Origin of the sequence: Arthrobacter sp. PAMC 25486 (assembly GCF_000785535.1) — a bacterium.
Lineage (GTDB): Bacteria > Actinomycetota > Actinomycetes > Actinomycetales > Micrococcaceae > Specibacter.
Genome location: NZ_CP007595.1, coordinates 3105101 through 4027846, shown reverse-complemented (window position 1 = coordinate 4027846; position 922746 = coordinate 3105101). Strand labels below are relative to the sequence as shown.

At 61.8% G+C, this 922746-nt stretch carries 794 protein-coding genes, 9 tRNA genes, 6 rRNA genes, 15 pseudogenes and 7 riboswitches (2 of these 831 only partly in view); of the genes and pseudogenes, 369 read left to right on the top strand and 455 right to left on the bottom strand.

Annotated features, from left to right (window positions below):
* Together art_RS18215 and art_RS18210 are read right to left on the bottom strand one after the other, a co-directional pair.
* Positions 1-914 carry the 5' portion of a DUF6350 family protein gene (locus tag art_RS18215; RefSeq protein ID WP_038467207.1) on the bottom strand. Its footprint begins 409 nt before the window's first position, so the window shows 914 of its 1323 coding nt (coding positions 1-914); the start codon lies at positions 912-914; its stop codon lies beyond the left edge, outside the window.
* A 299-nt stretch (positions 915-1213) separates the two neighbouring features.
* Positions 1214-1417, bottom strand: coding sequence for a cold-shock protein (locus art_RS18210; protein ID WP_038467205.1), 204 nt, complete (start codon positions 1415-1417; stop codon positions 1214-1216).
* A 584-nt stretch (positions 1418-2001) separates the two neighbouring features.
* Here art_RS18210 and art_RS18205 point away from each other — a divergent pair.
* The 6 genes from art_RS18205 to art_RS18180 all read left to right on the top strand — a co-directional run bounded on the left by art_RS18205 (position 2002) and on the right by art_RS18180 (position 5335).
* Complete coding sequence (locus tag art_RS18205) at positions 2002-2412, top strand: hypothetical protein (RefSeq protein ID WP_038467202.1); 411 nt, start codon at positions 2002-2004, stop codon at positions 2410-2412.
* 151 nt (positions 2413-2563) lie between these two features.
* Positions 2564-3304, top strand: a complete 741-nt coding sequence (locus art_RS18200; protein ID WP_038467199.1) for a thioredoxin domain-containing protein — start codon at positions 2564-2566, stop codon at positions 3302-3304.
* 2 nt (positions 3305-3306) lie between these two features.
* Positions 3307-4158 carry a cytochrome c biogenesis CcdA family protein gene (locus tag art_RS18195; RefSeq protein ID WP_038467196.1) on the top strand — a complete coding sequence of 284 codons (852 nt, stop codon included), beginning with the start codon at positions 3307-3309 and terminating at the stop codon, positions 4156-4158.
* Entirely contained in the window at positions 4155-4616 is a 462-nt protein-coding gene (locus art_RS18190; protein WP_253901405.1) for a hypothetical protein, read from the top strand. Before art_RS18195 ends, art_RS18190 begins: the two co-directional genes overlap by 4 nt.
* 164 nt (positions 4617-4780) lie before the next feature.
* Positions 4781-5068: a type II toxin-antitoxin system Phd/YefM family antitoxin gene (locus tag art_RS18185; RefSeq protein WP_038467193.1), complete on the top strand. Its 288-nt coding sequence runs from the start codon at positions 4781-4783 to the stop codon at positions 5066-5068.
* The gene (locus art_RS18180) at positions 5069-5335 is read left to right on the top strand and encodes a type II toxin-antitoxin system RelE/ParE family toxin (protein WP_038467190.1); all 267 of its coding nucleotides are present in this window, start codon (positions 5069-5071) and stop codon (positions 5333-5335) included.
* Positions 5336-5512: 177 nt separating this feature from the next.
* Here the strand turns inward: art_RS18180 and art_RS18175 are convergent, their stop codons facing one another.
* A complete protein-coding gene (locus art_RS18175; RefSeq protein WP_038467187.1) occupies positions 5513-6412 on the bottom strand; it encodes an alpha/beta fold hydrolase in 900 nt (299 codons plus the stop codon).
* A gap of 92 nt (positions 6413-6504) precedes the next feature.
* A complete protein-coding gene (locus tag art_RS18170; protein ID WP_038467184.1) occupies positions 6505-8181 on the bottom strand; it encodes an acyl-CoA dehydrogenase family protein in 1677 nt (558 codons plus the stop codon).
* 360 nt (positions 8182-8541) lie between these two features.
* On the opposite strand from art_RS18170, the gene art_RS18165 reads away from it, so the two are divergent.
* Entirely contained in the window at positions 8542-10956 is a 2415-nt protein-coding gene (locus tag art_RS18165) for a DEAD/DEAH box helicase (protein ID WP_253901404.1), read from the top strand.
* Positions 10957-10960: 4 nt separating this feature from the next.
* Here art_RS18165 and art_RS18160 read toward each other — a convergent pair whose 3' ends face one another.
* The 4 genes from art_RS18160 to art_RS18145 all read right to left on the bottom strand — a co-directional run bounded on the left by art_RS18160 (position 10961) and on the right by art_RS18145 (position 13354).
* Positions 10961-11422 carry a hypothetical protein gene (locus tag art_RS18160; protein ID WP_038467182.1) on the bottom strand — a complete coding sequence of 154 codons (462 nt, stop codon included), beginning with the start codon at positions 11420-11422 and terminating at the stop codon, positions 10961-10963.
* Positions 11423-11459: 37 nt separating this feature from the next.
* On the bottom strand, positions 11460-11894 hold the full coding sequence (locus art_RS18155; RefSeq protein WP_038467179.1) for a DUF1810 domain-containing protein: 435 nt from the start codon (positions 11892-11894) through the stop codon (positions 11460-11462).
* Complete coding sequence (locus art_RS18150; RefSeq protein ID WP_038467176.1) at positions 11891-12586, bottom strand: alpha/beta fold hydrolase; 696 nt, start codon at positions 12584-12586, stop codon at positions 11891-11893. The genes art_RS18155 and art_RS18150 overlap by 4 nt, the downstream gene beginning before the upstream one ends.
* 186 nt (positions 12587-12772) lie before the next feature.
* The gene (locus art_RS18145; protein ID WP_038467172.1) at positions 12773-13354 is read right to left on the bottom strand and encodes a helix-turn-helix domain-containing protein; all 582 of its coding nucleotides are present in this window, start codon (positions 13352-13354) and stop codon (positions 12773-12775) included.
* 59 nt (positions 13355-13413) lie between these two features.
* On the opposite strand from art_RS18145, the gene art_RS18140 reads away from it, so the two are divergent.
* Complete coding sequence (locus tag art_RS18140) at positions 13414-14424, top strand: NAD(P)/FAD-dependent oxidoreductase (RefSeq protein ID WP_253901403.1); 1011 nt, start codon at positions 13414-13416, stop codon at positions 14422-14424.
* Here the strand turns inward: art_RS18140 and art_RS18135 are convergent.
* The gene (locus art_RS18135; RefSeq protein ID WP_038467169.1) at positions 14421-15938 is read right to left on the bottom strand and encodes a hypothetical protein; all 1518 of its coding nucleotides are present in this window, start codon (positions 15936-15938) and stop codon (positions 14421-14423) included. The two genes, art_RS18140 and art_RS18135, sit on opposite strands and share 4 nt — an antisense overlap.
* A 493-nt stretch (positions 15939-16431) precedes the next feature.
* Positions 16432-17943: an acetyl-CoA hydrolase/transferase family protein gene (locus tag art_RS18130; RefSeq protein ID WP_157875348.1), complete on the bottom strand. Its 1512-nt coding sequence runs from the start codon at positions 17941-17943 to the stop codon at positions 16432-16434.
* Between the two features lie 243 nt (positions 17944-18186).
* Between art_RS18130 and art_RS18125 the strand changes: the two genes are divergently transcribed.
* The 3 genes from art_RS18125 to art_RS18115 all read left to right on the top strand — a co-directional run bounded on the left by art_RS18125 (position 18187) and on the right by art_RS18115 (position 19576).
* Entirely contained in the window at positions 18187-18606 is a 420-nt protein-coding gene (locus art_RS18125; protein ID WP_038467166.1) for a hypothetical protein, read from the top strand.
* A 54-nt stretch (positions 18607-18660) separates the two neighbouring features.
* Complete coding sequence (locus tag art_RS18120; RefSeq protein ID WP_038467164.1) at positions 18661-19026, top strand: hypothetical protein; 366 nt, start codon at positions 18661-18663, stop codon at positions 19024-19026.
* A gap of 154 nt (positions 19027-19180) precedes the next feature.
* Positions 19181-19576: a hypothetical protein gene (locus art_RS18115; RefSeq protein ID WP_038467161.1), complete on the top strand. Its 396-nt coding sequence runs from the start codon at positions 19181-19183 to the stop codon at positions 19574-19576.
* A gap of 687 nt (positions 19577-20263) precedes the next feature.
* Here the strand turns inward: art_RS18115 and art_RS18110 are convergent.
* From art_RS18110 to art_RS18100, 3 genes are all read right to left on the bottom strand, one after another.
* Positions 20264-21187: a site-specific DNA-methyltransferase gene (locus art_RS18110; RefSeq protein ID WP_052136747.1), complete on the bottom strand. Its 924-nt coding sequence runs from the start codon at positions 21185-21187 to the stop codon at positions 20264-20266.
* A gap of 45 nt (positions 21188-21232) precedes the next feature.
* Positions 21233-22045 carry a hypothetical protein gene (locus tag art_RS18105; protein WP_038467158.1) on the bottom strand — a complete coding sequence of 271 codons (813 nt, stop codon included), beginning with the start codon at positions 22043-22045 and terminating at the stop codon, positions 21233-21235.
* Between the two features lie 80 nt (positions 22046-22125).
* On the bottom strand, positions 22126-25251 hold the full coding sequence (locus tag art_RS18100) for a DUF3427 domain-containing protein (protein ID WP_052137005.1): 3126 nt from the start codon (positions 25249-25251) through the stop codon (positions 22126-22128).
* Positions 25252-25435: 184 nt separating this feature from the next.
* Here art_RS18100 and art_RS18095 point away from each other — a divergent pair, with 184 nt between their 5' ends.
* Both art_RS18095 and art_RS18090 read left to right on the top strand, forming a co-directional pair.
* Positions 25436-25906 (top strand): hypothetical protein, encoded by a 471-nt coding sequence (locus art_RS18095; RefSeq protein WP_157875347.1) that lies wholly within the window; start codon positions 25436-25438, stop codon positions 25904-25906.
* Between the two features lie 77 nt (positions 25907-25983).
* Positions 25984-26721 (top strand): hypothetical protein, encoded by a 738-nt coding sequence (locus tag art_RS18090; protein ID WP_157875346.1) that lies wholly within the window; start codon positions 25984-25986, stop codon positions 26719-26721.
* An 81-nt stretch (positions 26722-26802) separates the two neighbouring features.
* On the opposite strand, the gene art_RS18085 is transcribed toward art_RS18090, so the two are convergent.
* Both art_RS18085 and art_RS18080 read right to left on the bottom strand, forming a co-directional pair.
* Entirely contained in the window at positions 26803-28308 is a 1506-nt protein-coding gene (locus art_RS18085; protein WP_038467148.1) for a SulP family inorganic anion transporter, read from the bottom strand.
* A gap of 199 nt (positions 28309-28507) precedes the next feature.
* The gene (locus tag art_RS18080; protein ID WP_052136746.1) at positions 28508-29455 is read right to left on the bottom strand and encodes an aldose 1-epimerase family protein; all 948 of its coding nucleotides are present in this window, start codon (positions 29453-29455) and stop codon (positions 28508-28510) included.
* Positions 29456-29881: 426 nt separating this feature from the next.
* On the opposite strand from art_RS18080, the gene art_RS22405 reads away from it, so the two are divergent.
* From art_RS22405 to art_RS18055, 5 genes are all read left to right on the top strand, one after another.
* Positions 29882-30049 (top strand): hypothetical protein, encoded by a 168-nt coding sequence (locus art_RS22405; RefSeq protein ID WP_157875345.1) that lies wholly within the window; start codon positions 29882-29884, stop codon positions 30047-30049.
* A 526-nt stretch (positions 30050-30575) separates the two neighbouring features.
* Positions 30576-31766, top strand: a complete 1191-nt coding sequence (gene xylA, locus art_RS18070) for a xylose isomerase (RefSeq protein ID WP_038467142.1) — start codon at positions 30576-30578, stop codon at positions 31764-31766.
* A gap of 4 nt (positions 31767-31770) precedes the next feature.
* Positions 31771-33243, top strand: coding sequence for a xylulokinase (gene xylB / locus art_RS18065; protein ID WP_038467139.1), 1473 nt, complete (start codon positions 31771-31773; stop codon positions 33241-33243).
* Positions 33244-33334: 91 nt separating this feature from the next.
* Positions 33335-34600, top strand: coding sequence for an ROK family transcriptional regulator (locus tag art_RS18060; protein WP_052136745.1), 1266 nt, complete (start codon positions 33335-33337; stop codon positions 34598-34600).
* Between the two features lie 235 nt (positions 34601-34835).
* A complete protein-coding gene (locus tag art_RS18055; RefSeq protein WP_038467136.1) occupies positions 34836-35453 on the top strand; it encodes a PH domain-containing protein in 618 nt (205 codons plus the stop codon).
* Positions 35454-35699: 246 nt separating this feature from the next.
* On the opposite strand, the gene art_RS18050 is transcribed toward art_RS18055, so the two are convergent.
* The 4 genes from art_RS18050 to art_RS18035 form a co-directional block, all read right to left on the bottom strand.
* Positions 35700-37427, bottom strand: coding sequence for an ABC transporter family substrate-binding protein (locus art_RS18050; protein ID WP_157875344.1), 1728 nt, complete (start codon positions 37425-37427; stop codon positions 35700-35702).
* Between the two features lie 79 nt (positions 37428-37506).
* Positions 37507-39567: a dipeptide ABC transporter ATP-binding protein gene (locus tag art_RS18045; protein WP_253901611.1), complete on the bottom strand. Its 2061-nt coding sequence runs from the start codon at positions 39565-39567 to the stop codon at positions 37507-37509.
* 109 nt (positions 39568-39676) lie between these two features.
* The gene (locus art_RS18040; protein WP_038467133.1) at positions 39677-40603 is read right to left on the bottom strand and encodes an ABC transporter permease; all 927 of its coding nucleotides are present in this window, start codon (positions 40601-40603) and stop codon (positions 39677-39679) included.
* A 2-nt stretch (positions 40604-40605) separates the two neighbouring features.
* Entirely contained in the window at positions 40606-41589 is a 984-nt protein-coding gene (locus art_RS18035) for an ABC transporter permease (protein WP_038467130.1), read from the bottom strand.
* Between the two features lie 472 nt (positions 41590-42061).
* Here art_RS18035 and art_RS21280 point away from each other — a divergent pair, with 472 nt between their 5' ends.
* The 4 genes from art_RS21280 to idi are packed head-to-tail and all read left to right on the top strand — an operon-like array spanning position 42062 to position 46320.
* Positions 42062-42667: a cache domain-containing protein gene (locus tag art_RS21280; RefSeq protein ID WP_052136743.1), complete on the top strand. Its 606-nt coding sequence runs from the start codon at positions 42062-42064 to the stop codon at positions 42665-42667.
* Between the two features lie 41 nt (positions 42668-42708).
* The gene (locus art_RS18025; RefSeq protein ID WP_038467127.1) at positions 42709-44520 is read left to right on the top strand and encodes a hypothetical protein; all 1812 of its coding nucleotides are present in this window, start codon (positions 42709-42711) and stop codon (positions 44518-44520) included.
* Between the two features lie 47 nt (positions 44521-44567).
* On the top strand, positions 44568-45725 hold the full coding sequence (locus tag art_RS22720) for a thermonuclease family protein (protein ID WP_052136742.1): 1158 nt from the start codon (positions 44568-44570) through the stop codon (positions 45723-45725).
* 46 nt (positions 45726-45771) lie between these two features.
* The gene (idi, locus tag art_RS18010) at positions 45772-46320 is read left to right on the top strand and encodes an isopentenyl-diphosphate Delta-isomerase (protein ID WP_038467125.1); all 549 of its coding nucleotides are present in this window, start codon (positions 45772-45774) and stop codon (positions 46318-46320) included.
* A 119-nt stretch (positions 46321-46439) separates the two neighbouring features.
* Here idi and art_RS18005 read toward each other — a convergent pair whose 3' ends face one another.
* From art_RS18005 to art_RS17990, 4 genes are all read right to left on the bottom strand, one after another.
* On the bottom strand, positions 46440-47261 hold the full coding sequence (locus tag art_RS18005; RefSeq protein WP_038467122.1) for an SDR family NAD(P)-dependent oxidoreductase: 822 nt from the start codon (positions 47259-47261) through the stop codon (positions 46440-46442).
* A gap of 448 nt (positions 47262-47709) precedes the next feature.
* Positions 47710-48363: a hypothetical protein gene (locus art_RS18000; protein WP_052136741.1), complete on the bottom strand. Its 654-nt coding sequence runs from the start codon at positions 48361-48363 to the stop codon at positions 47710-47712.
* A 166-nt stretch (positions 48364-48529) separates the two neighbouring features.
* Positions 48530-49273, bottom strand: coding sequence for a TetR/AcrR family transcriptional regulator (locus art_RS17995; protein WP_038467116.1), 744 nt, complete (start codon positions 49271-49273; stop codon positions 48530-48532).
* A gap of 116 nt (positions 49274-49389) precedes the next feature.
* A complete protein-coding gene (locus art_RS17990; RefSeq protein ID WP_038467113.1) occupies positions 49390-50094 on the bottom strand; it encodes a FadR/GntR family transcriptional regulator in 705 nt (234 codons plus the stop codon).
* A gap of 202 nt (positions 50095-50296) precedes the next feature.
* Here art_RS17990 and art_RS17985 point away from each other — a divergent pair, with 202 nt between their 5' ends.
* The 4 genes from art_RS17985 to art_RS17970 are packed head-to-tail and all read left to right on the top strand — an operon-like array spanning position 50297 to position 55072.
* Positions 50297-51763, top strand: a complete 1467-nt coding sequence (locus art_RS17985) for a four-carbon acid sugar kinase family protein (RefSeq protein WP_038467110.1) — start codon at positions 50297-50299, stop codon at positions 51761-51763.
* A 49-nt stretch (positions 51764-51812) separates the two neighbouring features.
* On the top strand, positions 51813-52715 hold the full coding sequence (locus art_RS17980) for an NAD(P)-dependent oxidoreductase (RefSeq protein WP_038467108.1): 903 nt from the start codon (positions 51813-51815) through the stop codon (positions 52713-52715).
* Between the two features lie 51 nt (positions 52716-52766).
* On the top strand, positions 52767-54221 hold the full coding sequence (locus art_RS17975) for a GntP family transporter (RefSeq protein ID WP_038467106.1): 1455 nt from the start codon (positions 52767-52769) through the stop codon (positions 54219-54221).
* Positions 54221-55072, top strand: coding sequence for a class II fructose-bisphosphate aldolase (locus art_RS17970; RefSeq protein ID WP_038467103.1), 852 nt, complete (start codon positions 54221-54223; stop codon positions 55070-55072). The genes art_RS17975 and art_RS17970 overlap by 1 nt, the downstream gene beginning before the upstream one ends.
* 126 nt (positions 55073-55198) lie before the next feature.
* Here art_RS17970 and art_RS17965 read toward each other — a convergent pair whose 3' ends face one another.
* The 8 genes from art_RS17965 to art_RS17930 form a co-directional block, all read right to left on the bottom strand.
* The gene (locus art_RS17965) at positions 55199-55990 is read right to left on the bottom strand and encodes a triose-phosphate isomerase family protein (protein ID WP_038467101.1); all 792 of its coding nucleotides are present in this window, start codon (positions 55988-55990) and stop codon (positions 55199-55201) included.
* Positions 55991-56028: 38 nt separating this feature from the next.
* Positions 56029-57378, bottom strand: a complete 1350-nt coding sequence (locus tag art_RS17960) for an MFS transporter (protein ID WP_038467098.1) — start codon at positions 57376-57378, stop codon at positions 56029-56031.
* 189 nt (positions 57379-57567) lie between these two features.
* Positions 57568-58347 carry an SDR family NAD(P)-dependent oxidoreductase gene (locus tag art_RS17955; RefSeq protein ID WP_038467095.1) on the bottom strand — a complete coding sequence of 260 codons (780 nt, stop codon included), beginning with the start codon at positions 58345-58347 and terminating at the stop codon, positions 57568-57570.
* Between the two features lie 35 nt (positions 58348-58382).
* Positions 58383-59360: a 3-hydroxyacyl-CoA dehydrogenase family protein gene (locus tag art_RS17950; protein ID WP_052136740.1), complete on the bottom strand. Its 978-nt coding sequence runs from the start codon at positions 59358-59360 to the stop codon at positions 58383-58385.
* 2 nt (positions 59361-59362) lie between these two features.
* Positions 59363-59851, bottom strand: a complete 489-nt coding sequence (locus art_RS17945; RefSeq protein WP_038467092.1) for a ribose-5-phosphate isomerase — start codon at positions 59849-59851, stop codon at positions 59363-59365.
* A complete protein-coding gene (gene dhaL / locus art_RS17940) occupies positions 59848-61590 on the bottom strand; it encodes a dihydroxyacetone kinase subunit DhaL (RefSeq protein ID WP_038467089.1) in 1743 nt (580 codons plus the stop codon). Before dhaL ends, art_RS17945 begins: the two co-directional genes overlap by 4 nt.
* 80 nt (positions 61591-61670) lie before the next feature.
* On the bottom strand, positions 61671-62678 hold the full coding sequence (locus art_RS17935) for a sugar phosphate isomerase/epimerase (RefSeq protein ID WP_038467086.1): 1008 nt from the start codon (positions 62676-62678) through the stop codon (positions 61671-61673).
* 198 nt (positions 62679-62876) lie between these two features.
* Positions 62877-63578 (bottom strand): GntR family transcriptional regulator, encoded by a 702-nt coding sequence (locus tag art_RS17930; protein ID WP_038467083.1) that lies wholly within the window; start codon positions 63576-63578, stop codon positions 62877-62879.
* A gap of 166 nt (positions 63579-63744) precedes the next feature.
* On the opposite strand from art_RS17930, the gene art_RS17925 reads away from it, so the two are divergent.
* On the top strand, positions 63745-64800 hold the full coding sequence (locus art_RS17925; protein WP_038467080.1) for an alpha/beta hydrolase: 1056 nt from the start codon (positions 63745-63747) through the stop codon (positions 64798-64800).
* Between the two features lie 600 nt (positions 64801-65400).
* Here the strand turns inward: art_RS17925 and art_RS17920 are convergent.
* From art_RS17920 to art_RS17885, 8 genes are all read right to left on the bottom strand, one after another.
* Positions 65401-66213: an FMN reductase gene (locus art_RS17920; RefSeq protein ID WP_082000409.1), complete on the bottom strand. Its 813-nt coding sequence runs from the start codon at positions 66211-66213 to the stop codon at positions 65401-65403.
* A gap of 132 nt (positions 66214-66345) precedes the next feature.
* The gene (aspA, locus tag art_RS17915) at positions 66346-67785 is read right to left on the bottom strand and encodes an aspartate ammonia-lyase (RefSeq protein WP_038470879.1); all 1440 of its coding nucleotides are present in this window, start codon (positions 67783-67785) and stop codon (positions 66346-66348) included.
* Positions 67786-67842: 57 nt separating this feature from the next.
* A complete protein-coding gene (locus art_RS17910) occupies positions 67843-68811 on the bottom strand; it encodes an asparaginase (RefSeq protein WP_038467076.1) in 969 nt (322 codons plus the stop codon).
* Positions 68808-69515: a FadR/GntR family transcriptional regulator gene (locus art_RS17905; protein ID WP_038470877.1), complete on the bottom strand. Its 708-nt coding sequence runs from the start codon at positions 69513-69515 to the stop codon at positions 68808-68810. The genes art_RS17910 and art_RS17905 overlap by 4 nt, the downstream gene beginning before the upstream one ends.
* Before the next feature lie 265 nt (positions 69516-69780).
* Positions 69781-71811 carry a DUF5107 domain-containing protein gene (locus art_RS17900; protein WP_173425245.1) on the bottom strand — a complete coding sequence of 677 codons (2031 nt, stop codon included), beginning with the start codon at positions 71809-71811 and terminating at the stop codon, positions 69781-69783.
* 169 nt (positions 71812-71980) lie between these two features.
* Positions 71981-72505, bottom strand: coding sequence for a hypothetical protein (locus art_RS17895; RefSeq protein ID WP_038467074.1), 525 nt, complete (start codon positions 72503-72505; stop codon positions 71981-71983).
* 19 nt (positions 72506-72524) lie between these two features.
* On the bottom strand, positions 72525-73442 hold the full coding sequence (locus art_RS17890; protein ID WP_038467071.1) for a TIGR01777 family oxidoreductase: 918 nt from the start codon (positions 73440-73442) through the stop codon (positions 72525-72527).
* Positions 73439-74104 carry a TetR/AcrR family transcriptional regulator gene (locus art_RS17885; protein ID WP_038467069.1) on the bottom strand — a complete coding sequence of 222 codons (666 nt, stop codon included), beginning with the start codon at positions 74102-74104 and terminating at the stop codon, positions 73439-73441. Before art_RS17885 ends, art_RS17890 begins: the two co-directional genes overlap by 4 nt.
* 214 nt (positions 74105-74318) lie before the next feature.
* Here art_RS17885 and art_RS17880 point away from each other — a divergent pair, with 214 nt between their 5' ends.
* On the top strand, positions 74319-74780 hold the full coding sequence (locus art_RS17880) for a hypothetical protein (protein WP_157875343.1): 462 nt from the start codon (positions 74319-74321) through the stop codon (positions 74778-74780).
* Positions 74781-74988: 208 nt separating this feature from the next.
* Here art_RS17880 and art_RS17875 read toward each other — a convergent pair whose 3' ends face one another.
* From art_RS17875 to art_RS17855, 5 genes are all read right to left on the bottom strand, one after another.
* Entirely contained in the window at positions 74989-75750 is a 762-nt protein-coding gene (locus art_RS17875) for an ABC transporter permease (protein ID WP_038467063.1), read from the bottom strand.
* The gene (locus art_RS17870; RefSeq protein WP_038467061.1) at positions 75747-76592 is read right to left on the bottom strand and encodes an ABC transporter ATP-binding protein; all 846 of its coding nucleotides are present in this window, start codon (positions 76590-76592) and stop codon (positions 75747-75749) included. Before art_RS17870 ends, art_RS17875 begins: the two co-directional genes overlap by 4 nt.
* 8 nt (positions 76593-76600) lie before the next feature.
* Positions 76601-76966 carry a DUF1048 domain-containing protein gene (locus tag art_RS17865; protein WP_038467058.1) on the bottom strand — a complete coding sequence of 122 codons (366 nt, stop codon included), beginning with the start codon at positions 76964-76966 and terminating at the stop codon, positions 76601-76603.
* Entirely contained in the window at positions 76966-77298 is a 333-nt protein-coding gene (locus tag art_RS17860) for a PadR family transcriptional regulator (protein WP_038467055.1), read from the bottom strand. The genes art_RS17865 and art_RS17860 overlap by 1 nt, the downstream gene beginning before the upstream one ends.
* 155 nt (positions 77299-77453) lie before the next feature.
* Complete coding sequence (locus tag art_RS17855; RefSeq protein WP_038467052.1) at positions 77454-77723, bottom strand: helix-turn-helix domain-containing protein; 270 nt, start codon at positions 77721-77723, stop codon at positions 77454-77456.
* A gap of 70 nt (positions 77724-77793) precedes the next feature.
* On the opposite strand from art_RS17855, the gene map reads away from it, so the two are divergent.
* Together map and art_RS22400 are read left to right on the top strand one after the other, a co-directional pair.
* On the top strand, positions 77794-78564 hold the full coding sequence (gene map, locus art_RS17850) for a type I methionyl aminopeptidase (protein ID WP_038467049.1): 771 nt from the start codon (positions 77794-77796) through the stop codon (positions 78562-78564).
* 52 nt (positions 78565-78616) lie between these two features.
* Positions 78617-78781: a hypothetical protein gene (locus tag art_RS22400; RefSeq protein WP_157875342.1), complete on the top strand. Its 165-nt coding sequence runs from the start codon at positions 78617-78619 to the stop codon at positions 78779-78781.
* A gap of 3 nt (positions 78782-78784) precedes the next feature.
* Here art_RS22400 and art_RS17845 read toward each other — a convergent pair whose 3' ends face one another.
* From art_RS17845 to speB, 6 genes are all read right to left on the bottom strand, one after another.
* On the bottom strand, positions 78785-79150 hold the full coding sequence (locus art_RS17845; protein ID WP_038467046.1) for a hypothetical protein: 366 nt from the start codon (positions 79148-79150) through the stop codon (positions 78785-78787).
* Positions 79151-79159: 9 nt separating this feature from the next.
* The gene (locus art_RS17840) at positions 79160-79780 is read right to left on the bottom strand and encodes a hypothetical protein (RefSeq protein WP_038467043.1); all 621 of its coding nucleotides are present in this window, start codon (positions 79778-79780) and stop codon (positions 79160-79162) included.
* Between the two features lie 124 nt (positions 79781-79904).
* A complete protein-coding gene (locus art_RS17835) occupies positions 79905-82784 on the bottom strand; it encodes a lipopolysaccharide assembly protein LapB (RefSeq protein WP_038467041.1) in 2880 nt (959 codons plus the stop codon).
* Between the two features lie 90 nt (positions 82785-82874).
* The gene (locus tag art_RS17830) at positions 82875-84722 is read right to left on the bottom strand and encodes an HSP90 family protein (protein ID WP_038467038.1); all 1848 of its coding nucleotides are present in this window, start codon (positions 84720-84722) and stop codon (positions 82875-82877) included.
* Between the two features lie 125 nt (positions 84723-84847).
* Positions 84848-86521, bottom strand: a complete 1674-nt coding sequence (locus art_RS17825; protein ID WP_038467035.1) for a thiamine pyrophosphate-binding protein — start codon at positions 86519-86521, stop codon at positions 84848-84850.
* Entirely contained in the window at positions 86518-87600 is a 1083-nt protein-coding gene (gene speB, locus art_RS17820; RefSeq protein ID WP_038467032.1) for an agmatinase, read from the bottom strand. Before speB ends, art_RS17825 begins: the two co-directional genes overlap by 4 nt.
* 488 nt (positions 87601-88088) lie before the next feature.
* Between speB and art_RS17815 the strand changes: the two genes are divergently transcribed.
* Positions 88089-90068: an APC family permease gene (locus tag art_RS17815; RefSeq protein WP_038467030.1), complete on the top strand. Its 1980-nt coding sequence runs from the start codon at positions 88089-88091 to the stop codon at positions 90066-90068.
* Between the two features lie 119 nt (positions 90069-90187).
* Here the strand turns inward: art_RS17815 and art_RS17810 are convergent, their stop codons facing one another.
* The 4 genes from art_RS17810 to art_RS17795 form a co-directional block, all read right to left on the bottom strand.
* Positions 90188-91207 carry a DUF2804 domain-containing protein gene (locus art_RS17810; protein ID WP_038467027.1) on the bottom strand — a complete coding sequence of 340 codons (1020 nt, stop codon included), beginning with the start codon at positions 91205-91207 and terminating at the stop codon, positions 90188-90190.
* The gene (locus tag art_RS17805) at positions 91204-93051 is read right to left on the bottom strand and encodes a glycoside hydrolase family 2 protein (protein WP_038467024.1); all 1848 of its coding nucleotides are present in this window, start codon (positions 93049-93051) and stop codon (positions 91204-91206) included. The genes art_RS17810 and art_RS17805 overlap by 4 nt, the downstream gene beginning before the upstream one ends.
* The gene (locus art_RS17800) at positions 93048-94379 is read right to left on the bottom strand and encodes an MFS transporter (protein WP_038467022.1); all 1332 of its coding nucleotides are present in this window, start codon (positions 94377-94379) and stop codon (positions 93048-93050) included. Before art_RS17800 ends, art_RS17805 begins: the two co-directional genes overlap by 4 nt.
* A 135-nt stretch (positions 94380-94514) precedes the next feature.
* Complete coding sequence (locus art_RS17795; RefSeq protein WP_038467019.1) at positions 94515-95102, bottom strand: helix-turn-helix domain-containing protein; 588 nt, start codon at positions 95100-95102, stop codon at positions 94515-94517.
* Between the two features lie 193 nt (positions 95103-95295).
* Between art_RS17795 and art_RS17790 the strand changes: the two genes are divergently transcribed.
* Positions 95296-96768, top strand: a complete 1473-nt coding sequence (locus art_RS17790) for a sodium:solute symporter (RefSeq protein ID WP_082000592.1) — start codon at positions 95296-95298, stop codon at positions 96766-96768.
* Between the two features lie 177 nt (positions 96769-96945).
* Positions 96946-97056: riboswitch (SAM riboswitch) on the top strand.
* Between the two features lie 12 nt (positions 97057-97068).
* A complete protein-coding gene (locus art_RS22395) occupies positions 97069-97356 on the top strand; it encodes a hypothetical protein (RefSeq protein WP_038467013.1) in 288 nt (95 codons plus the stop codon).
* Positions 97357-97422: 66 nt separating this feature from the next.
* On the opposite strand, the gene art_RS17780 is transcribed toward art_RS22395, so the two are convergent.
* The 3 genes from art_RS17780 to art_RS22385 all read right to left on the bottom strand — a co-directional run bounded on the left by art_RS17780 (position 97423) and on the right by art_RS22385 (position 98261).
* On the bottom strand, positions 97423-97650 hold the full coding sequence (locus tag art_RS17780) for a hypothetical protein (protein WP_216699563.1): 228 nt from the start codon (positions 97648-97650) through the stop codon (positions 97423-97425).
* A 51-nt stretch (positions 97651-97701) separates the two neighbouring features.
* On the bottom strand, positions 97702-97935 hold the full coding sequence (locus art_RS22390; RefSeq protein WP_038470871.1) for a biotin/lipoyl-containing protein: 234 nt from the start codon (positions 97933-97935) through the stop codon (positions 97702-97704).
* Positions 97936-98024: 89 nt separating this feature from the next.
* Positions 98025-98261 carry a hypothetical protein gene (locus art_RS22385; protein ID WP_038467011.1) on the bottom strand — a complete coding sequence of 79 codons (237 nt, stop codon included), beginning with the start codon at positions 98259-98261 and terminating at the stop codon, positions 98025-98027.
* Between the two features lie 202 nt (positions 98262-98463).
* Here art_RS22385 and art_RS17765 point away from each other — a divergent pair, with 202 nt between their 5' ends.
* Entirely contained in the window at positions 98464-99555 is a 1092-nt protein-coding gene (locus art_RS17765) for a VIT1/CCC1 transporter family protein (RefSeq protein ID WP_082000407.1), read from the top strand.
* Between the two features lie 92 nt (positions 99556-99647).
* On the opposite strand, the gene art_RS17760 is transcribed toward art_RS17765, so the two are convergent.
* The gene (locus art_RS17760; RefSeq protein WP_038467007.1) at positions 99648-100763 is read right to left on the bottom strand and encodes an LOG family protein; all 1116 of its coding nucleotides are present in this window, start codon (positions 100761-100763) and stop codon (positions 99648-99650) included.
* A 191-nt stretch (positions 100764-100954) separates the two neighbouring features.
* On the opposite strand from art_RS17760, the gene art_RS17755 reads away from it, so the two are divergent.
* Positions 100955-101263, top strand: coding sequence for a rhodanese-like domain-containing protein (locus art_RS17755; protein WP_038467004.1), 309 nt, complete (start codon positions 100955-100957; stop codon positions 101261-101263).
* Between the two features lie 204 nt (positions 101264-101467).
* Here the strand turns inward: art_RS17755 and art_RS17750 are convergent, their stop codons facing one another.
* On the bottom strand, positions 101468-102295 hold the full coding sequence (locus art_RS17750; protein WP_038467001.1) for an aldo/keto reductase: 828 nt from the start codon (positions 102293-102295) through the stop codon (positions 101468-101470).
* A gap of 25 nt (positions 102296-102320) precedes the next feature.
* Positions 102321-103550 carry an MFS transporter gene (locus art_RS17745; RefSeq protein WP_038466998.1) on the bottom strand — a complete coding sequence of 410 codons (1230 nt, stop codon included), beginning with the start codon at positions 103548-103550 and terminating at the stop codon, positions 102321-102323.
* Between the two features lie 150 nt (positions 103551-103700).
* Here art_RS17745 and art_RS17740 point away from each other — a divergent pair, with 150 nt between their 5' ends.
* Positions 103701-104159 carry a MarR family winged helix-turn-helix transcriptional regulator gene (locus tag art_RS17740; protein ID WP_038466995.1) on the top strand — a complete coding sequence of 153 codons (459 nt, stop codon included), beginning with the start codon at positions 103701-103703 and terminating at the stop codon, positions 104157-104159.
* A 108-nt stretch (positions 104160-104267) separates the two neighbouring features.
* On the opposite strand, the gene art_RS21860 is transcribed toward art_RS17740, so the two are convergent.
* The gene (locus art_RS21860) at positions 104268-105200 is read right to left on the bottom strand and encodes a DUF4253 domain-containing protein (RefSeq protein ID WP_082000406.1); all 933 of its coding nucleotides are present in this window, start codon (positions 105198-105200) and stop codon (positions 104268-104270) included.
* Positions 105201-105389: 189 nt separating this feature from the next.
* On the opposite strand from art_RS21860, the gene art_RS17730 reads away from it, so the two are divergent.
* Complete coding sequence (locus tag art_RS17730; RefSeq protein WP_038466992.1) at positions 105390-106760, top strand: NAD(P)-binding protein; 1371 nt, start codon at positions 105390-105392, stop codon at positions 106758-106760.
* Between the two features lie 142 nt (positions 106761-106902).
* Here the strand turns inward: art_RS17730 and sucD are convergent, their stop codons facing one another.
* From sucD to art_RS17705, 5 genes are all read right to left on the bottom strand, one after another.
* A complete protein-coding gene (sucD, locus tag art_RS17725) occupies positions 106903-107805 on the bottom strand; it encodes a succinate--CoA ligase subunit alpha (RefSeq protein ID WP_038466990.1) in 903 nt (300 codons plus the stop codon).
* 14 nt (positions 107806-107819) lie between these two features.
* Positions 107820-108989: an ADP-forming succinate--CoA ligase subunit beta gene (gene sucC, locus art_RS17720; RefSeq protein WP_038466987.1), complete on the bottom strand. Its 1170-nt coding sequence runs from the start codon at positions 108987-108989 to the stop codon at positions 107820-107822.
* Between the two features lie 311 nt (positions 108990-109300).
* Positions 109301-113587: an Ig domain-containing protein gene (locus tag art_RS17715; protein ID WP_038466985.1), complete on the bottom strand. Its 4287-nt coding sequence runs from the start codon at positions 113585-113587 to the stop codon at positions 109301-109303.
* 93 nt (positions 113588-113680) lie between these two features.
* Positions 113681-116218: a DNA helicase PcrA gene (gene pcrA, locus art_RS17710; RefSeq protein WP_038466982.1), complete on the bottom strand. Its 2538-nt coding sequence runs from the start codon at positions 116216-116218 to the stop codon at positions 113681-113683.
* 109 nt (positions 116219-116327) lie between these two features.
* On the bottom strand, positions 116328-117206 hold the full coding sequence (locus art_RS17705; RefSeq protein WP_038466979.1) for an inositol monophosphatase family protein: 879 nt from the start codon (positions 117204-117206) through the stop codon (positions 116328-116330).
* Positions 117207-117238: 32 nt separating this feature from the next.
* On the opposite strand from art_RS17705, the gene art_RS17700 reads away from it, so the two are divergent.
* The 5 genes from art_RS17700 (at position 117239) to art_RS17680 (ending at position 120080) form a co-directional block, all read left to right on the top strand.
* A complete protein-coding gene (locus art_RS17700) occupies positions 117239-117865 on the top strand; it encodes a hypothetical protein (protein ID WP_038466977.1) in 627 nt (208 codons plus the stop codon).
* A gap of 48 nt (positions 117866-117913) precedes the next feature.
* A tRNA-Arg gene (locus art_RS17695) sits at positions 117914-117985 on the top strand.
* A 120-nt stretch (positions 117986-118105) separates the two neighbouring features.
* Positions 118106-119026: an EamA family transporter RarD gene (gene rarD / locus art_RS17690; RefSeq protein WP_052136736.1), complete on the top strand. Its 921-nt coding sequence runs from the start codon at positions 118106-118108 to the stop codon at positions 119024-119026.
* 174 nt (positions 119027-119200) lie between these two features.
* On the top strand, positions 119201-119698 hold the full coding sequence (locus tag art_RS17685) for a hypothetical protein (protein WP_038466974.1): 498 nt from the start codon (positions 119201-119203) through the stop codon (positions 119696-119698).
* Positions 119699-119744: 46 nt separating this feature from the next.
* Positions 119745-120080 (top strand): YnfA family protein, encoded by a 336-nt coding sequence (locus tag art_RS17680; protein WP_038466972.1) that lies wholly within the window; start codon positions 119745-119747, stop codon positions 120078-120080.
* Here art_RS17680 and art_RS17675 read toward each other — a convergent pair.
* Positions 120055-120795: an NUDIX domain-containing protein gene (locus tag art_RS17675; protein WP_038466971.1), complete on the bottom strand. Its 741-nt coding sequence runs from the start codon at positions 120793-120795 to the stop codon at positions 120055-120057. The two genes, art_RS17680 and art_RS17675, sit on opposite strands and share 26 nt — an antisense overlap.
* A gap of 101 nt (positions 120796-120896) precedes the next feature.
* Between art_RS17675 and art_RS17670 the strand changes: the two genes are divergently transcribed.
* The 3 genes from art_RS17670 to art_RS17660 all read left to right on the top strand — a co-directional run bounded on the left by art_RS17670 (position 120897) and on the right by art_RS17660 (position 123659).
* Positions 120897-121931 (top strand): SPFH domain-containing protein, encoded by a 1035-nt coding sequence (locus art_RS17670; RefSeq protein ID WP_038466968.1) that lies wholly within the window; start codon positions 120897-120899, stop codon positions 121929-121931.
* 4 nt (positions 121932-121935) lie between these two features.
* On the top strand, positions 121936-122826 hold the full coding sequence (locus art_RS17665; protein ID WP_038466966.1) for an inorganic polyphosphate kinase: 891 nt from the start codon (positions 121936-121938) through the stop codon (positions 122824-122826).
* A 404-nt stretch (positions 122827-123230) separates the two neighbouring features.
* Positions 123231-123659: an NUDIX domain-containing protein gene (locus tag art_RS17660; protein WP_173425244.1), complete on the top strand. Its 429-nt coding sequence runs from the start codon at positions 123231-123233 to the stop codon at positions 123657-123659.
* Positions 123660-123759: 100 nt separating this feature from the next.
* Here the strand turns inward: art_RS17660 and art_RS17655 are convergent, their stop codons facing one another.
* The 5 genes from art_RS17655 to art_RS17635 all read right to left on the bottom strand — a co-directional run bounded on the left by art_RS17655 (position 123760) and on the right by art_RS17635 (position 130612).
* Positions 123760-124950 (bottom strand): M20 family metallopeptidase, encoded by a 1191-nt coding sequence (locus tag art_RS17655; protein ID WP_038466960.1) that lies wholly within the window; start codon positions 124948-124950, stop codon positions 123760-123762.
* Between the two features lie 71 nt (positions 124951-125021).
* On the bottom strand, positions 125022-126329 hold the full coding sequence (locus art_RS17650) for an amidohydrolase family protein (protein WP_052136735.1): 1308 nt from the start codon (positions 126327-126329) through the stop codon (positions 125022-125024).
* Complete coding sequence (locus art_RS17645; protein WP_038466957.1) at positions 126329-127783, bottom strand: MFS transporter; 1455 nt, start codon at positions 127781-127783, stop codon at positions 126329-126331. Before art_RS17645 ends, art_RS17650 begins: the two co-directional genes overlap by 1 nt.
* A 53-nt stretch (positions 127784-127836) precedes the next feature.
* Complete coding sequence (locus art_RS21270; RefSeq protein WP_052136734.1) at positions 127837-128439, bottom strand: TetR/AcrR family transcriptional regulator; 603 nt, start codon at positions 128437-128439, stop codon at positions 127837-127839.
* Between the two features lie 271 nt (positions 128440-128710).
* On the bottom strand, positions 128711-130612 hold the full coding sequence (locus tag art_RS17635) for an ABC transporter ATP-binding protein (protein ID WP_038466954.1): 1902 nt from the start codon (positions 130610-130612) through the stop codon (positions 128711-128713).
* A gap of 339 nt (positions 130613-130951) precedes the next feature.
* Here art_RS17635 and art_RS17630 point away from each other — a divergent pair, with 339 nt between their 5' ends.
* The 4 genes from art_RS17630 to art_RS17615 all read left to right on the top strand — a co-directional run bounded on the left by art_RS17630 (position 130952) and on the right by art_RS17615 (position 134400).
* Complete coding sequence (locus tag art_RS17630; RefSeq protein ID WP_038466952.1) at positions 130952-131779, top strand: amino acid ABC transporter substrate-binding protein; 828 nt, start codon at positions 130952-130954, stop codon at positions 131777-131779.
* A 56-nt stretch (positions 131780-131835) separates the two neighbouring features.
* Positions 131836-132495, top strand: coding sequence for an amino acid ABC transporter permease (locus art_RS17625; RefSeq protein WP_038466949.1), 660 nt, complete (start codon positions 131836-131838; stop codon positions 132493-132495).
* A complete protein-coding gene (locus art_RS17620; RefSeq protein ID WP_038466945.1) occupies positions 132482-133282 on the top strand; it encodes an amino acid ABC transporter ATP-binding protein in 801 nt (266 codons plus the stop codon). Before art_RS17625 ends, art_RS17620 begins: the two co-directional genes overlap by 14 nt.
* Positions 133283-133449: 167 nt before the next feature.
* Positions 133450-134400 carry a DUF559 domain-containing protein gene (locus tag art_RS17615; protein WP_038466942.1) on the top strand — a complete coding sequence of 317 codons (951 nt, stop codon included), beginning with the start codon at positions 133450-133452 and terminating at the stop codon, positions 134398-134400.
* 86 nt (positions 134401-134486) lie between these two features.
* On the opposite strand, the gene fdhD is transcribed toward art_RS17615, so the two are convergent.
* Positions 134487-135320, bottom strand: coding sequence for a formate dehydrogenase accessory sulfurtransferase FdhD (fdhD, locus tag art_RS17610; protein WP_038466939.1), 834 nt, complete (start codon positions 135318-135320; stop codon positions 134487-134489).
* A gap of 65 nt (positions 135321-135385) precedes the next feature.
* Between fdhD and art_RS17605 the strand changes: the two genes are divergently transcribed.
* Entirely contained in the window at positions 135386-137713 is a 2328-nt protein-coding gene (locus tag art_RS17605) for an FdhF/YdeP family oxidoreductase (protein ID WP_038466937.1), read from the top strand.
* Positions 137714-137756: 43 nt separating this feature from the next.
* On the opposite strand, the gene art_RS17600 is transcribed toward art_RS17605, so the two are convergent.
* Positions 137757-138440 carry a TetR/AcrR family transcriptional regulator gene (locus art_RS17600; protein WP_157875341.1) on the bottom strand — a complete coding sequence of 228 codons (684 nt, stop codon included), beginning with the start codon at positions 138438-138440 and terminating at the stop codon, positions 137757-137759.
* Between the two features lie 90 nt (positions 138441-138530).
* On the opposite strand from art_RS17600, the gene art_RS17595 reads away from it, so the two are divergent.
* Positions 138531-139979: an MFS transporter gene (locus art_RS17595; RefSeq protein WP_052136732.1), complete on the top strand. Its 1449-nt coding sequence runs from the start codon at positions 138531-138533 to the stop codon at positions 139977-139979.
* Between the two features lie 129 nt (positions 139980-140108).
* On the opposite strand, the gene art_RS17590 is transcribed toward art_RS17595, so the two are convergent.
* Genes art_RS17590 through art_RS17580 form a run of 3 tightly spaced genes read right to left on the bottom strand, consistent with a single transcriptional unit; the run spans position 140109 to position 143387 of the window.
* A complete protein-coding gene (locus tag art_RS17590; protein WP_038466934.1) occupies positions 140109-140987 on the bottom strand; it encodes an alpha/beta fold hydrolase in 879 nt (292 codons plus the stop codon).
* Complete coding sequence (locus art_RS17585) at positions 140978-142288, bottom strand: molybdopterin molybdotransferase MoeA (protein ID WP_082000590.1); 1311 nt, start codon at positions 142286-142288, stop codon at positions 140978-140980. The genes art_RS17590 and art_RS17585 overlap by 10 nt, the downstream gene beginning before the upstream one ends.
* Before the next feature lie 7 nt (positions 142289-142295).
* Positions 142296-143387: an NTP transferase domain-containing protein gene (locus tag art_RS17580; protein WP_052136730.1), complete on the bottom strand. Its 1092-nt coding sequence runs from the start codon at positions 143385-143387 to the stop codon at positions 142296-142298.
* A 166-nt stretch (positions 143388-143553) separates the two neighbouring features.
* Here art_RS17580 and art_RS21265 point away from each other — a divergent pair, with 166 nt between their 5' ends.
* On the top strand, positions 143554-144264 hold the full coding sequence (locus art_RS21265; RefSeq protein ID WP_052136729.1) for a TetR/AcrR family transcriptional regulator: 711 nt from the start codon (positions 143554-143556) through the stop codon (positions 144262-144264).
* A 147-nt stretch (positions 144265-144411) separates the two neighbouring features.
* Entirely contained in the window at positions 144412-146061 is a 1650-nt protein-coding gene (locus tag art_RS17570) for an MDR family MFS transporter (protein WP_082000402.1), read from the top strand.
* Between the two features lie 300 nt (positions 146062-146361).
* On the opposite strand, the gene art_RS17565 is transcribed toward art_RS17570, so the two are convergent.
* From art_RS17565 to art_RS17555, 3 genes are all read right to left on the bottom strand, one after another.
* Positions 146362-147147, bottom strand: a complete 786-nt coding sequence (locus tag art_RS17565; protein WP_052137003.1) for an NlpC/P60 family protein — start codon at positions 147145-147147, stop codon at positions 146362-146364.
* A gap of 61 nt (positions 147148-147208) precedes the next feature.
* A riboswitch (cyclic di-AMP (ydaO/yuaA leader) is annotated at positions 147209-147406 on the bottom strand.
* A 150-nt stretch (positions 147407-147556) separates the two neighbouring features.
* Positions 147557-148237, bottom strand: a complete 681-nt coding sequence (locus art_RS21260) for a M23 family metallopeptidase (RefSeq protein ID WP_082000401.1) — start codon at positions 148235-148237, stop codon at positions 147557-147559.
* Between the two features lie 131 nt (positions 148238-148368).
* Positions 148369-148620: riboswitch (cyclic di-AMP (ydaO/yuaA leader) on the bottom strand.
* A gap of 120 nt (positions 148621-148740) precedes the next feature.
* Positions 148741-149436 carry a metal-dependent transcriptional regulator gene (locus tag art_RS17555; RefSeq protein WP_038466930.1) on the bottom strand — a complete coding sequence of 232 codons (696 nt, stop codon included), beginning with the start codon at positions 149434-149436 and terminating at the stop codon, positions 148741-148743.
* 228 nt (positions 149437-149664) lie between these two features.
* On the opposite strand from art_RS17555, the gene serC reads away from it, so the two are divergent.
* Entirely contained in the window at positions 149665-150792 is a 1128-nt protein-coding gene (gene serC / locus art_RS17550; RefSeq protein ID WP_038466928.1) for a phosphoserine transaminase, read from the top strand.
* Positions 150793-150865: 73 nt separating this feature from the next.
* Here the strand turns inward: serC and art_RS17545 are convergent, their stop codons facing one another.
* The gene (locus tag art_RS17545) at positions 150866-151459 is read right to left on the bottom strand and encodes a DUF3027 domain-containing protein (RefSeq protein WP_082000588.1); all 594 of its coding nucleotides are present in this window, start codon (positions 151457-151459) and stop codon (positions 150866-150868) included.
* 11 nt (positions 151460-151470) lie between these two features.
* On the bottom strand, positions 151471-151851 hold the full coding sequence (locus art_RS17540) for a cold-shock protein (protein ID WP_038466925.1): 381 nt from the start codon (positions 151849-151851) through the stop codon (positions 151471-151473).
* Between the two features lie 214 nt (positions 151852-152065).
* On the opposite strand from art_RS17540, the gene art_RS17535 reads away from it, so the two are divergent.
* Together art_RS17535 and art_RS17530 are read left to right on the top strand one after the other, a co-directional pair.
* Positions 152066-152305 carry a hypothetical protein gene (locus art_RS17535; protein ID WP_038466922.1) on the top strand — a complete coding sequence of 80 codons (240 nt, stop codon included), beginning with the start codon at positions 152066-152068 and terminating at the stop codon, positions 152303-152305.
* A gap of 256 nt (positions 152306-152561) precedes the next feature.
* Complete coding sequence (locus art_RS17530; protein ID WP_038466919.1) at positions 152562-153353, top strand: class I SAM-dependent methyltransferase; 792 nt, start codon at positions 152562-152564, stop codon at positions 153351-153353.
* A gap of 101 nt (positions 153354-153454) precedes the next feature.
* On the opposite strand, the gene art_RS17525 is transcribed toward art_RS17530, so the two are convergent.
* Genes art_RS17525 through art_RS17510 form a run of 4 tightly spaced genes read right to left on the bottom strand, consistent with a single transcriptional unit; the run spans position 153455 to position 157422 of the window.
* On the bottom strand, positions 153455-154252 hold the full coding sequence (locus art_RS17525; RefSeq protein WP_038466916.1) for a maleylpyruvate isomerase family mycothiol-dependent enzyme: 798 nt from the start codon (positions 154250-154252) through the stop codon (positions 153455-153457).
* A gap of 10 nt (positions 154253-154262) precedes the next feature.
* Complete coding sequence (locus art_RS17520) at positions 154263-154961, bottom strand: TetR/AcrR family transcriptional regulator (protein ID WP_082000399.1); 699 nt, start codon at positions 154959-154961, stop codon at positions 154263-154265.
* A 43-nt stretch (positions 154962-155004) separates the two neighbouring features.
* Entirely contained in the window at positions 155005-156423 is a 1419-nt protein-coding gene (locus tag art_RS17515) for a sulfatase (RefSeq protein ID WP_052136726.1), read from the bottom strand.
* A gap of 33 nt (positions 156424-156456) precedes the next feature.
* The gene (locus art_RS17510; RefSeq protein ID WP_052136725.1) at positions 156457-157422 is read right to left on the bottom strand and encodes a sugar phosphate isomerase/epimerase; all 966 of its coding nucleotides are present in this window, start codon (positions 157420-157422) and stop codon (positions 156457-156459) included.
* A 146-nt stretch (positions 157423-157568) separates the two neighbouring features.
* On the opposite strand from art_RS17510, the gene art_RS17505 reads away from it, so the two are divergent.
* The gene (locus art_RS17505) at positions 157569-159137 is read left to right on the top strand and encodes a sulfatase-like hydrolase/transferase (protein WP_253901402.1); all 1569 of its coding nucleotides are present in this window, start codon (positions 157569-157571) and stop codon (positions 159135-159137) included.
* Between the two features lie 107 nt (positions 159138-159244).
* Here art_RS17505 and art_RS17500 read toward each other — a convergent pair whose 3' ends face one another.
* Entirely contained in the window at positions 159245-162421 is a 3177-nt protein-coding gene (locus art_RS17500) for a chondroitinase family polysaccharide lyase (protein ID WP_038466913.1), read from the bottom strand.
* A gap of 282 nt (positions 162422-162703) precedes the next feature.
* Here art_RS17500 and art_RS17495 point away from each other — a divergent pair, with 282 nt between their 5' ends.
* Positions 162704-165076 carry a polysaccharide lyase 8 family protein gene (locus art_RS17495; protein ID WP_038466911.1) on the top strand — a complete coding sequence of 791 codons (2373 nt, stop codon included), beginning with the start codon at positions 162704-162706 and terminating at the stop codon, positions 165074-165076.
* Between the two features lie 80 nt (positions 165077-165156).
* Here art_RS17495 and art_RS17490 read toward each other — a convergent pair whose 3' ends face one another.
* On the bottom strand, positions 165157-166149 hold the full coding sequence (locus art_RS17490) for a Gfo/Idh/MocA family protein (RefSeq protein ID WP_038466908.1): 993 nt from the start codon (positions 166147-166149) through the stop codon (positions 165157-165159).
* 7 nt (positions 166150-166156) lie between these two features.
* Complete coding sequence (locus tag art_RS17485; protein WP_052136723.1) at positions 166157-167317, bottom strand: substrate-binding domain-containing protein; 1161 nt, start codon at positions 167315-167317, stop codon at positions 166157-166159.
* A gap of 272 nt (positions 167318-167589) precedes the next feature.
* On the opposite strand from art_RS17485, the gene art_RS17480 reads away from it, so the two are divergent.
* The 9 genes from art_RS17480 (at position 167590) to art_RS17440 (ending at position 178740) form a co-directional block, all read left to right on the top strand.
* Positions 167590-168906, top strand: a complete 1317-nt coding sequence (locus tag art_RS17480) for an extracellular solute-binding protein (protein WP_038466905.1) — start codon at positions 167590-167592, stop codon at positions 168904-168906.
* Positions 168906-169862, top strand: coding sequence for a carbohydrate ABC transporter permease (locus art_RS17475; protein WP_038466902.1), 957 nt, complete (start codon positions 168906-168908; stop codon positions 169860-169862). The genes art_RS17480 and art_RS17475 overlap by 1 nt, the downstream gene beginning before the upstream one ends.
* 10 nt (positions 169863-169872) lie before the next feature.
* A complete protein-coding gene (locus art_RS17470; protein WP_082000396.1) occupies positions 169873-170832 on the top strand; it encodes a carbohydrate ABC transporter permease in 960 nt (319 codons plus the stop codon).
* Positions 170832-172343 (top strand): sulfatase, encoded by a 1512-nt coding sequence (locus art_RS17465; RefSeq protein ID WP_052136722.1) that lies wholly within the window; start codon positions 170832-170834, stop codon positions 172341-172343. Before art_RS17470 ends, art_RS17465 begins: the two co-directional genes overlap by 1 nt.
* Complete coding sequence (locus art_RS17460) at positions 172340-173719, top strand: sulfatase (protein WP_052136721.1); 1380 nt, start codon at positions 172340-172342, stop codon at positions 173717-173719. Before art_RS17465 ends, art_RS17460 begins: the two co-directional genes overlap by 4 nt.
* Positions 173720-173806: 87 nt before the next feature.
* Positions 173807-174517 carry a response regulator transcription factor gene (locus art_RS17455; protein WP_038470827.1) on the top strand — a complete coding sequence of 237 codons (711 nt, stop codon included), beginning with the start codon at positions 173807-173809 and terminating at the stop codon, positions 174515-174517.
* A 23-nt stretch (positions 174518-174540) separates the two neighbouring features.
* On the top strand, positions 174541-176172 hold the full coding sequence (locus art_RS17450; RefSeq protein ID WP_367643747.1) for an ATP-binding protein: 1632 nt from the start codon (positions 174541-174543) through the stop codon (positions 176170-176172).
* 121 nt (positions 176173-176293) lie between these two features.
* Complete coding sequence (locus tag art_RS17445) at positions 176294-176587, top strand: WXG100 family type VII secretion target (protein WP_038466899.1); 294 nt, start codon at positions 176294-176296, stop codon at positions 176585-176587.
* A 227-nt stretch (positions 176588-176814) separates the two neighbouring features.
* A complete protein-coding gene (locus art_RS17440; RefSeq protein ID WP_082000394.1) occupies positions 176815-178740 on the top strand; it encodes an HNH endonuclease signature motif containing protein in 1926 nt (641 codons plus the stop codon).
* Here the strand turns inward: art_RS17440 and art_RS17435 are convergent.
* Positions 178737-179762 (bottom strand): ribonuclease HI family protein, encoded by a 1026-nt coding sequence (locus art_RS17435; RefSeq protein ID WP_038466893.1) that lies wholly within the window; start codon positions 179760-179762, stop codon positions 178737-178739. The genes art_RS17440 and art_RS17435 overlap by 4 nt on opposite strands.
* A 177-nt stretch (positions 179763-179939) precedes the next feature.
* Positions 179940-181568, bottom strand: coding sequence for a chaperonin GroEL (gene groL, locus art_RS17430; protein ID WP_038466891.1), 1629 nt, complete (start codon positions 181566-181568; stop codon positions 179940-179942).
* Between the two features lie 518 nt (positions 181569-182086).
* Here groL and art_RS23185 point away from each other — a divergent pair.
* A complete protein-coding gene (locus art_RS23185; RefSeq protein ID WP_052136720.1) occupies positions 182087-182629 on the top strand; it encodes a TM2 domain-containing protein in 543 nt (180 codons plus the stop codon).
* Positions 182630-182770: 141 nt separating this feature from the next.
* Here art_RS23185 and art_RS17420 read toward each other — a convergent pair whose 3' ends face one another.
* Complete coding sequence (locus art_RS17420; RefSeq protein ID WP_038466888.1) at positions 182771-183373, bottom strand: LytR C-terminal domain-containing protein; 603 nt, start codon at positions 183371-183373, stop codon at positions 182771-182773.
* 41 nt (positions 183374-183414) lie between these two features.
* A complete protein-coding gene (locus tag art_RS17415) occupies positions 183415-183705 on the bottom strand; it encodes a DUF3263 domain-containing protein (protein WP_038470822.1) in 291 nt (96 codons plus the stop codon).
* 182 nt (positions 183706-183887) lie between these two features.
* Between art_RS17415 and art_RS17410 the strand changes: the two genes are divergently transcribed.
* Both art_RS17410 and art_RS17405 read left to right on the top strand, forming a co-directional pair.
* A complete protein-coding gene (locus tag art_RS17410) occupies positions 183888-184643 on the top strand; it encodes a uracil-DNA glycosylase (RefSeq protein ID WP_082000587.1) in 756 nt (251 codons plus the stop codon).
* Positions 184644-184723: 80 nt separating this feature from the next.
* A complete protein-coding gene (locus art_RS17405; RefSeq protein WP_038466886.1) occupies positions 184724-185578 on the top strand; it encodes a siderophore-interacting protein in 855 nt (284 codons plus the stop codon).
* A 204-nt stretch (positions 185579-185782) separates the two neighbouring features.
* On the opposite strand, the gene art_RS17400 is transcribed toward art_RS17405, so the two are convergent.
* The 8 genes from art_RS17400 to mmsB all read right to left on the bottom strand — a co-directional run bounded on the left by art_RS17400 (position 185783) and on the right by mmsB (position 196039).
* Positions 185783-187213: a threonine/serine exporter ThrE family protein gene (locus art_RS17400; RefSeq protein WP_082000393.1), complete on the bottom strand. Its 1431-nt coding sequence runs from the start codon at positions 187211-187213 to the stop codon at positions 185783-185785.
* 235 nt (positions 187214-187448) lie between these two features.
* Positions 187449-188522, bottom strand: a complete 1074-nt coding sequence (locus art_RS17395; protein WP_038466884.1) for a peptidoglycan bridge formation glycyltransferase FemA/FemB family protein — start codon at positions 188520-188522, stop codon at positions 187449-187451.
* Positions 188523-188799: 277 nt separating this feature from the next.
* A complete protein-coding gene (locus art_RS17390) occupies positions 188800-190446 on the bottom strand; it encodes an MDR family MFS transporter (RefSeq protein WP_038466882.1) in 1647 nt (548 codons plus the stop codon).
* The gene (locus art_RS17385; protein WP_038466879.1) at positions 190443-191075 is read right to left on the bottom strand and encodes a TetR/AcrR family transcriptional regulator; all 633 of its coding nucleotides are present in this window, start codon (positions 191073-191075) and stop codon (positions 190443-190445) included. The genes art_RS17390 and art_RS17385 overlap by 4 nt, the downstream gene beginning before the upstream one ends.
* Before the next feature lie 391 nt (positions 191076-191466).
* Entirely contained in the window at positions 191467-192258 is a 792-nt protein-coding gene (locus art_RS17380; RefSeq protein ID WP_038466878.1) for an enoyl-CoA hydratase/isomerase family protein, read from the bottom strand.
* Positions 192259-192332: 74 nt separating this feature from the next.
* On the bottom strand, positions 192333-193625 hold the full coding sequence (locus art_RS17375) for a CaiB/BaiF CoA-transferase family protein (RefSeq protein WP_052136717.1): 1293 nt from the start codon (positions 193623-193625) through the stop codon (positions 192333-192335).
* Positions 193618-195111, bottom strand: a complete 1494-nt coding sequence (locus tag art_RS17370) for an aldehyde dehydrogenase family protein (RefSeq protein ID WP_038466875.1) — start codon at positions 195109-195111, stop codon at positions 193618-193620. Before art_RS17370 ends, art_RS17375 begins: the two co-directional genes overlap by 8 nt.
* Before the next feature lie 10 nt (positions 195112-195121).
* A complete protein-coding gene (gene mmsB / locus art_RS17365; RefSeq protein ID WP_038466872.1) occupies positions 195122-196039 on the bottom strand; it encodes a 3-hydroxyisobutyrate dehydrogenase in 918 nt (305 codons plus the stop codon).
* 224 nt (positions 196040-196263) lie between these two features.
* On the opposite strand from mmsB, the gene art_RS17360 reads away from it, so the two are divergent.
* Positions 196264-197175: a LysR family transcriptional regulator gene (locus tag art_RS17360; RefSeq protein ID WP_038466870.1), complete on the top strand. Its 912-nt coding sequence runs from the start codon at positions 196264-196266 to the stop codon at positions 197173-197175.
* 156 nt (positions 197176-197331) lie between these two features.
* Here the strand turns inward: art_RS17360 and art_RS17355 are convergent, their stop codons facing one another.
* The 11 genes from art_RS17355 to art_RS17305 all read right to left on the bottom strand — a co-directional run bounded on the left by art_RS17355 (position 197332) and on the right by art_RS17305 (position 208541).
* A complete protein-coding gene (locus art_RS17355) occupies positions 197332-198078 on the bottom strand; it encodes a 3-hydroxybutyrate dehydrogenase (RefSeq protein ID WP_038470814.1) in 747 nt (248 codons plus the stop codon).
* Positions 198079-198183: 105 nt separating this feature from the next.
* Complete coding sequence (locus art_RS17350; protein ID WP_038466867.1) at positions 198184-199575, bottom strand: MFS transporter; 1392 nt, start codon at positions 199573-199575, stop codon at positions 198184-198186.
* A 333-nt stretch (positions 199576-199908) separates the two neighbouring features.
* Entirely contained in the window at positions 199909-200559 is a 651-nt protein-coding gene (locus tag art_RS17345) for a response regulator transcription factor (protein WP_253901401.1), read from the bottom strand.
* Positions 200556-201254: a sensor histidine kinase gene (locus art_RS22380; protein WP_052136716.1), complete on the bottom strand. Its 699-nt coding sequence runs from the start codon at positions 201252-201254 to the stop codon at positions 200556-200558. The genes art_RS17345 and art_RS22380 overlap by 4 nt, the downstream gene beginning before the upstream one ends.
* Positions 201221-202561 carry a hypothetical protein gene (locus art_RS22375; protein ID WP_038466865.1) on the bottom strand — a complete coding sequence of 447 codons (1341 nt, stop codon included), beginning with the start codon at positions 202559-202561 and terminating at the stop codon, positions 201221-201223. Before art_RS22375 ends, art_RS22380 begins: the two co-directional genes overlap by 34 nt.
* Positions 202562-202631: 70 nt before the next feature.
* Positions 202632-203411: a hypothetical protein gene (locus art_RS17330; protein WP_038466862.1), complete on the bottom strand. Its 780-nt coding sequence runs from the start codon at positions 203409-203411 to the stop codon at positions 202632-202634.
* A gap of 257 nt (positions 203412-203668) precedes the next feature.
* Positions 203669-204376, bottom strand: coding sequence for a response regulator transcription factor (locus art_RS17325; protein ID WP_038466860.1), 708 nt, complete (start codon positions 204374-204376; stop codon positions 203669-203671).
* Positions 204369-206486, bottom strand: coding sequence for a histidine kinase (locus tag art_RS17320; RefSeq protein WP_038466857.1), 2118 nt, complete (start codon positions 206484-206486; stop codon positions 204369-204371). The genes art_RS17325 and art_RS17320 overlap by 8 nt, the downstream gene beginning before the upstream one ends.
* Before the next feature lie 33 nt (positions 206487-206519).
* Positions 206520-207101 (bottom strand): hypothetical protein, encoded by a 582-nt coding sequence (locus tag art_RS17315; protein WP_038466854.1) that lies wholly within the window; start codon positions 207099-207101, stop codon positions 206520-206522.
* 274 nt (positions 207102-207375) lie between these two features.
* Positions 207376-208092 (bottom strand): SRPBCC domain-containing protein, encoded by a 717-nt coding sequence (locus art_RS17310; protein ID WP_216699562.1) that lies wholly within the window; start codon positions 208090-208092, stop codon positions 207376-207378.
* On the bottom strand, positions 208089-208541 hold the full coding sequence (locus art_RS17305) for a hypothetical protein (RefSeq protein ID WP_052136715.1): 453 nt from the start codon (positions 208539-208541) through the stop codon (positions 208089-208091). Before art_RS17305 ends, art_RS17310 begins: the two co-directional genes overlap by 4 nt.
* A 188-nt stretch (positions 208542-208729) precedes the next feature.
* Between art_RS17305 and art_RS17300 the strand changes: the two genes are divergently transcribed.
* The 4 genes from art_RS17300 (at position 208730) to art_RS17285 (ending at position 212068) form a co-directional block, all read left to right on the top strand.
* Complete coding sequence (locus tag art_RS17300) at positions 208730-209359, top strand: hypothetical protein (RefSeq protein WP_038470806.1); 630 nt, start codon at positions 208730-208732, stop codon at positions 209357-209359.
* Between the two features lie 63 nt (positions 209360-209422).
* Positions 209423-210109: a copper resistance CopC family protein gene (locus art_RS21255; RefSeq protein WP_052136714.1), complete on the top strand. Its 687-nt coding sequence runs from the start codon at positions 209423-209425 to the stop codon at positions 210107-210109.
* Between the two features lie 76 nt (positions 210110-210185).
* Positions 210186-210812: a copper chaperone PCu(A)C gene (locus art_RS17290; protein ID WP_038466848.1), complete on the top strand. Its 627-nt coding sequence runs from the start codon at positions 210186-210188 to the stop codon at positions 210810-210812.
* Positions 210809-212068, top strand: a complete 1260-nt coding sequence (locus art_RS17285; protein ID WP_038466846.1) for a Dyp-type peroxidase — start codon at positions 210809-210811, stop codon at positions 212066-212068. Before art_RS17290 ends, art_RS17285 begins: the two co-directional genes overlap by 4 nt.
* Positions 212069-212243: 175 nt before the next feature.
* Here the strand turns inward: art_RS17285 and art_RS17280 are convergent, their stop codons facing one another.
* On the bottom strand, positions 212244-213368 hold the full coding sequence (locus art_RS17280) for an alcohol dehydrogenase catalytic domain-containing protein (protein ID WP_038470802.1): 1125 nt from the start codon (positions 213366-213368) through the stop codon (positions 212244-212246).
* Positions 213369-213679: 311 nt separating this feature from the next.
* On the opposite strand from art_RS17280, the pseudogene art_RS23385 reads away from it, so the two are divergent.
* The 3 genes and pseudogenes from art_RS23385 to art_RS17275 all read left to right on the top strand — a co-directional run.
* A pseudogene (locus art_RS23385) lies at positions 213680-213823 on the top strand (DUF2975 domain-containing protein); the annotation flags it as partial.
* A 151-nt stretch (positions 213824-213974) separates the two neighbouring features.
* Positions 213975-214076, top strand: a pseudogene (locus tag art_RS23060) (helix-turn-helix domain-containing protein); the annotation flags it as partial.
* Positions 214077-214256: 180 nt separating this feature from the next.
* Positions 214257-215111: an HAD family hydrolase gene (locus tag art_RS17275; protein WP_038470800.1), complete on the top strand. Its 855-nt coding sequence runs from the start codon at positions 214257-214259 to the stop codon at positions 215109-215111.
* Between the two features lie 330 nt (positions 215112-215441).
* Here art_RS17275 and art_RS17270 read toward each other — a convergent pair whose 3' ends face one another.
* The 10 genes from art_RS17270 to nrdI form a co-directional block, all read right to left on the bottom strand.
* Entirely contained in the window at positions 215442-215957 is a 516-nt protein-coding gene (locus art_RS17270; protein ID WP_038466843.1) for a helix-turn-helix transcriptional regulator, read from the bottom strand.
* A gap of 720 nt (positions 215958-216677) precedes the next feature.
* The gene (locus art_RS17265) at positions 216678-218372 is read right to left on the bottom strand and encodes an FAD-dependent oxidoreductase (protein ID WP_052136712.1); all 1695 of its coding nucleotides are present in this window, start codon (positions 218370-218372) and stop codon (positions 216678-216680) included.
* Positions 218365-220206: a PAS domain S-box protein gene (locus art_RS21250; protein ID WP_052136711.1), complete on the bottom strand. Its 1842-nt coding sequence runs from the start codon at positions 220204-220206 to the stop codon at positions 218365-218367. Before art_RS21250 ends, art_RS17265 begins: the two co-directional genes overlap by 8 nt.
* Before the next feature lie 135 nt (positions 220207-220341).
* Positions 220342-220755, bottom strand: coding sequence for a hypothetical protein (locus tag art_RS17255; RefSeq protein ID WP_038466838.1), 414 nt, complete (start codon positions 220753-220755; stop codon positions 220342-220344).
* Between the two features lie 156 nt (positions 220756-220911).
* Positions 220912-221640, bottom strand: a complete 729-nt coding sequence (locus art_RS17250; protein ID WP_038466837.1) for a hypothetical protein — start codon at positions 221638-221640, stop codon at positions 220912-220914.
* 161 nt (positions 221641-221801) lie between these two features.
* Positions 221802-223592 carry a P-loop NTPase fold protein gene (locus art_RS17245; protein ID WP_162182073.1) on the bottom strand — a complete coding sequence of 597 codons (1791 nt, stop codon included), beginning with the start codon at positions 223590-223592 and terminating at the stop codon, positions 221802-221804.
* Between the two features lie 272 nt (positions 223593-223864).
* The gene (locus art_RS17240) at positions 223865-224443 is read right to left on the bottom strand and encodes an NADPH-dependent FMN reductase (RefSeq protein ID WP_038466830.1); all 579 of its coding nucleotides are present in this window, start codon (positions 224441-224443) and stop codon (positions 223865-223867) included.
* Positions 224444-224478: 35 nt separating this feature from the next.
* Positions 224479-225513: a class 1b ribonucleoside-diphosphate reductase subunit beta gene (gene nrdF, locus art_RS17235; protein WP_082000390.1), complete on the bottom strand. Its 1035-nt coding sequence runs from the start codon at positions 225511-225513 to the stop codon at positions 224479-224481.
* Between the two features lie 41 nt (positions 225514-225554).
* Complete coding sequence (gene nrdE, locus art_RS17230; protein WP_038466827.1) at positions 225555-227714, bottom strand: class 1b ribonucleoside-diphosphate reductase subunit alpha; 2160 nt, start codon at positions 227712-227714, stop codon at positions 225555-225557.
* Entirely contained in the window at positions 227711-228214 is a 504-nt protein-coding gene (gene nrdI / locus art_RS21845; RefSeq protein ID WP_082000389.1) for a class Ib ribonucleoside-diphosphate reductase assembly flavoprotein NrdI, read from the bottom strand. Before nrdI ends, nrdE begins: the two co-directional genes overlap by 4 nt.
* 182 nt (positions 228215-228396) lie before the next feature.
* Here nrdI and art_RS17225 point away from each other — a divergent pair, with 182 nt between their 5' ends.
* A complete protein-coding gene (locus art_RS17225; RefSeq protein WP_038466825.1) occupies positions 228397-228681 on the top strand; it encodes a hypothetical protein in 285 nt (94 codons plus the stop codon).
* A gap of 85 nt (positions 228682-228766) precedes the next feature.
* Here the strand turns inward: art_RS17225 and art_RS23055 are convergent.
* The 4 genes and pseudogenes from art_RS23055 to art_RS17200 all read right to left on the bottom strand — a co-directional run.
* Positions 228767-229266 (bottom strand): annotated as a pseudogene (locus art_RS23055) (transposase); the annotation flags it as partial.
* A gap of 102 nt (positions 229267-229368) precedes the next feature.
* Positions 229369-230706 carry an LLM class flavin-dependent oxidoreductase gene (locus tag art_RS17215; protein ID WP_038466823.1) on the bottom strand — a complete coding sequence of 446 codons (1338 nt, stop codon included), beginning with the start codon at positions 230704-230706 and terminating at the stop codon, positions 229369-229371.
* A 2-nt stretch (positions 230707-230708) separates the two neighbouring features.
* Positions 230709-231473: a 3-oxoacyl-ACP reductase gene (locus art_RS17210; RefSeq protein ID WP_038466821.1), complete on the bottom strand. Its 765-nt coding sequence runs from the start codon at positions 231471-231473 to the stop codon at positions 230709-230711.
* A gap of 72 nt (positions 231474-231545) precedes the next feature.
* Positions 231546-231639: riboswitch (TPP riboswitch) on the bottom strand.
* Between the two features lie 731 nt (positions 231640-232370).
* Positions 232371-232955 (bottom strand): MarR family winged helix-turn-helix transcriptional regulator, encoded by a 585-nt coding sequence (locus art_RS17200; RefSeq protein ID WP_038466818.1) that lies wholly within the window; start codon positions 232953-232955, stop codon positions 232371-232373.
* 107 nt (positions 232956-233062) lie between these two features.
* Between art_RS17200 and art_RS17195 the strand changes: the two genes are divergently transcribed.
* Complete coding sequence (locus art_RS17195; protein WP_052136708.1) at positions 233063-235297, top strand: MMPL family transporter; 2235 nt, start codon at positions 233063-233065, stop codon at positions 235295-235297.
* 29 nt (positions 235298-235326) lie between these two features.
* Here art_RS17195 and art_RS17190 read toward each other — a convergent pair whose 3' ends face one another.
* The 8 genes from art_RS17190 to art_RS21235 are packed head-to-tail and all read right to left on the bottom strand — an operon-like array spanning position 235327 to position 242667.
* Complete coding sequence (locus tag art_RS17190) at positions 235327-236841, bottom strand: deoxyribodipyrimidine photo-lyase (RefSeq protein ID WP_038466816.1); 1515 nt, start codon at positions 236839-236841, stop codon at positions 235327-235329.
* Positions 236842-236878: 37 nt separating this feature from the next.
* A complete protein-coding gene (locus art_RS17185) occupies positions 236879-237736 on the bottom strand; it encodes a prenyltransferase (RefSeq protein WP_038466813.1) in 858 nt (285 codons plus the stop codon).
* A 3-nt stretch (positions 237737-237739) separates the two neighbouring features.
* A complete protein-coding gene (locus tag art_RS23180; RefSeq protein WP_038466811.1) occupies positions 237740-238099 on the bottom strand; it encodes a lycopene cyclase domain-containing protein in 360 nt (119 codons plus the stop codon).
* A complete protein-coding gene (locus art_RS17175) occupies positions 238096-238452 on the bottom strand; it encodes a lycopene cyclase domain-containing protein (protein ID WP_052136707.1) in 357 nt (118 codons plus the stop codon). The genes art_RS23180 and art_RS17175 overlap by 4 nt, the downstream gene beginning before the upstream one ends.
* Positions 238449-240086 (bottom strand): phytoene desaturase family protein, encoded by a 1638-nt coding sequence (crtI, locus tag art_RS17170; RefSeq protein WP_301537943.1) that lies wholly within the window; start codon positions 240084-240086, stop codon positions 238449-238451. The genes art_RS17175 and crtI overlap by 4 nt, the downstream gene beginning before the upstream one ends.
* Positions 240083-241048, bottom strand: coding sequence for a phytoene/squalene synthase family protein (locus art_RS17165; RefSeq protein WP_082000388.1), 966 nt, complete (start codon positions 241046-241048; stop codon positions 240083-240085). The genes crtI and art_RS17165 overlap by 4 nt, the downstream gene beginning before the upstream one ends.
* Positions 241049-241051: 3 nt before the next feature.
* Complete coding sequence (locus art_RS17160; protein WP_052136706.1) at positions 241052-242173, bottom strand: polyprenyl synthetase family protein; 1122 nt, start codon at positions 242171-242173, stop codon at positions 241052-241054.
* Complete coding sequence (locus art_RS21235) at positions 242170-242667, bottom strand: MarR family winged helix-turn-helix transcriptional regulator (RefSeq protein WP_082000387.1); 498 nt, start codon at positions 242665-242667, stop codon at positions 242170-242172. The genes art_RS17160 and art_RS21235 overlap by 4 nt, the downstream gene beginning before the upstream one ends.
* A gap of 142 nt (positions 242668-242809) precedes the next feature.
* Between art_RS21235 and art_RS17150 the strand changes: the two genes are divergently transcribed.
* Positions 242810-243598 (top strand): tryptophan-rich sensory protein, encoded by a 789-nt coding sequence (locus art_RS17150; protein WP_162182072.1) that lies wholly within the window; start codon positions 242810-242812, stop codon positions 243596-243598.
* Entirely contained in the window at positions 243595-245070 is a 1476-nt protein-coding gene (locus art_RS17145) for an SDR family oxidoreductase (protein ID WP_038466807.1), read from the top strand. Before art_RS17150 ends, art_RS17145 begins: the two co-directional genes overlap by 4 nt.
* 17 nt (positions 245071-245087) lie before the next feature.
* Here art_RS17145 and art_RS21230 read toward each other — a convergent pair whose 3' ends face one another.
* The 9 genes from art_RS21230 to art_RS17100 all read right to left on the bottom strand — a co-directional run bounded on the left by art_RS21230 (position 245088) and on the right by art_RS17100 (position 257049).
* Complete coding sequence (locus art_RS21230) at positions 245088-245588, bottom strand: hypothetical protein (protein WP_052136703.1); 501 nt, start codon at positions 245586-245588, stop codon at positions 245088-245090.
* A gap of 512 nt (positions 245589-246100) precedes the next feature.
* Complete coding sequence (locus art_RS23175) at positions 246101-246373, bottom strand: copper homeostasis protein CutC (protein ID WP_038466804.1); 273 nt, start codon at positions 246371-246373, stop codon at positions 246101-246103.
* Positions 246370-246537 carry a hypothetical protein gene (locus tag art_RS17130; RefSeq protein WP_157875336.1) on the bottom strand — a complete coding sequence of 56 codons (168 nt, stop codon included), beginning with the start codon at positions 246535-246537 and terminating at the stop codon, positions 246370-246372. Before art_RS17130 ends, art_RS23175 begins: the two co-directional genes overlap by 4 nt.
* A gap of 447 nt (positions 246538-246984) precedes the next feature.
* Positions 246985-249939 (bottom strand): glycoside hydrolase family 2 TIM barrel-domain containing protein, encoded by a 2955-nt coding sequence (locus art_RS17125; RefSeq protein WP_216699560.1) that lies wholly within the window; start codon positions 249937-249939, stop codon positions 246985-246987.
* Between the two features lie 162 nt (positions 249940-250101).
* The gene (locus tag art_RS17120; RefSeq protein ID WP_052136702.1) at positions 250102-251634 is read right to left on the bottom strand and encodes a family 20 glycosylhydrolase; all 1533 of its coding nucleotides are present in this window, start codon (positions 251632-251634) and stop codon (positions 250102-250104) included.
* Positions 251635-251795: 161 nt separating this feature from the next.
* Positions 251796-252632: an ATP-binding cassette domain-containing protein gene (locus tag art_RS17115; protein WP_038466799.1), complete on the bottom strand. Its 837-nt coding sequence runs from the start codon at positions 252630-252632 to the stop codon at positions 251796-251798.
* On the bottom strand, positions 252629-254473 hold the full coding sequence (locus art_RS17110; RefSeq protein ID WP_082000385.1) for a dipeptide/oligopeptide/nickel ABC transporter permease/ATP-binding protein: 1845 nt from the start codon (positions 254471-254473) through the stop codon (positions 252629-252631). The genes art_RS17115 and art_RS17110 overlap by 4 nt, the downstream gene beginning before the upstream one ends.
* Entirely contained in the window at positions 254470-255411 is a 942-nt protein-coding gene (locus tag art_RS17105; protein ID WP_038466796.1) for an ABC transporter permease, read from the bottom strand. Before art_RS17105 ends, art_RS17110 begins: the two co-directional genes overlap by 4 nt.
* A 93-nt stretch (positions 255412-255504) precedes the next feature.
* Positions 255505-257049 carry an ABC transporter substrate-binding protein gene (locus art_RS17100; protein WP_038466793.1) on the bottom strand — a complete coding sequence of 515 codons (1545 nt, stop codon included), beginning with the start codon at positions 257047-257049 and terminating at the stop codon, positions 255505-255507.
* 162 nt (positions 257050-257211) lie between these two features.
* On the opposite strand from art_RS17100, the gene art_RS21225 reads away from it, so the two are divergent.
* Positions 257212-257850 (top strand): PadR family transcriptional regulator, encoded by a 639-nt coding sequence (locus tag art_RS21225; RefSeq protein ID WP_052136701.1) that lies wholly within the window; start codon positions 257212-257214, stop codon positions 257848-257850.
* Positions 257847-259472 carry a sulfatase gene (locus art_RS17090; protein WP_082000384.1) on the top strand — a complete coding sequence of 542 codons (1626 nt, stop codon included), beginning with the start codon at positions 257847-257849 and terminating at the stop codon, positions 259470-259472. Before art_RS21225 ends, art_RS17090 begins: the two co-directional genes overlap by 4 nt.
* Positions 259473-259799: 327 nt before the next feature.
* On the opposite strand, the gene art_RS17085 is transcribed toward art_RS17090, so the two are convergent.
* From art_RS17085 to art_RS17070, 4 genes are all read right to left on the bottom strand, one after another.
* Complete coding sequence (locus art_RS17085) at positions 259800-260612, bottom strand: hypothetical protein (RefSeq protein WP_162182071.1); 813 nt, start codon at positions 260610-260612, stop codon at positions 259800-259802.
* A 23-nt stretch (positions 260613-260635) separates the two neighbouring features.
* Positions 260636-264589, bottom strand: coding sequence for a right-handed parallel beta-helix repeat-containing protein (locus tag art_RS17080; RefSeq protein ID WP_162182070.1), 3954 nt, complete (start codon positions 264587-264589; stop codon positions 260636-260638).
* A gap of 1113 nt (positions 264590-265702) precedes the next feature.
* Entirely contained in the window at positions 265703-267058 is a 1356-nt protein-coding gene (locus art_RS17075) for a hypothetical protein (RefSeq protein WP_052136699.1), read from the bottom strand.
* A 1198-nt stretch (positions 267059-268256) separates the two neighbouring features.
* Entirely contained in the window at positions 268257-268898 is a 642-nt protein-coding gene (locus art_RS17070; protein WP_052136698.1) for an ATP-binding cassette domain-containing protein, read from the bottom strand.
* A gap of 54 nt (positions 268899-268952) precedes the next feature.
* Here art_RS17070 and aztB point away from each other — a divergent pair, with 54 nt between their 5' ends.
* The 4 genes from aztB to aztD all read left to right on the top strand — a co-directional run bounded on the left by aztB (position 268953) and on the right by aztD (position 273257).
* Positions 268953-269840: a zinc ABC transporter permease AztB gene (gene aztB, locus art_RS17065; RefSeq protein WP_038466788.1), complete on the top strand. Its 888-nt coding sequence runs from the start codon at positions 268953-268955 to the stop codon at positions 269838-269840.
* Positions 269841-269932: 92 nt separating this feature from the next.
* Positions 269933-271075, top strand: coding sequence for an ABC transporter (locus art_RS17060; RefSeq protein WP_253901399.1), 1143 nt, complete (start codon positions 269933-269935; stop codon positions 271073-271075).
* Positions 271072-271986, top strand: coding sequence for a zinc ABC transporter substrate-binding protein AztC (aztC, locus tag art_RS17055; protein ID WP_038466783.1), 915 nt, complete (start codon positions 271072-271074; stop codon positions 271984-271986). Before art_RS17060 ends, aztC begins: the two co-directional genes overlap by 4 nt.
* Before the next feature lie 53 nt (positions 271987-272039).
* The gene (aztD, locus tag art_RS17050; RefSeq protein ID WP_052136697.1) at positions 272040-273257 is read left to right on the top strand and encodes a zinc metallochaperone AztD; all 1218 of its coding nucleotides are present in this window, start codon (positions 272040-272042) and stop codon (positions 273255-273257) included.
* Between the two features lie 637 nt (positions 273258-273894).
* Here aztD and art_RS17045 read toward each other — a convergent pair.
* The gene (locus tag art_RS17045; protein WP_367643746.1) at positions 273895-274857 is read right to left on the bottom strand and encodes a magnesium and cobalt transport protein CorA; all 963 of its coding nucleotides are present in this window, start codon (positions 274855-274857) and stop codon (positions 273895-273897) included.
* 280 nt (positions 274858-275137) lie between these two features.
* A complete protein-coding gene (locus art_RS17040) occupies positions 275138-276877 on the bottom strand; it encodes a CocE/NonD family hydrolase (RefSeq protein ID WP_038466775.1) in 1740 nt (579 codons plus the stop codon).
* 121 nt (positions 276878-276998) lie between these two features.
* Here art_RS17040 and art_RS17035 point away from each other — a divergent pair, with 121 nt between their 5' ends.
* Entirely contained in the window at positions 276999-277631 is a 633-nt protein-coding gene (locus art_RS17035; RefSeq protein WP_038466771.1) for a TetR family transcriptional regulator, read from the top strand.
* A 270-nt stretch (positions 277632-277901) separates the two neighbouring features.
* Here art_RS17035 and art_RS17030 read toward each other — a convergent pair whose 3' ends face one another.
* From art_RS17030 to art_RS16995, 8 genes are all read right to left on the bottom strand, one after another.
* Positions 277902-280850 (bottom strand): glycoside hydrolase family 2 TIM barrel-domain containing protein, encoded by a 2949-nt coding sequence (locus art_RS17030; protein ID WP_052136696.1) that lies wholly within the window; start codon positions 280848-280850, stop codon positions 277902-277904.
* A gap of 418 nt (positions 280851-281268) precedes the next feature.
* Positions 281269-282261 carry a hydroxyacid dehydrogenase gene (locus tag art_RS21840; RefSeq protein WP_038466768.1) on the bottom strand — a complete coding sequence of 331 codons (993 nt, stop codon included), beginning with the start codon at positions 282259-282261 and terminating at the stop codon, positions 281269-281271.
* 64 nt (positions 282262-282325) lie between these two features.
* Positions 282326-283981: an extracellular solute-binding protein gene (locus art_RS17020; protein ID WP_038466766.1), complete on the bottom strand. Its 1656-nt coding sequence runs from the start codon at positions 283979-283981 to the stop codon at positions 282326-282328.
* A gap of 28 nt (positions 283982-284009) precedes the next feature.
* Positions 284010-284927 carry a carbohydrate ABC transporter permease gene (locus art_RS17015; RefSeq protein WP_253901398.1) on the bottom strand — a complete coding sequence of 306 codons (918 nt, stop codon included), beginning with the start codon at positions 284925-284927 and terminating at the stop codon, positions 284010-284012.
* Positions 284924-285139 carry a hypothetical protein gene (locus tag art_RS22555; protein WP_216699559.1) on the bottom strand — a complete coding sequence of 72 codons (216 nt, stop codon included), beginning with the start codon at positions 285137-285139 and terminating at the stop codon, positions 284924-284926. The genes art_RS17015 and art_RS22555 overlap by 4 nt, the downstream gene beginning before the upstream one ends.
* Positions 285140-285172: 33 nt before the next feature.
* Positions 285173-287440 carry a putative transposase gene (locus tag art_RS17005; protein ID WP_157875223.1) on the bottom strand — a complete coding sequence of 756 codons (2268 nt, stop codon included), beginning with the start codon at positions 287438-287440 and terminating at the stop codon, positions 285173-285175.
* A gap of 123 nt (positions 287441-287563) precedes the next feature.
* The gene (locus art_RS17000; protein WP_216699558.1) at positions 287564-288271 is read right to left on the bottom strand and encodes an ABC transporter permease subunit; all 708 of its coding nucleotides are present in this window, start codon (positions 288269-288271) and stop codon (positions 287564-287566) included.
* Positions 288272-288637: 366 nt separating this feature from the next.
* Positions 288638-289792 carry a substrate-binding domain-containing protein gene (locus tag art_RS16995; RefSeq protein WP_253901397.1) on the bottom strand — a complete coding sequence of 385 codons (1155 nt, stop codon included), beginning with the start codon at positions 289790-289792 and terminating at the stop codon, positions 288638-288640.
* 100 nt (positions 289793-289892) lie between these two features.
* On the opposite strand from art_RS16995, the gene art_RS16990 reads away from it, so the two are divergent.
* The 8 genes from art_RS16990 (at position 289893) to art_RS16960 (ending at position 298979) form a co-directional block, all read left to right on the top strand.
* Positions 289893-291254 (top strand): sulfatase-like hydrolase/transferase, encoded by a 1362-nt coding sequence (locus art_RS16990; protein WP_038466757.1) that lies wholly within the window; start codon positions 289893-289895, stop codon positions 291252-291254.
* Complete coding sequence (locus art_RS21830; protein ID WP_082000381.1) at positions 291251-292672, top strand: sulfatase-like hydrolase/transferase; 1422 nt, start codon at positions 291251-291253, stop codon at positions 292670-292672. The genes art_RS16990 and art_RS21830 overlap by 4 nt, the downstream gene beginning before the upstream one ends.
* A gap of 204 nt (positions 292673-292876) precedes the next feature.
* Entirely contained in the window at positions 292877-293167 is a 291-nt protein-coding gene (locus tag art_RS16985) for a transposase (protein ID WP_038466754.1), read from the top strand.
* The gene (locus art_RS16980) at positions 293122-294060 is read left to right on the top strand and encodes an IS3 family transposase (protein ID WP_157875448.1); all 939 of its coding nucleotides are present in this window, start codon (positions 293122-293124) and stop codon (positions 294058-294060) included. The genes art_RS16985 and art_RS16980 overlap by 46 nt, the downstream gene beginning before the upstream one ends.
* Before the next feature lie 81 nt (positions 294061-294141).
* Positions 294142-294852: a hypothetical protein gene (locus art_RS16975; RefSeq protein WP_216699557.1), complete on the top strand. Its 711-nt coding sequence runs from the start codon at positions 294142-294144 to the stop codon at positions 294850-294852.
* A gap of 116 nt (positions 294853-294968) precedes the next feature.
* The gene (locus tag art_RS16970) at positions 294969-297104 is read left to right on the top strand and encodes an MMPL family transporter (protein WP_038466749.1); all 2136 of its coding nucleotides are present in this window, start codon (positions 294969-294971) and stop codon (positions 297102-297104) included.
* 271 nt (positions 297105-297375) lie between these two features.
* Entirely contained in the window at positions 297376-298356 is a 981-nt protein-coding gene (locus art_RS16965) for a sensor histidine kinase (protein WP_253901396.1), read from the top strand.
* A 2-nt stretch (positions 298357-298358) separates the two neighbouring features.
* Positions 298359-298979 (top strand): response regulator transcription factor, encoded by a 621-nt coding sequence (locus tag art_RS16960; protein WP_038466746.1) that lies wholly within the window; start codon positions 298359-298361, stop codon positions 298977-298979.
* Between the two features lie 368 nt (positions 298980-299347).
* On the opposite strand, the gene art_RS23380 is transcribed toward art_RS16960, so the two are convergent.
* The 4 genes from art_RS23380 to art_RS16945 all read right to left on the bottom strand — a co-directional run bounded on the left by art_RS23380 (position 299348) and on the right by art_RS16945 (position 304551).
* The gene (locus tag art_RS23380) at positions 299348-299875 is read right to left on the bottom strand and encodes an ATP-binding protein (protein ID WP_082000380.1); all 528 of its coding nucleotides are present in this window, start codon (positions 299873-299875) and stop codon (positions 299348-299350) included.
* Between the two features lie 172 nt (positions 299876-300047).
* Positions 300048-301463, bottom strand: coding sequence for an aldehyde dehydrogenase family protein (locus art_RS16955; RefSeq protein ID WP_038466743.1), 1416 nt, complete (start codon positions 301461-301463; stop codon positions 300048-300050).
* A gap of 16 nt (positions 301464-301479) precedes the next feature.
* On the bottom strand, positions 301480-303132 hold the full coding sequence (locus tag art_RS16950; protein ID WP_253901395.1) for a thiamine pyrophosphate-dependent enzyme: 1653 nt from the start codon (positions 303130-303132) through the stop codon (positions 301480-301482).
* Positions 303133-303201: 69 nt separating this feature from the next.
* Positions 303202-304551, bottom strand: a complete 1350-nt coding sequence (locus tag art_RS16945) for an MFS transporter (protein ID WP_253901394.1) — start codon at positions 304549-304551, stop codon at positions 303202-303204.
* A gap of 234 nt (positions 304552-304785) precedes the next feature.
* Between art_RS16945 and art_RS16940 the strand changes: the two genes are divergently transcribed.
* Positions 304786-306330: a PucR family transcriptional regulator gene (locus tag art_RS16940; RefSeq protein ID WP_038466741.1), complete on the top strand. Its 1545-nt coding sequence runs from the start codon at positions 304786-304788 to the stop codon at positions 306328-306330.
* Here the strand turns inward: art_RS16940 and art_RS16935 are convergent.
* Positions 306317-307957 (bottom strand): amidohydrolase, encoded by a 1641-nt coding sequence (locus tag art_RS16935; RefSeq protein WP_038466738.1) that lies wholly within the window; start codon positions 307955-307957, stop codon positions 306317-306319. The two genes, art_RS16940 and art_RS16935, sit on opposite strands and share 14 nt — an antisense overlap.
* Positions 307958-308121: 164 nt before the next feature.
* On the opposite strand from art_RS16935, the gene gcvPA reads away from it, so the two are divergent.
* From gcvPA to art_RS16900, 7 genes and pseudogenes are all read left to right on the top strand, one after another.
* A complete protein-coding gene (gene gcvPA, locus art_RS16930) occupies positions 308122-309534 on the top strand; it encodes an aminomethyl-transferring glycine dehydrogenase subunit GcvPA (protein ID WP_038466735.1) in 1413 nt (470 codons plus the stop codon).
* Positions 309531-311216: an aminomethyl-transferring glycine dehydrogenase subunit GcvPB gene (gene gcvPB, locus art_RS16925; RefSeq protein WP_082000378.1), complete on the top strand. Its 1686-nt coding sequence runs from the start codon at positions 309531-309533 to the stop codon at positions 311214-311216. The genes gcvPA and gcvPB overlap by 4 nt, the downstream gene beginning before the upstream one ends.
* Positions 311213-312352: an ATP-NAD kinase family protein gene (locus art_RS16920; RefSeq protein WP_038466732.1), complete on the top strand. Its 1140-nt coding sequence runs from the start codon at positions 311213-311215 to the stop codon at positions 312350-312352. Before gcvPB ends, art_RS16920 begins: the two co-directional genes overlap by 4 nt.
* 36 nt (positions 312353-312388) lie before the next feature.
* Positions 312389-313138 carry an SDR family NAD(P)-dependent oxidoreductase gene (locus art_RS16915; RefSeq protein ID WP_038466730.1) on the top strand — a complete coding sequence of 250 codons (750 nt, stop codon included), beginning with the start codon at positions 312389-312391 and terminating at the stop codon, positions 313136-313138.
* 14 nt (positions 313139-313152) lie between these two features.
* Positions 313153-313974 (top strand): 3-hydroxyacyl-CoA dehydrogenase family protein, encoded by an 822-nt coding sequence (locus art_RS16910; protein WP_216699556.1) that lies wholly within the window; start codon positions 313153-313155, stop codon positions 313972-313974.
* A gap of 70 nt (positions 313975-314044) precedes the next feature.
* The gene (locus art_RS16905) at positions 314045-315478 is read left to right on the top strand and encodes an MFS transporter (protein ID WP_216699555.1); all 1434 of its coding nucleotides are present in this window, start codon (positions 314045-314047) and stop codon (positions 315476-315478) included.
* Between the two features lie 664 nt (positions 315479-316142).
* Positions 316143-317389: pseudogene (locus art_RS16900) on the top strand (IS256 family transposase).
* A 137-nt stretch (positions 317390-317526) separates the two neighbouring features.
* Here art_RS16900 and art_RS16895 read toward each other — a convergent pair.
* On the bottom strand, positions 317527-319512 hold the full coding sequence (locus tag art_RS16895) for a hypothetical protein (protein WP_038466724.1): 1986 nt from the start codon (positions 319510-319512) through the stop codon (positions 317527-317529).
* Positions 319513-320000: 488 nt separating this feature from the next.
* Here art_RS16895 and art_RS16890 point away from each other — a divergent pair, with 488 nt between their 5' ends.
* Entirely contained in the window at positions 320001-320972 is a 972-nt protein-coding gene (locus tag art_RS16890) for a hypothetical protein (protein WP_157875333.1), read from the top strand.
* Between the two features lie 254 nt (positions 320973-321226).
* On the opposite strand, the gene art_RS23040 is transcribed toward art_RS16890, so the two are convergent.
* The 11 genes from art_RS23040 to art_RS16830 all read right to left on the bottom strand — a co-directional run bounded on the left by art_RS23040 (position 321227) and on the right by art_RS16830 (position 334421).
* Positions 321227-321670 carry a DUF262 domain-containing protein gene (locus tag art_RS23040; RefSeq protein ID WP_038466721.1) on the bottom strand — a complete coding sequence of 148 codons (444 nt, stop codon included), beginning with the start codon at positions 321668-321670 and terminating at the stop codon, positions 321227-321229.
* A gap of 709 nt (positions 321671-322379) precedes the next feature.
* Entirely contained in the window at positions 322380-323282 is a 903-nt protein-coding gene (locus art_RS21215; protein WP_157875332.1) for a hypothetical protein, read from the bottom strand.
* Positions 323279-323974 carry a helix-turn-helix domain-containing protein gene (locus art_RS16875; RefSeq protein ID WP_157875331.1) on the bottom strand — a complete coding sequence of 232 codons (696 nt, stop codon included), beginning with the start codon at positions 323972-323974 and terminating at the stop codon, positions 323279-323281. Before art_RS16875 ends, art_RS21215 begins: the two co-directional genes overlap by 4 nt.
* A 601-nt stretch (positions 323975-324575) precedes the next feature.
* On the bottom strand, positions 324576-325376 hold the full coding sequence (locus tag art_RS16865; RefSeq protein ID WP_253901610.1) for an ABC transporter ATP-binding protein: 801 nt from the start codon (positions 325374-325376) through the stop codon (positions 324576-324578).
* A 94-nt stretch (positions 325377-325470) separates the two neighbouring features.
* Complete coding sequence (locus art_RS16860; RefSeq protein WP_367643745.1) at positions 325471-326394, bottom strand: FecCD family ABC transporter permease; 924 nt, start codon at positions 326392-326394, stop codon at positions 325471-325473.
* A gap of 152 nt (positions 326395-326546) precedes the next feature.
* Positions 326547-327614: an iron ABC transporter permease gene (locus art_RS16855; RefSeq protein ID WP_082000376.1), complete on the bottom strand. Its 1068-nt coding sequence runs from the start codon at positions 327612-327614 to the stop codon at positions 326547-326549.
* Between the two features lie 168 nt (positions 327615-327782).
* Entirely contained in the window at positions 327783-328781 is a 999-nt protein-coding gene (locus tag art_RS16850) for an ABC transporter substrate-binding protein (protein WP_038466709.1), read from the bottom strand.
* 36 nt (positions 328782-328817) lie between these two features.
* Positions 328818-329657 (bottom strand): siderophore-interacting protein, encoded by an 840-nt coding sequence (locus art_RS16845; RefSeq protein WP_216699554.1) that lies wholly within the window; start codon positions 329655-329657, stop codon positions 328818-328820.
* A 296-nt stretch (positions 329658-329953) separates the two neighbouring features.
* The gene (gene ltrA / locus art_RS16840) at positions 329954-331417 is read right to left on the bottom strand and encodes a group II intron reverse transcriptase/maturase (protein WP_038468424.1); all 1464 of its coding nucleotides are present in this window, start codon (positions 331415-331417) and stop codon (positions 329954-329956) included.
* A gap of 807 nt (positions 331418-332224) precedes the next feature.
* The gene (locus art_RS16835) at positions 332225-333619 is read right to left on the bottom strand and encodes an IS1380 family transposase (RefSeq protein WP_038466707.1); all 1395 of its coding nucleotides are present in this window, start codon (positions 333617-333619) and stop codon (positions 332225-332227) included.
* A gap of 619 nt (positions 333620-334238) precedes the next feature.
* A complete protein-coding gene (locus art_RS16830; RefSeq protein ID WP_038466705.1) occupies positions 334239-334421 on the bottom strand; it encodes a hypothetical protein in 183 nt (60 codons plus the stop codon).
* A 355-nt stretch (positions 334422-334776) separates the two neighbouring features.
* Here art_RS16830 and art_RS16825 point away from each other — a divergent pair, with 355 nt between their 5' ends.
* On the top strand, positions 334777-335046 hold the full coding sequence (locus art_RS16825; RefSeq protein ID WP_038466703.1) for a GlsB/YeaQ/YmgE family stress response membrane protein: 270 nt from the start codon (positions 334777-334779) through the stop codon (positions 335044-335046).
* Positions 335047-335193: 147 nt separating this feature from the next.
* Positions 335194-335676, top strand: coding sequence for a pyridoxamine 5'-phosphate oxidase family protein (locus art_RS16820; protein ID WP_038470740.1), 483 nt, complete (start codon positions 335194-335196; stop codon positions 335674-335676).
* 292 nt (positions 335677-335968) lie between these two features.
* Here art_RS16820 and art_RS16815 read toward each other — a convergent pair whose 3' ends face one another.
* The 4 genes from art_RS16815 to art_RS16800 form a co-directional block, all read right to left on the bottom strand.
* A complete protein-coding gene (locus art_RS16815; RefSeq protein WP_082000375.1) occupies positions 335969-336523 on the bottom strand; it encodes a DJ-1/PfpI family protein in 555 nt (184 codons plus the stop codon).
* Between the two features lie 30 nt (positions 336524-336553).
* Complete coding sequence (locus art_RS22615; protein ID WP_038466701.1) at positions 336554-336712, bottom strand: hypothetical protein; 159 nt, start codon at positions 336710-336712, stop codon at positions 336554-336556.
* Between the two features lie 194 nt (positions 336713-336906).
* Entirely contained in the window at positions 336907-337401 is a 495-nt protein-coding gene (locus art_RS16805) for a hypothetical protein (RefSeq protein ID WP_038466699.1), read from the bottom strand.
* Positions 337402-337404: 3 nt separating this feature from the next.
* Positions 337405-338415, bottom strand: coding sequence for a Ku protein (locus art_RS16800; RefSeq protein ID WP_038466697.1), 1011 nt, complete (start codon positions 338413-338415; stop codon positions 337405-337407).
* Positions 338416-338504: 89 nt separating this feature from the next.
* On the opposite strand from art_RS16800, the gene art_RS16795 reads away from it, so the two are divergent.
* Positions 338505-341087: an ATP-dependent DNA ligase gene (locus art_RS16795; RefSeq protein WP_367643744.1), complete on the top strand. Its 2583-nt coding sequence runs from the start codon at positions 338505-338507 to the stop codon at positions 341085-341087.
* 218 nt (positions 341088-341305) lie between these two features.
* On the opposite strand, the gene art_RS16790 is transcribed toward art_RS16795, so the two are convergent.
* From art_RS16790 to art_RS21810, 4 genes are all read right to left on the bottom strand, one after another.
* Complete coding sequence (locus art_RS16790) at positions 341306-341542, bottom strand: CsbD family protein (protein WP_253901392.1); 237 nt, start codon at positions 341540-341542, stop codon at positions 341306-341308.
* Positions 341543-341580: 38 nt separating this feature from the next.
* Complete coding sequence (locus art_RS21210; RefSeq protein ID WP_052136689.1) at positions 341581-342054, bottom strand: hypothetical protein; 474 nt, start codon at positions 342052-342054, stop codon at positions 341581-341583.
* Positions 342055-342157: 103 nt separating this feature from the next.
* Entirely contained in the window at positions 342158-342424 is a 267-nt protein-coding gene (locus art_RS16780; RefSeq protein ID WP_038470732.1) for a Rho termination factor N-terminal domain-containing protein, read from the bottom strand.
* Between the two features lie 1814 nt (positions 342425-344238).
* The gene (locus art_RS21810) at positions 344239-344499 is read right to left on the bottom strand and encodes a DUF4235 domain-containing protein (protein WP_038466692.1); all 261 of its coding nucleotides are present in this window, start codon (positions 344497-344499) and stop codon (positions 344239-344241) included.
* Positions 344500-344643: 144 nt separating this feature from the next.
* Between art_RS21810 and art_RS21205 the strand changes: the two genes are divergently transcribed.
* Positions 344644-345114, top strand: coding sequence for a hypothetical protein (locus art_RS21205; protein ID WP_052136688.1), 471 nt, complete (start codon positions 344644-344646; stop codon positions 345112-345114).
* Positions 345115-346152: 1038 nt separating this feature from the next.
* Positions 346153-346860 (top strand): HAD family hydrolase, encoded by a 708-nt coding sequence (locus art_RS16760; protein WP_038466689.1) that lies wholly within the window; start codon positions 346153-346155, stop codon positions 346858-346860.
* A gap of 424 nt (positions 346861-347284) precedes the next feature.
* On the opposite strand, the gene art_RS16750 is transcribed toward art_RS16760, so the two are convergent.
* A complete protein-coding gene (locus tag art_RS16750) occupies positions 347285-348304 on the bottom strand; it encodes a DNA topoisomerase IB (RefSeq protein WP_052136686.1) in 1020 nt (339 codons plus the stop codon).
* Between the two features lie 52 nt (positions 348305-348356).
* On the bottom strand, positions 348357-350528 hold the full coding sequence (locus art_RS16745; protein WP_157875327.1) for a catalase: 2172 nt from the start codon (positions 350526-350528) through the stop codon (positions 348357-348359).
* 164 nt (positions 350529-350692) lie between these two features.
* On the opposite strand from art_RS16745, the gene art_RS16740 reads away from it, so the two are divergent.
* Positions 350693-351931 carry a YbdK family carboxylate-amine ligase gene (locus tag art_RS16740; protein WP_052136685.1) on the top strand — a complete coding sequence of 413 codons (1239 nt, stop codon included), beginning with the start codon at positions 350693-350695 and terminating at the stop codon, positions 351929-351931.
* Positions 351932-352874: 943 nt separating this feature from the next.
* On the opposite strand, the gene art_RS16730 is transcribed toward art_RS16740, so the two are convergent.
* Entirely contained in the window at positions 352875-353489 is a 615-nt protein-coding gene (locus tag art_RS16730; RefSeq protein WP_038466681.1) for a flavodoxin family protein, read from the bottom strand.
* Between the two features lie 214 nt (positions 353490-353703).
* On the opposite strand from art_RS16730, the gene art_RS16725 reads away from it, so the two are divergent.
* Genes art_RS16725 through art_RS16715 form a run of 3 tightly spaced genes read left to right on the top strand, consistent with a single transcriptional unit; the run spans position 353704 to position 357390 of the window.
* Entirely contained in the window at positions 353704-354321 is a 618-nt protein-coding gene (locus art_RS16725; protein WP_082000374.1) for a 2Fe-2S iron-sulfur cluster-binding protein, read from the top strand.
* Positions 354318-355313, top strand: coding sequence for a xanthine dehydrogenase family protein subunit M (locus art_RS16720; protein ID WP_038466679.1), 996 nt, complete (start codon positions 354318-354320; stop codon positions 355311-355313). The genes art_RS16725 and art_RS16720 overlap by 4 nt, the downstream gene beginning before the upstream one ends.
* The gene (locus art_RS16715; RefSeq protein WP_038466676.1) at positions 355306-357390 is read left to right on the top strand and encodes a xanthine dehydrogenase family protein molybdopterin-binding subunit; all 2085 of its coding nucleotides are present in this window, start codon (positions 355306-355308) and stop codon (positions 357388-357390) included. The genes art_RS16720 and art_RS16715 overlap by 8 nt, the downstream gene beginning before the upstream one ends.
* 101 nt (positions 357391-357491) lie before the next feature.
* Here the strand turns inward: art_RS16715 and art_RS16710 are convergent, their stop codons facing one another.
* From art_RS16710 to art_RS16695, 4 genes are all read right to left on the bottom strand, one after another.
* Complete coding sequence (locus tag art_RS16710) at positions 357492-357884, bottom strand: low affinity iron permease family protein (RefSeq protein WP_052136684.1); 393 nt, start codon at positions 357882-357884, stop codon at positions 357492-357494.
* A gap of 560 nt (positions 357885-358444) precedes the next feature.
* Positions 358445-358672: a hypothetical protein gene (locus art_RS16705; protein WP_038466673.1), complete on the bottom strand. Its 228-nt coding sequence runs from the start codon at positions 358670-358672 to the stop codon at positions 358445-358447.
* Positions 358673-358738: 66 nt separating this feature from the next.
* Positions 358739-359302, bottom strand: coding sequence for a Dps family protein (locus art_RS16700; RefSeq protein WP_038466670.1), 564 nt, complete (start codon positions 359300-359302; stop codon positions 358739-358741).
* Between the two features lie 208 nt (positions 359303-359510).
* Complete coding sequence (locus tag art_RS16695) at positions 359511-360614, bottom strand: aromatic acid exporter family protein (RefSeq protein ID WP_052136683.1); 1104 nt, start codon at positions 360612-360614, stop codon at positions 359511-359513.
* A 346-nt stretch (positions 360615-360960) separates the two neighbouring features.
* Between art_RS16695 and art_RS16690 the strand changes: the two genes are divergently transcribed.
* The 6 genes from art_RS16690 to art_RS21805 all read left to right on the top strand — a co-directional run bounded on the left by art_RS16690 (position 360961) and on the right by art_RS21805 (position 364951).
* The gene (locus tag art_RS16690) at positions 360961-361230 is read left to right on the top strand and encodes a GlsB/YeaQ/YmgE family stress response membrane protein (protein ID WP_038466663.1); all 270 of its coding nucleotides are present in this window, start codon (positions 360961-360963) and stop codon (positions 361228-361230) included.
* Positions 361231-361437: 207 nt separating this feature from the next.
* Positions 361438-361839, top strand: coding sequence for a hypothetical protein (locus tag art_RS16685; RefSeq protein WP_052136682.1), 402 nt, complete (start codon positions 361438-361440; stop codon positions 361837-361839).
* A gap of 92 nt (positions 361840-361931) precedes the next feature.
* On the top strand, positions 361932-362831 hold the full coding sequence (locus art_RS16680; RefSeq protein ID WP_038466660.1) for a glucose 1-dehydrogenase: 900 nt from the start codon (positions 361932-361934) through the stop codon (positions 362829-362831).
* A gap of 164 nt (positions 362832-362995) precedes the next feature.
* Positions 362996-363610: a CinA family protein gene (locus art_RS16675; RefSeq protein ID WP_216699553.1), complete on the top strand. Its 615-nt coding sequence runs from the start codon at positions 362996-362998 to the stop codon at positions 363608-363610.
* Positions 363607-364671 carry an iron-containing redox enzyme family protein gene (locus art_RS16670; RefSeq protein ID WP_052136681.1) on the top strand — a complete coding sequence of 355 codons (1065 nt, stop codon included), beginning with the start codon at positions 363607-363609 and terminating at the stop codon, positions 364669-364671. The genes art_RS16675 and art_RS16670 overlap by 4 nt, the downstream gene beginning before the upstream one ends.
* 64 nt (positions 364672-364735) lie before the next feature.
* Positions 364736-364951 carry a CDGSH iron-sulfur domain-containing protein gene (locus art_RS21805; protein WP_253901391.1) on the top strand — a complete coding sequence of 72 codons (216 nt, stop codon included), beginning with the start codon at positions 364736-364738 and terminating at the stop codon, positions 364949-364951.
* 45 nt (positions 364952-364996) lie between these two features.
* Here art_RS21805 and art_RS16665 read toward each other — a convergent pair whose 3' ends face one another.
* Positions 364997-365515 (bottom strand): DUF6328 family protein, encoded by a 519-nt coding sequence (locus tag art_RS16665; RefSeq protein WP_253901390.1) that lies wholly within the window; start codon positions 365513-365515, stop codon positions 364997-364999.
* Positions 365516-365705: 190 nt separating this feature from the next.
* Between art_RS16665 and art_RS16660 the strand changes: the two genes are divergently transcribed.
* The 4 genes from art_RS16660 (at position 365706) to art_RS16645 (ending at position 370327) form a co-directional block, all read left to right on the top strand.
* Complete coding sequence (locus art_RS16660) at positions 365706-366380, top strand: DUF6766 family protein (protein WP_038466654.1); 675 nt, start codon at positions 365706-365708, stop codon at positions 366378-366380.
* A 414-nt stretch (positions 366381-366794) separates the two neighbouring features.
* Positions 366795-367967: a Zn-dependent alcohol dehydrogenase gene (locus art_RS16655; RefSeq protein WP_038466651.1), complete on the top strand. Its 1173-nt coding sequence runs from the start codon at positions 366795-366797 to the stop codon at positions 367965-367967.
* A 1323-nt stretch (positions 367968-369290) separates the two neighbouring features.
* On the top strand, positions 369291-369809 hold the full coding sequence (locus art_RS16650; protein ID WP_038466648.1) for a hypothetical protein: 519 nt from the start codon (positions 369291-369293) through the stop codon (positions 369807-369809).
* Between the two features lie 77 nt (positions 369810-369886).
* Entirely contained in the window at positions 369887-370327 is a 441-nt protein-coding gene (locus art_RS16645; protein WP_038466645.1) for a hypothetical protein, read from the top strand.
* A 318-nt stretch (positions 370328-370645) separates the two neighbouring features.
* Here the strand turns inward: art_RS16645 and ltrA (art_RS16640) are convergent, their stop codons facing one another.
* From ltrA (art_RS16640) to art_RS23375, 5 genes and pseudogenes are all read right to left on the bottom strand, one after another.
* Complete coding sequence (gene ltrA, locus art_RS16640; protein WP_038468424.1) at positions 370646-372109, bottom strand: group II intron reverse transcriptase/maturase; 1464 nt, start codon at positions 372107-372109, stop codon at positions 370646-370648.
* An 807-nt stretch (positions 372110-372916) separates the two neighbouring features.
* A pseudogene (locus art_RS16635) lies at positions 372917-373483 on the bottom strand (transposase); the annotation flags it as partial.
* 11 nt (positions 373484-373494) lie between these two features.
* Positions 373495-374751 carry a phosphatidylserine/phosphatidylglycerophosphate/cardiolipin synthase family protein gene (locus tag art_RS16630; protein ID WP_052136679.1) on the bottom strand — a complete coding sequence of 419 codons (1257 nt, stop codon included), beginning with the start codon at positions 374749-374751 and terminating at the stop codon, positions 373495-373497.
* Positions 374752-374935: 184 nt separating this feature from the next.
* A complete protein-coding gene (locus art_RS16625; protein WP_038466642.1) occupies positions 374936-375151 on the bottom strand; it encodes a hypothetical protein in 216 nt (71 codons plus the stop codon).
* 226 nt (positions 375152-375377) lie between these two features.
* Complete coding sequence (locus tag art_RS23375; RefSeq protein WP_367643789.1) at positions 375378-375569, bottom strand: LuxR C-terminal-related transcriptional regulator; 192 nt, start codon at positions 375567-375569, stop codon at positions 375378-375380.
* A 441-nt stretch (positions 375570-376010) separates the two neighbouring features.
* Between art_RS23375 and art_RS16615 the strand changes: the two genes are divergently transcribed.
* Positions 376011-376379 (top strand): TraR/DksA C4-type zinc finger protein, encoded by a 369-nt coding sequence (locus tag art_RS16615; protein ID WP_038470705.1) that lies wholly within the window; start codon positions 376011-376013, stop codon positions 376377-376379.
* Positions 376380-376534: 155 nt separating this feature from the next.
* Here art_RS16615 and art_RS16610 read toward each other — a convergent pair whose 3' ends face one another.
* From art_RS16610 to art_RS16600, 3 genes are all read right to left on the bottom strand, one after another.
* Positions 376535-376900 carry a hypothetical protein gene (locus art_RS16610; RefSeq protein ID WP_038466636.1) on the bottom strand — a complete coding sequence of 122 codons (366 nt, stop codon included), beginning with the start codon at positions 376898-376900 and terminating at the stop codon, positions 376535-376537.
* Positions 376901-377260, bottom strand: a complete 360-nt coding sequence (locus art_RS23370) for a J domain-containing protein (protein WP_157875326.1) — start codon at positions 377258-377260, stop codon at positions 376901-376903.
* Positions 377261-377580: 320 nt separating this feature from the next.
* Entirely contained in the window at positions 377581-378003 is a 423-nt protein-coding gene (locus tag art_RS16600; protein WP_038466633.1) for an Hsp20/alpha crystallin family protein, read from the bottom strand.
* 185 nt (positions 378004-378188) lie between these two features.
* On the opposite strand from art_RS16600, the gene art_RS16595 reads away from it, so the two are divergent.
* Positions 378189-378539 (top strand): MerR family transcriptional regulator, encoded by a 351-nt coding sequence (locus tag art_RS16595; protein ID WP_216699552.1) that lies wholly within the window; start codon positions 378189-378191, stop codon positions 378537-378539.
* 784 nt (positions 378540-379323) lie between these two features.
* Here art_RS16595 and art_RS16590 read toward each other — a convergent pair.
* From art_RS16590 to art_RS16580, 3 genes and pseudogenes are all read right to left on the bottom strand, one after another.
* A pseudogene (locus tag art_RS16590) lies at positions 379324-379940 on the bottom strand (recombinase family protein).
* 639 nt (positions 379941-380579) lie between these two features.
* On the bottom strand, positions 380580-381308 hold the full coding sequence (locus tag art_RS16585; RefSeq protein ID WP_253901389.1) for a TetR/AcrR family transcriptional regulator: 729 nt from the start codon (positions 381306-381308) through the stop codon (positions 380580-380582).
* 316 nt (positions 381309-381624) lie between these two features.
* Complete coding sequence (locus art_RS16580) at positions 381625-382851, bottom strand: ABC transporter substrate-binding protein (protein WP_157875325.1); 1227 nt, start codon at positions 382849-382851, stop codon at positions 381625-381627.
* Between the two features lie 70 nt (positions 382852-382921).
* Here art_RS16580 and art_RS16575 point away from each other — a divergent pair, with 70 nt between their 5' ends.
* The 3 genes from art_RS16575 to art_RS16565 all read left to right on the top strand — a co-directional run bounded on the left by art_RS16575 (position 382922) and on the right by art_RS16565 (position 386620).
* A complete protein-coding gene (locus tag art_RS16575; protein ID WP_162182069.1) occupies positions 382922-383902 on the top strand; it encodes a branched-chain amino acid ABC transporter permease in 981 nt (326 codons plus the stop codon).
* 91 nt (positions 383903-383993) lie between these two features.
* Positions 383994-385874 carry an ATP-binding cassette domain-containing protein gene (locus art_RS16570; RefSeq protein ID WP_038466624.1) on the top strand — a complete coding sequence of 627 codons (1881 nt, stop codon included), beginning with the start codon at positions 383994-383996 and terminating at the stop codon, positions 385872-385874.
* The gene (locus art_RS16565) at positions 385871-386620 is read left to right on the top strand and encodes an ABC transporter ATP-binding protein (protein WP_038466621.1); all 750 of its coding nucleotides are present in this window, start codon (positions 385871-385873) and stop codon (positions 386618-386620) included. The genes art_RS16570 and art_RS16565 overlap by 4 nt, the downstream gene beginning before the upstream one ends.
* A gap of 693 nt (positions 386621-387313) precedes the next feature.
* On the opposite strand, the gene art_RS16560 is transcribed toward art_RS16565, so the two are convergent.
* From art_RS16560 to art_RS16540, 5 genes are read right to left on the bottom strand one after another with little or no spacing between them, the layout of a single operon-like run.
* Entirely contained in the window at positions 387314-387799 is a 486-nt protein-coding gene (locus tag art_RS16560) for a MaoC family dehydratase (protein ID WP_038466618.1), read from the bottom strand.
* Between the two features lie 41 nt (positions 387800-387840).
* Positions 387841-388707, bottom strand: coding sequence for a CoA ester lyase (locus art_RS16555; protein WP_038466616.1), 867 nt, complete (start codon positions 388705-388707; stop codon positions 387841-387843).
* Entirely contained in the window at positions 388704-390467 is a 1764-nt protein-coding gene (locus tag art_RS16550) for an acetyl-CoA carboxylase biotin carboxylase subunit (protein WP_038466613.1), read from the bottom strand. Before art_RS16550 ends, art_RS16555 begins: the two co-directional genes overlap by 4 nt.
* A 28-nt stretch (positions 390468-390495) precedes the next feature.
* The gene (locus art_RS16545) at positions 390496-391317 is read right to left on the bottom strand and encodes a fumarylacetoacetate hydrolase family protein (RefSeq protein ID WP_038470694.1); all 822 of its coding nucleotides are present in this window, start codon (positions 391315-391317) and stop codon (positions 390496-390498) included.
* The gene (locus tag art_RS16540; RefSeq protein ID WP_038466610.1) at positions 391314-392849 is read right to left on the bottom strand and encodes a class I adenylate-forming enzyme family protein; all 1536 of its coding nucleotides are present in this window, start codon (positions 392847-392849) and stop codon (positions 391314-391316) included. The genes art_RS16545 and art_RS16540 overlap by 4 nt, the downstream gene beginning before the upstream one ends.
* A 403-nt stretch (positions 392850-393252) precedes the next feature.
* On the opposite strand from art_RS16540, the gene art_RS16530 reads away from it, so the two are divergent.
* On the top strand, positions 393253-394605 hold the full coding sequence (locus art_RS16530) for an MFS transporter (protein WP_157875323.1): 1353 nt from the start codon (positions 393253-393255) through the stop codon (positions 394603-394605).
* 120 nt (positions 394606-394725) lie between these two features.
* Here the strand turns inward: art_RS16530 and art_RS16525 are convergent, their stop codons facing one another.
* The gene (locus art_RS16525; protein ID WP_253901388.1) at positions 394726-395388 is read right to left on the bottom strand and encodes a TetR/AcrR family transcriptional regulator; all 663 of its coding nucleotides are present in this window, start codon (positions 395386-395388) and stop codon (positions 394726-394728) included.
* Between the two features lie 112 nt (positions 395389-395500).
* Between art_RS16525 and art_RS16520 the strand changes: the two genes are divergently transcribed.
* From art_RS16520 to art_RS16510, 3 genes are read left to right on the top strand one after another with little or no spacing between them, the layout of a single operon-like run.
* On the top strand, positions 395501-396610 hold the full coding sequence (locus tag art_RS16520; RefSeq protein WP_216699551.1) for an alkene reductase: 1110 nt from the start codon (positions 395501-395503) through the stop codon (positions 396608-396610).
* Between the two features lie 58 nt (positions 396611-396668).
* Positions 396669-397427, top strand: a complete 759-nt coding sequence (locus tag art_RS16515) for an SDR family NAD(P)-dependent oxidoreductase (protein ID WP_038466600.1) — start codon at positions 396669-396671, stop codon at positions 397425-397427.
* Entirely contained in the window at positions 397417-398454 is a 1038-nt protein-coding gene (locus art_RS16510; RefSeq protein ID WP_038466597.1) for an MBL fold metallo-hydrolase, read from the top strand. The genes art_RS16515 and art_RS16510 overlap by 11 nt, the downstream gene beginning before the upstream one ends.
* A gap of 6 nt (positions 398455-398460) precedes the next feature.
* Here art_RS16510 and art_RS16505 read toward each other — a convergent pair whose 3' ends face one another.
* The 5 genes from art_RS16505 to art_RS16485 are packed head-to-tail and all read right to left on the bottom strand — an operon-like array spanning position 398461 to position 402510.
* Positions 398461-398964: a nuclear transport factor 2 family protein gene (locus tag art_RS16505; protein WP_038466594.1), complete on the bottom strand. Its 504-nt coding sequence runs from the start codon at positions 398962-398964 to the stop codon at positions 398461-398463.
* Positions 398961-399884 (bottom strand): DMT family transporter, encoded by a 924-nt coding sequence (locus art_RS16500; RefSeq protein WP_038466591.1) that lies wholly within the window; start codon positions 399882-399884, stop codon positions 398961-398963. The genes art_RS16505 and art_RS16500 overlap by 4 nt, the downstream gene beginning before the upstream one ends.
* Before the next feature lie 50 nt (positions 399885-399934).
* Entirely contained in the window at positions 399935-400594 is a 660-nt protein-coding gene (locus art_RS16495) for an EthD family reductase (RefSeq protein WP_082000369.1), read from the bottom strand.
* Positions 400595-400597: 3 nt separating this feature from the next.
* On the bottom strand, positions 400598-400921 hold the full coding sequence (locus art_RS16490) for an EthD family reductase (protein ID WP_038466585.1): 324 nt from the start codon (positions 400919-400921) through the stop codon (positions 400598-400600).
* An 11-nt stretch (positions 400922-400932) separates the two neighbouring features.
* Positions 400933-402510, bottom strand: coding sequence for an acyl-CoA carboxylase subunit beta (locus tag art_RS16485; RefSeq protein WP_038466582.1), 1578 nt, complete (start codon positions 402508-402510; stop codon positions 400933-400935).
* A 133-nt stretch (positions 402511-402643) separates the two neighbouring features.
* Between art_RS16485 and art_RS16480 the strand changes: the two genes are divergently transcribed.
* From art_RS16480 to art_RS16460, 5 genes are read left to right on the top strand one after another with little or no spacing between them, the layout of a single operon-like run.
* Complete coding sequence (locus art_RS16480) at positions 402644-403138, top strand: MaoC/PaaZ C-terminal domain-containing protein (protein ID WP_038466579.1); 495 nt, start codon at positions 402644-402646, stop codon at positions 403136-403138.
* Between the two features lie 2 nt (positions 403139-403140).
* A complete protein-coding gene (locus art_RS16475; protein WP_052136675.1) occupies positions 403141-404337 on the top strand; it encodes an acyl-CoA dehydrogenase family protein in 1197 nt (398 codons plus the stop codon).
* 47 nt (positions 404338-404384) lie between these two features.
* Positions 404385-405038: a biotin transporter BioY gene (locus tag art_RS16470; RefSeq protein WP_082000368.1), complete on the top strand. Its 654-nt coding sequence runs from the start codon at positions 404385-404387 to the stop codon at positions 405036-405038.
* Positions 405035-405739 carry an energy-coupling factor ABC transporter ATP-binding protein gene (locus tag art_RS16465; protein WP_038466576.1) on the top strand — a complete coding sequence of 235 codons (705 nt, stop codon included), beginning with the start codon at positions 405035-405037 and terminating at the stop codon, positions 405737-405739. The genes art_RS16470 and art_RS16465 overlap by 4 nt, the downstream gene beginning before the upstream one ends.
* Positions 405739-406410, top strand: coding sequence for an energy-coupling factor transporter transmembrane protein EcfT (locus tag art_RS16460; RefSeq protein WP_038466573.1), 672 nt, complete (start codon positions 405739-405741; stop codon positions 406408-406410). Before art_RS16465 ends, art_RS16460 begins: the two co-directional genes overlap by 1 nt.
* A gap of 218 nt (positions 406411-406628) precedes the next feature.
* Here art_RS16460 and art_RS16455 read toward each other — a convergent pair whose 3' ends face one another.
* Complete coding sequence (locus art_RS16455) at positions 406629-407078, bottom strand: cupin domain-containing protein (protein WP_082000367.1); 450 nt, start codon at positions 407076-407078, stop codon at positions 406629-406631.
* Positions 407079-407732: 654 nt separating this feature from the next.
* Here art_RS16455 and art_RS16450 point away from each other — a divergent pair.
* Positions 407733-408452: an oxygenase MpaB family protein gene (locus art_RS16450; RefSeq protein WP_052136674.1), complete on the top strand. Its 720-nt coding sequence runs from the start codon at positions 407733-407735 to the stop codon at positions 408450-408452.
* A 981-nt stretch (positions 408453-409433) separates the two neighbouring features.
* On the opposite strand, the gene art_RS16445 is transcribed toward art_RS16450, so the two are convergent.
* Complete coding sequence (locus tag art_RS16445; RefSeq protein WP_038466570.1) at positions 409434-409925, bottom strand: carboxymuconolactone decarboxylase family protein; 492 nt, start codon at positions 409923-409925, stop codon at positions 409434-409436.
* Between art_RS16445 and art_RS16440 the strand changes: the two genes are divergently transcribed.
* The 6 genes from art_RS16440 to art_RS22370 all read left to right on the top strand — a co-directional run bounded on the left by art_RS16440 (position 409924) and on the right by art_RS22370 (position 415046).
* Positions 409924-411396, top strand: coding sequence for a PLP-dependent aminotransferase family protein (locus art_RS16440; protein ID WP_367643742.1), 1473 nt, complete (start codon positions 409924-409926; stop codon positions 411394-411396). The genes art_RS16445 and art_RS16440 overlap by 2 nt on opposite strands.
* A 134-nt stretch (positions 411397-411530) precedes the next feature.
* Complete coding sequence (locus art_RS16435) at positions 411531-412754, top strand: MFS transporter (RefSeq protein ID WP_052136993.1); 1224 nt, start codon at positions 411531-411533, stop codon at positions 412752-412754.
* A gap of 41 nt (positions 412755-412795) precedes the next feature.
* The gene (locus art_RS16430; RefSeq protein ID WP_038466563.1) at positions 412796-413380 is read left to right on the top strand and encodes an NAD(P)-dependent oxidoreductase; all 585 of its coding nucleotides are present in this window, start codon (positions 412796-412798) and stop codon (positions 413378-413380) included.
* Positions 413381-413564: 184 nt separating this feature from the next.
* On the top strand, positions 413565-413942 hold the full coding sequence (locus art_RS21800) for an HAD family hydrolase (protein ID WP_157875322.1): 378 nt from the start codon (positions 413565-413567) through the stop codon (positions 413940-413942).
* A 48-nt stretch (positions 413943-413990) separates the two neighbouring features.
* A complete protein-coding gene (locus art_RS21195) occupies positions 413991-414386 on the top strand; it encodes an HAD hydrolase family protein (protein WP_082000364.1) in 396 nt (131 codons plus the stop codon).
* Positions 414387-414656: 270 nt separating this feature from the next.
* Positions 414657-415046, top strand: coding sequence for a hypothetical protein (locus tag art_RS22370; RefSeq protein WP_157875321.1), 390 nt, complete (start codon positions 414657-414659; stop codon positions 415044-415046).
* Here art_RS22370 and art_RS16420 read toward each other — a convergent pair.
* Positions 415005-416090, bottom strand: coding sequence for an SDR family oxidoreductase (locus tag art_RS16420; RefSeq protein ID WP_038466560.1), 1086 nt, complete (start codon positions 416088-416090; stop codon positions 415005-415007). The genes art_RS22370 and art_RS16420 overlap by 42 nt on opposite strands.
* Before the next feature lie 235 nt (positions 416091-416325).
* Here art_RS16420 and art_RS16415 point away from each other — a divergent pair, with 235 nt between their 5' ends.
* Positions 416326-416694: a MerR family transcriptional regulator gene (locus art_RS16415; RefSeq protein WP_038470672.1), complete on the top strand. Its 369-nt coding sequence runs from the start codon at positions 416326-416328 to the stop codon at positions 416692-416694.
* A gap of 623 nt (positions 416695-417317) precedes the next feature.
* Here art_RS16415 and fahA read toward each other — a convergent pair.
* From fahA to art_RS16400, 3 genes are read right to left on the bottom strand one after another with little or no spacing between them, the layout of a single operon-like run.
* Complete coding sequence (gene fahA / locus art_RS16410; protein ID WP_052136671.1) at positions 417318-418568, bottom strand: fumarylacetoacetase; 1251 nt, start codon at positions 418566-418568, stop codon at positions 417318-417320.
* Positions 418561-419484 (bottom strand): hypothetical protein, encoded by a 924-nt coding sequence (locus art_RS16405; protein WP_216699550.1) that lies wholly within the window; start codon positions 419482-419484, stop codon positions 418561-418563. Before art_RS16405 ends, fahA begins: the two co-directional genes overlap by 8 nt.
* Positions 419477-420685, bottom strand: a complete 1209-nt coding sequence (locus art_RS16400) for a homogentisate 1,2-dioxygenase (protein WP_038466557.1) — start codon at positions 420683-420685, stop codon at positions 419477-419479. Before art_RS16400 ends, art_RS16405 begins: the two co-directional genes overlap by 8 nt.
* A gap of 137 nt (positions 420686-420822) precedes the next feature.
* On the opposite strand from art_RS16400, the gene art_RS16395 reads away from it, so the two are divergent.
* Positions 420823-421431, top strand: a complete 609-nt coding sequence (locus tag art_RS16395; protein ID WP_157875320.1) for a MarR family winged helix-turn-helix transcriptional regulator — start codon at positions 420823-420825, stop codon at positions 421429-421431.
* A gap of 91 nt (positions 421432-421522) precedes the next feature.
* Here art_RS16395 and art_RS16390 read toward each other — a convergent pair whose 3' ends face one another.
* The 3 genes from art_RS16390 to art_RS16380 form a co-directional block, all read right to left on the bottom strand.
* A complete protein-coding gene (locus tag art_RS16390; RefSeq protein ID WP_038470661.1) occupies positions 421523-422425 on the bottom strand; it encodes a cytochrome b/b6 domain-containing protein in 903 nt (300 codons plus the stop codon).
* Between the two features lie 181 nt (positions 422426-422606).
* A complete protein-coding gene (locus art_RS16385) occupies positions 422607-423416 on the bottom strand; it encodes an SDR family NAD(P)-dependent oxidoreductase (RefSeq protein ID WP_038466554.1) in 810 nt (269 codons plus the stop codon).
* A gap of 3 nt (positions 423417-423419) precedes the next feature.
* Positions 423420-424736 carry an MFS transporter gene (locus art_RS16380; protein ID WP_157875319.1) on the bottom strand — a complete coding sequence of 439 codons (1317 nt, stop codon included), beginning with the start codon at positions 424734-424736 and terminating at the stop codon, positions 423420-423422.
* 383 nt (positions 424737-425119) lie between these two features.
* Between art_RS16380 and art_RS16375 the strand changes: the two genes are divergently transcribed.
* From art_RS16375 to art_RS16350, 6 genes are all read left to right on the top strand, one after another.
* Positions 425120-425533, top strand: a complete 414-nt coding sequence (locus art_RS16375; RefSeq protein WP_216699549.1) for a nuclear transport factor 2 family protein — start codon at positions 425120-425122, stop codon at positions 425531-425533.
* Between the two features lie 2 nt (positions 425534-425535).
* A complete protein-coding gene (locus tag art_RS16370; RefSeq protein ID WP_038466551.1) occupies positions 425536-426363 on the top strand; it encodes an SDR family NAD(P)-dependent oxidoreductase in 828 nt (275 codons plus the stop codon).
* A gap of 41 nt (positions 426364-426404) precedes the next feature.
* Positions 426405-427820 carry an FAD-dependent oxidoreductase gene (locus tag art_RS16365; protein ID WP_038466548.1) on the top strand — a complete coding sequence of 472 codons (1416 nt, stop codon included), beginning with the start codon at positions 426405-426407 and terminating at the stop codon, positions 427818-427820.
* 78 nt (positions 427821-427898) lie between these two features.
* Positions 427899-428687, top strand: a complete 789-nt coding sequence (locus art_RS16360) for an electron transfer flavoprotein subunit beta/FixA family protein (RefSeq protein WP_038466545.1) — start codon at positions 427899-427901, stop codon at positions 428685-428687.
* On the top strand, positions 428684-429688 hold the full coding sequence (locus art_RS16355; protein WP_038466542.1) for an electron transfer flavoprotein subunit alpha/FixB family protein: 1005 nt from the start codon (positions 428684-428686) through the stop codon (positions 429686-429688). Before art_RS16360 ends, art_RS16355 begins: the two co-directional genes overlap by 4 nt.
* Positions 429685-430173: a nuclear transport factor 2 family protein gene (locus art_RS16350; protein ID WP_038466539.1), complete on the top strand. Its 489-nt coding sequence runs from the start codon at positions 429685-429687 to the stop codon at positions 430171-430173. The genes art_RS16355 and art_RS16350 overlap by 4 nt, the downstream gene beginning before the upstream one ends.
* Positions 430174-430333: 160 nt before the next feature.
* On the opposite strand, the gene art_RS16345 is transcribed toward art_RS16350, so the two are convergent.
* Complete coding sequence (locus tag art_RS16345; protein ID WP_216699548.1) at positions 430334-431029, bottom strand: IclR family transcriptional regulator; 696 nt, start codon at positions 431027-431029, stop codon at positions 430334-430336.
* Positions 431030-431137: 108 nt separating this feature from the next.
* Positions 431138-431914: an IclR family transcriptional regulator gene (locus art_RS16340; protein ID WP_038466536.1), complete on the bottom strand. Its 777-nt coding sequence runs from the start codon at positions 431912-431914 to the stop codon at positions 431138-431140.
* A gap of 183 nt (positions 431915-432097) precedes the next feature.
* Between art_RS16340 and art_RS16335 the strand changes: the two genes are divergently transcribed.
* Genes art_RS16335 through art_RS16325 form a run of 3 tightly spaced genes read left to right on the top strand, consistent with a single transcriptional unit; the run spans position 432098 to position 434763 of the window.
* On the top strand, positions 432098-432820 hold the full coding sequence (locus tag art_RS16335; RefSeq protein ID WP_038466533.1) for a CoA transferase subunit A: 723 nt from the start codon (positions 432098-432100) through the stop codon (positions 432818-432820).
* A 27-nt stretch (positions 432821-432847) separates the two neighbouring features.
* Positions 432848-433582, top strand: a complete 735-nt coding sequence (locus tag art_RS16330; RefSeq protein WP_038466531.1) for a CoA transferase subunit B — start codon at positions 432848-432850, stop codon at positions 433580-433582.
* Entirely contained in the window at positions 433579-434763 is a 1185-nt protein-coding gene (locus tag art_RS16325) for an acetyl-CoA acetyltransferase (protein ID WP_038466528.1), read from the top strand. Before art_RS16330 ends, art_RS16325 begins: the two co-directional genes overlap by 4 nt.
* A 128-nt stretch (positions 434764-434891) precedes the next feature.
* Here art_RS16325 and art_RS16320 read toward each other — a convergent pair whose 3' ends face one another.
* From art_RS16320 to art_RS16310, 3 genes are all read right to left on the bottom strand, one after another.
* Complete coding sequence (locus art_RS16320; RefSeq protein ID WP_038466525.1) at positions 434892-436415, bottom strand: GntP family permease; 1524 nt, start codon at positions 436413-436415, stop codon at positions 434892-434894.
* Positions 436416-436507: 92 nt separating this feature from the next.
* Entirely contained in the window at positions 436508-438754 is a 2247-nt protein-coding gene (locus tag art_RS16315; RefSeq protein ID WP_253901387.1) for a cytochrome P450/oxidoreductase, read from the bottom strand.
* Between the two features lie 869 nt (positions 438755-439623).
* The gene (locus art_RS16310) at positions 439624-440370 is read right to left on the bottom strand and encodes an IclR family transcriptional regulator (protein WP_253901386.1); all 747 of its coding nucleotides are present in this window, start codon (positions 440368-440370) and stop codon (positions 439624-439626) included.
* Between the two features lie 924 nt (positions 440371-441294).
* On the opposite strand from art_RS16310, the gene art_RS16305 reads away from it, so the two are divergent.
* The 10 genes from art_RS16305 to art_RS16260 all read left to right on the top strand — a co-directional run bounded on the left by art_RS16305 (position 441295) and on the right by art_RS16260 (position 453113).
* Complete coding sequence (locus tag art_RS16305) at positions 441295-442449, top strand: ROK family transcriptional regulator (protein WP_038470649.1); 1155 nt, start codon at positions 441295-441297, stop codon at positions 442447-442449.
* A 62-nt stretch (positions 442450-442511) separates the two neighbouring features.
* Positions 442512-443582 (top strand): extracellular solute-binding protein, encoded by a 1071-nt coding sequence (locus tag art_RS16300; protein ID WP_052136669.1) that lies wholly within the window; start codon positions 442512-442514, stop codon positions 443580-443582.
* 75 nt (positions 443583-443657) lie between these two features.
* The gene (locus tag art_RS16295) at positions 443658-444743 is read left to right on the top strand and encodes an ABC transporter ATP-binding protein (RefSeq protein WP_038466519.1); all 1086 of its coding nucleotides are present in this window, start codon (positions 443658-443660) and stop codon (positions 444741-444743) included.
* On the top strand, positions 444740-446563 hold the full coding sequence (locus tag art_RS16290) for an iron ABC transporter permease (protein WP_253901385.1): 1824 nt from the start codon (positions 444740-444742) through the stop codon (positions 446561-446563). The genes art_RS16295 and art_RS16290 overlap by 4 nt, the downstream gene beginning before the upstream one ends.
* Positions 446520-448037 (top strand): lyase family protein, encoded by a 1518-nt coding sequence (locus art_RS16285; RefSeq protein WP_216699547.1) that lies wholly within the window; start codon positions 446520-446522, stop codon positions 448035-448037. Before art_RS16290 ends, art_RS16285 begins: the two co-directional genes overlap by 44 nt.
* Positions 448034-448972: a carbohydrate kinase family protein gene (locus art_RS16280; RefSeq protein ID WP_367643741.1), complete on the top strand. Its 939-nt coding sequence runs from the start codon at positions 448034-448036 to the stop codon at positions 448970-448972. Before art_RS16285 ends, art_RS16280 begins: the two co-directional genes overlap by 4 nt.
* 12 nt (positions 448973-448984) lie before the next feature.
* Complete coding sequence (locus art_RS16275) at positions 448985-450031, top strand: amidohydrolase family protein (protein WP_216699546.1); 1047 nt, start codon at positions 448985-448987, stop codon at positions 450029-450031.
* Positions 450032-450365: 334 nt separating this feature from the next.
* Positions 450366-450866, top strand: coding sequence for an N-acetyltransferase (locus art_RS16270; protein ID WP_253901384.1), 501 nt, complete (start codon positions 450366-450368; stop codon positions 450864-450866).
* A 307-nt stretch (positions 450867-451173) separates the two neighbouring features.
* On the top strand, positions 451174-451689 hold the full coding sequence (locus tag art_RS22365) for a hypothetical protein (protein ID WP_157875317.1): 516 nt from the start codon (positions 451174-451176) through the stop codon (positions 451687-451689).
* Positions 451690-452345: 656 nt separating this feature from the next.
* Entirely contained in the window at positions 452346-453113 is a 768-nt protein-coding gene (locus art_RS16260; RefSeq protein WP_082000359.1) for a transposase, read from the top strand.
* Between the two features lie 22 nt (positions 453114-453135).
* On the opposite strand, the gene art_RS16255 is transcribed toward art_RS16260, so the two are convergent.
* From art_RS16255 to art_RS16235, 5 genes are all read right to left on the bottom strand, one after another.
* Positions 453136-453816, bottom strand: a complete 681-nt coding sequence (locus art_RS16255; RefSeq protein ID WP_052136665.1) for an HAD family phosphatase — start codon at positions 453814-453816, stop codon at positions 453136-453138.
* A 5-nt stretch (positions 453817-453821) separates the two neighbouring features.
* On the bottom strand, positions 453822-454871 hold the full coding sequence (locus art_RS16250) for an NAD(P)-dependent alcohol dehydrogenase (RefSeq protein WP_038466510.1): 1050 nt from the start codon (positions 454869-454871) through the stop codon (positions 453822-453824).
* A gap of 30 nt (positions 454872-454901) precedes the next feature.
* Positions 454902-455798, bottom strand: a complete 897-nt coding sequence (locus tag art_RS16245; RefSeq protein WP_052136664.1) for a carbohydrate ABC transporter permease — start codon at positions 455796-455798, stop codon at positions 454902-454904.
* A complete protein-coding gene (locus art_RS16240; protein WP_038466507.1) occupies positions 455795-456655 on the bottom strand; it encodes a carbohydrate ABC transporter permease in 861 nt (286 codons plus the stop codon). The genes art_RS16245 and art_RS16240 overlap by 4 nt, the downstream gene beginning before the upstream one ends.
* A gap of 84 nt (positions 456656-456739) precedes the next feature.
* Positions 456740-458125, bottom strand: coding sequence for a sugar ABC transporter substrate-binding protein (locus art_RS16235; RefSeq protein WP_082000358.1), 1386 nt, complete (start codon positions 458123-458125; stop codon positions 456740-456742).
* 101 nt (positions 458126-458226) lie between these two features.
* Between art_RS16235 and art_RS16230 the strand changes: the two genes are divergently transcribed.
* Together art_RS16230 and art_RS16225 are read left to right on the top strand one after the other, a co-directional pair.
* The gene (locus art_RS16230) at positions 458227-459165 is read left to right on the top strand and encodes a sugar-binding transcriptional regulator (RefSeq protein ID WP_157875316.1); all 939 of its coding nucleotides are present in this window, start codon (positions 458227-458229) and stop codon (positions 459163-459165) included.
* Between the two features lie 576 nt (positions 459166-459741).
* A complete protein-coding gene (locus art_RS16225; RefSeq protein ID WP_082000357.1) occupies positions 459742-460104 on the top strand; it encodes a hypothetical protein in 363 nt (120 codons plus the stop codon).
* A gap of 18 nt (positions 460105-460122) precedes the next feature.
* Here art_RS16225 and art_RS16220 read toward each other — a convergent pair.
* A pseudogene (locus art_RS16220) lies at positions 460123-460476 on the bottom strand (IS21 family transposase); the annotation flags it as partial.
* Positions 460477-461154: 678 nt separating this feature from the next.
* Between art_RS16220 and art_RS21795 the strand changes: the two are divergent.
* The 3 genes and pseudogenes from art_RS21795 to art_RS16205 form a co-directional block, all read left to right on the top strand.
* A pseudogene (locus art_RS21795) lies at positions 461155-461403 on the top strand (transposase); the annotation flags it as partial.
* A gap of 554 nt (positions 461404-461957) precedes the next feature.
* Positions 461958-462593 (top strand): hypothetical protein, encoded by a 636-nt coding sequence (locus art_RS22550; protein WP_038466496.1) that lies wholly within the window; start codon positions 461958-461960, stop codon positions 462591-462593.
* 221 nt (positions 462594-462814) lie between these two features.
* On the top strand, positions 462815-463330 hold the full coding sequence (locus art_RS16205) for a hypothetical protein (RefSeq protein ID WP_052136661.1): 516 nt from the start codon (positions 462815-462817) through the stop codon (positions 463328-463330).
* An 11-nt stretch (positions 463331-463341) separates the two neighbouring features.
* Here the strand turns inward: art_RS16205 and art_RS22355 are convergent, their stop codons facing one another.
* The gene (locus art_RS22355) at positions 463342-463494 is read right to left on the bottom strand and encodes a hypothetical protein (RefSeq protein ID WP_157875314.1); all 153 of its coding nucleotides are present in this window, start codon (positions 463492-463494) and stop codon (positions 463342-463344) included.
* Between the two features lie 66 nt (positions 463495-463560).
* Between art_RS22355 and art_RS16200 the strand changes: the two genes are divergently transcribed.
* Entirely contained in the window at positions 463561-463821 is a 261-nt protein-coding gene (locus art_RS16200) for a hypothetical protein (protein WP_038466493.1), read from the top strand.
* Positions 463822-463890: 69 nt separating this feature from the next.
* Complete coding sequence (locus art_RS16195; RefSeq protein ID WP_157875313.1) at positions 463891-464235, top strand: hypothetical protein; 345 nt, start codon at positions 463891-463893, stop codon at positions 464233-464235.
* Here the strand turns inward: art_RS16195 and art_RS16190 are convergent.
* Positions 464224-464793 (bottom strand): recombinase family protein, encoded by a 570-nt coding sequence (locus art_RS16190; RefSeq protein ID WP_038466487.1) that lies wholly within the window; start codon positions 464791-464793, stop codon positions 464224-464226. The two genes, art_RS16195 and art_RS16190, sit on opposite strands and share 12 nt — an antisense overlap.
* Before the next feature lie 1137 nt (positions 464794-465930).
* On the opposite strand from art_RS16190, the gene art_RS22350 reads away from it, so the two are divergent.
* Entirely contained in the window at positions 465931-466131 is a 201-nt protein-coding gene (locus tag art_RS22350) for a hypothetical protein (RefSeq protein WP_157875312.1), read from the top strand.
* Between the two features lie 665 nt (positions 466132-466796).
* Here art_RS22350 and art_RS22345 read toward each other — a convergent pair.
* On the bottom strand, positions 466797-467129 hold the full coding sequence (locus tag art_RS22345; RefSeq protein WP_157875311.1) for a hypothetical protein: 333 nt from the start codon (positions 467127-467129) through the stop codon (positions 466797-466799).
* A gap of 736 nt (positions 467130-467865) precedes the next feature.
* On the opposite strand from art_RS22345, the gene art_RS16180 reads away from it, so the two are divergent.
* From art_RS16180 to art_RS22340, 3 genes are all read left to right on the top strand, one after another.
* Positions 467866-468237: a hypothetical protein gene (locus art_RS16180; RefSeq protein ID WP_038466482.1), complete on the top strand. Its 372-nt coding sequence runs from the start codon at positions 467866-467868 to the stop codon at positions 468235-468237.
* A 97-nt stretch (positions 468238-468334) separates the two neighbouring features.
* Entirely contained in the window at positions 468335-468619 is a 285-nt protein-coding gene (locus tag art_RS16175; RefSeq protein WP_157875310.1) for a hypothetical protein, read from the top strand.
* Positions 468620-469203: 584 nt separating this feature from the next.
* Positions 469204-472686: a hypothetical protein gene (locus art_RS22340; RefSeq protein ID WP_157875309.1), complete on the top strand. Its 3483-nt coding sequence runs from the start codon at positions 469204-469206 to the stop codon at positions 472684-472686.
* A 585-nt stretch (positions 472687-473271) separates the two neighbouring features.
* Here the strand turns inward: art_RS22340 and art_RS16170 are convergent.
* The gene (locus tag art_RS16170) at positions 473272-474459 is read right to left on the bottom strand and encodes a DUF726 domain-containing protein (protein WP_253901383.1); all 1188 of its coding nucleotides are present in this window, start codon (positions 474457-474459) and stop codon (positions 473272-473274) included.
* Positions 474460-475160: 701 nt separating this feature from the next.
* Between art_RS16170 and art_RS21190 the strand changes: the two genes are divergently transcribed.
* Positions 475161-476075 (top strand): hypothetical protein, encoded by a 915-nt coding sequence (locus tag art_RS21190; RefSeq protein ID WP_052136660.1) that lies wholly within the window; start codon positions 475161-475163, stop codon positions 476073-476075.
* A 218-nt stretch (positions 476076-476293) separates the two neighbouring features.
* Here the strand turns inward: art_RS21190 and art_RS16160 are convergent, their stop codons facing one another.
* The 3 genes from art_RS16160 to art_RS16150 all read right to left on the bottom strand — a co-directional run bounded on the left by art_RS16160 (position 476294) and on the right by art_RS16150 (position 478449).
* On the bottom strand, positions 476294-477181 hold the full coding sequence (locus art_RS16160; protein ID WP_301537969.1) for an IS3 family transposase: 888 nt from the start codon (positions 477179-477181) through the stop codon (positions 476294-476296).
* Between the two features lie 5 nt (positions 477182-477186).
* Entirely contained in the window at positions 477187-477477 is a 291-nt protein-coding gene (locus tag art_RS16155) for a transposase (RefSeq protein ID WP_038466473.1), read from the bottom strand.
* A gap of 252 nt (positions 477478-477729) precedes the next feature.
* On the bottom strand, positions 477730-478449 hold the full coding sequence (locus art_RS16150; RefSeq protein WP_157875308.1) for a DUF6308 family protein: 720 nt from the start codon (positions 478447-478449) through the stop codon (positions 477730-477732).
* 82 nt (positions 478450-478531) lie between these two features.
* On the opposite strand from art_RS16150, the gene art_RS16145 reads away from it, so the two are divergent.
* Positions 478532-478723: a hypothetical protein gene (locus tag art_RS16145; protein ID WP_162182068.1), complete on the top strand. Its 192-nt coding sequence runs from the start codon at positions 478532-478534 to the stop codon at positions 478721-478723.
* Between the two features lie 62 nt (positions 478724-478785).
* Here the strand turns inward: art_RS16145 and art_RS21185 are convergent, their stop codons facing one another.
* The 4 genes and pseudogenes from art_RS21185 to art_RS23035 form a co-directional block, all read right to left on the bottom strand.
* Positions 478786-479772, bottom strand: a complete 987-nt coding sequence (locus tag art_RS21185) for a GIY-YIG nuclease family protein (protein ID WP_052136658.1) — start codon at positions 479770-479772, stop codon at positions 478786-478788.
* A gap of 852 nt (positions 479773-480624) precedes the next feature.
* Entirely contained in the window at positions 480625-482610 is a 1986-nt protein-coding gene (locus art_RS16135) for a hypothetical protein (protein ID WP_157875307.1), read from the bottom strand.
* 780 nt (positions 482611-483390) lie between these two features.
* Positions 483391-484320 (bottom strand): hypothetical protein, encoded by a 930-nt coding sequence (locus tag art_RS16130; protein WP_038466465.1) that lies wholly within the window; start codon positions 484318-484320, stop codon positions 483391-483393.
* 358 nt (positions 484321-484678) lie between these two features.
* Positions 484679-484914: pseudogene (locus art_RS23035) on the bottom strand (integrase core domain-containing protein); the annotation flags it as partial.
* 293 nt (positions 484915-485207) lie between these two features.
* Between art_RS23035 and art_RS16125 the strand changes: the two are divergent.
* Both art_RS16125 and art_RS16120 read left to right on the top strand, forming a co-directional pair.
* Positions 485208-486959 (top strand): DUF6119 family protein, encoded by a 1752-nt coding sequence (locus tag art_RS16125; RefSeq protein WP_038466463.1) that lies wholly within the window; start codon positions 485208-485210, stop codon positions 486957-486959.
* Positions 486960-487303: 344 nt separating this feature from the next.
* Positions 487304-488191 (top strand): oxygenase MpaB family protein, encoded by an 888-nt coding sequence (locus tag art_RS16120; RefSeq protein ID WP_052136991.1) that lies wholly within the window; start codon positions 487304-487306, stop codon positions 488189-488191.
* An 89-nt stretch (positions 488192-488280) separates the two neighbouring features.
* Here art_RS16120 and art_RS16115 read toward each other — a convergent pair whose 3' ends face one another.
* Positions 488281-489489 (bottom strand): AGE family epimerase/isomerase, encoded by a 1209-nt coding sequence (locus tag art_RS16115; protein WP_052136657.1) that lies wholly within the window; start codon positions 489487-489489, stop codon positions 488281-488283.
* 273 nt (positions 489490-489762) lie between these two features.
* On the bottom strand, positions 489763-490773 hold the full coding sequence (locus art_RS16110) for a LacI family DNA-binding transcriptional regulator (protein ID WP_253901607.1): 1011 nt from the start codon (positions 490771-490773) through the stop codon (positions 489763-489765).
* A 329-nt stretch (positions 490774-491102) separates the two neighbouring features.
* On the opposite strand from art_RS16110, the gene art_RS16105 reads away from it, so the two are divergent.
* The 12 genes from art_RS16105 to art_RS16050 all read left to right on the top strand — a co-directional run bounded on the left by art_RS16105 (position 491103) and on the right by art_RS16050 (position 502365).
* Positions 491103-491813 (top strand): nucleoside/nucleotide kinase family protein, encoded by a 711-nt coding sequence (locus art_RS16105; protein WP_253901382.1) that lies wholly within the window; start codon positions 491103-491105, stop codon positions 491811-491813.
* Positions 491814-491910: 97 nt separating this feature from the next.
* Positions 491911-492675, top strand: coding sequence for an ATP-binding cassette domain-containing protein (locus art_RS16100; protein WP_038466456.1), 765 nt, complete (start codon positions 491911-491913; stop codon positions 492673-492675).
* A complete protein-coding gene (locus art_RS16095) occupies positions 492672-493757 on the top strand; it encodes an ABC transporter permease (RefSeq protein ID WP_038466453.1) in 1086 nt (361 codons plus the stop codon). Before art_RS16100 ends, art_RS16095 begins: the two co-directional genes overlap by 4 nt.
* Positions 493758-493801: 44 nt before the next feature.
* Complete coding sequence (locus art_RS16090; RefSeq protein WP_038466450.1) at positions 493802-494782, top strand: ABC transporter substrate-binding protein; 981 nt, start codon at positions 493802-493804, stop codon at positions 494780-494782.
* A gap of 85 nt (positions 494783-494867) precedes the next feature.
* Positions 494868-496352, top strand: a complete 1485-nt coding sequence (locus art_RS16085; protein ID WP_038466447.1) for a mannitol dehydrogenase family protein — start codon at positions 494868-494870, stop codon at positions 496350-496352.
* 35 nt (positions 496353-496387) lie between these two features.
* Positions 496388-497116, top strand: a complete 729-nt coding sequence (locus art_RS16080; protein ID WP_038466444.1) for an SDR family oxidoreductase — start codon at positions 496388-496390, stop codon at positions 497114-497116.
* Between the two features lie 59 nt (positions 497117-497175).
* On the top strand, positions 497176-497760 hold the full coding sequence (locus tag art_RS16075; protein ID WP_038466441.1) for an ATP-binding protein: 585 nt from the start codon (positions 497176-497178) through the stop codon (positions 497758-497760).
* 167 nt (positions 497761-497927) lie between these two features.
* Positions 497928-498827, top strand: coding sequence for a tagatose-bisphosphate aldolase (locus art_RS16070; RefSeq protein WP_038466438.1), 900 nt, complete (start codon positions 497928-497930; stop codon positions 498825-498827).
* Positions 498828-499034: 207 nt separating this feature from the next.
* Positions 499035-499547, top strand: a complete 513-nt coding sequence (locus art_RS16065; RefSeq protein ID WP_038466435.1) for a hypothetical protein — start codon at positions 499035-499037, stop codon at positions 499545-499547.
* A 187-nt stretch (positions 499548-499734) separates the two neighbouring features.
* Entirely contained in the window at positions 499735-500211 is a 477-nt protein-coding gene (locus art_RS21180; protein ID WP_052136655.1) for a hypothetical protein, read from the top strand.
* Positions 500211-501179: a hypothetical protein gene (locus art_RS16055; protein WP_038466432.1), complete on the top strand. Its 969-nt coding sequence runs from the start codon at positions 500211-500213 to the stop codon at positions 501177-501179. The genes art_RS21180 and art_RS16055 overlap by 1 nt, the downstream gene beginning before the upstream one ends.
* A gap of 127 nt (positions 501180-501306) precedes the next feature.
* Entirely contained in the window at positions 501307-502365 is a 1059-nt protein-coding gene (locus art_RS16050; protein WP_157875305.1) for a DUF4192 domain-containing protein, read from the top strand.
* 127 nt (positions 502366-502492) lie between these two features.
* Here art_RS16050 and art_RS23030 read toward each other — a convergent pair whose 3' ends face one another.
* Together art_RS23030 and art_RS23365 are read right to left on the bottom strand one after the other, a co-directional pair.
* On the bottom strand, positions 502493-502753 hold the full coding sequence (locus tag art_RS23030) for a helicase associated domain-containing protein (RefSeq protein WP_253901380.1): 261 nt from the start codon (positions 502751-502753) through the stop codon (positions 502493-502495).
* Positions 502754-503062: pseudogene (locus art_RS23365) on the bottom strand (Helicase associated domain protein); the annotation flags it as partial.
* A 178-nt stretch (positions 503063-503240) separates the two neighbouring features.
* Between art_RS23365 and art_RS22545 the strand changes: the two are divergent.
* From art_RS22545 to art_RS23360, 3 genes and pseudogenes are all read left to right on the top strand, one after another.
* Positions 503241-503426, top strand: a complete 186-nt coding sequence (locus art_RS22545; protein WP_038466426.1) for a hypothetical protein — start codon at positions 503241-503243, stop codon at positions 503424-503426.
* A gap of 547 nt (positions 503427-503973) precedes the next feature.
* Positions 503974-504771 (top strand): annotated as a pseudogene (locus art_RS16035) (DUF4192 family protein); the annotation flags it as partial.
* A gap of 38 nt (positions 504772-504809) precedes the next feature.
* Positions 504810-504989 (top strand): DUF4192 family protein, encoded by a 180-nt coding sequence (locus art_RS23360; RefSeq protein WP_367643788.1) that lies wholly within the window; start codon positions 504810-504812, stop codon positions 504987-504989.
* Between the two features lie 790 nt (positions 504990-505779).
* Here art_RS23360 and art_RS16030 read toward each other — a convergent pair.
* Positions 505780-505862: transfer RNA gene (locus art_RS16030), tRNA-Leu, on the bottom strand.
* Positions 505863-506788: 926 nt separating this feature from the next.
* On the opposite strand from art_RS16030, the gene art_RS22335 reads away from it, so the two are divergent.
* Positions 506789-508573 (top strand): N-6 DNA methylase, encoded by a 1785-nt coding sequence (locus tag art_RS22335; protein WP_157875304.1) that lies wholly within the window; start codon positions 506789-506791, stop codon positions 508571-508573.
* On the opposite strand, the gene art_RS16025 is transcribed toward art_RS22335, so the two are convergent.
* Positions 508570-509367, bottom strand: a complete 798-nt coding sequence (locus art_RS16025; RefSeq protein WP_157875303.1) for a hypothetical protein — start codon at positions 509365-509367, stop codon at positions 508570-508572. The two genes, art_RS22335 and art_RS16025, sit on opposite strands and share 4 nt — an antisense overlap.
* 1299 nt (positions 509368-510666) lie before the next feature.
* Here art_RS16025 and art_RS16020 point away from each other — a divergent pair.
* The 3 genes from art_RS16020 to mobF all read left to right on the top strand — a co-directional run bounded on the left by art_RS16020 (position 510667) and on the right by mobF (position 515381).
* Positions 510667-511029 carry a hypothetical protein gene (locus art_RS16020; RefSeq protein WP_038466417.1) on the top strand — a complete coding sequence of 121 codons (363 nt, stop codon included), beginning with the start codon at positions 510667-510669 and terminating at the stop codon, positions 511027-511029.
* 246 nt (positions 511030-511275) lie between these two features.
* Positions 511276-511833, top strand: a complete 558-nt coding sequence (locus art_RS22330) for a hypothetical protein (RefSeq protein WP_157875302.1) — start codon at positions 511276-511278, stop codon at positions 511831-511833.
* The gene (mobF, locus tag art_RS16010) at positions 511830-515381 is read left to right on the top strand and encodes a MobF family relaxase (protein ID WP_038466412.1); all 3552 of its coding nucleotides are present in this window, start codon (positions 511830-511832) and stop codon (positions 515379-515381) included. Before art_RS22330 ends, mobF begins: the two co-directional genes overlap by 4 nt.
* 615 nt (positions 515382-515996) lie before the next feature.
* On the opposite strand, the gene art_RS16000 is transcribed toward mobF, so the two are convergent.
* From art_RS16000 to art_RS15935, 14 genes are all read right to left on the bottom strand, one after another.
* Positions 515997-517109, bottom strand: coding sequence for a 5-methylcytosine-specific restriction endonuclease system specificity protein McrC (locus art_RS16000; protein ID WP_162182067.1), 1113 nt, complete (start codon positions 517107-517109; stop codon positions 515997-515999).
* The gene (locus tag art_RS15995; protein WP_038466401.1) at positions 517106-519274 is read right to left on the bottom strand and encodes an McrB family protein; all 2169 of its coding nucleotides are present in this window, start codon (positions 519272-519274) and stop codon (positions 517106-517108) included. The genes art_RS16000 and art_RS15995 overlap by 4 nt, the downstream gene beginning before the upstream one ends.
* A gap of 220 nt (positions 519275-519494) precedes the next feature.
* Positions 519495-520643: an ArdC-like ssDNA-binding domain-containing protein gene (locus tag art_RS15990; RefSeq protein WP_162182066.1), complete on the bottom strand. Its 1149-nt coding sequence runs from the start codon at positions 520641-520643 to the stop codon at positions 519495-519497.
* 103 nt (positions 520644-520746) lie between these two features.
* Positions 520747-521232 carry a hypothetical protein gene (locus art_RS21175; protein WP_052136653.1) on the bottom strand — a complete coding sequence of 162 codons (486 nt, stop codon included), beginning with the start codon at positions 521230-521232 and terminating at the stop codon, positions 520747-520749.
* 12 nt (positions 521233-521244) lie between these two features.
* Positions 521245-523056: a type IV secretory system conjugative DNA transfer family protein gene (locus art_RS15980; RefSeq protein ID WP_052136652.1), complete on the bottom strand. Its 1812-nt coding sequence runs from the start codon at positions 523054-523056 to the stop codon at positions 521245-521247.
* Entirely contained in the window at positions 523053-524510 is a 1458-nt protein-coding gene (locus art_RS15975; RefSeq protein ID WP_038466396.1) for a hypothetical protein, read from the bottom strand. Before art_RS15975 ends, art_RS15980 begins: the two co-directional genes overlap by 4 nt.
* Positions 524507-525970, bottom strand: a complete 1464-nt coding sequence (locus tag art_RS15970; protein WP_157875299.1) for an SCO6880 family protein — start codon at positions 525968-525970, stop codon at positions 524507-524509. The genes art_RS15975 and art_RS15970 overlap by 4 nt, the downstream gene beginning before the upstream one ends.
* The gene (locus tag art_RS15965) at positions 525963-527435 is read right to left on the bottom strand and encodes a type IV secretion system protein (protein ID WP_162182065.1); all 1473 of its coding nucleotides are present in this window, start codon (positions 527433-527435) and stop codon (positions 525963-525965) included. Before art_RS15965 ends, art_RS15970 begins: the two co-directional genes overlap by 8 nt.
* An 18-nt stretch (positions 527436-527453) precedes the next feature.
* A complete protein-coding gene (locus tag art_RS15960; RefSeq protein WP_157875298.1) occupies positions 527454-527747 on the bottom strand; it encodes a hypothetical protein in 294 nt (97 codons plus the stop codon).
* Positions 527748-528072: 325 nt separating this feature from the next.
* On the bottom strand, positions 528073-529236 hold the full coding sequence (locus tag art_RS15955) for an ABC transporter ATP-binding protein (RefSeq protein ID WP_038466386.1): 1164 nt from the start codon (positions 529234-529236) through the stop codon (positions 528073-528075).
* A gap of 2 nt (positions 529237-529238) precedes the next feature.
* The gene (locus art_RS15950; RefSeq protein WP_082000352.1) at positions 529239-530138 is read right to left on the bottom strand and encodes a carbohydrate ABC transporter permease; all 900 of its coding nucleotides are present in this window, start codon (positions 530136-530138) and stop codon (positions 529239-529241) included.
* Between the two features lie 3 nt (positions 530139-530141).
* Complete coding sequence (locus art_RS15945; RefSeq protein WP_082000351.1) at positions 530142-531089, bottom strand: carbohydrate ABC transporter permease; 948 nt, start codon at positions 531087-531089, stop codon at positions 530142-530144.
* Positions 531090-531116: 27 nt separating this feature from the next.
* Positions 531117-532382, bottom strand: coding sequence for an extracellular solute-binding protein (locus tag art_RS15940; RefSeq protein ID WP_038466382.1), 1266 nt, complete (start codon positions 532380-532382; stop codon positions 531117-531119).
* The gene (locus art_RS15935) at positions 532379-533731 is read right to left on the bottom strand and encodes an NAD(P)H-dependent oxidoreductase (RefSeq protein WP_038466379.1); all 1353 of its coding nucleotides are present in this window, start codon (positions 533729-533731) and stop codon (positions 532379-532381) included. The genes art_RS15940 and art_RS15935 overlap by 4 nt, the downstream gene beginning before the upstream one ends.
* Here art_RS15935 and art_RS22540 point away from each other — a divergent pair.
* Positions 533730-533954, top strand: a complete 225-nt coding sequence (locus tag art_RS22540; RefSeq protein WP_162182064.1) for a hypothetical protein — start codon at positions 533730-533732, stop codon at positions 533952-533954. The genes art_RS15935 and art_RS22540 overlap by 2 nt on opposite strands.
* Before the next feature lie 55 nt (positions 533955-534009).
* On the top strand, positions 534010-535035 hold the full coding sequence (locus tag art_RS15930) for a LacI family DNA-binding transcriptional regulator (RefSeq protein ID WP_038466377.1): 1026 nt from the start codon (positions 534010-534012) through the stop codon (positions 535033-535035).
* Between the two features lie 61 nt (positions 535036-535096).
* Here the strand turns inward: art_RS15930 and art_RS15925 are convergent, their stop codons facing one another.
* Positions 535097-535414, bottom strand: coding sequence for a putative quinol monooxygenase (locus art_RS15925; RefSeq protein ID WP_038466374.1), 318 nt, complete (start codon positions 535412-535414; stop codon positions 535097-535099).
* 261 nt (positions 535415-535675) lie between these two features.
* Here art_RS15925 and art_RS15920 point away from each other — a divergent pair, with 261 nt between their 5' ends.
* On the top strand, positions 535676-536575 hold the full coding sequence (locus tag art_RS15920) for an NAD(P)-dependent oxidoreductase (RefSeq protein WP_038466372.1): 900 nt from the start codon (positions 535676-535678) through the stop codon (positions 536573-536575).
* Between the two features lie 69 nt (positions 536576-536644).
* Here art_RS15920 and art_RS23025 read toward each other — a convergent pair whose 3' ends face one another.
* From art_RS23025 to art_RS15895, 5 genes are all read right to left on the bottom strand, one after another.
* Complete coding sequence (locus art_RS23025) at positions 536645-537778, bottom strand: C40 family peptidase (protein ID WP_052136649.1); 1134 nt, start codon at positions 537776-537778, stop codon at positions 536645-536647.
* Positions 537778-538488 carry a hypothetical protein gene (locus art_RS15910; protein ID WP_038466369.1) on the bottom strand — a complete coding sequence of 237 codons (711 nt, stop codon included), beginning with the start codon at positions 538486-538488 and terminating at the stop codon, positions 537778-537780. The genes art_RS23025 and art_RS15910 overlap by 1 nt, the downstream gene beginning before the upstream one ends.
* Positions 538489-538528: 40 nt before the next feature.
* Positions 538529-539458, bottom strand: coding sequence for a sigma factor (locus art_RS15905; RefSeq protein WP_038466366.1), 930 nt, complete (start codon positions 539456-539458; stop codon positions 538529-538531).
* Between the two features lie 523 nt (positions 539459-539981).
* Complete coding sequence (locus art_RS15900) at positions 539982-540482, bottom strand: hypothetical protein (protein ID WP_052136648.1); 501 nt, start codon at positions 540480-540482, stop codon at positions 539982-539984.
* 16 nt (positions 540483-540498) lie between these two features.
* A complete protein-coding gene (locus art_RS15895; RefSeq protein ID WP_038466363.1) occupies positions 540499-540855 on the bottom strand; it encodes a hypothetical protein in 357 nt (118 codons plus the stop codon).
* Positions 540856-541018: 163 nt separating this feature from the next.
* Between art_RS15895 and art_RS15890 the strand changes: the two genes are divergently transcribed.
* Positions 541019-541300: a hypothetical protein gene (locus art_RS15890; protein WP_038466359.1), complete on the top strand. Its 282-nt coding sequence runs from the start codon at positions 541019-541021 to the stop codon at positions 541298-541300.
* 108 nt (positions 541301-541408) lie between these two features.
* The gene (locus tag art_RS15885; protein WP_038466356.1) at positions 541409-541639 is read left to right on the top strand and encodes a helix-turn-helix domain-containing protein; all 231 of its coding nucleotides are present in this window, start codon (positions 541409-541411) and stop codon (positions 541637-541639) included.
* A gap of 135 nt (positions 541640-541774) precedes the next feature.
* On the opposite strand, the gene art_RS22320 is transcribed toward art_RS15885, so the two are convergent.
* Positions 541775-541933 carry a hypothetical protein gene (locus art_RS22320; RefSeq protein ID WP_157875296.1) on the bottom strand — a complete coding sequence of 53 codons (159 nt, stop codon included), beginning with the start codon at positions 541931-541933 and terminating at the stop codon, positions 541775-541777.
* 129 nt (positions 541934-542062) lie between these two features.
* On the opposite strand from art_RS22320, the gene art_RS15880 reads away from it, so the two are divergent.
* Positions 542063-542863 carry a helix-turn-helix domain-containing protein gene (locus tag art_RS15880; RefSeq protein WP_038466353.1) on the top strand — a complete coding sequence of 267 codons (801 nt, stop codon included), beginning with the start codon at positions 542063-542065 and terminating at the stop codon, positions 542861-542863.
* A gap of 234 nt (positions 542864-543097) precedes the next feature.
* Here the strand turns inward: art_RS15880 and art_RS15875 are convergent, their stop codons facing one another.
* The 4 genes from art_RS15875 to art_RS22315 all read right to left on the bottom strand — a co-directional run bounded on the left by art_RS15875 (position 543098) and on the right by art_RS22315 (position 547442).
* Complete coding sequence (locus art_RS15875) at positions 543098-545356, bottom strand: AAA family ATPase (protein ID WP_038466350.1); 2259 nt, start codon at positions 545354-545356, stop codon at positions 543098-543100.
* A 358-nt stretch (positions 545357-545714) separates the two neighbouring features.
* A complete protein-coding gene (locus tag art_RS15870; RefSeq protein WP_157875295.1) occupies positions 545715-546209 on the bottom strand; it encodes an endonuclease VII domain-containing protein in 495 nt (164 codons plus the stop codon).
* Positions 546184-547086 (bottom strand): endonuclease VII domain-containing protein, encoded by a 903-nt coding sequence (locus art_RS21165; RefSeq protein ID WP_052136646.1) that lies wholly within the window; start codon positions 547084-547086, stop codon positions 546184-546186. Before art_RS21165 ends, art_RS15870 begins: the two co-directional genes overlap by 26 nt.
* Before the next feature lie 125 nt (positions 547087-547211).
* Positions 547212-547442, bottom strand: coding sequence for a transposase (locus tag art_RS22315; protein WP_157875294.1), 231 nt, complete (start codon positions 547440-547442; stop codon positions 547212-547214).
* A gap of 602 nt (positions 547443-548044) precedes the next feature.
* On the opposite strand from art_RS22315, the gene art_RS15860 reads away from it, so the two are divergent.
* Positions 548045-548260 carry a helix-turn-helix domain-containing protein gene (locus art_RS15860; RefSeq protein ID WP_082000348.1) on the top strand — a complete coding sequence of 72 codons (216 nt, stop codon included), beginning with the start codon at positions 548045-548047 and terminating at the stop codon, positions 548258-548260.
* Positions 548261-548283: 23 nt separating this feature from the next.
* On the top strand, positions 548284-549528 hold the full coding sequence (locus art_RS15855) for a tyrosine recombinase XerC (protein ID WP_038466348.1): 1245 nt from the start codon (positions 548284-548286) through the stop codon (positions 549526-549528).
* An 80-nt stretch (positions 549529-549608) separates the two neighbouring features.
* Here art_RS15855 and art_RS15850 read toward each other — a convergent pair.
* A tRNA-Thr gene (locus tag art_RS15850) sits at positions 549609-549682 on the bottom strand.
* A 199-nt stretch (positions 549683-549881) separates the two neighbouring features.
* Positions 549882-550784 (bottom strand): DsbA family protein, encoded by a 903-nt coding sequence (locus art_RS15845; protein ID WP_038466346.1) that lies wholly within the window; start codon positions 550782-550784, stop codon positions 549882-549884.
* A 183-nt stretch (positions 550785-550967) separates the two neighbouring features.
* On the opposite strand from art_RS15845, the gene art_RS15840 reads away from it, so the two are divergent.
* From art_RS15840 to art_RS15820, 5 genes are all read left to right on the top strand, one after another.
* Positions 550968-552419, top strand: a complete 1452-nt coding sequence (locus tag art_RS15840) for a trehalose-6-phosphate synthase (protein ID WP_038470564.1) — start codon at positions 550968-550970, stop codon at positions 552417-552419.
* On the top strand, positions 552416-553198 hold the full coding sequence (gene otsB / locus art_RS15835) for a trehalose-phosphatase (RefSeq protein ID WP_038466343.1): 783 nt from the start codon (positions 552416-552418) through the stop codon (positions 553196-553198). The genes art_RS15840 and otsB overlap by 4 nt, the downstream gene beginning before the upstream one ends.
* A gap of 85 nt (positions 553199-553283) precedes the next feature.
* Complete coding sequence (locus art_RS15830; RefSeq protein ID WP_038466340.1) at positions 553284-554513, top strand: amidohydrolase family protein; 1230 nt, start codon at positions 553284-553286, stop codon at positions 554511-554513.
* A 178-nt stretch (positions 554514-554691) separates the two neighbouring features.
* A complete protein-coding gene (locus art_RS15825; RefSeq protein ID WP_038466337.1) occupies positions 554692-555792 on the top strand; it encodes an ABC transporter ATP-binding protein in 1101 nt (366 codons plus the stop codon).
* 100 nt (positions 555793-555892) lie between these two features.
* Positions 555893-557260: a DUF4032 domain-containing protein gene (locus tag art_RS15820; protein WP_052136645.1), complete on the top strand. Its 1368-nt coding sequence runs from the start codon at positions 555893-555895 to the stop codon at positions 557258-557260.
* 211 nt (positions 557261-557471) lie between these two features.
* Here art_RS15820 and art_RS15815 read toward each other — a convergent pair whose 3' ends face one another.
* The 13 genes and pseudogenes from art_RS15815 to art_RS15760 all read right to left on the bottom strand — a co-directional run bounded on the left by art_RS15815 (position 557472) and on the right by art_RS15760 (position 582460).
* Positions 557472-558830: an FAD-binding oxidoreductase gene (locus art_RS15815; RefSeq protein WP_038470558.1), complete on the bottom strand. Its 1359-nt coding sequence runs from the start codon at positions 558828-558830 to the stop codon at positions 557472-557474.
* 278 nt (positions 558831-559108) lie between these two features.
* Positions 559109-560977, bottom strand: coding sequence for a glycoside hydrolase family 13 protein (locus art_RS15810; RefSeq protein ID WP_038466335.1), 1869 nt, complete (start codon positions 560975-560977; stop codon positions 559109-559111).
* A 2-nt stretch (positions 560978-560979) separates the two neighbouring features.
* Positions 560980-561453: pseudogene (locus art_RS15805) on the bottom strand (ABC transporter permease subunit); the annotation flags it as partial.
* Between the two features lie 303 nt (positions 561454-561756).
* Positions 561757-561873: ribosomal RNA gene (gene rrf / locus art_RS15800) — 5S ribosomal RNA — on the bottom strand.
* A gap of 226 nt (positions 561874-562099) precedes the next feature.
* Positions 562100-565273: ribosomal RNA gene (locus art_RS15795) — 23S ribosomal RNA — on the bottom strand.
* Positions 565274-565847: 574 nt separating this feature from the next.
* Positions 565848-567383, bottom strand: a 16S ribosomal RNA gene (locus art_RS15790).
* Between the two features lie 1491 nt (positions 567384-568874).
* Positions 568875-568991 (bottom strand): 5S ribosomal RNA (gene rrf, locus art_RS15785).
* 227 nt (positions 568992-569218) lie between these two features.
* Positions 569219-572389: ribosomal RNA gene (locus art_RS15780) — 23S ribosomal RNA — on the bottom strand.
* A 574-nt stretch (positions 572390-572963) separates the two neighbouring features.
* Positions 572964-574499, bottom strand: a 16S ribosomal RNA gene (locus art_RS15775).
* The 16S, 23S and 5S rRNA genes sit together here, the layout of an rRNA operon.
* 456 nt (positions 574500-574955) lie before the next feature.
* On the bottom strand, positions 574956-577154 hold the full coding sequence (gene glgB, locus art_RS23355; protein WP_367643740.1) for a 1,4-alpha-glucan branching protein GlgB: 2199 nt from the start codon (positions 577152-577154) through the stop codon (positions 574956-574958).
* The gene (locus tag art_RS23350; protein ID WP_367643739.1) at positions 577145-578617 is read right to left on the bottom strand and encodes a phosphotransferase; all 1473 of its coding nucleotides are present in this window, start codon (positions 578615-578617) and stop codon (positions 577145-577147) included. Before art_RS23350 ends, glgB begins: the two co-directional genes overlap by 10 nt.
* Positions 578617-580404 carry a maltose alpha-D-glucosyltransferase gene (treS, locus tag art_RS15765; RefSeq protein ID WP_038466332.1) on the bottom strand — a complete coding sequence of 596 codons (1788 nt, stop codon included), beginning with the start codon at positions 580402-580404 and terminating at the stop codon, positions 578617-578619. Before treS ends, art_RS23350 begins: the two co-directional genes overlap by 1 nt.
* 4 nt (positions 580405-580408) lie before the next feature.
* Positions 580409-582460: an alpha-1,4-glucan--maltose-1-phosphate maltosyltransferase gene (locus tag art_RS15760; RefSeq protein WP_052136988.1), complete on the bottom strand. Its 2052-nt coding sequence runs from the start codon at positions 582458-582460 to the stop codon at positions 580409-580411.
* 363 nt (positions 582461-582823) lie between these two features.
* On the opposite strand from art_RS15760, the gene glgP reads away from it, so the two are divergent.
* Positions 582824-585439, top strand: coding sequence for an alpha-glucan family phosphorylase (glgP, locus tag art_RS15755; protein WP_038470548.1), 2616 nt, complete (start codon positions 582824-582826; stop codon positions 585437-585439).
* An 83-nt stretch (positions 585440-585522) separates the two neighbouring features.
* Here glgP and art_RS15750 read toward each other — a convergent pair whose 3' ends face one another.
* The 7 genes from art_RS15750 to art_RS15720 form a co-directional block, all read right to left on the bottom strand.
* Positions 585523-586569: an IS110 family transposase gene (locus art_RS15750; RefSeq protein ID WP_038466330.1), complete on the bottom strand. Its 1047-nt coding sequence runs from the start codon at positions 586567-586569 to the stop codon at positions 585523-585525.
* Positions 586570-586932: 363 nt separating this feature from the next.
* Positions 586933-589095 carry a glycogen debranching protein GlgX gene (gene glgX / locus art_RS15745; RefSeq protein WP_038466325.1) on the bottom strand — a complete coding sequence of 721 codons (2163 nt, stop codon included), beginning with the start codon at positions 589093-589095 and terminating at the stop codon, positions 586933-586935.
* 4 nt (positions 589096-589099) lie between these two features.
* Entirely contained in the window at positions 589100-590095 is a 996-nt protein-coding gene (rlmB, locus tag art_RS15740; RefSeq protein ID WP_038466323.1) for a 23S rRNA (guanosine(2251)-2'-O)-methyltransferase RlmB, read from the bottom strand.
* Positions 590096-590504: 409 nt separating this feature from the next.
* Complete coding sequence (gene cysS / locus art_RS15735) at positions 590505-591926, bottom strand: cysteine--tRNA ligase (protein WP_038466319.1); 1422 nt, start codon at positions 591924-591926, stop codon at positions 590505-590507.
* Positions 591923-592444 (bottom strand): 2-C-methyl-D-erythritol 2,4-cyclodiphosphate synthase, encoded by a 522-nt coding sequence (gene ispF / locus art_RS15730; protein ID WP_052136644.1) that lies wholly within the window; start codon positions 592442-592444, stop codon positions 591923-591925. Before ispF ends, cysS begins: the two co-directional genes overlap by 4 nt.
* A gap of 2 nt (positions 592445-592446) precedes the next feature.
* Complete coding sequence (gene ispD / locus art_RS15725) at positions 592447-593226, bottom strand: 2-C-methyl-D-erythritol 4-phosphate cytidylyltransferase (protein WP_038466316.1); 780 nt, start codon at positions 593224-593226, stop codon at positions 592447-592449.
* A 246-nt stretch (positions 593227-593472) separates the two neighbouring features.
* A complete protein-coding gene (locus tag art_RS15720) occupies positions 593473-593955 on the bottom strand; it encodes a CarD family transcriptional regulator (protein WP_038466314.1) in 483 nt (160 codons plus the stop codon).
* Positions 593956-594230: 275 nt separating this feature from the next.
* Between art_RS15720 and art_RS15715 the strand changes: the two genes are divergently transcribed.
* Entirely contained in the window at positions 594231-594746 is a 516-nt protein-coding gene (locus art_RS15715) for a hypothetical protein (protein ID WP_052136643.1), read from the top strand.
* Between the two features lie 177 nt (positions 594747-594923).
* Here the strand turns inward: art_RS15715 and art_RS15710 are convergent, their stop codons facing one another.
* Both art_RS15710 and art_RS15705 read right to left on the bottom strand, forming a co-directional pair.
* Positions 594924-595604, bottom strand: coding sequence for a response regulator transcription factor (locus tag art_RS15710; RefSeq protein ID WP_038466311.1), 681 nt, complete (start codon positions 595602-595604; stop codon positions 594924-594926).
* 18 nt (positions 595605-595622) lie between these two features.
* A complete protein-coding gene (locus art_RS15705; protein ID WP_082000345.1) occupies positions 595623-596846 on the bottom strand; it encodes a cell wall metabolism sensor histidine kinase WalK in 1224 nt (407 codons plus the stop codon).
* Between the two features lie 172 nt (positions 596847-597018).
* On the opposite strand from art_RS15705, the gene phoU reads away from it, so the two are divergent.
* Positions 597019-597681 (top strand): phosphate signaling complex protein PhoU, encoded by a 663-nt coding sequence (gene phoU / locus art_RS15700; RefSeq protein WP_038466309.1) that lies wholly within the window; start codon positions 597019-597021, stop codon positions 597679-597681.
* A gap of 361 nt (positions 597682-598042) precedes the next feature.
* On the opposite strand, the gene art_RS15695 is transcribed toward phoU, so the two are convergent.
* Complete coding sequence (locus art_RS15695; RefSeq protein ID WP_038466307.1) at positions 598043-598789, bottom strand: phosphoglyceromutase; 747 nt, start codon at positions 598787-598789, stop codon at positions 598043-598045.
* 146 nt (positions 598790-598935) lie between these two features.
* On the opposite strand from art_RS15695, the gene art_RS15690 reads away from it, so the two are divergent.
* Entirely contained in the window at positions 598936-599826 is an 891-nt protein-coding gene (locus art_RS15690) for a class I SAM-dependent methyltransferase (protein ID WP_052136641.1), read from the top strand.
* Positions 599827-599978: 152 nt separating this feature from the next.
* Here art_RS15690 and art_RS15685 read toward each other — a convergent pair whose 3' ends face one another.
* Both art_RS15685 and art_RS15680 read right to left on the bottom strand, forming a co-directional pair.
* Complete coding sequence (locus art_RS15685; protein WP_253901378.1) at positions 599979-600338, bottom strand: DUF2516 family protein; 360 nt, start codon at positions 600336-600338, stop codon at positions 599979-599981.
* A 9-nt stretch (positions 600339-600347) separates the two neighbouring features.
* Positions 600348-601541 (bottom strand): PLP-dependent aspartate aminotransferase family protein, encoded by a 1194-nt coding sequence (locus art_RS15680; protein ID WP_157875291.1) that lies wholly within the window; start codon positions 601539-601541, stop codon positions 600348-600350.
* 137 nt (positions 601542-601678) lie between these two features.
* Here art_RS15680 and tmk point away from each other — a divergent pair, with 137 nt between their 5' ends.
* The 5 genes from tmk (at position 601679) to art_RS15655 (ending at position 606992) form a co-directional block, all read left to right on the top strand.
* Complete coding sequence (gene tmk / locus art_RS15675; RefSeq protein ID WP_038466301.1) at positions 601679-602386, top strand: dTMP kinase; 708 nt, start codon at positions 601679-601681, stop codon at positions 602384-602386.
* Complete coding sequence (locus tag art_RS15670) at positions 602383-603552, top strand: DNA polymerase III subunit delta' (protein ID WP_038466298.1); 1170 nt, start codon at positions 602383-602385, stop codon at positions 603550-603552. The genes tmk and art_RS15670 overlap by 4 nt, the downstream gene beginning before the upstream one ends.
* Before the next feature lie 18 nt (positions 603553-603570).
* Positions 603571-605127 carry an alpha/beta hydrolase gene (locus tag art_RS15665; RefSeq protein WP_052136639.1) on the top strand — a complete coding sequence of 519 codons (1557 nt, stop codon included), beginning with the start codon at positions 603571-603573 and terminating at the stop codon, positions 605125-605127.
* Between the two features lie 133 nt (positions 605128-605260).
* A tRNA-Thr gene (locus art_RS15660) sits at positions 605261-605336 on the top strand.
* A gap of 465 nt (positions 605337-605801) precedes the next feature.
* Positions 605802-606992: a low temperature requirement protein A gene (locus tag art_RS15655; protein WP_082000344.1), complete on the top strand. Its 1191-nt coding sequence runs from the start codon at positions 605802-605804 to the stop codon at positions 606990-606992.
* Here art_RS15655 and art_RS15650 read toward each other — a convergent pair.
* The 8 genes from art_RS15650 to art_RS15610 all read right to left on the bottom strand — a co-directional run bounded on the left by art_RS15650 (position 606989) and on the right by art_RS15610 (position 616211).
* Positions 606989-608221: an ABC transporter ATP-binding protein gene (locus tag art_RS15650; RefSeq protein WP_082000343.1), complete on the bottom strand. Its 1233-nt coding sequence runs from the start codon at positions 608219-608221 to the stop codon at positions 606989-606991. The genes art_RS15655 and art_RS15650 overlap by 4 nt on opposite strands.
* Positions 608218-609834, bottom strand: coding sequence for an iron ABC transporter permease (locus tag art_RS15645; RefSeq protein ID WP_082000342.1), 1617 nt, complete (start codon positions 609832-609834; stop codon positions 608218-608220). The genes art_RS15650 and art_RS15645 overlap by 4 nt, the downstream gene beginning before the upstream one ends.
* A 5-nt stretch (positions 609835-609839) precedes the next feature.
* Positions 609840-610913: an iron ABC transporter substrate-binding protein gene (locus art_RS15640; protein WP_052136638.1), complete on the bottom strand. Its 1074-nt coding sequence runs from the start codon at positions 610911-610913 to the stop codon at positions 609840-609842.
* Positions 610914-611073: 160 nt separating this feature from the next.
* Entirely contained in the window at positions 611074-611571 is a 498-nt protein-coding gene (locus art_RS15635; protein ID WP_038466290.1) for a hypothetical protein, read from the bottom strand.
* Between the two features lie 5 nt (positions 611572-611576).
* Positions 611577-612218 carry a bacterial proteasome activator family protein gene (locus art_RS15630; protein ID WP_038466287.1) on the bottom strand — a complete coding sequence of 214 codons (642 nt, stop codon included), beginning with the start codon at positions 612216-612218 and terminating at the stop codon, positions 611577-611579.
* A 187-nt stretch (positions 612219-612405) separates the two neighbouring features.
* A complete protein-coding gene (locus art_RS15625; protein ID WP_038466284.1) occupies positions 612406-612606 on the bottom strand; it encodes a YbdD/YjiX family protein in 201 nt (66 codons plus the stop codon).
* Between the two features lie 2 nt (positions 612607-612608).
* Positions 612609-614876 (bottom strand): carbon starvation CstA family protein, encoded by a 2268-nt coding sequence (locus tag art_RS15620; protein WP_038466282.1) that lies wholly within the window; start codon positions 614874-614876, stop codon positions 612609-612611.
* A gap of 351 nt (positions 614877-615227) precedes the next feature.
* Positions 615228-616211 carry an NAD(P)H-quinone oxidoreductase gene (locus tag art_RS15610; protein ID WP_038466277.1) on the bottom strand — a complete coding sequence of 328 codons (984 nt, stop codon included), beginning with the start codon at positions 616209-616211 and terminating at the stop codon, positions 615228-615230.
* A 96-nt stretch (positions 616212-616307) separates the two neighbouring features.
* On the opposite strand from art_RS15610, the gene art_RS15605 reads away from it, so the two are divergent.
* From art_RS15605 to art_RS23015, 3 genes are all read left to right on the top strand, one after another.
* A tRNA-Ser gene (locus art_RS15605) sits at positions 616308-616395 on the top strand.
* A 340-nt stretch (positions 616396-616735) separates the two neighbouring features.
* Positions 616736-619138, top strand: a complete 2403-nt coding sequence (locus art_RS23020) for an ExeM/NucH family extracellular endonuclease (protein ID WP_052136637.1) — start codon at positions 616736-616738, stop codon at positions 619136-619138.
* Between the two features lie 12 nt (positions 619139-619150).
* Positions 619151-621661 (top strand): bifunctional UDP-sugar hydrolase/5'-nucleotidase, encoded by a 2511-nt coding sequence (locus art_RS23015; RefSeq protein WP_052136636.1) that lies wholly within the window; start codon positions 619151-619153, stop codon positions 621659-621661.
* A gap of 86 nt (positions 621662-621747) precedes the next feature.
* On the opposite strand, the gene art_RS15595 is transcribed toward art_RS23015, so the two are convergent.
* Positions 621748-623718, bottom strand: coding sequence for an FAD/NAD(P)-binding domain-containing protein (locus tag art_RS15595; RefSeq protein ID WP_038466274.1), 1971 nt, complete (start codon positions 623716-623718; stop codon positions 621748-621750).
* Between the two features lie 242 nt (positions 623719-623960).
* On the opposite strand from art_RS15595, the gene art_RS15590 reads away from it, so the two are divergent.
* The 5 genes from art_RS15590 to art_RS15570 all read left to right on the top strand — a co-directional run bounded on the left by art_RS15590 (position 623961) and on the right by art_RS15570 (position 628376).
* Positions 623961-626063, top strand: coding sequence for a prolyl oligopeptidase family protein (locus art_RS15590; protein ID WP_038466271.1), 2103 nt, complete (start codon positions 623961-623963; stop codon positions 626061-626063).
* A gap of 92 nt (positions 626064-626155) precedes the next feature.
* Positions 626156-626247 (top strand) — tRNA-Ser (locus tag art_RS15585).
* A 210-nt stretch (positions 626248-626457) separates the two neighbouring features.
* A complete protein-coding gene (locus art_RS15580) occupies positions 626458-627129 on the top strand; it encodes a FadR/GntR family transcriptional regulator (RefSeq protein WP_038466268.1) in 672 nt (223 codons plus the stop codon).
* A gap of 153 nt (positions 627130-627282) precedes the next feature.
* On the top strand, positions 627283-627639 hold the full coding sequence (locus art_RS15575; RefSeq protein WP_038466265.1) for a PadR family transcriptional regulator: 357 nt from the start codon (positions 627283-627285) through the stop codon (positions 627637-627639).
* Positions 627639-628376 (top strand): hypothetical protein, encoded by a 738-nt coding sequence (locus tag art_RS15570; RefSeq protein WP_038466263.1) that lies wholly within the window; start codon positions 627639-627641, stop codon positions 628374-628376. Before art_RS15575 ends, art_RS15570 begins: the two co-directional genes overlap by 1 nt.
* A 611-nt stretch (positions 628377-628987) precedes the next feature.
* Here the strand turns inward: art_RS15570 and art_RS15565 are convergent.
* Genes art_RS15565 through art_RS15545 form a run of 5 tightly spaced genes read right to left on the bottom strand, consistent with a single transcriptional unit; the run spans position 628988 to position 633849 of the window.
* Positions 628988-629875 (bottom strand): amidohydrolase, encoded by an 888-nt coding sequence (locus art_RS15565; RefSeq protein WP_253901377.1) that lies wholly within the window; start codon positions 629873-629875, stop codon positions 628988-628990.
* The gene (locus art_RS15560) at positions 629868-630836 is read right to left on the bottom strand and encodes an aldo/keto reductase (protein WP_038466261.1); all 969 of its coding nucleotides are present in this window, start codon (positions 630834-630836) and stop codon (positions 629868-629870) included. Before art_RS15560 ends, art_RS15565 begins: the two co-directional genes overlap by 8 nt.
* Entirely contained in the window at positions 630833-631147 is a 315-nt protein-coding gene (locus tag art_RS15555) for an L-rhamnose mutarotase (protein ID WP_038466258.1), read from the bottom strand. Before art_RS15555 ends, art_RS15560 begins: the two co-directional genes overlap by 4 nt.
* 1 nt (position 631148) lies before the next feature.
* Entirely contained in the window at positions 631149-632507 is a 1359-nt protein-coding gene (locus art_RS15550) for an alpha-L-fucosidase (RefSeq protein WP_038466255.1), read from the bottom strand.
* 4 nt (positions 632508-632511) lie between these two features.
* On the bottom strand, positions 632512-633849 hold the full coding sequence (locus art_RS15545; protein ID WP_052136634.1) for an L-fuconate dehydratase: 1338 nt from the start codon (positions 633847-633849) through the stop codon (positions 632512-632514).
* A gap of 205 nt (positions 633850-634054) precedes the next feature.
* Here art_RS15545 and art_RS15540 point away from each other — a divergent pair, with 205 nt between their 5' ends.
* Together art_RS15540 and art_RS15535 are read left to right on the top strand one after the other, a co-directional pair.
* Positions 634055-634936 (top strand): fumarylacetoacetate hydrolase family protein, encoded by an 882-nt coding sequence (locus tag art_RS15540; protein WP_038466253.1) that lies wholly within the window; start codon positions 634055-634057, stop codon positions 634934-634936.
* 2 nt (positions 634937-634938) lie between these two features.
* Complete coding sequence (locus art_RS15535; protein WP_038466250.1) at positions 634939-635697, top strand: SDR family NAD(P)-dependent oxidoreductase; 759 nt, start codon at positions 634939-634941, stop codon at positions 635695-635697.
* Between the two features lie 177 nt (positions 635698-635874).
* Here the strand turns inward: art_RS15535 and art_RS15530 are convergent, their stop codons facing one another.
* On the bottom strand, positions 635875-638043 hold the full coding sequence (locus art_RS15530; protein WP_038466247.1) for a RecQ family ATP-dependent DNA helicase: 2169 nt from the start codon (positions 638041-638043) through the stop codon (positions 635875-635877).
* A 96-nt stretch (positions 638044-638139) separates the two neighbouring features.
* Between art_RS15530 and art_RS15525 the strand changes: the two genes are divergently transcribed.
* The 4 genes and pseudogenes from art_RS15525 (at position 638140) to art_RS15510 (ending at position 641759) form a co-directional block, all read left to right on the top strand.
* A complete protein-coding gene (locus art_RS15525) occupies positions 638140-639558 on the top strand; it encodes a phosphomannomutase/phosphoglucomutase (RefSeq protein ID WP_038466244.1) in 1419 nt (472 codons plus the stop codon).
* Positions 639559-639603: 45 nt separating this feature from the next.
* Positions 639604-640059, top strand: a complete 456-nt coding sequence (locus art_RS15520) for a hypothetical protein (RefSeq protein ID WP_038466241.1) — start codon at positions 639604-639606, stop codon at positions 640057-640059.
* 3 nt (positions 640060-640062) lie between these two features.
* A complete protein-coding gene (locus art_RS15515) occupies positions 640063-640512 on the top strand; it encodes an Rrf2 family transcriptional regulator (protein WP_038466239.1) in 450 nt (149 codons plus the stop codon).
* A 108-nt stretch (positions 640513-640620) separates the two neighbouring features.
* Positions 640621-641759 (top strand): annotated as a pseudogene (locus tag art_RS15510) (globin domain-containing protein).
* A gap of 227 nt (positions 641760-641986) precedes the next feature.
* Here art_RS15510 and art_RS15505 read toward each other — a convergent pair.
* Complete coding sequence (locus art_RS15505; RefSeq protein ID WP_038466237.1) at positions 641987-643816, bottom strand: phosphoenolpyruvate carboxykinase (GTP); 1830 nt, start codon at positions 643814-643816, stop codon at positions 641987-641989.
* A gap of 290 nt (positions 643817-644106) precedes the next feature.
* On the opposite strand from art_RS15505, the gene art_RS15500 reads away from it, so the two are divergent.
* Positions 644107-644179 (top strand) — tRNA-Arg (locus tag art_RS15500).
* Positions 644180-644356: 177 nt separating this feature from the next.
* On the opposite strand, the gene art_RS15495 is transcribed toward art_RS15500, so the two are convergent.
* The 3 genes from art_RS15495 to art_RS15485 all read right to left on the bottom strand — a co-directional run bounded on the left by art_RS15495 (position 644357) and on the right by art_RS15485 (position 647010).
* Positions 644357-645106 carry a triacylglycerol lipase gene (locus art_RS15495; RefSeq protein ID WP_038470515.1) on the bottom strand — a complete coding sequence of 250 codons (750 nt, stop codon included), beginning with the start codon at positions 645104-645106 and terminating at the stop codon, positions 644357-644359.
* 5 nt (positions 645107-645111) lie between these two features.
* On the bottom strand, positions 645112-645849 hold the full coding sequence (locus art_RS15490; protein ID WP_082000340.1) for an alpha/beta fold hydrolase: 738 nt from the start codon (positions 645847-645849) through the stop codon (positions 645112-645114).
* Positions 645850-646278: 429 nt separating this feature from the next.
* Complete coding sequence (locus tag art_RS15485) at positions 646279-647010, bottom strand: FadR/GntR family transcriptional regulator (RefSeq protein WP_038466234.1); 732 nt, start codon at positions 647008-647010, stop codon at positions 646279-646281.
* Between the two features lie 402 nt (positions 647011-647412).
* On the opposite strand from art_RS15485, the gene art_RS15480 reads away from it, so the two are divergent.
* The 7 genes from art_RS15480 (at position 647413) to art_RS15450 (ending at position 655859) form a co-directional block, all read left to right on the top strand.
* The gene (locus art_RS15480; RefSeq protein WP_038466232.1) at positions 647413-649044 is read left to right on the top strand and encodes an ABC transporter substrate-binding protein; all 1632 of its coding nucleotides are present in this window, start codon (positions 647413-647415) and stop codon (positions 649042-649044) included.
* A gap of 135 nt (positions 649045-649179) precedes the next feature.
* Positions 649180-650136, top strand: a complete 957-nt coding sequence (locus art_RS15475; RefSeq protein WP_038466229.1) for an ABC transporter permease — start codon at positions 649180-649182, stop codon at positions 650134-650136.
* A 3-nt stretch (positions 650137-650139) separates the two neighbouring features.
* On the top strand, positions 650140-652179 hold the full coding sequence (locus art_RS15470) for a dipeptide/oligopeptide/nickel ABC transporter permease/ATP-binding protein (RefSeq protein WP_052136631.1): 2040 nt from the start codon (positions 650140-650142) through the stop codon (positions 652177-652179).
* On the top strand, positions 652176-653003 hold the full coding sequence (locus tag art_RS15465) for an ATP-binding cassette domain-containing protein (protein ID WP_052136630.1): 828 nt from the start codon (positions 652176-652178) through the stop codon (positions 653001-653003). Before art_RS15470 ends, art_RS15465 begins: the two co-directional genes overlap by 4 nt.
* Positions 653004-653165: 162 nt before the next feature.
* Positions 653166-654095 (top strand): dihydrodipicolinate synthase family protein, encoded by a 930-nt coding sequence (locus art_RS15460; protein WP_038466227.1) that lies wholly within the window; start codon positions 653166-653168, stop codon positions 654093-654095.
* Positions 654096-654211: 116 nt separating this feature from the next.
* Positions 654212-655144 carry an ROK family protein gene (locus art_RS15455; RefSeq protein ID WP_038466225.1) on the top strand — a complete coding sequence of 311 codons (933 nt, stop codon included), beginning with the start codon at positions 654212-654214 and terminating at the stop codon, positions 655142-655144.
* 28 nt (positions 655145-655172) lie between these two features.
* Entirely contained in the window at positions 655173-655859 is a 687-nt protein-coding gene (locus art_RS15450) for an N-acetylmannosamine-6-phosphate 2-epimerase (protein WP_038466222.1), read from the top strand.
* Positions 655860-656167: 308 nt separating this feature from the next.
* On the opposite strand, the gene mgtE is transcribed toward art_RS15450, so the two are convergent.
* On the bottom strand, positions 656168-657532 hold the full coding sequence (gene mgtE / locus art_RS15445) for a magnesium transporter (RefSeq protein ID WP_038466220.1): 1365 nt from the start codon (positions 657530-657532) through the stop codon (positions 656168-656170).
* Between the two features lie 282 nt (positions 657533-657814).
* A riboswitch (M-box (ykoK) riboswitch) is annotated at positions 657815-657997 on the bottom strand.
* Between the two features lie 556 nt (positions 657998-658553).
* Between mgtE and art_RS15440 the strand changes: the two are divergent.
* The 3 genes and pseudogenes from art_RS15440 to art_RS21145 form a co-directional block, all read left to right on the top strand.
* Positions 658554-658913, top strand: a pseudogene (locus art_RS15440) (transposase); the annotation flags it as partial.
* Positions 658914-659059: 146 nt separating this feature from the next.
* Positions 659060-659443 (top strand): annotated as a pseudogene (locus tag art_RS23345) (ABC transporter); the annotation flags it as partial.
* 157 nt (positions 659444-659600) lie between these two features.
* Positions 659601-660224: a YhgE/Pip family protein gene (locus art_RS21145; protein ID WP_052136627.1), complete on the top strand. Its 624-nt coding sequence runs from the start codon at positions 659601-659603 to the stop codon at positions 660222-660224.
* Between the two features lie 22 nt (positions 660225-660246).
* Here art_RS21145 and art_RS15430 read toward each other — a convergent pair whose 3' ends face one another.
* From art_RS15430 to art_RS15415, 4 genes are all read right to left on the bottom strand, one after another.
* Complete coding sequence (locus art_RS15430; RefSeq protein ID WP_038466218.1) at positions 660247-660768, bottom strand: histidine phosphatase family protein; 522 nt, start codon at positions 660766-660768, stop codon at positions 660247-660249.
* 99 nt (positions 660769-660867) lie between these two features.
* Positions 660868-661692 (bottom strand): winged helix-turn-helix domain-containing protein, encoded by an 825-nt coding sequence (locus art_RS15425; protein ID WP_038466215.1) that lies wholly within the window; start codon positions 661690-661692, stop codon positions 660868-660870.
* 599 nt (positions 661693-662291) lie between these two features.
* Complete coding sequence (locus tag art_RS15420) at positions 662292-663566, bottom strand: MFS transporter (RefSeq protein WP_038466212.1); 1275 nt, start codon at positions 663564-663566, stop codon at positions 662292-662294.
* Complete coding sequence (locus art_RS15415) at positions 663567-664079, bottom strand: MarR family winged helix-turn-helix transcriptional regulator (RefSeq protein WP_082000336.1); 513 nt, start codon at positions 664077-664079, stop codon at positions 663567-663569.
* A 203-nt stretch (positions 664080-664282) separates the two neighbouring features.
* Positions 664283-664461, top strand: a riboswitch (cyclic di-AMP (ydaO/yuaA leader).
* A gap of 3 nt (positions 664462-664464) precedes the next feature.
* Between art_RS15415 and art_RS23005 the strand changes: the two genes are divergently transcribed.
* Positions 664465-665199, top strand: a complete 735-nt coding sequence (locus tag art_RS23005; RefSeq protein ID WP_253901376.1) for a transglycosylase — start codon at positions 664465-664467, stop codon at positions 665197-665199.
* A gap of 89 nt (positions 665200-665288) precedes the next feature.
* Positions 665289-665573, top strand: coding sequence for a hypothetical protein (locus tag art_RS21775; protein ID WP_157875289.1), 285 nt, complete (start codon positions 665289-665291; stop codon positions 665571-665573).
* Between the two features lie 354 nt (positions 665574-665927).
* Here the strand turns inward: art_RS21775 and upp are convergent, their stop codons facing one another.
* Positions 665928-666566, bottom strand: a complete 639-nt coding sequence (gene upp / locus art_RS15400; RefSeq protein ID WP_038466210.1) for a uracil phosphoribosyltransferase — start codon at positions 666564-666566, stop codon at positions 665928-665930.
* Between the two features lie 22 nt (positions 666567-666588).
* Between upp and tadA the strand changes: the two genes are divergently transcribed.
* Entirely contained in the window at positions 666589-667086 is a 498-nt protein-coding gene (tadA, locus tag art_RS15395; RefSeq protein ID WP_301537942.1) for a tRNA adenosine(34) deaminase TadA, read from the top strand.
* A 29-nt stretch (positions 667087-667115) separates the two neighbouring features.
* Here the strand turns inward: tadA and art_RS15390 are convergent, their stop codons facing one another.
* Entirely contained in the window at positions 667116-667604 is a 489-nt protein-coding gene (locus tag art_RS15390; RefSeq protein ID WP_253901375.1) for a hypothetical protein, read from the bottom strand.
* Positions 667605-667632: 28 nt separating this feature from the next.
* Entirely contained in the window at positions 667633-668814 is a 1182-nt protein-coding gene (locus tag art_RS15385) for a crosslink repair DNA glycosylase YcaQ family protein (protein WP_038466208.1), read from the bottom strand.
* 81 nt (positions 668815-668895) lie between these two features.
* Between art_RS15385 and art_RS15380 the strand changes: the two genes are divergently transcribed.
* The 7 genes from art_RS15380 to art_RS15355 all read left to right on the top strand — a co-directional run bounded on the left by art_RS15380 (position 668896) and on the right by art_RS15355 (position 674434).
* A tRNA-Ser gene (locus art_RS15380) sits at positions 668896-668985 on the top strand.
* A gap of 371 nt (positions 668986-669356) precedes the next feature.
* Positions 669357-669497, top strand: coding sequence for a hypothetical protein (locus art_RS22305; RefSeq protein ID WP_157875288.1), 141 nt, complete (start codon positions 669357-669359; stop codon positions 669495-669497).
* 153 nt (positions 669498-669650) lie between these two features.
* A complete protein-coding gene (locus tag art_RS15375; protein ID WP_082000334.1) occupies positions 669651-670445 on the top strand; it encodes a response regulator transcription factor in 795 nt (264 codons plus the stop codon).
* On the top strand, positions 670436-672004 hold the full coding sequence (locus tag art_RS15370) for a cell wall metabolism sensor histidine kinase WalK (RefSeq protein WP_082000333.1): 1569 nt from the start codon (positions 670436-670438) through the stop codon (positions 672002-672004). Before art_RS15375 ends, art_RS15370 begins: the two co-directional genes overlap by 10 nt.
* A gap of 33 nt (positions 672005-672037) precedes the next feature.
* Positions 672038-672715 carry a hypothetical protein gene (locus tag art_RS15365; RefSeq protein ID WP_052136624.1) on the top strand — a complete coding sequence of 226 codons (678 nt, stop codon included), beginning with the start codon at positions 672038-672040 and terminating at the stop codon, positions 672713-672715.
* 61 nt (positions 672716-672776) lie between these two features.
* Positions 672777-673481 (top strand): YcnI family protein, encoded by a 705-nt coding sequence (locus art_RS15360; RefSeq protein WP_038466203.1) that lies wholly within the window; start codon positions 672777-672779, stop codon positions 673479-673481.
* Between the two features lie 287 nt (positions 673482-673768).
* The gene (locus art_RS15355; RefSeq protein WP_253901374.1) at positions 673769-674434 is read left to right on the top strand and encodes a DUF4232 domain-containing protein; all 666 of its coding nucleotides are present in this window, start codon (positions 673769-673771) and stop codon (positions 674432-674434) included.
* A gap of 56 nt (positions 674435-674490) precedes the next feature.
* On the opposite strand, the gene art_RS15350 is transcribed toward art_RS15355, so the two are convergent.
* Positions 674491-675063 carry a hypothetical protein gene (locus art_RS15350; protein WP_038466198.1) on the bottom strand — a complete coding sequence of 191 codons (573 nt, stop codon included), beginning with the start codon at positions 675061-675063 and terminating at the stop codon, positions 674491-674493.
* 272 nt (positions 675064-675335) lie between these two features.
* On the opposite strand from art_RS15350, the gene art_RS15345 reads away from it, so the two are divergent.
* Complete coding sequence (locus art_RS15345) at positions 675336-680294, top strand: DEAD/DEAH box helicase (protein WP_038466195.1); 4959 nt, start codon at positions 675336-675338, stop codon at positions 680292-680294.
* 245 nt (positions 680295-680539) lie between these two features.
* Positions 680540-681349 (top strand): DNA-formamidopyrimidine glycosylase family protein, encoded by an 810-nt coding sequence (locus art_RS15340; RefSeq protein WP_038470486.1) that lies wholly within the window; start codon positions 680540-680542, stop codon positions 681347-681349.
* Between the two features lie 6 nt (positions 681350-681355).
* Here the strand turns inward: art_RS15340 and art_RS15335 are convergent, their stop codons facing one another.
* The 3 genes from art_RS15335 to art_RS15325 form a co-directional block, all read right to left on the bottom strand.
* Positions 681356-682006: a maleylpyruvate isomerase family mycothiol-dependent enzyme gene (locus tag art_RS15335; RefSeq protein WP_038466193.1), complete on the bottom strand. Its 651-nt coding sequence runs from the start codon at positions 682004-682006 to the stop codon at positions 681356-681358.
* A gap of 157 nt (positions 682007-682163) precedes the next feature.
* Complete coding sequence (locus tag art_RS15330) at positions 682164-683195, bottom strand: CU044_5270 family protein (protein ID WP_038466190.1); 1032 nt, start codon at positions 683193-683195, stop codon at positions 682164-682166.
* Positions 683170-683757 (bottom strand): RNA polymerase sigma factor, encoded by a 588-nt coding sequence (locus tag art_RS15325; protein ID WP_052136622.1) that lies wholly within the window; start codon positions 683755-683757, stop codon positions 683170-683172. The genes art_RS15330 and art_RS15325 overlap by 26 nt, the downstream gene beginning before the upstream one ends.
* Before the next feature lie 154 nt (positions 683758-683911).
* Here art_RS15325 and art_RS15320 point away from each other — a divergent pair, with 154 nt between their 5' ends.
* Entirely contained in the window at positions 683912-684835 is a 924-nt protein-coding gene (locus art_RS15320; protein WP_038466188.1) for a pseudouridine synthase, read from the top strand.
* 166 nt (positions 684836-685001) lie between these two features.
* On the opposite strand, the gene art_RS15315 is transcribed toward art_RS15320, so the two are convergent.
* The 11 genes from art_RS15315 to art_RS15265 form a co-directional block, all read right to left on the bottom strand.
* Positions 685002-685388: a hypothetical protein gene (locus art_RS15315; RefSeq protein ID WP_038466186.1), complete on the bottom strand. Its 387-nt coding sequence runs from the start codon at positions 685386-685388 to the stop codon at positions 685002-685004.
* On the bottom strand, positions 685385-685981 hold the full coding sequence (locus art_RS15310) for an Asp23/Gls24 family envelope stress response protein (RefSeq protein WP_052136621.1): 597 nt from the start codon (positions 685979-685981) through the stop codon (positions 685385-685387). The genes art_RS15315 and art_RS15310 overlap by 4 nt, the downstream gene beginning before the upstream one ends.
* On the bottom strand, positions 685972-686541 hold the full coding sequence (locus tag art_RS15305; protein ID WP_253901373.1) for an RNA polymerase sigma factor: 570 nt from the start codon (positions 686539-686541) through the stop codon (positions 685972-685974). The genes art_RS15310 and art_RS15305 overlap by 10 nt, the downstream gene beginning before the upstream one ends.
* A 119-nt stretch (positions 686542-686660) precedes the next feature.
* Positions 686661-686918 (bottom strand): GlsB/YeaQ/YmgE family stress response membrane protein, encoded by a 258-nt coding sequence (locus tag art_RS15300; RefSeq protein WP_038466183.1) that lies wholly within the window; start codon positions 686916-686918, stop codon positions 686661-686663.
* A 44-nt stretch (positions 686919-686962) separates the two neighbouring features.
* The gene (locus tag art_RS15295; RefSeq protein WP_038466181.1) at positions 686963-687190 is read right to left on the bottom strand and encodes a CsbD family protein; all 228 of its coding nucleotides are present in this window, start codon (positions 687188-687190) and stop codon (positions 686963-686965) included.
* 30 nt (positions 687191-687220) lie between these two features.
* Positions 687221-687832 (bottom strand): hypothetical protein, encoded by a 612-nt coding sequence (locus tag art_RS15290; RefSeq protein ID WP_038466179.1) that lies wholly within the window; start codon positions 687830-687832, stop codon positions 687221-687223.
* A complete protein-coding gene (locus art_RS15285; RefSeq protein ID WP_038466176.1) occupies positions 687829-688425 on the bottom strand; it encodes a hypothetical protein in 597 nt (198 codons plus the stop codon). The genes art_RS15290 and art_RS15285 overlap by 4 nt, the downstream gene beginning before the upstream one ends.
* A complete protein-coding gene (locus art_RS15280) occupies positions 688422-688802 on the bottom strand; it encodes a hypothetical protein (RefSeq protein WP_038466173.1) in 381 nt (126 codons plus the stop codon). Before art_RS15280 ends, art_RS15285 begins: the two co-directional genes overlap by 4 nt.
* Positions 688799-688990, bottom strand: a complete 192-nt coding sequence (locus tag art_RS15275; protein WP_038466171.1) for a DUF2273 domain-containing protein — start codon at positions 688988-688990, stop codon at positions 688799-688801. Before art_RS15275 ends, art_RS15280 begins: the two co-directional genes overlap by 4 nt.
* Positions 688987-689415: an Asp23/Gls24 family envelope stress response protein gene (locus art_RS15270; protein ID WP_253901605.1), complete on the bottom strand. Its 429-nt coding sequence runs from the start codon at positions 689413-689415 to the stop codon at positions 688987-688989. Before art_RS15270 ends, art_RS15275 begins: the two co-directional genes overlap by 4 nt.
* A 420-nt stretch (positions 689416-689835) precedes the next feature.
* The gene (locus art_RS15265) at positions 689836-690141 is read right to left on the bottom strand and encodes a hypothetical protein (protein ID WP_038466169.1); all 306 of its coding nucleotides are present in this window, start codon (positions 690139-690141) and stop codon (positions 689836-689838) included.
* A gap of 117 nt (positions 690142-690258) precedes the next feature.
* On the opposite strand from art_RS15265, the gene art_RS15260 reads away from it, so the two are divergent.
* On the top strand, positions 690259-691056 hold the full coding sequence (locus art_RS15260; protein WP_157875287.1) for a VOC family protein: 798 nt from the start codon (positions 690259-690261) through the stop codon (positions 691054-691056).
* Positions 691057-691269: 213 nt separating this feature from the next.
* On the opposite strand, the gene ppc is transcribed toward art_RS15260, so the two are convergent.
* Positions 691270-694089 (bottom strand): phosphoenolpyruvate carboxylase, encoded by a 2820-nt coding sequence (gene ppc / locus art_RS15255; protein ID WP_038466167.1) that lies wholly within the window; start codon positions 694087-694089, stop codon positions 691270-691272.
* Between the two features lie 136 nt (positions 694090-694225).
* Positions 694226-694786, bottom strand: coding sequence for an SRPBCC family protein (locus art_RS15250; protein ID WP_038466164.1), 561 nt, complete (start codon positions 694784-694786; stop codon positions 694226-694228).
* Between the two features lie 98 nt (positions 694787-694884).
* Between art_RS15250 and art_RS15245 the strand changes: the two genes are divergently transcribed.
* Positions 694885-695691, top strand: a complete 807-nt coding sequence (locus art_RS15245; RefSeq protein WP_038466161.1) for a DUF1684 domain-containing protein — start codon at positions 694885-694887, stop codon at positions 695689-695691.
* A 102-nt stretch (positions 695692-695793) separates the two neighbouring features.
* Here art_RS15245 and art_RS15240 read toward each other — a convergent pair whose 3' ends face one another.
* Together art_RS15240 and art_RS15235 are read right to left on the bottom strand one after the other, a co-directional pair.
* On the bottom strand, positions 695794-697017 hold the full coding sequence (locus tag art_RS15240; RefSeq protein ID WP_038466158.1) for an acyl-CoA dehydrogenase family protein: 1224 nt from the start codon (positions 697015-697017) through the stop codon (positions 695794-695796).
* The gene (locus art_RS15235; RefSeq protein WP_157875444.1) at positions 697014-697787 is read right to left on the bottom strand and encodes a 3-hydroxyacyl-CoA dehydrogenase; all 774 of its coding nucleotides are present in this window, start codon (positions 697785-697787) and stop codon (positions 697014-697016) included. Before art_RS15235 ends, art_RS15240 begins: the two co-directional genes overlap by 4 nt.
* A 158-nt stretch (positions 697788-697945) precedes the next feature.
* Between art_RS15235 and art_RS15230 the strand changes: the two genes are divergently transcribed.
* Positions 697946-699007 carry a glycoside hydrolase family 76 protein gene (locus art_RS15230; protein ID WP_052136617.1) on the top strand — a complete coding sequence of 354 codons (1062 nt, stop codon included), beginning with the start codon at positions 697946-697948 and terminating at the stop codon, positions 699005-699007.
* 48 nt (positions 699008-699055) lie between these two features.
* On the opposite strand, the gene art_RS15225 is transcribed toward art_RS15230, so the two are convergent.
* Positions 699056-700321, bottom strand: coding sequence for a PLP-dependent aspartate aminotransferase family protein (locus art_RS15225; RefSeq protein ID WP_038466153.1), 1266 nt, complete (start codon positions 700319-700321; stop codon positions 699056-699058).
* Between the two features lie 95 nt (positions 700322-700416).
* Between art_RS15225 and art_RS15220 the strand changes: the two genes are divergently transcribed.
* The 5 genes from art_RS15220 (at position 700417) to art_RS15200 (ending at position 705100) form a co-directional block, all read left to right on the top strand.
* The gene (locus art_RS15220; RefSeq protein ID WP_367643787.1) at positions 700417-700926 is read left to right on the top strand and encodes an Lrp/AsnC family transcriptional regulator; all 510 of its coding nucleotides are present in this window, start codon (positions 700417-700419) and stop codon (positions 700924-700926) included.
* Positions 700927-701095: 169 nt separating this feature from the next.
* Positions 701096-701770, top strand: a complete 675-nt coding sequence (locus tag art_RS15215; RefSeq protein ID WP_082000332.1) for a fasciclin domain-containing protein — start codon at positions 701096-701098, stop codon at positions 701768-701770.
* 109 nt (positions 701771-701879) lie between these two features.
* Complete coding sequence (sigK, locus tag art_RS15210) at positions 701880-702428, top strand: ECF RNA polymerase sigma factor SigK (RefSeq protein WP_367643738.1); 549 nt, start codon at positions 701880-701882, stop codon at positions 702426-702428.
* Positions 702428-703285 (top strand): anti-sigma factor, encoded by an 858-nt coding sequence (locus art_RS15205; RefSeq protein ID WP_038466147.1) that lies wholly within the window; start codon positions 702428-702430, stop codon positions 703283-703285. Before sigK ends, art_RS15205 begins: the two co-directional genes overlap by 1 nt.
* Positions 703286-703468: 183 nt before the next feature.
* Positions 703469-705100: a molybdopterin-dependent oxidoreductase gene (locus art_RS15200; protein ID WP_052136616.1), complete on the top strand. Its 1632-nt coding sequence runs from the start codon at positions 703469-703471 to the stop codon at positions 705098-705100.
* Positions 705101-705149: 49 nt separating this feature from the next.
* Here the strand turns inward: art_RS15200 and art_RS15195 are convergent, their stop codons facing one another.
* Entirely contained in the window at positions 705150-705740 is a 591-nt protein-coding gene (locus tag art_RS15195; protein ID WP_038466144.1) for a YdeI family protein, read from the bottom strand.
* A gap of 47 nt (positions 705741-705787) precedes the next feature.
* On the opposite strand from art_RS15195, the gene art_RS15190 reads away from it, so the two are divergent.
* The 3 genes from art_RS15190 to art_RS15180 all read left to right on the top strand — a co-directional run bounded on the left by art_RS15190 (position 705788) and on the right by art_RS15180 (position 707885).
* On the top strand, positions 705788-706369 hold the full coding sequence (locus tag art_RS15190; RefSeq protein ID WP_052136615.1) for a hypothetical protein: 582 nt from the start codon (positions 705788-705790) through the stop codon (positions 706367-706369).
* A gap of 54 nt (positions 706370-706423) precedes the next feature.
* Positions 706424-706963, top strand: a complete 540-nt coding sequence (locus tag art_RS15185) for an NUDIX hydrolase family protein (protein WP_038466140.1) — start codon at positions 706424-706426, stop codon at positions 706961-706963.
* A gap of 205 nt (positions 706964-707168) precedes the next feature.
* Positions 707169-707885 carry a hypothetical protein gene (locus art_RS15180; RefSeq protein WP_038466138.1) on the top strand — a complete coding sequence of 239 codons (717 nt, stop codon included), beginning with the start codon at positions 707169-707171 and terminating at the stop codon, positions 707883-707885.
* An 86-nt stretch (positions 707886-707971) separates the two neighbouring features.
* On the opposite strand, the gene mctP is transcribed toward art_RS15180, so the two are convergent.
* Together mctP and art_RS21140 are read right to left on the bottom strand one after the other, a co-directional pair.
* Complete coding sequence (gene mctP / locus art_RS15175) at positions 707972-709645, bottom strand: monocarboxylate uptake permease MctP (protein WP_038470453.1); 1674 nt, start codon at positions 709643-709645, stop codon at positions 707972-707974.
* A gap of 35 nt (positions 709646-709680) precedes the next feature.
* On the bottom strand, positions 709681-709995 hold the full coding sequence (locus art_RS21140) for a DUF3311 domain-containing protein (RefSeq protein ID WP_052136614.1): 315 nt from the start codon (positions 709993-709995) through the stop codon (positions 709681-709683).
* A gap of 180 nt (positions 709996-710175) precedes the next feature.
* Between art_RS21140 and tgt the strand changes: the two genes are divergently transcribed.
* A complete protein-coding gene (tgt, locus tag art_RS15165; RefSeq protein WP_052136613.1) occupies positions 710176-711537 on the top strand; it encodes a tRNA guanosine(34) transglycosylase Tgt in 1362 nt (453 codons plus the stop codon).
* 170 nt (positions 711538-711707) lie between these two features.
* On the opposite strand, the gene art_RS15160 is transcribed toward tgt, so the two are convergent.
* Complete coding sequence (locus art_RS15160) at positions 711708-712433, bottom strand: queuosine precursor transporter (RefSeq protein ID WP_038466135.1); 726 nt, start codon at positions 712431-712433, stop codon at positions 711708-711710.
* Between the two features lie 230 nt (positions 712434-712663).
* Between art_RS15160 and art_RS21135 the strand changes: the two genes are divergently transcribed.
* The gene (locus tag art_RS21135) at positions 712664-713581 is read left to right on the top strand and encodes a hypothetical protein (protein ID WP_052136612.1); all 918 of its coding nucleotides are present in this window, start codon (positions 712664-712666) and stop codon (positions 713579-713581) included.
* A gap of 145 nt (positions 713582-713726) precedes the next feature.
* Here art_RS21135 and art_RS15150 read toward each other — a convergent pair whose 3' ends face one another.
* Complete coding sequence (locus tag art_RS15150; protein ID WP_038466132.1) at positions 713727-714341, bottom strand: hypothetical protein; 615 nt, start codon at positions 714339-714341, stop codon at positions 713727-713729.
* A gap of 165 nt (positions 714342-714506) precedes the next feature.
* Between art_RS15150 and art_RS15145 the strand changes: the two genes are divergently transcribed.
* The 4 genes from art_RS15145 to art_RS15130 all read left to right on the top strand — a co-directional run bounded on the left by art_RS15145 (position 714507) and on the right by art_RS15130 (position 718871).
* The gene (locus art_RS15145) at positions 714507-715664 is read left to right on the top strand and encodes an alpha/beta hydrolase (RefSeq protein ID WP_052136611.1); all 1158 of its coding nucleotides are present in this window, start codon (positions 714507-714509) and stop codon (positions 715662-715664) included.
* Between the two features lie 97 nt (positions 715665-715761).
* Positions 715762-716688 carry an NADP-dependent oxidoreductase gene (locus tag art_RS15140; RefSeq protein ID WP_082000577.1) on the top strand — a complete coding sequence of 309 codons (927 nt, stop codon included), beginning with the start codon at positions 715762-715764 and terminating at the stop codon, positions 716686-716688.
* A gap of 163 nt (positions 716689-716851) precedes the next feature.
* A complete protein-coding gene (locus art_RS15135) occupies positions 716852-718102 on the top strand; it encodes a hypothetical protein (protein ID WP_038466126.1) in 1251 nt (416 codons plus the stop codon).
* 364 nt (positions 718103-718466) lie between these two features.
* On the top strand, positions 718467-718871 hold the full coding sequence (locus art_RS15130) for a hypothetical protein (protein WP_052136010.1): 405 nt from the start codon (positions 718467-718469) through the stop codon (positions 718869-718871).
* Here the strand turns inward: art_RS15130 and art_RS21770 are convergent.
* Positions 718856-719110, bottom strand: coding sequence for a hypothetical protein (locus art_RS21770; protein ID WP_157875147.1), 255 nt, complete (start codon positions 719108-719110; stop codon positions 718856-718858). The genes art_RS15130 and art_RS21770 overlap by 16 nt on opposite strands.
* On the opposite strand from art_RS21770, the gene art_RS15125 reads away from it, so the two are divergent.
* Both art_RS15125 and art_RS15120 read left to right on the top strand, forming a co-directional pair.
* The gene (locus art_RS15125) at positions 719102-719899 is read left to right on the top strand and encodes a DDE-type integrase/transposase/recombinase (RefSeq protein ID WP_082000108.1); all 798 of its coding nucleotides are present in this window, start codon (positions 719102-719104) and stop codon (positions 719897-719899) included. The two genes, art_RS21770 and art_RS15125, sit on opposite strands and share 9 nt — an antisense overlap.
* Before the next feature lie 84 nt (positions 719900-719983).
* A complete protein-coding gene (locus art_RS15120; RefSeq protein WP_038466123.1) occupies positions 719984-721246 on the top strand; it encodes a hypothetical protein in 1263 nt (420 codons plus the stop codon).
* On the opposite strand, the gene art_RS15115 is transcribed toward art_RS15120, so the two are convergent.
* A complete protein-coding gene (locus tag art_RS15115) occupies positions 721243-722172 on the bottom strand; it encodes a 2-dehydropantoate 2-reductase (protein ID WP_038466120.1) in 930 nt (309 codons plus the stop codon). The genes art_RS15120 and art_RS15115 overlap by 4 nt on opposite strands.
* Complete coding sequence (locus art_RS15110; protein ID WP_038466117.1) at positions 722169-722660, bottom strand: DUF2127 domain-containing protein; 492 nt, start codon at positions 722658-722660, stop codon at positions 722169-722171. The genes art_RS15115 and art_RS15110 overlap by 4 nt, the downstream gene beginning before the upstream one ends.
* Before the next feature lie 215 nt (positions 722661-722875).
* Here art_RS15110 and art_RS15105 point away from each other — a divergent pair, with 215 nt between their 5' ends.
* From art_RS15105 to art_RS15075, 7 genes are all read left to right on the top strand, one after another.
* Positions 722876-724435: a fumarylacetoacetate hydrolase family protein gene (locus art_RS15105; RefSeq protein ID WP_052136610.1), complete on the top strand. Its 1560-nt coding sequence runs from the start codon at positions 722876-722878 to the stop codon at positions 724433-724435.
* Positions 724432-725928 carry a 5-carboxymethyl-2-hydroxymuconate semialdehyde dehydrogenase gene (gene hpaE, locus art_RS15100; protein ID WP_038466114.1) on the top strand — a complete coding sequence of 499 codons (1497 nt, stop codon included), beginning with the start codon at positions 724432-724434 and terminating at the stop codon, positions 725926-725928. Before art_RS15105 ends, hpaE begins: the two co-directional genes overlap by 4 nt.
* The gene (gene hpaD, locus art_RS15095) at positions 725925-727016 is read left to right on the top strand and encodes a 3,4-dihydroxyphenylacetate 2,3-dioxygenase (protein WP_038466111.1); all 1092 of its coding nucleotides are present in this window, start codon (positions 725925-725927) and stop codon (positions 727014-727016) included. The genes hpaE and hpaD overlap by 4 nt, the downstream gene beginning before the upstream one ends.
* 12 nt (positions 727017-727028) lie before the next feature.
* Positions 727029-727814, top strand: coding sequence for a 2-oxo-hept-4-ene-1,7-dioate hydratase (gene hpaH, locus art_RS15090; protein WP_038466108.1), 786 nt, complete (start codon positions 727029-727031; stop codon positions 727812-727814).
* Complete coding sequence (locus tag art_RS15085) at positions 727799-728614, top strand: HpcH/HpaI aldolase/citrate lyase family protein (RefSeq protein WP_173425241.1); 816 nt, start codon at positions 727799-727801, stop codon at positions 728612-728614. Before hpaH ends, art_RS15085 begins: the two co-directional genes overlap by 16 nt.
* 203 nt (positions 728615-728817) lie before the next feature.
* The gene (locus art_RS15080; RefSeq protein ID WP_038466105.1) at positions 728818-729204 is read left to right on the top strand and encodes a hypothetical protein; all 387 of its coding nucleotides are present in this window, start codon (positions 728818-728820) and stop codon (positions 729202-729204) included.
* On the top strand, positions 729201-729539 hold the full coding sequence (locus art_RS15075) for a TfoX/Sxy family protein (protein WP_038466102.1): 339 nt from the start codon (positions 729201-729203) through the stop codon (positions 729537-729539). Before art_RS15080 ends, art_RS15075 begins: the two co-directional genes overlap by 4 nt.
* A 30-nt stretch (positions 729540-729569) precedes the next feature.
* Here the strand turns inward: art_RS15075 and art_RS15070 are convergent, their stop codons facing one another.
* Positions 729570-730412, bottom strand: a complete 843-nt coding sequence (locus tag art_RS15070) for a VOC family protein (protein WP_038466099.1) — start codon at positions 730410-730412, stop codon at positions 729570-729572.
* A gap of 347 nt (positions 730413-730759) precedes the next feature.
* On the opposite strand from art_RS15070, the gene art_RS15065 reads away from it, so the two are divergent.
* Positions 730760-731149, top strand: coding sequence for a VOC family protein (locus tag art_RS15065; RefSeq protein ID WP_038466096.1), 390 nt, complete (start codon positions 730760-730762; stop codon positions 731147-731149).
* Between the two features lie 42 nt (positions 731150-731191).
* On the opposite strand, the gene art_RS15060 is transcribed toward art_RS15065, so the two are convergent.
* Positions 731192-731707: a putative immunity protein gene (locus tag art_RS15060; protein WP_038466093.1), complete on the bottom strand. Its 516-nt coding sequence runs from the start codon at positions 731705-731707 to the stop codon at positions 731192-731194.
* Between the two features lie 87 nt (positions 731708-731794).
* On the opposite strand from art_RS15060, the gene art_RS15055 reads away from it, so the two are divergent.
* Positions 731795-732100 (top strand): hypothetical protein, encoded by a 306-nt coding sequence (locus art_RS15055; protein ID WP_038466090.1) that lies wholly within the window; start codon positions 731795-731797, stop codon positions 732098-732100.
* 58 nt (positions 732101-732158) lie between these two features.
* Here the strand turns inward: art_RS15055 and art_RS15050 are convergent, their stop codons facing one another.
* From art_RS15050 to art_RS15035, 4 genes are all read right to left on the bottom strand, one after another.
* Positions 732159-732524, bottom strand: a complete 366-nt coding sequence (locus art_RS15050) for a YciI family protein (protein WP_038466087.1) — start codon at positions 732522-732524, stop codon at positions 732159-732161.
* A 131-nt stretch (positions 732525-732655) separates the two neighbouring features.
* Entirely contained in the window at positions 732656-733285 is a 630-nt protein-coding gene (locus art_RS15045) for a nucleotidyltransferase family protein (protein ID WP_216699545.1), read from the bottom strand.
* 153 nt (positions 733286-733438) lie between these two features.
* Positions 733439-733687 (bottom strand): VOC family protein, encoded by a 249-nt coding sequence (locus art_RS23000; RefSeq protein ID WP_301537941.1) that lies wholly within the window; start codon positions 733685-733687, stop codon positions 733439-733441.
* A gap of 273 nt (positions 733688-733960) precedes the next feature.
* Positions 733961-734350, bottom strand: coding sequence for a dihydrofolate reductase family protein (locus art_RS15035; protein WP_038466085.1), 390 nt, complete (start codon positions 734348-734350; stop codon positions 733961-733963).
* Between the two features lie 211 nt (positions 734351-734561).
* On the opposite strand from art_RS15035, the gene art_RS15030 reads away from it, so the two are divergent.
* Together art_RS15030 and art_RS23170 are read left to right on the top strand one after the other, a co-directional pair.
* Entirely contained in the window at positions 734562-735398 is an 837-nt protein-coding gene (locus art_RS15030) for an MBL fold metallo-hydrolase (RefSeq protein ID WP_038466083.1), read from the top strand.
* A gap of 413 nt (positions 735399-735811) precedes the next feature.
* Complete coding sequence (locus art_RS23170; RefSeq protein WP_301537940.1) at positions 735812-735946, top strand: hypothetical protein; 135 nt, start codon at positions 735812-735814, stop codon at positions 735944-735946.
* 52 nt (positions 735947-735998) lie between these two features.
* Here the strand turns inward: art_RS23170 and art_RS15020 are convergent, their stop codons facing one another.
* The gene (locus tag art_RS15020; protein ID WP_038466078.1) at positions 735999-736529 is read right to left on the bottom strand and encodes a hypothetical protein; all 531 of its coding nucleotides are present in this window, start codon (positions 736527-736529) and stop codon (positions 735999-736001) included.
* Entirely contained in the window at positions 736522-736872 is a 351-nt protein-coding gene (locus art_RS15015; protein ID WP_038466076.1) for a PadR family transcriptional regulator, read from the bottom strand. The genes art_RS15020 and art_RS15015 overlap by 8 nt, the downstream gene beginning before the upstream one ends.
* Before the next feature lie 209 nt (positions 736873-737081).
* On the opposite strand from art_RS15015, the gene art_RS15010 reads away from it, so the two are divergent.
* From art_RS15010 to art_RS15000, 3 genes are all read left to right on the top strand, one after another.
* On the top strand, positions 737082-737681 hold the full coding sequence (locus tag art_RS15010; RefSeq protein WP_082000576.1) for a DNA methyltransferase: 600 nt from the start codon (positions 737082-737084) through the stop codon (positions 737679-737681).
* Positions 737682-739125: 1444 nt separating this feature from the next.
* Positions 739126-739536: a MarR family winged helix-turn-helix transcriptional regulator gene (locus tag art_RS15005; protein ID WP_052136609.1), complete on the top strand. Its 411-nt coding sequence runs from the start codon at positions 739126-739128 to the stop codon at positions 739534-739536.
* Positions 739533-740294 carry a DNA alkylation repair protein gene (locus art_RS15000; protein ID WP_038466072.1) on the top strand — a complete coding sequence of 254 codons (762 nt, stop codon included), beginning with the start codon at positions 739533-739535 and terminating at the stop codon, positions 740292-740294. The genes art_RS15005 and art_RS15000 overlap by 4 nt, the downstream gene beginning before the upstream one ends.
* 307 nt (positions 740295-740601) lie before the next feature.
* Here the strand turns inward: art_RS15000 and art_RS14995 are convergent, their stop codons facing one another.
* From art_RS14995 to art_RS14970, 6 genes are all read right to left on the bottom strand, one after another.
* Positions 740602-742494: an FAD-binding monooxygenase gene (locus art_RS14995; protein ID WP_038466070.1), complete on the bottom strand. Its 1893-nt coding sequence runs from the start codon at positions 742492-742494 to the stop codon at positions 740602-740604.
* Positions 742495-742657: 163 nt separating this feature from the next.
* Positions 742658-743737 (bottom strand): phosphotransferase family protein, encoded by a 1080-nt coding sequence (locus art_RS14990; protein ID WP_038466068.1) that lies wholly within the window; start codon positions 743735-743737, stop codon positions 742658-742660.
* Complete coding sequence (locus art_RS14985; RefSeq protein ID WP_052136608.1) at positions 743737-745062, bottom strand: acyl-CoA dehydrogenase family protein; 1326 nt, start codon at positions 745060-745062, stop codon at positions 743737-743739. Before art_RS14985 ends, art_RS14990 begins: the two co-directional genes overlap by 1 nt.
* Positions 745059-745853 carry an SDR family oxidoreductase gene (locus art_RS14980; protein ID WP_052136607.1) on the bottom strand — a complete coding sequence of 265 codons (795 nt, stop codon included), beginning with the start codon at positions 745851-745853 and terminating at the stop codon, positions 745059-745061. Before art_RS14980 ends, art_RS14985 begins: the two co-directional genes overlap by 4 nt.
* Before the next feature lie 124 nt (positions 745854-745977).
* A complete protein-coding gene (locus tag art_RS14975; protein WP_038466066.1) occupies positions 745978-746496 on the bottom strand; it encodes a GIY-YIG nuclease family protein in 519 nt (172 codons plus the stop codon).
* Positions 746497-746576: 80 nt separating this feature from the next.
* On the bottom strand, positions 746577-747416 hold the full coding sequence (locus art_RS14970) for a hypothetical protein (RefSeq protein ID WP_038466064.1): 840 nt from the start codon (positions 747414-747416) through the stop codon (positions 746577-746579).
* Positions 747417-747821: 405 nt separating this feature from the next.
* Here art_RS14970 and art_RS14965 point away from each other — a divergent pair, with 405 nt between their 5' ends.
* Positions 747822-748829: a hypothetical protein gene (locus tag art_RS14965; RefSeq protein WP_157875285.1), complete on the top strand. Its 1008-nt coding sequence runs from the start codon at positions 747822-747824 to the stop codon at positions 748827-748829.
* A 40-nt stretch (positions 748830-748869) separates the two neighbouring features.
* Here the strand turns inward: art_RS14965 and art_RS14960 are convergent, their stop codons facing one another.
* Complete coding sequence (locus tag art_RS14960) at positions 748870-750366, bottom strand: helix-turn-helix transcriptional regulator (protein ID WP_038466059.1); 1497 nt, start codon at positions 750364-750366, stop codon at positions 748870-748872.
* Between the two features lie 157 nt (positions 750367-750523).
* Here art_RS14960 and aceA point away from each other — a divergent pair, with 157 nt between their 5' ends.
* The 4 genes from aceA to art_RS14940 all read left to right on the top strand — a co-directional run bounded on the left by aceA (position 750524) and on the right by art_RS14940 (position 755779).
* On the top strand, positions 750524-751846 hold the full coding sequence (gene aceA / locus art_RS14955; protein ID WP_038466056.1) for an isocitrate lyase: 1323 nt from the start codon (positions 750524-750526) through the stop codon (positions 751844-751846).
* A gap of 108 nt (positions 751847-751954) precedes the next feature.
* Positions 751955-753604, top strand: a complete 1650-nt coding sequence (gene aceB, locus art_RS14950; protein WP_038466053.1) for a malate synthase A — start codon at positions 751955-751957, stop codon at positions 753602-753604.
* Positions 753605-753800: 196 nt separating this feature from the next.
* Positions 753801-754514 carry a DsbA family oxidoreductase gene (locus art_RS14945; protein WP_038466050.1) on the top strand — a complete coding sequence of 238 codons (714 nt, stop codon included), beginning with the start codon at positions 753801-753803 and terminating at the stop codon, positions 754512-754514.
* A gap of 173 nt (positions 754515-754687) precedes the next feature.
* Positions 754688-755779 (top strand): S1C family serine protease, encoded by a 1092-nt coding sequence (locus tag art_RS14940; protein WP_052136606.1) that lies wholly within the window; start codon positions 754688-754690, stop codon positions 755777-755779.
* Between the two features lie 10 nt (positions 755780-755789).
* Here the strand turns inward: art_RS14940 and art_RS14935 are convergent, their stop codons facing one another.
* The 8 genes from art_RS14935 to art_RS14900 form a co-directional block, all read right to left on the bottom strand.
* Positions 755790-756722 carry a PD40 domain-containing protein gene (locus art_RS14935; RefSeq protein ID WP_038466047.1) on the bottom strand — a complete coding sequence of 311 codons (933 nt, stop codon included), beginning with the start codon at positions 756720-756722 and terminating at the stop codon, positions 755790-755792.
* 114 nt (positions 756723-756836) lie between these two features.
* A complete protein-coding gene (locus art_RS14930) occupies positions 756837-757580 on the bottom strand; it encodes a ThuA domain-containing protein (RefSeq protein WP_038466045.1) in 744 nt (247 codons plus the stop codon).
* A 1-nt stretch (position 757581) separates the two neighbouring features.
* Positions 757582-758664 (bottom strand): Gfo/Idh/MocA family protein, encoded by a 1083-nt coding sequence (locus tag art_RS14925; protein ID WP_038466042.1) that lies wholly within the window; start codon positions 758662-758664, stop codon positions 757582-757584.
* A 325-nt stretch (positions 758665-758989) separates the two neighbouring features.
* Positions 758990-759829 carry a carbohydrate ABC transporter permease gene (locus art_RS14920; protein ID WP_038466039.1) on the bottom strand — a complete coding sequence of 280 codons (840 nt, stop codon included), beginning with the start codon at positions 759827-759829 and terminating at the stop codon, positions 758990-758992.
* Positions 759822-760796, bottom strand: a complete 975-nt coding sequence (locus art_RS14915; protein ID WP_038466037.1) for a carbohydrate ABC transporter permease — start codon at positions 760794-760796, stop codon at positions 759822-759824. The genes art_RS14920 and art_RS14915 overlap by 8 nt, the downstream gene beginning before the upstream one ends.
* A gap of 141 nt (positions 760797-760937) precedes the next feature.
* Entirely contained in the window at positions 760938-762242 is a 1305-nt protein-coding gene (locus art_RS14910; RefSeq protein WP_038466035.1) for an ABC transporter substrate-binding protein, read from the bottom strand.
* Between the two features lie 356 nt (positions 762243-762598).
* Positions 762599-763669, bottom strand: coding sequence for a LacI family DNA-binding transcriptional regulator (locus art_RS14905; protein ID WP_038470416.1), 1071 nt, complete (start codon positions 763667-763669; stop codon positions 762599-762601).
* Between the two features lie 5 nt (positions 763670-763674).
* Positions 763675-764913: an ROK family transcriptional regulator gene (locus tag art_RS14900; protein ID WP_038466033.1), complete on the bottom strand. Its 1239-nt coding sequence runs from the start codon at positions 764911-764913 to the stop codon at positions 763675-763677.
* A gap of 136 nt (positions 764914-765049) precedes the next feature.
* Here art_RS14900 and art_RS14895 point away from each other — a divergent pair, with 136 nt between their 5' ends.
* The 7 genes from art_RS14895 to art_RS14865 all read left to right on the top strand — a co-directional run bounded on the left by art_RS14895 (position 765050) and on the right by art_RS14865 (position 770987).
* Complete coding sequence (locus art_RS14895) at positions 765050-765784, top strand: sugar phosphate isomerase/epimerase (protein WP_038466032.1); 735 nt, start codon at positions 765050-765052, stop codon at positions 765782-765784.
* Between the two features lie 5 nt (positions 765785-765789).
* Complete coding sequence (locus art_RS14890; RefSeq protein WP_038466029.1) at positions 765790-766896, top strand: Gfo/Idh/MocA family protein; 1107 nt, start codon at positions 765790-765792, stop codon at positions 766894-766896.
* A gap of 35 nt (positions 766897-766931) precedes the next feature.
* A complete protein-coding gene (locus art_RS14885) occupies positions 766932-768116 on the top strand; it encodes a Gfo/Idh/MocA family protein (RefSeq protein ID WP_052136605.1) in 1185 nt (394 codons plus the stop codon).
* Positions 768117-768126: 10 nt separating this feature from the next.
* Positions 768127-769128: a sugar phosphate isomerase/epimerase gene (locus art_RS14880; protein ID WP_038466027.1), complete on the top strand. Its 1002-nt coding sequence runs from the start codon at positions 768127-768129 to the stop codon at positions 769126-769128.
* A 109-nt stretch (positions 769129-769237) separates the two neighbouring features.
* Positions 769238-769621, top strand: coding sequence for an RNA-binding S4 domain-containing protein (locus tag art_RS14875; RefSeq protein WP_038466025.1), 384 nt, complete (start codon positions 769238-769240; stop codon positions 769619-769621).
* Between the two features lie 106 nt (positions 769622-769727).
* Positions 769728-770207 (top strand): UPF0158 family protein, encoded by a 480-nt coding sequence (locus art_RS21130; RefSeq protein ID WP_052136604.1) that lies wholly within the window; start codon positions 769728-769730, stop codon positions 770205-770207.
* A gap of 303 nt (positions 770208-770510) precedes the next feature.
* Positions 770511-770987: a UPF0158 family protein gene (locus art_RS14865; RefSeq protein ID WP_038466023.1), complete on the top strand. Its 477-nt coding sequence runs from the start codon at positions 770511-770513 to the stop codon at positions 770985-770987.
* A gap of 114 nt (positions 770988-771101) precedes the next feature.
* On the opposite strand, the gene art_RS14860 is transcribed toward art_RS14865, so the two are convergent.
* The 11 genes from art_RS14860 to art_RS14815 form a co-directional block, all read right to left on the bottom strand.
* On the bottom strand, positions 771102-772775 hold the full coding sequence (locus tag art_RS14860; RefSeq protein WP_038466018.1) for a ribonuclease J: 1674 nt from the start codon (positions 772773-772775) through the stop codon (positions 771102-771104).
* A 209-nt stretch (positions 772776-772984) separates the two neighbouring features.
* The gene (locus art_RS14855; protein ID WP_038466015.1) at positions 772985-774154 is read right to left on the bottom strand and encodes an ABC transporter ATP-binding protein; all 1170 of its coding nucleotides are present in this window, start codon (positions 774152-774154) and stop codon (positions 772985-772987) included.
* Positions 774132-775820 carry an iron ABC transporter permease gene (locus art_RS14850; protein ID WP_253901370.1) on the bottom strand — a complete coding sequence of 563 codons (1689 nt, stop codon included), beginning with the start codon at positions 775818-775820 and terminating at the stop codon, positions 774132-774134. The genes art_RS14855 and art_RS14850 overlap by 23 nt, the downstream gene beginning before the upstream one ends.
* Positions 775821-775910: 90 nt before the next feature.
* Positions 775911-776954 carry an ABC transporter substrate-binding protein gene (locus art_RS14845; RefSeq protein ID WP_038466013.1) on the bottom strand — a complete coding sequence of 348 codons (1044 nt, stop codon included), beginning with the start codon at positions 776952-776954 and terminating at the stop codon, positions 775911-775913.
* Positions 776955-777126: 172 nt separating this feature from the next.
* Entirely contained in the window at positions 777127-777816 is a 690-nt protein-coding gene (locus art_RS14840; RefSeq protein WP_038466010.1) for a response regulator transcription factor, read from the bottom strand.
* Between the two features lie 5 nt (positions 777817-777821).
* Entirely contained in the window at positions 777822-778754 is a 933-nt protein-coding gene (locus art_RS14835; RefSeq protein WP_052136602.1) for a sensor histidine kinase KdpD, read from the bottom strand.
* Positions 778755-778957: 203 nt separating this feature from the next.
* Entirely contained in the window at positions 778958-779152 is a 195-nt protein-coding gene (locus tag art_RS14830) for a hypothetical protein (RefSeq protein WP_038466008.1), read from the bottom strand.
* Positions 779153-779188: 36 nt separating this feature from the next.
* The gene (locus art_RS14825; protein WP_038470399.1) at positions 779189-780280 is read right to left on the bottom strand and encodes an LLM class flavin-dependent oxidoreductase; all 1092 of its coding nucleotides are present in this window, start codon (positions 780278-780280) and stop codon (positions 779189-779191) included.
* Between the two features lie 77 nt (positions 780281-780357).
* Entirely contained in the window at positions 780358-780504 is a 147-nt protein-coding gene (locus tag art_RS22610) for a hypothetical protein (protein WP_173425240.1), read from the bottom strand.
* Positions 780505-780802: 298 nt separating this feature from the next.
* Positions 780803-782548, bottom strand: a complete 1746-nt coding sequence (locus tag art_RS14820) for an ABC transporter ATP-binding protein (RefSeq protein ID WP_038466004.1) — start codon at positions 782546-782548, stop codon at positions 780803-780805.
* On the bottom strand, positions 782549-784405 hold the full coding sequence (locus tag art_RS14815) for an ABC transporter ATP-binding protein (RefSeq protein WP_082000326.1): 1857 nt from the start codon (positions 784403-784405) through the stop codon (positions 782549-782551).
* A gap of 236 nt (positions 784406-784641) precedes the next feature.
* Here art_RS14815 and art_RS14810 point away from each other — a divergent pair, with 236 nt between their 5' ends.
* Positions 784642-785907, top strand: a complete 1266-nt coding sequence (locus tag art_RS14810) for a hypothetical protein (protein WP_157875283.1) — start codon at positions 784642-784644, stop codon at positions 785905-785907.
* Between the two features lie 187 nt (positions 785908-786094).
* On the opposite strand, the gene art_RS14805 is transcribed toward art_RS14810, so the two are convergent.
* Positions 786095-786610 (bottom strand): MarR family winged helix-turn-helix transcriptional regulator, encoded by a 516-nt coding sequence (locus art_RS14805; protein WP_052136601.1) that lies wholly within the window; start codon positions 786608-786610, stop codon positions 786095-786097.
* Between the two features lie 160 nt (positions 786611-786770).
* On the opposite strand from art_RS14805, the gene art_RS14800 reads away from it, so the two are divergent.
* Together art_RS14800 and art_RS14795 are read left to right on the top strand one after the other, a co-directional pair.
* The gene (locus art_RS14800; RefSeq protein ID WP_038465999.1) at positions 786771-787829 is read left to right on the top strand and encodes an LLM class flavin-dependent oxidoreductase; all 1059 of its coding nucleotides are present in this window, start codon (positions 786771-786773) and stop codon (positions 787827-787829) included.
* A complete protein-coding gene (locus tag art_RS14795; protein ID WP_052136600.1) occupies positions 787826-788524 on the top strand; it encodes an NADPH-dependent F420 reductase in 699 nt (232 codons plus the stop codon). Before art_RS14800 ends, art_RS14795 begins: the two co-directional genes overlap by 4 nt.
* A 144-nt stretch (positions 788525-788668) precedes the next feature.
* Here art_RS14795 and art_RS14790 read toward each other — a convergent pair whose 3' ends face one another.
* Positions 788669-789208: an OsmC family protein gene (locus art_RS14790; protein ID WP_038465996.1), complete on the bottom strand. Its 540-nt coding sequence runs from the start codon at positions 789206-789208 to the stop codon at positions 788669-788671.
* Between the two features lie 36 nt (positions 789209-789244).
* Positions 789245-789362: riboswitch (SAM riboswitch) on the bottom strand.
* Between the two features lie 170 nt (positions 789363-789532).
* Between art_RS14790 and art_RS14785 the strand changes: the two genes are divergently transcribed.
* The 3 genes from art_RS14785 (at position 789533) to art_RS14775 (ending at position 793849) form a co-directional block, all read left to right on the top strand.
* Entirely contained in the window at positions 789533-791170 is a 1638-nt protein-coding gene (locus art_RS14785; RefSeq protein ID WP_038465994.1) for an ABC-F family ATP-binding cassette domain-containing protein, read from the top strand.
* A gap of 439 nt (positions 791171-791609) precedes the next feature.
* Positions 791610-793016 carry an FAD-dependent oxidoreductase gene (locus art_RS14780; protein WP_038465991.1) on the top strand — a complete coding sequence of 469 codons (1407 nt, stop codon included), beginning with the start codon at positions 791610-791612 and terminating at the stop codon, positions 793014-793016.
* Between the two features lie 371 nt (positions 793017-793387).
* Complete coding sequence (locus tag art_RS14775) at positions 793388-793849, top strand: hypothetical protein (protein ID WP_038465989.1); 462 nt, start codon at positions 793388-793390, stop codon at positions 793847-793849.
* Between the two features lie 126 nt (positions 793850-793975).
* Here art_RS14775 and art_RS14770 read toward each other — a convergent pair whose 3' ends face one another.
* From art_RS14770 to art_RS14745, 6 genes are all read right to left on the bottom strand, one after another.
* Positions 793976-795229, bottom strand: coding sequence for an alpha-L-fucosidase (locus art_RS14770; protein WP_038465987.1), 1254 nt, complete (start codon positions 795227-795229; stop codon positions 793976-793978).
* A 139-nt stretch (positions 795230-795368) separates the two neighbouring features.
* Positions 795369-796466, bottom strand: a complete 1098-nt coding sequence (ccsB, locus tag art_RS14765; protein ID WP_038465985.1) for a c-type cytochrome biogenesis protein CcsB — start codon at positions 796464-796466, stop codon at positions 795369-795371.
* Positions 796466-798211 (bottom strand): cytochrome c biogenesis protein ResB, encoded by a 1746-nt coding sequence (locus art_RS14760; RefSeq protein WP_052136599.1) that lies wholly within the window; start codon positions 798209-798211, stop codon positions 796466-796468. Before art_RS14760 ends, ccsB begins: the two co-directional genes overlap by 1 nt.
* The gene (locus tag art_RS14755; RefSeq protein WP_038465983.1) at positions 798211-798969 is read right to left on the bottom strand and encodes a cytochrome c biogenesis CcdA family protein; all 759 of its coding nucleotides are present in this window, start codon (positions 798967-798969) and stop codon (positions 798211-798213) included. The genes art_RS14760 and art_RS14755 overlap by 1 nt, the downstream gene beginning before the upstream one ends.
* A 14-nt stretch (positions 798970-798983) precedes the next feature.
* Complete coding sequence (locus art_RS14750; protein ID WP_038465981.1) at positions 798984-799583, bottom strand: TlpA disulfide reductase family protein; 600 nt, start codon at positions 799581-799583, stop codon at positions 798984-798986.
* A 97-nt stretch (positions 799584-799680) separates the two neighbouring features.
* Positions 799681-800343 carry a histidine phosphatase family protein gene (locus tag art_RS14745; RefSeq protein ID WP_038470381.1) on the bottom strand — a complete coding sequence of 221 codons (663 nt, stop codon included), beginning with the start codon at positions 800341-800343 and terminating at the stop codon, positions 799681-799683.
* Between the two features lie 164 nt (positions 800344-800507).
* Between art_RS14745 and art_RS14740 the strand changes: the two genes are divergently transcribed.
* From art_RS14740 to art_RS14730, 3 genes are all read left to right on the top strand, one after another.
* Positions 800508-801065, top strand: a complete 558-nt coding sequence (locus art_RS14740; RefSeq protein WP_038465978.1) for a YceI family protein — start codon at positions 800508-800510, stop codon at positions 801063-801065.
* Positions 801066-801245: 180 nt separating this feature from the next.
* Complete coding sequence (locus tag art_RS14735; protein ID WP_157875282.1) at positions 801246-801938, top strand: hypothetical protein; 693 nt, start codon at positions 801246-801248, stop codon at positions 801936-801938.
* A 158-nt stretch (positions 801939-802096) separates the two neighbouring features.
* A complete protein-coding gene (locus art_RS14730; RefSeq protein WP_038465973.1) occupies positions 802097-802777 on the top strand; it encodes a hypothetical protein in 681 nt (226 codons plus the stop codon).
* A 27-nt stretch (positions 802778-802804) separates the two neighbouring features.
* Here the strand turns inward: art_RS14730 and art_RS14725 are convergent, their stop codons facing one another.
* Positions 802805-803503, bottom strand: coding sequence for a redox-sensing transcriptional repressor Rex (locus tag art_RS14725; protein ID WP_253901369.1), 699 nt, complete (start codon positions 803501-803503; stop codon positions 802805-802807).
* A gap of 115 nt (positions 803504-803618) precedes the next feature.
* Entirely contained in the window at positions 803619-803894 is a 276-nt protein-coding gene (locus tag art_RS14720) for a glutaredoxin family protein (protein WP_038465970.1), read from the bottom strand.
* Between the two features lie 107 nt (positions 803895-804001).
* On the opposite strand from art_RS14720, the gene art_RS14715 reads away from it, so the two are divergent.
* The gene (locus art_RS14715) at positions 804002-804814 is read left to right on the top strand and encodes an HAD family phosphatase (protein WP_038465967.1); all 813 of its coding nucleotides are present in this window, start codon (positions 804002-804004) and stop codon (positions 804812-804814) included.
* A 108-nt stretch (positions 804815-804922) separates the two neighbouring features.
* Here art_RS14715 and art_RS21765 read toward each other — a convergent pair whose 3' ends face one another.
* The 9 genes from art_RS21765 to art_RS14675 form a co-directional block, all read right to left on the bottom strand.
* On the bottom strand, positions 804923-805021 hold the full coding sequence (locus art_RS21765) for an AURKAIP1/COX24 domain-containing protein (protein ID WP_074712200.1): 99 nt from the start codon (positions 805019-805021) through the stop codon (positions 804923-804925).
* A gap of 114 nt (positions 805022-805135) precedes the next feature.
* Positions 805136-805372, bottom strand: coding sequence for a helix-turn-helix domain-containing protein (locus art_RS14710; protein ID WP_038465965.1), 237 nt, complete (start codon positions 805370-805372; stop codon positions 805136-805138).
* Positions 805373-805481: 109 nt separating this feature from the next.
* Complete coding sequence (locus tag art_RS14705; RefSeq protein ID WP_038465962.1) at positions 805482-806627, bottom strand: 3-deoxy-7-phosphoheptulonate synthase; 1146 nt, start codon at positions 806625-806627, stop codon at positions 805482-805484.
* 200 nt (positions 806628-806827) lie between these two features.
* Positions 806828-807838, bottom strand: coding sequence for an acetylxylan esterase (locus art_RS14700; protein WP_038465959.1), 1011 nt, complete (start codon positions 807836-807838; stop codon positions 806828-806830).
* A 178-nt stretch (positions 807839-808016) separates the two neighbouring features.
* Complete coding sequence (locus art_RS14695; RefSeq protein ID WP_038465957.1) at positions 808017-809276, bottom strand: FAD-binding oxidoreductase; 1260 nt, start codon at positions 809274-809276, stop codon at positions 808017-808019.
* Between the two features lie 180 nt (positions 809277-809456).
* A complete protein-coding gene (locus tag art_RS14690) occupies positions 809457-810944 on the bottom strand; it encodes a rhamnulokinase family protein (protein WP_038465955.1) in 1488 nt (495 codons plus the stop codon).
* Positions 810941-813022, bottom strand: a complete 2082-nt coding sequence (locus art_RS14685) for a bifunctional rhamnulose-1-phosphate aldolase/short-chain dehydrogenase (protein ID WP_052136981.1) — start codon at positions 813020-813022, stop codon at positions 810941-810943. The genes art_RS14690 and art_RS14685 overlap by 4 nt, the downstream gene beginning before the upstream one ends.
* 20 nt (positions 813023-813042) lie before the next feature.
* Positions 813043-814209: an L-rhamnose isomerase gene (gene rhaI / locus art_RS14680; RefSeq protein WP_038465952.1), complete on the bottom strand. Its 1167-nt coding sequence runs from the start codon at positions 814207-814209 to the stop codon at positions 813043-813045.
* Positions 814206-814565, bottom strand: a complete 360-nt coding sequence (locus art_RS14675; protein WP_038465950.1) for an L-rhamnose mutarotase — start codon at positions 814563-814565, stop codon at positions 814206-814208. Before art_RS14675 ends, rhaI begins: the two co-directional genes overlap by 4 nt.
* Positions 814566-814691: 126 nt before the next feature.
* Between art_RS14675 and art_RS14670 the strand changes: the two genes are divergently transcribed.
* The gene (locus art_RS14670; protein WP_038465947.1) at positions 814692-815711 is read left to right on the top strand and encodes a LacI family DNA-binding transcriptional regulator; all 1020 of its coding nucleotides are present in this window, start codon (positions 814692-814694) and stop codon (positions 815709-815711) included.
* Positions 815712-816471: 760 nt separating this feature from the next.
* Here the strand turns inward: art_RS14670 and art_RS14665 are convergent.
* Positions 816472-817572, bottom strand: coding sequence for a LacI family DNA-binding transcriptional regulator (locus art_RS14665; protein ID WP_367643786.1), 1101 nt, complete (start codon positions 817570-817572; stop codon positions 816472-816474).
* 110 nt (positions 817573-817682) lie between these two features.
* Between art_RS14665 and art_RS14655 the strand changes: the two genes are divergently transcribed.
* From art_RS14655 to art_RS22695, 5 genes are all read left to right on the top strand, one after another.
* A complete protein-coding gene (locus art_RS14655) occupies positions 817683-820922 on the top strand; it encodes a family 78 glycoside hydrolase catalytic domain (protein WP_052136598.1) in 3240 nt (1079 codons plus the stop codon).
* 4 nt (positions 820923-820926) lie between these two features.
* The gene (locus art_RS14650; protein ID WP_157875281.1) at positions 820927-822369 is read left to right on the top strand and encodes an MFS transporter; all 1443 of its coding nucleotides are present in this window, start codon (positions 820927-820929) and stop codon (positions 822367-822369) included.
* A 250-nt stretch (positions 822370-822619) separates the two neighbouring features.
* On the top strand, positions 822620-822823 hold the full coding sequence (locus art_RS22705; protein ID WP_216699543.1) for a hypothetical protein: 204 nt from the start codon (positions 822620-822622) through the stop codon (positions 822821-822823).
* A 15-nt stretch (positions 822824-822838) separates the two neighbouring features.
* The gene (locus tag art_RS22700; RefSeq protein ID WP_216699542.1) at positions 822839-823666 is read left to right on the top strand and encodes an IS1634 family transposase; all 828 of its coding nucleotides are present in this window, start codon (positions 822839-822841) and stop codon (positions 823664-823666) included.
* 240 nt (positions 823667-823906) lie between these two features.
* On the top strand, positions 823907-824365 hold the full coding sequence (locus art_RS22695; RefSeq protein ID WP_216699541.1) for a hypothetical protein: 459 nt from the start codon (positions 823907-823909) through the stop codon (positions 824363-824365).
* A 41-nt stretch (positions 824366-824406) separates the two neighbouring features.
* Here art_RS22695 and art_RS14640 read toward each other — a convergent pair whose 3' ends face one another.
* Genes art_RS14640 through art_RS14625 form a run of 4 tightly spaced genes read right to left on the bottom strand, consistent with a single transcriptional unit; the run spans position 824407 to position 830048 of the window.
* Positions 824407-827079 (bottom strand): alpha-L-rhamnosidase, encoded by a 2673-nt coding sequence (locus art_RS14640; RefSeq protein WP_082000323.1) that lies wholly within the window; start codon positions 827077-827079, stop codon positions 824407-824409.
* A 5-nt stretch (positions 827080-827084) separates the two neighbouring features.
* Positions 827085-827912: a carbohydrate ABC transporter permease gene (locus tag art_RS14635; protein WP_038465936.1), complete on the bottom strand. Its 828-nt coding sequence runs from the start codon at positions 827910-827912 to the stop codon at positions 827085-827087.
* Positions 827909-828838, bottom strand: coding sequence for a carbohydrate ABC transporter permease (locus tag art_RS14630; RefSeq protein WP_052136596.1), 930 nt, complete (start codon positions 828836-828838; stop codon positions 827909-827911). The genes art_RS14635 and art_RS14630 overlap by 4 nt, the downstream gene beginning before the upstream one ends.
* 28 nt (positions 828839-828866) lie before the next feature.
* Positions 828867-830048, bottom strand: coding sequence for an extracellular solute-binding protein (locus tag art_RS14625; protein ID WP_157875280.1), 1182 nt, complete (start codon positions 830046-830048; stop codon positions 828867-828869).
* Positions 830049-830306: 258 nt separating this feature from the next.
* Between art_RS14625 and art_RS14620 the strand changes: the two genes are divergently transcribed.
* Positions 830307-831635 carry a trehalase family glycosidase gene (locus tag art_RS14620; protein ID WP_157875279.1) on the top strand — a complete coding sequence of 443 codons (1329 nt, stop codon included), beginning with the start codon at positions 830307-830309 and terminating at the stop codon, positions 831633-831635.
* Between the two features lie 564 nt (positions 831636-832199).
* On the opposite strand, the gene gdhA is transcribed toward art_RS14620, so the two are convergent.
* The 3 genes from gdhA to art_RS14605 all read right to left on the bottom strand — a co-directional run bounded on the left by gdhA (position 832200) and on the right by art_RS14605 (position 835761).
* Entirely contained in the window at positions 832200-833540 is a 1341-nt protein-coding gene (gene gdhA, locus art_RS14615) for an NADP-specific glutamate dehydrogenase (RefSeq protein WP_038465928.1), read from the bottom strand.
* Positions 833541-833701: 161 nt separating this feature from the next.
* Complete coding sequence (locus tag art_RS14610; RefSeq protein ID WP_038465925.1) at positions 833702-834448, bottom strand: helix-turn-helix transcriptional regulator; 747 nt, start codon at positions 834446-834448, stop codon at positions 833702-833704.
* 164 nt (positions 834449-834612) lie between these two features.
* Positions 834613-835761, bottom strand: coding sequence for an acetoin utilization protein AcuC (locus art_RS14605; RefSeq protein WP_157875278.1), 1149 nt, complete (start codon positions 835759-835761; stop codon positions 834613-834615).
* A 146-nt stretch (positions 835762-835907) separates the two neighbouring features.
* On the opposite strand from art_RS14605, the gene art_RS14600 reads away from it, so the two are divergent.
* The 5 genes from art_RS14600 to art_RS14580 all read left to right on the top strand — a co-directional run bounded on the left by art_RS14600 (position 835908) and on the right by art_RS14580 (position 839791).
* On the top strand, positions 835908-837314 hold the full coding sequence (locus art_RS14600; protein WP_052136595.1) for a TrkH family potassium uptake protein: 1407 nt from the start codon (positions 835908-835910) through the stop codon (positions 837312-837314).
* Positions 837307-837993: a TrkA family potassium uptake protein gene (locus art_RS14595; RefSeq protein ID WP_038465920.1), complete on the top strand. Its 687-nt coding sequence runs from the start codon at positions 837307-837309 to the stop codon at positions 837991-837993. Before art_RS14600 ends, art_RS14595 begins: the two co-directional genes overlap by 8 nt.
* A gap of 63 nt (positions 837994-838056) precedes the next feature.
* Complete coding sequence (locus art_RS14590; protein ID WP_301537939.1) at positions 838057-838554, top strand: methylated-DNA--[protein]-cysteine S-methyltransferase; 498 nt, start codon at positions 838057-838059, stop codon at positions 838552-838554.
* Positions 838555-838569: 15 nt separating this feature from the next.
* Positions 838570-839148 carry an RNA polymerase sigma factor gene (locus tag art_RS14585; RefSeq protein ID WP_253901368.1) on the top strand — a complete coding sequence of 193 codons (579 nt, stop codon included), beginning with the start codon at positions 838570-838572 and terminating at the stop codon, positions 839146-839148.
* Positions 839141-839791 (top strand): methylated-DNA--[protein]-cysteine S-methyltransferase, encoded by a 651-nt coding sequence (locus tag art_RS14580; RefSeq protein WP_216699614.1) that lies wholly within the window; start codon positions 839141-839143, stop codon positions 839789-839791. The genes art_RS14585 and art_RS14580 overlap by 8 nt, the downstream gene beginning before the upstream one ends.
* Positions 839792-839958: 167 nt before the next feature.
* Here art_RS14580 and proC read toward each other — a convergent pair whose 3' ends face one another.
* From proC to art_RS14545, 7 genes are all read right to left on the bottom strand, one after another.
* A complete protein-coding gene (proC, locus tag art_RS14575; RefSeq protein ID WP_038465914.1) occupies positions 839959-840795 on the bottom strand; it encodes a pyrroline-5-carboxylate reductase in 837 nt (278 codons plus the stop codon).
* Positions 840796-841173: 378 nt separating this feature from the next.
* A complete protein-coding gene (locus art_RS14570) occupies positions 841174-842019 on the bottom strand; it encodes a sugar phosphate isomerase/epimerase (RefSeq protein ID WP_052136593.1) in 846 nt (281 codons plus the stop codon).
* A 6-nt stretch (positions 842020-842025) separates the two neighbouring features.
* Positions 842026-843012 carry an exopolyphosphatase gene (locus art_RS14565; protein WP_038465911.1) on the bottom strand — a complete coding sequence of 329 codons (987 nt, stop codon included), beginning with the start codon at positions 843010-843012 and terminating at the stop codon, positions 842026-842028.
* 161 nt (positions 843013-843173) lie between these two features.
* Positions 843174-845966 carry a type I DNA topoisomerase gene (gene topA / locus art_RS14560; RefSeq protein ID WP_038465909.1) on the bottom strand — a complete coding sequence of 931 codons (2793 nt, stop codon included), beginning with the start codon at positions 845964-845966 and terminating at the stop codon, positions 843174-843176.
* 123 nt (positions 845967-846089) lie between these two features.
* Positions 846090-846839: an MgtC/SapB family protein gene (locus art_RS14555; protein WP_052136592.1), complete on the bottom strand. Its 750-nt coding sequence runs from the start codon at positions 846837-846839 to the stop codon at positions 846090-846092.
* 288 nt (positions 846840-847127) lie between these two features.
* Positions 847128-848756 (bottom strand): methyltransferase, encoded by a 1629-nt coding sequence (locus art_RS14550; RefSeq protein ID WP_038465906.1) that lies wholly within the window; start codon positions 848754-848756, stop codon positions 847128-847130.
* Between the two features lie 141 nt (positions 848757-848897).
* Complete coding sequence (locus tag art_RS14545; RefSeq protein WP_038465903.1) at positions 848898-849791, bottom strand: rhodanese-related sulfurtransferase; 894 nt, start codon at positions 849789-849791, stop codon at positions 848898-848900.
* A 76-nt stretch (positions 849792-849867) separates the two neighbouring features.
* On the opposite strand from art_RS14545, the gene art_RS14540 reads away from it, so the two are divergent.
* Together art_RS14540 and art_RS14535 are read left to right on the top strand one after the other, a co-directional pair.
* Positions 849868-850581: a GNAT family N-acetyltransferase gene (locus art_RS14540; protein WP_052136591.1), complete on the top strand. Its 714-nt coding sequence runs from the start codon at positions 849868-849870 to the stop codon at positions 850579-850581.
* Positions 850582-850616: 35 nt separating this feature from the next.
* Positions 850617-852950: a DEAD/DEAH box helicase gene (locus tag art_RS14535; protein WP_038465900.1), complete on the top strand. Its 2334-nt coding sequence runs from the start codon at positions 850617-850619 to the stop codon at positions 852948-852950.
* Between the two features lie 34 nt (positions 852951-852984).
* Here the strand turns inward: art_RS14535 and art_RS14530 are convergent, their stop codons facing one another.
* From art_RS14530 to ssd, 7 genes are all read right to left on the bottom strand, one after another.
* Positions 852985-853350 (bottom strand): Rv3654c family TadE-like protein, encoded by a 366-nt coding sequence (locus art_RS14530; protein WP_082000321.1) that lies wholly within the window; start codon positions 853348-853350, stop codon positions 852985-852987.
* Positions 853337-853807: a TadE family type IV pilus minor pilin gene (locus tag art_RS14525; protein WP_216699540.1), complete on the bottom strand. Its 471-nt coding sequence runs from the start codon at positions 853805-853807 to the stop codon at positions 853337-853339. The genes art_RS14530 and art_RS14525 overlap by 14 nt, the downstream gene beginning before the upstream one ends.
* A gap of 34 nt (positions 853808-853841) precedes the next feature.
* Positions 853842-854162 carry a DUF4244 domain-containing protein gene (locus art_RS14520; protein ID WP_038465895.1) on the bottom strand — a complete coding sequence of 107 codons (321 nt, stop codon included), beginning with the start codon at positions 854160-854162 and terminating at the stop codon, positions 853842-853844.
* A 154-nt stretch (positions 854163-854316) separates the two neighbouring features.
* On the bottom strand, positions 854317-854754 hold the full coding sequence (locus tag art_RS14515; RefSeq protein WP_052136590.1) for a type II secretion system F family protein: 438 nt from the start codon (positions 854752-854754) through the stop codon (positions 854317-854319).
* A 116-nt stretch (positions 854755-854870) separates the two neighbouring features.
* A complete protein-coding gene (locus tag art_RS14510) occupies positions 854871-855755 on the bottom strand; it encodes a type II secretion system F family protein (protein ID WP_052136589.1) in 885 nt (294 codons plus the stop codon).
* A complete protein-coding gene (locus art_RS14505) occupies positions 855752-857035 on the bottom strand; it encodes a TadA family conjugal transfer-associated ATPase (RefSeq protein ID WP_082000319.1) in 1284 nt (427 codons plus the stop codon). The genes art_RS14510 and art_RS14505 overlap by 4 nt, the downstream gene beginning before the upstream one ends.
* The gene (gene ssd / locus art_RS14500) at positions 857032-858171 is read right to left on the bottom strand and encodes a septum site-determining protein Ssd (protein WP_082000318.1); all 1140 of its coding nucleotides are present in this window, start codon (positions 858169-858171) and stop codon (positions 857032-857034) included. Before ssd ends, art_RS14505 begins: the two co-directional genes overlap by 4 nt.
* Positions 858172-858290: 119 nt before the next feature.
* On the opposite strand from ssd, the gene art_RS14495 reads away from it, so the two are divergent.
* Both art_RS14495 and art_RS14490 read left to right on the top strand, forming a co-directional pair.
* A complete protein-coding gene (locus art_RS14495; protein WP_038465891.1) occupies positions 858291-860015 on the top strand; it encodes a bifunctional 3'-5' exonuclease/DNA polymerase in 1725 nt (574 codons plus the stop codon).
* 21 nt (positions 860016-860036) lie between these two features.
* Positions 860037-861728, top strand: coding sequence for an amidohydrolase (locus art_RS14490; protein ID WP_082000317.1), 1692 nt, complete (start codon positions 860037-860039; stop codon positions 861726-861728).
* A 42-nt stretch (positions 861729-861770) separates the two neighbouring features.
* On the opposite strand, the gene art_RS14485 is transcribed toward art_RS14490, so the two are convergent.
* The 3 genes from art_RS14485 to art_RS14475 all read right to left on the bottom strand — a co-directional run bounded on the left by art_RS14485 (position 861771) and on the right by art_RS14475 (position 864754).
* Positions 861771-862397, bottom strand: coding sequence for a CoA pyrophosphatase (locus art_RS14485; protein ID WP_082000575.1), 627 nt, complete (start codon positions 862395-862397; stop codon positions 861771-861773).
* A 65-nt stretch (positions 862398-862462) separates the two neighbouring features.
* Entirely contained in the window at positions 862463-863290 is an 828-nt protein-coding gene (gene nth, locus art_RS14480) for an endonuclease III (RefSeq protein ID WP_038465887.1), read from the bottom strand.
* A gap of 3 nt (positions 863291-863293) precedes the next feature.
* Positions 863294-864754 carry a hypothetical protein gene (locus art_RS14475; RefSeq protein ID WP_052136587.1) on the bottom strand — a complete coding sequence of 487 codons (1461 nt, stop codon included), beginning with the start codon at positions 864752-864754 and terminating at the stop codon, positions 863294-863296.
* A 357-nt stretch (positions 864755-865111) separates the two neighbouring features.
* Here art_RS14475 and acs point away from each other — a divergent pair, with 357 nt between their 5' ends.
* Both acs and aroQ read left to right on the top strand, forming a co-directional pair.
* Positions 865112-867088, top strand: a complete 1977-nt coding sequence (acs, locus tag art_RS14470) for an acetate--CoA ligase (protein ID WP_038465884.1) — start codon at positions 865112-865114, stop codon at positions 867086-867088.
* Between the two features lie 101 nt (positions 867089-867189).
* The gene (gene aroQ / locus art_RS14465) at positions 867190-867648 is read left to right on the top strand and encodes a type II 3-dehydroquinate dehydratase (protein WP_038465881.1); all 459 of its coding nucleotides are present in this window, start codon (positions 867190-867192) and stop codon (positions 867646-867648) included.
* Between the two features lies 1 nt (position 867649).
* Here aroQ and art_RS14460 read toward each other — a convergent pair whose 3' ends face one another.
* A complete protein-coding gene (locus art_RS14460) occupies positions 867650-868834 on the bottom strand; it encodes a MarP family serine protease (protein WP_038465878.1) in 1185 nt (394 codons plus the stop codon).
* A 239-nt stretch (positions 868835-869073) separates the two neighbouring features.
* Between art_RS14460 and art_RS14455 the strand changes: the two genes are divergently transcribed.
* The gene (locus tag art_RS14455; protein ID WP_038465875.1) at positions 869074-869751 is read left to right on the top strand and encodes a Crp/Fnr family transcriptional regulator; all 678 of its coding nucleotides are present in this window, start codon (positions 869074-869076) and stop codon (positions 869749-869751) included.
* A gap of 225 nt (positions 869752-869976) precedes the next feature.
* Here the strand turns inward: art_RS14455 and art_RS14450 are convergent, their stop codons facing one another.
* From art_RS14450 to art_RS14440, 3 genes are all read right to left on the bottom strand, one after another.
* Positions 869977-870918 (bottom strand): 3-oxoacyl-[acyl-carrier-protein] synthase III C-terminal domain-containing protein, encoded by a 942-nt coding sequence (locus art_RS14450; RefSeq protein ID WP_038465872.1) that lies wholly within the window; start codon positions 870916-870918, stop codon positions 869977-869979.
* A gap of 93 nt (positions 870919-871011) precedes the next feature.
* Positions 871012-871776: an MBL fold metallo-hydrolase gene (locus tag art_RS14445; protein WP_052136586.1), complete on the bottom strand. Its 765-nt coding sequence runs from the start codon at positions 871774-871776 to the stop codon at positions 871012-871014.
* On the bottom strand, positions 871769-872782 hold the full coding sequence (locus tag art_RS14440; RefSeq protein ID WP_038465869.1) for an NAD(P)-dependent oxidoreductase: 1014 nt from the start codon (positions 872780-872782) through the stop codon (positions 871769-871771). The genes art_RS14445 and art_RS14440 overlap by 8 nt, the downstream gene beginning before the upstream one ends.
* A 76-nt stretch (positions 872783-872858) precedes the next feature.
* On the opposite strand from art_RS14440, the gene art_RS14435 reads away from it, so the two are divergent.
* Complete coding sequence (locus art_RS14435; RefSeq protein ID WP_082000316.1) at positions 872859-874088, top strand: glycosyltransferase; 1230 nt, start codon at positions 872859-872861, stop codon at positions 874086-874088.
* Positions 874089-874138: 50 nt separating this feature from the next.
* Here the strand turns inward: art_RS14435 and art_RS14430 are convergent, their stop codons facing one another.
* From art_RS14430 to art_RS22605, 3 genes are read right to left on the bottom strand one after another with little or no spacing between them, the layout of a single operon-like run.
* Positions 874139-875023, bottom strand: a complete 885-nt coding sequence (locus tag art_RS14430; RefSeq protein WP_157875441.1) for an NUDIX hydrolase — start codon at positions 875021-875023, stop codon at positions 874139-874141.
* A gap of 28 nt (positions 875024-875051) precedes the next feature.
* Positions 875052-875537, bottom strand: coding sequence for a RidA family protein (locus tag art_RS14425; protein ID WP_038465863.1), 486 nt, complete (start codon positions 875535-875537; stop codon positions 875052-875054).
* A gap of 2 nt (positions 875538-875539) precedes the next feature.
* Positions 875540-875695, bottom strand: coding sequence for a hypothetical protein (locus tag art_RS22605; RefSeq protein ID WP_170120892.1), 156 nt, complete (start codon positions 875693-875695; stop codon positions 875540-875542).
* Positions 875696-875731: 36 nt separating this feature from the next.
* On the opposite strand from art_RS22605, the gene art_RS14420 reads away from it, so the two are divergent.
* The 7 genes from art_RS14420 to art_RS14390 all read left to right on the top strand — a co-directional run bounded on the left by art_RS14420 (position 875732) and on the right by art_RS14390 (position 883788).
* Positions 875732-877951, top strand: a complete 2220-nt coding sequence (locus tag art_RS14420; RefSeq protein ID WP_052136584.1) for a transglycosylase domain-containing protein — start codon at positions 875732-875734, stop codon at positions 877949-877951.
* An 11-nt stretch (positions 877952-877962) separates the two neighbouring features.
* Positions 877963-878916 carry a metallophosphoesterase gene (locus tag art_RS14415; RefSeq protein WP_038465860.1) on the top strand — a complete coding sequence of 318 codons (954 nt, stop codon included), beginning with the start codon at positions 877963-877965 and terminating at the stop codon, positions 878914-878916.
* A gap of 38 nt (positions 878917-878954) precedes the next feature.
* On the top strand, positions 878955-879572 hold the full coding sequence (locus tag art_RS14410) for an META domain-containing protein (RefSeq protein WP_157875277.1): 618 nt from the start codon (positions 878955-878957) through the stop codon (positions 879570-879572).
* A gap of 113 nt (positions 879573-879685) precedes the next feature.
* Positions 879686-879762: transfer RNA gene (locus art_RS14405), tRNA-Pro, on the top strand.
* 323 nt (positions 879763-880085) lie between these two features.
* Complete coding sequence (locus art_RS14400) at positions 880086-880439, top strand: zinc ribbon domain-containing protein YjdM (protein ID WP_038465855.1); 354 nt, start codon at positions 880086-880088, stop codon at positions 880437-880439.
* A 31-nt stretch (positions 880440-880470) separates the two neighbouring features.
* Complete coding sequence (locus tag art_RS14395) at positions 880471-882444, top strand: DUF6541 family protein (protein WP_038465852.1); 1974 nt, start codon at positions 880471-880473, stop codon at positions 882442-882444.
* A 117-nt stretch (positions 882445-882561) separates the two neighbouring features.
* Complete coding sequence (locus tag art_RS14390; protein ID WP_052136583.1) at positions 882562-883788, top strand: helix-turn-helix transcriptional regulator; 1227 nt, start codon at positions 882562-882564, stop codon at positions 883786-883788.
* A gap of 166 nt (positions 883789-883954) precedes the next feature.
* Here the strand turns inward: art_RS14390 and art_RS14385 are convergent, their stop codons facing one another.
* Together art_RS14385 and purD are read right to left on the bottom strand one after the other, a co-directional pair.
* Positions 883955-884923 carry a phosphoribosylaminoimidazolesuccinocarboxamide synthase gene (locus art_RS14385; RefSeq protein WP_038465850.1) on the bottom strand — a complete coding sequence of 323 codons (969 nt, stop codon included), beginning with the start codon at positions 884921-884923 and terminating at the stop codon, positions 883955-883957.
* Between the two features lie 11 nt (positions 884924-884934).
* Positions 884935-886227 (bottom strand): phosphoribosylamine--glycine ligase, encoded by a 1293-nt coding sequence (purD, locus tag art_RS14380; RefSeq protein ID WP_038465847.1) that lies wholly within the window; start codon positions 886225-886227, stop codon positions 884935-884937.
* A gap of 152 nt (positions 886228-886379) precedes the next feature.
* Here purD and art_RS14375 point away from each other — a divergent pair, with 152 nt between their 5' ends.
* The 6 genes from art_RS14375 to purM all read left to right on the top strand — a co-directional run bounded on the left by art_RS14375 (position 886380) and on the right by purM (position 891996).
* Positions 886380-887339 (top strand): proline dehydrogenase family protein, encoded by a 960-nt coding sequence (locus art_RS14375; RefSeq protein ID WP_038465846.1) that lies wholly within the window; start codon positions 886380-886382, stop codon positions 887337-887339.
* Positions 887340-887420: 81 nt separating this feature from the next.
* Positions 887421-888428: an asparaginase gene (locus art_RS14370; protein WP_038465843.1), complete on the top strand. Its 1008-nt coding sequence runs from the start codon at positions 887421-887423 to the stop codon at positions 888426-888428.
* On the top strand, positions 888425-888778 hold the full coding sequence (locus art_RS14365) for a sterol carrier family protein (RefSeq protein WP_038465840.1): 354 nt from the start codon (positions 888425-888427) through the stop codon (positions 888776-888778). Before art_RS14370 ends, art_RS14365 begins: the two co-directional genes overlap by 4 nt.
* Before the next feature lie 54 nt (positions 888779-888832).
* Positions 888833-889171, top strand: coding sequence for a hypothetical protein (locus art_RS14360; protein WP_038465837.1), 339 nt, complete (start codon positions 888833-888835; stop codon positions 889169-889171).
* A gap of 86 nt (positions 889172-889257) precedes the next feature.
* A complete protein-coding gene (gene purF / locus art_RS14355) occupies positions 889258-890835 on the top strand; it encodes an amidophosphoribosyltransferase (RefSeq protein WP_038465835.1) in 1578 nt (525 codons plus the stop codon).
* A gap of 12 nt (positions 890836-890847) precedes the next feature.
* A complete protein-coding gene (gene purM, locus art_RS14350; protein WP_038465832.1) occupies positions 890848-891996 on the top strand; it encodes a phosphoribosylformylglycinamidine cyclo-ligase in 1149 nt (382 codons plus the stop codon).
* 569 nt (positions 891997-892565) lie between these two features.
* Here the strand turns inward: purM and art_RS14345 are convergent.
* Positions 892566-892796 carry a DUF3073 domain-containing protein gene (locus tag art_RS14345; RefSeq protein ID WP_038465829.1) on the bottom strand — a complete coding sequence of 77 codons (231 nt, stop codon included), beginning with the start codon at positions 892794-892796 and terminating at the stop codon, positions 892566-892568.
* A gap of 323 nt (positions 892797-893119) precedes the next feature.
* On the opposite strand from art_RS14345, the gene art_RS14340 reads away from it, so the two are divergent.
* Complete coding sequence (locus art_RS14340) at positions 893120-894610, top strand: hypothetical protein (protein WP_038465826.1); 1491 nt, start codon at positions 893120-893122, stop codon at positions 894608-894610.
* Between the two features lie 99 nt (positions 894611-894709).
* Here art_RS14340 and clpB read toward each other — a convergent pair whose 3' ends face one another.
* Positions 894710-897325, bottom strand: coding sequence for an ATP-dependent chaperone ClpB (clpB, locus tag art_RS14335; RefSeq protein WP_038465824.1), 2616 nt, complete (start codon positions 897323-897325; stop codon positions 894710-894712).
* A 197-nt stretch (positions 897326-897522) separates the two neighbouring features.
* Positions 897523-898584, bottom strand: coding sequence for a 2,3-butanediol dehydrogenase (locus art_RS14330; protein ID WP_038465822.1), 1062 nt, complete (start codon positions 898582-898584; stop codon positions 897523-897525).
* A gap of 246 nt (positions 898585-898830) precedes the next feature.
* Here art_RS14330 and art_RS14320 point away from each other — a divergent pair, with 246 nt between their 5' ends.
* The 4 genes from art_RS14320 to art_RS14305 all read left to right on the top strand — a co-directional run bounded on the left by art_RS14320 (position 898831) and on the right by art_RS14305 (position 901315).
* Complete coding sequence (locus tag art_RS14320) at positions 898831-899610, top strand: MerR family transcriptional regulator (RefSeq protein WP_038465818.1); 780 nt, start codon at positions 898831-898833, stop codon at positions 899608-899610.
* A 106-nt stretch (positions 899611-899716) separates the two neighbouring features.
* On the top strand, positions 899717-900127 hold the full coding sequence (locus art_RS14315) for a hypothetical protein (protein ID WP_038465816.1): 411 nt from the start codon (positions 899717-899719) through the stop codon (positions 900125-900127).
* Positions 900124-900333, top strand: a complete 210-nt coding sequence (locus art_RS14310) for a helix-turn-helix transcriptional regulator (protein ID WP_038465813.1) — start codon at positions 900124-900126, stop codon at positions 900331-900333. The genes art_RS14315 and art_RS14310 overlap by 4 nt, the downstream gene beginning before the upstream one ends.
* A 109-nt stretch (positions 900334-900442) precedes the next feature.
* Positions 900443-901315 (top strand): DUF4031 domain-containing protein, encoded by an 873-nt coding sequence (locus tag art_RS14305; RefSeq protein ID WP_038465811.1) that lies wholly within the window; start codon positions 900443-900445, stop codon positions 901313-901315.
* A gap of 48 nt (positions 901316-901363) precedes the next feature.
* Here the strand turns inward: art_RS14305 and art_RS22300 are convergent, their stop codons facing one another.
* Together art_RS22300 and art_RS14300 are read right to left on the bottom strand one after the other, a co-directional pair.
* Positions 901364-901525, bottom strand: a complete 162-nt coding sequence (locus art_RS22300; RefSeq protein ID WP_157875276.1) for a hypothetical protein — start codon at positions 901523-901525, stop codon at positions 901364-901366.
* Between the two features lie 178 nt (positions 901526-901703).
* Positions 901704-902204 (bottom strand): HPP family protein, encoded by a 501-nt coding sequence (locus art_RS14300; RefSeq protein ID WP_038465809.1) that lies wholly within the window; start codon positions 902202-902204, stop codon positions 901704-901706.
* Between the two features lie 100 nt (positions 902205-902304).
* Here art_RS14300 and art_RS14295 point away from each other — a divergent pair, with 100 nt between their 5' ends.
* The 4 genes from art_RS14295 to art_RS14275 all read left to right on the top strand — a co-directional run bounded on the left by art_RS14295 (position 902305) and on the right by art_RS14275 (position 905010).
* The gene (locus art_RS14295) at positions 902305-902853 is read left to right on the top strand and encodes a TetR/AcrR family transcriptional regulator (RefSeq protein WP_038465806.1); all 549 of its coding nucleotides are present in this window, start codon (positions 902305-902307) and stop codon (positions 902851-902853) included.
* Between the two features lie 671 nt (positions 902854-903524).
* The gene (locus tag art_RS14285; protein WP_052136582.1) at positions 903525-903974 is read left to right on the top strand and encodes an ASCH domain-containing protein; all 450 of its coding nucleotides are present in this window, start codon (positions 903525-903527) and stop codon (positions 903972-903974) included.
* Positions 903975-904109: 135 nt separating this feature from the next.
* Positions 904110-904304 carry a hypothetical protein gene (locus art_RS14280; protein ID WP_253901367.1) on the top strand — a complete coding sequence of 65 codons (195 nt, stop codon included), beginning with the start codon at positions 904110-904112 and terminating at the stop codon, positions 904302-904304.
* Positions 904305-904350: 46 nt separating this feature from the next.
* Positions 904351-905010: a pentapeptide repeat-containing protein gene (locus tag art_RS14275; RefSeq protein WP_038470320.1), complete on the top strand. Its 660-nt coding sequence runs from the start codon at positions 904351-904353 to the stop codon at positions 905008-905010.
* Positions 905011-905061: 51 nt separating this feature from the next.
* On the opposite strand, the gene art_RS14270 is transcribed toward art_RS14275, so the two are convergent.
* Complete coding sequence (locus art_RS14270) at positions 905062-905535, bottom strand: hypothetical protein (RefSeq protein ID WP_038465801.1); 474 nt, start codon at positions 905533-905535, stop codon at positions 905062-905064.
* A gap of 145 nt (positions 905536-905680) precedes the next feature.
* Between art_RS14270 and art_RS14265 the strand changes: the two genes are divergently transcribed.
* From art_RS14265 to art_RS14255, 3 genes are all read left to right on the top strand, one after another.
* A complete protein-coding gene (locus art_RS14265) occupies positions 905681-906880 on the top strand; it encodes a sensor histidine kinase (RefSeq protein WP_052136581.1) in 1200 nt (399 codons plus the stop codon).
* Positions 906877-907503, top strand: coding sequence for a response regulator transcription factor (locus tag art_RS14260; RefSeq protein WP_038465800.1), 627 nt, complete (start codon positions 906877-906879; stop codon positions 907501-907503). The genes art_RS14265 and art_RS14260 overlap by 4 nt, the downstream gene beginning before the upstream one ends.
* Positions 907504-907611: 108 nt before the next feature.
* Entirely contained in the window at positions 907612-909234 is a 1623-nt protein-coding gene (locus art_RS14255; RefSeq protein WP_052136580.1) for an exo-alpha-sialidase, read from the top strand.
* A gap of 201 nt (positions 909235-909435) precedes the next feature.
* On the opposite strand, the gene art_RS14250 is transcribed toward art_RS14255, so the two are convergent.
* Positions 909436-909948, bottom strand: a complete 513-nt coding sequence (locus tag art_RS14250) for a PspA/IM30 family protein (protein WP_038465796.1) — start codon at positions 909946-909948, stop codon at positions 909436-909438.
* A 9-nt stretch (positions 909949-909957) separates the two neighbouring features.
* Positions 909958-910533: a hypothetical protein gene (locus art_RS14245; RefSeq protein WP_038465794.1), complete on the bottom strand. Its 576-nt coding sequence runs from the start codon at positions 910531-910533 to the stop codon at positions 909958-909960.
* Between the two features lie 150 nt (positions 910534-910683).
* Between art_RS14245 and art_RS14240 the strand changes: the two genes are divergently transcribed.
* The 5 genes from art_RS14240 (at position 910684) to art_RS14220 (ending at position 913467) form a co-directional block, all read left to right on the top strand.
* Positions 910684-911085, top strand: coding sequence for a YccF domain-containing protein (locus art_RS14240; RefSeq protein WP_038465791.1), 402 nt, complete (start codon positions 910684-910686; stop codon positions 911083-911085).
* Between the two features lie 72 nt (positions 911086-911157).
* A complete protein-coding gene (locus tag art_RS14235; protein WP_038465789.1) occupies positions 911158-911394 on the top strand; it encodes a hypothetical protein in 237 nt (78 codons plus the stop codon).
* Entirely contained in the window at positions 911394-911984 is a 591-nt protein-coding gene (locus art_RS14230) for a HutD family protein (protein WP_038465787.1), read from the top strand. The genes art_RS14235 and art_RS14230 overlap by 1 nt, the downstream gene beginning before the upstream one ends.
* A 6-nt stretch (positions 911985-911990) precedes the next feature.
* Positions 911991-912827: a PhzF family phenazine biosynthesis protein gene (locus art_RS14225; protein WP_038465785.1), complete on the top strand. Its 837-nt coding sequence runs from the start codon at positions 911991-911993 to the stop codon at positions 912825-912827.
* 235 nt (positions 912828-913062) lie between these two features.
* Positions 913063-913467, top strand: a complete 405-nt coding sequence (locus tag art_RS14220) for a hypothetical protein (RefSeq protein WP_162182063.1) — start codon at positions 913063-913065, stop codon at positions 913465-913467.
* A 208-nt stretch (positions 913468-913675) separates the two neighbouring features.
* Here art_RS14220 and art_RS14215 read toward each other — a convergent pair whose 3' ends face one another.
* Entirely contained in the window at positions 913676-914329 is a 654-nt protein-coding gene (locus tag art_RS14215) for a response regulator transcription factor (RefSeq protein WP_253901366.1), read from the bottom strand.
* A 19-nt stretch (positions 914330-914348) separates the two neighbouring features.
* A complete protein-coding gene (locus tag art_RS21755; RefSeq protein ID WP_253901365.1) occupies positions 914349-915701 on the bottom strand; it encodes a sensor histidine kinase in 1353 nt (450 codons plus the stop codon).
* 217 nt (positions 915702-915918) lie between these two features.
* On the opposite strand from art_RS21755, the gene art_RS14205 reads away from it, so the two are divergent.
* Positions 915919-916689 carry a hypothetical protein gene (locus art_RS14205; protein ID WP_038465776.1) on the top strand — a complete coding sequence of 257 codons (771 nt, stop codon included), beginning with the start codon at positions 915919-915921 and terminating at the stop codon, positions 916687-916689.
* A gap of 191 nt (positions 916690-916880) precedes the next feature.
* Here the strand turns inward: art_RS14205 and art_RS14200 are convergent, their stop codons facing one another.
* Positions 916881-918572, bottom strand: coding sequence for a DEAD/DEAH box helicase (locus art_RS14200; protein WP_038465773.1), 1692 nt, complete (start codon positions 918570-918572; stop codon positions 916881-916883).
* A gap of 345 nt (positions 918573-918917) precedes the next feature.
* Here art_RS14200 and trmB point away from each other — a divergent pair, with 345 nt between their 5' ends.
* Positions 918918-919862: a tRNA (guanosine(46)-N7)-methyltransferase TrmB gene (trmB, locus tag art_RS14195; RefSeq protein ID WP_082000572.1), complete on the top strand. Its 945-nt coding sequence runs from the start codon at positions 918918-918920 to the stop codon at positions 919860-919862.
* A gap of 722 nt (positions 919863-920584) precedes the next feature.
* Positions 920585-922746 carry the 5' portion of a nitrate reductase subunit alpha gene (locus tag art_RS14190; protein WP_038465771.1) on the top strand. The gene runs 1552 nt beyond the window's last position, so only the first 2162 of its 3714 coding nucleotides appear in the window; its start codon is at positions 920585-920587; its stop codon lies beyond the right edge, outside the window.

The window sequence follows — 922746 nt, the reverse complement described above, 5'->3', positions numbered from 1 at the left end:
GCAGCTAGCAGCGGGATGGGGGGAACCGGGGCGACGGAGGTGCCCAGTGGCGACACGGAGGAACCGTCGCCCAGCGCGAAGCCGTCGCCTCCGGCCCAGGCAAGAGTCCAGCTGGTGAGGTTCGGCAGGTAGGCGATTTGGGCCAGGGTCAGGGCTGCGCCGCCGATGGCCCCGGCCCGCACTCCCTGATACACGGCCGCGATGTCATGCCACCGGGCCACGATATTCACGGCCAACAGCAGAGCCGAGAGGGAAACGGCTGTCATCATGGCAACAAAGCCTGAACGGATCACAGCCCAGACATACGAGCCGGCCCAGCGCTGGTCCTGGCTGGTCTTGTCAATCCAGTCGGCCGCGCTGATGCCAACAAGACGGCTCCACGATCCGGCTTCACGCCGGGCGCCGATGATCAGTCCGGCGACAGCAGGAATGAGAGGCATCAAGGTGCTGGCAATAAGTGGTGCATTGACAGCCTGCTCGCTGCAAACAAAGCCGGTGGCCAGACCCGCAGCGGCATAGACGGCGGCGGCACTGGACAGCGGCTGCCACAACTGATCCGTGTAGGAGGCCCTGGCCAGCCGCCGTCCGGACCGCCAAGCCAGAAAAAAGGGAACCAGCATCAGGCCAAGCGGCAGCAGGTTGAAGACACCCGATTCCACGGACGCAGAAATGGGGCCACTGGCCTCCGTCAGCTGCAGCGGAACGCCGTGGCCGACCAACCAAATCTGTCCGGCCAGCCGGGCGACGACAGAGGCGTCTCTTTCTGCGAAGCCCCCGGCAAACCAGGTGGCCGCCAGTGGAATGGCAACAACTAGGGCCGAAATGACAAACATTTGGGCAGCTTCAAACGCCCCCTGCAGCCATAGCGGCATGGGAATTCCGTCGCGTTGGCTCTTGGCCGCTTTGCTGGTCATCGTCTTCCATGGTGCCATAAGGTGGCCCGCACGGCCGCGAACTGGGCCGATGGAATAGGCCACAAAATCTGAAGGTGCCTGCCACGAATGATCCCGATCCCGCTTTCTGATGCCGGGATCCCGGCATCAGAAAGCGGGATCGGGATCATTTCCGGGACTAGGCCCAGAATTAATCCAATGGATGGGCACGGAGATCGGCACGTTAAAAACAAATTGGGCCCGGGATAAACCCGGACCCAATTTGTTCAAGCCCCTAAAGGACTAAAGAAGCTGCGGTTGCCCGCAAGTTTTCTTTAGAATTAGATAGCCTGGATGTTGACTGCCTGAGGACCCTTGGGACCCTGCTCAACATCGAAAGAAACCTTCTGGTTCTCTTCGAGGGAGCGGTAGCCGGAGGAGTTGATCGCGGAGTAGTGCGCGAAAACGTCCTGTGACTGGTCATCGGGTGAGATGAAGCCGAAGCCCTTTTCAGCGTTGAACCACTTGACGGTACCTGTTGCCATTATTTCTATTTCCTTCTGAAGTTGGAGATTCCGCCCGACCTTCGGGCCTCCGTGTACGGTGTAAGTCCGCTTCTCCAGAAAAGCGACGTCTCCCCAAAGGGGCGGCGTCGCTTCAACTACAAAAAACGCAACACTACAACTACGTCCAAGTATACATGGGATAAGCCTTCGTGCCACATAATTCTGAGAGGTACGTCACTTTTCCGAAACACGGAGTCCTGCACTTCCTAAACTACCGTGAGTTTCCGCGGATCTTGGGACACTCGGTGCGCAATGACACGCAGTGTTTTATTATTGTTCACCGCGCATGTCGGGCGATTCGTTCACCTTTTATGGGGAAGCACGACGCCGGGGCCCTCCTTCCGGCACCGCCTCCCTCCCAGCCCACCCTTCCTCCCCTTTGTCCTTGTTCCTTCTTTTGGACAGCACGTGACGGGTTGACCCTCTCTCTCCGTTTGGAGACCACGTGGCGGGCGCATCTCCTTCCGGAGAGAGGACAGCGGGCTGACGTATAGTTGGCGCTGTATGCCGTGAGACATTCCATGGCATGGAATGAGCCAAGCCACGCGTGAAGGGACAGCCGAATGCAAAGCACAAATGCGCTGCTCCGTGTCGGTACCCGCCTGCTCATTCTGGCACTCACCTCTTTTGTGTTGGTGGCCCTCGGCTGCACGGGCGCCCAAGCTTTCCCCGAGACGGCGCTGCCATCCGTGTCATCGTCGGCGGAGCTCCAGCCCGCTGCTTTGCAGATGACCTTGGACGTGCTTTCCCTGGATACCTCCGAGAAGGAGCAGACCTCCTGCATCCCGGGGCGTGACAAGGTCCGGGTTGAGCACAACGCGATCGTCCCAACCCTTGCCCTGTTGCAACACTCGCCCGGGTCCAACGGCGCTACACTCCCCCGCAACATGCCACGGCAATTGGGGGCCGCTCAACGTGCGGGACGAATTCCTGATGCCTTGACGCATCTGGACTTGGGAATAGTCAGGACGTAGACCAAGGTGCGCCCGCACCCAAGCCGACGGCAAAAGCCAGAGGTGGGTGTCCGGCGTCGAACTTGTCCTTATATGTACGCACGGCGCGCTGCCGGTCCGCGATGCCGCGGCCGTTGTTGTGATGCGCCCGCAAGAGCCTGAGAGTTTTTATATGACTGCGAAGAATGTGTCCGCGAAGAGAACCAGAAACATTGTCCTGGCGATGGTGCTGGGTGTGGTGCTTGTTTTGACTGTAATTTTTGTGGGCGAGATGGCCCAACAGAACCGTTTGGAGGCGGCCACACCGGAATTGAAGCCGCAGGCGACCGCGCCGGCAGGTAGTGAAGTGCCGCCGAAGGAGGTGGACCTGGCGCGGCGCACGGCCAACGATCCGCTGGCGCTGGGAGACGTCGATGCGCCCGTGGTGATGATTGAGTATTCTGACTACACCTGCCCGTACTGCGGTGTCTATGCCCGCAAGACGCAGCCGGAGATCGTCAAGAAGTACGTGGATTCCGGGCAGCTGCGCATTGAGTGGCGCGACCTTCCCGTGATTGGCGAGCATTCCGAGGGTGCCGCTGTTGCCGGGCGGGCCGCCGGGCAGCAGGGCATGTTCTGGGAGTACAACGACGCCGTGTACGCGGCCGCACCGGAGCGCGCCAAGGCGGATCTGTCCGAGCCCGAACTGTTGAAGTTCGCTGAAAAGGTTGGCATTCCGGACCTGGCGAAGTTCGCGGCCGATCTGAAGAGCCCCGAACTCTTGGCGTTGGTGGAGGCCGACAAGAATGAGGCCACGTCGTTGGGCCTGAACAGCACGCCTACCTTTGTCATCAACAACCAGGCGATTCCGGGTGCCCAGCCGATGGAGATTTTCGCCCAGGTGATTGACGAAGCATTGGCCAAGGCCAAGTAGCGATGGATATTGGATACACCGGGGCATTTCTCGGCGGGATTCTGACGTTGCTGAGCCCGTGCTCCGTCATGCTGCTTCCCGCGTTCTTCGCCTACGCCTTCGCCAGCCCCGGCAAATTGCTGGGCCGCACGGCATTGTTTTATGCCGGACTGCTGACAACACTTGTCCCACTGGGGCTCCTGGCGGGGCTTGTTGGCTCCCTGGTGATGCAAAACCGGACGATGCTGATCAGCGTGGCGGCCGGCGTCGTGATTGTCATTGGAATTCTGCAGATCATCGGGGTGGAATTTCCCGGATTGAGCCGGCGGGCCGGGGGCGAAGGGACCTCCGCGGTGTCGGTGTTTGTGCTGGGCTCGGTTTATGGGGTGGCAGGCGTGTGCGCCGGACCCATTCTTGGATCGGTCCTGGCGGTGGCCGCGGCGGGCGGAAACCCGGCGTACGGCGGCATTATGCTGGCGATTTTTGCGCTCGGTATGGCCCTGCCGCTCGGTGTGCTTTCGCTGCTGTGGACGCGGCTGCGGCTGGGTGAGCGTGGCTGGCTGAAACCGCGCCGCTTCCGTCTGGGACCGTGGGAAAACTCCGTGTGGATGGTGGTTTCCGGACTGCTGTCCATCGGCATTGGCGTGCTGCTGTTGGCCACGCAAGGGACGGCGTCGCTGGGCGGACTGCTGAGTATTGACGCGCAATACGAGGCGGAATCATGGATTGTGCGCATGTCCTCGCAGGCTTCGAACGTGGGCTTTGGCGTTGCCGCGCTGGCGATTCTGCTGCTGGCGGGCGGGGCGTTCCTGTGGAGGTCACGGCGGGCTGAGGCTGCTGCTTCCTCCGACTCTTCCTCTTTGGAGGAATCGTGATCGCACTCGTGGCCGGGAATTTGCGGGACTGGACCCTGCGGCGCTGGCTCGTGGGTGCAGCGACGGCCGCACTGGTTTACGTCGCGGTGGCGATTCCGACCGTGCTGATCCCGAACACGCTGTTCAGCCGTGAAATTCCGCCTACCTGGTGGTCGTATGCGGCGCTGGCCGCCACGTCGGTGCTGACCGGTCTGCTCGTTGCAACCTACGTGGCATCGCCCATTGCCCGCACCGGCGCCACGAACAAATCAGGGGTCTTTGGCTCACTGTTGACGTTTTTCGCGGTCGGTTGCCCGGTCTGCAACAAGTTGGTGCTGCTGGCATTGGGGACGACGGGCGCGATGAAGTTCTTCGAACCCGTTCAGCCTGTATTGGCTTTGTTGTCCATAGGATTGCTGGCCTGGGCGCTGGCGCGCAGGATTTCGCAGGAGAACGCCTGCAGGGTCCCTTCCGCTTAGTTCAAGCACGACGGCGGCACCCTCCTTGCGCTTCTCGCCACACCTCCGTGGTGGTTGCGCAAGCGGGGCGGCGGATGGGTTCGGCGGCCGCGCGCCGGGCCGGAGGGGAGGGGCGAGCCATTCATGGTCTTACGGAGACTAGAATTCAGACCTATATTCGAAGTATGCAAATACTCCCTCTGTCCACAGTCAAAGCCAGGCTTTCCGAGCTGGTTGATTCTGCTGCGCTGACGCGCAACGAGGTCGTCATTACCAAGAACGGCCGCCCGGCCGCTGTAATTGTCGGAACCGATGCGTGGGAGTCACTGCAGGAGACGCTATTCTGGCTGTCCCAGCCAGACATTCGCGAAGACGTCGCTCAAGCCAAGGCTGAAATTGCTGCCGGTGAGGGACTCTCCGAGGAGGAAATTCGCGCTCAGTTCGGTGTTCCCAACCGGAAGGGGAACTCGTAGGTGTCCTATGAGGTGATTGTCTCCCCCACGGCCAGCCGCGACATGCAACGCATTCCCCCTAGGATCGTGCCCGCCATCATCGAGTTCGTCTACAGCGATCTGTCAAGAATTCCGCAAAGAGTTGGCAAGCCGTTGGAGCGGAAGCTCACCGGCTATTATTCGGCCCGACGAGGCCCGTACAGGGTTCTATTTTCCATTGACGAGGGACAAATTGCCGTGATGGTGGCTCCCGTAGCCCACCGAGCCGACGTCTATCCCATTCATTAAGAATCCAAACAGGGCAATAGTTGCCGGGTGCGCATCCCTTCGAGCGGGAGCGTGTGAACCGAAACGAACCAAGTATCTCTTTCCCCATGCTCATCCCCGCATTTGCGGGGAATGGGTTCACAGTATCGCCAGACACCGACATTCTTGGTCAGCCCGTTGACTCCGTCTGGCGTTCGGTCAGCGTTTGTCAGTTTCCAGCCGCGCGTCGAGCCACTCCACCGCCTCGGGCCACAAGCCCTCCCGCAATCCTCGGCGGAAGAAGCCCATGTGGCCAATGGCCGGGACGCCAAAGTCGGCGGGTGAATACGTCCGGCGCTCAACGTCGGCCGCCACAAGGTGCTCCGTGATGGCCTCGATCTGTTGCGGTGTGGCCCAGGGGTCATCGCTAAATCCGACGGACAACAGGGGCACGGTGACCGATGCCGCCCGCTCGGCAGCCCGCATGGTCGGATCGTCAAAGAAATAGCCGGGCAGCTTTGACCAGCGGCTCCATTCGAGCATGGCCTCGGCCGGGAAATCCTCGCCCAGGCCCAACTTGCTGCCGGGCATGTACCCCAAAACCTTGCTGGCCAGCGGTCCGGCAGCGCTGAGAATGAGCCACACCTTGGCCCTCTCTGCCATCCCCCGGACAGTAGCCGTCACGCCTGCGTGCGAGGCAATCGAGACCACTCCTTCGAGTCCTGCCACCCCGGAACCGAGGGCAAGCGCGTGCGCGCCGACACTGTGCCCGACGGCAAGGCGGGGCAGGCCCGGAAATTGGGCGGCGGCCCAATCAGCAACATCGGGGACGTCCTGGTCCATCCAGTCCCGCATGCGCACCGTGCGGTTTCCCTTCGGGGTGCCGGACCTGCCGGTTCCACGGTAGTCGTATGTCACCACAGCAAAACCCTGCTCCGCGAGGTAGTCCGAGAATCCTGAGTACAGCCGCTCGGGCACCGCCGTCGCCGGATGGATCACGACCAAGGCACGCGGATCAGCGTCCGACAGCACCCGCACCGTGCCGCAGATCTGGCCACCTCCCCGTGACGAAATGGCCAGATCCGTGGAGGTTACCGTGTCACTCAGATTGTTACCCATGAGTAACATGGTAGGTGTCCGTCGAGGATTTGGCTGTGTATGACGACCACGCGTCTGCTCCACCGATGACAAAACCCGGCGTATCGGCAGCCCTACGCCCGCATTAGGATTCCCGCCAGATCGGTCGACGGCGGGAGGTTGCCGTAGTTGAATGCGCGGTCAGGTCCCAGCCGGGAGACAATAAACGCGTCGGAAATTGAAGCTGGGGCAAACCGCAGCAGGAGTGACGCCTGCAGCGCCAATGCCAAGCGCTCCACCAGGTTCCGGGCCTGGCCGGCGAAGTCCTGCGGCGACTGCACAACCACAGCCGCCTGCTCTCGGAGGGCGGCGGAGAAGTCATCAAAGACCGGATGCACCCCGGCGGCCAGCCGAAGCTCAGCAAAGAACGCGTCCACGGAATCCGGCTCAACCGACATGGCCCTCAGCACGTCGAGGGCGATCACGTTGCCGGTTCCCTCCCAGATCGCCATGACCGGCTGCTCCCGGTAGCGCATGGCCAGCGGAAAGTCCTCGATATAGCCATTGCCGCCCAGACATTCCATTGCCTCATAGGCATGGTTAGGACCGCGCTTGCACACCCAGTATTTGGTGACCGCAGTGGCAAGGCGACGGAATGCGCGTTCGGAGGGTCCGGCGTCGTTATCAAAGGCACGGGACAGGCGCATGCTGACGACGGTCGCTGCCTCCGATTCCAGCGCCAGATCCGCCAGGACGTTGGTCATGGCGGGCTGGTCGATCAGGTGTGCGCCGAACGCGCTGCGGTGCCGGGCATGCCAGAGCGCCTCGGCCACGGACTGGCGCATGCCGGCGGCCGTGCCCAGGATGCAGTCCAGTCGAGTCTGGCCCACCATGCCCATGATGGCACGCACGCCGCGGCCGGGATCGCCGATCCGCCAGCCGACGGTGTTGGAGAATTCCACCTCGGACGACGCGTTGGAGCGGTTCCCCACCTTGTCCTTGAGCCGCTGCAGCAGGAAAGTGTTGCGGGTTCCGTCGGGCAGGACGCGCGGAACGAGGAAGCAGCCCAGGCCGGCATCCTCCTGCGCCAGGACCAGAAAGGCGTCGGACATGGGGGCCGAACAGAACCATTTGTGGCCCGTGAGCAGAAAATGGTCATCGTGCGGCACGGCGCGGGTGGTGTTGGCGCGGACGTCGGAGCCGCCCTGCTTCTCCGTCATCGCCATGCCAAACAGTGCCCCCGGTTTGCCCGCCGTGAGCTCCGGACTGTACTGGCGCGAGTACAGCCGGGGCAGCCACTCCCCCGCCAGATCCGGCGCCAGCTGGAGGGAGTCGACGGCGGCGTGGCTCATGGAAATCGGGCAGGCATGGCCAGGCTCCACCTGCGCAAACAGCATGAACTGCGCCGACCGCAACGCATTGGCACCCTTCCCCGGAGTCCGCCACGCAGAGGTGTGCGCCCCCGCTGCGACGGCCTGGCCAATGATCCGGTGGTACGACGGATGGTACTCAACCTCGTCGATCCGCTGCCCATACTTGTTATGGGTATGCAGGATGGGAGGGTTCTTGTGGGCCAGCCGGGCATCGTCCTGGAACTGTGCGGAACCGACGACGGCGCCCGTCACCTCGAGCGCGCCTGTCGCCTCCGCCTCTCCAACAGTTTGCAGATACTCCGTGAGCGGGACGTTCTCCGCGAACTCGTTGATATCCACGCGGGGCGGCGGCTGGTTGAACACGCGGTGCGTTTCGAGGCTTGCCTGCTGGCTGGACGTGAGGGGTTCGGCGGTCATGCCGGCATCGGTGGCGGTCATGTTTACAGGCTATGCCGTGCGTCAAGGGCTGCAGCGATATCGGCGTGCTTTGGTCCACCCCGCCGCCGGCACTGGGAACACTTCAGCTACCGCACATGGGCATCCTTGGGATGGGTTCATCCCCGCCAGCGCGGGGAACAGTTTCGACCCTGATATCAGACCTGCCACTCATTGGGCTCATCCACCTGCGCTACTTCAAAGAGGAGCCTGTGCCGCGATATCAAGCGGAGCAGATGGGCTGCATGTATCGGCAAATGAAACGAATTCTGATCCACATCGGGCACCCCGCATACCCACCAAGTATTGGCCAGAAGGCAAAGACTGCTCGACATCTTTGCCATTCAAGGCAGAATTGAGGATGTGACCGCCAACACCACACCCGACGACAGTCAGGACCCGCTGCCCGGCCTCGCCACGGGCGCTGACTACGCCCTGGCTCGGGAAATCGAGGAGCTTCGCTTCGACAATGCCCGGCTGCGAAAGTTATTGGCATTGAGCGAGTCTGAGGCAAAAGCAGCGCACCCGGACCAGCCGGCATTCGCCGCCACGACGACGCTATTGGGCCCCGTAACCATGGACTCCCCACCGGAAACAAAGGTCCAGTTTTACCAGAGCCTGTTCCGCGCCCGCACAGATGTCTACGCCACCCGCTGGGAAAACGCGAAGGACGGCAGGGCGGGCTGGGTTCCTGCGGTGGCTGGCGGATGGTGGAAGGGCAGCTCACGAAACAACGCCAATTTTCTGCCGCTGACGCCAGCCACCGTCGCCAGCCACCTGCGCGGAGACGCCCACATCGGCTTCTATCCCCTACTGCAAAACGACACCTGCTGGTGGATTGCCGCAGACTTCGACGGCGCCGCGGCCATGTTGGATGCCCTGTCCTATGTGAAGGCTGCACGCTTCAGAGGAATTCCGGCAGCCTTGGAGATCTCCCAGTCGGGCCGGGGCGCCCACGTCTGGATCTTTTTCAGCGGACCAGTCACCGGTGAACGTGCACCCCAACTGGGCACAGGGCTGATCCACGAGGCCATGGGGCTTCGTGGCAGCATGAGCCTCTCCAGCTACGACAGGCTGTTTCCGTCCCAAGACGTCCACTCTGGCAAGGGCATGGGGAATTTGATCGCTGCCCCGATGAATGGAAAGCGTCGCAAGCATGGCACCACCTTGTTCCTGGACACCACCACTCTTGAACCCTACCCAGACCAGTGGGCGTACCTGTCGAGCTTGGATCGGGTGACTCCCGCTGCCGTTTCATCACTGATTCGCAGGCTCCCTGCCGTCAGGCTGGGCCAAGATGTCAAACGCCTTGAACTTCCTCAATCCTCACAAATCGTGCCACGCCCGGCACTCATTGTGCGTGCTATTTTCAACTCCCGTCTGACCATCCGTGCGAACGAACTCGGCCCTGCCATGATTTCCGCCGTCAAACATGCTGCCTCAATGTTGAATCCCGAATTCTACGAGCGCCAGCGCCAGCGCCGATCGACGTGGAACATCCCTCGCATCCTGCATTTCTTCGACGAGACACTCGAGGGTGACCTGGTCCTACCCAGAGGCCTTCTACCCCTCCTCCGCCAGCTCGTAGAATCCGCGGGCAGCTCATTGAAGATTGACGATCAACGCACCAACGGGACCGCCATTGACTTTGGGTTTTCTGCCACACTTCGTCCGGAACAGCAGCAGGCCGTTGATTCCTTGCTGGCAGTCGAACAGGGCATTCTCGTGGCTCCGCCAGGAGCGGGGAAGACGGTCATGGCGTGTGCTGCCATAGCGTTGCGTGGCGTCTCCACCCTCATCCTGGTGGATCGCAAGGCCCTTGCAGATCAATGGCGCACCCAGATTCGTGAACTTCTCGATGAAAAGCCTGGCCAAATCGGTGGCGGCCGGGCAAAGACCACGGGGCGCATCGACGTCGCACTACTTCCAACCCTTGCCCGACGTGAGAATGTGGCGGAGCTGGCAGCCGGTTACGGGTTCGTCATTGCGGATGAATGCCATCACGTGCCCGCGGCCGCCTTCAGCCATGTCATGAACCAAATCCCGGCACGATGGTGGCTGGGCCTCACCGCCACCCCGTACCGCCGCGACAAATTGGATGCGCTCATGTACCACCAGCTCGGGCAGGTTGAGCACACCATCGCGCCCGTTGCGTCCGCGCAGCTGCCCCGCCACGAACTTGAGATCCCGGCGCCGGCCTTGGAGCTGCAGCTACATCGCACCAAATACGTCTACACGGGCGACGCGGACCCCAGCGAGCCCGGCCAGATGTCGGTCATCTACAAGGACTTGATCGCGGACGGCCCCCGTTTTGAGCAGATTTACGACGGCGTCATGGCGGCCTACGCTGTCAACTCACGTATTCTTCTGCTCACCACGTGGAAGGCACATTTGGAACAGTTCCGCACCAGGTTTGAGCAGGCTGGATTGAAACCCATCGTGTTTTCCGGTGGGATGAAAAACTCGGCGCGGCAGGCCGCCGTCGAACTTTTGGATAATTCGCCTGACGACGAACCGTTGCTGGTGTTGGGGACTGGTTCCTTTATTGGCGAGGGTTTTGATTGCCCCAAGCTGGATACGTTGTTTCTGGCCTCGCCGATTTCATTCAAGGGGCGGTTGGTGCAGTACGTCGGGCGGGTCACACGGCCCTATCCAGGTAAACCACGTGCGGTGGTGCACGATTACTGGGACGAGCTCACACCGGTGCTGGCCTCTTCCATGGGCAGGCGCGCACCCGGCTATGTGTCGCTGGGCTTCCCCGACCCGCGGAAACTCTGAACCGTTACTTCGCAGCCTTTCCGTTCCTCTTCATCATCTTCGGGTCGCCCTGGAAGTATTCCGATGTGTGCAGCAAGTGGCCGGTCCGGGCGAATGCTGCGGCGCCCTTGGCCACAACATCGAAGAGGAAGTCGTTGCCGCGCCGCGGGAAGCCGTTGCCGGTGATGGTCACCGCGTGGTTGCCATGTTCGTCGAGTTCGACGGCAACCAGCACATTAATGGCCAGATCCCAGCGTTGGAACTTCTCCGGCAAGATGAGGGTGGGAACGAACTCGTGAGACAGGAGCCCCTTCAGAAACGAGCCGTACCGGAACCTAATCGGCTGCTGTCCCGGTTCCGAGATGACCCTGAACTTTTCCTTCTCAAGTGCCTGCACAAACGGCAAGACCGGATGCGCCACGGAGCCGTCAATAACAAAGGTCCGCGCGGGGACACCGAAGGGAAGGTTGGAACCATAGATCTTCACGGCTCCACAATATCCGGTGCGCCTCAGCTCCCGGCATCTACGCCTGCGAGCGCCACGCAGCGAGGATCCGTTGTGTTGCCTCGTCCGGGCCACCGTCGAAGTAGCGGGCCAAGACCTCACCGAACATGGGTTCATCGGGCACAGCCGCCTGAAAGAGAGTCATTGATGAGTGCAGTTTCATGGCGTCGACCGCTCCCAGGTTGTCTTCCGCAGACCTCCCAGGAACAGAGAGCAGCAGCTTCGCGCACTCGCGCAGCCTAGCACCCAGCAGGGGGTGCGCCGCATACGCCATAGCCTCCCCTATCGAGGCGATGGCAAAAAACTGAGAGGTGGGGCTCATGCCCAGCCCGGAGACTTGGGGAAACACGAACCACATCCAGTGGCCCCGCTTGCGCCCGGCACCCAACTCAGTCTTGACGCCGTCGTACATTCCCTCCTGCGCGTCAATGAAACGCTGAAGACTGCCGCTCATACGATTACGGCGGCGGGCATCGCCCGGGCGGCCCGGTCCAGGAACTCCGCCACCTCGCGCGGGCGGGAAAGTACCGGGGCATGGCTGGAAGCGATCTCCGTAATGGACGCACCCATGCGCTCAGCCATTTCGCGCTGCAGACCGGGTGGCACACAGCGGTCGTCGGTGGCGATCAGATAGTGGGACGGCAGGTTCAGCCAGGCGGGCGGATTCACCTTCACGCCATCGAGCCCGATCCGGACCATCTTTTGCGTAGCGGCGGCAATGGCAACGACATCCGCAGGAGCGTCTGCTGCCAGCAACTGACCAAAGCCCGCCCGGTTGATGTAGGTATAGTCTCCCGCGACCACCACATGCTTGGGAATGTCGCTGCCAGGGTATTTCCGGGACAACCTGCTGACAGACTCCCCCTCGGCAGGGGCAAACGCGGCAACATACGCCAGCGCCTGCACATCGGCCACACCCCGGGCGGCCTCACCAACCACGGCACCGCCATAGGACCAACCCACCAGCAGCACCGGCCCGGAAACGGTGGCGAGCGTGCGGCGGACGGAGGCAACGTCGTCGTCAAATGTTTCAAGATTCAGCTGCGCGGCGACGGGCTCATGCCCCATGGAACGCAGCTCAGTGATGACGTGCGCCCAGCTGGATCCGTCGGACCACAGGCCGTGCACCAAAACAATCGTTGCCATGGGCACCTCTCCCTTGAAGTTGCTCCCAAGGTATCAGGGCACGGTTGTTTGTCACCGACTGCCGTGAATCTGATCCCCGCGTTGAATTTATGGGACGACGTCGGACGGTTGGCTTTTCGTCGCAGCCTCGCCCCCGGATCTGGGAACCCTGCCGAGCGGACGCGATGCGGCATAAGGAAAGGCCACCTACTTCGCCGGCGCCGCCCGAACGTGCATGCGCTCGCCCTGCGGGCCAAACAGCGTCAGGAACTCCACGCTCTCCAATGTTGCCCGGCCAAACCAGTGCGGGGTGCGGGTGTCGAACTCCGCGGCCTCGCCTTGTTTCATGACGAAGTCCCGCTCCCCCAGCACCACGCGCAGCTGACCTCGGAGGACATACATCCACTCATAGCCTTCGTGCACCTTCGGCTCGGGCTGCAGCAGCACGTCCCCGCCGGGAATCATATGCTTGAACGCCTGCATTCCTCCGGCACCCCTGCTCAGCGGGACGATGGTCTGGCCAAAGCGACTGACGGGCCGCAGGTGAATCCGCGGATCCCCGGTCGCGGGAGCACCCACCAACTCATCGAGGGGCACCGCGTAGCTGCGGGCCAGCGGCAGCAACAGTTCCAGGTTTGGCCGGCGCCGCCCGGATTCCAGCCGCGACAATGTGCTGGTGGAAATGCCCGTTGCCTCGGCCAACTCAGCCAATGTCCGACCTCGCTGCAGGCGCAATGCCTTCAGCCTGGGACCAACGCCTGTCAATACTTCTTCGGTGTCATCACCCATGAGGCAATTTTGCCATTCCAGCAACATAGATTGCCACTATGACATGCCCGGGTGCACGCTTGAAGGACACAGCAACCCATCAGAAGGCGGACATCATGCAAGACGTCATCATCATCGGCGGCGGAGCAGCCGGACTCAGCGCGGCACTTCTCCTGGGCCGTTCACGCCGGTCCGTGACTGTCATCGACGCCGGCCAGCCGCGTAACGCCCCGGCGCACGGCGTGCACGGTTTTCTCACGCGCGACGGCGTTTCTCCCCTTGAGCTCCTCCGACAGGGCCGGGCAGACCTGGCCCCCTACGACGTCCGCGTCGTTGAGGGAAGCGTTGCGGGCGCACAGCGCATGGACGGCGGCTTCCGCGTTTCACTCGATGGCGGTGACGTCCTTGAGGCCACACGAATCCTCGTCACCACAGGGCTGGCGGATGAGCTGCCCGACATCGAAGGACTCAGCGAACGCTGGGGCAAGGACGTGGCCCACTGCCCGTACTGCCATGGCTGGGAAATTCAGAACCAGGCCATTGGTGTCATCGGCAGCGGTGCCATGGCCGTCCATCAGGCGCTGCTTTTCCGCCAATGGTCACCCACCATCACGCTGTTCCTTAACAGCGCGCCCCAGCCATCCGACGTCGAACTCCAACAGCTGGCCGCCCGAGGCATCACGATAGTTGAGGGGATAATCGCCAGGGTTCACGCTGTGGATGATGCGGTGAGCAGCGTCGAACTGGCGGACGGCACCAGCCATCCGGTCCAGGCGCTCACTGTCCAGTCACGGGTCATGGCACGGGCAGCCTTCCTGGGCGAACTGGGTCTGGTGCCGGTACCAAACCCATTTGGGGAGATCTTGGAGTCCGACGAGATGGGGCTGACAGCCGTTCCCGGTGTGTGGGCGGCCGGGAATGTCACGGATATGAAAGTCACTGTGCTGGCCGCGGCCCAGGCCGGGGCGAACGCCGCGGTGGCCATCAACATGGACATGATGGCGCAGGAACTTGAGCAGGCCGTGGCCGCACATGAAGCGGAAGCTGCGGCGGGCCGTCCGGCAGAAGTGCTGGGCGCCCCCGTCGGCTAGTTGCAGAGGAAAACACCGGCGCGGTAGCCGTAGTCGCGCTCGAGCTGGTCAACACCGTCGGTTTTGTGGCCTGTCAGCGCCTCCTGGATCGCCTCGGGAGGCGCCGGGAACTCGGCGTTGAGGTGCTTCAGCGCCCACGCGTTGCTGGTGAAAGCCCACTCAAACACCAGCAGCGCCCCGATGACGGCAGCCCAGGTCAGCACATGGGCTGCCGTCCAGGGTATCTCCTGGTTCAGCGGCGCGAACACCATGGAGTGCGTGGTGAGCATGGCGAAGCCCGCGGCAAAGAAGCCGGCAAACACGGCCGCCTCCGTGGCACCAAACGACACCCCGGAGCGGAGGAACCAGCGCCGGCGCAGCATGAACTGCCAGTAAATTGCGGCGTTGACGATGGTCAGCACCGTGTACAGCCAGAGCGCGGCAAGGGTCCACCAGGGGACGTCCTCGATCATGGACGGAACCAGCAGCGTGCCGAGCAGCGCCAACACAGCGATGAGATTGGGCGGGATGCCGATCAGCAGGCGGGTCCGCTGCGCAACCTTGGGCGTGGATGGCTCGTGGGCCTCATCGGCCATCCACTGCGGCGATCGCAGCAAGCTGCTGGCGGTGCTCCCGGAGACCGTGCCGTCCGGTTCCGGATGCGGTGCCGCATCTCCACTCATGTGCGAGCCGGGAACCGGTTCGTCAGCCAGATTCATGAATTTCTGGCCCACGTACCGACGTTCAAGCAGGATCCGGTCCTGCACAAACGGCCGTTCCGGATCGCTCCACACATCAAATTCGTTGCCTATGGCAGGCGCCCAGACCGGGTAGTCAAAGAAGCGGATCCGCACTGTCTCCAGCCTTCCTCCCGTCCGGTATTCCAGATCAACGTGAAACATCGCCCTGTCGTCAACAATGAATTCCTCGTTGGTCACGGCCACAACCGTCCCGATTGTGTGCTCGCCGTCACGCACAATATCCGCGTTTGTTCGGCGCTCGGCGACGGCCTTGCGCCACATGATCCGGGCCAACCGCAACATCTTCACGGTGGGCACCACCAGCACCACGGCGAGCCCGACCAGCAACAACAGGCCCAGCCAGTCTTCCTTCACGGCACGAATGACGGCCGCCGCAATGCAGCCAAGCAGCCATCCGCTCAGCACAGCCGCGTACGCCAGCCGACGTCCACGTCGCGGCACAACGGTGTGTCCGTGGAACTCGGAATTGCGCTTGACCACCCCGTAGCCGAGGACGTGCTTGAAATCCTTGCCAATCTCGTTTCCCAGACCCAGGGCTCCAATCAGCCCAATGACAAACAGCAGGGCAGGCACAAAGTGGGCGACGTCGTCGAACACGCGGCTGATCTCCAAAGGGGAGAAGAAGCCGAGCATCGCCACGGCCAAGGCCCACAGCAGCGCAACGACAACGCAGGCGCGGATGGTCTTGCGTACATACCCCGCCCACACCACAGGAGACGTTGGCAGCGGAACGGTCGCCGACCCCGTCACCGCCCGTGACATCGGATACGCCATGACCGCTCCTCCAGTTAGCTGAACTTTCATTCTGCCCATGCCCAGCCGGTAAGTCGAGTTGCGCCATGGCTTCCCTCGCACGACGGCGGCTGCCGGGCCGGGTGCCCGCCGCTCGCCCGTTGAGGGGTGCTGATCCCGACACCCGCTGATCGAGCTCGCCGGGATCCCGCCAACCCGAGGTTCGAACTCGTCGAGATCCAGGCCGCGGCCTCACCCCGGGGCAGATTATATGATCCACCACTGCGGACAGGGTGCGAATCATATTATCTGCTCCCGCACCACGCCGAAACGCAGAAATGCCCCGTTCGCGCAGCTGTAGAGGTGCGGGAACGGGGCATTTTGTGGATCTTGGCCGTCAACTCGCAGTAGATGCGCTCGACTCTCAATTTGAGCGCATCTACTGCGAGTTGACGGCACGATGCGGGGATTGGCCAGCAAAAGTGGACGGCAACCCGTCTCGACAACGGGCGAACCCAGCGAACGGAGGACGTACTTACGGCCGCATGTCGCCGGTCTCGATGTAGCGCTGGTGCCAGGAGAGCGCCTCACCCATCAGGTGTGGGGTGTGCTTGCCGTAGGATTCGCGTGAGGCACGCTCAAAGTAGTCCTCGAGCATGGGCTTGTAGTCCGGGTGCGCACATTTCTCGGTGATCAGGCGGGCGCGCTGCTTCGGCGCCAGTCCGCGCATGTCGGCCAGACCCTGCTCGGTGATGAGGAGCATGGTGTCGTGCTCGGTGTGGTCCACGTGGCTGGCCATCGGCACAATGCCCGAAATGCGGCCGCCCTTTGCCGTCGACGGGGACATGAACGCGCCGAGGAAGCCGTTGCGGGCGAAGTCGCCGGAGCCGCCGATGCCGTTCATGACGTGCGAACCGACCACGTGCGTGGAGTTCACGTTGCCGTAGATGTCGGCCTCGATCATGCCGTTCAGCGCGATGCAGCCGAGGCGGCGGATCAGCTCGGGGTGGTTGGAGATTTCTTGGGTGCGCAGCAGGATGCGGCTGCGGTAGAAGTCAACGTTGCGGTTGAATTCCTCAATGCCGGCCTCGGACAGGGAGAAGGAGGTCGCGGAGGCGAAGCCGATGGTACCGTCCTTGATCAACTCCAGCATGCCGTCCTGAATGACCTCGGTGTACGCCTTGAGCCCGCGATAGCCCCCGCGCGACAGCCCTGCCAGCACGGCGTTGGCAATGTTGCCCACGCCCGACTGCAGCGGCAGCAGCTTGTCGGTCATGCGCCCGGCCTTGATCTCACCGTCCAGGAAATCAAGCAAATGTGAAGCAATCTGGTTGGAGGCCTCATCGGGTGCGGCAAAGGCGGAGAGGCGGTCCGGTGCATCGGTTTCCACAACGGCGATGACCTTGTTGACGTCAACGTCCAGGTACGGCTGGCCAATGCGGTCTTCCGGCGCCGTCAGCATCACGGGCTTGCGGTGCGGCGGGCGGGCGGTGCCGTAGTAGACGTCATGCATGCCCTCCAGCGACGTCGACTGCTGCGTGTTCACCTCAAGGATCACGGCGTCAGCCATGTCCAACCACGTCTTGTTGTTGCCCACCGACGAGGACGGAATGAGCGAACCGTCCTCGCGAATGCCCACCACTTCAATGATGGCGATGTTGATGCCACCGTAAAAGCCAAACCAGGTGTGCTGGGCCACGTGGCTGAGGTGGATGTCCATGTAGTCGAGTTCGCCGTCGTTGATCCGCTTGCGCAGCGCCGGATCCGACATGTAAGGCAGGCGCAGTTCCATGCCACCAACCTTGGCCAGGACGCCGTCAAGCTCGGGCGCGGTGGACGCGCCGGTCAGCACCTTGATTTTGAACGATCCGCTGCCGGCGTGCACTTCTTCCATCTGCGCGGCGAGCGCCTGCGGGACCGCCTTCGGGTAGCCGGCGCCTGTGAAGCCGCTCATGGCCACTGTCATGCCCGGCTTGATCAGCGCGGCTGCGGCCTCGGCTGACATTCGCTTCTCCAACAACCCGGCATGGCGGATACGATCGTGCACAGTGCTCCTCTTTCAAAAGTTCGGCGGACATCCGGCAAATGTCACCCAGACCACTATAGGCGGTGATGCAGGATACACCCAGCTGAGAAGCGCGTCTACAGTTTTACTCGAGATTAAGTACGACGGCGACACGCACCTTAACGGCGGCAACGGGCCTCCCGCCGTCGTGCTTGGGTGACGGCGAAACCGCAGGGGATAATCCATTCACTGGACTGAGGGCCACGGGTGTGGCATAAATTGACCATGGCCGAGAACAAGCCCAAACGTTTCACAGAGTCCAGGGGCTGGATCCAGAACGACCCCGCAACCGGCACGCCCCTGCCCGCAGCCCCCACAGCCGAAGCCAAGGGGCACAACATCGGGCTCGGCGTGGGGCTGGCGGTGGGCGGTTGGGCGCTGGCGATCATCCCCATCATGGCGCTGGGTGCGTACATCCGTCTGGTGAATGACTGCCTGTCGTCGGGTGCCTCGAGCTGCGCCGGCTCCACGGAGGGCGGCAACATTCCCGTGGTCATGCTGATCATTGCGTGCATGGTGGTGGGTCCGGTGTTCCTGGGCTTTGCCGCAGCCACGAAAAAGGGGTGGGCCTGGCTGGTCACGGCGCTGCTGGCACTGCCGGTGATTTTCATCGGCTACGACCTGATTACCAACGCGTTTCTCTGACGTCGACCGCGCAACGAACTGAAGATCCTGGCCGCCAACTGGTAGAAATAGAGTATGACTGACACCTCCGGCCCCCCGGCATCCCACGGCGCAGCACTGGCTCCACAACGTTCCCAGCTGGTCGGCACGGTGGTCTCGCTCGTTACGTGGCTGGTGGTGGCACTGCCGATCATCCTGATGTCGGTCATTATTTTTGCCGAGGTCATGAGGCCCGACCGCGGCATGTGGGACCCCCGCAACATCGCGCTCATGTTCGTCGGCGCCGTGCTGATGTTCGCCATGGTCGCCTCCCCGCATCTGCTGGGCCAGGCAGTCCGGTTCCGTGAACGCGCCATGTGGCGCTCGGCCATCATCACGGGCGTGCCCACGCTCTGCGTGGTTGTGTACTTCATCTTCCGCTGGCTCAGCAACCTCGGCTGACCCTCCCCACCCCCAGACGCTCCTGCACATCCGGGGCACTTTTCCCCGACGCTCCTGCACATCCGGGGCACTTCTCCCCGACGCTCCTGCACATCCGGCGGCGGAGCCTGGCAGGCACAGCCCCCACCCAGACTCAACTGCTAGAAAGTTAAGCATGCCCCGACCACACCGAGAGATCCCGTCCCAGCGCCTGGCCGTCGCCCGCTCCCAGGCCCCCGCCGCCCCGCCCAAACCGCACCGCTCGGTGTGGTGGACCGTCGGCATCATCGTTGTTGGCTGGGCGTTGCTGGCCTACCCCGTGATACTACTGGCCTTGCTGTCGGCAATTATCATGACGGGGTCGCTGGATTCCACCGTCGCTGCATCCAGCGTGGCACTGGGAATTCTTGGCCTCCTTGCCGTTCTGTCCATGGCCGCCTTCCCGCCGTTACTGGGCCTTGCCGTTAAATCACGACGCCGGGCCCTCTGGGTCGCTGCCATCCTCACCGGCGCCCTGACCGTCGCCATGTGCATCTACCTCACGGTGGCGTGGCTGATTCCGTTGAGCTGACGGCCTTCCCAAACGCCGCAGCACCTTCCGGGGTGTTTTCGCCATCGCCGCAGCACCTACTGCTGGTTGCACCAGTGGATACCTGGAACTCCGCCACCGCACCCGTCCGGGCATACGACATAAGCAAGGACAGTGGCGCCGGACGCCGCTGCGAATCTATGTGGTCACCGGAAAACTATGCGCGTGCAGCGCAGCATTGGCAATGCCGTAATCTTCGGTTGTCGGATGAGCGAGCCCATCGCCTTTGCCGACCTAGGCCAGCCACTTATTGACCTCGGACCAAAGCCAGACGCCTCCGCCAACAACGTTGTACGGATCCGGGAATGGAGAATTGCCTTCCGCTCGCCAATCTTGTCGAACCCAGTTGCCTACAGCCTGTCGAGTCGTTGACGTGCGGTCCGCAATATCCTGGCGCGTAACCCGATCTTCGTAGAGTCGAAGTACCTCATCGTGCAGGCTAGTCAGCTTTGAAACTGCCTCAAATGCAGTTTCGATGGCAGACGTATTGGTTACCCATTCCATAACCAGCCACCCTGCATCCCGGCGCACAGCAGCACACTACTCAGCTTGGCACTATTCACACACTTTGCATTGAATCCTCAAGATCATTCGTTGAATCCAAGTTACAGGGGTCGCTTCACGCGGAGAAGACCCAGCCCGGAACGGGACTCCAGGATTTCGACAAGCTCAACCAGCGTTGTCGTTCGTCCCGCCCTCGTGCTTAACGAAGGTGACCAGTTCAGGATCCAGCCGCGCCCGCATGACCTCGATGGCCTCCGGGTTTTGGTCCACCATCACGAACCGCCGCTCAAGTTCGAGAGCCGCAGCGCCGGTGGTCCCGGAGCCGCCGAAGAAGTCGAGCACCCAGTCGCCACGTTCGGTGCTGGCCGCGATGATGCGCCGCAGGATCCCCAAAGGTTTCTGAGTCGGATACCCGGTCTTTTCGCGGCCATTGGGTGAGACGATGGTGTGCCACCAGGTGTCGGTGGGCAGCTTGCCCAGCGCCACCTTTTCGGGCGTGACCAGGCCGGGCGCCATGTACGGTTCGCGGTCCACTTCGGTGCTGTTGAAGTAGTACGTTTTCGGGTTTTTGACGTACACGAGGATGTTGTCGTGCTTGGCGGGCCAGCGCTTTTTGGAGCGGGCGCCGTAGTCGTAGGCCCAGATGATCTCGTTGAGGAAGCATTCGCGGCCGAAGAGCGCGTCGAGCAGCACCTTCGCGTAGTGGACCTCGCGGTAGTCGAGGTGCAGGTAGAGGGTGCCGTCGTCGGTCAGCAGGCGCCAGGCCTCCTCGAGCCGGGGTTCCAGGAATTCCCAGTAGTCACCGAATTGGTCGTTGTAGCTGAGCGTCAGGCCCTTGATGGTGTCGTAGCTGCGCCCCTTGAACCCCACGCGCGAGCCGGTTTCACTGCGCACGTTCGTCATGTTCTGCCGGGCCTGGACCTTGCCGGTGTTGAACGGCGGGTCGATGTAGATCAGCCGGAAACTCTCATCCGGAAGTGTGCCCAGAAAGCTGAGGTTGTCGCCCTCCGCGACCACATTGCCACCCTCCGCATGCCAGGCTGCTGCCGGGGCAGTGCCCAGTGGGGAATCGCTCGCGTCCGTTGTCATGGATCAAGGCTAGCGCGGCAGCTTGCAGTGCCGAAACCGGTGGGGTTATTGGTCCCCGCGCAGCACGTCCTTCGTGGCGTGGCTGTAGTGGAAGGTGACGGGTCCGCCGTCGTGCGTGAACTCGTGATTGGCACCGTCCAGCGCTCCAAACGCACCGTAATTCTCATCCCACGACCCGTTCAGCACCGCCTTGTAGCTGTATTGTCCGGCCGGCAGCTCGGCTCTGAGCAGCCAGGTGCCCGACTCCTGCAGCGTCATCTGCAGCTTGGCGTGGTCCGGATCCCAGTTCTCCGCACCGAGCGCTTCGCCGAAGGTTCCGGCCAGCGCCACCGATGTCGGCTGGTTTCCAAGTACGACGCCGGACACCTTCGTTTCGCCTGTTCCGGCGGCTTTGGCGGTGGCCGCCTTGGTGGACGGTTTCCTGGCGGGCGTTTTGCCCGGGGCCTTCTTTACAGCGGGCTTGGAGGCTGTCTTCTTCGCTGCCGGCTTTTCCGCAGGCTTCTCGGGAAGCGGCGTGCCCGCTGGAATCAAGGTGCCGCTGTTGAGGGCGTCGGCAAGCTTTTCCACGGTGTCAAAGGCGACGGTTGCACGCAGCCCGTTGTCCGTGATCTCCCAGCCACCGCGGCCCTTCGTCATCCAGCCTGCCTTGACTAGATCGGCTGTGGCCTTCGTCAGGTTCTTGTGTCCCCGGGGAATGCCGCCGCTGAGGAGTTCGGACTTTTCCTTGGTGAACGGGATGCGCGTGGCCGCCTCTGCCAGAACCTCTCCCCCGTTGGGCTTCTCATCCAGCCACGATCCGGCGGCCATGATGTCCAGTACTTCTTTGAGCCGGCGGTTGGTGTTATCTCGAATGGTCACAGTGGTCCTCCTGTAGCAGCGGGTACCTTTCCACTGTGGCACGGTGAAAAGTTACGCGACAGTACGTGACGAAAAACCGACTACTGCGCCACCGCCGCCGCATCCGCATAGACATCAGCCGGCATTGGACGGTGGAGCTTCCATGTGATCGCGATGGGCTTCTCGCCCTTGTGTTGGATGTAGTCGACTTGCCCAAGAGAGGTGTAAGGCATGGTGAGTCCGGTTTCATCATCAGCCGTATCCCGAGTAAAGATCAACACCTGTGAGTCATGGCCCCTCGGGTCCAGATAGCGTTTGCCTACAGGACTGGATGGCGACGTGGCATTCTGCGACTCCCAATGAAAAATATCTGGGCTCAGCGCATAATCCTTATACATGGTTGTTGCCGAATGGTTGGCTTCATCCTTATTAATAGTGACGAAGAAGGCGTCGGTTCTGCTCTGTTCGCACCAAGCCACACCGCCCATGCTGACCAGTTTCGTTTGCTGAATTGTATCGAGGGATTTCGCACCAAGGGCGGCGAGAACTTCATACCGCCCGTATGTAAGGTGGCTTTGTAACGGAGACCAGGCCAGCTTTCCACCGAGGCTTTTTCCAGTGCGTTTGGAGGATGCTGCACCAAGTGCCACAACCTGGGCGATCTCGCTGCAGACAAACGGAAAATTGCGCAATGTGGTGAAGCCTTCGTCGTAGCTTTCGAATCCACCGCCGTTGTCCCATAATGTGAAGAAAAGCATCCGCGCATATGTCTGCTCTCTCGGGGTGAGTTCGGCGTATGCAGGCGAGTCTTCCGCCACAATCTTGGAGTAGGCATCAGCACGTTCACGGTCGTCAACGTGGATTAGTGATGCCATCCGGGTCAACAACTTCTTTTCTTCGGCAGAGGCGACGTCGTAGAGTTTGCCCGCGATTGCGGCCTCTGCCGGTGACATCCACTCCACCAGTCCGGCAAGTCTGAGATATTCCGTCCATGAGTTCTTGGTTGACTTGTAAATTGTTTTGAGCTCATGGCCAGACTTTGCCAAGTAATCGGCCAAATACAATTCGCCGTAGGACTTGATGTCAGCGACCAGTTTTAGCTTGTTGAGCTTGAGCTGAGCTTTCAGATTGGTCAGCACCACATCCCTGGCGACGCGATCCAAGACAATTTGTGAGCCCGACGGAAGGAACGGGAATTCCTCCTCGACGGCCTTTTCCAATTGTTTCCGACCGTATCCCGTCATGGCACGGAAGCGGACATCAAACCTGAACTCCCGGTGCTGCTGACCAATAAAGTCCATGACGGTCAGGACTGATTTATCTTTGGCCCGCCGCAGTCCGCGCCCAATCTGTTGAATGAATATCGTGGCACTTTGTGTTGGACGCAATAGGAGAATGGTGTCCACTTGCGGCAAGTCCAGACCCTCGTTAAAGAGGTCGACGGCGAAGATGCAGTTGATCTCACGCTTGAGCAATTGTTTCAGCGCCAAGGTGCGTTCGTCGTCGTCGGTAAGTCCAGATACAGCCGCCGACTTAATCCCGGCCTTATTGAATACGTTGGCCATGTATTTGGCATGCTGGACTGATACACAAAACCCGATCGCCCGCATGTGCTCGGTGCTTGTGACCTTGCCTTGCATCTCATTAATGATCTTGGCGGCACGGGCGTCGTTGCCGGTGTAGACGTCACTGAGCTGTTGGAGGTCATATGACCCGCGCTTCCAATCCAGGGCGCTCAGGTCGACGCCATCGGAAACGCCAAAGTAGTGGAAGGGGACCAGAAGGTCGGCGTCGAGAGCATCCCAAAGGCGAAGCTCACTCGCAGTCCTGCCGTCGAAGAACTCGTCCGCTACGTGAATACCGTCGCCGCGTTCGGGAGTTGCCGTCAGTCCCAGGAATTCCTGTGGAGTCAAGTGGTCAATGAGCTTCCGATATGTCTTCGCTGAGGAGTGGTGAAACTCGTCAATGACAACCACATCGAATTTGGACGGGTCAAACGCTGCCAGCTTCCTGGCATTCAGCGACTGAACGCTGGCAAATACATGCTGCCATTCCTGCGGTTTGTGTTTGCCGACAAAAAGTTCACCGAATGAGCCGCTCTGCATGACGTTGCGGTACGTTGACAGCGACTGTTGGAGGATCTCCCTGCGGTGGGCGATAAAGAGCAATGAAAGGTCCTTGCCCGCGGCCTCACACAGCCGCTTGTAGTCCAGAGCAGCGATCACGGTTTTCCCGGTGCCGGTCGCGGCTACAAGTAGATTTCGGTGGAGACCTTTGTTGCGCTCTGCTTCAAGGTCTTCAAGCATTTCGATTTGGTGCAGATATGGCGCAACCTCAAGTCCTGTGTATCCACTGGGAGCAGGGGTCAGCGTGCCGCCGTTCCGCAGGAGTGCCGCATCCAGCTTGTCCGCGTCCGTTTCCGGATCGTACGACTGAAAGGCGCGCTGCTCCCAATAGCTGTCAAAGGTGATGGCGAATTTTTGCAACAGTGATGGCGTCCCAATATTGGATAGCCGCACGTTCCATTCGAGTCCGTCAAGCATTGCTGCACTGCTTAGATTGGAACTGCCAACATATGCCGTGCTAAATCCTGTTTTGCGGTGGAAAAGCCAAGCTTTCGCGTGCAGTCTGGTGGCTTGCGTTTCGTAGCTAATCTTCACCTCGGCACCATAACGATTGACCAATTGGTCTATGGCGCGCCGTTCAGTGGCACCCATGTAGGTCGTCGTGATGACCCGGAATTTTCCGCCTCGGGCCTTGAGCGCATCCAAGGATGGTTCCAAAAGGCGGATGCCGGTCCAGCGGATAAACGCACAAAGCAGGTCCACGGTGTCGGCAGACTCGATCTCCGCACGAATCTCGGCAGCGAGATTGGGATCGTCCTTGCCATTGGTGAGGAGCGCGCTGTCGCTCAGCTTTGTAGTAGGCCTGCGGAGCTGGCGTCGCTTGAGCGCATCTGGCCGATGGAGCGACTCCAGTTGCAGAGGTCCCGGGGTGACTTGGTTTTCCGGATCTATGACCGTGAGGAGCTGGTTTACCTTTGCAACCCGATCGCCCGCGTCGGTATCGATGAGGAGGCGTTTCACAGCTTCAGCAACGTGCCGGGACAACGCTTCAGGTGAAACATCGCTGCTGATGTCGGTGCTTGTGGCTTCAAGATCCGGGACGGCCCTCAGCCGTGCGCTTAGACCATTTGTATGGAGGAGCTCATAGAGCCCCTCCGGCAGCAGTTCCTGCGAGTCTTCCCCATCAAAAGTGTTCACCAGGCCAGGCTATGTGCTGGGTCTGACAAAGACGAACGATACGGAGTAGTGGCTTCATATCAAGGCCCTAATCTCGACGGGTGCGCCTATTGTTGGGAGTGTTCCCGCCCGGGGAATTGCTGAGAGGCTTGGAGGGCCGCACGTGACGATGAGCTCGAGTACTGGCAGCGGGACCGTGCTGATCGCGGATTTTGTGAACGTCGATGCCGCGGGGAAGGTTAATATTATTGGCGGCGGCATTCAGTTTCTCGGCTCAGATCCGGAAAGCGGACTGACCGCGCCGTTTGCCGTGTACGTGAATATTGCGGTGAGCATTCCGATGTTTGATGAGACGTCGGCCGCGGTGGAGGTGGTGCTCGTGGACACCGACGGGCAGCCTGTCAGCGTGCCCAGCCCCGACGGGCCGAACATGATGCGGTTCAACCAGGACGTGGATTTCCGTCACACGGTCCGGCCCGATGTGCAGCAGCCGCCCATGGGGTTTCCGGGGACATCGAACATTGTGCTGAATTTTCCCGGTGGGCTGCCGCTGCCTCCCGGGTCCAGCTATGAGTGGGTTGTGATGCTGGACGGCTCGAGGCTGTGTTCAACGACGTTTTTTGTGCCGGGTGCTGAGTAGCCCAGACCGGGCATCCACCAGCGTCCGCACCAACACGAACCCGTATCATTGTCAGACCCACGTTTTACACTGGTGGCATGAGCAGCGACACTACAGTGTGCCCTCACTGCAAGGGCCAAAGGGAGCCCGGGCTGGCCGCCGGCAACTTCCTGTGTCTCGCATGCGTGGAACAGGCCACCGATGCCCAGGGCTGGCCGGTTTCAATGGCAACGGACCTCGATGCGGATGGGCTTCCAACGGAGATCATCGCCATTCATGGTGATTGGACACGGTGCATGGATGTGGGCAACCGGCACCGCGCCTACGTGGACGACACTGCTTTTCTGGTCCTAACCGGGGAGCCGGGCCAAGCATTTCTACAGCCACTGGCTGTCCCCGAGCCTCCCGGCATTGAAACCAGGCCGGGTCCGGAGGACATGGAGAAATATTGGGAGCTGGTCCATGTAGCATTCAATGTCGATGTTCAGGAGCTCAAGGATGGAGACACCATCTACATCGACTACGAGACCGGTAAGCCTTACCGTGTCCATGGCCAGCTGCGGCCCATCAACAACGGCTTCCACATCGAGGTGGTCTCCAATGAATTCCTGCCTGCTGACGATTGGCCGCTCGAGGTCGAATACCTTGAGGACTATGGATGGTCTCCCCCAAAGAAGTCGAATCCCAACTGGCACATGTTCGTAGCCGAATCATCGTTGGCAACAGCCATGCTGCTCGGGGGCCTGCGCTGGGGCCGTGCCTGCGAAGACCCCTTTGAGCTGGGCTGGATATCGGATAGGGTCTCGGGCCCGACTGCGGGCAGCCCGCCTGGGTGAGATGGCCGCCGTCGTACTTCTCAAAAGCACCAAAGGTGCGACTCGGTTCCTCGAAAACCCGCCCTTGCTGCGACAGGGTTTTTAGGGGCTGCCCAGTTTTCCGGCGAGGCGCTCGCGCATGCGGGTGCTGGCGTCGTTCAAGCCGACAATTTCCACGTCCTTGCCGTGGCGGCGGTATTTGTCGGTGATGGCGTCGAGGGTGGCGCTGGTGGAGGCGTCCCAGAGGTGGGATTCGCGCATGTCGATGATGACGCGGTCGGGGTCCAGCGCGTAGGAGAACTGGGTGTAGAGATCGTTGGATGAGGCGAAGAACAGCTCTCCGTTGACGACGTAGGTGACTTCGCTGTCGCCCTCGATGCGTTCGACGGTGACGAAATGCGCCACCCTGCGGGCGAACAAAATCATTGCCAGCAAGGTGCCCGTGCCGACGCCGATGGCCAGGTTGTTCGTGGCGACGGTGGCGATGACCGTGGCGACCATGACGAAGGTTTCGCTCTTCGGCAGGGCCTTGAGGGTGCGCAGGCGGATGCTGTGCCAATCAAACGTTGCCCAGCAGACGAAGATCATCACGGCGACCAACGCGGCCATCGGAATCATTGAGACGACATCGCCGAACACCACCACCAGGAGCAGCACGAAGACGCCGGCGAAGAATGTGGAGATACGGGTGCGGGCGCCCGATGCCTTGACGTTGATCATGGTCTGCCCGATCATGGCGCAGCCGCCCATGCCGCCGAAGAAGCCGGTCACAATGTTGGCGACGCCCTGGCCCCAGGCCTCGCGGGTCTTGTTGGAGCGGGTGTCGGTGATGTCGTCCACGAGCTTGGCGGTCATGAGGGATTCGAGCAGCCCCACGAACGCCATGGCGAGGGCGAACGGGAAGATCACCTGGAGCGTTTCGAAGGTCAGCGGCACATTGGGGATCACGGCCGTCGGCAGCGAGTCGGGCAGCGCGCCCTTGTCCCCCACCGTTGGAACGGCGATGGCCCCCAGGACCGTGACGAGCGTCAGCGCCACAATGGCGACAAGCGGCGCCGGCACCGCCTGGGTGAACCGCGGCAGGACAAACATGATGAGCAGAGCGGCGAGCACCATCGGGTACACGAGCCATGGCACACCGATGAGTTCCGGCAGTTGTGCGATGAACACGAGGATGGCCAGGGCGTTGACGAAGCCGACCATGACCGAACGCGGGATGAACCGCATCAGCTTTGCAACGCCGGACACCGCCAGGATGATCTGGATGACCCCGGCAAGAATCACGCAGGCAATGAGATAGTCGACGCCGTGCGACCTCACCAAGGGGGCGATCACCAACGCCACAGCTCCGGTTGCCGCCGAGATCATGGCGGACCGGCCGCCCGTGAAGGCGATGGTCACGGCCATGGTGAAGGCCGCGAAGAGCCCGATCCGGGGGTCCACGCCGGCGATGACGGAGAACGCGATGGCCTCAGGGATGAGCGCCAGGCCGACGACGAGCCCGGCGAGGACTTCAGTCTTCAGCCTGCGCGGTGACTTCAGGGTCCCCCATACGGACTGGAGCTGCTCGGGGGTTGGGGCCTGCGCCTGTTTGGTGCTGGCGGCCATGACTGGCTCCGTTCGGGGTCGGTCGGGTGGGCTCCTCCACCTTAACGCAACCGACTTGCGAACGAGTCACGGAGCGTAAAGGCTTCAGGAATCGCGTTCAGTCTAAGGACTCGTTCGATGAAACTGAACACGGCAGGAATCACGCCGCCCACGCCGTAAATCGCACCAATTCTGGCTCACTCTTATTGTTCAGCGACTCCTAGCCGCCGAAGATGGTCCAACTGGCGGCATGAGATGCACCCGGTTCCAGCGCAATCAGGTCCATACCAGAGTTGAAGGAATCCGGCGGGCAGGTCATTGGCTCCACCGCCAGACCCCGGCGACTGCTGGCAGTGTCCGGTTTGTCGGCCGTGTGGATCTGCAACCACGGGCATGAGGCATCCCAACGCATGCCCGCATGACTGCCGGAGGGGTCGGTAACGGTCAACTCCGAAGTGCCCGTGATGTCGGCAGCAATACCTGTGAACGCGTGGTCAATCTCCGTGGAGCCAATGATCTTGGTGATCCGGAAATCGAAGGGATGACCGTCCACAGGGTGCAGTTGCAGAGGCAGTAGCCGGTCGGGCGTGACGTCAAGGAACTCGGCGGCATCTACCTGCAGTGTCCACTCATCAAGTGGCGCGGGTCCGGCCACCAAGTAAGGATGGGGACAGACGCCGTACGGGATCCGCGCCACGCCGGGATTGCTGGCGGTCACAGTTGTGTGCAGCCCATCGGTATCGATCCGGTACTCCACCACGAGGGCCAGCGGCCCGGGATAGCCACTGGACGCGTCAATCTCACAGCGCAAGGTGAGGGATTCGGCGTCGTACGTCTCCACCTCCCACAGCCGGTCAAAGACCAGCCCGTGCAGGGCCGTGCCACGGTCCGGTTCATTCAGCGGCAGGTGCTGGACCACGCCCTCCCAGCGGTAGGCCCCATCGGCAACCCGGTTGGGCCACGGCGCGGCAATGATGCCACGGTAGTCCGGGATGGGCAGTTCAGGGTCAAACGGCACCACCAGGTCACGTCCGGCAAACTGCAGTTCCGACAGTGCGGCACCGCGGGAGGTGAAACTGGCGGCATACTCCCCGGCAGCAATCCGGAACACGGCTCCGTTGGCGCTCGACTGCTGCCCTGGGTTAGCGAGAAGTACAGTGGTTTCCATCAAAACTCCTTGGTGAATGGGGGCCGTGTCCCCGTGGCGACCCATAAACTCTTCCGACCTAGTGTTAGCGCTCACAGCAGAGCTGTCAAGGGCCGTCCACTCGGGGCCACAAATTCCGGACAACCCAGGTTCAGGCCATCGCAAGTCAGCTTCAAGCCATTCGCCGGGTGGTTCCCTCCCGGAGCACAGTGCTCGGCTTTGGAGCCAGGACGCGGTGACAATACCTAGTTCAACACCGCCCCATCCAGCGTCTTCGGGTCAACCCTTCTCGACCTTCGCGCCCCAGCCGGACACACCAAGTGGCGTTCATCATTCGCTGCAAGCCGAGGTAAATTCGGTGGTTTGCCGCGGCCGGCAACTTCAACCACTGGCGCGCTCACCCATCAATCTGTGGCCAAGCCGCCAGGCCAGGACTATGGTGTGGTTATGAGCAAGAACCCAGACTACGACGACAAAGATCTGATCCACGAGAGCCCCTCACGCGATCACCTGGCGGAAGTTTATTCCGAGATGGTCACCCCTGACATCGCCGAGATAAACGAACACGCATCGGCACTCGAGCAGGAGTCCGAAACAGAGCCCGACAAGCTCTAAACCACCCGCGCGAGGCTCTTCGCCGTCGAGCACTCCACTTCATGCGCCCACCCGGCAGACCTGACAGCTCATGGGAAAAGTCCACTCTGGGCATGCGCACGCTCAAACGCCTGGCTCCCGCAGCATCGACAGTGGCGCCGCGCCGGGCCAAGTTTGAGCGCACAGATAAACTCGACTCGGGACATGCACATGGGCAAAACAGTAGGCTGCGCATTTGCCCAGAGATACCTGCCGCCACACTTGCACGAATGCGACACGCATTAGCAGCCGCCGAACATCCGAGCCCACGCCATCGCCGCCACAGCCGCACGCCAGCCAGCCGCCATGCAAGCCACAATCAAGCCATTTTGACGCAGGTGGCCACAAAAGCCGACTGACACCAAGTCGCAGTCATAAACCCCCAAACCGCAGGGCAAGTCCACAGTAAACAAAACAACACAAGGTCATTGACACGCCCCCAATCGCGTCATATGTTTGTAGTCAGAACTTATTAACAAGATCTGCACACACACCTTGGAGGCACCCCATGGCTCTTGAGCCCACACGCGAAGACAAGTTTTCCTTTGGCCTTTGGACCATCGGCTGGAATGCCCAGGACCAGTTCGGTTCGGCCACCCGCCCGCAGCTGGACACCGTGGAGGCCGTCAACAAGCTCAGCGACCTCGGCGCCTATGGCATGACCTTCCACGACAATGACCTGTTCCCCTTCGAAGCCACCGCCGCCGAGCGCCGCACCGAGATTGACAGGCTCAAGGGCGCCCTGGATTCCACGGGCTTGGTCATCCCCATGGTCACCACCAACCTCTTCAGCCACCCGGTGTTCAAGGATGGCGGCTTCACCTCCAACGACCGCGACGTGCGCCGCTTCGCCATCCGCAAGGTCATCGAAAACCTCGACCTCGCCGCCGAACTGGGCGCTGAAACCTTCGTCATGTGGGGTGGGCGCGAAGGCAGCGAATACGATTCCGCCAAGGACATCCAGGGCGCCCTGGAACGCTACCGTGAGGCAGTGAACCTGCTCGGCGACTACGTCACCGACAAGGGCTACAACATCCGCTTCGCGATCGAGCCCAAGCCGAACGAACCCCGCGGCGACATTCTCCTGCCCACCCTCGGCCACGCCCTGGCATTCATCGAGACGCTCGAACGCCCGGAACTGGTGGGCATCAACCCCGAGACCGGCCACGAGCAGATGGCAGGCCTGAACTTCACCCACGGCATCGCCCAGGCGCTCTACCAGGGCAAGCTGTTCCACATCGACCTCAACGGCCAGCGCGGCGTGAAGTTCGACCAGGACCTGGTGTTCGGCCACGGCGACCTGCAGAACGCCTTCTCCCTCGTCGACCTCCTGGAAAATGGCGGCCCCAACGGCGGCCAGGCCTACACCGGCCCCCGCCACTTCGACTACAAGCCCTCACGCACCGAGGACATCAACGGCGTGTGGGATTCGGCTGCCGCCAACATGCGCATGTACCTGCTGCTGAAGGAACGGGCCGCAGCATTCCGCGCCGATCCCGAGGTCCAGGCAGCCCTGGCATTCTCCAAGGTTGACGAGATCAACCAGCCCACCCTGAACCCCGGCGAAAGCTACGACGCCCTCATCGCCGACAAGTCCTCCTACGAAGACTTCGACGCCGCCCCGTACTTCGGCGGCAAGGGCTTCGGCTTCGTCAAGCTCCAGCAGCTGTTCCTCGAGCACCTGCTCGGCGCGAGGTAACCCAATGGCGTTCGTTGCCGGCGTCGACTCCTCGACCCAAAGCTGCAAAGTTGTTGTTGTTGATTCCGGCACCGGGCGCACCGTCCGCAGCGGCAAGGCCTCTCACCCCGACGGGTCGGAGATCCATCCGTCCCTCTGGTGGGATGCCTTGCGCTCTGCCGTGCACGACGCCGGAGGGCTGGCTGATGTTTCCGTCCTCTCCATTGCGGGCCAACAGCATGGGATGGTCCTGCTGGACTCCGACGGCGAAGTGATCCGCCCGGCCCTACTGTGGAACGACACCCGTTCCGCCCCGTCCGCCGCCGACCTTGTCGCCGAGGTGGGCGCCACCGCACTGGCCAGCCGCTGCGGCTCCGTCCCGGTGGCGTCACTGACCATCACCAAGGTCCGCTGGGTTCGCGACAACGAGCCCGAGCACGCAGCCCGGGTTGCCGCCGTCGCACTCCCCCACGACTGGCTCAGCTGGCGGCTTCGCGGATATGGCCCCGCCGGTGAAAGTCCGCTGGGCCCCGACCTGGACCAGCTGACCACGGACCGTTCCGACGCGTCCGGCACCGGCTACTGGTCGCCGTCGACCGGCTCCTATGACCTTGAACTGTTCGAGCTCGCGTTCGGCAGGCCCGCCCGCGAGGCTTCCTCACCCGCCAGCGGTGCCGTCACCCTGCCCCGCGTCGCCGCCCCCGATGAGTCGGTGGGCACGGTGCACCCCACCCTCTTTGACCTGATGCCCGACGGCGTCCGGCTGGCGGCAGGTGCCGGCGACAACGCTGCCGGGGCCCTCGGACTGGGCGCGGCGGAAGGGGATGTGGTGGTGTCTGTTGGTACAAGCGGCACGGTCTTCGCCGTCGCCGAAGGTCCCAGCAACGACCCCACGGGAACCGTCGCCGGTTTCGCCGACGCCTCCGGGGCTTTCCTGCCCATCGCCGTCACGCTCAATGCGGCACGCATCCTCAGCTCGGTGGCAGGCCTGCTCGGCGTCACCTTTGATGAGTTCGCGGACCTGGCGCTGGCCGCCGAACCCGGCAGTGCCGGCGTCGTTCTTGTGCCCTATTTTGAGGGTGAGCGGACACCGAACCTGCCGGACGCCACGGCCAGTTTCCATGGCCTGAGCATCGCCTCCACCACGCGGGAAAACACTGCCCGTGCAGCGATCGAGGGAATGCTGTGCGGGCTGGCCGGCGGGCTTGAGGCCATCACCGCAACCGGCGTCACGGCCAGCCGACTGCTGCTCATTGGCGGTGCCGTACAGAACACTGCCGTGCAGGTGGTGGCGGGGCAGGTGTTTGACGTGCCCGTCATCATCCCAACGCCGGGGGAATACGTGGCCCGCGGCGCCGCCGTCCAGGCCGCCTGGATGCTGGACGGCAGCCGGCCCGAATGGCCGCTGGCGACGATCACTTCCCCCGCCGCCGATCACCGGCCGGAGATCCTGGCCAACTACAAGAAGGCCGCGAATTCCGTCTTCAAGGCCCAGTAGCCGACGGCGGCCTGCCCTGGCTCCGAGCAGGCTCGGGTAACATGAGGCGGGCCGCTTCTACATAAAAAGCGTGTCGAAAGAGGTGGTTTGAGTGGCAGTCCGGGAGCCTTCAGCAACAAGGCCCACGCGCAGGGGCAACAACCTCGACGACGTCCGGCGTAACAACCTGGCCATTGTCCTGAACCTGGCGCATGTGCAGGGCAGACTCTCACGGGCCGACGTCACCCGTGCCACCGGACTGAACCGATCCACCATTGCCGGCCTGGTCGCGGAGCTCGTCTCACTGGGACTGGTGGAAGAACGCGAACCGGGCATGACGCACCATGCCGGACGGCCCAGCCCCATCATCGTCCCCCGCGAAGACGTGGTCGCCATTGCCGTCAACCCCGAAATTGATGCCGTGACCATTGGCCTTGTGTCACTGTCAGGCAAGGTGCTCAAGCGAATCCGCTACGACACAGCCCGTGTGCCAACGCCGGAAGAAGTGGTGAACATCGTCGGTGCGGTCGTTGCCGGCATGCGAGGGGAACTCGACAGCTCTTTCCGCACCGTCGGTGTTGGCGTGGCCGTGCCGGGACTAGTCCGTGAGCACGACGGCGAAGTCATCTTGGCCCCCCACCTGGACTGGCACAACGTGCCGCTCTCGACCATGCTCAACATGGCACTGGACCTCCCTGTCATTGTCGCCAATGACGCCTCAACCGGCCTCATCGCCGAAAGCACCTTCGGGGCCGGACGCAATGCCAGGGACCACATCTACCTCAACGGCGGGGCCAGCGGTATCGGCGGCGGCATCTCCGTCGGCGACACGTCCATGACGGGGCACAACGGATTCGCCGGCGAGATCGGCCACGTCATGGTGAACTCGAATGGCGTGCAATGCCACTGCGGGAGAAAAGGCTGCCTCGAGACGGAGGTCAGACAGGCACCCCTTCTTGCCGCCTTGAACCTGGGCAGCACCGACATGGAGAAGTTGGATGAGACACTGCTGGGCCAATTTACCCGGCCTGAGGGGCCCGCGCCGGAGCTGCTTGAGCTGGTCCACCGCCAAGTCGATTTCCTGTCCGAATCGCTGTGCAGTGTTGTCAATGTCTTCAACCCGGAGCTCATCATTCTGGGCGGTTTCCTGGGCACGCTCTACGCCACCGATCCTGAGCGCATGGCAGCATCGGTCAAGTCCAAGGCCATGATCGGCCCCCGCGACGACGTCCGATTCGCCCGAGCCGCCCTCGGCCTCGACCTGCTTCTGGTGGGTGCCGCCCAGCAGGCGTTCGCCTCAGTGCTCGCCGACCCGGCCAGCATCGCAGAAGTCAACGGCGTTGACGGTGCTGACGGTCAGGTAGCCCCCACCGGCTGAACGGTGCCGGCGGTCGCCTTCCGTCCACTTCAATCCCCCGACCAGCTCCATACGCCCCGCTGCTTCTCCCTCCGCCTCCATGAACTGGCAGTTGATGCTCTCCCAGCGCATTGGGAGCGCATCAACTGCAAGTTCACGGGTGAGGCGGGGCGGACATGCGGCTGCGCGGTGCGGCACGGAGAGGTGCGGGGCGGTGTGGGGCCACAGGCCCAAACTCTGGCATTCTGGAACCACCATGGAAAACGCCCCCGCAGCCCCGCGCACAACCGCCGTCTATTCCGCACCAACCCGCGTCCTGGCTGTGGCCGCCTGGGCGTTTTGTGCCTTCTTCACCGTCAACCTGCTCATGACCGGCAGCCCGGCGTCGATCTGGGCGTTCCTGCCGTGGCTGCTCCTCACGGCCTGGGGCGTCCACGTGCTCCTGTGGCGCCCGCGCCTGCTCATCAACCAAGACGGAGTGCGCGTCGTCAACATCCTGCGCGAGCACACCGTCCCCTTCAGCGAGCTGACCGCCCTGCGCGTGCTCCACACCGTCAGCTTCGACACGAGCGCCGGGCTCATCCCCAGTTGGGGCGCCCCCGGCTCCGGTAGGCTCGGCCCGAAAATGCAGTCCACCCCCGACGGCAGCCGCACCGTCGCAGCACTTCCCCACTCCCAAATCGTTGTCCAGTCCGCCTGGGATGCCTGGGAGCGCGCCCAACACCAGCCCAAGCACGACGCCGGAGCCCCCTCCCCCGGCCAGCCCGCCTCCCAGCCCGGCCGCCTCGGCAAGGTGACGAGCCGCTGGAACGTGCCGGCCGCCGTCGTCGGTATCCTTTTGGCTGTACTCGCCCTGGCAAGCACACTGACATAGTGGGTCTCCACAAGCCACCCACCTGTTGACCATCAATGTCGAGATGTTAGATAACGCCCTCTCCGGAGTTGCGCTTCGATGTTACGGACGGGCCCGATCCGTGAAGACCCCGGAAGGTGCTGCCGCATTCGAGAAAAGACCCCGGAAGGTGCTGCCGCGTTACAAGGGTGGGATCGATTTGCGGGGACGGCGAAGGCCCGGCCCGCTCACTGTGAGCAGGCCGGGCCTCTTTGGTGCGGGAGGGGGTTAGCCCTTGAAGCCGACGGTGGTCCAGTTGATGGACTGGAACTGTGCGGCGCCGTAGTTGACCAGGTCGGTCCGGACACCGAGGGTGTTCGGGGTCGGGGTCAGCGGAATGACGGGCGTGTAGGCGAAGATCGCCTTGTCGATCTCGTTGGCCAGCACGAGCCGCTTGGCCGGGTCGAGCTCTGCGTTGGCCTTCTGCCACATGTCGCCGAGCTTGTCATCCGTGATGCCGGAGAAGTTCTGGCCGGCATCAGCGGGGTAGAAGATGGATTCGTTGGAGGCGATGGGGAACGCGGTGCCCGACCATGCAAAGCCGGTCAGTTCAAAGTTGGACTTGAGCACGTAGTCGGAGAAGAACTTGTCGGCCGGGACCGTGTCGTTCTTCAGGGTGATGCCCACGGCCTTCAGGTTGGCCTGGAGCTGCTTGAAGATCTGCTCCGACACCGGGTTGTTGGCGTCGAGAGTGTAGGTGATCTCCAGCTTCTTGCCGTCCTTCTCCATGGTGCCGTCGGCCGCTTTGGCGTAGCCGGCCTCCTTCAGCAACTCCTCGGACTTGGCGGTGTCGTAGCCGATGACGGCAGTGGCATTGTCCTCGTAACCCTTCTGGCCGGGCATGAAGATGTAGTTGTTCTGGTTGGCCACGGGCGCACCGATGGGTGCCAGGCGGCTGGCGGAAATGGTGTCACGGTCAATGGCCCGGCCCACTGCCTGGCGCACCTTGACATCAGCCAGCGGCCCCTTGGAACCATTCATGGTGACGTGGTTCCAGGTGAGGCCGCCGGACTGCTGGATGGCGCCGTCGGCGCGCTTCTTGGCAGTGTCGTAGTTGTTCTTGCTGGTGCCGATGCTGAAGGCGTCCAGTTCCTTGTTCGCGTAGGCCTGGGCCAGTGCGTCACGGGAGACTACCTTCATGATGATCTTTTCCAGCTTGGGCTTCTGGCCCCACCACTTCTCATTCGGGACCAGGGTGACCACCTGGCCGGAGGCGTCAACAGTGCCCACCTTGTACGGCCCGCTGGAGGGAAGCGGCTTGGACTTGTAGCCTTCGTTGAAGGCTGTCACATCCGCGGCGATGGCTTCCGGGATCACGGCAGTCTGGACCGCGCCGGCCGTACTGCCGCCCAGGATCGAGGGCCAGTCGGCGTTCTTGTTCTTGAACGTGATCTTGAAGTCGAAGTCAGTCTCACCCTTGGTCACCGATTCAATATCCTTGTAGACGTTGTCGTCAACAATCTGGTATTCCTTGTTGGTGCCGTTGTTGGCCTTGATCGTGGCGTCGTAGTCCTTGTAGGTGATGGGCGTGCCATCTTCCCACACGGCCTTTGGGTTCAGCTTGATCTCAACAACCTGCGGATCTTCACCGGCCAGCTTGACCTCTGTGGCGTAGTCGGGGTTTAGTGCCCAGCCGCCGTCCACCGTGTTGACCACGGGGCCGCCTGTGGTGGGATCCAGGATTTCGCTGCCGGCTTTGACGTTGCCGTCCACCTGCAGGGTGTTCCAGTTGTCCGGCAGCTGGTCAACAGCCAGTGTCAGGGTGCCGCCATCCTTGACGGCGGCGTAGTCCGCCACGGTCCACGCTGTGGTGGGCAGCGCTCCGGTTTCGGCAGCGCCCTTGCTGCTGTCCACGGTGGGCTTGTTGTCTCCGCCACCGCCGCCGGCACTGCAGCCAGTGACAGTGAGGGCGAGGGCCAGAACTCCGGCTCCCACCATCTTGTTGATGTGTTTCATTGTTTCCTCCAATTGTTGTTCCTGCCGCATCTGCTGGGTGCCGGCAGGGTGGTTGGTGCGGTGAAACGTAGGGGGGCTGTCACGGGCTCCCAGCTGCGGATTCCATGAGTTCTATGTGTTCGGCGTGGTGGCATGCCACCTGGCTTTCGCCCACCGGGCGCTGCTGCGGATCCTGGTTCAGGCAGCGGTCCTGCCCCTGGGCATCCATCAGCTTGAACAGCGGACAGCGGGTGCGGAAATTGCAGCCCTTGATGTCGTCGGTGGGGCTGGGTAAATCGCCGTCCAGGATGATCCGGGTCCTGGTGCGTTCCACGGCCGGGTCAGGCACCGGCACGGCCGAAAGCAGCGCACGGGTGTAGGGGTGGCGGGGATTGCCGAAGATCTCCCCGGCTGGCCCGCTCTCCACGATCCGGCCCAGGTACATGACGGCGACGTTGTCCGCAATCTGGCGCACCACGGCGAGGTCGTGGGCCACGAACAAGTAGGACAGGCCCAGTTTTTCCTGCAGGTCCTGCAGCAGGTTGATGACCCCGGCCTGGATGGAGACATCCAGTGCGGACACCGGCTCATCGAGCACCACAATTTTGGGGTCGGTCACCAGGGCCCTGGCAATGCCGATGCGCTGGCGCTGGCCGCCGGAGAACTCGTGCGGGTAGCGGGAGGCCATGGACGGATCCAAGCCCACCAGCTCCAGCACATCGCGGACCTTGGCCAGCCTGTCCTTGGCCGGGATGCCGTGCACGGACAACGGTTCCGCGATGATGTCCTGCACGGGAAGGCGCGGGTCCAGCGACCCCATGGGGTCCTGGAACACCACCTGGATGTCCCGGCGCAATGCCTTGCGCTCCCGTGCCGAAAGCGTTGCAACGTCCTTGCCGTTGATGCTGACCACCCCGGCCTGGGGCTTGGCCAGTTCCAGGATCTCCATGATGGTGGTGGACTTCCCGCAGCCCGACTCCCCGACCAGTCCCAGTGTCTGGCCGCTGCGAATATCGAAACTGACGCCGTCCACGGCGCGGACCGTGCCGACTGAGTGTTTGAACACCGAGCCGCGGGTCAGTGGAAAGTGCCGCTGCAACCCTGCAACCTCCAGGACTTTCTCCGGCGCAACCTCCGCCCGTTCCGCGGCCGCCACCGGCTCCGGCACAGGGTACAGGTGGTGGCGGTCAAGCACACCCCCTGCTATTTCGGACACCCGCAGGCAGGCCGACGCATGCAGCGGGTCACCGTCAACGATGGTCAGCGGCGGCTCGGTGCTGCGGCAGGCGTCAATGGCCACGGGGCAGCGCGGTGCGAACGGGCACCCCGGCGCCAGGTTGCTCAGCTGCGGCGGCCGGCCTTCCAACGGCACCAGCCGGGAGTGGCCGGCCGTGGCCAGGTTCGGCATGGAGCGCAGCAGCCCGATGGTGTACGGCATGGACGGTTTGTGGAACACCTGGTCCACGGTGCCGGTCTCCACAATCCGCCCGGCATACATGACGGCGATCCGATCGGCATTGCCGGCCACCACACCCAAATCGTGGGTGATCAGCACCACCGCCGCCCCGGTCATGTCCTTCGCCTTTTGCAGCACCTCGAGGATCTGGGCCTGGATGGTGACATCCAACGCCGTGGTCGGTTCGTCGGCGATGATCAGGCGCGGATTGTTGGCGATGGCGATCGCGATCATGGCGCGTTGGCGCATGCCGCCGGAGAATTCGTGCGGGAACGCCTGCGCGCGGCGCTCGGGATTGGGGATGCCCACCACCTTTAGCAATTCCACGGCACGGGCGTGGGCGCCCTGTTTGGAAAGTCTTTTGTCATGCAGTTGCAGGGCCTCCGCGATTTGCGCGCCGATCGTGTAGACCGGGGTGAGCGCGGAGAGCGGGTCCTGAAAAATGATGGAAATGCCGTCACCGCGCAGCCGGGACATCTCCTTGTCGCTGCGGCCCAGCAGCGACTTCCCCTCAAACAGGATGTCCCCGCCCACCCTGGCCGACGAGGGCAGCAGCCCCATCACAGCCAGCGACGAGACAGACTTTCCCGACCCGGATTCGCCCACAATGCCCAGGAACTCGCCCTGGTCCACATGGTAGGTGACGCCGCGCACCGCCGTCACGGCACCTGCAGGCTGTGGGAAGGTGACGCTGAGATCGCGCACCTCCAGTAGGTGTCCCGGAGAGTACGACGGCGTGTCCCGGCTTGGCGCGCCCGACTCGGCGGCCGCCGTCGTGCTTGGGAAGGTACCGGATATTCCGGTGGAAAGTTGCTCAGTCACGGTTTACTCCCGAGGTGGGGTCGACGGCGTCGCGCAGGGAATCGCCGACAAGGCTGGCGGAGAGCACGGTGAAGACAAGGATCCCTGCAGGGAAGATGAACAGCCACGGCCTGGTGGCGGCAGCGGTTTGGCCGGCGGCCAGCAACGTGCCGAGCGAGACGTCAGGGGCTTGGATGCCGAAGCCGAAGAAGCTCAGCGTGGTTTCGCTCAGGATGGCCCCGCCCACGCCCAGGGTGGCGTCAATGATCAGCAGGGAGGAGACATTGGGCAGCACATGCCGGCGGATGATGGTCCAGGTGCCCACACCCATGAAGCGGGCGGCCTTGATGTAGTCGCGTTCGCGCAGGGAACGGGTCTGGGCCCGGATCACCCGGGCCATGATCATCCAGCCGAATCCTGCCAGCAGGAAGATCAGCGCCACCCAGGACAGGGACTTGAAAATGGGGCTGAGCAGGATGAACAGGAACAGGCTGGGCAGCACCAGCAGCAGGTCAATGAACCAGACCATGATCCGGTCCCACCAGCCGCCGAGGTAGCCGGCCACCGCACCGACGATGCCGGCAACGATGGCGGCCATGGGGCCTACCAGCAGGCCGATGATGAGTGACTTGCGCAGGCCGACGATGGTTTGGGCGTAAATGTCCTCACCGATGTCGCTGGTGCCGAACCAGTGCAGTCTGCTGGGGCTGGAACCCATGTTGTAGACGTCCAGGTCGGTGTAGTTCCAGGCGTTGGGGACCAGGCCGAAGATGGCCCACAGGATGATCAGGCCCAAGCCGACAATGCCGACCCAGAAGCGCGGCATGCTGCGCAGCCGTGACATGACCAGGCGGGTGCGGGAGACAGGCTTGGCGGATTGGAGGGCCTCAGGGATTCCGGTGGCGGTTTCCGCCGCGGGAACTTCGTCAAGAAGTGACATGGCTACACCCTCACTCTCGGGTCAAGGGCTGCGTACACAATGTCGGAGAGCGTGCCTGCGATGAGGATCAGGACGGCGTTGAACAAGATCGCGCCGGTGAACGCGTTGATGTCGCTTTGGGTGATGGCGTTGACCAGCATCTCGCCCATACCGTGCCAGCTGAACACCAATTCCGTCACGGCCGCCCCGGCCAGGACAGTGGCGAAGGAGTAGGCGAAGTAGGTGGACATGGGAATCAGTGCCACCCGGACGCCGTGGCGCACCAGGGCCGAGCCTCGGGTGCGGCCCTTTGAACGGGCCGTGCGGATGTAATCGGCAGAGAGGACATCGAGCATGGCGCTGCGCTGGTACCGCGAATAGGCGGCGGCGCCCAACAAGGCCAGGGAGATGGTGGGCAGCAGCAGGTGCACGGCCCGGTCCCAGAATTGAACCCACCAGCCGCCGTCCAGCCCGGCCGTGTATTCGCCGGTAAAGCTGATGAGCTGGATGCCCAGGACGTTGTTCAGCAGGGTGGCGAGGATCATCAGGAGGATGCCCACCACAAAGGAGGGTGTGGCCAAAATGGTGAACGATGCGTAGGAGATCGCCTGGTCGCTGAACTTGTATTGGCGTACGGCACCCCACACGCCGAGGACCACACCGAACACTGCGGCGATGATGGTGCCCATGATGAGCAGGCGGAGGCTGGTGCCTGCGCGGGCGGCGATTTCGCTGACCACCGTCGTGTTGTGGATGGTTTCACCCAGAGAACCCTGCGTGACCAGATTGACCAACCAGTTCCACATCCGCTCAATGACAGGGGTGTTGGGGTTGACGCCCAGGCCGTCCAGGATCGCATTGATGGTGTCGTCCGACGGGCGGGGGTTGCGGCCGTAGTAGCGCGCGGCGGGGTTCAGGATGGCGCTGGCCAGGGCGTAGGCGCTGAGGGTGGCGATCGCGGCCAGGATCGCGTAGTTGATGAACCGCTTGGCGATGAACCCAATCATTGGCTCGTCCCATGCGTAGCACATGGCACGGCGTCGCATTGACAACGTGCCACCTGCTTTTGGGGTCTTGGCAGTGGCATTCGATCATCCTTAAAACTGGCTCTCCTGCTCCCGCCAGGGTGCTGGCGTGGATGCTGCAAAGTCACTCAAATCTGCTGGCCGGCCGGGAAATGTAATCCCCGCCACAGCCATTGACGCAAATGTACCCCAGCTCACATTTGTGTTGTTCCGCCACAAAACGAACCCCTATCCAAAAGGACTACTGTCCGGTAACTTGTCACGGCCCCTCGGGTATCAAATTCCCTACAACATCAGGGATTACGCTTTCCCGGCGTGATCAAACTGTTATTCAAGCGTTACCGGCCAAAACGCGCCTGCGGGGTCCTGTTGGATTTCATCCGGCAGGTGTTTGGCCGTCCTGCGCCTTTCCGCAACTCGGCCCTGCGGGGGCTGTTGTTGCGAAACGCCACAGTTGCTCCCTGCCCAGGGGCAGCTCACGGCAGGCGCCGGATTTGTCGCCGCGGCTGGACTGCCGGGCGAACAGCGCAGCTACATCGTCTGGTGGCAGGGCGAAGAGATGGTGCGCGTGGACGTGCTGGCCAACTTCAGCCCGCAGTCCATGAGCGACTACGTCAAGGCCGAATGGTTCAAGGTCCCCCTGGCACCGGGCCAGCCATGTGTCACCGGCGTCTACATCGACCCGCTGCGCCCCGACGAATACGTGCCGACGTTCACCCACCCTATTGTCAAGGACGGCGCACTGGCCGGGGTGGTCGGCATGGATGTGACAGCCCAAGCCTTGAAACGGACGGCATTGGCAACGCTGCGCAGCAGTGGCCCCCACGCCGCACTCGTCAACACCGGCGGGCCCAGCATCGTCAGCGCCTCCGCGGACGTTGCTGCCGGGGACATCGTGACCGCCGCGGAGGGTGCACAGGAATTCCCGGTCGGGCGCCAATTCACCATCTTCTCCGCCACGGCGTCACGTCGGCCTGCCCAAACCGCGGAACGCTGCCCTGTCCAAACGGCGAAACGTCGGCCTGCCGGAAGTCCCTGCCAACACTCCGATGTAAGGTAAGTCACCACAGCGATCCCGAACAGCGCAGGGAAGGAGCCGGCATGCCCGCACAGAAAAACCGGAACAAGCTCCCACCCGCTGCAGAGCTGCACCCCGCAGAGGTGCATCAGCTGGGCGGCGCCGAACTGGCCAGGTACCTCTGCAATCCCCAACGCGCCCAGACCGTGGTGGTGGTTTCGCACCTGCCGGGGAACCCGCTGCGCCTTGACGCCGAAGCGCTTGCCGCCTCACTGGACGGGGAGGCACAGCTGTACGAGCTGGCCAACGGCATCGAAACCCGCACGCTGGAAATCGGCCTGCCCGGCCAGCTGCACGTCTTTGGCAATGGCGCGCGCGTCTATCCGCACGGCACGGACTGGCAGGCCCGCACCTCGCGGCCGCTCCTTCTCCAGCGCGCCGCGCAGCTGCCCAAACTGTACGAAAAAATTGAGCGGGAGGTATTCGCCTCCCAGCAGCTGCCGCCACAGCAAGAGCCCGTCACGGCTCCCCTCCCCCTGCTCACCGAGGCGACGGTGGTGGGCTTCCCCTCCCCCGACCGCGCCCTGGTGGAGCTGCGTCCCGACGGCACCCGGGCCATGATTCGCAGCGAGGAGCTGCTCCCCAACATTCCCCTTGAGTGGCTCGTGTCCAAGGACCAGGTATTGGCGGGCAGCTTCCATCCCGACACGGGCACCTTTGACATCAGCGCCCTGATTCTCCCGCGACTCTCCCCCATCAAGGCGTACCGGCACGGCGATGTGGCACTGGCCCGCGTCACCTCCGTCCGCCCCGGCCATGCCCTGGTCCACCTCTGGCCCGGCAGCAATTTCCGCATCGGCGTGGAGGGCATCTCCTCCAACGACCTCGATTCCGCGCAGGACCTCCTGACGGAGGACGAGGTGGTGCGCGTCCGGGTCCGGTACGACAACGGCACGGTGTGCCTGTCCATGCTTGACGTGGACGACGACGAACCGGCAGTCCCAGCCCCATCCCTCCTTCGCGGCGGCCCACCGTGGCTCGATCCGGACCGGCCCTACGCCAGCATCTCCCGTCGCGACGCCGTTGCCTCCCCTTCCCCCGACGGTTCTGACGACGACGGCGAAACCCCGCCATCCGGCGTCGAACATGGGACGGCGGGACACGGGTCAGGGGCCGATCTCCCTACTGCGGCGCAGCGGCGCACCGCCCTGCAAAGCACGCAGCTGGAATTGGACACGGCCCGGCACACCATTGATGAGCTGATGGCTGCGGCGAAAAAGCAGGGTGCCACGGAACAAACCGCGCGGGCGCTGCAGGACCAGTTGGAGCGGGACCGGGCGGTGGCTGCCGATTTGGCGCGGCGCCTCAATGCGGCCGAGCACCAGGTGGCGGCGTTGAAGGAGGAGCTGGCGCGGACGAAGACTTCGCTGGTGGAGTTGCGGCAAAAGGGCAGGTTGGCCGCGTCGCGGACCGAGAAGGTGGTCGGGGCTGTCTACCTGGACCCCGCCGAGCAGTTCAATTTTGAGCTGCACCAGGCGTGGGCGCAGATCGTTTCCCCGCACGACAAGGCCGCCCATCCCCTGGGCAAGTACCTGCTGGGGCCGCATTTTCTGCCGTCATGGGAGGCGCTGACCGAGCCGCAAAGGGCGCGGACACTGCGGGCCGTGGTGGATTTGGTGGCGCACCGCAAGGGTCCGCTGCACAACCGCGAACCGCACCACCTGCGGGCGAATGAGGGCGCCCACGCCGGTGCCATCATGCGCGGGGCGGATGTGTGCATGCGGCTGTATGTTGAGCAGAAAACGCCCGGGGCGCTGCGCCTGCACTATTGGAAGCTGCCCACCGGCGTGCTGGAACTGCACGAGGTGGTCCCGCACGACGTGGTGAAACCATAGAATGGACGTTTGCCCGGCCAGCACTGGCCACTCAACGTTGGGGGTTCATGGTGGCGTCTGCCGCAAAGTTTTCCGTTCGCAGGCCGCTGCTCGCCATGGGTGTCGCGGCCGGCCTGGTTGTGGGATTGGCGGCCTGCACCGATGAAAATTCCGACGCCGGAACGGTCGTGCGCATCACCGACGGGGACACCCTCGTGGCGTCGGTCAACGGCGCGGAGCAGACCATCCGACTGCTGAACATCGACACCCCCGAAACCAAGGATCCCACCAAGCCGGTGCAATGCCTGGGCCCGGAAGCCACAGATTTCCTGACCGGGCTGTTGCCTGTGGGTTCGGACATCAAGCTGGTGTACGACGTTGAACGGACGGACAAGTACCAGCGCACCCTGGCCGCCGTTTTTACCTCCGATGACAAACTCGTCAGCGCCGAGATCGCCCGCGCCGGGCTGGGGAGCGCCGTTTCCTTCGGCAAGAATTCGAAGTTCCTGCCGCCGGTGGAGGAAGCCGAAGCGGAAGCCAAGGCTGCCGGTTTGGGGCTCCATGACGCCGAGGTTGAATGCACCCTGCCGGCACAGCTCGAGGCAGCAAACGCCGCGCTTGCCGCTGCTGCCGGAGTTGGGGATCCATCCACCGCGGCTGCGGCGGGGGCGGCCATCACTGTCTCGGCGGCAGCAATTGCCGGGGCAAAGACCCTGCTCGCGATGCTCAAGGCGGGCGCCAACGATGCTGATGTTGTGCGGTGGGTGGCGTTGACTGACGCTGAGCTGGCGGGTTACGTCACGGCGCTGTCTGACAACATTCGGAAGGCAGAAACACAGGTAGGGACACTGGAGGGAACCAAGACGAGCCTGGCTGCGGCCGAGAAGGCCGCAGCTGAAAAAGCTGAGGCCGAGAAGGCAGCGGCAGAAGCCGCCGCGGCGGCCGAGGCTGAGCGTGTCGCAGCAGAACGTGCCGCCGCCGAGGCTGCCGCACAGGTTGAGGCCCAGGTTGCTGCGCAAGCCGAGGCCCAGCGGATCGCGGCCGAAGCCGCGGCTGCGGAGGCCGAGCGGATCCGCAACCTTCCCCCTGTTTATGTTCCGCCGGCCCTTGATCCCTATGTTCCGCCAGCAGTGCAGCCTCCGGCCCAAGACTCCGGCGGCGGGTACCCCGGATACACTGGACCTCGATGTTACTTGCCCGGAGGCAAGTCTTACCGGCCTTGTTGAGAGTGAACAGTTGAGATTGAACTGCGTGGAAGGATTTGGAGCCCCCATGGGTGAAAAGATTGAACTTGTCAGGCTGCTCGATGACAACGGGGTTGAGATTGGCACGGCCGACAAGGCGCTGGTCCACACGGCACAAACGCCGCTGCATCTGGCTTTTTCCTGCCACCTTTTTGATGCCCAGGGCCGCACGCTGTTGACGCGCCGGGCGCTGTCCAAGCTGACGTGGCCCGGGGTGTGGACCAATTCTTTCTGTGGGCACCCGGCTCCGGGCGAGAGCTTTGAGGACGCGATCATCCGCCGGGCCGCGGTGGAGTTGAACATCCCGGTCAGCAATATCAAACCCGCGCTGCCTGGCTTCCGGTACAGCGCCACGGATGCCTCGGGCATTGTTGAGAACGAGATCTGCCCCGTCTTCACTGCCGTTTATGAGGGCGACGGCGTGATCTCGCCCAATCCCGATGAGGTCAGCGACTGGGGCTGGTCGGATGTGGTGGATGTTGAGGAGGCCGTCGCGGCGGTCCCCTACGCGTTCAGCCCCTGGCTGGTCCAGCAGCTTTCCGAGGGCGTCTACACCGGCGGGCGCCTGGAAGCCTAGGCCTCCGGGCGGCGCTCCGGGCGGCGCTCCCGGTCGGCCCTAGGCGGTGGCCCCGGGCCATTGTCCGGGGCAACGATGCTGGCGCTGAACGACTTTTGCCACCCGTGGTGCTGCATGCTTCAGGTGCCGGCCACCATGGCGGTACTGTGTTCCCATAATTGGAGGGCCAGTGCTCGGTCCTTGGCCTGCCGGCTGGATCTGGCCGGCTTGCGCCGGACATAATATTCCCCGGGCGCCCAGTCTTCTCCGGGCTGGGTTGTTGCCAGCCAGACTAGCGTGTCCGCTCCTTGGGCCGGGGACAGCATGAATTGCCGGGCCATACTGCCATAGACGTGCCTGAGCATGCCGGTGGACTCTGCAGAGAAGTTGCTGCCCACCACACCGGGATGGAACGCCGCCGCGTTGACGCCATGGTCTCCGTACCGGCGGTGCAGTTCCTTCGTAAACAGGATGTTGGCCAGCTTCGCATTGCCGTAGGCTGCGTTGGCGCCATAGTGCTTTTCGGCGTCGAGATCGTCAATGTCAAACCTCGACATGGCCTTGTGGGCGCCGCTTGAGGTGTTGATGACTGTTGCCCGGGCCGCCACCAACTGCTCAATCAGCAAGGTGGTGAGCAGAAACGGCGCCAAGTGGTTCACCTGGAATGTCTTTTCATGCCCGTCAACGGTGACCTCCCGAGGCCCCATGATGCCGCCTGCATTATTGGCAAGAACGTCAATGCGCGGATACTTTTCCGCCAGGGCTGCAGCGAGCGCCCGCACCTGGGCCAGTTCCGTGAAGTCTGCCAGGAAGTAGTCGGCATCCAACTCATCTGCAATGGCCTTGGTTTTTGACGACGAACGGCCCACCAATACGAGCGTGTCCCCGGGGTAGGCCAACATTTTTGCCGCGGCCGCCCCGATCCCGTCGCTGGCACCCGTGATGACTGTTGTACGTGGCATGGTGCGTCCTTAGAACAGTTTTCAGCATACATCCGTGTGGTGCAAAAATGCCTGACGCGGAGTACTGAGACACCCGCACCACCAGCACATTGGTGTAAGAAGGGGCGCCGTGCCCATGGAAGTTCCAGCTCGAGGGGACGGGAAGCGTGTCCCAGACTCCATCGTCGAACGATTCCTCCTCGAGGCCCACGGGCGCCGCGGCGAGAGTGGGCGAGACATGGAAGCGCCAGTCCCCGTTGAGTGATTGCGTTGGCTGGCCTCTGTTGAAGTGCGCGCGGGGGCTGATGCTGCCGCGGCCAGGGCCCGGAATGGTCAGCTCCATGACGTCCTGGTAGGGGCTGGCGGCCAGATTGGGGCGCGTGGCTGTCACAGACATACATCCTTTGTCCACGCGTGGTGGGTGGAGTTTACTGTGGCACAGGCTGCTGGGCGGGCTACTGCGGCGGGGCTACTGGGGGCCGGCGATCATGCGGGCCACTTGTTGTTCCAGTGCGGCAATCGTGAGGTCCGGCAGGACGATGACGCCGTCCAGTTCCCGCCGTACGCGCTTCAATGCGGTTTGGCGCTCGGCCGGGCTGGCGCCGTGGTTCTCGGCGATCTTGATCAGTTTGGCTGCCGTTCCCAGACGTTGGCGTTGATCGGGGTTGAAGGCGGAATCCTTAATGCGGTGCGCTTCCTTCTCCGCCACCTCGAAGGCCACGGCAAAGGCGTTGACAGCGTTGCGGTAATCGTCCCAACGGCTCTTGGCAGGGATCTCGGCGCCATTGAGCGGACGCAGCGCATCGGCGTCGCGCTTGGCCCGTAAAAACGCAACCGTCAATGGCTCGCGGACGTCACTCATCATGGGGAAGTCAATCAGCTTGGCAATGTCGAGTTCATAGCTGAGCCAGCGCTTGTTAAAGGCATCATGCTCGGCCAAAACCTTGGCCACATCCGCTTCGGAATAGCCCTTCTGGTCCTGGCCGGCCACGTCGATGGCGGGCTTGGGCGTGGAAACGTCAAGGCCGGCAACTTCCGGATGCTGGAGTTTATACAATTCAACCCGGCGCTCGTGGGCACGTTCCCGGGAGGAAATCAGGGCCTTGAAACCGCCGCCCAGCATTCCGCCAATAGGAAAAAGCAGCCACCAATAGCCGGCAAAGAGTTCTTGAAAGGACCTGCCACCATCGTGTCACTTTGGCGCCACCGCACCAATAGTTACGTTGGCGTGTTGCATGGTCCCTGCCAGCCTGTCCGATTGGCCGGTTCAGGGCAGCTGGTGGCCCTGCTCAGTCTGCGACTGCAAGTGCACGGATGCCGATGGAGGCGCTGCAGATGAGTTGCAACGCGATGTCCGCGATCCTCTCGGTGTTGCCGGTGGTGCCGCCGAGGACCGCGTCAAGGAGCATGTTGTTGACGCCGCCGACCATGGAAACAGCTGTCAGCCGGGCGGCATCCAGGACCGTGGCCAACACGGCGTCGTCCGGGTTTTCTGCCATTTGTTCCTGCGCCTGCTCGGGGTCGATTCCGCTGAGCAGCAGCAGCTGGTTCATAGACTGGGCGGCAAACGCCGTCATCGACTTATGGCGTTTTGCTTCCAGCTCGGGGGAAACCCCCACGATCTCCACGAGGATGATGCGTGCATGGCGCGGGTCATCCAGCATGAAATTGACCACAGCACCCATGCCCGCCCTGACGGATTCCTGCAGGTTCATGGATGGGCTCTGCAGCGCATTGACTACCTGGTGCATAAGCCGACCGGAAAGGTCGTCGTACACCGTTGTGAGCAGCTGTTCCCTTGACTCAAAGGACTCGTAGAAGTACCGCTCGCTGAGGCCTGCCCGCTGACACAGGATTTTGATCTTGGCCCCGGCATAGCCCACAGTGCCAAAAACCTCGACGCCTGCATCTACCAGCCGGTCGTGGCGTTCCATGGTCCGTTCGGAGGGCTGGCGTCCCGAATAAACTCGCCCGGCGGCAGGCCCGGCAGGCATCTCCTGTGGGCTGGTGATGTCGATGCCTGGGGCTTCCATGCCCCAATCATAATGGACATGACTTGCTTCATGAACGACTTGCCCCCTATGCTGCCCTGCGCATGTTCGGGTTGGGCCAACACAAGGACTCAAACCTGTGGCCTGTTCCTCGACTGTCAGGGCCAGCCCAACACGTATTGCTTCAAGTCCCTGAGCGTTTGCATCATATGGTTGTCCATGGAAACCCTTGACCGTTCAGGGTCACGCGAGGTGAGGGACTGAAGGATCGCTTCGTGCATGTCAATGGCGTTGGCCTGAATCTCGGGCACCTGGGAGGTTTCCTCGCGGCGGTTTTCCAGGACACGGTGCAGAGGTTCAAAGAGCACCGCAACAAACACATTGCCTGCCGCGTGCAAGATAATGTCATGGAATGCCAGGTCCGATTCAACAAACATCGCCACATTGCCGCTGTCATGGGCTCTGCGCATGTGGTCGACATAGATCCGCAGTTGCAGCAGATCCGCATCACTGATTCGTGAGGCCGCGAGCTCACACGCTCCGGTCTCCAGCATGCGCCGAAGTTCAATCAGCTGGACTGCGGCATTCGCACCGTTTTCACCTTCGGACAAGACGCGAAGGACAGCTTCCAGCGATCCCCACTGACTCAGCGGGTTCACGAAGGTGCCCCGGCCGCGTTCCACTCGAAGAATCCGTTGCGCCGTCAACGTTTTCATCGCCTCCCGCACGGTCATGCGACTGACATCGTGCTGGGCGCTGAGCTCCAGTTCGCCGGGCACCAGCGATCCGGGGGTGAACTCGCCAGCGACGATCCTGTCCAAGAGGTCATCGGCCACAACCCCTGTCAGTGATTTGCGCGCCATGCTCCTCCTTTGCTAGTGCCGTTACCGAGTCTTTGTGATGACCATTGTATGGTCAGGCAGCAGCCCTGAGCCGGCGCCCCCAGCTGGCTAGGCAAAATTTCCGCCGCACTTGCATGCCCCTTGTGTCATCTGCCACAATAGCATTCAAATGTTAGATGTCAGACATCTTACAGACGACATAAATTCACAACGAGGTGCCCCATTGGTTCTTGAATCAGACTTGCTATCCCGCTTCCCCTCCGAGGTTCCGGTTGCTGCCTCAGCGGTCGCACAGAGGGTGGCCGACTCCGGCCGCATCCTGGTGGTCCTTGACGACGACCCGACCGGCACCCAGTCGGTGGCGAATCTTCCGGTGCTGACCCGCTGGGAAGTTGAGGACTTCAGCTGGGCCTACGCGCACCTGATTGCCGGACAACGGCCCAGCGCCGTCTATGTCCTGACCAACACCCGGAGTTTGGACCCTGCAGAGGCCGCCGAGCGCAACCGCCAGATTGTTGTCAACGCTCTGGCCGCTGCGGCCGCATCCGGTATTGCACTCGGCTTTGTAAGCCGCAGCGATTCCACCCTCCGCGGACACTACCCTTTGGAACCGGACACCATTGCCGAAACCCTTCGGGAGCAGGGCGCTGGGTCCGTTGACGGAGTCGTCATTGTCCCGGCCTTTCCCGATGCCGGCCGAATCACCATCGGCGGCGTCCACTACACCCGCGCCGATGCCGGCACCCTGCTACCCGTCGGCGAAACCGAGTTCGCCAAGGACGCCACCTTTGGTTTTTCCAGTTCTGAACTGGCCAGCTACGTTCAGGAGAAGTCCAAGGGCCGCTTCGCTGCCTCCCAGGTCATCGTCGTTGACCTGAACCTCCTCCGGTCAGGCACTCCCGAGCAGGCCGCCTTGGCCATTGCCGACACCATCGAGCTGGCACAGGACTCCTGCCCGATCGTGGCGGATGCAGTAACTGAAAACGATCTCCGTCTCTTGGCATTGGGCCTTGATGAAGCCGAACGCCGCGGCAAGTCGCTGATCTACCGTGTTGGCCCCCCGTTTGTTCGCGCCCGCATCGGCCAGGAGATCCATGCCGAACTCAATGCTGCGGAGATCTTCCCCGAGTCCGGCGCCGCAGACTCAATGGCAACTGGCGGCCTCATCGTTGTGGGCTCGCATGTTGGCGTCACCACCCGCCAGCTACACGCCCTGACCGAACAGCACCGGTCGGCCCGAACCATTGAAATCAACGTGGCAGAGCTGCTGGGCACCAACGGCGGAAGCCACCTGGACGCCGTCGTCGCACAGGTGGGCGCCGCACTCGCCGTAGGTGACGTGATAGTCCACACCAGCCGCCTGCTTGTCAAGACGGACGACGCCGCAGCGAGCCTTAAGATTGCCCGCACAGTCTCGGCCGCCGTCGTCAGCGTGGTGAACCGGACGCTGAAGGCGACCCCTCCCCGCTTTGTGATCGCCAAGGGCGGCATCACCTCCTCGGACGTGGCGGCACACGGCTTGGAGATCCGCCACGCCATTGTGCGCGGCCCCATGCTCCCCGGCATCGTGTCACTCTGGGAGCCGGTGGGCGGACCCGCTGCGGGCATCCCCTACATTGTCTTTGCCGGCAACGTCGGTGACGACCAGTCACTGGCCGACGTGACGCGAAAGCTCAGCAGCACCTTCTAATCCCCGCAGCCCGATCTTCCGGCGCACCGTCAAACTTCAAGGAGAACTCATGTCTGAAAACTACACCGTCACCGTCCTCGGCTTGGGCGCCATGGGCCTGCCCATGGCCACTCGCCTCGCCAGCAAACTCACCGTCCACGGGTTCGACATTGCCGAACCCCGGCTCCGGCTGGCCGCAACCGCCGGCGTCCAAACATTCGCGTCGGCCCGCGCTGCCGCCGACGGAGCCGATGCGCTGCTGTTGGCTGTGCGCAACGGCGAGCAACTCCATGAGGTCCTCTTCGGCGCCAACGGTGTCGCATCCGCCATGACCCGGGGGTCCGTCGTGATCCTCACCAGCACCGTCGGCACCGAAGCAATTCCGGAAACCGTGGCACGGCTTGCCGAATATGGTGTTGAACTGGTTGACGCCCCCTTGTCAGGCGGCCCCGTCCGCGCCGGCGAGGGCGATCTGTTGATCGTGGTCGGCGCCACCCCCGATGCCCGGAAGCAAGCGGCTCCCGTGCTGGAACTGCTCGCCTCCACACTCTCGATCGTCGGGGACAAACCCGGTGACGGACAGGCGTTGAAAACCGTCAACCAACTCCTGTGCGGTGTGCACATCGCCGCAGCAGCCGAAGCCCTTGCCCTTGCCGACGCCATGGGCTTGGACAAGGCCAAGACCCTTGCCGCTCTGGAAGCGGGCGCAGCCGGCTCCTTCATGCTCTCCAACCGCGGCCCGCGCATCCTTGATGCCTACAGCGAAGACGGTGCCGAGGTCCTGAGCCGGCTCGACATCTTTGTCAAGGACATGGGCATCGTGGGCAAGGCCGCCCGTGCCGCCGGATTGGCGGCCCCCGTGGCCGCAGCCGCCGAACAGCTCTACCTGCTGGGCCAGGCCCAGGGTCTTGCAGCGGCAGATGACTCCGCCGTCATCAAGGTCGTTGCCCCGACCCAGCGCCATGCCGGCTAATCCGAACGCAACCGCACTCATTCATACCGCGTCGAAGGAGACCCCCGGCCAATGAACACCCTGATTTCCCCCATGATGCTGCGCGCCGCAGACGCGGCAGCCATCAAACCTACGGCCGACCTGGGCACTCCCCTGCTGCTGACCATCGCTGCGGCGGGCGTCGTCCTGCTGCTGGTCATGATCGTCCGGTTTAAGATCCATGCCTTTGTGGCGTTGCTGACCGTCAGCATTCTGGTGGCCGTGGCGGCACGGATCCCGCTGCAGGACATCTTCACTGTGGTGTCCACCGGAGTCGGCGGCACCATGGGGAAAGTGGCCCTGCTCATCGCGCTCGGCGCTATTTTGGGCCGAATGATCGAAGTCTCCGGTGGAGTCCAGTCCCTTGCCGACCACTTCACCGCAAAGTTGGGGCCCACCCGGGTGGCCATAGCGTTGACCATTGTGGGCTTCCTCGTAGCCATCCCTGTCTTCTTTGAGGTTGGCGTTATTGTCCTGGTGCCGGTGGTCTACGCGTTCGCGAAGATCGCCAACGTGCACCCAGTCAAGTTCGGCCTGCCTATGGCCGGCATCATGCTGGCCATCCATGTCGCTGTTCCGCCGCACCCGGGCATTGTGGCCGGAGCCGGTGTGCTCGGCGCCGACGTTGGCCTGATCATGATCATCTCGCTGTTGATCTGCGTTCCCTTGGGATTCCTGTCCTACTGGGTTTCAGCCCTTCTGAACCGCAGGAGTTACGAGCTTCTTCCTGGCGTCAAAAGGATTGTCGATGAATTCGGCAGCCCGGAAACACTCATCGCCTCGCACAAGGGCAGCCAGGCCCCTCCCCGCCCGCGCTTGATCATCGGCTTGGTCGCCGCCCCCATAGTGCTGATTCTGCTCGGCACTGTGGGCACCTTGACGATTTCAAAGGAATCTTTTTGGTATGGCTTCTCCGCGTTCATCGGCAATCCGTTCTTCGCCCTTTTGGTGGCAGTGGGCCTGTCGTTCTTCACACTGGCTGTGCGGCGGGGCTGGTCCCTGCAGGAAACCAGCGATGTGTTTGAAGGTGCGCTGCCTCCCATTGCTTCCATCCTCATGATCGTTGCCGGTGGCGGGATCTTCGGCACCGTGCTGCAGGTGAGCGGCATCGGTGCAGCACTGTCCAAGACCCTGGATGGCTGGGGACTGCCCATCCTCCTTCTGGGTTTCATTATTTCCTTGATTCTGCGGGCTGCACAGGGCTCAGCCACCGTTGCCATCGTCACCACAACGGGACTGCTCTCATCCGCCATTTTGGCCGGCGGCTACACCCCGGCACAGATTGCTGTCATCACCATCGCAATCGGCTTTGGCTCCCTTGGGCTCTCCCACGTGACGGACGCCGGATTCTGGGTGGTCGTCCGATATTACGGCCTGACGGTGGCCGACGGTTTGAGGACTTGGACGGTGCTGACCACGCTTTTGGGTGCCGCCGGATTTATTTTGACATTTGTGGCATGGATTCTAGTTGGAGGTTTGGCAACATAATGAGAACTCGTTTGGATACCCTGGTTAACGGTGCATTGGTTGACGGTGCGGCAGTACCAGCGTTCACCTGTTATGACTTCACGACCGCGCTGGCAGTCGTTGAAGCCGCGGAAGCCATGGAACACGGGGTGATCCTGTTGGTTGCGCCCAAAACCGCCGCCGCCCCGTCCGGGCCGCGTTTCATTGCCGCCCTCCGGGGTCTGGCTGATTCAGCGACCGTGCCCGTGGCAGTGCAGCTTGACCACGCCACCAGCATCCAGGCCATCACCGCCGGTCTCGCCGCCGGGGCAGATTCGGTGCTGGCCGACGGATCAGCACTCGATTTTGAGGACAACATTGCGTTCGTCAAAGCCGTGCGGGAAGCCATCGCCGATCCGGCAATCGTGGTGGAAGCGGAGCTCGGCGGGCTGGCCGGCAACGAAGACCAGGCCTTCGCCTTGGAAGCGGCCGGGCTGACCGATGCCAGCCAGGTTGCAGACTTCGTGGCACGTTCCGGAGCCAACCTTTTGGCGGTCGCCGTCGGCAATGTCCACGGAAAGTACGCCGGCGAGCCGAAACTGCACTGGGATCTGCTGGACCTGATAGCTGTGGAGTCGCCCATCCCCCTCGTGTTGCACGGCGCCTCAGGCATTCCGGCAGCTGACCTGGCAAAGGCCCCCTTGGCCGGGATCGGTAAGGTGAACTTCAACACCGAGCTGCGCACAGGAGTTCTGCGCCTGCTCGAGTCGGAAACCGGCTCACACCGGGCAGCCGGAGAAAACCTACTTGGCCTGTTGGGTTTGTGGCAGGGCAACGTCGTCGAATTCACCACCGGCACCCTGAAAATGCTCCGGTCACAGCGCTACAGCTAGTTCACGGTTAGTCATTTGCGGCGTGAAAGGGCCCTGCACCATTGCGGTGCAGGGCCCTCCACATCACTTGGGAACTAGCCGGGGCGGACCAACCAGCCATCCACACCGCCAGCCGGGGAGTCGCTGTCAGCCCTGCTGAAGTGCCAGTGCCTCGTCCAGGACCGCTCCGAAGTTCGCCGCATCGTGGGCGAATCTTCCCAGGAACAGGCCCGACACGTGTTTTAGTTCAGGCAGCAGCCCCGGTTTGGCGGATCCGCCATAAATGATGGGCAGTTCTGCCAGTCCGTGCCTTGCCAGCAGGCCACGCAGGGCGTGCAGAACGTTGGAGATGTACGTTGCATCGGCTGGCTCCGGAGCCCCGATCGCCCACACCGGTTCGTAGGCAATGATCATTGACTTCGCATCCTGCCAGCTTCCCTCCACTGCCGCGGCAACTTGTTCATAAACAAATTGTGCCGCCGCCGCAGGTGTCGAATACTCGGGTTCCCCAACACACAGCAGCGGCCTGATGCCTGCCGCCACGGCAGCCGCCACCTTTCGGGCCACCATGTCATCATCCTCGGCGAAATGCCTGCGCCGCTCGGCGTGGCCCAGCTCCACCAGACCAACTCCGAGCTCTGCAAGCATTGATGGGGCCACTTCGCCTGTCCAGGGGCCGTCCGCCCAACCCGCATTCTGTGCCCCCAGGACCAGCGGCGTGCCAGCGATGATCTCCCCCGCGGCGGGGAGTACGGGAAACGTTGGGATGACAAACGGGACAACCCGCCCGGCCGCAAGGCCCGGGCGGGAGTCCACTTCATGGCGCAAGTTCCGCAACCAGCTCAGGCTGGCACCGTATCCCATGTACATTTTGGTGCTCACTCCGATGTACATCTGAGATTCTGCCCGATACTTGCCGGAGAGGTGGGGAGGCGTCATTTTCTTGTTCACTTTCGCTTACTGGTTGAAGCTGCGGCCTACGTGTCGAGGAGGTCGTCTGCCTTGCTCTTGAAGCGGCGGGTGCCCCACATCATCAGTGCTGCCACGAACGGCAAGATGCCAAGCGCGACGAGGCCCATCGCCCCCGATTCGGAGGCAAATGTCTCGTTGACCGAGGTGCGCATGATTGGTGCCACGAATCCGCCCAGGTTGCCCAATGAGTTGATCAGACCGATGCCGGCGGCGGCCGCCGTTCCGGTAAGGAACGCCGTCGGGTAGGACCATGCGATGGGGCCGATGGACAGGAAGCTGCACACGGCCAGGGTGATGAACAGGATACCCATGGCCGGGAGGTTGTTTGCACCAGCCCATGCCGATCCGAGAATGCACAGCCCGGTGGAAACAAACAGCCATGTGCCCAACACGCGGCGGCGGATCACCGTGGATGCGTACCTGCCGATGAAGTAGCAGGCAAACATGCCGAAGAACCACGGCACGGCTGCGAGCAACCCAACTGCCAGGCCGACCTTCTGGCCCGTCAGTTGCGCCACCTGCTGCGGCAGGTAGAAGGTGACGCCGTAGACGGCGATCTGCAGGCAGAAGTAGATGATGGTGAAGTACCAGACACGGCCATTGGTCAACGCTGCCATGACACCTGAAGGGCCGGATTCCTTCTTGAGCGCGTCTTCTTGCTCCATTGCCGCCGTGAGCGCGTCCTTCTCTTCCTGGCGGAGCCACTTGGCCTTCTGCGGCCCGTCGATAAGTACGAAGAACGCGAAGATGCCGGCAACGATCGCCAGAGAACCTTCAACGAAGAACATGACTTGCCAGCCGTGAATGCCGGGTACCTGGTCACCAATGTTGATGAGCCAACCGGACAACGGTGAACCGATGACTTGGGAGAACGGCTGTGCCAGGTAGAAGATGGCGAACATCTTCACGCGGTGCTTGTTCGGGAACCATTCGGCAAGGTACATGATGACGCCGGGGAACAGCCCGGCTTCGGTCACACCGAGCAGGAAGCGCAGTGCGATGAAGGAGCCGTCACCCTGGACGAATGCGAAACACGCAGAGACGATGCCCCACGTGATGGCAATGCGGGCCAGCCAAATCTTGGCGCCCACCTTCTTCATCATCAAGTTGCTGGGGATTTCAAAGATTGCGTAACCGATGAAGAAGATACCGGCACCGAGAGCGTAAGCTCCGGCGGTAATGCCGCGGTCCATTTCCAATGCAGCTTCAGCGAAGCCGACGTTGGTGCGGTCCAGGAATGCGACGATGTACAGAATGACCAGCATCGGCATGAGCCGGTAGGTCGCCTTTTTGATTGCTGATTTCAGTGCTGGGGACTCCAGCGCTGTCGTATCGTGCTGAGTTAAAGCTGCCATACGAAACTCCTCATTGAGTCAAACTTTAGAAAAAGCTTTCGGGCGCGTTCGCAATGAACGCCGATGGTTTGGGTTAGCGCGGGTAGGTCATCAGGGCAATGGCGACGCCACAGATGACGATCCCTACCAGCAGGTACAACTTGCGCGCCAAAGTCCATTTGGCGGAATTCTCGTTGTTCATCAAGGCTCCTAGTGCATGTACAGTCCGCCATCCACGTTCAGCGTCTGGCCGGAGATGTATCCGGTGTCCTCGCTGATCAGGAAGTGGATGGCTGCTGCGATGTCCCGGGTGCTTCCCACCCGGTTGACGACGAGGTCCTTGACGAGCTCGTCCTTGCGATCGTCCGAAAGCGTGCCGCCCATGATGTCGGTGTCAATGGGGCCGGGAGAGATGGCGTTGACGGTGATATCGAAGGGGCCAAGTTCGCGGGCCGTGGATCGGGTCAAGCCAATAACGCCAGCCTTCGCCACGGAGTAGGCCGTCTTGGAGAAAGTTCCGCCACCCCGCTGCGCCGACACGGAGGAGATGTTGACGATGCGGCCAATACGGTTCTTCACCATGGACTCGGCCACCCGGCGGGTTGCGTAGTGGACGCCGTTGAGGTTGATGTTCAGCACCCGGTTCCACTCATCAGGGGTTACTTCCAAATATCCGACAGGCGAGCTGACACCGGCAACATTGGCCAGCGCAACGATCTGCGGCAACTCTGCTTCCAGCTCGTCAATGGCCTTGCGAACGGATGTTTCGTCGCCGACGTTGGCGCCTACACCGTGGGCCTTGACCCCGAACTCTGCGGCGACGGATGCGGCCACTGATTTGCAGGCTGCATCGTCAAGATCGATGATGCCAATGTTCCAGCCGTTTTCGGCCAGATAGTTAACGGTTGCCCGGCCGATGCCGCGTTCAGAGACGGCGCCGGTGATGATGGCGGTGCGTTCTGTTGGGAATTTTCCAGCTGTTTCAGACATGGTTTCTCCTAGGAATGTGTGATGATCGACGGTGTTTAATGAATGGGTGCCGGACCGAGGTCTTCGAGCAACGCCGACATGGCGACGTAGGCCTTGTTGCGGTAGGCGATGAGCTCGGCTGTCCGCTCGGCCGGGACGTTTAGGAAGCCGGAGCCCGTCTTGGTGCCCAGCTTGCCGGCCTCGACCAGGTCGCTGAGGATCTTCGGGGTGGCAAAGCGCTCGGGGAATCCGGTCTGCAGGGACTTGTAGCAGAAGTCGTACACATCCAGACCGGCCATGTCGGCAATCGCGAAGGGCCCGAAGAAGGGCAAGCGGAAGCCGAAGGTCGTGCGTACCAGGGTGTCGACGTCGTCCGCGGTGGCAATGCCTTGCTCAACCAGCTGCGCGGCCTCGTGAAACAGCGCGTACTGGAGACGGTTCAGCACGAATCCGGTGACGTCCTTGACGACAGCCGTCTGCTTGCCGGTCGAGTGGACCATGTCACGCGCGGCGGCAACCGTGGCGGCCGACGTTTCAGCGTGGGGGATGATCTCGACCCCGGGGATGAACGGTGAAGGGTTGGAGAAGTGAACGCCCAGGAAGCGCTCCGGGTTGACCACCGGTTCGGCCAGGTCAGCGATGGAGATGGTGGAGGTGTTGGAACCAATGATGGCATCCGGGCGGGCCGCGGCGCTGATGCGGGCCAGGGTTGCATGCTTGATGGCGATGACTTCCGGGACGGCTTCTTCGATGAAGTCCGCGGTGGCGACTGCTTCCTCAATGTCCTTCGCTGCCCACATGTTCTTGCGCAACGTTTCTGTGGCGCCAGCAGGGAACAAACCGTCAGCCACAAACTGATCCGATTCGACGAGCAGACGTTCGTAATTTGCGGCGGCAATCTCGGCCGACACATCGGCCAATGCCACACGGGCTCCGCCCAAGGCCAGAACCTGGGCGATGCCGCCACCCATGTAGCCGGACCCCACGACGGCAAACTGCAACTGTGTTTCAGAGTTTTCCATGGTGTTGCTCATGATCAGACTGCCTTCGTGTAGTTCGGTTCGTAGGAGCAAATCGCATCGACTTTTTCCGCCGAAGCAGAGAGTTCATCGAAAGTGTAGGAGAGCCATTCGGTGACCAGTCTCTTGGCCAGTTCCAAGCCAATGACGCGCTGGCCCATGGTGAGCACCTGTGCGTTGTTGCTCAGCACGGAGCGTTCCACCGAGTAGCTGTCGTGCGCGGTGACGGCACGGATGCCGGGGACCTTGTTGGCTGCGATGGCGACGCCCAGACCGGTGCCGCAAATAAGCAGTGCGCGGTCAGCTTCTCCGTCAGCAACCTTACGTGCAGCATCGACAGCAACGTGGGGGTAGGCCCGCTTGTCGTGTGCGCCGACGCCGATGTCCTCAACTGAGAGGACGCGGGGGTCTGCTTCGAGGAGTGCCACGAAGGCGTTCTTGTACTCGACACCAGCCTCATCGTTTCCGACGACGATCCGGTAACCAGTTGTTTCCGTGGCGCTCATGCTCGCGTCCCACTTTCCATTAGTTCGTTTTCGAGGTGTTGGCCCAATCGCTCAACGATCAGGCCGAAGGAGACAGCCCCGGGGTCCGGGTGTCCCAGGCTCTTTTCCGCCAACGGCCGTGCCCGGCCCTTGAGGGGGCGAAGATTGGCTGTTTCCGCAGCAGCATCCCGGGCGATGACCGCAGCTTCTTTCAGTGCCTCCACTACGGAGCTCCCGGCCGCTATGGAAGCAACAAACGCGTCCCGGAACGGCAGGATGGCATCGACCATGGTCTTATCTCCCGGTTCGGCCTTGCCCAGCGTGGTGATGGCATTGCTAAACGCCTCGACGGCGCCGGCCGCATCCTTGCTGGAGTAGGAATCCTGATTGCCAAGTGCAGCTGCGGCGGCGATAAATGCCGTTCCCCACAACGCACCCGAGGTACCCCCGGCTTTCTCCGACCAGGCCTCGCCGGCCGCGGTTAGCACGGCACGAACAGAAGCACCGGCGTCCAGATCGGCCGTTTGTTTGGCAGCTGCGTTGGCGGCGTCCACACCGCGGCGCATACCGATGCCGTGGTCGCCGTCGCCGGCAATCGCGTCAAGGTTCCCCAGCGCCTCCTCGTGCTCCATAACCACGTCCCGGATGGCCGACACTGCCGTTACTGCTTGCAGACCCAACGCGGCCGCGGCCGGTGTGGGCGCTTCCTGCTGTGCCGTTTCCGCTTCAGCAACGGCGGCCACGTGGCGCTGGGCACGGGGCGTTGCGTTGCCCTTGCGGAAAGCCGGGGTATCGGCGGGCGCACCCCAGTAGTCCTTCAGTTCTTCGTCGAGCCACAGCAGGGTCAGGGACAAACCGGACATGTCCAGGCTGGTCACCAATTCACCGCATTCGGGCTCAATGATGCTCAGGCCCGCGTCGATCAGGAGCGTCTCAACCCTGCCGAACAAGAGGAACAGCTCGTCGTATTTGACCGTGCCCAGACCGTTGACGATCGCGACAACTTCGGTGCCCGCATCGTCCGGCTTGTCGGCCAGCAGTCGCGAAACCAGCAACTCGGCCAGCTCGGATGCTGTGGGCATGGGGTGTTCGGAAATGCCCGGCTCACCATGGATGCCCAGGCCGAGCGCCATCTTTCCGGCGGGCACATGGAAGAGTGCCTCAGCCGCGCCCGGCAGGGTGCAGCCGTCAAAGGCCACGCCCAGTGAGCGGGTGCGGTAGTTGGTCTTGATGGCCAGACGTTCGACGTCGTCCAAGTTCAGTCCCGCTTCGGCAGCGGCACCGGCGATCTTAAAGACAGTCAAGTCCCCGGCTATGCCACGGCGCTTTTCCCATTCATCAAGCGGGGCACTTGCAATGTCATCCGTCACGACGACGGTGCGGGTTTCAATGCCTTCTGCATTGAGCCGTACTTGTGCCTGGCCGAAGTGCAGCACATCGCCGGCGTAGTTGCCGTAGCTGAGCAGCACTCCGCCGTTCATGCTGGCGGCCTTGGCCACCCGGTAAATCTGACCGGCGGCGGGTGAGGCAAACATGTTTCCGCACGCCGATCCGGCGGCGAGACCGGCACCCACCAGACCGGCGAAGGCAGGGTAGTGGCCGGAGCCGCCGCCAACGACCAGAGCGACCTGTCCATCGTTCATTTCGGTGGACCGGACCACGCCGCCATCCACCCTGGCAACGTACTGCCGGTTCGCTGCGACGAAGCCGTCAAGTGCATCCTCGGCAAATTCAGCGGGATTGTCGAATATCTGAGTCATGATTCCTTCTTGAGTCCTGTGCGTTGGCTCTGGCAGAAGCGCGGCTGTGGCACACTCCGTGGCTTTGTCGGGCTAGTGCCTCAGACGGTGAGCAGCGAGGTTGCCGGTGCGGGAAGCTGGCGGCCCTGTGCAACCTGGCTGGTACCCAATGCGTAGCCAGCGGTCTTCGGCAGGATCTGTGAGCGCAGGTATTCCTGGTTGCGGGCCGTCACGCTGAGGCCGTCTCCGCCGTAGTGCTCGGTGCAGATGATGCCCTGGTAGCCAACAGACAGTGCCACTTTGAAGGCTTCGCGGTAGCTGATCAGGCCGCTTTCCATGGGAGCAGGCAAGGCGACGTAGTTGCCGCGCGCCACATTCTCATCCCGGATGTAGTTCTTGACGTGCCAGTAGTTGGAGTACGGCAGCGTCTTGGCGACCATTTCGCGCCAGTCTTCGATGGGGCGGTGCAGGCGGATCAGGTTGCCAATATCCGGGTTGAGACCGACATTGGCCAAGTCGATGTCCTGCACCAGCTGCACGGAAGAATCCGCGGTGCCCAGATAGGTGTCTTCGTACATCTCCAGGGAGAGGAGGACCCCGGCCTCGGCTGCGTGCTGGCCGAGTTCGCGGAGGCGGGTGACTGCCTTGTTCCAGGTGTCGTGGTCGCCGACCGGATCCACGTGGCCCTGAACCGTCCAGAACCACAGCTGTTTCTGCTGTTCTGCAGTGAGTGCCTGATGGAGGCCGACCGAGACAACTTCACAACCCAACGCCGCTGCGGCGTCGATGGTGCGGTGGCTGTAGGCCAAGTTCTCTTCCCAGTTGACCTCGTCAATGACGCTGCTGCGGATGGCAGAGATGACTGGGATGCCGATTCCGACATGATCGGCAGCTGCTTTGAATTCCTGCAGGCGTGATGCGCTGAGGTCTCCGGGGCGTACCCAGCTGTCGGTCAGGTCTGCATTGGCGAAGCCCGCATCCTTGACCTCCTGGAAAACATCAACCCAGACGGAAGCCTCTGCATCGTTGACATGAACGCCGACGGCGCTTGTGCCGGAGAACTGCAGCAGGGCCGCGGTGATGGGCCAGTTTTCTGCTGTGTAAGCCATGTGGTTCACTCCTCTGTGTGGATCCTGTTTCCTATAGGATCTACTATCTACGATCACTTTAGATATGTCAAGCGTCACAGTGGAGGAAGCAATTGGCCGCCTTAGGGGCGCAGAAAACCCGCCCTGTTACCTTCACAGGGCGGGCTTTTCTTGAGGGCTCAGATGCGCCAGTCTTCGGCGCCTCGGACGTCAGTCGCGTCAGATTTCGGGCAGCGCTCCGGTTTCTGGAGCGTCAGCCATGGCCCGACTGCGGACATTGGAGAGATGCCGGACCATTTGGGCCGAGGCGTCATCTCCGTCACCAGCCTGCAGGGCCTTGAAAATGGCCTTGTGTTCGGAAATTGCATGATTGGCATCGGTAATGCCCACGCCGCTGAACAGCCGAAACCGCTGGACCTGGCCGCCGAGGGCATTGTAGGCGGCAAGCATGAATGGATTGCCCGCATTTTCGGCAATCAGGCGATGAAACAGCTCATCCGCATCAAAATAGCCTCGGAACTCCGCGAACGAGGGTCCTCGAGGAGCCGCTTCCATATGATGAATGGACTGCTCCAGAGCGGCGATAACGTCCTCCGCCATCCGCTCACTGGCCAGCTTCGTATTCACCGGTTCAATGACCAACCTGGCCTCCATGAGGTGCGCCATATCATCGGCGGAAGCCAGTGGTGCCACACGGTAGCCCTTGAGAGCCACCCGTTGGACCATGCCGGTATGTTCCAACCGAGCCAAGGCTTCCCGAACAGGAGTGGGTGATACCTCCAAGTCACGGGCGGTGCCGTCTATGCTTACGGAGGTCCCCGGCAGCATCCGTCCGTCCATGAGAGATTCCAGTATCTCGTCATAAACGTGGTCGGCCAACACCTGGCGGTTGACTGCGTGAGTTCCTTGCAATGACTTCATGGGGCTAATCCTATAGGATTGTCAATCACTTGGTTGTCTTGGCCCGCTGGGCGGGTCCCACTCAAGCCACCCACCGCCGTCGAGCTTTCAGCAGTGCCGCCGTCGAGCAGCCAGCAGCGGTGTCCCGCACGTCGAGTGGAGCGTGGAAGAATGAAGGTGATCGACCATGACAGCCAGCACAGCCTTTCACAGCACTCAGCACCAGGACGGCGATTCGGAGCCCCCAACCCCTGTTGCAAAACACACACGCCAGATTCCCGACATGCCGCGCAGGCTTTTTTTCCTCACAATGGGAACGGCCGCATTTTCCACGGCCTTCCAAGCCAACATTTCCGCCGATGCCCTGCTCACCGAGCGCACCCAGTACCGCGTCACCACGCCCGACAATGAGGAAAACAAAACGGCGGCGCAGCGCTTCCCCGGCAAGACCTGGTACCTGTTGGCGGGCTTCCGGGTCAGCTACCGTGACGCCGGTCGCAAGCTGGCCGCCCTCCAGCCGGTCATGAATGAGCGCGCCCCGGCCTCCTACATCGGCTACTCCAATGACGGCATCGACGTGGCCCAGCTGTTCATCGCCATCCAGCGTGATGTGTACCAGCGCAAGATCGACACCGTGTACTTTTATGGCGACAGTTTTGGTGGCATGGTCGCCGTCGTTCTGGGTTCCCTGCTCGCGTCTGCGGGGCTGAAGGTGAAGCTCATTGTCATGGGCTCAAGTCCCAGCAATGTTTCCGACACCCTTGACCCCGGCAAGGAATACATCGACCTGGCCGGCCGGATTGTCCCATATCTGGGCGTCGTGGGCCGTCTGGGCGCGGGTATTTGGGGCGGCCTGAGCAACCCCAACGGCCAAGGCATGTACCAGGCGGCGCGCCGTGGCATTTCACATTCCTTTGATCCCAACAACAACTCGCTGATCCTGAGCACCACCCAGGCCACCTTCCTGAGTGCCTTCCCCCGCCAGTACGACGGCGGATTGCCCACCACCACCGGCATTGGCCTCATCTACGACCCTGACGATTTCATTGTCAATGCCAGCGCCGCCATCAGGGGCTGGGAGGCGCTGCTGCCGCGCAATCCGCGCTTTGACTACAACATTCCGAAGACCGGCCATGCCAGTCCGGAGATCCATCCGGACATTTACCGCACGGCCCTGACAGTGGTTTTGGATGAGCTTGATCCGCCGCCGCTGACGTCCCGGCCCGACCAGCCCATCTTCTAGCGGACTGGTCGCTACCCCCAAAAAGAATTCGAGTTTGCAGTTCTTGGACCAAAAACGGGCCCTTGTGATTCTTACATGGTTGATTGAGCCGGGCGCGCCATCCTGGTCTCCCCGACGTTGTGTGACATGCCGGATCATTCGATCCCAGCGGCTCCGCCGGGGTTGAGAGGTAAATGCGCGCCGAGAAGGGGCCAAACTCGCATAGATCTGAACCTGTTTCGCCGAAAATGGTTCAGGCTCGCGAGAAGGGCGCATCTTTGACGCCAGGTCACGGGTTGGACCCATTCTCGGCGAAACCGGATGCCACACAATACGGCTCAGGGACATTCTCGGCGAAGCACACACCCTCCGGCACGAGTTTCCAGTAGCCCTGCGAAAAGAAGCGGGGGAAAGGAAGCGGAGACGGTGCCAGCACCCGAGCCGTGGTTCACCCAGCAGCCCATTTCCAGGGCGAGGGACTGAAAGCGTGACGGTGAACCCACCCACCGAACAGCCACAAGAACCCAAAACGACCGGAATGCGCTTCCCGAGTCCAACAGCTGCATACTCGATCTAAAGGACTCGGCTTATAGGAGGGACCAGGCGGGCACTGGGGTATTTCTAGCGGCGTTGAGTTTGGGCGAGCAACTCTTCAAAGGGCAGCGACGTCATTTTGGCCGTTTCGTGCTGCGCGCGCTTGGCCTTGTGGTCGGGAAATCCCTTGCCTAAGAATCCGACGGCGGGTCCCTCCCGGTATTGCTGCCCGGTACGCACCTCACTGGTTCCACGCCCGGTGCCCACATCCCGCCCGTCACCGGAACCAGCCACGGCGGCAGCCGGCGCAACAGCATGGCTGCCATCCGGCGTCGTGCTTCCCTCCGGAATGGACGGGATATGGCTGGCAATGACGGCGGCAAGCTCGGCCGCACCCTGGCCGATCCGGCGTTCCAGGGTGTTCTCGCCGGAGCCGCCCCAATCCTCGGGCGAGGCGTAGATGGCGGTGGGCATGGTGGTGGCGCGCAGGTAGCTAAAGAGCGGGCGCATTGCCATGTCCAACACCAGCGAGTGGCGCGGTGAGCCGCCCGTGGCGCCGAAGTACACGGGCATGCCGTCGAGGAATTTCGGGTCCAGGACGTCGAAGAACGACTTGAACAAGCCGCTGTAGGATGCGCTGAACGTGGGGGTGACGGCGATCATGGCGTCGGCGGCCTCCACGCGGCTGATGACGCCGGCGAGGTCCTGGCCGGCATACCCGGTGACCATGTTGTTGGCGATGCCGGTGGCGTAATCGCGCAGGTCGATCACGTCAAGCGTGGCGGTGATGCCCATGGCAGCCAGGCGCGACTGCACGTCGGCGCCCATCTGGTCCGCCAGCATGCGGGTCGAGGAGGGGACGCCGAGACCTGCCGAAATGACCACTACCGTACGCTGCATACTGACTCCTTAGTTCATGCGTTTGCATCTAATGGAGTCAACTTGCGAGGGCGGGAAGTTATTCCCGGATGGTGCCCGGCAGCCGGGCCGCAGATGTGTCGCTGTGTTCGGGGATCGGTCCCCGCGGTTTGTTTAGTCGCCGAGGTTGGCGAGGTGTTCGGGGCGCAGCAGCTCGTCGAGCTGTTCCTTGGTGAGTAGCTGGTGTTCCAGCACCAGCTCGGCCACGCCGCGTCCTGAAGCCAATGCCTCCAGCGCGATCTTGGTCGACGTGGCGTATCCCAGCACCGGGTTCAGGGCTGTGACGAGGCCGATCGAGTGCTCCACCTGTGCGCGCAGCTTGTCCTCATGGGCGGCGATGCCCTTGATGCACTTGTCGGCCAGCGTCATGCAGGCGGCTTCCAGGTGGCGCATGCTCTTGGTCAGACTGTGCACAATGACGGGTTCAAAGGCGTTGAGCTGCAACTGCCCGCCCTCGGCCGCCATGGTGATGGTGACATCGTTGCCGATGACCTCGTAGGCTACCTGATTCACGACCTCGGGGATGACCGGGTTGACCTTGCCGGGCATAATCGAGGACCCTGCCTGCACGGCGGGCAGCGTGATCTCGCCAAAGCCGGCGCGGGGACCGGAGGAGAGCAGGCGGAGGTCGTTGCAGATCTTGGAGAGCTTCACGGCCACACGCTTGAGTACGCCCGACAGGTGCACAAAGGCGCCAACGTCCTGCGTCGCCTCGATTAGGTCAACGGAGGTGGTCAGCGGCAGACCGGAGATTTCCACGAGGTGGCGGCAGGCCAGCGCGGAGTAGCCAATCGGCGCGTTCAGGCCCGTGCCGATGGCGGTGGCGCCGAGGTTGATCTCGTGCACCAACAGCGTGGATTCGGCCAGCCGGGCCCGGTCCTCCCCCATCGTGACGGCGTAGGTGTTGAATTCCTGGCCCAGCGTCATGGGGACGGCGTCCTGCAGCTGGGTGCGGCCCATCTTCACCACTGTCCGGAACTCCACGGCCTTCAGTGCGAAGGCATCGCAGAGGTATTCCATGGCACCCACCAGCGATTTTGCCGCGAAGATCGTGGCGACGTTGACCGCCGTCGGATATACATCATTGGTGGACTGGCTCAGGTTCACGTGGTCGTTGGGGTGCAGGTATTGGTAGTCGCCCTTGGCGTGGCCCAGGATTTCCAGTGCCCGGTTGGCGATGACCTCGTTGGCGTTCATGTTCGACGACGTCCCGGCACCTCCCTGGATGACGTCCACCACGAATTGTTCGTGCAGTTCCCCGGCGATGATCTCCTGGCAGGCCGCGATGATCGCGGCGGCCCGTGTGTCATCGAGCAGGCCGAGCTCGTGGTTGGCCTGGGCCGCCGCCTGCTTGACCATGGCGAGGCCGTTAACAAGGTGCGTGTTGTAGCTCAGCGGAATGCCCGTGATAGGGAAGTTTTCCACGGCGCGCAGTGTGTGGACGCCCCAGTAGGCGTCAGCCGGGACGTCCCGGTCACCAATCAGGTCATGCTCGCGGCGGGTGGCTGTTGCAGCGGTTGCGGTGAGCGGGTCGGAAACAGGCGTGGTGGACATGGTCTCAGTCATGGTTCTCCTTGGAGGGGCGCTTCATCGCGCCGTCAGTGTGGATGGTCAGTTTGTTGTTGGCAGGCCGCGGAGTTCGCCGACCGGCTTGCCGCCGCCCAGCACGGGGAGGTTGTTGAACGGTTTCAGCGCGGCGGGGTCAACGCCCAGCGCGAGCAGGACCGGGACTGCTGCCGGCATCCGGGCGCGGTCCCCGCCGTCGGAAATCTTCAGGGCAAGAGAGCTGCCGTCCTCGAGGGCGATCACCTGAATGCCCTCGAAGCCATCCTTGGCGAGCAGCCCGGGGACAGCACTCATCAGTGCGGTGACGTCGCGGCCATGACCGGCCACCAATGCGGGGTGCTCACGCATGGCGTCGGCCACCCGGCGCTCCGGCGTGCGGGACTTGGCTGTCACGAGGCGGGCGAACGCACGGGCCATGCCGGTCAGGGACAGGCCGAACACCTCCGTGCCGCAGCCGTCGGTGCTGATGGCGGTGATTTCCTCACCGGTCAGCTCAGCCACGGTTTCGCGGATGAGCATTGTCAGGGGATGTCCGGCGTGCAGGTAACTCTCCAGCGGCCAGCCATTTTTGACGCAGGTGGCCAGCAGCGCCGCGTGCTTGCCGGAGCAGTTTTGTGCCAGCTGCGTGGGGCCACGGCCTGCGTTCAGCCACTGTTCACGTTCTTTTACGCCGTAGGGCAGGTCGGTGGAGTTGCGCAGGTCCACCGGTGTGAGTCCGGCGTCGGCCAAGATCTTCGCCGCTGTTTCCTGGTGCTCCGCGGCGCCCGAGTGGCTGGCCGAGGCCAGTGCCAGCTGATCCGCGGGCAGATCCAGACCGGCCCGCAGCATGGCCACGGCAATCAGTGGTTTCAGGGCCGATCTCGGGTACATGCGGGCCGTGGGCTCACCTCGCGAAAGGAGGCTCCCGCCGTCGTGCTGCAGTGCGATCAGCGAGCCATAGTGGACGCTCTCAACGAGCTCGCCGCGAGTCTGGACGGCGAGGGGTTCGTGGGCGGGGAAGTCGGTGTGGCTCATGCGTGTTTTTCTCCCATGATCAGGCTGAGGGCGGTGTCGACGGCGGATAGGTGGGTGGCCATGGCCAGGCCGGCGTCGTGGGTGCTGCCGCGGACGATCGCGTCGAGGATGTGTTGGTGCTCCATGTCGGATTGGCGCGCGCGGCCCGTGATGAGGTTGATGGTTTCCGACTGGTTCACCAGGGCGTCGCGGATGTCGTTGACGACGCTTTCAAACACGCCGTTGCCGCTGGCGCGGGCGATGGCGGCGTGGAAGGTGGCGTCGAGGCTGACCCAGATTTCGGGGTCGTCCTCCTCGGCCATGAGGGCCAGGATGCCGCGCATTTCCTCGAGTTGCTCCGTGCTGCGGCGGGTGGCGGCGAATTCGGCGGCGGGCACTTCAATGTGAGGGCGGGCCTCCATGAGGTTGCGGGCTGAGAACGGGCCGAGGACCAGATCACTGGATGCCCGGCTCGCGATGACAAAGGTGCCCTTGCCGGTCTGGGTTTCGGTCAGGCCCAGGGCGGTGCACGAGCGCAGGGCTTCGCGAATCACGGAGCGGCTGACGCCATATTGGGCTGCGAGAGCGGTTTCGCTACTGAGCTTGGTGCCAACTTTGAGCTGGCCGTCCTCGCTGGCGGAGCGGATGGCTTGGAATACGGCCTCGGCGGCGCTGACACGGACGATTTGTGACTGTCCGGCTGTCCAGTTGCCTGACAGGTTCATAGGAATGACCATGGCAGCCATCGCAGCCCTCTGTCAACATGCCTCCCCCACCGACCCCCTCCAGACCCTCGCGCACATCAGGGGCATTTCCTTGTGACGCTCCTGCAGCTACGGGGCCTTATTCCAGAACGCTCCTGCAGCTGTGGGCCTCTCGCCTCGCACCTTGCCCCCCAGGAGGGAAAGCGTTCGCTGAAAGTGCCCCGAATCTGCAGGAGCGTCGGGGAAAACAGCCCCATATGTGAGCGAGCGTTGATAGGGGGCGGGGTTAGTGCATGCTGAACTGATACTGTTCCGGGACGTCCTCGCCCGGGCAGACCTGGCGCCACAGGTCGGTGATGGAGTTGGCCCCTTCGCGGAGGTCGGGCACCTCCACTCCTGCCTTGAGAATGGCGGCCGCCGCAGCAGTGTCACCCGCGGCTGCCAGCGCACCTGCTTGCAGGAAGCGGACACGGTCCAACCTCGCGAGCAGTTCCGGCGCACCGGACAGCAGTTCAAGTGTCAGCCCGGGTCGCCCGTTCTCCAGCGCCAGCGTCATGGCTTCAATGAGCAAATTGCGGTTGTCTGTTTCCAAGGCGCAGGCAGCCGCACATTCAGCCAGTCCCCCATTGACATCTCCGGCACCCAGCAGGGCCAGACCCAAACCGCGGTGGGCCAGTGCCCGGCTCCGCACGCTCAAGGGGGCGCCTGCAGCAAAAGTGCCGGTCAGTACCTGGCGGTACAGCGAGGCGACAACCGCCAGGTCCGCCGCCGACACGGACGCCCGCGCATGAACCATGACGGCGTGGTGAAAGGCCCCCTCGGCGCTGGAATTGCGGCCGGCCGTGAGCAGGTCCTCCCAGTCAACGCCGCGTACAAACGACGCCGCCCCGCCAAACGGTTGGCTCGGCGCCTCGGCCGCGGTCGCTTCAAAGGGCTTTTCAACAATGCCCTCGTTCGCCTGCAGCAGCTCAAGCCACGGCGCCTGGTCCGCAGTCAGGGTCTCATCGCCAAAGGGTGTGCCGGTCTCGTCGATCCAGTCGGCCTGGGAGTGCTGGCGACGGACCCGCTCCACAGCACCCCAGCCGTTGCCGGCCACCACCATTTCCGAAGGCGGCAGATCGGCCCAGCGTCCGGCGTCGGACAATGCGGCAGACATCGAAAGTTCCGACACCAGCGCCTCCACACGCTGTGCCCCATGGGCGACGGCGGCATCCCACTCCCCCGCGGCGAGCGCCGGGTCAAGCGCCGCGTTGCCGTAGGCCTCAACCCATTGCCAGGAGGCACCGGCGGGCATGGGCACGTGCTCAAATTGGGTCTGCGCCAGGCCGGCCTGGATTTCGGCGTAATGCCGCGGCTCGCCGGAGCCCGACGGCGTCAGCCACTCCTGCCAGCGATGACCGCCAACACTCTCGCCCCATACGAACAGCTTCCGGCCCCGCAGCCGCGGTGAGGAAATGAGCGCAAGCCCGTCTCCGGCGTCGTCCGCGGCAACCTCCCAGCGCCGCTCATCCTGGGCAATGTCAAAGAAAAAGTCCACCGCCTGCGCATTCTTCACGGCGAAAGTACAGTCGCCGCCGTGGAAATTCGTGGGATCCACGCGCGCCATCGAGCCGTCGTAGTCAGTGGCGTACGCGTTGGCCGCCGGGGCAATGACGCGCGTCGCCGGGGTCTGCGGGACGGCCGCATTGGACCACCAATACATCGGCACGGACGTGTCATTGGGGTTGCGAATGCGCACGGCCGTGAACACCACCTTCGACTCCGCAGGCAGCCACGCATCAAGCTGGAACACCACCTCGCGCAGCCGGTCGAACTCCCACATGCGCAGCACGTCCTGCCCCTCCGGCGTACGCACGATGGCGGTGTGCAGCGGCACGCTGGTGGTCGGGGAATGCCCGCGCGTGCCAATGTTGTACTCGATCCCGCCGGCAAACCAGGCGTTGCGCAGGGCCAGGTTGGCGAACTGGATGCGGTCCTGGGTGTGCAGCAGCGCCTTGCCGGTGGCCTTGTCGGTGAGATCCCACAGCCGCCCACCCAGCTGGGGCAGGAAGGTGGCCTTCACATGCGCATTTTCAAGCACGACGGCGGTCAGCTCCGTTGCGCTGGTCTCCCGCGAGTAGTCGTCCTGCATGGGGTAGGGGTAGATGTTCCCAACCTTTCCCCACCTCACGCCGGCGGAAATCTCCTCCGGAATGTCATTACCCACCGTATAGGGCGGCTCAAGCATGGGCTGGACTGAGGGCAGCGGAGAGTCCCCGCCCAACTCGGCCAGCTCAAGGGTCCTGGTGGTCAGCGTCAGGGTGGCGGCGGGGCTCATTCGGGATTCCAATCGCAGGTGGAGGGCGGCACTGCCCGGTCTCTTGATGGAGCCTATCGGATTCGGTCTTGGCCCGGCTGCTGGATGACAGCGACGCTCCGGACCCCGCGGCCATCCTGAGTCAATTCCTGGGCTAATTCCTGCGCGAATTCCTGCGCTAATTCCTGCGCTAATTCCTGCGGGCCACCATATTGATGACGACCGCCCGGCCGATCGCGGCGCTGACAGCAGCCCAGGCGGCCAGCGCCGCCACGGCCCACAGCATTTCAAACCGGTAGGAGAACAGGGCAACCACACCCATGGCCGCACCGACTGCGAGCGCTAATGCCAGCACGTGGAGTCGCTGGTCGCGGACTCTCCTCAGTGGCCAGGCGATCAAGATGGCCAGCGGCAGGCCAATGAACGCAGCAAAGGGGAACCCGAAGACCAGCGACAGCGGCAGTAACCCCCAACCCATGCCGTGCGGTGCCCATAACACAACGCTGGCCACCGTCAGCCCCAAACAAAACACGAAGAAGGTCACGAACCAGCCGGTCAACAGCGCCGGCGCCCCGTACCGCATGCTAAAGCTGTCCTCCTTCGCCCAGCTGGCCTCCTGCTCCTCCTGATAAACATTTACCTTCAGGCACTCGGCTCCAGTGCCGGCGTCGGGACCGCTGGCTTCGGGGTTTCTCGGGTTTTCGTTGCCGGTCATGGTGCAACCTCAAATCGAGTCACGGTGCAACCGCCGTTCCATCTTGAATTCCCTGCCGACCCGCAATGTCCGCGAGCGCTTCCTCGAGCCCGGGGTGATGCCAGACAAACCCGGCATCCTCCAGCTTGCCGGCCCGGACCCAGCGGCTCTTCAGGACCAGTTCAGTTTCCGTGCGGATCAGCACCGCACCGAGGGTGAGCAGCCACACCGGGGTGGGCAGCCCCACTGGCGCCCGGTACACGCGCCGCACGGCCGCCATCAACCCGGCGTTCGTCACCACCTCCGGCGCCGCAATGTTGATGGGCCCCGTGATGTCCGGATGTTCGTGCAGGAACAACACGGCCCGGAACAAGTCGTCAACGTGCACCCAACTGTATTTCTGCGCCCCGTCTCCCATGCGTCCGCCCAGGCCCAGCCGCGCCAGGGTGTTGAACGGCTTCATCACGCCGCCGCCCGGGCCCATGGCGATGGAAATTCGCAGCGGAATCCTGCGTGTTTCAGGGGTCGCCGCGGCGGCGAGCGTTTCCTCCCAGCCCTGCGCCACCTCGACGGAAAAGCCCGAGCCAAGTTCGCCGTCGTGCTCGTCTTGGGGCCGGTCCCGGGCATCACGGTAGATGGTTCCGGTGCTGGAGTTGAACCAGTCGCGCGGCGGTGTGGCGCAGGCGGCAACAGCCCGGCCCAGCTCCGCCGTGGTCTCCGTTCGGGACCGCATGATCTCCGCCTTGTTGGCCGTGGTGTAGCGGCAGGAGACCGATTTTCCTGCCAGGTTGATCAACAAGTCGGCACCTTCCAGTACCTCGGTGATGGCGGCTGTGTCGCCCCATATGGCATCCCCGGAGCGGCCCACGGTGCGGATCTGCCAGCCTGCGGCGTCGAACTGGCGGCGGAAATGCGTGCCAATGAATCCGGAGGCCCCGGCGATGACCACGGTTTTCACGACTGCACCCGGGCCTTGAGCGCGAGGGCTTCCGCCACCAGCGGCCTCACCACCGGCAGACGCGAGAAGCCAACCAACTTGGCGATCAGCGGCGCCGCCCCGTCGATCAGGGTCCGGGTGCGGCGTTGGCCTTCGGAGCGGTCGTAGACCCAAAACAGCACCACACCCATGTACCCGAGCCACAGCAGCTCGGGCAGCTGCGCGCGCAGGAAGTGCGGCACCTTGGCCCCCTCAACGACCTCACTGAAAATTCCGACGGCGGACTCCCGGACTTCCCGCGACGGCTCACCGAACGGGTTCAGTGGCGACTGCGGTGGCAGCGCACTGCCAATGAATGCACCGCCGAAGCCGTGATAGGGAGTGAGGGCGTCAATGCCGGCGTGCATGGCCGCCTTGAGCCTGTCGCCCAGGCCGCTTGCATCTGCCATGGCTTTTGACGCTGCGGTTCGCTGCTCGGTCACCGATTCGCGGTAGAGCTCCAGGACCAGATCATCCTTGGAAGCAAAGTAGTAGTAGGCGCTGCCAAGGGAAACCCCGGCCTCGGCGGCAATGGCACGCATGGTGGATTTTGCGTAGCCCCTGGCCCGGAACATGCCCAGGGCCGTCTCGAGCACGAGGGCCTTGGTTTGTGCGCTCTTGCCGTCCAGTTGCTTGCTGTCCATCCCGCACCCCTTTTTTTGAACGTGTTCAGTTCAGAGTAAAGCACGTTTTTTGAACACGTTCAAATCTGTAAGTCGGCGGTCCGCGGTCGGCTGCGCCCGCCGACGGGCGCAGCCGGCAAATGTTAGTATCGGGAATAGAACAAGCCCCCGGTGCGGGGGCACAACTGAAGGGGACAGTTTGTCTGTGAAAGCCAGCCAGCAAGATACTGCACATGTGAAGACGCGGGCAGTGCCGCTCCTTGTCGTGGCGCCGGCGTGCACGCTTTTGGCGGGCGTGGTTCTTTACGTGATTCTCAGCCCGCTGATGCCGAGCCACATTGCCAGGCATGTGGGGCCCGATGGTGTTGGGTACAGTCCCAGCTGGCTCGTAGTGTCCATCATGTTGGCCGCGGCCATCATTCCCTTCGCCATAGGCGGGGCCACGGGGCGAGGGTTCTTCCGCGATGACCACTGGTATCAAATCCAGAAGGCGGTGGTCGTCTGCTTCGTGTCGCTGGGCTACGGCATTGTCGGCGTGGCACTGGGAACGATCTTCAGCACAGTGGGCCTCGAGCCTAATGAGGTGTCCGACAGCTCGGTGGCCATGGGCATGCTCGGATTCCTGCTCCTGTTCGTCGCTGCGGTCTGCGTTTACACCGCGCTGCTTCCCCGGGCGAAACCGGAACCCTCCGTCTAGGACCAGCTCCCGGAGAAGCCTCCTGCCGGAGTGTCTACAGGAACACCCCGAAGGGAAGCGTTGGCTGGAGATGCCGCCTTCCGGTTCTTGCCGGTGCATCCACCGCCCCGTCCACCAACTCGCAGTAGATGCCCTCACATCGCAAATTGGCGGCATCTACTGCGAGTTGACGGACACTTGAGCTCCCGCCGTCGTACGTCATCACCCGCTACGCGATCTTCCGCCGGTACGCGGCCATGGCGAAAATATAGGCGACCACCAGGATGCCGACACACCAGGCGAGTGCTACCCAGATGTCCCCGCCCACCGGCTGGTGAGCCAGCAGGTTCCGGATCGTGTTGACGATCGAGGTGACCGGCTGGTTCTCAGCAAACCAGCGCACCGGGCCCGGCATGGTCTCAGTGGGCACGAACGCCGAACTGATGAACGGCAGGAAAATGATCGGGTATGCGAACGCACTCGCCCCGTCCGCAGTCTTCGCGGTAAGTCCTGGAATCACGGCAATCCACGTCAGCGCAAGTGTCAACAGGAGCAGGATCCCGGCCACCGCGAGCCACCCCAGGAGTCCTGCCCCTGAGCGGAATCCCATGATCAAGGCAACAAGCACGACGACGACCACGGAGACTGAGTTGGCGACCAGCGAGGTCACCACATGCGCCCACAGCACCGAGGACCGGGCAATCGGCATGGACTGGAACCGCTCAAAAATACCGCTCTGCATGTCCAGGAACAACCGGAACGCTGTGTAGGAAATGCCGGAGGCAATCGTGATGATCAGGATGCCCGGCAGCAGATAGCTGACATAGGAACCCGAGCCTGTGTGAATCGCCCCGCCAAACACGTAGACAAACAGCAGCAGAAAGGCGATCGGCATCAGTGTGGTCGTAATGATGGTGTCCATGCTGCGGGAGATGTGTCGCAGGGATCGTCCCAGCAGGACGGCGGTGTCGACAAAGAAATGCTTGCTCATGATGGATCCTTAGTCGTTTCCGGCAGAATCGCTTCCGACGGCGTTTTCCTTGCGTCGCCATTCCCGGCACGGCCGCCGTTCCCGCCAACAACGGCGAAGAAGACGTCCTCGAGGGTGGGCTGTTTTTCGACGTACTCAACCTTGGCCGGAGGCAGCAGCGCCTTAAGTTCGGCCAACGTGCCGTTCACGATGATCCGCCCTTCATGGAGGATCGCGATCCGGTCGGCGAGATGTTCGGCCTCATCCAAGGTCTGCGTGGTCAGCAGCACCGTGGTGCCGTGGCCGGCGAGTTCCTTGATGGCGGCCCACACTTCAATGCGCGCTTCGGGGTCGAGCCCCGTGGTTGGCTCATCGAGGAAGATGACGTCCGGGTTGCCGATCAGGCTCATGGCAATGTCGAGCCGGCGGCGCATGCCCCCGGAGTAGGTGGCGACTTTTCGCGAACCCGCCTCGGTCAGCGAGAAACGCTGCAGGAGGCCGTCGGCAATTTCGCCGGGTCCGTGGAGGTGCCGCAGTTTCGCGACGAGGATCAGGTTTTCACGCCCCGTGAGGATGTCGTCGACGGCGGCGAACTGGCCGGTGAGGCTGATCGATTCCCTGACACTTCCCGGCGCGGAGGTGACGTCAAAGCCGTTGACGGCGGCAGCACCGGCGTCGGACTTTAACAAGGTGGAAAGGATCTTCACGATGGTGGTCTTGCCGGCGCCGTTGGAGCCGAGGAGGGCGAAGATGCTGCCGCGGGCCACCTGGAAATCGACGCCGCGCAGCACGTGCACGTCCTTGAATGATTTTTCCAGGCCCGCCACGGTGATGGCAGGCGCCTGGGACTGGTTGGTGTTCATGGGTTTCCTTACATTTCCGCGTCCGCGATGCCGTCGATGGCACGGATCAGGCGCTGGCGTTCCTTGTTGATCCACTGACCCTCGGAGTAGTTCGCCAAGAAGGTCTCGACGAACTCGACGGGGTCGGCGCCGACGATGTCGCGGACAGGGGTGCCGTCCGCAGCGGCCTGCTCGAAAAGGTCACCGAGGTCGTCGAGCATGGTGACCATGACGTCGCCCTTGGTGATGGAGCCGAAGTACATCAGGTACCGCTCAATCGCCTCGACGGCCGTGCGGTACTGAGTGGGCAGTGCCTTCACGCGCGCCTTGTGCTCACGATATTGCTTCTTTTCCTCGAGCGATCCAGTGACCGTCTCGATCCATTTTGCAGCCATTATTTCTTGTCTCCTTCGCGGAGCGTCTCGAGCCGTTCGGCCATGAAGCCCCATGTTTTCCAAAATTCGTCTAGCTCTGCCCGGCCCTGCGTGTTGAGTGAATAGACCTTGCGCGGCGGACCTTTTTCCGAGGGCCGCTTGACGACGTCGACCAGCCCGTTGCGCTCGATTCTCACCAAAAGCGCATACACGGTGCCTTCGGCGATGTCGTCAAAGCCTTTGGCGCGCAATTGCGCTGTAATCTCATAGCCATAGGCGGGCTGGGCCGCCAGAATCGCCAGGACTATGCCCTCGAGGGTGCCCTTGAGCATCTCTGTCATTTGCTTCCCCATGGGACACCTCCTTCATCTACCTAGTAGTGCTTACTACCAGTACATAGTAGCGTTAAGTAGTGGGGGTGCAACAGGGGTGGGTGAAGTTTATTTGGGAATTTTTTCGGAGGCCCGAGCGCCGCGGTGCGAGAAGGTCAGGGCGAATGCTGGACGGATCAGGATGCCAGCGCGGATTCGGGGGGAGCGTCGCCGAAGGGCCGCCGGAAGCTGTCCATGGAAAGGCCAAGTTCGGCGCAGATGCGAAGAATCGTAAAGAACTCCGGCGACGGGCTGCGGCCAGTTTCAATCTTCCGCAGCGTCTCCACCGAAACGCCGGCGCACAGGGCCACATCAACCATGGTTCGTGCACCCCTTGCCACGCGGAGGGCAGCGCCCAGCTCCTGCCCGCGCTTGATTTCTTCCGCCGTGAGCGGCACCCGTACCATGCTCTCCAGTCTACCTCCGGTATAGTTATACCGGTAATGTTTTACCGACTGGCGGAAAGGCCGGATCCCCATGATCGAATTGCACTCCATGGAAGTACTCGAGGAAATGAAGGCGGCTGGCAGTTTTGTCTCCGCAACGCTCACAGCGCTGAAGGAACATGCCGCCGTCGGCGTGGACTTGCTGGAATTGAACGCCTTGGCCCACGATCTCATCCGCGAACGCGGCGCCACCTCGTGCTACCTCGACTACGCGCCTTCGTTTGGCTCCGGGCCGTTCGGGCATGTCCTGTGCACCTCGGTCAATGATGCGGTGCTGCACGGACTGCCCCACCCGTACCAGCTGCGTGACGGGGACCTGTTGACTCTCGATTTTGCCGCCAGCGTGGATGGTTGGGTGGCTGATTCGGCCATTAGCTTCGTGGTGGGAACGCCCAGTCCGGAGGATCTGGAGCTGATCGAGCTCACAGAGCGCGCCCTTGAGAAAGCAATCTCTGTAGCGGTGGTGGGCAACAAGATCGGCGACATCTCCTATGCCATTGGCAGCGTCGCCCGTGAAGCCGGCCTCAAGGTCAACAAACAATTTGGCGGCCACGGCGTGGGCCGGACCATGCACGGGGAGCCGTTCGTTGCCAACGATGGGCGGCCCGGTCGCGGTTTTCCCCTGCAGCCGGGGCTGGTCATCGCCATCGAGCCGTGGTTCATGCGGGGCACCGACAAGCTCAAGGTGGCCGACGACGGATGGACCCTGCACAGCGCCAACGGCAGCCGCACCGCCCATTCGGAACACACCATCGCGATTACCGAGGATGGGCCGCTGGTCCTGACACAGCGCGGAATCTAGGCGTTACCCAACCGTGCTGGACGGAGGCGGCCCAGTGGCCTTGACTGGGCACATGGCCACCTTCATTTTGCCCGCATCCTGCGTTGCGGGAACCGTCGAATGCAACGACACCTCGGGCTTTTCCATCGGCTGGCCCGACCTCCTGCTGTCCCTTGCCATCGCCGGCATCCTCGTTGCCTGCGTCGTGCTGTTGGTGAGGAGCCATCGGCGGCGCTGAGGATCAGTTGAGGAACGGCGCCAACCACAGCGCATAGCCGAGAACCACAACGCCGCTGGCAATGGCGACCGTCCACAGCGGCCGCAGACCGTGTCGCCTGGCCACGGGCCAGGCGCCCAATCCGGCACCGGCCAGCACCACCAGGAACGAAATAATGCCGATCATGGTGGCCCAGGATTCTTCGCCGTCATTGGACGTCGGCTCCCCCACCCAGAGCCCCAACTTGCTGCCCAGCGCCTGCAGGCCAAGTGCCAGGAACACCGCAGGCAACAGCAGCAGGATGGCCGCGGCGGCATAAATCAGGACGAGAAAGACAATCCCCAGGAGTCGCTTCCCCGGACGCGGCGGGGCACTGGTGCCAGCAACCATGTGAGGGCGTCAGGCCGCGGCGACCAGGACCGGTACAGCTTGCCCATCCCACGTGACGGCCAGGGTAGTTTCATGGTGAAAAGTCCCTGTGGTGTCCAGCTCGCGCAGCACGGCAAAGTTCACGTCTCCGGCGGGAATGCTGGTGACTCCCGCGGTGGTGCTCGGGAGGCCAAAGCGCAACTCCGGCAGACCGGCGTCGGGCGTCCCGGTGCTGAACAGCACGGCCGTGTGGGGCAGCGCCTCAAACGTCCCGGCAACGTCCTTGTGCTCAACCGCCTGCGGCTTGCCGGTCAGCAGCGCTGCGGCCAGCTCGGCCTGGTAGACGGGATCGGCCGTGGCGTCGTACACCCAGCGGCTGCCCAAAACAGAGTGCTCCATGGTGCCCACCAGGAACGCCTCGGCGCCGGCCAGCGGGGCGCCGCGATAGGTCAGCGGCACCTGATAGACCTTGTCACCGGCGCCCACGATGTGCGTCTCAATGCCCACCTCACCGGCCAGGTCATCAAAGCGGAAGGAACCCAACCGCACGAGCTCCCCGGCGTCGCCGTAGAACCATTCCTGCCCCGGCAGCCACTGGGCAACGAGTTCCATTTTCGAGGGCCGCAGCTCGGCCGCATACACAATTCCCATGCGGCCAGTCTAGACGGACGTGACGGCCGGGTGGGCGTATTGAAAATGCACGTGCGCCGGAAGGTGAGGGAAGCCCTCCCAGAAACACTCCAAAAGGTGAGGGAGCCGTCTGACTGGGGCGGGACTACTGCCTGCGCTGCGCCTCGGCCTCGGTGCGGACGGCCACAGCCTCGGCACTTCGCCCGGCTGCCTCGAGGCAGTCCGCCAGCTGGTGCCGCACGATCTCCTGGCCCTGCGAATCCCCCTCGAGTGCTTCAATGACGCTGCGGTAAATGGCCGCGGCATCGTCATGGCGCTTGGCGTTGTCCAGCATGTGGGCCGCCTGCAAGAGGGCCAGCATTGACTGGTTGTGTACGTCGTCGATCTCGTCCAGCGCACTGGAAGCCTGCAACGTCTGGGCCACGGCACCGTCCACCTCGCCGTCGCGGAACAGGTGGCGGGCACGGATCAGCTGGATTTCCGCGGCTTGCGCCGGCGAATCCGCCTGCACAGCGAGGGTATTGGCGGCCTCAATTGCGGCAAGGGCGCCGTCGTCGCCGTCCAGGCTCAACGCTTCGGCGAGCTGCATGTGGGCTGCCACCAATGACTGGGGCTCGATGCCTGAGTCTCCTGCAGCCATTGCTGCGGCCAGCCCGTCCACGGCTGCACGGGCACCCTCCGCAGCCCGGTCAGGGTAGCCGGCTTCCCGGTAGGTGGAGCTGATGGCCAGGTGCAGCTGAGCTGCCCGGTCCGCCTCCTCGTTGGCCTCAAAGCACTCAATTCCCAGTGCCCACGCGTTCAGGGCGCCGCCCAGTTCCTCTGCTCCCCGCAGGGCGCTGCCGAGCAGGTCATACAGCTCGCCACGGTCGTGGCTGCCAATCTCGACGCCGGAATTGTTCAGGGTCTCATCGAGGAGCTCGATGGCCTCATCGTTGGCGCCGTGCTCCACCAGATCCCTGGCCAGCATATGGGCCAAGCCCAGTACGTACGGTGACTCGGCCAGCTGGGCTTGCTGTATGCCAAAACGCAGCCGGGCCCGGTATTCCTGTATCCGCCCCATGTTGTGCAGGATGGCGGCCGAGAGCTGAACGGACTGGGCCACGGTCTCGCGGGCACCTAGTCCCAGCAGCAGGTCCGTGGAGTCCTCCGCGTCGGTCAGGGCCCGGGCAAGATCCCCATCCTGTGCCACCAACCGTGCTCGCAGCCCGAGACTGGTCGACTTCCGGACCACGGATGTTTCATGTGCCAGGTTCCTGGCCAGCCAGACCCTGATTTCTTCAAGGTCATCGGCCTGGATGCCCAGTCGCAGCATGAGCGAGGAATGCTCCGCCTTGGCCCGGCGGAGGGTTGTTTCTGTGGGTGTGGCGGCGGCAGCGGACCACTCCGTGATGGCCTGGTCCATCTCCGCCAGGGCTGCACGGGCCTGCTCAAGCTGTCCGCTCTCGGTCATGATGTGGCCACGTTCCGCGTTGAGGATGTAGCGTGCTTCCGGGTGGTGGGCCAGTGCCGGCAACTCCGTCTCAACCAAGGCCAGTTTTGCTTCATTGCTGTCGTTGGTGTCCGGGCCGGCCAGCAGTTCTGCAGTCCGCTCCGTGAGGCCCGCCAGTTCTTCGTCCCCTGCCGCGCGCAGGGCGGCTGCCCGCAGCACTACTGCTGCACGCAGGAGCGTGCGGCTATTCTCACCGGGAACGTGGGCGTGAACGCCGATGGCAACGTTGTGCAATGCGGCAAGCTCACGGGGATCTTGTGTGCCGCGCACCCCGCTGGCGCAGGCGGCCAGGGCGGCGTCGAATTGGCCCGTTGTTGCCAAATCGATGGCCAGGGTCTGCCATTCGTCGCTGCTGGCCGGCTGCTCAATGGCGGGTGCGGCCGGGCTGTTGAATGTCTCGGAGCCGAGCTCGAGCGGGTGGCTTTCGGTCACCATGGCGCGGCGCTCGGCAATCTGCCGGCCATGGAACTCATTGCCGTTACGGGTATCAAAGTCCGCTGCCAGGACTTCCGCGGCCGACCAGCACAGTGGCGCCAGCTCTGCGGCAGAGAGGACACCGCTGCGTTGCCCAAAGAAGGGGTCGAGCTGGGTGTTCTCCGTGCCACGGATGACAATATCGCCGTGGCCGGAGGAAACCAGCTTCTCCAGCAACAGGCCCAGGGCGGTGAGGAAGTTGAGGTGCTTGCGGTGCGACAAGGGATCGTGGGCCAGCCAGGCAAGGTGCCGCTCCGCCAGGGCCACGCCCCGCGCCTCATTGCCGGTCACGGCGCAGAAGGCCACATGGTTGGCAATGATGCCCACGTTGTCGGCATTCCCCCGCGCCTCGCGGTAGCTGCGCCGGTGCAGCGAGGCCAGTCCGCCGGTGTCGCCGGATCGCAGCAGCGGGATGAGCGCCACCGACATGGCATTTTCCGGTTCCTCACCACAGCTATAGCCGCCATCCATGATCTCCTTGAACTCGGCGATCCCCTTGACGTGCTCGCCTGTGCTGAAGTGGTAGTCCATGGCCACCGAGCGGACACAGGCGTCGCAATGGGAGTACTCATCACGCGCTGTGGAACCCAGCGTGGCATATGCTTCATGGGCTTCGTGCAGGTGGCCGTTGCTAAAGGCCGCTTCAAACCTCGCCATGGCAACCCCTGAGAGTCCCAGGTTGGCCCGCCTGTAGTGCGCCTCCATGTCGGCCATCACCGCATTGATCTGCTCCGTGGAAAACTGCGGGTCTGCGCCAAGCACCCCCACCATCCACTTGAACTGCCACATGAGATCGATGCCTTCATCGGGCTCGATGGGGAACCGGCCCGGATCCTCGTCATGCTTGGCCAGGCACCAGGCAAAGTTTGTCAGCAACCTGTCGGTGTCCCCCGTCATTTGGGCGTTGTTGCCCATGAGCAGGCGCACCCGGTATTCCCCTGACTCGTCGCCCTGGTCAAGTGCCAGGGCCAGGGCCCGCTCCAGCATGACGGCAAGCTCAGTCCCCCACATGGCGTCTGCGGCCTTGCCGATGAGGTTTTCAAGTTCTTCGGTGGTCTTCATTTCTGTTCCCTCTTACATGGACAAGCGTCGCCGCACGCGAATTGGCCGTGCGGCGGCACCGCCGTCCGCGGGCGGCGCATGGATGGTGGGCTAGCTGCTCATGCTCAGCTGGACCAGGTCATTGAGCGATTCTGTGAGCAGGCTGCGCTGGGCGGCCCCGAGCGGCTGGTGGGCGCCGAGCATGGCCTGCACGTACAGCAGCTTGATGGTCCGGTTGAAGACTGCACCGTCGCTGCTTTTGGCCAGTGTGCGGATCAGCGGGTTGTCCCAATTAGCACAGAGGGTGGCCTGGGCCAGCTGGTGGTTGTGCTCCGTGGCTGCTTCCAAGGATTTTTCGGCCTTGGCCAGCACCCCGCTCCACAGGGAATTGGCCACTCTGCGGGCAGCACTGCGATGCATCCCGCGCAGCACAGCTTCGTCTGCCAGGTACAGGGCGGAAACCTCCACCGGCGCAAAGTTGCGCACGTTCACCTGGACGTCGAAGGGCTTCAGGACTGCGCTGGCGCGCTGCTCAAATTCCAGCACGGCTGCACGTTCCGCCAGTGCCGGGACAGCGAGGGAATTCAGCAGCGCTGCCAGCGCCACCTTCTCCACACTCGTGCCGTCGAAGAGGAAAGGCAGGCGGCGGATGATCTCCGTGTCGTAGACATAGCCGCCGTTGACCACGGGGTCTTCGGCCGGAACCATGGCGGCGATCTGGCGGAATTCCTCCATCGACTCGGTGTACCTGATGTGTTTTTGGCGGGAGACCAGTTCTTCGATGGTCATGCGTCCGGCGGTGGTTTCCACGCTCAGCCAGCGGGTCAGGAACGAGGCCAGTTCGTCGTCGTGCGCCACCAGCGATTTCAGGCCCAGGTGGTGGATGGAGACAAATTCGGCCAGTTTGTTCGGGTTGGCGGCTCCCATGCGGATGATCCAGGCCCGCAGCGCGGCCCCCAGTTCGGTCCGGGTCATCTCCAACGATTCGTCGGCCACGAGGGATTCGCGCGATGCCGTCGGTTTCAGGCCCGTGGAATCCACTACGGCCCGCACAAAGAAGGCCCATTCCGGCAACAGGTCCTGGCTGTGCTCATCGACGAGCATGCCGCCGAGGTAGACGGCGTGCGCGGCCCGGGCAGACGGCGGCGGGGTGAACGGCAGGATGTAGGCGGTGCCGCGGGTTCCGGTGGAGGGGCCGCTGAGCTCAATGGCGTCCAATGGCCGGGCGCCGATCAGCTCGGTGCCCAGCTCCAGCAGTTCGCTGCGCCGCTCCGCCCTTTCCTCCCCGGCCAGGATGAATAGCGACGGGCGGTTGATGGTGTCGAAGCCTCCGGTGCCATCGGCAACCAGGATCGGCACCGGCAGGTAGCGGGCATAGCGCGTGGCCAGTTCGGTGACCGTTTTGCGGGTGCACAGCTCCGCGTCATCGGCGCGGGGGCGCAGCTTCACACTGGTTCCCACGGGAAGGTCGACGCCGTCCAGCACGCTCACACTGAACGTCCCGGATGCGGAACCGACCCATCTGACGGCGCTCTCGCCCGCCTTGCGGGAGACCACCTCGATTTCATCGGCCACCATGAAGCAGGACAGCAGGCCGATGCCGAACTGGCCCAGCAGGTCCTGGCGCGGCAGCTCAAAAAGATCCCGCTTGGAACTGCGTCCCACGGTGGCCAGCAGCTGCGCCACCTCGTCGACGTTCAGGCCGATGCCGTCGTCGTCCACCCGGAATTCGGGGTTGTCCGGGCTGGACGGGAAGATGCGGATTTCCCGCCGGCCGGACGACTCCGCGCCTTCGGCTCCTTCTGCCAGCCGGCGGGCAACAATGGCATCGCGGCCGTTTTGGATCAGTTCGCGCAGGTATACCTGCGGTCCCGAATAAATGTGCCGGCTCAGAAGGTCAACGACGCCATGCAGGTCAACTTGGAACGGACGGGTCTGCGACCCAACAGCGGAACTCATGGAATTCATCCTATCGGCACCGGCTGAGCGCCGGTCCCAGGAATTGAAACAGCAGCTGATGCGATGATTTGGGCAAATTCATCGCATCAGCTGCGGTTTCGAACCGGGCGTCAGGGACGTCCGCGTTAGATGTCCAGGTGGGTGGGTCCAAACATCTTCAACAGCACGTCAACCACGACGACGTTGGGCCCGTCGGCGGCGAAGCCCGCCTTGAGTGCGTCCCCGACATCCTCGGGCGCCACCCGCTGGGCAGGAACACCGAAGGCCTCCGCGAGCTTCACAAAGTCAGGCCGGGCGAGCTCGGTGTGGGTGGCCTTGCCGAAGGTGTCGATCATGTATTCGCGCAGGATGCCGTAGCCACCGTCGTCAACGATGAGCCAGGTGACGGGCGCATTGTGCTGCCTGGCCGTGGCCAGTTCCGCAATGGAGTACATGGAGGATCCGTCGCCGGCCACGGCCAGCACGCGGGAGGGCTTGCCTTGGCTCTGCAGGCCAAGGGCCCCGCCCAATGCGGCCGGGAAGCCGTAGCCGAGGCCGCCGGCACCCTGTGCCGAGTGGAACTCGCCGTCCCGTGAGTCCCAGCAGCTCCAGCCCCAGTAGGCGGAGATGGTCATGTCCCAGAACGTCTGCATATCTGCTGGTACAGCCTCGCGGATGTCGGCCATGAACTTGCGTTCAAGGGCCAGGTCCTGCCCGTCGAGCCGGGCCTGCACCTTCGCAAGGGTTTCGGCCACGACGGCCTGCGGCGTGGCTCCATGCCAGTCCGCGTCGGCGCTGAGCGAGGCGTCCAGCGCTTCATCGAGTGCCGTCAGTGCCTGTCCGGCGTCGGCGCGGATGCCCAGGGCCGGGCGGTTGGACTCCAGTACGCGCGGTTCGGCGTCGATCTGGATGATGCGCCCGCGCGGCTCCATGGTGAAGTAGTTGCTGGACACCTCCCCCAGGGACGAGCCGACGACGACCAGCACGTCCGCGTCTTCCAAGACCTCGGTGACGTAGCGGTCCTCCATCCACGACTGCAGCGACAGTTCGTGGTTCCAGGGGAACGCACCGTTGCCGCCGGGTGTGCAGACGACCGGGGCGTTGAGCTTTTCGGCGATGGAGAGCAGCTGCTTCTCGGCGCTGCCGCGGCGGGCACCGCCGCCGGCAACGATGGCGGGGCGTTTTGCGGCGGTCAACCATTTCACCGCTTCCCGCACAAGTTCGACGCGCGGCGGGTTGTCGAACGGTTCGGCCAGCGCATCTTCGACGGCCGGGACAAAGATGGGATCGAGCAGCACGTTTTGCGGCACCTCGACCCACACCGGGCCCTGCGGGGAGGACACGGCTTCCGTCCACGCATCCTGGATGGCGGAGGGAATGCCGGAGGCGTGCTGGATAAGCCGCTGGCTCTTCGTCACGTTCGCAGCCGAAGCCTTCTGGTCATCGAGCTGGTGCAGCATGCCCTTGCGCCGGGCACCCAAACCTTCCAGCGGGATCTGGCTGGCCACAACAATCATGGGAACGCCGGTAGCGTAGGCTTCCTGTAGCCCGGCCAGGGCCGTCAATGCGCCGGGTCCGGTGGACAGGAACAGCACACCCACCTCGCCCGTGGCGCGGGAGTAGCCGTCGGCGGCGAAGGCGGAGTTGTTTTCCACACGGGAGGAGACAAAATGCAGCGGCGAGCGGCTGAGCGCATCAAAGAGGCCCAGCGCGTGCTGGCCGGGGATGCCAAAAACCGTCTTGGCACCCAGTGCGGTCAGGGTCTCGACGACGAGGTCGCCACCGTTGCGCTGAACCTGGGTCTCGACCGGGGCCGTCACTTGATGCCGCCTTCGGTGGTGGCGGCAGGCGCGAACCCGGCCGTCCGGCGTCGTGCTTCTGCATCGAGTGCCTGTGCGGCGTAACCGTTGGGTGCACCAAAGCGGTCGCCTGCAACATGGTTGTCGGCCATCAGTGTGACGAGTTCAAAGCCCACGTGGCTGGCGGCGATCCCGGTGATTTCGGCGTGGTCGTAGGCGGGTGCCACCTCCACGATGTCGGCGCCGACCAGGTTCATGCCGCGGAAGCCGCGGATGATCTCGATGAGCTCGCGGCTGCTGATGCCGCCGGCCTCGGGGGTGCCGGTGCCGGGGGCGTGCGCGGGGTCCAGCACGTCGATGTCGACGGAGATGTAGAGGGGGCGTTTGCCGATCCGGTCGCGGATCTTGGCGACGGTTTCCAGCACGCCCTGGTAGTAGACGTCCGCGGAGGTGACGATGCCGAAGCCGAAGCGGTGGTCGTCGTCGAGGTCCTTCTTGCCGTAGAGCGGGCCCCGGGTGCCCACGTGGGAGATGGCCTCCGTGTCCAGGATGCCTTCCTCGACGGCGCGGCGGAAGGGGGTGCCGTGCGTATATTCGGCGCCAAAGTAGGTGTCCCAGGTGTCCAGGTGCGCGTCGAAGTGCAACATGGCGATGGGCTCGCCGGCACGCTCGGCGGCCGCACGCAGCAGCGGCAGGGAGATGGTGTGGTCGCCACCGATGGTCAGCAGCTTGGAGCCGCCGGCGGTCAGGTCTAGCGCGTTTTGCTGGATGGTTTCAATGGCTTCGTTGATGTTGAAGGGGTTCACGGCCATGTCGCCGGCGTCGGCCACCTGGCAGTTTTCAAACGGGGAAACATCCCAGGCCGGGTTGTACGGGCGCAGCAGGCGGGACGCTTCACGGACGTGGTTGGCGCCGAAGCGGGCACCCGGGCGGTAGGAAACGCCACTGTCAAAGGGGACGCCGACGACGGCGACATCGGCCTTCGCGACCTGGTCCAGTCGCGGGAGGCGCGCGTACGTCGCGGCGCCCGCGTAGCGCGGGATCCGGGAGGAATCGATCGGGCCAAGGTTTCCGTTGGCCTCGATGCGGAGCTCTTTCATGGATGTCCTCGTTTCTTGTGGCGGTTTCTCAGGCGGGTGGCGCACAGTAGACGTGCGTCACACCTAAGCAGTTGCTCACTATCGTACAACTGATGTTCACTAATGGGAACCAAAAGTTTCATGAGGGATACTTTCCGTCGACTGTGGTTCACTCAGGACGGCGGCACTTGATAAGAGGGTGCGGCGCAAGCGCTTTCGCGGGGTAATAGTTGCCATTCGCCGCCATTGCGGACAATTTCGCCGGCTCCGGGGGTAGTTGTTGCAATCCGACCCCGGTACACCGCGGGCGAATGGCAACAACTACCCCCGGGCTGGCAATCTGGGCCACCTCCCAGCCAAGCAGCCGACTGCCTTCGCAATCCGGACCACAGTCCCTGCAATCCGGAAGATTCGGCGTTAAGATTTCGTCAAGACAGGGTCCTTTCAGCCCAAGCCGGTGCTAGTCTCCATAAGCCGCCGGAGAACGGCGCCGAAACGGAAGGCCGCCTGTGACATCCCTCGCCAAAGCCCCTGACGACCCCGGCGCTCCTGTGAAGCTGCGGGGCAAGGCGGCCCTGCGCCAGTGGCTGCTCGAGGGCATGCCGGAAAGTTCCGGCAAGCGGCAGGGCCCCCACGGCCGGCCCGAGGCGGGACACAAGCGCCATTCGTGGTGGCGTGTCATGTGCCTGACGGGCCTGGACTATTTCTCAACCCTTGGCTACCAGCCGGCCATCGCCGCGCTGGCCGCCGGTGTGCTGGCTCCCCTGGCCACGATCGTGCTCGTGCTCGTGACCTTACTTGGCGCACTGCCCGTCTACAAGCGAGTGGCGCGGGAGAGCCCGCACGGTGCAGGATCCATCGCCATGCTCGAACGCCTCCTGCCGCGTTGGTGGGGGAAACTCTTCGTGCTTGCGCTGCTGGGTTTTGCCGCCACCGACTTCATGATCACCATCACACTCTCCAGCGCTGACGCCACGGCCCATGTGATTGAAAATCCCTTCGCCCCCAATTTCCTGCAAGGGCACAACATCGCCATCACACTCGTGCTGATTGCCGGGCTGGCCGCCGTCTTCCTGCGCGGCTTCAAGGAGGCCATCGGCATTGCCGTGGTGTTGGTGGCCGTGTTCCTGACCCTGAACCTGGTTGTCATCAGCGTAGCCCTGGTCAACGTGGCCCAAAGCCCGCTGCTCACCAATGACTGGTGGACGGCGCTGACAACCCAGCACGGCAACCCTGTCATGGTGGTCGCGATCGCCCTTCTGGTCTTCCCGCGCCTGGCGCTCGGCCTGTCCGGTTTTGAAACCGGCGTCGCCGTCATGCCCCAGATCAAGGGCCGGTCCACCGACACGGAGGAGAATCCCGAGGGCCGCATCAAGGGCGCCCACAGACTGCTGACGACAGCGGCGCTCATCATGAGCAGCTTCCTCATCACCTCCTCCATCGCCACCACCATCCTGATACCGGCCGCGGAATTCCAGCCCGGCGGCGCCGCCAACGGCCGTGCCCTGGCGTTCCTGGCCCACGACCTCCTCGGCGAAGGCTTCGGCACCGTCTACGACATCAGCACCATCGCCATCCTGTGGTTTGCCGGCGCCAGCGCCATGGCCGGCCTGCTCAACCTCGTGCCGCGCTACCTGCCGCGCTTCGGCATGGCACCGCAGTGGGCTGGTGCGGTTCGCCCGCTGGTACTCGTGTTCACCGCCGTCGCCGTTCTCATCACCATCATTTTCAAGGCCGACGTCGATGCCCAGGGAGGTGCCTACGCCACCGGCGTGCTGGTGCTCATCACCTCGGCGGCCATTGCCGTGACACTCTCGGCCAGGCGGAAGGGCGAGCGGGCAAAGACGGTTGGTTTCGGCGCGGTGTCGCTGGCGTTCATTTACACGACCGTGGCGAATTCCATTGAACGGCCCGACGGGCTCAAGATTGCCCTGCTGTTCATCCTGGGCATTGTGATCGTCAGCCTGCTCTCCCGGCTGCGGCGCTCCTTTGAGCTGCGGGCCACCTGGATCCGCATGGATGAGGCCGCCATGAATTTTGTGGCCGCCCTGGACGAGGGCGCCATCCGGATCATCTCCCACGATCCCAAGACCCGCAGCGCGGCCGCTTACCGGCGCAAGTTGGCCCATGCTGCGCTCGTCAATGAGATTGGCAACCCCCGCGACGTACTGTTCATGGAGGTCATCGTGGATGACTCATCGGACTTTGAAACGGCATTGGAGGTCAAGGGCATCACCCGCCACGGCTTCAAAATTCTCCAGGTGCATTCCTCCAACGTGCCCAACACGATTGCCGCCGTCCTGCTGCACATCCGGGACGCCACAGGGCTGATTCCGCACATTTACTTCCGTTGGACCGAGGGCAACCCCATCACGAACCTGCTGAAGTACCTGTTCATCGGCGAGGGCGAAATAGCGCCGGTGACCCGCGAGGTGCTCCGTGAGGCGGAACCCGAGCTCACCCAGCGGCCCTGGGTGCACGTGGGCTGAGGGCAATGGGTCCACGCGCCCGAGGGTTCCCTGGCCGAGGCACGAGGTTAGGGAGGGCGATGGGCCCACGCGCCCGAGGGTTCCCTGGCCGAGGCACGAGGTTAGGGAGGGCGTGGGGATCACCAGCGGTTGTGGACGTCCTCGGCCCAGCCAAGGATGCCGGCCACCCGGATGCGGTTTCCGGCGCTGTCGGCGATCTCGCCGTCGTAGTGGCCAAAGCACTGGTGGGTGTTGTTGCCCAGGAGCCCCAAGTTGATGGCGGAGACCTTGTCGTAAAACGGTGTGAAGATGAGGTCCGCCGACTGGCCGTGAATGTGCCACGGCGCCAGCCATTCGGTGGTGTTGTAGTCCCACACCAGGTTTTCGCTGATCTTGTGCAGCCTGCCGTCCACCAGCAGTGAGTTTTCGGTGGCACCGGTGCCGTCGGTCCATTTGGAGCCGAGCTGGATGCCGATCACGCGCCCGTCGGTGGTGCCTGAACCAGCACCCCAATTCCAGTGCATCGTGTAGGGCCAGCGGCCGCGGCCATGGTCCAGGACGGCCCAGGACTCTCCCGCCGGAATCTCGAACCCGATGCCGTCAACGGACAGGGTGCCGCTGGCCGGGCGGGCAACATCCTTGACCGTGTACTGGAACTGGCGGTCGTTCCACGGCACCACAACGCCCAGGGACTCGTGGCCTGCGGGCCTGGCAGCCATAATGTCCAGCCGCACCCGGGGTGTCTGGGCACGCAGCCGAGTCCCGCCGGGAACCTCGATGATGTCAATGCTCAGATTCTTGCTCCGTGCTTGGGCAGGCCCCTCCCCCATCGACGGCGGCAGGGTGGCGCTGCCGCCCAGCATGCCCGTCACGTTTGCGCCAACCGAAACTCCGGTGGTCCGGTCCAGCACCCACAGTTCATGCACGGCTGCATAGTCCAGGGAGGAAACCGTCAAGGCCGCAATGTGCGTTGGAGTCGTGAGCGCCCAATATTCCCAGCGTTTGTTCCGCCCCCACCGCTGGCGCCCACGGCCAATGCCGGAGGTGTCGTGCAGCGGCGTGCGCGTCCACCCCACAGCTTCAGGGTTGAGCCTGCCGTTGGGGAGCGTCAGTGCCACGGGCGATGTTATTTCTTTTTCAACCAGCATGTCCGCTGTCATGGCATTCCCTTGTGGATAGTAGGTTTGAAGCTCAGTTGCGCTGTCACGGATTGCACCACGGCGTCGGGGAGCTTGGCCACCCTTCTGTCATAGCTGAGCAGTCCGTTGAGTTCGTCTTCGACGTCGGAAAGTTGGGTATAGACGGTTGCGGACAGCCCGTCCGCGAGGGCCGGTACGATCTGCTGTTCATGGAGCCGGGTGAACGCGCCAGCCAGCGCGGCGGCGTTACGGTACCTCCGGTAGCCAAATTCGCGCGCGCTGAAATCATGACCAGGCATCCGCAGGCTGTATCCGCCATATTCGGAGAGCACGACGGCGCGCGGGTCCGCCCGCCACCGCTTCCGCAGCTTAAACGGGGTGAAATAGACGTGCAGGCTTTTCAGGTCTCCGCCGCCCTGATCATGCCAGCCGCTGGCGTGATCGACGGTGCGGTGCGGATCCAGCCGCCGCAGCTCCGCGGTGGCGGCGAGCGCATCGAACTGTCCCCAACCTTCATTGAAGGGCACCCATACGGCCAGCGAGACCACGTTGCGCAAATGCTCCACGGTTTCCCGCAGTTCAGCCATGAAGTCTGCGCGGCCACGCGCATCGGCCCGGCCGAATTTCGCGTGTTTGTTGTCGCTGAGGCGCATGGGCAGCAGCACGGGAGCAGTAATGACGGGTGCCTTGTAGTTGGTACCGCCATTGACCAGGTCCTGCCAGACGAGGATGCCTAGACGGTCGCAGTGGTAGTACCAACGCAGCGGCTCGATCTTGATGTGTTTGCGCAGCATGGTGAAGCCCAGCCGCTTGGCCGTGGAGATGTCGTGGATCATGGCTTCATCCGAGGGCGGGGTCAGAAAGCCGTCGGACCAGTAGCCCTGATCCAGCAGCCCGGCGTGAAAGTACGGTTCACCATTGAGCAGCAGCCGGGTGACCCCGTTGGCGTCCGGCCCCGTACCGAAGGAACGCATGCCGAAGTAGCTCGTGAGGTGGTCATCCCCCAGGGCCACCCCCACGTCGTAAAGAAACGGGTCCTCCGGCGTCCACGGGCGGACCCTGCCCAGGGTAATTCTCGTGGGCACGTTGACGTCAACGGCAGCGGACAGGAGTTCCCCGGCGTCGTCGCTGATGACCACGTGGGCCGTTTGGGCATGCCCGACGGCGGTACCCGCACCTTGGGTGCACACTGTCACCTGCACGGAGTGCCCGGCGAGGTCCGGAACCAGCACGAGCTTGTCAACATGCACCGCGGGCACGGATTCCAGCCACACGGTCTGCCAGATGCCCGACTGGGCTGTGTACCAAATACCCCCGCGCTTGAGCCGTTGTTTGCCCCGGGAATGGTAGGACGTGTCGCTGTCGTCCTGGACATCGACCCGCAGGATGTGGAGGCCGGTCGGCCCGTGCGCGCCGAGCTGCAGTGCCGCCGTGATGTCCAGGGTGAAGGGCAGGAAGCCTCCGCGGTGCCCACCAACAGCAACCCCGTTGACGGTGACAGTGCAGCGCTGGTCCACGGCACCAAAATGCAGCAGCACGCGGTCCCGCTGGAAACCACCGGGCAGGGTGAAGTCCCGCCAATAGCGCAGGGTCTGCCCCGGTTGCAGCTGGCGACGCACACCGGAGAGCGGGGTTTCCGGTGAGAAGGGCACCAGGATCTCACCGTCGGCGGCGCCCGGCGCAACGCCGTCGTGCATCCCATCGAAACCCTGCGTGCCCGGGCCGGTGATGGCGTAGTGCCAGGTGCCGTTGAGGTTCAGGTAGCTGTCGCGCACGAGCTGGGGCCGCGGATATTCTGCCAGCACCGCATTCGGATCCAGGGCTTGCCCCCACGGAGTAAGCCGCGGCGGCCGCAGCCCGCTCATGCCGGCGCCGCCAGGGCAGTGGCGCGGCGCAGGCGCAGTACCGGGAGCACGGTGAAGACCGCAACGGCGGCGGCCGCCAGGAAGATCCACGGCGTCGGCACGGACTTCACCACGCCCAGGTCAACATATGTTTCGGCCGCCCCGGCAATGACCGCCGCCCCCACAAACGGGCCGACGACCATGGGCACCATGATGGCGAAGATCATCCGCAAGCCCTGAACGTTGCCCACCCGCTCCGGCGGCGTGTAGTCGCGCACCATGGCCGAGATCGCCGCCGTCGTCAGCATGAACCCGGACATCATGATGGTTCCGGCCAGCATCACCGGGCCCGTGCCGCGGGCAAAGAACATGCCCACCAGGCCGATCACCAGGATCGCGGTGGCCGGCATGACGGAGACGAGCTTGCCAATCCTGTCAATGATGCGGCCGCCGAGAATGCTCAGCACCGCGGAGGACACCAGGACCACGGCCAAAATGATCGCGTAACCGTCAATCCGCAGGTACCTCTGGATGTAAATGATCAGGTAGGGCAGGAACACCTGGGTGCAGGTGCCCACCACCAGCCAGGCCGTGAGCGCCCAATACAGGCGGGGATTCGCGCGCATCACCGAGGGGCGCAGGCCGTGGACGACCGAGCGCAGGTAGCTGTCGCCACTGACCACCAGGGCGGGCGAATCGCGGACCAGGAACCACGCGAGCACACCAATCAAGGCTGTCACCGCCCCAATGATGCCGAAGAAGAGTTTCCAGTTCCCGCCCTGGGTCAGTCCGTCCAGCAGCCCAAAGATCACCAGCATGGACAACAGCGGCATGACCGAGAGGACACCTTCCACCCGGCCCCTGTTGACGGGAACCGTGGATTCGGTGACCCAGGCGTTGAAGGCGGCGTCGTTGGCGCCCGAGCCGAAGAAGGACATCACGGCATCCAGCAGCACGATCGCAATGATGGCCACCACTACGGCATTGGCGGCGGGCAGGATGGCGGCCACGGCACTGGTCTGGACGAAACCGAACGCGGCCGTGCAGGCGCCCCACAAAACATAGCCGGCGGCGATGAAGATGCGGCGCCGGCGGCGCCGGTCGGAGGCTGCACCGATCAGGAACGTGGCGGCTGTGGCGACAACGGCGCTGGAGGAAACCAACAGGGCCAAAACGGCCGGGTTGGTGCTGATGGTGTTGTAGACAAACACGTTCAGGTACATGTTTTCCACGGTCCAGGCCAGCTGCCCGGCAAAGCCCACAATAATGAGGGCCAACCATGTCCGGCTGCCCAGGCGGGGTGCGGTCCCGCCGGCCTGCCTCGCGGTGGTTGGTTGCGTTCGGCTCACAAATACCCCTTAGTGTGATATGGCTCACGCCAAGACTACCGCACGGTAACATTCCCTCGGAGCCGGAGTAAACCCAGCCAGGCCTGGCGCGGCGGGGCCGGCTTGCGTCGGGCGGACTAGGAGCAGAAGCGTCAGCTAGCTTGGCCCGGAACCTGACGCTGCCGGCACCAGGATCCACAAGGCCTCAACCGGGTAGGCCGTGCGGTTTTCCCAGCTATGCGGCTCGCGTCCGGGAAACGACAGCGTGTCCCCCGCCTTCAGGTCATAGGACTCTTGGGTCATGCGCAACGTCAGTTCCCCGCTCATGATGTGCAGCACGTCAACGTCACAGTCCACGGCATACAGCTCCGATTCACCGCGACCAAAGGGCTCAATGGTGGCCCCCAAGATCTGCAGGCGCCGCTCCGAGCGCGAGGTCAGCAGCCGCTCGACGATCCCCTCGCCTCCGAGGGAGATGCGCGGCCCCTCGCCCCGTCGGGTCAAATGGGTTTCCGGGGCGGCAAACAGTTCGCCGATGGAGATCGAGAGAACTTGGCACAAGGTCACCAAAGAGGCCACACTTGGAGAGGTTAAATCGCGTTCAACCCGGCTGAGGAACCCTTTTGTCAGCCCGGTTGCATCGGCAACCTGCTCAATGGTGAGCCGCTGGTCCTGCCGTGCCGCGCGAATGCGCGATCCGATGGCAACGGGTTCGGCGCTTGGTTCCAGGGGCAAAGCTTTCATGGCGGCTCCTCGACAACTTAACTGCCCCTTGTTTTTAAGCGGCGCATTGACTGTTACTACCATCACAGTTTAGCCTAATAGACAACAATTGTTGCTCAAGAGGCAATTCTTTCTGGGGACTCCCTATCTACTTCGCACACTGGAGCATCGCGTGGACTTGAACATTGCCATAGTCGTCTTATATTTGGTGGCCATGCTGGCTTTCGGCTGGTGGGGCAAATCGCGGACCAAGAACAACAGCGACTTCCTCGTCGCCGGCCGCCGCCTGGGTCCCTTCCTCTACACCGGGACCATGGCCGCCGTCGTTCTTGGCGGGGCCTCCACGGTGGGAGGGGTGGGGCTAGGCTACAAGTTCGGCATCTCCGGCATGTGGCTCGTGGTCGCCATCGGCGTCGGCGTGCTGTTGCTGAGTCTGCTCTTTGCGCCCACACTGCAGAAGCTGAAGATCTACACGGTCTCGCAGATGCTGAGCCTGCGCTACGGTCAGGAAACCACCAAGGTTTCGGGCATCGTCATGCTCGCGTACACCATCATGATTTCGGCAACCTCCACCGGCGCCTACGCCACCATCTTCGTGGTGCTGTTCGGCTGGGACCGCTGGCTGGCCATCGCCGTCGGCGGGGCGATCGTGCTGATCTATTCGACCATTGGCGGCATGTGGTCCATCACCCTGGCCGACCAGGTGCAGTTCGTCATCAAGACCGTGGGCGTCTTCCTGCTCATGCTGCCGTTCGCATGGAACGCCGCGGGCGGCATTGACGGCATCCGCGAGCGCGTGGATGCCAGCTTCTTCCAGTGGGACGGCATCGGCACCCAGACCATCATCACCTACTTTGTGGTGTACACGCTGGGCCTGCTCATCGGCCAGGACATCTGGCAGCGCGTCTTCACCGCCCGCACACCGGAAATTGCCCGCTGGGGCGGCGCCACGGCAGGCATCTACTGCATCCTGTACGGCGTTGCCGGCGCACTGATCGGCATGGCCGCCTCCGTGGCCCTGTCCGGCCATGTGGAACTTAAGGACGACGTGTATGCGCTCGTCGCCACGGAACTGCTGCCCATCGGCGTCGGCGGCATCGTGCTGGCCGCCGCCGTGGCCGCCATGATGTCCACCGCCTCCGGCTCGCTCATTGCCGCCGCCACGGTGGCCCGCAAGGACGTCATTCCGTTCGTCGCCAGCTGGTTCGGCAAGGACATCGACAACTCCGATTCCACCAACCCGGAACACGACATCAGGGCAAACCGCTGGTACATCCTGGTGATCGGTGTGCTCGTTGTAGGCATCTCCATTGTGGTCAACGATGTGGTGTTCGCCCTGACCATCGCCTACGACATCCTCGTCGGCGGCCTGCTCGTGGCCATCATCGGCGGCCTCGTCTGGAAGCGCGGCACCGGCCTGGGCGCCGCCTGGTCCATGGCCGTCGGCTGCGTTGTCACCATCGCCTCCCTTGTCATCTACGCCACCGGCATCATCCACAGCGCCGACGGCATCTACGCCAACGAGCCCATCTACTTCGGTCTGGCCTCCTCGCTCATCGTCTACGTTGTAGTCTCGCTGCTGACCCCTGAAACCCCGGCCCACATCCGCAAGGCCTGGGATGACCGCCTGGCCGCGGCAGCCACCGATTCCAACCCGGACGAGGAAGTTCCCGCACTGGCGAAGTAGCTTGCCCCTTTACATCTGACCCGCATAAAACGGTGAAAATACGCGATTTCGCGTCGATTCTCGTCGTTTTCTGCGGGTCAGATCTTTTATGGGCCAAGAAGTTCGACGGCGGTGGGTTCCGTAATATGTGACGGAACCTCCCGCCGTCGTGCTTTAACGACGTAGTGTTGGAGGCAGCTTCAAGAGATGCGGTGCCAAGCTCCGACTGGCCGCACGCCAACCCCATGCTTCACGGGTGGTTCGGATGAGGAAGCGGCCGGCGGAAACCTCCGTTGGCAAGAGCAAGCAAAGGTTAAAGCCATGTCTCTTTCAACTGTCGCCACCGCAAAACCCGCCACTGCCGCCGCGAAAACACAAGGAATTGCCGTGCTGCCCGCCGTTGATGCAAATCTCGGCGCTGTCACCTTCCTGACCCCAAAAGGCCACCACGCGTACTGGTCGCCGGAGCCGGCTCAGCTCATTTCCGCGCTGGCCAACGCAGTCCGGCCTGCCCGCTGGATTCCCGAAATCGGAACCCTTGTGGTCACGGTTGCGCAGACGGGTGTGCGGGCCGGGCGCGGCATTGGCTTCCGGCTGTCTGCCTACTGATCGGCTGCCGGCAGGAATTTTCCAGCCGCCGGATCCAAGCATTGGTGCTGGAACGATCCCTTGGGCCTAGAAATATGGCTGGGTAATGAGTTCGAGGCCATGCCCTGCGGGGTCCCTGAAGTAGACGCCGCGTCCGCCGTGCTCGGTGGTCGTCTCGCCCGAACGTGTCATTTGCGGGTTGGTCCAGTACTCGAGCTGCGCTTCGATGGGGCGCACGAGTGCCCTGTCGAAGTGCCCGTCGTCCACCCGCAACGCGTAGTGCTGCATCTGAATGTCGACCGACCAGGCGCACAACTCCGAGGGCCTCCGGACCGAGACTCACCAGAGGCTCGGCTCACGGAGAAGTTAGGGCTCGATGACGGCAATCACCGCACCCTGTGCCACCTCGTCGCCTTCTTGTACCGCCCAGTTCAAGGTGCCGGAGACCGGGGTGTTGACCTCGGCGTCGAACTTGTCAATCGTAACCTCGGCGATGATTTGATAGGCGACGACTGCACTGCCGTTGGGGGCACGCCATTGCAGCAGGACTCCCGGTTCGGACGGGTCTCCCGTCATTATGGGGAACAGAACTTCACTCATGTAGTGGCCACCGTCCGGATCGCGGCCGCCTTGCACACGGCCGTTGGCCCACAGCATATTCCAGTTCCGGGGTGCAGGGAATGGTCGGCTCAGCTGTTGGCGGCCTGCGCCTTGGCTGCCTTGTTCCCGGCTGCCGCACTGATGGAAGCCCACGTGGCGCCAAGGACCGCAGCGGAGCTGGCGGCCATGACCAGCATCCCTGCGTTTCCCTTGACGAGACCTGCGATGAACAATGCCGCCATGCAGGCCAGGCCCATGGCCATCCCGATCCGCATGACGCGGGTGGCGTAGTAGTCGTGGGTCTTGGTCTGCTGGGTACTGGTCATGAGATTCTCCTCGGTTGAAACATCTTGTTGGACTGAAGCGTTGACACAACTCTACGAAAGTACTTTCCATTGTGTCAAGTACTTTCTGAATACATCTTTACGCAGGATTTTCCGGTGCGCCGAAACCTTCCCGCTAGGTATCCCGGCCGAAAAACCGCTAGAATCCGGGCTACAGTGAGGGCTGACTTTGAGGAGCTTCACCATGCCTGAACGAATTCTTACCACCGCTGAAATTAAGCGCTGGCGCCAGTATTTGGCCGATGAGCGCGCCGAGGCAGCTGTGTATCGCGACCTTGCCAAGCGCCGCGAAGGGGAAGAGCACACCATCCTCATGGCGCTGGCAGCAGCCGAGGGGCGGCACGAACAACACTGGTTGGACTTGTTGGGCGAGCACGCCGCTCAGCCCGTCCGTGCGTCCTTGCACAACCAGTTCCTGGGCATGCTTGCTCGCCGCTTTGGTTCCGTGTTTGTCCTGGCCCTGGCCCAGCGTTCGGAATCCCGGTCGCCCTACGCCACCGATGCCGATGCAACCGATGCAATGGCGGCCGACGAAGCCATCCATGAGGAGGTTGTCAGGGGCTTGGCAACCCGGGGACGAATCCGACTCTCCGGCTCCTTCCGTGCGGCCGTATTCGGTGCGAATGACGGGCTGGTCAGCAACCTGTCCCTTGTGGTGGGGATGGCCGCCACCGGCGTGGGCAGCTCGGTGGTGCTGTTTAGCGGCATTGCAGGTCTTCTCGCTGGCGCGTTGTCCATGGGCGCCGGCGAATTCGTCTCCGTCCGCTCACAACGCGAACTCCTCGACGCCTCCCAGCCCACTCAGGTCACCCTGTCGGCAGCCCCCTCGCTGGACCTTGAAAATAATGAGCTGGTGTTGGTCTACCTCGCCCGGGGCATGTCCCGGGAAGCCGCGGAACACCGGGCAGCAGAACGGATGGGCCAGTTCACCTGCGACTGCGACCCCAGCCTCTCGCTGACGCCGGAGAAGTTTGAGGAAGCCAGCGAGCACGAAACCCTCGGCACGGCCTGGGGAGCGGCAAGTTCCAGTTTTTGTTTCTTCGCATCCGGCGCCATCATCCCCATCATTCCGTTCCTCTTCGGGATGACAGGCATCGGCGCGCTGCTACTTTCCTGCGTTCTGGTGGGCATCACACTCATGGGAACCGGCGCCGTGGTGGGGCTGCTCTCCGGCGCGTCCCCGCTGTGGCGCGGCCTGCGCCAGCTGGCCATCGGCATGGGTGCAGCCGCCGCCACGTACCTGCTGGGCCTGCTCTTTGGCGGCTTGGTCGGCTAGCACCCCGGACCGACAGTCAGCCTTGCCGCATTTTCGATGCCGATCCCGCTTTCTGAACTCGCCCATTCCGGGCTCAGAAAGCGGGGTCGGCATCATTTTCGGGCGAGCACGTCGCAGGCCTCTTCCACGGTGTCCACCACGAAAACAAAGTCCTCCATGATCCGCGCCTGTGCCAGCGTCTTCAACAACGGCATCACAGGGACCTCGACTTCCCAGTACTTCCGGCCCACCAACACCATGGGCGCAACGGCTCCCTCGGCAGCGTAATAGTTCTCGCAGGCGTCTTGGAAAACTTCCTGCACGGTGCCGGCAGCCCCCGGCAGGAACACGATTCCGCCGCGTGAGCGCTCCAGCAGAATCGCCTCACGCAGGGCATTGGTGAAGTACTTCGCGATGGAACTGGCAAAGACATTCGGCGGCTCATGCCCGTAAAACCAGGTGGGAATGCCCAGACTTGGCGCACCCTCCGGATAGGCGGCAGTCACCCCAAATGCCGCCCTGGCCCACTCGGTGACCGAGGGGCGGAAGCCGGGGACGGCAGCCAGGGTCAGCAGTGCGCAGTCCAAGGTCCCGGCGTCGTACATTGAAAGGTAGGCACCCAAGTTTGCGGCCTCCATGGCACCGGGACCGCCGCCCGTTGCGACCAGGAACCCGGCCCGACTCAGGGCCCGTCCCAACTGGGCCGCCTGCGCGTACTGTTCGCTGCCGCGCGCCGCCGCATGCCCGCCCATCACGCCAACTACCGGCGCCGACTGCAGCGCCAGAAAGTCGTCAAGCGCGTCGGAGATGGCGTGGTCGTGCATCGCGGTGGCGAGTGTGGAGTGCAGGGCAGGGCCGGTTTGCAGGCTCCACTGGTAGATTTTAGCGTCCGGCACGGCTTCGTATTCACCGGTGAAAATACCGTCAAAAAGCTCGGCGCCCGTGTACAAGTGGCCTCTGTAGGCGTTGAAAGGAATGTGCGGCAGGGCGGGGAAGACCAGCGCACCGCGGCCCCGCAGTAGCTCCTCCACACCGCCATCGAAGGTGCAGCCCATGAAAATGGCGCCCGAGGCGTGCAATTCCACGAGTGCGCTGGAGCGCAGGCGCAGGTCCACCGATTGGAAGTGCCAGCCGGCCATGGACTTGGCGCCGCCTGAAACCAGTGCGTCAAAACGGTCGAGCGCTTCGATTTCAATCGTGCGGGCCTGTGGGGCGAGAGGTGCGTTCACGTGTACAGCCTAGCGGCCGTGGGGCTCCGGGCGAGCGTGCGAGCAGCGGGGAGGACGGTGGGCGCCAGCGGCCGAGGGACGGGCAGTTTGCGGGCACCAGGGCCCGTCCAATCCGGCATAGGCTGGAGGGACTTCATGGATGCACGACGCCGGACCTTGGCACCGCACCCACCCCACCTTTAGGAGCACACATGCAGGAAGTCACGACCGCTGACATTTTGGCAGCAGACCCCGACGTCCAGATTATCGACGTCCGCGAAGCCGCCGAACTGGCCACAGGCATGATCGAGGATGCCGTCCACATTCCCTCCGGCGAAATCCTGGCCCGCGTGGCCGAGCTGGACAAGTCACGGCGCATCATTGCCGTGTGCCACGGCGGCGGTCGAAGTGGCCGGGTTGCCGAGGCGCTGACCGAACTTGGCTACACCGCCGACACCTTGATTGGTGGCATGAGCGGCTGGGAGGCCGAAGAGCTGCCCATGGTGTCTCCGGAGGCGTAGCCCCGGTTCCGGTGACCGCACTGCGAGTCCCACCGGCCCGAACGAAAAATGCCGCCGTTTGACGTTATTGCCCTAGTTCAAACCATGGCAATTGCGTCAAACGGCGGCATTTCTCACAAACGGCGGCATTCTTGCGACGCGACCTTCACATCGCCCGGCTGCACCATTCAGCCCAGCCGACAGGCTTGCACCAGCTCAGCCGGTTCATCCGTTGAAGGTGGCAGGGTTGGGGCCGGTGCGGCCGTCGCGCTCCAGGGCGTCGATGGATGCCATTTCCGAATCACTGAGTTCAAAGTCCAGGATGTCCAGGTTTTCGCCCATGCGTGCCGGGGTGACCGACTTCGGAATGATGATGCGCCCCTGCTGTAGGTGCCAGCGCAGAACAACTTGTGCGGGTGTGCGCCCGTGCGCTGCGGCAGCGTCAAGGACAGCCGAATCTCCTAGGACGGTGCCCTGGGCAAGCGGGCTCCACGCCTCGGTGGCGATGCCATGTGCGGCATCGGCGGCCTGGATGTCGCGCTGCTGCAGGGCGGGGTGGACCTCTACCTGGTTCACGGCCGGGACGGTTCCGCCCACGGCGATGAGCTTTTCAAGGTGTTCCGGCAGGAAGTTGGAGACGCCGATCGCCCGCAGGCGGCCCGCCGCCAGCAGTTCCTCCAGCGCCTGCCACGATGCCAGGAACGCGTCCGTTGCCGGTGCGGGCCAATGGATCAGGTACAGATCAAGGTAGTCGAGGCCCAGCTTGGCCAGGCTCGCATCATACGCGGCCAGGGTTTCCTCACGGCCAAGATCGGAGATCCACACCTTGGAGGTGATGAACAGTTCCTCGCGCGCCAGTCCGGACGCTGCGATCGCCCGGCCAACGCCCTCCTCGTTCCCGTAGATCGCGGCCGTGTCGATGCTGCGGTACCCGGCAGCCAGCGCCGCCACAACAGCTTGCTCGGTTTCGTCGTTGGGCACCTGGAAGACGCCAAAGCCGATCTGCGGCATGGCCACGCCGTTGTTCAGCGTGATGGTGGGAATGACTGTCATGTTGTTCTCCTAATTGGTCGAAAAGCTAGAGTGCTGGAACTTTTGAAGGGACGACGGCGTGGGCCGGCTCGGGTTCGACGGCACCTGCCGGCCGGGGTTCTGACGCGGCAAGCTTCCTGCCATTGGCGGCCGCGAAGGCCATGACGATGATGGCAAGCACTGTCAGCCCGGCACCTGCCCAAATCGGTGACGTATAGCCAAGCCCGGCCGTGATGGTCACGCCGCCGAGCCAGGCTCCCAACGCGTTGCCTATGTTGAACGCACCAATGTTGGCGCCGGATGCGAGGGTGGGGGCCGCCGTCGCATATTTCATGACCCGCATTTGCAGTCCGGGGACAGTGGCGAAACCAAACCCGCCCATCAGGAACAGGGAGGCGATGGTCGTGATTTGGTTGGTGGCCGTCAGTGCGAACAGAACCAGGATCAGCATCAGCATCGACAAAACCACGAGCAGCGTCTTGTCGACGTTTTTGTCAGCAGCCTTGCCACCGAGCGTGTTGCCAACAAACAGGCCCCCGCCAAACAGGACGAGCAGCCACGGCACGGTGGAGCTCGCGAAGCCCGAGACGTCCGTCAACGTGTACGCAATGTAGGTGAAAGCACCAAACATGCCGCCATAGCCGAGCACCGTGACGGTGATTGACAGCCAGACCTGACGGGATTTGAACGCCCGCAGCTCTCCGCGCAGCCCGGCGGCCCTTTGTTCATTGGCCAAGTTGGGCACCAAAGCCAGAATGCCGATCAGCGCGATCACGCCGATGACGGTGATGGCCCAGAACGTTGCACGCCATCCGGCCTGCTGTCCCAGGAAGGTGCCGAACGGGACACCCAACACGTTTGCAGCCGTCAGGCCGGTGAACATGATGGCGATGGCTCCGGCCTTCTTGCTGGGGGCCACCATGTCGGCGGCCACAACGGCGCCAATGCCAAAGAACGCGCCGTGACAAAGTGCCGCGATTACGCGCCCGATCATCATGGTGAGGTAGTCGGGTGAGACTGCGCAGAGCAAGTTGCCCACAATGAACAGGATCATCAGGCTGGCAAGGACGGGCTTGCGGGGCAGCCGGGTAACAGCCGCTGTCAGAAGCAGCGCACCGACGACCACGCTGAGTGCGTAGCCTGTGATGAACCAGGCTGCGGTGGCTTCGCTGACATTGAAATCCGTGGCAACCTCGGGGAGCAGCCCCATGATGATGAACTCGGTGAGTCCGATGCCGAACCCTCCGATGGCGAGGGCTATCAGGCCGAGGGGCATGACTCTCCTTCTAAAGACTTGGGACCGGGAAATAAGAAGCGTAAGGTAGTAGTTGCAGGCGCTTCATAAATTGTTGCACACGCAACTATGCCGCGCAAGCAACTAAATGCATTTGTGCTGCACCGCACATCTTTCCGGGAAGGATTTACCATGGGCATCAGGGACGACGCCGTTGAAATTCGCGCCCAGGGGTGGCGGACACTGGCCGCTCTTCACGGCCTGATTGAAACGAGCATGGAGAAGGCACTGCAAAGCGCCGCCCAGCTGTCAGTCGTTGAGTTCACGGTCATTGACGCGTTGGCCAGGCAGGATGGCTGGCACATGCGCATGCAGCAGCTGGGCCGCGCCACAGCCCTGAGCCCCAGCGCCACCACGCGCCTGGTCAACCGGCTGGAGGACCGCGGGCTGCTGACGCGGATCCTGTGCGCCGACGACCGCCGCGGCATCTACACCGAGCTCACGGCAGCAGGATCGGAACTGCTGGACAGCGCCCGCCCAGTCCACGACGAAGCGTTGGAGTGCGCACTTGACGAGGCGGCTTTGCTGCCCGAGCTGGCGCCGCTGGTCGAGGCGCTCCCCCAGCTCCACGCCGTGGTTCCTGCCAGCTAAAACAAGAATGCCGCCGTTTGACGTTATTTCCCCCGCTCAAACAGGGACAACAACGTCAAGTGGCGGCATTTTCCACAAGTCGGGCATTTTTGGGCCGCTTCATGCGGCTCAATCCCACCAGAAGTCCCAAACTGGGGCATTGACGAGACGCTTCGCATAGTCTTCGTGACTGACGGCCGGCCGGTCGTCCTGGGGACAGAAATTGTCCTGGTACAGCAGGTAGTGTTCCTCCATGATCACTTGGGCTGCGGACAGGGTGGTTGGCGGACGGGCAACCCGCAACGTGATTGTGGTGCCACCGAGTTGGTACAGCACGGCACCAAATCTCTCCTCCCAAGATCTGAGAACGGCAGAAATCTCGTGCCCGTCGAGATCGTAGTTACCTGCTCCGCTCCACCCTACGAGCCGTGGCACATCTGCCGGCCGAGTCGCCGGGACCAGCAACAGGCCTGCCTCGGCTCCGGCATATCCTGCGCCCCAATGCGTCGACTTGGCAAGCGGCACCTTTTCAACGAAGACCACAGGTGCCGTGCCCTGAGGTACTCCTGGAAATAGTGGTCTTGTCTCCGGCACAGGTTCACCCGTTTCACGGTTCACCAGCCTCATGCCATCCCAGCAGCCTTGCAGCACATTGGCAGCTTCGTTACCATGGTCCCGGCTCGGCCGCTCCACGGAATATTCGCGTTCCGGATCACTACAGCGGTTTCCTGGGCCACCCACGACCGGCCACAGTCCTGTGCGTTTGAATGCTGTCGCCAGACCTAACCAGGCGTCAGGGGTAGTTCCCCAATCCGTGGGCGCGTACCAGCCAATGTGTGGCAACTCGTCACTCAACGTTGTAATGCCCTCCCTTTCCCAGATCGTGTACCGTTCCGGCCTGAGGGCAAGGCCGGCAGGCAGTTCTACCCCACCAACGTTAGTTTCACCGTCCGCTGGGAACTCGCCGGGCCGCTTGGCCCTGATGGCGATGTCAACTGTCTCCGCATTGCCTGGGGTTCCCCAAGAGGGAGCACCCCATATGCTGTCTCCGAAAATGTCCATGCATCGATCGTGGACCCGCCCTGCAACACGTACCAGCCCCTAACCCGGGATTGTGGATAACTCGGACGGTGCAGCCAGCTGTGGAGGAATTCCCAAGATTCGACACCGCCCGGGCACCGTCGCACTTTCCGTTGAACAAATACCCCGCAAACCATTGTTCACCCGCCGTCCCGGTGCTTGGATTAGTTCATGACGCGTGTGGTGCAGGCTGACTACCTCGTGGTCGGGGCAGGTGCCACGGGCATGGCGTTCACCGATGCGCTGATCGACCACTCCAACATCCGTGTAGCCCTGGTGGACCGGCGCCACTGGGTTGGCGGGCACTGGCTCGAGGACTATCCATTCGTCCGACTGCACCAGGCATCAGCGTTCTACGGTGTTGCATCCACACTGCTGGGCGGAGGCCGTGTGCAGCGCCACGGCCCCGAGGCCGGCCTGCACGAGCGAGCGGACGTCGCCGAGATCTGCGCCTATTACGGCCATGTCCTGAGTGAGCGGATGTTGGAGTCCGACAGGGTCGAGTTCTTCTCCAATTGCGAGTACACGGCGGCCCGTCAATTTTTTTCCCGCATCTCGGGCCTGCGATATGAGGTGCCGCCGGCGTGCCGGATCGTTGACGCCCGATACCTCTCCCCCAGCATTCCGGCCGATACGCCACCGCCGTTCGACGTCGCGGCCGGCACCCGCGTCATTCCCGTCAACAGCCTCGCCCGCCTCGAGGAGGCGCCCAGCCAGTACGTGGTCGTCGGTTCGGGCAAGACGGCGACCGATGCCTGCATCTGGCTCTTGGCACGCGGCGTGGACCCCGGAGATATTTGCTGGGTCAGGCCGCGAGAACCCTGGATGCTCAACCGGGCAGTGGTTCAGCCGGATCCAGCAGTATTCCTCGGCACGGCCGCCGACATCATGGAGTCGGCCGTGGCAGCTGCATCGCTCGAGGAGTTGTTCCTGCGGCTGGAAGACGCCGGCATCATGCTTCGCATCGACCGCTCGGTGGCGCCAACCATGGCAAAAACGCCCACCCTGGCAACCTGGGAACTCGAACAACTGCGCACCATCGAGCACGTGGTCCGACTGGGGCATGTCAGCCGGGTTGAGCCCGGGCGCATCACGCTCCACGATGGCTCGCTTGCGGCAGCTAAGGATGCCGTCATTGTCCACTGTGCGGCGTCAGGCCTGAAGTACCCGCCCACCATACCCATTTGGGGCCGAACAGCCATCACCTTGCAGCCCATCCGGGCGGGATTCCCCTGCTTCGGGGCGGCACTCGCAGGGTTCGTGGAGGCCACCCGCAGCGACGACTCGGAGAAGAATCGGCTCTGCCCTCCTACTCCGTATCCGAACACCCTGGCGGACTGGGCGTCCATGAACCTCCTGGGAGCCCGTGCCTCGATGTCCTTCGGGTCCGAACCCGACATCAAGGCCTGGGCCGACGGCGTTGCCATCAATCCCGCGGGAATTCCGTCTGAACGGGACAGGTCCCCGGCCCTGCGTGACGTACTCGACCGTCTGAAGGCCCAGGTCCCCCGTGGGCTTGAGGGACTGGCCCGGCTGAGCTGAGCAGCTACCCGAGCTGTTGAGGCGCCGCCATCAGCGGCGGCCGGGACACGCCGTCGTACTTGTCAACCGGAAGCAAAAAGCGCGGCCGCCCCAACCAAAAATGGGGGGGCGGCCGCGCCTAAAGCCTAAAGCGAGAAGAGCCTTACAGTGCTGCGTAAACTTCGCGCAGCAGCGTTGCGGTCTCGGAAGGCGTCTTGCCAACCTTGACACCGGCAGCCTCGAGGGCTTCCTTCTTGGCCTGGGCCGTGCCTGCGGAGCCGGAGACGATGGCGCCGGCGTGGCCCATGGTCTTGCCCTCAGGAGCGGTGAAGCCGGCAACGTAGCCAACAACGGGCTTCGTGACGTGGGCCTTGATGTACTCGGCTGCGCGCTCCTCAGCGTCGCCACCAATTTCACCAATCATGACGATGGCCTTGGTCTCCGGGTCCGCCTCGAACGCAGCAAGTGCGTCGATGTGGGTGGTGCCGATGACGGGGTCGCCACCGATGCCGATCGCGGTGGAGAAGCCCAGGTCGCGCAGTTCGAACATCATCTGGTAGGTCAGGGTGCCGGACTTGGAAACCAAGCCGATCGGCCCCTTCTGCGTGATGTTGTTCGGGGTGATGCCAACCAGTGCTTCGCCGGGAGTGATGATGCCGGGGCAGTTCGGGCCGATGATGCGGGTGACCTGGTTGCCGGAAGCGTCAACCTTGGACTGGGCCAGCGCCCAGAACTCGGCAGCGTCCTGAACCGGCACGCCTTCGGTGATGACAACGACCAGCGGAACGCCGGCTTCGATGGCTTCAACGACGGCATCCTTGGTGAATGCCGGGGGAACGAACACGATGGAGACGTCTGCGCCGGTCTCGGCAACAGCTTCTGCAACGGTGCCGTATACGGGCAGTTCAACGTCGCCGTGGACAACCGTGGTGCCGGCCTTGCGTGCGTTCACGCCGCCAACTACCTGGGTGCCGGCCTTGAGCATCAGGGCGGTGTGCTTGGTGCCTTCGCCGCCGGTGATGCCCTGGACGATGACCTTTGAGTCTTTAGTCAAGAAGATAGACATAAGTTTCTAAACCTCTACTTTGCAGCGTGGGCGAGTTCGGCAGCCTTGTCGGCGCCCTCGTCCATCGTGGCGGCCAGGGTGACCAACGGGTGGTTGGCTTCGTTGAGGATGCGGCGGCCTTCTTCAACGTTGTTGCCGTCGAGGCGGACAACCAGCGGCTTGTTGGCAGCTGAACCGAGCTCGGCCAGCGCGCCGACGATGCCCTTGGCAACGGCGTCACAGGCGGTGATGCCGCCGAAGACGTTCACGAACACGCTCTTGACCTGGGGGTCGTTGAGGATGACGTCCAAACCAGCGGCCATGACCTCTGCGGATGCTCCACCGCCGATGTCCAGGAAGTTGGCGGGCTTGACGCCGCCATGGTTTTCGCCTGCATAGGCAACAACGTCCAGGGTGGACATGACCAGGCCGGCACCGTTGCCGATGACGCCAACTTCGCCGTCGAGCTTGACGTAGTTCAAGTCCGCGGCCTTGGCCTTGGCCTCCAACGGGTCAGCTGCTGCAGCATCTTCGAGCTCCAGGTGATGCGGGTGACGGAAGTCGGCGTTCTCATCGAGTGAGACCTTGCCGTCCAGGGCCACGATGTCACCGGCGCCGGTGAGAACCAGCGGGTTGACCTCAACCAGGGTGGCGTCTTCGTTCTTGAAGACGTCCCACAGCTTGATGATGGTTGCGGCAACCTTCGGGGCGAGCTCGGCGTTGAAGCCTGCAGTTGCCACGATTTCATCGGCCTTTGCAGCGTCGATGCCAACCGCGGGGTCAACGGCAACGCGTGCCAGTGCCTCGGGGCGCTCGACTGCAAGTTCCTCGATCTCCATGCCGCCTTCTACCGAGCACATGGCCAGGTAGTTGCGGTTGGCACGGTCCAGCAGCACGGAGAAGTAGAACTCCTCGGCGATGTCTGCACCCTGGGCGATCATGACCGTGTTCACGGTGTGGCCCTTGATGTCCATGCCGAGGATGTCAGAAGCGTACTTGAATGCCTCATCGGCATTCTTTGCTACCTTGACGCCGCCGGCCTTGCCGCGGCCACCGACCTTTACCTGTGCCTTGACGACTGTTACGCCGCCAATCTTCTCGGCTGCTGCCTTTGCTTCTTCAGGGGTGTGCGCCACGATGCCGGCCAACACGGGAACTCCGTGAGCCTCAAACATGTCGCGCGCCTGGTATTCAAACAGGTCCACGGGTTTGTGTCCTTCTACGTCGAAGTAGTGATTGTGAGGGGCGTTGACCCCTTCCACACATTACCGTCTCACAGGTGAAGCACATACTTGGCCCATTCACCACAGTAATGTCCGGTTATTCGCCTCACACTCCGCCTCTTTGAACGCACGACGGCGTGACCGGCCTTGCATTATTGGCCTGCCGTGGGTGGTTCCTCGCCCGGGCGGACGTCCCGCCGCCACCCGCGTGGCCAGCCTGCTGCGGCGCTTTGGGCATGCGCCGCACCGGGTTCCGGTGCAGCGCATACCCAAACGATCAGATGCTTCGCCCGTCAGTGCTTGTTGCGCCGACGCACTAGGAACGTGGTCGCCAGACCTCCCAGCACGGCAATGCCGCCGACCGCCAGCAGCCACGTGGTGCCGTTGGCGCCCGTCCGGGCCAGTCCGGCTCCGGAACTTGCCGGCGCAGTGGCGGTTGCACTCACAGCTGCGGTGGTAGTCGCTGATGCTGGAGTTGTCGGCGCCGGCATGGCGCTCGCGCTGGGCGCCCCTGTGGGTGTGGGTGTGGGAGTCGGCGTTCCCGTCGGCTTGGGCAACGGCTTTGGTGTTGGCGCCACTGCTGCCGGTGCGATGCGCAACGCAGCGGAAACTGTGCTTGTGGAACCCTGCGAATCTGCAACGATGACCTCAAATGTGCTGGCACCGGAAGCTTCCGGTTCCCCGCTCAAGATCCCGTTGTTGCCCAGCGCAAGTCCACGGGGCAAAATGGCATCTGGGCTGAGGGTGTAGGTGTATGGTCCCACTCCGCCAGTTGCTGCCAGCTGCGTCGAGTAGCCTTCACCCACCTGACCGTCGGGCAGTTCGCTTTCCAATCCCAGCGCTGCAGATTGCACAGCAACTGTGTAGCTTTTGCTGACAGATGCGGCATCTGCCAGGACAACCAGGGATGCCTTGGCTGCTGCGGGGTCGGCCTTGAAAGTGGCGGGCCCCGACGGGTCGGGAACACCTGCAGCCATGCTGCCGTCGTCCGTGGTGGTGAGCGTGAAGTCAAAGCTGCCCACCGCCGTCGGAGTTCCCGAAATGAGCCCGGTGGCCGAGTCAAGGGACAGTCCCGTGGGCAGGGAGCCTGCCGTGAGCGCGAAGGTGAACGGGCCGATGCCGCCGGCCATGGACAACTGTGCCGAATAGGGGGTGCCCGCAGTGGGAACAGGAAGCTGGTCAGGACCCAGCACCAGGTCTGCCGGAGTAACCGAAAGCGTGTAGCTTATGGTGCCAGGGAAACCGTCCGCATCAGTCGCCGTGACGGTGAAGGATGCGCTGCCATGGGATACAGGGGTTCCAGACAACAGGCCGTCGGCAGATAGTTCAAGGCCTGCCGGCAGTTCCCCTGAGGTAACGGCAAAGGTGTACGGCCCCGTGCCGCCGGCGGCTGAGAGCTGCTGTGAATAGGACGTGCCGGCCTGGCCGCCCGGGAGGGTGCCGGGGTCAAGGACCACCATGGGTGCAATGGCCAGTGAAGCCGTGGCGTTGCTCTGGGAACCGTAGACATCGGTCAGTATTACGTACAGCTCGAAGTCCCCGGCACCTTCGGGAATACCTGTCAGCAGGCCGTTGTCGGCCAGTGACAGCCCGTCCGGCAGTGCCGCGCCGGGCTGCCGGGCGAAGGTATACGGGCCCATGCCGCCCTCGGCCGCGAGTGCACCCGTGTAGGCATCCCCCACGTGGGCCTGTGGAAGGGTGCCGACCAGGTTCAGGGGCACCGACGGCACCACCAGGGCGTACTCACGGCTGATGGTCACAGCTTCCAGACCCGCCGTGGCAGTGTCGGTGGACGTTACCGTGAAGTCAAAGCTGCCCACCACCGTCGGAGTTCCCGTAATGAGCCCGTTGGCAGCGTCAAGGGACAAGCCCGTGGGCAACGCACCGGAGGTGAGCGCATAGCTGAACGGGCCGATGCCGCCGCTCGTTGAAAGCTGTGCGGAGTAAGGCTCCCCGGCCGCCGGAACAGACAGCTGCTCCGGACCCAATACCAGGTCTGCCGGAGCAACAGAAAGCGTGTAGCTCATGACGCCAGGGAAACCATCCGCATCAGTCGCCGTAACGGTGAAGGATGCGCTGCCATGCGTTACAGGGGTTCCAGACAACAGACCGTCGGCAGAAAGTTCGAGGTCTGTCGGCAGGATCCCCAAAGTGACCGCAAAGGTGTACGGTGCGGTCCCGCCATCGGCCGTGAGCTGCTGTTCATAGGCAGTGCCGGTGGTGCCGTCCGGAAGTATGGTCGGGGAAATTCCGATGGCCGGCGCCACGATGAGCTGCCCGGTGGCATTGCTGGCAGAGCCGTAGGCGTCGGTCAGGACCAACGGCAGCCCGAAGGTTCCGGCAACTTCCGGGGTTCCCGTCAGCAGGCCATTGCCGGCGAGCGACAGTCCTGCCGGCAGGGTGGCACCTGGCTGCAGTGCAAAGGTGTAGGGGCCTGTTCCGCCGGTTCCCGCGAGGGCGCCGGTATAGGCTTCGCCCAAGTGGGCCTGTGGCAGCGAGCCACTCAGTTCCAACGGAACTGACGGAATCACCAAGATGTAATCGGCGCTGGCGGTGCCATGGAAAGGGGAGGCTCCGGCGTCGTCAACGGTGGCGGTGAATGTGAAGCTGCCCACCGCCGTCGGGGTTCCAAAAATGGCTCCCGTGGCGCCGTCCAGTGACAGGCCATCGGGTAGCGCACCCTGCGTCAGCGTCCACAAGTACGGAGGAATTCCGCCGCTCGCATTCAGCTGCCCTGCATAGGCCTCCCCTGAGGTGGGAATCGGCAGGGCGGACGGCAGGACCGAGAGCGGGACGGGCATGACCAGGAGCGTGAAGGACTTTGAGCCGGTGAAGCCATTGCTGTCCGTGGCGGTGACAGTGAACCCGGATGTGCCGTGGGCCGACGGGGTTCCGGAGATTTGACCGTCACTACGGAGCTGGAGCCCGGCGGGCAGGCTGCCCGAGGAAACCGCGTACGTATAGGGGGCTGCGCCACCGCTTGCCGCCAGCTCGCTCGTGTAGCCCACGCCTGCAGTGGCTCCAGATAGCGAGGGCCTGGTGAGAACAATAGCGGGCGCGGCGATAACAAGGGTGTAGTTCCTGGCGGCAGTGAGTTGCAAGGCAATGCTGCTGTCCCGTGCCGTGACACTGAAGTCAAACGACCCGACCTCTGTTGGCGTGCCGGACAGGACTCCATCGGTGGACAACGATATGCCTGCCGGCAGGCCGGGCGAGACGGAGTACGTGTAGGGGGCCGTCCCGCCCGACGCCGCCAGTGTCTGCTGGTAGTCCACGTAGGCAGTGCCAGCCGGCAGCGAATCCGGGGAGACCGTCAGCGAGGTCGCGTCGGCGATGGTTCCGGAGTACATCCGGCTGCCGCTGAACGGGGCTCTCTGGCCGGTGCTGGAATCCGTGGCCGTGATGGCAGTGCTATATCTGCCGGAGGTGGTGGGCGTCCCTGCAAGCAGCCCGGCAGGGGATAGTGTCAGGCCGGCCGGCAAGTCCGGCGATGTAAAGGAGTAGGGGGCCGTGCCGCCGTTGGCGGTTAGCTGCACCGAATAAGCCGCGCCGACCTGCGGCCGGGGAAGCGTGAACGGGTCAACGCCCACGAAGGGCGCGGCGAATGCCACCGAGTAGATCGGTGACGCGGCCGTTGCGCCGGCGCCGTCAGCCACTTGGATGCCAAAGCCGGACGTGCCCGCGTTGGTGGGTGTGCCGGAGATGACGCCGGTTGAGGTGTTGAGGGCCAGTCCTGCGGGCAGGGGGCCTGCAAAGACGGAGTAGGTGTAGGGCGGGGTTCCGCCTGCGGCAGTCACCGTGCTGCTGTAGGCGACGCCCACGGTGCCGCCAGGAACTGTTGCCGTCTCCATCACCAGGACGGGGGCGGGGACGGGAGCCACGGTACCCTTGTAGATCCTACCGAACTCCGTGTCGCTCGCGTTCCCCGTGCTGGAATCATCAACCCAGACCGTGAAGTCGTAGGGTCCGGCTGTGGTGGGAGTGCCGGAAAGCACCCCGCCTGCGGATATCGACAGCCCGGGTGGCCCCAAGCCACCGTCATTCGAGTTAACCATGCGGTAGGTGTACGGAGCGGTTCCGCCGGAGGCGGAAACGGTTGCCGAAAAGAACGAACCAACTTGCAGCGGCGGCAATGCGGTGGGTCTAATCTCAATGACCCGTGGGTACACCCACGCATCATAGCTGCCCGTCGCCGTCGCCCCGGTGGAATCGGTGGCGGTGAAACTGACATTGAACGAGCCGCTCTGCGTGGGCATGCCAGAAAGGGTGCCTGAGCCGCTGAAGTTAAGGCCGGGAGGAAGGGCACCCGCGCTGAGGGCGTAGCTGTAGGGCGGTGTACCGCCTGTGGCACTGATTTCTTGCGAGTAGGCAACACCAACCTGTGGATTCGGAAGTCTCGACGGCGACAGCACGATGGGGGCTGGTGCATCCTCGACGACGACGGTGCCCAAGTCGGTTGTCACTTCTACCGCCGCGGTGGCGGCCCGGGCTTGCGGTATCACCACCCCCACCGATGCCAGGCTGAAAACGAGGGCAAGTAAAATGCCCATGACAAAGGTGGAGCGGAGACGCGAGGCCATGACGTTCCTCAAAAGTATGCGGTTGTATATTACCTCAGAATAATAGTGTGACTCACTACAAAAGCCATCCGTAATTATTACGTATTCTCGGCTCTACTCTTCTTTGACCAGCGGCGCATACCGCAGCAGCAGCCGCTTCTCACCAATCTCAAAACGCACCTTGGCCACGGATTTGTCCCCCGCGCCGGTAATTTCCAGCACCGTTCCGCTTCCGAAGCTCGTGTGGTTGACCCGGTCGCCAACAGCAACGGAAATGACTTCCTTCTGGGGCTGCACCCGGCCCGCGGTGTTGCGAGTGGAAATGCTGGGCGGCAGCAGGCCCGCATCGCGCCCGCCCACGGCAGTCCCGGCTCCCCAGGACGAGCCCGAGTAGCGGCTGGTGCCAAAGCCTCCTGCCGCAGGAGCCATCCGGGCGGTGCCTTCACGCCTCCAGTCGATCAGCTCTTCCGGCACTTCGTCAATGAACTGGCTGGCGGGGTTGTACTGGCTTTGCCCCCACATGCTGCGCACCTCGGAGCGGGTGATGTAGAGCCGTTCGCGGGCACGCGTGAGCCCCACATAGGCCAGCCGACGTTCCTCGGCCAGCTCCTTGGGATCCGTGGCGGAGCGCGAATGCGGGAACAATCCCTGCTCCATGCCGGTCAGGAACACCGCAGGGAATTCCAGTCCCTTGGCGGTGTGCAGCGTCATCAACGTCACCACGCCCAGGCGCTTGGCCTCGGCCACCGCCGCGGCAGCCTCGGCTTCCGAGCCGCCGGGTGCGTCCGGGATCTGGTCGGCATCGGCCACGAGCGAGACCTGTTCCAGGAACTCCCCCAGCGTCCCTTCCGGATTGTCCTGGCCGAATTCACGCACGACGGCGACCAGTTCCGCCAGGTTTTCCACGCGCGACTCATCCTGTGGATCCGTTGAGGTACGCAGCGCTTCCAGGTATCCCGACTGTTCCAGGACGGCTTCAAGCGCCGTGGCTGGGCTCTCGGTGGCCGCAATCTCGCCCAAATCACCCATCATTTTTGCAAAGGCGTTGACGGCGTTCAATGAGCGTGAGGCAATGCCCGGCGCCTCGTCGGCGCGGGCCAGGGCGCCGGAGAAGGAGATTCGCTCGCGCTCGGCCAGGGCTGCCACGGCGCCTTCGGCACGGTCGCCGATGCCGCGCTTGGGTTCGTTGAGAATCCGGCGCAGGTTGACGTCGTCGTCCGGGTTGACCAAGGCGCGCAGGTAGGCCAGAGCGTCCTTGATTTCCTTGCGCTCGTAGAATCGGGTGCCGCCCACCACGCGGTACGGCAGGCCAACACGGACAAGGATGTCCTCAATGGCACGCGACTGCGCGTTGGTGCGGTAGAAAATGGCAACGTCGCCGGGGCGGATGTCGCTTTCATCCTGCAGCCGGTCAATCTCCTTGGCGATGAAGCTGGCCTCATCGTGCTCGGACTCGGCAACGTAACCAATGATCCTTTCTCCATCACCCTCGGCCGTCCACAAGCGCTTTTCACGGCGGTTGGGGTTGCGGGAGATGACGGCGTTGGCGGCGCTGAGAATGTTCTGGGTGGAGCGGTAGTTCTGCTCCAGTTTGATGGTTGCCGCGCTGGGATAATCCTGCTCAAACTCCACGATGTTGCGAATGTCCGCGCCACGGAAGGCATAAATGGACTGGTCGGAGTCGCCCACAACCGTCAGCTGGGCGGGCTCAATCCCGGTCTCCCCGGCGTCGGTCCCCACGATTTCCTTGACCAGTGCGTACTGGGCGTGGTTGGTGTCCTGGTATTCGTCGACAAGGACGTGCCGGAAACGGCGCCGGTAGTAGTCGGCCACGCCGGGGAAGGCCCGGAACAGGTACACGGTCTGGGCGATCAGGTCGTCAAAGTCCATGGCGTTGGCCTGGCGCAGCCGCTGCGTGTACCCCTTGTACACCTCGGCCACAGCTGCGGCGAAGGGGTCCTTGAAGTTCGTGTTCATGGAGTTTTCATCGTCGTCGATGAGCTCATTCTTCAACGCTGAAATCTTGTGCATGATGGACTTCGGCGTGAACTTCTTCGGGTCAATGTCCAGCCCCTTGACCACCAGCGTGATCAGGCGCAGCGAATCGGCCGAGTCATAGATGGAGAAGTTTGTGTTCAAGCCAATGACCTTCGCCTCACGGCGCAAAATCCGCACGCACGACGAGTGGAACGTGGAAATCCACATGCTCTTCGCCGCATCACCGATCAACGCTTCAATCCGCTCACGCATTTCAGCGGCGGCCTTGTTCGTGAAGGTGATGGCCAGGATCTGACCCGGATGGGCCTGACCGGTGGCCAGCAGGTATGCGATCCGGTGGCTGAGCACCCGCGTCTTTCCGGACCCGGCACCTGCCACAATCAGCAGCGGCCCGCCGGTGTGCACCACGGCCTCTTCCTGTTGCGGGTTCATCCCCTGCAACAGGCTGCCCGCATCCGGCCAACGGCTCGTGGCTCCGGTCCCCGACGCGGCACCGGCACCCGCGGCGCTGACCGGCACCGGGCCGCCCTCACCGAATTCGGGCATGTCGGCGCCGGGATCGTCCTGCTCAAAGGGCTGCCACACGGGCACTCCGGCTCCTGCGCTGAGCGTGGGCTTGGGCTTCTGGGGGTAAGGGTCAAACAACATATCCATGGTGCCATCCAGTGTAGTTCGCCCCACTGACAACCAGTCCCGCTACCCCGAATCGCCCGCTCAGCGCGGGTCCCTCGCGGACGCAGCGCCACAGCCCCGAAGCTGCGGGTCAGTGCGGCAACTCCCCGGATTCCAACGCGGCGCGCAGTTCCGCCACGGCCCCCGCCGGCCCGGCCACAAACCAGTCAAGTCCATTGACGCGTACGACGGCGGTGTCCCCGCCCGCCGCTTCAACGATGCCTTTGCCGGGGAGCCAGTCCCAGGACGGCACACTGTGCTGGAACCACACACCCAGCTCGCCTTGGGCCACCCGGGCGAGATCGCAGGATCCGGACCCCAGCATTCGCAGCGTGGCCGGCAACTCAGCAGCCCGCTGCCACGGGACGGCGGCCCGGGGCTGGGCCAGCCATCCCGGGTGGATGTAGGTACTGGCGGCCAACTCCCTCAGCGCCGGCTCCCCCAATTCAGTCCGCGACTCCATGCGGAGCGGCTGCCCGTTCAGCGTGGCCGGGACGGCGGCGCCGCCCAGCCAGAGCTTGTCTTCTTCAGGCTGGTGGATGGCGCCGAGCAGCACCTCAGCATTGGTGAGCGGATCCGGCGTCGTGCCTTCATCGGCTGAGGCAGGAAAAGGGGAGGGACGGACCAGAGCCAGCGCCGTGCACCAATAAGCGGAGCCGCTGGCGAAGTTGAAGGTGCCGTCAACGGGGTCGATCACCCAGCAGCGGCTGGAGGAACCGACGTGTCCGGCGCCCTCCTCACCGAGGATGGAGTCATCGGGGCGGGCGGCGCGCAGGGCATCGAAGATGTAGCGTTCGGCGGCCAGATCGGCGGCGGTGGCAAAGTCGGAAGCATCGCTTTTGACGTGGCTGCCGGCACGCAGGGTGGAGAGGCCTTCGGAACGGATGGAGCTGGCCAGGGCGCCGGCGTGGCGCAGGAGTTTCGACGCCAATTCGCTGTCGCTGGTCGCAAGGGAGTCAGGGTGTGCCATGGGACAAGCCTAATCTGGGCGATAATGGTTCCATGGCTAAGACTCCCGCCCAGCGTGCTGCCAAGCACGGCACGGCCGCAACTCCTCCGATCACACCCGCCGTCAACACGAGCACTCAGCGCACTCCGGCGAAGGCGCAGGGCAACGCGAACCTGATCCTGATTGCTGGGGCGGCGGCCAGCCTGTTCCTGTTCACGTACTTCCACCTGATGACGCTGAACCAGATGACGGACCTGTCCAACGGCCTGGCCATGCCGCAATCGTTTGTTTTGGGCTTTGATACGGCCCATGTTGAGGCGTTGCGGGCGGCCATGGATGCCGACGCTTTGGGCCAGTTGAATTATGTGGGCAAGACCGCCGGGACACTGTTCCCGCTGATTTTTGCCATCACGGCGTTGACGCTGATCGCCGCCAATGTGGCCAAGAAGCCGCTGCGCTGGGCCATGTGGGCGCTGCCGCTGGCCTTTGCCGCGATTTCCTTGTGGGCCAATGCCGCCGTGGACTCAATGCTGGGCGCCGAAACCCTGGACGCAGGCGCGGTGTCGCTGGCCTCGGGGCTGGTCACGGCGTCGTGGATGCTGCTGATTGCATCGCTGCTGGCGCTCGGTGTGGCGTTGTTCCTGGGGCGCAGGAAGAAAACCGCTCCGGCCGAGGTCTAGACTCCTCGTTTTTTGCTTGCCTGCCTGTTCCGCTAGGCTTGGTGACGCGCCTCTGTAGTCCAATGGATAAGACAGCCCTCTCCTAAAGGGCAGATCCGGGTTCGATCCCCGGCGGGGGCACTTTTCATGCCCGCATTCTGGATGGTTTGTGGGCGTTGCTTGTGCGTTGCTTGTGCGGCCTCGCCGGGCGTTCTTGTGCTTGTGGATGCCTCTGGTGCTGTTGAGAAAGTGGGACCGTCGATGACTTCAGGCCCCGTCCCTGCCGCCGCCCACATCCATGCCGGGCGCGGCGTGGCTGTCTCCCTCATTGCTTCGGTCCTGTTCGCCGTCATTTTCCTGATCGCCGGACTCCTGCCTGGGTGGGGTGCCGAGGAGATCTTTGGCTGGCGAGTGGTGCTGACACTGGCTACGCTGGGCGCCATTTTGCCGTTTCTTCCATCGGCCCGCGCCGAAGCCAGGGCACTTTTGGGCAGAGTCCGACGGCGCCCGGCCCTCCTTGTGCCCGGGGTGCTGGCGGCCGGGATTGTGGGCGTGCAGCTGTGGCTGTTCATGTGGGCGCCTTTGAACAACATGGCCCTGTCGGTGTCTTTTGGCTATTTCCTGCTGCCGCTGACCATGGTGCTGGCCGGGCGGGTGTTCTTTGCCGACACGCTCAGTCCCCTGCGCCGCCTCGCCGTGGGTGCCGCAGCCGTCGGTGTTGCCCACGAGACCTTTTCCGCCGCCGGCCTGGCCTGGCCCACACTTGTGGTGTGCCTGGGCTACCCGATTTATTTTGTGCTGCGGCGCAAGATCGGCTTCGACAGCCTGCCGGCGTTTGCCGCCGAACTTCTCGTCTTGCTGCCAGTGGGAGTGTGGTTCATCCTGGCCGGCCCGCACGGTTGGGGGTCCGGCGGCGGCCTCGAGGGGCTGTGGGCGGCGTGGTCCATCGGCATCCTCGGCGGCGTCGCCATGGCGCTGTATTTGTTGGCGAGCAAGTGGCTGCCGCTGTCACTGTTCGGCCTGCTCGGCTACGTTGAACCCATCCTGCTTGTGGGCGTTTCCGTGTTCCTGGGCGAGACTCTGGGCTGGTCCGCCATGTTCACCTACGGTCCCATTCTTCTGGCGCTGCTGTTCATGGGCCTGGATGGCCGCCGCCGCACCCCGCCTCCCGCCGAGATGTGACTTCGCGCCCCCTGTTCCACGACCCACTAACCCACACCGCCGAGATGTGCGTTCGCGCCCTCTCTGCCGCCAACCCACACCGCCGAGATGTGCGTTCGCGCCCTCTGTCCACTATCAGCCATCCCACACTCTGTGCCGGGCATTGAAAACTTTGGCAGCGCTACACTCAACACTATGAACCAGCCTGTGACGTTCAACCTGTTTTTCCCTTTTGATGAGGATGGTTTCCTCGCCTTGGTTGCTCCGGATCACTACAGCGGATTCGTTGCGCCGGACTGGACCCTGGCCCAACTCATGGACCGGTTCGTTGAGCAAATGAACTTGGAGAATGCCTTTGTCGCCTATCCTGGCGATGACTTTGCCGATGAACCGTTCCATCTTGTGGACCAGCACGGAGCGGGCAGGGTAATCCGGGAGGCGTCGGGCATGCTCCGGGTGGGCGACGCCGGATTGCGCCTGACGAGCTACACACAGCTGACCATGGCGGCACAATTTCCCGACGAGGCCGCCGCCGATCCCCGAAATAGCCTGCGCCTGCCCTGCGCCCCTGGCGTGTACCGGTTGTCACTGCGTGAGTTTTCCGGTGTGGAACCGGCATTCGAACTTGAAATTCGCCCGGCTGACAATGCGGCACCAGTGATACACGATGCTGTCCCCTGGTTTGGGCGTTGAGAGATTCCGGACCGAATGCCCCTCGCCGACAAGGGATGATGGGGCCATGAGCATTGCCAAAACCATCATCTTGTTCGCACTGGCCGCAGTGGCTGAAATCGGCGGCGCCTGGCTCATCTGGCAGGCAGTGCGTGAAGACAGGGCGTGGTGGTGGGCCGGACTGGGAATTGTGGCCCTGGGTGCCTACGGGTTCATCGCTGCCATGCAGGCCGACGCCAACTTTGGCCGCGTCCTGGCAGCGTACGGTGGCGTGTTTATTGCCGGCTCGCTGGTGTGGGGCATGATCTTCGACAAGTTCTCGCCCGACCGCTGGGACGTGATCGGCGCCCTCATTGCGTTGGCCGGGGTCAGTGTGATCATGTTCGCTCCGAGGGCCGCATGATCGGCGGGTTGAGGACGGCTTGTGCAGCTTCACCCGCAACTGGCAGTGCTTCCGGGGCAAGCCGGAACAATGCCGCCGGGCGCCCTGCCTCACCGGTGCTCAGCTTTCCCGTGTCTTCCAGAAACCCCGGGGTTCCAGTGGCTTTCCGATGGAAGTTCCGGGGATCCAGCTTCGTGTCCCACACCGCGTCATAGACAGCCCGCAGTTGCGCGACGGTGAATTCCGGCCCGCAAAAGGCGGCTCCCAGGGGTGAGTACTCCAGCTTGGACTTGGCCCGCTCCACGGCGTCGGCCAGTATCCGTTGGTGGTCAAAGGCCAGCTCAAGGTCACCCTCCAGAACCTGACTGACCGGATACCAGCCGGCATGGGCGGCGTCACTGCCGGCGGCCAGGACCGGGAAGTTCGGTGCCAGCAGCAGGTGTGCCACGGTCAGCACGTCACCTCTCGGGTCACGGCCCTGTGGCCCATAGCTTTGCAGCTGTTCCAAATATCCCGGCAGCTGTGCCACCCCGGTTTCCTCCGCCAATTCACGTCCGGCAGCTTCCACCAGATCCTCCCCCGGCAGCACAAACCCGCCAGGCAGTGCCAGACCGCCTTGAAAGGGCGCAATCAGGCGGGTGACCAACAAGACTTGGAGGGCGCCACCGCTGACCGTGAGGGCAACGACGTCGACCGTCACCGGAAAGCGGGCGGGCTCGGGGTAGGCATCAGGCATAACTCAACCCTAAACACTTATCGTCATGTTGACAATAAAGGTGCGCAGGCCCTAGGCTTTTATTATCGTCACAATGACGATAACAACGTGAGGAGAGCCCCATGGCCACCATCAAGCGCTACCCCTGGATCAATCACTTCCTGGGCAGCCCCACGGGATACGTCGTCCACCTGCAGAAGGGCGATGTCCGCCACCAGGGCGTGGGCCAGGCATTCTGGTTCCGGCCCGCGGCATCGGTATTGAGCGAGGTTCCCATGGACGACCAGGAGTTGCCCACACTCTTCCACGCCATCACCCGCGACCACCAGGACGTCAGCGTCCAGGCCAATGTCACCTACCGTTTCAACGATCCTGTATCGGTTGCCAGCCGCCTCGACTTTGCACTTCAGCCGGGCGGCGGCGCAACAACGGCCGGGCGCGAACAAGTGGCAACCATCATCGGGCAGCTGTGCCAAAGCCACGCGATCGACCAGATTGCCGCCACAACTCTTGCCCAGTCACTGGAGCGCGGGGTCAGTGAATTGCGCGGCCTGCTGACGGGCGCCTTGCAGGCCGACGGCCGGCTCCTGTCAACCGGCATTGAAATCCTCGGCGTGCAGGTCCTGGCCGTCCGGCCGGAGGCTGACGTTGAAAGGGCACTGCAGACACCGGTCCGCGAACAGCTCCAGGCCGAGGCGGACAGGGCTGTTTACGAGCGCAGGGCAGTGGCCGTGGAGCGGGAAAGGACCATCTCGGAGAATGAGATGGCGAGCAAGATTGAGCTGGCCGCCCGCCGGGAAAACCTTGTTGCCCAGGAAGGTGCCAACGCCCGGCGGGAAGCCGGGGAGCAGGCCGCTGCCGGACTCATCCGGGCCCAGGCCGAGGCTGAACGCCAGGGCATCGGCGCCACGTCCGAGGCCCATCAGCTCAAGCTGGTCGGCGAGGCGGCCGCCGCCCGCGAAGCCGCTGCCATGGAGGTCTACAAGGGCATGGACCAGGCCACGCTGCTGGCCTTGGCCTTCCGTGAAGCCGCCGCCTCGCTGCCCAACATCAACAACCTGACCATCACCCCGGACCTGCTGAGCGGCGCACTGGCAGGATTGTTCCAAGCCCCGGCAGCCGCTGGTCAGGCCGTCCTGCCCGCAACAGAAAGGTAAGGCCATGGGAACTCCCCGCCTCGTGGTCGTCCACCGGCGCACCGAATTTCAGGAACTCCTCGACCGGCATGCCACCGCCGGCCAGGCAGAATTCTTTCTCCGCACCAGGGGCCGAGCCCTGGCGCCCGTCCAGGAACGGCACAATTTCATCATGGCCGCCCTGGCCCAGGTGCGCGCCTCGGTGCCCGCCGGATGGCGCCTCGCCGACGTGGAACGCACCGACCTGAGCCGGTTCATGTTCACCCAGGATGACGTCATCGCCGTCGTCGGCCAGGACGGACTCGTGGCCAACACGGCAAAATATCTCAGCGGCCAGCCCGTCCTCGGCATCGACCCGGAGCCCGGTGTGAACGCGGGAATCCTGGTCAGGCACTCCCCCGCAGCCGCCGCCGCACTGCTCGCCAGGGCAGCCGCGGGCCTGTCCGCCATGCAATGCGAAAACCTGGCCATGGTCACGGCACGGCTCGACGACGGGCAGGAACTCTCCGCCCTGAATGAAATCTTCATTGGCCACTCCTCACACCAATCGGCCCGCTACCAAATTACGACGCCGGATGGCCGGGTTGAGCGCCAATCGTCGTCGGGGTTGATTGTGTCCACCGGGACGGGCGCCACCGGCTGGTGTGCATCCATTGCCTTGGAACGCGGCGGACGGCCTCTCCCGGCACCATCCGACCCCCGGCTCGCCTGGTTTGTCCGCGAGGCTTGGCCGTCGCCGGCCACGGGCGCCACCCTGACCGAGGGCTTCTTGTCAGCCGGAGAGCCGCTGCGCATCACGGCCGCCTCCGACCAGCTAGTCATTTTTGGGGACGGCATGGAAGGCGACCGGCTTACCGCTTCGTGGGGCCAGGAACTTACCGTCCAACTGGGCACCCGGCCGCTGCGGCTCATTTAACCGCCGGCAGCCTGATCCGTCCGGTACCCCGGGACCATCGGCCCCGGGTCTGGGCCTGGCGCCGGGGGCCAATGCGTCCGTCCGACCCTCGGGAATGGGTAAACCCGCGATCCCGGCCATCGAAAATGGTGCAAACCCACCGATCCGTCAGCCGCATTGGAGAAAATGGGCCGTACCCGCGAGGAGGCCGCAACTTTGACGGCATATTGCGGGCCGGGCCCATCCTCGGCAAAGTGCGCGGCGCACAATGCGGCTTGGCCTCCATCTCGGCGAGATTTCCGGACCAAACAGTGCCACTCCACACATTTCCCAGCAACACGCCAAGCCGCCCCGCGCGTCCGACGGCGGGATAGGCCGCAGCGGACCGGCAGCGGTACATGCGGCTCGCCGGTAGGATCGAAGGCGTGAAAAACATTCTCCGGGTCTCTGCCGTGTGCATCTACGACCACGACGGCAGGCTCCTGACTGTCCGCAAACAAGGCACCACAAAATTCATGCACCCCGGCGGCAAACCTGAACTGGGTGAATCCGCCGCCGAGGCCGGCTCCCGGGAGCTGTCCGAGGAAGTGGGTCTGAACATCGCCGCCGCAGACCTTGAACTCATGGGTGTGTGGCACGGCACCGCCGCCAATGAAGCCAATACCGACATCGAAGCCACGGTGTTCACGGCACCGGGGCGCTGGGACGCAGGGTCGGTGGTTCCGGCCGCAGAGATCGCCGAAATTCGCTGGATGCATGTGGAGGCGGCCGAGGACTTTGAGGACCTCGCCCCGCTGCTGACGGAGTTCGTCCTCCCTCGTCTACGCTCACCAAAGCTTAAAAGCAAGCCTTAAAAGTACGACGCCGGCGCTCCCCTCCTGCAGCGGTCGGCACCTAGGTGGGCCAACAGCTGGGAGCCGGGAACTCGGCGTCGTACTTCAGTAAAAGGAGAAGCTACGCCTCCTGCGGGCCGAGGTGGCTGAAGGCGAGCTGGGCCAAGGCGGCGGCCTGGTCGCCGAGGACGCTGTCATCGAAAAGCACGCGGGGCGAGTGGTTGAATTCGGCGGTGGACAGGTCCAGGCCGTCGGGTGAGCAGCTGAGGGAAATGAATGTTCCGGGCACTTCCGCCAGCACCAGGGAGAAATCCTCGGAGCCCATCATGGCGGTCTCCATTTGGACCACACGCTCCTCGCCAAACTGGCCTCGGAGCACCTCAAGGGTGTTTGCCGTGGCGGCGGGATCGTTGTGTGTGACCGGGTAGGTGACAACAAATTCCACTGTTGCGGTGCACCCATGGGCGGCGGCAATGCCCTCGGCCAGCTGCTTGGACTCGGCGGCGAATTTCTCGGTGGATGCCACGGACAGGGTGCGCACCGTGGCACCCAACGAAGCGGACTCGGGGATGACGTTGAGGGCCTCGCCGCCCGACAGCTGCGTCACCGTAACGATGATCGGGTCAAAGGCGTTGAACTTCCGCGTGGCCATGGTCTGCAGTGCCGTGCCAATTTCCAACAGCGCCGGGACGGGGTCCTTGGTCAGGTGTGGCTGTGAGCCGTGGCCGCCGACGCCGCGGACAGTCACATGCAACTCGTTGGATCCGGCAAGCACCGGACCGGGCTTGGTCATGAACACGCCCATGGGGCCTGGACCGACATGGATGGCGTAGGCGGCCACCGGCTCCTCACCTGTGGCATCCAGCAGCCCCTCACCCAGCATGACCCCGGCCCCGTTGTGGCCTTCTTCGCCGGGCTGGAACATGAAAAGGACGTTGCCGGCCAGTTCCCCGCGCCGGGCGGCGAGCAGACGTGCGGCACCAACCAGCCCGGCGGTGTGCAGATCGTGTCCGCAGGCGTGCATGTTGCCGTTGGTGGAGGCGTAGTCCAGGCCGGTCAATTCCTTGACCGGCAGTGCATCCATGTCCCCGCGCAGAAGTACGGTGGGGCCTGCCTTGGCGCCGCGCAGGACCGCAACAACAGAGGTGGTTTCCTTTCCGAGCGTGATCTCCAGGCCCAGACCGTCAATGGCGGCGAGGACCTTGGCCTGTGTGAGGGGCAGGTCCAGCCCAATTTCCGGTTCGGCGTGGAGATCCCGGCGCAGGGCCACCAAGTCTTCGAGAATTTCAGCTCCGGCTGCAATGAATGACATTCTTTGTTCCTTTCACAATGAGCGGGCACCACTACTGTGGCCCGCAAGATTCAGTTCTTAGAGTTCAGTTCTTAAACTTCCAGGAGGCTCGGCGCGGGGGCCCAGGGCATCCAGCCGTGCAAGTCCTTGACGACGTTGCCTCCCTGCACCACAACGGCAATGTTGGCGGGGTCCCCCAGCGCCCCAATATTGGCCAACGGATCACTAGCGGTAATGACCAAATCGGCCAGCTTGCCGCTTTCCACGGATCCCACGTGTTCCTGCAGGCGCATAAGTTCGGCCGCGTTCAATGTCCCGGCCACAATCGCGTCCATGGGGCTCATGCCCAGTTCCACCAGGTGCCCCAGTTCCTTCAGGTTCACCCCGTGCGGGCAGATGGCGGCGTCGGTGCCCATGGCAACCCGGACGCCGGCCGCCAGCGCCTTGGCCACATGCTCGCGGGCAATCTCGGACCAGCGCACCTTCTTTTCATACAGGTACCCGGGCACATCCGCCGGCCGGGGCACCCGCAGCGCAGAGCTCAAGGTGGGGACGAGGAAGGTGCCCCGCTCCAGCATCAGCTCAATGCCTTCACGGTCGATCTCGTAGCCGTGTTCCACGCTGGCCACGCCACCTCGGATGGCTTCCTTGATGCCCTGGGCCCCTTGGGCGTGGGCTGCGACGGGTTGTCCCTGCCGCCGTGCAGTCTCTTCCACGATCATTTGCACATGCCGTTCCGGGACACCCAAATCATGGGGTGAGTCGGATGGGCTGGAGACCCCGCCGGTGGTGCACACCTTGATGACATCCGCCCCGGAGCGCACCAACAGGCGGACCGCCAGCCGCACGTCGTCGTCCGTGTCAATGATCGGGTTGAAGTCCTGGAACATCCCCAGCCCCGTCTTGGCGCCGTTGGGCAGATGGAAATCGGAGTGCCCGCCGGTTGGCGACAAGGCGGAAATGGCCAGGTGCAGGCGCGGGCCCAGAATGGTCCCGGCAGCCACGGCATTGCGGTAGCCGGCGTCGAGCCCGGCCAGGTCACGCGCCGTCGTCACTCCGGCCTTGAGTGTGCGCCGCATGATCGACGCCGCCTCAAAGGTGTGCTCCGACGGGAACCGGGCCAGCATCTGTGCAGGGTTCGTTTCAACGCTGGCGGCCAGGTGCACATGGGTGTCGATGAACCCTGGCAGGATGGTCTTGCCGGGAAGTTCGACGGCGGCCATCCCCTCGGGTGCCGACCAGCCACGCCTGCGCGGCCCGGCATAGGAGATCCGCCCGTTCACCACCACCACTTCACTGTCAGTTACCGCCGCGGCACCGGTGCCGTCGATCAATGTTGCGCCGAGCAGCCGGTAGCTGTCGGTTGATGCTGGAACCGCGGGCAGCCTGGCCTGGTGCATCACTTCACCTCCACGTTTTCCTCCAGCGGCTCATCAGCCCCGGAGCCGGACTTGGGCTTGAACATCAGGGCAACGGGGCAGATGATGAACGCCACGATGCAAAATATCCAAATGGTTTGGTAGCCGCCCAGGCTGGCCGACTTGGTCCCGGCAAGGGCGAAGCTGGAGAGAATCACACCAAACACGGCCCCCGCCGCGGAGCCGCCCAGAGTCTTCAGCGAATTGTAGACGCCCGTTGCGATGCCCGTCTGGTCCCTGGGTGACAGCTCGGCAACCAGTGCTGGCAGTGTTCCGAGCAGGAAGCCGCCGGCCAGGCCGCTCATGACGGTGCTCAGGATCACCAGGGCGATGGAGGCATGCCCGAAGAGCAGGACCAGGTTCGCCGCAGCCCCCAGGACTGTTGCCACCACCAGAACCCCGCGCATGCCCAGCGGCTTGGCCAGGTAGGCGAACGTGGAGGCGCCCACGGCTGCCAGCAGGGCCCCGCCGGCGCTGAACAGGGCGATGGTGCCGGGTTTGAAGGCGAATCCGTAGCCCACCAGGTCCGGGTTTCCGGCCAGGAAAGTGGTGGTGATGGTCTGGGTCCCGAACAGGACCATGCCGAACAGGAACGAGGTGGCATAGACGGGCCAGAGCGCACGGGAGGCGATCAGACGGACGTGGATGGCGGGGACGTCAACACGCAATTCGTAGGTGATCCAGGCAACGAGCACGACGGCGGCGATCACCAGCGGGATGATCACACCGGCCGAGGCGAAGCCGGACCCCTGGGCTGAGCGCAGCCCCCAGAGCAGCGCCATCATGAAGACGGCCAGCCCGGTGAAGCCCACGTAGTCGATCTTGGGGTTGGTGCGGATGTCCGATTCGGGCACCTTCGTGTACACGATGACGGTGCAGACGGCAGTGATGACCACGGGGACCAGCAGCAGCACCGTCATGTTGGAAACAATGCTGGCTATGCCGCCGGATGCGAGCGTGCCGATCACCGCACCGATCGTCAGCGCCGACACCAACAGTCCAATGGACTTGCGTGCTGAATCTCCGGTGATCTTGTTGTGCACCAGGGCAATTTCCAGCGGCAGCCAGACGGCCAGCGGCCCGGTCAGGATGCGGCCCACGAGCGCCAGCTCAAACGTTGGCGAAAGCGCAACAAGCAACCCGCCGATCAGGACGGAGATGATGGCCAGGCGAAGGATGCGGCGGTGCCCGAAGATGTCGCCCAACTTGGCCAGGATGGGCACACAGACGCCGGCCGCCAGGGTCTGGAGCGTGTTGAACCACGTGATGTCGGCGTCGGATACGTTGAAGTGCTTGGCGATGGCGCCAAAGAGCGGCATGTAAAAGCCCTGAATGAACCCGCTGGTCAATTCAACAAAAACAAGGAACCCCACAACCACTGACACTTTCAGTGGAATACCGGTGGTTCCCTTCCCGCCGGTGCTGATACTGGACATAGTTGTCTCCTGCAAAGTGCTTAGGTGTAAAAAGTCCGGGGCTGGATCCGCCGCTACGGGCCGTCGTTGGCACGCAGCGGCGGGTTCGCCACCAAGGCTTCCACAATTGGTCGATAGTCTGTTTTGCGCACGCCGATGCTGCTGATGACCATGCGCTGAAGTGTGAAGCCGGCCAGCAGGTCCAAGATGGCGTTCGGGTCTGCTTCGGGCGCAAGCTGCCCGTGTTCAATGGCTGCCTGCAATATCTGCAGGCCCATCCCCCGCCGCGAGCGCAAAAAATCCCTGGCAAAGATTTCCCGCACCTCGGGCACCACGAGCGCCGCCCACAGGGCATGTGGAGCTACATGGTTTGGACCGGGCAGCTGGTTTTCAGCGTTCTGCCATGCATGGTCAATGAGATCTTCCACCACGCTTCCGCTGTTCAGGATTGCACCCATTTTTGAGTTCCTGACCAGGGCTGCCGCCATGAGCTCGTCCTTGTTGGCCCAGCGCCGGTAGATGGTGCTCTTGCCACAGCCAACAGCTGCGGCAATCTGTTCGATGCGCAGCTCCATGTATCCGGCCGTCTGGACAAGACGCAGGGTCTCAGCGAGGATCTGCTCGGTGAGTTTGTCGTCCTGCGGGCGGCCGGAACTTTTGGGAATAACGTGGGTCACATTGTGAAGTATGGCACACATTGGGCAATTATGAAACGGTTCGTATCGTAACGAGACCAGACCGCTCCGTGTGAGACGCCAACTGACCCGCGGAAAACGTCGAAAGTTCACGATTTTCACGTGATTTTCGGCATTTTCTGCGGGCCAGCGTGTGGGCGGCTTTGCCGCGCCAGTTCGGAAGAAGTACCACGGCGGGAGTCACGTCCCCCGCTGACCGGCCCCCAGATGGGCCAACTGCCGGGGATAGGGACCCGGCGTCGAACTTCCCCAGCTAGTTGCCCTCCGGCACCTCGGCGTCCGCAACCGCGGCGACTGCCTGGGCGAACTGGGTGTCGTGCAGTTCTGCGTAGCGTCCGCCGCGGACGATGAGCTCGTCGTGCGTGCCGCGTTCCACGATGCGCCCAGCTTCGAGCACCAGGATCATGTCGGCGGAGCGGATGGTGGAGAGCCGGTGTGCGATGACCAACGCGGTGCGCCCCTCGAGGGCCTCACCCAAGGCAGCCTGGACGGCCGCCTCGTTCGTGGAGTCGAGGGCGGCCGTGGCCTCATCCAAAATCACCACGGCGGGCTGCACCAGCAGCAGCCGCGCGATCGTCAGGCGCTGGCGCTCACCACCGGAAAGCCGGTAGCCGCGCTCCCCCACCACCGTGTCGAGACCGTCGGGCAGCGCCTCCGCGAACGCCGACAGGCGGGCCCGGTTCAGCACATCCCAGATCTCGGCGTCCGTGGCGGTGGGCTTGGCCAGGCGCAGGTTGGAGCGGATGGACTCGTGGAACAGGTGCCCGTCCTGGGTAACCATGCCAACACCGGCGCGAAGACCGTCGAAGGTGAGGTCCCGCACGTCCACGCCGCCCAAGCTCACGGTGCCGGAATCGACGTCGTACAGTCTTGACAGCAGCTGGGCAATGGTGGACTTGCCCGCACCGGAGGACCCGACCAGCGCAATGGTCTGGCCAGGCTCGGCGCGGAAGGAAATCCCGTGCAGCACGTCCTCGCCGCCGCGGGTGTCCAGCACTGCAACATCTTCGAGCGAGGCGAGCGAGACCTTGTCGGCCGAGGGGTAGCCGAAGCGGACGTCGGTGAATTCAACGGCCAGCGGGCCGTCCGGCAGGGAAACTGTGGTCGACTTCTCAGCAATCAGCGGCTTCAAGTCCAAGATTTCAAACACCCGGTCAAAGCTAACCAGGGCGCTCATGATGTCCACGCGGGCGTTGGCCAGGGCGGTGAGCGGGGCGTACAGGCGGGTCAACAGCAGGGCCAGCACGACGACGTCGCCCGCGTTGAGCGTCCCCCCGATGGCCAGCGCGCCACCCAGGCCATACACGAGCGCCAGCGCGAGGGAGGAGACCAGCATCAGCGCCGTAAAGAACACAAACTGCATGATGGCGGTGCGCACGCCGATGTCGCGGACGCGGTTGGCGCGGGAGGCGAACTCGCGGGATTCCTCGGCGGGGCGGCCAAACAGCTTGACCAGGGTGGCCCCGGGTGCGGAGAAACGCTCGGTCATCTGCGTGCTCATGTCCGCGTTCAAATCCGCAGCCTCACGCCGCAAACCGGCCAGCCGCGAACCAAAACGGCGGGCGGGCATGAGGAAGATCGGCAGCAGCACCAGGGCCAGCACCGTCACCAGCCACGAGGTGTTCAGCATGACGATCAGCGTCAAAACCAGCTGGACGGAGTTGGACACAATGCCCGAAAGGGTGCCGGAAAACGCCTGCTGGGCCCCGATGACATCATTGTTGAGCCGGCTGACGAGCGCGCCGGTGCGGGTCCGGGTAAAGAAGGCGATCGGCATGCGCTGCACATGGTCAAACACGGCCGTGCGCAGGTCGAGGATGACGCCCTCGCCCAGGTTCGCCGAAATCCAGCGGATCACCAGCGACAGTCCGGCGTCCAGCACGGCCACAATCGCGATCAGCACGGCCAGGCGCACCACCACATCGAGGGCGGTTTTCGCCACGATGGCGTCAATCACCTGCCCGGCCAGAACGGGAGTCGCCACGGCCAGCGCCGCGGAAATCACCGATAGCACCACAAAAATCAGCAGTTTGCGGCTGTACGGCTTCGCAAACCGAACAGTGCGGCGCAGGGTGTCCTTGGAAATTCCGCCGTTGGACTTGTCCGAGCGCATGGTGCTCCAAAGTGAACTCCAGGCCGCGCCTTCCATACTCATGCGTGTGTTCCTTAATCATTAGATGCCAGCTCTTTAAGAGGGCAAGCTACAAGCCTATTCCTCCCGCCCCCCGGGGGGAATTCCACGGACCCAATTCCGCTGCCGGCGCGCCTTTCGCCGCCCTGGCACCCTTTCCACGCACGACGGCGAACCGCCGTGGCTTGCCGCCGTTAACCCATCCTTTGCGCGTGAGTCAAATCACTTGCTTCACAATGACGTAACAATGGGAAATATTACCTCTTCGTTTCGGCCTCAGCGGTGATACCGTCCAGTAATGGGCCGCCGTGACCCCACCGATTCACGGCACACACAATATATTTGAAACAAAGGAACCCCACCATGAACCGTCGCAGCCTTGGACTCGTTGGCATACTCGCAGCAGCCTCATTGGCCCTGGCCGCCTGCGGCGCCGGAACAGGCGGGGACAGCGGCAGTGGCGGCAGCCCGGCGTCGGGCGGGGACACCTCCTTGAGCAGCGTCAAGGACGCCGGGGAAATCGTTTTCGCCACCGAGGGCACCTACAAGCCGTTCAGCTTCCACGAAGGCGGCGCCGGGGCGCTGACCGGCTACGACGTTGAGGTGGCCAAGGCTGTCGCGGACAGGCTCGGGGTGAAGGCCAAGTTTGAGGAAACCCAGTTCGATTCCATCTTTGCCGGGCTCGAGGCCCAGCGTTTCGACGCGGTCGCCAATCAGGTGACCATCAACCCCACCCGGCAGGAAAAGTACAGCCTGTCCACCCCCTACACGGTGTCCCGCGGTGTGGTCGTGACGAAGGCCGACAATACCGACATCTCCAGCATCGCGGACCTCAAGGGTAAGACCACCGCACAGTCACTGACCAGCAACTGGTACACGCTGGCAACTGACAGCGGCGCCAAGGTGGAGTCCGTTGAGGGCTGGGCCCAGTCAGTCTCGCTCTTGAAGGACGGCCGCGTGGATGCGATTGTCAACGACAAGCTCACCGTCGTTGACTATCTGAAGACCAACACCGACTCGGGGTTGAAAATTGCTGCCACCACCACGGAATCCTCGGACTCGGCCTTCGCGTTCCGCAAGGGTTCAACCGCGTTGACGGACGCTGTCGACACCGCGTTGAAGGACCTGGCCGCTGACGGCACCTTGACCAAGCTCAGTGAAAAGTACTTTGACGAAGACTTCAGCAAGTAATCCGGCTGCGGCCGGGCTGCTCGGACAGCGACCGGATCGGGGGCTAGAGTTCACACATGGACTTTGACTTGTTTTGGAGTTCCCTGGGCCCGCTGCTGCTCGGCGCAATCAAGGGCACCATCCCGCTCACCCTGGCGGCGTTCGCACTCGGCCTGGCGATCGCCCTGGTCATCGCCGTCATGCGCATCAGCTCCAACAAGCTGGCCAGCGGCGTGGGCCGGGTATATATCTCGATCATCCGCGGCACGCCCTTGCTGGTGCAGCTGTTCGTGATCTTTTACGGGCTGCCCGCGGTGGGAGTCAAAATCGATCCCTGGCCCAGTGCCATCATCGCCTTCTCCCTCAATGTGGGCGGCTACGCGGCGGAGGTCATCCGTGCCGCCATCCTCTCCGTGCCGCAGGGCCAGTGGGAGGCCGGTCACATGATCGGCATGAACCGCAACCAGACGCTGCTGCGGATCATCCTGCCCCAGGCCGCCCGGGTATCCGTCCCACCGCTGTCCAACACGTTCATCTCGCTGGTGAAGGACACGTCCCTGGCGTCCCTGATCCTTGTCACCGAGATGTTCCGGGTGGCGCAGCAGGTGGCCGCGTTCAGCCAGGAGTTCATGCTGCTCTATCTTGAGGCGGCCCTGATTTACTGGGTCATCTGCCTGGCCCTGTCCACTGCCCAGACCCGCGTTGAAAAGAGGTTGGACCGCTATGTCGCCCACTGATTCAGTCCTCCAGGTCCGGGGCCTGTCGAAGTCCTTCGGCAGTAACAAGGTCCTGCGCGGCATAGACCTCGACGTCCCCCGCGGCAAGGTCGTGGCGCTGATTGGCCCGTCCGGTTCCGGCAAGACCACCGTCCTGCGTTCCCTGAACGGCCTTGAAATGCCCGACGCCGGATCCGTCACCGTGGGTGCCTCCGATGTGTCAGGGCTTCCCGCCCTGACCGTGGACTTCAACGTCGCCTCCGCGCCCAAGAAAGTCCGGGCAGGGGAGGTGGCCGCGCTGCGCGACCGCAGCGCCATGGTGTTCCAGCACTACAACTTGTTTCCGCACATGACGGTGCTGCAAAACGTCATTGAGGGGCCCGTCCAGGTGCAAAAGCGGCCGCGCGCCGAGGTGGTGGCGGAAGCGGAGGCGCTGCTGGCGCGGGTTGGCCTGGCCGACAAGCGCGACTCCCACCCCTTTGAGCTTTCCGGCGGGCAGCAGCAGCGGGTGGGCATTGTTCGGGCGTTGGCCCTGAAGCCGCAGCTGCTGTTGTTTGACGAGCCGACCTCGTCGCTTGACCCTGAACTGGTGGACGATGTTTTGACCGTCATCAACGAGCTTGCCGACGAGGGATGGACCATGGTCATCGTCACGCACGAGCTGGCCTTCGCCCGGCAGACCGCGGATGAAGTGGTGTTCATGGCCGGCGGCGTCGTGGTGGAACGCGGACCGGCCAGCCAGGTGCTGCGCAACCCCAAGGAAGAACGCACCCAGGCCTTTGTCCGCCGCCTCCTCCACGAAACCTAGCCCCCTTCAGACGCGGCAGCACCTTCTGGGGCGTTTTTCCTGACGCGGCAGCACCTTCTGGGGCGTTTTTCCTGACGCGGCAGCACCTTCCGGGGCATATCTCTTGACGCGGCAGCACCTGTGGATAACTTCTGCAGGAATTCTGACTTTGGGTCACAATTTAATGCATGGAGCCCAAGGACGAACTCCCCAGGATGAACGCCCCCTTCACTTACCAGGAGGCTCTCAACAGGGGCCTTTCACCGGATCAGCTGAGATCCAAACAGGTGGCCCATGTCAGCCAATCCCTCTACCGCCCGGCCGAGTGGGAATTTGACCTGCATGAGGCTGCACGCGCACTCTCCGCGGCGTCACCAGGTGCCTGGATCTCGCATTCCACAGCCGCACGACTGCATGGGCTCGTCCTGCCGCCATGGTTGGCCAACTCCGACGAACTGCATCTGAGCACACCACGGAAGTTGGCCCAAATGCGCAGAAAGGGCATCACACCGCATAATGTCATTGCCTTGCGAGATGAAGTGGAAACCGTTGGCGACCTGCGAACGAGCTCGAAAGCACGGACGTGGCTGGACCTTGCCCGCATCCTGCCGCTGCGCGATTTGGTATGCATGGGCGACCAGCTGATCCGAATCCCCCGGCAGGAGTATGAGGACCGCAGCGAACCCTTCGCCACACTTGATTCCCTGCACAGGATGGTGGGTTCGCATAGGAATATGCAGGGCATCATTCGTGCCCGCGAGGCCCTTGATCTGATGCGTGTCGGCGCAGATTCGCCACCGGAGACCCTACTGCGCCTGGCCATGGCCGATGCCAATTTGCCCGAACCCGAGCTGCAGCTGAATCTCCATAACCGTCCCAACTCGCCGTCGGCCGATGCCGGTTATCGTTCCCGGCGCATCGCTCTCCAGTACGACGGCGCCCATCATCTCGATGAGGTGCAGCGCCGCAAGGACGGGCGCCGGGACCGGGCCTTCGAGGCGGCCGGCTGGACGGTGCTGAAGTTTACCGAGCCCGACGTCAGCGACGGTTTTCAGGATGCCGTCCGTCGCATAAAAAGTGCATTGCGGCGGGCCGTGATTGATCCGACCATCGCTTCCGGTTTTGTTTCCGGAAGCTGATGCCGCGTTCACCAAAACACCCCAGACGGTGCTGCCGCGTCGAGAAAAACACCCCAGACGGTGCTGCCGCGTTGGGACGGGAGAGGCTAGGCGACTCGGCCCGGGTGGGTGTAAATGTTCAGGGTTTCACCCCTGCTGAAGCCCACCAAGGTGATTCCTGCGGTGTCCGCCAGTTCAACGGCCAGGGACGACGGCGCACTCACGGCCGCGAGCATCGGCACCCCTGCCATCGCGGCCTTTTGAACGAGCTCGAAAGAGGCCCGCCCGGAAACCTGCAGGACCGTGTTGGCCAGGGGCAGCCGCCGCTCCCGGAATGAGGCACCGACGACCTTGTCCACGGCGTTGTGCCGTCCCACGTCCTCCCGCAGCATCAGCAGTTCGCCGTCCGGGGCAAACAGGCCCGCCGCATGGACCCCGCCGGTCTTGCTAAAGAGCTTTTGCTGCTCTCGCAGGGTGTCGGGCAACGCCGCCAGCACTGCAGCGGAAATCAAGACCTCCTGCAAAGGGGCGGCGATGGCAAAGTGGGAGGCCTTGTGCACGGCGTCAATGGAGGCGGTGCCGCAAATCCCACAGGCGCTGGAGGTGGTGACATGGCGCTGGGCGGCCGGTAGCGGCATCGCCACATCCGGGCGCAGCTGCGCCTCAACCACGTTGAAGGTCTGCTGCCCGTTTTCATCCTCCCCCGCGCAAAAGCGCAGGGAAATCAGCTGCTCGGGTTCAAAGATGAGGCCCTCCGAGAGCAGAAAACCCGCCACGAGGTCGAAGTCGTCGCCGGGCGTGCGCATCGTGACGGTGAAGGAATCGTGCCCCAGCCGTATTTCCAGGGGTTCCTCCACCGCCAATGCCTCCTCGCGCACAACCCTGCGGTCCCCACCCACATCAATCCTGGTGGCCTTGACCCTGCGAATGAGTCGTCCCATGAAATCCTCCAAAAAACTAAAGCGTCTAAGATCAGACTAGATGCTCCACGATGAAGGGACCCATCATGGCTGGCAAGGCGCCACAGGAAAACATTGATGAGCAGCAGCTCTCCGTTGGCAGTGTGCAGAAAAAGGCGGTGGGGATTCCCGGCATCGTGCACGCCATGGAGGTCGCACTCAAGCAGATGGGACCGCTGCGGTCAGCCCAAACCCTGCTGCAGATCAACCAGAAAGACGGCTTTGACTGCATGGGCTGTGCCTGGCCGGAATCCGACAAGCGGCACAAGGCAGAGTTCTGCGAAAACGGTGCCAAGGCTGTCGCCGAGGAAGCCACCAAAAGGCGCGTGCCGCCGTCGTTCTTTGCAGAACACAGCGTCAACGAGCTGCGCGAATGGGACGACTACCGCCTCGGCCAGCAGGGCCGCCTGACCGATCCCATGTACCTGGCCGACGGCAGCGACCATTACGTACCGGTGACGTGGGAACGTGCGCTGGGGATTCTGGCGGACGAGCTCAAGGCTCTCAAGGACCCCAAGGAGGCGATCTTCTACACCTCTGGCCGCACGTCCAACGAGGCGGCGTTCCTGTACCAGCTCATGGTGCGCGGGCTGGGCACGAACAACCTGCCCGACTGTTCCAACATGTGCCACGAGTCGAGCGGCTCGGCGCTGACCGAGACCATCGGCATCGGCAAGGGCTCGGTGTCGCTCGAGGACATTTACGGCTCGGAACTGATCCTGATCGCCGGGCAGAACCCCGGCACCAACCATCCCCGCATGCTCACCGCCCTGGAGAAGGCGAAGAAAAACGGGGCCGTGATCGTGGGGATCAACCCGCTGCCCGAGGCCGGGCTGATGCGCTTTGAGAACCCGCAGACCATCCGCGGACTCGTGGGCGGCGGCACGGCTCTCGCCGACGATTTCCTGCAAATCAAGCTCGGCGGCGACCAGGCGCTGTTCCAGGGCCTCGGAAAATTCCTGCTCGAAGAGCAGCGCCGCCCCGGCTCCCCGCATGCCGGCCGCGTCTTTGACAGCGCGTTCATCGACGGCCACACCACAGGCCTCGAAGAGTATTTAGCACAGCTGGACCACATCAGCTGGGATGACATTGTCACCGGCTCCGGACTAACCCAGGCGCAGATCCGGGCCACCGGCGAACGCCTTCTTGCATCCAAGGCCACTGTCGTCTGCTGGGCCATGGGCCTGACACAGCACAAGCACTCGGTGGCCATGCTGCGCGACATCGTCAACGTGCTGCTGCTGCAGGGCAACATCGGCAAGCCCGGCGCCGGCGTCTGCCCGGTCCGCGGCCACTCCAACGTCCAGGGCGACCGCACCATGGGCATCTTTGAACGCATGCCGGCCGCCTTCCACGACGCCCTGGATGCCGAGTTCTCCTTCGCCTCCCCGCGCCCCGACGGCTTCGACACGGTCGCCGCGATCGAGGCCATGCGGGACGGCAAAGCGGGCGTGTTCCTGGGCATGGGAGGCAACTTTGTCCGCGCCACCCCGGACTCGAACGTCACGGAGGCGGCCCTGAACAAGCTGTCGTTGACAGCGCAGATCTCCACCAAGCTGAACAAATCGCACCTCGTGACAGGGCGCTCGGCACTCATCCTGCCCACCCTCGGCCGCACCGAACGCGACAGCCAGGCCACCGGTGACCAGCGCGTCACGGTCGAGGATTCCATGAGCGCCGTGCATGCCTCGCGCGGGCGGCTCGCCCCGGCGTCGGACAATTTGCTCTCCGAGGTGGCCATTGTGTGCCGCCTGGCCAAGCTGTTGTTTGAAACGGACGACGGCGGCACCCGCCCAGGTGCCCCCGCCGCCGACTGGGATGCCCTGGCCGGCGACTACAGCCTGATCCGCTCCCACATCGCCGCGGTAGTTCCGGGATTTGAGGAGTTCGAGGCGAAGATCGACAAGCCCGGCGGCTTCGTCCTGCCGCACGGGCCCAGGGACTCCCGCACGTTCACCACGGATTCCGGGCTGGCCCACTTCACGGCCAACGAGTTGGAATACCCAAAGGTGCCCGAGGGACGTTTGCTGCTGCAGACGCTGCGGTCCCACGACCAGTACAACACCACCATCTACGGCAAGGACGACCGCTACCGCGGCATCAAGAATGGTCGCCGCGTGGTCTTCGTCAACCAAAAGGACCTGGACTCCTTCGGCATCCCCGACGGCACCATGGTGGATCTGGTCTCCGAATGGAAGGACGGCGTGGACCGCCGCGCGCCCAACTTCCGCGTCGTGGCCTACTCCACCCCCGTGGGCTGCGCCGCCGCGTACTACCCGGAAACCAACGTCCTGGTCCCACTGGACTCCAAGGCCGATGTCAGCGGAACACCAACCTCCAAGTCGGTTGTCATCCGATTGGAGCCCGTAGCCTGATCCAACCCGGCTTCCACCCCGCTCGCGGCCACGCCAACCCGGCTCAGGCCAACGGCTCGTGGGCCAGGAGCAGGGGCAGTTTGGCGCCCATGGTGCACTCGAGCAGTTCACCGACGGCGGCATCCTGGCCGTAAAGGTCCGTCAGGCGCAGGCTGATGAGCGTGTTCATGAGCATGCCGTGCGCCAGGAAGTCGCGTGTGGTTTCCTCGCCCATGCCGGCCTCGTCGCGCAGCAGCCGATAAATGCCCACGAAGCCCTCCCGGGCGCGGGCGCCGATCACGGGTTCGTGCCCGGCGATGAACGACTGCATCATCATCAACAGGATGCCGCGGTCCTGGATCAGGTCCGCATAGGCGAAAGACATCAACGACTTCAGATGCGCCTGCCGCGCGGCACCCAAGGACAGTCCCGGCGCAGGGCCGAGCGCGGCCACCTTCTCGGCGAGCCGTCCGGCGTCGTAATCAGCGATCACGGAACGGAAGCTGTCCAGCAGTTTGCCCAGGGCCCGGTCGAGCGCCTCAAGGAACAGCTTCTCCTTGGTGCCGAACATCCGCACCACGTAGGGCTGGCTGATGTCGGCGGCCTTCGCGACCTGCGCCGTGGTGGCACCGGCGTAGCCTCGCTCGGCAAACACGGCCGTGGCGGCTTCCAGGATCAGCTCGCGGCGCTCCTGCGCAGGCATGCGCACCAGCCGGGCGGCAGGGTCCAGAGCTGAGTTCGTATCCATGCTTGACATGTTATCAGCTGATAACTACCGGGGATTTTTAAGTAATCAAGCAATTACTTGGCGAAGCAGCTCCCTCAAGAATCGAAGCCCATGAAACGCCACATCCCCGCCTGGCTGGCCATTGCGGCCGCGTCCCTGCCTGTCTTCATGGCCACCCTGGACAACTTGGTGGTTACCAACGCCCTGCCGGTCATCCACGAAAAGCTGGGCGCCGGCGTCGAGGAACTGCAGTGGGTGGTCAACGCTTACGCCCTGGCGTTCGCCACGTTCATGCTGCTGGCCGTGGGGCTCGGCGACAGGCTCGGGAGGCGCCGCGTCTTCCTGGCCGGGCTCACCGTCTTCACGCTCGCCTCCGCCGCAGCCGCCCTGAGCCACGACCCCACGCAACTCATCGCCGCCCGCGCCGTCCAGGGAATCGGAGCTGCCGCCATCATGCCACTGTCCCTCACACTACTGGCCGGATCGGTCAGCCGGGCGCGGCGCCCGCTGGCCATCGGCATTTGGGGCGGCGTCTCCGGGCTCGGCGTAGCCCTGGGACCGCTGGTTGGCGGGGCCGTCGTGGAGGGCTGGAACTGGGAAGCCATCTTCTGGCTCAACGTCCCGCTCGGCATCATCGCCGTTCCCCTGGTATTGCTCGGCCTGCCCAACAGCTTCGGCGCCCGCGTGCGGACCGACGTCATCGGCCTGACGCTCTCAGGGCTCGGCCTGCTCGGACTAGTATTCGGCATCGTGCGCGGCAACACGGCTGGCTGGACCAGCCCGCAGGTCTTGTTCACCTTGATCGGCGGCAGCGTCCTGTTGGTGGCGTTCGTCCTCTGGGAGTCCCGCACACAGGCACCGCTGCTGCCCCTGCGCCTGTTCCGCGACCGCAGCTTCACCGTTGCCAACATCGTGGGACTCACGTTCAGCTTCGGGATCTTCGGCTCGGTGTTCATCCTGATCCAGTTCCTGCAGGTGGTCCAGGGCTACAGTCCGCTCGAGGCCGGCGTCCTGACCATGCCGTGGACCCTGGCCCCCATGGTCGTGGCGCCGCTGGCCGGCCTGCTTGCACCGCGTCTGGGCACCCGCACGCTCATGCTCACCGGCCTGGCCCTGCTGACCGCCGGCATGTTCTGGCTCGCCGCGGCCCTCAGCGCCACCGTCTCCTACCCCATGATGATTCCCGGATTCCTGGCCGCCGGCATCGGCATGGGCCTGGTCTTCGCCCCCATGTCCACGGCCATTCTCGCCAACATGCACCAGGACGACCATGCCAAGGCGTCCGGCGCCAATGCCACCTTGCGTGAAGTCGGCGTTGCCTTGGGCGTCGCCGTCCTGACCGCCGTGTTCACCGGCGCGGGCGGGCAGCTCACACCCACCGGCTATGTTGACGCCGCCATCCCCGCGATCTTTGTGGGTGCCGCGGTCCTGGTGCTCGCGACCATCTCAGCGTTCTGGCTGCCATCCAGGGACCGGGCCCGGGAGCTCGCCGCCGCTGTTCCAGATGACGCGCACGACGGCGGCACACCAGTTCCGCTGTCCCCAACAGTTAGCGCCTGACTCACCCGAGCGGCAGTCGGGGTCCTGCCCGCAGCCCGGCGGGTTGAAACAGCAGGTAACGGGGGTGTTTGCCGCCTGCACCCCCTGTTCCTGCCCAATGGATTCAGCTCAGCCTGACCCGCGTCCCCGCTAAACCCAGTCGCCGCCCTTCAGCCAGGCCAGGCTCTGCTCCCAAAATGTGTCCTTGTAGCGGCTGTGGAACAGGGCGAAGTGGCCCAGCGATGTTTCGCCGTAGTCCTCAGGATGTAGGTGGATGACCCGGGACGGACTGTTGGGTGTGGAGGCGACGGCGCGTTCCATGGCGGGGAGGGTTGCGTAGGAGTCATCGTCCGGGGCAAGGGCGAGGATCGGCGCCGTCACGGAAGCCTGGTGCGCGAGCAGGGCGGTGCGCTGGGGGCCACGGGCCGCCGTCGTAAAATCCTTGCGGGAACGGGCCCAGTCAAGGGCCACGCCGGCGGGCAGGTCCTCCATGAGGCCCAGCCGCTTCGCCGGGAAATATCCAAAAATCGGGATTAGCGGCAGCATGAGTGCGGCCCGGCCCCAGTGTCCGGCCTGGTGCCGGAGGGTGAGGTCGCGCCAATACGCATGCTGGGCACCGACGGTGAGGATCCGGCCCAGGGAATCTGCACGTTCGGCCAGTCCCACGCCGAAGCCGCCAAAGCTGTGGCCCACGAAATTCACCGGCAGGCCGCCGTCGTGCGCAAAAGCCCAAGCGAGCACCGTGTCGATGTCCAGCGAGCCCCACTCGTACCAGCGAATCGTCTGCCCGCGCAATGATCCGCCCCGGGACTCCCCGATCCCCCGGTAGTCGAAGGTGATGGCGGTGAATCCGGCGGTGGCCAAAAACGCGGCATAGCGCTGGTAGTAGTTGGCCTTCACGGCGGTGGCGCAGCCGATGACCACCGTGCCCAGCCGTTCGACGCCGTCGGGCACCTGAAACAGCGTGCCCTGCAGTTCCCGCCCGTCGGGGCAGGTGAACGCCAGCTCCACCCGGGGCGTCAGTTCCACGGCAGCGGAATTGCAGGCAGGGATTCACCCATTTTTGCCCCGTGCGGCGGGACAACCATGATGCCGTCGGCCGACGCGAGCCCGCGCATCATGGCCGAATCCGTGTGGGCGCACGGCGAGGCCAGGCCGTAGACGAGGCGGTAGGGCATGAGCCGCGTGGGCCCGTGGTACGCCTTGATGGGCGAACCGCACGCCACCTCGCCGACCTCCGGGCACGGCAGGCTCCCCATCTTGGCCAGCAGCGGGGCGCCGAGTGTCAGCAGCCCCACCATGGCCGCCAACGGGTTGCCGGGCAGGCCAACAATGAAGCGGCCGTCGGGCAGTTCGGCCAGCAGCGTGGGGTGTCCTGGCCGCATGGCGATGTGCGGAACATGGAACGTGCCGTCCAAGGCCAGGATGGCCTCGCGCAGGAAATCGGCCGTGGAATGCCCGGTGGCCCCGGTCGTGATGACGATGTCGGCGGGATCATCCTCGTCGTCGGCCAGCGCGTCGAGCATGGAGGCCAAGTTGTCCGCCGCCCGCTGCAGGCCCACAACAGCGCCGCCAAGCATGCCCACCACGGCGCCCAGCTGCGGCGAAAAGGCGTCGCGCACAAACCCCGGATCGGGGATGCCCTGGGCAACCACTTCATCCCCCGTCAAAACAATCTTCACGGCGGGCCGGCCCAATACCGGTAGTTCGTCGTGCCCGCCCAGGGCCGCGAGGGAAATGTGGGCCGGGTTCAAGGTGGTGCCGGCCGTGATCAGCAGTTCCTGCGCCGACGCTTCCTGGCCGCCAGGCCGGATGTGCTGGCCGTTTTTTGGTTCGCCGGGGCGCGCGCCACCGCCAAGGACTACAACCGGCAGGCCTTCCGCATCCGTTGACAACAGCCCCGATTCACTGCGCAAAACAGCCTTCGCACCGGTGGGAATCAGCCCGCCGGTCACGATCGGCACCGCCTGCCCCGGGGCCAGCCGCGCGCCCGGCTCGGCCAGAATCCACGGCGGGCTGCCGGCCACGGCCCACCCGTCCATGGCCGACGACGCATAGTGCGGCATGGCGTGCAGCGAGTGCACGTCGGCGGCGAGAATCCGCCCCAACGCTGTGCCCAGCGCAACCGTGTGGGCGGGCAGCGGGGACGTCACATCCCAGGCAATCTCGCGCGCTTCTTCCCAGGTGTGGGGAAGCACGACGCCGGACACCTCGCCAGCTGCGCCGGGCGCGGCTGGCGCTTCGGCCGAGTCAGGCGCGGCTGTCCCCTCCGCGGCGGTGGGCACTACGCCAGGCACCCCGGGTGCAGGCCTGCTTTCCTGTTCAGCCATGGAGGAATTATTCCGCGGCGGGAACTTCGCCGGCGGCGTCCGGCGCCGCAGCAGCTGGCGCACTTGCAGCCGGTCCCTCCGGCGCACTTGCAGCCACCGGGGCCTCTGCAGCGGAGAGCTTTTTCGCCAGTCTCAGGGCGGCCTTCATGGCCGTTGCCTCATCCGTCTGGCCCGATCCCGCGGCCATGCCCGCGGCCATGCCGGCCACAAAGGTGGTCAGCGGTGCAGCGGGGCGCACGATCGAGTGGGCTGCCACTCCTGCCAGGTTCAGCACCGCGTGGATGTCGACGTCAAGGTCGGCCAGCTCGAATGCCGCCAGCAACTTTTGCGTCCATGCCTGCAAGAGCTCGTCGTGGTTCTCCAACTGCTGTCCTTCCGCGGTGGTCGGCGCCGCGCCAATACCCTGCGCGCGGGCGTCCTCCCAGGTGTCAATGTCGGCCGCCAGCCCGGACGGCACGGCACATTCTTTCATGTTCACACTAGCAACCAAGGAGAAAACCGAGGCATTCTCCAGCCGGTGTGCCGCCCGCGCCGCAGCCACCTCTTTGCGCAGCTCCGCCAGCGGATAGATCGCTGCGAGGGGCTGTTTGCGCCCGTCGGCCACCGCCATGACGCCCTGCCCCGGCGCGCAATTGACCAATTCCGCCACCAAAAGCCGCGCCACTTCCCCTGCCCGCGGCATGTCGCATGCCAGGACCAGCACGTACCCAGCCGTTGCCGCCAGCGCTTCAAGACCGGCGGCGATGCCGGCCGCAGGGCCCGAAAACGGCGGGTCCTCCTGCACCGCCGTGGCGTGTTGGCGAGCCGCGGATCCTTCCAGCCACTCTGCGATGCAGACCACGGGACCCACGACGACGATCCCCCCTTCCACTCCTCCCCCGCCCTGCGCTGTGGCCGCCTGGGCAGTTGGCATCCGGGATGCGCGCGTCTGCGCCATTTGCAGCTGTCCGGCGAGCACGCGTGCCGCAGCATCCACGGTGCGGGCCAGCAGCGTCCTGCCCTCCACCATGAGCCCGGCCTTGGGCACCCCGCCAAGGCGCCGGGACTTGCCGCCGGCCAGGATCAGCGCCTGCAGGGGAGGCTGTTCATGCTCAGTCATGTGCCCATCGTAGCGGCGAAGGACCGTGGGGGCGTTGGATGAAGCGGCGGTGGCAGTTCACCGGAAAATAATTGTGCACTCACTGCATATTTGCAGAAAGTGAACTTATGCTGGTGTTTGTGCCGATAGGAAATATGCGGCACACGCTGCACCCTTTGGAGCCGCAATGAGCGTCACCGCATCCCCGGCAACACCGGCCCTGCCGCCAACACCGGCCGCCGAAACGTCAGGCATGCCTGCCCCGCCCGCACCAGCCGGCGAGACCCTGCGGGAAAGAAAGCGCGCAGCCACGCGCCTAGCCATCCGCCGCGCTGCTATCGAGTTGGGCCTGGAGCACGGCTATGAAAACGTCACGGTGGACTTGATCTGTGCCGCGAGCGACGTCTCTGCACGCACCTTCTTCAACTATTTCGGCAGCAAGGAAGGCGTTTACATCAGCCCCCGCAAGCCGCTGCCCGGCCGGGAAGTACTCGAGGCGTTCGTGGCAGGCGGCGGCTCGAGCGTTTTTGCCGGCCTGTTCGACTTGATCGCCGGGACGTTCGTGGAGGCGGAAAGCAACCTGGAATTGTTCCAGGCCCGGCACCAGCTCATCCACCGGACACCGGAGCTCCTGGACAAGGAAAAGGCCAGAATCAGCGAGACGGAAGACCTCTTTGTGGGCTACGTTATGGACCGCTTCCGCCGGGACGGCCGCAGCATCCAGGCCACCCCGGACCTTGAGGACGAGGCCCGCATGATCGTGGCCCTGGTCTCCGGCGCTCTGCGCTTTGCCCTGCAAAAGTGGGTGGCGGGAAATTTCACCGACTCCCGCGAAGTTCTGGTCCGCACCGCCTCCGAGCTCATCAAGCGCATCACCGCCAACGAACACTGGCCTTAAGCCCGCCTTGACACACTGATTTCCGGCGTCGCTGAGGCGCCCCCGGCGCAAGCCGGCGCCGCATGGCCAAGCCTGCGGCAGCACGCCGTCGTACTTCATCACCGAACCCACAGCCGCCTCCAAACCATCCGGCGCTAGGAATTTGTCATGAGCGCAACCACTCAAACAGTCCACCCACCCACCGAGAGCGACCGCCGAAGCATTCTGCTGGTGTTTGCCGGGCTCATGCTCACCATGCTGCTCGCCTCGCTCGACCAGACCATTTTCAGCACCGCGCTGCCCACCATTGTTGGCGAGCTGAACGGCGTAAACGAGATGCTGTGGGTCATTACGATCTATATTCTGGCCTCCACCATCATGCTGCCCATCTATGGCAAGTTGGGCGACCTCATGGGCCGCAAGGGGTTGTTCATTGGCGCCATTTCGGTGTTCATTCTCGGATCGATCATTGGTGGTTTCGCCCAGGACATGACGTGGCTGATCATTGGCCGCGGTGTCCAGGGGCTCGGCGGCGGCGGCTTGATGCTGCTCTCACAGGCCATCATTGCCGACGTCGTGCCGGCCCGTGAACGTGGCCGCTACATGGGCATCATGGGCGGCGTGTTTGCGCTGTCGTCGGTGGCCGGACCGCTGCTGGGCGGCTGGTTCACCGACGGGATCGGCTGGCGCTGGGGGCTGTGGATGAACATTCCGCTGGGCATCCTGGCCATCATTTCGGCCGTGTTCTTCCTGCGGCTGCCTGCCCATCCGCGGGTGAAGGCACGCGTGGATGTGGCCGGCATGGCGTTGCTGGGCATCACCTCAACGCTGTTGGTGTTGGTCAGCACCTGGGGCGGGACGAAGTACGACTGGAACTCCCCGCAGATCATTGGCATGGGTGTGGGCACTGTGCTGGCTGCGCTGTTGTTTGTCTGGGTGGAGCACAAGGCCGCGCACCCCATCATGTCGTTGCATCTGTTCAAGGATCGCAACTTCAACCTGACCACTGCTGCCGGGCTGATCACAGGCATCGCCATGTTTGGCACCCTCGCCTACCTGCCCACCTATCTGCAGATGGTCACCGGCGCCAACGCCACCCAGGCCGGCTTCCTCATGATCCCCATGATGGCAGGACTGCTCGTAACCTCGATCGGCTCCGGACAGCTGGTCAGCAGGACGGGCCGGTACAAGTGGCTGCCCATCACCGGCATGTTCATCGTGGCCGGTGCGTTGGTGCTGCTCTCGACCATGACGCCCACCATGCCGATCTGGGTCATCTGCGCCTATCTGGCCATCATGGGCATCGGGCTGGGCACCTCGATGCAGATCCTGGTGTTGATTGTGCAAAACCAGTTCCCCAATTCACAGGTGGGCATGGCCACGGCATCCAACAACTACTTCCGGCAAATCGGCGCGTCGCTGGGGTCCGCCGTCGTGGGCAGCTTGTTTGCACACCGCCTGGCCGACATCCTCACCACACGCATGGCCGGCAGCGGAGGCGGGCAAGGCACCGGGGGCATCAATTCGCTCACCCCTGAAATCGTGCGTCAACTGCCCGAGCAGGTGCGGACCATTGTCATCGGCGCCTACAACGACGCCCTGACACCGATCTTCGTCTATATGGTGCCGCTGCTGCTCGTGGCGGGCATCCTGCTGCTGTTCGTCAAAGAGATCCCGCTGGCAACCAGCATCGACCGCCAGCCTCTGCGACCCGAGCATGAACGTGGAGACGGGCACGGTGCCGAAGACGGTTCGGCTCAGACGCGGGAGCCAGCAACTGCTACAGGCGCCGAATCGCGGGCGCGTTCCGAGGATTAGCGACGCTGGACCCTCCATTCGCTGGGCGGGAGCCCTTTCCCGATGCCGAACCCGGTTCACCGGCGAAAATGACACCGATCCCGCTTTCTGATCCCGGGATTCCGGGATTGGCGGGATCAGACCGCGGGATCGGTGTCAGAACTTGCGGATGGCCGGACTCAACGCGCCGGACGCGCCTCCACACTCGCACGGCACGCGCCTCCACAGCCGTCGAATCCCCGGCAGCTCACGAGCAGCGGACGGGCTGCTTAAAACAATGAACCCCGTCCGTAGACGGGGTTCATTGGGTAAAAATGTTCTTTAGTGACCCATCGCAATGAAAACGGGACCTGAACCGACGTTGGCGGAGAATACGGCTGTTGTGAAGCCGTCCCATCCACCGTGTACGGCCTGGCCGTTGCCAATGTAAACAGCGATGTGGGCAAGGCCCGCGCCACCGTCTGCGTAGTAAATCAAGTCACCGGGCTGGGCTTCGGCAGCGGATACTGTCCGGCCCAGGTGCAGGAAGTCAGCAGGCCAGCCTGGGTTGGATATTCCAACAGCCGACAGGGAGTTCCTGACCAGTGCGGTGCAATCCTGGGCAACACCAAGCTGTGCCAAGGCGGCGCTGGCGATGGTTGCACCAATTCCGCTCTGGGCAACAGGAGCCGGAGCTGCTTCAGGAACTACTTCTACAACCGGTGCGGGTGCGGCGGGAGCTTCTACCGGGGCTTCGGGGGCTGCCACGGGGGCGGCTGCCGGAGCCTCCAGAGCGGCGGCCGGTGCGGCCGGGGCTTCTGCTACTGCTACAACATCGTTGCTCTTGACCTCTACAACTGCCGGTGCCTCAACAACAGGAGCCGGGGTGGAGGTGATTGCGGGGGTGGCGAACGAAATCTTCACCGTGGATGCTGCCGTGATGGCGGAAGCAAGTTCCGTGTTCAGGTTCAGCGTAGTTGCACCGTCAGATGCGCGCTCCACGGTGGGAGTAGCTGCATTTGCTGCGATGCCGGATGTCAATACAAGTCCAGATGCTGCTGCGATAACAGCGGCCTGACGTCCAACTCCACCGATGTTCAAGCTAACGGTCTTCGTGAGGGTGGACATCGTGCCGGTCTTAACAACCTCGGCGCGATGGCGCCCGAGGACAGTATTTGAAGCCAAGAAGGTTTCCTCTCCCAATGCCTGCGAGGTAAGCTGTCGGATTCGGATGGGAGTCACCCGGCCGCTCCACGTTGGCACACTGCAAGAGTTTCCTCTTGGAGAGTATAAACGCTTCGCGGCTTCACCCCAAGGACTTTGCACATGGTGCAAGATCCGATTATTGGTTCCCCCGCCCCTGCCAGACGATTGATACGAACGGACCATGAGCAGTGGCAGAGCTAGGCAATCTACTCGTGGGCGCCAACTTTATTCGAGTTGGCGCGATTACGACGGTACAACAGATTTTTCCCAATGTCACGTTACGGTCACGGTCATGTGTCTAAGTCGTAACTAAAAGTGACCTGTGGAGGAATTAAAGCCAGCCCATGGGATCGACGGTCTCGTCGTTGACGATGACTTCAAAGTGCAGGTGGCAGCCGGTGGAGGCTCCCGTGGTGCCACTGAGGCCCACATTGCCCCCGCGCTGGAGTTCCTGGCCGACCTTCACATCAATGCTGCTCATGTGGTTGTAGGACGTTGAGAGGCCGTTGCCGTGGTCCACGACCACGCGGTTGCCTCCGCCGTATTGGTGCCAGCCGGCGAACGTCACAACGCCGCCTGCTGCAGCAAGTACCTGGTTGCCGCAGGCAATGGCGAAGTCCTGGCCTGTGTGCTGCTCGCCCATCTGGCCGGTGATGGGGTTGATGCGTCCACCGAACGGTGAGCTGGTCACCAGGTTCTCCAACGGCCCGGAGAGCGTGCCCTTGGAAGCCTGGGGGGTGACGTTGGAGGCGTTGACCTTCAGGGTCTCCTTGAGCTGACCGTCAGGGTTCAACGCGCTGGTGACGGCGGGTGCGGCAAAAGTAATGGGGATCTCGGCGCCGGCCGTGACAACTATCTCAACGGCGGCGGCCTTTTCCGGGGCGGCTTGAACGGTGTCAACGCCCTGCACGGAAGGCAGCGTGACGGCCAGGACCAAGCCGGTGGCAGCCATGGCTACACCAACTTTTTGCCCGGCACCGCTGGCAACACCGGCACGCAGCAGCTGAGCCATGGAAATACCTGAGGGTGCATTTGCACGTTCCGCAGCAATTGCTTCACGGCGGCTTCCGGGGATGGAAGCAAGATCATGCGTTACTGGCGACGACGCACGGCGGCGTCCCCGCTGTTTAACATCTGACACAAAAAACCTCTCTATAAAGCACCTGCGAAGTTAGCTGTCGGATTCGGATCAGAGAGTCATGCAGTTGATCCGGCCCACGCTTTTGGCACAGCTCAGGTCATGACGCAACCCAACGGATTGCGTCAGAAATGAGTTGTACTGTGGATGGGCTTCACCCCAAGACAGGCTGGATTGCCTATCAAAAGTGGTTCCCCCGCCCCTGCCTCATTGGTTACTGTCCATGCTGCGAAGGCAAGGTTCGGTGTCGCAGGATGGTAACGCTTTGGTTACAGCGCCAGGTTATTACTATACGGTACAAGCGGTAAACGTAACAATTTCGTTACCAAGATCATCAATAACGCCATGTCAACCTCAGCGGTTGGCACTGTGAAACTCTAACTCATGGCAACAAAAACATGTGAAGCGACCTCCGGGGGCAGCTCCAGCGCCCCCTCGATCCCCGGCACACGCACGGAGATGTACTCGCCCACTTGGGCCAGTGAAATCTGCGCACCGGGGCGCAAGCCGCCTTCATCCAGCTGCTGCAACAATTCAGGTTCAACCTGGATGCGCTCGGACAACCTGTGAATAATCACCTTTTGGCCTGAAGCATAGGTATTCATTGCGTCAACGAGCGTCACGAGCCCCGCCGCAAAGACAGGGGCCACCTCGCCGCCGAGCTCTTCCAGCCCGGGGATCGGGTTGCCATACGGGGACTCGTTGGGCTTGCCCAACAGCTCAAAGAGGCGCTGCTCCACCCGCTCACTCATGACGTGCTCCCAGCGGCAGGCCTCCTCATGCACATAGGCCCAGTCCAGGCCGATGACATCGGCGAGCAGCCGTTCGGCCAGGCGGTGCTTGCGCATGACCCTGGTGGCCTTGTCCCGGCCGGTAGGGGTCAATTCCAGATGCCGGTCACCTGAGACGATGACCAGGCCGTCGCGCTCCATCCGACCGATGGTCTGGGAAACGGTGGGCCCGGAATGGTGCAGGCGCTCGGCAATGCGCGCCCGCAAGGCAACAATGTTTTCCTCCTCCAACTCCAGGATGGTTCGCAAATACATTTCCGTCGTGTCAATCAGATCAGCCACGTCAGCATCCTCCTGTTATTGGGCAAGAATTTTGGGCAAACGCCATCGTCTCTACGTTAGCCTGAATGCCATACCCGGGGGTAACCGCACCCTCTTAAGCCAACCCCACGCCGTCGCACATTATTTCGGCGCCCGCCGCATTTTTCCTCTCAGCGAAGTTCTACGGCAGAATTGGCAACAGCCCCTGGCACCCATATAACTTCCATCGCTTAATTTTTGGAGCAACTCGTGAGCGAACCCACGCCCCTCACCATTCCCGCCAACCTGCGCCCGGTCGACGGCCGCTTTGGTGCCGGCCCCTCCAAGGTCCGTCCCGAGCAGGTTGCGGCGCTTTCCAAAGCAGGCGCTTCACTTTTGGGCACTTCCCACCGCCAAGCTCCCGTTAAGAACCTCGTGGGAGAGGTCCGCAGCGGCCTGAAGCAGTTCTTCAACGCCCCCGACGACTACGAGGTCATCCTCGGCGTTGGCGGCTCCACCGCTTTCTGGGACGTTGCAGCGTTTGGCCTGGTGGAGAACAAAGCCCAACACCTGTCCTTCGGCGAGTTTGGCTCCAAGTTTGCCTCCGCCACCAACAACGCACCGTTCCTGGCCGCCTCCTCCATCATCACGGCCGAGCCCGGCACCCGCCCGCTGCCTGTTGCCGAGGCCGGCGTGGACACCTATGCCTGGCCGCAGAATGAGACCTCCACCGGCGTCGCCGCTCCCGTGAAGCGCGTGGCCGGTGCCGATGAGGGCGCCCTCGTCCTGGTCGATGCCACCTCGTCCGCTGGCGGCCTGGCCGTGGATGTGCGTGAAAGCGATGTGTACTACTTCGCCCCGCAAAAGAATTTCGCGTCCGACGGCGGACTCTGGTTTGGGCTGTTCTCTCCCGCTGCGATTGAGCGGGCCAGGCGCATTGGTGCCTCCAACCGCTGGGTGCCCGACTTCCTGAACCTGAACACTGCCATTGACAACTCCCTGTTGAACCAGACGTACAACACGCCTGCGCTCTCCACCCTTGTCACCATGAACAACCAGGTCCAGTGGCTCAACAGCAACGGCGGCATCGATTTTGCCTCCGCTCGCACCGCCGACTCCGCCGGCCGCCTGTACACCTGGGCCGAGGAATCCGCCGTCGCAAGTCCCTTTGTGATCAACCCGGATGACCGTTCCAACGTCATTGTCACCATTGACTTCAACGAGTCGGTGGATGCAGCCGCCGTGGCCAAGGTGCTGCGCGCCAATGGCATTGTGGACACCGAGCCGTACCGCAAGCTCGGCCGCAACCAGCTGCGCATCGCGACGTTTGTTGCCATTGATCCCGAAGACGTCAGCGCACTGATCAAGTGCATCGACTACGTGATCGAAAACATCTAAGGTTCACGAACCCGTTTTTAACCAGTTCAGGCCGCTTCCACAGTGTGGAGGCGGCCTGAACTGGTTGGTGCCGTTATTCTGTTGCGGATCCGTCGTCATCGGATGCATAGTCATCGGATGCGTCGCCGTCAGCATCGCTGGCATCGTCCGCGTCGTCGTGCTCAGCGTCGTCGTGCCCGGCACTGTCATCCTCTGCGCCGTCGTGATCGTCTTCAGCAGCACCCGCACCGGCATGGCCTGCACGCGCCTGCTCAGCGGCCGCCTCGGCAGCGGCTGCGGCTTCCTGGTCCTCCGGGCGGACCCGTTCGGCCCACGGAACCCACGGCGGAGCCAGCACAGAATCGTCGGTGGGAAGCATGCCCACCTCGTTGACGGTTGAGTCCTTGCCGCGGGAAACACGGGCCAGCGAGGCAAACCACACCCAACCGCCGTACCCTTGCTTCTTCGACTCGAACAGGTGCGTCACGCACCGGACACCCTCGCTGCGGGCACCCAGGTGCTCACCAATCTCGGCATCGCCGGCAATGCTCCGGATGGCCTCACGGGCTGTCGCCACGTCGGCGGCCAGGAAGGCGTCAGGCTTGCCCACCCGCCACACCGGAACACCATGTCGTGACATTGCGGCATCGCTGGAAGGGGCGGCTGTGTCGCCGGGCAGTTCAGTCATGGTGGGCACCGTTACGCGTCAAAGTTGTCGGCTACCTTGCGCAGCGCTGCGGCAATTTTGCTCGCGTCACCGTCAGGATATTTGCCGTTGGTCAGGGTTCCCACAGAATGCTCCAGCAGGGACACAAGGTCCTGCACAATAGGGGCCAAGTCACGGGCGGGCATCCGCTTGGCCTTGACAACCGATGCACTGCGGTCAAGAATCTTGGCCGCCATGGCCTGGGCGCCCTTGCGTCCGTCGGCGACACCGAATTCCAGGCGCATGCCGGGCTTGATGTCACCTGCGTCAGCGGGCAGGGCGTTGGCGCGCAGGAATACTTCACGGCCGTCGTCGGCTGCGATGATGCCGAAGCCTTTTTCGTTGTCGTACCACTTCACTTTGCCGATAGGCACTTGCTTTACCCCTTAAAAGTCGAAAGTCGTAAGCTGCTTTCCGTGCCGGTGCGGTTGCTCTGCGCTGTTTCCTTGCGCCCGGGTATGGAGGGCGGGAATCTGGCGGGCGATCCCTGCAGTGACAGGTGGTACAGCTCTACTAGTGTCTAGATTACCGCGTCGATGAAATTACTGTGGCTTTGCCCTGTTCCTGTCCGCTGTTAGCGTTATGGACATGAGCCCGCACTATTCCGCACCACAGACCGTCGGCCGCACCTGGCAAATTTTCAACTACACCGCGATGGCGTTGGCCGTGCTGGCCCTGATTGCACTCATTGTGGTCTTGATCAGCAAGTGGGCCGGCGGAACGCCGTGGCCGGGATTCAACTGGGTAGCCATGATCGCCCTCCCCGCAGCGTTTCTCATGATGGGTGCCAGCGTGATGCGCGCGGTCACCATCCGCCGTCGACTTTAACGGCAAGGCCGGCAAGCGGGGGCCGGTTCGGGGCAAGCCTGCGATATGGCACACCCGTACCATCAACCCGAACTCCGCACCACTATAAAGCCCACTTTTCCGAAACACCGCACCACTTCCCTGCGGCTGTTTTTTCCCAACGCTGCCGCAATCGTGCTCCTTAAAAAACTCCCCCGTGCCCGCGCCCGCCGGTCGGAGTAGGATCAAAAAATCGCTGGAACACCAGCGAATGGTTTGCATTTGCCTTGGAGGAGCCATGGGCTACGAGGAGACGGTGTCCGCACATTACGGACGCGGCAACATTGAGGAACAACTACTGGGGATGGTCAAGGCCGACGGCGGCACCCCGGACAGCTTTTCACCCGCGAACTTGCGTGGCGCGGACCAGCTGCACATAGGCGGGGCCGCCGCCACAACCCGCGTTGCCGGCCGTGCCGGCATCAACGCCGGCAGCCACGTCCTGGATCTGGGTTCGGGCATGGGCGGGGTGTCCCGCCATGTGGCGCATGACTTTGGCGCCACAGTCCACGGCATCGACCTGACCCCGCAATTCGTTGCCATCGCCCGCTCGCTCACGGAGCGGACCGGCTTGTCCGGGCAGGTTACGTTCAGTCAGGGCAGCATCCTCTCCCTGCCTTTTGGCGAAGATTCCTTTGATACGGCGCTCATGGTCCATGTGGGCATGAACATCCAGGACAAGGACACGGCGTTTGCCGAGACCGCGCGCGTGCTGCGCCCGGGCAGTGTCTTTGCCGTGTACGACATCATGCTCATGGGCGGCGACGTTGAGCACTATCCCCTGCCGTGGGCCGCGACGGCTGACACGTCCTTCGTGCAGCCGCCCCTGGCCTACAGCGACGCCCTGGCCCAGGCAGGTTTCACGGTGGATTATGAGGCCAAGCCGCTGGCCGAGGGCATTGAGTTTCTGGAACGGGTAACAACAAACGGCGGCCCCGCCGGAGTGGACCGGGACGCCATGGTCAACCTGCTGGCGGCATTCCGCTCGGGGCTGCTGGCTCCGGTGGAAATCTACGCCCGCCTTACCTGACACCCCTCCCCGAAATCCATGCTGCAGTTGTTGGACGAAAAACAGGACGAAAAACGCCCGAAAAGCGCTTTCGGCGTCCAACAACTGCCACATGGATCTGCTTAGAACACGATCCGCAGCTCCGCCAGCCGGGCGGCGAGCACCGGATTGCCGGATGCGGTGCTGATCCCCGATTCAGGCAGCCGGCCCGACAGGCTGCGGCACAGCTCGATCCCGTCCGCGCCCAGCTGCCCCTGCGGCTCGCCGTCCCCCAGCTGCCACGTCCCTGCCAGCTCCCCGCTCAGGACGAGTTCGACGGCGGCTCCCGCACCCCACGCTGTGGCGGCGTCGCGCAGGATTTGTTCCAGCACCGTGGCGTCGGCGTCCGTGGCAACGCGCGGGAATCCGGCTGCCCTGGCCAGGTCAATGCCGTGCATCCAGGCGTCCCGCAGATAGATCACGTTGAACAGGTACCCCAGCCGCAGCGGCGCATTCCCGGGTGCCATGGTCTTGTCCACGGCGATCCCGGCAAGCGCCCCGGGAAAGGTGCGCACGCGCTTGGCCACCCCGGGGATGTTCTCCCGGTACGTCCGGCACAGCTCCGCCGGTTCCAGCGCTGCATGGTCATCGACCTGAACCTGGTTGGCGGCATCCAGCAGCGAGAGGTGCGGGTAGCGCCGTCGTCCCCTTAACCTGCGCCACAACACGGTTGGCACGCTGAGCGCGTCTTCCTGGGCACCCAGCAGGTGAGCGGCCAGGTCGCGAACGGTCCACCCCGTGCATTCGGTCCCCGTTTCCCACTGTGCCGGGGTGAGCGCCTCGAAGGAAGTGGCCACGGCGTTCATGACGGATGGGTAGGCGTCCCCGGCGGCCCCCTTGTCGGTTGGGGCGATGGTGGTGGCATTGACGGTGGAATTCATGGTGCCCTCCTCAGGGCGTGTAGTAGGCCAGCCACATTGTCAGTGCGGGCTCGAGCAGACGTGAGTACCGGCCTTCGGCGGGGTTGGCGTGCGGCTCATTGGCCAATTGTTGGGAGACGACGCCGGCAATCACCGAGGTGAACAGCAGCAGTGCCTCGTCGGTGGTGGCGGCCGGGGTGAGCCGGCCCCGCCCGACAGCGAGCGCTAGCAGCGCCCGGGTCTGGGCGACCATGGCGAGACTTGGCGCGAAGGCCCCGGCCGAGGGTTGGAAGCCGGGGACCGGGCGCCAGTTGAGCAGCTGCGCGCTGACGGGATGCGCCAGCGACCACGCCACATACGCGCGGGCACCGGCAAACAGGGCAGCAACCGGGTCATCCATGTGGCGGGGGTGGTTGCCGGCCGTGTTCACGGCGGCTAACAGCTGCGCGGCACCGTGCGCAAAGAGGGCATCGTAGAGTGCCAGCTTGGATGGAAAGTACTCATAGAGCGACGGCGGCTTCATGCCCACGGCACGGGCCACGGCCGAGAGAGACATGCCAGCCACCCCGTCGCACGCCATCAGGTGTATGGCCGCGGCGAGGATTTCCTCGATCGTGGCCTGCCGGCGGAGCTGGCGCCTGTCCGGGGGCCCGTTCTGGGGAGCGGTCCGGCTCCTGTCCTGAGTAACGTTTCGGGGCCCGCCCGGGGCCCCGTTCTGGAGAATCTCCATGCCCCCAGTGTGCGCCTAACACCATTAGGAAAACAAGGGGTTGTTAGGAAACGGTTGCAGGCTCCGGCAAGGCACCTTGCCCGGTACTCCCCACGTCTGCCAGCCAGGCCCCACGCAAGGCGGTGAGCTCAGCCGCGACTGTTGGTTCGGCGTCGTACAGGTTTGTGGTCTCGGCAGGATCCGCAGCCAGGTTGCACAGGAAGTAGCCGCTGCCGGGCTCGGCGTGCTCCACGTCCCTGATGGCCTCCGCCACGGGCGAGCCGGGCTCCACCCAGTGTAACTTCCAGTCGCCGCGGCGCACCGACCACTGCCAGCCGCAATCCCAGTGCAGGGCCTCGTGGCCGTCGGTGGCGAGCAGGTCCCGGCCGTCGCTGTGCGCGTAGGCGGCAGGGTCCGCACCGGCGGCAGCCATGGCGGTGGGCAGGATGTCCAGGGAACTCGTCAGCCCCTCGTGGACGGCACCGGCGGGGACCCGGCCCGGCCAGCGCAGCAGGAACGGCACGCGCACGCCGCCCTCCCAGAGCGTGTATTTGGTGCCGCGCAGGGGCAGGTTGACCCCATAGTTGCAGGTGGAACCGCCGTTGTCCGTCAGGTAGACGACGATGGTGTCCTCCGCCAGACCAAGTTCGTCGAGCTGGTCGAGGATGAGCCCGATCTGCGCATCCATGAGCTCCAGCTGAGCCAGGTAATAGGCACGGCCGTTCTCCAGGTGGGGGCTGATGGCGCCGTCGTACCAGTCAATGTATTCGCTGGCACCGGGGTTCCAGTCCTCATAGGCCGGGAGTCCGCGCTTGGCGAGCTCCTCCGCAGGCAGCTGCCAGCAAAAGTTATGCACGGCGTTGAACGCCACGGTGGCCAGGAACGGCTTGTCCGCATGTTCGGCCACGAACGCCCGCGTCCGCTCGCCGATGGCGTCTGTCAGGAAGCCTTCCAGTTCCTGCGGCTCTTCGCCATTCCACAGCGGCTGCACCGCCATGGGAAATGCTGCCTCGCCATACTCCTCCACTGACTCTTCGGAATGGTGGAGGTAGTTGAGCCGGCCCATGGATTCCCCGGCCAGCCCGTAGAACGATTCATCGTAGCCGTGCTGCGGCGGCGTGCCTCGGTCCCCGTGGTGCTCGGTGCCGTAGTGGACCTTGCCGAAGTAGCCGGTGGTGTAACCCTCCCCGCGCAGCAGCTCCGCCATGGTGGGCACGTCTTCGGGCCCGATTTCCGAGTCGGTAAACCAGCGCGCACCCCACCGCTGCTGGTAGCTGCCTGCTGCCAGGCCCGCCCTCGACGGGGAGCAAATGGGCGCCGTCACATATGCGTTGGTGTAGGACGCGCCCTCCTGTGCCAGGCGGTCCATGGCGGGCGTGTTCACATCATCCTGGACACCCAGGATGGACCGGTCGGCGTAACCGTGGTCATCGGAAATGATGACGACGATGTTGGGTTGGCTCTTCGTTGCGGCAGCGGACATTGCTTCTCCTATATATAAGGACGTAATTCAGGCCTAGAGGGACAGGACAGACTTCAGGGATTCCAGCGCGACGGCAACCGGCGGCAGGTGCGGATGCCAGGCCCGCTCCCATTCCAGCGAAATCCACGGATCCGTAATCCCGTGCGCCGCAGAAATGCCCGCCACCAATTCCCGCATCGCAAGCAGCGGCAGCTCCCCCTCGCCCGGTAGCGTGAGCGTCACGGTGTTCGTTCCCGGATTCCGCACGCCGTCCTTATATTGTGCATACGCCAGCGAATCGGCCAGCAGTTCCGCCGTGTGTTCGGGCGCCTCGTCGTGACGCCACGGATGCATCAGGTCCCAAATAACCTTGACCGGCGCGTCGGCAGCAACATGCGCCAGAATTCGCACAATGTCGCAGGCCCGCGGGTGCGAGTCGTGGGTTTCCAGCAGGATGGTCACGCCCAGCTCCCTGGCACGCTGCCCCGCGGCATTGAGCCTGCGCGCCCCCAGCCGGTCCGCGGCCAGCAACTCCGGGGACGGCTCGGCCCCCGATTCGCACGGTTCGATGCCGGCACCCGGAAACACCCGCAACTGCGCACCGGCCCCGGCATTTCCTGCCGACAGATCAGCGGCAAGTTCGACGGCGGCCAACAAGTCCGCGAGTACCGGATCGTTTGCGCCGGGCTCACCATGGGCGTCGCCGGCACCGGCGGCGGTCACCGCGGTGGTCGCCGCGGCAGCGGCCGCCGCACCCAAGGTGGGGGAACCGCCGTCGGAATTCTCCTGCTCCAGCGGGGCACACACGCGGACGTAGCTGGCCAGCGTCACCAGCGTGAGACGGGCGTCGGCGAGCGCCGAGGCGATCGTGGCGCGGGCGGCCTTGTCCATGCCGGGGTGGGCGAACTGCCCGTCGGCAACGCGGATCTCGAGTCCCGTGGCCCCGGCGTCGCGGGCGGTGTCGATGACCTGGGCAAGTGTGTCCCCCGGGCAACCCAGGGTGGAGAACGCCAAAGGCATGATGGCCCTTTCTACAGCAATCGTTGGTGTTCCTCAACACTAATGCGGAAACCGCTTTCCATCAATGTTCGACCCCCTTTCAAGTACTCCTTTATTCCTCTCGTGCAACACTGGTATTTCTGGTGATTCCACCCTTTCAAGGAGCAATGATGACCCGCCCGGCACACCCCACCCCCGCCACCAGCAACAATTCCACCCAGCCTGGCGCACCGGAACTGCCCAACATTGTGTTCATCCTCAGCGACGACCAGGGGCCGTGGGCCTTGGGCTGCGCCGGCAATGAGGACATTCACACCCCCGTCCTTGACCGGCTTGCCGCCGACGGCACCCGCCTGGAAAACTTTTTCTGCGTCTCCCCCGTCTGCTCCCCCGCACGGGCCAGCCTGATGACAGGGCAGATCCCGTCCCGGCATGGTGTGCACGACTACCTGACAGGCGTCGAGGTGGGCGCCGGCGCCCCCGACTACCTGGCCGGGCAGCAGATATTCACCGACGTCCTGGCCGAGAACGGCTACCGGATGGGCCTGTCCGGCAAGTGGCACATGGGCGCCAACGACGCCCCGCGCAAGGGCTTCGTCCACTGGTACGGGCTCGAGGGCGGAGGCAGCCCGTACACCGGTGCCACGATGTACCGCAACGGCGAGCGCGAGGAAACCACCACGTACCTGACCGACGCCATCACGGAGGATGCACAGGCATTCCTTGATCGGGAGGCCGCGCGGCAGGGCTGGGCGCCCGCCGGGGGTGCGGGCCCCGGAGGGGGTGCGGGTCCCGGTGCCGAGCCGTTCTTCCTCGCCGTCAACTACACAGCCCCGCACAAGCCATGGAAGGGCCAGCACCCCAAGGAATTCGAGGACCTCTACAAGGACTGCGCGTTCGAGAGCTGCCCGCAGGAGGAACCGCATCCCTGGCAGCCAACCGTTGACGGGGTGGCGATCGGCGGCGAGCCGGATGTGCGGGCCGCACTCGTTGGCTACTTCGCCGCGGTCAGCGCCATGGATGCCGCGATCGGGCGGATCATGGACCAGCTGGAGCACCTGGGCCTGCGTGAGAACACGCTGGTCATCTTCAGCAGCGACAACGGCTTCAATTGCGGCCACCACGGTGTCTGGGGCAAGGGCAACGGCACCTTCCCGCAAAACATGTACGACTCCTCCGTCAAGGTCCCCGCCATCTTCCACTGGCCAGGCCGCATCACCCGCGACCAGGTCCGCCAGGAACTGCTCTCGGCCTATGACGTCGCCGCCACCATCCTGGACCTCGCCGGCCTCGACCCCGCCCCCTTCGAGACGGGCCCGGGCACATCCTTTGCCCCGCTCCTGCGCCACGCCGACGGCACGCAGGCGGACGGCGGACCGGCAGCTGAAAGGGCGGGAGGCGCCGTCGTGGTTTATGACGAATACGGGCCCGTCCGCATGATCCGCACCCGTGACTTCAAGTATGTCCACCGCTACCCGCACGGCCCGCATGAGCTGTATGACCTGGTGGCCGACCCTGGTGAGCGCGTGAACTTGATGCACGACGCCGTTCCGCACCCCTCGCTGCCGGGCCTGCGTTCGCGGCTGGCCGGCTGGTTTGCGCAACACGGCGTGCCTGAGTTTGATGGTGCTGCGCTGCCCGTTGCCGGCGCGGGACAGCACAGCCCGATCGGCGGACCCGGCAACATCTCCGACCCGCTGGGCGCGTTCACGGGGCCGAACTGGGACGGTATTTAGCGGCAGAGCCGGGCACCCGGAGGCCGCCGTCGCCGCACAGTCCGCGCCTGGCGGCGGCACCGGCTGTGGTGGCCAGCGGGTGCCGCGCTTCCTGCCTCGTTGCCGCTCTAGGACCTCGTCAGCCGCAGTTCATTCGTCATGCCGCCCGCGCAGGACACGAGGATCGTTGTGGTGCGGCGCCCGGAACGAACCGAGACTCCCGGCGAGCTGGATGTCCACTGCCCTTCCAATTCCACTGTGATCTGGCTTCCCTGGCTGGGCAATTGGCGCCACGGTGCCCCATACGGGGACTGCAGCGGGTCGGACTTGTCCTTGCCATTGTAGAAGCGCAGGTCGGGGTCGGTCACCGAGACAATCAGTTCCGCGCCGTCGGGCTGGACCAGCACCACTGACGGGGTGTCAACCGCCTTCACCACACCGTCGGTGAGCTTTTTGGTGGCTTCGAACACTGCGTACGCAGTGATTCCGGTGTCCCGGTCCTGCACCACATGCGCGGTGTCGTCGTGCCGGAGCACCTTGTAGGGGGCACCGTCCCGCCGGCCCATCTCCTCCGTGAAGGACGTCATGGCTTCCGCCGTGGCACCCACCACCATGGCGTACTCGTATTTTTCGCGCTTCGGCCTGCTCCCGTGATCAAGGACTGCTGTCGCATACGGCAGCGCACCCTCGGTCTTGCCGCTCTGGTCCGGCGCTGTTTGCACCGACCGGGACACCTCCAGACGCTGGCGGCGGGGCACGTAGTAGCCGACATTTTGTGGATCAAGGAGCCACACCGGATCCTCAAGCTCGCCGCCGTTACTGTAGGGAAGCGAGGTGATCGCGCCCACCCGCGAATCCTGCGTCGGCACGGAAGCGTCGGCCAAATGGCATTGGAACAGGGTTGTTTGCGTGCTGTTCTTACGGTCGCGGTTCTCAATCCCGCTGCCCAGGGCCACCACCCTGTTGTCAAAAAGGAACACTGACTTGCGGGCATAAAACGAACCGTCGTACACCTCACTTTCATGCAGGCTCATCAGGAACGCGCCGTTCTTGCCGCCAATCACACCGCCACCGCCCAAACGCTGGTCTGTCAGCAGCATCTCCTCACCCAAGGGGTTGATGGCAGCGGCCAACTTCTCAAATGGCAGCTGGATCGCGGTCGTCCCCGGGAACCTGTTCCAGTCCCAACCGGGTTGGACAAAGCCCGAGCCAGCATTGCTCACCGGGTCCCCACCACTCATCACCTGCACTTGGCCATAGGTGACGTAGCGACCATATTCGTTGGAACCACCGTAGATCTCAGTGGACCACAGGTGGCGGTTGTGCCCTCGCACGGAGACGAGCCAGCCATCCCGCCGCTGCGAAACAAGCGCGGCATGGTTCATGACCTGGCACCCAGTCGGGTCTGGTTCCGCGAGCACGCCTGCACCCGCCAGCTGATCCGCCAATTCACGTTGCGCCGAAGAGGGCTTTGCCGGCAGAAGCCGCAGGAACGCAGCCCCCATGACCGGGTCCAGCGCCTGTTTGCCATCCGGGCTTCCGGCCAGTGTCATCACCCGGTAGGCGTCCAGCGTCAGCGATTCGCCACCCTTGGGGTGCCTGTTGGACAGGCTGATCGGAAAGTTGTTCTTGTTGGAGTAGAAACGCATCGCCAGCAGGGCCTGGTTCCAGCGCTCGTGCGATTCCGGGGAGATCGCGAAGCTGGTGCCCGAGAGCACGGCCAGCGCCGGTGCCCCTTTGCTCAGCCCGTCTCGCGCGTATGCCGGATAGTGGCCCATGTGGTGGAAGGTTGCGGAGTCGGGCTTGAATCCGCCTTGGATCCCCGGTGATGGGCTGATGGCGTGGTTTAGCCACTGCTGCAGCAAACTCAGGTGAGCCACTTGGGATGCCTCCCCGTCGGTGAGCAAGACACTGCCCAGCAAGGCCAGCAGTGTCGTGTTGAGGATGTCGAAAACGCCGCTGTAGAACACGTCGGCATGCTCCGTCCCCATCCGGATCCTGCCCACGCCCACCATCCAGTGCAGGGTTTCCCGCACTTCGTCGAGCCTGCCCCGCGACGCCAGCAGCTCCCGCATCAGCCACACCGAGTCGTAGAAGCCCCGATTCTGGTAGCCGAGGTGGTGAATGGTCCCTTGGACGCTGCCTTCGGTCCATCCTTGATCATGGAAGTAGTCGAGCAACCGGAGGTACAGATCGGCCAAGCTGCTCTGCAGAGCTGCGTCCTTCGTCGAGTCGTAGGCCGAGGCCACCTCAAACATCTGATTGGTGAAGTCCTTCAATCCAATCGTCGGAGCGAGCCGGTTGATGTCTGCCGCGATGACCGGCGGGTAGATCGAAATCTGGTATCCGTTGATTGGCTTTCCACCGCCGAGAACACCTGGCTGTGGCACGCCCAACGCGTCAATTTTCGCCACCATGGCGTCAACAGAAGCCGCCGTGACGTTTACTTGCTTGCGCACCGTCCGGTCATAGGCTTCCTTGACAGCGTCCAGGTCGGCCAGCTGTCCGGCAGTGGGAGCAGGGGTAGGCAACGGTTCCGCGGCCAGCTGGGAGAACCAGAGCAGGTCCTGCCAGTGCTGGTTCGCATCCGTGTGGACCCCGGGATTGACAAACGGCGTCTGCCGGTCCGGGCACGGGAAGTTCGAGCGCAGCGGCCGGTTGACGATTAGCTGGTCGAGGTGGAGGGTCCCGGTATCGGACGGGGCCACAAAACGCAGCGTGTCCATGTCCGTCCGGGCCTTCCCGTCCATGTCCTGGTAGCGGATCCACGCCGTCCGCCATCCGGTGAAGTTCAGGTTCATCTCGCACCAGGCATCCGTGCGCCGGCCGCGTCCGGCCTCGATGCGCAGCTTCCCAGATGACGCCGTGGACTGATACACCCAGAAAGCCAGGGTATTGACGTCCAGGCCGATATCCGCCCCGTTGCCTCCCGAGGCAGCCGAGGGCGGCACAATCCCCAAGGGCGCCTGCACGGTGAGCACGGAGTGGGACTTGTAGTCCCAGCGCAGGCTGGAATTGCCGGTGTGGTTCACCTCGGACACAATGTTCAACGGCGACTTGTCGGAGGTGCTGAACTGTGCGGGAACCACAGTTTCCAACAGGAACACCGGTGGCTTCAGCGCCATCGCAGTGTCCTCCAGCTCGGCCAGCGTTGCTGGTGGCACGGCGGGGACCAGGGCGGCTTGGCCCTCCGTCGGGGTGTCGGCGCCGGCTGGAGACATGGGCACAACGGCCACTGTGGCCGCGCCGGCGGCTGCAACAGCAAGCAGGCCGCGACGGCTGATATTCGTGGTTGGAGCGGGCATGGGGATCGTCCTCCTGAGGAACACTGCGGAAAAACAAATGTGACCCACAGTACATATGCCTCTGAAGCAACGAATCAAGAAGGACTTCGCTGTCATGCCGAGAAAGAAACTGTTCGGACCAAATGGCCTCCGTAGTTCACTGTTAAGACGTAACAACCTTGTCCAAAAGGACAGTTGCGTGAAGTAGTCCTTTATTCCTCCCCCGCGTTCATCCTTGACTGCTAGCTACCCATGGTGTCCCGACGCCACGTATCGGGGCCCGCGAAGCAAAGGAATTATGCAATGACGCATGGACTGACTCGACGACACATCCTGCAGGGCGTGGGAGCCCTGACATTTGGGGGCCTGCTCGCCGGAGGCTTTGCCCCGCTGGCCCACGCCGCGGGGACGTCCACCGCACCGCAGCTTGCTGCCTTGCGCGAACGGTGGGCCGACCAGGTCACCGGACGGAAACTGATCACCGCAGGGGATGCGGACTACGCAGTTTCACTGGCTGCACTGGACTCCGCTGTCAGCAAGTCAGTGGCCAGGCTGCTGCCGGAGGGCAGCCGGGTGCAGGTCTTCGCCGACGCCGCGTTCACCTCCGATGTGCACATGGTCACGACGTACAAGCGACTGGCCCAAATGGCTGCCGCCTGGACCACCCCCGGCTCACACCACGAGGGCAGCGCCACATTGCTGGCCCACATTCTGGCAGCCTTGGAGGACAGCAACCGCCTCATTTACAACAAGGACCAGAAGGAATTCGGCAACTGGTGGAACTGGGAAATCGGTGTGCCCCGGCCACTGGGCGAAACCCTGGCCATCCTTGGCAACCACGTGCCGGCGGATCTGCTGGACCGCTATGCAGCAGCCGTAGACCACTACATTCCGGACCCCACCCTGCAGTTCCCTGCTGAACGCGGGCCGATCCTCTCCGAGGGCGCCAACCGGGTGGACATCTGCCAGGGCATCATCATCCGCTCCATTGTTGCCAACGACCCCGTCCGGCTGGCTGCAGCCATCGACGCCCTGAGCGAAGTGTGGCAATACGTCACCAGCGGCAACGGATTCTTCTCCGACGGCTCATTTGTGCAGCACTCCACCATCGCCTACACAGGCACCTATGGGCTGGTGCTGCTCGGCGGCCTCGCCAAGCTGTTCTCCTTGCTGGGTGAATCGGACCATGCGGTGTCGGACCCCAGCCGCGACATCCTGTTCAAGACTGTGGAGGATTCCTTTGCACCGTTCCTGCACAACGGCCAAATGATGGATGCCGTCCGCGGCCGCGCCATTTCACGCGCCAACGAGCGCAGCTATACCAATGGTGACATGGCCATTGAATCGATCCTGTTGCTGTCCCGTGCGGTGGACCCGGCCACGGCGGCACGCTGGCGCGGCCTGTGCCAGGGCTGGATCTCGCGGAACACCTTTGAGAATCCCATGACAGGCGCCTCCATTCCCCGCACCGCCCTGCTGAAGGAGCTGGCCGCTTCCGGCACGGCACCCATCGCCGAGGCGCCGGGCCACAGCTTCTTCGCCGGCATGGACCGCTCGATGTACCGCGGCAATGGCTGGGCCGTGAGCCTGGGCCTGTGCAGCAACCGCATCTCCTGGTATGAATGCGGCAACGGCGAAAACGATTGGGGCGCCCAGACAGGCTCCGGCCTGACCTACCTCTACACGGGCAAGGCCGACCACTTCGACGACGAATTCTGGCCCACCGCAAACCTTGGCCGGCTGCCCGGCATCACGGCAGACACCACGGCGCTGCCACCACGGGTCGAGGGGCAGTGGGGTGCCATCACTCCCAAGAATGAATGGACCGGCGGCACCACCCTGGGCCGGAACGGCGCCGTCGGCATGCACCTGATTGCCCCGGGAGGCACCGGCATGGCGGCCCGCAAGGCCTGGTTCTACGCCCCTGACATGGTGGTGGCCCTCGGTGCGGACATCCACACGGGCAGCACCGCACCGGTGGAAACCGTGGTGGAACACCGCAACCTCGGTTCAGAAGGCGGGGCCAACATAACGGTCGACGGCGGGACGCACACCGCGTCCCTCGGCATCACCGAGGTCCACGAAAACCCCACGTGGGCCCACGTGGAGGGCACCGGAGGCTACCTTTTCCTGGGGGACGAACCCGTGACGGTGCTGCGGGAACAACGCGAAGGATCGTGGCGAAACATCCACACCAGCGGCCCCGTCGCGGCCATCCAGCGCGAGTACGCCACCTTGCTGATCAGCCACGGCGCCAACCCGGATGCCGCAGGCTACGCCTATGCGCTGCTGCCCGGGGCCACCCCGAAGAACACGGAGAAGGCAGCTCGCAAGGCGCCCCGGGTGCTGCGCAATGACGCCGTGGGGCAGGGTGTTTCCTTCGGCGTCAAGCAGGAAGCCGCCATCTTCTGGCAGCCAGGAACGGTGGGATCCATCTCCGCGGACCGCGCCGCCTGCGCGCTCTTTGACGGCAACCCGGGCCAGGGCACACTGGCCGTGGCCGACCCCACCCAGGCCGCCGAGTCTGTTTCAGTAACCATTGCCGGCACCAAATACCGGCGCATCACCTCCGGCGCAGGTGCCACACTGTCACTGGACGCCGACGGCAACACAGTCGTCACGGTCAACACGGCCGGGCTCATGGGCCGCACGGCGGAAATCGGCCTGCACCGCTAGGCCGGCAGCTCGTCGGCCACAGCACGACGGCGGGGGGTCACCTTGGCAGCCAAGGTGACCCCCCGCCGTCGTGCGTGAACTTAGTGGGCCAGTGCCGGGGAAAGCTCCACCGGAGCCCCCCTCTCAGCGGATTCATAGGCGGCCAGGACCAGCTCCACCACATGTTTGGCGTGGTCACCGCTGACGGCCGGCTCCACACCGCCGTCCACGGCCGCGAAGAAGTCGGCCAGCTGCGCCGTGAACGCGTCCTGGATGTCCCGGGCCGATCGGGTGTGCAGCACGGTGCGGACGCCGTCGACCTCCATGAACGTGCCCTGGCGCGGATCGACGGTGACGGTACCGAACTCACACACAACGAGCATTTCATCGATGTGCTCGGGGGTGTCGGAGACAATGGCGATGCGCAGCTGGACGCCGTTGGCCAGCAACAGTTCCATGGTCCCGTCGGTCTCCACAGGCGCGCCAAAACGGTTCAGGGTGGTCGAGGAAATTCGCACGGCCGGGGCGCCACCAATCCACAAGCTCCGGTCCAGGCAGTGTGCGCCAATGTTGATGAACGCTCCGCCGCCGGAGACGGCCTTGTCAAAGAACCAGTCGGGACGGGAGCCGGGGCGGTAGTCGGTGCTGCGGTAGTCGTGGATCATGAGCACCCGGCCCAGCACCCCGGATTCCAACGCCGCAAGAAGCGCCAGCTTTTCAGCCATGAAGTGCTGGATCATGCCCACCACCATGACCACACCGGCCGCGGCGCACGCCTCCTCCATGATCCGGGCGTCCGCCAGCGTTGTGGCCATGGGCTTTTCCACCAGCACATGCACGCCGTGGGCGGCGGCAGCCACCACCATGTCCTTGTGCAGGCTGTGGGGTGTGTTGATGACGACCGCGTCCACCACACCCGCTGCCAGCATTTCCTGGTAGTCGGTATAGACGGCGGCACCCCAGGGGTCGGCAGCCTTCGCGGCCGTGTCCGCATTCAAATCGCATACCGCGGCAAGGGTCAGCCCTGGCAGGTCGGCGGCTCCTTGTGCATGAAGTCCGGCGACCGCACCTGCCCCAATAATTCCCAAGCGCATGATTCACTCATTTCTGTAAACGTTGTTGTAGTTTGTGGGCGCCTTTTTCAGCGCTGTTCTTTGCCCCGCAGGAGTCGCGCACCACCAGGCGCGGCCGCAGCCGGACCTGGTGGACGGGGCAGTCATCGCCCTCGACGAGGCGGCGCAGCAGGATCTCCGCCGCCATCTTCCCCATGCGGTGCTTTGCGGGGGAAACCGCTGTCAGCGGCACTTCGGCCAGGTCGGCCAGCTCGTCGTCGTAGGACACCAGGGCCAGATCTGCGGGGATGCTCACCCCTGCCCGCCGGGCCGCGCCCTCCAACAAGGCCGCCTCCCTGTCACCAAAGACCAGGGCAGCGCTCGCACCGGTTGCCAGGACGTCCTGCAATAGTTGTTCCGCGGCCCCGGCCTCCCACTCAGCCTTCAGTGCCCTCAGCACGAGGGGTTCAAAGCCCAGGTCGGCCGCGGCCCGCTCGTACCCGGCCTCGATGGCCGGTGCAGTGGGCGTGTTGGATCGTGTGAGGAGAGCAATGTGTCGGTGGCCCAGGCCGCGCAGGTGGGTGACGGCGTCGTACGCGCCTCCTTGATGGTCCGAACACACATGCTCGGTCCGGTCTCCCGGGCCCAAATCCATGAGGCTGCGTTCCAGCAAAACCACGGGGACGTTCAGCGAGTTCAGCTCCCGCACGCGCTGCTGCGGATCAGGGATTCCGGTGAGTGTGGGCACCAAAATCAGCCCGTCCACGCCGGCATCGATGAGGAACTGGATGCTTGAATCCTCGCGCTCCGGCAGGTAGTTGTAGGTGGCCAGGCGCAGGCTGACATCCTGCGCCGAAAGGGTTTCCTCGATGCCCTGCAGCACGCGCGGGTAGTAGAGCTGCGTGTCCGGCAGCAGCACACCCACGGTGAAACGGGAACGTCGGCGGGCAGGCTGACGCTCGGCGACAAAGCTGCCGGCACCCTGACGGCGCACCACCAGCTGCGACTGTTCCAGCTCTTCATAGGCGCGACGCACCGTGGTGAGGGACAACCCGGTCTCGGCCGCCAGCTGCGCCTCGGTGGGCAGCTTGGCGCCCACGGCCCAGGTGCCGGCCAGGATGCCACGGCGCAAATCTCCGGCCAGTGCCTGGAATTTCAGCTCCCTGGAGTCCGTGTCGCGGATCTTTCCTGCCAGTGGTTTCTTGTTCAAGGTTCCCTTTCATGCTGTCGCATGGCTTGAGTGTGCCAAAGACCTAGGAGAGGAATCCATAAGGACTTGGAAAATTCCTCTTTTCGTCTTAGGTACCATTTCACCCAATCAGCGCATCATATGGCCGCGGTTGCCATTTTTGTTGAGGGTATCCGCAAACGCGTCGCAAAGATACTCCCAAGTACTCCTTGAATCCTCTCTTTCGCACCTGTTTGAGTATTCTCAATGACCCGTGATGCACGGCACAACTACTTGAAACAAGGGTGTACTCAATGACAACCAAATTCCGTTTTGCACGGACACTGGCAGTAATGGCAGGTGCAGCATTGGCACTTTCCGCCTGTGGCGGCGGCACCAAGGCCCCCGCCGACGCAGGATCCGGCACAGAGGGCGGTACATTGTCGTACTGGTCCATGTGGAAGGTCGGCGAACCGCAGCAGCTGGTTATTGAAAAAGCCATTGCCGATTTTGAAAAAGAAACCGGCTCCACCGTCAAGGTGCAGTGGCAGGGACGCTCCAATGTCCAGAAGCTGGTCCCGGCACTGAACACCAACAACGTCCCTGACATCGTGGATGGGCCGTTCGCCAAGCTGGCCCCCGTGCTGGGCAACACCGGCCAGGCACTAGCGTTGACTGCCGCCTATGACAGTGAGGTGGAGGGCACCAAGGTCTCCGAGTTGATCCCGGAAAAGTACCTCAAGGTCAGCGACATCAAGGGCGAAGATGGCGAGCCGTGGATGCTGCCGTACAGCCTGAGCTCCGATGGCATCTGGTACGACGCCGCTGCCAACCCCGAGTTGGAAACCGCTCCCCCCGCTTCATGGGATGAGCTCATTGCCCTGCTGGACAAGTTCAAGGCTGACGGCAAGGTTCCCCTGGCCGCAGACGGTGACATTGGCGGCTACAACTCCATGTGGTTCACCAGCGCACTGGTGCGCACCGATGGTGCCGGCGCCTTCGCCAAGGTGGTTGCAGACAAGACAGGTGCTGCCTGGGATTCCCCCACGGTCCTTGATGCGGCCAAGAAAGTTGAGCAAATCGTCCAAGGCGATTACTTGATCAAGGGTTACAACGCCAGCAAGTGGCCGGCCCAGCAGCAGGTGTGGGCCAACGGTGGCGCGGAGCTGATGTTCAACGGTTCATGGCTGCCCACAGAGACAGGCACCTACGCTGCGGAGGACTTCAAGTACTCCTCATTCCCTTTCCCTCCCGTTGCAGGGAAGCCAACGTCAGCACGCGCCGACTTTGTTGGTTGGGCCATCCCCCAGAAGGCCAAGAATCCTGAACTGGCACAGAAACTCGCCGCCTTCATGTTGAAGAAGGAATACCAGGACGCCTACGGCACCGATGCAAAGGTATTGCCCATCCGCACCGATGTGGCCATCTCCCCTGAGCTCGCCACCGTCAAGAACGCCATCGACAGCGCCGATGAAATCTACCTCCAAAATGATGGTGTCACGCACCCCGGCTACGTCGAAAAGATCCTCTGGCCCATCAACGACGAACTGTTCCTAGGCAAGATCAACGCAGAAGAATTCGTCGCAAAGATGAAGTCCTCAACCGTTCAGTACTGGAAGGACAACAGCTAATGTCGGCCACAACAGCCCATCGTTCCCGCTCCGCGGCAGCCGCCGCGGAGCGGGGGCAGGGCGGCAGCAGCATTGACCGTCAGCGGCGCAAGCTGCTGGTGCCCTTCGTCGGCCCCGCCTTTGTCATCTACACCGTCCTCTTCATTGTTCCCGCCATTGGGGCAGCCTGGATCAGCCTGCATGAATGGGCGGGCGCAGGCACCATGAAATTTGTGGGCGTCAAGAACTACATCATGGTTTTCAAAGATGACTTGTTCATGAAGTCTTTTGGCAACACGTTGCTGCTGCTGTTCGTGGTGGGTGCAGCCATCTTCATCCTGGCCTTCGCCATGACCCTGGTGCTGCGTGATATGGCCGGCAAGAAAATTGTCCGCAACGTCATTTTCTTCCCGCACCTGATCAACGCCCTGGTCTTCGGTGTGCTGGCCGGGTTCATCTTCAACCCGGGCGGCATGGTCAACACCTTGCTCAAGCCCTTTGGTGTCACCGAACCACCAGCCTGGCTGGCCCAGGACAACATCTTCCCGCTGATCATGGCCACCCTGGTGGCCACCACCACCGGTTACTTCACCACCATCTTGATGGCCGGCGTCGACCGCATTCCCCCGTATTACTACGAGGACTGCGCCCTGGCTGGTGCCAATGCCTGGCAGCGCCTGCGCTATGTGATCCTGCCCCTGACCTGGGACGTGTTCGGCACCTGTGCCGTGTTGTGGACCATCTCCTCCGTCAAGATCTTTGAGATCATCTGGGTCTTCGGCGGCAGCAGCGGTGCCGGCATTCCGCCCACCCAAAGCTGGACCACTGCCGTGTACACCTACGTGACCGCGTTCTCCGGCCAGTCCACGCCAGCCTACGGCGCGGCCACCGCCTCCGCCATCATCTCCCTGGCTCTGGTTTCCGTCCTCGTGGTGTTCCTGCGCCGCGCCATGCGCCGTGACGCCGTTGAATTCTAAGGATCAGCCCATGTCTACTCTCACCGCACCCGAAGAGACTTCCGCGGGCACGCCGCAAGGCCCCGGCTCCACCGGCCGGCCCGGCAAGAACAGCACCAAGCGCAGCAAGAACTACCGCGGCGTCAGCCCTGCCCTCCGCGCGGAAAGCAACATCGTCCGCAGCATTGGCGTAGTCCTGCTGTGGGCTGTTGTCGCCATCAGCATCGGCATGCTGTTGTGGATGGTGTTGCAGGCGTTCCGCGACACCCGATCCATCCTCGCCAGCCCCTGGGGCATGCCGGAAACCCTTGACTTCTCCAACTTTGTCAACGCCTGGACCGTCAGCGACTTTGCCACGGCAACCTGGAACTCGGTCATCACCACCGGCGTTTCATCGTTTTTGACAGTGGCCTTTGCCGCACCCGCAGCGTACTACCTCGCCCGGGTGGAAAGCCGTTTCACCAACGGGCTGAGCTTGTACTTCATTCTGGGCTTGGGCATCCCGGCACAGGTCATCTTGATCCCGTTGTTCGTCATGCTCAACAAGGTGTATCTGACCGACAGCCTGATCGGGCTGAACCTGGTCTACATTGCCAGTTCAATGCCGTTCACGGTGTTCCTGCTGACCGCGTTCTTCCGCAGCCTGCCCATGGAGATGGAGGAGGCCGCCGCACTCGACGGCGCCACCGCCTTGCGCACCTTCGTCCAGATCACGCTGCCGCTGGCCAAGGGCGGCATCCTGACCGCGTTTGTCCTGCAGGTGGTTGCGCACTGGAACGAGACGCTGCTGGCGCTGACCCTGATCCAGTCCACCGAAAAGTACACGCTGCCCGTTGCCTTGATTTCCTTTGTGCAGCAGCAGACGTACTCCGGCGCCGACTGGGGCGGGTTGTTCGCGGGCCTGTGCATCGTGGTCCTGCCGATGCTGATCATCTATATCTGGCTGGGCCGGCGCCTCACCGAGGGCCTGACCCTGGGCATGGGCAAATAGTGTCCTCACCCAACCTGCTATTCATTGTCGCCGACCAGTTCCGGGCCATGTGCCTGGAGCCGGGCGGCGACCCTGTTTCCACCCCGTTTCTGGATGCCCTGATGTCCGACGGCGTGTCGCTCACCCACGCGGTCAGCAGCTACCCGGTGTGCAGCCCGCACCGGGCCATGATGATGAGCGGGCAGTATCCCGCATCCAACGGCGTCACCCACAACGTCAACTCCGAGACTGCCACCTGGGGCGTTGGCCTCCGACCGGATGCACCGTCCTGGGCTGCTGTGTTGCGCAATGCCGGCTACAACACCGGCTACATCGGCAAATGGCACCTCGAGGCGCCAGTTCCGGAGGACGCCGTCCACGGCACCGGCCCGCTCGAGGACGGGCGCTACTGGGATGCCTGGTCCCCGCCGAACCGCCGCCACGGTTTCGACTTCTGGTACTCGTACGGCTGCTGCGACGAGCACCTCACCCCTCATTATTGGACGTCCCACGCCGGACGGCACCAGCGCGTTGACGTCACCGGATGGTCGGCCGCCCATGAGACGGACATCGCCATCGACTTTCTGCAGCGAGCTGCCGGCACTTCCGGGGCCGGGGCCGCCGGGGCCGGCACTTCCGTGGCCGAGGCCGCCGACGGATCCGAACGTGAGACCTCACCTGGCCGAATGCCCTTTGCCCTGGCCGTGTCATGGAACCCGCCGCACCAGCCCTTCGACCAGCTGCCGCCAGATTACGACACCAGCTACGGGCAGCTTTCAGCCGCGGAACTGCTGACCCGGCCCAACGTGGACCTGGATTCCGCGACAGGCCGGGAAGCCGCCAGCATAGCTCCCCTCTATTACGCAGCCGTCGCCGCCATCGACGCGCAGGTGGGGCGGCTGATTGCCACCTTGGAGTCCCTGGGACTGGCGGAGGACACCCTTGTCATTTTCACCTCGGACCACGGCCAACAAATGGGCAGCCACGGCCTGCTCTACAAAAACGTCCCCTTTGAGGAATCCATGCGGATCCCCTTTGTTCTGCGCTGGCCCGACCGCCTCGACACGGCTGCGGCGGACCGGGTGGGGATCTCCAGCGTGGACATTGCCCCAACACTTTTAGGGCTCATGGGCCTTGGTAGCGACGTTCCAGAACACATGCATGGGCAGGATCTCTCTCCCGCGCTTCTCACCCAGGGTGACGGGGCACCCGAGGAGGGACAAGCCGGGACGCTGGGCACGCCGTCGTCCCTGTATTTTTACTACGCGCGCGACGAACACGACGTCGATGTCCGCGGGCTGCGGACAGCCACCGGCAAATTCATTGCCCGGTTCCATGCGGGGGAAGGGCTCAGCACGTCTGTCGTCGACCTGGTGGATGACCCGTACGAACTGCACAACATCACTGATCCGGCCGTGGTCCGGCGCTGGGCGAGGGACCTTTCCGACGCGTTGGCTGCGGCGGGCCAGTCCTGGAGCGGAAAAGAAGCGCTGGAAGAGCTGGCAAACACTACGTTGGGAGCACAAACATGAACATCCTGCTCATCATGGCCGACCAGTTCGCCGCCCATGCACTGACCCGGCGCCGGCCCGAGGACGCACATTTCAGCACGCCCAACCTCGACCGTCTGGCGGCCGGCGCCACCGTTTTCACGCAGGCTTACACCCCTTTTCCGCTTTGCGTGCCGGCTCGCAGCGCCATGGTCACGGGGCGGTATCCGCACCAGCTGGGCATTATGTCCAACAAGTTCAACGGGATCGGGCCCGACCGCGGTCGGCCGTACGGTGCGGGGGCGGCGGAGCCCGGCCACGGTCCGGAATCGCTGGGCCATTGGTTCACGGCCGCTGGGTACGACTGTGCCTACGCCGGAAAATGGCACGCACTTCAGGCCAGCGCCACCGCGGATGACGGCTTTGACCCCATCCACCCCTTTGGTGATGAGGGCCTGGTGGAGGCATGCCATGAATGGCTCGGGCGCCGGAGCTCACTTTCGCACCCCACACCGGGCCAGCCCCCAACGGATCGTCCGTTCTTCCTTGTGGCTTCCTTCGACGACCCCCACACCATCTGCGAATATGCCCGGTCGCAGCCCATGCCGTATGGGCCGGTGCCGCCGGTTCCCACCCTGGATGCCCCTCCCCTGCCACCCAACTTCCACAAGGCGCCCTACGCGCCCGAGGCGCTGGCGATGGAACAGGACGCGGCCTCCAGGATGTACGGCACCGTGGCATTCAGCCCGGATGACTGGCGCGGCTACCGGGCCACCTACGCAGCACTTGTTGCCCGCGTTGACCAACGCATTGGGCAACTGCTGGACGGGATCGACTTGGCGAGCACCGCCGTCGTATTTGTCAGCGACCATGGCGACGGCGACGCCTCCCACGGTTGGAACCAAAAAACCGCCCTGCACCAGGAATGCATCAAGGTGCCGTTTCTAGTGCATGTTCCGGGCCGGGCCGCAGCGGTGGTCGATAAGCCTGTGGCGGCCGTGTTGGGACTGCTGCCCACGCTGTGTGACATCGCGGGGGTTGCTGCGCCGGGCGGGCTTGCCGCGAACTCTGCACTGGTGCCGGAGCAGCCGCCGGTGGTGGTGCAAACCTCGTTCCAGGACGCAGCCGCACTGCCCGGCGCCGGGACCTCGGGGAGGACACTCATTCTTGGGGACTGGAAATACGCGGTGTACAGCTGGGGCGCACACCGCGAACAACTCCACCATCTGTCGGCAGATCCCGGCGAGCAACGCAATCTTGCCGTGGAGGCTTCGCATGCGCCCGTGCTTGAACGGATGCGCGCGGAACTGCTGCACTGGGCCTTGGCCAACGAGGACACGGCGTTCCTGAAGAAGCTGGTCCTGCCTGCCACCGCCGTGCCGGGGACCCATGCGGAAATCTTTCGCGTGCCCTACTAGCAGCTGGGAACTCTCTGGGCGTAAGCTGACAGTACTTACCCACGGAATATCCAGCATATTCCCAGCAAATGGTCGGAGACTGAAATGGTGAAAAAGACCGGACCTGAAGCCAAGCTGCTCGTTGTTGACGACGAGCCCAATATTCGTGAGCTCCTCTCGACATCCCTGCGTTTCGCCGGGTTCGAGGTCATCGCCGCCGCTAACGGCCGCGACGCACTGGCTGCGGCCGAGGAACACAACCCGGACCTGGCCGTCCTGGATGTCATGCTCCCCGACATGGACGGATTTACCGTCACCCGCCGGCTGCGTGCCGCCGGACGGCACTTCCCTGTCCTGTTCCTGACGGCCCGCGACGACACCGAGGACAAGGTCACCGGTCTGACGGTGGGCGGCGACGACTATGTCACCAAGCCTTTCAGCCTCGATGAGGTTGTGGCCCGCATCCGCGCCGTCCTGCGCCGTACCCAGCCCATGGAAGATGACGACGCCGTATTGCGTGTTGCCGATCTGGAGCTCGACGACGACGCCCACGAGGTGCGCCGCGCCGGCAAGACCGTGGAGCTCTCCCCCACCGAGTTCAAGCTCTTGCGTTACCTGATGCTGAACCCCAACCGGGTGCTGTCCAAGGCTCAGATCCTTGACCACGTGTGGGAATACGATTTCAACGGCGACGCCTCCATCGTGGAGTCGTACATCTCCTACCTGCGCCGCAAGGTCGACATCGACGCGTCGCTGCCTGCCCTGATCCAGACCAAGCGCGGCGTGGGTTACGTGCTGCGAACTGCCGACAAGCGCTAGCACCCGCCAGTACATTGATTAAGTTGTGGAAGAACGCCTCCCTGCGCTCACAGCTGGTGGCGATCATCAGCGCGCTGTTGACCGTTTCCCTGCTGGCGCTGGGAGCCACAACGTTTCTTTTGCTGCACTCCTTTCTGGAAGACCAGATGGACACGCAGCTGGCCACCTCCCAGCAGTCGATTATCCGCAACGGCACGGTGGATTCAGAGAACACCGGCCGGGCCCCGTTCAGCTTTGACTACTATGTGGGTTTCCACTTCAATGACGGCGGGCTGGCGGACCAAAACCGCCCCGGCATGGACAAGCCGGTGTACCCCACCTTCACCATGGCGCAGGCCCAGGCGCTGAACGGCAAGAGATTCACGGTGCCCAGCAGTGACGGCGGGGCTGCGTGGCGCCTGACCGTCATAGCGCCGCAGGACTTCCAGCTCACGGACCCCGTTGGTGCCAAGGACATCTACACTGGTTATGTGGTGGTGGGTCTGCCGTATGAGAGCCTCAATCTCACGATGGAACGTCTCGCGGCGGTGGTGGCGGGAGTCGCCATCTTGGCCGTCACCATGGGCACCATGATCGCCTATTGGACAGTCTCCCGCTCCTTCCGGCCCCTGAGCCGTGTCGAGAAGACCGCCGCAGCCATCGCCGCCGGGGACCTGTCCCGGCGCGTGGACATTGAGAACCCGGCCACGGAAGTGGGCCGGCTGTCCGTGTCGCTAAACACCATGCTGGCCCACATTGAGCATGCCTTCGCCGCCAGGACCGCATCTGAAAAGAAGATGCGCCGCTTCGTTGCCGACGCCTCCCACGAATTGCGGACCCCGCTGGTCACCATCCGTGGCTTCTCCGAGCTCTACCGCCACGGCGCCCTGCAAACCCCCGAGGACGTCGGCACAGCCATGGGCCGCATCGAGAGCGAGGCCAAACGGATGGGCGAGCTCGTCGAAGACCTGCTCATACTGGCCCGCATCGACGAGCAGCGGCCGCTGCAGCTCAAGCCCGTGGACCTGCTGATCATCGGCCACGACGCCGTGCTGGATGCGCGCGCCACCGCACGTGACCGCAGCTTTAAGGTCATAGGGCTCGACGGCGGACCCGGCACCTCCGCGCCAAGCGTCGGCGACGAGGCGAAACTACGCCAGGTCGTGGCAAACCTGATGGGCAACGCGCTGCGTTACACCCCGGATGGTTCCCCCATTGAGATCATGGTGGGCACCCGCACTGAGGGACCCGCCGCCTACTCGGTCATCAAGATCCGCGACCACGGCCCGGGCATCTCCGACGAGGAGGCACCGCGCGTCTTTGAACGTTTCTACCGTGCCGATTCCTCACGCGACAGGAACACCGGCGGCAGCGGATTGGGCCTGGCAATTGTGTCCGCGATCGTCGCATCCCACGAGGGCACTGTGCGGCTGGAACAGACTCCCGGAGGTGGGGCGACCATGGCCATTGAATTGCCATATCACGCGTTCGAGGACGCACCAGAGCCCTCAGACGAAGAATCGGCATCCTCAGGCGATGTTTCAGAGCCATCCGGTGATGTATCAGAGCCATCCGGTGATGTATCAGAGCCCTCCGGCGGCGTATCAGAGCCCTCCGGCGGCGTATCAGAGCCCTCCGGCGGCGATTTCCCCGGCGCTGGTTCCTCCACAGCATAGCTGGCACACCGCGCCGTCCACAGAAGCGCTTCCGGAGGTTCCGTGCACTGTGGCGGGCTCCTACGCTGGGACATGTCAGTGATGCCCCGGCATCTCAGCCGTTCCAGCAAAGGCGCTTCCCATGGCACAGTTCAACGTCAACAGCGACGATCTTGTTCTCAAAAGCTCAGCGGTCAGAGGATCCGTTGACCGGATCCGCATGGAGGTTGACGCCATGAAGCGCAATCTCCTTGACCTGCAAAGCTCCTGGACGGGTACGGCAGCCACCAATTTTCAGGCTCTCCTGCAGGAGTGGCACGCCACCGAGCTGAAAGTTGAGGCGTCCCTGGAGAGCATCAACGGCGCCCTGTCCATGGCGGCAACCCAATATGCGCAGGCGGAAGAGGCCAACACCCGCATGTTCACCATCCGCTAACCGCCTCGCACCTCGTGCCGTCCAAGTCCAAGACACCTCCACGCCCACGTCCAGGTCCAAGTCCAAGACACCTCCACGCCCACGTCCAGGTCCAAGTCCACGACCACGACACATCCTTTCGCGACAGCCGCCAATCCCTGTCTCGCGCACCTTTTCCACAAGAATTATTCATAAATATATTCGGATCAATGGTTGTTTCTACTTGTCTTTTCGTATAAACTTCTGTTATGGACGCAATGGAGCGACCCGGAAACTCACAGCCTCCCGAACCTTCCGGACCCGCATTCTCGGGATTCAACCTCGAAACCTCCCTCGAGGGATACTTCGCGGCGGTTGCTCAAGTTCCTGAAGACCCCTGGCTGGACAGCCTTTCAGACTCCGAAAGCCCGCGACCGGACCGGGGCGTCCCACCCTGGGAGGCTCGGCAGATTGAACGGCTGGCGTGGGCCGAGCAGATGGAAAACGGCCGTCCGCTTCTGGATGAGGACGAGTTCTTTGCCCTGGTAGCCGACCACGCCCTGCGCGCCGTGGCCAGCCACGAAGGCCGCACTACCCCCATTGATGCGCGCACACGGCGCTTGGACGGCAGTGGCGTGGACGCCAGCGAGGCGGACTACAGCGACTTCGACGGCCAGGCAACCGCCTCGGAAGAAGACGAACTAGAGGCCATGCGCAGGGAATTTCATCTGAACGTGCTTCGAGCAGCCGAGCCGCTGACCATGCCACGGCCTGTCCGCGTCCCGGTGATCGGCGGGCTCAAGCGTGTCCAGCGGATGCTGCCACCCATGACGGCCGAAGAGCAGGCAAGCTATGTTCCCTGGACCCCTCAACTCGGCACTGCAGCACTGGACGCAACAGATCCAGCTTCGTTGGACGATGACGAGCTGCTGAACTACATCCAGGCGACGGAGCGCCAGGCTTCTTGGGCCATGGCCCGGCAGGCAGCCGCCATCAATGAGTTTGCCGCAAGGCGCCCAACGATTCCCGGTGAGGGGTCCCCGGAGAAGCATCCGGACCGCTCTCGCTATGCTGCTGCCGAGCTCATGGCCATGTTTGCCATTGGCCCCGGGGCTGCCGAACACTTGATGACCGACGCCGAACTGCTCGTCAGGCACCTGCCGGACACTTTTGAACAGTTCAATGACGGCTCCTTGGACATCCGCCGAGTCAGGGCAATCATTCGGGGATGCGAAAACACTCCGCCGCAGATCCTCCACGACGTGGAAAGGAACTTTCTGGAATTCGCCATGAGCAGCAATCCAAACGCCCTGACTCGACGTGTCCGGTCCATTGCCGAGCGCCACAATCCTGAACCCCTGGAACAGCGGCACCGACGGGCGCGAACAAGCAGGGATGTATGGATCACCCCATTGCCGGATGGCATGGCCTGCCTGGGTGCGCGCCTGCCCGCCAAGGAAGCGACGCTCCTGTTCAACTCGCTTGACGACTGGGCCAGGTCAGCCAAGTCAAGAGGCGATGACAGCCATGGCACCACACCCACCGGGCGGCCTTCCCGTTCGCTTGGGGAATACCGGGCCGACATCCTGATGGATCTGCTCCACCAGATTCTGCTGCACACCGTGTCAGGAACGCAGCCCAAGGATCCGCAAGACCCTCACTTCCGCAATCGCATCCCGGCAGTCCTGAACATCATGGTCCCTGCCAGCACGCTGCGTGGACTTTCCGCTGATCCTGCCATCCTGGAAGGTTACGGCCCCATCCCCATCGACGATGTGCAGGAATTGGCCGCCACTGCCAAGTTCTGGCGAAGATTCCTTACCGACCCGGACACAGGGCGTATTGTGAGCATCGGTAGAAAGTCACGAAAACCTCCCAAGGCCATGGTCCGCGAAGTGCGTTTCAGGGATCCGGTCTGCACAGGAATTGGTTGCGACAGACCCGCCAGGTCATGCGAGCTTGACCACACAACACCATTTACCCGGCTCGCCCGCGCATCGGACGGAACATTGCTGCCGCCCGGCGAAACCAGCATTGACAACCTGCGCCCGCGCTGCCCGTACTGCCACCATGTCAAGGATGATCCCCACACCGGATGGACCGTTGAGAATGTCAGTCCTGGTGTCACCAGGACCACCACCCCCACCGGCAGGGTTTATCTCCAGACGCAGGGAGACATTGCTCCACCGTTCTAGGCTTCGCGCGTCCCCTGGTGGAAGCGCAGGCGCCACTGCCCGTCAGCAAGTGACCACAGGGAGCTCCGCAATGTGTTGCCGCTTCGGGTGATGCTGCGGTAGGTCAGCAGGGCCGTTGCAGCATCCACCTTGTTCAAGGCGAGGACCTCCAGTTCGGCTTCGGCCGCGGCTTCATCGACCAGCGCTTCGATCATTTCCTTCCTGGACCACAACTGCCCCGAGGCACCAATCTCCTCGAAATCCGGATGCAAAAGCTCCGCCAGCCGAAGCGGATCCGTCCGGACAGCCGGGTCCAACAGTTCCCGCTCCAGTTCCACCACGTCGTCGACGCTGGCGGCACGATCCACGACAAAAAACGGATCAGGTTCGTCTTCCAGCATGGAGAAAAGGTCTGGTTCGTCAAAGAGTGCCGTTCCTGCCAGGATCGGCTGCACCGCATTCCGCACAGTGTTCTGGACATTCTCCCGGGCAGCGGCAGGTGTGACTTGGCTGGTTCCCGGCATGCCGGCGTCGAACTTGTCCTGGGCTGTTGAAGCACCCGAACCATTCAGGGACGAACCGGGGAACCCGGGGCCGGCATTTGGCAGGCGCTTGGCCTGGTGCGCCGTGGCGGCGTCACGGGCACGGACGTCGGCCGCCTCATTCAGCTCATGGCCGGCGTGCCCCTTGACCCACTCAAACGTGTATTTCCGGCCAACCAGCAACGCGTCAATCTCCTTGAGAAGCTCAAGATTAAGAACGGGTTTGCCATCCGACTTCTTCCACCCCTTGCGTTTCCAACCCGGCATCCATTTCGTCACCGAGTTGATGACGTACTGACTGTCGCACAGGATATGCAGCGGCTCTTCCGGAATATGCGCCGTGGACTTGAACAGGTCCAGGACAGCCATGAGCTCGCCCATGTTGTTGGTGCCATGGTCCCAGCCGCCGGAACGCCAACAGTTGTCATCCACGTACCAGGCCCAACCTGCGGGACCGGGATTTCCAAGGGCCGAACCATCGGCGGCAGCAACAATCGTCATGGGTCCATACTTTCAGATGGTGGTGACATTTAACGCCAAAGGGAGCGTTTTCAACCACCATGTGGGCAAGCAAAAGGCGCCATTGCCTGTAGCGGGGATGGATTTCGCATGCTTTTCGCGAAATCTTACTGCCCGCGGGGCAATGGCGCCCTTTGCTAGACGACTAGGGGTGGGTGATTAGAAACCGCCCATGCCGCCCATGTCGTCTCCGCCGCCGCCAGCCGGTGCAGCCTTCTCAGGCTTGTCGGCCACAACGGCTTCGGTGGTGAGGAACAGGCCGGCGATGGAGGCCGCGTTCTGCAGCGCAGAGCGGGTCACCTTTACCGGGTCGTTGACGCCAGCAGCCAGCAGGTCTTCGTAGACCCCGGTTGCAGCGTTCAGGCCGTGGCCGTTGGGCAGTGAGCGGACCTTGTCCACTACTACGCCGGGCTCCATGCCTGCGTTGAAGGCAATCTGCTTCAACGGTGCATCGATGGCAACGCGGACGATGTTGGCGCCGGTTGCTTCGTCGCCCGTCAGGTTGAGGCCTTCGAATGCCGTGACGCCAGCCTGGATCAGGGCAACGCCACCGCCGGGGACGATGCCTTCTTCAACAGCAGCCTTGGCGTTACGCACTGCATCTTCGATGCGGTGCTTGCGCTCCTTGAGCTCAACTTCGGTTGCGGCACCTGCCTTGATGACTGCAACGCCGCCGGCCAGCTTGGCCAGGCGCTCCTGCAGCTTCTCACGGTCGTAGTCGGAATCGGAGTTTTCGATCTCGGCACGAATCTGAGCAACGCGACCTGCGATGGCTTCGGCGTCGCCGGCTCCATCAACAATGGTGGTCTCGTCCTTGGTCACAACAACCTTGCGAGCCTTGCCCAACAGGTCAAGGGTGGTGTTTTCCAGCTTGAGGCCAACTTCTTCAGCGATGACCTGGCCACCGGTGAGCACTGCAATGTCAGCCAGCTGGGCCTTGCGGCGGTCGCCGAAGCCCGGAGCCTTGACGGCAACGGACTTGAACAGGCCGCGGATCTTGTTCACGATCAACGTGGCAAGCGCTTCGCCTTCGATGTCTTCGGCAATGATCAGCAGCGGCTTGTTGGAAGCCATGACTTTTTCCAGAACTGCAACGAGGTCCTTGACGCTGGAGATCTTGGAGTTCACGATCAGGATGTACGGGTCTTCAAGAACCGTTTCCTGACGCTCGGTGTCGGTCACGAAGTAAGCGGAGATGTAACCCTTGTCGAAGCGCATGCCCTCGGTGAGCTCAAGCTCCAGGCCGAAGGTGTTTGACTCCTCAACGGTGATGACGCCTTCCTTGCCAACCTTGTCCAAGGCCTCGGCAATGAGTGCGCCAATTTCGGGATCGCCGGCAGAGATCGACGCGGTGGCGGCGATTTCTTCCTTGGTCTCAATTTCCTTGGCGGAAGCCAGCAGCTGCTCGATGACGGCTGCAACAGCCTTCTCGATGCCGCGCTTCAGGGACAGCGGGTCGGCGCCGGCAGCTACGTTGCGCAGGCCTTCCTTGACCAGGGCCTGGGCCAACACAGTTGCTGTGGTGGTTCCGTCGCCTGCGATGTCGTCAGTCTTCTTGGCGACTTCCTTGACCAGCTCGGCGCCGATCTTCTCGTAAGGATCGTCAAGTTCAATTTCCTTGGCGATGGATACACCATCGTTGGTGATCGTGGGGGCGCCCCACTTCTTTTCGAGAACAACGTTGCGACCGCGCGGGCCCAAGGTTACCTTGACGGCGTCGGCGAGGATGTTCAATCCACGCTCTAGGCCGCGGCGTGCCTCTTCATCAAATGCAATGAGCTTGGCCATGGAGGCTTCAGTCCTTTCGGGACAGTCATTTTACGATTCAAAAATCCCCATTGTGCGCCCGCGACGGACGGATTAGCAGCCGATGATCTCTTTACACCTGCTGCGAACCCTCGCCCAATGAGGAAAGTTCAATACTCCGACGGCGGTTGAGCAGCCAATAATTAGCAGTCGCCACCTCAGAGTGCTAACTCCATAATTAGCACTCGTCACTACAGAGTGCAAGCGGGGAACGCTGTATGAGCTTGCGGCGAACGCCGGAAGGGGTGCGTCTCAGACGCCGGAATGGGACCAGGACGGCGTGGAAGTGGTGTGGAAGTGGCAATAAACGGTCTCCAAGGTGTGACCCACCCCCGTTTCCCGCAACATATTCGCCCCTTCGCGGTCCTGTCCCTTTCAGACACGCGGCCGAACAGATAGCGTTGTTGCCATATGCATTTTCAACCGTTCGCATAAGCAATGCTCGAACCGCCTCCCGGCAACGGCTTGTGCCTTCAATATCAGTAGCATCAGGAGACACCATGAGTGAAAATAACCAGCCCGAACAAAATCCCCTCGACTTTGGCAAGGCGTCCGAGGTTCCTGCAGGTTACGACCAGCCAGCGCCGCCGGCCTATGGTGCCCCCGGCTACCAAGAGCCCGCTGCACCGCAGCCTCCGAGCTACCAGCAGCCGGAACCCCAGTCACCCTACCCCGGAGCCCAGCAGGCCTACCCGCAGCAGAACGTGCAGCAAAACCCGTACCAGCAGCAAGGCGGCCAACAGGGCTACCAGCAGCAGGGATTCCAGCAGCCCTACCCGCAGCCCGGATACCCCATGGTTGGCGGCCAGCAGAAGTCAAAGGTCGTGGCCGGCATCTTGGGCATTTTGCTGGGAGGCCTCGGCATCCACAACTTTTACCTGGGCAAGAACAAGATTGCCCTGACCCAGCTTCTGGTGTCGGTGGTCAGCTTCGGCTTCCTCTACCCGATCATGGGAATCTGGGGCCTCATTGAGGGCATCCTGATCCTCGTCGGCCACGAAAACTACCGCACCGATTCCAACGGCGTTCCGCTGAAGGACTAGCCCAAGGTACGTCTGGTCCCCAGGTCGAGGTAAATGAGCGGCCGAGGGACCGCTGCGAGCATGCGAGCAGTGGGAGGCAGCGAACGGGGAGGCCACCTTGTCAACCAAGGTGACCTCCCGCCGTCGTGCTTTATGAAAAAACTAGGCGCCAGGACCCAGCACAATGGCCAGCGGCAGGCCGAGTTCGGCGGTTTCAACCTGGGTGGGGATGTTCAGCAGGGTGCCGAGTGCTTCGGCGTTGGCCTTCTGCGTGATGTCGCTGTAGAAAATGACGGACGTTGACTGCGGCTGTCCTGCCCAGTTGGCTGACTGCGCCACCGTCCAGCCATCCCCCGTGACACGCCCGGCGTATTGCGCGGCCAGGCCGGAGACACCCGTGGCGTTGAAGACCGCCACGGCGATGCTCTTGTCAACAACGGAATCCGGGGTGGGCTCCGGCGTCGGCTCCTCCGTGGGCGCCTCGGTGGCCGCTTCAGTCGGCTCGGGAGTTGGCGGCTCCGTGCTCTGGTCGGCTTGAGGAGTGCTGACAGCAGATGTGGTGTTGCCTGCCAGCGGGGAGGTGTTGTTGTTCAACAATTTCGGCATGACGAAGAACGCCAAGAGCCCAATGCACAGGGCGGCAACGCCGACGATCATTATGGGCAGCAACGAGCGTGATCGGGTTTCCATCGACGCCCGATGGACTCCGTAGCGGGCCGAATTCTCCTCGACAGCGTCAAACTCATCGCGCGGGTGTTTACTCATTGTGCAGTGCAGTCCTTGTGCGTACGTTGGGCGAAAATGGGTCAGTTGCCCAGTCGGCGTGCGGATCGGGCGTGTTGACGTGACTCACGTAGTCTACGCAACCGTTTGACCAGCATGGGGTCATAGCCCAGCGCGGCTTCCGTGTCGATCAGGGCGTTCAGGACCTGGTAGTAATGGGTCGCCGAGAGGTCAAACATGTCACGGATGGCCTGCTCCTTGGCGCCGGCGTACTTCCACCATTGCCGTTCCAGGTCAAGCATTTGCTGCTCGCGCTGGCTGAGCCCGCCCTCGGAGGGTGCGGCATGGTCCGCCGGGTCGTGCCCATGCGCAATGGCTTCAGCCACAACAGCCCTCCCTCAAATCTCATGCGAAGCAGACCGCCAAACGTGGCCCGCACTGTCCATAATAAGGGCGAATGACAGGGATGTCATTTGCAATTCCGTGGACAGCGGCACAAGCAGCCCTTCCTGTGGAGGAATTAACCAGCAGCCCGCCATGGCCCACAATGGAGAACATGGACAGCGCACCTGCACTCTTTGACCTCCCCGCACCGGCGCCCTGGGATGCCCGGGAGCTGGCGGCCCTGGCCCTGTTGGCGCAGGACCCTCTCACGCAACTTGCCCCCGATTGGGCGCAGGAATTGGCCCCGCTGGAGCCCCTGTTGCGGAGTTTGGGCGCCATGCTGGCCAACGAGTACGACGCCGGAACCCGCTTCCTGCCCCTTCCCACCAAGGTACTGCGCGCCTTGGGCACGCCCATGGCGGCGATCAAGGTCTTGATGGTTGGCCAGGACCCATACCCCACGCCTGGGCACTCGGTGGGCCTGGCATTTTCCGTGGACAGGAAAACCCGTCCCCTACCCCGCAGCCTGAACAACATTTACAAGGAGTTGAACGCCGACGTGGGCATCGCCCCGGCCACCCACGGGGACCTCAGCTCCTGGGCCGACCAGGGCGTCCTGCTCCTGAACAGGGTGCTCACGGTGGCGCCGGGTGAGGCAGGTTCGCACCGCCGTCGTGGGTGGGAAGAAGTCACGGAGGCCGTCATTGCCGCCCTTGCCGCCAGAAAGTTGCCCCTTGTCAGCGTGTTGTGGGGCAAGGACGCGCAACGCCTGGCACCGCTTCTGGAGGGCACAGCGGTGATTGAATCCGCCCATCCGAGCCCACTGTCGGCGTCGCGGGGCTTCTTTGGGTCCAAACCGTTCAGCCGAGTGAATGATCTGCTGTTAGCGCAAGGTGCCACCCCGATCGACTGGAAACTGCCCGCGTAACCTAGACTAGTTAGGACAACCTAACTAGGCGTGCTGGCCGCGCCCGCAGGCCGGGTCGACCCCGGCGACAGGAGTTCATTGTGACCTCAGCCGATACTAAATCACCAGCCGTTACTGCCCCCGCCGTCAAGCCCCGCAGCCAATTCTCGCTGCACGTACTGCGCACCGAAAAGCTCAGCCCGCACATGGTGCGCATCATTGCCGGCGGTTCCGACCTGGCGAAATTCGTGCCCAAGGACGCCACCGACATGTATGTGAAGATTCATTTCCTGCATCCCGGCGTGGAATATGCGGAGCCCGTCGACGTATTTGCGCTGCGCGAGACCATGCCGCGCGAGCACTGGCCCATGACCCGCACCTACACCGTGCGCTGGCTGGACGCTACCGCCCAGGAGATCGCCATCGACTTTGTGGTGCATGGATCTGCCGGACTTGCCGGCCCGTGGGCTGCAGCCGCAGTTCCTGGCGACCGGATCATTTTCTCCGGCCCCGGCGGCGCTTACAAGCCCAACCTCGACGCCGACTGGCAGCTGTTCGCGGGCGACGAATCGGCTCTTCCTGCCATTGCCGCCGCGCTCGAGTCGCTGCCTGCCAATACGCGCGGCCACGCCTACCTTGAGGTGGATACGGCCGCCGACATCCAGCCCATCGGGAAGCCCGACGCCGTTGAGCTCACCTGGGTGTTCCGCAACGGAACTACACCGGACCGGTGCACTGTCCTGCTCGACGCAGTCGCCAACTGCCCGTGGCCTGACGGCACCGTCTATGCCTTTGTGCATGGAGAACGTGAATATATGAAGGCCCTGCGCGGCCTCCTCTTCAAGCAGCGTGGCCTGGAACGCACGCAGGTCTCGCTCTCCGGCTACTGGGCCTACGGCCGCTCAGAAGACAACTTCCAGGCCGAAAAGAAGGACCCCATCGGCAAAATCCTCTAGCGCCCTACTCCCCCAAACACAACGCGCCCCCACCCTCCGCCGAGATGGTCCCCGCCTTCCGCCGAGATGTCAGATGACGCCCTCCGCAATGGTGTAATTCCCGTCTCGAGAGGGCGTCATCTCACATCTCGCGCATTGAGTCTGTGGGGGCGTCCACAGGGACAGGGCTTTATCTGGTGCGGCGTCGGGTTTGTCTCAGGCGGGTTAGCGGCGACGGTTGCGGCGCTTGTCGCGGGGGCCGTTGCTGCTGCGGGTGAAGGGCCGGGCGATGTTGTCGCCGAGAACCACGCCGGCCGCGACGGCCAGAATGATTACAAGCGCGTTGAAGATTCCGACGGCCCCGGTCACCGAGTCCTCGGGCGTGAGCGTCATGACGAACATGGCACGGAAAATGGACAGACCCACCAGCAGGAAGATGATGGACGGGACAGCCACCACCAGCTGCGGGGCACCAAGGCGCAGTGCGATCACGCGGGCCAACATGCCAATGACCACGGCGGCAACCGCGGGTGCAAAGCGGCCGCCAAGACCAAGCTCCATGCCGAAGTAGTAGACCAGGTAGCCGATCAGCGCTACCGCCATGGTGGGCAGTAGGAGCTTGATGGCCGTCTGTTCGGCAATGCAAATGGCCACAGTGGCCAATGCCACGAGCACCAGAACCCAGTACAGCGGCAGGGATGCGGTGATGGTGTCAGCAACATCCAGCCTGTCGGCCCCAAATACGGCGGAGGTTACCAGGGCCACGGCGATGCCTGCAACGATGGCGCCAAAGGTGAGGAAGGCCGATAGAAAGCGTCCGGATGCCGTGACCGGGAAGCCGTTGATCGCATCCTGGACGGCGGAGACCAGCCGGCCCGAGGGCAGCATGAGCAGGATCCCGCCGGCCACCACCACCGAGGGGCTCAATGGAACGTGAAGCACGAAGCACACCAGCGCCACCATGGTGACGATGAAGGAGCTGATAGAGGTGACAAAGAAGTCGGGCACGCGCCATTTGCCCAGGACCCGTGCCACCTGTCCGGCCAGCAGAATGGTCAGGAACGCCACGATCGTGCCGACGAAGGTGCCGCCGATGACGCCCACCACGGCTGCCGCAAAGACGGCCTCCGCCATTGAGACGAGCCACCGCGGGAACGGCTTGGGCTTCTTGACGATGACATCCAAGCGCCGGTACGCCTCGTCCCGGGTCACACCGCCGCTGGCAATGTCGGTGACAAGTTCATGCACTTCAACCAGGCCCGCGTAATTGTTGGTCCATGAGCGCACCACACGCAACAAGGTGATGGGCACGGCGTCGCGCGGCGCGTAATTGATGATGACCGACTGGTTTGTGATGTCTACTTCTATGTTGCGCAGTCCCAGCGCCGCAGTGACAGCAATGATGGACGTTTCCACCTCGAGGGCGCCAGCACCGTACCGGAACATGGTTTCAGCCAGGCGCAAAGCAAAGTCGATGGTCTTGCGTGACGACTCTTCGGCCTTGCCCACCTGAATCGTGAAGTTGGCGTAGGGGCTCCCTGCCAGTCGATCAACAATGTTCATCGGCGCCGTGGGCGGAGATTCGCCCTGGACGAGCTTGCGCAGCACACTTCGGGCAGCCTTGTTGGGCCGGGGAAGCGGCACGACAGGAATCATCCCCACCCGTGGGGAACCAACGGGTCGAGGACTCGCCTTGGGCGCATCCTTCGGGACGGGCTTCGGCGCGGCCCGGGGCACAGGCGCGGCCTTGGGTGCCGGCAGGCCTGCGCCTGCTTGATCCCGATCGTGGGGACTGTTAGTCGTCATTCACGCTCCCTGTCGCATTCGTCCCTGGCCGCTCGGCAGGATCTGCTGCCGCTGCGCGCGTAGGTCACATCACGCCGTCGTACTTCTAGTAGAACTGCTTTCCAGTGCGGCGCGTGTACAACTGTCTGAATACCCGTTCGCCCGCGCTGCTCCACAATTTATACCGCAGCGGGCTCAAAATTAGGTCATAGCAACCTACAAAATCGGTGACAGTCTTCGTGAAACTCGTTTTGAACAGGCCCAGGCCGTGGTGGGCATGCGTGGGATCCTTGAGCTGGTCCGACGGCGGCGTCCCACAGAAATCGTATTCCTGCGCCCCGAGTTCCTTCATGTCGTTGATGGCCACCCACTGGACCAGGTGCGAATCGCCATACTGCTTGCGCTTCTGCAGGGAACCGCCGTCCTTGTACGTGGCCTTGGCGCCGTAATTGATCACGAAGGCGCCGACGGAGGCCACGCCATCCTCAAAGACGAAGTAGAAACGGCCCTGGCCACGACGGCTGAACTCCGTCCAGAACTGACGGTAGTACTCAAAGTCACGGGCCGTGGTGGTGGCCTTCGCGGCGATCGTGCCAACCATCAGCTCATACATGGTGCGCATGGTTGACTCGGTGGGCTCCATCCGCACCACCTCAACTTCTTCGCGGATCGCACGGCGCACGGCGTTGCGCCCGCGCGAGTGCAGATTACGCAGGAGCTGGTTGGGCTCCGGTGAAATGTCCAGCAGTGCCGTATGGTCGTTGGGCTGCAGATCGGGAACCTTCACGAGCCCGGCGCCGGACAGCACCGCGCGGGCGTCCTCGGAGGCAACAACGTCGGGCTCAATCTTGGTGGCGAAAACGTTCAGCCTGGCACGCTTGACGAACGCTTTCAGCGCGGTGAGCATGGCGGGAATGTCGTTCACATCTGCAACGTCGGGCCCCTTGATGAGGTACCAGAACTTGCCAAGGACCGGAAACGACTTCTCCAGGACCAGGTTGTAGCTGGAGTAGTCCGGGCCTTCAAAGACCAGGAACTGGGGGTCCCATCCGTAGTTCTTCTTGACCGCAGCAAACGCTTCGGATTGCAGCAAATTACCGCCATTGGGGTTGGCCGTGACCAGCGTGTCCCACGTTTCAATCTCGGCGGCAGTGGCAAATCGGGCGATGAATTCTGGCAAGTGAGACCTCAATTGTGTTGGCGTTCATTCACTGCCTCCAGTCTACCGGGCAGGAATCCTGGCGCCATTCGCCGCGGCCGGTCGCCGCGGCGCCCAACGCGGCGAACTCACCGAAGATTAAACAGCTGTGACGCAGCAACTGCACCAAAACCGCGGAGAGCGGTTTTCGAGTGCAGTTGCTGCGTCACAGGACTGGAAAGCCGGCAGGGCTCCGCGCCGAGGGCCACGCGCCGAGAAAATGCGCGGCGGGAGGGCACGGGGACTACTGGGGCGTTGTCTACGTTCGCGGCGCCAAAGCCGGCGCATCCGGCTCGGAGGAGGCATCGGCGTCGTTCTTCACATCAACCTCAAACTCAGCCATGGATGCAGCGTTCGGGGAAAGGCCCACGGGGATTGTTTCGCGTTCGATCTTGGTGGCCAGCGGAACCTCCTTGACGAAGAACAGGATGACCGCGGCAATGACGGCAAGAGGCACCATCCAGAGGAACAGCGGGATCAAGGCCTCGTTATAGGACTCGATGACGAGCTTCTTGATCGGCGCCGGCAGGCTATTGACCAGATGCGGGGTGAACGAGGCTGCGCCACCACCGCCCGTGCCGCCGGGGATCTTCTCGGTGACGAGCTCATGCAGGCGGGTGGCAAACATGGCACCCACAACGGCGGACCCAAGCGTGGCACCCACCTGGCGGAAGTAGTTCTGGCCGGCGGTGGCCGTGCCAACAAACTTCAACGGGAAGGAGTTCTGCGCCACCAGTGTCATAATTTGCATGCTGGCACCCAACCCAATGCCCATGATGCCCATGTAGATGCAGATGAGATAGACGGGTGAATCGGCATGGAGCGTGGCCATCAGAGCCAATGACACAGCCAAAATAATGGAGCCTACGATCGGGGCAACCCTGTACCGGCCGGTGGTTGAGACGCGACGGCCGACAACAACCGAGACGACCAGCATGCAACCCATCATGGGGATCATGAGCAGGCCAGCCTGAGCTGCCGAGTAGCCTGTGGCCATCTGCATGTAGGTTGGCATGTAGCCAAGAACACCAAACATGGCGATACCCGTGAGCAGACCAGAAATAGTGGTCAGGTTAAAATTGCGGCTCTTAAAGAGCATCATGGGCATGACCGGCTCGCTGGCACGTAGTTCCACAAAAACAAACAGCACACTGGTGACGATGGCGGCGGCAGCCAGACCCAGGATTTCAGGGGAGTTCCACTCATACTGTGAACCGCCCCAGGTGCCGACCAGAACAATTGCGGTGGTTGCGAGGGCAATGAGCATCATGCCCAGGTAGTCGATCTTGGGGCGTGTTGCGTGCACAATCTTCGGCACGTGCAGCAGGAAGATGGTGGCGAAGATGGCCAGTATTGCCAACGGCACGTTCATCCAGAACGCCCAGCGCCAGCCGGGTCCTTCGGTCAGCCCGCCGCCGATCAGCGGACCAGCAACCGATGAGAACGCGAAGACGCCGCCCATGATACCCATGTATTTGCCACGCTCACGAGCGGGAACGACGTCGGCAATGGTCGCCTGGGAGAGAATCATCAGACCACCACCACCCAGACCCTGGACCACGCGGGCCACAATGAGCGTGCCCATGTCCGGAGCCAGCGCACCGATGACAGAACCAATGGTGAAGATGGAGATGGCAAACAGCAGCATGGGCTTGCGGCCCAACAGGTCGCCCAGCTTGCCGTAAACCGGCATCATGATGGTGGAAGCCAGAATGAAGGCAGTGATGGCCCACGCCATATGCTCGACGCCGTTCAGCTCACCCACCATGGTCGGTAGCGCGGTCGAGAGGACAGTTTGGTTCAGGGAGGCCAGCAGCATGGTGACCATGAGACCGGCGAACAATAGAACTATTTTTCGTTTTTCACCGGGATCTACCGGTGTTTCAACTTTGGTTTGGGTACTCATAGGGTTGCTTTGATTGCCTCTCTAAAAATTTCAATGGACTCATCCACAGCTTTAGTTTCACCGGCGGAGACGGCACTTGGATCACGGCTGAATGCGAAGCGCATGGCGGTTCCCGCCAGCATCAAGAGGGCCTTGGCCCCGTCACGGCCGCCGGGCACTCCGGCACGGGCAAATTCAGGATCAGCGTCGTCATAGCGGTCCACCAGGATTGATTCGACCAAGATCTCCGAGGCGGCGACGTGCTGGAACACGGTGCGGTTAAGTTCCGGGTATTTGCTTTTCAGTTCCTTGCGGCGCGCCTGTTGCGAGGCCTCCGGGAACATGGAGCGGATCACAGCGACCATGAGGCGGACGGTGCTGCCAAAGAGGTCCCCGTCGCCGTCCTCCCGGAACGCGGCCACGGCCTCATCGGAGAGCGTGGGCGGCTGGGTGCCCATGATGGCGTCTTCCTTCGTGGCGAAATAGTTGAAGAAGGTGCGCTTGGAAATGCCGGCAGCCTCGGCGATGGCCTCGACCGTGGTTTTTGTCAGGCCCTCTTCAAGTGCCATTCCGGACGCCTTGTCATGGATCAATGCCCACGTATCCAGGCGATTTCGCTCACGGAGCGGCACTGGGATGGATTTTTGCATGACTACAGTTTATGCGCTCATGCAAAGATTGCACAAGTGCAAAGTTTGCATGCACGCATGCTTTAGCTCACATTCCTGCTTAGCAGGGTGGCTGGCGGAGGTCGCGGCGGTGAGTGTCAGGCCTCCCGGCGCCGCCCCCTACGTCCCCGCTTCGCGCGTAAGTTCGGACGCATGCAGATGGCGGGGAAGGTCGCGGCGAGATGGGACGGCGGGAATCGCACCTCCAACTTGCAGTCATGGCCCCGCAACAGCATCTGAGATAACTCCCGCTCCTTTCGAGATGTGAGATAACGCCCTGCTTAAAAACCCAGGAACAGGTGCGAGAGGGCGTGATCTCGCATCTCGGCGGGAGGCAGGAGGAGTCAGGCGTCGCGCCCTGAGCAGGAGGGGGTCAGTCGTTGCGCGGCCGCAGCCAGGTGAACTTTGGCGTCCCCTTGGCCAGGAAGGCGCCAACACCGATGGCGGCGTCCTCACTGACGGCCATCTGGGCCTGCCAATAGGCGCTGAGCTCAGCCACTTCAATGTCGCCAGCCCCCCCGCTCATCGCATTCACCAGCGCCTTGTGTCCTTGCGCCGAGAACTGCGAGCGCGCCGACAGGTGCAGCGCATAAGCGTGGACCGCTTCCCAGAAACCGTCCAGGGCAAGGACCTTCGTGGCCAGGCCAAGCCGCAATGCCTCCTGGGCGTCAACAAAGTCGCCGCTGAACAACAGGTACTTTGCCGTCGCGGGGCCGGCCAGTTCCACCAGCTTCTTGATGCCGGACAGCGGATACACGATGCCGATCTTGGCCGGCGTGATGCCGTACACAGCGCGCTCCGAGGCCAAGCGGATGTCGCAGGCGCCGGCGATCTGCCAGCCGCCGCCCACACAGTAGCCGTCAATGGCGGCGATGGTGGGTTTGCGGAAGCGGGCCAGGGCATTCTCGGCCACGGTGATGTCGCCGCCGTCGCTCTGTCCGGTGGACGGATCGTGCAGGATTTTTTGCACGGAGGCGATGTCCGCCCCGGCGGAAAAGTGTGATCCCGCACCGCGCACCACAACCACTTTGACAGAGTCGTCGGCATCCAGCTGAGCCAGCAGGTCTTCAAATTGCTGCCACATGTCCTGGGTGATGGCGTTGCGCATTGCGGGGTTGTCCATGATGAGCGTGGCCACCGGTCCGGATTGTTCAATGCGCAGCATGCCTGCCCTCTCCCCCGCATTAGACGGAGCACGTATCGGAGCATTGCCCGGAACAACCTCAACAGCGCTCGCACTCATGAGACTACATCCACGGACTCCGGCGGCGCAGCAGGAACCGGCGGCGCAGCCAGCACAATCCCGGCGTCCACGAGCCCGGCAATCTGCTGTTCCGTCAGGGACAGCCCGGCCAGGACGGCACGGGTGTCCTCCCCCAGCGACGGCGGAGCCTTGCGGATGCGAGGCGCCTGCCGGTTGACGGAGATGGGCCCCCGGATCAGCGGCAGTTCGGAACCGTCGGCGCGGCGCACGGTTTCCACCATGGCCAGCGACTGGACCTGCTCGTCGGCAAACGCCTGTTCATAGTTGTAGATGGGCCCGGCCGGGATGGCGGCGGCACGCAGCACGGGCAGCCATTCGTTGGCGGTACGGTGGGCCAGCAGTTCCTCCAGCTCCACCTTCAGCACCGCCTCGTTGCCGTGGCGCAACTTGCCTGTGGCGTACTCGGGGCGCTCCACCAGTTCCGGGGCGCCGAGCAGCGAGCACAGCTGCTGCCACTGCTTTTCATTGCCCACCGCGATGATCACGGGGATGTCGGCCGTGGCAAACACACCGTAGGGCGTCAGCGCGGGGTGGGTGTTGCCCAGCGGCACCGGCACCTCACCAGTGCTCAGGTACTTTTGGCCCTGGAACGCGCCGAGCGCCAGCCCGGTTTCCAGGAGCGACGTCGAAACCTCCATCCCGTCCCCGGTGCGGGCCCTGCCTACGAGCGCGGCAGCGATACCCAGCGCCGTATTGATGCCGGAGACCATGTCCACGATGGGCACGCCCACCCGGTACATGTGGTCCGAATCCGGGCCCGTCACGGACATCAGCCCGCTCATGCCCTGCGCCACCTGGTCCAGCCCGGGCGCCTGCGACAGCGGTCCCGTGGCGCCAAAGCCACTCACGGAGGCAATAATCAGCTCGGGCTTGGCAGCCCGCAGCACCTCTGGGTCCAGGCCCATGGTGGCCAGCACCCCGGGACGGAAGTTTTCCACCACGACGTCGGCACTCATCGCCAGCTGCCACAGCAGCTCCCGCCCGGGCTGGCTGTAGAAGTCGATGGCAATGGAGTCCTTGCCCCGGTTGGCCGAGTCAAAGTACAGGCTGTTCTCGTTCTCAAAGGGTGGCCAGGCCCGGCTGGAGTCCCCGCCCTTGATGCTTTCGGTCTTGATGATGTGCGCCCCCAGGTCCGAGAGCAGCGCGGTGGCGTAGGGTCCGGCCAGTGCGCGGCTGAGATCCAGGATGCGAATGCCGTCCAGGGGCAGACCTGCGGTGCTGCCTGCCGGAGCGGCTCCCGCCCCGGAGCCGCCGGAGCCCTTAACCATTGGGCACCCCTCGCAGGCGCACATTGATCTGCTTGGTCTGGGTGAATCCGGCCAGCATACCTTCCAAAGACACTTCTCGGCCCATGCCGCTTTGCTTATAGCCGCCATAGGATTGGCCGGCCACCTGCCCGCCACCCTGGTTGACCTGCACCCAGCCGGCGTCCACCTGGTGGGCCGTGTTCAAGGCATCGTCCAGGTTGTGGCTCCACACGTAGGCTGCCAGACCGTAGTTGGTGTCGTTGGCCATGCGGATCACATCGGCCGTGTTCTTCCACGGGATCGCTACGAGCACCGGGCCAAAGATCTCCTCTTGAGCCAGCCGGAATTCGTTCCGGGCGCCACTGAACACTGTGGGCAGGTGGTAGTAGCCCTCGGTCAGTGCCCCCTCGGTGGGTGCGCTGCCGCCAAGCACGGCCTTCATGCCGGAGGTGGCGCGCCCCTCATCAAGGTAGCCGGTGATGGCCGAGTGCTGCTTGAGGTTGATGACGGCACCCATGTCTGTGGCCTCATCGAGCGGGTCCCCCACCTTCAGCGCGCCGAGCTTGGCACTGAGCCGCGTCAGCACGTCGTCGTAAATGTCCTCATGGAGGAACAAACGCGACCCTGCGGTGCAGCTTTGACCCTGGCGGGTGAAGCGCGAGGCAAGGAGCAGGCCGTCGATGAGTTCGTCGTCGACCGCGTCCGGGAACACGATGGAGGGGTTCTTCCCGCCCAGCTCCAGGGACATGTGCGCCAGCCGGGCGCCAGCCTGCGCGGCCACCCCGCGACCTACCTCGGTGGAGCCGGTGAAGGAGACCTTGTCCACGCCGGGATGGTTGGCCAGGGCCTCGCCGATGATGGAACCGCGGCCTGTCATGGCATTGACGACGCCGGCCGGCAGGTGATTGTTGCACACTTCTGCGAGTAGCAAAATGGTGAGCGGGGCGTCGTCGGCGGCTTTCATGATGACGGTGTTGCCCGCGGCGAGGGCGGCCGGGATCTTGAACGCGGCGATCATCAGCGGCGAGTTCCATGGCAGGATCGCGGCAACCACGCCAAGCGGTTCGAGGCGCGTGTACTGCAGCTGGTTTTCGCCCGCCGGGAGGGTGGTGCCCTTGACTTCCCCGGCCACGCCGGCAAAGTAGCGGAACATGGCGATCATGGTGGTGGCCTCGGGGCGGGCCTGGGTGCGCAGCGCGTTGCCGGTGTCCAATGCTGTGAGCCTGGCAAATTCCTCGACGCGGGCCTCGAGCTCGTCGGCGATGGCCAACAGCGCCTTGGAGCGGCCACTGAAGTGCTGGGCGCGCCAGGCCGGGAAGGCGGCTCGGGCCGCGGCAACCGCACGGTCCACATCGGCTTCGTTGCCGGCCGGGACGCGGGCAATGACGGTGTCGCGGCGGGCGGGGTTCTCCACATTGCGCCATTCACCGCTGGCCGAGGCCACTTCCTCGCCACCAATCCACATGGGCCAGTCCCGGACGGCTGGAGTTGTTTGAACGTCAGTCATGGCAAATTCCTTAGGCGATAGTGGCGGAAGCGGAAGTTTTCAGGGACCCATCCATCAGGGCCACGATCTTGGTGCAGTCCTTGCCGCCTTCACCCTCGTCGATGAGGCGCTGGAACAGTTGCTGGACATGCTCGCCAATCTCCAGCGGGGTGTCGGTGCTGCGGGCGGCGGCGATGGCCAGGCCGATGTCCTTGTTGGCAAGGTCCGCGGTGAAGGTGGGGGCGAAATCGTTGTTGGCGGCCGAGGTGGGCACCACACCGGCCACCGGGTACCAGGTGCGCAGCGCCCAGCTGTCACCGGAGGAGACGGAGGCGATGTCCCAGAAGACCTGCTTGTCCAGGCCAAGCCGGTCGGCGAGCACGGCACCTTCGGCGGTGGAGGCCAGGTTGATGAACAGCATCAGGTTGTTGCAAATCTTCGCAGCCTGGCCCGTGGTGGCTCCGCCGGTGGGGATGATGTTCGCGGCCATTGGTTCGATGTAGGCGGAGGCGTCGGCCACAGCACCAGTTTCGCCGCCAATCATGAAGGTGAGTGTGGCGGCAGCCGCGCCGCTCATCCCACCTGAAACAGGGGCGTCGACAAAGCGGAAGCCGGCGGCAGCAGCGGCGTCGTGCACGGCCCGCGCGGACTCCACATCAATGGTGGAGGAGTCGATCAGGAGGGTTTCCGCAGCCGCGTTGGCAAGGACCCCGGCGTCACCGAAATAGACGCTGCGGACGTGGTCGCCCTTGGGGAGCATGGTAAAGACGACGTCGGCACCCGAGACAGCGTCGGCGATCGAGGTGGCCGCTGTGACCCCGTTGTCCACGGCTGCGGCCAGTGCATCAGCGCTCAGGTCGAAGCCGCGGACGGCGTGCCCGGCCTTGACCATGTTCGCCGTCATGGGTCCGCCCATGTTTCCCAAACCAATCCATGCCACAACAGCCATTGTGAAAGCTCCCTTGCTTACGTTTTCCATTATGTCCCAGGGCCCTGACATTGACCCGTTATGACCAGCATCACACCCTGATAGAGTGCAAACAAGACCGAAAAAGGCAGAGCGCATGTGCATTTATGCATAGTGGTGCCGTACTGCGGGCCGACGGCGACCCTGCCCGCCGCACACAGTTGAATCGCGCACGTCTATCGCACCTGCATATAAGGAGTATTTCCATGGTGGATTTCAAGAGGTTCCCCAGCCCCGACGACTTGCTGATCCTGCTCACGGTGGCCCGGCTGGGGCGGTTTACGGCTGTGGCCGACGCTCTGGAGACCACGCACACCACCGTGTCGCGGCGGATTCTGGCCCTCAACAAACAAATGGGCGGGCGGACGTTGGAGCGAACCCCTCAGGGCTGGGAGTTGACGGAGCTGGGCAGGGCCGCCGTCGCGGCGGCCGAGCGGATTGAGAGCAGTCTGAGTGCACTGTCGGCGGGGATCGAGGATGGTGTGGACATTGTTTCCGGGGTGGTGCGGGTGAGTACCTCGGACGGTTTTGGTGCGCTCATTGCCGCACCGGCACTGGCCCGGCTGCAAAGGCAGCACCCCCAGCTGCGTGTGGAGCTGCTCAGCGCCACCCGCCGCCTGAGCCAAAACCGCTCCGGCGTGGACATTGAGGTGGTGGCCGGCAGCGTCGAGGCCGGTCGGGCCGAAACCATTTTGCTCTCCGACTATTCACTGCGGCTGTATGCGGGCACCGGGTATGCCGCCGCCCACGGCATGCCGGCGACCGTGGAGGAGCTGTCCAGACACCGCTTCGTTTCCTATGTGGACTCCACCCTCCAGGTGTCCGAGCTGGCCCTGCAACGCCCCTCGCTCACCAACGATCCTGCGCAATTCCAGTCCACGAGCGTTTTTGCCCAGATCGAGGCGGTGCGGGCCAACGCCGGCATTGGCATGCTGCCGGCGTTCATGGTGGCCGGGCAGGACGGGTTCGTGCAGGTCCTGCCGGGCGAGGTGGAGCAGATGGTCCAGTTCTGGGCGGCGGCACGCCCCGAATCGCTGCGCTCCCCCGCCGTGCAGGCGGTCCTGGGCGCGTTCCTGCAGGAAACCCGCCTCCGCAGCGCCGAGCTCGTCCCGTCCTAAGTAGCGCCGAATCGCAACGACTGCAGGAGCGTTGGGACATAATGCCCCTTTGCTGCAGGAGCGTTGGGACATAATGCCCCTTTGCTGCAGGAGCGTTTCTTGAAGCACGACAAACGCTCCTTCACATCCGGGGCATTTTTTGCGAATGCTCCTGCACTACGAGGTCCAGCCGCCGTCCATGAGATAAGAGGCTCCGGTGACCATCGCGGCCGGCTCGGAGGCGAGCCAGACGACGAGCCCGGCGATTTCTTCCGGTTCGATGAGCCGTTTGATGGCATTCTTGGCCAGCATGACCTCCGCCAGCACCTGCTCTTCGGGGATGCCGTGGGTGGCCGCCTGGTCGGCGATCTGCCCCTCCACAAGCGGGGTCCGCACGTAGCCGGGGTTGACGCAGTTGCTGGTCACCCCGTGGACGCCGCCCTCGCGGGCGGTGACCTTGGACAGGCCCTCGAGCCCATGCTTTGCCGCCACATACGCCGACTTAAATGCGGAGGCGCGCAGCCCATGAATCGATGACATGTTGATGATCCGTCCATGCCCCTGCGCGTACATGTGCGGCAGTGCGGCCCGGATCAGCAGGAACGGCACCTCGAGCATGATGGTGGTGATGCGCCGGAAGGCGGCGGGGTCAAAGTCCTCGATGGGGCTGATGGTCTGGATGCCTGCGTTGTTGACGAGGATGTCCACCTCCAACTTCAGCGATTCTAGCGCCGCCGTGTCCAGCAGGTCCACCTCCCAGGCTTCCCCTCCCACCTCGGCGGCTACGGCGGCAGCGCCAGCACCGTCGCGGTCGGCCACGATGACGTGGGCGCCCTGGGCCGCAAGTGCCCGGGCGCAGGCAGCCCCCAAGCCGCCCGCTCCCCCGGTGACCAGGGCCCGCCGCCCCGCCAATGGCCCGGTCAGCGGCCCGGCCAGCGAACCACCCAACGGCCCGGAGCCAGCCGAGCCCACCGCCCCGCCGGGAGCCCCAATCCGGGCCCCGTTCCCCACTGAGCCGGCAACCATTCCCTAGCCCACCTTTGTTGCGGACTTGGCCGCGGCGGCACGGCTCAGGGCCAGCGTTCCGGCGGCATCGGCGTCGTCAATGTCCTGCAGGGAGACACCCTTGGTTTCCTTCAGGAACAGCACGGCGACGGCGGTCACCATGCAGGCGCCGAGCAGGTACAGTGCCACGGGGACGGAGGAGTTGTAGTGCTCCACGAGGCCGGTGGCGATGAAGGGAGCCATGGAGCCGGCCACAATCGAGGTCACCTGGTAGCCAAGGGAAACGCCGGAGTAGCGCATGCGGGTGGGGAACATTTCGGCCATAATGGCGGGCTGGCCGGCGTACATGAGGGCGTGGAAGATCAGCCCGATCGTGACCGAGGCCAGGATCATGAGGTCGTCCTTGGTGTCCATCATGGGGAAGGCGAAGAAGCCCCAGGTGGCCCCCGTCAGCGCACCGAGCATGTAGGTGGGCTTGCGGCCGATCTTGTCGGAGAGCTTGCCGACCAGCGGGACAACGATGAAGTGGATGCCGTGCGCCACCAGCAACAGCATGAGGATGCGGGAGGTGTCGATGTCGACGATGATCTTCAGGTAGGTGATGGAGAACGTGACCACCAGGTAGTACAGGATGTTCTCCGCAAAACGCAGGCCCATGGCCGTGAACACGCCGCGGGGGTAGCGGCGCAGCACCTCGAAGACGCCATATCCCACCTGCGGGTTGTCCTCGATATGCTCCTGGGCTTCCAGGAAGATGGGGGCGTCGCTGACCTTCGTGCGGATGTAATAGCCAACCAGCACGATCACGGCGGAGAGCCAGAAGGCGACACGCCAGCCCCAGCTCAGGAACGCCTCGTCGCTGAGCACGGAAGCCAGGGTGAGCAGCACGCCGGTGGCGAGCAGGTTGCCCAACGGCACGGCGGACTGCGGCCAGGAGGACCAGAACCCACGGGACTTGTTGGGGCTGTGCTCGGCCACCAGCAGCACCGCGCCGCCCCATTCGCCGCCGACGGCGAAGCCCTGGATGAAACGCAGGCCCACCAGAAGCGCCGGAGCCCAGTAGCCGATCTGGCCGAAGCTGGGCAGGCAGCCCATGAGGAATGTGGAAACACCCACCAGGATGATGCTCAGCTGCAGGAGCTTCTTGCGGCCGAACTTGTCACCAAAGTGGCCAAAGACAATGCCGCCGATGGGGCGGGCCACGAAGCCGACGGCATAGGTCAAAAAGCCTGCCATGATCGCGTCGAGTTCCGAGCCTGCATTGGGGAAGAACATCTTGCCAAACACCAGGGTGACGGCGGTTGCGTAGAGGAAGAACTCGTACCATTCCACAACGGTCCCCGCCATGGAGGCCGCGACAACCTTGCGCAGACCCGAATCTTTCGTCGATTGTGACGGCCCAGCAGTTGCACTCATTTTTCTCCTCCGCGCCAATGGCGCGCCTGTCGACGTTGACACTTGGGACTAGCTGCCTGCGCCCAGCTTGTGAGCTGCAGCACACGTGTTGCTGTCCTGAGTATGCCAGCGTCCCAGATAGAACATCAATGACCATTCGCGCAGAGTTAGTGCGCAGAAATGCACATTGGTTGTGGTGGCGGGCCGGTGGCGAGTCAGAGGTGCCGGCTGCCATGCCCGGGGGTGGTTGTTGCCATTCGCCGCCGGCACACCGACCGCGGATGGCAACAACCACCCCCGCGTGAAGGCAACCTGTCCGAACCGACCGCGGATGGCAACAACCACCCCCGCACCTTACCCGCGCCCCAGCCCGGCATCCCGGGCCCGCACAATGGCCTGGCCCCTATCCACCACCCTCAGTTTCGCCAGCACAGCCGAGACCACATTGCGCACCGTCTTTTGCGCCAGGTCCAGGGCAGCGGCAATCTCCGCGTTCGACTCCCCGCGGGCCACATGCTCCAGCACTTCTCGTTCCCGCGGCGTCAGCTCCGGAAACGGCTGCACCGCCAGGCCCCCGGAGGAGGCGGCAGCAAAGAACGCCTGCATCCGCCGGGCCACCGCAGCCGAATACAGCGCCTCGCCCGCCGTGACCGCCCGCACGGCCCGCTCGATCCCGTCAATGTCGGTGCCCTTGAGCAGGTAACCCAACGCCCCGGCGCGCATCGAGGCGAACACGGAATCGTCGTCGTCGAACATGGTCAGGATGCAAATCTGCACGCCCGGCACATCGCGGACCAGCCGGCGCGTGGCCTCGGCGCCGTTGATGTCGGGCAGGTGCAGGTCCATGAGCACCACGTCGGGCCGGTGCTCCTTGACCGCGGCAATGCCACCCACACCATCCACGGCCTGCGCCAGCACCACCATTCCGGCCGTTTCCAGCAGCGAGGTCAGCCCCCGCCGGAACACCGGATGATCATCAACAATCACCACCGTCAGCGCGGTCACAGCCCCTCCCCCGCCGTCAGCGGCAGCCACGCCCGCACGCACGTCTCGGCGCCGTCGCCAACCTCGATGCCGGCCCGTCCGCCCAACTCCTGCGCACGCTGGCGCATGGATTCGAGCCCCACACCTTTCCTGAGGGACGACGGCGGCACCCACCTGCCGTTGTCGGCAACACTGAGGTGCAACTTGCCATCGCCGACCCGCAGTTCCACCTGCGCCGCGCTCGCCTTCGCGTGCGTGGCAGCATTGGCCAGGGCCTCGGCGACGATGCGCAGTGCCGCGACTTCCACGGCGGCCGGCAGGGTCTTGCAGTTGCCCTGCGTGGTGACGGTGACGGCGAGTGCCGAATCGGGCAGGATCGCCTGCACGGCCGCCACCAGTCCCAGGTCGTCAAGAATGGGAGGGCGCAGGCCGTCAACAACCACCCGGATGTCCGCGACGGCTTGGGCGAGGTCCGCCCGCGCCTGGGCCAACAGTTCTTGGACGGCGGGAGGCTCCAGCGTTGGGGCGCCCGCAGCCTGCAGCGTCATCGCCGTGCCTGACAACAGCGGGCCGAGGCCGTCGTGCAGGTCGCGGCGGATCCGGCGTCGTTCTTCTTCCCTCGCCCCAAGAACGGACCGGCGGGAAACCTCAAGGTCCTGGGTGAGCAGGAGGTCGTGCAGGATCAAGGCGAGGCTGGGCTCCAACGCGGCAAGCACCCGAAGGTCCGTGGGGCGCACCCGCGATGCCCCCCCCGGCGCGGTGCCGCAACGACGGTGCCGAGCACCGCGCCGTTCCAACGCACGGGCAGCGGGGTGACTGGTCCCGTGGGCCTTTCCGGGCCCAGGGCGATGTCCAACCCCGGCATGTGCAGCGTCCCCCGGAGCAGGACCGCAGTCTGTTCCAGCGCCTCGCGCGGGGTGACGGCGTGGGCGGCAAGGGCGGAAATGGCACTTCCCAATTCGGCGGCGTCCGGCCGCCCGCGGGAGAAGATCCTGTTGCTCCAGCCCAGCGTCAGCCTCCGCACCGGGTCGAGCAGGAGCACCACCACGGCCGTTGCGGCGAAGCCGGCTGCCCAGGATCCGCCAGCATTTTGAAGGAGCGCACCAACACCAGACGCCGTCAAGGCATAGGCGGCGCCCAGCACCGCCAGCACCACCATGCCGGCCGCGCTGCGGGAGACCAGCTGGTCGATTTCGTACAGCCGATACCTGGCCACCGAGAGCAAAAGGGCGCCCAGGTACACAGCCGCGGCAACGGCGCCCAACCACGGCGGCGAGAGTGCACTGGCCACCAGCAACAGCAGCCACGCGCCCAACACCAGGAAGGTCTGCCGGCGCGCGGCCGCCTCGGAGCGCTTGAAACGCAACACGATGTTCACCAGGGATCCCGCGGAGAGGACCGCGAACAGCACTGTCAGCAGCCACCCCACGGGAAGGGCTGCAGCCTCGACGGCGGCGAGTGGGCTGCTTTCCGAACTCTGCAGTCCCAGCCAGGGGTTGGGCAGATCAGGGAAGAGCGGGGATGCGGGAGCCAGCGCCAGGGAGATGAAAACCGCGGCGGCAACGCCCAGGCTCGACCACCACCACACCCGCCAGAACCGGCCCGGCAGCAAGGTGCCGAAGGGGAACAACTGGGGCAGCAGCACCAGTCCCATCATGGCTCCCGGGGCCCACCCGGCCGTGGAAACCCACGCGGTCCAGGGCAGCCAAGGCGCCTGCGGGTCGGCCGATAGACCAAGCGCGGTGGCCGCCGTCGCCAATGAATAGGCGGCGGAGGTGGTGCCGCTGGCGATCAGCAGCCAGGCCACCAGGTTGCGCGGCTGCTTTGCCGCGATCAGGGCGCCGACGGCGGCGCCCAGCAGTCCGATGACGGGCGTGGGCCCCAGTTCGAGGGCGCGGAACCCGGAGGGTGTTGACAGTGTCAGCACGGCGGCGAGCAGGACGGCGGCGGCGCTGAGCACGGCAGCCGTGTGGACTGCCGTGCCCAGCGCCGACCGGGCTGCCTGCGAGTTGATGGCACTCATTGCCGTTCCCCCTGTGCGCCTGCTGTTCCCTGGGCCGGCGTTGGCTGTTGGAGCAACCATAGTTCAGGGACTACCGGCCGGAGAAGGGCTGCGTGTGGGTCCGCAGCACGGACCAGGCGGCGGCGGCGGCAAAGGCCACAAAGATTAGGTGCGCGTCGAGGAACGGTGTGGCGGGAAGGACGAAGTCGGCGACAAAGAAGATGAGCAGCGAGATGGGAATCCACGCCGCAGTGGCTTTTGATTTCAGCAGCGCAATGGCCGTGCAGACCATGCCTACGGCGTTGCCCAGCAGGAACGGCAGCAACATGGCCAGCATGCCGGAACTCGTGCCCGTGAGTTGTTGCGCCGCCGCAACCGCATTCCCGCCCGCGCCGAGACTGTATAGCGCCACCAGCGCTCCGTTCATGCACAGGAACGCAATCATGCCGATGGTCGTGGCGGCGAGCGCGATCCTGCTGACCACCGGCGCCTTTGGACTGGCCAGCTGCAGCAGGCCCACGATTCCTGCCAGCATGAGCGGGATTCCCACGATGTTCAACAGCACCCCCGCCAGGCCGAAAGAGCTGCGCTCCGCCAGGGCGCCGCTATAGCCCGCCACGGTTGGCTCGCCCTGCAGGAAGGCCGTGTTGATGAACGACGCCGAGGCGTTCAGTGCCGCGCCCAGCACGAGTGCCGCTGCGGTGCTTCGCCTGCCCATGAAGCGGATGGGCGCCTTGGCAGGGGGCCTCGGGGATGTGCGCGCTGCGTCGCGTGCGGTGCCGGCCAGCCCGGTGCCGGCTTGTACGGCGCTCGTCTGCTCAATGCTCGCTTGTTCGGTGCTCGCTTGTTCGGTGCTGAATTGTGCGTTCATGGCTGGTCTCCCGGTGTTCGCTGGTGGAAATGCAAGTTCCTCCAGCCTCACGTGGCGGCCGTCCCGGGCGGCAGTGTCCAGCGTCCCGGGTGGTCAGGGATTCCGTCACCGGATGGCCGGCGACGCATCGAAACTGCAGATAAGGCGAAATCCAGTGCCGCCCCCATTCGAAACTGCAGATGAGGCGATAATTTCGGTGGTTTCGTCGCCTTATCTGCAGTTTCGAATCGGAAAATCGCCCCATCTGCAGTTTCGAATCATGGTGCCGCACCGCGGTTTCCGCCGCGGCCCAAACCCGCCGTCCGGGCCAGCAGCAACGCGGCGTCCCGGCTGTCCACACCCAATTTCCTCGGAATCAGCGCCAAATAGTTGCGGACCGACTTTTCACTCAGCTGCAGTGCCAACGCTGTGGCCGACACCGATCGTCCCGACGCCGCCAGGTCCAGCACCGAACGCTCCCTGTCGCCGAGCTGCGGCAGCGGCGGCGCCCACCGGCCACCGGGACCGCTACCGGGACGGCCACCGGGACCGCCACCGCGCAGTATCCGCCGCGCCCCGTCCGCCATGGGGCCGCCAAACAACAGGTCTCCCCTGGCGGCCGCAATGACAGCCTGTTCCAGTTCCTGCGGTTCCGCATCCTTGAGTAGATGCCCCGCCGCCCCTGCCCGGAGCGCATCGGCGAGGGTTGCGTCGTCGTCAATCATTGTCAGCATGACCACGGCAACCTCCGGAGCCGCCACCCGGATTTTAGCCAGCGCCGACAGCCCGTCCATGCCCGGCATGCGAATGTCCAGCAGTAGGACATCGGGTTGCTCCATCACCGCAAGGCGCAGGGTCTCGGCCCCGTTGGCGGCCTCCCCGGCACATTCCATCCCGGGCAGGGTCGCCAACAACGCCCGCAGTCCCTTGCGAAACAGTTCGTGGTCGTCGGCAAGCGCCACCGTGATCCGTGCAGCGTCAGTCACAGTCGTCTCCCCCGCCGCCGGAGGTCTTCCCTGAAACGTTCGACGCCGTTGCCCGCGGAAAAACCGCCGTCACCCTTGTTCCCCCGCCGGGCGGGACGGACAGGAGCAGGCTGCCCGCGGCTTCCTCCGCCTGCCGCGCCATCGATTCCAGCCCCACACCCCGGCGCACGGGGACCGGGAGCCCCGCACCGTCGTCCGTTATGTCCAGTCGCAGGGATGTCCCCCGCATGCCGAAACTGAGCGTGCACTGCCGCGCACCGGAATGGCGGACGGCATTGTGTGCCGCTTCCACGGCAATCCTGTACGCGGCCGATTCAACGGCCGCACCCACGTGCGGGACGCCGCCCTCAACCGTGATCGCCAGCGAGCCTCCCTGCAGGGGTGCAACGGCCGAGCGCACAGCTGCCACTAGGCCGCGATCGTCAATCCCCGGCGGCCGCAGCTCGTTCACGAGACTGCGAATTTGCGCCACGGACCCTTTCACGGCCGCGCGTGATTCAGCGACCAAGGCCTGCGCCCGGGCTGTATTGTCCTGTGCCAATTCATTGCCGGCGGCTGCAAGGTTCATCAGGACCGCACCAAGGACAGGCCCCAGCCCATCGTGCAGGTTGTCGCGCAGCCGCTGCCGTTCTTCTTCTCGCACCGCCACCAGATCCTGGTGGGCCGTGCGCAGAGCCGCCTCAAGTTCCACGGCATGCAGCAGCCCGGCAAGCTGGTCGGCAAGGGGGCGCACTGCTGCCAGGTCCGCGGCGGTGAAGGCGTTTTCCGGCCGCTGATCGGCGTCCCGGAGAGCCAGTTCAAGGGTGCCGATGTGAATGCCCTGGTGGTTGAGGTCCAAGGTGGCGACGGGCCAGTCGGGGATGGGGTCACCGGATTCCCGCACCTCAGGGTCTGCGAAGTCGCGGTCCACCACGAGCCGCACAAACGGAATGTTCAGCAGCAGCCGCGCCCCGCCGGCCGCACCGTCGAGCAGTCCGGCAATGTCCCCGGCCGCGGCCAGCTGGCGGTTGAGTTGTGCGAGGACGGCCCCGGAAGTCCCGCGCTCTCCGTACAACGCCCGTTCCACCCGTCTGCCCGCGATGAGATGCAGCGGATGCACCCCGAGCAGCACCACCATGACCGCAATGACCGAGGCCACGGTTTTATCGGCACCAAGCAGGTGGCCCGTCACGCCCAGCAGCAGGTACGCTCCCACCGCCAGGACCGTCGCGAGCGAGGCGGAAATGGTCCGGGCCAACGCACCCTTAACATCCCACAAACCCTGACGCAGAACGGCCGATGCAACTGCGGCCGGGATGCCGAAGAACGCCGCCACCAGTACCAGCTGGAGAACCAGGTCGCCCACGGTCCCCGGCCCCCAGCCCAGGGCCCACTGTCCGACGGCTGCAGCAACCAAGGCTGCCACCGCCGCCAGGAAGGCAAGCAGGACCGCCCGCAGTCCCCGGGTTCCGGTGCTGGGGAAGCCCGACGGCGCCCGGCCAGCCTGCCGCCTGTGCCGCACCAAAAGCACGGCCGCGACAAACACCGCGACAATGCCCCACGCCAAAACGATGAAGGGTGCCACACCGGCAAAGTTGAGAATTTGCAGCAAGGCCAGCATCCCCGCAGCCACGGCCAGGAAGCGGCCGCCGGGCTGTCGGATCCGGCCCGAGGGAAAGGCCAGGAGCCACACGAGGAAGACTGCGAAGGACAGCGCTTCGGCGATGCGAACAGGCCATTCCCACGCGGCATCGACGGCTGGCAGTGCTGAGATGGTCTGCATGGCAACCGCACCCACGCCCATCAGGACCAAGGCCGACAGCACAGCGAACCGGTTGCCGTGAGCCAGGACCAGCAGGATGGCGGCCACGGCAAAATAGCTGGCCGCCAGCAGGGTTTGCAGCGCCAGGCCGGTGAACACATAGCTTTGCGGGGACAGGCCGAGCGATTCCAGCCCTGCCAGCGCTCCGGCGTCGAACGCGGCCATGCGCAAGTCGAAGGCCGGTCCCAGGCTGAGCGCAAAGACCACGGCAAGGGCAGCCCCGGCGCAGGTCGCCACAACGGTCAGGGCCGCCGCCGATGCGGCGCGCCGCCTGATCCGGTGCAGCGGCACTGCTGCGAGCGCGTCCATGCTTTGGATCCTAGCCGTCCCGTGCTGCCCGGGTCACTGCCTGAAGTTTGAAACGTCCGCAACGTCCGGCGCGTCCGGCATGTCCGGGGCTGCCGTGAACTGCCATGCGGCCAGCACCCACACACCCGCCATGATGAGCGAGTTGAACGGCAGTGCGAACATGATCGGCAGCAGCAGTGCAATGCCCAGACCTACCCACCACGGCCAGTTCCGCCGCCGGACACCACTGACGCCGATGGCTACGAGCGCTGGCACCGTGACGGCGACCTCGGCAAGGAACAGCTGGAATGGCGGTTCCAGGGCGGTGGCGAAGACAGCAACCATGGTCAACCCGGACGTTGCCAGGCCGGCGATGCCCATCAGCCAAAACCAGCGGGCCGAGGCCGGGCGGGGCAGCAGGGCGGCCAATGCCACAGCGCCGGCCAGAAACGAGACACCCACCACCGCCTCGGACAGGCGGCCGGCCGTTGTGGCGTGATCGCCCATTTGGTCGGGGGCCATGATGGCCAGGACCATGTTGGCCAGCAGGAAGAGCGCCGCTGCAAGGGCTGCAGAGCGAGCGATCCGCAACGGCCGCAGCTGTGCCGCGGCCCGGTTGGCAAGTGTTGTGTTCATGACTGCTCCAGTTAGTGAGGGGACGTCCGGCGAATTGCCGACCGTCCCCTCACCGTCCCCCGCCAGGTATCCCAAGAAGTTGGGATTTAGTCCCGAATCCAGTCTGCAGCCATATCGGCCACCTATCCGCCACGCTTTGAAACAGCAGCTGATGCGATGAAATCAGCGGATTCATCGCATCAGCTGCTATTTCACATGTCGGGGCCCGCACGGGCTTCCCCGTTTCAGCGTTGAGCACCAAAGATGCAGCCCCGCAACGGCGCCAGAAGCCAGACTATGCGTATAGCCCGGTCAGCCAGGCACCCCAGGCCGCACCGGCGGCATCGGCATCCGCCCCGGGGGCGAACAGGTGGATGGTCAAGCCCACCACGGCGCCGAAGGCGTTGCGGCCGAAGAACCGGTACATGGCATCCTCGGTGCGCAGGCCAATGAAATTCGGATCAAGGTAGTCCACCACGGCGTCCACCGTGCCGAGGCCCGCAATGGCGACGCTGACGTGTCCGCCGGCTCCGCCGTCGTGAATCCCCAGGGCGGCCTTGACCGCGTCAAAGGCCTCGGGCGTGGAAGACGTGCCGGGCCCCTGCACGTCGGCGAACGCTGCCTGCTGCCCGGCAAAGAACTTCACGTACTCGCCGAGGGTGTGCTGGTAGAAGGCGGTGTGCTTGGACGCGCCAACGTATTGGTTGTCCCAGTCCTCGAAGAAGACGCCGCCGTGGACATAGCGCAGCCACGACTTGCCGTCGGGGAGCTCGGAGATGTCGTAATCAAGCTGGTTGAAGAAGCCGCCCTCGCCGTCCATGCGGTTGGAGAAGCGGTGAGGTGGCTCCCACACGGTGACGGTGCTGCCGAACGGGCCCGCGCCGCCCAGTTTCGGCTCGATTCCCATGGGCCACATCCAGCCGGAAGTCCCCTGAGTTGCCGCATCAAACACCGCCTGCGGGGTGCCCTCGATCTCGGATTCGTGCACGATCTTGAATTCCTTGGCCATCATGGCTCCTCGGTTTGGCCGGTGGTACCGGCATTGTGGGTAATCTTCTGCGGGCCTGTAGTGGCGCTCACGTCCGGCGTGACGCTGGGATGAAGTGCGACGACGATCCTGTGTTTGCGGCCGCCGGTTGCGGTTCCGCTGTGGTAATTTTCCACCAGCTTCGCCGTTCCTGCCGCAAGTTCTGCGACAAAGGCGGCCCGCTCGGCGGCGCTGGCCACGCTCACCTCGCCGTCCATGGCGAACGTGGCCAGGCGCTGTTTGGCACGGTCGGCGCCGGTGAAGAGTGTTCCCACGTCCTTGACGAGCCGGGCGGCGAGCGCCAACATCCACCGGGCTGAAAGCATGTTCGGTTCCAGCGCCGGATCGGGCACCTCGGCCAACAGCCGGGCCCGGATGGGGTCCAGCACCGCCTCGGCGGCTGCGGCATCCGCAATCACGACAACGTCCAACATGCCTCCAGTGTCCCACCAACAAATAAATTTGTTCAGCCTGGTTTTGGCACCTGCACCCAACGCACCCGGGTGGCCAACCGTTCCCGGGGCACCGTTCCCCGCACATCATTTCGACGCCCCGTAGAAATATGGAATACTCATTGGTGGCCGGGCACCACCGGGTCTGGGAATCCACCAAGGAGGCAGGGATGGCGTCACGAGGCGTTCGCCTTGCGCGCGGCTGGGCAGGTGCAGCTGCCGCAACCTTTGCTGCGGCGACCTCCCACGCACTCGCCGGCGGAGGCATCCCCAGCCTGCCAACAGCCCTGCTGTCATTGGCTCTCTCCGGCTTGGTCTGTACATTGCTTGCAGGCCGGGTGTTGTCGTTCTGGCGCATGGCAGCGGCCGTGGCGTTGAGCCAAAGCGTGTTCCACTGGCTTTTCAGTGCCGATGCCGCCATGTCCGGCTCCCCTGCAGCCCTTCCGCAAGGCGGCCACGGCGGCCACGACATGGGCTCCATGACCATGCTGGCCATGTCCGACTCAGCCACAGCTCACTCGGCCATGAACCACGATTCCGCCCTCATGTGGCTGAACCACATACTCGCAGCGGCCGTCACCATCGCTGTGCTGCGCCACGGCGAGACCAGCACCGTCCGGCTCATCCGGGCCCTGCGTCTGAGACTCATCCGGCTGCTGCCGGTGTTCCGGCCGATGGCCCTTGCCGCCGGCTCCCGGTTCACTCCGACAGAATGGCCTGTTCTAGCAGTGCCCAACCTTGGCGTCCCGATGCTTGCCATGCGCCACCGCGGGCCCCCTTTGCTTTCCCCCGTGTCTTAAACGCCCAGCGTTTTCAACTGGAAAGCCCTGCCTGCCCATTGCGCGGCAGGGCGGGAAGCAGCCATGCCTACAAACAATTCAAACAACGCCCTGCGGCGGAACTACCGGCAGCAACATCTCGCATTAATCTGGGCTGCAGCGGGTGCCGTCCTGCTGCTGTGTCTGGGGCTATCCCTGGCCACCGCACCCGGAGCCGCTGCCCACGACCAACTCATTGCCACCAATCCCACCCCCGGAGAGCAACTCAAAGAGGCACCGGCCAGCCTGGAATTCATCTACAGCGGCTCGTTGCTCAACCTCGGAAACGAGGTCCGGGTCATGGATGGGCGGGACAAGGACTGGGCCCAGGGCGATCCTTCCCTAAGTGGCGAAAAGCTGACCCAGCCGCTTTTGGCTGACATGCCCGACGGCGAATATCTGGTCCGATGGCGGGTGGTCTCAAGCGACGGCCACCCCATCAGCGGCACCCAGACCTTCCGGGTTGGCACTGCCACTGCTGCGGCAGAACCGACGCTGAGCTCGCAGTCCAACAAAGAGACAACAGGCACAACTGGCGCCACGGCACCCTCATCGCCACATGGCGGCCCCGGGACCACCGGGGACGCCGCCGGGAGCGCCGGGACCGGCACGGACGGATCCGTTTTGGCCAAGGTTGCGCCAATAGGCATTGGCACAGCCATTGGGTTGGGCGCCTATCTGGCCTTCGTCTTCATCGGGCGTGCACGGAAAAAATCCAAGCAAACACCCTAACTACGCAATTCACATTCCTCCCGGCCTGCAACGCACAGCTGCGGCACGCCCGGAAATACCTTTCAGGAGCATCATCATGAACAAGACCATCACTTCCCCGCGCAACACCTCCCTCCGCTACACCCTGCTGACCGTGGCGGCCGCGGCCTCACTGGCACTCACCGGCTGCGGCGCGGCGGTCGACGCAGGCGCCTCACCGTCAGCGTCAGCCAGTTCAACCGCTGCCGCATTAACCATCAGTGAAACATGGGCAAAAGCCATCGATTCCGGCATGACGTCCGCGTTCGGCATCATCAGGAACACCACTGATGAGAACGTCACCGTTGTCGGCGTCAGCACCCCGGCGTCAAAAACGGCTGAACTGCACGAAATTATCATGGGTACCAACGGGGACATGAAAATGCAGGCCAAGGAAGGTGGCTTCACCATTCCCGCCCACGGCGAACTTGTCCTTGAACCCGGCGCCGAACACATCATGTTGATGGGCCTGGTCAAGCCGGTCGAGGCCGGTGACGAACTTCCTTTCAGTCTGGAACTGTCCAATGGCCAGAGCCTGGACTTCACTGCCGTGGTCAAGGACTTCTCCGGCGCCAACGAGAACTACGGTGACATGGACCATGGCGATGGCGGACACGGCGACATGGACCATGGCGATGGCAGCCACGGCGACATGGACCATGGCACCCCCGCGGATGCCAAATGACGGACAGCACCACAACGGTCGCACCCCAAGTCACTGGTAGTACAGGCAAGGGCGGCGTGCAACGGAGGCACCTGCTTTTCGGGGGCGCCGCCGCCGGGATCGGCGCCTTGGTAGGTGCGGCCACGCTGCTGCCGGGCGGGAAGGCAGAAGGCGAGGCCCCGCCGTCGTCCATGGCATTGCATGGCAGCGGGACTGTGCCCTTCCATGGGGCGCGGCAGGCCGGGATCAGCACGGACGCGCAGTCTCACGCGAATTTCGTGGCGCTGGAGCTGCTCCCGGAACTGACCGCGGACCGTGTCAAGGCGCTGTTGCGGCTGCTGACCGACGACGCCGCCAGACTCACCCAGGGCCGGGGTGCCTTGGCGGACACGGAAGTGGAGCTTGCGACCAGTCCCGCGCGGCTGACCGTGACCTTTGGGTTCGGACCCAGGCTGGTGGAACTGGTCAACCCTCGCCAGAAGCCGGAATGGCTCACGGCGCTGCCGGCATTTTCCGTTGACAAGTTGCGCCCGGAATACAGCGGCGGCGACCTGCTGCTGCAGATTTGTTCCGACGATCCGTTGACGGTGGCCCATGCCCAGCGCATGCTGCTCAAGGACAGCCGCAGCTTTGCCACCGTGAAGTGGGTGCAGCAGGGTTTCCGCCGCGCTTACGGCACCGAGCGGCCCGGCACCACCATGCGGAACCTGTTTGGCCAGGTGGATGGCACGGCCAACCCGATGCCTGACAGCGGCTGGCATGAGGATGTGGTGTGGGGCCGGGAGGAGATTTCACCGTGGATTGAAAACGGGACGTCGCTGGTGATCAGGCGCATTGAGATGAACTTGGACACCTGGGATGAGCTGGATCGAACCGGGCGGGACGCCTCCGTGGGCCGCCGCATGGACAACGGGGCCCCCTTGACCGGAACGGCTGAACTCGACGAGCCGGACTTCGAGGCACTGAATCCCACGGGATTCCCGGTCATCGAGGACTTCGCGCACATGCGCCGGTCCCGGCCGGATGACCCTTTGCAGCGGATTTTCCGGCGAGGCTACAACTACGACCAGGCACCGGACGCCGGCAGCATCTCCGGGTCGGGGCTCATTTTTGCCTCGTATCAGGCTGATGTACAGAAGCAGTTCACACCCATCCAGCGGCGCCTCGATGAACTGGACATCCTGAACCAGTGGACTGTGCCGATCGGGTCTGCCGTGTTCGCCATTCCGCCCGGCTGCAGCGAGGGAGGCTTCATAGGCGAACAGCTGTTCGCCTAACCCTGCCGCCCCGAACGCGGCAGCACCTTCCGGGCTGCTTTTCCCAACGCGGCAGCACCTTCCGGGCTGCTTTTCCAAACGCTCCAGCACTAAGTGCTGGAGCGTTTGTGTTTAATGCCCGTTTGCTGCTGCGGCGTTCCCAGGGGGGTGGGCGGGGAAGCACCGAAAACTTTGGCTACACGGCGTCGCAGGTGAACAGACGGCGCACCACAAGTCCGTCAGCCAGGTCGTCCAGCCCCTGGTTGATTTCCGCCAGCGGCTTGGTGTCCGTGTGCAGCAGTTCGACGGGCAGGCGCCCGTCGCGCCACATTTGCACGTAGGCGGGGATGTCACGGGCAGGGTCGGCGTCGCCCATGTAGGAGCCGATGAGCCGTTTGCCGGTGCCAGCAAATTGCAGCGCCTGGACGTTGAGCATCTGGTCCGGGTGCGGCAGCCCTACCGAGACGAGGGCGCCGCCGCGGTCCAGCAGCTCCAGGCAGGCCTCCATGACCCTGGCGCTGCCGACGGCCTCGATGGCCACATCGGCACCGAACTGGGTATGCGCGGCGACCAGGTCGGAAGCCTCGGCCGGGGGCCCCGCGAAGTGGGCGCCGCAGCGCAGGGCGAGGGCCTGTTTTTCGGCCAGCGGGTCGATGGCAATGACGGTGGTGCCGGGAATTTGCACCGCCGCCATGACAGCGGCAAGGCCTACGGCTCCCATACCAAACACGATCACCGACTGCCCCTCGGTGACGTTGGCGGAGTGGATGACGGCGCCGATTCCGGTGAGGGCGGCGCAACCAAACATGGCGGCGACATCCAGCGGGACGTCGTCGTCAATCACCACCACGGACTCCCGGGCAACCACGGCGTATTCCGAGAACGCCGAGACGCCCAGGTGATGGTTGATCCGCTCCCCCGACGCCGATCGCAGGATGGCTTCGCCGTGCAGGAGGTCGCCTGCGCCGTTGGCCTCGGCGGCGCGGTGGCACAGGGCAGGGCGGCCGCCGGCGCAGGCCTTGCAGTGCCCGCAGCTGGGGACAAAGACGAGAACGACGCGGTCACCGGCCTTGACACCTTGCACGCCGGGCCCGACGCCGGACACGGTTCCGCTGGCCTCGTGCCCCAGTGCCATGGGCAGCGGGCGAATCCGGGAGCCGTTGATGACCGAAAGATCTGAATGGCAGAGGCTGGCGCGCTCGATTTTCACCAGCACCTCGCCGGCGCGCGGGGCCGGGACGGGCAGTTGCTCGAGGGTGAGCGGCTCACTGTCCGCATAGGGCCTTTGCGCGTCGGAGGTGCGGAGGACGGCGCTGGTCATCAGCGTTGCTTCAGGCATCCGTTAACCCTTCAAATGTTTCGATGCGGCGGGAGGCCAGTTTGGGAATGACCTGGCCCATGCCGATGGTTTTAAAGTGATCATACCCGCGGTGAGCGGCGAAGCCGGGCACCCACCGCGCCGGGTCCCGCATTGCCCTCATGCCTTGCAGCGCCCCCGGCCACAACGTATCGCTTAACGAGCGATTCCACTGTTTTTCGATCTAAGGACTTCCCGTGGGGAAACTGACAGTCCTCGCCCTGCGAGTCCTGTTGGCGCTGGTTCTTGCCGGCTCGGTGTTTGTGCAGGCCGTCATGGTGCCGTTGCTTGCGGTGGATCTCGGGGAGGCCGGGGCTGCCATGGCCGGAGTGCGCGTCCCGGTGGTCGTTATCGTGCTGCTGGGATTCGTGACGGTGCAGGTCACGCTGGTCTGCGTCTGGCGGTTGCTGGCCATGGTGCAGCGCGGAACCGTATTTTCGCAGGGGGCGTTCCGCTACGTTGACATCATTGGCGGTGCCGGGCGAAGCCGTTGCACCCGGCGTGGCGCTGCTGATCGGCGGGGCCGGGCTGCTCATTTCCTGCGCGGCCCTGATCGTCCTGGTACTGCGGATGCTGCTGGCCCGGCGAAAAATGGCCGTGGGCACGTTGGCAGAGCTGGTCGGCATCACGCCCGCCAACCTGTCAATCCTCAAGAACGGCCGGGCCAAGGCCGTACGCTTCAGCACCCTCGAGGCCCTGTGCAGGGTCAGCGACTGCCAGCCCGGGGACGCAATTCCGCAGCGCTATCAGAACTGCGCCGCGCCGGCTTCGTCGTGGTGGAGTTGCAGGACAACTACACCCATGGGAAAGCCTGGCACCGCGCCCTGCCCCGGAGCGGCTAGACTCCCGATCATGAGCGCCGAAACTTCCACGCAAACCATCCAGGCCGTCTTCCTCGATGTCGACGGCACCTACGCGGACTTCGGGGTCGTTCCAGACGCCCACGTGCAGGCGGTCCGGGCCGCCCGCGCCTCGGGACACAAGGTCTTCATCAGCACCGGCCGGCCGCTGCCCATGCTGCCGGAGAGCATTCTCGGTGCGGGTTTTGACGGAGTGATTGCCAGCGCCGGCGCGTATGTGGAGGTGGCCGGTGAGGTCCTGCTGGACAGGGAATTCCCCGCGGATCTGGCCGCCCGCGCCCTCGCCGCCCTTGACGCGCACGACGCCGTCTACCTCCTCGAAGCGCAGCACGCCCTGTATGTGAAGCCCTCCGCAGAGGCCCGGCTGCGCGCCCACATCGAGGCGCATTTCGCCGCGGACCCCGACGGTCGCACCACCGGCGCCGCCGCGATTCTGGGTGGAGTGCGGGTGCTGTCCGGGACTGATGAGGCCATCTTCGCGAAGATCTCCGTCTACGAATCCCCCGTGCCCATGGCGCAGCTGGTGGCGGAAATCGGCGGTGACATTGACGTCGTCGGAAATTCCATTGCGGATGAGGGTCCGCACGCCGGGGAGCTGTTTCAGCGGGGCATTTCCAAGGCCGACGGCGTTGCTGCCGCCCTCTCCCGGCTCGGCATCGCGCAGAAGGATTCAATCGCCTTTGGCGACGGACAGAACGACCTGGAGATGCTTGCCTATGCGGGGCTTGGCGTGGCGGTCGAGGGTTCCCACCCGGACCTGCTGGCCATAGCGGACCGCACTGCACTGCCGCCGCACCAGCACGGCATCGCCGCCGCGTTCGCCGAGCTCGGGCTGATCCCCCGCTGATTTGACCTGGCGCTTCGACCCCTGAGTGAGCCAGTCGAAAACTTTTGCAGATTGAGCCCGCCGCACACCTCTGATGGTTTCCATAGGCTGCACCCAAGGTCAGCGCGGGCGCGGCGCATGCGGAAAGCAGGCCGGGTTATGCGCAACGGCCAGACACAGCATGGCGTCAGTGTACGTGCTGCGCCACCGCAGCTGGCCCGCAGGAGCATGTCAAAAGTCTACTGTGCACATGCTCACTTGCAGCCGTCACATCATGCACATAAAGCAAAGCCACCCAAGTTATGTGCCCCTCCCGCCATGGGCAAGGCGCATGGCGCATGGCGACCAGCGTCAGGAGTTGAGCTCCGCAGCTTCCACCCGGGCCTGCTGCTCGTTGGTGGCGGCCCCGATGGAGAGCAGGCGCAGGGCTTCTTCCGTTGAGAACCCGGGCTCGGCACCGTACACAATCCGTGACTGCCCCCCTACCGGCAAATCCATCACTTCAAAGGTTAGTTCCAGGTCGCCCACCTCCGGGTGGTGCAGCGTTTTGGAGCCGGTGTCATGGTAGCGGACGTCGTGGGCTACCCAGAGGGAGGAGAATTCCCGGCTGTTGTTGCGCACACACGCCGGCGCATCGCTCAGCCCGTCAACAACCCGCTGCACCGACTGACGCACAGTCTGTTGGGGTGCGCGGCGCCGTCCGGGTTTGATCGTCCCGGTGCGGGCGGCCAGGTGGGAGAGGTGCTCCCGCTCAGGCTCATTCAGTTGCAGTGCCTGGGCCAGCGCGTACAGGACGCTCTTCGAGACGCTGCCGAAGTTTCCGCGTTCCCGCTTCGTGTAATAGTCGACGCTCACGCCCGCGAGCATTGCCCGTTCCTTGCGATGCAACCCGGCAACCCGCTGGTTGTCACCGTAGGCGGGCAGCTTGGCCTGGGCCGGGGTGATCTTCCCCGGCGGGAGGTGAGGAACGCCCTGATTTATTAACGTGGATCCATGCCTTCAGCAGTACTCGGCGGGCCCTTGCCGAGGACGGGGCTGCCAGTACCTGCCCGGCAGTCCCGCTGTCTCTACTTGTGGGCGGACACGGCGGCCAGGTCCTGGCGAACTTGTTGAGGCTCGACGTCGGACGGCTGGTTCCGCTGGTCCCTCACCCCCGTCCACGGAGCCGGCAGGGTCCTTGTCCAAGGCGGCAACGACGGGCTCCAGATCCGCTGGGCCGCCCTTCAGGCGTGGCAGCGGGAACTTTCAGACCGGGGCATGGCCCACTCCCCGGCTGAGGACACGGCCATCGGCGCAGCCCTCGTGTTCCGCGATCCGGACAACATCCAGTTGGAATTATGGTGGTATCGGCCAAAGTAGAGGCGGGATCACTTTACTGGCGCAGGTATCCGGAGCGGGCGATGGTGTTGAGCGCATGCGCAATCAGATCAGGTTCATCGCGATCCCCCAAGACGGCGGCAAGGTACCCGGCAGCATCACTCAGGTAGTCAGCACCGTCCTATCGGCTGCAGCTCTCAGTTGGCTCGCTCATGGTTCTTCCATTCTTGGCCGGTCCGTCTTCAACGGCAACCCCACGCCACTGCCCCGTCAGCTGCGCAGCACCTGGTGCACAAACTGGACCGCCACGGAGCCCTCACCGACAGCGGAGGCAACACGTTTCATCGACCCGGAGCGCACGTCGCCCACGGCAAACACTCCCGGGGCACTCGTCTCGTAGAGGAATGGGTCCCGGTCGCCGCCGGCTGTGCGGTGCCGCAAGTCTCCCAAGGCGGGCCCGGTGAGGATGAAGCCGCGGTCGTCGCGGGAGATCTGCGGCGGCAGCCAGTTTGTGTGCGGGGAGGCTCCGATGAACACAAACAGCGCGGAGGCGGCCACGGATTCCGGGCCGGAGCCATCCCGGATCGCCACGGCCTCAAGCTTCTCCGTCCCAGTAACCGAATCAATCGACGCCCCGCAGCGGACGGCGATGTTGGGCCGGGCGGCAATCTGGTCCACAAGGTAAGCGGACATCTTCGCCCCAAGCGAAGCAGCCCGGCACAGGATCGTCACGGAACGGGCGTATTCGGAAAAGTACACGGCAGCCTGGCCGGCGGAATTCGCGCCGCCCACCACCACAATGTCTTCACCAGCCACAGTGTCCCGCTCACTCAGCGACGCCCCGTAGAACACTCCTCGCCCCTCCAGCTCGGCACTGCCGGGTACGGACAGGCTGCGATATGCGACACCGCAGGCCAGGATCAGGGCACCGGCGCTGATGGCAGATCCGTCGGCCAGTTCCACGCGCGGATAGGGGCCGGTCAGGTCCAGACCCGCAGCGGAGGTGGGTGCCAGCACGTCAACCTTGAACCGGCGCGCCTGCGTCACCGCCCGGCGGGCCAGGTCCGTGCCGGAGATGCCGGCGGGAAACCCCAAATAATTCTCAATCCGTGAGGACTGGCCGGCCTGGCCACCCGCCACGAGGGCCTCAACACATACAGTGCGCAGCCCCTCGCTCGCCCCATACACCGCGGCAGCAAGCCCCGCGGGCCCCGCCCCGATGATCGCCAGGTCAAATGATTCGGCGTCCGCGTGGGTTTTGTGGCCCAGCGCCGCAGCCAAAGAGGAAACGTCGGGGGCGTGTAAAGCGGTGCCATCCGGGGTGATGACAAGTGGCAGGCCATCATCCTCCGCAGCGTCCCACAGGGCCCGGCCTTCCTCGCTGACATCGACGTCGAACCACTGCATGGGGATCTGGTTGCGCTGCAGAAAATCGCGGATCTCGTGCGTGCGCGCCGACCACCGACTGCTCACCACCCGGGTCACCGTGTAGCTCGGCTGGTTATGCGCGTGCCAGTCACCGAGCAGGTCGTCAATAACGGGGAAGAGCCGCTCCTCCGGCGGATCCCACGGCTTCAGAATGTAGTAGTCAAGGTGCAGGTCATTGATGGCGCCGATGGCCACCTCGGTGTCGGCGTACGCGGTGAGTAGCACGGTGCGCACCTCAGCAAACAGCTTCAGGGCCGCGGTGAGCACCTCGGTGCCGGTGACCTCCGGCATGCGCTGGTCTGAAATGACGACGGCGACCGGGTCACCTCGCAGTTTCAACCGGTCGAGCGTCTCGATGGCCTCACCGCCGCCGGACGCTGTAAGCACCCGGTAGTGGCGACCGTACCGGCTGCGAAGATCGCCCCGGACGGCGCTGAGCACGGCAGGATCGTCGTCGACGGCGAGAATCACCGGCCGCGCAGGCGCAGCTTCAGGCACTGTTTCAGGCGCAGCTTCAGGCGAAGCGCCCTCACTCATGGCGCCTCCCCCGCTCAGCCGAAGGCTCCGCGTCGGGCGGCCGCAGCGGTAGCCACACCCGGAACACGGTGCACCCGGGCTCGGACGCCACATCGATGTGCCCGCCCATGCCGCGGACCATGTTGAACACGATGTTCAGCCCCAGCCCGGTCCCCTTCCCCGGAGGCTTCGTGGTGAAGAAAGGGTCGAAGACCTTGCCCACCACCTCAGGCGGGATTCCTGCGCCGTCGTCCGCTATTTCCACGCACACCCCACCCGAGGCGGCCCGGGTGCGGATGGTGAGTCTGCCGGTGCCGTCCATGGCGTCGGCGGCGTTGTCGATCAGGTTCGTCCAGACCTGGTTCAGCTCGCTGCCCAGCGTCTCGATGCGCGGCACGCCGGTCCCGTAGTCGCGGCGCACCTCGATGCCGAGCTTGAGTTTGGAGGCGAGCATGACCAGGGTGCCGTCGAGCCCGGAATGGATGTCGACGTCCTGCACCGGTGCCCGGTCCATGTAGCTGTAGTCCTTGAGCGCGGCGACGATCGCCGAGATCCGCGCCGCACCGTGGCCGATCTGGGCGATGAGCCCGTACGCTGTGTGCGCCTGCGACAGTGCGGTAATGGCGGTCCCCAAATGGTCCGGCGAAAACGTTCCGGCGAGCGCGTCGAGGCTCGCGGCATCCATGCCCAGGTCTACGAGGGAATCCGCCGCGTCCCACGAATCGCTGAGTCCGTGCGATTCCAGCCAGTCCTCAACGTCGGCCTCTAGGTCGCCGCGGCGCAGCGGGTCCAGCGGGTCCAGGCGGTCTGTGTCCTGCGCCTGCACCGCGGCACGGCCGATCAGCTCGCCCAGACGGGCAGCCTCTTCGGGGCTTTGGGCGGCGTGGGCCAGGGTGAGCAGGGCCGTGCAGGCCTTGGAAAATGCACCCTCAAGGAGTGCCGCCCCGCGCCGGGCCGCGGCGGCAGGATTGTTCAGCTCGTGGGCCATGCCGGCGCTCAGCCGGCCCAGCGTCGCCAGCTTTTCGTTCTGCACCAGTGCGGCGGACCGCTCGGCCACCTCGTCCTCCAGCTGTTTTTGGTAGGCGGCCGTCAGCGCCTCGGCCTGTTTGCGGTCGCTGATGTCGCGGAAGAACGTGTGGGTCGCCATGTATTCGCCGCCACGGAACCGCCCCGTCGCGTTGCCCTCCACCGGGAACGTGTGCCCGTCCTTGGCCACAAACGTCACCTCGACCCGGTCGAACGACATCCCGCTCATGATCTGCGCAATCAACACGGTGCAGTGGTCGTGGTCCACCTTGTCCACAATGTCGAACAGCGTCAGCCCGGGCAGTTCCTCCGGCGTGTAGCCCAGGGCTGCATGCCAGGCGCGGTTGACGAACTGAAAGTGCCCGTCGGGCAGGATGCTTTGGACAATGTCATGGGCGGATTCAATCAGGTCCTGATAGCGCCGCTCGCTCTCAAGCACGCGCGCCTCGGCGTCGTGTCCGGGCGTCACATCACAGACGACGGCGCGAAATTCCTGGTCCGCGGGCATTCCTGCCACCGTCCACAGCAGCCACCGGGTTGTCCCGTCCTTGGCCTGGGCCTGGTTTTGGAAACGGACGACGTCGATCCCTCCCCTGGCGCACTCCAGTTGCGCCAGCGCCGCGGCAGCATCGGCGTCGTGCAGGAGATCGGTGAGCTGGAGGGTGGGCAGCTCCGCGGCGCTCCAGCCAAGGAGTGCTTCCCAGGCCCCGGTGGCCTCCCGGAAACGCCCGTCGAATCCGATGACGCAGGCGAGATCCACGCTCAGATCGAGCAGGGGCCCGGTGACTGTGGGGGGCCAGGAATCGAGGCCGAGCCCGTTGTGCGGCATGGCTGCTCCTTCATGGAAGCTCCGTCCGCCAAGGGGCGGGCGCTCTATTCGAAATATACGCCCACCGGACGGGCCCGTCGAGACCCCGCTGGCCGTGCCGCCACCCGACGGCTGCAGCCCGGGACACAGACCCGCTTAGCCGACTGCCTTCTTCAGCAGCGCCACCAACTGCTTCGTCTCGGCTGCGCCCAGCTTCGTCACGGCGTAGGCGTTCGGCCAGAGGGTGCCGTCGTCGAGCTGCGCATCCTCCTGGAAGCCGATCGTGGCGTACCGAACCTTGAATTTGGCGGCGGCCTGGAAGAACACCACCACCTTGCCGTCGGCGTTCATGTAGGCCGGCATCCCGTACCAGGTCTTGGCACCCAGGCTTGTGTGTTCCTTGACGAGTTCGTGCAGGGTTTGCGCCAATTCCCTATCGGCGCCGGTCATCTCGGCGATGGCGGTCAGGCACGCTGCCTCCATGTCGGCGCCCGCCTTGGCTGCCTTCGCCTCGGCCGCAGCCGCCCGCATGGCCGCCTTTTCCTCTTTGCTGAACGTGGTGTTTGCCATGGCCGCATCCTTTCGTTGTTCCGTTATTGCACCAAGAATAGGCGCATCCGGCGGGGAAGGCTTCTTTGATCCTGCTCGGCTTTGTCCTGCCCTTAAAGCACGACGTCGGCAGGCGGCTTGCGCTGGGAGCCGCCTACCGCCGTCGTGCCTCATGCGCTAAGCCCGAAGGGTCCTGTCCGTATAGGGGTCGATCCGCAGGGAGGCGCGGACGCGGTCGGCCCAGTCGGGGGTGGGCCACGTGTATTTGCCGGGGTGCTGAGGGAAGGCGACGTGCACCCAGGCGATGAAGATGAGCTCCGCCCAGTCGGAGATGAGGAGCACCCGGTCCATGCCCTGCTGGCGCGGGATGAGGAGCTCAATGGTCGAGGGAGCCTTCCATTCCATGTTCTGGATGCCGCCCCACGCCCAAGTTGTGAGGCCGTACACAGGGTCTTCGATGTAGAAGCCGGACGAGCTGACGGTGATCACGCCTTGGGGAATCGTGTCCATCCACCGAGGCGCCATGTCCGCCTTGGCGCGGCGCGAGCTCATCAGGTTCATGGCGATGGTGGTTGCCGCTGCACCGGCCATCATGGCCGTGCCCTGCCGGTTGGCGACGCCTGTGAACAGCACCGGCATGCCCGAGGCGTTGTAGGAACCGTCGCCGGGGGCGCCCCACGTCATGAAACGGCAGGTGCCCGACGCCATCATGTTTTCACTCTGCGGGTTGATGGAGGGCCGGACCGGGCGCATGGCGTACCGCGGAATCAACAGGAACTCTCCCGGCGCGATGGGGTTCCCCGAGTCCAGTTTCTTCTGGAACCTGAGGGCCTGCAGGATCGCAATGTCAGTGTTCGACAACTGCGGCGGCGCCCCCGCTCGGCGGCCTGTTGGGTCGTTGGTCATGCGTGGGGCATCCTTTCACGGCTGGAAGTTCTACTTGATCATAATCAGCGGCTCAGACAAAAAAGCAAGCTCACGGTGTGCCAGACCATCGCGTGTTCCTCAGCCCGGCGGGACCACGCAGGAATCGACGCGCGTGATGAACGTGGCGGACCTGTCTGCGCTTACATCCGGGCAGCAGCCAGATCGTGGTGATCTTCCAACGCCCTGACGACCTGGCTCACATGGGCCGCAGTACTAATTTTGGAAATTTCCATAACAATGCCGCCCCTATACGCCGGTCTGAGGTCAACCTGCGGGACGTCTCGGTGCAGCTGCAATTCTGCAGGCGTTCCCACAGCGTTGTTGAATGCGCCCTTGATGGCGTTGACTGTTAGCACTAACTGCTCGCCATCGATCTTGTGCGTTTTGAATTCCAAGACAACCTTCAAGTCCTTGGCGCGAATGGTCAGCAGCCCTATACGTGGCTCGCCTTTCGCCATCCGCATGGTCCAGTCAACAGGGTTGGTCTGCGCCGCAAAAACGTCATCCTTGGCGGTGAATTCCCTTTCAAATTGCAGGGCCAGATCTACCAGCTCTTGGGGTCGCTTCTCGATGGCACGCAGACGGCGTTCGGCTGGGTCAAAGGTTTGCATGTAACGGCCAGGAGAGGCATCGTTTGATGTCACGCTCGTGATCGATGACTGGCTGAACGCCCTGTTGAAAGCCTCGTTTGAGAACGTGGAGTCGACCGTGAATACGCTGGTCAGCTCTTCGAAGAATCGGCCCACCAAGGCCAATTCATTCTCCGGAATACCCCAGCGCTGGAACTGTTCATTTCCGTCCGAGTCACCGTGCACACTGAGCTCATCAGCCGGATCGCCGTTTCCACCATTTTCAGCAAGGGCGGAATATGCTTCCGGAAATGCTGTCTGCAGGCAGAGCACGCTAAAGAGCTGGAGGTAATTCTCCGCCGGACCCTTCGATGTGCCCTTAGCTGGAATCTTTTTTTCGGATTCTAGAATGGATTTCAACAACAGGAAAGTGTTCAGAAGGCGTTTCGTTGACCGTGGATTGGCTCCCACAGAAGCTGACGAAAGCGCCATGTACTGCATAAAAGTGGCCTGTGTGGTTTCCACCTTGGCTCGTGCAAGACCAACTGTAAACAACTTGGTCATGTCGTAGCGTGCCACTGGCATGTGAAATGGCACCTGAATGATCTTGTCGAAGAAGGACCGCGCTTTGCGATCGGATACAGTTTCCCCATATTTTTCCTGTACGCCCAGCTTCACGACTTCAAAGTCGATGGCCAGCACGAAGACACATTTTGGCACGTCAAGGAAGACTTTAATTGCCTCCATGACCTCGATGGCACGGCCGGGCGCCAGCCGATCCAGATCGTCGACGAAAACAATAAGCTTTCGCCCAGAATCCTCGACCGCTTCCGCGAAAGCGTGCCGCAGAGATGACAGGATCTCGACGCTGTCCAGCTCTTGAGTTGTGCGGTCAGTCATGTCCGCGGCGGTCTCTACAGCTGCACCAACAGCTTTACCGACCAGGCCCAGCCCAGCCAGGTCCATAAAAGCGGGCACCGTCTTACTGGCGTAGAGCCTTCCTGCCTTGAAGATCAGTCGCTTCAAGTTCTCGACCTTTGCTGTCTTCTGAACCGCCTGACTTGGTTCCAGCCCGTTGGCGATCGCTTTTAGCATGTTGATCGCGAGATTCTCGCCGAGGTCAAACTGCGAGTACTGCCAGGTGTTGAAGAATATTGTCTTGACGTCAGGTTTTTGGGCCTGCAGTTGCTTACGAATCTGCAGCATTGCGCTGGTTTTTCCCGTTCCCCAGTTCGCTTGCACTGCGACAGTCATTGGTGTGGGACACGCATCGATGAATTCCACCAACCCGTCCACATAGGACGAAATCGATAATAAGTCGTCCTCCGCCGGGACGTCGTCGAACCCAAAATTACCATCCACTGACTGCGTCATATCCGCCCGTTTCACACGCATGCAGGGATAGCGCCGCCACCCTGAACTTGAACATAGTTACGGTTCAACCTAACACCGGCCATCGCGAGCCTGGCTGACATGACAGGTCAGGGACGCAGTGTCAGGACTGACCAACCGGCTGCGCCCCAAGCAGCAGGTGCCGCACCCTGCGGGCTGCGGCACCTGCTGCTCTGTGGTCTTTCCTGCCCGGATGGTGTTCCCAGTGGGCAACGGCTAGGGCACTCCCGGATGCGGTGGTGCTATTTTCGTGGGTGGTCTTCTACTACTTGGGCGAAGCGGGTGATGTAGTCCTGTAGGAAATTGATGGTGGAAACTAGGCGCATGGTGCCGTCAGCGTTGATGAGACTCGGCGATTGCGAGAGGAACGCTTCCGGCTGTCCCGGGGTGGGCATATCAAAGTAGGACAGTGCGAGGCGAAGGTTCTTTTGTGAGCTATATCCGCCCATGCGTCCGACAGAGTGGCTGATGATGCCAACTGGTTTGTTCTTCCATGCCACGTCACCGTTGGGTTTGGAACCAATGTCCACCGCATTTTTGAGGCAGGCCGGGATGGTTCGGTTATTTTCTGGGGTGATAAAAAGAACGCCGTCGGAATCCTTAACATTTTCCCGGAATTGAGTGTATTCGACGGGCGTGAGCTTGTTGCTGACTTCGGGATCGTCGTAGTCGAAATCATAAAGCGGCAGGTCACGGATTTCCAGAATCTCGGCATGGTAGTTGGATGGGAAGAGTTCGATTGTGTTGATGGCGATTTGGCGGGCATAGGAGCCCGCGCGCAGGCTCCCGACGAGGATGGAGATCTTTTTATGAAGGCTCACGCTGATCCGTTCGTATGGTGAGGGACGTGAAGGGGTTAGAAGTTCCAGTCATCGTCGTTGGTGTCCTCGGCCGTGCCGATGACGTAGGACGAGCCGGAGCCGGAGAAGAAATCGTGGTTTTCATCGGCGCCTGGTGAGAGCGCGGCGAGGATCTCGGGGTTCACTTCTGTTTCTTCGGCAGTGAACCGTGCCGGGTAGCCGAGGTTCATGAGCGCTTTGTTGGCGTTGTAGCGGATGAAGACGGCTACGTCATCCATGAGCCCGAGGGGTTCATAGAGCGCTCCGGAGTAGTCAAGTTCGAGTTCGTAGAGCTCTTCGAGCAGTTCATACGTGAATTCCCGCATGGCTTCTTGTTCCGCCGGTGTGTGGGTTTCAAGCCCGCGTTGGTACTTGTATCCGGAGTAGTACCCGTGAACTGCCTTGTCACGGAGGATGAGCCGGATCATGTCGGCGGTGTTGGTCAGCGTTGCGTGGACCGAGAAATGCAGGGGCAGGTAGAACCCTGCATACAGCAGCAAGGACGAGAGCAAGGTTGAGGCGACCTTGCGTTTGAGCGGATTGTCACCATAGTAGTGCTGCAGCACGTTCTTGCATCGTATCTGCAGCACATCGTTGCCGACGGCCCATTCGTAGGCTGCATCAATTTCCTTGGTGCTGGTCAATGTGGAGAACACTGAAGAATAAGAGCGGGCATGGACGGCCTGCATGAAGGCGATGTTGGTGTACACGGCTTCTTCATGCTCGGTCCTAGCGTCCTGGATCTGGCAGACTTCACCAACTGTGGCTTGCACCGTATCCAGCATGGTCAGCCCGGTGAAGACCCGCATCGTAAGTGTTTGTTCCTCCGGACTCATTGTCTGCCAGGCGGGGATGTCGTTGGAAAGTGCAACTTTCTCCGGGAGCCAGAAATTGGCGGTCAGCCTGTTCCAGACTTCGAGGTCTTTTTCGTCGGTGACCCGGTTCCAGTTGATGGGTCGCAGCCGCGCAGAGGGGTCGTGCCGGTAGGACGGCGGGGTGACCGAGGCAGCCAGCAGATTCGCAGGTGTCGTGGTGTTTTCACTCAGGCTCATGGTTTGCTGTGGGCTTTCTTTCGTCAACAGGGGTGGGTGGGTCACAGTGCGCAGGAGACGCAGTTTTCGATCTCTGTTCCGGTGAGGGCCAACTGCCGTAGCCGGATGTAATAAAGGGTTTTGATGCCTTTTCGCCAGGCGTAGATCTGGGCTTTGTTGATGTCGCGGGTGGTTGCGGTATCGCGGAAGAACAATGTGCAGGACAGGCCCTGGTCCACGTGCTGGGTGGCTGCGGCGTAAGTGTCAATGATTTTTTCGTAGCCGATGTCATAGGCATCTTGATAGAAGTCAAGATTGCTGTTGTCCATATGTGGTGCGGGGAAGTAGACCCGGCCAAGTTTGCCTTCTTTGCGAATTTCGACCTTGGAAGCGATGGGATGGATCGACGCTGTTGCGTGGTTTATATAGCTGATTGATCCGGTCGGCGGGACTGCCTGCAAATAGGCGTTGTACAGCCCGTGTTCCTGAACGGATTTTTTGAGATCTTTCCAGTCCCGGGGTGTGGGCAGCTGCACTCCGGAGGATTCGAAGAGGGCGCGTACACGCCCAGTCGCCGGTGCCCACCACCCGTCAATGTACTTATCGAAAAAGGAGCCGTCGGCATAGCTGCTTTCCCGGAATCCGTCGAAGGCGATGCCGCGTTCGATCGCAATCTGGTTCGACGCGCGGATTGCCAGGTATGCGATGGTGTAGAAGTACATGTTGGTGAAGTCAACGCCCTCCTCGCTGCCGTAGTGAATGCGCTGGGAGGCAAGGTAGCCGTGCAGGTTCATCTGCCCCAGCCCGATGGCATGGGAGCGGTCGTTCCCGTTGGCCACTGAAGGAACGGCGTCGACGTCGGACTGGTCCGAGACGCTTGTCAGTCCCCGCACTGCGGTGTTGACCGTGGCCCCGAGATCGGGTGAGGCCATGGCGGCCGCGATGTTCAATGAACCGAGGTTGCAGGATATGTCACGCCCGATCTCTTGATAGCCAAGGGCGGCATCGTATGTTGACGGCGTGTTTACCTGGAGGATCTCTGAGCACAGGTTGGACATGTTGATCCGCCCCTGCAACGGGTTGGCTCGGTTGGCTGTGTCCTCGAACAACACATAGGGGTACCCGGATTCGAACTGCAATTCGGCAATGGTTTTGAAGAATTCGCGTGCGCTAATGGTCGTCTTCTTGATCCGGGGGTTGGCAATCAACGCCTCATAGTGTTCGGTAACTGACATATCAGAAAGGGCCACCCCATATTCGCGTTCAACATCGTAGGGCGAGAACAGGTGCATGTCCTCACCAGTTTTTGCCAGTTCGAAGGTGACATCAGGGATGACAACGCCCAGGGAGAGAGACTTTATTCGAATCTTCTCGTCTGCGTTCTCCCTTTTAGTATCGAGGAAGCGCATGATGTCGGGGTGGTGTGCGTGGAGGTACACGGCACCGGCTCCTTGGCGTGCACCCAACTGGTTCGCGTAGCTGAAGCTGTCTTCCAGGATCTTCATCACCGGTACTACGCCGGAGGCCTGATTCTCGATCTGCTTGATTGGTGCGCCTTGCTCGCGGAGGTTCGTCAACAGCAACGCCACCCCGCCGCCGCGTTTGGAGAGTTGCAGTGCTGAGTTGATGCTGCGGCCGATGGATTCAAGGTTGTCCTCGGTCCGCAGCAGGAAACAGGAAACGAGCTCGCCACGCTGGGCCTTGCCCGCATTGAGGAACGTCGGCGTTGCGGGTTGAAACCTGCCGGTCATGATCTCATCGATCAGCCGGGTAGCAAGGTTCTCCTCTCCCCGCCCAAGGAAAAGGGCGGTGGCCACGACGCGGTCCTCGTACGTCTCCAGGTACTGGCTGCCGTCGAATGTCTTCAGGGTGTAGCTGGTGAAGTATTTGAAGGCACCCAGGAATGAGGCGAACCGGTGCTCGTGAGCGTAGGCCTGCCGATACGTGCTCTTCACGAATGACCATTCATAGGCCTTGATCGGGGCGGCTTCGTAATAGTCGTTGGTAATGAGGTACTCGATCTTCTCCTCCAGACTGTCGAAGCGGATCATGCGCGGGAGCACGTGCTGGGTCAGGTAGGCACCAACAGCTTCATGATCCTTCTCGAACTGGATCGACCCCTCGGAAGTGAATAGATTCAGCTGGGCATTGAGCGCGTGGTAATCCTTGCGTGTGCCCACACCCTGGCGGGCTGCGGGAGGTGTGTCCGTTGTAAGCGTCATGAGAAATCCTTTAGAGACGTAGTAGTGGTTCTTTTCCAGAATTCGGCCAGTCCGTCGCGGACTCTAGCAACGTCGCGATCGGTGCCAAGAAGTTCAAAACGGTACAGCTCGGGAACCCGGCATTTTCTCGAGATCACCGGTCCTGCCAGGCAGTAGTGCTCACCAAAATTCGTGTTGCCCGCAGTGATAACGCCGCGAAGCAGCCCACGGTTGACTGAATCATTGAGGAATCCAACAACCTGCTTTGGCACCGCCCCCACACGTTCTCCCCCTCCGTAGGTGGGCAGCACCAGAACGAATGGCCGGGCTACTTGCAGGTGCCCCTCAACCCGTGGCCGCAGCGGGATGCGAACCCTAGGAACGCCCAACCGATCCACGAACCTGCGGGTATTCTCCGAAACACTGGAGAAGAACACCAGATCAGGTGAAGAGGACTCATTGAGCACTCGAGTAACCGGCAGCAACTCCCCGTTTGCACCGGTTCTTTCATTCGCGTCCATCAGGCTGTGCCTCCTTCAATCAAACCCTCTAAGGCATATCTAGTGGTTCACCGCAAGAAGTGACACCACATCTAGTACCTGAGACACGCTACACCACAAATTTACGGTTAGCCTAAATGTTGAATTTCGCCTTGCCTAATATTAGGCTGGGGGCGGTCTGACATGACTGAGGGAGGAATGCCATGCAGCAGCGGAAGCAAGACCGTGGCGGCGAAAGAGTTGAGTCCATCGCACCGTTCCGGCCGGTGCGCGAGGGCGAGCCGCAGGCTGCCAGGCGGCTGCGCTACACACCTCAGATCCGAAATTGGTGGGCCTGGATATCGAGCCTGCTCGGCGTCTACCGCCGCGGCACAGACCCCGAAAAACTCGATCGGTTCGCCGCCGCATCCCCCAGGGATCACGTCCTCAGTTCCGTCAAACAAGGATTTGACAAGGGGCGCTCGTGGAAGCATTTAGCCAGCAGATAATCCACGGCGCCCAGGTACTGGCAGAGTACTTCCCAGGCGAGGAAGGAGCAGGGCACGTCGCGGCGCCCGACCGCGTTCACACTGGGGCACCCACGGCAACCGTGTTGCTTATCCGCAGGTCTTCACGGACCCTCAGCCTCAGTGCCTCGGCGGCTACGAACGCGAACGGGCCCGCGCGGGTCAGGGGCGGGCCGGTCAGGGGGCGGGCCCGGCAGGCGACGACACGCTCATCAAGGTCTGCCGCCATGCCGGAGACCTGTGATTTCAACAGGGAGTCGATGCCCTGGGTCTCCACGAGCTTGTCCCTGCGGCGGGGGGAGACCCCCGCGAGGTTGCAGTCCGTGACGACGGTGATCACGGATGCCTCGGCACGGGCGTTAGGCTTGCGGCGACAGTTGGCCATTGCGCTGTATCAAACGCCCGAGTGAGTGCTTGCCCCACTACGCACCGACCACGGCATCCGCGTCGGTGGACAGCAGCGCGTTGCCCAGGGGTTGCGGCAGGTGGCTGATCAAATCAGCAGATACGTCTCCCAAAGATGAGCGAAAGTACGCCGGCAGGGTCGGGCATGACAGGCGCGGCCATCGTGAGGTGTCCTTTCGAGGGGGATGTGAGAGTTTCTTGGAAGGACCCACGGTGGCCGCGCCACGTTCAAGGCCATGCCTCACCGGAAGGTGTTACACCTCGCTACGGGGCACTACTGGGCTGGGGACGCGCCAGGCCCAAATTATCCCGCAGGGTGCTCCCCTGATAGCAGGAACGGAAGATCCCCCGTTCCTGCAGGATGGGCACCACCAATCCCACAAAATCTCGGAGCGATTCAGGGTAGGCGGGACACATAAGGTTGAATCCATCGCAGGCCCCAGACTCAAACCATTCCTGAATTTCATCCGCCACCTCGTTGGCGGTGCCTATCATGGTGGCGTGGCCACCGCCGGCGGCCAAAAAACCCAGCAATTCGCGCAAGGTGGGCGCCATCGTCGCAATGATGCGCTGCACCGTGAGGTACCGGCCCTGGGGCCCCGTGAAGGTTACTACCGGGGGCAGCGGGGCCACAAGGTCATCGAGTCCGTGCCCGCTATAGTCCATCCCCGTGAAAATATTGAGCTGGACGATGGCTGTGTCAATGTCCAGGTAGGCGTCCAATGCGCGCTTTTTCTCCATGGCCTGCTCGCGTGTGGCGGCGACGTAGGTGACTAGGCCGGGAAGAATCGGCACCGTGGCCCCTCCTCGTCCGGCAGCAGCCAGTCGCGCACGCATGTCCGTGGCGAATTCGATGGCGGAGTCCTTGTCCCACGACACCGAATAAATGGCTTCGGCAAATTGTCCAGCAAAATCCCGTCCTGCCTCCGAGGAACCGGCCTGGAACAGCACCGGCTGGCCCTGCGGGGAACGGGGGACATTCAGCGGCCCCGCCACGGAGAAATACTTCCCGGTGTGGTTGATCGGCTGGATCTGTTCCGGATCAATAAATGTTCCCAACTCCCGGTCTTTGAGCAACGCCTGGTCTGACCAGGAATCCCAGAGCCGTTGGATCACCCGGACGAATTCATCCGCCCGCTCATAGCGCTCAGCGTGCTTAGGCAGAGCGGCGAATCCATGGTTTTGCGCCTCGGCGTCGAACATGGAGGTGACTATGTTTGCGCCCACCCGGCCGCCGCTGATGTGGTCCAGGGAGGCCAGCATGCGGGCGGCATGGAAGGGCGTGTAGAAGCTGGAGGACACCGTGGTGACCAGGCCGATGTGTTTCGTGGCCCGGGCGATGGCACTCAGTGCCGTGATCGGTTCCAAAAGCGAGGGCACGCCTGCTGAATACTGGCGGTTGACGCTGTGCCCGTCGGCGAAGAAGACCGCGTCAAGGCAGCCGCTTTCAGCCAGCTGGGCCAGCTCCTCGAAATAGGATATTTCCCCGACACGGTCGGCGCTGGAATCCGGATGCCGCCAGCCCATGGTGTGGTGCCCCGCACCGAAGAGGAAAGCGTTGATGTGCATTTGCCGCGTGCTGGTGGCGCCCACAATTCCCATCACTAGTTCATCACCAGTCCGCCGTCGACCACGAGGTTTTGTCCCGTCACGGCCCGGGACCAAGGTGAGGCGAAGAACAGCACTGCATCAGCAAATTCGGACGGCGTGGTGACCTTGCGCAGAGGTGTTCCGCCAGCGATCAAGTCGAAGACCTGCTCGGGTGTGGCGGCAGAGGCGTCGGTGGTGCGCAGCAACCCCCCGGAGACCATGTTCACACGGATTTTGGACGGACCCAGGTCGGCAGCGAAGGTGCGCGTCAGTGCCAGCAAAGCAGCTTTGGCCGCGGTGTAGTCGTGATAGGGCACCACGGGGTTTTGAAACAGGTTGGTGCCAATATTCACGATGGCGCCGAACCCGGCATCCTTCATGCCCGGCAAGACCGCCTGAATCGTGTTCAGCGCACCCCCCACAACGCCGGAAAACTGTGCCGTAAATTCGCCGTAGCCAATGCCGTCAGCCTTCGACCGCCCGTCGCCGTTAAAGGAAAAATCGGGCAAAGCGTTGTTAATGACGGTGGTGATGGGCGCACCAAAATGATCGGCTGCGGCAGTCACCAAGGCCTGGACCGCGTCGGCGCGGGTGACATCGGCGTGCAAGGCGATGGCGTGTTCCGATCCGATGTCAGCGGCAAGTTCCCGTGCCGCCGCCTCACTGTTGCGGTAGTTCAGCACCACTCTGGCACCTTCCCGGGCGAAGGAACGGGCCACATCGGCACCTAGTCCGCGGCCGGCTCCGGTAATCAGTACAATCTGGTCTTTAATTTGCATGTCGTACACCTTTCAGCGGGGCGAAAGGATGCCAGGAATGCGCGAAGGACAGGCACAGGGCACACTTCGTCATTGCTGCAGGACCGGCATCCCTTCGCTCGGATTATCGAGATCAGGTTCAACGGGTCTAACTCTCAGCCGCCAGGCGGCACCCCGTGTCGTGTCCACGGCCCAAGCTACCACGGTTCGGACGGCGGCAGGCAACGCTGCGCCCTCCCGCTTCGACTCAGCGTTGCGAAGTGTTGCTGTGGCTGCCCCGTGGAAACTGGCGGTCTTTTGGGGTGGGGAGCCGCTTTCTGGTGAAAAGAGTTGGGCCGCGGTGACCGGGGTGAGGTGGCGGTGGTGGTCGCTGCAGGATCGGCCTTCGAAGCGGTCCAGGCCGAGCCCGTTCTCTAGTTCCCGGTAGTCATGCTCGATGCGCTTGTCGCTCTTGGCGAGCCTGACGAGAGTTTTCAGGGGCGTGTCGGCGGGCAGGGCGCTGATCCAGTAATCGGTTGGTGCCGGCTCGTGCACGGGCCATGCCACCAGCATCCACCCTCGGGCAGGGAATGATCCTCATCCAGCGGGATATCGCGATGGGCCGGGCGGATCCGGATGGCCAGGAAACGTGATTTCGTGGCCGCTTTGGCGTTGCGGGGACCGGTTGGGGTGCCGTGGTGCCAAGCCACCTGATGCAGGTCTTTCCGCCCGGCCCCCAAGGCCAGGGCCTGCAAGGACCGTGTCGGGGTAGCGGGGAAGTCCGGGCCCGCGCCCGGTGTCCTCCGGAGGTGAGTTCATCAATCATCTCGTGGGCTTGGGACCATTTCGTGCGGTGCCGGACGGCCTGGCGGGATCCCCGCCCGGCGTGCCGGCTCCACCACCTGGTCGCGAGCTGGCGGCTTCGTGCCGGCGCAGTGATCAGCCGGAATTGGCGCCAGGTTGGGCCCAGGCCTCATCCGTAAGAGCGATTTCCTTGGTCATGTCGTCAAGGAACCGGATGACCACATCGCGTTCCGCCGAGCTGAGCCGTGCTGCCGCATGGAATCGCTTGGCTTGCTGGCGCCCCACGGTGTCCATGGCTGCTTGGCGGGTTTTGGCCGTGATGGAAATGGCCAAGGCACGGCGATCACTGGGATGGGGCGCCCGGGTGATGTGACCCGCATTCTCCAGCCGGTCCAGCAGCTTGGTGGTTGACGCCGTCGAAATCTTCAGGTGGCTGGCAATGGCTCCGGGGGTGGCAATTGTCTCGGTGTTGGCCGTGACGATCAAGTAGTGCAGGGCCCGCATGTCCGACTGGTTCAACTTCATGTATTTCAGCGATGCATCCGAGAGCTGCTGCTCCGCGGTGCGCAGCCTGCCCAGCGCGGCCATGAGCTCACCGATGTGCGCCACGTCTTCGGTGGCCATCGCCGATCGGTCGATTAGTTGACTCTTCGGGTCGGCGGCATTGACGTCGTAGATGTTGGGCGGCAATGGTGCGGGGGTTGCCTCGATACTTGCCATGGTGATAATTCTATCCTTCCCCCAATATAAAGATCCACACATGTTGCAAGCTGGGTTACTTGCTAGCTAAACTAGATTAAAATTGTGCAGCTACCGGAGATGAACCCATGACTAAGACACTGCAGTCGAGCAGCGGTGGAACCCGCCACGATAAGCCACCGAGAAGCGCCAAAAAGTGGCTGAGGATCCTCCTGCCCGCGTTGATCATCATCGTCTGGTTCGCCGGCGGTTCAATCGGTGGACCATATTTTGGCAAGGTCAGTGAGGTTTCATCCAATGACCCCACCGCGTACCTTCCCTCTTCTGCCGACGCCACTCAGGTGCAAAAGTTGCAAGGCGAGTTCCGTGACTCCGATGAAATCCCCGCTGTCGTGGTCTTCTCCAGCAATAGCACGCTGAACGAGACCCGTATTGCCTCAATTTCCAAGGCGATCGCAGCCCTGACCTCCATCCCCGGGGTTGGTACGGAGGTTTCCCCGGGCATTCCTTCAGAAGACGGCCGGGCGGTGCAGGCATTTGTGCCGATCCAAGCCGATGCGGACATCGGTGCGGCGGTCACCGCCATTGGCACGTCACTGCGGGCTGCCGTCCCTGACGGGGTGGTGGTTCATGTCACCGGCCCCGCCGGTTTCACGGCAGATCTCATCGCGGGATTTTCCGGTATTGACGGGATACTTCTGGGTGTGGCCCTCTTGGCCGTCTTCGTCATCTTGATCCTTGTCTACCGCTCCCTGCTGCTTCCCGTGGCCGTGCTCGCCACCAGCCTCTTTGCCCTGTGCGTAGCGCTGCTGAGTGTGTGGTGGCTGGCAAAAGCCGGAATCCTGATCTTGAGCGGGCAAACCCAAGGCATCCTGTTCATTCTGGTGATCGGCGCGGCTACCGACTATTCGCTGCTCTATGTGGCCCGGTACCGGGAGGAGCTGCGAGTCAGCACGGACAAATGGGCTGCCAGCATGGCGGCCATCCGCAAATCCGCCGAACCCATTGCAGCGTCCGGCGGAACCGTGATCGCCGGCCTGTTGTGTTTGTTGTTAAGCGATTTGAAATCCAACAGTTCGCTGGGACCTGTTGCCGCGATCGGCATCTTTTTTGCCATGCTCTCGGCACTGAGCCTTTTGCCTGCGCTGTTGTACGCCTTTGGCCGGAATGCTTTCTGGCCGCGACGGCCAAAGTTTGAGCCGGAGGTGGTGGCCGCAGAGCACGGCGTACATGCGACAGGCATCTGGGCCAAACTCGCCCGCATCATAAAACGCCGCCCGAGGGTGATTTGGATGGTTACCACTGCTGTCCTGCTGGTGGGAGCCTTCGGTGCCACCACGCTCAATGCCAGCGGTGTGCCGCAATCGGATTTGGTGTTGGGCGCCTCCGAGGCACGTGATGGCCAGGCCATTCTTGGCGAACACTTCCCCGGCGGCACCGGCAGCCCCGTGCTGGTGGTGGTCCCCAACTCTGAACTTCAGGAGGCTGCCGATGTGATGCTGGCACAGGACGGCATTGAATCCGTTTCCGTGCTCTCTGCCGGGGCGCCCAGCGGGGCCGCCACCGTGACAACTCAGGGACTCCAGGCGATGGGAGCCCCCGGCGCTGCCGTTCCCAAGCCGACGGTGGTCGGCGGAGACGTCATGCTCCAAGGCACGCTGGCAGCCGCCGCTGACTCGGATGTGGCGGCCGGCGTCGTGCGTGAGATCAGGGCGAGCCTGTCCAGCACTGTCCCCGAGGCCTTGGTCGGTGGAGTCACGGCAACGGCGATTGACACTAACGATGCCTCGATCCATGACCGCAATCTCATCATCCCCGTAGTGCTTGTGGTGATTCTGCTGATCTTGATGATGCTGTTGCGTTCGGTCCTGGCTCCGGTACTACTGATCTTGACCACGGTGCTCTCCTTTGGCACGGCGCTGGGTGTTGCGGCCTTCTTCTTCAACCATGTCTTCGATTTCCCCGGCGCCGACCCGGCCGTTCCACTATTCGGTTTCATCTTCCTGGTGGCCTTGGGAATTGACTACAACATCTTCCTGATGACCCGTGTGCGGGAGGAATCTGTCAAACATGGCACGCGTGAGGGGATCATTCGGGGCTTGGTGATCACCGGTGGCGTGATCACCTCGGCCGGGCTGGTCTTGGCCGCCACCTTCTCCGCCCTGGGGGTGATTCCGATCCTGTTCCTGGCGCAGATCGCATTCATCGTGGCCTTCGGAGTCTTGCTGGACACCTTCATCGTGCGCTCGTTGCTGGTTCCTGCACTGAGTTACGACGTCGGAAAAACTATTTGGTGGCCATCGAAATTGTCCAGGGTGTCGGAAAGTGACGATGTGGCACCATCAGGGCGCCACCGCAGTTAGCGTTTCCTTGATCGGACCGGCGGAGCCTTTCAGTGCTCGGCCTCGCCGGTTCGCTCAACTGCCCTCATGTGCGCATAGGCGGCCAGTGCGCCGGTGCGTGATTGTTTCAAATCCACCACAGGCTGCTGGCTCAGTGTTGGCCCGAACCGGGCTTGGTAGCTGCCGTGGGCGTCAAATTTTTTGGCTTGCAGGACGGGATTGAAAACCCTGAAATAGGGTGCAGCGTCTGCGCCGCACCCCGCGACCCACTGCCAGTTCGCGGGGTTGGAGGCAGCATCCGCGTCCACCAGGGTGTCCCAGAACCATGCTTCGCCGGCCCGCCAATGAATGCCGAGATTCTTGACCAGCAAGCTGGCGGTGACCATGCGTACCCGGTTGTGCATCCAGCCGGTTTCCCACAGTTCCCGCATGCCTGCATCGACCAGCGGGAAGCCTGTCTCTCCTCGGCACCAGGCACCATAAAAGTCATTGATCTGCCCCTGCTCAGGACCAGCTGAGCAGGGTTGGGGCTTTGATGCGCCGGGGCTGCTGTTAGGTGGGGGGAGTAACTCGGTGGGCCATGCCCAGCCGAAATTGTTGAATTCCGGGCGCAGGTTGGCTGTACCCAGGTCCGGGCGGTGGTAGAGCTGGTTCCAGCAAAAGTCCCGCCACACCAGTTGGCGCATGATGGCCCGGGCGCCTTCGGCGGCGCCCTGATTCCCTGCCGCCAATGTCCCCAGGGCTTCCCATACTTGCACCGGGCTCACATGCCCCCACCGCAGTGCCGGCGATAGCCGTGAGGTGCCGTCGGTGCCGGGGCGGTCCCGTCCGAGCTGGTAGCCGGCGGCCACGTCTTGAAGCACCACTGCGAGGCGCTCGTGCGCCGCCGCTTCGCCGGGAGTCCATGTCGCAGCCAGCCCGGCGGACCAATCCGGGCGGCGGGGCAACAGCCCCCAACTGTCCAGGTCCTCGCCAGCGGGCATCTCCAGCGCCCTTGCCGGTTGAATAGTTGACGGTGCCGGCAAAGCCGGGCGCAGCGGAATCAACTGCTCGGCGTTGTAGAAAGGCGTGAATACTTTGTAAGGGCGTTGCTCTTGGGTTTGCACGGTCCACGGCTCGTGCAGCAGGGTCCCGGAAAAGCTGGTGACGGTGGCGCCGCGTTCACGCAGGAGCGTCATGAGGGAAGCATCGACGGCTCGTTCCCCGCCACCATAACGACGGTTCCAATAGACCGAGAGGTTTTCAGGGGTCAGGGCATAGTGTTCAAGGATATTCTGTGTTGCCTGAGGGATTTTTTCCAGTGCCGTTCCTTGGTGCAGGAGCAGGGGTACGCCCAGTTCCCAAAGTTGGGTGCGCAGTTCCCGCAGGCCATGGTGGAGCCACCATCGTGCTGCGGACCCCAGAGGCCGGATATGCTCGGACACTTCGTCGTGCACATAGACGGCGATGGTGAGCGTACCGGCGTCGTTCTTTTCCAGTGCAGAAAAAAGTGCGGGGTGATCAGCAATGCGCAGATCATCTCGGAACCAGACAATATGCACGTTGTGCACAGCAGAAGTGGTCATGGCAGCTGAGGTCCTTAAAATCATGCCCTGTGAGGGCTCACCGTGTGAGGGAATACCAAATCAAAAGCATTGTGACAAAGAAGCCGGTCACGTAGTTCAGCCAGAGGAAACGCACCCATCCTGTGTGTGCCCGGCCCGAGTCAGCATCGTGCAGCGCCAGAAAAGGCAGCACATTAAGCAGATACGGCACTGCCAACAGCCCCGCCAACGGTCCAGGCCAGTCGGTGAACAACAACAGTATTGCGGCCAACAGGTAGGACAGTGCGGCTAAGGCCACCGTCCGACGGGTTCCCAGCACGGTGCCGATGGAGCCCAAGGATGCGGCACGGTCCGGGACAATGTCCTGCACGGCCCCGAAGGCGTGTGAGGCCATGCCCCACAGGAAGAAGGCGGCCGTGATCGCCACCAACTCGGCGTTGAAATGCGCTCCTGCCAACACCAGCCCATAGACCATGGGGGAAACAAAATGGGTGCTGGAGGTCAACGAGTCAAGGAAAGGACGCTCCTTGAAACGCAGACGCGGGGCACTGTAGGCCCCCAGCGCCGCCATGGACAGCAACAGCACCAGATTCGCCTGCAGCGAGCCAACAATCACCAGCAGAACGAGGAAGGGCAGCACGGCCAGCACGCACAGCAGCAGCATTTTTTGGTGTTTGCTGCGGTCCACCAAGGCCCCCTCTGCACCACCTTTTCGGGGGTTGAGCAGATCGGACTCGTAGTCAAAAACGTCATTGATGCCGTACATGGCCAAGTTATACGGAATCAGAAAGAAAACCGTTCCCAGGACCAGAATCCAGTCCACGGTTCCTGTGCTCAGAAAATAGGCGGCAGCAAAAGGATAGGCGGTATTGACCCAGGAAACAGGGCGGGAGGTCAGAAAGAGTTCACGCAGCATGGCCTATGGTCCTAACCTGTTCGTGCCGGTCGCTGCCGGTTCCCGCACGGAGCCTGCCGGAGGGCGCCCGCCGGCAAGCCACCACAGAGCCGGGGCAAAAAACACCACGCTGACCGGGTAGCTGAAGTCCTCAATCGGGGCCAGACCCACCCGCAGCCCCAGCAGTGTCTGCTGGCCATAGTCAAAAAGTCCTGAACTGATCATCACATTGTCAAAGACTGCTGTCAGGACCAAGAGCACGGCTAGGGAGAGTCCAAGCGCCGGAAAAACACTGCCCAAGTTTATGCGCCTGACACGCAGCGCAAGGCACAGCAGCAGGGCAGATCCAGCCATGAAATAGAGGGAAAGCAACCCGAAACTCACATCGTCTCCTTGGCATCGGCGGTGGTCGGAGCGGGCTGTTTCGGCTGTCTGGATGAACGCCAGCGCAGGAAACCCGTCACGAGGAGCATGGTTTGGTAGCAGAGGAAGAAGAGGAAGAATGCTTCTTCCAGCGGCAGTTGTTCTCCCAGCATGAGCCCGGTCATGAGGGGAGATTCGCGATGTAAAAAGATGCCCCCGGCGATGGCGATGACATCCCACAGCAGGAAAATGCCGGTGCCTGCCAGCAGGGTCAGCAGTGCCGGCAGCGGTTGGGAGAAGACAAACAAGCGGTATCTGGCGTCCAGCGTGGCGATGCAGATGATCAAGACAATCAGAATCAACAAGTACGTCATTGTCCCTCCTGTTCCCGCAACGGTGCGGGTTCAGCAGTATCGAAGGTCAACGGTCCCGGCGTCCTGATCCCGTTGATGCGTTTTGTAACGAGCTCGGCGCTGATCAGGCACATGGGGATCCCAATCCCCGGCCTTACCGAACTGCCAACATAGTGCAGCCCACGGACCTTGGGGTTGTGGTTTGCGGGTCGGAAGAAGGCACTTTGTCCCAGCGTGTGGGCCAGGCCCAGGGCGCTGCCGCGCCAGGCATTGACATTGTTGACAAAATCTTCGGGACCATAGCTTTGCCGCACCACGATGCGCTCATGGAGGTCCGCAATTCCGGCCCACGCAGCCAGCTGGTCAATGGCGGCATTCGCCACGTCCTCCACATGGCGGCTTCCCGTGCCGTCGGGTCCCCCGCTTCCCCAGGATGGCAGAGCGGGCGCCGGGACGAGGATGAACAGGTTCTCATCTCCCTGTGGAGCCACGGAAGAGTCAGTATGGCTGGGCATGCAAACGTAGATGCTGGTTTCTGGTGCAAGATCCCGACCCTCATGGATGCGGGCGAAATTTTCCTCCCAGTCACGGGTGAAGAATAAGTTATGGTGGTTCAGTTGCGGGAGTTTTCCCTTGACACCTAAACACACCAGCACGGCGCTGGGGCCAGGGTCGCGACGTTTCCATGACGCTGGTGAATGGGAGCGGAACTTCTCCGGCAGCAGGTCCGTCTCGATGTGGTGCAGATCGGCGGCACCTACGACGACGTCGGCCTGCACCTCATGGCGCTTTGTCCCCGTTGTCGCGGTGTTCACCCACCTCACCGCTGCAACCCGCGGCGTGCCGGTGGCCGCATCGACATCGATGCCCTCCACCCGCGCATCCGTAATGATCTCCACACCCGCCTCCCGGCAGATGTGCGCCATCGCATCGACGAGTTGTGCGAATCCACCCCGGGGGTACTGCACCCCCTGGGTGAGATCCAGATGGCTCATCAAGTGATAGAGGGCCGGGGTTCGTTGCGGGCTGGCACCCAAGAACACTGCCGGATAGCCCAGGATTTGCCGAAGCTTCGGGTCGCTAAAGCGTTTGGCAACATGATTTTCCAGCGAGCCGAGCAGAAGTGGCGCAAGTCTTGGCAGCAGCTTCAGGAGTTGGGGGTTGAGGAAGGTTTTAACCGACGAGAAATCATCGTAAAGGAAATGCCGCAGGGCAAGACTGTAACTTTCCCGGGCTTCCCGCCGGTAGTCCGCGAGCGCGGCACCGGCCCCGGGCTGCAACGACTCAAAGGCAGCGTCCGCGTCTTCACCCGTTGACAGATCCAGCGAACCGCCGTTCTGTCCAAACCAGATCCGATACCCGGGGTCAAGGGCCACCAGCTCCAACGCTTGGCTGGTTGAGGTTCCCATCAGCTCGAACCAGTGTTCAATGACTTCCGGCATGAGATACCAGGACGGACCGGTATCAAAGGTGAATCCTTCCCGTTGCAGGCGCCCTGCACGGCCGCCAAGGTGCTGCTGCTGTTCCAGCACGGTGACCTTGTGCCCTGATGCCGCCAAGAGCCCGGCCGTCGCCATTCCGGAGAAGCCTCCCCCGATGACCACCACGTGCTGGGCATCGACTGCCTGCCGGGCGTTCTTATTGTTCTTTTTCACTTTTGGCTCTCTTGGTGCTGTGGCTTGTTCATCGGGCGCGGCCACTTGAAGGAATATGACAGCAGGGCTTGCAGTGCGATCGTCGCCTTGCGCCCAGAGGACACCGACACCCGATGGAGGCGAAGATCCGCAGCACTGGTGCGTTCCAGCTGCGTGTTGAGTTCGGCAAACAGCCCGTGGGCCAGACTCACCGCCAAAGCCGCGCGGGGTGGCAGGTAGGCGATGCCACGGGCAGCGGCGTCTAGGTCATCATGAATCTCCTGGACCAGCTTATTTTTGTGTTCATCTGAAAACCCCGAAGGATCCAACCCCGGGAAGTAGCAGCGGCCCAGCACGCTGGTGTCCACGGCCAAATCGCGCAGGAAGTTGACCTTTTGGAAGGCTGCACCGAGATGTCTGGCCGCGGATTCCACCTCGGCGTCGTGGCCTGTGGGGGCGTCCGGCGCGGAACGAAAAATACGCAGGCACATCAGTCCCACCACCTCGGCGGAGCCGAAGATGTACTGATCGAGGGAGGCCTCATCATGGCTTGAAATGCTTAGATCATTGCGCATGGATGTGAAGAAGGGTCGGGTCAGATCGGTGTCAATGTGGCTGCGCCTTGCCGTGCAGGCGAAGGCATGCACGATCATGTTGGTGCTGTAGCCGCTCTGCAAAGCCGCTTCCGTTTCCGCTTCCAGCCGGTCCAGGGCTTGGGCCGTAGCCTGATCGCTGAGCCCGGCCTCGCGGGCCACCCCGTCTACGACTTCATCGACCAGGCGGACTAGGGCATAGACGTTTGCAATGTGCATCTGTGATTGTTTATCAAGCATCCGGCAGGCCAGCGAAAATGAAGTTGAATACTTGGTGATCACTACCCGGGCACTGCTGCTGGCCGTTGCAGAGTAACGTTCCAAGGGTGTAGGAGAAGCTCCAGATGCACGCCTCGCCGCCGTCGACTTCGCTGAGGTGTCATGGCTCATTAACTACGCCCCCCTAGTCAAAATCAATGTTGCAAAGTTTTTCAACTGGGCCGAAACAGCCTCAGGCAAATCCAGCCGCCGGGCCGAATACAGCGCACTGTCACAGAGTTCCTTGGCCAGCTGCCGAGCCAGCGGTTCCGCGTCAGCAGCGGCCAAGGCCGAACGCAGCGACGTGAGCGTGGCGGTGTGGGTGCGCAGCAGTTTCAAGCTTTCGCCAAATTCGGGCTGTTCAGCGGCCAGCGCCGTCAAAATGGTGCTTTTTCCTTCACGCAGGTCGGAGTCAACCGACTTTCCTGTCGTGCTGGGATCACCAAAGGTGCCCAGCACATCATCAATCAGTTGATAGGCGACCCCGAGTTGTCCGCCAATGTCCGCCAGCGCGGCTGCTTCCGCTGGGCTTGCACCGGCCAGCAGGGCCCCTGTCTGCAGGGGGAACCTGAAGGAGTACGACGCGGTCTTCAGTTCCTCCATGCGCAGGACGTCCTGAACTTTGGCGGGGGAATGATCCAACGAATACAGCAGGTCTTCGAGTTCTCCGGCACCGGCATTCTGGATGGCCAACTGAAAAGACCGTTCAATGGCGCCGGCCTGCGCCAACGAACTGCCGGCACGCAGGGCCAGTGAGATGGCTGCGGCAAGGAGCAGGTCACCAGCAATAATTGCTGCAGAATGCCCGGCATGTTCTGCGTCGGGCACTCTTTGCCCCGCGGCCAGGGCATCGTCGCGGTATTGTGCTGACAGGGTGCGCCGTCCCCTGCGGGTAAAGTCCCGGTCGATGACATCATCATGCATCAGCAACGAGGTATGCAGCAGTTCAAAGGCGCAGCCCAGAAGGACTACCCGGTGACCGGCACCGTGGTGCTGTGGCTGTTCCTGCCTGGGTTGGGGTTTGAAGGCGTCGTATCCCAGCCTGACCAGCCGCGGGCGGGTAAGCTTTCCACCCTCCAGCGAGGTAAAGATGCGTTCCCACAAGACCGCCGTGGCCGGTGAATAAGCCGCGGCGTCCTTTTTGTAGCCATCCACTAGCTGAGAGATTTCATGGCGTACTGATGCGTCAAATCTCGAGCCATCTGCAGCGCCGAGTCCTGCTGCTGGCTGGGCGGTTGTCCAGGTCGACAAGGTCATGATCGTGCTCTCCGTTTCGCGGCAGCGGTCGCAGGGAGGGAATCGATCCCGGCATGGATCGAGTGAAGTACGTCTTCCAGAAAGGCCGTAACCGCTTGTTGTTCCTCCGGCGCTGTGTTGTTCAGTCGTTCGTTGGAATCTTTGAAATGTGGACGCAGCGCCGTCACCACCAGTTCCACAGTCTCTGGGCTGGCGTGAACCAGCACGCTGCGCCGGTCCGAGGGGTTCGGCGTGCGCATGACCTGCCCTCGTGCGCTTAACCTGTCAATAAGTGCCGTGGACGCAGCCGAGGTGATGCACAGCCTTGACGCTAATTCACTCGGAGTCAACGCTTTTCCAAAGGTCAGATGCTGCAGGGCATTGAAATCGGTTTCGTTGATCTGCAGTTGCCTGCAGATTGAATGCTTGAGTGCGTCATTGAAGAGCAAGACCTCCTGCAACAACCGGGCTGCTGAACAACCGTCGCTGGCTTGTTCGAAAGTACGTCCTGTCATCTTTACCTCGAAGGGTTGATTGCTTGCCTATCTAGATACATTATGGGTTATATGACTCACTCTTGTCGAATAGGGCAAGTTCTGTAATGTGGGGCCTCAATTGAGAAGGGTATTGGCGATGCGAACTACATATTCAGCTTCAGTGACCGCCCGGATATCGTGTGCTGTCGCGGTCTTGCTGGCAACCCTGGGAGCCTTCTACGGCAGCGGAGCGCTGGGCGGCACCCCGATTGCCGACGCCGCAGGCGGTCGTCTCGGCGCTGACTCAACACTGCTGGCACCGGGAACCGGGGCCTTTTCCATCTGGAGCTTCATCTACACCGCGTTGCTGGTTTACGCGCTCTGGCAGTTAACCGCCACACCCGGCGAAAGCCAGTCCCAGCGAACGATGCGCCCCTGGGCTGCAGCCTCGGCGGTCATCAACGCGCTGTGGATCGGCGTGGTCCAGCTCGGCTGGCTTGGGCTCAGTGTTGTGGTGATTTTACTTTTGTTGGCGGTCCTGGTCAGGATCTTCCTGCTCATGATCCCCGGCGCGGAATCTGCGCCGGAGCGCTGGATCACAGCACTTGCTTTCGGCCCCTACCTCGGCTGGGTCAGTGTTGCTGCAGTGGCGAACATTGCAGCGTGGCTGTCCTCACTCGGTGTGGGAGAGGGCGCAACATGGGTTACCCCGCTGGCAGCAGTCCTGGTGGTTGTTGCAGCACTTATTGCCGCCGGTACAGTGCACTTCTCCGGAGGGCGCATAGCGGCCGCGCTGGCCATGGCGTGGGGCATCGCATGGATTGGTGTGGGTCGCAGCGATGGCGGGCTGGAATCGGTGCCAGTGTCGATCACGGCCTTCTGCGCCGCCGCCCTGGTGATTCTGTACGCGCTCGTGGCAGCTGCCACGCGCCGAATGAAGTTCAACCGCACATTGGAGAATGCCGCATGAGTGTCATTGCCGTCACCGGAGCAACCGGTTATATCGGAGGACGCCTTGTCCCCGTCCTCCTGGAACAAGGCCACGACGTGCGGGTCCTGACCCGGCGACGAAATGCCTTGCGTGATGTGCCGTGGAGCAAGAAGGTCACCATTGTCGTCGGCGATCTGGCAGATCCACAAGCGGTCCAGGACCTGTGCTCAGGTACAGAAGTCCTTTACTATTTGGCGCATTCGATGGGTGGCACCAAAGACTTCGGGCCGGTCGAGGAACGGTGTGCGCGGGTGCTGGCAGCTGCTGCCAAGGCCGCGGGGCTGCAGCGCCTGATCTATTTATCCGGGCTGCATCCCGACGGCGAGCTGAGCACGCACCTTACTTCCAGGGTCAAGGTCGGCGAAATTCTCGAATCCAGTACCGTCCCCACCCTGACCTTGCAGGCTGGACTGATCATCGGCTCCGGTTCAGCCAGCTTCGAAATGATCCGCCACCTCACAGACGTCCTGCCAGTGATGCCGGCCCCCCGTTGGGTCTTGAACCAGGTGCAGCCCATCGCCGTGCGCGATGCCCTGCACTACCTCAATGAAGCCGCCGCGCTGCCACCAGATCTCTCGGGCCGCTTCGACATTGGCGGCCCGGAGGCTCACAGCTATGCGGAGCTGATGCGGCTCTACGCCGATGCTGCAGGAATTCGTCGGCCAAAGATCCTGCCCCTTCCGGTACTGACCCCTTGGTTGGCCGCTCAATGGGTCAACCTGGTCACCCCTATTCCGCGGTCCTTGGCGGTCCCCCTGGTCGAATCCCTCCAACACGATTGCGTGATGCGCAACCATGACATAGACGCTGTGATAGCCCGCCCTGCCAATGGACTGACAGGATACCTGCGTGCGGTGGAACTGGCATTGGCCAAGATGCGTGATGACACGGTGGAAACCACCTGGGTGAGCGCACACGCGCTGGAATCACCGGCAGACCCACTGCCCTCGGACCCGCAATGGGCTGGACACACCGTCTTCACCGATGTGCGGGAACGCGACACCCGAGCCCGCCCCGATAGTGTTTTTAAGGTCATTCAAGGAATAGGCGGGGAGACCGGATACTACTCACTGCCAGGCGCTTGGGCACTGCGGGGCATCATGGACAAGCTGGTGGGCGGGGTCGGGCTGCGCCGTGGCCGGCGCAGCCGCGAAAGCTTGGCTCTCGGGGACGCCGTCGACTGGTGGAGGGTTGAGGAAATAGTGCCCGGCCAACTTCTGCGACTGCAGGCAGAGATGCGCGCCCCAGGCCGGGCATGGCTCGAGTTTTCCGTTGCCCCCACTGGATCGGGAAGCCGTTACACGCAGCGCGCGGTCTTTTTCCCCCATGGGGTCGCCGGGCGCCTCTACTGGCTGGCCATCTTGCCGTTTCACGGCCGGATTTTCTCTTCCATGTCCAAACGCATCACCACAGCGGCTGAAGATTTGGAACGCAAGCAGAAGAACCATTGATGCGAAAGCCCGTGAAGTCAGGCCACACGCGCACTGACGGGCAGTTTTTTGCTTCGGTGCCAGGGGTCCCAGATAGGCCCAAAGGCGGGGATGCCACGGTGTTCAAATTCTAAAACGATACGATCGGTGACGTTTTTGTTGGAGACACAAATGACGTCCGGCTTCCCCTGCTCCGAAGTGTTCCAAATGACAGCTTCCGGCTGCGCCGACGCCACCTCGTCAACAAGGTCATCGCCGTAGGTGGACCGCGGCGTCTTGGTGACCCAGACGAGCCTGGCTCCCTGTGTGTCGGTAGGCAAGTGTCCCAGGCCGGGGCCAATCCCACTGCCGGTGACCACGTAGAGCACCCTGTTGAATAGGCGTTTGGCGTTGGCCACGCCGGCCGCGGGTATGCCTTTGGCCCAGACATGGCTAGGCGGGTTGTCCATGAAGTCCGCGGTCCAGCCCCCAGCGCGCGAGATCAGCATGCGGTACCCGGGCTCCCCTGCCACGGCCGGCAGCAGGCGAAGGGGTGCCACCCCAGGAGGGGTTTCGACTACTGGATCTGGTGGTGCCAACCTTGGAGAGGTAGCTGTGGTCAAGTTTGACAATGGCGGCGTGGTTGGACGGATTCGTGACGACCATACGGACCTGGCGCAGCAACAAGCAGGGCCAGATGGCCGGCGAGGTCGAAACCACAGCATCCAAAAAATCGGTGAGGCCAGCAGCAGCACCAGCCAGGTGCCAAAGCGGTGGGAGGCTTCGACGATGTCGTGGTGTTGTCTGCGGCAATTCGGCCGTGCCAGAACATAGATAGCCAGCAGGACCAGAACAACCACCAGTGCAAGTGCCGCTGACAGGTCATCGTACCCAGCGATTCCATCAGCCCATGACGGTGCCAAGAGGATCACAAAGAACACGTGCCCTACCGTTCCGGCCAGCGCACCTCCCACATGCAAACCACCCACGTGATAGTACTGGACCAGCCGGATGTTCATCCACGTGCGATACCCGGGCAGAGAGGTGCATGGCGTCTAAAACTGCCAGCCCGTCAACGGTCTGCGCAGCTCCACCAGACGTCAGAACCCGCCCCACGCCGGCGGCCTGCAAGGCCCTGATGTCCGGCGCCAGTTTCCAGCATTGCTTCCACCGTGCCGGCCGACGGCGTCAGCCCGCCCACGTGCAGGCCTGTGCACAGTTCCAGGCGGTCCGCGCCTCCGGCCAGTGCAGCACGTGCCCCCGCGGCATCCTGGAGGACGATCTCCAGAGCCGCTCCGTCCCTTGCTGCACCGCCTTTTGAGTTTTCCGCCCCTGCCGCCGTCACTGCAGAAACTCCCGTCCCGGCCATGCGGCGACGGCCTCCGCACCGGCCATGAAGGTCGCGTAGTTCATCCCGGGCACGGCACCGCGCCACATTTTCTGTGCCAGCACCCCGAAGGCCGGCTCCATCATCGAAGGCATGGTGTGTTCGTCGTAGTCGAGCAGCACCAGGTCGTTCCACAGTGCGCTGGCCGCCCCCAACAGCTGCGGGTGGCCCCAACCAGCATGCCTGCTATGCGGTTTGTGTCGCTCGGTGCAGGGTTTTGCCTCCGGCTTCCTTCCCACCCCACCTCACGGTGACGCTGTTGCCATTGGCGAGAAGCTAAACCATCTTCTCCTTCAGAGGACTTTCACCTCCAAGCAAATGCCCATGCTGGGCGTACAAGACAGGAAGATCCCCGGAAACCTGGAGATCTTCCTGTCTTAACCTGCGTAACTTCAGCTTAAATTCTTCCCTTCCGCCGATCGGCAACGCCCACGGTGAGCTGAAAAAGGGATCCAGTCACGAATTGGGTCTGCACACAGCAATGTTGGTGCACTGGCTGAGAGCAAAACGACATGGGCGAGGCCGGCGAGGGCCTTTCCCATGCCGTTTCAATGACACGCAACGAACCGCTACTGCAGGACGACCCGGAAGCTTAGCGCCGCTGGCGTTAGCACGTAGGGGGGAAGGACTCCCGGTCCGCACGATGCTGTGCCAATCCCGTTGGCTGCAGCATCGAGGGTCAAGTAGCTGATCCCGTCCGCCATCAAGTCCGGCGTGTGTTTGGCCGCCGTCAAAACCGATTGCGACCACGGCCGCAGCGTGAATGCCATGGAGTCGCTGCGGAACGCGATGGCAGCACCGGATCCGGGCGCACCCAGCTCCAACCTCGAAACCCCGGCCCGGGCACCATTTTCCTGCGGCCGCACGTACGGCACCTGCAGCTCCTGAATGGAAGCGCTGAACCAGCCCAGCTTCGCAGCCATGCCCGTGTCCGGGTATTTTTGTCCCGGACCAAAACCTGTCCACGATGTCTGGGAGAACTCGCCGGGCAGCTCAAAGTCGAAACCAACTCGTGCCCAGTTCCGTCCCCATCCCGGACCCGGTTCCACCTGCGCCACCAATTCAAGCCGCGTCCCGTCGCTGGTCCACACATATTCAACATCAACATGCGTCCTGGCCACCGGCACACCGTAGCGCACCCGCACACGCAGCCGCCCGCCGTCGTCCGTCATGGACGCCAGGCGCCCTTCAAGCAGCGGCAGCCCGGCAGCCATCCAGGTGTCGGCATCGCGCGGGTTGCCCGGCAGGCTCCGTTCCTTGCCGCCGTCATTGTCGGTGGGCGAACGCCACAACGTCAGCCGCGGCCCGTTGACGGGGACACCCTTGAAACTGCCAAGTTCCCCCGTGGCCAGGTCAAAGGTGGCCGGGCCAAGCCGCAGCACACCGCCGTCGCGCTGCACTTGTTCCACCGGGTTGACGGCGGGCAGCGGCGCGGCCGGGTCACCCTGCTGCGTCCACGCGATCTCGTGCCCGGCCGGTGCCCACGGCTCATCCGCGGCGAGCACGGCGCTGATGGAAAGCACCCGCTGTTGCCGGCGTTCCGCCGTGATTTCTGCGGGAAGCCCGACGGCGGACCGGTCACCGGCCGCCGTCACCGGCACCTGAAGTGTTCCCTCCGAGTGACGGCCGCCGGGGCCCTCAATGTGCCAGGTGAAAGCGAGGTGGGCCGTATCCAAAAAGTCGTACTTGTTGTGGATTTTCAGAGTGGACCAGTCCTCCGCAATCACCATGACCACCGGTTCGATGACCTTCTTGAAATCGAGCAGTCCCGGGCGTGGTTCCAGGTCCGCGGAGACCAGTCCGTCGATGACGAAGTTTCCGTCGTGGACCGTCTCGCCAAAGTCGCCACCGTAGGCAAAGTACGCCTCGCCGTCCGGGGTGTGCTGGCGGATGCCGTGCTCAATCCATTCCCAGACAAAGCCGCCCTGCAACCGCGGATACGCATCGAAGAGGTCCTGGTACTCTTGCAGGCCGCCGGGGCCGTTGCCCATGGCATGGGCGTATTCGCACAGGATGAACGGCAGGTTGCGGCGGTGCGCGTCCTGGCCGGCGTCCGGCAGGGGTTCCTCCTCCTGCCGGCCAATCAGCTCCACATCGGCCGGGTAGAGGTACATGCGTGAATACACGTCCACGTAGGCGCATGCCCAGTCGCTTTCGTAGTGAACCAGCCGTTCCGGGTCCCGCTGCTTGGTCCAGCGGGCCATGGCTTCCAGGTTCTGGCCTGTGCCGGCTTCATTGCCCAGCGACCACATGATGATGCTGGGATGGTTCTTGTCCCGCTCCACCATGCGTTCCATGCGGTCCAGCATGGCCGCCCGGTACTGCGGCTCCGCACTGGGGTTGCCGGCCCAGCGTTCGTGGGCCGGGTCGCCGTCTTCAAAGCCGTGGGTTTCGTAGTCGCACTCGTCAATGACGTAGAAGCCGAGCTTATCGGCGGCGTGGAGCAGGAACGGGTGCGGGGCGTAATGCGCGGTGCGGATGGCGTTGATGTTGTGGGCTTTCATCAGGTGCAGCTCCGCCAGCACTTGTTCCTGCGGCACCGCGCGGCCCAGGTCAGGGTTGTGCTCATGCCGGTTGACTCCGCGGAACAGCACCGGCACACCATTGATCTTGATCTGTGCGTCTTCCACAGTGATGGTCCGGAAGCCAACCTTTAGGGTCAAGGTTTGTACCGGTGTGGTGATGGTGAGTTCATACAGTGCAGGAGTCTCGGCGCTCCAGGGCTGCACCGGCCCCACATCCAGCACTTCTCCGTGCGCCGCTTCCAACCCGCTGCGAAAGCCCAAGGCGCTAATCGTTGCGATGGCCCCCTCTACCGGCGGGTCCAATTCCACACGCAAGGTGCCATGTCCGCCCGGTGTGAATCCGGCGTGCACAAACACATCGCGCACGGCATGGGCAGGTTGGGCCAACAGCGTCACATCGCGGAAAATGCCCGGCAGCCACCACGCATCCTGATCTTCCAAATAGCTGGCGGCGGAGAACTGTGACACTCGCACCACCAAGAGATTTTCGCCCGTGCGCAGAACAGCCGAGACGTCGAACTCGTGTGGCAGCTTGGAGCCGCGTGTTGTTCCCAGCAGGGTGCCGTTGAGCCAGACCGTGCCCGCATTCTCGATCCCATCGAAGCGCAGGACGGCACCTTGGAGAAAGTCCGGGCCGGCCTCGAAACGCAGCCGGTGGTCCCCCACCGGATTGGCGTCGGGCACAAACGGCGGATCCAGCGGGAACGGAAACTGCACATTGGTGTAGGCCGGGGCGCCGTGCCCATGGAAGTTCCAGTTCGACGGGACGGGAAGCGTTCCCCAAGTCGCGTCGTCGAACGCTTCCGTCTCAACACCCTCTGGGGCCTCTGCCAGGGACGGTGCGAAATTGAACCGCCAGTCCCCGTTGAGGGAGAGCGTAGGCAATCCGCTCGCCACATGCGCACGGGGTCGGATGCTGCCATGGCCGGGACCCGGGTTTTCCAAGTCCAGGATGTCCCGGTAAGGGTTGGCAGCAAAATTGAGGTTGGGGGCAGTCACGGAAATTTTGTCCTTTAACTCTGGGCCAGTTTTGTTGGCGTGGTAGCTGCGGTGTACCTGAAGTGAAATGAGCGGCCCATGTGCCGGGGCATCATGGACCGCTCATTTCCTGCGACGCTGCTCTGTAGGGCCATGCTATCTAGTCCACAGTGGCGGTGGTGCTCACTTCACGAACGTGCGGCCCGGCCAGGCCGACACGGTCTGCGCGCCTTGGGTAAACACCTCAAAATCCATGCCCGGCACGGGGCCACGCCACATTTTCTGTGCCAGGACACCAAAGGCGGGTTCAATCATGGCGTGCATGGTGTGCTCGTCGTAGTCGCGCAGCACCAGGTCGTTCCACAATGCGCTGGCGGCGCCCAGCAACTGCGGGTGCCCCGGTTCCAGGTCCTGGTCCTCGCCGAAGACATGCGGCTCCCATGAGGTGAAGAGAGCCTCGGCGTCAAGCGGGCCGCCATGGTAGTAGTCGGCGAAGGGCACGATGTAGAGGAGCACGTCGTTGGTGTTGATCACCTTGTAGCCGTCGGCGGTGGCGGCCCGTCCGCTGTACCAGTCGTTGTTCCACGAGCAAATGATGGGGGTGCGGTCAAAGCCTTCGCCTGGGTTGGGTGCCCCGTTGGCCATGGCCGTCAGGCTGCCCCACGCCACGGGCGCCTTGCCCAGGTCCTGCAGGTGGGCGCTGATGACATTGAAGAAGTCGCGGTATTCCGAGTGGTGATCCTTGCTGTATTCGTCAGCCCCAAAGTTCACCATGGGGCTGCGGAACCACGGCACAAACTCTGTGAAAAGTTCTTTGACCAGCTCAACCGTCTCCTGCTTGGACAGATCCAGCATGTCCGAGTCTCCGCCGTTCAAACCCAGCTCCGGACGCCAGGCGATGAGCGAGCGGGAGTGCGCAGGCACGTCGATCTCCGGCACCAAGGTCACGTGGTGCCGGGCTGCCAGGTCCTCCAGCGTGTCCCATTCGGCACGGCTGTAGCTGCCATCGGTGGCGACCAGGCCGGCCAGGGCCGGGTTTTCCGATTCCAGCCGGAAGGCACTCTGCGCCTCGGACCAGTTGCGCCCGGTGTCCTTGGCAATCTCGTTGTCGTTCAGGTGCACCATGAACGTGTTCAGCTTGTGCCAGCTCATGAACCTGACCAGGTCCGCCAGGTATTCCGGCCGGGAGAAGCGGCGCCCCACATCGAGCATGAAGCCGCGCACCGGATAGTTGGGCCAGTCCACGGCCGTGCCGCGCGCCAGGCCCTCCGGTGCCAGCAGCATTTGCAGCAGCGAACGGGTGGCCCAATACACCCCGGTTGCCGTCCGCGCCTTAAGCACGACGCCGTCCCCCACCTCGAGCACATACCCCTCCCCTGCCGCCGTGGCCGGGGCTGCGCCGAGGTCGAGTGCCGGGTCCAGCACCAGCTCGATCGCACCGGCTGCTGTGCCAGCGGTGTCGACGGGGCGGATCGCACCGAATGCGGGGGCCGCAGCGGAACGGACCGCCCCACCGGCGGAACCGCTCAGGCCGGCCAGTTCGGCGATCTCGGCCATCAGGGTGCGGGCCGTGTCGGCGAGCGCAACGTCATTCCACACCACGGTGAAACCGTCGCGCAGGGCCAGGGTGCCGGGGGCCGGCTCCCAATGCTGAAGGGCGGGAACCACAACGGGGGCGGCGTCGGCGTCGTGCTGGGGAAATGCTGTGGCAGGCAAGTGTCAGTCCCTTTTCGTGGGTTCGGGTTGGGTTTGGATATCAGCAGGCGGCGCGCTGGGCTGCCCGGATCTGGGGTGTGACGGTGGCGGCGGCGCCTAGTACTCGTACGCCCGGGGCACTGCCCGGGGCGTACGAGGGCCGGCGGTATGGCCGGTCAGTTCTAAGACCCTGCGGCCGCGGCCAGGGCCCGGCGCTCCTCGCGGCGGTGGCGCTGGCGCACGGGGTCGGCAATCGGCGATGCCATGAGCAGCCGCCTCGTGTAGTCGTGGCGCGGTTCACTCGTGACCTGGTCGGCCTCGCCGAACTCCACGACTTCCCCGCGGTAGAGCACGCACACCCGGTGGCTCAGGTGCCGCACCACGGCCAAATCGTGGGAGATGAACAGGTATGCCACTCCGGTTTGTTCCTGAATTTCCAGGAACAGGTCCAGCACGCGGGCCTGGGTGCTCAAGTCCAGCGCCGAGACGGGCTCGTCGCACACAATGAGCTTGGGTTCCATGGCCAGGGCCCGGGCAATGGCCACGCGCTGGCGCTGGCCTCCGGAGAATTCGCGCGGCAGCCGGGCCGCCGCATCCGCAGGCAGTTGGACGCGTTCAAGCAGGCCGGCCACCCGGGCGCGGGCCTTGGCGCCGCTCATGCCCTGCACCACGAGGGGTTCGGAGAGGATATCGGTGATGGTCATGGCCGGGTTCAGGGACGTGTAGGGGTCCTGAAAAACCACTTGGATGTCCTTGCTGACCGCCCGGCGGGCGGCCGGCTTCAGGTCCGAGATGTCCCGGCCGTCAAACAAGACTTTCCCGCCGGTGACCGGGGCCAGGCCCAGCACGGCCCGGCCGATGGTGGTCTTGCCCGAGCCGGACTCGCCCACCAGGCCGACTGTCTCCCCCGGCTTGACGTCCAGGGAAATCCCTTTCAGTACCCGGACCGGCGGATTGCGCCAGCCGCGGGTGGGGAATTCGGTGACCAGATCTTGGATCTGCAAAAGTGCAGGGCTCACAGTGCTGCCTCCTCAAGGGGCGCCGTTTCCGATGGGAGCAGCCGGGTGCGGGGAGTCTTGTTTTCCAGCCCCGAGTCCAACAGCATGCGCGTGTACGGGTGTTGCGGGGCGGCAAAGAGCTCCCCCACGTCGTTTTGTTCCACGATCCGGCCCAGCTTCATCACGGCCACCCGGTCGCAGATGTCCGCCACCACGCCGAAGTTGTGGGTCACCAGGACCACGGCCATGCCCTTCTCCTGCTGTAGTTCGCGCAGCAGGTCCAGCACCTCAGCCTGGACGGTGACATCCAGCGCCGTGGTGGGTTCGTCGGCGATCAACACGTCGGGGTCGCACGCCACGGCCCCGGCGATCAGCACGCGCTGCGCCATGCCGCCGGAAATCTGGTGCGGGTACGAATCAAATGTGCGCTGCGGGTCGGCGATCCCCACCCGGGCCAGCATGGCCAGGGCCTTCGCCGTGGCTTCGGCCTTGCCCAGGCCCAGTTGCTTGCGGATGGGCTCCACCAGCTGGAAGCCGATCCGGAACGTCGGGTCCAGGTTGGACATGGGCTCCTGCGGAATGTAAGCGACGGACTGGCCCAGCAGGGCGCGCCGCGCCTTCTTGGGCAGGCCCACCACGGACTCGCCGGCAATTTCCACGTCGCCGGCCAGGATGCGCCCGCCCGTGGGCAGCAGCCCCAGGATCGACCAGGCGGTCTGCGTCTTGCCCGAGCCGGATTCACCCACCAGGCCCAGCACCTCGCCGCGGCGGACGCCGAAGGAGATCCCCTTCACGACGGCCTTGTAGCCGTCTTCCGACGGGTACCCCACCTGCAGGTTGCGGACCAGCAGCACGCTGTCGGCGGGAATCGTCCCGCTGCCGGGGACCAGCTCAGGGTCGCCGTCCGCGCCCGGGGAAGGCACGACGTCGTCCGTTGCCTTGGGTGCGGAACGGCGGCGCTTGCGGGCCTTGACTCCGGGACGGTCCTCAAGGGCGTCGCGCAGGCTGTTGCCGAACAGGATCAGGGCTGCGTTGACCACGCCCAGGGCGATGCCGGGCCAGAGCATGAGGCCCGGGGCGATGTAGAGGTTGACGAGGGCTTCGTTGAGCATGGTGCCCCAGCTGGGCACCGTGACGTCGCCCAGGCCCAGGAAGTCCAGGCCGGCCTGCACGCCGATGACGACGACGCCGGCCAGTGCGGCGTAAATGATGATGGGTGCGCGGATGGCGACGAGGATGTGCTTGCCCAGGATGCGGTCCAGGGTCAGCCCGGACACGCGGGCCGCGTCAACGTAGAGCTCGTTGCGGATGCCGCTGACAATGGCGCGGACCAGGCGGTGGAAGCCCGGCGCCATGAGCACGCCGAACACGGTCATGCTCAGCCAGATGTTGCTGCCCCATGCTGCGCGCACGGCCAGCAGGATCATGATGTTCGGCAGTGCGATGAGCAGGTTGCTGACCCAGTCGACGGTGGCGTCCAGCTTGCCGCCGAAGTAGCCGGCGAACAGGCCGGTGGTGACGCCGATGGCGGCGGCGATGGCCAGCGCCAGCGCGGCACCGCCCAGCGTGGTGCGCCCGCCGTAGACGATGCGGGCAAAGACGTCGCGGCCGGCACTGTCGGTGCCGAGCCAATGCTCGGACCCGGGCGGGAGCAGGGCCTTGCTGATGTCGCCGCTGTTGGGATCAAAGGATGTCAGCAGCGGTGCCGCAATGACGGCCAGCACCACCAGGACCAGGACGGCCAGGGAGATCGCGGCCATGGGTGAGCCGGCGATGCGGAGCCAGAGGCTTTGGCGGCGGGCGGCGTCGCTCTTGCCGGTGGCCGGTGGCGTTGCTGTTACTTGTTCGGAACGGGGGCTCATGACAACCGCACTTTCGGGTTGAGCCAGCCATTGACCAGGTCAATGGCAAGGTTGACGATGACAACGATGACGACGGAGATCACCACGGCGCCCACCACAATGGGAATGTCCCCCACGCCGGTGGCGTCGACGGCGATGCTGCCCAGGCCGGGAAGGGCGAAGACGCGTTCAATCATGACGGCTCCGGACATGAGCGCAATGAAGTTCAGCGACAGCACCGTCAGGGTGGGCGGGGCTGCGTTGCGGATCACATGGCGGAACAGGACGCTGGATTCGGACAGGCCGCGGCTGCGCAGGGTGCGCACATAGTCCATCTCCAGGACGGCGATGGTGGCGCTGCGGACCTGCTGGGAGAGCCCGGCGACGGCGCCGATGGCCAGCGAGAACACGGGCAGCAGCAGGCTTTGCATCCAGCCGAAGGGTGACTCGCCAAAGGTGATGTAGCCGGTGGCAGGCACCAGACCCCATTCGATGGAGACCTTCACCACCAGGACCAGCGCCAGCCAAAAGCCGGGGAAGACCAGGCCGGCGACCGAGACAATCTGCAGGACCCTATCGAGCCAGCCGCGGTAAACAGCTGCAGCCACGCCCATCGCCAGGGAGATGACGGTGGAGACGATCACGGTCCCCACGGCAATGGACAAGGTGACGGGCACCCGGCTCATCAGCAGATAGCCGACGGATTCGGCGTTGAACCAGGACTGGCCCAGGTTGCCTTGGACAGCGTTGCCCAGCCATTGGAAGTACTGGACGAACAGGGAGCCGTCCAGGCCCAGTTCGGCCCGTTTCTCGGCGAGCTGCTCCAGGGATGCCTGGTCGCCGAGGATGTTGCGGGCCACATGCTCACTGTTGGCGAGCATGAGCCCAAAGACGATGAAGGAGGCGCAGGCGATGAGCACAAGTCCCGAGCCGATCCTGCGGCTGATGTAGGAAATCACAGGTGAATCCTTGAAGGGTGGGGGCGTGGGGGGGAAGATCCCCCCCACGCTATATGGTGGCTTTTGGCGTTTATTTGGCGGGCTACTGAGCCGTTACTTGGCCGGTTCGAAGTTGTAGATCGAGGGAACTGGCTGGCCGTTCTGGACTGTCACCGATACGTTCTTGGAGATGAAGTACGGCTGGTCAATCCGGTACCACGGGGCGAACCAGGCGTTGTCCACCAGGTACTCGTTCAGTTCCTGCTGCTTCGCGGCGGCTTCCTCGTCGCTGCCGGCCAGGATGTCCGCCAACAGGACCTTGGTCTCAGGGGTACTGGACTTGAACACGTTCCAGGGGGCGGATTCGGTCACCATGGTGTTGATGGCGGTCCATGCCACCACGGGCTGGCCGAACGCGGTGAACAAGGCGGAGTAGCTTCCGGACTGCTGTTCGGGCTGGTACTGGGCCGAGGGGACGTCCACCCAGTCCACGGTGATGCCCACCTTGGCCAGCTGGTCCTTGATGGCGGGAGCCAGGGCCGGGTCCATGTCGGAGGAGGTCGGCATCTTCAGGGTGAAGCCGGACTCCAGGCCGGCAGTCTTCAGCAGTGCCTTGGCTTTGTCCACGTCGTAGCCGTAGGCGCTGTCGAGGTCAGCCACAAAAGCTACCGAGGAGGGGCCGAAGACCTGGCTGGTGACGGTGCCCAAGCCCTGCGCCACGTTCTTCAGGATGGCGTCCTTGTCAATGGCGTAGTTGATGGCCTGGCGGACCTCAACCTTGCCCAATTCCGGGGTCAGCTCGCCGGCGCGGTCCAGCAGGGTCAGGCCCTGCCAGTCGCCGGGCACCATCTTCACGGTGACGTCGGCGGCTTCAGCAGCCTTGACGGTCTTGGCCGTGGCGATCATGCCATCAGCCTGGCCCGAGCGGACCGCGTTGAAGCGGGCGTTTTCATCCTTGATGGGCTTGATGACGAGCTTTTCAAACTTCTGCAGATCGGTATCCCAGTAGTCATCGTTCTTCACGAAGGTGTACTGCGAGCCAGGGGTCGTGGCGGCACGGTCCAGCTCGTAGGGGCCGGATCCGATGGGCTGGGTGTCCACCGTGGGGCTGTCAAAGTTGGCCGGGGACTGCATGTAGCCGCTGGGGCCGCCCAGCGCGTAGACCAGTGCCGGATCCGGCGTGGAGAGATTCAGTTTCACCGTGGTGGCGTCAACGGCGTCAACACTTTCGACGGCGGCCAGGGCTGCGGTCAGTGGGCCACCAGCTTCTTTGAATCGTTCCAGGTTGCCCTTGACCGCCTCGGCGTCGAGCTTGGCACCGTCGGTGAACGTGACGTCGTCGCGCAGGGTCAGAGTGAGGCTCTTGCCGTCCTTGGCCGTCTCCCACTTGGCGGCCAGCATGGGAACCGGCTCACCGTCGCTGTTGCGTCGAATCAGGGTGTCGAACACGGGCTGGAAGTACTGTACGAACTGTGCTTCGCGGGACATGGCCGGGTCCAGGGATTGCGGCTCGACGCCGGAGGCCAGGGTTAAGGTGGTTACGGCCTTGGCTGCTGCCCCGTCACTTCCCGGCTCGGCGCTGCTTCCGCAGCCCGTCAGGAAGATGGCGGCGGTGGCGGCCAGTGCCAGGGCACGGACTGCCCGGTTTGGTGCCTTCACAAAAACTCCTTTGTCTCGCCGCCGCACTGGGCGGCAGCTGATGGCTTCACGATGTCAAACTATAGACTTACTCAAATACTTTTCTTACCAAAAACTAATGCTTTGCGGGAGCAATGCAAGATGAGTATGATTCTAATCATATAGTCGAAGGAAGGGCAACCAATGCTCAACAAACTTGAATGCATCATCTTGGGCCATTTGGTGCGCACGCCCATGGCCGGGTACGACCTGCACAAGTGGCTGGCCCAGGAGGGCCCGTTCTTTGGCTACACCCCGCAGCCGTCCCAGATCTACCGGCAGCTGACCAAGTGCCTGGAGAAGGGCTGGGTGGACCAGGTCATTGACCAGCACCGCTCCGGCCCGGACGCCAAGGTGTACCGCCTGACACCGGCCGGGATCCAGGCGTTCAAGGACTGGGCGCACGCCCCCTACGAGCCCACGGTCCGGCCGCTGGACTCGGACTTCCAAATGCGCTTCGTGCTCACCGGCGTTCTGGGGCCCGAAGTTGCCTTGGCACTGCTGACCACCGAGCTGGACTACCGCCGCAGGCAGCAGCGCGAAAAGGCCTACAGCGACGACTTCGACCCGGAGCAGGCGGCCTTCCCGATCGACCCGGCGTGGCACCGCGAACTGGTGCGGCTGGGCCGGGAGAGGTCGTACCTGCTCGGGACCACCTACCTGACCTGGCTGGAGATGACGTATGCCAGGCTCACCGAACAGCTGCCCGACTTCACCACCCCCACCCCCCGCGGCGGCGCTGGCGCCACAGCTTCGCAGGAACAGGACACAGAGACCGCATGAAAATCATCTACGTGGATGTTGACACCCTGCGCCCGGACCATACGGGCCCGTACGGCTACCAACGCCCCATCACCCCGAACCTGGACGTCTTCGCCGAGGACGCCGCACGGTTCGATCGGTACTACGCCTCGGACTCCCCCTGCATGCCCTCCCGCACGGCCCTGACCAGCGGCCAGTTCGGCATCACCAACGGCGTTGTCGGCCACCACGGCGAGGCAGCCCGCTTCCGGGCCGACTCCGGGCACGGCCTCGTCGAGGGCCGGCCGCTGCTGGGCCAGCACCTGGGCGCGCACGGCTACCTGACCGCCGCAGTGTCATCCTTTGCGGAGCGGCACCGGGCCTGGTACTTTCTGGGCAACTTCCGCGAAAGCATCCGGGCCACCCCCGACGTCGGCGACGAGCCGGCGGACATCGTCACCGACACGGCCCTGGAATGGATCGGACGCCACCTCGACACGGACGACTGGTACCTGCACCTGACGTACTGGGACCCGCACATGGACTACCTGCAGGAACAGGAATGGACCGACAAGGCCGCCGCGTCCGGACCGCCGCCGGCATGGCCCGACCAGGCGGCCATTGACGGGCATGCGGAAATTTACGGCCCCCGCTCGGCCCTGGACTTCATGTACTCCGACGGCCTGTTTGAACGCCGCGTGCCGTATAACTTTCCGCAGCAGATCCGCACCCGCGCCGACTACGAAAAACTCATCAACGGCTACGACGGCGCCATCCACTTCTGGGACAGCGAATTCGGCCGGCTGCTCGACGGGCTCAAGGCCATGGGCATTGCCGACGACGTCGCCATTGTCGTCAGCGCCGACCATGGCGAAGCCTTCGGCGAACAGGGCTCCTATGCCGAGCACGGCCTCGCCAGCGAGCCCACGCACCACCTGCCCATGCTGGTGAAGTGGCCGGGCCTGACCGAAGGCGCCGGCTCCCGGCTGGGCTGCGACGCGTTGTTGTACAACATCGACTACGCGCCGACCATCTGCGAGCTGCTGGGCCTGCCGATCCCGGCGAAGTGGCAGGGCGAGTCCTTTGCCGACGCCGTTCGTGGCCTTCCCATCGAATCGCGCGACTACCTGGTGCTGGGCCATGGCGCCCACACCTATCAACGAGCCGTGCGAACCCGCGATCACCTGTACATCCGCACCTATCACCCGGGCGCGTTCCGGGCTGAATGGGAATCGCTGTTTCATGTCACGGAGGATCCGTACCTGACCCGGAACCTGCTGGAGGAGGAGCCGATGCTCGTTGACCAGATGCGTTCGAAGCTGGCCGTGTGGTGGAACACCTATGCGGGCATGCCCGGTTCCCTGCCGGACCCCATGCAGACCACGCTGCAGAACGGGCCGGCCCTGTACAACGATCCGGTCCTTTACATGGAGCACCTGCGCCGTACCGGCCGCGGACACCTGGCCGACGACCTCGGCCAAAGGCTGAACCCCGGCACAGGCGCGGTGCCCGTCTCGTGGCAGGCGCCCGTTGACCCGGACAATTCCGGACGCGTCAATGGCCCGCACTGGGCCAGAACATTCCCGGACACGGGAACACACCTGTTTGGTGACGCCGCCGTGAATGGCGCAGCGGACCGTGATGAGGCCGCGCTGAGCAGCTAGGCTCTCCCGCCCACAGCGCACAAAAGGGCCCTGGCCAGGAACAAAGACTTTCCACAGTCACTGTTCCCGGCCAGGGGCCCTTTCGTGTTTTGGCGCATTGCTGGTTTAGCGGTCGAAGGCGGCGGGGGTGCTAGCGTACCTGATCCACCCGGTATTGGACGGGGAGCCCCACAGCTGCCGGGCCACGGCCTGACAGGGCAGTTCCGCATCGTTCAGCACGGGTTTCCGGACTTGTCTGCCGGTTCCGGGACTCGCCGGAACCGGCAGACACTCTCAGACCTGCTCCGCAGGCGCCCACGCCCTTCCAGGCAATGGGAACTTGCCCAGCTAGGAGGCGCCGCCGAGGCGGCGAAGCAGTTCGGCCTCGAAGCGCTCGGTGGCGAGCTGGCTGGCCGCCGCCTGGACGACGGCGTCGAAATCTTCCACGCCGCCGTCCTTGCGCGAGAGGCACTCGAGTTGAGCGAAACGGCCATCGGGCCGTTGGGCCGTAGCCTGCTGCCCCGCAGTCAGGCCGAGGGCTGCGGAGATGACAGTGTCGTCGCCTTCTTGAAGCATGCGAACGTTGCCCGCATCAATCGTCACCTCGGAAGAGGCCAGGGCGCGCCCGTTCTCCCATTCGGTGATCTTGAGCGCAATCTCGTCCTGACGGCTGAAGGCGTCCGCATGGCTGTCGTAGAAGGTGCGAACCTCGTCCAAGGACAGGCCCTCGAGGAGGTGGTCCCGGAGCTGCTGCTCGCGGCGTTCCACCTCCTCAAGATAGAAATCCCACAGCGACATGATGCGCGCACCGTAGGCGCCATCGCTGCCCGCATCGACGACACCTGCAGCGGCACTCGGCCCCTGTGGCGTCATCGTCGGCCCCGCGGGCGTCATGGAATTGGCATAGCCGGCCTCCAGCGCACGGGCCGAGAACGGCTCGCCGAGCCCAAGCTCGGCGGACCAATTGAACACCGTGACGTCGCGGGCCTGGCGCTTGACCAGGTCATCGTCGCGAACACCCTCGGCATGCGCGTAGATCCACTGGACGGCTCCGGCAACTCCGGGCGCCGGGGCACTGCCGGGGGCGGAGGAGCAACCGGCCAGCAACGCCGCGAGGACAAGGCCCATGACGGCGATGACCGTGCGCAGCACCCATCCCATTGTCGTTGGCTGGCCGGCGCGCATCAGGCCCGCTTCCCGGTACGACGCAACACGCCACCGGCAATCAGTAGAAGCAGTGCAAGCCCTGCGATCGACAGGCCCAGTGTGCTGTTCATGCCAGTCGAGGCCAGTTCGTCCCTGTCTGCAGCGCCGCTGCCTGAACCTGGCGTCGCAGCGCCATCAGTTGCTGCGGCGGAGCCTGCGCCGGTTGTGGCGGCGGTACGGCCGGTGGACTCATCCGTTGCACTCGGCTCAGGCAGGTTCGTGCTGTCGGGGCTCGAGCTTGGATCCGTGGTGGGCTCAGGGTCCGTCGTCGGCTGGGGCGAAACCGTCGGCTCAGGCGTCGTGGTCGGCTCGGGCGAAACCGTCGGCTCAGGCGTCGTGGTCGGCTCGGGCGAAACCGTCGGCTCAGGCGTCGTGGTCGGCTCGGGCGAAACCGTCGGCTCAGGCGTCGTCGTCGGCTCGGGCGAAACCGTCGGCTCAGGCGTCGTGGTCGGCTCGGCGTCCGGCGTTGCGGCCAGGTACTGGATGGCACCCACGGTCAGCCCCTCCGCTACGTCACCCGTGGCGGCACCAGGGGTCACGTTGCCCAGAAAGTCCACGTCGTAGCGCACGCCATTCATCTTGGGCATATTGTGGCCCGCGACGAAGTCAATGCTGGGAGCCTGCAGGGCGAGGGCATGAACTTGTGTGGGGCTCATGTCGCTGCGGTCGGTCACGGTGCCGCCGAAGTGGGCCACTACCTCCTCCAGACTCAGGCCGGCGTTGCGCAGCACAGAGCTTTCCGTGGGGGCGTACCCTGCGAAGTGCTGGGCCGCATTGACTCCGGTGAGTGGCGCCGTCGACCTTGAATTGTCCTCCGGTGCCGCACCCACATCGGGCAGGCCCAGCTCGCCGGTGATGGCGCGCTCTTCCTCGTCCGGGACGGAAATGCCGCCGGCGTAGGCGTTGTTGAACAGCTTCGCCTTGGTCTTCATCGTGGCGGCTTCACCCACGTAGAAGGTCTGCCCTGCCGGGTAGTGGAAGACGTTGTTGAAAATAAACACCTCGCGGTTGCCCGTTCCGGCGCCGGAGTTGGCCAGATCCAGCACACCGCCGCGCGGTCCCTGGAGGGTCGTTGCGGAGTAGATGGTGTTGTTGTGGATCATGGTTCCGGCGGCCGTCCCACGAGCGAACTCGAAGGTCTTGTCGGCATCGTTCTGGCTGATGTTGTAGCGGATCGTCGGAGCCGTGTGCGGGAAGCCGTTCATGATCAACATGAATCCGCCTTCATTGTTGTGTGAGTAGTTGTACTGCATCACGGAGTACGCGGAGACGTGGTCAAGGTCCAGGCCCTGGCCGTCCTGCACACCGTGGGTGTTGGAGACCTCGTTGTACTGGATGACCGAGTTGGTGGTCTGGAACGGCCAAATTCCGGCGTTGTAGCCCGTGTTCTGGAACCGGGCGTGGCGCACCAGGTTGTACTCGACAAGTGTTCCGTCGGTGTCGCGAACCGTGATGGCATCGCCACCCACATGTCGGAACTGGTTGTCACGCACCACCACATTGGTGGAGGGGTACCAGTTCAACGGGGTGTTGGGCGAGTTGGCCAGTGACTGGTTGGACCAGACAGAGTCCACGAGTTTGATGCCGGAGCGGTCCACCCGCTCAAACTTATTGCCCTCGATGAGCACGTCATCGAACTTGGTGGGGACACCCAGAATTTCACCGTTGACAACGCTGCCGGCGACATTGAAGAAGATTCCCCCGTTCCATTTTGAGTTGAGGTTTCCATTGATGTCGTGAATGAAAAGGTCAGTGACGGTGATGCCGTGCACCACACCGAAGTCTCTGGCGGAGATGTTGACCGCGCGCAGGTTCTTCTGCGTATTGGTGCTGGTGTTGAGGCCGAAGGTGGAGTCGAACAGCGGATCCCTGTTCGTGATCTCGAGGCCTGAGACGTGTATGTACTCTTGGTTGTGAAGGGACACCACATTCTCCACCACGCCGGCACCGTTCAATTGTGGCCGTTCCCCCTCACCGTAGGCACCGACGATGATCGGATTCTGGGCGGTTCCGGAGCCCGTGAACGCCAATGCCGCCGACGCGCCCTCGAACACGCTGCCCCGCTTCAGGACGATTTTGTCGCCGGGGTGAAGAGTGCGGTTGGCTTTCGCCAGGCCGGCCCATGGCTGCCCGGGCGAGGTGCCGGATTGCGCGTCGTCACCTTCCTCGGAGTCGATGTAATACGTGGTCCCGGCTGTGGCGTGCTGTTCGAAGTTTGCAACGAGAGTGATATCCGTTGTGGCGCCCTCGGGCACCACGAACTGATCGCCCGGCAGTGTCTGGCCTTCGAACGAGATCCCCGTGAACCTGTAGCCGCCTTTTGGATAGGTCTTCCAGGTCAGGGCTTTCCCGCCTGCAGTCGTGTACTCCGAGAGCACGACGGCGCCGCTTACCTGCTCTGGGTCCGGTTCTCCCGCGTTTGTCACCTGAACATTCGCCTTGACGTATACCGGGGTCCGTGCCACTTTCACGTTGTCGAATGCCATCGATGCGCCCGGGGTCATATTGATGAGTGCGAATCCGGGGGAGACTCCCGACCAGTTTGCGCTGTCATGGGCTGGGTCGTCGCGATTGGTGTAGGAGAGGATCGGAGTGGCGTTGGCTGACACCGAGACAGTATCCCCGGATACATCAATCAGGAACCGGCGCGCTGTCTGGTCGAAGTTGTAGAGTGTGCTCGCGAGTTCGACGTTGTTTCCGGCATTGTCGAGTCGTCGCAGCATTGCCTTGGAACCGTTCAAGGCGAGGACATAGCGCTCGTCAAACCCTGCCGTGCGGAATGCCACCTGCGTCGTTCCCGGGGAACCGTCAGCCTTTCGGGCGTCGAACTCGATGCGGTAGTTGACGGGCTCCGCCCACTCCGTACCGTCGACCAGCACATAGGCTGGTCCCTGCGTTGGCGTGAGACGGAGCTCGCCATCAGCGATACTCACGTCCCCTGGCGCGGAGATCGCGTAGTTGCCGTGCTCGTTGAGCTCCCCGTCGAAGTGGTCCTTGAAGATGACGTTCGGGTCGTCCGGTTCTGTCACGAACTTAGCGATGATGATGACGCTGCCGGTCTTGTCGTTGAATGTGAACCGATTGTCCGCGATCGTGAGCAGACCGTCCGTACTTGTATTGGTGTCCAGGCGTTTTGACTCGTAGCCATCGAAGACGTAGCCGGGCTTCACCGTATACGAAAGAGTGACGACGTCGCCGTCGTTGCCCGAGTTGCGATTGGCTGTGAGTGTTCCCCCGGCCGTTCCGGGGTCTACATCCAGGGCCTTGTTGGTCTCGGTCGAGAGTTTGACTTTGTACTCGCCGACGACTTCCGGGTCCATGGTCGTCACACGCACGTTATCGACGCTGAAATCCTGGTTCGGGAACTGCCCGGCCACGAGTATCCGACCTTGTGCAGCGGAGGCGGTACCGGCTTCGGCCACGGTCAGCAACAGCTCACCGTTGACTGTTGCCCGCACCTGGTCCTCATCGACCTCGATGCTGATCCTGTGCGGCTCGCCGCCGGAATTGACTGTCAGGTCGGTACTGACAGGTCCGCCGACGACGGTGACTGCACCACCTTCGACACGTTCGAGCCTGAGCTGTTTTTTGGGCCCATCGAACGTCACCTGATAGCGCGATCCTGCCGACTCCGAAGCGAGGAAGCCGACCTTGCTTGCGCTGTTGGTGTTGCCCTCGTGGATGAACAGGTCCAGGTCGAGCGTGAAGTTGTCCGCGAGGATCTCACTGTTCGAAAGGATACGGTTTTCTGCCCCTCCGCCCTTGATGCTCGCCATGTCATCGGCGAACCGGATATCTGTCGCGGCGTTTGACTTCGCCTCGATCCACTTCGCGCCGTCGTTAGCCGAGAAGTCGTCACTGAAGAGGACACGCTGCGCTGCGTCCGCCTTGTTCTCCGTGTGAACTGCAGCGCCTGTGACTGTCTCTGCCACGGACGCAGTGGCAACACTGCCGGGCGGAAACACACTAAGACACATTGCCAATAGACCAGACATTGCAACTGATGCGAGAAGTCTGCGATTCATTCGCCATCACCACCATTTTTAAGGGGAAGAGAGTTGATCAAGCACCCGACGGGGACCTGGGCAGTGCCGCATAATGTCCACACATTTCACGCTAACTGCCCTGTGAAGCGTGTAGTTTGCCCGGACATCGCGCTCTACCATTGACCAGACTGCCCGGTTGGTGACATGGTGTCAAACCATTACGTCCTATAATACTTTGCACATAGTTGTCGTGGTATTAGGCGCTTGGGGTGCAACGCTGAACTGTGCGCTTGACCGGTTCACTCCGACACAGCGAGCGATGGGGGCAGAGCAGAAACATGCGGCAGTTGATGTCGACACCAGCTTGGCAATATGCACTAAGACCCAAGCCACCATGAGCAAAGAGGGGCCTTGAACCTCGAACTGAAATTGCTATATGCAACGCTTGCTCGCACCATCCTGCCTGGCTCGAGTGGAAACTATTCCCGCTGCCCCTCCGGGTCGATTTTGAGCTGCCAACAGACCATTTGGGCCTGTTGGCATAGTGGTGTTGCAACGATGCAAGGCACTGGGCACTCGCCACTTTGCACTCAAAAGAATGCGTTACAGATGGTCCGATCGGATTGTCTTGCAGCCTGGTCAAGATAGGACTTGCTGCGTTTTAAGAATCTTGGTGCCAAACCAACTTTGTTGGCCCGTGTGTGGGAAGCGAGCTCGTGGGCTCAAAGGTGGCCCCAGCGGCGCGGCCTTATCGATGCTGCGTTTCCATGGAACTGGCACTGTCTGCTAACAACGATCAACACAGCACCAAAAGCATTGGTTCCAGTGCGCCGCGGCAAGCAACTGATTCCACTACTGAACTCCGGTAGAGGTGGCCAGAGTCTCGGTGTAGGCAACAGCCGCGGCAAAGGCCGTTGCAGGCGAGACATGGTGCTCCAGGGAGGCTCTGTTGGTGCAGAATGTGAATGAAAGACGCTGTGGACTTGTGAAACGGAAACCGTCCGAAAACTGTCCTCTCGCATCAGAATTGCTCGGGCGGGACGTGTGCTGGAGGTGGGTTTAGGAATCCCAGATTGGTCCAAAGGCAGGAGTCCCACGCTGTTCAAATTCTGCGACGATGCGATCGGTGACCTTCTTGTTGGAGACGCAAATGACGGCGTCGGCTCCTGAGGCCACGAAAGCTTGGTAGGTGATTTCAAAAACGTCGGGCTTGCCTTGCTCGGAGGTATTCCAAATGACGGCTTCAGGCTGAGCGGACTCCACCTCGTTGACAAGGTCGTCACCATAGGTGGCTCGCGGCGTCTTGGTGACCCAAACGAGTCTCGCTCCCTGCGTGTCGGTGAGGAGATGTCCCAGAACGGGTCCGATCCCACTACCCGTGACCACGTAAAGAACCCTGTTGAACAAGCGCTTGGCATTGGCCACCCCTACAGTGGGAATGCCCTTGACCCACACGTGAGTTGGCGGGTTGTCAATGAAGTTTGAGGTCCAGCCGCCAGCGCGCGAGATGACCATTCGGTATCCGGGCTCCCCGGCTACCGCCGGAATGCAGGCGAAGGGGTGCCATCCAAAGAGAGCGTTACGGCTGATAGAACGGGTCGTGCCGACGTTGGGGACATAGCCGTGGTCAAGTTTGACAATGGCGGCGTGACTGGACGGGCTTGTGACGCTGACACGGACGCGGCGCAGCAACAACCAGGGCCAGATGGCCAGCGAGGTCGAAACCAAGACCATCCAAAAGATGGGTGAGCTCAGCAGCGCCTCGCCGAAGCTTCGCTGCGGGGTTTGCAACTTGGCCAGGACCATCGTGTTGGTCCATGCCAGCAGAAGCACCAGCCAGGTTCCAAAGCGATGCGAGGCCTCGAAAATGTCGTGGTGTTTTCTGCGGAAATTCGGCCGAGCCAGGAAGCAGATGGCCAGCAGAACCACCACAACGACCATCGCAATCGCGACCGACAAATCATCGTACTCATCGATTCCATCGGCCCATGACGGCGCCAGCAGAATCACAAAAATCACGTACCACGCAGTTCCGGCCAGCGCACCTCCAACGTGTAAACCGCCCACGTGGTAGTACTGGGCCAGACGCCAGCGCAGTGACAAGGGCCAAGACACAGGGGCGCGAGTGGCGACGGCCGAAATCAGGTTGACCATCCAGTTCTGGCGAGGCAAAGTCGCAAGAAGGAGGTTCAACTGCGAGATCGCGGCGATCAACTGCAGGCTTGAGGCCTGGGGGCGCCACCACCCTGCGAAAACACCCAGAAGAAAGAAGACGGCATTGAGAATGAGCACGCCGACCAAGAGCGCTGCATAGAGTGCAGTCCTCCTTCGCCCCAGGACGGGCGGGGCCACATCGGAAGCCGAAGCCGTGGATTCCGCTGGGTCAGTGGTGTTCGTGGAACGAACGACATTCATGTTCGCCTTCTTTCAACTCGAATCAGTACTTGGCATCGAGTTGAGGAATATGCGTCCCACCCCATCGTCATTTTCGATGCAGAAAATTCCATGGATCACTGGGAGGCAATCGAGAGGTCTGATTGTCAGGACCCGGCTCACCCCATGCCTTCTGCATGTTCTCAGCAAACCCTCAACCGATATTTCGATGCTACAAGTCCACGGGCGCAACCCCTGATGCACCGGTGGGAGCATACCCGCGAAGCAACATGGTGGTGGGTTTGAAATGAAGCAACCGGGGATGCCCCCACCATGGTCCATTCACATACCCAAGAAGCGCTAGATTCCGGGTCTCTGGCCGCCCCTCGACTTCAAACGGCCGCGCCCACCCGAAGTTTGGGAGCTCGATCGAACAGGCCCTTAGCCCGTCTCCCCTGAATTCCAGACGATTATTGCAACCAACAATTAGGTACTGATTCAACCAACAATAGGTACTAAACGGGGCTGCCCGCCGGTATTCTTGGCTCTCTGAATCTCGGCGCGCGCATGATCATGGCCGCCCTATCCGCAACCTTCACCAAGGCCGAGCATTTCTTCGACGGACTCAAGGCCCCGGGGTTCTCCTCTTCCAAAAGGAAGCTACTGCACCATCCAGCCGTCTGCGGACGGCGGAGTGTATGACAGATCGGCCAGTATCGTCCCGACGGCGGCTTTCCTCGGCCGCATGAACGGCCGCAGCACCTTGGAGAGGGCAGAGGTCATGAGAACAGCCGAGTCGGCAGGTCTTTCCCAAGCCGAAACAGTTCCGATTCAGCAACCACCAAGCACAATCTGTGCTGGGCGACCACAGCATGCCAGTCAGGCCCACGACGGGTCAGCAGGCGCCCTATTTGACCGCGCGAAGTCCGCTGCTGCCCGGAGCGCAGAAAAGTCACTCACCGAAAACGAACGGTGGCACTTCCGAATTCACGATCATCAGCCATGGAATCACCACAAGCTGGAGCGGACAACAGCTTCGCAACGACAAGCCGTAGGCAATTCACACAGCCTCCGGCTTGTTGGCAATACCCCCAGCCCGCAAAACAAAGGAACCAGACGGCTCCAGCCCAGCACACCGCGCCGCATATCCTCGATCCCCTCCACAGACCAGGTCATGGCGCCTTTATCCGAGGCGCAACAGCACCGTTCCAAACGCAGCCCAACCCACTGGCAACTGCTGCTAACTGACTCTGCGACCACCCTCCAACCTGATCACGGAAGTGGCGGCAGCAATGGAATCATCGTCGTGGCTGACGCAGGCGACCGCCGCGCCACGCTCTGCTTCTTCGGCGAGCATGGAGCGGGTTCGCGCCCTGCTCTGCGCGTCGAGTCCTGCTGCAGGTTCGTCAAGGAGGAAGATGCGTGCCCGGCGGGCAATTCCCTGCGCAAGCAGCACGCGTTGGCGCTGGCCACCGGAAAGGCTATTAAAGGGCACTGCTGCAAGATCGCCGAGTTGGACCCGGTCCAGAGCATCTGCGATCCGAAATTTTCGCTCCTTGGCATCGATTTTATTGGATGGCCCAGATGACGCACCCCAGGTCCCCATCGCGACCACTTCCCGAACGGTGAGGGGCAGCGCATCCGGGGTGGTCACCCGCTGGACCACCAGCGCCACCTCGTCGGCCCGCTCCACCGTGCCCGTGACGGCCCGTCGAACGCCGGCAAGAATCTCGATGAGGGTTGATTTGCCAGCTCCGTTGGGCCCGGCAATGGCGGTTACACTCCCCCCTTGCAAGTCAATATCGACATTCTCAAGAACGGGAATGCCATCGAACCTAAAGGACAGGTTTCGCCCACGCAGGGCGTAGTCAGAAGTAATCACACCTCACCCTAACCCTTATTTGATAATCGTTCTCATTATCATTAGTGTGGTGACATGCATTGGCTCACTGAACCCTTTACCGCAGACTTCTTTCTGCGCGCACTGCTTGGCGGCGCCCTCGTTGCGATCATCTGCGGAGTCGTGGGGACCTGGGTTGTTGTCCGTGGCATGGCATTCCTAGGCGAAGCGATTGGCCATGGCATGCTCCCCGGCGTTGCCCTGGCCACACTTGCCGGGGCACCCGCCGTCGTGGGCGGTGCGGTAAGCGCCATTGTCATGAGTGCGCTGATCAGCGCATTGCAGCGGCGTGGTCGACTGTCCTACGACACGAGCATCGGCCTGCTTTTTGTCGCCATGTTGTCCCTTGGCGTCATCATCGTCTCGCATTCGCGGTCCTTTGCCACCGACGCAACAGCCATGCTTTTCGGGGACATCCTCGCCATGAACAGCGGTGACCTGATCGGCCTGCTCTGCGCCGCGGTGGTGACAATAAGTGTCGCTGCAGCCCTGCACCGCAGTTTCGTTGCTGCGGCTTTCGACACCCGCATCGCCGTGACATTGGGGCTTCGTCCCCGTGCCGCACAGCTGGCCCTGGTGGGATTGGTGACGCTTGCCGTTGTTTCCTCATTTCAGGCTGTCGGCTCGCTGCTGGTAGTTGGCTTGCTCCTCGCCCCGGCTGTCGCAGCCACGCCTTGGACAGCCAGCATCCCTGCCCGCATGGTCGTCGCCTCCACCTTCGGCATACTCGCCGCCGGGCTGGGCCTGCTCTGCTCCTGGTATGGGGGCACTGCGGCAGGGGCCTCCATTGCTGCGGCCGCCATCGCCCTTGCCGCCCTTTCAAATGCGGCAGCAGGGCTCATCGCAGCGCGCCGCCGCTCAGCGACAGCCAAGGCCCAAGAGTGCATCCCCTTGCCCGTTTCCGTGTCTCTCTCTGGAAAGTAACAATGAATAGCCGAACTCCACAGGCCTTACTGGCCGCCTTCATTTTGTTTGCTCTCGCCGGATGCAGCAGTGCACCCGCCCCGCAACCGGGCGTGAGTGAATCTACCCAGCCGGAGCATGGCGGTATCCCCGGGGTTGCCGAGGTTGCCGAACCACAGCTTCACCTGGTGGCCGTCGACGCCACTGGCGAAGCCTCCATGTTGGATCTCTTGAACGGCACGGAGGCCCAGCTTGAATCTGTCCAGCCGCCGGTCCATGTCACGAGCGATGGGCGCTATATTTTCGCGGCCAACACCAACGGTGTGGAGATCATCGACAGCGGCGTGTGGACGTGGGATCACGTGGACCACTTCCACTACTACCGGGCCGAACCCGCGGCGCTCGGCACAGTCGCCGGCGAGGGCACGGCAACCGTCGCCACGGGGTTGCTCTCCACGGCCGGCACCACGGGCATGTTCTTCCCGTCCTCCGGTTCCGCCGTCCTTATTGATAATGCGGCACTCTCGGACGGAACAATTTCTGAGACTCTCCGCCTGGAAGTTGCACCGCATGCCGGCCTCATCGCTCCCCTGGGCGACGGCGCAGTCGTCACCGAAGCGGATGAAAGTGGCACGGCTGCTCGCCTGCGTGCCATTGGCGCCAATGGCACGGAAAGCACGACGGCGCAGTGCCCGGCTGCCGCGGGCACCATCACCACCCGGGTCGGTCTCGTCATCGGATGTGCCGACGGCGCGGTGATCGCCACCAGCGATGGGGCGACGCCCGTTCTGGTACATGTTCCATATCCCGAGGGGGCGGCCGCACCGGCAACGGCATTCGACGCACGCAAGGGCCGCCCCACCGTTGCCGGCATCGGGACGGACACCGGGGTGTGGCTGCTCAACACCCGTGAGCGGGAGTGGGACTGGGTTCCCACCGCCATCCCAGTGCTCGCCGCCGCCGCGGTGGACGACAACGCCGGGCACGTCGTCGTCGTCGGTACCGACGGCACAGTCCAGGTGTATGGCGAAAGCACCAAGGAGCGCATGGCAACGACGAAGCCGCTGATGCCCAAAACACTGGCCAGCCCGGAGCTGACGGGAAAGGTTAAGCTGACCGTTGACGGCGAGCGCGCCTACGTCAGCGCACCGGCGGAGGGCGTGGTGTTTGAGATTGCCTACGCCGACGGCGCCCGCATTGCCCGAACCCTTAAGTTGCCAACCCAGCCTGTGCATCTCGTGGAGACCGGCCGATGAGGCGCCCCGTGCTGCTGACCATCGCCACTGTGCTGGCGATGATCGTCGTGTCGGGGTGCTCGCAGCCGGCACCGCCACAGGGACCGCAGATCGTGGTCACCACAAACATCCTGGGGGATGTGACTCGTCAGGTCCTTGGCGACCAGGCCGTGGTGACCACACTCATGCAGCCCGAAGCTGATCCGCATTCCTTTGAGATTTCCGCCCAGCTGGCGGCCCTGATGGGCGACACGGACCTGTTGATTTCCAATGGTCTTGGCCTGGAGGAGGGGCTGGTGCAGCATCTCGACAGGGCTGCCGCAGCCGGCGCCCCCATGCTGGTCGCCGGTGAGGTGATCGACGTCGTCCCCTACAGTTCCGGGGACGCAGAAGGTGCGCCGGACCCCCATTTCTGGACCGATCCGGCCGCCATGCTCAGCGTCGTCAACGCGATTGAGGCCGCCGCAGCCACGATCGACGGGATCGACGCCGGGAAGCTGGCCACCAGCGCGGCCGCCTACCGGGCCCAGCTGGTGGAACTCGATACCGAGATGGCAACGGCTTTCGCTGCACTCCCGGCCGAGCGCCGGGCTTTGGTCACCAACCACCACGTCTTTGGCTACCTCGCGAAACGGTTCGACTTTCGCGTTATTGGGGCAGTCATTCCCGGCGGAACCACGCTGGCTGCGCCCAGCGCAGCAGACCTGCGCCAACTCAGCGAAGCGATCCGCAGTGCCGGGGTCCCCACCATCTTTGCCGAATCGTCCCAACCTGACCGTCTGGTCCAAGTGCTCGCCAGTGAGGCCGGCATCGATGTAGAAGTCCGTGAACTGTTCACGGAATCACTGACCCGCCCCGCAGGTGATGCACCAACCTACCTGGACATGATGCGCACCAATATCCAACGAATCGTCCAGGGACTTTCGCCCTGATCACGCTCACCCACCTGCAGTTGCAGTTAACAATGAAAATGAGGAATCACCACATGCTCCACCACAGAAGAACCCGCCTGGCAGTCACCGCCTTTCTCGCCGGAATCGCACTTATGGCATCTGCCTGCGGCAACGCATCTGGCACGGCCGACTCAACTGCCGAGGCTTCCAGTACCTCCAGCAGTTCAGCTGATGCGCACGGTCGCGTCGCCGTTTCCTACGAGGGCGGCATCAGCGTCCTTGATGGTGCGACGCTCGAGGTCGTCAAGTCCTTTGATTCCGAAGAGTTCACCAGGCTCAATGCCGCAGGCGACGGGAGGCATGTCTTCGTCACCACAACGGCTGGTTTCCAGCTGCTTGATATGGCCGAACCCAAGCTCACCGATCTGGTGTTCGATGCGACTGCGCCGGGCCACGTGGTTCGGCACGCCGGTAACACGGTCCTCTTCGACGATGGAACGGGTACCGCCACCATCGTGAAGTCCGAGGATCTCGCTACCGTCAACGGCTCACTGCCCCAGACACGGACGTACACAGCCGATGCGGCCCACCACGGCGTATCAATTGTGCTGGAGGATGGGACGCTCCTCACCACTTTGGGTGACAAATCCTCACGCCCCGGAGCTGTTGCCCTTGAAGCTCACGAGGACCACTGGCACTCAGTAGCACAGAGCAAGGAATGCCCAGGGATTCACGGTGAGGGTGCTGCCGCCGATGAAGCAGTGGTCTTTGGTTGCGAGGATGGTGCGCTGCTGTACCACCACGGTAAGTTCGAGAAGTTCACTGCACCGGACACGTACGGCCGGATGGGCAACGCATTTGTCTCAGAAACTAGCCCGATCGTGGTTGGCGACTACAAGAATGACCCCGATGCAGAAGGCTACCTGCTCAACTCCGTCGCCCTGATTGATACCGAGAAGCACAGTTACAACGTGGTCGAGCTTCCCGACACCGTCAACTACACCTTCCGTGACGTTGCCCGGGGTCCCGGGGACCTGGCCTACATTCTGTCCACGAACGGCTCCATTCACGTGCTGGACCCGAAAGACGGAAAGATCGTCGATGAATTCCCTGTGATAAAGGCTTGGGAAGGTCCCACCGATTGGCAGGACGCCCACCCGGCCATCATGGTCAACGGCGACACCGCCTACATCACTGAGCCTGCGGCCCACACCGTTCACTCAGTAGACCTCACCACGGGCAAGATCACCGTCTCCAAGAAAATGGACGTAGTCCCCAACGAAATCGCCGTCACCGTCGGAGCCCACTAGCCACAGCACGACTCTCAACGCAGCAGGTGCCGCCTCCTTCTGGCTGCGACACCTGCTGCGTTGCGTTCCATGAACCCTATCGGGAGCGCTTCCTTCGTCAATCGCCCCTGCCGTCGAGATCGTGCAACGGTTCTGCGTTGCCGCCAGAAAGTTGATGGCCAACTGGACCCAGGACACGCCCCTCGGCATCTTAGGAGACCAGTGCCAAACTATCGGCGGGCACCCAACACCCCGCCACCATGGTCTATCTAGGGCCGCCCGCCGGTACAGATTTCGGATGGGCACAAAAGACCCGCAGAATCCGGCACGCCCTAGTCTCGGAGAAAAGGAACCCGCTCACATATCTGAGAAATTCACAGTTCACAACCGGATGGTTGCACTGGGTCCTGTCGACTGGGCCCCGTCGGATGCGAACCGACGAATCCCGCTGTCGCCTCGATCGACTCTTTTGCCGTGCCGATGGCTGTACCTGGCCTTTGTTGGTGCGCAAGGCGCGCAACAATGGATGGCACCGAAGGGGTGGCAGTTGTCATCCAATTCAATGAGTTTCTGATGACTTGGTGACATCCATCTACATTCTCACTCGGCCTGTCGAAAGAATGATTGACAACTAATTTCAAATGATTAAACGGACAACCTACATCCACTTTTTGGTTTTGAAGACAATATATAGCGCCACGGCCAGGGCAATCATCGCACCCACAGCCAGAGGGTAGCCGAGGGCCCAGTGCAGCTCGGGCATGACATCGGAGTTCATGCCATAGATTGCACCTATCAGGGTGGGTGCGAAGAGGATAGCTGCCCAGCCGGAGATCTTTTTCATGTCCTCGTTCTGCCGCTGGGCAACGAGGGTTGAGTTCACGCTGAGGATCTGCGAGAGTGCGTCACGGAGTTCGGAAACGCGCGTGCTGGCGTGGGTGAGGTGATCTGCAACGTCCTGCAGATACGCCTGCAGGGGCTCCGGAACTTCGTAGCGGTCAAAGCCCTGCCGAAGTCCAACCAAAACATCTGCCATCGAGGTGGTTGTATGTTGCAGGTCAATGACTTCCTGACTCAGCCGGTAGATGCGTTCGGCGACGGCGGCATCCCCGCTGAATACCTGGCGTTCAATTTGTTCCTGGTCAATGGCCAACCCTCGCAGCACCGGGGTGTACCCGTCAACGATCGCGTCCAGAAGCCGATAAGCGACCGCCTCAGGGCCCAAATTCAGAAGATATTCGTCATCAAGGAGCGTGTGGCCGTTACGGTCAGCAAGATCGGACGCATCGCCGGACATGGTCGCCTCACTGGTCCCGTCGATCCACCGCTTGTCCTGGCAAAGGACGACAATGGCGTGGGGACGAACCAGAACGTGAAACTCCGAAAAATCGACATCCTCGGCAGCGTCGTCGTATCGCGCGGACCGCACAACCATGAAAAGGACATCTCCGTAGCGTTCCAGCTTCGGACGCTGGCCCGCGTGCAGCAGGTCTTCGACAAGCAGAGGGTGCAAGGCCCAAGCGTCGGCGAGCTCAGCAATGTCCTGCGGAGTTGGCGCGGGGAATAGACTCAGTGCCATCCGGTGTGGGGCCGCTTCCGCAAAATGCAGGGCTTCAGCCACGGAAACGCGCTCGGGGGTGGGACGAAGGTGACCGTCAACAATGTACCGGGTTCTGCACGAGGAGACCTCGGCTCGGGGCAGTTCAGTGGCAGACCGTCGCTGGAATCGTGCGCCCCGGCGCCGTGTGGACTCATCGCTATAACGCTGAGGCATATGTTTCCCTTGCTCGAGGTATCAGGTGTGGGCGAATCGCCCCGGTCTTGAGAAGACGGTGCGCGCTCCAAACGGTGTGGAGCGCGCATCGGTTTCTCGTGTCATTCAACCAGCTTAGTCCGGTGCTTTAGCTGTCCTTGATGGGAAGCTGCAGATAGGACGCGTGGTCTCCACCGGTGTGAATGACGTGCGTTCCGCTATTCGCGGGTACATACTCCTGCGCCCCTGGCATCATCGGCCCCAGAAGGCTGCGACTGCTGATAACAAAGCGGAGCTGCTCACCCGGATGGAAGACAAGCCCGATCGGAAGCAAGTCAATCTCGACCTCCACGATCTGCTCCGGTGCGAGCTTCTCGACGCGATCGAAACTATGCGCAGGGATATCTGGAGTCGACAGTTCCTCATCCAGGTTCCGCAGGGAGACTCGAAGCCGGCCGTCCGAACCTTTGTAGCGCAGGATCGAGCCGCCGCGCTCGGTGACGTCGTGAATCATCGCGCTTTGATTGGGAGCGGTGAACTGCTGCAACGGCGTGCCAAACTTATCCAGCTTTTGCACCAGGACGAACAGGTCCATGTCATCAGCGCCCCGAGCTTCGACCCACAGATGTGCTTTCGGGTAGCCCACCATCACCGTCTCTTGATCGAAACGGGTGATGAAGGAGACCAGATCCGTATTGGCTTCCACAGCGTAGGTTGCTGTTGCCCCCTGTTCGGGGTGGGTCGGGATCAATGCGCGGGTGCGGCCGTCGAGGAAGTACTTGGTTGAGGCGACATTCGAGGGAGGGAATGCTTCGGCGGCAACGGCGACCTGGTCGCCGCCGGCAAGGTCGAGCAAGGAGTAGCGGACCGGTGGTGTCTGCTCCCACCCATTGTCTGCACCCTTGAGGAAGTGGTCAAAGAAGCGGCGCAGATCCTCAACGTTTTCCGGGTCGTAGTAGTCGGGCCATTCCTGGCTGTTGTGGATGCGAAGCCATTTCTGCTCCGATGCCATCCGGCGCCAGGCCCGGAACGTGCCAGCGGTGTGGAGGGTGTTTGAGTAGCTGGCCACGACATAGGCGGGAACGGTGATCCGGTCGAAGTCCGGAATTTTATTTTCCCAGAGCTCGGTCATCAGCGGGAAGGCTTCTGCCTCCGCAAGGATGTCCTCCTTTTGGTTCTTTCCCCAGAAACTCCCATTCTTCAAGACCGCAGCAAATCCCGTGTCCGGCATGCCGCCCCGCAACACCAAGTCGCGGTAGACATCGCTGACACCCTCCCATGGATTGATCGCCGCGAGGTGGGGAGGCTGCTCTGCCGCAGTGAACCACTGCGACACCGCCAGATACGAGGTCCCGCTCATGCCGACCTTGCCGGAGCACCAGTCCTGCTCTGCCAGCCACTCAATCAAGTCATAGCAGTCACGCCCTTCCTGCCGGTCCCACAGCACGCTGTCACCCTCGGAATCCACCACTCCCCTAATGTCCGGATTGGCGATGGCGTAACCCTGAGCGCACCAGTAGGCCGGATCCGGGCCTTCAAACTTTTCCAAACCGGACACGACATCATTGTCGAGCCCAACAAGCCCAAAGACGCCCATGACGCTAGCCGAGGTGCCCTGTCCCTTGCCGTAAGGGCTCCAGGCAACAATGACTGGAACCTCTTCCGAGCCAACGGGCCGGAACACGTCAACGTGAATCGTCACACCGTCCCGCAAGGTCACCGGCATATCCTTCTCAAACACAATATCCACTGGCAACGGGCGGAAATGCGGAGCAGCCTGATAGCCCGCAGCCAAGGTGCGGGTACCTGGGTCGTAGGCAGTCAGCAAACCTGTGCGCTCGGGAGGAAGGGGGTGGGACGGGACGAACATTTTCTGGTCAGTGCTCATGGTGAGCTCCTCAAATCACTGGTTCGGGACACGAATCGTTGTGCCGATCCCAGCGTAAGTCGGACACACGATTAAATCAACGCATGTTTATATAAATCTTTTTCTGAGGTAGATTGGTGTCATGACTAAGCAGGAACTGACTTCCCCCGGACGACGGAGGGGACGCCCCCCGGGCAGCGGGAGCACCCGGAACGCCGTCCTTGAAGTGGCCCGAAGACGATTTGCCACCGAAGGTTTCACAGAGACGACTATTCGAAGCATCGCCACAGATGCCGCCGTCGACCCATCCCAAGTCATGCAATTTTTCGGTTCAAAGGAAGCGCTTTTCGCCGCCGTCATGTCCATTCCCCCGACGGTCATTGCCCTATTTGACACAGCCTTCGAGGGCCCCGACGAACACCTCGGAGAACGTGTAGTCCGCGCCTACCTTCAGGCTTGGGAGGGATCCCCAGAAGAGTCGGAGCCCTTGATGGCCATGCTGCGCGGAGCCATCGTCAACAACAACGCAAGCACACAGCTCGCGGACTTCATCCAGTCCAGACTGGTCGGCGGGTCAAAAGACCGTATCGGGGATGATTCCGAAAGCGCGTTACGGGCCGGCCTCGCCTCAGCGATGCTCGTAGGTCTCGTTACCAGCCGCCGCATCATCGGCGTCCCCCTCTTGGCCGAAGCCGACTCCGAGACGCTCATTCGCCTCGTTGGCCCGGCAATCCAAAAAGTACTCGTCCCAGGTACAGCCAACCGCGCATCGTAATCCTCCCATTTCCTTGGGCCCGCAGTACTTGAATGCAACACTTGAATACAGAACAGCGCCCGGAAATCGTGTTTCCGGACGCTGTTCTGCGCTGCTTGGCCGTGCTTGGGGCACCCTTCTAAGCGTCGGCCAACAGCAATTCCAAGATGGCCCCCAGTGGTGTGGGCTCCAATTCCATCGCGTGCAAGTCGCTAACAGGCCAAACCCGATACGGGTCAGGATCAATTTAGCGAGTTTTAATGAGTCCGGCGGCGCCGTCGCCGTTGGCGGTTAGGACATGACGACGGTGAAGTGACATTCGCCCGGTACCAGTTGGTAGGCCGGCAGTACGCCGGCCCCGCAGGAGGCGGTGCCGATTCCATGCATGGCTGCGTCCAAGGTCAGGTAAACTTTTCCGTCCGGAAGGAGATCCGGTGTGTGCGCCGCCTTCGCCAATGCTGCCTGCGACCACGGGCGCGCAGAGAAGGCCATGTCCTCGCAGCGGAAGGTCAACACTCCAGTCTCGGACGCCAGGCTGAGTTCAGAAACCCCGGCCCGTGAACCATTTTCCTGCGGCCGGACATACGGTACCTGCAGCTCATCAATTGAGGCTGAAAACCAGCCCTGCTGTTGGGCCATTCCGGTGTCCGGATATTTTTGGCCCGGACCACACCCTGCCCACGACACCTGCGACAACTCCCCCGGGAGCTCAAAGTCAAAACCGATCCGCGGCCAGTTCTTGCCCCACCCCGGCCCGGGCTCCACATGGGCAGCCAGTTCCAACTGGTCACCGTCGCTCGTCCACCGGCAGGTCAGGTCCACATGCTGCGGGAGGCCCGCCACACCGTAACGGACGCGCACCGTCAGGGTGCCGTCGTCGTCCGTCATTGACCGCAGATTCCCCTCCAGCAGGGGAAGGCCGTCCTTGGTCCAACCATCCGCGTCTGGCGGAATCGGTGCGGCAGCCGTGGGGGTCCAATCCGGCAGGCTGTCATTGTCGGTGGGCGCGCGCCATAGGTTCAGCCGTGGCCCGTTCACGGCCAGGCCCTTGAATTCCACCATGTCGCCTGTGGCGCGTTTGAACATCGCAGGCCCGAGGCGCACTCCACCGTCCCGAATTTCAGCAGATGAGATTGCACGAACCGCCGGAACCGATGTCTTGGCGGATCCCTGCTGCGCCCAGGCGATCTCGTGCCCCGCGGGAGCCCATGGGGCGCTTTCCGCCAGGACGGCGCTGATGGTCAGCACCCGCAGCTCCCCCTTGGCCGCAATAATTTCTTCCGGAAGAACGACGCCGGACACGGCACCCGCCGCTGTTGTCGGTACCTCCAGCGCCCCCTCCAACAGACGTCCTGCCGGGCCGTCGACGCGCCAGGTAAAGGCGAGGAATTCGGTGGATAGAAAGTCGTACTTGTTGTGGATTTCCAGATTATTCCAGTCATTTGAGACCGTCATGGAGATCGGCTCAATGACCTTCTTGTAGTCCAGCAGGCCGGGGCGGGGCTCCAGGTCGGCTGAGACCAGTCCGTCGATGACAAAGTTTCCGTCGTGGACCTTTTCACCGAAGTCTCCTCCGTAGGCAAAGTATGCTTCGCCGTCTGGAGTGTGTTGGCGGATGCCGTGTTCAATCCATTCCCAAACAAAGCCGCCCTGCAGGCGCGGGTACTTCTCGAAAAGGTCCTGGTATTCGCGCATGCCGCCGGGGCCGTTGCCCATGGCGTGGACATATTCACACAGGATGAACGGCAGGCTCCGGCGGTGCGCATCGTGTTCAGGGTTTTCCAGCTGTTCTTCTTCGTGGCGGCCAATTGCTTCCACAACTTCGGGCACGGCATACATGAGTGAGTACACGTCCACATAGTGGCTGTTGATGTCGCCTTCGTAGTGGATCAGGCGTTCGGGATCGCGATGTTTGGTCCACCGGCCCATTGCTGCGAGGTTTTCACCTACGCCGCATTCGTTGCCCAGGGACCACATGATGACACTGGCGTGGTTCTTGTCCCGCTCCACCAGGCGCTGCATGCGGTCCAGCAGGGCGTCGCGGTATTCGGGTTCCGCGCTCGGGTTGCCGTTCCAGGCAGCCAGTTCAAAGCCGTGGGACTCGTAGTCGCATTCGTCAATCACATAGAAGCCCAGCTGATCGGCTAGGTGCAACAGGTCCGTGTGCGGGGCGTAGTGTGCGGTGCGGATCGCGTTGATGTTGTGCGCCTTCATCAGATGCAGTTCGCGCACCAGCTGCTCATAGGGGACCACCCGGCCAAGGTCCGGGTTGTGCTCGTGGCGGTTGACGCCACGGAACAGGATGGGTGTGCCGTTGATGCGGATTTGTGCGTCCTCTACGGTGATGGTCCGGAAGCCGACGGTCAGGCGCAAGGTTTGCACCGGCGTCGTAATTTCCAGGGCGTAGAGGGTTGGTGATTCTGCGCTCCAGCCCTCCACCGAGCCCACCTCGGTCAGCGGCAGGGAGCCGTCGCCGAGAATGGTGGTGAAGCCGAGAGCGGGAATGGTGACGGTGGCGCCGGGCTGCGGGGGGTCGAGCTCGATCACCAGCGTGCCCTGGCCCGTTGTGGTGTAGCCGGCGCGGGCGAAAACGTCGCGGACTGCACCGGCCGGGTTGGCGAGCAGGGTGACGTCGCGGAAAATGCCCGGGAGCCACCAGGCGTCCTGGTCCTCGAGGTAGCTCGAAGCAGAGAACTGCGAGACACGGACCACCAGGACGTTGGCGGTGGCGCGCAGGCTGTCCGAGACGTCAAATTCCTGCGGCAGCTTGGAGCCGCGGGTGATGCCCAACAAGGTGCCGTTGAGCCAGACGGTGCCAGCGTTGTCAATCCCGTCAAAGCGCAGAACGGCACCGTCAAGGAAGCCTTCGTCGGCGTCAAAGGTCAGCCGGTGATCGCCCACGGGATTCGCATCCGGCATGAACGGCGGATCCAGCGGGAACGGGAACCGTGAATTTGTGTAGGAGGGCCGGCCGTGGCCGTGCATATTCCAGCTGGAGGGGACCGGGATGGTGGTCCAGGCGGAATCGTCAAAGTCCCCGGCCTCGATCCCGTCCGGCGCCGTGGCAAGTGTCTCGGCGTAATGAAATCGCCACATGCCATTGAGCGATCGCTGTGGCAGGCCTCCATCAAAATGGGAACGTGGGGCCATTGTGCCTGTACTTGGGCCGAAGTTGCTCAGGTCCTCCGCTGCCGTGCAGGGGTCTTTGGCGAGATCGACGACGGTATGCAAGGTATCCATGTGGTGCGTTTCCTTTGTGCTGTAAATTTTCGTACGGTGGCGAGTGTCAGGCCAGTGTGGGCACTGGCGGGAGTTTCCTAGCTATGTGATTCGAGACTTGTGTTATGCCTTGTCAGGGCCTGACTTAAGTTTCCGGGAGTGTATGACCTGACTTTTCCTTGCTGCTCCGAAGTTCAGTTTGGGACGAAAGTAACCAAAGTCGTGACATCTGGAAGACATCTCGGCAGTGTTCTACCGACAGCATGGGAGTCAGGCGTCCCATTCCGGCCATTCGCGCCCCACAGCATAGGTGTAACAGAGCCCGAATCGCACTACTGGGTCATATATTTTTGTTCCGTATTGGGGCCTCGTTCGGGCCAGAATCATGCGACTTTTTCCCGGCCGTCCGAACGAAATCAAAACAGCCGGGAATCTCCCGCTAGGCGCTGAGCAGCAGGCCGTCTGGCGTCAGTTCATGATGCAACGGTTCACCATTGGTTAGTCGCTCAATTTCAGCAGCAACCAGAGCGCCCATCAGGCCTACTTCGGACCCCAGGCTGCCAGCAATATGGGGCGTAACTACTACATTCGGTAATACAAAGAACGGGTGGCCGCTCGGGAGTGGCTCGGGGTTCGTGACATCAAGAACAGCAAAGACGTCGGGACGTTTGACAAGCGTGCTGACTAGTTCATCAGTCGGGACAAGCGCACCCCGCGCAGTGTTGATCAACGTTGCACCAATCGGCATCAATTCCAGAAGCGACGCACCATACATGTTCCGAGTGCTTTCAAGCAGAGGTGTATGAATACTTACAACGTCTGACCGTGAGAACAATTCCTCTATCCCCACAAGTTGCACACCGAGTTCCGCAGCATCGTCCGGTGAAATATAGGGGTCATACGCAATTACCTCAACTTCTAGTGGCTTAAGCTTCCTGACCACTTCTCGCCCAATGAGCCCAAGACTTGCAATTCCAACCGTGGCACCCGTAACGCCGCGTGTCCCCGTCGAAAATGTCGGTTTCTGAAGTGCACGAGACTGCAGCACCTTTCGCCAACCACCCTTGAGTGCATACTGAACCTGCCCCGCAGTGAAATCGGCGACGGGGATAGCGTTCGCCGCTGCAGCTGTGACGACTCTGATACCTCGGTCCCATGCTGCTTGGCTCATAATCGGCCGAGGCGAGCCTGCCGCATGCATTACAAAGCGTAATTTTGGCAAACTCTTGAGTGCTTCTTCATCGAGATATGGTGCTCCCCATCCGGTAATCAGAACCTCTACAAGCGAATTGTCGGCCTGAAGTCGTGGATCAGTTCGCTCATGTGTCATCTCAAGACGGGCTGAGATTCGATCTCGAACATTCTGTGGAAAAACAGCATCAAAATGCTGCTCACCAATCGCATAAGCACCAATGAGCCGGGACGGTCCCAATGATTTTTTCCTTTCGGTACGGAACCTGGTGGACCCAACAACTATTGGGCCCACCAACATTCGGTTACTTTGCGTCAGCAGCGATGGCAGCTTCTAGTTTCTTGCGAAGCTCGTCACCGCCACCGTTCCGCCAAGTATTTGCCAGTTCATCCACATGATCGACGGGCTTGCGACCCGTAATCACGGCGGTGATGCCGGACGTGATCTGGTCATCCAATGAGGCCATTCGCGGCACAGTGATCGGCCAGTATTGCCCCGCGGGGTCGCTCACGCCAATAGGAGCAATGGCGACCTGGAATTCGAACTGGCGCTTGAGGCTATCGTCGATGGGGACGGGAGAGAAGAGCGACTGAGGACCATTGGCCAGGCGGTCAATGCTTACACCCTTCTCCGCACTGCCCTTCTTCGTTAGCGTTGGAACGCCGTTTTCGACCTCAAACGTGCTGCCTTCAACGCCGAAGGCAATATTAAAGTTCTCCTGGCTACCGAAGGGCGCACACAGATAATCCAAAATGCGCAGCAGCTCTTTTACACGTTCCTTGTCTTCGGTCTTCTTCAGTGAAGTCACAGAGAACAGAGGTCGGCTGGTCAGCTGAGTTCCGTCGCCACCATTTGCACCGAAGTTCTTCATCGCGTCAATGTCAATATCCGGGTGCCCGCTGGCAATAGTGGACCAGCGTGGGAAACCCTCACTAAACGTCATGATATTTCCGGAGACGAACAGGGCCTGGGCATTTGCCGTCTGCTGATTGGCGCTGTCGGGATGCCAGTAGCCACCTTCCCAGAGCTTCCTCCTGAACGCGACCGATTCTTTGAACTCCTCGGTTTCAATGTCTCGAATGAGAGACCCATTGGATTCATGTCGCCAGCCGTTGGGCACTCCGAACATCCCAGCAAAGTTGTCGTCGCACCATCCGCCAGCGGCACCCGACAGAGCGTACCTATTCGCTTTTGGATCGGTGACTGCCTTGCACATTTCTTCAAATTCTGCTGCATTTGCCGGGTTGTAGTTGACACCGAGTTTGTCGAATATGTCCTTACGCACCAGAAACGGCCGGCCGATGGTGGGTCGCTGGGCCGGAATTCCGATGATCTTCCCATCGACTCGACAGTACTTCCACGTGTCTGTGTCGATGTTTGCAAGATTCGGGTAGTCCTTGATCGCATCACCTGACAGGAATTCGCTCAGGTCTTGGAAGATCGACTTGTACATCTCTTGGACACGCGGGAGACCAAGAAACACTGGTATGGACACCATGTCTGGAATATCGCTGCCAGCCATTGTCGCTGCAAACTTTGCCGAGAAGTCGTTTGCTGCCGCGAGTACGGGCTGAAAATCAATATTGAGCTCTTTGTTGATGAACTGCCAATAGGAGTTCTGAGCCAGAGCCGCTGGCGGCTGCGAGTAGGTCATGACCAGTGCCGTCACCGACTTGCCAGTTCCGACAGCGCCCTTGACGGTGGTAATTTTCTCTGCGGGGTAGCGGAGATAGGTATTCTGCACTTGCGGATTTGGCGCTTCCAAGTCCGGCTTCGGAATTGCTTGAGCCACGTAGGTGGGCAACGCCACCATAGAGGACGGTCCGGCCAGGGTCGACGGTGACGGCGCGCCGCACGCTGATAGAAGTGGGCCGCCCAGGGCTACGGCCCCGAGACCAAAGGCGGCTCCCTTGATGAATGAACGCCGACCGAGCGGAACTTCATTGATGTTCTTAGTCATTCTATTATTCCTTTCGAGAAATACTTACTTAACCCTTTACCGCACCCGTCAAAACACCCTTACTTAGGTGACGCTGAAGGAACGGATACACGGCAACAATTGGGACAACTGCGATAACAACAACCGCCATTTGCACTGACTGCATTGGTGGCAGCGCCATCATGGTGTCGGACACTAGCGGTGTTGCTTGCAAAACGTACGTTCGGAGAACTAGTTGTAACGGCCACATGGTGGAGTCGTTCAGATAGAGCATTGAGGAGAAAAATGCGTTCCAATAACTTACTGCATAAAACAATCCAATTACTGCTATCACACCCTTTGACAGTGGCATAACGATCTGAAATAGGGTACGCCACTCACTTGCACCGTCGATTCGGGCTGCCTCCAAAAGCTCTTTTGGAATATTCATGAAGAATCCACGAACTATGACCAAGTTGAAAGCATTAACCGCAACGGGCAAAATCAAGGCCCAGTAATTGTTCAGCAGACCAAGTTGCTTGACCATTAGGTACAAGGGGATAATTCCGGGCGCAAACAGAAAGGTGAGCAAAACGATGGTTAGGAGAGGTTTCTGAAAGAGTGATCCCGTCCTGCTCAGTCCGTATGCAGCCAATACGGTCGTCAGCAAACTGATCGCTGTTCCGGTTAGTGTCACGCCTGCGCTAACAAGTAGCGCCCTAGTGACTACTCCACCGTTGAATATCTGGTCATATGCCTGGAATGATACGTCTGTTGGAAATATTACAAATCCACCGTTAGCGTCAAGCGCTTCCTGCGTTGCAATTGAGGTCGAAACGACAACGAGGAAGGGAAATAGAACCAATACGCACAGTATTAAGAAGGCAACTCCGCGAAGCGTCGATCCCCAAATCGTAGGCCGGCCCGCCCACGCAGGACGCGCCTCGGATGCAATCCGAAGTTTTTTTGAAAGTGTTTGCTGCATCATTTCGAATAGATTCCTTGTTCTCCTAGTAGATGGGCCGCTTTATTAGCCATCAATATGAGGACCAAACCCACGACGCCCTTTACCAGGCCAGCTGCTGCGCCAACACCCCAGTCACCGTCAACGACTCCATGAAAATAGACGAACGTATCCAGCACTTCTGCTGCGGCCGGGCCTACACCGTCGCGCTGCAGAAGAACTTGTTCGAATCCCACCGTCAACGAGTCCAGGACTCCTGACATCACGATTTAATTGATAAGAGCCGGGGTCTTGGTTTTGATGGCGTATTTGAGGATCAGGTTGCTGCCGGGGTAGCGGGTTTCGGCGGCGGTCAGGTGGTTGCAGAGTTCGGCGGCGGCCGCAGTTTTCGCTGTGGTCGGTAGCGGGTCCAAGGTGATGGTCAGGTATCCGGGCTCGGTGGTGTTGATGTCGCCACTCTGATGGAACATCTGGCGCATGAGGGCGTGGGCTTCCTGGTTCGCGCGACGGTAGCCGGTGTTGGTGCGGATCTCCCGGGCGATCGTCATCGCGGTGTTGTAGGCGGCCATCCGGATGCCGGTGTGGATCATCTTCACCTCGGTATCCAGGACTTGCTGGCCGGGGTTCAGGTCGCCGAGGCGGATCTTCGCCGGGATTCCCTGATGAATCTTTTCAGCAGCAGCCAAGGCATTTTCTGCTTCCCATACTGGTGCCATGACGTGGTTGTGCATGGCGCTGGTCACCGTGACTTCATCCGTGCCCTGGGCCGGGGTTTTCAGGGCCAGCAGGTTCAGATCGGCCACGGCTGCTGCTTCTGCGTGGTGGCGCCGGGCGGCAACAACTTTTTGGTAGGCGCGGGCCTTCGCTGGTTCCGGCACCATCCGGTCCTCGTTGTCATCGCTTGAACGGTAGGAGTCATGGGAGTCGAGCTCGAAGTGCATGCGGGCGTAGCGGAACTGGTTTTCCTGCCGCCACCTGTTCCCCATCCGATACACGACCTCCCCGGCAGGAAGGTCTTTGTCTGTGGTCAGGATATGGATTTGCCGGGTGCCGCCACCGGTGGTGGCCACGATGCGGCTGATCTGGCGGATGTTGAACACTTCCCCAGTTTTCTTGGTGGTGTTCAGGGGCAGGTCAACGAGCGTGTCAGCGACCGACCAGGACCGTGTCTGGCCGTGTTCATCGGTATGGGTGACCTCTTTGAAGAGGTCTTCCTTGATGTCTTCGGTGGTGCCTTTGTGCCAGGTCAGCACATCAAAACCAGCCGCATCCATGTGTTTGAACAGTGCCGGTGACCAGCCGCCACGGTCAAAACCAACCAGCACCCGGCGGTCGTCCCCGACAGTTGTGCGCAGTTCCGGCAGCAGGTCGCGTAGTTCGGCGGCCAGGGACGCACCCGGTGCGGCCATGACAACGAACACGGGGGCGCCGTTCGCGTCGGTGACCCAGGTTTCCTCGGTCGCCGGGACCGGGAACTTCAACCTCGTGGAGTAGAGCCGCCCGATCTTTTTCGTGCCCTGATAGGCGCGCACATGCCCGTCAACGTAGAGGATCGCTGCCAGGTCCTCACCACCAGGACCGGTGCCGGCCAGATGGTGTTTGGCCAAGGCGGCGATCATTTCCTGGGCCTTGCCGCTCTCGGCGAGTTGGCCGATCCGACGGCGGATGGTTTTCACTTCAGGTGCCCGATCCAAACCCAACACCCGCCCCAGCTCTTCCGGGTCAAAACGGGTGGAGCCCTCTGCACGGGCTTCCCCAGCCAATGCCCGCAGCACACTATCGATCAGGACGGTTTCGAGGCCGTAGAACCCATTCGGCAACGCCCCGTAAACCTCCTTCGCGCAGGCGAGCAGGCCGGTGGTTTCCAGGGCGGGGAACGCCAGAAACAGCCCGGCGTGACGGATATGTGCGGCCGGGGCAAACACCGGAGCAGCGCACTCGAGCATGCTGGCAGCGGCTCGCTCGGCCGTGCGGGGTGCCGAGGCCGGCAAGATCGGTAGTTCCCGCTGTTGCGCAACAGCGGGTGCTGGTTCTAGGGGCTCAGGGTTACCCGCGGCGGCTATGTCCGCAGCGTCAGTAGTGGCTTGTTCCGCAGCGATTTTCAGGGCCCGGCGGACGCTGAACTCAGAGACGCCTACCGCGTTGCCGACGGCCTGCTGGGACAGGCCCGTGCTGCGCAGTTCCACGATCCGGGTGATGACAGCGCCGGTGAGTAGGGAAGCTTTCTTTGGCCCCTTCTTTTCCGGCACTAAAGCGATGATGCCGCCATCAGCCAGCAACTGCTTCCATAACCACACCGTTGACGGGGTGACATCAAAGACGGCGGCGATCTCACCGACTCCGGCGGCCTTCATCGCCGCTAGTTTCACCGCTGCCCAGCGGCGGCCGGCTTCGTCCCCCGCGTCCCAGGAAAACGAAGTTTGGCCGTGAAGAAAAACCGTGCCACCACCATCGGCGTCCCTCACCAGTTCCCCGGCCAGACCCAGCGGCACAGCATCCAGAACCATCGCCACAGGAAGAGGAGGTTGAGCAGTCATAACACTCATCATTTCACCCTTCCAAGAGACACTGTTTCTTGGATCTATTATATCGAAGAGTGGGCAAAATTAACAGGCTTTCACCAAGGGAAATCCCGAAAAATCAACGAACTCGCAAACCCGTCACCCGAGCGTGTCCGGAGTCCTGGAGTCACCCAGACGAAGAATGAGTAGCAATACGATGATGGGCCGAATACCAGGCAGAGTCACATGCCAGAAACGATGCCATGTCCCCGCGCCATCGATGGCCGCAGACTCGTACAGCGATTCATCAATGGAAGCCAGGGCAGCGATAAAGATGATCGTTCCCCATCCAGCATCCTTCCAAATAATCTGGGACGTCAGAAGCAATTTAAATATATCCGGATTCGTCAAGACATCCAGTCCAGGTGCATCATTCTGGATAAGAACCTGACTGATTGCGCCACTTCCGCCCAAGATTTGCTGGAAGAATGCCACTACAATTACCCAGGAAAGGAAATGAGGAAGGTAAATTACTGACTGCAAAAATCGCCGCACAACTGGAATAGCTAGGCTGTTTATATACAGTGCCAGTGCGATCGGCACCGGAAAGTAAAGTAACAACTGAAGGACTGTGAGTTGCAATGTATTTGAAACTGCATTCCAAAACGCCGGATTCGCGAACAACTTTTCAAAGTTTGCCAAACCAATCAGGGGCGACTGCTCAATCGGAATGAACGGTACGTAATCCATAAACGCGATAATGTTGCCGAGTAGTGGAAGGTAAACAAACGCAAGCAACAGCACCACAGCAGGCAATACCATAATGAGCAGTGAACGGTCCCGGCGGAACTTGGCTCCGAACGCCACGCGCCTTGGTTTATCGGGTCGTTCCGCTCGGGATCCCTCGGAGACAGCGACGGTCTTGTCGCCTCGAGTCACCAACAGAGTCATAAGAATGTCCAATCACTAGCAAGTGAGCCAAGTCTCACATCCACAAGTTTCACAAGTCAACACAAGTTGTAGATAATGAACATTATTTAACATTGCTGGACATGTAGCCGGGCGTGGCCGCACCAGTGCTTCCTGCACCACGGCGTACGTTCCGCTCGGGATCCGCGCCGTCGTTGGTGCCGACTCGTTTTCCTTTAGCTAGGCACAAGCTCGCTAAGCCAGCAGCCTTAGACGTGTGAGCAGAGCACCGTTCCAGCATCGCTAGGCGGAACTTGGGTACGTCTAGATTGACGGACGCACGGGCCCAGTCGACTCCCTGACTGTGAGGATCGGAGATAAATTGATCCTCTGAAAAGCTGCTGTGGTCAAGCTAGATGACCCAGACATCCTAGCGAAACAAGTCCTGACGGCCTGAACGCCAACATCAAACTTTGGTGGCGCGACTGCGGTCAATGGCACTTCGGCCAGCGCAGCGACTTCGTCATCGTAAGAGACGATAGACATGGCCGCAGGAACGTCGATACCCCGCTCAAGTACAACATTCGTCAGCTGAATAGCCGCTTCATCATTGACGACAATCATGGCCGTAGCGCCCCCCGAAAGACAATTTTCAACGATCTTAGGGAGCATCTCGTGGCGTATATCCGGATCTTCGTGAAGCTGGGGAAGGCCCATGATCATGGCCTCGTTGACCGGCATGGAGCTTCGTGACAATGCCTTCCGATAGCCCATTGCTACGGCGGGAGCAGTTGGATTGCCCTCATGCATCAACAAGGCAATACGTTGATGACCCAGAGAGATCAAATGGTTCACCGCGATCTCGGCCCCCCTGACGTGATCGCTTCGTACGGCCTCGAGGTTACCTTCCTCGTGAACTTCATCAATGGACCGCTCAACGATCACAACCGGAACTTCAGCACTCGACAGGAGTTCCATAATCTCCTGGCCATCCAGAACCGCCGAACTGGGAGTTACCAGGAGTCCATTCACTCCGACATTGAGCAAACGCTTCACCTGGCGATACTCATCCGCGGCCGAGTAGTTGGACACTGCAAGTACCAGCCGCACACCAAGTTGAGCTGCAGCAGCTTCGGCGCCCCTAATAATGCCCGAAAAATAGTAGCCAGATTGCGGAACTAACATACCGATCGTTGCTGCGCCGTTTCCAGCCGTCCACAACTGGTTGGCGACACTCTTGGCGTCTGGTGCCAGGAGGGGAATCGCGCCACCATGAACTCTTTCCAAGATCCCCTTGGCTGCTAGTTCATCCAAGTCCCGCCGAACGGTCATCCCCGAGAACCCCACACGCTCCGCGAAATCCGCGATGGTGAGTGAACCATGCGTCGCAAGTTCCTTGAGAATGAGCTCATGTCTCTCAGTTGGTAGCATGTGGTCGATCTCCCTAAGTATTGTTACTTTTTGTTCATTACCAGCCATTCTAACTAAAATTTACATAGTGTTGTATCTGGCATACGGTCGATCGTCCAGCTGACGACCGTCCTACCTACGTTCACTGAAGAATGATGGAGGTTCCACGGTGAGCCCTAAAGGCAAAGCTCCGAACATCTTGTTCCTGATGAGCGATGAACATAGGCCAGACATCGCTGGCTTTCTCGGAAATCAGCTTGTTCGCACCCCGGTATTGGACGATCTGGCCAGCACCGCCACAGTGTTTGATAACGCGTATACACCCTCGCCCATATGTATCCCCGCGCGCCAATCGATCGCCGCAGGAAAATTCCCTAGGTCGCTTGGAGTGGAGCATTTCGGCCAAGATCTAGAGCCGGGTTACCTGACTTTTGCACGTACATTCAGCCAACACGGCTATCAAACAGTGGCCTGCGGCAAGTTACATCACTTAGGCCAAGACCAAATGCAAGGGTGGCGTCGGCGCATTGGCGCTGAGCAAGAAGTGGGTTCATCGTTCATCGGTGATCGGGATGATAGGGATTTCTCACGATTCGTCTCTCCCGGCGTCCACAAATGGTCCATGATCGACGAGATCAAGAATTCTGGTCTCAAAGAAAACACGTGGGGACTTGATGATGCCCTCGCAGTGGAGGGGGCCTTGGTCTTTATCGATCGATTCTTTCAAGATGAGGCCTATGGTCGGGCCACACCTGATGTGCCACTCCTCCTGAAGGTCAGTCTAAACGAGCCACATTATCCATTTGCCACCAGTCGCCGCGAGCTGTTTGAGTACTACTACGACCGTGTGCCGCTCTTTACCGACCAAGAATTTTTTGATCATCCTTTCCTCGGTGGCAATTTCCGTGCGCGTCCGGGGCATGAGGTCAGCGAGTCCGAAGCCCGAAGTGCCACTGCCGCCTACTATTCGATGATCGAGAATGTCGACGAGAGATTCGGTCGAATAATTGCAGCACTGGAAGACGTAGGACAGAACCTGGACGACTGGATTATTGTCTACACGTCTGACCACGGTGAAATGCTGGGTGAACACGGGGTGTGGGAGAAACAAAAGTTCTTTGAGGCCAGCGTTCGCGTGCCGCTGTTCATCAGGGCACCAGGTCGTTTACCAACAGGTCGCGTCAATGAAAACGTCAACCTCTGCGATCTTTTTGCGACACTGTGCGAGCTAGCAGATATCCCAATCCCGGGTGGGCTCGAGAGCCGACCCCTTACATCGCTCTTTGACGCATCTAGCTCTTGGGACAATGAGTCAGTCTCTCAATTTGCTGGTTCAAATCTCATGATCAAGCGTGACGCGCTGAAGTATCAGTACTACGAGGACGACAATAGCGAAATACTTTTTGACCTGATCGCGGACCCCACCGAAAGCAGCAACAGGATAAACATGCCTGGGTACGTCGAGGCAGTCAATAACTTCCGCAGTCGACGTCGCCAATTGGGTTTTGGAATGAGCGAAGGATCAGCATGACATTGATAGGCAAAGATACCCGTCCTCGGTTGAACTTCCTCGTGGTCCTGACCGACGATCAAGGTCGCTGGGCAGTGCCCTGGCGAATGCCAGAACTAGTGATGCCACATCTGGACACGCTCTTGAAGGAGAGCCTGGAACTGGATGAGTTCTATTGCGCGTCACCTGTCTGCTCTCCCGCACGCGCATCACTCATCACAGGTCGGATGCCATCAGCTCATGGCATTCACGACTGGCTCGTCGGGGAGGCCTCCCCGGATGCCTACCCAGATAGATACCTGGAAGGTCAACCAACAACCCCCGAACTGCTGGACAATGCAGGCTACGAGTGCATGATGAGCGGTAAATGGCATGTAGGGCATTCCCAACGGGCTGCGCCGGGATTTTCTAGTTGGTATGCCCACCGCCATGGCGGCGGACCCTACTTCAATGCGCCTATATGGCAGGGTGGCGAACCCGAGATCGAAGAACGTTACTTAACCCACGCAATAACAGACAATGCCGTAACTTTTCTCCAGCAACGAGATGCTTCACGACCCTTCTATTTGCAAGTGAACTACACGGCGCCTCACGACCCATGGATTGACAATCACCCACAGGAGTATCTAGACCATTACGCTGACACGGATTTTCCGTCTGTTCCGAGGGAGGAACGACATCCTTGGACAAATCCACGTAAACGCGATTTTGCAGCAGCATTCGCCGACCCTGCCCCGCACATAGCCGGCTACTGCGCATCCCTGACTGCTGTAGACGAAGGTCTCGGATTAATTCGTGCAGAGCTGGAACGGCAAGGTACTTGGGAAAACACAGTAGTTTTGTTCACCTCAGACAACGGCTTCTCGTGCGGACACCACGGGATCTGGGGGAAGGGCAATGGGACTTTTCCCTTGAATTTTTGGGACAACTCAGTGCGTGTTCCTGCCCTCGTAAAAGTTCCGGGAGGAGCAACAGGCGTTAGCGGCGATTTGATAAGCGCCGCGTCGTGGCACGCTACGGTTTGCGAACTCGCCGGTGTAGAGGCACCGCATGATGAGTGGGCCGTCAGCAAATCGTTCGCCGAACTCCTACGTGGTGGCGTACCGCACAAATCCGCAGAGACCGTGACAGTTTTGGCGGAGTATGGACAAGGTCGCATGATCACAGATGGGCAATGGAAACTCGTCATAAGAGCCGAGGGCCCCTGCGAGCTCTACGACCGACAGACCGATCCCAGCGAGCAAGAAAATCGATACGACCTCCCATCAGCCAGAGGTGTCAGGAATGAGCTTACGGGCGCCCTGAGCGATTGGTTTGCTCAACATGAACGCGCAAGCTACTCCGCCTATACCAGGGGCGTTACTGGGTTTGGCCAAATCCACCCGCTTTCCCGTGGTCGCAACGACACCGGAACATATATGCAACCACCACAGGCTTAAGAATGCACGTCCATTTCTTATAGGGCTCAGAATCATGAGAAGTTCTTATCAAACCGTTGATCTTCCCAACGTACCGAAGAATTCGTTCGAGAATTTATCAAGTTTCGGTCCAAGCATCGCGGCTCTTAGACCGCGCGCATGGCTGAAATCTGATGTACTGAGGTGCTCTAATGATGTGAGACAGTTCCTGAAAGGATTGTTCCCATGTCTTCTCGACCAACCTATCCTGATGAGTTCAAGGCCGACGCTGTTGCGTTAGCAGATTCTTCTGGCCGCCCGCTAGCGCTGGTGGCGGCTGAACTCGGCATCTCCCTGACCGCTCTCAAACGCTGGGTCAAGCTCTCCCGTGACAGTCAAGAAGGGGGCCGCCGGAAGCATGATGACCCGGTAGATCCCGCTAAATACAAGGCCATGGAGGCCCGGCTGCGTGAAGTGGAGCGGGAAAATGAATTCCTAAAAAAAGTTTCCGCGTTCTTCGCCAAAGAGCAACGGTAGATGACACCTACCGCTTTGTTCAGCAGCAGGAGAACGCTGGAGAGAAAGTCGCGTGGATGTGCCGGCAACTGGATGTGCCCAGGTCCTCGTACTACCGCTGGCGAGATGCCACCGATACGCCCACAACCATCCGCCACCGGGAGCTGACCGATCAAGTGAAGACTATGTTCGATTCCTCCGATGGGATCTTTGGCCACCGCATGGTTCACACGAAACTAGCGGCTGACGGAGTCGAGGTCTCCGTGGGAACCGTGGCCACGATCATGGCTGAAAACGGGTGGCAGGCCAGGCGGATGCGCGCCTTCAAACGCACCACCATCCCCTGCGATCCGGACGCAGTGTTCAAGGATCTCATCGGCCGTGACTTCACCGCAGATACCCCTGGCATCCGCCTCGTCGGAGACATCACGTATCTGCGCACCGGTGAGGGCTGGCTGTATCTGGCCACCGTCATCGACCTGTGCACCCGCATGATCGTTGGCTGGGCCATGGCGGACCACATGCGCGCTTCACTGTGCGTCAAGGCACTGGAAATGGCCAGAGACAATGGCCATCTGCAAGCCAGAGCAATTTTTCATTCCGACCATGGAACGCAATACACCTCCAGTGAAATGGGCACATGGTGCACCGGAAATAACATCCGCCAGTCCATGGGAGCCAAAGGCGTGTGCTGGGACAATGCCGTGGCTGAATCAGCGTTCTCCTCCCTTAAGAACGAGTTCTACCACCACTACAGCTTCGACACCCGCCAGGACGCCAGACGGGCCACCATGCGCTATATCGAGGCCTTCTACAACCGGTGGAGACCACACACCCACAACAACGGCCTGCCACCAGCAACAGCCATGGCCAACTTCAACACCCCAAACCAGCTACAACTCGCTGCTGCCTAACCCAAAAGAAACTAACCAACTGTCTCAGATTCTTGACACACCTCAGTACTGAGCTGCCTATAAACCCAGTCGGCTCTGGACATGATGCTGTACGCCACTGACAAGAACGCCGCCGCCGGGGCGACCGATGCACTTATTGAACTCCTTGACCGTCCAGAGGACCTAGACGTTCGCGCTGTGGAACGCTCCTTCGGACAGCTACTCACCCGCTTCCGGACCGGATTCCGAGCCGGTGGGAGTCAGAAAATGTTCACAGAGCTGTGCGCGCTCGTGTTGGCGCGCAAGTTTTCGGTCCCTTCTCAGATTGGGGCAGCCTTCCGGGCGCTGGCCGCCGTCGAAGGCATCTTGCTAATCATTGACCCCGGCATGGACTTGGTGACCGCGGCCCGCGCAGAGCGTAGCCGTCTTGTCTCAGATAAAATCAGCGTCGGACGTCTCAAGGACCAGTTCGAGCAACGCATGATGGCCCTGCTGCCAATGCTTGCTCGGGTGCCGCGCCGGATCAAGAAAACCAGTGAGGACTTAGAACACGGGCGGTTCTCGATGAATGTGCGCCTGCTGGCGCGCCCGGCAGTCCGCCGCTACCTCACGGGGTTCTTCCAACAGCTCATCGTTGCTATATTGGCCGGGGCGGCAGCGGTGGGAGCCATCATGCTCATCGACAATAACGAGGGGCCCTTGTTGACCGGCGAGATTCATCTCTACGCTGTTTTCGGTTTCGCTCTGCCCTTTGGTGGATTTGTGCTCGGCATGTGTGCTCTAAGGTTGGTCTTCAAACCCGATGACCGATAAGTGAAACGACGGTACGAATCCAGAGACGCTAGGCTTTTGCATCAACCGAAGGATTGAGTTCAGGGTCAACCAGTTAGGCGATGTGGCGCGCTGACGGCAAATGATGCAATGAATTCATGTCTAATTCACGGCACCGCCTCTCCCTCCCTGAGCGTCTTACTTCCCGACGGGGTGCTTGGATTTCCCTCGCTGTCGTCCTGTTGGCCATCGTGGCCCTATTCGGCCTGCTCAGCTCCGCGCAGACCCCTTCGGGAAATTCCATTTCGCCGAGCACATCTGAATCAGCCCAAGTCAAGGCGCTCACGGATCAGTTCCCCGGCAGCGACGAAGGCTCAGTGCTAATAGTGGCCACCCGTGACGACGGCGGTGCACTGACCGAAGCTAACATGGCAGCCCTTACCGGGCTGACTCCAGGCATCGACGCCGCCACCGGCCATGAGGCCATGAAGCCGTTCACCAGCGAGGACGGGCAAGCCGCCGTCATCCAGACCGCCATTACCTTGGGCTCAGACAACACCGCCACTGCACAAACAGTCAAGGACCTTCGGGCAGAGCTTGCTAGCAATCCCGTGGAGGGCATGACCCTACAGGTGACCGGCGGATCCGCCTTCGGAGCCGACATCGCGGCGTCGTTTGAGGGGGCAGACTTTACTTTGCTGCTGGTCACGATCGGCATCGTCGCCTTGCTGCTGATCATCACCTACCGCTCCCCAATCCTGTGGCTGATTCCTCTGATCATTGTGGCCCTGGCAGACCGCCTAGCTGGCCTGGTCACCGACGAAGTCGGCACCGCTTTGGGCCTGGAGTTCGATGCAGGCATTATTAGCGTTTTGGTATTCGGCGCTGGAACAAATTACGCATTGCTACTCATCTCTCGCTACAGGGAAGAATTGCTGAAGACCGACGATCACCGGCTCGCCCTAACGAACGCTTGGCGTGGCACCGCTCCTGCAGTTCTTGCCTCGAACGTGACCGTAGTACTTTCGTTGGCGACGCTAGTCTTTGCTGTCATTCCCGGCACCCGTGGTTTGGGTATTTCCTCTGCGATCGGTCTGGTGATAGCCCTGGTCGCCGTGCTGGGTGCGCTTCCGCCATTGTTGGCGGTGTGTGGCCGGAACGTCTTTTGGCCCTTCGTTCCACGCCCCGGTCTGAGCGCGAACCGCAAGCAAGTATGGGGTGCGATTGCCACCCGCGTTGTGCGCCGCCCAGTGGTGGCGATCATCGCCGGCGGAGCGTTGCTGGCCATCATGGCCACGGGGCTGTTCGGCACTTCCGTGGGCCTGACGCAGACCGAGAAATTTCGGGTCGCTTCCGAATCGGCTTCCGGACTAGAAACGCTCTCTGAGCATTTTCCCGCCGGTGAATCACAGCCGATGATTGTGCTCGCCAATAGCTCCGCAATTGACCAGGTACGAGCTGCCGCGGACATCCCTGGGGTAGTACGGGTGACGCTACTGGGTACATCCGATAACGGTGAGCTGAGTAAGTTGCTGGTCACCGGTGAACCCGGACCCGGCACGCCCGAGAGTTTGGCACTTGTTGATAATTTGCGGGATTCTGTCCATGGGGTTGACGGCGCAGACGCCATGGTAGGCGGGGCTGTGGCCGAAGATGTCGATGCCCGGGCAGGAAACCAAAAGGACTTGCTGTTGATCGCCCCGCTGGTACTGGCGGTGAGCTTCATTGTGCTGTTGGTGCTGCTACGCTCGGTTGTGGCTCCAGTGCTGCTGCTGTTGGTCAACATGGTCAGCGCCATCGCCGCGATCGGGGCGGGCTCCTGGCTGAGTCGTGTCCTCTTTGGCCAGGACGCCCTGGATTTGCAGGTGCCGCTGCTGGCGTTCCTGTTCCTTGTTGCCCTCGGCATTGATTACACGATCTTTCTGGTCCATCGGGCCAGGAGCGAGGCGGCCACCCATGGCACCAAGCAAGGCATGGTGCGCGCCGTCGCCAGCACCGGAGGGGTAATCACCAGCGCCGGGATCGTACTGGCCGCCGTTTTCGCCGCGTTGGGGATGCTCCCGCTCGTCACCCTCGGCCAACTTGGCCTGATCGTTGGGCTGGGAGTATTGGTGGACACCTTGCTGGTGCGCACCATCATTGTTCCTGCTATCTTCAGCCTGGTCGGTGACCGTATCTGGTGGCCCCGGCCAGCGCCTCGGCTCCCGGACAACAGTGGTGACAGCTCTGAAGAGTGCCCCGAAGGAGGGCCAACCCGTGGTACCTACTCTGATCAGGAAGCCCTCACCCAGTAGTTCCGGTGGGCGTAGTGTGCGGCGCGAGCCGCGCACTACGAGCGCCACCATTCGCTCGATGCAGCTCGGACTCCATCTACTCACCGTTTCCCTCATCGTGATTTCCGCGGCACGCGCCGCTATCAGCGGGGCCCCACTAACCCTTGTAATCTCCAGTGCTTTCGTGTTTTCTTGTTGGTACCTAGCTGGCATTCTCGTGGCCGGACGCGTCCCCGAGGGCCATGTCGATGGCCGGTGGCTCTTCGGTTTGGCTCTTCTTTGGTTCGCAGCCGTGAGCGTTTCAGCTGAATTCGCTTGGCTGGCTTTCCCTCTCTGGCTGCTCGCTGGCTATATCCTGCCCTGGCGCTGGGCGGTGGTTTTCTCAGCCGTGGTGGTGGGGATGGTCACCGCAGCCCCTATCCTCCAATATGGCGCCGTAAACTTCGCCGGGATCGTTGGCCCCATACTCGGCGGCGTGTTTGCGCTGAGCATCGCCCGCGGTTATAGCGAACTGGCCAACGACCTTCGAGAGCGCCAGCGACTCGTTATTTCGCTGATGCATGCCCAAAAAGAAATGGTTGCCTTGCAAGAAGAACTCGCTCAAACGCAGCGGATGTCCGGGGCGCACGAGGAACGCACCCGCATCTCACGCGATATCCATGACACCATCGCTCAAGGACTGTCCTCAATTTCCCTCCTAGCCACAGTTGCTTTGGAGAACGGGGCTAAGGAGCGCATGCCTCGTACCCTGTCACAGATCGATGCCTTGGCCCGTGACAATTTGGGCGACGTACGCAGGATCGTTTCCGCGCTGGCACCTGCCGAACTCGAAGATCGGGCCTTGGCAAGCGCGCTGGGACGCATGCTAAACCGTCTTGAGGCCGAAAGCGGTCTGAAGACACAAGTGCGTATCGATGAGCGGCTGCCGGTGTTGCCCACCGCCGTCGAGGTCGCGTTGCTGCGCACAGCGCAATCCGCGCTGGCCAATGTCAGACAGCACGCAGGGGCGACGAGAGTCGTGTTGAATCTGGCCGACGCCGGTGATTCCGTGCGCCTTGACATCGTCGATGACGGGTGCGGATTCGACGTCCCCGCGTGGGACACCACCTTTGAGCCCTTGAGCGGCACCGGTGCTGGCGGGTATGGTCTGCACTCGATGCGGGCCAGATTGCGAGAACTCGGCGGCGGCCTGGATGTGGAGAGCAGCCCTGGCGATGGTGCCGCGCTTTCGGCCCATGTCCCACTTGCTCTGCACCCCAGGGATGGAAGCTGACAGTGGCAATAACTGTGCTTTTAGTCGATGACCACCCCGTGGTGCGCACAGGCCTGCGAACCCTCATCGAACTCAATAATCAAGTCGTGGTGGTGGGCGAGGCCGCCTCTGGTGAGGAAGCGATCGCGTTGGCTGAACATCTGAACCCTGACGTGGTGCTGTGCGATCTACGTTTAGGCGCAGGCATCGATGGTGTTCAAACCACGGCGGCACTGCGTGGCCAACGGCAAGCACCTGCTGTGATCATCTTGACCACCTTCGACCACGACGTGGAGATTCTCCGCGCCATCGAAGCAGGTGCCGCCGGATACCTGCTCAAGGACGTCACTCCATCGACCATTATCTCTTCCCTGAAGGAGGCTGCACGCGGTGGCATGGTGCTGGCCCCGGAGATGGCGCAGCGCGTTGTGCACGGCATGCGCCACCCGCGTTTGCAGCTCACCGAGCGTCAACTTGAAGTTCTGAAGCTTCTGGAAACGGGGGCATCGAACCGTGAGATCGCCCGGGAACTCTTCGTCACTGAAGCCACGGTGAAGACTCATCTGGTGCATCTGTTCACCAAACTCAACGTTGAGAGCCGCGCCAAAGCAGTGACCTTGGCTAGAGAAACTGGGCTCCTCTAAACGCAGGATGGGGCTACGAAGCCGAAGTCCGTGATGCCCGCACATCATTGCAGCGCAAACATTTTTCGATAACTAGGGGAATCATAATGTTCGTTTACCGCTTCTTGCTCGCAGGTTCTCTTTCCTAACCTCGAATTTTCATGACACGAGGTTTCTGGCGGGTCAGGGGGCAATGCAGTGTTGCCAAAAGGCTTTCCTGGCCTTTGGCAGTACGACGAAAGCATAACAATGGATGGTACTGAACAGATGGCAGTTATCATTCAATTTAATGATTCGGTTGCATCCATCTACGGTTTGGGATAATTAATTTTTGCTGCCAAAACATTCGATGTCACATCCGGGACAGATCCGTCCAATTCCTGCGCATGTCAGCCACCTCCTGCTGTAAAGGCACGCATCCGGCCCGTTAGTGATGGTCTGGCGCCCTTCGAACAACACCTGGATCCCGAAAAACACGGGGCCCCAATCAGTACTTTGGACATGCGTGGCCAGGTACCGTTTGACGTCCGTGCTCCGGATATACCACCGCACAGGTGCCTCAGGAAGACCTCAAGTGAGGGGGACAAGGTGTGGGGTTCCTCAGAGGGCTCGTCGAGCGGGATCGTGGCATGCGCGAGTGTGCCACTCCCCTCCCTCGCCCGATGCAACAACTTCAGCCCACCGCCTAAATACTCGATTGTTTGCGCCGTATTCTCGACGCCAAGTCCGGTGCCGGGATTCTCTTGGCCTGCCTCGCGATGGAATGTGCCCGCCGCCCTCTCTGGCTCCCGGATTCCCGCTCCACCGTTGAGTACTTCGAGCCGGATCCAGGTCGGGCCCCTGTGTGCGTGTACCTCGATGGGTCCCGCAGAACCTGCATAGCGGATCGCGTTTTGCACCAGATTCTGTAGGACGATGCGCGTTCCGGAGACGGAGACGCGGGCATCTGCGGCGTTGTTGCGCGTCGCGTTGTCTGGTGATGCATTGGCGGAGCATAGCCAATCGCTGCGACAAGCTCACAATCGCCTACCGCTCCGGAGTCGCCTCTTTTTCAGTCCTCATCTGGCTGCTCCAACAATGCGACATGCCCTATGCCAATGAGGTCGTCACCGATTTCACGCGAGTGTAGCTTTCCAGCGCATAAACAGACAGGTCTTTGCCGTTGCCTGAATGTTTGAAGCCACCGTGGGGAGCCTCCGCCGGACAGACTTGATGGCAGTTGATCCAGGTCTCCCCATAATCCAGGGCATTGATGACCCGGTTGGCTCGGCCAATGTCTCGCGTCCACACACTGGCCGCCAGGCCATAATCGCTGTCGTTGGCGAGGACCACGGCCTCCTCTTCACTTCGAATTGCCTGCACCGTCACGACCGGCCCAAACAACTCCTCCTGCACGATGGCATCGTTCTGGCGGACGTCAGCGACCACGGTCGGTGCAAAGAAATTCCCGGGACCGTGGACAGTTCCCCCTGCCAGCACTTTCGCATGGGCTGGCAGTTGGTCGATGTACTCTTTGACACGCACCAGCTGGGCAGGGCTGTTCAGGGGGCCGATATCCATGGCACCCTCCTCGGGTCCGCCGTAGGTAGTGGCTGCCGCCGCTTTGGCAAGCTGGGCGCACATTTCCTCGTAGATGGATTCGTGTACCAGAACACGGGTGATGGCAGTGCAGTCCTGACCGGCGTTGAAGAATGCATGGATGGCCAGTGACTTCGCTGTTTTTTCGACGTCCACGTCGTCGAACACGATGGCTGGCGCCTTTCCGCCGAGCTCCAAATGGACATCCTTCAAAGATTCGGCCGCACTGGTCATGACCTCCCTGCCGGCCCGCGTGCTGCCCGTGATGGCCACAAGCTCCGGGCGAGGATGTGCCACCAAGGCGGCGCCCGCCTCACGCCCCCCGCAAACCACATTAAGTACCCCTTTGGGCAGAAACTGCTGGGCCATCTGGGCCAACAGGACCGTGCTGTAGGGCGTTGTGTCTGCAGGCTTGATCACCAAGGTGTTGCCCGCCGCCAATGCGGCGCCGATCTTCCAAACGGCCATCATAAGCGGATAGTTCCACGGTGTAATCTGGGCGACCACCCCGATGGGCTCCCTCCGTGTCACAGTGCTGAACCCCTCCAGGTATTCCGCCTGCCCATTTCCGGAGAGGGTCCGCGCCGCGCCGGCGAAGAATCTTAGTTGATCCGCTGACCGCAGTATCTCGATGGTGCGGGTTGCGGCGCGGGGCTTTCCGGTGCATGCAACCTCCGCATCCAGAAACAACTCCACGTTTGATTCGATCAAGTCGGCCAGCTGCAGGAGCACCCTCTGCCGCTGCGACGGGGTACTTTTCTTCCAGCCGAGGAATGCACGTGATGCCGCGTTGATGGCGGCGTCAATTTGTTCCGGTGAGCTGTCCGGGGCCACACCAATTTGCTGGCCTGTGGCGGGGTTGTGAAACGGCAGGTTGATGTCGCTAAAGACGACTTGGCCGTCAATGACATTTCCAAGGGTGATCATAGTCTGGTTTCCTTCGCTAGACCGCGGGTCCGCGGGTCGTTGAATCTGTAATGAGGTGCAGCACGGCAGGCCCGTCAAACTCAAGAGCTTGAGCAAATGCTTCGGCAAAGTCCGCGGCGTCTTTAACCTGAACCCCGAAGGCTCCGTAAGCCCGTGCCAGAGTGGCAAAATCGGGGTTTTCCAGCGATGTTCCGCTGGGTCGGCCCGGATAGTCCCGCTCCTGATGCTGGACGATGGTGCCGTAACAGGAGTTGTCCACGACGAGCACGATGAGTCGTGTGCGTTCGGCGACCGCTGTCGCCAGCTCCTGGCCATTCATGAGGAAACAGCCGTCTCCGGCCACGGAGATCACCTGCCGTTCCGGAAAGACCAAGCTGGCAGCGACCGCGGCGGGGATGCCGACTCCCATGGCACCGTTTTTCGGTGCCACCACCGACGGGTACTGGTGGGAGGCGAGAAAGCGCTGGGGCCAGATGGCATGATTCCCAGCCCCGTACGTCACGACGGCGTCGCGCGGCAGCATTCGGTGCAGGGTTGCCATAACCTGGCTCAGGTCCACGCCGATGCCGCCGTCTTCAAGGGCTGTGGAATACGTCTGCCAGGCACTGTGTCCGGCCGCCATCCAACCGTCAATGTCGTTCCGCCGGGTCCCGGCAATCTCCACCGCATCTTCAACAAAACGTGCTGGTGAAGCCAGAACCTGCAGGTCGATGGTGCCGCTGTGCGCCCTGACGCCGGGGTCTGCCGAGACAACCACGGTACGGGCGCCGTTGCCGATTGAATAGCCGTCGCTCAGCACGTCGGTGTGGAGCGCACCCAAATAGATGATCAAATCAGCCCGGTCCACATAACCGCTAAGGTTCTTGTCCCGGCCGTAACCCAACATGCCCACGAAGGCCGGACTGGAATTATCGATCACGTCATAGGCGCGGAAGTCAGTGGCTACAGGAATGGACTTCGCTTCTGCCCAGGCGGCGAGCGCCTCCGCGGAGGACGCCTTCCATCCCTCGCCGCCAGCAATAATGAGGGGCCGCTGGGCCTCGTTCAAATATTGCACGACGGCGGCATGGGAGTGTGCGCCAGCGTCCCCCACGGGCAGCGCTCGTGGTTTCTCCACTACAAAGGGCACATTGTGGCGCAGCACTTCTTCCGGCAGTCCAATGACCACGGGCCCCGGTCGCCCGGAGACAGCCAGGTGTGCAGCCTCCGCGACGATTTTTGCGGCTTGTTCCGGGGTGTCCAAGACAAATACTTTCTTGGCGGTTGTGCCAAACCAGCCCTGCAGGGAGAACTCCTGGAACGCTTCCCGGTCACGTTGGTGGGTGGGCACCAAACCCACAAACAGCAACATTGGTGTCGCGTCTTGCCACGCCGTATGAACGGCGATCATCGCATTGGCGGCGCCCGGGCCGCGTGTCACCATAGCAACACCTGGGAGCCCCGTGAGCCGGCCCTCCGTAAGCGCCATGAGTCCGGCGCCGCCCTCCTGCCGGCAAACTACTGTGCGAATGCTGGAATCGTATAGTCCGTCCAGTGTGTCCAGATAGCTTTCGCCTGGGACGCAGTAGACGCGCGGCACGCCGAGTGATTCCAGTTGTTTGACGATCAAGTGGCCGGCACTGATCTGTGTCACGGGCGATTCGCCCACCTGTGCGGATGTGGTCTTCACGAATTCTTCCTTCTTGTTGGTTCGTTCGGCCGGGACGGACCCGGTGCGGCCTGGCAATACAGTGTCGGCCTAGGCTGGCACCATGTCGTCGTCGGAGTCGGACGTTCCGCGAGCTTGCTCGGCGATGTCCTCCTTGGCCCGCTTGGCCGCCACGCCGCGCGAGCCTGCACCTATGGCCCCGACCATGCTGATGAGGGACACTCCCATAAGCAAGAGCGCAACACCCCAGGACGCGTTGCCTGTCTGAACCAGCAGGACCTGGGAAATGATGGGCAGGAAACCTCCAATGATGCCAAAAACGTTGTAGGAGACGGCCATGGCACTGTACCGGTACTGGGCGGGAAACATGCCTGAGAGCAGGGAACCGATGGGACCGTAGGGGATGGTCAAGGCCCCCATCCCGAGGACGACACCCAGAGTGGCAAGTGCTGCGTTACCCGTGTCCACCAGCGCAAATACCGGGAACGCGGCCAAAGCTGAGATTAGCGCCCCGCCGGCGCAGACCTTCCAAGCACCGATTTTATCTGCCATCCGCCCCGAAACAACGATGACGACGATCTGGGCCACCGCCCCGAATAGCGTGGCGTTGAGCATTGTTTGACGTTCAAAACCCAAGACGTTGGTGCCGTAGCTGATCATGAATGTGGTCATGATGAAGAAGCCCGAACCGCCCAGCAGCGCTGCCATGCCACCAAGGAGCATGCGGCCGCCCGTATGACGGATGGCGCTAACAAGGGGCACCTTGACGACGACATGCTCGGCCTGCATCTGTTTGAAGACTGGGGATTCCTCGACACGGAAGCGAAGGTACAACGCCACCCCAAGAAAGGGGAATGCCATCAGGAAGGGGATACGCCAGCCCCAAGTCAGGAAGTCGTCGTTGGGAAGCGTTGCCACGATGGCCAGCGCACCCGTGGAGAGCAGTGTAGCTACGGGTGAGCCAAGCTGGGGAATCGCTGCGTAGATACCGTGCTTCTTTTTCGGCGCATGCTCCAGAACCAACACCATTGCTCCTCCCCATTCGCCGCCAGCGGAGATGCCCTGAAACAACCGAAGCAGCAGCAGCGCCAGCGGCGCAATGATGCCCACGGCCGGATAGTTCGGAAGCAGGCCGATTACTCCTGTGGAGATACCCATCAAGACGATCGAGCCGATGACCGCGGTTCGGCGCCCCAATTTGTCGCCGAGATGGCCAAAGATGATGGCACCCAATGGCCGTGCCACGAATCCCGCGGCAAAGGTCGCAAATGACAACATGGTCGCCACAGCCAGATCATGTGAAGGGAAGAACAAATGAGCAAAAACGACGGCGGATGCCGTGCCATACAAAATATAGTCATACCATTCCATTGCCGTGCCAGCGAAGGCTGATGCGGCGACACGGTTTAGTGCGCGACGCGAAGTGGTGTTGGTGCTCAACTGTGTCTCCTTTGTAAGTGCGGACCGTCCGCCGATGTGCTTTGCCTCACATGAGACTTTCATGAGATGGTGGTCACTCGAATATCCGCCAAGTACATTCTGGAGACTTGTCTATCCAGTGCGGATAGCGCCCTTGGCACATCGAAGGATCAGGCTTGTAATCAACACCCCGGACTGCTGCACCAGGCAGGGAACTATGCGGATTCTTACACCGCGAATGGAGCATGAGAGCCCTTGTTGAGACTTTCCACCGTCCTAGTCTTCCCAGAGCTTGGCTTAACCCGTGTTGCAGGACCACGGAGTGCGGACCCGGAGGTCAAGTGGGCCCATGTCAGCGAGCTGCACGACCCCACACCATGGCTCGCTGGACAAGAACTGTTACTCACCACGGGGCTTGACCTGTTCCGTGACCCAACCGACACCTTCGACTACTGCGCACGCTTGGCCGCGACAGGCGTTGCCGCCTTGGGCCTGAGCACCGGGGGCTCACTCCCGCACAACACTATTCCCGCCATGCTGGTGGATGCGGCGGATGCGTCCGGCCTTGTGCTTGTGCATGTGCCAGAAGACACGGCGTTGCAATCAGTGGTCCGCCGTGTCAGTGACGCGCTCAACCAGGAACAAACGGAACCGTTACGCCGAGCCCTCCTGGCCCAACGCCAGTTGTCCGAAGCGGCGGTTTCCCCAGACGGTGTGGACGCCGTCCTGCGGGCGTTCGCATCGAACACGAGCTTCATCTCCGCCGTCTACGACCCGACACTTCGCCTCGTGGCCAGCAGCGGTGCCGTGGCGCAGAACGAATTTGAGCTGCGGCGAGATGAGATCCGGGACCGCATGTTTGACGGCCTTCGCTGGTCGATCACCACCGACGATGCCGTCGATGCGACAGTCGTCTCGCCGCTTGGCACACAAGGTCGGCTGCGGGGCGTCATGATCGCCGTCAAACGCGGCCAAATGTCCACCTACGACCGGGCGATCCTTAGCATGGTGACATCACTTTTGTGTGTGCTCCTGGAACTGCGCCATTCCGGAAACTATCAGAACCGGGTGGCCCGGGGCCGCGCCGTCGACGCCCTGACCGCCGGAAACTTGAGCCCCATTGAGGCCACAGTCCGACTTGCCCGAGCCGGGGTGGAATGCACCACCGTCCAGTGCGTTTCCTTGCCGGAAGGCACCAGCGCCCCGCTGGTCACTGCCATCGTGTCTGGGCTCAAGGATGCCTGCTCTGACGTGCTGACCCGGAGAAGGGCAGGCGAATTGATCATGCTCCTCTGTGATCCCACCGAAGAGGTCGCCGCTGCCCTCACTGAAATCCTCGCCAAAGCCGGCACCGGTCCTGTCGGCATGGGCACCGTTGTGAATCCAGAGAATTCGGCCTTGAGCCTGCGCCAGGCCGCCCGTGCACGAGACCTTGCAAAAAGCCGCAACGTCCCTTTCATCGCGTTGCAGGGCAGCAGCGGCTACCGGGCGATGCTGATGCTTGGCGACCCCGCAGAACGGGCCAATTTCGCGGACGCCGTCCTGCAGCCCTTGGACGACAAGGATCTTCAAGGCACGTCGCAACTGGTTCTGGCCCTGCGCTCGTTTCTGGAGAATGCCAGCAATGTTGAATCCGCCGCGATTCAGCTTGGCGTCCACCGCCATACGATGCGCGCCCGTCTGGCAAAAATCTCCGAGCTCACAGGCCGGGACCTGAACAACGCCTCGGATCTTCTTGAATTGTGGCTGGCATCTGAGTTCCGCGAGATGGCCCAGGCCGAGGGGCCTAGCCGGCCATGATGCCTTGCGGGTCAAACTCGACAGCACCGCCAATGATCGTTGCCAGCACATTTATATGGCCGATCGCCTCCGTGGGGACTGCTAGGGGGTCTTGATCCAGCACCACCAGGTCGGCCACATAAGTGGACTTCAAGGATCCCTTGAAATGTTCTTCCCTGGAGGCAAAAGCCGAATGCACCGTATAACTCCGCAACGCCTCGAAGGCTGAGACGCCCTCGTGCCGGGAGAACTCCCGTCCTGAGGATGTCAGCCGTTCCACCATTGCTTGCATGGCGGGCAACGGAGCACCCTTGACCACTGGACGGTCGGAACCGCCCGGCACCACAAGCCCCGCGTCCAGGAACGACTTGTGCCTGTAGGTCCATGGCATCCGCTCGATTCCAACGACCTCGGCAACACCGTCGCCAAGCTCATGGACAAACCGTCCCTGCGGCGAAGGAATGACACCCAATTCAACAAATCGGGTCAACTGATCTTCGCGCACGACTGATGCGTGTTCAATCCGGTGGCGCGGATCCGGGCGTCGCTTCGAGGCGGTTGCTGCGGCAATAACATCCAGCGCGACGTCAACGGCGTGGTCGCCAATGGCGTGCACGGCCAGCTGCCAGCCTCCGGTGTGTGCCGCCACGGCAAGGTCCCGCAACTGCTCAAAACCAAATTGCATGACTCCGGCATGGTTGTGTCCGCAGAAATTCTCGGTCATGGATGCGGTGCGGCTCATGAGAGCGCCGTCGGTGAATATTTTGACCGGGCCAATGCTGAGCCGTTCTCCACCAAACCCCGTATGCATTCCCAGGTCGATTCCTTGGCTGTACCCGTCGGAAGGAGCCGTGGCCAGGGGGTGAAAATTCTCCATGGCCACCATGAGCTGTGTTCGCACGCGGATGGCGCCTGATTCGTGGCCGCGCTGGTAGGCTGCGAGCTCCACGGGGCTGGACCCCACAATGGGGGAAGCCCCGATTCCGGCCTCCGCCACTGATGTCAACCCCTCCGCCACATACTGTTCACTGGCTAGCCCCAGTGCGGTAACCAAGTCCAGTTCACTGAAAGGTTTGCGAAGATCCCTAAAAGGCGCCATTGCCTGCTCCGCCACGAGACCGGTGGGTATGCCGTCGGCATCCCGCTCAAGAAAACCGCCAGCCCTCACTGGATAGTCGGGGTGCATGGCACCGACGGTCTCAAAGACGGCCGTACTCGCCACCAGCATGTGAGAAGTCCGGTGTATGAACATGACCTTTCGTCCTTGCGACGCAGCATCAAGCTTGTGCCGTTCGGGGTGTCCTCCAATGCGTGTCTGGTCATAGCCGGAACCGGTGATCCATTCACGGTTGGGATTCTCCGCAGCGCTGGCGGCCACGGCATCATAGAGTTCCTCGGCCGACGTGAACCCGCTGGCGTCAATCTCCTGCAGCTGTTGCCCAAATGCCGCCATGTGGTTGTGCACATCCTGGAATCCAGGTGTCACCGTCAACCCGCCAAGATCAATGGTTCGGTGTGTTGGCAGTGCCGTGACGTCGTCGTCAAGTCCGGCAATGCGCCCGTTCCATACGCCCAAGGAATGCGCCCAGGGCCGGGCCGGGTTCATGGTGAGGATATTTGCGTTCTTAATCAGGAAATCCAGCTTCATGGGTTCCACTCTAGGCAGTGCGTCGAAGAGCCAGCTTAGACATGACGTATAAGGATTCAGCAGAATTGTCCGTTCTGGATATCTGAATCGACAAGATACCTCCGTAGATTCAAATGAAACCTGCCATTGGCGGTCCGTCACAGCACACTATCCAGGAGGTATCCATGGACCAACTTTCAACGCCCGTTCACCCCTATATTCCGAACTCCGCACCGGCAACGAAACAGGCCATGCTCGAGGTGATTGGCGTCCACTCAATCGAGGAGCTTTTCGCCAGCATTCCCGCTGGGCTGCGCCTCACTGCTCCCCTGGACCTGCCCCCGGCGTTGAGCGCCGAGGCCGAGCTGGACCGCCATATGCAACGCCTCCTGTCACGGAACACGCCAACCACGGATGTGCTCTCCTTTTTGGGGTCGGGTTGCTACAACCACCATGTGCCGGCTGTCTGTGATGAAATCAACCAACGTGCCGAATTCCTGACCGCATATGCCGGCGAGCCCTATGAAGACCATGGCAAATGGCAGGCCATCTATGAATACACATCGCTGATGGCGGAACTGTTGGAAATGGATGTGGTGAACGTCCCCACCTATGACGGCTACCAGGCGGCCGCCACTGCCCTTCGGATGGCGGGGCGCATCACTGGGCGTCCGCGCGTCATTGTCTCCGAGGCCATTGCCGGTGGCAAACGGGCCAAGATCGACACCTTCTTAGCTGGCGCCATGGACGTCACCTATGTACCGGTACGCCCGGAAACTGGTCATGTCCATGCCGACGATGTTCTGGCCCTGCTGGATCATGACACTGCCGCCGTTTTCCTGGAAACTCCCAACATCTTTGGCGCGATCGAACAGGAGGCTTCACTGATTGCGGCGGCTGCACACGCCAACGGGTCAATAATGGTTTGTTCCACGGACCCGCTCAGCCTGGGTTTCATGGAATCCCCAGCCTCCTGGGGCGCGGACATCGTGTGCGGCGACATTCAATCGCTGGGTTTGGGCATGCACTTTGGCGGTGCCAATGGCGGCTTCATTGCCACGCACGACGACGAAAGGTTCGTTTTCGAGTTTCCCTCCCGTCTGTTTGGGCTTGCCCCCACTAGGGTGGCAGGAGAATTGGGGTTCTGCGATGTCGCCTATGAGCGTACGTCGCTGGCCATGCGTGATGAAGGCGTCGAGTGGGTGGGGACGGCTGCGGCACTCTGGGGCATCACCGCCGGCGCCTACCTGGCGCTCATGGGCCCCGCTGGCATGGGTGCCATTGGTGACACAATCGCCAGCCGAACCCGATACGCCATGCGGGCCCTTGCCTGCATCGATGGCCTTGCGGTCTTGCACGAAGACACAGCGCACTGGCGCGAGTTCGCCATCCGTTATCGCAGCCAAAACGTGGCGGAGGTCAATAGTGCTTTGTTGGCGCAGGGCATCTATGGCGGGGCAGAGATTCAGGCGGTGTTGGCCCCTGAATGTGCGGACTCGATCGATTCCGAGCGCACGGCGATTGTTTGCGTCACGGAACTAACCTCAACTACTGACATTGACCAGCTGGCCACCGCACTGAAGGGCATCGTGAAATGACTCCACTCGAATCTGTTCCTACCGATCCGGCCACCCCACGGGCCGAGACTCAGCGGGAGTCTGTTTTTACGGTCGAAAAACCGCTTTTGCGCGAATATCAGGCCGTTCGATGGGATGAGCCTTTGATCTTCCAGCTCCATGCGGAAGGGCATCAAGGGATCCACGTGCCCGTCGTCGAGGCCGCCGATCTTCAGGGCACGCCTGAGCAGTCGTTCCGCCGCACGGCAGCTCTGACGTTGCCGCAAATTGGGCAGTCCCAGGTGCTCCGGCATTATTTGCGCCTCTCGCAGGAAACTTTGGGCGCGGACCTGAACGTGGACATCGGCCAGGGCACCTGCACCATGAAGTACAGCCCCAAGGCTAACGAGCGCTTTGTCCGCTCGCCACAGTCCGTGCACATGCATCCGCTTCAGCACGAGTCCACCGTCCAGGGCACCTTGCAGGTCCTGTCCGAACTCGAAGATTATCTGGCGGAAATCTCGGGCATGGATGCAGTCAGCCTGCAGGCAGGATCGGGGTCCGCTGCCATCTATGGCAACGTGAAGATCGTCCAGGCCTACCATGCGGACCGGGGCGCCGGGCAGGTCCGCGATGAGGTGATCACCACCATCTTTTCCCACCCATCAAATGCTGCGACGGCCAAAACCGCGGGGTACAAGGTGATCACCTTGTACCCCGACGAAAACGGCTTCCCCGACCTTGAGGCGCTCAAATCGGTGTTGTCCGAGCGGACTGCGGCCTTGTTCATAACCAACCCCGAGGACACGGGCATCTTCAATCCGCGCATCACCGAGTACGTGGATGCAGTGCATGCGGTGGGTGGCATATGCGTCTACGACCAAGCGAATGCCAACGGGCTGCTGGGAATCACCCGGGCACGGGAAGCCGGCTTTGACCTGTGCCACTTCAACTTGCACAAAACATTCTCGACGCCTCACGCCTGTGGAGGTCCTGCTGCCGGAGCTATTGGAGCCACCGCCGAGTTGGCGCCATTCCTGCCCGGGCGCCGGGTTCGTCCCAGTGACACCGGCTACACGCTGACGGCGCAGGACGACGCGGCCACCGCCGATGTCCGCCCGTTCCATGGGGTCATTCCGAACTTGATCCGCGCCTACGCTTGGATCCGCTCGTTGGGCCCGGAGGGACTGCGTCAGGTTTCAGAAATCGCAGTCTTAAACAACAATTATCTACTCGCCGAAGTCCTGAAAATCGACGGTATCAGTGTCCCTTATTCTGAGGGCCAGCACCGGGTGGAGCAGGTGCGCTACAGCTGGTCTGACCTGACGGCGCAGACCGGTATTACGACCGGTGAAATCGGTGCCCGCATGGCCGACTACGGCTTCCACTATTGGACGAGCCATCACCCGTATATCGTCCCGGAACCTGTGACCTTGGAACCCACCGAGTCATATTCCAAGCGTGAGCTCGACGAGTACATTGCCGCATTGCGCCATACCGCCCAGGAAGCACGCACCAACCCGGAATTGTTGCACAGCGCACCCCACCGCAGCAGCATCCACACCGTTGACGTAGATGCAATGACGGACCCCGACACTTGGGCCACGTCCTGGCGCGCGTACCGTAGAAAGTACGGCGGTGAGAAGTTTCCAGCCCCGCCACGCTGGCAGGCAGCGGCGGACCTGACGCAAAGGCAGCGCCCGCCCAAGGCCCATCACCGATGAACCCGCTCGGGCAGGCAATACGCGTCGGCTTGGTCGTCAACCCCGTCGCGGGGCTGGGCGGGCCGGCCGGGCTCAAGGGCAGCGATGGGGAAGACATCCAGCGGGAAGCGCTGCGACGGGGAGCTGTCCCCCACAGTGGGGACCGGGCAGTGAGTTTTCTGCGTGAACTCGCCCGTCTCAATGTTCGCCATGAGCTGGTGTGCGGTCCCGGTCCGCTGGGGGAGGATGCAACCCGGCAGACGGGGCTGGGCCAGCCGACCGTCGTCGTCCCGGTCACTGTCTCCGGGAGGACGACGGCCTCCCACACGCGTGCCGTTGTCACGGAACTTTCGGCAATGGAATTGGACGTCATCACGTTTGTGGGCGGCGATGGGACCGCCCGGGATGTCGCCGCACGCCTCGGCCCGGACGATGTTCTACTGGGGATCCCGGCAGGCGTCAAAATGCAGTCGGGCGTTTTTGCCAGATCCCCCGAGTCCGCCGCCGCCCTGGTTGCGCAATTGGCACAGGGCAGGGCCACCACTAGCACTGCCGAAATCGTCGACATTGATGAACAGGCCCGCCGCGAGGGCATCATTTCCTCCGTCCTGTATGAACGTGTGAAGGTACTCGGTTCGGGGCGCCAGGTGCAGGGCGGCAAACTGGGCTCCCGCCCTGAATCCCAGGATTCCCTGGCCGGGCTGGCCAAGGAATGCCACGCCCGCATGGATCCTGATGCAATGTGCCTGCTGGGGCCCGGCACCACAGTGTCGGCGATTGCCGGCGGACTCAACTTGGAGTCGACCCTCCTGGGTGTGGACGTAGTGCACCGCGGCCGGGTCGTCGCCGCCGATTGTTCCGCAGCACAACTGCACGATTTAACGCGCGGACAACGTATACAGGTAGTGCTGTCCCCCATTGGCGGCCAGGGATTCCTCTTTGGTCGAGGCAATCAGCAGCTTGATACCCAAATATTGCACCAGCTTGACCCGCAGGATGTTTTTATCGTCTGCACTCCTGAGAAACTTGGCGAACTGGGTGGCGGGCCCCTGTACGTGGACGTTGAAGATCCCGTGCTCCGTTCCAAATTCACCGGCCTTCGCCGCATCATTACGGGGTTCAGGCAGGAAGCAGCAGTTCGGCTCGTCGCCGCATAAGATTCCTCTGAGCATCAGTTAGAAAGGACCGTAAATATGCCTGCACCATCAAGGATCGCCCTGGTCACAGGAGCCGGCGGAGCTTTTGGCTCCGCAATTGCCCGGCGATTGGGAAATGACGGGTTCACCGTTGTCGTCACAGATGCCGCCGTCGAGCGGGCCGCCGCAGTCTGTGCCACAATCCCCCGCTCGGTGCCGCTGCACATGGATGTCTCTGATGACCATTCCGTCACTACGGCGATGGCGAAGGTGCACGAAACGCTGGGCGGACTCGACGTCGTCGTAAACAATGCGGGCATCGCGCCCACCGGTGGCATGACCACCACGGCCTTGGCAGATTTCGATCGGACCATGGCGATCAACCTGCGCGGCGCGTTCGTGGTCAGTTCGGCTGCCATGCCCCACCTGCTCAAGAGCACTGCTGCGCGCGTGATCATGATCGGCTCCCGCACCTGGCTTTCCGGCGGAAATCCGGCCTACACCGCGTCCAAGGCCGGTGTGGTGGGATTGTGTAGAACCATGGCACAGGAATTGGGAGAAACCGGCGGCACCTGCAATGTAGTGGCGCCCGGCCCGGTTGATACGTCCTTCGTGGACGCGATGGGCATGGGCGGGGAGCGGGTCGCAAATTTTGCCCGCTATGCACGTATGACGCCGATGCGCAGGGTTGCCACCCCTGAGGATGTCGCCAATGCGACGGCCTTCTTTGCCAGTGCTGACGCATCGTTCATTACCGGCGAAGTGCTCCATGTCGCTGGCGGACTCCAACTTGCACCTCGACTTTAGGGGGCACCATGTCCATGACCAATGACATATTTGGCAACCATGTGACCGTTATCGGTGCGGGCACCATGGGTGCCGGGATCGCACAGACGTTTCTTGCTACCGGGTGGAAGGTGGCGCTGGTTGACCCCTCCGACAAGCAGCGAAACAATGCCGGTTCGATGATTTTCGCCGCGCAAGACGGTCAGGACTACCGCACCACCAGACTCCAGCTGGCCGAACGAGTGGAAGAGGTCGCTGGCACCGACTTTGTCATCGAATCCGTGCCCGAGACCGCCGAGCTCAAGGGGCAGGTATTGGCGAACGCGGAGAAGGTCCTGCAGCCCCGGCTCTTGTGTTCCAATACCAGCTCGCTGAGCATTTCCGAGCTGGCCCTTGGCCTGGTTCGGCCCGAGCGTTTGGTGGGGATGCACTTCTTTCAACCGGTGCCGGCAACACAATTGATCGAGCTGGTGATCGGTGCGCAAACTTCGCCGGAGACCGTTGAACTGGCTGTCCAATGCACCGTCAGCCTAGGCCGCAAGCCAATCCTTGTACAGGACTCGCCCGGCTTTGCCACGAGCAGACTGGGCGTTGCGCTGGGTTTGGAAGCGATGCGAATGGTGGAGGAGGGGATCGCCACTGCCGAAGATATTGATGCCGGGATGGTTCTGGGGTACCAGCACGGTGTCGGACCATTGCGCATGACTGACATGGTGGGGCTGGACATCAGGCTCGCCATCAGTGAGCACCTGAGCCGGACGCTCGGCCCGCGCTTTGAGCCGCCCCGAATTCTCCGTGAGAAAGTGGCGCGCGGGGAACTTGGTCGCAAGAGCGGGCAAGGGTTCTTCACCTGGTAGTACACGGCGATACCGGCGACCACGGCCCAACCCCGACGGACAGCGGTCGAGAACACTGCGAACAATATCCATGATTCATATTTCATTCCATGGACTGTCCACACCGGACAGGGTGGTTTTCGGCCGTCACCTCTTAGTCTCAATATCTAGATGCCCCACAGCGTCGGCACCAACTTTCAAAGGAGAAATGATGGTAGTTCAAGAGCAACTCGTCCCGGGAAAACCCGGAACCGCTAAGAAGTCCTCGGCCACCAAAGTGGCGGTCGCGAGCTTCATCGGCACCAGCATCGAATGGTACGACTTCTTTCTTTACGGCACAGCATCAGCCCTCGTATTCGGCAAAGTGTTCTTCCCGTCCGCTGACCCGCTCATTGGCACGCTCCTAGCCTTTGGTTCATTCGGGGTGGGTTTTGCTGCCCGTCCGCTGGGTGGGGCCATCTTTGGAAATCTGGCCGACAAGGTTGGGCGCAAGAAGATCCTCGTCGTCACCTTGCTCATCATGGGCTTTGCCACCGCCGCCATCGGATTGCTGCCCACTTATGCACAGATTGGCGTTTGGGCGCCCATCCTCTTGGTCATGCTCCGCCTGATCCAAGGCTTCGGTGTTGGCGGTGAGTGGGGTGCCGCCGTCATGATGGCTGTCGAGCACGCCCCCAAGGGGAGGAAAGGATTCTTTGGTTCCATACCCCAAATGGGTGTTCCAGTTGGAACCATTCTTTCCACGGGCGCCTTTGCCCTGCTGACCATGTTGCCGGATGAGCAGTTCCTGAGCTGGGGCTGGCGAATCCCGTTCGTTGCAAGTTTCGTTCTGGTGATTGTTGGCTTGGTTATCCGCATGACCCTGGATGAATCGCCTGAATTCGAGAACGCGCTCAAAACAGGAAAAGTTCAGAAAATGCCGGTCAAGACTGCCATCACCGAGCATTGGCGTGTCATTCTGCTGGCCGCCGGCATCCGTTTCTCAGAAAATTCGGTCTTCTATGTTGTGACCGTTTTTGCCTTGACTTACGGCGTGGATGCCCTGGGGCTCGAAAAGGGGCCGCTCCTGAGTGCTGTGCTCATCTGCTCCGCCGTCGAGTTTGTTCTCATCCCACTATTTGGCACATGGTCAGAGAAAGTTGGTCATAGACGGCTCTTTCTGTGGGCGGCCGCCGCTTCCATCGTCATCGCTTTCCCTTTCTTCCTGATGTTCAACACCGGAAATTTTGTGGTGATCACCTTGGCCATGACGGCTGCCATTGCCATTGCTTGTGCCATGTTCGCACTGGAGCCGGCGATCATGGGTTCGCTCTTTCCGGTGGAGATTCGTACCAGTGCCGTTTCAATGGGCTATCAGCTGGCTGCCGTGTTCGCAGGAGGACTCTCTCCCTTCATTGCAACCGGGTTGTATGCCTGGTCGGGACGCCAATGGTGGCCGATCGCCGCATATCTGGCGGTCTTGGGTATCATCAGCTTCGTATCCATGCATTTTGCAACTAAGGCCGCAAAAATCACCGTCGAGTAGGCGTACCACCATGACAGAGCGTCAGCTACAACAGACGGCCCAAGCGACCATATAGATTGACAACGACCGGGTGCGGGTTACCGAATGGAGATTTCCTCCGAATTCGGAAACAGGATGGCACATTCACGAATTTGACTACGTCGTGGTCCCGATGAACACCGGCCAGCTGACGTTACACACACCATACGGAGCTACTGTCAACGAATTGTCTTTGGGCAGCTCATACCAGCGGCCAGCCGGAGGTGAACATAACGTCGTCAATGCGTATCCGGTTTGCTCAGGTTGGGTCAGCGGCAGCCGTCAAGCGAGCTCGAATCAGTCTTATTCGTCGCAGAACCCATTCTGGCGCTCCTGAAACGTCCATGGTTGGCGCAACTTCGGATGGACATCCAGTCAACCTGAGCTAACCGGATACGCACTACGTCGTCAATGACGGACTCGACGAGTTCGTTTTCATCGAAATGGAACTGAAGTAAGCATAGGAATGGACAAGGCCACGACACCGTGCGAGCCAAACTTCGATCGACCACGGTGACATCTCGGTTACGTCCCGTGGAGTGGTGTAGTTCCCGGCGTCTGAGTATCGGATTTCCGACGTGAAGAGCCATCGTGCGATGGTCAGTGAGAACCGATCAAAGTTACTCACAAAGGACACAAACACACGATGGCTCTAGACCAGTCTGCCCTGCTCGATCTTCTGGGACAACTCAAACTCACCGACGTCTCCGACCGGATCCGTACCGGGACCGAAACCTTGTATCAACAACTCATCGAGGCTGAGGCCACCGTGTTCATCGGCGCCGGCCCCTTCGAACGCTCCGAGGCGCGCACCACCCAGCGCAACGGCTCCCGAACCAGGACTTTGACGACCACGGCTGGGGATTTGAACCTGAAGATTCCCAAGCTGCGGAATGGCTCGTTCTTCCCTGCGTTGCTCGAACGGCGCCGTCGTGTTGACCGGGCCCTCTACGCCGTGGTGATGGAGGCCTATCTGCACGGGTTTTCCACCCGCAAGGTCGACGATCTGGTCAAGGCACTCGGGGCCGACACCGGGATTTCCAAGTCCGAGGTCTCCCGGATCTGCGAGGACCTGGACCATGAAGTCGGTGCTTTCCGTGACCGTGACCTCTCCACCATGGACTACCGGTACGTGTTCCTCGATGCGACCTACTGCAAGGCCAGGGTCGGGCACCGGGTCGTCTCCCAAGCCGTCGTGGTCGCTTTCGGGGTGGCGGCGGACGGGCGCCGGGAAGTCCTGGGCTTCGATGTTGGCGACAGCGAGAACGAAGGGTTCTGGACCGCGTTCCTGCGTTCCATGAAAACCCGTGGACTCGACGGGGTGAAGCTGACGATCTCCGATGCCCACATAGGCTTGAAGAAGGCCATCGCCATGGTCTTCCAGGGAGCTTCCTGGCAGCGCTGCCGGGTGCATTCCATGCGAAACGTGCTCTCGATCGTGTCCAAGGGATCCCAGGACATGGTCGGCTCAATCATCCGCACCGCCTTCGCCCAACCCGACGCCGAACACGTGAACACCCAGTTCGATGAAGTCACCAGAATGCTGCAAAAATCCCATCCCAAAGTCGCCGCAATGCTCGGCGACGCCCGAGAAGACGTGCTCGCGTTCACCGGCTTCCCGACCCGGCACTGGCGCCAGATCTGGTCTACCAACTCATGGAACGGGTCAACAAGGAAATCAAACGGCGCACCGATGTCGTCGGGGTCTTCCCCAACCCCACAGCCCTGCTCCGGCTCGCCGGCGCCGTCCTCGTCGAGCAACACGATGAATGGGAAGCCGGGGACCGCCGCTACCTCTCCGAAGCCTCCATGACCGAACTCAAGACCATGAGCACCACAACGCCCACCCCAGTAGAAGAAGGAATTTTGCTCCCAGAACTCACTGCAGCATAATCAAAGCACTGACCCGCACGGTGTTGAGGAAAACTCCACCACTCCACGGGACGCAACCTGGGGGTACGCAATATTGTGGGAATGTGTGAACGACGGGTCAAAACAGAGCCAAGACTGTCCGGCGTTGACTGCATGGCCTATTTAAAGGGTGTGTTGGCGCGAATCGAAGCCATGAGGTCCACGAGCTGGCCGTGCTCATCACTTTCCATCCACGCTTGCGCATCCGGCAACGTAGAGAAGTACTTCCGCCCACCGACCAGCAGCACTCGGCTTTCATAGCCGAAAGAGTTCCTTTCCGTCGGATTAAGCACCAGTACGGCATAGGTCAATCGGGGGTCCACTGTCGAAGGCTGCACTGTCTTGCCAGGCGCAACGAATACACCGAAACGTTTGGGCCAGTTGAGAACCTCCATTGGAGGCTTAGGTAAAGGGTAATCGGCTGCCCCTGTGGCTTGAGCTGCATCGAGTATCTTGGAAGTGACTGTTAGGGTGCAATCTGTGCAGGGTTCCTGAACTATAAAACTCCCAGTGTGCATGGGATCAAGAATAGGCATAGTTATTGGCAAACCCTCAGAGCCCCAAACCAACAATGCCTGCAGATGCCCAAGTTGTTCCCCTTCAGCGTTGAGAATTTTGAGACCAACGTCGCTCTCAATAACCGCCCAACTTGCTGGGTATTTGAAGCTGAACGTCAGGTCCGCACTGGTCGTTGTGAAGGTTTGGAGTGAAGCCGACTTCTTTGCGGCGGCGGCGTCCTGGATCGCCTTAAGCGAGGGGCTATAGAGGAATTGACGGGTGATGTCCGTCAATCCCTGGTCACCGACTGAGGTCATAATCCGGGTGGCCATTGAAGCTGCGGAATAGATCTTCAGAATCGTCTTCATCTTCGCGGCCGCTGGTTTGAGGCGATTCGCCAAGGCCGTCTTGGATGTTTTAGGCAACTTCTTCGTCAGAAACGCCAGAGCACCATTGTGCAGACCGTCGAGACTAGTCTCGATGCAACTCATCGATGTCGTAAAGAGGCTGACTGAGTCCGTTCCGACAACACCGTCGTTGACATCATAGGCGCATTGGGCCAGAGCCAGGGCGGTGAAAGTTGCGGCAACGTCGCCGCCTACCGCATCCTTCAATTCACTGTACAGAAAACCAAACGCCGTATAGACCCACCCCACGCTGACTTCGATAAGTGGCTTGTCCCATTTGCCATCGGCATAGAATTTCTCGACGGCCCCCCTGTTGAAGCCAAAGCTATATTCGCCCAAAGGCTGCACGATGTAATCGTTGGTCGTTTTGTTCACTGAGGACAGGTTGGCCATGGCCAGCATGTTTACCATTGTTTCCGGGCCCATCCCGTCCCAGAGATCTGACCATTTATACTCTGGGTCGAGCGCAGTGGTGATTTTCGCCGCGTACCCTCTGTTCATCTTCAACTTCGCGACCAGGATGTCCGGGTTGTAGGCGTCCCTGCCACCACACCAAAGGACCGGTCCATTAATGTCGTCAAAGAACTCCGGCTCCACCCAGTCTGGTAGCGGCGCATCGCAGGTGACTCCCGTAGTTGCCGCGTTGCCCATCACTTGATTGGCCGCATTGAATAGATAATCCCAAAATCCATATTTGGAAAAATGAGGCACTTGCGCAGTCGCAATCATCCTGTCGGCAGACAGGTCAGTAGTTGCCGGTTCCCAAGTCTTTACGTCTTCATTCCAGTGCGTAATGAGCAGCTCATGGCCCTCTGCCAAAGGCGCCGGGAGGTTAATCGATACCAGAGCACCCGCTTCCGGAAACTCGCCGTGAGTCACCTCAAACTCTGCAACCCCGACGAGTTTAAATGAGTTAGGAGCTGCCTCGATCATCTCTTCCGTAGGCGCAGTGGGCTTGATCGCAGCCTTGGTTCCTAAAGACGAAGGAAATGCGACAGCAACCGAAGCACCTTCGGTTCCGAGCTGCACGCCATCAGTTAGCGGCTTGACCTGATGCCAGACCAGCAGGCCCACCACCAAAGTTGCTGCTGTCAGGAGAGCGCCGATGATGAGCCAAAGGGCTTTGGGTGCGTACTTCCGCACAACAGTAGTCATCTTCACATCCTGCCAGACCATATCGGCCAGATGCAGATGTTTCACTAACTCCAGAGACCAACGACATCTTGGAGCCAGATGTCAACCAAAACTTGAGCAGCCGGCCCTAGAGAGCTGTCAGAACTCATTGCCACCGCCCCGAGGGCAAACAGATCCACTTCCCGGTTCCTGTCCGGGAAAGACTCGGTGCAGCCACACGGGGGAACCACCCACGAACGGGGTCCGCTGGAGTGGCTGAGGTACAGTAAATTCCAATGCGACCGATTTCGGCCTCCCATCAAATGCGAAATTATTTCATAACCACCGACTGTGAGGCAGCCTTGAACCACCGACTGTCCCTTGGTCTTTGACGCATGCTGAATGCAGCCCGGAAAGTGGCCCACCCAAAGCTCCGTCCAATGCGAAAATACCTTCCCGGCTGAGCAGGATGCCAACCGTCCGGGCCGGGACGTTGATGCTGCCCGCCAACCCGAATCACATGAATTTTCTGATATCAAGCGCCGCAGAAGCTGGTGCAAAAAAGGGGTAAGAATATGGTGAATTACTACCAAGCGAAGATAAATTCCCTCCGGAATATTGAAGCGAATACGCAAAGCACATCAACAGCAGCCTGGATGACTGCTGGCTTTCAAGCAGCCACCGCAGACCAGACCCGTCGTGCGGCGGCTGCTCAGGAAGAGCAACTGGCTCTCCAGCAGAAGATGGCGCAGCAAACAAGGAATCATCAATTCGCGATGTGGCGGCAGACCCCTGATGGCATCGCCTACCTGCAGTGGAGAGATAGGGGCATCCATCTGGCACAGTCCATCCGCAACCGGGACTCCGATTGGAGACAGGGGTGGGCGCGTGTCATTGGACGAGCGCAAGCCGAAATTCCCCAAGATGAGATACGGCGATTTGTGAACCACCCTGCTCGGGTGAGGCAGGTCAGGCTAAAAGTGATGTCGATTCTCGGTTTTGTTGTTGCCGGCCTCGCCGGGATCGGTCTACTGTTCAACCTGCTCATGGGCAAGATCGCAGCGTCCATAGACGCAGGCGGCGCATTGACCTACGACGAATGCTTGGAGTTACTCAAAGATCCGGGCACCATCATGACTCCGGGCAACTGTGAAGCAATAAAGCCAGACGATCCTGTGGGCGCATCGATGGCCTGGTTTGTGATCTTGTTTGTGATTGCCGTCGGCTTGGTGATCCTGCGAACCGTGAAGCGGCATGCGGCTCGGACGGACCCAACTGTGCCCAATGAGGCACAAGCGCGCGTTGGACGCTGGGGTTTTGACCCTCTCGCTGTTTTCCCAGGCTATGTGGGTTTCACTTGGTATGCGCGTCAGAAAGACGACGAATACGCGGATCAGCTCATGTGGCTGGCCCTCAACGGACCTGAACGCCTGCCGATGCAGTCGGAACTTATCCGGCTGGAGATGCCACTGGCCGCCCAACCACATGAAAGCCATCCGGTGGAAGTCAATGAGGTTCTCAGCAGATTCCATCAGGAGCGTTCGTAGCAGTTTTTAGGTTGGAGGCAGCGTGCGAGCACGCCCACCATGATTTGTTGCAGGGTTTCTAAGGCGCCATAAAGCACGGTGTCCACCGCTCTGGATTCTGGGGTGGAGAGCCGCTTCCTGGTGATGAAGTGTTGGGCCCGGGACGACGCACCGGAGACGGCCAACGACTATGCAAACCGGTTCATTGCCAACTAGCGCTGACCGCTGCGGGGACGGACACACCGGCTTCCGCACACATGGGCTGCATGGACACCTCAGCGACTGCCCCCAAGCCGACCTTTGAAGAACGCCGGCTGGAGCGAAACATCAAAAACCAGCGCGAAATATGGGAGGGATGGGTCGACCGCCTCCTGCGCAACGGACCAAGCGATGTGGAGGCAGCGGCCGCCATTCATGCCGCTGCTGCCCGGTACAACTATGCGGTCAGTGAGCGATGTCAGGCGCTGCTGGCCGTCCACGACAAGGAATTTGTTGACACCGATTGCGCCGAAGTCAGGACTGCTCGCAAGTACGAGGGAGCCGATGAAGTGCGATGCCTTTGGATCGTCACCCAAGGCGCGCCCCAACTCTACGACGTCAGTCCACAATTGGCGCAACTGCTTGTTGCCCCACGAGTACACGCGTTGGTAGAGCGGAATCTGGTACTGCTTCTTGCCTTCGAGAACGCCGGCGAGCGTCCCATTTTCTGCGCGAACCACACATGCCTCCTAGGGTTCTTGGTAGTAATAGAACGAGATTACAGGGCAAGTACATCGGGTGGCCGCAGCCGACATCGGTTCTATCGTGGACTTAATCAATAACTCCGGATCCAGCGAAGGTGCGCACGCCTAATTGCGAGAACCCCGGGAGCGGGCCATGACAAAACTACGTCCATCCTGTATCCGGCTATCAACGTCGGCGCGGGAAGGGGGTAATCCAGTCGCCGGGGATCCTCAGGATTCCAACCGTTGTTGCTGAGTTGGATAGGCAGGTGGAATTATTCTGCCAAATTCGCACGGAAAGCTATCGCCGCAGGTCAGAGGCATGTGCGATGCCTCAAATCTATCGTCAGCTATCAACGTTCATCACCCCGCTGTCGCCTCTATCGTCAATTTCGACTTGCCAATAGTCGTTCCTGGCCTTTGTTGGTGCGAACGGCGCGCAACAATGGATGGTACTGAAGAGTGGGCAATTGTCGCCCAATTTAATGTGTTTCTAATGAGTCGGTTACATTCATCCGTTCTTTCAGACCAATGCATAACCATCCCAAAATATTCGATGCCGCATCGTTGACTTCTGAGCGAGATCCCATGCAGGCCAGTCGACGGCTTCAGCATCACGTTCGTCCAGTCAGTGTCTTGGACACGCCTGTCCAGGTTCGCCCTGAAGCGCCTACGGCAGAGACGGGCGCGCACAAGTCTGACCTGCCTAGCTACTTTCGATCATTTGAAATCTGGCGGAGAATGCGGCCAGCCAAGTGTCGACGTCAGCGAGCAAATCCTGCTCTTGAAAGCGTGTGGCCAAGCTGTCGACCATATGCTCACGAACAAGAGTGGCGTTCTGTGCGGAGTACATGGCAATGAGGTGACTCACTCCCTCGTTGACAACGTTGCGGATCTCGGCGTGTGCTCGAGCATGGAACATCATAGTCTCGGCAACTTCAGCGCCGTCGGTGACCATCATCAGCAGGGCGATATCCCCGGAGTCCTTCGGTCGTAGCCTGTCCGGACGCCGAGACACCTCAGCCAGCCGTTCGTGGACTTTATGGGCCTTGGCAATCAGAAGCGCCGAGGGACCTGCCACATAGGATTTGGCGGAAATGGTGGGCTCTGCGTCAATCGTGGATATTTCTGTGAGGACTCGGTCGTGGACTGCCAGTTCCAACCCGTAAGCCCGGGTCGTGGCCTTGTCCTGCCCGACAATCCTTGCTGTTCGGCCCTTCTTGCCGGCATATCCTTCAGGCACCAGAAGATCCACGGTTGCGCGTTGCTCCCACGGCAGTCCCCGTTCGCTGGAATACCCGTAGATCCCTGGACGTTCCTCCCGTGCAGGCTCCAAGCCAATTGAAGCCATGAGATCTAGTATTTTGGGGTCTTCCGCGACAAAGACCGGATCAATAACAAGGTCGCCGTCTCGTGTCGATTCCATGTCAATGGGTCCCCACTTCTTTTGGACCCAAACATGAACCGCATGCGCACCGACAATAGTTAGCGCCTCTGCATACGGACCCAACGCAATAATGGTCGTGATCAGCAGCCGTCTCGAGCGTTCAGCCCCATACCTGGCATCTTCCATGCGCGGCTGGCGAGGAATCCCTGAACTATCGCTCATGCTGCTTGAGCAAACGCTGGCAGGAAGCTGAGCGCAACATCGGCCTGGCGCCCCGGAGAAGCCAGAGCGTCAAGCATCCCCCACTCCGCACTCACCATGGCTGTCCCCTCCACCTTGCGCATGAACCGACGCGCGCTCTCCGTCGACGGCAAAACCACAACACTTGCCTTCGCAGAAGGCGACATTGCCGGCAAATCCATTAGCTTTTCAGGATCATCGACATACACGACGGGCGTGAAGGAACTGGTCTGGGAAACATCACCTGAGACAGCCTCCAATGACGAAACAACGGGATTCGCACCCTGCTCTTCAAGCCGCCGGACGAACTCTGCGAGGGAAGAATCAAGGGCGAAGATGCGCACACCAGGCCTCTTTGCAACAGGAGCCAGATTCGCCGTCTGAGCCAGTTTCCCAAGGAGCCGACGCCGCTCTGCACCAGTGGCATTTTGGATACGGTCCAAGGCCACCGCATAGGGCACGTCACTACCCGAATCAGACAAAGTTTCCGTCAACTGAAACCCAGCTCCTGAAGCGATCCGCTGCAACATCGCATACGTCGGCTCAACTGCTCCCGACTCAATCCTGGTGATCGTTGAAGCATGCAGACCAATAAGCTCAGCAAATGCCGTCTTGCTGAGCTGCCGCTTGAGGCGCATTCGAGTAACGATAGACGCCGCTGTTGGAGTAACCATACAACCAAGCCTACGGTCAGCATTGCATATATGCAAGGGCCCAATCAGGCTCACGTTGAGCACTCGCGTAATACTGTAGATGCCTCATTTCGCGAGCACTTTAGTTGAGTCTCCCCCTCTACGTCCGCCTCGTGGAGAACACTAGTACCCGCACGGAATCTACAGGATTGCTGACCCCCGGGGTATTGAAATGTGCGACTCCCAATATGTGCGCGACGGACACTTCCACAAGGCTGGATTTCGAGGCTTGAAGTCGGGGCAAATAGTTGACGTGGATTTGGCTCCAGAGCCGGGGAACCCGGCTGAGAAATGGGCTGTCGCGCTCAAGGCCGCTGGCCAGAGAATTGGATATGTCGCCAGTGATTTTGCATCACTGCGGCAGGATATCGTGGCACGGCTCAACAAGTCAGGGAAGGCCGTTGTCGCAACTGGCCTTATTGCCGATACTGAGGGCCGGACCGCGAGCGTGTTCTGACCCTGGTTGCGGTGGACTATCCATTTTGGGGTCCTCCGCAGAGGATCGTTGAACGGAGGTCTCGCGAGCTATCGAGTTTAACGTCTTGATTGGAACTGCTTCACGGGAGCATACCTGTCTCAGTCACTATGAAGACGGCGCTGACCTGTCCCGGCCCAGGGGCGTGACCGTGGGTGTACCGGTCACAGGGTCGGGCATGACAACACACCGCAGGCCGAAGACCTGCTCGACGATGTCAGCCGTCACGATCTGATCAGGCGTCCCTTCGGCAACCACTGCTCCGTCCTTCATAGCGATCAAATGCGTTCCATAACGAGCGGCCTGATTCAGGTCGTGCAGCACCGCAACCATGGTGCGTCCCGCGTGGTGCAGGTCGGTGAACAGTTCCAGGAGTTCGATTTGGTGGGCGATGTCCAAGAAGGTGGTCGGTTCATCGAGCAACAAGATATCAGTCTGTTGCGCTAGGGCCATCGCCACCCATACCCGTTGACGTTGCCCGCCAGAAAGCTCGTCGACCAGTCGAGCCGATAGGTCAGTAACGCCGGTGGCCTCCATGGCTTCGATAACGGCATCCTCATCGGTCTGCGTCCACTGCCTTATCAGATTCTGGTGGGGATACCGTCCCCGTGCCACTAGGTCAGAGACAGTGATCCCGTCAGGCGCGAGCGCAGACTGCGGCAATAAGCTCAATCTGCGCGCGACGTCTTTTGCTTTGTACGTATTGATCGCTCGCCCATCAAGGACCACTTGCCCTGCTGTTGGCTTCAGTAGACGCGAAAGTCCCCGCAGTAGAGTCGATTTGCCGCAGGCGTTGGGACCGACGATGACGGTGAAAGAGTTGTCGGGTATTGACACACTCAGATGCTCGGAAATGAGGCGCTTGTCGTAGCCTATCGTGGCGTCCTCGACCCAGAGTCTGGTCGGCACGGAATTTTTTCCCTCTGCATGCGTGGAGTTTCCGAGGAGGGTGTTGTTCTTCACAAGGGTTCCTTCATTGGCTTTTCATTCGGATACTACTCGTTCAGGCACGGCGCCTCACCTCGTGGATCAGAAGCCAGACCAAGTAGGTGCCACCGATCACTACCGTCACCAGTCCTACCGGAAGTGCGGAAGGCAATAAGTGCTGGGCTATGTAGTCGGAGCAAGCCAGTAGCAGCGCACCCACACACGAGGCTCCGCCCACTGTGACGCCCGGTGTGCGGGTCAGACGACGAGCGATTTGCGGGGCCGCCAACGCTACGAAAGTTATCGGGCCAGCAGCCGCGGTAACTGTCGCAGTCAGTGCAACACCGACAATAATAAGGCTGAGCCGGGCGGGTTCAGCTCGCACGCCTAGGGCCTTGGCCGCGTCATCACCCATTTCAAGTTGGCGCATCGGACGGCCCAGCAACCCACATACGGTCAATAGCACCGCGATGACTGCTGTAGCCGTCAACACTTGTTCCCAGGTGATTGCATTGAGCGATCCTGCACCCCAGAGGGAAGCGCTCATCGCTACTTCAAGTTCGGCAGTGAGCATCAGCCACGTGTTTAGCGACGCGAGCATCGCACTGATAGCTATGCCAACGATGATTAATCGGAACCCCTGCAGGCCACGGTTGTAGGCAAACACATAGACGACCAGGGCGGTGGCCAAGCCGCCGGTAAGGGCACCTGCGGCGATTTGAAGATAGGAACCTCCGACGGCGAGCATCACCAGTAGCGCGCCGGTGTAGGAACCGGCAGAGAAGCCGATGATATCCGGACTCGCCAACGGGTTCCGTGTCAATGATTGAAAGATCGCTCCGGAGGCACCCAGTGCCGCACCAAATACCAGCGCCGACAATACGCGAGGGGCGCGCCACTCCACCACCACCGTGTGCGCGAGGCCGTCTTGTTTGCCAAGCAAAGCCAGGACGACGTCTCCGAAAGTGAGCTGAAACTGGCCAGAGGCGAGAGCAGTCATGCTGACTAATATCGCGACAGCGACGATGAGCAGGCTGGCAACGAGGGGACGTACATTGAAGCGCAACGAGACTGGGCCCCTCCGAAAGCGTACAACGGCGCGGCCGAAGTCGATTCGGGCTTTCCTTCCGGAGGTATCTTCCATCACGGAGTTCACAGGCCACTCGCCTTCTTGCGACGGATCAGCACGATCAGGACCGGCGCGCCGATGAACGCTGTCACGATACCAACAGGGATCTCACCTGGACGTATCACCACTCGGCCCACAATGTCCGAAACCAACAGTAGGATCGGAGCGAGCACCATAGTGTAGGCAATGATCCACCGTTGGTCCGGGCCAACGATCCACCGCGCAATGTGGGGAACCATTAATCCAACGAACCCGATCGGCCCAGCGATCGCTGTCGCCCCACCGGCCAGCAGGGTGACCGCGATGATGGCGGTCACTCGCATACCCATAACGTTGACTCCCAACGAATTAGCGAGATCCTCCCCAAGCGCAATCGCGTTCAGAGGACGAGCAATGAGCAGTGCCAGCACGAGTCCGATCACTAAAAACGGCAGCACTGGTCCAATGACGTCCAAACTCCGCCCGGTTACTGACCCCGCATTCCAGTTGCGCATCTGGTCAAATGCCTGCGGGTCAAGCAGAGTCATGGCCGTTGTGATCCCTGCCAATACAGCACCCAACGCCACACCCGCTAGGGTGAGCCGGATGGGATCCGCAGGCCCCCGGCCAGCCGCACCGATCAGATAAACCGCGACCGTCACCACCAAGGCACCCCCGAATGCAAACCACACATACCCACTGATCGATCCAACGCCAAAGAAGGCAACTCCGAGAGCGACGAAAAACGCTGCACCCGCGTTCACTCCAAGAATGCCTGGGTCGGCTAGAGGGTTGCGTGTCAGTGCCTGAATCAAAGCACCTGACACGCCTATGGCAACCCCTACCGTTAACGCGACGAGTGTTCGCGGCACTCGCATATCACGCACTATGGAGTCATTTTCGGTGCCAGTGGGTTGGAAGAGCGCATGCCACACATCAGATACAGGGATCGGAGTCAATTTCGATCCGATCGTAATACTCAGAATCGCAACCGCAAGCAACCCTGCCACCGCCGCCAGCAGACCGAGCGAACGAATGCTGTTCCTGTGTGCCACGCCCTGTGGCGTGCTTTTGGCTGGTGGTTGAGTGTTGTTGACCGTTACTGAGGTCATGCGGCAACCACATTCGTGAGACCGCACTCATTCCAGCAGTTCGATTGTCGGTGCGAGCTCAGTGACTGCAAGAGAGAAGCGACATTCATCGGTGAATTTCCTTATTCGGAGCGGGGCGGAAGCCTCCTGATCTGACGGCGTGGGGTTCACCGATCCAGAACTTGGCTGTTAGAGCAGAATTCTCCGGAGATCTTCGATCACGGCATTTGCGCCGGCCAAGTTGTATGCATCAAACCACGGCGCCGAGTTGACTTGGAATGCCTTGTCAGCTTGTACTGCGGATAGCTTCGACCACAACGGGTTTGTCGTCAGAGCTTCTTCGACAGCCGTTCCCGCGTCGGCTTGGCCTCCCGCGCCCACGTAGTAGATGATCACGTCACCGTCAATCAGGGAGAGGTTTTCTGAACTAACAGCAGAGTTGACCTTGGTCGGGTCGGCACCGCGCAAGGAGTTTGCAGTGGGGGTAATTCCTACACCTGAAAGAATATCGGCGTACAAAAAAGTAGTCGACGCATCGAGTGTGTTGTAGGTGCGCACGTCACCGGAGGTGTCCGATACCCGAACCACTGACAAGCGAACCCCATCGGGCCATGCCGCCTTGACATCAGTACGGAGGGTGGCGATACTTTCATCGAGTGCACTCAAATTCTCTGTGGCCTCGGCCACGAGTCCGGCAGCATCAGCAACACCGATGTACTGGTCCCGCCAGTACACGAAGGGAATCAACACAGTGGGAGCGATGCTGGACAATTCATCGTAGTACTTTTCCCCGATGGGTTGCCGGCCGACGATCAGGTCAGGGGCAGCTGCGGCGATCGCTTCGAGTTGAACATCGTCGAGTGCAGTGACACCAATAGAGGGCAATGCCTGCGCATCTTCGCTGACGAGTCTCCTTAGCCCACCTCCTAGGGTTCCTGTAGCTACAACAGGTACACCTAGTTCATCAAGAGTTTGCAATCCGACATATGCGTCCAGGCTGACTATGCGCTGGGGGTCTTTCGGAATTTCAACGAGTCCCATTGGCGTTTCGATGGTGCGAATTTGGCTGACCGTCGAGGTGTCAGTTTTGGCTTCTGAAGAGGAACACGCTGTCACAAACAACATTGTGAGAGATAGAACGGCGGCGCCTATGGCGTATCGACGGTTGCCCGTATTGGAAATTCTCATGGGTGTCCTAACGTAGATATGAAGCGGGTAATTGATTTATAAACCGGCGCGTTCGAGTGCGTTGTCGAGGATACGGGTTAGTTCGAAACCGGATTTGCCGTCGGCCACGGCTTGCTCCCGGAGAGCATCAATGTGTTTTTCGACTTGGGCGTAGCGCTGCTGCCAACGTTCATTGTCGCGACGCCAATAGCCTTTGATCTCGAATCTGTCAGGAGTCCAAGAAAGCTCACGATGGAAGTATTTACGGATCTCCCGTGCCTCGGTTGCCTCGGTAGCGGCCCATACATATCCGGGACCATCCGGAAGATTGAAAGATCGGACCGCTTTAGGCAATGACAGTTTGCTGGCCGTCTTCTCCGTGGTCTCTTGACCTGCAAGTTCTCTCAGATCGGTATGGAGCCACTGGTAGGACACAAAGCCCCGAGTTGAAACAACCTGTTCGTCTGCTTGATTTGGCACTGAAGCGATGACAAAAGCTTGAGAGCCTGCGGGGAGTTGCTCCACGGCGCGGGTCAATGCGGGCAGTGCTGTCATGTCGGCGACGAGTAACTGCCAGCCACTGTCGGCGGGGGGCCTATACCAGCCGCGGGCTTCAGAAATCTTCAAGCGATCACCGAGTTGTGCGTGGACCGCCCAATCGACCGCGACACCACCGTCATGAACAACGAAATCCACATCGAGAAACGGGCCTCGAGGATCGAACGTGCGCACGGTGTAGCTGCGTACGGTTTGGTCTTCGCCCTCTCCGAACAGTAGCCGCAGCCTCTCGTCAGGAACCCCCGAGGTCTCGAAATGCTCTAGTTCAGGCCCTCCGAAGCGAACCCGAATCATCGACGGTGTCACGAACATCTTGGATACTGTCACAGCATCGAACATTCGAGGAACTGTGGGGAAAACCTTCGGCATTAACACAACCATTTTTCGACTAGAGCAACCCTCATCCAACCTAAGTAAGCTAAGCCTAACCTATCTAGCGGCAGTGGGAGTCCTTGCCGGATCATCATGGCCCGCAGGCCGGCCAATCAGCGGTGGAGTGTTGAATCGCGGCATTCGAGCTCGTTAGTTGGGTCAGCCACGGCGCGCCCGTTTGCCCATTACTGGGCCGGGTTTCGCCGTGGCTGCCCGCCGAACCGGACGTGCGACTCTCACCGCATCCGGCTCTCCATGCATCATTACCCGGCGGTGATACGGATGTTCAAGGGCTGTTGATTCCACGGGTTCGGGATGTTCTTGCCGCGGTAACGGTAGCGCGTTACTGGGACTGTTGAGGCCCCGGTGAAACGAGTTGTTGCCGTGGCAAATTGCCATCCATTGATGCAGAATCTACGTTTCATGTCCCGTATCTTCATGCGTCCGTGTTTCTTCTTCAACCATCTCCAAACACGTTGCCACGCGTAGTTGTCAATGTTTCCAAAGACACTCTTCGAGACGCCATGCCGGAAGTAGTTGGCCCACCCGCCCAGGATCCGATTAAGCCGCTTGAGCAGCTCAGAAAAGTCCTGATGCAGGGTCGATCTGTAACAGGCTTGTGCGATCTTTGACCGCACGGACTTGATCGATTTCTGCGACGGCACCGTATACACGTAGGACTTGTTCGTCCCGCGCTTGCGGCGCCGCTGAATCGTGAATCCGAGAAAATCGAATCCCTCATCGATCGTGACTACCCCGGTCTTCTCTTCCGAGAACTCCAGCCCCAGCGGGGCTAGAACCTCCCTGATCTCCTCCTTCAGCGTTTCCGCATGGCCGCTCGTCCCTCTGATAACGCATACGAAATCGTCAGCGTATCGGATGAGCTTCCATGTGGCACCGCCCTTGGCGATCAGCTTTTGCCGCTGGTAGTTAGTGCCCATACGCTCCGACCATGCCTTAGCGGCATACTCATCAAGCACGTTCAACGCAATATTAGCCAGCAACGGGGAGAGAATCCCGCCCTGGGGAGTGCCGGTTTTCGAGCCGATCAGCTGACCGTCCCGAGTCATGATCCCGGCCTTGAGGAATGCCTTGATCAGTGCCAGCACTCGCTTGTCACTCACCCGACGGCGCACTTGGCCCATCAACGCGGTGTGATCGATACGATCAAAACACGCCTTGATATCGGCTTCAAGCACCGTCTCATACCCCGCAATAGCGAAGTGGTGAATGTCTGCGATAGCGTCCTGTGCCCGCCGATTCGGCCGGAACCCATACGAAAACGGCGCAAAGTCCGCCTCGAAGATCGGTTCCAGCACTAGTTTCAGCGACGCCTGCACCACCCTGTCAGCCAGTGTGGGAATACCCAGTTGCCTGATCTTCCCACTACCACTGCCTTTAGGGATTTCTACCCGTCGCACTGGTTGCGGCCGGAAAGTGCCCGACCTCAACAAACCACGGATGTGATCAATGAACTCCTGCGCCCCGACCCAGAAATTGATGGTTTCTTTCGTTACCTGATCAATCCCGGGCGTCTGCGCACCCCGGTTACCGGCCACGCGTTCCCACGCAACCAGAAGGAAATCGGGGTCACAGACAAGGTTAAACAGATCATCAAACTTCTTGCCGGGATCACTCCCGGCCCACCGATGTAGCTTTACCTGCATCCGTTGTACTAACACCGACGCCGCATCACTGCGGGCACGCATGTCATCACCGGTATTCACCAATGAACCTCCAACCTTCTACACGATTCCACTACCTGACACACTGCCGCCCTTCGCCATGTGACCGGCTTTCCCGGCCTCGGACTACTACGGCGACTCCGCCCCAGAAACGCCCTTCAACAGGCAAAGTGTCTATCCGCACCACCCACAAACAGCAGTACGGAACGAAACGTTTCTGGTTCCCACGTTCACTTGCATTCGATCAGCGAGTTAGGCACCCGGCTTTACCCCTGCGGCATCATCACGGCTACGCCGTAGACCTTCACCGTGATCTCCTGGCCCCAACGAGGCAAACCAGACCAAGAGTTCCCCAACCGACCTGAACAATCAGTCGGTGGGTGCGCACCGCAACCCTGCCCAAATTTCCTTGGTTAGAGCAGGTGAAAGTTGAAGAGGTGTAACAACGCCGGTTCCTTTCGTATACCTTCTCGCCTCGCTCACCAGACACGGTCCGTCAAGGAATCCCGGACCGTTCCGACTTTGTCACGGCTGCTCCCACCTCACCCATCAATCCATGGGCTCAGCTGCCGTCAGCTTCAACCAGCACCTACGAGTGCCGGAAGACCGAGGTCTTACACCTCCATTCGAACTACAAGCGCCTCGTGGCGCACGCCTCGAACTTTCATGACACGAGGTTTCTGGTGGATCAGGGCTGACCGTCTGCCTGAATGGTCTTAGTTTGGCATTTGGGTGTGACATTCTGGCCGCTGTCCTGTGGGGCGGTTGTCGGTGACGGTTCCACACCGGTCACGGTGGTGCTGGTTCTGGCCCTCCTGGGGTGAGTTCGGATGGTCGGCTTGCTGCCGTTTATGGCGGGCTGAGCGCGGCGATCCTTTTCACTGCCTTGAGCAGCAATTGCACCTCTGGTGCTTTGGAGGCCAGGTGCAGGGTTGTTTGGCGGGCGTGTTTGGCGAGTTTCCCGCCGATTTCAAAAAGCCTGGCCCGGAGCTTTTTCGGTTCCCACCGGCGGGCTTTGGAGTCCTTGAAGCCGATCATTTGGGTCCAGGCCATGAGCTCGGTGGCCATCATGACCACATGGCACCAGAGTTCGTTGGCGGTGAAGGATTTGAAGGGCAGGTTCGCGAAGCCGGTGTCTTTGGCGTTGCGGATCCTGTCTTCACAGCGGGCGCGGAGCCGGTGGCTGACGTCAAGGTCAGCGAGTTGGCCATGTTCCTGGTTCGTCGCGATGGCCGTGTACCGGTGCCCGTCGATGTCGGTGATCCTCAACTGGGCGCCCACGTGCGGGATTTCCTTACGGACGATGATCCGCATCCCTGCCGGCCACGAGGACAGATCGAGCATGCCGGTGATGTCGGCAACCCAGGCGCCGTCTCGTTCGGTGCCGTCGCTGTCGTAGGCCCGGGACCAGCCCTTCTTTGGGATTAACGGCAGCACCGTGGCGACGGCCTCGCTGATCGTGAACCCGACGGAGTAGGAGAAGTTTCGGCGCTTGTCGGTAAGCCAGTCTAGGAACCCATGAGTGCCACCGGCGGAATCGGTGCGGAGCATAATCTTCCGCCCGGACCGCCACCCAGCAGGTAGTTGTTTGATGGAGTCCTTGACGACTTGGATGTGGTCGGCGACCGTGTTCGAGCCGGCGTTGCCGGGCCGCAACAAGGTCACCAAGGGCTCGCCGGTACCTGCGGCGCCGTGGTCAACGTAGGAACACAACGGGTGGAAGCCGAAACCCTTCTTCCACGTCGGGCGCGCGTCATCCTTTTCCGAATGGGAATTCACCAGGGAAGCATCGAGATCGATGGCCAAGGGGTTCTTCCTGCTGGCACCGTGTAGTGGCGAGTCTTCTCCGGCCTGTTCCCACACATGCGCCCTGGATGCGGCACGGGCCTTGTTGACCGCCACTAACACCTTCGCAGGCTGTACGGTGGCCAGGACCTTGAACAAGCGGCTGATCGTGGGATCCGAGGCGATCAGGCCATAGACCTCGGGTCCGTTGCGGAGCCGGTCAATGTCGGAGACGAAGTCACCGCCCGTTGCCAACGACAACGCCAGATCCGTGAGGATCTTGCCAGGGTTATGGGTGGCGAACGGCTTGCGCCACGGCTCCAGAACCTCGGCCAACCCAGCGGTCAGGCCAGAAGCCTTCATCATCTCCGTCAGGACGATCCCGCCGCCCTGGGACACGACCCCATCGCCGGTGCCATCGACTCGAACGGACGGGTAAAAACCGGTAATGTTGTTCACCTGCAAGGAGCTCCTGAAACTTTGTAGAAAATGTTGTGTGATAACTACATTTTCCCATGTCAGAGGCACCTTTCAGGCTTTAATGACGCCGCAAAGTCATACCGCCATGAAATCTCGAGGCTAAGGTCACTTGACTCCCCGAATGATGCTCTGGCTTGGCGCATACAATTTGGCGTCAAGTATCCATTATCCGATCGCCGCCGATCAAAATACCCGTCTTGGAAACGAAATGCCTCGGCGGTCAGGCGAGGGAGCGATCAGAGTCGTTGCCTCCTTCTCGCCAGTAATCGCTGGACTGGGCTTAACAAATCGCGCTAGCAATATTACAGCGATGACGACCGGCACGCCCTCAAACCCGACCGCCACCCATGACCACGGCGCGCCTCAGCGAGTTGGCGCATGAGCTCTGCGAGTTCTACGTCATGTTGCAAGATGCGGGGCCAGCTGGTCACTGGTCATGGGACACGGCAGCTGCTGACACATTGTCGCGGGCGGCCTTAATGGCCTCCTCGACTTGGGTCCGCAATTCCGTCACGGCTGCTTGGTGGGTGCGGTTGGCGGTGCCGAGGTCGGTGGCGAGCCCATTGGTTTCACGCTCCTTTGGGACTCTTCCATCCCGCTAAACCTTTTCGAGGATGGCATGCTCAGCAGTGGCCGTACGGACAGCCTCTTCCCAGACGGTTCCGGCTAAGCGCAACGCCTGCTCGGTGATGCTGGTCAGCGTGGCGGCGATCTTCGACCCGGCACTGTCGCGTTCGGCCCACCACTCTTTCAAATACTTGCCAGCATCCGTTTGGGACACCGAGCGTCTGCACGCACCTTGGCGACTGTGGGCTTGGCCGTAGGACTGATCCGCTTGGCAGGCAGTATTCCTTGTAGGACCTGAAGCTCGACTTGAACCATGCACACTGGAATTTTGTGGGCAGAGGTCTCACTGGTGTCTATGAAATGTTGCTCGCAGGCTGATCTCGTTCAGTGGCTCATGAGAGCCTATTGGGAACGCAACACCGGAGAGTTCAGCCATGAAAATACCTGCACTGAATAAAGTGCCGCCGCTACAGCAAATATGAAGCAACTTCCGATGCTCTCTTACGACCGACTGTGGTCTTGAGAAATCCAACCCTGATCTGTAATGTACATTTTCACAGGGAGGAATCATGGGTTTCATTGGTTGGATCGTATTGGGACTTATTGTGGGAGTCATCGTTAGTGCCGTCATGCCAGGTAAGGGCGGCGGAGGGTGGTTTACCAGCCTCGGCTTAGGCGTGCTCGGAGGAATTGTTGGTGGGTTTACCGATGATCTGCTCTTCGATGATGGGAAGATGGGGGTTGGGAACCTCGGTTCTTGGCTCCTCACGATCGGCGGAGGATTCATCGTCGCCGGGACCTATGGCGCTGTTACCGGCCGCTCCAAAACCACAGCCTGACTAGACCAGACCAATCCCGTGTCGACCGCTTGGTGGTGGGTGCATCTTCCTCAGCGCCTCACCAACACCGAAAACCCGCTATCTGCGTCCCTTTCGGTGGGATTGGAAATGGACGCGGAATCCATAGCTAACGAAAGGCTAAGCACTATGTCCTCGAATGAAGATATTCATAAAGTCATAGACATGATCGGACACCATCGAATCTGCATGATGACAGCCGTAGGAGCAGATAATACGCTTCAGGGCTGGCCCATGACAGTAATGAAAGTTGAAGACGATGGAGAGCTATGGTTCTTCAGCTCCATCGGGGCAAGTCCCGTAGAAGAAGTTGGCACCGAATCTCAGGTTAATCTTTCCTTCACCGGAAAGAACGACTGGCTCTCCGTTCATGGCTTTGCAGCGATCATCACCAGCGAACCTAAAGCTCGGGAGATGTGGAATGAAGCCGCAGCAGCCTTCTATCCTGACGGTCCTGAGTCCAAGGATTTGGTCCTGATTCGTGTTCGTCCCGAGGGGGCACAATATTGGGAATCCCCAGGAGGAGCAATCTCCACCGTTTTCCAGTGGGCCAAGGCCCGAATGACCGGCGAAGAGATCGACGTCGGGGAGAGCCGAACGCTCAATCTCTAACAACGATTTTCTAGCTTCACTGATCTTCTGCCAAAGGGAAAGTGAGAGTAAAGCTAACGTGTGTGGTCGGACTTGCGGAGGTTCCGGCGGTGTCAAGCCGTCTTAGCACCGTTGTCGTTGAGTAGTTTGATGAACACTTCTCGTGTGGCAGGTATCCAAACGCGGAGCGGGGACGGTCGTTGATTTCGTCTGCGGTGGAGTCTAGAAAGGGTTAGTGGGTGGTGAGTTCGATGCCTTAGGGCAGGTACTCGCGGATAAGGCACGGTGTCGCTTTGGTGTGCTCGGCTGCAGACTAAATGAAGGCTCTTACCATTGCTTCAGTAAATTTCGGCAGTGTTTGCGTCGATCGGCCGGTGATGAGCATCCAGCTGTTGTTGGGACAAAAATGGACGTCTTTATCTGCCCACTCTGCCCCGGCGTGAAGGACATCGTCAGCCATTCCTGGCCATCCGGTCAGCGACTTCCCTGCCAGAACTCCAGAATTGATGAGGATTGCCGGGCCTTGGGAGATTGCGGCGACAGGTTTGCCAGCCGAGACAAATTCAGTGATTATGCGGTTCGTTTCACTGCTGCCACGCAGAGTCTGAACATGATCTGCTCCTCCGGGCAAAACCAACGCGGAAAAATTAGTCGCTTTTAGGGTGCCTACCAGCCCATCCACGAGGAAAATTTCCCCGGCTTTTTCACCCGATCGAACTGTCATGATGGATCCTCCGGAGGTGGATAGAAGCATTGGTTTGCCTCCTGCGTCCTTGACCGCCTCCCACAAAATGACCAGCTCATGGTGATCGACCCCGTTCGGGGCCACCAAAAAAGCGATGCGCTTACCGTTAATTTCATTGGCCACGGCAGGTTTCCTCCCATTGCCGTCCTTGGGTCAGCTTCGAATGGAGCCTCTATTGCGGGCCCAGCCGATTGCGGCCGTGGCAAGAAATAGGACGATGCCAATGATTGCTAACCAGAACAGGCCCTTGATGGCAAATCCCAGTACCGACACAACGATCCAGATGACTAACAGACCAATAATGATTCCCATAGTGACGCGCTCCTGTCATTCGGTGCAGCTCCCACAGCCAGCTACTCGGTTACGCCTGTGATCTGCGGCTTCTTCTTGTGTTTCTAGGCTAGGCCCGTGCTGTGCCAATCACAACCACCTCATTGCCTTCGCCGGCCTCTGTCTTTAAGTTTCCAGAGTTATCTGATTGGACGGTCCGGGCACTCCATCGCGGACTAGTTTTGTCCAGAGAGGTGATCCGTATCGGAGTTCTGCACAAGTTCCGGCCTCGCCTCGTGATGTTCCTGACCGTGCGTTCTGCGGTCCTCTTTCATCTCCGCCTCATATACGTGCCGCTTGCCGCCTAATAGCTCGTCTCTGGCTCGCTTCTCGGCAGCCTTGAATTCGGCATAGTACCCGTCGTCGTAGTCCTCAACGGCTTGGAAGCTCCACCGGCCGCTGATGATGTTGCGGCCCACTATTTGACGCTCAATGTCATCACCCAGTTCTACATGGCCTGCCTCTCTCAACATCTGCACTGCCTCCCCCAGTGCCAGATCGGCTTTTCCAGTAAGCCGGTGAAAACCGTAAAGAAGCCCTCTGGCGTGCTCAACCACTTCGAGGGCTTCGGAGAGTTTGCCGAGGGCCTCCACCGTGGCGTCGGAGACTCCGGGTCCGCGTTGATGGGCGGCGTCGGGCCCATCTGCTGGTGTGGCCGACGATCTTCTCATGGGTTAAGCTCCCTTGCGTGTAGCTGTAGCGGCGGCAGTCTTCTTCGCTGCTGGTTTCTTGGCCGTTGATTTTACTTTGGCAGCTGTTTTCTTTGATGCGGAGGTTTTGGCCGTCATTTTTTCGGCTCCTTTTGGCTTGGCTTTAATGCCGGGCTTCTTGGCAGTGGATGCTCCACTCGCACCCTTTTTTGTGCTGTCACCTTGGGTGGCTGCACGGACTCTTTTTTGGTCCACGCTGCGTTTGAGCGCTTCCATCAGGTCAATGACGTTGCCCCCGGAGTTGCCCTCTTTCTCTGTTTCCTCTTCATCCCCAAAAGTCGCTGCAGTGTCTAGGGAATCGCCGTGCTTTATTTTCTCGTCAATCAGGCTTCGCAACTCTAGTTGATAGTCATCCGCAAAATCACTTGGATTAAAGTCTCCGCGGAACTGATCAACCAAAGCCGAAGACATCTTCAGTTCCTGTGCACTGATTTTGGCTGTTCCCGAGGAGTCCAGAAAACTGGGGTCGCGCACCTCGTCAGCCCAGAGGATCCCCTGTAGAACCAGAACCTTGCCGCTGACCCGCAGTGCTCCCAACCGAGTTTTCTGCCGCAGGGCAAATTTGACCACCGCCGTCAGCTCCGTATTTTCCAGGGTCTTTACCAGCAGTCGGTAGGCCTTGCGAGACTTTGAGTCGGGTTCCAGGTAGTAGCTACGTTCGAGCATGATGGGATCGATTTGGTTGTTGGGCACGAACTGCACCACGTCAATTTCGCGGCTCCTTTCCGCTGGCAGGGACTCAATGTCTTCCTCACTAAGCACCACTGTCCGGTCTCCGTCGTCAAAGGCCTTCTCGATATGCCCATAATCGATTTTCTTACCACAGACCTCGCAACGTCGCTGGTAGCGGATGCGGCCGCCGTCGGCATCGTGGACTTGGTGCAAATCCACATCATGATCTTGCGTGGCCCCATACGCTTTGACGGGCACATTGACTAAACCAAAAGCAATCGAACCAGTCCATATTGATCTCATGGATCCAGCTAAGCACCATCGTTGGGTCTTTTCCAGAGGATAGCCGGTGGTATGAAACAGCGGTGTCCGGGGTGCGATCACGGGCAGGGGTGGCAAAGAATTCACCACACGGTAACAATGAACTATGTCCACCAAGGAGGCCTAACGTGTCCCGTTCAGCAAATCAACTCGTGAATGTTGCCGGCCACCGTCTAAAGCTCAGCAATTTGGACAAGGTGTTTTACCCTGATTCCGGCACCACCAAGGCTGATGTGCTGGGTTACTACGCCCAGGTGGCCCATGTCCTGATTCCACAGGCGGCGAGGCGCCCCGCTACACGAAAACGCTGGGTGGACGGAGTGGGCACGGCCGAGAAGCCTGGAAAAGTCTTTTTTCGAAAAGACCTTGAGAACTCAGCGCCAGACTGGGTTCCTCGGCAAATCCTCATGCACAAGGACCATGTCAATACTTATCCCCTCGTCAACGAGGCTGCCGTTTTGGCATGGTTTGGCCAAGTGGCCGCACTGGAAATCCATGTTCCACAGTGGAGGTTTGGTCCCGACGCGAAGCCAGCAAGACCCGACCGGCTGATTCTGGACTTGGATCCAGGGGATGGTGCCGGCCTCAGGGAGTGTGCCGAGGCTGCGCAGCTGTGCCGTGAACTGCTCACTGCCATGGGCTTGGAGGCCTATCCGGTCACGAGCGGGTCCAAGGGCATCCATCTCTATGCGGCTCTGGACGGCAATCATGATTCCACAGACATTGCAGAAGTCGCTCATGAACTTGCCAGGTCTTTGGAATCGGACCATCCGGACCTGATCGTCTCTGACATGAAAAAGTCATTGCGGAACGGCAAGGTTCTGATTGACTGGAGTCAAAATAGCGAAGCCAAGACCACTATCTGCCCGTACTCACTCCGCGGAAGGACTAGGCCCACCGTTGCCGCCCCACGATTGTGGGATGAGATTGCGGACCCCGAACTGCGCCAGCTCGAACTCCACGAAGTGGTAGCGAGGGTCAAACAAGGAATCGACCCCATCAGTAATTTGGGTTTGCAGCAACCAGTCGAGGATCAGCCAGAGGCAGTGGACCGGCTTCAGAAATACCGGTCCATGCGCGACGCTGGCAAAACCCCCGAGCCGGTCCCCCTCCAAGCTGCGAAAGACGCCGCTTCCTCCGAACCCACGTTTGTCATTCAGGAACATCACGCGTCTCGACTGCATTGGGATTTCCGACTCGAACATTCCGGCGTCCTGGTGTCCTGGGCCGTCCCCAAAGGCCCGCCCCTAGAACATACTGAAAACCGGCTCGCCGTCATGACGGAGGACCACCCCTTAGGCTATGGTTCCTTCGAAGGCACCATTCCTCAAGGTGAGTACGGAGCAGGTACTGTCACCATTTGGGACGCCGGAACATGCTTACTGGAGAAATGGCGAGAGGGAAAGGAAGTCATTGCATTGCTCCACGGCAGGCCCGACGGCGGCTTGGGCGGAGTCCTGCGCCGCTACGCCCTCATCAACACCCCCGGCATGGGAGGGGCAAAGAATTGGCTGATCCACCTCATGAAAGACCCGCCCGATACCGATCCTCAGACACAGAAAAAAGCGGGTGAGTTCGACCTCTCACCCGGTGCCGATAGTGCGGTTAACAGGCTAGTCACGCCGACGCGGCGGGCGAAAATTTGGTCGGGGGAAGCCTTGGACCTCCCCGCTCCCATGCTGGCGACGGCGGCCACAGCAGACGGCGTGGATTTCTCCACATCATGGTCATTCGAGATGAAATGGGATGGCATGCGTGCCATGGCCGGTGTGGCTGGTGGGACAGTGCGTATCGCCAGCAGAAGTGGCCGAGATGTCACTCAGCAATACCCGGAACTCCAGGAGCTTGCATCTTTGGCCGCTGACGGGTCCGTGCTCGACGGCGAAATTGTCGCCTTGGACAAGTCCGGTCGGCCCAATTTCGGCTTACTACAGAGACGCATGAAGCTGAGTAAGCCTCAGGATATTGCGAGGGCCATGAAAACGGTTCCCGTCCAGCTGATTCTTTTTGATGCGCTGCAAACAAGTGCTGGGAGCGTCGTGCAACCACTGCAGCACAAGCCGTATTCACAACGGCGCGAGTCACTCCTTACAGCAGTTGCCCAAGGCCGACACATCCACCTGCCGCCTGCCCTCACGGGAACTCTTGAAGAAGCGCTGATTACAAGCCGTGAATTCCAGTTAGAGGGTGTGGTCGCCAAGAAAATGGAAAGCCGCTATCTACCGGGTAAGCGCAGCCCGGACTGGCTAAAGATCAAGGACGAAAAACATCAGGAAGTCATCGTCATTGGCTGGCGTAAGGGTACCGGCTCCCGCAGCAAAACCCTCGGCTCACTACTACTTGCCGTGCATAACGAGAGCGGGCTGCGCTATGTGGGAAGGGTGGGCACCGGTTTCTCCGAACATGAACTGCAGGAGGCTGCAGCCATGCTGAAGACCAGTGAACGCAAGACTCCACCTGTCAAGAACATCGCCGCCACGGACAGGCGCGACGTCGTGTGGACAACACCTAAACTGGTCGGAGAAGTCAAATACGCTGAACTCACCGCTGACGGCAAACTGCGTCACGCAACCTGGCGTGGGTGGCGTCCCGACAAAACAGCCAAGGACGTGCATTGGGAGCTAGGCCATGCGCAAGGCTCTGGCCTGCCGTGAGGGATCCTCGGAGCTTCCCAAAGCATGGCCGGGCGCCGCGGCGGCACTGAAAAAATGAAATTGGAAGCTGAGTGCCCCTACACACGAGGTATTGGCAGTGTTGCCACGATGACGGTAACCACGAATCGAACACTGTTGCGGGAAAGCCTGCTACGGAAAACCCGCCGCGGGGACAGCGAGTCTGCCAACCCGCTGCCCCCTTCGGGGTGGTGTTCTCGTTAGGCACCGCCAGTGGTGGATGCTCCGCCCTCGGTGTCATCAGTGTGAACGTCGTTAGAGTCCTCCTTGAGGTGAGCCTTGGCGTCGGCCAGCTTGTCCTTGGCGGTACCCTTGGCCTGCTGCAACTTACCCTCGACGACCTGCGACTTGTCATCCGTGGCCTTGCCTACAGTTTCCTTGATCTTTCCGGTGGCTTTGTCCTTGGCTGCGTCGAACTTATCTGCGATACCCATCATTCCTCCTGTTGTGATTTTCTCTTTTACATGCCGAGAATCTATTCTTTCGCGGTACTGGCATCCTCGACAATGGTTTTCCCGTTGGCGTCGGTGAAGACGCGGTACTCATTTGTGGGCTGATTTTCCTTGGCCCTGAGGGACCGTGCGGTCGGTGGTTCGTCAATGGCCGACCGTTCAGCGTCACCGAACACAGCACCGAGGCCCTTAGAATCTTCAGTAGGCTCGCCAGCAGGAATAGATTCACCGTGGCCACGCGATATCTCCGACTCCTCGACGGTGTTCTGGCCCAGATCTGCGAATGTATGCAGGCCCGCATGGCGCCAACTCACATGCACGTGGGCTGATCCGTCTTCGGGAGTTTTGACGTTAGTCACAATTTCCTCCGTGGGGGCGCCCATGTCCTTGATTTTCTGCTGGTATGACCCTACCAATTGCTCCAAGGATTCCGGCGTCCACTCCCCCGGACGCATACGAGTGGAAATCTCCACAGGTTCGTTGGTGCTCTCAGTCACGTTCTTCTCCTAAGTAATGAATTGGCGATTGACAGCCTCCCGGATGTCAAGATCTGGACTCCACTTCCACCGACACTGGTGGGTATCGGGCCACTGTCAGAAACTACGAATTACGCAATGCTTCAATGAGTTCCGACTTACGTTTTTTGGAATATCCGCCCAGTCCAATTTCTTTGGCCTTGTTTTTGAGCTGGGGCACAGTCCAGTCCTCATAGTCTTTGGACTTGCCGCCCTTGCGACCCACCACAGATCGTCCCTTCTTGGCAGCAGCATTGGAGATTCTGGCTGCTTTTTGCTCCGAGGCTCCATCATCGCGCAAAGCCTCGTACATTTCTGGATCCTTCAGGCTGGGATTCTGCTTCTCAGGCATGATCTCTGTCCTTTCGTGATTCGGTTGCGCTGCTTCCAGGCTCACATTCACCCGCTTCGGGGCCAAGGCCCAAACAGTATTTCGGATCATAAATCCTCAGGTACGTGTCGGGGGACCATGGAGGGGATCACAGAGCCCGTTGCGCAAGCCAGTCTTTTCTTTAGCGTCACCAAGGTGCCCTGTCGCAAACATACGGAAACCGTTCATGCCGCTGAAGATCTCTCCGGGAGTGGTGAATTGAGACTTGGATGGTCCTCCCCTTTCGCTTTAGCAAAATTTGCAGAAATCCGGTCAGGCAACGCTTGCTGCAGCGCTGAACGGATCTCTGCTTCGTTCGATGATGGCTGTTTCATCCGCACTTCGACTCTAACCAGACAAGCGGAAAATATCTACGTCTTTTTAAGTTGCCGAAAATCGATTGGAGTGTGAAGCTAGGTGCTTTTCAAGCCTTCCTGGCCGGGTCCCTAAATCCTAGAGCCCGCCGCATAGACCTTGCAGGAACTTCACCAAGGAATTGCTGCGAAGGGGAGAAGTCTTCTATGAATTCCCAGACCCGGCGCTGCTTCCAGCAGGTCCGCAGGATGTACTCGGGGCCAATGCTGCTCTCGAGGACGTGGACGGTCCGCGGCAACCTCGGTAGCATGAGATGACGTTCGCACTAGTGGCAACAAGTGCGGCACTCGCGTCGGGACAGCCCGTCTCCCCACGAACAGCAGCCACTGAGAAGAGGCGCCACACATGAACGAGCACCAGCCCGGTGAACCGCAGCCGCAGGCTCCGGAACCGATTCCCGTCAATCCTTCCCCAAGCCCCGGACCGCCTGTTGATCCGACAGAGCCAGCCCAGCCAGATGATCCCAACGGGCCTCCGCCGCCCGTTCCCGAGCCGAGCGCGCCCGGTCATCCGGACCCGTTTTTCCCCAGCGCACCCCCGGTGATTTAGTCGGAGCTGTTTTATGCTGCAGAGCAAGCCGCTCCCGGAGCCACCAACTTTGGAAGCAGCTCTCTGCAGAGCCGGACCCACCCGGGTCTCAGCCAGCTACGGAGTACGGACCAGCACGACTCAATGGTGGCCAGTCTTGGCTCGGACGTCTGTGCGCTTCGGGTTTTTCGAAGCCGGAAACGCTCACTCCATTCCTCGGTCCTGACTGCACGTAACCGGGCCTTCCCCGGTTGAAGGCCCGCATCATCGCCAAGCACCGAAAGAATTAAATCATAGGGAATACTTGTGACCGCGCTCATAGACCTCTGGCACGAATACAGCACCAACACATCCGTACCACGCAAGTTGTAGGGCAGTTCGCCCGCCAATTATCTGGAAATATAAGCCTCAAACTCCGAGAGCACACCGTAGCGAACCAATCCCGTTGCCGAAGGCAAAACTTCGTCCGCATCCTTGGATGAAAAGTCCCGGTGCTGGATCTTTATCTTCGAACCCGCTGCGTATTGCTAGGGGCATCGCAGAGCGAGAGACTACAGCGGCCGTGGTGCGAGCCCCGCGGGTGAAACGAGAGCCAGATACGGCTGAGAGCTGCCTTGCAATGGCTTCCATGCTTCTGGCACCGTCGTTTCAACTGCGTTCGCCATCAGCCGCTATGCTGCACCCTGATCTGCAGCGCACTTCGCTCAGACGGGCTTCACGTTGGCTGTGTCCTTCATTCTGGCAGGGGCGTGTTTCGTTCGGAGCAACGCTTGTGATGTGGTCCCGGGACGAGTAAAAGTCCTTGTTTGTCTGCGGGCACCCGGCCGCTGTCAGGGCGGGTGCCCGCAGGAACTCCCTGCCTGCCATGGCAGGGACTTTGATGAGTGGGAGAGCTAGACCTCAGCTGGATTGCTTTCCAGCTTCAGTGTTGCCTTGCGTGCAAGTCGTTGTGTGATGACGTGAATGACAGCGCCCGTGACTGCTGTGGCCAGCGCAAAAACTAGGACACCCGGCAATGGATTCCCAAGGTCGTCGGCCTTTTTGGGTGGCTCATGGCCGGTACCTTTTCGCCAGCCTGCAGCCATTGCTTTACGCGCGGCGGCCCCAGCCGCCAGACTCGCCCCAAGGCTCAGAATTTTTATGATAATTTTCATTCCGTTGTCTCCTCTGTCTTGCAGTGGCGTAACCCGTTCCTTACCCACTCTTGCCAACGTGGCAGGCTTTCGCAAGCGGCGGCTTGTGATTACAGTAAGAACAGCGAGACCTGATGAGTGAATCCGTCAACGAAGGAGAACATCGTGAGTATCGAAGAGAACGAAAAACGCGAAGAAACCCTCAGAGGGCAGCAGCCCGCAGATCAGGCTGAAGGAGGGTACGGCTCTCCCACCCCCGAAGACGAAATGCCCGATGATGCTGCCACCAATCCTGGATCACCTGACCCCACACTTCGAGGCCAGGAAACTGATGAGGAAGCACTGAGCGATGATGTGAGCTTGGGTGCTCCCGACAAAAGTTTCTTTGAGGATGAAGAGGCTGCAAGTGATGGTGAATTAGGTGCTGGGCGACTTGGGGGCACTGACGATCAGTACCGGGAGGAGTTGGACCGAGCAGAGGGCAGCGCGGCGCGCATTGCTCCTGGGGATGAGTCGTCCTTGGACCTACCGTCAGCGGATGCCCCTCTCAACGACAGCAATACGGAATCCGCCCGCCAGGATAGGGAGTCATTTTCCTCTCAACCGGAGGCGGACGCCGACGGCGCAGGCCGGTGAGAAAAGTACGCTGACGGTTATACGGAAAATGGGCAAACCGCCAACGCATTTTCGCTGTTCTTCCCGCGAATTGGCCGGAAAGAAAATTCGACCTGTTCGTTTTGTCCGAGATTGGCTATAACGTGAGCTCAGCGACACTGCGTGAAATGGTCGCCCCGCTAAACGGTGCGGATGTGCCCCTTATCCTGCGGGCTGGGAAGCGGCCGGTGTGTGCAGGTGCCTGCGTTGAGGATGACATAATGCTTGATTTCTTCCGAACTACGGCACTGAAACGAGAGGACCCAGAGGGCGAATTGCTGTTCTCGTCCCGGCCCGGGTTGAAGCTAGGCTGCTCCCTATGATGTTGGATGCACTGACAGCAGCCTCACAATACTTCGCTAATCTGAGTCCGCATATTCCGGTGTCAATCACCATTGCCTCGGACAGCACAACAGACAACTCCCGGGAACTGGTGCACCGCTGGCCAGGAGTGAAGGTGTGAATACGATCCGTGTAGCCGTTGGACGGGTGGGAGCTTCTAGAAACGCCGGCGTCCCAGCAGAGTTGATACGGCAAGGGCCGACTAAAGAATTCTGGATTGCCAACACAGACGCTGATACGGAGGTCCCGGAGCATTGGCTCCAGAGACAATTTGAACTTACCGCAGGCGGTGCTGACGTCGTCGTGGACACTGCTGAACCGCGCAGCTCCCCTATTGGTACAGTGCGGAGGCTGCGCCGGCTCAACCTCCATCAGCGAAAGGAGGATCATCCCCACATCCAGGGGGCCCTTATGGGCTTTAGAGCGGATACTTTTGCCGCTCTGGGCGGCTGCAATGACCAAGGGCATGAGATCGGGCCTTCGCGGCTGCGTCCCGAGCCTCGGGCTATATAGTGGCCGCCACCGACACTTGCCGCGGCATAACTTCCGGACGGATCTAAAGCCGAACCGGTGGGGGCTTCGCTGATTTTCTAGACCAACTTGGCCGAGCCAGTGCGCCGGAACCAGAGCAGACCACGTCACTGCCGACAATAGATCTAAGAATGCAAGGAGAGCCCCATGGCCAGTGAATATTCCCATGCGATACTATTCGACGTGGACGGCACCCTGATCGATTCCAACTACTTGCACACACTGTCTTGGTGGCAGGCTTTGCGCCAACAGAGCTTCACTGCCCCTGCTGCCGCGCTGCACAGGGCGATAGGAATGGGTGGCGAAGAACTAATCCGGCACATTCTGGGCAATGGCACCAGCCCCATACAGACCCAGAAGCTCATCGACGCGCATGACGCCATTTTCTCCACCTATTGGCCGGCCCTGCTTCCTTTCGAGTCTGCCGCAGCACTGCTGGAGCATTGTGCCCTGGCAGGAGCGGCGGTGGTCCTGGCCTCATCCGCCGAGCAGACTGAACTGGAGGTGCTGCGCAAGGCCCTAGACGCTGATCACGCCATTGCTGCAAGCACTAGTTCCTCTGACGCCGCGCAGGGCAAACCATCTCCTGACATCCTTGCCGCCGCTCTGAAATCAGTAGGCGTGGACACCACCCATGCTCTTTTTGTGGGTGATGCAGTCTGGGATGCCAAAGCCGCGGCAGCCCTGGGTATACCCATGATCGGGGTGCGCAGCGGCGGCACCAGCGCAGCGGAATTGTACGAGGCGGGAGCAGTGGAAGTCTTCGATGACGTCCGGGAGTTACTGGATAAGGTAGACCAGAGCAGGCTCGGAACGCTGTTACAAGCCGCGCAGGGAGCCGTTCCCGGAGACTGACCCGCCACTTCAGGGCCATCAATTGATCCAAGCAATACATTCAACAATGAGGAGGAACGCTATGCAGACACACGACGAAACAAACGAACCGAAGGCGCCGACGCAATCGGACCAAGAAACCTCAGCGCTAAAGCCTAAGGGGCGTAGGAACCCTGAGGAGTTGCCCGATGGGACGGGAACCGACGCCAAAAAAACAGAATCTGAGCCAGGTCAGGAAGATGGCGGCAAGTCCTTCGACGCCGGCTAAAACTGTCGGGCCAAGGGGTGCGTTCATCCAGCAGTGGCGGAACGCACCCCTTGTCGAGGCAAAAAAGATTTGGGATGTTCGCATCCCCTGCCTATCCGCAGTGTGAGACCCTGTTTGGCTGCTGTAACGGCCCACCTTATCTGCCGTGACTGAGGCGGTGCCTTGCCTGCTCCCCTTTCAGGTGGTGACGCTGCCCTGCGATGCGGACTTCCTATGGGCTCTGGTTCCGGAGGTCAGCAACTCAAGTACAGCGCTGTCACGCTGGCGGTTCAGGGCAGCGACTTTGCCCTGTTCGAAAAGGGCCACCACCCGAGGATTCACGTATGAGTCCTTGGCTATCGTGGGGGTGTCGTGCAGCCACACGGAGGCATCTTGGATGGCCGCGGTGACGGCATCGGGCGATGAGGCTCCCAGCCGATAGGAGCGAGCCAGAGAAATTGTGGCTACCGTGGTTCCTTGCCAGGTGCGAAAATCTTTGGCGGTAAAGCCACTGCCTACTACTGTGCCGAGGTAGGAGTTGACGTCCGAATCGGAGACGGACTGACAGATTTTCCGACGCCCATTTTTGACGATATAGCACAACGCTGGTCCTTGGCGGGGGTTCGCTGGCACTGAGGAAAAGTAGTCCCCCAACAATGTGTCGGATAGATGCACGTCCCAAGCGCCCGCTGATTTGCCCCGGAACACTAAACGGATCTCACCATCTTGGATGTGAACGTGGCGCCGTTGCAACGTGGTGGCGCCGAAGGAACCGTTCTCCTCAGCATAGGCGGCCCCACCCACCCTCAATCCGGCACGGTCAATGAGGCGCACGGCTGCTGCGAGCGTCCGCCGCTTGGCATCGCTGTGTTGTTGGAGGTCTCGTGTCACTATCCTGCGCATGCTGGGGAGCCGTTGGGCGAAGGCCAGAGACCGGATGAATTTCTCGTCATCCCGCAGTTCGCGCCACCGGGGATGGTAAATGTATTGGGTGCGCCCGGCCGCGTCCACCCCGGTGGCTTGAATATGTGCCCGCGGATCCGAGGCAATCCAGACATGCTGCCATGCCGGTGGAACGGCTAGGTCTGCTATGCGTTTGAGTAATTTATCGGAAGTGATTCTGCGACCGTTGGCCGACACATACGAGAAACCCCGACCGGCCCCTTTGCGGGTTATCCCGCCCGTCCCTGGCTCGACTCTGTGTAGCTGTTCCTTCATTGCTCTCTTTCTCGTTGTGTGTCGGCCAACGGTCTGCAGTACCTCTGTCGCTTCAGTCCTCTCCCCGTTGCTGCGGGCTGAACCTTGCCCATACGCGATGCTCTGTAAGTAGCTGACCTAGGCCCTCCACCACTTCCCCCGGGTATCCATGAACTATCCCTGCTGCCTGCGCATCCACAGCGGCGGCGGCCAATACTTCCCCCGCACTGCCCCATCCGCCGATCGCTTTGCCGTGCCGGAATGCTTCTGCTGCCAACACCACGACCCGGGGGTCTAAGCCAGTCATTTCTCCGGTGGCGAGAACGACGGCGTCGTATTCCACGGAGCGGGCAGTGGCGTAGCTACGCTGCACGGGCTCCCCCGTATCAAGGAGCTTGCCGGCTACTGGGGCTATGATCAACGCCAGCATCCCAGCTTCAGTGAGGGCATCTCGTGCTTGGAGTACCTGTTCGGCATCACTTCCGGCGTCGGTCACAATGCCAATGACTCGCGATGCTGTGGGCCACTTCTGACCCAGCTGCGACACAGCCGGGCTTGGGGTTTGCTCCGTAACCGGCTTTGTTGCTTCAGGGGCGGGCAGCCCCAGTTGCTCGGCAACCTGGCGGCACAAATCAGCGTCAATGTTTGCCAGAGCAGCAAGTTGCCGTTCCCGGATGGTTTGTTCGTAGCACTTGCCCAGTTCAAAGGCGTAAGCCTGGGCAACGTGGTCCTGTTCCACTGCGGTAAGGCTGCGGTAGAGCAGCGTTGCTTGGGAAAAATGGTCATTGAAGGTTGCCGGGTTGGCGCGTTCCGTTAGGCCCTGCTGCACAGACTGCGGAATGTCGATGAAGGCACCGGCGTCGGCGCCTGCATGGAAGGGGCAGCCGCCATCCAGAGAGTTGGGTTTGTAAGGGGCCACCCCAGCATGATCGGCGCTTTGGTGCATGCCGTCCCGGAGCATGTCATTGACAGGTGCATGGGGGCGGTTGATAGGTAGCTGGCCGAAGTTAGGTCCGCCGAGTCTACTGATCTGGGTGTCTAGGTACGAAAACAGTCGCCCTTGCAGCAGGGGGTCGTTGCTAACGTCAATGCCCGGCACTAGATGCCCGGGGTGGAACGCCACTTGTTCGACTTCCGCGAAATAGTTTTTCGGGTTCGCATTCAAGGTCATGCGGCCCAGCATTTGCACTGGGGCAAGTTCCTCAGGAACAAATTTTGTGGGGTCCAGCAAGTCAATCCCTGCAAACATCTCATCCTCCGTGTCAGGGAAGACTTGCACACCCAGTTCCCACGAAGGGTAGTGGCCGGATTCGATGGCGTCGGCGAGATCGCGGCGGTGAAAATCGGGATCAATGCCATTGAGAATCTGTGCTTCCTCCCACACCAGCGAGTGCACACCCAAGGCGGGCTTCCAATGGAACTTGACCAGCGCCGTCGTGCCTTTTGCGTTGATCATTCGGAACGTGTGGACACCGAAGCCTTCCATCATTCGGAACGAACGAGGAATGCCACGGTCGGCCATAAACCACAGGGTGTGAGCCTGTGCTTCGGTGTGTAAGGAAACGAAGTCCCAGAAAGTGTCGTGAGCACTTTGCGCCTGCGGGATCTCTCGGTCAGGATGCGGTTTGGCGGCATGGACCACGTCAGGGAATTTGATGGCATCTTGGATGAAGAAGACCGGAATGTTGTTTCCGACGAGATCGAAGGTGCCCTCGTCGGTGTAGAACTTCACCGCGAAACCACGAGTATCCCGCACCGCGTCCGCCGAACCCCGGGACCCCACAACAGTCGAAAAACGCACAAAGACAGGGGTTTCCACTTCCGGAGCCAAGAACCCAGCACGTGTGAGTCCGGCACCTGTGCCGTAGGACTGGAAAACGCCATGAGCCCCAGCACCCCGGGCATGTACCACCCGCTCCGGGATGCGTTCATGGTCGAAGTGGGTGATCTTTTCGCGTAAATGATGATCTTGGAGCAGAGTCGGGCCTCGGCGCCCGGCTTTGAGGGAATGATCCGTGTCCTGCAGTCTGGTGCCTTGTGCCGTGGTGAGGTAGTCACCGCTCTGGCTGCGCGAGTTTTCCGTCTCCCCCGTGGGGGCACCCGTGGGGGAGACAAGTTCGGGCCCGTGCTGATCGGTCTTCGGCGGCAACGGTTTGCGTGGCTGCGTTGGCTCATCATATGAGGGCGGCTCAACCGACGGTGTTCCGGGAACTGGCGGCGGTACGGGCAAACTGGATTCAGTCATGATTCCTCCCACTGATTTGGGTGATTGATGCAACAACACCAACTCTGACCTCGTAGCGAAGCATGGTCAAGACCCCCGCAAGCAGCTGATGGTGCTTAATCCGCGCCAGTACGCGGGCCACTGCACTTAAGAATTCCTATGCTCGGGACAATGTTGCCGGTAGCATGATGCCCGCAACCATGATTGTGCTCTCGATTGTAAATGTCCATCCCGCATCCCTGGCTGAAATGGAGACCGACATGTTGACCTTTGGCATCGAAGAGGAGTTTGTCTTCCTAGATCCCGACACTCTTTCGCCAGCCCATGTGGCCCCCGCCATCCAGAGAGAACTATTGGCCGCGGGGTATAAAATCACTGAGGTTCAGCACGAATTCTTTCAATCACAAATTGAGTTCGCATCACCTATTTTTGACTCCCGGGAAGTGGCAGTCCGTTCACTGTCAACATTCCGCACTGCGCTGATGAGCGTTGCAGCCGAACATGGGGTGGTGGTGGCCGGCACAGGGACGCCCTACCAGAAATCCTTGGCACCGATAATGACCGAGGACAGCCGTTATGAAGAAATTGCTACGGTGGTGGCTGCTCTGAGCCAGGAACATGAAATCAACGGCCTGCACGTCCACGTGGGCATCCCGGACCCGGAGAGCGGACTGCGCTGCCTCAACAGCATTCGCCGCTGGCTGCCCACACTGATGGCCATCTCAGCAAATTCACCGTTCTGGTGTGGCGTGGACACCGGCTTTGCCAGTTGGCGGGCCATTCAATCCCGCCGCTGGACCACGGCGGGATGCCCCCCGCATTTCACCGACGCCCAGGACTACCGCAACCGCGTCAACGCCCTCATAGGCATTGGTGGCACTCCGGACAGCGGCTCCATTGCTTGGTATGCCAGATTGTCCGAACACCAGCCAACCCTTGAGATCCGGGTAGCTGACGCGCAACTACACCCCTGGTCCTCAATCCTCCTAGCGCTGTTGTGCAGGGGCCTAGTCGCAACATGCTTAGACTTTGCCCCCTGTTCGCAACCGGAACCGACCAGCGAATTTATGGATGCTGCCCTCTGGCACGGCGCCCGATACGGAATGAGTAGCCAACTGGTTCATCCCCTTCATCAGAGGTTGGTTCCCGCGTCCGAGGCAGTCGCGTGCCTCTTGGAGACAATCACGCCCGCTCTGGCCGCCAGTGAAGACCTCGCCGCGGTCTCCTCCCTGCTGCTCCAGTTGCAGGTCCGAGGATCCGGGGCTCAACAGCAACGGGCCCATTACGCGGTCGGTGGACGGGACGCTTTGGCGGTACTTTTTTCCAGCAGCGCCGCTCCCAGCATCGGCTTTGGAGACGACGATGGCTATGGCAATGTCGCCAGTATGCCTTGGCCCGGCTCGGCGAGCTCGCCCGTTGGGTAAGCACTCAGTGGCACACTTGGGGGTTCGGTTGCGCGGACATTTCAAGGGCATCGGAAATCAGGGAACGATGTCCGCCGGCAAAGCCACTGGTTCACTGTGACGACGTGACCGGTCCTTGGGGAGTGGCTGCTCCCTCGTCGGCCCAGTCCTAGCCACGTCCGTCGTCGAGCGCAGGATAAGATTCCACGTCGTTTAAATCTGCGATGGTGACCATTTGAGGGAGAGCAATGAACGAACAACAGTTTCAGGTGGGATTCTCCTAGCCTCACCATTACGTACAGAAATCATTCCTAGGAGATATACCTATCAAGCCCCGATCGCTTCGGCTTGAAGGTTCCGGGCGATATCTCCGTGCCTGAGTATCCTGACGAGTTCGTGGCAGTCGGCGACGGGGAGTCGACGCACCCCCTATTCCTGCATCGTTTGCGTGGCGTCTTCTACGCTCGCACCGTCCCCGTGGCCATGGGTGTCCCCTGGGCGGCCCACGCGCCCAAGCTGTGCAAGTGCCTCAGGCTGGGCAAGAGAATTGACGACAATGTCGCGATCGGTCCTCACGGCGTTGAGTCCCTTGTCATCACCGTTGATGGGCAGAGATGCCCCCTTGAGCTCCACCATCTCTGGGCAGCTTGTTCAAGAACTTCGCTATCACCGATGAGCTTGGCTTAGCCCGGAACTCTCTCGCGTCCCGTTATCCTGTGTCATGCTTTTCATCTCCACGTCGATGTCAAGAGCAAGAGACAGAGCGGCCAGGGCTTGCCGCGCAACTTCTGCACCCGTGACTGGGGATCCTCAAAGGCATCGGAGGCAACCCACTGCGGTGCCAGCCGATGGCGCACTGATCCCGGCAGCGAAACTTGTCAATGGATGCTGCCGACAGTGGGCCAATCAGACTGGGCCAAACTGATGGCCAAGCCGGTACAGGATGTCCGCCTACTGTGGCCAATTATCCCGCCGGATAGGGCCGTTCTCGAAGCAACGCAGCCAGATGCACAGAATTTCGGGTAGAGATCCGCGTGGCGTTGGCCGTCACTTCAGGGACCGCTTCAAGGTCTTGATAATCGATGCTATGCATGGCTTCACCCACCCAATAGGTGGCCCCCTGGGCCGGGACGGAATATCCCACTTCGACGAGCCCCTGGGACAGATCGGCGATGACATGGTGGGCACCGTCCTCATTGCCGACCACGGCCACCATTGCGACCTTGCCAAACAGAATGGGCCGCCCTTGACTGTCAGTTTCAGAGAGTTCAGCATCCAGCCGTTCCAACACCCGCTGGGCCAGACTGGATGGATGTCCCACCCAAATCGGGGTGGCCAACACCAAGATTTGGGCGGCCATTAATTTGTCGCGGATGGCGGGCCATGCGTCTGCACCCCCCATGTCCTTCTTCACCCCGGGCTTCACGTCGTGGTCCACAATGCGCAGAATCTCGCTCTGCACACTGTGATTGGAAAATGCTTCGGCTACTTGGTGGGCCAACAAATCACTACTGGATTTCTCCGGCGAAGGTGAAAGTGTGCAGACCAGGATCAGCGCTTTCGTGGATGCATCAGTCATTCTTTCACTCTGCCAGACGCCCGGCCATTGCGCCAGAGCCCTCGCTTTCACCCGCAGCTAAGGCCTCGAAACCCGACGAACGAAGGTGTCAACCGCCGCTCGCCAGAGGGTTGTACGCCGCCGTTCACTGGGATATGTTACGAAATAGACACACTAGGCGTTTGGCACTGACCCGAATTCAAGCCCGCCCGTACCAACCGGAAGTGCTGCATCCATGGAAGTAGAGATCGCATTGCTGGTCGACGAAGTGCAGCGGTCATTGACCGTTGACACCCGCACCACGCTCTTGGACGCGCTGCGGAACCGACTGGAGGTAACCGCACCCAAGAAGGGTTGCGATCACGGCCAATGCGGTGCCTGCACCGTATTGCTGGAGGGTCGGCGAGTGAACTCCTGCCTAGTGCTCGCCGTCACACAGGAAGGTGCTGACGTGACTACGGCCCAAGGACTGGGCGACGGACAGGAGCTGCACCCTATGCAGGAAACCTTTCTGGAGAAAGACGGTCTCCAGTGCGGGTATTGCACTCCCGGTCAGGTGTATTCGGCGGTGGGCATGCTGCAGGAAGCCGCCGCGGGACAGCCCAGCCTCGTCACGGCCATCGGCAGAGGCACAGGCCCAGGCCCAGGCACAGTTGCGATGGAATTGACCGATGAGGAGATCCGTGAACGTATGAGCGGAAATCTCTGCCGCTGCGGCGCCTACGTCAACATCGTTGCGGCGATCCGAGAGGCCATAAACCATGATGCCTCCACCGGGAATGAAGAGCTACGGGAAGTAGCAGAAACACTTGCCGCGCCACGTCCCGACGGTCAGGCAGGAGCCACCTCATGATCCCCTTTGACTATGAGCGTGCCATGGGCGCCGCCAGCGCCGTCGCCACGGTGACCGGACATTCCGGAGCCGCGTTTCTTGCTGGCGGCACCAACCTCGTTGACCATATGAAGCTCGGGATCGCCACCCCGGATTTGCTGGTCGACATCAGTAAACTCCCTCTCGATACGATTGAAGAATTGCCGGACGGGCGTGTTCGGATCGGGGCAACTGTGCGCAACAGCGATCTCGCAGCACATCCGCTGATCCGGCAACGCTATCCCGTGCTTTCCCAAGCGCTGTTAGCTGGCGCCTCCGGACAGCTCCGCAACATGGCCACCACGGGCGGAAACCTGCTCCAGCGCACCCGGTGTGTTTACTTTCAAGATGTAAGCACCCCCTGCAACAAGCGTGAACCCGGCACCGGCTGTTCAGCCCTTGGCGGCTATACCCGCAACCATGCCATCCTTGGCGCTTCGGACAGCTGCGTGGCGGTTCACCCATCCGACATGGCCGTCGCCATGGCGGCTCTGGACGCCAAAGTCGTAGTCCTGGGAGCCCACGGGAAGCGCTCACTTCCGCTCACGGCGTTGTTCCGCAACCCGGGGAATGAGCCGAACCGCGACACCACCTTGGAACACGGCGAGCTCATCATCGCCGTGGACCTGCCAGCGGACACTTCCAGCCTGTCGGCTTACCGCAAGGTGCGGGACCGGGCGTCGTACGCGTTTGCGCTAGTGTCAGTGGCGGCCGTGGTGGACATAGACGACAGCGGGACCTTCCGCGAGGCGCGCATCGCACTGGGCGGCGTGGCCCACCAGCCTTGGCGGGCAGAACGTGCCGAGGAAGTCCTGCGTGGCGCGGAAGCAACTGAGGAGAATTTCCGCCGGGCCGCTGATGCTGAACTTGTATTCGCCTCGCCACTGCCGGACAACGCTTTCAAAATACCCATGGTCCGCAACACCATGATTGCGGTGCTTCGCCAGCTCGCCGGAGGGCAGAACAATGGTTGAACTGCTCAAATGGACGGCTATCGGCTCCAGTCTCCGACGTCTGGACGGTGTGGCAAAAGTGCGGGGTACCGCACGCTACGCCTTCGATCAGCAGGTGGAAAATCCCACCTACCTGTATCCTGTCCAGTCCACCATCGCGTTGGGGAAGGTCAGCAAGATGGACACAGGTAGAGCCGAGGGGGTGAACGGCGTGATTGCCGTGCTCAGCCACCTCAACGCCCCAAAACTGGAGCAAACAGACGATGCAGAGCTTGCTGTTCTACAAGGAACCCACATTGGATTTCGCGGCCAATTCATTGCAGCAGTATTAGCTGAAACGCCTGAGATTGCACGTCATGCAGCCAGTCTGGTGGCCGTGGAATACCAGATCGCCGAACACGATGCAGCTTTTAGAGCGGAGCACCCCGGGCTATATGCGCCCGAACAGGTCAATGGAGACTTTGATACTGACACCACCGAGGAAGATGTTGAGTCCGCACTAGAGGCTTCCGCCGTCGTGATTGACCAGATTTACACCACCCCGGCCGAGCACAACAATCCCATGGAGCCCCATGCCACGGTGGCGCAGTGGCACAATGGCGAGCTGACGCTTTACGACTCCACCCAGGGAGTACACCCTGTCAGGCAGAGCATCGCACCGATGTTCGGGCTAGTTCCTGAGGCAGTGCGGGTAATTGCTCCTCATGTAGGTGGCGGCTTCGGGTCCAAGGGTTTGCCGCACGCCCACGTGGTGCTCGCTGCCTTGGCAGCGCAATGCAGTGGCGGGCGGCCGGTGAAATTCGCACTAGCGCGACAGCAAATGTTCTCTCTGTCTGGTTACCGCACACCCACCATTCAGCATGTCCGCTTGGGTGCGGGCAAGGACGGCCGGCTTGTGGCCATTTCGCAGGATGCGGTGAGTCAGACCTCCAGAATAAAGGAGTTCGCCGAGCAAACGGCTGTCCCGGCCCGGATGATGTACTCCTCGCCAAACCGGCGAACAACGCACCGCCTAGTGCCCTTGGATGTCGCGGTTCCATCGTGGATGCGCGGACCCGGGGAATGCCCGGGCATGTTCGGCCCGGAAGTTGCCATGGATGAGTTGGCCGAGGCATGCGGGCTGGACCCCATTGAGCTGCGGGTCCGGAACGAACCCGACCGTGATCCGGATTCCGGGAAACCATTTTCAAGCCGCCACTTATTGGAATGCTTCAGGACAGGTGCGGAACGTTTCGGCTGGGGCCGGCGTTCCTCTCAGCCGCGGGCCCGGCTCAAAGATGGCTGGTGGGTGGGCTTGGGCGTTGCCAGCGCCACTTATCCCTTCATGCGAAACCCGGGCAATGCCGCACGGATTTCCTTCCAAGAAGACGGATCCTACACGGTGCAAATCGGCGCCGCTGATCTGGGTACCGGCGCCTGGACTGTCCTGACCCAGATCGCCGCTGATGCCTTGCATGTTTCACCGGATCAGGTGCATTTGGAAATAGGTGATACGTCTCTGCCCGTCGCGACGGTGGCCGGTGGTTCCTCCGGCACGGCCAGCTGGGGTGGCACCATCATTGCTGCAGCCCAGGCCTTCCGCCGAGAGCACGGAGCCAATCCTGCACCCGGTGCGCAGACCCAGGCAGAGGCACCCGAAGACCCCGATGCCGAGCGCTATGCGATGCACTCCTTCGGCGCCCAGTTCGCTGAAACCCGCGTGCATGCCGACACCGGAGAGGTCCGGGTTTCCCGCATGCTCGGGGTCTTCTCTGCCGGCCGCATCATTAATCCCCGCACGGCACGCTCACAATTCATCGGCGGAATGACCATGGGCATCGGCATGGCGTTTCATGAAGATGGGGTCATGGATCCCCGGTTTGGCATGATCGTCAACCACGACCTCGCCGACTATCACATTCCCACCAACGCTGACATTACCGATGTAGATGCAATCTGGCTGGAGGAAACCGACCATCGTGCTGGCCCACTCGGGGCTAGGGGAATTGGTGAGATTGGCATCGTGGGAGCTGCGGCCGCGATCGCCAATGCCACCTACAACGCCACCGGACTCCGGGTACGAACGTTGCCGCTCACGCCGGACAAGTTTCTGTTCTGACCGGCGTGAGCAGCACTAGGATGATATTCCGAGTGCCGGTCAGATCATGCATGTTTCTGTCCATGCTTCGACGGCCAAGTCTCTCCTCATCGAGGCGGGGTCTACTGGCCCATAGCTCCTGAATTCTCCTCACCATCATCTTTCAGTCGCTGACGTTGGCTTTCAAGCTCCTTCTCCCCCTCATGTTCGGCATCGTAAAGTTTGGCGTTACTGATCTTCAACTCCAGCATGATGGCATCAAGTTTGACGTGCAGCGCTTCGCTGTCACGGTTTTGGGTGTTCTGGATAATGAACACCATCAAAAAAGTGATGATCGTGGTACTGGTGTTGATAATAAGTTGCCATGTATCGGAGAAGCCAAGCAGTGGTCCGGAAAGCGCCCATAAAATCAGGACAGCTACCGCCGTCGCGAAGATCCATGGACGGCCGAGAACGGTGGCTACCTTGGTAGTGAACCGGGTAAAAATGCCTGGACCTTGATCTTGTTTCTTCACAGTTTCCCCTAACGAGAGCTACTAGAAAGTTTCTAGAAACCTCTGAACTAACCATGTGGACTACACGTCGGCGAGGCCACCATCTCTGTCTGGGCAGTTGACCGCCGCAAACAAGCAAATTCTTAGACGTTCATACGAAAGATTTAGGTGATGAGAATACCGCGCCGGGACCCTTCGATGTCATCCCCCGTGCGCTGAGCTGCCCGCATACTTTCACTTGGAGCTTGCTCGTCACGTACGGGCAGCAACTGCCGGCGGCTCACTGAGGGACCTCGACGGTTGTCCATTGGGCCGCGGCAATAGCTCAAATAGGCGCTGCCACAATGTGTTCTTCTACCAGGCCAAGGAATAGAGAAGGGCACCTGTAGGAGCATCGGAGCCAAGGCAACCATTGGCGCTGTGCAAGTGGGCCCCTGACTGGCACGCAGGGCTCCCCACACTTCCGCCGCCCTCATGTGCCCCGCCCTGAAAGCAGGGCGGGGCACATGAGGGTTCTGTTAAACCGACGTTTTAAGGGCATTAGAAATCACAGAACGATGCCCGCCGACAAAGTAGCTGGTTTACTCTGACGACGTGGCCGATCCTTGGGGAGTGGCTCCGCCCTCGTCGGCCCAGTCTTGGCCAAGACCGTCATTGAGCGCAGGATCAGATTCCACATCTTGTGAAACGTTGGTGGGCACCGTTTGCGGCCCGTCATTTTCAAGTCCAGATGCATCGATTCTGTCTCTGATGGATTCTTCGGCAGCGTCGCGGCTCTCTGGATGGTCGAAATGCTCCGTGTTTGACATGTTGATGCTCCTGATCTTGATCTCGTACTCACTCTTGTCGTACTGCTGGTTCGCTACGTTCTACTTTTATTTCCTGGACTTTGCCGCAGCGGAGGTTTCCGTATGCGTGTCAGCGTCACTCAGTGTCCCCCCAGCGTTTTCCAGATGCGCGCGCATGAACCACTGAAACAGCTCCAGTTTCGCTGTCTGCCCAATGAGCATGTCCTCGGTGATGGGGTCAAGTTCTCCTGTGAGTGCGATGGCATCGCGGTGGCTGGAGACCACGCCGTCGTAGACAAGATCCAGAGCGGCCAAGTGCTCCATCGTGGAGGCGCGTCCCAACCCGTAATCGTCCCAGTCCCGATCCCTGACCAGCGCACCGGGCAGCCCATTGGGCGAGACACCGAGCGTCGCGATACGCTCTGCTGTTTCGTCAATCATCGCCCGGACCAGTTCGATCTGGGGGTCAAGCATGGTGTGGACACCTATAAAATCACGCCCCACCACATTCCAGTGTGCGTGTTTCAATGTCAGTTGGAGGTCATTCAAGGAGTGAAGCCTGCCTTGCAGGGTGGCTGCCACCTGATGGCCGTCCGTCAAGGACAGGCCGGGGACAGTAAATTTCGCCGTGGAAGTTTTCTTGGAAACCATGGGAACTCCTCTCGAAGCGGCCGATCTGCAGCGGCCGGTGTATTTCCCACGGTAATGATTCGATCACAGGAACGCCATCCCCACTCAGTTTCTGCCTCACCCCTAATATCGGGCTATAGATGGCCAGGCCCAGCATCCTTAGGCGTTTTCGATGTGGTCATTCTGCCAGAATTCAATGGCCCGGCTATATCTGGAACAGTCAGCCAGCTCAAGGGCCGCCGCCGTCGGAACGTAGATGACGGGTAAGTGCAGTGAGGATCCGCTGCACATCCAAGGCAGCGGCGGCTCCCGGTGCTAAAGAGTCAACCCCGGCGCCTTGAGGTGCTGCTGCGTGGCTGGCAGCGATAGCATCTGTCAAGTCCCTCAGGCGTGTGGACACACGGACAATAGGCTCCTGATGGTCATCGCCGTCCTCCCACGACTGCAGCAATCCGGCTGTTGCCGACAAGCACCGCCCTAGCGGTTCACGCAGCATCACTTCCAGCCGGAACTCGTTAGGCCCTTCCCAGATCGCTCCGGCCAGGACTTCAGAAAGATCCCGAACGTGGAACGTGATGTCCTCCAAAACAGCTAAGTCACCATAGCTGTTTGCAACCACGCCGTGGCGTGAACGGCGGAATGCACGCGGGTTAGCCCGTTGACTTTCCGCCGCGTTGTGCACGGCATCCCTCACCTCAACAATGGCATCATCAAGCGCATGCCGCCGGGCCGCCCATTCTTCATGCTGTGGCGGCCACTCTTCACCCGAAGCGGCCGCCGCATCCTCTAGCTGGCTGATGAGTGTCAGCCGCGCCCTCGATATCTGTGCCCGGGCTGCATCCAGCGCCAGGGGCGGAAATATGCCCACATTGATCACGAGACCCACCACAACGCCAAATCCCATCTGAACGGCATACCCAATCGAAAATGCGTCAGCGTCTTGGCCCCCAATGATCAACACCAAAAGGACCGCTACGGGGACGTACTCCCGACCAGCTCCGAGTCGAGGCATCCCCGCCAGTAAAACCCCCAAGCCAACTGCCGCAGAGATGGAGACCACGTTCGGATTTCCCAACAAAAGCACCCCGGCAGCCAAAACAATACCCAAAAGCAAACCAGCCAGAGATTGCACCGCTGTGCGCACCGATCCCATGAACGTTGGATACATGCTCACCAAGACCCCCAAAGGCGCGTAATAGGGGTAATCATCAACCACTCCAGGGAGGTGGGGTGCCAAAGACCAAGCAACACCCACCGCCAAGGCAGTCTTGGCGGCGAGCAACACTCGTTGGCCCGTCACCGTGGATTTCATCCATGCACCCAACGTTGCCATGACACTCCCTTGCATTGGCTCTTATCGTGCACCTTTCCGTGCTGAGCTCAAGAATGCCAGCGAACCCGCCCGTATTCAGGGAGAACTCAGGGATCGAAACCACCATCCAGTCAAAAGGGCGGCAAGCACCTCCACCGGAGAGTGGAATGTCTGTAGGCCCAGACTTGTATTTGAGAAGGACATTACGCCTCCTCGCCGCAATAAATGAAACACCTACTGGAGATTTTTGCCCCCGTTGTGGTTAGGCTGTCATTGTCAGCCGTTGCACCTGAGGGCGGCGCCTTCCGGAAACTAGCTTCCGGATTTTTACCGAATAAAGTTAGCCATTCTTTTCTAAGGAGGAGTCATGGGTTTCATCGGATGGATCGTATTGGGCCTTATCGTGGGGGTCATCGTCAAGGCAGTCATGCCTGGCCGCGTCGGGGGTGGCTGGATCACCAGTCTGGTCTTGGGCGTTGTCGGCGGCGTGGTCGGTGGTTGGATCGGCGACTTGTTGTTCGGAGACGGAAAAATGGAATTTTGGAATCTCGGTTCCTGGATTCTCGCAATCGTTGGTGGCTTGGTGGTGGCCGGAATCTACGGCGCCATTACCGGACGGAACAAAACTGCAGCCTAGGAGTTGCCCCGGTCGCGGTGCTGACCGCTCAACCGCAACCAGCACCGCGACAGCTTTCCTCTTTCCTCCATCTGCTTGCCGGCGTTTCGCTACTCCAACGCGAACGATCCAGCGAAACCCCCGGGCGCACAAACGCGGAGCAGCGAAGAGGGCAGGAAGCATAAACACCTGAGATGACCGAGGTTCTCCACACAGAAGGATAGCGTCATGAAATCGAAGTTAACATTTCTCGCCGGACTGACTGCCGGATATGTACTGGGCACCCGTGCAGGTCGAGGCAGTTACGAAAAAATCAAGGCCTCCGCGAAGGAATTATGGAACAGAGACGCCGTCCAGGCGACTGTCTCCAACATCCAAGAATCCATTAAGGATCAAGCGGGCCATGCGGTGCACAAACTGATAGACCAAGTCTTACCAGCCCCCAAGCGAGAATCGACGAGTACTGCCAACCCGCTGGACTCTGTCTCCGATGCCACTGCCGCCACACCTCTGGATATCGCCTCTGAGGTATCGGATGAATTTCCGGACGCAGCGCTCAACGGTGGCGAGGGCCAGAACTGGACCGGCCGGGGCAATCCCGGACCTGCACATCCGAAGGCTGGTATGTGAACGGCAGTCACCACCGGCTTGGGCCAGCTGCCATGATGGCCGATCTGCACCATGAGTTCAAGTGTTTGCAAGTTCATTGAAAGGAATTACTGATGACGAACAATGACCAGTACACATTTCAAAACCCTGTCACCCGCTACCCCAGCATCAGCCCGCCCCTCCAAGATCAGCCCGAGCCAGGATTGGACCGTGATTTGACGCCTCACACGGACCGTGGCGAGAAGTCCTACCGGGGCACTGGCCGGCTCGCCGGCCGTAAAGCCTTGATTACCGGGGCAGATTCCGGCATTGGTGCCGCTGTTGCCATTGCCTTCGCCCGTGAGGGGGCGGACGTGGCGCTGTCCTACCTCCCGGTCGAGGAACCTGACGCGCAAAAGGTTGCAACCATCATCCGTGAATGCGGGCAAAACGCCGTGGCCTTGCCCGGGGACATCTCAGAAGCTTCCACAGCACGTGAATTGGTGGCTAACGCCGTCGAACAGCTAGGCGGTCTGGACATTGTCGTGAACAACGCCGGTCGCCAAATCGCAGTGGAGAAACTGGAGGATCTCAGTGATGAGCAGTTCGAAAATACATTTAAGACAAATATCTTCTCTATGTTCTGGATTACCAAGGCAGCCCTGCCACATTTGGCTCCGGGTTCAACCATCATCAATACCACCTCGATTCAGGCTTACAACCCCTCGCCTACGCTAATCGACTACGCCTCCACCAAGGCAGCTATCAATAACTTCTCCAAGGGCCTCGCCCAGCAATTGGCTCCACGCGGCATTCGCGTCAACGCCGTGGCGCCCGGGCCGATTTGGACTCGGCTTCAGGTCAGCGACGGCCAGCCCAAAGAAGCGCTGCCTAAGTTCGGTAAGGACACCCCGCTCGGCAGGGCGGGCCAACCGACGGAACTAGCACCGGCATTTGTTTTTCTCGCCTCACCTGAATCCAGCTACGTGTCCGGGGAAACACTGAACGTCAATGGCGGAACCCCCTCCCCCTAATCTGTGCACCGCCCAAAAATGGCTTCAATCAACGAGCTGCCCCTCTCACGCCAGCTCCGCTGGTGAAGGTATGACATGGGCACCTGGCACCATAGAGACTTAGAAAGGAAGGAAAATGTGAGTTTCGCACCAGCTGTCAGACGCCTTCTTGGCAGGGATCCTCGATGCCTGAAACAGAGCATGCCGCGCAGGAGAACAGCATGACGGCCCCTCATCCGGACCGCTTGCTAAAGAAATCAGTGGAGATCTCTGCACGAATTTCACGCATCATGCGCCGGACACACCACAAAGTGGCGGCTGCGGAATCCCTGACCAGCGGGAGTATTTCATGCCATTTGGGGGCGGCTGAAAGTTCCTCCGAATGGTTCCTCGGCTCCGTAATTGCCTACGACAGTGAAGTGAAATTCTCAGTTCTGGGAGTCGAACGCGGTTACGTCATTACGGCCGACTGTGCCCGGCAGATGGCCGATGGGACAGCGAAAATGATGCACGCAGACTTCGCTGTAGCTGTGACCGGCGCGGGCGGACCGGAACCTGAAGAAGGCCAGCCCGCGGGGACTGTCTTTATTGCTGTTCACACACCAACAGGGACCTCCGTAGCCAAACACCGCTTTCTAGGAAACCCGTCCGAGGTTGTGCAGGAGACCACGTTACGTGCGCTACAGATGCTCGAGGAAGCAACAATAAACTTAGCCCGTGTCCCTGGCGCTGAATCCGGCACCGATGCCGTGTCAACCTCGCGTCTGGGGAATGATCCACACTCAGGAGAACCGCTATGAAATTTCCAACAGCCCGCGGCCCCGCCAGCCGATCGTTAGTGACCCTGTTGCGGGGCTCAGCAGAGAATCAAACAGAGGATTTCAGCCCGTTCCTGAACAGTGTTGCCAGCGGTATAGCACAAACGCAGGGCATGCTGGCTGACGAAGACCTACAACTGACCCTATTTATCCTCTACGAGCTGCACTACAGCGGCATGGCGCAAGCGGATGAAAGATGGGAATGGAATCCCGGCCTGATCACGGCACGAGGGCAACTTGAGTCCGTCTTCGAACAGGAATTGCGCGCCGCCGTCGTGCTTCCAGAACTGAATGCTTGCACGAGTGATGCAGTGGCGGAGGTCCTATTCGCCATGGCGGCTGTAGACACTGGGCCGTCCATGTCCCGTTTTGTTGCCAAAGCGGCCACAGTGGAACAGCTCCAGGAATTTCTGATCCATAAATCCATCTATCAACTCAAGGAAGCCGATCCGCACACGTGGGCCATTCCCCGCCTGACTGGTCGGTCAAAGGCTGCCATGGTAGAGATTCAGGCAGATGAATATGGTGGCGGACGGCCCGAGCGGATGCATTCGGCCCTTTTTGCCCGCACCATGCGAGGGTTAGGACTTGACGAAGACTACGGCGGCTATGTAGACGCAGTGCCCGCGCTGACCCTGGCTGGAACCAACATGATGTCCATGTTTGGACTGAACAGGCGCCTCAGGGGCGCTATCGTGGGCCACCTCGCTGCCTACGAAATGACGTCGTCCCAGCCTAACCGGCTCTACGGTAATGGATTCCGTCGGCATGGATTCAAGGAGGACGTCACAGGCTACTTTGACGAACATGTAGAGGCCGATGCAGTGCATGAGCAGATCGCCGGCCGGGACTTAGCCGGCGGGCTCTTTGACGCCGAACCGGCCCTCCTAGAAGACATCTACTTCGGCGCGGCTGCGGCACTCGCCCTCGACGCGATGTCGACCCAGAGAACAATGGACGCCTGGGAATCCGGCACCACTTCACTTCTGGCACCCCTACCCACCACTCCCCTACTCACAGAGAAAGCCCCCGCCCATGACTAAGATCCCTACAGCAAGCAAAGAAGAGCCCAGAGTCCCCGGGAGCACCGATCAAGCTCACGCGCATGTGAGGGACACGTCCATCCCGGAAATAGTGGCTTGCCCAGATGGGCCGCTGTTGGTGCGCGGCGATTTTGAGATCGTGTCAACCACTGGAAAGGCTCTGCCTCGACGCAGAAAAGCTGTGGCCTTATGCCGCTGCGGAGCATCAGGGATCAAGCCATATTGCGACGGCACGCACAAATTGATTGGCTTCCGCACCGGCCCCGAAAACGGACAGTAGGCAAAGCTCATGCTTTCCACACATTGCTGGCGGCCGTTCCGGCTTTCAGTGCCGTGCACGGCTACCCCTGATTCGACGGGGATAAATCAGCAACCCAAGCAGCAGCGCAAGTCCGAATGCCGCCGCGACCAAGGACGCTGCCAGCCCGTCCAACACCAGATAGAAAATCAAGGCCGTTGTGCCCATCACCAGCAGCCCAATCAGCCACAACACCACACTGACCACCCGGTGCCCCGAAGCCACCAACCGGTCCTTAACCCGCAAGCCAAACAGCTCACGGTGCATGGCGACAGGCACCAACATCAGGCAGGTGATTCCGGCTGCCAGAACCACCAAGCCCAAATACAGCGCCACTGCGAATGCGTCCAAGTCAGTGAACCTCTGCTGAAACCGCAACGTCAGCAAAAATCCCGCGATGATCTGAGTGCCCGTCTGCATGACACGCAGTTCCTGCAGCAAGTCGTCCCAGTTGCGGTCCCGCTTCTCATTGCGGGTTTCGTGACGCCCGGTGCCAGCATCCGCTATCCCATCGTGTTCGGCGCCGTCCATCCCAGCAGTAGTCATTGCGGCCTCGATTCTGCCCGCCACGGGGCCTGTCGCTTGAGGGTTGCCGATGCTCTTTATCGTAGGGTCCACAACAGCACCGGGGAAAGGAAGCAATCATGAGACGGCAATTTATCGCATATCTGCTCGTCATTGCCCTAGGCCTGATATTCATCCTAGTGGTCGGCTTTTCACAGGGTTAGGACATGCCATGAAAAAAACACTGCGCGAGAATGGCTTGGGATTATTCTTTGGTCTGATTTTTTTGCTGGCTCTCCTAGGCCAGGCACTTACCGGCCATGCGCTATACAACGAAGAACAACTCATAGCCGGCTTTCCCACCGTCAGCTTAGGACAGTATGTAACGTCTTCCAGCTTCGGGGTAGATGTAGCCGAGAACTGGCAATCGGAGTATTTGCAGTTCCTGCTCTACATTGTGGCCACCATCTGGCTAGTACAAAAAGGCTCTCCCGAATCCAAAGAACTGGACAAGACTGGGCCCGAGACCGACAAAGACCAACTCACGGGAGACTATGCAACCTCGCGCTCCCCCGCCTGGGCGAAATTGTCAGGCTGGCGCCACCAGATCTACGCCAACTCCCTCGTACTCGTCATGGGTTCGATATTCTTTCTGTCCTGGTTTGCCCAATCTGTGGCCGGCGTCAGTGCCTATAACGAAAAGCAAGTTCAAGATCTACAAGACACCCTGACATGGGGCCAATATGTTCTGTCTCCAGAGTTCTGGAACCGCACACTCCAAAATTGGCAATCAGAATTCCTCGCAGTTGGATCCATGGTGGTGCTCTCCATTTACCTGCGTCAACGCGGGTCCCCCGAATCCAAGCCCGTCGGAGCAGCCCACGAAGACACTGCTGCGACCGGATAACGAAGTCCCTAGCGATAGGAACCAGCCCAAAACGACGGATCAGGCTTCATGACAAAGCCAGAACTTCTATAGCACCTCACACAGTTTCTACTGATTACCTCAACCCAAGTGCCTATGGTGCCACCGTTCCCACAGCTACAGAGAGCAGTCTGAACCGGCTCTGCAACGAGAACTTGCGAGTCGGCGTGCCACAGAGTGAACCGTGAGGTGAACTTCACGACAACGAAGCTCCCAACGGAACATCGGTTGCATCTGCTTGCCGTGTGAGTCGGCGTCATCGCTCCCCTTTTTGATGCAATCGCGGACCTTTGAGTCTCGATTCTGCAGATTCAACCCGTAGGAAGGTGTTGCCACCTTCCCTGGTCAGTGTTTGACTGAGATGACGAGGAACCACCAGAAAACGGAGGGTATCGAATGAAGGCGCTGACGTGGCAGGGCAAGCGAAATATCGAATACATCGAGGTCCCTGATCCTCAGATTCTGGAGCCCTCCGACATCATTATCAAGGTCACCTCAACAGCCATCTGTGGATCAGATCTGCATCTTTATGAGTTGTTGGGCCCCTACATGCATGCCGGTGACATTGTCGGACACGAGACGATGGGCGTTGTTCAGGAAGTTGGATCAGGGGTTCACCGCATCAAGGTCGGGGACCGCGTTGTCATCCCGTTCAACGTTTCCTGTGGCCATTGCTGGATGTGCGAACGCGGTCTGCAATCCCAATGTGAAACCACCCAAGTTCGCAGTCAGGGCAAGGGAGCAGCCTTCCTAGGCTACTCCGAGTTATACGGCAGTGTGCCTGGCGGGCAGGCGGAATTCTTGCGTGTACCGCACGGTGATTATGGCGCGATGCTGGTAGGCAAGGAACTGCCAGACCACAGATACTTGTTTTTGTCCGACATCTTGCCGACTGCCTGGCAAGGCGTACATTATGCAAATGTGCCCGACGGGGGAACGCTCGCCGTCTTTGGGTTAGGCCCAGTAGGGCAACTCGCTGCCAGAATCGGGGTTCATCTGGGACACCGCGTGATCGCTATAGACCCAGTAGCTGAACGGCGGGACATGGCTGCCCATCACGGCGTGGAGGTCCTCGATTTCTCCAAAGACGTAGCGGCAGAACTGCAGGAGATGACCCAGCGCGGGCCGGATTCCATTCTCGATGCCGTCGGAATGGAGGCCCACGGGTCCGCCGGTGCGAAGGTGATGCAAACAGCAACAGGACTGATGCCCGATAAAGTCGCGCAAAAGGCCATGGAGACCATCTCAGTGGATCCAACCTCTGTTTTGCACACAGCAATCGCGGCGGTTCGTCGCGGGGGAACACTTTCCCTCAGCGGAGTCTATGCAGGCAAAGCCACACCGATGCCCTTGGTAGACATGTTTGACAAGCAAATCCAGTTGCGCGAGGGACAGTGCAATGTCAGAAGCTGGACTGAGACACTGTTGCCGTTTACCGAAGATACTGCTGATCCCTTGGGGCTGGATGACCTGGTCACCCATTCCGCGCCACTGTCCCGGGGCCCGGAACTCTATGAAACTTTCCAGAAAAAGCAAGACGGTTGCATCAAGGTTGTCTTGAAGCCCTGATAGGAGAGCACGTACTACCGACCCGAGGAACAGGTCCCGATCGATATGACTGCACTCCTAGACTTCTCCTTCGAATCCCAGAAAATACCGGCCAATGACATCCGGCACCGACTGTCAGCACCGATCGTGGCGCCCAATAAACTCAAAACAGCTAAACGGGACTCACGGCCCTCACATGAGAACCGACAATGCCCGCTGTCTCAGGCCGCTGGCCTAGGTAAACGGCGAGCCCGGTGATGCTCACTACATTCTTTGAAGCAGAATTGAACGGAAGAGATGACTTCACTCAGTAGGTTATTGGCTGTATGAGTACCCGAGTTCCTCGACAATCAGCAAGCGGTTCATTGACCCACATTGTGCATGCTCGCGGACTTTGGTCGAAGGGCGAGGTAGCCACCATATTGACGCCCAAGGAGCAGTTTTTAACGCTTGCCTATGGGCGAAGGGCTATTCACGGTGATGTCACCAACGCCAGTGTCTTGATCAACATCAGCGGCACGTCGTTCAGAGTTGGGAATGGTTTGGTTGCGATCGCTGGCCCGGTCCAGCGAAAGCTCCGCCCGCGCTGATGCGGAACTAACACACACGAGTATTCCCTTGGACTACTCAAGGTATGCTCCTGTCACCTCAGCTTGGGCTACTGCTTCATCAGATCCAGCAGACGCTTCGCGTTCCCTAACGCGGAACAGATCAAGAACCCCCATTCACCGTTTCGGCGAGGTTGAAATCGACTTTGAACAGGAACACGCGACGAGTATTTCCGTGTTCATCGATGACTCTGTAGCGGCTAACTCGGTGTTTCTCTGTGCTATGGGCGCTATGGAATACACGCTCTACAGCGTCCCCGGCCTTCAGGATGTTATCGGTAAGCAGCACGGGCTGTTTTGGAACAATATCGCCTAGTTCATATCCAAGCATCTCCTCCGCACCCTAGGATCTCTGCCATCTGCCAGTCTGAACTGGAAGAGAGAACTCGCAGATAGGAAAGTCGTCACCGCCAGAGGGGAAGCCAGAAAAGGAACCATACTCTCCAGCTCGATCAGAGACTCGAGTTACGGTGTTTCCGTGCATCCCCATCTGGCTCCACTCCTACTGCCCCGGCCCTGATACCTGGACTCACTAGTCGAACAGTGCGATAGTTCTAGTTCCCGTTCCTAAACGTCCAGGACACCCGCTTATCAGGGCGGGGAACGCAAGTCAAGTAAACTGGCATTTTTAGTCCTTTCGGACTAAAGTTTCCTCCACAACGCGACAAAAGTGGTCTGATCCCGTCTTCTTGTTTTAGTGTAAGTCTCTCTAGATTAGCTAAGGAGTTGGGTAAAAATGTCGCAAATACAGAACAACCTCAGCGCGTCAAGGTTTGAATTCTATGAAGCAGGCGCCTTGTCCATGACCCTGCGTTACTGCATGCACAACGGCCAAATATGGCTACTAGATACCTCTATGTCATCCACGTATGACCAGCAGGCCCAGCTCAACTATTTCTACTTGTGGGTCCTACAAGATATTCAGCGACGTCGTATCGAGGTTTTGCCATTCTGTCCCAAAGCCCGCCAATACATGCTGGCAAACCCGCACTTTCTAGACTTCATTCCTAACAACCCGCCAGGTCACTTCACCGAGCTGAAGACCACAGCCGGACTAAGGAAGCCTGCAGCAAAAGCGTCAAGTACCCGGACAGACAATGCCGCCATTGTCCCGGCAACGTCTATCGCCAAGGCCCCGCCAACCGCCGCTGTGTATTCTCTACGTGCCCACTCCCTAAAGCACAAGAAGAAACAAGACCTCCAAACCCTGAAAGAAGCAGCAGCTACCCCCACTCTTCTTGAGGCCGTGGTCTAATACCAATTCTGCGAGGCCCCGCTTTTCGTGCACAGCTTCACAAAAAAACGCCCATCAGTTCCATTGAAGGAAAAGTCATGAATGAGGAGCAAACAATGGCAGCCGATACCAGCACTGAACCCGTCATAGTGGACCCGGAGAAGCCCGCTGCTGAAGAAATCAACTGCCCGGAGTGCAACAAATCTACCCACCTAGAGATCGAATCCATTCAACGCCTCGAACCGCACTTAGACGGATGGGTCATGATCGAGTACAGCTGCGGAAAATGCGAATCCTACTCAAGCCACGCCGTCTCAGTTCAAAGCGTTGCCAAATTCCTCAACACCGCCGATGCCCCTTTCGGGGTAGTGAAATTTGGCCGCCACTACATACACTGCGGTGAACCCATGGAACAAAAACACCTCAAACTCCACTCGGTCCACGCACCCGAATCCGAGAAAGAACCAATCCTCGATGTAGTCGTACCCAGCGTGGTGCTCCACTGCCGGTGCGGCTTCCAAATAAGCATCCCCCACTAGCCCAGAGCAATGTTCGACCCCCGGAGAGGTAACCTCCACATAACTCGTGCCCATAATTCTCACATTCAGTCGAACCCCTTTTTTATGCGAAGTCGGTAAATGAAGCTGGCAAGTCCCCGACTGGCGACGCGATACGAAGTGAGAAAGTGGGAGCTAGGAGCCTCGAAATTCTTAACCCTGCATCTAAGGCAAATATGCGTCCCTACTAGTTGGGTCAGCCACGGCGCGCCCGTTTGCCCATTACTGGGCCGGGTTTCGCCGTGGCTGCCCGCCGAACCGGACGTGCGACTCTCACCGCATCCGGCTCTCCATGCATCATTACCCGGCGGTGATACGGATGTTCAAGGGCTGTTGATTCCACGGGTTCGGGATGTTCTTGCCGCGGTAACGGTAGCGCGTTACTGGGACTGTTGAGGCCCCGGTGAAACGAGTTGTTGCCGTGGCAAATTGCCATCCATTGATGCAGAATCTACGTTTCATGTCCCGTATCTTCATGCGTCCGTGTTTCTTCTTCAACCATCTCCAAACACGTTGCCACGCGTAGTTGTCAATGTTTCCAAAGACACTCTTCGAGACGCCATGCCGGAAGTAGTTGGCCCACCCGCCCAGGATCCGATTAAGCCGCTTGAGCAGCTCAGAAAAGTCCTGATGCAGGGTCGATCTGTAACAGGCTTGTGCGATCTTTGACCGCACGGACTTGATCGATTTCTGCGACGGCACCGTATACACGTAGGACTTGTTCGTCCCGCGCTTGCGGCGCCGCTGAATCGTGAATCCGAGAAAATCGAATCCCTCATCGATCGTGACTACCCCGGTCTTCTCTTCCGAGAACTCCAGCCCCAGCGGGGCTAGAACCTCCCTGATCTCCTCCTTCAGCGTTTCCGCATGGCCGCTCGTCCCTCTGATAACGCATACGAAATCGTCAGCGTATCGGATGAGCTTCCATGTGGCACCGCCCTTGGCGATCAGCTTTTGCCGCTGGTAGTTAGTGCCCATACGCTCCGACCATGCCTTAGCGGCATACTCATCAAGCACGTTCAACGCAATATTAGCCAGCAACGGGGAGAGAATCCCGCCCTGGGGAGTGCCGGTTTTCGAGCCGATCAGCTGACCGTCCCGAGTCATGATCCCGGCCTTGAGGAATGCCTTGATCAGTGCCAGCACTCGCTTGTCACTCACCCGACGGCGCACTTGGCCCATCAACGCGGTGTGATCGATACGATCAAAACACGCCTTGATATCGGCTTCAAGCACCGTCTCATACCCCGCAATAGCGAAGTGGTGAATGTCTGCGATAGCGTCCTGTGCCCGCCGATTCGGCCGGAACCCATACGAAAACGGCGCAAAGTCCGCCTCGAAGATCGGTTCCAGCACTAGTTTCAGCGACGCCTGCACCACCCTGTCAGCCAGTGTGGGAATACCCAGTTGCCTGATCTTCCCACTACCACTGCCTTTAGGGATTTCTACCCGTCGCACTGGTTGCGGCCGGAAAGTGCCCGACCTCAACAAACCACGGATGTGATCAATGAACTCCTGCGCCCCGACCCAGAAATTGATGGTTTCTTTCGTTACCTGATCAATCCCGGGCGTCTGCGCACCCCGGTTACCGGCCACGCGTTCCCACGCAACCAGAAGGAAATCGGGGTCACAGACAAGGTTAAACAGATCATCAAACTTCTTGCCGGGATCACTCCCGGCCCACCGATGTAGCTTTACCTGCATCCGTTGTACTAACACCGACGCCGCATCACTGCGGGCACGCATGTCATCACCGGTATTCACCAATGAACCTCCAACCTTCTACACGATTCCACTACCTGACACACTGCCGCCCTTCGCCATGTGACCGGCTTTCCCGGCCTCGGACTACTACGGCGACTCCGCCCCAGAAACGCCCTTCAACAGGCAAAGTGTCTATCCGCACCACCCACAAACAGCAGTACGGAACGAAACGTTTCTGGTTCCCACGTTCACTTGCATTCGATCAGCGAGTTAGGCACCCGGCTTTACCCCTGCGGCATCATCACGGCTACGCCGTAGACCTTCACCGTGATCTCCTGGCCCCAACGAGGCAAACCAGACCAAGAGTTCCCCAACCGACCTGAACAATCAGTCGGTGGGTGCGCACCGCAACCCTGCCCAAATTTCCTTGGTTAGAGCAGGTGAAAGTTGAAGAGGTGTAACAACGCCGGTTCCTTTCGTATACCTTCTCGCCTCGCTCACCAGACACGGTCCGTCAAGGAATCCCGGACCGTTCCGACTTTGTCACGGCTGCTCCCACCTCACCCATCAATCCATGGGCTCAGCTGCCGTCAGCTTCAACCAGCACCTACGAGTGCCGGAAGACCGAGGTCTTACACCTCCATTCGAACTACAAGCGCCTCGTGGCGCACGCCTCGAACTTTCATGACACGAGGTTTCTGGTGGATCAGGGCTGACCGTCTGCCTGAATGGTCTTAGTTTGGCATTTGGGTGTGACATTCTGGCCGCTGTCCTGTGGGGCGGTTGTCGGTGACGGTTCCACACCGGTCACGGTGGTGCTGGTTCTGGCCCTCCTGGGGTGAGTTCGGATGGTCGGCTTGCTGCCGTTTATGGCGGGCTGAGCGCGGCGATCCTTTTCACTGCCTTGAGCAGCAATTGCACCTCTGGTGCTTTGGAGGCCAGGTGCAGGGTTGTTTGGCGGGCGTGTTTGGCGAGTTTCCCGCCGATTTCAAAAAGCCTGGCCCGGAGCTTTTTCGGTTCCCACCGGCGGGCTTTGGAGTCCTTGAAGCCGATCATTTGGGTCCAGGCCATGAGCTCGGTGGCCATCATGACCACATGGCACCAGAGTTCGTTGGCGGTGAAGGATTTGAAGGGCAGGTTCGCGAAGCCGGTGTCTTTGGCGTTGCGGATCCTGTCTTCACAGCGGGCGCGGAGCCGGTGGCTGACGTCAAGGTCAGCGAGTTGGCCGTGTTCCTGGTTCGTCGCGATGGCCGTGTACCGGTGCCCGTCGATGTCGGTGATCCTCAACTGGGCGCCCACGTGAGGGATTTCCTTACGGACGATGATCCGCATCCCTGCCGGCCACGAGGACAGATCGAGCATGCCGGCAGGGAAGCGCACGACACCGAGCTCTGCAGTGGTTGCTTGATTTCGTGCCTCATTGCGCCGGGAGGCACAGGCTGCTCTTAGAGAAGGGGCCGGAGAGGAATCAGCACGGTTTCGCTAAACCGGGCAAGCGGGGAACGGTGCTGCCAGTCCGACATGGTCAATTCCTTGCAGTTCCGGCTGTCGATTTCGAATATTTCCTGCATGTCCTCGGCGAAACCCTCATCGTGAATTTCGAGGTTGATCTCGTAGTTCCCCGTCAGGCTCAGCCTGTCGATGTTGGCGCTGCCCACGGTTGACCAGCTGCCGTCGATGGTGGCCGTTTTCGCGTGGATCATCGCGTCGCGGTAGAGCAGGATGGTCACCCCGTCCTCGAGAAGGGATCGGTAGAACCCGCGCGAGAGCCAGTCGGAGAGGACGTGGTTGGAGTCCTTCGGCAGGATGATCCGCACGTCCACCCCGCGCCTGCTGGCAGCCTGCAATGCCCTGAGGATCTGCTGATCCGGGATGAAGTAGGCCATGGTGACGTAAATGTGGTCGTTGGCGCGGGTGATCGCGTCCAGGTAGACGCCGCGAATCGGGTAGACAAGATTTGCCGGGATGTTGTTGACCGCGCGGATCCGCGGTTCCCACACGTCCGGGCTGGTGTGGGGAACTTCAGGGGTGGATCCGGTCGCGTTTTCGTTCCAGACGTTCACGAAAGCCTGGCGCAGATCCCAGACGGACGGACCCACCAGCCGCAGATGCGTGTCCCGCCATTCCGTGGCGTACAGGGACCCGATGTTGTAGCCGCCCACGAAACCAATCTGGTCGTCGACAATCAGGAGTTTGCGGTGGTCCAGTCCGGTGCTGCGCAGAGTCTTGGTAAGCATGGAGGTGCGCAGCACTGGGAAGCGATGGACGTGGACGTCCGGGTGGAACTGGAAGAATGAGGATGGCACGACCAGATTCGCGAATCCGTCGTAGATGATAAAGACCTTGACGCCCCGGCCGGCCGCCTCATTGATGGCGTCCTTGAACTGCTGCCCGGTTTCATCATTTTTCCAGATGAACGTCTCGATCAGGATGCTTTCTTTGGCATCGCGGATCGCGTGGAGCATGTCGCGGTACAGGTCCGCGCCAAAGGTGTACGTCGTAATGTCGGTATCGTCAACGGTCTTGTTAAAAATGCCCGGGTGGGGGAAGCCCTTGCGCTTGCTCCGGTCCCGTTTTTTGACGATGTCCAGGACGACAAGGCCGCCTATAACTGCCCCTTGGACGACGGCGAAAGCAAATAGTGAGCGGGCCGCTGTCTTCCGGACGACATGAGCGACGGGCTCCGGCCACGATTCATTCATTTGCAGAGTCTATAGCCCTATAGTGGCCTTTTTTGCGATTCAGGCGGGACACGCCTGTGCACAGCCCGGAGGCACCTGGTGCTTCGCAGCGGGTGCCTCCGGGTTGCGCAATGACAAGGCCGAGTACAGCGAAGACCCGGCATTCCCGCATCAGCTCACACGCTGATGGGTCGGCAGGAGTTTCCTATTTTTTTTCTTCGAGTTTCAGCGCAATGCCCAGTGCGAAGAAGGTCGGGGCCCAATGCCCAACGAAAATGCCCCACCGGTCCGACTGGGCCTTCGAGTCGTCGCTCTTGGCTCGGCTGATGAGCCAGGACCCGAGTGACAACGCAATGGATGCAAAGCCGCCGGCGTACGCGTATTCGCTCTTGATACCCGAGTCGTGCAACATTTCAATCATGTTAACTCCCTCTCATGGTTTGCCTTGGACAAGCTCACAGTTTGGCTTGAACGTCTCGACTATTTCATATGTCGCCTCAAATTTGAAGAGGCCAAACTAACCGGGACGATCCGTGTCAGCTTCCAAACACCCGTCCCGGTCATCGACGGGGAGCGCAATGATGGCGGAAAATGTGTATTTGGCCGGGTACCGCAAAATGACTTCAAGCGCATTGTCACTTCTGGTTTCACCTTTGGTCCGCGCGAGTTCCGAGAATCTGGGAGAGAAGGGATTGGCGCTTGTGGGTCTGGGACTTCGCGAAGATGGATTTAGGGTGGGCCTGCACCGTTAGCTCCGACATGAACATCCGCTGGGCAACGCGTTTTGTATCGCTTCCGTCTGCGAGCATGCCCAAGAGTTCCATCTCGCGGACACTCATGCCGTGGGCCAGGGCGAATACCTCGAGGCGTTGCTCAGGCGGTGTGACTTCCAGGAAGACTGCGATTTGCGGTCCCATTTTCGCGGCGCGAGCGGTGATCCACGGACCTTCTAAAAGATGTACTCGTGCGAAGGCCTCATGTGGATCAACCTTACGTTCAACTGCAAGCAGCTGCGCAGGGCGCCAAGCTATGCTTCACGAACGTGAGTCTAGGTACAGGTTGGGAAGCAAATGAATGAATTTCTAATGAGTTCGGTCCGACCCTCGTCATCGGAATCAGCTAGACCGCCAAACCGAGGTGTGAAGAAACCGCCATTCCGAACTAACAGTCACAGCGTCGGGGCATGGCCTGACATCAGGGGCGGATGATTGACCCATCCCAGCCATGCTCTCCATAACCGAACCGCTCTATTCACCGGATGATTGTCGTACCCTTTGTTCATGATTGATGCTGAGCACTTCCGTTCTCTGCTGGAGGACGAGCGGGACCGTATCCTGAGGCAGATGGAGAGCCGACGCGCCGAGATAGCGTCCATCGAAGCCACCCTCCGTGACCTGCATGTCGATGATCAGAACCCGGAGGGCGCATCCACGCTCTTCGAGATCTCCCAGGAGACCTCACTGCTCGCACACCAGACTGAGCTCCTGGGAGAAATTAACGAAGCGCTGGCCCGGATCACTGACGGCACCTACGGGAACTGCCTGGAATGTCGGCAGCCGATCCCGCAAGACAGGCTTGAAGCCCGACCCTGGACCGGTTACTGCATCGACCATGCCATCCGGCATCGTCCACGGACACCCCAGCACTAAAGCCTAATCAAGCCCCTTTTCTGCCTTCCTGCGGAGGCGTTTTTTGCTGCGCATAAACCGCCGGATCAAGCAGGTGGGCTACGTGGCCAGCCAGCCCCCTAAGATGGTTGGCTATTTCTACTCTTAAATGGGGGTTTCGGCTAGGCGATGGAGACCTAGTCGGGTCCGTAGATGAAGGTTTTGGCGTGCTCCACTGCTTTTTTGAAGGCGTCGTTGCGCAGGGTGATGTGGTCGCTTTGTTGGGTTTCAATGTAGTCCGTGATTCCTGGCCGCAAGAGCCAGATGTCACCGGCTGGCGGGAGGTAGAACAGGGCGAAGGAGCGGTGTCTGTCATCCTCGGCCCATACCGGGACGACGGCCAGCGCGGCCCCCGTATCGACGTTGATCCACTGAGCCCGGGGCATGGGTTGTTCGTGTAGTTCCGGGTCAAGAAACGGAGCCGTGCCCTTTCCCCAGCGCTGCTCGAAGCGTTCATGGAACGCCGGCAACAAGAGAGAATCGTACCGCCGCCATGCACTCATCTAAATGCACCTCCTTACAGGTGGTTCCCACCAAAGCGGACCGACGATGATCGCCGGCTGAACAAAAGAAGTTGCCGGCCTGGACACCGGGGCCCTAGCGGAAGGGCCGGGACCGGACGCAGCCCCTGCCAGTTGACGGTCATAGAGAGCCCTTTGGACCGGATCGGCCAATACGGCGTGGGCATCCATAATCTCCTGCAGCAGCTCACGCTCGCGGCGGGCATGCGCCGGCGTGGCCGTCACAGGGGCGGTGTCCGGGTGATGGCGGCGCAACAGGGACCTGTACGCGCGCCCGACATCACCGGTAGTGGCGTCCGGGGCCAGGTGCAGAACCGCATAGAAATCCGGCGCAGCCGTCACGACGTCCCTCACTTCCTCTCAACTGCCAACGGTCCCTGACATCGACACCGCCCGCTGCGCCTGTGATCGTGGATGAAACCGATGGTCCCCGGCACCACTGAGCCGGGGACCATCGGTGCGGGAGGTAGGGCCAACAACCTCCACCTAATTTGCGTGTTGGGTGCTGTGGCGTGCCGCACCGGCTACCGTCTGGTTCGATTTCTTGGGCCCCCGCGACCCTGCCCCCGGCCCGGAAAATAATTGCCTTTCCTCGTCCGTAGCCTTCCAATCAAGTATCGCCCTGAGGCGTTGCTCACTAACTGGCGGGGCGCCGTCACCGATCAGGAGTTGATGGCCTGCTGGTCCCCTTCCTTGGTGGTGATCTCGATCTTGCGAGGCTTGGCCTGTTCCGCCACCGGAATGCGCAGCCCGAGCACGCCGTTGTCGTAACTGGCCTGGATATTCTGTGTGTCCAGGTTCTCACCCAGGACCAACTGGCGGCTGAACACCCCGCGTGGACGCTCGGCGGCGAGCATCTCCTTGTCCCCGTCCAGGGCCGGACGTTCGGCCCGCACGGTGACCACATTGCGTTCCACATCCAGATTGATCGAATCCGGGCTCACCCCTGGCAGGTCAAACTCAACCTCGAAGATGTCCCCCTCACGCCAAGCATCCATCGACATCGCTGCCGGGCGTGCCGCAGTCCCCAGCACCTGCGCGGCGAGCCGGTCGAGTTCACGGAACGGGTCTGTACGCATCAACATGGCTTTCTCTCTCCTTCACAACACCACTGGATCTCAGTGTCACTTGTTGCCATCTTCACTTTTTAATCTCCACCACAACCTGTTGCGGCGGGCATAGATTTTTTATAACACAACTGCCACACTGGTGCAAGAAGTCAATTCGTCGGCCCTAAAATTTCCAAGATAAAGGAAGGCTGCGCAGCATTGTGGTCCAGGATCCGCAGGCACGCGGGGTGTACGCGATCTCCGTCGCGGCCGAACTCGTAGGGACCGGCCAGCAAAACCTTCGCCTCTACGAACGCAAGGGACTCCTGGAACCGGGATGCACCGAAGGCGGCACGCGCCGCTACAGCGAGGAGGACCTGGTGACCCTGCGACGGATCGCAGAACTCCTCGCCCAGGGACTCAACCTCTCCGGCATCAGCCTGGTCCTGTCCCTGGAAACCGAAAACACGGCCCTCAAAAACGAACTCACACACCACCGCGCCCGAACCAGCACGCAAAGACGCCCCCGGGCCGACACTAACGCTGATACCCGCGGCCCTCCACAGACCTAAAACCACCTGGATCTGGGGCCGGCGGGCAAAAGGGCAGGATCTGCTAGTAGCCCAGACGCGAGGAAGAGACCGGCACCAATCACTAGAACAGACGACTTCGATCAAGTGCGGCTGCACCATTGCGAGCCACAAGATGGGTTGCGTGCCGACCTCAAAAGGCGGTCAAACTCAGACACTCAGAGTCGACTTGACGAGATCTCAGAGTATGGCTATATTTTTTCTCGTGAGAAAAAGAGAACGGAAGTTCCCCCGCCCACAATAGTTGTAGTTGCTTGTCCAAGGGGGAAGCACCGTTGCAGTAATAAACCGTTGCAGTAATAACTGGTCGTCGACAGCTTGAGACGACCAAAGCAACACCAGCAGTACCGGACCGTCAAGCAGTAGGAGGCGGACACTGCAACACCAGCAGCACTCGGTCGTCGGACATCTTGAGACGACCAAAGCAACACCAGCAGTACCAGTAATTCCTGGTCGTCGACAGCTTGAGATAACCAGAGCAACACCAGTAGTACCGGACCGTCAAGTAGGAGGAGGCGGACACTGCGACACCAGCAGTATCTGGTCCTCGGACAGCTTGAGACGACCAGCGCAACACCAGTAACACGCGGCGGGCAAGTTGAGAGCATTTCTATGCACTCCTTGCCCGCCCCTCCCGCTCGGGTCTGCTTGTCGGCATAAAAATGGGTTCGCCGTAGAAACGGCATAGATCGTACAGCAGGTTCAAGCGGTCATCGCAAAACCTTGTCAATGGAAGTCACCCAGAGCCTTGCGGGGAATCCCCTTACTACGAGGGCATGAAACCGCCGGTTCTGACCCATTCTCGGGCGTCGAGGTCGGCCATGCAGCGGTAGAGGGTGGCTCCGGACATGCCCAGGTCGCGGGCCACGTGGGTGGCCGGCTGTCCGGCGTGGATGAAGCGGCGTGCGTTTGCGATCTGACTGTCAGTGAAGGCCGGGCGCCTCCCACCGAGGTCGTGGGCTGCGGCTCGGCACCTGGTCACGAAGTCGGTGACACGTTCGCGTTTGATCTCCAGCTCCATTAGGGCCAAGGCCGCCATGACGGTCAAGACCATGGACCCCATCGGGGTACCGGTGTCCACGTTCCCGCCTCCCAAGTTCAGCACGCACAAGTTAACGTTCCGGCTGCGGAGCTGTTCGGATAAGCCGAGCATGTTCACGGTGGATCGGCCCAAGCTGTCCAAGCGGTGATGACCAGGGTGTCCACCTCGTCCAGAGCGCCCTACGCCCTGTCGAGGGCCGGCCGGGAGGCCAGCGCTCCGCTGACCCCGTGGTCGACGTACAGGTCATCCCGCCGCACCCCAGCCGTGACCAGGTGCGCTTGCTGCCGGTCGGTGGATTACTGCCTGGTTGAAACGCGTGCGTAGACGATCAGGTTCTTCATATCCCTGCTCCAATGCGTTTCGTAACCAACGATGAGTACACTGATTCAGCCAGAAGCCTGTGAGGCATGGTTACGAGAATCACCGGCGACAAGCCAGCGTGCATAATTCCGCGGAAACGAGCACCTTGTGTCATGGTGACCACCGGGGCGGTAAGACGTCTCGCATCCTTAGGGTTGTGAGGCACGGGCCTTAAAAGACCTTGCGGCAAGCTAGCTGGCAACATCAGCTCGGGATAGCAGCAATCCAGTCACCTAGGCTCGTTCGGATTCGAACCGAAACTGCTCAGTGGGATAGACACTCAAAATTGCCAGCTCCAAGACAAGCAGAAGACTACCGCCCCTGGTCAGAGCCAAGTTCACCACATGTCACATATCAACGCTTTTCAACGTTTATATCCCCGCTGTCCCGTCAGGGGTCGATTTCGAGCTGCCAATAAGCTGTTTTGACCTTTTTCTGCATAGTGCACTTGCAACAATAAGTGATACTAAATACTCTCCACTTTGCACTGATTAGGATGAGTTTTGTATGACGGGGTGGGAAGTCCCTGCCGACGGCTAAACGGCCTCCAGCATTGCCAGTTCATCACCCATGCTGTGCCTGTCATTCTACTCTTGAATGAATCCCGGTCGGAGACTGTTTTAGTCTGATGTTGAACCGGAACTCATGCTCGTGTCAACCCGATCATCCGCATCAGCAACACCCAATTCCCGCAGGGCGAGTTTCGTGTAAATGGAGATGATTGCGCTCATATCAAGCCGCCCGCCAGGCTTGTACCACCCTGCAATATGGGTGGCTTGGGCAACGATGCTGTAGGTGTGGATACGCGGGTCCAACACGACCGCCAACTGCGCTTGGCCTCCTTCGACTATCAGCGACTGGATGATGTGTTCGTACTCTCGACGTTTTTCAATCACGACCTCACGCGCATCGGATGGCAGGGAACGCAGTTCAGCATTTCCAATGAAAACTTCTTGGGCACGCTCAGCATGGAATCGAATGTGGCAATCCAGAACCCTCCGCAGTTTCTCGATGGGGTCACCGGGTCCTGCAAGTGCCTCCTGTTGAAGCACCAACAGATCATCGATAATGCCGCCCATTATTTGAAGCAGTAGATGTTCCTTGCTTTCAATGTGGTTGTACAGGCTCCCCACTTTCAACCCAACAGCAGCCGCAACTTGCCGCAAGGATGTGGCGTCGTAGCCGCGCTCAAAGAACAGCTTTGCAGCCTCTTCCCGTATTGCTTGAGCAGTGCCACGTTCTGCGACTACTGTCATCTTCACCATCCCCTTTTTCGAGCCAACATTTCTCCACATCACCACGAAACGGGTGAAACTCCAGACCACCCCACCAATCGAGGAGCTTGACAATATCTCAACACTGCCATTTATAATCCTGGCAAACAAGCGATTGTGAGGTCGTTCGCCACCAGACGCCTAGTTCCCAACCAGAACAAGAACTGCACCCTTCCCCGCGAGCCAGATAAGCGCCGCGGCGAGTGCCTGAACCATCGAACACCGGTTCTCGCAACACGGAAATCCCGGACCAACAAAGAGGAAGGACGCATTTTGCAATGACCGGTTTGGCTTGCCCAGCTCCGCGTTAGGGCACTTTAGGCCGGGCTCCACTTTGACAGGAAGCCCGGCCCAAAATATTGGATCAACCCTCGATCACGCCCTTAACTGGTCAGTAGGCGTGATCGATGACGAACTTGCCGTCCTTGACACTCAACACGGCCAGACCGGCCAATGACTTGGATCCGTGATAATCAGGGGTGAATGTATAGATGGCGTTGACCCCGACGACGTCCTTGACGTTGTTTTCCAACGCATCCCGAATTGATTTTCGAGCCGCATCCAAGTTGCCCGGATCGACCTTGCCAGCCTTGATGGCGTGTTCAAGAAGGATCGCACCGTCCCAGCCATTGGCAGCGTACTGGCCAGGCGGGGTGCCATGTTTGGCTGTGAAGTCCTTGACCAACTTTTGGGTGATGTCATACTGCGGATCATCCTTGGCCATGGAGTCGGCCGCCAGGACCTTAGACCCTTCCAACAGGGTCCCTTCTGCAGCTGCCCCAGAATTTTCAATGTATGCCTGGGAGCCGGCCCCCGGAGAATGAAAGAGCACTGGTTTGAATTTGATGGACGCTGCACTCTTTGCCACGATGGCATTCGCCGGATTGACAGCCCAAACAAGGACGACGTCAGGATTGTTGGCACCAAGCTTGTTCAGTTGCGCTGTGACGTCCGTATCGGTGGCATTGAACGATTCCTTGCCAACAACCTTGAGCCCTGCATCGGCTGCCAGCGCGTCGACGCTGGCCACAGGATCTTGTCCATATGCGTCGTTGGTTGACAGGAGCGCCACATTGTTCCAGCCACGTTCCTTGGCAAGGGCGAGCTGCGCAGTCAAGGAGCTTCCCGTATCCGTGTACTGCTTGAAAATATAGGTAGCCTTATCTGCTGGCTGAACAATCTTGTTGGACGAAGCCAATGCAATGACCGGCACTTTCAATGATGCAGAAAAAGCTTGAAGGGCAATCGACTCGCCGCTGGAGCTGGGTCCCAACACCGCGTGAACTTTCTCCTGGGTCGCCAATTTTCGCAACTGGTTGACTGCCGTGCCCTCGTCACTGCCGCTGTCCAGGACTGTCAGTTCAACTTTCTTGCCGTCGATCCCGCCAGCCGCATTGACCTGTTCGAAGTACAGTTCAATGGCCTGTCGCTCCGGTTCACCCAGCGCAGCATAACTGCCGGTGAGCCCAACCAACACGCCAACTTTGAATGTCCCGCCGCTCTCCGACCCTGCTGATTCCGCGTTTCCGCAGCTGGTGGTCAGCGCAACGGCCCCGATGGCGACCGCGGCAGCGATCCCTCGCGTAAAAACACGCCTGCTGACAATTTTCTGATTCATGATTTGGTTCCTTTCGATGTCCGACGGCTTTGTCGGCAGTGTGATCACCGGGCAAAACACTCATTGACATGTGCGCTTAATCACCCTTAGAGTCATTCAAACGAACAAGCGTTTGTATGTCAAGGTATTTCTTGTCGGGGAACTCCTTGTAAATCAGAAAATCAACGAATCGGAGCCCAAGTTGGAAAGTATGCTACAGCTGCTCTTCACGGCAATGTCGACGGGAGCTATCTACGGGGCGATGGGAATTGGCTTTGTCGTCATTCACCGAATGACCGGGATGGTCAACTTCGCGCAAGGTGACATCGCCGTAACCGGAGCATTTGGTGCTGTTGTCGCCTCTGCCGTGATGCCTCCACTGGCAGCCATTCTCGTCGGCGCAATTTGTGCGGCCATCATCAGCGTGGTGATGTACCACCTAGCGATCCGTCCCTTGCGCCGACAAGGACTGCTTGTACAAACCATCGTCACCCTCGGGGTTGGAATTGCGCTTCGATCCGCTCTGCAACTGATCTTCGGGACGGGCCCTAGGCAATTCGACCCCATCACCCAAGGACCATCCCTGAGCGTCGGGGGTGCAGCCATCCCTCTGCAGTCTCTCTGGGTCATTGCCATCACAGTGGTGGCCTACCTGATCCTCACCATATTTTTCAACAGGACAGTGACCGGCAAGGCACTCAGCGCCTGCGCGGTCAACCCTTATGCCGCCGGCGTCGTCGGCATCAGCCTCACCGTGATGGCGACCGTGGCCTTTGCCCTTTCCGGGGCCATCAGTGGTGCCGTTTTGGCCACACAGGTACCCACATCCTTCATCACCGTGGGCGCCGGGTTCGCGTTGGGACTCAAAGGCTTCATTGCAGCCATACTCGGTGGATTCGACAAACTTGGTCTCACACTGATCGGTGGTGTGATCATCGCGGCCGTGGAAACATTTGCCGCAATGAATATCTCAACGACGCATTCCGAAACCATAGTCTTTGCCTTGTTGATCCTGCTGCTCATCGTTCGTCCCCAGGGCCTGACTCGAAAGCTGGTGAGCGACCGTGTCTAATACACAGGCTCCAACCAAAAGCACTGCAAAAAACTCACCATTTTCCCGCCCATGGGCGGGGCCGCTCGGTCCTGTAGCGTGGACCATCGCCGTGCTTGCGCTCGGTTTCACTCTCAGCGACTACATCGCCGGGGTGGGCGCCACAGTGGGAATCATGGCCTTGCTGGCCCTCGGCATGGTCCTTGTGACAGGGTATGCAGGCCAGTTCTCGCTAGCCGTTGGCGCATTCTACGGAATAGGCGCATACGCAAGTGCACTGCTGACAGCCAACTTCGGCGTGTCTGGCCTGCTGGCGATAATTGTCGGTGCCACACTGGCAGCCATGGTCGCCTATGCATTGGGCCGGCCGATATTCCGCTTGCGTGGGCACTTCTTGGCGATGGCCACCTTGGCCCTCACAGAGGGTTTTTTCCTTCTGGTCAATAATTTTTCATTCACTGGAGCTTCCTCCGGGCTCGCAGTTGAGCCCCTGAACTTCTTCGGCCGCGAGTTGGTGAACACCAATGAGTTCTTCATTCTCAACTGGGTTCTCGTGGGACTCGTTGTGTGGGGATGCCTCAAGTTGAGCAAGGGCCGTGAAGGGCGAGCTCTGAAAGCCATTCGTGGACATGAAGCTGCCGCTGCTTCGGCCGGCATCGACATCGCTTCCTCCAAGACGCGCATCTTCACGGCGTCGGCGATTGTTTCCAGCATCGGCGGTTCTCTTTACGCCCATCAAGTGATGTACGTCAATCCGCCGCCATTCGGAGCATCCACAGCCATTGATGTTCTGGTTATTGCTGTTCTGGGCGGCTTGCGCACGCCCTGGGGTGCAGTTGTGGGCGCCATCGGGTTGGAAGTATTGAACCAATTTATCGAGGCCACATTGCCCAGCCTGCTCGGGTCAGCCGCAGTCGGGGCTGGACAAACCTTATTCCTTGGCTTGCTCCTCGTCATCATCCTGGTAGCCCGGCCCGATGGAATAGCAGGGGCAGTCGGAGCGCTTGCCCGACGGCTGCATAAGCGCAAAAGCCCACCTCCCTTACTCACTGAACCCGAGGACGAAGACGGCGCTACAAGCATGTCCGAACTACGCCGACGGCACGACAGCGAACATGCGGCTGCCCAGCGTGCGGACTTGGTCCCCGTACTGGAAGCCCGCCACGTCATCAAAAAGTTCGGCGGAGTTACTGCCGTGCACGATATCTCTCTGACCATCGGCGCCGGTGAAGTGCTGGCCGTCATCGGACCCAACGGCGCTGGCAAATCAACCCTTGTCAACCTGTTGTCAGGAAATCTTCCAGTCACAGGAGGGTCTGTCATTCTTGACGGGGAAGACGTCACAGGCATGCCTGCATTCAAGGTTGCCCGCCACGGTTTGGCAAGGACTTTCCAAACCCCCTGCCTCTTTGAAGACATGGACGTTGCAGCTACGGTAAAAGTCGGGGCACACCTTCGTGGGAAGGTCGGCATGGCCCGTTCAGCCCTGCCGACTCCAGGCGCTGTAAAGGAAGAACATCGACTCGACGAAGAAGCCGGCATCATTCTGCGCCGTCTTGGTTTGGCTCACCTGGCACACCTGGATGCCAAGAACCTTTCCATGGGTCAGCAAAAGCGCATCGAGATCGCCCGGGCCTTGGCCGGCCAGCCAAAGGTCATTTTGCTTGACGAACCGTGCGCCGGACTCAACAAGGCTGAAAAGAAGACACTCATGCGGTTGCTTCGCCAGCTGGCCGCAGAAGGCCTTGGTGTGCTGGTTATCGAACACGACATGGAGTTTGTGATGGCCAGCGCCGACCGAGTCCATGTCATCAACTTTGGCGAGACCCTGAGCGAAGGTTCTCCCTCTGAAGTCCAAGCCGATCCCGCGGTCATCGCCGCTTACCTCGGTGTGGCCCGAGAAGAAACCATACGCGAGGCAGAGGACGACACAACCAAGAGCGGGAGCCAGCCGGAGCGCCCGGCCACCGGAAAGGCAGGAGTGCAGGCATGAACACGGCACTAAAAGTAAGCAACCTTAACTTCGCCTACGGGCGCACCAAAGTCCTCCACGACGTGTCGTTCCAGGTGGAGGACGGGGAAATCGTCACCATCATCGGACCCAACGGCGCAGGAAAAAGCACCCTTCTGAATGTCATTGCACGCTCGCACAAACTCCGAAATGGAACAGTTGCGATCGCTGGCAAGGATACCGGGAGAATGTCACAGGCCACGGTCGTCAAACAGGGCTGTGTACTCGTCCCCGAAGGGCGGCAAGTCTTTTTCTCCTTATCAGTTCAAGACAACCTCGTTCTGGGCGGCTACACATCACGTCACCGTGGGAACGCCAAGGAATTGCAAGATCGAATCTTCGAAATATTCCCGCGGTTACTCGAACGACGCGGACAACTGGCAGGCACCCTAAGTGGTGGCGAGCAGCAAATGCTGGCCATTGGACGAGCGATGATGAGCGACCCGTCAATTTTGCTCCTGGACGAGCCCAGCCTGGGTCTGGCACCGCAAATCACGGCCCGCATCATGGACGTTCTCGGTGACCTGCGGCGCGAATCCGGACTGACGGTTGTGCTGGTGGAGCAGAACGCCCACGCGGCGCTGGGCCTGGCCGACCGCGGCTACGTACTCAACGCTGGTCGCATTGTGCTGGAAGGCACCAGCCAACAACTGCGCGAGGACAAGACGATCCAGCACATCTACCTCGGCGCCTCCCCTGACAGCGAGGCAGAGCTTCCACAATCGTAGCGAGGCACGACATACAGGAATGGGGCCTCCTCGAACATCAATGTTCGCGGAGGCCCCATTCCCATTTGCCAGACCTGTGGTGAATTGCTGGACCGTTTGCCGTGGTCAACTGTGAAGTGCTTCGTCGGTGGCATGGCCAGCTGGGAGGTTTCATTAAACGGCGAGCTCAGTCCCGCACCATCCCCGACCAAACGAATGCCCCGCTAGGGTTCCGGCGAGGCGATGAGACCCTGGCTATTCGTAATGTCGGAAGGCATTGAGGATTCGACCCCTTCATCCCTTCCAGTGTCCAGCAGTCCGGCTATCCAACAGTCGTGGAATCCTGGATGGCCTGCAACCGTTGTTCGAAATGGGCAGCAGGTAGATTCTCTTCTGCCCATTCTTTGCCAGTGTCCGGGACAGATCCTTGTGGCAAAAGGAGTTTTGGTGAGCGCATTATTTGACGATACAGCTACCTCGGGACCTGACGATGTGCGAGCGTGAATGCCCCGCCAGGAAGTTCTTGGCGGGGCATTCTTCGTCCATATGGAGCTTGATTCGCGTGCCTGGCGCGTTGTTTCTCGCGGCACACATCGCTGACTTACGAGGTTTTTTGACCTGCAGACCGGTCAGCTGAAGCAGTCGACCGTTGCGTCGCAAACTGTCGTACCGTCCGCTGCTTTTCGACACGGGCCGCACGGCAATGCACTTTGGCTACTGGCTGGAAGAAGCCGCCACGTCAGCTTGCTGGCCGGCACGGCGGAGCATCAAGGCAGTCCGGCGAACCACACATACCAGTTCGCCGTCCTGGTTGTAGCCGCGGTGTTCGATGCCGACGATTCCTGTCTCCGGGCGGGACTTGGATTCCCGCTTGTCGAGGGCCTCAGTTTCAACACGCAAAGTGTCTCCGAAGAATACAGGTTTGGGGAATTCGATGTCCCGGAAACCAAGATTTCCAAGCGTGGTGCCCAGGGTCGTTTCCTGAACTGGGATTCCGGTGACCAGGCCAAGGGTAAAGATGCTGTTGACGATCTGGCGCCCGAACATGCTCTTCTTGGCGAATTCGGTATCCAGATGGAGCGGTTGGACGTTCATGGTGAGCGAAGTAATGAGCAGGTTGTCCGTTTCTGTGACGGTGCGGGTTACCTCGTGCTTGATGACTTCTCCAACGGTGAAGTCTTCGTAATACATTCCGGCCATGACTGGCCTCCTTTGCTTGCGTTCGTCAGTGGTTAATGCGGTTAGGCATTGGCGAGGGCCAAGGCCTCGCGTGCATGGTTGGCATGTGCCAGATCAATATGGTCACCGCGGTAAGAGACGGCCCCGTGTCCGTTGCGCTGGCCTTCCTCGAAGGCCTCTATCAGACCCTCGTAGTAGTCCTTCAAAGTCTCGTTCAGGCCGTATTCCTCGTTCGCAATGGAAGCGTGCGAAGGGTGGATGAGCACCTGCCCGGTGTAACCCAGCCCGCTGTTGTCCTGCGCGAAGGTGCGCATACCATCGAGGTTTCGGACCTCCTGCCAGAGACCAAGAACTATGGTGCGGATGCCGGCGGCGCGCGCGGCAACCACCACCTTGCTGCGCAGGTATAGCGTCTCTACGCCCGCGGCAGTCCATCGGAAGCCGACCTCCCTCGAGACGTCCGCGTCCTTGGCCGCTGCCGCCATGACACCGCCAACCCGCGGGCCCGCAAGAATTTCGTCCACTTTGCTGATGGACGCTGCGGTTTCAAGTGACGGCACCAGTTCTACGGTTCCGCGATCAATACCGTGGTCCAGCTCTGCAGCAGTGACCAGGGCGTCGAAACGGACCACATCGTCACGGGAGAACAGTTTGGGCAGGAGGAAAGCTGTCAGGTTTTGGTGCGTCACCATGGCTATGTCGCGACCAAAGAACACTGTGTCCAACGCGTTGGGACGGATCAGTATCCCCTTCGAACCGTCGTGTGCTTCGAGAGCTTCGACTGCGTTGCTGCGCGCCAATGCCTTGTCCTGTGAGGGTACGGAATCTTCAAGATCGATGATGATAGCATCGGCGTCGGAATTCAACGCCTTGTCGATCCAGTCCCGTTTATGGCCTGGCACAAAGAGGAGCGAGCGGAAAGGCTTCATGCTGCGTCCTCCGCTGTGACCGTAGTCAGCAAGGTACCTGCGGCCAATGACTCGCCAAGGCCTGCGGCAATCTCCCCAACAACACCAGTCATGGGTGCGGCGATGGGATTCTCCATCTTCATGGCTTCGAGAACGAACATCACATCACCCTTGGCGATCTTCTGGCCCGGTTCTACGTTGATCTTGACGATGGTTCCCTGCATTGGAGCCTTCACGGTTCCGTCGCTAATGACCTCGCGCTTCGCGCGGGCCTTCCGCGTACGCCCCACTGCGGTTGCGGAGTCATTTGATGAGGAGTCTGCGGCAAGAGTGGGCGCTGCAGCGCCATATCCGCCAGCTGACCCGTAATCGCTGAAAGTGGGAATGATGAAGAATCGTCCACCGACTTCTACGTTGGCGCGGTCCACAGGTTCTGCTTCAGTGAAGTCAACTGTTTCCTCCAGCCATAGGGTGCTGAATCGCAGCTCCTGAAAATCCGGGTGGGAAACAATAATCTTGGCGGCGGGGACGGTGGTGGACAGGCCCTCAATCTGAAGCCGATCCAAACCATCCAGGAGGCGTTTGATGGCAGTGTCACGGTCAGGGCCGTAGGCGATGAGCTTGCCGATCAGGCTGTCATAGAGCGGCAATACCGTATCACCTGATTCGTAGCCGGCGTCGAAGCGAAGGCCTTCACCTTCCGGTGCCCGCAGCACATCAACAGGTCCGGGCGAGGGCACGAAGCGGCCCTCGGCAACGTCTTCGGCATTGATGCGGGCCTCGATTGCTACACCCTTGGGCCGCAGGTTGTCCATGATGGAGAGCTTTTCACCGGCTGCCACCCGGATTTGCTCAGCAATCAGGTCCACACCGTGCACCATTTCCGTGACGGGGTGCTCCACCTGGATTCGGGTGTTCATTTCCAGGAAGTAGAATTTGTCGTCTTCGACCATGAATTCAACGGTTCCGGCCCCCACATAGCCCACTTCTCGGGCCAGCCGTACCGCTGACTCGCCCATTGCCTCGCGCAGCGCATCGCTCAGGCCAGGTGCCGGGGACTCCTCGATCAGCTTCTGATGGCGCCGCTGCACCGAGCAGTCGCGGTCACCGATGTAGACGACGTTTCCGTGTGTGTCAGCGAAGATCTGAACCTCGACGTGCCGCGCACGGGTGAGGTAGCGCTCGAGGTAAACTTCGCCGTTCCCGAAAGCTGCTGTGGCTTCCCGCACGGCGGCGGCAAAGGCTTCCTCGGCTTGGGCTGCGGAGTCGATGCGGCGCATGCCGCGTCCGCCGCCGCCGGCCGAAGCCTTAACCAGCACGGGATATCCGTGTTCGGTGCCGAACGCCTCGACGGCTGCCGCGCTGGCAATGGCCCCGTTGGTGCCTGGAGCCAGTGGAACCTGAACGCGCGCCGCGACCTCACGGGCTGCCACCTTGCCACCCATCGTGGCTATGGCATGCGCGGAGGGGCCTATGAAGGTCAGGCCTGCGGCCGCAATGGCCTCTGCGAACTGCGGGTTTTCCGAGAGGAATCCGTAACCCGGGTGGATCGCCTGGGCGCCCGAATCCAGGGCGGCTGCGATGATCTTGGGGATATTGAGGTAGTTCTCGCTGGCCGGGCCATCTCCGAGGTCTACGGCGGTGTCCGCCACCCGGACGTGCAGGGAACCGGCATCCGCGCTCGAATGAACGGCTACTGATTCGATGCCCAGGGCGCGGCAGCTGCGGGCGACCCGAACGGAGATTTCGCCTCGATTGGCGATGAGGATCTTGGTGAACATGAGTGTCCTTAGTACTAGGGCTGGAATTTCAGCGCAGGATGCAGGTGTTGCGGCATTCGCCAATGCCAGAGATCGACGTGGTGACGACACTGCCATCGGTGAGGAATTCCTTCGGGTTGAGGCCGTCGCCGACGCCCCCGGGGGTCCCGGTGAGAATCACGTCGCCGGGATTCAGCGTGGTGACAGCTGAGATGTAGCGAACTAGTTCGACGGGGCCAAATACCAGATCCGCCGTGTCGGCCAGTTGTTTGCCGGATCCATCTACGGAGCAGGAGATACTGAGCCCAGGCGCGCTGCCTGACTCGTCAGCCGTGAGCAGGTACGGTCCCAGCGGCGTGGTGTCGTCAAAGGTTTTGCCTTGCAGCCACTGCGTTGTCCTGCGTTGGAAGTCGCGGGCAGAGATGTCGTTTGCAACCGTGAATCCTGCGATGGCTGCCGCGGCTTCTTCGTCCGTGGCATGTGAGACGCGGCTGCCGATCACCACGGCGAGCTCGGCTTCCCAATCAACAGCCACTGAGCCGGGCGGCAGGACAATAGGGTCATATGCACCAACCAGCGCGTCAGCGAACTTGGCAAAAAGGGTGGGGTAGGGCGGCAGTTCTCGGCCCATCTCCAGAATATGTTCGCGGTAGTTCAAGCCAACACAAACAATCTTTCCGGGCAAGGTGACCAGCGGCGCAAAGTCAGCCTTTTCCGCCGGAAGGCGCGCGCCGCCGTCGTACTGGCGCACGTCCGGCGACCCGGCACGCAGCCAGTCCCCCACGTCCACAAACGGCAGCAAAATCAAGGATCCCTCATCCTCGAGCGCGGCAGATGTGCCGCCTTCAATACGTACTGTTGCAAGTTTCATGCGCCCCACCCTAGACTTGATTTGAGCTGTGACTTGACGAGCTTTCCGGCCGCGGACCGCGGCAGCTGGTCGGCTCCCATGAAAACGATCTTCTTGGGTATTTTGTATCCGGCCAGGTGGCCCCGCAAGAATGTTGAGAGGTCCTCGGAGCTTGCGTTGGTTCCGTTTCGTAGGACGACGACGGCACGTACCTCTTCGTCCCACTTCAGGTCCGGGACCCCCATAACCACGGCCTCGAGGATGGCCGGGTGCATGTAGAGCGTTTGTTCAATTTCCGCCGAATAGACGTTTTCGCCTCCGGTCTTGATCATTTCCTTGAGCCGGTCGCGGAAGAAGTAGTAGCCACGGTCATCTTGCACTGCAAGGTCTCCGGTATGCAGCCAACCGCCGCGGAACGCATCAGCCGTAGCCTCAGGTCGGCCGTAATAGCCAGTCATCAATGAAGGCCCCCTGACACAGATCTCGCCGAGCTCGCCGGGGGCGACCAGCTCGCCGGACGGGTTCTGCAGCTGAGCTTCTGCCAGCAGGTACTCGGTCCCGATGGATCCGTCCACAGCTGGATCCAGCATGTCCTCAGGCCTGAGCCTGGTGACCATGGGACCAGCTTCGGTGAGACCGTACCTGTAGTACAACCCGGCTCCGGGCAACAGGTCGGTAAATTGCTGCTTGTCCGGCATTCGCAACAAGCCCGCCCCGGTATGGACGGCCTTGAGGTGGGTCTGGATGGCCGGATCCGCGAAGACGCCGGTCTCCATGAGCCGGCGCATCATGTTCGGAATGAGGAAGGTATTGGTGATCCGTTCCCGTCCCACAAGGTCCACCACAATTTCATCACTAAACTTTTCGGCGATGACGCTGGTGGCACCCGCGATGAAGTGCGGGACCAGCCAGCACAGCAAGGCAGCCGAGTGGAACAATGGGGTAACGATCAGGCCGCGCTCCTCGCGCCGGCTGCCCACTCCACAGTCATACATTTCATTGAAAGCATTGGCTGCGGCTGCACGGTGCGAGATGACAACACCCTTCGGCGTTCCCGTGCTCCCACCGGTGTAGATGATGCAGAGCGGGCTGTCGAGGGTGGTGATGTCGTCCAATGGGCCCGAGCCGGTGCGCATGGCTTCGACGCCTGCGCCTTGCACCACCAGCCGCGGCAGCTCATCCTCAGTCCGGCCAAGGATCTCCAACGCCTCTTCGGCATTGGGAACCATTCGGTCTTCGACGAGGATGATCTTGGCCCCGGTCTCTTTGATGCCCACGGCAAGCTCTGCGGGCGCCCACCGCCAGTTATAGGCCACATACGTGCCTCCAGCGGCTGCGACGGCAAAGAAGGCTTCCGCGTTGAAGACAGAGTTACCTGCCAGAACACCAACACTGTCCCCTGCCTGGATGCCTGCATCGCGCAGACCACGTCCCAGGCCCCATGCGCTTTCCGCAAGCTCCCCAAAGGTCAGTCGGCTGGCGCCGTCAACAACGGCCTCACGCGTCGGATAGCGTCGGTGGTTGAGTCTGATCCACTCACCAATCGTTCGCACTGTTCACTCCTCAGTCGGGCGGATGTGGGCCGTTTCTTCTCGGACGCCACCAAACTTATTCTTCAACGAACAAGCGTTTGTTCGAAAGCCTAACGTGACTTGGCTCATCCCGCAAGATCAAGGGTGGACTCCTTTAAATCCTCCCACCGCGCAGGCATATTCAGCTAAGCGTGTCCATGTAGCCCTCTTGCTACCTCCAGAAAGAAGCGCCTCTTGCGTGCGATGCGCATCACAACCTAGACTGCGTACAAACGCTTGTTCATGTGAATGGGCAGTGATCTCCCAACAGCCCGCAGGGCCTCGGCCATCTCAAAGAAGAGGAACCGGCGACTACCATGAGTCGCCTGCACGAGGACTGCCGGCAAATGCCCCTCCCTTTCCAACACTTCAAGGAGTATTTCCAGTGTCAGAATTGACGAAGCCTGTTCAACAGCTTCCATCCAAGCAGGGTGAAGCCCCATCCTTTGATCCAAAGACGGCTCGAACGGCCGTAGTGAGCGGAACTTTTGGCACGGCCTTGGAGTGGTTTGATTTCGCCGTCTATGGCACACTCTCGGCAACTCTTTTTCCGCAACTTTTCTTTCCCAGTTTTGACGAAAACACGGCCATTCTTGCCTCATTTGCCACCTTCGGGGCCGGCATGGTCGCCCGCCCCTTCGGCGGGGTCGTGTTCGGTGCGCTCGGCGATAAGATCGGGCGCCGCAATATTCTGATGTTCACCCTCGTACTTATGGGCGCAGCTTCAGTCTTGATTGGCCTCCTTCCCACTTACGCCATGGTGGGGATCCTTGCACCAACGCTCCTAGTTGTTCTGCGTTTCCTTCAAGGATTTGCCCTTGGCGGCGAAGCAACCGGCGTCCAGGTCTTGGTTGTCGAACATGCACCTACAGCCCGCAGAGGTTTGTATGGAGGAATTCTTGCCACGGGGTCACCTCTCGCTCAAACTTTCGCTTCATTAACGCTCACCGGCCTGGCGTTATTCCTCTCAGATGAAGCATTTGCCTCATGGGGATGGCGCATTCCTTTCCTGATGGGTGTTTTGCTACTCATCGTGGGTGTTTTCATCCGTCGCCGGGTCGAAGAAACCCCCGCATTCAAGGAGAACCAGAAAAAGGCTGCCGAATCAGCGATCCCGCAGGAACGTGCACTGTCAGTGATCGCGAAAAAGCCCGGAACTGTTATCAAGCTGGTCTTGTCTTGGGCAGCGTCAGCAGGCCTATTCTGGATCAGCGTGACGTATGCCGTAAATTACCTAACGAAGGAGCTCGGATACGACAACTCCATCACCTTCGGACTCATGCTCATCGCCAACATCGTCTCCATTCCGGCAGCGCTATTTGGTGGGAAGCTGAGTGACCGGATCGGCCGCAAGAAGACATTCTTGCTTGGATTAACCTTGCAGGGCATCGCGGCCGCTTCCATGTTCCCGATTATGAACTCGATGAACTACCCGGCCAGTGTTGCGATCATCGCGACTGCGCTGTGTGGCATTCAGATCGCAGCAGGAACTCAGGCCGCCTTCTTCTCGGAATCACTTCCGACCAGCATGCGTTACACCGGATCGGCCCTCGGCATGACGCTGGCGGGCTTGATCTTTGGTGCACCCATCCCATTCATCGCTGCATGGATTTTCCAGAACACAGACAACGGAACACTGGCCCTGACAGCTATCGCCCTGGGGCTCGTCTTGATCTCCGTTATCGCGACTTTGACACTACCCGAGCGCTTTAAACAGTCACTTCACGAAGAGCAGTAAGGGCCAACCTCGGACCCCGGTCTGAGTATTAAAGACCCCGGGACTAATGGCGAAACGCCCGGCTGGAGGATCCAGCCGGGCGTTTCGCTTGACGACAATGAGGAACTGGCCCCGAATTGATTAGAGCCGGCCGCCAATCGGTCCCACGCGTTCATCTGCGTCGACAACTTTCAGCTCCCGAAGAGCCAACCGCGTGTAGATCCGGACGATGTCGTTAAGCGAATACCGGCCACCCTGCTTGAACCAGCCGGCAATATGAGTCGCTTGGGCCACGAAGCTGTACACGTGAATCTTGGCGTCAATGATGTCCGCGAGGTCGTCGTTACCAGCTTCGGCTACCAACTTTTCCAGGAACAGTTCATAGTCTGTCCGCTTCTTAATAACCAGCTCACGCGCGTCTTGTGGCAGCGACCGCAGCTCAGCATTGCCAATGAAGACCTCTTGTGCCCGCTCGGCATGGAAGGTGATGTGCTCGGCAAGGGCCGCCTGGAGCAGGTCTACGCTGTCCCCTCCCTTGGCGGCAGCAACAGCGTCCTGGACGCGCTCAAGAAGGTCATCAATGATGCCCCCCATGATTTGTTGAAGAAGATGCTCCTTGCTGTCGATGTGGTTGTAGAGACTGCCAACTTTCAACCCGGCAGAAGAGGCCACCTGCCTCAGCGTTGTGGCGTCATACCCCCGCTCGAAGAAGAGCTTTGCGGCGCCTTCCCTAATATTCTGAGCCGTGTTTCGTTCAGGCCGCACAGTCATACCATCACACCTTTTCAACATTTCATTCGCCATTTTCTCTATCCTAACAAGCGTCCGCTCGGGGCCGGCAGCCATTGACATCACGAAGAACTTCAAATAAGTTCTAAGAAACGTACAAGCGCTTGTTAGTGGAGGGAAGATTGCCTTGAAATCAGGGAGTCAATTGTTCAACGGCATCGACATCGGCGGGCAGCAGCTTATGAATCGCATCGTCCTGCCTCCGTTGACCCGAAGCCGTGCAACAGATGACGGCATGCCCACGCCTCTGATGGAGGAGTACTACCGGCAACGTGCCGGTGCCGGGCTGGTGATCAGCGAAGGAACGGTCATCACGCCCCAAGCCTCGGCCTACGCGCGGGTTCCTGGGCTCTACTCGGCCGAACAAGTGGCGGCTTGGCGTCCCGTGGTCAGGGCAGCCCATCATGAGGGTGCTGTCGTGTACGCCCAGCTGTGGCATGTAGGCCGCCAATCTCATTCCAGTGTCCAGCCGGACGCTCTTCCCCCGCTGGCCCCATCACCGGTCCGAATTACCGGTTACCAGTACCGCAGCGCCACGGGAAGAATTCCGTACGAGACTCCGCGCGAACTAACGGTGGCGGAGATCGCCGGGATCGTCGAGGCCTATGGGACGGCTGCACGGAACGCTATCAGCGCAGGATTCGACGGCATCGAACTGCATGCCGCCAATGGTTATCTGATCGACCAGTTTCTGAACGACGGGTCCAACCATAGAACCGACAACTACGGCGGCTCCATCGCAAACAGGACACGGTTCCTTCACGAGGTCATTCAGGAGATCGCACGGCACCTCCCGATGGAGCGCATCGGGGTCCGACTTTCACCGTCATCGGACTGGATGGACGCCCACGATTCAGACAAACTCACACTCTATTCCACCGTCATCCGCCAACTCAATGGCCTCAACCTCGCCTATCTGCACCTCGTGGAGCCGGAGATCGCCGGCTCCACGACGGTGGATCGCCCTGCCGACTCGATCCCCACCGAGAAACTCGCAGCATTGTTTGATGGCGTCGTCATTGTCACTGGTGGACATGACCAAGCATCCGCAGAGCGGCTCCTGGCCGACGGAACAGCGGATCTGGTGGGGTTCGGCAGGTTGTTCATCGCCAACCCCGATCTTCCGCATCGGTTCCGCACACAGGCACCGCTGGAGCCCTTGCGCCTATCAGGAATCTACGGCGGCGGTCCGGAAGGTTACACAGACTACCCTTCTCTGGCTACCAGCAATACCTAAGCACCAGCCGGCCAGTGCAGACCCGCACCGACATAATCTATTGCAGGAGACACCGCAAATGACTACAACTCCCCTCACCGTCCTGGTCACTGGAGCGGGCGGTGGCATGTGCCGCGGTATCAACGCACGCCTCGCCGGCTCCGGGCACACCATCGTGTGCGTGGATCTGAATGCTCAGGCCAGCGAAGCGGCTGCCCAAACCATTCGAGACGACGGCGGCAAAGCCTATTCCTTCGCCGCCGACGTCGCTGAAGAGTCCGCCGTCGAGAATCTGAGGGCCGAGGTCACCTCGACGGTGGGGCCGGTGCATGCACTGGTCAACGCGGCAGGGATCCTTGACCGCAAGTTTCTCGCCGACAGCAACGCGGAGTCCTTTCGCCGCGCCTTGGACGTCAACCTCGTGGGACCGTTCAACCTCATCAAGGCCTTTTCTCCGGGCATGATCGAAGCTGGTTGGGGACGGATCGTCAACATCGCCTCGATCGCCGGGACCACCGGCTATCCCTACCCCAGCTATGCATCGTCCAAGGCTGGCCTCACCAACTTGACCCGATCCCTTCTGGAAGACTTTTGGGGCACCGGAATCACCATCAACTCAATCTGCCCCGGCGTAGTCAACACCCCAATGGTGATCCAGGAAGTCCGTGACCAAGTTCGGCGCCGCGTGCCCACACAAAACATCATCGAGCCAGCGGAGATCGGCGCCATGATCGCCTATCTGTTGACCGATGAAGCACGCAACGTCAACGGCGCCGAACTTTTGATCGACGGCGGCGCCACGCAACTCTTCTCACTGTTCAACAATCATGCGGAATAGCTCCGTCACGATCACAGGAACGGCCCAGCGGGAAGCCTGGCAACGCCGCATTCTCCCTCCGGCGGAGGAGGTCTCCGCCGGCATTGACAGCGTGCCGGTGGTATTTCCTGGAAATCCGATGCGCTACACACTGAGCTACGTGCTGCACGACGGCGACGAATGTGTGGTGGTCGATCCCGGATTCGATAGCGACGAAGGACATCGCCAGCTCCTGTCGGCCCTGGCACACCTGGATATTGGGCCCAACGAAATCACCGGCATTGTCGCCACGCATTTTCACTCCGACCATCTGGGCATGGCGGCCCGGCTGGCCAGGGACTCGGGTGCATGGATCGCACTGGGGAAAAACGAGCGCAGGAACATCTCCGTGTTCGAGGACGCCCATGAAGAGTCAGCACTTGACCGTGCGCGGATGCTGGCCTGGGGCGTGCCGGAAGCGCGAGCGGCCGAAGCCGCCATGAGCCCTCAGGGACTTCTGGATTTGCGCAGGCTGCCGGACCCCGACCGGAGACTGGGCGACGCTGACATCCTCTCCGTCGCTGGGCGCAACTGGCGCGTCATGGAGACGCCAGGGCACACTCCAGGGCATATCTGCCTGTGGGATCACGACGGTGAACTGGTGCTCACGGGGGACCACATTCTTCCACGCATTTCCCCCAACGTTTCCCTCGAAATCCGCGGGGATACCGATCCTCTTAGGAACAACATCGAGTCCCTGCGGCGGATCAGTGGCAACGACCGGTACGAGGCCTGCCCCGCCCACGAATACAGGTTCCAGGGCGTTGGCGGCCGGGCAAGGCAGCTCGAAGTGCACATTGAAGAACGTTCACGCGAGGTATTGGATGTCCTGAGCGCCGGTGCCTCCACAGTGCATGAGGTCGCCCGTCAGCTCACGTGGTCACGGGGATGGGAATCATTGGGCGGGCTTCAGTTCCGTCTCGCGCTGAGCGAGACGGCTGCCCACATCCGGTATCTGGCCACATCTGACATCCATGCCGGCGTCCCGGGGCTGACCCCGGGACGTTAGATTGCGCTAGGCCCCGGGTATCCAGTCGGGGTCCGGTGCAATCAGGTCCTGCATTGGGCGGTGCACCGGTTCACCCACCAGCAGATCGATCCTTGTCCTGACAAGCCGCATGGTCGCAATGCGCCAAACCCCGTTAAGCGGCCGGTATTCCTCCTCATAGAAGCCATAGCCGCGGATTCCATAGAGTCCAGGGATCGTGGCGCCCCGATATGCCCGGCTGTCGCCTGGCCAGATCAAATAGTCATGCATCGACCAGATCCCGTGGATGCAGTCATAGCCCATGGGCGCCAGCCGGGGCATAAACCCTTGGTGAACTGATTCGACACCTTGAAGATGCTCCGAGACACCACTGACGAATTCATCAGCATTGCCGCTGTCAAAGGGAAAACCACCGAACGTGGCATCGGCATGGAACAGAGATCTCAGATTCGACCAGCGTTTGGCATCCAGGTGCCTGAAATAGTCGGCCTTCAGGTTCCTGATGTCGTCAAAATCTTCCGGTCCAATCACTTGGCAGCCTCTTTCTTCATGACAAGGGTTTGCTGAAGCGCCCCAGAACCTGACTGTCCCAGAACAATCCCGCCGATAACCACGCCGGCACCAATGATCTGGTTCCAACTGATTTCCTCCCGGAGCACCAGCGCGCCCAGCGCTACACCCACCAGAGGCGTAATATAGGCGACTGTCGAAGCCGCGGTGGCACCCCACTGTGCAATGATCTGGAAGTTCCAGACATAAGCGAGGCCAGTACTGACTATGCCAAGCAGCAGCATGCCAATAATCACCGGTACCGTTATCGAAACTGGCCCCGTGGCAATGAACGGAGCAAGAACCAGCATCATCAGCGCCGCTAGAAGCATCTGCACGGCAGGAACGCCAATGGGATCGGCCCCGTAAGCAGACACGTATTTCTTCGTGTACGAAAAGACAATGCCGAAGCAGAGCACGGCACCTAGACACGCCAACTGTCCCCAGAGATCGATGGCGCCGGCTGAATAAAAGCGCCATGGTGAGAGCACTACAAGGATCCCCACGGCGCCAATCACGATGCCGCTGGCCTTCCGTAGAGTCACCTTTTCCTGGCGCAGCGCCACAGCCGTAACCACTGCCGTGGCCAGCGGCGTGCCTGAATTGAGAACGCTGGAGAGTCCGCTGGGGATACGTTCAGCCGCCCACGCAAATAGCAGAAACGGCAGAACACAGCCGATTCCAGCGGTTACCGCCAGATGCAGCCAGAGTTTGGGGTGCCGAGGCCATGCACGCCGAGTCAGGACTAAGAGCAGGCAAAGCGTCAGCGCACCCAAGCCAAGCCTCCCCAACACGACCTGCCCGGGCGAAAGTCCTCCCACCGCAAGCTTCATCATCAGGAAGCTGGAGCCCCAGGCTAGCCCGAGCATGCAAAAACGAATCACCATTCCAACTCGGGTCATGCCTGGAATCCTTCCTAGTGCCACTGAACATACGGTCGCGAGATGGCAATCTAGATGATGACAAGTTCCTCAGCAAGGTACACGTGAATCGTTGTCAGGGCCTCTGGCGCACTGTCCAGATGCAGCTCAACGCCTCGGACCGCCTCCCGCGCCAGTACCTCCTCAGAAAAGCCGATAGCAACAGCAACCTCCGGAATCTGGGCCTCGCTGAGCAGCGCTGACCGACGCAATAGTTCTGCCCCCGGAACTAGGACATTCACACCCCAGCCAAGGGCGCCGTCGTACTGTTCAAATTGTTGCCTCGTCCAACGCTCCACCGCGCAGGGGTCGGGCTCCGCCGCCAAATTCCAGCGAGCCAGCAGCCACAACTTATACGGCCAGCGTGTCTGTGCAGAACCCGCTGTTACCGGCCCGCCTGTCAGCCCACTGAGGAATTCCGGTTCGTCAATAATTAACTTGTCGGCAACCTCAGAAGCAAACCCGGCCTGCACTACTCCTTCGTCGGCAAACCATAACTCAACAATGCCGTCCACAAGGTACGGCCTATCGATTTTCGGCTCGAGACTGGACTCCAGCACGTGGTTCTGCCGGTAAGCTGACACTCCAGGAAGTTCACGGGCGATGTCCGCATGCGTGGTTGACCAATGCGCCCGGAATACATCCAGGTTTTTGTCCGTACGAGCCTGAAGATAGGTAATCCTTTTGGGCACGGCTCACTCCCCCGGAGTCAGTGGAACATCGACTTCTTCGGCCAGAAACCACTCCATGTCCGCGAGAAAGTGGTGCTCGTGATCAAAAAGCTCCTTGCCTTCGGGACCCTCGTAGGCAACTTTGACGTCGGCGACCGATGCGAACCACAACTCAGCCATACCGCTGTAGGGCCAGGGTTTTCGGTGATCGATCGCGGGATTCTGCCGGTACCGAAGGATCCCCGGCAGTTTACGCACGTAGTCGGGGTGTTCCACGTTCCAGAAGTGCAGGAATTCCTCCCGGGACAGTTCCGGCTTGGCCTTGATGACTGCCACGACCTTGATCATTTTCAATCTTCCTAGACCGGGGTCACAGCTTGGCGCCGCTCCACCGGAACCATCTTGCGCTTGGAGTACAGGCCCAGCCGCCGCGTCAGGTCGGAGCGCAGCTCGTTGGCAGGAACCACAGCCTCGACAGCATTGGCGTTGGCAATCTTGAAAACGTCGATCCCCTCGGCATACTCAGCCTGCTTTTCCGCGATGAAGGCCCGGCGCTCTGCAGGGTCCTCGATCTCGTGGATCTGGTTGTAGTAGATGCCGTTGACAGCGGCATCCGGGCCCATCAGTGCCGGCCGGGCCGTAGGCAAAGCGATGACCGCATCCGGGTTCATCGGGGCACCGGACATGGCTAGGTAGCCTCCACCGTAGGCCTTGCGCACCAGAACAGTAATGCGGGGAACCCGGCATTCGGATACAGCGAAGATCATTTTGGCGCCATGCCGAATGATGCCCTGGCGCTCGACTTCCGAGCCAATCATGTAGCCGGCAATGTCCACCAGGAAGACAATGGGGATGTTGTAGGCGTTGCAGATCCAGATGAAGCGGGCTGCCTTGTCCGAGGAATCGGGGAAGATCGATCCGCCCATATGAGTGGGCTGATTGCCCACCAAGCCAACGGAACGGCCATTGATTCGGGCGAAGCCGGTGAGCATTTCCGGTGCGAACAGCTCCTTGTAGGGGAACCACGATCCCTCATCGACGAGGGACTCGACGAATTCCTCCATGTCGAAGACTTCGGCTTCGCGGAGCGGAACAATGTCCTCCAGCGTCCGGCCAGGACGAGGTTCGACGGCTGGCGCCATGGGTGCCGGGGTCTCCCAGTTGGCAGGAAGGAAGGAGAGCCAGACACGGATGGCGTTCAAGGCTTCCTCGTCGTCCTCGACCAGAACGTCGCCAAGGCCGGAGACTGTGCAGTGCATTTCGGCACCGCCCATTTCCTCCAAGGTGACCTTTTCACCGGTCACCATCTCGGCCAGACGCGGTGAGCCCAGGTATGCGGTAGCGTGGCCGCGGACCATGATGGTCATGTCGCAGAGGGCGGGGACATAAGCAGAACCGGCGGGAGACGGGCCAAAGAGGGCACAAACCTGGGGCACACGGCCGGACATCTGAACCTGGTTGTAGAAAATGTTGCCCCACGCGTGGCGTCCCGCAAAGCTCTCGAATTGCTCGTCAATACGAGCGCCCGCAGAGTCAAAGAGGTAGACGATCGGGATGCCGGCGGCATCCGCGTTCTTCTGAGCCTGAGTAATTTTTTCAAACGTTCGGTTACCCCACGTACCGGCCTTGACGGAGTAGTCGTTGGCAATGACGCATACCTCGCGCCCATCCACACGACCGAAGGCTATGACCACGGCGTCACCGGGCAGGCCTTCCTCGTAACGGGCCAGCAGGCCGTCTTCAATGTAGTTTTCATCATCAAAAAGTATGGCCAGGCGCTGCCGGACCAGGAGCTTGCCTGAATCGACGATTTTCTTGCGGTTCTTCTCGGAACCGCCAAGGCGGGCCGAGGCGAGCTTCTCAGTCAGTTGTTCATGCACTGTGGGTGCCGGGACTTCGATGTCCAGCACAGGGGCGACGATCGTAGCTTCACTCATGTTGAGCCTCCAGTAAGAAGAGTTGGTGTTCTCTATTAGTATACGAACAAGCGTACGCTAGTCTAGTCTTACTGGACAGGGACTTATGATGCCGATGGGCGTTCGTCCCGTTTTGATCGAATAGGAGAGACACATGCAAGCCATTGACCCTCAGCCCACTGCCACCACCGCCCCAGTCCCGAAAGGCCGCCCGAACCACTTCTGGGAAGACCTGGTCACGGGAGACGTCATCGAGACAGCGGGAATGACGATCACCGATGCGCACCTCGTCCAGTGGGCCGGACTGACCGGTGACCTCGTTTCTCTCCACCTTGATGAGACCTATGCGGCAACGACGCCGTTTGGTCAGCGAGTAGCTCATGGTCCGTTGACCATGTCGCTGGGATTGGGACTCATGACCCAGACCGGTTACTTCAGCAATGTGGTGGCCTGGCTTGGACTCGATGAGGTGCGCGCGCTTGCCCCGGTCTTCATTGGTGACACCATATGTGTCAGCGCCACAGTGGATGTGGCACGCGAAACGAAGAAGCCGGAACAAGGCATCTGGAAAATAAATTACTCCGTACTGAAACAGGACGACTCAGTTGTCATGACTTTCAGCAGCAGCTTCATCATCAAAAAGAAGTAGCCATGACTATTCAAGAGAATTTCGTCCCGGCAGCTCCTGCCGACATCGCCGAGTCCCCCGAATTGGCAGCCCTGCGCAAGCGAGTCCGGGAAGTTCTTTCCGAACATGTCACTCCAGAACGACTCAACAAGTTCGACGAGGCGGAAGAGTACGATGTTGAACTCTTCCGCGAAATCGCGGCAGCAGGACTGCTAAAGCTCGACGGCGAACTGCACGGCCCCGGCCCCAAGCACCAGTCACAGGCCGTGGTCCTCGAGGAGCTCGGTGCCGGCCCCACGTCAGTGGGAGTCAGCATGGTGGTCCAGTATATGGGCGTCCAACTCCTCCATAGTTACGGCACTGGAGAGCAGCAGAACGAGTTCTTGGCTCCCCTGCACGCCGGAAAGGCCAAGATGTCGTTCGGGCTCAGCGAGCCCGATGGCGGGACCGACGTTGCACGCGCCATGAAAACTCGCGCCACCCTCTTGGAAGATGGAAGCTATTCCATCTCGGGTCAGAAGAAGTGGATCGGCGGGGCAATGGACGCGGATTACCTCATCCTCCTGGCGCGGACCAGCGAGGTCGCACGCTCCGCCATTGACGGAATCACCATGTTCCTCGTCCCCCGTTCCATGCCGGGAATCCGCACAGACGTTATCGACACCATGGGCATACGCGGGCTAGCCCAATACGATGTATTCCTCGATGACGTCCGCGTCCCTGCCGCGAATGTTCTGGGCGAAGTGGACAATGGGTTTCGTCAGGTTCTGAACACACTCAACGGCGAGCGCCTGAATGGAGCCGCCGTGGCTTTGGGGATTGCCCGCGGTGCAATGGAAACTGCCATTGGCTGGGCCCAGCAACGTCACGCCTTTGGCCGTGCTGTGGGTTCATTCCAAGGCCTTCAGCACAACCTCGTTGATGCCAGTGTCAAAATCGAGTCCGCCCGGCTCCTCCTTCGCCAAGCCGCAGAAGCATCCGACACCGGGCCGAGTACCAATGAGACTTGGTCCGCCATGGCGAAGCTCGCCGCTTCAGATGCGGCCACCACGACCACCGATGTTGGCATGCGAATCATGGCTGGCTGGGGATTCTTCCGGGGGTTGCCCATGCAGCGCTACTTCCGCGACGCCCGACTCTACACATTCGCACCATTGACGGACGAAATGACGCGCAACTACATCGGAGAGAAACATCTGGGCCTGCCCCGGTCCTTCTAAGCCGTGCTTGGGACCTGGGGAAGTCCAAGCCTGAAGAAAGCAGTGCAATGAATAATTCATCTCTGAACAAAATCAGGCGGCCCGGCGTCATCGCCACCGCCGCGCCCGGCCTGCCGCTCCCGACGACGCAACTGAAGATCCGCCGCCGCTGGAACGCCACTGACCTGGCCATGATCGCCGTCTTCGCCTCCCTGCTGGCCGCATCCGTGGCCGTACCCGGCATCAACGTTGGCCCGTTCGGTGTGGCGTTGACCCTGCAAACGCTCGTGGTCAGCCTGTGCGGCCTGGTGCTGGGCTTCGGCCGGGGCACGGCGGCTGTGTCTTTGTACATACTGATCGGCTTGATCGGGCTGCCCATCTTCAGTGGATTCCGGGCCGGCCCGGCTGTGCTGGCCAGTCCGTCCGCTGGATATATCCTGGGCTTCATTCTGGGCGTTGCCGTCATTGGTCTCCTGGCCCCGTGGGCATTGCGCATGCGGTTCAAGGGTGCAGCGCTGTTCGGCGCCGCCACGATCGGGATGGTGGTCACCCACGCCAGCGGGATTGTTGGCTTTATGGCCATGGGCATGGGCCTGGCGCCGGCTGTCATCGCCGATGCCGTCTACATCCCGGGGGATCTGCTCAAGAATGCGTTGGCGGTCATTATCGCTCTGAGCATTCATCGGGCCTTCCCCGACCTGCTGGTTCGCCGCCGCCGATGAGCACCATAGTTTTTGAATCGGCGGGGGTCAGCATTGCCGGCACCGGTGCAGCTGGCACGGAGCAGAAGACCATCCTCCACCCGTTCTCGCTTACCCTCACCGAACAGCGCATCGCCGTGATCGGGGCCAACGGCTCGGGCAAGTCCACGCTGCTGCGACTGCTCAACGGCTTGGTTCTGCCGAGTACCGGAACCGTTCGCGTCAATGGTTTGAACACATTGACGGAGAGTTCGGCAGTCCGGCGCACCGTGGGATTCGTGTTTACGGACCCGTGGTCGCAGTTGGTCATGCCGACACCGCTGGAGGACGTGGAGCTGTCCCTGCGGCGGCTGAAGCTGGCCAAATCTGCGCGCCGGCGCGCGGCCGAGGGGGTGCTTGCGGATTTCGGGGTCGATCACCTTGCCCACAGCAGCATTTACGAACTCTCGGGCGGGGAACGCCAGCTGACCGCGTTGGCGACCGTCCTCGCCGTCGAGCCTTCCGTCCTTGTCCTGGACGAGCCCTCGACCCTCCTTGACTTTCGCAACACCCAGCTGCTCAAGGACCGACTGGCAGTGTTGCCGCAACAAGTGGTCATGTCCACACACGATTTGTCGCTTGCGGCTGACTTTGATCGCGTGTTGGTGATTGACGACGGCGCCATCGCCTTTGACGGCCGGCCCAACGATGCCGTGGCGCACTATTTGCAGCTGGTGGGCTGATGCGCGGGCACTCCCACTTGGTGGCGGGCCATGTGCCGGGGTCCTCGCTGCTGCACAGGATGCCGCTGTGGCTCAAGGCCGCGCTCCTGCTGGCCGTCGCCGTCCTTTGCTTCACCTCTTCCGCAATATCCGTACTGACGGGCTTCTGGACCACGACAGCGGTGCTCGCCACCGTCGTCCTCGTACACCTTCGCTCCGGTCTCCCGGCGCTGCGCCTGTGGCGGCCCGTGCGCATGATGCTGGTCTTTCTGGTGTTGATTGCCGCGTATCAGTGCTGGCAGCACGGCCCCATGGTGGCTTGGCAAGTCATTGCCGCCATTGTTGCCACGGTGTTGGTGTCAAACCTTCTAACCGCGACCACTCCCGTGGACGAATTGCTGGACGGTCTGGCATCCGTTGTGAGGCCGCTGCAACGCTTTGGCGCCGACCCTGACAGGTTCTCGCTCACGGTTGCCCTGATGTTGCGCAGCATTCCTTTTGTCATCGGCGCCTTTGACGATGTTCGTGACGCTGCACAGGCCCGCGGCCTGGAACGGAACCTGTTGGCCCGGTCCCTGCCCGTCGTTATTGCCACGGTTGCCTATGCCCACCAAACCGGAGAGGCGCTGGCCGCTAGGGGGTTGGGCGAGCCCGCCGACGCAGGGAATGATCCCGCCGCGAGACGAAGCTGAGTCCTAAAAACTGCGCGCGGCGTCCGCCAATGAATGGATTGTGCGCAGCTCTTGGCGCCAGGAGGACATGGGGTCGGAGCGACAGGAATTATCTGCCTTGCCCGAGACTCCCATTCTCGTGACTGTCGTGACCTGCCCATGGGCCTAGGCCCAGTCCAAACACGAGAATAGGGGGTGGCTGCCCGTCGGCAGCCACCCCCTATTCTCGTTCCAAGGGATCAGGAGCGGTAGTCGATTTCGAGTTCCGCGATGTCTTGGTCGTGCAGATTGACAACAATGTTGTCCGGCGTCCGGGTAGTCATCCAGATCAGCTCTTCAGTCTTGCTGGCATTGCCTTCAATATGCGGCATGTAAGGCGGAACGAAGACGAAGTCGCCCTCTTCCAGATACACAATCTGGCTGTAGCCCTCGCCGTAGCGAATGAAGCCACGACCCTTGAGAACATAGCCACCCGTATTGGCTTCACCATGGTGGTGGGCATCCGATATCTCACCGGGGCCGGTGTAGACCTTGCCGAACCAGAGGCCCTCAGCTGGGCTGTTTTCTTTGCTAACACCGGAGATACGGCGGGCATTCAACGTCTGGCCGGGGGCCGCAGCCAAATTGTCCGCGCGATTCACCCGGAACATCTCTACATTGCGGTTAATATCAAACGCCACTTCGGTCATGGCAGGTCTCCTCCTAGGGCTGGGCAAAAGGCCACCGACTAGTGCATCCACCGGGGCATACTTCAGTATGGCTGCTGCATAACAGCGAGTCAAGACGTACGCTTGTTCGCATGGCGTAGTGATCCTGGCAACGCCCCGACAATCATCACTCGGTCGACGCAAGTGCCGGGTCCAGTCGCGATTGCCACATAGACCCAGGCTTCAAGAAAGGCGGCGGGCACGGGTACTTTGGCTGGGCTTGGCGTTGCGGCAGCAGTCGTTGCTGGTGCGTCCCTTCGTACTAAGTACTATAGAGCGCAAGGCCACCGCAGCCGAGGCAAGCGCCAAGCTGAAGGATTCCTTGATGGGACACCGGACTCAGAAAATGACAACGGCGAAGAAGGGTCCACTGGAAGTGGGCAGAACCCTGACGACGAGAACTAGTGATAAATCGATGCGGGTCCGTCTCGCATAGGCACCATGACAACACCAAGAGGCCCTGCGAAATGCGTCATTTTATTGCGCGGGCCATTGCCGTCTTATTGCATGACCGCCGGGGAACAGAGCCCTCTGGCCACACAGGAACAACGGTTCTACGATGGAATGAGCCCATTACTCTTCACAACCACCAACGGCACTGAGGCAATTGGCGCCAGCAGCGACAGGAGGTCTCGAATGCGCACAAACCCCAGCCTTGCCTCGTCCGCCCGCCACCAAACAGAAGCAGACCCAGAAAACTGGGAAGCTACCTACCGCCAGATGGTTCTATACGACCTCGCCGCGGACATCGAGCTCGGCTTCTTCCTCGCCTACTACCGCAACTTCGCCATCCCCAGCATCGCCGCAACATTGCAACGTAACGGCGAAATCACCCAGCGCCCCGTTAAGCGTTCATACGACACGGCCATCGTGACCTACGAGCTTATCTGCAACGGACTGAACAGCGACCGCGGCCGCCACATGATCCGTCTACTCAACCACGTCCACCGCCACGTCCCCGGCAACAACGACGATTTCCTCTATGTCTTACTCACGCTTCTCGTTGTCCCCATTCGCTGGGCCCGCGCATACGGTTGGCGAGTCCCACCTCCCGCAGAAGAATCGGCAGCAACTCGTTTCTACCAAGAACTCGGCGCCCGCATGAACATAGGAACTATCCCCTCGACGTTCGCCGACGCGGAAAAGTTCTTCGACGACTACGAGCGCAAGAACATCGCTTACTCCCCCGGTGGCGCCGAGCTGATGGCCAGCACCGTTCAAATCCTGAAATCCAGACTCCCAGCCCCCGTCAGTCCATTGACAAGGCCAATGCTCTCCGCGATGTTCGACGACGATCGCCTCACCGATGCCCTCGGTCTCCCCACCCACGGGCAGACGAAGCCGGAATTGCCGTAGCAACATTGAACCACCATGCTCAGCCTGTTTGCCCAGCGGCATGGACGACTCACCTCCTGCGAATGAGCACCGTCTACAACCCTCCGAACGCCGACAGAGCGAATCATGGTGAGGCGCAACCATCTGGTCTGGTCCATCGCCGCCTCGGCTGCATGGGTTCAATCCCACGCCTCGTTCAGTGTCCTGCGAGCTCTCGAATTCGCACCGAAACAGCCAGCGCCGCCCGGATCGAAGAACAACCGCATGGAACCAGCAATGAACACTATCGCAGCAGGTCAGAGCATGTTGAGCACTAAAGACCAATCATCAGTTATCAATGTTTATGAACCCCGCTGTCCTTGAATGTGCCTTTTTCACTCCGCCAATTGGTTGTTTCGACTTGTTTCTGTATGGTGCTGTTGCAACAATGAGTGATACTAAATACTCTCCACTTTGCACTGATTTGGATGAGTTTCGTATGACGCGGTGGGAACTCCCTGCCGACTGCTCTACGACCGCGAGCATAGCTAGTCAGCCCACAATGCTGCCCCTATCATTTTACTCTTGATTCACCCGAGCTGCCCGGCTGGTCTCAGAGACCGTGGGGAACTTGTCCGATAGCTCGCTATGGATCGTGGGCATAAAAATGAAGTGGCCAACCTATGAACTACTCTGCACGGTTGGCCACTTCAAAAAGAACACTACAGCGACATTCTAAGCGTTGGCCTGTCACCAGCTCGGCGGCACCTGTGGCCCGTCTAACGATCAACTCTTACACTCAACCGGCGTTGGCATTCGGCCACCGTGTGGCGCATAGCGCCCCCGCAACGCTTGCTAGTCAGTGGCGTCCACTTCCTTCTGCTCAATAGTGCCGCTCTCAACATGTTCTATCGTTGCGCTGATCTTCACCACATGATTGCAAGTCGCTTATTTCGCGGTGAACGCTAATAGATATACCGAATACGCTCGCCTTTGAGACAGAGCGTGCGGGAATCGTCGGACCTAGTGAGTGCCACCTGGTGTGTAGTGACCGGGAACCATGCGCGAGCTGACACCGAAACGGTTGAAGGCGTTGATGGCGACGATGACGGAAATAACCTTCACCATCTTTTCCTCTCCAAGAACCTTGGTAACACGGTTGTAGAGCTCATCGGGGACGAAGCCATTTGCGAGGAAGGTCACTGCATCCGTCAGTTCGATGGCAGCGACCTCCATTGCTGTATAGAAGTGCTTGGACTCGGACCAGGCGTTGAGCTGAAGCAGCCGTTCAGGGGTTTCGCCTGCAGCAAGAGCGTCTTTACTGTGCATGTCGAGACAGAATGCACATTGGTTAAGCTGCGAAGCTCGGATCTTGATCAAGTTGACCAGGCTGTCAGGAAGACCTTGTTTGGCCGCGGTGTCAAGGCGGAGCAACGCCTTGAATACCTCGGGTGCCTGACTCATCCAGTCGAAGCGGGCGGGGGTCTCGGGGAGGACGTTGTCATTTTTTGTCATGGATCCACGATATGAAGAAAGAGGAATACGGGTAAAGTCCATTTGTATGACTTATAACAAGACCACTTCTTCCAAGACGGCTCTCACGGAGTCAGGCGTTGATCTACACCTGGAACTGAAGGGCTCGGGGTTGCGTGTCGGTCTTACCGAAGCACTCCGGGAGGCGGTCCGCTCCGGGCGACTCACCCCAGGGACACGCCTTCCATCGTCACGCACTCTGGCACAGGATCTTGGTGTCGCGCGTAGTACCGTCACCGAGTGCTACTCGACTCTCGTTGAAGAGGGATGGCTCACGGCTAGACACGGGTCGGGGACTCAGGTTGCGGAGCGGGCTCAGCCGCTCCGGAAACCTGCTCCCGCTCCGCAGCCTCGTCAAAGTAAGCCAACTCACGGCCTCGGACCAGGGGCCGCAGACTATGCGGACTTTCCTCGAACTGCGTGGCTCGGCGCGGCTCGGCGCGCGTTTGCCGCAGCTCCCCATAGCGCATTCGGATACGGAGATGCACTGGGTCGCATGGAGCTTCGAGAAGCGCTCTCCAATTACTTGTCTCGCGTCCGGGGAGTTTATGCAGATCCGGGGCGCATTGTGATCTGTTCTGGCTATCACCACGGGCTAGGGGTGATGGCGCGAGCCCTCAAAGAGCAGGGCACGAACACTGTTGCTGTCGAGGCCTACGGCCTGAGTATCTACCGCGATTTGCTCAGCGATGCGGGGATGAGGACCCCGCCGATTGAGGTAGATGAGGGTGGTGCTCTCACCATTGAGCTAGACACGTTGCCACCAGCCGCAGCCCTCTCTCTCACTCCGGCGCACCAGTTTCCAAGTGGGTATGCGCTCTCAACCGAACGTCGATCCACTGTTATTGATTGGGCCCGTAGGACCGGCGGCATTCTCCTGGAAGACGACTATGACGGAGAATTCCGTTACGACCGCAAACCAGTGGGGGCACTTCAAGGGCTCGACCCGGATCACGTCGTCTACTTTGGGACGGCAAGTAAGTCGATAGCCCCTGCCCTGCGCCTGTCATGGATGGTCGTGCCCGAACGTCTGATGCCAGCCGTAACGCGCGCAAAGGGCCGGGTGGACACAGTGAGTGTTCTCGACCAGTTGATCTTCACTGAGTTCCTGACCTCGGGCGCATTCGACCGTCACGTTCGCAGTAGGCGGCACAGTTACCGCCAGCGCCGAGAGGATCTACTGCATGCAATCTCCATGCAAACCGAGGACGTCAAGCTCATCGGGATGGCCGCGGGCTTGCAAGCAGTACTGACGCTTCCCACAGGAACGGAATCATGGATGCTGCAAGCGGCAGCGCGGCAAGGGCTGACTGTCAGCGGTTTGTCTGAGTTCCGCCACCCCCAGGCCGATGGCCCAGGCCTATGGAGCGACGGCCTCGTGGTGAACTTTTCTGCAGTCTCTGACAGCGCATGGTCTTCCGCTCTCCAGTCTTTGATGCGTGTGTTGCCCTGACGCAGGAACACGCAAGTGGTCCGGCAATACAGGCATCAAATGGTCCTTATTTCTAGTCCTCTTAGCCTCTAATGTTGTTGCTAGCGGAGACCACCCAGGCCCCGTGGAAATCGATCCCCACCAAGGAGTCCTTCATGTCTACCCAGCAGTCAACGTTGAAAAGCTCGGGGGTTTCGCGGCGGGTGCTCCCCACCAGGTGGGCGCTGGGCGGAACCTCCGTTGCGTTCATGAGCCTCTATCTGGGCGCGGGTGCGTTGACACCACTACTTGTGGATTACAAGGAACGGTTCGCATTCGCTCCAGAGATGCTCAATGTCGCGTTCGCCGTCTATGCTGCGGGATTCCTCATCGCAGCTCTCGTGTTCGGCTCTCTATCCGATCACATCGGACGACGGCCGGTCTTGATCGGCGGCCTGATAGTACAGCTCGCCTCGAACGTCCTCTTTCTGACTGCAACTGACGTGTCCGCTGTAATCGCGGGGCGCATCATTCAAGGCATCGCCAGCGGCGCGGCAACCGCCGCATTCACCGCAGTGATGGTGGAGCTGTCCCCGGAGAAGCACAAGAGGCTTGGCACTGTTCTGGGCAGTGTGAGCCTCACAGGAGGATTGGCCCTGGGCTCACTGTTCACTGGCCTTGCGCTGGATCTGACCCCTGCAGCGAAAACGGTTGTGTTCGTCACCCTAATCATCCTGACCGTGGCGGGCCTCCTGGTGGCCATCTTTTCCCGCGAGACCAGCCAACGTATCCCCGGCGCGTTACGCTCACTGATCCCCCGAGTCTCAGTACCTGCCGTGGCGCGTGCGGAGTTCCTTTCCGCAGCACCCGCAGTCGCCGCGGTCTGGATGCTTGCCGGCCTCTCTGGCGGGCTTGCCCCCAACATGGTCCGCAGCGTGTTCGGCATCGATAGCGCGTTCTGGGGCGGATTTGCAGGCTTCGTCGCCCCGGCTGTCGCCACTGTAATAAGTCTCGTCTTTGCGAAGCTGGCCGCCCGTCAAGCGATGCTGATCGGCATCTATGCGGCTTTGTTGGGTGCGGTCGCGATCATTGGCGGCGTTTTCGCCGGGAGCCTCGCTCTCATGATCGTAGGCCAGGCTATCTCTGGTATCGGTTTCGGGGCCTGCTTTAGCGCGGCACTCCAAATACTCATTCCGCTGGTTAGCACTCACCAACGTGCAGGAATTGTCGCAGCCGTCTACATCGTCGCCTACGGCGCTTTCGGTCTGCCGATCGTCGTCGAAGGGCAACTCGTCACACTCATCGGAGAGATACCCTCCGTTGTTTGCTACACCGGGTTGACCGTAGTGCTCACCCTCATCAGCCTTATTGCCCAAATGCGGCTCCGCCAGCGGGCATAAGCCTCAAATTCACACCAACAAATCAAAGAAAGGCCAAAACCATGTCCAAAGTATTCCTCGCAGGCGCCTCAGGCGTTATCGGCCAGCGACTCATCCCCCTGCTTATTAACGAGGGCCACACTGTCGCCGGCATGACCCGCTCCAACAACAAGGCCGAACTCCTTGCCGAGCTTGGCGCGCAGCCTGTCGTTGTGGACGTCTTCGACCGTGACGCACTCATCGCCGCAGTTGTTGACTTCGCCCCCGACATCATCCTCAACCAGCTCACTGACCTCCCGGACGACGTGAACAGAATCGCCGAGTTTGGCGACCTTAACGCGCGCATTCGCACCGAAGGAAACGACAACATCATCGCGGCCGCACGGGCAGCAGGAAACCCGAAGATCCTGGCCCAGACCGTCGCCTGGGAATTGCCCGACGGACCCGATGCCGATGCTGTCAAGCAGCTCGAGTCCTCAGTGCTAGCCGAAGGCGGCGTCGTGCTGAGCTACGGCCAGTTCTACGGCGCCGGCACCTACAATCCCTTGACCATCCCGGCAGAGCCACGCGTACAGATCGACCGAGCTGCCGCGCGCACACTGGAAGTCCTTGACGCGCCCTCCAGTGTCGTCGTCATCACCGACTGATCCCTAACCGAGAAGGTTGGCTTTGTTTCCCTAACGAGGCCAACCTTTTCCCCCGCGCTCCACCGTGAACACGCAGTACCGCTACAGGTAACCCCCACAAGCCACCACCCACGCATCCCTGGAGAGTTCCCCATGTCTGATTCGCAGTCCAATATTCCCGCCACCCCCCACGCTCAGCACCGGCTTGCGCTCACAGCCGAGCCGCGATGAATGGCTCATCGCGATTGACCTCGATGGGACAACAATCGACGAAGCAGGGCAGGCGAGCCCTGCCGTGCTCGAGCAGCTGCGCCGCGTGGAGCAGGAAGGACATCATTTGTTGGTGACGACGGGACGGTCCTGGATCACCACTGTGAGCGTCATGCACGACCTTGACATGTGGCCGGAGTATCTCGTCTGTGCCAACGGGGCGGTAACCCTCCAACGCGACGCGAACACCCTGGATGGGTACCGCCGTATCCACGCCGTCGCTTTCGATCCTGCACCGGTCCTCGCGCTCGTCCAAGCATTCTTGCCAGACGCTAGCATCGCTATCGAGGCGGAAAACGGCACCTACCGTTAAACCGCTCCGTTTCCACCAGCGACAACTGAGCCAACAGAACAGCAGCGCATCGTAGCTGTCGAGGAAATCGCTGATGGCCCGGCTGCTCGCATAGTCGTGATCACCCCAGAGCGCGCCTTCTCTGAGTTCCGAGAGATCGTGGAGAGCATGGGGCTACAAGATGTGATGTTCACACTCGGCTGGACCGCATGGCTAGACATTGCCAGTGCGGGTGTCACCAAGGCCAGCGCAGCAGAGGTCCTCCGCGCCGCGCTTGGCTTCGGGCGGGACCGCGTGCTGGCTGTCGGCGATGGGTTCAACGACCTCGAGCTACTTGAATGGGCAGCCGCTTACGGGCGGGGCGCTGCAATGGGACATGCACCGCAAGAGCTGCTTGCCGTGGCGTCCGAGGTCACTGGGTCTCTCGCAGAAGACGGATTGGCGCTCGTTCTCGCAAGCGTGTAAGTGCTGCTGCGCGGAGCGCAGAATGGTCTATTGCACGAGGCTGAGCGCATAAAACACGATTTCAACCGACTGGTGCCGACTCTTCTAGGCTGCACCAGCTGCCTCGTGCACCGCCTGCCCCTTCGCCGCTACAAGCCGTTCAGCCAGAGCGTTAGTCTGTTTCCAAGGTATCCGGAAAGGACCGATTTTCGGACGCCGTCAAAACCCAAAGAACACTCACAAACGATTTTTTCCCTTATTCACAAGCCGCCCTACTAGAAAGGACTCCTCGTGCAAGTCCTTTCCACTACTACCAAGACCCCGGTTTGGCTTTTAATTCTCTGCGTGGCTCCCTCGGAGGTGGGTATCCCAGTTCTAAAAAAATGGGACACTCCCCTGCCGATGAAACATGCCGGGATGGCGCGTAACTTGCGTGTCCTGGTGCACACCATCACCGAGCTGGTGCTGGAGAAAAACAGGCTTCTCTCGAACACCGTGCTGACAGAAATTTCCGCCGCCGTGACCACCACACCGGCGACCGGCGGTTACCTGCAGCCCAGTCCAGATGGCGACAGCTATTTCAGATTGGGTGGCGTTCCACGAACTGGCTATGACCCAGGCCTGCATACTGGAGGCCCGTCAGGCAGGAATAACCCGTTCCGCGCGCAGTGTGTCGAATAAGGCTGCGAACGAGGCGAGCGTGTCGGCATGGCCGGTGAACCCGGCATTGCGGCTGCGGCTCATGTCGGTGAAGCATTCAACGGGGCGGTTAAGGTCGCTGTCTGTGTGCCACCAGGATGCCACTCGGGAGAGGTCTGGCTCGGCCAGACCCTCGCGTTCCACTAGCTGACGCCATGCATCGGCTTTGCCGGCCATCTGCTCTTCCAAGGGGCGTGGCCGTTCGCTGAAGCCCACGGCTTCCACGCCGAGTAGCTCCGCAATCCGTGGCCACATCCAGCGCCAGCGGAAGACGTCGCCGTTCGCTGTGTTGTAGGCCTGGCTCGGCAAGCCTGGGGTGGTTGCGGCCCAGACCATCTGGCGGGCCAACAGCCCACTGTCTGTCACATCCGTGACGCCATTCCACTGCACCTCGTTGCCGGGGAAGATAAAAGGCGTGCCCTCCGCGCGGGACAGTGCTGCCTGGGCGGCCAATGTCTGGCCAAGATTCATGGCGTTGCCGATGGCATGTCCGATCATGGTGTGCGAACGGTGGACGCTCCAACTGAAATCGTAGAGATCAGCGGCTCGCCACAGCTCATCTTCCTGGGCATAGTAGAAATTCGGTGCGTCCAGGCGGGGCTCATCCTCGTGGAACGGGGTGTCCCTTGTCGCGCCCGTGCCGTACGCCTCGAATGGTCCAAGATAGTGCTTGAGTCCGGTCACTAGGGCCACATGCTCCAGCGTCCCGGACGGACCGAGGGCGTCAAGGACATTGCGGACCATGCCGGCATTGACCGAGATATTTTCGGCCTCGGTGGGCATCCGGCTCCAGGCCGTGAAGTACACGTGCGCAGGATTCAGACCCGCCAGTGCAGCCTGCACAGACTGCGGCTCGGTCAAATCCGCCCGCACCGACTCGATACCATCCTGGGGAGAAACCTCACGCCGGGACAGACTGATGGTCCGCCACCCTTGGGCGACGAGTTCACTGGCGAGCGCACTGCCGGAAATTCCTGTCCCGCCGACGACCAGCGCCGTTCCCTGAGGGCCGATTGGTGCATTCATCGAAGGTCTCCTTGTTTGTCCACCCGCGTGTTTGGTGTGCGGGTTGTTGTCCGGGCCCAGCGGATGTCCGGCCTGGTCTTCAAAGGATAAACGTTGACGTTGACGTTAATGTCAAAAGCGAGACTTCCTGCCTGACAGCCGTGAAAGCCCTACCCTGTTGGTCGCAAGGAGCCGGCATTCGGTAAAATTTAGCGAGGACGTCAATGTTGGTCTCTAGCGGATGGTGGATCTGCGCATGAAAATTGGTGAATTGGCGTTCCGCACCGGTGTGACGCCGAGGGCCTTGCGGTACTACGAGGAGCAGGATTTGTTGCACCCCGAGAGGGAGGGCAATGGGTACCGTACCTATCCTGAGTCTGCAGTCGTTCAGGTGGAGCAGGTGCGCGATCTTCTTGCGGCAGGCCTGTCCACACGCGTCATCCGTGTGGTGGTGCCTTGCTTTGACGGTTCCGGGCCGGAGTTGCGGCCTCAGGTGGACAAGGAGCTTGCGGACAATCTTGCCCGCGAGGTGGAGCAGATGGGAGCCCGCATCGACGCTCTAACCCGCAACCGGGATGCCGTCCGCCACTTCCTTCAGACCGCGACCCCGACCGCGCCTGACTAAGTATTGACTTCACCGTGGTGACTGGCGCAGGAGCCGTTCCCCCATGATGCCCGCGTCATCACGGATGCGCACCACTAAAAAACCCGCCGACTCCTACACAGAACATCTTGAATGAGGTCCGAACCTCTGAGCCAGTCCATCGCAGGATCGACCACATGAGTTAAAGACCAAGCGCAATCCAATAGCCGGCGAGCTCACTCATTCGGACCGAAACAGCCCGCGTTGAAGGGCCGAAAAAGCAACAGCATGTAAATACCAACGAAAACTATCACCGCAGGCCAGAACATGTTGGGTGCTCAAAACCCCTCATAAGTTATCAATAGCTACGATGCCCCGCTGTCGCCTCGAGCGGCTCGATCCACTTGCCAAAAAGTCACTCCTAGTCTTTGGCCGTGCGGGAGGCGCGCAACAATGGATGGCACTGAAGAGACGGCAGTTGCCATCCAATTTAATGAGTTTCTAATGAGTCGGTTACATTCTCCCACTCAGCATCTGAATCGTTCACCTACAAGCAATTGCCCATGCTTGGCGTACAAGGCAGAAAGAACTCGGAAATCCGGAGGTCTTTCTGCCTTGTCTCACGTAGCTTCAGATTAATGCTTGGTTAGGTATAGCTGCGACTGTCAGGTGGCGGGAACGATCTTTCCGGCAACTTCACCCAGACTAATGACAGAGCCGTTGGGCCCTGGCGCTGTAGCCGAAATGACAATCTCGTGGCCATCTTCCAAAAAGCTGACTTCCTTGCCATTGTCCATGCGCAACGGTGTGGTGCCGCTCCAGCTCAGCTCAAGGAAGGAACCTCTCTGGTCGGCCTCCGGGCCAGAGACAGTGCCCGAGGCGAAGAAGTCACCGGGGCGCTGAGCTGCGCCATTAGCAGTCATGTGTGTCAACATTTGCGCGCCGGTCCAGTACATGAGCGCAACGGGCGGATGGGAAATTGTTTGTCCATCCAGCTGCACTTCCATGCTGATATTCAGTCCCCATGGTTCCGTGGAGGCGTCATCCAGGTACGACGTCAGCTGGTGTGAACGCTCCGGCGGACCCACCCGGGCGGCGTCAAGAGCAGCTATGGGCACCACCCAATGCCCAATGGACGTGGCAAACGACTTGCCAAGAAAGGGCCCCAGAGGAACATACTCAAAGGCCTGGATATCCCGGGCAGACCAGTCATTGACAAGTGTCACGCCGAAGATGTGCTCGCGCGCATCAGCCAGTGCCACCTCTCCAGCGGGTGCACTGGAACCCAAGACAAAGCCAAGCTCTGCCTCGATGTCCAGACGTCGCGACGGGCCAAAACTCGGCGGGGCACCGGGCTCAGGCCGCAGCCCCTTGGGCCGGATAACGTCGGTGCCACTGGGCACGATGGTCCCGGCACGGCCGTGGTACCCGATCGGCAGATGCTTCCAGTTTGGAGTCAACGGCGCTTGTTCCGGGCGGAAGATCTGGCCAACGTTGCTTGCATGGTGTTCGGACGCGTAGAAGTCCACATAGTCGGCAATGGTGAACGGCATATGCAGCTGCACCCCGGCAAGTGGATAGACATCCGGCTCCAAATCTGCCGCAGCATCAGGATCATTGAGCAGTCGGGTGAGTAGTTCCCGCAACGCGTCCCACACGGTGCGGTCCGCAGCGAGCAAGGCATCCAGGTTGGGCCCTTCAACTGCTTTGGCCAGGTCCGCGGAGACCGTGTCGGCAGCCGTATTTTTGTAACGTTCGACGGCGGCACGAACGTCCAGGACATGGTCGCCGATCCGAACGCCCAATCGGGTCCCTTGGCCCGCCGGCGGCGTGAAGGATGAGTATGGCAAGTTTTCCAGGCCGAAGCCTGTTGTGGCCAGTTTTGCGGCAATGCTGCCCGCGTTCACACTAGTCATGGTGGGCTGCTTTCAAAAAGATATGATTGGTAGATTGGTCGGAAACCAGCAGGCCAGCGTCTAGCAGGGCCAGGGCTTCAAGGCTTTCCGCCGGTTCCAGCACGCTGCAGGTGCCAAAGCTGACAAAAGATGCACGCCACGACGGATCCAAGGAACCGGCTGAATTTTTGTCCAGCAAGTCAAGTAGCCGTGCAGCATCGGTTTCACCTAGTGCCGCCTCAACTTGGCCCGTCGGGGCTCCGTTGCGGGCGGCAGCCGCAGCAGCTGCGATGTTCAGGAAGCCGTGGTGCGTAAACCCCGTGGTTGGGTCGTTGTAACGGATAGCCTGGTGCAGACCGGCAGTTAGCTTGAACGGGAGTCCGCGAGTCACTGCTGCCATGATGACAGCCCCTAGTTCGGACACAGTCGGAAACAAGTGCTGCTGTATCCCGCCGGTGCGGAACTTCAACCGAAGCCCCGCCTCGGCCAATGCATCCAGGGCGCCGTCGGCCACTTGTTCCGCCGTCAGCTCCACATACACGGCCACGCCTTCAACGGCCTTTGCCTCCTCGATCTGCCGAGTCCAGTCGGCAGCAGCGGTACTGACCTTCAATTCCAGAGCAGCGATATGCAGTTCCGGGCCAACAGTTTGCCACGCCGACAGGGCATCGGTGAGTTCGCCGGCAGGAACCACAATACTGACCACGACGGGGCCCGATGAAAGATCTTGGCCAGCAGCCAAGGCCTGCGCCTCCGCAATGGCCTGGAGCGGCAAAATCAAGGGCCCTACAGCCGTGTCCAACGGCGTTTTCCGCCGCTGAATGTGGTCGGAGATCGCCTGCTCCAATGGCGCCAACCCAGGGGGGAAGACTGCGGCATCATCGAAGAACCCTAGAAAAGCATCAGGAAATCGGGCACCGACACGCACATCACTCATTGATCCACCGCCCACGTGTCCACGATGAGGCATATTTGCCATCGTCAGTGGCCAGTGCTGCAGCACCCAGGTCGAGGGGACGGAAAGTGTCAACCATGACAGCCAACTCGTCAAAGTACTCAGCTCCAAGGCTTCCTTCGATGGCACCGGGCTGGGGTCCGTGCGCATGGCCTCCCGGGTGAATCGAAATAGATCCCTTGTTGATCCCGGATCCCTTGCGCGCTTCGTAGTCACCGTCCACGTAGAACATGATCTCGTCCGAGTCCACATTGGAGTGGTAATAAGGCACGGCCACTGCCTGTGGATGGTAGTCCACCTTGCGAGGGACAAAGTTGCAGATCACAAAGTTGTGGCCTTCAAAGACCTGGTGCACCGGTGGCGGCTGGTGGACCTTGCCGGTGATCGGCATATAGTCATTGATGTTGAAAACATAGGGGTACAGGCAGCCGTCCCAACCAATGACGTCAAAGGGGTGCTCGGGAACAGTATGAATGGTTCCGGCAAGTCCATTGGGCCCATTGCCACGGTGCTTGATGTAGACGTCCACGTCCTGTTCATCCACCAAAAGCGTCCCCTCAGGGCCGCGCAGGTCGCGCTCACAGTAGGGGGCATGTTCCATTAGCTGTCCGCGCTTGGAAAGGTACTGGCGGGCCGGGCCGATGTGGCTGCTGGCCTCAATAAAGTAGAGCCGCGCCTGGCCGCCCTCGGGGATGACCCAACGATGGGTTGTGGCCCTCGGAATAATGACGTAGTCACCCTTGGAAACCGGCAGTGCGCCGAAGACGGTCTCCACAACAGCCTCTCCAGCCTCAACGTAGACGCATTCGTCACCCACGCCATTGCGGTACAAAGGGGAGGTGACGCCGACCACGGCGTAGCTGAGGCGGACGTCGCCATTGCCAAGAATCAACCGGCGGCCGGTAACAGCATCCACTGTTACGACTTCTTCGTCGCTGAACAGCTCATGGAGTTTCAGGTGCCGCGGGATGAGGGGCGCGTTCGGGGTGAGCGACTGGTCTGGCAGATCCCAAATTCTGGCACCAACCAAGGATGACGGGATATGGCGATGGTAGAGCAATGATGAATCAGATGAGAATCCTTCTTCACCCATAAGCTCCTCATAAGCAATTGCCCCATTTTCCTGCTTCATGAGGGTATGTCGAGTCTTGGGAATGCTTCCCAGTTTGCGATAGTAGGCCATGATCCATTCCTTCCATTGGAGCGGGCTGTCACGCGTCCAGCTTGATGGTGATGCGCGACACTCTTGGTAACATCATAAACACATGTACTAAATTTTGCGACTTGATCTATAACAAACCTCAAACACGGACGTGAGCAATGACCAGCAAGGACCACGAAACCACGCCACCACGCAAAGCATCCACGGAGGCCACTACTACGAGTTCGCCTCCCACAATTGAGGCACCAGGCGTCGATCTGGACTACTTTTCCTTCGTGGAATTGGCCGGCCGGAGGCTCGATGAGGAAATTCCCGACAACGACAGCGGCGCCAACAGGGTCATCTTGACCCTCAGCCGGGCTGCGAGCCAGATTGTCTATGACCTCGAGGCCTCCGTACATCGACCCAACGGGCATTCTTGGGCCAGCTTTAGACTCATGTTTGTCTTATGGTTGGCGGGGCCCATGGAATCCGGACGGACTGCAAGCCTTGCTGGCATGAGCCGGGCAGCAGTATCAAATCTCGCCAACACCCTGACCAGCAGAGGGCTGCTGCGCAAGGTTCCCGGCACCGCTGACCGGCGGGCCATCACGCTGTCCCTAACCAAGAGCGGCCTGGACGAAGTCCAGGCCGCCTTCCGGGAACAGAACCAGCGTGAAACCCTCTGGGTCTCATCCTTAACGCCCATCGAGCAGCAGCTGCTAATCATGCTCCTGGAGAAAATGATGGGACACAGAGACATTGTCGGAGCACGCTCACGGCAGTAGTCTTCACGCAAAAAAGTCGGAAATTTAGTTCAGAAATATACAAAAAGCTGATGGTTGTGGCCGCGGCAAATCGTTGCCGCGGCCCTGACCTTCAACGTTTGGACACCTTTCCCATCAGGGAGGCTACGGGACGCAGGAAGACAGGCCGAGCCAGCACAACAGTTGCTGAAATGACCACCAGGGAACCCACGAAGAGACCAAATCCCAGCCAGCCGGCGTCGTCCGTTCCAGCGTAGATGTGGTTAAGATTCCGCAAGACTCCCGTGGTCAGCACCAGGAACACGTGCACCACCACAAACAGCACGAAGAACACCATGACGGGGAAATGCACAGACCTGGCCACGGCAATCGGATAGGCCCTGTTCAACCGGGCGGCCTGCTGTGGCCAGATGCCGGACATTCGGACACCCGTGGCAAAGGCCAAGGGCGCCGCCACGAAAACCACCAAGAAGTAGGCCAGAAGCTGCAGCGCGTTATACGAAATCCAACTGTCTTCCGTAGGCCAATCCAGCGAGGCATACTGCACCGCCGCTGACAACGCGTTAGGAATGACGTCCCAGCTGGTGGGGACAATCCTCATCCAATGGCCAGTGACACCCAGCAAAATAACAAATACCAGGCCGTTGATCAGCCACAGAATATCCACGGACAGATGGAGCCAGAGGTCAAGACTGATCTTGGCGGGACTGCCCTTGGTCCTGATAAAGCCCTTGTTATGGCGGGTCCAATAGGCATCCGGTCGCGTAGTCCGCCGCACCTGCCAACCCGAGCGGATGATCAGCACCAGAAAGAACATATTCAGGAAGTGCTGCCAGCCAAGCCAGGCCGGGAAGCCGGTCGGCGACGTCTCGGGAAGTCTGGCATGCCCCGGATAATCGGCCAGGAATCCATCAATGACTCCTGAACTGCGCAACCACTTCGCCGCTAGGACCACAGCAACCATGGCCACCACAACCGCCGTGGTAAGTATCGTCTTCCTGGCGTATGGTCCCATCTTTTTTTTCAAAGTTGTTTCCTTGGACGAGCTCTTCCTTGTGGTCACCACGAGGGCTCCTTTCATTACAACCGACGATCATTTCTCCGGTTCAAAATTTTGTCGGGCCGGAAGCGCCCTGCCCATATCGAAAATTGGGGTGGGCATCAACATCGATGCCCACCCCAAAGAATTCTCGAGACTACGCTGCTTGCTGCTGTTTGTGTACGTCCCGCAGGATGCGGTGATAGAGACCGCCGGAGGTAAGACCACCGTCAACGACTATTTCTGTTCCCGTGATGTATCGGGCCTTCTCTGAGAGCAGGAAGAGCACGACGTCAGCAATCTCACCGGCCTGCGCCAGCCTGCCCGCGGGCACGGAGATGAGGCTTTGGTCCACAAACTCTGTTGACCCCGAGTTGAGCAACGGCGTGTCCACCAGACCGGGATGCACTGAGTTCACCGTGATGTTCTTGTCCGCAAATTCCATGGCGCCAACCTTTGTCAGGCCACGCACGCCCCACTTGCTGCTGCCATAGCCGGCTGCGAAGTAGCCCAGCATGCCTGCGATGGATGAGATGTTAACGATGGCCCCACCGCCCGCGCTCTCCAATAAGGGAGCCATGGCCTTCATCCCATAGAAGACACTATTGAGGTTGATGTCCATGACACGGTGCCAGTCGGCAGGCGACGTTTCCATGATGGAGCTGCGATGGCTGACGCCGGCATTGTTGATCAGGCCGTCGAGCTTGCCGTCGGTCGCCTGGATATGGTCCGCCAATTCCTGCCAGGCCTGGAAATCTGTAACATCGAGGCGGTGGAACTGCGCTGATCCACCTGCTGCTCGGATTTCTTCCGCGACATCGGAGCCCGTTTCGGAGATGTCGGCAACCCAGACCTTGCCAGCTTCCCTGGCTACGGCCAGGGCCTCGGCTCGGCCCATGCCACTTGCCGCACCTGTAATAAGGATGCTTTTTCCGGCAAAGTCATTATGTTTTGGGGAGCTTTCCATGGACTAACCACCCTGCAATTCGACGCCCTTGGTCTCCTTGATGAAGAAGACCGTGATCAAGGTGAGAAGTGCACAGAAGACAAAGTATCCCGCTGGGGCCATCGTGTTTCCTGTCATGCTGATCAACAGTGTGGCAATGAACGGTGCCGTGCCTCCGAGGAACATGTTAGTGACATTGTTGCCCAGTGCGAGCCCGCTATACCGAACGGATGCCTTGAGCATCTCGGCGTAGGCCACATAGGAGGCCCCGTTGACGATGGAAACACAAATGAAAAGTGTTGACTGGGCGACGATGGCCTGCCAAACAACCCCGCCTGACATCATCATGAACATCGGGACACCGAGAAGAACTGCACCTGCGGAGCCGGTGAGAATCACGGGCTTGCGGCCAAATCTGTCGGCGCAATAGCCGGCAATGGGAAGGGTGATCACTCCCAGAATCAGGGCAAGGGACGTGGACAGGAAGGCCACCTGGGGAGTGAAGTGTCCAACTGTTTGAAGGTATGTGGCGGCATATACCGAGGCAATGTAGTAGCCACCAGTGATGAGTGCGCCCAGACCGATGATCTTGATGAGGCTGACCTTGGAGGTGCTCAGGAGTTCCTTGATGGGCAGCTTTGCGATCTCTCCCTTTTCTTCCAACTTCTCAAACTGCGGGGTGTCCTCCATCTTGTTACGGATGATGACGCCGATGATGCCGATGGGCAGGCTCAGGATGAAAGGTACACGCCAGGCCCAATCCATGACCTGATCGGAGCTGAACATGCTGTTGATACCCAGGGCAACCAGTGAGGCGATCAAGGAGCCCAGGTACGTGCCAGTGTTGACCATGGAGGTCTGCGTTGCCCGCCACTTTGCGGGGGCAGATTCGGCCACGAACGCGTTGGCGCCAGCCAATTCACCACCAGCTGCAAATCCCTGCAGGCAGCGGCAAAGGACCAACAAGATGGTCGCCCAGACACCGAGGGTGGCATAGCTTGGCAGCAGGCCCATAAGTACGGTAGCCGCAACCATGAGCAGGATGGTCCAAGAGAGCGCCTTCTTGCGCCCATATTTGTCGCCCATGTGACCGAAGAAGATGCCTCCCGGGACACGGAGGAAGAACGCCACGGCAAAGGCGGCGAAGGTTCCCAGCAGTGCCGCTGCCGGGTCATGCGAGACGAAGAACTGTGCGCCGATCATGGTTGCCATGTAGCCGTACATGCCGAAGTCGTAGTACTCAACGACCGTGCCAACAACTGCAGCCTTGATGACCGTAGATGTCTTTTGCTTCGGTTTTTCTACTTGCTCTGGGGGCAACGCTTTCATTGTTGAATCCATATTCATTCCTTGGGTGTCAGAGGCCAAATAAGACCACGTCCCAGCTAGGGCGTGTTTTCGGGAAATGGCGCCAGTTGGATGTCATACCGGGGCCAGCGCGAGCTGACCTGTCTATATTTCGATACGAACGAAGGCCGTTCCGCCAGAAAAATAAGAGTGCGGATAACGCAACCATGTTGCGATGTTCGATAGTCTATGTGCGCCACGTCACGAAAAGCAAGGCAGTTCCATCCAGTCACTAATTTCGAGCGACGGGCCGACTCGACAGCAGGCCGCCAGGTTTTGTGAACTCGCTCACTAAGGTACAGTTGTTTTCGCACACGGAGTGCGTTTATCGCAATCGTGGAAATTTGCTGAATACAACGTGATTCTTGGAGGCATTCGTGAACGGTTTTGAGCTGACCTTGCTGGCAGTGATGCAGCTGTATGGTGCACAATCCCGCGCCATTGACACCGGCGATGCACAGATGTGGGCTGAAACGTTCATTCCGGACGGCTGCTTCAATTCACCCAGCTATCCCGAGCCGGTCACGGGCAGAGAATCACTTATCTACTTTGCTAAAAGTTTCACCAATAAATCCCCGCGAACGCGCCACGTCATCACGAACGCCCACATCACCAGCATGGCGGCGCCGGGACAGGCTACAACATCCGCCTATCTGATGATCGTTCAAACACCCGTGCAGGGTGTCGCACAAATCCTCCGATTGACAACTATTGAAGATGAACTCATCAAGATCGACGGTGCATGGAAAGTTGCGCGTCGGCAGGTCATCTTGGAAAACAAAGGACAATAAAAATGACTGCAGTGATCGAGAATCCCACACGAAGCATCACCACACCAATGCTCGCCATACATCCCGAGATGGCCGGCAAAGTGGCTGTTATTACCGGCGCAGCTCGTGGCATGGGCGCAGTGTTTGCCCGTGGTCTGGCCCGTCAGGGCGTCAACATCGTTGCGGCCGACATCAACGAAGCTGATGTCCTGCGAACCGCTGCCGACATCAACACGGAGCTCGGCGACAACGAATCCGCGGGCAAAGTGGTGGGCACCGCTGTTGATGTGACAAACCCGGATGACCACGATGCTGTGTTGAAGCACGCCCTCGACCAGTTTGGCCGGGTTGATTTCTGGATAAACAACGCCGGCATTTTCCCCCAGGCAGACATCCTGGACATCACTCCCGAGCAGATCAACTCTACCTACCAGGTCAATCTCAACGGCGTGCTGTTTGGTGCACAAACGGCCGCTCGCCACATGAAGGAAAATGGTGGCGGCGCCATCATCAACATGGCTTCTGTCGCTGCGGTCCGGGTGCGTGTGACCCGTGGGGCATACAACTCAAGCAAGGCAGCCGTCAAGCACCTGACAAACTGCCTCGCCGTCGAACTGGGCCCACACAATATCCGCGTCAATGCAGTGGCGCCCGGCTTCATTGACACGGAAATGACCCGCTGGGTGCACGAACAGCCCGGCGCTCTGGACAAGGCCCTGGGCAGCATTCCCCTGCGCCGCATCGGCGCTCCGGAAGAGGTCTTCGGCACCCTCCTGTTTCTGCTCTCGGACAGCGCCCGCTACGTCACCGGAACCACTGTGGCGGTCGACGGCGGCTCACAGCACATCTGATTGCCGCAACTGCAGGCGTCAAGGATAGACAGGAAAGTTCAATGGACTACGACCTCATCGTTATCGGCGCCGGTGGCGCAGGCCTTGCCGCAGCCGTAACTGCTGCACAGGAGGGACTATCGGTTATCGTTTTCGAAGCCGAAATGGAAATCGGAGGCTCCACCCAGTTGTCGGCCGGCATGTTGACGGCAGCTGGAACCAGCGTCCAGCGTGAGTTGGGCGTGGAAGACACCCCCGAACGGTTTTACCAGCACTACATGGACCTCAATCAGTGGCGCGTCCTTCCTGGCCCAACCATGGCCTACTGTACGGAAGCGGCATCCGTTGTTGAATGGCTGAAGGAAATCGGGTTGGAACTTCCCGCGCAACAGTCCTCGAGCGCCCATGAACCGGGCCTGACCCGTGCCGGTGTCGAAGATGTATGGCGTGGGCATGTCCCCAAAGACCAGGGCTATGGCCTGATTCAGACGCTCGACCGGACACGTCGCAGCCTTGAGGCAGACTTGGTGGTGAACACCCGGGTCAGCGAAATCCTCATCGAGGACGGGAAGGTCAGGGGAGTCATCGCAGACGACATCGAAGTGACCGCCCCAAACGTCCTAGTGGCAAGCGGTGGATTCGGGCAAAACCCCGAACTGGTCGCCAGGTTATATCCCGAGGCGCTCACGGCCGGGTCCCACGGATTCTCCGTTGCAGCCCCCGGGAGCCGGGGTGATCACATTGGATTCGCCGAGCAGAACAATTTGGCCCTCTTCGGCCACGGCTGGGGTCTGTTGCTGGTGACAGCCTCCTTCCAGCGCTACCACCATTGGCAAAGCGGATTTCCGCCTGCCTCCCGCATATACCTCAACGCCGACGGCCGCCGGTTCATGGATGAAGACGCACCGTACGCCGTCAGTCCCGGCATCCTTAAGGACAACGATGGATTTGCGTGGGCGATCTTTGACGAGACAGCGCGTCTGGGACTTCCCTCCGGCTATGCGGACTGGAATGCGGAAAATATCCTTGCCCAGATTGAGACGGGCTTGGTACACAGGGCAGACACCTTGGCGAACCTGGCAGCGGCGATTGGTATCAACGCACGGGCTACTGAGGCCAGCACGGCCCGCTTCAACAACTTGATGGCCGACGGATTCGATGCGGACTTCCTGCGGCACGGAACACTAGCGGCCAAGGGCGCTGACACGCACCTGGCCTCCATAGAAACTGGTCCATTTTACGCCGTGAAGATGGTTCCCGGGGAACTTGTATGCACCCACACCGGATTGCAGATTGACGCCCATGCCCGCGTCCAAAACGTCTATGGGGAACCCGTTGAAGGGCTGTATGCAGCAGGTGAAGCAGCTGGAGGTGTCTTGGGAGAACGCTACGTTGGAGGCGGCAACTCCGTGGCGCACGCCTTGACCTTCGGTCGAATTGCCGCCCTGCATGCGGCCAACCGTGGAGCTGAAAACTAAGAAAATTCCCGGCATGTTCCGGCCGTCCCTTGTAGGGGCATCGGCCGTTTGAGCAATGGGAATTTGTGAGAGGAAACAATGAAAATTGCAGTACTGATAAAACAGGTTCCGGACACGGCCTCGTCGCGAACGATCGACGTAGAAGCGGGTCGAATTGTGCGAGAACCGGCTGAAGCCATTGTCGATGAAATTAGTGAACGCGCCCTCGAAAAGGCGCTTCAACTACGCAAGGAACACGGAGGAGAAGTAACTGTCCTGGCCATGGGGCCCGACAAGACAGTTGCCGCGTTACGACATGGGCTGGCCATGGGCGCGGACCGAGCTGTCCATTTACATGATCCGGATTTTGCCGGAGCCGACCTGGTCCGCACGGCCAGGATCCTGGCCTCGGGTCTGCGCGGGCTTGAACCTTTTGATGTCATCCTCACTGGCAACACCTCAACGGATGGCCGCGGCGGAGCAGTTCCTGCAGCACTTGCCGAAATCCTCCGACTTGCCCAAGCCACGTCCCTTCGCGCCTTTGACATTGTCGACGGCGTTCTCACCGGCGAGCGCGTCCTCGACGACATGGTCCAACACATCCAGGCAAAACTTCCGGCAGTGGTCTCGGTGACGGAACACATTGCTGATCCGCGCTTCCCGGGTTTTAAAGGCATCATGACTGCCAAGCGCAAGAAGATTCTCACGATGGATGCCAAGGGGTTGGCGGGCTCTGGCCCTTCACACTCCAATGGTCAACCCGTCGGCGCCAATGTAGTGCGCTCTGTCGTTGAGAATCCCAGCAGGACTTCAGGAGAGAAATTCGCCGATGACGGCAGTGCCGCGCAGCGAATCTCGGATTACCTCATAGAGGAAGGACTCGTATGAGCATCAACGACGTGCTGGTCTACGCGGATCACACCCAAGGACAGCTAAACGCAGCCTTTGGTGGGCTGATTGCTGCCGCCAGCGACATTGGCCGCCCGGTGGCAATTCTCGCTGCCACATCCGAGCATCTGGACCAGCTCATTGACCAGGCATCGTTGTACGGCGCGGAAGCAGCGTACGCAGTTGAAATTCCTGCCGGTAAGCAGATGATAATCACTGAGCTGGCAGCTGTGACGGCTGCGTTGGATCATAGCGTGGCAGGAGATGGCGGCCACATCGGTGCTGTCATCTTGTCTGCTGACATCAAGAGCCGGGAACTGGCTGGTCGCCTGGCCATCCGCCGAAATCTGGGCCTGATCATCGACGCCGTTGTTCTTGAGCTCGCTGACGGCGCTGTGGTTGCCCAACAGCCTGTTCTCGGTGGAAAGTATACGGTTGTTTCCGAGGTTGACCACCGCACGCCGGTCATCTGCCTGCGTGTGGATCCGGCTGGCGCCGCCACACCGAAGGTCGGCTCCGAATGCCGTGTCACCCGGATCGCCATCACCGAGCAAGGTGAGCCGGACGCCGTCGTGCTCTCCACTGAAACACAGCGCTCCAACACTAACCGCCCCGAACTGGGTTCCGCGTCCATCGTCATCGGTGGCGGGCGCGGACTCGGCTCCGCAGAGAACTTCAGCCTGGTGGAGGAACTTGCCGAGGTCATGGGTGCGGCTGTCGGCGCATCACGTGCGGCAGTTGACGCCGGCTACTGCGACCGCGGCCTGCAAGTGGGTGAGACTGGGCAGATCATCGAACCTGATCTATATATCGCCGTAGGAATATCCGGAGCCATCCAGCATCGCGTGGGAATGCAGAACGCGAAAAGGATCATCGCGATCAACACGGATGCTAATGCGCCGATCTTTGATATTGCCGATCTTGGAATTGTGGGGGATGCGTTCACGATCGTTCCGCAGCTCATGGCAGCCGTTCGCAGCCGCAGTGCGGTGGATGCATGAGTGTCGAGGAGAAGCAGGCCATCACGGAGGTCCTCTATCGCTATGCCCGCGCCGTGGACAGGAAGGACTTCGCTGCCGTTGCAGCCTGCTACTTTCCGGATGCCAATGACAACCACGGCGGCTACAACGGGAACGCCGATGGTTTGGTTGAGGACATGAAGGTCAGGCACCGGACCATCGATTCTTCCCAACATTTTGTCACCAACGTCCTGATCGATCTTGGCGTGGATGTTGCCAACGTGGAATCGTATTGTCTGTGCTACCTTCGCCTCGATAAGGAACCGGGGGCAGAATCCCAGCTGCTCTCGACCATCCGCTGCCGCTATGTGGACCGTTTTGAGAAACGGGACGGAGAATGGCGCATTGCCGACCGGATAGTGGTCTTTGACGAATCGCGACAGGAAATGATCACGGACTCATTGAATCCCCTATGGGTGGCTTCCAAAAGGAATTCCTCTGACCCGGTATATACGCGCCTTCCATAGTCAGCAGGACGTTCAACAACCCGACAAATCATGAACCCACCACCCATTGGCGCCGATTGGTCTTGCGGAGTTTGCTGGTTTCGTATCACGAGACCGCCAAACTCCGCAGGGCCTTTTTGCGTCATCAATTCTTGAGTATCACGACTAAGAGTTGCAGTGGCTAGCCGCCGAGAAGCACTGCCAGCGCCCGCGCCGACTGGAGAACGTCGGGGGCGCAGACATCCAATAGTGAGGGCCTAAAAACGGTCACTCCAATACTGAAGTCACCCATGCCAGGAGCGGCAGCAACATGGGCTGAAAGGCCCCATGCGGAGGGGATGACTTCCCCACTGGAAACCGCATATCCCCGCGTACGAGCCTCCGCCACTTCGGGACGTTCCCCGTCCATAGGCGGATGAGCAGCCAAAATTGCCAACCCGCCCGATCCTTGGTGAATGGGATGAATCTGACCGGCACGGAAGGCTATATGGGCTGCGGCGTTCGTAGGCTCCACAACCACTAGTGCCTGAACTTGGTCCTGTCCTGTCGCAATGATCAGGTGGGCCGTGGCACCGAGTTTATCCGCCAGAGCCTGAAGGACGGGCCGGGCAACTTTGCGCAGGTCCTGATCCACCGACTCGGCAAGCCGGATCAGTCCAACAGCGGGTGAAATGAGTTTCGCTTCCGAGCGCTTGACGAGATTATGACGCTCCAAGGTACCAATCAGTCGATGCGCAATGGTGCGGTGCACATCAAGATGTTTGGCCACCTGTGTAAGGGTCACCCCAGTTGGATTGTCGGAAATGAACTCCAACGCCACAAGCCCGCGATCAAACGTTTTTGAGATCGCTGACTCCTGTGCAACTACGTCAGTCATACTCACCACCGTTACCTTCCCCAATGTGTTGCCTGCCCCAATTCCGTTCAAAACCATCCTATCGCGGCGTGCGATTATCGCACTGCGCGGGCGGTGAATGTCCCCATTCTATGCCCGACCCTGAAGCTGCCCCGTAATGACGTGCGCTTCTTCCATGAGGAGCCGTCCAAGGAATTCCTGACGTTCCATACGGAAGCGGGGTTCGATGCCTGTCAGGGAGAGCGCCCAGTCAGGCTTTCCCCGGGTATCGAAGACGGCGGAGCCCATCCCCCAGCTGCCTTCCAGCACGAGACCGGGATTCACTGAGTACCCGACACCGTGGGTCCGGGCCAGATTTTCCTGGATCAGAGCCACGGGATGTGTCGGAGCGAAGGTACCGGCGTGCTGGTCCCAGCGGGCCAGGATCTGTTCTTGTTCCTCCGGCGGCAGGAAGGCCATGATCGCCACCCCGGCCGATGCGACTCCCAGGGGGAAGCGCACGCCTTCGTGGAGCACGAAGGAGCGGACGGGGAAGCTGCCTTCCTCCCGCAGGAGGCATACGGTTTCCGCGCCGCGGCGGACGGAAAAGAAGGCACTCTCACCCGTTTCCTCGGCCAGCCGGCGCAAGCTGGGCCGGGCAATGTCTTCCATGGGGAAACGCGCCGCAGCGACGGATCCCATCAGCAGCGCCTCCGGACCCAGCACCCAGTTCCCTGTTACGCCGTCATGGTCCAATAGCCCCTCGGCGGCGAGTGAGGTCAGCAGCCGGTGGACCGTGGGCCGGGTCAGACCAGATTCACGGACCGCCTCCATGAGGGTGGCCCCTTCAGGTTTCCTGCTCACAATGCGCAGGAGGGCCGCGATCCGTCCGACGACCTGCGCACCTTGCACGGCGACTTGTTTCATAAAAAATACCCCTCAATGTCCATATTGTGGATGCAATCGAGCATACCGTCCATACTGTGTAAATATGCGATTATTGCGCTGTTTTCTACCTTGACAGCTCAATTCATGCCAACCTAAGCTCAAAGTCAAAGATACCTGTCCACAACATGGACATGTTGTGAAGTAGCTCAATGAGGAGATCAAATGTCTAAGGTACATGGCAGTGCCGCACAGGTTCTAGCCGATGTGATGCGGGACGGCATGACGTTGGCTGTTGGCGGGTTCGGGCTCAGCGGCATCCCGGCGGACCTGATCGAGGCCGTCCGTGACACCGGGGTGCAGGGCCTGACGGTGGTCTCGAACAACATGGGCGTCGACGGCAAGGGCTTGGGGCTGTTGATCGAGGCCGGCCAGGTCGCCAAGGTCATCGCCTCCTACGTGGGCGAGAACAAGCTCTTCGCCGAGCAGTACCTCGCCGGGAAACTCGAGGTCGAGTTTACCCCGCAAGGCACCCTGGCCGAACGGCTCCGTGCCGGCGGCTCCGGAATCCCCGCGTTCTACACCAAAACAGGCGTCGGCACCCTGGTCGCCGAAGGCAAACCGCACGCTGAGTTCGACGGCGAACTGTACGTGCAGGAGCGCGCCATCATCGCAGACGTCGCCCTTGTCCACGCGCACACCGCCGACACCGACGGGAACCTCATTTACCGGTACACGGCACGGAACTTCAACCCCGTCGTCGCCACCGCAGGGCGAATCACCATTGCCGAGGCCGAGCTCGTCGTTGAACCCGGCGTGCTGGACCCCAACCACGTCATCACCCCGGGCGTGTACGTCCAGCGCCTCATCCAGGCCACGGACAGGGTGAAGGACATTGAGCAACGCACCATCCGGACCCGCACCGAATCCGCCGCCGTCCCGGCCTAACCCCACCAACTTCAAGGAGCACCCATCATGGCATGGACACGCAACGAAATGGCTGCCATCGCGGCCGAAGAACTCACCGACGGAGACTACGTCAACTTAGGGATCGGCATCCCCACCCTGGTCGCCAACAACCTGCCCGACGGCGTCCGTGTCACCCTGCAAAGTGAAAACGGCATCCTGGGTATGGGCCCCTTCCCGTGGGAAGGCGAAGAGGATGCCGACCTGATCAACGCCGGCAAGCAAACAGTCACCCTCCTACCAGGCGCCAGCATTTTCGACTCCGCCACGTCCTTCGGGATGATCCGCGGCGGCCACGTCAAGGTCGCCATCCTGGGCGCCATGGAAGTCTCGGGCACCGGCGACCTCGCGAACTGGACCATCCCCGGCAAAATGGTCAAGGGCATGGGAGGCGCCATGGACCTGGTCGCCGGCACCCCGCGCGTCGTCGTCCTCACCGACCACACAGCCAAGGACGGCTCCCCCAAAATCGTGCACGAATGCTCGCTGCCCCTGACCGGGCGCCGCGTCGTGAACCGCATCATCACCAACCTCGCCGTCTTCGACATCGAAACCCCCGACAAGGCCAGCATCGGGAAGCACGACGGCGGCGCACCGGCCCTGATCCTGACCCGCCTTTCCCCCGGGGTCACCGTCGAAGAGATCCGCGCCTCCACCGAACCAGCATTCACCACCCGCCTCGAACCCGCCCGTGGCCCTGCCACCGGTGAATCAGCGTCAGCCCTTGAAGGAGCCACAGCATGAGCCTGCGCGAACAATTCGGAAAAGACATCCTGCTCTCCGGCTGGGGGCACAGCAAGTTCGGCAAACTGCAGGACGAGACCTTGGAATCGCTGATCGTCCAGGTCGCCACCGACGCCATCACCACCGCCGGCATTGAACCTGGACAGGTCGATGAAATCTACCTGGCCCAGTTCAACTCCGGCATGATGCCCCTGGCGTTTCCCTCATCCCTGGCCCTGCAGGTCTCCGAGGAATTGGGCGGCGTGCCGGCGACCCGGGTGGAGAACGCCTGCGCCTCCGGATCGGCCGCCGTCCAGCAAGGCGCCAAGGCCCTGCTCGCCGGCACCGCGAAAACCGTCCTCGTCATCGGTGCGGAGAAAATGACCCATGCCGGGGCCGACGTCGTCGGTGCAGCCCTGCTCGGCGCCGATTACGACATGGCCGGGCAAACCTCCACCACCGGCTTCACCGGACTCTTCGCCGACGTCGCCAAACACTACGAAAAACGCTACGGCAACGTCAGTGACGTCATGGGCTCCATCGCGGCCAAGAACCACCGCAACGGGGTCGACAACCCCTACGCGCAACTGCGCAAGGATCTCGGCGAAGAGTTCTGCCGCACCGTCTCCGAGAAAAACCCCATGGTTGCGGACCCTCTGCGCCGCACCGACTGCTCCCCCGTGTCCGACGGCGCCGCAGCCCTCATCCTCACCACCAGCCCCAACGGCGGGGCCACCTCACCCGTACGGCTCGCCGGATTCGGCCAAGCCAACGACTTCTTCCCCGCCGCACGCCGGGACCCCACCGCGTTCGCCGCCACCAGACTCTCTTGGCAGCGCGCCTTGGGGATGGCCGGCGTCGAACTAACAGACATGGACTTCGCCGAAGTCCACGACTGCTTCACCATCGCCGAACTCCTCATGTACGAGGCGATGGGACTCACCGAACCCGGCCAAGGCGCCCGCGCCGTCACCGAAGGCTGGGTCTACAAAGACGGGAAACTCCCCATCAACGTCTCAGGCGGACTCAAAGCCAAGGGCCACCCCGTCGGAGCCACCGGCGTCTCCCAACACGTCATCGCCGGCATGCAACTCACCGGCACTGCCGGTGCCATGCAACTGGCCAACCCGCGCCGCGCCGCAGTACAAAACATGGGAGGCGTCGGCATCGCCAACTACGTCAGCGTGCTCGAAACCACCTAAACTAAGGTTCGCAGGTTAAGGCAGAAGATCCCCGGTAATCCGGGGATCTTCTGCCTTAACCTGCGAACTAGCACTGACCGATGTTTGCCTGTGCGAACAGCGGCACGCTCCAGTGTGAGCGAGACTCGTTAGAAAGCACCGATTGCCAACGCCAAGCCCAAGACGACTAGGACGCCGATGAGGGGTACTAACACGGTAACGACACCAATATCCTTATAGGACTCTCGGTGTGTTAGGCCGCACACCAGGAGCAATGTGATAATCGCTCCATTGTGAGGCAGTGAGTCAAAGCTAACTGAGGACATCGCCATGACTCTGTGCATGGCCTCCATAGAAATGCCTTGGTCAATTGCCATGGACTGCAGCTGGGCCCCGAAAGTTCCCAAGGTTATGGATAGCCCCCCCGAAGAGGAACCCGTGATACCAGAGATGACTGCCGTCGATATGGACGAGACGACGAGAGCGTTTTCACTAACTCCGAAAATGCCATCCCGGATCACGACGAACACGGCCAAGGAAGCAATTACGGCACCGTATCCTACTTCACTTGCTGTCGTGAATACCGGAAGGACAGCGTCTTTGGCGCCCTTGGTAAGTGATTCCACGTAGGTCCTGAAGTTCTTCGGACGCATAAGAAATATCACCGCGATGGATGTAGCCATCGCCGTAGTCACCGACCAGACACCAACAACACTCGCAATGACAGTTGAGCCAAATAGTTCCGTGGACAAGTAATCGAAATTGAAGGACGGCACCAGGACATACACGAAAAGGGCATTGACCAAGACAACGACCAAAATTGGCAGTAGACCTAGGAAGCCGTGGGTGGCGCTTCCTGCCCTAGCGGTCTCGAACCTCGGGGATCCCTCCGATAGTCTTCCGCGTCCCATGGTCTCAGAGGATTTCAAAGGATCGTATCGGTTGGGCGAGTGATCTGCAGAGACCAGATTCGCACCGACAAGCTCCTTCTCGCGAAGCCTTACCTCTGTTTTCTCTGCGTGGGTCATGTCCGAGAAGGATTCACCTGCTCTGGCAAGCTGGCCTTGACGCCAATTGAGCCACAACATGCCCAATGTGAAGGTGACTATGGCGCCTATGACACCTAGTAGAGGTGCAGCGAAAGTAGTCGTCTCAAAGAATCGAGTGGGAATTGCATTATGGATCTGGGGTGACCCCGGCAGGGCTGCTGTTGCAAAGGTGAAGATGCCCAAGGCAATGGCTGCCGGCATGAGCCGTCTCGGAATATCGGCGGCCTCGAAGAGGGATTTTCCAATCGGGAAAATCGTAAAGACGACAACCCAGGCACTGACGCCACCGTATGTCAGCAACGCCGTAATGAGGACCGTGACCAATATGGCTCGCTTAGGTCCAAATAAACGAGAAATCGAGTCCGCGATATTCTGCGCATAGCCGCTAACGCTCATCAGCTTGCCAAAGATAGCACCTGTGAGGAACAGTGGAAAGAAGGTGACAATAAATCCTCCCAATGCCGGCATAAATATCTGGGTGTAGCTGGCAAGCAAGGGTGCCCCCGATAGCAGTACAGCAACTAGAGCTGCTATCGGCGCTACGGCGATCACTGAGTGACCTCGGTATGCCAAACCAATGAGCAGTACCAATGAAGCAAAAATGCCGAAGAGTGCAAGAACCATTTAAGTCTCACTTAAAAGTGGTGGCGGATAATAATGCCAGCAGGGCTGCCCGCATTAGAGTGGTACTAAACGTGGAATTTCTGGAACGTCCCTCAGAGACCGAGAACTAGCCGTTTTCCGCAAGCGCGGGAGCAGCAAGCCATCATTCGGTCGCCTGCCCGGCGTTCCTGCTGTGTTAGCACTACGTCACGATGGTCGATCTCACCGTCGATAACTGGCACTTCACAAGTGCCGCACAGTCCTTCCTTGCAGTTCGCGGGAACACCGATTTGGGCATCCCGAAGAGCCTGCAGAACCGTTTTGTCAGCCGGAACAATGACATCGAGGTTACTGTCCTCAAGGTGGATAATGAACTCGTGTTCCATCTCCGGGTTCAGTGCTTCCAATGTTGATGAGAAATGTTCGGCCACAACGGATTCCTCTGGCCAAGTCTCACCGGCAGACTGCAAGTCATCAATCATGCTTTGGGGGCCACAAACGTAGACGTGAACCTTGCCTGCGACACCTTCGTCATGTAGTGACATCATCATCGCGCCGAGATCTGCGCGTGTTCCATCTTCACTGCAATGTACAAGCAACTGATCACCGTGTTCAGCGGTCAGCTCACCAAGGAAGGCCATCGTGGCGCGTGCACGCCCGAGGTAGTGGATTTCATAAGGAGTCCCATTGGCTTTCGCCAGCGCAGCCATAGCTCTAATCGGCGTGATCCCGATACCACCGGCAACAAGAACAAGTCGTTGAGTTCGCTCCGGAAGCCGGAAATGGTTCCGAGGGCCCCGTACCGTCAAGATGTCACCTTCGGCGACGTGATCGTGGATCCAGTCGGACCCTCCGCGGGAGTCCGGAGCGCGGAGAATCGCGATTTCGTATGCTTCGGGACGCTCATGTGCATCCTCCGGAGTGAGTAAGACCCGCGTTGCAGCGTTTTCTTTAGTGGAATGATCGTTTGAAACGCTGCCGAACAGCGAATACTGGCGCACTGTATCAGGCGAACCGCATTCGATATCGATGTGTGACCCCGGCGCGAAAGAGGGCAGTGGCGTTCCATCCGCACTAGACAGCCTCAGGTGTCGAATCCCCGTTGTAGCCTGCGTGATGCTCTCAACACGCATCCGGCGACTCCGGTGAGTATCTGTCGGCTCACCGACATTGACTTTAAGTCTCGGAGAAAGGACCGTGGATGAAACACGCTCTGGATTCTTCTCTGGATCCCACTCGATCCAAAGGTGCTCTGGGCCGCGGAATGAAGTGTTCGGAACGTAGCTAAATTCCTGATCTATAAGACGCATATGTGGTATTCGGGAGGTGAGCTCCTCGAGGATGATCTGCATTTCCATTCTGGCCAGGTTCTTCCCCAAGCACTGGTGCGCGCCATACCCAAAAGTGAGGTGATCGGCCGCGTCGTCGCGGCGGACGTCCACCATGCCCGGATCCCCAAAATGACGTTCGTCATGATTGCCGGATGCGGAAATGAGAAGGAGCCGAGAGTCCGATGGAATTTTCACACCACCAATTTCGGTTTCTCGTGTCGAAATGCGCCGCCACGCCGCTTGTGATCCGTTATGCCTCAGGCATTCTTCGACGGCGTTGGGAATCAGCTCAGGCTCACGGCATAGCTGTTCCCACACCGGTCGGTTCTCCAACAGCAATTTAATCGCGTTGGCCGAAGCGTGCGCCGTTGTTTCATGTGCAGCAACAATTCCTGCCATCATCATTGAATGAAGGTAAGAATCTGTGACAACATCTGGCATCTGTTGCTGTTTTCGGATACCGAACTGCATCCACCCGGCTTCATCCGGCGCCTGGCGCATCTTTTCAAGCACCTGGCCGGAATACTCCCAAAATTTTCCGACAGCATGCGCAACTTCTACCTGTTCCGCCGGCGCAGGTTTCCCCCATGTGTTAACGGTGTGCGCGATAGAGTACTCCCGCAAGGTTGGCTTGTCCTCGTCGGGAACTCCGAGGAATTCCAACGCAACGGTCAGCGGGGTTTCCCATAGCATCTCGTCGACCAGATCGGTTCGTCCAAGATCGATAAAACGGTCTACGGCCTCTCGGGCCAGCCTTCGGATCATGGGTTCATGGTGAGCCATGTGTTCGGCTGAAAAGGGGCCCATCAATGCGCGACGACGCGCCATATGCTCCGGTTCATCCTCATTGACCAAGGTCCGACTGAGCGCAAAATCATAGGAAGCCAGGACTTCGTTGGCTTCCTCTCCCGTGGGGGTAATTTTCTCTAAAGCTACCGACGGCGAGAACGTAACGTTGTCGCGGAACACCGCCTTGATGTCCTCATATCGCGTGACTACCCAGTAGCCCAGTTGAGGACTGTAGAACACAGGCTCAGCGTCGCGAGACCAGCGAACATATTCTGATGGGTTTTGCTGGTAGCCCTCACCAAACGGATCGAAATCCGCTGCGCCAGCGGAGATCGGGCAACCAGTGGGACCAACTCCGGGACCGGGGATATTCGTGGCCGTGGGCCGTTCAGCGACAGCCCCGGTGAAGGGACAGCTTGAGGATGGCATATGAAAACTCCATTTGTGCGGTAAAAGTGAATCGTCGTGCGCTCTCCGTACAATGTAATGCAAGTCTCATTGATAAACAAGGGCCAGCACCGGTGGCGAATCACTGATGCTGGAGCGCTGATTGACCGCCACACAGTTTTCTTGCACTGCATGATCGGGGGTCGTTAAGTCATAGTTGGACTTTCAAGGGTCACCCGAATCTGAGCGGCTGAACCCGGCGCTGAGCTTACCGAATTCGGCCAGCCAATTCGGTTTGGGGTAAGGAGCTCTGGACATGATCTCTGCAGTCACGACTCGGAGCCGTTGCCTGGTGTCCACGGGTGTCGCAAAAGCCTTCCGAAGTACTCCAAAAAAGCCGCGTAAACCCGTGCATCAGGTTTTTTCAATGCAAAAACCAACAGCAAAAGGGACACACATTTCGATGGCCTGAGGGCAGGCCCACACCCGAAATTTCACCGACACATAAGAGCTCAGCGGCAATTGGCTGCGGCCACAGCCGCGTCAAAGATTAGTCCACAACCCATTCGTACCTAACCGACTAAGGTTGCTCTAACCGCTCTCGTGTCCGCCAACAACGGCCCCTTTAGCTCAAACACAACCCACCTCGGTCTTATTTAAAGTCGAAGACGGACATAGCCTTGCCCCAGCAGGTCGAATTCGTCAGATAGGGACCCGTGGGCCTAAAGAGCGTTTGAAAGCCGTAATCGTACTTGTTCAATGAGGGGGAGCACTAGGTCACCATCCAAATCATCCAAGTCGCCGAGGGAAATGACACCCACCGAGGCCTCGAGAACCCCCGGTGGGGATATGTCGAGGCCGACAGCCATCCCCACAGTTCCACGTTGCAACTCCCCCTGGGTTATGGCTACACCGTTCGCCCGGGCCGCTCGTACAGCGTCAGTATCACTGGGCGATGCAGGACGGCCAGCGAGGATGGCTACCCCGTCCGCCCCATGGCCAAGATCGTGACGCGATCCGACACCGTACCTAATTCCGAAAGTGCCAATATGGGGTTCAGCTACTGCCACCGCTACGGCTTGTCCATATTCTGCGACTGCGAGAAAAGATGTTAGGCCTGTTGTCTCGGCCAGCTCTTCGAGGAGTGGTTGAGCAGATGTTCGGCACTGCGCTAGGTACCGGTCGGCGATTGCCAGAATTCCGCTGCCCAAGCGAAAGCGCCCATCTGCCCCCTTGACCGTCAGAAACCGGAGTTCGAGAGTCGATAGAATGCGGTAGGCGACGGCTCGGTGGACGCCGAGCCGATCTGCAAGCTCTTGCGGTGAAACCCCGCTAGGACTGGCGGAAATCAATTCGAGCGCGTCGATGCCACGGTCTAGAGTCTGAAGCGTGTTCACCGTTGTTCTTGATCGAGGCGGGATGTCGCCTACATCTAGTGAATGTTGATGAGTTTGTCCTTCGGGCGCCATGATCGCACTTTACCCCATTGGCCTTAAGCCTACGCAGTCCGGCACGACAACCGGATGCCGTTCCCGTCGTCGCCGACGTAATGGTCTGAACCTTCCCGGGGAGCGAAGGTTCCCTGAACCCGTTCACGAGTACAACCTCTCCCTTCCCTTGGCTGGCACAGCGGTGTCCATAACTCCGCTCGACGACCTGCCCGGCATGACCCACGGCCAATGACGGAAGAAACGCGGCTACCCACAAGCGAGTTCCAGGAGTTTCTTGCTGCTACGGCAGGTTGAGTCATACCGTCGATATCCACTTTGCACTGATTAGGATGAGTTTTGTATGACGTGGTGGGAACTCTCACTTGGCTGCCGGATGACCTCAAGCATGGCCAGTTAGCCACTACTGCCACTCCAGTGAGTTTACTCTTGATTCACTCAGGACGACCGTTCGGGTCTCACAGTTCAAGATAAACTCCCCGGGAGCCGCCGACGTCAGACGGCCCGACTGCCCGACTGCCCGACTGCCCGACTGCCCGACTGCCCGACTGCCCGACTGCCCGACTGCCAATGATGAGTCGACACTACCTCCTCACTGGCCCAACGTCGCTAGGAAGGCTGCGATCTGCAGCCGTGGACGCTGATCAGCTACTTCACAAGAGTCACCCCTGAGCCCACCATCGCGCACCAGAAATAGTGATCAGACCGCGCTTGGTCGTACCGCGAAGCAGGCGTAAGCATGACACCGACACGAATTGCTGTCTCCTCTGACCCGGCAGCGTGCCGACGGCCGCGTCACAATGACGACCAATCCCGCCAACCACATAGGCATTCGAGACGACGCCGCCATCGTCAAATCGCGCGCTCGGTAGCACCCTAACCCTCTTGAAAGTAATGTGTCGGACAACACTTGCGTTCTTACTTTATTCAAAGTATAAAGTAAGTATGTTACTTAAATCACAGCCCGCGGCTCCGACAGGAAGAAATGCCCTGCGTCGGATACGTGTCGGAGCAATCTTCAGCACTCTGCTGTCGTCCGGCCCCTTGGCTAGGACCGATCTGGCTCAATTGACGGGTTACAGCCCTTCAACGGTGACCGGCATTGTGCAAGATCTTAGTGATGCCGGCTACCTGAGCGTGATGGGTCAAAAGGAATCCACCGGCGGCCGGCGTAAGACCCTGTTTCAACTCAACCGCTCTTCCGTAACCGTTGCCGTAGTTGGCTTCTCTGGCACGCGGGTCTGGTGCTCGCTCGTCGATCTCGACGGTTTTCAATTGGACTTTGTGGAGCAAGACTTTGATTCGGCCCACCCCGTCGAGAGCATCGCGGGAACAGTCACCTCCGTGCACGGACGGGCTCAGATCCGCCCCGTTCACGTCGTAATTGCCCTGCCCGGCGTGGTGACCTCAGATGGTTCACTAGCATTGGCCCCTGCATTTGGACCCATGGCCCACATCCGCCTGGCCGACGAGCTTGAGTCAAGCACGGGGCTTCGCACCACAGTTGAAAACGACGTCAACCTGATCGCTTTGGGGGAACGCGGATCAGGTGCAGGAAATGGTGTCGACGATCTGGTGTTGATCCACGTGGACGAGGGTATTGGCGCTACCATCATCGCCCATGGCGAGGTCCTGGAAGGGGCAAGCCGCTCAGCCGGGGAAATTGGTTTCCTACCCCAAAGTCTGCAGGCCTCGCCGCGGGGGGAACATGGGGACTATGAAACACGCTGGAACGCCCATGGCGTCCAGCGCCTAGCCGCCCAAAACGGTCTGGACTTGCCCACGGAGAACGTCATCGGATTCCTGTGTGAATCAACCGCACCCCAAGCCCAGGAGCTGCTGGCGGAAGTCATCCAAGCGTGGGCATTTGCGGCCATCGTGTGCATCTGCATCGTCAATCCGGCGCGCGTGATTTTTTCCGGGCATGCCGTGCATCTGAACGAAGGAGCCCGTGGGGAACTGCGTGAAATGGTGCAGCGATCGGCCCCCTCCCCCACCGACGTCGTCTTCGCCGAGCTGGGAAGTACCGGGCTCCTGCACGGGGCCATTGCCAAAGTCCTGAAGGTGCCCGAGACCCTATTTACCGAAGTTGCAAGCTAAACGCGACTCCCAAATTTTCATTTTCCAACCATCTACCTGACAAAAATCACTAGGAGATATCAATGACGAAACATCCACTGCGATTCATGTTGCTTGCCGGCGGGCTCGCACTCAGCCTCGGCATGACAGGCTGCGGTCTTGACTCAAACACGACCACCGGTGAAGACGCGGGCTCCGCGGAGACCGGCTCCCTGACTATCTATACCGCACGTGACAAGGGCTTGGCCACGGAAGTAGTGGCAGATTTCGAAAAGGCCAATCCGAAATATGCAGGCAAGGTCCAGATCCTAACTTTGGGGGCGCAGGAAGCTCTGGAGCGTGTTAAAGCCGAGAAGGCGAACCCGCAGGGAGATATCTGGTGGGGCGGCACCCAGCAGCAGATGCAGCAGGGCGCCACCGAAGGAGTCTTCTCCCCTGCACCCCAGGACGTGATCGACGCCGTCCCTGCCGCACAGCGTGACGCGGACGGTCTCTGGGTCGGCGAAATGAAGCTTGCTGAGGTTATTTTCTACAACCATGACATGCTCACTGCCGAGCAGGCGCCAAAAGACTGGGACGATCTCATCGCTCCGGAGATGAAAGATAAGGTCGCCATCCGCGATGTGCTGGCCTCCGGGACCATGCGCAGCATTTACGCATCCATGATCGATAGAAAATATGATGCAGCCGGAAGCGCGGAGGCAGGTTATGACTGGCTCCGGAAACTCGACACCAACACCAAGGTCTACGCTGCCAACCCCACCGATTTGTACCTGCGCATCACCCGTCAGGAGGCTGCGGTCACAGCTTGGAACCTGCAGGACGTTATGTTGCAGATTGAAAAGCAGAAGGCACCATTCACCCCGGTCGTACCGACTTCCGGTGCTCCGATGCTGATCGACGGCGTTGCCAAGATCAAGGACGGCCCCTCTTCTGCTGGAGCAGATGCGTTCCTTTCGTTCCTGGTGAGCCAAGAAGAGCAGGGCAAGCTTGCCGAGAAGTACTTCCAAATCCCGACGATCGCCTTGTCTTCCGAGCCTTCTTGGTTGGCTGAGCTCGATCTGAAAGAAATGGATGTCAACTGGGAGCGTGTGAATAAGAACGAGCCCGAGTGGAGCAAGTACTGGGCCGAAAACATTAAGGGCCAGAACTAGTAACTGCAAGGCCAAGGGGCGGGCCGTCACGGCCCGCCCCTGTCAGTACCCAACCAGAACCACTGTGGAGCAACCATGACACGCGTCTACCTCAACGGAATCACCAAAACGTATCCAGGAGCCAAGCCTTCAGTCTCCGACCTCACCCTCACTATCGAAGACGGCGAACTTTTCACGCTTCTAGGACCTTCCGGTTGCGGGAAGTCCACCACCTTGCGCATGGTTGCAGGCTTCATCCAGCCCACCAGTGGAAGCATCCACTTCGATGGCAAGGACGTCACCAACACCGCGCCCAACAAGCGGGACACTGGCATGGTGTTCCAAAACTACGCATTGTTCCCCCACATGAGCGTCCGTGGCAACGTCGCCTACGGGTTGAATATGCGCAAGGTGGCCAAGCGAGACAAAAATCGTCGGATTGACCAAGCCCTGGCGCAAGTTGGCCTTGAAGAATTTGGTGACCGCCGTATTGACAGACTCTCCGGCGGGCAACAGCAGCGAGTCGCCTTGGCCCGTGCACTGGTTATTAGCCCCACGGCGCTGCTTCTGGACGAGCCGCTGTCCAATCTGGACGCGAAACTCCGTGAGGAAACACGTGCAGAGATCAGATCCACCCAGCAGGCGGCTGGCACCACCTGCCTATACGTCACGCACGATCAAGCAGAAGCCATGGCCATGAGTGACCGGGTAGCTGTCCTGAACGAAGGCCAGCTTCATCAGGTCGCTTCTCCCCGGGAGGTCTACAGCCGGCCAGCTACCTCATTCGTGGCCCGTTTCATCGGCCGCTCCAATGTGCTGCCCTGTACTGTTCTTGGGCAAGAAAAGGACACCGTCAGCATCAGACTCGGCGACGGCACCATCCTCACTGCACCTCGTGTTGAAGACACCTTTTCGGCCGAGGTTGTTACCGGTGACGAGGCAGCCGTCTCACTTCGGCCTGAATCCATCCACCTCACTGTCCACACAGGACAGGAAGCGTCAGGACACTTCACCGGCAGGGTGCTGACTGCCGAATTCACCGGCGCCGTCAACGTCTACGAAATCGCTTGGCAGGGTCTAAAGGTCGTCGTTTCGGCTCCGGATAGTTTCAATCGGGCTGAGCCCGGAGATCTCGTCTCAATGAAGCCGGATCAGGCCCGAGTGTGGATGGTGCAACCGTGACCCGAGCACTGGCGATGCCTCGCCGGAGATCATCTCTGACCTCTTCGGACCGTTTCGTCTATATCCTTGCCGCCCCTCTGATTCTGGTGCTGCTGGTATACATCGTTGTCCCCATGCTCGCAACGGCCACCGCCAGTGCCGAAGGAGGCGGCAGTGCCTATGCAGGGTTTCTCGAGGGAGCCTCAAAAAATGCGTTGATTCTCTCCGTGACCATTTCATTGGTGTCGGTGCTGACCACAGGGCTGCTCGGCACCGGATTGGCCGTCCTGCTTTCACGATTCGACTTTCCCGGCCGGAAGATCCTGCGCCTTTTTGCGCTGCTTCCCATGGCGCTGCCACCCCTCATCGGCGCAATTTCCTTTTACTTTCTGTACGCCGAAAGCGGCATCGTACCGCGCTTCTTGGCCCGCTACTTTGGGGTGGACGCAGCCGACTTCTCCGTCAACGGCATTTGGGGCGTGCTCCTGGTCCACACGATGACCATGTACCCCTACTTCTATCTGGCAGTCACCTCGGCCCTGGCTGGATCCGACGCCTCGATGGAGGAAGCCGCCCTGAACTTGGGCGCCAGCCGCTTCAGAATGTGGCGCACGGTCCTGCTGCCCATGCTGACGCCCGCACTCGTTTCCGGCGCGCTGTTGACCTTCATGGTCTCCATGGCTTCCTTCACCGCCCCCCAGTTCTACAACGTCCAGACCCTGACTATGCAGATTGTCGCATCGCGCACCAGCGGCGCCTACGACGTCGCTGCGGCCCAAGCGGTGGTCCTGTCAGTCGTGTCCATCTTGTTCCTGCTGGCCATGCGCTGGTATGAAAACCGGCGCATCCACCGTGGTTCTTCCAAAGGCACCCCGCAGGCGATGAAGGTGCTCCACGGCGTCTTCCCGCGGGTAGCCGCCGGAGTGGGGTCCTTGCTGTTGGTCTTGTTCCTCATGGCTCCCGCCGCGACAATCGCTTTGTTGTCATTCACGGTCGATGGTTCCTGGACCATCCAGATTCTCCCGCCCGAATACACCCTCGAGAACTTCTCCCGAATCTTCACGGACCCGTTGACCCTGCGCCCCATCATGGTCAGTGCTCAGATGGCGTTTATCGCCATGATTGGCTGCGTCGTCTTCGGAGTCCTGGCAGCTTGGGTTGTCACACGGTGGAAAGGACCGGGCAAGGCCATGCTCGACGTCATGGTTATGTTGCCTTGGGCACTCCCGGGAACCGTCATCGGCGTCAACATCGTCACAGCCTTCGCCACCCCGACGCCATTCAACCTGGGCCAAGTACTCATCGGCTCCCTGTGGATACTGCCAGTGGCATACTTCGTCAGGTTCCTGCCGTTGGTCTTTCGCTCGGCCAGCGCCTCCCTGGCGCAAATCGACCCATCGGTCGAAGAAGCCGCCCGCAGTCTGGGCGCCGGACCTTGGCAGGCCTTGCGGACCGTAACCGTGCCGCTGATGTCCAGAGGCATCATGGCCGGCGCGCTGATGGCCTTCATTCAAGGATTCGGAGAGTACGTTGCATCGGTAGTCATCTACCCGGCCCGCTACGCTCCACTGTCAGTTGAGATCTACAACAGGATCTACTCCAATGAATTCGGCACGGCCGCCGCCTACGGTACCTTGCAAATGCTGCTCATCCTGATCGTGTTGATCATCTCCCAATGGCTAGAGACTCCACGCAGGATCAGAAGAATACGTAACTTCAAGCCCAAGGGCCCCGCATTAGCGATGACTCCCGCCCTTGCCCCCGCACTCCAGCAAAACCACGAAAACGGTGACACACATGAACACTCCCCAGAACCAGTCAATGCCGCGTCCAGAACTTAAAGACCACCCGGAACTGTCCATCTACTGGGACAACCATCTGAGGGTCGCCTTCGAGGAAGCGGCACCGCACATCTACCCGGCCATGGTCGAGGCCAGCCTGGCGCACGTGTATATGCTCACGCACCAGAACATCTTGCCCCGTACCCGCGGGAAACTGCTGCTGCAGGGTCTGTTGGCCCTGTGGAAAAAGACTCAAGACGGTGACCAGAAGTTTGACTTCGATGGCAGCGTCGAAGACCCCTACTATTTCCTCGAGCAGCAATTGGCGCGCGAGTGCGGCATTGCCACCTCGGAACTGGATGTACAACTTGCACGGAGCCGCAACGACCTCGACGCAGGGGTGTTCCGGATGGTGCTGCGGCGCCAACTGCTGGAGCAAACAGCATTGGTGGTCCAATGTGCTGCCGATGCAGCCGCCCAGGCGTCCGTGCATGCCGAAAGCCTCATCATCGGCTTCACGCACCGCCGTCCGGCACAGCCCACAACCATCGGCCACGTGCTGGCAGGCCTGTCCGAGGCAATGCTCAGCCAAGCCACCGAAATGCTCAGCATCTATGAGGAACTGAATATCTCACCGCTCGGATCTGCAGCCTTCACCGGCACCGATTTGCCCATCGACTCCGCGCTGGTGGGTAACCTGACCGGCTTCGATTCCAGCTTCACCTCCAGCTATGAAGCAGTGGCCGGTGCCGAGCACTTCATGCGCCTGGCCGCAGTGCAGGCCAGGATTACCGCCACCGGCGCCCGTTTTTCCCGCGTACTGCTGGAATGGATGACGTTCAAATGGGTTAATACACCCACCCCCTACACACAGGGGTCCTCGATCATGCCGCAGAAGAAGAACCCTGTGGTGTTGGAACATATGGTGTCCATGGCCGGCGCCACTGCCGCTGACATGGCAGCAAGCTACGCAAACATCGGCTCAGCGTGGTACGAAGACTCAAACAATGCCACCACCGACGTGCAAAAGCACCTATGGCGCGCCGGGGACCGCGTGGTTCGTTTCATGCGCATGCTCGATGGCCTCTTGCTGGATCTCGAAGTAGGGCAGCTGCCGGACCCCGCAGAGATCGTTGCCTTAGGCGCCACCACCACTGCTGTGGCCGAGGCCTTGGCCGCCCGAGGCATCCCTTGGCGAGCAGCTCATGACATTGTAGGACAACTGGTACGTCATCAGGCACCTGCCGACTGGACCGTAGCCGACGTCGCCTCAGCCTTTAAGGAAGCTGGCCAGGATGCGTCGGAGGAACTGCTGACCGTGACGCTCAGTGCTGGCCAGCAACCTGAACTGATCCTGCAGCGCCAGCAAGTTGGCAGTCCGGGCAGTGCCGCAGTACGAGACAATGCTTCCGCATCGCAGGAACGTGCGCTGACGCTGGGCAGGGAAGTCGATCGGCGACTGACGCTGTTGGACGAGAAACGAAACGGGCTGCTCTCGACTGCCCGTGCCGCGGTCCAGGACGGTCACTGGTGAAGGCTGGAATTACCGTAGTGGGAAACACCAACCTGGATATCATTGTCGCCGACACCTTTGAGCTTCCTGCACCGGGAACGGAAACAGTCGTCCCAGCCATTAGCATCCGGCTAGGCGGCTCGGCAGGAAACCTTGCTGTTCGGTGTGCCGGGCTGGAACTGGCCACACGCCTCGTTTCTCGGGTGGGAGACGATTCATCCCTGTTGATTCTGGAGGCAGAGCTAGAAATACCGCTGTTAGAAACGCACCTGTTGCGAACAGCTGGAACGGCAAGCGGGATGACGGTTGCTGTGGAATCACCCGGACGGGACAGAGCCTTCTTGTCATCGTTGGGACCGATGGCTGCAATGTGCCCCTCTGACATCACTCAACAGATGCTAGAGGCTGATTTTCTCGCTTTGGCTGGATATTTCCTACTTCCAGGAATGCAGGGCCCCGCCCTGACGGAACTGTTCCAACGCGCCAAGGCCGCTGGAGCTCAAACTGTTCTTGATACCGGATGTCCACCCCAGGGATGGACCCGGGAGGTTCGCGCCGAGGTACTCCAAGCCATGGACCAAGTCGACGTCTTTTTACCCAATGACGACGAACTCCACGGCCTGGCTGGCCACAAAGACACCGAACGAGCCGCCCGGGAACTGGCCGTATCCACAGACTCACTTGTTGCCGTCAAGATGGGCGCCCGCGGTGCGGGCGTGGCCACTCCTCTTGGGGAATGGTTTGAGCACCGGGCAGCGCCCGTACAAGTGATCGACTCTACCGGAGCAGGCGACGGGTTCAACGCCGCGTTCCTTGTCTCCTTGAATCGGGGTGCGGACCTGCGCCATGCCCTCACTGCCGCCGTCGAGTACGCCACCAAGATGGTCTCTACGGCTCCGGAAAAGCGGGCCGATGTGACCATGTCCGGCGCCGCTGTGGCAACTGCACAGTACTGAGAGGAAACAGAGATGAATAAGCAAATGACGAATGGGCGCCCCACTGTTCAGGGCCTGTCGATCGTTGACTTCCACCTGCATTTCCGTATGCCCCACGATCCTCTCACCCGGGCCCTGGCGGGCGGTCAGTTTGGTACGGAGTCCGTCACAGCAAGGGATGCCTGTGACGGGTTCGACGTCGGTCAGGCTATCCGTGCGCAAGCCGTCGCCCAGACGTCGGCGGAATGGCGCCGAAGTTGGGATTTTGCTGATCCGGAACCTCTCGCCGCCGATGCCGGTTGGGAGGTGGAAGCGGACCGGTGGAAGTCTGAGTTGGATACGAACGGAATCGAGTATGCCGCCTTTGTCACTGCCGGCGGGGATGACTCCATGAGTGCTTTGGTGGACCGCGGTGATGGCCGGTTCTTGGGGATGGCTGCCATGTCCGACCCTTTTGCTCCGGGCTCCGCCGCGGCATTTGAGGACGGCGTCACACAGGGCGGGCTCCGCGGGCTAAAGCTCTTTGCACCACTAGCATCGGCGCGTATGGACGACGAGGCGGCAGATCCCGTCTGGGAGGTCGCCGCACGGAATCAGGTACCCGTACTGATCCATTTCGGCCATTGCGGTTCAGCCGGCGGCATTGCCCACAACGCTTTCAGCAATCCGGCCACCTTGGAACGAGCTGCAAAGCGGTTCCCGGATGTTACCTTTGTCATCCCACATTTTGGGATCCAGCACGTCCAAGAGGTGCTCTTTTTGATGTGGGCCTGCCCGAACGTAATCGTGGATACCTCTGGATCAAACCAGTGGGTCAGATATATGGCCCAACGTCTCACTTTGGAAGATTTGTTTCGCCGTTTTTACGAGACAATGGGTCCGGAACGGATCGTCTTTGGATCGGATTCTTCCTGGTTTCCTCGAGGTTTCGCCCGCCGCTATCTGACTGACCAGTTAAGAATTTGTTGGGAAATGGGGATGCCCGAAACTGACATCCAGCAGATATTCGGCGGAAATGCGGCGGGCCTGCTCAAAATCGATGGGTGGCAGCCAGCGACATCGGATGGGCTTGAAGCCTAGGTTCCGGAGCTCAGAGAGTTCACCGCGGTCACAGCAAACCTCGCCACATCGGGTTGGCACCAACTGACATTGCGCTGCCCAGTGTCCCTGAGTCTGGTGAGGTTGTGCGACGTGGATATCGGTCTTCCGAGCACCTAGTTACCTCTTGACGCTGGGCGGTGCAATGGAATCCCCACTCAGGGGACTTGCCGTTTCTTCCGCCCGTTTACCCGAAAGAGTCCTCGCCATGCGCATACGACCGTTCCACCCGATTGACATTCCCGGCCTCTATGACGTGTGCCTACGCACAGGCGATTCAGGCCAAGACGCTACAAAGTTATACACCAATCCCCACATGCTGGGTCAAATCTTCGCTGGCCCTTATCCGGCCGCGGATCCCGATCTAGCATTCGTACTGATCGACTCGCAGGGCTTAGCTGGCTACATTGTTGCAACCGCGGACACCAACGCTTTCGAGCAGTGGTGCGAAGAAAACTGGTGGCCTGCCTTGCGCGAACAATACCCGGCCAGCATGGCCATAGATACTGTCGACGGGAACCAGGACTGGCGACGCATTCAGGCCATCCATGCGGCAAGCCCGACGCAGGACGAACTCCTTAAGGACTACCCGGCACATCTGCACATCAACTTGATCCCACGGGCCCAAGGCGCCGGCGCAGGTCGCGCGCTCATCCAAATAATGATCGCAGCCCTACGCCAGCGCGGCGTGACCGGACTGCACCTTGGAGTCGGATCAGGCAACCCCGACGCCCGGAAGTTCTATCTAGCCATGGGATTTAGGGAGGCCCGCGTGCGGGACGGGGGTTCAACCATGGTTCTTACTCTCCGGACCTAACCGTAAAAAGACGGCAACAAACACTGAGGATCGCTCATCTTGGTGGTTCCACTAGCCCTCGTGGCGCAGCCATTGTCAGTCGGCGGCCGTGTACCTCTAGAGCCAAGCATCGACGTTGGCCACGCGACGCTGGTTCCCTGGGGCCGTCTTCCACTCTGCACGCAGGGGCTCAGGGCTCACCACGTCAACAAGCTCGCGAATGACATCTCAAACCACGCATGAGGAACAGTTCTACGATGAATAATGCCGGTCCCTCGATGTCTACCAAAGGCACTGGGACACATATCGGGCAGAGTTGGGAGACCTCTTGTTGGAGCTAAACCACCGCCTTGCCGAGTTCGCCAGCTGCCAGTCGGACGCGGGCCCCGAAAACTGGGCAACCACCTACCGCCAGATGGCCCTCTATGACCTCGCCGCGGACGTCGAGCTCGGCTTCTTCCTCGCCTATTACCGCAATCTCACCATCCCCGGCATCGCCACATCCTTGCACGAAAACGGCGAAATCGTCGAACGCCCCATGAAGCGCTCCTACGACACCGCCATCGTCACCTACGAGCTCATCACCAACGGCCTCAACAGCGACCGCCACGTGATTCGACTGCTCAACCATGCCCACCGCCATGTCCCCGGCAACCCGGACGATTTCCTCCACGTCCCTCCTCACCCTGCTCGTCGTCCCCATCCGCTGGGCCCGCACACATGCATGGCGGGCGCCGACGCTGGCGGAGGAAACCGCAGCAACCCGTTTCTACCAAGAGCTCGGCGCCCGCATGAACATCGCAGACATCCCCGCAACATTCCAGGACGCGGAGGGGTTCTTTGACAACTACGAGCGAGGCAACATTGCCCACTCCCCCGCCGGCGCACAGCTGATGGCCAGCACCCTCCAAGTCCTCATGTCCAGACTCCCCGCGCCAGCCAGACCAGTGACCAGTGACCAGACATATGCTTGCCGCCATGTTCGACGACGAACGTCTCACCGAGGCTCGTGTCCCACCTGGCAACGCAGTAACTTGCTGTGAAACCAGAAGGTAAAGAATAGACCTTCTTGACCATGCCCGAGTAAATGATTTCGCCCAACGACCGGTGCTGGGCTGGTCCAAACCCGACCCATCCAGCAAATGAATGAGTGGAACAGACCGGATCCCGTTCCGCACCTACGGAGCAACATGAGCCAAAGTCAGCGGCACTCTCAGGAAAACAGGCGGCTGGACATTCGAACCGATATTGCTTGTTGGCATATGCAGTCTAAATTTTCCGGTCCAATGCAGGTAGAAAAGTATCGTCGCAGGTCAGAGGCGCATTCGGCATCTAACACATATCAATAGTTCTCAACGTTTTACACCCCGCTGTCCCGTCAGGGGTCCACTTCGGGCTGTCAATAGGCTGTTTTCTTCTGTTCCTGCGTAGTGAGCTTGCAACAATGAATGATACAAAATACTCTCCACTTTGCACTGATTAGGATGAGTTTCGTATGACGTGGTGGAAGCTCCCGCCCGTCGGCTGCGCGGCCTCGAACACAGCCAAACAGTCATCAATATTGTGCCTCTCATTTCACTCACGATTCGCTCCGAGTATGGTACCGAGGCGACCTCGATGTATTGGGCGTTACTTCAGAATGACGTACTTGACGTAGTTAGAATGCTCCTTAACCTGATCCGATACGTCGATATTCTGTACTTTGTCGGTGCCCGGAATGAACCGTTTGCGGCCGGTGGCTTCTTTTCCTGCCTCCACAATGGGGTATGCGTACCGAAGTATGCTGTCGTTGATCGAATGATAGTTGTAGACGGCTTCGTAGACGGCCTGGTCATCATTGCCGAAACCGGTGGCGACATGCGCGTATTCCCGACCTCGGCCCAACTCGCCGCCTGGTCCGGAGTCGCCCCCGGCAACAACGAGTCCGCGGGCCGGCACAAGCCAGCTTCCGTCAGGAAAGGCAACGCATACCTGAAGGGAGCCCTCGGCCTGACGGCACTGAACATTGCCAAACAGAAGAAACAGAAGAAAGGTTTCCTCTCCGATCGATACCGGCGCCTAGCCAACCGACGAGGCAACTCCCGCGCCATCGTTGCCATGGAACACACCGTCATCACCGCCGCCTGGAAAATCCTCAAGAACAGTGTCTTCTACGAGGAGCCACCCATCAAGCGCTTCACCCAAGCCAACAAGGACAGAGCCCGCCAACGAGCCATTAAGGAACTAGAACAGCAAGGGTACGAAGTTATCATCACCCTTGCTGCCTAACTCACTTTATTTACGTATCAGGTTAATCAATCGGGATCAGTCGCACTCGAAGGCTGCCGTCATGCCCGACGACGACGGTGGCCTCCGCCAGTGTAGCGAGCACCGCATCTGCGTGGGGAAGGAGTTCAGCCGCCGTCGCGGTTCCCACCAGGCCGACGGCGCGGCACCCCGCAGCCCGGGCGGAACGCAGTCCCGCGACGGTATCTTCAAAGGCGACCGGCAGGATGCCGTTCCGTGCCCAGCGAATTCCTGCCAGGTACGGCTCGGGATCCGGTTTGCCGTGCGCGACGTCATCGCCCGAGACGAGCAATGTAGGCACCGGGATGCCTCCAGCGGCCAGCCTCGCCAGGGCGACGAGGCGTGCAGCAGATGTCACAACTGCCCATTTTTCCACAGGCACCGCTGTCAGGAGTTCGAGCGCCCCGAGTAGCGGGGTGACAGGGACTCGTGGACTCTGCTCGAGTTCGCTCAAGCGCAGCAACGCCGCCGGTATTCGCTCTTCGGGAATGAGTGCGGCGGCCAGATCCTGGGCGGTTCGGCCGTGAAACGACTCTCCGTCGGGAATAGCCACTCCTTCCTCGGCAGCCCATTCGTACCAGGCTTGTTCCACCGCAGCGATGGAGTCCAGGAGCGTTCCGTCCATGTCGAAGAGGAACTCGCTGACCTCCCACTCGATCGTTTTCTGCGCGTCAACATCGATCATGGGAATCAACCGGCCCGCACGTCCGTGAGCGCAGGGATGACCATTGTCTTGATCGCCATTGGATCCTTCTTGGACTTCATAAGCGATTCTTCGACGTCCTGGAGACCGTATCTCCCCGTGACGATACCATCCACGCTCACGGCGCCCGAAGCCAGCAGGGCGATCGCAGTCGGCCAAGTGTTCACGTAACGGAACGTCCCAGTCAGGTTGATCTCGCGGTGCTGGAACATCGCGATAGGAACATTAAGTTCTTCCCCGCCCATTCCCACCAGGCAGGCGGTCCCACCACGCTTGACGGCCGGGAAAGCGGAAAGGATGGCCCGGGCGTTTCCGGAGGCGTCGATGAAGACGTCGAAGTATTCCTCGTAGTCTTCCAAGCCACCCGTGGTGGGATCGAAGGCGACGTCGGCCCCGTGCGTCAAGGCGAACTCCCGACGGTGGGAAATAGGGTCGCTGATCACTACCTCGGTGGCGCCGAGCGCCTTGGCCACCTGGATGTTCATGATGCCGATGGGACCGGCTCCCGTGATGAGGACCTTATCCCCGGCCTTCACTCCGGCACGACGGGCCGCGTGGACAGCGACGGACAGCGGCTCCACCAGTGCAGCCTGCTCGTCGGTGATCCTGTCCGGAATCGCATGGGCGAAGTCATCGTCCACTATTACGTACTCAGAGAAGGAACCATCAACAGGCCACGCTCCGTAGAACAGGATGTCGCGGCACAAGTGATAGCGGCCGGTCTTGCAGAATTCGCACTTCCGGCACGGTGTCTGAGGTTCCACGGCCACGCGGATTCCCACACGCCCGCTATCTACCCCCTCGCCTACGGCGACGATCTCGCCCGCGGTTTCGTGACCGAGTACAATCGGCCCCTTGACGATGATGTCGCCGATAGCGCCCGTCTCATAGAAGTGGGTATCCGACCCGCAGACGCCCACTGCTGTTACTCGAACCAGCACCTGGCCCCGCTGCGGTTCCGGAATGGCAACTGTTTTGAGTTCGATGGTCTTGGGTGCCGTCAGAACGCTGGCACGCATGGTGGAAGGGATCGACATTGGAAGATGTCCTTTCGAAAAGTGAAGAGGTTAGCCCTTGACAGTGCCGGCGGTTAAGCCACCGACAATCCAGCGCAGGGAGAAGAGTGCGAAGAGAATTCCGGGAATCATGGAGACAACAGTCGCCGCCGCCATGGGACCCCAATCGATGGATTGGTAGGAGATGTACTGCTGGATGCCAGTAGTGATCACCTGAGTGTTCTTCCCGCTGAGCACTAGCGGCAGCGTGTAGCTGTTCCAGGCCCAGATGAAGGAGAGCATCAAGCTGGCACCGAGGCCCGGCGCGATCAGCCGAAACAAGACATGCCGGAAAGCTGTCCAACGGTTTCCACCGTCGATGGCCACCGCTTCTTCCAGTTCCACCGGGAGGTCTTCGATGAAGGACCGGAGCATCCATACCAGCATCGGCAGGGTGACAAGCTGGTATGCCAGGATCAGGCCCAAGTAGTTGTCGTACAAACCGGCCTTCTGGAAGATCAGGTACAGCGGCAGGATGATCAGCAACTCCGGGGCGAACCGCAGGGACAGGAGGCCGAACGCGATGTTTTCTTTACCGCGGAACTTGAACCGGGCAAGGGCGTAAGCCGCAGGAAGGCCGATCAGCAAAGTCAGGACCAGCGACCCCAGCGTAACGATCACTGAATTCATAAAAGGATTCATGAAGGCACTGCCGCTTAGGACCTCCGCATAGTTTTCTAGTGTGGGAACGAAGATGAACTTCGGCGGATAGACCACGATGTCACCCGGGATCTTGAAGGACATCATCAGGATCCAGACGATAGGTGCAAGCGCAAAAACCGTCCAGAACGTTAGGACCGCGACGGCCACACCCTGTTTGAGTTTCTTGGAGCGTTTCCGTCGCGATGCGCCGCCGAACTGGGAAGGCCGTTGGGTACGCGGCGCATCCTGGATAGTGGTGTGGCTCATGAGAGTGCCTCCTTGCGACGGGCCTTCAAGAGAAAGAAAGAAATCAGGTAGCAGAGCAGCCAGAGGATGACCAGCGAAGCCATCGCGGCGCCGAAGTTTAGGTTCCGGATGCCGTCTAAGTAGGCCAAGACGTGCAGGTTGGTGGTTGCGTCCACCGGTCCGCCTTTGGTGGTGGTGTAAATGATGTCAAACATCTTCAGCGAGTCGATCCCACGGAAGGTGACGATGACTACGAGGACGGGCATCAGCATCGGCAGGGTTACGGAGATGAAGTTCCGTATAGGTCCTGCTCCATCCATGGCAGAAGCCTCGCTGAGTTCCATGGGAACGCTCTTCAGGCCGGCCTGGGCCAGGAGTATGACGAAGGGGGTAAAGATCCAGACATCGATGAGAATCACTGACCAGAGGGCGCTGTCTGGCCCGCTGAGCCAAAGTAGCTTCTGTGAACCCACCGCTTCCAGCAGCCAGTTCACCACACCGTTTTCGGTCAACATAACCTTCCACATGAGTGCGGCGATCACGGGCGGAAGGAGCAGCGGCAGGACGATCAGTAGACGGAAGGTGTTGCCGATCCGGCCAACGTAGTTCAGCAGCATCGCCAACCCGATGCCGAATACGCATTCAAGGATCACCACAACGAAGGCGTAAGTTAGTGTGATGCCAATCGCGTGCAGCCCTTCTCCGGTTGAGAAAAGGTTGACGAAGTTCTGTCCCCAGTTAAACACCGGTGCGCCCCGGTTGAGACGATAGGAGGTGAAGGACCACCATGTTCCCGTGAGGAACGGGTAGAGAATCGCCACCAGCAGTGCTAGTGCGGGCAGGAGCAATAGGTAGGGAAGAGATGGTTTGTGTTTCATGGGTCCCTTTGAGTATGGCCACCCTGCCCGAAGCGGTACGCTCGTTTTCACGTTGGCGCGGACCGCTCCGGTGCGTCGGCAGGGTTATTTGATGACGGCGTCGATCTTCTTTGCAGCCTCATTCAGGGCGTCCACAACGGATGCCTGCCCGAGGATTGCAGACTGAATGGAGGTGGCCCAGATATCCCCCGCGTTGGTCCATGTGGACGAAGGGGAGTACTGCCAGGATGCGTACTTGGAGAGGATTTCCTTCCAGACCTTGTTGTAGTCGCCCCAGTCAGCGGTGGCCTTTGCCATTTCCGGGCTGTCGGCCACGGAGATGCGGGTGGGGTTCATGTTCCCCGTGGCGATGGACGCCGTCAGGATTTCCTTAGACGTAGCCCACTGGATGAACTGCCAAGCGGCGTCCTTGTTCTTGGACGCTGCATTCATGCCTAGGGACCAGAGCCACAGGCTGGAGGCACGGCCCTTGGGCCCCTCGGGAGGTAGGGCGTAGCCGACCTTACCGGCAATGGCACTTCCATCCTTCTCGAAGTCGGGGGCCATATGGTCGGCGTCAATGTAGAACGCCGATGTTCCGGATAGGAAGTCTTGCTGCGCCTCGTACCAGGTATAGGTGGCGGCCGCTTTGGGGGCAGTCTGCATGAGCTCCACCCACTTGTTGACGGCCTCGATGCCTTCCGGCGAGTTGACTGTTGCCTTTCCGTTCGTGATGTCTTTGACGCCGTACGCACCCGCGAAAGTGGAGAAAGGGTTCAGCGTAGGATATGTCTTGTCACCGCGACTGACGAAGCCGGATATTTTCTTGCCGTCGAACTGTGTGCCATTGAGCTTCTGTGCCGCGGCGATGAGTTCATCGATGGTCTGTGGGACGACGATCTGGTTCGCCTCAAGGATGTCCTTGCGATAAAAAAGCGCGTATCCTTCCTCGTTGGCCGGGATGGCCCAAAGCCCGCCCTTGCCGCCTCCGCCGAAGTCCGTCTTGTCCCAGCGTTCGGCGCTGAGCAAGGCCGGAAAGAAGTCCTTCACGTCATAATCCGGTGCAGTGTGCTTGGCATCGTCAATCCAAGGCTGCAGGTCTTCGATCCAGTCAGCGGCGGCGTACTGATAGTTCATCGGCTGGGAAGTCATGAAGGCGTCGTAGGCACCGGATCCGGACTGCAGCTCGGTCAGGATCTTGACCATATAGTCCGACTCACTGAGTGTTTCAAGGCTTACCTTGATCCCGGTCTTCTTTTCGAAATCGCCCAGATGCGACTTGAGTGCGGCGGAAAGCGGGTGCTCACTCATGAGCAGATTGAGGTTCTGCCCTTCGAAGTTCCGCCATCCGAACGAACTGACTTCACTTTTGGTGGAGCCTGTGCCCGTTCCTGGCGAACACGCGGCGAGGGTGGCGGTGGTCGCCAGTGCGGTCACGGCCAGCTGTATCAAGCGGCGGCGGCTGGGCTGAAAACTTGGAACTTCCATCATGTACTCCCTTGGACTTGTGGTCTTTCCGTCAGCGCCAGGCGCCGTCGGGTACTAATGAAAAGAATAGTGATGCCGCTCACCATATGGTTTATGATGCTCAGGTGAGCAAGTCATTGAAAATGGAAGAACAAGTTCAGTACGTCTACGCTGCCATTCAGCACCTCAAGGTGGGGCGGTCAACGGTGGAGATAGCCGAGGAACTGGGGGTTTCGCGCTTTATGGTTGGGCGCATGGTGAAGTACGCCCGGGAGCACGGGCTGGTGGAGGTGACGTCGCGCCTCCAGGAACCCATTGATGCCACGCTTTCCAAGGTCTTGGCGTCCCGCTACGGCCTGCAGTCAGCCATTGTCTGTATACCGGCGGCACATGGTGATGAAGCCGCCCGCGTCTCGATCGCCACTGTGGCATCGAAGCTGCTGACGGAACTCATCGACGAAGACGACATTGTCGGCTTGGGCCCAGGACGGACGATCATCGAAACCTGCTCCAGGATCAAGGACGCACCGAACTGCGACCTGGTCCAGCTCACTGGTGTCGCCTCGACCGACTACGACAACCTTCGGGTCATTATGGAGCTGGGCAGGGTAACCAAGGGCCACATGTACCCGCTTCATTCGCCCTTCATCGCCACGGATCCAATGGCGGCCCAGATGATCAAAAGCCAGCCGGGCGTCCGGCAGGCCCTCCAGCGGATGGACCACCTGGACAAGGCCGTCTTCACAGTGGGCGGGTGGCCCCACAGCTCGCTCCTTGCAACGCTCCTTGATGAGATGGGAGAGCTGACCCCGCTGTTGGAGCAGGGAGTGACCGCGGAAATTGGAACTACCCTCCTCGACGAACGAGGCAGCGAACTCCACCTGCTGGACAGCCGAATGATCGGAATCACCACGCAGCAGTTGTCCACCGTACCGGTCAAGATGGCTCTCGGAGGGGGGCCCGGCAAGGAACGTGCCCTGATTGCTGCACTGAATTCAGGACTCGTCGACGTTCTGGTCACCGACGCGGGTACAGCTCATGCGGCCTTGGCAGCCAGCAAGTAGCGATCCCCGGCCGCCAGACCAGGCGTGATACCCCTTCGTCGCGGATGACTTTTTCCACTGATCCAGTGTCCGCCCCGACTACACCGACGAAGCGACGGCCCTCACGCCGCCGCCATGGCCGGGGCAACCGGCTCCGGGGAGTAGAGAGCGGCATTGACGAGGAAGAACTGCGTTGCACCAGTCAACCGCCATAATTAGCGATTCAATCACCACGGCGAAGGTTTGACGACCCTGGCCATGCCCTGCTGAAGCTTTCCCTCCAAGGGCCCGGTCCTGGGCTGCTCCACACCGGCCCGTCCAACCCAAAGAATGAGGTGTGTTAGCTGCAACTTTAAACTGACCATAGACGGCATTTTAGATTGACCGTTCGCGGCAGTGGTTTTGACCAGTGGCTGCAAGAGTTTTGACCAGTAGTTCGCTGCTCTCTGGCTGCTGGGTGTGCTGGGATTCCCTTGTTCATCCCCCGTGTCTTTACGGGGAGAGCCCCTTCCTTCGGGGTGAAATGACGATGCCAATCGTTTCAATTTCACCCATGTGGGAAGGAAGGGGCTTATTTTGAAGTCTCCAGGAGAGTTCATGGAAATTTTAGCTGCTTATGACATGACCCAGTCGTACCGGGGTGCCGCGGAGGTTTGCGGTGTCTCACACAACACGGTCCGTTCGTATGTGAAAGCACGGACTGCCGGTGCGCAGGCGCCGATCGCATGCAAGCGTGGCAGGATCACTGACCCGTACCTGCCGGCGATGACACAGCTGGTAGAACAGTCGCGCGGGAAGATCCGCGGCGACGTTGTTCACGACAAGCTCGTTGATCTGGGCTACACCGGCTCGATCCGCACGACCCGCTATGTGCTGGCCGGGTTGAAATCAAAGTACCGGGCCCAGAACGCCCGTGTTCACCGGCCATGGTCTGTGGCCCCAGGGCTGTGGCTTTTATGAAGAATTCTTCATAAAAGCCCAGCCGCCAGGCTGGGTCACCCACGGCCGGTGCACGCGCACCCACCCGAGCTTCCATGCGGCCTTGACCTGGGCCACGGCGCGGCGGGTGGAACGCTCCGAGCCTTCGTAGCCCATGCCTACCAGCTTCTGGTGGGTGACATCGGCCCGGATCCGGCCCCGCGTCTTATCCACGAGCTCCTCGATCACGGGCAGGTATTCGTCGGTGACCTTGTCCCGTGCCACTGGTTCCGCCATCGGTCGGCCGGCATTACGGGCGGCGACGTGCTTGGCCACGGTGTGGTGCGAGCAGCCCGCGAGCACGGCCGCGGCGCGAAACGACTGCGTGTCTTCATACGCTTCAAGAATTTCCATGATTTCTCCGTCATTATGCCGATATCGGCATAACCGTCAGACTTCATACAGCGCCACTTCCTGGTTTGTTTTGGTGCGACTAGACACCGACATCAAACCCCAGGAAGGGGCTCCCGCCGTTAAGAACACGGCGAGGCTAGTAAAAAGAGTGGGCAGATCTCATGGCCACCAATGGGCATTTCTACTGGCCATCAGTGGGCAGTTATGTGGCCGCCTATGGGCAGTTTTTCATGGCCGCTAACACCGGTATCCACAACGGCGACTTGGACGGGCCCGGGACGACATGGTTGAATGGCGGAGTGCCAAAGACCCGGTTTGGGGGTCAGTGGCAGCGTCGTCCCTCTCCTGGCTACTGTATTTTGCTGCGTTTTTCTCTCGTCTGCACTCCTAAACCGTAAATTGACCGCAGAAGAAGAATGTAAGGAGAACCGAATGATCCTATTCCTGAACAGCATCATCGTACTTGTTGGAAATATCGGAAGTAGCTTGGTGGCGACGCTGCTCACTGCCAAATCATCCCCCTCTGCCCGTCATGTACAGACGCGGCTTTCGGTACCAGGCGCGGGTCAACCCGGCGTTTAACTTCGTCACTTCGTAAACACCGGCGATCGCCACGAATCAGGAACACGGCCAGCTCGCCGATCTGGACGTCCGCCACCGGCTCAGGCACACCGTGAGGACCGGATCCGCAACGCCAAGGACACCGACTTCGCGAACCTGCCGTTCAAGTCCTTCACCGCCAACGAATTATGGTGCCATGTGGTCGTGATCGCCACTGAAATCATCACCTGGGCACAGATGATCGGCTTCATTGACACCAAGGTCCGCCGGTGGGAACCCAAGAAGCTCCGGGCCAGGCTCTTTGAAATCGGCGGGAAACTCGCCAAACAACCCTGCATCTGGCCTCGACAGCGCCAGAGTGTATAGCAGAGGCTTTTGGTAGCAGGTGTGTAATCTCGTGACTTCGTAGACACCTAATCTCGTCTCTTCGGAGACGCCGGGGCTCATGGGGGTTGGATCGACCCACACCCGCTACCGAAAGCCTCGTCTAAACAAATAGATCAGGGCCAACAACCTCGGAGAGGTTGTTGGTGGTGGTGGTCATGTTCTCAGTAGCACGGGAAGTGTTCATATAAGTCTCTATGCGCCCGACCCGTCGACGGGTGCACAATTTTGCGCCGGTCTGAAAGCCAAGACATCACCGACGAAAGAAGACGGATTATCGGTGAGAGCCATCGAACCTGCCGTACACATAATGGCTACCTCGTTGGCTCGGGGTGCTGGTGGCAGGTGAGGTGTTCCGGTTCCGCAAGGCGTTGCAATAACAAATGGTGCATCTCGAAGCCCCGTCCGATTGTCGGACGGGGCTTCTTTCATTCAGCACCACCACAACGCTCCCCTCAACGTCCCCCGCAGCGATCACCCAGACTTCGGATGGCTGAGTGGGTGGCTGAAAGGTGGGCCACCGCTACTGTGGTGACATGGCCTCACAACAAAAGCCCCGGATCGTGTACATCATCTGGGGGCTCGGCGGTTTCACGCTCGGCGCATGCATCGCCTTACTGGTACTCAAGAAACTGGACCCCGACTGGGTTGTAGCCACAGGAACCTGGTTCGGTGGCGTCGCCACCGTCCTTACGCTCCTGTGGGCTGTCAGGGCATTCCGGTCCGACCAAGCCGAACGGGAGCGGACTCGCAGAGATGAGAACGAGAGGGATATGAGTGACGCCGTCCAGCGAGCCAATGAAGCCCAAGCCGAAGCCAACAATGTTTCCGTGGCGTTGAAGGGTGGCGCTGCCACCGGCACCCCGCCCGACCAGATGATGACAAGCTTCAACCTTGTGATTCAAAACAATTCAAATCACCCCACGAACATAAAAAACATCACCCTCGACCCCGGCCTTAGGCTCATGGCACAACCGGAGGCCGGCTTCTCAATTCCAGCTGACGATTCGATTAGCCAACACATTCGGATTGTTGACATTCCAATCCACCCGGGGGACCTGAGTGGTCAACCAATAACTCGTTTCACGGCCCAGATCACCTATCGCCTCAATGGTCGCACCTGGCGCCGCGACTCAGACAGCGACCAGGCTATCGCTGTTGACGGAACCTGAACGATCACCAACAGCCCCCTCATCAGCCCCCATCCGCCAACCTCATCGTTCACCGACGCGTTCACCACAGGTGCCGGTGAGAGGGGCTGGTGTCTGCTGTTATGGGCGGTCAACACGGACGGTGAGCAGCTCTGAAGTAGACTCCAGCATGTACTGTCCAAACCTTTGGCAGCCAATTCCCTACCCTGCGTTCGCTGACTTCAACCGATCGGAGCCTGATCTTGGCCAAGCTGAAAACATTCAACTACCTCGATCTCGTGTCCGCCGGGTTCAAAGGCTTCGAGCCCTTCGACAGCATCCGCCAGCAACAGGCGCAAGGGGATGGCGGCATCCCGCAGTCCCCCGGGGTCTACCTGGTGATGCGGATCAGCCATGAAGCACCCACCTTCCTCGCAAAGGGTTTCGGCGGACAGCACAAGCACTACCCGAAGAACGTCCCCGTTGCCGAGCTCGCCCTCAACTGGGTGCCCGGCGCTTCGGTCCTCTACTTCGGCAAGGCGAGCCAACGCAAAAACGGCGGAGGTCTCTACGACAGGATCAACGAATACGCCGTCGCCGGCAGGGACCAGAAACACAAACACCAGGGTGGACAATACATCTGGCAGATGGCCGACGCGAAGGAACTCCTCGTGGCATGGAAGGTCACTCCCGCCGGCACCGAGGAGCAGCTCGAAAGTTCGCTTATCGCCGCATTCGCAGAGAGGTACGGCAAGATCCCCTTTGCCAACCGGAGGTAGGAATCTTGAGGTCAGCCCCGATCCACACGCATGTTCAACGGCCGGGTTCCCTCTTGCAATCCCTGATGCAACGCGACATAGCCAGCCGCATAGTTCTTGGCCTCGGCTTCGACGTACGCAATCTCACCGTTTTCGATTGTCTCTACTGCTCCTCTGATCTTCATGCCTCCACCATAGGCCACCATCAAGAGTCGTTTCGAATGTCCGTACCCCGGAGGATAATGCCATGCATGAATAAATTCGATCCAGACTCATCCGCCCTCATGATGGCAATCATCGACGCAGAGCGAAAACATCCGAAACAGGAAGAGCTCCCAACGGTTCGCTTCCCCGCCTGGAAACAGCCACAGATAAAGTTCAACGGCCAGGCTGGCGTCGCGGTTGGCTGGACGCGGTCGTATGGCCTGGTGCAGTTTGTGGACAGTGGCGGCGAACAGCGGTTGGAGTGGGTGGCGGCGGGGTTGATTAAGAGGGTATGGAAGTTGGAGTGATTCCCGAGGCCTGTGGATAAGTTGTCCGAGCGGGAGCAAAACGGGGACGCGGCTGGGTAGGCTTGGAGCATGGAATTTTATGTGCCCCTCGCAGACACCCCCGAAGACAGCGAAACCCTCTATCAGGAACTCGCAGCCCTCTACAAAGGAACCCCAGCCCAATTTGACGAGCGAGTACGGTTGATCCGTTGGAGTCATAACGGCGAGGAACACGTAGCGGAAGTAGGCAAGGGCATAAAGGCCACGAAGCCCCTGAGCGCCCGCGACGCAGCGCGCGTCCTAGCAATCTACCAAGGAGATCCTTGGGTGATTGTCCGCGAACCAGGAAGATCCAAGTGGAACGACTCAGTCCTGGCAGGACCTCGGACGGTTAAAGAGGCGCAGTTTTTTGATCAGCGCGCGTCAGATCTGTGAGCGTGCCTCCCTCAAGGCCTTATAGACAGTCTCCCTGCTAACCCCGAACAACTCAGCCAGTGCTGTCTTCTTCTCCCCCGCCGCCGCGCGCCGGCAAACCTCAGCGGCCTGTTCGTCGTTCAGCGCCCGTGCGCGCCCTCTATATACACCGCGGATCTTGGCCAATGCGATGCCTTCCCTCTGCCTGCTGAGAATATGTGATCTTTCAAACTCAGCTACCGCGCCCATTACGGAAAGCAAAAGCTGTCCCATTGCGCTGCCGTCGCCGTCGAATGTCAAGGCCTCTTTTACGAACTCCACGCGCACGCCGCGGTCATTGAGCTCTCGAACCAGGCGCCTCAAGTCCTCGAGGTTCCTGGCTAGACGATCCATGCTGTGCACCAGGAGAGTATCGCCCTCACGAACATAGGCCAGCATTTCCTGTAGTTGAGGCCGCGCGGTGTCTTTTCCGGATGCCTTGTCGGTGAACGTCCGGTCCACCGCAACGCCGTCCAGCTGGCGATCCGTATTTTGGTCGAAACTCGAAACTCTCACATGTGCAACCCGCTGACCGCTCATTGCCCCTCAATTCTCGAAAGTGTCCAGTTAGGGTCTAGACCCTGGGCCGGAAGTGTCAATCAATTCCAGGAGGACCCTAGATTGACACTTTGACCGCATAGGGCCTGACGTCAATTTAGGGTGTACCCCTGATGGGCACCATGTGTGCGGATGGAGGCGCTGAGGTCCCCATCCTCTCTGCGAAGGTCCGGCAAAGAATTCTCTCTACAAAAAGTACGGCCCCGAGTAGTATTCGGTTATGGAATACTGTCACTGCGGGCGCCAAGCAAAAATCCGCTGTACATCCTGCGGGAATCTTGTTTGCGACAGACATTCAGGCTTCGCACCGACAAACGGGCAAAGAGTGACAGTTTCGAAGCTGGTTTGCTCGTCGTGTATAGCGAAAGCAGCCGAGGCCTCAGAGTTGATGGAGCTAAACTCAGTTCTCAACCGAACGGGTATCCTACGCGTCGTCGCCGCACTTAGCGCAACGGGTGGGCTGACTGATCAAGGATTCGCGCGTTACCGTGGCCTTGGAGTGGAGTTCCGCACCAGCTCACCTTGGGAAGAAGTCAAAAGCCTATACCGCGATTTCCCAATAAGGGATGCCCGCACCTCGTATTTCCTGTGGGTACGCACCACCACGATGTTTGGATCCACGGCGAATATTCACGATATCGGCGAAGTACCTGGGATCCCCATGTTCACTTACTCATCGGAGGGCTATACGACATACGTGGGGCGTGTGACCCCCAACGGATCCGTTCTTCCTCCTTGGACATCAGACGGTTCCAATAAACACCAGGTTACCTCGGATTCAAGCTCAGACGGTTGGACCGGTAGCGGCGTTGGGTACAACCTTTAAGGGCCTTCAAAACTGTTAGGGAGTACCGAAGCGTCATCCTCCAATACTCTCAAGCTCGCCCGTCTTTTTACTACAGCGACGCAAGAGTCAAGCCTCTCATGACCTCGATCTTCGAAGTATGGAGGTGGCATGCCACTGGTATTGCTATTCCCGACGACCTCAGGCAACGATGACAACTTTCTTGTACGGCGCGAAGAGTTTTCTACGCACGTGACTGGCTCAAGTCGGCTCATCTATTCGGGCCCGAAAAAACCGGCCATTACGTCCCGTCTACGTGAGCTACGGTCGTGCGTATGAACTTCGAAGAAGAAGAAGAAGAAGAAGAAATCGAGCGCTTGGCGAAAGCCCACAGGATGGACGCGTCAGCCCAGGATGCGAGAGCCGACCAGATTTACCAGAAAGGTCTCGAGAACCTTGAAGAGGCTGTCTCAATTTCAAAAAATCCTCTGGAACCAGATGTAGTGCCGAGCCCCAATCCACCAGCTGGATGCTGATCGATGGCTTGGGGATGCCGTCCTAGTCCCTTGCGGTCACGGCGACTTCATCCTATTCCTGAGTTGTTCGGATTCGCTCGCGGCCGGTCGCTTTCACCGCTACGTCTGGACACGAACCGTCGGAAGCCGTGTATCACACCGCTATCCGTGAGACCGTCCTGCTGGTGCGCTCCACAGCAACAAACGGCTGGTCTCCCTCAACGGGCAGTGTGCCAGCTCAGTCTGAAAGGGGCTATTCGCATGGAGTCAATCTTCAAGGTCGGCGTCCAAATACCCGGCCAGCGCTAACAGGGTCTCTCGTACGTTGGCCACCGAAATCCAAACGATGGATCCATCAGGATGCTTTTCTCCAGTGCGTTGCCCAGGTCAGCGCCACGTCCGTCAGGATCTTGCTCAGGTTGTGCGTGGCGAACGGCTTGCGCGACGGCCCAATTACTTCCGACAGAACCGCCACAATCCCGGAGACCTCGAGCGTTTCCTTCCGGATGTCCCCGCCGCCGACGGCATCACCTCGAACAGCAGCGCAAAGCTGGCCGTTTTGATCGTTTGAATGTGCTCGTGAACAGGAAGAGGAAATGTTGTATGTTGCCTACTCTTTCCCAATCAGATGCACCTTTCAGGCACCAGGCAACTCCGCACAGTCACGCTGTCATGGAATCTCCAGGCTAATTAAGTGCATCCCGAACCTGCTCGGCCCACTGGGTACTCTTGGAGAGTGAAAGTGTATTCTTTACGCCACCCCATGCACGACTCAAGCCCGCGTCACCCAATGCGACGATGTGCACCTCTCGCAGTGCACCTCGGTCGAAAACATAAAATTGAATTGCCGCATGACCGGCAAGGCCCTTTCTCTGGGCAAGAAATTCGAGATCTGCACGCTCATCGAGCACCGTGGAATTGACGGGGCCAATGTCCGCCTTGGCCATGACAGACTGCACCTTTTGTTTAATCTGACTAACAGTAAGATCAGTCGTCAGTCGATACTCGTTGCTTTTCACGAAACACTCACATCCTTTATTTTATAATCAACCCATCGGTGCCATACTATTTCCAGAATGTCCAAATTGATGCATGCAGGCAACAATGACTAATGAAATTCATCCACACCCATTAACAATCCAGCATGGAAAAAACAAGAGATATCTAGATCAGTGAATGCGCGGACCGTTTCGCCGCAGTACCTGCCCCTAGGTCGGGGGCGGTTAGCTAGAGGGTACTTGACCCCCAACCTCCCGCCCCCGAGCCAGCCTAGTCAGCCTAGTCAGCCTAGTCAGCTCTAGCCGCAATAGATTACAGCCTAAGAGCACTTTCCAAAACTGCAACTGTGATTGGACGTGGGAATATTGTGCACAATTGCCTCATTGCACGCTGGACAACGTCCATTGGTGTTGTTTACCTTATTTTGACACGCACACGCCATATTAACTAAGCCTCCTAGTCGGATAACGCAATTAAATACGATTCAATCTTCGTCACTTGAAAGCCAGGAAGTCTACCGACCGCAAATACCGGCGAGTACTTGTCAAGAGAATTTTCCATACCGCCAGACGTCCTGCCTAATACAGAAGTTAGCAGTATGAGTTCATCATGTAAAGAGCCCCCATTTCGCGAGCACTTTAGATGAGTCTCGTCGCACACTTGACACACATACCCCTTCGGCTGAGACTTAGTACGACTCTTGTGCCTAAGCGAACATGTGCAAGAAACGCAATTGGTTCAAGAATCCAGCGGTCAATGGACTTTTCGTGCGGGGCTGCCGCCACCTTCAACGACAGGAGCATTGCGATGATCCTTATCTTTTCTGACGAACATGCCGGACAGATCCTTGAAGAGGTCGGCCAACTTCAACGGCAAATCGAGGCCGGTCAGGGGCTTGACGTGGCCAGCCAGGAAGTATCGACAAGAGCACGCGCTGTCATCGAGTATTTTCTGTCATGCGGATCTACAAACGTCTTCAAGCCACTCGTCGAACCACTTATGCAGTGGGGCATCTACTCACTTGCACCCAAATTCCTCACCGATGAATCATTGCAAGGCAAACAGTACAGGGCCGTTTACGACGCGATTTCCAGTATTTATGCGGACTACAAGCACCTAGCCTCATAGGGCAGGTCCGTAAAACCCAACGGACGTAGTTTCCAGGGGCAGTCGAAGGGCTCGAACTACGATCAAAATCGCCGACAGTGCTTCGAAGGAGAAATGTTTGCGCAACGTGATCTATCTTGATAGATCCTTATTGATAGCTAACTTTAAAGAAAAGGTAGTGGATAACTTGGCTGATAACATTGCAAACGCACGGATCAAGCTCAATGCGCAAAGAAAGGCCGTCGCTGAACACATTGAGAAATGGCGCGAACACAGGGAACCGTATGAGAAGGCGTTCGCTCTGAAGACAATAGCCAATGCGCAAGGCTTCATCAAGAAGATCAAGGAATCTCACCCGAGCCTGCAGAACGACCATGCCAACGAAGACACATGGCGCCCGTAGTTTGCGGGCTATGTCCAAATTTTCGTGATTATTTACAATCCTTAGTCGCAATATTGTAGAGGGATATCACTGGCCATCATTACAGAAGGCTCGATATACCTTATATCTTTAGAAGCACCTCTAAATAAATAAAAATACGAAAAGCCACAAGTGTTCCGACTTGATGGTCCATCCTTCCAGCAAGGCTCATAAATTCTTCCCTATAGCAAGTTAGGAGGTATTGAAATGGCGGAAACAGGATCTTCCTCTCGCTCAGGCGATTACACCGAGGTTCACAAGTGTCGTCACTGTCAAAGAGCATTCTGGGCTAAACGATCTTGGAATGGGGTTACAGTGACTTGCCCGACCTGCGGAAAAGACAACTGATTTAGGACGATCGACACGAGATGTCGTCGAGCGGCTCCAACCCTGATTCATGGGAGCCGCTCAATTATTTTCGTTTGTACGAGGCAACGGAATCCGCGACTCTAACCCCTTGCGTGCTTCCAAACCGATACTGCTTCCGGTCACCTCGACTCGTGTGGTCGAGGCAAATTGCCTATGACCTGGACTTCAATTCAATGTAGCGACCAGCGGAGTTGACCATGGGATTTCTTGACGACCACGACACCTCGAAGTTAGGTGAAGAAGGTGTCGAAAAACGTGGCAGCCAGACTGCCAACGTCCGCGATCCCGGCCTGGCAGCGGATGATCCACGCCAGCTGCTATTTGGACTCCTCTCGGATTGCGGGCTTAGCATCGTATTGTCCGGGCAGGTTACAGCTGATGTCGTCATTTCTCGAGCAGCCCAACTGATGCCCATCCTTCGGCGCTCCACTCACATCGGACGCGGATTTCTGAAGTTAAATCAGGATCCAAACACCGTGTGGACTGCCGTCGAAGGTTCTAGGGGATCCGCAGTAATCGTCTTCTGTGCCCCAGATTCCGATAACAATCTTATTTTCAAAGAAATCACGCTACCGCTTGATTCAGTCGCTCCTCCGCTCAGCCGCGAATTGGTTACGCTTGGTTCAACAGTTCCAGAAGTTGCTGACATCATAGACGGGGCTGACATCGCACCAGTTTGGGAGCAACTGGAGTTTCGTGCAATTGGCGATGGCGATTTCTCGGTTATGCCGGCATCGATTCGGCGGGCCGCTCGATCATGGAATCGCATCGGTGCGAACCTGTACAAGAAGCAATTGGATTTAACCAATGGCGATGAGGTTGACATCTATCTGGGATTGTACAATAATCATCCTTCTTTGTTCACGAATACCGGTGAAAACGCCAATAGCAAGCTGAAGTTCATACAAAAACTTGTCGATACAAAACTGTATTCCTTCGAGGAATGGGACGAAACGTCGGTTCTAATGCGCCACCTTGCTCCTGGGACGGACCATGCAGTCCTTGATCAATTGGCAGAAACCATGGCCAACGACTTTGTCAACACCTTTGCAGATGTGCGCAATGCCTTGTTGACGGAGATTCCTTCTGAGCCGGAGTCTGCATCAATCTGGGCCAGAATTGAAATGACCCCCGCCGGTAGCTTTCCCGTACTGCCTGCCGAGGGGCCTAGCCCCGCAGGGGAGTTCTCGTTCGTTGAGAGAGTGCGTGAATCGTATCCCGAAGACAGTTCCGCTTTTGATTCAATCAACCGTGCGGCCCAAACACTGCGCGAAGAACGCGGGGCGTGTCTCTCACATTCGTGGCGGAACGATCGGGGCTTCCCACTCTCTCCCTCAAGGATTACGGTCACTTCGGCTAGCCATGACAGCAAAACTGGCCGCATAGTAGCCGCAGGCCACCCAGCCCATGAAATGTGGGATCTACCGCCAGCTCTTGATCTTGGGGCCATAGATGGGCGGAATTTATCTGCCACCGACGAATGGCCTAGCGGGGGCCTGTTGTGGCCAGCCAATAGACTCTATATTGGGTCATCAAAGACCAATATGCTTGTGCCCTTCGACTGCGATGCAAATGTTATTTCCGTTGATCTGGACAGCAAGACGTCGGCTATTGCAACATTCGAGCAGGTCGACGGACGGTCGGGTTCCATATCAATTCGCGGCAATGACGGCCGCCGGCGTTTCCTTACGGGTATGGAGACGCTTGTTGGAAACGAAGTTCTTCGATTCAGCGGTGACGGAGAATGGCTACTACTAACACAAGGCCTAGCGTCAACTCTCGTGGAGACAGCGACGGGGAGATGGCTTGCACTTGCTTTTGGCAATGCAGCATGGTGGCCGGGAGAAGACTCGTGCCTTTTAACTATCGTGAACGAGAACGGTGCCTCCGTTCCTCGTCTTTTCAGCCTTGAGACCAATGAATGGATTCACACATTTCCTGCAATCGAGTTGGACACACCGCTATTGCCCGATTATTCCAAATTGTGGATGCCGGTAGTATCGCCGGACTCAGCTGAAGTTCTTCTGGAGACGACTGCAGGCGTGACACCGGAGTTCCAGCACCAGCACGGAACCGGCAGCCGACTGGCTCGGGTTACTCTTGCGGATGGCAAAGGATCTTTGGTGCACGATGCATTCCTTGACGGTACGCAGACACTGGAACGTGATGTTCAAGATGCAAGATGGATCATCGATGCAACTGGCCGAAGAGTCCGTCTTCACCCGCAACTACACAACCGACTAAATCAACCGATTCTCAACGCCGGAAACATCACCGATGACCGGTCGGCGGACACTGCAGAGCAAATCGTGGTGCTCAGTCTCAACAAAGCTGTTGAACGCACCAAAGCAGGGCTGGCAATTGGGACACTCATGCCCGACATCTTGGCTTCTCTTAGAACCATGGCAAAAGCGCCCGAAGTATGGGAACGGCAGTCTGAATGGCTGGTCAGTGTTCATGAGCAAGTTGCCACATTCGTCACCAACGGCACAGTTGCGGGCTCCAACGCGACGACCTGGAAACATTTTTGTCGCGCGATCGCCGCGATTCAGTCCAAGAAGGTCGACAGGATCGACCCTCTTGTAGCGATCTGGAGTCCAGGCATCGTGCCGGAGAACGCTCCCGTACGTCCAGCTCCATTGAGTACTAAAGAATCCGCTGAATCGCCCATCCAGCAGTACGCGCCCGCATTAACGGATTACGCAGGGTCGGATGAAATTAGACAAGCCACACCATTGACTACTGCACGGGTGTCTGAGGTTCCTTTCGCGGAGAATCCTGCCATCAACCCACAGCAGGTGATGTCCGAAGGGGGCGCCTTGCCGGTTGCTCGTAGACGTTCGGCAATGTGGCTTGGTCTCATTGCCGTAGTTCTACTGTCGCTTCTGGTCTCCTATGCAATCGGAAGGAGCTCTGGGACTTCACCCGCACCCGTGCAGCCCCCGGCTGCCGAAGGAAATGCACACCCGATAGCCCCGCCGGCTATCCAGACCAATTCAGCAACAGAGGAGTCTGCCGTGCCAGCAGCACCCACTCGCAGCTTTGCCGACTCTGCGTACTGTCGGGGCGAGGGCACCTTGGTTTGGATCGGCGGCTCCGCAACGTTTAGGGGTGCTTTCTGCAAAATCAATGGGAACCTCACCTATATCGGTCTCAATCGCGATCTGGGTGGGACAGTAACCCTCGATGCAATTCAAGACGACAACGGATTCACTGCAGTTCATCCCGATGCCACGTACAGATACACCGCGGAAAGTATCACGGTAACAACAGCAACGAAAACCTTCGATGAGCCCACAACTGTGTGGCTGGCGGCCGATGCGCCCGACCTCAATCACCCTGGAGATCTAGGACTGGAGATACCAATTACCTATCCGGCGTGCGACGATTCCGCAATTGTCGTGTTCGGGACGGCTTGGGACCCAGGTTCAAACGCCGAGAAAGTCCAAACCCTGCTTCAAGCACATCCCGGGGCGTCATATCTCCGTACCGACCTGTCATGTGCCAGTTTTACTGGGCCGTCCACAAACAACAGCGGAGGACAGTACATATATGCCGTATACGACAACTACGGACACGACGCAAGCGGTGCATGCCAACTTACAAGGAGTCTTGGCACCTATGGTCGCTGGCTCAACAACGCCCGCACTCCTGCCGAAAGCGCCTTAAACTGCAACTAACCGAAACATTTTTCCTGCCGTCGAGGAACAGCTCAGCCAGATCATCCGGTACTGCTCACGCCCAAGTACGCTCACCAGCACAATTGGCCAATCTACGGCTACCCAAGCCAGGAGACTCCCATTGAAGGAGCCAGCAAAGCAACAAACAAGCCCACGTCCGAGCGTCATCCCACCGACCGGGAATCCGGGAAATTCGAACCGAAACAGCCCACGCTGAACGGTCGTAATTACAACCGCATGTAAATACCAACGAATATTATCGCCGCAGGTCAGAGCATGTGGAGTACTCAAAACCCATCATCACTTATCAACGTTTATGAACCCCGCTGTCATGCCATCGGTCTATTTCGGGTTGCCAATAGGCTCTTTTGACCAGTTTCTGCATGGTGAGATTGCAACAATGCAAGATACTAAATAGTGGCTGTTCTGTCTTCAAAAGTATGGGTTTTGTATGACGAGGTGGGAACCACCCGGCCGACTACTGAGCGACCTCGATCCGACCAGTCCGCAACCAATGCTGTATCACTCATTTTACGCCTAATTAGCCCCGAGTATGGTACGGATGCGGACCAGCCGTACTGGGCGTTATCTTAGGCTGACGGTCTTGAGATAGTCAGAATGCTCCTTCACCAGAGTCGATACGTCGATGTTCTGCACCTTGTCGGTGCTGGGAATGAGACCTACGCGGCCGGCGGCTTCTTTTCCCACCTCCACGATGGGGTAAGCGTAATGAAGGACGCTGTCGTTGATCGAGTGATAGTTGTAGACGGCTTCATCAACGGCCGCGGACAGGGCGTGGCTATCACGCTTGGCTCCTATGGCAGCTCCGAGGAAATGGGCTGCCTGAATCTTTGGCCCTCCCGGTTTGGTTCCCAAGGTCTGCGCGGCAACTAACATGGCACGAGCGCCTAGGCTGTGACCCACCAGGACGTAGGATTCCGCCTCGGTTCGGGCCAGCAAGTCGGCCACGATTGCACCGGTCTTCTCAGCGCGGTTCCTGGCAACGTTCCAGGGGTTCTTGACCACGTCCGCAGCCAACATTGCTGGTGCTATGGAGCCAAGTTTCTTTCCTGCCATTTTAGTGGCCTTCAACGCCGCTTCCCTCAACGCATTCACACCCAAGGCTCTTGCTGCACCTCCACCACCAAGCCACGCCAGATGCTTGAGCTCCTTGGACCCCCAGTGGATCCGGTAAACGGGTGAGTCTGCATAACGGCCGGTGATGACGTTCTCCCACCCGCCCCAACCCTTGCTGCCTTCGTTGAGGAATCCGCTGCAAACGATTACAGGTACGCCGGTCCCCCCTTGCAGCATTTCGATATGGAATGATTTGTCTTCGCTGATGTACGCATTCGCCACCGAGGCGCCAAGTACCCCACCCAAAGCGGATCCCACGGCCGTGACAACAAGTGTCCCGCCAGCCATGCCCAACCCACCTGCGGCCAATGACCCGCCTCCCAGCAAGGCCAGTCCATAACTGGTGGCGGCGGCGCCCGTGAATCCACCGATGGCGACACCAATGGCCCCGCCAATCGCCGGTGCCGCAACGTAGGCGACAGGAGTAACCGCAGCGACTCCCAAGGCGGCAATTCCCACAACCTTGGTGGCGCGGGCAAGATTGGGCTTGTCGTACTTTAGGAATTCCTCGTAGTTGTTGAGGGCACCCATTTTGCGGTCGGCCTTTTCGAAACCGGTAATTTCATGGCTGTGCTCGGCACAGTACGGTTGCACTTGGACGGCACCTGGCACGCGCACCGCCATGTTCTTGCACATGGGTCCCATGCAGGGCGAGCCCGGCGATCCGCAATCATCGCATACATATGTATTCAGTTGTGCGATTGCTCTGTTCACTCTCGAATGGTCGTGCTGTCCGAAGCATGCAGAGCACCATGCATATGTCTTCTCATCCGTGACGTCTTCGGCTACGTCGGCAATCCACTCGGCTAGTTTTCGGTGCTTCTTGGCACGTGCAGTGGCATTCTTCTGCTGAGCTTGATCGGGCAAGTTCACCGCGTCAAAACTGGCTTTCGCAAAAGCCCACGCATTATTCGCTAGAAGTCGATTGCTGCCGAGCCCTCCTGCACCCACTTGCGGTTCAACATCCGTGGTGAGGCCGGACAGCGTTAGTTCCTGTCCCTTTGGCGAGACAACGTGGCACTCCAAGCGATTCCCATCAAGGACTCGGGCCACAACTTTTGATTTCTGCATGTTCATCATCCCAATACCTCGACCACCCGGTGCGGTGGAGCAGAGCCCAATCATCGCACTCTCAAGACCGCAGACATTATTTGCGACTCCGATTACGCAAAGGTTAAGTCAGTAGTGCGGGAGCAGGTGCCGCAGGAAGCCGAGTTGGCAACGAGATAGTTCAGCAGGCCTGTTCGTTGGTCCCACTCCAAAAAGCCTGCATCCTGGATGCACATACTCGCGGCGCGGTACCCTCGTGCGCCATGGGGTCATGGCACAGTTGCGACATGAGATTTTGGTGGGCGACGCAAAACAAGAACTACGACGACGCGATCGCGGAGGGCACGCTGTGGACTTGTCCCAGACCTAACGGTCGCAAACTGGACAATGCACGGTCCTTCATCAAGGAGCTGAGTGCCGGTGACGTTGTCTTTCACCATGCACACAGCTATCTCCGAGCAGTCAGCGTCGTGACCGACGAATGGCGCAACGTCCAGCGGCCGCCTGCATACAGTCCTGCACGGACTGGCGAGCTCGACGAGGGCTGGCTGGTCAAGGTTCGCCCTGTGGCCACAGATCTCCAGATGCACTACACGGACGCGGCGAAAATAATCGAATGCGGGCGAAAGGATGCGCCCTTCCACCGTGGCGCCAGGCCCGCTGAACGATTCCTTTCCAGCCTGATTCAAGATGAGGGGCTGCACCTACTGGATGAACTCGGAGTTGCCGTACTAGAAACGGACGGGGCCTTCCTGGGCCGGCCAGATAACTGGTGGAGCGGCCAACATACAGACTCAGTCGCAATGACGACGCTTCGTACAGAGCAGGCTGACCTACGGCGGCACTTGTTGAACGGGAAAACCGCAGCGGCCTGCTCCATGTGCGGAAAGTCGTATCCATCCCGGTTGCTCATAGCCGGGCACATCAAGCCGCGGCACCGCTGCACCGAGGAAGAGCGCAAGGACTTTAAGGCCTGTGCCATGCTGATCTGCTCCATCGGATGTGACACATTGTTCGAGTGGGGCTACATTCAGGTCGACCAAACCGGAAGAATCCGCGCCGGCAAGGACCCGGAGACGTTGGCTGTCAAGGAAGCCGTCTCGGTACTGACGAGCAAACATTGCCTAGCATTCAACGCCCATACCGCCGCCTCTTTTTGGGACCATTCCGGACAACTTGAGCGTGTTGAGGCTCAACCATAAGACGCTAGGTTTGCCTGCCCGTATGCCGATTGGCGGATACCCACACTGTCGGAGGGATTCGAAGCAAGCCGCTTTGACCGACATCTCGACGCCCGCATGATCATCGCCAACAGCCCCACCGCACCCTAAGCGCCGGACTCCGGCCGAAGTCTACTCTTCACATCCCAAAGCAGTGAGGTGTGTCAAGGATCTGAGACAGTTGGTTAGTTTCTTTTGGGTTAGGCAGCAGCGAGTTGTTGTTGGTTTGGGGTGTTGAATTTGGCCATGGCTGTTGCTGGTGGCAGGCCGTTGTTGTGGGTGTGTGGTCTCCACCGGTTGTAGAAGGCCTCGATATAGCGCATGGTGGCCCGCCTGGCGTCTTGGCGGGTGTCGAAGCTGTAGTGGTGGTAGAACTCGTTCTTCAGGGAGGAGAACGCTGATTCAGCCACGGCATTGTCCCAGCACACGCCGGCGGCTCCCATGGATTGGCGGATGTTATTTCCGGTGCACCATTTGCCCATTTCACGGGAAGTGTATTGCGTTCCATGGTCGGAATGGAAAATTGCTCTAGGTTGTAAATGGCCCTTGTCTCTGGCCATTTCCAGTGCCTGGACCCACAGCGAAGCGCGCATGTGATCGGCCATGGACCAGCCGACGATCATGCGGGTGCACAGGTCGATGACGGTGGCCAGGTACAGCCAGCCCTCACCGGTACGCAGGTACGTGATGTCCCCGACCAGGCGGGTGCCAGGGGTCTCTGCGGTGAAGTCACGGCCGATCAGATCCTTGAATACCTGGTCCGGATCGCAGGGGGTGGTGGTGCGTTTGAAGGCGCGCATCCGCCTAGCCTGCCACCCGTTTTCAGCCATGATCGTGGCCACGGTTCCCACGGAAACAGCCACCCCCTCTGTGACCAATTTCGTGTGAACCATGCGGTGGCCAAAGATCCCGTCGGAAGAATCGAACATAGTCTTCACCTGATCGGTCAGCTCACGGTGGCGGATGGTTGTGGGCGTGTCAGTGGCATCGCGCCAGCGGTAGTACGAGGAGCGGGGCACATCCAGCTGCCGGCACATCCATGCCACTTTTTCTCCAGCGTTCTCCTGCTGCTGAACAAAGTGGTAGATATCATCTACCGTTGCTCCTTGGCGAAGAACGCTGAAACTTTTTTTAGGAATTCATTCTCCCTTTCCACTTCACGCAGCCGCACCTCCATGGCCTTGTATTTCGCGGCATCCACCGGCTGATCCGGCTTCTTGCCATCACCGCTTTGGCCTTCGCGGGGGAGCTTGACCCAGCGCTTGAGAGCGGTCAGTGAAATGCCGAGCTCAGCAGCCACCAAAGCCAGCGGGCGGCCGGAAGATTCAGCTAACGCAACGGCGTCGGCCTTGAACTCATCAGAGTAGGTTGGTCGAGAAGACATGGGAACAATCCTTTCAGGAACTGTCTCACATCATTAGAGCACCTCACAGCACCCGCGAAGGATCTGGAACAGGACTGGAGGGTTCGCTGCGACAAGATCGACAGCACTGGAGCAGTAAACGCCCCGGTCCCCTACCTCGGATATGCGCAGAACACCGTAGGACAGTCATTCAACGAGACCGAAAAAGTCTTCGTTGACCAGGCTTTCAAAGATCCAGCGACAAGTCCATAAATAGAATCGCTCGTTCCCAGCTCACTCGCTCCGGCCAGCATCCTGCTGACCTCGCGCTCCATTCATCCACAGTACAACGTCCAGAACGCGCAATAGCGACAAGTGCTGCTGCCCGGACGCAGCCCGAATAACCACAAGCCGATGGGTCAGCTCCTGCCCGTCTGAACCTTGGAACGCTTCCCACCATCGGCGCCATTGACCGCCGCTATCTGCCAACCCGGCCTGCGCCGCAACCACCGTGTCATAGACCGGAATAAGGTGCGGGCGCTTGCGGGCCAGGATCTTGCTGGCAGTCGTTTGACCAACTTTCCATTTGTCCTCATGCTGTCGCAGGACCTTCCAAAGTTGATCCGCCGGTGAACCGGCGTCAAGCAACCGCTCAAAACCATGTTCGGACAGATCCGATAGCTGCACACCAACAGGCAACTGTTCAAGAAGCCCGGTAATCTCGTCGACGAGAACCTCAACAATCCCGTATGCCGCCTGCCCCGGAACATCAACCGAAAGCATCGACACAGCCACTAGATCATTCGAGGTGATCCGATGCGGGTCAACCACGTCCCCGCCTCCGGCAAAGGTCTCAAACTTCGAGCCCGTGAATACCGGACGACCGTTGGCCTGCACGGCAAAGTACCGCCGAACATATTCAACGGCCGGATTCTCCCCAATCTGCTCCAGAACGCCAGCTGGCATCTCTTCCCTTTCGCCACACGACAGCCCCACAAAATACGTTGTAAACACAAATCTGCCACACACCACCGACAACCAAGTATTGTGACCGCACGACGGTCAAAACAGACTGTAGCCACCGGCCAGTTCTTGGTTGCAGTTGAAACAAGACGCCGCTGCCCCACCTGCAAGTCTGGGCGGCAAAGATGAACGAGCTGGCCGCCAGCAACCTGGCCGGGTCCCCACCAGTAGCAAGCTGGCTCCTGCCACTGCCAAGAACCTGGACCGCGAGGCAGCCCTCCTGGCATGGATTGAGGATGCACGAAAGCTGCTGCTGGTCGCGTAGGCCTCAAACCCGAAACAGCCTCTGGATTCTTTACGAGTCCAAGGGCTTCTTCATGTGGTGAGTCAGTCTTCGAGCCAGACGATCTTCTCGCCCATGGCTTCCAAGAACTGAGTAAACTCGGGCACGGTCAAATCCCCGTTGGCCGCTGCCCCTGCGATGGCGTCCTGGCGCGACCAGAAGGCCGTCGTGTCGTCGTCCCGAGTGATCGCATAAATCTGCATGTCCATATTGGCCAGCCTGGCAACCAAGCTAGCTCGGTCGATGTAAGAAGAAATCATGTCGCTGACCTCATCCCAAGCCGCTGAATACTCGTCCCGTGTCATCGGAGCCGCAGTCACCCCGTGGGTGCGGCCTTTAAGCCTGGGCAGAGCCAACATCATGGTCAAGGGGCCTCCCTCACCCCCGCCAATTCGATTCAGACAGAACGGCGCGTCGGCTGCTTTCTCAGCGCGCTCCTCAAGGGAGAATGGGCTGCTGCTGCGCACCGCATAAATGCGCGTAGTGTCCAAGGCTCGCAACTCGTCTACCGGGAAAATCGAGCTGTACGGGCTTCCGAACAGCAGTCGGTCGAAGCTCTTCCTGCCGGTCCAGTGCGTGCGTATGCGCTTCCTGATGTCGTCAGATTTTCCGATGTAGAACTGGCGATAGTCATCAAAAACCATGACGTACGCGCCGGACACACCGTCCCAATCCCGCAGCGACTCGACGGGGGTGAAACGCCTGTCTGTGGCCAAGACTTTTTGCAGCGCTGCCTCAAACTCGGTCGGGTCCAGTGTCTCGAAATGCGCCATCGACAAATCAAAATTCCGCAGAGCCCGGTCACGCTGCACCAGGAGGTACGCATCTGAATGTTCGGCATGCTCCTCATCACGGTACATCCAATCTGAGCCCTCCCACATTTCCTCGCTCATCTGCTCACGCCGATACCGCTGATGGGGCTTCCTGTTCGGGTAGCCGTAAAACCCCCTGGTCATTTTGTGCCCGAGCCGGTGCGCACGGATTCGCTCACCGAAGTGATCGGTGCCGGGAATCAAGGGCAATGTTTTCAAGGGGAGGAATCCTTTAGTTGGTGACGGCTGTGTTGCCCTCACCCTAAGCCACACCTCAGACACCTGGACGGTGGACTGTTTAGACGAGACTTTCCGGAGCAGGTGTGTGTCGAACGGGTGACAGACAAAATCATGAGCCCCGTGTCACCGAAGTGACGAGGTCACACACCAACTTCCCGGACTGGTGCTACCACCCGAGGCTATGTGCCAACACCGGCCAGGAAAGGCGGCAGTCCAGTCGCCGGGTCCCCTGGTGGACCGTTGGCATTCGAACCGAAATGGCCCGACCAACAGTCTGGCGAGGAAGCCGTACGGAAGGATCAATGAAAGCTATCACCGCAGGTCAGAGCATGTCGAGGGTTCAAGACTTGTCGACAGTTATCAACGCTTATGACCCCCGCTGTCCCGTCAGGGGTCCATTTCACGCTACCAATGGGCCATTTTGGCCTGTTCCTGCATGGCGTGATTGCAACAATGCAAGATACTAAATAGGCGTCTTTGCAACTTCAAAGGTATGAGTTTTGTATGACGTGGTGGGAACTCCCTGCCGACTGCTCCACAACCGCGAGCATAGCCAGTCAGCCCACAATGCTGCCCCCTATCATTTTACTCTTGATTCACCCGAGCTGCCCGGCTGGTCTCACAACCCATGGGATACGAGACTCTTCATCCGGCTTAGAGCGAATATGGCATTCTGATGCAGGACCGCCTTCAGCATTGTTCTAATTGGGTGTAAACGTGGATTTAGAGGACCCGCATGTCAGTCCGAAACAGACCTGTTGCCTTGCGCCGCCGTTGCCGACCGCGAACGTAACGACTGCAAGAACCCGCTCCCTCAGTCCTCATAAGCGTTTAGTCTTTGCGAAGTAGTCCGGTAATGCCGGCCAGCAGCAGGGCAGTGAGAACCCACGCGAAGCCCTTGAAAGCGGCAAAAAGCCCCAGTAGCCCAGCATTTCCAGTGACGCGCCACGCGGCGGCTTGTCCGGTTGCCGCCGCCGGGATGGCAGTGTCCACGGCAAACAGTCCTGGATTGAAACTCGGATAGCTGGGAGGGGTTACGGCCTCCCCAGTGACGCGGACTATTTCCGACTGGTTGCCGCTTACCACGGTGACTGTGGAAACACGGAGGTCCGTGGGGGTAAACGCTGCTGCGTTAAGGAAGCAGAGAACGACCACTGCGATCCATAAGGCGGTGAGCCAAATAAGAATTATTGCAGGATAGTAGCCATAGCCGACCAGCGCACCGTATGGCCATCGGACGAGCTTTGAGGTCCAAGGAGTCACCCGCGTTGTCCTTTTGGACGCCCGAAAGCGGAGCCGACGGCCGTCTTCGGGCTGTCCGATCTGGTCGTAAAACTTCGCCAGTTCCTTCCAAGGTTGTGCTTCGAATTCTTTGCGGCCAGCGATCCGGGGCGTGGTGTCAACCGTGTCAAGCCATGCGCAGGCACTATTGCGATCCGTCCGCAGGAATCCGTGAAGTGTGCCCACCGTCCAGCCATTGGCGCTCGAGAGGATCGGCAGTCCTTTGATCGGTTTCTTCTCCCCCACCGAGAGAACGCTGATGGACACTAAGGAAAGACGCATGGAGCCCTCCGCGTTGAGGGTGTCATCCAGAACGACGGTATCAAGGGTGGCATTTGAGAGGTCCAGTGCGTCCCCGCCAGGGTTTCGGAGCTTCGCGCCCTTTAAGTCAAGCTGGCCGGTAACCCGGGCACTGAGTGCCCGGACTTTACCCGAGGTCTCCAGCCCCTTCAGGACTGCATCGCCGTTGATTTCAGCCCCGTCCAGGATCAACGCGTTCCCGTCAGGGTTGTTGAGCTTCGCCCCAGTCAGGTCAAGCTGGCCGGTAACCCGGGCACCGAGTGCCCGGACTCCACCCATGGTCTCCAGCCCCTTCAGGAGTGCATCGCCGTTGATTTCCGCTTTGTCCAAGGACAACGCATCCCCACCAGCGTTGTTGAGCTTCGCCCCAGTCAAGCCAAGCTCACCGGTGATCCGGGCACCGAGTGCCCGGACTTCACCCGTGGTCTCCAGCTCCCCCAAGAATGCACCGCCACTGATTTCCGCCCCGTCCAGGGTCAACGCATCCCCGCCAGGGTTGTTGAGCTTCGCCCCAGTCAAGACTAGCTGGCCGGTGATCCGGGCACCGAGTGCCCGGACTTCACCCGTAGCCTCCAGCCGCCCCAAGAATGCACCGACACCGATTTCCGCCCCATCCAGGGTCAACGCATCCCCGCCAGGGTTGTTGAGCTTCGCCCCAGTCAAGACAAGCCGGCCGATGATCCGAGCACCGAGTGCCCGGACTCCACCCGTGGTCTCCAGCTCCCCCAAGAATGCACCACCACTGATTTCCGCCCCGTCCAAAGTCAATACGTTCCTGCCAGCGTTGTTGAGCTTCGCCCCAGTCAAGACAAGCTGGCCGGTGATCCGGGCACCGAGTGCCCGGACTTCACCTGTGGTCTCCAGCTCCCCCAAGAATGCACCGCCATTGATATTCGCCCAGTCCAAAGTCAATACGTTCCCGCCAGGGTTGTTGAGCTTCGCCCCAGTCAAGACAAGCTGGCCGGCGATCCGGGCACCGGGTGCCCGGACTTCACCGGCGGCCTCCATCCCCCCAAAGAATACGCCGTCACTGATTTCCGCCCCGTCCAGGGTCAACGCGTTCCCGTCAGGGTTGTTGAGCTTCGCCCCAGTCAAGTCAAGCTGGCCGGTGATCCGAGCACCGGGTGCCCGGACTTCACCGGCGGCCTCCATCCCCCCAAAGAATGCACCGCCATTGATTTCCGCCCTGTCCAGGGACAACGCGTACCCGTCAGAATCTTTGAGCTTCGCCCCCATTAGGCCAAGGCGCCCACCAATTTGGACGTCTACAGCATGAACTGCACCTTTTGTTCGGAGATTGAGGAAAATGCAGTTGCCAGCTATCCGCGTCGAATTTAGCGACAAGCCAGGTAGTACAACATCATTGAGAATAAGTTCCGGCAGGTGCGCCTGCTCGAACGACAGTGCGTTTTCAAACCGACAATGGGTAAAGACTAGGCGGCAGGGAAGCTTCAAATGATCGAGGTCAAGTGTCCCGGACACCAGTGCTCCGTGGATCTGTAATCCCCGGGGGTCAACCACGAGGTTCGGTTCCAGCAGTACTGCCCGGATGTCCTTGGCCGAAAGCTGACGGGCGGTGATCCCCTCCCCAGCATCAGGTGGATCCGCTTCGTCGTTCGGCAATCCCGGAGCTAGATTAATTTGCTCCCCAGACCTTGCCGCCTCGCGCAGCCGCTCCATCCACCCTACTACGTCCCCACGGTCCATCGTCATGGTCCAGTCATATCATTAGTCAGCAGAGCGCCACTAAACTGACAAACGCTCTGATTGGTTTAGGACGAACGTCCTTCGCTGATCGAATTGCTGGAATGAACTACTCTCAGATGGATTTGGACCCGCTAGTTCGTAATGTTGCTAGACGTCGTTAAACAAAATCGCTAGGGCCTGATTGGTGCCCCTGCGGGAGCGGGAGAAGGATGATGCTGCCAAAGTCACCTCGGACCCGGCGAGACTTGGAAGGGCGGGAGCAAAGTAGTGGCCGACCATACCAAAATAGGTCGATGCTATGCGAACAGGTCATTTCTCGATGCCTATTTCATCGAGGTCTTCGTCGTCCATTCCCGCCTCGCGCACGTTGATCCGTTCGTACACCTCCTCCAGCTCCTCCTCTATAACAGCATCGTCGGAGAATCTGGCGATGTTGTAGTTGAAGAAGTCAGCAGACGTATGAAGGAAGGCTGGGGAGACGATTTCCCCTAGGATCGGGAGGTCCTCATGCGTGTAGTAAGTGGCAACACCAAGAGTTGTTGACACCCACCGGACCTTCCGGAACAGGCTGAGCACCACACCGACCGATGGTACGTACATGGGACGCTCCAGGTCCTCCATCATCTTTCGAGCGCTTGATTCAAGCCCGTCGTCGGTCAACTCAGAGCCGATCGCGTGCGCCATGGCATCCTTGAGCGAGATTAGCCGGCGCACTTCCTCGGAAACAGATACTCTCGCGGCCAGGGCAGACCACTCGTTGTATGTGTTGACCTCGGCGTCGTCGTTCCACAGGACATCCAAATGCTCGTACCGCCCAGCTCCGCTGGCGAACCGCTCGACGGTGCCCATGAGATCGGGGTCGAGGCCATCCAACGGACGGACGAGGTATTTCGTCTCCCGTTTCGAGGGGCCAGGGCTCGACGGAGGCATGGATAACGCTTCAACGGCGTCGAGCAGGGTCCCGATCTTGTGCGAGTATTTGCGAAGGTTGGGGAACTTTCCGGTGGTCGCGTACCCGTTGCAGGCGATAGCCAGCTTGCAAAGGCGCTCCAATCCGGAAGCATAGGAGTACATCCCGACGTGAAGTGCAAAGTTGGAGTCTTTGCTGTCCCAGGGGAACAGGTCAGGGGCGGTAGGGACGGAGCACAACCTACTTAACCCGGTCAGAGCCAACTCTGTGGCGAACTGGGTTTCACCGACCAGGCTCTCCCAGACAACCTCGGGAATCCTCCCATTCATGCTGCGCCAGCTTGACCTGCATTGGGGCACGCCGCTCGTTTGAATCGACTATCCATGAACTGCAACCGACCATAGGAAAACTTCATGCGCAATGGTAAGCCACCTTTGAGCACCAACGGTCGATTCTGTCGCTTCCGCCGGCGGTGTCGGCCTTCGTCCTCAACACGTCGGCGGAAGCGAGACGTAGACGTGAGACGCCCATGGAGTGCGGTCTAAACTGCATCCCACGGGTTTTTGTTCGGCCGTCAAATTTCTGAGACAGTTTGATTGATTCTTCTCACGCTGCTGCTTTTTCGGTTTGATCTTGGTTCTGGTATTCGGCCAGGGCTCTTGCTGGTGGCAGCTCCTGGTTGTTGGCATGGGGCCGGCGCCGGTTGTACCAGGACTCGATGTATTCCATGACGGCGGTCCGTGCCGCCATGTGGTTGGCGAAGTCGCGTGGTGGTACATCTCGGTCTTCAGGTGCGAGAAGAACGACTCCGCGACCGCGTTATCCCGGCAGACCCCGACCTCGCCCATGGACTGGCTGACGTTGTTGCCGGCACACCATTTCTGGAAGTCACCGGAGGTGTACTGCGCACCCCTGTCTGAATTAGGACACTGAAAAAACCGGCGTCGGCAAGCCGAACTTCCATGATTCCTGCCTGTCATGTCGTTGACGAAGTCGAGGTGGCGCTACGCCGCCACCGGGTGGTCGGGCGAATGCCCTATTGGTGGCACTGGGCATCTGCTATAGAAAAGCGAATAGAAAACCCACACGTTCCGTATCAAAAAGGCTCTAAGCCGCCGGTGATAGCACTCGCACTGGGACTACCCCACGGGAGGTAATCTGCGCCGACCTACGAACACCTGGGCTATGATAGCGCGAAGGGGGCATTGATTCGACAATGGACGATCACAAGGTTTCTCGCAAGACAAGTCACGAGTCTCGCATGACGCTGTATCGGCTGACTGGGCTAAGAAATCTTAAGGACGCAATCCGCGAGAAATATCTTGAATCCGAAGGCTTTACCGAACAGAGCATTACCGTGGGTGATCGAGCTGCACTCCTCATCACCGGAAAGACAGATGAAAAAGACCCCGGGTGGAGCAAGGTACTCGCCGGAATCAGCGGCAAGCCCATAGTCCTAAAAAACTCCGTGACCGCTGCCGCCCTCATTATCGAAGACAGCAGGGGCCCTGAGCCATCCACTACTGATCCCCACGCCCATGTCGGTTCCGATGAGAACCAAGAACTCACAGCGTGGGCGCTAACCTTTGGCATGGGGTTTCAACTGCTTGATCAGCGTCACGTTGACAACGGTTTCGGTCAGCGAATAGCTGTCCGTTGCGCAGATCCCTTAGGGCTGAACTCCATCAGCAAGACGACGCTCGATGAGCGTCCTCGTATCGAGCGATCAACCATTCCTTCGGGTGCGCCTCTGCGAAGCTTCGGTTTCCAAGACCTGGGCGACCTTGCCACGCGTCTCGTCGTCGACGGACGAGTCGATGGGATCGGAACTACAACCAGAGCTGTTAAAATTCGCGGTGCAGATGCATTGAGCCTGCCCTTGTCTAAGGATGCTGACCGCCTCATACGCGACCTCGACCAGATCAAGGCTGCCTTGGCCAAGAAGCCTGCTACTGAAGAACTGGCTGCGCTCGAACAACTTGCGCAAGTGAAAGACAAAGACAAAATTGCAGAACTCGATGCAAAACTTCTGGAAGCCATCGGTGCAGACGATAGCCCGCTACTGACACTGTCCTTCCCTCACGAGCTGATTGACGAGTATGGATCCGTCGGAGCATACAAACTTTTGGGTACTCGCGAACGTAAGGCGCGCGACTACCTACCGACGCTTCAAGACATACTCGAACCCGTTAGAGAAGTTGTTGGAGTCGAGCGGCTACAGAAACTCGATCGCCTGGCAGTTCTTCTTTTCGAAAACGCCGATGATGACGCTCCGAGTAGTCCGAAAATCCCGGCCAAGAAGTGGCTCGCGTTCCAGACTGAACTGAAGGAAAGAAGATTCTTCCTCCACAACGGTCGTTGGTTTCTAATGGACCGTGCATATGCCGAAGTTGTAAAACGTCGAACCCGCACAATTTTCGACCGCGGTCCCTACCTAAGTGAGCTGCCCGATTGGGAGTTGGTAGAGGTTCCCGGCGACGAAAAGGAACAGAAGAAGCGAAATGCGGAGCTCAGTTATAACCAGAAGCTAGCGCAGTCGCTCGGCGGCCTGTGTCTTGATCAGAAGCTCGTCAGAAGTGAAATCCACAAGCACGGAATCGAAGCTTGCGACGTACTCCTCAATGATGGAACGTTCATCCACGTCAAGCATGTAGATGCTTCTTCCCCAGCCAGTCATCTGCTGGCTCAAGCGCTTGTATCGACGGAGGTTCTCACCTACGACAAAACCGCACAAAGCAACCTCGCTGCGCGGATCTCAGAACAGGGAGGCGCCCCCGACAAGTTCCAGCTCAAGCCTTCACGAGTTGTGATCGTAATGGCACGTGAAGGAAGACTTCTAGACGCGGACTCGCTCTTCACATTCACGCAGGTGAACCTATCTCGGCAGGTCGCCCAGCTCGAGCAGCAACACGTCGACGTATTCATCGCACCAATCTTGCGTACTCGCCAATTGGTTTCCAAAGAATGAACCTGTTGAAGTAAGTCGTGTAGACCACGGCCCTCGGTTTTTGTCTGGGTCAGGCAAGATGTACTGAACCGTGCCAGGTTTCATACCGCTCACGGACAAGAGTTCAGTATTGTTGTGCGCATCGTATTAGACACACCTACGAGCCTCCCGTCTCCCAATGAGTTTTGACGAATAGGGCTGAGGAACACGCGCCGGAGATTTCACGAGCGCTATATAGGAGTCGCGTCGTTGTCTAGTCAGCCGTCCGCTTGGAGTTCTAGGATGAAAGAACCCACTTCTTCTGCCGGCGGCCGCCAGTACAGGGAGACGTAGGTGACATCAGCGACGGGAGGTTTCCAGTGCACATGAACCCCAGCCTCACGGCGTCCGCCCGCCACCAGTCGGCGGCCGCCGCTGCAAATTGGGAAGCCACCTACCGCCAGATGGTCCTGTACGACCTCGCCGCTGACATCGAGCTCGGCTTCTTCCTCGCCTACTACCGCAACTTCGCCGTCCCCACCATCGCAGCAACGCTGCATCACAACGGCGAAATCATCGAACGCCCCATGAAACGCTCCTACGACACCGCCATCGTTACCTACGAGCTCGTCACCTGCGGCTCAAACAGCGACCGCGGCCGCCACATGATCCGCCTGCTCAACCATGCCCACCGCCACGTCCCCGGCAGCCAGGACGACTTCCTCTACGTCCTCCTCACCCTCCTCGTCGTCCCCATCCGCTGGGCCCGCACACATGCCTGGCAGGCACCAACACCGGCGGAGGAAACCGCAGCAACCCGTTTCTGCCAGGAACTCGGCATCCGCATGAACATCGCCGGCATCCCCGCAACATTCCCGGACGCAGAGAAGTTCTTCGACAGTTACGAGCGCAACAACATCGCCTACTCCCCCGCTGGCGCCCAGCTGATGGCCAGCACCCTCCAAGTCCTGAAGTCCAGGCTTCCTACCGCCGCCAGGCCGCTGACGAGGCCAATGCTCTCCGCCATGTTCGACGACGACCGCCTCACCGATGCCCTCGGCCTACCCCGCGCGACCCAGCTGAGCAAAGCACTCCTCAACCCCGCCTTGCGTACACGTAACGCCATCCACCGCCGACGGCCGCTGAGCACAATGCCGCATTTCGTCCCGGGGCAAGCAGGTTCCAGCCTCCACCCCAACGGCTACCGCCTCGATGACATCGGACCGGAATACATCATGACACCAGCAAGCCAGCCAGGAGGCGAGCCTTCGTGAGGCTAGTCGCGACCCACCTATGCTCCAACAAAATCCCGGTGCGGGACGCCCAAACGACGCCCGCCCCTTACGCAAGTTGGATCCGGCGATTACCCTGAAATATTCTTTGCCCCCATGGTGGCGCGAACGGTACTCTCAGCTACAGGTAGCGTAGGCAATAGAACGGCTTGGAGAATATGATAGATGTCCGGTTTTCCGGACCATATCGTGTAGCTCGGCTCATTGTCCGAGGTGAGAAGGTGGTGCCAGCTGCCGTGTACCGAGTCAACGAAATACTTCCGCGCATGAGCAGTCCATGCCTGCAGTTGCTCCGCGTATATCGGGTTTCCAGTCAGGTTCGACCATGTAGCCGCAGCGGAAATCGCTTCCGTGACCACCCAGTGCGGGCGATCCTGAATAACAGGCTTCCCATTCCAATCAACGGTGTAAACGAAACCGTTCCCATCCCATCCGTATTTCACCGCAGTTTCGTATAGCCCGGCAGCAGCTTCGCGCAGCCAAACTGGCGCCAGGCTAAAGGTTGACTCGAGCTGGAGCAGCAGACGACTCCATTCAAACAAATGCCCAATCGTCATACCGTAGGGCCTAAATTCATCCCGTGGATCATCTATATTGAAGTCAGGAAGTGGCTGCCAGTCATGTGCGTAGTGTTCATTAAGCCACCAATTCGACGAGCGTGCCCGGACTTTGATGAATGTCTCTGCGATCTGGAGTGCGCGATCGCGCCATTCTATTTTTCGTGTGTAGCCGTACAGCGCGAGCATCGCTTCGAGTCCATGCATATTGACGTTCGCTCCCCAGTAGAGCTCACTCTCGATGAACTTTCGGTCCCACGATTCGACGAGTGCGCCGTTATCTTCTGACCAGAATCGCGTTTCAAGTGTAAGTGAAACCTGTATCACTAGCTCGTCTGCGCCCGATATTCCCGCAGTGGCAGCGGAAGCCGCCGCCAATGCAACGAAACAAGTTTCGTACGCGCCCTTCCGTTGCAACGAGTGAGGTTCGCCCAGTGACGCGAAATAGCCGCCATGCGTCTGATCCCAGAATGGACCCGATAAGCAATCAATGCCATGCGCAGCGAGACGGTTCGCATTCGGCTCACCGAGTAGCGCAGCGACGCTGAAGGCATAGGTCATTCTGGCAGTCATAAAACATGATGTCTCACGGTCGTTATCTACAGTCCCAAAACGATCAAGGTACCCAAATCCTTCAGAGACTTTCGAGGCAGTGGCGAACTCAATCAGTTCCCTGAGCTCTTTACGAGTGGTTCTATTGAGCTGGCCGTCTGTAGAGGGCATGTTGGCCTTTCACGATGCTTGGCACTAGCCAGATTGGTAGAAAGAACAGGCCTCAGCCTGGCAAGAAAGATATCCTCAATTGGCTCCGGGTTGGCGGGGAACCAAACAGCTAAAACATTGGCCGCTAACTGCATTTGCCCGACCGGAGGCTCGGATTACAGAGGGTCATAAATTGAACTATTTTGACATCAAGGAAGCCCGAGCTGGCCTTCCGTTTTATGGCTCGGGCACCAACTGTTCAGGAATCGTGCCCAAAATAGCCCCTAGGAGACGTCATTGCAGGCCTACCACTGAACGCAATACGGGGACCGACTGGCATGACTGCCGTTCAATGAGCTTGACTGGCAGTACATTCTTCCTGCGAAACCTCTTGTTTGGTGTCGCAATCCGGGCGAGGATTCGCTCAGCGGCAACTCGTCCGATGTGTCGCGGATCTTGGTCTATGACGGACACTGACGGTTGGAGAACGTCAGCCATCGGAAAGTCACCAAAACTGATCAAGGCAATGTCGGTTCTATCGAGTGCCTGCAACGCGGGGAAGACTCCGATAGAAAACCTCGCATTGGATGAGAATATCGCGGTGGGTGGATCACGTAGTTCCAAGATGGTCTTGCAGACCTGGGCGGCTGCGTCCGCATCACGCGACCCGAGGGCAATGAGTTCCTCGCTGGTTCCCAATCCCGCGCTGTTGAGTGCGGCCGTGTAGCCTTCAAGGCGCAACCTCGTGGTCGGAACTTCCACTGAGTCCCCAACGATAGCGATGCGGCGGTGGCCGTGTTGGATAAGGTGATGTGTCGCTTCGAAAGCTCCCCCAAAGTCGTCTTCGACGAAGTAATCGACGTTGAGCTTTGCGGGTGCACGGTCAATACACACAATCGGGAAACTGTCCTGCCAGCGAGCGAGATAGGCCTGATCTCCAGAAATTGGGGCAATAATGAGTCCGCCGATTTGATGGCGGATAGTCGTCTCAATGATGCTTTGTTCCAGTGATGGGTCGTCGCCCAAGCTCGTTACAACAATCGCCATGTCGTGTTCGCGTGCCGCGAACTCAATCCCTTTCGCAACCGCTGCAAAGAATGGGTCAGCGACGTCAGGCACCGCGATGCCGATAACAGCAGACTTTCCTTCGCGGAACGTGCGTGCCAGCATGTTTGGCACATATTTGAGCTCGCGCATGGCCGACTGCACCCTCTCCCGCGTGTCGTCGGTGACGTGCGGATCATCATTGAAGACCCTCGACACCGTCTTGGCGCTCACCCCGGCGCGTGTAGCCACATCCTGCATGGTCGTCACTGTTCGACTCCTTAAAGTTCATCATCAGGAAAAATATTCGCACGCCAGCGCGCATGTCACCGGTGTCAACTGCTCACATACTCCATCCTGCCCGATCACCCAAGTAACTTCAAGCAATAATGACATCGATGACATGAAATATTTCAAACTCCTTGACATCGATGACATGGAACACTTAGATTGCTGTAAGGCAGGTCACACCAAGGCCCTGAGGAACAGGATTCGGGGCCATCTTGAGGCTTAGCTGAATTGATCTAGGCAGCCAACTAGAGGTGAAGCGGTACTTGTTCTTCGCCGAGGCTAGACCAACGGAGAAAATTATGATGAAGAGCACCAAAGAGCACATCCCGGCTTCACCCACGGGAGTCGAGCAGTTGAGCTGCAGTACAGCCGACTTGGTAGAGCGTGCCCGCGGTCTCGCCACAGCAGGCAAAGACCGATACGTTCTTGGGATTGTTGGCGCCCCTGGCGCTGGAAAATCGACGCTCGTTCGTGCCATTACTGAGGCCTTAGACGGCCAGGCGGTCGCTATCGGCATGGATGCTTTTCATTTGGCCAACCAAGTCCTTGCTGTACAAGGATCACGAAACCGCAAGGGCGCCCCGGACACCTTCGATCCGTGGGGCTATGCCAACTTGCTTCAGCGGCTCAGATCCAACCGGGAGCCGATCGTTTACGCACCGAAATTCGAACGAAGCCTTGAGGAATCAATTGGAAGCGCCATTCCGGTTCCTCGCCAAGTCCCACTGGTCATCACAGAAGGGAACTACATCCTCGTGGATGCGGATGGCTGGAGACAATGCCGGGAACAAATCGACGAAGTCTGGTATCTAGACATCGACGATGACGTGCGGAGGCTCAGATTGGTCCGACGCCACGAAGAATTCGGGAAACGCCACAACGAAGCAGTTGCATGGGCGACGGGCAGCGACCAGCACAATGCCGAAACAGTTCAAGCAACCCGCGAGTACGCAGATTTGATAGTCGCGCTAGTCGGTTCGCAGGGCCTAGCACCATCTGCACACACCTGAACAAAAGGAATCCAGAAGTGACAACACAACGAAGTGTCCCCGGCAGAAGAATCGGGAATGCAAAAAACGTCCCAGACCAGCTGACAGGAGTCATGACATGACACCAATCCCAATTCTTCAAGCCCGCGGGCTGACCCGCAGTTTCGGCAACGTACGCGCACTGGATGGAGTCGACTTTGAAGTCAACGCTGGCGAGGTCGTTGCTCTCATCGGTGATAACGGCGCGGGAAAATCCACTCTTGTAAAAGCCCTCTCGGGAAACCTTGCGTTGAATTCAGGTCAGATCCTGTTCGCAGGCGGCGAGGTGGAGCTCACTTCACCAACGCAGGCCAGCAGACTAGGCATAGAAACCGTCTATCAAGATCTGGCACTTGCTCCACATCTCAACGCGGCCCAAAACATGTTCCTTGGCCGAGAGATTCCAAAGGCCGGACTCCAAGGTCGCTTGGGCTTCATGGACAACAAGACTATGCGTGCGAAGTCGCGTCAGGCATTCGATGACCTAGGCGCCACGGTTCGGAGCCTGTCCGATCCAGTCGGATCCATGTCTGGTGGTCAAAAGCAAGCAATTGCCATTGCGCGCGCCGTGGCTTGGGCCAAGGGCGTCATATTCCTCGACGAACCGACAGCCGCCTTGGGCGTAGTCCAGACCAAGAATGTACTCGAGACCATACGCCGCGTACGAGACAAAGGTGTCGGCGTCGTATTCATCAGCCACTCGATGCCGCACGTGATAGACGTCGCCGACCGGGTTCAGGTTCTCCGGCTTGGTCGCCGTGTAGCCACATATGAAGCCAAGAAAACAACCGTGGAAGAACTAGTCGGTGCAATGACCGGCGCACTTGATGGAGCTCAGGCATGACGACAACCAAGACCACCCGGCCGACCGCTGCAATCGACAACTTGCAGCCCCGTACATCCCTCCTGCGCCACATCCTGCAGGTCCAGTCATTCCAAATTCTTCTTGTACTGCTGGCCATATTCTTGGTCTTCACAGCCCTGGCGCCTGAAGTCTTCGCTACCTGGGGGAATGTCCGACAGATCATTCAAAACGTCTCCATCCTAGGTGTCTTAGGCATCGGCGCGACATTCGTCATCGTCACCTCAGGTATCGATTTGTCGGTAGGTTCCAATCTCGTTTTTTCCGGAGTAGTCGCAGCCAAGGTCATGCAGGCCATGGGTGACAACGGGTGGGGCACAGCGGTTGTCGGCATTTTGGTTTCAATTGGATGTGGACTCGGCTGGGGCCTTCTCAACGGCATTCTCATCGCAAAGGCCAAGGTCCCCCCGCTGATCGTCACTCTGGGAACATTGGGCGGTGCATTGGGACTCGCACAGGTAATCACTGGCGGCGTCGACATCAGGGACGTTCCGTCCGTTCTGCAAGACTCCATTGGCTACGGAAATGTCCCGGGCACAACTTGGCCAACGATTTCCCTCATTGCGTTGATATTTATCGTCATCTTCGGAGTGGTGCTGCACCGAACCCGATTCGGCCTCTACACATTCGCCGTCGGATCCAGTGAAGAATCTGCCCGCAGGGTCGGCGTGAAAGTGGATCGGCAGCTGATCTCCGTTTATGCCCTTTCCGGCGGCCTCGCCGGTGTCGCAGGCATACTTTCCCTATCTCAGTACGGGACAACCGCCATCGCAGGCCAATCCCAGACAAACCTCAATGTGATTGCGGCTGTGGTCATCGGCGGTACCTCGCTCTTCGGTGGTATCGGAACCATCTTCGGAACGGTCATAGGCCTGTTCATCCCGGCAGTGCTTCAGAACGGCTTCGTCATCGTCGGAATTCAACCATTCTGGCAGCAAGTCGCAGTAGGAGCAGTACTCATCACGGCAGTGTACGTCGACCAGCGGCGCCGCGCTGCTGCCGCCCGCGGCCACTCAGCCAAAACACAAGGCTGGAAGAAACTCTTCAGTCAACGTTCCCGCTAAACCTTCGTCACCCTATTCCATACAAGCAAATGAGGAGCTACACAATGAAGTTAACCCCCAAATTCGCCTTGATCGCAGCAGGTATTCTGGCCGCAACGTCTCTGACAGCATGCAGCGGAGGCACCGCAGCGACCGGTAACGCTGCCGACGCCCAGCCGAAGCTCGCGTTCATCCAGGGCGTTGCCGGTGACGAATTCTATGTCAGCATGAAGTGCGGTATCGACGCAGCTGCAAAGTCGGCGGGCGCATCAATCAACACCCAGGGGCCCGTGAAGTTCGATCCGACCCTACAAAAACCCATCGTTGATTCGGTAGCAGCGTCCCGTCCGGACGCCATAATCATCGCCCCCACTGATGTAGCCGCCATGCAAGCACCATTGAAAGCAGCCGCTGCAGCCGGCATCAAAGTAGTCCTCGTGGACACTACTGTGCAGGATCCCTCGTTTGCGTCGTCGGCAATCGCCTCCGACAACAGGGGAGGTGGGCTCGAAGCCTTTAAAGCAATCAAGAAGCTCAGCCCCGAGGGCGGCAAGGTTCTGGTGATCTCCACAGATCCTGGTGTCTCGACCGCTGATGCTCGGGTTGCGGGTTTCGAAGAAGGCGCGAAAGCTGACCCTTCATTCCAGTACCTCGGCGTGCAGTACAGCCACAACGACCCTGCCGAGGCAGCCAGATTGGTCTCCGCTGCTTTGGCCAAGGACTCGGACATTGTTGGGGTATTCGCTGCAAACACGTTCGCTGCGGAAGGGACCGCAACTGGCGTCCGCCAGGCTGGCAAGCAAAACCAAGTCAAAATCGTCGGTTTCGATGCTGGGCCGGCACAGGTCAAACAGCTCAAGGACGGCGTCGTCCAGGCACTGATCGCGCAGGAACCGGGTTCCATCGGTACTCAGGGTGTTGAACAAGCACTCAAGGCCATCAAGGGTGAACCGACAGAAAAGAAGATCCAAACCGGTTTCAAGCAGATCACGGCTGAGAATATCACCGGCGAGGGCGCCCAGTACATCTACAAGTCAACCTGTTAAACACCTACCCGATGGTGCTGCTGCCCAGCCCAACCAACTGGGCAGCAGCACCAGCCCCACCCTCCCGAGCGAAGAGAAAGATGATATGACGACGTTAAGCGAAGCCGCCCTTCCCAAAATCGCAAATAAGCTACCCACTCCCACATATCCTCGACGTGCGATCCGGACCGGAATCGTTCACTTTGGAGTCGGAGGATTCCACCGCTCTCACCAAGCCATGTTCATCGACCGACTGCTGAACCGTGGCAATTCCCTCGACTGGGGAATTTGTGGGGTCGGAGTCCTACCTTCCGACGTCCAGATGCGCGACGTACTCCATACCCAAGACGGCTTGTACACCCTGATCCTCAAAAGCCCGGACGGAGCCGAAGATGCCAGGATCATTGGCTCCATCACCGAATACCTGTTCGCTCCCGATGACCCAGCAGCAGTCATCCACAAATTGATGGATCCAGCCATTCGAATCGTGTCACTATCCGTGACTGAAGGCGGCTACAGCATCGACGACGCCACCGGAGAATTCGTACCTCAAACCAAGGACATAGTTCACGACCTGATTCCCAACAGTGTTCCGCAGTCAGTGTTCGGGCTAATTTGCGCAGCTTTATCCCAACGGCGTGAACTCGGTGCCAAGCCATTCACTGTCATGTCGTGCGACAACATGCAAGGCAACGGCAATATTGCCCGCAAGGCCTTGGTCTCTTTCGCCAAACTCAAAGACCCTGGACTGGCTGAATGGATCAACGAGCACGTCGCGTTCCCCAACTCCATGGTTGACCGTATTACCCCCGGCACCACTGACGCAGACCGGGAAGCAGTCATCGCATTTTATGGATTCACCGATGCCTGGCCCGTGGTTGCCGAACCCTTCGAACAATGGGTCTTGGAAGACAACTTCACCTCCGGTCGCCCGCCGCTGCAAGACGTAGGGGTTCAACTCGTGGAGCATGTTGAACCGTACGAGCTCATGAAACTGCGGCTACTCAACGCTAGCCACCAAGTCATGAGTTATCTCGGATACCTGGCTGGCCATCGATACGTCCATGAAGTTTGCGCCGATCCATTGTTCGCCAACTTCATTCTCGAGTATATGGAACGGGAGGCGTCACCAACGCTGCCGCCCGTACCTGGCATTGATCTTGATGCCTACCGCCAGGAACTGCTCCTTCGATTCACCAATACGGCCATTCGCGACACACTCGCCCGCCAAATGGTCGATGCGTCTGAACGCATCCCTAAATTCCTCCTTCCCGTTGTACGCGAGCAGCTCATCCTCGGAGGTCCTATCGGCTGTGCTGCCCTCGTGATTGCAGCATGGGCACAATTTCTAGAACTCGCAGACGAATACGAAGGAGACATCGAAATAACGGACCGTAGGTTCGTCGAACTCCGTTCCGCCGCGTGTGCAGACAAGGTTAGCCCCGGCGCATTCTTGCACCTGAATGCGGTCTTCGGTGACCTGAATACCAACGAACGGTTTGTAACTGCATATCGACGGGCACGCGAATCCCTCGAACACGCTGGCGTTCACACCGCAATTAGGCACCTAACCAAACATCGCAGCCACTAGACGCAACGAACTTCAAATCAACAGAAAGCAGCACCATGAACGACTTTAACGGCCGCACCATCCTCGTCACGGGAGCCAGCGGCGGCATCGGTTCCGCAACTGTCCGGCAGCTCATAGCGGCCGGAGCAAAGGTGATAGCCAGTGCGCGCAACCTCGAATCCTTGGCTGGGCTCTGCGACGAGACCGGCGCCCAACCCTTGGCCTTCGATCTGTCCAGTGAGGACAGCATCAAAGACGCCATTGAGGATCTAGATCTTTGGGGTGTTGTGAACTGTGCCGGCTTCGGCGGCGAAATCGCCACGCCGCAGGACACCGATATCAAAATCTTTGACCAGGTCATCAACATCAACGCCCGCGGCGCACTCCTGGTCATCAAATACGCCACCCCCTCCATGATCCGCGACGGCAACGGCGGTGCCATCGTCAACGTCTCCAGTCAGGCAAGCTTGGTGGCGCTCACCGGACACATCTCCTATGGTGCGTCCAAAGCAGCTCTAGACAGTATCACCCGGGTCGCCGCACTGGAATTGGGCAAACACAACATCCGAGTCAATAGCGTCAACCCGACTGTAGTCATGACTGACATGTCCAATTTCTACTGGGGGCGTCCCGAAATTGGTGCACCGTTCCTGGAGCAAATGCCGCTCGGACGCTGGGCAACTACCGATGAAGTCGCCGCACCCATCGTCTTCTTGCTGAGCGACGCCGCCTCCATGATCACCGGGGTCTCACTGCCCATCGACGGCGGATACTCCAGCCGCTGATCCCAGCGACCGCCCAAGGACGCACCCACCCTCCCCACCCAAAAAGAATGAGAATCAACATGACTGAAGAATGCTCCCCCGAGGCGATTATCGTCTGCGGAGTGCCCGCCAGTGGCAAAACAACGTTCGCCCAGGATCTTGCCCGCGAACTTCACTGGACCATTCTTGACCTCGATACCCTCACGAACCCGTTGTTTGAACACATGGGGGGCGAGTTTCTGGTCGATGTGCCGACGGCGGACCCGCCGGTGCGCGCGAGCGTGAACGATATCCGCTACACCTGCCTCTTCGATACAGCACGGGAGAATCTCAAACTGGGCAACAGCGTGATCGTTGTAGCTCCATTTACGTCGGAACGCACCTACCCTGCCGCATGGGGGAGACTCGTCGAACGCCTGGCCATCCCGGCCGCACAAGTGCACCTCGCGTGGATGGATACCCCTTCCGAAGAAGTAGCGAATCGCATGTACCTGCGCGGTGCTGCACGCGACCTCGCAAAAGTGAAGGAACCCACCCGATTCCTAACCCCCGAGGTAACTCGACCACCCGGTGTCGGACATCTCCGCATCGACGGCTTGCTCGCACCAAATGACCAGATCAACAGGTTCCTAGCGGACTTTGGAATACGGCAAGGCGTGCACTAGCTGGCCCTGGAACCCCATTCCTAACCCGTCTGGTCCAGATAAACCTGCGTCGCAGGAGAGATAACACGGTGGGAAGCATGGCACAACACTTCTTCAGCCCGCTTCGGCGCACCCTACACCGAAGCAAAAACCCCAATTACCAACACCATCCAAATTAGGAGCACCCAATGAACAAACTCACGACTCTCGAGCGCCGCGGCATGGCCGCTATCTCAACTGCCAGCGGAAAGATGCTCATCGTTGCAGCGGACCAGCGCAATGGTATGAAAGCCGTAATGCATGACGCACCAGACGGTCCGGGCTCTATCACCGCTGAACAGCTCTCGGACGCCAAAGTAGATCTCGTCCGGTATCTCGGAAACGCAGCACCCGCCATTCTGCTGGATCCCGAGGTTGCTCTACCGCGTGTGGCCGATGAAGGTGTCCTCGCACGCGACACCGCCCTTGTTGTCGGCCTGGATGCGTCGGGCTTCGACAAAGTTGATGGCCTCCAGTTCACGAATTTGGTTCCCGGGATGTCTCCGCGAAAGGTGCGCGATCTTGGCGGTGACGTCGCGAAGATGCTCTGGTACATGCGCCCTGACCGTCAAGATGCAGACTCACGGGTGGCGGACGGAATTCGTGAGCTCGTCACGGCTTGCTCTGAAGAGGGCCTGCTCCTCATCGTCGAGATCCTCGTCTACCGTCTCGAAGACGAGAGCGAGGAAGACTACGCTGCAGCCTTCCCTGGCCTCGTCGCCGACTCCGCGCGTCTGTCCGTCCTGTGTGGTGCCAAGGTCCTGAAACTGCAGTACCCGGGATCAGCTGAGGCAAGCGCCGCAGTCACCGAAGCGGCAGCTGGCGTGCCTTGGGCGGTTCTGTCAGCCGGCGTCGATCATGAGACGTTCATCAAACAGGTGGAGATTGCGGTGGCCAATGGTGCCAGCGGTGCCATGGCTGGTCGTTCACTGTGGAAGGACAGTCTCGCCGTCTCAGCGGACGTTCGCGAACAGCTACTGACCGAACGAGCGCTTCCTCGCCTGCACGAGCTCGAAGCAGTAGTTGAGGGCGCACTGGTCTCTTTGTAACAGGACAAGTCCCTACCGGATCTCCACTCGGAACTCGTGGTCCGGAAAATGGAATAGCCTACGGTATCGACAGCCGATGAAACGGGGAACCGGCTCGGCTGTCGATACCGTCCAGACCGGTGTGGTATCCCGGTTCGGCTCTGAGACTTGGTAATGATTCACCCTAGTCCAAACCCCCGTCAGCAACCGCCATGCGACAATGTCCACATGGTAGCTCGCATCTACGACCTTTCATCGTCATGGACATTTCCCAACACCCAGCAGGAAGTCTGGGACGTCATCGCTGACGCAGACATGTCTTGGCCCGATTGGTGGCCAGGCTGCACATTCGCGAAGCCACTTGTTCGGGCCCCGTATGCCTCTGACGCCAGCGATGCGGAGATCCTCACGGCCACCACCGCTGGCTTGAATTTCAAGGCAACCCTAGGTTACACACTAAAGGTGTCCTACCGCCCCACCCATGTTGACAGCCCAAACGAGATCACGTTTGACGCCGGCGGCGACCTGCACGGCGATGGTCGCGTCATGCTGAGGCCTCTCCCCCACGGCGGCACCCAAATGAAGATCGAGTGGAGGGTGCGACCCACCAGCCTATGGATGGCATTTCTGAGCCCGGTGGCAGCGCCTGCTTTCACCTACGCCCACCGGGTACTGATGCGCCGTGGCGAAGAGGGCCTCAGGCAACATCTCGCCCGGCAAGACAAAGGCAACCGCAAATAAAGTTGCGTCCCTCGCCTACCCAGCCGGCACTTGCGGATCTAGCATTTAGGGTAGAGCGATGACTCTCAGTCGCTGAGGAAGTCGATGGGTTCCGCACATGTTTATTCGCCAGCACCACAAAGAGCAAGTCAGCAGAAACGCGTCCCAAACGAAACTTGGCCAAAGACAAAAAGTTGAAGCGTCGCACATGAACCCCCGGCGGATCCGTCGCACAGCCCGCGACGCCATCCGAAAGCTTGACGTTGGAGAATATCCCGACCTACAAAGCATCCAGTCGTTGCTCGAAGCCAGGAGTGGCCTGCCAATCATCATCGGGGAAATGCCCACCCTCGACAGGCACGACCTCTGCGGCCTCTGGATTCACTGCGAAGACCGTGACTACGTCCTCCACGCACCGGAAATAAGTGTCTGGCACCGACAATTGATCATCCTGCACGAATTTTCCCACCTGATCCTAAACCACCAGTACTCTGCCGCTTCGCTCCTGCTCCCGCCGATACCTGGCATCCCCCAAATTCCGTTGATGATCCTCGGCCGCAGCAGCTTTGACAACGACACCGAAGCCACCGCCGAATACCTGGCCGACCTCCTGACCGCACGCATCCTCCGCCGCCCGCAGGCACCATCTGCCGACCCGTCTGGATTCAACAAGGTCTTCGGATAATGGACTACGTCCCAGCGGCAATGCTCTGGCTCCTCACCGCTGTCCGCCTTCCCACAGCCCTGGACAAGGAGCGCGCATCCGTCCTGCGCGCCACCTTCTTTGCCGCCATAGCCTGCACCCTCTTCATACCTTCCGTCTACGCTGCAACGGACCCCCTCCTCGGCGGGCACAACCATGTGGGCCTGGTCCTCATCCTGGCCATCCTGACCGGATTCTGGCAATTTCATACCGCCATGGTCTTGGCCACCTTCAATGATGAAGTACGACGGCGGCACCTCCTCAGATGGGGACGGTTGGCTGCCGCCGTTGCCGGGACGTGCGTCGTCACAGGATTTTCACTCAGCAAAGTGGACGTAACGAACAGGAACCTGCCGCTGGCCTACGGCGACCAGCCTGGCATGCAGCTATTCCTCTGGACGGGATCGGCATTCATTATTGGAGTCTGTGTTTCGGTCGCACGCACGTCTCTGCAGTTCTTTCCACAGATGCGCAGCCGCACCTTCCAGTCGGGCGTTGGATGCTTCGCCATCGGCTGCGTCTTCATGGTTTTAGCTCTTGCCAATCGGCTGACACTGGGCCTGATGGAAGAGAATTCCGGACAAGACAACCCGTTGGTCAGGGGGCTCAACTGGTCTTTTCCAGCCTTCGAAAGCCTGGCCGTAATTCTGGTCAGCATTGGGCTGATTCTGCCCAGGTTTCGCGAGTCCACACAGCGGCTGCAGCACAATATGCGCTCCCGCTGGTTCATGGTGCTGCTGATGAAGCTTTGGCTGCGCAGCACTATTGATCGAAAGTACTTGCTCCACAATCGCGCGACCCTCATATTGGACCCCCTCAGAAGCAATTCCGCTGTCCATCTGCACCGCTGTGTAGTTGAAGTTCGTGACTGCCAGTTTCGCGGGATGCCTTTGAACCCTCGCGAGTGCGTGCTTGTCAGCCAGGCAGAAGAACTCTTGCAAGGAGATTAGCGACAGCCGCGCTTCGAAGTCGGCCCAGCGGTGCCCGCGCGGCATAGTCCACGTCGCTTTCTCTCCCCCTCCCCATGAACTGGTGACAGGAGCTTCGGCTCATGACCCGTGAATGGTCGGAGGAATTGTGGAACGGCTCAGCATCAAGACTCCGGAAGACTTCATCAGCCTCATGGGGCATACCCTCGGCTACTGGCCAAAGGAAAGCCTGGTCTGCATCACTCTAGACGGCCGCCGCATTGGCTCGACCCTTCGGGTAGGACTTCCCAAAGCGGGAGCGGACACCACTAGGTATGTGCGCGACGCGGTCAAATACATTGCCAACGACCGCGAGGCAACCGGCGTCGTCTTCGGCATCTTCACACCTGTCCAGTGGGAACCCATGGACGACAGACCATACGAAGACGTCATGGAAGCCCTAACTGGGGAGCTCTCGCAGCACGGAATCACGGTCCGCGATGGTTGGTTGATCGGGGAAACGTCGTTCACAAACTACTTCCAGATTGTCCCTGATCCGCTGTCCCGCAGCCCCTTAGAAGGGATCAAAACGAGCCAACTCAACGTGGAACTGGTTTTCCGTGGCTCCAGCATCGAGCCCACCCCCGGGTTTCGTGTCCCCATTCTCGCTCGGCGGGATCTAAGTGAAGAGGTGTTAAAACACTGCCTTCGAATCGAGTCCATGACTCCACGGGCTGCCACCGCCAAGGCACGAATCTTGTGGGCTGGCTTGCTCGATGGTGCCACCCTACCAACGGATACACAGTCGGCAGAGTTGTTGGCAGACTTCAAATTTATCTCGGTGCGTGACCGGCTCTTGGCCGACATTCCTGGATTGGAGGACAGCCTTGGCGACTTGCTGCTCGGCCAAACGAAGCGGCCGCCTCAATGGCAACGCGTCGACCGTGCCCAGGAGCTCCTGCTCCATCTATACACCCGGGCCGATGGAACTGATGCCGCCCCCGTACTCACCAGTCTTGGCATCATCCAGTGGTGGGAGGGCAAAGGATCCCGCGCCCGCCAGTGCTTTCAGCACGCGCTGGAAGCCGACCCCAACTATCGGCTTGCCCAACTCAGCGACCAAATGGTCGGCGCCGGCATCCTTGCACCCTGGGCCATGGACAAGAACTCGGCGTTCCGGCCACCAATGAGTCGTGGTCCGCGGATCGAGGGAATGGGGATGGCGTAGGCGAAAAGTGGGGCTAACGTGCAGCATAAACCTGCGCGTTTGATATCCCACGAATCTCTTACTAAAAAGTCTCGTGCCCCAAGGCTGTTACCGAGTCCAGACAACAGGTGCGCTTTAGCGGCGCCAGCTACTCTCTACTGCGCCAGCCGGAGAAGGACGCGTCGAGTTCCTCGAGACGCCACGACAATAGCCGCCCCTCGGCGCGGGCTTGGTGTTGCGTGTGAAGCCAAACTCCCAAGACATGCTCATACTCCCCGCTGAACTTCTTATAGCGGGGCATCTGTCCAGTCTCAGCGACGAACACCACCAGCTCACAGAGGCGATCTCGCCAGTGGTCATCAAGGATTGTCCGTGGCGGAGTCGCATCCCAGTCAGGAATCATGTCCATCAGCGTAATTCTAATGGCCGGCAAAGCTCCGCGGCGATGCAAGGCGCGCTGGCTCCGGACCCAATTAACTAGATCGTGCTCGACTTCATCGCCGTCGACGGCGGGGAGCCTCCCATTCGACTTGTAGAAGTCTTGGACTTCCTTGTACCTACGCTGCCAGCGAGTGGGCGGCCAGTCTGGGCCGCGAGCCTCCCTGGCAGCGTCATGCACAGCGCGGAGGTCTTCACTGACCCTCTCTCGGAGCTGCAGGTGCCGGTGCACCGTGGAGCGAGCCCGGCCAGTGTAGTCTGCGATCTCCCGCACGGTCATTCCGGACGCGTACATGCGATCCCACGATGGGTGAAGCGAGAACGACTGAGACGCCATGCCCCTACTCTAGACGAGGGCACTGGCACTGGTCGTGACGATCATGGCCGCATTTTAGCAATTCCACACCGCTACTATCCTGGCCACCTTTAGCGATGAAGCACGACGGCGCCGCCGCCTCATGCGCGGATGCCTGGCTGCCGCCGCGGCTGGCACATGCGTCGTCGCCGGCTTCTTCAGTAGCCATGTCGAAGTCACCAACCAGAATCTGCCCCTGGCCTACGGCGATCAACCTGGCATGCAATTGTTCCTCTGGATTGGATCGGCATTCATCATCTGGGTATGCGCCGACGTCGCACTGAACTGACTGCGATTCCTGCCCAATATGCACAGCGGATCTTTCAAATCCGGGGTGGGATGTTTCGCGGCCGGGTGCATCTTCATGGCCCCGGCCTTAGGCAACCGACTGGCACTCGGACTGCTCGAAGAACCCCTTCCCGAATCAGCCCCTTTGTCGCTGGCCTCAACTGGTTTGTCCCTATCCTTGAAACCCTGGCGGTGCTCTTGGTCAGCGTCGCACTCAGGCTTCCCCGGTTCCGCGAATCCAGACAACATCTACGGCGCAGTATCCGCTCACGCTGGCTCATTGTTCTATTGACACCGGTCTGGTGTCGCAGCAGCCACGAGCGAAAATAACTGCTCCGCAACCGGTGGACTCCCTTACTGGATCCCGTCGCCACTGGCCCGAATGCGCACCGGCACCGCCGGGTCATAGAGATTCGCGACCGTCAGCTGCGCGGCTTGAAGCACCTCCCCCTCGACCGAATCCTCGTCAACCAAGCCGAACAACTCCTCCAATGACTTTGAATGTCCCCACGGCGGTAACAGTCATGTAGTTATCGCGCTGCCAAACCATGAACAAGTGTTACCGGCATCAGCCAGCCGCACCGCCATGTGGAGGCATCATGGAAAAGCTCAGCATCAAGACCCCAGACGACTTCATCGCCCTCATGGGCCACAGTCTAGGATTCTGGCCCGAGGAAAGCCTGGTCTGCGTCATCTTGGATGACCGCCGCATCGGCGCCACACTCCGAGTGAACCTTCCGGTTCCCGGAACGGACACCAAACACTTCATCGACCAGGTCGTGCATCACGTCGGCACGGACTGCCAGGCCACCGGTGTCGTCTTCGGCATCTTCACCCACGCACCGTGTCCCCCTATTGACTTACGCCCCCATGAGGGCTTGATGGAGGAGCTGACGGGCAGGCTCGGTCAACAAGGCGTGATTATCCGTGACGGCTGGCTCATCGGCGAAACCATCTTCACCAACTACCTGCTCCTGGGCACCGACAGCAGTGTCAGCCATCCCCTGGACCGAGTGCTGTCCACCGAATTCAACGCAGAATTGGTCTTTCGCGGGTCAAGCATCGAAGCATCCCCAAGGTTCCGCATCCCCGTGCTGGCCCGCCCCGCCCTCAGCACCGAAATCCTACGGCACTGCTTCAGGATCAAAGCCATGAACCCGCATGCTGCCATCACCCGCGCCAGAACCCTCTGGAACAGGCTGCTCGACGACGGTAGCGAACCTACCGACGACGAAGCTGCCGAACTCATCGCCAACCTCAAGTTCATCAGTGTCTGGGACCGGATACTCTCGGACATCCCCGGCATCGACGACAGCATGCGCGACCTACTCCTGGGTCAAACCAAAAAAGCCCCCGCTGGAAGCGCGTCGAGCGCGCCTCCGAAGTGCTGTTCCAGCTCTACTTGCGCACAGACTGTACCGATGCTGCACCCGTGCTCACCAGCCTCGGCATCTTCCAATGGCGGGAAGACCGCGGCAGCAAAGCTCACGAGTGTTTTCAACGCGTCTTGGAAGCAGACCCCGAGTACCGACTGGCCCAACTCACAGACCAGCTCGTCCGCTAAGGCATCCTCTCTAACTTCGCCACGGACAGACAAGCCGCTTACCAGCCACCCCACACTCGGGGACCGGAAATCGGCGGAATGGGGATTGATGTAGCAGATCCAGTGACACTAACGAGCCGTCAGTTCTCTCGGTCGCTGGTTCGATTCCAGTCCGGGGCACAACATGTCTCTATTTACTCAATCGCGTCCGGAATTTCAGCAGGGCCAGCATCACCAGGGTGAAATTCACGAGCCAGGGACCGGTGGTGCCGACGGTGATGATGTCCTGCCCTCCTTGTTTGTTCCTTCACCGCCAAGGCCGGGTATGCCACGCGGTGGGCTGAATCCTCCTGACGTGAATGTCGCAGGGACGCTACTGGTGCTGAACGTCTGGCACCGGGTCGTTTGCTTCTACTAACAGGCCATTCGTCAGCCTGACGCCGCCAACGAACAAACACCAAAGGCCACCCCGAGGAAAACCAGCAACAGGCTCATCGGCACCGAACGCGACTTCCCAACTCCAACCAAGGCGACGCGCAACAGATACTTTCACGGCACAACCCCGGATTCGTAGGTGTCAAGTTGTAGGAGCAACCCATAAGGACTCACTTCAATGGGGTTGAGTCTTGGCGTGCATCCCTTTAGGGACCTGGGCTGGGGATTTCACGCAAGAAAAGACGACCCAAAGCGCCGGCGGGCTCGGGCTAATCTCCATGTGAGGCAGATAGGGCCCTCGTTCTGACTGCGGGAAGCGGTGTTTCTGGCATAGAAAAGGCTCCCTAGGAACCGAAGTTCTCAGGGAGCCATTCTGTGCGCGGAGGGGGACTTGAACCCCCACCCCGTTTCCGGGACTAGCACCTCAAGCTAGCGCGTCTGCCATTCCGCCACCCGCGCAGGCAACAACAGGACTGCGATTCCCCCTCTCGGTTGAATCGGCAATCGCTGCATCAGCAAGGAAGACAATAGCACGATTTCCGCACCCGCTTTTCTGGCTGCTGAGGCTGTCCGCGAGTGACGCTTTGGCCATGCCGTTCTCTAGGGCAAATGGGCAAGAACAGGCCTTGGCTGGTTATCCCCACCAGGGCCTTCCTGAAATCTAGCACGGCCATAGAACGGCAATTCGCCCACTTTGTAACTTGGGCCACAATGAAAGTTCAGAAACCCCTTGGCTGGGGTTCTGTCGGATGCGCACCAACGGCTCTCGCGTAACTAACAAGAGGCCGTTTCGGCATGCTTCCATGTGACTTATTTGCAACATTGAGTAATACTAAGTTCTCGCACTTTTGTACTAGAAGATGGGCATTTCGTGTCTAAAACGTCGAGTCCCGGAATTTAATCGGTGACCAATGCTTCCAGCTCCCGCTTAAAGCGGACCTCATCTATCGACTCGCCCAACTCAGTGATCAAATAGCCAGCGCCAGCATCCTCGCACCCTGGGCATAGACCATGGACGGAAAGTACCCATAGAAGCCATCCGTAATTCGTAGGCGAGAGTCGAATAATTTGACATGACATTGAGGCCTCCGTTTTAGAACCATGCTCCACGCAAGTTCCTAGCCAGCCCCAAACCTCGACACGTTAGTCAACGGCGAGCTCCCAATACAGGCCCGCAGAACAACCACGGCTCCTGTGACGAGACTTTGCGGCAACCGGCGAGGAACACGTGTCGGTGTGGGTGATTTCTTCTGAGAAAGCAGCGGTACCTTTTCTGGTTCGCCGGTGGAGTTCTGACGGGTTTTGTCTCACCACCCAAAGTGCTCGAGAGCGATGAAATGAACTGTTACAGTTGTCATATGACCCAGCGAAGTAGTTTGGAGCCCATGGAGGGACTCGTCGACAACCGACGTGCCGCCGCACTCCTTGGTGTGGATGTCAGCACATTTAGAGTGTGGGCTACCCGGGCAAAAACATCCTCGCAAGGAGTCCCGTCGCTGATGCCACAACCAATTGGAACGATGCATGGAAACGTATATCGAGAAGAAGATATTCGGATATTGGACGCAGCCATTCGGGCACGTAAGACAGAAAAGAAATTGCCACTCATGACCATGACGCTGACTGAGAAACGACGACTCGGCTCGTATTTCACCTCGTCCGACGCAACGAATCTTATGGTTGAATGGGCGCTCCGCGACCCAAGCGAAACGGTTCTGGAGCCCAGCCTCGGTGATGGCTCATTTCTTAGGGCCATCCAACAGCACGCGAACACACAGAATTGGCCGGTGCCGCATGTCCGGGCCTCGGAAATTGATCCCGCTACGGCACAGGGGGCCGTGGAAGCTGGCCTAATTGATAGTTCAGAATTGCACGTCGGAGACTTCCTTACATCCAAGCACCCTCCTGTTAACGCTGTCGTTGGCAACCCCCCCTACGTCCGAATCAGGGCACTTGATCAGAACCAGGCCACCAATGCATTGCGCGCTACGGAGAAAGCCATGGGCGCACCTATGGATCCGGCAGGGAGCGTGTGGATGCCATTCGTCGCGAAGTCAACGTCCGAACTTAAGATGGGCGGCAGGCTAGCTTTCGTGCTGCCCTTGGACTTCACCTACGTACGATACGCCAGGCCGTTGTGGAAATTTCTCGGTGAGAATTTTGGAAATATCAGAATACTGCGGTTCCGGCAACGTATTTTTCCAGAAATATTGCAAAACGTTCTGATATTGTTAGCAGATGAAAAAGGCCGTTCCACCAATTCAATAAAATTTAGTGCTTACGAATCGATCGCTGAATACGATCCACTGGATGTATCTAACGATAAAGTTCTGGACTTAGATCGCATTGTTTCTGGTGATCGGGTTTTTCAGGAAGCACTCCTTTCGCCAGATTCCGCCGACGCTTATCACGAACTCATAAAATACTCAACCGCAGCCAAGTCCCGACTGAAATTCAACATCGGATACGTCTCAGGAAACAAAGAATTCTTTCACCCTTCACGCAGGGAAATTGAGCTCCATAACATCCCTGAGACCTCACTCCGATCTTCGGCCGTTAATACTAGGCAACTCAGCGGAGCGTCGCTTAGAACTAGTGAACTGGACAATGATCAATTCCTTTGGCTCCCGTCAGGTCCACTTACCGCAGGAGAACTCTCATACGTAAGCAAGGGCGAAGAGTCCAAGGTAAATGAAGGCTACAAATGCAAGATTCGGAATCCATGGTACCGGGTCCCTGGAGTCAAGATTCCAGATGTCCTCTTGACAGTTTTTAGTGAAACGCCACGCCTGTATATAAACGACGGAGGCTGGGCAGCATCCAACAGCATCCTCTGCGGGTACCTAAGAGAGGGAGAGGATGCTGTTGGGTTTGCGGCTTCCTGGTACTCAGCTCTAACGTTGCTCAGTAGTGAACTCCAGGTTCATTCTCTCGGTGGTGGCGTAATGGTCGCTGTACCTAATGAAGCTGATTCGATTCAAGTTCTGACAAGAACAGCAACCAAAGCCATAGATCCGAATCGTCTAAGCTTGTCACTTCTGGATAAAAAACCGCTAGGCGCCTATGCACTTGGTGACGAGAGCATCTCTAATGTAATTGGAAAAGATGCCAAAGATTCAATCTGGGAGGGCGTCGAAAAATTAGCTCATTGGCGCAACGCCAAGAGTTAGTCTTCAAGAAAGCTATCGAGTTCCGAGTCATCAGCATCTGCCTCAAGTGAAGCCACTTGAAGATTGGGCTGCACAAATATGTCACTCATCCAAATGTTACGCCGAAGAAAGGTATCTATCATTCGGTCGACAAACGTTATGATCGACAAGTCCATCTCCGGGACCGCTAGTTTTACTCGATCATCTCTTAAGCGAATGGGATCGGATTCGAAGTCCACCACCGAATATGCGAATTGGTCGTAAGAGCCAGTCAAGTGCTTATAAAGCCGATCATCACGCTCGCCTATAGATGCATACATACGGGCATATCGCGCATGGTTGGGCGTTTCAGCTTTGGTCCACACGTTCTTTTTAGTTAGCCACGGAGTGACTTCCAACGGGTGGACATATGCGTAACCCATTGTCGTCATCGGGAAACGTTCTTGCAAACTTATGCACTCACCAACTATGTCTTGGTAGTAGGTCAACACATTTTTTCCCACGGAGCTCATCTGGCTCCGCACACCAATCAGCATCAGGGGGCCGTTGGTCGGATGAATCACTGCGACGTCGACATCCTTGGATTTGAACGACCCAAAAATTTTTGCCTCTTCGACAACCTTGATTCCATGTTTCTTGGAGGCTGCAGCTGTAAGCCGACTGCGAAGTTCTTCCGCAATGTACCTGTGAAATGTCTTGATGAACGACTGGCTACGGACAGCTACTTCCGGGTCCGCCCAAAAATCAGTCTTCATATCGAGCAGGCATTGCTGAAGTTCAGGATAATTTTTCAGGTCTGTGTGTTGTCCACTCAATTGGTCCCCCGCTGGTGTTGTCAAAATGTATCTGGTTGGCGTTCGCTTGTCAGCTTAGTGCAGTTGACCGTTGGACAAGGTGCTACAGCAGGTTGTTAAGCGTCGCAGTCGTGAATCTGGCCCTCGGAGTTGACTGGGGAATAATTTACTGTGCATTGGAATACCCGACATATCCTGCGGAACAGCGAGGGTTTCAAAGAAGGCCCGAGAGCGGGGCAGAGCTTCATCTGGGGGATTTGTCGCTGGAGCCTGCATCTGCCGGGTCAGTGTTCATTCCGGCACCAGATGGCAGATTGCCACTTCAGTGGACGGCACAGTTCGAATCAAATAAGCATGCTCCAGCTCGTGGGCGTTGACTGGTTCCTGTCCAAAATGCTCAGAGCTGTCCTCCGGTGAAGTCTGCAGTTCGAAGAGGCAGGCCGCACTCGGTACAAACTAGTTGCGTACGTTTGCGGAACACATCGATGAATTCGGAGCCTTTCTGGCCCCGATTCAGGTACAGAGCTCGCGCACGAGGCAACCACCTACATCACCGGCACTGTAGTGTTGCAAGCCCAATGTTGACCACCAAGAGATGAACTGATCCGACTATTTCACGCGGACAACACCAGTATGAAAGGTCTCAGTACTGGCAAGCTCGCTGTCCGATGGGGTCTCCTACGGCATCTCACTCCGTAGGTTCAGCTGTGCTCGCTTCAAACCCACCACACCCGCAATCGAGGGGTCTTCAACTTCGCACGTATTTCACCCAAGAACTGCCACTACCGACTAGCTCCAGGGCTCCGGGCGGGCGGTCACGTAGTTATTCCCCGGCAGCACCATGAATATGTATACAACAAAGACACCTCTGAGCTGTTGGAACACCCGCTCCGCACCCATCGATCAACCCAGTATGGCGTTCCGATCGACGGACCTCTACGAACACACACCAAACCACGTTGTGCCTTCTTGACCCCATCACCGCTGGGTGGGACCTCCACGCAACCAGAGCGCTGCGTGCTCTCCGGTCCCTACCAACCTGCGGTGACTCTTCTTGCCATGAGGCACCAACAGGACAAGCGGTCGTGAACACTCGGCCACGGTCCACACAGAGGAGCAAGACAATAGAACCGATCAGATTCAGCAGCCCGGCCGACGCCATCAGGTACGGGGGCAAAGAACAGCCCTCGGCCCCACGGACTTCATCGCCTACGCTGAACGCGTCGCTCACTACTTCGGCATCGTCCACGACGCTGTAGAAGCAGCCCTGCAGCACATATCCGCCCTGCCCAGAGTCTGCACGCGGCATACTGGCTCAGGATGGAGCTTGTTGACCACTCCACCGAACCCACCCATGACCAGTTGTTGGCAGAGGTCCTGGCCGGACTGCAGCACGGCGGGCTCAGGGACCAGATCCTGGCCGCATTGCCCGGTATCAACGAACCCATGGCAGCCACACTATTTGGCGCCACGGACGATACCCCGCAATTGGACCGATTCGACAGCTCCGAAAAGCTACTGAGGCAGCTGCTCACCACGGCAGCCTCGATGCATGCGGCCGCCAGCGAATACGTCCAAGACCTCGGCTATCCCCAAGGTCCCATCGTCGTCATCATCGACCACCACCACTTGTCAGGATTCAAGCCCACCAAAATCGAACGACTCCGGCTCACAATCCAATAATCACCCAAACAGGGAAAGCAGTGCTGCATGAAAACTTCAGGCGACACACCCCTACACCACCACCATGCCACCAATATTTCCGGCATCCACCACCGCGGCCAGATACCGCCAAAACCAATCACTCCACCCCACCATGCCGCCGCAACCAAAAAATCCTTCACACGTCTTGCATCCAAGGACTTGGCCGTCGGTTTTCGGCACGACGGCCAAGCACGTCGTTGATCCCCTTTTGCCCCATGAACTGGCATGGAAACCACAATTTGCAGGCTGTGCGGAACCGCCTTTGAACCACGACGAGCAACTCAGAAATACTGTTCACCCACTTGCTCACGCCGGCACCGAGATCGAGAGTGGCGAACCCGGCACCACTCCGACGCCACCCAGACACTGCGAGCGCAGCTTGAATCTGCAGTCATCGAGAACCGCACCACCTTAGAAGCAACGACGGTCAAGTTCCAGATGCAACTGGATGCAGCAGAACGGAAGGCTCGGGACCGACTCGCATTTCAGGCCAACAGGAATGAGCGGGAGACCGAGGTTCTACGCACACGTCTGCGGGACCTTGCGTCAATCAATGTCGACATCGCCTGTGAAGTCCCAGAACTGAAAGCTCAAATTACTGAGCTGCAGCTTGAGAACGCCCGGCTCATCCACAGCCAGCGTGCTGACTTCCAGGAGTTCACGCAGATCGCTGGTCGGCTGTTTGAGCTTTGCTCGCGGCTGGGCCTCCCGCTCGACAAGGCGACGAAGGAGATCTTTCAGCGCCGTGGCTGGCGGACCAGCACTCTGGTACCCGAACAATGACTGTCTCATTGTCCCGGCTGACGGCCACCGCCGGGCTTAAATACCTGCTCAAGACCACCATGCAGGATGACCTCATCAAACCACTGGGAGACTCCACCAGTTACTACGTCAAGGCTGGGACACCCCAAGGCCAGTGGCTCGGCCGGGGCCTCAACGGCATCGACCGGAAGCTACTTCAACCAGTCACCAAACCAGACGCCAAAGCCGTATTCTCACTCGGTCAGCATCCTGACACTCAGACCGTCCTTGGCCGACCTCACGGCCAAACAACCGTTGCCCACCGGAATGGTGAAGAACAACAGCGCCATGCTGTGGCCGGATTTGACCTCACATTCAGCGTACCCAAATCAGTTTCTGTCCTATGGGCTCTGGCTGACAAAGACATCCAGCAACAAGTCCTTGCAGCCCACCACCGCGCCGTGGAATCCGTGCTTGCCTGGCTCGAGGATCAGGTCCTCCATACACGGACAGGACGGAACGGGGTTGCCCATGTTGGCACAAAAGGTGCCGTTGCTGCAGCATTCGACCACTGGGAATCCCGCGCCGGCGACCCGCAACTTCACACGCATCTGGTCGTCGCCAACCGGGTTCAACGCCGTAGTGACGGTGCGTGGACGACCGTCGACTCCCGAACGCTCTATAAGGCCGTCGTTGCCGCAAGCGAACACTACAACGGGCTGCTATTGGACGAACTCCAACGGCTCCTCGGAACGGAGGCAGACTTCCGGCCCAACATAGACGTGGGGCGCAACTCAGGTCTCGAATTGACCGGAATCACCGAAGAGCTCATCCGGGAATTTTCCAACCGGAGCAGGCTCATCAACGCTGAAACGGACAGGCTTGTCCAGCTCTCGACAAGCGAGCACCGCAGAAAGCCCAGTGCCACAACCGTCACAAAGCTCCGCCAGATTGCCACGCTGTCGACCCGACAGCCCAAAGACGAATCCCCGAGACCGCTGATGGAACTGCGTGCCGGTTGGCAACAGCGTGCCATCGCCACGGGCCAGAACCCTAGGACAGTCATCGAGAATACGATCCAACGATCCAGGCAGCGCCCCGTCAGATCTTCAGACATCTCCTTGAAATGGAATGATGCGGTTGCCACCATGGTCAGGGATGGAGTTGCCCAGCGCAGAGCGACCTGGAACCGCTGGAACCTCCTTGCCGAGGCCGAACGCATCTGCGCCGGCATCCGCTGCCAAACCCCCGAGGATCGCCGCCGACTCATCGACTCGGTCACCGTAGCGGCTGCATCCCAATCTGTGTCGCTCAACGACACTCGATACAGACTCCCAGTGAATGCTGCCGACGATCTGGAATACGCCGGCCACACAGTCTTCGATTTCCCCGGTGCCCGTCTTTACACCGATGCCAGCACCTTGGCCAATGAGCAGTTCGTCTTGGACGCAAGGCACGACACCGGCGGGCCCACTGTCCACGCTGCCGTAGCAATCGATCAACTCGTCAGCTACCGCCACCGTGCCGGCTACGGGCTCGCCCCAGACCAGCTCGCCGCGGCGGAGAGCGTGCTGGCCAGCGGCGACAGGCTCGACGCCATTGTTGGCCCCGCCGGAGCCGGAAAAACGACCACCATGGCTGCCATCAAGGCCGTGTGGGAATACGCCCATGGTGAGGGCAGCGTCGTCGGACTGGCCCCCGCTGCAGCCAGCGCAGAAGTTCTGGCAAAGGAACTTGGCATCACTGCAGAGAACGTCGCCAAGTGGCTCTATGAAAGCGTAGGACAAGGAGCAAGCAACCGTGCCGACCGGTTCCACACATTGGAATCAATACCAAGAACCAGCCACACAGCCGCTGCAGCGCAACTGGCAGCCTTGTCCCTCCAGCAGTCTCTTTGGCAGTTCAGGAAGGACCAGCTCGTCATCATCGACGAAGCGTCCATGATCTCCACCATCCAACTCGCCGGTCTGGTCCACCAGGTCCGAGACGCAGGTGCCAAACTCCTGCTGGTGGGCGATCCCGCCCAGCTCGACGCAATTGACGCCGGCGGAATGCTCGGCTGGATGCACCGAGACGGCAAGGCCGTGGAACTAACCACCATTCACCGCTTCTCCCACAGTTGGGAAGGCCCGGCGTCGCTCCAACTGCGCGAAGGCATCATCGACGTCGTCGACCTGTACACCACACAAGAGCGCATTCAGCACGGTGACTACACGGACATGGTTGAGAATGCCTACCGCAGATGGTCCGCCGACCTTCGTTCCGGCAAATCATCCATCCTCATAGCCCCGGACAACGAAACCGTCACCACCCTGAATGAGCGAGCCCACGCCGAGCTCGTTGAATCGGGCTTCGTCGATGCCGAATACACCGTCATCCTCGCCGACGCTTTGACCGCGGGCCGCGGCGACACCATCATCGCCCGCAAGAACAACCGAAGGTTGATCGATAGCAACGGTGAATACCTCCGCAACGGCACCCTCCTGCGCATCAGCAAGCGGCCGCACAGGGACGGGACCATCACCGCCCGCCGCGTGGACACCGGCGCCACCATCAGCCTCAGCCACGTGTATCTCGGCACCTCCGCAGAACTCGGCTACGCAACCACCGCCCACCGTTCCCAGGGCATCACCGTGGACACCAGCCACATCGTCCTGACACAAGGCTGCCTCACCCGCGAGCTGTTCTACGTCGGCATGACACGCGGCCGCAACAGCAATACTGCCTACGTGTGCGAATCCAACCCGGCCCTGGACGAACCGCAAGCGGGCGGACCAACCGCCAGTTGGCGACAGATTCTCGGCGAAGTCCTGGCCGCTGAAGGAGCCGAACGTACCGCCCACGAGGTTCGAGCGGCGGAAATCGCCAAGGGTGACACCTTGCAACGACTTGCCGCCGAGTACGACTACCTTGCACAACTGGCCGCCGCTGAGAACCTGACCTCGGCCATCTCAAAGGTGATGCCCGACGTCGTGACTCACCTTCAGGAGTCGCCGTCTTGGGGCGCTGGGGTTGCCACCTGGCGACGTGCAATAGCCAGCAACCCTTCCGCTGCTCAGCGAGTTCTGGAAGGTGCCCTGAGGCATCCTGGCGACGCCCAAGACCACATGGCAGTCGTTCAAGCACGACTTCGGCAGGCGGTCAGCAACGGCCCCTTGGAGGCTTCTCCAGACGTACTTGATGAGAGGCTCTTCACCGAGCATGCAGACCTTGCGGACATGATCAGCCAGGTACGCACCCGCACGATCAATCGTCGCGACCGCGTAACCAGGGAGGCACTGAGCGTAGGAGCTCCGTGGGTCAATGAGTTGGAAACAATCCTCGGGCACACTGTCAGGACCGACCGTTGGGCCACCGCTGTCAGAGAGGTCGCAATCTTCCGTGACTGCTGGGAAATCACCACTTCTACAGATCCGCTTGGTCCAGTTCCAGCCAGCTATGAGTGGGAGCAGTCCGAGCAGCGAGCTTCCCTCCAGCGGCTTATTCAGTCGTTGATGGAAGACCCATCCAATTCATTGGAACAGGGTGTGGCTGCACTGCCTGCACCAATTGTGCGCCAACCCCTTATCCATGTCGGACCCACGCTCTAAGCTGGAAGTCGAAAGGAAGTCGTGAGGTCATGAACCCAATGATCAGACCATCAGTTGCCACAGCGCCGCTCATCATTTGGAGCGTCCTAGTTGGCCTGTGCACGCTCTATTTGGTTCCGGCAACCCTCGCGAACTGGCCGGCGCCAGCGTGGCTCACAACAATCGCTACGCTATTTGTCGTGATCGTGGCAGTGCTGGCCCTGCGATGGGTATTCAAAGTACGACGTGCTCGGGCCTGGGATGCAAACGCACAGCGCCTGTGGCAGCAGTTTAGGGATGCTCGCCTCGCCGGCGGTACAACCACCGAAGTCACGGTCCTCAGTGTCCAAGAAGTCCAGCCCACTGGTGCCTGGGTCACCATCAATTGGGACCAGTTCGGATACACGCAGTCCGCTTGGATCGAGGGCAGAGGGGGAACGTACTGGCCTGGCTCGGTCATTCTCATTACCCCCGACCCAGTGCAAGTTCACGTCGGCCAGCCCTGGCCACCGACGTACCGGATTGCAGAATCTGATTGCCGTGCCATAGCTCCCTCACAGGGGTAAATGAGGTCTTCCTGATTAAGAATGAAGAGACCGCACCGAGCTCAACTGCGATCGCTAGTGCCGGCCCTTGCTACGCCAAGATGACATCCAACAGCTGTCGGCGTATTTGAGCCGCTGGAAGTGTTAGGTCAATGGTCGCGACCGTCATCTTGTGGCCGGATAGCTGAATGGTTTCCCGGATCGTTTGTCCGGTGGCGGGGTAGATGAGCATCCCCTCGGATGACACAGACAGCGGGTCTGACTCCTTTTCCTGCGTCCGAACGTAGGTGTACAACTGGTAGAGATGGCTGCTCTTGAACGTATCCTTTCCGTACTTGCCGTGGGCGAGGATCGAGGTGAACTTCGTGTCAATGACAATGCGGCGGTTGTCCGTGGCATTCTCAAGAATGATGTCGGTCTTCATCTGTGGCATTAAAGCGGACGCACCGTTCGTGCCGAATTCGGCGTTCCATTCAAGCTGGCGACCGCGGAGTACGCGCCAGCCACCACAGACCAGCGTGGCGGCGTAGAGCCCACCAACGGCTGCCTCGAACAATCTCCGGAACTCGTGGATATCGAGGGACTTCCTCGTGATCCCCTGGGGCGCCGCGCTATCCATGGGGAGATCCATCGCCAAGGCCAGTTGAGCTGCGTGAATCATGCGCCAATCATGGGTGTCATTGCGTGTCAGCCGGATATGAAGGGCCCTGGCCTCCCTCGCAGAATAATGGGACGAGACGCCCATCCGTTCCAAAGCGCGAGACTGGTTGCGGCATTCTGATGCCAGTGACTTCGAACCTACCAGCGGGGCCAGTGCGTTGAGTGCCGCCAAGACCATCCTGTTGCGCGGTGAATCATTGGTTAACTCATCAAAGCGGCATGCGATCTGCCCCTGCCGAAGCAATTGGTGAGACTCAGTTCGAAGGGCGTCGATCCTTCCCCGGACGCGGCGCAGATCCCGAGACGCCATGGAGAAGATGGGGGTCAGCGGCTTTCGGATTCGCTCACCGACACTTGCCACCAGGATTTCTGCCAGCAAATCGGGCAGAAGCTCCGGATACTTCTCGGCCCCATCAATGGACTCTGTGCCGGGCTCATAGAACTTGGACGCGTAAAGCATCAACATCCACAGATTGGCAATGGGAATCTCAGTCTTCCCCGAGATGACCACCGTGGGCGTCGATACTTTTTCCTCTGGCGTCAATTGAGCAGATCGCGACACAAGGACCGAACCTTCTCAGGATTGTCGAACCAGTATTCATCAAGCGTTGGGCCGATCTCCGTGGTTACCACGGCCTCGAACCACGACCGAAATGAATCAATCTCTGATGTCGGTGTGATGAAGCTGTGTCCGAGCATGAACTGGCTCCCCAAGTTCGGGTCGTCCGCGATAGTCTTGTTGAGAGAAGCGAACCGAAGCTGAATGTCCTTCAGGTCGGACTTCGAGACCTTGAAATTGGAGTGCACCCACTCAGCCCAGCGGTCATTGACAGCCGGTTCCAAGGAAACGAAACCGAACCGCCTGCGGAATGCCAGGTCCATGATTGCCAGTGACCGGTCGGCGAGATTCATCGTGCCGATGATGTACAAGTTGGAGGGGACATGGACGGTTTCATCCGATGAACGAGGGTATGCAAGATGTAGTGCCTCCCGTGGGGACCGCTTCCCGGCTTCAATCAGAGTCAGGAGCTCACCAAAAATTTGAACAGGATTTCCCCGATTGATTTCCTCGATGAGAAGCACATGCGGAATCTCAGGAGCAGCATTGGCCCTTTCAACCATTTCAAGGAAAGGCCCATCGATGAGCGCAAGCTGCCCATCCGGGCCAGGACGCCAGCCGCGGACAAAATCTTCATAGGAGGCGTTTGGGTGGAACTGAACAGCCCGGATTGCAGTGCGCAAATCCTTGGTGCCAATGAGGGCCTGGGCGAGCCGGCGGGCCAGCCATGTCTTGCCAGTTCCAGGAGGACCCTGCAGGATCAAGTTCTTCTTGGTGCGCCAGCGCTCAAGCATCTCCCTCAGGTCGTCCGGTGAAAGAAAGCATCCGTCCGCCACAATGTTCTCAACGGTGTAGGCGGTCAAAGGGACTGCCGAAGTCTGTTCCACACTGTCTTCGTCCACGTCATCCATTTGCGACTCAGCCGCGGCTACACCGGGTGTGAGGAACGCTGTCCATGACAGCTCCGGGAATGAATGTACCGCGTACTCGGCATCGTCGAACTTGGCCGACAGCAGGTCAATCGTTGCCAGATACTGAGTGCCGTCAGCGGTCTGAAGGTTCCCATCCAGCATCAGCTCAGACTTCAAATACCTGCGAGATTGCCCGTCCAAGGGAAGGAAATTCCAGGGGCGGCTCCAGAATAATCCCATGCTGAGCTTCGTCCTGACCTGTGGCAGCACCCGCGCGGCGTCGTACGCTTCCACAAATTGGGTGCGTTCATGCTCGTCTGGAGTACTGGCAAGCCTCAGCGCAGCCTCGAAGACCTTCCAGAGCGTGTCAATGTCGTTACTGCCTTGGTCGTCGGAAAACAGGAAAAACCAGGAATTCATATTGTTGACCAGCGGAAGGCCGTCGAAACTAACCGGCGCCGGTGTTGAAACTCCCAGTGCCTTGCCCCAATCGGCGGCCAGAGCGGTGCGCTTTAGCGAGGTGATCCCGCGGTTGAAGGTTGCAAGAACCGTAAATGGGCAGATATCGGTCAGCGGCTGTGAGACACCGTTGGCATCTCTGTCCATCAGGTACCCCAACACGGTGTGCTTCTGCTGGAGCTCGCCCAGCATAGAGAGAAGTGCGGCACGGTTGTCCTTGAACTTCAAGAGTTCAGTGGCCAGCTCTTCATAAAACGTGGTCCACGCAAAGTCATACTTCATCCCCACGTCAGGGTCACCAAATCTGGCCGACCATGCGGGGTCATTTCTGAACCGATCCAGGTCCTGTGATTCGTCGTGGAACGCGAAACGGATAAGACCTTCGCTTTTCCAGTCCTTTGGCGTCACCTTCCATACGGTGGACCTGGCGGTGTAGAAGTACCACTCATGAGGAGCATCGAACGGCTGCCAATCAACGTCAATGTAGCGTCCATCCCCGCGGTTGCCGGTGATGGTTCCTACGGCCTTGATGCCCATTGTCGAGACCATGTTGTCTTGGCTATCAAAAGGCAGACCGTGTTTGCGGACGTAGGCGGACTTGATTGCAATCTTGTCTCCGGGCTGCATGGACTTGACGGTGTCCAGGAGCTGGTCCTCAAACCCGTTTTCCCAGATCCCGTCTGCAATGAAACGATCAGTCTGATCTTTGGGATCCCTGTCGTTGAAGTATGCGCCAACAAACCAATAGTTCCCCTGAAGCCCTGTACCCAATTCCACCATGTCGCGTCATATCCTCATCGAGATCCCTTGCCCACACCTGCGGACCAAGATCATTGAATCACGCCGGTCCGACAAAGTTCCGATACACCCGCCGGCCAGCTGAGTGCGCCGGTCGCCGTGTGAGTCACGTCGAGTTGGTTCGCTATCTACGGCGCCGTGTGAGCCCCGAATGGTTTTGCTGGGCTGGGAGTACAGGCATTAATATCTGGCTACGTGCTTCTCATTGCAAAGTGGGCTTGTTCACGGCAGTTCGCCGGACCAACCGCACCTGCGGTGAACTCACGCTTACGTCACTGACATGGAATTTTAGGGAGGAAATTGGCAACCGTCCTCCATGCAAAGGATGGGCCGAATTCTCCAGGATGCATTTGGACGCCGATGTCACCCGTGCCAAGACTGATTTGGCGATGTCGGTCCGGGACAGCAACTTGCATCCTGCGGTTGGCGAGACAATTGAGTCTGCCTCCGCCGCGATGACAGCGTCGGCCCATCCAGCCAAGTAGCTGGACGATTGAGGCCCACGGTCGATGCCATGGGCCTTCATCACGACATAAGCAACCGATTCCGCTTCGACCTCTGCCAGTCCACGGTGCTCGGCACTACTGCCGTAGAGCTGCCCAATAACATCGTCAGGACCGTGAAGCATGACATGGCCGAGTTCGTGAGCGAGCACAGCGAGCCTGTCATCCCCGTCAATCCATTCCCCGATACTTATCTGGTGCGAAGTGAAGTTCGTGTAGCCGCTGGCCAAAGAATGTTGGCTGTCAGATAATTCCACGGCGAATCCGCGGCTTCCTGCGATCCCGATTAACGATGTCCACAATTCCTCGTGGTCGACGCTCGGCTCCTCCACAAGGTCCGCGTTGCCGCGTGGAACCAGCAGTGGCTCACCCTCAGTCTGGGACACGTCGAAGACAGCTTGGCCCCGCCAGCCAATGATGCGAGTTCTGCTACGATCCGCAAGGCCACCTGGCGTGCTGGGGGTTTGCGGCTTCGCCGCCTGAACGTCTTCTTCTGCATCGGCCCTGGCGGTTAGCGGTGCGATGACCCAAAGTGCGTGTTCGCCCTTGAGTACATAACGACCGTGCCGTTGCCACTCCTTGTAGCCGGCTACCAAGGTGGGCGGTTCCTTGCCGCGTTCCTGCATCTGAGCCATGAGCATGGCGGCGTTGCCGCCAGAGTAGCGCCATAGAGTAGCTGAGTTGTCGAGGAGTATTTGCCATCGCCATGGCTCATCGACCGCCTGGTCCAGGAGATCGACGAGCCCTTGGGTCAGTGCTTCGACTCGTTCTGCCGGGGCCAGATGACTCGGAGGTGGCGCCAGGTGTGGCCCGGCGACGCCATTGCCAAGTTCAAGATCGGAATCCAACGATTCTGCGCTCATTTTCACTACCTCCACAATCACCCGTTTGGTGGCTTCACACCGGATACAAGTTCATGGTGCCCAGAACCATGAACAACATGCTGATACGTCAGCCGTCCGAATCCGGGGTCCAGTTGGGATGCCCAGGGCCCTCCGGCGGCAACGTCCGGCGTCCGGGCACCCTGTGGGCCTGCAGCCCCACACATCCTGCCGTCCTTGTGTGTTCGCGCATGCGCTCAATGCTCGACGTCAGGCGCTCGTGGAACGTGATGGGACCGAAGCCGCCGTCGTCCTCGGTGTAGGAAGCCTGCTCGGCGCGCTGAAGCCCATAGAGCTCGGCGACCATATCGCTGTGCTTCCACCAGCAGTCTGGGATCACGGAGGTGGGCAGGTGGTAGGTGTCCACGAGCCATTGGACCCACTGGCCCAAGTGCTTCCATACCGCTTCCGCTGTGCGCGGGTCCATGTCCCGCCACCGGTAGGTCACAGGAATACGGCCTGACCGTCTGCCCTCGGTGGAGCCAAACAGCATGGCGGCAAATTCATCTTCTGCTCCCCCGCCTACCGTGTATTCAAAGGACTCTTCCTCGTCCATGGTTGTCTCCTCTCAAATTTCCACATCGGTATTCAGTCCGGCTGCCTGCCGCAACCGGTGACCTGCTGCGAGCTCGCGCTCTGTTTCTTCCTTCGAGATGCCCAGCTGAGCGGCGTCCTTGCGCTTGTGCCATTCCGTCAGGTCCAGCAGGATTGGGCGGGTGCGCCGGCCCAGCATGATTGCCGTTCCCGCCGGAAGCCTTCGGATCTCGTGCAGCGGGATGACCGGCGATTCTCTGATCTGCTCGCCGTCCTGCCGCCCCTGGGATGACCAGGAACGGGTGTTGACTGTGGTACTCCGTTCGCCAATCAACCCGGCCAAGGCACGCAGGTCCCGTTCGTCGGACCCACCGCCGAAGATGACCTTGATGATTGCCGCATCCCAAATAGTCGCTGCCTCGTCAATGGACCACCCGGAACGCGCCTGGGACAGGGATTGGAGGACCACGATGGTGGAAATGCCAATCCCGCCGCCGTCAGAGAGCACCACCGGCAGTCCTGGCCATGGCGACAGATTCGCTATCTCGTCCAGAATCAGGGACAGCGGCGGATCCAGTCGGCCGCCTGGTGCGACAAAGGCCATCTCCCTGGCTGCATAGTCAATGTCATCTATCAGGGCCGAGAGGTACGGGCCCGCCGCGGCGGCCCCCGACTTTGTGCCGATCAGGTACAGCGTGCCTCGTTGCCGAATGAATTCCTTCGGGTCGAACTGTTCTGCCTCGCCATGTGGGTCAAGCGCCGCCAGGACCTTCGGTGACGACAAAGGCGCGACGGCGGCGCTGACACCGATCCACGAGTTGGATGTGTTGCGGGGATCATCATCGATGATCCCTAGGAGGTCAGCCTGCCAGCCAAGTGCTGCCTCCGGTTGCCCCAGATACTCAAGCGCTTCCTTGGCCAATATCGGACTTGAAGACCACCGCCGGAAAGCTCTCACGCCGTCACCGGACAGTGCCGCCGCATGCAACAGGCACTGGAGGACGATGACGGCGCGTTTTTGCCACGCGGCGTTCTCACCCTTGAATTCCGTATCGGCCGTGATGACGAGGGCCCGCCGGGTGGCAATGTCGGGGTCTTCGCAGCCTCGGACCGGCGACCATCTCAGCGTCGTTGGTAGTCCAGACATGCCCTGCGGGTCAAACACGGTTACGGGCCGGCCGCCAGAGGCTCGCGCCTTCATGGTCACCACCAAGTTGTCTGCCCTGGTAGAGGTCGTGACGACCGCCCCGGGCGCGTCCAGAATGGCGTTGATGATCACGTACAGTCCCTTGCCGGAGCGTGGCGCGCCCTGAATAACCATGGATTCTTCCGTGGACACATGGACCGTCACGCCACGGGACCGGCCAACGGTCCAGGAGACTTCCTCAATCCGTGGCCTTGCCAGTCCCGGGCGGGTGAACTTCCCTCTCTTCACGACGGCTCGCGCGCCAAAGTCACGCACTACCTCCGCCCGGCGCGCGACACCGTCACGACTGAGAATGTCTTTCCTTAGCCAAGACCCGGACTGCCGCCACACACGCCACAAGAAGTACCCGGTCACCACAAGAATCACCAGGACGGCGAGCGCGGGACCGACGATCAACCACACAGATCCGGTGCTGACGGCGCATTGGCCAGGTGGATCCACTATCCACTTCATTTGTCCTGCGAACAGCCCGATGCCGGCGGAGGGGCTGAATGTCCAGGACGCGGCAACGTGGCAGCTCCAGCCGACGACGGCGGCTGCGGCACTTTGCACGAAGAAGCAGAATCCCAGATAGGCGGCAGTAGCAATCAGGGCGGCGTTCAGGAGCGGGTTTCCGTCATCGAAACTGCGACGCATCATCGCATCCCCTCGTCAGTGCCGAAAACGGCCATCTCATCGGTGGTGATGCGGTTGGCGACAATGAACGAGCGGTTGCCGACCTTCCACAGCCCCATGCCCTTGGGCAGGTTCTCGACGTGCTCGCACTCGGCCTCGGTAAGACCCAGGGCCTCCTTGGTCAGCCGCATGGCGTCGTGCTTTTGCCGGTAGATGATCCGGGTGTCCGCCTCCGTCAGCAGGCCCAGCGCCTTTTGCCGCAGTCCGCTGCTGCCATCCCCAATCTCGTTGAGGTCGGCGACCTTGTGCATGATCAGCAGGTTGGCGATCCCATAAGTGCGCGCCAGCCGCCATTGCTCGCTCATCTTGGCGAGCATGTACGGGTCCGCGAGCATCCGCCAGCCCTCGTCGTAAACAACAATCCGCTTGGCTCCGTCGGGATTCGTCACGGCCGCTTCCAGCCATGTGGCTCCGCACGCGGCCGCCAGGGACAGCGCCTGTTCAGAGGCGCCGATCAGCGCGGAGGTGTCCATGACCATGATGGGCGCGTCCGCATCAAAGGCAACGGTCGAGGGTGCATCGAACATGCCTTCAAGGTCACCCGCCACTGTGCGTCGCAGCGAATGTCCGACGCCGGTCCCACCGTCACGTCCGACCAGTGCCACTGTTGCTGGGGTCGGGTTGAGCAGGTACTGCAGGACCATGGGAAGAGTCGGTGTGCTGTTGGCCGCCACCGCGTCAGTCAGCGCCATGTCCAGCGCGGTGTGTTCCACCGGGCTCATGGGCTGTCCTTGCCGCATCAATGAGACCAGGGCAACCAGCAGGTGGCGGCGTCGCTGCCGGACCACCGCCAGCCACTGTTCGTCCGAGAGCAGCAGGGACCGTGGCCCGGCATCAAGCGGGTTTACCCTCGCCGGTTTACCAGGCCCCACTGAAATGACTTTCCCGCCCAAGGCTTCGGCTACAGGAACCCACTCCCCCTTGGGATCGGAAGCCACGGCGGCCTTGCGGCCCAGCGTCACCGACCGGGCGACCAAGGACTTTCCACACATGGACTTCCCCGTACCAACCGTCCCGATCACCACGATGGAGGGCCCACTGATCACACCCTTCTCGTAAAGAATCCAAGGATCGTACGAGAACGCGCCGGAACCGAAAACATCCGTACCGATATAGGTACCTTCATGCCCCAGCCCCGACTCCGTCAAGAAGGGATAGGCCGCGGCAAACGTCATGGTTGAAGCTCTGTGTGGTGCAGGCCTCAGCCGGTGCGGCCCACGCAACGACGACGGTTCCCGTTTCCCCCAGTCACCCTGCGAGCGCAACGGGGCGCCATCTTCTATGGGGTGGGCGATCCGTTCCCACAGGGAAGGCTGAGGTGGGCTGGCCAGCGAACGTTCGTTCCGCCGTCGGGCATCCCTTTCAAAGCGGGACTCCCCTGCCGGAACAAAGCTGACATGCTGTGCGTGCTTGCTCATTTCAAACCCCTTCCCAGTGGCAGCGCCCCGGCGACGAACGCCGGCCACTGCTGTCCGGCCAACAACCGCAGCTCAACAAAGGCACCGGCGGCCGCCGATTCGAGTTCCTGCCGATGGCGGGCCAGGTCATCGAGAGTGTCCGCGGTGATGGTGACGTAGGCGGCGGGGCGGATGTCGCCGTGACCGGCAACGATCTCGTCCTCGCGCTGGGCGACTTCTTCCTCCTCGGCTCGTTGCTCGCGCGTGAGGGGCCGGTCAAAGCGGGCGTTGACGCGTCGGCGAGTCTCGTGGGCCTCGTGTGCCGAACGGATGTCTCGCAGGGCTTGCTCAGTGGGGATGGCTCGGATGACTTCCGTGACCGTGTGCCGGAAGTTGCCCACATAGACCACAGGGTGAAGGAATCCGGGGAAAACCTGCTGGCGAGGCCACTCGGCGATCCAAAACGTCTGGTGAAAACCGGAGTCCGTGCGCAAGTACGACCAGTGTTCCTCCACGGCCATGGGGCCTGCACTCAGTGGAGCAGTTTCGGTCCCCTGCTTCATTGCGGCGAGCCTGGTGACGGCATCCGGGTCAAAGGCGCCCCGCATGACGGCGGTGAGCTTGTTGCCAGGTAACCACTCATCCACGTCGACGCCATGTGTTTTGAGGCCCGTGGTTAGTGCTTCGACTTCAGAGGTGACCACATGCTCCATCCCCGCCATGGAACCTCCCGCGTCTCGGATGCGCCGGCGGGCCTTGGCCGTGTCAATGACCAGGCAAACGAGGAGCTCGTGGACCATGGCCGACCCTGCCTCGGCGATCAGGTCAAGATAGGATTTGTCGCCCCAACGTACGTCTTCGATGCGGGTCGGCGCCTTGGCCCGGTCATAGAATTCACGCAGCGCAGTGGACGGGTACGGGACGGTGTAGTCCTGGATCGCCAATCGTGCGACGGCGGGCCGCTGCGCCATGGCTGTTTGCACCCGGGACCATGCCTGAACTGCGTAGGCTTTGTCGTCATCGTCCAGCAGGGCAAAAGACGTTGTGGTGCAGCGCAGGACCGCCATCGCTTCATGGCCCTGACGGTCGACGACGAACGCGGCACCTTCCTTGGTCTGCCGCAGTTCAAGGCTGCCCAGCCCGCCGGGGAGGGCCAACTGGCCCGCCAGCCGAGGCTGTTCGGGTTTGGCCAGGAACTTGGTCTGGCCCAGCTGTTGGCGCCACAGGAAGACCGACGCGGCGTAGGCCCAGACGGGATAAGGAATCATTTGGTACTGAAGCACGCCGAAGAGGATGGCGCCCAGCCATACCGGCATCGTAACAATCAGTGCGGGCGGTCCACCCGTTGCTGAGGCAATGGTCCCTGCCAACACGCCAACGGCGACGAGCCCCAACTGGTACCACTGCAACCCCATAAATAATCCATGGCGTTCGTACCGGGCAAACTTCACCGACTGCAATGTGCGCGTATTCTCAGACATCTTTCTCCCTTTCCGGGATGATTCTTGGTGGCCTTGGGACGGGTCGCGGCGGCGCTTGTGGAGCTGGTCTAGCTACCGCGGGGGTTTGAGGTTTAGGAGCCGGTGCCGGTGTCGCAGGCTTTGGGGCTGGGGCAGGGGCTCGTTGTGTGCCCGTAGCAGCGCCATGCTGTTGCTGCGGTGCAGGTGTAGATCCGGTGCCGCCGGAAGTTCTCTGCGGCTCAGCGCCTCGCGTCTGCTGCCTACTTGGGGTCGTGGCACTGGGGTCCCGATGCGGCGTGTCGGCGCGTTTGACGTACGGCTGCCCATAAGTCTTGGTTTCCGACCCCGGGGGTTGGTTCCCTGCGCTGGGAACCGGCTGGCCGGCGACGTTCTTCACAATCTGCTGACCGCTCGACTTGCCACCAGTTTGAAGGTCCTTGATGGTGGGTTCGGCACTGGATTGGACGAGGGCCGGTTTGTTCGAGCCCAAGCTGGCCAATGAAAGCTTGCCACCCATCTGCCGGCTGACTTGCCGTGCCGCGAAACTGCCGCCGCGAGACAAGACGTGGCCGCCGCCGGCGACTTGGGCAGCTGCTGCGAGCTCGCCACCGGCAAAGCTCACCAGCCGCAACGCCATCAGCGGTGCAGCACAGGCCAGCAGCATGCCGACGGCGCCGGAAGCCAGTCCTGCGAATGATGTTGAGTCTGCAAAGAGCTTGACTGCAACAGCCAACACCGTTGCTGCCAGTGGCTTGGCGATCAACAACGCCACGACTGTTTCACACCAGCGGCGAGTCCACGATTTTGTGTGTTCCCACGGCATGAGCATGATGGCGACAGGTGCTGTCGCGGCGAGGACCAAGAGCGCGAAGGAGCGGAAGATCATCGAGCACATGAGGACGAACGCAAGAACCCAGACCAGCGCCACGGCGGCGACAGTGACGATCAACGGGCCTCCTGCACCAACTGATCCTGGGGTAACCATTGAAATAAGGTCCCATTCTCGCCCGCTACCAGCCGGTGCCCGAGTGAATCCGAAAAGACGCATGAACACGACATAGGGATCTGAGCCCAGGGTCTGAAGAACTGCGGTGGATGCCGAGTCCGTGAATTGAGTGAGCTTCTGCATGAGACCCACAGCGCCGATGACCACTGGCACGGCGATTCCGCCAGCGATGACGGCCCGTCCGATGCGGCGGGGTTGCTGGCTGATCATTCCGCCCAGGAGCTGCAGGATCATGGCCACCACGAGCGGCGTCATCATGACCACGATCCACCAGTTGGTCATGCCGCTCACGGCTGTCCAGTCAGACGGTCCAAGGTCGGAGACACCAAATGCCCCTGAGATGAACGACCACATCCATGACGCCATGCTCTCCAGAATGCCCGCGAACATGTTCGTGATGGTTTGGGTAGCGGCGTCCTGGGTTTGGGAGATGAGTCCGCACCCTGGTGGCCACCACCCATTGGCTTGGCATTCGATCATGGGCAGCATGGTGCGTGCCTAAAAGCCGAGATGAAACGCGGTCTGCGACCAGAGAATGTAGCCGTTGATGCCGCCGAGGATGGCGGCCACCGGTCCGGTCCAGAGCAAGATCATGCCTCCGCCGGAGGCCAGCCGGGATGACTGGCTCAACTTGCCGGCCAGCAGCATCGCTGCACCGAGAATGGCAACGATCGCGATGATGATGAAGGCACCGACAAGGATGCCGCCGCCAATCTCCTTCAGCGACTCAAGGAACGGGAAAGTTGTGTTGGGTGTGATGCCGGGATCCACCGGCGCTGCCAGGAACATCATGCACTCCTATCGTTACCTCCCATCGTCTGAAGGAAGGGTTCACGATGTTCATGGTGCGTGGAGAGCTAAACGACGTGTGTGACGGCGGGATTGTGCCAATTGAAGTGCCCCAATGCCGCTGCAGGCGCTCCAATCACAACTTCGCACGACGCGATGGCCTCGCCAGACTGGATTCTTTTCGCGCTTGGTGCAGGAAATGCGGCCCCGACAAAACAGGGCCGGATCAGCATGGCTCTTTCGAGTCCTTGCTGATCCGGCCCCGGACCACTTCCTCCGGCAAGATGCAGGGTTGCCTGCCACGCTTCGTGCGCTAGGAATCAGCCCTTCAGACCAACTCTTTGACCATGGCCAAATTGTGTCCTGTTTCCTTGTCGAAGTAGCTGGCAAAGTCCGGATTGAGCGACACCAGGCATGAATCACCCATCATCAGGCGGGTTTGGTGGTCCTGCCGCACCCAGATCAGCTCATCCTGGTTCAGGTCCCAGGCGTCCAGGTCCAAATCGGGGTCCGGCAATACGCCAATCAAGGTGTCCGCACCCAGATCCTCGATCCTGCGCACTTTGCCGGGCAGCCCCGGTCCGACGCCGTCGGATGAGATCGTCATATGCTCCGGTCGCAGGCCAAACGTTACCTTGCCGTCTGCCAGCCACGCGGGGGCTGCAAACTGGACCTTGCCAACGCGCAGCATACCGTCAGTCACAGTTGCCTTCATCAGGTTCATCGGCGGGCTTCCAATGAAGCGGGCCACATAAGTGTTGGCCGGATGCTCGAAGATTTCCTGCGGTGTTGCGTGCTGCTGGACAACACCATTGTGCAAAATGGCAACCTGGGTTGCCATGGTCATGGCCTCCACCTGGTCGTGGGTGACATAGACAAATGTTTTGCCCGTGAGTTCATGCAGCCTGACGATTTCAGTGCGCAGTTCCGTCCGCAACTTGGCGTCCAGATTGGACAGCGGCTCATCCAGCAGGAACATGGAGGGGTCCCGCACGAGGGCCCTGGCGAGGGCAACGCGTTGGCGCTGCCCTCCGGAGAGCCCGCCAGGCTTGCGTTTGGCGTAGTCGTCAAGCCCTAGCATGGTCGCGACGCTGTCCACTTTCTCCACGACGTCTCTCGATTTGGCAAAGATGCGCCGGGCCAGCATGTTGATGCCGGGAATGTGGTGCCATGCCTTGAACTTGTCCAACACAAGCGGGAACCCGATGTTTTCCTTCACGTTCAGGTGCGGGTACAGCGCATATGACTGGAAGACAAAGGCGATGTCCCGTTCCCGGGGGCTCTGCCGGTTCACGCGCAGGTTGTCGAAGACGACGTCGCCAGAGGTGGCCTCCGTCAGCCCGGCAATGATGCGCAGCAGTGTTGACTTCCCTGAACCAGAAGCACCGAGCAGGACCAGGAACTCGCCGGCGTCAATGTCGGCATTGAAGTCATTGATGACCTCGGTGTCGCCGAATTTCTTGCTGATATTCCGTAGTGAAAGCGTTGTCATGATCAACCCTTAACTGAACCGGCCGTGAGGCCTGAGACGATGTGGCGCTGGACGAGGAGGAAGAACACCAAGGCCGGCAGGGTGAAGAGCAGTGCCGCGGCCATCACCGAATTCAGTGACGTCAGATACTGGCCGATGAAAGACGAAAGCCCCACGGATGCCGGCCAGAGGTCCCGTTCGGCAATGAAGGTCTTGGCAAAGAGGAATTCATTCCAGCCGTCGAAGAAGTTGATCACGGCCGCAGCAGCAATGCTGGGCAGGATCAGCGGGGTCAGCACCATGGAGAGCACGGTGAACTTCGGGCAGCCATCCACTGCGGCCGCTTCCTCAATCTCGTAGGGAATGGAGTCGATGGCCCCCTTGATGATCCACACGCTGACGGGCATGGTGAAGGCCACGTTGGCGAGCACCAGCCCGCCCATGCCGTTCAGGAGGCCCATGGAGGCAAACAACGAGTAGATCGGCACAACAAGCAGGGCTTCGGGCAGCATTTGCGTGGCAAAGAGCAGGAATCCGGCCACGCCCTTGCCATGGAACTTGAACCGCGACAGTGCATAGCCTGCAAGCACCGCAAAAATGAGGGACAGCACGGTGGTTCCGGTGGCAATGACCAGCGAGTTGGCCAGCCATTTCATGATCGGCACACCGCCCAGAAGTTCCCCAAAGTTGACCAGTCGCTCCCAGTGCGGCCACCAACTCTGAGCTTGGCCATACAGTTCGGAGTCCGTGCTCAGTGCAGTGTTCAGCATCCAGAAGAGTGGGAAGCCTGAGAATACGACAAGGGCGACGAGCAGTGCAATCCGCAGGGGCTTGCTGATGCTGCGCTTGCCGGGTGCCTTCAACCGTCGGCTGTGAGGGGCATTTTCCAACTCGCCGGCAGGCAAGATTTCCTTGATGCTCATTGCTTAGGCCTCCTTTGCGGCACTGCGCCGCTCCAACATGAAGTACAGAACAGTGATCAGCAGGGACAGGACCAAGCCGAGCGTTCCGATGGCCGCGGCGCGGCCCAATTCCTGGTTGCTGAAGGCCTGGCGGTACACGTTGACCACTAGCGTGTTAGTGCTGTCCACCGGCCCACCACCGGTCAGCAGGTAGATGATCTCAAAGCGGCGGATAGACCAAATGGTCATCAGCAGTGCAACAACACGGACCGTCGGAGCGATATGCGGCCACGTGACAGCCTTGAAGGCATCGAAGGCGCTGGCCCCATCAACCCGGGTCGCCTCATACAGTTCGCCCGGAACTGACTGCAGGGATGCCAGGACCACCAGCATCACCAGCGGCATGACCTTCCACACGGAGGCAAGCACGACGGCGGCCATTCCGTATTTAGGGTCAACGAGCCACCCCTGCTGACCAATCCCAAAGACTCCGACGACCTGGTTGAGCACGCCGTCCGAGCGGTTGAAGATCCAGCTGAAGATCAGGGCCGTGGCCACTGTCGGTACAGCCCAAGGGAAGGTGATGATGGCCCGGGCGATGGTCCGGCCCTTGAATGCGCGGTTGAGCAGAAGAGCCGCCCCGACACCAATCAGCACTGCAAAGATGACGGTGGCCGCCGTGTACACAATCGTTGCCCACAGTGAGTTGTAAAAGTGGGAGCTGCTGAGCAGGCGGGTGTAGTTGTCGAGCCCCACTGCCGTGCCGCCGTCGGGCTTGACCAGCGGTGTCTTGGTGAAGCTGAGCTGGATGCCCTGGACGACGGGGATGACCATGAAGACCAGGAGATAGGCCACAGCTGGTCCGATGTAGATGAACGGCGCGATCTTCCGCCATTTGTAGTGTTTGGACGGTGCGTCCTGGAGTTGGCTCTCCCGCGCCCGTGGCGGGGAGACTGCAGTTCTGAGCGTCATTGCCCTGATCCTTTACCTTTGCTTGGCTCAGCCCAACAGCTGAGTTACTTGTGTCTGGGCCGTCGAGAGAGCCTTCGCGGCGCTGCCGCCATCGACGAGATACCGTTCCACCTGTGTCATGACTTCACGCATGATGGATTTGGTCTGAGCCTCGTAGCCCCTGATGAGAGGGCTGCGTGACTCGGAAGCCAAATCAATGAACGACTTGGCCCACGGGTTGGCTTGGTCGTACTCCGCGGAAAATGGCACGTCGGTGGCCAAGGTCGAGGGCCCCATGGCGTCCCGCAGGGCCTGCTGGCCTGTGTCAGAACCAATCCACCCAACAAAGTCCACGGCCAGGTTCTTGTTCTTTCCGTAGCCATTGACGGCCAGGATGATCTCCTGGTGCGCGGAGGGCTTGGGCAGGGGAATCCGGTCTGCGAACCCGATGTCTTCGGATTTCATGACATCGGAAGCCCTCAAAATGCCGGCAACCGTGGAAGAGACGTCGATCATCATGCCCAGGCGCCCCTCACGAAACTTGGTGCGCATGGTCGACGCGTCGTCTCCGATCGGCATGGCGCCGGAACGGTAGACATCCCCAAAAGCCTCAACGCCGGCAATGTTTTCTGCCGAGTCAATGGTGGGCTGGGAACCGTCCGACCAGGCGCCTCCGAATCCGTAGGTCCATACGTCAAAGTCCATGAACCACGAATCGAACTCGGTCATCTGATGCCTGACTCCAAAACCGTCCAGTCCCGTTGCCTGGCGAATCTGCTCGGATGCCGTGATCAGCTCGGTGACGTTTTCGGGAGGGGTGACGCCGGCAGTTTTGAGGATGTTCTTGTTCCAGAAAAAGTTCCAGTTCAACCGTTCCCAGGTGATGCCGTACTGGGCCCCATTCACGACGCCGGACTCAACGGTGTGGTTGAAGGGATTCCCCGTGTGCCCGCTCACCACGCTCGTGAGCGGTGCCAGGATGCCAGCATCGGCCAGCGGGTAGAAGTTCACATCTTGGACCACGAACAGGTCTGGCCCTTGCTTGCCGCCAATCTCGGTGTTGAGTTTGTCGGCGTAGGAGAGAAACGGCGTCGTGCTCTGTGCAAGGACCCCGGAGGGGTTTGCCTTTTGGTAGGCCTGGGCGGCTTTCCACATCGCTTCGCCGCGGCCGGGCTCGAGCCACTGCCAGCTCCCGAACTTTAGGTTTCCTCCGGCAGAGGCAGGACGGTTGGGGTCAATTTTCGGGCCGCTGCTGCACCCTGCCAGCGCCAGGCTGGAGGCGGCGGCACCCAACAATGCGCGTCTGCTAATCATGACGCCGGTACCGTGTCGAGGGCGAGCGCCTCCGTCTCGCGGCGGAGCTGGATGGCCTCGTTCAAGGATTCGTCGATGACTACGTCCTCCCACCGCACGATGCCGCCCTCGGGGATGTCGTTGAGCAGCTTGACGTGGTGGGCCATGGCCACGGGCAGGGCGCCGTCGCGGACAGACTTCTCGGCCGAGATGAGCTTGCCCCAAACGGTGAAGCCGCCCTCGCCGTCGAGAATTTCTCCAGCCTTCAAGCTCTTCTTGGCGCAGGCAACAACGTCGGCGTAGAAGCCTTCAGGGGCGCCGGTGGCCACGCCACGCAGCACTGCATTGGTAATGGATACGTTAAGTTCCAGTCCGACGTAGTGGTACGGACGATAGAGGGCCGCGTACTGGCCTGAGGGGTCCGGGTGCCAGGGGTATTCCTGGAAGCAGCCGGAGACGTAGTCGTTAGTTGCCTTGACGACAACGAAGACGCCCTCCTGGGTGTTGTGGGGGATCCAGTCGCCGTCGCGGGTCACGCTAGACATGACGTCCACGCTGCCTGCGTTGCTCAGCACTCCACCGTCCTCGGCCGGGCGGCAGATGGTGGCGATCTGCTCGACGTCACCGGGGGTGAACGTCAGGCCCTCGTCGGACGGGCGCAGACCGGCAGCATTGGCAACTGCCGCCATTTCAATGGCCGCCTTGGTGCCGTCACGGAATGAGGTGTGCATGTAGGGATTGAGCTGGCCGGATTCTGTGAGTTCCTTGGAGAACTCCCAGTTTTCCCATACGTTGTCCGGGTTCATCTGGTGGTAATGGGAGAGGTACTTGGCTCCCTTGCCGGCGCAAACAACATCAAACCCTGAGGTGCGTGCCCAGTCGACCAATTCCCAGATCAGGGCTGGCTGGTCGCCGTAGGCCAGCGAGTAGACGACGCCGGCCGCCTCGGCGCGCTTGGCCAGGGCGGGGCCGGCCAGGGCGTCGGCCTCGACGGTCACCATGATGATGTGCTTTTTGCTTTCGATGGCCCGCAATGCGTGGTTGATGCCGATGATCGGGTTTCCGGTGGCTTCCACGATCACGTCAAGATCTGCCTCGAAGAGCTCCGCGGCATCCCCCAAAATGGTGGTGGACCGTGTTGCCAAGGCTCCAGCGATGTCTTCGGCGAATGCCGATTCCGGCCAGTCAACAAGCTTCAGGGCGCCTTTGGCCCGTTCGGTGTTGATGTCTGCGATGGCAACAACATGGATACCCGGAATGTTGCGGGCCTGGGCCAGGTACATGGTGCCGTAACGGCCGGCACCGATCAGTCCTACGCGGATGGGGTTGTCTTGTGCTTCGCGTTCGGTGAGGAGCTTGTGCAGATTCATGGCTGCCTTTCAAAGGATGTGGGTGACCAGCAGTGCAAGGGTCCGTCCAAGTGTGGAGGAACTGCAGGGCTGGAGAGAAAACGTTACGTTCCGTGTAGGCGGCTGGGGTGTGCCGCTTGGTTTCCGGGTGCTGCACCTGTTGATGCCAAACCGAAGTAAACTAAATGGAACCGGTTACACTGTTATTTCACAGTTGATGGGCAAGGTCAATACCCTAGGGTGAAAACATACTCATGGGCGTGTTGGGGTAATCGCAGGAATTCGTATGAGGAGAGTACATGCAGAAGCAGCCAACCATTCGAGATGTGGCGAGTGCGGCGGGAGTGTCCGTCGCCGTCGTATCGCGGGTGCTAAACCCCGGCTCGGGGCCCGTGGCTCCGGCCACCCGCGACAGGGTTTCCGGCATCATGGAGAAGCTTGGCTACCACCCACGCGCAGCGGCCAGGGAACTGAAATATGGGCCACCAACAACACTGGGGCTCCTCCTCGCCGATGTCTCCAACCCGTTTTTCGCGCGCCTTGCCGACCGGGTGGTGCAGGAAGCGCACGCCCGCGGCATCCAGGTCCTGCTCATGACAACACAGGAGGATGACAGGCTGGAGGCGGAGCGGCTGGCAACCCTGATCGAACGCCGGGTCAGCGGCATCATTGCCACTCCGTCTGGTGGAAACCTGGAAATGTGGGCCAAACTGCGCGAGATGGGCACCGGCGTCGTGTTTGTTGACAGGTCCATTCCCGAGCTGCCCAATGTCGATGTCGTGAGCATTGACAACTTCACATCGGCCCACGCCGCCACGGCAAATCTCGTAGCCCACGGCCACAGCAGGGTGGCCATCATCTCCGGTCCGGCCACGACCACCACTGGTCGTGACAGGATTGCCGGGTATCGCCAGGCGTTGAAGGAATCGGGCATAACCGTTGACGAACAACTGATCAGAACGGCCTCATTCAGGGGCACTGGCGGCGGTGACGCAGCAACGGCACTGCTGAACCTGGAACGACCACCCACCGCTCTGGTGGTGGCGAACACTGCGCAGGTGACAAATGTCCTGCAGCGGATCATTCACTCAGGAATCTCGGTGCCTTCGGATCTGTCACTGATCGTGTTTGAGGATTCTCCATGGACGGAATTAATGGAGTCCCCGTTGACGATTATCCAGCAGCCCATCGACAGGCTTTCCAGCCATTCAGTTCAGCTGGCACTGGCCAACGCAACTGGAAAATCGTCTTCGACGCCAACGCTGGTCAAGGTACAGGCAGAACTCGTTGAACGCTCCAGCGTGACGCACCCCAAACAATACTGAGGATCCATTTTTCGCGGGACCATCAGACTTGACGGTGGCCCCGCGGCCATGGACTGAATCCCTAGAGCCGCCCTTGGGCAGACGTGCCGGCAGCGATCGCCGTCATGCGCTCCACACGAACCGGGACGGCAATCAGACCTTCGATGGAAGCATCAAGACTGGCCACAGCCTCCCCTCCCGCATGCTGGTCGAGCAGCTCGACAGACGCCCATTTTTCAATCATCACGATCCGCCCGTCAGGGGCATCGTGAATGGCGTACAAGAGGCAGCCCTCTTCCGCATGCACGGCCGGGATGGCGGCCACTAGCGCGTCCTTGAGGTCCAGAAGACGGCCGGGCGCTGGCGTGAATTCTGCTGTCACCACAATTGTTGATGCCATGTTATTTCCTTTTCTGTTGAACCCGGCCTCTGCGCCGGGTTGCTGAAACCGCACACAGCCCTGGTCCGCTGGTCTGCCGGGAACGCAGATCTTTAAGACGCAAACCATTCGGCGGAGGGGTGTCATTTACACCACACAAGGACTGTGATAGAAAAGTGTAACCGATTAACTTTAGTTAACTAATTGGCTGGAGCATGTGCCTTGCACTGCCTTGCAGCCCTCCATATTCCGAGTCTCGCCTCGGGCGACAGGAAACAACCAATGACACTGCCGACATCAGATTCGATTACCGTCCTTGGGCTGGGCCCCATGGGCATGCCCATGGCAAAGCGGCTGCTGATCCAACATCCGGGCATTGTTGTGTGGAACCGGACGCCCAGCAAGGCCATGGAACTACAATCGCTGGGGGCGACGCCTGCTACCTCCCCCAGCGAAGCCGCCCGCGAAATTGTTCTGACGGTCCTTCCCGACCTTCGCCACGTCGAAGACCTGGTTTCCGGTCCTGAAGGACTACTTGCCGGGTGGAAAGCTCGAGGCGTCGCCAATCCGGTCTTGGTGGTCCATGGAACCGTCTCACCAACCGCCGTGGGGATATTTGCTGAGCGAATGCTCCGCGAGCACGGAGTGCGGGTGCTTGATGCTCCAGTCAGCGGAGGAATCGCTGGCGCCGAAAATGGTTCTCTCAGCATCATGGTGGGCGGTGAAGAATCAACGGCTCTGTCACTGTGGCCGATCTTTGAACTGATGGGAACCACCGTCCGATATATGGGCCCAAGCGGTTCCGGTGCATTAGCCAAAGCCTGCAACCAAATCGTCGTTGCCGCCACTATCACCGCCGTATCGGAAGCAATGCTGCTCGCGCGCGCCAGCGGACTGGACCTAGCCGTCATGCAAGAACTGCTCCGCGGCGGGCTGGCCGATTCACAAGTTCTCCGGCAAAAGGGCCATCGATGGATTAGCGAAGACTTCTCTGGAGGCGGAAGTGCCAGCAACCAGCTCAAAGACCTTCGTTTCATCATCGACGCAGCCAATTATCAGGGGTTGAATCTTCCAGTCACAAATGCGACTGCCTCGTTGTTCAACGACATGGTCAAAGAAGGAAACGGCCAGCTTGACCACACCGGTATCTATCAATCACTCTCCCGCAACGTCACCCAATGATCCGCAGTCTGCCCAGGCCTAGGACGTGTCGCTAACCCGCCAGCGGAGTGCACCGATTGCAGCATACTGCTATGTTGGCACTCCGGTCAGGACGAAGTACTTCGCCCCAGGATTCCACACGACCGGGTGCAGCAGTGTTCCCGCTGTCGGGTTCAGCGCGCTGTACATCATGCCGTTTCCTGCGTAGATCCCGACGTGCCCCCAGTGGTTGGGGCCGTCGGGGTTTTGCACGACGAGGTCGCCAGGTTGCGGCGTGGACGTCGGCTTGCCTGCCAGCCATTGCTCGGTCCGTGGCAGCTGAATCCCGATCTGTGCGTAGATCCACTGGACGTAGCCTGAGCAGTCCCACGCTTTGAAGGCTGTCCCGCCCCAAACGTAGGTGCCGCCAACGCCTTCCTGCGCGTAGTGAATGATGTCGCGCCTCAGCTGGCTTAGATTGGCAGGCAAGTCTGGTGTATCTGTGGCACCAGTGTCGCCGGAACATGCCGCCACGGCGGCACCCGATTTGAGCGCTGCCACGATCGACGAAGCTTTACCCTCCCACTGGGCGTATAACTCCGGGAAAGCCGATACCTGGACAGCCTGCGCTGCCTCACCCTTAGGCATCGATTTCCACCCGGGAATATCCAGCAGTCCGCGGGGCGAACCGTGATTTGGTCCACTTGTGCCACCAAAGAACGCCTGAGCGTCATAAACGGGGCTCATCAGATCCGCCACACTCCCCCAGCCAGCAGACGGTCGCTGTTGGGCGGAGCCTACGGAATCGTGGTCCGAGCCGACTCCGTCGTGGGCAAACGTCATCGATGCGAGCACGGAACTGTTGGCCAGAACCCGGAGCCCCGATTCCTGCAGCCCCACCATAATGGCAATCTGCAGCCCGATATCCGAAATGGACAGCTGTTTGCCCACCCCAATGAAGGCCCGGGCAACTTTGACCTGCGCGGCAGTCAGCACAATCGGGGTTCCAATGGCAGAAGGAATCGACAATCCGGAGCCCGCTGTCGGCTCGTCCCCAGTGTTCGCAACGGTCGAAGCATTGCTGAGGCACGCCGTCGTACTCTCCTGGTTGGCCGAGGCCACCAGCGCCAATCCCCCACACATGGCCATGATCAGCACGGGAACCATGACGCCAACCACGGTAGTAACGATCCGCAGCAAGACACGGCGCTTGGCCACGGCAAGCAGCACTGCCGGGACAGGCATCAGTACACGATTCGATCGGGCGAGGCATAGAACCCCACCATCACACACCGGTCAGCCGGCGCATTGGCGGCTGGCGGGCAATTGACCATGACGCTCACCGGCGCACTGTAGGAATTGGCGCCGGCAGCTTGGTGCTCCGTCACCTTCACCGTGAACGTGCAGATGTGCAGCCCCACCCACGGGGCAGGTTGAGCCTTCACCTGCGCCAGCTGGTCATCGCAAGCCGAACTGGCGACGGCCGCCGTACGGTAAGCGTGCATGCCCGACAGGGAGGCGAACGACGCCGCCGTCACCCCGGTGGCCTGAAATTCCTGGGCAAGAACAGTCAACGGGTTGGACCCGTCAGGCAACACATCCCACCATGACCGCACCCGCTCATAGACCATCGAGAACGTGGAGTTCCTGGCGTCCCATGTGTAAATCATCTCCGCAGCGGCCTTGGCCAGTGTTTTGTAATTCGCCGTGTTGGGCTCATCGGGCGCCAGGACCGGTTCTGACTCCCGCTTCGGATGAACGACGGCGGGACCCAGGGTTGCGGGCGCCGTCGCCACAGTTGTGACTGGCGGCGGTGCCGCCGACGAGTCGGGCGCCGCCGGCTTGGTTGCGAAGACGAGTGCGGTAGCAGCGATCAACGCAGCCATTACGGCGACGACTACGACCAACTTGCGGCGTCGGGCCAACCGTCGGACTGTTCTGGCAATTTGGGACATGGGACACCCCTCTCACCGTGTTCATGGTTGCGGAGCGGAATTACGACATGTGCTGAGTGCCAGCCGGAACCAACCTGTTGGGATCCATTGGTTGAGATGCGGGCTGTTTGGCCGCAGCGTGTTCCAGCACGTCAAGGGCGGCGCCGTACAACCGGCGTGCGTGGGTGATGCGACCCTCGATGTAGCTTTTCCTGAGGCCCGTCTCCTCCGAGAGCTCGGAAACCTTGGCTGCCCTGTCAGCGCCGCGCACCCCGGTCAAGACGAAACGTTCGGCGACAACTTGCAGCAGGAAAGTCGGCAAACAGCACACGGCAGTGGCAATTATTGCGGCCGTACTTGACAGTGTTACTGGCTCCACATCCATCGCCGCACGGACGGTCGCGGCTGTCTGGCGGAGAACTGTGACTGCCTGCCAGCCCTTCCGTTCCTCCCATCCCGCTTTGTGACCAGGATGACGTTCGCTCGGCAGGGTCAGGCACTCCACCGCCAATTCCCATGTTTCAGCCGTCACATGTTCACGCACAGCGGTCAGCGCCTCGACCGCCCATTCATGCTCGGCAACCCGTTCCCCACTTTCCGTCGCTGCAAAGTCAACTGGAGCTGCGGGTGAAACCTCGAGATCAGCATTCAGGGACATCCACGGATGGGCGAGAGTGCGACGAATGTGGTCGGCGCACAGATGCACGGCGATCCCCTGAACCCAAGCCCCAAACGTGATGCCCGGCAATTGACGGTAGCGCTGTTTGACCAGACCTTCCCAGGCGGCGACGCGTACATCTTGCATGACATCATCGACGTCGTCGACGTGTCCGATGCGCAGCAGACGTGAGCGGACAAAGGGCCGGACTTTCTCAACAGCCATCATGAGTTGGTCAATGGGGATGTCTGGAACCGGGGGCCGTTCCAGTGCGACGTCAATGCTGATGTTCCGGTCTTGCGGCTGTGATTCTCTGGACTTGATGCCCATCATCTTCACCATTCTTGAGCGGGTGATGATTGTCGACGAGCGGCGTCGAGATTGGCGCCGTTGGTGGTACTTTCTGCAGCTCGCACTGAGGCGGATGCGAAAGCGACCTGGTCTCCCAGATCAGAAGCAGCACCATGAACATCTGGCGGCCGCCTCGGCTTTTTGTTATCTCTCCAGTGTTATGGCGAGCTTAATTATTGTCAAGATGTTCGTGTTCACTTGTGGATATCTTTGGGGCAGAATGGTGTCATGCCGCACATTACGCAACCAGCCGACGCCGATTGGTCCCCTGAGATCGAGGCGGCTGTTGCCACCTTTGGCAACAGGGCTCGCAATGAGATCTTGCGCTATTTAGCCCACCATTCACCGGCCACCCGTGGAGACATAGTTGCGGCAGTCAGCTCGGAGGCTCCAAGCGTTGCCAAGCACCTCATCATCTTGGAGGAAACCGGCGTCATCACTGCCGACCGTGAACCTGGCCAAAGGCACGGACGCGCCCCCAGATATTCAACGAATAAGGCCCGAATTAGGGAGCTAATGGCTGCCCATCGCCGCTATCTTCTGGATCAGTAGCGTCTGACTCACCTTGGTGCAGACGGATATCGTTGTTCAGGAACTCGGTGATGGCGCGCAGGGTTTCAGGCGACACTTCCCCGAGCGCCCGTGCGGCGAACGACTTCACTTTGGCAGCTCTCAACGCTTTTAGGAATTCAAGCCGCGAGTCAATTTGTTCCGGGAGCCCCGATTCCTCATCGCCGATCAGGTAGGCGGGGTCGACGCCGAAAACTTCGCTGATGGCGGTCAGGAGTTTTGGGTCTGAAACCAGACGGTCAGTTCCATCCTTCATATACGACCAGCGAGCTCTGGAAAGCTTCACACCTCGATCAGCCAACTTCTGTTGCAGCTCCAGAAAAGTCAGGGGTGTTCCCCGCTCGGCTATGACAACGTCAAGCAAGAGATTCAGCCGGCGAGCGAGAATGAACTGGGCCGATGGCGTGACGTCCGAGTCACCAAGATCATCCGTCATGTCTTGCTCCTGCTCGTCAGATCTCGGACGGCGTAATCCTTCCGTCAGGCACGATTCGCCTGACACCAGTATTTCGCGCGGTCGTGCCCGTCGCAAGGAATCGGTCGATTGCGCTGTCCAGTGCCGTCATGAGCAGCAATTCAGCACACCCATGGCCAATACATGCATTCGGCGCTGCAGCATGTTCGTAGGCTGCAAGACCTGCAGGATCCAGTGCTTGCATCGCATCCAAATGGTATGCAACTTCCCTCAGCAAGGGCATGAACGTCCGCAGAAACTCCAATTCTTCATCTGCGTTGCGGGCCCAGTACCGCTCATCCCTGAGCAGGTCTGCAGCCTGGCGAAAGACAATTATTTGCGGATGTTCGAACATATTGCGCACCCTCTACTCGCCCTCGGTCCCGTACCCAAGAGGTGCGGGAATCCATTTGCTTGTTAATGGTTACCCGGCCCCCTTCCGACGTGGGCACTTCAGGGCGTAAAATTCCTTTTGGACATGTACAACAAATCCCACTTGCCGAGGGAGGTGGCAGAGGATGATTACCGACATGTCGAGACTGCTGTTTACGCCGGCCAACACGAGGATGTTGCGCCTTTTGAGTGTCAGCTGCCCGATTGATGTGCAAGGTATCAGCCGGGCATTGACGGTCCGGCCCAGTCTCGTTCGCCGCCAGTTGTGGGAGCTACAGCGACTTCGGCTCGTCAGCCACTCCCTTCCTGAATCAGGAGGGCCGGCCATCTGCTTCACCGTGGAGATTCAGCAGTTGCAAGACGCACTGGCCGTCGCAGCGCAGGAGATGGGAGCCGCGGACGAGTAGAGCGAGACGACCACGTCGTAGGTCAGGCGGTTTCCCATGAACAACCAAAGCTGATTTCAAGCCATCTCGACACTTCACCGAGTCGGGAAAATCAAAGGAGAACTCGCCATGACCGTAGACCGCGCTCCCGAATCCACGACGCCACGCGATACCGGCCGTTGGCTGTCACCGCAAGAGGTGTGCGACGAATTGCGAATCCCGAAGCAGACCTTCTACCAGTGGCGCGCCAGGCACGTAGCACCGCCCGCCTACCGATTCGGCAAGCTACTCAGAATCGATCGCGCCGAATTCGAAGAGTGGCTGTCGAACCACGCCGAGAATTTCAGCAGAGGTAGATGATCACGCCCGGATTTCAAAATGCAGCGAGCGGCCCTTTAGCGAAAACAATGGCCATCGCCTCGTCGATTCAGGAATGCCAAGGTTTCGTTGACACTCAAATAGGTCCGGGACAGCCTCGCCTTACCTCGATGTTAATCACTCGAGCGGCGGCGATACGACATAGCAGATGTCCCTAATTTCAGTGGCGAACCCTTTGGCCGCCGCAACAATCCGCCGCGCATCGTTAAAAAAAAGCACGATGTTGTCTGCAAGATGCGACAGCGTATCGGGATCGAATGAGAATTGGCGTTTCATTTTAGGTTCCTTCATTTCTGGGCGGAGGACTACGTCGGACGCTTGGATCGGGCGAACGCTACGTGATACGTTTAACTCGTTCCTAGTGTTGTGAAATATACACTACACAGTTAACGAGGAGTTTGTGAAGTGAAATCTGGGTCGAGTTCCGCCATTGCTTTCGGCCGCGTGCTACAGGCAGTGCGCAAGAGTGCTTCGAAGAACCAAGGCGACGTCGCCGCTTTTTTCAAGCCCAAGCTGTCCATAGCCGCTGTCTCAATGGCAGAAAGCGGTAATCGCCCACCCAAGACTGAGACGATGGTCCGGGCCTACGCCGACGCATTGGAACTCGATGATGATGATCTACTCGAGCTCTGGTGGGCCATGCAGGGCATGCTTGAAATCGACGATTGGACGGACGAGCGCCGTATCCAACGATGGTGGCGTGAGGCCTCGGCAAGTCCCCAGGTCGAAGTTGACCACATCCACACAGAGCTCGAGGCTAAAAAGAAATGGACTCCGAACGACGATTTCTATGCCCCATCGCTAAGGTTGTTTGTGCTCGCCGATTCGATTTGTGGCGTACTTCGACGCCTCCTCGGCGACACTTGGATTATTAGCCACAAACCGGAGATCGGTCTTCGCGACCCCATTGAAGGACGTCTTGCGACTGTCATGTTCGAGCTGCGGAGAGGAGGTCAAGCGGAAAGTAACTCGCTGGATTCTCCCGAGCTGATAACTACCTTTACATGCCCGGAACCCATTACTCGACCTAGTCCGAACGACACGACCACCCGGCCCAAAGCCGATACCATCTCACCGGACATCGCCTGGATTCTTTCTTCCGTCGAAGCGATGCCTGCCCGGGAACGAGCAGCGGTCGCTGGATTCATCCACGGACTACGCGAGGGAGCAGGTCTCTTCTCAGCAGCCTCGGCTACTACGGAATAGCGGCCCGCCGCACGGGATCTTCCTCGACCAATGCAGCCCGTGCTGAGATTGGTCCGGCGACGGTTGACGCTCACCCATTTCCTACTGGGGGTGTGAATGCTGTGGGCTTCTGTTGGCGGTCAAGAGATGCGCCCACTAATGTCTACGATCCTTCCGGCACCCTACAAATCTTGACCCTACTCTTTACACTTTTCACAGCCACGGATCGGCGGCTGAGACATCAACATCGGATACTTAGTGCGCCTCTTCCGCGCCTGTCTCGGTAGTGTTGGCGTTGGCAGGCTCTCCCATCATCATGAGGTAGTGCCCTTCCTGGCCATTCTCCTTGAAGATCCGACGGACCACCCGAAGATTCGCTTCAATTGTCGACGGTGTCGGCGAGTAGTCTATGTCATCGAAAATCGAGTGAGACCCGGCGTTAACCCAGGAGAACAAGGCACGGCAAATACCTTGGTCGTCGCCATCAAACTTGGAAACGATGGCAGCGTTATCGACGCCTCCAAGCACCTTGAAGTAGGTCTCGATGATTCTGCGCAGTATGTTCTGCAGACCCACGCCGGAAGAAGACGGTTCCTTCGAAGCCCGCTTCACCTCGTCCCACAGCGCTCCATAAGCTGTCTGGATCGGATTAATATCACTAAGCACAACCTCACCCGGTCGTCCGTGGATCTTTCGAACCACACCGTATTGCCATCCACCCGACTTGTCTCCCTGCCCCTTGTAAGTGATCTCCTTGTGGAAGTGAGCATTGTGGGTCAACACAATGAGTTGACTAACACGTCCGGAACTGGTGGCTATGTCTGCCACGATTCGACGAACTAGCGTTGAGACTGCGTATAGAACATCGCTATCGAGGCTAGAAATCGGGTCATCAATTACAGCGACTAGATCTTCCACCCCTTCGTCTACCTGCGGAGTTCCCTGAAGCGACTGCGCGAAATACAGGAACGTAATGAAGGTCTGTTCTCCTTCACTTAGCGTACTTGCCGCAACCTCACCATTGTCGCGAACCAACGAGTAGCCGTCTTTTACTGCACTAGATTCCTTCAGGCGGAAACTATGAAATCCGACTGAATCCAACAGCCTGTTGATTGTCTCGATGATCGGCTTGCTAGACGTGACCTCCTCTTGGAGCTTCCGCAGGCGCGCCTCCTTTGATGCCAATTCTTTTGCACTGAACGCTGCCTTCGATTCCAGGCTGAGCTGTCCCTTAACAAGTGCCGGCATCGCACCTTCGAAGTGTCCTACCTCAGTCGCAAGTAGCTTACGGGCAAACACTACCCAACAACGATCCAGCAAAACCTTTTTAGCAGATGCTCGATTTTTCAGGCGCAAGTTGAAAGTCTTGATCGAAACATTGGATTCCGCCACTATGACGTTCACTGCATTCACAACGTCCTTGGGAAATTCAATGGTGATTGATGCCGAGGGTGAAGTCAGCTTCATTTCGATGGCCGCATTTAGTTTCTCAACAGCTTGATCGAGTTGCATCTGAGCACTACCGAAATTGTCGATGTTGATGTGACTTTGAGCCTCTTCACTATTAAGGATAGCTGCGGCTTGGGCGCGCCACCGGTCACACCAAGTCTGAACATGCTGTTGGAGCAAATTGAGCTGTTTTAGCTGCTGAATGTATCGCTCATCGAAATATGCGTCGAGTCTCTCCGCAAGGTCGTCTTGAATTTTCTGTTGGCAGAAAGGGCAGTGCGCCTCGGACTGATCCAAATAGTCTCTACCATGTTGAACCCAATCAGCGTTCCCTAGTTGCTCAATTAATGGTGCCAAATTAACATCCCCGCTTCCAACGATCGGAGTAGCGAGCAGGTCGAGCCGAGTATCGTTCTCTGAAAAGACATGTGGTATGGGGGGAATTTCCCTTGCCTCAGTAGCATCATCAGTAAGAACAGCGGCGGCTTCTGTCCTCAATTCCTCAAATCCTTCTTTAACCTCGACGTGCGCGGCGGCGACGTCGATCAGCTTAGACAGAAAATTTTCTTTGCTGTTGCTAACGCCACGGAACATCTCGTGAAGTTCGCTGGGAACTTCCGAACGCTTGGTCCAAGCGGCTTCCTTGAGTGTTTTCCTTACCGCCTTGATTTCTCCTTTCTTTTCCTCCAGGGAAGTATTGAAGAAATTGACGCGGCCCTTGGCCGATGCTATAGCACCCTTTGGCCCGGTCAGACTCTCGATTTCTGTCTGAATTTCTGCATTGGTCTTGCCAAGAAGAAATACACCTGGCAGATTTCCGGCCTGCTTCAAGGTATTGGAAACATAGTCACTGTTGTAAACTTTGATGCCGAGCGGGACTCCTGCCGAATTCCATGTAGCCTTTGTGCCTGAGAAACGCGACTGGTCCTCAAAGGCCCGACTGATTGTGGTCTTACCGGAACCGTTCGGACCAAATATGAAATTTACTGGCTTCAGCGGTCCAACAATGGTTCCTCTTATAGGATCGAATGCTGGTGCTCCAACGAGGTGCAACGACTCAAGCATTCATATTCTCCAAACTGTAGGGCATCTTCACAATCCTCAATGCCGCGCCGATGACTATTACGTTCATGCTAGCCACTATGCCAAGTTCTGCTCGCATTCATGTGAAACATCATTGGTGAGGCGCACGAGACTGCATTATTTTCCGCAGAGGAAAGCCACCGTGCCGGGTTCCGGTGCCGGTAACCCGGTCATCTTCGAGCCGTTCCGTGCCTGGGAAGTGTCCGCCGCCCGGATCAAGGCGTCGTTGTCCACCCGCCCCGGAGGCCTCAAATACCCACACTGCAAAGACGAGGTAGGGGACCTGCTCGAGGTGGCCCGGTCGGCGTTCCGGCTGCACCGATCAGGCCGTGGCGCCGTGTCAGCACTGGGGATCGGCGTCCATGTGCGTTTCGAGGTACCGAGCCGCGGCCTCCATGCGTTCGAGGTCCTCTCCGAGGTGCCCTATGCCCTGGTTGCAACCCTGGCAGAGGAGCCCCCTCGACACACCCGTCACGTGGTCGTGGTCCACGGCCAGCAGCTTGAGCTTCCCGTACCGCATGACGACCTCGGGCTGGCCGCATATTGCGCAGACGCCGCCCTGGGTTGCGAGCATGGCGTCGTACCATTCGGGCGTGACGCCGTACATCGTTTTGATGTGCCGGCGGCGCTTCTCGGCCGCCACCCCCTCAGGGTCCCGTTCCCGGTAGCGCACGTGATACTGCGCGGTCTGGTGAACCACCAGGGTGCAGGCCTTACAGGCGCTGGCGAGCCCGGTGGCAGCCCTGCTGTTCTTGTAGAAGTTCTCAACCGGGCGCCACTCCCGGCATTTCCCGCACTGCTTCTTACCGTCAACTATTTTCGAAGCCTGCGCCAACGGACTCCCACTTTCGTTCGAGAAGGTACCGGACTGCTCTCCGAATGAGGTCCGGGCTGTCCTGGAGCGCGCCGATGCCGATGTTGCACTGCTGGCAGATGAGCCCCCGTGCCTTCCCCGTGGTGTGGTCGTGGTCGATGGCCAGCATTTTCAGGCCCCCGCCGCTACTGAGCTTGCTTTCCGGCAGCCGGCAGATGGCGCAGACGCCTCCTTGCGCGGCCAAGGTCTCCTCGTACCATTCTGCGGTCACGCCCCGGGTCTTGAAGAGCTGCCGCCGTCCCCGGGTTTTACGCAACTCCGGGGTGGCGCCGTCCCGCCATGCCTGTTGTGAGGCCCTCTCCCGTGCCAGAAAGGCGGCTGGATCTTTGGCCTTCTCCTCGTCCCGGCGTTTCCTCGTCTCGGCGTTGGTGCACTCCCGGCAGGCATAGCTGAGCCCGGTGGGGCTGTTTGAGTCTTTGCGGAATTCGCTGACCGGCAGCAGCCGCTTACAGGCGCTGCAGGGCTTCTTTCCGTCGACGATCAGGATGGCCGTGGTGCGCGGGACTGGAACGTAGCGGTCCTGGAATTTCTTGGCCTCGCAGGCCTTGCAGTTGCTCGCGAGACCACTCACCGTCGAAGCGTTCTTGTGGAACTCGCTGACCGGCAGCAGCTGCTTGCAGGTGTGGCAGGGCTTCTTCCCGTCGATCACCAGTATGCCGGTAGTCCGCGGGACCGAAACGTGCTTCTCGTCCCGCTTGGCTTTCACGCAGGCCTTGCAGGCGTGGGCCAGCCCGGTGGGCGAGGCGGAGGACTTCCCGAAGGCGATGACGTCGAGGACCTGCTTGCAGACGCTGCAGGGCTTCTTGCCATCGACAACAACCTGTCCCGGGGCTCTCAAGGTGTCCTCCCTCTGCTGCGCGCCTCACGGCGACTCCGTCCGCCGTTCATGGAAGGTCAGGTTACATGAAGGCCCGAATATCTAGGATGCGGCGCACCGGACCGTCCGGTCTTAGGGACTGTCTCCTAACGTGGCGCCCAGATGACGACGGCGTGCATTACGGCGGCTGAGCGGTAGGTCAGCAGGAGTTTCTCGTGGCAGGTGGTTAGGGGTCGCCATTGCTTTATGGTACTTAAGCTGCGCTTAACGACGTTGCGGCCTTTGTAGGCTTCCTTGTCGTAGTTGACGGGACGGCCGTCGGGGGTGACTTTGCGTTGTCGGTTGGCCTTCTGGCCTTTTTCTCGGAGATCAATCACTGAATGACTCAGAAAAAAGTCAAGCTCTCCGGGGTAGCGGAGGAAAATTTGGACACGCCGCCTGTGTCTTGGGCCGTCGCTACATTGGCGGGCTTCCTGATAAGTCTGACTGCGACATGGAAGCAAGCGAATGACGAAGTTGCCGTGGCTCTGGTCGGAACCTTGGTCAAGAGCCTATTCCTCGGGATTACCCTGTGGTCTAACTCGAAGCTTGAAGCAGAGAGTCGGATCCCCACTGATCCACAGAAACGAGCAACTCGACTAGTTGTAGAGTGGAAAATGTACTCGTGTACGTGAATCGAAGGGCACAGCAAGCTTGTCGATTGGACACTGCTCGTGCCTCCGACTTGTCAGTTTCTAGTGCCTGAGGGGGCTGCGCCTCTGGTACGAGGTGGCAAAGGTCTTGCAGGGTCTCACTATGTGCCTTTTATTTTGTTTCAATCTGTGGACTTCTTGTCCCAGGCTAGAGGTCACCGTCTGCCCTACGTCGGAATTCATGAGTTAGCCGTTCAATGAATGTCCTTTCCCGAACCCTGTTACGTAGTAAATCGATGCAACCACCATGAAGTAGGTACAAGCAACCAGAACCTACGGAGTGCATCATGTACAAGCAGGATCTCCCGAAAATTACTTCACCAGAAACTGTGCTGGAGTGGCTCACGCCCTCCGAGATCTGCCACGAACTGCAGATTCCGCTGCAGACTTTTTACCAGTGGAGGTCACGCGGAGTTGGGCCGCATGCCTACCGGATCGGCAAGCACCTGCGGGTCAGCCGGGCTGACTTCGAGGCCTGGCTTGTGCTCCGGTCTGACCCATAACGGCGCACGGCAAGGAACCAGAAATGGCCAGGGAACCACTGCCGCTTGGCACGTGGGGGAACATCAATGTCAGCCGCAGCAAAGCCGGTACTTGGAACGCACGCGCCAAGTACCGAGACATGGACGGCAAAGTACGGATCGTAGAAGCCCGTGGAACATCAGCCGCAGCAGCCCGCCGAAACCTTCAACAAAAGTTTGCCGACCGCAAAACCCCGCGATACGGGCTCGTGAACCCAAGAAGCAAGGTCAACGAACTCATCGCAGTGTTTCTCGTGGAACTTGAGTCGTCGGACAAGGCAGACCGAACCAAAGACAAGTACTCCTACTGCATCAAGAAGTACATTGCACCGGCCATTGGCGAAGTCCGCGTCGGTGAGGCCACCTCAGGCGTTATCGACAATTTCGTCCGCAAGCTTGTGGAAGACGCAGGACCTTCAACGGCCAGAAGTTGCGGTGCCGTCATGTCATGGATGTTCAAGGTTGCGCTTCGTCATGATGCGGTCACCGTGAACCCTGTGATCGGCATCTCAATCCCGAGGAGCAAGACAGCCAAACCGCAGGCACTGGATGCCACGCAATACCAGGATCTGCGGGAAAAGCTCATCGGCTGGGAAACAGCGACGGCCCTTGGACGGCCACGCACCCAAGAACTACATGAAATTGCCGATTGCCTTATCGCGACCGGGGCGCGGCCGGGCGAGCTCTTCGCGCTCACGTGGGATGACATTGATTTGGAGGCTGAACCACCCACGGTCTTCATCAATGCCACGGTCATCCGAACCAGCACCGGTGGTGTCCGAATCCAGGACCACCCCAAATCCCAGCACGGCATCCGCCACCTCACCCTTCCAGACTTCCTCGTGGAGCAGCTCCGGGAGCGCAGGAAGCGCCAAGAGGAAACTGGTGCCCCGAATCCACTGAACCTGGTTTTTCCGTCGTCAACCGGGACGGTGTGCGACGCCAACAACGTTGGCAAGCTGTGGCGCAAGGTCGCGGACTCATTGGGATACACCTGGGTGACACTGAAAACCTTCCGAAAGGCCAACGCCACTCTCATTGCCAGAGCTTTGGGCCCCGAGGCCGCCGCTTACCAGGCCGGCCATTCCAAGGTGTCCATGACCCAGGAGCACTACATTGAGGAACTTCGCGAGGCCCTCGATACCAGGTCGGTGGTGGATGCGTTCAAACCAAAAGACGGGTCTCAACAAGCTCCACCAGACGAGGAGGACCGGACAGAAAATGATGAAAAGGATGACCCAAAAGTATGAGTTAAGTATGAGTTAAGTTGAAAATGGCCCCTTTCGGGGCCATTCCTACAACCAAAATCCCTGTAAATCCGGGCTTTCTGGGCCCCCTATCGGATTCGAACCGATGACCCCCGCTTTACAAGAGCGGTGCTCTGGCCAGCTGAGCTAAGGAGGCAAACGCAATCAAGCGCTAGACAAGGCTACCGTAAGCGCTGCGGAAAAAGAAAACCGGCTCCCCGGGTGGCAAAGCCACCAGAAAGAGCCGGTTTTCATGTGCACTACACGAACGCCTCACGACCGCACGCGAGTGCTCCATAAGGACCCATTCGCACTGCGAGCGCCCAACCAGGCCACGCCGCAAGCAACCAAAGAAGTTACTTCTTCGCGTCCAGCACAGTGGTCAGGAAGGTGCCGAATTGGTTCACCGTCTCCGGCATCCACTGCTGCCCGTCAACAAAGACTGTCGGCGTGGCATTGACACCGGCCGAGCCTGCGAGCGCCCCCGCGTAGGCAACATACGGGCGGTATGTCTTGGCGTCAACACAGCTGCCGATGTCCGCGGCGCCAGCCTCCGTGGCCAGCTTCTTCAGTTTCGCATTGTCCAGGCCCTTGCTGTTTTCCGCGGGCTGGTTTACGTAGAGGGAGTCAACGAAGGCCTTGTACTTGTCAGGTGACTGGTCCACCACGCAGGCTGCCGCGGCGGCCGACCGTGAGGAGTAGTTGGTGCCGGAGGAGAAGCGGTCAAGGAACGGCAGCGCACGGTACTCCACCGTGACCTTGCCCTCATTGCGCAGGCCGTCCAGTTGGGGGCCGTAGGCCTGTTCAAATGAGTTGCAGGCCGGGCACATGAAGTCCAGGAAAATCACTACCTGGGCGGGCTCGCCGGAGGCCGAGGCCTTGATGCCAATCTTCTCAGGCGCCGCAACGGATGTGGCTTCCGCCGTGGGTGCCACCACCGTTTTGACGTCCACGGTCTTCTCGGTGGTGGTGGGCGCAATGATCGCACCGTCCTTGCCCACCGTGACGCCGCCGTAGGCGTTTGCGTTGGCCGGCACATTGCCGGTCTCGGCCACAGGCTCATTGGCCTTTTGCGTGTTGATGACCACCAGCGCAATGATGACGATGATCGCCACCGCCGCCGCCAAAACACCGCCACGGATCAACCAGGCATTGCGCTTTTCCTTTTTCAGCTGGGCTTCGCGAATTACCTTCGCCGCCTCGCGGGCCTTAGCCGTGCGCTCAGCCTTGCTCGGTCGTGGTTCGTTTCTGGAGCTCATAATTCCTCAGGTCTTGGGGCATGAAAAAAGGCCGTACAACGGCGAGTTCTAGATCATCTTATGGGAGAAACCTTGGAGAACGCCTTAAAGCCGTGCCGCACCGATCATTACCTGAGACATGACGGCATTTTCGCCCGCAAGCTAAGCTGGCACAAACTCGAGACCTACTCATTGGAGTTGCACGTGCCTGAAGATTCAAGCGTCAAACCGGCCCTCCACCCTGGCGGTTCAGACTTCGTTGTCGTCTCAAACCGCCTGCCCGTGGACAGGATTTCCACAGAAGATTCCGACGACGGATGGCGGCGTTCGCCGGGAGGCCTCGTCACCGCCTTGGCTCCCGTCATGGCCAGCCGCGAGGGTGCCTGGGTGGGTTGGCATGGGGCCCCCGACGAGGAGCTGGCCCCCTTTCACCACGAAAACATGGAGCTCATCCCCGTCGCCCTGTCCGCCGACGAGGTCGAACTGTATTACGAGGGTTTTTCCAACTCAACCCTGTGGCCGCTCTACCACGACGTCATCGCCCCACCGGAATTCCACCGCACCTGGTGGGACGCCTACCGCACCGTCAACATGCGCTTCGCCGAAGCCGCCGCAAAAACAGCAGCCGCCAACGCCACCGTGTGGGTGCAGGATTATCAGCTCCAGCTCGTCCCCAAGTACCTGCGTGAGCTGCGCCCGGACCTGAGCATCGGCTTCTTCAACCACATCCCCTTCCCTCCCCCGGAGATCTTCGCCCAGCTCCCCTGGCGCGCCGAGATCATCGACGGCCTCCTCGCCTCCGACCTCGTCGGCTTCCAACGCCCCAGCGACTCCGCGAACTTCCTGCGCTCCCCCCGCCGCTTCGTCGGCGCCGGCGTCAAGGCCGCCCAGGTCCAGCTCAAGGACGGCGACGGCACCGTCGTCCACATCTCCCGCGCCGCCCCGTTCCCCATCTCCATCGACGTGGCCCAGATCCAGGAACTCGCGGCCCGCCCCGACGTTATCTCCCGCGCCCAGCAAATCCGCGAAGACCTGGGCAACCCCAAAACCATCCTGCTGGGCGTCGACCGCCTCGACTACACCAAGGGCATCACCCACCGTCTCAAGGCCTACGGCGAACTCCTCACCGACGGCGCCCTGACCGTCGAGGACGCCGCCATGATCCAGGTCGCCAGCCCCAGCCGCGAGCGCGTGGAATCCTACCGCCTGCTCCGCGAAGAGGTCGACGGCATGGTGGGCCGCATGAACGGCCAATTCGACACCATCCTCCACACCGCCGTCCGCTACCTCCACCACAGCTACCCCGTGGAGGAAATGGTGGCCCTCTACCTCGCCGCCGACGTCATGCTCGTCACCTCCCTCCGCGACGGCATGAACCTCGTCGCCAAGGAATACGTCGCCGCCCGCAGCAAGAACACCGGCGCCCTGGTCCTCTCCGAATTCACCGGCGCCGCCGACCAGCTCAAATCCGCCCTCCTCGTGAACCCGCACGACATCGACGGGCTCAAGGCCGCCATCCTGCGCGCCGTCCACCTCTCCCCCGCCGAAGCCAGCCGCCGCATGCGCGCCATGCGCCGGCAAATTCTAACCCACGACGTCCAGCGCTGGAGCGAAGAATTTCTCACCACCCTGGCCACAAAGGCCGAGCCGGTATGACCCTGCCCGCCGAGCTGCAAGAGGCCCTCCTGGGCCTTGCCCGGACGCCGCACCTGCTGCTGGCGTTGGACTTTGACGGCACCATGGCCCCGATCGTCTCCCACGCCGACGACGCCCGCCCGCTCCCCCGCTCAGCCGCAGCCCTGGCCGCCTTCGCAACCTTGGAACGGACGACGACGGCCCTTGTGTCCGGGCGCGCATTGGCCAGTTTGCGGGCGGTCGCCGCCCCTCCGGCACCGACACTGTTGGTCGGCAGCCACGGTGCGGAAACCTGGTGGGGGCCCGATTCCCCCGCGTTGGAACTCACCCCGGTGCAACAGGCGGCACTGGAAGCGGCCCGGGCAGCGGTCGCGGAAGCAACGCACAGGTACCCCGGAACGGTGGCCGAGCAAAAGCCGGCCGGGGTGGTGCTGCACTACAGGCTGGCCGAGGAAGCCGACGCAAGCTCCGCCGTCGAGCATGTCCTGCAGTCGCTGGCGGAGAATCCGGACCTGCACCTCAGCACGGGCAAGATGGTGCTGGAAATCTCGGCCATCAAGGCCAACAAGGGCGAGAGCATCGCGGCCCTGCGCGAGTTCGCCCGGCCCACCGCAACGTTCTTCGCCGGCGACGATGTCACCGACGAGCACGCCTTTGCGGCGCTCCTCCCCAGCGACCTCGGCATCAAGGTGGGGCCGGGCAGCACGGCGGCCGGGTTCCGCATCGACACCCCCGATGAGCTGCCCGAGGTCCTGGAACTGCTCCTTGCCGCCCGCCGCCGTCACCTCTCCCACCCCTAACCCACGCCGCACCATATAAACACCCCTTTTCGCGACGCCGCCCCACGGCTGCACCACGGTCGCCCCAATGCTGAAAGGCCCCGCCATGCCCTCTTCCATCATCCGCAATGTCCGGCCGTGGGGCGGAAACCTCAGCGACGTCACCGTCACCGACGGCCTGATCAGCACCGTTACCCCGCATGACCCGGGCGCCGCGCAGGCAGCCATGCCCGGAGCCGGCACCGTGGTGGACGGCCGCGGCCGGCTGCTGCTGCCCTCGTTCTCCGACGTCCATGTGCACCTGGATTCCACCCGGCTCGGCCTGCCGTTCCGCGAACATACGGGTGCGCCCGGCGTCTGGGGCATGATGCTGAACGACCGCAACAACTGGCGCAACGCCGAAACCAGCATCGGCGAGCGCGTCGAAACGACGCTGCAGATGATGATCGAACGCGGCACCACCCGGGTGCGCAGCTACGCCCAGGTGGATGTGGACGCCGGGCTGGAACGCTTCGAGGCCGTCGCCGCCGCCCGCGAAACCCACAAGGACCGTGCGGATGTGCAGATCATCGCGTTCCCGCAGGCCGGGCTGCTGCGTGAACAGGGCTCGGCGGCGGTGCTGGACGAGGCGCTCAAGGCCGGCGCCGACGTGGTCGGAGGCATCGACCCCTGCTCCCTGGACCGCGACCCCGTGAAACATCTGGACATTGTGTTTGGGCTGGCCGAAAAGTACCAGCTCCCCGTGGACATCCACCTGCACGAACCCGGCGAGCTGGGGCACTTCAGCGCCGACCTCATCGCCGAACGCACCAGGGCGCTGGGCATGCAGGGACAGGTGACCATCTCCCACGGCTACCCGCTGTGGGGCGTCAGCGAGGCACACACCCGCGCACTCATCGAGACGTGGGCGGAACTGGACATTTCGACGGCGACCGTCGCCCCCGGCGGGCGACACCAGCTGCCCCTGGCCCAGCTGGTCGAGGCGGGCGTGCGTGTTGGCCTGGGCGAGGACGGCCAGCGCGACTACTGGTCCCCCTACGGCAACGCCGACATGCTGGACCGCACCTGGCAGCTGGCGTTCACGAGCGGCTTCCGGGCCGATGAACTCATAGAACACGCCATGGCCGTGGCAACCATGGGCGGGGCGTCAATACTTGACCGTTCCACACCCAGGCTGCGCTCTGCCGCCGACAGGCCGGGAACCCAGCCATCCGACGTCGCAAGTTTCATTCTGCTGCCCGGCGACTCGGTGGCGGCAGCGGTCATGGACAGGCCGGCTGACCGCACCGTCTTGCACCGCGGGCGCGTCGTGGCCGACCAGCTCACGCTCGTATAGCCGCCAAAATGTCCTCCTGCTGGGCCGATAGCGAAACGTGACGCGGACCATGGCCAAGATGTGTCATACTTCATATGTCGGCCCACAAACTGCCCTGGTGGTTTGCGGATCGATGCGTTAAACAACCATTCACAACGGATCGTTCGGCACGTACCTGCCGATGAAGGGATTTATTACTGTGGCTACAGTAACTTTTGACAACGCAACCCGCATTTACCCGGGCACCACCAAGCCCGCCGTTGACAAGCTCAACATTGACATCGCCGATGGCGAGTTCCTCGTATTGGTCGGCCCCTCAGGTTGCGGTAAGTCAACCTCACTGCGCATGCTCGCCGGCCTGGAAGATGTCAACGCCGGCCGCATCCTGATCGGCGACCGCGACGTCACAGACGTTCCGCCGAAGGACCGCGACATCGCCATGGTCTTCCAGAACTACGCGCTGTACCCGCACATGTCCGTTGCCGACAATATGGGCTTCGCCCTGAAGATCGCCGGCATCTCCAAGGACGAGCGCGCCAAGCGCGTCTTGGAAGCCGCCAAGCTCCTGGACCTCGAGGCATACCTGGACCGCAAGCCGAAGGCTCTCTCCGGTGGTCAGCGTCAGCGTGTTGCCATGGGCCGCGCCATCGTGCGTAACCCGCAGGTGTTCCTCATGGATGAGCCCCTCTCCAACTTGGACGCCAAGCTGCGTGTGCAGACCCGCACCCAGATCGCATCCCTGACCCGCCGCCTGGGCGTCACCACCGTTTACGTGACACACGACCAGGTTGAGGCCATGACCATGGGTGACCGCGTTGCAGTCCTCAAGGACGGCCTGCTCATGCAGGTTGACACCCCCCGCAACCTGTACGACGCCCCGCAGAACGTGTTCGTTGCCGGCTTCATCGGCTCCCCCGCCATGAACCTGCTGGAACTGCCCGTTGTTGACGGCGGTGTGAAGTTCGGTGGATCAATTTACCCCGTACCTTCCGCCGTTCTCGGCGAGGCTGCAGGCAACACGGTCACCGTTGGTGTTCGTCCCGAAGACCTCGAAATCGTCGGCGCCGGCGAAGGCTTGGCTATTGAGGCCGACGTCGTAGAAGAGCTGGGTGCCGATGCTTACGTTTACGGCCACTCCATCATCGACGGCAACGAGCGCGACATGGTTCTCCGCGTCGACGGCCGCCGCCCACCAATGAAGGGCGACACCATCCACGTCCGCCCGCAGGTCGGCCACGTCCACCTCTTCGACGCCACCTCAGGCGCACGCTTGGGCGACAAGTCGATCGTCCGCGACTAAGGTCGTCGAGTCCCGGTGACTGACTAGTTGTAAGGCGCGGCTGCCTGTTGGATATTTCCAGCAGGCGGCCGCGCTTCACCTTTTAAGAGAGAATCTAGCTATGACTGAACAACCAGGCGCCAAGTGGAACAACGAACCCACCGACTTTGAGCAGATCGGCAAACTGCCGCGGGAGGCGCCCGCACCGGCATCCGTGATGGGGTCCTTGAACATCACCGCGGCCGCTGCCGATCCCGGTCTGCTGGACCTGCCCTGGCACATCAAACTTGAGGAGTGGCCCGCGGCGAACCTTGCCGCCCTGCCCCGCGGCATTTCGCGCCACGTGGTGCGCTTCGCCCACCTCGACGGTTCCGTCATCGCCATCAAGGAAACGTCCGAGCACGTAGCCCGCCACGAATACCACATGCTGCGCAAGCTGGCCCGGCTCGATGTCCCCTGTGTTGAGCCGGTCGCCGTCATCACGGGGCGGACCACCCCCGACGGCGCCCCGCTGGACCCCGTGCTTGTCACCCGGCACCTGAAGTTCTCCCTGCCCTACCGCGCCTTGTTCTCGCAGAAGCTGCGCCGCGACACCCTCACCCGCCTGATCGATGCGCAGGCGCTGCTGCTGGTCCGCCTGCACCTGGTGGGCTTCTACTGGGGCGATGTCTCCCTCTCCAACACGCTCTTCCGCCGCGACGCCGGCGCCTTCGCCGCCTACCTCGTGGATGCCGAGACCGGCGAGTTGTACCCGGACCTCTCCACAGGCCAGCGCGAGTACGATCTCGAGATCGCCCGCGTCAACATTGCCGGCGAACTCATGGACCTCCTCGAGGGCGGGCTCATCGAGGAAAAGGTTGACCCCGTCGCCACCAGCGAGCTCATCATGGAAAGCTACCGCCGTCTCTGGGCCGAGCTGACCGAGAAGGAATCGTTCGAGCTGGAGGACCGCTGGCGTGTGGGTGCCCGCATCCGCCGCCTGAACGAGCTGGGCTTTGACGTGGAGGAGTACGCCATTAAGACCACCCCCGACGGCTCCACCATCCAGCTTCAGCCCAAGGTGGTCGACGCCGGGCACCACCAGCGCCGCCTGCTGCGCCTGACAGGCCTGGACGCCCAGGAAAACCAGGCCCGGCGCCTGCTCAACGACATGGACTCCTTCCGCAACGACGTCGCCCCGGACAAGGACGAGGAAATCAGCGCCCACGAATGGGTCAGTTCCATCTTCGAGCCCATTGTGCGTTCCATCCCGCGCGAGCTCGGCGGGAAACTGGAACCGGCCGAGGTGGTCCACGAGGTGTTGGAACACCGCTGGTACAAGTCCAAGGATGAGGAACGCAACGTCCCCCTGGCCGAGGCCGTGCAGTCCTACGTGGACACCATCCTGCGCTACCGCCGGGACGAGGACGCCATCATGCTCAGCACGGACACGGACACCATCAAGATGCTGGAAAGCGGAGTAGTCCCCGACGCCGCCTTCGAAGACTAACCCCACCTACCAACGCTCGCTCACATACGGGGCACTTTCCCCCCAACGCTCGCTCACATACGGGGCACTTTCCCCCAACGCTCCTGCACCTCAAATATGGGGACCACTCGCCTCAACGAGCGTCCTGTCATGTGAGTGAGCGAGGGTTCGGACAAAAACCCCCATATGTGAGCGAGCGTCGGCGAGAAACGCCCCTCTAGTGAGCGAGCGTTTAGATGGCGGAGGGGATGGCCTTGCCCGGGTTCAGAATGCCCTGCGGGTCGAACAATGCCTTGATGTTCCGCTGAATCTGGAGCACCGGCTCGGCTTGTTCCAGCGGCAGCCAGCGCAGCTTGTACTGGCCGACGCCGTGTTCGCCAGTGATGGTGCCGCCGAGCTCGAGCGCCTTGTCGATGGATTCATCCAGCGCGGCGTTCAGGGCTGCGATGCCGGCCGGCTCAAACGTCGGCACGGAGAAAGTGGGGTGCAGGTTGCCATCGCCGGCGTGCGCGATGACCGCCAGGTCCACACCGTGCCGCACAGCCATCTCCTCAAGCGCGGTGATGTAGTGAACCAGCTGGGAACGGGGCACGGCGACGTCCTCCCCCACCCGGTTTTCGGCGTCGACGTCCAGGCCGCGGTTGTTGCGCCGCAGGTCAACGAGCCGCTGCGCCTCGGCGGGATCCTCGCGGCTGACCGTGCCGCCCAGCTTTTCAAGTTCGACGGCGGCCACCGCCTCCTCCGCTGCGGCCGCCAACCCGTCAAACTGGATCAGCAGCAGTGCCGTTCCCCGCTGGGAGAGGGTGCTGCCGTTGCGGCGGTCCAATTCCTTCAGTGACGGCCCGTCCAGCAGTTCAAGAATGCACGGCTGCACCCGGGCAGCCCCCAGCGCGAGCACGCCGGCGGCCGCCTGCTGCACGGAGGGGAAGAAGACTGCCAGGGTGCGCACGATCGTGGGCAGGTACTTCAACCGCACCGTGGCCCCGACAACAATGCCGAGCGTCCCTTCGGAACCCACGAACAAGCTGGTGAGGTCGTACCCGGCCACGCCCTTGAACGTCCTGTGCCCCGTGTGGATCAACGAGCCGTCGGCCAACACCACATCCAGCGACAACACCGCGTCACGGGTGACGCCGTACTTGGCACAGCGCAGCCCACCGGCGTTCGTGGCGATATTGCCACCAATGGTGGAGATCTTGAAACTGGCCGGATCCGGGGCGAACATCAGACCGTGTTCGGCCACGGCCGTGTTGAGGTCTCCGTTGATGACGCCGGGTTCCACCCGTGCAATCTCATCGGCAGGGTTGATCTCAAGGATTTGGTTCATACGAGTTAAATTAAGGACCACGGAACCGGCGGTCGCATGTGCACCGCCCGAGACTCCGGTGCCGGCCCCGCGTGTCACGAGCGGAACATTGTGCGCTGCGGCAGCACGCACCACAGTCTGTACCTGAGCCACCGATTCAGCCCACACCACAGCCAACGGCAACTGATAGTCAGTCACGGGCCCCTGGTCGATGGCAAAGGTCTGCAAATCCGCGCCAGCAACGCTGATCTGGTCAACCCGCAGGTCTTGCCTCAACAACGCCATGAACTCTGTGTTCAACCCCAACTCCTGTACCGCCATATTCCCGCCGACCCTTCCGTCCATGCCACAGATGCAGCTTCCAGTCTAGGAGAAAGAGGACAGGAGAAGGAGGCCAGGCGCAAGGTGTCAGTCCTTGGCCGACGGGTGGTGGTGCCCCGTCCGCCATATCCCCGTTCCAGTCATCGAGTTTGCAGTTGTTGGACCAATAATGCCCGGACAGCGTTTTCCACGTCCAACAACTGCGGACTCGATTTGAGAAAGGGCCGCTGGGGCCCGCGGACCTACCAGGCGGGAGCCGTCACCCCAGGCAGGCGCCATACAAAGACGCCGGGACCGTCCAGGGTGAGCTCCGTCGTCGTACTGGCAACGGATCCAACGCGGAAGGCGGGATCCGCCGACAGCGCGCCGTCCGCCAGGCCCAGGTCCGCCAGCGAAAACTGGGCTGGCGCCCGCGTGGCAATAACCAGCAGAGTCTCCTCGGCGGACTCGCGCACAAAAGCCAGCACATCGCCGTCGGCCATCAGCCAGCGCATACCGCCGTGAATGGCCGGGCTCCCGTGGCGCAGCGCGGTCAGGGCCGCGTAGGTGGGGCGCAGGTCCGTGACCACCCGGGCTGGCTCATCCCACGGGATCGGCGTGCGCGACGCCTCACCGTTCCAGCCCTCCAGCCCAAACTCGTCGCCGGCAAAAATAACGGCAATGCCCGGCAACAGCATGGACAGCGCCGCCGCCACCACGGGACCGCCGGGAATCATGACGCTGGCTGCGCGCGCCGTGTCGTGGGTATTCAGGGCGTTCATGGTCGCGTTGCGCACAGGCCAGCTGAAGGCGCTGGAGAGATCGCGATGGGTGGCAAGCACGACGTCGGCCGCCACCTTGGGCGGTCCCGGCAGCGGGGTGCCGAAAAAGTCGACAGACGCCTTCGGATCGCCCAGCCACTGCCACAAGGGCCGCGTGAAGTTTGAGTACGTCATGGCGCCCTGCCAACCAAAACCGTCCACGTCGGCACCGGCGTCCGAGGTCTCCTCGCCCAGTAGCAGCGCATCCGGGTTGATCTCAAGAATGCGCTGCTGGATGAGCGCGGCGACGTCTTTGTTGATGTCCTGCGCGCCGAGCCGCCCCGTCATGTTGCCGACATCGATCCGCCAACCGTCAAGGTTGAACGGGGGCTTGAGCCAATGCGCCACCACGGAATCCTCGCCGGTGACAAAAGCCTCCCGCAACGCCTCGGACGCCCAGTTCAGCTTCGGCAGCGACTGCACACCCCACCAGGACTCATAGTCCGTATGGTCCGTGTTGAAGTAGAAGAAGCCGGCCTCGACGGAATCTGGATCAGCCTGGGCGCGCTTGAACCACTCGTGGGCGTCGCCGGTGTGGTTGGAGGTGAGGTCGCCCATGACCTTCATGCCGCGTTTGTGGGCCGCCTCAACCAGCCGGACCAGCGCCTCGTCGCCGCCCAGCAACGGATCCACCTCGTGGAACGTCGAGGCGTCATAGCGGTGGTTGGAGCGGGCGGGGAAGAAGGGGGTCAGGTAGACAATGTCCGCACCCAAGGCCGCCAGTTCGTCCAGTTTTTCGGTGACGCCGTCCAGGTCCCCGCCGTAGAACTGGCGGGCCACGTCCGGGCCGCTGCCCTGCACCGGGGTGTCCCAGTCGCAGGCCACTCCCCATTCTGGGGTGGGTCGATCGGCAGCCTGCGCCGAGCGGGCAAACCGGTCGGGGAACACCTGGTACATGACCGCGTCACGGGACCACTGCGGCGCCGCCTTGGCCGTGGTGACCCGGAAGTCGTTGTAGTCGGAGGTGTCGCGATTGTGCAGGCCGGCGTTGTTCAGGTGCCAATAGCTGGGCCCATCCGCCTCGGTGCCGGCTTCGGCGCTGCCGGGCACCTCGATGACAAACCTGTACAGCGCCACCGGGTTGATGTGGAGCATGCTCGCCTCCCACCACACCCAGCCGTCCGCGGTACCAATTACGGCTGCCTCGTCGTAGCGCGGCTCGGCATCCTGCACGCTGCGCACCCAAACCTTCGTGGCGGTCCCCCAGTCTTGAGGCACGCGCAACCGCAGCCTGCAGCGTTCGCCGAGTGCCGCCGTCGTGCTTCCAACATGAAGAACTGAACCATCGTGATGCGGTTGATTGACTGCCATGTTTACCCCTTCATCCCGCCTTGAACCAATCCACTGACAATGTACCGCTGAAGGAACAGGAACAGTGCCATGACAGGCACTGCGGCCAAAACGGCGCCGGCGGAGAAGATGCCCCAGTTCTGGGACCGGGTTTCAGCAACGAAGGAATACAGCCCCACGGCCAGGGTCTGCGTGTCCGGATCCGTCGGCACAACGGAGGTAATGACGAACTCGCTGGAAATGGAGATGAACGACAGCAGCGCCACCACGGCCAGGATGGGTGTCACCAGGCGCAGGATGATCCCGAAGAAGATCTGCAGGTGGGAGGCGCCGTCGCTCTTGGCCGCCTCATCCAGGGACTGCGGAATCGTATTGAAGAAGCCGTACGTGAGGTAGGTGTTCACGCCGAGCGCACCGCCGAGGTAGACCCTGATCAGGCCCAGCTGGCTGCCCAGGCCGAGGGCGGGGATGAAGTCGGAGATGCCGCTGAGCAGCAGTTGCCTAGTGACGGCGTTCAGCATGTTCCGGTTGCGGAGGAGTACCCCTACGAAGCTTGTGGTGCGTTCGAGCACTGCTGTGCCTCCGGCGGTGTAGCCCTGGGGGTTGTGGTTGGTGATGTGCGACGGCGGTGCCTGGGTGGGTGCCGTCGTCGTGTGGGGTGGGTGTTAAAGTGGTGTGGCCACCGGGTGGGGTGGCCGTGAGGGTAGGGGGTGGTGTTTGGTGGTGTGGGTGGTGGTGTGTTTAATGCAGGGAGGCCCCCCCACCTGGTGGTGTGGGGCCTCGACCCTGTTTTATGTGTTGTCCGGCGGTGTCCTACTCTCCCACATCCTCTCGAATGCAGTACCATCGGCGCTGTGGGTCTTAGCTTCCGGGTTCGGAATGGGACCGGGCGTTTCCCCCACGCTATGACCACCGTAACTCGTTCCCCGGGACCAAGTGATTGGTTGGGTGGCTTGTTGGGTGTTCTGTGATGAACAACAGTATTTTATTATACGGGATGTTTCTGTGGGTGTCCCGCCACTGTGGGGTGGGGGTTATCACAGGTGTTGATCCGTGGTTTGGTTTCCATTAACAAACGGGTGGGTTTGTTGTTTGGGAACCACATAGTGAACGCGAGCAGTCTTTTTAGTTATAAGAGTGTGTGTGGTGTAAGTTATCGGCCTATTAGTACCGGTCAGCTTCACGAGTCTTTAGTCCTCGCTTCCACGTCCGGCCTATCAACCCAGTGGTCTAGCTGGGGGCCTCTCACACATGACTGTGTATGGAAATCTCATCTTGAAGCGGGCTTCCCGCTTAGATGCTTTCAGCGGTTATCCCATCCGAACGTAGCTAATCAGCGATGCACTTGGCAGTTTTACAACTGACACACCAGAGGTTCGTCCGTCCCGGTCCTCTCGTACTAAGGACAGCCCTTCTCAAATTTCCTGCGCGCGCAGCGGATAGGGACCGAACTGTCTCACGACGTTCTAAACCCAGCTCGCGTACCGCTTTAATGGGCGAACAGCCCAACCCTTGGGACCTACTCCAGCCCCAGGATGCGACGAGCCGACATCGAGGTGCCAAACCATGCCGTCGATATGGACTCTTGGGCAAGATCAGCCTGTTATCCCCGAGGTACCTTTTATCCGTTGAGCGACGGCCATTCCACAATGTGCCGCCGGATCACTAGTCCCGACTTTCGTCCCTGCTCGAGGTGTCCCTCTCACAGTCAAGCTCCCTTGTGCACTTACACTCGAAACCTGATTGCCAACCAGGCTGAGGGAACCTTTGGGCGCCTCCGTTACTTTTTAGGAGGCAACCGCCCCAGTTAAACTACCCATCAGGCACTGTCCCTGACCCGGATTACGGGCCGAAGTTAGATGTCCAAAGTGACCAGAGTGGTATTTCAACGATGACTCCACCACAACTAGCGTTGCGGTTTCACAGTCTCCCACCTATCCTACACAAGCCACTCCGAACACCAATACCAAACTATAGTAAAGGTCTCGGGGTCTTTCCGTCCTGCTGCGCGTAACGAGCATCTTTACTCGTACTGCAATTTCGCCGAGTTTATGGTTGAGACAGCGGGGAAGTCGTTACTCCATTCGTGCAGGTCGGAACTTACCCGACAAGGAATTTCGCTACCTTAGGATGGTTATAGTTACCACCGCCGTTTACTGGGGCTTAAATTCTCAGCTTCGCACACAAGTGTGCTAACCGGTCCTCTTAACCTTCCAGCACCGGGCAGGAGTCAGTCCGTATACATCGTCTTGCGACTTCGCACGGACCTGTGTTTTTAGTAAACAGTCGCTTCCCCCTGGTCTCTGCGGCCCACACCCGCTCACGGAACGCTAGGTTCCTTCACGGGGCAGGCCCCCCTTCTCCCGAAGTTACGGGGGCATTTTGCCGAGTTCCTTAACCATAATTCTCTCGATCGCCTTAGTATTCTCTACCTGATCACCTGTGTCGGTTTGGGGTACGGGCGGTTGGAACCTCACGTCGATGCTTTTCTAGGCAGCATAGGATCACCGAATTCCCCCGTACGGGGGTCCCATCAGATCTCAGAATCGTCATCAAAGACAACACAACGGATTTGCCTATCGTGTTTCCTACATCCTTAGACCGGGACTACCATCGCCCGGCTCGGCTACCTTCCTGCGTCACACCTGTTAATACGTTTACCTCCCCGGTTCAGGTCCCACGCTCCCCACACACCCTGGTCCCGAAGGACACGCAGTGGTGGTTTGGGTGGTTAGTATCACCGGTTCAATAGGGGCGGTTCTTCACCGGTACGGGAATATCAACCCGTTGTCCATCGACTACGCCTGTCGGCCTCGCCTTAGGTCCCGACTTACCCAGGGCAGATTAGCTTGACCCTGGAACCCTTGATCATTCGGCGGACGGGTTTCTCACCCGTCTTTCGCTACTCATGCCTGCATTCTCACTCGTGTGGGCTCCACTGCTAGTTCACACTGCAGCTTCAATGCCCACACGACGCTCCCCTACCACTCCAAACCCCTGAACCAAAGCAAGCTTTGGCTAGGGCAATGTTTGAAATCCACAACTTCGGCGGTGTACTTGAGCCCCGCTACATTGTCGGCGCGGAATCACTTGACCAGTGAGCTATTACGCACTCTTTTAAGGATGGCTGCTTCTAAGCCAACCTCCTGGTTGTCTAAGCAATCCCACATCCTTTCCCACTTAGCACACGCTTAGGGGCCTTAGTTGGTGGTCTGGGCTGTTTCCCTCTCGACTATGAAGCTTATCCCCCACAGTCTCACTGCTACGCTCTGACTTACCGGCATTCGGAGTTTGGCTGACGTCAGTAACCTTGTAGGGCCCATTAGCCATCCAGTAGCTCTACCTCCAGTAAGAAACACGCAACGCTGCACCTAAATGCATTTCGGGGAGAACCAGCTATCACGAAGTTTGATTGGCCTTTCACCCCTACCCACAGCTCATCCCCTCCATTTTCAACTGAAGTGGGTTCGGTCCTCCACGCGCTCTTACACGCGCTTCAACCTGGCCATGGGTAGATCACTTCGCTTCGGGTCTAGATCACGCCACTACACTCGCCCTATTCAGACTCGCTTTCGCTACGGCTTCCCCACACGGGTTAACCTCGCGACGTAACACTAACTCGCAGGCTCATTCTTCAAAAGGCACGCCATCACAAGAACAACTACACCCCAAAGGATGCACGCTTGCTCTGACGGATTGTAAGCACACGGTTTCAGGTACTATTTCACTCCCCTCCCGGGGTACTTTTCACCTTTCCCTCACGGTACTTGTCCGCTATCGGTCATTAGGTAGTATTTAGGCTTATCAGGTGGTCCTGACAGATTCACACGGGATTTCTCGGGCCCCGTGCTACTTGGGATACTCACCAGGGAGTGCACTGCATTTCAGTTACGGGACTCTCACCCTCTACGGTCGGCCATTCAAAACCGTTCACCTATACATGCACCATTCCCCTTCCTAGTCCGGCAGAACTAGATCGGTAAGTCCCACAACCCCGCACCATGCAACGCCCGCCGGCTATCACACATGACACGGTTTAGCCTGATCCGCGTTCGCTCGCCACTACTAACGGAATCACTATTGTTTTCTCTTCCTGTGGGTACTGAGATGTTTCACTTCCCCACGTTCCCTCCACACATCCTATATATTCAGATGCGGGTCACCACCTGGTCTTGCAACCGGTGGCGGGGTTCCCCCATTCGGACACCCTCGGATCAAAGTTTGGTTATCAACTCCCCGAGGCTTATCGCAGATTCCTACGTCCTTCTTCGGCTCCTAATGCCAAGGCATCCACCGTGCGCCCTTAAAAACTTGACCACACACATGCAGTCAAACACAACACACCACACCAAAGCGGGTGCATCATGATTTTTGATTATCGAGAAAACCATGGAAACCAGCACCACCCCAAAAGGTGGTGTCAGATCCAGGTTTTATTTCATATTCTCAAAGAAATTGCTTTCTTATAAAAGATGCTCGCGTTCACTATGTAGTTCTCAAACAACAACCCCTTCACACACGTTCCCCAACCACCAGACACACAAAAATGTGTGTCACCCAGTGACCGGTTCAGTTATGTGAGGGAAACCAGAAATCAACAACGATCGACGATCCCCACGAAGGAAATCGATGACCCGTTGTTGTTTCAGGACCCAACAGTGTGCCAAACACCACCCACCAGAACACACCAATCCTTGATGAACTTTTCCCCACAACCCCAAAAGGTTGTTGTACTCGATTCAGATTGGCCCGTGCCGGCAGGCACCTATTTTATTGATATTCCACCCTTGAGCAGCACGCCGGGAAACTTTCGTTCCCGCTACGTACTATTCTCCTACCACGCAACGCTCAACACCCATGCGGGGTTGTGTTGGTGATTGGTGCTCCTTAGAAAGGAGGTGATCCAGCCGCACCTTCCGGTACGGCTACCTTGTTACGACTTAGTCCCAATCGCCAGTCCCACCTTCGACAGCTCCCTCCCCACAAGGGGGTTAGGCCACCGGCTTCGGGTGTTACCAACTTTCGTGACTTGACGGGCGGTGTGTACAAGGCCCGGGAACGTATTCACCGCAGCGTTGCTGATCTGCGATTACTAGCGACTCCGACTTCATGGGGTCGAGTTGCAGACCCCAATCCGAACTGAGACCGGCTTTTTGGGATTAGCTCCACCTCACAGTATCGCAACCCATTGTACCGGCCATTGTAGCATGCGTGAAGCCCAAGACATAAGGGGCATGATGATTTGACGTCGTCCTCACCTTCCTCCGAGTTGACCCCGGCAGTCTCCTATGAGTCCCCACCATCACGTGCTGGCAACATAGAACGAGGGTTGCGCTCGTTGCGGGACTTAACCCAACATCTCACGACACGAGCTGACGACAACCATGCACCACCTGTAAACCGACCGCAAGCGGGGCACCTGTTTCCAGGTATTTCCGGTTCATGTCAAGCCTTGGTAAGGTTCTTCGCGTTGCATCGAATTAATCCGCATGCTCCGCCGCTTGTGCGGGCCCCCGTCAATTCCTTTGAGTTTTAGCCTTGCGGCCGTACTCCCCAGGCGGGGCACTTAATGCGTTAGCTACGGCGCGGAAAACGTGGAATGTCCCCCACACCTAGTGCCCAACGTTTACGGCATGGACTACCAGGGTATCTAATCCTGTTCGCTCCCCATGCTTTCGCTCCTCAGCGTCAGTTAATGCCCAGAGACCTGCCTTCGCCATCGGTGTTCCTCCTGATATCTGCGCATTTCACCGCTACACCAGGAATTCCAGTCTCCCCTACATCACTCTAGTCTGCCCGTACCCACCGCAGATCCGGGGTTGAGCCCCGGACTTTCACGGCAGACGCGACAAACCGCCTACGAGCTCTTTACGCCCAATAATTCCGGATAACGCTTGCGCCCTACGTATTACCGCGGCTGCTGGCACGTAGTTAGCCGGCGCTTCTTCTGCAAGTACCCTCAACCAGACAACGTCTGGCCTTGTTCCCTACTGAAAGAGGTTTACAACCCGAAGGCCGTCATCCCTCACGCGGCGTCGCTGCATCAGGCTTTCGCCCATTGTGCAATATTCCCCACTGCTGCCTCCCGTAGGAGTCTGGGCCGTGTCTCAGTCCCAGTGTGGCCGGTCACCCTCTCAGGCCGGCTACCCGTCGTCGCCTTGGTGAGCCATTACCTCACCAACAAGCTGATAGGCCGCGAGTCCATCCAAAACCAATAAATCTTTCAACCAATCCCCATGCGAGGAAAAGTCAATATCCAGTATTAGACCCCGTTTCCAAGGCTTATCCCAGAGTTAAGGGCAGGTTACTCACGTGTTACTCACCCGTTCGCCACTAATCCCCCCGCAAGCGGGGTTCATCGTTCGACTTGCATGTGTTAAGCACGCCGCCAGCGTTCATCCTGAGCCAGGATCAAACTCTCCGTTAATAACTAAACAGACACACACGAAACCACCGGAAAATGGTGAGCAACGCATGCACTAAATTCGAAACCAGCTAAACGATCATGCATCACCACAGGGGCGGCAACACACAACCAAATAACCAATTCAATATAAATAAATTGGTATCAATAAAACTTGGCACACTATTGAGTTCTGGCGATCAGTGCCGAGGCAACTTTTCAATCTTACCCCCAAACATTCAGCAATGCAAACCCGGTCAAACCCGATCCACATCCCTCAACACACGGCAGAACAACCGGCAAAAATACCGGCTCAAATACCAGGGAGTCCGCCGCTCCCGCATCAAGCGGGGCAACTCGAAAAACAATACACACCTTTACCCGCCAACACCAACTCCACACCCTGTGACACCCACCACCACACCCTGGCGCCCCGAAACCCCGCGGAAACTCCCCGGAAAAGCCCGGGGTAACGGCCCGGAACACCACCCCACCCACGGCCCGGGCACCCCCGCCCGGCCACCCATCAGGCCACCCACCACCCGATACTGTGCCCAGCACCACACCCCGAACCCCCTCAACAGCCAGCGTCCACCCCACCAACCGACAACGCCATCACGCCATCTCATTTCCCTACCACCACGGCGCCGTCGAACTTCCCTGCCATCAAGCTCCCTGGCTGCCTGGCTGCCGCGAGGATCTGGAGGTGGGCCGCTTCCACGGCATCCCCGTCAATGCCCGGGACCGGCACCACCACATCAAAAAAAGTGCGACAAGCACCAGTTGGTGCCCGGCGCAGCCGGCCCCGGCAATCCGCACCAGCACACCATCGCGACTTCGCGGCATCGCAGGGTTGAGTGAACACCACCTGGCCCCGGTCTCCAACATCCCTGGCCGGGCACTGCGACCCTGCCACACCGACGGCGCGGTGACTCCAGGGCGCCGGCAGGGAAGAACACACCGGCGGGACGACGGTGCCGACCAACGGCACCACACACCCAACCATGGCCTCCACCCGGCCGGCCCGGAACCAGCAGATCCCCGCCCCAGGTCATCACTGACGTGATCCAGGAAGTTACCTCCATCAATGCCCCTAACACCAACAAGGAACGAGTGACATCTGATGCGCTGTCAGGAACCACCCCGCACGGTGATCAGGGCTGGGCTACTCAACACTGGGTTGTTAAACAAGGACGGCCACTGGGTGGGGTGGCCATGGTTTCGGGGCCCGGTCATTTCCGTCCCCGGACGTTTCCGTCCCCGGACGTTTCCGTACCCGGTCGTTTCCGTACCCTGTCGTTTCGGTGGATCGGTGGCTTCGGAACGTGAGGGAGGATCCGTCGATATGGCCCGGAACGTGAGGGAGCGTTCTGGTGGGTTAAACAGCTGTGGCCACCGGGTGGGGTGGCCGTGAGGGTAGGGGGTGGTGTTTGGTGGTGGTGTGGTGGGTTGGGTTGTTAATGCAGGGAGGCCCCGCACCTGGTGGTGTGGGGCCTCGACCTGTTTTTATGTGTTGTCCGGCGGTGTCCTACTCTCCCACATCCTCTCGAATGCAGTACCATCGGCGCTGTGGGTCTTAGCTTCCGGGTTCGGAATGGGACCGGGCGTTTCCCCCACGCTATGACCACCGTAACTCGTTCCCCGGGACCAAGTGATTGGTTGGGTGGCTTGTTGGGTGTTCTGTGATGAACAACAGTATTTTATTATACGGGATGTTTCTGTGGGTGTCCCGCCACTGTGGGGTGGGGGTTATCACAGGTGTTGATCCGTGGTTTGGTTTCCATTAACAAACGGGTGGGTTTGTTGTTTGGGAACCACATAGTGAACGCGAGCAGTCTTTTTAGTTTATAAGAGTGTGTGTGGTGTAAGTTATCGGCCTATTAGTACCGGTCAGCTTCACGAGTCTTTAGTCCTCGCTTCCACGTCCGGCCTATCAACCCAGTGGTCTAGCTGGGGGCCTCTCACACATGACTGTGTATGGAAATCTCATCTTGAAGCGGGCTTCCCGCTTAGATGCTTTCAGCGGTTATCCCATCCGAACGTAGCTAATCAGCGATGCACTTGGCAGTACAACTGACACACCAGAGGTTCGTCCGTCCCGGTCCTCTCGTACTAAGGACAGCCCTTCTCAAATTTCCTGCGCGCGCAGCGGATAGGGACCGAACTGTCTCACGACGTTCTAAACCCAGCTCGCGTACCGCTTTAATGGGCGAACAGCCCAACCCTTGGGACCTACTCCAGCCCCAGGATGCGACGAGCCGACATCGAGGTGCCAAACCATGCCGTCGATATGGACTCTTGGGCAAGATCAGCCTGTTATCCCCGAGGTACCTTTTATCCGTTGAGCGACGGCCATTCCACAATGTGCCGCCGGATCACTAGTCCCGACTTTCGTCCCTGCTCGAGGTGTCCCTCTCACAGTCAAGCTCCCTTGTGCACTTACACTCGAAACCTGATTGCCAACCAGGCTGAGGGAACCTTTGGGCGCCTCCGTTACTTTTTAGGAGGCAACCGCCCCAGTTAAACTACCCATCAGGCACTGTCCCTGACCCGGATTACGGGCCGAAGTTAGATGTCCAAAGTGACCAGAGTGGTATTTCAACGATGACTCCACCACAACTAGCGTTGCGGTTTCACAGTCTCCCACCTATCCTACACAAGCCACTCCGAACACCAATACCAAACTATAGTAAAGGTCTCGGGGTCTTTCCGTCCTGCTGCGCGTAACGAGCATCTTTACTCGTACTGCAATTTCGCCGAGTTTATGGTTGAGACAGCGGGGAAGTCGTTACTCCATTCGTGCAGGTCGGAACTTACCCGACAAGGAATTTCGCTACCTTAGGATGGTTATAGTTACCACCGCCGTTTACTGGGGCTTAAATTCTCAGCTTCGCACACAAGTGTGCTAACCGGTCCTCTTAACCTTCCAGCACCGGGCAGGAGTCAGTCCGTATACATCGTCTTGCGACTTCGCACGGACCTGTGTTTTTAGTAAACAGTCGCTTCCCCCTGGTCTCTGCGGCCCACACCCGCTCACGGAACGCTAGGTTCCTTCACGGGGCAGGCCCCCCTTCTCCCGAAGTTACGGGGGCATTTTGCCGAGTTCCTTAACCATAATTCTCTCGATCGCCTTAGTATTCTCTACCTGATCACCTGTGTCGGTTTGGGGTACGGGCGGTTGGAACCTCACGTCGATGCTTTTCTAGGCAGCATAGGATCACCGAATTCCCCCGTACGGGGGTCCCATCAGATCTCAGAATCGTCATCAAAGACAACACAACGGATTTGCCTATCGTGTTTCCTACATCCTTAGACCGGGACTACCATCGCCCGGCTCGGCTACCTTCCTGCGTCACACCTGTTAATACGTTTACCTCCCCGGTTCAGGTCCCACGCTCCCCACACACCCTGGTCCCGAAGGACACGCAGTGGTGGTTTGGGTGGTTAGTATCACCGGTTCAATAGGGGCGGTTCTTCACCGGTACGGGAATATCAACCCGTTGTCCATCGACTACGCCTGTCGGCCTCGCCTTAGGTCCCGACTTACCCAGGGCAGATTAGCTTGACCCTGGAACCCTTGATCATTCGGCGGACGGGTTTCTCACCCGTCTTTCGCTACTCATGCCTGCATTCTCACTCGTGTGGGCTCCACTGCTAGTTCACACTGCAGCTTCAATGCCCACACGACGCTCCCCTACCACTCCAAACCCCTGAACCAAAGCAAGCTTTGGCTAGGGCAATGTTTGAAATCCACAACTTCGGCGGTGTACTTGAGCCCCGCTACATTGTCGGCGCGGAATCACTTGACCAGTGAGCTATTACGCACTCTTTTAAGGATGGCTGCTTCTAAGCCAACCTCCTGGTTGTCTAAGCAATCCCACATCCTTTCCCACTTAGCACACGCTTAGGGGCCTTAGTTGGTGGTCTGGGCTGTTTCCCTCTCGACTATGAAGCTTATCCCCCACAGTCTCACTGCTACGCTCTGACTTACCGGCATTCGGAGTTTGGCTGACGTCAGTAACCTTGTAGGGCCCATTAGCCATCCAGTAGCTCTACCTCCAGTAAGAAACACGCAACGCTGCACCTAAATGCATTTCGGGGAGAACCAGCTATCACGAAGTTTGATTGGCCTTTCACCCCTACCCACAGCTCATCCCCTCCATTTTCAACTGAAGTGGGTTCGGTCCTCCACGCGCTCTTACACGCGCTTCAACCTGGCCATGGGTAGATCACTTCGCTTCGGGTCTAGATCACGCCACTACACTCGCCCTATTCAGACTCGCTTTCGCTACGGCTTCCCCACACGGGTTAACCTCGCGACGTAACACTAACTCGCAGGCTCATTCTTCAAAAGGCACGCCATCACAAGAACAACTACACCCCAAAGGATGCACGCTTGCTCTGACGGATTGTAAGCACACGGTTTCAGGTACTATTTCACTCCCCTCCCGGGGTACTTTTCACCTTTCCCTCACGGTACTTGTCCGCTATCGGTCATTAGGTAGTATTTAGGCTTATCAGGTGGTCCTGACAGATTCACACGGGATTTCTCGGGCCCCGTGCTACTTGGGATACTCACCAGGGAGTGCACTGCATTTCAGTTACGGGACTCTCACCCTCTACGGTCGGCCATTCAAAACCGTTCACCTATACATGCACCATTCCCCTTCCTAGTCCGGCAGAACTAGATCGGTAAGTCCCACAACCCCGCACCATGCAACGCCCGCCGGCTATCACACATGACACGGTTTAGCCTGATCCGCGTTCGCTCGCCACTACTAACGGAATCACTATTGTTTTCTCTTCCTGTGGGTACTGAGATGTTTCACTTCCCCACGTTCCCTCCACACATCCTATATATTCAGATGCGGGTCACCACCTGGTCTTGCAACCGGTGGCGGGGTTCCCCCATTCGGACACCCTCGGATCAAAGTTTGGTTATCAACTCCCCGAGGCTTATCGCAGATTCCTACGTCCTTCTTCGGCTCCTAATGCCAAGGCATCCACCGTGCGCCCTTAAAAACTTGACCACACACATGCAGTCAAACACAACACACCACACCAAAGCGGGTGCATCATGATTTTTGATTATCGAGAAAACCATGGAAACCAGCACCACCCCAAAAGGTGGTGTCAGATCCAGGTTTTATTTCATATTCTCAAAGAAATTGCTTTCTTATAAAAGATGCTCGCGTTCACTATGTAGTTCTCAAACAACAACCCCTTCACACACGTTCCCCAACCACCAGACACACAAAAATGTGTGTCACCCAGTGACCGGTTCAGTTATGTGAGGGAAACCAGAAATCAACAACGATCGACGATCCCCACGAAGGAAATCGATGACCCGTTGTTGTTTCAGGACCCAACAGTGTGCCAAACACCACCCACCAGAACACACCAATCCTTGATGAACTTTTCCCCACAACCCCAAAAGGTTGTTGTACTCGATTCAGATTGGCCCGTGCCGGCAGGCACCTATTTTATTGATATTCCACCCTTGAGCAGCACGCCGGGAAACTTTCGTTCCCGCTACGTACTATTCTCCTACCACGCAACGCTCAACACCCATGCGGGGTTGTGTTGGTGATTGGTGCTCCTTAGAAAGGAGGTGATCCAGCCGCACCTTCCGGTACGGCTACCTTGTTACGACTTAGTCCCAATCGCCAGTCCCACCTTCGACAGCTCCCTCCCCACAAGGGGGTTAGGCCACCGGCTTCGGGTGTTACCAACTTTCGTGACTTGACGGGCGGTGTGTACAAGGCCCGGGAACGTATTCACCGCAGCGTTGCTGATCTGCGATTACTAGCGACTCCGACTTCATGGGGTCGAGTTGCAGACCCCAATCCGAACTGAGACCGGCTTTTTGGGATTAGCTCCACCTCACAGTATCGCAACCCATTGTACCGGCCATTGTAGCATGCGTGAAGCCCAAGACATAAGGGGCATGATGATTTGACGTCGTCCTCACCTTCCTCCGAGTTGACCCCGGCAGTCTCCTATGAGTCCCCACCATCACGTGCTGGCAACATAGAACGAGGGTTGCGCTCGTTGCGGGACTTAACCCAACATCTCACGACACGAGCTGACGACAACCATGCACCACCTGTAAACCGACCGCAAGCGGGGCACCTGTTTCCAGGTATTTCCGGTTCATGTCAAGCCTTGGTAAGGTTCTTCGCGTTGCATCGAATTAATCCGCATGCTCCGCCGCTTGTGCGGGCCCCCGTCAATTCCTTTGAGTTTTAGCCTTGCGGCCGTACTCCCCAGGCGGGGCACTTAATGCGTTAGCTACGGCGCGGAAAACGTGGAATGTCCCCCACACCTAGTGCCCAACGTTTACGGCATGGACTACCAGGGTATCTAATCCTGTTCGCTCCCCATGCTTTCGCTCCTCAGCGTCAGTTAATGCCCAGAGACCTGCCTTCGCCATCGGTGTTCCTCCTGATATCTGCGCATTTCACCGCTACACCAGGAATTCCAGTCTCCCCTACATCACTCTAGTCTGCCCGTACCCACCGCAGATCCGGGGTTGAGCCCCGGACTTTCACGGCAGACGCGACAAACCGCCTACGAGCTCTTTACGCCCAATAATTCCGGATAACGCTTGCGCCCTACGTATTACCGCGGCTGCTGGCACGTAGTTAGCCGGCGCTTCTTCTGCAAGTACCCTCAACCAGACAACGTCTGGCCTTGTTCCCTACTGAAAGAGGTTTACAACCCGAAGGCCGTCATCCCTCACGCGGCGTCGCTGCATCAGGCTTTCGCCCATTGTGCAATATTCCCCACTGCTGCCTCCCGTAGGAGTCTGGGCCGTGTCTCAGTCCCAGTGTGGCCGGTCACCCTCTCAGGCCGGCTACCCGTCGTCGCCTTGGTGAGCCATTACCTCACCAACAAGCTGATAGGCCGCGAGTCCATCCAAAACCAATAAATCTTTCAACCAATCCCCATGCGAGGAAAAGTCAATATCCAGTATTAGACCCCGTTTCCAAGGCTTATCCCAGAGTTAAGGGCAGGTTACTCACGTGTTACTCACCCGTTCGCCACTAATCCCCCCGCAAGCGGGGTTCATCGTTCGACTTGCATGTGTTAAGCACGCCGCCAGCGTTCATCCTGAGCCAGGATCAAACTCTCCGTTAATAACTAAACAGACACACACGCAACCACCGGAAAATGGTGAGCAACGCATGCACTAAATTCGAAACCAGCTAAACGATCATGCATCACCACAGGGGCGGCAACACACAACCAAATAACCAATTCAATATAAATAAATTGGTATCAATAAAACTTGGCACACTATTGAGTTCTCAAACAACAACCACACCCAGCCAACACACCCGAACCATCAAACAATTCGTGGCGATCAGTGCCGAGGCAACTTTTCAATCTTACCCCCATGAATTCCCCCAATTCAAATCCGAAATTTCGACTGAATTCAAATTTTCATTTGAACACAAAACAATAAGCCTGTTTGCGAGGCCATTGGTTTGGTCTTGTCCGGATCTGAACGGTTCGTTCAGCGGAGTACTAACTCTAGCACCTACCTGCCGCGATTACCAAACAGCAGGTAGGTGCCTCAAAAGAGCCCGAGTTCTAGGCGTTTTTTGGGGCCAGATAGAGCGCGCCCAGAGGTGGCACACGCAAGGTCAGCGCTGCATTCTGGCCATCCCATGACAGCTCCTGCGTAGGCAGGTCCCCGACGTTGCGCACATCAGAGCCACCAAATTCCGCCAGGTCGGTATTAAGGACTTCTTCCCACAGCCCGCCGGTCGGCACCCCGACCCGGTAACCCTCATATGCGACGCCGGCAAAGTTGAAAACACACACCAAGGGTTTGCCTGCCTGGTCCCACCGAACAAAGGAGAGCACGTTGTTCTCCGAGTCTCCACCATTTAGCCAGGTAAAGCCGGCGGGAACATTGTCCAGTTCATAAAGGGCGGGGGTGCTGGCATAGCTGGCGTTGAGTTCCTTGACCAGGTTCTGGATCGCAGCATGGGACGGGTTCTCCGTTAGCCACCAATCAAGGCCGTGCTGCTCACTCCACTCGGCTTCCTGGCCAAACTCGGTTCCCATGAAAATCAGCTGCTTGCCTGGGTGGGCCCACTGGAATGCCAAGTAGGCACGCAGGTTCGCCAGCTGCTGCCACCTGTCGCCTGGCATTTTGCGAAGGAGCGACCCCTTGCCGTGCACCACTTCGTCATGGCTGATGGGCAGCATGAAGCTCTCAGTAAAGGCGTAGACCAGGGAGAACGTAATTTGGTTGTGGTGCCAACCTCGGTTGACCGGGTCTTCTGCCATATAGGTCAGGGAGTCGTGCATCCACCCCATGTTCCACTTAATGCCGAAGCCAAGCCCGCCGCCGCTGGTGGGAGCCGTTACCCCGGGGAATGCCGTGGACTCTTCGGCGATAGTGACAATTCCGGGGTTGCGCCGGTACGCCGTCGCATTCATTTCCTGCAGGAAACTGATAGCTTCCAGATTCTCGCGGCCGCCAAATTTATTGGGGCTCCAGGCACCCTCATCGCGTGAATAATCCAAGTACAGCATTGAAGCAACAGCATCCACACGCAATCCATCAATGTGGAATTCCTCGAACCAGTACAGCGCGTTGGCGACGAGGAAATTCCGCACTTCATTGCGGCCAAAGTCAAAGATGAGCGTTCCCCAGTCCGGGTGTTCGCCCAATCGAGGGTCCGAATGCTCATATTGTGCGCCGCCGTTGAAATTGGCGAGCGCCCATTCGTCCTTGGGAAAGTGTGCCGGCACCCAGTCGACAATGACGCCGATGCCGGCCTGGTGCAGGGAATCCACGAGGTACCTGAAGTCATCGGGGTGGCCGAACCGCGATGTCGGAGCATAGTACGACGTCACCTGATAGCCCCACGACCCGCCAAAGGGGTGCTCGGCAACCGGCATGAGCTCCACGTGCGTAAACCCGAGCCACTTGGTGTATTCCACCAGCTCCTTGGCCAGCTCCACGTAGCTCAGCTCGGGCCGCCACGACCCCAGATGTACTTCATAAACGCTCATGGGGGCATTGTGCGGATCAGTCTTGGCCCGCTTGGCCATCCACTCGTCATCCTTGAACGCATAGGTGGATTCCACAACGCGCGACGCCGTCAAGGGCGGCACTTCGGTGCCATACGCCATGGGGTCGGCCTTCTGCAGCCACCGGCCCTGTTCCGTGAGAATCTCAAATTTGTACCGATCCCCCGCGGCCACATCAGGGATAAACAGTTCCCAAATTCCGCTGTTGCCAAGGCTGCGCATGGCGTGGCCGCGTCCGTCCCAGCCGTTGAATTCGCCAACAACCCGAACAGCCTGTACAGCAGGGACCCACACGGCAAAGCTGACCCCGCTGACCTCGCCCATGGATGAGTGGTAGCGCTGGACATGGGCACCCAAAACTGTCCACAGCGTCTCGTGCCTTCCCTCGGCAATCAGGTGCAGGTCCAATTCACCGACTGTGGGCAGGTAGCGGTAGGGATCGTCGGTGCGGTGCACGCCGTCGTCATAGCTGACATCCAGCCGGTAGTCCGGGACGTGCCCGGGATCATCCACCGGCAGCACCGCAACCCAAATCCCGCCATGCTCATGAACCATGGGAAATTCTCCAGCGGCCGTGATCACCATGACTGCCGTCGCCAAATGACGCAGCGTACGAACGGTGGCAAAGTCATCGCCTACGAGGTGCGCACCCAGCACGGAGTGGGGCGCGTAATAGCTGCCCGCAGAAACCTGTGCCAGAACTCCCGCAGTAACTGCCAGAGGGGCAATCTTTTTCAGTGCCATGTCACACCACTTTCCCTTGATCGAAACAATTCCCGCACCGCATTTACCGGCACCCACACCCAACTGGGCCGGTTCTGCAATTCATAAACAACCTCGTAAAGGGCCTTGTCCAGCCACAATGCCACGAAAAGGGGATCGGTGCGCGAAACTCTCTCCTGGATGACGCTTTCATAACCTTCGAGAAACGCCGCCGCACAGTTTTGCACCCACAGTGCAGCGCCGGGGGCAGCCTGCTTGCTGCTGGTCGTTGCCTGCGCGGCAGCGTAGTCGAAGGAGCGCAGCATCCCGGCAAGATCACGCAGCACCACGTCCGGGGCACCACGATCAGCCAACGGCCGCAGCGGTTCGCCTTCAAAGTCGAGGATGTACCAGCCTTGTCCCGGTGCGGACTCTCGGAACAAGAGCTGGCCCAGGTGAAGATCTCCGTGAATGCGCTGCAACGGTGGCAACGACTTTATTTGGTTCAGTTGTGCCACAACTTCCTTCAGCTGCTCGTCATAGGGACCGACGGCGGTGCCGGCCAGTTCCCAGGCCCACTCCAGCCTGGCACTGACTGCTTGGGTGAAGGGCACCACTGCGTCGCCCCGAACCGGCTGGACGGCCAGGCTGCGGCGGAGGCTGGCATGAACCTTGGCCAGCTCCACCCCAATGGCGCGGGCGTTGAGTGAAAAGTCTGAGCCTGAGCCTGCGGCGGCCAGGGCAACGTCCCAGCCGTCCCTCGCGCCCGCAATAAAATCATGGACCACAACGAGCGTGGTGTTGCCTGCACCCCAGCTCGCCACCGCCTGCAGTGCCGGAACCTTCACTCCGAACCCCTGCTGGTCGGGGCGGCCCAGTGCCTTCCCAATTTCAACTTCGGGGTGCACCCCCGCGTGAACCACCCGGAAGAACTTGGCAATCATCGCCCTGCCGCCCATATTAAAAATGACCGAGCTGTTGGACTGTTCCGATACCACCAAGCGAATGCCGCTGGCCCTACCCGCCCCCGCCATCCCGGAGTTCGGGCTTCGCCAGAGCCGCAGACCTTCCACGGTCGGACCGCCATCGGCGAGCACCGCCAACCAGGCCTGCATGAACACCGGGTCGGCCAGTCCGTCGCGCACCTGGCCACCGGACCATTGCCCTTCCGGCGCAAGCTCCCCTATGTTCGGGCCCCGCACCGAGGGGCGAATCTCTGCGGCGCCGGCAGAATCAAGCGCAAGCCGAGTTGATACATTCGTGCCATATAAATGAATGCTCAGGGGGATTTGCAGCGTCAGGCTTGGTTCGGCGTCGTGCTTGTCTTGAAAAAGAGCAGGGAAGTCCACCTCGAGGAGAAGGACGAGCAGCGTGATGTTGGGATTGGGTGACGGCAGCTCGAAGCTCCCGGCAATGCTCAGCCGCGCGCCGAAACTGCCCTTGCGGGGATACCAGCGCTGGTGCGGCAGCCACTCCCCTAACAGTTCAAGCAGAGGCGCGGCCATCAGTAGCCAAACTCCGAGCCGTCAATCACCGGCAGGGTCTGCGTTTGCGTGGACATGGCGTTGGAGGCCTGCGAGCGCACCCGGAGCCAAAAGAAGTCGTAGGACCCGAGCGTCAGGGTCAGCTGTCCGTCCTCATTGAGTCCGGGAAAAATGTCGCTGCCAAACACGTCCCGCAAACCGCGGCCGGCCAGCGAGGGTGCGTGCATGGTGGCGGCGGAGGGATGTTGTGACAGGTTGTACACGCACAGGATGGTTTCAGCATTTTCAGCCTCGGGGTTCCCCACGGGAAGCACGCGCAGGAAGGCCAGCACAGACTCGTGCGAGGTGGGCACGTTCTCATAGCGGCCCAGGCCAAATGCGGGGTGGGCCTTGCGAACGCTGAGGATTTGCTTGTGCCAGTGCAGCAGTGAACTGGTGTGCGCCACCTGCGCTTCAACGTTGACGTGGTTGTAGTGGTACACCAGTGATTGCACAACGGGCAGGAACAGTTTGCCCGGATCCGCGCTGGAGAAGCCGGCATTCCTGTCCGGGTTCCACTGCATGGGTGTGCGGGAGGCGTCCCGGTCATCAAGCCAGATGTTGTCCCCCATGCCGATCTCGTCCCCGTAATAGAGGAAGGGGCTGCCGGGAAGTGCCAGCAGCAGGGCGTTGATCAGCTCAATCTCGGCCCGAGAGTTGTCCAGCAGTGGTGCCAACCTGCGCCTGATGCCAACGTTGGCCTGCATGCGCGAGTCCGGGGCATACCAGCCGAGCATGGCCTCACGCTCGCTGGGGGTCACCATCTCCAACGTCAGCTCGTCATGGTTGCGCAGAAACGTCCCCCACTGGGCACCGACCGGGATGTCAGGGGTGTTGGCCATGGTGTCAATGATGGGGGCGGCCTTCTGGTCCCTCAGGGCGTAATACAGTCGCGGCATGATGGGGAAGTGAAAGGCCATGTGGCATTCGGGCTCCTCCTGTGTGCCAAAGTAATCAACCACCTCGTGGGGCAACTGGTTGGCCTCGGCGATGATGATGCGGCCGGGAAACTCGGTGTCGACCATGGTACGCAGGTCCACCAAGAACTTGTGCGTTGCCGGCAGGTTCTCGCAGTTGGTGCCGTCTTCGGCAAACAGGTAAGGAATGGCATCTGCCCGGAAGCCGTCAATGCCCTGTGCCAGCCAAAACCGGACCACATCAAAAATGGCGTCGCACACGGCAGGATTTTTGAAGTTCAGATCCGGTTGGTGGCTGAAGAACCTGTGCCAAAAAAACTGGCGCCGAATAGGGTCGAAGCTCCAGTTGGATTCCTCCGTGTCAACGAAGATGACGCGCGCGTCCTGGTACAGCTCGGTGGTGTCGGACCACATGTAAAAGTTGCCAAAGGGACCCTCCGGTTCCTCCCGGGAGGACTTGAACCAGGGGTGCTCATCGGAGGTGTGGTTCAGCGGCAGGTCAATGATGATCCGCATCCCGCGTTCATGCACCTGGGTCACGAGCGACTTGAAGTTGGACATGGTGCCGTAGGTTTCCATGACCGCCGTGAAGTCCCGCACGTCATAGCCGCCATCAAGCAGCGGCGAATCAAAGAACGGTGGCAGCCACAGGCAGTCAACGCCCAGCCACTGCAGATAGTCCAGCCGTGCAATCAGGCCGTCAAAATCTCCTGCCCCGTCACCGTTGGCGTCGGCAAAGCTCTGCACGAGCACCTCATAGAAAACGGCCTTGCGGTACCAGTGCGGATCATGCGCCACCCCGGGCGCGTTCAGGTTGAACTGCGGTGCACTGTTGCTGAACGCGAAGGCCATGGCGTTATCTCCTTATGTGCAGGATGTGGGCCGGTTCCATGTGGGCGTCGAGGCGGAAGTAGTTCTTCTTGCCCCAGTTCCAGGTGGCCCCGGTGATGAGTTCATCCACAATGAACGTGCCATCCGGGGACAGCCCATCCAGTTCCAGGGCGTCAAGGTCAAGGTTGACCTCGCCCTCGCGCATGCTGTGCGGGTCGACGTTGACCACCACGATGATGGTGTCCTTGCGCTCCGGCACGGTCGCGGTGGCTGCAATGACCTTGTGCTTGCTGAACACCAGCGTTGCCGGGTCGGAACTTTCATGCAGGCTCAGGTTTTGCAGGTCCAGCAGCGCCGGGTGCGCACGGCGGATCGTGTTCAACAGTGTGACAAACGGGGACAGGGACTTTCCTGCGGCCTCGGCAGCGGCGAAGTCGCGGTCCTTGTACTGGTACTTCTCGTTGTCAATGTTTTCCTCGGACCCCGGGCGTGCCACGTGCTCATACAGTTCGTAGCCGGCGTACATGCCCCATAACGGGCTGGACATGGCCGCCAGGATGGCGCGGATCTTGAACGCCGCAGGGCCGCCGTACTGCAGGTATTCGGTGAGGATGTCGGGGGTGTTGACGAAGAAGTTGGGGCGGAAGTAGCCGGCGGATTCGCGACTGACATGCACCAGGTATTCTTCCAGCTCCTCCTTGGTGTTGCGCCACGTGAAGTAGCTGTAGGACTGTTGGAAACCGGCCCGTCCCAGGGCGGCCATCATGGCCGGGCGGGTGAAGGCCTCGGCGAGGAAAACGACGTCGGGCGTCTCAGCATTGATGGTGCCGATGAGCCACTCCCAGAACCAGACGGGCTTCGTGTGTGGGTTGTCCACACGGAAAATCCGCACCCCGCGTTCGACCCACAGGCGCACTATCCGCAGAATTTCCGTGCCGAGTCCGGCAGGATCGTTGTCAAAGTTCAGCGGATAAATGTCCTGGTACTTCTTCGGCGGGTTTTCCGCGTACGCGATGGTGCCGTCCACACGCGTGGTGAACCATTCCGGATGCGCGGTGGCCCAGGGGTGGTCGGGTGCGCACTGCAGCGCCAGGTCCAGGGCAACCTCCAGATCCAGGTCATTGGCGGCCTGCACAAACGCCGCAAAATCCGTCAGCGAACCCAGGTCCGGATGGATCGCGTCATGCCCGCCGTCCGCCGAACCGATGGCCCACGGCGAACCCGGATCCGCAGGCCCGGCCACGAGCGAATTGTTGGGACCCTTCCGGTTGATCACGCCGATCGGGTGGATGGGCGGCAGGTACACCACATCAAATCCCATGGCGGCGACGGCGGGCAGCCGGTGGCTCGCCGTACGGAAATTCCCGCTGGTCCACTCCCCCGTTTCGGGATGCCTTGTGGCGCCTTCCGAGCGCGGAAAGAATTCGTACCAGGCGCCGCGGCCGGCAGCGTCGCGCTCCACCAGCAGAGGGAAGGCGGCGCTGCGTGTCACCAGATCGCGCAGCGGGAAATGTACGACGGCGGCACGCACCGTTTTGTCCGTTCCGGCGGCCAGGCGGTCGTTGGTGTTCAGGGACGAATCCCCCAGCGTGCGCGCCGCCTGCTTGAACACCTTGGCAGCCTCCGGCGCGGTGGCCTTCGCTTCTTTAGCTGCCTTGCCCAGCAGCAGCTCGCCTTCGGCCAGCATGACGTCCACGTCGACGTCGGCGTTGATCTTCACCTGGGCGTTGTGCGCCCACGTGGCGTACAGGTCCGTCCATCCTTCAACGGCAAAGCTCCAGTTCCCCTCGTAGGCGGGGGTCACCACGCCGTGCCACGCATCGGAGCCCTTGGCGCCGGGCACCATCCGCGCGCGTTGGGCCTCGCTGCCGTCCGGGGCGAAAAGTAAGGCGGTGGCACCCAAAACATCATGTCCTTCGCGGAAAACTACGGCACTGACCCGCACATCTGCGCCGCGGATGCCCTTCGCCGGGAATTTTCCGTCCTCCAGAACGGGCTGGACGTTGGTGATCGGGATCCGGCCAAAGCGCAGGCCCTGCCGCGGATCGAACTCACGCGGATCGGCCGAATCCGCCACGCCGGAAGCTGCGCCGGGCGCGGAGCTGGCACCTGCGGGGGGAGACGCGGCGCCGGGCACAGCGGCGGGCGCGGTGGCCGCCGTCGTGCTTGGCTGTGAAGCAGAGCCCGGCCTGGAAACCGCGGAAGGCGCGGCTGTGCGTTGGACGGCGGCTGGCACATTGTGCGAAGGCTGGGAAGTACTCACAATCTAGACGTTAGCGACTCCCGGCCCGGATTGCTAAGGTCGCCCGCCATTTAGGTGCGCTGGTCCGTCACACGTGCACGAGTTATAGGGTGCGTTTGCGCGGCGGCGGGCGTAACAAGCAGCGAATTTGTCACAGGTCCGTTCCGGGCCGCGGGGAGTTGGGCTAGGGTGACCGGCATGAAGGCAATCCGCAGATTTACCGTTCGCACCGTCGTCCCTGCGCCGATTTCCGCGCTGACCACACTGGCCACCAACCTGCGCTGGTCCTGGCATGTGCCCACCCGCGCCCTCTTTGAATCACTCAACCCGGAGCTGTGGGATAAATCCCGCCACGACCCCCTCGCGATGCTGGCGGCGCTGTCCCGCGAGCAGTTTCAGGAGCTGGCCGCCGATCCTGACGTGGTGTCCCGAGTGGCTGACGCGTCGGAGAGCCTTGAGGCGTATCTGGCGGAACCGCGCTGGTACCAGGGTCTGGGCGCCGAAGCTCCTGCGTGCATCGCCTACTTCTCCCCAGAATTCGGCATCACGGAGGTCCTCCCCCAATACTCCGGCGGGCTGGGCATTCTGGCCGGTGACCACCTCAAATCCGCATCGGACCTCGGGGTGCCGCTCATCGGCGTCGGACTTCTCTACCAGGCCGGCTACTTCAAGCAGTCGCTGTCCAAGGATGCGTGGCAGCAGGAGAGCTACCCGCTGCTGGATCCGGATGCGCTGCCGCTGACCCTGCTGCGCGAGGCCGACGGAACACCTATTGTCATCACACTGCCGCTGCCCGGCGGGCGGGTGCTGCGCGCCCATATTTGGCGGGCCGATGTGGGGCGGGTGCCGCTGCTGTTGCTCGATTCCAACGTTGCCGAGAACGACGACGCCGCCCGCGGGGTGACCGACCGGCTGTACGGCGGTGGGGGCGACCACCGGCTGACGCAGGAACTGCTGCTGGGCATGGGTGGGGTGAAGGCGCTGCGCGTCCACGCCCGCCTCACCGGCACCGTTGCGCCGGAGGTTTTCCACACGAACGAGGGCCATGCCGGTTTCTTGGGCATTGAGCGCATCCGCGAACTCATGGACCCTTCCGTTACCCCGGAACCGCTGTCGTGGGGCGAGGCGCTGGCTGCCGGCCGGGCGTCAACGGTGTTCACGACGCACACACCGGTCCCGGCGGGGATCGACCGTTTCCCGCGCAGCATGATCGAGCACTTCTTCGACGGGGAGCTGGCACCGGGCGTTCCCGTGCACTCGATTTTGGATTTGGGCGCCGAAAATTACGACGGCGGCGACTCCGAGGTGTTCAACATGGCCGTCATGGGGCTGCGCCTGGCGCAGCGCGCCAACGGTGTGGCCAAGCTGCATGGTGTGGTCTCCCGCGGCATGTTTTCCGGGCTTTGGCCGGGGTTCGATACGGCCGATGTGCCCATCACCTCCGTCACGAATGGCGTCCACGTGCCCACCTGGGTCGACCCTCAATTGGCTGCCTTGGCGCGTGAGCGCTTTGGCGCCGAGGTCCTTGACGGGCCCGACTGGTCCAAGGTGTATGAGGTGAGCGACGAGGACGTCTGGGCCATGCGCCGTCGTCTGCGGTCTGCTTTGGTGGAGGATGCCCGGCTGCGGTTGCGCGCCTCGTGGAAGAAACGTGGTGCCGCCGACGCCCAGCTGGCCTGGACCGATGCCGCCCTCGACCCCGATGTACTGACCATCGGTTTTGCCCGCCGCGTGCCAACCTACAAACGGCTGACGCTGATGCTGCGCGACCCCGCCCGGCTCAAGGCGTTGCTGCTGCACCCGGAGCACCCGATCCAGATCATCATCGCCGGCAAGTCGCATCCGGCCGATGACGCGGGCAAGAAGATGATCCAGGACCTAGTACAGTTCACGGACGATCCCGAGGTGCGCCACCGGATCGTGTTCCTGCCCAACTACGACATCGCCATGGCCCGCACGCTGTTCCCGGGCTGCGACGTGTGGCTGAACAATCCGCTGCGGCCGCTCGAGGCGTGTGGCACCTCCGGCATGAAGGCCGCCATCAACGGTTCGCTGAACTTGTCCGTCATGGATGGCTGGTGGGATGAGATGTACGACGGCGAAAACGGCTGGGCGATCCCGACGGCCAATACCGGGGCCGGGAACGAGGAACGCGACGACATCGAGGCCTCAGCACTGTACGAACTGTTGGAAAGCCAGGTTGCTCCGCGCTTCTACGGCGAGGTGGTGGCTGCCGGTGCCGGAGCGGCCGGCCCTTCCCAACCGCACGCCGGAGGGCTCCCGGCACACTGGATCTCGATGATCAAGCACACCCTGGCGCATTTGGGGCCGGAGGTTTCCGCGAACCGCATGGTGGCCGAATATGTACAGCGTCTGTACCAGCCGGCGGCTATTGCCGGGCGTGCGGCCCGGGCCGACGACTATGCTTCCGTGCGCCAGCTGGCCGCCTGGATCGAGCGGGTCCGGCCGGCCTGGTCCGGAGTTCGTGTGGACCACGTGGAATCCCACGGTTTGGCGGACGAACCGCAAATTGGTGAGTCGGTGCTGGTCCGCGCCCACGTGAACCTGGGATCGCTGGTGCCGTCCGATGTCGCCGTGAGCGTGGTGTATGGGACCGCCGGAGACTCCGACGAACTCGGCGACACCCGCGTTCAGGCTCTGGACATCGTGGAGGAAACCGGCCCCGGACGCTACCAGTTCTCGGCCGAACTGCTGATCGACCGCTCCGGCAACTTCGGCTACGGCGTCAAGGTGTTGCCCCTTCATCCGGCGCTGGCGAACCCGGCCGAGCTGGGGCTGATCACGACTGCCTAAGCACACTGACCATCCCCACGCCGACTCCCACTGAGATGTGAGATGACGCCCTCACCAAATTGTCGACCCTTTTATGGTTCGTGTCAACTGAATTGTTGTTGTAGCAGTCGGAAGATGCTGCGTGCGATGTAGCGTTTGAGGACGCGGGTGATCTCGCGTTTGCTCTTTCCTTCGGTGGTGCGGCGTTCGACGAATGCCTTGGTGGCCGGATCGCATTTCATACGTGATTTGGCGATGATGTTCATGGCCCTGTTGAGTTGTCGATCGCCGCGGCGGTTCAGGCGGTGCCGGATGGTGTTGCCTGACGAGGCTTGCAGGGGTGAGACTCCGGCGAGGGCCGCGAACGCTGCTTCGTTGCGGATCCTGCCGAGGTGGGAGTACGCGGCGAGGATGATCGCGGCGCTGACTGGGCCCAGTCCACGGTGCGCTTGGAAGCCGGGGGCGATCTCTTCGTTGATCGTTCTGAGTTGGGCTTCGTTCTGCTTCAGGCGGACCTGTGCGGTGAGGATGCTGCGGGCCAGGTCGACAGCTTCCTCGCGTGCGATGCGTTGCTCGAGGGTGTCGCCGGGGCGGGGGCGCCAGGCGCTGATTTGCTTGATCTGCGCGTTTGTCAGTGCCTTGCAGGTATCCAGACCCAGCGGGATCTGGCGGACGAGGGCGTTCAGTGCGTTGCGCTCGGCGGTTTTGTGAGAGTCGATGCGGTTCCGGCTTGCCAGGAGCACGGCCAGGGCCTGCCTGGGCCCGTCACAGCGGGGTTGAATCAGCCGTTCCACCTCGGTGCCGAGCACGCTGGTCGCGGCAGCACGGGCATCGATCGGATCGGATTTTCCCTTTCCCCGGCGGGACTTTTTCTTGGGTGGGATGGCCTCGGTGACGGGTATTGATTCCGCCGTCAAAGCAGTGGTCAGGGCCGAACCGTAGGAACCGGTCCCTTCGACCGCGGCGAGGATCGGGTCCTGGCTCAACTGCCGGATCCAGCCGATCGCACGCTTGATGCCGGCGTCATTGGCGGGGAAGGTCTTGCATCCGGTACAGGCCCCGGTTCTGGTGTCGGTGATGGCGTAGGTATGTGATTTTGAGTGTGTGTCCACACCGATGACGTAAGCGTATTTTTCTGCAACGATAGTCATGACGGTGGTCCTCCATTCCAACTAGTGTCGATAGCCGTCAGGTCGGCATCGGTCTGGAACGAAGGTCTTGTCAGGCAGCTCTCTAATGAGGCACGAACCTTACGGAACGGCCAGCCTTTTATTAAGCCATGGCAAGAGGCCGGGCCGATGCCGGACCACCACAGCGGACAAATCGACTGAAAGGCACCATCAAAAAGACTGGGCCAGAGATATGACGAGTCACACTGTAGTAGTCCTACATCTATCCTGCCAGCGGGTACCAGACCTGCCAATAACCATTAGAGAGATGTGAGATGACGCCCTGCAGAGACTCTTTCGACAGGGCGTCATCTCATATCTCGGCGGAAGGGAAGGAACGGGCGGTTACCGCGGCGTGAGGTCGTTGCGGAACAACTGCACCGAGTTGGCATTGACCCGCACGGCGTCTCCTGCCTCGACCAGCGGCACTGTTCGGGGAAGGCGGAAGGTGGGTTCGCCGTCGTCCATCAGGACCGGAGCCTCCGTGGACATCCGCAACATGTACGGCCGCGGCGTGCCGGCGTCGGTATTCTCGGGGTCGGTGAAGCGCGGGTTGGCGGGGAGCACCACGTCTTCGTCGGTGACGCCGGTGTTGAAGACCACCAGGCCGTCAACGGCACCATCCGGTGAACCCATGAGCATGGTCAGGACGCGCTCGTGCGGGTTGGTCCAGCGCTCGGGGGTCATGGGTGCGCCGTCGGCACCGTACCAGTGGATGAACGACTGGCCGCCGCGGGTGGGGTAGGTGCTGGGCTGCGCGGCCAGGAAATCCTTGCGGAGCTGCAGGAGGCGGCGGGTGGCGGCGAGCATGGTTTTGGCCTCGTCGTCCATGGTCCAGTCGACCCAGGCGATTTCGTTGTCCTGGCAGTAGACGTTGTTGTTGCCGCCCTGGCTGCGCCCGATCTCGTCCCCGGCGGTGATCATCGGCACACCCTGGGCAAGCAGCAGGGTCGCCATAATGTTCCGGGCCGTGCGGGCGCGCTGGGCCAGGGTGTGCGGGTTGTTGGTGATGCCCTCGACGCCGTGGTTCCAGCTGCGGTTGTTGTTGGTGCCGTCGCGGCTGTCTTCCTGGTTGTCCTCGTTGTGTTTGTGGTTGTAGGCGGTCAGATCCGCCAACGTGAAGCCGTCGTGGGCCGTGATCAGGTTGATCGAGGCCATGGCGCTGCGGCCGGAGGCGGCAAACATCTGCGCCGAACCGCCCAGTGCGTCGCCGAACGTGGACAACCCGTTGTGGTGGTAGCCGGAGAGCATGGCCGCCCGATCGGTCAGCCACACCTCACGGACGGTATCCCGGAACGAGTCGTTCCAATCGGCCCAGCCTGTGGGGAAATTCCCTGTTTGCCAGCCGCCGTCGCCAAGATCCCACGGCTCGGAAATCAGTTTCGTGGAGGCCAGCACCCCGTCGGTTGCGGCGGCCAGCAGAAACGGATGCTGGTTGCTGAATTCGTGGACGCCGTTACGGGCCATCGAGACCGCCAGGTCAAAGCGGAAACCGTCAATATGGAACTCCTGGACCCAGTAGCGCAGCGAATCCATGGCCATCTTGATGACGTGCGGATTGCCGAAGTTCAGGGTATTTCCGCACCCGGTGGTGTCGTAATAGTGACCGTCACGCATGCGGTAATACTGTTCTTCAGCCAGCCCCCGCCAGCTAAACGTGGGACCGCCCGGACCGCCCTCCGCCGTGTGGTTGTAGACCACGTCCAGGATGACCTCAATGCCCGCCATATGCAGCAGCTTGATCATGCCCTTGAGCTCGGCCTGCACAGCCTGCGGGCCGGCAGCCTGGGCGGCCGCACTGGCATATTTCACGTGCGGGGCGAAGAACCCCAGCGTGTTGTAGCCCCAGTAATTGGTCATGCCGGTGCCGTGCAGATGCGGCTCGTCAATGTGGAAATGCACAGGCAAAAGTTCGACGGCGGTCACGCCAAGTTCCAGGAGGTGCTTGATCATGGCGGGGTGGGCCATGCCGGCATAACTGCCGCGAATATCTTCCGGAACGTCCGGGTGCAGCATGGTCTGCCCGCGCACGTGCGCCTCGTAAAAAACTGTTTCCCGCCACGGGGTGTTCGGGCGGGCGGCAGTGCCCCAGTCAAATTCGGCATCCATCCGCACCGACAGGTACCGGGTAACACCGTCCGGCTGTGCTACCTCATCGATGTAGCGCCCGTAGGGATCCAGCAGCAGCTGCACCGCTTCCGGATCGATCAACAGCATTTCCTCCCGCGAGGCACCCGGCTGCGTGTAAAAACCGTAGCGGCTGCCCACCGGCAGCTCTTCCACCAGGCCGTGATGGACGCCGTCGGTCTTGTCAGGCAGCAGCACCGCCTTCCAATGGCCGCCGGGAGGCTGGAAGCACAGCACCACATCGCTGTACGACGGCGAATACACTGCCACGTTGACAGCCCCTGCACCGTGTTCCTGCGGGATGGCACTGACACCCAGCGGAAAATGGCGTGAGAGCGCAGCCCCCAAGGTGCTGATGGCTTGAATGACTGTTACGGGCATAGGTTTATGCCTTGGCCGCGCGTTGCCTCGAAATCTCGTACAGGCTGATGCCCACTGCCATCGAGGCGTTCAAGGATTCCATGGCCGAATCGATCGGGATCGAAACAATCTGGTCGCAGTTTTCGCGCACCAGGCGGGACAGGCCCTTGCCTTCGGAACCGACCACGATGCACACAGGCTCCTGTGCCAAGGTGAGATCGGGCAGCGAAACGTCGCCGTCGCCGTCGAGCCCCAGGACGAAGAAGCCCATCTTCTGGAACGCGCCAATGGCACGGTTGAGGTTGGGGGCCTTGGCAACGGGGACGCGCACGGCGGCACCGGCGCTGGTCTTCCAGGCCGCTGCGGTCACGCCGGCGCTGCGGCGCTCGGGGACGATGACGGCGTGGCCGGAGAAGGCCGAGACGCTGCGGATGATGGCACCCAGGTTGCGGGTGTCGGTGATGCCGTCAAGGGCAACAATCAGCGGGGCGTTGGCGATGTGGCCCTTTTTCCACTTGGCGATGATCTCGCTGGCGGTGTCAACAGCGTCCTCGTACTCGTACGGGGGGATCTGCAGGACCAGGCCCTGGTGGACGGCGTCTTCGGTGAGGCGGTCCAGCTCGGGCTTGTGCGCCTCCAGCAGCGGGATGCCGCGTTCGGTGGCCAGTTTGATGGATTCGCGCACGCGCTCGTCCATCTCGATGCGCACGGCAACGTACAGCGCCTTCGCGGGGATGGCTGCGCGGAGCGCTTCAAGAACTGAGTTGCGGCCTGTGACGAGCTCTTCCATGGCTTTGCCCTTGGGACCGCTGTTGCGGCGCGGGGAGGCGCTGGTGCCGGCACGCTTGGCGGCCGAGCGCTCGGAAAGCTCCTTGCTCTTGAACGCCTTGTGGTACGTGCGTTCATCAGCTTTGGGGGTTGGGCCCTTGCCTTCAAGCGCCTTGCGGCCGAGCCCACCTGTGCCCTTGAGGGGGCCCTTCTTGAGCTTGCGGACGGCGCCGGAACGGGGATTGTTGGCCATGGTGAAACCCTTACGATTGGTGCGGCGCCGTTAGTGTTGGCCCCGAAGTTCGTCAAACTAATCTGTCAGCGGGCACATTTTTGGCACGCCTCATAACGGGAAACAACACACCCGTAGCTATTAGCTTACGGCCTCGCAGCAAATTCCGTGGTGGATAGTGGGAAAAGTGCGCAGTCTCACCGGGGCGGGTCGGATCCGGAGCAAGCCGGCCTCCACCCGCTCATCAAACGCTCGCTCAGATATGGGGCCAAAAACGGAAACGCTCCTGCACTCAGTGACGAAGCTTTTGGCAAGTAGCCGCCATTGCTGCCTGCAGGAGCGTTTGGCGTTAAGCCCCCATATCTGAGGGAGCGTTGGAGAAAAACGCCCCGTATCTGAGCGAGCGTTGGAGGGGGTGGCGTTTCAGGGATTAGTGTTTGAGGGACCAGGTGGAGCCTGTTGCCGAATCGGCCACTTCCACGCCCGCGGCCGCCAGCAGGTCGCGGATCCTGTCCGACTCGGCCCAGTTCTTCTCCGCCCGGGCCTGTGCGCGTGCCTCGAGCTGGGCCTTGAGCAGAACCTCCAGGGCGGCGAGTTCCGCTGTCGCGGCGCCCCCCGCGTGCCACAGCGCGTCCAGCGGGTTGATGCCCAGCGCATCCGTCATGGCCATGGCCGCCAGGAACGATTCCTCAAGGTCCGCCGGGTCGCCCGCAGCCAGTGCCGTATTGCCGGCCCTGACGGTCTCGTGCAGCACAGCGAGTGCGGCAGGAACATTTAGGTCATCGTCCATGGCCGCGCGGAAAGCCGACGGCAATGTGTTGTTGAAGTAGCCGAATTGACCGTCCGGGTGAAGCCGGGCCAGGGCGGCGCGCATGAACGTCTCAATGCGCTCGACGGCGGCCGCGGCCTCCGTGAGCGAGCCGGGACGGTAGTCCAGCACCGAACGGTAGTGGGCCTGGCCCAAGTAGTAGCGGACCACCAGGGGCCGGGCGAGTTCGAGCATTTCGCGCGGGTTGATGGTGTTTCCGATGGACTTGGACATTTTTTCGCCCTGGTAGGTGACCATGCCGTTGTGCAGCCAGAAGTTGGCGAAGCCGTGGCCGGCAGCCTGCGACTGGGCCATCTCGTTTTCGTGGTGCGGGAAGCGCAGGTCCAGCCCGCCGCCGTGGATGTCGAACTCGGTGCCGAGATATTTGGTGACCATGGCGGAGCACTCGAGGTGCCAGCCGGGGCGGCCGGCCCCCCACGGGGAAGCCCACTTGGCAGTCTCCGGTTCGCCGTCCTTGTGACCCTTCCACAGCGCAAAGTCGCGGGGGTCGCGCTTGCCCCGGGGGTCGGCGTCGGGCGCGGCCTGCATGTCGTCAATGTTCTGGTGCGTCAGCGAACCGTACTGGGGCCAGGAACGGACGTCGAAATACACGTCGCCGGAATCGTCGGTGGCCGGGTAAGCGTGGCCGCGCTCGATCAGGGTGGCGATGAGCGCGTGCATCTCGGGGATGTGGCCGGTGGCGCGGGGCTCGTACGTGGGCTTGAGAATGCCGAGCGAGTCATAGGCGTCTTCGAAGGCCTGCTCAAAACGGTAGGCAAGTGCCCACCAAGGCTCGTTGTTTTCAGCGGCCTTGACGAGAATTTTGTCGTCAATGTCCGTCACATTTCTAACGACGGTGACGTCGTAGCCTGTGGTCTGCAGCCAGCGGGTCAGCTGGTCAAAGGCAAGGGCGGAACGGACGTGGCCAATGTGCGGCTCGCCCTGGACGGTGGCGCCGCAGTAGTACAGCGAAACGTGCCCCTCTTTGAGCGGGACGAAGTCGCGGGTGGCGGCGGTGGCGGAGTCATGGAAGCGCAGGGTCACGGCTCTAGGGTATCCCGTCGGGTGGATTTGGACTGTTTGCGTTGGACGACGAGCGCGGTGGCCATGGCGGTGATGCCTTCGTTGCGGCCGGGGAAGCCCAGGCCGTCCGACGTCGTTGCACTCACCGACACCGGGGCACCGGCGGCTTCGCTCAGCACGGCTTCGGCTTCCTGGCGCCGGGGGGAGAACTTGGGCCGGTTGCCGATGAACTGCACGGCGATGTTGCCGATTTCAAAGCCGGCTTCGCGAACAATGCGGGCGGCTTCGCCCAACAGGCGGCCACCTGAGGCACCAGCGTATTCGGGGCGGTCCGTGCCAAAGTGCGTGCCAAGGTCGCCCATACCCGCCGCAGAAAACAAGGCATCGGCCGCGGCGTGGGCCACGGCGTCGCCATCGGAGTGGCCGCTCAGGCCGCGTTCCCCCTCCCACAGCAACCCTGCAAGCCACAGGGGCGCGGGGTCTGCCTCGGGTGCGAAAGCATGAATGTCGATGCCTATTCCGGTGCGGGGAAGGTTCATGGCTATCCCTCCACCCAGCGCGGCCGCAGCGGACCTTCGAGCATGGCTTCGGCCAGCAGCAGGTCCAGGGGGGTGGTGATCTTGAAACTGTGGGTCGAGCCCTGCACCACGTAGACGTCGTCTCCCAACGCTTCCACCAGCATGGCGTCGTCGGTGACGCGGGAGGCGGTGTCGGCGTCGAGCGTCAACGCGTGCTCATGCGCCCGGCGCAAGGTGGCCAGGTCGAACCCCTGCGGCGTCTGCACCGCGCGCAGCTGACTCCTTGCAGGGGTGCCCACCACTTTTTCCAGTCCGGCGCCGGTAGCCGGCAGATTCGCCGGCTCAACAGTCTTGATGGTGTCCGTGACGGCCAAGGCGGGGATGACGGCCGTCGCGCCGTCCCGCAGGGCCGCGGCGACCCGGTTGAAAACGCCCGACGGCGTGAGCGGCCGGGCAGCGTCGTGCACCATGACCGTGGTGGTGCCGTCAGCAATCTCGGCCAGCGCGGCGGCGACGGAAGCAGACCTGTCTGCACCGCCGTCGACCACGGTGAACACCACGCCGGAAGTGGCTGCCTCGGCACCAAGGCTGCGGCAAATCTCCCGCAGTTCCGGGTCATCGGCGGGGATGGCAACACAAATCTGTGCGGCAATCCCGGCCTTCAGGACGCCCTTGACCGCATGGGCCAGCATGACCTCTCTGCCCAGCGGCACGCGCGCCTTGGGCACACCATGGCCCAACCGCTGGCCGGAACCTGCTGCAACAATCACGACGGCGCACGAGCCCACATTTACCTCAGTCATGGAACCTACATTAGTCGGCCCGCGCAGATTTGGCCGGGCAGCTGCGGTTGAGCCATCCGGGGTTGCCGGCCAAATCGTGTGGAGAAATGTTCCCCCAGGGGGAGGACCGGTGGCGGATCATAACAACAGCCCCCGCATGGCGACGCTAGGTGCCTGAGGGTTTGGGCAAAGTGCCCGTTAGGTGCGGGAGGGTTTGGGCATGAAAAAACCCTGCACCACGAGGTACAGGGTTTTTCCAGAAACTGCCTACGAAGCCAAAACTTCGTCAAGGACTTCGGCTGCCTTGTCTTCATCAGTCTTTTCAGCCAGAGCAAGCTCTGAAATCAAGATCTGGCGAGCCTTGGCGAGCATGCGCTTCTCACCTGCGGACAAGCCGCGGTCATTGTCCCGGCGCCACAGATCGCGAACAACTTCCGCAACCTTGATGACATCACCGGACGCAAGCTTCTCCAGGTTGGCCTTGTAACGGCGGGACCAGTTAGTGGGCTCCTCCGTAAACTCGGCGCGCAACACTTCAAAAACGTGCGCCAACCCTTCCTTGCCCACAACATCGCGAACCCCAACAAGGTCTACGTTCTCCGCAGGAACTTCGATCGTCAGATCCCCCTGGGCAACCTTTAGCTTGAGATACATCTTCTCTTCACCCCGGACGGTGCGCATCTTGATCTCTTCGATCTTTGCTGCACCGTGGTGTGGGTAAACTACTGTCTCGCCGACCTCAAAAAGCATGTGGATTCTCCCTTTCCAATACCTCTAGTTTACCACGGTTAACCGGCCACTCCCTTGTGTTTCCGCAGGTCAGGACCCGCCAGAGCTACGCTTGCGGCGCAATTGTTCCAACATTTGGACAATTGTGACCCCTTGACTAAAGCTCTCCCAGATGCATCTGGATGCCCTAGTGAAGCAGCAGTGAATGTGCCTTGTATTGCACGAAGAGTACATTTGCCTCATTTGCGGATAAGCTGGGCAAAGATATTTTGTCTTTTCCATGAGGAGTTACTGACGTGAGAATCGCTGCCGGCATCCGCGGTACCAAACGAGCGCAACGCTTGAGCCTGATTGCAGCCATCGGCATTGGTGCCATGGCATTCACCGGTTGCAGTGCAATCAACCAACAAAGCACCACCATGGTCTACTCCGCCTCTGATGGCGTGCGCCTGGACATGGGCCAGCTGGAACTTCGCAACGTTTTGATCGTCTCCGAGGCAGCAGGCTCCGCCGGAAACGTTGCTGGCACCTTTTACAACACCTCCGATACCGAGATCACCCTGACAGTCACCGGCGACCAGGGCTCACAGACCGAAATCACGGTTGCACCCGGTACGCCGAAGGTCTTGAACTCCAACGCCGACCATTCAACGCTCAGCACCGTGACCGAGCCCCCGGGCAGCGTTACCACCCTTGAGCTGTCGACCTCCGCAGGGGAAACCGCGACGCTGACGGTGCCTATCTTGGACGGAACCTTGGCCGAGTACAAGGAATTGCTGCCCACCGCAGCAGCCAGCGACTCCGCACTGTAACCACAGCAGCAAAAACGCGGGGCCCTTGTCTACACGACGAGGGCCCCGCGTTTTGCTTTAATCATTCCGCCCCACCCCGGAAGGTGCTGCGGCGTTCGCAAAAACACCCCGAAGGGTGCTGCGGCGTTCGGAACAATACCCCGGAAGGTGCTGCGGCGTTGGGATGTGGCCGGCCGGTCAGGACTCGAACTTGTAGCCCAGCCCGCGAACGGTGACAAGGTACTTGGGCACGGCAGGATCGGGCTCAATCTTGCTGCGCAGCCGCTTGATGTGCACGTCAAGGGTCTTGGTGTCGCCCACATAATCCGAGCCCCAGACCCGGTCGATCAGCTGACCGCGTGTGAGTACCTTGCCGGCATTGCGCAGCAGCATCTCCAGCAGTTCAAACTCCTTCAGCGGGAAGCTCACGGATTCCCCGTGCACATTGACCACGTGGCGTTCCACGTCCATCCGCACCGGCCCCGCCTGCACGGTGGAGTTCAGCAGTTCCTCGGGTTCGGCCTGGCGCCGCAACACGGCCCTGATCCGGGCAATCAATTCCCTGGACGAGTACGGCTTCGTAACGTAGTCGTCGGCACCAAGTTCCAGCCCCACGACCTTGTCGATCTCTGAGTCCTTGGCTGTGAGCATGATGACGGGAACGTTGGATCGTTGGCGCAGGTGCTTGCACACTTCCGTACCGCTCATACCCGGCAGCTGCAGGTCAAGGAGCACCAAATCCGCACCGTTCCGCTCAAATTCCACGAGCGCATCCAGGCCGTTGTCCACCACCTGGACGTCGTAACCTTCCTTGCCCAGCAGGAATGACAAGGGGTCGCTGATGGACTCTTCGTCCTCAACTATCAAAATTCTGCTCACGCTCGTTGCGCTCCTTAGTTAAAGTTCCAGGTGACGGTCGGCGCCGTGGTGGGTGCCGCCGTCGGACGTTGAATAGGTAAGTTGTGGCAGGCGCACGGTGAAGGTCGACCCCATTTTGGGCGCCGACCACAGCGTGACTTCCCCTCCGTGGTTGCCCACGATGTGCTTGACGATGCTCAGGCCCAGGCCGGTGCCGCCGGTATGCCGGGAGCGGGCGGTGTCGACGCGGTAGAAACGCTCAAAGATGCGGTCCTGCTCCTGCGGCGTGAGTCCGTCGCCCTGGTCTGAAATGCTGACGGAGACGACGCCGTCACCCACCGAGAGCCCGATCCCCACCTGTGTGTTGTCGGGCGAGTAGCGCACCGCGTTGTCGATCAGGTTGCGCAGCGCGGTCACCAGCTGGGAGTGGTCCCCGTAGACGGCTGCCGGTAGCGGCGCCCCAACCGCGAGGGTGATGTTCTTGCTCTGGGCCGGCATGCGGGTGCGGTCCACGGCCTCGGCGATGACGGAGTTGATGTCGACCTCGGTGGCCACCTGTGCCACGTCCTTGCCCTGCAGCCGGGACAGTTCAATGATGTCCTGGACCAGGGCGGCCAGCCTGGCCGACTCCGTCATCATGCGGGAAGCGAAGCGGCGGACGGTGGCTTGGTCCTCGGGTGCGGACTCGAGGGCCTCGGCCAGGAGGGAAATGGCGCCTACGGGTGTTTTAAGTTCATGCGAAACGTTGGCGACGAAGTCGTTGCGGACGGCTTCGGTGCGGGCAATTTCCGTGCGGTCATCGGCCAATAGGAGAATGTATTCCTCGCCGAGCGGCGCCACCCTGACTTGGATGACGAGTGTGCCCTGGCCGGGCGCATTGGGCACTGGGGCGCCGCCGCCGTGCGCAGCCGTTGCTGGCGTGCTGGACAGGACCAGCCGTGGCAGGATCAAATCCTGCTCTTCGATGACCCCGTCGCGCCGCACTCGCTGGGCGAGGTTGATGAGTTCCGGGTGCACCACTGTATGTCCGCGCACCAGCCCAAAGGCGTACGCTCCGGGACTGGCCCGGACGACGCCGTCGACCGTGTCAATCACAATGTAGGCCTTGCCGACAACGGAGAGGACTTCGGCAGCGCCGTCGGGCAGGGTGGGCTCATCTATATGTACAGGGAACCGGCGTGAGCGTTCGCTGAGACTAAAAGCGAACATGCCAAAGACGCCCAAGGCCAGGCCTATGAGCCCGGCTAACAGTCCAACAACCATGGGATCCACGCACCAAGCCTATGCTGTGGACACAGCCAATTCGTCAAAACAGGCCTTTGGCATGGCTCGTTCAACAAACGTTCACTTTACTGTGCCGCCGCGTTCACCTTCGGGTGGCATGCTGATAGCCATATACCGGCAGAAATTTCTCTGCCATTGAAAGGACATACGCGTGCGCAAAGTTTTCCAGGCCGAACTTCACCAGATTGGCGAAGGCCTTATCGAGATTTCCGCATTGGTTGGCGAAGCCGTCACCAAAGCCACAACAGCTTTTGCTGCCGCGGATCTCCAGCTTGCCCAGGAAGTCATTGCCGCTGATGCCCGCATCGATTTTTTGCAAAATGACTTGGACGAGCGGGCCATTGACGTGCTCGCCCTGCAGGGCCCGGTGGCCAGCGACCTGCGCATGATCGTCGGATCGCTGCGCATGAGCGCCTCGCTGGAGCGGATGGGCGACCTCGCCCGACACATCGGCCAACTGACCCGCCTGCGCTACCCCAACCATGTGATCCCCGCGTCGCTGACGGAAACATTTGCCGAGCTTGCCCGACAGGACATGGTCATTGCCGAAAAGGTCACCGAGTTGTTGGATTCCCGCGACTTGGAACTCGTTGGTGACATTGCCGCTGCCAAGAGCCAGATCAACAAGCTCCACAAGAGCGTTTTCTCCACGATGGGTTCGCCCGAATGGACAGAAACGCCGGCCACCACCGTGGATGTCACCCTGGCGAGCCGCTACTTTGAACGCTTCGGTGACCATGGCGTGTCCGTGGCCCGCAAGGTCTCCTACCTGGTGACCGGCGAATGGCAGCCCGAGGACTTCCTGGCAGGCTAGTTGTTCCGCCTTCCACGGCCGCCCTACGGCGTCCTTGCAAAAATGAGCCCGATCGCGCTAAATGATCCCGGAATCCCGGTGTCAGAAAGCAGGATCGGGCTCGTTTTCTGTGGGCCCCGCCGCGAGTCCGCCGGACGTGGGGCCGCTCGCTCGCGGTGGGAGTGCGTGGGAAACGCTGGCGGCGGGCCACTTAAAGTACGACGGTGGGACGGCGCCTTTCGTGTGAAAGGGGCGTCCCGCCGTCGTACTTGACGTCCTACTTGCCGAGATGTGGGATCACGCCCTCAGCGCTTGCCAAGATGTGGGATCACGCCCTCAGCGCTTGCCAAGATGTGGGATCAGGCCCCACGGTGGCGATATGTTACTTCTTGCCCTGGTTCGCTACGGCCTGGATGGCGGCCGCGGCAGCTTCCGGGTCCAGGTACTTCCCGCCAGGGGTGATCGGGGCGAAGTTCTCGTCCAATTCGTAGACGAGCGGGATGCCGGTGGGGATGTTCAGGGCGGCGATGGCTTCGTCGGAGATGCCGTCGAGGTGCTTGACCAGCGCACGCAGGGAGTTGCCGTGGGCCGTGACCAGGACAGTCTTGCCGGCCTTGAGGTCTGCCTTGATGTCTGATTCCCAGTAGGGCAGCAGGCGGACGAGGACGTCCTTGAGGCACTCGGTGCGCGGCAGGGCGTCACCCAGATCGGCGTAGCGGGGATCGTGCGCCTGCGAGAATTCGCTGTCGTCGGAGAGCGGCGGCGGCGGGGTGTCGTAGCTGCGGCGCCATTCCATGAACTGCTCTTCGCCGTACTCGGCAAGCGTCTGGGCCTTGTCCTTGCCCTGCAGTGCACCATAGTGGCGTTCGTTCAGGCGCCAGTCCCGCTTGACGTCGATCCAGCCACGGTCGGCCTTTTCGAGTGCGAGGTTCGCGGTGTTGATGGCACGCTTGAGGCGCGAGGTGTACAGCACGTCGGGCAGCAGGTTGTTTTCCACCAGCAGCTCTCCGCCGCGGACAGCCTCGGTGCGGCCCTGATCGTTCAGGTCAACATCCACCCAACCGGTGAAAAGGTTCTTGGCGTTCCACTCACTGTGGCCATGGCGAAGCAAAATCAGCGTATAAGTCATGCTGTCATCCTACCGGGCAGGGGTGTTGGGAGCCGAAATGCTACGTGGTGGGGTTGCCCTCGCTGTGGCGGTAATGTGTCCGGCCGCACATGCCTGAACAGGCCGTTTTGGCGAAGCGGCGCCTTGGTACAAAATAAAATTTACAGGTGGTTCAACGTGCAAAAAGAATAAGCAGCCCTTCCGCCGACGTCTCAAACAGGCCGGCCAGCAGACGCAACAAGCCTTTTGGCAACCCCACCCGCGGGACCACGAACCCCAACAGGCTGCGCCGTGTGGACCGTTGGCTCGCGGGCCCGCAGGCGTGGCGGCTGAAGTGCGAAAGCAACCCCTTGGTGGTGGATCTGGGCTACGGCGGCTCCCCCGCAACGGCCGTTGAACTGTACTCGCGCATTCACGCCGTGTGCCCCGACGCCCACGTCACCGGCATCGAAATTGAGCCCGAACGCGTCCGGATCGCCAAGGAGCTGGAGCACGACGGTCTCGATTTCTGCGTGGGCGGCTTTGAAATCCCGGTCCCCGGCAACGCCACCATGGTCCGTGCCTTCAACGTGCTGCGCCAATATGAGGAGGCCGACGTCCGGCTCATTTGGGACACCGTCTGCGCCCGCCTCGCACCCCAGGGCATTTTCGTTGACGGCACGTGCGATGAGATCGGCCGCCGCAGCACCTGGGTGGCCTTGGATTCGAGCGGCCCGCAGTCGCTGACGATTTCGCTGCGCTTTGGCGGCTTCGAGCTGCCCTCCGACATTGCCGAACGGCTGCCCAAGGCGCTGATCCACCACAACCTGCCCGGCGAGAATGTCCACAGCTTCCTGCAGGCGCTGGACAAGCATTGGTTGGCGGCCGCTGCGCTGGCACCGTTTGGAAACCGGCAGCGCTGGCTGCGGATGTGCCAGGACATGTACGACGCCGGCTGGCCGGTCGTGCGGTCACCGGCCCGTTGGCGTCTGGGCGAGTTGACGGTCGCCTGGTCCGCCGTTGATCCTGCTGCGCTGTCCCCTTACCTGCTCCCTGCCGCACTCCCTGCCGAGATGTAAGATCACGCCCTGCGCGGCTCACCCTACGACGGGGCGACAGGGCGCGATCTCACACCTCGACGAAGTCGGGCGAAGCGGAGAGGGCGCGATGTCACACCTCGACGAAGCGGAGAGGGCGTCATCTCACATCTCGGCGGAATTAGGGTGAGGCGTTACCAGGAGGAGCCGCGGTTTTGCTGTCCCCGGCCGCGGCCGCGCACCTCCGCCAGTACGGGGCGGACATCCGCCAGGTAGACACCGGCCACGGTGGCACCGGCCAGGCTGAGGATCATGCCCATGCCCATGCTCGGCACCGACAATGACATCAGCGGGACAATCACGTAGATGAAGCCAAAGAAGACAGAACCTGCCGTCAACGCGGTCCAGAACGTCTTGGTCTTCTTGTAGACGCGCTCAAAGTCCCCGGGTGATGTGCGCAGGCAGTCGCTCAACGCCCACACCTGCATGCCCAAGGCCAACAGGCCGAGGGCGACGAGTACAAAGAAGTCCACGAGATTCAAGATGTTAGTCACCATTCAAGCTTACAGCCCGGTGCTGAATGTGGTCTGTGAAGCCTGCACAAATGCCTGTGCCAGATCCGCCCACAAGTCGTCCACGTTCTCGATACCGACGCTCAGCCGCAGCAGGTTGGCGGGGACCGTTGCCGGTTCGTTCGCGTGGCGACGGCGGCGCTCAATGAGTGACTCCACACCGCCCAGGGACGTGGCCGGCGTCCAGACCCGCAGCGCCTCCACCAATGCGGTGGCCGCCTCTTCGCCGCCGGCAACCTCGATGCACAGGATCGAGCCGAAACCACTCATCTGTGCCTTGGCGCGAACGTGACCCGGATCGGAAGGCAGGCCGGGGAACAAAACCCGCTCAACGCCGTCGTGCATATCCAAACGGCGGGCCAGCTCAAGCGCGCTTGCCTGCGAGCGCTCCACCCGCAAGGCCAGGGTTCGCATGCCGCGCAGGGCGAGCCAGGCCTCGAACGGGCCGGCGATGGCGCCGTGGATGGAGCGGTGGTGGAGGAGCGTGCGGCGCAGTTCGGTGTTGGAGGTGACAAGTGCGCCCAGGATGACGTCGGAATGCCCGGCCAGGTACTTGGTCACCGAGTGCAGCACGACGTCGGACCCCAGCTCGAGCGGCTTCTGCACCAACGGCGTGGAGAAGGTGTTGTCCGTGACGACGAGGGCGCCGACGGCCTGGGCGGAGCGGGCGAGCACCACCATGTCGGCAACTTCCAGCATGGGGTTGGTGGGGCTCTCCAGCCACAGCATGTCCGCGGCTTTCTCCCCCGCCCCCGTGAGCGCGGCGATGACCCCGTCGTTGTTCGCAATGTCCACGGTGCGCAGGGTGAACAGCCCCTTGGCCGACTGCTCCTGCGCCATGACGAGTGCGCCCTGGTACGAGTGGATGGGCATGACCAGCACGCCGCCAACAGGGATGAGGGACAGTGCGGCTGAGACGGCGGCCAGGCCGGAGCTAAAGATCAGGGCCGGCTCCGTGGCACCCTCCAGCTGGGCCAGCGCGTCCTCCAACGGATCCCAGGTGGGGTTGGAGTAGCGCCCGTACGCCCGGTCACCGTCAACAACCTGCCCGGTTCCCACATACGTTGAGGAGAGCACAATGGGCGGGTTCACGGGGGCGTCGTGTCCTCGGGCGGGCCGTCCTGCCGCCACAACAATGGTGTCGGGGCTGAGTTGGTCTGGGTGCGCGGCTGGCTGGTACGTCATAACTTCCAGCGTAGACCGCCCGTGTCGCCGCCCGTCACAATATGACAGGTGCACTCAATAATGTGGATAACCGGCTTTTGTGGACAACTCCCGCACGGCTCAAGGATGCATCCAGCTAAGGCCGGTAGGCTTATGGCGTGACTGATTACACTGCCCCGCAGCCGGGCCTTTTTATTGCCTTTGAAGGCGGCGACGGTGCGGGAAAATCCACCCAGGCCGTGCTGCTGTCCAAGGCCCTGTCCGACGCCGGAGCCACAGTTTTGCGGACCCGTGAACCAGGCGGGACACCGGTAGGCGAAAAGCTGCGCTCCCTCGTGCTGGACCACGGCCAGGGAGAGATCGACGCCAAAACGGAGGCACTGATTTTTGCCGCCGCCCGGGCCGCCCACGCCAGCCAGGTCATCACCCCGGCCATTGAACGCGGCGACGTTGTCATCAGCGACCGCTACGCAGACTCCTCCATCGCCTACCAAGGTGCCGGCCGTGGACTGGGCACGGAGGCGATCGTGAAACTCAATGACTGGGCCACGAGCGGGCTGTGGCCGGACCTGACCGTGCTCCTTGACGTGTCCCCCGAAGCCGGACGCCACCGCCGCACGGCAGGCGACGCTCCGGAGGACCGCCTGGAATCCGAGCCCGACGGCTTCCACGCCGCCATTCGCGCAACATTCCTTGCCCTGGCCGCGGCGCACCCGCAGCGCTACCTGGTGCTCCCCGCCGCCAACACCGTTTCGGAGCTTGCGGCGGCCATCGTGGAACGCGTCACGGCGCTGCTGTCCGAACGCGCTGTCCAGGCCTCCGCGCAGGGCTCCTCAGCCCGGGATTCACCGCAGGGTTCCGCATGAGCGTCTGGGTTGACCTCCAGGGCCAGGACACCGTGGTGGCGCAGCTGCGCCGCGCCGCCCAGTCCGGCAACCCCACCCATGCATGGCTGCTGACCGGCCCGCCCGGCTCCGGCCGTTCCAACGCGGCACTGGCCTTCGCAGCAGCACTTGTCTGCGAACGCCCGGAACTGGCGGCCCGCGGCTGCGGCATCTGCAAGGCCTGCCACACCACCCTCAGCGGCACCAACGCGGACGTCACGTTCATCGCCACCGAAAAAACCACCATCACCATTGAAGAAGCACGCGATCTGGTGCGCAAGGCCCACGACAGCCCGTCGTCATCGCGCTGGCGTGTCATGATCGTGGGCGACGCCGACCGCATGGCCGAACGCACCACCAACGTCCTGCTCAAGGCCATCGAGGAACCGCCGCCGCGCACCATCTGGATCCTATGCGCACCCAGCCCCGCGGACGTGCTCGTCACCATCCGTTCGCGCTGCCGCACCCTGACATTGCGCCTGCCCCCGGTTGCCGACGTCGCCGCCCTGCTGGTGCGCCGCGACGGCATCGAACCGGAGCTGGCGTTGACGGCCGCCCGTGCCGCGCAGAGCCACATCGGCATTGCCCGGCGCCTGGCCACCGACGCCGGCGCCCGGGAACGGCGCGACGCCACCGTCCGCCTGCCACTGACCGTCCGCGATGTCAGTACCGCCGTCCTGGCCGCCGCCTCCCTGCTGGAATTGGCACAGGCCGAGGCCGCTTCCTCCAATGAAGAGCGCGACGCCGTCGAGAAAGCGACGCTGCTGCGTTCCCTCGGCGCACCCGAGACCGGGACGCTGCCCCCTCCCATGCGTGCCCAGGTCCGCGCCCTGGAAGAGGACCAGAAGCGCCGCGCCAAGCGTTCGGTGACGGACCATCTGGACCGGGCCCTCACCGACCTCCTTTCCTTCTACCGTGATGTGCTGGTACTGCAACTGGAAACGAAAGGGGGCTCCGCCGTCGAACGTGCCTCGGTGGAGCTGGTCAACGAACCGCTGCGGCCCATGCTCACCGACTTCTCCACCCACTCCCGGCCCGAAACCACCCTGGCGCGCATGGATGCGGTCAATGCGGTGCGGCGCCGGCTCACCACCACCAATGTTGCCCCGCTGCTGGCCCTGGAGGCCATGGCAGTCAGCCTGCTCTAACCCATGAAGGAATCCCACATGCCTGCCGGAAATGTACGACGGCGACCCCGCCTCCGCCTGCCCCTCACCGCTGCGGCGGCAATCCTTGGGCTGCTGCTGAGCGCGTGCACGGTGGTGGCGCCGGACAAGCCGGCGCAAACTTTGCAGACGTCCGCCGGCCCGGAGATCGTGGGCGAGGTGCCGCCCGAGCTGGCGGGTTTTTACACGCAGGCGGTGACGTGGACGTCGTGCAATGGCGGGTTCCAGTGCGCCGAGGTTGAGGTTCCGCTGGATTACGCGAAGCCGGACAAGGACTCTATTGCGTTGTCCGTGATCCGGCTGCCGGCCACCGGAAAGCGGCTCGGGGCCATGCTGGTCAATCCCGGCGGGCCGGGCGGATCGGGCGTAAACATGGTCAAGGACGGCGCGAAGTCGTACTTTTCCTCGAAGCTGCGCGGCGCCTACGATGTGGTGGGGTTTGACCCGCGCGGGGTGCAGCGTTCGGCCGGGGTTGCGTGTTTGTCCGACGCACAGATGGATGCGTCCCGGCAGCTGGACTTTGACCTTTCCACGGACGCGGGCTTTGCCGCAGCCGAGGCTGAGACACAGCGTCAGACCGCCTTGTGCCAGGAGAACTCCGGGCCCGACCTGGCGTTCATCGACACCGTCAGCTCCGCCCGGGACATGGATATTCTGCGTGCTGTGGTGGGCGATTCCAAGTTGAGCTATATGGGCTTCTCCTACGGCACCAAGCTGGGGGCCACCTACGCCGGGCTGTTCCCTGCACGCGTGGGCAAGTTCTCCCTGGACGGGGCCATGGACCCCTCCCTCGACATCGACCAAGTTTCGATGGGGCAGGCCGTGGGCTTTGAGAATGCGTTGCGCGCCTGGGCTGCCAACTGCCTTTCTGGCGCTGACTGCCCTGTTTCCGGCACCGTGGACGATGCCATGCAACAGATCCGTGACCTGATTGACGTGTACACGGCCGCCCCGCAGCAAACCCCTGCTGGCCGTGTGGTGACAGGGTCCGAATTCACCGGCGCCCTCGCGTTTGGCATGTACTCCACAGACCTGTGGGACCCCCTGACGGGTGCCTTGATCCAGGCCTTCGCCGGTGACGCCTCCGGCATGTTGATGCTCGCCGATTTCTCCGCCGACCGCGATTCGGACGGGAAGTACAACTCCAACACGGCCGCGGCGTTCACCGCCATCAACTGCCTTGACTACCCCATGAACTCGGATCTGGCACACATGCGCGAGCAGGCTTCATTGCTGAAGAAGGCCGCCCCGACCTTTGGGGACCTGCTGGGCTACTCCGGACTGTCCTGCAAGTCCTGGCCGTTCCCCGCGACAGGTTCGCCGGCGCCGATTGCGGCCGCAGGGGCGGGGCCCATCCTCGTGGTCGGCACCACCGGGGATCCGGCAACTCCGTACTCGTGGGCGGAAGCCTTGGCTACACAACTTGATTCAGGCGTTCTGGTGACATGGGAAGGCGAGGGCCATACCGCCTACGGCCGGGCCAATGACTGCCTGACCTCCGTGGTGGACAACTACTTCGTGGACGGAAAGCTGCCCGCAGGCGGCACACGCTGCTAACTTTTTTTGGGCCGCGCTTGGGGCGTGTTCCGCAGCTTCCATGCGGCCCTGATTTTGTACATCCACCCTGCGCATATTAGAGTTGTTTCTTGTGTTCAGCTGCTCACCCCGTAGGGGGCGGCAATGATCGCAGGCCTCCATAGCTCAGTTGGTAGAGCGTCTCACTCGTAATGAGAAGGTCAACAGTTCGATTCTGTTTGGAGGCCCCACTAAAACCCCGCCACGGCGGGGTTTTTTTGTGCCTGCCTGCGCTTCCAGCCACTCGAACTGTAGCCGATGCGTCAGCCGATCGCGGCCGGCGCCCCAACAAAAATGATCCGGATTCCGCTTTGTGATCCCGGAACTTCGGCTTCATAAAGTGGGAGCGGCATCATTTGGCCGGATCGGGATCATTTTCTGTCGCGGAGCACGAATCCGGCCGTGAACTAGCAGTTAATGTCGCCAAAACCACAATTTGAGGACATTAACTGCGAGTTCACGGTGGGCGGTGGTCGGAACCACGTGGTTTTGGCGCATTCTCGCGGGTCATTGCCCGAACGGCTTCGTGAGTCCTCACATATGGCCCCCAAAACGCTGGTTTGAGGGTCATAGGTGAGGACTCACGAGAAGGGGACGCGCGGGGATCGGTCGTTTTGGGCAAAGCGGACTCGAACCCCCGGGTTTACGATTGACACATGAGGGGAAGACCCCAAGAAATGCCCGCCGGCAGACAGCGTCCGGCACCCGCAGCTGCCCGTGAACCGGGCCGGGTCCACTGGATGGAGCTGTTCTTCGACCTGGTGTTCGTGGCCTTCGTGGGCCAGCTGGCCCATGGCATCCATGGTGATCCCGGCTGGGCGGAATACGGCACCTTCATCCTGCTGTTCTTCCCCGCCTGGTGGGCGTGGGCCAACATCGTCTCCGTCATCAACCTGCTGCCCGGCCTCACCTCACGGTCTCTGGGCCTTGCCATGCTGGCGGCCATGGCGGCCTCCGCACTCATGGCGGCCGCCGCGCCAGAAGCATTTGGCGAGCGGGCCTGGGCGTTTTCGCTTGCCAACGGCGGCCTGCGGATACTGCTGCTGGTGTTGTGGCTGGTCCAGCATCGGGCACATTCCACCGAGCCGTCGTGGCGGATCTGGGTTTACAACGGCGGGACCGCCACCCTCTGGCTCGTGGCCGCGCTCCTGCCGCTGCCGGCCGCCGTCGTGCTGTGGGCGCTGTCCATCGCGGTCGAGGTGGCCATGGTCGCCAACAGCAACCGGATCGGGGCCGACCGCAGCATGGCCGGCATCAACATTGAGCACGCCGGGGAACGACTGGGCCTCTTCGTCATCATTGTGCTCGGCGAATCGGTGTTCAGCATCGTCACGGAGGCCGCCGAATATTGGAGTCCCGCCGCGGGACTGGCGGCGTCCCTTGGCTTCGTGATCGTGGCGCTGCTGGGCTGGGCATTTTTTCAGTACGGGATGGGCACACTGTCCGCCGGGCTCGAACACCTCCAAGCACAAGGGGACCTCACCGGCATCCTGGCGACAACCCTGTTCCTGCCGTTCGTGCTGATTGTTGGGGTCACTTCCCTTGCCGCGGGCGTCGCCACGGCCATTCCCGCACCCTTTGAGCCGCTCCCCCTGGGTGCCGCCATTGCCATTGGCTGCGGTATTGCACTGTTCTACGCCACGAACGCCGCGGTTTCGCTGCGTTATGGACAACCGCCGCGCATCGTCCTGACCTGGGGTGTCCCCACAGTGGTAATTGCGCTGGGACTGGTGCCTGTGGGTGCAACTCAGCCGGCCGCCGTCGTGCTTGGGCTGGCGGTGGTGCTGCTCATCCTGGTCACGGCCTACGTTGAAATCAAGGCTCGACGGCGGACCCGCTTACCTTAGTCCTGCCAAGGGAAGACGACACCCTCGCCCACAACTTTCAGGGACAGTTCGGTGCCGGGACGGGCCAGCATCGCGTTCCAGTGGCGGATGTTGATGACCTCGCCGCCGACGGGCTGATGGGGGTCGCGCGGGTGCTCGGCGTCCACGAGGATGGGTTCGAGCTGGATCCGGACGGTGGTTTCGGGGCCAAAGTAGTCGGTGTCGACGACGCGGCCGCGGATGGGGCCGCCGCTGGAGATGCGGATTTGCTCCGGGCGCAGCATCAAGTGGACCTTGCCCTGCACCGGCGGGCGGCGCACCGGGATGCCGCCGAGTGAGCACAACGCCAGGGAGCCTTCCATCCAGGCTTCCAGGATGACGGCGTCGCCGAGGAATTCTGCGGTGGCTCTGTCGGTGGGGCGGGTGTAGACGACGAAGGGGCTGCCGATTTGGGCGAGTTTGCCGTCGCGCATGACGGCGACCTGGTCGGCAAAGCTGAGCGCCTCGGCCTGGTCGTGGGTCACGAGAATGGTGGTGACGCCGGCCTGCTCAAGTGTTTGGGAGACGGCGCGGCGGGTGGCGACGCGCAGCCCCGCATCGAGGGCGCTGAAAGGCTCGTCGAGCAGCATGAGTTCGGGTTGGCGGGCCAGCGCACGGGCCAGGGCAACGCGCTGCTGCTGGCCGCCGGAAAGCTGGTGCGGGCGGCGTTTGGCGTACGACCGGTCCATGGAGACCATTTCCAGCAGCTCGCCCACACGCAATGCGGCAGTCTTGCCGCGCAGGGGCAGGCCGAAGGCAATGTTGGCGCCGACGCTCAGGTGCGGGAACAGGGCGCCGTCCTGGGCCACGTAGCCCACGCTGCGTTTGTGCGCGGGCATCCACTTCGACGGGCCGGCGACTTCGGTACCGCCCAAAGCGATCCGGCCGGAGTCCGGCGCGGAAAAGCCTGCAATCAGGCGCAGCAGCGTGGTCTTGCCGGAGCCGGACGGGCCCACGATGGCGGTGGTGCGGCCCTGCGCCACATCAAGGTCGACGCCCTTCAGTACTTCCGTGCCGCCAAAGCTCTTATGGATGTCCGTGACCTGGAGGTGGTCGGGGACGTCACTGGAGTCGTGCACAAAGGTGCGGCTCTCCGTGTTGGCGGGGACCGGCGTCGTACTTCCTGCGGGGAGGCCGCCGCGGAAGTCGGCGCCGCCCGGCGAAACACCGGCTGGCGAAACACCGCGGGAGTGCTTGGGCTGGGAGGTCATTGTCCTGCGGCTTTCTTGGATTGCACAAAAAGAAGATACGTCATCGGCGCGGAAAGCACGATCATCAACAAGGCATAGGGTGCGGCACCCATGTAGTCAATCTCGCTGCTTAGCGCCCAGAATTGGGTGGCCAGCGTGCGTGTGCCATTGGGTGCCAGCAGCAGCGTGGCCGTCAGTTCGTTGACGATCCCCAGAAATACGAGGGCCGCACCGCCGGCGGCGGCCGGGGCCGACAGCCGCAGGGTCACGCGCAGGAACGCCACCAGCGGCGGCTTGCCCAGTGCCTGCGCGGCCTCGTCCAGGGTGGGCGGGACCTGGGCCAGCCCGGCACGCAGGTTGACCAATGCCCGGGGCATGAACAGCAGGGCATAGGCGGCCACCAGCACCACGGACGTCTGGTAGATGACCGGGAGGTTGTGGACCGTGATGGTCACCAACGCCAGCGCCACAACGATGCCGGGCATGGAACTGGAAATATAGTTGACCGCTTCCAGCAGTTTGCTAACGGGACCGGGGTGCCTGATCACCAGGTAGGCCAGCGGGAACGCCAGCAGCGTCGTGACCACGGCGCCGGCCAGGCCGTAACCCAGCGTCGCCAACAAGGCGTCCAGCAGATCTGTCCGTTCCCAAATGGCTGACCCGCCGGCAATGAGCCAGCGGCCCACATGCCACAGCGGCACGCCGAGGGCCAGCACCGAGACGCCGATAAGTGCCAACTGTCCCGGAATCTGCCAGAACCCCAGGTCCAGCCTGCGCGGATTCGACTGTACGCCGGCCCCCACCCGCGCATAGCGGGCGCTGCCGCGCGTCTTGGATTCGGCCAGCAGCAACAACAGGCAGAACAACACCAGGACACTGGCCAGCATGTTGGCCGCGGCCCCGTTGAACGTGGACCGGAACTGGTCGTAGATGGCTGTGGTGAACGTGTCGAAGGTGATCATGGCAAAGGCGCCGTATTCGGCCAGCAGGTGCAGGGACACCAGCAGCGCACCACCAGCTGTGGCGAGACGCAGTTGCGGCAGCACCACCCTGAAGAAGACCCGCCACGGCCCCAGCCCCAGCGATGCGCCGGACTGTTCCAGCGCCGGGTCCAGCCGGCTCAGCACGGCAGCCACCGGAATGTACACGAGCGGGAAGTATGAGAGCACCGAGATGAGCACGCCACCAAAAACGCCGCCGAGAGATGGGATGGCGCTGACCCAGGCGTAGCTGTTGACGAACGCGGGAATGGCGAGCGGTGCCGCCAGCAGCACCGACCATGCCTTGTGCCCGGACAGCCGGGTCCGCTCCACCAGCCACGCCCCGCCAATGCCGATCACCACGCACAGCGGCACCGTGATCAAAACCAGCGACAGCGTGTTAAGCAGCAATTCGCCAACACGGGGGCGGAACACCAATTTAACAATGGTGTCCCACCCTGTGTTGGCGGTCGCCGCCACAACATACCCCAGCGGCACCAGGGCAAACGCTGCGACCAGGGTGCAAATGAGTACAACCGGCCAAAGGCCGGGGCGTGAGCCCCGGCCTTTGGCGCGGTTACTTAAGGTTCCGGCACGTGGCGCCCCATCCGCCGTCGTGCCTTGACTTAAGGTCTTGTCCTGCGATGCATTCATTGGGCCTAGAGCAGTCCTGCCTCGGTCATCAGCTCGGTGACCTTGGCCGAATTCAGCTTCGCCGGGTCAACCTTGGGAGCCTGCAGCTCGGCGAGCGGGACGAGCTGGTCGTTCGCGGCAACGTCCGAGGCCACGGGGTACTCAAAGCTGGTGCCGGTCTGCAAGATGGTCTGGCCGGCCTTGCCCGTGACGAACTCGAGGAACTTCTGGGCGTTCTCCTGGTGCTTGCTGGAGGCCAAGACACCGCCGCCGGAGATCGAGACAAAGGCGCCCGGATCCTCATTCTTGAAGTAGTGCAGGGCCACGTTCTTGGAGTTCTCGCCGGTCTTCGCCTGATCGCCGAACCAATAGTAGTGGTAGATGACGGCGCCTTCAACCTCTCCTGAGTTGACCGCCTTCATGGCCGTGCTGTTGCCCTTGTAGGCCTTGGAGTTCTCCTTCATGGCCTTCAACCACGTCAGCGTGGCGTCCTCGCCTTTGAGCTCCAGCATGGCGGAGACGATGGCTTGGAAGTCGGCGCCCGACGGTGAAGCGGCCCAGCGGCCCTTCCATGCGGGATCGGCCAGGTCCATGATGGACTTCGGCAGCTGGTCTTCGCTGAGCTTCGTCTTGTCGTAAGCGAAGACGGTGCTGCGGGCGGCAATGCCGGTCCACTTGTTGGTGGAGGGGCGGTATGCGGCCGGCACCTGCTCTTGGACCGTGGCGCTGATGTCGGCGAACAGGCCGGCGTTTTCCACCTGCGTCATGGCGGGCGAGTTTTCCGTCAGGAAGACATCGGCCGGGGACTTGTCGCCCTCGGCGATGATCTGGTTACTCAGCTCCAGGTCGCTGCCCGGACGGACGGTGACCTTGATTCCAGTTTCCTTGGTGAACTCGTCCACCCAGGCCTGCGTCAGCGAATCGTGCTGCGCGTTGTAGACCGTAATGGCCTGATCTGCGTTACCGCCCGGAGCGCTGCTCTCTGCGGGCTTCGTGGCGCCGCCACAGGCAGCCAGGGCCAGAACGGAGGCGCCGGCCAGTGCGGTCAGTGCGGTCAGTGCGGTCTTGCTCAAGTGCTTCTTCGTGAACCAGGTGTTCATGGGGGCCTCTCGGCGTCGGAAGTAATTAGCGAACGTAAATCGATCGTAATCCATGAGAGGGCAGGCTTACCTCACAAACTGCGAAATGTGACGCAGCTCTCGCAGCTTTTTTTGCTTTCTCGGCTGCCTTATGTCCTCTTCTTAATGTCCTCGTGGGATGCTACCCGCCGGTAGACGACGTTTTGTGAAGCAGATCATTGGCCAGCGCCACGTGTTGGCCCACAATTCCTGCCTTAAGCACGACGCCGGACACCTCCCCCACGCCGAGCCTCACCAGGGCGAGCGCCTCGGCTGCGGCCGCGAGGGAGTTGCCGGCACGGGAGAGTTCGCGGTGGACGTCGTTGAGGTAGCCGCCGGTGCCCAGCGGGATTTCCATGCCGTCGCTCGGGGCGATTTTCTGGGCTTCAGCCGCGATTTCCCGGACGACGGGCAGGAGGTCGGCCAGCTCATCAGCCAGGACAACCATGGCCTCATAGTTTTCGGTGGCCTGCGCCTGCTGCCCGGCGACTGGCTCCGTTTCCGCCAGGCCTTCCAGCATCTGGTGGAAGCGGTCAAGGCCGCGGCGGAACCTGTCGTGGGCGCGGCGCCACACACCCTTGCCGAGTTCAGCGTCGTCGCGCTTGGCCTGTTTTGCGGCGCCAAAAAATCCCTTGAGCATGCCGGTCAGAGGTACTGTCCAGGGCCGCCGGACTCCGAACCGCTCAACGCGGAACCGTCCTGGCCGGCCTGTGGGCCGCGGCCGGCGGAGGCGCGCTGGGGTTCGCCGTTCTCCCCCACGATGACGCCCGGGGCGATCATGGTTCCCGGCGGGAGCTGGTGCATGGCGAGGCGTGCAGCCGTTTGCTGGCTGGCCATGGCCTGTGCTGCAAGTGCCGTCTGGATCCCGTGAAACAGGCCTTCCAGCCAGCCGACCAGCTGTGCCTGAGCAATGCGCAGCTCCGCATCCGAGGGGGCACTGTTATCCGTGAAGGGCAGGCTCAGACGGTGCAGCTCCTCGACAAGTTCAGGGGCCAATCCGTCTTCCAATTCGGCAATGGAGGCCTGATGAATCTCGGCGAGGCGGGCCCGTGCGGCATCGTCCAGCGGCGCACTCTTCACCTCATCCAGCAGCTGTTTGACCATGGTGCCTATGCGCATCACCTTGGCGGGCTGGTCCACCATTTCCGCAACATTGGCCGGCTTCTTAACCTTCTTTTCGGCCGGGGTATCCCCCACTGCCGGGTCGGTCGCGCCGCCTGCCGCGTTGTCCATGACTGTGCCTTCGGCCGCTACGTCTGAGGCCGGGATCTGCGCCTTTTCACTCATACTGCCAGTCTCTCACGGTACGTCAACACTTTCTCGGGATGGCCGGCACTGCCCCACCCCGCCCGAAATCGAGTACGCAGTTGTTGGACCGATTTCACAGATTTTGGGCGTTTTTCGTCCAACAACTGCGTACTCGATTTCGTTTATACGTGAAGAACGACGGCGCGTCCCGGCTTCCACCATCGGGTCAGCAGCAGCGGCCCTCGGGGTTGGCGTCCTGGCGGTCCGTCTTGTCGCGCCAGAACTCCTTGATAGTCATGGGCGCGGTGGCGCAGCCGGTGGCCCGGTGGTGGTCAAGGTACTTGTCGTAGGAGTCCTCGCCGAGGACACCCTTGAGGTACGTGTTGACCGCCGCCAGGCCGCGGCCGGCGCTGCGCAGCATGTCCATGACTAGTGCCCGCTCCGAACGGCTTGCTTGCCGGAGTCGGCCCATTCCTTCAGGAGCGCCTTCTCGGTGGCATTGGGAACCACCGATGCAGGGGCGAAGATCCGCGAAGCCACGGCCGGGTCCTCCTTACTGGGTCCCCCTCCGGCCTTGATGGAGCGGATGGTGACCATGACCGCCGTCGTAATTACTATCAGGGACAGCACCACGAAGATGACCGAGAGGGAGCCCTGCACGAAGGTATTGCGGACAACGGCCTCCATGGCCTCGACCGTCTTGGCGGTACCGTGGCTGGTCTCGCCGGCGGCCAGCGCCGCCTTGAACGTGTTGTGCTGCGCCCAGTAGCCCACGGCCGGGACCGTGGAGAAGATCTTCTGGAAGGACGCCACAACGGTGACCACGGTGACGAACACCAACGGCAGCGCCACCATCCATAGGTATTTCACGTGGGTGTTCTTGGAGACGATGACCATGCAGACGGCCAGGGCGATCGCGGCGAGCAGTTGGTTGGCGATGCCGAACAGCGGGAACAGGGTATTGATGCCGCCGAGCGGGTCGGTGACGCCCATGATCAGGATGGCACCCCAGCCTGCGACCATGATGCCGGTGGTGACCCACGAGCCCAGGCGCCAGGACGTGTCCTTGAACTTGGGGACGAAGTTGCCGATGGAATCCTGCAGCATGAAGCGGGCTACGCGGGTTCCTGCGTCGACGGCGGTGAGGATGAACAGGGCCTCGAACATGATGGCGAAGTGGTACCAGAAGCTCATCATGGCCTGGCCGCCGGCCACCTGCTGCATGATGTGGGCCAGACCCACAGCCAAGGTCGGTGCACCGCCGGTGCGGGAGACGATGGACTCCTCGCCGACGTCGGCCGCGGTTTGGGCCAGGGTGGCGGGATCAACGTGCACGCCGGTCAGGCCGAGTGAGTTCACGAATGCTGCCGCGCCCTCGATGGTGCCCCCGGTGGCTGCGCCGGAGGAGTTCATGGCGAAGTAGATGCCGCGGTCGATCGAGAGTGCCGCGACGAGGGCCATGATGGCCACGAAGGACTCCATGAGCATGCCGCCGTAGCCGATGTAGCGGGCCTGGCGCTCCTTTTCGATCAGCTTCGGCGTGGTGCCGGAGGCGATCAGGGCATGGAAGCCGGACAGGGCACCGCAGGCGATGGTGACGAACAGGAACGGGAACAAGGCGCCTGAGAACACGGGGCCGTCGGAGCGTCCGGCGAATTCACTGAACGCGGGGACGTTGATGGTGGGGCGGACCAGCACGATCGAGCCGGCCAGCATCACGATGGTGCCGATCTTCATGAACGTGGAGAGGTAGTCACGCGGGGCCAGCAGCAGCCAGACGGGCAGGATGGCGGCGATGAAGCCGTAAATGATAATGCACCAGGCGAGGGTGGTGCGGTCCAGGGTGAACGTTGCCGCACCCCATTCGGTGGCTGCGACCATGCCGCCGCCTACGATGGCAGCGAGCAGCAGGACGACGCCGATCAGGGAAACTTCCATGACCTTGCCGGGGCGCAGGTAACGCAGATACACGCCCATGAACAGGGCGATCGGAATGGTCATCGAGACCGAGAAGACACCCCACGGGGATTCGCCCAGTGCATTGACCACCACGAGCGCCAAGATGGCGACAATGATGATCATGATCAGCAGGGTGGCGATGAGGGCGGCGGTGCCGCCGATGACGCCAAGTTCTTCACGTGCCATCTGGCCCAGGGAACGGCCGCCGCGGCGCATGGAGAAGTGGAGGACCAGGTAGTCCTGGACCGCACCGGCAAGCACGACGCCGACGATGATCCAGATAGTGCCGGGCAGGTAGCCCATTTGGGCTGCCAAGATGGGGCCGACCAGCGGGCCGGCGCCGGCGATGGCGGCGAAGTGGTGGCCGAAGAGGACGTTGCGGTCGGTGGGGACAAAGTCCTTGCCGTCGGCCTTGTACTCGGCCGGGGTGGCACGCAGGTCATTGGGCTTGACGAGGAACTTCTCGATGACCTTGGAATAGAAGCGGTAGCCGATCAGGTAGGTACAGACTGCGGCGAAAACAAACCAGATGGCGTTGACGGATTCGCCGCGGACCACGGCTAACATGACCCAGGCGACGCCGCCCAGCAGTGCGATGGCGGCCCAGATGGCGATCTTCAGTGGCGTCCACGGGTGGGCTGCCTCTTCTTGCTTCAGGTCCACTGCCACGGGAGGCAGATTCGGGTCTTGGACAAGGACATCGCCGGGATCGGCTGCTTCCCTGGATGAATTTGTCATGATTTTCCCTTGGTTCAGACGTTATTGCGGCGACTTGCAAAGGTATCAGCATGATATGGAACACATTGTCCATGTGGTCCAGCTCATGGCCGCGGTGCGGCGAACTGTCGTGTTTCAGCGACGAACGGAGGGGCTTGCCGTCGTCCTAGTTGAAGGGCACTTGGCCGAGGCAGAGGAAACTCTCCGCCGAGGTGTGAGATAGTGCCCAACCACGGGCTGGGCTTTATCTCACACCTCGGCGGATTGGAGAGGGCGTCAGCTCACATCTCGACGGATCCGGCAGGGCGCGAACGCACACCTCGGCGGATGGGAGGGGGCGCGAACTCACACCTCGACGGAAGGTGGGGTGCGCTAGAGGGTCAGCAGGACCTTGCCCACGTGCGCACCGGAATCGAAGTATTCGTGCGCGGCGGCAACCTGTTCCAGCGGGAACGTCCTGTCCACCATCGGCTTGACAGCACCGCTGGAAACCAGCGGCCAGACGTGCTCGCGCACGCCCTCCATGATGGTCGCCTTCTCCGCAACGGGCCGGGCGCGCAGCGTGGTGCCAATGATGGCCGCACGCTTGGTGAGGAGCGCACCCAGGTTGAGTTCCGCCGTCGCACCTCCCTGCAGACCGATCACGACGAGGCGGCCGTAAGTGGCCAGGGATTCGACGTTGCGGGCCAGGTATTTGGCGCCAACGACGTCGAGAATCACGTTGGCACCGGCGCCCTGGGTGAACTGCCTGACCCGTTCCACGAAGTCCTCGTTGCGGTAGTTGACGGCCGCATCGGCACCGAGGTAGCTGGTGAGCATGGCGACCTTTTCGTCGCTTCCGGCGGTGGCGATGACGCGCGCGCCGGCAGCCTTGGCCAGTTGGATCGCCATGGCGCCAATACCTCCGGAGCCGCCGTGAATCAGGACGGTTTCTCCGGCCTGCAGCTGCGCCGTCATGAACAGGTTGGAGTGGACGGTGGCGGCAACCTCGGGCAGCCCGGCGGACGAGATAACGTCAAGGCCCTCCGGAAGTGCCAGGACCTGGCCCGCCGGAGCCACCACCTGTGAGGCATACCCACCCCCTGTGAGCAATGCCACAACCTTCTCCCCCATGCTGAACGCCTTGGTCACATTGGGGCCAAAACCGGCAATCCGGCCGGACACTTCCAGGCCAAGAATCTGTGATGCGCCGGCCGGGGGCGGGTAGAAACCGCGGCGTTGCTGCACGTCGGCTCGGTTGATTCCCGCGGCAACCACGTCAATGAGCACCTCGCCGGGGCCCGGAACGGGTGTTGGAACCTCAGTCAGGGACAAAACCTCTGGGCCGCCTGCGCCCGTTGCAACTATTGCCTTCATGACCTTCTCCATCACCCATTAAATACCGATAAATCCTAGCGGACGCCGTACCCATTTTGGTGGCACGGGCCTGCCTATGAAACACTACTAGGGTAAGGAAGGTTGTCCGAGCGGCCGATGGAGCTGGTCTTGAAAACCAGTGTGCGGTAACCCCGTACCAAGAGTTCGAATCTCTTACCTTCCGCATGTAAAAAGGGAAGCAGTCTCGTCATGAGGCTGCTTCCCTTTTGTGTTGCCCGATTCGCCGCGCATTTCACATCCTCGCCGAAAACATGTGTCCAAACAGTGACTTGCACCATACAGGGGCAGACTGAACGTCATGAGTCATTTTTTGATGGCAGGTAAACAGCAGCCGTGAATTTACTTGACCGAGGCCACCAGTTCATGCAGGATTCACATCGATGCGCTTGGCTCAGTAGCGTTCCGGATTTCGTCTGGGCGGGCCCTTGCCGCTCCCCACTAAAAACTCCGGTTCATCATCACTCACGGCACAACGGCGTGCCACCCTTTCGAGAGTTGGAGACATGACGAGCAACAACTTCATCAAGGCAGGACTGGGGGCCACCTTGGCCTTCGGACTCGCCGTTGCCCCGCTGGCGATCTCGCCAGCGTTGGCCAACGACGGGCCCGCACCAACCGAAACAACGGCCGCGGCATCCACCGATGCAGCCGCCATAGAAGGCTCGACGGCGGAATCCGCCCCAGGTGCGGCGCCCACCGACACCGCACCACTGGCTGCGCCTCTCGCAGCAGCGGGACCATCCCCGCACGTTCTCATCAACGAGGCCTACCTGAACGGCGGCAGCGCCGGAGCAACCCACAAAGACAAGTTTGTGGAACTGTACAACCCCACGGCTGCGGACATCAGCCTGGATGGCTGGTCGTTGCAGTACCGTTCCGCAACAGGCACGGCAGCACCCACCGGGTTGACCGCGCTTTCCGGCACCATCAACGCCAACGGCTACTACCTGATCATGGGCAACTCCAACGGCGACACCGGCCTCAAGCTGCCGCCCACGGATGCCGATTCCAGCGGCTTTGCATTCTCCGGGTCCACCGGCACATTATTCCTTTCCAACCAGGCCTCACGGCTCCCGGCTGACTTGGCCGTCGGTTCCCTGGTTGGCACGGCCAACATCGTCGACATGCTCGGCTATGGCGCCTCCAACACCTTTGAGGTTGCTGCCGCCGCAAAACCCTCGGCACCCATCTCCCTGAACCGCACGAACTTCGCGGACACGGACAACAACGCCGCCGACTTCTCCACCGCCGCCCCCACACCAACTGGCACCAAGGGTGCCGGTGAAGCTCCGGAACCTCCCGGCGACGCCGGCAACAAGACCATCGCCGAGATCCAAGGCGAAGGAGCCAAAAGCCCGCTGGACGGCACCACCGTCACCACCAAGGGCAAGGTCACCGCGGCCTACCCCACCGGCGGTTTCAACGGCTACTTCCTCCAGACCCCCGGCACCGGTGGCGACCTTGACATGGCCACCCACAAGTCTTCCGACGGCGTGTTTGTCTACTCGCCAGCTACGGTTGCCACCGTCAAAGTTGGCGACTACGTAGAGGTGACCGGACTCGTCAAGGAATTTGGCGGGCCCGACACGACCACGACCGAGATCGATGTCCCGGCCGGTGGCATGACGCAACTGGACGAGGCAGCGGCAGAGGTCAAGGCCGCCGTCGTCAATGTCCCGGAAACCATGGAACTGCGCGAAACCCTTGAGGGCATGCTCGTGGCACCCGAGGGCCAGTTCACCATCACTGACAACTACTCCCTCAACCAGTACGGCGAAATTGGTCTTGCGGTTGGTGAGAACGTGCTGTTGCAGCCCACCTCCGTTGGGGCCGTCGGCACCGACGCGCACGCGGCCCAGCTCGCCGAGAACGCTGCCATGGGCATCAAGTTGGACGACGGCGCAAGCACCAACTTCTTCAACGTCCAAGACTCACCGCTCCCGTGGCTGAGCGCTGAAGCCCCCATGCGGCTTGGTTCGAGCTCCGAATTCATGGCCCCGGTCATCTTCGACAACCGCAACAACTCCTACAAGTTCCAGCCGTTGGAGGCGCTCACGCCCACCAATGCAGGAACTGTGCAGCCCATCGCGTTTGGCAACAACCGGGTGACCGCTCCTGGCGATGTGGGCGGAGACCTCAAGGTCGCCTCCTTCAACGTGCAGAACTACTTCATCGAAACCGGCGACAAGAACTCCAGCTGCCAGTTCTACAACGACCGGGAGGGCAACCCCATCGCCGTCCGCTCCGGCTGTGACCAGCGTGGTGCCGCCAATGCCAAAAACCTGAAGCGCCAGCAGGACAAGATCGTCGCCGGCATCAATGAGTCAGGCGCCGATGTCCTCTCGCTGGAAGAAATTGAAAACTCGATCAAGTTCGGCACCGACCGCGACGCGGCCCTGTCAACCCTGGTCGATGCGCTCAACGTTGCTGCACCCGGGGTCTGGGACTACGTCCGCTCACCGGAGCTGCGTCCGGCAGCATCCGTGGAAGACGTCATCCGCACGGCCTTCATCTACAAGTTGGCCGTGGCCGAGCCTGTTGGCGTTTCCGTCATCCTTGATGATCCGGCCTATACAGGCATTGCCCGTCAGCCGCTCGCCCAGGCCTTCCAGCTTGCCGGCGACGCCGACTCCGCCAAGGTGATCTTGATTGCCAACCACTTCAAGTCCAAGGGCTCGGCCGCCACACCGGGGGACACCGATCAGGGCCAGGGCAATTCCAACCTGGCACGCACCGCACAGGCTGCGGCCCTGGTGAAGTTCTCCTCCGAACTTCAGTCCGCACAGGGCACCGACAAGGTGTTGCTCATGGGTGATTTCAACGCCTACAGCTACGAAGATCCCATGACGGTCATGGCCGACGCAGGTTATGTGGATCAGGGTGCGAAGACCGGCAAGCACTCCTAAGCCTATGGCGGCTTGGTTGGCTCGCTGGACCACATCGTTGCCACTCCGGCCCTCGATGCGTTGGTCACCGGCGTCGACATCTGGAACATCAACTCCACAGAGTCCATTGCCATGGGCTACAGCCGCTACAACTACAACGTCACCAATTTCTATGACAGTTCGGCATTTGCCGCCTCCGACCACGACCCCGTCGTTGTCGGCTTGACCCTCGGTGACGCTCCGGCGGCCACCAAGGTAATCAACCTCCTGAACATCAATGACTTCCATGGCCGCATCGACGCAAACACGGTCAAGTTCGCCGGTACGGTGGAGCAGCTGCGTGCAGCATCGGGCGACGCCAACACGGCTTTCCTGTCCGCAGGCGACAGCCTCGGCGCCAGCCTGTTTGCCTCCGCTTCCCAGCAAGACCAGCCCACCATCGATGTGCTAAACGCGCTGGACCTGCAGGCATCCGCCGTCGGAAATCATGAGTTCGACCAGGGATACGCGGACCTCGACGGGCGCGTCACCGACGCCGCCAATTGGGATTACCTCGGCGCCAACGTGTACGCGAAGGGCACCACCACCCCCGTGCTTGACGAGTACAAGATCATCTCGGTCAACGGTGTGAAGGTTGCCATCATCGGCGCAGTCACGCAGGAAACCCCCACCCTGGTGACCCCGACGGGGATCTCCATGCTGGACTTTGGAGACCCCGTGGAAGCCGTGAACCGCGTGGCCAAGACGATCACTGAGGGGAACCTGGCCGACGTCATCGTGGCCGAATACCACGAGGGCGCAGGAGCAGGCACCCCCGACGGCGCAACCTTTACAGAGGAAGCTGCCGCCGAAGGCGCGTTCCGGGAGATCGTGACGCAGACCAGCGCCTCGGTCAACGCCATCTTCACCGGCCACACCCACAAACAGTACGCCTGGGACGCACCCATCCCCGGCGTACCTGCAAATGCAGCCTTGCAGACCCGCCCCGTGCTCCAAACCGGCAGCTACGGCGAGTTCATCGGCCAGATCGTCTTGACCGTCGACGCCGATAACAACGTTGTTTCCTACACCCAAGACAACGTTGCACGCACCAAGGCCGACGACGCCGAGCTGGCCAACCAGTTCCCCCGCGTCGCCGAGGTCCAGGAAATCACCGAGGCCGCCCTCAAGGAGGCCGAGGTGGCTGGCAGCGTGCCCGTGGGCAAGATCGCCGCAGACATCACCACCGCGCAGACCTTCGACCCGGAAACCGGCACGTACACCCGGGACGACCGCGGCAGTGAATCAGCCCTGGGCAACCTGGTCGGCAACGCGCTCCTGGACGCCCTGAAGTCTGAGCAGACGGGCGGTGCCGAGATCGGCGTCGTCAATCCCGGCGGTCTCCGCGCGGACCTGCTGCACAAGAACGAGGGCATCGAGGACGGTGTTGTCACCTACGCCAACGCCAACGCTGTCCTACCGTTCGTGAACAACCTGTGGACCACCTCGCTCACGGGCGCCCAGGTGAAAACCATGCTGGAGCAGCAGTGGCAGACCAACGCGGACGGCACCATCCCCAGCCGCCCGTTCCTGAACCTGGGGCTGTCCGCCAACGTGGACTACAGCTACGACTCGAGCCGCGAGCTGGGCGACCACATCACCTCCGTGGTCATCAACGGCGCACCGCTGGACCTGGAACGTTCCTACCGCGTGGGCACGTTCAGCTTCCTGGCAACGGGCGGCGACAACTTCCGGGTCTTCACCGAAGGTGCCAACACCAAGGATTCCGGCCTCATCGACCGGGACGCCTGGATTACCTACCTCGGTGAGAAGTCTGCCACGGCACCGATTGCCCCTGATTTCTCCCGCCGTGGCGTGGACATTGTGGGCGCACCGGCAGCCGTCACGGCCGGACAGCAGGTCACCCTGGGGCTGAACAAGCTGGACCTGACCTCGCTCGGGGCCACCCCCTCCACCGAGGTCACGCTCCGCTACGAGCCTTCGGGCAGCGGCGGCGGCATTGGCTTCGCGGTCCTGGGCGCGGCCGTCCTGCCGTCCACCTTGGGCAGCTTCCCTGTCACCGAGGGTGCCGCAACGGTTGATTTCACCGTCCCAGAGCAGCTCAACGCGGGCCGTTTTACCATTACCACCGACGGCGGAACGTATGCCCGGCTGCCCGTCACCATCCCGGTGACGGCGGCCGTTGAAACCCCGACACCGTCGCCGACACCGACCGAAACGGGTACACCGTCGCCGACACCGACCGAAACGGGTACACCGTCGCCGACGCCGACCGGCACGGGCATCCCGGTTCCGACGGAGACGGGCATCCCGGTTCCCGTTCCCACCGCTACGGAGACAGGTACGACGCCGGTCCCCACCACCCCGGGGACCTCGCCTTCCGTTTCGGCCGGCACGGGCGGCGGCACCGGTACGGGTTCAGGGGCTGGCAACCTCGCCAGCACCGGTGCCACGGCGCTCCCGCTGGGCTTGGGCGCACTGCTGCTGTTGAGCGCAGGTGCCGCGGTTGCCTTCGCTGCACGTCGCAAGGGCGCCAAGCACTAGCCCAATCCCGAAGCTGACCCGCAGAAAACGTCGAAATCCACGCAAAAATCGTGATTTCTCGGCATTTTGTGCGGGTCAGTTTCGATTTACGTCAGAATGTGCGCCGCGATTGCGTCGGCGTCCACGACGGTGCGGTAGCCGCTGCGGTAGAGGGCGGAAGCTTCGGCCGCGATGGCCGTGCCCCACTGCACCGAGGACAGTTGCAGTCCCAGCACATACAGCCCATCCACCGGGGCGCCGGCACCGTCAATCGCCCGATACGGCGGCGCCGACACGTCCAGGCCGCTCGTGGTGACTGGTTCGCCGTCGGACGCCAGCATCAGGCGGGGACGGGCCAGGCCGTCGGCCATCAAATTCGCCAACAACGTGGATGCGGTGTCCTTCACCCGGTTGGCGGGGGCCAGCGCCTCCACCAGGTATCGCGCCTCGCGGGGTGCGTCGGCCACCCACGGGGAGCTGAGCGTGAACACGCCGTGCTGGATGCGGAACACAGGATCGGGTCCGGCGAAATGCACGACGCCGGCCCGCACCAACGCGGCGAGCTGCTCCACGCGCAGCGCCGGCGGACCGCTCGCCAGCCCCTCAACAAAACCCTCAAACCAGCCGCGCAGTTCCCCCAGCCACGAGCCCTGGGTGATGCCGCGGTCGGCCACGAGCGCCTTGATGACGGCCCGCCCGGCATTCAGCGCGCCGATGGCCATCTTCGTGGGGTCGTCCTCGCCGAGGGCGGAACCCGCCGCATCTTCACGCAGGTATTCGAGCACTGCCGCGTCCATGTCCGACTGCGAGCCGACCCGGGCGCCGGCCCGCAGCGGGTGCGCCGAGAGCGGCCGCGCCAGGCCGCGCAAATCCAGGATGTGCCCGTCCTGCACATTCTCAGCCAGCAGCTCCTTCAGCCGGGCCTCCCAGCCGGGATCGCCGCCGTCGAGCCCCTCATTCAGCAGCGCGTCCAGCACCGGCAGCAGCTCCTCGGAGACGGTATTCGGGCGGGTCCGGGCCAGCGTCGTGTAGTACGCCCAGAGCGTGTCGCGGTGCAACAGGGGCCAAATGTCGTGGTCAAAACCGGCCGTCGCACCCATCCCCCGGATTGCCGCGACCGCGTCCTCGCCGAGGAAACGCAGGCTCACGGAGTGCGGATAATAACTGTCCAGCTCGGCCTTGGCCCGGTATGGAGTCCCCCGCCGCGAGGCACCGACAATGACCGGTTCGCGCCCCGACGCCACATAGCGCAGCGCCTCCCCGGCCGGGAGCCCGGTGTCCTCAAAACGCCCGCCGCGCCCCTCCGTCAGCTGGCCCACGACGTCAAAAAAGTTCAGTCCCATGCCGCGCACCAGCACGGTTTCCCCGGCGGGCAGTTGTTCCCAGTCCACATCGTTGGGCACCGCCGGGGGCAGGTATGTCAGCCCGTTGGCGCGGGCTTCCTCCCGCAGCTCGCGCTGGGCCGGGCTCAGCTTCGATTCCACATGCCCCAGCGCCAGCACCACCTGGTCCACGGCCAGGCTTTGCCCGTCGAGAAGCGCGACGGCGAACCCTCCGTTCGCGTAATCGCTCACCACCCGCCTGGCAACAGCCGCATGGACGGTGAGGCTCACGCCGTCGGGCATGGCTTGGGTGAGCTGGGCAAAGCACCAGCCCAGGTACCGTCCGTAGAGTGCCCGGCTGGGGAAACTTCTTTCCTCCAGCGTGGCCAATTCGGCGACGTCGCCGTCGCTGAGCTGCTCCCACGGGGTTTCCCGTTGCAGCTGGCGCCACTCATTGAAGCTGCAGCCGGCCAGCGGTTTTGCGGTGACGCCCTGGTCCGGAATCAGCGTGGGAAAGAAACTTTGCGTGTTCATCAGGAACAGGCGCGACTGCTCCGTGCGCCACACGTGCCCGGCACCCGGCGGAAAGGGGTCGATCAGGTGGATGTGCAGGGGGCGGGGTGCGGTTGGGGCGGTCTGGTGCCCGGTTTCCGCTGCGTGGTGTGCCGTTTGGGCGGCGTGGTGCGCCAGCAGCCGTTCCATGACAGAGGTCCCGCGGGGCCCCGCCCCCACAATTGCCACCGTCTGCGCGCCCATAGATTCCACTCCTTGAGCTTAACTGATGGGCTGCCTTCCGGTCCGGTCCGCGCAGTGGCGGGGTCCCGGCGTCGTGCATGGATTGTGTCCCAATCTGCGCTGACCTCATGGCGGGCGTGCCGCATGTCAGTGTTATGCGGCACACCCGGTTCCAGTTCAGCGCAGCTTGGAACGTCGAGGCCGCGGCGGCTGGCAAAGCTGGCTGGCACGCGGCGCTCAGACCGGATGCCTAGGATGGTGCCATGACTGAAGCTCCCGCACCCGTGACCATCGCCGAACAACCCGCCGACGAATTTCTCTGGCTGGAGGACATCCACGGCGCCGACGCCATGGACTGGGTCCGCGAGCGCAATGCCCGCACGGATGCGGCGCTGGTGAACCCGGCATACTCCGCGCTGGAGGCCTCGGTGCTTGAGGTGCTCGACTCCAAGGACCGCATCCCCATGGTGTCCAAACGCGGGGACTGGTATTACAACTTTTGGCGCGATGAGGCGAACCCGCGCGGTCTGTGGCGCCGCACCGGTTGGGAGAGCTACCTCAGTGATACGCCTGAATGGGAGGTGCTGCTCGACGTTGACGCCTTGTGCGCCTCCTCCGGCGAGGACTGGTTCTGGGCCGGGGCCTCGCTGCTGCGCCCCGCGCCCAGCGAGGAATACCGCCAGGCGATGGTGGCGCTCTCCCCCGACGGCGGAGACGCCGTTTCCTACCGGGAGTTTGACCTCTCCGCGCGTGGTTTTGTGCCCGGCGGCTTTGAACTTCCGACGGCGAAGACCCGGCTGAGCTGGTTCGATGCGGACACACTGTACGTGGGGACCGACACCGGCGAGGGCTCCATGACAGCCTCCTCCTACCCGGCAGCCACCCGGGTGCTGCGCCGCGGTGAAACCCTGTTGGAGCTGGCCGCGAAGGCGCCCTTGTTCGAGGTCCCGCTGGACCACCTCAGCGGCGGCGTCACCCACAGCAGCACGCCCGGTTTTGAGCGGGACGTCGCCTATGACGTGCTGGATTTCTTCAACAGCCGCAGTTACCTGCGCGTGGGTGAGGACTGGGTGCACATCGATGTCCCCGACGACATGAACGTCTCCCTTCACCACGAGTGGTTGCTGCTGCGCCCCCGCACCGACTGGACTGTTGCTGGATCCGCCTACGCCGCCGGTACCCTGCTGGCGATTGAACTCGAGGCGTTCCTGGCCGGCAGTCGCGAGCTGCAGACCATTTTTTCCCCGTCACCGGCCGAGTCCCTGCAGTCGTGGAGCTGGACCCGGGATTTCCTGCTGCTGAACCTGCTCTCCGACGTCTCCTCGAAGATCCTCGTGTTGGACCCTGCCAACCGATGGGCGCCCACTGAGCTGGACGCCTGCCCTCCCCTGCATTCGGTGGATGCCTACGCCGTCGACGACGAGGATCCCAAGGCCGGCAACGACTACTGGCTCATCGCCACCGGCTTCCTCACCCCCTCCACCGTGCTGCGCGGCACGCTGAACTCTCGCGGCACCGGCGGTGAGGCAGCGGCGCTGGTCCGGGAGTCGCCGTCGTTCTTCACGGCGGAAAACTACAGCGTGGAGCAGCACTTTGCCATCTCCGACGATGGCACGCGCGTGCCTTACTTCCAGGTGGGACCAAAGAATCTGAGGCTCGACGGCGGGAATCCCACCTTGCTCGGTGGCTACGGCGGCTTTGAGGTGTCGCGGACGCCGTCGTACAGCGGCGCGGCGGGGCGCACCTGGCTGGAGCGCGGCGGCGTGTACGTGGTGGCGAACATTCGCGGCGGCGGCGAGTACGGGCCCAGCTGGCACACGGCAGCGCAACAGAAGAACCGGCACCGGGCATACGAGGACTTTGCCGCCGTGGCGCGTGATTTGGCGGCGCGCGGGGTGGCGTCACCGGCGCGTTTGGGCTGTGCGGGCGGGAGCAATGGCGGGCTGCTGGTGGGCAATATGCTCACGCAGTATCCGGAGCTGTTTGGTGCCATCTCGTGCGGGGTGCCGCTGCTGGACATGCGCCGCTACACGAAGCTCTCCGCCGGGGCGTCCTGGATTGCCGAGTACGGGGACCCGGATGTGCCGGAGCAATGGGAGTTCATCAAGTCGTTCTCCCCGTACCACCTGCTGCGCTCCGACGTCACATATCCGGCCACGTTCATTTGGACCGCCACCTCGGATGACCGGGTGGGGCCGGTACAAGCCAGGAAGATGGCGGCCCGGATGGAATCCATGGGGATCCCCGTGTGGTTCCATGAGGCGCTGGAGGGCGGGCATGCCGGGGCCGGCAACAACGAACAGGCGGCGCGGCTGCACACCGCGTCGCACGAATTCCTGTGGCGGGCGCTGACGGGAGAGCTGTGATTCTTGCTTCCCCGGCCCTCGTTTTGCTTTGAGAGGCTATTACTGGGTAAAGTTTGGGATGCTGGTTAGGGGCTTCTACCCTAGCCAGTGCTGGAGACGTGCCAGAGCGGCCGAATGGGCTTCACTGCTAATGAAGTGTGGGGGTTAAACTCCACCGGGAGTTCAAATCTCCCCGTCTCCGCCAAATGATGCACTCCTCAATTCGTTGAGGGGTGCATTTTTGTATCCCCTTGCAGACGCTCCTGCAGATAACGGGGTATTTCAGCCAACGCTCCTGCAGATAACGGGGTATTTCAGCCAACGCCGCAGCACTCTCCACCCCGCCGCTGCGTATTCCGTCACATTGAGAGTCGCCTTCCGGCCAAAGCAAACATCGGACCATTAGACTTCGGATATGGCTGTAACTGACGAGGCAATCACAAAAATCAAGGACATGATCATCTCTGGTGAGCTGTCTGCCGGCGACCGCTTGCCTCCGGAGAAGGAACTCAGCGAGAAGCTGGGCCTGTCGCGCAGCTCGCTGCGTGAGGCTGTCAAGGCATTGGAGATCATCCGGGTCCTCGATGTGCGCCGCGGGGACGGCACATACGTAACCAGCCTGGAACCCCAACTGCTCACCGAAGCAATGAGCTTTATCGTGGACCTGCACCAGGATCGGTCGATCCTGGAAATCTTCGAGGTCCGCCGCATTCTCGAGCCCGCTGCGGCGGCCATCGCCGCCAGCCGAATCACGGCCGAACAGCTCGCGGCCCTGCACTCCACCCTGGACAGCGTCAGCGAAGAGACCGGCGTCGAGGCACTCGTTGAGCATGACCTCATTTTCCACAGCCTCATCACGGCCGCCGCAGACAACGCCTACATGTCCAGCGTCCTGGATTCGCTCTCCAGCAGCACCATCCGCGCCCGCATCTGGCGCGGCCTGACACAGGAAAAGGCCGTGGACCGCACCCTGTCCGAGCACACTGCCATCATCGAGGCACTGGAGCGCGGTGACGCCGAGCTGGTCAAGTCGCTCGTGACGGTGCACATCAGCGGAGTGGAGCACTGGCTCCGTCAGGCGCTGTAACCCTTCCGACTTTTCAATCTAACCTGCAGAAGATGGCAAAAAACCGCGCTAACCCGCGTTTTTTCGTCGCTTTCTGCGGGTTAGTTGTTTAAGTTCCCGGTTTTCCTCAAACCCTGACTTGCCAGGCTATCTAGTTAGACATACTATCTAGTCATGAGTTCAACAGAAGAGCCGTGGCCGGGCGATTGGAACCGGGCATCCTTGGGCCTCTGCGCACTGCAGGCCCTGAAGGACGGCCCCACCTATGGCTACGCCATCATCACCGCACTGGAAGCGGCCGGCCTCGGCACCTTCAAGGGCGGCACCCTGTACCCGCTGCTGGCCCGCTTTGAAACGGCCGGCTGGGTTTCAGTGGAATGGCGCCCCGGCGAAAGCGGCCCCGGCAGGAAGTACTTTTCCCTCACCCCGGCCGGCCTCGACGAATTGGCCCGTCAGCGCCGGCAATGGCTCGCCTTCACAACAAGCACGACGGCGTTTCTCGCCATCCCCACCGATCGAGGAGTTTCGTAATGACCAAGGACGCAACGGCGAAGTCCGCCACCCACAAGAAATGGCTGGACGCACTGACCATGGAGCTGCGGCTGAACGACGTCTCCGGCAAGTCCATCGGCGACACACTCGCCACGGTTCAGGAGTTCCTGGCCGATTCCGGCCAGTCCCCCGAGGAGGCATTTGGCACGCCGCGGGAGTATGCGGCGGAACTGAGTGGCTGTGCCATCAAGCCCATCAAGAAGGACATGAAGTCAACCGTCTCCCTGAGCACCGCCAACTTGGTGGTTTTCCTCGTGTTCTCGGCAGCCCTGGCTCCGTGGCTCGAGGGTACACGGCTGCTATTGGGCGGCTGGCAGCTGACAAGCATGGCCTTCCTTGCAGCCCTCGTGCTTGCCCTGCCGCTGTACCTGCCGTTTCTGCTCCGGCACTTCTGGGCGCTGATTGCCGTGCCTGTTGTGGGCGGGGCCGCCGGGGTGCTCTCGGCAACGCTGACACCTAAGGTTGCTGGCGATGCGTTCCTGGACTTTCCGCCTGGTCCGGTCCTGGTCATCAGCGCTGGCTTGATGGTCGCCCTCTCAATGGCCGGCACAGTCACAGCCCTGAGCGAGGCACCGGACCCGGTCGTTAGCCCGCTGGACACTGCCCCGGCCATGACGGTGAAGGCCCGCTGGCTCGAAATCCTCACGCGGTGGCTGTTCCCCATCTTCTCTGTGTTCCTGCTCGGCATCACCGCACTGCTCCACACCCTCACCTGACCCTTCCGAACCTGTGACGCAGTAGATGCAGGAAATGCATCGGAATCCGCCTTCCATTGCCGCTGTTGTGATTGTTCCGTGGGCGGGTTCACCGTCACGCCTTCAGGCCCTCGCCCTGATCGAGGCCTGTTTGGCGAACCATTGCTCAGGTACTGGCCACCGTCCTCGTTTTTCTTTCGCAGGTGCTGGAAACTCGTGCCGGCGGGTGTGTGCTGTCCCGAGAATGGCCCTGGGCCGCATCGTGCGGCACCCCGTTTTGCCGAGAATGGCCCGGAGCCGCGAAATGCCACCAAAGTTCCGCCCTTCTCGCGAGTCTGACCCATTCTCGGCGAAACAGGTGCAGCACCATGCGGGTTTGCCCCCTTCTCGGCGCGCATTTCCACCTGAACCCTGGCGTAGCCGCTGCGATGGAAGGAGCTGGCATGACATGCAACGTCGGGAAGGCCAGGATGGCACGCCCGGCGTCCCTGCCGAAGACAAATCAGACGTCAGCGGCTTGAGACCTGACAGCTGGGATGGTGGGGTCCGGCCGGATCACCCACGGAACAGTCACTGGTGTAAAATCCGCTGTTTTACCGCCACAACTGCAGGCCGGCTGGAACTAACGCCTGTTAGAGGTCGTAGACCCTCCGGGCGGTGCCAGCCCACACGGCCTGCGCCTCGGCCGGGCTGAGCGAGTCGATGAGCTCCGCAGCAACATTGACCGTCTCCGCGTAGGGCGCACCGAGCAGGCTCACGGGCCAGTCTCCGCCATACATGAGCCGGTGCGGCCCAAAAGCGGACAGCGCCACAGACCACACGCGATCCAGGGCAGACGAAGAGAAGTCAGTGCCACCCTCAAACAACCCTGAAACCTTGGCCACGGTGTTGGGCAGGGCCGCCGCCACTCGCAGCTGCCGCTCCCACTCAGCCAGCTCCGAAGCGGTGCCACCTCGGGGCGGCTTGCCCAGGTGGTCAATCACGATGGGCAGCTCAGGGAACTCCCGTGCCACATCAGCCACCTGTCCAAGGTGTCGCGGGAACGCGTTCGGAATGTCAAAGGCCAGGCCGGTCTTCTCCAGCAGCCCCAAGGTCTCCCGAACGGCAGCCAGTTCAAGCACGTCAGGGCGCGGATCGTCATGGATCAGCGTCCGCACGCCACAGAACTTCGGGTTGGCACCCCACCGGGAAAGCAGCGAAGCCGCCTCGGCACGATCTTCCAACGGCAGCCAGCCGACCACGCCAACAATCCAATCGTGGGCGGAGGCAGCGGCCAGCATCGCCTCGTTGTCCGCTGCGGTGTCATCGGCCTGGACCAAAATTGCCTGCCGGACCCCGGCTGCAAACAACGTCTGCTGTGCCTGTTCGGCGGTGAAGCTGTCATAAAGCACGCCGTGGGACGGCTGCAACCATGAGTAGCGGCCCTCACCCAGTTCCCACAGGTGCAGGTGGGAATCCAGGCGGACCGCAGCGCCGCCGTCGTTCATGGAAATACCGCCAACCCCTGAAGCGCTAGGCATGAACCAGACCTTCATCGAGCAGCCCGCGGGACACCAACGCAGCCCACAATTCCGAAGGAATGGCGGCCTCCATGCGCGCAGCCGTCTGAATAATCTGCGCCGGTGTGGATGCACCCACCACCACGCTCACCACGGACGGGTGGGCGGCAGCAAACTGCAGTGCCGCAGCCGGCAGCTCAACACCAAATTCGTCGCAACAGGCGGCAAGGGCCTTGGCGCGGGCCAGGATGTCCGCCGGAGCCGGAGCATAGTTGTAGTTTGCGTCATCCGGCACCACCGGACGGGCCAGCAGTCCCGAGTTGTAAACACCAACGTTGACAATGCCGACGCCGCGTTCAAGGCACAACGGCATCAGGTCTGCGGCTGCGGGCTGCTCCAGCAGCGAGTAGCGCCCGGCCAGCATGATCACGTCGAGGTCTGCACCGAGAACGCAGTCACGGAGTGCGTCGGCAGAGTTGGCGCCAACGCCGATAGCCGAAATCAGGCCCTCGGCGCGCAGCTTTTCCAGGGCGGGCAGTGCCTGGCTGATGCCGGCTTCGAGGTCGTACACGTCCGGGTCATGCAGGTAGGCAATGTCGATCCGATCCAGGCCCGTGCGTTCCAGAGAGTCCTCGATGCTGCGGCGGATGCCGGCCTCGGAGGGATCCCAGCGCCGCACCACGTCGGCCGGCACGTCAAAGCCCTGCGTGTCCCGGGCCCCGGTGGGGTTGTCCACGGGTTCCAGGATGCGTCCCACCTTGGTGGAGATGACAAATTCATCCCGCGGCTTGGTGGTCAGGAAGGCGCCCACGCGGCGCTCGGACAGGCCCAGGCCATAGTGCGGAGCCGTGTCAAAGTAGCGCAAGCCCGCGTCCCAGCCGGCCGCTATGGTGGCGGCAGCAACGTCGTCGGACATGGCCTTGTAGAGGTTGCCGATGCCTGCGGCGCCAAAGCCCAGGCGACCCAATTCCGGAACGGTCACGGCAGCTCCCACACCTTCGCCAGGCCCATATCATCGCCCGAGTAATCGTCCTCAACGTCCAGCAGCTCGCTCATGACCCCCTGCCACGCAATGTTGACCGGATCCGTGGCCAGTTCCTTGCGCATGGCCTGGTAATCGGCCACCTCCACGACATGGAAAAGGTCCCTCCCGCTGCGCCAAATGTTCCAGCCGGTGACGCCGGCGCCGCGCAGGGCCGCGTCGAGGTCGTCGCTGATGCGGGCGTGGACACGATCGTACTCGGCTTCCTTGCCGGGCTTGAGACGGGTGTGAAGGGCAATCTTTTGGGTCATGTCAGTCCCTTTCGGTAGTGGGGTGCGTGTTCAGGGCGGTGCTGTTCAAGAAGAGTTCGACGACGGGCACTCTCACGTTGGGCCGTTGCACCGGCAGCTTCAGCGTCAGCGTACCGGGCGCCTGGCCGGCGGGAGTCATGTGCCCGGCGACCTGGTCCGAGTCGAGGACCAGCATGGCAACCTCGGATGCGTCGTTGAGCAACTGCGCGTAGCGCACCTTGTCTGCCAGGCCGGGCAGGTGGATGAACTGGAACGGCCACGCGAACAAGTGCAGATAGAGGCGGTCGCCGCGCAGGGTGTAGCGGGCGTCCACCGGAGCGTCCAGGCCCGCGGCCCCGGCGCCGTAGATGGAGCGGCTGTGCAGGCGCATCCATTCGCCGATGCCCTCAAGCGCCTCATGGGCGCGCGGATCGATCTCGCCGCGGGCCGTGGGGCCCACGTTCAGCAACAGATTTCCGCCCTTGGAGACACCGTCAATGAGCATCCGGACCAGCTGGTCGGGCGCCTTGTAGTCCAGGTTGTCTCGGTCGTAACCCCAGCTGCCGTTCAGGGTCTGGCAGGCTTCCCACGGAACTTCCTTGTCGCCGCTGAGCATGGCCCCGGCGGGCTGGTACTGCTCCGGGGTCACAAAGTCTCCCGGCACGTTGAGCCGGTCGTTGACGATGATCCCGGGCTGCAGCTCGCGGATCGTCTTCATCAGCTCCACGGAACCCCAATCCTTGGCTCCCTTGCCGCGGAACTTGGGTTCGCCGTCGGCCGTCTTGGTGGACATCTCAGGGTAGGAGAAGTCAAAGAAGAGGTAGTCGATCTGACCGTAATTGCTCAGCAGCTCGCGAACCTGCCCGTGCAGGTACTCGCGGTAGGCCTCGCCGGTGCGGGTCTTGTTGAGCTCGCGCCAATCCGGGTTGTTGCGCTCGGGATGGACGGCGTCGATGGCGAAGTCAGGGTGGTGCCAGTCGATGACGGAGTGGTAAAAACCAACCTTCAGGCCGGCCTCCCGCAGCGCCTCGACATACGGGGTGAGCAGGTCCCGCCCGCACGGAGTGTTTGTTGACTTGTACTCCGTGAGAGCGGAATCCCACAGCACGAACCCGTCGTGGTGCTTGGTGGTCAGCACCACGTACTTCATGCCGGCATGCTTGGCCGCTGCGGCCCACTCACGCGGGTCGTAGAGGTCCGGGTCAAAGTGCTCGAAGTACTTGCGGTAATCCTCCACCGCGATTTGCTCGTAGTTCATGACCCATTCGTGCCGGGCAGCCAGGGAGTACAGCCCCCAGTGCACAAACATGCCAAGCCGGTCCTCGGTGAACCAAGGAGCGTGCGGGATGACAACTTGTGCGGGGGCGCCCTGGTGCGTCATGGGGTTAGACCAGTTCTTTTTCTGCGGCTGCGGCTTCTGCGGCATCGGCAACCCAGAAGGCGCCGTCGGGGAAGGTGTACTCGGCAACCGAGGCTGCGTGCATTTCGCTGCCGCCGCCCGGGGTGACGGGCGGCCAGTAGCAGCCGTCATGAACGTCGATCGGGGTGACGAAGTGCTCGTGGAGGTGGTCCACGAACTCGATCATGCGGTCTTCCTTCTGGCCGGAAACTGCCACGAAGTCAAACATCGACAGGTGCTGGACGGCCTCGCACAGTCCCACGCCGCCGGCGTGCGGGCAGACGCGGACGCCGAACTTGGCGGCTAGCAGAAGAATGGCAACGTTTTCGTTCACCCCGGCCACGCGGGCAGCATCGATCTGCAGGACCTGCAGCGCGTCAGCCTGGAGCATCTGCTTGAAGACAACACGGTTCTGCACGTGCTCGCCGGTGGCCACCGGGATCGGGGCAACGCCGCGGGCGATGGCCGCATGGCCCAGGATGTCGTCGGGGCTGGTGGGCTCCTCGATCCAGGCGATGTCGAACGGCGCCAGGTGCTTCATCCATTCGATGGCCTCCGCAACGTCCCAGCGCTGGTTGGCGTCCACGGCAATCAAAATGTCAGGTCCGACGGCGGCACGTGCGGCCCGCAGTCGGCGCACATCATCTTCGAGGTCGGCACCGACCTTGAGTTTGATCTGCTTGAAGCCGGCGGCAACTGCCTCGTGGGCCAGACGGGTCAGCTTCTCGTCCGAGTAACCCAACCAACCCGGTGTAGTGGTGTAGCCGGGGTAGCCCTCAGCCAGCAGCGTGGCGGTGCGCTCTTCGCGGCCGGCCTCTGCCTGGCGCAGGATTTCCAGTGCTTCATCGCGCGTCATGGCGTCGGTGAGGTAACGGAAATCAACCAGGTCAACCAGTTCTTCCGGGCTCATCTGGGCCAGCAGCTGCCACAGCGGCAGGCCCGCGCGCTTGGACTTCAGGTCCCACAGAGCGTTGACAACGGCGCCGATGGCCATGTGCATGACACCCTTTTCCGGGCCCAGCCAGCGCAGCTGTGAATCGTGGGTCAGTTCCTTCCAGGTGCCGCCCATGTCCGCCAGCAACTCTTCCACGTTGCGGCCCATCAGGTACGGCGTCAGCGCCTTGATGGCTGCTGTTTCAACGTCGTTGCCGCGGCCGATGGTGAACACAAAGCCGTGGCCCTCGTGGCCGTCGTCGCTGTCCGTCACCACACGAAGGTAGGCCGCCGAGTAGTCGGGGTCTGGATTCATGGCATCGGAGCCATCCAGGTCCCGGGACGTTGGAAATCGAACGTCGCTGGTTTCAACGGCGATGATGGTGCTCACAGGGGCTCCCTTTGGAAGAGGATAAACAGTAGAAAACTTCACTCAAGCTAAACATCCGATGTTTTCCATGTCAATATCGGACTTAATGCTGGATTCATGGTTCAGTATGGGTAAAGTTGCCCTAAAGCTCAGATGTTAAGGTCCAGCGATGGGCCACCAACAATAAGAACCGCACACTCCTGTGGTTGTAGAGGATATGAATTTCATGAAGATTGCACGTCTTGGCGAGCAGGGACGGGAAATTCCCGTCGTCATTGTCGCCGACTCCAACGGAACCGAGCATAGCTACGACGCACGTCCTGTCACGGCCGAGATCGACGGCGCATTCCTGGCCGATGACGGCCTGGCCGCGCTGCGCGCGGCACTGGATGCCGGCACGCTGCCGGTCCTGGACAACGCTGCCGAACTGCGCATCGGCTCCCCCATCGCACGCCCGAACAACGTGATCTGCATCGGCATGAACTACGCCGCGCACGCCGCCGAGTCCGGCGCCCTGCCCCCGACCATCCCGGTGGTCTTCCTCAAGCCCAACAACACGGTCGCGGGCCCCTTTGACGCCTCCCCGATCCCGCCGCTGGCCCAGAAGTACGACTGGGAAGTGGAACTCGGCGTCGTCATCGGCCGCGAGGTCAGCTACCTCTCCACGGTTGAGGAAGCCGCTGCCGCCGTCGCCGGTTACGTAGTAGCCAACGACCTCTCCGAACGCGAATACCAGATCCCCGGTGCCGCCGGACAGTGGACCAAGGGCAAGTCACTGCCCAAATCCACCCCGCTGGGCCCGTGGTTCGTGCCCGCCTCCGAGATCGATTCCACCAAGTTGCAGCTCAAGTCCTGGGTCAACGGCGAAATCCGCCAGGACTCCAACACCGCAGATTTGATCTTCGATGTCCCCACCGTCATTCACCACCTGTCCCAGTACATGGTGCTCGAGCCCGGCGATGTCATCCTGACCGGCACCCCCGAGGGCGTTGCCCTCTCCGGCCGTTTCCCGTATATACAGGACGGCGACGTCGTCGAAGTGGAAATCGCAGGCCTGGGCCGTCAGCGCCAGGAATTCTTCCGCGCCGGAACTACCAAGGAGCCATAGGCATGAGTCAGGAACTTTCCAACCTCACGGCCGTCGTCACCGGCGGATCCTCCGGCATCGGCGCCGCGATCGCAGCAAAGCTGCAGGCCATGGGCGCGAACATCTCCGTCCTTGACCTGAACCCGGAAAACCTGCCCGCAGGCCAGCTCGGCTTCACCTGCAACGTCGCCGACGACGACTCCGTCAAGGCTGCTATCACCGGAACCGTGGAAGCCTTCGGCGGTGTGGACATCGTCATCAACAACGCGGGCATCGGCGCCATCGGCACCGTAGAAACCAACGACGACGCCGAATGGGCCCGCGTCTGGGACATCAACGTCGTTGGCATGGTCCGCGTCACCCGCGCCGCACTTCCCCATCTGCGCAAGTCCGGCGCCGCAGCCATCGTGAACACCTGCTCCATCGCCGCCACCGCAGGCCTGCCCGCGCGTGCCCTCTACACGGCAACCAAGGGAGCAGTCCTGTCCCTGACCCGCGCCATGGCAGCAGACCATCTACGCGAAGGAGTCCGCGTCAACGCCGTGAACCCCGGCACCGCAGATACCCCGTGGATTGGCCGCCTCATGGACCAGGCAGAGAATCCCGTAGCCGAGCGCGCAGCACTGAACGCACGCCAGCCCCACGGACGCCTCGTCTCCGCTGAGGAAGTAGCCGGCGCCGTCGCCTACCTCGCCAGCCCGCTCTCAGGCTCCACCACCGGAACCTCCATCGCCGTCGACGGCGGCATGCAGGAACTCCGCCTGCGCCCGGCAGGACAGTAAACCCTCCCCCTATATATGGGGGGAAATCCCCGAACGCTCCCTGTATGTATTGAGGGAGCGTTCGGCGTTAAAGCCCCGGAGCTGAGCGAGCGTCGGGAAAAAGTGCCCCGGATCTGCAGGAGCGTTCGTCAGAAAAGCCCCGCAACTGAGCGAGCGTTGGGATGGGGCGAGGGGAGGTTAGCCGGCCTGGGCCAATACTAGCGGGAGCACTTGGCCTGCCCCTGCCTGGCGCAAGGCACGGCCGGCCACCGTCAACGACCACCGGCTGTCAACCAGGTCATCCAGCAGCAGGACGGTGCCTCCGGGAGATGCGCCAAGTGCCGCGGCCAGTTCGGGCCCCACGGCGAAGCGCTCCCACACACCGGCAAGGCGGTAGGCGCTGTTGCCGCCGCGTTCACCGGTTGGCCCGCCAAATTCCAGCGACAGCGATCCCAGGTACGGCAGCTTGCCAATCTCGGAGATGGCCTGGGCAAAGGACGCCAACAACAACGGCTTGGAGCGCGAGGGCATGGCGACAACCGCGACCGGGCGACCGGCACCTTCCCAGCCGGACTGGCCCCACTCACGCAGAACTGCCACCACTGCCTGGGCCATGGCCGGATCGAGTGGCGCATCCGGGGAGCCTGCGGCAAACATGGCACGCAGCGCATTGCCCCAGCCCAGATCCGTCATCCTCGCCAGGATGCGGCCGGTGGACACAATCTCATCCGCCTTGAGCTTGCCCTTCACGGGGACTCCCAGACGGTCCATGCCCGTGGGCCACATGGCGCGCGGATCAAGCGGCAGTCCTGCATGGCGCAGCGACTCCCCCGCAGCTTCTGCGGCGCTGGACACCACATCGGCGCCAAACCAGCGCCCCGCACAGTTGTCGCACCGTCCGCACGGTGCTGCAGTTTCGTCGTCGAGGGCGGCCGCCAGGTACTCCATGCGGCAGCCCGACATGCGCTCGTATTCCACCATGGACTGCTGCTCGTCAACACGGGCCTGGGCAATGCGCCGATAGCGTTCCTCGTCGTAAACCCACGGCGCCCCGGTCGATTCCCAGCCGCCGGACACCCGCCGCACGGCCCCGTCCACGGCCAGCACCTTCAGCAGCAGCTCAAGCGGGGTACGCCGCAGATCAACCCGGGCCTCGAGCGCCGGCGTTGACATGGGCTTGGGCGATTCACCCAGCGCCTCAAGCACAGCCGTGGCCTTGTCCTGCGCCGGCATGGACGCCGTGGCAAAGTAACGCCAAATCTCGGCATCCTCACTGCCCGGCAGCAGCAGCACATCGGCGTTGGCGCTGCCACGTCCGGCACGGCCCACCTGCTGGTAGTAGGCAACAGGGGACGACGGCGCACCCAGGTGGACCACGAAGCCCAGGTCAGGCTTGTCGAACCCCATGCCCAGGGCACTGGTGGCCACCAGCGCCTTCACCTGATTGCCTTTCAGTGCGTCCTCCAGGGCCTCACGGTCCATGGTGTCGGTGCGTCCGGTGTAGGCCTTGACCACGTGCCCGGCCTCGGCCAGCAGCCGCGCGGTGTCCTCCGCGGCGGAAACTGTCAGGGTGTAGATGATGCCGCTGCCCGGCAACTCGGCCAGGTGGGTCAACAGCCAGCCGAGCCGATCGCGGGAATCGGCCAGCCGCAGCACCCCGAGCCGCAAGGACTTGCGGGCCAACGGTCCGCGGATGGTGAACACTCCGGCGCCAAGCTGTTCCTCAATGTCGGCGACCACCCGGGAGTTGGCCGTGGCCGTGGTTGCCAGAACAGGGACGGCAGCCGGCAACTGGGCGATCAGGTCGGCGATGCGGCGGTAGTCGGGACGGAAGTCATGCCCCCAGTCGGAAATGCAATGCGCCTCATCAACCACCAACAGGCCCGTGCGCTGCACCAACGAGGGCAGCTGGTTCTCCCGAAAGGACGGATTGGTCAGCCGCTCGGGGGAAACCAGCAGCACATCCACCTCGTCGGCAGCCAGCGCCGCGGAGACCAGGCCCCAGTCGGTGGCATTGGCGGAGTTGATGGCCATGGCTCGTACACCGGCGCGTTCGGCGGCGGCCACCTGGTCCCGCATGAGCGCCAGCAGGGGCGAGACAATCAGCGTGGGCCCGGCCCCGCGAGCCCGCAGCAACAGGGAGGCTACAAAGTACACAGCCGACTTTCCCCAACCCGTGCGCTGGACAACCAAGGCGCGCCGACCGCCGTCGACCAATGCCTCAATGGCCTCAAACTGCCCGTCGTGAAAGACGGCATCCTCCCGGCCCACCAACGCCCGGAGCACTTCAAGGGCACGCCCGCGGGTATCGGAGGGCCCACCCTGGAAGGCGGAGGCGGCTGGACTGGGCGCTGGTTGAAAGGTCATGCCCCCAGTATTCCAGTGGACACTGACAATCCTCCCGCCGCAGGCAACCAGCTGTGGATAACTTTCGGGTTTGCCACTCGACGGTAAGATGGTTGGGTGACTACTGAAGATAATTTTCCGGTTGACCTGACCAGCTCGTTCAAGGCCTATGACGTGCGCGGAATCGTCGGCGAGACCATCACCACCGCATCCGTGCGGGCCGTGGGAGCCGCGTTTGTCGAGGTTCTCGGGATCAAGGGCCAAACCGTCCTGGTGGGCGGCGACATGCGCCCTTCCTCCCCCGGATTCTCACAGGCATTTGCCGAGGGCGCCACCAGCCGCGGTGCCAATGTGCAGCTGTTGGGCCTGATCTCCACGGATGAGCTGTATTTTGCCTCCGGTGCGTTGCAGGCCGCCGGTGTTGTCTTCACGGCCAGCCACAACCCCGCCGAATACAACGGCATGAAGATGACCCGGGCAGGCGCCGTTCCCGTGTCCTCGGAGACCGGCATGACCGAGATCCGCGACCTCGCGCAACAGTACCTCAAGGACGGCATCCCCGCCGCCGAAAGCGAAGCCGGGACCATTGGCCAGACCGACGTCCTGAAGGCCTACTCGGAGTACCTGCGCAAGCTCGTTGACCTCACCGGTTCCCGCCCGCTGAAGATCGTGGTCGACGCCGGCAACGGCATGGCCGGCATGACCACCCCCGCCGTCCTCGGCGACGCCCTGCTGCCGGGCCTGCCCTTCGAGATCATCCCGCTCTACTTTGAGCTGGACGGCACGTTCCCGAACCACCCGGCCAACCCTCTTGAACCCGCCAACCTCGTTGACCTGCAGGCCGCCGTTGTGGAGCACGGTGCGGACATTGGTTTGGCGTTCGACGGCGATGCCGACCGCTGTTTTGTCATTGACGAACTGGGTGCGCCTGTGTCGCCGTCGGCCGTCACCGCCTTGGTGGCCCGCCGCGAGATTGCCCGCGCCAAGCTGGCCGGCGAGGAACACCCCACCGTCATCCACAACCTGATCACCTCCCGCGCGGTGCCTGAACTGATCACGCACGACGGCGGCCGGGCTGTTCGCACGCGGGTTGGCCACTCCTTCATCAAGGCCACCATGGCCGAGGAAGGCGCCGTCTTTGGCGGCGAGCACTCGGCACACTACTACTTCCGCGACTTCTTCAACGCCGACACCGGCATGCTCGCGGCCATGCACGTGCTGGCCGCTCTCGGCGAGCAGAACGGACCGCTCTCGGAGCTGGGACGCGAGTACGAGCCCTATGTCTCCAGCGGTGAGATCAACTCCCAGCTGGCCGATGTCCCTGCCGCCGTGGCCCGCGTCCGCGCCGCCTACACACGCGAGGACGTCACGGTTGACGAGCTGGACGGCATCACGTTCAGCGCCAAGGACGGCTCCTGGTGGTTCAACCTGCGCGCCTCCAACACCGAACCCTTCCTGCGCCTGAACGCCGAAGCCGAGGACGCCGTCACCATGGCCGACATCCGCGACGCCGTCCTTGAACTTGTGCGCCGCTAACCCGCCGCAGCGCGCCACCACTCTAAGATATTCCGAGGAAAATCCATGAACCAGAACACCCCCGAACCTTCCGAGCTTGACGCCCAGGTGCAGGATGACCTGAATAAACTCATTGGCACCGCCCTGGGCGTTGCTGCCGAGCAGTTGGAGGAGCACGGCGCCTTCCTGCCGGTTGGCCTTGTCCTCACGCACGACGGCGAGCTTAACCTCGTGGCCGTCTCACCGACCGAGGTGGATGGTGGGGAGGAAAGCGAACTCGATGCCGACGCGATGATTGCGGACTTGTTTCAGGCACTCACGCAACAGCGGGATCAAAACCGGGCGGCCGCCGTCGTCTGTGACATCCACCTGCCCGACGATGTCACGGATGCCATCCACGTCATGGCAGAGCACAGCACCGGCATGGGAGTTGCAGCGGTGCAGCCGTACCGCCAGGCACCCACCGGCTGGGAGTTCGGCAATCCGTTCTTGGAAGCCGGCGAGATCACGATCTGGGCCTAACTGATGCGCATCAACAGCTTTTCCGACGTCAGCCTGCGCCTGTTGATGGTGTTGTGCTCGGCACCGGATGGTGAACTTTCCACCACCCGCGACCTCGCGGAACAGGTGGGCACGCCGTACAACCACGTCAGCAAGGCCGTGCTCAAGCTGCGCCAGATGGGACTCGTCGAGGCCATTCGCGGGCGCAGCGGTGGCGTGCGCATCTCCCCTGCGGGCAAGGTGGCCACGGTGGGCCAGGTGCTGCGCGTGCTTGATGACCACAGTGACGTGGCCGAGTGCCAGACCGACATGGGCGACTGCCCCCTGGTGCACGATTGCGGGTTGCGGGGGGCGCTGAACCATGCCCGGGAATCGTTCTACGTCTCGCTGGACAATGTGACCATCTTCAGCCTCGCCCGGAAGACATCCGACGGCCCCGTTCCCGTGATGTTAAGCACATCCCGTCCAGGCTGACCCGCGCCAAGTCAACACTTTTCTACAACTTGTAGAAAACGTGTCTTTAAACTCGCATATCAAATGCTACTTTGGTGTTGTCACCTCGACTTTCACCAAGGAGTAATCATGCTTTCGGAAAAATCGCGCCCGCTCATTGTTGCCACACTGCCGCTGGTCGGCTCACGCCTGGGCGCCATCACCCCGAACTCCTGAACGGCCTGTTCAGCCGTGCCAACCAGGGCAACGGCGAGCAGCAAAAGGCCCTGGCCGGCTCCATTGCAGGCTTCGCCACGGCCCTCGTTGCCAACCCGGACCTAATTCCCGAGACCCTGCTGAGCCGCATTGCCCACAAGCACACCGCCCTTGGCATCACCGCGGACCAGTACGACATTGTCTACAAGTACCTCTTCGAGGCCATCGCCGAGGAGCTCGCGGACGTCATTACGGCCGAGATCGCCGAGGCCTGGACCGAGGTGTACTGGCTCATGGCCAACGCCCTCATCAAGATTGAAAAGGGCCTCTACGCCATCCAGGCCAACGACAAGATGTGGATGCCCTGGACCGTCGTGGAGAAGAACCCGGCCGGCACCGACGCCATGACCTTCGTGCTGGCGCCGGCCGACGACACACCCGTCACCGTGGCCCGCCCCGGCCAGTTCGTCTCCGTCAAGGTCGCCCTGCCCGACGGGCTGCTTCAGGTCCGCCAGTACTCGCTCTCGGCCGACGTCGAGTCCACCACCCGCCGCGTGTTCACCACCAAGCGTGACGATGGCGGCGAGGTCTCACCCGTGCTGCACAACAATGTGAAGGTCGGGGACGTCGTCGAGCTTTCCAACCCCTCCGGCGATGTGACGCTCGATGGCGAGGGCCCCGTGGTGTTTGCCACAGCAGGCATTGGCTGCACCCCCTCCGCATCGGCGCTGCGCTCACTTGCCACTACAGGCGGGGATCGTGAGGTGCTGGTGCTGCACGCCGAGAAAAACCTCGAAGCCTGGGCCCTGCGCGAGCAGATGACCAGGGACGTCGACGCCATCGACAGCGCGACCCTGCAGCTCTGGCTGGAGGAACCCACCGAGGGCTTCCATAAGGGCTTCATGTCCCTCGACGGTGTGGACATTCCGGCCGACGCGTCCATGTACGTGTGCGGTCCACTGCCGTTTATGAAGGCGATCCGCAACCAGGCCATTGACGCCGGCATCCCGTCGACGAAGATCCACTACGAGGTCTTCGGCCCGGACGTCTGGCTCGCCGGCGCCGCAAACTAGCCCCCACCAGCAACGCTCGCTCAGATACGGGGCAGTTTTCCCGGACGCTCGCTCACATCAGGGGGTGTTTGGACGAACGCTCGCTCACGTACCGCTGAATGCTGGCGGCCGAGTGAGCGAGCGTTTGGCGAAAAAGCCCCGCTAGTGAGCGAGCGTTTGGGGGGAAATGCACAATGGGGTCTCTACGGGCTCGACCAGCGGTGGTCGAGCCGGTAGAGGCCCCATATTTATGCTGCGAAGCGCTGCTTCAGGCCCTCCAGCTCGGCGGCCATTTCCTCCGGGAGGGAGTCGCCAAAGCGGGCGTACCACTCCTCGATGCCGGCGAGCTCGGCTTCCCACTCTTCCGGAACCACCTTCAAAGCGTCCTTGATGTCCGACGCCGGGACCTCCAAACCGGCCAGGTCCAGTGAACCTTCTGCGGGGACAAAACCGATGGGCGTCTCCACCGCGTCGGCCGTGCCTTCAATACGCTCGATGGCCCACTTGAGCACGCGGGTGTTCTCACCAAAGCCGGGCCAGGCGAAGCCGCCTTCGGCATTGCGGCGGAACCAGTTCACCAGGAAGATCTTGGGCAGGCGGTCCTGGTTTGCATTGGCCGAGAGTTCGATCCAGTGCTTGAGGTAGTCGCCGGCGTCGTAGCCGATGAACGGCAGCATGGCCATGGGATCGCGGCGGACCACGCCAACAGCACCAGTGGCTGCAGCAGTGGTTTCCGAGGAGAGCGTGGATCCCATGAAGATGCCGTGCTGCCAGTCGCGGGCCTGGGTGACTAGCGGGATCGTGGTCTTTCGGCGTCCGCCGAACAAGATGGCGTTGATTTCCACACCGGCTGCGTCGAAGTAGTCCTTTGACAGCATGTCCACCTGGTCGATGGGCGTGCAGAAACGAGAGTTCGGATGTGCGGCGGGGCGGCCCGACTCAGGCGTCCAGCTGTTGCCCTGCCAGTCTGTCAGATGAGCTGGCACTTCGGTGGTCATGCCCTCCCACCAGACACCGCCGTCGTCCGTCAGGGCAACGTTGGTGAAGATCGAGTTGCCCTTGACGATGGCGGCCATGGCGTTGGGGTTGGTGGACCAGCCGGTGCCGGGGGCCACACCAAACAGGCCTGCCTCCGGGTTAACTGCACGGAGCTCACCCTCCTTGCCAAAGCGCATCCAGTTGATGTCGTCCCCCAGGGTCTCGGCCTTCCAGCCGGGGACGGTGGGCTCGAGCAGGGCCAAGTTGGTCTTGCCGCAAGCCGAGGGGAATGCCGCGGCCACATGGTAGGTCTTCTCCTCGGGGCTGGTGAGCTTGAGAATGAGCATGTGCTCGGCCAGCCAGCCTTCATCCCGGGCCATGACGGAGGCGATGCGCAGGGCAAAGCACTTCTTGCCCAGCAGCGCATTGCCGCCGTAGCCGGAGCCGTAGGAGAAGATCGAGCGCTCCTCCGGGAAGTGCACAATCCACTTTTCCTCGTTGCACGGCCAGGCGACATCCTGTTGGCCCGACTCCAGCGGCGCACCAACCGAGTGCAACGCAGGAACGAAGAAGGCGTTGGTGTCCTCAATCTTGCGCAGGACCTCACTGCCAATGCTGGCCATGATGCGCATGGAGGCGACGACGTAGGCGGAGTCGGTGATCTCGACGCCGAACTTGGGATCCTCGGCGTCGAGTGGGCCCATGACGAAGGGGATGACATACATGGTGCGTCCGCGCATGCTGCCGGCGAACCGCTCGTTCAGGATCTCCTTCATGGCGGCCGGTTCCATCCAATTGTTGGTGAAGCCGGCGTCGCGCTCCTTCTCGGAGCAGATGAAGGTCCTCCCCTCAACCCGGGCCACGTCCTTGGGGTCCGAGAAGGCTGCGAAGGAATTCGGGAACTGCTCCGGGTTGAGGCGGGTCAGCGTGCCGGCCTCCACGAGCTCATCCGTGAGCTGCGCATATTCTTGTGCGGACCCGTCCGCCCAGCGGATGTTCTCCGGCAAGGTCAGAGCAGCTACCTCGGACACCCAGGCGGCGAGGCCCCTGTGGGTTGTCATTGCCTGCTCAACGGATTCCTGCACTGGCGCGTGGCCCATTGTGTGTCCCTTCATTGGGGGGATAGGTGATGTCTAAATGCTATGACCGGGCCTTCCTACTTTTTGGGCATTGGACGTGGGACGTATTGGCTTGACAGGGAACGAGTTTCGCGTGTTTACACGGATTTCACATTTTTAGATGGCCGCATTTAGTGAGCCAGATCACGTAGACCGGTCTAGTGTTGGGGAACACCGCGCTTTGCCACTTGCACGATTTGTACTCTCAGCCCAAGGTGGGTTAGAGTTATTCACGGCCCGAGGGTCAACAAAGAAACACAGAAACAGAATATGCGTGCGTAGCTCAATGGATAGAGCACCTGACTACGGATCAGGAGGTTGGGGGTTCGAGTCCCTTCGCGCGCACTTTGAGAAAGAGTCCCAAACTTTGAGTTTGGGACTCTTTCGTTTAAGCACTGAATCACTCAGCCGCTCCCGAACCCGCCCGCGTTTCTGACACCGATGCCACTTTCTGAGCCCGGAATCCCGGTATCTACCAGCGGGATCGGTGTCGTTTTCGCAGATTCCGCGAACGGCCGGGCGCTACCTTGCCGCCGCCATCCCTGCCACGGCATGTTCGACGGCGGCCAGCACAGTTTCGTCCGCCAGCGTGCGGAAGTGCCCGGAGACGGGCAGCTCGATGTTCTTTGCCCCGATCAGGGCGCTGCCGCCCGGGATGTGCGGATCAAATTCCGGATAGATGGAAACTACCTGGTGGTTCAGGGCCGTTTGTTCCTGCAGCGACAACAAGACCGCGTCCACCGGGGAGAAATCGCGCAGGGTCCGTGACATTGAGTATCGGGCGTAGGAGGAACCGGAGAACGGGGTGGCCACGGCCACGAGCCCGAGCACCTCAACATCGGCGGGCGGGGCTGGGATTTGAGGGCCGGCGTCGTGCTTCTCGACATGGCCAGGGGAAAGCGAGGCATCCAGCATCAGGTGCTTGCCAATCAGTCCTCCCTTGCTGTGCGCCAACAAGATGCAGGCGGAAATCCCGTGGACGGTTGCCAGGCGCGCGAGCTCGGCCCTCACCACCACCGCGGACGCTGGCACCGAACGGCGGTTGATGCCCAATGCGGGGACGGGAAATACCCGGAAGCCCTGGGCGTTCAGGCGGGTGGCGGCGGGCTCCAGAAACAGCCAGGTCTCATACACCCCGGGCAACAGCACGATGGCCGGCAGGGAGGGGTTCCCCTGGGCGTAATGGGCGGGGGCGCTGCGGCGGAAAGTAGATGCAAACTGGCGCCAGCCGGCATAGAGGTAGTCGAGCGCCCACCACCCCAGGCGCTTCATGGCATTCACCGGGCACCCACGTGGGCCACGATGAATTCGGCCACGCAGGCGCCGTCCTTGACCATGGTCTCGTGGCCGCGCCCGTCAACCTCCACCATGGTGGCTCCGGGGATCAGGGCAGTGGCCTCCTCCACCCAGTCCTGCGGGCAGACGCGGTCCCGGTTGCCGCGGATCACCAGGGTGTGCGCCTGGATCTTCGGCAGGGTGTCCTCGATGCTGTGCTCCATCATGCTGTGCAATTTCTTCATGAACCAGCGCGGACCTGTCTTGGCATAGTTCCGCACACCCATGGCAATGACCTTGGGGCTCTCACCAAAGAGATCCTGGGTCATGCGCCAGGCCTGTTTCCTGATGGAGCGTTCATGTCTATTGACGGTAGGCGCCACAAGGACAAGTTCCGGGAACAGGTCCGGGCGCTGCGCCGCCGCCTCCGCCACAACTTGGGTTCCCATGGAATGCCCCACCAAGACCGGCTGGTCCAGGGATTCCGCCTCGATAAAGTCAATCAGCAAGTCACCCATTTGGGCCATGGTGAGCGCATGTTCTGGTTCGGGGGCATCGCCAAAACCGGGCAGGTCAATGGCCACCACACGTCCGTGATGCTCCAGCACCGTGCTGAGTTGCGCAAAATAGGCGATCCCCATGCCGATGCCGTGCACCAGCAGGAACGTCCGCTCTGCCCTCTTGTCGGTGTCGGTCGTGACGATCTCATATCCGCCCACTACAACTCTGCGTACACTCATGCTTCACAGTATGGCTCAGTTGCCGGGCCCGCCGGTCAAGGGTGGAATTGGACCAGCTGCCGGGCCTGCCAGGTGACAGCCGGCTTGGGAGGTGGCGGGTGGTTTTGGCGGCCAGAACTGCCCGTTCCAGTGGCGGCTGTGGCCGGGGTCCCGCCGAACTGTGCTGTGAACTCGCAGTTAATGTCGCCAGTCTTGGATTTGGTGACATTAACTGCGAGTTGGCGGCGGTGGCACCCGAAATGACGCAATTTGCCCCACTCTCGGCGATAGGCACAGCGCACACTGCATCTTTGGCCCGAACTCGCAGCACGGATCCCCCGCCCATGTCGCGAGGTTGCGAGGTTTCAAGTTGCAGGAGCAGCCGGGTGGGCCCGCTCGCCAGGTTCCCGATAAATCGGGCCAGCGATTTACCGGGCCGGCGAGTGTGGACTATTCGGCTTCGACGAACTGCTTGATCTTGGCACGGATGCCGTCGAAGTGGCTGCTGAGCAGGGCGGCGGCGGTTGTCGCATCTTGAGCAACGACCGCGTCATAGATGCTGCGGTGTTCGGCGGCTGTACGCACCAGGTCCATGCCACCGGTGCCGATCTCCAGGTGGATCTTGCGGTACACCTTCCAAAACACGCCCATGAGGTTCATGAGGAGGTCATTGCCAAGGGGTTCAAAAAGCAGCCGGTGGAATTCCGCATCGGCCTCCACGAACTGTTCCCCGTCCTGGGCCAGTACTTCCATGTTCTCAACGACGGCGGCAATGCGCACAAGGTGTTCTTCGCTGACAACGGCAATGCAGGCGCTGATCAGACCGGACTCAAGTGCCTGGCGGATGTCAACCAACTGCAGGGCTTCCAAGCCTTCGTGGCGCAGGGACAGCCGGCCCCGAAAGGTCAGCCCGTCTGCCAGCGCCTCAAAGTTGCTCGGTGCCACAAACATGCCAAAGCCGTGGCGGATTTCAATGACACCCAGGGCCTGCAGCACCTTCAAGGATTCACGGAGGGTGTTGCGGCCGACGCCAAGGACTTCGCACAGCTCATTCTCGGTGGGCATGGCATCCCCGGCTTCGAGGTCCCGTTCCAGGATGAGCTCCATGACGTCCGCCTGTAGTGCGCGAAGCCGCGCCTGGGCACTAAACCTGGCCTTCGGAACTGCCGTTGAAATGGACAACTAAACTCCTCAGAAAAATGTGCCGCAAGGACCGCCTGTTTCTCGCTTTATTGGCGATAGTACAGGCGAATTGTCCCCCGAGTGACCATAAGCTTGATTCTCCGGTGTTGCGGCTCGTGAGCCGGGCGCCAGCTGCGCGCCAAGGTGATCTAAGACATAGAATATCGGATGTCCGACGACTTGCCTACCATCGGCAGCCGAACAACATGCTCGCCGGGCATCCGGACGCGGGCTGGGACGTGCACCAACCGCCGTCGAACTTTAATTTCACACCAGCTCACCGATGCCAAAATGAGACCCTACTCCCACTTGACCTAACCCTGTGATCGCTATTACAGTTTCACCATAAGCATCGGACGTCCTACATCCGATAACTAATAAACGAAATGGTGAGTCCACAGAATGAGCAATACTCTTCAGAACCTACCTGCGACACCGGCGTCGCGTCGCACCTTCCTCAAGGCCGCTGGCGTCCTGGGTGCTGCAACGGCTTTTACCGCGACTCTTGCAGCCTGCGGCTCATCTGACGAAACCGGCAAGGGCACCGAAACTTCAGGTGCCGCTGGTGGCATCAACAAGGATGGCAGCATCGAAGCTGGCATCTCGTACTCACTGTCAACGGGCTTCGACCCGATGAGCTCCTCGGGCGCAACCCCGCTGGCCGCAAACCTGCACATCTTCGAAGGCCTGGTGGAACTCCACCCGGCAACGCGTGAGCCCTACAACGCTCTCGCCGCCGAAGATCCAAAGATGGTTGATGAGACCACCTACCAGGTCACCATCCGCGACGGCGCCAAGTTCCACGACGGCTCCCCCGTCACCACCGAGGACGTCGCCTACTCCTTCGAACGCGTTCTGGACCCGGCCAACCAGGCCCTGTTCGCCCAGTTCATCTTCTTCATCGACTCCGTCAAGGCCGTCGACGAGAAGACCGTTGAATTCAAGCTGAACACCCCGTTCGCCGGCTTCGGCCCGCGCATCTCGGTTGTCAAGGTCGTCCCCAAGGCACTGGCCTCGGCAGACCAGAAGGCTTTCGACGCCACCCCCGTCGGCACCGGCCCGTACAAGTTCGTTTCCGCCGCCAAGGACGACAAGATCGTCTTCGCTCGCAACGACGACTACAACGGCCCGAAGCCGGCCCTGGCCAAGGACATGACCTGGTTCCTGATGGCTGACGCATCAGCCCGCGTCACCGCCATGCAGTCCGGCCGCGTTCAGGCCATCGAGGACGTCCCCTACCTGGACGTTGACGCCCTCAAGGGCAAGGTTGAAGTTGAGTCCGTGCAGTCCTTCGGCTTGCTCTTTCTCATGTTCAACCTGTCCCGCGCCCCCTTCGACAAGAAGGAAGTCCGCCAGGCATTGCACTACGCCCTGGACAAGGAAGCCATCATCAAGACGGCCCTGCTGGGCAACGCAACGGCAGCCACTTCCTACTTCCAGGAAGGCAGCGCCAATTACCAGAAGGCTTCCACCGTTTACGGTTACGACGCCGAGAAGGCCAAGTCGATGCTTGCTGACGCCGGCGTCAAGGACCTCAAGCTGACCCTGACCAGCACGGACACCGCCTGGGTCAAGGATGTCACGCCGATCATGAAGAAGAACTGGGATGCCATTGGCGTTACCACCACGCTTGAGCCGCTGGCTTCCGCCGCAGTCTACGCACCGGAAAAGGTTGGCGGGCTGAACTACGACGTTGTTGCAGCCCCCGGCGATCCCTCTGTCTTCGGCAACGACGCAGACATCCTGCTCAGCTGGTGGTACCGCGGCGACGTCTGGGCCAAGAACCGCTTCGCCTGGAACGAGTCCGCGGAGTACAAGGAAGTTCAGACCAAGCTGGATGCCGCACTGGCAGCCCCCGAGGCTGAAGCCAAGAAACTCTACAGCGAAATCATCAACATCGTCGCTGAAGAAGCACCGCTCTACCCGATCTTCCACCGCAAGCTGCCCACCGCGTGGAACTCCAAGGAGCTTGACGGCTTCGCACCGCTGCCCACCACGGGCGTCTCCTTTGTTGGAGTAGGCCGGACAGCCTAGGTTTACCGTTTTTTCGCAGACCTTGGGGGCTGTGGCCACTTGGCCACGGCCCCCAAGGTCTGAGACCATCTTTCCTATGACGCAGCCCACGTTTCCCCCAAGCAGCTGACTGCAAATAGAACCGGAGTAAGTACATTGGCAAACTTTTTGCGACTGCTGGGACGCCGGCTCGCAGCACTACCGTTGATGATCCTGGGTGTAACCCTGCTCGTCTTCGTGGTGCTGCAGTTCGCTCCTGGTGACCGTGCCGTTGCAGCACTAGGCGATGGAGCCTCACCCGAGGCCCTCAACCAGTACCGCGAGGCCAACGGATACAACGACCCCCTCTTCATTCAGTACTTCCGCTACCTGGGCAACCTTTTCCAGGGCGACTTTGGCGACACCCTGCCACCGGCCAAGCCGATCACCGAGGTCATCGCCAGCGCGTTCCCGGTGACCCTGCAGCTGACCTTCCTGGGCGTTCTGATCGCCATCGTCATCTCATTGGTCTTCGGCGTCCTCGCTGCGCTGTACCGCGACAAGTGGGTTGACCAGGTCATCCGTGTCTTCTCTATTGCAGGCATCGCCACCCCGTCCTTCTGGTTGGGCATCCTGCTCATCCAGTGGTTCGCTTTGGGCGACAACTCTTGGTTCCCCTCAGGCGGCCTCGCCGACCCGGATGACGGTTTCATGGGCTGGCTCAGCTCCATGACCCTCCCGGCGCTGGCCCTGGCAATCCCGGTTTCCGCCTCGCTGATCCGTGTTGTCCGCACCTCGATGGTTGAAGAACTGGACCGCGACTACGTCCGCACCGCGATCGGCAACGGCGTCCCGTACACCACAGTCGTTTCCAAGAACGTCCTGCGCAACGCCCTTGTCACCCCGGTGACCGTGCTGGGTCTTCGCATCGGCTACCTGCTTGGCGGCGCCGTCGTGATTGAAATGATCTTCTCACTGCCCGGCATGGGACAGCAGATCCTCAACGGCATCACCAACGCCGACACCAACCTGGTCCAGGGCGTTGTGCTCGTCATCGCCGTGACCTTTGTTCTGGTCAACATCCTGGTGGACCTTTTGTACTTGCTCATCAACCCCCGAATCAGGACGGTCTAAGCCATGCGTAGCAAACTTGCCGAACGGCTCAGCGCGCCGGGCCTGCGTTTCAAGGCCCTGAACATGGGCTCCAAACTGGCCCTGATCTTCTTGGTCTTCATTGCGCTGGTGGCCATTCTGGCGCCGTTCCTCGCCCCGCACGATCCCTTGGAAACCGGCGATCCCGCCCAGGCACCGAGCACCGCACACTGGTTCGGCACTGACAGGATTGGCCGCGATGTCCTTTCCCGCCTGATGTACGGCGCCCAGGCGTCCCTCATGATCGGCCTTGGCGCAGTAGCCCTGGCCATCATCCTCGGCGCCACCCTCGGTGCCCTTGCGGCGACGTCCTCAAAGGGTGTCAATGAGGTCATCATGCGCCTCATGGATATCCTGATGGCGTTCCCGGGTATCGCCCTGGCCGCCGTGCTGTTGACCGCATTCGGCAACTCTGTGCCGACCATCATCATCGCGATCGCCATCATTTACACCCCGCAGCTGGCCCGCGTGGTCCGCGCCAATGTACTCTCCCAGTACGGTGAGGACTACGTCCGCGCCGAGCGTGTCATTGGTGCAGGTCGCGCCTACATCATGCTCAAGCACATTGTGCGCAACACTGCGGCCCCCGTTCTGGTGTTCGCCACCGTCATGGTTGCCGACGCCATCATCCTCGAAGCTTCGCTGTCCTTCCTGGGCGCTGGCATCCAGGATCCCGATCCCAGCTGGGGCAACGTCATCTCCTACGGCCGCAACCTGGTGCTTTCGGGCGGCTGGTGGGCAACCACCTTCGCCGGTCTCGTCATCCTCTTGACGGTGCTGTCCTTGAACATCCTGGCCGAAGGCCTCACCGATGCCATGGTCAACCCTCGCTTCAAGAAGGCTGCTCCTGTCAAGGACGACGACGGTTCGGCAGCTGCCGCTGTTGAGCTCGCCAAGGCCGATGCTGCTGCACGCGCAGCCATCGAAGATCCCTTCGCTGCGTTGAACAAGGAACTTTTGCTGCTGCAGGCAGTGGAACAGTCCCGCAACGACCGCCTCCCCCAGGTTGACGCGGATGCCCGCGTGATCCTTGAGGTGAAGAACCTTTCCATCCGTTTCCCCGGCCGCTTTGATCAAACCCCGATCGTTGACAACGTGTCCTTCACGGTTCGCGAAGGCGAAACCATGGGCCTGGTGGGCGAGTCAGGTTGTGGCAAGTCCATCACCTCGCTGGCCATCATGGGCCTGCTGCCCAAGACGGCAGAGGTCACCGGATCCATCAAGTTTGACGGCAAGGAACTACTGGACCCTGCCACCAAGCACAGCTCCGTGAAGGCCTATGACGGCCTGCGCGGGGAGCAGATCGCCATGGTCTACCAGGATGCGCTGAGCTCGCTCAACCCCTCCATGCTGATCAAGGAGCAGATGCTGCAGTTGACCCGCCGCAACGGCCGCAAGACCCCGGCCGAGCTGCTGGAACTGGTGCAGCTGGATCCCGTGCGCACGCTCAAGAGCTACCCGCACGAGCTCTCCGGCGGCCAGCGCCAGCGTGTGCTGATCGCCATGGCACTGTCCCGCTCACCCAAGATTGTGGTTGCCGATGAGCCCACCACCGCCTTGGATGTCACCGTCCAGAAGCAGGTTGTCGACCTGTTGAACGAATTGCGCGAGCAGCTTGGCTTCGCCATGGTCTTCGTCAGCCACGACCTTGCCCTTGTCGCCTCACTGGCGCACAAGATCACGGTCATGTACGCCGGCCAAGTTGTTGAATCCGGCCAGGCCTCGGAACTGCTGGCACACCCCACCCACGAATACACCCGTGGTCTGTTGGGTGCGGTGCTCTCCATTGAGTCCGACGCCGTCCGCCTGCACCAGATCCCCGGCACGGTCCCCTCGCCGCGGGAGTTTGCCAACGGCGACCGGTTTGCCAGCCGGTCCCAGCGTCCCGACGCCGACCCGGCCCAAAAGTTGGCGTTTGTCCCCATCACCCGTGACGGTGTGACAGGCGACCACTTCTGGGCCAGCCACAAGAAGGAAGATGCCGCGACGGTTTCCGCCGCAGCAGTTACGGAAGGTGCCTCATGAGCAAGCACGCATCAGGCTCAGCCGCCAGCGGACTGACCCCTGTCATCGAGCTGAAGGACCTGCACGTCCATCACCGGACCCGTTCCGGCGGCCTGTTCAAGCCCAGCTACGTCAAGGCCGTCAACGGTGTGGACTTCTCCATCAGCCGCGGCGAAACCGTGGGCATTGTGGGCGAGTCCGGTTGTGGCAAGTCCACCCTCGCCTCCGTGCTGGTTGGCCTGCAAACTCCCACTTCCGGGCAGGTGTTGTTCCATGGCAAGCCCGCCATTAAGCGCAACGCCACCATGCGCAAGGAGTTCGGCCGCTCGGTGTCCGTGGTCTTCCAGGACCCGTCCACCGCATTGAACCCGCGCATGACCATCCAGGACATCCTTCTTGACCCGCTGGTTATTCACGGCATCGGCAATGGCGCCTCGCGCCTGGCCAAGGTCCGCGAACTGCTCTCGCTGGTTGGTTTGCCGCAATCGGCGGCCGAGGTCACGCCGTCGCAGGTTTCCGGCGGACAGCGCCAACGCGTGGCCATTGCGCGCGCACTGGCTCTAGGCCCTGACATCATGGTGGCCGACGAGCCCACCTCGGCACTGGATGTTTCCGTCCGCGCCCAGGTGTTGAACCTGCTCTCTGACCTGAAAAGGGAACTGAACCTGGGCATGGTTTTCATCAGCCATGACATCCAGACGGTCCGTTACGTTTCAGACCGCATCTGTGTCATGTACTACGGCCAGATCGTTGAACAGGGTTCGGCGGAGCAGATCTTCGACAACCCGTCCAACGATTACACGAAGAAGCTTCTCGGCGCTGCGCCGTCCCTTCTTCACATCTAATCCCCATGTCTTCCCGCTTTGGTGCTCCGCACCAAGGCGGGACCCTCGGACATGTGGGCCCATCCACGCCCTCCCAGGCTGGCGCTGGCGCGTCGGCCCGGGGCCCGGGCGTGTGGGCCACCAATTTTTCCCTATAATCAACACAATTTTGGAGCAATTCACGTGACTACCGTCGCAACCCGTTTCCAGGGCGTCATTCCCCCCGTCTGCACCCCCCGCACCGCCGAAGGCACCATTGATGTTCCCTCCTTGGAGAACCTCACCCGCCACTTGCTCGACGGCGGCGTGTCCGGCCTGTTCGTCAACGGCTCCTCCGGCGAGGTCACCCACCTGACCAACGCCGAGCGCGACACCGTGCTGACCACCATTGCCGGCGTCAACGCCGGACAGGTTCCGCTGCTGGTCGGTGCTGTTGAGCAGACCACCAACCGTGTTGTTGAAGAAGCACAGCGCATGGTCTCCCTCGGCGCAGACGGCATCGTGGCCACCAGCCAGTACTACGCCATCAGCAACCCGGAAGAGACCGGCCGCCACATCCGCACCGTTGCAGCCTCGGTTGACGTGCCGTTGTTCGTCTACGATGTGCCGGTCCGCACCCACTTCAAGATGCCCACCGACCTGCTCCTGGAGCTGGGCCGCGAAGGCGTCATCGCCGGTGTGAAGGATTCCTCGGGCGACGACGTCTCCTTCCGCCAGCTGCTCATCGGTGCCAAGGACATCCCGAACTTTGACATCTTCACCGGCCACGAAGTGGTTGTTGACGGTGCACTGCTCGGCGGCGCACAGGGTGTTGTGCCGGGGCTGGGCAACGTCGACCCCAAGGGTTACCGCCGCCTGTACGATCTCGCCATCGCCGGCGACTGGGCCGGTGCCGCTGCCGAGCAGGACCGCATCGCCGACGTCTTCAACATCGTCTACACCCCGAAGGCCGGCCGAGTTTCCGGCAACGCCGCGGGCCTGGGCGCGTTCAAGACCGCGCTGATGCTCATGGGCGTCATCAAGACCAACGTCATGAGCGCCCCCATGCTCTCCCTCGACGCCGATGAGACCGCAGCCATCAAGGTTATCCTTGAGCGCAACGGCCTGATCTAAGCACCCCTCTCTTGCAACTAGCCCGCAGTTGTGGTCGTGAAAACACCGTTTTCGGCACGTTCTACGACCACAACTGCGGGCCAGTTTTTGAGCTTTAGCACTTCAAAGGATTCTTCATGCGGTACGTAGTAGGCGTTGATCTTGGCGGAACCAAGACGGCGGCCGGAGTGGTGGCGGAAGACGGTTCCGTGCTGCTGACGGAGCAGATTCCCACGCTCAACCGCGACGGCGGCGAGGCCATTCTCGACGCCACCGCCGCCATGGTGCGTTCCCTGATTGACCGGGCCGCAGCGCTGGGCTCCACAGTTGACGCCGTCGGCGTCGGCTCCGCAGGCGTCATCAACGCGGCTGAAGGCACCGTCATCTCCGCCACCGACGCCATCCTTGGCTGGACCGGAACCGCCATCACGGCGGGACTTTCGGAGCGGCTGGGACTGCCGGCCGCCGTCGTCAATGATGTCCATGCCCACGCGCTCGGCGAGGCCTGGCAGGGTGCCGGCGCAGGCGCCGCAACGGCGCTCATGGTGGCCTTCGGCACCGGAGTTGGCGGCAGTTTTGTTGTTGACGGCAAGCCGCTGCTGGGGCACCACTTTGTGGGCGGGCATGTTGGCCACTTCGCCTCACCCCTGGCCGTGCACCGCGGCACCCCCCTGCCGTGTTCCTGCGGGCATTCCGGCCACGTGGAAGCCGTCGCCTCCGGGCCCGCAATCCACGCAGCCTATGGGCGCAACGGCGGCAGTTCTGCCTTGGCCGACACCCGTGCGGTCTTTGACGCGGCCAAGGCCGGCGACGAGCTGGCCTTGCACGTCATTTCCCACGCAGCTGCCGCCGCCGGACAGGCCGTGGGCGGGCTGATCAACATCCTCGACCCGGCAGTGGTTGTCGTCTCGGGTGGCCTGGCCGACGCCGGAGACCTATGGTGGTCAGGGATGGAAGCGGCCCTGCGCGCTGAACTCTTGGCGCCGCTGGCGTCCGTCCCTGTGGTGCGGGCAAGCCTTGGCAACAACGCCGCCATTGTGGGCGCCGCGTCCCTGGTCCTTGACCAATAATTCGCTTTTACCTTTTCTAGGAGTCACAGTGACACTGAAATTGACCAACTTTGATGCGCTGGCCGGACAGCTTGTGGTGTCCGCCCAGGCGTATCCTGGCGAACCCATGCGCGACCCCCGCACCATGGCCCAGGTGGCCGCGTCGGCTGTTACCGGCGGCGCCGCGGCAATCCGTGTGCAGGGCATTGCCGACATTCAGTTCGCCCGCGCGGCAGTGGAAGTTCCTGTCATCGGGCTGTGGAAGGACGGGCACGACGGCGTCTTCATCACCCCCACGCTGCGCCATGCCCTGGCCTGCGCCAGCGCAGGAGCGCACATCGTGGCCATCGACGGCACCCGCCGCCCCCGCCCGGACGGCCTGACCCTCGCCGAGACGATTGCCGGCGTGCACGCCAACTCAAATTCCCTCGTCATGGCTGATTGTGGCTCCTTCGAGGACGCCGTGGCCGCGGCCGAGGCCGGCGCCGACCTGATCGGCACCACCCTGGCCGGTTACTCGGGCGAGCGCCCCAAGACCGATGGCCCGGACCTGGAGCTCATCGCCGAAATCGCCGCCGCCAACTTGGGCAAGCCGCTCATCGCCGAGGGCCGGATCCACTCCCCCGCGCAAGCCCGCGCAGCCCTGGACGCCGGCGCCTTCGCCGTGGTTGTGGGAACCGCCATCACACACCCCTCCACCATCACCAGCTGGTTCAAGGCCGCCCTGGACGCCTAACTCCGGCCTCCTCTGGCCCCGCGGGTCCGCCCAGCAGAGGCCCCGTTCCCCGTCGATTACGACGGCGGACGGGGCCTTTTGCGTTTTAGACTTGTTCTTGTTCTTCTTCAAACAACTGCCGGCCCGCCATTGGCGTTCTAACCCCCGGCGGCTCCGAGCAGGAGGCCAAGTCCGATTCGGATCAGCATGTCGAGGAGGCCCATGAGGCTCCTTTCTAATCTTCAAGCAAATTGAGTCAGAGGCCGGCGGGCCACAGATAAAGGTGGTTCCCCGGCAGCCCTAGCCGCGGGGAACCACCAGCGGTGCCGTTAGAGGAGTATCTGGCTGGCAATAGCGAAGTAGATCATTACCCCTACACCGTCACAAATGCTGGTGATGAGCGGGGCGCTCGCGCTTGCCGGGTCTAGCCGGAGCTTACTGAGGAGAAAGGGCAATGACATGCCGATGACACTGCCAATAATTACGACGATGACCATGGTGAGGGCGACTACAACCGCGATTTCAGGCCCTCCGCGCACCACACCAATGATCGATACTGCGACCGCCATGCTTGCTCCAAGGAGCGATGCAACAAGCAACTCTTTGCCCAGGATCTTGAACCAATCCCGCATGACAACATCACCTGTTGCAAGTCCACGGACCATCAACGTCGCCGCCTGAGAGCCAGCGTTCCCCCCGCTATCAATCAACAGGGGTAGGAAGAAGACAAGGGCGACAACGCTTTCAATCAGTTCTTCATAGTGAGCAATGCCCGCGCCCGAGAAGATGTTGCCAAATACCAAGACGACGAGCCACACCACCCTGCTGCGGAAGAGCACCCAGATGGATGCGTCCTTGAGCGAGCGGGTCAGCCCTCCGGCCGAACTCAACCTACGGAAATCTTCAGTCGTCTCGGTATCGATGATCTCTGCCGCGCGATCAGCGGTAATCACCCCCAGTAGTCGCCCGTTCTGAACCACGGGAAGAGCGGCGAGGTCATGATCGTTGAGGAGCTTTGCGGCAAGTTCTCGATCAAGATCAGGTTCTACGCTTTGCAGGATCTCGTTCGAGAATTCTGTTAGCGCCATTTCAGCAGGCGCCGTCACGATCCCGCGAAACGATACGGCTCCGGTCAGAATACCGTCGGTATCGACAAGATAAACGTAGTTAGCCGCTTCCACGTTTTTGGCGAGATTTTGCAGTTGCGTGAGGGCGTCAGCGGCCTGTGTTTGTGCGGGAAGTACGAGGAAGCTTGGCGTCATGTTACCGCCAGCCGAATCACCTTCCCATTTCAGCAAACCGTCTACAGCATCACGCGCGGATGCACTCAGTGCACTCAGGAGACGCTCCCGGTCGGACGCAAGGAGCGCACGGATTCCATCGGCAATGTAATACGGAGAAAGCGTTTCGAGAACGCCATTCACGGTGCCGGTGTCAAGGAGTAGCGCTGCGGAAACACCGGCGGCAGGTGAGGCACTGGCGAACACGCGCCCTAGCTGCACTTCGCCGAAACGGTGTGAGAAGCTCCGAAGTTGTTCCGCGCTGAGCTTCGCCAACTCACTGGATCGTTGGCGAATAGTAGGCGTGGATGCGAGCCAGGTGTCGAGCCCGGCACCTGAATCGCCGTCAAGGACTTCTCGCAGGGTGAGGGATTTGTTTTTCTTTGGGGCTCGCTTGAGCTCTGTTGTAGTCATTGTCTGGTTCTTTCGGCATTAGGGCGCGCCAAATATCCCCGCCTGATACGAACAGGTCGGGCAATGCACACGGCGAGAACTATCGATGTCTATGCGCCGGGTGTGGCAACGCGGAAAAGAAAGGGTTAGTGGAATTCAGGAGGTCGACGCAATGTCGTAACCTTCGATCTCGGACTTCGACTCTTCATGTCGTCACCTCCTCATGCTCATACCGCTCGCGGCAATACGTCGCGCAGGCAACATCAGTATCAATACCAATGATTGCCGGCTACCCAAACGGGCCGCAGTCCTCCATGTCAGAGCTTTGGCACTACGCGACGTAGCCCATTCCAGCAATGCTGGAGGGCAGCCACTTGGGGTTAACCCTTGCTCCGGGAAAACCTGTCCTAACCTGACGACATCTCTCGATATTCGCCAGACCAGTGGCCTATATTCGCGCAGGAGCCTCACCGAACGAGGTACTGCATTAGCAACCATGTCCTGCTAATCCTGGAAAGTCAATTCGAGGTGATTCGTCCAGGCGTTGCTGAAGGAAGCGGGCGCGCTGTCCCGATCGACACGACCGACGACAGCGCGCTGACGGAGATCATGGGAACCACCGGATATGGTCCGAGAATCGAAGAAAGCATCGCGCAAATAGGTGCCCTTCACGAACTCGTACACCGGAGTACGGGCGCGAAAGCGCTCGTCGGGGTGCGGTCGCGACCGATATCGACGCGCGGGCAGGGTCTTGGATGAACCGCCTGCTCTTCGGCCAGCAGGCTCTCGATCTGCAGGTGCCGATACTCGCATTCCTCGTCATCTTCGCGCTTGACAATCGACTACACGATCTTCCTCGTGCACCGCGCCAAGGCAGACACTCAAACACTCGGCACACGCGGGCATGGTCGAAGCCGTCGCACACGCCGGCTGCGTAATCACCAGAGTAGCCATCGTGCTGGCAGTAGAGCTTGCGTCGCTCGGCGTGCCCCCACCCCTGACACCGGGCAATTCGAACTCATCTGTCAGAGCCGTGGCCGGCAATGGCACCGTGCTGCTCGTGGTGGACCAGCCCTCCACCATTGGCGCCGTGGCCGAGGCCTCGGCCGTCGCCGTGGCCGAGGCCTCGGCCGTCGCCGTGGCCCAGGCCGAGGGCGTCATGGTCGGCTACATTCCGGGACTGGCGATGCGCAGCATCGCCGACCTGCACCCCGGCGAAGCCAGTACGGCTGCCCGAGAAGCCGCCATCATTGCCGGAGCAGCACGGTCCATGTCACACACCCTGCGTTCCATCGTTTTCGCGGATGAGCAGGCCGCGGAACCGTCCATGGTGTGTGGTTTCGATGACGATCTGGCCAAGCAGGCCACCGCGACATCGAGCCGGCTCCGTGGCCTGCCTACCTAGATCCCCCTTGCCGCCAAAAACTAGCTCCTGACTTCCCTACGGACAAGCCGGTCACCCCGGTCCAAGCGTCCGTCGTGCAGCAGGGCGGCGAGCCAACGATCAATTCGCTATTGAGCGGAAATGGCACCATCCACTCACAGCTGATGAAGCCGGCCGACGGTGCGAAACGGCTGACGGATGGCGCGGCCATAGCAGCCAGCAACGACAAACTGAGCCAACTCGTCAGCGACGGCATCCTCAGCCCAGGCGGCTCAGATCCGCGATTTGTTCTCGTCTGCGGAACCCTCCCCACAGTCGCGGACTTGAAGAACCAGCTGGCCGCCGACATCCAAAAGCTGGCTGACGGATCCGCTGCCGTGTCCGATGGCGCCGCAAAGCTGGCCGGTGCAACACCGACACTCGCCCAGGCGATCGTGCAGGCGCACGCCGGCGCCGGTGAACTTGCCGACGGTGCTGCAACTCTCGCCACCGGCCAGCAAAACGCTCTCGACGGCGCCAACCAGCTGGCAGCCGGGGCCGGCAAGGTGGATACGGGCGCTGGTGAGCTGAAGGACGGCTCCGCCAACCTGTCTGCCGGCCTCGCGGAGCTGTCCACGCAATTGCGCAACGGTGCAGCTTCGGTGCCCGACCCCAACGACAAGGATAGAGCAGAATGCGGCAGGAGTCATCGCCGACCCCATCCGCGTGGATTCGGTGTCACAGGCCCAGGCAGCCAACTATGGTGCGGGACTGGCCCCTTTCTTTCTGGTTCTGGCCCTGTGGATCGGCGCGTTCATGCTGGTCCAAGTCGTGCGCCCGCTGACGGTGCGGGCGCTGGCTTCCAACGCACCTTCAGGGAAGATAGCTTTGGGCGGATGGCTGCCGTTTGCCGCAGTGGCCACGGCCCAGGCCCTGCTGCTGTACGCAGTGGTGAAATTCGGCTTGGGCCTGGAACCGAGCCATCCATGGCTGACCTTGGGCCTGTTGCTGCTGGCTTCGCTGGCATTCACTGCATTGATCCAGGAGGTCGTGGCGCTGCTGGGCATGCCGGGCAAGTTGGTGGTGTTGATCCTGCTGGTATTGCAGCTGGATTCCTCCGGCGGCACCGTCCCCTGGCAGACTACGCCGGAACCGCTGCACATCATGCACCAGATCCTGCCCATGGGGCATGTGGTCGAGGGCCTGCGGCACCTGATCTACGGTGCAGACCTGGGCCCCGCTGGTGCCCATCGCCCTTGGCCTGCTGGGTTACACACTGCTGGGACTGCTGTTCGCCTGGACCGCTGTCAGCAAAAAGAAGACGTGGACGCTGAAGACTCTGCTGCCTGAGATCGAGGTCTAGCCCAAGGAATTAGCGCGGCACCACGAAATTTCTCAGCTGGGCGTCTTGACCGTCCAAGGTGGCCCAATCGCCGTCGTGCTCAAAAACGGCGAAGGCGCTCGTAGGGAACCCCGAGGCCAGGTCCATGTACGCGTCCTGGTCCGAGTCCCGCGACGCCAGCCGCAGTGCGAGCGACTGAATCCCCGGCATGTGACTGATCACCATCAGCGTGGTGACAGTCTCGGGCACATGGTTCACCACGGAGAGCATCGAGGTGGCCCCGGCCGCGTACAGCGCGCTCTCCAGTTTGGGTGTGGGCGCCTTCTCCCCCAGCTGCTGGCACACCCAGGTGCACGTCTGCCTGGTCCGCAGCGCCGAGGAACACAGGATGAAATCCGGCACCACGCCGTTGTCCACCAGCCATTTTCCGGCCAGCGGCGCCTCGTTGTGCCCGCGCTGTGCCAGCGGCCTGTCATGGTCTTCAACGCCCAGCGGGAACGCCGCCTTGGCATGGCGCATCAGGATCAGCCGTTTAATGTGGTGTTCGCTCATTCCCACAGTTTAGTGATGTTAAAGAAGTACGACGGCGTTCGGCCCCCCCGGGTGGGCCGAACGCCGTCGTACTTTCCCGTAAGAAGGGCCGGGCAAACGCTAGATGGAGTATTCCGGGGCTGCCCAGACAACCACTTCGGGGTGCTCATAGAAGCGGTAGCCCTCGCCGCGGACGGTGCGAACTGTATTGGACAGGCGGCCCAGCTTGGAGCGGAGGCGGCGGATGTGCACGTCGATGGTGCGCTCGTTGGGGACCTCGTCCGCGTTGGACCAGAGGCCTTCCAGAAGCTCGTCGCGGCCCACGGTGCGGGTGCCGTTTTCCACCAGGTAGTTCAGCAGCTCGAATTCCTTGAACGTGAGGTTCAGGGTGTCACCGTCGAGGTGGACTTCGCGGCGGGCCAGGTCAATGAGGACGCCGGAGGGGCGCTGGTCGGCCACGGGAATGCGTGCGGCTTCCTGGCGCTGACGGGTGGCAACGGTGGGATCCCCGAACGTGGAACGGACCACGTCGAGCGGAGTACCCACGGCGTCCGACGGTGCGATCGCCACCGCGGCGTAGCTCTGGGCCTGCGGCACAAGAGTCTGGGCATAGGCGCGGATGTCTTGGGCGAGCTTGGCCAGTGAGGTGCCGGCGGTTGCGGCTGTGTCTTCGTCAACACCCACGTAGAGCACGAAGCCGCGGGCTACGTTGTCGGGGCTGACGCCGCGGAGGCGGTCACCGCCGGCAATCACGGGCGTCGGCGCGGTCATGGGGCTGTTGTCGCTGATGGGCACGGCGCGCAGGCGTTCCGCTGCGTTGCCTGCATCAGCGTGCTGGCTGTAGCCGGCCTGCTCAAGGTGGGCAGGGCGTGCGCCAGAGGTGCGGGTGACCGCCTTGGCTGCATTTCGAACAGAGATGTGGACGTATCCGGATGCTACTGACATTGAACTACCTAGGTGTATGGCCGTACTCGACGGCGCGAATGCTTCCATTGATTCCGTTTTCACGCGAGGAACCTTTGATGTCCTCATGGAGGGCCGGCCCAAGGGCCAAAGACTGGTGCCGCCCCGTTGCGGTTGCTGCTGAGGGTGTGGCGTCCAGGGTTTGTGAGCTAGGGCTGCATTCGACAACCACACATAAACCGTCCGGTCGATCCGAGGCGGTGCGTTGCTGCGGCTGCAGAATTCACTGAGTGGGTGTTCACATATGTCAGTCTGCTACGTAACAAAGCGAACCTGCAAGTAACATAAGCCCATAACGTCCACCATATGAGATTGTGGGCTATTTTGTGATGAAGCCGACCGTGTTGTTTTGCTCTCATATGGCGTGAGAAATTTGGAATACTCCGAATATATCCGCGATACACACCTAAGTCTTGGCAAAACATTCTGCACAAACTCCCATTTTGACCAAATAGTTCATCCGCGTCGGGAGCATGCCGGTAACGGTCCGGGCAAGTCGTTCCCGGCACCCAGCTTTCTACCAGAAAATGCCGCTAAGTAAACAAAGGTTTACCTAGCGGCATGCTCTTGTGGGCCGGAAGCTAGCCCGCCGTGCGGTGCAGCCCCTGCACCATGAAGGAGGGGCGCATGCTGCGGAACTGGTCGCGCAGCCTCACATTGTTGCGCCGGTTCATCATGACCAAGGCAATCAGGGCGGCAAGGACTGCCACCACGGCGCCCAGCCCCAGGGACCAGCGGGCGCCAAACTCGGTGGCGATCCAACCTACGAGCGGCGCCCCGATGGGCGTACCTCCCTGCAGCACCACCATGTACACCGCCAGCACCCGTCCACGCATGGCGGCGTCGGTGGTCAGCTGCACCGTGGTGTTGCAGGCATTCATGAACGTCAGCGATGCCAGGCCCACAGGAATCAGCGCCAAGGCGTAGAGCGCAAAGCTCGGCATGAAGGCGGCGATGGCAACGGTCACGCCAAAAGCGAGGGCGCCGCCCACGATGTACAGCATCCGCATGGTCTTGCGCCGCGCCGCCAGCAGCGCCGCCACCAGGGTCCCCACCGCCATGACCGAACCCAGCAGCCCGTACTCCCCGGGTCCCAAATGGAAAACGGTGGTTGCCATCAGGGCGTTGGTGATCTGAAAGTTCATCCCGAAGGTGCCCACCACGAACACCAGGACCATGATCATCAGCAGGTCCGGGCGCTGGCGGATATAGACCAGCCCCTCCCGAATCTGCCCCTTGGCCCGCGGCACGTGCACCGTCGGCACCAGCTCATGGGCACGCATCCGCCACAATGAAAGGATGACGGCAGCGAAGCTTGCCGCATTTATCAAAAACGCCGGCCCGGTACCCACCAGGGCGATGACAAGTCCGGCCACGCCGGGGCCGGCCAGGCGGGCCAGGTTGAAGGAGGCGCTATTAAGTGCGACGGCGTTCGGCACGTCTTCCTTGCCGACGACCTCCGAGACAAACGCCTGCCGGGACGGGGCATCAAAGGCGCTGGCCACGCCCAGCAGGAGCGCCAATACATACACGTGCCACAGTTGTACAGACCCGGTGACCACCAATATTCCCAACAAAAGCGCACAAAACCCCATACAGGTCTGCGTGACCAGCAGCAGCTTGCGCTTGTTGACCCTGTCCCCCAACAGGCCCGCATAGGGCCCAAGGAACACGATGGGCAGGAACTGCAGGCCGGTGACAATGCCGGCGGCCGTGCCTGAATTATTGGTCAAAACCGTCAGCACCAGCCAGTCTTGAGCCACGCGCTGCATCCAGGTGCCAATGTTGGACACCAGCGCACCCGTCACCCAGAGCCGGTAATTGCGGACCCGCAATGCGCGGAACATGGAATTCATCTAGGCGCTCATCTCCTGCAGAATCATGGCCGCCTCATGCAGGGTCGCTCGCTCCTGCGGGGTCAGGGCCGCCACCTGCTTCGCCAGCCAGGCCGTCCGCTTCGAGCGGGCACGCAGCAATGCTGCCGCGCCTGGCTCCGTGATCCGCACCAGCACCTGGCGCTTGTCCTGCGGGTTCTCTTCCCGGCCGACAAAGCCGGCCACATCCAACGCATTCACTATCCGGGTCATGGATGGCGCCTGGATCTGTTCCCGGGCGGCCAGCTGCCCCACCGTGAGCGGACTGGCCAAAATTCCGGCAAGCACCGAATACTGCCCCGGACTGATTTCGCGCGTTGCCGCCTCCGCCCGCAACCGCCTTGAGGTGCGCATGATCGCAACCCGCAACTCGGCCGCCAACGCCCCAACACCTATGGGCTTTCCGGTTTTGCGCCCACCCAGCCCCGAAGCAACGGGACCGTCGGCACGTGGCGAGGGGTCCGGCGTCGAACTTTCAGGGGAAAAATCAGTCATGGATGCTCAGCTGCCTCGAGGTATTTGGTTCCGTATCTTCAACTTTCATGGTAGATCGTTAGCATTGCTAAGTAAATGTCCGTTTGCTCACCCTGCTACAAAGGTCGTTACCAAAATGTGACACATGGTCTCGTTTCGGTTAAAGTGGAAAGAGTGCCGTCTGAACCAAGCGTGGTTCATGGCATTGATGGACGGCTCGCCGAGCTCTGCCGCCGCCCATTTCCATCGAGAAACATGGCAGAGACGGGGGACCCAATTTTTGCGGGCCTCCTCAATGTGGAGACCCTTGGGGTTAAGCCGGTGCAGTGATTTTCAAAGACTGCGGCGGCCGGATTCTCTAGTCCGTTCCCGACAGCTCACCTCGCAGGCGTAGAGAGGCTCCCTCATGTCTGCTGCTCCGCAGCGCGGCCGTCGCCGTGCCGAACCAGTCCGCCGCCCGTCGATTTTTGGGCACGCATCAGCCCGCACAGGCGCCCGCACCGCCGGGCACGCCGCCGCGGCACCCGCCTCTCCCGGCGCCACGGCCGTCAGTGCCACGGCCAAGTGCATGGCTGCACTGGCCGTCGTTGGCGCGCTCGTCGCCGCCGGCGGCGTCGCCGCGCAGATCGGCGCACCGTCCGGCCCCGACAGCCTGGCCAGCGTGGTCTCTGCCGCCGAGGCACCGGCAACCGTTCCGGGCGGTTCATCCCCGGCCGTTTCCGCCCCGCTTGACGCCGCCATCACCTTCCCGGGCGTGAACGTCACCTCGAGCGCCTCAGCAGCCCCGGTCCCCGTGAAGGCCGAGGCCGATGCCGTCAAGCCCGTGGCCGTTGACGATCCCGCCGGCGCCCAGGCCTACGCCGCCGGCCAGCTTGGCTCCTTCGGCTGGGGCGCCGACCAGATGAGCTGCCTGACCCAGCTCTGGCAGCGCGAATCCGAGTGGCTTACCTCGGCAGAAAACGTCTCCAGCGGCGCGTACGGCATTGCCCAGTCCCTGCCCGCCAGCAAAATGGAAAGCACCGGCAGCGACTGGTCCACCAACTATGAAACCCAGATCCGCTGGGGGCTCGGCTACATTCAGGGCCGCTACGGGTCACCCTGCGGCGCCTGGGGCCACTCGAACGCCGTGGGCTGGTACTGATTCCCATCGGCCTGCTGCCCATCCCCGGCGGCACCGTCGAGCTGCGTGATGCCCGCTCGGGCACGTCCCGCCTGGTCACGCTGGCCCCTTTGAGCTGGGCCGCACGCACATCACCGACGGCTTTGTGGCACCAGGTGATGGCCGACGGCGGGAGCCCGCCATCCGCCGTCGGCCTTCCTGCGCACCCGGTCACCTGGTTTCGGGCCGGCCGGTTTTGCAATGCGGCCTCCGGCCTGGCGGGGACGTCCGCACCAACGTACGGTTCGCTCGCGGAGATTGCGTGGACGGCGCTCAACGGCGTGCCGGGCCCGCAGCCGTTGGCCGGGAAACTGCCCCATGGTTTTGGCGTGTTCGCCAGGCTCGGCAAGGTCTGAAAATGGTGTTGGGACTATGCCGACACGGCACGTTATGGGGCCACCGAAGTCTGCTCGGGGCCGGCTGGGACGATCCGATCTGGAGCGCCCGGGCAGCAATGCGCAGGGGCAACGCGCCCGATGCAGTGCTGGCGGATGTGGGGTTCCGGGTTACGCACGGAGCTGTTGGATCGTCCGGTGCCGAGGATGGAACTGGGGGCGTTGGTTCGGCCGACGCGCAGGGCTGATCGCATGCGGCCGACCACGAAAAAGCCGCCGTTTGACGCAATTGCCATGGTTTGAACCATCGCAATTGCGTCAAACGGCGGCTTTTCCCACGAACTGTGGCACTGTGCCAGCCAGTGGACGAGTTGGTTAGTCCACCACGCCGTAGAGGCGGTCGCCGGCGTCGCCGAGGCCCGGGACAATGTAGGAGTTTTCATCCAGGCCCTCGTCGATCGCGGCCAGGACCACGTGGACGTTATCGCGCCCGCCGTGGGCCGCTTCCAGCTTCGCCAGGCCTTCCGGGGCGGCAAGCAGGCAGATGCAGGTGATGTCCGCGGCGCCGCGGTCAAAGAGGAACTTGAACGCCTCAATCAGGGTGGCCCCGGTGGCCAGCATGGGGTCCAGCACGTATACCTGCCGTCCGGTGAGATCTTCCGGCAGGCGTTCGGCATAGGTGATGGCCTCGAGGGTTTCCTCATTGCGGGCCATGCCCAGGAAGCCAACCTCGGCGGTGGGCAGCAGGCGGGTCATGCCCTCGAGCATGCCCAGGCCGGCGCGCAGGATCGGCACCACCAGGGGCGTGGGCTTGACCAGCCCGGTACCAATGGTGGACGTCACTGGCGTCTCAATATTCACCGGCTGGACCCGCACCCCGCGCGTGGCTTCATAGGCCAGCAGGGTCACCAATTCTTCGGTGAGCTGACGAAAAACGGGTGACGGTGTGTTCTTGTCTCGAAGGACCGTCAACTTGTGGGCAATAAGCGGATGATCCGCAACCAGTACGCGCATGAATAAAAGCTACCATTGAGCCGTGCCCAACACATCGAATTTTCGCCCGATCGAGACCACCACCACGGTTTTACATGCCCAATGGATGGGTCTTGCACTCGCTGAAGCCCAGCGTGCCCTGACAACGGCGGATGTGCCAATTGGCGCCGTCGTGCTTGGGCCCGACGGGGAAGTCCTGGGTTTGGGCCGCAATGAACGTGAGGCACACGGGGACCCGACGGCGCACGCCGAGATCGTGGCGATCCGCGAGGCGGCCACGAAACTGGGGTCGTGGCGGCTGGCCGGCTGCACGCTCGTGGTGACGCTGGAGCCGTGCACCATGTGTGCCGGGGCAATTGTCCTGGCGAGGGTGCCGCGGGTCGTTTTTGGGGCGTGGGATGAGAAAGCCGGCGCGGCGGGGTCGGTGTTTGATGTGCTGCGCGAGCGGCGCCTCAACCACTGGGTCGAGGTGTTTCCGGGCGTGCGCGAGGACGAATGCGCGGCGCTTTTGCGGGACTTTTTTACCAGCCACCGCCAATAGCTTCAACACCGCCGGCAGCTTCAGGGCTCTCAGGGCTCGATCGTGAGCGGCTTCGAGGGCAGCGTGCAGGAGGCCAGTTCGATGTCCGGCGCAGCATCGGCGCCCACACCGGGGTTACCCATCCGGTTGTTCCGTCCGGTGTCGTCGCACCAGTCGAGGTTCCACGGGTAGGCGTTCACCGCGCCTTGGCCGGGGACGGCAGAATCGGGGACCTTGACGGCGGCACTGAACCCTCCGGCGTCGTTCATGGGGGCCAGGGTATCCACTACTTTTTCACCCGAACCGTCGGTGATTTCCAGCAGGATCTGTGCGTCGGCGCCGTAGCGGGGGTCGCAGTCGGCGTCGTCGGCCTTGACGGTGAGGTTCCCGCCGGGCCGGATGGTGTCGGCGCTGATCGAGAACGGTGGCGGCATGCAGCCCGAGCCCTGAGGCGCCGCCCCGGGAGTCCCACCGCAGCCTCCCGTAGTGAGCACCGCTGCGGCAATGACCCCCGACAGCACCCAATTCAGTCCAGCCATTGCTTCTCCCCCTGTTTCACCGCGCCTTTTACCGCGCCGCTGCGTTGAGTGCGTCGATCCGTTTTTGCCGGCTCGACGCCGAATCCAGGCTGAAGGAGCGGAAATCGCCCAGATCCTCGCGAACCCATGATTCAATCTCTTCCACCTTATCGTTGACCGCCAGGGTGGGTGGCTCGAAAGTCCAGTGGGCCAGGCGTTCCTGACCGGGGTCGTACTGCCACAGCCCGATGATCCGGCCGCGGTCAACGATGGGGTGGTCGGGCAGGTCGGCCGTCAGGGCGAGTTTTTCCTTGCCGATGGCCAGGCCGCGGTCCTCCTCGGCGACGTGGTCCGCCGAGTTGCGGCGCAGCAGGAACAAGGAATCGGAGCCGGCGAGCAACTGGATCTGCTCCTCCTGGGGTGCCGTGAACGTTGCAGCCGCCTCGACGTCTTCCGGCAGCATCCACAGCCCGTCCGGATCGACGACTGTGGATTCCACCGCGTTGACGGCTGCGAGCGCCGCCTTGGTCTGCGCCACGGTGAAGGCCGTGAACCACTGGGTCTGCTTGAGTGTGGCGCCGCCGGTCCAGCGCAGGTAGTTCTCCATCAGTTTTGCCCGGGCCTGTTCCGGCGATTCCTCCGGGGCCGGCAGTCCCCAGGCCGTGTAGGCGTAGCGCTGCACGTCCAGCCGGCCGTTGAGGGGTACGCGGCGGATGCGGCCGTCGGCCTGCAACAGTCCCAGCGCTGTGGGGAGCGTGGTTGAGGCGCCCTTCTTCTTGCCTTCCTCGCCCAGGCTTCGCACGGCACTGCCCAACTTGTCTTTGAGTACTTTAGGGTCAAGCGGGAGCGTCGAATCCTGGAGCAATTCGAGCACCCGCTCCTCAAGGTCCTTGAGCTCTTGCCGGTCGACGCCGAGCTTGTCCAGCACCTTGGCGGTTGCTTCGGCCGCTCCCTGCCCAAGGGACAGTCCCCACGCGAAGTCGTCCGCGCCCAGGACATAGGTGCAGCCGCGCGCCGTCGGTAGTTCATGGATGCGCAGGGCCGCCATGTCGGCGTCGGCTTGTTCCCTGCGGATGCCAGCACGGGAGAAGAGTGTCAGGTAGGGGTTGGCGCCGCCGATGGAGCGTGCCCAGCCTGTTTTGCCGAGCACGTCGGCGGCGCTGCTGCCCGCCAGCGATCCGTCCAAGCCTTGTTTGTGCCAGCTCCAGGCACGCCGCGTTGCATTGTCCATGTGCCCATCTTGCACCCTTTCAACGGCGGCGGGGCCGCCCATTTTTGTTGTACGGCGTTGACCCGGTAAGGTTGACGCGTTGGTGACGTGTCCGAGCGGCCGAAGGTGCAACACTCGAAATGTTGTTCAGGTGTGAGCCTGACGTGGGTTCAAATCCCACCGTCACCGCCAAGTGGCAAGGCCCCTGCTTCCCTTTGTTTATAAGGAAAGTGGGGGTTTTGTTTTGCCCGGAATCAGGCTGGTGGCAACATTCTGCCCAGGTTTGAAATTGAAACCGGGGCAAACCCGCGAACCGCCCCAAAAGAAGATACGCCGTTCTCGCAGGCCCCCGTTCTGGCGGCGCTGACGGTGTTGCCAGTCCGTTGGTAGAGCTCAGCAGTCACCCGCGCGGCCTCATCTGCGGCAACTTGGCCGGAATTGGTAAGCTTAAACATCCGCCGATGCCTTCGGCGAGCATTTTTCGTTGTGCACCGCACCAGCGCGGCAGCAAAGCAACGTCGATCCCGGCCCGGATTCTCATGGCCGTTGAACAAAGGAAACCAGTGGGTACTCAAGCAAAAGCACAGTCCGCAGCACACGCCTCTGAAAGCACCAGCGGCGACATGGCCGGCAACATCATTGGCGGTGCGGCAGTGCTCATCGGCGTCGTGGGTTTTGGCCTCTTGATCTTTTTTGGCATGTAAGAACACAGCGCTTCGCAAAACGCCCATCGGAGTTTCCGGTGGGCGTTTTTTACGTTCCAGCCACATGAACCAGCCGCCTCCATATCCATCGGACACAGAAAACTCCCAGCAACCACCCAGCCTCCGCGGCGGCGGATGCCGGAGAATGGGAACATGTCCAGTTCTGCATCCGAAGCCACAACACAGGCGTCAGCATCCGTCACACCCGAGTCAGCACCCGCACAAAAATCGGCGCCCCTGCCCAAGCTGACCCGTGCGGACGGTGAACCCATCCGCGCCCTCGTGGTCGACGATGAACCCGAGCTGGCCGACCTCATGCGCCGCGGCCTGGAAATGACCGGCTGGGAGGTCAAAACCGCCAACGACGGCTTTGCCGCGATAAAGATCGCCCGCGAATTCGTGCCGGACGTGCTGGTCCTGGATGTCATGATGCCGGGCATGGACGGTGTCGAGCTGCTACAAAAACTTCGCACGATCTACCCGGACGTCCCCGCCCTGTTCCTGACCGCCAAGGATGCCGTCTCTGACAGGGTGACGGGTCTGCAGTCCGGCGGCGACGACTATGTCACCAAGCCGTTCAGCATGAAGGAGGTGCTGCTGCGGCTGCACCGGGTTGTACAACGTTCCGGCATCACGGCCCCGCAGTTCGCGCTCCTCACCGTCGGGGACCTGACCCTGAACAAGGACACCAAGTCCGTCCAACGTGCCGGTACCGAGATCCCCCTGACAACCACCGAGTTTGAACTACTGAAATTTCTCATGGAAAACCCGCGGCATGTGTTGAGCAAGTCCCGCATCCTGGACCGCGTCTGGAACTACGACTTCGGCGGCCAAAGCAACATCGTGGAACTCTATATTTCCTACCTGCGCAAGAAGATCGACGCCGACCACCCACCCATGATCCACACCGTCAGAGGCTCCGGCTACGTGATCAAGCCATGCCAATAACCAATCCCAGAATCCAGCATCTGCTGCGTCCCACCGGCTGGCACCTGAGCACCCGCCTCGTCTCCGTCATGCTCGCCCTGCTCACCGTCATTTGCGTCCTGGTGGGCCTGGTCAGCTACGCCGCGCTGAGCATGACGGTGAACAGCCAGCTGGACTCCTCCCTGCAACAGGCCTCCGTGCGCACCGCCGCGTTCTACACCAGCCAAGCCGGAGCCGGTCTCCCCGATCCCCTCGATGCCCGTGCCACCAGCGCAGGCCAGTTGAGCGCGGTCCTGAGCAACGGCGTCGTGCATTATGCAGGCATCCTCTCACCAACTGGCGCACGCCAACAGCTCACCACAGCGGATGCCGACATCCTTTCAAACCTCTCCCCGAACGGCGATCTCAGCAGCAAAAAGCTCTCGATCGGCATGTACCGGCTGCAGGCTGAGGCCGTGCCCTCTGGCGCCTTCCTCATCACCGGCCTGCCGCTTACCGCCACCCAGCAGACGCTGTCCACACTGGTCCTCTCGATCGTGCTGGTCTCACTCGCCGGGCTGCTGGCGCTGGGCTGGGCCGGGACGCTCATCATCCGCCGCAACCTGCGCCCGCTCGCGCAGCTTTCGGAGACGGCCACCCAGGTATCCACGCTGAGGCTCGACGCCGGAGAGGTCGCCTTGAGTGCCCGAGTCCCCGACACTGCCGCCCACCCGGGCACCGAAGTGGGCAATGTGGGCAGCGCCTTCAACGCCATGCTGGACAATGTCTCGCACGCACTGCAGGCCAGACAGCACAGCGAAACGAAACTGCGCCGCTTTGTTGCCGACGCCAGTCATGAGCTGCGCACCCCTTTGACAGCCATCCGGGGCTATGCCGAGTTGCTGTCCATGACGGAGCCGCTGAGCGCCGACGGACAAACCGCGCTGGGCCGGGTCCAGGACCAGTCGGTGCGGATGAGCCGGCTCGTGGAGGATCTGTTGACGCTGGCCCGCCTTGACGAGGCGCAGCAATCCGTGGGCGGGACGGCCGGACGCCCGCTGCAGGCGCTGAACCTCAGCCCCCTGGTCATGGAGACGGTGAACGACGTTCAAGTTGCCACCCCCGACCATGCCTGGAGCTTCACGGTTCCCGATGACGCCGTGGAGGTGTTGGGCGAGGACGCCGCCCTGCGGCAGGTGATGCTGAACCTGCTGGGCAATGCCGCCAAGCACACGCCGGCGGGAACGGCCGTCCATGCCGCCCTGTCGCGGGCTGCCGACGGATCCTGCACCTTGGTGGTCAGCGATGACGGCCCCGGCATCGACCCGGCGTTCCAGGACATCATCTTTGACAGGTTTTCACGCGCCGACCAGGCCCGAACGAGCACCACCGGCAGCACCGGGCTGGGGCTGAGCATTGTGCAGGGGATCGTGGCAGCCCACGGCGGCACCGTTTCCGTGGACAGCCGGCCCGGGCACACCGCGTTCACCGTCCACCTGCCCCCGGCCAGCCGCCCGGCCCCGGCCACTAGCACCACCGGTGATTCGCCGTCCGGGCGCACCGCAACTTCCCAGGTGTCGACACCGACCTTTCCTCGATAAGCTGTACGAGTTGGCTTAATCGAAGGGAGCAGTGTGCCGCACGCTCCTTTCAGGCTGCTCCGAACCACGGTGGTGGGCGCCACGGTCTTGGGCTTGGCAGCAGGGGCACACCTTCTGGCCGGAGGCACCCTGCCTGTTCCGCCCATCATGGCGGCACTGCTGGCACTTCACATCCTCTGCTCCACCATTGCCACAAGATTCCGTTTGAACCTGCCTGCCATGGCCGCCTTGCTGACCAGCAGCCAGCTGGTCCTGCACCAGGCATTTGACGCACTCTCCCATGGCGCCCATCTGACGGGCGCCAATCTCGCCAACGCCCAGGGCAATGAGATGCTGGCCCACCACAGCATGCCGGCCGAGTCCCATGCGTCGGCCATGCTGGCGCAGGCCACCTCCGCCATGGCCAGCACCGCTATGGCTCCCGGCGTGGAAGCCATGGGCCACGCCAGCCACCTGTCCGGCTGGATGCTGGCCGCCCACGTCGCGTCGACCCTGGCAGCGACAGGCCTGCTCGCCTACGGCGAAAACGCCCTCTGGTCCCTCGCGAACTGGCTCCGGCCGCTCTACAGGCGCGCCGCCGTCGTCCGTGTTCTGCCGGCCCAGGCCAGAGTGCCGGGCATTATTGTGCGCCCCTTGCCCAGTCTTCCCTGGCGCAATGTCCGGCCGAACACCCGGCGCGGGCCGCCCCTGCGGGCAGCAATTTTCGTCTAACACCCTTCGACCTATTCGCGGGGTGTCCACCCTGTAATTTTGTGTTCGAAAGGTTTTACCCATGCGTTTTTCCCGCACCCTCACGTCCACCGCCGCCGTCGGCGCCACCGCAGCCCTGATGTTGCTGGGGCTGGGCGCCGCGTCGGCCCATGTCGATGCCACAGCCACCGAAACCACAGCCGGATCCTACTCGCTGGTCACGTTCGCTGTTGGCCACGGCTGCGACGGCTCGTCCACCACGGCGCTGACCATTACGTTGCCGGACGAGCTCAACGACGCCACCCCCACCGTCAACCCGAATTGGACCATCAGCAAGTCGGTGCAGAAGCTGGACACCCCGGTCACGCTGGCCAACGGCAGCAAGGTCAGCGAGCGCACCGCGTCCATCACCTACACGGCCAAGACCCCGCTGGTTGACCATGAGCGCGACACCTTCACGCTCTCCCTGCAATTGCCCGACACCTCCGGAACCACCCTGTATTTCCCCACCCTGCAGACGTGCGAGACCGGCCAGACGGATTGGAAGGAAATTCCGGCCGAGGGCGCCAGCCACGATTCCGTCAAGTCCCCCGCCCCCTCCTTGGCTGTGACGGCCGCTGTTGAGGGCGACGGGCACGGCACTGCCGCGGGGCATGACGAGGCTGCTTCCTCTGATGTGAAGAACGACGGCGGCACCTCCTGGGCTGCCTGGCTCGGCCTGGGTGCCGGGCTGGCAGGGCTCGTCCTGGGCGGCCTGGCATTCCTGCGCACCGGCCGCAAGGCGTAACTAACCTTTTCGTGGATCTGAGACGCAGTTGTTGCAGCAGCATGCCGCTAGCAAGCGCTTTCCACTGCAACAATTGCGTCACTGCTTTTGGGCCTGCCCCAACCACCCGTGAACTCGCAGTTAACGCGCTCTCGAACGCCTGGGAGAGCATTAACTGCGAGTTCGCGGGCGGTGCAAGAGCGACGGCGGTGCTTGACGGGCGGATTTGCCAGGGAAATGTCCAGGCAGCTGGGGTTGTGCTGCGAGCCTTGGTTGACTCGTGCGGCCATCGGCGGAAAAGTGGAGGCATGAACACCCGAATGAGCCGCCACGCCCGCACGTTCCGTCTCCCGAAGGTTCTTGCGGTCGCAGCAACACTGGGAATTGCGGCCTCCCTGGCTGCCTGTGGCCCGCAGAATTCACCGGCCCCCGGCTCCACCGGGACGCCCAGCACCCCGTCAACCACCTCTGCGGCGCCCAGCCCCAGCACCAGTGCACCGTCGGCAACTGCTGGAGCAACGCCGTCGTCCACGGCAAACGCCACACCGGCGGAAACACCGCTGTGCACCGCAGCATCACTAACGGGCGCACTGGACAGCAACGGCGGCGGCGCGGCGGGAAGCATCTTCATGAACCTGGTCCTAAGCAACAGCACCTCCACTGCCTGCATTCTGGACGGCTACCCCGGGGTGTCGCTGGTCCAGGCTGGCAGCATCAACCCCATCGGCGCACCGGCTGAACGCAACGCACAGGCCCCCTCAAACGGGCCCATTACGCTGGTGCCGGGCGCCAGCGCCTCGGCTGTCCTGCGCTACACGCAGGCCGACAACTACCAGGATTGCCAGCGCGAACAGGCGGATGCGGTGCTCGTATACCCGCCCGGTGCGGAGGACCACCTGGAAATCGCGCACCCCCTGACAGCCTGCAGCAATGCCGGCATCAAGCTGCTGAGCATCGGCGCGTTCCAGCCCTAACTGCCCGGACGTCCGTGCCGCAAAACGTTGCCGGTCCGGCTTAGGACGGTGCTAGGTCACCGTCCGCTGCGCTGATCACCGGGACGACTCCAAAGCTCGGGCTTTAAGGCCTCGGCCGGGTCGAACTCCTCAAAGGAGCCGATGAAGCCTGGGTCGCTGTCCTGGGCTTCCCGGCGGCGGCCATTGCGCAGAACATAAAGCTGGTTTGCGGTAAATGCCAGCACGCCCGTGGTCACCAGGTGCAGCGCGCTGCCCCACACGTCGGCGTGGATGAGCATGGCCAGGAACCCGGCAAAAAAGACGGCGGCACCGGCGGTGATGAGCAGCCTGAACCGCTCAAACCAGCCGTAACCAACGATGGCCGCACCCAAAACCAGCCACGGGCCCGTGCCATTGAGGAACGGGATTAGGGAAAACAGCACAACGCCCAGAACGCTGCCGCCGATCAGGTATAGGTAGTGGTTTCGAGGGGCAACCCACCAGGACGGGTTCTTCCACAGCCAGAGCGCACTCAGCCCGCCAACGATCAGCGCACCGACCGCAAGGACTCCGGCGTCGGCCCCCTGACCGCGTTCGGCCACCATGGTGATGGCACCTGCGAACAGAAACAGCAGCGAGAAGCCAAGCATTGGAACCCAGTTGTTCCCTATATGCCGTGTCTGCACTGCCCCCACCAATCCAAAATAATGCGGAGACTCCGGCGCGCGCCGCAGGCAGCGGACCGGCATCGGCACTCTTTGCCGCTCCTACCGTTAGATTACCGCGTAGCTCTGACACTTTCGTACTGCAGCCGGTGTCTTTCGCACCACGCCGCCGCAATTCACGCCGTTCGGTCCAGAATGTCGGTCCCATGCGGCATGATGGAGCCGTGCAAGGAACAACGCCAGCCGCAGCGGCCCACATGGCCATGAACCAGTTCGCCGCACCCACGCGCGAGTGGTTTCTCGGCGCGTTCGGCTCCCCCACGCCTGCCCAGTCGGGCGCCTGGGCCGCGATCGCCGGCGGCGCCCATTCCCTCGTGGTGGCGCCCACAGGTTCCGGCAAGACGCTCGCCGCCTTCCTCTGGGCCCTCGACGGCCTCATCGCCAGGGAGAGTTCCGCCGCTTCAAGCACGACGCCGGATCCAGGCCAATTGCCCATCGGCGCTTCGGACGACGGCTCCTGGGGCGACGGCGCTTCGGGAACGGGCACCGCGCGTGCGTCCGCCGCGAAACGAAGCGCCCCGGAGAAGTCCGGCACCCGGGTCCTGTATCTCTCCCCGTTGAAGGCCCTGGGCGTTGACGTCGAACGAAACCTGCGCGCACCCCTGATCGGCATCACCCAAACCGCCGCCCGCCTGGGACTCGACGCCCCGCATGTCAGCGTCGGCGTACGATCCGGGGACACCCCCGCCAATGAACGCCGCCGCCTGCTCAGCCACCCGCCGGACATCCTGATCACCACGCCGGAATCCCTGTACTTGATGCTGACGTCGAAGGCGCGCGAGACCCTCACCGACGTGCACACCATCATCATCGACGAGGTCCACGCCGTTGCCGGCACCAAGCGCGGCGCCCACCTCGCCGTCTCCTTGGAACGTCTCGACGCCCTGTTGGACACCCCGGCCCAGCGCATCGGCCTCTCCGCCACGGTCGAGCCGCACTCCACCGTGGCCCGCTTCCTCGGCGGCTTGGCTCCCGTCACCATCGTGGCCCCGGCCAGCACCAAGACCTGGAACCTGGGCGTCACCGTCCCGGTCGCCGACATGACGGAACTGCCCGCGCTGGCCGCCGCCCACGATCTGGGCCCCGCCTCCGGGCTGGCACCCAACGCCTCCATCTGGCCGCATGTGGAGGAAAAGATTGTGGACGCCGTCCTGGCGAAGAAGTCCACCATCATTTTCGCCAACTCACGCCGCCTGGCCGAGCGGCTTACGGGCCGGCTCAACGAGATTTACGTGGAACGGCTGGAACTTGCGGCGCTGGGCAATTCTGTTGCAGATACGTCCGACGGCGCACTCTCCTCCTCTGAACCGTGGCGGGCCGCGCCGTCCCCGACCAGGCTCCCGGCGGAGATGATGGCGCAGGCCGGGGCCGTTGCTGGCGCACCGAATGTCCTCGCCAAGGCGCACCACGGCTCGGTGTCCAAGGAGCAGCGGGCGCTGATCGAGGACGATCTCAAGTCCGGGCGGCTGCGTGCGGTGGTGGCCACCTCGAGTCTGGAACTGGGCATCGACATGGGCGCCGTGGACCTGGTGATCCAGGTGGAGTCGCCGCCGTCGGTGGCCAGCGGCTTGCAGCGCGTCGGCCGCGCCGGGCACCAGGTGGGCGAGATATCAGAGGGCCTGCTGTTCCCGAAACACCGGGCAGATTTATTGCATGCGGCGGTCACCGTGGAGCGGATGCTGGCCGGGGCGATCGAACCGCTCTCGATCCCGGCAAACCCGCTGGACATCCTCGCCCAGCAAACCGTCGCAGCCACCGCACTGGAATCCATTGGCGTGGATGAGTGGTTTGAGACGGTGCGGCGCAGCGCCCCCTTCACCGCCCTGCCACGCTCGGCCTTTGACGCCACACTGGACCTGCTCGCCGGACGCTACCCCTCGGACGAGTTCGCCGAGCTGCGCCCGCGCATCATTTGGGACAGGAGTGCCGGCACCATCACGGGGCGCCCCGGAGCCCAGCGGTTGGCCGTCACCTCCGGCGGCACCATCCCGGACCGCGGCCTGTTCGGCGTTTTCATCGTTGGCTCGGACGAATCGGACGCAGGCAAGGCTGCAAAGGGCGGACGCCGTGTGGGCGAACTCGACGAGGAGATGGTCTATGAATCCCGCGTCGGTGACGTCTTTGCCCTCGGCGCCACGAGCTGGAAAATCGAGGACATCACCTTTGACCGGGTCCTGGTCTCCCCCGCGTTTGGCCAACCCGGCAAGCTGCCCTTCTGGAAGGGAGACTCCCTCGGGCGGCCAGTTGAGCTCGGCCGGGCACTGGGCGCTTTCATCAGGGAGGTCAGCGCCGCCCCGCGCAAAAAGGCCCTCGCACGCTGCACGGCCACCGGCCTGGACGAATGGGCGGCCAACAACCTGCTCGGCTACCTCGACGAGCAAAAGGCTGCCACCACCCAAGTCCCCGATGACAAGACGCTCATGGTGGAACGCTTTCACGACGAGCTCGGCGACTGGCGCGTGGTCCTGCACAGCCCCTTCGGCATGCCGGTCCACGCCCCGTGGGCACTAGCCGTCGCGGCCAGGCTGCACGAACGCTACGGCCTGGACGGTTCCGCCATGGCCTCCGACGACGGCATTGTGCTGCGCGTGCCCCTCATGGATGACGAGCCGCCCGGTGCCGAGCTGTTCATGTTCGACCCCGAAGAGCTGGACGGGATCGTCACGGCCGAGGTGGGCGGATCGGCCCTGTTCGCCAGCCGTTTCCGCGAATGCGCCGCCCGTGCCCTGCTGCTGCCGCGCCAGAACCCGGGCAAACGCTCGCCCCTGTGGCAGCAGCGCCAGCGCTCGGCCCAGCTACTGGATGTGGCCCGGAAGTACCCGCAGTTCCCCATCGTGCTCGAAACCGTGCGCGAATGCCTGCAGGACGTCTACGACCTCCCCGCACTGAAGGACATTGCCGCCGCCCTCGAGCGCCGCGAGCTGCGCATTGTGGAAACCACCACCAACGAGCCCTCCCCCTTCGCCCGCTCCCTGCTCTTCGGCTACGTGGCCAGCTTCCTCTACGAGGGCGACTCCCCGCTCGCCGAGCGCCGCGCGGCAGCCCTTTCCCTGGATCCCGCCCTGCTGGACGAGCTGCTGGGTCGCGCCGAGCTGCGCGAGCTCCTGGACCCCGACGTCATCGCACTTACCGAATCCCAGCTGCAGCGCTTGGCCGGCAACGGCAAGGACAGCGACCGGCGCGTCCGCGGCCTGGAAGGTGTGGCGGATTTGCTGCGCCTCCTCGGCCCACTCACGGTGGAGGAGGTTGCCGCGCGACTGCTTCCCTCCGCTCCCCCAAACCAAGAAACGGACGACGCCGGCCTGCCGCCTGCCACGGCGGATCAGTCTGGCACTACGGTCGAAACCGCCGCTGCGCACCCTCCTGGTGACGGGCCCGGGCCCCACGAGCAAGCAGCCCACCGCGCCACGGCCTCCTCCCACCTCACCGAGCTGGTTGCCGCCAACCGCGCACTGTGCGTGAACATGGCTGGGGAAGAACGGTTCGCCGCCATTGAGGATGCGGCACGGCTGCGCGACGCCCTCGGTATTCCGCTTCCCATGGGTGTTCCGCTGGCGTTCATCGAACCCGTGGCGGACCCACTTGGCGACCTGATCGGCCGCTATGCCCGCACCCACGGCCCCTTCACCGCGGCGGAAGTTGCCGTGCGGCTGGGACTGGGTGTCGCCGTCGTGCATTCAGGGCTGGCCCGGCTGGCAGCGGACAGGCGCGTCACCGAGGGTGAGTTTTTACCGGCCGGTTTTGCCCGGACGGAGGGCGCTTCGGAGTGGTGCGACGTCCAGGTTCTCCGGCAGCTGCGCAGCCGGTCGCTGGCAGCGCTGCGGGCGGAGGTCGAACCCGTTGATGCGGCGGCCTTTGCCCGGTTCCTGCCCGCCTGGCAGCACGTCACAGCGGCGTCCGGCTCCCCTGCGCTGCGTGGATTGGATGGTGTCCTAACGGTGGTGGACCAGCTCGCGGGAGTGCCAATTCCGGCGTCGGCGTGGGAGCCGCTGGTGCTGGCCGCCCGTGTTGCCGACTACTCCCCCGCCATGCTCGACGAGCTGACCGCAACCGGTGAGGTACTTGTTTCCGGCGCCGGTTCCATCGGTTCCAATGACGGCTGGCTGAGCCTGCATGTGGCTGATTCGGCCGAACTGACGCTGAGCACGGCGGCAGATTTTAATCCTACGGAATTCCAGCAGCGCCTCTTGGACGCTTTGGGCAACGGCGGCGCGTACTTCTTCCACCAGCTGCGGGAAATGACCGCGGACGGGCCGGATCAAGTGGCTTCCGACTCGGACCTTATCACTGCCCTCTGGGAACTTTTCTGGGCCGGACGCATCAGCAATGACACCTTCGCCCCCGTCCGCGCCCTGCTGGCCGGCGGGCACACGGCGCACAAGCAGAAGGCCCCTCCCTCGCGCCTCCGCCCCGGCAGGAGCGGCCGCTACGGCCGCCTGCCGGGACGCGCCGCCGGCGTGCAGCGCGGCGCCCCGCCCATGGGTGCGGGCCGATGGAGCCTGCTGCCCGTTGCGGAGGCTGCCGCGGACAGCGCCCAGACCACCCTGCGCAGCCATGCCCTTGCCGAGCTGTTCCTGGACAGGTACGGGGTGGTGACGCGCGGTTCCGTCATGAACCACGGCCTGCCCGGCGGCTTCGGGCTCATGTACAAGGTCCTTGCCCGGCTGGAGGAAAGCGGGAAGTGCCGCCGCGGCTATTTCATCGAACACCTGGGAGCGGCGCAATTTGCCGTCTCGGCCACGGTCGATCGGCTGCGCACCTTCAGCGAGGACGCCTCACTGAACCCTCGTCCGCCGCAGGCCCTGGCCCTCGCCGCCACGGACCCCGCCAATCCTTACGGCGCGGCCCTGGCCTGGCCGCCGCTGGATTCCGGGCATCGGCCCGGGCGCAAGGCGGGTGCCCTGGTGGTGATGGTCGACGGCGCACTGGTCCTGTATGTGGAGCGCGGCGGCCGCACGCTGTTGTGCTTCAGCGACGATGAGCCAGTGGTGGCCCTCGCGGCTGCGGCGCTGGTCCAGGTGGTGAGGCGGGGCGCCATCGCCAAGATGGCCATTGAAAAGGTCAACGGTCTTGACGTGCTGGGCACGCCTCTGGCCGCGGCCCTGCTGGCGGCTGGCGCGTACAGCTCGCCCAGAGGGGTGCGGATCCGTGCCTGACCCGCCCCCTGAAACGCTCGCTCACATATGGGGCGTTTTTCCCCGATGCTCGCTCACATATGGGCCGTTGTGGTCAAACGCTCACTCACTGCACCACGTGCCATGTCCTGCAAACGCTGTCGCACTTGTTGCGATAGCGTCCCCGAAAATAGGTGCCATTGCTGCGTTGGCTTTGGGTAAGTTGACTAACATGAGTGATTCGTTGATGTTTGCAGGCTCCGACTTTGAGCAGCAGCGGGCGCAGCGTGCCTGAGGGCGACACCGTCTGGCGGCAGGCCCGGGACCTGCAAGCCGTGCTCGAAGGGCAGTTTCTGACGTCGAGTGATTTCAGGATTCCTGCGCATGCGACTCTGGATCTGAGCGGATCGGCGGTGTCCCGTGTGGAGTCGCGCGGCAAACACCTGCTCATGTTCGTGGGCGGGCAGGTGATCCATTCACATCTGTCCATGGACGGGCATTGGGACATATACCCGGCGGCGCCCGGCAAGGCAGCAAAGTGGCGGCGCCCGGCCTATACCGCCCGGGTGGTGCTGCAAACAAGGCTGGCAACGGCTGTGGGCTTTTCGCTGGGCACGATGGAAGTCCTGCCGGAAGCGTTGGTGGCAGACGCCGTCGGACATCTTGGGCCCGATCTGCTGGGGCCGGGCTGGGATGCGGAGGAGGCGCTGCGGAGGCTGTTGGCCGAACCCGATCGGGCGATTGGGTTGGCTCTTTTGGATCAGCGCGATCTCGCAGGGATCGGCAACATTTACCGGAACGAGCTGTGTTTCCTGAGCCGTGTTCACCCCGCTGCGGCGGTGGCGCAGGTGCCGGACCTGCCGCGGATGGTGGGGATGGCGAAACGGCTGCTCGAGGTTAACAAGGACCGCCCCCAGCGCTCAACGACGGGCGGGCCGGCGCGGGGCGAGGCGGCATCGTGGGTCTACGGCCTGGCCGGAAAGCCGTGCAAGCGATGCGGGGTGCTCATCCGGCACGCCAAGCTGGCCGATCCAGCCTTTCCCGCCCGCGCCGCCCGGGATATTTATTGGTGCCCGCGCTGCCAAGTTGGGCCATGAACGCTGCTAGTTTCCGATTTTATCGAGCCGAGAGCGGAGGACCTGCACACCTGGCCCCTGTAGATCTTCGAGGTAGGCGGCGCGTCCGGCCAGTGCCATGACCAATGCCAGTGTCGGCCCAATGACAAGCGCACCCTCGCCGAATGCGAACCGCCCGTCGTCTGCCTGGAGCCGGAGTCCTGCGGCGTTCGACTTGCTGGAAACGGCGAAGTTGCGGCTTGCGAAGAATTCCGCGACCGGTGTAAGCGCATCAATGCTGGGCGCGCCAGCTAGGCCCAACGGGCGGCGGATGTCCTGGGCGTGCACCACAACTTCCCCTAGGTAGGCCGCAGTATCTGCTGTCGGTGCGGTGGTACTGGTGATGATGGCCCGGAACCGCGTCAGGGTTTCGGCTGGCGTGGCACCCATCTGTTCATTCAGGCGCCGGAAATTGTGCACATCGGGGCGGAACCGGGCGCCAAGCATGCTGCGGATCCAACGTAACTGGCCAATGCTGGCCGCCGCGGTCAGGTGCGCCACCACCTGCTCAACGTTCCACTCCCGGCAGAGGGTGGCTTGGTGCCATTGCTCGGTTGCGAGTCCGGACAGGTCCTCCGCGAGCGCGGCGCGCTCGGCATGAGCCAGTGCCCACAACTCCGTGTCGCCATTCTTTGCCATGCGTTTGTTGCCTCCATGCCGTCTGCGTGGCTCCAATCCTATGGGAGAACGCTTTAACGCAAGCAGCTGGCGCGGTTTGCCCCGTTCGTTGAGCCAACCGCACCAGCAAGTCTTTTGTTATTCGCACGCGCTGCCATTCACACAGCGTCGGTGCTGGCTAGGGTGCCGAATCGACCACCGTGGTGCGAATGGTTGTCCAGCCCACAATTGTCCCGGCGGGGATGGAGCCCATGGCCTTGGTCAGCACTCGGCGTTCCCCAATCAGTTGGCCCGTGGCCGGATCAACAATTATTTCTTGGCGCATGTCGGAGACGCCCTCATCCCGGCCAATCGCCACTCCGGTCTGGCCGTCCAACGTGGCTTGGTTGTCAGTGATGGTCACCCCGGGAATGAGTGCGGCTGCTTTGTACAATGCCGCCCGCAAATCTGCCGGAACAATGCCTGTTCCTAGCAGGTCAGCTATGTAGACCAGGGCTTCACCATCAATGGACTGTCCCTTGATGAAGGTAGTTTTGTATATCCCATTGAGTAATTCCCGAGGATCGCGGGAGTAGTTCGCCAGTTCCTTTTCACCTGGAAATGAACTTACCGAATCATAGAAGGCCCCGCCCTTGCCGCGGAGCAGAGCAGAAGTGTCCCCCATTTCCTCTTTTTGATTCAAGGCAACTTCTTTGGCTTCGTCGCCAAAAAAGGTGGTGGGGATGCGCCCGGACCTTTCCCACACCCATTCCTGATCACGATCGGCAGGCACATACATTGACATCGTTTCAGTGTCCAGCCAATCCACCTCACCATGAGCGCCAGCCCCGTCAGGAGGATTGTGCGCGCTGGAACTCGTCATCCACAAGTTCGTGCTGTCGATCTTCAAGTACTGTCCCGGTCCAACCACCGGATCTGAAGTCCTAATGGCCATCTCGGCGGCCTGGTTGAGTACCTCCGCGGCCTCGGCAGTGGAAGCTCCGCGCCAGCCGGCGAGCCCAACAACATTGGTGGCCACCAGAGCCGTTGCCAAACCCAGGGTCGCGACGGAACCGAGCGTTATCCGCAAAGCCTTGGTCCGCCGTCGACCCTTCATCTTGGACCGCGGATCTATCCGCTGCAGCAGTTGCTGCCGGCCGCCGTCGATCACGGCGTCCTTGACGGTCGGGGTGTCCGTGCGCATGTCACGCAGTAGCTGGAGATCGTCCATGATCTGCCTCCTCAGTGTTGTCCAGGTGGGCGCCGGCGGCATCTTTGAGGATGCGCCGGGCCCGGTTGAGTCGTGACCTCACAGTGCCGATGGGGACCTTGGTGGCCGCGGCGATGCCCTCGTAGCTGAGCTCGGCCCAGGCGTAGAGCAGAATGCACTCCCTGTCCCCCGCCGACAGTTTCCGCAGCGCGCCGGCCAGGGACGACGTGGCCGCCGCGGCATCGAGTTGTTCGGCGATCCGTTCGGTGCTGTCGGCATAGCCCTCACGCCCCGATGCCTTGGCCATGATTTTCAGCACTTTCGCCTCGGTCCGGTGGTGCTTGCGCAGCAGGTTCGTGGCAATCCCAAACAACCAGGGCCGCGCATCCTCCCAGGCATGGTCGAAGGAATCACGCCGCTCGAAGGCGACCAGAAAGGTCTCGGCCATGACGTCCTCGGCCGCCGACTCGCCGGCCCGGCGGGCGGCGTAGCGGTAGATCATGCGGGCGAATTTGTCGTAGAGCGCGGTGAAGGCGTGGGGGCTCTCACCGGAGCTGCGAATGATGCCACTGTCTGTGGTCACACTATGTATTGCCGGGTGGGCCGAAAAAGGTTCACGGGCTGGGGCGTTGTGTTTGCTGGTGCTTTCTTGTAGGCGGTCCCCCAATGATCGTTTCCCCGCCCTAACAAGGTGATTGGTCTGGCTCCCGCGGAACGCTCGGTACCCTTGAATGGTGATGAAATCTCCCCTTCCCGTGCGCGATGGCGTCAATGCCACCCGCATGCGCATCCCCGTTGAGGGCCCCTGGACCACCGCCATGGAATACGTGCTGGACAAGTTCAACCATGTCGACCCCGTGGGCATTGTGGACCGATTTGAGCGCGGCGAGGTCAAAGCTCTCGGCGGGGAGATCGTCACGCCGAGCACGCCGTTGAGAGAGCATTTGTTCATTTGGTACTACCGTGAACTGCCCGTGGAGAAGCGCCTGCCCGTGGAGCTGTCCATCCTGCACCAGGACGAGGATCTTGTTGTCGTGGACAAGCCGCACTTTTTGCCCACCACGCCCGGCGGCATGTATGTGCAGGAATCGTCCCTTGTCCGCCTGCGCGTGCTCCTTGACCTGCCGGATTTGGTGCCCATCCACCGACTCGACCGCATGACGGCGGGTGTGCTGTTGTTTTCCGCCAACCCGGAGACCCGCGGCAAATACCAAATGCTGTTTGAGAAGCGTCGCATTGAAAAGACCTACCGTGCCGTGGCACCGGTCCGTTCCGACCTGGAGTTTCCACTGGTGGTGCGCAGCCGCATGATCAAGTCACGCACGTACCTGCTGGCCCAGGAAATCGAGGGAGAGCCGAATGCGGAGACCCGGATCGAGTTGATGGACACGCGTACATCTGCGTCCGGGCAAACCTTGGGCCTGTATGACCTCCAGCCGCACACCGGCAAGACCCACCAGCTGCGCGTGCACCTGGCGTCGCAGGGCATTGGCATCCTGAACGACCCGTTCTACCCTGTCCTGCACGAACAGGCACCGGACGACTACACGAAGCCGCTGCAACTCCTGGCCCACAGCATCTCCTTCACCGACCCGCTGACCCGCGAGCCGGTGAAGTACTTCTCGGAGCTGGAACTCTCCGAGTTCCCCGACCACAAATAGGCGCCGCCGCAAAAACAACGTGGGGCCGGGGTGCCCTTGCGCCCCGGCGGGAGGGGTAGAGAGCGAGCGTTGCCCAGATACGCCCCGTATGTGAGCGAGCGTCGAGCAAAACACCCCGGAAGGTGCTGCGGCGTTGGGTCTTGAGGGGTGATTCCGTGGATCTTGCTCAGACGCCGATGGCCGACACCTCCACCACAGCCTTCACACCCACTTCCGGACGCTGGACTGACACCAGGGCCCGAACCGCACCCGCCACGGCACGAGCCAAGGCAGGCGCCGGCTGTGAACCGTCGGTGCCGATCCGGACCCTAACGGTCATGACCGGCCGCGTGAACCCCCCAGCGCCGGCCGGGAACGCGCCGTCGTCCGTGTCCAACAAATCCGCGCCTTCCTCGGTGCACACAACAAACGGCACGGGAGCAGCATCACCGCCGGGCCCCAGCAGTGCACCCAACTGCTTTACCGCCGTCACCCACATCGGGTCGGCCGCATAGACAGTGGCCACGCCGCCCATTCCCAGCACCAGCTGGCGGATCTCTTCTTCAAGGCTCATGGCCGTTCCTCCCCCACCCCGCCGGGACCATCCCCAAGCGGCGGCCGCATATCGGTAAATGCCACGTGCACGGCAACCACGTTCAGCTCTGTCTGGGCCAGTAATTCGTCAAAGACAGCCGAACGCAATGCCTCAGCCAGCGTTGGCAACGGGTAGCCATACCTGGCGGAGACGTTGATCTTCACTTCCACGGGAGCCCCCGCAACGGAAATGTCGCCTTCCAAACGGCAGCTGCCCACGAGCACCCCGCCCAAAGAGTCGCCCACTGAACGGACCAAGGCTATGACGGCTCCTTCCGTTTCAGTGAGTTCGTCCAAGTCACCGCCGTCGAGCGGAATCGGGCGGCCTGCACGGGTTTCCAGGCGGAGGTTGGCCAGAATGCCGTCCAGCCAACCTGAATCGTCGGCAAAGGCGGCAACGTCGTCGTCCAGCAGTTCCAGTGCGGCAGCGCTGAGGCTGCGCAGCCCGGCAAGGCGGGCCTGGCACTGGGGACAGTTCTCAATGTGTGCGGCATCAGGGGACTCGCCGGTGTCCAGGTAGTCGCTGAGGTCTTCGATGCGCCTGCCGCAATCCTGCGTGGGGTTCATCGCCATTCCTCCATTTCCTTAACAAGCGTGGTCCGTGCCCTGGCCAGCCGGCCGCGCACACTGGTTTCGCTGATGCCCAGCTCCTCGGCGATTTCCCCATAAGACAGCCCGCCGAATTCTTTCAGGACCCAGCATCTTCGCTGTTCTTCCGGGAGGCGCCCCAGCGCACCATGCAACGCGCGACGCGCGGACCTGGCAACCGCAGCCTCGTCCGGCGTGGGCTTGCGGTCCGGAGCATCCGGTTGGTCATCCAAGCTCTCATGCGTTTTGCGGCGCCGGCCTGCATCGATGGCCCGGTGCCCCACAATCCGCATGAGCCACGCCTTCACGGCCGTGCCATCCTGCACGGTGCTGATGTCCTTCCACGCAGTGATCAGCGCTTCCTGCACCACATCGTCGGCCTCCTCAAAGGTCCGTACCAGCCGGCGGGCATAGGCGCGCATGAGCGGGCCGTGCCTGCGGGCAAGCATTTCAAAGGCCTGCGCGTCACCGTCGCCGGCCCGTTCCGCCAAGACGGCATCGGGGGCGTCAGCGAGTTTGTGTGGCAAATCCTGCAGTCGTTTCACCGTCTGGTGCCCTTTCCTGGATTCCCGGCTGTGTCCCAAAGCAATTGCTTGCGAACATCCACGCACCAAAGGCCGGCAGACGGGAGACGCCTGCCGGCCGGAGGGCGGGTGGGTGGGTGTTACTTGCGGCCTTTGATGGCGCCATAGGCTGCGGCAACAACGAGTCCGCCACCAATGGACAGCAGCCACGTCTTGATGTTAAAGAAACCACTGAGGTCAACATTGAAGATGATGGATCCCAGCCAGCCGCCGACCATGGCGCCGACAACGCCAAGGATGATGCTGGTGATCCAGCCGCCCTGCACCTTGCCCGGCATGACAGCCTTGACGATGGCCCCAACGATCAGGCCCAGAATGATGAAGCTAAAGAAACCCATGGTGTTCTCCTTATGCGATCTGTCTGCTTACTTGGTGGTGCTTTTTACTTGGTGAAGCCGTTCTTGAGCTTCTGGGCGGCATGCTTGATGTTCTCGCCAGCCTCGGCAGCTGCATCCTTGATCTTCTCGCCAGCCTGCTTGGCCTCGGCGGACACCTGATCCATGCGACCTTCCTGCTCAAGCTGGGAGTCGCCCAGCAACTTGCCGGCCTCTTCCTTTGCCGAACCGAGGCCCTTTTCAGTGCTGTTGCTGATCTTGTCGTGCAATCCCATGTTGCTCTCCCTTGATTGTTTGTGCTTTGTTCATGCCACGCGTTCGGTGCGGGCAAATCTAGTGCGCGTGCCGGCCTTGATACGGACCAGCACGGGAAGTTGGGTGCCGAGCAGTCCGTCCAGTTCACCCACCAGATGTTCGACGGCGGATCCCACCTCAGCGGGTGAGGCACCTTTGCGTGCCTGGACACTGATTTTCAACCCGGTGCCGCCGGCTGCACCCTTGGTTTTCCATGACTGCACCGAGGTAGAGAGCACCTGCGTGTTCCCTGCCAGGGCCGACTTGATTGCCTCGGCAGCCACGGCCGTGTCCACCGTGGTGTTTCCGGTTTCGGCGTCCTGCCGGGCCAGCTGGTTGCTGCGTCCGGTGCCTTGTGAGGCAATCCAGCACACCAGCAGTACCGCCAACAGGAGGAAACCCGCCAGGACGGCAACCGTCCACCAGCTGATGCCGGTTTCGCCGATCTGTCCGGCCGCCAGATTTTCCTGGACGCTGTCCCACATCAGAGTGCCGGCCGCCGTCCAGTCCTGGGCGAAGCTCTTGTTGGTTCCGGCCCAGGCTGCGGCGCTGCCGGCAACAATCAGGACTACGCCTAACACTCCCAACAACATCCGGTTCAACCCGCGAGGTGTGCCGTTCATGCGCCCACCACCCCCTGCGTGCTGGTGGTGATGCCAACTGTCAAGGGTCTGCGCAGCCCATAGCCTGACACTTCGCTTTCGACCGCCTCGCGGATGACATCGGTGTCCACTGTCAGTCCCGAGCTGGGGCGGACCACAACGTCGATGTGCTTGTGCCCCACACTGCTTGTGACTTGTTCCGGTGCCAGCCGGGCCGACGTGCGGGCGGCCCTTGATACGGCCGCGGCCAAGACTTCGCTGTCAATCACGACGGCGGAGCGGTCGCTGCCGACAATGTGCCGGGGTTTGGTGCCTGGCAGGAGCGCTGCCGCCAGCAAGGCCACGCCGGCCAATGCCACAGCTATACCGGCTCCCACGAGGGCTCCCGGAATAGTTGCCGTGGCCAGCGATGCTGCGTGCCGCGCCAGCTCCACAGGCGACATCAGCAAGGCGCTGTTTCCTGTGGCTGAGAGGATGAGTTCCACAGCCAGCCATGCCAGGGCCACGAGCAGCACCGCCGCAACCACGATGGACAAGGCTGCCCGGCTGGAACGTGTTTCCCGCAAACTTATCCTGCTGATCATCCGCGGGTCCATCGCGTGCGCGTTTCTCATTGGACCCTCCTTGCGTTCACGTGTTGTCCCTCATGAATGCCGGTGAAGCGGACATCAACCCGACCGACGGTTGACCCGGCCAGTGCATGGATGCGCGAGGCAACCACCGCCCGGGCCGAGGCCGCCCGCTCAAACACGGTGCCGCCGTCGCCCATTAAGGACATGGCCAACGGAACGGCGAGCGAGACGCTAACTTGCCCCTGCTCGTCGTGCACCCCGGCCCTGACATTCCGCCGCGGCACGTTGAATGCCTCGGCGGCGATTGCTGCGACCAGCTGCGCTATGGTGCCGGAGGAAATGCTGGTGTATCCGGCACGCTTGCTTTGGCTTTTCTGCAGACTTTCTTCCTGTTCAAACCCCAGCGTGCCGGCACTCATGACGAGGTGCGCTTCCCGCGGAGAGCGTCAAAGGCACCGCGCAGGTCGAGCCTGCCATCCACACTTCGGCCGATGACTGCCCCCACAGCCATGAACAGGGCCACCAGCAACATCGCCCAAAAGCCGAAAACCAGGGCAGAAATGGCCAGGATGGCACCTATCGCGGCACCGGCCAGGGTGGCACTCATGAGACGCGGGATTCGCGCTGGCCCGTCTGGGCGTCATCGTCGGCGCGCTTGTTCTGGGACGGCTTCTCATCGTCATCGGAGGCGATGTGAATGTCGGTGATGGCGACGTTGACCTCTGTCACTTCCATGCCGACAACGTCTTCGACCGCCGCATAAATGGCGTCTCGAACATCGTCTGCAACCTTCTGCAGCGGGTGCGGATATTCCACCACGAGGGTGACATCGACGGCCACTTGGGTCTGGCCGACTTCAACGCTGACACCCTGGGTGAGGTCCTTCTGGCCAACGGCTTCGCGGATGCTTCCCAGTGCGCGGGCCGCGCCACCGCCGAGTGCGTACACTCCGGGGATGTCCTGGGCGGCGATGCCGGCAACCTTGGCCACCACCCCGTCTGCCACGGTTGTGGTGCCGCGGCTGGTGGCAATCTGTCGTGACGCCGCGTTGCTGGCTGCGCTGCTGGGCGTGGCCTGGGTCTTGTTCTGAGGCTGAGTAGTCAAAATAATCACTCCCGAAATTCTTCGTGTCGATATTTTTTCAAGCTCGGTGCCATTTGGCGCCTGTAAAGATAAGGCGTACAGAACGGTAACATCCTCACGGTCACTTTGCTGTGAACTGTGTCACATTTCTCTTGTGGTCGGTTGATGTCTTCGAAACCAACGGTGAGGGCGCCTCGGGGCCGCACCTGCAGGCTCGCGAGGAACGGGGCCGAGGGAATGCCCCGATCTCGGCGGCACCTGCCGTGATGACGGGGGCAACCCGCCAAACACCGCCGAAGATACACGGCCCTCAACGGTTGTCGCCGTTTTCGGCACACGGGCCCCACACCGCGCCGAGGCGCAGGAAAGTTACACGGTGAGCCACTTTCCGGCTGAGCGGCGGAAGGTGCGCAGCGCGCCTGTGGTGGCCACCATGTTCACACCATGGGCCATGGAAACCGCAGCATTACGCGCAAACTGGTTCTCGGCGTCGTACTCGCTGGCTACCACCATGAAACGCACGGTGATGCGCGGGATTCCGGCCACAATGTCCAGCTGGTTCGCCTCGACCACATGGGAGGCGCCGACGGCCGCGACGGCCATGTCCATGACTTCTTCAGGTGCGTGGCCGGGGCGCAGTCCGGTGATTTGGATGGTGGCGCGGAAGGAAGGCATTGCCCAATTCTAGGTGGCCCGCGGCTGTGCAAAGGATTCGGCACCGGCTCTGGCGGGGCGGAATCAGCAGTCATAAACTCGGATGTGGCACTGGAAACGCACCATTGAGGAGTGGACATGAGCCAACGAAATGAGTATCCCGCCGGAGTTCCCTGTTGGGTGGAGACGTTCCAGCCCGACGTGGACGCGGCATTGTCCTTCTACAACACGCTGTTTGGCTGGGACCCGTTCGGACCCGGACCGCTGGGCGACGATGGCAGCTACTACGTGGCGCGGTTGCGTGGTTGGGACGTGGCGGGAATCGGCTCACTGCCGGCTCCTGACATGGCCACGACCTGGCTGACCTCGGTCGCGGTTGCTGCTGTCGATGTCGCTGTGGAGGCGGTTACGCGCGCCGGCGGATCGGTGGTCACGGCGCCGATCGATGCCGCTCCCGCCGGGCGGTCCGCCGTGGTGGCCGACCCCTTCGGCGCCGTGCACGGACTATGGGAGGGCGCTTCACGGGCCGGCGCACAGCTGATCAATGAGCCCGGGGCGTGGGCCATGAGCCAGCTGGCCTCGCCCGACCCCGGCCTCGCAGCCGAGTTTTATGCAGCTGCCTACGGCTGGACCACGGAAACGTTTGGCACGGGCGACGGCATGGTCACGTTGTTTCGGCTCCCCGGCTATGTTGGCGGACTCCCAGAGCAGCCGGTTTCCCGCGAAGTCGTGGCCACAATGGTGCAAGGCCACGGTCCCGCGCAGTGGAGCCCCAATTTTTGGGTCCCGGACGCCGGTGCGGCGGAAAAGCTGACCGCAGAGCACGGCGGGCGTACGGTGGTGCCCGCATTCACGACGCCGCCCGGCACCACAGTGGTCCTCGTTGACCCGCAGGGCGCCCTGTTTTCGGTGACGGGCGTGGACCGGACGGGCTGATCCGGGCGGTCCCACGCAAAATGACACCGATCCCGCTTTCTGACACCGGGATGGGCGGTGTCAGAAAGCGGGATCGGTGTCATTGTCCATAAGCGGGTGGGCCCACGCGCCCGAGGGACCCGCCCCGAGCTTACGAAGGGAGGGAGGGCGTGGGTGGGCCCACGCGCCCGAGGGACCCGCCCCGAGCTTGCGAAGGGCGGGAGGGCGTGGGGACTATCCGGTGTTGCGGAGGCCGGCAGCCACACCGTTGATGGTGATGAGCATGGCGCGTTGCAGGCGCTCATCAACGTCAGCCTTGGTGATGTCGGCTTCGCGGACGCGGCGCAGCAGCTCCACCTGGAGGTAGGAGATCGGGTCGAGGTACTGGTCGCGGACGTTCAGTGAACGCTTCAGCAGCGGCTGGTTGTCCAACAGCTCGGCCTCGCCGGTCAGCAGCTGGATTTCAGCCACCGTGAGGTCATACTCGGCACGGATCGTGGCGAACAGGTGCTGCAGTTCGGTGGGAACCAGGGTGGCCACGTAGTGTGCGGCAATGGCCATGTCCGTCTTGGCCAGGGTCATTTCCACGTTGGAGATGGTGGAGGAGAAGAAATGCCAGTGTTCCAGCATTTCCTTCAATTCGTCACCGTGGCCGGCCTCGCGGGCAGCCTTCAAGCCTGACCCCACGCCGAACCAGCCGGGCACGATCTGCCGTGACTGGGTCCAGCCGAACACCCACGGGATGGCGCGCAGGCCGCCCAGGCCGGCGCCGGAGTCGGGGCGCTTTGACGGCCGTGATCCAATGTTCAGCGAGCCCAGCTGCTCCACAGGCGTTGACGCCAGGAAGTAGGCCGGCAGGTCGTCGTGGTCGATCAGCGTCCGGTAGGTGCCGAAAGCAGCGTCGGACATGACCTCCATAAGATCGCCGAAGCGGCCCAGGTCATCCTCGGAGTGGCGTGGCGCCTGGTGCAGTGCGGAGCCCTGCATGACGGCGGCCAGGGACAGTTCCAGGTTTTCGCGGGCAAGTTCCGGCAGTGAATACTTGTCGGAGATGACCTCGCCCTGCTCGGTGAACTTGATGGCACCTTCCAGGACGCCGTTGGGCTGGGCCATGATGGCGTCATAAGTGGGCCCGCCACCGCGGCCCACGGAGCCGCCGCGACCATGGAACATGCGCACGTTCACACCGTGCTTCACAGCGACGTCGCGCAGCTTGCGCTGGGTCTTGTGGATCTCCCACTGCGAGGTCAGCACACCGGATTCCTTGTTGGAATCCGAGTAGCCGAGCATGATTTCCTGCACGTTGCCGCGCAGGCGCACCAATTCGCGGTAGGCAGGGTCAGAGAGCAGCTGGTCAACAATCTCAGCCGATGCGCGCAGTTCGTCAACAGTTTCCAGCAGCGGGGCAAAACCGATCTTGGCGTAGCGGTTCTCGCCGGTCAGCTGGACGAGCCCGGCCTCGCGGGCCAGCACGGCAGGGGCCAGGACGTCGTCGGCGCCGCGGGTCATGGAGATGATATACGTTTCGATGACATCCGGGCCGTAGGTGCGCAAGGCGCGGCGCACCACACGGAAGACGTCGTACGTGCCGTTCGCTGCGCCGTCGAGCTTAATGGGGTGACCGGACAACGGACGCTGGCTGGCAAGCTCCGTGCTCAGCACGGCCATGCGCTCGGCCCGGTCAAGCTCGGCGTACGGCGTGCCCAGCTCACCGACGCGGTCAACGAGCTGTCCGACGGCGTCATGGTGGTGGTCTGCATGCTCGCGGATGTCCAGGGTGGCCAGGTGCAGGCCGAAGGAGGAGATGGCGCGGCGCACCGAGGCGAGGGCACCGTCGGCCACCAGGGTGGCGGAGTTGTTGCGCAGCGAGGACTCCAACAGTTCCAGGTCCGAAATAAGCTCGGAGGTGGCGCTGTAGTCGCGGCCGTGCTCGTGGTAGGCGTCGGCGGCAACACGCTTCTGGGTGTTGATCAGCTTGGCCTTGATGCAGGTCAGCTTCAGGCGGTAGGGCTCATCGGCGTTGAGCTCCAGGACGCGCGGGTCAAATCCGGGCAGCTTTGCCAGGTCGGCGGCGATGGAATCGGTCAGCGCCACATCGGCTCCATAGAGGGCACTGGAGTTGGAGAGCACGCTGAGCAGCTCATCGATCAGGGACAGCGAGATCTTCACGGCGTTCTGGTTCTGCAGGATCAGGACTTCGCGGGTGACCTCTGAGGTGACGTTCGGGTTGCCGTCGCGGTCGCCACCGATCCAGGAGCCGAAGCGCAGCGGGGCGGCGTCGGGCGGCAGGGTGACGCCGTGCTCGCCGAGGAGGTCGCTGAGCTCGGTCAGCACCTCGGGCATGGCGTCGGTGAGGATGTTGCGCAGGTAGTAGATGGCGTTGCGGGCCTCATCCATGGGGGTGGGGCTGACCTTGCGCAGCTCATCCGTCTGCCACATCTGGTCGATGATTTCGGCAAGCTTGCGGTCCTGGCGGGCCCGGGCTGTGGAGCCTTCCTCGGACGGGGTGGCCAGGATGTCGGAGAGCTTGCGGATCTTGTCCAGCACCGAACGGCGCGATGCCTCGGTGGGGTGGGCGGTGAAGATGGGCCGCACGTCGAGCTCGTTGACAACCTTCTGCAGCGCCTCGGTGCCGGCCTGGTCGGCGATTTCGGTGACGGCCTTGGCCAGCCAGCCGTCCTTCTCGGGGCGGGAGCGCAGGCTGCGCACACGGTGCACCTGCTCGGCGGCGTTGGCCAGGTGGAAGTAGAACGCAAAGGCGCGGACCAGATCCGTTGCCTGCTCGAGCGGCAGGGAGGCGAGGACTTCGCGGACCTGCTCTGCGACGTCGTTCGCGCTCCAGGGGCCGGTGCCGGTCTCACCGCGGGCGGCTTCCTTGGATTCCTTGGTCAGCAGGCGGACCTGCTCCACCATGGCGAGCAGCTCGGGTCCGTGCTGGCGGACGAGCGATTCGCCCAGCAGCGTGCTGACCCGGCGCACGTCACGGCGCAGATCGGTATCCTGCTGCGGGTCCTCTGCGCCATTTTCGGCGGTTGTTGGCAAGTCTGAGCTCATGAGTCAGCGTCCTTACGGTCTGTGAATCTGGGGTGCTCGTATGCGGCGTTGAATACGGTTTGGCCCAAGACAGGGCCTTTTGGATCCTACTTGGCGCGCGCGATCCGGAGCCAATCCGTCTCAAATAATGACGGCACTACCCGGCGGCGTACAGGGCATGAATTTCCTCCCAACACGGGTAGAAATCATCCCACCAGAGCTGCCAGTCAACGCTTTTGCCCTCCAACGCTTCCTGCAAATGGTCGAGGTGCACGTGCCACCCGGCCAGCGACATCAGCACCACTTCGGCCGGCACGGCGACGGTGTTGCGAAACAGCAGCTTGGTGCCGTTCCCCTCTGGTTTCAGTTCGATCCGGATCCGCCCATGCATGGAGTTGGAGATTTCCAGCAGCCGCGGCGCCTCCGCCTCGATGACGCGCCCGTACCACCAGTCGGTTTCGATCCCGTGGCCTTCGTCCTTGACGTTGAGCCATTTCAGGTCGAAGGAGGAGCCTGCTTTGGCCATTCCACGGATTTTGGCCCACCACAGTTGCGTTTTTTCGGGCTCGGTCAGCATGGCCCACACAGCCTCGGGAGCTGCGTCGTAGTGACGGGTGAACACCAGTTCCGTGCGCTCTTCGTCCACGGAGGCGAAAGTGCCCAGCGGGAAACGAGTCATGTCCTTGTTGAACTCTGCGTTCGATGCGTCTAATGCCATGGCCCCATTCTTCCACCCCACGCAAGCCCCGCCGGAATAGCCGCCCGCGCCCGCCCGTTGTGCTTACAGTGGACCAACCACGCATCCGAAGGAGCACCATGAGCACCAACACCGCCGAACTCGACCGCCTCACCCAGCGGTGGGAACGCTTCCGCACCGGCCGCAACACCTCCCTGGCCACCGAGCACGGCTGGCTCACCCTGACGTCCTTCCAGTGGCTGCCCGCCACCCCTTCCACGCTGGCCGGGGTCCCCGGTCTGTGGAGTTTTGCAGGCACGACGGCGTCACTCACCGCCGCTGCTGACGATCACCTCACGCTGGTCTCCACTGAGGTAGAGGTGGTTGGCACCATCACGGCCGAGCTCACCGACGAGCAGTCCCTCATGTGGGTTTCCCATGGGTCGGCGGTGGTTGAGCTGGGCATGCGCGCCAACCGCTACATGATCCGCACCCGCGACTCCCATTCACCCACGCTGACGTCCTTCACAGGAGTCCCGGTGTTTGAGTACGATCCCGCACTCGCCGTGACCGGCACCTTCACCCGCTTTGCGGAACCCCGGGCGGAGACCATCAACACGGCCAATCCCGACGTTCCCGGTGTGGCAATGCTGGTGGGCGAGGTGTCCTTTGAACTAGATGGCTTCAGCTATGCGCTCGCCGCCGAAGAGGGCGCGCTCGGCTCACTGGTCGTCACCTTCCACGATGCCAGCAACGAGGTCTCGAGCTCGCATTGGCGCAAGCTGGAACTGACCAAGCCGCGGCCGGACGGCTCCGTGGTGGTCGACTTCAACCGTGCCATCAACTACCCCAGCGCCTTCAGCGACTACGGCACCTGCCCGGCACCTGTTGCCGGCAACTCCCTGCCCGTGGCTGTCGAGGCCGGCGAGCGCGACCCGCGCAATTAATCACCCTCACCCAGATCGAGTACGCAGTTGTTGGACCGATTTCATCAAATTTTGGCGTTTTTGGTCCAACAACTGCGTACTCGATTTTTATGGGGGCGGGAGCTAGACGATCGCGGAGACCCCTGTGATTGCCCGGCCGGCGATGAGCGTGTTGATCTCGTGCGATCCCTCGTAGGTGTAGATCGCCTCGGCATCGGCAAAGACCTTCGCCATCCCGAAGTCGCTGACAATACCGTTGCCGCCCAGGATCGAGCGGCCCAGCGCCACGGTTTCACGCATGGCGGCCGTGGTGTGCGCCTTGGCCAGCGCCACCTGCGCCATGGAGGGGCGCAGCTGACCGTCTGGCCCGGCACCGCCCGACCCCGAAACAGCCGATGCGTCCTGCAAACCCGCAACGCGCACCATCATGGCCAATGAGGACGTGGCGTTGCCCAGCATCGTCACCAGCTGCGACTGGACCAGTTGGAAGGACGCGATCGGTCGGCCAAACTGCTCCCGCGACACGGCATAGGCGCGGGCAATGTCAAAGGCGGCCAGTTGCTGGCCCACAGCCTGCCAGGCCACCGAGATGCGTGATCCCAGCAGCAGCTTGTTGGTGTCTTCAAAGGAATTCACCGCGGAAATCCGGTCCGCCTCCGGCACCCGCACATCCGTCAGGGTGATGTGCGCGTTCTGGACCGTCCGCAGCGCAATCTTGTTTTCAATCTTCACCCGGGACACCCCGGGCAGGTTTGCGTCCAGGAAGAAGCCGCGCACCTGTCCGGTTTCGGCATCCCTGGCCCAGAGCAGCATCCGCTCGCAGAACGTCCCATTGCCAATCCAGCGCTTGGCGCCGTTGAGCACCCAGTGGGTGCCGCCGTCGTCCGTTACCTGCAAGGCGGTGGTGACCATCCCGCCGGCAACATCGCTGCCATGGTCCGGCTCGGTGAGGGCGAAGGCGCCGGTGCTCCGCAGCGCCACGGCGTCGGCGAGCATGCGCTCCTGCTGCTCCGCGGAACCGAAATCGATGAGCGCCTGGACGAAGAGGTCGTGGTGGACCAGGAAGAACGTGGCAAGGGAGGTGTCCACCCGGGTCATCTCCGCGACCACGAGCCCGGTGAACAGGTGGCTGTAGCGGCGGCGGTCCGGGGCGGCGAGGTCCAGCGCGGCGATCTTGGGCAGGATATGGGCCGGGAAGTCGGCGTCGTTCCACCAGTCGATGGCAAAAGGCGCCACCTCGGCGGCCAAAAATGCCCGCAACTCCGCCAGCTTCGCCTTCTCGGGCGGGCTCAGCAGCGCCTCAAAGTCGTAAAAGTCCGCGGCGGGCAGCTCCGGCACAGGACTCATTTGGGCGACATCCGGATGGCGCCATCGAGCCTGATGGTCTCGCCGTTGAGCATGGCGTTGGCAACGATGTGCTCCACGAGCGCCGCATACTCGGCCGGTTTGCCGAGGCGGGAGGGGTGCGGGACCTGCTGGCCCAGGGAATCCTGTGCGGTCTGCGGCAGCCCCGCCAGCATGGGCGTCTCAAAAATGCCGGGCGCAATCGTGACCACCCGGATCAGCGAGCGCGCCAGCTCCCGCGCAACGGGCAGGGTCATGGCGGCCACGGCACCCTTCGATGCCGCATACGCGGGCTGGCCGATCTGGCCGTCAAAAGCCGCAACCGACGCGGTGTTCACAATGACGCCGCGCTCCGGCCCGAACTCACCCGCGAGCGGTTCGGCGGCGGCCATCGCCTCGGCGCACAGCCGCAGCACATTGAACGTGCCCACCAGGTTGATCTGGATGACGCGGCTGAACTGCTCCAGCGGCAACACGCCGTCCCGCCCCAGCACCTTCCCGGGAGTTGCCACGCCTGCACAGTTCACCACGATCCGCAGCGTCCCCAGCTCCGACGCTGCAGCGATCGCGGCACGTATCTGTTCCTCGTTCGTGACGTCGGCCGCGGCAAATACGGCCCGCTCCCCCAATTCCGCCGCCAGTCCGGCACCGTGTGAGTTGGGCAGATCGACCAGCACGACGGCGGCTCCCGCAGCATGCAGGCGCCTCGCCGTCGCCGCCCCCAGGCCCGACGCGCCGCCGGTGATGAGGGCGACTGTGCCGTTTGACGAAATTTCCATGGTTCCTCCTCGTTGAGGTGCGTCCTGTCCCGGAACCGGGAGCAGGGGGAAGCAAATGTTGCGTTAATGCATACTAACCAAAGTCCCGGGGCTTTGGCGGCGTGGCCGCCTGCCTGCGGACACACGCACCGGCCAACAGTACGCTGGAGTCCATGACACGCCAGTTCAAGGACCCCGCGGCACAAGCTGAGGACTGGGCTGCCCTGGCCCGCGACGGCGCCACAACCGTCAACACGACGTTCGGGCACCGACTCATGGGCCTGCCGGGCACCTGGATTGGCGCCATCGCCGCACCCGCGGCACCCGCGGCACAGCGCCCCACGCCGTGGTCGGAATGGCACTACTGGTGGCAGGCGCACTATCTCGACGCCATCATCGACGCCGGATTCCAGGGCCTGGAACACGGCGAGCGCGCCACCGCCCGCCTCGAGTTGCGACGGGCCCAACAGCTCCTGCGCGGCATCATGCTGCGCAATTTCGGCCGCTTCCCCAACCACTACTACGACGACATGGCGTGGCTGGCGCTAGCAGCCGGACGGCTCAATGAACTCTCGCTGCGGCTGGCCGCCCGCCCCGCACGCCTGGCCCTCTTCGCCACGAGAACGCTCACCCGCCACCTCCATTCCGCCCACGATTCAGTGCTGGGCGGCGGCCTCTACTGGTCCCGGAAACGCGATTTCAAGAACACCCCCGTCAATGGCCCTGCCGCCTTGCACTTTGCCCGGATCGGCGAGCGTCAGGGCGCCGCGGCGATTGCAGACTGGCTGCGCCGGGAGCTGTTCAGTCCCAAACTTGGCCTGTACATTGACGGCGTCCATCCCACGCCCCCCACACCTGCCACGCCCACCGGCCGCAGCGTGGAGCACACCATTTACACCTACAACCAAGGCCCCATCCTGGCCGCCCTGCTGGAACTGGGGCGCCCGCAGGACCTGGAACAGGCGGCCGCGCTCATCGATGCCGTCAAGGTGCAGCTCAGCACGCCCGGGGCCGGTATTCGCCTGGAGCCAGGCGGTGACGGCCGCTTGTTCACCGGCATCCTGTGCCGCTACCTCGCCCTTGCCGCACGTGACGAAAGGCTGCCGGCGCAAAGCCGGGACACGGCGTCGTGCCTCATCCGGGAAACGGCGCGGAAAGTCATTGACCAGGAACCGCGGCAGCTCTCGGGCGCCGTGCAGCGGTGGATGCTCTTCTCGGCGGCCGCCTCCCTTTAAGTACGACGGCGCTTTAAGCACGACGGCGCCCGGCCGGCGGCAGGTGCCTCAGCGTGTGGCAGCCTCTTCCAATCCGGCCTGTTCCGACGGTGTTGGCGCCAGAGCATGGTCAAGATCGGCCATCAAGTCGGCCGGGGATTCAAGCCCGATGGACAGCCGGACCAGGTTCGCGGAGGGCCTGGCCTCGGGGGCGACGGGGCGGTGGGTCAGCGCTGCCGGGTGCTGGATGAGCGAATCCACGCCGCCCAGGGACACCGCGTGCGTGAACAGCCGGACACTGGAGGTCAGCTTTTTGGCCGCCTCGAAACCGCCGCGCAGGCTGATGGACACCATGGCACCGGGGCCGGACATTTGGTGCCGCAGTAGGCCCTTCGGGTCGCCGTCGAAGCCCGGGAAGTGGACCTTCTCCACGGCTGGATGGTTCGCCAGCCAGGCCGCGATCTGTTGGGCACCCTCTTGCTGGGCACGGACGCGGACCGGCAGTGTGGCAAGCCCGCGGTGCAGGAGGTAGGCGCCGAGCGGGTGCAGGATGGCGCCGGTGATGGCGCGGACGCGGCGCAGGGACTCCGCCATTTCCTCGCTGCAGGCGATGACACCACCCACGGCGTCGCCGTGCCCGCCAATGTATTTCGTGGCGCTGTGCAGCGACATGGCCGCGCCGAGGCTGATCGGGTTTTGCAGCACCGGCGTGGCAAAGGTGTTGTCCACCAGGACCGGGACGCCGTCAGATTGCGCAACGACATGGCGGATGTCCACCAGGTCCAGGGTCGGGTTGGCCGGTGTTTCCAGAATGACCAGGACGGTGGTGTCGCGGATCGCGGCGGCCACTCCGTCTTCGTCGCAGAACGTGGTTTCCACACCCAGCAGGCCCGAATCCAGCAGGTGGTCGGTGCCGCCATAGAGCGGGCGCACAGCCACAATGTGTGGCAGGGCCGAGGCGCTGCCTGACACTCCGCGCGACCGTGCCTGCGGACCGGCCGAACCGGGCGCAGGCTTGCTGGCCAGGATCGCCGCTGTCACGGCCGCCATGCCCGAGGCAAAAGCCACGGCGGCCTCCGCCTTTTCCAACGCAGCCAGGCCAACTTCAAAACGCGCCACCGTGGGGTTCCACAGCCGGGCGTACACATTGCCACCCTCGGCCAGCGGGTGCCCGCCCGTGGCCATCGACTCGTAGGAGTCCCCGCCATGGTCGATGTCCGGCAGCGGGTTCGTGGTGGACAGGTCGAGGGGGAGGGCGTGAACGCCCAGTGCGCTCAGGTCTTCGCGCCCGGCATGCACGGCCTGCGATTCAAGGTTCAGATATTCAGCAGTCATGCCACAACCCTGAACGAACATGCAATAAATGGCTAGATAGTTGGGTGAAAGACCAATAGAATCGGCCCAATCGGCATTTCTCACCACCAGCAGGCATTGAGACGGGCATCACCTCGGAGAAAAAACAGCGGGCCGCAACCGTAACGGCGGGCCTGGACCACACCGATCTGGACATCCTCCGGGCCCTGTCCGCGGACGGCGGCCTGACCAACAAGGCCATCGCGTCGCGGCTGGGCCTGGCCGAGTCCACCTGCGCGAACCGCCTGCGCCTCATGCGCGATTCCGGAGTCATCCTCGGCAACCGCGTCACACTGAACTTGGCCGGCTTGGGCTTCCCCATCCAGGCCATCATCAAGGTCCGCCTCGGCAGCCACAACGCCGAACATGTTAACGCCCTCTACACCGCACTCACCCAGGTCCCCGGCGTCATTCACGCATTCCATGTGGCCGGCGAGGACGACTTTCACCTGCACGTCGCAGTGGAGAGCCCCGAGGCCCTGCGCGATCTCGTGCTCAAACACGTCACGGTCAACCGGGTGGTCCGCCAGACTGAGACGCAGCTGATCTTCGAGGCCCGCCACGGAATCGGAGTCCTGGGAAACTAGGAAACTCCTGTCACAAAACTTTTTCCTGTCTTTTCCAATCCGCAGTGAGAACCGCTCCGAAGTACTCCCTGACAGCCCAAACGGACCGCAGAATTTACGGCACCGCCCCTGGGAAGCAAAACGGAATCCTTCCGCTTTCACACTACGGAGAATCATCATGAACACCACAATGAAGTTTGGAAACCGTAAGAGCCTCAGCCTCGGACTGGGCCTCTTGGCCATCACCGCACTGGGCATCACTTCCTGCAGCGGTGGAACCACAACCAGCCCCACCACGGAGGCTCCGATGACTTCGGAAGCACCGATGAGCTCGGCGGCGCCCAGCAGCATGGCCCCCATGGCCGATGAAGGACTCGTGGGCTCCGGATGCGCAGCCTACGCAGCAGCCGTCCCCAGCGGCGCCGGCTCGGTGGCCGGCATGGCTGCGGACCCCGTGGCCACGGCGGCCTCCAACAACCCGCTGTTGAAGACCTTGACAGCGGCTGTTTCGGGGCAGTTGAACAAGGACGTGAACCTCGTTGACACGCTGAACTCCGGCGAGTTCACGGTGTTCGCCCCGGTGGATGACGCCTTTGCAAAGATCCCGGCTGAAACCATTGACGGGTTGAAGACGGACTCGGACACCCTGACGTCCATCCTGACCTACCATGTGGTCCCCGGCCAGCTGGCTCCCAGCAAGGTTGACGGCACACACGCCACAGCGGAAGGCAGCGACCTGACGGTCACCGGAAGCGGAGACAATCTGGAAGTCAACGGCGCCAAGGTCATCTGTGGTGGTGTCAAGACGGCCAACGCCACGGTGTACCTGATCGACACGGTCCTGATGCCGCCGGCCAAGAAGTAATCCGCCAGCGTCAAAAAACCGCAACACAGATCGAAGGAATGGGCTCGTGAATGAGGAACGTGGCACTGTAGATCCTATGCGTTTACCCTGGCTACGTTCCGTGGAACCCATGGCACCTCCCACCCACGAAGAATTAATCCGCCTCGTCGCCCTCGGCGACGAGGCGGCCTTCGAGGAACTCTACGACGCCGTGGCGCCCCGGGTTTTCGGGTTGGTGCGGCGCGTGGTCCGTGACCCAGCACAAAGCCAGGAAGTAACCCAAGAAGTCTTCGTTGATATTTGGACGCAGGCTTCCCGCTTTGACGCAGACCGGGGAAAGGCCATGTCCTGGATATTAGTCATTGCCCACCGCAGGGCAGTGGACAAGGTGCGGGCCAGCCAGGCCAGTAGCGAGCGGGACCTGCGCCAAGGAATCAAGGAGTACCAGGAAAGTTACGACGATGTCGCCGACACCGTCGAATCGCAACTGGAGGCAGAACGTGTCAACAAGGCCCTTGAGTCATTGACGCCGCCGCAGCAGGAAGCCATCCGGTTGGCCTACTACGGCGGGTATACACACCAGGAAGTAGCCGAACTGCTCAAGATCCCGGTCGGTACTGTTAAGACAAGGATAAGAGACGGCATGATCAGGCTCAGGGACAGGTTAGGAGTGGCGTGATGGAACAACAATTACATTTACTCACCGGCTCCTATGCCTTGAACGCCTTGGGCGAAAAGGAACGCGGCGACTTTGAGCGCTACGCGTTGACAGACGCCCAAACCTTGGAAGAAGTCCGCACACTCAGCGAAACGGCCGCACTACTGGCCTACGGCACGCCTACCGAAACCCCACCCCCGGCCTTGAAGGCCGATGTCATGGCGGCGATTCGCAACACCCGCCAACTTCCTGCCGCCTCCGTAGTCCGCGATATTTCCACGGCGACGGGAACCTCGGCCCGAAGCCGTTCGGCGAGCGGCCATCGAGCAGGGCGTCCGGCAGATGCGCGTCAGCCAGCTGACAACGATTCGCGACGGCGCTGGCTTCCTGCGCTCAGCACCGCCGCAGCACTGGTGATCTTCGCCGGCGTTGGCTTGGGCGGCTGGGTCGCCGGACAAGCCGCAACGCAGCGGGACATGGAACAAAAAATTGTTGCCATCGCCGCACAACAGCAAGCAGCCCAGGCCCAACAGGAAGCCGTGCTCGGCATCGTCAGCTCCCCCGATGCCAAGCTCGCCACCACTGCATTATCCGACGGCGGATCCGTGACAGTTGCGTCGTCGGGCAAGGCCAACAAGGCCGCTGTCATGGTCCAGGACATGCCACCACTACCGTCCGACAAGACGTACGAACTATGGTTCATTTCTGCCGCGGGCGCTGTTCCGGCCGGACTCATGGCCAACCACGATCCCGCCGTTGCCGGCATGCAGGTGCTCAACGGCCCCCTGGGCGGGGCCACCCATGTGGGGATCACGGTGGAACCTGCGGGTGGCTCACCGGCCCCGACCACCACACCCGTCGTGGTGCAGGCGCTCTAACACCCATCGTGGTGCAGGCTCCCCAACATCCGCTGTGGCGCCTGCGCCACAGCGGATGTTGGGCTCGTCGCAAAGAATCTAGCTCACCGGGCAATCCGGCGAACGCGTGGCTCCGAAGTACAAGAAAGCACTTCCACCGGCTTCCACGAGCGGTGGCCACGTAACCGTTTCAAGGAGCCTGACATGGGCAAGCGAAGCACCACCACACGACACATCAACTGGCACAGCACGGCGGCAGGATCGCTTACGGGCATCATCGCGGCAGGCAGCCTCTTCGCTGTGGCCGAGCTGGGCTCGGCCTTCTTTGGGCCGGCGGCCTCCCCCCTGACCTCCGTTGGATCCACGTTCATCGACTTCACCCCGGCCTGGCTGAAGAACTTCGCGATCGCCACCTTCGGCACCAACGACAAACTCGTCCTGTTGATCTCCATGGCCGTTGCGGCGGCCGTGCTGGCGGCGGTGGCTGGCGTGGTGGCGCGGCGAAACTTCAGGACCGGTGCTGCCATGGTGCTGGGTTTCGCCCTCGTCATGGCGTTGTCCATCATCACCCGCGCCGGTGCCGGGGTATTTGACCTTGTGCCACTCCTGCTCGGCACCGGGGCCGGCCTCTGGGTGCTGCGCTACCTCACGGATGCGGCGCGCGGTTCCGCCACCCGCCCGGCATCACCAACACAATTGCATGGGCCTGAGGGGCCGACGGCGGCCGGCACCACAGCGGCCCCCGTCCCGGACGTTGCCCCATCACCCAGCAGACGCGCCTTCCTGATGCGTTCGGCAGCGGTGGCTGGCGTGGCCGTCGTCGTCGGTTTCGGTGGGACGCTGCTTTCCACGGCCCGCAATACTGCGGTTGCGGTCCGGGAGGCGCTGAAACTCCCTGCACCCAAGACCAAGGCGGCCCCGCTGCCCGCCGGCGTGCAGGCCCCCGTGGACGGTGTCACCCCGTTCGTCACACCCAACAACGACTTTTACCGCATCGACACGGCCTTAATTGTTCCCGAAATTGACCCGGCCAATTGGGAACTGCGCGTCCACGGGATGGTGGAAAATGAATTCACCCTGGGTTTCGAGGAGCTGCTGGCACAAGAGCTCATTGAGTCATATGTGACCCTGACCTGCGTCTCCAACGTGGTGGGCGGAAATCTGGCCGGCAATGCCAAGTGGCTCGGCTACCCGCTGCGCGAGGTCCTGGCCCGCGCCAAGCCCAAGGCCGGGGCAGACATGGTGCTCTCCACCAGCATTGACGGTTTCAGCGCCTCCACCCCCCTGCCGGTATTGCAGGATAGTCGTGACGCCATCTTGGCCGTGGGAATGAACGGGGAACCGCTGCCTCTGGAACTTGGCTTCCCCGTCCGCATGGTGGTGCCGGGACTGTACGGATTTGTCTCAGCCACCAAATGGGTTGTGGACCTGGAAGTGACCACCTTTGCCCAAAAGGCAGGCTACTGGACCTCGCGCGGCTGGTCCTCACACGGGCCCATCAAGACCGCTTCCAGGATTGAGGTGCCGCGCGCCCTGGCCAGGGTTCCGGCCGGGAAGGTCGCCATCGGCGGCAGCGCCTGGGCCCAAACCACGGGCATCTCCAAGGTTGAGGTCCAGCTCGACGGCGGGGCCTGGCAGCTTGCCGAGCTGGCGGCGGAGGCGTCGGTGGACACCTGGCGCCAATGGTCCTATTCCTGGGAGGACGCAACGGCGGGTACGCACACGGTCAGGGTTCGCGCCTACGACGCCGACGGGCAGTTGCAAATTCAAGAGCAGGCCCCACCGGAGCCCGACGGCTCTTCAGGGTGGCATTCCATGACGTTCACCGTGGTCTAGCCACGATCCCAAGACCCGTGCCGGGGTGCCAGTGGCGTGCAGCCAGGGGCTATTTGGGTTGACGGCTTTGCGGGTAGGGGGTTTCGCCGGCTTCCAACATCGTCACAAAGCGCACAATGTTCGCGTCCCGCCCTGCGGCTGTTTTCACATTGGCGATGCGGTGCAGGAAGGCATAACGGTTCGTGGCGGTCAGGACGTCGAACATGGCCTGTGCACGCGGACTGGCGGCAATGGCAGCCAGGAAGTCCGGAGGGACTTCGGCACTGGCCTGGCCGGCGTAGGCGGCCTCCCACCGGCCGTCCGCCTTGGCCGCATCCGCTGCCGCGATCCCGGCCGCCGTCATGCGCCCGTCCAGACTCAGCCGTTCAAAGTGGCCCACATTGATTTTGGACCACCTGCTGGCCTTGGTGCGCGGGGTGAAACGGCGGACAAAGGATTCGGCATCGCGCTTGCCCACCACGCCGTCGATCCAACCAAAGCACAGCGCCTCATCCAGGGCGCTGGCATAGTCCAGTTCCGTGACGGCACCGCCCTTCTTGTGCAGCACCAGCCGGACGCCGGGGTTTGAGGCGTGGTTATCCAGGAGCCATTCGCGCCAGGCTTCGGCGTGGGGCAGCAGCAGTTCAGGGAGTTCAGCCATGGTTCAACAGTAATATTGGAAATAGCCACGCACCACCAGGAGGAACCATGCTGCGCGTCCGCCCCGTCCACTTCACATCCATGCTTGACGAGTACGCCACCCACCTGGAGGACCAGGGCATGCGCTGCGTCGAAAACGACGGCGACTGGCGCGTCTACGACTCCGGCAACGGCAAGGTCGGAGTGCACTTGGCCGAGGCCGGCAGCACCATGGACGGGACCACAGTGCTGGGTTTTGAGGTGCGCGACCATGAAATCTTTGTCCGCCGCACGCTCGAAGACGGTACGGGGGCCGAGCTGGTGGAATCCCGCCACGGCAGCGCGGCCCGCGTCACCGCTCCCGACGGCTTCACCTTCCTGGCGGACCCCGTCACCGACCTCAGCATGCCCGGCACCGATGCGCTGCTGTCCGTCACTGCCCTTTGGAGCACGCCCGATCCTGCTGCAGCGAACAAGGTCCTGGCCGACATTGGCGCCAAACACGTACACGATTATCCTGCTGGAGGAGCGTTGTTCCGGGCAAAGAACGGCGGCCTCGTGGCCACGACGAAAGGTGAGACATCCGGCGTCGAACTTGAAATCCGGCACGTCAGCCAAACAACCGTCCTTGGTGCCGAGAGCGAATCCTGAACAGATTTAGCGGCGGAGGCGCCATGCGGGCCACGGATGAGGTAGAACTTAGATATGAGCGTGCGCACCCCTGACCCATACCCCGGCTGGCTGTCCCCCGAGGACCTGTACGAGGCCCGCAACCGGCTTCCCATGGTCTATGTTGAGGCGGTGCCCGTGCGGCTCGATCCCCTGGGCTACGTCAACGAGGTGGGGCTGCTGCTGCAGGCGGACGAGGAGGGCGCCATGGTGCGCACCCTGGTGTCCGGGCGCGTACTGTACCGCGAGACCATCCGCGCCGCGCTGATCCGCCACATCGAGAAGGACCTCGGCCCGCTGGCCTTCCCACAACTGCCCGTCAGCCCCGTGCCGTTCACCGTCGCCGAGTACCTGCCTTCCCCGTCGCAGACAGGTTTCACCGACGAACGCCAGCACGCCGTCGCCATGGTTTACGTCATCCCCGTGACGGGCGAATGCCAGCCCCGCCAGGACGCGCTTGAGCTGACGTGGATGACCCCCGAAGAGGTCCTCAGCCCCGGCGTGCAGGAGGAATTCGTGGGCGGCCGCGGCGCCCTGATCCGCCAGGCGATCTCCTACGCAGGCCTCGGCCGCTGACCCTTCCCGCCGAGATGTGCGATGACGCCCTCCGGCACAGGGCGTCATCGCACATCTCGGCAGAGTTTTGCAGCCAAGGTGCGACGGCGGCCGTCACCGTGCGCTGGAAGGCGGCCTCCCGCCGTCGTGCTTCAGAAGCGCGGCCCGTCTCACAAAAAACGCGGCGACCTAGCCGGTTTAGCCGTTCCAGCGTAGATTACGTTCCATGGCCACCACCCAGCTCTCAGTCCTTGTCAACGCCGATGCCGAGCAGGTGTGGCTCATGCTGCGCGAACCGGCCAGACTGGCCCAGTGGCACGGCTGGGAGATGGAGGGGCTGGACGCTGAGATCCAGCAAATCTATTACACCAACGTGAGCGAAAGCCGCGACCACCTGCGCCTCGAACTGGAAATGGGTGACGTCTTCACCCTCGAACCACGCCCCGACGGCACCCTGCTGACGCTGATCCGCGGCGTCGCGACCGGGGAGTTGGCGAAGTACGACGCCGACATCACCGAGGGCTGGTCGGTGTTCCTGCAGCAGCTCAAGTTCGCGCTGGAACGCCATCCCAAAACGGCCCGGCGCACCATTTACGTGGACGGCGCCAGCACGGCCCGCACCAACTTGTGGGATGTACTGGGCATCGACACCGGCTGGCTCCCCGACCCCGGAGCGGCCTATGAGGTCACGCTGAACACGGGCGCAACCCTGTCCGGCAAGGTTTGGTACCGCACCGAATCGCAACTCGGCCTGACGGTGGAGGATTACGCCGAGCACGGCGACGGGCTGCTCATCCTGGCACGGCAGGCACCGGTGGATGGCGTCCGCGAACACCCCGGCGCCCAGGTCATCGCTACTACCTATGGGCTGGGGGCCGCCGCCTTCGACGCTATCGGCGCGCAGTGGGATGCCTTCATGGAGACCCACTTTCCGGACGAATAGCCGGGCTGGCTGCGGGCACCGAAAGCAGCCGCAGCCCAACCCTCACCGTTCACTGTGGTCCCCACGGGCTACACAATCCCGCCGGGCTACACAATCGGCCCGGGAGTATCCACGGACCGGATTGCAAAATCCGAGACTTCGGGATCGTCCTCGTTGGCACCGTAGTCGGAAGCCCTGGTGCTGTCCTTGCCCTCTTGTACTTTGAACGCCCGCAACACCAGCGTGAGCACTACGGCCACGAGCGCATTGAGCACAAACGCTGTGATGGCGATGTACACCTTAATGTTGGTTCCCGGAATGGCTGCGATGGAACCTCCAAAGTGGGCGTGCGTCACTGGGTTGACCACACTGTAGGCGGCCCAGGTCCCATAGATGATGCCTGCGGCCCAGCCTGCCAGCAGCGCCCACTTATGCAACCAGCGGGTGTACAACCCAGTCACGATCGCCGGGAAGGTCTGCAATATCCAGATGCCGCCCAGCAACTGCATGTTGATGGCGGTGGAGGCGTCCATCCCAATCACAAAGATCAACGCCCCAAACTTCACCACCAAGGAGGTGAGTTTTGAAACCTTTGCTTCCTGCCGCGGCGTCGCGTCCTTCTTGAAGAAGTCCTTGTAAATGTTGCGGGTGAACATGTTGGCGGCCGCAATGGACATGATGGCCGCCGGCACCAGTGCACCCACCGCAATGGCTGCCAGCGCAACACCGGCAAACCACGACGGGAAATTGTCCAGGAACAGCTGCGGTACCACCAACTGCGGGTTGATGGTCTTGCCATCCAACTCCACCGGGCGGGTTCCGGCGGCGATGGCCACAAAGCCCAGGAGCGCCAGGAAACCGAGTACCAGGGAGTACAGGGGAAGCACCGCGGCGTTCTTGCGGATGGTGTTGCGACTCTTGGTAGCCAGCACCCCGGTGATGGAGTGCGGGTACATGAACAGCGCCATGGCCGATCCCAGTGCCAACGTCGCGTAGGCCGCATAACTGTCGGCACCAGGGATGAATGGTCCGGGAACCTTGCCGGTGGTTGGATTCACAGTGGTCATTTTTTCCTGGGCTGCACCAAAGATGTGTTCCCAACCACCAAACTTGCTCGGCAAGTAGATGATGGCCACAATCACGGCCAAATAGATCAGGACATCTTTCACGACGGCGATCATTGCCGGGGCCCGCAAGCCGGAGGTGTAGGTGTAGGCGGCCAGCACCACAAACGCAATGATCAGGGGCAGGTCGTTGAGGAACCAATTGCCGGCGCTACCCACACCCAGCACGGTCAGCACCGATTTGATGCCCACCAGTTGCAGTGCAATGTACGGCATGGTGGCAACGATGCCGGTGATCGCAATGGCCAGCGAAAGCGGCTTGCTGCCATACCTCCCACCCACGAAGTCGGCTGTCGTGACGAAGCCGTGACGCTTGGACACCGACCACAGCCGGGCCATGAGCAGGAATACGATCGGATAGAGGACGATCGTGTATGGCACGGCAAAGAAGCCGCTGACGGACCCGGCCGCCCACATCGCCGCCGGCACCGCTACGAACGTGTACGCCGTGTAGAGGTCGCCGCCGAGCAGGAACCAAGTGATCCAGGAGCCGAACTTTCGTCCGCCCAGGCCCCACTCATCCAGGGAGTGCAGCCCGTCCTTGCCGCCGCCGCGCCAGCGCGACGCGTAGAACCCCATGATGCCCACCAGGACAAACAGCACAATGACGACCACCAAGGCGGCCACGTCGACGCCCCGCGTTGCCGCAGGGGCCATGCCCACAGCGCCGGCCAGCTCGAATGCTGCGGCACTCACTGGGGTTCACCTCCGGCGTCGTGCTTCCCCCTGTGGAGCGGTGGCGCCTTCACGGCTGCCCGGCGTCGCTTGTCCTCGGCTGTCATCAGCCAGTAGCAGATGCCGATCAGGATGGCACAAATGGGCACCCACATCATTTGATACCAGAAGAAGAACGGGAAGCCGAAAAGCTGGGGATCGGTGTGCGCATACATGGGCACGGACAGCGGGAAAATGACCGCTGCCAGCAGCAGGATGCCGCTGATGACATACGGCAGCGGTCGGGCCGGACCCCGGGTGGGTGTTTCGTGAGTGATGTTCGTGGCGGACATGAGCGACTCCTTTGGCTCTGCAGTCCATGGGTGTTTCTGATGTGTTCATGGTAAGGACGCATGCGCAACGTCCGATAGGTGTTTGGTGAAAAACAATCGCCGTCGCTGCCGAGCACCGTTCGAGGCTGCCGTCGCGGCCACAAAGACAGCACCGGTCCCAAAGACTGGCAAAATGGGAGCATGCCTTTCCCCGAAACTGCCACTGACATTGCTGCCGATGCCCTCCTCGCCCCCACCCCCGCCGCACCAACAACGGTCCCCGGCCATCCGGCGTCGCAAACGGAATTTGGCTTTGCAGTCACCACGCGCCTGAACGAAACATGCGCGCCCACCGCCGAAGCGATCCAAAAAAACGGCGGGAAGTTCCAGGGCCGCACGGGCGTCATCACCACACCCCACGGCACCATCAAGACCCCCGCATTCATCGCCGTCGGCACCAAGGCCACCGTAAAGGCTGTGCTCCCGGAGGCCATGGAGGACCTGGGCGCGCAGGCGCTGCTCTCCAACGCCTACCACCTGTACCTGCAGCCCGGCGCGGACATCCTCGACGCGGCCGGCGGGCTGGGTGCGTTCATGAACTGGCAGGGTCCCACGTTCACCGACAGCGGCGGCTTCCAGGTCATGTCCCTGGGCTCGGGCTTCAAGAAGGTCATCAACATGGACGCCGTAGCCGCCTCCCCACACGCGGGCGCCGATGATTCCGTGGCCGTGGGCAAGGAACGCCTGGCCCACATTGACGACGACGGCGTCTGGTTCAAGTCGCACCTGAACGGGGACATGCACCGCTTCACCCCCGAGGTTTCCATGGCGGTCCAGCACCAGATCGGTGCCGACATCATGTTCGCCTTCGACGAGCTGACCACGCTGCTGAACTCGCGCGGCTACCAGGAGATGTCTCTCGAACGCACCCGGCTGTGGGCGCTGCGCTGCATCGAGGAACACTTCCGCCTCACCGAGGAGCGCACCGGCAAGCCGTATCAGGCCCTGTTCGGTGTCATCCAGGGCGCCCAGTACGAGGACCTGCGCCGCAAGGCCTCCCACGACCTCGGAAACATGAACTTTGACGGCTTCGGCATAGGCGGGGCGCTGGAGAAGGAAAACCTGGGCACCATTGTGCGCTGGTGCTCCGAGGAACTGCCGGAGAACAAGCCCCGCCACCTGCTGGGCATCTCCGAACCCGACGACATCTTCACCGCCATCGAAAACGGCGCCGACACCTTTGACTGCGTCTCCCCCACCCGCGTGGCCCGCACCTCCGCGTTCTACACCCCGGACGGCCGCTTCAACCTCTCCGGCGCCAAGTACAAGCGCGACTTCACACCGCTGTCCGAGGAATGCGACTGCTACACCTGCGAGCACTACACCCGCGCCTACATCCACCACCTGTTCAAGGCCAAGGAAATGGTCTCCTCCACCCTGGTGTCCATCCACAACGAACGCTTCGTCGTAAAAATGGTCGACGACGCCCGCCTCGCCATCGAGGACGGCACCTTCTTCGAGTTCAAGGCCGAAACCTTGCGCCGCTACTACCCGAAGCGCTAGGCGGTCCCGCAGCACCTTTAAACGGACGACGGCGGCATCCGGGTGAGTGAGAAGACCTCACCCAGGTGCCGCCGTCGTATGTGAAAGCGGATTCGGACCGTGTTTGCAGAAAGGGACGGTGGCCTACCGCCGTCCCTTTCCGCAAACGCCGTCCTAAGCACTGTCCAGGCTCACGCCTCCCGGTATGAGGGCTCGTTCCGCTTGAACCAGCGGATCGCCGCCGTGGTGACAGGGATGAGCGCGTATTGCACGCCCACCTTGTAGACGAAGCCTACGAGCACGTAATTGGCGAACATGCCGAAGCCCACAATCCCGATGACGGGGGCCGCGACGGCGCAGAAGATCAGCGTGTCCAGGAATTCGCCGGCACCGCTGGAGCCCATGAGCCTCACCCACAGCTTCCGTTCGCCGTGATGCGCCTTCAGACGCACCATGATCCAGGAATTGACGGTCTGGCCGGCCAAAAATGCCAGCAGGCTGGCCAGCACAATCTGCGGCACCGGCCCCAGCGCCTCCGTCAGGGCGTGCTGCTTGGCTGTGCCGTAGTCGTCGGTGAAGCCGGGCAGCGCGATGATCACCCAGTAGCTGAGGGAGGCGAAAATGGACAGCGCAAACGTCGTGAAAATGGCCTTGCGGTTGACCTTGAAGCCGTACAACTCGCTGATCACATCGCCCAGGATGTAGGCGAAGGGGAACAAGAAGAAGCCGCCGTCGGTGATGATGGGGCCAAACTGCACACCCTTGGATGCGCCGATGTTGGACAGGATCACAATCACGGCCATGCACGCCAGGAGAATCCCAAAGTAGGGGCTTCCAACGGCGGCAAACGTGGGCGCGGTTTTGGCGGGGGTGTTTTCAAGAGGGGTTGCCGAAGCATTGCTTTGCAGCGGGGACATGGTGAGTCTCAAATTTCTTTAGCTACGTGGTTCGCTCATGCCGTACCCGTGAGGGGGCCGGCCGGCTGTATTATCACTGGGCCCGTCTGCACCCGGGCCATCTCCCATTCTGCCATGGAGCTGCCCGGGTGCCCGAATCTTCTGCCCGCCCAGCCAGCCACGCAGGCCCCATAAGCGCTACCCTGAGTTGAACGACAAACGCCAACACAGGTGAAGGTGGGAGTTTCTCAATGAAGTACTGGTGGGTCAATCACGGCCGCAATTACGAATCAGCCATCAACGACGGAACGTTGTGGAGCTGTCCCGATCCGCACGGGGATCCGGAGGGCACACGGGAATTTATCAAGGAACTGCGCAAGGGCGACGTGGTGTTCAACTACTTCGGCCCCTATGTGCGCGCCGTCAGTGTGGTCTTGGAACGATGGCAGGACGGCCCGAGGCCGGAAGGCTTTGAAAAGAGTCCAGACGAGCCTGACGACGGCTGGCTCGTGCGCACCCACGCGCTGGCGAAGAACTTGCAACTGCACCGCGACAGGGCCGCGGTCATCACAGCCGCTGATCAGCCTGAGGCCGGTGAGCCCAAACCGTTTAACGCCGCAGGCAAGCCGCGGCAACGCTATATTTCTCCGCTCACCGTGGAGGAGGGCCAGGAGCTGCTGGCTGAAGCCGGAGTCACGGCACCGCAGTCGTCGGCAACAAGCCTGCGTGGATTGCCCGGCAGCAGCTGGGGAGTCGACGAGCCCGACAACAAGACGCTGACCACCATCCGCCTGGAGCAGGCATATTTGCGCAAGCATCTGCTGCGCGACCGGTTGACGGCCTCGTGCGCCATCTGCGGCGAGCACTTGCCGGCGCGGTTGTTGATCGCCGGGTTCATCAAGCCCCGGCCTGAAAGCAGTGAAGAAGAGCGCATGGATTATGCGTCCAACGCCATGCTGACCTGCGCGCTCGGCTGCGACGCCCTCTACGAATGGGGCTACATCGTGGTGGGCCCCAAAGGCCAGATTCAGGCTGGACAGCCCGCTGAAACACCCCGCATCGAGGCAGCAGTGGAGGCGCTTGTGGGCCGCAACTGTAGCGCCTTTGACGAGCATACGGCGGAATGCTTTGCCGAGAACAAGCGGCTCAGGCTGGAGCCGCAGCCCTGATCCCCACCTGCTCCCGCAGCTCTCAAGTTCGCAGCGGGGCCCTCGCAGGCGTGGGCCCAGCCACCTGACAAGGAAGACGGCGGCACCCGCCAAGGTGCCGCCGTCTTCCTTGCGCTGAGCTGCTCATGCTGCACAGCTGGCGCCGCTATTTCGTGAAGCTGAGGATCTCCGCCACCTGGCTCCAGCCGTCAACGGCGGCGAAACGCTGTGCTTGTTCCTCACCGGCGATCAGGTAAATGGTGTCGGCGCCGTGGGCAAACGCTTCGTCCCCGAGGCCCGCCACCATGGCCTGTTCAAATTGTGCGAGCTGCTCGTCATGGCCGTCCTCCACAACAAGTTTCGCAATGACGGCCAAGTTTTCGCCCATGCTCAGCCGCCCGCTGCCCACCGGCCGGTCAAAAAGTGCCAGCTCCACCAAGTCGTAATTTTCCATGGGGGCGTCGGCAAGATAGGCGTCCGTAGGGAGGTGCGGGTTCAGGTCAAGATTTTCGGTCTCTGCGCGCAGCAACAGCAGCCGCTTCGTGGTTTGCAGCCCCTGCGATTGGGCAAATCCTATGGTCCCGGCAGCATCCTCGGTGACGAGGACCAGTTCAGATCCGGCCGCCAGTCCCCCGGCTTGGGCGGCAGCGTTCTCGCCCGGCCAAACCATGACACGCTGCGCACCGATGAGCACCGCGTCGCCGTCCGCCGCTGACTCAATATCGTGCAGTGACGCCCACGCCCGGGCCCAGTCCTGAAAAGCATCCTGCCAGGAATCCATGTCCTCACCTTTCCATCACGTACGAATCTGCCGCGCAGCCGCCGCACCCGCTAAGCCCGTACCTGCGCCCCTCCAGCATAGGCATACTCCCGAGCGGAAAAATATTGGACGTGGATCACAGCGACGCACTCACCACAGCACGCCCGAAACCGTTAGCATCGAGCCATGACCTCCTGGCAGCAAGACGTCCTCGGCGCCGACTTTGAACAGCTCACCCTCGAGCTGCCCGCCGGTTCGCCCGCGACGCTCGTGAGATACGTCGGCAACGCCCCCAGGTGGGAGCCGTCGGCACTGACAGGGGCTGACGTACTCTACGTCCACGGCTGGTCCGACTACTTCTTTCAGCAAGAACTTGCCGAATTTTGGCATCGTTCCGGTGCCAATTTTTATGCCCTTGACCTGCACAACTATGGGCGCAGCCTGCGTCCCGGGCAGCTTCCCGGCCAAGTTTCCTCCCTGACCGAGTACGACGCCGACATTTCCGCCGCGCTTGAAGCGATGGGGCGCGCCGGGCCCACCCAGGTGGACGCGGCGCTGGCCGTGCCTGAGGAAGCTCCTGACCAGCACAGTTTTGAGCTGGCTTTTCTTGAGGAGGCTAGGCAGCGGTTGAGCGCGGCTTTTGATGCGCTGGCAGGGCGGGAGCGTGCCGACGATCCTCCGGAGCCACCCCGGGAGCGGCCCCTCGTGTTGCTGGGCCATTCAACGGGCGGGCTGACACTGAGTTTGTGGGCCGCGCGGCACCCGGGTGCGGCAGCCGCCGTCGTGCTTAATAGTCCCTGGCTGGAATTTCAAGCAACCGAGGTGGGGCGCGCAATGGTGGCGCCACTGATCCAGGCACGCACCCGGTTCAGGCCGCTGGCGCCGCTGCCCCCGATCGACCCGGGCTTTTATACGCGGGCCGTTTCCAAAAAGTTTGACGGCGAGTGGGAGTATGAATCCCAGTGGCGCCCGGACCGCGGATTCCCTGTCACGCCGTCGTTTCTAAATGCCGTGTTTCAGGGGCAGGCGCAGGTGGCGAGGGGCCTGGGCATCGCGGTTCCGGTGCTGGTGATGCTCTCCGACAAGAGCTATTTGCAGCCAAAATGGTCATCGACCGCGCTGGCTGCCGACGTGGTGCTGAATGTGGATTCGGTGGCCCGGCGCAGCCTTGAGCTTGGCTCTGCCGTGACACTGCACAGGATCGCGGGCGCTTTTCATGACGTGTTTCTCTCACCTGGCGCGGTACGGGCGCAGGCATATGCGGGCATGGGCCGGTGGGTCGAGGCAGCCCTGGACGGTGCGTCGCAGAGAACGTGGGAGCAACGGACCAGCGTCCCCGTGTGAGAACCGTCAATTTTGAAAGTTGCAGGGAATTCGGCGCGGTGCGTGCTGGTTGGAACAGTGGAAGCTACGGAAAGGAACTCTCACCATGAGTGCAACGATGAAGGCCATGAGTTACGCCAAATACGGTGGACCCGAGGTTCTGGAACTGCGCGAACGCCCCGTTCCGAAGGTGTCGCCCGGAGCCGTGCTGATCAGGGTCAAGGCGGCCGGGGTGAATCCCGTCGACTGGAAGCTCATGTCAGGTGGGCTGGACCCGTTCATGGACGTCACCTTTCCTGTCGTCCCGGGCTGGGATGTGGCCGGCGTGGTGGAGGCCGTCGGCTTTGACACCCCGGAATTCCAGGTGGGTGACGAGGTGTACTCCTACGGCCGGCGCGACACCGTTCAGGGCGGCACGTTCGCCGAACTCGTGGCACTGCCGGCGGCCATCGTGGCCCACAAGCCGGCGTCACTCACGTGGGAACAGGCCGCGGCGCTTCCGCTGACCGGCATGACAGCCCAGCGCACGCTGGACGCACTGGGAGTGCCTGCGGGTCAGACCCTGCTGATCCACAACGGGTCCGGCAGTGTGGGCCGCACCGCGATCCAACTGGCAGCCGCCGAGGGAGTGCGCGTCATCGCCACCGCCTCCGCCAAGAACCATGACCGCCTGCGTGAGCTCGGCGCCGAACCGGTGGAATACGGTGCCGGCCTGGAGGAACGGGTACGCGCCCTTGCCCCAGAGGGTGTCGATGCCGTGGCCGACTTTGCCGGCGGCGTCCTCGAGGACACACTTGCGCTGCTCAAGGTCGGTGGCCGGCACGCCTCCATCGCCGACTGGACAGTGCTGTCCCACGGCGGCCAGTACATTTGGGTCCGCCCCGACGCCGACGAACTGCAACGACTGTCCCTGCTGGTGGAGGACGGCACACTGAGCGTGGATGTGGCCCAAACCTTCCCGATGGAGCATGCGGCGCAGGCCTTTGCAGCGAGCATGTCGGGCCACGGCTCAGGCAAGATCGTGCTAACCCCCTTCACCGCCTGATTCAAACGCTCCATCACATAAGGGGGCTTTCTTCCCAACGCTCCTTCACCTATGACGTCTTTTGTCCCGACGCTCGCTCACTTGTGGGGCGCTTTTCGCGAACGCTCGCTCGCCTGAGGCGCTAACGTTGTAGGCAACCGTCCCGCTGACCGCAAGGAATCCTGTGGCCAAGAAGCCCAAAAACACGAAGAAGTCCCGATTCGGCAACCCCGCCAAGGCCTCGGCCGACGCTGCGGCGCGCACCGCAGCCCGGCCTTCCGCCGATGCCCGTCTCGACCGCGCCATGATGGCCTTGTCGTCGGGTTTCGTTGACTCGCTGGAGGCCCAAGGCCGCCCGAACAAGTCAATCGACATCAGCCTGGCCATCCTGGACGATTTCTTTGACATGTACCGCATCCTGGAACCGCACACCGATCCCACCGCACTGGTTCCCGCAGCAGTCCAGGAGGTCATGGAGGTCACGGCGCACGCAAACCCGATGGGTGTCCTGACCTTGCGCAGCGGCGTCAACGACTACGTTGGCTATCTGGCCCAATCAGGTCTCTGGACCGGGACGCCGGCAGACCTTGCGGCCGTCCTGGAGGAACTGAGGAAGACCGGCATGCCTGAAATGAACGACGGCGGTGATCTCACCACCGGGGTCGACGGCGTGGACGGGGGCGACTACAGCTACCTCGACTATGAGGAGGTGCCCCTGGAAGACTACGAATTCGCGGAAGTTTACATCCCGGAGCTCTCACGCGAGGAAACCGTCGAGACGGCAAAGAATTCCCCCTTGTGGCTCAACACCCTCGCCCTGCTGGACTGGATTGGCGAGGGCCGCGAGCTCACGGACCACGGGACCCTGCTTGACCAGGAGGGTGCCGCAGCAACCCTGAGCCACACCGGTGTTGGCAAGCTTTCCGCCGCCGCGAACTTCACCACGCCCCAGGACCACGACGCGGCCCGGCTCGCACTCTACTGGGAACTGCTGGAAACGGCCGGCCTGATCACCGTGGGCGACACCCACGTCCGCCCCACACCGCATCCGGTGCCGCTCCGCGATGAGGGCGAAATGCTGGCCACCGTGACCGATCTGATCGGCCACTTTATTTTCACCGTCACGCTGGAAGGCTCCGAGGAAGGCATCTTCGAGGACTGGCACGTGGAGATGGCCGACTGGCTGACCCAGTCCGCCTCAGCGGCGCCGCCAGAATCGGCGCTGCTCATCCAGGCACTCGAAGAGCCGAACACGGTGCACCCGGATCTCCTTTCCATCGCCCAGAATATTGCCCACTGGGCAGAGGAAGGGCTTGTCACGGTAGGCGAATTCATCGAGGTGCCGGCGGCCTGGCGCGCCGACGTCTTTGACCTGCTGAAGGACGATTTCCCCGTCCATCTTGGCGGTCCCGGAGCCACACCTGCCCCGAAGTGATGCCGCGTTCGCCAAAACGCCCCGGAAGGTGCTGCCGCGTCTGAGGTTGTGAGGTACGACGGCGCGGGCCGGGCGGGCGCACCTGCCCACCCTTCGCTGTGGCCAGGCAAGCGCATTCTACAGGCGGGTGCGGCTGACGGACGGCATCGAATTCTGACCTTAAACATCGCGTTCTGACCTTAGCGTCGAGATGTATGACTGCAGGCGCGCATCCGGACGCTAAGGTCAGAACTCGAGGCAACAAGCCCCTCACAGGCAACGCCCAACCAACGCTCCATCACATACGGGGCACTTTTGGCCAACGCGCCCTCTGCGTCAAGCTGGTTGTGAGTCACTCATTAACCGTTGATTGAAGGAGCCGACCGTGGCCGTTGATAACAAGGGATTTACCCGTGAAGAGATCCGTGAGTTCGTGCATGAGTACTATTTGCAGCCGCATGGGTCACGGAGGGAGTGGCTTGCCTCGCATTCGATTTCCGAATGGATCTTCCGCAGATGGCGCACGATGGTGGTCCAGGGAGATATCGACCGGGGCCTGATTCCGCGAGAGCATGGAGGTATGGTCCCAACAAATCGTGAACTCTCCGCGTTTGAAAAAGCACGCGCGAAAGAGATAGCCGCCCATCGTGTCGAAGTCGAAAAACTCCAGAAGCGTATTGCTGAGCTAGAAGGGTCAAATTCAGCACTGGGAAAAGCTATAGGGCTCTTGCACGAGTTGAACGTGCCAGAGCCCGATACGCCCCCGACGAGCGCTCAGAAGCGTTCATAGCCGCTGAGAACACTCTCGTCCTGGAGCTGAAAGAGGTCACCGGTTCCCAGCGGACGGCCCTGAAACTTGCGGGTGTATCGCGTGGGACCTGGCACTACAGGTTCAATCCCCGCCCAGGCGTCCAGAACCCCATCCACCAGGGGGACCGGGCCTATGAAAGCCGGATCAGCACCATCCATCAGGACTGGATTCTTGAGTTCATCCTGGCCGGCTGGGAGAAGAACAACTCCGTGGATCATTCCTTCGCCACGGCCTGGGACAACGGGGTAATGATCGCCTCCCGCCGCACCTGGTGGCGGATCGCGGCAGAGTACGAGGACCAGAACGCACGCCCCACAGTCCCGACCAAACGCGGCGGCAAACGCGGCACCGCTGAGAAGCCCGTTCTCAAGGCCACCGGCCCCTGCCAGGTCTGGTCCTGGGACATCACCGACGTCTATTCCAAGTGGCAGGGAACGGTTTTCAAGGTCTACTCCATCATGGATATCTACTCCCGGGAGATCGTCGGCTGGCGGATCGAGGAACGCGAGGCGGACCACCTCGCCGTCAAGATGTTCGAGGCCGCCATCGCCCGGTACGGCGCCCCGCAAGTGGTCCATGCGGATTCGGGCCCTGCCATGAAGTCACACCTGCTTCGTGACGCGCTCACCGCCCACGGCGTGGAACTCACCTTCAACCGGCCCTACGTCTCCAACGACAATCCCTTCAGTGAGTCTGGTTTCCGGACCATGAAATACCGGCCCAACTACCCGCGAATCTTCGAAAGCCTCGAGGCCGCCAGAGAGTACCTCACCGACTACGTGCATTGGTACAGCACCGACCATAAACACTCCGGCATCGCCTTGTTCTCACCAGCACAAGTCCACGACGGATCCTGGAAAGAGCTCTGGAACCAACGTGACAAAACCCATCAGGAATACTACGAACAAAACCCAGGAAGGTTCCGCCAACGACCCACCACACCAGCCCCAGCCCAACACGTAGGGATCAACCTCCCCAAACCCGAAGAACCCCAAAAAATAGCCTAGTGACTCCACACAGCTTGACAATTTTCGGCGCCCGCTCTTGGCGGCTACGGTTAAGTGATTCGTCCCCTGACCGCAAGGAACCCTGTGGCCAAGAAGTCCAGCAAGTCCAAGAAATCCCGTTTCGGCAACCCCGCGAAAGCAGCAGCCAATACCGGTGGCGCACATGTAGCGTCACTGGACGAGGCGCGCGTGAAACGGTCGATGGAAACCCTGAGACGGGGGTTCGCCTTATGGCTGTCCGGCAAACACCGCGGCGATCAGTCCATCGATATCTCCTTGATGATCCTTGACGATTTCATTGGCGCTTATCTAATATGTGACCCGCAGGCCGACTTCCGATCCTTGATGCCTGACGCTGTGGATGAAGTCATAGAAACGGCTGCAAGCATCAATCCTCAGGCGACGTTTGCATTGCGCAGTGGCATACGCGATTTCATTGAATACCTGGTTGAGTCAGCGCTTTGGACGGGAACCATGCACGAAGTAATGGCATTGCAAGAGACCCTGAAACAACCCGAGTGGCCTGGTCTGGCTCCAGGCACCGAATTGAACTTGGATTCTTTGCGGCCTGACCCGGACTGGCTTGATCCGAAGGAGTTCGAACTCTCTGACATTTTTGTTCCTGAACTGAGCAGGGAGCTGGTCCTGGGAACCGTACGGGCGTCGCCCTTATGGAAGAACGCCGAGGCCTTGCTGATGTGGATTGGCGGGGGCAAGAGCCTGACGGCCAAGTCGCGCATTTTCAAAAAGGATCAGCCGGCAGCATTCGCTGCACTCAGCCACAGCGGAGGCGGCTCACTGGATGTGGCCAGGCGTTCGTCGGCCACCGCCGATGAACTCGAGGATGACCTCATTACCAGATTCAACCTCTACTGGGGGCTTCTCGTCGAGTCCGGGCTCATCGAGTTCAAGAACAACCGAGTTCTTGTGAGCAGCAAGGGAGCAGGCTGTTTGGCCGATGCGGAACGCATGGCGCTTGCCGTCGGAGATCTACTGGACCACTTCATTTTCAATTCAACCCTTGCCGGTTCCGAGCCGGGCCAGCTTGACGACTGGCATTTGGACATGACCTCATTCCTCGTCCAGTGCGCCTCTGAGACGCCGCCGAAGGCAGCCATGCTGATCTCCGCGCTTGAATCACCAGAGACAGCGCACCCCGATTTGCTTGAAATGGCCAAAAACGTCCGGCTCTGGGCCATGGAAGGACTCGTCACCGTTGATGAACGCATCGAGGTTCCCCCTGCATACCGTGTAGATGTCGCGGAAATGTTCAAAGAGGACTTCACCGTCAAAGTCATTGGGCCAGGCGCGGGCACCAACACCAACGATTTGCTGACTGGAATTTAGCGCCGGGCCGCACCCGCACCCACCCCGTGCACCCTCAGCTGCAGCAGCGCCAGGTCAATCAGCGGTGTTGCAACACCCAGTGCGCGGGCCCGGCGGACAAAGTCGCCGACGATGTGCTCGCCCTCATTGGGCAGCCCGGCCGTCACATCCCGGTACAGCGAGGACGTGAAAGAAGAACCCGGCTGGGTCAGAAACTCCAAGGTGTTGGCCTGCTCCGAAGCGGGCACCTCAAATCCCGCGCCTGCCGCCACGGCTGCAGTCTCAGCCACGACGTCGGCAACGAAGGCCGCTCCCCCATCCGCCGCAGCAATGTCGCCCACCGGCCCGCGCATCAGGCAGGTCACCACACCCGCCGCAACGATGAACACCCACTTTTGCCACATCGCATCCAGGCCGCTGGGCGCTGGGATGACATCAATTCCGGGCACCGAAATCGCGGCCAGGAGCCGCTCCAACCGCGCGGAAGTGCCGCCGCCCTGCTCGCCGAGGGTCCACCGCGCCAGCGGCTGCAAGATCGCAATGTCGCCGTCGCCGTTGATGGTGCCCACCAAGTGCACCACCGAGCCCAGCACCTTGTCCGCGCCAAATGCCGCCGCGAGCGCATCCATGTGCGCCAGCCCGTTCAGGAACGGCACGATCAACGTATCGGGCCCCACCGCCGGGGCAAGGTCGGCGATCGCGCTTTTAAGCCCGGCAGCCTTCACGGTGAGAAGAACGACGTCGAACACCTCACCCAGCGCCCCCGCCGTGAGCACCTTTGGCTCGATGCGCAGCTCCTGCTCGAGGCCGGCAACCCGCAGCCCGCGCTGCTGCAGGAACGCCGCGCGCTGCTCGCGGACCAGGAACGTCACATCCCGCCCGGCATCGGCCAGCCGGGCACCAAAATAGCCGCCAGTAGCCCCTGCCCCAACGATGAGAATCTTCATGCTGCCCCTATCCTTCGCGCCCGGTGCCGGCGGTATTCGTGCCAGGTGAGCACCACTATCAGGATATCGAACACCGTCAGCGCCACGAGGCCGGCCGATGGCGTCACGCTCAGTTGGTAGAACTGGTACAGGATGGAGATGATCAGGACTGCGATCATCCACGGGTAGGCCCACAGTTTTTGGCGCAGCAGGGCGATGACGAGGACGACCTTCACGATGCCGTGTGCCAGCAGGTAGATGGCACCAAAGAGCACCACATGGCCGGTCAGTCCGGCGGCCCCCTGGAGGATGTGGTTGGCGATGAAGTCGTCCGGATCTTCAGTCAGTTCCGGCTGTGTGATGAGGGTGGCCAGCTGCTTGATCTTGTCCGGGGCGACAAAAAGCAGGAGTGCGCCGCCCAACAGTTCCAGGACGCCGTCAAGGCCCTTGACGATGATGGCGACGTAGAAGAACCTGTCCCACCAGTCCGATTTATGTGCTGCTGTCATGGTGCCTCCCGCCGCGCGTTCTCTAGTTTGGAGGTTAGCACCGCAGTCTTGGCGGACGCCCGGCCAGCCCGCCTTGGTTGACGCGGCGGCGGTGGCGGCGGAAGCTTGAGCGTACATGGTCCCCCGCCCGCGGGCTGAAAGGACCGTGGTGTCACCGCCGCGACCACACCTGGCCGCAGCAACAGTCAACGGCAACCGTCAAACCGGGGTGTTTCGTGGAACAGGTCTCAGCAGGCACATTCAAGGCGGCCGGCAAGGTCATGGCCGTCCATGTGGCCTACCGCTCCCGCGCCGAACAGCGCGGCCGCACCCCCGACCTGCCGTCCTACTTCCTCAAGGGCACTTCCTCGTTGAGCCTGTCCGGCGCGGACGTTGAACGACCCGACGGCTGCGAACTGCTGGCGTTCGAAGGTGAGATCGCACTGATCATCGGAACCCCCGCCCGCCGGGTCAGCCCGGAGAATGCCTGGTCCCACGTTCGGCACGTCACGGCAGCCAACGACCTCGGCGTGTACGACCTCAAATATGCTGACAAGGGCTCCAACCTCCGCTCCAAGTCCGGCGACGGATTCACCCCGCTCGGCCCTGGCCTCATCCCGGCCGACGCCGTTGACCCAACTGCCTTGTACATCCGGACGTGGCTCAACGGGGCACTTGTCCAGGAGGACGGCAGTGCAGGGCTGTTGTTCCCGTTCAGCCAAATCGTGGCGGACCTGTCCCAGCTGATGACGTTGGAGCCTGGCGACGTCATTCTCACCGGCACCCCCGCCGGTTCCTCCGTTGCCGTGCCGGGCGATGTGATCGAGGTTGAAGTTGCTGACCCTGAATCGGGCTTGTCCACCGGCAGGCTGCGCACCACTGTGGTGCAGGACCGCACCCCGATGGCCGCCTACGGCAACGTCCCCCGGGCCACCGATGCCGACCGCATAAACGCCTGGGGTTCCCCGGAAGCCGCCGCCCTCCCACCCCGGAACCAGCCAGCCCAGGACCTTCCCACCACGGCCCCTCCCCCCAAGGAGCATTCCACCGCCGGCCTCAGCGTTGAACTCCGGCGCAAACTGACCAGCGTCGGCACTGCCACCCTCAGCTCCCAGCTGCGCCGCCGCGGCCTGAACAACGTCAGCATCGACGGCCTGGCCTCCACCCAGCCCGGCCTGCGCATCGCCGGCCGGGCCCGTACCCTGCGCTTCGTGCCCAACCGCGAGGACCTGTTCCCAGAGCACGGCGGCGGCTTCAACGCCCAGAAGCGCATCATCGATTCCCTGCACGACGGCGAGGTGCTGGTCATGGAGGCCCGCGGTGATCCCAGCGCGGGAACCTTGGGTGACGTCCTGGCCCTGCGTGCCCAGGTCCTCGGTGCCGCAGCCGTTGTGACGGACGGCGGTGTCCGCGACATTGCTGAGATAGCGGCCCTGAACCTGCCCGTCTTCCACGCCGGCGCCCACCCTGCCGTCCTGGGCAGGCGGCACATCCCGTGGGACACGGACGTGACCATTTCCTGCGGCGGAGCCACCGTCCAACCAGGCGACATCATTGTCGGCGACGCTGACGGACTGCTGGTCATCCCGCCGTCGTACGCGGAAGAAGTGGTGGACGCCGCCATCACCCAGGAACACGAGGAAACGTTCATCGCCGAGATGGTCGTACAGGGCCACAGCGTGGAAGGCCTGTTCCCCCTGGACGATCGGTGGCGGGCCCGGTTCACGGACTGGGCGGCCGCAATGCCAGGCCGTGCAAACCAAGAAGGCCAAGCAGAAGGAGCGGACACCCCATGACCGGCCACTTCATCCCGGAAGATCTCCCCCACCACATCCAGCATTACATCGACGGCCGGCACGTGGATTCGGCGGGAGGGGAGACCTTTGATGTGCTGGATCCGGTGTCCAACGGCAATTACGCCACGGCCGCAGCCGGGCAGAAGGCGGACATCGACCTGGCCGTGGCAGCCGCCACCAGGGCGTTCAAGGACGGGCTGTGGCCGCACTTGAAAGCCCGCGGGCGAGCCCGGATCCTGAACAAGATCGCAGACGCCATCGAAACCCGTGAAACGAAGCTGGCCGAGCTGGAAACGTTCGACACCGGCCTGCCCATCACCCAGGCCCGCGGCCAGGCACAGCGGGCGGCGGAGAACTTCCGCTTCTTCGCCGACCTCGTGGTGGCCCAGGTCGATGACGCCATGAAGGTGCCCGGCGCCCAGCTCAACTACGTCAACCGCAAGCCTGTCGGCGTGGCCGGGCTCATCACGCCGTGGAACACGCCGTTCATGCTCGAGTCCTGGAAGCTGGCGCCGGCACTTGCCTCCGGTTGCACCGTGGTGCTGAAGCCGGCCGAGTTCACCCCGCTGTCGGCCTCGCTGTGGGCCGGTATCTTCGAGGAGGCAGACCTGCCACAGGGCGTGTTCAACCTGGTCAACGGCCTCGGCGACGACGCCGGCGACGCCCTGGTCAAGCACCCCGGGGTCCCGCTGATCTCCTTCACCGGCGAAACCACCACGGGCCAGACCATCTTCCGCAACGCCGCAGACAGCTTGAAGGGCCTGTCGATGGAGCTCGGCGGCAAGAGCCCCTGCGTGATCTTTGCCGACGCCGACCTCGACGCCGCGATCGACTCAGCCCTGTTCGGCGTCTTCTCGCTGAACGGCGAGCGCTGCACGGCCGGCTCGCGCATCTTGGTGGAGCGCAGCATTTACGACGAGTTCTGTGAGAAGTACGCCGCCCGGGCCAAGAACATTGTGGTGGGCGACCCCCACGACCCCGCCACGGAGGTGGGCGCGCTGGTGCACCCCGAGCACTACGCCAAGGTCATGTCCTATGTGGAGCTCGGCAAGTCCGAGGGCCGCCTGCTCGCAGGCGGCGGGCGCCCCGCGGGCCTGGACACCGGCAACTACGTGGCGCCCACCGTCTTTGCCGACGTGAGGCCCGACGCGCGGATCTTCCAGGAAGAGATCTTCGGCCCCGTGGTTGCCATCGCCCCCTTTGCGGACGACGGCGAGGCGCTGGCTTTGGCCAATGGCGTCAAGTATGGCTTGGCCGCCTATGTGTGGACGAACGATCTGGCCCGCGCCCACACCTTCGCCCAGAATCTGGAGGCCGGCATGGTGTGGCTGAATTCGCACAATGTGCGGGACCTGCGCACCCCGTTCGGCGGCGTCAAGGCATCGGGGCTGGGCCACGAGGGCGGCTACCGCTCCATCGACTTCTACACCGACCAGCAGGCCGTGCACATCACGCTGGGCACCGTGCACACCCCGCGGTTTGGGGCGTCATGAGCCACCTCATCCCCACCCCGAGCATCCCGCCGCCGGATATTGTGCGCTGCGCCTATATGGAGCTGGTGGTCACCGACCTTGCCAAGTCCCGCGAGTTTTATGTGGACCTGTTGGGCCTGCACGTCACGTTCGAGGACGCGGATAGCATTTACCTGCGCACCTTGGAGGAGTTCATCCACCACAACCTGGTGCTGCGGCGGGGCCCCGTGGCCGCGGCAGCCGTGGCCGCATTCCGGGTGCGGACACCGGCCGACGTCGACGCTGCCGAGGCGTATTACGAGCAGCTGGGCTGCCGCACCGAGCGGCGCAGGGGTGGCTTCGTCAGGGGCATTGGCGACGCCGTCAGGGTGCAGGACCCTCTGGGCTTCCCCTACGAGTTCTTTTACGAAGCCGCTCATGTGGAGCGGCTGACCCAACGTTACGACCTTTACACGGCTGGCGAGTTGGTCCGGCTGGACCATTTCAACCAGGTCACCCCGGATGTCTCGCGCGGCCAGAAGTATCTGGAGGCTCTGGGCTTCCGTGTTTCCGAGGACATTCGTGACGCCGACGGCACCACCTACGCGGTCTGGATGCACCGCAAGCAGACGGTCCACGACACCGCACTGACCCAAGGCGACGGCCCCCGCATGCACCACTTGGCGTTCGCCACGCATGAAAAGCACAACATCATCGCAATCTGCGACAAGATGGGTGCCCTGCGCATCTCCGACAGGATCGAACGCGGACCGGGCCGGCACGGCGTCTCCAACGCCTTCTACCTGTACATCCTGGACCCGGATGGCCACCGGGTTGAGATCTACACGCAGGACTACTACACGGGCGATCCCGACAATCCCGTCATCAGCTGGGATGTCCAGGACAACCAGCGCCGTGACTGGTGGGGCAATCCCGTGGTCCCATCTTGGTACACCGAAGCCTCGCTCGTGTTGGACCTGGACGGGAGGCCCCAGCCGGTCACCTCCCCAGAGGGGGCGTCCGAGCAGGCGGTCACCGTCGGCGCCGACGGCTTCTCCTACACCCGCGGCGCTCCTTCCAACCACGGCGACAACGGAAACAAGGGCTTCAAATTGGGCGGACAGCTGTGAGGGGGACGCACCATGCTTGATGACGAAACCATCGCCAGCATTGCCGACGAGCTCGTCGAAGCCGCCCTGACCAGAACACCGGTACCCCTACTGACCACCAGATATCCCGGCATGACCGTCGAGGACGCCTACCGGGTGCAACGCCTGTGGCGCGGGCGCGGCGAAGCTGAAGGACGCGTGCTGGGCGGACACAAGATCGGCCTGACTTCCAAGGCCATGCAGCGCGCCACCGGCATCACGGAACCGGACTACGGCGTCATTTTCAAGGACGCCGTCCTGGAATCAGGCACCACGTTGGAGTGGTCGCACTACACCCGTCCCCGGGTCGAGGTGGAGTTGGCCTTCCTGCTCAAGGAGGACCTCAGTGGCCCGGATGCCACCCTCTTCGACGTTCTGCGCGCCACCGAATACGTCACCCCGGCCCTGGAGATCCTTGATTCAAGGATTGAGATGGAGGGGCGCACCATAGTTGACACCATCAGCGACAACGCCGCCCTGGGCGCCATGGTGGTGGGTGGCACCCCGGTGCGCCCGGACGCCGTCGACCTTCCCTGGGTGGCCGCCATTCTCTACCGCAACCACACCGTGGAGGAGACCGGGGTGGCGGCCGGCGTGCTGGGCCACCCCGCGCACGGCGTGGCGTGGCTGGCCAACAAGCTCGCCGCCCACGGGGACACGCTCGAGGCGGGCGAACTCATCCTCTCCGGCTCCTTCACCAGTCCTCTGTGGGTCAGTGCGGGCGACACCATTTTTGCCGATTACGGACAGCTGGGAACCATCACATGCCACTTCACGTGACCCCCGACCCGTCGCTCAAGGACGCGCTCGCCGCCGCCACCCGCCCGCTCGTGGGCATGTGGGTATCCTCGGGCAGTGCGCTCATGGCCGAGCTTTGCGCCGGTTCCGGCCTGGATGTGGTCCTGCTCGACGGCGAGCACGGCCCCAACGGGCTCGAGAGCATCCTCGCCCAGTTGCAGGCTGTGCGCAGCTACCCCGTCATGGCCGTGGTGCGCCCGCCCGTCAACGACCCCGTCATCATCAAGCAGTACCTGGACCTGGGTGTCCAGTCGCTCATGGTCCCCATGATCCACAGCGTTGCCGACGCCGAGGCTGCGGTGGCCGCCGCCCACTACCCGCCGCGGGGCGTGCGCGGCGTGGGTGCGGCCCTGGCCCGGTCCTCCCGCTGGAACCGCATCCCGGACTATGTGGAGCGGGCTTCGGAGACCATCACCGTGATGGTGCAGATCGAGTCGGCGCAGGCCGTGGAAAACGTCGCGGACATTTTGGCCGTGGACGGAGTCGACGCCATCTTCCTCGGCCCCGCCGACCTCGCCGCCTCCATGGGCCTGCTGGGGGCGCAGGAAGACCCTGCGGTCCTGGCCGCCGTCGATCATTGCATTGCGGCGGCAAAGGCGGCGGGCAAACCGGTGGGCGTCAACGCGTTCGCGGAGGGCGCGGCCCGGCATTACCTGGATGCCGGCGCGGGCCTGGTCCTGGTGGGCGCCGACGTCACGCTGCTGGCCCGGGGCAGCGAGGGGCTGGCCGCCACCTATATTCCGCAATGGAAGCCCGACGGCGGGTCCCCGTCCGGGTGGTGAGGCCCGACGGCGGGTCCCCGTCCAGGTGGTGAGGCCCGACGGCGGGTCCCCGTCCAGGTGGTGAGGCCCGCCGTCGGCTGTGGCTGTTTCCGGCAGCCCTAGCTCGCCCGGGTTGCCCACGGAAAGCAGGGCCCGTAGACGCCTTGACAATACGTGGCGGTCGTTTCATATTCAGTGTGTATCCGTAATCAAGGGAGCGGCCCATGGGCAACATCGTCTCAACGTCAGCACCGCAAGTGTTGCAGGCGTACTACCAATTTCTCACTGCGGGGGCTGCCTCGTTCGGTGAAGGACAGGGGCTCCGCACGTTATTGTCGGAGCACCTCGACTTCACGGGCTCCCTGGCAGGCCACCGTCCGAATTCAACTGAAGATTTCCTGCACGGCGTGGCCGGCTTTGTCTCGACCGTCCGCAGCCTCACCGTGGTCCGCGAGGTTCACGACGGGAATGCCTCCGCTGTCCTGTACGACGCCGAGATGCCCGGCGGCATGGTCCGGTTCGCCGAATTTTTCACGTACCTCGACGGCGTAATCGACACGCTCCACCTCCACAACGACGGCCAGGACTACATCGCCAAAGGCGGACGGTGACCACCGACGCACCGACCCCGCGCGACGCCCTTGCCGGCAGGGTCCTGGAACTCATGGCCCCGTGGCAGAACGTGCGTGAATTGCGGATGTTCGGCGGACAGTCGTTCATGGTGGATGAACGACTGGCGGTCGCCGTCCGTCGCAACGGCGACCTGCTCGTGCACACAGATCCCGCAGCGTACAACGAGCTCATTCGACGGGGAGGCGAACCGGCAAACATGGGCAGTGACAGGCCGATGGGCACGAGATGGCTCACCGTTCCCTTTCACAGACTTCAGGACGAGGAGGAACTCGCATACTGGATCAAGGTCGGCGTTGACTCCCGAAACGTTTAAGCCGGCCTAGCGTCGTCGACGTGGCCCACCTCAGCCAGACGGGGGCATGAACTGGCTGGCGGTGAACTCGGCACCTTGGGGGTCCCGGATCAGTGCCGTGCGGGTCCAATAGTCGTCGCTCTGGCTGAGGATGCTGGCGCCGAGCCGCTCGGCGGCAGCCACCGCCCGGTCCCGGTCCTGCACTGTGAACGAAACGTGCCAGCGCGCCGGTTCGGCGGGGGCCGCGTCAACAATCCACGCAATCGCATCCTCGAAACCGGAGGGTGTGGCAACATTCGCCTGCCGCGCCCTGATGCCGGGATCAATGGTCGCCTCAAGATGGTCTCCATAGCCGGGCCTGCGGATCAGCAGCCCGAAGCCAAGGTCATCGACCTGCCAGCCGAAGGCGCCGCCATAGAACGCCGTCGCCGCGCCGGGGTCGAAGGTGTGGAGGTCGCTGAAATTCCAGGAACCGGGCACGTTGGCCACCTGCGACCCCGGGCGGCGCCTGGCCTGCCAGATGCGGAACTCCCCCCCTTCAGGATCGGTCAACACCGCACCCCGGCCACCCTCTCCCGCATCGGCGGGAGCCGATTGAACCGTGGCACCGGCAGACACGAGCCGCGGCACGGAAGCATCGGCGTCGTCGACGGCAATGTAGGTGTTCCACGCCCCGGCGCCGTTGTCGGTGCTGGCGATCCCGCCGACGTCCTGGCCGTTGAGCTTGGCAATCAGGTAGCGGCCGGGTGCTTGCGGCGGCATGGCGTTCTCGAATGTCCAGCCGAACATTCCGCCGTAAAACGCGGCTGCCGCGTCGACGTCCGGCTGCTCGGTGTCAATCCAACAGGGCACGCCTTGCGGGTAGATCCGTTGCATCTTTTCATTGCCGTCCATGACCAAAGCCTAGCGAGGAAGTGACCGCCCGGGTACCCCACCGGAACCACTCGTGACCGAGCCAGCGCCCGTCGTCCAGCCGCAGCTCATGTGGTTCGGCAGGGTAGGCCAGGCCACGTTCGTCGGGGGCCTCGTCGGCATGGGACCCTTCCGCCACGCCCGACCTCCCACGTCCGAGTAGCTCGATGGCGATAAATTCTTGTCCGCTGGGCATCCGGGTTCGCGGGGATATGCATGCTGGTTGGCCGCCGGGTGGACGAAGCACAACGCCGGGTCGGTCACCATGAACAGCGGGCCCAATCGGGGTGGTTGTAGAGTCGAAACAAATCGAAAAGGCAGGAGAACCCATGAGATTGCATCACGTTCAAGTTTCGATTCCCAAAGGCGGGGAAGACCAGGCCCGGTTGTTCTACGGCCAGGTTCTGGGGCTGACAGAGGTTCAGAAACCGCCATCGCTGGCCGGCCGCGGCGGCTGTTGGTTCCGGTCATTCGAGGGCGCGTCCGTCGTGGCGGAAATCCACGTGGGCGTCGACTCCGGGTTCAGTCCGGCCCAAAAGACCCACCCCGGGTTTGTGGTGGCCTCCACGGCAGAATTGGAGGGCCTCGCAGACAGAATTCAGTCGGCGGGCCTGGAACAGTCATGGGTAGAAAGGTACACCTTTGAAGGTTACGAGCGGTTCCATTGCCGTGATCCCTTCGGCAATCGGATTGAAGTGCTCACACCCCTCACCGCCTGAAGATAGGGCATGCGTGCCGGCCACCGTGAGCGGGCCCATGCGTCAATCACTGAACACAGACCAGCAAATGTCGTTGCGGCGGGCTTGGTCTTCGAGGACGAGGTCGCAAAGACTGCGGGGAATCTGCCTGCGCTGCCAGTTGCGCTCTGCCCGGCCTGCCTCATTTTCCTTGCCCCGGGGTGCCGCGGCCTGAACCGCCTTGATGGCGTAGGCAGCGGCACCGAGGTCGTGTTCAGGAACGTGGGCAACGCAGGCCGCCTGGCCGGCCGCGTACGCCGCAAAGCGTGCGCCACCGCGCAAGGGCCGAGCGGCACCCATGGCGTGACCACCCATCGCCCGCGTCGCCATCATCGTCGCCTGGCCGCGAGACCACGCCCGCGCCGCTTCGATCGCGTCCCGGGGACGAGTGTCCGCGCCATGAGATTCTTCAAACAGGGGCAGCACGTGTTCGGCGCAGCTGGCCGCCCACACTGCCAGAAGCCTGTGGTCGGTTTCGGTGAGCGTCCCACCCCGTTGAATACTCACAAGCCGCGGGTCACGAACTGCGGGAAGGATCATGGAGCCACCTTACGCCCGGCAACCCAGCTGTCCGTGATGCAGGGGCAGCGGCTGTGCACCCGAAGGTGATGTCCGCAGGCTTGAATCATGATCAGCAAGAGACCCACCGGTGAAGCTGTCCGGGAAGAAATCGTCGCAGCAATTGCGGAAGTCCGCGCCGTTGCCAAATCAGAGCACGACGTGCAGCGGAACCACGCCGCGGAATGGTTTTCTGAGTTATTCATTGATGTCACGGACAGGTGCGGTCTCCGGGAAGCGGCCGCAACGGCCCTCACACTGTACGGCGGGTGGGGTTCGTTCTCCGACGTCGGAACGTCGGCATCGGCTCAAGCAGTCGACAGGCCCACAGTCGCCCTGAAGCACGGGCGTACCCGGCTCCTGCCCAACTCGTAATGCCAGACCAGGGCAACCCCTGGCGACGCCTCACACAGGCTTCCGGACGGGTTTCCGTTTAGCCGGGTTCGTCCTGGAAAGCGCGAACCTCTACCCGTCCCGCGCACGCCTTGGAGGCGTCCTTGACCCACTCCAATGCGGCGTTGAGGTCGGCGACCTCGATGACCCAAAACCCGCCGAGATATTCCGTGGACGGGGCATATGGTCCGTCGGTCACGACCGGCGTGGCACCGGTGTTGTCGACCGTGGTGGCCGTCTGGATGGGGTTCAAGCCTCCCGCGAAGACCCAAGCGCCCGCTGTACGGAGTCTGTCGTTGAAGGCATCGACCGCGTCCAGTATCGGCTGGATCACGGCCGGATCCATGGTCTCCGTGGTGGGTGCCTCGGCCGTGTCGTGGCCTACCGAGATCAGGTACTGTGTCATGTCACTTCTCCTGCCGTGGGCCGGTTGGGGCTGATGCCTGTCACTCTACCGAGGAACTAGTGGCCACCAACAGGGTTTCGCCGTGCCAATCTGTGGCGGTATTCCTGAAGATTTCCCTGGCGGCATTGCCGTCAGGGCACGTCCGTGGGCCAAGGTTGCACCGACAACGACGGCCATTCCGCACTCCATCGTTTGGTCTTCATCTCGTAAACCTCCCGGGGTGCCAGCACCGGATTCGGCACCACCCTCCGCGCAAACAGCTCCTCGTAGCCGTGCGGTGCGTAGCTTGTGAGGTTGCCCAGCCCGTCTGAGGTGACGGCGAAGCAGCAGGTCTTGGCGGCGAAATGATCTACAGCATCAGCGGTGTCGGTGAAGGGCGCAGCAGGTACGCCGAAGTGCTCCTCATACCAAAGATGCACACGGGCCTCATTGCGGACTTCGACGTCGGCGTCCAAGTCCTTGAACAGTTCCCTCGCCCGGACGATGACCGCGTTTTCCGCCTCATAAGAGGTGTCGTCATCAAAATAGAACAGGTCATAGTCCCTGATGCCCGCTTGTGGATCCCTGCCGTCCAACACGTTCCAAACAGTCTGGAACAGTGCCCCGGCGGTCAACCACCAGTCCGAGACGCCCAGAAGCGGCGCCAGTTGCAGTATTTGCCTGTTGATCGGGTTCTTTTGGATATGGGCCAGAAAGAGTTGCTCGCCATGGGTGGTCACCGCACCATCCTGCCCCACACCATCCACCACTCGTGGACGCACGAGGTGTGTCCCCTGATCCATTCTTGTCTTGGTCGACGCGTTACCGCGGCGGCCCCGGTTGTGGCGGCTTTCAAGGACAAGCACGACGGCGGCACACCGGCCAGGCGGTCGGGTCCGGCGTCGGTTTATGGCAACGTCACAGGTGGGGGATCCTCAGTCCGGGCGGACGGCCGTGAGGCAGAACGGGTGTCCGGCCGGGTCCAGCAGCACCCTCCATTGGCCAGGGGCTGGCTGCAATTCGGCGGCAGTGGCGCCCATGGCCAAGGCGGCTTCGGTTGCCGGGTCCAGTTCCTCCACTGCGATATCGAGGTGGAGTTGCTGCTGTTGGGGGCCTTCCGGCCAGGCAGGAGGGACGAAGTGCTCGACGCGCATCAGGGTGAGCATCGGCCCGGCCCCCGCCAATGCGATGACTCCTCAGTCCGGGGTGGCGAAGGCCTCCGTGAGCCCCAGAAGCCGGGAGTAGAAGGCTGCCAGCAGGTCCGTATCCGGGCAGTCAAGTGAGATGGAGGCAAGTTGTCCGACGCGTTTAGTCATGGTTAAAAGCTACATGCCGGTGCCATGTTCCGGCGCCGCATCAATCCGGCAACTCGAGCAGACCGGGCGCGTGTTTCCACTCAAACGATTGCGCCTGGGCCCGCTCAATCAGTGGTCCGGCCGAATCACCGGGTTCCCGTACTAGCGGCGATAGCTGAGGTGAATGGTGCCGCTTTCGGCGGTCTCACGTGTGACGGTGCAGCCGTTTTCCAACCCGCGAAGATCGTCCCAGAGCCGCATCCCTCGACCGAGCAGGATCGGGGGGACCCCAACGTGCAGCTGGTCGACCAGCCTGGCGCTGAGGAAGTCGCGCGCAGTGGTGGGGCCGCCGCCAACACGGATGTCCTTGCCACCCGCCGCCTGGCGCGACAGTGCAAGAGCTTCTTCCGGGCTGGCATTGACGGACCTGAAGGTGGTCGTGTAAGCCTCAACCAGGCGGCCCCAATCCAGCCCAAATGGACTCTTCGAAGTCGCGTCGGTCGTCGTGACAAAACCATCCAGCGAGATGCTCAGGTCAATTCGAGCAGCCATGGCGGCGTTCCCTCGAAATTGTGGTGGAGTCCTGGCATCAGACTGCTTCCGGTCAGATGCCAAAGGAACGCTGGGAGTCACAGCGCGGCAGCAAGGACGACGGCGGTACAAAAGCCCCGTCGTCGTGCTTGGTTGGGTTCACCTTGCTGACCCGGCAACAAGTCTCTGCCGCCAAGGACATGTCCAACCCGGCCGAAGTAGTATCAAGAACATGTCATGGACAGACCTGGGCGCCGGCGTCTTTGTGAAGCGGTATGAAGCAGGAGACCTCAACGTTGCGGCCATCGTCGGGCCGAACGGGGTGACCATAGTCGATACTCAAGGTTCACCGGCAGAGGCACAGGAGCTCATGGATGATGTGGCGCAGAGATTCAATATGCCGGTCGTTGCCGTCATCAACACCCATGCGCATTACGATCACAGTTTCGGCAATTCCGTTTTTGCCAACCTTGGGGTGCCGATCTTTGGACACCACCGGATACCCTCCCATTACGCCGATTTCGAGGGTCCACGCCTGGCAGCGTGGCAGGCCGACCCGGCTTGCGAACCCGACAAGCAATGGGAAAAGGTTCTGCTGACCATTCCCACCGTCCTAATCGACCAGTCCATGACACTGACCTCGAGCGGCCGTGACATCACGTGCATGCCAATTTCCCGGGGCCACACCGACACGGATCTGGCAGTCGTCGTGCCGGACGCCAGGGTGTGGCTGCTCGGGGACCTGGTTGAGGAGTCAGGCCCTCCCATGTTCGGGTCAGGCAGCTGGCCGCTTGACTGGCCAATTGCCTTGGACGAAGTTCTTCTTGGGCTGCGGCCAGGCGACCTCATTGTTCCGGGACATGGTCAAGTGGTTGACCGGGCGTTCGCCATGCGGCAGACATCTGCCCTGCATGGCGTTGCCGACGCGATTCGAGGCTCCCGTGCGGCGGGGCACAGCATCGAAGAAGCATCGCACGCTGCCGACCTTCCTTGGCCGGAATGGATGCTGCGTTCCGCCTTCGAGCAAGGATTTTCACATCTCGGCACGGCTCCGCATGGTTCGGTGTGACGCTCCGGCCGGATTCATGGCATCACGGGTACCGTGAGGGCATGACAATGGCGCACCGAATAGTGGATCCCTCACCGGCGTTGTGGTTGCGCGACTCGCTTGAACCGGAGGGCCGCGGACGAGCACCTGCCCGAACGTTGGGCGGAAACTGCCATGGGTGATCGGGAAACCACCGTTGCTACAGCCCTGGCGCAGGTGCTGGCCGGTCACACTGAAACCCCGGAATCGTGCTTCTTCGCCGGGTGGGAAGGATACGGGTATCCCGCTGCACATGAAGACTCGTTGGTCACCTTTCCACCCGACCGGCGCTGAAAATCTATTCGGGCCCGGTCCAAGCCGGAGCACGGGCCCTTGAGGAGGGCCTGTTTGGCCGGCGTCCGCTGCGATGGTGGCCCGAAGACCGCGCTTGGTGTGTGGGACAGGACATCTACGCCCGCAGCGTGTTCATTGCCTCCAGCCTGGAATGCAGCAAGGCACTTTTCGCCCATCCCGGACTCGACATCCACTCCATCAGGCCCACCCACGCCGTCGTCCCGGAGGACTACTAACCGCAGACCAGGTCAAGGGGCGTGCTGCAGTATGAAGTTAAAGTCCCTCAGCTCATTGGCGCCGGAAAGCTCTCCAGATTCGGGCGCCCAGGAGGAATGCGGCGAGGACGATAGTCGCCGGAACCACCAGCCATGCCCATCCGCTGACCCAGCCGATACCTATCGATTCAGCATTGGAGAAGGCTTCGACCCCGACGAACAGGAAGGTGGAGTGCGCTTCTGCCGGCGCGGCACTGTCAACCGCAGCGAGCATCCCTCCCGTGAATGAGAGGAACACAGCCCAGTAGGCCAGAAGCGCGATTGCCCCGATGACGACGCCCATCGACCAAAGTGGGCGCCGCTCCCCTTCATCCCCGTAGCGAGCCGCCAGAACGCTGGCGGGACCGAGGTCGGCGAGTGCGCTGGCCAGCTCCCTCGGGTCGGTCAGGAGTTCTTGGCGCAGGGATGTGATCGTGGCTTTGCGGTCAGCTCCCCGCAAGATTCCTTCAAGGTGCCACTCGAGGCGAATCAGGTAGCTTTCGATTCGCATACGGTCGCGAATCGACCGCCGCGAGCTGCTCGTCGTGCGGATTGCATCAGTCATCGGAGAGTCCTTCCAAGGTGAGGGCGTTGTTGACGGCGGCGGACACAAGCTGCCACTGCCGACTTGCCGCAGCCTTCGCGGCCTGCCCCTGAGGGGTGAGTGTGAAGTACTTGCGGGGCGGGCCGCTGGTGGACGCGACGGAACGTGTGGTGACGAGCTGGTCCCGTTCAAGCCTGGCGAGCACGGGGTAGATAAGTCCCGTGCTGACCTCCAATCCAAGCTCGGCGAGCCTCTCGAGAATCTCATAGCCGTATGACTCTCGGCCCCCGATCAGTGTCAGGGTGAGAAGTGGCAACGCCGCGCGGATGACCTGTGCGTCCTGCTGGGCCTGTATTCGAGACATGGTATTAGTAAAATACAAATACTAAAAATGCACAAGCTCACTGAAACAGTCAACGGCCACACTCCTGCGGGTACACTTCCCATGATGAACAAGGTGGAGAAGAATTGAACAGCAGCAACCCCACAACGTCCCCACTGGATGCACAACTTTCTGCATCACACGACACATTTCTGGCAGAGCGTCCACCGGGCGCCGAGGAAGATGTGCACATGCTTTCAGCCTTGGCGGACCACGTCATTGAACGGTGCTCCGAGCCGAACGATTTGGTGTTCGACCCCTTCGCAGGGTTTGGCACCACCCTTGAACGGGCCATCGCTTTGGGGCGCAAGGCGCTGGGCATTGAACTGCTGCCCGATCGTGCGGACTACCTGCAGGAACGCATCCCCGGCGCACGCATTGTCGAGGGCGACGCAAGGGAACTGCTCAGGATTGTCCGCAACATTGAACCGCCCCGGCTTGATTCCAGCGTGGACCTGATTCTCGCCTCACCGCCGTACATGACCTCGACGTTTCACGACCCCGACCCCCTCACCGGATACGAGGAAAACAACGGCGACTACGGCCGCTACCTGTCCGAACTCGGCCTCGTTGCCGCCCAGTGCGCGCGCCTGGTTGTACCCGGCGGCTTCGTGGTGTGGAACATGGCCGACATCCACCACATGGGCCGCACCACCCACCTGATCAGCGATTGCGTGCACGTGCTCGAGAAGCACCTCACCCCCGTGGGCGTCACCGAAATAGTCTGGGACCAGTACCCCCACGACCTGATCGCCGACGCCCTGCTCGTATTTCAGCGGCCGCCCGTGTAACCGTCCCCTTTCAAGGACAAGCACGACGGCGGCACACCGGTTGGGTGCCTCGACCCGCCTTCCATGGTGGCTGCACGCCAACAATGACGAGCAAATAATTGGAAAGAATTCGGCTCTTGTGACTCTTTCGTGGGTGATTCAGCCTGGGACCCACTATCCCGGCTGGCAGCGTTCAAGCCGCTGTCGCCCTGGCTGTCTTCGCCCTCGTTGTTTTCGCCTTGGCTGTTTTCGGCAGGGGCGCAGAGCACCCCGTCCTGGTCTTGCCGACAGTGCTTGACAGGCCAGATCATCCGATCCCAGCGGCTCCGCCGAGGTTGAGCTGGAAACACATGCCGAGAATGGGCCACACTCGCAGCATTCTGACCGTGTTTCGTCGAAAATGGTGCAGGCCCGCGAGAAGGGCGCAACCTTGGTGGCATATCGCGGCTCCGGGCCATTCTCGGCGAAACAAGAAGCCACCCGCTACGGCCCAGGGTCATCCTCGACGAAACACACCCTCCGGCACGAGTTCCCCGCACCCTGCACAAGGAAACAGGGCCCGCGTCCGGTATCTGAGCGATGGATCACCAAAAACCGCCCGCCAGCTGAGCGAAAGGGTTTGAAGACCTGACGGTCCGACGGCGTGACGGTCCCACGGTGAACCCACCCGCGGAAAAGTCACAAGAGCCAAAAATTCCCTCAGGAGACCTTTCACCAAGGCTCCCGACACAGCATTTGCGCCGCGTGGTGAGACTGCTCTGGAAGGCACCAAGCTTTTCGACTGGACCAAATTTCACGGTGGCACTTCGGATTCAACCATGGAGAACACCTGGGTGACACAAATGGTGCCATCACATTTGGTGCCGAGTCGCTCGATTGCGCGGCAGGATGGGTGGTTACACCCATCCCGCCGCACGCGAAGTGGCCGGGCCGATGATGGCCCAGGGAACAATCCACCCCCTGTGTCCAACTTGCCCAAACAGCCCGTGCCGATCAATGAACGCACCTGGCGGTCAAGCCTCCGAGCCAGGTAAGCGTCCATTTCGCTAGTGCCATTTGGGGAACGGAATGTCAGAAAGATTCTCCCACCGCCCCAGACTCCCACTGCCCCAGACTTTGTCAACCTTGTACAGCGATTTCTACGCTCCGCACAGCAGCCCCCAATGCGATATTCACCAGCCACATCAACGGCCAGCCATTCAATCTCACAGCGCCTATCCTGGCAAAAGGGCCCGTGACGTACGAGGCTCGTCCGGGTGCCGCCCTCGTGCGCGGACAGTGGAGCCCACCATTTCGGAGCTTTTCCTCTCTTGACCGCCGCCTGCTTGGGGCGCCTGAGGGGTACCGCTCATCCACCAAACTAATAAGGCACCTGATAGTATGGCGCCTTATGAATAATTTGGTGGATGCAAAACACACTTTAATGCTGTCGGAGACTGGCGGTGGGGAGCCAGCGCGCCTAGTGATGTCACTGTTGACGACCACCCGCCAGATTGATGCAGCCTGCGCCACAATGCTGTCACGGCACGGCCTGTCCGAGGGCTTGTTTGCAGCATTGCTGGCAGTGCACGCCAGCCCTGGCATCACACCCGGGGCCCTAGCCAGCCAAATATTGGTAACTCGCGCAACCGTCACAGGCCTCGTTGACGGGCTCACGAAGCGTGGCCTGCTGGAACGGGCCGCGGATCCGACAGACCGGAGATCTCAAACACTCCACGCCACAGGTGCTGGCGGGACGTTGGTCCAAGAACTGTCAGCGGTCTACGCAACGTGGATGGAACAGCTCACCACAGGCATCTCCAACCATCAGCGCAACGCCGCGTTTGAGATGTTGGATACCGTGCAACGAAATGTCCGTCGAGGAGAAGAATCATGAGCGGCACGAAGCGTGTCGCGGAGCTCAGCGACAAGCACCTACAAGCTCTCAACAGTGGGCAGGAGCAATCTCGTACCTTGACCGAGGCTCTGGCCGTGGATCATTTTGCGCTATTGCACAATGTCATGCCAAACATGCCTGCAAAACTGTCCGAGGCTGCGGCAGGCGCCCAACCACTGGGCATCCTCAAAAGGATGCAGGCAATCGGCACGGCCCTGCATGACCATTTGCCCGCTGAATCCTGCCAGCAACTAGCCAGCCACCCCTCCGACACTGTCCGAGGATGGGCATGTTTCGCCGTCGCCGCCGACCCCAGGAATCAGGACGTTGAACGCCTTCTCGCTCGCCTCCAACCTGCTGCTGATGACCTGCACTTTGCAGTACGAGAGTGGGTGTGGATGGCGGCGCGACCACGTCTAGTGGCCGACTTGGAGCACAGTATCTGGCTACTCACCGACTGGACCGGCTCTTCGTCCGAACGCATCCGCCGATTCGCGAGTGAGGCCTTGCGTCCGCGAGGCGTCTGGGCACGGCACATCACCGAGCTGAAACAGAATCCCGATCTGGCGATGCCGCTTCTTGAACCGCTGAAGGCCGACAGCGCGCGCTATGTACAGGATTCAGTTGCAAACTGGATCAACGATGCATCCAAATCGAGGCCAGACTGGGTTCGCGAACTATGCCACCGTTGGAGCGGGGATAGCCCATCACCCGCGACCGACCGCATCATCATGAGAGCCCTGCGATCACTTTCCTGACGGCCAAGCTGACGCGACGAGCGTGAACAATGGCGACCAGTGCCAACAATCCACCAACCAAGCACGACGGCGGCACGCACGGTCCGCCGTCGTCCGCGGTTTTGCGATGCCCGCAAGCCGCGCCCGGCAGGCTACGTTTCATGCTTGCGCTCAATGCGCTGATTCGCAGTCAGTTAAAGACGATCCATGACAATTACCGGTAAAGGTGCGGGCCCTATGACGACATAATTTCTAGAGGTCGCGGACCATTTTGCAGGAGCAGGGCGTGGAAGCGCCAGCAAGAATGAGGAGACGGCTGCCGCAGTGATCACCGGCGCGGCACCATGATCCCGTCGAAGAAATCAGCCAGCCCAACCGTGTCCGACAGCGGCGACACATTCGCCACATATTGGTCCGGGCGCACCACCACCACGGCACCGCCACGTGAGATGCCGCGCAACGCAAAAATGTCACGCAACGGATCGGTGGCGTAGACCAGCTCATAGTCAATGAGCCCGAACGGGCCCGTGCGTGGCATGAACAGAGACGGCACCCGACCCAGGGGAACGCCCTCAAAGTCCTGCTGCGCAATGAGTTTCACGTCAAACACGGCGTCAATGTCGCCGCCAGCAGGTGTGTATTTCAGCAGCGGCGACTCGGCCGATCCAGACAGCCACGCCGCCCAGTCCGAAAGCGCGGACGGCTCCCCCACCACAGGCTCGTCCGCAAACGCGTAGATGCGCCAGCGCCCATCAGCCCGGTGATGGTGCCCCAGCTGCACCGGGTTCGCATCCGCCACCCTGACCACGGGGGCGGATTTGAAGCGTTTTCCCACAGGAAACCCCGTCGCCAAATCTTGAAACACAGCATCGGCCGTGATCATCGAAGGCTGATACTGCGTCATGAACCCGGCCGGGAACTCGAAGGTGCGCACATAATAGTTTTCAAGCTCGGTGGGGTCTTCCATGTCTTCCGGCCGCATGGCCATCAACGTGGACCACTCCAGATCAAAGTCGATCAGATTCTTCGCGATCACGTGCCGCTCGGCCGAATACGTGGCCAAAAGGCCCGCCGGGCTGAGCCCCTCCAGCACGTGCGCGATCTTCCAGGCCACGTTGAAGCCGTCCTGCATGGACACGTTCATGCCCTGCCCGGCCTTGGCGCTGTGCGTGTGGCAGGCATCGCCGGTGATGAACACCCGCGGCAGCCGCCCACCGCGCTCGGCGAGGGGGACGTCGTCGAACCTGTCAGTAAGGCGGTGCCCCACCTCGTAGACACTCGTCCAGGCGACGCTGCGCACCTCGAGCGTGTACGGGTGCAGGATCTTGTTGGCCTTGGCGATGATCTCCTCAACAGTGGTGTTGCGGACGGCATGCACACCGTCCTCCACCACCTCACCGAGGTCAACATACATGCGGAACAGCGAGCCGCCCTCGCGCGGGATCAGCAGGATGTTGCCGCCGTCCTCGGACTGGATGGCGCACTTGGCGCGGATGTCCGGGAAATCCGTCACGGCCAGGACATCCATGACACCCCAGGCATGGTTCGCGTGGACGCTGCTGTGTTTCGCCCCGATGGATTCGCGCACCCGGCTGTGTGCACCGTCCGCGCCCACCACGTACTTTGCGTGCACCATGCGTTCGACGCCGGATCCCTCACCCTGGGTGCCCACCAGCGTCACGGCCACCGGGTACTCCCCCTTTTCGGCAATGGACAGGCTGCGGAACTCCCAGCCGTAGTCGGGCTTGATGCGTGCCGGGGAATACGCCATGACCTCGGCGAAGTAGTCGAGCACGCGGGCCTGGTTCACGATCAGGTGCGGGAATTCGCTGATGCCTGTGGTGTCGTCCGGGGCGCGGGCCGCCCGGGCAATCTTGCTGCGGTCCGCCGGGTCCGGCTTCCAGAAAACCGTTGCGGTGATGCGGTAGGCCTCCGTGATGATGCGCTCGGCGAAGCAAAATGCCTGGAATGTCTCCACGCTGCGGGCCTGGATGCCGTCCGCCTGGCCGATCTCCAGCCGTCCGCCGCGGCGCTCCACAATGCGGGTGTTAATGAGCGGGAACGCAGCGAGCTGGGCTGCGGTGATCATCCCGGCAGGTCCCGTGCCCACAATGAGCACATCCATGGTGTCCGGCAGCTCCGCGGGGCGGCCGATCCCGGTCCCTGCGGCCGGCTTGATGCGCGGGTCGCCGGAGACATAGCCGTGCTGGTGGAACTGCATGTGGATTCCTCCTGCCTCTCCGACGGGCACTGCACCTTCATCATGTGCCACCGGGGCACCTCAATCAAGAGGTGCGGCGGCACACCCAGGGCGGCAGGCCGGCGTCGTGCATCAACGAGAAGGCACATTCCCAGGCGCTGCAGGTCCAGGCATGCAAGGGAAGTTACGGCAGGCGGGCGGCGTGCGCGGCGGCGGTTTCCAGCAGCCGCGGCACGCCGGACGCCAGCGCGGCCCCAAAATCCCCGCCGTCGGCGCGCTCGCCGTTCTTCCAGCGCGTGTAAATGGCCTCGCTGAAAACGGCGGCCTTCCACAGCGCAAGCGCCTGGTACCAGGGCAGCGCGGACAGATCCAGGCCAAAGTGCGTGTTGTACCGCTGCGCCAACTCGCCGCGGTCCAGGTAGCCGGGCTGCGCCGTCACGGGTGTGAGCTCCAGCAGCGTGGCGGGCGTGCCAGCCTGTGCATACGTGGCCGTCAGGTAGCCAAGGTCCGCCAGCGGATCACCCAAGGTGGCCATTTCCCAATCCAGCACGCTCTTCACCTGCGCGGGCCCCTGCCCGGTGAACATCAGGTTCCCGAGCCGGTAGTCGCCGTGGATCACGGCGTTGCGCTGCGTGTCCGGCCGGTTCGCCTCCAGCCACTTGGCCAGCTCCGCCACCTGCGACAAGTCCCGCGTGGCGCCCATGTCCCACAGCGCCGCGAACCTCGAGACCTGCCGTTTCAGGTACCCTTCCGGGCGCCCGATCGCGGCAATGCCGCCGCTGACGGTATCCACCGAGTGCAGCCGCACCAGCATGTCCACGGCGGCCTCGCTCGTGGCGCGGCGCTGGGCGGGCGCGTCCAGATGCGCCGGAATTTCGTCCGTGATGACGTCTCCCTCCACATGGCTCATCACGTAAAACGGCACGCCCAGCACATGCTCATCCGCGCACACGGCCAGGATTTTCGGCACCGGAATGCCCAACGGCGCCAGCAGCGACTGGATGTGCGCCTCCCGGACCATGTCGTGCGTGGACGGCGGCAACGGCGGTCTCGGCCCCCTGCGAAGCACGACGTCGGACCCCTTCCGCTTGATCCGGAACGTCACGTTGGACGCTCCCCCGCCGATGCGCCGGGCATGCACCGGGCCGGCCCCGATACTGTGGGCGTCAAGGAATTCCGCCACGCGCTCAAGCACCAGCAGCGGCGGTGCCTCCTGCCGGGCCGCTTCCTCGGTGGTCTGCACGATGTCCTGGCTGGCACCCATCAGCGTTCCCCTTCGTAGATCCTGGCCGTGCCCTGGAAGGGTTCCCCGGCCGCAACGGCGCGGCGGCGTCCCGAGGCCGAGCGGCGGGCAATGGCCCACTTGTGGGTCTCCGTGGACCCGTCATAGATGCGGAACGGGCGCACCTCGTTCAGGTATTGGGCCAGCGGCAGCCCGTCGGAGACGCCGTCGCCGCCGCACAGCTGCACGGCCCTGTCGATCACCCGGTACACCGCCTCGGAAACGTGCACCTTGGCCACGGACGACAGCGCTGAACCGGCCTTCGCATCGACGGCAAGCAGTGCCGCGCACTTGGCGATGATGGCGTCGGACGTTTCAATGTCGATGACCGACTGCGCGATCATCTCCTGGGCGATGCCCAACTGCGAGAGGTGCGCCCCAAAGATCTCCCTAGTGTTGGCACGGTCCAGCATGATGTCCATGGCGCGGCGGGCCAGCCCCAGCCACCGCATGCAGTGGGTCAGCCGTGCCGGGCCCAGCCGCACCTGGGCGTACTTGAAGCCGAGCCCCGCCTCGCCAAGGACGGCGGATCCGGGGACGCGGACGCCGTCGAAATGCACGTTCGGGTGCCCGCCGGGCAGATAGCTGTCCACCGTGTGGATGGGGTTCCCGATCCGCACCCCCGGAGTGTCCATGGGCACCAGGAACATGGTGGCCCCGGCCGGGGCTGCTTTTGTTGTGCTGCCCGCCGGGGCCGCAGTCGGGCCGGGCGCCGCGTCCGGTGCGCTTTCCGGCTCCGCCCCTTCTTCGGCGTCTGCCCCGGTACGCGCCATGACGATGGCAAAGGAGGCGAAGGTGGCGCCGCTGGTGAACCGCTTGTGCCCGGTGATGGTCCAGCCGCTGCCGTCACGGACGGCCGTGGTTGCCAACGCGTCGGGGTCTGAGCCGGCACCCGGGTGCGGCTCCGTCATGGCAAAGCATGAACTGATGTCCCCGGCCGCCAGGGGCGCCAGGAATTGCCGCTTTTGCGCGTCGCTGCCGATCAGGTGCAGCATGTGCATGTTGCCCTCATCCGGCGCCATACAATTCAACACGGCCGGGCCGATCGGCGAATAGCCAGCCTCTTGGAACACAGACGACCAGTGCTCCACCGCCAGCCCCTGCCCGCCAAATTCCACGGGCACGTGCGGGGCAAAAACGCCGGCGTCCCGCGCGGCGGCCTGCAGTTCCCGCCGGACGGCCAGGTTCAGGGCCTGGCCCGGACGGGGTTCGGCGGGGATGACGGTGTCACGGATGAACGCGCGCGTGCGCTGCCGCAGTTCTTCTACGGCTGCCGGGTGGAGCCCGGCCGCGGGAATGGTATTCATCCGAGTCCTCCCGCGTTGCGCAGGCCGCCGTCGAGCGTAAGCACCTGCCCTGTCACCCAGGAGGCGTCGGCGGAGGCGAGGTAGGCAACCGCGGAGGCTACGTCGTGGGGCTCCCCCAGCCGCCCCAGCGGATAGGATGCGGCAACCTCGGCCTCACGCCCCTCATACAGGGCACCGGCAAAACGGGTTTTGACCACGGCCGGCGCCACGGCGTTCACCCGGATGTCCGGCGCCAGCTCCATGGACAGCGTGCGTGTCAGGTGCGCGACCGCCGCCTTGCTGACGCCGTACAGGCCCAGGCCCGGGGCGGGGACGTCGCCGCTGATGGAGCCCACGTTCACCACGTTCCCGCACCGCGCCCGGAAGCGGAGCCCGGGATGCGCCAGCACGGCCTGCGTCCAGGCGAGCGTGCCGAGCACGTTGACCTCGAAAATCTTGCGCGCCGCGTCCAGGTCGGCTGTTTCCAGCGGCCCGTAGACCGGGTTGATGCCGGCGTTGTTGACCAGGATGTCCAACCCGCCAAAATGGTGTTCGACGGCGGCCAGCACCTCCGCGCGGTGGTCCGGGTCATCCGCGTGCCCGGCAACGGCAAGTGCGTTGCCGCCCAGGGTGGCCAGGGCCGCATCGAGTGGTTCCTGGCGGCGGGCCGTGATGAGAACGCGGGCACCCTCAGCCGCCAGGCGTTGCGCGACGGCCAGCCCGATCCCCCGGCTGGCACCGGTGACGATGGCATTCTTTCCGGTGAACCTTTGGGCCGGATGCGGCGTTGCGGGGGAACCTTCTTGGGGCATGGCGGTCCTCATCGTTGAGCCTCGCGATTACCGGGCAGTAACCACTGCCAGCATGCTGTGGTTTTCGGCAACGGTCAAGGGACCACGGCCCGGACGCGTGTTTCCACGCACCCGATTTCGAGCCTCAGCCCTTGTCGCGAAGCGCGTTGCGGTTCGCTTCCGTGGTAGCGGTCGAGACGTACAACTGCTCGGGTGTCAGCCCATCGCGGTTGAAGGGCGGGCGGAGTTCGGCACGCAGTGCGTCCTCGAGGCCGGCAACGCTGTCCAAATCAGGAACCACGCAAAAGGATGTGCCAAGGTTGCTCACCATCCAGGCACTGAGGAGTTCCTCGTCCGTTTCGGTCAGCCTTGGATGCGCGGACCGTCCGTGCCACTGTGCCTGAAGCCCCAAAATGGCAGCCAGGGAACGGCGAAAAGTGGACTTTGATGTTTGTGTGTCGTGGTGCCGGGCCCGGCTGCGCAGGTTTGTTGCCCGTCCCACATAGATCAGGTCCCCACGCTTCAGCGGCTTCAATTCAGCGGGCCACTCCACATTTTTGGGCAGTCCGCCCGTCAGGTAACACTTGTAGATGCCGGGGGCGAAGGGCATCTCCTGCCACGCGGTTTTGGCAGGCGCAGTTTTTGTCCATTTGAGATCTTCCATGCGTCGACTTTACGGCAAAGTCACGGCGAACCGTCTTTCCGATTCGCCGCAACCATGCCGCAGTCCGGGCCTGCGTCAGGTCAGGCGTCGGCGAAGTCCTCGTCCAGCTCGAACTCGACGCTTGCAATGATTTCCTGGGTTTGGGAATCGACCATGACGGCCTCTTCATCGCCGTCGAGCATGATGAATTCGCCCTTGTCCGTGATGAAGTGCCAGGCCAGGACCGTTTCCCCGTTGTACTCGTGGTTGGGGTCTCCCATGGTGATCTTCACCAGCTCATGGCCGGAAACATCGCAGAGTTCGCGGATGATGAGTTCAAATTCGGGGGTGTCCTCCCGGTCGGCCTCGGCCTGGCGCTCCTCCAGGTCGGGGATCTGGGCGACACGGTCGGCAATGTGCGCGGCCAATTCGGGCTCGGACAGAATCAGCAGGCCGGGCTGGCTGCGCAGCCAGACGGCATTGAGCCCCGTGACGTCCTCTGCCTCGAAAAGGTCCTCAAACTCTGCGTCCAACATGTCCATGGCGGTGGCGCCGTCCGCACGGTTGGCACCTACTGCAGTGCCGTCCTCCAGGTAGTCCTGCAGCTCCGTTTCGGTGAGCAGGTCATAGAGAGCGGCGGTGCGGTTGAACAGGTCAAGGTGGGCCGTGGCGCCCATAGCTTCGAGCCCGTCGCGGATGTAGCCATCGAGTTCTTCGCGATCGGGCGTCATGAAAACATACTGGGCAAATCCGCCGTCGAGCGCCTGCGTCAGGTAGAAATCGGCAAAGTAGCTGCGCAGGGCGTTGGTGGCGATGTCCTCCGCGTGCAGGAGCGAGCGGTACATTTCGTTGACGACGGAGATGTTGTCGCCGACAACGTCTTCGTTGTTGCCGGCAGCGCCCGCAGCGGTCAGGACAACTGGGATGTGGTGCGTGGTCATTGAAGTTCCTTAGCGTTCGGGCCTGTTGTTGCTGACTCCTTCACGCTATGCGCCCCATTGGGACGCAGGACATATTTTCGGGTGAACGTCCGGCGAAGAACCGGGGAACGTTTCCTCATGCACCGCCGCCCCACGGCGAGTCCGCACCGATCCGCTTCAGGGGACGGTGGTTCTTTCTTGAGAGCTGACCGGCCGGCTTCGTGTCAGTGCCAGTCTGTATCGTCACCACTAAGATGCGGCACGACCCAATTCACTGCTTTCCGAAGGGGAATCTTGAAGAAACAACCATCGACGGAAAATTTGCCGCTGCTGGCCGAGGTTGCCGCGACAATAGCAACAACGCGCCCTCCCGGCCGGGCGAAGCACGGTGTGGCTTCAACCGGGCTAAAGAGCGCACCCACGGGTGTGCGCATGGGCGTCTCACTACTGATCGCCGCAAACCTAGTGGCCGCATGTCTGCTCATAGCGGAGTTGGTATTTTCTCAAACTGTGTATTTTTTCGTTCTTTGGGCAGCTCTTTTGATGCTGCTGATACGGCCCCTCGAGAGGTATCTCTCCGCATCAACGTATCGATCCATATCGGTGGCCGCACGAAAAACGCTGGTCGTTGGTTCTTGGCTGATTGCCGCGCCCTGGGTTTGTGCATTGGCAACCTTCTGCATCATCTGGGGTTTTGCACTTCAGTGGACGGAGATGTCGGAGCTGAAATTCGTCGCGGCAATCTCCGCGGCCCTGCCCTTGGGTGCCATGATGATGTCCTTTTCGTTTGTGCCGACGGCCACGACCCTGCTGACGTGGAAACCGTTGCGATCAACCCACGTGCTGTTCGGGACGATCCACCTGCTGCGATACCTCACGGTGTCAGTGCTCGGTGTCTTTGTTGCGGTGGCCGTCCTTCCATGGAGCACGGGCGAGGCACCGCAATTTGCCATAGTCTCAGCCATAATTCTTGCCACGGCCGGCTTCATGGTCACTTTCCAACGGCATGCTGCCGAACAAATCCAGCGCCTGAACACGGCACTTTCCAAAGTCTTTGTAGCCTCCGTCAATGCAGAGCTTGTGGGGCAGGAATCATCCCAAAAAGGTGTGCTGCTGGAGGCAGTTGTCGAACTGTGCGACCTTTTCCGGCCTCGAAGTTCCGGGATCACAGCTGTCCCTACCCAGTGGGTAGCAGCAGATGGTCCCGTTCAGATGGTCTGGGAATGTGCAGCAGAAAAGTTGAGCGGAAAATCCTTCGGTCGCATCGCACACCATGCCCGCGATGTCCTGGCTCCGGCGTTTGACGAGTTTGACGCCGACGATCTTTCAGCAGCCTTGGCGGACTACGCCATCCACCTCAAACGACAGCTGCCGCCCAGGTCGCAGCAGTCCATTGCAGTTGCCCGGGACACTTGGCTCCAGCCCCAATCTTAGGCTCATCTGACAATGCGGCACATCGAGCTTGCCAGACGCCCTACCGCCCCTCGTGTGCCGCCAGGAACTTGTATACCTCGGTCTCATCAACGCCAGGAAATGCTCCCTGCGGCATGGCGGCGAGCAGGTGCGAGTTGGCACGGGTTGACGGCCACGCATTGCCGGCCCACTGTGCTGACAGCTCCGCGGGAGGGCGGCGGCAGCAGTCCGGATCCGGGCACCTCGACTGCGACCGTTCCGTGGTTTCCCGGCCCCGGAACCATTTCACGTGGGCATAGGGGACACCGATGCTCAGCGAGTACTCGCCCGAGGAGTGCCGTTCCGTCCGGGCCGTGCACCAGTACGTTCCCACGGCCGTGTCCGTGTATTGGTTGAAGGCGCGAAACTTGTCGGGCACGTCAAACACAGCGCGCGAAGTCCAGAACCGGCACACGGCCTGCCCCTCGATGGCGCCGGTATGGTCGGCCGGGAAGTTCACGCCGTCGTTCTCGTAGGCCTTGTGGATGATCCCGGACTCGTGCACTTTCTGGAAGTGGGTGGTGATGCCCAAATGCTCGGTGGCAAGGTTCGTAAACCGGTGCGCAGCCGTTTCATAGGAAACGGCAAAGGCGTCCCGGATGTCCTCAATGGCCAGCTCCTTCGCCGACTTGGCCGCCTTGAGGAAATCCACCGTGGCCCGTTCCGGCATCAGCAGCGACGCGGCAAAGTAGTTCGTGTAGACGCGCTGGCGCAGGAAATCGCCATAGTTGCGCGGAGTCTGGTGCCCCAAAACGTAATGCCCCAGCGCCTGCAACAGCACCGAACGCGGGTCATGGTCGGAACGCTGGCCCTGCGTGAGATAAATTCGGCGATTCTTCAAATCCGTCACCGACCGCGTGGAATGCGGCAAATCCCCCACATAATGCAGGTCAAAACCGAGGTGTTCGGCCACGTCCGCGGCCACGTGGTGCGACAGCGGCCCATGGTCATGCCCCACCGCCTTGAGGAGGTCCTGCGCCTGCTTCTCAATCTCCGGGTAATAGTTGTTGCGCTCGCGCATTTCCATGCGGATTTCATTGTTGGCCCGGCGTGCCTCCTCCGGCGTCGCCGACTGCTCATCCAGCCGCCGCTCCAGCTCATGCTGCAACCCCACCAGAGACTCGAGCACTTCCGTAGAAAGCCGCGAACTGACGCGGACAGTGGGCAGCCCCAGCGACTGGTACAACGGCCCCCGTTGTGCCCTTTCCAGCTCGATTTCCAGCGCGGCCCGCCTGCTGGGAGGCTCATTTCCCAGCAGCTCGTCAAGCCCGACGCCGAGTGCCCCGGACAGTGCCTGCAGCAGCCCCAGTTTGGGCTCGCGTTTGCCATTTTCAATCAAGGACAGTTGCGACGGCGCCGACCCCACCTTGGCGCCGAGATCATCCAGCGTCAGCCCCAAGTTCTTGCGCAGGTGCCGCACCCGCCTCCCCAAGGAAATGATGTCCAATTCTCCCTGCCCGGCGGCTTCCTTGCCATGCTTCGCAGCCACATCGCCTGTGTTCCAGCCCACATTAGTCATTTCTTGAGGATACGTGAAGAAGTGCCAATCTTTCCACCACTTACCCCTAGCAACCCCTTGAAAAGCTCGGAATAGTAGAAATCACTAAGAAGGAACGCAAGATCCTTTCCGCTTCACCGTCGAACCGGCAAGATCGAAACCACAAGGAGCAACCATCATGACTGCAGCATTTGAGCCCGCAAAGACGCCGGAACAGATTCGCACCGAAGCCGTTGCCGCCCTCGAACTCGAGTGGGCTGCCAACCCCCGCTGGGAAGGTGTGGAACGTTCCTTCAGTGCAGCAGACGTCATTCAGCTCCGGGGCCGGGTCAATGAGGAACACACCCTGGCCCGCCGCGGCTCCGAAAAGCTCTGGAACCAGCTGACCAGTGCGGCACCGGGCGGCTACACCAACGCACTGGGCGCACTCACCGGCAACCAAGCTGTCCAGCAGGTCAAGGCCGGCTTGAAAGCCATCTACCTCTCCGGCTGGCAGGTTGCCGCGGACGCCAACTCCAATGGCAACACCTACCCGGACCAGTCGCTCTACCCCGTTGACTCGGTCCCCAAGGTGGTCCGCCGCATCAACAACGCCCTCCTGCGCTCGGACCAGATTGAATTCTCCGAAGGCCTGCAAACCGTTGAGGACTGGCTGGTCCCGATCGTGGCCGACGCCGAGGCAGGCTTTGGCGGCCCGCTCAACGCCTACGAGCTCATGAAGTCCATGATCACCTCCGGCGCAGCCGGTGTGCACTGGGAAGATCAGCTTGCCAGCGAGAAGAAGTGCGGGCACCTGGGCGGCAAGGTCTTGATCCCCACGGCCCAGCATGTCCGTACGTTGAACGCGGCAAGGCTCGCGGCCGACGTCGCCGGCGTCCCCTCGGTGATCATTGCCCGCACCGACGCCGAGGCAGCCACCCTGATCACCTCGGATGTGGATGAGCGCGATCAGCCGTTCCTCACCGGCGAGCGCACGGCCGAAGGTTTCTATCACGTCAAGAACGGGTTGGAGCCTTCCATTGCCAGGGCCCGCGCCTATGCACCCCACTCAGACCTCATCTGGATGGAGACCGGAACACCTGACCTGGAGCACGCTAAAAAGTTTGCCGAAGGCGTCAAGTCCGAGTTCCCCGACCAGATGCTCGCCTACAACTGCTCACCGTCGTTCAACTGGAAAAAGCACCTGGACGACGCAACGATCGCCAAGTTCCAACGAGAGCTTGGCGCCATGGGATACACCTTCCAGTTCATCACCCTGGCTGGTTTCCACTCCCTGAACTACTCGATGTTTGATCTTGCCCATGGCTACGCCCGCAACGGCATGAGTTCCTACGTCGAACTGCAGGAGCGTGAATTCGACTCCGAATCCCGCGGCTACACCGCAACCAAGCACCAGCGCGAAGTAGGCACCGGCTACTTCGACCTGGTGGCGACCGCCCTGAACCCAAACAGCGGCACCCTCGCACTGGCCGGCTCCACAGAAGCCCAGCAGTTCCACTAGCCCCCACCCTTCACATCGAGTACGCAGTTGTTGGACCGATTTGACCAGAAACCACGGTTTTTCGTCCAACAACTGCGTAATCGATGAATCCAGACTTGGAGAAATCCCATGAACTCAACGAACAGCCTGAACGGAATCACGTTCAACGGCATCACCCTGACCGCACCGCCCATCCACCGCCAGGACGAAATCCTGACCCCCGAGGCCTTGGACTTCATCGCAGCCCTGAACCGCACCACAACGGCGCGCCGTGCGGAACTGCTCGAAGCCCGCCGCACCCGCCGCTCGCAGATCCTCAGCGGCTCCGACCCCCGCTACCTGCGCGAAACCTCCACCATCCGAGAGGACCCGAACTGGCGCGTCGCTCCCCCGGCCCCCGGCCTCGAGGACCGCCGCGTGGAAATCACCGGTCCGGTGGATAAGAAGATGACCATCAACGCCCTGAACTCCGGCGCCAAGGTGTGGCTGGCCGACATGGAAGACTCCTCCACACCCACCTGGGGCAATGTCATCCGCGGCCAGCTGAACTTGATCGACGCATTGGAACGCCGCATCGACTTCACCAGCCCCGAAGGCAAGGAGTACAAGCTGGCCCCGGCGGAGGAGCTGCCCACCATCGTGGTCCGCCCCCGCGGCTGGCACCTGCCGGAGAAGCACCTGCTGATCAACGGCAAGCCCATGGCCGGTGGAGTTGTTGACTTTGGACTGTACTTTTTCCACAACGCCCGCCGGCTGATCGCCCAGGGCAAGGGACCGTACTTTTACCTGCCGAAGATTGAAAACCACCAGGAGGCCCGGCTCTGGAATGACATCTTCATCCAGGCCCAGGACCTGCTCGGCATCCCGCAGGGCACCATCCGTGCCACGGTTTTGATCGAGACCATCACGGCCGCCTTTGAGATGGAGGAAATCCTCTACGAGCTGCGCGACCACGCCGCCGGCCTGAATGCAGGCCGCTGGGACTACCTGTTCTCCGTCATCAAGAACTTCCGCACCCGCGGCCCGCGCTTCGTGCTCCCGGACCGCAACCAGATCACGATGACGGCCCCGTTTATGCGCGCCTACACCGAACAGCTGGTCCGTGCCTGCCACACCCGCGGCGCCATGGCGATCGGCGGCATGGCAGCCTTCGTGCCCAACCGCCGCGACCCGGAAGCCAACGCCAATGCGATGGCCAAGGTCCGCGCCGACAAGACCCGCGAGGCCAACGACGGCTTTGACGGCTCCTGGGTGGCCCACCCGGACCTGGTTCCTGTGGCCATGGAGGTTTTCGATGAGATCCTGGGCTGGAACCCGAACCAGATCAGCCGCACCCGCGAAGAGGTTGAGCTGGATGACCGCGCACTCCTGAACGTCGCCGGCACCCAGGGCAACATCACCGAACAGGGCATCCGCGACAACATCTGGGTCGGCATCCAGTACATCGAATCCTGGCTGCGCGGCCACGGCGCCGTCGCCCTGAACAACCTCATGGAGGACGCCGCCACCGCGGAAATCTCCCGCTCGCAGATCTGGCAGTGGATCCACAGCCAGGCCATCACCGACACGGGCGAACTCATCACCTACGACTGGGTCACGGAGATGCTCGAGGAGGAATTCGCCCGCCTCCCCCGCTTCGAGGGCGACCGTTTCGAGGAAGCCCTGGAAATCTTCACCGACGTGGCCATGGGCGAGGAGTTCCCCGCCTTCCTGACCACCTCCGCCTACGCGAACTACCTGCACGCCGAGCAGACCGAACGGCAGCTCGCAGCAGCATAAGTTTGGTTGCCGCACCGGATGCGACGCCACTGCAGGCCCGAGATCCGGGTCCCGGTAAGGCAACCTTAAATCTCAAGAAGTACGACGGCGGTTGGCGCCCTTTCCCACGAAACGGCGCCAACCGCCGTCGTGCTTTGTGCGCCAAACCGGCGGGCCGGGCCGGAATAATCGCCGCGACTTCCCCGTTGGCGCAGGTATGAAGATTGAAATCTGGTCCGACGTGGCCTGCCCCTGGTGCTACATTGGCAAGCGCCGTTTTGAGACCGCCCTGAACGGGTTCGCGCACAAGGATGCCGTGGAGGTGCAGTGGCGCAGTTACCAGCTGGACCCCACCATTCCGGAGCATTATGACGGCACCGAGCTGAGCTATTTGAGCGAGCGCAAGGGCATGGACCCGGCACAGGTTGCCGGCATGTTCACGCACGTCACCGAGCAGGCTGCGGCGGAGGGCCTGAACTACAAGTTCGAGAATGTGGTGGTGGCCAACAGCTTCAACGCCCACCAGCTGCTGCATCTGGCCGCCGCCCATGGGAAGGGCGGCGCCGTGAAGGAAGCCCTGCTCTCGGGCCACTTTGAGCACGGCTTGGACATTGGCTCCCGCGACGCGCTCGTGCAGCTTGGCACCGAGGCCGGACTGTCCGCGGCCGAGATCAACGAGGCGCTGGACACCGACAAGTACGCCGACGAGGTCCGCCACGACTTTGCCGAGGCCCGCGCCATTGGCGTCACCGGTGTGCCGTTCTTCGTCATCGACAGGAAGTACGGCATCTCCGGCGCCCAGCCCGCTGACGTGTTCAGCCAGGCGCTCGAGCAGGCATGGCAGGAAGCCAACCCGCTGACCATGGTGGGTGCGGCTTCTTCTGATGAATCGGACGCTGAGGTGTGCGGCCCGGACGGCTGCGCCATCTAAGTTCGCCGCGATACATTCGGGCCGTCCTGTTCAAACAGGACGGCCCTTGGCATCTCCGGCCCACTGCACCTCCGGCATTGTTGGCCCGACGTCATGGCGGGCCGAGAAGCCCAAGTGTGCCGTAGCATGAGGATTTCCATCACCTTGGCGGCTGTCCTTGAACGGAGCATCCCATGAACGCACCGCAAAGCCCCACCTGGTTCCAGCGTCTTCCGCTGTCCACGGTCATTGCCGCGGCGGTGGCCCTGGCACTTGTTGCCGGGTTGGCCGGCGGCTGGATCGGCAGCCTGCTCACCCGCCCGGCAACCACGGCCGCAGCATTGTCCGGCAGCTGCAATGCCACCGATGTGGCCCGAGGCGTGCTGCCCGGCGTCGTCACCGTCTCCATCCGCAATGGTGAGGCGAGCGGCGTCGGAAGTGGCGTGATTGTGCGCTCGGAGGGTTACATCATGACCAACAATCATGTGATTGCTGCGGCCGCTGACGGCGGCACCATTGATGTGCTGTTCAGCGATGGTAATTCCTCCGAGGTGGAGCTGGTGGGGCGCGACCCAAAGTCGGACCTGGCAGTCCTGAAAATGAGCGCGGACAAACCGCTGCCAACCGTCGCCCTGGGCAAGTCCGCCGACGTCCGTGTGGGCCAACCGGTTGTAGCACTCGGCGCACCCCTGGGACTGTCAAGCACCGTGACAGCAGGCATTGTCAGCGCGCTGGGCCGCAACGTTCCGGTTCCCAGCGACGATGATTCCACGGCCATACTGGTGGGCGCCATCCAGACCGACGCCTCCATCAATCCCGGCAACTCCGGCGGTGCGCTCGTTGACTGCTCCGGCAAATTGATCGGCATCAACACGGCCATCGCCACCATCCCCAACGACCTCCAGGTCGCCAGTGGAAGTGTCGGCATCGGCTTCGCCGTCCCCATCGACCTCGCCGCCCGTATCACCGACCAGCTCATTGAAACCGGCACCGTGGCGTACCCGTTCTTCGGGGTAAATGCCGTGCCAGTGCCACCGCAGGCCGCCGAGGCTTTCGGCGTTCCCAACGGCCTGTACCTGCAGGCTGTGCTCCCCGGCGGCCCCGCCGCCGAGGCAGGCCTGCAGCCCAGTGACATTGTGACGCTGCTGGACAAGCAGCCGGCCACCAGCATGGCCGTGCTGCAGGAAGTAACCCTCGCACGGAAGGCTGGCGACACCGTCAAGGTCACATATTATCGGGACGGCAAGACGTCCTCGACGACCATCACGCTGGGGACGTTGCCGTAGCCGGCGGGTCTCATTCAGGCAGCGGGTAGGCGACCATCGCGATGCGTGTACCGTCCGGGGACCAGCTCGGCACATTCATGGTGCCCTGCCCGCCAAATACGTGGGCGAGGTCCCGGATGGTGCCGTCCTTTTCCAACAGACGCACGACGACGGGCACATCCGCTGGGTGCCCCACCGTTCCTGGCGGGAAACTGACGTAGGCGATCTGCGTGCCGTCGGGCGAGGGATGCGGGAACCAGTTCACGCGATCGTCAAAGGTCAGCTGCCCGGGTTCGCCGTCCGTTGTGTTGCCGGTGCGGTTGGCTGTGGCCGGCATGCGGAACAGCTGGGCGTGGCCGGGGGCAATGGAGCCGCGCTCCGAGTTGAAGTAAATCCACTGCCCGTCGGGTGAGAACTCAGCGCCGTCGTCGGGGAAGTTGTCATTCGTGAGTTGCCGGTCAGGGCCGCCCATTGATGGGACTGTGTAGACGTTGGTGCGCACCTGGGCGCCGGCTGCATCGAGCCCAATGTACGCGAGCGTTGCCCCGTCCGGGGACACGCCGTGGAGGTAATGCTTGAAGTTGGGGCCGTTGTCATTCGTCACCCGGCGCGGGGCCGTGCCTGCCAACGCACCGCCTGATCCGGCAAGGTCCACCGCGTAGATGTGACTGTCTTCGCTGGAGACGTAGGCCGTGCCGCCGTCGGGGCTGATGACGTGATCATTGTTGATCTCGGCGATGCCCCCGAGGTCGATCTCTTCCAGAACGCCACCGGCATCAGCTCCATCAACAGGGAGTCGGAACAACCTGCCGTCTCCGTTGATGATGAGACTCTTGCCGTCGGGGCTCCAGTTCGGTGCCTCAAAAAGCATGGTGTCGGAGGCAAAGCGCCCGCTCGCCTTGGCTGTGCGCACGTCAATGATGAACAGCTGAGCGCGTTGGCCTGGGCGGAGTTCGCGTGGCATGGGCGTTCCAATCGGTGAGGTTTGGACCGGCTGGGCGTGTCCGGCCGGTGACAGCTACCGCCGGCCGGGCCCGTCCAACGGGTGAAAGTCGGAGGGGCCAGCCGGAGGCACCTGTCAGGCGAGGAAGGATTCCCGGGCCGGGTTGCTCACTTCCGGCTGCCGGCGGTGCTGCTGCGGCTGGGCCACCCAGCCAACCCCGTTGGAGATGACGCGCTGAACTTGCGGGTGGTGGTAGACCGGATATTCCTGGTCGCCGGGGCTGAAGTAGAAGATCCGGCCCTTGCCGCGTGAGAACGTCACCCCGGAACGGAAAACCTCACCGCCGGTGAAGGAGCTGATGAAGATCAGGTCATCGGGTTCAGGGATGTCGAACAGTTCGCCGTACATTTCCTGCTCCGGGATGACTATCGGACTTTCCACGCCCGCAGCTATTGGGTGCGAGGGCTTGACCGTCCACACGAGTTCACGCTCCCCTTCATTGCGCCACTTCAGCGAGCATGTAGTGCCCAGCAGCCTGGTGAAGATCTTGGCAAAGTGTGCCGAGTGGAGGGCAATCAGCCCCATGCCGCCCAGGACGTGGCGCTGCACCCGCTCAACCACTTCATCCGACACGGCGTCGTGGGCCATGTGGCCCCACCACAGCAGGACATCGGTGTTGGCCAGGGTTTCCTCGCTCAGCCCATGTTCAGGATCTGCCAGGGTGGCGGTCGTGATGGTGGCGTCAGGGTGGAAAGGCCGCAGTCCGTCGGCAATGGTGCCGTGCATGCCGTTCGGGTACATCTCCCCGATGGTGGCCGGTTCGTTGTTGAGCTCGTGGACACCTTCGTTCCACACCAGGATGTTCAGTTTTTCGGTCACGTTAGAGCCTCACTTCGCGTTGTTCACGGGCTGATGTGTAGCAAGCATCAATGACACGGGCACGGTTCAGGGCGATGGAGCCGTCGTGGTTGCCCCATTCCCCTTCGCCGGCACGGATTGCTGCGACGAACTCTTCCACCACGGCCGGGTGGTTGCCGTCGTCCAGCGGCTCGGCCGTGTAGTCGGCGTTGACGTCGCCGTCATCGGTGAAGATGCGCAGGCCGGAATCGGAGACCTCCTGAGACTGGGCCGCACGCAGTTCCGCGCCGCCGTCGGTGCCGTAGACGCGGAAGTCCATGAGGTCGGCGGGGTCCCGGTAGCTGGCCCAGCCGGCCTCCACCATCAGGGTCACCCCGCCTTCCAAACGGATGAAGGCCGAGGCAAAGTCCTCCACCTCAAACTTGTGGTTGGAGGATGCTGCAATGTAGTTCGTGTCGCCGCCGCGGCCTTGGCTGCCCAGTTCCGAGTAGGTGGATGCGGAGACGGAGATGACCTTCGGCTCGCCGAGCAGGTGCAGCGCATAGTCCAGGACGTGCACGCCGATGTCGGCAAGGGGTCCGCCGCCGGCCAGCTCGGGGTTGGTGAACCAGCTGCCGAGCGTGGGAATGCCGCGCCGGCGCAACCAGGAGGCCTTTGCGTAGTAAGGGCGACCCAGAGCACCGTCATCGATGATGCTTTTCAGCTTCTTGACGTCGCCGCGGCGGCGGTGGTTGAACACCACATCCAAAACACGGCCGGCCTTGCGGGCGGCGGCCACCATGGCGGCGCCTTCTTCCCCGTTGCGGGCGAGCGGCTTTTCACTCAGCACGTGCAGCCCGCGTTCCAGGGCGGCCACCGTAATGGGGGCATGCAGGAAGGTGGGGACGGCGACGCTGACGGCGTCCAGGCCCTCCAGCTCCATCAGGTCTTCCCAACGGGCAAAGCCGTGCGGGATGTTGTGTTCAGCCTGGATGGATGCCAGCAGATCGGTTTCCATGCCGGCCACGGCCACAATGTCAACGCCGTCGATGGCGCTGAAGGCCTTCACATGCTGCTGTCCGGCCCAACCGACTCCTACAACACCGACTTTGAGTGTTGCGGGCATAATCTCATCGCTCACTAAGGACACCTTTTCCTGATTTTCGGGTATTTATGGCACTGCCAAAAGCGGCATGCACGGGAGACCCAGCGCACACTTCACCAACTTAGTGGAACTTAAATTTAGAGTCAATCAAAAGTCGCTATTCGGCTCAGCCGGTTCTTCAAGGGATTTCTGCCCATCCTCATCACACAGCGTAAATGAACCCGAACTTTTGTTCGCACATCATCAAAAGGGCGCAATGTGGGCCAGGCTCGGCAAAAGGAACGACGGCGGCACCCAGGCGAGAAAAGGACCTCACCCAGGTGCCGCCGTCGTACTTAATGAATTGTTACTTCACGGCGCCGGCGGTCAGGCCTGCCACGAAGTTCTTCTGCAGCAGCAGGAAGCCGATCACAATGGGAATGCTGACCACCACCGAGGCGGCCATAATCTGGTTCCAATACACGTTGGTCTGCGTCGAATACAGCTGGAGTCCGACGGCGAGGGTGCGGTTGGCATCGGTGGTCATGACCGAAGCAAACAGGACCTCACCCCAACTGGTCATGAAGCTGTAAATTGCGACGGCGACCAGCCCCGGTCGCGCTGTGGGCAGGATGACTTTGAGGAGGGCACGCATGGGGCCGCAGCCATCCACCTTGGCCGCCTCGTCGAGTTCTCGCGGGATGCCGTCAAAGTAGCCGGCGAGCATCCAGATGGAGAACGGCAGCGAGAACGTCAGGTACGTGATGATCAGGCCCGTGCGGGTGCCCACCAACTGGAGGCCGAAGTTCGTGTTGATGTTCACGAAGATCAGGAACAACGGCAGCAGAAACAGCACGCCCGGGAGCATCTGTGTGGACAGCACAGTCGTTGAGAACACTGTGCGGCCGCGGAACGAATACCGGGAGATCGCGTATGAGGCAAAGATGGCGATGATCAGCGAAAGCACAGTGGCCACGGTGGAGACGATCACCGAGTTCACGAAGTAGTCGGCCAACGGGACCGTCTTCCACATGTCGATGTACGGCTGGACCGTCAAGGTGGTGGGCCACCAAGAGAACGCGCCCTGGACATCCTTGAGGGGTTTCAGCCCCGAGATGACCATGACGTAGATGGGGATGATGGTGAAGATACTCAGCAGCACAATCGTGACGACTCTAAAAACCTTGGTGCCGGTTGTGTCATGCATTGTCTTTCCTCCGGTTCATGAAGAGAAGGTAGATTCCGCTGACAACCAGTAGGAACAGCAGGAGCAGCACCGACATGGCAGCACCGGAGCCAAAGTTCCAGGTCAGGAATGAGGCGTTGTAGATATGGAAGGAGATCAGGTCTCCAGCTGGCGGCTGCGAGCCGCCAAACAATACGAAGGGGGTGTTGAAGTCGTTGAAGGTCCACAGGAACATGACCAGGACCAGCACCATGTTGACGGGGCGCAGCATGGGCAGCGTGATGGCCCACCACTGGCGCAGGGGTTTGGCGCCGTCAACGGCCGATGCCTCGTAGACGTCTGTCGGCACGGATTGCAGTCCGGCCATCAGCATGAGGAAGGCGAAGGGCCAGAGCCGCCAGATGGCGACGATGACGACGGCGAAGAATGCGTTGTCGCCAATGAGCCAGAACGGCTTGTCACCGGGCAGGCCCAGGTTGTCGAAAATCAGGTGGTTCAGTGCGCCGTTGTCCTTCTGCAGCATAAATTTCCAGGCAATGACACCGGCATACATGGGCAGGGCGTAGGGGATCAGGAACAAGGTCCGGAAGATGGCGCGTCCCTTGAATGTCTTTTGCAGGGCAACGGCTGCGGCCATGCCCAGCCCCCAGGAGAAGCCCACCACGAGGATGGTGAATGCCACGGTGATGCCGAAAGACTTCAGCAGGCCCAGCCCGACGGCGGAGTCGAAGTCCAGTGCTACCTGATAGTTTTTCAGGCCCACAAAGGGTGCGTTGCCCCAGTTGGAGATGAACATCTTGGTGAGCTTGAGGAAACTCATCCAGATGCCGGTCACCATCGGGATGACGTGGATGACAAGTTCAAAAATGACGGCGGGGGCGAGCAGCGCGTAAGGCAGCCACCAACCAGCACGGCGGGGCTTGCGGGGTTTCCTTCCGGACGCCCCGGCGGTGGGGCCGGAATTCTTTACGGCGGTGGAAGCAGACACTGCAGACACTCACCTTTCGTTCGGGAACAGCAATTTATGGGTATGGCAGATGGGTGGGCCCCAGGGGCTGGGTGGGCCCCTGCCTGCGAGTGGCCCCGATAATGGCTCGCCCGCGAGCCATTATCGGGGAGCAGGTAGGGATCAGCCTGCTGCTTCAACCGCCTGCTGTGCCGTGGTCAGGGCGGCCTTGATGTCAGCCTTGCTGACTGTGCCGCCGGAGGCGACCGTGGCGAACATCTGGTTCATGGCCTTGCCAACGGTGCTTTCAAACTGGTCCTCGGCGGGAACCAGGGGAAGGGGCTTGGACTTGTTCTCGTAGATGTCGGAGAACGTCTTGGCCAGTTCGGCGTCGTCAGTGAAGCTCGGTGTGACACCCGCCAGGACCGGCAACGCTGCGAAGGGCTTGTCGAGAGTCGCCTGGGTGGCTTCACTGGTCATGAACTTCACGAACTCCAAGGCGGCGTCCTTGTTCTTCGTGTTCTTGAAGATGGACATGTTGATGCCAGCCACCATGGTGGCCACGTCGGTGCCGCCAGCCGGTGCGGGGTATGCCACCACTCCGAAGGCGTCCTCGGCCATGCCCTGTGATGCGATGGAACTGTTGGCGTTGTTCTGGCTCAGGACCATTGCTGCCTTGCCGTTGGCAAAGTCATTGATGGCCTTGGTTGCATTGTCATACTGGGCATCGGACGGGTTGACCACCTTGTCGCTCTGCATGAGGTCCAGGTAGCGTGCAATGCCGTCCACGACGCCGTCAGAGGTGAATGTGGGCTTGCCGTCAGCGTCGAAGAATTCAGAGTCATTCTGGGCCGCGTTGATGAAGGCAAAGTGGGAGTTTTCCGTGTAGCTGCCGGCCGCCAGTGAGAAGCCGTGCACATCTCCGGTGGTCAGCTTCTTGGCTGCTGTCACCATTTCTTCCCAGGTTGTGGGAGGCGTTATACCAGCATCCTTGAACATGGCTTTGTTGTAGTACAGACCGTAGGCCAGGCCGTACAGCGGGACGGAGGTCGGGTCTTCTCCAGGAACGCCGCCGGTGTCCATCGCGGTCTTGACGAACTTGTCCTTGCCGCCGATTGCGTCAAAGGCGGCGGAGTCGAACGGCATGAAGGCGCCGGTGGACTGCAATGAGGCGGCCCAGGTGTTGCCAATGTTCAGAACATCGGGCGCCTGCCCGGATGTGACAGCCGTTTGGATGCGGGTCTGGAGGTCGTTCCAGCCGATGACTTCAAGGTTCACCTTGATGCCTGTTTCTTCCTCAAACTTCTTCAGTTCGGGGGTGAGCACTTCCTTGTCATTGTCCAAGCTGGTGCCCTGGTTGCTGGCCCAGTAGGTCAGGGTCTTGCCACCTGCGTCGGTGGATTCGTTGCCGGCACCTCCGCTACAGCCGGTGGCTGTGATGGCGAGAGCAGCGATAGCCGCTGCTGCGGCAAAAGTACGTAATTTCACTTCGGTGACTTCCTTGTCTGTGGAGAATTTCCGTAAGAACCTGAGGTGTTGAAGCGCCGAAAAAACTCAACGCTCGACGTGAAACCAAACCTAGAACAACTTATGTCGAACGTCAATCAAAAGTGGGGTTACATTTCAATCGTCATGGATTCGCAACCCAAAAAATGATGCCGCGGGATCTCAAAAATGTGCACCAGCGCCGGGATTTTATGCGAAAAAATGCCGGAATCTCAAGGGTCTCGAGTCGAGTAACATCATGTAACCAGGCTAACTGAACCGGTTCAGCAGTCGGCCGATGTTATCAACTCGTTATGAAGCCAAGGGGGAACTTCCTACTGGCACCGGCTAGCCAGCCACTAAAAGGAGTTGCTGCCCAGGCTCTCGCGCAGTTGCAACACACCGGGGCGGGCTGCAATATTGCGTGGCTCGTGGCCTGCGATCATTTCCAACAGCAACATGGCGGAGTTCCGGCCCATGTCGGCAATATTGCGGCCCATGGCGGCGATGCCCGGCGAGCTGAGCCGACACAGTATTGAGTCGTCCCAACTGACCAGCGAAACCTGGCCCGGAACACTGAGGTGCAACCGTTTGAGGGCCTGCAGGCCGCCCACCGCCATCAGGTCGTTGCCGTAGATGATCGCGGTGGGGAACTCAGGCGACCCCGGAACCAAGCCGGCCATGACGGCGATGGTGGCCAATCCGCCGTCGTCCGCGGAATAGTCCGAAGGACTCAGCGCCACCGTCATACCCAGACGGGCGGCATGGGCAATGATGCCTGCGGTTTTCCGCTCCTCGTGCAACAGCTCCACGGGCCCGGAGACAAAGGCGATGTGCCTGTGCCCGCGTGCATGCAGCGCTTCCACCACGGTGGCGGCATCCACGGACTGGGACACCGTGACGTTGGAGTTGCGGGGCGAGGGTTGCACATCCTTCCCCGCACCCAGGCGCACGTAAGGCATCCTAAAGCGGTCAAGCAGCGCCGGCCGAGGATCGTCACGGACGTGGTCAAAGAGGATGACGCCGTCCACGCGCCGCTCCCCCGCCCAGCGCTCATAGACCCCAAGGTCGCGGGTGCTCTTGTCGGGGACCGTGCGGGGATCCACCATGCGCAGCATCAAGCTCATGTCATGGGCGCCCAGAACGGCTTCAATGCCGGCCAGGATGCTCATGTAAAACGGTTCGGTTCCGATTTGCTCGGGGTCCCGGTAGAGCACAATGCCCACAGCTTCACTGCGGGATTGCGAGAGCGCACGGGCACTGGAACTGGGGTACCAGCCAAGCTCCCCGGCCAGGGCCAGGACGCGGGCACGGGTGGAGTCACTGACGCCGGGTTGGCCGTTGAGAGCGTAGGAAACCGAGGCTTTCGACATGCCCAGCCGGCGGGCCAGATCAGTGATGGTCACCTTGTGGGCTGGTGAGGGATTCATGGCATTCACACCTGCGTGTGCGCGGCGACGAGGCGTTCCACGGAGGCCGGGGCAAGAATGTGGTCGATCACCATGCGGCCGGCACCCAGTACACCGGCGTGGTCCGCGGCCATTGACTGCACGATCCGCAGCCGCGCCGTGGCCAGCGGAAGCGATCGCTGGTAGACAATCTCGCGCACGCCGGCCATGAGGTACTCGCCGGCCGATGACAGGCCGCCACCGATCACAATGACCGAGGGGTTCAGCAGGTTCACGGAGGCCGCGAGCACGTCACCCAGGTCGCGCCCGGCCTGGCGCATGGCCTGGATGGCGGCAAGGTTTCCCCGTCGGGCCAGCTCCAGCACATCGTCTCCGGTCTGGGCGGGAACACCGCCGGCCGTGAGCAATGCAGCCACCGCCGGCCCCGAAGCCATGGCCTCCAGGCAGCCATAATTGCCGCAGCGGCACAGCACATCCCCGCCGCGCGGCACCCGCACATGCCCAATATCTCCGGCGGTGCCGTCAGCGCCGCGCTGCAGCAGCCCGCCGCTGATAATGCCCGCGCCAATACCGGTGGCAACCTTGATGAACAGCAGATCCTGCGCATCAGGCCAGTAGTTGGCGCGCTCCCCCAAGGCCATGATGTTCACATCGTTGTCAACGAGCACGTCTGTTGGAAAGCGCAGCTGCACATAGGCGGGCACGTCAAAACCGTCCCATCCGGGCATGATGGGAGGGCTCGCCGGCCTGCCGGTTGAATGCTCAACCGGCCCGGGCAGGCCGATGCCGATACCTGCCAATTCCCGTTCATGGCGCCCCGCCTGGCCAAAAATGCTGCCGCACAGGTCAAGGACAGAATTCAGTACCGCTGTGGGACCCGTAGCAATGTCGATCGACTCGCGCAATTCACTGAGCACTCTTCCGCTGAGGTCAGTCAGTGCGATCAGGACATGGGTGGCACCAATGTCCACCGCCAGAATCACCCGGGAAGACGGATGAAAGGCATAGCGCGACGGCGGACGCCCACCCGAGGAGACTCCCTCACCTGCAGGGCCAATGAGTCCCGCGACGCTCAGCGCGTCGATGCGGGCGGCCACGGTGGAGCGCGCCAACCCGGTAATTTCAGCCAGTTCCGCGCGGGTGCGCGCCTGTCCGTCCCGCAGGATCTGAAATACATCTCCGGCCCTGGAATGACTGAGCGGCCCGGCTGCCGCCGCGGAGGGGGTGGCAGGCCGTAAACGCTGCTGCACTGGTGACTTTGGCATTCCCAATAAATAACACACCGACTTCCATCTGTCACAATCCAAAGGTTATTCGCCGTACACAAACTTTTGCTTGACCATCGACATAAGTTCCAATAGGTTGTTGTGCAACACACATTCATGTCTTCTAGGAGTTCCAATGACGTATTCCCTGCAGCTGTACACCGTCCGCACACCCCTCGAAGAAGACCTGCCCGGAACCATCGCCCGCGTTGCAGAATTGGGCTTCACCAAGGTTGAGCCCTACAACTTTGTGGCCAAGGCCGACGAGCTGGCCGAAGCCTTCGCAAAGCATGGCATCACGGCCCCCTCCGGTCACGCCCCCCTGCTGAAGGATGACCAGGACGAAATCTTCGCTGCCGCCAACAAACTGGGCATCACCACCGTCATCGACCCGTTCATTGCTGCAGATCAGTGGCAGAATGCCGAGGACATCCAGAAGATCGCTGATGGCCTCAACGCCGCTGCCAAGAAGGGTGCCAAGTACGGCATCCGCGTGGGTTACCACAACCACGCCTGGGAGCTTGAATCCAAGATCAACGACACCACGGCACTCGAGTACTTTGAAACCTTGTTGGATCCGGAACTCGTGCTGGAAGTTGACACGTACTGGGTCTCCGTTGGTGGCGCTAACGCGGTCGACATCCTCACCAGCCTCGGCGAGCGCGTGAAGTACATCCATATCAAGGACGGCCCCTTGAACAACGACACCAAGGCCCAGCTTCCCGCCGGCCAGGGCGAAGTTCCCATTTGGGACGTCATTGGCGCGGCCAAGCACCTGGAAGTTGGCGTTGTCGAGTTTGATGACTACGCAGGTGACATCTTTGATGGCGTCGCAGCGAGCCTTGCCTTCCTGAACGCTGGAAAGGCCTGATCCCCATGGTAAAAACTGGACCCGTCGGCATTGCCTTCATCGGCGCCGGCAACATCAGCAAGCAGTACCTGGACAACCTGACCAAATTCCCCGACGTCAAGGTGCTTGTCATTGCGGACCTCTTTGAAGAGGCTGCTGCCGCCCGGGCCAAGGAGTACAGCATTGAGACGTCAGGCGGCGTCGACGTCGCACTGAACCACCCCGACGTTGAAATCATCGTCAACCTGACCATTCCGGCAGCCCATGTGGAGGTAGCCACGGCCGCAGTGCGGGCGGGCAAGCACGTCTGGACGGAAAAGCCCTTCTCCCTCGACCGCGAAAGCGGCCTTGGACTGCTCAAGGAAGCGCAAGCCGCCGGGGTTCGGCTTGGCTGCGCACCCGACACGTTCCTTGGCGCCGGTCTGCAGACGACCCGGCGCCTGATCGATGCCGGCGAAATTGGCACTCCGTTGACGGCGCTGACCATGTTCCAGTCCCCCGGCCCCGAATCCTGGCACCCGAACCCCGCGTTCCTGTTCCAGGAAGGTGCCGGCCCGCTCTTTGACATGGCCCCGTATTACCTGACAACACTGATCCAGGCCTTTGGCTCCATCTCCAAGGTGGCCGCCGTTGGAAGCACCGCCTTCCCCACCCGCACCATTGGTTCCGGCCCCAAAGAAGGCGAGGTGTTCGACGTCGAGGTACCCACCCACGTCAGCGCCATCGCCCAGTTTGCTTCCGGCGCCTCCTCACACAGCGTGTACAGCTTCGAATCCGCCAAGGCCCGCATGGGGTTTGTTGAGATCACTGGCACCGAGGGCACCCTTTCGCTGCCGGATCCAAACAACTTCGACGGCGACATCAAGGTGTGCAAGCGCGGCGAGGAAGACTGGACCACGATTCCCGCCGAAGGTCCGGCCGACGGCCGCGGCCTGGGCGTACTGGACATGGCCCGCTCCATCCGCGCAGGCGTCCCGCACCGCGCCACCGGCGAGCTGGCCTACCACGTACTCGATGCCATGGTCTCGATCTCCGAGTCCGTTGACAGCGGCGAGTTTGTCACCGTCAACAGCACCGCCCCGTCCTCCGAGCCGGTTCCCGTTGACTGGGCGCCGACCGAAGCAACGCTCTAACTGCCCGCAGGCAATAGATAACTAGGAAAGCAGTTATGACCTCCCTCCAATCCAACAGTCGCGAATCCCACACCCTGGGTGTGGCCGCCATCGGCTACGCCTTTATGGGCCAGGCCCACTCCAACGCGTGGCGTTCCGTGGCGAACCACTTTGACGTTCCCGCATTTGAGCAAAAGGTCCTGGTCGGTCGGGACGCCGATGCCGTGGCCGCCGCTGCCGCCAAGTACGGCTGGAGCGAATCGGCCACGGATTGGCGGGAGGTCATTGCCCGCGACGACATCGACATTATCGACATTTGCGCACCCGGCTGGCTGCACGCTGAAATTGCGACGGCGGCCCTCGCCGCCGGCAAGCACGTGCTGGTTGAGAAGCCGCTCGCCAACTCCATGGCCGAGTCCGAGGACATGGTTGCCGCGGCACAGGCCGCCCGCACGGTTGGCGTGCGTTCCATGGTGGGATTCAACTACCGCCGGGTGCCTGCACTGGCGCTGGCCCGCAAGCTCATCGCGGACGGTGAGCTTGGCACCATCCGCCAGGTCCGCGCGTCGTACCTGCAGGACTGGCTGGCCGACACCGAGGCACCCATGACCTGGCGGCTGCGCAAGGAGACCGCCGGCTCGGGCGCGCTGGGCGACATTGCCTCGCACGCCGTCGACCAAATTCAGCACCTGCTCGGCGACACCGTCGCCGACGTGTCGGGCCGGCTGCACACGTTCACCACCGAACGGCCGGGTCCCGACGGTCCCGAGCCCGTCACGGTCGACGACGCTGCCTGGGCCACGCTGTCCATGGCCGGTGGCGCCGTGGCCAGCGTCGACGTGTCGCGGGTGGCGCTGGGACAGAAGAATGCGCTGCGCGTGGAGGTTTATGGCACAACCGGGTCAATTACCTTCAACCTGGAAAACCCCAACGAGCTTTATTACCTCAACGCCACCGAGCCCATTGAGGTCCAAGGCTTTCGGCGCATTCTCGTCACCGAACCAGAGCACCCATACATTTCAGGCTGGTGGCCGCAGGGGCACGTGATCGGCTGGGAACACAGCTTCACACACCAGATTCGCGACTTCCTGCTGAACATCGCCGACGGAACCGACCCGTCGCCGTCGTTCGAGGAAGGGCTCGGCGTCCAGCAGGTCCTGGCCGCGATCGAAGCCTCCTCCGCGGCCGGCGGCGCAACCATCCCGCTGGCTGTTCCAGCCGAACTCACCCACAACTCTTAAGGACTGACCCATGGCACGCCCATACACCTTGTTCACCGGCCAGTGGGCCGACCTTCCCTTCGAGGAAGTTGCCCGGCTCGCCACAGACTGGGGCTATGACGGTCTGGAAATCGCCTGCTCCGGCGACCACCTGGACCCTTGGCGCTGGGACGAGCCCGGCTATGTTGCGGGCAAGCTCGCCGTGCTGGAACGCTACAACTTGAAGGTGTGGGCCATCTCCAACCACCTCAAGGGCCAGGCCGTGTGCGATGACCCCATCGACTTCCGCCACCAGGCGATCGTCGGCACCAAGGTGTGGGGCGACGGGGCCCCCGAAGGCGTGCGCCAGCGCGCGGCCGAGGAAATGAAGCTGACCGCCAGGTTGGCCCAGGCACTCGGCGTGAAGACCGTGGTGGGCTTCACCGGATCCTCGATTTGGCAGTACGTGGCCATGTTCCCGCCCGTTCCGGAATCGGCCATTGAGGCCGGATACCAGGACTTTGCCGACCGCTGGAACCCCATTTTGGATGTCTTCGACGAGTGCGGTGTGCGCTTCGCCCATGAGGTGCACCCCTCCGAAATCGCCTACGACTACTGGACCACCGTGCGCTCCCTGGAGGCCATCGGCCACCGCGAGGCGTTTGGCCTGAACTGGGACCCGAGCCATTTCATGTGGCAGGGCATCGACCCGGTCTCCTTCATTTGGGACTTCAAGGACCGTATTTACCACGTCGACTGCAAGGACACGAAGCTGCGTCCCACCGGCCGGAACACGGTCATGGGCTCGCACCTGCCGTGGGGTGATCCGCGCCGCGGCTGGGACTTTGTGTCCGCAGGTCGAGGCGATGTGCCCTGGGAATCTTCCTTCCGCGCGCTGACCGCCATCGGCTACGACGGCCCCATCTCCATCGAGTGGGAGGACGCCGGCATGGACCGCCTGCAGGGCGCGCCGGAGGCACTTGCTGCACTGAAGAAGTTCGACTTCGCCCCGTCCGCCTTGTCCTTCGACGCCGCCTTCAGCAACCAGGACTGACACAGCACCGTTTCTGACACCGATCCCGCTTTCGGATCCCGCGATCCCGGGCTCTGAAAGCGGGATCGGTGTCATTTTCGTGGATCCGCACGGCTAGAGTGGATGGACTATGAGCATTCCCAAAAATGCACCGACAGCTGTCCGCATTGACGCGTGGCTGTGGTCGATCCGTGCCTACAAGACCCGTTCAATGGCCACCGCAGCCTGCCGTGCGGGCCATGTGAAACTCAATGATGCCAATGCCAAGGCGGCCCACACTGTAGTTCCGGGCGACACCATCCGTGTCCGCCAGCCCGGCTACGACAGGATCCTGGAAGTCCGCCAGCTCATCAACAAGCGGGTGGGTCCCGAAGCTGCCTCGCACTGCTTCACCGACCACACTCCCCCACGCCCCGTGCTTCCCGCGCTGGGACTGCCGCAGCGCGACCGCGGCACCGGCCGGCCCACCAAAAAGGACCGCCGGGAAATGGACAAGCTGCGCGGGGACACCTGACAGCGCAGGCGTTGCTGCGGGCCGGATCCACTGCAGGCCTGTAGCATCCGGTGCGGTGGCGAATATATTTGCTGCCCCGTGCACTGACTTATGGAAAGCTGGAGCCATGTTGCGCGTTGAGAACATTGATCTCGAGGTACTGGCTGAGGCCTTGTTGTCCCACGACGACTTCGGCTTTTTCTACTGGATCGATCCGGCCACTGGCGCCATTGGTTTTTGGGGCGATGGCGCCAACTACGGCGCTGCCAACGAAGAATTGGATCCGGAGGAGCGCGGTGGCCTCCGGATCGGCCCCATTCCTTCCCGGGACGCGTACAAGGACATGGAGGAATTCACGGCCACGGTACGGGACCCCAAAATCCGAGACCAACTGCTTCGAGCCCTCGACGGCAAGAAGCCATTCCATAACTTCAATGCGGCCGTCCACCGACATACCGAAACGCCCCGGCAATGGCACGCATTCCGCGACTCCGCCATGGAGGTCCGGGCCGTCCAGTGGCTGCAGGAACACGAGCTTGTAAAAGTCGCCGACGCGGAGCAGGCACTCGCCAAGCTTCGCGGGGGTCCTGAGAGCGCGGAACTCTGAACCGACCGGCTTCGGCGGCAGGCTCGTGGACTAAGAGTGGGACATGCGCATGCGGAGGGTCTGACCCGGCGCATAACTTAGGACCAACAGGGCACTAATGCGCGCTGTTGGACCCCAGCTTTGCGCCAGTGTCAGAGCTGCGCCCTGGGGACTCCTGCTATGCGCATGACTCGGAGCAGGTCATTCCATACGCCACCACGCCCCACGGACAGGCGTCGACTCTTGTCCATTTTCCCGGCAGGGAGAACCATTGTGTATGTAGGCATTTCTTGGATTCAAGCACCCGTTACGGAGGGCTGAGCCGTGTTGCATTTAAATGACTTTGATCTTGAGGGTCTGGCCATGGCACTGGAAAATCACTTCATGGACTACGAAACGTTTTTCTGGATGGATCCGGCCACCGGCAAAATTGAACTGTGGAGCGAAGAAGTCGCGGACGAGGCCGAGACCGAGGGTTGGGACGTGGACGACCGCGGCGGCATTCGCATCGATCCCATGGAATCCTACGAGGGCTACCGGGACATGGAGGAGTTCATTTCCGGCGTTGCGGATCCTCATTCCAGGGACCGCCTGGTTCGGGCCATTGATCGCAGCAAGCCGTTTCGCCATTTCAGGGATGCGCTCACTCAATTCCCGGAAATACAAGACCAGTGGTACATATTCCATGATGGTCTAATGAAGCGCCGGGCCATCGAGTGGATCCAGGAAAACGGCCTGGTCACCCTCACGGAAGCCGAAGCTGCGTTGGCCCTGTTGCGCACGGAAACCAAGCACGCCTGAAGCCAAACCCGGCCACAGCCCACGGTGCGGAAGATGTTAAAGCCGAGTGCCGCCGTCGTACTTGAAAAAGTACGACGGCGGCACGGGCTCGGCAAGCTCAACCAGCGGGAAGGTTTACGCCTCGACGATGATGACCGTGTAGACGGGCTTGCGGCGCAGTGCGCGGTCGGACCAGCGCAACAGGCCGTTGGCCACGGCCTTCTCGGCGGCCGGGCCGGTCTTCTCGCCGCGGAGTCCGGTGATGGTCTTCTCCACGATTCCGGCAGCCTTCTCGATATCCTTGTCCGTCAAGTTGAAGCCCACGGAGAAGAATTCCGGGTCTTCTTCGATCTTGCCGGTGTCCGGGTTGACGATCAGCAGGACGGTGACGGCGCCGTCTTCTGCGAGGCGGATGCGGTCCTGGAGGGACTCCTCCGTGGCAGCGCCGGCAACCATGTTCTCGACGTAGACGTAGGCGGCCGGGACGCTGCCGGCGATCTTGGCAACACCGTCCTTGAGGTCCAGGACGGTGCCGTCTTCAATGATGAACGTGTTCTTCGGTTCAACACCTGTGCGGATGGCCAGCTCGGCGTTGGCCTTCAGGTGGCGGTATTCGCCGTGCACAGGCATGACGTTCTTGGGGCGGACCAGGTTGTAGCAGTACACGAGCTCGCCGGCACTGGCGTGGCCGGAGACGTGAACCTTGGCGTTGCCCTTGTGGATAACGTTGGCGCCCTGCTTGGTTAGGTCGTTGATGAGGCGGTAGATCGAGGACTCGTTGCCCGGCACCAGTGAGCTGGCCAGCAGCACGGTGTCGCCGTCGGTCAGGTTGATCTGGTGGTCACCGTTGGCCATGCGGGCCAGGGCGGCCATGGGCTCACCCTGTGAACCGGTGCAGATAAGGACGGCCTTGTTGGCCGGCATCTTTTCCAGTTCCTTGGCCTCAACGAGCATGCCGCGCGGGATCTTCAGGTAGCCCAGCTCGCGCGCAGTGGTCATGTTGCGGACCATGGAGCGGCCAACGAAGGCGACCTTGCGGTTGTACTTCTGGGCAGAGTCGATGATCTGCTGGATGCGGTGCACGTGGCTCGCGAAGCTGGAGACAACAACGCGGCGCGGGGCCGTGCGCATGACCTGGTCGATGGCCGGGATCAGGTCAGCCTCGGCTGCCAGGAAGCCGGGAACTTCAGCGTTGGTGGAGTCGGGCAGGAACAGGTCCACGCCTTCCTCGCCTAGACGCGCAAAGCCGGCCAGGTCGGTGATGCGCTTGTCCAGCGGGAACTGGTCCATCTTGAAGTCGCCCGTTTCCAGCACCAGGCCGGCAGGCGTGCGGATGGCAACGGCCAGACCGTCCGGGATGGAGTGGTTGACGGCCAGGAATTCGACGTCAAACGGGCCGAACTTGCGGCGGTCGCCTTCCTTGACCTGGATCATCTTGCCCTTGATCCGGTGCTCTTCGAGCTTGGTCTTCAGGAAGGCCAGGGTCAACTTGGCGGAGATCACGGGGATGTCGGCGCGGTGCTTAAGCAGGTACGGGACACCGCCAATGTGGTCTTCGTGGCCGTGGGTGAGCACCAGGCCCACCACGTCCTGCCAGCGGTTCTTCAAATAGGAGAAGTCGGGCAGGATCAGGTCAACGCCGGGGTGGTGATCTTCGGGGAAGAGCACGCCGCAGTCAACGATCAGCAGCTTTCCCGCGAATTCGAAGACGGTCATGTTGCGACCGATCTCCCCCAGGCCTCCAAGGGCCACAATGCGCATGGCGCCTTCGGCGAGGGCGGGTGGGCTCTGGCGGACAGTTCTTCTCATGGGTTCCAAACTTGGTGCTGTAGTGGGCGTGTTGCCGCGGCTGTCCGCGGCTTTCTTGTGCGACGCATTCGGCCAAAAGCTGGTCCAATGTCGCTAAAAGTTAAGGGGGATTGCTCCACCCCCGATTTTACCACCGCGGCCACCATGCCCAAGCCACGTGCCGCCGTCGAATAATGCACGACGGCGGCACAAGAACAGAAGTATTTCGCTCAAGCCTCCACAGCCACCGGCAACAGCCAACCCCGGTCAGTCTTGATGCCAACGCTCACCGTGTCCATGGGGTCAAATATTTCGCTGACTGAGGGGTCCGATACCAGGGCAACAATGCTGCCGGAGTCCGTTTCAACCTCGTATTCAACGGATTCCCCATGGAATATTGCGCTCAGCACACGGCCCACTTCGCCGTGGACACTGTCAGCCGCGGGGTTCGGTGTGAGCAACACCGATTCGGGCCGCACCATCAACAAGACCTCACCGTCCAAGGTGACGTCCTCATGCACCTCAACATCGCGTTCTCGGCCCAGGGCGAACACTCGTGCACGGCCTTGGTGGGGATCCGTCAGGAGCGTCGCATCCAGAAAGTTCGCCCGGCCGATGAAATCCGCCACAAAAATGGAGGAGGGGCGGCGATAGACACGTTCCGGCACATCGATTTGCTCTATCCGCCCCTGATTCATCACCACAATGCGGTCTGACAGTGTCATGGCCTCATCCTGATCATGGGTGACAAAGATGCTGGTGATGCCCAGTCGTTTCTGCAGCCGGCGAATCTCATTGCGCATTTGGACTCGCAGCTTTGCATCCAAGTTGGAGAGCGGTTCATCAAACAAAAGCACCTTTGGCCTCATGACCAAGGCCCGGGCAAGGGCCACCCTCTGTTGCTGCCCACCGGACAGCTGGTGCGGGGCCCTTTCCGCGTACGGCATCAGGTTCATGATGGTCAGGGCAGTGTCGACTTCTTCACGTAGCCGCTTTTCAGATGTCTTCTTCAGTCTCAGGCCGTAAGCCACGTTTTGCCGCACGGACAGGTGGGGGAAGAGTGCATAGGACTGGAAGACCATGGACATGGGCCGCTTATTTGGTGCCACTGTGACCATGTCCACCCCATCCACGCTGACTTGCCCTGAAGAGGGAGTCTCGAAGCCCGCAATCATGCGGAGAGTTGAGGTCTTGCCACAGCCCGATGGCCCAAGCAGAGTGACGAACTCCCCGGCCTTGATCTGTAGATCTACGGCATTGACGGCGATGGGATCATCGGCCCGGTTGCCGTATCGCTTGGTCAGCGCCGCGAGTGTGACATGCCCACTTTCGTGGGCAGGTGAAAATTCGGCTGTGTCGACGGGGGCAGAAATTGGTTCAGCGGCGGTGAGATTGTCCACGGAAGACCACCTTTCGGATGATGACGTTCAAGATGAGAATGACAATGAGCACGATTCCGATCAGGACGGTGCAGTAGGCAAAAGCATTGCCAAAACGCCCCGAGTCAACTTCCGCGAGGATCTGCGAGGTCATGATTTTGATCCCCGGCGTGGTCAGAAAAATGATCGGTGAAAGCGTGGTCATTGACCTGGCGAAAGCAAATGTCAGGCCAGTCAGAAGGGCTGACTGAATAAGTGGCAATGTGACCTTGCGGAACGTAGTCGCTGAATCGGCTCCAAGGGAGGTTGATGCTTCCTCAATCGCCGGGTGTATCTGCTGCAGCGCCGATACGGCTGCGCGTTGCCCGGATGGCAGTGACCGGGCTACGTACACCATCACAATGGCCACCGCGCCTGCAAGAATGGCTGATCCGCCGGCGAGTGCGGGGAACACCTGTAGACCGAAAATATTGACGGGCTTGTTGTAGGTTATAAGGTAACCAATGCCCAGCACGGTGCCGGGAATGGCAAGCCCCAGCATGCCCACAAAGTCGATCAGGCCGCTGGCCCGTTTGAGTTTGCGCACCACGAGCCAGCCAATCAGCATGCCGAGCAGTCCTGCTATGGGTGCGGCAATCAGCGCCAAAATGGTCGTGTCAATCATGGCCTTCGAGCCCAGCCCGGCCAGCACAAACTGGTAGTGGGCGAGCGTGAACTCATTGTTAACCCCGGGAACCTTGACGAATCCTCCCGCCAACACTGTGACGTAAATGGACACGATGAGTGCCGCGAGGAAGCCCACAAGCACGAGAACGGGAATCCTGATGCTGGGGGCGCTGATTTGTTCGGTTGCCCCAGCCGGCTTGCCTGTTATCGATACTACGGATTTGCGGGAAACCCAGTATCGCTGCACTAGGAAGACCAGCAAGGCTGGCAGCATGAGTGTCAGCGAATAGGCAGCCCCGGCCTGCATGTTGAATTCACCTGTCACAGCCAGGTATGCCCGGCTTGCCAAAACGGTGTAGTCCCCACCCAAGACGAGGGGGTTGGCCAGGTCTGCGATGGATTCAACAAACAACAGCAGGAACGATCCGGCAAGTCCGGGCACAAGCATGGGAATGGTGACAGTGAAGAAAACCCGCAGCTTGCTCGCACCCAGTCCGGCGGCCGCCTCGTCCAGCGACGGGTCGAGACTCTCAAGCATCCCCCGGATGTTCATGTAGGCAACAGGGAAGAAAGACAGTGACAACACCAGTGTCAGTCCGGGCAGGCCGTAGATGTCGGCTTGCCAGCCGAAAATCCCGTTCGTGACAGCGCCGTTGCGCCCAAAGAGCGTGATGACGGCGGTGGCCACGGCAAATGGTGGAGCCACTATCGGGATCATGGCCAGCAGGTGCAGCGCCCGCTTGCCACGAAACTTGACCTTCACCTGTGCGTAAGCGAAAAGGAACCCGACAAGGGTGCCTGTGACGCCTACCACCAGGCCAAGCAGCATGGTGTTGCCGATAATTCGGTGGTTCACAGGGTCGGTAACCATCCGTGCCAGGACTTCAAGGCCCTTCGGCGCGAAGGCTGATGACAACAACCCGTACAGCGGGAACCCGATGACCATCAAGAGGATGGCGCAAACAATTGTTGTCAAGACAATGACGCCGGGATCTTTGGCGCCCTTCTTGCCCCGTTTCAAGGGGGGAGTGGATGCTCGGATGCTATCCGAGACGGGGGAATCTATTAATGGAATAGCCATGGTGTCCTTTCGGCTCGCGTTCAGTCCCGGTTATCCCTTGGGCGCAGGCGCGACTTCCCGGTCAAACCTTGCCGTCAGTTCGTTCCTGGATTCACCCATTTCGCGAATGTCGGCGTCGAGCATCTCCGTCTTGGAGATGTCCACCATGTCATCGGTGATGACTGCTGCCGGGTTCGTGGGCACACTGTAGGTCCCCACTGTTGCGGCTAAGTCTTGGGCTTCGGCGGTGAGCGACCACTCAATGAACTTCTTTGCCGCTTCTGGATGCTTTGCGTTCTTGATCAACGACACGGCGCCCACTTCAAAGGTGGCGCCTTCCTTCGGGAAGGTGGTGGTCAGCTGTGTGAACCCTTCGTTGATGAACTTCTGGCAATCTTGGGCGAAAATCACACCCACACCAACCTCTCCTCGACCGGCCATCTGCCCTAGAGCGCTGCCGCTCTTGGAGTACTGGAGGACGTTGCTGTGCAACTTTGCGAAGTAGTCAATCGCCGCATCCTTGCTACCGTCATTGAGCATGACTTGGCTCCAGAGCGCTTGGTAGGCGGTTCCGGATGTGCCGGGGTGCGCCATAGCCACATTCTTCTTCAGTTTCGGGTTCAGAAGGTCTGACCAGGATTCGGGGGCAGCCACACCGAGTTTGTTCAGCACATCGTTGTTGGAGCAAAAGCTCAGGGCACCCATATAGACCCCAGTCCAAAATCCTTCAGGATCCTTGTACTTATCAGGGATTTGCGCTGCATTTTCTGGCACGAACTTCTCAATGAGCCCTTCACCTTCAGCCGCGATGTGGCCATCAGCCCCTCCCCCGAACCACGCATCAAATTCTGGGCTCTCCCCTGCAGCAGACAGCCGCGCCACTGCTTCACCGCCACTGAGGCGGACATAGTCGGCCTTAATTCCGGAGGCCTTGGTGAATTCCGCAGCTACAAGCTGGCACCAGTCCTCCTGCGGGCTGCAGACAAACGTCATGGAATCATCCGATCCGCCGGCGGCGGCAGTGGCCCCACACCCAGTCAGAGCGAGTGCGCCAATGGCAAAGAATGCTGCTGCTTTTCTTGTGTACCGTCCCATGGAAACGGCTCCTTAATGGTGGGTGCACCTCAATGTGCACGAACTGGAACGCACGTGAGTGCGGGTGATGCATTCAACGTTAGGCAAGGGAAGGGATGATTTTGGTCACAGCTGAGAGGGTGATGGTCACAGTTCTGTGACCTCCCGTGATTTTGCAGCCAACAAGGCCCGATCACTCAATGTTGAGGCGGTAGCCGAAACCTCTGACGCTCTCAATGCATTCACCTGCACCGGGTACTGCTGATTCAAGTTTGTGCCGCAACCTGTAGACCGCAGTTTTGAGCATTTGGCGCCCACCGAGACGATCCGTCTCCCGCCAGGCAGCCAGCAGCAGTCGGTCGAATCCCAGAGTTTTACCTGGTTGCGAGACCAAGGCAGTCATCACCTTGAATTCGTTGGGTGTCAACAGAACACGCACTGAGTCAACGCAAACACTGTCGCCTGCCGGATCCAGCTCAAAGGCACCTGCGGAAATGGCTTGGCCTTGGTCGGTCACCCTACGCACCAGTCGCTGGGCTCGCAGCGCCAATTCCCGCGGATGGAACGGTTTGACAATGTAGTCGTCCGCATCAGCTTCCAGCCCGGCAATGCGGTCTGCGCTTTCGCCCTTTGCAGTCAACAGGATAACCGGAATCTGTGTGCTGGCTTTGATGCGCTGGCACATGGTGATGCCCGAGACTCCCGGGAGCATTACGTCCAGGACTACAAGGTCCGGCACGGTGTGCCTCATGGCTGACCAGCACGCCTCAGCCGCGCGGAATGACTGGTGTATGAATCCTTGGGTTTCCAATGCGAACGTAACAATGTCGAGCATGGCCGGCTCATCGTCAACGACAAAGGCTAGGGGTGGGCTGGGGAGCATACTGGTTACTCTCTCAGGGGAAGGGTGAACATCATGGTTGTTCCTCCCCCTGTAATCGTGTCGACAAAGATCCGCCCTCCGTGCAATTCGATGACTTGCTGGGAGATGAACAACCCAATTCCCGTTCCATTCCCCAAGGGCCTGCCGCTGGAGAAGCGCCTGAAGAGCCGATCACGCTGCTGTTCAGTCATACCAGATCCGCCGTCACTGACGGAGACCATTAATTGGCCTTCCCCTGACGTGAGCCGAATCTGCACCGGCGTTCGTTCGTGGTTGCTGCGTGCGGCGTTCATGACAAGGTTCGTGACGACCTGTCGAATAAGTTCGGCGTCGACGTTGGCACGCACCGGCGCACCCGGAGCATCAAGGACTATGGGGCCATCGGTGACGTGCACCAAGTCTTCAACGATGCCGCGCATCAAACTGCGAACGTCAACCACGGCCGGCCGAACTTCAAAAACCCCAGCCTCTATCCTTGCTTGGGTCAGCAGCTGTTCGGCCAGATTCGCCATGCGTTCGGAGTTGTCCAGAATCCGCGCAACAAAGGCATGCTGCTTGGGGGTGAGTGGTCCTGGCCCTTCTTCGGCGAGCAGCTCCGCCGACCCCTTGATCACTGCTAGGGGTGTTCGAATCTCGTGGCTAAGCATTGTGACCTGGTCTGCGCGGCGGGATTCCAGCCGTCGCAGATGCGAGTTGGTGATCAAGTCCACCCTCCGGCGCCGAACCAGAATGTAGGCAGCACCGAGGGCCAAAACAGCTGCCATCGCAGCCATGACTGCGCTCGGGGCCGGACGTCCGTCGAACCCGGCCATCACGGACAGCGTCAGGACGACTAGCGCCAAGAGACTTAGCCCGAGCGGAAGCAGTCCAATGGCGCGCCAAAGCCTGACGTCCAACAAGACGTCGCCTGGGTCACTGGAATTAGTTCGGCGGAGCACCCCGATATTCTATCCACTTCCACTGTGTTGCTTGGCCACCCAGCAGCAAATTCAGTTCAGCTGCCGAGATCGCTTTTTTAGGGTACGACGGCGGCACCCACCTTGAGCGCTTACCCTCCGACGCTGGGGTCCGGTCACTGCAGGATTGCGTACCCGCGGATCCGTCATCCGACGGCGGGCGCGTGGTGCTGCACTTACTTATTCTATTTTTGGCGGAGCCACGCGACAATCAGTCCGACCACCGCGCCCACGGCCATTCCCACCGTGATGTTGTCAATGACAATTCCGGCCGCCAGCCCGACGACGAGCCCCAGACCAACTCCCGCGCCAACTCCGTTGTTAGGTGCGGTACTGTTCTTTTTTGACTTCTGCTCTTGGTTCGCCCGATTAGCAGTCATGCACCGAGGGTAACAAGCGGGAAGGGTTTCGGCAGATTAGGGTTGCGGCACGCGCCACCAAAGGGTGGCGGAGTCTGATCGGGCGGCGGCCGGTTCCCATCCGATCGCCGGCGCAATGTACTTGGCGATGTTTTCCAGCATCTTCGTGTTGTAGGTGACTCCGAGCTGGTTGGGGACCGTGAGCATGAGAGTGTCGGCGGAGCGGACGGCCTCGTCGGCCGCCAGTTCTTGAGCGATCTGCGCGGGGTCGCCGATGTAGCTCTTGCCGAAGCGCGAAAGGAGCCCGTCGATCATCCCCACCTGGTCGCTACTGTCGGCTTGGGCTCGCAGGCCAAAGTACATCTGGTCCACGTCATCCACGACCGGAATAACGGAGCGGCTGACGGAAACCCGCGGCGTGAAATCATGGCCGGCGGCGGCCCACTCGTCGCGGAACAGCTGAATCTGCTCGGCCTGAAGCTGGTCGAAAGGCACGCCTGTGTCTTCGGTGAGCAGCGTTGAACTCATCAAGTTCATGCCCTGCTGGGCAGCCCACACTGCCGTGGCCCGCGAGCCGGCGCCCCACCAAATCCGCTGGGGTAATCCGGGCGACTGCGGTTCAATGCGCAGCAGTCGCTCCACTCCCATGTACGCATGTTCGCCGGGTTCGGCCACACCCGCCCCGCTGATCGCGCGCCTGAACGACGCCGTGTGGCGGCGGGCCATGTCGGCAACCGTTTCTCCGTCGGCGGGAAAGTAGCCGAAGTCGGCGGCACCGTTGGCAGCGGGCTCGGGTGAACCGCGGCTCACGCCGATCTGCAGCCTGCCGTCACTGATGAGGTCCGTGGCGGCGGCCTGCTCGGCCATGTAGAGGGGATTTTCATAGCGCATGTCAATGACGCCGGTGCCGATCTCAATCCGGCTCGTTCGGGCGGCGATGGCGGCCATTAGGGGGAACGGTGCGGCCTGCTGGCGGGCAAAGTGGTGGACACGGAAGAACGCGCCGTCAATGCCAAGCTCCTCCGCGGCGACGGAGAGGTCGACGGCCTGGTGGAGGGCGTCAGCGGCCGAGTTCGTCTGCGAGCCACGCCCCGTGCCGTAGTGGCCGAAAGACAAAAACCCGATGCGCTTCTTGAATGTGGTTTCCATACTCGGCACAACACGGACCGCCATCAGGACATTCCATTCATACGCATATACCTTGGCTGCCGCCCCTGTCCTGCGGCTTAGCTACGCTTCTTCGTGATCTTGGCGACCGGGTCCTCCGATTCATCGGCTGCGCCCCGCGCCCTCTTCTCCGCGCGCTTGGCCTTGATGGCGTGTCCCTTGTCCATCTTCTTGTGTTCATGGTGGTGTGGCTGTTTGTCAGGCATGGCGAACTCCTTGTGCAGTCAAGTCCTTACGCACCGGGCCGGCCGGTCCAACACGTCCCCTCTTTGAACGTTACGCCTGTTTCCGCCCCGCCAAAAGGGGCCGGGTCGTGGTGCCGAGTGAAAAGCGTTCGGAAAAATCACCCGAGATGTGAGATGGCGCCCTCCCCCGGTGCGTCTGGCAGTTGGCACAGGGCTCGAACTCACACCTCGGCAGTTGGCACAGGGCGCGAACTCACACCTCGGCAGTTGGGAGAGGGCGCGAACTCACACCTCGGCGGAAGTAGGGGCGGGGAAGGGGTCAGGCGTCCTGGCGCCAGGAGTTCCACAGCGCGGCATAGGAGCCGTTCTGTGCCACGAGCTCGTCGTGGGTGCCCAGCTCGGAAATCCGGCCGGCTTCCACCACGGCCACCCGGTCGGCGTCGTGGGCGGTGTGCAGCCGGTGCGCAATCGCCACCACCGTCCGCCCGGACAGGACGGCGCTGAGCGAGAACTCGAGGTCGCGGGCGGCCTGCGGGTCGATCAGCGACGTTGCCTCATCCAGCACCAAGGTGTGCGGATCTGCCAGGACCAGCCGTGCCAGCGCCAGTTCCTGCGCCTGCGCCGGCGTCAGCGTGTGCGATCCGGAGCCAACCTCGGTGGCCAACCCTGCGGGGAGGGCGCGCACCCAGGCGAGGGAACCGACGTCGGCCAGGGCCTTTTCAATCTCCGCATCCGACGCGCCGGCCCTGCCCAGCCGGACGTTGTCGGCCAGGGTGCCGACAAATACGTGGTGCTCCTGGGTGACGAGGGCGACCTCGCCGCGCAGTTCATCCAGCGGCCGATCGACCAGCGGCACCCCGCCCACCGTGACGGAGCCGGAAGTGGGTCCGTCGATGCCGGCGAGCAGGCGGCCCAGCGTGGATTTGCCCGCGCCGGAGGGCCCCACCATGGCCAGCCGCTCCCCCGGCACCAGCTCCAGGTCGATCCCGTGCAGCACGTCATGGCCGGCGCGGTAGGCGTAGCGGGCCTTGTCCACGAGGATTTCCTCGCTGGCGGGGACGGCGTCGGTGGCGGTGCGGTCGGCCTGGACGTTGCGGATGCCCACGATCCGGGCCAGCGAGGATGCTCCGACCTGGATCTCGTCGATCCACATGATCAGCGTGTCCACGGGGTCGATCAGCTGCATGGCATACAGCGCCACAGTGGCCACCATGCCGGTGGTGACCATATCCTGCGAGGCGAGCCAGCCGCCCCACAGCAGCACCGCGGCCACGGGCAGCCAGAAGGAGAATTCCGCCACGGGGAACAGCACTGTGCGCAGGCCCAGCGTGTATTTTTCCTTCTCGAAGCAGTTGCGCAGCGCGTCGTCGATCCGCTGGCGGCGGTGCGGGCCGAGGCTGAGCGCGTCAACTGTGCGGGCGCCCTCGATGGTTTCGGTGATGGCACCGTTGAGCCCGGCGTAGCTTTCGCGCTCGGCGAGGTACCCCGGTGTCGCACGCCTGAGGTACCAGCGCGTGACGGGAACCAGGAGGGGAACGCCCACCAGTAGCGCGAGTGCCAGCAGCGGGCTGGTGAACACGGCCGCCGCCGCCGTCAGTGCGATCGTCGCCACCGAGACCAGGACCTGCGGGACGCCGAAGCGGACGGTGTGCGAGACGGCGTCGACATCGTTCGTGGTGCGGGAGACGAGGTCCCCGGTGCCAGCCCGCTCCACGGTGGACAGCGGCAGCGAGGTGACCTGCTCCATGAACTCCTCGCGGAGCTGGGCAAACACCTTCTCCCCGAGCACCATGCCCTTGCGCCGCGCCCACCTGGCCAGCACCGTCTGGACCACAACGAAAGCGGCCAAGCTCAGCGCCACCAGGGCAACAAACCCGGCCGTGGTGCCGGCGCTGATGGCGTCGACAAGCCGGCCCAGCAGGAAGGGGCCGGCCAGGCCTGCGATGGCGGCCACCACATAGAGACCAACGACGGCGGTCAGCGGCTTTTGGTGCATGCGCAGCAGCCGCAGCCCCTCAGCCTTGACCTGGGCGGAATCCGCCACGGGCAGTTTTGTGTCAGCCATTTATGCCTCCCCTCCGTTGTCATTCAAATGTCCGACGCCGTTTGTTGCGTTTGCGCCAACCGCGGCGTCAGCGGTGGTGCTGGTGGGAGACGTGCCGTTGGCGGCAGCTCCGTTGCTGTTTCCGTGGCCGTCCATGCCTTCGCCGCGGACCACTACCTTGCGGTAGTCGGGTACCGTGTCGAGCAGGTGGCGGTGGGTGCCCTGGGCCTGCAGTTTCCCGTCCTGCAGGAACGCCACGGTGTCCATGGCACCGAGCAGCAGCGGGCTGGCCGTGACCACAACTGTGGTGTGGCCCGTTGTCCCACGCGCGCGGCGCAGGGCTTCGGCAATTCTTGCTTCCGTGTGGGCGTCGACGGCGCTGGTCGGTTCGATCAGGACCAGCACCTCGGCCTCCGTCAGCACCGCCCGGGCCAGTGTCAGGCGCTGGCGCTGCCCGCCGGAGAAGCCGCGGCCCTTCTCGGTCACTTCGTCGTCGAGGCCGAATTCCAGCCCGTCAAGAACATCGTGCGCGCTGGCCACGCCGATGGCGGCCACGATTTCCGCATCACTGTGCACCCCGGAGGGGTCCAGCTCCTCGCGCAGGGTGCCGGTGAAAAGCTGGGGCTCGGCATCGGAGACGACAATGCGTGAACGCACGTCCCGCAAAGGCATCAGGTGCAGCGCCTGCTCACCCCAGCGCACCTCGGCCTCACGCAGCACGGCGTCCTCAAAGCGTCCCAGCCGCCGGGCCAGACCTGCCGACTGGGACGGATCGGCCGAAACAATGGCGCTCAGCCCGCCCGGGGCGACCACCACGCCCGAGACCGAATCAACCAAGGCGCTCGGTGAGGGAGGTGCTGGAACTGTTGTTCCGGCGTCGTGCACGGCTGACGGGGTGGCCAGGACATCGATGATGCGGCGGGCGCCAACATGGGCCCGGATGAAGCGGGAGACGGCGTCGGCGGCGGTGCGGATGGGCGAGACGAGGAAGACCGCGTAGCCGTACAGTGCCACGAGCTGGCCGGGTTCGATCTGCCCGGACACGGCCTGCAGCGCGCCGATCCAGGTGAAGGCGACGCTGAACGCGCCAACCACGAGGACCTGCACGGCATCGAGGTCGGCCAGCGAATACGCCACCTTGTTGCCGGCCAGCTGGGTTTCCCGCGAACGCTCACGGTAGCGCTCCACGAAGATGTGCTCGCCGCCGATGCCGCGCAGCACCCGCAGCCCGGCCACGGTGTCGGCGCCCAGGGCCGTCATCTTGCCAGCAGCCTCGCGCTGTTCCTTTTGGCGGCGCTGCAGCGGGCGGATCACGAACAACAGCATGGCGCCGCAGAAGGGGACACCCAACAGCACCACCAGACCCAGCTGCCAGGAGGACTGGAAGACGAGGAAGGTGACCAGCAGGTAGCCGGCCACCGATCCTGCCAGGCGGGCGGCGACGTCGAAAATCTCGCCGATGCGCATGGCGTCGGAGGCACAGGTGGAGACAACTTCGCCCGTGGAGAATTTCTGCGGCAACGCATCGCCGCTGCGGGTGACCTTGTGGCCGACGGTTTGGGCGGAGCGGTAGGCGGCCTGCAGCCAGTTGCTCACTGAGGCGCGGTGACGCAGGGTGGCCGAGATTGATTGGACGATGGTGAGCGCCACGAGCAGGCCCACCCAAACGGAGAGGCGGGCGAAATCGCCGGGCAGGATGCCCTGGTCGATGGCCTGCCCCAAAACGTATGGGGTGAACGCCTGGCACAGAGTCCAGAGGGAGCCGTACATGATGGCCACCCACAGCGTGCCGCGCTGTGCACCGGCCAGCCACAGCAGATACTTGCCGGGGGTTCGGAGGTCCGGCTTTCCAGCGGTTTTATAGGGAAAGGAGCGCACTACGGCCTTCTTGGGGTTTGTGGATTGGCAGGCGGTTTTGGCGCGATCCGGCAGTCCGCCTTCGAGGCGGAGCGATCAGCGCGGGCGGGGGCTGCGTTATCTAACTCACAGGTTTACAGTAGTCCACTGTGCGCCACGCGACAACGCATGACCGGCTCCCGGCTTGGCTCCCGCCGCAAACGGCGCCCGCTCGGCTAGGATCAGCCCATATAGGTACCTAACACTTGGGGGTTTTGGTGGTTGCACATCATGAACACAACACCATTGCCATCTCCGAGTTCCACCGTGAGAAGCGCAGCCAGCGCCGGCAAATCTTCACTCTGCTCTTCCTTGGCTGGCTGCTGTGCCTGATGATCCTGCAGATCCACCACCCGCTGGACACCGGTGTCATTGCCAACTTTGGGGATCTCCAAGTGGTGTGGACCCGTTTCCTGCAGCGGGTGATGGCGCCCTTCACGAGTCCGGAAACCTTCAGTTTCAGCATTGACGCCCTCGGTTGGATCCTGGGAGCCACTGCCACGACCCTCGTTGCGCTGGTGTTTAGCGGCCGCAACCCGCTGGGCATGGCCAACGAATCCCAGGTCATGGCATTGGATGAACTACTCGAACTGCTGACCCTGCTGGTTGGCATCGCCGCCGCGGCCACCATGTGGATGGCCCTGCACAATGTGTTCTTCCTTCCCTCGGACCCCGATTCGGGCCCCAAGTTCTTCCTGGGCATGCTGGCCCTGATGCTCGTCATCTTCTCGGTGGTCCGCCAGCGCGACACCGCGGTGCAGCGGGAGATTGATGAGTTTCACCTGACCACCTCCATGCGCCTGCACACGCAGCGGTGGGAGCGGATGTGGGGCGTTTCCGCACGCAACCGCATCCGGGTGGATCCGTCAAAAACGGTGAAGCTCGTCCTGTGGTGGGCCGGCAGCGGGCTGGTTATTACACTGGTTTCCCTCATCCTGCACAGTGATTTCATGCCCTTGCGGATAGGGCTGTCGGCGATCGGGCTGGTCCTGCTGGCCGTGGTCACTGCGTCGTTGACGGCCCTGGCCGTCTCCCTCTACCGCAGCAACCCGCACCCCGGCGTGGGGCTGGCCTATGCCCTGGTGCTTTTGGTGGTGGTGGCCCTGGTGGTGGTCAGCCCCTTGGCGGTCGCCGCGTGGCAGAACAACCAGGTGCTGCTGTCGCTGCTGAGCTACTTCATCTGGCTGGGACCATCACTGCTGCTGATTTTCCGCAAGCCGCAGTCCGCACACATGACACCACTTGAGTACAAGTTGGCAGCGAGGCCGCGGAACCGTGCGAATCATGCGCTCATTGCGAGCTTTGACGGCGCCCGTGAGGCCGCCTATTGGATCGAGCTGAGCCTCGAAGCCCGGCGGCAACGGCATTACCAGGTACGGCTGGCACGGCTCGAGGCCGAGGAAGCCACGGTGGCTGCGGAAGCCGCAGAGGCCACGGAGGAAGCGGAGGGAGCGGCTGGAAGAGCCACGCGGCCCGGCAACTAGTTCAAACGCCGCAGCAGCCACGACGCGTAGTCCAACCGCGCAGTCCAAACGCTCCATCACCTACGGGGCTGTTTTCACGAACGCTCCTGCAGGAATTGCAGAGCTCATCACCATCGCCAGGCGGGCTCACGGCGAAAGGCGGGTGTCCGGCGTCGGGCATGGAATTAATGCAGTCGCACGCCAACGGCTACTTGCCGGTGCCCAGCATTTCCTCAACAGCGGCACAGGCGCCCAGGTCATGCTCCGAAACCGGAGGGGTGTCGCAGGCAACCCGGCGCAGCAGCGTGCGGAACAGCTCGCGCTCCTCGTCTGCGAGCGCGCCCAGGACCGCATTCTCGGCCGTCGCAACCCGCTGTTGGAGATCCGCCAGCATTGCCAGCCCAAGTTCCGTTGCCACAACGATGCGGGCGCGGCGGTCGGCGGGATTGAGCTGGCGCTCCACGAGCCCGGCCTTGACGAAGTCATCCACCAGATAGGTCATGACGGTCCGGTCGATGCCCAAGTGCTGGGCCAGCGCCAACTGGTTGGGCTGTTCTCCGCTAACAACTGCAACAAGGACCTGGTAGCCGCGGGACCCCTGCGGAAATTCGCCCATGGCTGCAGTTGAGGCGTTCTGGTAGTTCCGCACAAGCACGCCCAGCGTCCACCCAAAGTCCTCTTTGGGGCTGGTGTTCGGCTGTGCGGTGGTTGTGCTGTTGCTCATGAGACCCATCATAACGGATTATTGAGCTTTACAACAGATCATATTTGAGTAAGATGATCTGTAAAGCAACACATAATGGATGATGACCGCCGATCCGCCACCACAATGGCGGTCGGCAGGCAGCCACCCAATGGCAATCCACAGAGAAAAGGAGCACTTCGTGGAACTAGGCGTTTACAGCTTTGGCGACGTTCACCAGGATCCCGTCACGGGAGCCACGGTCAGCAGCGAACAGCGCGTGGCCGACCTTCTGGAACGTGCCCGCCTGGCCGACGAAGTAGGCCTTGACTACTTCGGCATCGGTGAGCACCACCGCGCAGACTTCGCCATCTCCGCCACGGTCCCCGTCCTCGCCGCGGCGGCCGCCCAGACCAGAAACATCAAGGTCGGATCCGCCGTCACGGTGCTCAGCACGGAAGACCCCGTCCGCGTCTACCAGCAGTTTGCAACGCTTGACCTGATCTCCGGCGGCCGCGCAGAACTGACCGCGGGACGAGGCTCCTTCATTGAGTCCTACCCGCTTTTTGGCGCCGAGCTGAACGACTACGAGGCGCTCTACGAAGAAAAGATCGCCCTGTTGCTGACCCTGAACGAGGCCGGACGCAAGGAAGAATCCATCACGTGGAGCGGCAAGTTCCGCCCGGCACTTCACGAAGCCACCATCTATCCGCGCCCCGTGGACAACAACCTGGACATCTGGATCGCCACCGGCGGCACTCCGGCATCCTCCGCCAGGGCCGCCCGCCTTGGCACCAACGTCATCTACGCACTCTTGGGCGGCCCCGTCCACGGCTTCGCCCGCCACGCCCAGCTCTACCGGGCCGAGGCTGCACAAGCCGGGCACAACGTGGAGGCACTCAAGGTGGGGGTCAGCGCCGTCGGACTTGTTGCCAAGAGCGGTGCGGCAGACACCTTTTACCCGTACTACCGCCACCTCATGGAGGGAATTGCCCGCGAACGCGGCTTCCCGGCGCCGAACCGCATCAGCTACAACATGCAGACCGCGCCCAACGGGGGGATCTACGCCGGCACCCCGGAACAGGTGGCCGAGAAGATCCTGCTGACCCACGAGCACATGGGCCACGACCGCCACATCCTGCAGATGGACCTGGCCTCGGTGCCGCAAAAGCACGTCCTGAAATCCATTGAACTCCTCGGCACCGAAGTCAAGCCCCTCGTCGACGCCGAACTGCGCACCTCAAAGAAGGCCACAGCATGAGCATCCAGACATTCCGCCGGCACGATCCCGCCACCACAACCATCGGCATCCTCGGCGCCGGAAAGGTCGGCACCGGCGTGGCCCGCCAGGCGCTCCAGGCCGGCTACCGGGTGCTGGTCGCCGCCTCCGGTGACCCCAAGGATATTTCGCTGATCATCTCCGTCATGGCACCTGGCGCCATCGCGGTCACGGCCGAGGACGCCATGTCCGATGCGGATTTGGTGGTCCTTTCCGTCCCGCTGCACAAGTTCCGCACGCTGGATCCGGCGGGCCTGGCCGGCAAGCATGTCCTGGACACCATGAACTACTGGCGCGACACCAACGGCGACATGCCCGAACTGGAGGATGCGCCGTCGAGCTCGGAAATGGTGCACTCGCATGTTCCCGGCGCTCGGCTGGCCAAGTCGCTGAACCACATCGGCTACCACGAGCTGGAACTGGATGCCCGGCCCGCCGGTGCTGCTGATCGCCGCGCGCTGGCCGTCACCTCGGACGACGACGAGACCCGAGCCCTGGTGCTCGGCTTCGTGGAGCACCTTGGCTTTGACGCGGTCGACGCCGGATCTCTCGCCAAGGGCGCGGCGTTTGAGCCGGGAACGCCGATCTTCACGGGTTCCTATGATGAGCCCGGCTTGCAGGCTGAGCTGCGAGTCCACGCGGCCGGCGAAGAGCTGGAGCTCACGCCGGCGCAGTGATTCGCGCCGCTGCAACTGGGATGTGAGACGTGGCGGCCACACAAAATCGACCCGTGAGTTGTGGCGGCTTTGAGGGTTCAAAGCCGCCACAACTCACGGGTCGGCGCATCCCAGGCGCCCCGGGCATCCCGGGGCGCCCCGCCGTCAGGCCTTGGTGACCACCGTGCTGACGGGCGTGGCGTTGCTGAACAGGTCCTGCACCGGGCAACGCGCCTCAACCGTGCGGCTCAAGTCCTCGTAGCGTTCCTGCGTTTCCGGCCCCGAGATGCGCACGGCCAGCCGGATGTCGCTGAATCCGGGGCGGATGGCCTCGTCGATGCCGAACAGCCCGCGCACGTCCAGATCACCTTCGGCGTCGATCTGGATATCGTCGACCTGGATGCCAAGCTGCTCCGCGTACAGCCGGTACACCACCACCTGGCAGGCGATGAGCGCCCCGAGCGCATATTCAACGGGGCTGGCGGCGGTGTCATCCCCGGCCAGGGCGGCCGGCTCATCCACCGTGAACTGGTGTTTGCCGGCGCTGATCCGTGTTGCCACCGAACCGACACCAACCCCCGCGGCCGTATAGGTCAGCTTCGCATTCTCGGCCCTGGTGCCGATGCGCTTGGTCCACGCCGCACCGGCTTCGCCCAAACGGGCCGAGCGCTGAGAGGCGCCGTCAATGAGAATGGTTTCAGTCATGTTGTCTCCTTCGAAAGAAGGCGGGCGCCGTGCACCCCGCCATACTTACGCCCCGGCAGGTGCCGACGGCGTCGAATCCTCACCTGGGGCACCCCACTATGGTGTGGAGGGTTGCCGCCCGACCGGCCAGGGCCAGTGGTCGGGACTCTTGATTCTGTCCACCAGTCTGCCGGGATCGCCGCGCCGCCTCAAAGTCTCCGTCACATGCGGCAACATTCCACTACGACGACGGCCCCCTCCTCCCAGCCGGACGGGGCCCCGGGCGGGACGAGACCCACGCCACTGCCGTCCGGCGCACACACGGAAGCAACTTAAGATGGAGTCATGAGCGCAACCCTTGTGGCAAAGGACCTTTCCGGAGGCCACGCACACCGCACCCTGTTCACCAATCTTTCCTTCACGGTCGCACCGGGCGACGTGATTGGCGTGGTCGGAGCCAACGGTGCCGGCAAATCAACACTTTTGTCCCTCCTGGCCGGCGCGGCCACGCCGCAGGGCGGCAGCGTCAGCACGGCACCCCAGGATGCCTTCGTCGGCTGGCTGCCGCAGGAGCATGAACGGATCGAGGGCGAGTCCATCGCCGCGTACATCGGCCGGCGCACCGGCTGCACGCAGGCCACCGAAGACATGGAAAGCTCGGCCGAAGCGCTGGGCTCCGGCAACTCCGCCGACGACGACCGCTACGCCGCAGCCCTTGACCACTGGCTGGCCTGTGGTGCCGCCGACCTCGACGAACGCATCCCAGCAACGCTCGCCGAGCTGGGCCTGGACCTGAGCCCCGAGGCACCCATGACCGGACTGTCCGGAGGGCAGGCCGCCCGGGTGGCGTTGGCCGCGCTCCTGCTGAGCCGGTTCGACGTCGTGCTGCTGGACGAACCCACCAACGATCTTGACCTGGCCGGACTGGCCCGGCTCGAGGAATTCGTGAAGGGGTTGCGCGGCGGCGTCGTCCTGGTCTCGCATGACCGCGAGTTCCTGGCCCGCACCATCACCTCCGTGGTGGAGCTGGACCTGGCGCAGAACAAGGTGGCCGTGTACGACGGCGGCTACGACTCCTTCCTCGAGGAGCGGGCCATCGCCAAGCGCCATGCCCGCGAGGCCTACGACGAGTTCGCCGACAAGAAGGCAGACCTGGTGGGGCGCGCCCGCGTCCAGCGCGAATGGAGTTCGCAGGGCGTGCGCAACGCTATGAAGAAGGCCCCGGACAACGACAAGATCCGCCGCAAGGCCAGCTCCGAATCCTCCGAGAAACAGGCCCAGAAGGTGCGCCAGATGGAGTCCCGGATTGCCCGCCTGGACGAGGTTGAGGAGCCGCGCAAGGAGTGGGCGCTGCAGTTCAGCATCGGTCCCGCACCGCGCTCCAGCACCGTGGTGTCGACTCTGAACGCTGCCGTGGTGCGGCAGGGCGATTTCACGCTCGGCCCGGTGTCCGCGCAGGTCAACGCCGGGGAGCGCATCGGCATCACGGGTCCCAACGGCGCCGGAAAATCCACGCTGTTGAAACTGCTGCTGGGCCGCACCGACCCGGACGACGGCGTTGCCTCCTTGGGCGCGAACGTCGCCGTCGGCGAGATTGACCAGGCGCGCAGCCAGTTCCCGGAGGGCACACCGCTGGGCGACGCCTTTGAGGGCCTGGTTCCGGAGCTCAACCAAGGCGAGGTCCGCACCCTGCTGGCCAAGTTTGGTCTGAAGGCGGACCAGGTGACGAGCCCCGTGGGCGCGCTTTCCCCCGGCGAACGCACCCGCGCATCCCTCGCCCTGCTGCAGGCACGTGGCGTCAACGTGCTCGTGCTCGATGAGCCCACCAACCACCTTGATCTGCCGGCCATTGAGCAGCTTGAGGAAGCCCTTGAAAGCTACGAGGGCACGCTGCTGCTGGTCACCCACGACCGCAGACTGCTGGAAAATGTGCGTCTGGACACTCGCTGGGCCGTGGAAAACGGCCAACTAAGCGAACTGTAACAAACCGCACAAACCATGCCAAGGCCTGCGCAATCAAGGGATTGCGCAGGCCTTTTTGAGTTAAAAGTTGCCACAAACGCGCGAAACATTAGCTGTACTAATCAATTCACGAATTTTGACTTATGTTCTCTAAAATGTTGCAATGGGTAACAGGTTTGCTGCTTCTTTTGGATCTGCGGCAAACCGCTTGTGAATCCTGGTGCAGCCTTGCACCACACCTGGTTCCGGACCCCGCCAACGGCGTGTGAGTTCCGCAGGACCGCGGGAGGCCAGCCACCCGTTTTTGCCGCAGTCACATCTGCCGCCGCGCACTTTGCGCATTATTGCCCCGCCCAGGAGGCGCTGACGAACAGTCCGCCTCCGCACCATCGCCGGCGGGCGCGGATTCAAAGCGTCGTTTGAACGAGACATAGAAGATCCAAGTGATGAGGAGAGCAGCATGACATTGCGAGTCGGAATCATTGGCGCCGGACCCAGCGGCATGGCACAGTTGCGTGCCTTTGAATCAGCACGCCAGAACGGCGCGGACATCCCCGAAATCATGTGCTTTGAGAAGCAGGGCGACTGGGGCGGCCAGTGGAACAGCAGCTGGCGCACGGGCCTGGATGAGCACGGCGAGCCGGTGCACTCCAGCATGTACCGCCACCTGTGGTCCAACGGCCCCAAGGAATGCCTGGAATTCACCGACTACTCCTTCGACGAGCATTTCGGCCGCGCCATCTCCTCATTCCCGCCCCGCGAAGTCCTCTTTGACTACATCAAGGGCCGTGCCGAGAAGTCCGACGTCCGCAAGTACGTCCAGTTCAACACCGTGGCACGCCACACCACTTACAACGACGAGACCCAGGAATTCACCCTGACCGTCGAGGACCTGGCAACCGGCATCACAACCGACCACGTCTTCGACAAGCTCGTCGTCTCCACGGGACACTTCTCCACCCCCGCGGTCCCTGAATTCAAGGGCATCAACAGCTTCCCGGGCGAGGTCCTGCACGCCCACGACTTCCGCGGCGCGGAGCGCTTTGGCGGCAAGAACCTACTCATGATCGGCAGCAGCTACTCCGCCGAAGACATCGGCATGCAGGCCCACAAGATGGGTGCACGCTCCATCACCTTCAGCTACCGCTCGGGCCCCATGGGCTTTGACTGGCCGGAGAACACTGTTGAGCGCCCGCTTGTCACCCACTTTGAGGGCAGCACGGCGCACTTCGCCGATGGCACCCAGGGTGAGTTTGACGCCGTCGTGCTCTGCACCGGATACCAGCACAAGTACCCGTTCCTGCCCAGTGACATGTCCCTGAAGTCACGCAACGTGCTCTACCCGGCGAACCTGTACAAGGGCGTCGTGTGGCAGCAGAACACCAACCTGTTCTACCTTGGCGCGCAGGACCAGTACTACACATTCAACATGTTTGACGCGCAGGCCTGGTACGTTCGCGATGTCATGACCGGGGCGATCGAGCTTCCCACACTGGCCGAGCGCGACGCCGACATCCAGCTCTGGCTCGAACGCCAGGCCGCGCTGCCGGACCACAACTCCGAGGCTGATTTCCAGTCGGACTACCTGCGCGAACTCATCGCCGCCACCGACTACCCGCCCTTCGACCTGGACGCTGTTTCGCAGCTGTTCAAGGACTGGATGGGCCATAAGGAAACCGACATTCTCGGCTACCGCGACATGGTCCACCGCTCCGTTGTCACCGGCACCATGGCCACCAGGCACCACACCCGCTGGCTCAACGCCATGGACGATTCGCTGGAGCGCTACCTCAACGGCCCGTCGCAGGACGTGGACACGACCACCCTTGCAGCCCTCACCGGTCAGGACCGTATCCCCAGCAATTAGCACCTGGTTGGCCCACAAGCCGCGTGAGCTCCGCTGGGCGCTTGCGTGCAGTGGAAACGGCTGGGGAAGTTCGACGGCGTGGGCCGGGGCAATTGCCCCGGCCCACCTTTCGTTGTGGCCGGGCGGGCGGCGCATCGTGGCCAAGCTGCATCGAGTTCTGACTTTGGTGTTGAGATGCGCGTCTGCAGGCATACATCATCGCCGTCAGAACTCGATTGTTAGAGTCAGAACTCGATGGCTGCGCCTGGGTAGCTCATTGGGGCGGATGGGCACCCGGGAGCTCATTGGGCCCTTTGGACGCTCAGCTATTGACAGTTTGCAGGAATGAGCGCAGTCTAAAAACATAAGTTATGTTTTTAGATGGAGGAGTCATGGCAACGCATTCAATCCCCGCAACTTCTACCGGTTGGACTTCCCACGCACTGTCGCGTGCCAAGGCCGACCCCACCTACGGCGCGTTTCTGCTGCTGTGGCTTGGTTTCATCGCCATTCCGCTGATCATGGGCTTGGACAAGTTCTTTAACGTCTTGACCACGTGGGAAAACTACCTGGCCCCGTGGATTGAGAACATCTCCCCGTTCAGCGCTCACGGAACCATGATCGTCATTGGCATTGTTGAAGTCATTGCCGCCATCTTGATGGTGCTGCGGCCCCGTTATGCCGCATGGGTTGTCTCGATCTGGCTACTCGGCATCGTCGTCAACCTGCTGACGTACTCCGGCTTCTACGACGTGGCACTGCGCGACTTCGGCCTCATGGTCGCTGCCGTTGCACTGGCACTGCTGGCCCGAACGTACACCAAACCGGGAATCCGCAGGGGCGGCATGAAGTAACCCACTTTCAGTCGTTGAGGTGTGAGATAAAGCCCAATCGATGATTGGGCTTTATCTCACATCTCAACGGTTGTGAGGCGTCTTTATCTCACATCTCAAAATGGACGGCGGGGCTGAGTATGCGCTTTAGTCCGGGACGTCGGTTGGGGCGAGGTATTTGATCTCCGGCACTATGGAAACTCCCGCATTGAAAGCAGTTGCGGCTGCAAGCCGGGGAGCTTCCCCTGTCAGCTCTATGACAAGCTTTTGGGCTGTGACCGACGCAAATACATGGATCCGCTGCGAGCCGACGGTCCCGGCGTCAACCAGTGTTTCCCCCGATTCCGTATAGATCTTGTGTCCGGAAACGCGTTGTCCGCCGGTCAGCACTTCCTCGAGCCGGAGGTGGTCAAAGGTGACTGGTGCACCAAAATCAGCCACCCACCTCCCCGCACCCCCAGCGTCAAGTGAGGCAACCAGCGGAGCTGCGAAACGGCGTCGTACTTCAGCAGAAAATTCGGCCAGCCGGGCAACGTCCTCATCCGGAATCAACCCGTGCGTGTCCGGCGGAAGATTCAGCAGCAGGTTCGCGCCAAGGCCGATGGAACGGTAGTAGATGGCGAGCAGGTGGTCGAGTTCCTTGGGGGCGTCATTGGGGTGCCAGAACCAGCCGCGGCGGATGGAAACGTCGCATTCGGGCGGCAGGTAGAGGGCCTCGCTCAGCGCGGCGGAGTGAACCGTGTAATTGGAAAACTCGGTCTCGGACACGACGTAGCGCACGGGATCGGCGGCCAGGCCGTCCTCGTTGCCTACCCAGCGAATGGTGGGTGCACCCATGTTGAAGACCATGGCGCCGGGCTGCAGCTCGTCAATGAGCGCGGAGATTCTGTCCCAGGCGTACTCGTGGCCCTGCGATCCGGCCCCGTCGAACCACAGCTCGGTCAACTCTCCGTAGTTGCTGCAAAGCTCGCGCAGCTGGGCCAGGTAAAACTCGTCGTAGGCGTGGGCGTCCTGGTAGCTGGGCGCGTTGCGGTCCCAGGGCGAGAGGTAGAGGCCCAGCTTGATGCCATGCTTCCGGCAGGCTGCAGCAACCTCGGCAACGACGTCGCCGTTCCCGCCGCGCCAAGGCGAGGACGCCACGGAATAGGCGGTGGTGGCTGTGGGCCAGAGGCAGAATCCATCATGGTGCTTGGCCGTCAGGACAACATACTTCGCGCCGATGGAGACAGCCGTGCGTACCCACTGCTCAGCGTCGAGCGCACCCGGGTTGAAGGATTCTGCGGGCAGGGTTCCGTCGCTCCACTCCTTGCCGTGGAAGGTGTTCAGGCCGTAGTGGAAGAACACGCCCAGGGCGTCGCGCTGCCAGGCGAGTTGCGCGGGCGTGGGGATAACCGAATGCATGGCTCCAGCTTTTCACACCGTGGCACCCCGCAGCCCCTGCCCCCGGCCCACCCGCCACCACCGCCGAGGTGTGAGATGACGCCCTGTTACACCGGGGCGGACAGGGCGTGATCTCACATCTCGGCAGAAATCGGGATGGCTAGCCGCCTACGCCGGCGTAGGAGTGCAGGCCGGAGAAGTACACGTTGACGATGGTGAAGTTGAAGATCACGCAGAGGTAGCCCACAATCGACAGCCAGGCGGCGCGGGTTCCGGTCCAGCCCTTGGTGGCGCGGGCGTGCAGGTAGCCGGCGTACACAACCCAGATCACGAACGTCCAGACTTCCTTCGTGTCCCAGCCCCAGAAGCGGCCCCACGCCTTCTCGGCCCAGATGGAGCCGAACATGAGCGTCAGGGTCCAGCCCACAAAAGCGATGCCGTTGATGCGGTAGGACAGGTTTTCCAGGCTCAGCGCGTTCGGCACGAGGCGCATGACCGGGGCCTTGTCCTTCTTGCCCATCGCAATGGATGCCTCGCGCTTCGATTGGAACAGCTGCAGCACCGACATGGCAAAGGTAATCGTAAAGAAAGCAGAGGACAGAACGGCAATGGAGACGTGGATGATCAGCCAGTAGCTCTGCAGCGCGGGCACCAGGTGGCCCACAGGAGTCCAGAAGGAGACATGCGCGGCAACGATCATGACCAGCACCAGGCCAATCACAAAGGTGCCAAGGAAGCGCAGGTCGCGGCGGGTCAGCACCAACAGGAAGACCACGGCCACGGCGAACGAGCCGGTTGTGCAGAATTCGTACATGTTGCCCCACGGCACACGGCCGGCGGCGAGCCCGCGGAAGACCACGGCAAAGCCCTGGACCACGGCGGCAACAACAGTCAGCGCCACGGCAACCCGGGCAACCACGCGGCGTTCCTTGCCGTAGCGCATGGAATCTCCGGCGGTGACGCCGTCAGAGCCCGCATGGGTTTTGCTGCTGGGGCGTACGCCGCGGTCCTGCGGACCGGCGCCGAGGCCCTGCCCATCCGCGGTGCGGGCACCAACACCGGCAAGGACGGCGCTGTCCTGGGATGCGGCACCCTGCGCAACGGCCGCCTCGGGACTGGGGGCCAGGCCCTTCTTAACGGCTTGGCTGAACGTCACCAGGTCCCACACATATGCGCACACCGCCACGGCGTACGCCAGGCCGGCAACCAGCATGAGCTGTTCACTGAGTAGGGCAAAGCCTTCATTGATATCTGGCATTACAGGTCCTTACTTGCCGCGGTGACGCCCTGTGCGGAATCGGTGGGTTCGGTGACGCTTGATTCGGAGTCGACTTCTGCGGAGTCGCTGGATGTTGCCTGCTCACTATTTTGCCCCGGAGTATCCAATGGCACCAGCCATTGGGCGTGCAGAGCCTTGTTAATGGCGGCGTATTCGCCGGCGAGCCGGTGGTCTTCGCCGCGGGCCAGCAGACCGAACTCCACCATGGTGCGCCCGTCGGGGTGGTTGCCCGTACGGATCCATACGCGACGGCGGTTCAGGAACAAGGACATCATGAGCCCGGCCAAGGCCAGCAGCGCGAACACCAGGATGTAGACCTGGCCCGGGTCGTGCCGGATGTCCAATGCGGCGAAGCGCTTGATGCCGTCAAAGCTGATGCTGCCGTTGCCCTCGGGCAGTGTGAACGTCTGGCCCGGCACCAGGACAATGCCGCCTGCGTGCTGGTTGCGGGAGTTAATCTCCGTCATTTCGGAGGTGTCCAGCGTGTAGACGTTGCGCGGCACGCCGTTGTCCAGGCCGAGGTCCCCTGTATAGGCGTTGAGGTTCAGCTGGGGATTGAAGGGGTCGGGGTCGGAACCGAACGCGACGCCCTTGTCATCAATCAAGGCGGTGGGCAGGAAGAAGCCCACGAAGCCCAACTGCTTGGGCTTGGCGTCGGGAACCTTGATGACCATCAACGAGGTGTAGGCGCCGTCGGTGGGGATGGTGATGACGGGGCCTTGGAAGGCAATGTTGCCGTCGCCGTCTTTGACCGTGACGATGGGTGCGTAGCCGTTGCCCACCAGGTACAGGTTGGTGCCGCCAATGGCAACGGGCTCGTTGACCTTCAGCGTCGTGGTCTCGGCTTCGGCGCCGGGACCCTCCTTGATCTTCAAGGTGGCGTTGAAGTCCAATGGCTGTCCGTAGTGGGCTTCCGTTGAACGGTCGTACTTGACCACCAGGCGTTCCAGCTGCGCCGAATAGGGGCTCAACCTGCCATCGCTGAAGTTGGCGCCGGGAGTGAACGTGTCATAACCGGTCAGTGTGTTCACAAACGTCTCGCCCTCAACCAGGACACGTTGTCCGCTGTAGCCAAACAGTCCGCTCAAGGCGATGGCGGCCAGTACACCGATCATGGCGGTGTGGAAAACCAGGTTGCCGACTTCCTTCAGGAAGCCGATCTCGGCACCGACGGAGGGACGCTCCGTGTCAAGATCGCGCACGTCCACACGGTAACGGCGGGACTTCAGGATGGCGGCAGCATCCTTGACGGCAGTTTCGGCGTCAATCCCGCTGTCGGCGGGGATGGTGACGGTGCCGTATTCGGCCAAGCGGGACAGCCGTTTGGGTGTGCGCGGCGGCGCCGAGCGCATGGCCTTCCAGTGGATCTTGGCGCGTGGCAGCACACAGCCGACCAGTGAGGTGAACAGCAGCAGATAGATGGCCGCAAACCACGGCGAGGAATACACGTCAAAAAGCTTGAACCAGTCCATGACGGGCCCGGATGCCGGGTTGTCCTTCAGGTACTGTGTCACCTCGGCCGGGGCGGAGGGCCGCTGCGGGAACAGCGAGCCGGGCACGGCCGCCACGGCGAGCAGGAGCAGCAGCAGCAGGGCTGTGCGCATGCTTGTCAGCTGACGCCAGGCCCATCGGAGCATCCCGACGAAGCCGAGCTGCGGCAGAATTGCCTCGCCACCAGCCTTGGGCGCCTTGCCCTTGGGTTCTTTCACCACTGTCTCTTTCATTAGATTGGCAATCTCACGTCATTGGAAAACCAAAACTGCAGTTCGTTGATCCAGGTGCCCCACAGCCCCGAAACCATCAACAGGCCCAGCACGATCAACATGCCCCCGCCAAAGTACTGCAGTCCTCGGCGGTGCTTGCGGAAAAACGCCAGCGCGCCCATTCCCCGGCGCACACCGAGCGCGATCAGCAGGAACGGCAGCCCCAGGCCCAGGCAGTAGATGAACGTCAGGAATGCACCCTTGGCAGCGGTGCTGCCATCGAAGTACGACAACGCCATGACCGCACTGAGGGTAGGGCCGATACAAGGTGCCCAGCCCAAACCAAAGGTTACGCCCAAAATGGGCGCACCCCACAGTCCTGCCGGGGGTTTGGCACGGATCTTGGCTTCACCTTGAAACCAGCTCAACCCGCCAAGGAACACCACACCCATGAGTATGACGACGGCGCCCAGCACCTGTGTCACCCAGGCGGCGTCCGGCCCCATCAACCAAGCACCCAACTGGCCAAAAATGGCGCCGATAAGCACAAACACCGCCGAGAAGCCCAGCACAAACAGGCCGATCCCGGCGAACATGCGCCCGCGCCGCTGGTTTTCCAGGTCGATCCCTGTCAGCCCGCTGACGTAGCCCAGATAGCCGGGAACCAGCGGCAGCACGCAAGGGGAAAGGAAGGAGACCAGCCCGGCCAGCAGGGCAACCGGCATGGCCAGCCACATGGAGCCGCTGTTAATAATTTCGGCGAAGGGATTATTAGTCATGAAGCGCGGGGCCGCTAGCTCTCAGCCAGGACGGAAGTGATGAGCGCCTTCAGGGTGCCCTTCTCGGCCACACCCATGATGCGGGCGCTGACCCGGCCCTGCTTGTCCAGCACCAGCGTGGTGGGGACGGACGACGGCGGTACGAACTTGGTCATGGCCAGCAGCACGCCGCCGTCCTTGTCCACGACGCTCGGGTAGCTAAGCTCAAAGGTGCGTTCAAATGCCTCGGCCGTGGCCTTTTCGTCGCGCACATTGACGCCCAGGAATTCAACGCCGTCTGCCTTGAAATCGGTGTAGAGAGCCTGCAGGTCAGGCGCCTCGATCCGGCAGGGTGCACACGCCGCGTACCAGAAGTTCAGGACGGCGACGTTACCAAGATAGTCCTTGGCGTCCACCGTGCTGCCGTCGAACAAGGTCCCGTTGAAGGCCACGGGGTCCTTGCGCTCGGTGGAGGCAAACTCATGCACCGTGCCGTCACCGGCAATGTAGTTCTTGTTGTCACCGGCATTCGCCTGCTTGGCCAGGGGGTCTTCGCTGGTGCAGGCGGCCAGGGCCATGGTCAATGCAGCTCCGCCGGCGGCAAAAAGGGCCCTACGGCTCATCAAAGAGGTCACGACGCAAGTCTTTCATTTCACGGTTAAGCCAGTGCGTAGCCGCAGATTTGGCATTTTGCTCTACAGTACGTCGAAAAGCTGACTGTCAGCTGTGTGCTTAGGCGCCGGGGGTGGTCGCAGCGCCGGGCAACAGGGCCGCCGCGGGTTCGCTATAGACCACATCCACAACGTCGTCGCCGTCGAACGTCAAGGACGTCAGAGACGCCAGCGTGCACTCGCGGTTGCGGGGGTCGTGCCACAGCCGCTTGCCCTCGGCGCTGCGGCGCGTGGACCAGATGGGCAGCTGGTGGCTGACCATGATGGCTTGGGCGCCGTCGCCGCCAATGTCAAAGGCACGACGGCGGGCATCGCGTGCCGCCTCAAGCATGCGGTCCGCCTGGGCTGAGTAAGCTTCCCCCCAAGAGGGCCGGAACGGGTTCACGAAGTAAGGCCAGTGCTTGGGTTTCCCCAGCTCAGACTTGCTCATGACCAGGCCCTCAAAGTGGTTCCCGGCCTCGATGATGCGGGGGTCCGTCACAATGTCCAGGCCGAGCGCCTCGGCTGTGGGCTGCGCCGTTTCCTGGGCGCGGGTGAGAGGTGAGGCAACCAGGTAAACCGGTGCGCCGCCGTCGTTCTTCAGGGCAGCAAAATGCTCGGCAACCATGACCGCCATGGCACGGCCGCGCTCGGACAGGTGAAACTCGGGGAGCCGGCCGTAGAGGACGCCATCGGGGTTAAAAACCTCGCCGTGGCGCAAAAGGTGCACTGTTACTCGGGACATGCCACCCAGTTTCTCAAAGTTGTGGTTCAAGGGGTTAATCCGGCTCTGGCGAAAGTTTTTCCCACCACGGGAATATTAGATGCAAACGCATGCTTATATCTCGTGAAGGGTCACCACAACGGCGATCCCGCCATTGTGTATAGAACAAATTCAAGGAGCTCCTCATGTCAGTTACCACCATTGAAGCAACCGGTCTCACCCAGGGCACCTGGAACCTCGACACCTCACACAGCACGGTTGGCTTCGTTGTCCGCCACGCCGGCATCTCCAAGGTCCGCGGCCAGTTCACCGAAGTTGAAGGCGCCCTGACCTTGGGTGAAACCCTCGCCGAGACTTCCGTGACCGCCACCATCCAGGCCGCCAGCTTCAGCACGGGCGACGCAGGCCGCGACGGCCACGTCAAGAGCGCCGACTTCTTCGACGTCGAGGTTTTCCCCACCCTGACGTTCGTTTCCTCCGCAGTCTCCGGCGACGAGGAGAACTTTGAACTGACCGGCGAGCTGACCATCCGCGGCATCTCCAAGACCGTCACCTTCAAGGGCGAGTTCAACGGCGTTGCCGTTGACCCGTTCGGCGCCACCCGCGCAGGCTTCGAAGCCAAGACCGTGATCAGCCGCAAGGAATTCGGCCTGACCTGGAACGCAGCCTTGGAAGCCGGCGGCGTGCTGGTCTCCGACAAGGTCACCATCACCCTTGACGTTGCTTTTGTGAAGGCCGCCTAGCCTTCGCATTGCACCGGGCGCAATTCGCCCTCGGCTTGATCTAACCTGGTTTATTTTGCCCCGGCTTTAAGAGGGCTTTAATGCCGGTCCGCTACTATGGTGGACCGGCATTTGCCATCTCCGGGCGTTTCAATACGGTCTTTCTATGCAAGGCACAATTCGACGACTAGGGTTCAAATCATGAGCACACCGAATGAGATTCCAGATCCCGCACAGGGTGGCGGCCAGCCGAGCAGCCAACCCCCTCCCGGCTATGGTTCACAGCCGGATCCCAACGCAGGTCCGTACCAGCAGCCGGTCGGGCAACCGCCGTATCAAGGCCAGCCTCAGCAGCCTTATCAAGGGCAACCTCCATACCAGGGTCAGTCTCCATACCAGCAGCCCGGCGGGCAGCCTCCCGCCGGGGACTTTAAGTTTGAAATGCCCAAGGACATGCCTCGCTCGATCCAGGACGTCATGCCGGTAGGCGGCCTGTCAGGGATCTTCCGCACTGACGGACTGCCGCAGCTGCTGAAGATCTCCTACATCATGTGGCTGGTAACGGCCGCCATTTGGCTGTTCTTCACGTTCTTCAGTTTCATTGGGTCGCTGTTCGGGTTGGCCTCCCGCTATTTCCGTGGCGAGGCCGTGTGGGGGCTGGTCGCCTCGATCATTTCCGTGGCCTTGATTGCCGCCATAGTGGTGTGTGCCTTGAAGTTGAAGGAAGGCAAGCAGTGGGCCCGGATGGCACTGTCGGCCATCGTTGTGGTGGGTTTCATTTTGATGGCCTCCGGCTCCAACGGCGGCAGCCTGCTGGGTGTGGTGGCCGCCGTATTGATGTGGCTGCCGGAATCCACGGCATGGCTGAATGCGCGGGCAAAGGGACTGAGCTGATAGTTTCACTGCGTTCCATCAGGAAGTAGTCGGGTAGGTCGCGTAGGGTTTATAACAAACCCGACGCGGCCTACTCAAGTTAAGTCCTGCGTTCGGCGCATCAGCCAGGCCTGCACCAACGGCCCGGCCCCTCGGCAGACAGTGAAAGAGCAGCGATCATGAGCACCCCCGGTGAAGAGCCTCAAGACCGTCCCACTTCCCGCCCGGGAAGCTACGGGGAGATTGCCCCTGGTGTCCCCCGCTACGGCGAGTACGCACCCGCAGGCTGGGAGCCGCCTCAGGACATCAAAGACGCCCAACAGGCCAACACACAGCTGTCTGCAGCCCCGTCCTATCCCGGCTTCAACGGCGGGCGGCCCGGCACGCCTGCAGCCAGCCTAGCTCCCCCGGCCAAGGTTCTGCTTGCCTCAAAGCTCATTATTGCCGCAGGCATCATGCAGGCCATCTCCGTCATTGCCCTGCTCGTGGTGCTCCTCGTGCCCGCGATCAAGGCATCGGTCATTGATGTTTTACAGAACGCCTTTGCTGCAACTCCGGAGCTGACGGCTTTGTACTCCGACAGCACCACGGTCAACACGGCGCTGTTCCTGGCCTTCATCCTCAGCCTTGCCATGACGGGAACATACTTTTGGTTGGCGAGGGCCGTCCGCAAGGGTGCCGGCTGGGCGCGGACCACGTCCCTGGTGCTGGCCATCGTGTCGCTGCTGTTCCTGTTCCCGCCCAACCCGCTGACAGCGATTCAGGTGCTGTTGGGAATCGTTGCCGTGTTCCTGTTATACCGCTCTCCCGCAACGGAATTCTTCCAGGCGCACAAGGCGCACAAAAGCCAGCAACGCTAGACACGGTCCTGTCTGCCGGGAGCAGGCTCAGGCGCTGGGCCGGTCCTGTTCCAGGCGCGGGTCCTGCAGGCGTTGGGCGTGGTAGGCCAGGATCTGCAGTTCGGTGGCCATGTCCACCTTGCGCAGGTTGACGTGCTCCGGCACGCTCAGGGCCACGGGGGCAAAGCTGAGGATGCTGTGCACCCCGGCCGCCACGACTCTGTCGCACACAGATTGTGCGACACCCGCCGGCAACGCCAGGACCACCATGTTGGCCCGGGTGGAGGCAAGTACTGTTTCCAGGTTGGCCACGTCGCTCACGCGCAACCAACCAATTTCGCTGCCGATGACCATCTGGTCGGCGTCCAGCAGCGCCACCACGTCGAAGCCGCGCGATTCAAAGCCTGCATAGCGGGCCAGTGCCCGGCCAAGGTTGCCGGCACCCACAATCGCCACGCGCCATTCGTGGGTCAGCCCCAGCGCCTGGGCAATTTGCCGGCTCAGATTGGCCACGTCGTACCCCACGCCGCGCGTTCCATAGGAGCCCAGGTACGACAGGTCCTTGCGCACATTGGCGGATCCCACACCGGCTGATTCCGCGAGCGCATCGGAGGACACGTTTTCCACACCTTCGGCCAGCAGCGCGTTGAGTGTGCGCAGGTAGAGGGTCAGTCGCGACACCGTGGCAGGCGGCAGCTGCCGGGTCTGCCCGGCCGGCTGCTCCTCCGGTGTCTGCGTTGGGATCAAAACGTCACTCCAAATTCTCAAATTTAGGCCACATCCTGCCGCTCAACACGTGCATGCAAGCGGCGCGCAGGCTTGGTTCAACTGTAGGACCTGCCCCGGCCACAGCCAAAAGGGACTATCCCCCGGCCAGGGCCCGCCGCAAAACACCCTCCAGCCGGACCGGGTCGATGTGCCAAAAGTCGCGTTGAATCCCGTCCACCACGACCACCGGAATTTCCTCACCGTAGCGGGCCGTAAGTCCCTCGTCGCCGTCGATGCGTCGTTCGGTCCACGGCAGGCCCAGTTCGGCTGCAACGCCGCTGACAACACTGCGGGCGTCGTCACACAGGTGGCAGCCTTCCTTGGTGATCAGTTCCAGTAGCGGGATCCGGGCATCGGCAGAGGTTTCCATGGATACAACGGTACTCAATGCCGGCGGTGTACCGGCACCAATGAAACTTTGCCCACAGTTAATCAGCCAGGCAGGCACATGCGGGAAGGATTGACTAGACTCGTTCCATGCCCGACGTGACTATCAACAGTGCCGAGGCCGCCTCGACCGCTGTGCAGCACCAGGGCGAGGCCGCTTTCTTTGACGTGGACAACACGTTGATGAAGGGTGCCAGCCTGTTCCATGTGGCACGAAAAATGTACCAAAAACGCGCCTTCACCCTGCAGGACGTTGCAGGGTTCGCCTGGAAGCAGGCAAAATTCATCCTGCGCGGGGAAAACATGAACGACGTTCATTCAGTCCAGGATTCGGCCCAGAAACTTGCCGCCGGCATCAGCGCCGAATTCATCCACCAGCTGGGTGAAGAGGTCTACGACGAGATGATCGTCTCCAAGATCTGGCCCGGCACGCGCGCCCTGACCGAGGAGCACCTGAAGTCTGGCCGGCAGGTGTGGCTGGTGACGGCCACCCCCGTTGAGGTTGCTGCAGTCATTGCCACGCGCCTGAACCTGACCGGCGCCCTGGGCACTGTGGCTGAAATTGACGACGGCGTCTACACCGGCCGCCTGGTCGGCGAGATCCTGCACGGCCCGGCCAAGGGACGCGCGGTGGAGGAACTGGCCGAAAAGGAAAGCCTGGACCTCACCCGGTGCTGGGCGTACAGCGACTCCTACAACGACATCCCCCTGCTGAGCGCCGTGGGCAACCCGGTGGCCATCAACCCCGACGCCAAGTTGCGCAAGCACGCCCGCGAGAACAACTGGCCCATCTACGACTACCGCTCCGGCCGCCGCGCAGCCACCCTGGGGCTCAAGGCAGCCACGGGCGTAGGCGTGGTGTACGGCTTGTGGAAGGGCATCGCGATGGTCCGCAAGCGCTAACCACGTGCGCACTGGACGGACAGCGCAAACCCGGCCATCCGCCGTCGGGCATAAAAAACACCCGCACACCACAAGGGTGAACGGGCGCTTTTTGAAGAATAAGAAGATTTACTTCTTGTTGCGACGCTGGTGACGCGTCTTGCGAAGCTGCTTACGGTGCTTCTTCTTGGACATCCGCTTGCGGCGCTTCTTAACTACTGAACCCATGAAAGTTCCTCACAAACTGCATAGAACAACCTCGGATGAGGCCGTAAACGATTAGGTCGACCGATCGCAGGAATCGGTCAAAGCCGAAAATGGATCTTTCCTAGGGTACCGCCTTTACCCTGTATGCGCCGAACCGGAGGGTCCATGCGTCCCTGTGCCATCCACCACGGCCGAGCGCAGGTAGCTTTCGACGGCGTTGGCGGGGACCCGATATGACCGGCCGAAACGCACTGCGGGCAGCTCGCCGGCATGCACCATGCGGTAGACGGTCATTTTTGACACGCGCATGAGCTCGGCAACTTCCTGCACGGTCAGGAAGTTCACGTTGGAGAAATTTTGCTCCTGTGTCATGGCTGTCTCGGTCTCCATTTTCGTTGGGAAGGGCCGGCATCGGCGCACGGCACCTTCTGCTCCTAGGCCTACTCTAGGTGCAGAAGGGGCTTATGTGAAAGGTGTGCCGTTAGTGTGAAGTGGCCGCGGTGCGGCGGGCGCGGGAGCTGCGGGCGAGGTTCGCCAGGACATCGGCGGTCACGTCCCAGTCCATGCAGGCATCGGTGACGGACTGGCCATACGTCAGTTCAGCCCCGCCGGCAGCAACCTTTTCAACATCGAGGTTCTGGGCGCCGCCCACCAGGAAGCTCTCCAGCATGACGCCGGCGATGGTGTGTGCCGAGGCGTCGCCGGATTCCAGCTGCGCACCGATTTCCAGCGCAACCTCGGCCTGGCGGTGGTGGCTCTTGCCCGAATTGGCATGGCTGGCGTCAACGATGAGGCGCGGGTTGACGCTGGCGGCGGCGGCCTTTTCGGACGCCTCCGCCACATCCGCAGCCTTGTAGTTGGGGCCCTTGCGGCCGCCGCGCAGGATCACGTGAGTGTCCTGGTTCCCGGCGGTGCTCACGAGCGAGGCACGGCCGTCGCCGTCGATCCCCAGGAACGACTGCGGAGCGCTGGCCGCGTTGCACGCATCGAGCGCCACCTGCAGGTCACCGTCGGTGCCGTTCTTGAAACCGATCGGCATGGACAGGCCCGAGCTGAGCTGGCGGTGGATCTGACTTTCGGTGGTTCGGGCACCGATGGCACCCCACGTGATCAGGTCGGCCGTGTACTGGGGGCTGATCGGTTCCAGGAATTCGGTACCGGTGGGCATGCCCAGCTCAGCAACCTGCAGCAGGAATTTGCGCGCCATTTCCAGGCCCTTGGCAACGTCGTGGCTGCCGTCCAGGTGGGGATCGTTGATCAGGCCCTTCCAGCCCACTGTGGTGCGCGGCTTTTCGAAGTACGCGCGCATCACGATCAGCAGGTCTTCTTCGTGAGCCTTGGCGGTTTCGGCCAGCCGGCGGGCGTATTCCAGCCCGGCTGCGGGATCGTGGATGGAGCACGGACCCACCACCACGAGCAGCCTGTCATCGAGGCCGTCCATGATGGCGCGGACCTGGTCACGGCCGCGTTCGACGACGTTGCTTGTCTTTGCATCCAGCGGCAGCTTCTCCGCCAGCTGGGCCGGTGACGGCAGTTCGGTGAACTGGCTGACCCGCAAGTTTGCTGTTGAGCTTGCCTGCACTGTTTCGTTTACCGGGTTGGTTTCGGTGGCTGCGGTAATGCTCATGGGGATGGTTTCCTTTTGCGGGCTGGCAGCGAGCCCCCTCTTCGGAGCCCGCCTGGAAATGGCGAAGGACAGAGAATGAATTCTCTGTCCTGTTGGCTCTGAAGGTGATTGGATGCGTGTCAGTTAGACGCGGGCCCCTCCAGAGCCAACGAAAAATACGCATACCAACGGTTTGTCATCCCAACACCATAACCCCGAAATTATCCGGCCAGCAAATCGGCCACGTAATGCAGCTGCTTGATCCATTGGTGTTCCTGGCCGCCTTCGTGGTTGTTAAAGCGGTAGTACTCAATGTCCTTGGCCGGCTGTTCTGCCGCGGCGGCACCGTAGGCGTTGAAGGAGCCGTACACGGTTGAGGGCGGGCAGATGTCGTCCTGCCCGGCGGCTGAATACAACGCCGGGGCGGTGCAGCGGCGGGCGAGGTGGACGCCGTCGTAATAGTTGAGCACCTCAAGGATGGGCTCGTAGTCGTGGCGGTGGCGTTTGAGGAAGGCGGCAATTTCCGGGTAGGGGCCGCGCGCGGCGATGTCGATGGAGCGGGGGAAGTCCTGCAGGAACGGAACGTCGGGCATGACGGCGATGACGCCGTTGAGCCTGCCTGCGGCGAGCCCCGCGGCGGCGATGGTCAGGCCTCCGCCCTGGCTGATGCCGGTGAGAATGATCTGGTGTTCGTCGACTTCGCTGTGGGTCTGGGCGGCCTCGATGGCGCGGAAGGCGTCAACGTAGGCGCGGCGGTAGTAGTAGTCCTCGCGGCGCCCGATGCCGCGGGTCATGAGGCCTGGGTGGGCCACGTCGCCGGCGGAGGCGTGCGGGTCGGCGGTGTCGCCGAGGAGCCCGCCGTAGCCCTGTCCGCGGGTGTCCATGATGAAATGTGCGTAGCCGGCCTGCGCCCAGGCGGTGTCCTGCTGGACCAGGCCGCGGCCGCCGGAATAGCCGATGTACTGGACGACGACGGGCAGCTTTTGGCCCGGAGTGCGGTTGGCGGGCAGGTGCAGCCAGCCCTTGATTCTCGCGCCGCCGAAACCATTGAAGGACACGTCGAAGCTGTCGATGACGCTCAGCAGGTTGTCCACCGGTGAGAAGCTGACGCCCAGGGCGAATTCGCGGGCCTCGGCGATGGTGGCATCCCAGAATTCGTCAAAGTCCGTGGGCTCTTCAAGTGCTGATTCGTAGCTGCGCAGTTGCTCCGGGGGCAGGTCGAAAAGCGGCAAGGTCAGGTTCCGTTCAGTCAGGCCCGAGGCACGCGGGCACCCGGGCGCACAATTGTTTTTTCGAACATCCTACGTCCTTGCCGGGTAGGGGACTCGACTGAGCCACACCATTCCTGCCTAGGGGTGGTTCAGAAACTCACCACAAGGGGGAAAGATGCGGTTGCGCGCAGCTGGAGCGTTACCGCAGCGGGTTGAAGTGGCGGATGCTGGCGGGCGGGGTGTTTCCCGTAATCCCGGCAGCGACCATTTTTCCGGTGAGCGGGCCCAGTGCGATGCCCCACATGCCGTGCCCGCCGGCCACGTGGACGCGCGGCGAGCGGGTGGCACCCACCAGCGGGAAACCATCAGTGGTGCAGGGCCGAGACCCCACCCATTCCTCGGCACGGTCCTCCCAGTTGATGCCCGTAAACATGGGCGAAGCGGCATCCACGATGGCCTTGATGCGCCGCGGATCCAGGGGCGCGTCGACGTTACGGAACTCCATCATGCCGGCAACCCTGAACCGGTCCCCGAGCGGCGTGCAGGCCACGCGCTGCGCCGGGAAATAGATGGGGTGGCTGGGCATTTCGTCCGGGACAACCGTGAAGCTGTAGCCGCGTCCGGCCTGGACCACGCGATTGACCCCGAACTTGCGGGCCAGGGCTCCCAGCCAGGCACCGGTCGCAAGCACGACGGCGTCGGCCTGCAACGAGCGCCCTTCCGAACCAATCACGTCCACGCCGCTGCCCGTGTCGCGGACATCGGTCACGTTGAAGGCATTGACCAGGGTGGCACCGCGGGCAACCACTGTTTCGGCCAGCGACTTCATGAAGGCGGGCGGATTGATGAACTGCTGGTTGCGGATCTCAATGCCGGCAACCACACCGGCACCCAGGGTGGGTTCCAGTGCACGGATTTCTTCGCCAGAGATGAGCGTGAAATCCACCTGCCCGCCGGTTTCGCGGATGACATGGAATTCCTTGACCAGGGCGTCCCGGTCCTTGATGGAGGCGAAGCCGGTCAGGAACGGATCGGCCGGGTGGGCGGCCTGCGCCATGGGCGGGGTTCCCGCCGCCAGTTCGTCAAAAGCGTCGATTCCGGTGCGGCCAATTTCGGCAAAGACCGCCATTGCTGCCCGCCATTTTCCCGGTGTGCAGTTGCGGGCAAAGCCCAGCAGGAACTTCAGCAGTGACGGATCGGTTGAAACGGGGATGTAGAGCGGGGATGCCGGGTCGAACATGGCCTTGAATCCGGTCGTCAGCACGGACGGTTCGCTCAGCGGCAGCGTCAGCGCAGGCGTGAGCCAGCCCGCATTGCCCCAGGAAGCGCCCGAAGCCACACCTCCCCGGTCAACGACAGTGACCTTGATCCCGTGTTCCTGCAAATACCAGGCGGTGGACAATCCGATGATTCCTGCACCAACAACCACTACATGCTCAGGCGCCTTTGCACTGACCACGGTTCACACTCCTCGCGCGAAAAGCCGGCTCGCTGCCGGCGCTATTCCCAACATAATCTTGTTTGCACATTCCCCCAAACTGCAGGCCCCTGTATTTAAACAACCAACCCGCAGAATACGGCGAAAATTCACGGTTTCGGCGTGTATTTCGTCGTTTTCTGCGGGTCACTGCGGATGGGCTCAGGACTGCGGAACGTACCTGGTTCCGGGGTGGCTGGTGGCGACGATCGCCCGCAAATCCGGCAGCGCGGTGGGCGCCGCCCCTGCCGCCCGTGCCTGGATCAGGACGTTGCCGAGCGCCGTGGCCTCCACGGGTCCGGCCACGACGGGCAGGCCCGTTGCGTTGGCCGTGAGCTGGCACAGCAGCTCGTTTTGGGATCCGCCGCCCACAATGTGGATGACGTCCACAGGCTTACCTGAGAGCCGGCCCGCCTGACGGACAGTCGTCGCGTAGGATGCGGCGAGACTGTCCAGAATGCAACGCACGACGGCGGCTGGCCGGGTTTCCAGTGTCACTCCCGTTGCGTTGACGGCGGCCCTGATGCGTTCGGGCATGTTTCCGGGGGCGATGAAGTCCGCGGAATCCACGTCGATCAGCGGACCACCGGCCGGTTCGGCAGCCGCGGCAGCCAGCAGCCCCGGGAGGGGCGGCGCAAGTGCTGCGGGCGCGGATGCCGGGGACCCGGCGTCGTGCGTTTCCTGTTCCCACGCCCGGATCGACTCGCTGAGCAGCCACAGGCCGCCTACGTTGCGCAGGTAGCGGGTGGTGCCGTCCACGCCGCGCTCGTTGGTGAAATTCGCCGTCCGGCTGGCCTCCGTCAGGACCGGAGCATCCAGCTCCACGCCCACCAGCGACCAGGTGCCGGAGGAAATGTAGGCAAATTTGGGGCCCCTCGCGGGGACGGCTGCCACTGCGGATGCGGTGTCGTGCGAGCCGACGGCCACCACCTGGGTGGCTGCCGGCAACCCGGTTCGCGCGGCAACCGCAGGCAGCAGCGTGCCGATGGTTTCCCCCGGTTCAATGAGCGGCGGGAAGAGCTCGACCGGCAGGTCCAGGGCGGCCAGGAATTCGGTGGCCCACTCCCCCGCCACGGCGTCGTACAGGCCCGTGGTGGAGGCATTCGTGGACTCGGTGCGGCGGCTGCCGGTGAGCTTGAAGGCGATGAGGTCGGGGATCAGCAGGGCCTGGTGTCCGGCCAAGCCCGGCGCCTGTTCAGCAGCCAACTGGAAGATCGTGTTGAACGGCAGGTGCTGCAGGCCCGTGGTTTCATACAACCGTTCCGGGCCGATGCGTTCGTGCACGCCGGCCACTGCCCGGGGGCCTCGGCCGTCGCGGTAGCTGAAGGGCGGCCCGGCCAGCTCGCCGGCGGCATCAACGAGGCCATAGTCAACGGCCCAGGTGTCGATGCCGATGCTGGCGATCACCCCACCAACGGCCGCCGCGTGGTCGGCGGCGGCCCGCAGACCGGTGAGCACTTCGGCGAACAGTGCATCGAAGTCCCAGTGCAAGGCACCAACACGGTCCACCACGCCATTCGGAAAGCGGTGCACCACGTGCAGTTCGGCCGCGCCTCCCCCGACGCCGCCGACGATGACGCGCCCGGAGGACGCGCCAATGTCGACGGCGGTAAACAGTGCCGCACCAGGTACGGCAGGAGCAGCTGTCATCGCAGGAAGGCCGCTGCCACGCCGGCGTCGACGGGGATGTGCAGGCCCGTGGTGTGCGACAGCTCGGCGGAGGTGAGCACGGCGGCGGCGTTGGCCACGTTCTCCGGCAGCACCTCGCGCTTGAGCAGTGTGCGCTGGGCGTAGTATTCGCCCAGCTTTTCCTCATCCACGCCGTACACGGCAGCGCGCTTGGCACCCCAGCCGCCGGCGAAGATGCCGGAGCCGCGGACCACGCCGTCGGGGTTGATGCCGTTCACGCGGACGCCGTATTCGCCCAGTTCGGCGGCGAGCAGGCGCACCTGATGGGCCTGGTCCGCCTTCGTGGCAGAGTACGCGATGTTGTTGGGGCCGGCAAACACGGAGTTCTTGGAGGAGATGTAGATGATGTCCCCGCCCATGTCCTGTTCGATGAGCACCTTTGCAGCGGCCTTTGACACGAGGAACGAGCCCTTGGCCATGACGTCGTGCTGCAGGTCCCAGTCTTTCTCGGTGGTTTCCAGCAGCGGCTTGGAGATGGACAGCCCGGCGTTGTTCACCACCAAATCCAGTCCGCCGAATGCCAGCACGGCTGCGTCAACGGCGGCACGCACAGCAGATTCGTCGGTGACGTCAGCCTGGATGCCAATGGCCACGTCTGGCCCACCCAGTTCCAGGGCGACGGCCTGGGCCGCCTCCAAGTTCAGGTCGGCAATCACAATGCAGGCACCTTCGGCGGCCAGCCGGGTGGCGATGGCCTTGCCAATGCCCGACGCCGCACCGGTCACCAAAGCGATGCGGGTGGCGTGGGATTTGGGCTTGGGCATACGGGCCAGCTTGGCCTCTTCCAACGCCCAGTATTCGATGCGGAACTTCTCCGCCTCGTCGATGGGTGCGTAGGTGGAGAGCGCCTCGGCGCCGCGCATGACGTTGATGGCGTTGAGGTAGAACTCCCCGGCAACCCGTGCGGTCTGCTTGTTCGCGCCGTAGGAGAACATGCCAACGCCCGGCACCAGCACAATGGCCGGGTCAGCGCCGCGCATGGCCGGGGAATCCTCAACCGCATTGCGCTCATAGTAGGCCGCGTAGTCCGTGCGGTATTCGGCGTGAAGCTCCTTCAGGCGTGCAATGGAGTCTTCGATCGAGGCATCTGCCGGCAGATCCAGGACGAGCGGGGTGACCTTGGTGCGCAGGAAGTGGTCAGGGCAGCTGGTGCCCAGGGCTCCCAGGCGCGGATGTTCGGCCGAGGCGAGGAAGTCCAGCACGGCGGCGTCGTCGTTGAAGTGGCCAACGGCGGCCTTGTCCGTGGAGGCGAGTCCGCGGATCGTCGGGGCCAGGGCTGCTGCCTTGGCGCGGCGCTCCCCCTCGGACAGGGCGCCGTAGCCGGGCAGTGCCGCACCGAACGGATCCTTGCAGGAGTTGGCGTTGATGTAGGCCTCGGCCGTTTCAATGATCCACAGCGAATTGGCTTCCGCCTCTTCGCTGGTGGCGCCCCAGGCGGTGATGCCGTGGCCGCCGAGGATGGTGCCGACCGCGCCGGGGTTGTTGTCCTTGATCGCGGCAATGTCCAGGCCCAGCTGGAAGCCGGGGCGGCGCCACGGCACCCAGGCAACCTTGTTGCCGAAGATCTTGCCGGTCAGTTCCTCGCCGTCGGCCGCCGTGGCGATGGCGATGCCGGAGTCCGGGTGCAGGTGGTCAACGTGGGCGGCGTCGATGAAGCCGTGCATGGCAGTGTCGATCGACGGCGCCGCACCGCCCTTGCCGTGCAGGCAATAGTCAAAGGCGGCGACCATTTCATCTTCACGCTCAACGCCCGGGTAGGTGTTGACCAGGGCGCGCATGCGGTCCAGGCGCAGCACGGCCAGGCCTGATTCCTCAAGGGTGCCGAGGTCCCCGCCGGAGCCCTTGACCCACAGCAGTTCCACGTCTTCCCCGGTCACCGGGTCCTTGGCGGTGCCCTTCGCGGAGGTGTTGCCGCCAGCGTAGTTGGTGTTGCGCTTGTCCGCACCCAACCGGTTGGAGCGGGAGATCAACTCAGCCACTGTGTCGGTGCCGGCCTGCGCGGTGGCGGGTGCCGCCGTCGTGCTTGGTGTATCAGTCATGTTGCTTTGCTCGCTCATGGTTATGCGCCCCATCCGGCCTGGGTTCCGCCCACGCGCTCGTCATTGATTTGCTTCTGGTAGCCGCTCGCGGCAAAGGCGGCCAGTGGGTCCGCGGGCAGGCCGCGGGATTCGCGCCATTCGGCGAGGACCGGGCGGACGTCGGTGTAGAAGGCGTTGGAGAAGATGTCGTTCGCGCCGAGGACGTCGCCGGCGTTTTGCGCTTCGGTGAGGGCTGCGCGGTCCACGAGGAGGGCACGGGCCGTCATTTCCTGCACGTTCAGCACGGAGCGGATCTGGCCGGGGATCTTCTCTTCCAGGTTGTGGCACTGGTCGAGCATGAGGGCCACGCCGGAGTCGGCGCCGAGGCCGTCGCCGCGGATGACCTCGTACATGATGCGGAACAGCTGGTACGGATCTGCCGCACCAACGATCAGGTCATCGTCGGCGTAGAAGCGCGAGTTGAAGTCGAAGGAACCGAGCTTGCCCAGGCGCAGCAGCTGGGCCACGATGAACTCAATGTTGGTGCCGGGGGCGTGGTGGCCGGTGTCGAGGCAGACCAGCGCCTTCTCGCCGAGGGCGAGGGTCTGGGCGTAGGAGGTGCCCCAGTCCGGGACGTCCATGTGGTAGAAAGCCGGCTCGAAGAACTTGTATTCCAGGACCATGCGCTGGTTCTCGTCGAGGCGGGCGTAGATCTCCTGCAGCGACTCGGCGAGGCGGTCCTGGCGGCCGCGCATGTCGCCCTGGCCGGGGTAGTTGGTGCCGTCGGCGAGCCAGATCTTCAGGTCGCGGGAGCCGGTGGCGTCCATGACATCGATGCACTCAAAGTGGTGGTCGATTGCCTGGCGGCGGACAGCTGCGTCCACGTGGGTCAGGGAGCCGAACTTGTAGATGTCGTCCTGGAAGGTGTTGGAGTTGATGGTGCCCAGGCCGACGCCGTGCTCTGCGGCGTAAGCGTTCAGCGCGTCATAGTCCTCTACCTTGTCCCACGGGATGTGCAGTGAGACCAACGGTGCCAGGCCCGTTAGCTTGTGCACCTGCGCGGCATCGGCGATCTTTTCGTGCACCGTGCGGGGCGTGCCGGGTGTGCCAAACACCTTGAAGCGGGTGCCGGAGTTGCCGTAAGCCCACGAAGGGACCTCAATGGCCAGGTCGTCCAAGCGGCCCAGGGCCGCTGCCATGTCATTCATTTTGCGCATCCTTCGTTGTTGTTGCTGGCAGCAGCCAACTGTTCTTCAAGACTGAAAACTTCGTCGAGGACAATGAATCTTTCGTCGGGGTTGGATTCCGACGGCGTGAAGAGCTTGGCCATTTCGGCCTGCCACCTGCCGTTGACTTCTGTCAACGCCATGCGGGCCCTTGCCGCGTCGAGGTCGTTGCACTCAACAATGCCGATCAGGAGCCCGTCCTCGCCCAGGTGCAGTGTGTAGTCATTCCAGCCGGCAGCCTTGAGTGCCCGGAGCATCTCGGGCCACACTTTTGCGTGGGCTTCCTTGTAGGCCTGGAGGCGGCTGGGGTCCACCGCGGACCGAAAACAAACGCGCATTGCAGAACCTCATCTTTGAAACGATTCATTATTACGTTTCAACGTACACTTGATAGCAAATCAATGTCAACCGATGCCCACCATTGTGACGGCTGCAATCGGCTGGCACCACAGTGGAGGGGTTTCATGCGGGCTGCAAGCATCAAGGACGTTGCCAACCATGCAGGCGTGGCCGTGGGCACGGTGTCAAATGTCCTGAACTATCCGGAACGGGTTGCCTCAAAAACACGGGACCGGGTCCAGACGTCCATTGCCGAACTGGGTTTTGTCCGCAATGACGTGGCCCGCCAGCTAAGGGCCGGGCACAGCCGCACTATTGGCCTGGTGGTCCTGGACATTGGCAACCCATTCTTTTCTTCCGTTGCACGCGCAGCAGAAGACGCCGCGGCGGAAGGAGGCAGCGCCGTCGTCCTTGGAAACAGCGGCCACGACGCCAGGCGGGAGTTGCACTACATCGATCTCTTTGAGGAGCAGCGGGTCCAAGGTGTGCTCATTTCCCCGGTCACAGAGAACTCCAAGCGCCTGGCAGCGCTCACAGCACGCGGGACCAAGGTCGTCCTCGTGGACAGCCCGTCAAGTGAGGGTGAATTCAGCTCCGTGTCTGTCGATGACGTCTCTGGCGGCTATATGGCAACAAAACACTTGCTGGATATCGGCCGGCGCAAGATTGCCTTCGTCGCGGGACCTCAGCAGTTTCACCAGGTAACGGATCGGCTCTCGGGTGCCATGCGCGCGGTGACGGAAGTTCCCGGCGCCACACTGGAGGTTCTGCAGGCAGCAGACCTGACGGTTCTGGCCGGTCGCGGCATTGGAGACTCCCTCGTAGAACGAGAGCGCAGCCTCTTGCCCGACGGGCTGTTTTGCGCCAATGACCTGCTCGCACTGGGCGTCATGCAGTCATTGACGGTGTTGCACACCTTGCGGATCCCGCAGGATGTGGCCCTGGTTGGCTACGACGACATCGATTTCGCCGCCTCTGCGGTGGTGCCACTGAGCTCCATCCGACAGCCTACTGCGCTCATTGGCAGGACCGCAGTGGAACTCCTCACAGAGCAACTAGGTGACCCAAGCGCTCCACCGCGCTCCATAGTTTTCAAGCCGGAATTGGTCATCAGGGAAAGCACCGCAGGCAACACGGGCAGATAGCTCCACGAGAAAGTTCATGTGTGGTCTCGGACCAAGACTCATCAACATCCCGGCCCACCTCGTCCCCAGTGCCCGGCGAATACGCCTCCACCTGCCAGAAGCCTGGAAGAACCTCTTCAAAGCCATCCACGCACCCACATAGAGGGCGTAGAAGCCGGCTACCCAGCCGATCTCCGGCGCAACCGCAGGAACCCCAAATGCGGAACACCACCGGGAGCAAGTCCGACCACACCGCCGGTGACGACCACGAGCACTGGCCAGATGATGCCCAGCGCCGCACCGCTTCATCGATGTCTTCGTCACCTGGTTTGACGACGTTGACACACCCCAAGAGCGAAAGCACGCGTTGGCGCACCTCATCGATGGTCAGGCGGGGAACTTTGACGTCCCAGGCGACCTGGCCCGGGCTGCGACACCTGTCGGCCAGGGCAGTAACTGCGGCCGCGCCTGGTTCAAGGGTTCCCGCGATGGATCTTCTGTGGAGTGTGTCGATCGCTTCAACCGACTGTTCAGATCGTCCTTCCGAAAGCCACTTCGCGCCAGCCCGCGTAATCGAATACCTGGTTCCAAACTGTCTGATCTTCCTTGCCATTCTTAGCAAGGTCTTCGGGTAAACCCACACGACCCATAAAGCACCAAGCTCTATTCAATCGACTTCTACGAATGATCGAAGGGCGAACACTTCAGCCGCACATTTTGATATGAGGTACCCCTTCATTCGTTTGGCATAGAGCACAGGGGACATGGCGATGAGGAAGGCCTACCCCTGCGGTCTGGTGCTTTCGCGCACGACCAGTTCTGGCAGGAACTGATGACGGGCGTGCACGTGGCCCGACGCGGGATCGGACTCCTCCTGCAACAGTCGCAATGCTTCTCGTGCAATGAGTTCCAGTGGCTGCCGAATAGTGGATAAGGGCACCATAGTCGATTCGGCAAAATCAATGTCGTCATAGCCAATTAAGGCAATGTCTTCTGGAACCCGAATATCCGGAGCCATGATGAGCGACTGCAAAATACCCACCGCCAACAAGTCATTGGCTGCGAAAACGGCGTCGGGTCTGGAGTCTGCTGGCAGAGCCGCAATCTTGTCTCCGACCGCACGCCCTTCGGCCACCGTCAGGTCGCGAGTCTCCATCAAGGAAAGTGAGACTCCATCATTTTCCTGGGCCGCACGGCTCACTCCGGTGAGACGTTCGGCAACCTGGGATATTGGTCCACCGGCAAAAACTACACGACGGCGCCCCGTCGCTATCAAGTGCGCCATGGCCATGTGACCACCGGCCGCTCCGTCAAGGGTGACAGAGCAGAAGTGCTTCGGATCTGCTGAGCTGTCAAACAGGACCACAGGCATGCCTCGGGAGCTCAGCCGCGTCAGCCGCGCGGTCTCGCCCTCGAGCGGCGCGATGAGCATGCCCCGGACGCGTTGTTCTTCAAAGAGGTCAATGTACCGGCCTTCGCGTTCCGGGTTTTGGTCGCTCGAGCCGATGATGACGGTGTGCCCGCTCCGTTCAGCTTCTTCTTCTAGGGCGTGGGCCAGATCGGAGAAAAAAGGGTTGGAAATATTGAGCACCACCAGCCCTATGGTGGTGCCACCCCCCATCCGGAGTTGGCGGGCGAGGTCGTTGCGAACGAAGCCCAACTCTTCCATGGACTGCAAGACGTTAGACAAGTTGCGTTTCGTCACCCCGTCAGGATGGTTAAGAACGTTGGAGACGGTGCCAACCGACACCCCCGCATGGGCCGCGACGTCGCGAATTCCAATTTTACCGTTCTTCATCTCAACCTTCGATAGTGATCCCCAGCTGTCACGTTTCTCGACATTGTACTTGCCAGTACCTAAACGGGCCAGAAAAGTGTTCATACGGTTCAACGGGAAACTGTGATGCCACAGCTAGTGCTTTTGTGTGCCTGCTACGACTAGAATAGCAAAAAATATGAAACGTTCCACAGCTGCCATGAAAGGTTTTACCGATGCCGTCGGAAGCCAAAAAAATTTCCCCCCTTGCTTACGCTGACACAATCTCGCCGGCACCCACCAAACTTCGGATCGACGACCGTTTTGCCACTGTCGACATCCCGGGTATTGCACTGCCGCTGGCCACCACACCGCATCCCCGAATATCCTGGGTTGTCCCGCTCGTGAGGCCCGGCCAGGAACAAGCGGCTTATCAAATTAACGTCTCCCGCGACTCTGACCCTCGTGTGCACGGTGATGTGTGGAGCTCCGGCATCATCTCTTCCACCAGCAACTCCGACATTCCTTGGGGTGGCAGGCCCTTGCAATCTTTCGAACGGGTACGCCTTTCGGTGCGGGTCACCGATGAGCACGGACAGCTGTCTCTCTGGAGCGAACCCGTCGTGGTGGAGACGGGCCCGCTCCAGGCCGAAGCCTGGGCGGCTGACTGGATCACGTTCCCCACCACCCACGCCGCCTGCACGGACTTTCACCTACCGCCGGGTCAGAAAGTTCGCCGGGCCGTGCTGCATCTTGCCGGCCACGGTGTCGCTGTCGCGGCCCTAGATGGGAACCGTATTAACGCTGACGCAAGGGACTTTTGCGACACCTCGCTGAAACGTTCCACTGCGCGGGCCTACGATGTCACTTCTGCTCTGACAGAGCACACCACGCATCGACTGTCCATCGTCGCCACGTTGGGCCACTATCGCATTGTTCTGGAACAGCCTCGGGTACTCGTGGAGCTGGTAGTCGATCTGGAGGATGGCACCGTGTTCCGCGTGGGGTCCTCAAATGAGTGGCACCACGCCCCAACCTCGCTCGTCGCTGACCAGCCATTCTACGTGGAAGACCACGACGCTCGTCGCACCGACGATTGGCTGCACCAGCACCATTCCCTGGAACAGTTGCCGCATGTAGACGCTCTTGATGCGAGCTCCGTACCAGCGTCTGCAACTACGGTGACACCGGAAGCAGGACCGCCCATTCGGATCGTGCGTAGTCTCAAGGCCCAGGAGCTGCCAACGGTCGATGGCATGCGCGTCTATGACGTCGGAGAGAATATTTCAGGCCGCATGGCAGCCTTGGTGCGCGGCGTCACTGCGGGTGTGCGCGTAGAAGTTATTCATGGCGAGAAATTGAACACTCGCGGTGTCGTTGACACCACGAACATCAGGCTTCCCGATGATGTTGAACGCGAGCGCCAGGTTTTGGCATGGACGTGTGCTGGGGCCGCTGCTGGCGACGTTGAAACCATCACACCCTGGTTTGCCTCCTACGGTTTCCGATATGTGGGTATCCGGGGGCTCCCCCTCGACGCCGAGGTGAGCGTAACGGCCGGCGTCCTCCATTCCGACGTCGAACGTACCGGGCAGCTCCGCACGAACGTTGCGCAAATTGACTCCCTCGTGGACATGGCGGCCCGTAGCCAGCTGAACAACTCCGTGGGTTTCCCTTCTGACTGCCCCACCAGGGAACAGTCGGGGTGGACCGGTGACGCCGCCATTTCCGCCGAGGCTGCCCTGTCTCATTTGGGGCTGGAAGGCATGTACCGAAATTGGCTGGTCGATGTGGCGCTGGATGCCATGCCCAATGGCGCCGTGCGTGGTGTTGCCCCGCATCTGCTCGGCGAGAAGCTGGTACAGCCGGGCGATCCCGTATGGGGAGCTGCTTTGGTGGAGATCCCCTGGCAGCTGTGGTGGGCCACCGGCAATCTTTCAACCATCATTGAGATCCTTCCGGCCATGCGCACCTGGGCGGATTGGCAGGTAGGCACGCTTGAAGACGGTGTGGTTCGGCACTCCGACATTAGCTACGGCGCCGACTGGTTGGCCTTCGAGCAGACACCGCCAGTGCTTTTGCAGACGGCCGCCGTTGCCACCTCGCTGCGACAGTTGGCGGACCTTGAGGGAGCGCTGGGTATGTATACCGAGGAGGCCCGCCGGCGCGAACAAGCGGCCTCTGTCATCGCTGCGGCCCGGAATTTTATGCGTGATCCCTCCAACGGTCAGTGGGCAAACGATTCACAAGCTTCGTCGGCCTTGGCCGTCAGCAGCGGACTTGCCCCTGCCGCGGATCACGTATTTCTGGCCGATCGCATCCAGCGTGACGTCGCTACCCGCGGCAACCGGCTGGCAAGCGGCTTCTCCGGCACGCAGGCCGTGGTGCGCACCTTGGCCGCCGCCGACGGAGGTACCGCTCTCCTTGATGCAGTGCTGCAGGATGAACAGCCAGGTATTGGCTCAATGCTCGTGGACGGACCGGGAACGTTCTGGGAAACGTGGTGGATCGACAATCAAAACGTGGGTGTGGCCTCACTGGATCACGTGGCTCTCGGCGCCCCCTTCGCAGCATGGGCCTGGTCCCATGTGGCGGGGCTCAGGGCGCTGGAACCCGGTTTCAGACGGTTCGCCATTGCGCCTCGCCTCGCCGACCTGGTCACCGAGGCTAGCTTCGAACGCGACACCGTCCGCGGATGTATCGCAGCCGCCTGGTCCTACACGGCAGCTGATCGCACCTTCCGCTGCACGCTCACCGTCCCCGTAGGCAGCATGTGTGAGTTGCATGTTCCCAACGGCGAAACTCTAGAGTTTGGTTCCGGGACGCACACTTTTGAGCGTACCGACGTCGTCATGCCTGAGCGCAGCAAGGCAGCGCCAAGGGACGTCCCCGCCGCACCTCCAGGCGGACGATGGCTCTCGGACGGTGTCGAAAGTTCTTGGCAGGAAAGTCCGACGGCTGAGCGCGCACCTGCTGGCGAGGTCACGGCCGAGGCCCTGCTTCTGCGCACCCTTGACACCGACGTGATTTGCGCACCGGTCTACCACGAACCCATCGCCGCCCCCACCTTGGAAATCACCATTCCCCGCTTTCACCCCGACGTAGCACGCTGGATCACCATGGATCAGAGTGCGCCCCTGGACCTGAGTGCGGCCCGCTTTGTCTTCGCGCATTTCGACGTCGACGGTCCGGGTCTGGCCGGGCGCGCGTTACGACCCCTGCTCCGATTGACGTCCACTAACGGCACCTTTATCTGCGCCGAAGCCCGTCCGCTTCCCATCGCGTGGAATCGGGTAGCCATTGACGTGGACCATTGGCCGGGCCGGGCCAGCGTTACCGCAATCGAGGTCGGCATCCAGTGGTCCGACAACCACGACTGGGGCCGCGGACCCTACGTGGAGCTGCCCAGCAGCTCCGAACCGTTCACCTTCACTGTGGGACGAGTGGGGTGGAGTAGTGCCCCGCGAACGTTCTAGAGACTTGGCTTCGCTACGTCCGGACATTTTGGCAGCGAGCGATTCTCGCCATGCACGGCGGGCCGTCATCATCGCCTCCATCACGCAGCTTGTGGTGGTCTTGGATGGCGCCGTACTCCTGATTGCGCTGCCTCTCCTAGCGCAGGATTTGGGGGTTGGGGTTGCCAGTTTGCCATGGGTGGCCAATGCTTACGCCCTGACCATGGCGGGGACGTTGCTGCTGGGCGGGCGGATTGCCGATCTCTTCGGCGCTGTTGCCTGCTTGCGCCTTGGCCTAGCACTCTTTGCCGTTGCCAGCCTGGGCGCCGGCCTGGCCCCAACGTTTGAAATCCTAATTTTGTTTAGATTGTTCCAGGGCCTCGCGGCTGCTCTACTGTCCCCGGCCAGCCTAGCCCTGATAACCAATTCCACTTCCGTGGGCGTGGACCGCGAACGTGCCATTGCCACGTGGGCCGTGACCGCCACCATTGGAGGAACGTTGGGCGCGCTCTTGGGCGGCGCGGTGACCCAGCTTATCGATTGGCGGTGGACGCTCCTTATTAACGTCTTCCTCGCCCCAGCATTGATCCTCATGACCAAGGGAATCACTCTGGGCCGAGCAGTGGAGGGCGGCCGGCCGAAGCGCAGGCACTACGACTTTCCCGGCGCGGCTCTGCTACTCGTATTCGTTGGCTTCATCATGCTTTCCGTTACGCTGTCCGTGGATGGCAGGATCAGGGGCTGGGCTGTGGTTGTTGCCGTTGCGGCGCTGGCAGCCTTCGTGGCCGTTGAACGCCGCAGTGCGTACCCTATTTTGCCGCTGTCGGTGATGCGCTCCCCGCGTGTGACTTTGACCAACGGGGCGGCCTTCCTGCTCATGGCAGGCCTGGCAGCTTCGGGTTTTTATACGTCCTTGTACGCCCAGCTGGTGTCCGGTCTCAGCCCTATTGTGACGGCCCTGGCACTGTTGCCCTCGGCGGTGGCCAGCGCCGTGGTAGCGAAACTGGTGCCGAGGCTGATCTGCCGCTTTGGGGAACGGGCGCTGCGCGCCAGCGCCCCCTTATTGGCCGCGTTTGCCTCACTTTTGTTGGCTGTCGCAGCGTTCTTCCAGCTGCCGTTTGCGGCCTTGATTCCGTTGCTCATCCTGCAGTCCATCGGTGCCAGCATTGCCGTGGTTACCCTAACCTCGGCGTCCACGCGCTCGCTCCCGGCCCGAAGCGCCGGCCTCGCGGGCGGGCTGATCACCACTGCCGGTCAGGTCGGCTCGTCCATTGGTCTCGCAGTGCTGGTGGGCCTGGCCGCACTGGTCGCAGGATCAGGCTCAGATTCCCACGAGACGGGGAGCATCGCAGTGCAGATGGCGGTGGCTCTGGCCGCCGGGGCTGTGTCCACCGTGACGGCAGGCTTGCTGGCCCAGCAAATTCCGCCCGGTAATGACACCGAACCTCGAATGGTGGCCCTCCCCTGAGGGCTGCCCTGTAGAGGTTGTCCTAGTCGCGGAGAGAGCTTCGCGCTTCCCCTCGAAGGGGTGACACGAAGCTCTTTCTCGGCCGGGTATAATTCTCCCGCGTCCTTATCTTCACTGCCGGCAACCCTAGCGGGAGTTTCCGACTTGTTTCCCTTTTGAGGGCCCCGACAGAAAATAATCCGCGTAGGTTGCAGCGTGTCGGGGCTTTCATTTCACCAGAATATGTATGACCTAAAGTAGGCGGTATGGTATGGCTTTGTATAAGAAGATGGTCAACGGACACCCGTATTGGTACCTGCGTGAGATGGCGCGGGTCGACGGGAAGCCGAAGATGGTGTCCGAACGGTACCTGGGCGGTGCGAAGGACATTGAAAAGCTGCTCGACGCAAAGGAATCCGTCTCTGTCCAGGAGAAGACCCGACACCTGGGCTTCGGTGATAGTGCCGCGGTCTGAGGAGTTCTGCAACGTTTGGATGTTGCTGGGATCATCGATTCGGTGGTGGGGCCCCAACGCAAGGACGCCGGCACCTCGACGGGCACCTACCTGACATTGGCGGCGTTGAACCGGGTCGTGGCACCCACCTCCAAGTTGGGCTTCGCCGATTGGTGGAAAACCACGGCGGCGGGCCGTTTCACCAAGATCCCGGCCTCCGCGCTGGATCACCGACGGTTCTGGGACGCGATGCACAAGGTGCCCTTGGAACAGTTGGTGATGATTGAGGAACGCATTGCGGTCGCGATGGTTGCCGAGTTCAACCTGGATATTTCAGCGCTGGCGTTGGATATGACGAACTTCGCGACCTACATTGATTCAGCCAATGAGGCGGCACCGATTGCCCAGCGTGGGAAGGCCAAGCAGAAACGCGCCGATCTGCGCCTGATCGGGCTGGGCCTGGTGATGACCCGGGACGGCGGGATCCCGTTACTCGCCCACGCCTACCCGGGTAACAAGCCCGACGTCACCCAATTCCCACTCATGATCGACGTGCTCGGGGCCCGGCACCGCAAACTCGCCGAAACGGCAGGGACCACCACATCGCCGGAGGTGACGGTGGTCTTTGATGCCGGACAGAACTCGGCCTCGAACTTCTCCCGCGTCACCGACACCGATCTGGCCTTCGTCGGCTCCATCCCGCCCTCCCAAGTCGCGAACCTGCTCAAACTCCCGGCCAGGGACCGGACAATCGTCGATAGGGAACGGTCTGGCGGGCTCAGCGCCACTGGAACGCGCAGGGTTTTTTACGGCACCGAGCGGCGGGTGATCCTGACCCACTCGCCGACCCTGCATGAAAAGTAGGTCGCAGGGTTCGCCCAAACCCTGGCCAAGGCCCAAGCAAAGGTCGCCGAGCTTGCCGAGACCTTAGCGCACGGGAAGACCCGCCGCACCACCAGCCAGCTCACCGACCACATTGGCTCAATCACCGCCGATTCCTGGCTTCGCCGGGTCCTGGTCTGCGAGCTGACAGGTGATACCTCGGCCACCCATCGCCTCACCGTGACCATCAACGAAACCGCGTACCGGGAACTCTAAGACGAGGTGTTCGGCAAAAGGATTCTCGTCACCACCCAGAACGACTGGCCGATCGCCAAGGTCGTCGCCGCCTACCGCTCCCAGTCCGATGCCGAGTTCGGGTTCCGGCAGCTCAAGGACCCCCACGTTGTCTCGTTCTCACCGATGAATCACTGGACCGAGCACAATATCCGCATCCATACCTTCACCTGCGTCCTGGCCCTGCAAGCCGCCCATCTCATGCGCAGAGAAGCCGCCAATGCCGGCGAACACCACTCCGTCCGTGAACTCCTCGAACGCCTCGCCAGCATTGGCGAAACAGTCATGATCTACCCCTCCACCGGTGGCCGCCCCAAAGCCCGACGCATGCTCACCGAAGACATCGAGACCCACGCCAACCTTGCGGAGATCTTCAACCTCAATCAATGGGCACCCAAGAAAAGTTCGATCATACACCCTCAAGCATCAAAAACCGTCTATGACTAGGCATAACACGAGTCTCGGACTGATCAGCTAGGAAACTCCCACTAGGCGGTCAGGGTTGCCGCCGTCGCTTTCGCCGTCGTCAGGTCCGTGGCGAGGAACTCATACTCACCTTGGCCGACGTCGTGCTGGTCACCATTGGGGAGGCGTACCTCGGCCGTGACGCCCACAGGGAGCTGCACGTTGAGTTTGAACAGGCCGTCGCGCAAAGTCCAGCGGACGCCTATCCCGCCGTAGGGACTGACGTGTTCGAAGGACGACGACGTGATACCGCCGCCGGGGATCGGTGCAATACGAACGTGCCGATACCCTGGTGCCAGGGGTGTGAGACCTGCTATCTTACGGTGCATCCAATCCGCAATGGCCCCAAAGGCATAGTGGTTGAATGATGTCATAACGCCAGGATTGACGCTTCCGTCGGGCAGCATGGCGTCCCAGCGCTCCCAAACGGTGGTGGCGCCCATGTCTACGGAGTACAGCCACGACGGATTCTCACGGCACACAACCATCTTGTAGGCGGCTGCAATATTTCCCGAGTCTGAGAGCGCATCCAGTATGAGTGGCGTGCCCAAGAAACCAGTGGCCACGGTGTACTGGTGCCGCGCTACCAAGGCGGCCAGGCGCCGACCCGCCAGTTCACGCCGCGGCACATCCGCTATCAAGTCCCAGCGCAAGGCCATGGCGTACACCGTCTGGCAGTCACTGAACACGATGCCGTCCTCAGTGACGTACTTTTGCTCAAATGCGGCCCGAATACCCGCTGCACGCTCCTCATAGAGCAGGGCGTCGTCGCGATACCCCAAAGCCTCGGCTGCCCAGGCAAGTAGCTGCGTGGATCTGGCAAAATAGGCGGTGGCAACGACGCCCGGATCTGCTTGCGCGGCGGCAGGCGCATCCGGGGGGGCCAGTGGATCAAGCCAGTCGCCCAGCTGTTCACCCTGCGTCCACAACAAATCCTCGCCGGCAATGGCGCCGACTTTTTCAACCCAGCCCTGCATGCTCCCGTACTGGCGTCTGAGGATTCCCAGGTCACCGTACCGTTCAAAAAGCGTCCACGGCACAATGACTGCAGCATCACCCCAGCCCGCATAAGGGGTTTCCGTGCGAAAAACCCGCGGGATGACGGCCGGAACTGTGCCGTCCGACAATTGATCGTCGCCCAGCGTTGTCAGCCAGGAACTCAGGAAGCCGGAGACGTCAAAGAGCGCCGACGCTGTGGGTGCGAAGACTTGAATGTCGCCGGTCCACCCGAGTCGTTCATCGCGTTGCGGACAATCCGTGGGGACGTCCAGGAAGTTGCCACGCATTCCCCACACCACATTGTTGTGGAGGTCGTTGACGGCCGGATCCGAGGTTTCAAACCAGCCTGTGCGCGTTAGATCACTGCTAATGACCACCGCTGCAATGTCGGCCGGGTTAAGCATGGCGCCACTGACTTCAATGTAGCGGAATCCGTGGAAGACCAAGCGTGGCTCCAACACCTCCTGGGCAGCGCCGGACAGAATGTACGTGTCCGTGGCTTGGGCGGAGCGCAAGGGCCGCAGCGATAGCTCTCCGTCTTCAAGAACTTCCGCGTGGCGAACCACCACGCGGTCTCCCCGTTTGCCGGTGACGCACAAGCGGACCCAACCCACCAGGTTTTGGCCGAAATCAATTAGCGTCCGACCCTCACTCAACGGTGTGAGCGTCCGCACAGGTAGGCATTGGGTTTTCCGGACGGGCGGGGCCGTGGGCGCCACCAACAGCGCAGCGTGTGGCGGCAATTCCCTGACATTTCCGTCCAGTTCGGCCACCGGCAAGAAGGTGGAGGTGCGCAAGTCGGTGAACTGGCCGTCGTAAAAGTCATTGGCCAGAATATTTGATTCTCCCGCGCGCCAGCTCGTGTCGGTGGAGACGTCCACGCGGCGACCATCAGCATAGGTGATCTCCAGCTGCGCTAGGAGGCCCAAGTAATCCCCGTAGGGAGCGCCCCGGTGTAAGTCAAAGGAGGCCACCCGGCCCCGGTACCAGCCGTTGCCAAGCAAAGCGGCGAGCTCGTTTTCGCCCGGTGTCAGCAATGCGGCCACGTCGTAGCTTTGGTAACGCAGGCGGTGCTCGTAGGAAGTCCACCCCGGCGCGAAATGGTCCCCGCTCACGGCAAGACCATTAATGGTGGCCACCACAATGCCAAGGGCACTAATGCGCAGACGCGCCTCTACAAGCCCCTCCTCTACAAGGAAGGTAGTGCCCAACACGGGCGCCGCGTGGTCGACCGCGGCGCCCGCCGAAGGAGAGATCCACTGGGCGTCCCAGTCTTGCTGCACCAAGAGGCCCGCTTCCACCACGGAGGACGGACTCCACGGAGTCTTTTCCGTACCAAAATAGCCACGGACCCGGACGGAAACACGCTCACGCGAGTTCAAGGGGGCAAAGGGCCAAGACACCAGAATCTGCTCACCCGAGTCCACCCGTACGGTTTCCACCGAAGAGTTGGCCCGGCAGACTTCAATTTCATAAGCACTTTGGCGCCCGAGGTGTGGCATTGCGGCGCTCGAGGCATGCGGTGCCAGCGTTTCGTAGCGCCACGATAGCCGGGGTTCCGACACGCCAACGAGAGTTGCGGGGCTGACTTTACCCTCGCCAAGGAGGGGGTCAAGCTGTTCAAATCGCACGGGAGCAGCAATGACCAGCACCGGTAACGCCTCGTCAAGAGAGCTGGGGGAATTTGTTGAACTCATTGTGTTTACTCAAGTCCCGATCCGGCAACGCCCTTGGTGAACCATTTCTGAAACACAATGAAGACAATGAGCACCGGCACCATGGCAATCACGGCCGCGGCGAAGCCAATGGCCGGAGAGATGGAGGAGAACTGACTTCCGGCCAGCGGCGCCAGCGCTAGGGTGAGGACCCGGGTTTCGGGACCGGGCGCGGCCACGAGCGGCCAAATGTACAGATTCCAGGCCGTCAGGAAGGTGACTACGGAGTACGAGGCGATGATGGGTTTGGCGAGCGGCAGTGCAATCCTGCTGAAGGTTTGGAACCAATTGGCCCCATCAATACGTGCTGCCTCGATGAGGCCTTGCGGCAGCCCAGCAAAGAATTGCCGGAAGAGCAACACGCCAAGGGACGCTTGGCCGGCTACGGGCAGAATGAGTCCCCAGAAAGAGCCAACCAGGCCCAGCTTGAGCGTGACGACGTAGGTGGGTATCAGAATCAGATTTGTGGGCATGAACATGGGAACGATGAACAGTCCCAGCATGATCGCGGTCCACCGGAACGGGATTTTAGACAATGCAAAGCCGGCCGGGAGGCAGATGGCCAGCTGAATGGTCAGCACGCCGATCACAAAGATGAACGTGTTGGCGACTGTTCTAAAGGTCAGATATTCAAAGGCTGCAGAGAAATTCGCCCACTGTGGAACAGAGGGCAGAAGCCGCGGCGGGTATTGCACGATATCTTGAAAGCTCATGAGTGAACCCGAGAGTAGGTACATGAGCGGAAGTGCCATGATGAGGCCACAAACGATGACACTGGTCCAGCGTCCGAGCCGAAGTTTGCGCTGGATTTTCACTTGGAACTCCTATTTGTGACGAGGCGCCCGAGAACCACGATCGCAACAATGACGACCATTTGCAGCAAGGACAGGGTGCTCGCGTAGCCAACATTCTGGTGTTTGAACGCTTCCTGGTAGGCGTACAGCCCCAAGGAACGCGTGGCGTCCAGAGGTCCGCCATCGGTCATGATCAGGGCAACATCGAGGGAACTGGAAACAAAGTTGATGACCTGCAAGACAGCAACGATCAAGGTTGTGGGCAACACATTGGGCCAGGTCATGGACCACAGGGTGCGCCAGGGACCGGCGCCGTCAAGGGCTGCGGCGGCGTAAATGTCATCCGGCACCCGCTGGAGTGCCGACATGTACAAAATGATGACGATGGGCAACGCCAGCCAAATCATCATGACCACCAGGGACGGCAGGGCGGTGGCCCGGTCTTGCAAGAAGTTGGGGGCGTCAATACCAATGGTGCGCAGAGCGGTGGCCACAGGTCCTTGGCGGGGGTCGTAGAGGAAAACCCAGAGGACGGCGGAAACAGCAACCGAGAGCACCACCGGGACGAAGTAGAGCAGCCGGGCTACGCCGATGCCTGGCATGTTGGCGTTCAGCAAAACTGCCAGCATGAATCCGAGCAGCACGGTCGGAACAACACCCAATGCCACAAAGAGCAACGTGACGCCAAGAGATTGCCATGCCTCTGGGTCCGCGAACAATCGTTCGTAGTTCACTAGACCAACAAAACTGGGTTCTGAGAAGAAGTTCCAATCAAAGAAGCTCAGAACGATTCCGGCCACGGTGGGGATGAGGATGAAGAGGGCGAACAAGATGAGCGCGGGTGTCATAAACACCCAGGCAGCGCCGGCGTCGCGCTTGCTGTATCTACTACGGATTTTCATGATGGGGCGCGGGCCACCGCTGGTGATTCTGGCGGTGGCCCGCACATCTCCTGATCTCTTAGTTCCTGAGGTCTTACTTGAGAAGGGCGTTCAGCGCATCTTCGGCGGCGGTGTACGCCACCTCGATGGACTTACCTCCCATGAGCACTTCCTGAGCTGCCTTTTCCAGTGCCGGGACAACCTCAGTCTGCGCTTCGCTGGGGATGGCCGGCTGAAGTGCTGCATTCTTCACTGAGTACTGCGTTGCGGGAATAAGGTTCGTCGGTACGGCGGCGGCGTCTTGGAGCCAAGTGCCATGATCAAGTCCGCTGGTGGTGGCGGGGATTACGCCGTTGGGTTCGGCTTCCTTCATACCGCCGTCCTTGGAGTAGAACCAGGCCATGAACTCCCAGGCGCTCTCTTTGTTCTTTGACTTTTCCGAGATGGACAGCGCATAAGAACCGCCGCCAACTGTGGGCTCGCCGTCAACCGTCGGCAGATTCACAACATCCCAGTCATCGGTGATGGTTTCGCGGTACTTGGAGATGGTGGGCCGGGTATCAACAGACATGGCAACCTGACCACCCGAGAAGTAGTTCGTGTCCTGATTTGAGGTGGGGTAAGGAGAACCCCACCCTTCAACGTAGGGAGCCAGCATGGTTTTCCACGCCTTGAGCCCGTTAGCGTCGGCAAATTCGAACTCACCGGAGTCCGGGTTGTAGATGGTGCTGCCGTTGGCTTTCAGAAGCGGGTAGTCAATGAACAACAGACCGCCGGCGGCTCCCGGGCTACGAAGGCCCCAGGTCGCTCCAGCTGACGCTTTGGTAATTTGTTCGGCTACGCGGTACATGTCCGCATAGGTCCAGTCCTCGGTGGGCAGCTCGCTGATCCCGTACTTTTCAAAAATGGACTTGTTGTAGAACAACATGGTGGAATCGGCGCTGACCGGGATTCCGGTAATGGGACCATCGGGCCCCTGGGCCTTGTACTGGTCTAAGAACGCGGGAACAAATTCTTCGCCGTCCAGCCCGGACTTCTTCTCTTCCAACCAAGGCTTGAGGTCGAAGAGCAGCTCGTTGGAATCCAGTGTCTGGTTAAGGGAATCGTAGTTAAACAGGATATCCGGCAGCTTCCCACTCAGCCCCTCGGTCACGAGTTGCTGTAAGTAATCAGCCTGTCCGTCCGGGACAGGCTTCAGGCTGACTTTTGCGGCTGGCTCCGTTGCATTGTAGGCGGCGATGTAGTCTTCGAACTGAGGGATAAGACCTTGATTCATGCCGATTACAACTTCTTGTCCTGCGGCTGATTCGCTCCCACCCGGGGACCCACAGCCGGCCAAGACGGCCGTTGTGAGGCCAAGTGCCACGGCTACGGAAATCAATTTGGTAACGCGGGGGTTGCTGGTGACCACTTTGTCACATCCTTACTCGTTAGGTTGGTACGAAATTGACAAGGAGAGAAGCCGCTCTAGCTCAACGTTGGCCACTCTGGATGCCCGATACGAAATATGATACGTTTCATTTCAGGATAATTTTTGCATGAGAATGAAGGGCTGTCAATAATGAAACGTGTAAATAAGTGGGAGAGTGAGCTTGTGACTTCCGGTCTCGCCAAGTTGGATCAGGTCATCCGCAACTGGTGGTCCACAGACGTGGTGGACGCCAATGATCCGCGCCGCGCGGCAGTGGAGTCCATCCCCATGCCCTGGCCTTATGCGGCCGGCGCAGCACCCACATCACCGCACTGGTACACCACCATGTTCAATTGGGATGCCTACTTTTCCAATCTCGCCTTGCTGGTCCATGGCGAGTTCACGCTCGTCAAAAATGCCATTGAAAACTATTTGTACATGGTCGAGCGCTTCGGCTATATGCCCAACGGCAATGAAGTTGCCTTGCAAACCCGCTCCCAGATTCCGCTCTTCCCCGACAGCATTCGACGTTACGTTGACCTGACCGGCGATCGGGAACTGCTAGCGCGCGCCTACCCTCTACTGGTCCGCGAGTACAGCGAATACTGGCTGGCCGAGCATCACAGCACGCCGACGGGTCTGGTAACGAACCGCGATTTGGGCGACCCCACGTTGGATCCCCGGCTGGCGGCCGAGGCCGAGACGGGATTGGATTGGACTACCCAGTTCGATGGCGATGTCACCCAGACCAATCCAGTGCCGACCAACTGCTCCTTGGTGGTCTATGCCCGGCTGCTGGCAGGTTTCGCCCGCGATCTGGGGCAGGAAGAGAGCGCAGTCGAGTGGGAGGCTCAGGCCGAGCAGCGCGCTGAACTTATCCGGCGTTATTGCTGGAGTGAGAAACGCGGACAATTCATGGATTACAACTTCGTGTCCGAGCGGCATGTTTCCGTACTTGGTGCCACGAGCTACTGGGCGCTGTGGGCCGGCGTCGCCACGGACGATCAGGCGCATCGTATGGCGCAGGGTCTGGACGCCCTCCTAGAACCGCATGGCCTAGCAACCACCGAGGCGTCGCTACCAGATGCGGAGAACTTCACCCTGGCTTACGAGGACCTGCAGTGGACATTTCCGGCCGGCTGGCCACCCCTTCACATCATCGCGTGCTGGGGATTGGACAGGTACGGGCTCACGGAGGCATCGCAAGAGGTCTCGGGACGACTGTTGCAAACCATTCTGCGTAACTTCGATCAAACAGGTGAGCTGTACGAGAAGTACAACGTGGTGGACGGTGGACTGGCCCTGCCCAACAGTCGCTACGGCACCATCACCTTGCACGGCTGGACGTCCGCCACCGTAGTCCTGTTGGGACGCAGTTACGCTGAGCGGATCACCCTCGACGAGGTGTTGTCCCGCATTCCAACCAAGGATACTAACCCAGCAACTATGTAAAGCCGCAACACTGGGGTGGCTGCACCGCGGACAGAGAGCTGCCGAACTTAGTCTTTTCACGGTGAGATCCGCCGTGTGGATCGTCTGCGGCGTGGGTTACTGACATTGAATGTACGCACTCGACTCCAAGGGGAAAGCACGCCTGGGGTCCGAAGTGTCTCACCAATGGTTGGCCCCAAGAAATTGATACCCATCGCTACAGCCATCGAGCCGATGACAAGGAACTCACACACGCATAAGTCGTGATCAGCACCACGAATTACCACAAGAATGCACCTTGGCGCCCATGCGGGTTCCAAGGTGCATTCTTGTTGTCAGGGGGCGCCTCAAGGTTCCTGGCCTTGATACTGGATACATCGATTGCCGCAGCCTGAAACCGATCCAAGGGTGTCTGTGCCTGCTGCGCCGTCGACGAACCTTTTCCGGCTTGGGGAAGCGAACTCAGCTCGATCACTGCCAACGGCTGCCCGTGAAGAACACGCAAAGCGGGGCGGGACGCGTCACTGATGCATTAACTCATCCCGCCCCGCTGCTTGGGGCTCGCTGTGAAGTTGGCGTGGGGCGCTAGATCAGACCCTGTGCCAGCATCGCGTCGGCGACCTTGACGAAGCCGGCGATGTTGGCGCCCACCACGTAGTTGCCCGGCGAACCGTAGGTGTCTGCGGTTTCGGCGCAGCGGTCATGGATGCCGATCATGATCTGGTGCAGGCGCTCCTCGGTGTGCTCGAACGACCACGCGTCACGGCTGGCATTCTGCTGCATTTCCAGGGCTGAGGTGGCCACGCCGCCGGCGTTGGCCGCCTTGCCCGGCGCGAACAGGATGCCGGCTTCCTGGAAGACAGCGATGGCGCCGCTGGTGGAAGGCATGTTGGCGCCTTCCGCAAGGGCGACCAGGCCGTTCTTCACCATGCGGGTTGCTGCTTCGGTGTTGATCTCGTTCTGCGTTGCACACGGCAGGGCCACTGCCGCGTCAACATCCCAAACGGATCCGCCGTCGACATAGCTGACGGATGCGCCGCGGCGAACGGCGTATTCCTTCAGGCGGCCGCGTTCCTTTTCCTTGATCTGGCGCAGCAGCGAAACGTCAATGCCGTTCTCGTCCACGATGTAGCCGGAGGAATCAGAGCAGGCCACAACCTTGGCGCCGAGTTGCTGGGCCTTGGCGATGGCGAAGGTGGCAACGTTTCCGGAGCCGGAGATCACCACGCGCTGTCCATCGAGGGTCTGGCCGCGGGTCTTGAGCATTTCTTGGGTGAACATGACCGTGCCGAAGCCGGTGGCCTCGGGGCGCACGAGCGAGCCGCCCCAGCCAATGCCCTTGCCGGTCAGAACGCCCGACTCGTAGCGGTTGGTGATGCGCTTGTACTGGCCAAAGAGGTAGCCGATTTCGCGGCCACCAACACCAATGTCCCCTGCGGGGACGTCGGTATATTCGCCGATGTGGCGGTAGAGCTCGGTCATGAAGCTCTGGCAGAAGCGCATGACTTCGCCATCGGACTTGCCGCGCGGGTCAAAGTCGGAACCGCCCTTGCCGCCACCGATGGGCATGCCAGTCAGTGCGTTCTTGAAGATCTGCTCGAAGCCGAGGAACTTCACAATGCCCAGGTACACCGAGGGGTGGAAGCGAAGGCCGCCCTTGTACGGGCCAAGGGCCGAGTTGAACTCGACGCGGAAACCGCGGTGGATCTGCACGCGGCCGGCGTCGTCCATCCACGGCACACGGAAGATGATTTGGCGTTCGGGCTCACACAGACGCTGCAGCACAGCTGCGTCAACGAATTCTGGATGCTTATCCAAAACCGGGCCGAGGCTTTCGAATACTTCCAATACTGCCTGGTGGAATTCTTTTTCCCCGGGATTACGGGCTAAAACTTGCTCCCGGATGGCTTCAAGCCTGGTATCCATGAGTCTCCTGAAAAGGGTGAGGCGCCGAAACGCGGCGCATAAATATGCTCACTGGCAATTTTCCAGTCACCCAGTCACTTAGACTAATTTTTCTCACGGAACGAAACAATATGCAGGAACTCGCATATCGAGGCGGAGCAGACCGCGTGAGGCACCTCGCTTTAGTCTTTTCGTCGCTTAAATGTTGCCAGAAGGTCGGCGCCCTTCTTGGCCGCGCGCCCCACACTTCTACCCAGCTGACGCGGGACTCCGCCGTCGTTGTCAACGCCAACGGACTGGTTGGGCTGCGCCGCGCGCACCACCGGTGTTGCGGCTGGACGAGCGGGTGCACTCTGGGCTGGCTTAGCTGCACTGGATACGGCCATGGTTCCGGGGGGTACCGCCCCGACAGAGACCGGCACCGGCGCAGCGGCGGGAACCGATTCGCGCTTGGGCGTGACAACCGTAGTCACGGCTGCAGCAGCCTCGGCTGTTTTGGCCGGCACCTGCGCAACCTTGGGCTCGGGGTTGGTCTGCCGTGTTTTTACGGCGCCAGCGCCGCCAACAGCACCGGAAACATCGGCCGGGGCGGCCTTTGCGGCGCCCAGCTTCTTGGCGGCCGCGCCCGCAGCGGCGACAGATCCAGCAACGGCCCCATCCCCGTCGATGCCAGCCCCCAACGACTCCAGCCACGTGGCTACCATGGCAAGCGGTTCTGTATTGATCCCGTAGAAGCGCTTCTGTCCCTGGGCACGCATGGTCACCACACCTGCCTCGCGCAGAACGCGCAGGTGCTTGGACACTGTTGGCTGTGAAACCCCCAGTTCATCCACCAGCTGGCCCACGGCTTTGCTTTCCTGGGCCAACGCCTCAAGGATGTCCCTGCGGGTACTTTCGGCAATTACCGCGAAGACTTTTTCAACAACCATTCCACTACCCTAACGACATATGCCCTTCACAGCATCTTGAGACACCCAAAGTACGACGGCGGGAGGTCACCTTCGCGCCAAAGGCGGCCTCCCCGCTCGCTGCCTCCCACTGCTCGCAAGCTCGCATAGGGCCCCTCGGCAGTTCCTTTACCCCGCGATTGCGGTCAGTCGAACCAGGGGTCCAGCCCGTACAGCGGGAAAACGGCTTTACGCGTGGCCATGACCGTCCGGTCCAGCGCGTCCGACGGGTTGTACCCCACCTCCCACGACCGCCACCACGTATCCGCGTCCTCACCCATGAGCAGCGGAGCCACCATGCCGTACTTCTCCGCCACATAGTCCCGCCACGTCTCCGGGACGGCGGTGCGTAGTGGAACCGGCCGCCCCGCCACGATCGCCATGAGGTGGCTCCACACGCGCGGCACCACGGAGACAATGTTGTATCCGCCGCCGCCCGTGGCAATCCATCGCCCGCCGCACACCTTGTCCGCCAACGCCGCAATGCTCAGCGCCGCCTCCCGCTGCCCGTCCACCGACGTGTTCAGGTGCGTCAGCTCGTCGTCGAGGTGCGAGTCGCAGCCGTGCTGGCTGACAATGACGTCCGGCTCGAAGGCTTCCACCAGTTGCGGCACGACGGCGTGAAAGGCCCTGAGCCAACCGGCGTCTGAGGTGCCGGCCGGGAGTGCAACGTTGACAGCGGAGCCTATTGCGGCCGGTCCGCCGATGTCGTTGGCGAACCCTGTGCCGGGGAAGAGTGTCACCCCTGTTTCGTGCAGGGAGATGGTCAGCACCCGGGGGTCGTCCCAAAAGATTCGTTCGGTGCCGTCGCCGTGGTGCGCATCAATGTCAATGTAGGCGACCCTGGAGACACCGGAATCGAGGAGTTTCTGGATGGACAGGGCGGCGTCGTTGTAGATGCAGAAGCCGCTGGCCTTGTCGGCGAAGGCGTGGTGCATGCCGCCGCCAAAGTTCACTGCCCGCGGCACGGCGCCGCTGATGAGGGCGTTCGCAGCAACCAGGGAACCGCCGGCGAGCCGGGCGCTGGCCTCGTGGATGCCGGCAAAGACGGGGTCGTCCTCCGTTCCGAGCCCGCGATCGGGATCGCTGAGCGTGGGATCCGCGCCGACCCTGCGGACCGCGGCGATGTACTCGCGTGTGTGCACGCTGGCTAGTTCATCGTCGGAGGCCACATAGGACTCCACCACATCCACCTGGGGCAGCTCAAAGATTCCCAGCTCGCGGGCCAAGGTGGCGGTGAGGTCCAGACGCTTGGGCGACATGGGATGGTTGGGGCCGAAATTGTACGCAGACATGGCCGCATCGCAGACTATGCTTGTCGGGACGGCCGCTGGCCCTGAGCTGGCAATGGATGACATCCATCACAGGCTATCGAAGTCCGGCCACATTTGCCGTATCTGTGGCAACACCGACGGTTCATGGCAGGAAGGGCAGCACAGCGTTGAGCGCTAATTCAACACTTTCACAGCGGCTGCCGCAATGGCCCTTGCGGGTTGTGGTGCGCATCCGTGACTTTGTGGACAAGGTGGCCAACAGCTCCCCTGCCCGCCTGGCACTGATCGTCTTTGCCCTCGTCATTCTCGCGTTCACCTTGACTCTGTGCCTGCCTGCGGCGTCCCGCGACGGCCAGGCAACCGCGTTCCACGATGCCTTGTTCACGGCGGTGTCCGCCGTCTGCGTGACGGGGCTGACCACGGTTTCAACGGCGCTGCACTGGTCGTTCTTTGGCCAGCTGGTGATCCTGATCGGTATTTTTGTAGGCGGTCTGGGCATCCTGACCCTGGCGTCCCTCATGTCGCTGATGGTCAGCAAGCGCCTGGGCGTGCGTGGCAAGCTCATCGCCCAGGAGGCCATGAACGCCGGGCGTTTGGGTGAGGTGGGTACGCTGCTGCGCATCGTCATCAGCACCTCGGTGGCCATTGAGGTGCTCCTGGCACTGGCGCTGGCTCCCCGTTTCCTGATCCTGGGCGAATCGCTCCCCCAGGCCATCTGGCATGCCACGTTTTACTCCATCTCCTCCTTTAATAACGCAGGCTTCACACCCCATTCCGACGGCGTGGTCCCCTACGAGGCCGATCTGTGGATCCTGACCCCGCTGATGATCGGCGGGTTCATCGGCAGCCTCGGCTTCCCCGTCCTGATGGTGCTGCTGGCCGTAGGCTTCCGCTTCAAGAAGTGGACACTGCACGCCAAGCTCACCATCCAGGTCTCACTCATGCTCTTGGTGGCCGGCACCATCTTGTGGGGTGCCATGGAGTGGACCAACCCGGACACCATTGGCGGCATGAGCGTGGGCGATAAATTGACGCATTCGGTGTTCGCCTCCATCATGACCAGGTCCTTGGGCTTCAACCTCGTGGACATGAACGCCATGAACTCCTCCACCATGCTGCTTACGGATGCCCTGATGTTCGTGGGCGGCGGCTCCGCCTCCACCGCCGGCGGCATCAAGGTCACGACCTTGGCCGTGATGTTCCTGGCCATCGTGGCCGAAGCCCGCGGCGACAACGACGTGAAAATTTACGGCCGCACCATTCCCCAGGGCACCATGCGCGTGGCCATCTCCGTCATCATGATGGGCGCCACCTTCGTCATGATCGCGTGCGGGCTGCTCCTGGCGATCTCCGGAGAAAGCCTGGACCGGGTGCTCTTTGAGACCATCTCTGCCTTCGCCACCGTGGGTCTGAGCACGGGGCTCTCCGGCGAGCTCCCGCCGTCGGGCAAGTACGTGCTCAGCGCCATGATGTTCTTTGGCCGCGTCGGCTCCATCACCCTCGCAGCTGCCCTGGCCCTGCGCCAGCGCCGCCAGCTGTTCCACTACCCGGAAGAAAGGCCGATCATTGGCTGACAAAATAGATTCCAACAACCGCCCGCCGCACAATGCGCCCGTTTTGGTGATTGGCCTGGGCCGCTTCGGCGCCGCCACGGCCCACCAGCTGGTCAAGCAGGGCCGCGAGGTGCTCGCCATCGAGCGCGACCCCGCCCTGGTGCAGAAGTGGGCCGGGGTGCTCACCCACGTGGTCGAGGCCGACGCCACCAACATCGACGCGCTGCGCCAGCTCGGGGCACAGGACTTCAGCTCCGCCGTCGTGGGTGTGGGCACCTCCATCGAATCCAGCGTGCTCATCACCGTGAACCTGGTGGATCTGGGCATCGCGCACCTGTGGGTCAAAGCGATCACGCAGTCGCACGGCAAGATCCTGACCCGCATCGGCGCCAACCACGTCATCTACCCCGAGGCCGACGCCGGTGTCCGCGCCGCGCACCTGGTGGGCGGGCGCATGCTGGACTTCATCGAGTTCGACGATGATTTCGCGATCGTGAAAATGTACCCGCCGAAGGAGACCCAGGGCTTCACGCTGGAGGAATCCAAGGTCCGCTCCAAGTACGGCGTGACCGTGGTGGGCGTGAAGTCGCCGGGCGAGGATTTCACCTACGCCCAGCCAAGCACGCGCGTCTCCAGCCGTGACATGCTGATCGTCTCCGGCTATGTCGACCTGCTGGAACGCTTCGCCTCGCGCCCCTGAGACTCACGTTTTTTGCTTGGGGCGCGTCTACAGGGCAGGAGGTGTTTCTTGATGGTGCAACACATGGTTTTTGATTCGCCCATCGGCCCGCTGACGGCTGTGGAGCACGACGCCGGACTGGCGGCTGTGTATATGGCGGTGCACAAGCGCCGCCCGGCTTTGGAGACGCTGGGGCCGCTGGTTGCCGCGGCTGCGTCGCCGGTGCTGGATGACACGGCGGAACAGCTGGGCGAGTACTTTGCCGGCTTGCGGCGCGAGTTTTCCCTGCCGCTGGCGCCCGCCGGCACGCCCTTCCAGCAGCGGGTCTGGGCAGCGCTGCGGGACATCCCGTACGGCGAGCTGCGTACCTACGGCGAGCTGGCGGCGATGCTGGGAGATCCGTCCATGGCGCAGGCGGTGGGCTCGGCGAATGGCCGCAACCCGATCAGCATCATCGTGCCCTGCCACCGGGTGGTGGGCGCTGACGGTTCCCTCGTTGGGTATGCGGGAGGGCTGGAACACAAGCAGTTCCTGCTGGAGCTGGAAAACCCATCATGGACGCACACCGAGGCGCTGTTTTAATTGGAGAGATTCCAGGTGGGCGCCCCCGTTTCCCCGCCCGGTCCCACGCCTTCCTCTTCCGGGACCGCGCTGCCACCCTTTGAGGTGCTCGTAACGCGGCACGGCGCCGCAGTGCTGCGGGTGTGCCGGGCTCTGGTGGGCACCCTCGACGCCGACGATGTCTGGCAGGAAACCTTTCTGGCCGCCCTCCGCGTTTACCCTTCCACGGGAAACATCCGGAATCGGGAGGCCTGGCTCGTCACGATCGCCCGCAACAAGGCTGTGGACCACCACCGCCGGGGCGTGCGCGTCCCAGAACCCGTGGACCGCCCGGGTCACGATGTGGCGGACGGAGGGGACGCCGTCGTGCGTTCTGTGGAGGCCGGTGAAACGGCAGCGCAGGTGTGGGCGGCGCTGGCAAGGCTTCCGAGGATGCAGCGTGAGGCTGTTGTGTACCACCACTTGGCCGGGCTGCGGCATGCGGCGGTGGCGGAGTTGTTGGGCAATTCGGAGGCCGCGGCGCGGCGGGCTGCGTCCGACGGCATGGCATCGTTGCGGGCGCTGCTTGCCCCTGAAGATGAGGACCTGATGGTGAGGAATGATCATGATGACTGAGCTGAAATTGCCGCCCGAGCTGGCTGCCGTGGCGGTTGCAGAGCCGGATGTGCTGGCACGGCTGAACGCTGCACTGGTGCGGGCCGCTGCCGCGGACGGATTGGTGGATGTGGCGTATCGGGTAGTCGATTCGCCAGTGGGCCAACTGCTGTTGGCCGGCACCGAGGCGGGGCTGGTGCGTGTGGCATTTGCCAGCGAGGGCCACGACGCCGCGCTGGAGCAGCTTTCTGCTGCGGTGAGTCCGCGGGTGCTCCGGGCACCTGCGCGGCTGGATGCCGCCGCCAGGGAGCTCGAGGAGTACTTTGCCGGGCGTCGGCAGCTGTTTGATCTGCCGCTGGATTTCCGCCTGGCCAGCGGCTTTCGCCGGGAGGTGCTGGACCATCTGCCCGAGATTGGTTATGGGCACACGGCCAGCTATGCGGCGGTGGCGGCCATGACCTCGAGCCCGCGGGCCGTGCGTGCCGTGGGGACGGCGTGCGCCCGGAATCCGCTGCCGCTGGTGGTGCCCTGCCACCGAGTGGTCCGCTCCGACGGCAGCCAGGGCGCCTATCTGGGCGGCACGGAGGCCAAGGCCCTGCTCCTGGCCCTGGAAGCCAACGCTCCCACCCCTACAGACGCTCGCGCAGCTACGGGTCACTTTTAACCGATCCTCGCTCACATATGGGGCGTTATGGACAGACGCTCGCGCAGCTACGGGGCAGAATGGCCGAACGCTCGCTCAGTGCACTCTCTAGCCTGGGCGAGCGTTGCCCAGAAATGACCCGGATGTGAGCGAGGGTTCGGGAAAATAGCCCCATATGTGAGCGAGGGTTAGGGGGTGGAGAGTTCTGCTGTGATTTGGGCTGCCCGGGCGGCTGCTGCCTGTGCACCTGTGCGGATGATCCCCGGGAGATCGTCGCGGTCGAAGCTGGCAATGGCCTGTTCGGTGGTCCCGTTGGGACTCGTGACAGCGCGGCGCAGTTCGGTGGCATTGGCGCCTGGTTCGGCCAGCATCAGCCCGGCACCGGCAACAGTCTCACGGGCAAGAACCTGCGCGATCTGGGGCGACAGGCCGAAGTCCGCTGCGGCAGCGGCCATCGCCTCGGCCAGGTAAAAGGCGTAAGCCGGGCCGGAGCCGCTGATGGCCGAGACCGCATTTTGCTGCTCCTCGGGGATATCCAAAACAACGCCGGAGCCGTCGAAAACTTCGTGCGCAGCGGCCAGGTGGTGCTCGTCGGCAGCAGAACCCGCGGACAGGGCCACCACACCGCGCCCCACCTTCAACGGCGTGTTGGGCATGGAACGCACTACCGGCTGGCCCGGACGCAGGGCGCCCTCCAGCTGTGCCAGCGACACCGCCGCAGCAACACTGATCACCACGGCATCGGATTCCAAGGACTCAGCGATTTCGCGGCACAAGTCGATGATGCCCACAGGCTTGACACCCAAAATCACGACACTGGCACCGGCAACTGCCTGGACGTTTGCGCCGGGTTCTTCGTTGGAGGCCAGCGCAGTGACACCGTGCCGGGTGGCCAATTCGTTGGCCCTCTCGGGCCGTCGCACCGTCACTGTAACCGAGCTCGGGGAGGTGCCTGCCGCCAACATGCCGGACAAGATGGCCTCGCCCATGGAGCCACAGCCAAGAAATACAACCTTTTTCATCATTTCTCCATCATTGTTTGCCGCCGCACGGCAGGCAAGAAAACCGTCCAAAAACCTTTAAGGGCAAACGCACAGCTGGTGCCCCGGCTATTCTCAACCGCGGCCCGTAGTCTTTTAAATACCTCATAAGGGTGCGAGTGATGATCGGACTGGTCTTGTCCTGAAGACCAGTCAAATCGCCGGAGATCTCGCCAGTGTATCCCCCATCCACTGGCTTGAAATCTCCGGCGATTTCGCATTTAACGCCCCGCCCGCAACTTTCTGACACCGGTCCCGCTTTCTGATCCCGGAATCCCGGCTTCAGACAGCGGGACCGGGATCATTTTCCATGCATAGCTAGCACGGTGCATAGATACCAACCGTGCGATCGCCGGCAAACACCTAAGGCATCGTCTGGCCCAAGTGCACCCTGGCAAATTCAAGGGTTTCGGCCAGCCATTCCTCGCGCTGCCCGGCACCCTTGGCCTTGCGGGTGGAGATTTCGGCGACCACTGCGCCGTCGAACCCGTTTTGCGCAACATGCTGGAGCACCTCGACACACTCCTGGGTGCCGTGGCCGGGGATCAGGTGCTGATCCTTGGTTGAGGTGGTGCCATCAGTGAGGTGGATGTGCCGCAGCCGCTCCCCCAACGCAAGCACTGCCTTCAAACTTGAGGCATCCGCCGTCGCAGCATGGGAAAAGTCCCAGGTGACATCGGCGTAGTCCTGCGGCACCGGATCCCAATGCGGCAGGTAGGCCAGGGCCTCACGTCCGCGGACCCGCCATGGATACATGTTTTCAACGGCAATGCGGACACCAAACGCATCGGAAATATCGCGCACACCCTGGGCGAAAGTCTCGGCATAGTCGTTCTGCCAGCGGAATGGCGGGTGCACCACCACGACGTCGGCACCCACATCAACAGCCATCTGGGCCGAACGCTGGATCTTGTTCCAGGCACTGCCCCACACCTGCTGCGTCAGCAGCAATGTGGGCGCATGGATGGCCACAATGGGCTGCTCGTAACGCTCCGCCAGGCGGTTCAGCGCCGATGCATCCTGACTGTCGCCGTTGTGGGTGACCAACACTTCAACACCGTCGTAGCCCAGGTCTGCAGCCACGGCAAAACCGTCGTGCACCGACAGCGGATATACGGAGGCTGTGGACAGGGCCACGGGAATATGGCGTGCGGGGCCAGGGGTGGCCTCAGCGTCTCGGCCTTGAATGTGCGTGGTGTGATCCGTCATGTCCGCCTACTCTGTCTCCGAATTCTTCAGCTTAGCAACATGGGCGGGCGGATCCAGCGGCCCGTCAAAAACCAGCTGGTCCAAGCGGCGCAGAATGAGCCCCTCCCGCAGCGCCCACGGGCTGATTTGCATGCTCGTGACGTTGAAAAGTTCCAACGCACTCTGCGCCACAAGCGCACCGGCCAGCACCTGTTGGGCCCTCGCCGCCGAGACGCCCGGCAGGTGCAGCCTGTCAGCCGACGACATCGCCGAGAGCCGTTGGCTCCACAGCCCCAAGTCGCTCAGGTGCAGTTCCCTGCGCACATAGGGTCCCATGGACGACGGCGCAGCTCCCGTGATGCGTGCCAGCGCCCGGAAGGTTTTGGAGGAGCCGGTGACGATGTGCGGGGTGCCAAGTGCCTTCGTTGCGGCGATGGGCGGCTTCAGGGTGGCTTTGATGTGCTTGCGCAGGGCCTTGATGCTCTTGGCGGTGGGCGGGTCCTCGGCCAGCCATTCCCGGGTCAGCCGGCCGGCACCCAGCGGCACCGAGTGCGCCAGCTCGGGCAGCTCATTGGTGCCCTGGGAGATTTCAAAGGAGCCGCCGCCAATATCGAGGTTCAAGATGGTGCCCGCACCCCAGCCATGCCAGCGGCGCACGGCAAAAAACGTCATGGCTGATTCTTCTTCGCCGGTGAGCTCCGTCAGGCGAATGGTGGTCTCATGCTGCACCCGGGCCAGCACTTGCGCTCCGTTGGTGGACTCCCTGATCGCGGAGGTGCAAAACGCGAGAAGGTCCACAGCCTTGTGCTTGGCCGCAAATTCCCACGCCTCGAGGATGAATTCGATCAGCTCGTGCTGGCCCTCATCGGTGATGTTGCCGTCCGCGTCAAGGTATTTCACCAGGCTCAGCGCCCGCTTGTGCGAGGCGTAAGGCACCGGGTTGGCCCCCGGGCGCGCGTCAACAAGCAGCAGGTGGACTGTATTGGACCCGATGTCGAGCACGCCTAATCTCATAGGCCCATTATTGTCCCTCCGGCCCGTTAGACGCGAAAGGCCGCCCGACGGCGATCCAACAGTTTCGTTGTTTCGCACACCGGACGGCCCTCAAGGCTCGCAACGACTGCCGGACGGCTGCTTCCCTGGCTGTCGCAACGCAGCAGCCAGGGAAGCAGTAGTTACTTCTTCGGTGCAGCAGCCTTCTTCGCGGGCGCCTTCTTGGCGGCAGGCTTTTTGGCCGGCGCCTTCTTTGCGGGCGCCTTGGCGATCCGCTTGACCGGGCCGCGTTCACGCTTGTCGGCCAGCAGCTCGATGGCCATCTCCCGCGTCAGCTCTTCAATTTCGGTACCACGGGGAACCGTGATGTTGGTGATGCCGTCGGTGATGTACGGACCGAAGCGGCCTTCCTTCACCACGATCTTCTTCTCGGAGACCGGGTCATCGCCAAACTCGGCCAGCGGTGCCACCGCGGCGCGGGCGCCTCGCTGCTTGGGCTGGGAGTAGATCGCCAACGCAGCATCGAGGGTGATCGTGAAGATCTCTTCTTCCGTTCCGATGGAACGGGAGTCCGAACCCTTCTTCAGGTACGGCCCGAAGCGGCCGTTCTGGACTGTGATCTCTTCACCTTCGGCATCTGTACCCAAAACGCGGGGCAGGCTCATGATGGCCAGGGCCTCGTCCAGAGTGACCGTGTCCACGGTCATGGACTTGAAGATGGAGCCTGTGCGCGGTTTAGCCTTGACGGGCTTCTTCGGCGGCTTCGGCTTGCCGTTCTTGTAGTACTCGATGGGCTGGTTGGCGATTTCTTCCTCGGTCATCTCCGGAATGACCTCGGTGACGTACGGGCCGTAGCGGCCGTTCTTGGCCACAACGGTGTGCCCGGAAACAGGGTCAACACCCAGCACGCGCTCTTCGGGGGCGGCCGTGTCCATGAGTTCCTGCGCCTTTTCGGGCGTGAGCTCGTCAGGTGCCAGGTCCTCGGGCACATTGGCGCGGGCGGCCTCAATGATCTCCCCGGTCTTGGCGTCCACGGTGGGGACGGTCGATTCCAGGTAGGGGCCGAACTTGCCCACGCGCAGCACCAGGGTATCGGTGATGGGCATGGAGTTAATCTCCCGCGCATCGATCTCACCCAGGTTGTTCACGATGTCCTGCAGTCCGCGGTTGCCGTCGTCGCCGAAGTAGAAGTGCTTAAGCCAGTCCGAGCCCTGCTCCTGGCCGTTGGCAATCCTGTCCAACCCGGTTTCCATGCCGGCCGTGAACTCGTAGTCCACGTAGTCGGTGAAGTGCAGTTCCAGCAGGCGCACCACGGAGAACGCGATCCAGCTGGGAACCAGGGCGGAACCCTGCTTGCGGACGTAACCGCGGTCCATGATGGTGGACAGGGTTGAGGCGTAGGTGGAAGGGCGGCCAATGTCGCGCTCTTCCATTTCCTTCGTCAGCGACGCCTCGGTGAAGCGCGGCGGCGGGGAGGTGTCGTGGCCGTTGGCCTTCACCTCGGCCGCTGTCAGCGGATCGTTTTCCTTGACGTTGGGCAGGCGGCGGTCCGAATCGTCGGAGGCGTTGCGGGACTCGTCCCGGCCTTCCTCGTAGGCGGCCATGAAGCCGCGGAAGGTGATGACGGTTCCGGAGGCTGAGAACTCGGCGTCCTGGCCATCGGCAGCGCCACCGGACGCCGTGGCACCCAACTTGATGGTCGCCGTCGAGCCCTTGGCATCAGCCATCTGGGAGGCGACGGTGCGCTTCCAGATCAGCTCATACAGCTTAAATTCGTCGCCGCGCAGGGCGCTGGCCACCTGGGCCGGGGTGCGGAAGGAATCGCCGGACGGGCGGATGGCCTCGTGGGCTTCCTGCGCGTTGGAGCTCTTGTTGGCGTAGACGCGCTTGGAGGCGGGCACATATTCGGGGCCGTACAGCTCGGAGGCCTGGCGGCGGGCGGCGTTGACGGCCTCATCGCTCAGGGATGAGGAGTCGGTACGCATGTACGTGATGTAACCGTTTTCGTACAGGCGCTGGGCGGTCGACATGGTCGATTTGGAGGTGAAGCGCAGCTTCCGCCCGGCCTCCTGCTGGAGGGTCGACGTCGTAAACGGCGGCGCGGGCCGGCGGGTGTAGGGCTTGTGCTCAACCGAGCGGACGGCAAACGGCACGTCCTGCAGGGCGGTGGCAAGCGCCTTAGCGGCCACCTCGTCCAGGTGGGCCACGTTCTTGCCCGTCAGCACGCCCTGGTCGCTGAAGTCGCGGCCGGAGGCAACGCGCTTGCCATCGACGGCGGCCAGCTTGGCGCTGAACGTTTCCCCGGTTTCGGGGGTGAAGGTGCCGGCCAGGTCCCAGTAGTTGGCCGAGCGGAACGCCATGCGCTCACGTTCACGCTCAACCACCATGCGCGTCACGACGGACTGCACACGGCCGGCCGAGAGCTTCGGGGCCACCTTGCGCCACAGCACGGGGGACAGTTCGTAACCGAACAGGCGGTCAACGACGCGGCGGGTTTCCTGGGCGTCCACCAGGTCGGTGTCCAGCTCGCGCAGGTTGCCCAGGGCACGCTGCAGCGACTCCTTGGTGATTTCCGCAAACGTCATGCGGTGCACGGGCACCTTGGGCTTGAGCACCTCAAGCAGGTGCCACGCGATGGCCTCGCCCTCGCGATCCCCATCCGTTGCGAGGTAGAGTTCGTCGGCGTCCTTGAGCTGCGCCTTGAGCTCTGCCACTTTCTTCTTCTTGTCGGAGGAGATGACGTAGTACGGCTTGAAGTTGTTCTCAAGGTCGACGGCGAACTTGCCGATCGAGGACTTCTTCAGCTCTGCGGGCAGCTCGGAGGGCTGCGGCAGGTCACGGATGTGCCCGATTGAGGCTTCCACAACGAAACCCTCGCCCAAGTATTTGGCGATGGTTTTGCTCTTGGCAGGGGACTCGACAATCACGAGCTTTTTGCCGGTCTTGGGCTTGCTGGCTGCTGCCTTGCTGGGCACGGTACTCCTACAGGGAATGAATGGTGGACGGACGGCGTCCCCCAGCTAGTTCACCATATTTTTACCGAAAACACGTACTGCCGGCGAAACTGGCCTGGCACGGAGGGGCCCTGGCGGGGGTGATTATTCGTTTTCGTCGTCAAAGGAAACAGCCTTGATGCTGGGCAGTGCCGACAACGCAGCCATGAGCGTGTGGCGCGATCCGAGCCCCTCAATTTCCAGCTCAACTTCCACGTGTTTCGGGTCGCCAGCAACAGCTTCGTCGTTGAGGACCCGGGCCATGACGCCACCGTTTCCACGCTCCGCGGCCCCTGTGGTGAAGCCCAAAATCTGAAATCCCAGCGCCGTGCAGCTTTGCAAAATCTCCCGCAGCGACCCGGTGCCGTCCTCATATGTCACGTGCAACACATGGAAGCGCCGCCCCGACAGCCGCAGCCGGTCAATCACCTTCGCATACACAACAACCACCAGAAAATAAGCACCCGTGGCGAATGCCGCCGGCAGGATCAGGCCCGCACCGGCCGCAGCCCCCACCGCCGCCGTCAGCCAGATGGACGACGCCGTGGTCAGCCCGCGCACCTTGTTCCGGCGCACAAACACCAGCCCGGCACCAATGAAGCCGATGCCGGAAACAATCTGCGCCGCCACCCGCGAGGGGTCCAGCCGGACCAGGTCTGTCTCCACCACATCGGAAAAGCCATATTTGCTGACCACCACAAACAGCGCCGCACCCAGCCCCACCAGGGCATGAGTGCGCATGCCAGCCGACTTGTTGCTGACCTGCCGTTCCAGCCCAATCAATGTGGGAAGCACGACGGCGGCCAGCAGGCACAGCAGCAACGCCCACCAGGGTGCGTGGGGACTAAGTACCATGGCGCCTCCTTGCGCTAGCAACTTCCGCCGGCTGCCGCAGCCCGTTGACCCCAACTTACCCCTCCCCCATAAACGCTCGCTCACATACGGGGTGTTTTTCCGGACGCTCGCTCACATACGGGGGTGTTTTCACCGACGCTCCTGCGCTTCCTTGTGTGCGGTGGGTGCTTGACCGGAACCATCGCAGGAGCGTTTGCCCAAATCCGCCCATATGTGAGCGAGCGTCGCTGGAAAGTGCCCCGCAAGTGAGCGAGCGTTTGCAGTGATGGCAGGCTCAGGAACGCGGTATCACTCAGCGGGGAGCAGGAACCCGTCGCGCACCAGGTTGCGGACGTCCGCGGCGAGGCCGGCGGCAAATTCGGCGTCGTCCCTTTCCAGCAGTGCCGCCAGAGCGCCGATGATCTGCCCGGCGGTGAGGTCGCCGTCGCACGCGGAAACAAAACCAGCCAGTTCGGTACTCATCAAATTGGTGCGGCGTAGTCCTGCGCCCTGCCGCAGCAGGATCACTCCCGGGTGTTCCGCGCCGGGTTTCTGGTGGCGTTCCTCGGTGACATCCGATGCGACCAGCAGGTATTCAAAGGTGAGATCCGGGTGCTGTTTGAGCCACTGGGCACGATCCAGGCCGGCGGCCAAGTGCGGACCCACAGGCTGTTCAATGGGATACAGGATCTCCTCAAAGCGCGGCGCGTCGGCCGTTTCACCTTCTGCGGGGCGGCGCAGCAGGATGTAGCCAAAACCGATTCCGGCCACGTTGCGGGAGGCAAAATCGTGTTGGTATTCCTCATAGGCGTTGGCATAGGCCGCCGAGTCCCTGCCCTGCGAGGCATCCTGGAGCCACGTCTCGGCGTACCCTCCCGGGGACACCTGTTCGCGCTGGATGAACCACGCTTCGGTGCCCGGTGCCAGCCACTGAGAAGGGCGGGTGTGCCACTCGAGCTGGGTGCCGCAGCCGTCTACTTCCTGGTGGGAGATTTCCCAGTTTCCGAGCATTTGCGCCGTCCCACCCGGGTTCAGGACGCTGGGCAGTTCGCGGACCAGTGACTCGACGATGGCGTCCCCGGCTAGGCCGCCGTCGCGGTAGGTGAACTGCTCGCTGCTGAGTTCGCCGCGGTGGCGGGGCGTGATGACGAAGGGAGGGTTGGAGACCACCAGGTCGAAGTGCTCCCCCGCGACCGGTTCGAGCAGGCTGCCCAGGCGCAGGGACACGCGGGAATCCTTGTTTCCTGGGTCAAAATCGCTGTCCTGCAGGTTCAGCGCGGGCGCGTTGAGGACCAGGTTGAAACGGGTGAACGCCAGCGCGCGCTCTGAAATGTCGGTGGCGACGACCATTTCGGCGTGGTGCAGAAGGTGGAAAAGCTGGATGCCGCAGCCGGTGCCCAAATCCAGCGCCTTGTGGACAGGCCGGCGCATGGTGCCCTGTGCCAGGGTGAGCGAGGCCTGGCCAATGCCCAAAACATGGTCCTTAGCCAGCACGCCTGGCCGCTGGTGGGCGCCGAGGTCGCTGGCCACCCACAGGTTCGTGTCCGTCCCGCCTTCTTCGGCGGCGGGCCAGCCATAGGGGCGAAGGTCGACGGCTGCGCGCACCGTAGCCGGCTGCTGCACCCATTCGATGAGCCCCAGATTCTTGAGTGTCTCGATGCTGGTCGACGGCAGCGCCTTGGTGAGTTCTTTTGCAGGAACGTCCTGGGCCAGCAGCCACAGCTTCACGAGGGTGGGGAGGGGATCGGTGTTGCCACGCAGCAACAGTGCGGCCGGCACGGTTTGGTCCCGGGCCAGGGCCTGGTTGGCGTCGTCGTCAAGGAGCTCCGCCACGCCGTCGACCGTGTAGTTGATGGCGGTCAGGTCCGCGGCAAGGGTTTGCAGCGCGGCCAGGTTGTCACTGCGTGGGGCGTGCGGCACGGTGGCGAAATCAGTCATGGGACAAGCCTAGCGAGTCCCGGGCGTGGGCCCACGCGCCCGAGGGACCCGGAGTTGGGCCCCCTGCCGCGAGGGACCCGCAGCGAGCTTGCGGGGTGCGGGAGCGGCTGGCGAGGCACGAGCTCGGGGAGGGTGTGTGCGTCAGTCGGTGCAGCCCTGCGGGCACTGCAGCGTCTCCGGGGCGCTGGCGCAGTTTGCACAGTACAGGTTCAGGTTGCGGCAGCTGGGGTTGGAGCAGTTTTCAAATTTGTTGCTCGGGTTGTTGCAGCGGATGCAGTGGCCGACTTCCTTGGCCTCGTCGCTGAATTCCATGTGCATGCGCTTGTCGAACACGTACAGCGAGCCTTCCCAGAGGCCTTTGTCCTTGAACGTTTCGCCGTAGCGGACGATCCCGCCGTCCATTTGGTAGACCTCTTTGAAGCCTCGGCTGACCATGAGGGAGCTGAGGACTTCGCAGCGAATGCCGCCGGTGCAGTAGGTGACGACCGGCTTGTCCTTGAGGTCGTCATACTTGCCGGAATCCAGTTCCTTGATGAAGTCGTGGGTGGTGTCGACGTCGGGCACGATGGCGTTCTTGAACTTGCCGATCTGCGCTTCGAAGGCGTTGCGGCCGTCGAAGAAGACGACCTCCTCGCCCATGGATTCCCTCTCCGCGACGAGTTCGTGGAGCTCCTCAGGCTTAAGGTGGGTACCTCCACCGACAACGCCATTTTCATCGACCTGCAGTTCTCCGGGGGCGCCGAAGCTGACGATTTCCTCGCGGGCCTTCACACTCAGGCGGGGGAAGTCGTCACCGCTGCCGTCGGACCATTTGATGTCCATGTTTTTGAAACCCGGGTACTCGCGCGTGGTCTTCAAATACTGTTTGAGGTCATTGATGTCACCGCCCACCGTGGCGTTGATGCCGTCCTTGGAGATGATAATGCGCCCCTTCAGGCTCAACTTCTCGCACAAGGCACGCTGCCAAAGCTTGATCGCTTCCGGATCGAGGAGGGGGGTAAAGCCGTAAAAGAGCACAATTTTGTTCAAAGCCACGTATTAAAGCCTACGGTGCACCACCAAATTGTGCCTGATCCCCGCCTTCAGCCATTTACACGCATAGGCTATACATATGAAGGTTGGTTCCAAGGAGCTTGAGGAGCACGCCGCCGCATGGTTTACCGGCTGGAGTGCAGTGCGGGGCTATCAAAGCCGCACGGGTCAGGGTTATTGGGCAGCCTTGCGTCTAGACCTTAGCGGCGACTGGGAATACTTCAGCGCCGATCCCACCCATGCGGCCTTTGCAGAATTGGCAGCAGAAGTGACAGCTTCGACCCAACGGGCGCTGTGCATCATTGGCCCCCGCGTCCACGAGTATGTGAAGTGGGCGCACGCCGCCGGCATGGGCATGGTCTCAACCTCGGAACATCTCATGGTGTGTGCCTTGGAAACACAGGACAACCAGGACCCCTTTTTAGGTGATCCGGAGCTGCGACTTGTGGTGAAAAAGATTGGCGGCCGGCGCAGCGCATCACCGTGCCAGGCCCGGTTCACTGCTGCCATCATGCGCGGGGAAGCCGTTCTGGCCAGCGGCAGTGTGGGCATTTACGGCGACTATGCCATTATCGACGGCCTGGAAACCGATCCCGCACATCGGCGCCGCGGGCTTGGCATGATGATGATGAAATCACTGACCGCACGGGCACTCGACCACCCCGTCACCACCGGTTTGCTGCTGGCCAGCACGGGCGGCCAAAGACTGTATTACAAGCTGGGGTGGCGCAGCCTGAGCCCGGTGACAGTTCTGGTCCCCAGGGAGCGGCTTGCGGAGCTGGCCAAGCTGTAGGCAGTTCCTGGCCGCGGCGGTGGCACAATGATGGGGTGCCTACCAATGATTCGCTGATCTCACTGCTGGGTGGAGGAGAAAACCCGCCACAGTTGCAGCATGTCCACAGGATCCCAGCCCGGCAGGCGGTGACGGAACCATGGCCTGAATGGGTTCACCCCGACCTCCTCAACGCCTACGCCAATTTGGGCATTGCCGAGCCCTGGCGGCACCAGGTGTCCGGCGCCAACGCCGCCCACCACAACGAGCACACGATCATCGCCACCGGAACGGCTTCCGGAAAGTCGCTGGCGTACCAGTTGCCGGCGCTCGACGCCGTGCACCGGGCTGCCCTGGAACTGGCTGCCAACCCGGGACGGTTGGAGGATGACGGTGCCGTGGCCCTGTATCTTGCTCCGACCAAGGCCCTGGCCGCGGACCAGCTTGCCGCACTCGTGTCATTGCATTTGCCCACCCTGCGCGCTGCCACGTACGACGGCGACACCGCCCCAGGTGATAGGCGCTGGATCCGCGACCACAGCAATTTCATCCTGTGCAACCCTGACATGCTGCATTTTGGTGTGCTGCCCAACCACACCTGGTGGGCCCGTTTCTTCCGACGGCTGCGGTACGTGATCATCGACGAGGCGCACAGCTATCGCGGGGTTTTCGGCTCCCATGTGGCGGTGCTCCTGCGACGGCTGCGGCGCATTTGCGCGCATTACGGCGCCAGCCCTGTCTTTATCGGCGCCTCAGCCACCTCTTCAGATCCAGGCAGCTCCTTTGCCCGGCTGATTGGCGCCCCTGTCACCACCATCACCGAGGACTTCTCCCCCCATGGAGCCACCACGGTGGCATTGTGGGAGCCGGAGCTGACCGACTTCAAGGGTGAGAACGGTGCTAAATCCCGGCGGACGGCCATTGCTGAGACCTCCGATTTGATGGCCAATCTGGTCTCCTCACATGTCCGCACCATTGCTTTTATCAAGTCCCGGCGGGGCGCCGAGACCATTTCGAGCGTGACCAAACGCCTGTTGGACGACGTCGATCCCAGCCTTCCGCCGAGAGTGGCCGCCTACCGCTCCGGTTACCTGCCGGAGGAGCGACGGGAGTTGGAGAAGGCGCTGCGCTCGGGGCAGTTGCTGGGAGTTTCAAGCACCTCCGCCCTCGAATTGGGGATCGACATTTCCGGTTTGGATGCGGTGCTGGTTGCCGGCTGGCCCGGCACCAGGGCATCCTTTTTCCAGCAGATCGGGCGGGCCGGCAGGGCCGGGCAAAATGCCCTTGCAGCCTTTGTCGCCAGCGACGATCCCTTGGACACCTTTCTGGTGCACCACCCCGAAGCCATTTTTGACCGTGCCGTGGAAGCCACCGTGTTTGACCCGTCCAACCCCTACGTGCTGGGCCCGCACCTCTGCGCCGCTGCCGCCGAACTCCCCATCACGCATCAGGATCTGGCGATCTTTGATGAGAGCACCCCTGCCCTGCTTGATCAGCTGGTGGCCCAGGGCTACCTGCGCAAACGGCCTGCCGGCTGGTTCTGGACCCATCCGCAAAGTGCTGCCGCCATGGTGAACCTGCGGGAGGACGGCGGCGGCCCCATCAACATCATTGAGGCCGATACCGGCGCACTGCTGGGGACCATGGGCTCCCCGCAATCCCATTACCAGGCTCACACCGGAGCCGTCTATGTGCACCAAGGGACAAGCTACGTGGTGCTTGAACTGAACGAGGCCGAGCATTGCGCCCTGGTGCGCCGTGGCACGCCGGACTTCTACACCACGGCCCGGGATGTCACCCAGATCGAGGTGCTGGAATCACTCAAGCATGAGCGGTGGGGGCCGGTAGAGATGCATTTTGGTGCTGTTCAGGTGCGCACCCAGGTGGTCTCCTTTCAACGCAAGGCGATTATTTCCAACGAGGTGCTCGGTGAGGAACCGCTCGAGTTGGAGGCCCGCGACCTGTTCACGAAGGCCGTCTGGTTCACCATGGACAATGCCACGTTGTTGGCCGGCGGGCTGGTTGAACCGCAGTTTCCCGGCGCCCTGCACGCCGCCGAGCACGCAGCGATCGGGCTGCTGCCGCTAGTGGCGTCCAGCGACAGGTGGGATGTGGGCGGGGTGTCCACCGCGATTCACACCGATACCGGACAGCCCACCATTTTTGTGTACGACGGCCATCCCGGCGGTGCTGGGTTTGCCGAGCGCGGATTCGACATGGCCCGGGTGTGGCTCAAGGCCACCATGGACGCCATTGCATCCTGTGAATGCCGCAGCGGCTGCCCTTCCTGCGTGCAGTCCCCCAAGTGCGGCAACAAGAACAACCCCTTGGACAAGGCAGGTGCCGTGTTGCTGTTGCAGATTCTGCTCAAGCACGCCCGCAACCACTAGCTACGCCCGACAACCACTCCACTGATGGATGTGATCAGGGCTGACCCGGCCGGACGTCATCCGCTGGCGATCCTGCCCGTGCTTGGCCATGCGCCGCCCATGGCAGGGTGGTCCTGACGGCCACTGCCACCCGGACTGACATGTCGGGATGCAATGTGCATTCCAGCAGCTGGGCCCCGTTCTGAAGTGATACTTCTGCTGCTCTCTGGCAGGCATCTCCCTCGCTCAGTCCCCTGTACGCGTCAGCGGCCGCAAGAGCTGAGAGATCCGCCGCTGTTGCTGCCTTTGCAGCAGCAACAGCAGCCTGTCCCAGCCCCAAAACAAGGGCCATGAGCAGCAAGATGGCCAGCGCCAGGCCGACGCCCAGCACCGTCCCTGTACCCCGCTCATCCTTGACCATGATCCCCTGCCACGGTGGCTGCGGCGGGGCACCCGGGAACAACCAGAGCGTAGCCCCTTGCTGACGCCACGGCTGAAAAAGTGGCAGCCGCCAGGGCCGAGGCGTTTTCAAGCCGGGTGCTTGCCTGGGCGGCTTGCGTCCATGGCACCAGGCCGGACAACACCCCGCCCACCCGGCCTTCGACCGTGACGGTGGCAAAGCCTGCGGAGGCGCCGATCGAGGCCGTGGTGTTCGCCCCCGACACCCGCGAAACGATGGCCAAGACCTGCTCCGAGGAGTCTCCCCTGGCCAAGGCCCTCGCCCCGGCCCTGGCTCCTTCCTCCAGCCGCAGCTGCAGCAGGCCCCCCGAAACACTGAGTAGGAGCACGGCCAACAGCACCGTGATGGCAGGAAGCACCACGGCCAACTCTGCGGTCGCCGAGCCGCGCATGCGGTCCTTCTCACGAGTGGGGTTCACCGTGCACCTCCTGACTGTGGGCCCTTACGGGCGTCTAAAAGCTCAACGCGGTGCGGATGATGTTCAGCAGAAAGCCACGCACCTCATCACTTTTAAGGATGACGACCAGCAGGCCGGCGAATCCAACGGCCGCCAGCGTGGCGATGGCGTATTCTGCCGTTGCCATCCCGGCTTCCATCCCGTTCTTGGCCCACTTCGCCTCCTTCCGCAAGCCGTTTGCTGCACGCGGGCGGGCCGCGCGGTTCACCACGTGCGCCTTTTGGCTTGCCCCGGGGAAGATCTCGGTGACGTTCTGCGTCTCGAGGGCACGCTCGGCGTCAGGTGCGCTTCCGCTGGCCGTTTCAAAGCTGTTCATGTCAACTCCTTGATTCGATTGCTGGTGTTTGGCGGCCGCAACCGCCAAGCTTGGGTCAATCCACTCTCCGCCTGCCTCGAGCGCCGCAAAAGCCCCTTTTGCGGTTTAGTGGACTACTCCCGGGGCAGCGTGGCCTGTGGATGAATGAATAGGGCTACAGCGCCGGAATCATGGCCATCACCACCGGCACAACACCCACCGCGATGAACGCCGGCAACGAGCACAGTCCCAGCGGCAACACGAGCTTCACACCCAATGCCGCAGCCCGTTTCTGCGCATTTCGCGCGGCCGCCGTTCGGTAGTGCTGGGCTTGGGCGTAGAGCAGCGGGGCCGCCGAGGCGCCCGTCAGTGCACCAAAGCTCAGGGCATCATGGATTTGCGCGATGTCCCGATCAACAAGATTGCCCGCCCATGAGTCTTGCCATGAGGCACCAATCTGGAGCCCTGCCACCACCCGCAGCAGACTCTTGCGCATCGTTTCCTCCGCTACCTCGGCCACCACTTGCAGGGCGCCCTGAATGGTGAGCCCGGAGTCCAGCGCCGTCCCCAACAGTTCAAGCAGCAGCGGCACCGATACCACCTCACTGGACATGGTCGACGTGGGGCCTCCCTTAGGTGCCCCGGACCCCCTCCGCGCAATGGGACTTCGCCCCCACAACACCATGACGGCTGTTGCGGCGATGATAAATACCATCAGTGCGCCCATGGTTACCTCCGGGATGAAGTTGGGGCGGGGCCCGCAGCATGCCTGATCATCCTCGCCGACCAGAACCTGCCCACCGCTGCGAATCCGGCGCCGGCGGCAAGCACCGACCAGCCGATGGGGCTGCCCAGGAGGGCACCCAGCGGGTCAACTCCCATGAGCATGCCCAATCCCAGCCCTACCAGGGGCAGCCAGCCCAGAAGTCGGACTGTGGCGCGGGGTCCTGCGAGCGCAGTTTCCCGCTGCGCGGCAGCATCGTGGTCGGCTTCCAGGGTTCCGGCCAGCCGTTCCAACACGGCGGCCACGGGTGCTCCGCTGGCCTCGCACACCTCAAAACAGGCGGCAATGTCCAGCCACAGGCGCCGTTGCTCCGGGGTAAGTGCCCCTTGGCCTGCTGCGCCACCAACCCTGCGGATCGTGGTGGGCACCGTGTGGCAGGAGGCTCGTATGGCCGTTGCCGTGGGCAATCCCAGTTCGCTGGCCCGCTGCACGGAGATGACCAGCAGGAGTGTGGCGTCAGTATCCCTGCTGGTTCCGGGTCCGGGCATGCTGCGCGAGCCTGGGGATTCAGTGTTGGAGCGTTGTGGGCGCGGCGCTGCTGGGGAGCCGCGCGGTTTTTTGTGCACGCTGTCCTGCACCCGCTCGTGTTGCATGGCCAGGACATGGGCCATGGACTGCCAAAGGGTTGGCCCCGTGCGGCCGGCGGCCAACAGGGCCGCCAGCTGTCGCACCAGCCGTGGCAGCGCCTCCACGGGGTGAGCCTGGTGGCGTGCCCTCCTGCCGGGCGGGTCGGGGCCGCCGTCATGGGCAGCTGCCCACCATTGCCGTCCATGGAAGCCGAACAGGGCGCAGGCCGTTGCGGCGAGCGCAAAAATCAGCAGCGCAGTCATGGCCGACCCCAGGGTTGGCGTGAAAGCTCGCCTACATGTTCGGCTTCCGGGCCAAGTCCCAGTCTCGCTGCCAGCGGGGGCCAGCCAGGACCTTCGCTCAGCCCAGCCTCCCCAGCAGCCCCCGGCGCAGCCGCCCCCGTTGCCTCCCCGGTGGCCAACGTCAATGCCGGCACCACTTCGAGTCTGCCGTTGCGCAGGTCCACCACGGCGATCTCGGCAACCACCCGTTGGCCGTTGACCCGTGCCACATGGATCACCGCATCCAGTGCACTGGCACCCTGCAGGAAGACCGCCTCCGGACTCATCATGGCCAGTGCACCCAGCGCCGCCAGCCTGGCTGGGAGATCACGGGCACTGTTTGCATGAATGGTGCCGCCGCCGCCACTGTGGCCGGTGTTCATGGCCATCAGCAGCTCGCGCACTTCACTGCCCCGGCATTCGCCAACGATGAGCCTGCCCGGATTCATCCGGAGTGCCTGGCGGACCAGCTCGGCCAGGTCCACTGTGCCGGCACCCTCGGCATTTTCGTGGCGGGCTTCCAAGGTGAGGACGTGCGGATGTGCTGGCTCCAGTTCGGCCGCATCCTCTATCAGGACAAGCCGTTCCTGCGCCGGACACAACGCCAAAAGTGTTGAGAGCAGGGTGGTTTTTCCCGCCCCTGTGGCCCCGCTGATGAGGAAATTCAGCCGCCGCGCAATGACTGCGCGCAGGACGTTGGCCAGCCGCGGATCCACGCTCCCCTGGTCCACCATGTCCGCCAATGTCAGGGACGTTTTACGCTTGATGCGGATCGAGAGCAGCGTTCCCGCAGCGGAGATGGGCGGCAGCACCGCATGGACCCGATAGCCGCCATGGATTTTCACATCGACGCAGGGGCTGCTTTCGTCGAGCCTGCGCCCCCCGCTGGCAACGAGCCGCACGGCGAGCGCCCGCAACTCGGCCTCGTTGAGAAACGTCACCGCCACGCGTTCCGGGCCGGCACCGCGATCCAGCCACACCGAATTCGGGGCGTTGACAAATATATCGGTGACGGCGGGGTCCTTGACCAGGCCCTGCAGCGGACCCAAGCCGTTGAGTTCAGCTGAAATCCTCTCCATCGCCACCAGCGACCCGGCCGTGCCCAGCAACCGCCCACTTTCCCGCACCGCCGCGGCCACCTGCAGATCCGTGACGGGCCCGCTCTGTGCCAAGACACTGCGCCGCACCTCTTCAAGCAGCTGGGGATCCACCGCACCCCAGCCGTCCGCTCTTCCATGCTCGGGCCGGGCCTGGGCACTCATGGCTGGCGCCTCCCGCCCTGTCCAGTCCCGGAGGAGTCCCCTGCCAGCCACGACAGAAGGTTGGATAGCAATGTCCGCACCGTCCGGCGTCGTAATAGCTCACCCACATGCTGGGATGCGAGTGCCTCCGCCACCCTGGGCACGTGCGGAAGTTGGCCCGCCAGAGGCAGGCCGACAGTGCCGGCCACCATGGCCGCATCAAGTCCTTCACCGAGCGGTCCACGCACCACCGCAGCCAACGGCATGGGTGGCAGATGTGGCATCAGGGCCAGGGTTGCCGCTGCCGCGCGAACCTGGGCGGGCACCACGATGGCTAGGCCGTGGCAGTGCGGTGCCAAGGACGCAAGCGACGCCGGGTTGCGCGCAACGTCAACAACCACCAGCCCGTAGGCCGCCTTGGCCGCCCTCACAACCTCTCCCACAGCAGCAGGTGTTTGAGGCGGCGCATCAGCTTGGACCGAGCTGGGCCACGACAGCATGGCCACGGCGCCCAGTTGGGGCAAGGACGCGGCCAACTGTTCGGGGTTGATGGTTCCGGAGGTGCGCAATAAGTCCGGCCAGCGCAGTCCCGGAACGTGCTGCGCCGATAACGCGGTACTGAGCCCGCCGCCCCATTCATCCCCGTCCACCAGCAATGTCCGGGTGCCGCGCGCCGCCGCCTCCGCTGCCAACAAAATGGCCAAGGTGGATGCCCCGACGCCGCCGCTGGCACCGATGACCCCCACCATTGCTGCCCCGGGGGCGGGGTTTCGCAGGCGGCCCAAATAGTTGGCCAGCCACGGCGCCGATTCCGGGAGAATGGCCACCCTGTCGGCTCGTTGCTGTTCAGCCCGCTGCCACACCCGCGCGCCGTCCTGGGCAAATCCAACGATCACGGTGGGCCCGTTCCACCCCGTGAGCCCCACTTCCGGGGCGGCGATGCTGGCATCCAACAACACCGCTGCCACGTCATCCCACCGCCCGGCCACGAGATCCAGGGTCTCGGCAATGATAAGTTCGACGGCGGCTGCCGCACACACCCGACCCACGGCGCCTTGGAGCTCGGTGGCGGCAGACAACAGCAACACGGTGGTGTCGCGGCGCGGCAACCATGCTTGCGTCGCCGCGCCGCGGGGAGGCTTGAGGCGAGTTCTCATATAGCCACAGTGGACTCCCGTCGCAGCAGATGCCACACGCCTGGGTGAAAATGTGGAGATCTCGGACGGCAGGCGCGGCTGTGGAGGAATTCTTCCCCAGCCAGTGGAGAATAGAATTTATGTACGCACTGCTAGCCGCCGGCCCTGACAATTCCACTGCCGTGGTTCAGCTCAGGCACGACGACGGTGCCCCCGCCACCGCCGCCCGAACGGTGCCGCGGGAGCAGCTTGCAGACACCGTCCAGGAACTGGAAAAGGCCCACCAGCCACGCTGGGTGTGGGACCGTGCCGCCAATTGGTACCCGCAACTTCTCGCCGCACAGGTCCGGGTTGAAAAATGCCACGACCTGGCGCTGTGCCAACGCATTTTGCTGTTCTCTGAATTTGCGGCAGCCACCGATTATGCCGGGCAGGCCAATGAACTGCCGCCGGAAAACATCGCGTCTGCCCCTCCCTCAATGAGCGTTCCCAGCGGCCAGGACAGCTTGTTTGACGCCCCCGCCGCCAGCCATGTCGCTGCGGCGTGGGATCTGGACACGGTTTTCCGGGAACTGGCAGCCCAAAAAACGGCCATTCATTCCTCCACACACCCAGCCAGGCTCACACTTTTGCTCATTGCAGAATCTGCTGGTGCATTGGTCGCTGCGGAGATGCAGTATGTAGGTATCCCATGGCGGGAACACCTACACAGGAGGTTGCTCGATGATCTGCTCGGTCCTGAACCCACCAACCATGCACGCCCTGAAAAACTGGAGGCTCTGGCCGGGCAGCTGCGCACCGCCCTCAACGCCCCTTCGCTGAATCCCGACTCCCCGCAGGACCTCATCAAGGCCCTGCACCGGGCCGGCATTGACGCGAAGTCCACCCGCAGCTGGGAGCTCATGGAATTCAAGCACCCTGCCATTGAACCGCTGCTCAGGTATCGAAAACTCAGTCGACTGTTCACCACGAACGGCTGGAACTGGCTCGAACAGTGGGTCCACAATGACCGCTTCCATTCCGAGTATGAGGTGGGCGGGGTCGTTTCAGGACGCTGGGCTTCCCGGGGCGGCGGGGCCATGCAGATCCCCGCACAAATCAGGAGTGCAGCCGTGGCAGATCCCGGCTACACGTTCGTTGTTGCCGACGCCGCCCAACTGGAACCACGGGTCCTGGCGGCACTCGCCCAGGACTCGGCCATGGCCGCGGCCGGGCAGGACGCTGCCGGCCACAACAAGGACCTCTATGCCGGCATCGCAGCCCAAGGCTTCGGCGGTGATCGCGGCATGGCAAAAATTGCCCTGCTTGGCGCCATTTACGGTGCCACCACGGGAGAGTCCGGCCGGCTTGTCCCACAGCTGGCCCGCATGTACCCGCGCGCCCTGGACTTTGTGGAAGAGGCCGCCCGTGCAGGTGAACGCGGCGAACGCGTCAGCACCCATTTGGGCCGCAGCACTCCGCCTGTTTCCCAGGAGTGGCTGGCAAGCCAGCGCAGCTCCACGGCCGAGGAACAGCGCCGTGCCGAGTCGGCTGCCCGGTCCCGCGGCCGGTTCACCCGCAATTTTGTGGTGCAGGGAACAGCTGCCGAATGGGCGTGCTGCTGGCTGGCTGAATTACGACGGCGGCTGCGGGCTTTGGCGGCCGCCTCCCCCGCCACCGTGGGAACGCCCGCGCACAGCACACCGGAATTGGTGGCGTTCCTGCACGACGAGGTGGTGGTGCATTGCCCGCTCAACCTGGTGGAGGAAGTTAGCCAACTTCTCCATGCGTCTTCCCAAGCCGCAACTGAGCTGATTTTTGGGAAGATTCCGCTGGAATTTCCTGTCAATGTCGTTGTTGAGCAGTGCTACGCCGACGCAAAATAGACAACATGAAAGGCAAATAAGATGGACACCAGCACCAAAAGTCCCACGAACCCGCTTGCACTTGCCCACGGCAACAGGGGCGAGCACCCTGACATCCATTTCAGCAACGGCCGTATTCTCACGATGGACGGACCGGCGCCAGAATACGTCGAATCGTTGGTGATCAGAGGCGGCCGAATCGTCTTTGCCGGCGCCACTGAACAAGCCACTAAACGCTTCCCTGCTGCCAAAGGCAGGGATTTGGCCGGGGCGGCACTCCTGCCGGGTTTCATCGATGCACACAGCCATTTTCAAGCCACGTTTGATCTTGCGGGCAAGGCCAATGTTGGGCCTCCACCGATGGGCGGCTGTGCCAACATCGAAGCGGTGGTGGCGGCCCTGGACCAGCACCGCAGGCGCCGCGGCATCGACGCTGGCGAGTGGCTGGTCGGCTACGGCTACGACCAGGAAGCACTGACCGAAAAAAGACACATCACAGCAGCGGACCTTGACGCCCATTTCCCGGACCAATTGGTCATGCTCGTCCATGTTTCAAGCCACGGGGTTGTCCTGAATTCGGCTGCCCTGGCGTGGGCCGGCATCGACGCAACCACACCAACCCCGGCAGGGGGCGTCATCGCGCGGGTGCCAGGTTCACAGGAACCTGCCGGGCTTCTGATGGAGACGGCGTACATGGAGCTGGTTGCCTCGAAGCTGCCGACCCCGGCAGCGCAGGAAAAGTTGGCGCTGATGGATGCCGCCCAACAGGCTTACGCCTCGCGCGGATATACCCACGCCCAGGATGGTTTTGCCTCCGTCGCGGATCTCCAGCTGTACCAAGATGCGGGAGCGGCAGGACTTCTGTACCTCGACATCGCCGCGCTGGGGTCCTTCGCCGAGGCCGGACAATGGCTGGAAAATCCTGACTTCCCCACGGGCAGCTACCACAATGGCTTCAAGATTGCCGGGCTGAAGATTCTTCAAGATGGTTCCCCGCAAGGCCGCACAGCATTCATGAGCCAGCCCTATCTAACAGGCGGCCTGGATGGCCGTCCGGACTGGTGCGGGGAACCCATGATGCCCTTTCAAACGTTCGCCGCCATCATCCAAAATTGCCTCAACCACGGTGTTCAGGTGCATGCCCATGTCAATGGTGATGCCGCCATCGACCAGCTCATCCAGGCTCTCGAGCTTGCTGGCACCACCGCCGCCGATGACGCACGGACCGTGGCCATCCACTCACAATTTCAACGCCCGGATCATCTGCCAGACTATCTTCGACTGGGAATTACGCCCAGCTATTTCACCAATCACACCTTCTTTTGGGGAGACGTGCACCGGGCCAATGTTGGTGAGGCCAAGGCATCCTTCATCAGCCCCCTCAAATCCGCCATGGACAGTGGCCTGATCGTTTCAAACCACAGCGACTTCCCGGTGACAGCCGTCGACCCCCTTTTTATGATGGTCACGGCAATGACCCGCAACAGCCGCACTGGACACACCCTCGGCCCGGCGGAACGCGTCAACGCCTACCAGGCGTTGGCGGCGCTCACCACTGGCCCCGCATACCAAATCTTCGAGGAGAACCGGAAGGGGGCGCTCAAGGTTGGCATGTTGGCTGACCTTGTCATGCTCGACGCCGATCCCCTCACGGTAGGTGCGGCGCATCTCCAAGACATCAAAGTTTTGGAAACCATCAAGGAAGGTGTCGCGATCTTCCGCTGCTCCAATTAGGAAACCAGCCGTCACAAACCATGCGGCGGCAGAAAAATGAGGCTAGATCGGGGCGGGGATTTCCCGTTGCTCGTCCCAGGGCACGGCCCAGCCGAGCTCCTGGAACACGTAGTGCAGGATTCCCGCCGTGAACCCCCAAACCACCACGTCGTTGACAACGAACGCCGGGCCGCGATAGCTGTGCCCGTCACGGGCCAAGACGGCCGTATAGCGGTTTTCCGGGTCCAGCAGATCACGCACGGGCACCCTGAAAACCTGGGCTGATTCGCCATAGTCAACCACGTCGACTGGCGTTTGCCGCGTCCACCAGCCAACCACGGGAGTGACCATGAAGTTGCTCACGGGCAGGGGAACCTCAGGCAGCACCCCCAGGACCTCGACGCCGTGGGGATCCAGTCCTGTCTCTTCCTCGGCCTCGCGCAAGGCAGCAGCCTCTATCGAGGAATCCCCAGGATCCACGCCACCGCCAGGGAAGGCCACCTGGCCCGGGTGGTCGTTCAAGGTTGCAGCCCGTTCGATCAACAGGATGTCCAGATCGGCCGAAGCCAGCGGCTTGGCGGAGGCGGCCGGGACGTCGTCCAGGGCTCCGAACAACAGCAATACGGCAGCCTTGCGGGCTGTTGCGCCGTCCATGGGCAGCTGCCACAACGAGGCCCGTCCCAGCCGCATGGACTCGGGAAGCGCAGCGGTGTCCGCAGCCTTTCCGGCCAAGGCTGCCAGGTCTGAATACGCACTCACCGGCGGGGTTCCCCGGATGGCGCGTCCGCGTTCCGTGCCGCCAATTGGGATTCCTGGCGGTACGCCGCGGCATTGTCCACATCGGCGAGCATCTTGGCCAAAAGTTCTTCTTGTCCGGGCGCAAGCTCGTATTTCAGCAGCTTTGCCGCCTTGACCGGGTCAACTTCACCATCACCATAGGCGGGACACAGGTGGGCGATGGGGCAGGCCCCGCATGCTGGGTTCCGTGCGTGGCAAATGCGTCGGCCGTGAAACACCACCCGGTGCGACACCATGGTCCAGTCCTTGGCTTCAAACAACGCCGCCACGTCGGCCTCGATCCGGACCGGATCTGTGGACTCGGTCCAGCCAAAGCGCCGCGCCAACCGGATGAAGTGGGTGTCAACCGTGATGCCCGGAACGCCAAAGGCATTCCCGAGCACCACGTTGGCGGTTTTTCGCCCGACTCCCGGGAGCGTGACGAGATCATCAAGGGATCCGGGGACCACGCCGTCGTACTCATCCACCAGGCGGTTGGCCAGGGCCAGCAGGTTCGCAGCCTTGGCCCGAAAAAATCCGGTTGACCTGATCAGCTCTTCCACCTCAAGGCTGTGAGCCTGGGCCATCGCCAGCGGTGTGGGGAAGCGGGCAAAGAGTGCCGGAGTGACGGCGTTGACGCGGATGTCGGTGGTCTGTGCGGAGAGGACCGTGGCCACCAACAGCTCAAAGGGGTTGCGGAAATCGAGCTCGGCATGGGCATAGGGGTACAGCTGCGCCAGCTCGCGATTGATTTTCCGGGCCCGGCGCTTGAGTCCCAGCGCCGTTTCCTGCCCCGCCACGCTCACCTGCTATTGGCTGTCTGAGGCGCGCTCAATCCCGACGAGGTCGAGCAAAACACCCGTCTTGCCGTGGCCGTCCTGGACAAGGAAACTGTTTCCGCGGTCTTCCAGGGCCAAAATCCACGAGCCCGGCGTCAGCTTGTAAATGAACTGGCGGGTGTTCTCGTCGATAACGTTTTGCGGACGGTCGACGGCGAACCAGAACGGTTCTGCGATCACGGCAGGCGCCGCAGCCTTGGGGTCGACGGTCGCCGCAATGCTTTCCTTGGCCGGGGCCGCTGCTTCCGCGACGGCTGCTGGCGCTTGCGCGGCGGCTGGCTGGACCGCTTCGGCCTCCTGCGGTGCCTGGGCCAGCTGGGGATTGATCGTGGTTGCCGGCTCCTGCGCGGAAACCCCCTGCGAGTTCGCGGCCGGATCCCTGTGAGCAGCACCGGACGCGCTGATGCCACCGGTGTTCGCGGTGCCTTCGGCCGTATTGGTGGCACTGGCGGCCTTGTTGGCGGTGTTGGCGGCAGAGCCTGCGCCTGCAGCAGAAGTTTCGGCAGCTGGGGTGGCCGAAGACGGAGTCGCCGAAGACGTTGCCGGGGTGGCTCCGGTGACTCCGGCACCGGCGGCTGTTCCGGCAGCACCGACAGTACCGGCGGTACCAGCAGACGCACCAGCAGCTGTTCCGGCAGCAGCACCCGTCGCGGGTGAGGTAGCTGCAGCGTCAGTTCCAGCACCATCGGACGGACGCCCGTCCTTGGCGGGGGTGAAAATCTGTCCTGCTGAGGTGTGGCCGGCAACGGCGGGCCGGGAGCCTGCCCAGGCGGCAGCGCCGACCGGCTGACCGACAGCCGAATCACCCGCAGCATCCGCAGCATTCGTGGCCTTCTGGCCGAACTGGCCGGCGGCAGCGCCCGGCACAATCGGTTTGACGGCCACGGGCTTGGGTGACGCCGGGCGCTTGCCGGGAGCAACGGCGTCGCGCGCTATAACGTGGGACGGCGTTTCAGCACGGCCGGCAAAATCGGCGGCGAGCACCGGAATCCAGGAGGCGCAGGTGGTGGCAGCCATGAACAGCACGGCACCGATCAAGCCCACGAGGTAGGCGACACGGAAGTCGGTGGCGGTGCCGGCAAAGAAGAAGAAGACGGCAAACACGGCCACAACGGAGGCAAATTGATCAAGGGAGAGCGAACCAAGGCGCAGCTTGGTGCCCGGGCTGAACCGGCGGATCAAAAAGAGCGCGCCCGTGGCCAGTGGCAGGACCATGCCAATGCCGACGTAGAACAGGTTCGTGGTGTTCCACAAATTAAAACTGCCGACCGGGGTCACCACCAACGGGATCAGGGACGCGATGAAAATGATCAGAACTGAACCCAGCACCGCCAGGTCCCGAATGGTCAGCGGCCCAACGACGGCGGTGCCACCGGCCGGGGTCCCAGCGTCTGCGGTGCCTTGAGTTACTGGCGTGTGTTGCTCCGTCATGGTCTTACTCCTCATAGTCACGATGTTTCCCAGCCTAGTTACCGCAGGGCGGCAACACTAGCAAGCCACAGCTTAATCAGAATAATAGAGCCCCGATTCACAGCCGCCGGTCAGGCGACGCACAGCTCGCGACGGGGCGCCACCGTGCACTTGGGCGCAGATACGACCCCACTGGCCCCATGCGCCTGTGACGGCGAACACGTTCGGCTGCGGAAAGCGCTACAGTTAAAGATGGAACAAACGTTGTCCCTAGCAACGATTTGCGGCGGCACCACAAACAATCCAATGCTGTGGTTTGTTGTGCTGGGCAGGCGAGATTCACAGGGCAACTGCAACGAAGGAACGAAGGGATTTTAGATGTCTGAGGTTACAACCGCAGCAGCAGACCAGTCCGGTGACGCACTGGAGAACCTGCTCACGGAGAACCGCCAGTTCGCGCCAAGCGTCGAATTTGCCGCCAACGCGATCATTCATGGCGACGAATACGCAAAAGCCAACGCCGACCGCCCCGCGTTCTGGGGCGAGAAGGCCCGCGAACTCCTAACCTGGTCCAAACCCTTCACCAAGACCTTGGACTGGACCAACCCGCCGTTCGCCACCTGGTTTGAGGACGGCGAAATCAACGCCGCCTACAACGCCCTTGACCGCCACGTTGAGGCCGGCAACGGCGACCGCGTCGCCATCCACTTTGAGGGTGAGCCCGGCGACACCCGCACCTACACCTACGCCCAGCTCACCGAAGAGGTCAAGAAGGCCGCGAACGCCTTTGAAACGCTGGGCCTGGTCAAGGGCGACCGTGTGGCCGTGTACCTGCCCATGATCCCCGAAGCCGTCATCACCCTCCTCGCCTGCGCCCGCATTGGCGCCATCCACTCCGTGGTCTTCGGCGGATTCTCCGCCGACGCCCTGCGCAGCCGCGTCGACGACGCCGAGGCCAAGCTCGTCATCACCGCAGATGGCACGTTCCGCCGCGGCAAGCCCAGCGCCCTGAAGCCCGCCGTTGACGAAGCGCTTACGGCGCCGGGGCACTCGGTGCAGCACGTCGTCGTCGTCAAGCGCAACGGCCAGGACGTCAACTGGGTCGAGGGCCGCGATGTCTGGTGGGATGACACCGTCGGCACCGCCTCAACCGAGCACACCGCCGTCGGGCATGCCGCCGAGCACCCGCTGTTCATCCTCTACACCTCCGGCACCACGGGCAAGCCCAAGGGCATCCTGCACACCACCGGCGGCTACCTGACCCAGACCGCCTATACGCACCGCGCCGTGTTTGACCTGCACCCGGAAACGGATGTTTTCTGGTGCACGGCCGACGTCGGATGGGTCACCGGCCACTCTTACGTCACCTATGCGCCGCTCATCAATGGCGCAACGCAGGTCATGTATGAGGGCACCCCGGATTCCCCGCACCAGGGCCGCTTTTGGGAGATCGTTCAGAAGTACAAGGTCTCCATCCTGTACACGGCCCCCACGGCCATCCGCACGTTCATGAAGTGGGGCGAGGACATCCCCGCCAAGTACGACCTCTCCTCCATCCGCCTGCTCGGTTCGGTGGGCGAACCCATCAACCCCGAGGCGTGGATGTGGTACCGCCGCGTCATTGGCGGCAACAACGCCCCCATCGTTGACACGTGGTGGCAGACCGAAACCGGCGCCATCATGGTGGCCCCGCTGCCCGGCGTCACCAGCACCAAGCCCGGTTCGGCGCAGGTCCCGATGCCCGGCATTGCCGTTGACGTGGTGGACGAGCTCGGCAAGTCGGTGGCCCACGGCCATGGCGGCTACCTCGTGATCCGCGAACCCTGGCCCGCCATGCTGCGCGGCATCTGGGGCGACAACGAACGCTACAAGGACACGTACTGGTCGCGCTTCGATGACATGTACTTTGCCGGTGACGGTGCCAAGTGGGACGATGACGGCGACGTCTGGCTGCTGGGCCGCGTGGACGATGTCATGAACGTCTCGGGACACCGCCTCTCCACCACGGAGATCGAGTCCGCCCTGGTCAGCCACCCCTCAGTGGCCGAGGCCGCCGTTGTTGGTGCCGCCGACGAGACCACGGGACAGGCCGTCGTAGCGTTCGTGATCCTGCGCGGTTCCGCCGTGGAGGATGCCGACATCGTCACCACGCTGCGCAACCACGTGGGCAAGGAGATCGGCCCGATCGCCAAGCCGAAGACCATCCTGGTGGTCCCGGAACTACCCAAAACCCGCTCCGGCAAGATCATGCGCCGCCTGCTCAAGGACGTGGCCGAAGGCCGCACCGTAGGCGACTCCTCAACCCTGGCCGACAACACCGTCATGAACCAGATCGCAGAGTCCCTCCGCGCCTAGTTCATTGCATCTGACCCGCAGAAAACGGCGAAAACACGTCAAACCCGTGAATTTTCGCCTTTTTCTGCGGGTCAGTTGTTTTGGTGGGGCATTATTAAGCCATGACCTCTTCGACTGCACCGCACCGCGGCAACCTGCTGATCCTCAACGGCCCCAACCTGAACCTGCTGGGCACCCGCGAACCGGGGATCTACGGCTCAACTACCCTGGCCGACGTCGAACAACTCACCACTGTGGCTGCCGAGGCGGCGGGCTTCAGCACCACCTGCCTGCAGTCCAACCATGAGGGCGCCCTGGTGGACGCCATCCATGCGGCGCGCGGCAACTCCGTGGGCATCATCATCAACGCAGGCGCCTACACGCACACGTCGGTGGCACTGCGGGACGCAATTTCCGCCGTCGAACTTCCCACGGTGGAGGTGCACATCTCCAACGTCCACCAGCGCGAGGAATTCCGCCACCATTCATTCCTGTCGGCCGTGTGCAGCACCGTCATTGTTGGCGCAGGGGTGCACGGCTACGCGCTGGCGGTCAGCGCGCTGGACAACAGTCTGGCGTAATTCAGCCAACCTTGCAGGCGCCGGACGGCACTTCCGTGTTCAGGTGCGGCGCCGCCGAAATAACGGGGCCTGCTTCCTCCATGGTCAGGGCAAAGCCCACATTCTCGGCGGTGGTGGCCTTGGCGAAAATTACGCCCACCACGTTGCCGGCCGTATCCAGCAGCGGACCACCGGAGTTGCCCGACTGCACAGTCCCGGCCAGCTGGTACACGTCGAGCAGGGACGAGGGGCCACCGGAAATCTCCGGCACCATCATGGGCCCGGACGTGCGCACCGTGGCCGGTCGCAGCTGCAGCGGCCCGCCCAGCGGATAGCCGGCGAAGGCTGTAGGCGTGCCGGCCCCGACGGTGGGGGCGGTGGGCAGCGGGGCGGCAGCCAGGGAATCGACGGCAAGAATGGCCAGGTCCTTGACGGGGTCAAAGAACACCACCCGGGCCGGCAACGCACCTTGGGCTTGGGTTTGCACCACCGGGTTGGGCACCCCCGCCACCACATGGGCGTTGGTCAGAACACGCCCGGGCGAAATGACGAAACCAGTGCCGGTCTGGTTCTGGCCGCATTGGAACGCGGTGCCTGAAATTTTCATGACCGACCGCGCCGCGGTGTTCCATGCATCGGTGTCGGTGTCGGCATCCGGTGCGGCAACGTCAACGTTGGGCCCCTGCGGGTCCAGCAGTGCCGGGATGCCCTCTTCCAGTACGAGGGAACGGATCTGGGCAACGCCCGCCTTGACGGGGTCCGGGGTCCACGCATCAATCTTGGACAGCACTTGAGAGTCGCTGAGTTGTTTGGACACCAGCGGTATGCCCAGGTTGGAGACACCGAAGGCCAACATGCTGATCACAAGGGCGCTCACCACCACATTGAGTGCGCCGCCCATGATCCGATTGACGGCCTTGATGGAATCGGACCTGACACCGCGCCCAATCAGCCTGCCCAGTCGCATGCCGATGGCGTGGCCAATAGCTATCAGCAGAATCGTGGCGGCAATGACCATGGTGGTGCGCCAGCCGGGACTGGGTGCGAACTGGCTGACGAACGGGGCCGCAAAGAACGCCCCGACGGCCCCGGCAATGAAGCCTGCAATGCCACCCAAGGCGACCACGAGCCCCACGTTAAGCCCGTAAATCAGTTGCCACAGCAGCCACAGGATCAGCACCACATCGAGCCAGGAAAAACCAAACACCGCGGCGCCAGCCCCTCTCCGGCCCAAGCCGCTCACGAACATCCGCTGGACACGGACAGTGCCCCAAATGCACATGCTACCGGGGAAACCCGAGTAACAACCGGGCTTTTAGGCCGCTGAAGCTGCCAATATGCTGACAACGAACGCCCGTAATGCCAAATTGGTCACAAAAACGGAAAAGGTCTGAAACAATCAGTATTAGGTCATTACTGAATAGCTACATACTGTAAGGAGTTTTCATGGACATCGAGGTACTACGACGGGCACCACTATTCGCCACGCTCGACGATGAGGCATTCCGCCTATTGACGGACGAACTGGCGGAGGTGGATCTTTCCCGCGGAGCTTCGGTCTTCCGTGAAGGCGACCAGGGCGACCAGCTCTATTTCATCGTCTCCGGCAAGGTCAAGCTGGGCCGCACCTCCTCGGACGGCCGCGAATCACTCGTTGCCATCCTGGGCCCGGGCGAGCTCTTCGGCGAAATGGCACTTTTTGATCCGGCACCGCGCAGCACCACTGCCACCGCCGTTTCCGAAACCCGCCTGGCCGGTTTGAAGAACGAATCCCTCAACGCACTGCTGCGCAACCGCCCCGAGGTGTCCATGCAGCTGCTGCAGGCCCTGGCCCGCCGCCTGCGCCGCACCAACGACAACCTGTCCGACCTGGTGTTCTCGGATGTCCCCGGCCGCGTTGCCAAGGCCATCTTGGACCTCGCCGACCGCTTTGGCCGCCCCGCCACCGACGGCATCCTGGTGGCCCACGAGCTCACGCAAGAGGAACTGGCCCAGCTGGTCGGTGCTTCACGTGAAACCGTCAACAAGGCCCTGGCCGAGTTCGTCCAGCGCGGCTGGCTCCGCCTGGAAGCCCGCGCCGTGGTGATCCTGGACGTGAACCGCCTGCGCCAGCGCTCCCGCTAGTCCCCACGCCCTCCCACCGCTCGTTCCTCGCAGCGGGTCCCTCGGGCGCGGGGGCCCAAAGAACCCGATTGCTCGGAGCTGTGGGCCCACCACTCGCGGGATCAGCGGTTCCCTCTCGCGGGTAAGAGAGCTGCCGTGGGAGGCAGCGAACGGGCGGGAGGTCACCTTTCACAGCAAAGGTGACCCCCCGCCGTCGTACTTTAAGCGATCCCCGGCCTGGGAAAGCTAAAGCCGCAGGACCAGGGCGTTTGCGGTCAGCCCGGCCGCGGTGCCAAACAACATCACGGTGTCACCTCGGCGCACCCGTTCCTGTTCCAGGACCTTGGCCAGCACGTATCCCACCGAGGCTGAGACCATGTTGCCAATGTCAGCAACCCAGTCAATGTATTGTTCCTGCGGGATGCCGATGCGGCGCAGGGCGATGGTGATGGCGGGGCTGGCCTGGTGCGGAATCACCAGTGACATGTCTTCCAGTGACAGGCCCGACGTGGCAAGGAATTTTGCCAGGAATTCCGGCAGCACCGTCAGCATGTTCCGCAGCGCCGACCGGCCGTTCATGTCAAAGAGGTAATCGGCGGGGTCGGAGTCCGCATACATTTGCGCCGGCGAGCGGCTCAGGCCGCCGCGGATCTCTGTGTCGTGGGCGTATGCAGCCCACGTGCGCTGGGTGCTTGCCACCACACCCTGGGCCGGATCGTCGGTGGCCGTCAGGACAAATGCCACGGCGGCGTCGGAAAAGAGCGAGAAGCTTTCCGCCTGCTCCGGGTTGAGGAAGCGGGACCCAACGTCGCCCGCCGTGATGAGCACCGATTCATAGGTGCCGTCGGCGATGTAGCGTGAGGCAATGTCCAGGGCCGTGATCATGGAGGTGCAGGTGGAGTTCACATCAAAGGCTGCTGCCACGCCAAATGGCGCAAGCTGTTCCAACACGAGGGCGGCCGTGCACGGGATCGGCTGGATGCCGGCAGCGCTGGCGCCGATGATGCATTGCACGTCCTCGGCCTTGATGCCCGCCCGGTCCAGCGCGTCCCTGGCTGCGGCCGTGAGCATGCCAAGCTGGCTTTCGTCTTCCGAGACCCTGTAGCGGGTTTGCGCACCAAACTTCACAACGTGCTCAGGAAGATAGGTGCCATATCCGGCAATTCGACAGTTGCGGATTTGAGGCATCAGCGGTTCCCTTTCGATGGGCTTTTTCAAGTATCCACGGGTGGCGGGCTTCGACCAAGGCGCTCCGCGGCCTATTGGGAGATTCTTCAGCGATTACAGCAATTTTTTGTGGTCCTGGTGGTCGTGGCTGAAGTACAGTTTCACGCCATTCGCTTTCCACTGCTGCAGCCGCCGGATGGTTTGTTCGTAGTCGTTCCACCGGTGGTTGATGGCGCGGGGCAGGGCCTTAATCTGTTGGACCGAGCCCATCAGGTCTTCGCCCCAGGAGGCGTCGCCGGCCAGCAGCGCCTGTTCTTCCACCAGGGCTCCCATGTGCCCCTTGGCATGGCCGGGCAGGTCCACCAGCCGGTAGCTGCCGTCGCCCAAAAGGTCCACCTCGCCCTGGCCGGGGTCCACCACCAGCTTCGCTGCCGCCGGAAACCAGTGCGGCAGCAACTGCGGCAGGAACCCTTCCGTCAATTTCGCGTTGGCCAGTGTTTCCAGCATGGCTTCGCTGAGCACAAAGGTGGCTTGTGGAAAGTATCGCACCCCGCCAAGATGGTCCGGGTGCAGGTGGGACAGCACCACAAAATCGATGGACTCGACAGGGATTCCGTCGGCGAGCAGCTGGGCGGCGATGCTTTGCCCGGGACGGATCCGGGGCGGCAGCAGCAGGGTGTAGAGAAAGCCGGCCACCCCCGCGCGCCACGTCGCAGGCCCATATCCGGTGTCGAACAGCACCGTGCGACCATCTGGATGGCAATACAGGAACACCCCGGCAGGAAACACCCGGCGCTCGCGTGGGCGCCCGTGCATCAGTTGCTTCATCTGGTGGGTGGTGTATCCGCAGGCGTAATAGCGCAGTTCTCCGCTAGGCATGGTCTTTAGAGTACTCCGTGGCAAAGGCTGCGAGCGCCTGTTCAATATCTACGCGGGGCTCATAACCCAGCTCGGCGCGTGCCCTCGTAATGTCCAAGGTCTGTGAATACGCAATGGTGGAGACCATGTACCTGCTCAGCGGCGGCTCCGGGCGCCCTGGCACGACATGGCAGATTCCTTCCAGCAGCGCCCCCAAACCGTAGAAGACGGTGGCATTGGCCTTCAGGTACCGCGGCGGCAGGTCCAACTTCTTGAACAGGATTTCCAACAGTTCCTTAAACGGGCGCGGCTGCCCGTTCGTGATGTTGTACACCTGGCCGTTGGCGCTGGGCGCTGCGGCGGCCAGCCGCAGGGCGAGGGCCACATTCTCCACTGCCGTCAGGTCCACCAGGTTCTCCCCGCCCCTGAAAAGGGGGACACCAATCTTGCGGTAGGCCTGCAGCAGCCGTGGGGCGACGCTGGGATCCCCGGCGCCGATGATTCCCCGCGGCCTGATGGTCAACAGTTCAGGCAACCGGCCGGAACTGTGCGCCTCCTGTAGAAATGCCTCGGCAGCGATCTTGGAGCGAATGTAGGAGCTCAACGGTTTGCTCCTGATGGGACGGGTTTCCCTGATGGCCAGCTTGTCTCCCCTGCCGGCATAGATGCTGGGAGAGGAAACAAAGACGAGACGGGGCACCGCATTGCGTTCCATGAAACTGACCACGTGGCGGGTTCCTGCAACATTGCTGTCCTTGAAGTCCCCCCATTTCCCCCAGGGGCTGGACAAGGCGGCAGCGTGCACCACCACGTCCACAGGCTGTTTCATGTGGGCCAGCTGTGCAAGGTCTCCGGCGACGGTGGTGGCGCCCATCCCCCTCAGCCGCTCCAAGGCGGCAGGGTTGCGGCCGTGGGCCACCACCTTGTACCCCTGGGCCAGGAATTCACTGACTGCATACCCGCCAAGAAAACCGGTGGCCCCCGTGATCAGAACGGACGGTGGGGGCGCCGGGGAGTCAGTCGTCATGTCCCCATGGTAGGACTTCCGGCGGGCACCACAGTAAGCGCAGCACCGCTGCCGGGGACTTCCCTATAGTTAAAATATGCATATTGCCATGGTCACCGACTACTACCTGCCCACCCTTGGCGGAGTGCAGACAGCCATCAAGGCGGCAAAGGAGTCCCTGGAACAGCTGGGACACCAGGTCACCGTCTTTTGCCCACTCCGCCATGATTCCGAAGCTGCCGGCGTCGTGGCACTGCCCATTTCCAAGGTGTTCCGACCCGACGGATTCCCCTTCACCTGGCCGCCCCGCGACGCAACTGCCTTGCTCAAGGAAGAGCTGGCAGCCCGAAAAGTCGACGTGGTGCATGTGCACTCCGAAGTCTTCGCCGCCCTTGCCGGCATCAAGGCAGCGCAGGAGCTTGGCCTGCCGCTCGTCCAAAGCATGCACGGCCGGATTGATGTGTACACGGCCAAGGTGCTCCCACTGCCCCAACTAACCACCGCGTTGCTGGCTGCACTCCACCGGCACCACCTGCCGCACACCAGCCTCCCTGCGCATCCGGAATCCCCCTATATGCGCACGGCGGTGGCCCGGCGGATGTGGCGCCTGATGCTCAACCAGGCCAATGCCGCCGACGCCGTGATTGTGCCCTCCGAGCATCTTGCCAAGAAGTTCCTCCACCAGGGTGTCGTGCCGCCGGTGCATGTGGTGTCCAACGGCCTGGAAGACTCCGTTCTGGAGCTGGTGGGCGCCCCGCAACTTCGCAGCAAGTCTCCGGACGAGCCCCTCCAGGTCATGTGGTGCGGGCGGGTGTCGCCGGAAAAGCGTCCGGAAGTGTTTGTCCGTGCAGTCGCCGCTGCCGGCGAGACGGTGGTTGCCAGCATTTATGGCGACGGCGTGGCCGGCACCCGGGTGCGCCGCCTGATCCGCAGGCTGGGTGTGGAGCACCGGATTACGATGCACGGCGGAGTGCCGCAACGCGACGTCCTCGAGGCCATGGGACGGCACCATGTGTTTGTTTCCTCGTCCCATGACTTTGACAACCAGCCCATGGTGATCCTTGAGGCCATGGCCTCTGGACTTCCGGTGGTTCTCTGCGATCCGGATCTGGCCGAGGGGCTGCCTGACGGCGGCTTCATCGTGGCCGATTCCCCTCAGCCAGGCCGGATCGCAGCCGTCCTGGAATCTCTCGCCACGGACTCGGACCGGATCGAAGCCATGAGCCGGGCTGTGGCGGCAGGCACTGCCCGGGCTGCTTTCTGTACCCACGCCGAGGAACTCGTGGAAACGTACCGTCAGGCACTGGCGACAAGAAGCGTCCGCTGACGGAGGGTCGGTCGAAACGCCCCGAAAGGCGAGCGTCTGCGTGCGGGAGGTTAGCGCTCCCGGCAGGCCGCACCTTCTGAGGATGGCGCGGTGGGCACCTCAAGGTTAAATTCTCCGTCGTCGCCCACCACCAGCTTCGGCTGGTATTCGTTGATGGGGCGCTTGTGGTTCAGGTACGCGATGCAACCACGGGCGGCCGCAATCTTCTCCAAGATGATCTCCACCCCGGGCACCACCAGTTCGCCCAGCGCCAGCCCGGAGGTGTCCGGCTGGCCGATCTCATCGCCCAGGGCGGGGGTGTTGCGCTGCGCCAAAATATCGAAGGCACTGGCCCAACGCCCCCACACACCCTTGCTGGAAAGCAGTGATGCTTCCTGGTTCACGGGTCTGGCGGCAGCAAAATACCGGGTGTCAAAGCGCCTGTGCGCAAAGTCGGGGCTGGTCCAATGGTTCAGCGGCTTGAGCAAATCGGTGCGCAGGGCCAGCCCATATCGCTCCAGCAGCTGCGCAAACGTGGACTCCTGCGTGGCGATTGACTCACGCCCGCGCATCCATTCGGGCCCCGTGATGTTTTCAACGAGGGAGGACGCATCGGCGCCGGCCAACAAGATGCCGGTCTCTTCAAACAATTCGCGGATGGCGGCCACCACATGCCGCTTGGCCAGGCCAATGTCCGCAGTGCCCAGGCTCTTGGCCCAGAGGGTCGGTGAGGGGCCCACCCAGTCGGTGACGTCGTCGTCCGCTGCCTCAATGGTGCCACCGGGAAACGCCACGGTGCCCAGCGGCGACTCGCCCGGGCGGTATGTCAAAAAAGTTTGCAGGCCGGAGGAGCTGTCCTTCAACAGCACCACCGACGATGCCGGCCGCGGCTTGCTCGGCGTTCGCTCGCCAAACTCCAGCCAGGCCTGCGCTGCTTCCCGCTGATCAGCGTTCAGCGGGAAACGGCGCGTCCCTGCGGGACTGCTACTGGAATTCTGCAACCAACTCAACCTCAACGGGTGAATCCAACGGCAAAACGGCAACTCCGACGGCGGAGCGGGCGTGGACGCCTGCCTCACCAAATACTTCACCCAGGAGCTCGGATGCGCCGTTGATGACGCCCGGCTGTCCGGTGAACGAGGGATCGGAGGCCACGAAGCCCACAACCTTGACGATCCGCGTGACGCGGTCCAGGTCGCCGATGACGCTTTTCAGCGCGGCAATGGCGTTGATTGCGGAGGTTGCGGCCAGGGACTTTGCGTCCTCAGCGGAAACCTCGGCGCCAACCTTGCCCGTGGCTGTGAGTTTGCCGTCAATAAAAGGCAGCTGTCCGGAGGTGTAAACATGGTTGCCCGAGATGACGGCCGGCACGTAGGCGGCCACCGGCGCAGCCACGGCCGGAAGGCTCAGGCCAAGCTCGGCGAGGCGGGCCTCGATGCGTGAAGTTCCTTGATTTGGCGCGGTAGTCATCCTTACGCCTTCTCCCGCTTCAGGTAGGCAACAAGGCCCCGTCCGTCAGGTCCGGGTACAACCTGAACCAGTTCCCAACCTTCATCGCCCCAGCTGTCGAGGATCGCCTTCGTGTTGTGGATAATCAGCGGAATTGTAGAGTACTCCCATTTGGTCATACGTCAAAGCGTAGCCCCTACCGGTAAACTGGAAAAATGGCAGCAAAAAAACACCCCATTTTCGATACCGCCACCACTCTGGGCAAATTGGTTGCCTTCCTCGGCATCAGCACCATTTGCGGCGTCCTTGTGGCAGGTCTGATGGTTCCGGCCGTGGCCCTCGCAGCAGGCACGACGACGTCGTCCCTCACCTTCTTTGACGACCTCCCGGATGAGATGACAGTTGGCACACCCGCCCTGTCCTCCAAGATCCTGGCCTCCGACGGCTCCGTCATTGCCACGTTCTATAACCAGAACCGCACGGAAGTGCCGCTGGACAATATCTCCCAGTTCATGCAGGACGCCATTGTTGCGGTGGAGGACTCCCGCTACTACGAGCACGGCGGCATCGACACCCGCGGATTGATGCGTGCGGTGACATCGATGGCCCAGGGCGGCGGGCGCCAGGGCGCCTCCACGTTGACCCAGCAGTACGTCAACAACGTCATCATCCAGACGTACGCTGCCAATGGAGAGCAGGAAAAGATCAAGCTCGGCAGTGACAAGGGTGTCGGTGAAAAGGTGCGTGAGATCAAGCTCGCGATCGCCATGGAGAAGAAGTACTCCAAGGACGAGATCCTGCAGGGCTACCTGAACTGGGTGCTGTACGCCAACGGCAACTACGGCATTGAAGCCGCCGCCAACTTCTACTTTGGCGCCCATGCAAACGACTTGAACCTGCCGCAGTCTGCCCTGCTGGCCGGCGTTGTCAACAGCCCCACCGTCTACGATCCGGTGGCGAACCCGGAAAATGCGCTGGCGCGCCGCAACCTGGTCCTTGACCACATGCTCGATCAGGGCATGATCGACGCCACGGCGCACAAGGAAGCCGTCGCAGCCGACATCGGACTCAACATCCACCCCAACAAGCTGGGCTGCACGGCCGCCACACGCGCCGAGTACTTCTGCGAATACGTCACAAACCTGTTCGTAAACGACCCCAACTTTGGTGACACCCCTGAGGCACGCCGCAAGTTGCTGGAGCAGGGCGGCCTGACCATCACCACCACACTGGACGCCGGCCTGCAGGATGCAGCCCAGGCACAGTTCGCCAACTTCACGCCCATGGACAACAACCCCGACAAGGTTGGCCAGGCCATCTCCACCGTCGAGCCACACACCGGCAAGATCCTTGCCATGGCCCAGAACACGAAGTTGGAAGCCCCCGAGGGCCAGTTCGCCACGGACTACAACTTCAACGTTGACCGCTTCGATGCCAACGGAAACTCCCTCGGCGGTGCCGGCGGCTTTGACGTGGGCTCGACTATCAAGCCCTTCACCTTTGCCGAATGGCTGAACTCCGGGCACAAGATCAATGACGTCGTCAACGCGTCGGTGCGCAAGTATCCTGCCGGGTTCCAGTGGAACAACAGCTGCGGCGTGACCACGGGTATTTATGACAACAATTACCCGGGCTCAACGGACCTCCAGAACGCCGGCGACATCAACTACGGCAACTTTACGGCGCGCCAGGGCCTGTACGACTCCCTGAATACCGCAACCATCGCCTCGGCGGCCAAGCTGGACATGTGCAACATCCAGAAGATGATGTCCGCAACCGGCATCCACCTGGGCGGGGACCCGAACCAGCCCTACAACGTGGATAATGTCAGTTCGCTGCTGGGTTCCGGGGAAGTTTCCCCGCTCATCATGGCCTCAGCTTTTGCCACGTTCGCGGCAGGCGGGATGCACTGCGATCCCATCGCCCTGGTCTCGATCACCAATGCCAAGGGCGACCAATTCCCGGTCCCCGGCGCCAATTGCAACCAGACGGTGACTCCTGAGGTTGCTGCCGGTGTGAACTCGGTGCTGCAGGACGTGCTGCAGCGCGGCTCCGGCTACCAGGTGCCGCTGCAGTACCCGGCCGCTGCCAAGACCGGTACCACCAATGATTCCCAGCACACGTGGACCGTTGGCTACACGCGTGGCCTGGCAACTGCTTCCTGGTTGGGCAGCCCGGAGGAAAAGAACGCATCCAACAACGGCAAGCTGATCGCCAACCAGCGCCTGGATTATGTTGACGGCGCCACCTACGCCGGCAAGGCCTGGCAGGGTTACATGAACCAGATCGCCGGCTACTTCGACGTGGGCTACTTTGACGGCCCGCCGGACTACATGATCAACCCGCCTGTGGTGATCCCGCCGAAGCCGGCGAAGGAAGACAAGAAGGGCGACAAGAAGGACGACAAGCCTGCCGAGCCCGAGAAGAAGGACTAGGCATCACCCTCATGCAACAACAACACGCCGCCCCGTCCCGCATCGCCCAACTGGGTGCGGCGGCGGGGCTCGCCGTTGCCGCCGGAGCAGGTGCGGTGGCCTACGGCGCCTTCATTGAACGCCACTGGTTTGCCCTGCGGGAGGAGTCCCTCGCGATCCTGCCATCCGGTTCGGCCCCCTTCACGGTGCTGCACCTCTCGGACATCCACCTCTCCCTTGGACAGCACAAAAAGACCGACTGGCTGCGCGGACTTGCCGCCCTGGCTCCGGATCTTGTGGTCAACACCGGCGACAACCTCAGCCACCCCAAGGCCATAGCCCCGCTCCTTGATGCGCTGGGGCCGCTCATGGACTTCCCCGGCGTGTTTGTCCCCGGGTCCAACGACTACTTCGCCCCGACGTTCAAGAACCCCTTCACCTACTTCACCGGGCCATCCAAGGTGCCAGCCGGTGACATCAAGCGCCGTCCCGTCGAGCTGGACACCGAGGCCCTGCACGCAGGCTTCGGCGCAGGCGGCTGGGTCAACCTGACCAACCGTGCCCAGTCCATCCCGCTCAAGGGCATCCGTTTCGACTTCAGCGGCGTTGACGATCCCCATCTGAACCGTGAGCGCTATGCCGGCTGGCCGCGCGGTGCGGTCGGGCAGGACTCGGCCCCGCACGTGAAGATCGCCGTGGCCCATGCCCCGTACCAGCGCGTTTTGGACCACTTCACCGCCGACGGTGCGGACCTGATTCTGGCCGGCCACACCCACGGCGGCCAGGTCTGCCTGCCCGGTTACGGTGCGCTTGTCAGCAATTGCGACCTGCCCACCTGGCGTGCCAAGGGCCTGAATGATTGGCAGGCCAAGGGACGCACGACGCCGGTCAACGTCTCCGCGGGCATCGGCACCTCCCGCACGGCCCCCTTCCGCTTCGCCTGCCGGCCGGAAGCTGTTATCTTGACGTTGACGGCTAAACCGTAGCCGCCACGCACTCGTCATCGAGCAAAGGGGAACTTGCCGTGAAAAAATCTTTGGTTCTATTGGGTGCACTGATGGCCCTCTTGCTGGCCAGTGCCTGCAGCACCACCCCGTCCGGAAGCCCCGACGAGAACCCTCCGGCATCCTCTGCGTCACAGACAACGGAGCCCACTTCTGCAACCCAGAACGCTCCGGAACCGTCGGCTCCACAGGAAGCCCCGGCTGCTGCGCCGTCGGAGGATCCCCCACCGGCGTCGGACGATGATTGCGTCCCCGCGGGGACCGGCATCCCTGCCTCGGTGCAGGACTTTGAGTGCCTGAATCTCACCTCGGTCAGCGGCACTGACGCCACCGGCGAGATTACGTGGCTGGGCACGGATCCCTTCACCCTGGTGACAATGGTTCGTGACGGCAACGTGGCGTTCTCCTCCAAGACACCCTGCAACACGCTCATGAGCTCGGTTCAGGTCACGGATACCCAGTTTGTCGTGGATCCTAATATGGCCATGACCATGATGGCGTGCCAGAGCCCGCAAAGCGACTACGAAAAATGGGTCGCCACGTTCTTCTCCGCCCCGCTGAACTACACCCTGAATCCTGACTCGCTGGTCCTGGGCAATGACCACGGCACCGTGACCTTCAAGATTCCTGTTGTCTAAAGCCACGGCACAAATCGGCCCTCACGCCACGATTTCGTGTTCCCGGCACCTGTCCGCTATTCTTGAGAGGTTGCTTTTTCGGACCTTCACTGGTCAAGGAAAAAGTGGCGGATCGGGGTGTGGCGCAGCTTGGTAGCGCGCGTCGTTCGGGACGACGAGGCCGCAGGTTCAAATCCTGTCACCCCGACCAAGCAAGAACCGCTCAAACGCTGGAAGCATCCGGCGTTGGGGCGGTTTTTTGTTTCCCCAACCGCCAGCGCGCAGGTTGAGACGAGCCCCCGCCGCCCCTTGTCGCCGAAGATGAACCCAACTCGCCAAACGCCGTCAAAGTTGCGCCCTTCTCACGGGTCCGGCCCATTTTCGCCGAACGCGACTGCAGGAACAGCGGGTCCGGCCCATTGTCGGCGCACGATTTCGGCGCAAGCACCGACATGGCCCGGGTCGAAGTGACCTTCGCCGCCCGAGCCCGCCTCCGGCCGTCGTACGTCAGAGCCTGCGGCTAGGATGGAGGGCATGAGTGACACACTTGCCCCGTGCCCCGTTTGCGCCTGCGAATACACCTACGAGATGGGTGAATTGCTCGTGTGCCCCGAATGCGCCCACGAATGGTCCCCGTCCGAGGCCGCCGATGAGTCAGCCGAAATGGAAACCGCGGTCAAGGACGCCGTTGGCAACGTCCTCGCCGACGGCGACTCAGTGAGCATCGTCAAGACCATGAAGGTCAAGGGCAGCCCGCAGGACCTGAAAATCGGCACGAAGGTGCGCAACATCCGCCTGATCACCCCCGTCAACGGGCACGACATCGAGGCCAAGGTTGACGGCTTTGGCCCCATGAAGCTCAAGTCCAGCATCGTCAAGAAGCTCTGATCGGCCGGAAATTCTGGACGGGATTGATTGGGTGAGCTCGTGGTTTGAGGCACTGCCGGCATTTGCCGCGGCACTGCTGATCCTGGCCCTGCCCGGCGCCGCAGTGCTCACGGCGCTGCGGGTGCGCGGGCTGATGGTCGTTTTCCTGGCACCAGCCGTCTCCGTCTCGGTCGTCGCCGCCAGCGCCATCGTCGCCCCCTTGATCGGCCTGCCCTGGCACCTCCCCGTGCTGCTTTTGGGCACGGCCATCGCGGCCGCAGGGGCGTGGCTGGCCCAGCGCTTCATCCCCGCACTGAGGACCGTTCCCGAGAACCCCGGCTGGTCCGGCATTGGTCCGGTCGCCGTTGGTGCGCTGGTCTCCTTGGCAATTACGACGGCGTTGCTCACCTTGGTTGCCGCAACTCCCGAACAATTCACGCAGGGCTACGATTCGGTGTTCCACCTGAACGCCACGGAGTATGCGGTTGAAACGTCCAACGGTTCTTCCTTTGCCATCTCCGGCTTCATCCTGCCCTCCGGCAAGGCCGCGTTTTATCCGGGCGCCTGGCACGGCTTGGCCAGCCTGCTGGCCATTGTCACGGGTGTAAGCATTCCCGCGGCCACCAACATCATGTGGCTGGCCGTGGCCGGCATCGTCTGGCCGCTGAGCATCATGTTCCTGACCCGGGTGCTGTTTGGCGGGCGCCGACTGCTGCTGGTGTGTGCGGGAATCCTGTCCGCCGCCTTCCCTGCATTCCCGTGGCTCCTGCTGCAATACGGGTCCGCCTATCCCAACTCACTGTCCAACGCGCTGGTACCGGTTGGAATCGGCCTGGTCCTGCTGATCCTGCGCCCAGCCGTCCACACAGGACTCGAGCCGGCCCAGGCGCTGGCCGTGGTGGCACTCTTCCTGCCAGGGGCCATCACGGCGCAACCCAACGGGGTGTTCAGCATCTTGCTGGTGCTGACACCGCTGCTGGCGTACTTGCTGTTTGCGTGGCTGCGGACAGGGTTTTTCCGCAGCCGGCGTCACGGCTGGAGTCGGCTGGCCCTCCTGGCCCTGGTGCTCGCGGCGACTGCCGGGGCACTGCTGTCGCTGCCGCAGATCCGCAGCCTGTTCAACTACGCCAGCCTGGCGTTCATGCCGTTCCCCTTGGCACTGCTGCGCAACTTCACGCACGCTCCGGCACCCATCTGGTTCCCGGCGGTCGCCTTGACCTTGCTGGGGGTGGCGGGCGCGCTGGCCGGCCGGCGCCTCGCAGGGCTGCGCTGGCTCCCGGCCGCCCTGCTCCTGCTGGCATTCACGTACCCCATGACTGCCGGCACGGACTTTGGTCCGGCCAACATCCTGATGGCGCCCTGGTGGGACAACCCGGAGCGCATTGCCGCCCTCATGCCCCTCCTCGCGGTGCCGCTGGCGGCGTTGGGGATGGTGGGCTTCGTTGACTGGCTCAGCCACCGCCTGCCCACCCTGGCACAGCGCCAGGGGAGGCCGGCCGCGGCGGTGGGGCTCGTCGTCGTACTTGTCCTGAGCAATCCGGGGCTGTGGCAGATGAAGGGGCAGGTGGGGATCATGTACAACGTGCCCGCCAAACCCGACGGGCTGGCGCAAGTTGACGCGCAGGAGCTGGCACTGATCCACCGGCTCGGGGACTACACCACCGAACACGATGTGATCGCGAACAATCCCTACAACGGGTCGGCGCTGGCTATGGCGCTGGCGGGGCGGACCATGCTGTTTCCGTACAGTTCGCAGGGGGACCTGAGCCCGGATTTGTACACGCTGCGCTTTTGGCTCAACAGGGTCGGTAGTGATGCGGACGTCTGCGCGGCGGCTAAAAGACAGGGCGTGACGTTCCTGTTGGACTTCGGCACAAACTACATTCCGGCGTTCGATAACCCACGCTCGCTGTACCCCGGAGTGACCCTCGCGCCTGACTCCGACGCCTTTACGTTGGTGGCGAGTGAAGGCCACGCCAGGCTGTTCAAGCTCACGACGTGCGACGGATCGGCGCTCACCTCATGACTTTAAGGATAAAGACATGATGCCCGGAGTCTATTTCTGTTAGGTTTTAGCTAGGGAATAATCTCCCAACCGTGGCGGCAACTTCATGGGAACTGGCGCTAAACAAGGAGCAGGTACGTGGGCAGCAGTTTTGGTGAACGGCTCAAACAAGAGCGTTTGTCACGGAATCTGAGCCAGGGCGAACTGGGCGGTGAGTTGTACTCGGCCAGCTACATTTCGCTCCTGGAAAACGCGCACCGGGAACCCACCACCGAGATCATCGGACAACTGGCCCTGCAATTGCATTTGGCACCGCCGCCCATCGCCGGGCGGCCCGAACCTGCCTCCCCCGAAACCAGTGACGGCCTGCGGCTTTCGCTGTGCGCACGCCAGAGCTGGGATACACGTGACTATTCGGGCGCCGCGGCCAGCGCCCTGTCCGCGGCGGAGCTTGCCAGTGCCGGCAAGGACTCCGTGAGCTGGTGGAACATGACATTCTTGGCCGCCAACTCGCTCCTGCGCAACGGTGAACACGAAAGTGCCGTCACGATCCTGAAGACACTGCTGGCCGATCCATTGACCGCTGGCAGCGATGCGCTGTCCCTGCGCGCGCATCAGGTGATGGCGGCTGCCATGCTGGCCCAGGGCTCCCTGACGGAGTCAATTACGCATGCAACCCTGGCCGTGGAAATTGGTTCCGGGGACAGTGCCGAAGAATTCAGCGCCTACCTCATGGCGCTGCAAACCCTGGTTGGTGCCCTGACCGAGGCCGGGCGGCTGAACGAGGCGTGGGCCCACACCCTGACCCTTGCCGAATCCATCACCTCCGACACTCCATCCCAGGTGGCGGGCGAGATTCACTGGGTCGTGGGCAATGTGGCGTTCCTCCGGAACGACACCCGCACCGGCCTGGAACACCACTCCAAGGCGGCCCGGCTGCTCTCCCCCACGGCAGACCTGTCACGGTGGGCCCAGTTCAACAAGGCCACGGCGTGGGTGCGGCTCGCCGCGGGCGTGGTGGAACCTGCCACGCTGCAGGCCATCGAACGGAGCGAACTTGCACACTCGGTGGTGGGAGCCACCTCGGCGGAAGTCCTGGAAGTGTCGATGCTGCGGGCACGCTGGCACTACCTCAACGGCGAACTTACACAAGCTTTGGAGCTGTTGTCCGCGATTGAACGGGATCAGGACCAGCTGGCACCCCACATCGCCGGCGACACTGCGTTGCTCCTGGGCGACACCTTGCGTGATTCCGGGCGGTTGCCCGAGGCACGAGCCGCCTACCAGCGCGCCCATGACAGGTTCACGCAGGCCGGTGCCCTCGACCGTGCCGCCGTGGCCGCAGACCACCTCGCCCCGCTTTAAACAGCTAACGCTCCCCAGGGTCTCCAGGGTTTAAGAACTAACCCTCCCCACCGGCACCTTAACCTCGTACCTCGGCCAGGGAACCACGCCCGCGAGGGCCCCCATCGAGGGACGAGCATAGTGAGCCGGTGGGGATTTCTACGGGTCAGATTTTAGGGCGCGGGGGTTAGACGAAGGTGGCGCCTGTCAGGCGCTCGTAGGCCTCGACGTAACGGGCCCGGGTGCGCTCCACGACGTCGGCCGGCAGCGCCGGCGGCGGGGTGTCGGAGGCGCGATCCCAGCCGGAAGCGGGGCTGGCCAGCCAGTCGCGCACGTACTGCTTGTCGAAGCTGGGCTGTGCCTGGCCGGGCGCCCACAGCGCTGCGTCCCAGAAGCGTGAGGAGTCAGGGGTCAGCACCTCGTCGCCGAGCGTGATGACGCCGTTGGCCGGGTCGGTGCCGAATTCCACCTTGGTGTCCGCCAGGATAATGCCGCGTTCGCGGGCAATCTCCTCGGCGCGGGAGTAGATCTCCAGGGTCAGTGTGCGCAGTGCAGCGGCAGCGCCGGCACCAACCGTGTCCACCATTTGCCCGTAGCTGATGTTTTCGTCATGCTCGCCCACCTCAGCCTTGGCCGACGGCGTGAAGATGGCTTCCTCGAGCCGCGAACCGTCCTTCAAACCGGCGGGCAGCGGCAGGCTGCACACAGTTTGAGAGGCACGGTATTCCAGCAGGCCGGAGCCAGTGAGGTAGCCGCGGGAAATGCACTCGATGGGGAACATTTCAAGCTTTTTGCAGACCATGGCGCGGCCGGCAACGGCAGCAGGCACCCCGTCTTCGACAGTGGTTGCCACGAGGTGGTTGGGAACGTTCAACTGCTCAAACCACCACAGGCTCAGGCCGGTCAGGATGCGTCCCTTGTCGGGGATCTCCGTGGCCAGGACGTGGTCAAAGGCGCTGATGCGGTCGCTGGCAACCACCAAGACCACGTCGTCGCGGCCGGCAAACGGGCCGTTCACGTCCGGGCCTACAGCCCCGAGTGCGGCGGGGACTTGCGAGCTCTGGGAGGGGCTGGGGACGTACAGATCGCGCACCTTGCCCGAGTAGACATGGGTCCAGCCGGGCAGGACGGGGGCAGCGGGAATTCCGGAAGTCATCAGTAAGGTCCTTAGTCCTGTGCGGCGGTGTTTGTCACGGAAATTTCACCGCGTGCAGCCTTCGCCGCAATGTCCGTGCGGTACTGGCCGCCCTCCAGGGAGATCTGCTCAATGCCGGCATAGGCCTTCTCTCGGGCGTCTTCCAAGTCCGCACCCAAGCCGACCACGGCGAGCACCCGGCCGCCGGCGCTGACGGTGTTGCCGTCCGCGTCGGCGCTGGTGCCCGCATGCAGGACGTGCACGCCGTCGAGCCTGTTGGCCTTCTTCACCCCACGGATCCGGTCGCCCGTGCGCGGCGTGTCAGGGTAGTTTTCGCTGGCAAGCACGACGGCGACTGCCGTCTCAGGTGCCCAGCGCAGCTCGTCGATGTCGTCCAGCTGCCCCTTGGCTGCGGCCATGAGCACGCCGCCCAGGGGGGTTTTCAGGCGGGCCAGCACGGCCTGCGTCTCGGGGTCGCCGAAGCGTGCGTTGAATTCGATGACGCGGGTGCCGCGGCTGGTCAGCGCCAGGCCGCAGTACAGGACGCCGGTGAAGGGGGTGCCGCGGTGTGCCATGGCGTCGATGGTGGGCTGGGCCACGCGGTCAATGACTTCCTGGACCAGGCCGGCAGGGGCCCATTCCAGCGGTGAGTACGCGCCCATGCCGCCGGTGTTGGGGCCTTCGTCGCCGTCGAAAATGCGTTTGAAGTCCTGTGCCGGGGCCAGCGGGACAACTGTGCGCCCGTCTGCCAGGACGAAGAGGGAGACCTCGGGGCCGTCAAGGAATTCCTCGATGACAACGGTGCCGCCAACGTCGAAGCAGGACTGGGCGTGGGTCAGGGCTTCGTCGCGGTCGTTCGTGACGACAACGCCCTTGCCGGCAGCCAGGCCGTCGTCCTTGACGACGTAGGGGGCGCCAAAGGTGTCGAGTGCGTCAGCCGCCTCGGCGGCGTTGACGGCAACCTTGGCCATGGCGGTGGGGACCTGGGCCTCGGCCATGACGGTCTTGGCAAATGCCTTGGATGCTTCCAGCTGGGCGGCTTCCTTGCTGGGGCCGAAGACGGGGATCCCGGCCTCGCGCACGGCGTCGGCGACGCCGGCCGCCAGCGGGGCCTCGGGCCCCACGACCACGAGGTCGCTTTCCAACTTCAGCGCCAAGGCCGCGACGGCGGCGGGATCGCTGGCGTTGAGCTCATGGACCGGCACAATGGCGGCGATGCCGGCGTTGCCGGGAGCAGCATGAACTTCACTGACGTTGGGGTCGCTGAGCAACGAGCGGACAATGGCGTGTTCGCGGCCTCCGGGGCCAATGACTAAAACCTTCACCCCTCTAGGGTACTTGGCTTCAGTGCCGGGGCTGCCAAGTGACGTTTTCGTTTTCTCTTGGGTTGTGCCGTCGTCCTACGCTCCTGCAGGCACCATGGCGGCGGTTGCAAAAGCTCGAGGATGCGCCAACAAGTTCCGATTATTATTGGGACATGATTATTGCCCCGCACGCTGCCCCACTTGCCGCCGACACGCTCCGTGCCTGGGCCTTGGATGAGGATCTCAAGCGTCACGTCATGGCCGATCCAGTCCTTGCCCAGGCAGCTGGCAGGATTGCACGCCGGTATACGGCCGGAGAAACCGCGGAGGAGGCTTTGGCTCTCATTGCCGCCAATGCGGGCCGCGGACATTTGACGAGCATCGAGTGCGCAGGTGAATCTGTCCGTTCCGCCGACGTCGCCAACTCTGAGGCACGTATTTTCCTTTCCCTGGCAGGGGAGCTTAAGCGACGCGGCGAGCAATCCACCGTGTCCTTTGACCTCTCCCACGTGGGATCCGTGGTTTCGCCCGAGCTGGGTCTGGCCAACGCGTTGGCGATCGCTGGCGCAGCACGCGAGGCTGGCAGCTACATCATGATCTCCGCCGAAGGCTCGGAGCGCACCGATCTTGTCTTGGACCTCTACGAACAGATCTCCGAAGCCTTCCCGGAGTCGGGGATCACCGTCCAGGCCAGACTGCACCGCTCTGCCCAGGACCTTGAGCGCGTCATGCTGCGCCCCGGCCCGGTGCGGCTCGTCAAGGGTGCCTTCTTGGAGAGCAGCACGACGGCGCACGCACGGGACAGTAAGGAACTATCGGAAAACTACCAGTCCATGGCCGAACGGCTGGTGCAGTCCGGGCACCGGGTGAACTTGGCAACCCATGACGCGGGACTGCTTGCCTCACTCAAATCCCGTCTGGGCGAGGAGCTGCACGGCGGCCTTGTCGAATTTGAAATGCTTCAGGGCCTGGGCACGGAACTGCTTGATTCGCTCCATGCCGAGGGTTACACGACCCGCGAATATGTGGTGTTTGGACCCGAGTGGTGGCTCTACGTCCTGAATCGAATCGCTGAACATCCGGAGCGTGCCATTACAGCCCTGGCTGACCTGAACACCGGGGTTAACGCCTGACCGCCGGAACAGCCGGTCGTTGGGATGACCGCCCGTACCGGTTCGCCAGTGCCGGGGCCCTAAAGTCGCTAGTATGACACCATGATCCATACTTTCCGGGCGCATGACGCCGTTGAACTCGCCGTCCTGGAACGCAGCGGATTTGTTGAGTCGGTGCACATTGGTTCGGCCGTGGTGGTGGCCGGCGACGGCTCGGTGGTCACCTCACTCGGCGACATTACGGCCCCGATTTATCCCCGCTCGGCCACGAAGCCGTTTCAGGCCCTGGCCGCCATGCAATCCGGCGTGCCGTTGCGCGGAGCCCAGGTGGCTGTCGCGGCAGGCAGCCACACAGGCTCCCTCGACCACATGGATGTCGTGCAGGGAATGCTGAAGGCGGCGGGCCTCACGGAGGAGCATCTTGGCTGCCCCGCAGCCTGGCCCCGTGACGCCACCGCCCGGGCCTGGCTGGTCCGCACCGAACGCGGCGAATCCAAGCTCGCCATGAACTGCTCCGGCAAGCATGCGGCCTTCTTGTGGGCGTGCGTTGAAAACGGGTGGGACAAGAGCGGCTACCTCGAGCCCAATCACCCCATGCAGCGTGCCGTGCGGACAGTGGTTGAGGAATACACGGGCGAATCCGTGGCGCACACCGGCGTTGATGGCTGCGGGGCGCCCGTCATGGCGGTCTCGCTGACCGGGCTGGCCCGCGCCTTCACCACCTTGGCCAAGGCACCGTCGGACAGGAACGCCAATGCCCGCGCGGCCACGATCGCCACCTCCATGCTCGACTACCCGTGGGCTGTTGAGGGGCGCGGCTTGCCCAACACTGTGGTCATGGACGAGCTCGGGGTCCTGGCCAAGATGGGAGCCGAGGGCGTGCTGGTCATGGCCACCCCCACCGGTGCCAGCGTTGCCGTGAAGATCCTCGACGGCAACGGCCGCGCCGCAACCCTGGTGGGGCTGACGCTGCTCGCCGCCGCCGGGGCACTCGATGTGCCCGCCGTGGCCGAGGTGCTCAGCAAGGTCGTGCCCCCGGTCATGGGCGGCACTCACCGCGCGGGCAGCCTGCGCCTTGGCCGCGCCGTGAGCGCCCTGTTGGACTCATGAGCGCCCGCCGCCGCATCAATCCGGAGGAGGGCAGTGCCGCCCTGGCTGCCTGGGGTGCCGGGGAGCGGACCCGCCCCGTCACCGCCATGGCTGTGCGCTACTCTCTGGAGGAGCTGGCCGCGCGCGCACCCGGGAATTCGGTGGAGGTGCGCGTGCCGCCGTTCGGGGTCACCCAGTGCATCGCCGGTCCCCGCCACACCCGCGGCACGCCGCCCAATGTGGTGGAGTGCGACGCCGGAACCTGGCTGGCGCTGGTGAGCGGACAGACTGCCTGGGGTGACGCCGTCGAACGCGGCCTGGTGGCGGCCTCGGGATTGCGCGCGGACCTCTCGGGCGAACTACCGTTTTAGCGAAATTTCGCGGGCTGGCAGGGGGGTCCAAGCTTGGACAGGTACCATTGATGCATGACTTCCCAGCCTGACACCAGCCCGCCGGAAATAACTGCGGGCGAGCCCCGCAAACTGCAGGTGCGCCGCGCCCCGAAGTATGTTCCGTTCCTGATTGCGGGCGGCCTGGCGGGCGTGGCCACAGCGGCTCTTTTCACGTTCCTGCTCCCCTCGGATGGCGATTTTGCCGCCACAAGCGTCTTTGGCTTGTTTGCCGTGCTCATGGTGCTGCCCGGCGTCGGCCTGGGCGCCCTTGTGGCGCTCATCCTTGACCACCAGGGCCGGCGGAAGACGAAAACTCTCCTCGTTGAATCCCTCCCTGATGACAACAGCAACGCCGAGGCTGAAACCGCCTAATCGCGGACCCTCCCAAGACCCGCATAACTCCGGGCACTTGTGGTTGGTGGTTAGAGGACGTTGCCATTACATGAGATAATTTTTTCGTGGCACGCGGAGACGGAAAACTATCACATGACCTTTTGCCCGGCGAAAAGGGACCTCAGGACGCTTGCGGCGTCCTGGGCATCTGGGCCCCCGGCGAAGAGGTCGCCAAACTAACCTATTACGGGCTGTATTCACTGCAGCACCGTGGCCAAGAATCGGCGGGCATCGCAACAAGCGATGGCAAGCGGATCAGTGTGTACAAGGATATGGGGCTCGTTTCCCAGGTCTTTGACGAGTCCACACTGAACACGCTGACCGGGCACATGGCTGTGGGCCATTGCCGGTATTCCACCACCGGTTCAGCCAACTGGGCCAACGCCCAGCCCACCCTGGGCGCAACAGGCAGCGGCACCGTCGCCCTGGCGCACAACGGCAACCTGACGAACTCTGCGGAACTGCATGAGATGGTCATTGCCCGCTACGGCGTACCCACCGCCGGAGAGATGGCGCAGGGCAACACCACCGACACGGCGCTGGTCACCACCTTGCTGCAGGGCAAGGAGGGCCATACCCTCGAAGAAACCGCCATGGAGCTGCTCCCCAAGGTCCACGGCGCGTTCTGCTTCGTGTTCATGGATGAGCACACCCTCTACGCCGCCCGCGACCCGCACGGAGTCCGCCCGCTGGTGCTTGGTCGTCTTGAAAGCGGCTGGGTTGTGGCCTCCGAAGGCGCCGCCCTGAACACCATTGGCGCCACGTTGATCCGCGAGATCGAGCCCGGCGAATTCATTGCCATCGATGAGGAAGGCGTGCGCTCCCAGCGTTTCGCCCCGGCCACCCCGGCCGGCTGCGTGTTTGAATACGTGTACCTGGCCCGCCCGGACGCCACAATTGCCGGCCGTTCAGTGTACGAATCCCGTGTTGAGATGGGCCGCCAGTTGGCCCGCGAAAACCACGCCAATGCTGACCTTGTCATTCCCGTTCCCGAATCCGGAACCCCGGCGGCCATTGGCTATGCCGAACAATCCGGCATCCCGTTCGCCCACGGCTTTGTGAAAAACGCCTATGTTGGCCGCACCTTCATCCAGCCCAGCGACACCCTGCGCAAGCTCGGCATCAAGCTGAAGCTGAACGCCCTGGATTCCGTGATCCGCGGCAAGCGCATCGTGGTGGTGGATGATTCCATTGTCCGCGGCAACACCCAGCGCGCCGTGGTCCGCATGCTGCGCGAAGCCGGCGCCGCCGAGGTCCACGTCAAGATTTCCTCACCGCCCGTGCGCTGGCCCTGCTTCTACGGCATCGATTTCGCCTCCCGGGCGGAACTGATCGCCAACGGTGCAGCGATTGATGAGATCGCCAAGTCCATCGGAGCCGATTCCCTGGAGTACATCTCCGAAGACGGCATGATCAACGCCACCAACCAGCCGCGCGAACGTCTGTGCACCGCCTGCTTCACGGGCACGTACCCCATTGAACTTCCCAGCAGCGACCGTTTGGGCAAGAACCTGCTCGAGCGCACCGCCGCCGGCAACGCCACCCCCTCCACGGGGTGCGATCCGGGACCCGATTCGGAGATGGATTCCATCCTGACCGACCAGGACCGCACCGCTCCCGACGGTTCTACGAATAATCCGTAAGAAAGAGACGCCATGACCAACGCCTCCCATGATTCAGCCGCCCAGGCAATCACTTACGCCAGCGCCGGTGTTGACACCGAAGCAGGCGACCTCGCCGTTGAATTGATGAAGGAAGCCGTCAAGGCAACCCACGGCCCGAACGTTGTGGGCGGGTTCGGCGGGTTCGCCGGCCTGTATGACGTCTCCAAGCTGCTGACCTACAAGAAGCCGCTGCTGGCCACCTCCACCGATGGTGTGGGCACCAAGGTTGCCATCGCGCAGGCCATGGACATCCACGACACCATTGGCTACGACCTCGTCGGCATGGTTGTCGATGACATCGTTGTGGTTGGCGCCGAACCGCTGTTCATGACCGACTACATCGCCACCGGCAAGGTTGTCCCGCAGCGCGTGGCCGACATTGTCCGCGGCATCGCCGGCGCCTGCAAGGTCGCCGGAACTGCGCTGGTGGGCGGCGAAACCGCCGAGCATCCCGGCCTGTTGGCTCCTGATGAGTACGACGTCGCAGGTGCTTGCACGGGTGTCGTCGAGGCTGATTTGTTGCTGGGTCCGGAACGAGTGCGCGAGGGTGATGTCATCATCGGCATGGCTTCCTCCGGCCTGCACTCCAACGGCTACTCACTTGTCCGCAGCGTCATCAACCGTGCCGGCTGGGCCTTGGACCGCCAGGTTTCCGAGTTCGGCCGCACCCTGGGCGAGGAACTCCTGGAGCCGACGCGCGTGTACGCCGCCGACTGCCTGGATTTGACCCGCTACCTTCCTGTCACGCAGGAAAAGGCCGTTCACGGTTTCAGCCACATCACCGGCGGCGGCCTCGCTGCCAACCTGGCACGCGTCCTGCCGCAGGGCCTGATCGGCACGGTTGACCGTTCCACGTGGAGCCTGCCGGCCATCTTCAACCTGGTGTCCCAGCTGGGCAACGTGCCGCTGGCCGACCTCGAACGCACCCTGAACCTTGGTGTGGGCATGGTGGCTGTGGTTTCGGCCGACGCCGCCGACGACGCCTTGGCCCGCCTCAACTCCCGCGGCCTGCCGTCCTGGGTCATGGGCACCGTCACCCGCGAATCCTCGGACTCGGACAAGACCGGTTCCGACTACACCCAGGGCGCCAAGGGTGTTGATGGCGGTGCGGTCCGCCTGGTCGGCAACTACGCCTCCTAGTATTTCCCAAGCAACATCCGACGCCGGTCGGTCCCGGCCAGCGCAAAAGGACGGTGTTCGCGTAATCGGCGGGTGGTATACCACCCGCTTTTTGCGCGAACGCCGTCCTTTTTTGCATTCGCCCGGTCAATGGACACCACCGCGAACTCATACGCACCACTCGTTGTTACTGGCGCGTATGAGCACCTCCCCGCACAACTTCCGCGCACGGATACGCAGAGAGAATGGTGCGCCACCCCCTCCAAGAGTGGCGCACGGTTAAGGTGTAACCGTGCGCCACGTTCAGAGTGAGAATACGCCCTCGCCGCAATGTCAGCGAAGAGGAAGGCGCCGTTGCGGAATATGACACCGATCCCGCTTTCGGAGCCCGGATCCCGGATCCCGGTGTCAGAAAGCGGGATCGGTGTCATTTTCCACGCATGGGGTGTGCCCACAAGACGAGTGGGGCGTAGCCACAAGACAGGGAGGGTGTGGGTCCGTTTTGGGGACAACAAAATCCCCGCACGTCGCCTCAGCCAATTCGCTGTGCGTCGTGCAGGGTTTGTTGCGTTTGCTTCAGTTAGCGGATCCTAGCCAATTCGGCGGGATTCCACTTCGTCGTCGTCCTCAAACTGATCCGCATATTTGTCTTCATATGCCGAGTAGTCCGGCTCTGCGGGGATCTCACTGTGATGGCTCGGGGCTCGCCGAGTAGTCGCACCGAGCTCTTTTTGCAGAGCGGAATAGTCAGTGTTCGGGGAGTAGTACTTGATGTCCCGAGCCTGCTTGGTTGCCTTCGCCTTTTGACGGCCGCGCCCCATGGCGAGACCCCCTTTTACACTTGGACCGGAGGTGGTCGCTCGGGCTAAGAGCGAGGCTCCGGAATATTCGGTCAATTTGTCGTAGTCCTAGATTACATGAGTTCTGCCCACATCGCGTCCTTCACCATGCCGTTCTGCCCATAGCCAAACCTCCGAAAGGGACGCCGGGGGCGCTTTATTCGGTAGAGTCACGTATATGGGGAGCATTTGTTCCACCGGAGCGGCGCGCCACTGGCTGCCACCAAGTGTCATCAAACACCTATAATCGCCATCACGAGCATTGAATCTTGCGCTTCCCCGGCGCACCACGGAAGGTTAACCCCATGAACGAGAGCAGCAAAGCCAACGATCATGGCACCCCGGAGCAGCCCGCCGACGCCGCCCCGGAATCCGTGGAGCCCGAGATCACCGCGCCCGAGCTGGGTGCCGCCCAGATCAGCGAGGACGTCGCCGAGACCGTTGACCTCAAGGCCGCCGCGGCCGAGGCCGCTGCCGTTGAACATGAAGCGAAGCTGGCCGCCCTGGGTGTTTCCACCGACCTGGGGACGCCCGACGCCGGAGCTGCCGCCGCCTCCGCGGCCGCCTCGCCTTTGGCGCCTGAGGCTCGGCAGCCTGATGTTGAGGTGCCCGCGGCTGAGGTGCCCGCACCTGAAACCGCGGCTGAGGTTCCTGATGCGTCCGACGTTGCAGCGACCCAAGTTCCTGAAGCCCCAACAGTTGACATTGAAACCGCGGGAGCCGTTGCGGAAGAAACGGTTCAAGCCCCGGACGACAAGGCTACTGCCGGCATTCCTGATTCATCCGCTGCACCTGACGCCCCGACCCCCGACACAGCCGTTCCCGGGGATGAGGCACCCGGGGAGGAATCCGCCGTCGAACCTTCCGAGGAGGGGCAGTCCGCCGGCGGGGACGCGCTCGAAGGCGGCACCGCCTCCAAGGAGCCGGGACACATTGGCCCAGGCATTGCCGACGGGCACGGCTGGCGCCGCCCAGAGACCAAGTGGGAGCAGTCGAGCACGCCGTGGAAGCCCAAGGGGGAATCCTGGCAGTCGCCCTCGCAGATCTCGCGCAATGCCGCAGATGCTGCGGCCGAAGCCGCGGCTGCCGGCACCGGGGATGTGGCAGGTTCCACACTTCCCGCAATCCCGGCCGCCGCTGTGACACCCGCGATACCGGCAGGGACGGCCCCGGCCGCCGCTTCCGCTGCCAAGGCGCCGGACACGCCGCAAACATCAGCCGGCAGCACGCAAACGGAAGGCAACCCGAAGAAGATCATGATCGTCGCGGGCATTGCCCTCGTGGGCCTGGCGCTGCTGGTTGCGTTCATTATGCTGCTGGTCGGCTTGTTTAGCGGTGACGGCAAGAACGGTGCCGCGCCCATCAGCAGCGATTCGTCGCTGGCCCAGCAAAGCTTGGTCTCGAGCAACGCCACGTCGGGCGCAGACTCCGACCTTATTGTCGCGGAGGTTTCGCCCTTGAATTGGCTCGAAGGCGATTGCCTGCGCGACTTCCAGGACACCTCAACGGTCGCAGATGTTGTGCTGTGCAGCTCCCCCCACAACGCACAATTGGTGGGCACCTTCTACTACGACCTGGATGAAGCGTTCCCGGGCGTGCCTGAGCTCAAGGCCAAGGCTGCACAGGTATGCAAGGGTGTGCAATTCACATCGGAAGCATCGGCGCTGAAGACCTTGAAGCAGACCACCGCCTACCCATCAGAAAGCACGTGGAAGGACAAGGCCGACCGCCGTGTCGACTGCATGGTCCACGACACCCGCGCCGGCAACCCGCTAACACTCTCGCTGACGCAATAACCCTGACGAACGCACCACAGCGACCCGTGAGATAAGGCGACTTAGGGAAATCTAAGTCACCATATCTCACGGGTCGCTGTCATTTTATGGGCGTCTGCCCTACTTGCGGCTGACCGTCAGCCCTGCCCCGGCAGCAGAGTCCATATCCAGCTCGTCGAAGTCGGCGGCCGTGTCCACCAGGACGGTGTCCCCGTCGGTGATGGTCCCGGCCAGGATCTCCTTGGCCAGCCTGTCGCCGATCTGGCGCTGGACCAGCCGGCGCAGCGGACGGGCACCGTAGGCGGGGTCGTAGCCGGTCAGTGCCAGCCATGCCTTCGCAGCGTCGGTCACTTCCAGACTCAGGCGCCGTTCGTACAGGCGGGCCGAGAGCGACTGCACCTGCAGGTCCACAATCTTCGAGAGCTGCTCCACGCTCAGCGCGTCAAACATGACGATCTCGTCGAGCCGGTTCAGGAACTCCGGCTTGAACGAGGCCTCCACGATGGACATGACGGCCTTGTGCTTTTCATCGTCAGTCAGTGACGGATCCACCAGAAACTGCGAACCCAGGTTGGAGGTCAGCACGATGATGACGTTGCGGAAGTCCACGGTGCGGCCCTGCCCGTCGGTGAGCCGGCCGTCGTCGAACACCTGCAAGAGGATGTCAAAGACTTCCGGGTGCGCCTTCTCCACCTCATCCAGCAGCACCACCGAATACGGACGACGGCGCACGGCTTCCGTCAGCTGCCCGCCCTCGTCGTAGCCCACGTATCCGGGGGGGGCACCGACCAGGCGGGACACCGAGTGCTTCTCGGAGTACTCGCTCATGTCGATGCGGATCATGGCGCGTTCGTCGTCGAAGAGGAAGTCGGCCAGGGCCTTGGCCAGCTCGGTCTTGCCAACACCGGTGGGACCGAGGAAGAGGAACGAACCGGTGGGGCGGTCGGGGTCGCTGATGCCGGCGCGGGCGCGGCGCACGGCGTCGGACACGGCTGTCACCGCGGCGGACTGGCCGATCAGCCGGGACCCCAGGACCTGCTCCATCTGCAGTAGCTTCTGGCTTTCACCCTGCAGCATGCGCCCGGCCGGAATGCCGGTCCAGGCGGAAATGACCTCTGCGATGTCGTCGGCGGTGACTTCTTCGGCCACCATCAGCTCGGGCTTGTCGGTGGATTCCTCCTCCGCGGCGGCAGCCTCCATTTCATGTTGCAGCGCCGGGATTTCGCCGTAGAGAATCCGGGAGGCCTGCTCGAGGTCGCCGTCGCGCTGGGCCTTGTCGGCCACGGATCGCAGCTCGTCGAGCTTGGCCTTCAGGTCACCGACCCGGTTCAGCCCGGCTTTTTCTGCCTCCCAACGGGCGTTGAGCCCGGAGAGCTCCTCCTTCTTGTCGGCCATGTCGGCGCGCAGGGCCTCCAGCCGCTCAATCGAGGCCGGGTCGGTTTCGCCGGACAGCGCCAGCTCCTCCATGGTCAAACGGTCGACGGCGCGGCGCAGCTGGTCGATCTCCTCCGGCGCGGAATCGATCTCCATGCGCAGGCGGGACGCGGCCTCATCCATCAGGTCGATGGCCTTGTCCGGCAGCTGGCGGCCGCTGATGTAGCGGCTGGACAGCGTCGCGGCGGCAACGAGTGCGGAGTCAGCGATGGCGACCTTGTGGTGCGCCTCGTAGCGTTCCTTCAGCCCGCGCAGGATGCCGATGGTGTCATCAACACTGGGTTCGCCCACGAACACCTGCTGGAAGCGGCGTTCCAGGGCAGGGTCCTTTTCAATGTTTTCGCGGTACTCATCCAGCGTGGTTGCACCGATCAGGCGCAGCTCGCCGCGGGCCAGCATGGGCTTGAGCATGTTGCCGGCGTCCATGGCACCCTCGGAGGCACCCGCGCCAACCACCGTGTGAATTTCATCGATGAACGTGACGATCTGCCCGTCCGAGGCCTTGATTTCCTCCAGGACGGCCTTGAGCCGCTCCTCAAATTCGCCGCGGTATTTGGCGCCGGCCACCATGGCGGACAGGTCAAGGCTGATGAGGCTCTTTCCGCGCAGGGACTCGGGCACGTCGCCGGCCACCATGCGCTGGGCCAGGCCCTCGACGACGGCAGTTTTGCCCACGCCGGGCTCGCCAATGAGCACGGGGTTGTTCTTGGTGCGCCGGCTCAGCACCTGGATGACGCGGCGGATCTCGGCGTCACGTCCAATGACGGGGTCCAGCTTTCCGGTGCGGGCAATGGCTGTCATATCCACGCCGAACTTTTCCAGGGCTTCAAAGGTGTTCTCTGGATCGGGTGTGGAGACCTTACCGTCGCCGCGCACGGAAGGCAGCGCAGCATCGAGCGCGGCCCGGGTGGCACCCGTTTGACGCAAGGCACTTCCTGTTGTTCCGGCGTCGTCCGCCAGGCCCAAAAGGAGGTGCTCCGTGGAGACGTAGCTGTCGCCCATGCGCTCGGCGGCCTGCTGGGCGGCCTGCACGACGAGGAGGGTGTTGCGGCTGAGCTGGGCCTGGGCCACTGAGGTGCCGGACGACGACGGGAGGTTGCGAATGGCGGCGCTGGCACCGACGCTGACCTCATCCGGGTCGACCCCGGCGGCCTTCAGGAGGGCCACGGCCACTCCCTGGCGCTGGTCCATCAGTGCCTTGAGCAGGTGGGCGGGCTCCACGGTGGGGTTGCCGGCGGTGGAGGCGTTCATGGCGGCGGCGGAAAGAGCCTCCTGGCTCTTTGTGGTGAATTTGGCGTCCAAGAGAGATCCTTTCGTGGGTGGTGACTCACTGGTCGTAAAGTTGAGTCTACTACGCTCAACTTACTTTGTGTGGAACTTATTCCGAAGCTTTTCCGTGGCCGCAAACCGGCGCATTCGGTGCCTGAAATGCAAAGAGGTGCCCGGAAACTGATACTCAGTTTCCGGGCACCTCGCACCTACCAAGGGTGACGCACTGTTCAGCCGCGCGGGTTCACGATGATTTTCACGTGCGCTTCATTGTTGTTGATCAACTGGTCAAAACCTTCACTGACCAGCCCGTCCAGTCCGATCCGTCCGGTGATGAAGCGAGAAAGGTCCAACTTGCCGCTTTGGACCAGCGCGATGGTGTCCGGGTGGTCGTTGGCGTACCCGATGGTGCCGCGCAGATCCACTTCCTTCAGCACCAGCTTCGGCATGTCCACAGCAGGTTTGTGACCCCAGATGGAGACGTTGACAATGACCGCACCTGGGCGGACGGCGTCCAGGAGCATGTCCAGTACGGCGGGCACCGATGAGCACTCAAATCCGACATCCGCACCCTGGCCATTGGTCAACTCGCGGACCTGGCTGGCAACGTCACCCTCACGGGGATCGAAGACGGCATCAGCAACACCGGTTTCCAGGGCTTTCGCCTTGCGTGCCTCGGAAAGTTCGGAGATGTAGACGGTCAGACCCTTGGCCTTGAGTACAGCCGCGGTCAGCAGACCAATGGGCCCCGCCCCACCCACGATGGCAACCTGGCCGGCTTTTGCATCGGAACGCACGTAGGCATGATGCCCCACGGAAAGGGGTTCAATCAGCGCGGCCTGGTCCAGGGGAATGTCACCAATCGGGTGGACCCAGCGCCGTTCCACGACAATCTTCTCGGCAAGTCCGCCACCGCGACCACCCAATCCGATGAAGTTCATGTCCTTGGACAACTGATACGGGGCACCTTCGCTCGTATCCACATCCGCACCGATGATGTACGGCTCCACCACCACGTTTTCTCCGACGCTCAGATCGGTGACCCCCTCACCCAGCGCCGTGATGGTTCCGGAGAACTCGTGGCCCAATGTCACGGGAGCGGACTCTCCGGAGATCGGATGTGGGTGGCCTGCGGGCGGAATGAAGATGGGCCCTTCCAGGTATTCGTGCAGGTCGGTGCCGCAGATACCGCACCAGGCAACGTCAATAGCCACGGTTCCCGGCTTCAGTTCCGGCTCGGCAATGTCCTCGATACGGATGTCATTGCGGTCGTAGTAACGTGCTGCCCTCATGATTGCTCCTCAAGATTTTCATTATTGAAGACTCGGCCAAACTGCACTGCTTCGTGCCGTGCAGAACCACCGGGTCCCCCGAAGTAGCTGACAATCCCATGCTCTCGCAGAAAGCAGGGAACAGCACGAAGGGCACGCGTGGCGTGAGCCACATTGCGTGGACCGGCCGCTCAGCCGGCGCCACAATTTTTCTTGGCGAAAACAGGCCTTGACCTTGACGTTGCGTCAACCTTTAGAGTTGCTTGCATGAGCATCGAAGAGGCCCCGTCGGACTGGTCAATCCAGGAAATTGCAGCCCTGGCTGGAACCACCAGCCGAACACTGCGGCATTACGACTCCATCGGACTGCTGGTGCCGAGCCGCATTGCCGGCAACGGGTACCGGCACTACAACCAGACCGCACTGGCGCGGCTGCAACGTATTTTGCTGCTGCGCGAATTGGGACTGGGCTTGCCCGCGATTTCTACCGTCTTGGCGCAAGAAAGCTCGGCAACTTCGGCACTGCGGACCCATGTTGCGTTGCTGCGGGGCGAACAGGAACGACTGTCGCGGCTCATCGCGTCAGTTGAAAGGACCATTGCAGCAGAGGCTGCGGGAGAGGGAATCATGGCAAAGGACATGCTTGACGGTTTTGACCACACTCACCACAAGGAAGAGGTGGAACAGCGCTGGGGCACGGAGGCGTATGCGCAGAGCGACGCGTGGTGGCGCGGCAAGGATTCCTCCGGTCAGTCCACATGGAAAGCCCAGGTTGCGGCACTGAACAACGACTGGCTTGCCCTGTCGTCCGGCGGCACCGTGCCGTCATCGCCCGAAGCGCAGGAGCTGGCGCGGCGCCACGTTGATTGGCTTTCTTCGATACCAGGAACTCCGGCCGCCGCACCCGGCGGGGACGTACGCGGCTACGTTTTGGGCCTTGCGGAAATGTATGTTGCGGACGAGCGCTTTGCCGCGAATTACGGCGGCGTGGCGGGTGCTCAGTTTGTTAGCGATGCGCTGGGCGTCTATGCGGAACGGGAACTATAGAGCCCTACGGTCCCGCCTTCTAAGAAAAGTAAAGTAACCTTGACATCATTACATGCAATATGTCAAGGTTGCTTTACATATATCATCGAAGTATCGGAGCTGGGGCATGAAGAAACAATTCATCAGTGTCGTCGCCATCGCACTTGCAGTGCTGGCCATCCTGACGGCTTGGGCGGTCGCCGCCGAACCGCCCAATGATGTGCTGCCGCGCATTCTCTCATCCGTCGTGGTCTTTGCGACGGGCATGACGGTCATGTTCCTGAAGAAGCGCCACCAGGCGCGGACACTGGAGCAGGCCGAGGGCAGCTTTGAGAAGGAAGTGGCCACGCAGGCCCAGTCTGCCGCCTACATCGACACCCTCGTGATCCTGGTGGCCACCCTTGCGGCGGTGGCGATCTTTGCCGATTCAGCATTCGCCGCCCTGGCCATGCTGGTCACCCTCATCCTGGCCATCTCGGCATTCTGGTTCCGCTACCACCGGGCCAAGCGCAACCTCCTTGCGGAAGCCCGGTCTTGAAGAACCAAATCTCAGAGTCAAGAAAGGCTGCCGGCTGGTCGCAGGAGCAGCTCGCGTCAACGCTTGGCGTCTCCCGGCAGACGGTCATAGCCCTGGAGCGGGGCAAGTACAACCCCAGTCTCCCGCTGGCGTTTCGACTGGCCCGAACCTTCAGCACCAGCATCGAGGAACTGTTCGACTACGACGAGGCCGAACTCGGATCCTAGTCCGGGTTCCCCGCAAACCACGGCATCCACCCCGCCGCCGCGCCTCCTGTCCCCTCGGCCCGGCCGCGGTTCGCCCCGGCAGTTCCACCCGGGCGCCTAAACTAAGGCCATGATCTTCATCGATCCACCCTTTTGGCCGGCACACGGGACGGTGTTCTCGCACCTGATCTCCGACACCTCGGTCGCGGAACTGCACGCCTTCGCCGCGGCTAACGGAGTTGCGGAACGCGCCTTTGACCTTGACCACTACGACGTGCCCGAGCGGCTCTACCTGGATCTTATGGCAGCGGGGGCCGTACCAATTTCCGGCAAGGAGTTGGCACGCATCCTGGTGGCATCGGGCCTGCGCATCAAGGCCAAGTACCGAGTCAAATCCGTGTCCACAGTTTTGGAGCTGCGCTGGAACGCACTCATGCCGAGGCAGCCGGGGCTGGGTGCCGAACTACTGGGGCGATGGAGCGAACCCCACCGCCACTACCATTCCGCCACACATCTGCTGGCGGTCTTGGAGGCGCTGGACGCCTTGACCGGGCACCAGACGCCCCGGCCCGTTGCGCTGGCTGCCTGGTTTCACGACGCCGTCTACAACGGCACGGCTGCCGACGAGGAGGATTCCGCCGTTTTGGCACAAGCGCGCTTAAACAAGCTGCTGTCAGTTGACGAAACGGCGGAGGTTGGCCGCCTGGTCAGGCTGACAGCCACCCACTCCCCCGCTACCGGCGACATCGCCGGACATCTCCTGTGCGACGCCGACCTGGCCATCCTCGGCGGTGAGCCGCAAGCCTACTCCCGCTACGTTTCCGGAGTGCGGAGGGACTATGCCCACGTGTCGGAGGGTGATTTTGCCAAGGGGAGGGCCGCCGTCGTGCGTCAATTACTGGCGCTGCAGCCGCTGTTCCACACAGCCAAGGGCAAGGAATTGTGGGCCGCCCGGGCGCAGGAAAACCTCAGCCGGGAGCTGTCGGCTATCTTGACCCCTTAAATCGGGCGAGCCAATAATTTGACGTCGAGCGCCCCGTAAGGGGAACGGCTACTGGGACGAGTTCTCCGTGGCCTGCCGAGCGGACTGGTCCTCAAGTATCGCGAGTGCTTTTTCGCTCGCAGCACGAATCCGACGCAGCGCACCGACGATGCTGATGCTCGCGAACAAGACAATGAGAATGAGTACGACGAGGAGCCAGGTGATATCCATGCGCTAACTCTGTCAGGTTCCCGCAACAGAGTTGAAAGGGAGTTCCTTATTTCACGGTTTCACTTTGCATCCACGCGTGTCCACGTCGCAATCTGCAACTCTGTCGTTCGGCCCGATTGCCGAACCGTTTAGGGGAATGGTTGGTTTTATGAGGCCATAGTGTTTTTGACAGCAGCGTCTACCACCAGTACAGCGGATACGTCGTACGCCTGAAAGCGGAGCGGGACAGTCCGAACAGTACGAGCACGATAGCCGCGAATCCGGCGCAGGCGACAAAGGAGAGCTGACCATCCACGGCCATTGCCCCGATGACGGCAGTTGCAGCGGCTGGAGAATGCGACGTGCGCGTCAGCAGCATTGCCCCGAGCGCGAGACCTCCAGCGATAGCAGCCGCCCAGAGCGAGTGGCTAGCCAGTCCGACCGTGACGCCCACGATGGCCGAGATCACCTGGCCGCCGATGACATTTCGAGGCTGAGACAATGGCAAAGACGGCGCGCCGGCGACGAGTGCCATGCTGGCAGCCATGGGCGGGATGAGCAGAAGGTGCCCAGTCAGGATGCCTAGTCCAACAAGGGTCACGAGAGCTACGGTCGACGTGAGCGTCGCGACCAGCAGTATGGTCATGGTCGGGCGCGCGGGGGCCTTGCTGGCCAGGATCTGTTTTACGTCCGATGCCACAGCTGCACTCCTTCTGAATGTGAGAACGATCGTTCTCCGGTAATTTGATAGCATAGAGAACGAACGTTCTCAGAGCAAATTCGAAGGATAGTGACAAGTCATGACGTCTCGCCCCGAAGTCGATCAGCTGTTGGACGCAGCAGAGAAACTGTTCTACGAACGCGGATTCCAAACCGTTGGGATGGATGCCCTTCGTTCCTCATCTGGCATGCCGTTGAAGCGCATCTACTCTCTGTTCGAAGGTAAGGACGCGATCGCGGTCGCTATGCTCGATCGACGCGACGATCGATGGCATGCCTCGCTCGCACGGCGAGTTGACCGCGAAACACAGTCGGAGAGTCGGGTGCTGGCGATCTTCGATTGGCTGGCTAGCTGGCTTGCAGGCGAAGGGCACCGAGGTTGCGCATGGATCAACGCTTTCGGCGAGCTCGGCGCAAGCTCGTCAGATGTCGCTGACGCAGTACGTCGACACAAGACACGGCTTCGAAACTATGTGAACGAGGTGGTATCGGAGGCAGGAGCATCACGATCAGTGGCCGATGGGGTATTCCTCCTGGTTGAGGGCTGCATGGTAACCGCAGGGATATCGGGTAACGCAGATGCCGCCGCACAGGCGAAAGGTGCAGCAGCTCAACTGCTGATCGCCTAACTCCGACTCGCCACCAACAACCTTCGGGCCAACGACCCCATTCGACGGGCCGAAAGTTCCGCGGCGCCTGAGCATCGCTCCCTGTGTCTGGCCGCCTTCCATGCAATCGATGCCGACCCCGCACAACTACTGTTAGTTGCGGTCGATGAGACCGAAACCGATATCGTAACCATGCAGTTGACCGTCATTCCCGGTCTCGCACGGTCAGGCGCGACACGACTGATCGTGGAAGCAGTCCGGGTACATGAGCGACTGCGTGGCAACGAACTTGGCTCAGAGATGATGAACTGGACTGTCGCTGAGGGCCGTCGCCGCATTGTTGCCTTGGTCCAGTTGACCAGCGACAAAGTTTGAGAAGATGCGCATCGTTTCTATGAACGTCGCGAACCCTATACGGGACACTACTTGTAGCTGCCTCAGGCATTAGGCGATTCGTGTTCCGACTGTCCACGTGCGGTGAAGGTGGTCCGCTTGCATGTGGGACGAGGACACGGTTACTGACGGAAGTGTGACCGCGTCAGCCCACCCGAAATATGCTGTTAGTAATACGACAGTTTCCTCTCACCCGCGTAGACCCTGGGCCGGTCTTCACGCTTCTTGCAACCAGCCCCCGGACATATGGCACAGTTGCGCCAAATAAGGAGCGTCGGGTCGCGCAGTAGGCTTTGGGCATGACCAGCAAAGACCTCAGAACCGCGCCGGAATTCGCCGGGCTTCCGATCTGCGAATTCGCTTTCCCGGGTCCGCTGCGCGAGAAGCTCATTGCGGCGATTTTGGATGGGTCAAAAATCTCCACCACGGCCACACTCATTGAATTTGAGGTGGAACAGGAAAAGCTGCCCCGCGTGGGCGAACGGGAAGTGGTGGTGGACTCCGCGGGCCACGGCGTAGCCGTCATCGAAATGACCGAGGTTCGCATGGACAGGCTGGCGGACGTCGATCTGCAGCACGCCGTCGACGAGGGTGAAGGCTTCACCACCGTGGCCCAGTGGCGGGCCGGCCATGAAGACTTTTGGCATTCCCCTGACATGAGAGCGGCCATGAAGGACCCGGAATTCACGGTGGATGACTCCACGATGCTGGTGCTCCAACGCTTCAAGGTCATCGCCCGGCTGCCATAGCCAGTCCGTCACATTTCCCTTAAGCTGGCGCCACTGAGACCTCAGGAACCGTCCGTTATTTGGCACGATGACGAAGGCTGGGGCGTCATCGACTCGGAGCAGACTCCGGGCGGCTGCTGGGCCCATTTTTCGGCCGTGGCACTGCAGGGGTTTCGCACGTTGGCGCCCGGGCAGGAAGTCGCGCTCGAGTGGGAAGCCGCCGAACAGGACGGTTACAACTTTCGGGCAACCCGGGCATGGCCGGCCGGAGCCGATCCCGCAGCGGGGGCACCCGCGGCAGACGCCGGTGATGCGTACAGATCCGGGTTGAGCATCCGCTTCGATGACTGAGGATTATCAGAATCCCGCAAAATCCGCTGCCGGATACCCTTGGTACATGGCTTCGAAGAATGCACCGCGCGCACCCCGGCTCACTCCACTTGACCTCCATGACCTGGCGGACAACGACGATGCGTTCTTTGGCCCCGGCGAGACCTATGACGGCCAGCGGTTTGACCGGACCGCCTTCGATGAAACCAACCTGACCTCTACGGACTTTCTGGAGTGCGAGCTCAACAGCCCAACACTCAACGATGCTGAATTGCGTGGCGTACGCTTCCGCGGCTCGGTCATCAATGACAGCTTCGCCCCGATCATGAAGGGCGCCCGGACTAGCTGGCGGGACACGGAAATAACGTCCCCGCGATGGGGTTCAGCCGAACTCTACGACAGCAGCTGGCAATCGGTGCGGATTGACGGCGGCAAGATCGACTTCCTGAACCTGCGCGCCTCCAAGATCATCGACCTGCAAATCAGCGATTGCATCATCGGAGAACTGGACCTGGGCGGGGCCAACGTCACCCGCTTGGCCTTGCAGAACTGCCGGATCGGCACCCTCGACCTGCAGCAGGCAACTCTGAAGGACGTTGATCTCCGCACCACAGACTTCCGCACGCTCAACGGCATTGGCTCCCTGTCCGGCGTCGTGATTGACGACTACCAGCTGGGACTGCTGGCACCCATCTTGGCAGCGCACCTGGGCATCACGGTCGCCTGAGCGGCTGGGACGGAAGGCAGGTCCCCGCCCGGGCGCCGCCGTCGTACAGGTCTAGCCAATCAGCGCGACACCCAAACTGGCGAGGATGCCAAATGCGGTGCCCCAGATGATGATGGAAATGACCTGCCACAGGATGACGGCATTCTTCGGCGCCCCAAAGGAGACCATGGCGGCCGAGGTAATCTGGCTGGGCAGAATGGCTTGGCCGGCCAGGCTGACACCCGCAACACCGTACTTGTCGAAGGCGTTGCGCAGTTTGGCCCGGCGCGGGGTCAACTCCTTCGGCGCCTTGCCCGCGGTGGCCTTGGCCCGAACCCCGTGCGCACTGAGGACGAAGATCAGCATGGAGACAATGTTTCCCACCACCGCCACGCTAATGGCAACCGCGGGGTTCAACCCGCCAATCACGCCCACCGCCGAGCCGAAATAGGATTCAACAAACGGAATGGCGGCGATGAGCAGCACGCCGATCCACTGCATCATCGGGGGCAGGGACGAGATGAAGGACTGCAGGGATTCAATCATGGTGACTACTTTCAAAAGGCGGAAGAACTTGATGATTCAATCCTTCCGCGAGCGCCTCCGCCCGCACAGTGCGTTGTTGTCACCGCTTCCCATGCACTTTGCACACGGAATCCATGACAAATGTCATTGCCCTAAACTGAACCCCATGCCCACCCCCGAAATCCCGCAGCCTCCCGCCACCCTCGGCCGCAGCGTGCGCACCACCTGGACCTACACGCTGGGTTCCATTGTGTTTATCCTCGTGGTCCTGGATGCCATGCTGCTGGGCCTGGCCGTGGAGTCCTTTAATGCCACGTACGACGTCGTTTCCGGGCTTCTCCTTGTCACTTTCCTTGCCGCTGTTCTCACCCAGGTCCGCTACGCCTGGTTCCTGCGGGCGGGGTTGGGCGGCGGACTCCCCCGCACGGTGTGGACGGTGGCGCTGATTCTGCCCGCTGCCGTGGTTTGGGTGCTGGGCCTGTTCGTGGCTGCCGATGCCCCGCTGTGGGTGCTCCCGCTCTGGCTCGCAGTCTGCCTGCTCGCCTGCCTGCTGCCCACGTGGCAGCGCATGGCGGTTCTGGGTGCCGGCCTCGCCGCTGCCCTGCTGCATCCTTTTGCTTACGCTCTCGTCAATGGCTCCGCGTACGGCGTGCCGGACAATCCCGGCGTGCGCATGCTCCTGGTTTACGCGGCGGGCATGCCCCTGGTGCTGCTGAGCAGCCTGTGGTGGTGGCGGGTTGTGGTGGAACTGGACCGGCACAGGCTCATGGCGGGGGAACTCGCCGTCGCACAGGAAAGGCTGCGTTTTGCCGCGGACCTGCACGACATCCAGGGCCATCACCTGCAGGTCATTGCGCTGAAATCCGAGCTGGCCGAACGGCTGCTGCCCATCGACGTCGACGCCGCACGCGCCAACATCCACGAGACCCGGCTCATTGCCAAGCAGGCCCTCGAGGAAACCCGCACGCTGGTCTCGGGCTACCGCGAAACGTCCCTGGAAAATGAGCTGGAGAATGCCCGCGAAGTCCTCACGGCTTCCGGCGCCGCGTGTGAACTGCAGCTGACCCCCGTCCCGGCAGGCCCCGCCGCGCACAAGGCCCTGGCCATGACAGTGCGTGAGGCAACCACCAATATTCTGCGGCACAGCGACGCCACAACGGCCGCCATCACGCTGGCAGCATCGCCTGGCGGGGCGTCCCTCACCATCAGCAACAACGGGGCCGTTTCCCCAATACCGGGCACTGGCACCGGCCTGCTCGGGCTGCGGGAACGCCTCGAGGCCCTGGGTGGCACACTTGAAACGTCCATGGACACCGGTCGCTTTGAATTGCAGGCATGGGTCCCCACTAAAGGAACACTGCCATGACCGACGCCCAGGACAGCCGCCTTATCCGGCTGCTGATTGCCGACGACGAACATCTCATCCGGGGTGCCTTGGAGGCACTCCTTGGCCTGGAATCCGACATTGAGGTGGTGGCGAGCGCCGACAACGGTGTGAGTGCAGCAGAGCTGGCCGTGTCCACCCAACCGGACATCTGCCTTCTGGACCTGGAGATGCCGCAAGCCGACGGCCTCGAGGCTGCGGCCCGGATCCTTGCCACCGTCAACACGCGGGTCATCATCGTCACCCGACACGCCCGGCCCGGGGTGCTGCGGCGGGCCCTGGCCGCCAAGGTATCAGGGTTCGTGCCGAAGTCGACCCCGGCGCAGGAGCTGGCCCACGTCATCCGAGACGTGGCAGCCGGCAAGCGCTATATCGATCCCGACATTGCCGCTGCCGCCCTGACGGCCGAACGCTCCCCGTTGACCGACAGGGAGCTGGAAACGCTTCGGGTCAGCCGCACCACTACCAGCGTGGCGCAGATTGCGCAGCAGCTGCACCTGGCCCCGGGCACGGTGCGCAACTACCTGTCCTCGGCCATGATGAAGCTCAATGCCGCATCCCGGCATGAGGCCGCCGACAAGGCGTGGCAGCAGGGCTGGATCTAGGCACGGCTGGATCCTTGTTGCCTGGCCGCGAGGGCACCCGCGTGACGAGGCGTTGACACGTCGGGCGCCCAACAAACAGCAAGAAAACGTGACTAAGCTGGTCATGTGATGAAACGTCCTACCTCCTCGGAAATTGTCCTTGCCCGCCGTGGCGTTGCCGGCCACCGCCAATACCGCATCCCCGCATTGGCGGTCTCCACACGGGGCACCATCCTGGCCGCCTATGACGGCCGCCCCAACCTGGACGACCTCCCCAACCCGATCGACCTGTTGCTCCGGCGCAGCACCGACAACGGCGCCACGTGGGGCCCGCAGCAGACGGTCCGCACCGGCACTGGCCTGGACGGCTACGGGGATCCGAGCCTGCTCGTCGACACCGTCACCGGACGCATCTTCATGTTCCATGCGGCCGGCACCCACGCCGGTTTCTTTGAGGCAGCCGCAGGCCTGGACAATCAGGACGCCATTCAGCACGCGGACCTCAGTTTCTCTGACGACGACGGCGAAACCTGGCAGCACCGCCGCCTCACGGCCATGCTCAAGGGCGAGGGTGTCACAGGATTGTTCGCCGCCGCGGGCGCCGGCATCCAGCTCCACACGGGCCCGTTCCAGGGCCGCCTCGTTCAGCAGTTCGTGCTCCTGCACGAGGGCGCAATCAAGGCTGCCAGCGCCTACAGCGACGACCACGGCGAGAGCTGGTCGCTGGGCGAATTCATCGACGGCGCCAATGAAAACAAGGTCGTATGCCGCACCGATGGCAGCCTCCTGATGCACTCCCGTGCCACTCCGCACCGGCTCACGGCCCTCTCCACCGACGGCGGCCGGTCTTGGTCCCCCGCGCAACCGCACTTCGAACTGCCCGACCCCAGCGACAACGGCTCCGTGGCCCGCTTTGACGGCCTGCCTTCCGTCGCCGGCCTCGCCTCGCCGAAGACCGCCGACTGGCTCATCGCCACGCACAACCACGACCCCCTCCTGCGCCGCAACACCCTCCTGAAGCTCTCGCAGGACAACGGCGCAACCTGGCCATTCGCCGTCGAACTTTGCGGGGGAAGCTCGCAATACTCCACGGCCACGCGCCTTCCCAACGGCCGCATCGGCGTGCTTTACGAGCGCCAGGGCTACCAAGAAATTGTGTTCACGTCGGTGGACCCGCAGGAGCTGCTTGCCTCCCCTACCGCTTCCCTGACGCACGACGCCGGAACCTCCTTCACGGGCAGCGTCGGCTTGAGCGTGGTGTTGCGTTCCATCACGCCCGGCCGGCCAGCCGTGTGGGAGAGCGTGGGCGAGAGTTTTGTGCTCACTCAAACCGACGGCGACTGGGACCCGGCGGCGTGGAAGGAAGTGGGCCAGGGTTACTCCGCGGAGGCCCCGCAGGTGCTCTCCAACCGCGAGTCGCAGGACCTGAACTACGGAGCGGTGATTCCCGGATACAAGGCCGGGGATGTACTGGCGTTTGCTGGCCGGGTGGAAAACTCCGGTCCCGTGCAGGATGTGGCGGTGTTCTTGGCGGACGGGCTGGGCGCCAGCAGGACCGTTGTAGCCTGGCAGCCCCTGGATCCGGACTCCATGCATGGCTTTGCCGCCACGTACACAGTCACCGAGGCGGATATTGGTGCCGGTGTGGTGTCTCTGGAATTCCGGCTGCTCGTGGGAAGCATCGGCTCCGACCAAGGCGTCCGCAGGCTCTTCACCTTCGGCGTTCCGACGGGGGACATCGAGGAGCACTGACGCCCCCGCCCGCCGCCCCTCACCCAATCCCCAGAACGCTCGCTCACATACGGGCCTGTTTCCCAGAACCCTCGCTCACATACGGGGGCTTGTCGGCAACGTTCTCGCACCGACCGCAGGAGCGTTTACGAAATGACCCCAACTACTGAGCGAGCGTTCGCAGAAGGTGCCCCGTATGTGAGCGAGCGTCGGTAGTGGGGGTTATTTGGCGGGGCCGTTTTTGTCGTCGAATTCCTCGAGGGCCTTGGCGATTGACTGGTTGGCGTCGGCCGCCTTGTGGGCTGCCCTGAGCGTTTCCGACGTGACGTTGAAGCCGGCGACCCGCGCCTGCAGCTGCGTGAGTGCGGCGATCAGCATGGTTTCTTGTTCGGCCAGGGCATCGCGTTGGGACATCAGGTCGGCCAGCTGACCGCCCATGATGAGGTGCCGGCGCATGGCAGTTTGGGCGGCCCCTTCATCACCGGCGGTACGGGACTTAGCCGCTTGTTCCTCGAGGGAATCCAGCGCCTGTTGGAGGTCGGCGGCCTGCAGGTCCAGCCGCTGCCGGCTCACCGAAACATCGGCGACGCCTCGACGCATCTTTTGCACAGCGGCCTGCTGCTTAAGTTGGGCATCCGCCATGGTGAGCTGGCCCGCGGAGGAGGCATCGGCGTCGTACTTCTTGGCAGCGTTCCTGCCACGAAAGAACGCGGCGATGCGGGAGAGTACGTTCATCGGGTCAGGCTAGTCGTTGCCGAGGTCGGTGTACGTCTTTGACCAATTTTTCAGCATCGTAGCCTCGATTTCCAGGGTGCGGGTGAGGTCCTTCAGATCCGCACTGCCGGACGGCGCGGCGGCACTTGCCAGGGCGTTGCGGACACCCCTGGCCGTCTGCGTGATCTGCTCGACCTGGCCGGCGAGGGTCTTGGCGTAGAGCCCCTGGACCGCGGCGTCGGGTTCCTGCTGGGCGACGAGCAACTGGTGCTCCATGACGGCGCCGGTCTCCTCCAGCGTGGTGAAAATCGAGGAAAGGTTGCCGGTGTACTGGCCGGTGCTTTGGGCTACGTCGAGGGACCGGCGGGGGGCCTCAAGCGACTCGGCGAGGGCCACACGCTGCTTGAGAATAGCGGCAACAGGGCCCGTGCTGGACTCGGCCCGGACCTTCAAGGCGCTGCGCTTGGCGGATTCGTACTTGGGTTTGCCGATCTTCACGAGGCCCACCACGCCACGGGAAACCAGCACTCCCAGAGTAATGGCAGCACCAACAGCAAGGGCAATGAGCACCAGCATGAGGATCAGAAAGACTGTGCCGAAGTCCATGGGTGATTGCTTCCTTGCCTTTGCGTGATGGGCGTTCCAGTTCAGCGTAGCACCGGAAACTCCGGGTTTTCTGGGACAGTTTCACGCTTTTAGGGTAAAAACAGGGGGATCCCTGGGGCGTTTGTCGGTGGCGCACGGCAGAATGGAAAGATGAAGACAATTTTGAATATCATTTGGCTGGTGTTTGGCGGCCTGTGGCTGGCTCTTGGCTATTTTTTCGCCGGGATACTGTGCTGCATTCTCATCATCACCATTCCGTGGGGCATCGCGTCATTCCGCATTGCCGGCTATGCGCTGTGGCCGTTTGGGCGCACCGTCGTGGACAAGCCCGGCGGCACCGGAATCGCCAGCACCCTGGGAAACGTCATTTGGATTCTGGTTGCCGGAATCTGGATAGTCATTGGCCACATCACCACCGCCTTCGCCATGGCGATCACCATCATCGGCATCCCGCTGGCCATCGCGAACCTGAAGATGATCCCGGTGTCCCTGATGCCGCTGGGGAAGGAGATTGTGCCCACCAACCAGCCATTCGTAGCCACGTACCGTTGAGCCCGGTTCCCGCCTTGGCCCCCTCGATCGTCGACGCGTCCGGCACGGTGCGATGCCGCGTAAGCTGGTGCCATGCGCAATAAGACCACCGATTGGCTGGACATAGTAGTCAACTTCGCCAGTTTCGCCGCCATGATCCTGGTGCTCACCTTCGCCAGGATCAACCTGCCGCTGAAGATCGTGCTGGCCTTTGCCGTTTCCCTGGCCATCACGGGAGGCTGGTCGTACTACAAACGCAAGCTCCGCCGTCGGCCCTCGGACCTCAAGCGTCTGCACGTGTACAGCGAGAAGAACGCGGACGAGCAATAGTGGAAATCATTCGCCACGCCTCACTGAAGACTGCGCCTTGGGCCGGCGGAACGTCACGGCAGATCGCGGCTGGACCCGACCCCAAGAACTGGGACTGGCGCCTGAGCATTGCCGATATCGCCAAGGCAGGCCCGTTCACGCCCATGCCGGGCATTGACCGGATCATCACCGTTGTAGAGGGCGAGCTCATTGCCCTGACCGTCGACGGCGTTGAGCAGGCACTTGAAAAGTACCGCCCGTTCCGCTTTTCCGGCGATTCGCAGACCTCCGCGAGCTTGCCCACCGGCGCACTCAAGGACCTCAACCTGATGACCCGGCGCGGCTCTTTCAAGGGCTACGCAGCCATCATAGAGCTGTCCAAGAAACGCCCCCACCCCGTGTTTGCGGACCAGTTTGCCGTGCTGTTGCAGGGCTCGGCCACGGTGTCCCCCGCCGTTGTGACCGCTGCAACGGACGACGGCGATACCTCCTCCGCTGCCCCCGCCGCCGAGGCGTTGGGCAAGTTTGACACCGTGGTGGGTTCCGAGGACGCCCCGGAGATTTCCGGCCGCGGCTTCCTGGCCGTGCTGAGCATCGACCCGGTTTCCTAGAACACCATGACGTCCCTGCGCTACAGCGAAATCGATGTTTTCTCGGACACGCCGTACCGGGGCAATGCCTTGGCCGTGGTCCACGACGCCGATGGCCTGAGTTCCGCGGACATGCAACAGTTTGCCAACTGGACCAACCTGGCCGAAACAACGTTTCTGCTTGCCCCTGCCGATCCCCAGGCTGACTACCGTGTCAGGATCTTTACGGCGAGCGAGGAACTTCCGTTCGCCGGTCACCCCACGTTGGGAACCGCGAAGGCATGGCTGGATGCAGGCGGGACGGTGGGGCCTGGCGGGTTTGTCGTGCAGGAGTGCGCGGCCGGGCTGGTCCGCGTCCGCGTCGACGGGGATGTCATGGCGTTCGAGGCACCCCCACTGACCCGCTATGAGGCTGTTGCGGAAACCGATCTGCAACACATTGCCGGCGTCTTGGGGATTGCCCGAGGACAGATTCTCGATTCGTCCTGGCTGGTCAACGGCCCCCGCTGGATTGGCGTCCGGCTGGCATCTTCGGACGATATTTTGGCGCTGCGCCCGGATCCCGGAAAGTTGGGTGACCTCGAGATTGGTGTGGTTGGCCCCTGCAGCCCCGGCGGGGAGACCCAATTTGAGGTGCGGGCCTTCTTTGGCGGGGACGCGGTGTGGGAGGACCCAGTGACCGGCAGCCTGAACGCAGGACTTGCCCGATGGCTGACTGACACGGGGATCGCGCCACCACAATACGTGGTGTCCCAGGGGACAGTTCTGCACCGGCTGGGCCGGGTGCACATCGGTGTGGAAGGTGAAGCCATCTGGGTTGGCGGACACGTGACCAGGTGCGTCGCCGGAACAGTCCGGCTATAGCTGCCCTGGCCGTTCGATCATGGGCAGAAGCCCCCAAATCATGACCACCGCCTGCAACTCAGTCGTCGGGGACATCCTAACAATCACAATTTCCTGCTGACCTTCAACAGAGAGCGACGGACAGCCTGTGTAGCATGGCGTTGAGTCCAGCCACTCAAAACGTTAGGTCGTCATGTCACAACAGTTGAGACAATACGCAGAGCGATGGGCCGCAGCGGGGATGATCCTTCTAAGCATGACCGCATGCACCTCGGGCGCAAACACACCTTCCGCCGAACCTGCAACAAGTCCTCTTGAGAGTTCGCAATTTGCGGATATGCACAGTCAGGACATCGGGGAAACCGAACTGCCGATTCAACCCGAGGGGTTGTCAACTAGCGGATACGACCACATCGAAACAGCTACGGGAACCAATTTCATTTCACATGCCGCCAGGACAGTGGATATGGATGTCGTCTGCGACTCGACGGGACCAGTCGTCTTTCAAATCGGGTCCTCTGAAAAGAGCAATCTTTACACAGTGACCTGCGACAAAAAAGTTCAAAATAGACGGGTCGAGATTGACGCGGGAGACATCGTCGTCACCATCTATGCCCGAGACAAATTCGCAGAAGTTAAATGGCAAATTTCCACCCAGTGATGATGGAAATTGACTCACCCAAATTTTGGCGGGAGTTCATCCCAAAGCTGAATGATTCATCTGTTCAATTTGACCCGGCTCAGTAGTGTTGCGGATTCCGCTCCCGCTTCGTCGGTTCCTGCTCTGATCCCTAAAACGCTAGGACGACGAAAACGCTAGAACGACGACAGCGCGGTGACAAGGACGCCGGGCACGAAATTCGTCGCGGCTATCCCAGGAGGCGGCGTTCGTAGGCGAAGGCTACAAGCTGCAACCTGGTGCGCAGCCCGAACTTATCCAACACGCTGCGCAGGTGCGTCTTGACGGTCGCCTCTGAAACGAACAAGCTGCCGGCAATCTCGGCGTTGGCCAGTCCCTTGGCTGCCAGCAGAAAGATGTCCCGTTCACGTGGTGAGAGCGCATCGAGTATGGACAGATCGGGTCCCTCCGTTGGATAGGTCCTGGCAGCGTGCCTGAACAGGTCCTGAACGGTCCCCGGCGCAATGACCGAGTATCCCGAATGCACGGTGCGAATGGCCGACAGCAGAAATTCGGGCTCCGCACTCTTGAGTAAATATCCGCTGGCCCCTGCCTGGACAGCTTCCACCACGGCCTGGTCGCGGTTGAAAGTGGTCAGTGCGATGATGCGCGGCTTCTCAGTCCCGGCGGCAGTCGATGCCTGAGCAATACGTCGGATGGCGGTGACACCGTCCATGACCGGCATCCGCAAATCCATCAGCATGACCTCGGGATTCACCCGCGCGGCAAGAGACACCGCTTCCTCCCCGTCGCCCGCCTCACCCACCATTTCCATGTCCTGCTGGCTTTCGACGAGCATGCGTATGCCTGCCCGGAAAAGTTCTTGGTCGTCAACCAGTGCCACTGTAATAGCGGATCCCGGATCAACCACTATGACCGCTTCCCGCCGCAGCAGCCGTCTCCAGCGCATCCCGTTGCTGGCCCGACCCGCCACACTCGGCACCGTTTTCGATTGCCGGGCCCACGCCGTCGGGCATGTCTTGTGGCATCCCGTAGGGCAGGAAAACTGTCACACGGAACTGTTGGCCGTCCGGCCCGGCACTCATCCATCCACCCGCCAAATGAGCGCGTTCCCGCATGCCGGCGATGCCGCGGCCCTGGCGGGGTTCTTCGGCCTGGTGGGTAGCCGTGTCGGGAACATCAGAGGAAATATGCAGCGTCAGCCCGGGGCCGCTCCAGTCAAAATGCGCTATCACGGGAATCCCCCTGCCACCATGTTTGAGCGCATTGGTGAGGCACTCCTGCACTATCCGGAACACGGCAACCTGCGCGCCGGTGGTCAGTTCCACAGGGGTCCCCAACTCGGTGTGGGAAATCTTCAGGCTGCCCTGCCGCATTCTTTCGATCAGGGGGAGCACATCGCTGAAGCGAGGCTGGGGTGCGGCAACCCCATCACCGGCGCCTTCGATCACGCGCTGGGCATCCACGAGGGCACTCCGCGCAGCACTGGAGATATTCTCCAGAGCGTTGAGAACTGGCTGAGGCTGGCCTGCACTAATGTAGCGGGCACCGTCGGACTGGGCAGCAATGACCGCGAGCGAATGGGCCAACACATCGTGAAGATCGCGCGAAATACGGCTTCTCTCCTGTTCGATGATCAAGTCAACTTCGGTCTGCCGCAGGGTGTCCACGGCGAGATTGCGGTCCTGGAACAACCCGCCGCGTTCTTCGTAGAGGGAGAGTGTACGGCCGGCTGCGGCGAATCCCACAGCGATCAGAAGCAGCAACACCCCGACCCACAAAGAAAACACCAGTCGATTTAGTGCTTCACCGCCAGACTGGTTGAGCAGCTGCCCATCGGGACTGGAGTACCAGCCCACACCGTCGCCGTACTGCCCAGCCATCAGCAAGATTGTCATAAGCACCAGAAAAACTGCGTTGGATCCAACGGAGACGACGCGTGCACGGCGATCGCCGGTCCATTGAATGAAGGCCAAGGCCATGAAGGAACCAACATATATGGGCCAATGGTTGGCTTCCATGGGCGGTATCAGGCCGAGCAACTGCCCGAGCAGCAGCGCAGCCGTGAACCCCAGTGATACGTAGTGCTTCCAGGCGGAGACGGCGATGGAGGCGGTTGATAGCAGGAGCGGCATGGTTCCGTTCCAGGTGGGCAGGCCCGGCCACGGCCCCATCCTCCCGGCCTCACCGACCAGCCAAAGAAGGGTGAACACCACAGCAGTGAGTGGTGCACCCCAAATTCGCAATACGTTCATTAGCTTTTCCATGCCTGCAACACTAACCATGCGGAAGCCTCATGAAGCGTGTTTTTCGGGTTCCTGGACCGAGTTCAACCCAAAAGCTGGATCCTTCATCTTTTGGGCCAACGCAGCGGTTCGTCGCTGATGGCAGGCCATGGAATTCATCCCAGGGGGTGAGAATCGCGCGCCGCACCTTGCCTAGACTTGGGGTTTTCGGGGGGAAGGTCATCCAATGACAAAAATTCGCACTGTGGCTGTGCTGCTTTCAATATTGTTGCTCGGCGCCTGCGCAGCTCCGCCAACCACCACGTACACCAACACTGCCGGGCAAGAGGTCAGCGTGAGCTGGAAGGACTATCCGGTCCATGCCTATTCGCTGCCTGAGGAACTCCTCGCAGCGCCCATCAAAGAAGACGCTGAAGGAGTTTCAGCAGCAATTCTGGACGAGCTCAAGGCAGCGCTGGCTGAAGAGTTCGGGCTGCAGTGGACCGCCAGCGGCGAGGCCGGATGGTATCCCGCCCAAGGCAACGGATACGGCGGCAAGGCCATGACCACCACGTTCAACTCGGTGTCATGGGCCAGCAACACCGCCCCGGCCGAAACCGTCGATTGGGAACGAATCCTGGCCGTCACCAACCGCATCACCACCGCTCGGGGGCTTGGACTGGTGAAGTTGTCCCCCGACGCCGACAGGCTCAAGGACGACTCCGCATGGCACGAGGAACTGGTGGAGAAGTACGGCACGGCGGATCTGGACAAACTTTACTGGTGGTCTGGCACAGCCTATGCCGACTCGCAGTGGCTGTCCTTGACAATAGTGAACGTGGACCGGGACACCACGGGTGCTGCCGCCAAGGAATATGCGGGCTCCGCCGGGCAGCCGCGCAGCATCTCCCTCGACTACGGGGTGACCACGATTGCCGAAGCAGATCTCCCGGCGTTCAAGCAGGCCCTTGAGCCATTTTTGGACCTGGCCCCGCCGGAGCCCACCACTTCAGATTAAGTTCGACGCCGCGTCCCCGGCCGGGTGCCCACGCGCCGCCATCAGTGACCCCGGCGCCCGGCGGGCCGCACGCAAAAGTCGGGTTCCGCCGTCGTGCTTGCCCTGATTAAACAAATCTGACCCGCAGTAAACGGCGAAAATCCCCGAAATTCAAGGTTTTCGCCGTTTTCTGCGGGTCAGTTTAGGAACTGCTAGCGGCTGCGGCGCTGGTTTGAAGCCGGAGCCGATGCGCGGCGGGGTCCGCCGGAACGTGCCGGGCGGGACTTGTCGCCGCCGTTGGCGTTGTAGCTGCCGCCGGAGGTGCCGCCGGTGTTGGAGGACCAGGCAACGCTGGATCCGCCGCGTGAACCGGCACCTTCACGTGCGCCTTCGCGTGCGCCTTCGCGTGAACCACCCTGGGGTGCGCGGCGTCCGCGGGCGACGTCGCCGTCGCGGGCCGGACGGCCCTCGCCGCTGCGTGCCGGACGGCCGGAGCCTGCCGGGCGTGAGACCTGGCCGTCGCGACGCTCGGAACGGTTGCCCGCCGCGCCTTCGCGCGAGCCACCCTCGGAGGCAACACGTCCACGTCCGCCGCGGCCGCCACGACCGCCGGCCGTGGGGGCTGCGCCTGTGCGGGCGCGCTTGCGCTGGGCGTTTGCACCGGTTGAGGTGCCGCCGCCCTGTGCAGGCTGCTTCGAGGCGAGCAGTGCTGCGCGGGTGCGGGGGTCAATCTTGTCGGCAACGTCGCCCACCAACGAGGCGATCACGGGTGAGCTGGTGGTGACGCGCTCAAAGTTCACGTCCACGCCGGCTGCGCGCATGAGCTTCTTGACGTCGCTCTGCTGCTCGGGGAGCGTCAAGGTGACGACGACGCCGTCGGATCCGGCACGGGCGGTGCGGCCTGAACGGTGCAGGTACGCCTTGTGCTCTGTGGGCGGGTCGACGTGGATGACCAGTTCGATGTCGTCAACGTGCACGCCGCGGGCGGCAACGTCGGTGGCAACCAGGACGCGGACGTCGCCGGTGGAGAACTCGGCCAGGTTCCGGTCGCGGGCGTTCTGCGACAGGTTGCCGTGCAGGTCGACGGCGGGGATGCCGGCGTCGGTCAGGGTCTTGGCAAGCTTGCGGGCGTGGTGCTTGGTGCGCATGAACAGGATGCGGCGGCCTTCACCCGATGCGAGCTCAACAATGACCTGCTTCTTCACCGTCTGGTCACCAACGACAAGTACGTGGTGTTCCATGGTGGAGACGGCGGCCTTGGCCTCGTCCACCGAGTGGGTGAGCTGGTTGGAGAGGTAGCGCTGGACAATCTTGTCCACGCCGTTATCCAAGGTGGCGGAGAACAGCATGCGCTGGCCCTGCGTGGGGGTGGTGTCGAGCAGGCGCTTGACGACGGGCAGGAAGCCGAGGTCGGCCATGTGGTCGGCCTCATCCAGCACGGTGATCTCAACGTTTTCCAGCGACACGATGCGCTGCTTCATGAGGTCTTCGAGGCGGCCCGGGCAGGCGATGACAATGTCAACGCCGGCGCGCAGGGCCTTTTCCTGGCGGGCCTGTGAGACGCCGCCGTAAATGACTGTGGTGTTCAAGCCCATCGCCTTGGCGAGCGGCTCGATGGTGTTGTTCAGCTGGGTGGCCAGCTCGCGTGTCGGCGCCAGGACCAGGCCCATGGGGCGGCCGGGCTTGCGGAAGTAAGGGGCTTCGCGCTCGGCCAGGCGGGCCACGAGCGGGATGGCGAAGGCAATGGTCTTGCCGGAGCCGGTGCGGCCACGGCCCAACACGTCACGGCCTGCAAGGGTGTCCGGCAAGGTCTTGACCTGAATGGGGAATGCTTCCTCGATGCCCTGGGCGGCGAGTGAAGCAACAATTTCCTTGGGCGCACCAAGGGCAGCAAAAGTTGTCATGTAAAGAGAGAATCTTTCGTAAGGCGGTTCAACGTCCCACAGTCAGTTTTGACAGCGGGTTCGCCGATTCAATGCCAGAGCGAGTCAACCGCGAGATGCTTTGAAGCGAAATCAATGCGGGACAAGTTGCATGCGTTCATCGACGCAGAATGCGCGAGATGCACATTAAGTAGTCCTATTCTAGCAGCGGTACGACGCCGGGCACTCACCTTAGTGCCGCATCTCACCTTCGCCCCGGCTCGCCCGGGCGGCTGGTGCCGTTGAGGAAGTTTGAAACAGCACCTGATGCGCCTGCACGGCGGCCCCTTCACGGACGCCCGCCGATCCCCGGTACGCTTAACGGTGATGAGTGAAACCCCAGCTTCCGCCACCGAAACCCCCGCATCCGCAGCGACCGATGCATCCGCGACCGACGCATCTGCCAGCGACGAGCAGCGTGCGCCCCGCACGGAGGACGGCTCGGCGCGGCCCATCACCCCGGGAACCCAGGCCGCCGAAGGCACCTACCGCAGGCAGACGGTGTCATTTGTACGCCGCGGCACCCGCCTGCAGGGCAAGCGCCAGAAGGCCTGGGACGAACACTCCGCATACCTGGCCGTGGACATCCCCCGCCATATCGCCGACACCTCCGTCCACCCGGAGTACGCCTTTGACGCCGCGGAGGAATTCGGCCGCACAGCCCCGCTCGTCGTCGAAATCGGTTCGGGCTTGGGCGACGCCGTCATCCACGCCGCCATGGAAAACCCGGACAAGGACTTCCTGGCCGTGGAGGTCTACACGCCCGGCCTGGCCCAGACCATCCAGAAGCTCGTCGCCAACAAGATCAGCAACGTCCGTGTGGTCCAGGCAAACGCACCCGAGGTCCTGAGCACCATGCTGCCGGCCGGTTCCGTGAGCGAAGTCTGGGTATTCTTCCCCGACCCCTGGCACAAGACGAAGCACAACAAGCGCCGCATGGTGAAGGACGCCTTCGCGCCACTCGTGGCCCGCGTTCTGGCCCCCGGCGGCACCTGGCGCCTGGCCACCGACTGGTCCTCCTACGCCGAGCAGATGCTGGAAGTGGGCAATGCTTCGGCAGACTTCTCCAACATGCACGACGGCGAGCGCGCCGGCTCCGAGAGCCCCCTGACCGCGGCGCGCCTCAGCGGAGTCGACTGCGAACAAAGTGATGAGCCGGATGAGGCCGGCGGCTGGGCTCCGCGCTTCGACGGGCGCGTACTGACCAGTTTTGAGGGCAAGGCGCACAAGGCCGGCCGGGTCATCTTCGACCTGGCCTTCCGCCGCAACTAACTTTCTCTTCTCCCGACCCTCCCAGCCGCCAAGGCCCACGCGCCTTGGCAGCCGGACCATGGACGCGCCAGCGGACGTGTTCCGGGACGGCGCTGGGCGGGTCGCCTTGCGTTATGCCCTTTGTCGATTCGAGATGGCAGCTAGGCCGGGTGCCTGTGGCGGCAACCCCGCTTACCTGCCATCTCGAATCAGATTAGGGATACCCACCCGTCGTATCTGCTGTTCCGGATAAGAAGAGGGTCTGGACGGCGTCCGGCGCCCTGACGGCGCCCCAAAACGCGGACAACCGCCAAATTCAGGCCGCCGCATGCCCATCACGCCATGAAAGTACAGTCTTGGCCCCAAAGCCGTCGTTTTGGGACAAAAAGTGAACAGTCATGGCCCCACCGCCGGCTTCACGTAGCCGGCGGCGCAGGTCGCCGGCGTTGAAACGGCGCCAGGACGGCTCTGGGCCGAACCGAAATCCGGACACTCACGCACCCGAAGCATCCAGCACATCCAGGCCCCCTCACTCACACAAACGCTCGAATATCAACAGCTTTCGGCAAACACAAACCACCCGTAACAATCCCCCGGGCGAACTTAATATTGCATAAGGTCCACGACACATTGCCTGCCACGAAACTTAAAAGTCGCATACATTAGGCAAGAATTAGATCAGCCTTCTGTTGACTATTAGCAGGACCGTAGAATTCGCCCGCAAGGCGCCCTAGGGTGGGGCCATGACTGCTGAAACTTTTGTCGCTGGGGTAGACGGACCGGCGTCTGACGCAATGTTGAAATTGGGCCGTTTCTTCACCAAATGGGATGAAACGGATGATTCACGGGTCGTGTTTCGCGAGGGCGGCCGGGCTGGGGACATCTTCTACCGCGACCGGTGGAGCCACGACAAGGTGGTGCGTTCCACCCACGGCGTGAACTGCACGGGCTCGTGTTCCTGGAAGGTGTACGTCAAGGACGGCATCATCACGTGGGAATCCCAGCAGACCGACTACCCGTCCGTGGGCCCGGACAGCCCCGAGTACGAGCCCCGCGGCTGCCCCCGCGGCGCCGCGTTCTCCTGGTACACCTACTCCCCCACCCGCGTCCGCTTCCCTTACGCCCGCGGCGTGCTCGTGGAAATGTACCGCGAGGCCAAGGCCCGCCTGAAGGACCCCGTCCTGGCGTTCGCCGAAGTCTCCACGGACCCCGAGAAGCGCAGGCGCTACCAGAATGCCCGCGGCAAGGGCGGCCTCGTCCGCACCTCCTGGGCCGAGGCACTGGAAATTGCCGCCGCCGCACACGTGAACACCATCAAGACGTACGGCCCCGACCGCGTCTCCGGCTTCTCCCCGATCCCGGCCATGTCCATGGTCAGCCACGCGATCGGCACCCGCTTTGTGCAGCTCATCGGCGGCGTCATGACCTCCTTCTACGACTGGTACGCGGACCTTCCCGTCGCCAGCCCGCAAGTGTTCGGCGATCAGACCGACGTCCCAGAATCCGGCGACTGGTGGGACGCTACCTACCTGATGATGTGGGGCTCCAACGTCCCCGTCACCCGCACCCCGGACGCGCACTGGATGGTGGAGGTTCGCTACCGCGGCACGAAGGTCATCGCCATCAGCCCCGATTACGCGGACAACACCAAGTTCGCCGACGAGTGGCTTCCCGCCCAGGCCGGCACTGACGCCGCACTCGCCATGGGCATGGGCCACGTGACGCTGAAGGAATTCTTCGTTGACCGGCAGGTCCCGTTCTTCCAGGACTATGTCCGCCAGTTCACCGACCTGCCTTTCTTGGTCCGCTTGGAGAAGCACGACGACGGGACTTACGTTCCCGGGAAATTCCTCACCGCTGCGTTCGTCCCCGGCCAGGAGAGTCTCGAGGACGCCGCGTTCAAGACCATGCTCTTCGACAAGGTCACCGGCTCTGGGCTTGTGCCCAACGGCACCATGGGCCACAGATATTCCAAGACGGGCGAGGGCAAGTGGAACCTTGATTTGACCGGCATCGAACCGGCCCTCAGCATGGATGAGGTCACCTCCGAGTCCGTGGAGATCCTGCTCCCCTGCTTTGAGGACCCCGAAGGTGCAGGCACCATCATGCACCGCGGTGTGCCGGCGAAAATGGTGGGCGGGCACCTGGTCACCACCGTCTACGACCTCATGCTCGCCCAGTACGGCGTAGGCCGGACCGGCCTTCCCGGCGTCTGGGCCAAGGACTACAACGACGTTTCCATCCCCTACACCCCCGCCTGGCAGGAGGAAGTCACCTCCGTCCCGGCACAGGCCTGCATCCGGGTCGCCCGCGAATTCGCCCGTAACGCCGAGCAGTCCAAGGGCCGTTCCATGATCATCATGGGCGCCGGCATCTGCCAGTGGTTCCACGGCGACACCACCTACCGTGCCATCTTGGCGCTCGTCATGCTGACGGGCTGCATGGGCCGCAACGGCGGCGGCTGGGCGCACTACGTGGGCCAGGAAAAATGCCGCCCCATCACGGGTTGGGTGTCCCTGGCCAACGGCCTGGACTGGTCGCGCCCGCCGCGCACCATGATCGGCACCGGCTACTGGTATATGCACACTGACCAGTGGCGCCAGGACGGCTACTCGGCCGACGCGCTGAAGTCGCCGCTGTCCACCGGCAACCTCGACGGCATGCACACAGCCGACGCACTGGCACAGTCCGTGCGCCTGGGCTGGATGCCGTTCTACCCGCAGTTCGATTCCAACCCCCTCGACCTAGCCGACAAAGCCATCGCGGCGGTCGCCGCAGGCGAGGCCCCGGATGAGAAGACGTGGGTGGCGCAATCACTCATGAACCGCACCGTAAACCCCGCCATCGAGGACATCGACGCCCCAGAAAACTGGCCGCGCACCCTGGTGCTGTGGCGCTCCAACTT

What these genes read in the sequence shown, in the direction of transcription:
- art_RS18210 (WP_038467205.1), bottom strand. Translation starts at nt 1,417, where the DNA reads ATGGCAACAGGTACCGTCAAGTGGTTCAACGCTGAAAAGGGCTTCGGC.
- art_RS18205 (WP_038467202.1), top strand. Translation starts at nt 2,002, where the DNA reads ATGCAAAGCACAAATGCGCTGCTCCGTGTCGGTACCCGCCTGCTCATT.
- art_RS18200 (WP_038467199.1), top strand. Translation starts at nt 2,564, where the DNA reads ATGACTGCGAAGAATGTGTCCGCGAAGAGAACCAGAAACATTGTCCTG.
- art_RS18195 (WP_038467196.1), top strand. Translation starts at nt 3,307, where the DNA reads ATGGATATTGGATACACCGGGGCATTTCTCGGCGGGATTCTGACGTTG.
- art_RS18185 (WP_038467193.1), top strand. Translation starts at nt 4,781, where the DNA reads ATGCAAATACTCCCTCTGTCCACAGTCAAAGCCAGGCTTTCCGAGCTG.
- art_RS18175 (WP_038467187.1), bottom strand. Translation starts at nt 6,412, where the DNA reads ATGGGTAACAATCTGAGTGACACGGTAACCTCCACGGATCTGGCCATT.
- art_RS18170 (WP_038467184.1), bottom strand. Translation starts at nt 8,181, where the DNA reads ATGACCGCCACCGATGCCGGCATGACCGCCGAACCCCTCACGTCCAGC.
- art_RS18155 (WP_038467179.1), bottom strand. Translation starts at nt 11,894, where the DNA reads ATGAGCGGCAGTCTTCAGCGTTTCATTGACGCGCAGGAGGGAATGTAC.
- art_RS18150 (WP_038467176.1), bottom strand. Translation starts at nt 12,586, where the DNA reads ATGGCAACGATTGTTTTGGTGCACGGCCTGTGGTCCGACGGATCCAGC.
- art_RS18145 (WP_038467172.1), bottom strand. Translation starts at nt 13,354, where the DNA reads ATGGGTGATGACACCGAAGAAGTATTGACAGGCGTTGGTCCCAGGCTG.
- art_RS18135 (WP_038467169.1), bottom strand. Translation starts at nt 15,938, where the DNA reads ATGGCGTATCCGATGTCACGGGCGGTGACGGGGTCGGCGACCGTTCCG.
- art_RS18125 (WP_038467166.1), top strand. Translation starts at nt 18,187, where the DNA reads ATGGCCGAGAACAAGCCCAAACGTTTCACAGAGTCCAGGGGCTGGATC.
- art_RS18120 (WP_038467164.1), top strand. Translation starts at nt 18,661, where the DNA reads ATGACTGACACCTCCGGCCCCCCGGCATCCCACGGCGCAGCACTGGCT.
- art_RS18115 (WP_038467161.1), top strand. Translation starts at nt 19,181, where the DNA reads ATGCCCCGACCACACCGAGAGATCCCGTCCCAGCGCCTGGCCGTCGCC.
- art_RS18110 (WP_052136747.1), bottom strand. Translation starts at nt 21,187, where the DNA reads ATGACAACGGACGCGAGCGATTCCCCACTGGGCACTGCCCCGGCAGCA.
- art_RS18095 (WP_157875347.1), top strand. Translation starts at nt 25,436, where the DNA reads ATGAGCTCGAGTACTGGCAGCGGGACCGTGCTGATCGCGGATTTTGTG.
- art_RS18090 (WP_157875346.1), top strand. Translation starts at nt 25,984, where the DNA reads ATGAGCAGCGACACTACAGTGTGCCCTCACTGCAAGGGCCAAAGGGAG.
- art_RS18085 (WP_038467148.1), bottom strand. Translation starts at nt 28,308, where the DNA reads ATGGCCGCCAGCACCAAACAGGCGCAGGCCCCAACCCCCGAGCAGCTC.
- art_RS18080 (WP_052136746.1), bottom strand. Translation starts at nt 29,455, where the DNA reads ATGGAAACCACTGTACTTCTCGCTAACCCAGGGCAGCAGTCGAGCGCC.
- art_RS22405 (WP_157875345.1), top strand. Translation starts at nt 29,882, where the DNA reads ATGAGCAAGAACCCAGACTACGACGACAAAGATCTGATCCACGAGAGC.
- xylA (WP_038467142.1), top strand. Translation starts at nt 30,576, where the DNA reads ATGGCTCTTGAGCCCACACGCGAAGACAAGTTTTCCTTTGGCCTTTGG.
- xylB (WP_038467139.1), top strand. Translation starts at nt 31,771, where the DNA reads ATGGCGTTCGTTGCCGGCGTCGACTCCTCGACCCAAAGCTGCAAAGTT.
- art_RS18055 (WP_038467136.1), top strand. Translation starts at nt 34,836, where the DNA reads ATGGAAAACGCCCCCGCAGCCCCGCGCACAACCGCCGTCTATTCCGCA.
- art_RS18050 (WP_157875344.1), bottom strand. Translation starts at nt 37,427, where the DNA reads ATGAAACACATCAACAAGATGGTGGGAGCCGGAGTTCTGGCCCTCGCC.
- art_RS18040 (WP_038467133.1), bottom strand. Translation starts at nt 40,603, where the DNA reads ATGTCACTTCTTGACGAAGTTCCCGCGGCGGAAACCGCCACCGGAATC.
- art_RS18035 (WP_038467130.1), bottom strand. Translation starts at nt 41,589, where the DNA reads ATGATTGGGTTCATCGCCAAGCGGTTCATCAACTACGCGATCCTGGCC.
- art_RS18025 (WP_038467127.1), top strand. Translation starts at nt 42,709, where the DNA reads ATGCCCGCACAGAAAAACCGGAACAAGCTCCCACCCGCTGCAGAGCTG.
- art_RS22720 (WP_052136742.1), top strand. Translation starts at nt 44,568, where the DNA reads ATGGTGGCGTCTGCCGCAAAGTTTTCCGTTCGCAGGCCGCTGCTCGCC.
- idi (WP_038467125.1), top strand. Translation starts at nt 45,772, where the DNA reads ATGGGTGAAAAGATTGAACTTGTCAGGCTGCTCGATGACAACGGGGTT.
- art_RS18005 (WP_038467122.1), bottom strand. Translation starts at nt 47,261, where the DNA reads ATGCCACGTACAACAGTCATCACGGGTGCCAGCGACGGGATCGGGGCG.
- art_RS18000 (WP_052136741.1), bottom strand. Translation starts at nt 48,363, where the DNA reads ATGCTGGGCGGCGGTTTCAAGGCCCTGATTTCCTCCCGGGAACGTGCC.
- art_RS17995 (WP_038467116.1), bottom strand. Translation starts at nt 49,273, where the DNA reads ATGGAAGCCCCAGGCATCGACATCACCAGCCCACAGGAGATGCCTGCC.
- art_RS17990 (WP_038467113.1), bottom strand. Translation starts at nt 50,094, where the DNA reads ATGGCGCGCAAATCACTGACAGGGGTTGTGGCCGATGACCTCTTGGAC.
- art_RS17980 (WP_038467108.1), top strand. Translation starts at nt 51,813, where the DNA reads ATGTCTGAAAACTACACCGTCACCGTCCTCGGCTTGGGCGCCATGGGC.
- art_RS17975 (WP_038467106.1), top strand. Translation starts at nt 52,767, where the DNA reads ATGAACACCCTGATTTCCCCCATGATGCTGCGCGCCGCAGACGCGGCA.
- art_RS17970 (WP_038467103.1), top strand. Translation starts at nt 54,221, where the DNA reads ATGAGAACTCGTTTGGATACCCTGGTTAACGGTGCATTGGTTGACGGT.
- art_RS17965 (WP_038467101.1), bottom strand. Translation starts at nt 55,990, where the DNA reads ATGACGCCTCCCCACCTCTCCGGCAAGTATCGGGCAGAATCTCAGATG.
- art_RS17960 (WP_038467098.1), bottom strand. Translation starts at nt 57,378, where the DNA reads ATGGCAGCTTTAACTCAGCACGATACGACAGCGCTGGAGTCCCCAGCA.
- art_RS17955 (WP_038467095.1), bottom strand. Translation starts at nt 58,347, where the DNA reads ATGTCTGAAACAGCTGGAAAATTCCCAACAGAACGCACCGCCATCATC.
- art_RS17950 (WP_052136740.1), bottom strand. Translation starts at nt 59,360, where the DNA reads ATGAGCAACACCATGGAAAACTCTGAAACACAGTTGCAGTTTGCCGTC.
- art_RS17945 (WP_038467092.1), bottom strand. Translation starts at nt 59,851, where the DNA reads ATGAGCGCCACGGAAACAACTGGTTACCGGATCGTCGTCGGAAACGAT.
- dhaL (WP_038467089.1), bottom strand. Translation starts at nt 61,590, where the DNA reads ATGACTCAGATATTCGACAATCCCGCTGAATTTGCCGAGGATGCACTT.
- art_RS17935 (WP_038467086.1), bottom strand. Translation starts at nt 62,678, where the DNA reads ATGGCTTACACAGCAGAAAACTGGCCCATCACCGCGGCCCTGCTGCAG.
- art_RS17930 (WP_038467083.1), bottom strand. Translation starts at nt 63,578, where the DNA reads ATGAAGTCATTGCAAGGAACTCACGCAGTCAACCGCCAGGTGTTGGCC.
- art_RS17925 (WP_038467080.1), top strand. Translation starts at nt 63,745, where the DNA reads ATGACAGCCAGCACAGCCTTTCACAGCACTCAGCACCAGGACGGCGAT.
- art_RS17920 (WP_082000409.1), bottom strand. Translation starts at nt 66,213, where the DNA reads ATGCAGCGTACGGTAGTGGTCATTTCGGCAGGTCTCGGCGTCCCCTCC.
- aspA (WP_038470879.1), bottom strand. Translation starts at nt 67,785, where the DNA reads ATGTCCACCACGCCTGTTTCCGACCCGCTCACCGCAACCGCTGCAACA.
- art_RS17910 (WP_038467076.1), bottom strand. Translation starts at nt 68,811, where the DNA reads ATGAGCCACACCGACTTCCCCGCCCACGAACCCCTCGCCGTCCAGACT.
- art_RS17905 (WP_038470877.1), bottom strand. Translation starts at nt 69,515, where the DNA reads ATGAACCTGTCAGGCAACTGGACAGCCGGACAGTCACAAATCGTCCGT.
- art_RS17900 (WP_173425245.1), bottom strand. Translation starts at nt 71,811, where the DNA reads ATGAGCCCCGCCGCCACCCTGACGCTGACCACCAGGACCCTTGAGCTG.
- art_RS17895 (WP_038467074.1), bottom strand. Translation starts at nt 72,505, where the DNA reads ATGACCGGCAACGAAAACCCGAGAAACCCCGAAGCCAGCGGTCCCGAC.
- art_RS17885 (WP_038467069.1), bottom strand. Translation starts at nt 74,104, where the DNA reads ATGGACAGCAAGCAACTGGACGGCAAGAGCGCACAAACCAAGGCCCTC.
- art_RS17875 (WP_038467063.1), bottom strand. Translation starts at nt 75,750, where the DNA reads ATGAGCAAGCATTTCTTTGTCGACACCGCCGTCCTGCTGGGACGATCC.
- art_RS17870 (WP_038467061.1), bottom strand. Translation starts at nt 76,592, where the DNA reads ATGAACACCAACCAGTCCCAGGCGCCTGCCATCACCGTGGCGGGCCTG.
- art_RS17865 (WP_038467058.1), bottom strand. Translation starts at nt 76,966, where the DNA reads ATGGCTGCAAAATGGATCGAGACGGTCACTGGATCGCTCGAGGAAAAG.
- art_RS17860 (WP_038467055.1), bottom strand. Translation starts at nt 77,298, where the DNA reads ATGGGGAAGCAAATGACAGAGATGCTCAAGGGCACCCTCGAGGGCATA.
- art_RS17855 (WP_038467052.1), bottom strand. Translation starts at nt 77,723, where the DNA reads ATGGTACGGGTGCCGCTCACGGCGGAAGAAATCAAGCGCGGGCAGGAG.
- map (WP_038467049.1), top strand. Translation starts at nt 77,794, where the DNA reads ATGATCGAATTGCACTCCATGGAAGTACTCGAGGAAATGAAGGCGGCT.
- art_RS22400 (WP_157875342.1), top strand. Translation starts at nt 78,617, where the DNA reads ATGGCCACCTTCATTTTGCCCGCATCCTGCGTTGCGGGAACCGTCGAA.
- art_RS17845 (WP_038467046.1), bottom strand. Translation starts at nt 79,150, where the DNA reads ATGGTTGCTGGCACCAGTGCCCCGCCGCGTCCGGGGAAGCGACTCCTG.
- art_RS17840 (WP_038467043.1), bottom strand. Translation starts at nt 79,780, where the DNA reads ATGGGAATTGTGTATGCGGCCGAGCTGCGGCCCTCGAAAATGGAACTC.
- art_RS17835 (WP_038467041.1), bottom strand. Translation starts at nt 82,784, where the DNA reads ATGAAGACCACCGAAGAACTTGAAAACCTCATCGGCAAGGCCGCAGAC.
- art_RS17830 (WP_038467038.1), bottom strand. Translation starts at nt 84,722, where the DNA reads ATGAGTTCCGCTGTTGGGTCGCAGACCCGTCCGTTCCAAGTTGACCTG.
- speB (WP_038467032.1), bottom strand. Translation starts at nt 87,600, where the DNA reads ATGAAAGAGCTCCGCATCGAGGCCAACGGAAACCTTGGCCCGATCGAT.
- art_RS17810 (WP_038467027.1), bottom strand. Translation starts at nt 91,207, where the DNA reads ATGACAGCGGACATGCTGGTTGAAAAAGAAATAACATCGCCCGTGGCA.
- art_RS17805 (WP_038467024.1), bottom strand. Translation starts at nt 93,051, where the DNA reads ATGAGCGGGCTGCGGCCGCCGCGGCTTACTCCGTGGGGGCAAGCCCTG.
- art_RS17795 (WP_038467019.1), bottom strand. Translation starts at nt 95,102, where the DNA reads ATGAAAGCTTTGCCCCTGGAACCAAGCGCCGAACCCGTTGCCATCGGA.
- art_RS17790 (WP_082000592.1), top strand. Translation starts at nt 95,296, where the DNA reads ATGCTGGCTTTCGGCTGGTGGGGCAAATCGCGGACCAAGAACAACAGC.
- art_RS22395 (WP_038467013.1), top strand. Translation starts at nt 97,069, where the DNA reads ATGTCTCTTTCAACTGTCGCCACCGCAAAACCCGCCACTGCCGCCGCG.
- art_RS22390 (WP_038470871.1), bottom strand. Translation starts at nt 97,935, where the DNA reads ATGAGTGAAGTTCTGTTCCCCATAATGACGGGAGACCCGTCCGAACCG.
- art_RS22385 (WP_038467011.1), bottom strand. Translation starts at nt 98,261, where the DNA reads ATGACCAGTACCCAGCAGACCAAGACCCACGACTACTACGCCACCCGC.
- art_RS17765 (WP_082000407.1), top strand. Translation starts at nt 98,464, where the DNA reads ATGCCTGAACGAATTCTTACCACCGCTGAAATTAAGCGCTGGCGCCAG.
- art_RS17755 (WP_038467004.1), top strand. Translation starts at nt 100,955, where the DNA reads ATGCAGGAAGTCACGACCGCTGACATTTTGGCAGCAGACCCCGACGTC.
- art_RS17750 (WP_038467001.1), bottom strand. Translation starts at nt 102,295, where the DNA reads ATGACAGTCATTCCCACCATCACGCTGAACAACGGCGTGGCCATGCCG.
- art_RS17745 (WP_038466998.1), bottom strand. Translation starts at nt 103,550, where the DNA reads ATGCCCCTCGGCCTGATAGCCCTCGCCATCGGAGGGTTCGGCATCGGA.
- art_RS17740 (WP_038466995.1), top strand. Translation starts at nt 103,701, where the DNA reads ATGGGCATCAGGGACGACGCCGTTGAAATTCGCGCCCAGGGGTGGCGG.
- art_RS21860 (WP_082000406.1), bottom strand. Translation starts at nt 105,200, where the DNA reads ATGGACATTTTCGGAGACAGCATATGGGGTGCTCCCTCTTGGGGAACC.
- art_RS17730 (WP_038466992.1), top strand. Translation starts at nt 105,390, where the DNA reads ATGACGCGTGTGGTGCAGGCTGACTACCTCGTGGTCGGGGCAGGTGCC.
- sucD (WP_038466990.1), bottom strand. Translation starts at nt 107,805, where the DNA reads ATGTCTATCTTCTTGACTAAAGACTCAAAGGTCATCGTCCAGGGCATC.
- art_RS17715 (WP_038466985.1), bottom strand. Translation starts at nt 113,587, where the DNA reads ATGGCCTCGCGTCTCCGCTCCACCTTTGTCATGGGCATTTTACTTGCC.
- pcrA (WP_038466982.1), bottom strand. Translation starts at nt 116,218, where the DNA reads ATGGATATGTTGTTTGACCCTTACCCCCAGAAGCCCAAGCCCACGCTC.
- art_RS17705 (WP_038466979.1), bottom strand. Translation starts at nt 117,206, where the DNA reads ATGGCACACCCTGACTCCCTTGCGACCAGCGACAGCGAATTGGCGTCG.
- art_RS17700 (WP_038466977.1), top strand. Translation starts at nt 117,239, where the DNA reads ATGGCTAAGACTCCCGCCCAGCGTGCTGCCAAGCACGGCACGGCCGCA.
- rarD (WP_052136736.1), top strand. Translation starts at nt 118,106, where the DNA reads ATGACTTCAGGCCCCGTCCCTGCCGCCGCCCACATCCATGCCGGGCGC.
- art_RS17685 (WP_038466974.1), top strand. Translation starts at nt 119,201, where the DNA reads ATGAACCAGCCTGTGACGTTCAACCTGTTTTTCCCTTTTGATGAGGAT.
- art_RS17680 (WP_038466972.1), top strand. Translation starts at nt 119,745, where the DNA reads ATGAGCATTGCCAAAACCATCATCTTGTTCGCACTGGCCGCAGTGGCT.
- art_RS17675 (WP_038466971.1), bottom strand. Translation starts at nt 120,795, where the DNA reads ATGCCTGATGCCTACCCCGAGCCCGCCCGCTTTCCGGTGACGGTCGAC.
- art_RS17670 (WP_038466968.1), top strand. Translation starts at nt 120,897, where the DNA reads ATGGCCACCATCAAGCGCTACCCCTGGATCAATCACTTCCTGGGCAGC.
- art_RS17665 (WP_038466966.1), top strand. Translation starts at nt 121,936, where the DNA reads ATGGGAACTCCCCGCCTCGTGGTCGTCCACCGGCGCACCGAATTTCAG.
- art_RS17655 (WP_038466960.1), bottom strand. Translation starts at nt 124,950, where the DNA reads ATGTCATTCATTGCAGCCGGAGCTGAAATTCTCGAAGACTTGGTGGCC.
- art_RS17650 (WP_052136735.1), bottom strand. Translation starts at nt 126,329, where the DNA reads ATGCACCAGGCCAGGCTGCCCGCGGTTCCAGCATCAACCGACAGCTAC.
- art_RS17645 (WP_038466957.1), bottom strand. Translation starts at nt 127,783, where the DNA reads ATGTCCAGTATCAGCACCGGCGGGAAGGGAACCACCGGTATTCCACTG.
- art_RS17635 (WP_038466954.1), bottom strand. Translation starts at nt 130,612, where the DNA reads ATGAGTATGGAAGGCGCGGCCTGGAGTTCACTTTGGAGCACCATGCGC.
- art_RS17630 (WP_038466952.1), top strand. Translation starts at nt 130,952, where the DNA reads ATGAACCGTCGCAGCCTTGGACTCGTTGGCATACTCGCAGCAGCCTCA.
- art_RS17625 (WP_038466949.1), top strand. Translation starts at nt 131,836, where the DNA reads ATGGACTTTGACTTGTTTTGGAGTTCCCTGGGCCCGCTGCTGCTCGGC.
- art_RS17620 (WP_038466945.1), top strand. Translation starts at nt 132,482, where the DNA reads ATGTCGCCCACTGATTCAGTCCTCCAGGTCCGGGGCCTGTCGAAGTCC.
- art_RS17615 (WP_038466942.1), top strand. Translation starts at nt 133,450, where the DNA reads ATGGAGCCCAAGGACGAACTCCCCAGGATGAACGCCCCCTTCACTTAC.
- fdhD (WP_038466939.1), bottom strand. Translation starts at nt 135,320, where the DNA reads ATGGGACGACTCATTCGCAGGGTCAAGGCCACCAGGATTGATGTGGGT.
- art_RS17605 (WP_038466937.1), top strand. Translation starts at nt 135,386, where the DNA reads ATGGCTGGCAAGGCGCCACAGGAAAACATTGATGAGCAGCAGCTCTCC.
- art_RS17600 (WP_157875341.1), bottom strand. Translation starts at nt 138,440, where the DNA reads ATGGATACGAACTCAGCTCTGGACCCTGCCGCCCGGCTGGTGCGCATG.
- art_RS17595 (WP_052136732.1), top strand. Translation starts at nt 138,531, where the DNA reads ATGAAACGCCACATCCCCGCCTGGCTGGCCATTGCGGCCGCGTCCCTG.
- art_RS17585 (WP_082000590.1), bottom strand. Translation starts at nt 142,288, where the DNA reads ATGGCTGAACAGGAAAGCAGGCCTGCACCCGGGGTGCCTGGCGTAGTG.
- art_RS17580 (WP_052136730.1), bottom strand. Translation starts at nt 143,387, where the DNA reads ATGACTGAGCATGAACAGCCTCCCCTGCAGGCGCTGATCCTGGCCGGC.
- art_RS21265 (WP_052136729.1), top strand. Translation starts at nt 143,554, where the DNA reads ATGAGCGTCACCGCATCCCCGGCAACACCGGCCCTGCCGCCAACACCG.
- art_RS17570 (WP_082000402.1), top strand. Translation starts at nt 144,412, where the DNA reads ATGAGCGCAACCACTCAAACAGTCCACCCACCCACCGAGAGCGACCGC.
- art_RS17565 (WP_052137003.1), bottom strand. Translation starts at nt 147,147, where the DNA reads ATGTCCACCCTCACGAAGACCGTTAGCTTGAACATCGGTGGAGTTGGA.
- art_RS21260 (WP_082000401.1), bottom strand. Translation starts at nt 148,237, where the DNA reads ATGGCTCAGCTGCTGCGTGCCGGTGTTGCCAGCGGTGCCGGGCAAAAA.
- art_RS17545 (WP_082000588.1), bottom strand. Translation starts at nt 151,459, where the DNA reads ATGACTGAACTGCCCGGCGACACAGCCGCCCCTTCCAGCGATGCCGCA.
- art_RS17535 (WP_038466922.1), top strand. Translation starts at nt 152,066, where the DNA reads ATGAGCCCGCACTATTCCGCACCACAGACCGTCGGCCGCACCTGGCAA.
- art_RS17530 (WP_038466919.1), top strand. Translation starts at nt 152,562, where the DNA reads ATGGGCTACGAGGAGACGGTGTCCGCACATTACGGACGCGGCAACATT.
- art_RS17525 (WP_038466916.1), bottom strand. Translation starts at nt 154,252, where the DNA reads ATGAATTCCACCGTCAATGCCACCACCATCGCCCCAACCGACAAGGGG.
- art_RS17520 (WP_082000399.1), bottom strand. Translation starts at nt 154,961, where the DNA reads ATGGAGATTCTCCAGAACGGGGCCCCGGGCGGGCCCCGAAACGTTACT.
- art_RS17515 (WP_052136726.1), bottom strand. Translation starts at nt 156,423, where the DNA reads ATGTCCGCTGCCGCAACGAAGAGCCAACCCAACATCGTCGTCATCATT.
- art_RS17510 (WP_052136725.1), bottom strand. Translation starts at nt 157,422, where the DNA reads ATGCCTTTGGCGTTCTCCACCCTGGGTTGCCCGGGGGACACACTTGCC.
- art_RS17505 (WP_253901402.1), top strand. Translation starts at nt 157,569, where the DNA reads ATGATGACCCGCCCGGCACACCCCACCCCCGCCACCAGCAACAATTCC.
- art_RS17500 (WP_038466913.1), bottom strand. Translation starts at nt 162,421, where the DNA reads ATGCCCGCTCCAACCACGAATATCAGCCGTCGCGGCCTGCTTGCTGTT.
- art_RS17495 (WP_038466911.1), top strand. Translation starts at nt 162,704, where the DNA reads ATGACGCATGGACTGACTCGACGACACATCCTGCAGGGCGTGGGAGCC.
- art_RS17490 (WP_038466908.1), bottom strand. Translation starts at nt 166,149, where the DNA reads ATGCGCTTGGGAATTATTGGGGCAGGTGCGGTCGCCGGACTTCATGCA.
- art_RS17480 (WP_038466905.1), top strand. Translation starts at nt 167,590, where the DNA reads ATGACAACCAAATTCCGTTTTGCACGGACACTGGCAGTAATGGCAGGT.
- art_RS17475 (WP_038466902.1), top strand. Translation starts at nt 168,906, where the DNA reads ATGTCGGCCACAACAGCCCATCGTTCCCGCTCCGCGGCAGCCGCCGCG.
- art_RS17470 (WP_082000396.1), top strand. Translation starts at nt 169,873, where the DNA reads ATGTCTACTCTCACCGCACCCGAAGAGACTTCCGCGGGCACGCCGCAA.
- art_RS17460 (WP_052136721.1), top strand. Translation starts at nt 172,340, where the DNA reads ATGAACATCCTGCTCATCATGGCCGACCAGTTCGCCGCCCATGCACTG.
- art_RS17445 (WP_038466899.1), top strand. Translation starts at nt 176,294, where the DNA reads ATGGCACAGTTCAACGTCAACAGCGACGATCTTGTTCTCAAAAGCTCA.
- art_RS17440 (WP_082000394.1), top strand. Translation starts at nt 176,815, where the DNA reads ATGGACGCAATGGAGCGACCCGGAAACTCACAGCCTCCCGAACCTTCC.
- art_RS17435 (WP_038466893.1), bottom strand. Translation starts at nt 179,762, where the DNA reads ATGACGATTGTTGCTGCCGCCGATGGTTCGGCCCTTGGAAATCCCGGT.
- groL (WP_038466891.1), bottom strand. Translation starts at nt 181,568, where the DNA reads ATGGCCAAGCTCATTGCATTTGATGAAGAGGCACGCCGCGGCCTAGAG.
- art_RS23185 (WP_052136720.1), top strand. Translation starts at nt 182,087, where the DNA reads ATGAGTGAAAATAACCAGCCCGAACAAAATCCCCTCGACTTTGGCAAG.
- art_RS17420 (WP_038466888.1), bottom strand. Translation starts at nt 183,373, where the DNA reads ATGAGTAAACACCCGCGCGATGAGTTTGACGCTGTCGAGGAGAATTCG.
- art_RS17410 (WP_082000587.1), top strand. Translation starts at nt 183,888, where the DNA reads ATGGACAGCGCACCTGCACTCTTTGACCTCCCCGCACCGGCGCCCTGG.
- art_RS17400 (WP_082000393.1), bottom strand. Translation starts at nt 187,213, where the DNA reads ATGATTCCTGTCGTGCCGCTTCCCCGGCCCAACAAGGCTGCCCGAAGT.
- art_RS17390 (WP_038466882.1), bottom strand. Translation starts at nt 190,446, where the DNA reads ATGAGTACCCAAACCAAAGTTGAAACACCGGTAGATCCCGGTGAAAAA.
- art_RS17385 (WP_038466879.1), bottom strand. Translation starts at nt 191,075, where the DNA reads ATGCAAAAATCCATCCCAGTGCCGCTCCGTGAGCGAAATCGCCTGGAT.
- art_RS17380 (WP_038466878.1), bottom strand. Translation starts at nt 192,258, where the DNA reads ATGCTGCGCATTGAACAATCCGGACCGGTGGCCACGCTCATCATGGAC.
- art_RS17375 (WP_052136717.1), bottom strand. Translation starts at nt 193,625, where the DNA reads ATGGTTAAGGGCTCCGGCGGCTCCGGGGCGGGAGCCGCTCCGGCAGGC.
- art_RS17370 (WP_038466875.1), bottom strand. Translation starts at nt 195,111, where the DNA reads ATGACTGACGTTCAAACAACTCCAGCCGTCCGGGACTGGCCCATGTGG.
- mmsB (WP_038466872.1), bottom strand. Translation starts at nt 196,039, where the DNA reads ATGGCTGTTGTGGCATGGATTGGTTTGGGAAACATGGGCGGACCCATG.
- art_RS17360 (WP_038466870.1), top strand. Translation starts at nt 196,264, where the DNA reads ATGGTGGATTTCAAGAGGTTCCCCAGCCCCGACGACTTGCTGATCCTG.
- art_RS17350 (WP_038466867.1), bottom strand. Translation starts at nt 199,575, where the DNA reads ATGAGTGCAACTGCTGGGCCGTCACAATCGACGAAAGATTCGGGTCTG.
- art_RS22375 (WP_038466865.1), bottom strand. Translation starts at nt 202,561, where the DNA reads ATGAGTGCCATCAACTCGCAGGCAGCCCGGTCGGCGCTGGGCACGGCA.
- art_RS17330 (WP_038466862.1), bottom strand. Translation starts at nt 203,411, where the DNA reads ATGAACGCACAATTCAGCACCGAACAAGCGAGCACCGAACAAGCGAGC.
- art_RS17320 (WP_038466857.1), bottom strand. Translation starts at nt 206,486, where the DNA reads ATGGACGCGCTCGCAGCAGTGCCGCTGCACCGGATCAGGCGGCGCGCC.
- art_RS17315 (WP_038466854.1), bottom strand. Translation starts at nt 207,101, where the DNA reads ATGAACACAACACTTGCCAACCGGGCCGCGGCACAGCTGCGGCCGTTG.
- art_RS17310 (WP_216699562.1), bottom strand. Translation starts at nt 208,092, where the DNA reads ATGATGGCCAAGGAATTCAAGATCGTGCACGAATCCGAGATCGAGGGC.
- art_RS17305 (WP_052136715.1), bottom strand. Translation starts at nt 208,541, where the DNA reads ATGTTGGACGTTGTCGTGATTGCGGATGCCGCAGCCGCCGAGGCGGTG.
- art_RS17300 (WP_038470806.1), top strand. Translation starts at nt 208,730, where the DNA reads ATGGCGTCACGAGGCGTTCGCCTTGCGCGCGGCTGGGCAGGTGCAGCT.
- art_RS21255 (WP_052136714.1), top strand. Translation starts at nt 209,423, where the DNA reads ATGCCTACAAACAATTCAAACAACGCCCTGCGGCGGAACTACCGGCAG.
- art_RS17290 (WP_038466848.1), top strand. Translation starts at nt 210,186, where the DNA reads ATGAACAAGACCATCACTTCCCCGCGCAACACCTCCCTCCGCTACACC.
- art_RS17285 (WP_038466846.1), top strand. Translation starts at nt 210,809, where the DNA reads ATGACGGACAGCACCACAACGGTCGCACCCCAAGTCACTGGTAGTACA.
- art_RS17280 (WP_038470802.1), bottom strand. Translation starts at nt 213,368, where the DNA reads ATGACCAGCGCCGTCCTCCGCACCTCCGACGCGCAAAGGCCCTATGCG.
- art_RS17275 (WP_038470800.1), top strand. Translation starts at nt 214,257, where the DNA reads ATGAGCGCCGAAACTTCCACGCAAACCATCCAGGCCGTCTTCCTCGAT.
- art_RS17270 (WP_038466843.1), bottom strand. Translation starts at nt 215,957, where the DNA reads ATGCTCGCGGGCGTGAGCGTCGACTATTACACGAAGCGGGAACGCGGA.
- art_RS17265 (WP_052136712.1), bottom strand. Translation starts at nt 218,372, where the DNA reads ATGAGTGAGGGCGCTTCGCCTGAAGCTGCGCCTGAAACAGTGCCTGAA.
- art_RS21250 (WP_052136711.1), bottom strand. Translation starts at nt 220,206, where the DNA reads ATGCCGCACAACGGGCTCGGCCTCGATTCCTGGCCCCCCACAGTCACC.
- art_RS17255 (WP_038466838.1), bottom strand. Translation starts at nt 220,755, where the DNA reads ATGGCAAACACCACGTTCAGCAAAGAGGAAAAGGCGGCCATGCGGGCG.
- art_RS17250 (WP_038466837.1), bottom strand. Translation starts at nt 221,640, where the DNA reads ATGACCAACGACCCAACAGGCCGCCGAGCGGGGGCGCCGCCGCAGTTG.
- nrdF (WP_082000390.1), bottom strand. Translation starts at nt 225,513, where the DNA reads ATGAGCCTGAGTGAAAACACCACGACACCTGCGAATCTGCTGGCTGCC.
- nrdE (WP_038466827.1), bottom strand. Translation starts at nt 227,714, where the DNA reads ATGACGCTTACAACGGACACACCTCCCGCAGCCCGCCAGGGTGTGGGC.
- nrdI (WP_082000389.1), bottom strand. Translation starts at nt 228,214, where the DNA reads ATGGACGCGAATGAAAGAACCGGTGCAAACGGGGAGTTGCTGCCGGTT.
- art_RS17225 (WP_038466825.1), top strand. Translation starts at nt 228,397, where the DNA reads ATGCAGCAGCGGAAGCAAGACCGTGGCGGCGAAAGAGTTGAGTCCATC.
- art_RS17215 (WP_038466823.1), bottom strand. Translation starts at nt 230,706, where the DNA reads ATGGGAATTGTGGGCGCCACCAGCACGCGGCAAATGCACATCAACGCT.
- art_RS17210 (WP_038466821.1), bottom strand. Translation starts at nt 231,473, where the DNA reads ATGCAAATTAAAGACCAGATTGTACTGATTACCGGAGCCGGCCGCGGA.
- art_RS17200 (WP_038466818.1), bottom strand. Translation starts at nt 232,955, where the DNA reads ATGGCAAGTATCGAGGCAACCCCCGCACCATTGCCGCCCAACATCTAC.
- art_RS17195 (WP_052136708.1), top strand. Translation starts at nt 233,063, where the DNA reads ATGACTAAGACACTGCAGTCGAGCAGCGGTGGAACCCGCCACGATAAG.
- art_RS17190 (WP_038466816.1), bottom strand. Translation starts at nt 236,841, where the DNA reads ATGACCACTTCTGCTGTGCACAACGTGCATATTGTCTGGTTCCGAGAT.
- art_RS17185 (WP_038466813.1), bottom strand. Translation starts at nt 237,736, where the DNA reads ATGCTGCGTGAACTCTTTCTGACCTCCCGCCCTGTTTCCTGGGTCAAT.
- art_RS17175 (WP_052136707.1), bottom strand. Translation starts at nt 238,452, where the DNA reads ATGACGTACTTGTTGATTCTGATTGTCTTGATCATCTGCATCGCCACG.
- art_RS17165 (WP_082000388.1), bottom strand. Translation starts at nt 241,048, where the DNA reads ATGAGCCATGACACCTCAGCGAAGTCGACGGCGGCGAGGCGTGCATCT.
- art_RS17160 (WP_052136706.1), bottom strand. Translation starts at nt 242,173, where the DNA reads ATGACCTTGTCGACCTGGACAACCGCCCAGCCAGCAGCAGGACTCGGC.
- art_RS21235 (WP_082000387.1), bottom strand. Translation starts at nt 242,667, where the DNA reads ATGACAGGACGTACTTTCGAACAAGCCAGCGACGGTTGTTCAGCAGCC.
- art_RS17145 (WP_038466807.1), top strand. Translation starts at nt 243,595, where the DNA reads ATGAGTGTCATTGCCGTCACCGGAGCAACCGGTTATATCGGAGGACGC.
- art_RS17110 (WP_082000385.1), bottom strand. Translation starts at nt 254,473, where the DNA reads ATGAGCCCCCGTTCCGAACAAGTAACAGCAACGCCACCGGCCACCGGC.
- art_RS21225 (WP_052136701.1), top strand. Translation starts at nt 257,212, where the DNA reads ATGCTCAACAAACTTGAATGCATCATCTTGGGCCATTTGGTGCGCACG.
- art_RS17090 (WP_082000384.1), top strand. Translation starts at nt 257,847, where the DNA reads ATGAAAATCATCTACGTGGATGTTGACACCCTGCGCCCGGACCATACG.
- art_RS17085 (WP_162182071.1), bottom strand. Translation starts at nt 260,612, where the DNA reads ATGGGATGGGTGCTGCGCACGGTCATCGCCGTCATGGGCCTTGTCCTC.
- art_RS17075 (WP_052136699.1), bottom strand. Translation starts at nt 267,058, where the DNA reads ATGAATGTCGTTCGTTCCACGAACACCACTGACCCAGCGGAATCCACG.
- aztB (WP_038466788.1), top strand. Translation starts at nt 268,953, where the DNA reads ATGCATTGGCTCACTGAACCCTTTACCGCAGACTTCTTTCTGCGCGCA.
- aztC (WP_038466783.1), top strand. Translation starts at nt 271,072, where the DNA reads ATGAGGCGCCCCGTGCTGCTGACCATCGCCACTGTGCTGGCGATGATC.
- aztD (WP_052136697.1), top strand. Translation starts at nt 272,040, where the DNA reads ATGCTCCACCACAGAAGAACCCGCCTGGCAGTCACCGCCTTTCTCGCC.
- art_RS17040 (WP_038466775.1), bottom strand. Translation starts at nt 276,877, where the DNA reads ATGAGCACTGACCAGAAAATGTTCGTCCCGTCCCACCCCCTTCCTCCC.
- art_RS17035 (WP_038466771.1), top strand. Translation starts at nt 276,999, where the DNA reads ATGACTAAGCAGGAACTGACTTCCCCCGGACGACGGAGGGGACGCCCC.
- art_RS17030 (WP_052136696.1), bottom strand. Translation starts at nt 280,850, where the DNA reads ATGGATACCTTGCATACCGTCGTCGATCTCGCCAAAGACCCCTGCACG.
- art_RS17020 (WP_038466766.1), bottom strand. Translation starts at nt 283,981, where the DNA reads ATGACTAAGAACATCAATGAAGTTCCGCTCGGTCGGCGTTCATTCATC.
- art_RS17015 (WP_253901398.1), bottom strand. Translation starts at nt 284,927, where the DNA reads ATGATGCAGCAAACACTTTCAAAAAAACTTCGGATTGCATCCGAGGCG.
- art_RS17005 (WP_157875223.1), bottom strand. Translation starts at nt 287,440, where the DNA reads ATGACTGCTCAACCTCCTCTTCCTGTGGCGATGGTTCTGGATGCTGTG.
- art_RS16995 (WP_253901397.1), bottom strand. Translation starts at nt 289,792, where the DNA reads ATGGCTGGTAATGAACAAAAAGTAACAATACTTAGGGAGATCGACCAC.
- art_RS21830 (WP_082000381.1), top strand. Translation starts at nt 291,251, where the DNA reads ATGACATTGATAGGCAAAGATACCCGTCCTCGGTTGAACTTCCTCGTG.
- art_RS16985 (WP_038466754.1), top strand. Translation starts at nt 292,877, where the DNA reads ATGTCTTCTCGACCAACCTATCCTGATGAGTTCAAGGCCGACGCTGTT.
- art_RS16975 (WP_216699557.1), top strand. Translation starts at nt 294,142, where the DNA reads ATGATGCTGTACGCCACTGACAAGAACGCCGCCGCCGGGGCGACCGAT.
- art_RS16970 (WP_038466749.1), top strand. Translation starts at nt 294,969, where the DNA reads ATGTCTAATTCACGGCACCGCCTCTCCCTCCCTGAGCGTCTTACTTCC.
- art_RS16955 (WP_038466743.1), bottom strand. Translation starts at nt 301,463, where the DNA reads ATGATCACCCTTGGAAATGTCATTGACGGCCAAGTCGTCTTTAGCGAC.
- art_RS16935 (WP_038466738.1), bottom strand. Translation starts at nt 307,957, where the DNA reads ATGAAGCTGGATTTCCTGATTAAGAACGCAAATATCCTCACCATGAAC.
- gcvPA (WP_038466735.1), top strand. Translation starts at nt 308,122, where the DNA reads ATGGACCAACTTTCAACGCCCGTTCACCCCTATATTCCGAACTCCGCA.
- gcvPB (WP_082000378.1), top strand. Translation starts at nt 309,531, where the DNA reads ATGACTCCACTCGAATCTGTTCCTACCGATCCGGCCACCCCACGGGCC.
- art_RS16920 (WP_038466732.1), top strand. Translation starts at nt 311,213, where the DNA reads ATGAACCCGCTCGGGCAGGCAATACGCGTCGGCTTGGTCGTCAACCCC.
- art_RS16915 (WP_038466730.1), top strand. Translation starts at nt 312,389, where the DNA reads ATGCCTGCACCATCAAGGATCGCCCTGGTCACAGGAGCCGGCGGAGCT.
- art_RS16910 (WP_216699556.1), top strand. Translation starts at nt 313,153, where the DNA reads ATGACCAATGACATATTTGGCAACCATGTGACCGTTATCGGTGCGGGC.
- art_RS16905 (WP_216699555.1), top strand. Translation starts at nt 314,045, where the DNA reads ATGATTCATATTTCATTCCATGGACTGTCCACACCGGACAGGGTGGTT.
- art_RS16890 (WP_157875333.1), top strand. Translation starts at nt 320,001, where the DNA reads ATGGTGAATTACTACCAAGCGAAGATAAATTCCCTCCGGAATATTGAA.
- art_RS21215 (WP_157875332.1), bottom strand. Translation starts at nt 323,282, where the DNA reads ATGAGCGATAGTTCAGGGATTCCTCGCCAGCCGCGCATGGAAGATGCC.
- art_RS16875 (WP_157875331.1), bottom strand. Translation starts at nt 323,974, where the DNA reads ATGGTTACTCCAACAGCGGCGTCTATCGTTACTCGAATGCGCCTCAAG.
- art_RS16860 (WP_367643745.1), bottom strand. Translation starts at nt 326,394, where the DNA reads ATGACTGCTCTCGCCTCTGGCCAGTTTCAGCTCACTTTCGGAGACGTC.
- art_RS16855 (WP_082000376.1), bottom strand. Translation starts at nt 327,614, where the DNA reads ATGACCTCAGTAACGGTCAACAACACTCAACCACCAGCCAAAAGCACG.
- art_RS16850 (WP_038466709.1), bottom strand. Translation starts at nt 328,781, where the DNA reads ATGAGAATTTCCAATACGGGCAACCGTCGATACGCCATAGGCGCCGCC.
- art_RS16845 (WP_216699554.1), bottom strand. Translation starts at nt 329,657, where the DNA reads ATGTTCGATGCTGTGACAGTATCCAAGATGTTCGTGACACCGTCGATG.
- art_RS16825 (WP_038466703.1), top strand. Translation starts at nt 334,777, where the DNA reads ATGGGTTTCATTGGTTGGATCGTATTGGGACTTATTGTGGGAGTCATC.
- art_RS16820 (WP_038470740.1), top strand. Translation starts at nt 335,194, where the DNA reads ATGTCCTCGAATGAAGATATTCATAAAGTCATAGACATGATCGGACAC.
- art_RS22615 (WP_038466701.1), bottom strand. Translation starts at nt 336,712, where the DNA reads ATGGGAATCATTATTGGTCTGTTAGTCATCTGGATCGTTGTGTCGGTA.
- art_RS16805 (WP_038466699.1), bottom strand. Translation starts at nt 337,401, where the DNA reads ATGAGAAGATCGTCGGCCACACCAGCAGATGGGCCCGACGCCGCCCAT.
- art_RS16800 (WP_038466697.1), bottom strand. Translation starts at nt 338,415, where the DNA reads ATGAGATCAATATGGACTGGTTCGATTGCTTTTGGTTTAGTCAATGTG.
- art_RS16790 (WP_253901392.1), bottom strand. Translation starts at nt 341,542, where the DNA reads ATGATGGGTATCGCAGATAAGTTCGACGCAGCCAAGGACAAAGCCACC.
- art_RS16780 (WP_038470732.1), bottom strand. Translation starts at nt 342,424, where the DNA reads ATGCCTGAGAAGCAGAATCCCAGCCTGAAGGATCCAGAAATGTACGAG.
- art_RS21810 (WP_038466692.1), bottom strand. Translation starts at nt 344,499, where the DNA reads ATGAAAATTATCATAAAAATTCTGAGCCTTGGGGCGAGTCTGGCGGCT.
- art_RS16760 (WP_038466689.1), top strand. Translation starts at nt 346,153, where the DNA reads ATGGCCAGTGAATATTCCCATGCGATACTATTCGACGTGGACGGCACC.
- art_RS16750 (WP_052136686.1), bottom strand. Translation starts at nt 348,304, where the DNA reads ATGAAGGAACAGCTACACAGAGTCGAGCCAGGGACGGGCGGGATAACC.
- art_RS16745 (WP_157875327.1), bottom strand. Translation starts at nt 350,528, where the DNA reads ATGACTGAATCCAGTTTGCCCGTACCGCCGCCAGTTCCCGGAACACCG.
- art_RS16740 (WP_052136685.1), top strand. Translation starts at nt 350,693, where the DNA reads ATGATGCCCGCAACCATGATTGTGCTCTCGATTGTAAATGTCCATCCC.
- art_RS16730 (WP_038466681.1), bottom strand. Translation starts at nt 353,489, where the DNA reads ATGACTGATGCATCCACGAAAGCGCTGATCCTGGTCTGCACACTTTCA.
- art_RS16725 (WP_082000374.1), top strand. Translation starts at nt 353,704, where the DNA reads ATGGAAGTAGAGATCGCATTGCTGGTCGACGAAGTGCAGCGGTCATTG.
- art_RS16720 (WP_038466679.1), top strand. Translation starts at nt 354,318, where the DNA reads ATGATCCCCTTTGACTATGAGCGTGCCATGGGCGCCGCCAGCGCCGTC.
- art_RS16715 (WP_038466676.1), top strand. Translation starts at nt 355,306, where the DNA reads ATGGTTGAACTGCTCAAATGGACGGCTATCGGCTCCAGTCTCCGACGT.
- art_RS16705 (WP_038466673.1), bottom strand. Translation starts at nt 358,672, where the DNA reads ATGTCAAACACGGAGCATTTCGACCATCCAGAGAGCCGCGACGCTGCC.
- art_RS16700 (WP_038466670.1), bottom strand. Translation starts at nt 359,302, where the DNA reads ATGGTTTCCAAGAAAACTTCCACGGCGAAATTTACTGTCCCCGGCCTG.
- art_RS16695 (WP_052136683.1), bottom strand. Translation starts at nt 360,614, where the DNA reads ATGGCAACGTTGGGTGCATGGATGAAATCCACGGTGACGGGCCAACGA.
- art_RS16690 (WP_038466663.1), top strand. Translation starts at nt 360,961, where the DNA reads ATGGGTTTCATCGGATGGATCGTATTGGGCCTTATCGTGGGGGTCATC.
- art_RS16685 (WP_052136682.1), top strand. Translation starts at nt 361,438, where the DNA reads ATGAAATCGAAGTTAACATTTCTCGCCGGACTGACTGCCGGATATGTA.
- art_RS16680 (WP_038466660.1), top strand. Translation starts at nt 361,932, where the DNA reads ATGACGAACAATGACCAGTACACATTTCAAAACCCTGTCACCCGCTAC.
- art_RS16675 (WP_216699553.1), top strand. Translation starts at nt 362,996, where the DNA reads ATGCCTGAAACAGAGCATGCCGCGCAGGAGAACAGCATGACGGCCCCT.
- art_RS16670 (WP_052136681.1), top strand. Translation starts at nt 363,607, where the DNA reads ATGAAATTTCCAACAGCCCGCGGCCCCGCCAGCCGATCGTTAGTGACC.
- art_RS16665 (WP_253901390.1), bottom strand. Translation starts at nt 365,515, where the DNA reads ATGACTACTGCTGGGATGGACGGCGCCGAACACGATGGGATAGCGGAT.
- art_RS16660 (WP_038466654.1), top strand. Translation starts at nt 365,706, where the DNA reads ATGAAAAAAACACTGCGCGAGAATGGCTTGGGATTATTCTTTGGTCTG.
- art_RS16655 (WP_038466651.1), top strand. Translation starts at nt 366,795, where the DNA reads ATGAAGGCGCTGACGTGGCAGGGCAAGCGAAATATCGAATACATCGAG.
- art_RS16650 (WP_038466648.1), top strand. Translation starts at nt 369,291, where the DNA reads ATGTCGCAAATACAGAACAACCTCAGCGCGTCAAGGTTTGAATTCTAT.
- art_RS16645 (WP_038466645.1), top strand. Translation starts at nt 369,887, where the DNA reads ATGAATGAGGAGCAAACAATGGCAGCCGATACCAGCACTGAACCCGTC.
- art_RS16630 (WP_052136679.1), bottom strand. Translation starts at nt 374,751, where the DNA reads ATGAATGAATCGTGGCCGGAGCCCGTCGCTCATGTCGTCCGGAAGACA.
- art_RS16625 (WP_038466642.1), bottom strand. Translation starts at nt 375,151, where the DNA reads ATGATTGAAATGTTGCACGACTCGGGTATCAAGAGCGAATACGCGTAC.
- art_RS23375 (WP_367643789.1), bottom strand. Translation starts at nt 375,569, where the DNA reads ATGAGTGTCCGCGAGATGGAACTCTTGGGCATGCTCGCAGACGGAAGC.
- art_RS16615 (WP_038470705.1), top strand. Translation starts at nt 376,011, where the DNA reads ATGATTGATGCTGAGCACTTCCGTTCTCTGCTGGAGGACGAGCGGGAC.
- art_RS16610 (WP_038466636.1), bottom strand. Translation starts at nt 376,900, where the DNA reads ATGAGTGCATGGCGGCGGTACGATTCTCTCTTGTTGCCGGCGTTCCAT.
- art_RS16600 (WP_038466633.1), bottom strand. Translation starts at nt 378,003, where the DNA reads ATGTTGATGCGTACAGACCCGTTCCGTGAACTCGACCGGCTCGCCGCG.
- art_RS16580 (WP_157875325.1), bottom strand. Translation starts at nt 382,851, where the DNA reads ATGAATCAGAAAATTGTCAGCAGGCGTGTTTTTACGCGAGGGATCGCT.
- art_RS16565 (WP_038466621.1), top strand. Translation starts at nt 385,871, where the DNA reads ATGAACACGGCACTAAAAGTAAGCAACCTTAACTTCGCCTACGGGCGC.
- art_RS16560 (WP_038466618.1), bottom strand. Translation starts at nt 387,799, where the DNA reads ATGGCCGGAATGTATTACGAAGACTTCACCGTTGGAGAAGTCATCAAG.
- art_RS16555 (WP_038466616.1), bottom strand. Translation starts at nt 388,707, where the DNA reads ATGAAGCCTTTCCGCTCGCTCCTCTTTGTGCCAGGCCATAAACGGGAC.
- art_RS16550 (WP_038466613.1), bottom strand. Translation starts at nt 390,467, where the DNA reads ATGTTCACCAAGATCCTCATCGCCAATCGAGGCGAAATCTCCGTTCGG.
- art_RS16545 (WP_038470694.1), bottom strand. Translation starts at nt 391,317, where the DNA reads ATGAAACTTGCAACAGTACGTATTGAAGGCGGCACATCTGCCGCGCTC.
- art_RS16525 (WP_253901388.1), bottom strand. Translation starts at nt 395,388, where the DNA reads ATGGCGAATGAAATGTTGAAAAGGTGTGATGGTATGACTGTGCGGCCT.
- art_RS16515 (WP_038466600.1), top strand. Translation starts at nt 396,669, where the DNA reads ATGACTACAACTCCCCTCACCGTCCTGGTCACTGGAGCGGGCGGTGGC.
- art_RS16510 (WP_038466597.1), top strand. Translation starts at nt 397,417, where the DNA reads ATGCGGAATAGCTCCGTCACGATCACAGGAACGGCCCAGCGGGAAGCC.
- art_RS16500 (WP_038466591.1), bottom strand. Translation starts at nt 399,884, where the DNA reads ATGACCCGAGTTGGAATGGTGATTCGTTTTTGCATGCTCGGGCTAGCC.
- art_RS16490 (WP_038466585.1), bottom strand. Translation starts at nt 400,921, where the DNA reads ATGATCAAGGTCGTGGCAGTCATCAAGGCCAAGCCGGAACTGTCCCGG.
- art_RS16485 (WP_038466582.1), bottom strand. Translation starts at nt 402,510, where the DNA reads ATGAGTGAAGCTACGATCGTCGCCCCTGTGCTGGACATCGAAGTCCCG.
- art_RS16480 (WP_038466579.1), top strand. Translation starts at nt 402,644, where the DNA reads ATGCAAGCCATTGACCCTCAGCCCACTGCCACCACCGCCCCAGTCCCG.
- art_RS16475 (WP_052136675.1), top strand. Translation starts at nt 403,141, where the DNA reads ATGACTATTCAAGAGAATTTCGTCCCGGCAGCTCCTGCCGACATCGCC.
- art_RS16470 (WP_082000368.1), top strand. Translation starts at nt 404,385, where the DNA reads ATGAATAATTCATCTCTGAACAAAATCAGGCGGCCCGGCGTCATCGCC.
- art_RS16465 (WP_038466576.1), top strand. Translation starts at nt 405,035, where the DNA reads ATGAGCACCATAGTTTTTGAATCGGCGGGGGTCAGCATTGCCGGCACC.
- art_RS16460 (WP_038466573.1), top strand. Translation starts at nt 405,739, where the DNA reads ATGCGCGGGCACTCCCACTTGGTGGCGGGCCATGTGCCGGGGTCCTCG.
- art_RS16455 (WP_082000367.1), bottom strand. Translation starts at nt 407,078, where the DNA reads ATGACCGAAGTGGCGTTTGATATTAACCGCAATGTAGAGATGTTCCGG.
- art_RS16450 (WP_052136674.1), top strand. Translation starts at nt 407,733, where the DNA reads ATGCGCACAAACCCCAGCCTTGCCTCGTCCGCCCGCCACCAAACAGAA.
- art_RS16440 (WP_367643742.1), top strand. Translation starts at nt 409,924, where the DNA reads ATGGATCCACGATATGAAGAAAGAGGAATACGGGTAAAGTCCATTTGT.
- art_RS16445 (WP_038466570.1), bottom strand. Translation starts at nt 409,925, where the DNA reads ATGACAAAAAATGACAACGTCCTCCCCGAGACCCCCGCCCGCTTCGAC.
- art_RS16435 (WP_052136993.1), top strand. Translation starts at nt 411,531, where the DNA reads ATGTCTACCCAGCAGTCAACGTTGAAAAGCTCGGGGGTTTCGCGGCGG.
- art_RS16430 (WP_038466563.1), top strand. Translation starts at nt 412,796, where the DNA reads ATGTCCAAAGTATTCCTCGCAGGCGCCTCAGGCGTTATCGGCCAGCGA.
- art_RS16420 (WP_038466560.1), bottom strand. Translation starts at nt 416,090, where the DNA reads ATGAATGCACCAATCGGCCCTCAGGGAACGGCGCTGGTCGTCGGCGGG.
- art_RS16415 (WP_038470672.1), top strand. Translation starts at nt 416,326, where the DNA reads ATGAAAATTGGTGAATTGGCGTTCCGCACCGGTGTGACGCCGAGGGCC.
- fahA (WP_052136671.1), bottom strand. Translation starts at nt 418,568, where the DNA reads ATGACTAGTGTGAACGCGGGCAGCATTGCCGCAAAACTGGCCACAACA.
- art_RS16405 (WP_216699550.1), bottom strand. Translation starts at nt 419,484, where the DNA reads ATGAGTGATGTGCGTGTCGGTGCCCGATTTCCTGATGCTTTTCTAGGG.
- art_RS16400 (WP_038466557.1), bottom strand. Translation starts at nt 420,685, where the DNA reads ATGGCCTACTATCGCAAACTGGGAAGCATTCCCAAGACTCGACATACC.
- art_RS16395 (WP_157875320.1), top strand. Translation starts at nt 420,823, where the DNA reads ATGACCAGCAAGGACCACGAAACCACGCCACCACGCAAAGCATCCACG.
- art_RS16390 (WP_038470661.1), bottom strand. Translation starts at nt 422,425, where the DNA reads ATGGGACCATACGCCAGGAAGACGATACTTACCACGGCGGTTGTGGTG.
- art_RS16385 (WP_038466554.1), bottom strand. Translation starts at nt 423,416, where the DNA reads ATGGAAAGCTCCCCAAAACATAATGACTTTGCCGGAAAAAGCATCCTT.
- art_RS16380 (WP_157875319.1), bottom strand. Translation starts at nt 424,736, where the DNA reads ATGGATTCAACAATGAAAGCGTTGCCCCCAGAGCAAGTAGAAAAACCG.
- art_RS16370 (WP_038466551.1), top strand. Translation starts at nt 425,536, where the DNA reads ATGACTGCAGTGATCGAGAATCCCACACGAAGCATCACCACACCAATG.
- art_RS16365 (WP_038466548.1), top strand. Translation starts at nt 426,405, where the DNA reads ATGGACTACGACCTCATCGTTATCGGCGCCGGTGGCGCAGGCCTTGCC.
- art_RS16360 (WP_038466545.1), top strand. Translation starts at nt 427,899, where the DNA reads ATGAAAATTGCAGTACTGATAAAACAGGTTCCGGACACGGCCTCGTCG.
- art_RS16355 (WP_038466542.1), top strand. Translation starts at nt 428,684, where the DNA reads ATGAGCATCAACGACGTGCTGGTCTACGCGGATCACACCCAAGGACAG.
- art_RS16350 (WP_038466539.1), top strand. Translation starts at nt 429,685, where the DNA reads ATGAGTGTCGAGGAGAAGCAGGCCATCACGGAGGTCCTCTATCGCTAT.
- art_RS16345 (WP_216699548.1), bottom strand. Translation starts at nt 431,029, where the DNA reads ATGACTGACGTAGTTGCACAGGAGTCAGCGATCTCAAAAACGTTTGAT.
- art_RS16340 (WP_038466536.1), bottom strand. Translation starts at nt 431,914, where the DNA reads ATGAAACAAGTCGCCGTGCAAGGTGCGCAGGTCGTCGGACGGATCGCG.
- art_RS16335 (WP_038466533.1), top strand. Translation starts at nt 432,098, where the DNA reads ATGTCTAAGGTACATGGCAGTGCCGCACAGGTTCTAGCCGATGTGATG.
- art_RS16330 (WP_038466531.1), top strand. Translation starts at nt 432,848, where the DNA reads ATGGCATGGACACGCAACGAAATGGCTGCCATCGCGGCCGAAGAACTC.
- art_RS16325 (WP_038466528.1), top strand. Translation starts at nt 433,579, where the DNA reads ATGAGCCTGCGCGAACAATTCGGAAAAGACATCCTGCTCTCCGGCTGG.
- art_RS16320 (WP_038466525.1), bottom strand. Translation starts at nt 436,415, where the DNA reads ATGGTTCTTGCACTCTTCGGCATTTTTGCTTCATTGGTACTGCTCATT.
- art_RS16310 (WP_253901386.1), bottom strand. Translation starts at nt 440,370, where the DNA reads ATGGCGCCCGAAGGACAAACTCATCAACATTCACTAGATGTAGGCGAC.
- art_RS16305 (WP_038470649.1), top strand. Translation starts at nt 441,295, where the DNA reads ATGTTACTTAAATCACAGCCCGCGGCTCCGACAGGAAGAAATGCCCTG.
- art_RS16300 (WP_052136669.1), top strand. Translation starts at nt 442,512, where the DNA reads ATGACGAAACATCCACTGCGATTCATGTTGCTTGCCGGCGGGCTCGCA.
- art_RS16295 (WP_038466519.1), top strand. Translation starts at nt 443,658, where the DNA reads ATGACACGCGTCTACCTCAACGGAATCACCAAAACGTATCCAGGAGCC.
- art_RS16285 (WP_216699547.1), top strand. Translation starts at nt 446,520, where the DNA reads ATGAACACTCCCCAGAACCAGTCAATGCCGCGTCCAGAACTTAAAGAC.
- art_RS16275 (WP_216699546.1), top strand. Translation starts at nt 448,985, where the DNA reads ATGAATAAGCAAATGACGAATGGGCGCCCCACTGTTCAGGGCCTGTCG.
- art_RS16270 (WP_253901384.1), top strand. Translation starts at nt 450,366, where the DNA reads ATGCTGGGTCAAATCTTCGCTGGCCCTTATCCGGCCGCGGATCCCGAT.
- art_RS16255 (WP_052136665.1), bottom strand. Translation starts at nt 453,816, where the DNA reads ATGATCGATGTTGACGCGCAGAAAACGATCGAGTGGGAGGTCAGCGAG.
- art_RS16250 (WP_038466510.1), bottom strand. Translation starts at nt 454,871, where the DNA reads ATGTCGATCCCTTCCACCATGCGTGCCAGCGTTCTGACGGCACCCAAG.
- art_RS16245 (WP_052136664.1), bottom strand. Translation starts at nt 455,798, where the DNA reads ATGAGCCACACCACTATCCAGGATGCGCCGCGTACCCAACGGCCTTCC.
- art_RS16240 (WP_038466507.1), bottom strand. Translation starts at nt 456,655, where the DNA reads ATGAAACACAAACCATCTCTTCCCTACCTATTGCTCCTGCCCGCACTA.
- art_RS16235 (WP_082000358.1), bottom strand. Translation starts at nt 458,125, where the DNA reads ATGATGGAAGTTCCAAGTTTTCAGCCCAGCCGCCGCCGCTTGATACAG.
- art_RS16225 (WP_082000357.1), top strand. Translation starts at nt 459,742, where the DNA reads ATGGAAATTTTAGCTGCTTATGACATGACCCAGTCGTACCGGGGTGCC.
- art_RS22550 (WP_038466496.1), top strand. Translation starts at nt 461,958, where the DNA reads ATGGCCTCACAACAAAAGCCCCGGATCGTGTACATCATCTGGGGGCTC.
- art_RS22355 (WP_157875314.1), bottom strand. Translation starts at nt 463,494, where the DNA reads ATGAAGATCAGAGGAGCAGTAGAGACAATCGAAAACGGTGAGATTGCG.
- art_RS16200 (WP_038466493.1), top strand. Translation starts at nt 463,561, where the DNA reads ATGAATAAATTCGATCCAGACTCATCCGCCCTCATGATGGCAATCATC.
- art_RS16195 (WP_157875313.1), top strand. Translation starts at nt 463,891, where the DNA reads ATGGAATTTTATGTGCCCCTCGCAGACACCCCCGAAGACAGCGAAACC.
- art_RS16190 (WP_038466487.1), bottom strand. Translation starts at nt 464,793, where the DNA reads ATGAGCGGTCAGCGGGTTGCACATGTGAGAGTTTCGAGTTTCGACCAA.
- art_RS22350 (WP_157875312.1), top strand. Translation starts at nt 465,931, where the DNA reads ATGAACTTCGAAGAAGAAGAAGAAGAAGAAGAAATCGAGCGCTTGGCG.
- art_RS16180 (WP_038466482.1), top strand. Translation starts at nt 467,866, where the DNA reads ATGGACTTTTCGTGCGGGGCTGCCGCCACCTTCAACGACAGGAGCATT.
- art_RS22340 (WP_157875309.1), top strand. Translation starts at nt 469,204, where the DNA reads ATGGGATTTCTTGACGACCACGACACCTCGAAGTTAGGTGAAGAAGGT.
- art_RS16170 (WP_253901383.1), bottom strand. Translation starts at nt 474,459, where the DNA reads ATGTGCAAGAACATGGCGGTGCGCGTGCCAGGTGCCGTCCAAGTGCAA.
- art_RS21190 (WP_052136660.1), top strand. Translation starts at nt 475,161, where the DNA reads ATGAGATTTTGGTGGGCGACGCAAAACAAGAACTACGACGACGCGATC.
- art_RS16155 (WP_038466473.1), bottom strand. Translation starts at nt 477,477, where the DNA reads ATGTCTTCTCGACCAACCTACTCTGATGAGTTCAAGGCCGACGCCGTT.
- art_RS16135 (WP_157875307.1), bottom strand. Translation starts at nt 482,610, where the DNA reads ATGGGGGCGAAGCTCAAAGATTCTGACGGGTACGCGTTGTCCCTGGAC.
- art_RS16130 (WP_038466465.1), bottom strand. Translation starts at nt 484,320, where the DNA reads ATGAATGGGAGGATTCCCGAGGTTGTCTGGGAGAGCCTGGTCGGTGAA.
- art_RS16125 (WP_038466463.1), top strand. Translation starts at nt 485,208, where the DNA reads ATGGACGATCACAAGGTTTCTCGCAAGACAAGTCACGAGTCTCGCATG.
- art_RS16120 (WP_052136991.1), top strand. Translation starts at nt 487,304, where the DNA reads ATGAACCCCAGCCTCACGGCGTCCGCCCGCCACCAGTCGGCGGCCGCC.
- art_RS16115 (WP_052136657.1), bottom strand. Translation starts at nt 489,489, where the DNA reads ATGCCCTCTACAGACGGCCAGCTCAATAGAACCACTCGTAAAGAGCTC.
- art_RS16110 (WP_253901607.1), bottom strand. Translation starts at nt 490,773, where the DNA reads ATGCAGGATGTGGCTACACGCGCCGGGGTGAGCGCCAAGACGGTGTCG.
- art_RS16105 (WP_253901382.1), top strand. Translation starts at nt 491,103, where the DNA reads ATGATGAAGAGCACCAAAGAGCACATCCCGGCTTCACCCACGGGAGTC.
- art_RS16100 (WP_038466456.1), top strand. Translation starts at nt 491,911, where the DNA reads ATGACACCAATCCCAATTCTTCAAGCCCGCGGGCTGACCCGCAGTTTC.
- art_RS16095 (WP_038466453.1), top strand. Translation starts at nt 492,672, where the DNA reads ATGACGACAACCAAGACCACCCGGCCGACCGCTGCAATCGACAACTTG.
- art_RS16090 (WP_038466450.1), top strand. Translation starts at nt 493,802, where the DNA reads ATGAAGTTAACCCCCAAATTCGCCTTGATCGCAGCAGGTATTCTGGCC.
- art_RS16085 (WP_038466447.1), top strand. Translation starts at nt 494,868, where the DNA reads ATGACGACGTTAAGCGAAGCCGCCCTTCCCAAAATCGCAAATAAGCTA.
- art_RS16080 (WP_038466444.1), top strand. Translation starts at nt 496,388, where the DNA reads ATGAACGACTTTAACGGCCGCACCATCCTCGTCACGGGAGCCAGCGGC.
- art_RS16075 (WP_038466441.1), top strand. Translation starts at nt 497,176, where the DNA reads ATGACTGAAGAATGCTCCCCCGAGGCGATTATCGTCTGCGGAGTGCCC.
- art_RS16070 (WP_038466438.1), top strand. Translation starts at nt 497,928, where the DNA reads ATGAACAAACTCACGACTCTCGAGCGCCGCGGCATGGCCGCTATCTCA.
- art_RS16065 (WP_038466435.1), top strand. Translation starts at nt 499,035, where the DNA reads ATGGTAGCTCGCATCTACGACCTTTCATCGTCATGGACATTTCCCAAC.
- art_RS21180 (WP_052136655.1), top strand. Translation starts at nt 499,735, where the DNA reads ATGAACCCCCGGCGGATCCGTCGCACAGCCCGCGACGCCATCCGAAAG.
- art_RS16055 (WP_038466432.1), top strand. Translation starts at nt 500,211, where the DNA reads ATGGACTACGTCCCAGCGGCAATGCTCTGGCTCCTCACCGCTGTCCGC.
- art_RS23030 (WP_253901380.1), bottom strand. Translation starts at nt 502,753, where the DNA reads ATGGACATGATTCCTGACTGGGATGCGACTCCGCCACGGACAATCCTT.
- art_RS22545 (WP_038466426.1), top strand. Translation starts at nt 503,241, where the DNA reads ATGCGCGGATGCCTGGCTGCCGCCGCGGCTGGCACATGCGTCGTCGCC.
- art_RS22335 (WP_157875304.1), top strand. Translation starts at nt 506,789, where the DNA reads ATGGAGGGACTCGTCGACAACCGACGTGCCGCCGCACTCCTTGGTGTG.
- art_RS16020 (WP_038466417.1), top strand. Translation starts at nt 510,667, where the DNA reads ATGGAGCTTGTTGACCACTCCACCGAACCCACCCATGACCAGTTGTTG.
- art_RS22330 (WP_157875302.1), top strand. Translation starts at nt 511,276, where the DNA reads ATGGAAACCACAATTTGCAGGCTGTGCGGAACCGCCTTTGAACCACGA.
- mobF (WP_038466412.1), top strand. Translation starts at nt 511,830, where the DNA reads ATGACTGTCTCATTGTCCCGGCTGACGGCCACCGCCGGGCTTAAATAC.
- art_RS15995 (WP_038466401.1), bottom strand. Translation starts at nt 519,274, where the DNA reads ATGGTGGAATTGGGTACAGGGCTTCAGGGGAACTATTGGTTTGTTGGC.
- art_RS21175 (WP_052136653.1), bottom strand. Translation starts at nt 521,232, where the DNA reads ATGGACGAGGAAGAGTCCTTTGAATACACGGTAGGCGGGGGAGCAGAA.
- art_RS15980 (WP_052136652.1), bottom strand. Translation starts at nt 523,056, where the DNA reads ATGATGCGTCGCAGTTTCGATGACGGAAACCCGCTCCTGAACGCCGCC.
- art_RS15975 (WP_038466396.1), bottom strand. Translation starts at nt 524,510, where the DNA reads ATGAGCAAGCACGCACAGCATGTCAGCTTTGTTCCGGCAGGGGAGTCC.
- art_RS15970 (WP_157875299.1), bottom strand. Translation starts at nt 525,970, where the DNA reads ATGTCTGAGAATACGCGCACATTGCAGTCGGTGAAGTTTGCCCGGTAC.
- art_RS15965 (WP_162182065.1), bottom strand. Translation starts at nt 527,435, where the DNA reads ATGATCGAATGCCAAGCCAATGGGTGGTGGCCACCAGGGTGCGGACTC.
- art_RS15960 (WP_157875298.1), bottom strand. Translation starts at nt 527,747, where the DNA reads ATGATGTTCCTGGCAGCGCCGGTGGATCCCGGCATCACACCCAACACA.
- art_RS15955 (WP_038466386.1), bottom strand. Translation starts at nt 529,236, where the DNA reads ATGACAACGCTTTCACTACGGAATATCAGCAAGAAATTCGGCGACACC.
- art_RS15950 (WP_082000352.1), bottom strand. Translation starts at nt 530,138, where the DNA reads ATGAGCATCAAGGAAATCTTGCCTGCCGGCGAGTTGGAAAATGCCCCT.
- art_RS15945 (WP_082000351.1), bottom strand. Translation starts at nt 531,089, where the DNA reads ATGACGCTCAGAACTGCAGTCTCCCCGCCACGGGCGCGGGAGAGCCAA.
- art_RS15940 (WP_038466382.1), bottom strand. Translation starts at nt 532,382, where the DNA reads ATGATTAGCAGACGCGCATTGTTGGGTGCCGCCGCCTCCAGCCTGGCG.
- art_RS22540 (WP_162182064.1), top strand. Translation starts at nt 533,730, where the DNA reads ATGGCTGCCTTTCAAAGGATGTGGGTGACCAGCAGTGCAAGGGTCCGT.
- art_RS15935 (WP_038466379.1), bottom strand. Translation starts at nt 533,731, where the DNA reads ATGAATCTGCACAAGCTCCTCACCGAACGCGAAGCACAAGACAACCCC.
- art_RS15930 (WP_038466377.1), top strand. Translation starts at nt 534,010, where the DNA reads ATGCAGAAGCAGCCAACCATTCGAGATGTGGCGAGTGCGGCGGGAGTG.
- art_RS15925 (WP_038466374.1), bottom strand. Translation starts at nt 535,414, where the DNA reads ATGGCATCAACAATTGTGGTGACAGCAGAATTCACGCCAGCGCCCGGC.
- art_RS15920 (WP_038466372.1), top strand. Translation starts at nt 535,676, where the DNA reads ATGACACTGCCGACATCAGATTCGATTACCGTCCTTGGGCTGGGCCCC.
- art_RS23025 (WP_052136649.1), bottom strand. Translation starts at nt 537,778, where the DNA reads ATGCCTGTCCCGGCAGTGCTGCTTGCCGTGGCCAAGCGCCGTGTCTTG.
- art_RS15910 (WP_038466369.1), bottom strand. Translation starts at nt 538,488, where the DNA reads ATGTCCCAAATTGCCAGAACAGTCCGACGGTTGGCCCGACGCCGCAAG.
- art_RS15905 (WP_038466366.1), bottom strand. Translation starts at nt 539,458, where the DNA reads ATGATGGGCATCAAGTCCAGAGAATCACAGCCGCAAGACCGGAACATC.
- art_RS15900 (WP_052136648.1), bottom strand. Translation starts at nt 540,482, where the DNA reads ATGACGGATGATCTTGGTGACTCGGACGTCACGCCATCGGCCCAGTTC.
- art_RS15895 (WP_038466363.1), bottom strand. Translation starts at nt 540,855, where the DNA reads ATGTTCGAACATCCGCAAATAATTGTCTTTCGCCAGGCTGCAGACCTG.
- art_RS15890 (WP_038466359.1), top strand. Translation starts at nt 541,019, where the DNA reads ATGATTACCGACATGTCGAGACTGCTGTTTACGCCGGCCAACACGAGG.
- art_RS15885 (WP_038466356.1), top strand. Translation starts at nt 541,409, where the DNA reads ATGACCGTAGACCGCGCTCCCGAATCCACGACGCCACGCGATACCGGC.
- art_RS22320 (WP_157875296.1), bottom strand. Translation starts at nt 541,933, where the DNA reads ATGAAACGCCAATTCTCATTCGATCCCGATACGCTGTCGCATCTTGCA.
- art_RS15875 (WP_038466350.1), bottom strand. Translation starts at nt 545,356, where the DNA reads ATGCTTGAGTCGTTGCACCTCGTTGGAGCACCAGCATTCGATCCTATA.
- art_RS15860 (WP_082000348.1), top strand. Translation starts at nt 548,045, where the DNA reads ATGTACAAGCAGGATCTCCCGAAAATTACTTCACCAGAAACTGTGCTG.
- art_RS15855 (WP_038466348.1), top strand. Translation starts at nt 548,284, where the DNA reads ATGGCCAGGGAACCACTGCCGCTTGGCACGTGGGGGAACATCAATGTC.
- art_RS15845 (WP_038466346.1), bottom strand. Translation starts at nt 550,784, where the DNA reads ATGAGCTCCAGAAACGAACCACGACCGAGCAAGGCTGAGCGCACGGCT.
- otsB (WP_038466343.1), top strand. Translation starts at nt 552,416, where the DNA reads ATGACCCTGCCCGCCGAGCTGCAAGAGGCCCTCCTGGGCCTTGCCCGG.
- art_RS15830 (WP_038466340.1), top strand. Translation starts at nt 553,284, where the DNA reads ATGCCCTCTTCCATCATCCGCAATGTCCGGCCGTGGGGCGGAAACCTC.
- art_RS15820 (WP_052136645.1), top strand. Translation starts at nt 555,893, where the DNA reads ATGACTGAACAACCAGGCGCCAAGTGGAACAACGAACCCACCGACTTT.
- art_RS15815 (WP_038470558.1), bottom strand. Translation starts at nt 558,830, where the DNA reads ATGGCGTTGTTGAGGCAAGACCTGCGGGTTGACCAGATCAGCGTTGCT.
- art_RS15810 (WP_038466335.1), bottom strand. Translation starts at nt 560,977, where the DNA reads ATGGCAGTCAATCAACCGCATCACGATGGTTCAGTTCTTCATGTTGGA.
- glgB (WP_367643740.1), bottom strand. Translation starts at nt 577,154, where the DNA reads ATGGCACTGAAAAAGATTGCCCCTCTGGCAGTTACTGCGGGAGTTCTG.
- art_RS23350 (WP_367643739.1), bottom strand. Translation starts at nt 578,617, where the DNA reads ATGGCCGCGCCTCTGCTTGAACTGTTAGGGGAGTGGCTGCCGCACCAG.
- treS (WP_038466332.1), bottom strand. Translation starts at nt 580,404, where the DNA reads ATGGCCTTCGCGTTCAGCAACAGTGCACCGCAGTTCAACCTGAACGCG.
- glgP (WP_038470548.1), top strand. Translation starts at nt 582,824, where the DNA reads ATGAAGGCAATCCGCAGATTTACCGTTCGCACCGTCGTCCCTGCGCCG.
- art_RS15750 (WP_038466330.1), bottom strand. Translation starts at nt 586,569, where the DNA reads ATGACTATCGTTGCAGAAAAATACGCTTACGTCATCGGTGTGGACACA.
- glgX (WP_038466325.1), bottom strand. Translation starts at nt 589,095, where the DNA reads ATGCCCGTAACAGTCATTCAAGCCATCAGCACCTTGGGGGCTGCGCTC.
- rlmB (WP_038466323.1), bottom strand. Translation starts at nt 590,095, where the DNA reads ATGGCCAACAATCCCCGTTCCGGCGCCGTCCGCAAGCTCAAGAAGGGC.
- ispF (WP_052136644.1), bottom strand. Translation starts at nt 592,444, where the DNA reads ATGAACCTTCCCCGCACCGGAATAGGCATCGACATTCATGCTTTCGCA.
- ispD (WP_038466316.1), bottom strand. Translation starts at nt 593,226, where the DNA reads ATGACTGAGGTAAATGTGGGCTCGTGCGCCGTCGTGATTGTTGCAGCA.
- art_RS15720 (WP_038466314.1), bottom strand. Translation starts at nt 593,955, where the DNA reads ATGCTTTTTGAGGTCGGCGAGACAGTAGTTTACCCACACCACGGTGCA.
- art_RS15705 (WP_082000345.1), bottom strand. Translation starts at nt 596,846, where the DNA reads ATGGTTGTTGGACTGTTAGCCGGGCTCATAGGCCTGGCCTTGGGCGTC.
- art_RS15695 (WP_038466307.1), bottom strand. Translation starts at nt 598,789, where the DNA reads ATGACTTATACGCTGATTTTGCTTCGCCATGGCCACAGTGAGTGGAAC.
- art_RS15680 (WP_157875291.1), bottom strand. Translation starts at nt 601,541, where the DNA reads ATGACGTACCAGCCAGCCGCGCACCCAGACCAACTCAGCCCCGACACC.
- art_RS15670 (WP_038466298.1), top strand. Translation starts at nt 602,383, where the DNA reads ATGAGCGTCTGGGTTGACCTCCAGGGCCAGGACACCGTGGTGGCGCAG.
- art_RS15665 (WP_052136639.1), top strand. Translation starts at nt 603,571, where the DNA reads ATGCCTGCCGGAAATGTACGACGGCGACCCCGCCTCCGCCTGCCCCTC.
- art_RS15655 (WP_082000344.1), top strand. Translation starts at nt 605,802, where the DNA reads ATGAGGGGAAGACCCCAAGAAATGCCCGCCGGCAGACAGCGTCCGGCA.
- art_RS15650 (WP_082000343.1), bottom strand. Translation starts at nt 608,221, where the DNA reads ATGACCTCCCAGCCCAAGCACTCCCGCGGTGTTTCGCCAGCCGGTGTT.
- art_RS15645 (WP_082000342.1), bottom strand. Translation starts at nt 609,834, where the DNA reads ATGAATGCATCGCAGGACAAGACCTTAAGTCAAGGCACGACGGCGGAT.
- art_RS15640 (WP_052136638.1), bottom strand. Translation starts at nt 610,913, where the DNA reads ATGAACACCTGGTTCACGAAGAAGCACTTGAGCAAGACCGCACTGACC.
- art_RS15635 (WP_038466290.1), bottom strand. Translation starts at nt 611,571, where the DNA reads ATGCTCAAGGGATTTTTTGGCGCCGCAAAACAGGCCAAGCGCGACGAC.
- art_RS15630 (WP_038466287.1), bottom strand. Translation starts at nt 612,218, where the DNA reads ATGAGTGAAAAGGCGCAGATCCCGGCCTCAGACGTAGCGGCCGAAGGC.
- art_RS15625 (WP_038466284.1), bottom strand. Translation starts at nt 612,606, where the DNA reads ATGGACATGCTGCGCAGCGCCGGCCGCGGCCTGGCGGCGGTCAACACG.
- art_RS15620 (WP_038466282.1), bottom strand. Translation starts at nt 614,876, where the DNA reads ATGACAAATTCATCCAGGGAAGCAGCCGATCCCGGCGATGTCCTTGTC.
- art_RS15610 (WP_038466277.1), bottom strand. Translation starts at nt 616,211, where the DNA reads ATGAAGGCAATAGTTGCAACGGGCGCAGGCGGCCCAGAGGTTTTGTCC.
- art_RS23020 (WP_052136637.1), top strand. Translation starts at nt 616,736, where the DNA reads ATGACGAGCAACAACTTCATCAAGGCAGGACTGGGGGCCACCTTGGCC.
- art_RS15595 (WP_038466274.1), bottom strand. Translation starts at nt 623,718, where the DNA reads ATGGGCGCGCAGACGGTGGCAATTGTGGGGGCGGGGCCCCGCGGGACC.
- art_RS15590 (WP_038466271.1), top strand. Translation starts at nt 623,961, where the DNA reads ATGACTGAAGCTCCCGCACCCGTGACCATCGCCGAACAACCCGCCGAC.
- art_RS15580 (WP_038466268.1), top strand. Translation starts at nt 626,458, where the DNA reads ATGGCTGTAACTGACGAGGCAATCACAAAAATCAAGGACATGATCATC.
- art_RS15575 (WP_038466265.1), top strand. Translation starts at nt 627,283, where the DNA reads ATGAGTTCAACAGAAGAGCCGTGGCCGGGCGATTGGAACCGGGCATCC.
- art_RS15570 (WP_038466263.1), top strand. Translation starts at nt 627,639, where the DNA reads ATGACCAAGGACGCAACGGCGAAGTCCGCCACCCACAAGAAATGGCTG.
- art_RS15565 (WP_253901377.1), bottom strand. Translation starts at nt 629,875, where the DNA reads ATGCCTAGCGCTTCAGGGGTTGGCGGTATTTCCATGAACGACGGCGGC.
- art_RS15555 (WP_038466258.1), bottom strand. Translation starts at nt 631,147, where the DNA reads ATGACCCAAAAGATTGCCCTTCACACCCGTCTCAAGCCCGGCAAGGAA.
- art_RS15550 (WP_038466255.1), bottom strand. Translation starts at nt 632,507, where the DNA reads ATGACGCACCAGGGCGCCCCCGCACAAGTTGTCATCCCGCACGCTCCT.
- art_RS15540 (WP_038466253.1), top strand. Translation starts at nt 634,055, where the DNA reads ATGAAGATTGCACGTCTTGGCGAGCAGGGACGGGAAATTCCCGTCGTC.
- art_RS15535 (WP_038466250.1), top strand. Translation starts at nt 634,939, where the DNA reads ATGAGTCAGGAACTTTCCAACCTCACGGCCGTCGTCACCGGCGGATCC.
- art_RS15530 (WP_038466247.1), bottom strand. Translation starts at nt 638,043, where the DNA reads ATGACCTTTCAACCAGCGCCCAGTCCAGCCGCCTCCGCCTTCCAGGGT.
- art_RS15520 (WP_038466241.1), top strand. Translation starts at nt 639,604, where the DNA reads ATGAACCAGAACACCCCCGAACCTTCCGAGCTTGACGCCCAGGTGCAG.
- art_RS15515 (WP_038466239.1), top strand. Translation starts at nt 640,063, where the DNA reads ATGCGCATCAACAGCTTTTCCGACGTCAGCCTGCGCCTGTTGATGGTG.
- art_RS15505 (WP_038466237.1), bottom strand. Translation starts at nt 643,816, where the DNA reads ATGGGCCACGCGCCAGTGCAGGAATCCGTTGAGCAGGCAATGACAACC.
- art_RS15495 (WP_038470515.1), bottom strand. Translation starts at nt 645,106, where the DNA reads ATGAAGCGCCTGGGGTGGTGGGCGCTCGACTACCTCTATGCCGGCTGG.
- art_RS15490 (WP_082000340.1), bottom strand. Translation starts at nt 645,849, where the DNA reads ATGAGTGTACGCAGAGTTGTAGTGGGCGGATATGAGATCGTCACGACC.
- art_RS15480 (WP_038466232.1), top strand. Translation starts at nt 647,413, where the DNA reads ATGAGCAATACTCTTCAGAACCTACCTGCGACACCGGCGTCGCGTCGC.
- art_RS15470 (WP_052136631.1), top strand. Translation starts at nt 650,140, where the DNA reads ATGCGTAGCAAACTTGCCGAACGGCTCAGCGCGCCGGGCCTGCGTTTC.
- art_RS15465 (WP_052136630.1), top strand. Translation starts at nt 652,176, where the DNA reads ATGAGCAAGCACGCATCAGGCTCAGCCGCCAGCGGACTGACCCCTGTC.
- art_RS15455 (WP_038466225.1), top strand. Translation starts at nt 654,212, where the DNA reads ATGCGGTACGTAGTAGGCGTTGATCTTGGCGGAACCAAGACGGCGGCC.
- mgtE (WP_038466220.1), bottom strand. Translation starts at nt 657,532, where the DNA reads ATGACTACAACAGAGCTCAAGCGAGCCCCAAAGAAAAACAAATCCCTC.
- art_RS15430 (WP_038466218.1), bottom strand. Translation starts at nt 660,768, where the DNA reads ATGAGCGAACACCACATTAAACGGCTGATCCTGATGCGCCATGCCAAG.
- art_RS15425 (WP_038466215.1), bottom strand. Translation starts at nt 661,692, where the DNA reads ATGTCAGTAGCATCCGGATACGTCCACATCTCTGTTCGAAATGCAGCC.
- art_RS15420 (WP_038466212.1), bottom strand. Translation starts at nt 663,566, where the DNA reads ATGAATTCCATGTTCCGCGCATTGCGGGTCCGCAATTACCGGCTCTGG.
- art_RS15415 (WP_082000336.1), bottom strand. Translation starts at nt 664,079, where the DNA reads ATGACTGATTTTTCCCCTGAAAGTTCGACGCCGGACCCCTCGCCACGT.
- art_RS23005 (WP_253901376.1), top strand. Translation starts at nt 664,465, where the DNA reads ATGTCTGCTGCTCCGCAGCGCGGCCGTCGCCGTGCCGAACCAGTCCGC.
- upp (WP_038466210.1), bottom strand. Translation starts at nt 666,566, where the DNA reads ATGCGCGTACTGGTTGCGGATCATCCGCTTATTGCCCACAAGTTGACG.
- art_RS15390 (WP_253901375.1), bottom strand. Translation starts at nt 667,604, where the DNA reads ATGGCTGGACTGAATTGGGTGCTGTCGGGGGTCATTGCCGCAGCGGTG.
- art_RS15385 (WP_038466208.1), bottom strand. Translation starts at nt 668,814, where the DNA reads ATGGACAATGCAACGCGGCGTGCCTGGAGCTGGCACAAACAAGGCTTG.
- art_RS15375 (WP_082000334.1), top strand. Translation starts at nt 669,651, where the DNA reads ATGTCCAGTTCTGCATCCGAAGCCACAACACAGGCGTCAGCATCCGTC.
- art_RS15370 (WP_082000333.1), top strand. Translation starts at nt 670,436, where the DNA reads ATGCCAATAACCAATCCCAGAATCCAGCATCTGCTGCGTCCCACCGGC.
- art_RS15360 (WP_038466203.1), top strand. Translation starts at nt 672,777, where the DNA reads ATGCGTTTTTCCCGCACCCTCACGTCCACCGCCGCCGTCGGCGCCACC.
- art_RS15355 (WP_253901374.1), top strand. Translation starts at nt 673,769, where the DNA reads ATGAACACCCGAATGAGCCGCCACGCCCGCACGTTCCGTCTCCCGAAG.
- art_RS15350 (WP_038466198.1), bottom strand. Translation starts at nt 675,063, where the DNA reads ATGCTTGGCTTCTCGCTGCTGTTTCTGTTCGCAGGTGCCATCACCATG.
- art_RS15345 (WP_038466195.1), top strand. Translation starts at nt 675,336, where the DNA reads ATGGCCATGAACCAGTTCGCCGCACCCACGCGCGAGTGGTTTCTCGGC.
- art_RS15335 (WP_038466193.1), bottom strand. Translation starts at nt 682,006, where the DNA reads ATGGCAAAGAATGGCGACACGGAGTTGTGGGCACTGGCTCATGCCGAG.
- art_RS15330 (WP_038466190.1), bottom strand. Translation starts at nt 683,195, where the DNA reads ATGGACGATCTCCAGCTACTGCGTGACATGCGCACGGACACCCCGACC.
- art_RS15320 (WP_038466188.1), top strand. Translation starts at nt 683,912, where the DNA reads ATGAAATCTCCCCTTCCCGTGCGCGATGGCGTCAATGCCACCCGCATG.
- art_RS15315 (WP_038466186.1), bottom strand. Translation starts at nt 685,388, where the DNA reads ATGAGCCTTGAAGAAGAGATCCGCCAGCTGGTGCTGGGAATGGGCGGC.
- art_RS15310 (WP_052136621.1), bottom strand. Translation starts at nt 685,981, where the DNA reads ATGGCGATGAACCCCACGCAGGATTGCGGCAGGCGCATCGAAGACCTC.
- art_RS15300 (WP_038466183.1), bottom strand. Translation starts at nt 686,918, where the DNA reads ATGGGTTTCTTTAGCTTCATCATTCTGGGCCTGATCGTTGGGGCCATC.
- art_RS15295 (WP_038466181.1), bottom strand. Translation starts at nt 687,190, where the DNA reads ATGGGATTGCACGACAAGATCAGCAACAGCACTGAAAAGGGCCTCGGT.
- art_RS15290 (WP_038466179.1), bottom strand. Translation starts at nt 687,832, where the DNA reads ATGAACGGCACACCTCGCGGGTTGAACCGGATGTTGTTGGGAGTGTTA.
- art_RS15285 (WP_038466176.1), bottom strand. Translation starts at nt 688,425, where the DNA reads ATGAGAAACGCGCACGCGATGGACCCGCGGATGATCAGCAGGATAAGT.
- art_RS15280 (WP_038466173.1), bottom strand. Translation starts at nt 688,802, where the DNA reads ATGAGTGCCGGCACGCTGGGGTTTGAACAGGAAGAAAGTCTGCAGAAA.
- art_RS15275 (WP_038466171.1), bottom strand. Translation starts at nt 688,990, where the DNA reads ATGAGTGCCACCCTGGCCGGTGCCGCGATAGGTGCCATCCTGGCCATT.
- art_RS15265 (WP_038466169.1), bottom strand. Translation starts at nt 690,141, where the DNA reads ATGCCTTCCTTCCGCGCCACCATCCAAATCACCGGACTGCGCCCCGGC.
- art_RS15260 (WP_157875287.1), top strand. Translation starts at nt 690,259, where the DNA reads ATGAGCCAACGAAATGAGTATCCCGCCGGAGTTCCCTGTTGGGTGGAG.
- ppc (WP_038466167.1), bottom strand. Translation starts at nt 694,089, where the DNA reads ATGAGCTCAGACTTGCCAACAACCGCCGAAAATGGCGCAGAGGACCCG.
- art_RS15250 (WP_038466164.1), bottom strand. Translation starts at nt 694,786, where the DNA reads ATGGCATTAGACGCATCGAACGCAGAGTTCAACAAGGACATGACTCGT.
- art_RS15245 (WP_038466161.1), top strand. Translation starts at nt 694,885, where the DNA reads ATGAGCACCAACACCGCCGAACTCGACCGCCTCACCCAGCGGTGGGAA.
- art_RS15240 (WP_038466158.1), bottom strand. Translation starts at nt 697,017, where the DNA reads ATGAGTCCTGTGCCGGAGCTGCCCGCCGCGGACTTTTACGACTTTGAG.
- art_RS15230 (WP_052136617.1), top strand. Translation starts at nt 697,946, where the DNA reads ATGACACGCCAGTTCAAGGACCCCGCGGCACAAGCTGAGGACTGGGCT.
- art_RS15225 (WP_038466153.1), bottom strand. Translation starts at nt 700,321, where the DNA reads ATGACTGCTGAATATCTGAACCTTGAATCGCAGGCCGTGCATGCCGGG.
- art_RS15215 (WP_082000332.1), top strand. Translation starts at nt 701,096, where the DNA reads ATGAAGTTTGGAAACCGTAAGAGCCTCAGCCTCGGACTGGGCCTCTTG.
- sigK (WP_367643738.1), top strand. Translation starts at nt 701,880, where the DNA reads ATGGCACCTCCCACCCACGAAGAATTAATCCGCCTCGTCGCCCTCGGC.
- art_RS15205 (WP_038466147.1), top strand. Translation starts at nt 702,428, where the DNA reads ATGGAACAACAATTACATTTACTCACCGGCTCCTATGCCTTGAACGCC.
- art_RS15200 (WP_052136616.1), top strand. Translation starts at nt 703,469, where the DNA reads ATGGGCAAGCGAAGCACCACCACACGACACATCAACTGGCACAGCACG.
- art_RS15195 (WP_038466144.1), bottom strand. Translation starts at nt 705,740, where the DNA reads ATGGCTGAACTCCCTGAACTGCTGCTGCCCCACGCCGAAGCCTGGCGC.
- art_RS15190 (WP_052136615.1), top strand. Translation starts at nt 705,788, where the DNA reads ATGCTGCGCGTCCGCCCCGTCCACTTCACATCCATGCTTGACGAGTAC.
- art_RS15185 (WP_038466140.1), top strand. Translation starts at nt 706,424, where the DNA reads ATGAGCGTGCGCACCCCTGACCCATACCCCGGCTGGCTGTCCCCCGAG.
- art_RS15180 (WP_038466138.1), top strand. Translation starts at nt 707,169, where the DNA reads ATGGCCACCACCCAGCTCTCAGTCCTTGTCAACGCCGATGCCGAGCAG.
- mctP (WP_038470453.1), bottom strand. Translation starts at nt 709,645, where the DNA reads ATGGCCCCTGCGGCAACGCGGGGCGTCGACGTGGCCGCCTTGGTGGTC.
- art_RS21140 (WP_052136614.1), bottom strand. Translation starts at nt 709,995, where the DNA reads ATGTCCGCCACGAACATCACTCACGAAACACCCACCCGGGGTCCGGCC.
- tgt (WP_052136613.1), top strand. Translation starts at nt 710,176, where the DNA reads ATGCCTTTCCCCGAAACTGCCACTGACATTGCTGCCGATGCCCTCCTC.
- art_RS15160 (WP_038466135.1), bottom strand. Translation starts at nt 712,433, where the DNA reads ATGTCCCCGCTGCAAAGCAATGCTTCGGCAACCCCTCTTGAAAACACC.
- art_RS21135 (WP_052136612.1), top strand. Translation starts at nt 712,664, where the DNA reads ATGAAGTACTGGTGGGTCAATCACGGCCGCAATTACGAATCAGCCATC.
- art_RS15150 (WP_038466132.1), bottom strand. Translation starts at nt 714,341, where the DNA reads ATGGATTCCTGGCAGGATGCTTTTCAGGACTGGGCCCGGGCGTGGGCG.
- art_RS15145 (WP_052136611.1), top strand. Translation starts at nt 714,507, where the DNA reads ATGACCTCCTGGCAGCAAGACGTCCTCGGCGCCGACTTTGAACAGCTC.
- art_RS15140 (WP_082000577.1), top strand. Translation starts at nt 715,762, where the DNA reads ATGAAGGCCATGAGTTACGCCAAATACGGTGGACCCGAGGTTCTGGAA.
- art_RS21770 (WP_157875147.1), bottom strand. Translation starts at nt 719,110, where the DNA reads ATGATCCACGGAGTTGTTCTTCTCCCAGCCGGCCAGGATGAACTCAAG.
- art_RS15115 (WP_038466120.1), bottom strand. Translation starts at nt 722,172, where the DNA reads ATGAAGATTCTCATCGTTGGGGCAGGGGCTACTGGCGGCTATTTTGGT.
- art_RS15110 (WP_038466117.1), bottom strand. Translation starts at nt 722,660, where the DNA reads ATGACAGCAGCACATAAATCGGACTGGTGGGACAGGTTCTTCTACGTC.
- hpaE (WP_038466114.1), top strand. Translation starts at nt 724,432, where the DNA reads ATGACCGGCCACTTCATCCCGGAAGATCTCCCCCACCACATCCAGCAT.
- hpaD (WP_038466111.1), top strand. Translation starts at nt 725,925, where the DNA reads ATGAGCCACCTCATCCCCACCCCGAGCATCCCGCCGCCGGATATTGTG.
- hpaH (WP_038466108.1), top strand. Translation starts at nt 727,029, where the DNA reads ATGCTTGATGACGAAACCATCGCCAGCATTGCCGACGAGCTCGTCGAA.
- art_RS15085 (WP_173425241.1), top strand. Translation starts at nt 727,799, where the DNA reads ATGCCACTTCACGTGACCCCCGACCCGTCGCTCAAGGACGCGCTCGCC.
- art_RS15080 (WP_038466105.1), top strand. Translation starts at nt 728,818, where the DNA reads ATGGGCAACATCGTCTCAACGTCAGCACCGCAAGTGTTGCAGGCGTAC.
- art_RS15070 (WP_038466099.1), bottom strand. Translation starts at nt 730,412, where the DNA reads ATGGACGGCAATGAAAAGATGCAACGGATCTACCCGCAAGGCGTGCCC.
- art_RS15065 (WP_038466096.1), top strand. Translation starts at nt 730,760, where the DNA reads ATGAGATTGCATCACGTTCAAGTTTCGATTCCCAAAGGCGGGGAAGAC.
- art_RS15060 (WP_038466093.1), bottom strand. Translation starts at nt 731,707, where the DNA reads ATGATCCTTCCCGCAGTTCGTGACCCGCGGCTTGTGAGTATTCAACGG.
- art_RS15055 (WP_038466090.1), top strand. Translation starts at nt 731,795, where the DNA reads ATGATCAGCAAGAGACCCACCGGTGAAGCTGTCCGGGAAGAAATCGTC.
- art_RS15050 (WP_038466087.1), bottom strand. Translation starts at nt 732,524, where the DNA reads ATGACACAGTACCTGATCTCGGTAGGCCACGACACGGCCGAGGCACCC.
- art_RS15035 (WP_038466085.1), bottom strand. Translation starts at nt 734,350, where the DNA reads ATGGCTGCTCGAATTGACCTGAGCATCTCGCTGGATGGTTTTGTCACG.
- art_RS15030 (WP_038466083.1), top strand. Translation starts at nt 734,562, where the DNA reads ATGTCATGGACAGACCTGGGCGCCGGCGTCTTTGTGAAGCGGTATGAA.
- art_RS15020 (WP_038466078.1), bottom strand. Translation starts at nt 736,529, where the DNA reads ATGACTGATGCAATCCGCACGACGAGCAGCTCGCGGCGGTCGATTCGC.
- art_RS15015 (WP_038466076.1), bottom strand. Translation starts at nt 736,872, where the DNA reads ATGTCTCGAATACAGGCCCAGCAGGACGCACAGGTCATCCGCGCGGCG.
- art_RS15010 (WP_082000576.1), top strand. Translation starts at nt 737,082, where the DNA reads ATGCTTTCAGCCTTGGCGGACCACGTCATTGAACGGTGCTCCGAGCCG.
- art_RS15005 (WP_052136609.1), top strand. Translation starts at nt 739,126, where the DNA reads ATGTCACTGTTGACGACCACCCGCCAGATTGATGCAGCCTGCGCCACA.
- art_RS15000 (WP_038466072.1), top strand. Translation starts at nt 739,533, where the DNA reads ATGAGCGGCACGAAGCGTGTCGCGGAGCTCAGCGACAAGCACCTACAA.
- art_RS14995 (WP_038466070.1), bottom strand. Translation starts at nt 742,494, where the DNA reads ATGCAGTTCCACCAGCACGGCTATGTCTCCGGCGACCCGCGCATCAAG.
- art_RS14990 (WP_038466068.1), bottom strand. Translation starts at nt 743,737, where the DNA reads ATGGGTGCCAGCCAGGACATCGTGCAGACCACCGAGGAAGCGGCCCGG.
- art_RS14985 (WP_052136608.1), bottom strand. Translation starts at nt 745,062, where the DNA reads ATGAATACCATTCCCGCGGCCGGGCTCCACCCGGCAGCCGTAGAAGAA.
- art_RS14980 (WP_052136607.1), bottom strand. Translation starts at nt 745,853, where the DNA reads ATGCCCCAAGAAGGTTCCCCCGCAACGCCGCATCCGGCCCAAAGGTTC.
- art_RS14975 (WP_038466066.1), bottom strand. Translation starts at nt 746,496, where the DNA reads ATGGAAGATCTCAAATGGACAAAAACTGCGCCTGCCAAAACCGCGTGG.
- art_RS14970 (WP_038466064.1), bottom strand. Translation starts at nt 747,416, where the DNA reads ATGACCACGCACCACATCCCAGTTGTCCTGACCGCTGCGGGCGCTGCC.
- art_RS14960 (WP_038466059.1), bottom strand. Translation starts at nt 750,366, where the DNA reads ATGACTAATGTGGGCTGGAACACAGGCGATGTGGCTGCGAAGCATGGC.
- aceA (WP_038466056.1), top strand. Translation starts at nt 750,524, where the DNA reads ATGACTGCAGCATTTGAGCCCGCAAAGACGCCGGAACAGATTCGCACC.
- aceB (WP_038466053.1), top strand. Translation starts at nt 751,955, where the DNA reads ATGAACTCAACGAACAGCCTGAACGGAATCACGTTCAACGGCATCACC.
- art_RS14945 (WP_038466050.1), top strand. Translation starts at nt 753,801, where the DNA reads ATGAAGATTGAAATCTGGTCCGACGTGGCCTGCCCCTGGTGCTACATT.
- art_RS14940 (WP_052136606.1), top strand. Translation starts at nt 754,688, where the DNA reads ATGAACGCACCGCAAAGCCCCACCTGGTTCCAGCGTCTTCCGCTGTCC.
- art_RS14935 (WP_038466047.1), bottom strand. Translation starts at nt 756,722, where the DNA reads ATGCCACGCGAACTCCGCCCAGGCCAACGCGCTCAGCTGTTCATCATT.
- art_RS14925 (WP_038466042.1), bottom strand. Translation starts at nt 758,664, where the DNA reads ATGCCCGCAACACTCAAAGTCGGTGTTGTAGGAGTCGGTTGGGCCGGA.
- art_RS14920 (WP_038466039.1), bottom strand. Translation starts at nt 759,829, where the DNA reads ATGCATGACACAACCGGCACCAAGGTTTTTAGAGTCGTCACGATTGTG.
- art_RS14905 (WP_038470416.1), bottom strand. Translation starts at nt 763,669, where the DNA reads ATGAATCCCTCACCAGCCCACAAGGTGACCATCACTGATCTGGCCCGC.
- art_RS14900 (WP_038466033.1), bottom strand. Translation starts at nt 764,913, where the DNA reads ATGCCAAAGTCACCAGTGCAGCAGCGTTTACGGCCTGCCACCCCCTCC.
- art_RS14895 (WP_038466032.1), top strand. Translation starts at nt 765,050, where the DNA reads ATGACGTATTCCCTGCAGCTGTACACCGTCCGCACACCCCTCGAAGAA.
- art_RS14890 (WP_038466029.1), top strand. Translation starts at nt 765,790, where the DNA reads ATGGTAAAAACTGGACCCGTCGGCATTGCCTTCATCGGCGCCGGCAAC.
- art_RS14885 (WP_052136605.1), top strand. Translation starts at nt 766,932, where the DNA reads ATGACCTCCCTCCAATCCAACAGTCGCGAATCCCACACCCTGGGTGTG.
- art_RS14880 (WP_038466027.1), top strand. Translation starts at nt 768,127, where the DNA reads ATGGCACGCCCATACACCTTGTTCACCGGCCAGTGGGCCGACCTTCCC.
- art_RS14875 (WP_038466025.1), top strand. Translation starts at nt 769,238, where the DNA reads ATGAGCATTCCCAAAAATGCACCGACAGCTGTCCGCATTGACGCGTGG.
- art_RS21130 (WP_052136604.1), top strand. Translation starts at nt 769,728, where the DNA reads ATGTTGCGCGTTGAGAACATTGATCTCGAGGTACTGGCTGAGGCCTTG.
- art_RS14860 (WP_038466018.1), bottom strand. Translation starts at nt 772,775, where the DNA reads ATGAGAAGAACTGTCCGCCAGAGCCCACCCGCCCTCGCCGAAGGCGCC.
- art_RS14845 (WP_038466013.1), bottom strand. Translation starts at nt 776,954, where the DNA reads ATGGGACGGTACACAAGAAAAGCAGCAGCATTCTTTGCCATTGGCGCA.
- art_RS14840 (WP_038466010.1), bottom strand. Translation starts at nt 777,816, where the DNA reads ATGCTCCCCAGCCCACCCCTAGCCTTTGTCGTTGACGATGAGCCGGCC.
- art_RS14830 (WP_038466008.1), bottom strand. Translation starts at nt 779,152, where the DNA reads ATGACTGCTAATCGGGCGAACCAAGAGCAGAAGTCAAAAAAGAACAGT.
- art_RS14825 (WP_038470399.1), bottom strand. Translation starts at nt 780,280, where the DNA reads ATGGAAACCACATTCAAGAAGCGCATCGGGTTTTTGTCTTTCGGCCAC.
- art_RS22610 (WP_173425240.1), bottom strand. Translation starts at nt 780,504, where the DNA reads ATGCCTGACAAACAGCCACACCACCATGAACACAAGAAGATGGACAAG.
- art_RS14820 (WP_038466004.1), bottom strand. Translation starts at nt 782,548, where the DNA reads ATGGCTGACACAAAACTGCCCGTGGCGGATTCCGCCCAGGTCAAGGCT.
- art_RS14805 (WP_052136601.1), bottom strand. Translation starts at nt 786,610, where the DNA reads ATGAGCAACAGCACAACCACCGCACAGCCGAACACCAGCCCCAAAGAG.
- art_RS14795 (WP_052136600.1), top strand. Translation starts at nt 787,826, where the DNA reads ATGAGCATCCAGACATTCCGCCGGCACGATCCCGCCACCACAACCATC.
- art_RS14790 (WP_038465996.1), bottom strand. Translation starts at nt 789,208, where the DNA reads ATGACTGAAACCATTCTCATTGACGGCGCCTCTCAGCGCTCGGCCCGT.
- art_RS14785 (WP_038465994.1), top strand. Translation starts at nt 789,533, where the DNA reads ATGAGCGCAACCCTTGTGGCAAAGGACCTTTCCGGAGGCCACGCACAC.
- art_RS14780 (WP_038465991.1), top strand. Translation starts at nt 791,610, where the DNA reads ATGACATTGCGAGTCGGAATCATTGGCGCCGGACCCAGCGGCATGGCA.
- art_RS14775 (WP_038465989.1), top strand. Translation starts at nt 793,388, where the DNA reads ATGGCAACGCATTCAATCCCCGCAACTTCTACCGGTTGGACTTCCCAC.
- art_RS14770 (WP_038465987.1), bottom strand. Translation starts at nt 795,229, where the DNA reads ATGCATTCGGTTATCCCCACGCCCGCGCAACTCGCCTGGCAGCGCGAC.
- ccsB (WP_038465985.1), bottom strand. Translation starts at nt 796,466, where the DNA reads ATGCCAGATATCAATGAAGGCTTTGCCCTACTCAGTGAACAGCTCATG.
- art_RS14760 (WP_052136599.1), bottom strand. Translation starts at nt 798,211, where the DNA reads ATGAAAGAGACAGTGGTGAAAGAACCCAAGGGCAAGGCGCCCAAGGCT.
- art_RS14755 (WP_038465983.1), bottom strand. Translation starts at nt 798,969, where the DNA reads ATGACTAATAATCCCTTCGCCGAAATTATTAACAGCGGCTCCATGTGG.
- art_RS14745 (WP_038470381.1), bottom strand. Translation starts at nt 800,343, where the DNA reads ATGTCCCGAGTAACAGTGCACCTTTTGCGCCACGGCGAGGTTTTTAAC.
- art_RS14740 (WP_038465978.1), top strand. Translation starts at nt 800,508, where the DNA reads ATGTCAGTTACCACCATTGAAGCAACCGGTCTCACCCAGGGCACCTGG.
- art_RS14735 (WP_157875282.1), top strand. Translation starts at nt 801,246, where the DNA reads ATGAGCACACCGAATGAGATTCCAGATCCCGCACAGGGTGGCGGCCAG.
- art_RS14730 (WP_038465973.1), top strand. Translation starts at nt 802,097, where the DNA reads ATGAGCACCCCCGGTGAAGAGCCTCAAGACCGTCCCACTTCCCGCCCG.
- art_RS14720 (WP_038465970.1), bottom strand. Translation starts at nt 803,894, where the DNA reads ATGGAAACCTCTGCCGATGCCCGGATCCCGCTACTGGAACTGATCACC.
- art_RS14715 (WP_038465967.1), top strand. Translation starts at nt 804,002, where the DNA reads ATGCCCGACGTGACTATCAACAGTGCCGAGGCCGCCTCGACCGCTGTG.
- art_RS21765 (WP_074712200.1), bottom strand. Translation starts at nt 805,021, where the DNA reads ATGGGTTCAGTAGTTAAGAAGCGCCGCAAGCGGATGTCCAAGAAGAAG.
- art_RS14710 (WP_038465965.1), bottom strand. Translation starts at nt 805,372, where the DNA reads ATGACACAGGAGCAAAATTTCTCCAACGTGAACTTCCTGACCGTGCAG.
- art_RS14705 (WP_038465962.1), bottom strand. Translation starts at nt 806,627, where the DNA reads ATGAGCATTACCGCAGCCACCGAAACCAACCCGGTAAACGAAACAGTG.
- art_RS14690 (WP_038465955.1), bottom strand. Translation starts at nt 810,944, where the DNA reads ATGACAGCTGCTCCTGCCGTACCTGGTGCGGCACTGTTTACCGCCGTC.
- art_RS14685 (WP_052136981.1), bottom strand. Translation starts at nt 813,022, where the DNA reads ATGACTGATACACCAAGCACGACGGCGGCACCCGCCACCGCGCAGGCC.
- rhaI (WP_038465952.1), bottom strand. Translation starts at nt 814,209, where the DNA reads ATGAATGACATGGCAGCGGCCCTGGGCCGCTTGGACGACCTGGCCATT.
- art_RS14675 (WP_038465950.1), bottom strand. Translation starts at nt 814,565, where the DNA reads ATGCGCGTTTGTTTTCGGTCCGCGGTGGACCCCAGCCGCCTCCAGGCC.
- art_RS14670 (WP_038465947.1), top strand. Translation starts at nt 814,692, where the DNA reads ATGCGGGCTGCAAGCATCAAGGACGTTGCCAACCATGCAGGCGTGGCC.
- art_RS14665 (WP_367643786.1), bottom strand. Translation starts at nt 817,572, where the DNA reads ATGAACACTTTTCTGGCCCGTTTAGGTACTGGCAAGTACAATGTCGAG.
- art_RS14655 (WP_052136598.1), top strand. Translation starts at nt 817,683, where the DNA reads ATGCCGTCGGAAGCCAAAAAAATTTCCCCCCTTGCTTACGCTGACACA.
- art_RS22705 (WP_216699543.1), top strand. Translation starts at nt 822,620, where the DNA reads ATGGCTTTGTATAAGAAGATGGTCAACGGACACCCGTATTGGTACCTG.
- art_RS14640 (WP_082000323.1), bottom strand. Translation starts at nt 827,079, where the DNA reads ATGAGTTCAACAAATTCCCCCAGCTCTCTTGACGAGGCGTTACCGGTG.
- art_RS14625 (WP_157875280.1), bottom strand. Translation starts at nt 830,048, where the DNA reads ATGAATCAAGGTCTTATCCCTCAGTTCGAAGACTACATCGCCGCCTAC.
- gdhA (WP_038465928.1), bottom strand. Translation starts at nt 833,540, where the DNA reads ATGGATACCAGGCTTGAAGCCATCCGGGAGCAAGTTTTAGCCCGTAAT.
- art_RS14610 (WP_038465925.1), bottom strand. Translation starts at nt 834,448, where the DNA reads ATGGTTGTTGAAAAAGTCTTCGCGGTAATTGCCGAAAGTACCCGCAGG.
- art_RS14605 (WP_157875278.1), bottom strand. Translation starts at nt 835,761, where the DNA reads ATGTCTGCGTACAATTTCGGCCCCAACCATCCCATGTCGCCCAAGCGT.
- art_RS14590 (WP_301537939.1), top strand. Translation starts at nt 838,057, where the DNA reads ATGGTTTTTGATTCGCCCATCGGCCCGCTGACGGCTGTGGAGCACGAC.
- art_RS14580 (WP_216699614.1), top strand. Translation starts at nt 839,141, where the DNA reads ATGACTGAGCTGAAATTGCCGCCCGAGCTGGCTGCCGTGGCGGTTGCA.
- proC (WP_038465914.1), bottom strand. Translation starts at nt 840,795, where the DNA reads ATGATGAAAAAGGTTGTATTTCTTGGCTGTGGCTCCATGGGCGAGGCC.
- art_RS14570 (WP_052136593.1), bottom strand. Translation starts at nt 842,019, where the DNA reads ATGACGGATCACACCACGCACATTCAAGGCCGAGACGCTGAGGCCACC.
- art_RS14565 (WP_038465911.1), bottom strand. Translation starts at nt 843,012, where the DNA reads ATGAGATTAGGCGTGCTCGACATCGGGTCCAATACAGTCCACCTGCTG.
- art_RS14555 (WP_052136592.1), bottom strand. Translation starts at nt 846,839, where the DNA reads ATGGTACTTAGTCCCCACGCACCCTGGTGGGCGTTGCTGCTGTGCCTG.
- art_RS14550 (WP_038465906.1), bottom strand. Translation starts at nt 848,756, where the DNA reads ATGACTGATTTCGCCACCGTGCCGCACGCCCCACGCAGTGACAACCTG.
- art_RS14540 (WP_052136591.1), top strand. Translation starts at nt 849,868, where the DNA reads ATGAAGGTTGGTTCCAAGGAGCTTGAGGAGCACGCCGCCGCATGGTTT.
- art_RS14530 (WP_082000321.1), bottom strand. Translation starts at nt 853,350, where the DNA reads ATGGTCAAGGATGAGCGGGGTACAGGGACGGTGCTGGGCGTCGGCCTG.
- art_RS14520 (WP_038465895.1), bottom strand. Translation starts at nt 854,162, where the DNA reads ATGAACAGCTTTGAAACGGCCAGCGGAAGCGCACCTGACGCCGAGCGT.
- art_RS14515 (WP_052136590.1), bottom strand. Translation starts at nt 854,754, where the DNA reads ATGTCCAGTGAGGTGGTATCGGTGCCGCTGCTGCTTGAACTGTTGGGG.
- art_RS14510 (WP_052136589.1), bottom strand. Translation starts at nt 855,755, where the DNA reads ATGACTGCGCTGCTGATTTTTGCGCTCGCCGCAACGGCCTGCGCCCTG.
- art_RS14505 (WP_082000319.1), bottom strand. Translation starts at nt 857,035, where the DNA reads ATGAGTGCCCAGGCCCGGCCCGAGCATGGAAGAGCGGACGGCTGGGGT.
- ssd (WP_082000318.1), bottom strand. Translation starts at nt 858,171, where the DNA reads ATGAGAACTCGCCTCAAGCCTCCCCGCGGCGCGGCGACGCAAGCATGG.
- art_RS14495 (WP_038465891.1), top strand. Translation starts at nt 858,291, where the DNA reads ATGTACGCACTGCTAGCCGCCGGCCCTGACAATTCCACTGCCGTGGTT.
- art_RS14490 (WP_082000317.1), top strand. Translation starts at nt 860,037, where the DNA reads ATGGACACCAGCACCAAAAGTCCCACGAACCCGCTTGCACTTGCCCAC.
- art_RS14485 (WP_082000575.1), bottom strand. Translation starts at nt 862,397, where the DNA reads ATGCGGCTGGGACGGGCCTCGTTGTGGCAGCTGCCCATGGACGGCGCA.
- art_RS14475 (WP_052136587.1), bottom strand. Translation starts at nt 864,754, where the DNA reads ATGACGGAGCAACACACGCCAGTAACTCAAGGCACCGCAGACGCTGGG.
- acs (WP_038465884.1), top strand. Translation starts at nt 865,112, where the DNA reads ATGTCTGAGGTTACAACCGCAGCAGCAGACCAGTCCGGTGACGCACTG.
- aroQ (WP_038465881.1), top strand. Translation starts at nt 867,190, where the DNA reads ATGACCTCTTCGACTGCACCGCACCGCGGCAACCTGCTGATCCTCAAC.
- art_RS14455 (WP_038465875.1), top strand. Translation starts at nt 869,074, where the DNA reads ATGGACATCGAGGTACTACGACGGGCACCACTATTCGCCACGCTCGAC.
- art_RS14450 (WP_038465872.1), bottom strand. Translation starts at nt 870,918, where the DNA reads ATGCCTCAAATCCGCAACTGTCGAATTGCCGGATATGGCACCTATCTT.
- art_RS14445 (WP_052136586.1), bottom strand. Translation starts at nt 871,776, where the DNA reads ATGCCTAGCGGAGAACTGCGCTATTACGCCTGCGGATACACCACCCAC.
- art_RS14440 (WP_038465869.1), bottom strand. Translation starts at nt 872,782, where the DNA reads ATGACGACTGACTCCCCGGCGCCCCCACCGTCCGTTCTGATCACGGGG.
- art_RS14435 (WP_082000316.1), top strand. Translation starts at nt 872,859, where the DNA reads ATGCATATTGCCATGGTCACCGACTACTACCTGCCCACCCTTGGCGGA.
- art_RS14425 (WP_038465863.1), bottom strand. Translation starts at nt 875,537, where the DNA reads ATGACTACCGCGCCAAATCAAGGAACTTCACGCATCGAGGCCCGCCTC.
- art_RS22605 (WP_170120892.1), bottom strand. Translation starts at nt 875,695, where the DNA reads ATGACCAAATGGGAGTACTCTACAATTCCGCTGATTATCCACAACACG.
- art_RS14420 (WP_052136584.1), top strand. Translation starts at nt 875,732, where the DNA reads ATGGCAGCAAAAAAACACCCCATTTTCGATACCGCCACCACTCTGGGC.
- art_RS14415 (WP_038465860.1), top strand. Translation starts at nt 877,963, where the DNA reads ATGCAACAACAACACGCCGCCCCGTCCCGCATCGCCCAACTGGGTGCG.
- art_RS14400 (WP_038465855.1), top strand. Translation starts at nt 880,086, where the DNA reads ATGAGTGACACACTTGCCCCGTGCCCCGTTTGCGCCTGCGAATACACC.
- art_RS14385 (WP_038465850.1), bottom strand. Translation starts at nt 884,923, where the DNA reads ATGACTTCCGGAATTCCCGCTGCCCCCGTCCTGCCCGGCTGGACCCAT.
- art_RS14375 (WP_038465846.1), top strand. Translation starts at nt 886,380, where the DNA reads ATGATTATTGCCCCGCACGCTGCCCCACTTGCCGCCGACACGCTCCGT.
- art_RS14370 (WP_038465843.1), top strand. Translation starts at nt 887,421, where the DNA reads ATGATCCATACTTTCCGGGCGCATGACGCCGTTGAACTCGCCGTCCTG.
- art_RS14365 (WP_038465840.1), top strand. Translation starts at nt 888,425, where the DNA reads ATGAGCGCCCGCCGCCGCATCAATCCGGAGGAGGGCAGTGCCGCCCTG.
- art_RS14360 (WP_038465837.1), top strand. Translation starts at nt 888,833, where the DNA reads ATGACTTCCCAGCCTGACACCAGCCCGCCGGAAATAACTGCGGGCGAG.
- purM (WP_038465832.1), top strand. Translation starts at nt 890,848, where the DNA reads ATGACCAACGCCTCCCATGATTCAGCCGCCCAGGCAATCACTTACGCC.
- art_RS14345 (WP_038465829.1), bottom strand. Translation starts at nt 892,796, where the DNA reads ATGGGGCGCGGCCGTCAAAAGGCGAAGGCAACCAAGCAGGCTCGGGAC.
- art_RS14340 (WP_038465826.1), top strand. Translation starts at nt 893,120, where the DNA reads ATGAACGAGAGCAGCAAAGCCAACGATCATGGCACCCCGGAGCAGCCC.
- art_RS14330 (WP_038465822.1), bottom strand. Translation starts at nt 898,584, where the DNA reads ATGAGGGCAGCACGTTACTACGACCGCAATGACATCCGTATCGAGGAC.
- art_RS14320 (WP_038465818.1), top strand. Translation starts at nt 898,831, where the DNA reads ATGAGCATCGAAGAGGCCCCGTCGGACTGGTCAATCCAGGAAATTGCA.
- art_RS14315 (WP_038465816.1), top strand. Translation starts at nt 899,717, where the DNA reads ATGAAGAAACAATTCATCAGTGTCGTCGCCATCGCACTTGCAGTGCTG.
- art_RS14305 (WP_038465811.1), top strand. Translation starts at nt 900,443, where the DNA reads ATGATCTTCATCGATCCACCCTTTTGGCCGGCACACGGGACGGTGTTC.
- art_RS22300 (WP_157875276.1), bottom strand. Translation starts at nt 901,525, where the DNA reads ATGGATATCACCTGGCTCCTCGTCGTACTCATTCTCATTGTCTTGTTC.
- art_RS14295 (WP_038465806.1), top strand. Translation starts at nt 902,305, where the DNA reads ATGACGTCTCGCCCCGAAGTCGATCAGCTGTTGGACGCAGCAGAGAAA.
- art_RS14285 (WP_052136582.1), top strand. Translation starts at nt 903,525, where the DNA reads ATGACCAGCAAAGACCTCAGAACCGCGCCGGAATTCGCCGGGCTTCCG.
- art_RS14275 (WP_038470320.1), top strand. Translation starts at nt 904,351, where the DNA reads ATGGCTTCGAAGAATGCACCGCGCGCACCCCGGCTCACTCCACTTGAC.
- art_RS14270 (WP_038465801.1), bottom strand. Translation starts at nt 905,535, where the DNA reads ATGATTGAATCCCTGCAGTCCTTCATCTCGTCCCTGCCCCCGATGATG.
- art_RS14265 (WP_052136581.1), top strand. Translation starts at nt 905,681, where the DNA reads ATGCCCACCCCCGAAATCCCGCAGCCTCCCGCCACCCTCGGCCGCAGC.
- art_RS14260 (WP_038465800.1), top strand. Translation starts at nt 906,877, where the DNA reads ATGACCGACGCCCAGGACAGCCGCCTTATCCGGCTGCTGATTGCCGAC.
- art_RS14255 (WP_052136580.1), top strand. Translation starts at nt 907,612, where the DNA reads ATGAAACGTCCTACCTCCTCGGAAATTGTCCTTGCCCGCCGTGGCGTT.
- art_RS14250 (WP_038465796.1), bottom strand. Translation starts at nt 909,948, where the DNA reads ATGAACGTACTCTCCCGCATCGCCGCGTTCTTTCGTGGCAGGAACGCT.
- art_RS14245 (WP_038465794.1), bottom strand. Translation starts at nt 910,533, where the DNA reads ATGGACTTCGGCACAGTCTTTCTGATCCTCATGCTGGTGCTCATTGCC.
- art_RS14240 (WP_038465791.1), top strand. Translation starts at nt 910,684, where the DNA reads ATGAAGACAATTTTGAATATCATTTGGCTGGTGTTTGGCGGCCTGTGG.
- art_RS14235 (WP_038465789.1), top strand. Translation starts at nt 911,158, where the DNA reads ATGCGCAATAAGACCACCGATTGGCTGGACATAGTAGTCAACTTCGCC.
- art_RS14225 (WP_038465785.1), top strand. Translation starts at nt 911,991, where the DNA reads ATGACGTCCCTGCGCTACAGCGAAATCGATGTTTTCTCGGACACGCCG.
- art_RS14220 (WP_162182063.1), top strand. Translation starts at nt 913,063, where the DNA reads ATGACCGCATGCACCTCGGGCGCAAACACACCTTCCGCCGAACCTGCA.
- art_RS21755 (WP_253901365.1), bottom strand. Translation starts at nt 915,701, where the DNA reads ATGAACGTATTGCGAATTTGGGGTGCACCACTCACTGCTGTGGTGTTC.
- art_RS14205 (WP_038465776.1), top strand. Translation starts at nt 915,919, where the DNA reads ATGACAAAAATTCGCACTGTGGCTGTGCTGCTTTCAATATTGTTGCTC.
- art_RS14200 (WP_038465773.1), bottom strand. Translation starts at nt 918,572, where the DNA reads ATGACAACTTTTGCTGCCCTTGGTGCGCCCAAGGAAATTGTTGCTTCA.
- trmB (WP_082000572.1), top strand. Translation starts at nt 918,918, where the DNA reads ATGAGTGAAACCCCAGCTTCCGCCACCGAAACCCCCGCATCCGCAGCG.